Below are 787,940 nucleotides of genomic sequence, written 5' to 3'. Positions count from 1 at the left end.
CCGCTCTCGCAATGCCGTGGGAGGGGCACCCACACGGACGGGGCCTGGTTTGGACAGGCTCGACCAGCATCTGGCCTTTGCCCGGCCAGGGACGTGAGGAAGCGTCCGGATTGAGGCGACGGGATGTGAAGACGCGTCCGGGTTGGAGCGGCGGGACGTGAGGAGGCGTCCGGATTGAGGCGGCAGGAACTGAGGGAGGATCCGGGCCGGAGGCCGCTTTTGGCTGGAAATCCTTGAAATAGCGGTGATTTAGGTCAAAAAGTCGCGGAAACACGCGGAATTTATCCCCCTCTCGGGTGCAAGCTGGTAAGTTTTCGAACAGTGGCTTGCACGCACGCCGCATGCAGGATCCAGAATCAAGAGCGTCCAGGAGGACATACATGGCTAAGAACCGTAGTGAACTTGTTTCAGAGGTAGCAGGCAAGGCCGGCACCAGCCAGGCAGCCGTCAACTCCGTGCTCGATGCACTGTTCGAGGTTTTCGAATCTTCTGTCGCCGCCGGCGAGAAGATCACCATCCCGGGCTGGCTCGCAGTTGAGCGCACCGACCGTGCAGCCCGCACTGGCCGCAACCCGCAGACCGGCGAGACCATCCAGATTGCAGCCGGCCACAGCGTCAAGCTGACCGCCGGCTCCAAGCTGAAGGCCGCTGTCTCCAAGAAGTAGTCTTTCGCAGCTCAGAGGAGCGGCAACCTGCGGGTTGCCGCTCCTCTTGCTGTTAACCGTCGGGTGGCCGAACCTCCGATTCGCCGCGTTGGCGACGGTAGCGGACAATGGATAGGTGCCCTCAGCAGCAAAACCCCTTACTCCGCAACCCGCGCCCGATTCGGGCACGCGGGCCACTGACAGTGCCTTCGGTATTCAGCGGGCCTGGCAGCTGGCCGGACTCGGTGCCCTCTTCCTGGGGCTGGTGGCCGCCTTGCTGTTCTCCGGTGCCGCGGCCGCCCGTGAAGTTTCCGACCCCGGCGCGCTGGTACGTTGGGGCCTGCCGGTCAGCAAGGCCATCCACAATGTCTCCCTTGCCGCCGTAGTCGGCGGGCTCATCTTCGCTGCGGGTATCCTGCCGCACAAGCTCGGTGGTGCGCGGTCGAAGGACAATGACGCGCCCGAGCACCCCGTTTTCACCCGCGCCCTTGCCATCGCGGCAGCCGCAGGCGTGGCCTGGACGCTGTCCTCCATTGCCGTCCTGGTGCTGACGTACTCTGATGTGGCGGGGCAGGGCATCTCCGGGGATGCCGAATTCACCCGTGCCCTCGTCTACTTCATGACAGACATTGAAACCGGGCGCGCCTGGCTGGCCGTCACGATCATCGCCGCCGTCGTGACAACCGCCCTCTTCGGGGTGCGTTCCCTGACCGGCCTGGTGTTGACGCTGCTGCTGGCACTGATTGGCCTCGTCCCCACCGCGCTGATCGGCCACTCCGCCAGCTCCAACGACCACGAGGGCGCCATCAACTCGCTGGGCCTGCACCTGGTGGGGGTCAGCGTCTGGGTGGGCGGCATCATCTTGCTCGCCCTCCTCTCCGGTAGCCTCGCCCCGCGCAACCAGGCCCGCAGCGGCCAGCCGTCCCAGCCGGGTGACCACGACATCACCGAACCGGTCCTCCGCCGGTTCTCGTCACTCGCGGGGTTCGCATTTGCGCTGGTGTTCGCATCGGGCGTCATCAACGCCAGCATCCGCGTGACCAGCTGGGCTGACCTCTTCGGCTCGGCCTACGGGCAGCTGATCCTCGCGAAGTCCGCCGCCACACTGGTACTGGGCGGAATCGGCTTCATGCACCGGCAGTGGGTCATCCCGCAGCTGGCCCGTGCGGGGGCTGCCATGTCCGCGCGGCGCGTGCTCTGGCAGCTGATTCTCATCGAACTCCTCATTATGGGCGCCACGTCCGGCATCGCCGTCGCACTGGGCCGGTCAGCGCCGCCGGAACCAACAACCTATGCCGCGGACGCCTCGCCGGCGTTCATCCTCTCCGGCTACGAGCTGCCCCCGGAATTGACGCCCGAGCGCTGGCTCACCGAATGGCGCCTGGACTGGCTCTGGATCGCCGTCGTCATCTTCGGCCTGGTGTCCTACCTCCTGGGCGTGGCCAAGGTCCGCGTGCGCGGGGACAAGTGGGCCTGGTTCCGCACGACAAACTGGATCATCGGCCTGCTGGTGCTGACCTACATCACGTCGGGACCGCCGTCGGTATACGGCCGCGTACTGTTCTCGGCGCACATGGTGGACCATATGGCCCTCACCATGGTTGCCCCGATCTTCCTGGTGCTCGGCGCCCCCGTGACGCTTGCGCTCCGGGCCCTTCCGGCCCGGAAGGACGGGTCCCGCGGCCTCCGGGAATGGCTCCTGCTGTTCGTCCACTCGAAGTTCTCGCAGGTGGTCACCCACCCGCTGTTCGCCGCCGCCAACTTCGCCGGCTCCATCGTGCTGTTCTACTACTCGGACGCCTTCAGCCTCGCGATGCGGGAACACGTGGGCCACGAACTGATGAACCTGCACTTTGCGCTGACGGGCTACATCTTCGTGCTCAGCATGATCGGCACCGACCCGCTTCCCCGGCGCGCGCCGTACCCCCTGCGGCTCCTGCTCCTGCTGGCCACCATGGGCTTCCACGCCTTCTTCGGCGTGGCCATCATGGGCGGCACCAACCTGCTGGCCGCCGACTACTTCGGCAACCTCGGCCGCGGCTGGGGCCCCTCTGCGCTCCTGGACCAGCAAATGGGCGGAGCCGTGGCCTGGGGCATCGGCGAAGTTCCCACGCTGCTGGTGGCGATCGGCGTCGCCATCATGTGGTCCAGGTCCGATGAACGCGAGACCCGCCGCACCGACCGGGCAGCGGACAGGAATAACGACGCCGATCTCACCGCTTACAACGATATGTTTGCCAAATTGGCTGAACGTGACGCCAAGCTGGCTGAACGCGACTCAAAGCTGGAAGGACGCTGATGAGCGAAACCGTACGCACTCACCACCGGGTGCGCGCCTCCGAACTGGTGGGCCGCAACTGGCTGAACACCGGCGGCAAGACCTTGGACCTCCACGCCCTGCGCGGCAAGATCGTGCTCCTGGACTTCTGGACCTTCTGCTGCATCAACTGCCTCCACGTGCTGGACGAGCTCCGCCCGCTGGAGGAAAAGTACTCCGACGTCCTGGTCACAGTTGGCGTGCACTCGCCTAAGTTCGAGCACGAGGCCGATCCCGTCGCGCTGGCCGCCGCCGTGGAGCGCTACGAGATCCACCACCCGGTCCTGGACGATCCCGAACTGGAAACGTGGAAGGCCTACACGGCCCGCGCCTGGCCCACGCTGGTGGTCATTGACCCGGAGGGCTACATCGTGGCGCACCTTTCGGGCGAAGGCCATGCTGACGGCCTGGGCGTGCTCATTCCCGAGCTGATCGCCGAGCACGAGGCCCGCGGCACCCTGCACCGCGGCAACGGCCCCTACGTGGCCCCGGAGCCGACGTCGGGAACCCTGCGCTTCCCGGGCAAGGCGCTCTACCTTCCGTCCGGCCGTGGTTCAGCGTCCGACGCCGGTGCTGCCGCCGGCACCGCTAACGCCGGCACCTGGCTTGTCACCGATACCGGCCACCACCGCGTTCTGGAGCTCGGCACCGACTTCCACACCGTGCTGAGCACGTACGGTTCCGGGGAGAAAGGCCACTCCGACGGTGCCGCCGGCACCGCCCGGTTCAACGAACCGCAGGGTCTTGTCCTGCTGCCGGAAGAGGTGGCAGCGAAGACGGGCTACGACGTCGTAATTGCCGACTCCGTCAACCACCGCCTGCGGGGACTGTCGCTCGCGGACGGAACCGTCACCACCCTCGTCGGCAGCGGCGTGCAGCGGCTCCTCGAAACCGGGCCCGCCCGCGTGGACGAGGACGCGGCCGGCTTCACGGGACGCCTGGGGGACCACCCCCTGGACGTGGCGCTCAGCTCGCCGTGGGATGTCGTCTGGTCCAGCAAGCTGGACGCCGTGGTGATCGCCATGGCCGGTGTGCACCAGATCTTCAGCTACGAGCCGCTCACCGGGGATGTCTCGATCGTCGCCGGCAACGGACTCGAAGGCCTGCTGGACGGGCCCGCCCACGAGGCCTGGTTCGCCCAGCCGTCAGGTGTGGCCGAGGACGCCGACGGAAACATCTGGGTGGCGGACTCCGAGACCTCTGCCCTGCGCAAGCTGGTGATCGGCGACGACGGAACAGTCACCGTTGAATCAGCGGTGGGCAAGGGCCTCTTCGACTTCGGCTTCCGCGACGGCGAGGCGTCCGAGGCGCGCCTCCAGCATCCGCTCGGCGTCACCGTGCTGCCCGACGGGTCCGTAGCCATTGCCGACACCTACAACGGAGCTGTGCGCCGCTACGATCCGGCCGCCGGCACCGTGTCCACGCTGGCGCGGGGCCTGGCCGAGCCGTCCGATGTGATCGTCGACCACACCCAGGTGGCCGGCTCCGAGCCGCTGCTGGTGGTGGTCGAGGCGAACAAGCACCAGCTTGTGTACGTGCCCATCCCCAAGGAAGCGCAGCAGGTGGACGAGGGCGCCGCCCAGACGCACAGGCCCAAGAGCCCTGTGGCGCCCGGTCTGCTGGAGCTCACTGTCCGCTTCACGGCGCCCACCGGCCAGAAGCTCGATGACCGCTGGGGCGACCCCACGCAGCTGAAGATCTCCTCCACCCCGCCGGAGCTGCTCGTGGCCGGCGGCGGGACCTCCGTGGGCCTGCTCCGTACGCTCGAGCTGGCCTCCGACGTTCCGGAGGGCATCCTGCACATTACGGCCCGCGCAGCTGCCTGTGACGGCCCTGAAACCGAAGACGGCGAGATCCCCGACCACGCCGCCTGCCACCTGTACCAGCAGGACTGGGGCATCCCCGTGGTGCTGCAGGCCGACGGCGACACCGACCTGGTGCTGGACCTGCGCGGCATGGACTAAAGCTGGGCCGGTCCGGCCCAGCGAGTCGGCCCTAGAAGGTGAGCAGGGGCGTGACCTTGATGGTGTCGCCCTCGATGTCCAGCCGCGTGGTGAAGCTGAAATCGTGCTCCACGTCCAGGGGCGAGACGGCTCCGGTGAACAGGTCGATCTGCTGGGCCGTGATCTTTGCCTTGCCGTCCAGCGGCGCCACCACCCACTTGCCGTCGAAAGGCTCGATGGTGATTTTCGGGTACTCGGTGATGTTCCACTTGATGGTCCCGTCCACCACGCGGTTGTTGGTCACGTGGTAGAACGGGCAATCGGGTTGGAGCTTCTGCTGCTGGCCGGCTTCCGCCGCGCACTTGTCGAGGAACTCCTTGACCCGGGCGGACACCGCCTGCTTGAGTTCGTCTGTGGCATGTGTCAGCAGGTTCAGCGGTGCAGCGGGAGCTTCCCGTCCGGAGACTGTGGCCCGCGTGGGCGGAGCCGCGAAGTACTGGCCGTTGAGGGACGCCTCGTACTCACCCGGGTAGAACACCGCGAAGCTGTTGTGGCCGGCGGGCATGTTCACCGGCACGCCGTTCATCGTTGCCTCGCCGGAGTTCACCACCGTCACGTCCACGGTGGGCAGGGTGGTCGGCACGAAGGACCACTTGTGGAAGAACAGCCATTCGGTACCGGTGCTCTCCAGCAGGAACTCGGTGTGCAGCTGACTGCCGTCGATGGTGTAGTCCATCGGCACCATCACCCGGTTGCTGCCGCGCCCTACTGCGGCGCCAAGCTTGACGTTCGTGATCCGCGATGCCGACGTCTGCAGGGCAGTTCCGTCGAGCATGGCGGCGTCGGCGTCCGGCACCGACGCGCGGAGCAGGCCAAGCGCCCGCTCGCCTTCGCCGTGCTGCAGGGCCTCCAGATATTCGCGCACGGGCTGCTGCGGACTGGCCACGGAGGAGTTGACCAGATTGACCGAAACGATGGCGCCAACGATGGCAAGCATGAGGCCCAGCAGCCATCCGGCCGCCGTCTTCACCAACGCTTGACTCATTTGCACGCACCCCACGTTACCTGCAACGGCAGGCAACTCTGGAGTAGCGCCGGTCCCCATGACGCCGGCCCAATGCGCAGGAACGCCCGACGGCGGGGCCCCACCCGCCGGTTTCGGCGCTACCTTCCGCTAGCGGCGGCGCCGGGATGAGGTGCCGAAAACGCCCCGCAGGAGTTCCCGGCCGAGCTGCGTTCCCATGGACCGGGCCATGCTTTTCAGGCCGCTGCCAAGGACCCCGCCGAGAGCGCCGGTGATGTCGTCCATCATGCCGCCGGATTGGGGAGCCTGGCGCCTGGCCGGCGGCGGAGGTACGGACCCGCCGCCGGCCTGCCCGCTACTGGGCTGCCTGCTGCTGGGACGGCCGAGGATCTCCTCCTCGATGCGGCGGGCTTCGTCGTCGATGGCTGTTGTGCCAGGACTGCCCGGGACGAACACTTCGGGCGAAGGCACCGGCGGCTGACCGGGTGCCGCGGCGCCTGTGGACGCCCCGGCCTTGCCGGTCAGTTTCTCGTACGCTGAGACGTTGTCCACCGCAGTGCCATACTTCGCGAGCAGCGCAGACCCCGCCACGGTGCTCCTGACCAGTTCGACGGCGCTGGGACCCATGACGGACTCCGGCGCCCGGAGGCGGGTCAGGGCAACCGGCGTCGGTGCTCCTCTCTCGTTCATCACCGTGATGACGGCTTCGCCGATGCCCGCGGACGTCAGGGTTTCCTCGAGGTCGTAGTCACTGACCGGGAACGTGGAGACGGTGGCCTTGAGGGCCTTCGCATCCTCCGGCGTGAATGCCCGGAGGGCGTGCTGGACGCGGTTGGCAAGCTGCCCCAGGACGTCCGCAGGGACATCCTTCGGGGTCTGTGTAACGAAGAAGATGCCCACGCCCTTGGAACGGATCAGGCGGACCGTGGTGGTGATGGCTTCCAGGAAGGCCTTGGAAGCGTCGTTGAAAAGCAGGTGCGCCTCGTCAAGGAAAAACACGAGCTTGGGCTTGTCGAGGTCGCCGGCTTCGGGCAGGTCCTCGAACAGATCCGCGAGCAGCCACATGAGGAAGGTGGAGAAGACCAACGGCTTGGTCTGCAGGGTGGGCAGCTCCAGGCAGCTGATGACGCCACGCCCGTCAGGCGCCGTGCGGAGCAGCTCGGCGGTGTCGAACTCGGGCTCGCCGAAGAACCGCTCCATGCCCTGCGCCTCGAGGGTCACCAGTTCGCGGAGGATGACGCCGGCGGTGCCCTTGGACAAGCCGCCCAGGTCCTTGAGCGCTTCCTTGCCCTCGTCGGAGATGAGGAACTGAATGGCTGCACGCAGGTCCTTCAGATCCACCAGCTCAAGGTTGTTCTTGTCCGCAAAGTGGAACACAAGCTGGAGGCTGGATTCCTGCGTGTCGTTGAGCTCCAGGACCCGGGAGAGCAGGATGGGCCCGAACGACGTAATCGTGGCGCGGACGGGGATGCCGTCGCCGTCCCCACCGAGGGCCAGGAACTCCACCGGAAACGTCTTCCCTGACCATGCCTGCCCGATGCTCTCGGTCCGCTTGGCCAGCTTGTCGCTTCCGGCGGCCGCCGTGGCAAGCCCTGAAAGATCGCCCTTGATGTCTGCCAGGAATACGGGCACCCCGGCGGTCGAGAGCTGCTCTGCCATCATGTGCAGGGTGACAGTCTTGCCCGTGCCGGTGGCGCCGGCCACGAGGCCGTGCCGGTTCATCATGGACAGCGGCAGCCGGACCGGCGCGTCCTTGTGCAGTTCGCCGTCGACGATGGCGGCGCCCAGCTCGATGGTGGCACCCTCCAGGGCGTAGCCCTTTTGGATGGTGGCTACTTTATCTGCGGTGGACTTGTTGGCCATGCCGCCAGCATAGCGGGAGGCGCATGGACGGGATATGTGGACAGCGTCACCGGCGCGCAAAGAAATAACCCGGGCTCCGCCGTCGTTGTTCCCAACGTGCCGGGCCACCGCGAGGCCGGCAGCTGCACAACCCCCTACGAAAGGCCATCCCGCCGTGACTGTTCCCCTCTCCATCCTCGACCTGGCAACCATCGGCAAGGGCCAGACGGCGGCGGAGAGCCTTGCCGGGAGCGTCGCCATGGCCCAGCTGGCCGAAAAACTCGGCTACCGGCGGGTCTGGTACGCCGAGCACCACAACATGTCTTCAATTGCATCGTCTGCCACGTCTGTGCTGATCGCCCACGTAGCCGCCCACACCGAGAGCATCAGGCTGGGCGCCGGCGGAGTGATGCTGCCCAACCATTCCCCGCTTACCATCGCCGAGCAGTTCGGCACACTGGAGACCCTGCATCCCGGCCGGATTGACCTGGGCCTCGGCCGTGCGCCCGGCAGCGACCAGAACACCATGCGCGCCCTGCGCCGTGACCCGCATTCGGCCGACACCTTCCCGCAGGACGTCCTGGAGCTGCAGGGCTACCTCACCGGGCCCACCCGCATGCAGGGCGTGGAGGCGACGCCGGGCAGGGGAACCAACGTGCCCCTCTACATTCTGGGGTCCTCCCTCTTCGGAGCGAGGCTGGCGGCGCAGCTGGGGCTGCCGTACGCCTTCGCCTCCCACTTCGCCCCGAACGCGCTGCAGGACGCGGTCGCCGTGTACCGCCGCGAGTTTAAGCCGTCGAAGCAGCTGGCCGCGCCGCACGTTATTGCAGGCGTCAACGTGGTGGCCGCCGATGCTGCCTCGGACGCCCAGGAGATGCTGCGCGCCACTATGCGTGCCCGCGTCTCACTGTTCTTTGGCGGCGGGCGGCAATTCACCGACGACGAAGCGGACATGATCCTGGACTCGCCGCAGGGACAGCACATCTCGCAGATGATGAAGTACTCGGCCGTGGGCACCCCGGACGTCGTGCTGGAATATCTGGACGGCTTCGCCCGGCATGCCGGGGCCGACGAGCTCATCGTGGCGCACCAGAGCACCGGAACCGCAGAACGGCTGCGCTCGGTTGAGCTCCTTGCAGAGGTAGCCGGACTGGTGAGCGTGTGAACCTCTAACGCAAAGAAATATCAGAACGGGGACTGCGCCGGAACGGCCGCCGCCAATGCCGGAGCCTACGAAAACGATTCGCCCAACTGCTGAGTTTCAGCCAGCACGAACAGAGCCGATAAAGTTACACGAACGCAATAACCGGGATATTCAGGGGAAACGGCCGCCGCGGACACTTGAGGTGTCCAAGACCGATTGGGGATAATCCGAAGGATTGCCGCGCATGCCCACTCCGCTCAACCAGACGGTGGCCGATTCCGCACTGCTGACCAAATCCCTGCCGCTGGGCCTGCTGCGGGCCTTCGTCCAGTCGGAGGCGTCCGACGACGGGCTCACACCCCAGCTGCTCGGCGAACTGAAGATCCTGGCCCGGACCCCGGGGCTGCTCGTCGCCTGCAACTACGGCGGAACCCTGTGTGCCGCGGAAGGCATCTCCACGGAAACACTGCCGCTTGGCGGCGCTGCCATCGCCCTCCGGGCCCTGGCCGCCTTGCCCAACACGCACGCCGCCGTCATCTCCGGACGGTCCCTGCGTGACCTGGCCGCGGTCTCCAGGCTTCCCGCCGAGGTCCACCTGGTGGGCTCGCACGGGGCAGAGTTCGACATGGGATTCGCACACGGCCTGTCCCTGGCCACCGAGTCGGTGCTGCAGCAGGCCAACCAGGCGCTGCTGGAAGCGGTGGGCGCCTACAAAGGAATCACCATCGAACGGAAACCCGTCGCGGTCTCTGTCCACACCAGATCCGCCGCGCCGGATGCCGTGGCCAAGTGTGCCAGGAAGGCGGAGGAGGTTGCCCGGGCCCTTGGGCTGTTCTTCATTGTGGACGGCTCCGTCCTGGACCTGTCCGTGGTGCAGCCCTCCAAAGCCGATGCCCTGGACCACCTGCGGGCCCGGCTGGGTGTGAGCGCTGCGCTGTACGCGGGGGATGCCGTGAGCGATGAACTGGCCATGGCCACGCTGCGCGGCCCGGACATGGGGCTGTGGGTGGGGGACCTGCCGTCGCCGGCCAAACACCGGCTGAAGGATCCGGAATCGTTCGCGCGCGTGTTGGGGATCCTCTTCGAGCTGCGCCGCGCCTGGCTTTTCGGTGAGGACGCCGTGGGCCTGGAGCGGCACTCGATGATCGGGAACGGCTCCTCCACGGCGCTTGTGACGCCCGAGGCAAAGATCTGCTGGATGAGCCACCCCCTGCCGGACTCGGGCTCCCTCTTTGCCCACATCCTGGGCGGCGACGCTGCCGGGCACTTCTCCGTGGAGCCGGTCAAGGCGTCGCGGGTGCTGGGCCAGCGGTACGTGGACAGCACCATGATCGTGGAAACACGGTGGGCGGACGTCACCGTGACCGACTATCTTGAGCCTGCCCCGGAAGGCATTACAAGTCTGGTCCGGGTGCTGTCCGGCACCGGGGCGGCCCGGATCGTCTTCGCGCCCCGGCCGGATTACGCCAATGCGCCCTTCAGCATGGAGGCACGCGGCGGGGAGCTTCACGTCGTCGGCACGTCCGACCCCATCATCCTGCTGGCGCCGGACGTCAGCTTCGCCATCACCTCGGACGGGCGGCACGCAACGGCCACCGCCGAGGTTAACCTGCAGCACGGACCGGTCGTCCTCAACCTCCGGTGCGGCGATACGGAGCCCCAGCACGCGTCCTGGAAGGACAAAGCGGCGACGGATGAAGCGGACCGCAGGGCCGCCGTCGCCCATCATTCCCGCCGCTGGGTCCAGAACCTGACGCTGCCATCCGTCAAGCCGTCCCTGGTGCGGCGCTCGGCCCTGGTGCTGCGCGCGCTGGTCCACGAGCCCACCGGCGCGGTGCTCGCGGCCCCCACCACGTCCCTTCCGGAGGGCATCGGTGGCACCCGCAACTGGGATTACCGCTACTGCTGGCTGCGCGACGGCTCCATGACCGTCAGTGCCCTGGTGGATCTGGGGTCAACGGTGGAGGCCGACGGTTTCCTGAGGTGGCTGACCGGCATCCTGGCCAACGCCCCGGGGCCGGAGTGGCTGCATCCGCTGTATTCGGTCACCGGCGCGCCGCTGTCCACGGAGGCCATCATCGAGAGCCTGCCCGGATATGCGGGCTCGCGTCCTGTGCGGATCGGCAACGCCGCGGACCACCAGGTCCAGCTCGATGTCTTTGGCCCGATAGCCGAGCTGATCCACGGGCTGAGCGAGTCCCGGGGTTCGCTGGCTGACGCGCACTGGGAGCTGCTGGTCCAGATGGCCAGTGCCGTGCTGGCTCGGTGGCACGAGGCGGACCACGGCATCTGGGAGGCGCGCCGCGCACCGAGGCACCACGTCTACACCAAAGTGATGTGCTGGGTCACCCTGGACCGGGCCCTGCGCACCGCCGCACGCCACGGCCGCAGTCCCGAACCTGCCTGGGCGGACACGGCCTCGACCATCCGGGATGAGGTGCTCCGCGAGGGGTGGGACCACACCGCCGCGTCCTACACCGTCGCCTACGACAGCCCCGACCTTGACGCCGCGGTCCTGCACATCGGACTGTCCGGCCTGCTCGACGCCAAGGATCAGCGGTTCCTGGACACCGTCACGGCCGTGGAGCGGGAACTCCGCGTGGGACCCACTGTCTTCCGGTACAAGTACGACGACGGCCTGCCGGGCCTGGAGGGCGGGTTCCACATCTGCACCACCTGGCTGATCGAGGCGTATGTGGCGGTGGGCCGGATCGCCGACGCCTGGGACCTCTTCGACCAGCTGGTCAACCTGTTCGGACCCACGGGCCTGCTGCCGGAGGAGTACGACCCCGGCACGGAGACGCACCTGGGAAACCACCCGCAGGCGTACTCACACCTCGGATTCATCCGTTGCGCCCGGCTCCTGGACCGGCACCAGCGGAGCTGAACCTGGGGCGGTCATGGGGCGGGGTTTCAGCCTCGGGGTTTCTTAGGCCCGGGAAGCCGCGAATATGGCCGGCGCGGGGCCTTCCCCGGTGGCAAGGTCAGCGAGGATCCGGCCCACCACCGGCGTGAACTTGAAGCCGTGGCCGGCGAAGCCCGCCCCGATGATCACCGGGCCGATCCTGTCCAGCACGAAGTTGTGGTCCGGAGCGGTCGTGTAGGTGCAGCTGATGTCCGTCATGGCGTCGGCGTCCACCCCGGGCAGCCAGTCCCTCGCGTACTGCTGCAGGGCGGCGCGCTGGCGCGGTTCGGGCAGGTAGGACCTCCTGTCCGGGTCCACCACCGGCCCCACTCCGTGCCAGCCCGCCTTGACGCCCTCGCCGGGGGTCAGCATGCCGTACACGGGGGAGTAGAAGCCCGCGTAGTCCCCGCCCTCGCCGGGGAAATGGTTGAACCCGGGCCAGGTGGCGCCGTCGTCGGTGATGCCGAAGTGGGCAGGCTGCTCCTGCGTGACCGTCAGGCGCGGCGTGGCGATTGAGCCTGCGAGGAGCTTGGAGGTCCAGCCGCCCGCGGTGACCACCGCCTGCCGGGCGGTGAGCAGCTCCGTCCGGCCGCCGTCGTCCACAGTGAGCCGGACGCCGTCGTCGAGTATTTCCAGCCCCACAACCTTCACGCCATGCCGAATAGCCGCACCGTTCCGTGCCGCGAGCCGCTGGAACGCCGGGAGGGCGGCCTCGGGGTTGAGCTGGCCGCCGTCGGGCATGTGAAGAACCTGCTGGTCGAAGCGGATGCCGCGCCAGCGCTCGCCGGCTTCGGCGAGCGGCACGAAGTCGGCCCGCAGGCCGGCGCCGCTGAGCGCTGCGTGGATGTCGCCGAGGCGGGGGTCGGGGCCGTGGTTGACGACGCCGGTGCGCGCCAGCAGCCGTTCGCCGCTCTCGACTTCGAGCTCGGCCCAGAGCTTCAGCGTTTCGGCCAGCATGGCCACGTACTCGGGTTCGGCGTAGGCAAGGCTCAGGTTCCGGGTTGCGCCGTGCGAGGCACCCTTGTGGTGACCGAGCGTGAACTGCTCGAGCAGGGTCACGTCGCGCCCACGGGCAGCCAGCGCCCAGGCGGCAGCGGAACCCATGGCTCCGCCTCCGATAATCACTGTGTCCAGGGTGGTGTTCAAGATTTCCTCCAATTCGGGCGGCAGCCGGGGAGCGGTCGGGGACGGGGCGGCGGTTATGCCAGAAGCAGGGCCACACCGATCATCGCAGGCACGGCCACGATCGTGGTGATCAGGACGGTGTCCTTCGCGACCGTGAGCCCGGCCTTGTAGCGGCTGGCGGCGACGAACACGTTCTGCGCCGTGGGCAGGGCCGACGTGACCACCACGGCGAACAGCGCCGGGCCGTCCAGCCCGAGGGCGAAGCGTGCAAAGAGATAGGCGATGGCCGGGTGCACGAAGAGCTTGAAGCCGCTGGCCAGCAGGGCATCGGTTCTCCGGCCGGCGGCCGCCTGCAGCGGCTTTGACCCGTTCAGGCTCATGCCGAAGGCCATCAGCATGGCCGGAATCGCGGCGCCGCCGATCAGGTGGACGGGCTCCAGAAGCAGTGGCGGGACCTGCCAGCCTGTTCCCGCGACCAGCAGCCCCAGGGCCGAACCGACGATCATCGGATTCTTCAGGATCAGCATCACGAACCGGAGGGGCGTGGTCCGGTGCGAGCTGGTGGTGGCATCGAGGGCCATGAGGAACATCGGCGTGAAAAACGCCAGCTGGAAGATCAGCAGCGGAGCGACATGGCTGGCGTCGCCGAGGACGTACACGGCAATCGGGATGCCCAGGTTGGCGGAGTTGGCCAGCGAGGCGCTCATGGACGACATCAGCGATTCCGGAACGGTGCGCTTGAGCAGGAACCTGACGATGACAAAGAACAAGGCGGCGGTGGTGACGGCGCCGACTGCGGCCACGAGCAGCGGCGCCGCGAACACATCGCGCAGGCTCGCCCTGCTCAGCGTCTCGAAGAGCAGCGCGGGACTGGCCACGAAGAAGGTCAGCCCGCTCAGGACCTGCCGGGCATTCTCGCCCAGGATCTTGCGCCTGCCCACGAACATGCCCACCAGGATGATGGACCACACAACAAAAAAGCCTGCGAGGACGCCTAGCATCCGGGTGTCTCTGAAGGCTCGGGTCTACAGGCGGGGGCGTCCACCACCCCAGCCTAATCAGATTTATTCAGCGGCGGTTCACCTTGTGGCCGGGATCTCGCCATTGGGGCAGCCAGGTGCGATGGATCAGTTGAGGGGAGCCGTCAGCTGCACGTGGCGTTGTTCAACGCGAACGGCGGGCGCATGAGACCGGTGGTGTGGCCCTCCGCGGGGTCGTTGCCGATCTGGACAATCTTGTTGTCCTTGTCCACGTGGACCACCTTGGGGGTGTAGGCCTTGGCCTCGTCCGTGGTCATCTGGGCGTAGGTGATCAGAATGACGATGTCGTTTTCGTGCATCAGGTGCGCGGCCGCGCCGTTGATCCCGATGACGCCGGAACCGCGCTCGCCGGCGATGGTGTAGGTCTCAAGGCGGGCGCCGTTGGTGACATCCACAATGGCCACGAGCTCGCCAGGCATGATGTCGGCAGCATCCAGCAGGTCCAGGTCTACGGTGACCGACCCCACGTAGTGCAGGTCCGCGTGCGTGACAGTGGCGCGGTGGATCTTGGACTTGAACATTGTGCGATTCATAACGTCAACAGTCTAGCGCCGGGGTCAACGCTTGGCTGTGACCCAGGGAACACCCTGTTACACGCCTTCTCCGCGTCCTGCTGCTCCTTCAGCCGCTGGCGTTGCCGGTGTTACCGCGATTGCCGGCGTTGTCGCGGGGGCACCGGAGGCATCCGCGCCAGTGTCGATCTCCTGGGCGGCCGCGATGGAGGCGGCCGTGGAGGCAAGGATCTCGCGTGCCGCGAGGATGGCGGGGCGCTGCGCCCCGGAGCGCCGCACGGACGTGAAGACCGTCCGCCTCGGCTTGCCGGGGAGGTCCAGCAGCTGGGCCGTGGTGCCCCGTCCGGTCCACACCAGGTCCGGCATCAGGGCGACGGCGTTTCCGGACTCGATCAGGCGGATCTGGGCCTGGAGGTCTGCTGTTTCAAAGCGGACGTCGGGCTCGAAGCCTGCACTCCGGCAGGCCTGCTCTGCCCAGTGCCGCGACGCCGCGCCGCGCGGTTCCATCACCCAGGGCATCTCTGCCGTGTCTGCGAGTGAGTCGACTTTCTTCCTTCCCTCGGCAGCCGGCGGGACCGCAAGCCGGATGGCGTCACTCGTGAGGCGTACGCGGTCCAGCTCGGGGTAGCGGGGCGCCGCGTGGCCGGGATACTGCTCGGCGATGACCAGGTCGAAGTCCCGGGCCCACGTCTCATGCAGCGCCGTCTCCGGTTCGCGCTGTGTCATTTCGATCCGGACCTCGGGGTAGGTCGTGGCGAGGCGGGTCAGCGAATCCGGCATGAGCGCCAGCGCTGCGGACTGGAAGACGGCGATCCGTACGGTGCCCGAGACCGTGGTCAGCGATGCTGCCAGGTCTGCCTCCGCCTGTTCCAGCGTTTCCAGCAGGTGGGCCGTATGTGCCACCAGAACCTCGGCCTGCGGCGTTAGCTGCACACGGCGCCCAGTTTTCCTGAGCAGTTCCACCCCTACTTCCTTCTCAAGCAGGGCCAATTGTTGGGAGACTGAGGAAGGGCTGTACTGCAGGGCTGCGGCCACCTCGGCGAGCGTGCCCCGGATCTTCAGCTCGCGGAGCAGCCTCAACCGGCGGACATCAAGCATGGGCTGTTCCTTGGTTTGCACAAATGAATGGTTGGACTAACGAATACTGATTAGAAGTATGCACTTTATCTAATGCAACACTGCTTGCATACTAAACAGATTGAGTTACCCCCATCACAGGGCGAAATGATGGGGCCGCACCTACGCAGGAGTCCCGATGAGTACAACAGATCCCACGCAGTCAATATTGAGGCGCAAGCCCATTGACGACATCGAAGTAGAGAACAAGCACAGCGGCCTATTCAAGTCCCTCGGACTGTGGCAGCTGACCGCCATCGGCGTCGGCGGCATCATCGGCGTCGGCATCTTTTCGCTGGCTGGTCTTGTGGCGCACGGCAGTGCTGACACGCCCGGTGTCGGGCCTGCGGTGCTGATTTCCTTCCTGATCGCCGGCCTGGCCTCGGCTGCCGCGGCGCTGTCCTACGCGGAGTTCGCCGGCATGATTCCGCGCGCCGGCTCCGCGTACACCTACGGCTACGTGGCCCTGGGCGAAATCATCGGCTGGTTCATCGGCTGGGACCTGCTGCTGGAGTACATCGCAATCGTGGCTGTGGTGGCCATCGGCATCTCCGGCTACTTCGACGCGTTCCTGTCCGGCATCGGGATCCACATGCCCGCATGGATGACGTCCACCGTGGACGAAGGCAAGGGTGGCATCATCAACGTCCCTGCCATCCTTGTCTGCCTGCTGGTGACCTGGATCCTCTCCCGCGGCACCAAGACTTTCGGCCGGTTTGAACTGATTGCCGTTGCCATCAAGGTTGTCCTGATTCTCTTCATCATCGGGTTGGGCGTCTTCTACATCAACACCCAGAACTTCAACCCGTTCATGCCTAGCGGCTTCGGACCCGTCCTGGCTGGCTCGGCCACCGTGTTCTTCGCGGTGTTCGGGTACGACGCCATGAGTACTGCGGCCGAAGAGGCGACCGACGGCAAGAAGCACATGCCCAAGGCCATCGTCCTGTCCCTGATCATCGCCATGCTGCTGTACGTTGCCGCGACGCTCGTGCTCACCGGCATGCAGAACTATAAGGACATCGATCCCGCCGCCGGGTTCGCTTCGGCGTTCCAGGGCGTCGGCCTTCCCGTCATCGCCACCATCATCTCCGTCTTCGCCGTGCTGTCCATCCTTACCGTGATGCTCACGTTCCTCCTCGGCGTCACCCGTGTGTGGTTCTCCATGAGCCGTGACGGCCTTCTCCCCGGCTGGTTCTCGAAGACGGACCGGCACGGTACACCGCAGCGCGTGACCTGGATCGGCGGCATTGCGTCCGCGCTTCTGGCCGGCGTGTTCCCCATCAAGGCCGTCGCCGACCTCACCAACATCGGTATCCTCGCTGCGTTCGTTGTGGTGTGTGTTTCCGTGATCATGTTCCGCTACACCAAGCCGGAGGCGCCCCGGACCTTCCGCCTGCCGCTGATGCCGGTGGTCCCCGCATTTGGCGTGCTGGCGTCCGCCTTCCTGATGTTCCAGCTTCACTGGGAGACCTGGCTGCGCTTCGGCATCTGGCTCGTGATCGGCCTGGTGATTTACTTCGGCTACGGCAAGCGGCACTCCCTGATGAACCCGAACAGCCCGCGGCACGACGAGGCGGTGGAGATGCACACGCCCGTGTAGCTCTCTCCGTTCGGCGCATTACTGACGAACCCTCCGGCACCTCAGGTGCGGGAGGGTTCTTCTTTGGGCGACGAAAGCTGAGGAAGGGTTTGGTTTCGGCGACCCTTCCTCACTTCTCTGCGGCACAGGCGGGGGCGGCATTTTGGGGTGCCTGGCGGAAATACAGAACGATCGGTTTTTCTAACGTGTATTGCTCAGCAAAGATCGCTTTATCTTAAGCTACGTGAGGCTCATACTGATGAATAAGACGATCCCATCGCACTGAAAGAACGAGGAAAGCCATGACCAACACCGCAACGGATCACCGCGTGCAGGCAGGCAAGGACGCCGCTGTTACCGGCGCCGTCGCCACCCCCTCGGCAGGGTCCGACGTCGCCGAAGCGACGGCCCTGGCCACGGACGCAATCGCCCTCGTCCGCCGCTGGCTGACCGAAGCCAGCAAGGTTCCCGTGGACGCATCCGCCGAGCAGCTCGCCGGCGTCCTCAAGGACCCGAACGGCCTGGACTTCACCGTGGGCTTCGTCGACGGCGTGGTCCGTCCCGAGGACCTGCACGTGGCCGCCCGCAACCTCGCAGCCCTCGCTCCGAAGGTTCCCGCCTTCCTGCCCTGGTACATGCGCAGCGCTGTCCAGTTGGGCGGCCTCATGGCCCCGGTCCTGCCGCAGGTTGTCATTCCGGTGGCCCGCAAGGTCCTCCGCGAGATGGTGGGCCACCTCATCGTTGACGCCACCGACTCCAAGCTCGGCCCGGCCATCGCCAAGATCCGCAAGGACGGCATCAAGCTCAACGTGAACCTGCTCGGTGAGGCCGTGCTCGGCGAGCACGAGGCCTCCCGCCGGCTCGAGGGAACCCACACGCTGCTGGCCCGCCCGGATGTGGACTACGTCTCCATTAAGGTGTCCTCCACCGTTGCCCCGCACTCCGCCTGGGCCTTCGACGAGGCCGTGGAGCACGTCGTCGAGAAGCTCACGCCGCTGTTCGCCCGTGCCGCCTCCTTCCCCAAGCCGAAGTTCATCAACCTGGACATGGAGGAATACAAGGACCTGGACATGACCATCGCGGTCTTCACCAGGATTCTGGACAAGCCCGAGTTCAAGAACCTGGAAGCCGGCATCGTGCTCCAGGCCTACCTTCCGGACGCGCTCGCCGCCATGATCCGGCTGCAGGACTGGGCTGCCGCACGCCGCGCTGACGGCGGCGCGGCCATCAAGGTCCGCGTGGTCAAGGGCGCCAACCTTCCCATGGAGCAGGTGGAATCCTCGCTGCACGACTGGGCGCTGGCCACGTGGGGCACCAAGCTCGACTCGGACACGAACTACAAGCGCGTCATCAACTACGCGCTGCACCCGGACCGGATCGGCAACATCCGCATAGGCGTCGCCGGCCACAACCTGTTCGACATCGCCTTCGCCTGGCTGCTGGCCAAGCAGCGCGGCGTCGAGTCGGGCATCGAATTCGAGATGCTGCTCGGCATGGCACAGGGCCAGGCCGAGGCGGTCAAGAAGGACGTCGGCTCCCTGCTGCTCTACACACCGGTGGTGCACCCGGCCGAATTCGACGTTGCCATCGCCTACCTGATCCGCCGCCTCGAAGAGGGCGCCAGCCAGGAAAACTTCATGTCCGCCGTCTTCGAGCTCAGCGAAAACGAAGGACTGTTCGAGCGCGAAAAGCAGCGCTTCCTGTCCTCCCTGGAAGAGCTCGACGACGAGGTGCCGCCGCCCAACCGCCGGCAGAACCGCAGCCTCCCGGCAGAGCTGATGCCCCGCACAGGCTTCCGGAACACCCCGGACACGGACCCGTCCCTGCCCGCCAACCGCGACTGGGGCCGGGCCATCCTGGACCGGGTCCCGACGTCGACCCTGGGCAACGCCTCCGTCGAGGCTGCCACCATCGCGGACGCGGACACGCTGAACACCGTGATTGCCACGGCCGTAGAAAAGGGCAAGGCATGGGGTGCGCTGACCGGCGCCGAGCGTGCCGAGATCCTGCACCGCGCCGGCGACGTCCTCGAGGCCCGCCGCGCGGAGCTGCTGGAGGTCATGGCCAGCGAGACCGGCAAGACCATCGACCAGGGCGATCCCGAGGTCAGCGAGGCCGTTGACTTCGCCCACTACTACGCCGAGTCCGCCCGCAAGCTGGACCAGGTCGACGGCGCCACCTTCGTTCCGGCGAAGCTCACCGTGGTCACTCCGCCGTGGAACTTCCCGGTGGCCATCCCCGCCGGTTCCACGCTCGCGGCACTGGCCGCCGGCTCCGCCGTCGTGATCAAGCCGGCCAAGCAGGCCCGCCGCAGCGGCGCCGTGATGATCGAGGCACTGTGGGAGGCCGGCGTGCCGCGGGACGTGCTCACCATGGTGCAGCTGGGTGAACGCGAGCTCGGCCAGCAGCTGATCTCCCACCCCGCGGTGGACCGCGTCATCCTCACCGGCGGCTACGAGACCGCCGAACTGTTCCGTTCATTCCGCAAGGACCTGCCGCTGCTGGCCGAAACCAGCGGCAAGAACGCGATCATCGTCACCCCCAGCGCTGACCTGGACCTGGCCGCGAAGGACGTGGCCTACTCAGCCTTCGGCCACGCCGGACAGAAGTGCTCCGCCGCCTCGCTGGTGATCCTGGTGGGCTCCGTGGCCACCTCGAAGCGGTTCCACAACCAGCTGATCGACGCCGTGACCTCCCTCAAGGTGGGCTACCCGCAGGACCCCACCAGCCAGATGGGTCCGATCATCGAGCCGGCCAAGGGCAAACTGCTCAACGCGCTGACCACCCTCGGCGAGGGTGAGAACTGGGCCGTCGAGCCCCGCAAGCTCGACGACACCGGCCGGCTCTGGAGCCCGGGCGTGCGCTACGGCGTCAAGCGCGGCTCCTACTTCCACCTGACCGAATTCTTCGGCCCCGTCCTCGGCGTCATGACCGCGGACACCCTGGAAGAGGCCATCGCCATCCAGAACCAGATCGAGTACGGCCTCACCGCCGGCCTGCACTCCCTCAACACCGACGAGCTGGGACTCTGGCTGGACACCATTCAGGCAGGCAACCTCTACATCAACCGCGGCATCACCGGTGCCATCGTGCAGCGCCAGCCGTTCGGCGGCTGGAAGAAGTCGGCGGTTGGCGCCGGCACCAAGGCTGGCGGCCCCAACTACCTCGTCGGCCTCGGCGACTGGACCAGCACCGAGAGCGCCCAGGGCGCCGCGGCAGGCATCGCCAACCGCAGGGTGCAGCGGCTCGTGGAAGCCGTGAAGGGCGAACTCGCCGCTGCTGACATCGAGGCCCTGCAGCGGGCGCTGGGCTCCGACGCCCTGGCCTGGGCGGACGAATTCGGCACGGCAAAGGACGTCTCGGGCCTGAGCGCCGAGCGGAACATCTTCCGCTACCGTGCTCTGCCGGTCACCGTCCGGCTGTCCGACGGCGGATCCCTCCGCGCGCTCGTCCGGACAGTTGCCGCCGGCGTACTTGCCGGTGCCCCGGTCACCGTTTCGTCCGGCGTCGGACTTCCCGCCCAGCTGCGTTCCGTGCTCACCGGGCTGGACATCCCCGTGACGGTGGAGGACGACGCCGCGTGGCTGGCATCCGCGGGCCGTCTCGCCGCGGCGGGCAAGCTGTCCGGCGGGCGCATCCGCCTGATCGGCGGCTCTGCAGCCGATCTCGCCGAGGCTACCGGCGGCCGCCCGGACCTGGCCATCTACGCCCACGAGGTCACGGAGGCCGGCCGCGTTGAGATGCTGCCGTTCCTGCACGAGCAGGCCGTCAGCATCACGGCGCACCGGTTCGGCACGCCGAACCACCTCTCCGATTCACTGATCTAGGAAGCCCGCTGATTCAGCGGCTCTAACAGACAAATAGATCGGGCGGGCACCCTCCAGGTGCCCGCCCGATCTATTTGTCTGTTGCTGCTTAGCCCAGATACCAGCCGGGCGGGGCCCATGATGCGGGGACGCTGTGTGCGGAAAAGTCCTCGCAGCGCGTGCAGGTGTACGCGACTTCGCCCAGCTTCCGGACGGTGCCGTCCTGGCGTTGCTTGGGCGGCACAAAGGACTCGAGGTAGATGAACTCGTCTGTTCCGCACTTTTCGCAGTTGGGCTGGCCGACATATTCGGCGTCCACGGTCATGGAGCGGCGGGTATAGCGGGGGTTTGCGGCTGTGGTCACGGCGTACCTATCCCGAACACGCGGGCGGCGTTGCCAAGCGTGTTCGTTTTCGAAACCTGTGTGTTGACAGCCGCTGCATGACCGCAACATTCACAGCATAGGCCAGCTGCCAAACCGTTATCAATCATTTTTCCGGCCCCAGCCCGGCCGCACACCTGCCTCCGAACCCCGCTGTACCCCCGCCGTAATGCCGCCGTAGCGCTATCGGCGACGCCTAAACGGGCTTCTTCAGGGTCCTTCCCATGATGGCCTGGGTCAGCGCGTCGACGACCTCGGCGTTCGCCAGCGGGTTCCTGATCAGCGTGAAATCGACATCCCCCACAGGCGGCAGCTCGAAGCGCCGGGTGATGACTTTCAGGTCCTCCGGCACCAGCGAGGACGGCATCACGGCCACCCCGATGCCGGCGCGGACAGCCGCCAGCACGCCGCTGATCTGCTTGGTGGTGCACGTGATGCGCCACGTCCGGCCCACTGATTCGAGGGCGTCGATGGCAAGCTTGCGGCTCAGGCTGGGGGCTGGGTACGCGATCAGCGGCACGGGATGGCCCGGCTCCAGTGCGGTCTGTTCGAGGCCCACCCAGGAAAAGGTGTCGTGCTGGACTACGGTGCCGTCCTTGGCGCCGGCCACCCACTTTACGAAGACGAGGTCCAGCTGGCCGGAGTTCAGGCGCTTGTACAGCTGGTCGCTCTGGCCGACGGTGAGCTCGAGGTTGATCTGCGGGTAGATCTGCCGGAATTCGCGCAGGATCCGCGGCAGGCCGGTAATGGCGAGGTCGTCGGCGGTGCCGAAGCGCAGGCGCCCGCGCATGGCCGAGCCGGAAAAATAGCGGGCGGCGGCATCGTGGGCCGCGAGGATGCTCCGTGCGAAGCCTGCCATCGCATCGCCGTTGTCCGTCAGCCTGACGTCCCTCGTGTCCCGGCTGATCAGCGTCCGCTTGGCGGCAACTTCGAGCTTGCGAACGTGCTGGCTGACCGTCGGCTGGGCCAGGCCCAGCCGTTCGGCCGCCTTGGTGAAGCTCAGCGTTTCGGCGACGGCGAGGAACGATCGGAGCTGGGCCGGTTCGAACATTCGTCCTCCTCGACGGCGGGGCATCATTACGTTCAGCAATGATAGTTATAGGAGCAATAGTCTTCCACAATTGAAGGCGCGCGCCATAGCGTTGAGGACATCCCCGCCGGCCCGCTCACCTGAGGAAGCACTGTGACACCCCCACCGCCGCCACTGGCCACCGTCACCCAGCCCGTCGCCGTCGTCAGTGAACGCCTTCCGTGGCGTCACACCTTCATCTCACTCCGGGTTCCCAACTTCAGGCTCTTCGCCACGGGCCACTTTATTGCCGTCATCGCCATCTGGATGCAGCGGATCGCCCAGGACTGGCTGGTGCTCCAGCTCTCCGGATCGGTCACCGCCGTCGGCTTCACGGTGGCGCTGCAGTTCCTGCCGTCCCTCCTCCTGGGGCCGTGGGGCGGAATGGTCGCGGACCGGTTCTCCAAGCGCAGGATCCTCATCATGTGCCAGTCCGCCGCGGCCATCCTGGCAGCTGCGCTCGCCGCCCTCGCACTCACCGGGAGGATTGAGGTCTGGCACGTTTACGTCATCGCACTGGTGCTCGGCCTGGTCACGGTGCTGGACCAGCCCGCCCGGCAGGTGTTCGTTCATGAGCTGGTGGGGCCCCGGTACCTGCGCAACGCCATCAGCGTGAACTCGACGACGTTCCAGCTGGGCGGGCTCATCGGTCCGGCGATCGCCGGGGTGCTGCTGACCGCCGTCGGCGCCGGCTGGGCCTTCGCCGCCAACGCCGCGGCCTGCTGCTCCACGGTGGCGATGCTCCTGCTGCTGCGCCGGGACGAACTGTTCGTCAGCGCGCCGGCAGCCAAGTCCAAGGGCATGCTGCGGGAAGGGCTGCGGTACGCGCTGAGCAAGCCCACTATCTACTGGCCGTGGCTCATGGTGGGATTCATCTCCGTGTTCGCCATGAGCCTGCCGGTGCTGCTGGCCGCCTTCGCGGACCGCGTGTACGGAATCGGCGCGGGCGGGTACGGCATGCTGAATGCCCTGGTGGCACTCGGGGCGCTGACCGGGGCGGTCGCCTCCACCCGGCGCCGGCAGCTCCGTCTGCGGTCGGTGGTCCTGGCCGCCGGGATGTACGGGCTGATGCTGTGCCTTTCCGCCGCCGTCCCCACCCTGCCGTTCTTCGGCGCCGCGCTGGTGCTGTCCGGGTTCTGGTGCCTGATGTTCCTCACCGCGTCGAACCAGCTGGTGCAGACCAGCTCCAACATGAGCATCCGCGGCCGCGTGATGAGCCTGTACATCATGGTGCTGATCGGTGGCCAGGCCCTCGGCGGACCGATGATCGGGTTCATTGCCGAACACCTCGATCCGCACGCCGGGCTGCTGGTGGCCGGAGGGGTGCCGGCGTTCGCTGCGGCGACTGTCGCCGTCGTGCTTGCCCGCAAAGGTGAGCTGACGCTGAAGGTGGACCTGCGGAACCGGCGGGGACCGCTGAGGGTGGTGAGCCGGGCGGCATGACGCCGGAGGCGGTGCATTCAAGGGTGGCTTGGAGCGGCTGACGGGAATCGAACCCGCGTATCAAGCTTGGGAAGCTAGCGCTCTACCATTGAGCTACAGCCGCAGTCGCACCGGAAACTGCCCGGGGCAGAACCTAGCTTAGCGCAGTTGTACGGCGACGCCGGCCATCCGGATCCCGAGTCCGCGCGCGTCGGGAAACCCGGCCGAAAGACCTCCCGTAACTGTTCGGTAAAGGCCCGGGCGGTGCGCGGCCGCGGGCCGGCGCGGGTGACTATCCTGAATCTCGTTAGCTGCAGTAAGGGGAACGGGCTACGCAAGGCAGGCCCGACGTCGGAAAAGGATCCCCATGGCAGGTGCAGAACACGAGGTCCTCGTTGCGCGCGACGCCATGACGGTCTACTCATTCCTCCTGGACGGCGCGAATTTACCCAGATGGCAGGCCGACGTCCGGAGCGTAGGGCTCAGTTCGGGCAGCGCCGGCAGCATGGGAGCCAGGTATCAGGTCACCATGGACGGGACCCGGGGCCGGCCGGTGGCGCGCGATTACGAGATCACCCAGGCGCGGCCCGGCGCCGAAATCCAGTTTCAGGTGGTGGCCGGTCCGTCCCTTCTGCGTGGTGGTTTTTACCTCAGCACAGAGAGCGCCGGGACCCGGGTGCGGTTTGCACTGGAAGCCCCGACACTTGGCTTCTGGAGCTTCATCCGTCCAGCATGCCGGCGCCAGCTCCGGGCGGCCGTGGGACAGCTTGCGAAGCTGCCGCGCGTCATCGAAGAGCGGACGACGGCGGACTGAGACTTCCACTGCCCGGCGATGCCGGTGCGCTGCATGACCAGGCCGACGGAGTAGGCGCCAGTGACGCCGTGGAGAGCGCGGACGGCCGTTACGTCACCCCCACCCGCTGGCGACCAGTGTCCGGGCTTCGGCTTTGGGCGACGCCCTCCCGAACCCGGACCTCCCGAACCCCGGTACACCAGAACGTGCCCGCCCGCCAGCTGCCCTGGATACAGGGTGAGGCGGCCGTCGGACCATTGCGCAGGGGAGGGGGGCGGCGACGGGATTTTTGCAATGGTATTTTTGAGGGTGTGCTGATCTCTGACCGCGACATTCGTGCCGAAATTGATTCCGAACGGATCGTCCTCGATCCGTACGAAGCCGCGATGGTCCAGCCGTCCTCGGTGGATGTGCGGATTGACCGCTTTTTCCGGCTGTTCGACAACCACAAGTACGCCCACATCGACCCCGCCGAAGAGCAGCCCGAGCTGACCCGGCTGGTGGAGGTGGAGGAGGGCGAAGCCTTCATCCTGCACCCCGGTGAATTCGTGCTCGGCTCCACCTACGAAACCGTCACGCTGCCTGACGACATCGCCGCGCGCCTTGAGGGCAAGTCCTCGCTTGGCCGCCTCGGCCTGCTGACGCACTCAACTGCCGGCTTCATCGATCCCGGCTTCTCGGGGCACGTTACGCTGGAGCTGTCCAACATGGCCACGCTGCCCATCAAGCTCTGGCCGGGCATGAAGATCGGCCAGCTCTGCTTCTTCCGGCTGTCCTCCGCCGCGGAGTTTCCCTACGGATCCGGCGAGTACGGCAACCGCTACCAGGGCCAGCGCGGACCCACCGCAAGCCGCAGCCACCTGAACTTCCACCGGACCGACATTTAGCGCGGCCTTCCTCGGGCCGACCTTCCGGCGCCCGGGATTAAACTACGGCGGCCGGCACCACCTTGAGATCTCGCGTCTCGACTGGCGGAGCTAAAGGATTCGAGCCGGCGAACCAGCTCAGGCCGGGACAGGCTCCGGCCGCGCCGGCCGGGAGAACTTTTTGACGAGGGGTTCGACGTAGCGGGCAGCCAAGGGCCCGAGGATCGCCATAATCAGGACGTACGCCGTGGCCAGGGCAGCGAGTTCGTCCGTGCCCGCGCCGGACGTCACGGCGAGGCCGGCGATGACAATGGAGAACTCGCCCCGGGCTATGAGCGCGGCCCCTGCGCGGAAGCGTCCCGGACGCGCTATGCCTGCACGCTTGGCGGCCCAGGCTCCGGTGATGATCTTGGTGGCGGCGGTGAACACCGCGAGTACAAGCGCCCACGCCAGCACCGGGGGGATGGAGGCGGGGTCGGTGTTGAGCCCGAACGCCACGAAGAAGATGGCGGCAAACAGGTCCCGCAGCGGTTCAAGGATCCGCGTCGCACTGTCGGCCGTGGCGCCGGAGATCGCGATGCCGAGCATGAAGGCGCCCACCGCGGCGGACACCTGCAGCGCCGCCGCCACGCCCGATACCAGCAGGGCGGCCCCAAGCAGGTTCAGCAGGAAAACCTCTGAATTCTCGCTGTGCACGGCTTTGGAGACGTGGTGCCCGTGCCGCAGGGCCACCAGTAGCACCACGGTGACGACAGCCAGCGAGACGCCCACGGTCTGCAGGCCGCCCAGGAAGCTGACCCCGGCAAGCGTGGCGGTGAGGATCGGCAGATAAATCGCCATGGCCAGGTCCTCGAAGACCAGGATGGAGAGGACCACGGGCGTCTCGCGGTTACCGATACGGCCAAGGTCCGTGATGACCTTGGCCGCGATGCCCGACGACGATATATACGTGACGCCGCCCATAACCATGGCGCCCACGACTCCCCACCCGAGGAATGCAGCCAGGGCAGCGCCGGGAACGAAGTTCAGGACGAAGTCGAGGATGCCGGCCTTCCACGATCTGCGCAGGCCGGTCACTAGTTCCGTTGCCGTATATTCCAGACCGAGCATAAGCAGGAGCAGGATGACGCCGATCTCACCCGAGAGGTGGGAAAACTCCTTCATGCCGCTCAGTTCCACCACGCCGCCGGCCCCGAAGCACAGCCCGCCGACCAGATACAGCGGAATGGGGGACATCCCGATCCGCCCCGCAAGCCTCGCCAGCAGACCGAGGCAGAACACGACTGCCCCCAATTCGATGAGGAACAGGGCCACGCGGTCCATGAGGGTCAGCCGTTGCGCAGGATGTCGGCCGCAGCGTCCAATCCCTCTTGCGTGCCGACGGCGACCAGCAAGTCACCGGGGTGAAGGAGGACGTCGGGACCTGGCGAAGGAACCACCTCCCCTTCACGCATGATCGCCACAATCGAAACGCCGCACCGGGTGCGGATGCGGGCTTTGCCCATGGGCTGGTTCTGGAACGGGGAGTCGGCGGCAATGGAGAATTGCCGGGTGGCGATGCCGGGAACCTCCCGGTGGGCCTCGGTCAGCGTCATGGCAAGGTGCTGGCCTCCCAGCAGATTCCCCAGGCATGCCGCCTCCTCGCTGGTCAGCGGAATTGAGGCCTGGCACGTGTCCGGGTCATCCCAGGTGGAAACGAACAGCTCGGTCTGGCCCTCGCGCAGTTCCACCACCCCGATCCGCCGGCCGGATGCGGTCATGAAGTCCTTGCGCCTGCCCAGACCCGGAAGGTCTGTCTCTTCCATGTACATAACATCAGCCTAGTCCGCGAACCTGCGATTTCGGCTGAAACCGTGCGCCCTGCCGGGAGCTTAAATGTCCGTTCGCGCCAGGCCCGGGGCCGCAAGTGTCCGTTCGCGCTCAGAGCCGGGCTAGGACTGCGGGACGACCGCGATCTCGGCTTCGCTCGGGGCCTTGACCGGCAGGAGGACCAGCAGCCCCGCGAGCAGCACCACCATGATGCCGAGGATGCCCCAGCGCTGGGCTTCCCCCTGGGCCACCAGGGGAGTGGCAATGGTGATGCACAGCGTGAACAGGGCAGGTGCGAGGAAGCTGACGGCGCGGCCGGTGGTCGCGTACAGACCGAAGAGCTCACCGGATTCGCCCTGCGGGGCCAGCCGGGCGAGGTAGGCGCGCGAGGAGGACTGTGCGGGGCCGACGAACAGGCAAAGGAACAGGCCGAAAACCCAGAACGTCGTGGAACCTGACCAAGGCACGCCGAAGAACGTGTGGTTGTCGTTGCCGAGCACCAGGATCACCGTTCCGGCCACCAGCAGGCCGGTCAGGGAACCGATGATCACGGCCTTGGGCCCCACCCTGTCGTCCAGGAAACCGCCGACGATCGCGCCCACGGCCGCCACGATGTTGCCGAAGATGGCAAAGAAGATGACTTGCGGCAGTGCGAAGCCGAAGGTGCCGGCCGCGATGATCCCGCCGAAGGTGAAGACCGCCGCCAGCCCGTCCCGGAAGATGGCGCTGGCCAGCAGGAAGAAGATGGTGTGCGGGCTGGTCCGGTAGATCGCCTTGATCCTGCGCGCCAGCAGACCGTACGACGCCAGGAACCCGAGGCTCGCCGCCCGCTTCGGCTTGGGCAGCTCCGGGACCGCGAACATCACCGGCAGCGCGAAGATGAAGAACCACAGGGCGGAGAACACCGCCACCAGCCGGATGTTGAGGCTGTCCTGCGTGGAGGCGCCGAACCACTCGAAGCGCGGCTGCACGAAAAGCTGAAGCACGACGAGCAGGGCCACGATGCCGCCGAGGTAGCCCATGCCCCAGCCGAACCCGCTGACCTTGCCGATATTCCGCGGCGTGGATATCTGCGCCAGCATGGCGTTGTAGTTGACGCCCGCGAACTCGAAGAACACATTGGCCAGGGCGATCAGGGACACTCCCAGGAGGAGGAACTCGGGCCGCGGAAACACGAAGAAGCACAGTGCCGTCAGGACCGCGACGGCGGCCGTGTTCACTCCCAGCCATAGCTTGCGGCGGCCCCCATTATCCGACCGCTGGCCCGTGACGGGCGCCAGCAGCGCGATGGCCGCCCCCGCAATGGCCAGCGCTCCGCCGAGCACCGCCGAGGCCCGGTCTTCGCCGCCGAATGCCTGGGACGTCAGATAGACGGTGAAGACGAACGTCGTCATGACCGCGTTGAACGCCGCGGACCCCCAGTCCCAGGCTGCCCAGGCCAGAACGCGGCCCTTGCTGGACGCCCGGGGCCCTGCTTCAAGTTCCGACGACGGCTGCGTTGCCTCGGATGCGGCTGCGGAGTTCATAGGCCGATGCTATCCGCCCGCGGCGAACAGGGAACGGAAACTCTCCCGCAGGCTGGCGAAACTTGCCCTGCGGCCCGCCAACGCGGGGAAAACTGTCAGTGCCCCCTTGGTAAACTGTCGGGACCGAACCCAACGAATGACCGCCTGCTCCAACTTTTGATAACCGAATTCTGACTTTGCGGAGATACCAGTGATCACAGTCCTTGCCGTGCACTTCGCGGTGGCCGCTGTGGCGCCGTTCGTCTTCCGGAAGTTCGGCCGCAACTCGTTCTATGCGCTGGCCGCGGTGCCCGCCGGTTCATTCGTCTGGCTCCTGTTCCAGCACGCCGCCGTCTACGGCACCGGAGCGCTTGCGAATACAGGAGCCCCCTCACAGACCGGTACCCCCGCAGAAATCGTCCCGTGGATCCCAAGCCTCGGCATCGAATTCGCCTTCCGCATGGACGCCCTGGCGTGGGTCATGTCGTTGCTGGTCTTGGGCGTCGGCGCCCTGGTGCTGGTCTACTGCGCGCGGTACTTCAAGGACAAGGACAGCTACCTTGGCGGGTTCGGCGCGCAGCTGCTGGGATTCGCCGGCGCGATGTTCGGGCTGGTCACCGCGGATGACCTGCTGATGATGTTCATCTTCTGGGAACTCACCACGGTCCTGTCCTACCTCCTGATCGGCTACGCACGGACAAGGCTTGCTGCCCGCCGCTCCGCGCTGCAGGCCCTCATGGTCACCACCGCCGGCGGCCTGGCCATGCTCGTCGGCCTGATCATGGTCGGCGCCACAGCCGGCACCTACCGGATTTCCGGCATCCTCGAACAGGCGCCGCAGCTGGTCTCCGGGCCGGCAGCGGGAACCGTGGGCGCCGCCGTCGTCCTTATCCTGATCGGTGCGGTAACCAAATCCGCACTGGTCCCCTTCCACTTCTGGCTTCCGGGCGCCATGGCCGCACCAACTCCCGTGAGCGCATACCTGCACGCCGCCGCGATGGTGAAGGCCGGCGTGTACATCGTGGCGCGCCTCGCACCTGGCTTCACCGACACAGCCTACTGGCTGCCGGCGGTCCTCGGGCTCGGGCTGGCCACCATGCTGGTGGGCGGCTACCGGGCGCTGCGCCAGACGGACATCAAGCTCATCCTGGCCCATGGCACCGTGAGCCAGCTGGGGTTCATCACCATGGTGGTGGGGCTCGGAAAGCCCGATGCCGCGCTCGCCGGCCTGGCCATGCTGCTGGCGCACGGGCTCTTCAAGGCCACGCTCTTCCTTGTGGTGGGCATCATCGATCACCAGTCCGGCACGCGCGACATCCGCAAACTCTCGGGCGTTTTCCGCTCCTCCCGGGCCCTCGGCATCGTGGCCGGCGTCGGCGCCGCCTCCATGGCCGGTGTCCCGCTGCTCGGCGGCTTCGTGGCCAAGGAGTCGGTGCTCGAGGCGTTCGTGCACTTCGCCGCCGCGCCCGGCAACGGCCCTTGGGGCGCAGTGGTCCTCGCCGGCGTGGTGCTCGGCTCCGTGCTGACCTTCGCCTACAGCGCCCGCTTCATGTGGGGCGCCTTCGCCGTGAAGCCGGGCGTCGAGCGCACCCCGTTCAAGGCCATCCGGCCCTCCTTCCTGGCGGCCCCTGCCGTCCTGAGCGTTTTCACCATCGTTTACGGCCTGTGGCCGGTTCCGGTGGATGCCTGGATCCAGCCCTACGCGGCCCTGTTTACTGAGGGAACGCACGACGCCGCCGCTGCGGCGGGTGCCGCAGGGCACCTCGCACTGTGGCACGGGCTGACCCATGCCTTGGGTCTGACCGCCATCACCTTCGCCGCCGGCGCGGCAATGTTCTACGGACGAGCGGTGGTGGACCGGATTCAGAGCGCCGTTCCGCCCTGGCTCGACGCCGACCGCGGCTACCAGCTGACCATAGGCGCGCTGGACGACGTCGCCGTGTGGATCACCGGACGCACGCAGCGTGGTTCGCTGTATTTCTACCTTGCCGTGATCCTCAGCGTGGCCTTTGTCCTGCCCCTGTCCGCCCTGATCGCCGCGAACAAGCCTCTTCCCGAAGGGCTGTATTTCGTCGACCCCAACTCGCCGCTGCAGCTGGTGGCGGGAGCCGGGATCGTCATCGGGGCACTCGCCGCCGTCCGGGCCAACAAGCGCTTCCTTGCCGTGCTCATGGTTTCCGTCACCGGCTACGGTATCGCGCTGATGTTCGCGCTACAGGGCGCCCCTGACCTCGCCCTGACGCAGATGCTCGTGGAGACGATCATCCTGGTGGCGTTCGTGCTGGCCATGCGCAGCCTCCCGGCTGAGCTGCGGGACCGCACCCGGGGCAAGTACCGGGTGGTTCGCGTGATCATCGGCCTGTCCTTCGGCGCAACCATGGTCTTCGCCGCCATCCAAGCTATGGGCGCCCGGATCGCCACGCCCGTTTCCCTCGAGTTCCCCAAGCTGGCCTACGAGGGCGGCGGCGGGCTCAACATCGTCAACGTCACCCTCGTGGACATCCGCGCCTGGGACACCTTCGGTGAGATCTCCGTGCTGGCGCTGGCAGCAACGGGCGTGGCAAGCCTCATCTTCGTCCGGGGCCGCGGGGACCGGCTGCGCACGGCGTCCGCGGTGGCGGAAGGGACCGTAGGCCGCCGCCACGGCGTGGACAAATCCTCGCGGGACGGCGCCGCCCTGGCCCTGACGCGCAAGTTCGCCTCGGCCACGCGGGACCCGTGGCTCGTTGCCGGACGCACGTTGGCACCGGAGCGCCGCTCCATCATTTTCGAAGTCGTCACCCGGCTGCTCTTCCACTCGATGATCATCTTCTCGCTCTACCTGCTGCTGGCCGGACACAACCTCCCCGGCGGCGGCTTCGCCGGCGGCCTCATGGCCGGACTGGCCCTCACCCTGCGCTACCTTGCAGGCGGCCGTTTCGAACTGCGGGAGGCCACCCCCATCAGCGCCGGCACCCTGCTCGGGATCGGCCTTGCCACGGCCGCGTTGTCTGGCGCCGCGCCCGTTTTTCTGGGCGGCCAGGTGTTCCAGAGCGCCATGATCGAGTTCTGGCTGCCGGTCTTTGGCGACATCAAGTTCGTCACCTCCACCATCTTCGACACCGGCGTCTACATCGTCGTCGTCGGCCTGGTGCTGGATGTGCTCCGCAGCCTTGGCGCCGAAATTGACGAGCACTTTGAAGAGCGTCCCCTGCAGCAGGACGCGCAGGAAAGCGACGAGGGCAGCGAAGAGGTGCCCGGCGGCATCCCGGCCGGATCAACCCGAGGCGGCACCGCATGACAGTTAACCTGACCCTGCTGACCGTCATGGGCGCCCTCTACGCCTGCGGCATCTACCTCATCCTGGAACGCAGCCTCACGCGTGTGCTGCTGGGGCTGATGCTGCTGACCAACGCCACCAACCTGCTGATCCTTGCCACCGGCGGCTATGCCGGGCTGGCCCCCTTCTTCAGCAAGGACACGGACCCCGGGTCGTACAACGACCCCCTGCCGCAGGCACTGATCCTGACGTCCATCGTCATTTCCTTCGCGGTGACCGCGTTCATGCTGGGCATCATCTACCGGACCTGGGTGCTTGCCCGCCAGGACGACATCCAGGACGACATCGAGGACCGCCGCGTGGCCGAAACCCCCAGCTTCGACGCGGAGGACGACGCCGTCATCCCCGTGGAAACCTCAGAGTTCCCGTTGCCCGTGCGCGGACCGGACCGTTCCGCCGCGGCAGACCCGACGGCGGTTGTCGAGGCAGGCGGCCGGACCCTTCTGGCAGAGCACGCGGCGCTGGAAGAGAAACCGGGATCCGGCAACATCACCGGCGCGGACACAGACACTGACACGGATGGAGGGGCGAAGTGAACCTCGCAAGCCTTGCCCCGCTCGCCGTCGTACTTCCCATCCTGGGCGCGGCGCTGACGTTCGTGCTAATCCGGCATTCCCGCGCGCAGCGTGCGGTGAGCATTGCCCTGCTCTCGCTCACCCTGCTGCTGGAGTGCCTGCTCCTGGCGTCCGTCTGGAACGGCGGCACAGCGGCGGTGAATATCGGCGGCTGGGTGCCGCCGTGGGGAGTCGTCCTGGTGGTGGACCAGTTCTCATCGCTCATGCTCGTGGTGTCCTCCGCGGTGAGTCTCGCCGTCCTCGTGTATGCCACCGGCCAGGGCATGGCCGACGGCGACCAGGACGCCCCCGTGTCGATCTTCCACCCCACGTACCTGATCCTCGTGGCCGGGGTCTCCAACGCGTTCCTGTCCGGGGATCTGTTCAACCTCTACGTCGGCTTCGAGATCCTGCTGACGGCAAGCTATGTGCTGATGACCCTCGGCGGCACAGGCCCGCGCATCCGTGCGGGCGTCACTTACGTGGTGGTCTCGGTGGTGTCGTCGGTGCTGTTCCTGATTGCCATCGCCATGGTCTACGGCGCGACCGGCACCATCAACATGGCGGACCTGGCCATCAAGCTGTCGGAACTGGACCAGGGAACCAAGACGCTCCTGCACGTCATGCTGCTGGTGGCCTTCGGCATCAAGGCCGCCGTTTTCCCCCTGTCCTTCTGGCTTCCGGACTCATACCCCACCGCGCCGGCCCCGGTCACTGCCGTGTTCGCCGGCCTGCTGACCAAAGTGGGCGTCTACGCCATGGTCCGCACGGAAACCCTGCTGTTCCCCGGCGACAGCCTCAACACGCCGCTGATGGTGGTGGCGCTGCTGACCATGGTGGTCGGCATCCTGGGTGCCCTCGCCCAGAGCGACATCAAGCGTCTGTTGTCCTTTACCCTGGTCAGCCACATCGGCTACATGGTGTTTGGCCTGGCGATGTCCTCCGTGGCCGGCCTCGCTGCTGCCGTGTTCTACGTGGCGCACCACATCACCATCCAGACCAGCCTCTTCCTGGTCACCGGGCTGATTGAGCGCCGCGGCGGCAGCTCCTCGGTGGACCGGCTGGCCGGGCTGGCCAAACTGTCCCCGCTACTGGCCCTGCTGTTCTTCGTTCCCGCCATGAACCTGGCTGGCATCCCGCCGTTCTCGGGCTTCCTGGGCAAGCTCGGCCTGATCCAGGCCGGCATCGGACTGGGAACCCCGCTGGCCTACGCCCTGGTGATCGGCGGCGTGCTGACCAGCCTGCTGACCCTCCTGGCCGTCGCCCGGGTGTGGAACCGTGCCTTCTGGCGCAAGGCCGAGGACGCGGAGCACCCCGACCCGGTACTCCTGGCGGTCCCGGCCCCGGAAAGGGGCACGACGGCGGTGCGCCTCCTGCCCCGGACCATGGTCGGGTCCACACTGGGCCTGGTGGTGCTGGGTGTGGCGCTCACCGTCTTCGCCGGACCCCTCTTCCAGGTGGCGGACCAGTCCGCCGCGGCCATGCTGGACAGATCCGCCTACATCCAGGCGGTGCTCGGTGAGGGCGCGCCCGTCCCGGCCCTGGCGCTGGGCGGAGGCGGAAAGTGAGCCGGCAAAGGGTGTCCCTGCGGCAGGAACTGCCGCTGCTGGTCTGGCTGGTCATCGTCTGGGGAGCACTCTGGCAGGACTTCAGCCCCGGCAATCTGCTCTTCGGCGCCCTGCTGGCGGTTGCGGTGGCGCGCCTGTTCTACCTGCCGCCGGTTGAGCTGAGTGGCCGCTTCAACGTGCTGCGGGCCGTTCCGTTCGCGGTGGTGTTCCTCGGCAAGGTGGTGGCCGCCAGCTGCCAGGTGTTCTACCTGGCGGTGGCCCAGGGGCCCAAGGTGACCAACGCCGTCGTTGCCGTTCCGTTGCGCAGCCATTCGGACTTGATCATGACGGCGACCGGCCACGTGATTTCCCTGATTCCCGGGTCGCTGGTTGTGGAGGTGGACAGGTCCACCTCCACGCTCTACATCCACGGGCTCAACGTGCGGAACGGGGAAGACGTCCTCAAACTGCGCAAGGAAGTCCGGGACACCGAGGCGGGGCTCATCCGGATTATGGGAACGAAGGAAGAGCTTGCCGCCCTGACGCAGGAGGTTGGCGCATGATGGAGCTGGTCCTCACCATCACGGCTGTGGCGCTGGCCCTCGCCGCCGCGGGCGCGATCATCCGCATCGCCCGCGGCCCCTCGCTGCTGGACAGGGTCCTCGCGGCGGATGTGCTGCTTGCCATCCTCGGGGCGGCGCTGTGCATCGACATGGCCGTGAACCGGCACCTGAACAACCTGATGTTGGTGGTTGCCGTGTCCGTCATCGGATTCATCGGCTCGGTAACGGTGGCACGCTTCGTGGCCGACAGGCGGGAGCAGCCCAGTGAGTCCTGAACCGAACGCCGTGGATACCGTGGTCGATGCTGTGTCGGCCGTGTTCATGGTGGTGGGCGCCCTGATGTCCCTCGCCGCCGCCATCGGCCTGCTCCGCTTCCCGGACCTGATGAGCCGCATGCACGCCGCCACCAAGCCGCAGGTGCTCGGGCTGTTCCTGCTGCTGGCGGCGGTAGGGCTGCAGCTGCGCACCTGGTGGGTGTGGCCGGTGCTGCTGGTGGCCTGGATCTTCCAGCTGCTCACCGTGCCGGTCTCGGCCCACATGGTGGGGCGCGCCGGCTACCGCACCAAGCACCTCCACAAGGAACTGCTCAGCACCGATGAGCTGGAGGCCGTGGTGGTGAAGGCCGCCAAGGCGGCCCGTAAATCGGAAGAGGGCGACGGCAATCGTAGCGATTGAAAGTCGATAGGACTTCATCTACATCATGCTGAACGCGGATGATCCCGGGGTGCCGATGCTCCTGATCCTGATGCTGATGCTGATGCTGGTGCTGGTGCTGGTGCTGGTGCTGGTGCTGGTTGGCGGCGCTGTCCTCGGGCACGCTGGAGGCCATGTGCAAAGTGCTCGGCTGCCAGCTCGGTGACCTGCTCGAATGGGTCGAGGACTGACCAGCGCTCCTAAGTGGACTCACCAACCTCCTTAAGCTGTCAGGGCCCCGTCTGCTGTGCAGGCGGGGGCCTGACTGTTAGTGGCTGGTATCTACCGGGTTGCGAGCACCCCGGTTGCGGTCTCGCCACGGCTGGACTGGACCAGGACGCTGGTGATCTGGCGGTTCGGTCCCGGCTTGACCCGGTAGGACCATGCACCGAGGGTGTCCACCTGCGCGGTGCCGATCTTGGTGACGGCCCGTCCGGGCGTGGTGTCGTAGAGGGTTCGAGTTGGAAAAACCTTGGAGTCCAAGGCTCTTGACGGCGGCGTGGGGGGACCCGTGCCGGGTCCGGCTGTTGTGAGCCCGGCCGAGGTCATCAGCGCTGCCAGGTTCAGAACAGCAACAGTATGGCCTGCCGTGCTTGGGGAAACCCGGTCCCGGCCCGGAACGGGCTGGGCCCGACCCATCACGTGTGGGGGATGCGGGCCTCGTTAGGCTCTACAGGTTCGGCCGGCGTAGCGGCCTAGACGATGTCCTGGGTCTTGGCGAAGCGGGTGATGGCCCGCTGGGTGCCGCGGTTGGCCAGCACCTGGATGACCGCGCTCGCAGACGCGGAGATGAGGGCGAACGTCAGGGCGGTGCGCAGCGTGGTGGGGACGTCGTCCTTGTCGCCTTTGGGGGGCTTTTGCCCGGTTACCTTTTCCCAGATGGTATCGACGGCCTTGGTGCCGGCGAAGCCTGCCAGCAGGCTGATGCCGGTGCCAACCAGCTTGATGAAGAAACTCATTCCGGAACTCCTCGCGTGATGAACACTGGTCTTTCCCTAGCCTATCGGCATGAAACGCTAGCCTAGCCGCATGGACCGGTGGATTTCCCGCAACGCCTGCACCACGAGGTCGTGGTCCGCCATCTGCGGCAGCCCGGACACAGTGACCACGGCCACCGCTCCGACATCCCGAACATAGATGGGGAAGGCTCCGCCGTGGGCGGCGTAGGTGGACTCGTCGAACCAGGCGTTGTCCTCGATCCGTCCCCCGCCCACCCTGCCGCGCAGGCCAACCAGCAGCGAGGGCTCCTCGTAGCGCACGGCAGTACGCTGTTTGGCCCGCACCCAGCCCTCGTTGTCCGGGGTAGCGCCTTCGAGCGCAACGTGGAAGAGGACCTGTTCGCCCTTGGTGATGTCGATGGCGATGGGCAGGTTCTCCTCCTTGCCGCGTTCCACCAGTTCCAGGCCGAGCGCCAAGGCATCGTCCTTGCTGAATCTCGGGAACTGCAGTTCGGCGATTTCACCCTCGATCTGACCGATCAGGTTTTCCAGGGATCCCGCGGGCTGGCCTTCGGAGGAATCGGGGTCAAAGGCGCGCAGGGCAGCGCTGCCGGAGTCCTGTTGCGTCATGGCCCCAATGTACTCCGGACGGCCGTCCGGACAGCGCAGGAAGGCTTCCGGTTTGTGACGGCGCCCCGGGGTTTTCGGGGTCGCCGAGGTGTAAACTGGACCAGCCCACAAGGGCAGATTTATCACGACAGGGGAGCGCCGCCGTCGGGATGCAAAGGCAACTGCCAGCGCAACCGCGGATGGGCGCTGAGAGTGCGGACAGCCGCAGACCCTCGAACCTGATCCGGCTAGTACCGGCGCAAGGGAGTCGAGTTCTCAGAGTGCCCGGCAGCAGGTGGCCCAGCCGCCGGCAGTCGGGGGAACGCTTTCCCCTCCTGTTCCTCAGGAGGACCATCATGACAACTGCAGCAATCAAGAAGACGAGCTACAACTGGCGCGTGGCCGACATCGTGGTGGCGGCGCTCATTGCCGTCGCCGGCGGCGTGATCTTCTGGGCCTGGTCCCAGGGTGCCAACCTCATCTCCACCCCGGTCAACGCCGTCTACCCGCCGCTGACCGGCCTGTACGCCGGCGGCTGGATGATTCCGGCGGTCCTGGGCATGCTCATCATCCGCAAGCCCGGTGCGGCGCTGTTCTGCGAAACGGTGGCTGCCACGGGCGAGCTCCTCATGGGCTCGCAGTACGGCACCACGGTGCTGATCTCCGGTGTCCTTCAGGGCCTGGGCGCGGAGCTCGTGTTCGCCGCTCTGGTGTACCGGAAGTTCAACCTCCCGGCTTCGCTGCTTGCGGGTGCCGGCGCCGGGCTGTTCTGCGGCCTCAACGACTCGTTCGCACCGTGGGGCTGGAACATCGCCTACACCGCCGGCGACAAGCTCGCGTACATCATCTTCACGTCCATCTCCGGCGCGATCATCGCCGGGGCCCTGTCCTGGATCGCCACCCGCGGCCTGGCCAAGACGGGCGTGCTGAGTTCCTTCGCGTCCCGCAAGGCAGCTACGGAGCCCGTCTTCAACTGATGCCCGCATCCCACGACGGCGGCGTCCGCCCCGCCGCGGTACACGCCCGCGGGTGGGGCTGGCGCCACGCCGGCCGCACCAAACCCGCCGTTCACGCCCTGGACCTGGACATCCGCCCCGGCGAACGCGTCCTGCTGCTGGGCCCGTCCGGGGCCGGCAAGTCCACGCTGCTCCACGCCCTGGCCGGCGTGCTGGGGGACAGCGACGCGGGCAGCAGTTCCGCTGATGACGCCGGGACCCTTGACACCGGGGCGCCGGACCGCGACGACGCCGACGAGAGCGGCGAGCTCCTCATCGACGGCGCGCCTCCACGCGCCCAACGAGGCCGTGCCGGACTCATGCAGCAGGACCCGGAAACCCAGGTGGTCCTCTCCCGCCTCGGCGACGACGTCGCCTTCGGCGCCGAGAATCTCTCCGTTCCACGCGACGAGATCTGGCGCCGCGTGCACGAGGCACTGGACGACGTCGGACTGTCACACCTGCCGCTGAACCACCCGACGTCGGCCATGTCCGGCGGCCAGAAGCAGCGCCTGGCGCTCGCCGGCATCCTGGCGATGCGTCCGGGACTCATCCTGCTGGATGAGCCGACCGCGAACCTCGACCCTGCCGGCGTCCTGGAGGTCCGGGACGCCGTGGGCCGCTGCCTCGACAAGACGGGGGCCACCATGGTGGTGGTGGAGCACCGGGTCGCGGCCTGGAAAGATCTCGTGGACCGCATCGTGGTCCTGCAGCCAGGGTCCACCGCGAACGGCGCGGTGCTTATCGACGGGACGCCGGACGAGGTCCTCGAACAGGCCCGCGGGATGCTTACCGCCGCCGGTGTCTGGGTCCCGGGCTACGTCCCCGAAACCCGGCGCCGTTTGGCTGCCGGTATCCCCGGCATTGACAGCGGCCGGCTGCTGCTCGCCGCCGAAAAGCTCGCAGTGTCGCGGGAACGGCCCCGGCGCCGCGGATTCCGTTCCGTACCGCCCGAGCCCGTACTGCGGGACGTCACGGCACAGGTCCGGGCGGGGGAGGCGCTGACCGTCACGGGTCCCAACGGTGCCGGCAAGTCCACCTTTGCGCTGACCCTCGCCGGGCTGCTGCCGCCGGTGGACGGCAAGGTCTCCGCGACTGTTGAGCTGAGCGGCGGAGCCGGAATTGACCCGTACAAGTGGAGGGCCGAGCAGCTGATCGCCCGGATCGGCACGGTGTTCCAGGAACCCGAGCACCAGTTCGTCACCGGCCGCGTCCTGGACGAGCTGCAGTTCGGCCCGCGCCATCTGGGCCACGGCGAAGACCGCGTCGACGAGCTGCTGGAGCGCCTTCGCCTCACGCATCTCGTGGACGCCAACCCGTACACCTTGTCCGGCGGGGAGAAACGCCGGCTGTCCGTGGCCACTGTCCTGGCCGCTCACCCGCAGGTGCTGGTCCTGGACGAGCCCACCTTCGGCCAGGACGCCAACACTTGGGCGGAGCTTGCCTCATTCCTTTCCGAGCTGCTCGACGCCGGCACGGCCGTCGTGTCCGTGACGCATGACGAGGAGTTCACCCATGTGCTCGGCGGCACCGAGCTGCGGCTGGGCTCCGGCGGCCGGCCCGAGCCCAGACCCGCCGAACCAACTTCAGACGCCGAACCAACTTCAGAACAGGCGGCGACATGAGGGACGCACTGACACTCGCCGGAAACCGCGCAGTGCTGACACGCGCCAACCCGCTGGCCAAATTCGCTGCCGTCTTCCTGATCACCCTGGTCCTGGCGCTGTCCATCGACTGGATGTCCGCCTCGGTGGCGCTCGCGTGCGAGCTCCTGGTCTTTCCGCTGGCCGGGTTGACGTTTTCGCTGCTGTGGCAGCGCGGTTGGCCGCTGATCCTGGCTGCAGCTGTGGGCGGCTGGAGCACGTCCATCCTGGCGCCGGACAGCGGAAGGATACTGCTCGACGTCGGCCTCTGGTCCATGAGCGAAGGTTCCCTTCAGCTGGGGCTGGGTTTTCTGCTGCGGGGCCTGGCCATCGCCCTGCCTGCGGTGCTGCTGATGAGCTGCACTGATCCCACCGACCTGGCGGACGCTCTCGCCCAGAAGGCCCGGCTGCCGCATCGTTTTGTGCTGGGGACCCTGGCCGCGATGCGGCTGGTCGGGCTGATGGCCGAGGAATGGCAGACCATCGGCATGGCCCGGCGCGCCCGCGGCGTCGGATCCCGCGGCAACCCGTGGCAGCGGATGCGGGCCACCCTGGGACAGAGCTTCGGCCTCCTGGTCCAGGCTATCCGCCGGGCCACGCGGCTTGCCGTGACCATGGAGGCCCGGGGATTCGGCGGGGCCAGCCGGACCTGGGCGCGCGTGTCCACCTACAGTGTGCTGGACATCTGGGTGCTGCTCGGCGGCGTCCTCATTGCTGCCGGCGCCGTGGCCGCCGCACTGTGGGCGGGCACATGGAACATGGTGTGGCTGGAAGGCTCCTAACCCGCAGGCCGCACCATCCGGACCTCGGCCAGCCCTTCCCAGTCCTCGATCGTGTCCCGGGCGCCGGTGAAGACGAAGCCGTTGCGCTGGTAGAAGGCCTGGGCGCGCGGGTTCTCCTCGGCGACCCACAGCGCAGCCGGCTCATTCCCGATCGCGGCATCGAGCAGTGCCTGGCCGAGCCCGAGGCCATGGTGGGAGGCGAGGAGATAGATGCCCCAGAGCTCGGTCTGCTCCCGCACCCCGTCCTCGGGCGGAAGCGAGCCGGCAAACCCCACCAGGTTGGCGCCGTCGACCGCTACGTACTGGCGGGCCGCATGCGGGCCGGCCAGGAGGTGCCGCCACATGGCCAGCCGTCCTTCCACGCCCTGCGTGGCCATAAAGCCTGGTGAAAGCAGGTGTGCGTAGGTTTCGCGCCAGCATTCCAGGTGGAGCCGGGCCAGCGCCTCAGCGTCTTCGGATGCGGCCTGGCGGACGCTGCAGGTGTGATCCATGGGGCCGAGTCTAATGTTGCCAGCCGTGGACCTCAGATGCAGGAGTGGTCGTGGTCGAAGCCGTCGGCCACGAACTGGGTGAGGACCACGTTGCCCCCTGCGGTGAGGGGCGCCGCGGAACACAGGCTGTTGGCCTCGGCGGCGGTGTGCGCTCCGGCGAGCCAGCTTGGCAGGGAGTAGAGGCTACTGGCCGATCCCACTTCGCCCACGATCTGCCCCCACTGCCGGGCGGAGGAGTAGATTCCCACTCTGGCGCCTATGCTGTGGAAAAAGTCGGCCATGCCTTCGAGGGCCGCCCGGTTTGCGTTCCTGTCGCCTGACCAGCTGTTGCCCGTCTCCACGTCCAGCCACCAGAGGTACGTCTCAGGCTCGGGGATGGTGCGGAGGTAGGCGTCGTCGAAGGCCTTCGCGTACCCGTACACATAGGCGCACGCCGCGTCCTCCTGCCCCTGGCAAGTGCCGTAGGAGTTGGCCACGACCTCGCCGCCGTACTCGTTGTTCGTCGGCCACCAGGAGCCTCGCAGACCCGGGTTGGCCGTGTTCACGTAGAGCGCCAGGCGCGGCTGGCCGGTACCGCCGCCCGAGTCATCCGCCCAGTCAAGCTGCTGGTGGAGGCATGGGTTCGTGGTGTTCGCCAGCCCGTTGTTGACTCCGACAATCGCGAACGCGGGGTCGTCAGGCAGGTCGCTGGTGCACTGCGGCCAGGAGACGTCATTGCCCAGCAGGGCTTCGTTGCCAGGCAGGGTCGGGGCGGACCCTGACGGCTGCCGCGTGGGTTGCCGGTCCGCCGGCTGCGGGGCTTGCCGGGACGCGGGCGGCTGCGCCTGCGGGGCGTCGCCGGGAGTGGCGGAAGCCTTGGGTGATGCCCGGGTGACGGTTGTTTCGGGTGCCGGCGGCGCGCCGTCGTCGAGCCTCGGTCCCGGGATAAAACCCACGGCGGTCGCGACCATGAAGGACAGCAGCGCTGAAGCCCGGCGCCCGACGGGGCGCCTCCTGGTTAGCACAGCGGAGCTGAAAATGGACACGGCGGCCTCCCGTTCCCCTATGGCCGCAACAGGTACCGCTAGCTTGCTCCCGGGTACGCCCCGTGGTCAAGGCGGGCAGCGGGCGCTTGACTGGGCACTCAGGCGCCTCCACGGATTCTGTCACACGACTCCAGCCCGTTACTGAAAGTTTATGCGTGTAACGGGTACATCAAGGGCGTCCGGTGCGCAATATCCGCACAGGAGGCGACTAGATAACTCATACCTGATATATTTTATCCATGACTCAACAGACCGCTGAACACGTCGGCCTTCTGCTCCGCGACGCCCGCGGCCAGAAGGGGTGGACCCAAGGCCAGCTTGCCGCGGAACTTGGCACCAGCCAGAGTGCCGTGGCCCGCATGGAACAGGGCAAACAAAACCTGAGCCTGAAGATGATCCAGCGCCTGGAGGCGATCTTCGGCCGCAGCATCGTCCAACTCGGAAAACCCCAGATGACCCACCTCCGCGTGGAGGGCGGGCGGACGCTTTCGGGCTCCGTTGACGTCAACACCAGCAAGAACGCCGGCGTCGCTCTTCTTTGCGCCAGCCTCATCAACCGCGGCACCACGACGCTGCGCCGGCTGGCCCGCATCGAGGAAGTCAACCGCATCGTCGAGGTTCTGAGCAGCATCGGCGTCGAATGCACCTGGCTCAACGGCAACGACCTCCGCCTGCGCCGTCCCGCGGACCTTGACCTGGCCTCCATGGACGTCGAGGCCGCACGCCGGACCCGCAGCGTCATCATGCTGCTCGGTCCACTGCTTGATGAGACGGATGAATACCGGCTGCCCTACGCCGGCGGCTGCGATCTGGGCATCCGCACCGTGGAGCCGCACATGCAGGCACTGCGGCAGTTCGGCCTGTCCGTGGAGGCCAGCTCAGGCTTCTACTCCGTGCAGGCACCCCCAACCGACGACCTCGACCGCTCCTTCGTGCTGACCGAACGCGGCGACACCGTGACCGAAAACGCCATCATGGCGGCTGCCCACCGGCGCGGCACCACGGTCATCCGCAACGCCAGCCCCAACTACATGGTCCAGGATCTCTGCTTCTACCTGCAGCGGTTGGGCGTGGAGATCGACGGCGTCGGGACCACCACGCTGAAGATCACCGGCAAGCCGACCATCGACGTCGACATCGAGTACTTCCCCTCGGAAGACCCCATCGAGGCGATGAGCCTCATCACCGCCGGCGTCGTCACCAACTCCGAGGTGACCATCCGCCGCGTGCCCATTGAGTTCATGGAGATCGAGCTGGCCACGCTGGAGCAGATGGGCCAGCAGTTGGAGGTGTCCGGTGAGTACATGGCCCGCAACGGGCGCACACGGCTGGTGGACGTGACCACCAAGCCTTCCGAGCTGCGTGCGCCCGAGGACAAGATCCACCCGATGCCGTTCCCCGGGCTGAACATCGACAACCTGCCGTTCTTCGCGGTGATCGCCGGCAACGCCGAGGGCCAGACCATGATCCACGACTGGGTCTACGAGAACCGCGCCATCTACCTGACGGAGCTGAACAAGCTGGGCGCCCGGGTGCAGCTGCTGGACCCGCACCGGATCTATGTCAACGGCCCCACCCGGTGGCGCGCCGCGGAGGTGGGCTGCCCGCCCGCGCTGCGTCCGGCTGCCTGCCTGCTGCTGGCCATGCTGGCGGCCCGCGGAGTGTCCGAGCTGCGCAACATCTACGTCATTGAGCGCGGTTACGAGGACCTCGCCGAGCGGCTCAATACCATCGGCGCCAAAATCGAGTACTTCCAGGACTGACCCCACTTCGAGCGCGAACGGACACTTAAGCCCCCTTTGACCTGCCGGTTAAGGGCCACAAGTGTCCGTTCGCGCTTCGTCATGTCGGGGACGTTTTCGTTGGTCTGGCGCACAATGTAGGCATGCGGACTTTTGGCGTGGAGGAAGAGCTCCTGATCGTTGATCCGGACAGCGGGGAACCGCTGGCGCTCGCCGATGCCATGTTGGCGGGCCGCAAACTCGCCGCCGACGACGCCCCGGGCAAGCCCCGGCTGGTGAAGAAGGTGGCCGAAACCAAGTGCGACGACGACGAAATGGGCTTGAGCGCCGAACTCAAGCTTGAACAGATCGAGACCCAGACGCGTCCGTGCCTGGACCATAGGGAACTGCTGCGCCAGATCCGTGCCGGCAGGGCACTTGCGGACGAAGCCGCACAGGGCCACGGTGCGCGGATTGCCGCCTTGGCCACCTCACCGCTGGCCCTCTCCAGCCACACCACGCCGGATCCGCGCTACGCCAAAATGCTGGAACGGTTCGGCCTGACCGCCCAGGAACAGCTCACCTGCGGCTTCCACGTCCACACCTACATCGAATCCCCGGACGAAGGCGTGGCCGTGCTCGACAGGATCCGGGACAAGCTGGCCGTCCTGATCGCGCTCAGCGCCAACTCACCGTTCTGGAACGGCGTGGAAACCGGATTCGAGAGCTACCGGACGCAGGCGTGGAACCGCTGGCCGTCGTCGGGCCCGTCCGCCATTTACGGCAGCCTGTCCTCCTACCGCCGGGTGGTGACCCGGCTGCTGGACAGCGGCGTGGTGCTGGACGAGGGCATGATCTACTTCGACGCGCGCCTCTCCCGGAATCATCCCACCGTGGAGGTGCGGGTGGCGGACGTCTGCCTCCGTGCCGAGGATGCCGCGCTGATTGCCGTCCTGGTCCGTGCGCTCGTGGAGTCGGCGTGCCGGGAATGGCGCGAGGGTGTGGAGCCGGCGCCCGTGCCGACGGTGCTGCTCCGGATGGCCGCATGGCAGGCCAGCAACTTTGGCCTGCGCGGTGAACTGTTGGACTTCGGCAGCTTCCGGCCGGCGCCCGCCGGGGACGTGGTGCGCTCGCTGGTCGATTTCCTGGAGCCGGTCCTGGCCGAGAATGGCGAGCTGGACCTTGCCCGGCAGGGCATCGAGGACATCTTCGCGCGCGGCACCGGCGCGGCTGAGCAGCGCAACGTCCGGCAGGTGGTGATGGACAAAGCAGAGCCCGACGACGGCGGGCTGGGTGCCGTCGTCGCGCACGCCGTACGGGCCACGCTGAAGGGAACGGTGGGAGACGCGGACCCCGACGCTGACCGCGCTCCGGAACTGCTGCGCGTCCGGCAGCTCTGACCCGCGCACTCCCTCCAGCCGCGAACCGGGAGCGCGAACGGACACTTGGGGCCCTTTCCCGAGCTTTTTTAGGGCCTTATCTGTCCGTTCGCGCTGGTGGTGCGGGGATGTTTCCGATGGTCATTTTCCGGTAAACCGCCTGAAATGTCTGCTGGCTAGTGTGGAACCACAAGTACCGCCCGGGGGAAGGAACGGACCATGCGCGTAGGAATCATCAGGGCTATGACCACCACAGACCGGCGTCTGCTCAACTCTCACGGAAGGCTGCTGCGCGAGACCTTCGGGTTCGATGTCACAACGCGGTGCATTCCGGACCAGCCTTCGGGAGTTTATGACGCTGACTCGCTGCAGCGTGCCGTACCGAAGGTGGTGGAACTCGCGCTGGACATGGCGCCGGACGTCGACGCCCTGGTCATCAGCTGCGCCGCCGATCCCGGTTTGCCGGAGGCGCGCGCCCTGCTGGACATCCCCGTGATCGGCGCCGGCTCCGCAGCCGCAGCGGCAGCCCTCGCCTTCGGCGGCCGGGTGGGCGTGCTGGGCCTGAAGCACTCAGTGCCGGGTCCCATTTCCGATGCCTTGGGTGACCGCGTGCTCCTGATCGACGGCCCCGAGAGCGTGGAGACGCCCGACGCTTTCCTGCTTCCGACGGGCATCTTCGACGCGCTCGCAGCTGCCCACATGCTGGTGGACGCCGGAGCGGACGTCATCCTGGAGGCCAGCACAGGCCTGACGAGCATCGGCATGACGGACGTCCTCCGGCGCAGGCTCGGGATACCTGTCATTGACCCCGTCACGGCGGCCGGCTCCATGCTCATCTCCGCCGTGGCATCCCGCGAGCTTCAGGCGGTTTGAGCCTTCGGCCGCTTGAGCCTGTCCCGGAGTGGCTTCCAGCCACCCCGGCCAAAGGCGCCCATGACACGCGTGCACAGCGCCCAGTAGGCCACCCCGGCCGCCAGGGACGCTGCCACGGCAAGCGCCGGGCTGACCGCATCCAGCAGGGGGTAGACCAGCCAGTGCACGAGGTACGCGTAGAGGGAGGCGCTGGCCAGGAGGACCGCCAGCCGCTGCAGGCCCCTGGGCACGGGGACGGTGGGCAGCCAGGTGAGCAGCAGGATCCCCGCAACAAGTGTCAGCTCACGGTGTGTGTCCCCGAAGAAGTATCCGGGGACCGTGAGGATCGCGAGGACTGACACCGCACACCGCTGGATCCATGTCCGGGTCCGAGCAACGCACCACCCCAGGACAAACAGCCACAGGGTTGGCGACGGGTGGGGGATGCCGGGATCAACGATGTCATAACGCGAGAGCAGCGCGAGGCCAGTGAGGGCAAGCGGAAAGAGCAGCGGGAACCGCCGCTCCGCCCGGTCCGCCCAGGGGATGGCCAGCAGCGCCGTCATGCCCAGGAGGATGTAGACCAGCACCTCGATGAACCAGAAATGCCACTGCGTGGTCACGGCTTCGGGGCCGATCACGGAGTTGAGGAGCAGGACATTGGCGACGGTGTACCGGTCGGTGATCAGGTAGGCCACTCCGATGAAGGCCATGCTGGGCACCGCCACCCGTGCCAGGCTGGTGACTTGGCGCCTGAACCGCGGAAGGCGTTCCCCGCTGAGCTGGAACCGGGCGAAGTTGTAGCCGGCCACCGCCATGAGCACGTGGGCCATTCCCGGCCATTTCATCAGCCCCACGTGGGTGCCGACGATGAGCACGATGGCCACGGCCCTGAGCACGATGCTGGTTTCGAGCGGGGCAAAGAACCGACGCATCCTCCCGGCAGGCTTTTTCCCCGGGTGCTGCTCCAGGTCGCGGACCGGCGTCACGTGCCAATCCGGCGGGAGGTGCCCCAGCAGCTGCTCCAGGCGGACGGACGTGGCCACGTAGGACAGCGAGTCGCCGCCGAGCGAGACGAACGTGTCGCCGTCGCCGATGTCCGTGCGCTCCAGGGTCTCGCGGAAGATCCGGCGCACGTCGTCCGGTCCGGAGCCGGCCGGCTCCGGTTGTGGCATGGCAGTTTGTGACAGTGCAAGGACCGCCGGGTAGTCCACTTTGCCGGTGGCCAGGCGGGGGAGATGCTCGACGACGTGCAGCTCCAGGGCCGCACGGGGCAGCCCGATGCCCTGCGCGAGGACCTTGGCCAGCAGCTGCGTGTCGTGGCTGCCCTCGACCGCGACGACGAGGCCCTGGTCCGTGCCAGCGCTCGCCGCTTCAACGCCGAGGTCGGCCAGGATGCGCTCCACCTGGCCGAGGTCAACCCGGAGGCCAACGATCTTGACGAACCGGCTGCGCCGCCCCACCACTTCGTAGACGCCGGCCGGGTGCTTCCTGGCCAGATCCCCGGTGCGGAGTTCGTGGACCGTGCGGCCGGCGCCGAGATCCTCCGGTGTCTCCGCGTAGCCGAGCATGACATTGGGCCCGGTGTAGACGAGTTCGCCGTGCTCGAGGCCGGGCACGTGCTCGATGCGGAAGGCGCCGCCCGGCACCGGGATGCCAATGGCGCCGGGGTGTTCGGCGGCCAGCCCGGGCGGAAGGTAGGCCATCCGGGCGGTGGCCTCCGTCTGGCCGTACATGACGAACAGTTCCCAGCCCTTCCGGCGGCCGAGTTCGGCGTAGCCCTGTACGCGTTCGGGGGCGAGCCGGCCTCCGGCCTGGGTGACATACCGCAGGCCAGGGAGGTCCATCCCGGCAAAGCCCACGCGTTCGAGCAGTTCGAAGGTGTAGGGCACCGCGGCGAACGACGTTGCCCCGCTGGTGCGGAAAAGCTCCCAGAAGCACGGATCAACAACGGACAGGTCGGTGAGCACCAGGCCCGCACCCCGGAGCAGGTGGCTGTTGATCACGGACAGCCCGTAGCAGTAGGACATCGGCAGGGTGGTTGCGGCGCGGTCTGCCGGGCCGATCTTCAGGTACTCGGCAATCGACTCCGCATTGGCCTGCAGATTGGTGGCGGACAGGCGCACCAGCTTCGGCGAGCCCGTGGAACCGGAGGTGCTGAGCAGAAGCGCGAGGTCCGGATGGAGTTCGTGCCGGGTGCCCGCCCTGCGTTCCTCGAGCAGCGTCTGTCCGTTGGCGGAACGCAACACGACGTCGGGGTCGTACGCGGCCACCAGGGACTCGAGCGCCGCCGGCTTGTCCTCCGGAAGCAGGATCAGCGGGTGGCCGGCAACCAGGGCAGCGAGGTAGGCCACCAGGGAGTCGACGTCGTTCGCCGCAGCCAGTGCCACCAGGCGCCGCTGGGTGCCCAGCCGGAGTGCGAGGGCATCAACCCTGTCGGCCAGTTCCCGGTAGGTGAGAGTGAAATTGTCGGTGAGAATGGCGGGCCTGTCCCCGTGGCCCGCGAGATCGGCGGCGAAGGGCACCCGCGCGAAATCAAGCTGCGTGGTCACCGCAAGATGATATTAGTTAAGCCTTACCTAAGTAAAACCGTCGGGCCGCCTGTTACGCCGTGCAATGCCCAGTCCCTGTCGGCGGCTAGGCCGCCCCGGTCCACCGGGCCGGCGCTGCCGCCGGCCTGCGCAGCGGCGTTCCGGTGGCATCCGACGGTACGCGCTTGGTGCCGAATCCCTGCCTGCGGTGGTCGGCCCGTGCCGACAGGGGCGCCTGGGCAGGCACCTGCGGCACAGCACGTCCTTGCTTTGCGGCGTTGGCCGTGACCTGGGGTGCCGCCGGGGAGAGATCCGTGATGAGCCCCGTCCCGGCGCATTCGCGTACGTCGGCGATCCCGGCCGCGGCCGCGCGCTTGTCCTCGAACGGTGTGGAAATCGCCAGCACGGTGCCATCGGGGGCCTTCAGCCGGAACCGGAACTGGGACTCTGCATCAAGAAAAACTTCAAATACTCCGGCCATGGCGGTCCTTCCGGTCAGGGAGGCTGCGCGCAGCGTCTTCGCGGCAGCGGCCCCGAACGCATCGCTGCGTCTGTCCTCGGGTGGGTGGTGAACCGACAGTGGTTTGATCGGTTCATCGGTGTTATTAGAGTCTGCCCAGTGCACACGGAGCCTAACAACACTATCCGTGTAAACCCTGGGTAAACCCTGCCTGTCCACCCACTAAACCGTGCCGCAGTCCCGTTCTCAAGGACGCCCGAAACGAAGAGACGTGCAGCTCAACGCACGTTCACAGCCCGCCATTGGAAGTAAGAAACAGCCAGATCCAGCGACGTCAGATCCGTAAAAGGTCAGATCTGCTTGATCGCCTGCTCCAGGTCCGCGATGAGGTCATCCGCATCTTCCAGGCCCACGGACAGCCGCACCACTCCATCGCTCAGCCCGATCGCGGCGCGTCCTTCCGGCCCCATGGCCCGGTGCGTCGTGGTGGCGGGATGGGTGATCAGTGACTTCGCGTCGCCCAGGTTGTTGGAGATGTCGATGATCTTCAGGGCGTCCAGCAGCGCGAAGGCAGCTTCCTTGCCCGACTGTCCTGCCGTCGTCGCAAGCTCCAGCGTGAGGACGGTGCCGCCGGCCTTCATCTGCTTGGCCGCCAGTTCGAACTGCGGGTGCGACTTGAGCAGCGGGTACTTCACCCAGTTGACGGCGGGCTGGGTCTCCAGCCATTCGGCCAGGCGCAGGGCCGTGGCGGAGGAGTGGTTCACGCGGAGCGCCATGGTCTCCAGGCCTTTGGTGAGCACCCAGGCGTTGAACGCGGAGAGCGCCGGGCCGGTGTGGCGCATGAGCTGCTTGACCGGCCCGTCGATGAATTCCTTGGTGCCCAGGATGGCGCCGCCCATCACCCGGCCCTGGCCGTCGATGTGCTTGGTTCCGGAGTAGACGATCACGTCAGCGCCGAGGTCTCCGCAGCGCTGGAGCAGCGGGGTGGCGAAGACGTTGTCCGCCACCACCTTGGCGCCGGCGGCGTGGGCGAGGTCGCTGACCGCGGCGATGTCCACGATTTCCTGCATCGGGTTGGACGGGGATTCGAAGAAGACGGCCGTGGTGGGCACCGAGAGGGCCGCGCGCCACTGCTCGAGGTCCGGACCGTCCACGAATACGGTCTCCACGCCCCAGCGCGGCAGGATTTCGTTGAGGATCACGAAGCAGGAGCCGAACAGGGATCGGCTGGCGACCACCCGGTCCCCGGCCCCGAGCAGGGCGCCAAGGGCCGTGAACACAGCGGACATGCCGGACGCCGTCGCAAAGCACGCCTCCGTGCCTTCGAGCAGCCGGAGACGTTCCTGGAAGGTGGCCACGGACGGGTTGCCGTAGCGCGAGTAGACGAAGCGTTCGTCCTCGCCGGTGAAGGCGCGCTCGGCGGCAGCGGCGGACTCGTAAACAAACCCGGAGTTCAGGAAGACGGGCTCGGTGGTCTCTTGGAAATTGGTGCGGTCAAGCCCGCCGCGGACGGCCTGCGTATCGGGGCTCCAGCCGGCGGCGTCGTGGTTAAAGGTCAACTTAGTTCTTTCCCAGGTTCGTCGGCAGGCCGCGGTTCTTCCAGCCGTTCACGGTGCGCTCACCGTAGCGGTCGGGCTCGCCCTCGAAGCCTTCGAGGACGTTGTAGGCGGTGAATCCGGCCTGTGTGGCGGCGATGGCGGCGGCGATGGAGCGCTGGCCGGAGCGGCACAGGAACAGCAGCTCCACCCGGGTGTCTTCAGGCGCCTGCTGCTTCAGCTGCTCGACGAAGTCGGGGTTGGGAATGCCGCCGGGAAAGGTCCACTGGATAAACAGGGGATCATTCTCCGTGGCCTTGGTGTCCGGAATGCCGATGTGCGCCCATTCGCCCTCGGTGCGCACATCCACCAGGATGGCGCCCTCCTCGAGCTTGGCCCACGCGTCCTGCGGGGTGAGGTCTCCAGCGTAGCTCATGCGTGGCCCTCGTAGGCTTCTTCACTGAGGTCATCGTCCGAATCCAGCCGGTCCACGGCGGTGGCGACGGCGGCATCCGCGGTGGCGATGGCGGCAGGCAGGATGACGGCCTGGGCCACGATGACGCTGGTGCCGTTGAAGGTGGCGGCAGGGCTGCCGTGCAGCACGTATCCCTCGGCCAGGGCAGCCGAGATGCGCTCACAGAACGCACGGTCGTCCGGCCCCGTGATCAGGCGGTAGGACAGCTTTTCCTCAGGTTTATCCTGCTGGGACGGCAGCGTTGCAACGGCGGGTGCGTCTGACACGACGGATCTCCTTTTCTCACGCTTGCAGCTCGAAGTGGTCGATATGCCGAGTATTCACCTGAGGCACCCCGCCGTGGAAGGAGGGTTGCCGACCGGCCAGTCAGGGCTTAATGCCGGTACTCATTACTCCCCAGAAACGTAACACTGACGACGGCGGTGCGCACCGCCGTCGTCGTCATCTTCCGTAACGCATCCAGTCACCGCTGGGCACAGCAGTCGCCGCGCTGCGGTTACAAAGCCTGTGGCCGGGAGGATAATGACGGGAGATGACCCGCCGTAACGCCGGATGAAACCAGGCCGCAGTGAATGATTCGACCGCGAATACAGTGACTCCCATGCTGCACTTTGGATGGTTTGTGGGCCATGGCTTCGGGGTTCAGGGCTGGGGGACGCCCGGCTATGGAATCGGCTATGACTGGAAGAAGCCCGCCCCCTACCAGCATGCGGTCCGGGAGTTCGAGCGGGCCGGGCTGGACCTGTTCATCATCGAGGACTCGCTCACCGTCCCCGACACCTACGGCGGCAGCGCGGAGGTCTCGCTGGCGCAGGCGTCCTTTGCACCGAAGCACGATCCGCTGGCCCTGGTGCCGTACCTGCTCTCCGCCACGGAGCACCTCGGCATTGTTCCCACCATCAGCGCCTCTTTCTATCCGCCTTTCACCGCGGCCCGGCTGCTGGCCACGCTGCAGCACTTCTCCAACGGGCAGCTGGGCTGGAACGTGGTGACCTCGGGCAGCGACCTTGCCGCGCAGAACTACGGGCTGGACCAGCAGATCGAGCACGACCTCCGCTACGAGAAGGCCGAGGAGTTCGTGGACGTTGTGCGCAAGCTTTGGCGCAGCTGGGAACCGGACGCCATCCTTGAGGACACCCGGGCAGGCATCTTCGCGGACCACACCAAGGTCCGGCCGATCCACCACAACGGGGAGTTCTTCAAGGTCCGGGGACCGCTGAACACGGCACCGCTGCCGGAGGAACCCGTGCTGGTGCAGGCCGGGGCATCCCCGCGGGGCAAGGCCTTCGCCGGCGCGAACGCGGATGTTGCCATTGCCCTTGCCCGAGGTGTGGACGGCATGAAGGCGTACCGGGACTCCATCCGCGCGGAGGCCGCCGGGGCCGGCCGGAACCCCGACGACGTCAAGGTGCTGTTCGTCCTGAAACCCACGGTGACCGGTTCCCGGGCCGAAGCCGAGGAGCTGCGGGCTGCCCGCCGGGAGCTCACGCAGCGGGAGATCGACAGCCAGCTCAACTCCATCTCCTACCTGTCCGTCATCGACTTCAAGCAGTTCGACCTTGACGCGCCCCTCCCCGAGCTCAGCACCAACAGCAACCAGGGCACGCTGGAGCACTTCTCCAAGGCCGCGCCGCCAGGTTCCACCCTGCGGCAGATCCTGCAGGCCCGCAGCGGCGGCGCCGGCGACAGCATCATCGGCACCGCCGATGAAATCGCCGACTACCTCGAGGAAACCGGGGCGGCAGTGGGCGGCGACGGGTTCCTCTTCTCCGGCTTCGTGGATCCGGCCACGATCCACGGCGTGCTGGACAGACTGGCGCCGGCGCTTCGGAGGCGGGGACTGCTGCGGACGAGCTACGGCGACGGCGGCCTCCGCCGGAACCTGCTGGACTTTTAGCGTCATGGCAGGGGCCAGGGGGCACGACGGACTGATGCCGGGGGTCCGGCGCGGCACGTTCCTGATCGGCACCGCCCACATCCGTGCCGACGACGTGGCGGCGGTGGCCGCCGATCCCGCAGTGGAAGTGGTCCTCAGCGCCGAGGCCCTCGAGCTCGTGGGCCTCTCCCGCGAGGTGGTGCAGGCGGCCATCGATTCCGGGCACCGCGTCTACGGCCTGAACACCCTGCTCGGCTCCGGCCGCGACACTGCCGTGGAGCAGGAATCCATCCTCGACTTCCAGCTCCAGGTGGTGCGCTACCACCACAGCGGCGTCGGCGCGCTGCTGGACCGGAATGAAGTCCGCGCCCTCATCCTGGCAAGGCTCATCGGGTTCACCCGTGGAGGCTCGGGGGTGCGTCCGGAGACTGCCCGCTTCTATGCCGAGCTGCTCAACAGGGGTGTGGTGCCGGCCGTACCGCGCGACGGGTCTGTCGGTTCGTCGGACCTCACCCAGCTGGCGGCGGTTGCCGCCGTCGCCATCGGTGAGGGACAGGCGCTTGCCCCTGACGGCGGCCTGCAGGACGGCGCGGAAGCGCTCACCGCCGCGGGGCTGGAACCGGTGGTCCTTGCGCCGGGCGAGGCCCTGGCGCTGGTCAGCGCCAACTCCTATTCGATCGGCGCCGGTGTGCTGGAGCTCCGCCGCATCCGGTGGCTCGCCGATCTGGCGGACACTGCGCTGGCGCTGTCGCTTGAGGCCACTGCCAGGTACGACGGCGGCGGGAACCTCAGCCCGTTCTCGCCAGCCGTGCAGTCGGCCAAGGCAGTGGACGGCCAGCGCGTCTCGGCGGCCAACGTCCGGCGCCTGGTGCGCGGCGGCTGGCTGGAGGACCCGCGGCGGCAGGTGTCGGTCCAGGACGCCCTGTCCTTCCGCGCCGCGCCGCAGACGCACGGTGCGTTCCGGGCCCAGGTCACGGCCCTGGCGGGGGCGCTCGAAGTGGAGCTCAACGGCAGGGGAGACAACCCCCTCACGGACATAGCGTCGGGCCGGATGGTGTCCGGCGGAAACTTCCAGCCCATGCAGCTGGCCCTGGCGTTCGAGGCGCTGCGGCTTGGACTCGCCCATGTCGGAATCAGCAGCGAGCGGCGGATCGCCAAGCTTTATCCGCCGCAGCGCCTCATCCGGCAGCTCAACCTCGAGGCGGCCCGGGCCGGCACGCCGCTCGCGTCCGAAGACCTGCCGGGACTGCTCTGGTACTCCGCCGCGGGCCTGCTGGCCGAGCTGAAGTTCCTGGCGTCGCCTGCCACCCTCGGTGCCCCCACCCTGTCCGCGGACGTGGAGGACCACTCCACGCTGGCCCCGCTGGCCCTCCAGCAGCTGGAGCGCTCGGTGGAGGCCGCGGCCAAGCTCCTCACCATTGAGGCGTTGACGGCCTCCTACCTGTTGGCGGAGGCGCAGGGCACGGATCTGCGGGAGGCGGAGATCCGGCAGCTCGGAGCCGGCACCGGCGCCGTAGTGGCGCGGCTGTCGGAGCTGCTGGCCGGGCAGCTGCCGGCGGCCGTGCTGGTTGACAGTGCGCGTGCTGCCCTGGGGAACCTGCTGGCAGCACTGCCCGAATTACGAGTACCGGATGAGGGCGGGCCGAATGACCGCAGTCCGGGTGATGGGGGAGGAGACTCATGACCACCGTGACAGGAAGCGGCGGCCAGCCAAGGCATGTGGCGCCCATACTGGATCCGGCCGTGGACGCCGGTGCGGTGCTGGCGCGGGTGGGGAACACTCCGCTGGTGCCACTGGACGTGCTGAGCCGCGGGCTGGGGAGCACTGTCTTCGTCAAACTCGAATCGGAGAACCCCGGCGGTTCCATCAAGGACAGGACCGCGTTGAGCATGGTCCGGGCGGCAGAGCGCAGCGGCGAGCTGCAGCCCGGCGGGACCATCGTGGAAAGCACCTCCGGGAACACCGGAATCGGGCTCGCACTGATCGGGGCGCTGACCGGCCATCCGGTGGTGGTGGTCACGGGTGACTCCATTTCATCGGAGAAGCTGGAGGCCCTCAACCGCTACGGGGCGCGGGTGGTGTTCACGGACTGGAGCGCGCCGTCGGATTCACCGGAGAACGCGCGGGCGGTCGCGGCCCGGATCACGGCCGAAATTCCCGGCGCTTGGCGTCCGCTGCAGTTCGACAACCCGGCCAACCCCCAGGCGCACTATGACGGGACCGCGCCGGAGATCTGGGAGCAGACGGCGGGCCGGGTGACGCACTTCGTCGCGGGAGTGGGCACCGGCGGCACCATCAGCGGGAACGGGCGGTACCTCAAGGAGAAGTCCGGCGGGCATGTGGAGGTGATCGGCGCGGACCCGTACGGCTCCGTTTACAGCGGCGGGCATCCGGGCCAGATCCTGGTGGACGGCGTGGGTAACTCCTGGCCCAAACCCGACTGGCCGAAAGTCTTCGACCGCGGCCTGCTGGACCGGTTCCTGCGGATTCCGAACGACGAGGTGTACACCACGCTGCACCGGCTGGTCAACGACGAGGGCCTGTCCCTCGGGCCGTCCTCGGGCCTGACGGTGGCGGCAGCGCTCCGGGTGGCCAGGGCGGCGCCGCACGGGTCGGTGGTGGTGGCGATCGCCCCGGACACGGGCAGCAACTACCAGAGCAAGGCCTTCAATCCTGTGTGGCTGGCGGACAACCACATCCGCCTGGCCGCAGATCTCGCGGAGGACTAGCGCCGTCGGGAACCCGTCAGGAGGCCGGGCCGCTGGTGGCCGTCTCAGTTTCGGAACGGATCCAGCCATTCCAGTCCAGCGGGTGAACGGAGGGCCTGCCCAGCAGGTAGCCCTGCGCAGCGGCCATGCCAAGTTCGGTCACGGCCTCGAGTTCCTCCGGCGTCTCCACGCCCTGGGCACCGATCGCGGCATCAATGTACCGGGCGAGTTCGGCCATGGCCGCGGCCCTCAGGCGCTGGCCCGGGGAGTCCTCGATGCCTGCGATGAAACTCCGGTCCAGTTTGATGACGTCCGGGTGAAGTTCAAGGACCTGATCCATGGACGTGAAGCCGACCTCGGCGCCGTTCACGGCGATCCGCAGTCCGCGGCGCCGCAGCGGGGCGATAGCGGCCGTCAGCGTCGGGTACAGCTCGAGGGGGACCGCGCCATTGAGGTCGATGACAATCCGGTCCATGGCCAGCTGGGAATGTTCCAGCAGCCCCGGGATCCTTGGGTCCGCACACGTGGCCGGTGTCAGGTTCAGGGCGATGAACATGTGATCGGGCACGGCCTGCGCCGCAGAAAGGGCCCGGTGCAGTGCCGCGAGTTCAAGGTCGGTGCCCAGCCCGACGGACTCTGCCTCATTGAACCAGTGGTCCGCGCTGGCACCGTCGTCGCTGACGAAACGGGTCAGGGCCTCGACCCCGATCACATGGCCTTCCGGAAGCTGGCGGATCGGCTGGAACGCGGTCATCAGCATCTTGTCGGCAAGGATGGCTTCAATCCGGTTCCTGCTGCGCCGGGTGAAGGGCACAGGCTCAGGCGCAGCCACGCCCTGGGATTGCTCGCTCACCGGGACGGCGCCGTTTTCGGCGTTAGCCAGCTCGGTGGTGGCGGTGAGGTGCTCGAGCAGCACGTGTTCGGGATTATCCGGATGGGCCTCGACCAGGGCGCGCAGCTGGGCGCGGGTCCACGCACTGGCCGGATCTGATTCGGCGAGCAGTTCAGTGATGATCTGGTGGGCTTGCCAGCGCACAGTCATTTCCCTTATGTCCGCCGGCAGCACTGCCTTGGCCCCCAGGCCCGTGGGCAGTGAATCCGTCAATGCGGGAAGGGAGTTCTCGTCCCAAGACATCGGCTATTCCTTTATACGTACTCATTCCGGCTGAGCCCGGAACCAGACCGCGTGTCAGTACCCCTGCGGGTACGGGCAGTTGGCCGTGGAAGAAGACTACAACGCGGGGCACCGTCTTGTCCTGCATTTTTTCGAACGGTGCCTTTTCGTTACTACTCGATGCCGGCAAACAGTTCGTTCAGCTCGGCGGTCAGCTGCTTGCGGAGCGCCGGCGTGCCGATTTCGCGCCCGTCAATGTGATTGACCGGGGCCAGGAGGCGGATGCTGGAAATCAGCCAGACGGCATCGGCGTCCGCCAGGTCCTGGGGTTTCAGCGGGCCGTAGCCCAGTTCCCAGCCGGCGGCCTTCGCGGCGGCGAAGAGGGCGCCCTGTGAGGTTCCCGGGAGAATGCCGCTGTCCAGCTGTGGCGTGACGAGGCGCTTGACTGTTGTTCCGCCGTCATTCTTCTCCACGTTCGCCAGCAGCACGGTGGACGTGGGGCCCTCCAGCACGAGTCCGTCCGAGGACGTGAAGATGACATCATCCGCCCCCTGTTTGTGGGCATGGCGCAGCGCGGCCATGTTCACCGCATAGGAGAGGGTCTTGGCGCCGAGCAGCAGCCAGGGGGCCCGCTCGGCTGCATCGCTGTCGTAGCCGCGGTCAAGGAGGATGACGTCGATGCCGGTCTCGCGCTGGCGCCGGCCGGCGGCTGCCACCGGGGACACCTGCACCCAGCAGGTGGGGGCGGAGGCGCCCTCGACGCCGCGGGTGACGATGAGCTTGACCACGGCCTCGTCCAGCTCCGGGGAGGAGGCGGGGTTGTCGGAGCGGAACGCCGCGACGCCCGTCCCGACCGCACGGCGCCAGTCGTCCGGCCCCGGAATCTCAAGGTCGAGGGCTTGGGCCGAGCGGGCCAGCCGGTCCAGGTGCGCCTGGATCTTCCGCGTGTGGCCGGCGACGGCGAGCATGGACTCGAACACCCCGTCACCGCGGGTGGCGCCCAGGTCAGTGGCCATCAGCTGCGGCTTTTCGGGGTCGGCAAGCCGGCCGTATTCATAGTCCGGATCCAGGAACACCAGCACTGTGTGGGAGGTACGAGACGTCATGCCTCAAGCTTAGTGCGGCCGGTGCCCTATAGGCTGGCTTCACCGCTCCATACGGAATGGCTGCGAGGGTAAGAAATAACGGGGGTTTCAACTGTGTTGTGGCCATTTCCGCTAGCGGAAACACTGCCGGCCTGGGTGATCCTGCTGCTCAGCGGAGTGGATCTGGTCATCAGGGTGCTGGCCGTGGGCATCATCCCGGGCAACCGGCGGCCCACCACGGCCATGGCCTGGCTGCTGGGCATCTTCTTCGTGCCGGCCCTTGGACTGATCCTCTTCCTGCTCTTCGGCAACTTCAGGCTGTCGCGCCGCCGCACCGAGCAGCAGCAGCTGGTCAACGAGCGGGTCCGTGCCGGCAGTTCGGCGCTTTCCGACGTCGCCAGTGAGTATTCCGGCCCCGAATGGGTCCTGTCCGCGGCCGAACTCAACCGCCGGCTCGGGTCGATTCCACTCGTGGACGGCAACCATGTGGAGCTGATTCCCGGCTACCCGGACTCCATCCGCGCCATGGCCGAGGCCGTGCGGAAGGCCGAGCGCTTCGTCAACGCCGAGTTCTACATCATGAGCACGGACCACGTCACGGACGACCTCCTCACGGCCCTCGAGGAGGCGGCGGACCGCGGCGTCCAGGTCCGCGTGCTGTTTGACCACATCGGAACCCTGCGCGTGAAGGGGTACAACAAGCTCCTGAAACGGCTCAGGGCCAGCCGCATCCAGTGGCGGCGGATGCTGCCGCTGCTGCCCATCCACGGCCAGTGGCGCCGGCCGGATCTGCGCAACCACCGCAAGATCATGGTGATCGACGGCGAAGTCGCGTTCACGGGATCGCAGAACCTGATCGAGCCCTCCTACAACAACCCCAAGCACCGCAAGGCCGGCCGCGAATGGATCGAGCTGATGGCCTGCCTCCGGGGTCCGATCGTTCCCACCCTCAATGTCGTGTTTGCCACCGACTGGCTCAGCGAGACGGACGAGTCACTCGAGGACCAGCTGCAGCTGGCTGCCGAGCCGTCGCCGGGCGACGTCACGGCCCAGGTGGTGCCGAGCGGCCCCGGCTTCACCACGGAGAACAACCTCCGGCTCTTCAACACGCTGATCTACTCGGCGCAGCATCGGATTTCGGTGTGCAGCCCCTACTTCGTGCCGGACGATTCCCTGCTTTACGCCATCACCACTGCGGCGCAGCGCGGCGTGGACGTGGAACTGTTCGTCTCCGAGAAGGGCGACCAGTTCCTGGTCCACCATGCACAGCAGTCCTACTACGAGGCCCTGCTGCGGGCCGGTGTCCGGATCTACCTCTACAAGGCCCCGTTCGTGCTCCATGCCAAGCACTTCACCATCGACGACGAAGTGGCCGTCCTGGGCTCCAGCAACATGGACATGCGCTCCTTCTCCCTGAACCTGGAGGTTTCGGTGATGCTGCTGGGCGCGGACATCGTCAACAGCATGCGTGCGGTGGAGGACACCTACCGGGACATCTCCCATGAGCTGAAGCTCGAGGACTGGATGGGCCGGCCGCTCGCGGCAAGATATGTCGACAACGTAGCCCGCCTCACGGCCACGGTCCAATAGCCCCTCACTCAATCGGGGAAGCTGGACCCCAGGGTGGACAGCACGCCGTAGGCCTTGGTGCGGATCTCCTCGTACTCGTCCTGGGGCACGGAATCGGCCGTGATGGCGCCGCCGACGCCGAGGCTGAGCCTTACCTTTTCGCCCGCGGCGTCCTCCTGCACCACCAGAGTACGGATGGCCACCGCCAGGTCCGTGGCCCCGTTCAGCGAGAAGTACCCGATCGCCCCGGAATAGACACCGCGCGGACCCTCCTCCAGCCGGTCCAGAATGGCCATGGTGCTGATCTTCGGCGCCCCGGTCATTGAGCCGGCCGGGAAGCAGGCAGCCACGGCCTCGGCCCGCGGCGACCCGGGCAGGAGAACGGCGTCGATGGTGCTCACCAGCTGGTGCACCGTGGCATAGCTTTCGATCTCGCACAGCCGGCTGACGGTCACCGATCCCGGCTCGGCGAAGTGGCTGAGGTCGTTCCGGAGCAGGTCCACGATCATGATGTTTTCCGCCCGGTCCTTCAAGGACGTGGCCAGGTCGTGGCGGAGGGCGGCGTCGGTGTCCGGGTCAGCAGCCCGGCGGCGGGTTCCCTTGATCGGCTCGGCGCGCATGCCGCCGTCAGACGCTATCCGCAGAAATCGCTCCGGCGACGTGCTGGCCACCGATAGACCGCCAAACCGCAGGTAGCTCGCAAACGGCGCCGGGTTCCGCCGCCGCAGGGCAAGGTACGCCGCCCACGGGTCGAGCGCCGGCACCTCCGCCGCGAGGGTGGTGGTGAGGCAGACCTCGTAGGAATTCCCCTCGGCGATCTGGTGCTGCGCTTCGGCGATCTTGCGCTTGTAGCTCGCCTCGCTGTCCCGGCCGGCAAACGCCGGCGCCGCGGCATTTGCCGCCGGAAGTTCGACGCCGTCGCCGGCAACAGGCGCGGCGGTCACCGCATCGCGGGCGCGGGCGAGCCAGTCCGCGGCGTCCGGCGCGTCCAGGGCAAGCAACCACACCGTGTTGTCCGCGTGGTCCAGGACAGCGGCCCGGCCGGCAAAGATCAGGCCCGCATCAGGCGTGTCCGAGAGGATGTCCTGCCCGCCGGTTTCACGCTTCAGCTCATAGCCGAGGTAGCCCAGCCAGCCCAGCGCGAAGTCGCACGGGTAGTCCTCCGGTCCGCGCACCGCCTTCCGTCCCCACACCGTCTCCAGCCACCGGAAGAACGGGCCGGACACGTTGGCTGTGGCGCATCCGGCGGTGATCCGGGTGACCCCGGAACTGTGCACGACAGACTGGCCGAAGGTGCCGCCGTCGTCCGCCAAAATACTGAACCGGCTGCGCTCCGCCGCGGGGGTTCCCTTGCCAGGACCGGCCGTACCGGCCGAACGCAGGGAGGAGTCCAGCCAGACCGCGTTCTGGGACGTCCCGCACAGCGCCTGAAAAAGTGCGGCGGGATCAGGGCTGGCGTCGATTCGTTCCGACAGCAGGCGCAGGCCGCGCCGTGAGGAGAGCTCGGGAACCAGGGCGGTGGTGAGTGCGGGGAGGTAGGTGAGGGCCTGCAGGGCGTCTGCCGGGGCGGCGCCGTCCGCGCGGTTGAGGATCCGGACGTGGGCATGCTGCGGGATGTCGTCCACGGCCAGGAGTTCCGCCTCCTGCCCGGCCCACTGGTCCCAGAACGGCTCGTACGTCTCGCCGTCGCGGGCCAGCGCGCGGGTGCGGCGTTCGCCGTCGGGGGCGTCCGCCCAGATGACGGCGTCCAGAAGCGGCCTTGCCGCGGCTGCGGCTGCCCCAACGCCCTCCACGATCACGATCTCGGCGGGCAGCGTTACCCGCGGGTCGCCGTCGTTATGGGTTTTCCAGTCCCAGCTGACCCACGTGGCCGCTTCGCCGCGGCTCAGGGGCGCCAGCACCGTGGTGACGTAGCGTTCGATGCCGGCGGACAGTCCATCCCAGCCGGGATAGATGTCCTCCAGGTGGAACAGAGAGACCTTGTGGTGGTTCCGCAGCGTGGCCGCGAGCTCGATGGCCAATGTGGTTTTACCTGCGCCGGACCGCCCGTCAATGGCGATGATCACAGGTGCGGGGGTCATGAAATAGAGCGTACCTGCTGGCTGTCATTAAGCTGGAGCGGGGCGGCATCCGCCGAGGCCGCGGCGATGGCGGAACGGACATACTCTACGATTCCCGGCACCGACCCCTGGATCTGGTCCCACACCGCCGCAAAGTCGCTGTGGTCCCCGTACCAGGGGTCTTCGATGCCCTGATCCAGGGGATCCTTCGTTGCCACTAGGGGGTCGAAGCTGCGCAGCATGCGTATTCTCTCGAGGGATTCGTCGTCCGGGGCCGACGCCCGCAGCCAGCCGTAGTGGTCCACGTCGAGGGCCAGGATCAGGTGGCGTTCCGTGAACCACTCCTTCCGCCATTCCCGGGCAATGTGCCGGTCGGAGAGGAGGTTGTGGGCAGTTAGTTTCCGCGCGGCCCGGGGGTCGATGGGGCGTCCTGCCTCATAGGCGGTGGTTCCCGCGGAGTCCACGACGACGGCGCCGGCGAGCCCCGCCGCTGCAAAGGCCTCCGCTAGCATCAGCTCCGCCATCGGGGACCGGCAGATGTTGCCGGTGCAGACCGCGATGATCCGGTATGGTCTCGTCATTGAGGTCATACGGCTAAGCATGGAGCACGCTAACACCGCTTGGCTAGTAAGTATTCTTATTGTTCAAAACATTTCGCGGTGCCGAAGTTGGGTCTCGCGGCAGAGCGCGGAGTGACCCTGCAGCGGACGCCGGGGTCGGCTCCGAACTGGCACGGGCTGGCAGCGGGAGCCTGCTAATGAATGAACGCCAGCAGCACGCCCACCGCGACGAACAGGACACCGAAAATCCTGTTGAGCGCGGTTTGGCCGCGGGCATTGTGGGTGAAGCGCTGGAACGATTTTGCCGCCGCCGCGAAAAAGAGCCACATGACGAGGATGTCGATGAGAACCACGGTCGCCGCAAGGACGGCGTACTGGGGAAGGAGCGGGCTGGCGGGCCGGATGAACTGCGGCATGAAGGCCAGGAAGAACACGATGGCCTTGGGGTTGAGCAGGTTGACCCACAGGCCCCTGCGGAACATGGACCAGGCAGGCTCGTTCCGGAGCGCGGCGACCTTCTCCTGGTCCAGGTCCGGTTTGCGCAGGAACTGCCTGATGCCGAGGTACACCAAATAGGCGGCGCCGGCATAGCGGATGGCGTTGAAGGCGACCGGGGAGCCCGCAACCAGGACGCCGACGCCGAGGGCCACAACAATGACGTGCAGAATCAGGGCGGCCTGTTGCCCCAGGATGCCCCAGATGGAGCGCTTGAACCCGGCGGTCAGCGAGTTGCTCATGGTGTTGATGGCGCCTGCGCCCGGAGTGAAGCTGATGAGGACGCCGGCGCCCGCGAGGGCCAGCCAAAGAGAGAATTGCACCCAGCAAGTTTAGTGGTTTTGCGGGACGAGCTGTTCCGCGGGGCGTTTTAGCCGGCACTCAGGCCCGGGCGATGACCTCGCCGTTGGGAATGAGGAACCAGCCGTCGTCTGTGGAGCCCCAGCGGTGCCAGCCGGCCGAGATGCGCGTGAGGTCGGCCTCCTGTGCGAAGCCGTACTCAAGGGCCTGCTCCGCAAAGGCCGAATGCAGCACTCGCTCGCCCCACACCCTGGCCTGCCAGCGGCGCTGCTGCCCCGTGGCGTAGAGCCAGTTGCTGCTGGTCGGCGCCACATCCGTGAAGCCGGCGGCCTGGGCCCACGAGACGAGCCGGCGGCCGGCGTCGGGCTCGGCGCCGTTCCGGCGGGCGATCCGCTGGTAGAGCTCCATCCACTCATCGAGCTCGGGAATGGCGGGATACCAGCTCATGCCGTGGAAATCGGCGTCGCGGACGGCAACGATGCCGCCGGGCCTGGCGACCCGCCGCATTTCCCGCAGCGCCTCCACCGGATCGGTCAGGTGCTGCAGGACCTGGTGGGCGTGGACCACATCGAAGGTGTCGTCTTCGAAATCAAGGTCGTAGATGTTGCCCGCCACGAACTCCACGTTCTCCACACCGCGGTCGGCCGCCAGCTCGCGGGCGTGGGTGATCACGTCGGGGGAGCGGTCCAGCCCGGTCACGTTCCCGGGGGCCACCAGAAGCGCGAAGTCACAGGTGATGCTGCCCGGCCCGCACCCGACGTCGAGCACCGATACGCCGGGGGTGAGGTGCGGGATAACGAACGCGGCCGAATTCTCCGCCGTCCGCGAGGCATGGGCTCGGACCACGGACTCGTGGTGGCCGTGACTATAGACATCTTCCGGCTGCTGCGCGCTCATAGGGAAACGCTACTCCTTCTCCGCACTTCGGACAGGTAGCAGGAGGGGCCGTTATGGCGCGCCGGAGGCTTCCTGGCTGGCCCGGACCGTTGCCGCAATCATCGCGTCCAAGAACCGGGCGGCCGTCTCGAGTTCCTGCGCGGTGAACCCGGCCATGGCACTGTCCATGTGGCGGGCCGTCATTCTGCTCATCCTCATGGTGCTGCTGCGCTCCGTCCTCGCACCCGTCCTGCTTGTCGCCTCGGCGGTTCTTTCCTATGCGGCCGCCATTGGCGTTTCCGCCCTCGTATTCAACAACATCCTGGGTTTTCCCGGAGCCGACGCCACCGTGCCCCTGTTCGGCTTCGTGTTCCTGGTGGCATTGGGTGTGGATTACAACATCTTCCTGATGGGCAGGGTCCGCGAGGAGTCGCTGAAGCACGGGACCCGGCCGGGGATTCTGCGCGGACTGGGCGTGACCGGCGGGGTGATCACATCCGCCGGGGTGGTCCTGGCCACCACGTTTGCCGCCCTGGGCGTCATCCCCATCATGTTCCTGGTGCAGTTGGCGTTCATCGTGGCGTTCGGGGTGCTGCTGGACACCGTTCTGGTGCGCTTCCTCCTGGTTCCCGCCCTGGCCTACGACCTGGGCCGGCGCATCTGGTGGCCGGGTAAACTCAGCCGGCTCGAGGCGCAGGAAGCCAGCAAGCTGGAAGGCCCTGCGGAAGTCTTCATCCGCTAGGCTCCGGCGCTAAGTCCCGGCCGGCGTCCCCGCCGGGGCCCGTCCCGTGGCCGGACCCGCAGCAAGCTCTGAGCGCCACCACTCCACTGTCTCCTTGGCTGCCACATGCAGGGGAGTCGGATGAAGGCCCAGTTGCTCCTCACTGGCCCGCGAATCCATTACGAACGGCCGCTGGAACTGGTAGAGCATCTCGCTGAGTTCCCGCATGTCGGCCGAGAAGAGCCCCAAGGTGCGCAGGACCCAGCCCGGCACCGTCTGGACCGTCGCAGGCGGCACGCCGGCAGCAGTGGCGAAGGCTTGAGCGATCTGGCGCTGTGTGAGCGGCGGGTTGGTGGGCGCCTGCAGAACCCGGTTCCACAGCTCAGGCTTCCCCGCGGCCCCGATCATTGCCGCGGCCAGATCGGGAACGTAGGTAAAGGAATGCGGCTGGTCCGTGCTTCCCACCACCTGCAGCCGGCGCCGGGCGAGGATGGCTGGCACCATGCGCTCGCCTGCGTGGGCCATCCGGACGCGGGGGCCGAAGAAATCGCCCGCCACCACGGACACGGTGTCAGTGGCGCTCGCCTTCCGCGCCCGCAGCAGCGCCGCGCGGACGCCGCGCTTGCCGCCTCCCGCCGCCCGCGGGCTGTCTTCGGTCATCACCCGCTCCGGATTGCTGTAGGAGTAAAGGCTTTCGGGAAAAACGACGGCGGCGCCCGCCTCGCCTGCCGCTGCCATGACCGCCTGCTCGGCGGCCGGAAGCTCCCGTTCCCAGGCAGCGGTGCTGTAGGACGAACCGTGGATGCAGTGAAAGACCGCCGCTGCGCCCTTGAAGGCGTCAGCCAGCAGGCCGGGGTTGGAGACATCCGCCTTCAGCTTCTCGATGCGTGGGTGGTCGGGCCCGCCGCCGGAACGGGTGAGAACCCGGACCCGCTCGCCCCGCGCCGCCAGTTGCTGCGCCACCGTCCAGCCCACAGGGCCGGCGCCGGCGACGACATACAGACCGGACATTGAAGTTCTCCTTCGTTCGGATGGTCCCGGATGGCCCCGGCTTGATGAGAGCACTGCTCTCGAAACAAGGATCCTGCTGCCGTCCAGCAAAGTCAAGAGCACCGCTCTCAATTGTTGACACTGCTCTGATTCATGCCATGCTGGGCTGATGCCAGCCACCTCTCAGACTGCCAGCGGGGAAATCCGTACGCCGCGTGAACGGGCCCGGGCGCAGACCATCGCCGACATCATCCGGCTGGGCCGGCAGCATCTGGCGGAACATGGGGCCGCCGCCCTGTCGCTCCGCGCCGTCGCCCGTGACCTGGGTGTGGTCTCTTCCGCCGTCTACCGATACGTCGGGAGCCGCGACGAACTGCTGACCCTGCTGCTTGTAGATGCCTACAACGACCTGGGGGATGCGGTGGATGCCGCGGTCGAGTCCGTCCCCGCGGAAGAGTCCAGGGGCCGGTTCGCTGCGCTGGCCCGCGCTGTCCGGGGGTGGGCCCTCCGGGAGCCGGCGCGCTACGGCTTCCTGTTCGGCAGCCCGGTGCCGGGCTACCAGGCTCCGGCGGAGCGGACCACTGCGCCCGGCACGCGGGTGGTCAACAGTTTGGTGCAGATTCTGGACGGCGCTTACCGGGCCGGACGCCTGGCCGAGCGCGGGCCTTCCGGGGTGCCGGCACCCGTGGCTGCCGATCTCGAGGCAGTCCGGCGTGAGCTGGGCGTGGAGGTGCCGGGCGCCCTGCTGGCCCGCGGCACCCTCGTCTGGACCTCACTCTTTGGAGCCGTCAGTTTTGAAGTGTTCGGGCAGTATGGCGCCGGCACCTTTTCCGCGCCGGATGAACTGTTCGAGCACCACATTGCCGTACTGGCGGATCTCGCCGGGCTGTAGCCCAGCCGGAGTGGCCCCGGCCGGGTAGCTCGGGCTGGGCCCAGCCGGAGTGGCCCCGGCCGGTAGCCCATGCCGGACCCTGTTGCCGCCCCCGCCAGATGAGTAGACTGCCACTGCGCCCGAACCAGGCGCGCCCAGTCCTTTCGAAGGAGTGATCAACCGATGACCGAAAACAGTGGGTCCGGCGACGCCGGCAAGACGCACAACAGCTCCAGGAATCCGGCACTCGAGGGGGACAGCGGCCAGTACGTGGAGGGTGATTACGGCGACGCCGGCGTGGCAGGTCAGGAGCCGGGCGCAGAGCCCAAGGGCGAATACCCGGCAGGGGACTACGGCGACGCGGGAACTGTTGAGCCGTCCGCCGAGGTGGAAGAAGGCGAATATCCGGAAGGCGACTATGGCCGGGCCGGAACCGTCGGCCAGGAGCTGCCCGGGGATGAGGAAGGCGAATACCCCGAGGGTGACTACGGCGCCGCCGGCACGGCCCCCGAAGGCGGCGCCGCTGAAGATCTGAAGGACGAACTTATCGACGGCCAGGTCAATGCACCGCGGAATGACGACGGCGGCACCTCCTCGGGAGGCTAGGCGCCGGTTCACGCTGGGCGAAATCCGGAAGCCGTTTATCGAGGAACCCCCGGTTTTACGCGGATATTCCGTGCGGCAACCGGGGGTTCTTCTCTGCTGTGGACCCGCCCGGAGGCAAAGTTGAGCGTACTCGACTCAAGTTTGGATTGACTTAAATTCCGTGCTGAGTAAAGTTGAGTGCAGATCGCTCAAGGAAGTGGGCGAGCCCAAGTTTCCACGGAAAGAAGGAAGCAACACATGTCACGTGCAGTAGGTATCGACCTCGGAACCACCAACTCCGTCGTCTCCGTTCTCGAAGGTGGCGAGCCCACCGTTATTGCCAACGCCGAGGGTGGCCGCACCACGCCGTCGGTCGTTGCGTTCTCCAAGTCCGGCGAAGTCCTGGTCGGTGAAATCGCCAAGCGCCAGGCCGTCAACAACATCGACCGCACCATCGCCTCCGTCAAGCGCCACATGGGCACCGACTGGTCCGTGGCCATCGACGACAAGAAGTACACGGCCCAGGAAATCTCCGCCCGTGTCCTCATGAAGCTGAAGAACGACGCCGAGTCCTACCTTGGCGAAAAGGTCACCGACGCTGTGATCACCGTTCCCGCCTACTTCAACGACGCCGAGCGCCAGGCAACGAAGGAGGCCGGCGAGATCGCCGGCCTGAACGTCCTGCGCATCGTCAACGAGCCCACCGCGGCCGCCCTGGCCTACGGCCTGGACAAGGGCAAGGAAGACGAGCTCATCCTGGTCTTCGACCTCGGTGGCGGCACGTTCGACGTCTCCCTGCTGGAAGTCGGCAAGGACGAGGACGACTTCTCCACCATCCAGGTGCGCGCCACCGCCGGTGACAACCGCCTCGGCGGTGACGACTGGGACAACCGCGTCGTCGAGTACCTGCTGAACCAGCTCAAGGTCAAGGGCATCGACCTGTCCAAGGACAAGATCGCCCTCCAGCGCCTCCGCGAAGCTGCCGAGCAGGCCAAGAAGGAACTCTCCTCCTCCACCAGCACCAACGTCTCGCTCCAGTACCTCTCCGTCACCCCGGACGGCCCGGTCCACCTGGACGAGCAGCTGACCCGTGCCAAGTTCCAGGACCTGACCAAGGACCTGCTCGAGCGCACCAAGAAGCCGTTCCACGACGTCATCAAGGAAGCCGGCATCAAGCTTTCCGACATCGACCACATCGTGCTCGTCGGCGGCTCCACCCGTATGCCCGCCGTCTCCGACCTCGTGAAGGAACTGGCCGGCGGCAAGGAGCCCAACAAGGGCGTCAACCCTGACGAGGTTGTGGCCGTTGGCGCAGCCCTGCAGGCCGGCGTGCTGAAGGGTGAGCGCAAGGACGTTCTCCTGATCGACGTCACGCCGCTGTCCCTGGGCATCGAAACCAAGGGCGGTGTCATGACGCACCTGATCGAGCGCAACACGGCCATCCCCACCAAGCGGTCCGAAACCTTCACCACAGCTGACGACAACCAGCCGTCCGTGGCCATCCAGGTCTTCCAGGGCGAGCGTGAATTCACCCGCGACAACAAGCCGCTGGGCACGTTTGAGCTGACCGGCATCGCGCCGGCCCCGCGCGGCGTCCCGCAGGTCGAGGTCACCTTCGACATCGACGCCAACGGCATCGTGCACGTTTCGGCGAAGGACAAGGGCACCGGCAAGGAACAGTCCATGACCATCACCGGCGGCACCGCGCTCTCCAAGGAAGACATCGACCGCATGGTCAAGGACGCCGAGGAGCACGCAGCCGAGGACAAGGCACGCCGCGAGGCCACCGACACCCGCAACACCGCCGAGCAGCTCGCCTACTCCGTGGACAAGCTGATCGCCGACAACAGCGACAAGCTGCCTGAAGAGGTCAAGACCGAGGTCCAGGCCGACGTCGACGCCCTCAAGAAGGCCCTCGAAGGCACCGACGACGCCGCCGTCAAGACCGCGTTTGAGAAGCTGCAGGCTTCCCAGACCAAGCTCGGCGAGGCCATCTACGCCCAGGCCGGTTCTCCGGACGGCGCCACCGGCGCTGCGGGTGCTGAAGGTGCCCCCGCCGGCGGAAGCAAGTCTGACGAGGACATCGTCGACGCCGAGATCGTCGACGAAGAAGAGAAGAAGTAACCATGCCGCATCACGGTAACGAAGAAGAGCACAACTCTTCCCGAGACCAGAGCAGCAAGCGCGACGAGCCGGTCATCCGGGACCACCGCAAGGTGGACCCGCTGACCGGGGAGGCCCGGCATCCGGAGGGCGAACAGTCCTCTGCGCCGGAAGCGGATTCCGACGGCGACGCCCTCGCCCAGGCTGAGGAAATCCTCAACCAGGTTGAGGTGCCCGCCGAGGAGTCCGTGGCGCAGGGTACCGAGGCTGCCGCGGCGGCGGAGCTGAAGAACGACCTGCTCCGCCTGCAGGCCGAGTACGTCAACTACCGCAAGCGCGTTGAACGTGACCGCGCCGTGGCAGGGGAGATGGCCGTCATCGGCGTCCTGAACTCCCTGCTCCCGGTGCTGGATGACGTCGACGCCGCCCGCCAGCACGGTGACCTCGCGGACGGCCCGTTCGCCGCGATCGCCACCAAGCTGGAGAATGCGCTGAAGACGTACGGCCTGACCCGCATCGATGAGACCGGCGTCGAGTTCGACCCGACCATCCACGAGGCCCTCATCCAGCAGCCCGGCGACGACATCGAAGTTGACACCGTCAGCCAGGTGCTCCGCTCCGGCTACAAGTCAGGCGAGCGAGTCCTCCGGGCGGCCCAGGTCATCGTCGCTGTACCTGCGTAGGTTGCTCTCGTGACCGCGCCGAACGGATAAGGGGGCCCCGCCCCTACGCTGGGTGGCCAGGATCTGCGATCCTTGGCCACCCAGCTCCGGCAGGCCCGATGCCACTCCCGGGCCCCCTTATCCGTCCGTCGCTCGGCGGTTGTCTCGCCTAAGGTGAGATGAGCGCAGCGCAGCTGGAAAGGGGGCCGCGGCGTGGCGGGCACCGCGAAGCGGGCACGGCCCCCTATCCAGCGGAGCTCCAACGCAACACTGAAAGTAGAGAGGAAACGCCATTGGCTAGCCAGGACTGGGTGGACAAGGACTTTTATAAGATCCTTGGTGTTGCCAAGGACGCTTCCGACGCTGACATTAAGAAGGCTTACCGGAAGCTCGCCCGGCAGTACCACCCTGATACGAACTCCGGGGACAATGCTGCGGAGAAGAAGTTCAAGGACATTTCCGAGGCCTACTCCGTGCTGTCCGATCCCGATGAACGCCAGCAGTATGACGCCATCCGGGCCATGGGCGGCGGCGCCCGTTTTGCACCGCACGGCGCGGGAAGCACCGCGAACGGCGGCTTCGAGGACCTCTTCGGCGGCCTGTTCACCGGCGGCAGTGGCCGGCACTCCGGCGGGTTCAGCACCGCCGGCGGCGTTCCGCCCGAGTTTGCCGACCTGTTCGGTGGCGGCTTCGGCGGCGGCCCTGCCGGTTACCAGCGCGCACAGCAGAAGGGCGCCGACCGGACCGCGAGCACCAGCATCTCCTTCGCCGGATCCATCCGAGGCACCACCATTGGGCTGCGTGAACCGGACGGTGAGGTCATTGACGTCCGGGTTCCCGCGGGCATCAAGGATGGCCAGAAGGTGCGAGTCCGCGGCAAGGGCCAGTATGGCCCGGCAGGTAACGGCGACTTGCTGGTCACCGTCAACGTCAAGCCCCATGACTTTTACACGCGCGACGGCGACAACCTCCGGATCCACGTGCCCGTCAGCTTCCCGGAGGCCGCCTTGGGCGCGGACATCGAGGTGCCCACGATCGACGGCGAACACGTCCGGGTCCGCGTTCCTGCCGGCACCCCGTCGGGGCGCACTCTCCGCGTGAAGGGCCGTGGCGTGAAGACGTCGAAGGCCACCGGGGACCTGCTTGTGACCATCGACGTAGCCGTACCGCAGAACCTGAGCAAGGAAGCTGAGGAGGCCGTGAAAGCATTTGCAGCCGCCACCACCGGCGCGGACGTCCGCCAGGGCCTGGCAGCCAAGGCCCGGCTTTAGGGACCGGTGCCGGCCGTGGACATCAATTTCGATCAGCCGATCTTCGTCATCTCGGTGGCCGCCGAGCTCGCCGACATGCACCCGCAGACACTCCGCCAGTACGACCGGCTAGGCATCGTCTCGCCCAGCCGGGCGCCGGGCAAGTCCCGCCGCTACTCCCAGCGGGACGTGAACCGGCTCCGTGAGGTGCAGCGACTGTCCCATGAGGGCGTCTCGCTCGAGGGCATCAAGCGCATCCTGGAGCTCGAAAACCAGGTTGCTGCCCTGCAGCACCGGGTGAGCGAACTGACCGAGGAACTGGGCCGCCGTCGTGAGCTGTTGGAGTCCCGGATCTTTGCCGCCGGCACCGCCGGTGACGTGGTGAGCCTGGCGCGCGGCCAGCGCCCCCGGCCCCGTTCGCAGGCCGTGGTGGTGTGGCGGCCACGCGGCGACGCCTAGCCAACCCCGTATAGCCCGCCCCGTATGGCCTTCCCCATTGCCAGAATCAGGTGCAGTGCCAGAATAGGGTGCAGCGCCGGAACGGGGTCATCAGCCGCAAGGCCGCGGAACCGGCTCCCGGGCAGAAGGGACGCAGGGTCATGACCTACATCAAGGACTTTGACCAGCTGGGACGCAGCGACCTGGACGAGGCAGGCGGCAAGGGCGCCAACCTCGGCGAGCTGGCCCGGACCGGTTTTCCGGTGCCGCCGGGCTTCGTGCTCACCACGGCGGCCTACCAGGACTTCGTCAACGCCAACGGGATCGCCGGGCGCATCCTTGAGCTCGCCGCCCTCCCCGCCGGCGCTTCCAACGACGACTATGACGCCGCCGCCGGACAGATCCGCGCCCTGTTCGCCGAGAGCACGATGCCCGAGGAGATAGGCGGCGAACTCCGCGCGGCCTACGGGCGGCTGAGCCACCAGACGGCGGCCGGAGCAGGCGACGAGGCCCGCGTGGAGTCCAGCGGCGATCACGTCGCGCGAGTGGCGGTGCGCTCCTCAGCCACCGCCGAAGACCTCGCCTCGGCCAGCTTCGCCGGCCAGCAGGACACCTACCTGAACGTCTCCGGGCCCGACTCCGTCGTCGCCGCCGTCATCGACTGCTGGGCGTCACTGTGGAATGCCCGCGCCATGGCATACCGCTCACGGAACGGCTTCGACCCGGCCACCGTGCGCCTCGCCGTGGTGATCCAGGGGATGGTCGACGCCGGGGCCGCCGGCGTGCTGTTCACCGCCAACCCCGCCACCGGACGCCGCGACCAAGTGGTGATCAGCGCCGCCTGGGGGCTGGGCGAATCCGTGGTCAGCGGGGCCGTCACCACGGACGATGTCGTAGTGGATGCCGCGACCGGCCGCGTGGAGCAACGCCGGACGGCGGACAAGGAGGTCATGACTGTCTATGACGAAACAGGCACCAGGGAGCAGCCGGTCCCCGAAGAGAAGCGCCGGGAGCCCGTGCTCGACGACGACGCAGCGGCCGCGCTGGCCCGCCAGGGAACGGCCATAGCGAAGCACTTCGGCGTGCCCCAGGACATCGAGTGGGCGCAGGCGGCAGGGGACTTCTTCATTCTGCAGGCCCGTCCCATCACCGCCCTGGCCGAGCCCTCGGCCGACGCCCCCACGGAGTGGCCGCTGCCCTATCCGAACGGGATGTACTTCCGGGCCAGCATCGTTGAGCAGTTGCCGGACCCGTTGTCGCCCCTGTTCGCCGACCTCATCGACGGCGCTGTGGTGCGGTCGCTGAACGCCCTGCTGAACGAGGCATTCGGCAAGAGTGTGGTGCGGCCCGGGGACGTTTCGCTGCCCACCGTCAACGGCTACGCGTATTACTACTACAACAACGCCGGAATGCGGCGGGTCATGGGCAAGTCGCTGACGGCGATGCGCGCGCTCGCCCAAGGCAAGGCCCACATGGGAATCAAGGGCTGGCGCGACCACTCGCACCCGAAGTACCGCGGACTCGTGAAGTTCTGGGCGGCCAAGCCGCCGGTGGACCGTCCGGCTGCCGAACTGCTGGAGGGCATTTCGACGCTGCTGGACGCCGGCGCCGCGTACTACACGGCGGTGCAGTCCATCATCCCCATCGCCGCAACCAGCGAGATCATGTTTCGGAGCTACTACGACAAGCTCGTCCGGCGGCCCGGCGACCCGTCCGCGGAGGTCTTCCTCCTCGGTTACGACAGCGAACCCATCCGCGCGGAGAAATCCCTGTACGACCTTGCCGTGTGGACCCGCGAAAGGCCGCAGCTTGCCTCGGCCATCACGGAAGGATCAGCGGCCGGCATCGCAGAAGCTCTCCGCAGCGGCAAAGCCCCTGCGGGCGTCGCCGGGAACGTGGACCAGGAAGATTGGGACCAGTGGCGTTCCCGCCTCCAGCGGCATCTGGACCGCTACGGGCATGCCGTCTACAACCTGGACTTCATCAACCCCGTGCCTGCCGATGATCCCTCCGCGCTGCTGGAGACCCTGAGGTACTTCGTGCGGGGGCAGGGAAAGGATCCGCACGAGCGCCAGCAGCGGTCCGCCGACCGGCGGGAAGAGCAGAGCCGGCTGGTCAGCGCCAGACTCGGGCCGCGCCGTCGGGCCTTCTTCCGCAGGCTGCTGCACTGGGCCCAGAAGGCGGCGCCCGTTCGTGAGGACGCACTGGCCGACGTCGGACTGGCCTGGCCGCTGATGCGCCGGATGCTGCTGGAACTGGGGGAGCGGCTCACGGCCTCGGGCGTCATCGCCGCGCCGTCCGACATCTTCTGGCTCCGCCTCGACGAACTCCGCAACGCCATCGACTTCGGGCTGGCCACCCCCGGCGCGGCCATCACCGGCACCGACCGGCCGGTGATGGCAGACGCCGTTGAACAGCGCAAGATGCTGTGGCGGGGCCAGCGGAAAGCCGCGGCCCCGCAACTGCTGCCCGAGAGCCGCTGGATGGAGCGGGCATTTGGCAGCATGATGCCCGCCCGTTCGGTGCAGCAGGCCGGGGACGTCATCACCGGCGTTGGCGCAAGCTCCGGGCAGGTGAGCGCGCCGGCCCGGCTGCTGCACGGCCCCGACGACTTCGCCAGCATGCAGCCCGGCGAGGTGCTGGTGGCACGGATGACCACCCCCGCATGGACACCGCTGTTTGCCATGGCGTCCGGCGTCGTCACGGATGTTGGCGGACCGCTGAGCCACAGCTCGATCGTCGCCCGGGAGTACGGCATACCCGCCGTCCTTGGAACGGGCGTGGCCACCCAACGGGTTTCCAGCGGACAGCACGTGAGGGTCGACGGTGACGCCGGCACCGTGACGCTCGACGGTTCCGGAACCCTCGAAGGTACCGGGCAACGCTGACGGCACTCACCGGCAAAATGTCAGTCCCCCCTGTCATGCTGTGGGTATGGATGGCAGGGCAGTTGTGGAGACGTGGGAGGGCATTGAGTCCTGCGTTGCTGTGTTGGCTGGTTTTGTCCGCGGGGCCGCCGGGACTGACGGTGCTGTTCCTCTTGCGGATGTGGATCCTGCTGCGGCCGATCCGCTTCGGGATCGGGCGGATGCGTGTTTGGACGGTTTGTCTGAGTTGGGCAGGTTGGAGGCCCGGCTGGCGGCTCTGAAAGTCCGTTTGGCCGCGGGGTATTCCACCCTTGACGAGGCCTTGGCGATACCGGCCAGTTCGCCGCAGGAGGGCAGCGCGCGGGAAATGTCCGTGACCGCTGAGGTCGCGGGTGCCCTGACCGTGAGCGAACGCAGTGCCGGTGCCCTGCTGTGCGAGGCGCAAACCCTGACCACCGAGCGGCCGATGACGCTTACCGCGCCGGGGTCAGGGAGGATTTCGTTTCAGCACGCGCGGATCATGTGTGACGAAACAGCCAACCTGGAGCCCGCCGCGGCCGCGGTCCTGGAAGCCCATTTCCTCGACCGGAACGCTCCGGGGTACGCGCGCGGATGCTTTGCCGGGGAACTGGTGCCGGGCAGGTTCCGGGCCAAGGCGCGTGCCTGGCGGGAGCGGCACCACCCAGTAAGCATCGAGGCCCGCCACCGCCGCTGTGCCACCGATCGGCGGCTGGAGTACGCTCCGGACCGTGACGGCATGGCCTGGCTGTCGGCGTATCTGCCCGCGGACCAGGCTGCCGGGATCTGGGACCGGGCCACCGCCGCCGCCCGTGCCCTGCAGGGCCCGTCCGAGTCCCGGACCTTGACCCAGCTTCGGACTGATGTGGCCGCTGGATGGCTGCTCACGCCCGCCCAGGGGGTTGACGGAGCGGCTTCCGGCTCTGTGCAGGCCGGTGTTGTGCCGACACCGGTAGCCCAGGTCCTGGTCACTGTTCCGGTGTTCTCGCTGTTCGGCCTGACCGAGGAGCCGGCCATACTGGATGGGCATGGGCCGATCCCGCCGTCGATGGCCCGCCGGCTCGTGGCCGAAGGCGGCACGTCGTTCCTTCGGGTACTGACCGACCCGCGGGATGGTGCGCCGCTGGAGATCGGGCGCAGCAGCTACAGGATTCCGAAGGCTATGCGCCAATGGCTGTGGCTGAGGGACGGACGGTGCACGTTCCCCGGCTGCAACAACCACTCCCTGGACAACGACGCCGACCACCTTCTGGCCTGGGCCGACGGCGGCGGCACCGGCGTCGCCAACCTTGGCCAGCCCTGCCCGAAGCACCACCGCCTCAAACACACCACAGCGTGGAGACCGGTCGGCGCGACCCGTGACAGCCCGCCCGGCTGGATCTCACCCACCGGTCGGTCCTACCCCAGCGAACAACAGGACTGGGAACAACCCCACTGGCCCGGCAACCTCGACCCCGGCAACCTCGAACCCGACAGCCTCGAGGGACGTGACGCGTCATTGCCGGAGGACCTGGACGACCCGCTGCCTTTGGATCCCTGGCCCGACTGGTCCACACCCGCGGCCGCCTAAGGGCGCGTCTCCATATTCCGACGCGCCCAATCTGCGATTCGGAGCCGGGTCCCACCGTCCACGGAACGCTACGGCGTCAGCGTCCGGATCGGGGAGCCGTCCAGCCACGCAGTGACGTCCTCGAACGCGCCGCCGAAGAAGGCCCGGTAGCTTTCCTGTGTGACGTAGCCCAGATGGGGCGTCAGGAGTGTTCGGGGCGCGGCCAGCAGCTGATGCCCTGCCGGAAGGGGTTCCTGGTCGAATACGTCGATCGCGGCGCCACGGATCCAACCCTCTTGGAGGGCGGTAACCAGAGCCTGCTGGTCCACCAGCGGGCCGCGGGCGGTGTTGACCAGGACGCCGTCGGGGCCGAGGAGCTGCAGCTCCCGTTCTCCTACTGTCCCCTCCGAACGCGGCGACAGGCGCAGGTGCAGGGACACGACGTCGGACTCTGTGAAGAGTTCTTCCCTGCTGACTCTGCGGGCGTCGGCCGCCGCGGCGGTTTCCTCCGTTAGATTCTGGCTCCAGGCCAGCACGTCCATCCCGAAGGCGCGGCCGTAGGCGGCGATGCGCTTCCCGATCTTTCCCAGCCCGACGATTCCCAGGGTCTTCCCGGACAGCTCGAACCCGAGGCCTGTCTGCCAGTGGCCGGAGCGCAAAGAGGCCCCTTCCGCGGCTAGGTTCCGGGCGAAAGCCAGCAGCAGTGCCCACGTCAGTTCCGGCGCGGCCGTGGGTGAGCCGCCGGTTCCGCACACCACTACGTCGTGGTCGGCTGCCGCCTGCAGATCGATGGCCGCATTGGCGGCGCCGGTGGTCACGAGCAGTTTCAGCTGCGGCAGCTGCCCGATGACGCTGCGGGGAAACGGCGTCCGCTCCCGCATGGCGATGACGATGTCAAAGTCCGCGAGGGCCGCCGCGGTTTCGGTCTCCGAACCAAAATGCGCGCCGAACACCGTGACGGCGACGCCCCGCTGCGCCAGGGAGCTCCATGGTGCGAAGTCCTCCGCGACTCCTTGATAGTCGTCCAGAATGGCTAGCCGGTACTGGTTCATGGCTTTACGGTATCGGACGGTTGCGGCGGTCAGGGCCGGCGGGCCTGGCCGGCCCTGCCGGGAATCCGGGTGCGGCCCGTGCCGGCGATGTGCCTCCGGGCGCGCCGGAAGACCGTCACGCCGTCGCCTTGCAGAAACAGCACACGCCCGCGACCGCCGTCCTGGATGAGCCAGATGACGCTGCCGTCCGGGGCCCGCATGTCGACGCAGCCAGCGGCGACCGTGCGCCCGTTGCGGCGGATCTCTACCTCGTCAGCCGGGGAGAGCGTTGCCCAGTTGGCTACTTGTTCGCGGGCGGGCCACGGTGAACGGGCTTGGATATTGGGGGCGCAAACGGTCATGGGTGGTCCTTTCAAAGTGACACGGGCCGGTGTGCGGATCCCGATGGATCCGGACACCGGCCCGTGGCGTGGTTAGCGGCGAGAGCCGCTCAGTGGCGCAGGGTCAGGCGCTGGCCTTGACGGCGAGCACCGGGCAGGCTGCCTCCAGCAAGATCTGCTGTGCCGTGCTGCCCATGATCAGCTTCCCCACGGGCGTGCGGCGCCGGAGGCCGATCACGATCAGCTCGGCACGGTATTTCTCCGCGGCCTCCAGCACCTCATTGGCTGCATCATTGCCGCGGACCGGTTGCAGCACCAGGTGGTCGATCCCTTCCTGCTCCAGCCGTTCCGTCACCTCGTTGATGTCCGCAGCCTGGGCGTACCGCTTGTCCACGATGGCGTCTCCCCGGGACGAGTTGATGATGACTAGCCGGCTTTGGCTCTTGTGTGCCTCGGTGATGGCGCGGTCCAGGGCTGCGGTGCCCTCGGCCGTGGGGACGTAGCCGACGATGATGCTCACGGGTTCTCCTGTCCGTGGTTGGCGTGGGTGGCGTCCGCCCGGCGGCGGCCGGTGGCTTCGTCATCCGCGGGTTCCTGGGCCGGAACAGCAGGCCCCGAAACAGCGGGGCTGTCAGCGCGAACGCCCTCAACAAGAGGTCCCTCAACAGCAGGGCCGCCGGCGATGGCCAGCCCGGCGGGCCGCGGCCGCAGGCGGCGCCAGAGCTTGGCCGCCAGAGGCCAGACCAGGACCAGGGCCACGATGATGTAGACCACGACGGCGATCGGCTCGCTCCAGAGGCCGGACGGGTCGCCCGCGCTCAGCTGCAGTGCCTGGCGGAGTTGCTTTTCGAGGCGCGGTCCCAGGATCACGCCGAGGATGAGCGGCAGGACGGGCAGCCCGTAACGGCGCATCATGAAGCCGAGTGCGCCCAGGACCATCAGGATCACCAGGTCGAACGCCTGCAGGTTCACCGAGTAGGCACCCAGCGTGGCAAAGAACAGGATGCCGGCGTACAGGTAGGGGCGCGGGAGCCGGAGCAGCTTTGCCCAGACCGGGGCCAAGGGAAGGTTGACCAGCAGCAGCAGGAAGTTGCCGATGAACAGGCTGGCGATCAGCGCCCAGACCAGGGGGCCCTCATTCTTGAACAGCAGCGGTCCGGGCTGGATCCCGAACTGCGTGAAGGCGGCCAGCATGACGGCGGCGGTGGCGTTCGTCGGCAGGCCGAGGGCCAGCATGGGGGTCAGCGTGCCTGCCGCGGCGGCGTTGTTGGCAGCCTCCGGCCCGGCAACGCCTTCGATGGCGCCCTTGCCGAATTCCTCGGGGTGCTTGGACAGCCGCTTCTCTGTGACATACGAGAGGAAGGTGGGGATTTCGGCGCCGCCGGCGGGCAGCGCTCCGAACGGGAAGCCGAAGGCAGTGCCGCGCAGCCAGGGCTTCCAGGACCGCTTCCAGTCCTTCTTGCCCATCCACGGAGTGCCAACCGGGATGATCTGCAGCGGTGTGCGGCGCAGGTGCGCCGCCACCCAGAGGGCTTCGCCGACGGCGAAGATCGCGACGGCGACCACCACGACGTCGAGGCCGTCGGCCAGCAGCGGCAGGCCGAAGGTGAGGCGGGCCTGGCCTGAGACGAAGTCGAGCCCGACGAGGCCGATGGCCAGGCCGAGGCCCAAGGACGCGAAGCCGCGGAGCCGCGACGAACCCAGGACGGCGGTGACGGCCAGCAGGGCCAGGACCATGATGGCGAAGTAGCTCGGCGCGCCGAGGCTGACCGCAAACTGGACCACGATCGGTGCGAAAACCACCAGGAGGGTGGTGCCGATGGTACCGGCGATGAACGAGCCGATGGCCGCCGTCGCCAGGGCCTGGGCGGCCCTTCCGGCTTTGGCCATCTTGTTGCCCTCGATCGCGGTGATCACCGAGGACGATTCGCCGGGGGTGTTGAGCAGGATCGACGTCGTGGAACCGCCGTACATGCCGCCGTAGTAGATGCCGGCGAACATGATGAACGCGCTGGTCGGTTCCAGGACGGTGGCCACCGGGAGCAGCAGCGCCACGGTCATGGCCGGGCCGATGCCGGGCAGGACGCCGACGGCGGTGCCCAGGATGACGCCGATCAGGGCGTACAGGAGGTTCATGGGAGTCAGCGCCGTCGCGAACCCGGCCATGAGTGAGGACAGGATGTCCATCTAGAGAATCCCTTCAAGGAGCCCGGCCGGAAGGGCGATGCCCAGGCCGAGGTAGAAGCCGTAGAAGGTCAGGAGCGCCAGGGCCAGGGAGATGAGTCCGTCGCGGACGTAGTGGCGGCTTCCGAGCGCCCAGACGCTGCCCCAGAAGAGCACCGTTCCGGAGATGACCCAGCCGGCCCAGTCGATCAGCAGGATGTTGGCGATGAAGGCGCCGGCCAGCGGGAGGACGGTCTTCCAGTCGGCCGGGTGGGTCAGGTCGACGTCCTCGCCGGCCTCGGCCTCGCCGCGGCCGCCGCGTACAACGTTCACTGCCAGCATCACCGCGCAGATGAGCAGGAGCGCCCCCACGACGATGGGCAGCGTCTTGGGGCCTAGCGGATCCGACTGGGAGTAGGGCACAACCAGGCGCGCTGCGTCGAGGAGGACCAAGGCGCCGGCCGCCCCGAGCAGGGCAGCGACGCCCAGCTCGGAGCGGCCTTTAAGGCGGGAGGACAAGGAGGTCACGCCAGGCCGAGCTTCGTCAGAACGTCGGCAACGCGCTTGTCCTGGTCGGTGAGGAACGACTTGAATTCGTCACCGGTGATGAAGGCGTCGGTCCAGCCGCGCGTCTTCAGCGTCTCCTTCCAGGCTGCCGATTCGTGCATCTTCTCCAGGGTGGCGATCAGGGCGTCGCGGTCGGCGTCGCTGATGCCGGGAGGGGCCACGATGCCGCGCCAGTTGGTGAACACCAGGTCGATGTTGGATTCCTTGAGCGTGGGGGCGTCTACTCCTTCAAGCCGCTTTTCGCCGCTGGTCGCCAGGACGCGGATGTCGCCGGACTGGATCTGCTGGATGTATTCGCCGGCTCCGGAAGCCGCGAAACCGAGCTTGTTGCCGATGATGGCCGGGAGCAGGTCGCCGCCGCCGTCGTAGGAAACGAAGTTGACCTTCTTGGCGTCGATGCCCACAGCACCTGCGAGCTGCATGGGCAGAAGGTGGTCCGGGCCGCCGGCCGAGGAGCCGCCGCCGACGCTGACCTTGGACGGGTCCTTCTTCCACGCGGTGACAAGGTCGTCGATGGTCTTGTACGGGGAGTCCTTGGAGACCATGATGGCGCCGGGCTCTTCGATGAGGCGGGCCAACGGGGTGGTCTGGGTCAGCTTCGACTCGGACTTGTTGGTGTAGCTTGCGCCAACGACGCCAAGGCCCATGAGCATGGTCAGGTCGCCGTTGCCTTTTTCGTTGACGATACGGGCCAGCCCCACGGTGCCGCCGGCGCCGGCGAGGTTGAAGACCTCAGGGTTCGTGGCCAGCTTCTCATCTTCGAGAACCTTTGCCGCGGCGCGGGCCGTGGTGTCGTAGCCGCCACCGGGGGTGTTCGGCACCATGATGCGAAGTCCGGCAAGGGGGGCAGTGCTGGCTCCGCTCGTGGAGGGGCCGGCGGCAGTCTTGCCGGTTGCTCCGCAGCCTGACGCCATCAGGGCGATGCCTGCCGCCACTGCCGCCACGCGCAATGCGCTCAATCCGCGCATATTGTTCCTCTTCTCGTTTGATCCGTTGATCGGGGTGCTTCCGATGCTAGGGCCGAACGTGACGGGGCTCACTCTTGTGTAAGCAGAGAAAGTTAAGTTCATTTCGTTCACGTTTCCGCTCTCCAACAGGGCAACAAACGAATGGGTAGGCCCGGTACCGTGTCCGGTATAGTTCACCCCACCCACGGACCCACAGGAAGAACAGCAGCACATGACTCGACGGCGAGGAATGTCCCTTGCGGGGCAATATCTTCGGCTGCAGCTCCTGATTGTGCTGGCCGTGCTGGTGGCCGTGGTGGCGATCTCGCTGGCCCAGTCGGCGGCAGCCTTTGAAAGGGTCGAGGGCCGTCTTTCGCTCTCGGCAGCCGAGACGCTGGCGGCCAACCCTGCAGTCCGTACCCTGCTGCCGGATGCCCAGCCCCAGGGCAACTCCGTGCTCCCCTCGGTGTCAGAGGCGGTGCGGACGATTTCGGGATCCTCCCAGGTGGCCCTGGCCCGGGCCGACCGGACGGTGGTGACGTCATCGGACCCGTCCCAGGAGGGCCGCCAGCTGGAACTGGGCGACAGCGCGGTGATGTCCGGGCGGGCCTGGACCGGCGTGGTCGGAACCGGAACCGGGGAAGCGGTCGCCGCGCATGTGCCGGTGCTGGACGACGCCGGAAAAATGGTCGGAATTGCCGTGGTCGGCAGGAACTACCCGTCGGTGCTGGAGCGGCTGGGCGAGGCGGTCCCGAACCTGCTGACGTATCTGGGTGTGGCGAGTGTCCTGGGCGTGGCAGGCTCGCTCCTGCTGGCCCGCCGCGTTAAGCGCCAGACGCTGGGCATGGAGCCGGGCGAGATCACCGGCCTCGTGGAGAACCGGGAGGCGATGCTGCACGGGCTCAAGGAGGGCGTGGTGGCGCTGGATCCGCAGCAGCGCATTACGGTGGTCAACGACAGTGCGCGGAGCCTGCTGAACCTGCCGCACGACTGCGTGGGCAAGGACCTGGGCAGCCTTGCAGTGCCGGCGGCGCTGCGCGAGGTCCTCACCGAGGACCAGCCAGGCTCGGATCGGCTGGTCCTGGTGGGGGAGAAGCTGCTGGTCCTGAACCGGATGCCGATGCGCTCGCACGGACGGGTGATCGGCTCGGTCACCACCCTGCGCGACCGGACGGAACTGGCGTCCCTGGAGCGCGAGCTGGGCACGACGCGGACGGCCACCGACACCCTCCGGGCGCAGGCACACGAGTTCGCCAACCAGCTGCACACGATCTCGGGCCTGATCCAGATCGGCGAGTATGACGCGGTTGTCCAGTTCGTCAACGGCACGACATCGAACCGGACCCGCCTGAACGACGACGTGACCAGCAGGATCGAGGACCCCGCCCTCGCCGCGCTGCTCATTGCCAAGTCGAGCCTCGCCGCCGAGCGCGGGGTGTCCCTGCAGCTCGCGGAGGAATCCCGGCTGGGCAAGGTGGATGAGGAACTGTCCCGTGACCTGACCACGGTGGTGGGCAACCTGGTGGACAACGCGCTCGACGCCGTCACCAACACCTCCGAAGCGAAGGTCGTGGTCCTTATCGGAGAGGACGACGGCGGCGTGCGGGTTGACGTGCGGGACTCGGGACCGGGGGTCCCGGCGGAGGTCATGGACGACATTTTCCGGCAGGGGTTCAGTACCAAGAACTCGCCCGACGGCGGCCGCGGCTACGGCTTGGCGCTCGCCAGGGTGGTCTGCCAGCGGCGCGGCGGGCGGCTCACGGTGCGGAACGACCACGGTGCGGTGTTTACAGCACTGCTGATGCGTAAAACTGCTGACGCGTAAGGGAGAGCAGCTTTGATCAAGGTACTTATCGTCGACGACGACTTCATGGTGGCCAAAGTCCACGCCGGCTTTATCCAGCGCACGCCGGGGTTCGATGTCGTCGGGGTGGCGCATACGGGCGCACAGGCGGTGCTGGAGACCGAACGGCTGCAGCCGGACCTGGTTCTGCTGGACATCCACCTCCCCGACGTCAACGGCCTGGACCTGATGCACCAGCTGCGGGATGTGGCGCCCGAGTTGGACGTGCTGGTGATCAGTGCTGCGCGCGAGGTGGAGACCGTGCGGAAGGCGCTTCGTGGCGGAATCGTGCACTACCTGATCAAACCGTTTTCCCAGACCGACCTGCAGGAGCGGCTGGAGCACTACCGGAACACCTACCAAAGCCTCGACTCGTCCAAGGATGTGGCGGAGCAGTCGGACGTCAACCGCGTGTTTGGGCTCGAACGCGCGGACCGTCCCTTGCCGAAAGGCTGCAGCGCCGAGACGCTCCAGATGGTGGAGAAGGCGCTGCGCGCCGGTGGCGGCGACGTGTCGGCCGCGGAACTGGCTGTGCAGGTGGGGACGTCGCGCGTCAGCGCGCGGCGCTATCTGGAGTACCTCAACGACGAGGGTTTGGTGGACGTGACACTCAAGTACGGCGTCGGACGCCCCGAGCGGCGATATGCGTGGAAGGCCGGGTGAGCGGCGCGGCGATTTGGGATGCCCGTTATTTAGGGCCGCGCCCTGATGGCTTCAATGCCCTGTAGCGCGCTGACGGTTACGGCGTCAACGTCCATCGTGCCATCAACGCTTACCACCAGGGCGCGCCGGCCGTAGCGTTCGATGACGGGCTCCGTTTCCTGCCGGTACAGCTCCAGCCGGTGGCGGATAACGTCCTCAGTGTCATCGCTTCGCCCCTCGGCCTCGGAGCGGAGCAGCAGCCGCCGCACGATCTCGTCGTCGTGGGCGGTAATTTCCACCACGGCATCGAGTCTGGTCCCGGCCGCGTCCAGGATGTCGTCGAGGTCGTCCATCTGGCTCACGTTGCGCGGATAGCCGTCCAGTAGGAAGCCGTTCCTCGCGTCCCGTTCCTGCAGCCGCTCCCGCAGCATGGCGGTGGTGAGATTGTCCGGAACAAGGTTGCCGGCGTCGAGGACTTCCTTGATTTCCCGGCCCAGGGGCGAGCCGTTGGCCAGATGGCTGCGGAACATGTCCCCGGTCGAGATCTCGGGGATGTGCAGCTGTCCGCTGAGCCGGTGCGCCTGGGTGCCTTTGCCTGAGCCGGGCGGGCCGATGAGCAGGATGCGGGTCATGCTTTTGGTCCGATCTGCCGAGAAAGCACGCTAGGGCCCATTCTTCCGCCCGCCTCCTCCTGCCGCAATGGATCGGTACTCAGGTACTTCCGGGTGTTCACAACGGCGGTGGCGGCTCCTAGGCTGGGACCCACCAACCCACCGGCCAAGGAGCTCATATGACCACGTCGAGACCATCATGACCACCCTGCCGGACCGGCCCAACACCGCCCTGATGGTGCTTGATATGCAGAAGGGGGTCGTGGCCGAAGCACACCAGCGGGACGCAGTGGTGTCTAACATCGCCGCGCTCGTGGACAGGGCCCGCGAAGCCGGGGTCCCGGTCGTCTGGGTCCAGCACTCCGACGACCGGTTGGAGAAGGGGAGCGAGGCCTGGGAGTACGTGCCCGAGCTGAGGCGCCGCGAGCAGGAACCGGTGGTGCACAAGTCGTTCAGCGACGCCTTCGACAACACCGATCTGGAGCAGGTGCTGGCAGCCGCGGCGGTGGGCCGGCTGATGGTCGCCGGAGCGCAGACGGACGAATGCATCAGGTCCACAATCCATGGGGCGTTCGTCCGCGGTTACGACGTGACGCTGGTCGGCGACGCCCACACCACGGAGGATCTGACCGAATGGGGTGCCCCTCCGCCGGACCAGGTCATAGCCCACACGAACCTCTACTGGAAATACCATGGAGGGCCCGGCCGGACGGCTACGGTGGCAGAGACAAGGGACGTCACCTTCGGGAGCTGAACGGGATAGATGCCGAGCGCCGGGTGCCGGTCATATGCCGGCGGCGCGCTCCTCCAGGAGCTCCCGCGTGCGCTGGTTCCTGGCCAGTCCGGCCGCCGCCAGGAATTCCAAGCGCGCCTCCCCGGTCCGCCCAAGCCGGACCAGCAGTTCCCCGCGGACGCTGGGCAGCAGGTGCGTTCCGCGCAGGGCCCCTCCGGAGGCGAGGCCATCCACGATTGCCAGCGCGGCCGCCGGTCCGGTGGCCATGGATACCGCCACGGCCCTGTTCAGTTCCACCACGGGGCTGGGAGCGATCCTGCCCAGCGCCTCGTAGAGCAGCACGATGCGCTGCCAGTCAGTGTCGTCAACGCTTGGCGCCATTGAGTGGCATTCGGCGATCGCGGCCTGCAGCGCGTAGTTGCCGCGGCCCCGGCCCAGCCCGTCGCAGCGGCGCAGGGCGGCACGGCCCCGGCCGATCTGCGCCCGGTCCCACCGGGTCCGGTCCTGGTCCGCCAGCAGGACTGGAGACCCATCGGGAGTGGTGCGGGCGGGGAAGCGGGACGCCTGGAACTCCATCAGGGCCACCAGCCCGTGGGCCTCGGGTTCGCGGGGGACCAGCCCGGCCAGGATGCGCCCGATCCGCAGGGCCTCGTGGGCCAGGTCGGGCCGGATCCACGCATCTCCCGTGGTGGCGGCGTACCCTTCCGTGAACATCAGATAGACGACGCCGAGGACGGCTCCCAGCCGGGCGCCCCACTCGTTGGGCTCGGGAACCTCGAAAGGGACCCGGGCCGCCGCCAGCGTTTTCTTGGCCCGCACGATGCGCTGCTGCATGGTGGCGACGGGAACGAGGAACAGCCTTGCGATCTCCTCGGTGGTGAGGCCGCCCACCACCCGCAGCGTTAGCGCCATCTGGGCCTCCCGGGAGAGGACAGGGTGGCAGGCGGTGAACACGAGCCTGAGCACGCCGTCCTCCAGCGGAACCCAGGCCACGCCGTCGTCGTCTTCCAGGTCCCGGGCTATCGCCCGGTACCTCTCTTCGAGCCGCTCGGACCGGCGCCAGGCGTCGATGGCCTTGCGCTTGGCGACGGCGGTGAGCCAGGCGGCAGGATTGTCCGGTGTCCCGGATTCCGGCCACTGGACCAGGGCTTCCGCCAAGGCTTCCTGGGCCAGATCCTCGGCGAAGCCAACGTCCCGGGTGGCCCGGGCGAGGGCGGCGACGATGTGGGCACCCTCGATGCGCCACAGGGCATCAACGCGACGCCGGACCGCAGTCACATCCCCTTCGCTCACAGCCCGTTCGTTCACCGCCCCTTCGTTCACAACCTGCTCCGTTCCTGTCAGGTGTTTTCGGCTCCCTCAGTGGTCGGTCAGCCGGCTCAAGGCTGGTTCAGCTCCTGGCGCCACACCGCTTCCTTCTTGATGTATTCGTTGTCCGCAAAGTCGGCGAAGTCGTCGGCCTCAGCAATCCGGCGGACCTCAAGTTTCGATCCGGGACCAAGCGGACAGCGGCTGGCCCACTCCTTCGCCTCCTCTTTGGAGGCCACCTGGACAATCCAAAAGCCGTTGAACAGCTCATGCGTTTCGCCGTAGGGGCCGTCCGTCACCACGGGCGGTTCTTCGGAGAAATCGACCACGAAGGCCGAGCCCTCGGACAGGTCGGTCAGGCCCTCGCCGGCGAGCATGACGCCGGCCTTAATGAGCTGTTCGTTGTAGGCGCCCATCTGGTTGAGGATCTCCTCGAACGGAACCTGCTTCGACGCTTCGATGGCTTCGTCCGTGGCGCGCATGATGAACATGTACTTCATGGTTCTCTCCTTGCCTCGACGTGGACGCCGTGTGCGTCCGTCTACTATCCCGTCGAACGGGTCTTGCGGAAATCGACAGGCCGCCTGAAATTTTTTTGCGGGCGGGCTTTGGCGGCGCGGGCGGAGTCAGGCAGGCCACATTGATCCCTCGGTTCAGGCGGCGCTTCAGGCGGTGCCGAAGGGGTTGTCGATGGCGAACTTCCATCCCTCGCGTCCTTTGCGCAGGACGTCTGCTGTTGTGCCGTGGAGGTCCACGTTGCTGCCATCGGCCGCGGTGCCCCTAATGGCCCATTCGGCGATCGCGAGGGCAATGTCGCCGAGGACGTAGACATGGCGGGTAGTCATCCTGATGGGCAGCCCCGCCTGCAGGAACCCCATCATGGCGTTGACGCTGTCTTCGCCCGTTGTGGGCATACCCGGCTGGGGAACAAACACCGCATCCGGCTCGAAGAATTCCAGCATTCCGTCGACGTCCCTGGCATTAAAGCGCGCGGCCCACGCCATGTGCATGGCATGCGGATCCGTAATTCCCACGGTGCCCTCCCTCCCCAGGACTCCTGCCGGTCTGAGGTGGGCAATCTATCAGCAGCCGGGTGTGGAAGCTAGAGGCAAAGCTGCAGGCTGCCGGACGCGCCTTAGCCGCGTCGGCGGACCTCAATCTGGCCGTCGTTCACACGGGCTTCGTAGCTCGGCTGGGGAGTGGTTGCCGGCCCACGGACTATGTGGCCGTCCCCGAGCCGGAAGGTGCTGCCGTGCCAGGGGCATGTGACGCAGCCTTCGGCGAACGTTCCCTCCTCGAGCGGACCTCCCATGTGGCTGCACACGCTGTCCAGGGCCAGGACCTCGGACCCGGAGCGGTAGAGCAGGGCCGAGACTTTGCCCGCGTCCACTTTCCGGTGCTGCCCGTCCGCGAGCTCGGACTCGGCCATGACGGGCGTCCACTCCCTGGGGCCTGTCCTGCCTGCGGTCTTGTTGACGTTGACCGCGTTGCCGAAGCTGAGGTGGCCGCCGAGGAAGCCGCCAAACATCAGTACCCCGAAGCCAGCGAGCCCAAGAGCCTTTCCGGTGGTCCGGCTGCCGGAGGCCCGGGCCACGGCCGAGGACGAGAACAGGCAGAGCGCCGATCCGTTGGCAAGCGCGTGGACCAGCCCCACCCGGCGTGACTTTCCCTGTGTGTCGGACCAGTCGTTGAGGCCGGCGGCTGCGGTTGGAACGGCTGTTGCTATTCCGACGGCGACCAGGATGTCAGCGGCTTGCTCGGAGGCGGGCCCTCCCACGGTGTCCAGGACAGTTGCCATGGTCCAGGCCCCGATGGGGAAGTCCGTCAGGACCGGATGCAGCGGATGACCCAGTAACGTGCCGCTGAGGGTGTTGCGGACCGGCCGCGGCTGCACGGCCTTTCCAACGGCCTTGGAGATGGCGGAAGCCACCCCGTCCAGCCGGTCGAAGTGTTCAATGGCATCAACCAACGCATGCAATGGGTTCACGGCGGACTCCTTGGGCCTGGCAGTCAGGACAGGTGGTGCACCAAAGTGTGCATCCCCGTGGACCCGATGACAAGGTGGTGGCAGGTCAGTCTCCGGTAACGTACTTTCACATGCCGCTGTCATTACTCCGAATATCCCGCGACCCCGCTGCCCCGGTTTCCGAGGGGCTGGTAAGGCCGGTCATGTCGGGCATAGTGACGGCGCTTGTCGGCTTCACCTCGACCTTCGCCGTGGTTCTTTCCGGCCTCCGGGCCGTGGGGGCAAACCCGCAGCAGGCGTCGAGCGGCCTTCTGGCCCTCTGCCTGGTGGTGGGCGCGGGCGTCGTTCTCCTCGCCTGGCGGAGCCGGCTTCCGGTAACCCTCGCCTGGTCAACGCCGGGGGCCGCCCTGCTGGCCGTGGCCGGAGTTCCCGACGGCGGATGGGCCGCCGCCGTCGGCGCCTTTCTGGTGACCGGGGTTCTGATCGCTGTGACGGGGATGGTCCGCCCTTTGGGCAGGCTCATCAGCAGCATCCCCACGCCCTTGGCCCAAGCCATGCTGGCGGGGGTTCTGCTGCCTTTGTGCCTCGCCCCCGTGGAGGCGCTGCAGGCCGCTCCGCTGCTGGTGGTTCCGGTGCTGCTCTGCTGGCTGGTGCTGTCATGGTTCGCGCCGCGCTGGTCGGTGCCCGGCGCGCTGGCCGTGGCGCTCGCCGGCATCGTGGTCCAGCTGGTTGTTGAAGGACGGGTTCTGCCGGCGGACGGCCTGCTGCCGGCGGTGGCGTGGTCCACGCCTTCCTGGTCGCTGGGCGCAGTGGCGGGCATCGCCCTACCGCTGTACATCGTCACCATGGCATCCCAGAACGTTCCCGGAGTGGCGGTGCTGGGGTCCTTCGGTTACCAGGCGCCATGGCGTGCCTCCATGCTGGTCACCGGTGCCGGCACGTTGCTGGCCGCGCCGTTCGGCGGCCACGCCATCAACCTTGCCGCGCTCAGCGCCGCTTTGGCCGCCGGGGAGGAAGCAGGCGCAGACCGCGGCCGGCGCTGGGTGGCAGGCTTCGTGTCAGGCCTGGCCTACCTCCTCCTGGGCGCCTTCTCCGCCGGGCTCGCCGCGCTGGTGGCTGCGGCTCCGCCGGGGGTGCTGGAAGCCGTCGCCGGACTCGCCCTGCTGGGCACGCTCGCAGGCTCAGCCGCCTCGGCGCTGGCAGATCCGGGCGAGCGCACGGGCGCCGTCGTGACCTTCCTCGTGGCCGCATCAGGACTGAGCTTCATGGGCATCGGGGCAGCGTTCTGGGCACTGCTGGCAGGGCTCCTGGTCCGGGAGGTCCTCAAGGACCGGAACAAGCCGCACGGCAAAGCAGCGGGTTAGCTGCCAGCGGCCCGCTGTGTTCTGTGTTCCGCGGCCGGGTAGACGCCAAGAATCCATACCTCGGTGGTGAAGAAGTCCAGCTCCTCCAGAGCCAGCTTGAGCGGCAGGTCCTCGGGGTGCCCCTCGACATCTGCCATGAACATGGTTGCCGCAAACTCGTTGCCCACCATATAGCTTTCAAGCCGGGTCATGTTTACGCCGTTCGTGGCGAAGCCGCCCAGGGCCTTGTAGAGCGCGGAGGGGACGTTCCGCACACGGAACACGAAGCTGGTGACTGCCGGTCCGGGCAGGGCTTCCCGGGCAGGCAATTCCGTCTCCCTGCCCAGGACCACAAAGCGGGTGGTGTTGGAGGGGTCGTCCTCCACCGCGGAGGCCAGAACCTCAAGGCCGTAGAGCTCGGCGGCCAACGGCGGCGCGAGGGACAGCTTGGTGGGGTCGTTCCACTCGCGCACCTCGCGGGCCGACCCGGCGGTATCACCGGCGATCACGGGTTTGAGCCCGGCCTCACGAATCAGCTTCCGGCACTGGCCCAGGGCGTGAATGTGGCTGTGGACCTCGGTAGCCCCCTCGATGGTGCTGCCGGGGATGCCGAGCAGGTCGAAGTGGATGGGCAGGAAGAACTCTCCCACGATCTGCAGGCCCGAGTGAGGCAGCAGCAGATGGATGTCCGCCACCCGGCCGGCGATGGAGTTTTCGATCGGGATCATGGCCAGATCCGTCTCACCGCTGGACACCAGCTCGAAGGCGTCCTCGAAGCTGGCGCAGGGAATGCTCTCCAGACCGGGGTACATCTGCTTACACGCTATATCTGAGTTGGCGCCGGGCTCACCCTGGAACGCAATTCTCTGGGCCATGCTCCGTATGATGTCACGCCCGGCGCCGGCTAATCCAAACAGCGCCGCCTCACTCAAATAGTGGTGTCACCTCTTCGCGTAGTCAGCGAATCCTTGCCAGTCGACCACCACGCAGGCTTCATCGCCAACGGTCCAGGCATCATGTCCGGGCGGGATTATCCCGAAATCGCCGGGCCCGTACTCGATCTCCTGGCCGTCATCCATGACGACCTTCATGCGGCCGGAGATGAAGTATCCCATGTGGGCGGCCTGGCAACTGTCCGTCTTGGCGATTGGTTTGACATGCTCTGACCACCGCCACCCCGGCTCGAACGTGGCCCGGCCGACGCCGCCACCCTCCAGATTGACCAGCTGGAGTTGGCCCTTGCCGTCCTCGAACGGCCGGGTCTCCTCCGGGGAATCGAAACTCTTGCGTATTGGACCTGGCATCTTAACCTCCTGTTGTGGACATTCCTGCTTCGGGGATGAAGGCCTTGGAATGCAGATGCTGCTGCCTGATATGCCACGTTCTAGGCCCGGCCGGGCGGCATGTCAAGGTCCGGATATATCGGTCTAGGTACGGGCGAGCCGCTCGATGTCCTCCCTGAATTCACTGACCATGGCTTCGGTAACCGTGGCCTTGGTCTGGCTGACAGCCATGAGGTAGCTGTCCGTCGTCAGCGAGCCGTCAGCAGGCTGCCCGGCCCCGTCCGGTGAGTCCCGTACTGCGCATTCCAACGCGCGCTGCGACGCCTTCCGTGCCGCGAATTCGATGTCTGCGGGCGAGAAGCGCTCAGTTTGCCGGGCCAGGGCCGGAACATCCACGTGCCGGGCGGCAGCCTCCGGAATGTATTTGGTCCAGATGGCCTCCCGGGCGGCGGGATCGGGCAGCCCGATGGGAATCACGTAGTCGAACCGTCCGTGCCGCAGGAACGCCGTGTCCAAGGCCCGGATGAAGTTGGTGGCGCAGATGAGGATCCGGCCCTCCTGCTCACGGAAGGCGGGAATGATCTTCAGCAGTTCATTCGTGACCCCCTGCAGGGGCGAGGGCGGCTTCCCGCCGCGCTCCGCCGCGATCTCCTCTACCTCATCGATGAAGACAACTGCATGGTCGAGGTGCGAGATGTCCTGGAAGGTCTGCCGCAACGCTGCGGCCAGCCCCCTCGGGTCCGATGCCAGGCGGGATGGGGAGACCTCGACGAAAGGCCATTCAAGCCGGGAAGCCACAGCTTTGGCGAAGGTGGTCTTTCCGGTCCCCGGCGGACCGAACAGCATGACGGCGCGCGGCGGAACGACGCCTAGGGAGGCGGCAAGATCCGTCCGCGCGAGGGGGAGGATCAGCCGCTGCTCAATGAGTTCCTTCTCTTTGTGCATGCCCGCCATCGACTCCCACAGGCCACGGGCGAGCACCCGGCCGCCAAGCTGGCTCAGCGGTCCTATCTCCTGGCGCTGGACCGGGACAATGCGCTCGAAATACAGAAGGCCGTCCTCGACGCCGTATTTGCTGTTTGAAAAGGCCCGGACGGGTGACTCGCTTGAGCGCACCAGCGCGGATATCCGAAGGACTCCGCGGGCCATTAGCCGTGACTCCAGGCCGGCAAGAAGCGCGCTGCCCAGGCCCTGGTCCCGCCAGTCCGCGGCCTGGGCGAGCATGATCACCCAGGCGCGGTCTTCTTCGATGTTGGCAGCAGCGGCTCCTATCAGCCGTTCACCGGCGATTGCGACGACGGCTTGCTGATCCGTGCAGGCGGAAAGGACCTCCGACAGGCTGTAGACGGCAGACTTGCCCGGGTTCCGGGACTCCTGCCAAACCTCTACCAGCTGGTCAAGGTCCTCCGGGTGGAACTCGCGGAGGCGCCAGGGCTTCATACGTCCTGCCCGGCATCCGGGTTCGGGCTCGGGTTCTGCGGCCGTGCTGGGCCGGCCATCAGTCGGTCTCCGGCCCGTTGCAGTAAAAGCAGTAGGCGGCGTCGTCGCAGACGTCATTTATTCCGGCGTCTTTGCCTGCGTTCGCGCGGTAATCAGTAGCGGTGCTGTTCATGGCGTCTCGTTCTCTCTAGGGGCCGACTCCAAAAGTATGAGCCGGAAATCACATAAGATAAAGCGATCTTTTCCATGCAATATAGGTCAGAAAAACCATTTCTTCCGAGCCGCCAGCCGGCAGGCTGGAATCGTAGGCCTACGGGGCTTGGGCGCTCTGGTCAAGCAGCCGGCGGAGGGTCCTCAGGGCGGCGAGAGCCCGGTGGCTCACCAGGGCGGGGGAAATGCCGAACTGCGTTGCCACCTCGGCCACCGTGAGCCGACCATAGTGCAGGGCCAGCAGGACGTCCCGTTGCTCCAGGTCGAGCATCTTCAGGGCCTCGCTGACGCGGGAGCCCGCGGGCTCGCTTTGGGCATTGACCATGGAGACAGGCTGGCGCGGTGGCCTTTGAGATTCCTGACGGCGTCCACCCCCAAACTGGGCGGCCCGGCCGCTGCAGCCCCTCTACTGGGCGGCGCCTACTGGGCGGCGTCGAACCCTGCGAGCAGCCGCCGCGAGGCGGTCTGCATGTGTGAGCGCATCGTCGCGGTGACGCCAGCGGGATCATGGGCTTCCAGCGCGGTGAAGATTTCACGGTGTTCTTTGAGGGCTGCGGCGGCGTGGCCTTCGTCAGTCAGGGCGCGGTCAACCCAGATGCGAAGCAGTGACCGGATGCTTTGCAGCAGTTCGCGGAGGACCTGGTTGCCCGAGCTGACAGCGATCTCGCGGTGGAAGGCGGCGTCTGCCTCGACGAACGCGACCAGGTCTTCGAGGTTGTCTTCCATGCTCTGCAGGTTGGCGCGCATGCGGTCCAGTGCTGCATCGTCGATGCGTTCAGCGGCCAACTGCGCTGCCTGCACCTCGAGCCCGCTCCTGAGCTCCACCAGCTCGCGGGTTCGGGGAGCGCCCAGCATGAGGCCCCAGCTCAGGGTGCGGGGCAACAGTTCCGAGATGCCGTCCCGCAGGTACGTTCCCGATCCCGGCCTGACAATCACAATGCCCAGGATCTCCAGGGCCGCCAATGCTTCGCGGACGGCTGATCGGCCCACGCCGAGGGACGCGGCAAGCGTCCGCTCGGCCGGAAGCCTGGTTCCGACTGCTATGTCTCCGCTAGTGAAGTAGGCCAGCAGGCGTTCCGCAACCTCGGATACCACCGACCCCTGTTCCATGGGGCCAAGGGCGGCGCTGATCTTGGCCGTAGCGGCTGCGGAGTTTTCGGACATCTTCAAAGGGTAGCAACCGGCTGACCAATTTCCCGCCAAAGGTACAAAGCAGAAGAATCCGTCAACCGGTTGACCAATTTGCCCGTCCGGCCGTATGGTTGATCTCACAACGCGTAGCCAATGCCGGTCTCCTTCCGGCGGACGGCATTGAGACAAACCCCCAAGCATCCAGAGCAGGACGCGGCCGGGGCTACCAACATCTAGGAGTCAATGTGGACACCACACAATCGGTGGTCGAAAGATCTGCAATCAGGAAAGTGGCAATCCGGCTGGTGCCGTTCGTCGCTTTGATGTTCTTCATCAACTACCTGGACCGCACGGCCATCTCCTTTGCCGGCCCCAACGGCATGAACACGGACCTCGCCCTCGGCGCGGCGCAGTTCGGCTTCGCTTCCGGCGTCTTCTTCATCGGCTACATCCTGCTCGAAGTCCCCAGCAACCTGGCCCTGCACAAGTTCGGCGCCCGGCGCTGGCTGGCCCGCATCATGGTCAGCTGGGGCATCGTCTCGCTCCTGTTCACCTGGGTTGGCAACGTTGAGCAGCTCTACATCCTGCGCTTCATCCTCGGTGTGGCCGAGGCCGGCTTCTTCCCGGGCGCCATCCTCTTCCTGAGCCTCTGGGTTCCGGCCCGGCACCGCAGCAAGATCCTCGCCCTCTTCTACCTGGCCCAGCCGCTGACCACCGTCATCGGTGCCCCTCTGGCCGGCCTCCTCATCCAGCAGCACGGCCTCTTTGGCCTCGCCGGCTGGCGCGTCATGTTCTTCGGTGTGGCCGTCCCCGCCATCATCATCGGCATCGTTGCCTGGTTCTACCTGGCTGACTCCCCGGCCAAGGCCAAGTGGCTGACGGCCGAAGAGAAGACCTGGCTGACTGGCGCCCTGGAAAAGGAAAAGGAGGAAACCGCCGCCAGCAACAAGCACGTCAGCGTCCGCACCGTCTTCGGCAACGGCCGCGTCTGGATGCTGGCGGCCATCTACTTCGGCTTCATCTACGGCCTCTACGCCCTTGGCTTCTTCCTGCCCACCATCATCGCCGGCTTCGAAGGGCTCTACGGCACCAAGTTCGACGTGCTTCAGAAGGGCCTCATCACTGCGATCCCGTACCTGCCCGCCGCGGCCGCCCTGTACTTCTGGTCCAAGGACGCCACCAAGCGGGGCGTGAAGACCTGGCACATCGCGGTCCCTGCCCTCGTCGGCGGCGTCAGCATCCCGCTGGCCCTGTTCGCCGGTTCCCCGGCAGCCACCATCGCGGTCATCACCATCACGGCCATGTCCATCTTCGCCGCACTGCCCAACTTCTGGACCGTGCCCACCCAGTTCCTCACCGGTGCGGCTGCCGCTGCCGGCATCGCCCTGATCAACACCGTGGGCAACCTGGCAGGCTTCAGCGCCGGATACATCACGGGCTGGCTTAAGGACTGGACCGGCGGCTACACGGTTCCGATGTTCGTCGTCGGCGGCTTCATGCTCCTCTCCTCCATCCTCATGGTGGTGCTGAGCCGCTCTGGCAAGGTCAGCGAAGGCATTCCGGCCGAAGCCCTGGACCCCGCGGGAGCCGGACACCACTCCGAGCCCTAGGAAACCCGCGACACCCAAGGCCGGTTGCGCCCTCTCCCAAGGAGGGCGCAACCACGCCAAACCATTTCGTCCCCCGCCACCCCCTAACCTCGCAAGCTCGGTCAGGGAACCCGGCGGTTGGGGCCCCAAGCTCAACCGCCGGCCCACTGTCACTTCAGGAGAAAACCGCAAATGACCCGCCTGTTCAATGAACCTGCAGCGTTCGCTGATGAGATGATCGAGGGCTTTGTTGCCTCGCACGGCCGGTGGGTGCGGCGCGTTTCGGGCGGCGTGGCCCGCAGCACTAAGAGCACCCCGGATACCGTGGCACTGGTGATCGGCGGCGGCTCTGGCCACTATCCGGCGTTCGCCGGCCTGGTGGGCCAGGGCCTGGCCCACGGCGCCGCGATGGGCAACCTCTTCGCGTCCCCCTCGGCGCAGCAGGTCTACGGCGTGGCCAAGGCCGCCAACAACGGCGCCGGGGTCCTGCTGGGCTACGGCAACTACGCCGGCGACGTCCTGCACTTCACCCAGGCCCAGGAGCGCCTGCGCAGCGAGGGCATCGACTGCCGCAGCATCGCCGTCACCGACGACGTCTCTTCCGCTCCGCTGGAGGAGCGCGCCAAGCGGCGCGGCATCGCCGGCGACCTGACGGTCTTTAAGGTCGCGGCCGCCGCTGCCGAGGCCGGCTACAGCATGGACCGCACCGTCGAAATCGCCGAACGTGCCAACGATCGAACCCGCTCCTTCGGCGTCGCGTTCACCGGCTGCACCCTTCCCGGGGCCGAGAACCCTCTGTTCACCGTCCCCGAGGGACGGATGGCCGTGGGCATGGGCATCCATGGCGAGCCCGGCATCGATGAAACAGACATCCCGACGGCGGATGAGCTCGCCGAACTGCTCGTGGGCCGGCTGCTTACGGAGGTTCCGGAGGGCCTTCAGGTCCGGGGGTCATGCGTGGTCCCGATCCTCAACGGCCTGGGCAGCGTCAAGTACGAGGAACTGTTCGTGGTCTACCGCCGCGTCGCCCAGCTCCTCGCCGAGGCCGGCCTGGAAGCCGTTGACCCGCAGGTCGGCGAGCTGGTCACCAGCTTCGACATGGCCGGCACCTCGCTGACCCTGTTCTGGCTGGACGAGGAACTCGAAACCCTCTGGAACGCACCCGCGGACGCCCCGGCCTTCCGCCGCGGCGCGGTCACGGCCGCTGCCCTCGACACTGCTGCCCTGAACGCCGACGAGCTGTCCGCGGAAGCGGCAGAGGATGTGGCGATCCCGGAAGCCACGGACGAGTCGCGTGCAGCCGCAGTCCGCGTCCTGGCCGCCCTCGGCGCCGCCAAGGACGTCATCGACGCGAACGTCGAGGAACTGGGCCGCATCGATGCGATCGCCGGCGACGGCGACCACGGCATCGGCATGGAGCGAGGTGTCCGGGCAGCGGTCGAGGCCGCAACCGACGCCGTCGAACGCGGTGCCGGTGCGGCCAGCACCCTGCACCTGGCCGCCGACGCCTGGGCCCACCGGGCCGGCGGCACCTCCGGTGCGCTCTGGGGCATGGCCCTGCGGGCAGTCGGGGACGCGGTCGGGGACAGCAACGCGCCCGACGCCGGCGCTGTCGCTGCCGGAGTGGCGGAGGCCGCCGCCTCGATCATGGGCTTTGGCAAGGCCAAGGTGGGCGACAAGACCCTCGTGGACGTGCTGGTTCCGTTCCGCGACGCCCTGTCCGCCGCCGTCGGCTCCGGGCAGTCCCTCACCGACGCCTGGGGCGCGGCAGCCACCGTGGCCCAGCAGGCCGCCGAGGAAACCGCCAACCTGCTGCCCCTCATGGGCAGGGCACGCCCGCACGCCGAGAAGAGCATGGGCACCCCGGACGCCGGTGCCGTATCCATGGCGCTGATCGTCCGCGCAATCCACAACACCTTCGCCGAGGCGAAAGCTGCAGCAACCACCACTAAGGAGAATGCATGAGCGCCAAACTGCGCCTGGTCGTCGGTTCCGACGACGCCGGATTCGAGTACAAGGAAGCCCTGAAGGCGGACCTGGAAGCCAGTGAACTGGTCGAGTCCGTGCAGGACGTCGGAGTGGACGCCACCAGCCACACCCCGTACCCGTCCGTAGCCATCGCCGCCGCCGAACTCATCGCCGCCGGCAAGGCCGACCGCGCCCTGCTGGTCTGCGGCACGGGCCTGGGCGTTGCGATCGCCGCGAACAAGGTCCCCGGCGTCCGCGCCGTCACCGCCCACGACAGCTTCTCCGTTGAGCGCTCCATCTTGAGCAACAACGCCCAGGTCCTCACCTTCGGCCAGCGCGTCGTGGGCTTGGAACTCGCCCGCCGCCTCGCCAAGGAATGGCTGACCTACACCTTTGACGAGTCCTCGGCCTCCGCCGAGAAAGTCACCCTGATTAAGGACTACGAAGGTGTCACTTCCTGCTGATCCCGCCGCCGGCGGCTGTACACGCGCTGCTGGTTCATCCGGCTCCGCACGCCCAAGGGCGATCATCGGCGTCAGCCTGAAGATGTACTTCGGCTACGAACGCACGCTGGACTGGTGCCGGGACGTGGCCGAGATCGCCTCGGCCCACCCGGCCGTCCGCAGCGGCGACATTGAACTGTTCGCCCTGCCGGCCCACCCGGTGCTGCCCGAGTGCGCCCGGATCCTGTCCGCCGCCGGGGCGGCGACCGGTGCCCAGGACATTTTCTGGGAGGACGAAGGAGCCTTCACCGGCGAGGTCAGCGGCAAGATGGTGGCCGAAACCGGCGGCCGGTACGCCGAGGTGGGCCACGCCGAGCGGCGCCGCATCTTCGGTGAGGACGACGACGTAATCGGGCTGAAGACCGCGGCCGCCTACCGCAACGGCCTCACCCCGGTGCTGTGCGTGGGCGAACCCGACAGCGGCACCGCGGCGGATGCCATCAAGCACTGCATCCGTGAAATCGACGGCGTCCTGAACCGTGCCGGAAGCCTCGGCAGCACCGGGCGCACCATCGTGGCCTACGAGCCGCAGTGGGCCATTGGCGCAGCCGAACCGGCTTCGCCGGAGTTCATCAGCGAAGTCATCACCGGACTGGACGCCCACCTGCGCAGCCGCCCGGGCCAGGACGGCAGCCGGGTCATTTACGGCGGCAGCGCCGGCCCCGGCCTCATCAGCCAGCTCTGCCCCGCCGTCGCCGGACTGTTCCTGGGCCGCTTCGCCCACGACCCGTCGGCAGTGCGGGACATCCTGGACGAGGCCGCACAGCGGCTCGGCCTGGTGGAACCCGCTCTCCTGGAACCGGTCGGGGGCCGGGCATGAGCGCCACGGTTGGCCAGGGTTCAAGGCTTGGTGCGGCTTCCAGGATTGGTTTGAGCAGCTACGCGTTCTTCTGGCAGCTTTCGGACCGGGTTTCCCGTCCGCTGAGCATCCCCGAGGCGCTGGAGCGGACCGCGGCCCTGGGCGTGGACCTGTTCCAGATCTGCGACTATGCACCGCTGGAAACCATGAGCGACGGGGAACTGCGGGCCGTGCGGGCCACCGCCGATTCGCTCGGGATCAGCCTCGAGCTGGGCACCAAGGGGATCCGGCCGGAGCACCTGCGCCGGTTCCTGCACATCGCCAAGATCCTGGGGGCGCCGCTGCTGCGGACCATGTTCAATACCCCGGACCACACCCCGACGGCGGACGAGGCGGTGGAGATCTTCACCGAGGTCCTACCCGAGTTCAAGGCGGCCGGGGTGCGGATCGCGGTGGAGACCTACGAGCAGGTCCCCACCTCCCGGATCCTGGAGGTCGTAGAGCGCGTCGGAAGCCTGTACCTGGGCGTGTGCAGCGACCCCGCCAACACCGTGGCGGCCCTGGAGTCGCCGCACGAGGTGATTGACGCCGTCGCACCCTATGTCCTGAACATGCACATCAAAGACTTTGCGTTCAGCCGCAAGGAGGGGTGGGTCGGGTTCACATACTCCGGCGCGCCGCTCGGCGAAGGCCTTCTGGACTACGACTACATGGCCCGGAAGCTTCAGCCCAAAGAAAGAAACATCAACCAGATCGTCGAACACTGGCTGCCGTGGCAGGACTCCGAAGCGGAAACCATCCGCCTCGAAAACCAGTGGACCCAGCAAAGCATCGATTTCCTAAGGAGCAAGTGAAATGTCAGCAGAACAATTGACCGTCGCCGTCATCGGAGCCGGTGGCAAAATGGGGATGCGCGTTTCCCGGAACCTCCAGAAGAGCGCCCACACCGTCTTCTACAGCGAGAACTCCCTGGCGGGCCAGGACCGTGTCCGCGCCGAAGGCCGTGAAATCACCGCCACCGATGACGCCGTCAAGGGCGCCGACGTGGTAATCCTCGCTGTCCCGGACACCGTTCTGGGCGTCGTGTCCGAAGGCGTCGTGCCCCAGATGAAGGCTGGCGCGATCCTGCTCACCCTGGACCCGGCCGCCGCCTACGCCGGGCTGCTGGCAAAGCGCGACGACGTCGTCCAGGCCGTTGCGCACCCGTGTCACCCGTCGGTGTTCCTGGAGCGCACCACCAAGGAAGAATGGGCCGACACCTTCGGCGGCGAGGGCGCGCCGCAGAACGTTGTTGCAGCCATCGACGAGGACGCGCCGGCAGCGACCCGCGATTCGGCCGAGGCCGTTATCCGCACCATCTACGCCCCCGTGATCGACGTCCACTGGGTCACCGTGAAGCAGCTCGCCATCCTCGAGCCCACCCTCGTGGAGACCGTGGCCTGCATGATCGGCACCCTTCTCAACGAGGCACTGCACGAGACCGTCCACACCGCCGGCGTGCCCGAGGAGGCGGCTAAGGCCATGCTGTTCGGCCACGTGCAGATAGCCCTCACCAACGCCCTGCGCGGTTCCAACCCGTTCTCCGAGGCCTGCGAAATCGCCATCCAGTACGGCAAGGACACCATCATCAAGGACGACTGGAAGAAGATCTTCGACGACTCCGAGCTCGACGGCGTCATCGCCAAGATGCTGAAACTGAACGCCGTCAAGCGCTAACGCCGCCCGCCAGCACCGGCTCTGACAGCAGTGGATCCATCCCCCGGGATGGATCCACTGCTGTTTAACAGATCTTCAGCAGCCGAATTGGTGACCATCCGGGCGGCCGCGGGACCCGCCGTCGCAAATTCTTTTCTCCGGTGAACACCCGGTCACCCGCACAGGGGGCTATGTGACTTGAACGGCGGTCGTTTTTCCTGCCCGGCGGGGAGGCCTTGCGGCATGCGGAACACCGCATGCCAGGGTGGCGCGTGCTTTATGCAAACGAATGGATTAGTGCACTAGTTTTCGCTTTATGTCCCGTTTGACCTCGTGTTTTTTCTCACGGGCGGTACCCTTGCGGGCTGTGTCGGGGCGTCAATAGCGTGGATCAGGACCCTTCGAACGAGCTAAGGACTTATATGCCCTCGCCAGCCGCCATGGATCCAGACCCCATCCACCCCGGCAGGAGCCGGATACCGGCCCTGACACGCCTGACATCGGGCCTTCGCTGGGACCTGCCGGCGTCCCTGGTGGTGTTCCTCGTTGCTGTTCCGCTGTCGCTCGGCATCGCCGCTGCGTCGGGCGCTCCGGTCATGGCGGGACTGATCGCGGCTGCGGTCGGCGGCATCGTGGCCGGCAGCCTGGGTGGCGCACCGTTGCAGGTCAGTGGCCCCGCTGCGGGCCTGACGGTCATCGTCGCCGGCCTCATCGAACAGTTCGGCTGGCCCGTCACCTGTGCCATCACCGTGGCGGCCGGGGTCCTGCAGGTCCTGCTGGGGATGGCGCGGGTGGGACGCGTGGCGCTGGCCATCGCACCCGTGGTGGTGCATGCCATGCTTGCCGGCATCGGCATCATCATCGTCCTGCAGCAGCTGCATGTGATGCTCGGCGCCGAAGCGGGCGAGGCCGCACTGCATAACATCCTGGCCCTGCCGGACAGCCTGGCAACCGTCGACCCGCAGGCCGCCTTCCTGGGGGCTGTGGTAATCGCACTGCTCGCCGGATGGAAGTACATGCCGGCCGCAATCCGCCGGGTGCCCGGTCCGCTCGTCGCCGTCGTGGCAGCGACGCTGCTGTCGCTGCCGTTCAATTCCGACGTCGACCGGATCACCTTTGACGGGTCGCTGCTGGACGCCCTCTCGCTTCCGCACCTGCCGCAGGGGGAGTGGACCGCCATCGCGGTGGGCGTCGTCACCATCGCCCTGGTGGCCAGCGTCGAGTCGCTGCTGTCCGCTGTCGCCGTCGACAAGATGCACCACGGCGAGCGTACTGATTTCAACCGCGAGCTTCTCGGCCAGGGCGCCGCCAACGTGACGTCGGGCATGCTGGGCGGGCTTCCCGTCACCGGCGTGATCGTGCGCAGTGCCACCAACCTTGAGGCCGGCGCGCGGACCCGCAAGTCCGCCATCCTTCACGGCGTCTGGGTGCTCGTCTTCTCGCTGCTGCTGGCTGGAGTCATCCAGCTGGTCCCCGAGGCCGTGCTTGCCGGGCTGCTCATCATGATCGGTATCCGCCTCGTAAAGGTGGCCGATTTCCAGACGGCGCGTGTCACCGGTGACCTGACCGTCTACGCCGCCACGCTGCTCACGGTGGTGTTCGTCAATCTTCTCGCCGGGGTGCTGATCGGGCTCGCCCTGGCCGTGCTGCTGGTCGTATGGCGCGTGGTCCGGGCCAGCATCCACGCGGAGCCCCTCGGCGGAGCAGCTGAAGGCCGCTGGCGGGTGGTCATCGACGGCTCCTGCACGTTCCTGTCGCTTCCCCGCCTGAGCAAGGTGCTGGCCGCCGTTCCGCCGGCAGCCCACGTCACGGTGGAGCTCGACGTCGATTACCTGGACCATCCGGTCCACGACACCCTGGAGGCCTGGCGGGTGAGGCACGTCAACAACGGAGGCAGCGTCGAGATCGAGGAAACCGGCACCGCCACCCTGCACGCCGCCCAGGCAGGAACTCCCGCACGCGGGTCATCGCGCTCCGCGCTGCGCGGCGGCTTCGCACCGTGGCGGAGCTGGCAGCGTCACAGCGCACCGCTGGCCGCAGGGGCAGCCGGGAATGTCCCGGCTCCGGTGCGCTCGGTGCTCAACGGCGTGGACAGTTACCACCGCCGGCACGCCCACCTGCTGCGTCCGCACGTCCAGGAGCTGTCCACCTTCCAGGATCCCGACACGCTGTTCATCACCTGCGCCGACTCCCGGCTGGTGCCCAACCTGATCACCAGCAGCGGCCCGGGGGACCTGTTCACGGTCCGGAACGTGGGCAACGTAGTGGGGAGCGACCGCCTCGAACCGTCGGTCGAGGCATCCCTGAAGTTCGCCCTCGACGAGCTTTCTGTCACGTCGGTGGTGGTCTGCGGCCACTCCGGCTGCGGCGCCATGACCGCCCTGCTCGCCGGACCTGCTGGGGGCGAGGGCTCCGACGGCAAAGAGGAACGTTGCCCGGTCGAGTCCTGGCTGGACCACGGCCGGCCGAGCCTGGAGTCGTTCCATGCGGGCCACCCGGTCCAGGTTGCCGCGGAGCAGGCCGGGTACGGCGCGGTGGACCAGCTGGCCATGGTCAACGTTGCCGTCCAGCTTGAGCAGCTGCAATGGCACGCCACCCTGCAGGACGCCGTCCGGAGCGGTGACGTCCATGTGACGGGCCTGTTCTATGACATCGCCACGGCCCGGGTCCTGCAGATCACGCCCACCGGCATCAGCCACCTGGATCCGCTGCCGCGGGCCGAGGAGCTGTCCCCGGCCTGACGGGGGAGCCATATCTGAACGGAGTACGCAGTCCGGTGAACAGAGTACGCAGTCCGGCGGCCAATCAGCGACAGGCCGCCGGACTGCGTACCGCTGAGGAGGGGCGAGTGATGCGGGCGGAAAAGACGGGTAGCCGGCCCCCGTGACTTACCCGGCAGGGCGCCGTTGAATGGTCTGACACACCCGCGGTGCAGGCAGCAGTGCAGCGACGCAGGTAGCTGTGCCACTAACAGCGCAAGCGACGGAGGAGACGACATGGAAGGGTGCAGGCCGTGAGTTCCGGGCTGGCGTCAGCGGTACAGTTCGCCGGATCCCTGTCGGGGTCCATCCTGCTCACGCTGGGACAGGCCGTGGTGGTGGTGTGCGCCTGTTCCGACATGGTCCGCCTGCTCTCAGTGCCACGCTCCCACCGGCGGTACCTGGCCAACACTGTCTTCCGCACCCTGGCACCGCCGGCGATCCTGGCCACCGCGGTGAGGGCGCTGCTCGATGCTGCCACCGGCGTGTGGCCGAACGTCACAGCCGGGATGTTTGTGCTGATGGTGCTGATCTACCGGTGGCGCACCGACACGGATGAGGACAGCTGGTGGAAGGGCAAGGGCAAGGCCCTGGGGCGGTGGTTCAGTAAGCGGAGTGCTTTCGGTCTTCGGCCAGCCCCGGCTGCAGCGATGCAGGCCGGGCTGCCGCCTGGGAAACTGGCCCCGCAGTATCCGTCAGTCGTTGAAGAGTCCCGCCAGGTCCTCCGTCGTGAGCGCACCGCCCGAGAGTGCATCGCCCTCCATCACGTCGGCGAACAGCTGTGACTTCTTGGCCTTGAGCGCCATGACCTTCTCCTCGATGGTGTCCTTGGCCACGAGCCGGTACACCATGACGTTCCTGGCCTGGCCGATGCGGTGGGTGCGGTCCACGGCCTGCGCTTCCGACGCCGGGTTCCACCACGGGTCCAGCAGGAACACGTAGTCGGCTTCGGTCAGGTTCAGGCCGAAGCCGCCGGCCTTGAGGCTGATCAGGAACACCGGGGCCGCGCCGTTCTTGAACTCGTTGACCACGTCGGTGCGATTCCGGGTGCCGCCGTCGAGATAGCAAAACTCGATGTTCTCCTCGACCAGGCGCTCACGGACCTTGCCCAGGAAGCCCGTGAACTGGCTGAAGATCAGGGCGCGGTGGCCCTCGGCCACCAGGTCCTCGAGCTGCTCGAACAGGACGTCCAGCTTGCTCGACCGCACGCCGGACAGGGACTCATCCACCAGCGAGGCGTCCAGGCTGAGCTGGCGCAGCAGAGTCAGCGACTGGAAGATGGTGAATCGGTTCTTGTTCACGTCCTCGATGAGGCCCAGGATCTTTTGCCGCTCGCGCTGAAGGTGGGTCTGGTAGACCTTCTGGTGCCGCGGGTTGAGCACCACCTCGAGGACCTGTTCCTGCTTGGGCGGCAGGTCCTTGATGACCTGCTCCTTGGTGCGGCGCATCATGAGCGGACGGACCCGACGGCGGAGCTTATCCAGCTGCCCCTTGTCGCCGTTCTTCTCCACCGGCTTCTGGTAATACTCGGCGAACCGCGAGGGGCTGGCGAACAGCCCGGGCGCCACGATGGACGTCAGGGCCCAGAACTCCATGAGGTTGTTCTCCAGCGGCGTGCCGGTGATGGCCAGCTTGAACGCCGCCGGAAGCTTGCGGGCGCACTGGTAGGCCTTGGACTGGTGGTTCTTGACGAACTGGGCCTCGTCCAGCACCAGCCCGGCCCAGCGCCGTCCCGCGTAGGACTCGTAGTCGATCCGGAACAATGCGTAGGACGTGATGACGATGTCCGCCCCGGCCATGGCCTCGGCGGGATCGGCGCCGCTCTTGGCGAAGGTCTCGCCGACGGCGCGGACCGTAAGGCCGGGCGCGAAGCGGGCTGCCTCGGCCTCCCAGTTGCCCACGACGCTGGTGGGCGCCACCACCAAAAAGGGCGCGCCGCCGTCGTCCACTGTTGTGGGGTCCTTTGCGTCCGCTTCCTTAATGTCCGCGGAAGACGCGGCGTGTTCCTTGGCCGCGCACATCAGGGCCAGGGCCTGGACCGTCTTTCCCAGGCCCATGTCGTCGGCGAGCACGCCGCCGAGGCTGTGGCGGTACAGGAAGCTCAGCCAGTTGTAGCCTTCCAGCTGGTACGGGCGCAGCTCGGCGTTGAGCGTGGCCGGCAGCGGCAGGCCCTGGACGCCCTCCTTCAGCAGCCCACCCACCGCTGTGCGCCAGGCGGCCGCCTGCTCGTCCACGATCCCCAGCTGGGCAAGTTCATCCCAGAGTCCGGCCTGGAACCGGCTGATCTGCAGGGGAGCATCCTTGTTGTCCTGAAGGCTGCGGGCCTCGTCGATCAGTGCCCGCAACTGGTGCAGCTCGGGCAGGTCGAGGGAGAAGTACGCGCCGCTGGGCAGCAGCATGCGCGTCTGTCCTGCGGCGAGGGCGGAGAAGAGCGCCGCGAAGGACACCGGCTGGCCCTCGAGGGTGATCACGATGCCAAGGTCGAACCAGTCGCGCTGGTCCGTGGCTTTGGTGGAAATCGCCACCACCGGCGCCTCTTCGGCCTCCCGGTAGTCCGCGATGTCGCCGGAGGTGTCCACCTCGACGCCGGGGGTGGCCTTCAGGCGGGGGAGCACCTCCTCCGTGAAAGCCAGGGTGTCCAGCCCGCTCAGCTCCGCGGTGGCCGCGAGCCGCGGCGTGCCCCAGCCGCCGGTGGCTGACTCACCGAGCTTGGGCACCACGTCCCACGGCTGGCCTACAGCCTCCAGGATCCGGGCCTCGCCTGGATCGTCACGGTAGCCGTGGTCTCCGGGATGGCGCCAGAGCGGCTGTGCCGTGACGATGGTGCCGGACTTGTAGTGCCACTCCCAGTGCAGTCGCACGCGGTGGTCGGTGCCGTAGTTGGCCAGCAGCGAGAGCGTCGGGATGGCGAGCTCGGGCAGCTCGACGGACTCGTCCGCCGCCGTCACCCGCGCAGTCTGCTTCAGCTTGGGGTAGAAGCCGGTGAGGAAGCGGCCCTCATCCCGTGCCGGGATGTGCAGCGTGCTGCCCGCCGTGACGAAGGCCAGCAGTTCCTCGCTCAGTCCACTCTCCAGCGGGGCAAGGGTGATTGTCTCGTCCGCGGCGACCCCCGGCAGCGCGTCCCCGCTGGAGATGAGGAAAATGCCGTGCGCCGGGCGGCCGATGGTGCCTACCGACGCCGGATCAACCTCGGTACCGTCGACCGTGATGGTGGACGCGAGCTCCAGTCCCCCGTCCTGGGTGTCACTTCCGTAGCGGCCCAGGTTGAGGCCCACCGCCGCAGGTTCCGCCGCCACCTTCACGGGTTCCTGGCTGCGGCTGTGCACCAGCGCGACGCCGATCTGCCTGGCCTCCTCCAGCAGGCCCCACATGTTCTTGCCGGCAAAAGTATTCAGCCCCAGCCAGAGGGACGAGGACGAGTACGCCGCCCGGTTCGCGCCGGCTGTGTGTGCGGCGAGGAAGGCCTGCATCCACTCCACATGGGCCTGGTTGCACTCGCGCTTGAAGCTCAGGTAGCTCAGCGTGTTCCACGAGACGTCGCCGCGGATCCATTTGCCCTTGGCACCCATGATCACCGGGCGGGCCTTGAGCTGGCGGACGCTGCGGAGCGGATCCCGGCGGCCTGTGTAGGAGAAGTGCGGGGCCGGTTCCTCCACCTCGAACTGCAGGGCCAGGGGAGTGCCGCCGCGTTGCTGGGCAGGGCCGGCCTGCGAAATCAGGGGGCTGAGTGCCTGCTCCCAGTCCGAGAGCGCCGGCACAGACTTTTCCCGCGACACCCGCGAGACGTCAGCGGGGGACAGCAGCTGCACCCTCACGGCCGCGTTGTCTTCGGCCGCGAACAGGAGCGCGGCCACGTGCTTGCAGTCCTTGCGGACCGGGCAGCTGCAGACGCCCACCGTGCAGCTCCAGCCGCCGCCCTTGCGGACCAGCTTGGCCGTGGTGGAATACGGTACCTCGGAGCCGCCGCGGACCTTGCCGAGCATCAGGCCGGTGGCGGCGTCAAAGGAGATCCCGGAGACGCGGCCGCCCATGGCATAAGCGAGCCCGGCCGCGAGGGAGCGGTCGTTGATCGCGGGGGTCTGGATTGCCAGTGCCGCACTGTCGTCCGGTTGGGAAGGCATGGGTGCGCGCTACTTTCGGCAAGTCGAAAATCTGCAGGTTATCTGATCCATCTTAGTCGGGCGGGAGGGGCCCTCAAATTTGCCGCCGCCCGCCGTCGGGCTCTCCTGCTTTTGTCCCTTAGGGGGCTGCGGCGCAAACTTCGCCTGACGTTCACTTCGCCCTAAACCTGCGGGCTGCATGCGGCGCGTACGTTGAGAGAGTACTGAGCATCACCGGCTTTCTGCAGTAAGGATTTCCCATGACTTCCAGCGAATACCCCGTTGTCCTGACCGTCGAAGGCGCCGCAGTCGGCAACAGTGCCAGTGACGAAGAGATTGTTGATTCCAACGTTGCCGTGGTGAACAGCATGTACCAGGAGCTCCTCGGCTCGGGGGAGATCGCGCCCAACGCCCTGCGCAGCTACTTCGTGGACTTCTACCTGACGCAGTCCCTGGGCGGCGGCTTTGCGCAGTACGTCTTCACCGCCCCGGACCGTGGAGAGCTTGACGCCTACATCCGCGAGGGCCTGGAAGGCATGGGCGCCGCCGGGCACGTTGACCTCTTCGACCGCACCGTGGAGGCATTCGACTCCCTGTCCGAGGAGGAAGCGGACATCTACCTGGACGGCGAGGCCGACGCCGAGGAGGACGGCGAGCTCCCGGAACGCGTCCAGGCCATGGAGGACCTCGACGCCGAATTCGAATCGCTCCTCGAAACGGAGGACATCGTAGCCCTCAACGCGGCCTGGCTGCGCGGACAGGAAGACCTGCTGGTCCTGAACGACGACGAGCTCACCGCACACATCGCCAAGCGCGTGGCGGCGCTGCCGGACCTCGAAGAGCGCCGCGCCGAGGCCGAGGAAGAGGCCCTGGAGAACGCCCCGGAATTCGAGGTCATCATCCGCGAGCTGTGCGACATCGCGGGGTTCGAGCTGCAGAAAATCACCATGGGCGATCCGAACTACGACCACAACGGCGAGACGGTGCTCGCGTGGCGCTTCAGCACGGACCATGGCGACTTCCTCATGATCGAGGACGACGACGAGGCCTTCATGCTCAACCCGGACACCAAGGAAATCGTCGCCGCCGTCGAGTTCGAAGAACTGGACGAGGACCTGGACGAGGACCTGGTGGAGGCGTAGCACCGCGGTTCTGCGGGACCCCTCGATGAGGGGTCCCGCAGCTTTTGGTTAAAGGTTTCCCCAACGTGGCGTCCAGATACTGGCATCCTCTTCAGATCATGGACCTGAAGAGGATCACCTCGCTGGGTCTCAGCCGGGTGAAATCTGGGGCCTTTGAGGGGAGCTTTCCATGAAACCTGCAAGAAATCGTCCGCGTCTGGCAGCCGCCATCACGGCTGGCGCGCTGGTGGCGCTGGCCGTTCCGACCGCGGTTGTTCCGGCTTTCGCCGTCATCAGCGACCCGGGTACACACATCATCACCGTTTTCCCGGAACGGGACATGGTCTCAGCCGAAGGGTACGCAGCGGGCGATCATCCCACGATCCAGGTGCTTCGCGGCGGCGCAGTCATCGGCACGTCGTCGGTCCTGACTCCTGCGGCCGGCATCGTGGAAGTCAACCACCCCGGCGGAGGATGCTGGGAAGGCACCACCCCGGACATCCGCCCGGGTGATGTGGTCCGTGTTCTGACAGCCCCCGACGTCGGCGACCAGACGTCCGTGGGGAACGTCACCGTCACGCAGCCGGCCACCAAGATCAACGCCAGCACCGTGGTCATGAAGGGCACCGCTGTTGCACCCGGCGGCGGGCAGCTTCCGGCGGACCAGCTGGAAGCCAGGGTCGTGGCAGCCAACCAGTCGTTCGCACTGAACGGGCGGCGCACGCTGCGTGCCGGTGCCCCGGGATCAGGCGAGGACGGCGTCGTTAAATACGACGGACCGGGCCTCACCACCTGGACAGCCACCTGGACCGGCCTCACCGGAGTTGGCGCGGATGGCGTGTCCGACGCAGACCGCGCATCATCAACCACCACCTCTGAAAGCCGGGGACTGTGGCTGGGACGGGCCGCCGCGATCGGCAATGAAGTCACGATTTTCGAGTACGCGGGGATCGGCGGACCCGCCGCTCCGTGCACGGCGCCCCTGGCCAAGGGGCCGAGCACACCTGACCTGACGGCCGCCACCGACACTGGCCGCTTCAATACGGACAACATCACGCGCAGCACCACCCCAAGCTTCACGGGTGCCGTCGCGTTGCCGGACGCCGCGAGCGTCAACCTCTACATCGACGGCGCGGCCAGCGGCTCGGGAGCAGTGGCCGCGAACGGTAGCTACTCGATCACGTCCAACCGGGCGTTGGCCAACGGACGCCACACGGTGACGGCCGGGGAGGTCAGCCCTGCAGGCATCGAAACACGCTCCGCCGGGTCCCTGGCCGTCACCGTCGACACCGTGGCTCCCGTGGTGACCGCCAAGGCTCCGGCCGTCAACTCGCTGATGGTCAGCCAGACGGCCAACGTCACGGCAACCTTCAGTGAGCCGATCGCCGGCATAGGATTCGCGTCCTTCAACTTGAAGAACGCCGCAGGGGCGGTGATCGCGGCTCCCGTCACCTGGAACGCCACGACCCGTGTGGCCACTCTCAACCCTAACGTAACGCTCACTGCCGACCGGAAGCACACGGTAGCCCTGACTGCAGGCATCACAGACATCGCCGGCAATCCGATTGCCGCGAACTCCTGGGTGTTCACGACGGGCCCACGCCCGGTGGTGACCGCTAAGTCGCCGGCAGCGAACGCGACCGCGGTCAGTCGCACGGCCAACGTCACGGCGACGATTAGTGAAACGGTCACCGGCGTGGCCAACGGCACCTTCGCCCTCCGCAACGCCGCAACGGGGGCACTTGTGAGCTACGCCGTCAGTTACAACGCCACCACCCGGGTAGCAACGCTGAACCCGAACGTGACGCTGGCGGCCAACACGAGGTACACGGCCACTATTTCCGCGAGCATCAAGGATGCCGGCGGGAACCCGCTCAGCGGCCTTTCCTGGAGCTTCACCACAGGAAGGTAGCCGCGCAGCTTCACAGGACCTCCGGCCTGGCGCCGCCCGAATGGGCAGCGCCGGGCCGGACCCATGTCCAAGGGGGCGGGTGGGGAGAGTGACGCTTGACACATGCAAAACGTTTTGTGTACTCTCGTTCACACCGAACCAAAACGTTTTGCAAAGGAAGTCGATGACGACGCGAGTAGGGATACGCGAAGTGGCCAAGGCCGCCGGAGTCTCAGTGACCACTGTGTCCCACGCACTCAACGACGCCACCAGCTCACGGGTCAAAGCGGAAACCCAGCAGCACGTTCGGGACGTGGCCAGGAACCTTGGCTACGCTCCCAACCGGCTCGCCAGCGGGCTGCGCAACCAGCGCTCCCAGATCCTCGGCCTCGTCAGCGACGAGATCACCACCACGCCCTTCGCCGGGGCCATGATCCGCGGAGCGCAGGACGCGGCCTACGAACGGGGCTACGTGGTCATGGTCGTGAACTCGGGCCTGGACAGCGAGCTCGAACACCGCGAAATCACCATGCTTCAGCAGCACCAGGTGGATGGCGTGGTGTACGCCCGGCTGTACCACCAGGGAGTCGAACTGCCGCCGGCGCTCTCGGGGATCCCCACCGTGCTCTTGGACGCCGTCACAGCGGACCCTGCAGTCTCCTCCATCGTCCCGAACGAGGTCGACGCCGCTGAAACCGCCGTGGAAGCGCTCATCCGGGGCGGCCACACGCGGATCGGAATGATCAACAACGTGGACGACATTCCCGCAACGCACGGCCGGCTGGAAGGATTCCACAATGCCCTGCGCCGCCACGGCATCGAGCACGATCCGCGGCACCTCGTCATCGCCAAGCCGGATACCTCCGGTGGCCGCGAGGCAGCTCTGGCTCTCCTCGGCCAGCCGGACGGGCCAACGGCCCTGTTCTGCTTCAGCGACAGGATGGCCATGGGCGCGTACCAGGCGGCCGCAGCTCTGGGACTGACCGTCCCGGAGGATGTTTCGATCGTCGGCATCGACAATCTGGAGCTGATTGCGGACTCGCTATGGCCGGGCCTGACCACGGTGGCCCTGCCGCACTACGACATGGGGCGATGGGCGGTCAACCGCGTTCTTGACGACATTGACAACCCGCGCACGCCGCCGGAACAGGTGCGGCTCGCATGTCCCCTGATCGAACGGGGCTCCGTAGGGCCGCCCAGGAGCTGACCGCATTCCAAAACAACAACCACCAGCAATACAACCAGTTCGTCCCAAACCCCGGGTCCGCCTGAAAAAGGGACGCAGCCGTTGCAGCGGCCGCGCCCCTTCCGGACCCAGGGCCAATCATCCACGCGCAAAATCAGCAGAAAGACTGGACCTTCATGAACAAGCGATTCACACGGATCCTGGCCACCAGCATAGCCGCGGCGGCCCTCATGGGCAGCCTCGCTGCCTGCGGCAAGGGCAGCTCATCGGCCACAACCGAAGGCACCAAAGAGATCACCATGTGGACCCACGCCGCCGGAAACCCGGCGGAACTGGCGGCGACCCAGTCGATCGTGGACTCCTATAACAAGAGCAGCGGCGCGAAGGCGCAGATCAAGGTGCAGGCTTTCCCGCAGGAGTCCTACAACGATTCCGTCGTTGGGGCCGCGTCAGCCGGGAAACTTCCCTGCATCGTGGACATTGACGGGCCCAACGTTCCCAACTGGGCGTGGGCCAAGTACCTGACGCCACTGAAGCTATCCGCGGACCTTTCCAAGAACCTCCCCAGCACCGTTGCCAAGTGGCAGGGCGAGACCTATGCAGTTGGGCACGGCGACGTCGCTTTGTCCATGTTTGCCCGCAAATCTGATCTCGCTGCGGCGGGCGTCCGCGTCGCCACCATTGAGAAGCCATGGACCAAGGAAGAGTTCCAGGATGCGCTGACCAAGCTCAAGGCCCTGGGCAAGTGGCAATACCCCTTGGACATGGGCACGGCCGGCGTCGGCGAATGGCTGCCCTACGCCTACTCGCCTCTCCTGCAGTCCTTCGGCGGCGACCTCATCAACCGCGACGGATTCCAGTCCGCCGACGGGGCCCTCAACGGGGACAAGGCCGTTGAATGGGCCGCGTGGTTCCGCGGCCTCGCCGACCAGGGCTTCATGGCCAAGAAGAGCGGGAAAGATTCCACCCAGGACTTCCTGAACAACAAGAGCGGCATCCTCTACACCGGTTCCTGGGCAGGGGACAAGGCGCGCAAGGCACTCGGCAAGGACCTGGCCGTTATGCCTTCCGTGGACCTCGGCAACGGACCGAAGATCGGCGGCGCCTCGTGGCAGTGGGGCGTGACCAGCGGCTGCAACAATACGGATGCCGCGATGGACTACCTGTCCTATTCCCTGAAGCCGGAAAACGTGGCTGCCGTCATCAAGGCAACGGGAGGCATCCCCGCCACTGATGAAGCCGCGGCCCTGATTCCCGCGTTCGCCGAGGGTGGTGCCAACCGTATCTTCATGGAGTTCTCCCGCGAGTTCGCAGTCATGCGTCCGGAGACACCGGCCTACCCGTTCATCGCCACCGAGTACGGCAAGGCGGTCCAGGACATCCTGGCCGGCGCGGACGCCAAGACCGTCCTGGACAAGGCGGTCAAGGCGATCGACGCCAATATCAAGTCCAACGGCGGCTACAAGAACTAGCCGGCCGCCGGAGCGGGAGGACGACGGCGGGCGGCAACTGCCGCCGTCGTCCTCCGCCCGGCACTGACTGTCAACGGAGACTCCCATGACAACCACCCAGCTTCCCTCCCGCCGCCCGGCGGCTCCGGCGCCCGGCGAAACCACCCCGGCAGCAGCCCGCCGCAAGCGCCCGGGCCACCTGCGCGAACAGCTCAGCGGCTGGGGGATGATCGCGCCGGCAGCGGTTCTCCTGCTCGCCTTCGTGTTCCTGCCGGCGATCCTTGGCTTCGGCCTTGCCTTCACGAACGCCCGCCTCATCTCTCCGCGGCCGGTGGAGTTCGTCGGGATGGACAACTTTGCCCGGCTCTTCACCGACCCCACATTCTGGCGGGCGCTCCTGAACGTCAGCTATTTCGCTGTGGTGGTGGTGCCGGTGCAGTCCGGCCTCGCACTGGCCATGGCGCTGCTGATCAACAAGAAGTTCCGCGGCGTGAACTTCTTCCGCACCGTTTACTTCCTCCCCGTGGTCACGTCCATGGTGGTGGTGTCGCTACTCTGGCTCTTCATGTACCGCAAGGACGGGCTGATCAACGAGCTGCTGTCAACGTTCAGCTTCGGCCTCATCCAGGGGGCGGACTGGCTGAACGATCCCGCCACCGCCATGCCGGCCATCATCGCGCTGTCCATCTGGCAGGCCGCCGGCTTCCACATGATCATCTGGTTGGCCGGGCTGCAGAGCATTTCCGGGGAGCTGTACGAGGCGGCGCAGCTGGACGGAGCCAGCCGCTGGCACCAGTTCCGGTACGTCACCTGGCCGGGACTGAAGCACACCCGGACCCTGGTCCTGGTGACCATCACCATCCAGGCGCTCGGCCTCTTCGATCAGGTGAGCGTCATGACGCAGGGCGGCCCGCTCGACTCGACCACCACCATCATCTACGAGGCGGTCCGCTCCGGCTTCAAGCAGCAGGAAACCTCCTACGCTTCCGCCATCTCGCTCGTATTCTTCGTCCTGGTGCTGCTGGTCTCCGCTGTCCAGCGCTACCTGACCCGAGAGAAGGACTGACGTGAAAAACGTGCTCCGCCTCAATTCCATCGGCGCCATGGCCGTCCGCATCCTGTTCGCGGCCGTCGCCGCCTTCCCCATCGTGTTCATGCTCGTGTCCTCGCTCAAGCCGGACCAGCAGATCTTCGGCGACATGTCCTCCGTCGCGGCCTTCCTGCCCATTGGCAACATCTCGCTGGACAACTACACAGCCGTCTTCGACAGGGTCCCGGCCGCGCGCTTCCTCATCAACTCCGTCGGTGTCTCCGCCGTGACAGTGGTGTTGGGTATCTTCGTCAACAGCCTGTGCGCCTTCGCGCTGTCCCGCATGCAGGTCCGGGGCAAGCGCGTCGTGTTCACGGCGATCCTGGCAACCCTCATCGTGCCGTTCCAGACTCTCGCCCTGCCGCTGGTGTGGTGGGTGAACCAGTTGCCCTACTTCGAAGTCAACGGCTTCAGCCTGGAAATTTCGAAGGGCTGGCTGGACACCTACCAGGTGCAGATCATCCCGTTCATCGCCAACGCGTTCTCCATCTACCTGTACCACCAGTACTTCGAGTCCATTCCCAAGGAACTGGACGAGGCGGCCCGGATCGACGGCGCCGGCTGGTTCAAGATCTACCGCCAGGTGGTCATGCCGCTCGCCGGTCCTGCCACGGCCACCGTGGCCATCCTGACCTTCCTGCCCGCCTGGAACTCCTACCTGTGGCCGCTCATGGTGGTCCAGTCCGAGGAGCTTCGCCCGGTGATGATCGGCATCCAGTACTTCTTCCAGCTGAACGTCTCCTGGGGTGAAGTCATGGCCTACGCCTCGCTGATCACGGTTCCCGTAGTGATCCTCTTCATCGCGTTCCAGCGCTCCTTCATCAACAGCATCGCCTCCAGCGGTGTCAAAGGCTGACCCAGCCCCACTTTCTAGTTCGAAAGCGAACCATGACTTCCCTGAATGCAACGCCCGTGCTCGACTGCCGCTACCGGCCCAAATGGCACTTCGTCGCCGAGCACAACTGGCTCAATGACCCCAACGGGCTGGTGTACTCCAACGGCGTCTACCACCTTTTCTACCAGCACAACCCGTTCGGTGACGTGTGGGGCAACATGTCCTGGGGCCACGCCACCTCAGCGGACCTGCGGAGCTGGGACGAGCAACCCGTGGCAATCGCGTGCGATGAGCAGGAGGCCATCTTCTCCGGGTCGGCAGTGGTGGACACGCTGAACACGAGCGGTTTCGGCGCCGGGGGAGTGCCGCCGCTGGTGGCGGTCTACACCAGCGCCTACTCCCCGTCGTCGCCGCTGGCGGGCCGGCAGGCACAGTCCCTCGCGTACAGCACCGACGACGGCGCCACCTGGACCAAGTATGCGGGGAACCCCGTGCTGGACCGGGCGTCTGCGGACTTCCGCGACCCCAAGGTCTTCTGGTACGACGGCGACGCCGGCAGCTACTGGGTGATGGCCGCCGTCGAGGCCGTCCGGCATGAGGTGGTGCTCTACAAGTCCGCCGACCTCAAGTCCTGGGAGTATCTGAGCACCTTCGGTCCGGCCAACGCGACGGGCGGGGTCTGGGAATGCCCGGATCTGTTCGAACTGCCCGTGGACGGCGATGCCGGGAACACCCGGTGGGTCCTTGTGGTGAACCTGAACCCCGGCGGGATCGCCGGCGGCTCGGCGGGCCAGTACTTCCTGGGAACGTTCGACGGCGTGACGTTCCGTTCCGAAACCATTGTCACCGAGGGCAGGCAAACCGACGACAGCCGGATGCCGGACTACGGCTGGCTCGACTGGGGCCGGGACTACTACGCCGCCGTCTCGTTCAGCAACGCTCCCGACGGGCGCCGCCTCATGATCGGCTGGATGAACAACTGGCAATACGCGGCCAGCACCCCGTCGCAGGGCTGGCGCAGTGCCATGTCCCTGGTCCGCGAGGTCCGGCTGGAGACCCGCGCCGGGCGACCGGTGCTCGTCCAGGCGGCCGTGGACCCGTTCGAGTTTTCCGGTACGGAGCTGTTCACCGCGGGTCCGGAACAGCTGGCGGACGGCGTGCGGTGGCTGCCCGCGGAGGGTTCCGGGGATGTGCTGCGCATCGATGCCGAATTCCGGCCCGGTTCCGCGGGCAAAGTCGGGCTGGTGCTGCGTGCCGGCGAGGCAGACGGCGTGCAGGAGCGGACAGTGCTGGCCTACTCAGCCTTGTCCGGCGAGCTCAGCCTGGACCGCACCGGGTCCGGAAATGTCGGGTTCCATGCCGACTTCCCGTCCGTGGAGCGGGTGCCCGTTTCCCTGGACGGCAGCGGCCTGCTGCGGCTTAGGATCTTCCTGGACCGCTGCTCCGTGGAGGTCTTCGCCCAGGACGGGCTGGTGACCCTCACGGACCAGATCTTCCCCGCCGAGTCCAGCACCGCCGTCGGACTGCTGGCCGAAGGGGACGGTGCCGCCCTGGTAAGCCTCAGCGTCACCGGCTAGCTCCTGCCAACCCTGCGGCGCTGTCAGCTGTCAGCTGTTGTGCTCAAGCGCCGTCTCGAGGAAGTCCAGGAATTCCTGGTCCACCTGGTCCTCCGACGTGAGCCGCACCTTGCGGTCGAAGAAATCGCCCTCGCGGACCTTGACCGCCTTGAGGCGCTCCCCAATAGGCGCCTCAAGGCGGAGAGTCACATCCACTGCCGTGTTATTTGCCCGCGTCACCTGCGCGAACTTCCGGCGGCTGCTGTGCAGCGATACGTAGCCTTTGCGCATCTGGATAGCCACGCCCGGATGGGCTGCGGCCCATGCCAGGAGGGTGTTGGCGATGGGCCGCAGGTTCGGGTGGTCCCTGTACTGGCCATCAAGGAGTTCTTCGGCGTCCCGCAGCATGAACTCGGGATAGCCGAACATTTCCCAGGACACGGCGTATCGGGCGTAGCCCGTGATTCCGTGCTCGGCGTCCATCCATTCGCGCAGCTGGGCGTCGCTCGTCACTCCTGCGGCGCGTCCCTGCTCCGCCCACCAATGGACGTCATGCCCTGACTTCCGCAGCAGCAGTGCCTGGTTGCTGTCCACCATGGACTTCCAGGTTCCGGCCGCTGCTTTCAGATTGTGTGGATTCGCCATGCTCCGATGGTAGTGCCGGCACCTCCGGCAGAGGCGCCGGCCCCAAACCTGCAGGCTTTACTTGATCATGGTCCCGTCGGGTGCCACGAGGTACCAAACATTGCCGACGCCCTGGCCGGTGATGTCGCCGGGGGCCTTGTCCTTCTCCCACAGGTAGACGGGCATGCCGTTGACCGTCACCTGCTTCTTGCCGTCGGGCGTATCAATGGTGCCGACCGTCCCCGTTACACCCTCGACCTTGGGGGTGTCCGTGGCAGCAATCACCGGCGGCCACTTCACGAGGCAGTCGCCTGTGCAGTTGCTCTTGCCTGAGTCCTTGACGTCCTTCGTGAAGTAGTAGACGCTCATGCCTTTGCCGTCCACCACGATGTCACCCTTGCTGGACGACGCGGTCTTGAGGTCCACCGCCGCACTGTCGCTGGCACCCGTTGTCGCCGACTCACTGGCGGTGGCCGCCGGTGACTCGCTGGCAGGTGCCGCCGCCGTAGTAGTGGTCGTTGTGCCGGATCCGCCGCCACAGGCCGTCAGTGAGGCGGCAAGGGCCATAACTGCGAGGCCAACGCTCAGTTGCTTCTTCATGTGCTGCTCCTTGGCTCGGGCCGGCAGACTGAGAGACCGGCGCTATCTGGAATGACGCACAAAGGTGAAGAATGGTTCAAAGGATCTTCGGCTGACCGGAATTGAACTTATCGCCGGCTGCCGACGTCGTATTTGCCAGGAAGGCCGGCCCGCTCGGAACGGCTTCATTGGCTCATTACAGGGAGGCCGAAGATGCCGCTGGATGAGGACTTGGTTGCAGCGATCTACCGCGAGCACGGAACGGCGCTCCGCCGGTTTGTACTCAGCGCCTCCCGCGACCCGCACCTCGCCGACGACATCGTCCAGGAAACGGTGCTTCGCGTCTGGCAACAGGCGCCCAAGGTCACGGGCAGTATGCGCAGCTACCTTTTCCGGACTGCCCGGAACATCATGATCGACAACTATCGGAAGGCCCAGCGTCGGCCGCTGGAAGCCGAGGACCGTGACATCGCGGACCCGGAGGAGGCCACCGGACGAGTTGACGATCTTCTGAACAAGGTACTGATGGAGGAAGCGCTGCTGCGGCTGAGTTCGGAGCACCGTGATGTGCTGGTGGCACTGCACTACCGGCGGTTCACGGTAGGCGAGGCAGCGGTGCAGTTGAACATTCCGAGCGGAACGGTGAAATCCAGGGCGTTCTACGCGGTTAAGGCCCTGCGGACAATACTCGATGAAATGGGTGTGGAACGGTGAACGGCAAGGAAGTCCATGAGTTGCTGGGGGCATACCTGCTGGGAGGGCTTGATGAAGCGGACAAGCTGCGCTTCGAGGACCACCTCAAGCACTGCGGCTCGTGCCGCAGTGAACTGTCGGACCTGGAATCCCTGCCGGGACTGCTGGATGCCGTGCCTGTCCCGGACGCCGTGGCGCTCGCCGTCCCGCCGGCCCGCCGGCCCGGATCGGACGCCCCGTCGCCCGACATGGCCCCCGTCCCCCAGCCCGTTCTGGACGAACTGGCGGCCCGCCGTCGTAATTCCCGGCGGCGGGTGGCGGCTCTGGTGGGGGTGGTGGCGGCGGCCTGCCTGGGCCTGGGATTTGCGGCCGCGCCGCTCTTTGATCCCACCGACAAGCCCGACGCGAGCTACTCGGTCAAGGCCAACAGTGGCATGCAGGTCACCGTGGGAATGGTCAAGAAAACCTGGGGCACCGAACTTGCCGTGGACGGGCGGAGCCTGCCCCCGAACGGACGGCTTTCACTGTGGGTGAAGGACCGCGCCGGAGTTGAGGATCGGGCCTGTGCATGGATGGCGACGCCGAGCGGAAGGGTCCGGGTCACCAGCGCTACCCCGCTGCAGTACACGAGCATCGCCAGCGTCGAGGTGCGGAACGACCGGCAGCAGACCATTGCCGTCATTGCCGTACCGGGCACCTGAACCGTCCCGGCGGACTTACATCCTGGCGAGCCGGGCCCGCACCACCATGAAGACCCCGTAGCAGATGAGCCCGGCGCCCACCGCGGCCAGCACGTACACCCCGTAGGGCTGTTCGCGCAGGGCGCGGAGCCCGCCGTCGAGACCTGTCGACTGCTCGGGATGGACGGTGACGGTGGCGATGACCACCAGCAGGCCCGTCACAAACAGGGCAACGCCCTTGGCCACATAACCCGCCACGCCAAGGCCGGTAATGGCTTTGCGCCCGCGGGGGGAAGACGGCAGGTTGATGTGCTTCTCAAAAGACTTTTGGAAGCCGCGGACCGCATAGACGATCCCTACGACGGCCACGGCTGCCCCGATCAGCACCAAGAGCAAGACGCCGCCCGGCGCCTTCATGAGAGTGACCGTGAGATCGCTGGCTGATTCCCGGTTGTCCTTGCCGGCACCGCGCGCGAAGGCGGCCAGCGTGAACGCCAGCCCGGCATACACGGCGGCCTGTGCTGCGGCCTGCAGCTTCTTGCCGGCCTTGTGCTTTGCGGGCAACCGTTCGAAGTCGAAAATCGCATCACCGGCCTGCCACAGGGCGAGGGCCACGCAAGCGGCGAAACTGCACCACAGGAGCACCGGCCCGGCCGGCTGGCTGGCAAGTTCGGCAACGGCGCCGCTCACATCAGCGCGGCCGCCACGGCCCCGGGCGAGCCCGAAGGTAATAAGGCCGACCAGGATGTGGAGCACACCGCTAACGGCAAATCCACCGCGTGCCAGCATTTCGAGGGGCTTCGAGTTCGAGACGTCCTCGGCCTTGCCGGCTGCGCTTCTCAGTTCTCGTTTGATGATCGCCCCTTCGCGCCGGCAGCTGCTGTGGCACTCCGCCACACGCTTATCGTGCCACGGCGGGGGGCCGGGGAACAGAGGCCCGGACGGGCACGGATCGGGCGGCGCTGCAGCACCGGAACCCGGGCGGCGCTGCAGCGCCGGAACCTGGGGCTGGCGCGGCTGGACCCGGGGTCCGGCGCGGCTAAACCCGGCGGTAGCAGAGGTCGAAAATCATCCGGCCGGCTTCGTGGGCCTTGTTCTCGAAGCTGGTGCGGATGCGGCCCTCGAAGCGGGGGGCCCAGCCGCCTCTTTCGTCGATGCCCTCGTTGGGCCCGGTGTGTTCTGTGCTCACGGGCGCCCGACCCTCTTTCACCGGCGCGCCCCCCACCAGCGACTCGACGCCGGTCTGCCACACGTGGGTGAGCGGACTCTCGGGGCCGCTGCGCTCACCGTTGTGAAGGTTTTCGAACGCCTCCGATCCGGCGAGGACGTCGCGGACGTGCACGGCATAGTTGGACCAGTCCGTGGCGATTCGCCACAGGCCGCCCGGCTTCAGCGCCCTTGCGGCGAGCTCCGCGAATTCGGGCTGGATCAGGCGGCGCTTGTGGTGCCGGGACTTGTGCCAGGGGTCCGGGAAGAAGATCCACAGTTCGCTGACCGAGCCGGGCGGCAGCATGGTGGCGAGGACCTCGGGGGCGTTCGCCTCCACCACGCGCACATTGGTCAGGCCGCGGCTGTTGATCTTGATCATGGTGTTAGCCAGGCCGGGAGTGTAGACCTCCACGGCGAGGAAGTCCTTGTCCGGGTTTTCCTCCGCGGCGTGGCAAACGGCCTCTCCCAGGCCCGAGCCGATCTCAACAATCAGCGGTGCCTGGCGTCCGAATTCGGCTTCGGCGTCGAACGAGTAGTCGGGGTGGACCGACGTGTTGGCCACGTGGCGGGGCACGTCGATGGCCCAGCGGCCGGAGTGCTCCTCCCAGGCCGCCTGGCGACGCCCCTGCAGCCGGGTTCCGCGCCGAACGAAGCTGACAGGCCGTCCGCCGTAGGTTCCGTAGGAGGCCTGGCTTCCCGGCGTGACCGGCCGGGGCTGGTTCGGATTTGCCGGCGGCTGCGGGGTTTCGGAAGTTTCGCTCATCCATTCCAGAATAGTGGAGCCGGACGGCGTGGCTTTCAGGCCAAGCTTTACAGGGCCGGTGGTGGACCCCCGGAAATCACAGGTGGTGGCCACCGCTCAATAGAAGACATCAAATTGGCCGCGCTGAATCGCCGGTAAAAATATGATGACGGCCTCCACTGGCACCACTATGAGGCCGGCAACACCAGCGCTCCACCCGTTGGAACCGCGTGGTGACCGACTGACGGCGAAGAGCCCAAAAATCATGGAGAGCAGTCCGAGCAACACAGGCAGGCTAAGAAAGACAAAGTTTGCCATCCATTCCTTGCCGTTACTGCCGGTATCTGGGCGGGTGAACAGTGCGACGAACATCGTCGGCACGGCTGTGATGATCATGCTGGGCATCACCACCACGGCGCAGATGATGCTGGCCACGCCCGTGCCGGACGCACGCTGCCTTTGGCCGCCGGGGCCTTTGCCTGCCGGGCCGTACCGCGGCGGCGGCTCACTGGACTCCGGTGCCTGCGGAAAGCTCATGGTTCTCCTCGTGAAAATCGGCCGGGCCGGCTCGTTGGATCGCTAGGTGCCGACCACACTATTGGCGCCGCGGGCGCCCGGGATACCGTGCTGATCCCGTATGTGGATAACCCCGTCTGGGGAGACCCCGCCCGGGGTCGTGGCTCGGTGACGCCCCGGCCCGTACTGGGCTCCTGTAACAATGGGCGGGTGATCGACGCCCAGAACTCAGGCCAACGTGACGGCAATCCGCCGCAACGCAACGCAGCCAATCCGAATACCCTGGTGGACGCAGAGGCAGACGACGTTCCCGCAGCTGAACCCACTCGTGTGACCGGCCGCCGGGCCCTGGCCTACCTGGGACTGTGCCTGGTGCTGATCGGGCTGAACCTGCGGACTGTGTTCTCGAGTTTTTCGGCGGTACTCCCCGAAGTGACGTCCGACGCCGGCCTGCCTGGCTGGGCGGTGGTGGTGCTGACCACGGTGCCGGTCACCCTGCTCGGTGCGTTTGCGCCGCTGGCCCCGGTCCTAGCCCGCCGGTTCGGCGCGGAACGGGTCCTGCTCGGAGCGATGGCGGTCCTCACGGCCGGCCTACTCCTGCGGCCCGCCGGGGTCCCGGGCGCCGGGCATCTGCCGGCGCTGTTCGCCGGGACGGCTGCATGCGGGGCCGCCATTGCGCTGTGCAACGTGTTGTTGCCCGGGCTGGTGAAGCGGGATTTCCCGCACCGGCTCGGCCTGATGGGCGGCCTGTACACCACGGCCATCTGCGCGTCGGCCGCCCTGGGTGCCGGCTTCACCTACCCCGTTTTCAGCGCTACCGGACGGTGGACTTGGGCGCTGTGGTTCTGGGCGGCACCGGCCGCCGTCGTGCTTCTGCTCTTCCTGCCGGTGGCCTTACGGCAGCGGCACGGGCAGCAGACGGCGGTGCACGAGGGCGTGAATGTGTGGCGCTCGGCGGTGGCCTGGCAGGTCACGATCTTCATGGTGCTGCAAGCGATGATGTCCTTCAGCGTCTTCGCCTGGCTCGCACCGATCCTGCGCGAGCGCGGAGTGGACGGCGGAACGGCCGGGCTGATTGTGTCGGCGTCCATTGTGTTGCAGATGCTGGGCTCGCTGTTCGCTCCGGCACTCGCAGCCCGATTCCGCGACCAGCGGGCGATCAACACCGTGGTGGCGCTCATGACCGGCGGCGGCTTTGCACTGAGCATCTTCGGCCCGCTCGAGCTGGTCTGGGTGTGGACGGGCCTGCTGGGGCTGGGCCAGGGAAGCCTCACCGCCGTCGCCCTGACGATGATCATGCTCCGCACACGCGACGGGCACACCGCAGCCCACCTCTCCGGCATGATGCAGGGGGTGGGCTACGGGCTCGGCTCCACCGGCACGCTGCTGGTGGGTCAGCTGCACCAGGGCACCGGCTCGTTTGCTGCGGCGGGGCTCCTCTTCCTGGCGGTGGGAACGCTGGCCGCGGTGTTTGGCTACCGGGCAGGGCGGGACAGGTTCATCGGCGACTAGCAGCCCATATAACTAGCAGCAGAGGGCGTTCTCATCGTTCAGAACGCCCTCTGCTGCTATCTGGTTGGGATGGGCTAGTGCGCCAGGTCCTTGCCCTTGGTCTCAGGGATGGTGAAGATGAACGCCACGCTGACGGCCAGCAGAACCACCGCGTAGACGTTGAACAGGTTCGGCATGTGGACCGTGGTGCCTAGCCACTGCTGCAGGTAGGGGGCCGTGCCGCCGAACACTGCCACGCAGATGGAGTACGGCACGCCCACGCCCACCGTGCGGATGCTTGTGGGGAACAGCTCGGCGTACACGGCCGGAACGATGGCGGCGCTCGCGGCGATGAAGATGAGCATCACGGACATGCTCACGGCCAGCTGCCAGGCGGAATCCTTCAGCAGCCACGTCATCGGGAAGTGCATCACGGCGGAGCCGATCGCGCCGGCCCACAGCACCTTCTTGCGTCCGATCCGGTCGGACAGCTTGCCCCAGACCGGAAGCGCGGCAATGAAGACGACGTTGCCGATGACGCCGGCCCAGAGGGCCTCGCCGCGGTCGATCTTCAGGGCGGTGGTCGCGTAGCTGGGAGCCACGACGCCCCAGATGTAGTAGATGACGGTGAGGCCCACGGTCAGGCCGATCACCTGCAGGGCCTGCTTGCGGTATCGGACGATCTGCGGCCAGAGCGGGGCGCGCTTCTCCGTGGCAGTCTCGCCCTCGAAGACGTCCGTCTCGTGCAGCCGGGACCGCATGATCAGTGCGTACAGGCCCATCGCGGCTCCGATCAGGAACGGGATGCGCCAGCCCCAGGCGTTCATGACCTCAGTAGTCAGTGCCATGTTCAGCACCGCGCCCAGCAGGGTCCCAAACAGGATCCCGACTGTCCCGGAGGTGTAGATCAGCGTGGCCCAGAATCCGCGGTGTTCCCTGGGGGCCATTTCGGAGAGATAGGTCTGCGACGACGGCAGTTCGCCGCCGTGTGCCAGGCCCTGGACCAGCCGGGCCACCAGCAGCATCAGCGATGCGAAGGCCCCGACGCTGGCGAACGTGGGGGCGATGCCGATCATGAGGCTGCCCAGCGACGCCAGGCCGACGGCGAGCGTCATGGACGCCTTGCGGCCCACCCGGTCACCGATCCAGCCGAACAGGAAACCGCCGAAAGGACGGGCAACGAAGCCGACGGCGAAGATCGCCAGCGTGGACAGCACGGCTGAGGCGGGATCTGACTTGCTGAACAGCTGGCTGGCGATGAACGGGGTGAAGGTGGCGTAGATGGCCCAGTCGTACCATTCGACGGCGTTTCCGATGCCGGTGCCGATGATGGTCTTGCGGGTCGAGGTCCTGCCCTGGCGCTGGGCGTTGATGATGGCGGTCATGGTTGTCTCCCTGGAATGGGCGGGCTAGAGAGCCGGAACGGAAGCGGGGACCCGGGCGCCGGCGGCGGCCAGGGCATCCAGGCGGCTAATGGCGAGTTCCGCGTAGAGCGCGGCACCGTCAGCCAGCACGCCGTCGTCGAACGTTGCGTACGGCGAGTGGTTGAACGGGGAGGTGGCGTGGTCCGCGTCCCGGGGGACGGCGCTCAGCCCGACAAACGTGCCGGGCACCTCGGCCAGGACCCGGGAGAAGTCCTCGGAGCCGCTGAGCGGGGTGGCCCACCGCGAGAGCCGCGAGTCGCCGAACAGTTCAGTGATGACTTTTTCCGCCGTGTGCGTCTCGTCCAGGTCGGTGATGGTGAGGGGGTATTCCTGCTGGTAGTCCACATCGACGTCGAGGCCGTGCGCCGCCGCGATGCCCTTGAGCAGCCGCGGCACGGCGTCCATCATCCGCTGCCGGTTCTCGTCGGAGAACGTGCGGATGGTGGCCTCGATGCGGGCCGTTTCCGGGATGACATTGCGCTTGGTGCCTGCGTGGAGCACCCCGACGGAGAGGACTACGGGATCGAACATGTTGAACTGGCGCGTGACCATCACCTGCAGGGCCGTGACCATTTCGGCTGCGGCCGTCACGGGATCCTTGGCCGAATGCGGGGCGGAGCCGTGGCCGCCGGCGCCGAGCACGGTGACCACCAGGCCGTCGGAGGCGCTGAGCATCACGCCGGGCTTGGTGCAGAACGTTCCGTGCGGCTCGAGGGAGGAGAACACGTGCATGCCGTAGGCCGCGTCCACGCGCCTGCCGGGGGCGTCCAGGACGCCTTCGCGGATCATGTAGCTGGCGCCGTCGCAGCCTTCCTCGCCGGGCTGGAACATCAGGACGACGTCGCCCGCCAGCCGGTGCCGACGCTCGGCGAGGAGGGTGGCCGCGCCGGTGAGCATGGAGGTGTGGAGGTCATGGCCGCACGCGTGCATCGCGCCGTCGATGGTGGAGGTGTAGTCGACGCCGGTCTTCTCCTGGACGGGAAGCCCGTCCATATCCGCCCGCAGCAGGACGGCGGGTGCAGTGCCACTGGGATCGCCGCCGCGCAGGACCGCGGTGACCGACGTCGTCTCCTTGCCAAGGGTGATTTCGTACGGCAGGCCCTCCAGTGCCTTCAGTACCTTTTCCTGGGTCCGCGGCAGCTGCAGTCCGATTTCGGGTTCCCGGTGCAGGTCGTGGCGGAACCGGGCAAGGTCTTCCTGCATCTGGCGGGCGTCTGCGGCAATCGGCACGTGTTCTCCTCATTGGTGGTCCGGTGCCGTGGGTCTATTCTGGAGTGGTCTGCTTCACATTCGGCCGAAGTGCTGGAAAAATGCAAAAGCCCGCGCCAATATGCAGGATTCGTGCAGGATGGAAGGGAAAGGAAGGCCGCTGGACGTCACGGAGGAGGACCTCGCGCTGATCAACGCCCTGCAGATCGCCCCGCGGCTGAGCTGGGCCGACGCCGCGGAGGTCCTGGGCGTGCACGCCACCACCCTGGCCGCGCGGTGGGAGCGCCTCACTGCCGCCGGCGCCGCCTGGGTCACGGCACACCCGATGGGGGATCCGCAGAAGATGTGCCTCGCGTTCGTGGACGTCGAATGCGAGCTGCACCGCCGGGCGGAGGTCACCCAGGCACTGGCGGCGGTGCCCGAGATCGTCACCGTGGAGGAGGCGGCGAGCAACCGGGACCTGATGCTGACGGTCATCACCGGTTCCCTGCAGCACTTCACCGCTGTGGCGTCAAAGCTGCATGCCATTGAAGGACTGGTCAAATATCAGACCTCCCTTGCCACCCGGCTGCACACCGGCGCCTATGCCTGGCGCATCAACGTCCTCAACCGCAGCCAGATCCAGGCGCTCAGGGCCCTCGCCGGACCCGAGGCCGCAGGGTCAGCGCCCTCCGCGGCGGTGGGGGAGCCGCTGCCCGCCAGCCACCTCGCGATCCTGCCCTTCCTGTCGAAGGACGGCCGGGCGACCGCGGCGGAAATCGCCAGGGCGCTGGACCGGCATCCGGCAACCGTGCAGCGCCAGCTGAACAGGGTGCTCGCCAGCGGCGTCCTTTCCTTCCGCTGCGAGATTGCGCAGAGGTATTCGGGCTTCCCGGTGACCTGCCACTGGTTCGCCAACGTCCCGCCCGGCCAGCATGAAGCGGCGGCCGAGGAGCTCCGCAGCTTCCGGAATGTGCGGTTGAGCGCTTCCACCACCGGGCGCACCAACTTCGTCATCATCATGTGGCTGCAGTCGCTCGCCGACGTCATGACCGCTGAGCTGGCCCTTCAGCAGGGCATCCCGGGCATCGAACTGGTGGAGAGCGTGGTCATGCTGAGGACGGTCAAGCGCGTGGGCTGGATGCTCAACCCCGATTCGACGGCCAGCGGTGACGTTGTCGCCGTGACCACCGGCGCCCCCGAGTTGGTGGGCTGACCGTGCGCGAATCTGCCGTGTCCGCTCCTCCGGGCTCTGGGATTCTCCAGCGCCCCTACGTGCTGGTGACGGTGGGCGCCTGTGCCCTGGTGTTCCTGGCCGCGTTCGAGTCCCTCGCCGTCACCACCGTCATGCCCGTTGTGAGCCGGGAACTCGGCGGGGCCGGCCTGTACGCGCTCGCTTTCGCGGGCCCGCTGGCCACCGGCGTGATCGGCATGGTGGGCGCCGGAAACTGGTCCGACAGGCGCGGGCCCGTCGGCCCGCTGCTCGCCTCCGTGGCTGTCTTCGCACTGGGCCTGCTGGTGGCAGGCACAGCCGGCACCATGTGGGCGGTGGTGGCGGGCCGGCTGGTGCAGGGGCTGGGCGGCGGCGCCATGACGGTGGCCCTGTACGTGGTGGTGGCACGGGTCTATCCGGCCGTCCTGCACCCCAAGATCTTCGCCGCCTTCTCCGCCGCGTGGGTGATCCCGTCGCTCGTGGGGCCGTTCGCCGCCGGGCTCGTGGCCCAGCTGGCGAGCTGGCACTGGGTGTTCCTGGGCGTCGTCGTGCTGGTGCTCCCTGCCCTGGCGATGCTGTTTCCTGCCCTGCGCGGCGTCAGGTCCGGCAACGCTAACGGCAACGCTAACGGCAACGCCAACGGGAACGGTTCCGGCGGTGGAAGCGCGTCAGGTCCGGCGGGTGCCCCGGCGCCCTGGGCGCTGGGGCGGCTGGCCTGGGCGGCCTTGGCCGCGCTGGCGGTACTGGGCCTGAATCTGTCCTCCGGGCTTCCGGTGGCCGGACCGCTCCTGGCGGGGGCCGCCGTCGTCATTGCACTGCTGGCCGTCAGGCCGCTGGTGCCGCGGGGAACCCTCACAGCCCGGCGGGGCCTGCCCAGCGTGATCCTCATCCGCGGACTGGTCGCGGCCGGCTTCTTCGGTGCCGAGGTATACCTCCCGTACCTGCTCGTGGAGCGCTACGCCTTCTCACCCACCTTCGCCGGCCTCACGCTGACCGGCGGAGCCCTCGCCTGGGCGGCGGCGTCGGGCGTCCAGAGCCGTCTGGGCGGGAGGCTGGGCAGCCCGGTCGCCGTGCGGGTCGGCTCGGTGATGGTGCTGCTGGCGATCGCCCTGGCCCTGGTGACCACCGCGCTTGGCTGGCCGGCCGCCGTCGCAATTGCCGGCTGGTCCTTGCCGGCGGCGGCATGGGACTCATGTATCCGCGGCTGAGCGTGATGACGCTGGCACTTTCCACGCCGGACACGGAGGGCTTCAACAGTTCGGCGATGTCCATATCCGACTCGCTCGGCGGCGCCCTCGCGCTCGCCGCCACGGGGATCGTGTTCACGGCGTTTACGACGACGGCGGCCTCCTTCGCCGGCGTCTTCGCGCTGACCGCGGTGATCGCCGCAGCCGCGGTCGCCATAGCCCACCGCGTCGCCCGCTAGCGTCAGATGCGGGGGAGGACCTTGTAGTACAGGTGGGTCACGGCGTCGCCCTGGATCACCGCTGTCTGCTCCAATTTCACCGGGGCCGCGGCTAGGTTGTCGAAGAACCGGATGCCGTGGCCGAGGATCCACGGCGCCAGGTTCACCCGGATCTCCTCCACCAGTCCGGCGTCGATCGCCTGCCGGATGATGTCCGGCCCGGCCAGGGCCACGTCCTTGTCCCCGGCCAGCGCGGTGGCAGTTCTCACCGCATCCGAGAACCCGGTGGTGACGAACGTGTACGGGATGCCGTCGCGGGGCCAGCCATCCGGGACGGAATGGCTGAGGACAACGATGGGGCAGTCGATGGGGTGCTGGCCGCCCCAGCCGTCCGTCAGGTCGAAGATCCGGCGGCCCACCAGCATGGCGCCGGCCGTGGACATGGTGCGCCGCAGGTGCACGGCGCTGGCTTCGGTTACGTGCCAGGTCATGTCCGGTCTGGCCGTGGAAACCTCCACCGGGCCGTTGTTGTACCAGTCGAACAGGCCATTGACGGAGTCGTCGGGGAGGGCGATGAAGCCGTCCAGGGACATCGTCATCTCGGCGACCAACCTGGCCATCCGTGCGCTCCTCTCAGGCGGCGTCCGTGGTGATTCGGGTGGCTCGCAGGACGGCGTCGGCGAGCACGGCCGACTGCCCGTCCGGGCCAGTGGCCTCCCGTTCCCGGCTCGCTGCAACATCCACGCGCCACCCGGGCGGTGCGATGCCGAGTTCGGCCGCGGCCTGCTCCGCCGTGAAGAACATCTCCGAATTCGCGCGGCCGTCGCCCCCGTGCGAGTGGCTGTCTTCGTCCGCCTGGCTCCGCCAGGGCGGCAGGCCGTCGGGGTGGTGGCCGACAATCAGCAGCGTCCCGCCCGGGCGCACTGCACCTGCGGCCACCCGGTGCGGCCGCTGCCACGGAGCCGCGGTGGAGTGCAGGAACTGGGCGGACACGAGATCGAACTGCTCCTCCGGCGCCCACGCATCAAGGTCGCGCTGCAGCCACGTGATGCGGTTCCCGGCTGCTGAGGCCGCGGCGTGCTGTTCGGCCCGTTCCAGCGCGACGGCGGAGACGTCCACCGCTGTCACCGTCCAGCCCTGCTCGGCGAGCCACAGGGCATCGGCACCCTCTCCGCAGCCCAGGTCCAGGGCGGTCCCGGGCTCCAGCCCGGCTGCTTCGGCCACCAGCTGCGGGTTGGGCCGGCCGCTCCACACGCGTGGCCGGCTCCGGTACATCTCATCCCAATGGCGCGCGGCGCCGCCGTTCCCCTCGTGGTCCATGGGACATACCCTGCCACAGAATCCGGGGTCCAACCAGAACGCGTCAGGGAAGCAGGACAACCACGTTTTGCGATTCGTCCGCGAACACCGGATAGCTGCGCAGGGGCCCGGTTCCGGTGGTCGAGCAGCCGGTCTGCAGCTCAAACGCGTGCTGGTGCAGCGGGCACATCACCACGGAGCCGTCGATGGTGCCGTCGGCGATGGGGCCGCCCTTGTGCGGGCAGACGGCGGACACCGCGCGGAGGGAACCGTCCCGGAGGCGGAACACCGCGATCTGTTCACCGCCCACGCCGTACGCCCGCCCCTCGCCCACAGGGATCTGGTCCACGGGGCCGAGGACGTGCAGCCCACCGCCGGACAGCCCACTGCCGTCCAGTCCACCGCCGGGCAGACCGGCGCTCATCGGACCGGCACCTGGGGTAGCACCTCGAGCGGGAGCGAAGTGCGGAACTGGCCGGGGGTGAAGGGGTCGTTGCCTTCATTCCACGGATCCACGTAGGCGTCGACCGACTCCTGCATGGCGGCGTCCAGCTGCGCAGCCAGACCTTCGGCGTCGTCGACGATGACCGCACGGAGGTGTTCGATCCCCACGCGCGGCACGAAGGCATACGTGCGTTCAAGCCAGTTGGCGCGTTCCCGGTAGTACTGCATGAACCGCCCGGCCAGCAGCGTCACGGTCTCGGGATCGTCCACGGTGGCCAGCAGGTCCCCCTTGCGGATGTGGGCGCCCGCCGCACCGCCGACATAGATCTCCCAGCGTCCGCCGTCGACCGCCACTACCCCCACGTCCTTGACCAGCGATTCAGCGCAGTTCCGCGGACAGCCGGACACCGCGAGCTTCAGCTTCGCCGGCGATTCGATGCCCTGGAACCGCGACTCGATCTCGATTCCCAGCTTCGTCGAATCACCCGTGCCGAAGCGGCAGAACTCCTGCCCCACGCAGGTCTTGACGGTCCGGAAGCTCTTGCCGTACGCGTAGCCTGACGGCATCTCCAGGTCCGCCCAGACCTTCGGCAGGTCCTCCTTGGGAACCCCGAGCAGGTCAATCCGCTGCCCACCCGTCAGCTTCACCATGGGAATGTTGTATTTGTCCGCGACGTCGGCGATCCGGCGGAGCTGCTCCGGGGAGGTCACCCCGCCTTTCATCTGCGGTACCACCGAGAAGGTGCCGTCGCGCTGGATGTTGGCGTGGACCCGGTCGTTGACGAACCGCGCATCACGCTCGTCGATGTACTCACCGGCCCACATCATCTTCAGCAGGGACGCCAGCCCCATCTTCGACTTCGCGTCCTCCGCACCTCCAGGAGCCAGCGCCGCGAACACGGCAGACACGGACCGCAGGCCCTGCTCCCGGATCGCCGCCATCAGCGCGGCCTTCTCCAGAGGAACGCCGGGAACGTAGTAGGCGGCCGCCGGGTCCTCATCCACGGCACCGTCGGCGGCCCATTCCACCACCTGCCGGACCAGCAGCTTGCAGGATCCGCAGCCCTTGCCGGCCCGGGTGGCGTCCATGACGCCGGACAGCGTGGTGCAGCCGCCCTTGACTGTGTCAGTGATCGCCTGTTTGCTGACGCCGTTGCAGTTGCAGACCTGGGCATCGCCGTCGAGTTCGGCCACACCGTCTTCCTCGCCGGGTCCGCCGAGATCGAACAGCAGCGAGACCCGTTCCTCAGGCAGCGGCAGCCCGCGGTCGAACGCCTGCGTCAGGTAGGCCACCTTGCGGCTGTCCCCGAGCAGCGTTGCGCCCACGATCTTGCTGTCGCGGATCACGATGGACTTGAACACGCCCCTGCTGGGCTCGGAAAACACCACGTGCTCGTCGGTGTCCCGTTCCGGGGCCTGGAGCCCCATGGAAGCGACGTCGACGCCCGCCACCTTGAGTTTCGTGGCTGTGCGGGAGCCCAGGTAGGTGGCCTTCGGATTGGCTCCGGTGACGTGGTCGGCCAGCACTGCGGCCTGCTCCCAGAGCGGCGCCACCAGCCCGTAGACCTCGCCGCGGTGCTGGACGCACTCACCAACGGCGTAGATCTCGTCCTCGTCCGGGACACGCATGTGGTCGTCCACCACGATGGCCCGCTCCACCGGCAGGCCGCTGGTCACGGCCACCTCCACATTGGGGCGGATTCCGGCGGCCACCACCACCATGTCGCATGCGATGTCCGGCGCGTCCCGCAGCTGGACGCCGCGCACCTTGTCGCCGCCCAGGATGGCGGTGGTCCGGCTGCTCGTGTGGACCCTGATCCCGAGCGCCTCGACGCTCCGGCGCAGGACCGCGCCGCCGTCGGGCCCCATCTGGGCGTTCATCAGGTGCCCGCCGGAATGGACGACGTCGACGCCGATGCCGTGGCTTTGCAGGCCCCGTGCAGCTTCCAGCCCCAGCAGTCCGCCCCCGATCACGACGGCGCGCCGGTGGTGGTCCTCCTGGGCGTAGGACACCATGCCCCGGGTGTCGTCGATGGTGCGGAAAGCGAACACTCCGGGCAGCAGCCGCCCGCCTGGCGTGTACAGCCCTTCGACGGCGGGCATGAACGAGCGGCTGCCGGTGGCGATGATCAGGACGTCGTACGGGGTGGCGCGGCCGTCGTCGGAAAAGACCAGCTTGGCGAAACGGTCGATCTTTTCGACCCGGACGCCCGCGTGCAGCGTGATGTCATTCTCCCGGTACCAGTCCAGCGAATTCAGGAAAATGCCGCCGGCGTCCTCTTCCCCGGACAGGACATGGCTGAGCATGATCCGGTTGTAGTTGCCGTAGGGCTCGTCGCCGAACATGGTGATCCTGTGCTGGACAGCGCCGCCGCGGGCCAGGATTTCCTCGACGGCGCGGGCACCGGCCATCCCGTTACCGATCACCACCAGCCGGCGGCGGGTGTCAGCCGGCGTGCTCCGCCCGGAGCGGCTGGCGAGGGCCGTCATCAGTGCTCCACCATGCCCATGTCGACCACGACAGACCCACTGACCCCCGTGTCCGCCAGCAGCCTCAGCTCGATCAGCGAGCCGCCGTCGATGTCTTCCACAACGCGGAGCGGGACGTGGACGTCGCCCCTGGCCGCAATCGGGAAGTACCGCATGGGCACGCCGTCGCGCATCAGCACCACCGTGATCAGCTCCCCGGACGAGTTGCCGCCGCGGAAATACAGGGTCTGGTTGATAACGCCGTCCGGGACGAAATGGGAGAGCTGGCTGTGGATGGGCACGGCTTTTTCGAGCCCGGCACCGTCGAACGGGAAGATGCCCTGAAGGAAGATGTTCTTCAAGATCACGGTCAGATCCTTTCGGCGGAGGAACGCTGCGGCCACTGGCATCAGCCCGGCATGAGTCCATCCTTCGCCGCACGTGTTACAGCGCCCGGCGGCCTGTGTAATTTCCGCATAACACCTTCCTCACCGTCTTCCGGACGTGTACCTGCCGAAGAAAACTGGAGAAGGAAAACAAAACCGCGCTGCGGACCACCGGGGTGGCCGCAGCGCGGTTCTCTGGATGCTATCTGTCGGGGCGGAAGGATCTAGGCCTTGGTGGTGCCGGTGGCAGCGGAGACGCTGGTGCCCTCGGCCTTCCATTCCTCGATCCGGGCCTGCTGCAGCGGCGTCTGGCGGTTGAAGTACCAGGCGGCGCCCAGCAGCAGGAACCACACCGGTGCCACAACCAGCGCGAGGCGGGTGTCCTCGGCCTGGGCCAGCGCCACCAGCATGAACACGAAGAACGCCAGGACCACGTAGGGCATGAAGGCAGAGCCCGGCATCTTGAAGGCGGACGCCTCGTGGAGTTCCGGCCGGCGGCGGCGGAACACGATGTAGCTGATGAGGATCATCGACCAGACGAACATGGTCAGCACCGATGCCACGGAGGTGACGATGGTGAAGGCGCCGATCACGGAGTCGCCCGCGTACAGCAGGACCAGGCCGGCCAGCAGGAAGATGCAGGAGAACAGCAGCGCGTTCTGCGGAACCTTGCGGGAGCTCAGCTTGCCGAAGGCCTTCGGAGCGTTGCCGTCCTGCGCCAGGCCGTAGACCATGCGCGAGGTGGAGTAGATGCCCGAGTTGGCGCTGGAGGCGGCCGAGGTCAGGACCACCAGGTTGATCACGACGGCGGCGATCCCCAGGCCGGCGAGGGTGAACATGCCGATGAACGGGCTGCTGGCGGCGTCGATGCTCCGCCACGGGTTGACGGCCATGATAACCACCAGGGCGCCGACGTAGAAGAGCAGGACGCGGATGGGGATGGAGTTGATGGCCCGGGGCAGGTTCTTCTCCGGGTCCTTGGTTTCGGCGGCCGCCGTGCCCACGAGTTCGATGCCGGCAAAGGCGAAGATGGCGATCTGGAAACCGAGGATGAAGCCGAACATCCCGTGCGGGAACATGCCGCCGTCGTTCCACATGTTCGCCAGGTTGGCCACCGCTCCGCTCGGCGAGGTGAAGTTGGTGGCGATCATGACGACGCCCGTGGCGATCAGGGCAAGGATAGCCACCACCTTGATGATGGCGAACCAGAATTCCGCTTCGCCGAAGGCCTTGACCGTGGGGAGGTTCAGCAGGATGAGTACCACGGGCGTGATCAGTGCCGGGACCCAGAGGGGCGTGCCCGGAGCGAGTTTGTCCACGTAGCCGGCGATGGCCACGATATCGGCCACGCCCGTCACCACCCAGAAGAACCAGTAGGACCAGCCGGTGAAGAAGCCTGCCCAGGGGCCCAGGATGTCGCCGGCGAAGTCGCTGAAGGACTTGTAGTTCAGGTTGGAGAGCAGGATCTCACCCATGGCCCGCATGACGAAGAACAGCATGAAGCCGATGATCATGTACACGAAGATGACGGACGGGCCGGCAAGGGAGATGGTCTTGCCGGAGCCCATGAACAGGCCGGTGCCGATGGCGCCGCCGATGGCCAAAAGCTGGATGTGGCGGTTGCCGAGTCCGCGGGCGAGGTGCGGTTCCCTGCTCTGGTCGGGTTCAGCACGTTCTGTGGAGGGTTGAACGGAAATGCTGGTGGTGCGTTCAGACATCAAGTCTTCTTCTTCCTTGTCACAGGTGCCGGCACATGCAGGAGGTTGCCGTGCCGGCCGCGTCGGTCCGCCGGATATGTGACGGAACTAACAATTGGGATGGTGTTAAGACTATGAGCGGCGGAACGCGGCAAGTGTGAGCCTGCCGCCCGCGCCGCCTGACAGCGGGCAGGCGGGAGGCCTGCGCGCCGGGCGGATCGGTGCGGCCGGAAATGCGCATTCCCGCAGTCCAGCCGGGAATCAGGCCTGCCGGCAGGAAATTCGCAGTGAGTGCGCAACGCCGCAATAGTCTTCGACATATGTCCAGCATGCCAGCCTCAAATGTCGTCCATTGTTGTCCGTGAGCTGCGTCACGCGTTTTCGGGCGGCGCTGCGAAGGGGCGAGGGCCCCGGACGGGCGTCCCCGGCTGAGGCCGCGAAGGGACCGGGAAAGGACCAGGAAAGGGCGCAAAAAGGGCGCCGGAAAGGGCCCGGGGCGCGCTGATGCTAGACTGGTGGAACTTGATGTGCAGTGATGCCCGCTTCTGGTGGGCTTTTTTCATGTGAGAGGCACATCCTGCGTCGATGAACGCTATTGGTCCCGGCGGCCGCTGTTTGAACACTGGCAGCAGCCCGGTTGACCACCTGACTTTTCTTCGGCGACCCCCTGGGCCAACCGGCGTAGGGGGCCGATATCCGCTGGATACCGCCTGAAAGACCCTGATAAACGCATATGACTACTTTTGCTGCCCTCGGCACGCCCAAGGCACTCGCCGAAACGCTGACCGCCCAGGGAATCGTTGAACCGTTCCCCATCCAGGTCAAGACCCTCCCGGACACCCTGGCCGGACGCGACGTCCTGGGCCGCGGCCGCACCGGCTCCGGCAAGACCATTGCCTTCGCAATCCCGCTTGTAGCACGACTCGCTGAGCGGGAAGCCAAGCACTTCCGCAAGCCGGGCCGCCCGATGGGCCTGGTCCTTGCGCCGACCCGCGAGCTGGCAACCCAGATCAACGCCACCATCGAGCCGATGGCCAAGGCCATGGGCCTGAACACCACAGTGATCTACGGCGGCATCTCCCAGGCGCGCCAGGAGAAGGCGCTGCGAGCCGGCGTCGACATCGTCATCGCCTGCCCGGGCCGGCTGGAGGACCTGATCCGCCAGCGCATCCTGACCCTCGAAGCTGTCGAGGTCACAGTGCTCGACGAGGCCGACCACATGGCCGACCTCGGCTTCCTGCCCGTGGTCAAGAAGCTCATGGACATGACCCCCAGCCAAGGCCAGCGCCTGCTGTTCTCCGCCACCCTGGACAACGGCGTGGACAAGATCGTCCAGCGCTACCTGTCCAACCCGCTGACCCACTCCGTGGATGACCCGCAGGCCGCGGTGACCACCATGGAACACCACGTGCTGGTGGTCAACGACCAGACCGTCAAGAAGCAGCTGATTGTCGAGCTCGCTTCGGGTGCCGGCCGCCGCGTGCTCTTCATGCGGACCAAGCACCACGCCCGCAAGCTTGCCAAGACCCTGACCGACGCCGGCATCCCGGCCGTCGACCTGCACGGCAACCTGTCGCAGAACGCCCGTGACCGCAACCTCGCCGAGTTCTCCTCCGGTGACGTCCGCGTCCTGGTGGCCACCGACGTCGCCGCCCGCGGCGTCCACGTCGACGACGTCGAACTGGTCATCCACGTCGACCCGCCCACCGAACACAAGGCTTACCTGCACCGCTCCGGCCGTACCGCCCGTGCCGGCTCCGACGGCACCGTGGTCACGTTGACCCTGCCGGAGCAGCAGACGGACGTCAGGAAGCTCATGAAGGCTGCCGGCGTCGAGGTCACTTTCGAGCGGGTCACCGCCGGCTCGCCGATCGTTGCCGAACTGGTGGGCGAGATGGCTGACAAGATCGATCCCCGCACCCGCGCCGCACTGCTCGCCGCGAAGGCGGCGCAGCAGGGTGGCGGCAAGTCCACCGGTGCCAACGCCGAGCGCAAGCGCGCACGCCGCCAGGCATCACCCACGGCCGGTGGCCGGGGCGGTCGCGGAGGCCGCGGGCGGGTTTCCGCCGAGGCTCCCCGCACGGACCTGCCCCGCGCCGAACGCCGTGCCGTGGCCTACGAGGGCCGCGCCGCTGCCCGCGACGCTGTAGAGCGCGTGGCTGAGCAGAACGAGGACCGCGCCACTGCGGCAGCTGCAGCCCGCCGCAACGCCCGTGGCCGCGGCACTGCCGCCAGCACGCACCGCAACGACGTCCCTGCGGCTGGTGGCCGCTCGTCGGCTGGCCGCGGTTCGGATGGGCGTGCGGCGGAGGGCCGGGGCGATTCCCGCTTTACGCGCAGCGAAGCTCCCCGTGGCGGCACCGGCCGCCCGAGCACCGGCGGCCAGCGGAACGGGCGTCCAGCCACGGGTCAGCGGGCAGCTGCCGGCAGCAAGGCCGGCGGCAACGCTCCGGTCTGGTCTTCCACCAGCGGCGGCACGTCCGGCGGCTCGTACTCGGGCGGTTCCTCCTCGGGCGGCAGCGGCCGCTCCGGTGACGGCCGTCCGGCCCGGAAGGCCCCGCGCCGCGCGACGGCCCCGGCGTCGAACGAGCGCCGCGGCCGCTAACACCGCGCCTTCGCCACGTAAAGTAGCTGGCGATACACAAAATGCCGGCCGCTACGGATATATCCGTAGCGGCCGGCATTTTCGCGCGCGCAAATCAGTACGCGCAATGCCAGGCCGAACGCGCAGTGCAAGCTTTACCAGCCGCGGGCGCGCCACTCCTCAAGGTGCGGGCGCTCGGCGCCGAGCGTGGTGGGCTTGCCATGGCCCGGGTGCACCACGGTGTCGTCCGGGTAGACGTCGAAGATCCGCTCGGTGACGTCGGTGAGCAGCTGGTTGAACCGCTCCGGGTCCTTCTGGGTGTTGCCCACGCCGCCGGGGAACAGCGAGTCACCGGAGAAGATGTGGGCCGGTCCCTCCGGATCCTGATAGACCAGCGCCACCGAACCGGGGGTGTGGCCGCGCAGGTGGACGGCCGTGACGTCGAACCCGTCGAAGTTGCCGACGTCGCAGTGGTCCAGCAGCACGTCCACCGGCACGGGCAGTTCCGGAGCGTCGTCGGTGCCGGCAGCGGTCTTGGCTCCCGTGGCTGCGACGAGGCCCGGCAGTGCCCGCACGTGGTCCCAGTGCTGGTGCGTAGTGGCGATGAGTGCCAGCTTCGGCTCGCCGAAGGTGTCCGCGGTGGCGTCCGCGAGCAGGCCCTGGATGGCCGGCAGGTCATCCGCGGCGTCAATCAGCAGCTGCGCTCCGGACCCCTTGGCCGTCAGCAGATACACGTTGTTGTCCATCTCGCTGACCGAGATCCGGCGGATGGTGATGTCCCGAAGTGAGTGAATGAGCGTGTCCATGAGCCCAGTCTAGGGATGAGCCCAGTCTAGGGAGCGGGACCAGCCCCGCGCCGCCGGGCAGGGGCCGCCGGCAGCATCTTGAGCCCGGCCGCGCATCCCACAATGCCCGCGATGAACAGCACCTTGAGGAGGCTGAAGGGCTCGACGCCGGTGGCCATGGCCCAGCCGACCGTCAGGGCCGCGCCGATCCCCACCCAGACGGCGTAGGCGGTGCCGAGCGGCATGTGCTTCACCGCCATGCCCAGGCCCTGCATGCTGAGCGCGGCCGTCACCAGGAAAACAACTGTAGGCAGTGGCCGGGTCAGGCCGTCGGACAGGCCCAGTGCCGTGGCCCAGACAGCTTCCAGGACGGCGGAGGCGAGCAGGATAATCCAGGCCGTGGCAGGCTTCGCGAGCATCACGCCACCGCCTTCAGGCCAACCACGCATGCGGCGATGCCGGCGAGCAGCAGCAGCCGCGCGGCCGTCGGCCGTTCAACTTTGGCCACGATCGCGTAGGCGGACGTCAGCACCACGCCCACGCCGACCCACACCGCGTAGGCGGTTCCGGTGGGAATGGACTGCATCGCGATGCCGAGGCCTGCCGTGCTGGCCACGACCGCGACGAGGAAGAGAACCCCGGCGGCGGCCCGGCGCCGTCCCGAAGACCGGGACGCCCGGTGCAGCGCTGCCGCCCACACCGCCTCGAGGGCGCCGGAAAGAATGAGGATGAACCACGACATGACAGATCCTTTGGCCAGTCTTGTCGCGCACCGGGTACTGAACCGTCGTCCGGAGGTCCGGGGGAAGGGGACCTTGGCTTTTACCCTAGCAATCGCCCGACGGCGGTGGCCACCGTTGGTGCCAAATCTCACCACCAGCGGGCGCTCGGGCTAGAGGGTGCCGCCGTCACCGTGCGTCGCCGTCAGCGCGCGCTGCGGTCAAGGGTGCCGGTCAGAGCTTGCCGCCGGCCGCTTCCGGTGCCGCGGCGTCGCGGCCGCCGTCGCCGATGGTTTCACGGGCCACGAAGTTCTCGATGTCGAAGGAGTTGTCCGCCCGCTCGGCGATGTTCAGAAGCGTGGTCATCGAGGCGACCTCCTCCACCTGTTCCTTGAGGAACCAGAGCATGAACTGCTCGCCGAGCGCGTCATCCTCGGCCCGAGCCGCGCGGAACAGGCTTTCGATGCTGCGGGTGACTTCCTTCTCCTGCTGGAGCGCGAGTCTGAGCGGGTCCGTTACCGAAGCAAAGTCGTTGCGGACGGCGGGCACACCAGGGATAGGGACGGCGACGCCACGGTCCACCATGTACTGGACCATCATCATGGCGTGGTTGCGTTCCTCCACCGACTGCCGGTAGAAGTACCTGGCCAACTGGGGCAGGTCCTGGTTGGTGAACCAGACCGCCACGGCAATGTACTGCTGCGAGGCCGCGAATTCGTTGCCGATCTGGAGCAGCAGGAGATCACTGAATTTGGACTTGGTCATGGCACCGAGTCTAGGTTCCGGCACCGGCCGGGACCAGAGCTGCTTAGTCCGTCACCGGATCGATGGACACCACGGCCAGGAACCCACGACCCAGGATTTCCGGCGTTTGGCTGTCCGAACCCACCACTGCGTCGTAGCGGCCGAGTGCCACGGGCGGGCTGTCCTGCCCGCCGCTGCCGGACTCGGCGCTCCCCAGGCTGCTGGCGTTCCCCAGGCCGCCGGTATTTCCCGGGCTGACCGTGGCCTGGCCCTGCAGCAGGATGCCCAACTGGCCCTCGAACACGGGATGGGCCCGCTTCTTGGACAGCTCCACGATGGAGGTGTACGCCTTGAAGGCGCCCTCCCGGGCCATGACGTTGAGGTTGCGGATATCCCCGGTGGGCAGTGCCGAGGAGGAGGCCGCGCCGCCGGGAAAGCGGAAGGGCCGGTACTTTTCGAGCGGGTGCTCGGTCCCGTCCACGGCCAGCAACAGCAGTTCGCCCTCGACGACGGTCAGCACCCGCTCCGTCCCCGGAAAGGCGGAATACTCCCCGGCACTGGTGACGTCGGCGATGCTGACCCGCCAGTCCCACGCCCCGTCGCCAGAAGAAGCGGCCGCGGCAGAAGCGTCGCCACGATGGCTGGCCAGTTCGCGGGTGACCCCGCCGCCGTTGCGCCAGGGCTGGGGTTTGAGGTCGGCGAAGCGGATGATCTGCATCAGCCCAGCCTATCCGCGCGTTGCCCGCACACTCCCTCCCCGCGTAAAGTCGGCGACGGATCGCTGCGGTCGAGGGCGACGCTATCAACAACAAGGAGCCGATGAATGTTCGTCAAAGTCTGCGGCCTGAGCACGCCTGAATCAGTCCGGGAGGCCGTGGAAGCCGGAGCGGACGCCGTCGGCTTTGTCCTGACGGCCAGCCCCCGCGTGGTGTCGCCCGCGCAGGTCACCCAGCTCGTGAAGGCCGTGCCCGATGGTGTGGCCGCCGTCGGCGTATTCCGCGCCGAACCGGCCGCCGACGCGGTGGCCATCGCCCGCGCCGCCGGGCTGAGCTGGATCCAGCTCCACGGTGAGCGGACACCCGACGACGTAAAAACAGCGCACGACGCCGGTATGAAGGTCATCCGCGCCGTCACCATGGGTGACGCACCAGACGCGTTTGCCAACTGGGGAGAGGAACTGCTGCTCATCGACGCCGCGGTTCCCGGTTCCGGCGAGGCCTGGGACTACGGTTCCGTGCGCGCCAAAGGCCTGGAGGGACGGCAATGGCTCCTGGCCGGCGGCCTTGACCCCGCCAACGTGTCCCAGGCCGCCCGCGATGCCGGCGCATGGGGCGTGGACGTCTCCTCCGGCGTCGAACAAAGCAGGGGAGTGAAGGACCTGGCCAAGATCAGGGCGTTCGTGACGTCAGCTAAAGGCTGACCGTCGCGTGACCACTGCCTTCCCCGCCTCGTGACTCTGTCCACGCGCGCCCGGACACCCGCGGCACCCCTCTACGCTGCCGGATTCGTGACCGCGTTCGGCGCCCACAGCGTTGCCGCCGGCATGGGCGCGCAGAGCGGCAACATCGGCCTGAGCCTGCTGAACCTGGGAATCCTGCTGGCCGTCTACGACATCTCCGAGGTGTTCCTCAAGCCCGTCTTTGGCGCGTTGAGCGACCGGATCGGCGCCAAACCGGTCGTCGTCGGCGGACTCATCGGCTTCGCCGCTCTGTCCCTGATCGGCCTGTGGGCCGCCGATCCGCTGCTGCTGGGCCTTGCCCGCCTGGGCCAGGGGGCCGCCGCCTCGGCATTCTCCCCGGCGTCCTCGGCGATGGTGGCCCGGCTGTCGGCTGGGAAGAACGCCGGTACCTTCTTCGGCAGGTACGGGTCCTGGAAGAGCCTTGGATATGTGATCGGCCCGCTGCTCGGCGCCGGGCTGATTGCCGCCGGCGGCTTTGCGCTGCTGTTCGGGGCGCTGTCCGTGCTTGCCGCGGCCACCGCCGTGTGGGTCCTTCTCGCCGTGCCGCACTTGGCGCCGCTCCCGCGCCAGCGGTACACCGTGCTGGACCTGGCACGGCAGGTTGCTGAACGGAGGTTCCTGGTGCCCACCCTGGTGCTGGCAGCATCGATGGCGGCCATGGGGGCGGCTATCGGTTTCCTCCCGGCCCTTGCGGTGCAGCAGGGCATGGAGCCGGTGGCCGGCACCGCCGCCGTCAGCGTGCTGGCCGTGGCCTCGCTGCTGGTCCAGCCGCGGATCGGAGCGATGCGCGACATGCACCGGATCGGCGACGCCGGCGGAATGCGCACGGGCCTGCTGCTCACCGCCGCCGGTGTAGCCCTCGTGGCGGCAGCGCCGGGACCGGTCAGCATTTTTATCGCCGCGGCGGTCATTGGCGCCGGCGTCGGCGCGGCCACCCCGCTGGGCTTTGCGCATTTGGCGGACAGCACGCCGAAGGACAGGATGGGGCGGACCATGGGCTCGGCCGAACTGGGACGCGAACTCGGCGACGCCGGCGGCCCGCTCCTGGTGGGAGCCGTCGCCACCGCCGCCTCGCTCCCGCTCGGACTGGGGCTGCTCGCGCTGCTGGTCGCGGCTGCCGGGGTGCCGGGCCTCAGCCCAAGGGTGGATGCTGCCAAGGGTGAAGGTCCGCAGGCTGAAGGTTGAAGGGCCCGCAGGCTGAAGTTGGGCCCCCAGGCGGAAGTTAAGGGTTAAATCAGGGCAGATCCCGGGGCACACGAAGCTCCCCTACCGGCACAATGGACGGATGAAGACACTCCTGAACATTATCTGGCTGGTTTTCGGCGGTTTCTGGCTGGCGCTCGGTTACTTCGCCGCCGGAATCATCTGCTGCCTGCTCATCGTGACCATTCCCTGGGGCATCGCCTCCTTCCGGATCGCGTCCTACACCCTGTGGCCCTTCGGGCGGATGGTGGTGGATAAGCCGGGCGGAAACGGCGTGTTTTCGCTGCTCGGCAACGTGATCTGGCTGCTGGTGGCCGGCATCTGGATCGCCATAGGGCACGTGGTCACTGCTGTCGCCATGGCCCTGACCATCATCGGCATCCCTCTGGCCATCGCCAACCTGAAGCTGATTCCGGTGTCCCTGATGCCGCTGGGCAAGCAGATCGTGCCCACGGACAGGCCGTTCATCACCGCCTACCGCTGACCCGACGCCGGCCTGCCGGTCCAGGCGAAGCGCCGGTCAGGCCAGTTCGCCCTGCAGGTTCCGCCGGGCGGCGTCCAGCCACAGCTTTCGGGCCCGCTCGGTATGGAAGAGCGGGTCCAGTGCCAGCAGCTGGCGGACGACGGCGGCCCTTCCGGCGGCGAAATCGGCGTCGCCTATGTGTGCATAGTCTTCCCGGACGGCAGCCACGTACCGGGCGTAGGGTTCCGGTTCCCCGCCCAGAACCGACAGGTCGGCGTCGCAGAGGAGGGCGCCGTCGTCGTCCCCTTCTGCCGGCCGGTGATCCGACGTGAGCCGGACCAGCCGCGCCACTTCTTCCACATCGGCTTCCGGGAGGCCGGCCCGGCCGAGGCTGAGCTCGGCGAGCCGGGCGGATTCCTCCTCGTCCTGGCCGGCGACTCCCCGGTAGACGGCGTCGTGGAACCAGGCCGCCAGCACCACTGTGCGGGGAGGCCGGGCGGGCTCGGCCAGCAGGTCCAGGGCCTCCAGCACGGCCAGCAGGTGGGTGCAACCGTGGTACCTGCGGTGGCTCTCGCTCCAGCGGTCCAGCAGATCCAGGAACAGGGCGTCATGGCCTGGCATCACCATGTTCCAACGCGTAAGCAGGGGAGTCTTGAGGGACTTCGTTCGGCTGCGCGCCGGGATACGGAGCCCGCTGGCGATCAGTTTCCGGACCAGGACCCGCGCCTCCACTTCAATGGCGCCGGCGGCGACGAGATCGTCATAGCGGCGCTGCGGGACGTCATAGTGGTCGCCGTCGAAGGCCCGCTCCGGGATGCCCGCCGCGGCGGCGAAGGCGTGGAGCTCCGCCAGGGAGGTGTCCGAAATCAAGTGTGAAAACAGTGTTTCGTGGGCAGGCCAGAGCGGCGGATCGAGATAGACGGCCATGGGGGAGAGTCTAGTGCGCGCCCGCGCAGCACGGCATGGTTTGGGCGCGGTGCCATCCAAGGATTATTAACCCCTATAACTGGGAACCCCTACAACAGGGGCCGGTTCAGAAAATCCCAACCTTTTTACAAGTTGTTGAGTCGAACATGTTCCGAGGGGGAGTGCACGCAAGTTGCCAGGACCGCAGCAGCAGGCGCTTCGATTTCTCGTATCCAGCCGGAAGGTTGCTCGGGACTGGCATAGGCAAACAACTTCAATGAGTGGTGAGGCTAGTGACCAACCCTAAACAGGTCGACGTTCAACTCGGGGGAGCGACGTTGCTGAACGATGCATTTTTTCACATGGGCGGGCGTGGTAGAGGTCACAGGACTTCCCTGCTTGTACATGCCCTGCTGGCAGCGCTGCTGCTTGCGCTGAGTGCCCTGGTGGTGCCGGCTACGGCGGTGGCTGCTGCGGGTGATGTTGGGGTTGAGGATTTCTCGCATTCGGGGACGGGGACGCCCACGGGTACGAAGCGGCAGACGAATGCATTGTGGTTCAACGACGGGATCTGGTGGGGGAACCTGTGGGACACTGCCAGCTCGGATTTCCACATCTTCCGGTTCAACGCCGCGACGAGCTCGTGGGTCAATACGGGTGTGGCGACGGAGACGCAGGCGAACACTCATCATGACGTGTTGTGGGACGGGAAGACCTTGTTTGTGGCGAGCTATCGGTTCGTCAATGACGGCCTGCCGTTTGAGCCGAACTTCCCGTCAACAATGCGGCGTTACAGCTACAACTCAAGTACGAAGACGTACTCGCTGCTGGGCTCTGCAAGAATCCACAACAACAAGGTTGAGACCATGTCCATCGACAAGGACTCGACTGGTCGGGTATGGGCCACCTGGCAGCAGGGGAACCGGATCTTTCTGAACGTCACCGGCACCGATGGCACGACGTGGGGAACGCCGTTCGCGCATCCTGCGTCGTTGAGCAACGTGTCTGTGGACGACACGTCGGCTGTGATCGCCTTCGGCGGAGCCGGCAACGGCAAGATGGGTGTGATGTGGAGCCGGCAGCTCGGTGACGCCACCGACGGCATGTACTGGAGCTTCCACGTCGATGGGGCCTCGAACTCCACCTGGTCCACTCCTGTGGCGGCGGTGAAGGGGCTGCGCAGCGGTGATGACCACATGAACCTGAAATGGCTTGACTCCACGGGTGGCCGGGTCTTCGCCGCAACTAAAACTTCGAACACGTCGGCGTCCCTGCCGCTGATCCAGCTGTTGGTATTGAATAACACGACATCAACATGGTCGGCGCACACGATCGCGACCGTGTCGGAGTGCCCGAACCGGGTGATCGTCATGATCGACGAGTTTGCGCAGAAGCTGCGTACCTTCGCTACCTATCCGAAGCCGAGTGGCACGACGAACGCCGGTGTCTGCACCAGCTCGGGCGGTGCGGTTTACGAAAAGTCCACGTCGCTGGACACTATCAACTTCACCACCACGAAGACGGCCCGCATTGTGGACGCCGACCAGTATGTGCACAACGTAACGTCGACGAAGCAGAACCTCAACAGTACGGCGGGAGGCACGGCCAACAGCGGCCTCCTGGTGCTCGCCGATGTGAACGCCACAAGCCGGTACTGGCACTACTACGACTCCACCGGCGGCGGTGGGGGTACTGACACCACGGCTCCGACGGTGACGGCTACGTCCCCGGCTCCAGGTGCGACCGGTGTGGCGGTGGCGGCGGATGTAACGGGAACGTTCTCGGAGACGATGACTGCGTCGACAATTAATTCCACCACATTCACGCTGAAGAACCCAGCAGGGGCGACGGTGGGCGCCGCAGTGAGCTATGCGGGCGGGGTTGCGACACTGAACCCGACTGCGGATCTGACGCCGGGTACGACGTACACGGCGACGATCAGGGGCACCTCTATTGGGGTGAAGGATGCTGCCGGTAACGCGATGGCGGCGGACAAGACCTGGCAGTTCACCACGGCTGTCGCGGGCGGCGGTACGACGTCCCAGACCGTCACCCTCACGGCGACCGCTGACAGCTACGTGACGGGCGCGACGCCGGGCACGAACTTTGGCACCAGTACCCTGCTGGGTGTGGACAACAGCCCGGTGGAGGCCACGTACTTGAAGTTCGACCTGTCGCCCTATGCGGGCAGGACGCTGGAGAGCGCGACCTTGCAGCTGCGCAGCGCCGGGAGTGGGTCCACGGGCAAGCAGAACGTCAAACTGGTCACTAATGACGGCTGGACCGAAACCGGGATTACGTTCAACAACCGTCCGGCGATGGGCACCACCGCTATCGGCACGCTCGGCCCGACAGCGACGAACACCGGCTACAGCGTTCCGCTGACGGTTACCGGCCTCGCCGGTGAGCTTGGCCAACAGCTCTCTCTTGGCATGGACTCCAGCAGCAGCGACGGCCTGGACCTTAACTCCAAGGAGACCGGCAGCACGCTCGCACCCAAGCTGGTGCTCACCCTGAAGTAGTAGGTGGACGGTGTCCGCACTGCCGACACCGTCCACACCAGCAACACCATCCGACCGACACCACCCAGACAGGGACGACCATGCGCACCTTGCAGACCAAGGCACTGCACTTCGACATCCACGGCCGCGTCACGATCCGCGTCGACGCAACGGCGCCGGCAGCGCGCCAGCTCCAGAGCATGCTGGCGTGTTTCGCCACCGACACCGAACGCCCGGCCAACATCATCGTCGATGACCGGCTGGAGCCGATGCCGGATGCTGGTTTGGTCGAGCACGAGCTCGCGTACACGGGAAACAGCGTGCGGTTCCAAGCCGATCGGGTCCAGGTCGTGAGGGATGCAGAGCAGTGGCGCATTCACGGGCCGGGCGAGCTGTTGACCTCCGTGGTTCCTGTTCTCGATGCCGCCATGGTCGGTCGAGGTGCCGGTATGATCCACGCGGCAACGATGGCCTACCGCGGTCACGCGATCGCGCTTCCCGCCGCCGGAGGGACCGGCAAGACGAGCACCGTCGCGAAGCTGATGCGGCGCGAGGGGTGGTCGTTCATGGGCGACGACTGGGCTTTCCTCGCCGAAGACGCCACGCTGCTCGGCTACGCGAAGCCGATGTTCATCAAGCCGCACCACCGGGCCATCTACCCGCACCTGTTCGAAGGTGTCCGGAAGCCCCTCATCCCGCCACGGCTCTCAAAGAGCGTCGGCCGTCTCACCACACTGGTGCACCCTTACGTCATCCGTTATCCGCGCCTCGCTGACTTCTCCCGGCGATGGTCGCCGGAGCACCGCATGGTGGAGGCGGGGACCGCGTTCCCGGGGCGGGAAGTGACCACCTCGGCACCCCTCGCGGCCGCCATCTACGTCGAGCGGTTCGAGGGCTCACGGTCCCGGATCGTCGAGCGGACGAGCGATTGGATGGTCGACCGCATGCTCGGCAACTTCCACATCGAGATGGCGGGCTTCTCACAGCGGGTCGTGACCGGCCTGGCGGCCACGTCCGTCGTCCCATGGCGCGAGCACTTCGCGGCGAAGGGGCTCGTGCTGAGCAAGGCCCTCGATGGCCGGCCCTGCCACCTGCTGCAGGTGCCCTCCGCATACTCGGCGGACGAGGCGTCGGACGACATCGTCCGGTATCTCGAGGAGCTGCTGCCGTCGGTTCTCGACGAGCAGGCCTGAGGGGTGGGGCACAGTGAGTCATAGCCCAGCCGAAGTCACCGCGGTCGTTCCGGCCCGCAACGCGGAGCAAATGCTCCCGCGCTGCCTGGAGGCCTTGCGCCAGTCCGGTGTCGCCGAGATCATCGTGGTGGACGGATGCTCCACCGACCGTACCGTCAGCATCGCCCGTGAGGCCGGTGCCCGGATCCTGAGTGACGAGGGCCGCGGCCTTCCATGGGCTCGGACGCTCGGTGTGCAGAGCAGCAGCACCCGATGGGTCCTGCTGGTCGACTCCGACGTCGTGTTCGGGCCCCATGGAGTCGCCGACTTGCTAACGGAGCTGGTCGAGGACGGTTACGACGCACTTCAGGCTGGCCTGGAGAGTGTCGGGGGACCGGGCTACTGGGGACAGGCGCTGGCACATCACCATCGCACCGGCCGCAGCCGCAACTGGTTCGGGCTCGTGGCGACGCTCGTCGATCGGGACCTGATGCTGGGCTTGGGTTTCGACGACTCGTTCAAGTCGGGTGAGGACATCGAGTTGCGTTGGCGAATGCGGGAGTCAGGGATGCGAACGGCGGTGTCACGCCGGGTCGTTGTCGAACATCGTTTCGCCGCAGACGACTTCGACTTCGCGCTCGACCAGTTCCTCATGGACGGAACGGGACTGGGACGGATGATCCGCAAACACGGCTGGCGCGGTGCGAGGTTGGCGCTGCTGCCCGCCGCCGCGGCAGTCCGGGGCAGCGCCTTGAGCCTTGCCGCAGGCCAGCCCCGATGGCTGCGCTACTACGTCGCCTTCTGCTGGTACAACTACGCGGGCCTGGCGAGGGGTCTCGCGTCGTGAGGGCTGGTCGGGGGACCGCTGTCACGGACGCTTCGACCGTCCGGCACTCCGCCCTGCGCAGCTCCCTCGGCCTCATCGCGGGCAAGGCCGCCCAGACGGGCGCGGGTTTCGCCTTTTGGATCGTGGCCGCGCGCGCGACGTCCGACCGTGAGGTCGGGCTCACCACTGCAGCGGTCTCGGCGGTGATGATCTGCACGCAGCTCGCGGTGCTGGGCGCCGGGTCGGCCGTGATCGTCGCAGTGGGGCGAGGGGAACCGCCCGCACGGGTGCTCGACGCGGCGTTCGCCATCGTGGGGGTAGCCGGCACCGGGCTAGCCCTCGGTTACCTCGTGCTGCAGTCGTCCGTGACGCCCGACACGGCCTCGGTGTCGATTCTTTTCTGGCTCACGTTCATTCTGGCTGCGGTCACCGGCACCTTGGTCATCGTGCTGGACCAGGCGCTCGTGGCGTTGGGACGCGGTGCGAGCGCGACCTTGAGGTACACGTTGGGGGGCGTCGTTTCCCTAGGGGCTGTGGCGCTCGTGGCCTGGCAGGCGCACGGCGCCTCCGCCGACGTGCTGATGGCCTGCTGGGCCCTCGGGACAGCCGTGGCGTGCGTCGTCGGAGCGGTCCAGCTGCGAAGACTGGTCGGCTACCGGCCGCGACCGTCCTTGCGTTCGGTGCGCCGCGGGCGTCCACTGCTGGCGCTGGGCATTCCACACCAGCTCCTCACGCTCACTGAGCGAGCCCCCGGGCTGGTGCTGCCGCTCCTGCTTGCGCACATGGTGGCTCCGGAGGCCGCTGCTTACTGGTATCCCGCATGGATGATGGCCTGGGCCGCCTACACCGCTCCGATGCTGATGGGCATCGTCCAGTTCTCCGAGGGTGTCCGCGACCCGGACCGCCTGGTGTCGACCACCTGGGCGAGTCTCCGTTGGTCGCTCGCTGTAGGGGGTTTGGCTGCCGCCGTCCTCGCACTCTTCGCCCACCCGCTGCTCAGCCTGCTGGGGGAGCGGTACGCCGACTCGTCCGCCGACGCTCTGCGGTGGTTGGCGGCCGGACTGGTGGGGTACGCGGTGCTGCAGGCTTACAACGCCGTGTGCCGGGCCCGCGGTCGCTACGCGGAGGCGATCGTGGTCGGCCTGACGCTCGGAATCGCCCTGTGCGCCGCAGCGCTGTCGGCCGCCGACAGGGGCGCCAGCGCCATGGCCCTTGCATGGCTGGTGGTGCTCTCCACCGGAGCCGCGGCGGTCGGCCTCCGGCTGGTCGCCGTCCTACGGCGCGTCACGCGGGACGCGCGATGATTCTTCCACGCGTGCTGGGACTTCTCGCGTGAGCCGCGCGGCGCGGTGGTGGCTCCTCAGCGACCTCCACCTGGGCGCGTCGGACGACGACCCCCGGTGCCCCGGCAGAGTGCTGCCCGAATTCCTTCGCCGTGAGGTGCTCGCAACCTCCGGTCCGCAGCTGCACGTCGCCTTCGTCGGTGACACGTTCGAACTGGTCGGGTTCGCCGAGGACGAGAGCCTGGCCCGGCTCGAGTCCATCCTCGCCCACCACCCAGACACGTTCCGGGCGCTGGAGGCATGTGCGGCGCGCGGCGTGCAGCTGCACTTCGTGTCCGGCAACCACGACGTGGAGCTGGCCCGGCCCGCGGTTGCCGCCCGCCTGTCGGCACTGCTGTCACCCGTCGAGCCGACACTGGTCCGGGTGTACCCGTGGTTCCTGCACGTGCCCCACGTGCTCGTGGCCGAGCATGGGCACCAGCACCATGCGCTGCATCGGATGCCCGAGGTGCTCCGCACGGCGGTCAACGGCACCGACGAGCTGGACCTACCACCGCTCGCCGCCTGGAACGCCCACCCGTCGCGGTCGCGCCTGAGCCGTGCCGGGGCCGTTGCCCGGGCCTGCCTGGCGTCCGAGCGGGCGGAACGCCGCGTCCGGAAGCTCGCATACGACGAGCTGTTGCAGGCCGAGTCCCTGCGGCTCTCGCTCGACGGAGTGGCCGTTCGGGACCTGGCGCGCCTGTCCCGGTTCCGGACGGTGTCGGCGCTCCCGGTCGCGGCGACTCGCATGTTGCTAGCGGCCGCCGGGCGCAGAGTAACCGGCGAGGAGGCTCCTGCTGCAGCGGGCCGGTTCGCACGTACCCTGGAAGCGCACGGTTCCGGGGTGGCCTGGTACATCTCGGGCCACACCCACCGTGCCCTCGAGTCGACGCTGGAGGCATGCCCCACCCGGTACGTCAACACCGGCACGTGGTGTTCGGACGTCCGCGGTCGCGGACCGGACCAGTCGGACCGGCGGGCGTTCCCGTACGCCGTGGTCGACGTCGCCGGCGACGGCGCCACCAGCGGCGGGCTGCGGTACTGGCGCCCGGACTGTGACTGAGCCGTACCGGCGTCGGCAGCGGCGGACATCCCCTGCGCTTCTTTCCTTCCGCGGTGCGCCGCTCGATGCTCAAGGCTTGTGACACTGATTGTTACGGTGCTGCTGTACTCGAGGACGCCGTCGAACCACGCCCGGAGTCTACACTGCCCGCCCGCTAGCTCATTCGTTTGTCCTCACTACCGTGTTCGGCCCCGTGTTCGGCCCGTGACCGGCACAGGCGTGGCCGGTCACGGGCTGCCGGGTTACCGTTCCAGCAGCCTGTGCCGGCCACGCCAGGGGCGAAACGCCGTCAAAGCACTTGGATGAGCCTAGTGACAAGCGATACGCAGATTAGGGAAAGGAGAGCCGCCGCGGTGTAGACCGCAACTTTCGGCAACGGGGCGTCCGGCCGAACCAGGCGCAAGGCATCACACGCGACCACTGCCACGACGGTGGCAAAGCCAGCCAGAAAGACAATCATGACGCACCTGCCGTGGAGGCCGGGAACCTCTTGGCTCCGAGGACCAGCAGGAGCAGGGTGATCAGGGACAGCACGAACACCGCCACGGGCGGGGACCACATCCCGGCAAACACCATGGCCGTCGACACGATCGTGGAGAGGGCCAGGCTTGAGGCCACGGCGATGGATATCGCCAACGGAAGGGTGCTCTGGGCAGCCGAGCGGTGGGCTCCTGCGCCCTCCGCGACATCGGTTTCGTCGGTCCCTGGTGAGCCGAGCCGGAGCCAGAGAACCAGCGCTGTTCCGGGACCGGCGAGCATCAGGAGGCCGATGACCACCAGCCGCAGTCCTTCCGGGCCGAAAAACGATAGCGGCATCGCGGCCACGGCGACGGCCGCCGCAACTAATGCGATGTGTTTACGATCAATTGCCATTGCCTGCTCCTTGAATGTGGAAGACCACGCCACCGGCGTTCTCGAACAGCTTCGACCAGCCCGGCGAGCTGCCGCAGTTGGCGATGATGCGGTCAAGGTCCCCCGGGGGCGTCGTTTCGAGAAGGTCCGCGGCGCGCTTCTGGCTTGTGGTGATGATCAGATAGGCGCCATTGCCGGAACTGCGTGCGATGCTGTTGCCTGCATCACAGGTTAGGGGTTGCGGCCCGGACTCCTGCGGGTCCGCCGCCAGTACGCGGTAGTGGTATTCCACGTACTTTTCGAATTTCCAAGGCGTGTTGCTCACTCCCTCTATGAGGAGGCTTCCAGTCGGGGCAGTTTCGTAAAGCCGGTTAACCAGCGCTACCTCGTCGGATGTGAACCTCTCCATGCTGTCATTGCCGTATCTGGTCACCACGGTGGCGGATGCCAGCAAGGACCCCATTGCCAACAGACCCACTGCACGCCTCCAGCCGGGGGCGCCGCGGTGGTCCGGCATGAGCGTCAGCACGGCAAGGCAGGCCGCGAACGGCAGGCTGATGAGGTACAGCCGGAGCAACAACTCGCCGCCGTAGGCTTGGCCGGGAATCAAGGTAAGTGGTGCCAGTACCCCGAGCGCCGCCGTGAGCCACGCGGTGCGCCGCCGGTGTGCCAGGAAGGCGCCCAACGCGGCGAGCAGCCAAACCAGCGCCACTTCGGCCAGGCGCGTGTAAACCACCAGCACATGGTCGTCGCTCCCGGCAACGCGCTGCGACACCGCACCAAGGGTGTTTCCCTGGACGTCACCGAAAGATCCGAACAGCTGGGTCAGGTGGCCCTCGAAGAAGTCACGCGCCACGAACACCAGCCACCCTAACGACAGCACCGCTGCGAGGATCGGCAGGGATGGCACCCGGATCCGTCCGCTCATCAGGAACACGGTAAGGATCGGGATGGCCGCGAACGGCGTCAACTGGTGTGAGGCAATTATTGCGATCAGGAGGCCGACGCTGACCACCAGAAGGACTGCCGCATCCGCTGGCGGCGGGCTGGACATTCCCTGGTGCGGGACGGTTGGATCAAGCCGGGTTGCGCCACGGGCCAGGAACCTCGTGAACCGGTTGCTGCCGGTGGGCCAGGCCCAGCCGCTGAAAGCGCTCAGGAGGCAGGCAAGCAGGGTGACGAGGAGCAGGAAGCCGTAGGCCTGGGGTGCAAGGTAATCCTGACCCACCCAGCTGGTCAGGTAGAAGAACCATACGCCGGCCCACGCCTGCCGTGGCTGGGATGTCAGCCTCCTGGCCAAAGCCAGAAGGGGCGCCAGCAGCAGCAGATTCACGCCCAGAGGAGCCCACGTGGCGATGCTCATGAGGTCCCGGACGCCAGTCGCGCCGGACAGCAGCCCTAGGAGATCGAAGAAACCCGGCCAGTTGAAATAGGCGTCCTGGTTGGTGTCCAGCTGGCCTGAACTGGCGATGTGGTCGGCGACGCCGAGGTGCCGGTAGCTGGCTTGCAAGCGGGGCAGGCCATGGATGATGGGGTCGGCGGCATGCAGGATCACCACCAACACCAGTATCTGGGTGGACAGCAACACTGGAGCGTGCCGGGGCAGGTTTAGCGTTGCCACGAAACCGGCCAGACTGAGGAAGACCGCAACGAAGTAGGTTGGCGGTAGCGCCTCCACCAGTCCTGTCCCGCCAATCCGGTCGGGAGCTACGCTCATCAGGCTCCAGATCCCGAGGGTTAGGGCGACGGCAGCCATGGCCGCGAGAGTCACAAGCTGCCACGGCGGTGTGGGGCCGTGATGAACGACGTCGGGCGGGACCGGGCCGCCGTACTTGGCGCCGCTGTGCTTCGTTGCAGCGCGTCGCTGCGGGGCCGGCGACAACGGCACCGTGGGCACCGCGGAGGTAGGTTCGGATGTCATGGTTACTCGATTCCGGTCGGCTGGTTTGTTGCCGCTGACGCGAGCTGGACCCGTTCAGCGTTGGGGGTTGGTGGCATCAGCATCCTGAGACGCCAGATAGCAATCAGAGCAGCGGACGCCTGGGCGGCGCACCAGAGCGCTGAGACGCCGAGGAGGCCGAATTCGCGGGCGGCAAGGGAGGCTGGCCCCACGATAAGGACGGCCGCCAACACAGCTACGGCTGTGGCCTCGGCCAGGCGGCCCTGGGCCCGGCACACACCGAAGTAAACCTGGGTCACGCAGCCCAGCAGCAGCGCCGGCACCAGGACAGGAAGCAGGATGGCGGTCGCCCCGTACTCCCGGCCAAGGAAACCGAGAAGGTGGGGGCCAGCAATGAGCAACATTGCTCCGGCGACGAACGTGAGGGCGAGGCTGGCCTTGAGTGCGGAGGACACCAGCCCAGGCCTTGACCTGCCCCCGGCCAGCGCGGTCTGCAGGGAGAACCCGGACGACCGGGGAAAGAAGAAGACCGCCGAAGCCATCATCCACACCATGTACCAGGACGCGGTTGCGGCCGGGCCGAGGGCAGCGGCCACGATCAGCGGAAGAAGATAACCGGGGGCGCGGTCTGCGAGCATCAGCGCATGGTTCGGCAGCCCGGGCTTCAGCAGCCGCAGGGCCGGTCCGACCCGGAGCCCGTGCTTCCAGTCCGGTGACACCCCGGCACGGTTGAGCTGGCGCAGCCCGAGGACCACGCTGACCAGGGCGCCGGCGCCCACCGCCCCCACCACCACTGCCACTTCCCGGACGCCGGCGGCCAGGGCGAAGGCCAGCACAGCCAGCTGCACCACGCTCTGGGCCAGGCTCCTGACCAGCGCGCGGTCAGAGCGTTCCTGCGCTACGCCCACATGGTCCAGCTGGTACGCGGCCGCGGCGAACAGTGCCGTCGCGGCGAACATCACGGTTATGACCGGATCATTCCAGGCCAGGCCCACGCCGGACCCCAGCCCGTAGGTCACCGCTGCCACAGCACCGGATAAAATCATTGTGGAGACCACGACGGTGAGGAGGCTGCTGGCAACCAGCCGGCGGCCGCCGTCGGACTGTTCGGGGAGCAGGGTCAGAGTGGCCGGGCCGACTCCCAACATCCCAAGCTGCACGGTCAGGAGCGCCGCGGCCACCACGGCGGAACCCATGCCGAGCTGCGCTGGCGGCAGCATGATCGCCGCCAGCGCCCAGAACAGGAAACCGGTGGCCATCGGGGCCACCCGGGCGGCGGTCAGCCAGGCCGCGTTCCCGCCCACGGACAGCCCGGTGCCGGGCGGACGCATGAATTCGCCAAACATCGACCGGGGCACATGCAGCAGCGACACGCCGACGCCGCGGATGCTCGCCAGCAGCGGCAGCAGCACAAGCCGTCCCGAACGGCCGGGATGCTTGCGGGCATCGAACGAGTCCATGATCCGGTGCCCCAACCCCCTGGTGACCAGGCCGAACTGCAGGCCGTCGTAGCCGCACGGCCTAAACTCGTCCAGGAGCCCGCCCTGGGCTCCCGGCGGCTGGATGACGCCGGCAGGAACCACCACGGACACCTCGAGGTCACTCACGTGGACGCCCATGTCACTCCTCCAGCTTGGAGCTAATCAGGCCGGCAACGTAGTCGGACGTCCGGTCGGCGGACCAGGAGGCGGGAATCCTGAGCAGGGAGCACGGCACGTCCTCAAGGGCGCGGCGTACCACGGCCGCCTTCTGGCTGAAAAATTCCTCTAGCGGAACCAGGCCCGTCGCGCCAAGGGCCTCGATCAACCGCCGTGACACCACCGGGAGCTCGGAGTGAAAGTTCCCGACGATGCGGGAGGTCATCCATTCCCGGCTGCGCGTCTCCAGCCGGGCTTCAGAACCGTCGTAGCGTTCCAGGAAGATGGCCAGCCGGGTGAGCGCCGCCGAGGATATGCCGTCCTGCCCGAAGACCAGTTCCGGGTGGACCATCCGGTGCTCCGGGGACCAGCGGCGCGTGAACGCGGCGGTCTTCGGATAGCGGACGATCACCGGGTGGACGGCCGTGGCGAGGTGGGCCACCGTATTCGTGAGCCAACCCGGGGCGAGGGGCTTGCGGGCACCGCTGAACACCTCGGGGTAGATCCTGCGGTGGTGCGGCTTGAGGAACATGGGCTTCGCGTATCCCATGAGCATGCCGTCTGCGTCCAGGAACGCCCAGTCATCGGCCATGAAGCGCACGCCGGGCATGGCCACGAGCTTCGCGACCGTGCTGGTCTTGCCCACGCCGCCCCAGGCGGGAAGGAGGACTCCCGAGCCTCGGAAGTCGACCACCGCCGCGTGGATCATGGCGGCGTTTTGCCGGATGCACAGCCGGTCCAGCAAGGGGATGACGGCGGTCAGCAGCTCGCCGCGGCCCTGGACCGAGTAACCGTCGAGGGTTTCCTGCACCTGGACCCGGTCCGCGGGGATGTAGAGGGACCCGGCCGTGAACCGGAAGGCATCCTCGGCGTGCGACTGGTCCGCCACGTCCGCCGTTTCCGCGCTGACATGCAGCCGGAGCGGCGCCCGGGACGGTCCGAGGAATGGTGCGAGCATGTCGCGCAGCTGTGCCTCGCCGGGCGTGCCGGCGGCCACGTCGATGCCCACGAGCCCGTGGACGTCGAAGCTGGTGCCGGTGGACGGGATCGAATCCCTCACGATGTCTTTTTCGGACTGGCTCATGCCCCGGGCCCTCCAGCGGTCTCGGCAGTATCGGCGTGGTCAGGGGTGTACTGCGGGTACATCCGGATCATTTGACTTCCCTCCAGCTGGCGTGTGGCTCGTGCGGCGCGAGACCCGCGTCCGCCGGATCAAGGGGAAGGCGGCGTCCCCGGATGTACCCGCAGGTAGTGACGGCCAGCACGGCGACGATGGCCATTGCGCGGCGCAGGCCGGCGGGGTCCGTTCCCCGGATCCTGCCCGATATGCCTGAGGCCACGGCACGCGGCAGCACACTCCGGACGTACCGGCGCTCGGGCCCAAGGGCGCGCTTGTGGCCGACGATCTTGCTGACCAAAGCTTTTGATATCCCCTCAGACCAGGCACGTCGCAGCATGTAGCTCAGCGTGCCCCGTTGGGCGGGAACGTAATGGTTCACCAGTGCCGCCGGTTCGAACACCACGCGGCCTCCCGGCGAACCGATGACCGCCCTGATGCAGATCTCCGTCTCCTCGCAGCCCAGGGGCAGCGAGTTCTGGCGGCCCAGCGCAGTGTTGAAACCTCCCACCACCTGGAGGACCTGGGATCGGAAGGACATGTTGGCACCGATGACGTTGCGCACTTCGGCCGCCACCTTGGGCATGCCGCGGTGCGTGCAGCCGATGATCCAGTCCAACTCCTCGGCAAAATAGTCGGGCCGGCTTGTTTCCCATTCCGGCAGGACGCGTCCCCCCACCGCAAGCACATCGGGGTCGTCGTAGAGGGACCTGAGCCGCTCCAGCCAGTCCGGGGCTGCCACGGCATCGTCATCGAGGAAGGCAATGATGCCGGCCGTCGCCGCCGCGGCGCCCGTGTTCCGTGCTCCGGAGAGGCCCTTGGGGCCGGTGTTTTCCAGGATCACGACATCATCGACCGTGAAGATGAGCCTCTTGTACAGGTCCATGTTGTAGTCGACAACCACGATCGTCTGCTGCGGCGGCACTGTCTGGGCGCGGACGGATTCGACGGCGGCCATCAGCCTGTCCCACCGCTCTTCCGTGTACGAGCAGATCACCACGGAAACGGCGGGGAGTCCTTCAGAAGAGTGCATCTTAATCACCTGCCATCAGGCCAAGGACGGTCGCCGGGTCCGTCGGAACGTGGGGGAGGGAAATGCTGGGGTATCTGTACTTCACGCGCCTGAGCGACTCGGGCCGTGCGCCCGCCGTGGGCGCTTCCCAGCCCACGCATTCACGGGCCAGGGTCCGCAATACACGCCACCCGTCGCGGAAGGTGTTGAGGTTTGAGTTGCCAGATATCCGGGTCAGTTCATTGCTGGGCACCTCGGCGATCCGAAGACCCGCCCTGGAGGCGCGCACGATCAGCTCGGTTTCAATTTCGAACCCCTCCGACTCCAGCTCCAGGATCTGCAGGCACTCCCGCCGCATTGCGATGTAGCCATAGCAAAGATCCGAATAGTTGCTGTGCAGGACGACGTTGGCCAGGCGGGTCAGGGCGCGGTTGCCTGCGCTGCGGAGCAGTGTGATGTCCTCGGACCCCCCGCCTGTGACGTATCGGGAGCCCTTGACGAAGTCGAATTCGTGCTGAAGCGGCGAGACGAACCAGCCGATTTCCTGCGGATCCATGCTTCCATCGGCGTCCAGCATGACGATGATGTCTCCGGAGGCCGCGGCAAGCCCGGCCCGTACGGCGAAACCCTTGCCGGCATGGGTTTCCGAGACCACCACCACATCGAGGCGCAGGGCACGGGCGACGTCGACCGTGTTGTCCAGCGAGCGGCCGTCGACGATCACCACTTCGTCGACGTATGAGGGCATGCGGCGCAGAACCCACGGGAGGTTCAAGGCTTCGTTCAGTGTGGGGATCACCACGCTGATGGAGGCCAGAGGAACGGGCACCGGACTTGGTGCACGAACAGTCGAAACTTGTATGGGGATGGTCACTAGCCTCACCACTCATCGGGGTCGTATGCCTATGCCCTCCCGAGCAGCTTTCCCGGGTGGTTACGGGAAATCTAAGCGCCTGCTGCTGCGGTCCTGGCAACTTGCTTGCACTCCCCCTCGGAACATGTTCGGCCCGCCAACTTGTAAAAAGCTTGGGATTCCTTTAACAGACCTCAGTTTTGGGGGTCGGAGATTCCTTGGAATCCCCAAGGCCCAAATGCCATAGTTTCCACATGGCCACCACTCCAGCGCACGGTAACCACCAAAAACACCGCGTAAGGCGGTTTGCCGCGCTCGCCGCGGTGGCGATGCTCACCGCATGCGCTCCCGCGGCCAAGGAAGCGCAGCGGCTGCCGTTGGACCGGCTGCTGCCCGAAACGCAACCCTCAGCAACCACGCCGTCCACTAAGTCACAGTCCCCGGCTACGCCCTCTCAAGCCAGGCCGTCTGCAGCGGCACCGTCTGCAGTGGCACGGGCGGCAGCTGAACCAACGGCAACTGCACAGCCCAAGGCGGCGCCATCGGCGGGAGCACGGCCCGCCCCGGAACGGCCGGTGCCTGCCGTCGACCCGGCGGTGCACAAATTGCCTAAAGGCGACTTGCCCGGCTGGAAGCAGGTGTTCGTGGAGGACTTTGAAGGCGGCGACGTTCCCATTGGCGCATTTCCCGGCCCGGCCTACATCGATAAGTGGAGCGCCGGCTATAAGGACGGGTGGCCCGATTCCGCTGGCCAGACAGGCCAGAATTCACGCTACTATCCATCCAAGGTCCTCAGTGTTAAAAATGGCATGCTGGACTGGTATCTGCACACGGAAAACGGCATCTCAATGGGGGCAGCACCTACTCCCAAGATTCCGAACGCCAGCACCAACCCTCCCCGCGCCAACAGCCTCCTCTACGGCAGGTACTCCGTCCGGTTCAAGGCAGATCCCCTGAAAGGCTTCAAGACAGCTTGGCTCCTGTGGCCGGACAGCAAGATGTGGCCCCGGGACGGAGAAATCGACTTCCCGGAAAGCGACCTGGCTACATCCTCGTTTTACGGAGCAGTGCACAAGATGGGCAAGGACCCGCGCGACACAGATGTCTTCTATGCCAATGCTTCATTCACCTCTTGGCACGTCGCCACTATGGAGTGGACGCCGGGACGGGTCGAGTTCTTCCTTGATGGCCGCTCGCTCGGAGCAGGCACTTCCCGAGTGCCGAACACCCCCATGCACTACATACTCCAAACGGAATCCTGCATGTTTAATGTGTGTCCCAAGCCTGGGACGGCAGGGCACCTCTACCTGGACTGGATCGCTATCTGGAAACGCGGCTAGAGGGGTCGTGGCCGCCGCACGGCCCAAGGCTTCCCGCCGGCAGCAGCGGACTAGCGGGACATGGCCCGGCCGCGGCTCCTGCCGCTACTTCCGTTCGATCTCGAAGCCGTCCGTGAACGTGTAGCCGGCCGCCGGAACGAACCGGGCTGAGAGCCGGTCCGCGGTGGCTGTCACGTCCAGGGTGCCGAGCGCGGCGTCACGGTTCTTCCCGGACCAGGCAGCAAAGTAGGGGGATTCGGGGTCCTGGTCGTTGACCTCATAGAGCCCCACGCCGCCGGTTCCCACGGTGGCGAACACCGTTCCGGCGCCCTGGACCATGGCATTGTCCGAGTCGGCGAGGCAGCCTCCGGAGAAGGTGTCCGGCACCAGCGCCGGGCAGCCCTGGCCGCGGCCCAGCTGATGGCTCCGCTGGTAGTTGTGGTCGTGGCCCGTCACCACCAGGTCCGCCTTCTTGTCGATGAGCAGGTTCGTGAAGTCGCGCCCGGCCTGGCAGTCGTACTTGCCCACGCTGAGGCACGGGGTGTGCATGCCGACGACGGTCCAGGGGATCTTCTTGAACCTCGCGCCGTCAAGGGCGGCCGCTGTCCACCCCCAGCGCTCGCTGCCCCTGGAGTAGTCCAGGGTGTTTCCGTCGTGGAACTTGATGCCGGGGGACACCATGATGAAGCGCACCAGCGGGTTTCGTTCCGGGTAGTCGGCATACCACTGAATTCCGTACTCGCCTTGGAGCCCCGGCAGCTTGTTGGGGAGGCAGTTGACGATGTTGGCGATGTCGCCGTCGTGGCCGTCACTCTCGTGGTTTCCCGTGACCACCTGATAGGGAAAGTTCCCGCCCAGCTTGCCGGTGACCATATCGCAGAACTCCTGCTCGCGCCCGGCCTCGTACGAGAAGTCGCCAAGGGCCAAGTTCAGCTCGGGACGGAGGTCGTTGATGGCGTCAAGCACCACGCGGGCTCCCGTGCTCAGCCCGATGTCGCCCTGGGCCGTGAAATGGACGGCGGCTGGCGCTGTGGCGGAGGCGGGCCCAGCAGGGGAGGAGGACTCTGCCGGCCTGGGCGGCGCGGTTGCCGGCGGTCCGGACGGGCCGGGCGAAACCGGCCTTCCCGGCAGTGGCGGGGGCGGACCCTGTTGGCAAGCAGTGAGCAGCAGCCCCAGTGAGAGTACGGCCGGAGCCATGCCGGACCATCTCCGCTGCTTCGATGGTCCAGTCATGATCCCTCACATCAGGGAACTGGGCCTGATGCCGCTGCAGGCCGGGGGAACAGTTATTTCTGCTGGCCCCCAGACCATACCCCGGTCCCCGCGTCGGATGACAGTGACAGTATAAGTAACAAATATGACAAATCTTGTCACTGTGCGTACGCTCGCAGTCGGACCTCTCGCACCCAACGCTAAGGAGCCTCACGTTGAAGATTGCGAAAATCCTGGCCACGGCCGCGGCCGGCGCGGCGCTGCTGGCTCCCGTTCCCTGCGGCCCGCCGGCTCAGGCCGCGGTGGGCAAAGAAGTTCTGGCCAATGAGGTGCCGGCCAAGGAGGTGGAAGCCCCTGTCGGTGACGGCACGTTCAGCAGGGACATCGCCGGCGGCAGTACCACCACAGTTTCAGCCGCCCCCTTCGCGGCGCAAGTTTCCTTCGACTCCGCAGGCACCAACGTGGGGTGCACCGGCAGCCACATCGCGGCGAGCTGGGTCATCACGGCCAAACACTGCAACTCCACGAGCCTGAGGTCGGTCCGGCTGGGCAGCAGCTACCTCGGAACCGGAGGTGCGGTCCGTTCGGTGGCCGCGCGCTACGCGGCACCGGCAGGGGATGTCCTGCTGCTGAAGCTGTCCACGCCGTACTACGGCTCCTATGTGGGCCTGTCCAGTTCTTTTCCTGCCACCGGAACCCGCGCGACGGTCTATGGTTGGGGGGATCAGTCCGAGGGGTCCGGCGCCATGTCCTATTACCTCAAGGCGGCGGGCGTCTCGGTGGTCTGGCAGGGCGTGGACAACTATGGCGGCCCGTCTGTCCGGACGCGGTCGGAGAGCGGCCACACGCTCAGTGGCGACTCGGGCGGGCCGCTGATCGTGAACGGCAAACTTGCGGGGGTCCTGTCCACGTCGGACATGCTGCCGGCCCGGAACCCCTCGAATTACACCGGCTACTACAACGACCACGCCTCCGTGGTCCGCAACCTCGCCTGGATCACCAGTGTCTCGGGAGTTCGGGGCTCGTAGGAGTTACATCCCGGGGAGGTCCAGGGTCTCGTACACCTGGATGCTGGCGCCGGGCATCATGAGGTGCGGGTGCCCCTCGAGCAGGGCCAAAGCGCCGTCCATGTCCTCGGCCTGCAGGATGCCGTATCCACCCACGCTCGTGTTCGTGTCCGAGGTGCCCGACTGGCTGACCTCCTTGCCGGCACCCAGGGGCTGGCCCATGTCCACGATGCCGCTGCCGGCCCGGGACGCCCACTCCATCCACGCTTTCATGCCCTCCTGCGCGGCCTCTGGGGAACTCTCCGCCATCTGGGATTGTGCCGACTGTGGTGCGTTGTAAAGAACTACGAACTTCTTCATTGCCGGTCCTGTCTCTGGAGTAGTGGGGCCGTGACCCTCGCAGCCACAGATCGATCCTAGGGGGATTCGGCCTGCGGCGATACAGTTCAAGAGCCACCGTTCACGGAAAATTCGCCCGACCACCAGTCGGCATTTCGCTGTGGGAAAACTTGGCTGTGAAGACCTGAAAAGCAAAGTTGAGCGTAGTAGACTCAAGTTAGCTAAACCGTCTTCGAAAGGAGCTCTCTTTGGACGTCAAATTCACCACCAAGAGCCAGGAGGCTCTTTCGGCTGCCGCCATGAACGCCTCCACGGCCGGGAACCCGCAGGTGGAACCTGCCCATCTGCTCAAGGCACTGATGGATCAGCGGGAGGGTGTCGCCGTCGCACTCCTCCGCGCCACCGGAGCGGACCCGGACGCTGTCAGCGTCCAGGCCAGTACCGCCATCAAGGCACTGCCCGCCACGTCCGGAAGCTCGGTCCAGCAGGCCCAGCTGTCCCGGCCTTCCCTGCAGGCGATCCAGAACGCCCAGAACGAGGCAGACAAGCTGGGCGATTCCTTTGTCTCCACCGAGCACCTGCTGCTGGGGCTCTCGGCCGGAAGCGACGGCGTGGGCAGGCTGCTGCGCGACGCCGGCGCGTCACACGAGGCGCTGGCGGCGACCCTTCCGGGTGTCCGCGGCGACCGCAAGGTCAACTCGCCCGATCCCGAAAACACCTTCCAGGCCCTGGAGAAGTTCGGCACCGACCTCACCGCTGTGGCGCGTTCCGGGAAGCTCGATCCGGTCATCGGCCGTGACAGTGAAATCCGGCGCGTCGTGCAGGTGCTCAGCCGCCGGACTAAGAACAACCCCGTGCTGATCGGCGAACCGGGCGTCGGCAAGACCGCCGTCGTTGAAGGGCTGGCGCAGCGGATGGTCGCCGGCGACGTGCCCGAGAGCCTTCGCGGCAAGACCCTGATCGCCCTTGACCTGGCCTCCATGGTGGCCGGCGCCAAGTACCGCGGCGAGTTTGAGGAGCGGCTCAAGGCCGTCCTCGAGGAGATCAAGAACTCCGAAGGCCGGATCGTCACGTTCATCGATGAGCTGCACACCGTGGTTGGGGCCGGGGCCAGTGGCGAAAGCGCCATGGACGCCGGCAACATGCTCAAGCCGATGCTGGCCCGGGGTGAGCTGCGGCTGATCGGTGCCACCACCCTCGACGAGTACCGCGAGAACATCGAGAAGGACCCCGCCCTGGAGCGGCGCTTCCAGCAGGTGTACGTCGGTGAGCCCAGCGTGGACGACACCATCGGCATCCTCCGCGGCCTGAAGGAGCGGTACGAGGCCCACCACAAGGTCGCCATTGCCGACTCCGCGCTGGTGGCTGCCGCGACGCTGTCCAACCGCTACATTTCCGGCCGGCAACTCCCGGACAAGGCGATCGATCTCGTGGACGAGGCCGCCTCCCGGCTGCGGATGGAGATCGACTCCGCCCCGGAGGAGATCGACCAGCTACAGCGCTCCGTCGACCGGCTCACCATGGAGGAGCTCGCCCTGCAGGGCGAGACAGACGCCGCGTCCGTCGAGCGCCTTGCGGCCCTGCGGGCCGACATGGCAGACAAGAAGGAGCAGCTGGCTGGCCTGAACGCCCGCTGGGAGGCGGAGAAGGCCGGCCTGAACCGCGTGGGCGACCTGAAGGCAAAGCTGGATGAGCTGCGATCCACGGCGGACAAGGCGCAGCGCGAGGGTGACCTGGAGACAGCGTCCCGGATCCTTTATGGCGAAATTCCTGCACTGGAGCGCGAACTGAACGCCGCCGCTGAGGCCGAGGCCGCCGTCGCCGATAAGTCCGCCCTGATGGTGGCGGAGGACGTCACCGCCACTGACATCGCCGAGGTCATCGCGGCGTGGACCGGCATTCCGGCCGGCCGTATGCTGCAGGGCGAAAGCCAGAAGCTGCTGCACATGGAGGAGGAACTCGGCAAGCGGCTGATCGGCCAGTCCAAGGCCGTCACCGCCGTGTCCGACGCCGTGCGCCGTGCCCGGGCCGGCATCAGCGACCCCAACCGGCCCACCGGCTCCTTCCTGTTCCTCGGCCCCACCGGCGTCGGCAAGACCGAGCTCGCCAAGGCGCTTGCTGACTTCCTGTTCGACGACGAGCGCGCCATGGTGCGGATCGACATGTCCGAGTACAGCGAGAAGCACTCCGTGGCACGTCTCGTCGGCGCACCGCCCGGCTACGTCGGCTACGAGGAGGGCGGCCAGCTAACCGAGGCCGTCCGCCGCCGGCCATACTCCGTGGTGCTGCTGGACGAGGTGGAGAAGGCCCACCCCGAGGTGTTTGACATCCTGCTGCAGGTGCTCGACGACGGCCGCCTCACCGACGGCCAGGGCCGCACCGTGGACTTCCGCAACGTGATCCTGGTGCTCACCTCCAATCTGGGCAGTCAGTTCCTCGTTGACCCGACGCTGGATGCGAACGCCAAGCGCAATGCGGTCATGGCCACGGTGAACGCCTCTTTCAAGCCGGAATTCCTGAACCGGCTGGACGAGGTGGTGCTGTTCGATCCGCTGTCCGTCGAGGAGCTCGCCCGCATTGTCGAGCTGCAGGTGGCGGAGCTGGCCAAGCGCCTGCACGAGCGGCGCCTCTCGCTCGAGGTCACCGAAGGCGCCCGTTCCTGGCTGGCGATGTCCGGCTTCGACGCGGCATACGGCGCCCGGCCGCTGCGACGCCTCGTGCAGCGCGAAATCGGCGACCGGCTGGCCAAGGCCATCCTTGCCGGTGAAATCTCCGACGGCGACACGGTCCTGGTGGATACTGCCGCGGACCTTGGGGAACTCACCGTCGAGGGCATGGAAGCACTCTCCGGGCCCGACGGCGGCGCTCTGCTGGGCAGCGGCCTCACGGTCCGCCGCCGGGACTAGGGCCAGGGACCAGGGCTACGGGAGCAGGCTTGCCTTGATGATGTTGCCTGACGCGGTGACGTAGCAGTCCACGCGGCGGTCGCCCTTGGCCCAGCTGGCCGTGCTCGGGTAGGCGAGGCGGTAGTTCAGGTTGTAGGCATTGGACTTCTCCGTCAGGGTCGCCGTCTGGCACGTCTCCCTGGCCCTGGTCTTCAGGGCGTCCCGGCCCGGGTACGCGTCACCGTCGGCGTAATGCGTGACCGCGACCAGCTGGGCGGAGTGGTCTGAGGTGCACGCAACCACGGTGGATTTGGATGCCTCGGGGTCGAAGTCCTTGAAGCAGTCGCCTGCCCGGAAGTCCAGCGGGCTCACGTTGGCCAAGGGCAGGCTGGGCCGGGGCGACGCCGCCGGCGGGGCGGGGGAGGGCTTCGCCGCCGCTGCCTCGGGCCGGTTGGCTGCCTGCATGGTGGCACTGGCGAGGAGTGACGTCAGGAGCCACACGAGCAGGCCACCCACCACAAGCAGCGCAGCGACAAAACCGGCCTTGAGCAGGGTTTGCCGGACCTCGGTCTGCGCGAGCCGGGAACGGATCGACCCGGGCAAGCTTTTGATCTGGGCAGCCCAGGGTTGGGCTTGTTTCGGCTCGGCTGATTCTGGCCCTGCTGCTTTGGGCTCCGCCGGTTCGCGGCCGGCTGGTTTGGCGTCAGCCGGCTCGGGCTGCACGGCGACGGAGCGGACCGGCCCGCGTTCCCGGTCGTGGCTAGGATCGTTGTCATTCATATTGGGCGGCACCCCTTCCTGGCGTTCGCTCGGCGTGGGGATCCGGTATAAATGCGTTTCCGCGGTGTGGCCCTGGCGGCCCGTTACCGGATTCCCATGCCCGCTTAATTCAGTCGTTCAGGAGACTCTATCGAACAAAAAATTTCTGCGAGCCCCGGATTGCCGCGGAGAAGCGGGCTGCGGCGGCCTCCGGCGGCCTGCGTGGCAAGCAGATGCCGCCGAAAGCATGTAATCTAGGGGTACGACAAATTGACCAAACATTCCGGGGCCTCACCGATCGCCAAAGGTGACCACCTCCGGTCCAAGTACAAAAGGGGGTCACGCCATGGGGCGCGGCCGTCAAAAGGCAAAAGCTACCAAGCAGGCTCGGGACATCAAGTACTACTCCCCGAACACCGATTATTCGGCCCTACAGCGCGAGCTCACGGGTCCGGGAAGTCGTGCCACGAGCCATTTCGCGAATGACCCGGTCGAGCCGGACTATTCAGCCTACGTGGATAAGTACGCGGATGATTTGGATGAAGACGACGACGAGGTAGACAGCCGTCGTATCGGTTAGTCGTTCCTGCTGAACTGCCGCAAGGCAATTGGCTGAACGCCGCCGTCGTGCACCTCCTGGGTATTTCCCGCATTCGGGTTGCCCGTTTCCCTGCTTTACCCGGAAATCCGGTCATAGCCAGAGACTTGGCCGCAGGGGAAAGTCCGGTGCCGCTACAGCTATCAGGCCCGTTTGGGCACGCCAGTCTTTGGTGTGCCCAAACGGGCCTTTTTGTACCCCATGGGAACTAGGCTGGAGGGAACTCAGCCAACGAAAGGTACGGACGCATGGTTCAGCGCAGCGGGTACAGCCTCGGAGAGCTCTGCTGGGCGGACGTCCAAACGCCCGACGTGGCTGCCGCCAAGGCCTTCTACGCCGCCGTGTTCGGGTGGCGCTACGAGGACCTGCCGACTCCGGACGGCCGCAGCTACGCGAAGGCCTTCCTGGATGACGACCTCGTCGCGACGGTGGCACCGCAGCCGCAGCACGGTGGTTCAGAGCGGCCCGCGCAGTGGAACGTCTACTTCGCCACCGATGACGCCCGGTCCACCGCGGAGGAAGCTGACCACGCGGGCGGCACGGTGCAGTTTGGGCCGGAGGACATCGGGGACACCGGAACCATGGTGTTCGTGGAGCCGCCGGGCGGCGGCGCCACCGGCATCTGGCAGGCCGGTACCCATCTGGGCAGCGGGCGGCACAACGAGCCCGGCGCGTTCGCCTGGGCCGAACTGATCACGCCTGAGCCGCAGGCCGCCGTCGGATTCTTCCAGCAGCTGTTCGGGCACGAGGTGACCGAATACCCCCAGGACGACGGCGGAACCTACACCACGCTGATGGTGAACGGGGCGGAGGTGGCGGGCGTCGCACCTGCTCCGGAGGAGGACGGGGACGGCGAAGACGGCAGCCGCGGCTGGCAGGTCTACTTCGGTGTCTCCAGCGTTAAGGAAGCGGTGCTGTCCGCCGTCTCTGCCGGAGCCGAGGTGCTGGTGGAGCCGGAGTTCGACGACGACGGCGGCACCATCGCCACCCTGAAGGACCCCCAGGGCGGCGTGTTCAGCGTCCTGCAGGTCTAGCCGTCAGGGTTTTGGTTACGCGTAGGCGTTGACCAGCTGGACCGCGCCGCCGTCCACACCCTTGGCGCCCTGCACGTAGTCCGGCCCGGTCCTGACCACGGCGTCGGAATCGGTGCTGACGGCACCCATGATCCAGGACGGCAGGCCGCGCTCGTTCAGGCGGGCCACGGCGGCGTCCGCAGCTTCGGCGGAGACCACGGCCACCATGCCGACGCCGAGGTTCAGCGTGCGCTCCAGGTCGGGCAGCGGGACGCGGCCCAGCTCCGAGACGAGCTTGAAGATGGCGGGCAGCTCCCAGGTGGAGCGGTCAACGGTGGCCACGAGGCCCTGCGGCAGCACGCGGGCCAGGTTGGCGGCCAGGCCACCGCCGGTGACGTGGCTGAAGCCGTGCACAGCCTTGTCCGCGGTGACGGGGAAGGCCCGCGTGAGGTCCAGGCAGTCGGCGGCGTAGACGCGGGTGGGTTCGAGCAGTTCCTCGCCCAGCGTGCGGCCGAGTTCGGACACCTGGCGGTCCAGGGCCCAGCCGGCGTGGTTGATGACGCGCCGGACCAGCGAGTAGCCGTTGGAGTGCAGGCCGGAGGACGCCATGCCGATCACCACGTCGCCGGCCCGGACGCGGTCCGGTCCGAGCAGTGCGTCGGCTTCGACAACGCCGGTGGCGGCGCCGGCGACGTCGTACTCGTGTTCGCCCAGCAGGCCGGGGTGTTCGGCGGTTTCGCCGCCCACCAGCGCGGTGCCGGCCACGGAGCAGGCGGCAGCGATGCCGCGGACGATGTCCGCGATGCGCTCCGGAACCACCTTGCCGCAGGCGATGTAGTCGGTCATGTACAGCGGCTCGGCGCCTACCACCACGATGTCGTCAACCACCATGCCCACGAGGTCGTAGCCGATGGTGTCGTGGATGTCCATGGCCTGGGCGATGGCCACCTTGGTGCCTACACCGTCCGTGGACGTGGCGAGCAGGGGCCTCTTGTAGGTGAGGAGCTTGGAGACGTCGTACAGGCCTGCGAAACCGCCGACACCGCCAATCACCGATGCGTTGTGGGTCGCCTTGACGGCGTCCTTCATGAGCTCGACGGCGCGGTCGCCGGCCTCGACGTCCACACCGGCGGCCGCGTAGGTGATGCCGGTGTTGTTCTGGGCAGCATTCATGTCAGCAGTGGAGGAAGCGGAAGTCATAGGGACTCTTTCTTGTCAGCGCCGACGGTCGCAGCGTCGTGGTGGAGATCGGGCACGCGGTCGGCGTCGGTCAGCAGGTTCTCGAGTTCGGAATCCGGTCCCGGGTCACAGCCCGTGGCGCCCGGCTTTTCCGCGGGGTCCTCGGTCACCGGGATGTTGTCCGGGTTGCCGGGGGTGGCGGCAGCCGGTTCGATGGCGGCGTCGGCGGCAGCGTTCGCTGCCGAACCGGCGGGAGCGGCGCCGGACGAGGCAGGCAGGCCGCCAAGGTCCGTGCGCTCCAGGAGGTTCTTGCCGAGCTTGTCGGCGCCGGGCAGCTCGATGGGGTACTTGCCCGTGAAGCATGCCGTGCAGAGCCGTTCGCGGGGCTGCTGGGTGGCGCCGATCATGCCGTCTTCGGAAATGTACGCCAGCGAATCGGCGCCGATGGCCTGGGAGATCTCCTCGATGGTGGCGCCGTTGGCGATGAGCTCTGCCCGGGAGGCGAAATCGATGCCGTAGAAGCAGGGCCACTGGACCGGCGGGGAGGAAATCTTGACGTGGACGGCGGCGGCGCCGGCTTCGCGGAGCATCCGGACGATGGCGCGCTGGGTGTTGCCGCGGACGATCGAGTCATCCACCACCACCACACGCTTACCGCGGATCACGGACTCCAGGGCGTTGAGCTTCAGCCGGATGCCCAGCTGGCGCAGCGTCTGCGACGGCTGGATGAATGTGCGGCCCACGTAGGAGTTCTTGACGAAGCCGTGCGCGAACGGGATGCCGGATTCCTCGGCGTAGCCCACGGCCGCGGGGGTGCCGGACTCGGGGACCGGGATGACGATGTCAGCGGTCTGGGTGTTCTCGCGTGCCAGCTGGCGGCCCATCTCCACGCGGGATTCGTAGACGGAGCGTCCGGCGATGGCGGCGTCGGGACGCGCGAGGTAGACGTATTCGAAAACGCAGCCGGCCGGCGTCGGGTCCGCGAAGCGGCTGGACCGCACGCCCTGCTCGTCGATGGCGATGAACTCGCCGGGCTCGATCTCCCGGATGAAGCTGGCGCCAACAGTGGCGAGGGCGGACTGCTCGGAAGCGACCACCCAGCCGCGCTCCAGCCGGCCCAGGCAAAGCGGGCGGATGCCGAAGGTGTCGCGGGCTGCGTAAAGCGTGCCTTCGTCCATGAAGACGAAGCAGAAGCCGCCGCGGATCTTGGGAAGCAGTTCGAGGGCGGTCTGCTCGAGGGACTTGCCCTCTTCGCCTTCCAGCAGCGCCGTCACCAGGGCGGTGTCGGAGGTGTTGCCCTGCTTCATTTCGCCGCTGAGCTGGCCGCCGTTGCGCTCAAGGATCATGGCGTTGAGTTCGGCCGTGTTGGTGAGGTTGCCGTTGTGGGCCAGGGCCACCGTGCCGGTGGCGGTAGCGCCCAGCGTGGGCTGCGCGTTGGCCCAGTGGCTGGCTCCGGTGGTGGAGTAGCGGCAGTGGCCGACGGCCAGATGCCCGGTCAGGGTGTTAAGCGTGGTCTCGTCGAAGACCTGGGACACGAGGCCCATGTCCTTGTAGACGTTGATCCGCTTGCCGTCGCTGGTAGCTATACCAGCCGACTCCTGACCGCGGTGCTGCAGTGCGTACAGCCCGTAGTAGGTGAGTTTTGCTACTTCTTCACCTGGTGCCCAGACCCCAAAGACGCCGCAAGCGTCCATCGGGCCTTTTTCGCCAGGGAGAAGATCATGAGAAAGTTTTCCATCGCCGCGTGCCACTGGTCGATTATCTCACGTCATGGGGTAAGGAAATTCCGGCCGCCGGATTATGACCGCTGGCCGGGCTCGCCGTCGTCCGTGGTCCGCTCCGGGGCAGTGCCGGGTTCGGTGCCTGGCGCCGTGCCCGGTTCTGTGGCTGGCGCCGTGCCTTCGGCAGAAAGTTCCGCTTCGGGCACGGCTTCGACGACGCCGCGGCGGGCGCGGCGCACGCTGGCCCGGTCCAGCACCAGGGCGCCAACTGCGCCGAGAATCACACCGGCCGCGGCGCACGGCACCATGAAGAAGCCGTACACGGCGCCGCGGTCGTAGCTGGCATCGCCGGGCAGGGCGTACGCAATGACCGCCGCCGCGGCGAACCCCACCAGCCCGCCCAGGATCAGGAAGGGAACATACTTGGGGGCGCGCCGGACGGTGATCTCGCGCCGTTCGGGAATTTCGCGCCGTTCAGGGGTGGGCTGGTCGGAAGACATGCCATCTAGCCTACTGTCATCCAAGCTGCCGGCCTGCCCCAGCGGGTTCAGGCCTGCGGTCCCGCCGGCACCAGCCGCTGGTGCTGTTCGCCCAGGAGGTCCCCGCCGGACATCCGCATGACGTCCCCGGCTTTCAGGTACGGGAAGCGGCCGGACAGTGCCACGCCCTCCGGGGTGCCGGTGGTGATGAGGTCGCCGGGTTCGAGCACCATGTACTGCGAGAGCCGGCGGACCAGTTCGGCCGGTCCGAAGACCATGTCCGCCGTCGAGCTGTCCTGCCGGACCTCGTCGTTGACCCAGGAAGCGAGGCGGATACCGTCTGCCTGCACCGCGGCGGCGGGCACCAGCCATGGCCCCACCGGGTTGAAGGTGGGGCAGGACTTGCCGAGGGACCACTGCGGCCCCGAGTGCTCCAGCTGGTACTCGCGCTCGGAGACGTCGTTGGACAGGACGTAGCCGGCGATGCAGTCGGCCGCCTCGGCGTCGGATGCCAGGTAGCTGGCACGACGGCCGATGACCACGCCCAGCTCCACCTCCCAGTCCACCCGCTGCGCCCCTGGCGGGATGACGACGTCGTCGTCGGGGCCCACCACGGTGTTGGGGTGCTTGAAGAAGATGATGGGGCGCTCCGGTACGGGCAGGCCGGATTCTGCGGCGTGCGCGGCGTAATTCAGTCCCACACCGATCACGGCGCCGGGCCTGGCGATGGGTGCGCCGACCCGTTTGCCGTCGACGGTCACCCGGGGGAGGCCGGTCAGGTCCAGGTCCGGCACCTGTCCGGTCCAGGTCTGCAGGAAGTGCCCGTCAATGTCCCGGGTGACCGGCCGCAGGTCGTAGGCCTGGCCGTCGTCGTCGACGGCCACCGGAACCTCCTGGCCCGCCGGGCCAATGCGCATCAGCCGCATGCTGTCTCCTCTCAGCTGCCGCGGTAGGTGGAGTAGGCGAACGGGCTCAGCAGCAGCGGCACATGGTAGTGCTCGGTGCCGGTGACCTCGAAGACCAGGTCCACCTCCGGGAAGAACGTCGTGCCGCCCTGCTGGGCGTAGTAGTCGCCGGTGGCGAAGTTGAGCCGGTAGTTCCCGGGGGCAAGGACCTCCGGTCCCAGGTCCTTCGCGCGGCCGTCCGCATCGGTGGTGCCGCTGCCCAGCTCTGTCCAGCTTCCGCCGTCGTTCGCGTAAAGCACGACGGCGATACCCGCCGCCGGGCGTCCGGCGCCCGTGTCCAGAACGTGGGTTGTCACGTGGGAAACGCTCATTCGCTGATCACTCCTTCCAGGCGCAGCAGGGCAATTTCCCGCAGCTGCTGCGCAACAATGACGTCTTCCTGCGACGGGGTATTGGCCAGGCGCTCGTTCAGCGCTGCCAGGATTTCGGGGGCGGTGCGGCCGGCGGCGCGGATCAGGAAGACCCGGCCGAACTTTTCCTCGTACGCACGGTTGCCGCGCGCCAGGGCGTCGGCCACCTCCGTGTCCGCCGGATCCACGCCTGCCTGCTCGGACCGGGACATGGCGGCCTCGGTGGTCTGCGCGGCGGGGCGTTCGCCGATCCGCGGGTGGTGTGCCATGGCACCTTCCACCTCATCCGGGGTGAACGGTGCGGCGGCAGCCCGGGCTCCGTCAAGGAGATCGCGGAGAGAGGCGAACGGGCGCGCCTCGGCAATCTGGTCCACCCAGCGCGGGACGTCGATGCAGGGGCGCAGGACTGCGCTGGCAGTGTCCCTGTCCGCGGCATTGAATTCGGCAAGCTTCACGTTGTGATCCTCAAGCAGATGCTGGCATCCATGGTGACGGCTATGCGGAGGTCCGGGTCCTCTCCCGGCGATCGACATCCCTCGTCAGGGAGTGCCGAGTTCCGCATCATGGAACTGTTATTTCAGCATACGTAATAGTAGAGCCGAGCTTGTCCGTCGGTGTCAAGAGACACTACAACAGGGATTGAGCGTGAACGCTCCTTCAGTTTCCGTCCGGTTCCGGCCAACGCTCCCGCACTCGGTGCGGAAGGGGTCGGGTTTTCCTGCAGGATCTGCGGAAGGGTCGGTGTTTGGGGTGCAGGGTCTGAGGGAGGGTTTGGGGACGGAGGGGGTGGTTGGGGCCCTCGACGGCCCAAGAATTGTTAAAGCTCGGAGAAGTAGGCTGTTCAAGCCGTGGCTATCCGCCGCGGTACCGTTCCGGCCGGAAGATAATCGGACATGCAGATCCTGGTGGTTGAAGACGACGAATCGGTGGCCGCCGGTGTGCTGGAAGGCCTCACCAGGGCCGGTTTCCAGGCCCGGCATGTCGCCGACGGGGCAGGGGCGCTCGCCGAGGTCCGCTCCTCCAGCCCTGACTTCGTGCTCCTTGACTTGGGGCTGCCGGACATGGACGGCACGGACGTCTGCCGGTCCATCCGGTCCCTGACCATGACGCCGATCATCGTTGTCAGTGCCCGCGACGAAGAGATCGACCGCGTGCTGGCCCTGGAGTTGGGGGCAGACGACTACCTCGTGAAGCCGTTCGGAATGCGGGAACTCATCGCGCGGATTCGGGCCGTGGCCCGCCGCACGGCCGACCAGCAGTCAGAGACCGCTCCGCCGGCCGACGGCACCCGCGTGATCGGCACGCTCAGCATCGACCAGCGCTCGCGCAGGGTCGTGGTGGACGGAACCGAAATCCACCTCACCGCCAAGGAGTTCGAGCTCCTGTACTACCTGGCGGAGGACCCCGGCGCCGTGTGCCAGCGCAGCGACATTCTGCGCGCAGTGTGGGACGGCACCTGGTACGGAACCACCAAGACCCTGGACGCGCACGTGGCCGCGATCCGGAAGAAGCTTGGCAACCCCCGCTGGATCGAGGCGGTGCGCGGCGTCGGATTCAGGCTGGATGTGCCCGGATGAGGTGGCGGCTGATTGGCGCGTTCATGGCCATCACGCTCCTGGTGGTGCTGGTGCAGGACATTCCGCTGGGCAGCTACCTCGTGCGGGTGGAACGCGACCGGCTGGCCACCTCCCTTGAACGCGACGCCTTCCTGCTCAGCGGGCGGGCACGGCAGCTGCTCGAAACGGGCGGTCCGGAACCCGGGACGGTGGCCACGGCCGTCCGCGATTACGGCCGTGCCAGCGGCGCCCGCGTGGTGGTGGTGGACCGCGCCGGTACAGCGGTGGCAACGTCCGACGACGACCAGTCGTCCACCGGGTCCTCTTACCTTTCGCGCCCAGAAATTGCCGCCGCCCTCGCCGGCCAGATCACCTCGGGCAAGCGGCACTCCGACACCCTGGGAATCGATCTCGTGTACGTCACGGTTCCCGTCCTCAGCGGCGAGAACATCACCGGTGCGGTGCGCCTGACCTACCCGGCCTCCGTGGTGGACGACCGCGTGTCCGGCCAGCTGAGGGTGATGTGGGCGGTAGCGGGCACCACCGTGCTGCTTGCCGGGCTGCTGGCCTACCTGATGGCCGGCGCCGTGACCAGGCGGATCAAGCGGCTGCAGAAGGCCACCGAACTGCTGGCGGAAGGAAACCTCGCCACCCGCACCGAGGAGGAGCAGGGCCCGCCGGAGCTGCGCACCCTGGCTCGTTCCTTCAACCAGATGGCGGACCGGCTGGAGCACCTGCTGCAGCAGCAGCGGGGATTTGCCAGCGACGCATCCCACCAGCTGCGCACCCCGCTGACGGGACTGCGGCTGCGGCTGGAGAATGCGGTGGACGCCGTCGGAAACGATCCCGACGGCGCGCGCGTCATGGTGGCCGACTCACTGGAGGAGACGTACCGGCTGCAGCGCATCATCGACGGCCTGCTCCTCCTGAGCCGGGCCGACAGCCGCCACGTTGACCGGGAGGATGTGGACCTCAGCGAGATCGCCCGGAACCGCGTGGAGCAGTGGGAGGCGCTGGCCGAGGAAAACGGAGTTCGGACAGTGCTGGACGCGGTTCCGGAGGCGAGGGTGGTGGCCATGCCGGGCGCGGCGGAACAGATCATCGACAACCTCATCGACAACGCCCTGGCCGTGGCGCCGCCGGACTCGGAGATCCGCCTTGTGGTCCGCCCGGACGGTGCCTCCGCCGGCTATGAGCTCCACGTGCTCGACGACGGTCCCGGGCTTTCCGAGGAGGACCGGCACCGGGCCTTCAACCGCTTTTGGCGCGGCCAGTCGACGTCCGAGGGCAGTGGCCTTGGCCTGGCCATCGTCCAGCAGCTCGCCGAGGCCAGCGGCGCGGCGGCGTCCCTTGCGTCCAGGCCCGGCACACCGGGCCTGGACGCCCGTGTTACATTCAAGGCAGCCCCGCGCCCCTGACCGGAATTCGACCATCGCCCGGACAGCGGATGCACCATAACGGGTTTCGCCATATTCTGGCCAAGTGGATACAAGCACCGTGAACTCCGGCGAACAGGTTGACCGTCAGGAACGCATTCTCGAAGCGGCGCTGGGCCTGCTGTCACGCCACGGCATCTCAGGTGTGAATATGCGCGCTGTGGCCCGGGAAGCCGGCGTCGCGCTGGGGCTGGTGAATTACTACTACGAGGACAAGTCGAGCTTGATCCGTGCGGCCTTGCACCGGATTGACGAGCGCGACCTTAAGCTCGTTGCGCCCGACCCGGCATCGGCCCCGGACGAACAGCTCCAGAAAGCCCTCCGGCGTGTTGCGGACCCGGAATTGCTGACCACACAGCACCTCTCCCTGCGCCTCCATCTTTGGGCGCTCGCGCAGGCCCATGAAGACTTTGCCCTGATAAATGCGGCAGCTTTTGAGCGGTATCTCGATGGACTCGCGGCGCTGATAGGGAATGCCAAACCCGAGCTTTCCGGCGAGGAATGCAGGGAGCGGGCGGCTGACATCGTTGTCGTGCAAAACGGGATGTGGCTCACGGCGCTCCTGGGCGTGGATGAGGCATCCATCCGGAGGAGCATCGCCCGGACGGAGCAGATCGCCTTCGCCGCGTAGCGGATACAGGCCCTAGCCAAAACAAGTACGGCTGAAACAAGCACGGCTCTGCCTCCGGCGGACTGCGTTCAAAATTTCTTGAACATCAGTTCAGTTTTAACCTTGAACACTTGTTCAAGGTGGACTACTCTGCATGTGTATGACCTACACCACACAAACGGGGTCCCGCGGAAATAAAGGCGTTTCATCGGCGGCTTCCGGTTCAGGCCAGACTTTCGGTTTCCGGACCAGGGAAAACTCCCCTCACCGCGACTCCCTGACCATCTCGTCAACCCCCACGCCGGGTTAAGGACCACTCAATAACTGACCCATTCCCCGGTCCGCGCTGCACCAAGCACGTAGGGGATTCCACAACTTTCCGGGGCACCAGGTGTATCGCCAGCTTCCGGATGAAGGACAACCCGCCCCGGCGGTTGATCTGCACCAGGTAGAAGGAGATTTTGCATGACACAGACCAATTACGACTACGTCATCGTCGGCGGCGGAAGCGCGGGTTCCGTGCTCGCCAACCGCCTGAGCGACGGAGGCCAGAGCAGCGTCCTGGTTCTTGAGGCCGGACGGAGCGACTACCCCTGGGACCTTTTCATCCAGATGCCCGCCGCACTGACCTTCCCCAGCGGCAACCCGTTCTATGACTGGCGCTACGAGTCCGATCCCGAGCCCCACATGGGCGGCCGGCGCGTGGCGCACGCCCGCGGCAAGGTCCTGGGCGGCTCGAGCTCCATCAACGGCATGATCTTCCAGCGCGGAAACCCGCTCGACTACGAGCGCTGGGGCGCCGACGCCGGGATGGAAACATGGGACTTCGCACACTGCCTCCCGTACTTCAACCGGATGGAAAACGCGCTGGCCGCCGACCCCGACGATGAACTGCGCGGACACTCCGGCCCGCTGGTGCTGGAGCGCGGCCCCGCCACAAACCCGTTGTTCCAGGCCTTCTTCGCCGCCGCCCAGGAAGCCGGCTACCCCCTGACCGACGACGTCAACGGCTACCGCCAGGAGGGCTTCGCAGCGTTCGACCGCAACGTCCACAAGGGCCAGCGGCTCTCCGCTTCCCGCGCCTACCTGCGGCCTGAATTCGGCCGGAAGAACCTGACCGTCCTGACCCGTGCGCTCGTCACCAAGGTCAACTTCAAGGGCAACGTGGCCACCGGCGTCACTTACCGCCGCAACGGCAAGACCCACCAGGTGACTGCGGGTGAAGTGATCCTGGCCGGCGGCGCCATCAACACCCCGCAGCTGCTGCAGCTCTCCGGCGTGGGCAACGCAGCCCACCTGAACTCGCTGGGCATCAACTCCGTGGTGAACCTGCCCGGCGTCGGCGAAAACCTCCAGGACCACCTCGAGGTCTACATCCAGCACGCCTGCACCCAGCCGGTCTCCATGCAGCCCAACCTGGACCTGTGGCGCTACCCGCTGATCGGGCTGCAGTGGATGCTGGGCCGGAAGGGTCCGGCCGCCACCAACCACTTCGAGGGCGGCGGCTTCGTCCGCTCGAACGAGGACGTGGCCTACCCCAACCTCATGTTCCACTTCCTCCCGGTTGCCGTCCGGTACGACGGCCAGAAGGCCGACGCCAAGCACGGCTACCAGGTGCACATCGGCCCCATGTACTCTGACGCCCGCGGCAGCCTGAAAATCAAGTCGACCGATCCCACAGTGCACCCGTCTATGCTGTTCAACTATCTCTCCACTGAGCAGGACCGCCGCGAATGGGTCGAGGCGATCCATGTTGCCCGCGACATCCTCGGCCAGTCCGCCATGGGGCCCTTCAACGGCGGGGAGCTTTCCCCCGGCCGGAGCGTGCAGACGGATGCGGAGATCCTTGACTGGGTTGCCCGCGACGCCGAGACGGCGCTGCACCCGTCCTGCACCGCGAAGATGGGCCCGGACTCCGATCCCATGGCGGTGGTGAACCCGCTGGACATGACCGTGCACGGCACACGCGGCCTCCGGGTTGTGGACGCCTCGGCCATGCCGTACGTCACCAACGGCAACATCTACGCCCCGGTGATGATGCTCGCCGAAAAGGCTGCGGACCTGATCGCCGGCAAGGCGCCGCTCGCTCCCCAGCACGCCGAGTTTTACCGGCACGGCGTGAGCCCGCTGGAACGCGGCGGATCCGTGCCAGCAGCAGCCGCTGCCGTGACGGTGAAGGGCTAAAGGCATGAGCGTGACGATCGATACTCAACTGGATCTCGCCCGCGGCCTGTACATTGACGGCGCCTGGCAAGAGGCGTCCGACGGCGGGACCACCACTGTGCGCTGCCCGGCGGACGGGCGCGAGGTGGCGGTCGTCGCCTCGTCGACGGTGGAGGACGCGGAGCGGGCGATCGGCAGTGCCCGGGCCGCGTTCGACGACGGCCCGTGGCGCCGGCTCACGGACATGGAGCGCGGCGCTGTCATGCTGCGCGTTGCGGAGCTCCTTGAGCGGGACAAGGCCACCTATGCGCGGGCCGAGGCGCTCGACACGGGCAAGCGGCTCGTGGAGGCCGAGTACGACATGGACGACATCGCCGCGTGCTTCCGGTACTACGGCAAGGTCGCCGGGCTCGACGCCGGCCGTGTCATCGACACCGGCCGGGCGGACGCGATCAGCCGTGTGGTGTACGAACCGCTCGGCGTCTGCGCGCTCATTGCGCCGTGGAACTACCCGCTCCTCCAAGCGGCGTGGAAGGTGGCGCCGGCACTCGTGGCGGGGAACTCGTTCGTGCTCAAGCCAAGCGAGCTCACGCCGTCGACCTCGATCCTGCTCATGGAAACCCTCGCAGAGGCGGGCGTTCCGGCCGGCGTCGCGAATCTGGTCACCGGATCCGGATCGAGGGTGGGCGGCCCGCTCAGCTCCGATCCGCGCGTCGACCTCGTATCCCTGACTGGGAGCCTGTCCACGGGACAAACGATCATGGCTGCCGCCGCCGAAACAGTGAAGCGCGTCGCCTTCGAGCTCGGGGGCAAGAACCCGAACGTCGTCTTTGCGGACGCGGACTGGGACGCCGCCGTCGACAACGCCCTGACCGCGGTGTTCCTGCACTCCGGCCAGGTTTGCTCGGCGGGGGCGCGGCTCGTCATCGAGGAGACGATTGCCGAGCGTTTTGTGGCCGAGGTGGTCGAACAGGCGAAGAAGATCCGTATGGGGGGACCGTTTGACGCCGACGCCGAGACAGGGCCGCTCATCTCGGCCAGGCACCGCGATCAGGTCCACGCCTACGTCCAGGCCGGGATCGCGGAAGGCGCAGAGCTGTTGTGCGGCGGCTACATCCCCGACGACGGGCCGCTTGCGGACGGCTTCTTCTACCCGCCCACCGTGCTCGGCAACTGCCGCTCGGGGATGAGCGTGCTGCAGGAGGAATCGTTCGGCCCGGTGCTGACCGTGGAGACGTTCCGGACCGAGGCCGAGGCCGTCGCGATCGCAAACGACACTGAGTACGGACTGGCCGGCGCGGTGTGGACGTCGGACGCATCGAAGGCGCAGCGCGTCGCGGGCGCTCTCCGGCACGGAACGGTGTGGATCAACGACTACCACCCGTACGTTCCGCAGGCGGAATGGGGCGGTTTCGGGAAGTCCGGGATCGGCCGTGAGCTAGGCCATGCCGGCCTGGCCGAGTACCGCGAAGCCAAGCACATCTGGCAGAACATCGCCCCCGCCCCGAGCGGATGGTTCGGCTCAGCTCCCGGGGAAGCCCTCGGGGAAACGGGGGCGGGCACGGCCGGCTAGGCATCAGCTTTTTGGGGGAGACGGCCGGGCGCTGCAGCGCAGTGGCCGGCCGTCGATTTTCAGCTGCGTGCAGTATCCACTGCGTGTAGTGTTATCCGCGTCCAAAGGCGGCCGCGGGTCATCACCATCGTGCTTATCTGACTTAGGAGTTCAGATGTTGGAACCCAGCAAGAGTACTGATTCAAGCGGCATGGACGAGTTCGGCTATGCCCAGACCCTGGACCGGAGCATCGGCAAGTTTGCCAGCTTCGCCGCCGGCGTCAGCTACATCTCCATCCTCACCGGCGTTTTTCAACTGTTCTACTTTGGTTTCTCCATGGCCGGCCCTGCCTACGCGTGGTCCTGGCCCATCGTTTTCGTCGGCCAGCTGATGGTAGCGCTGTGCTTCGCCGAACTGGCAGGCCGCTATCCCGTGGCAGGCTCGGTCTACAACTGGGCGAAGCGCCTCGCCTCCGGGACCTCGGCCTGGCTTGCCGGCTGGCTGCTGCTGCTGTCCTCCATCATGGCGCTGGGGTCCGTGGCGCTTGCCCTGCAGATCACCCTGCCGCAGCTGTGGTCCGGATTCCAGATCGTCGGCGACGGCACCGGACCCTTTGACTTCGCCGTCAACGGCGTGGTCCTGGCCACCATCATGATCACCATCTCCACTCTGATCAACGCGTTCGGTGTGAAGCTCATGACCCGGATCAACAGCATCGGCGTGTTCGTTGAGCTGATCGCGGCCGTGCTGCTCATCCTTGCGCTGGGCTGGCACGTGGTGCGGGGACCCGAGGTCTTCTTCGACACCGCGGGGTTCGGCGAGGGCCACGACCTCGGCTTCTTCGGTGTGTTCCTCATCGGAGCGATGGCGTCAGGCTACGTCATGTACGGCTTCGACACCGCCAGCTCCCTCGGCGAGGAAACGAAGGACCCGAAGCGCACCGCCCCCAAGGCCATTCTGCGCGCCGTCACGGCTTCCTTCCTGCTGGGCGGGCTGATCCTGCTCTTCGGCATCCTGGCCGCGCCGGACCTCACCGACCCCAAGATAGGCGCGGCCGACGGCGGCCTGCAGCACATCGTGCTCTCCGTTCTCGGCGGACCCTTCGGCAAGGCCTTCCTGGTGTGCATTGTGGTTGCCGTGGTGGTCTGCACGCTGGCCGTGCACGCCGCCGCCATCCGCATGATGTTTGCCATGGCCCGGGACAACAACCTGCCGTTCAGCCGCCAGCTCAGCAAGGTGGACCCGGTCCGCAAGACCCCCACCGTTGCGGCCATCGTGATCGGCGTCCTGGCCGTCATCCCGCTGCTGGTCAATGTCATGCAGCCGGCGATATTCACGATCCTGTCCAGTATCAGCATTGTCCTGATCTACATGTCCTACCTGCTGGTCACGGTTCCCATGCTGCGCAAGCGCCTCCTGAAAAAGTGGCCGGGCGCCGGCGACCACTCCGAGGCCGGTTTCAGCATGGGTAGGTGGGGACTGCCCGTGAACATCCTTGCGGTCCTGTGGGGCGGTGCCATGACGCTGAACCTGATCTGGCCGCGCCCCGAAATCTACAACTCGGTGCCGCCCTTCGAGTGGTACCTGCAGTGGGGCGGGGTCCTCTTCGTCGCCGCCGCAACTGCCGGCGGGGCGCTGCTCTACCGATTGAAGATCAGGCACCAGACGGGCATTCTCGCAGAGCATGCCACAGTGCACGCCGCCTCGTTCCCGGTGCCCGCCCAGGATCCGACCGCCCGCGTCGACACCAGCAGCACGGCGAGCGAAACGTCCGGTCCTCGGGACGGGGATTTTGAACCGCAGCGAGTCGGTTAGATTGGCTGAGGTGCCGTAGCCAAAGGGCCCCCGGGCTCAGGAAAGGAACGCGATCTTATGGTTCATAAAGTGAAGGCTGTTGTTGTCAGGGCGAAGGATGCTCCGGTGTCGGTGGAGACGATCCTGGTGCCGGATCCGGGGCCGGGTGAGGCGTTGGTGGATGTTCTGACGTGCGGGGTGTGCCATACGGATCTGCATTACAAGCTGGGCGGGATCGGGGATGAGTTCCCGTATCTGCTGGGTCATGAGGCGACCGGTGTTGTCTCTGCCGTGGGTGAGGGTGTCACTGAGGTCGCGGTCGGTGACCGGGTGATCCTGAACTGGCGTGCGGTGTGCGGGCAGTGCCGGGCGTGTGCGAAGGGCCAGCCGCAGTACTGTTTCAACACGGCCAACGCGACGCAGAAGATGACCCTGGAGGACGGGACCGTGCTGTCCCCGGCGTTGGGGATCGGGGCGTTCGCGGAGAAGACCCTGGTCGCTGCCGGGCAGTGCACGAAGGTCGATGAGGACGCCGACCCGGCCGCGGTGGGTTTGCTGGGGTGCGGTGTGATGGCCGGCATCGGCGCGGCGATTAACACCGGTGAGGTCAAGCGCGGCGAGTCCGTGGCGGTGATCGGCTGCGGCGGGGTGGGGATCGCCGCGGTTGCCGGGGCGAAACTCGCCGGCGCGACGACGATCATCGCCGTGGACATCGATGAGAACAAGATCGAGATGGCGAAGTCCCTGGGCGCGACGCACGGGGTGAACTCCCGGACCGCGGACCCGGTCGAGGCGATCCGGGAGCTGACCGGCGGGAACGGGGCCGATGTGGTGATCGAGGCCGTCGGCCGCCCGGAGACGTACAAGCAGGCGTTCTACGCCCGCGACCTCGCCGGGCGTGTGGTCCTGGTCGGGGTGCCGACCCCGGAGATGGTCCTGGAGCTGCCGCTGCTGGATGTCTTTGGTAGGGGCGGGTCGCTGAAGTCCTCCTGGTACGGGGACTGCCTGCCCTCCCGTGACTTCCCGATGCTCGTCTCCCATTACAAGCAGGGCAACCTGGACCTGGACGCGTTCGTGTCCGAACGGATCACCATCGACCAGGTCGAGGAAGCCTTCGAGAAAATGCACGAAGGCAAGGTCCTGCGCTCCGTCGTCGAAATCCAGCCCGGCACCGGAGGAGCGGCCTCCACGGCAGCTGCTGCCCAGTCTGCAGGGGTATCCGCATGAGCGTCACAATCGAGAACCTCGTCACCTCGGGCACGTTCTCCCTGGACGGCGGGACCTGGGATGTGGACAACAACGTCTGGATCGTGGGCAACGAGGAGGAATGCGTCATCATTGACTCCCCGCACGACGCCGCCGCGATCATCAACCAGGTCCGGGGCCGGAAGGTCCTGGCGGTCCTGCTCACGCACGCGCACAACGACCACATCGGCGCCGCCCGCGAGGTCGCCGACGCCGTCGGCGCCCCTGTCTGGCTGAACCCGGAGGACCAGGTCCTCTGGGAACAGGTCTACCCCGGCACCACCGCCGACCGGGAGATCGCGGACGGGGACGAGTTCCAGGTCGCCGGGGCCACGCTGAAGGCGATCCACACCCCGGGCCACTCACCGGGCTCCACCTGCTTCCACCTCGAAACCGAGAACACCGTGTTCACCGGGGACACCCTGTTCAACGGCGGACCCGGCGCCACCGGCCGCTCCTACAGCGACTACCCCACCATCCTGACCTCCATCCGCGAACGACTCCTCACCCTCCCCCCGGACACAACCGTCAGGACCGGACACGGGGACAACACCACCATCGCCGCCGAACGCGAAACCCTCGCCAAGGCCGCGCAGTAAGCAGTAAAGACAAGATCGCCACACGCAAGGCGCGCCAGGAATACCTGGCGCGCCTTAGTGGCGATCAAAACAGGCACGAAAGCAGCCGGTTAGGAAGTTGGAACAATGAAGTTCGGGAAGCAGCCCGCCCCCGTCGCGGACATCAACGAGGACGAGCTCGAAGTCCACAAGCCGAAGACCGAAGCGGCCGGCGTCAAGGCCGTGATGGTGGCGCTGGAACGCGCGGTGGCGCAGGCCGGGGTGACCCGCACGGCGCAGTCGCTGCTGCGGCTGAACCAGCGCGGCGGTTTTGACTGCCCGGGCTGTGCGTGGCCGGAGTCGGACAAGAAGCGCAAGGCCGCCGAGTTCTGCGAGAACGGCGCCAAGGCCGTGGCCGAGGAGAATACCCTGCGGACCGTGGGTGCGGAGTTCTGGGCTAAGCACTCGATCGCGGAGCTGTCGGAGAAGACCGAGTACTGGCTGGGCAACCAGGGCAGGCTCAGCGAACCGGTGGTCATCAGGGAGGGGGAGACGCACTACTCTCCGATTTCCTGGGCGGATGCCTTCGAGCTGATCGGGGAGCACATCCGGGCCAGCACGCCGGACCGCTGCCTCTTTTACACCTCGGGCCGCACGGCGAACGAGACAGCGTTCATGTACCAGCTGTTCGCCCGGTCCCTGGGCACCAACAACCTGCCGGACTGTTCCAACATGTGCCACGAGTCCTCCGGCTCCGCGTTGAACCCGACCATCGGCATCGGCAAGGGCACGGTATCGCTGGATGACATTCACGACGCCGAGCTGATCTTCGTGGTGGGGCAGAACCCCGGCACCAACCATCCCCGCATGCTGTCCGCGCTGAAGGAATGCAAGGACAAGGGCGGCAAGGTGGTGGCGGTGAACCCGCTGCCCGAGGCCGGCCTGTTCAACTTCCGTGATCCGCAGACGCTCTCCGGCGTGGTGGGCGGCGGCACGCCGCTGGCCGACGAATACCTGCAGATCAAGGTGGGCGGCGACCTCGCCCTGTTCCAGGCCCTCGGCCACCTGCTGCTGCAGGCCGAAGAGCAAAACCCGGGGACCGTCGTCGACCGTTCCTTCATTGCGGCGCAGACCGACGGTTTTGAGGCGTACGTCGAAGCCCGCCGGGAACTGGACTGGGAGGAGACGGAGCGGGCCACGGGCCTGAGCCGGCAGCAGATCGAGGACGTGGCCGCGATGCTGGTGGCGTCCAAGGCCAGCATCTTCTGCTGGGCGCTGGGCGTTACCCAGCAGCCGCACTCGGTGGACACCATCAAGGAGATGGTCAACGTCCTCCTGCTGCAGGGCAACTTCGGAAAGCCCGGTGCCGGTGCGTGCCCGGTGCGGGGACATTCCAATGTCCAGGGCGACCGGACCATGGGTATCTGGGAGAAGCCGAAGGAGTGGCTGCTGGAGGCCCTCGACAAGGAGTTCGGCATCCAGTCGCCGCGGCACCACGGCCACGACGCAGTGGAGTCCATGGAGGCGTTCGAGCGCGACGAGGTGGACGTGTTCGTGTCCATGGGTGGGAACTTTTCGCTGGCGTGCTCGGACACGGAAACCCTGGAAGCCGGGATGCAGCGGATCGGCCTGACCGTCCACATCTCCACCAAGCCCAACCGGTCGCACGTGGTGCACGGCCGCACCTCGCTCATCCTCCCCACGCTGGGCCGCACGGACAAGGACGACAAGCACCCCAAGGGCGCCCAGTTCCTGTCCGTGGAGGACTCCATGTCCGTGGTCCACTCCACCCAGGGCAGGCTGCAGCCGGTCTCCGAGCACCTGCTCGCTGAGCCGGTCATTGTGGCGCGGATGGCCGAGGCCACGTTCGGCCCGGATCATTCCGTGGACTGGAAGGCCATGGCCGAGGACTACGACGTGGTCCGCGACCACATCTCCCGGGTCCTGCCCGGGTTCGAGGACTTCAACGCCCGGGTCCGGACCAAGAACGGCTTCGTGCTGCCGAACCCGCCGCGCGACACCCGCTCCTTCGCGACGGACATCGGCCGCGGTCGCTTCACGGTCAGCCCGCTGGAGTACCTCACGCCGCCGTCCGGCCACCTGGTGCTGCAGACCATCCGCAGCCACGACCAGTACAACACCACGTTCTACGGCCTGGACGACCGCTACCGGGGTATCTCCGACGGGCGCCGGGTGATCCTGGTGCACCCTGAGGACCTGGCCGAGCAGGGCTTCAAGGACCGCGACCTCGTGGATGTGGTGAGCACCTTCCAGGGGACGGACCGGCGCGCGGAGAAGTTCCGGCTGGTGGCCTACCCGACGGCCAAGGGCTGCGCCGCGGCGTACTTCCCCGAAGCCAACGCGCTGGTCCACAAGGAAAACGTGGCCCGGGTGTCGAACACCCCTGGCTTCAAGGCCATGTTCGTCCGCTTCGAGCCGCACGCAGGCGGGACTGCGGCTGCCGAGGCCGGTGCCCTGGAGCCGGCTTCAGCTAGCTGACCCATTCCGCACAAGAACGGCCCCGCTTCCTTTGAACTGCTCCCCGGAATCTTCAAGAAGAACCATGGCCGGTACGGGCACCGCCGCATCCACACGGAACTGCTCAACCAGGGCTGGGCGGTCGCGAAGAAGACCGTGCTGAAGCTGATCCGGGCACTCGAGCTGCTTTGCCAACCATCGGCACCTCCCCGAACCCGGCTCTGACCAACACTTCGTTGCGTGAAGCCCTAACCTGCCTGGAGCCTGGTCAGCAACCGCTCGTGCATTCCGATCAGGGCTTCCAATACCGCCACGCCTCGTGGTGGAGTCTCCTCGGGCGCAGGTGCGATCCTCGAGGGCCTGGGCCCGGTGCAATACCGGGCCCAGGCCCTCGCGGCTTAGGATCTTATTTGGCCAGTCCAACTTCTGGGGACCAGTTCAGTTGTGCTTTTCCCGCTCGGGGGCGGGACGGGCATTCGCCTGGCAGCCGCCGCAGGTCCGGTCAGACCAGCCAGCGCCACCAGCGTGACCGCTCCGGTTCCGGCGTCGGTTCCGGCTCCGGCTCCTCGCCCAAGGCCAGCGCGGCCTCGACGATGTCGTCCGCGGTGAGCGTCATGACGGCCTCACGATCGAGCGCGTCGAGACTTTGTTCCTCGTCGAGCGACAGCCGCAGCGCCTGGCGGTTGAGCGCCTGCTCGAACAGCGTGCGGGCGAACCGTGCGTTGCCGGAGTCCTCGCCCGCGTGGAGCCCGGTGAGGATGCGGCGCAGCGTCTGGTCCGCACCCGGCTCCAGTGTGTACTCGTGCTGGACCAGCATCTGGTGGAAGATCGTCTGGAGTGCGTCGACGGAGTAGTCGGGGAACGTGATCTCGCGGGCGAACCGGGAGCGCAGTCCGGGGTTCGAGAGCAAGAAGGACTCCATCAGCCGCGGGTACCCGGCCACGATCACGACCAGTCGGTGGCGGTGGTCCTCCATCCGCTTGAGCAGGACCTCGATCGCCTCGGGGCCGAAGTCCGTCCGGCCGTCTTCCGGGGCCAGCGCGTAGGCCTCGTCGATGAACAGGACGCCGTCCAGCGCACGCCGGATCACCCGGTCCGTCTTGATGGCGGTCGCGCCGACGTACTGCCCCACCAGGCCAGAACGGTCGACCTCGACCAAGTGGCCCTTCTGCAGCAGACCGACCGCGCGGTACATCTCGGCCAGGAGCCGCGCCACGGTGGTCTTGCCCGTGCCCGGGTTTCCGAGGAACACCAGATGCTGTGATGTGGCCACCTCCGGCAGGCCGTGCGTCTTACGGCGGGCCTGGACCTGGAGCAGTGCGACGAGGGCCCGCACCTGTTCCTTCACGGTCTCCAGTCCGACCAGCGCGTCGAGCTCGGCCTGCACCTCGGACAGTGGCCGGGCCGGCCCGGGCCTCGCACCGATGAGATCGCCGACCAGGTCGTCGACGCGCTCCGAACCGTGCAGCTTGAGCTGATCGGTCAGATGGCCGATGGTTTCGCGCAGGTCGTCGAGCGGATTGCGGCTGGCAGCCATGCATCCACTGTAGTACTCGATTCCCGACCGGGGTGGGGGTTGGCCCCACCAGTATCAATTCCCTTTTGGTCGTAGTACTCACGCGGTACAGGCAGTCTCCGTTGGATAATGCTGGCACGGCCGTGCTTTCGGTGCTGGCTGCGGCACTAAGGATGAAACGATAGCTGCCGGCCGGGACGCTGCCCAGGCCGACAAGGTGGAGCACGTCATCAAGAACCAGGACGGCAACATTGCCGAGAAGAATAGCCATGGCAACGACCCCAGGAACGTTCCGGGTTGAGTGGCACGTCGACCTGGGGTGGATGCATCAGATGTAAACATCAACCAGGCAATGAGCCGATGGCGGAGGTGGCCGGTCCCATCATGGAACGGTTCGCGACCGGGGAATACCCACACATGGTCGAGATCGCCACGCAGGTTGTCATGCAGCCCGGCTACGACTACGGCAACGAATTCGCCTACGGGCTGGAGTTGATCCTCGATGCGTTGGAACGGGCACCGTCTGGCTAGCTGCTGTTGCCGGGGTTAGCGCCCGGCTGAGAATTGGAGCGACGGGCCGAGCGTCCCAGACACTCTTGCAGCCCAGTCAACAGAACGGCCCGCTTCCTTTCGGAAGCGGGCCGTTCTTGGTGGCGGGCGAAATGAGCGTCAGCCGCGGAGGCGCTCCATGCCGGGGTCGAACAGCGGCTCGGCGCTGACCGTGGCCGGGACGCGCCGGCCGAAGTACTCGATCTCCACGGCGTCACCCTCGGAAACCGCGGCGGGCAGCCAGGCGTAGGCGATCGGCTTGCGGATGGAGTAGCCGTACGCGGCGCTGGTGACGTAGCCGGACGCTACCCCGCCCACGTACACCGGTTCCTTGCCCAGCACGATGGACGTGCCGTCGTCGACCGTCAGGCAGCGCAGCACCTTCTCAGCCGGCTGTTCCTTGCGTGCCGCCAGCGCCTCGAAGCCCACGTAGCCTTCCTTGTCCTTCGCCACCGAGAAGCCGAGGCCGGACTGGTAGGGGTGGTGCTCGGTGGTCATGTCCGTGCCCCAGAGGCGGTAGCCCTTCTCCAGGCGCAGGCTGTTGAAGGCGCCGCGGCCGGCGGCAATGATGCCGTGCTCCCGGCCCGCTTCGAAGAGCAGGTCCCAGAGCTTGAGGCCGTATTCGGCGGTGGTGTACAGCTCCCATCCGAGTTCGCCCACGTAGGACAGTCGCATAGCGGTGACGGGGATGCCGCCCACCGAGATTTCCTTGGTGCGGAAGTACTTCAGGCCGTCATTGGTGAGGTCGTCACTGCTGACCTTGCCGATGACTTCCCGGGCCAGCGGGCCCCACAGGCCGATGCAGCAGGTGCTGCCCGTGATGTCGGTGACGTGCACCCACTTGGCCGGATCGGCGGCGGACTGCTTGCGGGCCTCAACGCGCATGTAGTCGAAGTCCACGTTGCTGTTCACGCCGAGCTGGAAGTCCTCCTCCCCGAGCCTGGCGACGGTCACGTCGCTGCGGATGCCGCCGTCGTGCTCCAACAGCAGGCAGTAGGTAACCGCGCCGGGCTTCTTGGCGATGTTGCCGGTGCTCAGCCGGTGCAGCAGCTCCTGGGCGCCGGGGCCGCTGACGGCCAGCCGCTTCAGCGGCGTCATGTCGTAAAGCGCGACGGCGGTACGCGTCTTCCACGCTTCGGCCGCGGAAATGGGGGAGGAGAACATTGCCGCCCAGGGCTCGCGTTCCGGCGTCTGCCACTCCGCCGGCAGTTCCTCCAGCAGCGGGCGGTTGGCCTCGAACCAGTGTGGACGCTCCCAGGCGGCAGCCTCGAGGAAGAACGCGCCGAGTTCCTTCTGCCGGACATTGAACGGGCTGACGCGCAGGTCCCGCGGGGATTCCTTAGGCTGCAGCGGGTGCAGGACGTCGTAGATCTCCACGAAGTTCTGCTGCGAGGTCTCGCTGACGTAGTCGTCGGAGGTCTGCACCTTTTCGAAGCGGGTGAGTTCGGTGCCGTGCAGGTCGGTGCGGGAACGGCCCTCGGTGAGCAGCTCGGCCACGGCCTTGGCGACACCTGCGGAGTGCGTCACCCACACGGCCTCGGCAACGAAGAATCCGGAGAGTTCCGGGGCTTCGCCGATCAGCGGGCCGCCGTCGGGTGTGAACGAGAAGATACCGTTGAAGCCATCCTCGATCGCGGCGCTGCGCAGTGCCGGCAGCAGGTCCTGGCAGTCCTCCCATGCTGGCGCGAAGTCCTCCAGGGTGAAGTCCAGCCGGGACGGCATCCGGTGGTCGGACATGTCCTCGGCCGGCACCTTCGGCAGGGCGGACATGTCCACCGGCATGGGCCGGTGGGCGTAGCTGCCGATGCCGATCCGGTCGCCGTGCTCGCGGAAGTACAGGTCGCGGTCCTGGTAGCGGAGGATGGGCTTCTGGGCGCCGTTGGGCAGTTCGTTCACGCCCTTGAGTTCCGGCAGCGGCGTGGTCTTGACGTACTGGTGGGCCAGCGGCAGCAGCGGCACCTCCAAGCCTACCATCTTGCCGAGCTCCCGGCCCCAGAAACCTGCACAGGACACCACGATGTCGGCAGGAATCACGCCGGAGGACGTCTCGACGCCGGTGACCTTGCCGCCCCACTGCGAGATGCCGGTGACGGAGGTGGAACCGAGGAAGGTCACGCCGCGCTCGCGGGAGCGCTCGATCAGCAGCTGCACGGCACGGGCAGCCAGGGCCAATCCGTCGGTGGGGATGAGCAGGCCGCCCAGGACCTCGCGGCCGCCGGTGAGCTTGCCGGTGTTCAACAGCGGGTAGATCTTTTCGCATTCATCGGCGTCGACGATCCGGCTTTCGACGCCCCAGGAGGTCATCACACCCATCTTGCGCTTGAGGTCGGCCAGGCGCTCTGGAGTGGTTGCCAGTTCCAGTCCGCCCACCTGGTTGAAGCAGGACTGGCCGTCCTTGCTCAGGGAGAGCAGCTTGTTGACAGTGTACGTGGCGAATTCCGTCATCGTCTTGGACGCGTTGTTCTGGAACACCAGGCCGGGGGCGTGCGACGTGGAGCCGCCGGCCAGTTCCAGCGGACCCTGCTCGACGACAGTGATGTTGTTCCAGCCGCGGCTGGACAGCTCGTCCGCGAGGTTGGTGCCGACGATGCCGGCTCCGATGATGACGACGCGTGGTGATGCGCTCATGGTGTGTGGTTCTCCTGGTTCGCGTTAGCGGAAAATTAGCGGAATACGACGGTGCGGGTCTTGTTGAGCAGGACGCGGTGCTGGCAGTGCCATTTCACCGCGCGGGAGAGCGCCTGGGTCTCCGCGTCCCGGCCTACTGTCACCAGGGCGTCCGGGTCGAGGGCGTGGTCTACCCGGAAGACTTCCTGCTCGATGATGGGACCTTCGTCGAGGTCGGCGGTGACGTAGTGGGCCGTGGCGCCGACCATCTTGACTCCGCGGTCGTAGGCCTGGTGGTACGGCTTCGCGCCCTTGAACCCGGGCAGGAACGAGTGGTGGATGTTAATGGCCCGGCCGCGCAGCTGCCTGCACAGATCGTCGGACAGCACCTGCATGTAGCGGGCCAGCACCACGAGATCCGCGTCGTATTCGGCCACCAGCTCCAGCAGGCGGGCCTCGGCTTCCGCCTTGGTGGCTGCCGTTACCGGCACGTGGATGAAGGGCAGCCCAGCCGCTTCGGCCATCGGCCGCAAGTCCTCGTGGTTGGAAACCACGACGGCGATCTCCGCACCCAGGCTGCCGGCGCGCCACCGGAAGATGAGGTCGTTCAGGCAGTGGCCGAACTTCGACACCATGACCAGCAGTCGCTGCGGGCGTCCGTCGTGGATGCTGAAGTCCATGCCGAACTCGCCAGCGATGGCTGCGAACTCGGAGGTGAGGCTTTCGGCGGTCTGCTGGCTGGGCTGTTCCCGCTGGTCGAGCTTGGCGAAGGGACCCTGGTCGCCGGCATCGCTGCTCTCCGTGAAGGCGCTGCTCTGCGTGAAGGCGGTGCGCAGGTAGAGGTTGCCGCTGACATGGTCGTCGAACTGCTGGTGCTCCACAATGTCGAAGCCACGGTCGGCCAGGAACGTAGTGATGGCGCGGACGATGCCCGGCCGTTCCGGGCAGGCCAGGGTGAGAACGAATTCTGCGGCACGGGCTTTTGCCGGAGCGCCGGAGTTGGCGGCGGTGGTGGCGGCGACTGCGGGGGCGCCTTCAAGGAGTGTGGACAAGGGGTGTCTCCTGGGTTGGTGCAGACGTCGCTGCGATTGCGGAGGTGACCCAAGCCGCGCTGCTTTGGCCACCGGACGGGATGGCGTTAGATGTGGCCGTTGACTGTCAGCCCAGGGGGAAGGTTGGGCTCATCCTCGGACTCGATGACCATGATGTCACCGTCAACAACGGTGACTTCGTGGGTGCGGACGGGGAGCTTGGCCGGCGGTGCGTCAACCTGGCCGGTCCGGAGGTTGAACTTGGAGGCGTGCAGCGGGCACTCGACCTCGCAGCCTTCCACCCAGCCGTCGGTCAGCGAGGCGTCCTGGTGGGTGCAGGTGTCATCAATGGCGAAGAGCTCACCGTCCTCGGTGTGGAAGACAGCGATGGGTGGCGCAGTGTTCAGGCGCAGGGCTTCCCCTGGTGCCAGTTCGCTGAGCGGGCATGCCTTGTGCATGGGGGCCTCATTTCTTGGGTGGGAGGTAGATGGCTAGTGCTGGCGCTTGTTCCGCATAGCTCAACAGCAGTCGTAATATGCAACAAGAGTGCTTTCGCTCACACTGTTTTGTCAAGGGTTAATAACCCGATTACGCAGCTCGTCCTTAATGAGACACCAATCCCTTGACAGCTACCGTGGTATGGATCACTCTGTTGCATATAGCGATTCTTGTTGCGCTAAGAGCAATAGAAAGAGGGTGAAGAAATGCAGACGCTTGCGATCGTGGGAGCCTCGCTGGCCGGTCTTTCCGCCGCGCGGGCAGCCCGCGCCCAAGGCTTCACCGGACGGCTCGTCATCATCGGCGATGAAGAGCACCGTCCGTATGACAGGCCGCCGCTCTCCAAGGACTTCCTGCTGGGATCCATTACGGCCGAGGACCTGTCCCTGGAAACCGAAACTGACGACCTTGACGCCGAATGGCTGCTGGGTACACGTGCAGTGTCCCTGGACGCGTCGTCGAAGACCATCGGCCTGGCCGACGGCAAGGTTATCCAGGCTGACGGCATCGTCATCGCCACCGGCGCTCGTGCCCGGCAGCTGCCAGCCCTGGCCGGCCTGAGCAACGTCTTCTCGCTGCGCACCCTCGCAGATGCGCAAAGCCTGGCGCCGGAACTTGTGCCGGGGAGCAAGATGGCCGTCATTGGAGCAGGCTTCGTCGGCGCCGAGGTTGCCTCTTCCGCCGCCTCCCGCGGGATGGACGTCACCCTGGTGGACACCAAACCGGTGCCGTTCGCCGCGCAGCTGGGTACTGAGATGGGTTCGGTGGTGGGCGGCCTGCACACCGCCAAGGGTGTCCGGCTCATCTCGTCGGCAGTCATCGAGGACTTTTACGCAGGCGAGGGGAACGTGACCGGGCTCCGGCTGGCCGACGGGACCTTTGTCGCCGCCGACGTTGTGGTGGTGGGAATCGGCGCGGAGCCGAACGTTGAATGGCTCGCCGGTTCCGGCGTGGAGGTCGACGGCGGTGTGCTGTGCGACGCGATGGGGCGCACCAACGTTCCCGGCATTGTGGCAGTGGGTGACTGCGCCGCCTGGTTTGACGCCGCCGTTGACAGGCACCGCCGGGTGGAGCACTGGACGGGAGCCCAGGAGCGGGCGGCCCTGGCGGTTCAGGCGCTGTTCGATGACGACGCACCGGCGCAGCCGCTGAAGCCGCCGTACTTCTGGTCGGACCAGCACGGGGTGAAGATCCAGTTCGCCGGTCACTCGGCCGGTTACGACCGCCTGGACGTCGAGGCGGGGGATGCTGCCGAGCATAGCCTGCTGGCCGTCTACTACCGGGATGACGTTCCCGTTGCCGTACTGGGCATGAACCAGCCTCGGCTGTTCACCAAGTGGCGCCGGAGCCTCGCGCCGTCGGCGCCCAAGCCGGCAGCCGCCGTCGTGCCCTCAGTTTTGACGCCGGCGGGCGAACCCGTCCTTGCCGGTGCTGCCGCGGGGCTTTAGCCCCGACTCTTCTTGTAATTCGTGTTGTTTGTGTTGTTTTGTTAGGAGAACAAATTGTCTGTTGAGGTATCCACCCCGAGCCTGATCCCGACGCTGGGCGGCCACTTGTACACGGATCCGGCAATCTTCCGGGCTGAGCAGGAGCGTATTTTCGAGCAGATGTGGTTCTGTGCGATCCGGTCCTCGGACCTGGACAAGCCAGGGGCGTGGCAGACGGTGCAGGTGGGCCGGGAAAGCGTGCTGATCTCGCGGACCCGCAAGGGCGAGATCCGGGCCTTCTACAACGTCTGCCGGCACCGCGGCGTGAAGCTGTGCATGGAGGAAAAGGGCGAAGCTGCCCGCAACTTCCAGTGCCCGTACCACGCCTGGACCTATGACTTCGAGGGCAAGCTGATCGCAGCCCCGAACCTGACCAAGATGCCGGACATCGACCGCGACGAGTACGGCCTGTCCAAGGTTCACATCCGCGAGTACCTCGGCTACGTGTGGGTGTGCTTGGCCGAGGAGCCGCCGTCCTTCGAGGATGACGTGATGGGCGCGATCGAGGAGCGCCTGGGCAACGTGCACGCCATTGACGGGTACGACGTTGCGAACCTGTCCGTGGGCCGCCGGATCCGTTATGACGTGAAGGCCAACTGGAAGCTCATCATTGAGAACTTCATGGAGTGCTACCACTGCGCCACCATCCACCCGGAGCTGACCGAGGTCCTGCCGGAGTTCGCTGACGGCCTGGCCGCTCAGTACTTCGTGGGCCACGGCGCGGAGTTCGGTGAGGACATCAAGGGCTTCACTGTAGATGGCTCCGAGGGCCTGGACGTCATCCCGGGCGTGGCCGAGGACCAGGACCGGCGCTACTACGCGATCACGATCAAGCCGACCGTGTTCGTGAACCTGGTTCCGGACCACGTGATCATCCACCGCATGTTCCCGATGTCCGCAGACCACACGATCGTTGAATGCGACTGGCTGTACCTGCCCTCCGTGGTGGAGTCCGGCAAGGACGTCAGCGCCTCCGTTGAGCTGTTCCACCGCGTGAACATGCAGGACTTCGACGCGTGCGAGCGCTGCCAGCCGGGCATGGCATCTAAGTCCTACGCCAAGGGCGGCGTGCTCGTCCCCAGCGAACACCACATCGGCGCTTTCCACGACTGGGTCCAGGAAAAGGTCGGCGACGTCCAGCTGTCCGGAGAAGCCCTGCTGGGCCTCACCGCGGACACCCCGCCGCTGGAGGAACGCGCCGAAACCCTGCAGCGCAAAGAGACCGCTACCCCGGCCTCCTAAGGTTCCGCCACTAACGGCGCAACCAAACCCTTGCGGTGACCCCGGCCAGCGGCCGGGGTCATCGGTGGGTGTAGCCCATTTTTCCGCTGATGTTCAGGCCGGCCTCTTGGAGACCCTGGATCAGACCGGGCGTATTTTCCGGGTCGAAGCGGAAGGCGGGGCCGGAGATACTGACGGACCCGATGACCGTCCCGAAGTGGTTGTAGACGGGCACGGCAACCGCGGTCAGTCCGATCTCGAATTCCTCATGGACAACTGCATAGCCGTTGCGGGAGACATCGAGGAGTTGGTTTTCCAGGGTGTCCCGGTCCGTGATGGTCCGCGGGGTCCGGGCCGGAAGGCCCGCCTCCCGGAGGATCCGGGAGCGTTCTTCAACAGGCAGTGCTGCCAGCAGTACCTTGCCGCTGGACGTGGCATGGAGAGGCGTGAGGCTGCCAACCCAGTCAGACGTGGCCAGCGTTGACGGGCCCATGGCCTGGTCCACGTTCACCGCGTAGTTGGACTGCAGGACGGCGAGGTTGACGGTTTCCTTGTATTGGTCTGCGAGGCTCTCCAGGATGGGACGTGCCTCGTGGACCAGGCTCAGCCGGCCTGGAATGGAACTGGCCAGTCGCAGGATGCCAAAGCCCAACTGATACTTGCCGCGGTCGTTGTTCTGCCGCACGATCTCCCTGGACACCAGCGATCCCAGCAGCCGCGAGACGGTGGACTTGTGGACCCTCATTTCGTCGGCAATGTCGCTGACGCCTGCGTGTCCGTCTCGGGCGAGGATCTCCAGGATCTGGAGGGCGCGGTCGACGGACTGGACCCCTCCGCCTTGGGCGTCCGGATCCCTGCCAGTCCCTGGTTCGTCTCTTGCAGCCATCAGAGGTGCTCCCGTGTCGTCGCGGTGACCAGCGGTCAGGCTCCGCGCCGTCCAGCATGCTTCACACGTCTGATCCTAGACTGCGGCGGACGTACCGGCGTCATTTTCCTGAACACAACGTTTATTTTCCGGACGCAGGGAAGCCCGCAAACAGGGGACCCCGCCGCGGCTGTGCCGTGGCGGGGTCCCCTTGCTTTTGTCTGGAGTAGTCAGCCGACGGCGGGACTCGTCAGGGCAGCTGCCGCGAGTGCAGGTGCCAGGCGTTCCTGGCCGACATATGCGTTGAGGCTCTTGCCCCTGTTGAAGCCCACAAGCGTTATGCCGGTGTCGGCGGCGAGGTCCGCCGCAAGACTTGAGGGTGCGCTGACCGCCGCCAAAACTGGGATGCCGGCGAGGGCAGCCTTCTGGACGAGCTCGAACGACGCCCTGCCCGAGACCTGCAGGACGGTTCCGCACAGCGGCAGAAGCCCTTCGCGCAGCGCCCACCCGATGACCTTGTCCACTGCATTGTGGCGGCCCACGTCCTCGCGGAGGCAAAGCAGCTCCGCCTCACCCCCGTCGTCGATCTTGAACAGCCCTGCAGCGTGGACGCCGCCGGTCTTGTCGAACAGCGCCTGGGCTTCGCGCAGCTGTTCCGGCAGCCGCGCTATGACGTCCACCGGCACCCGCAGCTGGTCCTCGTGCACGTCATAAGTGAGGGTCTTGCGGACGGCCTCGATGGATGTGCTGCCACAGATGCCGCAGGAGCTGGACGTGTAAACGTGCCTGCCCGTGTCCGGCAGTGCCAGGCCGGGCCGGAACTGCGCTTCGACGACGTTGAAGGTCTGCCTGCCAGTTTCGTCCTCGCCGGCGCAGAAGCGGAGTGACACGAGATCCGCCTGGCTGGCGATGATGCCTTCCGAGACGAGAAAGCCCGCAACGAGGTCAAAGTCATCGCCCGGCGTCCGCATCGTCACGGCAAAGGACAAGTTTCCGAAGCGGATTTCCAGCGGTTCCTCCGCGGCCAGCACGTCTTCACGGAGCCGCACGGGGTATTCCATGGCGGCCTCGGAGCCGTCCAGCAGGTAGCGGTGGACTTTCCGGCGTTGGGTCATGCGTGCCACGCGCTAGTCCTCCCAGATCAATTTGCCGGGCAGCGGTGGCCGCAGCTCCGGGCGCCACGGGAGCGCAAATGCAGGGACTGGCTCGCCCAGCTGAACGCCGCGGGACGGAACCACCATGACGCCGTCGGCGCTGGCCAGCCCGCGCATCATTCCGGGGCCCGTGTAGTGGGCCGGAGTCGCCAGGCCGTTGGCCCAGCGGAACGGCAAGAGCCGGGTGGACGCACGGTGGGCGTCGATGGTGCTGCCGCACGGCACCCGGCTGATGCCGGGCAACGGCTGGTGGCCGAGGGCGGCCAGCAGCGGACCGCCCACGGTGAAGAGCGCCATGAGGGCGGCGAGCGGATTGCCGGGAAGTCCGACGACGAACCGGCCGTTGGGCAGTTTGCCCAAGGCGGCGGGATGGCCGGGCCGCATGGCGATGCCGTCGATGAGGAGCCGTCCGCCTAGCGCCACCACGGCATTTCGGAAATGGTCCGCGCCTGAACGTCCTGTGCCGCCGGTGGTCACGATGACGTCGGGCCACTGCCCCATCGGCGCTTCGGAGGCACCCAGCGCCGTGAGCCATTCCTCGTAGGAGTCCCCGATCCGGACCAGGGGCCCCGGGACACCGCCAAGCATCTGGATGACAGTGCTGAGCTGGGGACCGAAGGCATCCCTGACCTGTCCCGGTGCCGGGAGCCTGGCCGCGACGACCTCTGAGCCTGTAACCAGCATCTTGACCAGTGGCTTGCCCCGCACCGTGAGCTGGTCGAAGCCGGCGACGGCGGCCAGCGCGATATGCGCAGGGTTCAAGGTTGTTCCGGCGGGGATCAGCACCTCGCCGGCTGCCGCTTCCTCGCCCGACTCGCGGATGTGCTGGCCCGGACGGGGTTCGCCGGGGGATGCCGCCTCGCCCAGTCTAAGCATCGCCTGGCCGCTTGCATTGGTGGCAAGCCGTCCGCTCTCAACACGGAGCACCGCCAAGGTGCCCGGAGGGATTACGCCGCCGGTGACTACGGGGCTGGCCTCTCCGCTGTGCAGGGGGTGTCCCGGTTCCGTCAGTACCCACGGGCCGTCACCACTGACCGTCCAGCCGTCCATGGCGGATGAGGCGTAGTGGGGCATCTCCTGAAGCGCGACGACGTCGGCCGCCAGGGTTCTGCCGTTCGCCTCCCCAAGCGGCACACCCTCTGGTCCCAGCGGGCTGGCGGAGTCAAAAGCCAGGCGGCGTGCTTCCGCCCAGGTGTGCTCCCGGTTGGGAGGCCGCCCGCCATCCTTGCCCGGCCTGTCGACGCTTTGCAGGGCTGGAGCTACCACTGGTCGTCCCCTCGTTGGATTGTTCGTTTCCCGAAAGCGGTGTTTCGGCGCTTACCTCCCCAGGTATTTCAGGCCTCCGAAACACCGTTCACGGGAAACGAAACTGCTCTCTACCCTTGGCAGTGCGGGCTCAGGCCCCGCCCCGCGGGCCGCCGCTGTGATATTCCAATTATATCGTAAAGATATATCAGGCGGGAAGAGTTGCAGGAATCTGATTTTCCGGTGCTTTTGCCCCGGCCGGTTCCAGTCTCACGACGACGGACTTGGACGTCGGGGTGCCGCTGGTGTCGGCCACGGAGTCCAGCGGTACCAGCACGTTGGTTTCCGGGTAGTAGGCGGCTGCGCAGCCCTTCGGCGTCGAGTAGCTGACGACGCGGAAGCTCTCTGCCCTGCGTTCTGTACCCCGGAACTCCGAGACCAGGTCCACCATGTCGCCGTCGGCATAGCCCAGCTCGGCGATGTCCGCCTCGTTGACCAGGACCACGCGCCGGCCTCCGTGGATTCCGCGGTACCGGTCGTCCTTTCCATAAATGGTGGTGTTGTACTGGTCGTGCGAACGGAGGGTCTGCAGGATCAGCCGGCCGGGCGGGACCCGAAGGTACTCCAGGGTATTCGATGTGAAGTGCGCCTTGCCGGACGGGGTCTTGAATTCCCTGTTGTCCCGTGGCGGGTGGGGCAGAACGAAGCCGCCGGGGTGCTGGATTCTCTCTTCGAAATTCTCGAAGCCATCGATGACGGCCTCGATGTGCTTCCTGACCAGGGAGTAGTCGTCCCGGAGCGCGAGCCAGTCGGCCACCGGCGTGTTGGGGCGGGGCTGGCCGTCGGCGTCCGTGAACACCTTGTGCGCGAGGTTGCAGACGATGGCCACCTCGGACATCAGGTGCTCGCTGGCGGGCTTGAGCCGGCCGCGGGATGCGTGAACAGCGCTCATGGAATCCTCCACGGTGACCCTTTGGTCACCGGACCGCTGGGTATCCCGCTCGGTGCGGCCCAGCGTTGGGAGAATCAGGGCGCGCTTTCCTGTCGACAGGTGCGAATGGTTCAGTTTCGTCGAGATCTGCACGGTCAGCCGGGTATTGGCCAGGGCTTTCTCGGTGGCATCCGAGTCCGGAGCCGCCCGCACGAAGTTCCCGCCCATGCCCACGAACAGCCTCACCTTGCCGTCACGCATCGCCCGGATTGCGGCGACGGTGTCGTAGCCGTGCGCCCGGGGTGAATGGAACTGGAATTCCTGGTCCAGCCTGTCGTGGAAGCCTTCGGGCATCCGTTCGAAGATGCCCATGGTCCGGTCACCCTGGACATTGGAATGTCCGCGAACCGGGCAGACTCCCGCTCCGGGCTTGCCGATGTTGCCTTGCAGCAGCAGGACATTGACGACGTCGCGAAGGGTGGGCACCGAGTGCTTGTGCTGCGTCAGGCCCATCGCCCAGCAGACAATGGTGGAGCCCGAGGCCAGGAGCCGTTCACCGGTGGCGTTGATCTGCTCCATGGTCAGGCCGGTCGCCTCGACGATGTCGTCCCACTCCACCTGTTCCAGCTGCGAAAGGTAGGACTCGAGGCCGACCGTATGGTTCCTGATGAAACCGTGGTCAAAAACCGTGGTCAGGCCCGGGGTGTTCCTGCCGGCGCGTTCTGCGTCCAGCAGGTATTTTCCGAGGCCCTGGAAGAGTGCCTGGTCCCCGCCGGCCCTGATCTGCAGGAAGTCGTCAGTCAGCTGCGTGCCCACCAGCGTTCCGGCAATGGTCTGCGGGTTCTCGAAGTGAAGGAGTCCGGCCTCGGGGAGCGGGTTGATGGATACGATGGCGGCACCGTTTTTCTTGGCCTTCTCCAAGGCGCTGAGCATGCGCGGGTGGTTCGTGCCCGGGTTCTGGCCCGCCACGAAAATGAGGGACGCCGTCTCCAGATCCTTGAGGCTGACCGAACCCTTGCCAATGCCAATGGTCTCCACCAGCGCCGACCCGGAGGACTCGTGGCACATATTTGAACAGTCCGGAAGGTTGTTGGTGCCCACACCGCGGACGAGCAGCTGGTACACGAACGCCGCCTCGTTGGAGGTCCTGCCGGAGGTATAGAAGACGCTCTGGTCGGGGTGGTCCATGTCCCTGAGTTCCTGGGCGATCATTTCCAGGGCGTCGTCCCAGCCAATGGGCCTGTAGTGGGTTGCGCCCTCATCCAGGACCATCGGGTGGGTGAGCCTTCCCTGCTGCCCCAGCCAGTAGTCATCACGGGTTTTGAGGTCGGCGACGGAATGCCGGGCGAAAAACTCAGGGCTGACGCGGCGGCGGGTAGCCTCCTCCGCCACGGCCTTGGCGCCGTTCTCGCAGAATTCCGCGGCATTGCGCTTCTCATGTTCCGGCCAGGCGCAGCCCATGCAGTCGAAGCCGTCTATCTGGTTGACCGCCATCAGGGTCTGGACGCTGCGCAGCGGACCCATCTGCTCCAGGGAGATTTTCAGGGCGTTGGCCACCGCGGGGATGCCTACGGCCTTGGTTTTGGGTTTGCTGACGGTCAGCTTTGACTCATCGATGTTCTCGCGGGGGGCTTTAGAGGCCATTGGGTCTTCCTTTAGATCTGTGCCGGGCAGTGAGGGCGTTGTTGCCTAGGGAGCTTCGACCGTGATGATGTCGCCGTTCTCGCGGAAGAACATGCGACGGCCACCCCCGAAGGCGCGAACCAGCCAGATGATGCGGCCGTCCTCGGTCAGGTCGTCGATCCAGCCGCTGTGGGGAACCGTGTACGACTCCAGCACGGTGACGAAGTCGCCTGGCATGAGCGCTGTCCAGTCCGCCACGACCTTGGTGCTGGTGGGCTGCGGCGCGGTGCTGTGTGCCATCAGTGCCCCGGTCACTGCGTGAGGACGGGCGTGCGGGTTGCGCGGGACTGTTGGCGCGCCGCTTCGGCGGTGTGGAGAAGGAGCAGCGCGGTGGTGACTGAGCCCACGCCCCCGGGGACCGGCGTCAGCGCGGCAGCGACCGGACGGACGCTGGCTTCGTCGACGTCGCCGGCGAGTGAGCCATCGGAGAGCACGTTGGTTCCCACATCGATGACCACAGAATATTCCGAAACATCCGTCCCGGTGAGCAGTCCGGTGCGGCCCGCCGCAACAACCACGACGTCGGCCGTCTTGGTGTACTTCCCGAGGGGCCCGGACTTCGAGTGGCAGACGGTTGTGGTGGCGTCCTTCTGCAGCAGCAGCAGGGAGAGCGGCTTGCCAACCACGGTGGAACGGCCCACCACCACCACGTTGCGGCCGGCCACCGGAATCTCGAAGTGGTCCAGTATTTCCACAACGGCGCGTGCCGTCGCCGGGGCGAAGGCACGTTCCCCGACCGCGAGAAGTCCCAGGCTCAGCGGGTTCGCGCCGTCGATGTCCTTTTCCGGCGCGATGTACTTGACCAGTTCCTGGGTTCTGACGCCGGGAGGCAGGGGAGTCTGCAGGATGATGCCGTTGACGGAAGGCTCGGCGCTGAGGTCCTTCAGCACGGCGATGAGCACCTGTTCGGTCGCGTCGTGGCCGACGTCGATGATCCTGCAGCCGATGCCGGCATTTTCCGCCGCGCGCTCTATTGAGCGCACGTACCAGAGCGTTGAGCTGTCCTCCGTCGCAACCACAACCGCGAGGGTAGGGCTGGAGCCTTCTTCGGCCAGGGTCTTGGCTTCGGTCTGCGCCTGCTGCTGGATCAGTTTGGCGAGAGGCTTGCCGGAGAGCAGGGAAGCCGTCATCGGAGGATCCTTTCCCGTACCTGGCGCGAGAGCGAGTCCGCTGCCAGCACGACCTTTTCTTCGAGTCCGTCAGTCTGTTCAGCAAGTGCCGCGCGCGCCTTGGCGTCCTTGATGGCGACGACGTTGATGTCGATGTTGACGCGGGCTGTGGTGGCGGCCGCCCTGGCCGCGTCGGCGGCTGCGGCAATGTCGCTGATGACATTCGGGTTCGCAATATCCAGAAGCTCGGCCGCGAGTTCCACGACGGCACCTGACAGCTTAATCAGCCGGGCCGGCGGCTGGGCGGCCTGGGCAAGTGCGTTGTTGATGGCGGCTGCGCGCGCCGCACGTTCGGCGTCGCTTGCAGCGGGCAGCTTGTAGGAGGCGATTACAGCTTTGAAGGCGGCTTCGTCGGCGTCGGCCAGCCCCAGCGTCTCGCCGATGAGCTGGTCAGCGGCGGCAATGATTCTGGAGGTTGTCTCTGCGTGCTGCTCATATTTGCCGCCGGTGCTGAAGCGTGCCACCATCGCCACCAGGGCCGCACCCTGTGCCGCGTGGAGGGCCGCGGCCGCGCCGCCACCGGGGGTGGGCTTCCGCGAGGCAAGCCTACCTAGGTAGTCATTTATTGTTTCTGAACCGATCATTTGTCCATATCCTGGGCTGGTAGAGGCTGGAGCGGAAAGGGGCTGCACGCAGCCCGGCTCCCGTTGCGAGGATGAGCTGGGCTGCGTGGACCCAAGGGGCCCTGCGGGCTGCTTAGCCGCGGAGCCTGGTCATTTTCGGGTCGTACAGCGGTTCTTCTGAAACAGTGGCCGTGATACGCCGCCCGAAGTATTCAATCTCGACGGAATCGCCCACTGCAACGGTGGCCGGAAGGTAGGCGTAGGCAATCGGCTTGGCCACGGTGTATCCGTAGGCGGCGCTCGTCACGTAGCCCACGGCCTGTTCCTTGTAGAACACGGGTTCCTTGCCCAGGACGATGGACCGGCCGTCGTCGATCGTCAGGCACCGCAGCCGGCGGGCGGAGCCCTCTTCGGTCCGGCCTTCGAGCGCGCCCTTGCCGATGAAGCTCTCCTTGGCCATCTTGACGGCAAATCCGAGGCCTGCCTCGTAGGGGTCGTGTTCGGTGGTCATGTCCGTTCCCCAGGAGCGGTAGCCCTTTTCCAGGCGCAGGGAGCTGAACGCCGCGCGTCCGGCCGCGATGACTCCGAAGGGCTGTCCTGCCTGCCAGAGCGCATCCCAGAGCCGCTGTCCGTTGTCTGCGCTGGTGTAAAGCTCCCAGCCGAGTTCGCCGACATAGGACAGCCGCATGGCCGTCACGGGGACGCCGCCGATGACAACGCTCTTTGCCCGGAAGTACTTCAGGCCGTCGTTGGAGAAATCATCGTCGCTGACCCTGGCGACCAGGTCGCGGGCCAGGGGACCCCAGAGGCCGATGCAGCAGGTGCCGCCCGTGGTGTCGCGCACCTGGACCCAGTCAGAAGCGGATCCGCTTTGCGTCTGGTGCCGGGCCGCCCTCGTGAAGTAGGCGGTGTCGATGTTGCCGTTGGCTCCGAGCTGGAAGGTGTCCTCGCTCAGGCGGGCCACCGTGATGTCGCTTCGCACGCCGCCTGCGTGGTCGAGCAGGAGGGTGTAGGTCACCGCACCAGGCTTCTTGTCCAGGTCCGCCGTCGTCAGCTCCTGAAGCAGCTTCAGGGCTCCGGGACCGGATACTTCGAGGCGCTTCAGTGGCGTCATGTCGTACATGGCCACAGCGGTGCGGGTCTTCCACGCCTCGGCGGCGGCGATGGGGGAGCTGAACATGTTGGACCAGGCGTCCCGGGCCGGCGGCAGCCACTCCGCCGGCATCTCCTTGAGGAGGGCGGCGTTGGATTCGAACCAGTACGGCCGCTCCCACCCGCCGGACTCCAGGAAGAAGGCTCCGAGCTCCTTGTGCCGGGCGTGGAAGGGGCTGACGCGCAGGTTGCGCGGGGAGAGCTTGGGCTGGAGCGGGTGGAGGACGTCGTAGATCTCCACGAAGTTCTGCTGCGAGGTCTCGTTTACGTATTCAGGGGTGAGCTGCACGTCTTCGAAGCGGGTGATGTCACACTCGCCCAGGTCGGTTTCGGACTTGCCCGTGGTCAGCAGCTCTGCCATTGCCTTGGCAACACCTGCCGAGTGCGTTACCCAGACGGCCTCTGCGACATAGAAGCCGTCGAGTTCTTTGGACTCGCCAAGGAGCGGTCCGCCGTCGGGGGTGAAGGAGAAGATGCCGTTAAAGCCATCCTCGATTTCGCTCTCTGCCAGTCCGGGAAGAATCTGCTTCGAGGCCTCCCACGCGGGAAGGAAGTCCTCCAGGGTGAAGTCGAGGCGGGACGGCATATTGTGTTCGCTGACGGTCTCGGGGGCGTAGGTGCCCAGGGTGTCGACGTCGACGGGCATGGGGCGGTGGGCATAGGAGCCGATGCCGTAGCGTTCGCCGTGTTCGCGGTAGTAGAGGTCCTGGTCCTGGTGGCGCAGGATCGGCAGCGTGGCCCCGTTCGGCAGTTCATTGCGGCCACTCAACTGGGGTACCGCCGTCGTCTTCACGTACTGGTGGGCCAGCGGGAGAAGGGGAACCGCCATGCCGATCATGGCTCCGATCTTCGCCCCCCAGAACCCGGCACACGAGATGACGATGTCGGCCGGAATGACGCCCTCGGACGTCTCGACGCCGGTAACCCGCCGTCCGGACTGCTCAATTCCCGTCACGGTGGTGGAACCGCGGTACTTGACGCCCGCGGCCTCGGTGCGCTTGATCAGCAACTGAACGGCACGCGCGGCGCTTGCCAGGCCATCGCTTGGAACGTGGAGGCCGCCCAGGATGTTCTCGTCGTTCAGGAGCGGGTACAGCTCCTTGCATTCGGCGGAAGAGAGGATCCGTCCTTCGATACCCCAGGACGATGCGTAGCCGAGTTTCCGCTTGAGGTCAGCGAGACGGGTTTCGGTGGTGGCGACTTCCAGGCCGCCCACCTGGTTGAAGCAGCTCACGCCGTCCTCTGTCAGCGACAGCAGCTTTTCCACCGTGTACTTGGCGAATGACGCCATGGTCTTGGAGGGATTGGTCTGGAAGACCAGGCCCGGGGCGTGGGACGTGGAGCCACCGGGCATGTTCAGGGGTCCCTGGTCCAGGACAGTGATGTTGTTCCAGCCCCGGGCGACCAGTTCGTCGGCCAGGTTCGTGCCGACGATGCCGGCTCCGATGATGACAATACGTGGAGTCGATGCCATGTGGTTTCTCCTGCTGATTTAAGTAGTAGGCTTCTGCAACCTGTAGGTGGCTGCTTTAGCGGAAGACGATGGTGCTGGTCTGGTCGATCAGCACGCGGTGCTCGCAATGCCACCGCACTGCGCGGGACAACGCCAGGGCCTCCGCGTCCTGCCCGATAGTCGAGAGCGTGGTGGGTCCGTGGCTGTGGTCGACGCGAATGACTTCCTGCTCGATGATCGGACCCTCATCAAGGTCGGCGGTGACGTAGTGGGCGGTTGCGCCCACAAGCTTGACGCCGCGGTCGTAGGCCTGGTGGTAGGGGCGCGCGCCCTTGAACCCGGGCAGGAACGAGTGGTGGATGTTGATGGCCCTGCCCTCAAGGGACCGGCACAGGTCATCGGAAAGCACCTGCATGTACCGGGCCAGGACGACAAGGTCGATGTTGTACTCATCCACGAGCTCGAGCAGGCGCCGCTCGGCATCCTGCTTGGTTTCTGGAGTCACGGGAATGTGAACGAAAGGAAGTCCGGCAGCCTCGGCCATTGCCCGGTGCGTTTCGTGGTTGGAAACCACCAGGGCCAGGTCTCCGCCGAGGCTGCCGCCCCGCCAGCGAAAAATCAGGTCGTTGAGGCAGTGCCCGAACTTGGACACCATGACCAGAACGCGCGGCTTGGTCTCGTCGTGGACGTTGAACCTCATTTCAAAGCGTTCCGCGATGGGGCGGAACTCCTCCTCGAGCGCCTGCAGATCGTAATCCGTGGCTCCCGAGAAGGCCGTGCGCAGGTGCAGGGTGTGACGGAGGCCGTCGTCGAACTGCTGGTGCTCTTCGATGTTGAATCCCCGCTCAAACAGGAACGTGGTTACTGCCTGAACGATGCCGGCACGTTCGACACACGACAGTGTGAGCACGAACTTGCCGGTTTTGGTTTCTTCAGAGGCTGCTGTCTGCGCAGCCGGCGTGGTTTTTGTGGCTGTGTCCACAAGGGTCATGTCGCATCCTTTAGATATATGGTTGATAACCTTATTGATATATCAGGGCTGATGGCCAGCGTATACTGGTGTGCGGATGAGGTCAATAGGCGAATGTTGGCCCATAGGAGAGGCGGAGCGGTGGCGTTTGAAGCTTTGGCGGTGACGGAGGCCGGAGGTTCGAGGTCCCTGGCCGATGTGGCCTATGAACGGATACGTGACAGCCTGCTGACCCTGGAGATCCGGCCCGGTGATCCGCTCTACGACGAGGGGATTGCCAAGCAGCTCGGCTTGGGGCGCACTCCGGTCAGGGAAGCGCTGAAACGGCTCGAAGTGGACCGGCTTGTGGTGACCTATCCGCGGCGCGGCACTTTCGCAACGCGCGTTGAGGTTACGGACCTCGCGTTCATCTCGGAAATCCGTGCCCAGCTGGAGCCTCTCGCAGCCTCCCGTGCTGCACGGGTGGCCACGCCGGCCGCCCGGGATCGCCTCCGCCTCATTGTCGAGGAAGTGGAGGCCTTCGACGTGGACAGTGCATCTGTGGTGGAGACCCTGCGCCTGGACGCCCGGGTGCATCAGGGAATCTACGCCGCAGCGGCAAATCCGCATCTGGAAGACGCATTGATCCGCTACGACAATTTGGCAACACGCATTTGGTGCATGGTGCTGGACCGCCTGCCGAACCTTTCCCGGCATGTGCACGAGCATGTCGACCTGCTTGAGGCAGTGATCGAAGGGGACGAGGCCCGGGCGGCAGCGCTGGCCCGCGAACACGTGGACGGCTTTGAGAAGGCCGTGCGGACAGCCCTGTTCGCCGCCTAGCGCTGGTTCGAAACACAAGCAACAAAAGTCGTGTCCCCGTCGTTCATACGACGGGGACACTGCTGTGTGGAGGGGCGCGGCTAGCGCCACACGTCCTGCGTGGCGACGAGTTCCCGCGCCTCCGCCTCGGTGTCCACGCTCGGCATGGAGCCCGGGAGCGGGCGGCGGGCGGACTCCCGAAGGAAATAGATGGCGACCGCGCCGATGACCGACGTCGCCATCAGGTAGTACGCGGGGGCCATGTCGTCCCCGGTGGCCTCGATCAGGCCCTGGACCAGGAACGGCGTTGTCCCGCCGAAGATCGCCACGGAGAAGTTGTAGGCGATGCCCATGCTGCTGTAGCGGCATGACGTGGGGAACAGGGCCGGAAGTGCTGATGCGAGGTTGGCAACGTAGAACGTCACGGGGAAGGCAACCAGGGACAGGCCCGCCAGGGTGGACCAGACGCTGCCGATGCCGATCAGCATGAAGGCGGGGACGGCGAACAGAACGGTGCTTCCGGCACCGATCCACAGCACCGGGCGCCGTCCGATGCGGTCCGAAAGTTTGCCGGTGAGCGGGATGCACAAGGACATCACCACGAGCACCGGTATGGTCAGCAGCGTGCCGTGGACGGGGTCATAGCCCTTGGACTCGGTCAAATATGTGGGCATGTACGACGTCAGGGCGTAGCCGACGGTGTTGGCAGCCCCGGCCAGGATCATGGCCAGCACGATCTGGCGCCAGTGGCTTTTCATGATGCCCACCGGCCCCCTGGCATCAGCCTTGTCGCCGGCAGCGGCCGCGACGGAGGCTGCCTCCTGCGCTCCAAGGGTGGCCTGGAACTGGGGGGATTCCTCGATCTTGTTCCGGAAGTAGATGGCGATCAGGCCCAGAGGTCCGGCCACCAGGAATGGCAGCCTCCAGCCCCAGTCCTCCATGGCGGCCTCGCCGAGCGTCACCTGCAGGACCGAGACCGTGGCAGCGCCCAGGGCAAACCCGATATAGGAGCCCATGTCCAGAAAACTGGCGAAGAAGCCGCGCCGCTTGTCAGGGGCATATTCACACACGAACGTGGTGGCCCCTGCGTACTCGCCACCCGTGGAGAAGCCCTGCACGAGCTTCAGGAGAACCAGCAGCGCGGCCGCCCAGACGCCTATTTGCGCGTAGCCGGGCAGGAGGCCGACGGCGAAGGTGCTGGCCGCCATTAGCATGAGGGTCGCGGCGAGCACCTTTTGCCGGCCTACCTTGTCCCCGAGCCAACCGAAGACGACGCCGCCAATAGGCCGCGCAATGAAGGTCGCCGCGAAGGTGCCGAGCAGGAACAGGGTCTGGACCGTCCTGTCCGCTTCCGGCAGGAACACCGGACCCATGGTGGTAATGAGATAGCCGAAAACCCCGACGTCGTACCATTCCATGGTGTTGCCCACGATGGTGCCGCCGAGGGCCTTCTTCAGCATCCGCTGGTCCACGACATTGACGTCGGACACCGTGAGCCGGCGGGAGTACGGTCTGTCTCTACTGCTCTGATCGGTTGTGACATCACCTTGGACTGTCATAAAGGGGTTCCTTACTGAGTATTGGCGGGGCTCACGTGCAGCGAGCTGCGTTTCACCCCGCGGACAGGTTCGGCGGTCCTTGGACTCCAGGGCCAGGAGGCGTTGTCCAGGACTGTGACTTCTTACGGGGGACCGCACGTGGGATCCTCGCGTGTTCCGTGTTAATCAACAGGATTCGGCCTATGCAACAGCGTGCGTCAGCTCACAGTCAATGTCAAGAACATGACACGAGCTCCGCGGCCTCTGCGCTAACCCGCGGACGCTTCCTCAGATGCTGCAGCTTTGACCGGATCCTTCCTCACGTCTTGCAGCTTTTAACGCGATCCTTCCTCAGCTTTTGCAGGTTTTGACCGGACGCTTCCTCACCTTCGGGCGGGGAAATGTCTCTGCTTAGGTGGTACACGAATGGCCCCCATCGCAGGACGGGGGCCATTCGCTGTTTGCTGAGTGTTACTGCGCGACTTTGGCGAGGGTTTCGCGTTCGGCGGCGATGGTGGTGTTGTCCCCGTGTCCGGTCCTGACGGTTGTGTCCGCCGGGAGGGTGAGGAGTCGTTCGCGGATGGAGGTCAGGATGGTGGGGTAGTCGCTGTAGGAGCGGCCGGTGGCGCCGGGTCCGCCGTTGAACAAGGTGTCCCCGGTGAACACGGTGTTCTCGGTTTCGAGGTGGAAGCACGTGGAGCCCGGTGAGTGGCCCGGGGTGTGGATCGCCTTCAGCGTGGCACCGGCGACCTGGAACTCGTCCCCGTCCGCGATGTCCCGGTCGGCGGTGGTGCCGGGGTAGACCTGTTCCCAGAGGACCTGGTCCTCCGGGTTCAGCCAGACAGGGGCGCCGACGGCGTCGGCGACCTCGCGGGCGGCGCCGATGTGGTCGTTATGCGCGTGCGTGAGCAGGACCGCCAGGACCTTCCGGCCCCGGACCTGGTTGATGATCGCGGCGGCGTCGTGCGGGGAGTCAATGATCACGCATTCCTCCTCGTTGCCCACGATCCAGACGTTGTTGTCCACATCCCAGGTCCCGCCGTCCAGGGAAAACGTGCCCGAGGTGACGAGGTTCTCGATTGTGACGCTCATGCGGATACCCCTGCAGGCTGGGCAGCAGCTGCCGTGGAGGCCGCTCCTCCGGTGCCGGGCTGGATTTCGACGACGGAGCGCAGGACCTTGCCTTCGTGCATTTTCTCGAAGGCTTCCTCGACCTGGTCGATGGTGATCCGTTCGGACACGAACGCGTCCAGGTCCAGGTTGCCCTGCTTGTAATGGGAGACGAGCATCGGGAAGTCACGGGAGGGCAGGCAGTCCCCGTACCAGGAGGACTTCAGCGACCCGCCCCTACCAAAGACATCCAGCAGCGGCAGCTCCAGGACCATCTCCGGGGTCGGCACCCCGACCAGGACCACACGCCCGGCGAGGTCGCGGGCGTAGAACGCCTGCTTGTACGTCTCCGGGCGGCCGACCGCCTCGATCACCACATCGGCCCCGTTCCCGCCGGTCAGCTCCCGGATCGCCTCCACCGGGTCCGCGGTGCGGGAGTTCACCCCGTGCGTCGCGCCCAGGGACTTCGCCATCTCGATCTTGTTCTCATCGATGTCCACGGCGATGATCGTCGTCGCGCCGGCGAGTTTCGCCCCGGCAACCGCGGCGATCCCCACCCCGCCGCAGCCGATCACCGCCACGGACTCGCCGCGCTTGACCTCACCGGTGTTAATCGCCGCCCCGATCCCGGCCATCACACCGCACCCCAGCAAACCCACCGCGGCCGGGTCGGCGTCCTCATCGACCTTCGTGCACTGCCCGGCAGCGACCAGGGTCTTCTCCGCGAACGCCCCGATCCCCAACGCCGGGGACAGCACGGTCCCGTCCTCCAGGGTCATCTTCTGCGTCGCGTTGGCCGTGTTGAAACAGTACTGCGGCTGGCCCTTCGCACACGCCCGGCACTGCCCGCACACCGCACGCCAGTTCAGGATCACCCGGTCACCGACCGCGACCTCAGTGACGCCCTCACCCACGGCAGAGACAACACCGGTCGCCTCATGACCCAGCAGATACGGGAACTCATCCCCGATCCCGCCCAGCTTGTAATGCAGATCCGTATGGCACACCCCGCACGTCAGAACATCCACCAACGCCTCACCCGGCCCCGGATCCGGCACCAGGATCGTCTCCACCGACACCGGAGCATCCTTCGCCCTGACAACAACAGCCTTCACTTTATGAACCATGAGATCTCGTTTCCTTTCGGGTGTTCTGCGGCTGACACAGTCCACCCGGCTGGCGCTTGGCGCTGTTTTTGCGGGGAGCGGACGGCGGCCGAAGGTCTTCTGACGGCATCAGCACGGCTGATATGCCTTTGATATTTGTGAGCTAGGTAACTGATATATAAGTGATCGTATGCGGCGGAACTTGGCTGCGTCAACGTGGCCGAGCCAATCATTAGGCCGGCCGCACGGCAACGCCGGGGCAGGCCACCAAAAGGCCGGTGACTTACGTCGCCATGCCTTGTAGGGTCAGGGCACCAGCTTGAAGCGGAAGTGTTCTGTACAAGGAGAGATCATGGCCGTCGGTGATGAAATGCAGATCCTGGGTGAGTGGTGCGAGCAGTTGGCGAAGGCGCTGGAGATCCCGGATCTCGACGTCGATCAAGAACTGCTGCTGGATGTGGCGAGGAAAGCTGCGGATTCAGTAATTCATGCCGCCGCACCGGTGACGGCTTTCATGGTGGGCTACGTGGCTGGCCGTGAAGCCGGGAGGGATAACGCGGGCCCGGAGGAGGCCAGGAACGCAACTGCCCAGGCCGCAGACATCGCGTTCCGGCTGTGCGAGAACCGGGCTAACAGCAGCACGGAAGGCGGGGGCGGCAGCCCGGCCGGGGCTGCGTAGCCGCAGTCAGTCGGTCTCGGGGCCGGAGCAGAAGAAGCAGCCGTGATAGTCGCAGTCATCAACAGGGCGGTCTTTATCCGATTCCGTTGCAACCTGTGTCATTGTGGGCGCCGATGCCATATGAGATGCCTTTCCGAGTGTGAGCCGCAGTGCGTTTTTTAGGACCAACGTCAGAGCGGCCGGATCCCGGTGGTTTGTGCCACCCTGGATCCGGCCGCGCTGTTCTTTAGTGCCGCTTGTCCCCGTTCGGATCAAGCCCATTGTTGGCACACCGTTCGTCACATTCGTGCTTTGTCACCAGGTCGAACTGGCCGCCGCCGTGCTGTTCGACTCCACTGCGGATGGAGCGCTCGACGACGGACGTCACCAGCCGCCTACGCAGCGACAGCGGGTCCCTGCGCAGGTCCCTTGTCAGGGCAAGGCACATCAGGAACATCACGATGACGAACGGCAGGGCTGACACGATGGTGATCCGTTGCAGTCCGGCGAGTGCCTCGGCAGGCTTGTCGCCGCCGGCAAGGAGCATCACTGCGGCGACTGCGCCGGTGAGGGTACCCCAGAAGATAACCACTCCCCGGCGTGGTTCTTCAGCACCGTTGGAGCTGAGCGAGCCCATCACGATGGAGGCCGCGTCAGCACCCGTGACGAAGAAGATGGCCACCAGGACCATCGCCAGAATGGAAACGGCGCCGGCAATTGCGTTAGGCAGAGGCAAGTGGTGGAGCAAATCGAACAGAGCCCCGTCAAAGGAAATCGTCGGAGTCCCGTCGACGATCTTGGCCAGGCCATCGCTCTTGTCCGGTGTGGCATCTGCCGTGGACTGGATGTGGATGGCGGCGCCGCCGAAGATGCCGAACCAGATCACGCTCACGATGCTGGGGACCAGCAGGACGCCGGTGACGAACTGGCGGATGGTGCGGCCGCGGCTGATGCGGGCGATGAACAGACCCACGAAGGGAGTCCAGGAGACCCACCAGGCCCAGTAGAAGATGGTCCAGCCGGACATCCACGTGCGCAGGGCATCGTCGCCGACGGCCTCCGTCCGGGAAGCCATCTCGGCCAGGTCCCGTGCATAGTCGCCGACAGCCGCCGGGATCAGGTTCAGGATGAAGAGCGTCGGGCCGGCCACGAACACGATGATGGCCAGGACTGCAGCCAGGACCATGTTGATGTTGGACAGCCACTGGATGCCGCGGCTGATGCCGGAGACTGCCGACGCCACAAAGCAGGCTGTGAGTACGGCAACGATCACCACGAGCACGGGAGTGGCAAGCTGGCCACCGATCCAGCCGTTGGATGCCATGCCGCTGCCGATCTGCAGTGCCCCGAGTCCGAGGGATGCTGCCGTGCCGAAGAGTGTGGCGAAGATGGCCAGCATGTTGATGAGCTTGCCGATGGGACCTTCCACCCTGCGGATGCCGAACAGCGACGTGAAAACGGTGGAAATGAGTTGCTTGCGGCCGAGGCGGTAGGACCCGTAGGCCATGGCCACGCCCACCACCGCGTACATGGCCCACGGGTGCAGGGTCCAGTGGAAGATCGAAGTTGCCATTGCCGTTTGGACGGCTGCGGGAGTCTGGCCGGCCACGGTGCCCGGCGGTGGTGAGATGTAGTGGTAGAGCGGCTCCGCCACGCCGTAGAACATCAGGCCGATTCCCATGCCTGCCGCGAACATCATTGAGACCCACGAGACCATGGAGTATTCGGGCTTTTCCGCGTCTTTCCCCAGCGGAATGTTCCCGAAACGGCTGACCGCCAGCCACAGCACGTAGACCACGAACAGGGAGGAGAGGGCAACGAACAGCCAGCCGGTGTTTTCCATGACCCAGTCAAGGACAACCTGGGAAGTGGCGGCCAGGTTGTCCTTGCCGGCAAATCCCCAGATAACAAAGGCCAGTGTGAGCAGTCCGGCGATGCCGAAGACCACCTTGTCCAGGCCTCCATTGCGGAACAGCTGGCTGCTGCGCCGCGCTTCTTCATGTTCTGATTCTGTTTCCCGCAGGGCCTGAAGGATTTCCAGGTCTTCCTGGGGAGTTTCAGGTTCTCGTTCCGACACCGGTTCCACCCCCGAGGCCCGACCGTCTTCACTGCTTTCATCGATAGTGACGTCACTATTGATTGTCATGAGGGGTTTCCTTAATTGAATATGCGGGACGGCCCGGCCGTGCCGCCGGGGTTTGGGCCCGGCGGCAGGTTCGGCTCGTCCACGGAGGACAGCCCGGATGGTCGCCGTCGACGATCCTGACTTCGTGAATGCGGACCGGCGGTTTCGCCGGGAGCTTTTGTTTCGTCTCAGTTCCGCACTAATCAACACACTTCGCCTTCAGCAACAGAGTGCGCTAGCTCACACGCATTGTCAAGGACTTTTTGTTGCCGCCGTCACCTCTTGACAGTCGGTATGTGATGCAGCACGCTGTTGCTTATCGTGACTGTTGTTGCGCATAAAGCAATTAAGGAACAAGTTCATCATGAAGACTCTTGCGATCGTGGGAGCCTCGCTGGCTGGTCTTTCGGCAGCCAGGGCCGCCCGCGCTCAGGGCTTCTCGGGACGGCTGGTCATCATTGGCGATGAGCATCACCGTCCTTATGACAGGCCGCCCCTATCCAAGGATTTCCTACTCGGCACCATTACGGCAGAAGACCTCTTCCTCGAGACTGACGACGACGGATTGAACGCTGAGTGGCTTCTGGGAGGCGGCGCGATCCGTCTCGACTCAGCTACGCGGACCATCCACCTGGATGACGGCCGGACCGTCACGGCAGACGGCATCGTCATAGCGACCGGTGCACGGGCCCGCCAGATTCCCGCCCTCGCCGGTCTCGACAATGTGTTCTACCTGCGGACGATGGCAGATGCGCAGGGTTTGACGCCCATGTTGGTGGCCGGCGCCCGCATGATTGTGATCGGCGCCGGCTTCATCGGCGCCGAGGTTGCCTCCGCCGCCGCTTCACGGGGGATGGAAGTGACCATGATCAATAGCGGGCCGGTCCCGTTCAGTGCCCAGCTTGGACAGGACATGGGGTCCGTTGTGGCCAACCTCCACGAGGCCAACGGCGTGAACCTGATCTGTGGCACCGGCATCGACGAGTTCCACAGCACCGCGAACAGCGTGACCGGGCTTCGCTTGGCGGATGGCCGGGAGTTGGCGGCGGACGTTGTGGTGGTGGGCATCGGCGCGGAGCCGAACGTTGAGTGGCTCGCGGGTTCGGGCGTGGAGGTCGACGGCGGTGTGTTGTGTGATGCGATGGGGCGCACCAGTGTTCCGGGCATTGTGGCGGTGGGGGACTGTGCTGCCTGGTTCGACGCTGCGGTTGACAAGCACCGCCGGGTGGAGCACTGGACGGGTGCGCTGGAGCGGGCGGCGCTGGCAGTGCAGGCCCTGCTGGACAGCGATTCGCCGGCGCAGCCGCTGAAGCCGCCGTATTTCTGGTCGGACCAGCACGGCGTGAAGATCCAGTTTGCCGGCCACTCAGCCGGCTATGACCGCGTGGAGATAGCGACGGGCGATCCCCAGGAACACAATTTCCTCGCCGTTTACTACCGCGGCGAGGACGCGGTGGCGGTCCTGGGCATGAATCAGCCACGGCTCTTTACACGCTGGCGCCGGAGTCTAGCCGCTCCGGCGCTCCGATCGGAGGCCCCGGGCGGCCGGGCGACGGCAACCGCGCCCTAGGCCGGCATGCAGTAATCTCCAGAGGCTCATCAGTTTTTGAGCGCGTACGATGATCCTGTCGCTGTCCGGCGGAGGAGAACGTCATGCATTTCGCGTTTGTTTGTCTCCCAGCCACGGGGCACGTGAACCCCACGCTGCCGGTGGTCGCAGAGCTGGTCCGGAGGGGCCACCGCGTCACGTATGCCACCTCGGCCAAGTACGCGGCCGCCGTCGAATCTGCCGGGGCCATCTTTTTCGAGAACGGCGAGGACCTGTCCGCGCAGTTTCCCCGATTCGGCAATGCACCAGGCAGCCCCGCCCAGGACGACGCCGGCCGGTCGCCTCGGGCGGGCATGCTCGCGGGGCTGGGGTCAGGCATGATGTCCGGACTGCTGGAGCGTCTGCTGGAAAGGGCGCGGGAAGAGTTCCCCGCCTTGTTGGCACGCCTGGCCGCAGATCAGCCGGATGCGGTGTGCTACGACGCCATGACCCTCGCCGGGAAGATGGCCGCGATGAAGCTTGACCTGCCGGACATCGCATTGCTTCCGACCTATGCCACCAATGAACATTTCTCGATGCGGGAGCTGATGCCCTCCCGTGCACCTGCGGAAATGCTGGCGGCATGGAAGCAGGCCCGTCAGCTCATCGAGGATTTCGCCCGGGAGCAGGGACTGGCCGGGTTCAACTTCATGGAAGGACCTCCGGCTTCCTTGAACATCTGTTTCATCCCCCGGGAATTCCAGCCCGCAGGTGACACCTTCGATGACCGTTTCCGCTTCGTGGGGCCCAGCCTTGGCCGGAGGGGAAGCGAGAAGGAATGGCAGCCCCGCGTCAAGGACGCGCCGCTGCTGTTCATTTCGCTGGGAACCACGCCGTTGAACGACCGGCCGGATTTCTTCCGCATGTGCCTGCAAGCATTCGCGCACACTGAATGGCAGGTGGCCATGGCCGTCGGCGACCGCTTGGATGTGGCCGAGCTGGGAGAGGTTCCGCAGAACGTAGAGGTCCGGCCCTTCTTTCCACAGCTGGATGTTCTGCCTCATGCCGATGTGTTCCTCTCCCACACGGGGATGAACTCGACCATGGAGGCGCTGTATTTGGGCGTCCCCCTCGTGGCGTTTCCGCTGCAGCCAGAGCAGGAAGCCAACGCCCGCCGCGTTGAGGACCTGGGGCTGGGACGCCGCCTCCCCGCGGACGGCCTTACATCAAAGCTGATCCACGACGTCGTGACGGAGGTCAGCCAGGACCAGCAGATCCGCCGCAACATTGCGGCGATGAGCCCGCGCGTCCGCAACTCCGGCGGGGCAACGGCGGCCGCTGACGCCATGGAGGAGTACCTGGGCGGTCTGGCTTAACGGCGGGTGTAGCCCATGTTGGCGCTGATCCGCAGGCCGGCCTGGCCGAGGCCCTCCACGAGGCCCGGTATCTTCTCCGGGTCGAAGCGGAAGGCCGGGCCGGAGATGCTGACCGCGCCAATCACCGTTCCCAGGTGGTTGTAGACCGGCACCGCCATGGAATTCAGCCCGATTTCGAACTCCTCAAGGACCACTGCGTAGCCGTCGTGGGCGACGTCGATCAGCTGCTTTTCGAGTTTGTCGCGCCGGGTGATGGTCCGCGGTGTCCGGGCGGGCAGCCCTGTCTCCTTCAGGATGCGCTCACGCTCATCTGCGGACAGCGCTGCCAGCAGAACCTTGCCGCTGGACGTCGCGTGCAAGGGAGTCAGGCTTCCCACCCAGTCGTAGGTGGCCAGGGTTGATGGCCCCATGGCCTGGTCAACATTGACGGCGTAATTGGAGCGGAGAACGGCGAGGTTGACGGTTTCCTTGAATTCCTCGGCCAGGTTTTCGAGTACCGGGCGGGCCTCGCGGACCAGACTCAGCCGGCCGGGAATGGAGCTGGCCAGGCGCAGGATGCCAAAGCCGAGCTGGTACTTGCCCCGTTCGCTGTTCTGGTGGACCATCTCCCTGCCCACGAGGGAACCGAGCAGCCTGGACACGGTGGACTTGTGGATGCCCATTTCCTCGGCGATGTCGCTCACGCCTGCATGGCCGTCGCGGGCCAGGATCTCCAGGACAGCGAGCGCCCTGTCCACGGACTGGACGCCGCCCTGCTGGCCGCCCTCGCCCTCGGCGTCGGCATCGGATTCAAGGACATTGTTCGAAGCCATGATCCATACTCTCAAGTAGTTTCGGCGGCCTGCTTTCGCGGGAGACCGCGTGGGCGGGCCTGGCAGCCGATCCACAGTGTTGATCCTATGCCGGGAAGTGTGACGGAGCCGACATTGCGTTAAGCCCGGTAACGCCGTCAGGCGTCACGGCAGGCGGCGCGCGCAGATCCGGTGCAATCAGCGCAGGTCCGGTGCAATCAGCGCAGGTCAAGGCGCATGAGCACCCGCGGGAAGCCATTGAGGACGGAGTCGGTGTCGGCGGCCTTGGTGAAGCCTGCCTCCTCGAAGAGCTTGCGGGTGCCCACATAGGCCATTGTGAGGTCCACCTTCTTGCCCTGGTTGTCCACCGGATATCCCTCGATGGCAGGAGCGCCGTAGGAGCGCGCAAAGTCGGTGGCGCCGTGCAGCAGCCGATGGGAGATTCCCTTCCCCCGGTACCCCGGCCGGACCCGGATGCACCACACGGACCACACGTCCAGATCGTCCACATGGGGGATCCGGCGGTTGCGGGCGAAGCTGGTATCGGCGCGCGGATGGACACCTGCCCACCCAACTACTTCCCCGGCGTCGTACGCCAGCACCCCGGGCGGCGGATCCTGTGCTAGCAGTTCCTGGACCAGCTCCCCGCGGGCAGTGCCCCGCAGCTCCACGTTCTGCCTGGAGGGGAGGCGGTAGCTCAGGCACCAGCACACCGTTGCGTCCGGACGCTTGGGCCCCACCACCGCTTTCACGTCTTCAAACTGCGTCGCCGGACGGACTTCGATCGCCATGCGGCCACCCTGCCACCGGTCTTGGATGCAGGCAAGGCGCTCTTCGGATGAATCCTGCTATCGTGCTCGGTACGTTTGGCAGTCCCGCTCGGGACGAAACAGCGTTAGAGATGTTGGGAGTTAGAGAAAGTTGGGAACGGAGATGTTTGGACGCGCACACGGACGCATCAAGGGCCGGGAGCTGGACCGGCGGTCCGCTGGCATCGATCCGGTTAGTATTCGTCGCGGGCGCCAACCGGGTAAGGGCTCCCGGATCGCCTGGATCGTCGCCGGAGCCCTGGCCGCCGCCGTCACACTGGCGGTGGTGGTGTGGGAGGTTCTTGACCGGACTGACGATGCTGATGCCGAGCGCACCGGAGAAGAGGCTGCAGAGCCGGCTCTGCGCCGGAAATGGTGGTCCGCTAGCTGACCACCATTCCGGGCACGGCATGGGGGTAGCCCGGCTCGCGTCCCTGGAATTCCAGCACGTCCGGGTTGAGAACGACGCCCTCGCGGATCTCGATCGCCCTGCTGATGGTCTCGCTGTTATCCCAGGCCCCAGGTCCTGACATGACTGGCTCGAGAAAAGGCAGGAGGGCCTCGCTGATTTCCCAGCTGGAGGAGTTCCACAAGTAGGACGGGCTGTGATCCACTGCGTAATAGTTGATGTGCTCGCCCACGGTGAACATCGGCTCCGCGAAGGTCGTGGTCTTGGCCCAGCTGAAGCCCATGCCTTCGTCGCAGGACACATCCACGATCAGGCTTCCCGGCCGGAACGCGGCCAAATCCTCTGTCCGGAGGTAGGTCAGGGGATTGTTCGGGTCCTGAAGGGTGCAGTTGACTACGATGTCGCTCTCGGCCAGAAACGGGGCCAGGGGAACCCGGCCGCGTTCGGTGATGACCTGGCTAAGGAACGGTGCCTTGTCGTCGTGATCAAACTGGGTGATCCGTACTGAGTGGATCGGGGCGCCTACCGCGGCAACGCCCCTGTTCGTCAGTACCTGCACGTCATGGATGCCGTGTGCGTTCAATGCGGTGACAGCGCCGCGGGCGGTGGCACCGAAACCGATGACGACCGCGCGGAGGCGGCGGCCGTAGTCCCCGGTGGACCCGGTCAGCGCCAAAGCATGTATGACCGAGCAGTAGCCGGCCAGCTCGTTGTTCTTGTGGAAGACATGGAGCCCGAAGCCGCCGTCGGATGCCCAGTGGTTCATGGCCTCGAAGGCGATCAGCGTCAGCTTCTTATCGATGGCCAACTGCGTGATGGCCCTGTCCTGGACACAGTGCGGCCAGCCCCAGAGAACCTGTTCGTGCCGCAGCTCGGCAAGGTCCTGCGGCTGGGGTTTGGGCAACAGAACAACGTCCGCCTGCGCCACAATCTCTTGACGGTTGGCCAACCGTCCTACCAACTGGGCCAGCTGGGCGTCGGAAAGGCCGAAACGTTCCCCGTAGCCGCGCTCAAAGAGCATGTGCTGGCGCAGCTCCGGCGGGATGCGTTCAAGGTGGAGCGGGTGCACGGGAACGCGGCGTTCATCAGGTTTGCGTGATGAGGAGAGCACCCCAAGGGTGAGGTAGTTCGGTGAAACGGTCACTTCTTCTTTGCCGGCATGGGCTTGGCGCTGGTCTTGTCAAGTGAGCTGGCGGGTGCCGCGGCGGCCCGCTTGTCGGCACGCTTTTCCTTGATGGATTTGGTGGATTTCTTGGATGCTGCTTGACGGGGGGACTTGTCAGCCATGATCGCTCCTGTAGCGGAACCGAAGAGGTTCCTGACTCCTGACCTTACACCCGGGCCGGCTAAAGGCTGGCCGGCAATCAGCGCAGGCCGTTGCTGTGCGCCAGGGCGATCGCTTCGGTGCGCGACGTGGCGCCGAGTTTGCGATAGATGTTGCGGAGGTGGAACTTCACCGTGTTCTCGCTGACGTGCAGCATGGCTGCTATCGCCCGGTTCCGCTGCCCGGCGGCCAGCAGTTGCAGGACCTCCAGTTCGCGGTCGCCCAGGTTCCAGGCAGCGGCGTCGGGCAGTTTGCGCCCGGGCGGGTCCAGCGGAAGGGTGACGGCGACGTCGGCGCCCCAGCCCTTCATCAGGTCAATCGTCATCCGGCCGTCCAGGACTTCCACGCGTTGCACCAGGCGGACAATGCTGGGAGCCTCGGCGGAGAGGCTGCCCTGGCCATCATCGCGGACGTTGATGAGGAGGTTCTCGCCGTCGCAATCCCACTGGGTGCGGATGCGCCGTACGTCGGGCTGTTCAACCATGGCGAGCACCAGGCCCCGGACGATGGCCCGGGCAGCATGCGCCACTTCCCCGGGAAGGGCCCGGCCGTTGACCGGCGGTTCGATGAACTGGACGTCGATGCCGCTGAAATGCATGAGCGGGCGGAGATCGTCGCGGAGGCGCTGGAACGCCGTGGCAACAGGTTCTTCGACGAGTTCCGTGGTGCGGTCGTTGAGCGTCCGCAGTTCCACCAGGGCCCTGGCGGCGACGTCGATGGCAGATTTCCGCGCCGCCTCGTCGGCGAGGGAGGGGGCACGCAGCGCCGCAAGCAGGGTCTCCAGCGTGGTCGAGTGCCGGTCCACCAACTCCGCGGTCACCCTGACCCGTTCGGCGGATGCCGCCCGGGACTCGATGAGGTACGACGGCGGTGCATCCGCCACCTTTTCGCGGATACGCTCAGCCGCGAGGTTCCACAGATAGCGAACCAGCCACGGCACAGGGACCTCGTGCCCGGACAGGTCCGTACCGCCTTCTCGGGCGACCGGCTGCGGATCGACCAGAACCAGCAGCGCATTCGTGGGCGAGGGGAGCGCAAGGACCGTGTGCTCCCGCCCGCCTATCGGCGCCCGGCCCTGCCATGTTTCATCTCCGGACAATGCCGCCCTGATGGCGTCCAGTTCGGCGATGGAAACCTGGCTGATGATGGCCTCGTCGCCGGACTTCTTCTGCGGCCGGCCCGTGCAGTCTTCCGTGAAGATCACGAGGGCGCTGCTGCGCAGGTACGGGAGCGTGGCCTGATGCAGCCGCTGGGCAATCTCGGCCAGCGACGCTGAGGACAGGTCCGCGATCGCCTCGAGCAGGGGTTTCACGCCTTCGGCGGTGTCTGGCGTCGGGGGAGGAATGGCGGCTTCGGTGGTGACTGACACCTGTCCATTGTATAGAAAACTCAGGTGCCGCCTATCCCTTTGGGCGGGAAAGACTGTCCGATCATGCTGTGGTGCCCACCTGCTTGGCGTTCGAAGATGGAAGGGCAACAACACCGTCCCGAAGGAGGTAACCCCTTGAGCGTCATCACGGACCCCGACTCCGCCACGCTGGCAGGAACGTCCACGGCAGTGCCGGCAGCATCGGTCAGCAGGAACCAACTCCTGGTCCTTGACGAGATCCAGCGGACGGCCGCCCGGGTGGATCCGGAGCAGGTTGCCGCCCTGGCATCAGAAATCCGGCACGCAGACCGGATCTTCGTCACCGGCGCTGGCCGCAGCGGCCTGGTCCTGAAGATGGCCGCCATGAGGCTTATGCACCTCGGACTGACGGTGCACGTGGTGGGTGAGACCACGGCACCCGCCATCCGCTCTGGCGACGTGCTGCTCGCAGCCTCCGGTTCGGGCACGACGTCGAGCGTCGTGAAGGCCGCCCAGACGGCTGCCGCCCAGGGCGCGCGGGTGGCCGTTTACACCACGAACCCCGGTTCCCCGCTCGCGGAGACGGCGTCCGCCGTCGTCGTGATCCCGGGAGTCCAGAAGACGGATCACGGGTCGGCCGTCTCGCGCCAGTACTCAGGGAGCCTGTTCGAGCAGGTGCTGTTCACCACCACTGAAGCGGTGTTCCAGAGCCTCTGGGAAGAGGACGCCGCTGCTCCGGAAGACCTCTGGCTGCGCCACGCAAACCTCGAGTAGCCAGAAACCCCGAGCAACACACAAAGCCAACAAAGCATCCAAAACCCAACCCAAGTAAGGAAACAACACATGAAGCTCCAAGTTGCTATCGACCTCCTGACCACCGAAGCTGCCCTCGAACTGGCCGGCAAGGTTGCCGAATACGTGGACATCATCGAACTCGGCACGCCCCTGATCAAGGCCGAAGGGCTCTCCGTCATTACGGCCGTCAAGGAAGCCCACCCGGAGAAGATCGTTTTTGCTGACCTGAAGACGATGGACGCCGGCGAGCTCGAGGCCGACATCGCCTTCAAGGCCGGTGCCGACCTGGTCACCGTGCTCGGTGCCGCCGACGATTCCACCATTGCCGGTGCGGTCAAGGCAGCCAAGGCCCACAACAAGGGCGTCGTCGTGGACCTCATCGGCATCGAGGACAAGGTCACCCGTGCCAAGGAAGTCCGCGCGCTGGGTGCGAAGTTCGTTGAGATGCATGCCGGCCTGGACGAGCAGGCCAAGCCCGGTTTCGACCTGAACGGTCTGCTCCGCGCCGGCGCCGAAGCCCGCGTTCCGTTCTCCGTGGCCGGCGGAGTGAAGCTCGCCACCATCGCAGACGTCCAGAAGGCCGGCGCCGATGTCGCCGTCGCCGGCGGTGCCATCTACGGTGCAGCCGACCCCGCACTGGCCGCGAAGGAACTCCGCGCAGCAATCGTCTAGGTCTTTCCTGGTTCAAGGCCGGCGGCGGCATCCGCCGCCGGGGCGGTCCTCACCGACAGTTGGGGGCCGCCATTGGCGTTAAGAACGGTTGTTCCACGCCGGCCTCCGCTGTCCGGTGCTGCAGCGACGGCGGCCTCAACGCCGTAGGGCAGGTCCACCTCGAGTGTGAACTGGCCGCGCTTAAGTGTCCAGGCAACGCTGATGCGGCCCCGGGGAGTTACGACGGCGGCGCTCGCCGAAGTGATGCCGCCGCCGGGCTGCGGGGCGATGGCGAGGCGCCGGTAGGCGGTCTCCTCCTCGGCCGGATCCGCCGGCAGGCGAATGCCGGCTGGCTTCTCCTTGAAAAGTTACTCAAAGAGCAGTCGATAAAAACCGAGTACGCACTGTTTTTATCCGCGGTCCTCCACCGGGTCTGAGTCACTGGTCCAGGCTGCCCAGTCCCGCGGGTCCACTGAGGGCCTGCCCAGCAGGTAGCCCTGGCCCCTGTCGATTCCCAATTCCACGACGGCGGCGAGTTCCTCGCGGCTCTCGATTCCCTCCGCGGACAGCGTTGCGCCGGTCTGCTCGGCGAGTGCGAAAACGAAGGGGGCTGTGGCAGGCCGGTCTCCTGAAGCAACGGCACTGGCGAGGAAGTCGCGGTCGACTTTGATGATGTCGGGAAGCAGGTGGAGGATTTGCTTGGCCGAGGTGGCGGCCGGACCGGAACCGTCCACAGCCAGGCGTACACCGTGTTGGCGCAGGGGGCTCAGGACCGCGGCGAGGGCCGCCAGTTCCCGGTCCGCAATGTCGCCCATGATTTCGATGACCATCCTGTGCGGGTCGACGGTCCCTCCCAGCATCAGCGCCTGAACGCGGGGGTCGGCGCATGCGGTGGGGCTGAGGTTGACCGATGCGAAAAGGTGGGCTGGAATCTCTCCTGCTGCGGAAAGAGCGAGGTGCAGGGCTGCGATTTCCAGGTCCGGCCCCAGTCCCATGGCGGCTGCTCCCCGGAACCAGACGTCTGCGCTGGTCCCTTCATGGCTGACGAACCGTGCCAGCGCCTCAACGCCGATCACTTCGCCGCCAGGCAGCCGCCTGATGGGCTGGAAAGCCGTCAGCAGCATCCGCTTTCCCGTTGCGGCCGGGGTGGTGGGCCTGGAAGACTCCTCCGATGAATCCTCATGTGAGGAGTCGGGGACGTTCCTGGTGCTGATCAGATGGTGCAGTAGTGCCTGTTCCGGGTCGTCCATGTGAGTCGCCAGCAGGTCGAGCAGTTGCTCCCTCGCCCAGGCCTTCTGCGGGTCGGAGTCTGCCAGCACATCGCTGATGATCTCCAGCACCTGGCGCCGAAGCGTTTCTCCGTCCACGTTGCGGAACAGTTCCGGTGCGTGTTCACCGTCTGGAGACGACTCGTCCATGGCTTTCACACTACTCCTCGGTAGCTGATGCCGCGATCGAGGCGGCACCGGGACTGTGGCCGTCCGTTACCCGAAGCGGCGTGGGCCGCTACCCTGAAGCGGTGCGGACGAGGCGGAAAACAGGCAGCTACGAGGTAGGCCGGGCCAAGCGGGCCGAAATTCTGGACGCTGCCGCGCGGCTCTTTTCAGCGTCCGGCTATCACCGGGTGCCGCTGTCGCAGGTGGCCGCCGACGTCGGACTCAGCGAAAGCGGCCTGCTGCACCACTTCCGCTCTAAGAAGCACCTTCTGCTGGCGGTCGCCGAGCGCCGACTGGAGCAGACCGCCCTGTGGTGGAGTTCCGTCCTTCTTTATTCGGCATCGCCGTGGGGACGTCGTTTGGACAAGCTTGGCGGATTGCCCGGGTTGAAGTATGCGCGGTTTTCACTGGCTGAAAACTTCCGCAGAGCAGCCGGGTTCACAGCCTCCTGACAGTTTCCGAACAGCGGTGCCCTAAGCTGCTGCCGGATCTTTGAGTGAGGGGCTAGGACAGATGCCCTTCCCGTTCAAAGCCGTATCGCACGGCCGATCAAGGAGACACCATGTCACGAACCAAGAGAATCACCCTCGGCATCACCGCTGGCGCCCTGGCGCTCGGCGCCGGCCTGGGGGTTACCGGAATGGCCTCAGCCGCCACCACCCCGAGCCCCAGCGCAACGTCGGGCACTAGCAGCGCATCGACCGACGGCTTCCGGGGCCACAAGGGCGACCGCGGCCAGATCGCGGCAGACCTTGCCGCCAAGCTGGGTGTTGACGAAGCGAAGGTCACCGAGGCAATCCAGGCGTTCCGCGATGCCAACAAGCCGACGGCGTCGCCGGCCGAGGGCACCAAGCCAGACCGCACTGCCCAGGATGCGGCGCTGGCCAAATCCCTGGCGACGGCACTCGGCGTCGACGAATCCAAGGTCACCGCGGCCCTGACGGAAATCCGCACGGCTGAGCAGGCGGAACGAGCTGCCGCGCTGAAGACCAAGCTCGACACGGCCGTCAAGGACGGCACCCTGACCCAGGCCGAAGCCGACGCCGTCACGAAGGCCGTCGAGAAGGGCGTGATCGGAGGCGGCGGCCACTAGCAAGCAGTCCACCAGGCTGCCGACACCGTCAGCCTGAATTCACCCATGACCTGACCTCACCCATGAACTGAGGAATCCCCCGGAAAGTCCCGGGGGATTCCTCGTTCCCACTCAAACGCTCCCGCAGATCCCGTCGCCTGATGTGCGACGCGCCCTCACTTCCCGTCGCCCAAAGTTGAACGCTCCCGCACTGCGGCGCGAAAGTCCCGACTTACAGCACCTTGCGGATGGTCTCCTCGAAGCTCGTGACGTGGTGCAGCGCGAGCTCGCCGGCCTTGTCCGCGTCCCCCTCTGCTACGGCCTTGAGCAGGTCCACGTGCTCGCTGATGTGGCCGCTCACCGACGGGACCTTGTCCAGGACCAGGCACCAGATTCGCGTGGCGAGGTTGTCGTAGCGGATCAGGGTGTCCTCGAGGTGCGGATTGGCCGCGGCGCGGTAGATCAGCCGGTGCACGGTCAGGTCGTAGCGCATGAGCTCCCGCGACTGGGCGGGGGTGGGCGCCAGCTCAGAGATGGCCTTGGCGACGTCCAGCAGTTCCTCGCGCATGGCGGTGTTTGCCCGCTTGGCAGCCCGCCGTGCCGCGAGCGGTTCAAGCAGTTCCCGGATTTCCGAGACGTCGGCCAGTTCCGTGAAGTCAACGGTGGTGGCGAAGGTGCCCCGTCGGGGGTAGGACACCACCAGGTGGTCCACCTCCAGCCGCTTGATGGCCTCACGGACGGGCGTGCGCCCGAAGCCGAGTTCAGCCGCAAGCTGGCCGTCATTGATGGGCTCGCCCGGGCGGATGTCCAACATGATCAGCTTGTCGCGCAGCTGCCGGTACGCAGCCTCGGCCTGGGACAGCGCTTCGTCCTCGGCGGGTGACATGGCGTGAAGAGCATTCACAGCGAGACTCCGTTCATGGGCTCCAAGCGGAAGCGAAGTGCCATTTTGCTTCCAGCTATTGACTCTGTTGTGAGCCCAATCATACCATTGACCTCATACTGATATATCAGTCATAAGCAAAGTGGTATTTCATAAGGAGCATTCGTGGTTGAGCAGTTGAACGACCGACTTTCCGCAGTCGATCCCGAGATCCAGCAAGCAGTCGCCCGCGAGCTGGACCGCCAGCAGTCCACGCTGGAAATGATCGCCTCGGAGAACTTCGCTCCTGCGGCCGTCATGGAGGCGCAGGGTTCGGTCCTCACCAACAAGTACGCCGAGGGCTACCCCGGCAAGCGCTACTACGGCGGCTGCGAACACGTTGATGTGGTCGAGCAGCTCGCCATCGACCGCGTGAAGGCACTCTTCGGTGCCGAGTTCGCCAACGTCCAGCCGCACTCCGGCGCCCAGGCTAACGCGGCGGCAATGTTCGCACTGCTGAACCCGGGCGACACCATCATGGGCCTGGACCTGGCCCACGGCGGCCACCTCACCCACGGCATGCGCATCAACTTCTCCGGCAAGCTCTACAACGTGGTCCCGTACCACGTCCGCGAATCCGACTTCCGCGTGGACATGGCCGAGGTTGAGGCCCTGGCGCTGGAGCACAAGCCCAAGCTCATCGTGGCCGGCTGGTCCGCCTACTCCCGCCAGCTCGACTTCGCCGAGTTCCGCCGGATCGCCGACCTCGTCGGTGCCTACCTGATGGTGGACATGGCGCACTTCGCCGGCCTCGTCGCCGCGGGCCTCCACCCCAACCCGGTGCCCTACGCCGACGTCGTCACCACCACCACGCACAAGACCCTGGGCGGCCCCCGCGGCGGCGTCATCCTCGCCAAGGAGCAATACGCCAAGAAAATCAACAGCGCCGTCTTCCCTGGCCAGCAGGGCGGCCCGCTGGAGCATGTCATTGCTGCCAAGGCCGTGGCCTTCAAGCTGGCAGCAACCGAGGGCTTCAAGGAACGCCAGGAGCGCGTCCTGGAGGGCGCCAAGCTGCTGGCCGAGCGCTTCCTGCAGCCCGACCTCGAAGCCGCGGGCATCACCGTGGTCAACGGCGGCACGGACGTCCACCTGGTCCTCGTTGACCTGCGGAACTCGGAACTCGACGGCCAGCAGGCCGAGGACACGCTGCACCGGATCGGCATCACCGTCAACCGCAATGCCGTCCCCTTCGACCCCCGCCCGCCGATGGTTTCCTCCGGCCTCCGGATCGGTACCCCCGCCCTGGCCACCCGCGGCTTCGGTGCCGCCGCGTTCACCGAGGTAGCGGACATCATCGCCACGGCCCTGATCGCCTCTGCCAGTACTGGTACAGACGGTACCGGAACGCTCGACGACGACACCGCCGTCGAACTCCGCGCCCGCGTCACTGCACTCGCCGAGCAGTTCCCCCTGTACCCCCAGCTCAGCGGCGCAACCGAGATTGCCGCGTTTGAAACCGACATGATTGGAGCAGCCCAGTGAGCACCCACCAGCTCCCGGAGCATCCGGATTTCCTGTGGCACAACCCGGAGCCCAAGTCCTCCTATGACGCCGTGATCGTCGGCGGCGGCGGGCACGGCCTGGCCACCGCGTACTTCCTGGCCAAGAACCACGGCATGACCAACATCGCCGTCCTGGAAAAGGGCTGGCTGGCCGGCGGCAACATGGCCCGCAACACCACCATCATCCGTTCCAACTACCTCTGGGACGAGAGCGCCGCCATCTACGAGCACGCCCTGAAGCTGTGGGAGATCCTGCCCGAGGAGCTGGAGTACGACTTCCTCTTCAGCCAGCGCGGCGTGATGAACCTGGCCCACACCCTGGGCGACGTGCGCGAGAGCATCCGCCGCGTGGGCGCCAACAAGCTCAACGGCGTGGACGCGGAATGGCTGGACCCGCAACAGGTCAAGGAACTCTGCCCGATCCTGAACATCCGCGACGACATCCGCTACCCGGTCATGGGCGCCACCTACCAGCCTCGCGCCGGCATCGCCAAGCACGACCACGTCGCCTGGGCCTTCGCCCGCAAGTGTGACGAGATGGGCGTGGACATCATCCAGAACTGCGAAGTCACCGGCTTCGTCAAGGACGGCAACCGCGTGGTGGGCGTCAAGACCAACCGCGGCACCATCAACACCGAGAAGGTGGGTCTCTGCGCCGCCGGCCACAGCTCGGTCCTGGCGGAAATGGCCGGCTTCCGGCTCCCCATCCAGTCCCACCCGCTGCAGGCCTTGGTCTCCGAGCTGCACGAGCCCGTGCACCCCACCGTAGTCATGTCCAACCACGTTCACGTGTACGTCTCCCAGGCACACAAGGGCGAGCTGGTCATGGGTGCCGGCGTGGACTCCTACAACGGCTACGGCCAGCGCGGTTCCTTCCACGTGATCGAGCACCAGATGGCGGCCGCCGTCGAACTGTTCCCGATCTTTGCCCGGGCACACGTTCTCCGGACCTGGGGCGGCATCGTGGACACAACCCTGGATGCCTCACCGATCGTGGGCACCACCCCAGTGGACAACATGTTCGTCAACTGCGGCTGGGGAACCGGCGGCTTCAAGGGCACGCCGGCTGCCGGCCTGACCTTCGCGCACACCATCGCCACCGGAGCACCGCACAAGCTCAACAGGCCGTTTGCCCTGGAACGCTTCGAAACCGGTGCCCTGATTGACGAACACGGCGCTGCCGCCGTCGCCCACTAGCCACGGTCCATAAGAAAGAAGAAGACGCACATGCTGCTTATCTCCTGCCCCAACTGCGGCCCGCGGGACGAAACTGAGTTCCACTACGGCGGCCAGGCCCACGTGCCCTACCCCGAGAACCCCAACGACCTCACCGACCGGGAATGGGCCGAGTACCTGTTCTACCGCGAGAACACCAAGGGCACCTTCGCCGAGCGGTGGGTGCACAGCACCGGCTGCCGGCAGTGGTTCAACATGCTCCGCGACACGGTCACGTACGACATCCAGGCCGTCTACCAGATGGGGGTGCCGCGGCCCGCCGCGCCCGTTCCACCCGCAGCTGACACCGGCACCGCAAGTACCGGCGCCGCCAGCACCACCCCCCTCAGCCCCAGCACCGCCCCGGAAGGAGCGACCAAGTGACTTCCCAGAACGCGCGCCTCAGCACCGGCGGCCGCATCGACCGCAGCATCTCCTGGCGCTTCACCGTGGACGGCGAGGAATTCACCGGACACCCAGGCGACACCCTGGCCTCCGCGCTGCTGGCCAACGGCCGCATCGCCGCCGGCAACTCGCTGTACGAGGACCGCGCCCGCGGCATCCTGGCCGCCGGCGTGGAAGAGCCCAACGCCCTGGTCCGGATCGAAGCCCGGTTCCCCGGTGACGTTGCCGAGTCCATGCTCCCCGCCACCACCGTTTCGCTGGTGGACGGCCTGAAGGCCGGCTTCCTGAACGGCCTGGGCAAGCTCGACCCGGCGGATGACCGCGCCGAGTACGACAAGAAGTACGTCCACACCGACATCCTGGTGATCGGTGGTGGACCCGCAGGCCTGGCCGCCGCACGCGAGGCTGTCCGCAGTGGCGCCCGCGTCATCCTGATGGACGACCAGCCCGAACTCGGCGGGTCCCTGCTGTCCGGATCCACGGCGTCCGAACTGGCGGAAACCATCGAGGGCAAGCCCGCACTGGAATGGGTTGCCGACGTCGAAGCCGAGCTCGTCTCCGGCGCCGAAAGCACCGTGCTGAACCGCACCAGCGCGTTCGGCGCCTACGACGCCAACTACGTCATCGCCGTGCAGAACCGCACCGACCACCTCTCCAGCCCGGCCGCCGCCGGCGTTTCCCGCCAGCGTATTTGGCACATCCGTGCCAACCAGGTTGTCCTGGCCCCCGGCGCCCACGAGCGTCCGCTGGTGTTCGAGAACAACGACCGCCCGGGCATCATGCTCGCCTCGGCTGTCCGCAGCTACCTGAACCGCTACGCCGTGGCTGCCGGCCAGCGGGTGGTCATCAGCACCACCAACGACAGCGCCTACGCCCTGGCCGCGGACCTGCGCGCCGCCGGCATCAAGGTCGCGGCCGTCGTCGACGCCCGTCCCGCCCTCACGCCGGTGGCTGCCGCCGCCGTCGAAGCCGGCACCCGGGTGCTCATCGGCAGCGCGGTGGCCAACACCTCTTCCTCCGGAGAGGGCACAGCCGATGGCCGGCTGAACAGCGTCACCGTCCGCAGCATCAACGACGACGGCGAGCTCACCTCCGGTATCGAAGAGATCGCCGCCGACCTGCTGGCAGTGTCCGGCGGCTGGAGCCCGCTGGTGCACCTGCACTCGCAGCGACAGGGCAAGCTGCGCTGGGACGAGGACCTCGCGGCCTTCGTGCCGGCCACCGTGGTTCCGAACCAGCAGACCATCGGCTCCGGCCGCGGCAGCTTTGAACTCGCGGACTGCCTGGCCGAGGGCATCTCGGCCGGAGCAACGGCTGCGATCGCCGCCGGCTTCGAGTCCGCCGTCGAGCCCTCCGCCCTGGCGGAGCCGAAGGCGTCCGCCCCGACCCGCCAGCTGTGGCTGGTCCCCGGCCAGACCGGAACCCCCGACGACTGGCACCACCACTTCGTCGACTTCCAGCGTGACCAGTCCGTGGCCGACGTCCTGCGCTCCACCGGCGCCGGCATGCGGTCCGTCGAGCACATCAAGCGCTACACCTCCATCAGCACCGCCAACGACCAGGGCAAGACGTCCGGCGTGAACGCCATCGGCGTTATCGCTGCGGCTCTCCGCCAGGCCGGCGAGGCGTCCCGGGGCATCGGCGACATCGGCACCACCACCTACCGGGCACCGTTCACCCCGGTGGCCTTCGCGGCACTGGCCGGACGCCAGCGCGGCGAGCTGTTCGATCCCGCCCGCGTCACCTCGATCCACCCGTGGCACGTTGCCCAGGGCGCCCTGTTCGAGGACGTCGGGCAGTGGAAGCGGCCGTGGTACTACCCGCAGAACGGCGAGGACATGGACGAGGCTGTGCTCCGCGAGTGCGCCGCCGTCCGCGACTCCGTGGGCTTCATGGATGCCACCACCCTCGGCAAGATCGAAATCCGTGGCAAGGATGCCGGTGAGTTCCTGAACCGGATCTACACCAACGCGTTCAAGAAGCTGGCCCCGGGTTCCGCCCGCTACGGCGTCATGTGCCTCCCGGACGGCATGATCTTCGACGACGGCGTGACCCTGCGCCTGGACGAGGAAACGTACTTCATGACCACCACCACCGGCGGTGCCGCCAAGGTACTGGACTGGCTGGAGGAATGGCTGCAGACCGAATGGCCGGAACTCGACGTGCACTGCACCTCGGTGACCGAACAGTGGAGCACGATCGCCGTCGTCGGACCCAAGTCCCGCGACGTCATCGCCAAGGTTGCCCCGGAACTGGCCGCCAACGGCGGCCTCGACGCCGAGGCGTTCCCGTTCATGACCTTCCGCGAAACCACCCTCGCGTCCGGCGTGCAGGCCCGCATCTGCCGGATCTCGTTCTCCGGTGAACTGGCCTACGAAATCAACGTGCCGTCCTGGTACGGGCTGAACACCTGGGAATCCGTGGCCGCGGCCGGTGCCGAGTTCAACATCACCCCTTACGGCACCGAGACCATGCACGTGCTGCGTGCCGAGAAGGGCTACCCGATCGTCGGGCAGGACACCGACGGCACCGTCACCCCGCAGGATGCCGGCATGGAATGGATCGTCTCCAAGGCCAAGGACTTCATCGGCAAGCGCTCCTACTCCCGGGTGGACGCGCAGCGCGATGACCGCAAGCACCTGGTCAGCGTCCTGCCGGTGGACGGCTCGCTGAAGCTTCCGGAAGGAACCCAGCTGGTGGAGAAGGGCATCCCGGCGAGCCCCGCCTACGGCCCCGTCCCGATGCAGGGCTTCGTGACCTCCAGCTACCACAGTGCCGCACTGGGCCGCTCGTTCGGCTTGGCCCTGATCAAGAACGGCCGCAACCGGATCGGCGAGACCCTGGTGGCCGCCGCCGGCAACCAGCTCGTCGACGTAGTCGTGGCAGAAACCGTACTGTTTGACCCCGAAGGGACCCGCAAAGATGGCTAACACCGCAGCCTTCACAGGCATCAATGGACTCCGGGAAATCCGCCGCAGCCCAGCCTCACACCTGGCCGAAGCATTCGACTCCGGGTCCGTGCAGGGAACAGTCACCCTCAAAGAGGGCCCGTTCCAGACCATGGCCGGCGTCCGGGTGGACCGCAGCTCCGAGGCCGGCGCCCGGATTGCCTCCGTCACCGGCGGCCTGCCGGAGCGCTGCGGCGAGGTCCGCGGCACGGAACGGGTCAGCGTCCTGTGGCTCGGTCCGCAGGAGTTCCTGGTGGTGGCCCCGGAAGACGCCCACGACTCCCTGGGCGGAGACCTGATCGGCTCCCTCAAGTCCGCCCTGGGCGACGGCGCCGGACAGGTGGTGGACCTGTCCGCCAACCGCACCACGTTCGAGCTCTCCGGCCCGCGGGCCCGGGCGGTGCTGGAGAAGGGCTGCGCCCTGGACCTGCACCCGCGCACCCTCAAGCCGGGCACCGCCCTGAACACCGAGGTGGGCAACATCCCGGTGGTCCTGTTCAAGACCGGGGAGGAAAGCTTCCGGCTGTTTCCCCGCGCCTCGTTCGCGGACTACCTGGGCCGCTGGCTCCTGGACGCCATGAGGGAGTTCGCTTCCCCCGAGGTACCCTGATGGCGCTCAGCGCCCTGGACTTGTTTTCCGTTGGCATCGGGCCGTCGTCGTCACACACGGTCGGCCCGATGCGGGCGGCAAAGCAGTTCGCCGACGGGCTCAAGGGCGGCGGGCTGCTCAGTGCCACAACCCGGGTCCAGGCAGAGCTCTTCGGGTCCCTTGGTGCCACTGGCCGGGGCCACGGCTCCGACAAGGCAGTGGTGCTGGGCCTGCAGGGCTTGGAACCGGAAACCGTTGACACGTCCACCGCTGATGACCAGGTGGCAGCCGCCGCCCTGGACGCCGAACTGCGGATTGGCGGGGACCACCGGGTGGACTTCAACTGGGACGAGGACGTGGTGCTGCACCGGCGCAAGTCGCTGCCGGCCCACCCCAACGGCATGACCTTCCGCGCCCTCGATCACGCCGGTACGGTGCTGAGCGAGCGGAGCTTCTACTCCATCGGCGGCGGCTTCGTGGTTGACGGCGATGCCGACGCCGGCGCCAAGGTGGTGGCGGATGAAACCCCGCTGCCGTACCCATTCACCACTGCCAACGAACTCCTGGAGATCTGCAAGCGCGAAGGCATGTCGATCTCGGACGTCATGCTCGCCAACGAGCTGGTGTGGCGCAGCGAGACGGAGCTCCGCGAGGAACTGCTGAAGCTGTGGGCCGTCATGCGCGAATGCGTGGAGAACGGCTGCGCCGCGGAAGGCATCCTGCCCGGCGGGCTGAACGTAAGGCGGCGGGCGCCGTCGCTCTTCCAGACGCTGTCCAAAGACTCCGGCAGCACCGACCCGCTCCGCGCCATGGAGTGGGTGAACCTCTTCGCGCTGGCCGTCAACGAGGAGAACGCGGCCGGCGGCCGCATCGTCACCGCCCCCACCAACGGGGCGGCCGGCATCGTACCGGCGGTCCTGCACTACTACGTGAAGTTTGTTCCCGGAGCCGACGACGACGGTGTCGTCCGCTTCCTGCTGGCCGCAGCCGCCGTCGGGATTCTGTTCAAGATCAACGCCTCCATCTCCGGTGCGGAGGTGGGCTGCCAGGGCGAGGTCGGCTCGGCCTGCTCCATGGCCGCGGCCGGGCTCTGCGAGGTGCTGGGCGGCACCCCCGAACAGGTGGAGAACGCCGCCGAGGTGGGGATCGAACACAACCTGGGGCTGACCTGCGACCCCGTGGGCGGCCTGGTGCAGATCCCGTGCATCGAGCGGAACGCGATCGCCAGTGTCAAGGCCATCAACGCCGCGCGGCTGGCCCTGCACGGGGACGGCAGCCACAAGGTGTCGCTGGACAAGGCCATCAAGACCATGCGCGAGACAGGCGCAGACATGAAAACCAAGTACAAGGAAACCTCTCGAGGAGGCCTCGCTGTGAATGTAATTGAGTGCTGAACCATGACTGCTATTCAGACTGAGGACCGAGCCTCCGGGCAGGCAAGCAGCGGCGTCGAGCACGTCCTGACCCTGGACTGCCCCGAAGGCCCTGGCATCGTGCACGCCGTCTCCGGCTTCCTGCTGGAATACGGCTGCGACATCATCGACAACAAGCAGTTCGGCGACCGGTCCGAAGGCCACTTCTTCATGCGGGTGCACTTCGCGTCCGACGGCAACGAATCCACGCTGGAGCAGCTGCGTGCCGGGTTCACCCCGGTGGCCGAGAAGTACAACATGAAGTGGCGGCTGGAACGGAACGGGTCACGCCGCAAGGTCCTGATCATGGTCTCGAAGTTCGGCCACTGCCTCAACGACCTGCTCTTCAGGGCCCGGGTGGGGGAACTCCCCATCGAAGTTGTGGGCGTGGTTTCAAACCACACCGACCATCAGACACTCGTGGACTGGCACGGCATCCCGTTCTTCCACGTCCCCGTCACCGCGGCCACCAAGCCGCAGGCGGAGGCCCGGCTGCTGGAAATCGTGGACGAGCTCGACGTCGAGCTGGTGGTGCTGGCCCGCTACATGCAGGTCCTCAGCGACGACCTGGCGCGGAAGCTGGACGGCAAGGCGATCAACATCCACCACTCGTTCCTGCCGTCGTTCAAGGGTGCCAAGCCGTACCACCAGGCTTACGCCCGCGGAGTGAAGACGGTTGGCGCCACGGCGCACTACGTGAACGCGGAACTCGACGAGGGGCCGATCATCGCGCAGCAGGTGGTGGAGGTGGACCACACCTTCGGCCCCGAGGACCTGGTCGCCGCCGGTCGGGACACCGAGTGCAAGGCGCTCAGCAACGCCGTCCGCTGGCACTGCGAAGGCCGGATCATCCTGAACGGCAACCGGACTGTGGTCCTGAAGTAGGGGATCCTTCCTCAGGTCCTGCCGCTTAAGCCGAAACGCTCCTGCAGTTCTTGCAGGAGCGTTTCGCCTTAAGCGACCAAAGGTGGGGAGGCGTTTGGGGTGAGGCGACCAAAGGTGAGGAAGCGTTTGAATCTAGACGACCAAAGGTGAGGAAGCGTCCGGGTTAGACGCCGAGCTGCTCGCGGAGCGCCTGGACGTGGCCCTGCGCCTTGACCTGGTACTGGGCCAGCGTAACCTTGCCCTCGGGATCCAAAACGACGGTGGAACGGACGATGCCCTCGTGCACCTCGCCGTCGATGAGCTTCTCGCCCCAGGCGCCGTAGGCCAAGGCCACGGCGTGGTCCTCGTCAGCAAGCAACGGGAAGGTGAGCCCGAAGTCGCCGGTGAAGTTGGCCAGCTTCTCCGGCGCATCGGGGGAGATGCCCAGCACCGCGTAGCCCGAGCCCTGGAACGAGGCCAGGTTGTCGCGGAAGTCGCAGGCCTCGGTGGTGCAGCCGGGGGTGGCGGCCTCGGGGTAGAAGTACACGATGACGTTCTTGCCGCGGTAGTCGGTCAGCGCGGTCTGCTTGCCTTCTGCGTCCCGCAGGGTGAAGTCCGGCGCCTGGGTTCCGGGCTGGAGCTTGGTGGTCAGTTTGGGGCTCATGGCATTCCTTCTGATGGATCTGGGTCGAGCGAAAAATCTGGTCAAGCACAATGACCGATCGGACTGAAATGGATAACAGCAGCCCTAGATACTGTATTCCGCCGGACCGCGCACGGTTGCTGCGGGCCCGCTGATGAAGCGGTAGCCGCCGCCGCGGACCGTGGCGATCGCGTGCCGGCCGTCGCGCAGCTTACGCCGCACCCGCCCCACGTAGACGTCGATGGAACGGGTCGCGGCGCCGGGGCTGTCGAACGACTCCAGGAACAGCCGCAGCTCCTCCCGGTCAACGGTCCGTGAGCAGTGCTCCACGAGGTAGCGCAGCAGTTTAAATTCGACGCCGGTCAAAGGCACCCGCTCACCGTCCAGCAGCACTTCTGATTGGGCCAGGTCCACGGCCACCCGGCTGACGTGACCGGCCGACGGCGGGAGGTGGGGTGCGCCGCCGTCGTCCGTTTCCGGGAACTCCAGTTCCGCTGGTTCCTGTTGCGCCGGTACCTGTTGCGAGGGGTCCGGGTACGGGGAATCCTCCAGGGAGGACGACGGCGGCACGGGAGTTCCGCCGTCGGGCGCACCGTTGGGTTCCCCCTCCCCTGGGGGCGTGCCCGGGTGCGTCCCGGCGGCGGAAGTTGCAGCTCCGGCGGCGGGCCAGTGGACTTCCGCCTCCGGAGCAAATTGAAGGGCCCGCGCCAGCACCAGCTCGGCAGCCCGGGCCAGGACCTCCGGATCGATGTCCTGGCCTTCGGGGGGAGCTACCCAGACAGCCAGGCCGTGGGCCTTTGCAGTCCCTGGGGCCATGGCAGTTCTGGGGGCGTTGGCAGCACCGTGGGCCTTGGCGCCCCAGGGGGCAGAAGTGCCGCGCGGTGAATGGGCATGCACAGCCACCGCGCGGTCCTCAGATGCCGCCGCGGCGGATCAGCTTGCCGCCGGGGGTCTGGCCGTCCACCACGCTGCCGCGCAGGTACGTGCGGCGGACCACGCCGGAGAGTGCCTTGCCGTCGTACGGGGTGATGGGGTTCTTGTGCTTGAGCTTGGACACGTCCACCACGAAGGCCTCGTCCTGGGCGAAGACGGAGAAGTCGGCGTCGTAGCCCAGGGCAAGCTGGCCCTTGTTGGAGAGGCGGGCCAGTGCGGCCGGCTTCTCGGCCATCCACGACACCACCTGCTCCAGCGGGATGCCGCGGTGGCGGGCCTCGGTCCAGATGAGGGACAGGCCCAGCTGCAGCGAGGAGACTCCGCCCCAGGCAACGGCGAAGTCGCCGTTTTCGAGGTCCTTCAGGTCCAGCGTCGAGGGCGAGTGGTCGGAGACGATGCAGTCGATGGTGCCGTCCTGCAGGCCCTGCCAGAGGAGCTCGCGGTTGGAGGCCTCGCGGATGGGCGGGCAGCACTTGTAGGCGGTGGCGCCGTCGGGGATTTCCTCGGCCATGAGCGTGAGGTAGTGCGGGCAGGTTTCCACGGTGAGGTGGACGCCGTCGCGCTTTGCCGAAGCGATCATGGGCAGCGCGTCAGAGGAGGACAGGTGCAGGATGTGGGCGCGGGCGCCGGTCCAGCGGGCGCGCTCGATCACCTCGGCAATGGCCTTGTTCTCGGCGCCGCGGGGGCGGGAGGCCAGGAAAGTGGAGTAGTGGGCGCCGCCGGGGTGGGGTGCGTGGTCGATGGCGTGCGAGTCCTCGGCGTGGACGATCATGAGCGAGTCGAAGGACTTCAGCTCGCGCATGTCCTCCTCCATCTCGTCCGCCTCCAGGTGCGGGAACTCGTCCACGCCGGAGTGCAGCAGGAAGCACTTGAAGCCGAAGACGCCCTCGTCGTGCAGCGGGCGGAGGTCGGCCTTGTTGCCGGGGATGGCGCCGCCCCAGAATCCGACGTCCACGAAGGCCTGGTCCTCGGCCACCTCGCGCTTGAGCTTGAGGCCTTCCACGTTGGTGGTGGGAGGGATGGAGTTCAGCGGCATGTCGATGATGGTGGTCACGCCGCCGGCGGCTGCGGCCCGGGTGGCGGAGGCGAACCCCTCCCACTCGGTGCGGCCGGGCTCGTTGACGTGGACGTGGGTGTCCACCAGGCCGGGGATCAGGGTTTCATCGTCGGCGAGCTCGATTACCTCGGCGCCGGCGAGGCCGTTGCCGAGCGGCTCGAGGGCGACGATCTTTCCACCGCGCACGCCCACTTCACGGGCGGCGATCCCGGCGGTGGTGAGGATGCGCCGGCCCCGGATGACCAGGTCAAAGCGTTCTTCAGACATTCAGGGGCTCCTTCGTGTAAGCACTGTCGGTCAGGTGCACGCCGATGTGCTGACCCAATTCTTCAAGCAGTCGGCCTGCTTCAGCTATACATATCTCTACATTGCTTTCCAGCGCCGTCAGGGGGTAGACCTGCCGGAAACCTGAGCGGCTGATCTGCCCGTCGTCCAGGGTGGTGCGGCCGCACACGGCGAGCACCGGCACGCCGGCCCCGGCAGCCGCCCGGGCAACGCCCATGGGCGTCTTGCCCAGCAGGCTCTGTTCGTCCAGGCTGCCTTCGCCGGTGATCACCAGGTCCGCGCCGGCCAGCCGCTCGGCCAGCCGGGTGAATTCAAGCACGACGTCAATGCCCGGCCGGCGTGATGCCGCCAGTGCCGCGATGGCGGCGTAGCCGACGCCGCCTGCCGCTCCGGCGCCCGGCGCGTTGGCGGCCTTGACCGCGCGCGGCCCGATCTCCGCGGCGAGGACCTGGACGAAGTTGGCGAGGGCGGCGTCCAGTTCGCCGACGTCGGCGGCGGTGGCGCCCTTCTGCGGTCCGAAGATGGCCGCCGCGCCTTCCGGCCCGAGCAGCGGGTTGTCCACGTCGCTCGCCAGGACGAAGCGGGACTCCTCCAGCCGGGTGTCGAAGCCGGAGAAGTCGATGGCCGCCAGCTCCGCCAGGGCCGCGCCGCCCAGGGGGAGTTCGTTGCCGGCGGCGTCGAGCAGCCGGGCGCCGAGTCCCTGCAGCACGCCCGCGCCGCCGTCGGTGTTTGCGCTGCCGCCGACACCCAGGATGATCTGCCGGCAGCCGGCGTCGAGCGCCGCGCGGATCAGTTCCCCGGTGCCCAGGCTGCTGGCGGTCCGGGCAGAAGCGGAACCCGGCCGCCCGCCGTCGTACCCGGGAAGGGCAGCGAGGCCGGAAGCCGCGGCCATTTCGATCACGGCCTCCCGGCCGCGGACCGCGAACTCCGCCGTCAGCGGCTGCCCGGTGGGGCCGCTGACCACGGCGCGGCGGCGGGTGAAGCCGGAGCCGACGGCGGCGTCGAGGGTGCCCTCGCCGCCGTCGGCCACGGGAATCCGCAGTACCTCAAGGGTGCCCTGTCCCTCTAGGCTGCACGGCCCGGCCGCTGTGGCGGAGCCCTTCCGGAGCCCTTCTTCAAGGTGCCGGGCGACGTCCGGGGCGGAGAGTGAGCCCTTGAACTTGTCCGGCGCGATCACGATGCGCATTGCTTGCCTATCTTCGGTACTTTTGGGTGCGGCTGTTTTGTCCCGCTGGGTGCCAGTCCTGCTGGGTGTCAGTCCTGCAGGTTGTTAGTCCTGCAGGGCCAGGATGGCGGTGGGCGCGTCGGCGGCGGTGGCGGCCAGTTCCTCGAACTCGTTCACGGCGTTGATCTCGAGGCCCATGGAGATGTTGGTGACCTTTTCCAGGATCACTTCAACCACCACGGGAACCTGGAACTCGCCCATCAGTGCCTTGGCCTTGTCGAACGCGGCCGGCATGTCCGCCGGGTTCTCCACGCGGATGGCCTTGCAGCCCAGGCCCTCAACCACCTTGATGTGGTCCACGCCGTAGCCCAGGGTCTCGGGGGAGTTGATGTTGTCGAAGCCCAGGGACACGTGGTAGTCCATGTTGAACCCCCGCTGGGACTGGCGGATCAGGCCCAGGTAGGAGTTGTTCACCACCACGTGGATGTACGGCAGGTTGAACTGTGCGCCCACGGCGAGTTCCTCGATCATGAACTGGAAATCGTAGTCGCCGGACAGCGCCACCACGTTCTCGCCCGGCTTGCCGCGAACGACGCCGAGGGCGGCCGGGGCGGTCCAGCCCAGCGGTCCTGCCTGGCCGGCGTTGATCCACTTGCGGGGGCCGAACACGTGCAGCATCTGGGCGCCGGCGATCTGGGACAGGCCGATGGTGGACACGTAGGTGGTGTCCTTGCCGAAGGCCTTGTTCATCTCCTCGTACACGCGCTGCGGCTTGATCGGCACGTTGTCGAAGTGCGTCTTGCGGTGCAGGGTGGCCTTGCGCTCGGCGCACTCGGCAACCCATGACGTGTAGTCGGGCAGAGTCCCGGCGGTCTGGCGTTCGCGGGCGATTTCCAGCAGGCCGTCCAGGGCGGCGCCGGCGTCGGAGGCGATGCCGAAGTCCGGGGAGAACACGCGGCCGATCTGGGTGGGCTCGATGTCGATGTGCACGAACTTGCGGCCCGCCGTGTAGGTGTCCAGGCCGCCGGTGTGGCGGTTGGCCCAGCGGTTGCCGATGCCGATCACGAAGTCGCTGCGCAGGAAGTTCTCGTTGCCGTAGCGGTGGCTGGTCTGCAGGCCCACCATGCCGGCCATCAGCTCGTGGTCGTCCGGGATGGCGCCCCAGCCCATCAGGGTGGGGATGACGGGAACGTTCAGCAGCTCGGCCAGTTCCACCAGCTGTGCCGAGGCGCCGGCGTTGATGATGCCGCCGCCGGCCACGATCAGCGGGCGCTCGCCGGCCGTCAGCATGTCCAGGGCTTTTTCCAGCTGCTTGCGGGAGGCCTTGGGCTTTTCGACGGGCAGGGGCTCGTAGGTGTCGATGTCGAATTCGATCTCGGCCATCTGCACGTCGATCGGCAGGTCCAGCAGGACCGGGCCGGGGCGGCCGGAGCGCATCAGCTGGAAGGCCTTCTGGAAGGCGCCGGGGACCTGGCCGGGCTCCAGGATGGTCATGGCCATCTTGGTGACGGGCTTGGCGATGGACTCGATGTCCACGGCCTGGAAGTCTTCCTTGTGCAGCTTGGCAACCGGAGCCTGGCCGGTGATGCAGAGCATGGGGATGGAATCGGCCCACGCGGCGTACAGGCCGGTGATCATGTCGGTGCCGGCGGGGCCGGAGGTGCCGATGCAGATGCCGATGTTGCCGTCTGCTGCGCGGGAGTAGCCGTCGGCCATGTGGCTGGCGCCTTCAACGTGGCGGGCCAGGGTGTGGCGGATGCCGCCGTGGGCCCGCATGGCGGAGTAGAACGGGTTGATCGCCGCACCCGGCAGGCCGAACGCCTCGGTGGCGCCCTCCTTTTCCAGGATGGCGATGGCAGCGTCTACGGTGCGCATCTTGGTCATGGTGTGCTCCTTGAAAGCTTTGGGGTGCCCTTGCGGGCTGAATTGGGCTGATTTTGGGTGTACTCGGGGAGCCGCCGTCGTTGAAGTACGACGGCGGATCTCCGGTTTCGCTTGTTGTCCGGCTACTGCCGGAGGTGCTTCACTTCCGGCCTGGTTTACTTTCGACCAGAGAGCTGGAGGACCTGCTTGAAGAGTCCCGAGTGGTCCAGGCCGCCGTCGCCCTGGTTGACGGTGGCGGCGACGAGCTGGGCGACGACGGCGCCGAGCGGGATGGAGACGTTGGCTTCGCGGGCTGCGGAGGTGACGATGCCGAGGTCCTTGTGGTGCAGGGCCAGGCGGAAGCCGGGGTCGAAGTTGCGGTCCAGCATCTTCTGGCCCTTCTGGTCCAGGACCTTGGAACCGGCGAGGCCGCCGCCAAGGACCTTGAGGGCTGCGTCGGTGTCCACGCCGTAGGCCTCGAGGAAGGCGATGGCCTCGCCGAGGACCTCGATGTTGACGGCGACGATCAGCTGGTTGGCAGCCTTGACGGTCTGGCCGGAGCCGGAGGGGCCGACGTGGACGATGGTCTTGCCGACGGCGTTCAGGACGTCCTGGGCTGCCTCGAAGTCTGCCTTGTCGCCGCCGACCATGATGGACAGGACGGCGTCGATGGCGCCCTGTTCGCCGCCGGAGACCGGGGCGTCGAGGGGGCGGATGCCGGCTGCGGTTGCTTCTTCCGAGAGTCGCTTGGCGACGTCGGGGCGGATGCTGGACGCGTCGATCCAGAGGGTGCCCTGCTTGGCGTTGGCGAAGACGCCCTCGGGCCCGCTGACGACGCCCTCAACATCGGGGGAGTCCGGCACCATGGTGATGACGACGTCGGCGTCCTTGACGGCGTCCGCGATGCTGGAGGCGCCCTTGCCGCCTTCGGAGACGAGCTTGTCGATCTTGTCCTGGCTGCGGTTGAAGCCGGTGACGGTGTGGCCGGCCTTGACGAGGTTGATGGCCATGGGAAGGCCCATGATTCCGAGTCCGATGACTGCAACGTTGCTCATGATGGTTCTCTTTCTGAAGTCTGTGGTGGTGCGGGTGCTGGGCCCACGCCCGCCGGGTTCCCTGACCGAGCTTGCGAGGTTAGGGTGCGGGTGGGGACTAGTTGGAAGCGTGTTCGCGGATGGCCCAGTTGAAGGCGGTTTCCTGCGGTTCCTTGTATTCGAGCCCGATGTAGCCCTCGTAGCCGAGTTCGCGGCTGCGGGCGATCCACTCGCCGAGGGGAAGCTCACCGGTTCCGGGAGCCCCGCGGCCGGGGTTGTCGGCAATCTGGATGTGGCCGAAGTCCTTGGCGTGCTTTTCGATGACCGCGGCGACATCGTCTTCGTTGACAGCCAGGTGGTAGAAGTCGGCGAGTAGCTTGATGTTCTGCGCGCCGGATTCCGCCTTGACCCGGGCGATCACGTCGAGCGCATCCTGGGCCTTGAGGAGCGGGTACCGGGGGGCTCCGCTGACGGGTTCTAGGAGGACGGTTCCGCCGATCCGGGCCACGCCCTCGGCAGCCGCGGCCAGGTTCTTGGCCGCGAGTTCGTCCTGCTCCTCCGGGCTGAATTCCTCTTGGCGGTTGCCGTAGAGGGCGTTGAAGGCCTTGCAGCCGAGGCGCTCGCCGATGCCGGCGACGACGTCGATGTTGTCCTTGAACTCACCTTCACGGCCCACCCAGGAGACCAGGCCGCGGTCACCGCCGGGCATGTTGCCGGCGTTGAAGTTCAGGCCGGAGAGCTGGACGCCGGCGTCGGTGATGGCGCGCTCGAAAGCCGTGGTCTCGGCGTCGGAAGGGACTGAGCTCTCAAACGGCCACCAGAACTCGACGGCGTCAAAACCCGCCGACTTCGCGGCTGCGGGGCGCTCGAGCAGGGGCAGTTCCGTCAGCAGGATGGAGCAGTTCACTGTGTACGTCATCGTAGGTCCTTCCGGGGAGGGGCTTTGATCTATCTTCCCTGCTTCTCAGCTTCCATGCCGTTTCCGCTTTGTGGAATTTAGATTCTGCGTTATGAAAAGTGTAGGGAAGGGGCGGGGAGGTAGTCAAGGGGGTCCGTTAGGGTGCGGGGGCGCTGGCGCAGTTCTGAGGCTGCGTGGACACGCAGGAAGTACCGGCACCAAGGGGTGCCGGCACTTCCTGATTGGCTAGCTGCGTGACTTAACGGTGGTCGCAGTGCTGGCTGGGTGCGCGGAGCGACTGGAAACTATCGTCGTGTACTTTCACCCATGCCCGCCCGCCGCCAACCCGGCCCACACGGCCTTAACAAACGCGTCCGTTTCAGCTGACCTGCGGCTCTTCAGCCATAGTGCCGACGTCCGCCAGGCCAGCGGGTCACCTACAATCGGCCGCCAAACCACCCCGGAAGTCAGCGGCGTCCACGGCTCCTCGTTGAAGTGCACGCCACGACCGGCCAGGATCAGCCCATGCGTGAAGTGCTGGTTCCGGGCATGCACAATCGCGGCCGGCAGGTATCCGGCATCGCGGCATGTCTGGAGGAACGAGTCGTACAGCGGCGGGGCCATGTGCCGCGGAAAAATGATTAGCGGGTTGCCCTCCAGGTCCCGCAAGCGAACGGCATCCAAAGCAGCCAGCGGATGCGAAGCATTCAGAATCACCCCCAACGCCTTGGAAGCCACCGGCCCGGACTCAAAACCCACGCTGCTCAAAGGGTGACGGACCACCGCAACGTCCAGTTCGCCGTCGCGCAGCCGCTCCACCTGCTCAACAGTGGTGAGCTCGTGCAGGTTCAGCAGCACGTCGGGCGCCGCGTCACCAAACGCAGCAACCATCGCTGAAAGCGCTCGAGGGTTCGTGTCCGGCGGCACGGCGACCTGCAGGATGCCTGAAGTGCCCGGGCGGATCCGCCGCATCGACTCGTGGGCCATGGCCACGTTGTCCAGCACGTTGCGAGCGTGCTCCAGCAGCAACGCGCCCGCCTCAGACAGCTCCACGCCGCTCCGCCGTCGGTGAAACAGCAGCACTCCGAGCTCTTTCTCCAGGTCCTTGATCCGCTGTGACAGCGGCGGCTGGGCCATGTGCAGGCGCTGCGCTGCACGGCCGAAATGGAGCTCCTCGCTGAGCACCACGAAGTACTTGAGATGGTGGATGTCCATGCGGCACCATATCAGTTTGGTATCGCTACGAGTGGATTTTGATGTTAGACGGGTCACATTACGCGGTGGTCTGATGGAGGCAATCCGCAGCATCCACGGAAGGAAAAGGCCCAAATGTCCCAGGACGTCCTCTTCGAACGAATCGGCTCAACGGCCATCATCACGCTCAACCGCCCGGACAAGCTAAACGCGTGGACCGAGGCCATGCGCAGCGAACTCATCGAACACCTGGAGGGCCTGAAGGGCAATGAGGAAGTCCGCACAGTCATCCTCACCGGCAGCGGCCGAGCCTTTTGCGCGGGGCAGGACCTGGCCGAGACCGCATCGATGAACCCGGAGGACCACGCCGCCGCCGAGGCGTGGATCGACGGCTTCGACCGCCTCTACCGCGCCGTCCGCAACCTCGATCAGATCACCATCGCCGCCGTCAACGGCGTCGCCGCCGGCTCCGGCTTCCAGTACGCACTCCTCGCCGACCTCCGCGTCGGCGACTCCCAAGTCCGCATGGGCCAGCCTGAAGTCCTCTCTGGCATCCCCAGCATCACGGGAATCTGGGCCATGTGGAGCATCCTCGGCAAGTCCAAGACCTCCCAGTTCGTCCTCACCGGCGAACTGGTCGATGCAGCGGAAGCCCAGCGCCTCGGCCTGCTCAACTACCTGGCGGACGACGGCGGCGTGCTGGCTTATGCGAAGGACCTCGCCTCACGCTTGAGCCTCCTTCCTCCCGGCGCGGTCCGCCTGACCAAGAACCGGCTGCGCAGCCTCGAGGACGACGACCTCAGCGACGCCATGGCCGAAGCCAAGCGCGTCCACCGCGAGGCCTACGGCACCGGCGAACCGCAGCGCGAAATGGCCCGCTTCCTCGCTGGCCGCGGACGCTGAAGGGAGCCGCAGCCATGACACCGAACACCGCAACCCAAGACCGCTACGCCGAACTGCTGGACACGCACCGCTGGGAGGTGCCCGAGTTCTACAACATGGCCGTCGACGTCGCCGACCGGCACCCACGTGACAAGCGTGCGCTCATCCTGGAGTCCGCCGTCGAAGGCCAACGCGAGGTGGGTTGGGGTGAGATCCAGGACCGCTCCCGGCAGATCGCCGCTACCCTGCGGGCTGCCGGCATCCAAAAGGGCGACCGCGTCGCCGTGCTTCTGCCGCAGCGTGCCGACACCCCGGCCGCCTACCTCGGCGTGCTGCGGACCGGCGCCATCCTGGTCACGATGTCCCTGCTGTGGGCCGCGGAACCCATCCGCTTCCGGCTCGAAGACAGCGGCGCCTCGGTGATCATCGCCGAGGAATCGGCCAAGGCACTGTTTGACGGCTACGACGGGACGTTCCTCGATATCGACAGCCCCGCCATCGCCAACGCGCCCACGGAGTTCGAGGACGTCGAAACGAAAGCCGACGACCCCGCGCTGATCTTCTACACTTCGGGTACCACCGGCCGGGCCAAGGGAATCGTCCACGCCCACCGGACCCTGCTCGGGCACAACGAGTTCGAGTACTGTCACCAGATCGGCGACGGCGACGTCTTCTACGGCGCGGGGGACTGGGCCTGGTCGCTCGCAAAGCTCATGGGGCCGCTTCGGCTCGGCGTCACACACCTGGTTTTCCGGCCCGCCGGCGGCTTCGACCCCGCCGCCCTGCTGGACAGCATGAGCCGCAACCAAGTAACCAGCGCGCTAGTTAACCCGACGTTCCTGCGGAAGATGCGAGAGGACGTGCCCGACGCCGGAACTCGCTTCCCGCTGTCCCTGCGGACTGTCTGCTCGTCCAATGAGCCGCTGACGTCTGACCTGATCGCTTGGTTCCGGCAACAGTTCGGCGTCACTCTGCTGGACTACTACGGCTCCACGGAGTCGTATCCCCTGCTGGGGAATTACCCGGGGGTGCCGGTGAAGCCTGGTTCCATGGGCAGGCCGCTTCCGGGCTGGGAGGTTCGGCTGCTGGACGAGAATGAGCAGGAAGTGCCCGGCGGCGAGACGGGCGAAATCTGCCTCCGTTCGCGCTCCAACCCTCAGTTTCCCTTGGGATACTGGAATTTGCCGGAGGCGTCAGCCGCCGCATTCGGAGGCGCCTGGTACCACACGAAGGACCAGGCCTTCACCGACGATGACGGCTACTTCTGGTTCCTGGGGAGGACTGACGACGTCATCAAAACGTCCGGCTACCGCGTGGGGCCGTACGAGCTGGAGGCAGTCATCCGTGAACTCGATGCCGTGAGGGATGTGTCTGTGACCGGCGTGCCCGACGAGCTCCGTGGCCAGTCCATCAAGGCGTGGATCGAGCTGATGCCCGGCCACTTTGGGGGAGATGAACTGAGTGAAACGATCGTGGCCCACGTGAAGGAGAACTTCTCCCGCTTCGCCTACCCAAGATTCATCGAATACGTCGCAGAGTTGCCCAAATCGGCCACCGGAAAAGTCCAGCGGGCCCAGCTTCGCGAACTGCCGCACACACCCCCTTCTCCCCGTCTCGAAGGACAACCCTCATGAAGACCCTGACCGAGAACCTCGCTGGAACTGAGTCCTCCCCGCGCCGGAACCTCAAGCGCGTGGCCGCAGCGGCCGCCGTCGGAAATTTCGTCGAATGGTTCGATTCGGCGGCCTATGCGGTGATGTCGGTGACGATCGCAAAGCTCTTCTTCCCGGACTATTCGACGACGGCGTCCCTGCTGGCCGTGTGGGCGATCTTCGCCGGCGGCTTCATCGCCAGGCCGCTCGGGGCGGCATTCTTCGGACGCTACGGTGACAGGATCGGCCGCAACAAGATGCTCGGCCTGTGCGTGGTCATCATGAGTGCGGCGACGTTCTGCATTGGCATCCTGCCCACGTTCGCGGTGATCGGCATCTGGGCGCCCATCCTGCTGTTCGTCTTCCGGGCCGTCCAGGGCTTCACGACCGGTGGCGAGTACACCGGGTCCTCGGCCTTCATTGTTGAGTACGCCCCGGCCGGCAAGCGCGCGACGTATGCCAGCATCATCCCGGCCACGGTGGGTCTGGCGTCGGTTGCGGGTGCATTGCTCGGCGCCGCTATCACGGCCACCCTCAGCCCGGCAGATCTCCAGGCATGGGGTTGGAGAATTCCGTTCCTGCTGGCCGCGCCGCTCGGCCTGATCGGCTTGTACATCCGATCGCGCGTGGATGACACTCCGGTTTTCCGCGGCTTGGAGAAGAAGGGCGAAGTGGCCAAGAGGCCGCTCGGAGACGCTGTCCGTATGTGTGCCCGCCAGATCTTCACGCTCTTCGGCTACAGCATCACCAACGCGGTCGCCTACTACCTGATGAGCAGTTACATGATCGCGTACATGACATCCAGCCTCCACTACTCGAGCACGGAGTCGATGATCACCAGCGTGATTACCATGCTTGTCTACACTGCGACGTGCCCGCTAGCGGCCAGGGCCAGCGACAAGTACGGACGCCGAAGAATGCTGCTGGTGGCTTGCGTTGGCTTCGTGGTGATGACGATTCCTGCCTTCGCGATCATGCCGCTCGGTCTGGGCTTCGCGATCCTGGGAACCAGCGTCCTAGGCGCTCTGGTGGCCGTAATCGGAACCTCCAACGTGCCTGCTCTCGTGGAGATGTTCCCCAGCTCGGTCCGGGCCTCCGGTTCGGCGATCGGTTACACCCTGGCCTATGTCCTCTTCGGCGGCACCGCCCCCTTCGTGGCTACCGGCCTGGTTGCTGGCTTTGGCACGCCTTTGGCTCCCGCCTTCTATCTGGTGGGAGTGGCGGTAGTCTCCGCCGTCGTCGTTGTCCTTTTCTTCCGGGAGACGAAGGACCTGTCCTTGTCTCGAACGACAGTTCTGTAGCCTCTCGCACTGAAAGCCCCGGCTGCGTGGAAACGCAGGGAGGGTCGGCACCAGTGGTGCCGGCCCTCCCTGTTGCGGGCTGTATTTGCGCTGACGGACTAAGGGCGCGCAGCGTCGACGAGGACGTCGTCGATCCGGGACAGCACCCCTCGCCAGCCATTGCCCATGCCTTCGAATGCCTGCTGGCCCATCGGGGTATCCAGCTTGAAGCCCGCGTGCTCGAGATGCAGGACCGTTCCGTCTTCCACAGTTTCAAGCGTCCATGTGATGGTGGTGTCCAGGGCACCTTCGGCAAATAGGAAGCTGATGGCGGTGCCGGGATCGACGCTGAGGACTTCGCACTGCTGTGTGCCCCAGGCTCCCATGTCCAGGCTGAAGCGGTGTCCCACGGTGGGGGCGATGTCGCCCGGAGCCCACCAGCGCGCGAGCAGGTCGGGCGTCGTGAGTGCCTTCCAGACTGCCTCGGGCGGGTGCGGGAAGTGGCGCATGAGGCGGATCGTGTTGTCGGTCATGATGGGTTCTCCTGGTCCAGTAGGTTCCCCAGCGCGTCGAGGCGCTGGTTCCAGTAGTGCTCGTAGTTCTTCAGCCAGCCGCCCACCTCGGCCAGGCCGGCGGCCTGGAGGTGATACACCCGGTGCCTTCCGCGCCGCTCTTCCCGGATGAGCCCGGCCCCGCGGAGCACGGCGAGGTGTTCCGACGCGGCAGAACGGCTCTGCTCGAGCAGGCCCGTGAGGTCGCCTGCTGTCCGTGGTCCGTTCCGCAGCTCGTCGAGGATGGTGCGCCGAGCCGGGTTGGCCAGGGCGCCGAAGATGTCGGGAAGCACGCCTGCAGAATATGTCGGAAAATTCCGAAATGAAAGTCTTGCACCGGGTTGGGCTGTGCCGTACCTGGATCAGTAAGGCGCAGGTGGAGGTCCGCCGAAACCCTTGACCGCGCTCCGCCACCCCTGATAAACCTTAGGTGCGGAAAGCGCTTTCTTCGCATCCGGACCACTCTCTGCCAAAAATGTGGGGCGTGTCTTCGGCACTTGAATGAAACGATACAAAACCGATCAGCGGCGGCCCGATTCCTGCCGCCCGCATCAAAGGAGATGTTCTTTGGCATACCGCGACACTCGCTCCACCAGCAATGCAAAACGCAGAACCCGGAAGGCCCCATTGATAGCGACGGCAGCCTCACTGGCCGCCGCCGCTCTGGCGTTCACCGGCGTTCCGCTCAGCCAGGCGGCACCCGTAACCCAGGCGCCGGCAAGCCATGCCGAAGACGGAGCCGCAGCAGCGCAACAAGCCCAGGGCCTCAAGCGCCAGATGGAAAACCTGGACCGCGCCCCGGTGGCCGTCATCACCGACCAGGGCGTCACGTTGGGCTGGCGCATGCTTGGCCTGGACAGGGACAGCATCGGCTTCCACGTGATCCGAGACGGCGTGCAGATCACCGACGAGCCCATCCGCAACACCACCACCTACGTCGATCCGGAGGGAACGGCGTCGTCCAGGTATGTGATCAAAGCGGTGGGCAACGGCAACGGCCAGGACAAGCTCACGGCGGAGTTCACACCGCTATCCCAGAACTACCTCGCCATCAAGCTGGACAAACCGGCCGACGGCGCCACCAAGGACGGCAAGCCGTACACCTACTCCGCCAACGACGCGAGCGTCGCGGACCTGGACGGGGACGGCAAGTACGAGATCATCCAGTCATGGGCACCCTCGAACGCCAAGGACAACTCGCAGTCCGGCTACACCGGCAACGTCTACGTGGACGCGTACAGGACGGACGGCACCAAGCTGTGGCGCATCGACCTGGGACACAACATCCGCGCCGGCGCGCACTACACCCAGGTGCTGGCCTACGACTTCGACGGCGACGGCAAGGCCGAAGTGGCGATGAAGACGGCGGACGGCACCAAGGACGGCGCCGGTACCGTGATCGGCGACGCGGCCGCTGACTACCGGAACAGCTCCGGCTATGTGCTGTCCGGACCGGAGTTCCTCACCGTGTTCGACGGCGGGACGGGCGCCGCCGTGGACACGGTCGCCTATGAGCCTGGCCGGGGCAGCGTCGCCAGCTGGGGCGACTCCTACGGCAACCGCGTGGACCGCTTCCTTGCCGGCGTGGCCTACCTCGACGGCGAACACCCGTCCATGATGTTCAGTCGCGGCTACTACACCCGCACCGCCCTGGTCACCTATGACCTGGTGGGCCGCAAGCTCGTGAAGCGCTGGAAGTTCGACTCCAACGATGCCGGAGCTGAATACCGCGGCCAGGGCAACCACAACCTGTCCGTGGCGGACGTGGACCAGGACGGCAAGGACGAGTTCGTGTTCGGTTCCATGACCATCGACGACGACGGCAAGCCGCTCTACAACACCAAGCTCGGCCACGGCGACGCCATCCACACCTCCGACCTGGATCCGTCCCGACCAGGGCTGGAAACCTTCGCCGTGCACGAGAGCATGGGCCAAAGCGGGAACCGCGGCGCCACCTTCCGGGACGCCGCCACCGGAGAGATCCTCTGGAGCATTCCGGCAACAAAGGACACAGGCCGCGGCGCTGCGGGCGACATCGATCCGCGCTACGCAGGCGCCGAAGGCTGGGCCGTCGGCGGAACCGCCGCCTGGAATTCACCCGTGGGGGAGCTCAGGTCTGCCAAGGGCGAGCTGATCTCGGAAAACATCCCGGCCGCCAACTTCCTGGCCTGGTGGGACGGCGATCCGCTACGGGAGATCGTCGACCACGACTACGACTTCACGACCTCCACCGGCGTGCCCACTATCTCGAAGTGGAACTGGGAAACCGAGGCCAGCGATCGGCTCCTGACGGCCACGGGTGCGCGCAGCAACAACACCACCAAAGGCAATCCCTCGCTGCAGTCCGACCTGCTGGGTGACTGGCGCGAGGAGCTGGCCTGGCCGTCCGCCGACAGCACCGAGCTGCGGATCTACACCACCACTGCACGGACCGGGATGCGGCTCCGCACCCTGATGCACGATCCCGTGTACCGGACGTCCGTGGCCCGCGAAAACGTGGCCTACAACCAGCCTCCGCACCCGAGCTTCTTCAGCGGCGATGGCATGGAAAGTCCGGCCATGCCGTCCATCAGCTACGTGGCCGCGCAGCGCTAGTGCCGGGCCGGCGGTAGCGCCCAACCAGCGAACACGGAAGCGCAAAAAACCCTGTTTGATGGGGCTCCGGGCTCGTAAAATAAAGGTGGGGCCGACGGCAAGATCCCCGGAGAGCGATCCTTACGAGCCCGGGGTGCCTTCCCAAGCGCCGCCGGCCCTTATGAATGCCGCCAGGTTCCGATCCGGTCACGGCTCTTCCCGTAAGATCACGCCCATGTGACCATGAGGCATGAGCGAAGAACTTATGGCGGCGGCACCCTCCGGCGGTGGCGCTCCCCGCAATCGAATGGCCGGACTGATCCACTCCGAAGGCTCCGAGGCAACGCGGCAAATGCGCGAGCAGGCCAAACGGCGCCGGGAAGCAGAAGCGAAACTGCAGCATCACCTGATGGAAACCCGCAACAAGTCAGCAGGCGCACAGGACCCCGCACTCTGACAGGGCGGCCGAAACTACACAAAACAGCAATCACGGCGACACCATTCCGGTGCCGCCGTGATTGCTGTTCAGTTGGAAGACCGGCGTTAGTGCTGGCCGGAAGTGCCGCCAAGGGGCGGGATGGTGCCCGGATCGCGGTCTGCGCTTTCGGCCCGGTCGGCGGCGCTTCTGGTGTCACTCGCCGCCGTCTCGTCCGAGTCACCCTCATCGTCAATCAGGCCGTTGGTCTGGTCAAAGGGATGGGCGACGGACTCGTCCGTCAGCGCCGAACCGGTGCCTGCCGCAGTTTCACCTGCAGTAGTTCCACCGGTAACGGTTCCACCAGCAACGGTGCCCGCTGTAGTTCCGCCGGAGAAGCCCGGAGTGTCGGTCGTATCGGTAGCGACAGCGGTTTCGGTGTACTCCGGAACCACCGGGGTGACGGTTTCGTCGACGACATAGACGGTGTCGGAGTCCTTGTCCTTGCTGCCGGCGGCCATAGCTGCCGCGCCAGCTGCAGCCGCCACTCCGGCAGCCGCCGCCATCTTGCCCGAGACGCCGGCCTTGCCGCTGTCGCCGAGCGATCCGGCAGCGTGTTCAACGCCCGGCGTGCCCACCGAGCCGCCTTCGTTGACCGAGCCCCGCCAGGCGCCGCTGGCGTAGCTTTCGTCCTCGATGAATTCCTTGAACCTCTTGAGGTCGGCCTCGGCCTGGTGCTCCACGACGTGAAGCTTGTCGCCGATCTTCTCCACGAGCCCCTCGGGTTCGTAGTCGATGAACAGCTTGATGGAGGTCTGGCCGCCGCCCACGTCTTCAAACTCCACCGAGCCGGCGTTGGTGGCCCCCTCCGTGGCGGCCCAGGCAACCTTCTGGTCCGGCTTCTGCTCGAGGATCCGGGCCTCCCATTTGCGCTTCACGCCCGCGATCTCGGCCACCCACTCGAGACGGTCATCGCTGAGTTGGGTCACTTTCTTGACGCCGCCCATGAAGTGCGGAAAGTCCTCGAACTGGGTCCACTGGTTGTATGCCGTGCTGACCGGCACGTTCACCAGAATGCGCTTCTCAACCCTCGTGCTCATAGTGTCTCCTTCGTCGAAGTGAACAGATGATGGTCCGGCAATCCGAAGTCATCAGCATGCTTACTATATCTTCGACGGTGCTGCGTGGCCAGAGCGGGCAGTGCCGGGCCAATGTTTTGCGGGCGAAAAGGGGAGGCCTCCGCGCGAATCAAGGGACTCAAGCGCGGAGGCTTCCAGCACTCCGGTTTGGGGGGAAAGAGGAGAGCTTGCACCAATGTACAGCGGGCAGGACTTCAGGGAAGGCTTATTGGGCCGTTTCGGAAATTCTTGACTAAACCTTGAGTAGCCGGCGGAAATCGACGGCGTCGAGCAGCCTGGCCAGCACGTCGGCCGGCGGCCCTCCGGCGTCGATCTTTACCATGTCCGCGTACTCGGGCAGTGCGCGGTAGGCGTTCCGGAGGGCGGTGAGTTCGGTCACGGGTTCCTCGTCCGTGCCGCGCGCCAGGACCCGTTGGTGCGCGGTTTCGGGGCTCACGTCCAGGTGGAGGACCACGTCCGGGGTGGGCAGAGTGCGGAGCAGCCAGGGGAGAAGGCGTCCGCGGCGCAGGCCCCTTGCCTCGCGCAGCGCCAGCTGGCAATGAAGGTGCCGGTCCATGACAACAAGGCCATGGAATCGGGATGCCCGGGCATGCGACACCAGTACGTTGAACACCCGCATGGTGGTTTCGGCCGCCTCGGCCAGGCGGCCGGGCAGCTGGATGCCGAGTCTGGCGCTGAGCAGGGACATCCGCCGCCGGCCCGCATAGTTGCTCAGCAGAAGCGCGTCCTTGCCTTCTGCACGGGCCGCGGCAACCAGGGAATGGGCCGCCGTCGTTTTCCCCGAACCGTCGATTCCTGCCAGAACAATGATCATGTGGCCTCCTTCCGTCCCCTGTCCAACGGGCGGGGGCCGGACAACGTTGCTGCTTTGAGGTGCACGTCACGCTGTTGGCCCAGTTGGCGGCTGGCCCACCCCCAAAACGGGTGACGGCGGGCCCGCCGGATCTTGCAGCGATCCTTCCGCAAAGTTGCGCCATTCCTGAGCGGTGCGGGGGACAGTATTTCGCAGGGGCCGTGCAGAAGCGCCGCGGCCCCGCTAGAGACCCGGTACGCAGATCACCATCCAGATCACCCACGAAGACCACGGACTGGGACGGGCAGGCGCAATGGGGCACCGGCCCATCCCCGGCACGTTCGTCGAACTGGGCGCGCGGAATTAAAGGGGCGGGCGGAATTACAGGAAGACGCTGCCCCGGATGACCGTGCGGCTGGTGCCGCCCACCCAGATGCTGTCGCCTTCGCTGGTGATGGTGAGCCGTCCGCCGCGGCCCAGGACGGTACCCTGGCTGACGGTGTAGTTGCCGTCCGTGACGCCTGAGCCGCGCAACCACTGTGCAAGGCCGGCGTTGAGGCTGCCGGTCACCGGGTCTTCGGGGATGGCCAGGCCGGGAACGAAGCCGCGCACCTCGAAGTCCGCCGGGCCGCCGTCCCCGTAGGCCCCGATGACGCCCACGTTCAGCGTTCCCATCGCTACAAAATCCGGCGTCAGGTCGAGCACCTGCCGGGCCGATGCCAGCCGGATGCCGAGCCAGCCGGGTCCGTTGTCCACCCAGTTGCTGTCCAGAACCTGTTCGGGCCCGATACCCAGACTCGCGATGGCCCGCTCCAGCACGTCAGGTTCCACGGAACCGGAACGGCGCAGCGGCGGGGCTTCGAAGAACTGCTCGCCGGCGGTCTGACTGATTTTGACGAGCCCCACCTCGCATTCCTGCACGAGTTCGCCCGAACGATGCGGCTGGCCGCCGTTCTCCAGCCACGCGTGCGCGGAACCGAGCGTCGGGTGGCCGGCGAAGGGAAGCTCGGACGCCGGCGTGAAGATCCGCAGCCGGTAGTCCGCCTCCGGCTGTGTCGGCTGCAGCAGGAACGTGGTTTCGGAGAGGTTTGTCCAGTTGGCGAAGCTTTGCATCTGCTCGGCGGACAGGCCGTCGGCGTCATGGACGACGGCGACCGGGTTGCCGGGCTTTGGCCCGGGGGCAAAGACGTCGACTTGCGAAAAGGGATACTCGTTCACGGTGGCGGACATGCTGTTCTTTCTCTGGCTTCAATCTCTGAAATTCAGGCTCGGGGTTGCCCGGGCTCCGGCGAGCCCGGGAATCCGAGTCCCGCAACCACGGTAGGCAGCCGGACGGACAGCGCACCAGAGCCAATCCGCAAAAGTGGCCTGCCCGGTGCCGCCGCCAAGAACCCGATTCACTCGCCCGGCATCTCCGCCGGTTCGCGCGGCGTGCCAAGCCCGTCCACCACCTCGACGCCGGGCAGCTTGAGGAGCTCGGCCGGGGCCAGGACGATCTTGCTGGACCTGTTGCCGCCGCCCATGACCACCCGGGGCGCGTCCATCACTGCGCGGTCCACATACACAGGCAGCCCTTCGATGCCGGGCACGGTCACGCCGCCCACCAGCATGCCCGTCAGCGCGGTGGTGGTGTCGGCGTCGGCGAAGGAGGCCCGCTTGACGTCCAGCAGTGCGCGGACTGAACGGTTCACATCCAGCCGGGTGGTCCCCAGGACCACGCACACCGCATACCGCGGCGGCTCGACCTTCTTGGAGGCAACCAGGATGGTGTTGGCTGCCTGGTCCAGGGCGAAGCCGTAGTGGGCGCAGAACTCGGCGGTATCGGCGAGCTCCGGGGAGCATTCGAGCACTTCGTGCGACACCCCGTGGACGGCCAAGGCATCGGCCACCGCGGGCAGGAGAATCGAGTCAGTCACGGGAGGAACCCTTTCGGTTGAAGCGGCCACGGCGGCGGCGCGCGGAAGGCATACGTGTCCGGCGGCCATCAGGCGGCGGGCAGATACCCATGAGTGTTCCGTTGAAGCAGGAAAAACCGGTTGGCCGCGGGAAGCCACATGAGCACGGCACCGGCCAGTGTCAGGCAGAGCACGGCCAGGACCAGTCCGGACAGGTCCAGCGGTGTTCCGGCGACAGACAACGAGGCGATGACGGTCAGCACGACGCGCGTCCACCGTGCGCCCTGCAGCAGTTCGACCGCCGCCCACACCTGCAGCGCGGCCAGCGGCACTGCCGATACCACCAGGAAAGGCACCGCCCAGCCGGGCGTGGACTGGCCGTAGTCGACCCCCGCCACCTCCAGAATGACCGGCAGGATGCCGGCCCCAACGCTGACCAGCCAGAATGCCGCCGACGCCCGCAAAACCAGCGGTATGATTTCCGGCGCGCCGGAATCCACGCTCTGTTCCCCCAATGAAGTCCCCAATCTTCAACATGGCCGTTGCCGCACCTACCCGGCGGTAAGTCAACAGCCTACAGGCCAGGCATCCGGGACTGGCCCAGGGTCACGGCCCATCCCAAGGCTCCGGACGTACACTGGCCTTCAAAACTGTTTGCGCGGGATTCCCCGGAACCTCCGCGGCGTGAAGTGGAGTCCGGATGCTCTGGAAACTTCTGGTTGAATACCTGCGGCCGCAGCGGCGGCTGCTGGCCGCCGTCGTCGTTTTCCAGCTGGCGCAGTCCATCGCCTCCCTCTATCTCCCCACGCTCAACGCGGACATCATCGACGAGGGCGTGGCGAAGGGGGACACGGGCTACATTCTGCGGGTGGGCAGCCTGATGCTGTTCATCACCCTGCTGCAGATCGCGTGTGCGGTGGTGGCGGTGTACTTCGGGGCGAAGGCTGCGATGGGCATGGGCCGGGACTTGCGCGGGGCCATCTTCATGCGGGTGGGGGAGTTCTCCGAACAGGAGGTCACCCGGTTCGGGGCGCCGAGCCTCATCACCCGTTCCACCAATGACGTCCAGCAGGTCCAGCAGCTGGTGCTGATGTCCGCCACGCTGATGGTGGCCGCGCCCATGCTCAGTATTGGGGGGGTGATCATGGCCGTCCGGCAGGATGCGCAGCTGTCCTGGCTGATCGCCGTCAGCGTGCCTGTGCTGCTGGCCGGGGTCGGCCTGATCATCACCCGGATGGTGCCGCTGTTCCGCATGATGCAGGTGCGGATCGATACCGTGAACCGGGTACTTCGTGAGCAGCTCACCGGCATCCGGGTGGTGCGGGCGTTCGTGCGCGAGGACATCGAAACGGCCCGGTTCGCGCGCGCCAACGAGGATGTCACGGACACCGCGCTCCGGGCCGGCCGGCTGATGGCGCTCGCTTTTCCGGTGGTGATGCTGGTGCTGAACGTCTCCAGCGTGGCGGTGATCTGGTTCGGCTCGTTCCGGATCGAGGACGGCTCCATGCAGGTGGGCACGCTCATCGCCTTCCTCAGTTACCTGATGCAGATCCTGATGTCCGTCATGATGGCCACGTTCATGGCCGTGATGATCCCGCGGGCCGCGGTCTCGGCCGACCGGATCGGCCAGGTGCTGACCACAGAGTCGAGTGTCCGGCCGCCCCTGACGCCGGTGGCCGTGGCCGCCGGCCAGCTGGGGCGCGGTGAGCTGGAGATGCACGACGTCGGGTTCGCCTACCCGGGTGCCGAGCAGCCCGTTCTCAGAAACATCAGTTTCACCGCCCGGTCGGGGCAGACGACGGCGATCATCGGCAGCACCGGGTCCGGCAAGACCACCCTGGTGAACCTGCTGCCGCGGCTTTTCGACGCCACCAGCGGTGCGGTGAAGTTCGACGGCGTGGACGTCCGCGAGCTGCACCCGGACCAGCTGTGGGGACATGTCGGGCTGGTGCCGCAGCGGCCGTACCTGTTCTCCGGCACGGTGCGCAGCAACCTGCTCTACGGCAAGCCGGACGCCACCGAGGATGAGCTGTGGCGGGCCCTGGCCACGGCGCAGGCGCAGGACTTCGTCCGGGAGATGGAGGGCGGGCTGGACGCTCCCATTTCGCAGGGCGGCACCAACGTCTCCGGCGGGCAGCGGCAGCGGATCGCGATCGCCCGGGCGCTGGTGAAACAGCCGGAGCTCTACATCTTTGACGACTCGTTCTCCTCGCTGGACACCGCCACTGACGCCCGGCTGCGGCAGGCCCTCAAGCACGACACCTCCGGCGCCACCCTCGTGATCATCGCCCAGCGGGTGTCCAGCATCGCCGACGCGGACCAGATCCTGGTGCTGGACGACGGCAGGATCGTGGGGCGCGGCACGCACGACGAGCTGCTGGAGGCTTCGGAGACGTACCGCGAGATCGTGTCCTCGCAGCTGGCAGCGGAGGAGGCGGTATGAGCGGGCGCAGCACCCCCACCAGGCCGGGGCCGGCCCCGGAAGCCGGGACCACCGCCGTCGGACGCCCGCCGCGTCCGCCCATGGGACCCGGCCGCGGAGGCCCCTTTGCGGGGATGAACATCCCCGCGGAGAAGGCGCTGAACTTCTGGCCGTCCGCCAAGCGGCTGCTGGGGCAGCTGAGGCCGGAGCGGCTGTGGCTGGTGCTGGTGATCGCGCTGAGCGTTGCCGGGGTGACGCTGTCCGTGATCGGGCCGCGGCTGCTGGGCGAGGGCACCAACATCATCTTTGCCGGCGTCGTGTCCAAGCAGCTCCCGCCGGGGATGAGCAAGGCGCAGCTGATCGCGCAGCTTCGGGCGGCTGGGGAGAACCAGAAGGCGGACATGCTCAGTGCCATGGCGCTGACGCCCGGGACGGGGGACGACTTCACTGCGCTGGCCAATGTGCTGCTGTGGGCGCTGGCGCTGTACGTGCTGGCGTCCGCGTTCATGTGGGTCCAGGCGTATGTGCTCAACGGCGTGGTGCAGCGGACGGTGTACCGGCTGCGCGAGCGGATCGAGGCGAAGATCAACCGGCTGCCGCTGCGGTACTTCGATTCGATCCAGCGCGGCGAGCTGCTCAGCCGGGTGACCAATGACGTGGACAACATCTCGCAGAGCCTGCAGCAGTCGATCTCCCAGGCGGTGACCTCCCTGCTGACGGTGCTGGGCGTGCTGCTGATGATGTTCCTGCTCTCGCCCACGCTGGCGGTGATTGCGCTAGTGACCATTCCGCTGACGCTGGTGACGACGGCGATGATCGCCAAGCGCTCGCAGAAGCTGTTCGTGGCGCAATGGAAGCATACCGGGGAGCTGAACGGGCAGATCGAGGAGACGTACACCGGGCATGCTCTGGTGAAGGTGTTCGGCCGGCAGCAGGAGGTGGGGGAGCGGTTCCGGCAGAAGAATGCGGAGCTGTACCAGGCGAGCTTCGGCGCGCAGTTCATCTCCGGGCTGATCATGCCGGCCATGACGTTCATTGGGAACCTGGTGTACGTGGGCATCGCCGTGGTGGGCGGCCTGCAGGTGGCGTCCGGTGCGATGCAGCTGGGCGATGTGCAGGCGTTCATCCAGTACTCGCGGCAGTTCACCCAGCCGCTGGCCCAGCTGGGGTCCATGGCCAACCTGCTGCAGTCCGGGGTGGCGTCGGCCGAGCGGGTGTTCGAGCTGCTGGATGAGGACGAGCAGTCGGCTGATCCTTCTCCTTCGGCGGCGCCGGCCGGCGGGCGGGGGCGGCTGGTGTTCGAGAACGTCTCGTTCTCCTATTCACCGGACAAGCCGCTGATCTCGGACCTGAGCCTGGTGGCGGAACCGGGGCAGACGGTGGCGATCGTGGGCCCGACGGGCGCCGGTAAGACGACGCTGGTGAACCTGATGATGCGGTTCTACGAGATTGATGCGGGACGGATAACGCTCGACGGCGTGGACGTCACCACCGTTTCCCGGCGCGAGCTGCGCTCGCGGATGGGCATGGTGCTGCAGGATACGTGGCTGTTCGGCGGGTCCATCCGGGACAACATTGCGTACGGCCGGCCTTCTGCCACCGAGGAGGAGATCCTGGAGGCAGCGCGGGCGACGTACGTGGACCGGTTCGTGCACTCACTGCCGGAGGGCTACGACACCGTGCTGGAGGACGAGGGCTCCAATGTGTCTGCCGGCGAGAAGCAGCTGCTGACGATCGCGCGGGCGTTCCTGGCCCGGCCCTCGGTGCTGATCCTGGACGAGGCGACTTCTTCAGTGGATACGCGCACAGAGGTGCTCGTGCAGAAGGCGATGAGCGCGCTGCGGTCCGACCGGACGAGCTTCGTGATCGCGCACCGCCTGTCCACGATCCGCGACGCCGACCTCATTTTGGTGATGGAGGCCGGGCAGATCGTGGAGCAGGGGACGCACGCTGAGTTGTTGGCGGCGGGTGGGGCTTATTCGCGGCTGTACGAGGCGCAGTTCGCGGCTCCTGTGGCGGAGGTTTAAAGGGCGCGGTCTTGCAAGCGGCGCTGACGGCAAACAGGCCTCTCGGGTGTCCAGTGGTGAACTCCGCCCGCAGACGTTGGGGCGGAACCGTTGACGCCACGGTACATCCGCCGCGGGATGTCAGGTTGACTTCTAAGAGCGTCATGAGGCTCGTGCCCAGAAAAGGAATTTGGACTCTAATCTGACAGCTTTTGGACACGTTCCTGACGTCAGGTTGGGGTGTACGCCAACCGGACAACTGGAGGTTGCTGTTCAAAACCGTGATGGCACAGATTACGAGTTCGGAGTGCGTGGCTTGCTCCGGTTTTGCTCTGCCAGAGCTTCGACAGATTAGCTGCCCATCCCGTTGTGGGTAAGGGCCACGCCATCAAAGCTTCAACCTTGGCGTGTGTGCGAAGAGTTAGGTGACGGTCTGCCCAAGCGCACTCTGTAGGATGTCGATGTCCTCTTCTGTAGTTCCTCCCGAAATTCCGACACCGACTTTGCGACCGTCCGAAAGCGTCGTGGGCGCCCCGCCACCGAAGGTGATGAGTTTGCTGCCGGAGTTGACGGCGAGGCCGTACAGGGGCTGGCCGGGCAGTACTTGGTTTGCCAGTTCCTCCGTGGCCACATCGAAGGAGGCTGCTGTGTAGGCTTTGCGGAAGGCCATCTCGAGGGAGTGCAGTGGTGCGCCGTCCATCCTGTGCAGGAGAACCGGGTTGCCATGTGTGTCTACGATGCTGACAACCACGTTCACGCCTGCTTCTGCGGCTGCATTTTCGGCTGCGGCGGCGATTTTTTCCGCTTCTTGAAGCATTTGTTGGGGTCCTTAGTATCCGGAGGATTGTTTAGGCTCGACGGGGAAGGGGGTGTGGGCTGGCAGCAGGCCGTTGGTAGTCAGCTCGTTCCAAAGCCCGTCGGGTACTTCCTCTTCGAGCCATGAGTAGTTCTGTTTCTGTTGCTCGACGCTGCCGGCCCCCATGCAGACGTTGCTGATGGCTGGATGCGACGCGGCGAACTGGACCGCGACAGCGCCAAGGGATACGCCGTAGTCGCCGCAGAGATCCTCGATTGGCCGTACCTTCGCGATGAGTTCGGCGCTTGCGGGAGCGTAGTTGAACCGGGCGCCGCGGATTGTTCCTGTGGCCAGGATGCCGGATCCGAACACCCGTCCGTTGATGACTGCTATTCCTCGCGTCTGGCAAAGGGGAAGCAGCTCTTTGGCTGCCTCCTGGTCCAGGAGGTTGTAGGTTCCTGCGATCAGCGTGCAGTCGATGTCGACCATGTTCACCGCGTTGATGCATACGTCCACTTCGTTCACGCCTATCCCTATGGCGCTGACCACTTTTTGCTCACGGAGGGACAGAAGCGCTCTGAACGCACCCTCTATGGCTTCCTGAAATCGTTGACGGTGCCTGTCTCCGTGCGTCCACCGGTCGGTGTCATGGACGAGCAGTACATCGAAGCGGTCCGTCGCCATTCGCTGCATGCTGTCTTCGACTTGCCTCATGACGCCGTCATAGGAATAGTCGTATTCCATGCGCATCGGCGGCGTGTTTTTCCAAGGTCCGGCGTCGAAGGTGCCTGAGGGTGCGGGGTGGAGGGTACGGCCGACCTTTGTGACCAGTGCATACTCGTCGCGGTTCCGGTCCATCAGTTCATCCGCGAGCCGGTATTCGGCCAGTCCGTGCCCGTACATGGGAGCGGTATCAAACAGGCGGACGCCTGATTCCCAGGCATGGTTGACCAGATTGCGGGCTTCGGTGGTGGGCATGACTTTTCCCATGTTGCCCAGGGCTACGGAGCCAAAACCTGCCAACGTGGTTGACCAGCCGGCACGTCCGAAGGTCCGTTGGGCGGCGATGCTGAGTGGGGCCATTGGGTTCTTCTTTCACCTGGTGAACAGGCCGGTTTCCGTGCGCGGATGCACAGGATGAGGAGTGCTTTTGCGCTTGCCGCCCGCGTCCGGGTTGCAGACGCGGGCGGCAGGGGCGGTGCTGTGGCGTTTAGCGTGTTGCGCTTGTCAGCTGTTCGCCGGACTTTGTCTGGGCGGCGGATGAGCGCTCCACCAGGGCAGCGAACTCGTCGCTGGACATCACGTCGGCGTATTGTGCCTGGATGTTGCGCAGCGACTCCCAGTATTGGCCGTAGCCTTCGGGTGTTTCGTGATCGAATTCCGGGTTGCGGCCGTGGGTGTTGATCGGGATGGCAGTCCCCGCGTCGGCGACGACGATCACCTTGTAGCCGCGGTCGAACCCGTCGCGGGCCGTCGTGGGGACGCAATTGGCCGTCGATGACCCGATGATGACCAGATACTCCGCTCGGTCCTGCATCAGGTACTCGTTGAAAGCTGTCCCGTAGAAGCTGCTGTTGCGGTGCTTCTGGAAGACGGGTTCGCCTTTTTGCGGTTCGAATCCGTCGACGAGGGCGCCGTTCCAGGTGCCGTGGTTGAAGGGGGAATCCGGCTCGTTCCATGAAGGGTACTTCAGTCCCCAGATACCAAGGTCTGCGCCCTCGGGGTGCATGCCCCAGAGTGACCAAATGACCTTCATACCCTTTTCGCGGGCGAGTTCCAGGATCCTCTTTGCAGGGCCGAGGGATTCCTGGCCGGAGGGAGCGCCGCCGACGCTTTCGATGTAGTCGGCGCCCTTGGGATCGAGGCAGAGGTTCTGGATGTCCAGTGCGTGCACGACGGTCTTGCTGAGGTCGATGGTGTCGGGGATGAAGCGGTAGGAACGGTCGACGTACTTGTTGAGCTTGTCTTCGAAGGCGGTCATTGTCTTCTTTCCTCTCGATTTATTTCAGATGGTCCTGCGCCGGCTCTGAAGCGCCGGAGACGGGTTACCTTGGTCGTCCAGGACGGTCACTGACCGTTCTGCTGCTGGTTGGAGGTGGGATCCTGGCTGTGTTTGAAACCGGGGACCAGATCTTCCCAGTCGTACTCCTGGATAAAGAACTCGGCGGTGCTGTAAGTGCCGTCCATGGTGTCCTTCAGGCTCTTTGGTCCCACGAAACCGACCGTTTTCCAGCCCATCTGGTCCTTGTTTCCCCCGTAGACGGGATCGCCGTAGAAGCCTTGGCGGACGTGGAGGCAGAGCGTGTCGAAAAAACTCTTGCCTTCGTCGGTGTTGCCCTGGAGGCGTGAGTAGTACACCTCCCTGGATGTGAGGGACACAGGGACGGGTTTGGGCGCGCCGCTGATCTGTTCGAGCACTTCGTCCTGAATCTGGTCGGAGGCCTCTTTGAAGGATGGGGCGCGCAGTTCCCGGGCCTTCGTGTCCAGCTCGAGGATGCCTTCCCGGTACAGGCGTTGCATGTTGGCGTTCCGGGCCCGGGCCGCGTGGGCATCTTTATCTGCCAGTTGCAGGAATCCGCTTCCGTCGGCTGCGGCGTAGAGGTAGTCGATGCCGGACAGGTACCTGTCGATGAAGACGATGACGCGTGCCTCGCGGGCCCCCGGATCGTGATCCGTGGGCATGATCCTGGCCGCTGCTGCTTCGATCGTGTCCCACTCGTGGTCGGTGAAGAATAGCTTTTCGGTCGTATCAGGATCGATGTGAATGGGTGCTATTTCCCAGTCAGCTTTTGACACCATTTGTTCTCCTCCTTCTAGGATTTTTTGATTGGGGACAGGTTCAGGCGTTCGGAGCGGCCCTTCATGTAGGTGTTGGCGATGTAGTCCGCGCAGCGCCAGGAATGCGCCATGATCGTGAGCGTGGGGTTCACGCCGAGTGCGGTGGGGAAGCCTGCCCCGTCGAGGACGAAGAGGTTTTCGACGGAGTGCGCCTGGCCCCATTCGTTCAGCACGGACTTGGCAGGGTCGGTGCCCATCCGCACGGTGCCCTGCTGGTGGCAGGCGTTTCCGGTGAACTCGTCCCCGAGGTAGACGGGAATCGTCTTCTTCGCGCCGGCCGCTTGGAGGATCTCCTGGTTCTTGTCGATCTGCCACCTGCTCATGGCGATATCGTTCGCGTGAGGTTTGTTGGTGATGCGCGCGACAGGCATTCCCCAGGCATCTTTGACGGTGGGGTCCAAGTCGACCCTGTTTGTCTCCTGCGGCATGTCCTGGAGGATGAATCCGATCTTCATGGAGTAGTCGAAGTAGTCACGGTCGGCGTCCTTCATGGCCTGTCCCCAGGTGGGTCGTCCGGGCATGATGGCGTTGATGGCCTGTCCGATCTGGGTGGTGGCGATGATCCCTCCGCCGATGTGGCCGCGGCTTTCGTCTGTCTCGTAGAAGTGGGTGGATCCGCCGCTTTGGTAGTTCCCGGTCCACCCGTGCAGCGGGTCCTCCATGTCCCTGTCGAAGAGTCCGACGGCGAAGATGTACTCGTGGAAGGTGGCGTTCTTGCCGACCAGTCCTGAATCGTTGGCCAGGCCGTCGGGGAATTTGTTGGATGAGGACAGGAGCATGAGACGCGCGGATTCGATGGCGCCGAGTGCGAGAATGACCACCCTGGCGTCCTGTTCGATTTCCAGTCCGCTGGGGTCGATATAGATGACTCCCGTGGCTTTCCCGTCTTTTCCGACCTTGACTTCCCGGACGAAGCTGTCGGCCCGGACCTCGAAGTTTCCGGTGGCCAGGGCTTCCGGGATGTAGGTCGTGGCGACGCTGGACCGGGTCTGGGTGGGGTCGCCGTACTGGTTCCAGAAGCTGGTCCGGTTGACCGCCGGCCGACCAAGCGCGTTGCCTTCGGTCAGGTGCGACATCGGCAGGGGGAAGGAGTTGATGCCGAGCTTGTTGGAGCCTTCGTAGAATTTCTTGCCGAAGCTGGTAGGGGGAAGCGGGGCACTGGGGTAGGCCTTGCTGCGGAAGCCTTCACCCTTGTCGGCGCCGGCGAGGCCGGAAATGCCGTAGCTCCATTCAACCTTTGTCAGGTAGGGCTCGAGATGCTCGTAGCGGTAGGGCCAGTCCGCGAGGCTTGCTCCCTCAAGAGCGCCGTGGAGGGAGTGGAAGATGAAGTCCGAGACACGCGGCCGCGGCATCCACCCCGCCATGTGACTCGTTCCGCCGCCGACGTTGGACGGCACGGGGGAGAAGTTGAAGATCCGGGCTTCGGACTTGTCATCGCTGCGGACGGTGCGGGGCATGAGGTTCACGTCCGGCCACAGGTAGCTGCGGTTCTGGAACTTCAGCTCGTCTCCCGAATAGTGCTCTTCCGGGCGCAACCAGGGACCTTTATCAAATCCGACGACCTTGTATCCGGCCTCGCTGAGTACTTTTGCTGCCGGCCCGCCGCCGGCTCCCAGCCCTACGATCACGACATCGACCGGGTCCATTTTTCGCTTCATTGCGCGAACCTTTCGTGCTTTTCAGAGGAACTTGCTGGGTCCCGGTCCGGTGTCCATACCGGACCGGGACAGGTGGCCGGTCAGTACTTGCCGGGCCCGCTGAGGACGTTCTTGAGGACTCCTTCGTGCCAGTCAACGTTGGACTTGTCCACGACGCCGGTGGGGATGCGGATGAACTGGTTGACTTCCTGGCCGAGGAACTCATGGGCGAAGAGGGTTTCGATCATCCGGCTGCCCATCTCAGAGCTGTTCACGTCCACGGTGGCGGTCAGTTTTCCGGCTTTGATGGCGTCCATGCCCGAGACGAGGCCGTCGGCGCCGATGGTGATGATGCCGGAGGTTCCGTCCCAGTGCTTCAGGCCCCGTGCGTCGATAGCCTGGGCGGCTCCCAGGGCCATGTCCTCGTTCTCGCCGTAGATGGCTTTAACGTCCGGGAACTTCGTCAACAGGTCCTGCGCAGCGGTGAGTCCCTTGTCACGGACGTACCCGCCGTCTGCTTCGCCGACAATCTTCATGTCCGGGTATTCAGCGATGGCCTTCTTGAAGCCGAGCTGACGCAGCTTCGTCCAGTCGGACCCCGAGGGGCCCATGATCTGGATAATGGAGCCTTGGCCCTTTAGCTGCTTGGCAATGTACTGCCCGGCGAGGTACCCGGACTGCCACCGGTCGTCGTAGCCGATGTTGGACACGGTGGACAGGCCGCCGGTGGGGTTCTCGGCCTGGGAAGGGTTGGCGAGCTCTTCGGTGGAGTTGAACTGGTAGAAGTCAATGCCCTTGGCGGACCCTTGCTTGTACAGGGCCTGCATGGTCGAGGCGTTGGCGGCTGAGCAGACGAAGACGGCGTCGAACTTGCGGGCGATGTATCCCTGCACGATGCCCAGGGTCTCAGTGCCGGAGTGGGCGTCGTTCAGGGCTCCCTGGCGTTCCCACTTCCACTTCACCCCAAAGCGGTCCTCGTATTCCTTCATCTTGTTCTGGGCGGCTTTTTCAACCTGGGTGTAAAACTCGGAGAGGATTGGCGGGGCGAATCCGACCTTGATTTCACGGCCGTTGACGATCTTTTTGACTGTCTCGTCAGGGAGGTAGTCCGTGCCTCCGCCGCCGCTGGCTCCTGCGTTGGAGCCTCCGCCGGACGAGTTCACGGTGGTGCAGCCGGTGAGGAGCAGCGCTGCTGCTGTCGCCGTGCAGGCGAGGGCGAGACGGGCCCTGCTGCCGCGGCGGCCTGGCCGTGTATTCACTGTGGTTGAGCTCATCGTTGATGCTTCCTTCACTTGTGGATGGGGCTTTCTTGCCACAACTGCGTGGCTGGTTTGGAGTTGGGTTAGGCAGGGATTCCTTCAAGGACCAGAGCTCTGCGCTGGCGCACCTTGGCGCTGATGACTGCGCTGAGGCGGTTGGCCAGGACGGCGACGACCAGGATGGCGCCGATGACAATCTTTTGATAGCTGGACGGGACGCCGACGAGGTTGATCAGGTTGACTGTTGCGGCCAGGGTGATTGCCCCGAGGATGGCGCCGAGGATCCGGCCGCGGCCTCCAGTCAGGGCTGCGCCGCCGATGACCGCGGCGGCGATCGCTTGGATCTCGTAACCGTTGCCGAGGTCAGCAGGGACGTTGGTGTTGCGGCCTGCCATGATGATGCCGGCGACAGCTGCCGCCAGGCCGCTGACGATGTAGGCCTGGGCGCGGATGCGGTCTACGCGGACACCTGATTGCATGGCGCCGGTCTTGCTGCTTCCGACGGCGAAAAAGTGCGTTCCGAGGCGGGTGGAGCCGAGGATTCCTCCGAGGACCAGTGCGACGGCAAGGGCGATCAGCATCGGAAGGGTGAGGGGTCCCACCAGCGGGGTCAGGCCGCCGATCGTGTAGAACTCGGGGACCATGTAGCCGATGATCGGAACACCTTTGGTCCAGATGTAGAGGATGCCGCTGGCGAAACCGAGCATGGCGAGCGTGGCGATGAAGTCAGGCAGGCCGAGCCTGGTGATTAGCAGGCCGTTGCCGATTCCGACCAGGGCACCTGTGGCCAGGGCGGCGAGCAGGGCTGCGATGAGCGGCAGTCCGTAGTTCATGGTTGTGGCCGCAACGCCGGCGCAAAGGGCCATGGTGGTGCCGATTGAGAGGTCGATTCCTCCGGAGATCAGGACCACGGTCATTCCCATGGCCAGGATCATGACGATCAGGCTGGTGTTGAGGAGGTTGTAAAGGTTGGATGGGTTCAGGAAGACCGGCAGTGCGAACGCGGAGATCAGGCAGATCAGAAGCAGCAGGGCCAATACACCGAGTGTCGGGTCCACCAGGAGGCGGCCGGCTGCCCGGTCCGTCAGGCTCTTGTTGTCCTTCATTGGGGTGGTGGTTGTGGTGCTCATTGTCAGTCCTGCTTCCCGGTGCTGAGCAAGTGGTTTTCGCGGTCGCTCTTGGTTGTTGGGGGCGGCGTTGACGATGTTCTGCCACCGCGCCTTCTGATGCTGCTGAGCGCGAACTGCTGGATCCGGCGATCAAAGACGACGCCCGCGACGATGCACAGGCCGGTGACGATGCTGAAGTAGACCGGGTCCACGCCGTTGAGCCGCAGCCCTTGCTGCAGGCTGGCGAGCATGAGCCCGCCGGCGACTGCAGCCCAGACTGAGCCCCTGCCGCCGGCGAGGCTGACACCGCCGAGGACTGCGCCGGCGATCGCAACGAATTCGTAGCCATTGCCGAGGAATGCCTGGACGGCTCCGAGACGGGATGCGAGGAGAACCCCGGCGGCGCCTGCGAGCAGGCCCGAAAGGACGAAGGTTTCGAGCCTGACGCGGTTGACGTTCACTCCTGCGACGTTGGCCGCTGATGCGCCGATGCCGATGGCGAAGATGCGCCGGCCGAAGATTGTCTTGATGAGGAAGAACTGCATGAGCACGAAGAGGATCGCAGCGATCCAGAAGGCATTGGGAATGCCGAGCAGGTTCCCGTACACGATCTCGGAGAAGCCGGGAGTCGTGACTCCCTGCAGCGGAACCTGCTCCGTGAGCACGATGAGCAGTCCGCCGGCGATGTTCAGTGTGGCCAGGGTGACGATGAAGTCGTTGATGCCGAAACGGGTGATCATGAGCCCGTTGAAGAGGCCGAAGACCAGCCCCGTGCCGACGCCGACGAGAACTGCGATCCATGTGGGGGCGCCCGAGACCAGTGTCCACATGGTTGTGCCGGCGCTGAGCCCGGCCACAGTACCAACAGAGAGATCGATGCCGCCGCCGACGATGACGATGGAAACGCCCACGGTAAGGAGCAGGATGGGGATTGCGTTGTTAATGTAATCGCGCACGCTTCCGGGAGTCAGGAACACTGGCGACATGATCTGGAAGACGATGACAACGATCACAAGGGCGATAGCGATGGGGACGCCGGTAGTGGAAAGGACGCGGGAGGTGGTCCGCTGGAAGTTCATGATTCGGTCCTGCCTGCAGACATCGCGAGGATGCGGTTCTTAACGGCTTCAAACTGCCCCGAGACCAGCGCGTGCTGAACTTGGTCGACCGAGCCCACGAGGCGGCCCTTTTTCATGACCACGACGCGGTGGCTGAGTTCGACGAGTTCGGCGATTTCGGAGGCGATGACGATGGCGGCGCCGCCGTTGGCGACGAATTCACGGATGAGGTTGTGGACCTCGACCTTCGCGGACACGTCGATCCCTTGGGTCGGCTCATCGAAAATCAACAGGTCCGGGTTCGTGTTGAGGCAACGGGCGACAATGGCCTTTTGCTGGTTCCCGCCGCTGAGGTTGCGGATTTTCTCCCTGACGTCCGCCGTCTTGATACCAAGCCGCCGACGATAGTTTTCGGCCTGGGCGACTTCGTCCCTGTTTTTCAGAACGAACCCGAGCTGCGAGACACGGCCGAGGCTTGAGATGGAAATGTTCTCCGCAACCGACAGCTCGGGCAGGATGCCCAGCTGTTTCCGGTCTTCGGGGAGCATCGCCAGACCCTTCCGGTAGGCGGCGCTCGATTCGGAGAACCGGACTGCTTCGCCTCTCAGGTGCACTGTTCCGCTGCTGATCTTGTCGATGCCCATAATGGCCCGGGCAAGCTCGGTGCGGCCCGCGCCCGCCAGGCCGGAAATACCCAGGATTTCTCCCTTGTGGACAGTAAGTGAGATGTCGCGAAGGATGTAGCTGCGGTTGACGTCGGTGAGGCGGAGCACTTCTTCGCGGGACTCTTCTGCCTCCGTCACGGCCGGCGCAGTGGCCATGGAGCCGAACTCCCCTGCTGCGATACCGAACATCATGGCCAGCAGATCGTCAACGCTGGTGTCGGACACGTTCACGGTGCCCACACTCCGGCCGTCCCTGAACACGGTCGCTGTATCGGCGAGCCCGTACAGCTCCTCCAGATGGTGGGTGACCCAGACCAGGGAGACACCCTTGTCGCGCAGGCGGCGCATATGTTCGAACAGGTTGAGGCGCTCCTCTTCTTCCAACCCCGAGGTCGGCTCGTCCAGGATGAGAAGACGCGTGTCGAATGCCAGGGCCTTGACGATTTCCACGACGCGCTTCTTCAGGGCGCCGAACTCGCCGACCGGAAGCTTCAGATCTTCCCCGGATAGACCGAATTCCGCGGCAAGGTCACGGACGCGTTCCTCCATCCGGCGACGGTCCAGCCTCATGTTCAAGCCGATGAAGCGTGCGTTGACCTCTCTGCCGAGGAAGATGTTGTCCAGGGTAGTCAGCGCGGGGACCAGGGAGAGTTCCTGATGGATGGTGTTGATGCCGCTGCCCAAGGCATCGCTCGGACGGCGAAGCTCAAGCGGAGCGCCTGAGAGGGTGATCGTTCCGGCGTCTGGCGGGGTCAGTCCCGACAGGATATTGATGAGGGTCGATTTGCCGGCGCCGTTGCCGCCGAGCAGCGCATGGATTTCGGCCGGACGAACCTGCAGTCCGACGCTATCCAGGGCAGTAACGCCGGCATAGTGTTTGCTGATTCCATCGGCGTCCAGCAGGAATCCATCAGCAGCCGGGGCTGGGCGTTCAGTCACGCGATCGCTCCTTCTCATCGTTGAAAGTGGCGGTGGTAGAAGATCCCCAGAAGTGACCTGAATCACTAAGTGCCAATATAGTGGTTTCAAACAACAAAAAGCAATAGTCGCTTTCTGGATGCTTATTTTGGGGGACCCTTTTACCGCGCGGACAGGCGGCTCGCCTGCTCACTACCTTGGTTCACGGGAACTTTTGGAGCCTTCGGGGCCGGCCGGTGGCGCGTTCGGCGTCAAACATGCGCTGCTCTGACGCATCTCCTGCCGTGCGCTCAGCCGCAGAAGCAGTTGCTTCGTGCAATATGTTTTGACAAACGACGGTCAGCAACTTGCCTGTCAGCAGCTGTTCAAGGCCGGAAGGTCGGGGCGGGCACCGGCAGCCGAGAGTTAACGGGTGCGGAATTTGTAACAGATCACGTGCCGGTACTCCTGGGCTGCCGGCACGACGATGGAGGGAAGGCCGGGAAGCGCGGGAGAGTCGGGGACTTTTTGGGGTTCGAGGCACAATGCATGGCCCGCGGCGAAACTCACCCCGTTCCGCCCCTGGAGCGCCGGCAGCCGGTTGGCGCTGTAGACCTGAAGGGCTGGCTCCGTGGTGAACAGTTCAACGCTTCGACCGCTGTCTGGGTCATAGAGAATGGCGGCTCGCCTGAGACTGCCGTCGCTGTCGTCCAACAGGTAAGTGTGGTCCAGTCCCGGCCAAGGTTCACCGCCACCCTCCGGGAGGGCGTCGCCGATGCGTCGTTGCTGCCGGTAGTCCAGCGCCGTCCCCGGCACCGGCACCAGCGAGCCGGTGGGTATCAGATCCGCGCTGGTCGCCAACGTGTTGTGCGCCTGGATCATCAGCTGGTGTCCGGTGATGGGAACGTTGCCGCCCGCCAGATTCCAGTAGGTGTGGTTTGTCAGATTTACGGGAGTGGTCCGGTCGCAGGTCGCTGTCAGGACGACCCGCAGCTCATTGTCCTCCGACAGTGCGTATTCAGCGCGCGCATGCAGAGTACCGGGATAGCCTTCCTCCCCGTGCGGACTGACGTACTCGAAGATTACGCCAGCTCCAAGGCTGGGGTGACTTGCTGCCACAGACCATTCCACGCGGTCGAAGCTTCGGTGCCGGCCGCCGTGCAGGTGGTTGTCTCCCTCGTTGGGATCAAGCTGTAAATCCAGGCCGCCGGAAAGGAAGTGGCCGCCGGCGACGCGTCCGGCCACCCGGCCGATCGTGGAGCCAAGGTACAGGTTCGCATGCTGTTCGTATGGCGCCAGTCCGTCAAATCCGAGGACTACGTTCTCTACCAGCCCGTTCCTGTCCGGGAGGTTGAGTTCAACGAGACGCGCTCCGAAGCTGCTGAGTGTCATGGCGAGTCCATGGCCATTAGATACAGTGATTTCGTCAGGACCCATGGCACGCCTTTCTCAGGTGCTAAAGGGACTTCTCCAGCAGGGGCCGGGGTTCCGCGTTCAGGACTCCCGCCGGGTCGGCCAGGAGCGCCGCGAAGGCCAACTCCGCCGCACCCACCATGAGCAGGTCCGTTCCGAGCTTTGGCCGGCAAATGGTCACATCATTCCAGGCCGCTGGCAAGGCCTCGTGCGTGACGGCGTTGTGGAGGCGGTCCGGGTCGGTGGCGTAAAGGGACCCGAGAAAGCCGCCGAGGATGATCAGCCGGGGGTTGAGGATGTTAATCGCGCTTCCCAGGGCAATGCCGAGGAAATCGAGCTGGCGGTTCACTTCTGAGCGGACAGCCAGGGATTTGGCGGCAAACAGGGCCCGTTCAAGTTCTTCAGTGTCTGCGGACACCAGGCCAAGGACTTCCAACAGTGCTTCCCTGGTCACTTCGGACTCAAGGGTGCCGTGTGCGCCGGCGGTATCGGTCCGGCCATTGCTGCGTACCCGCATGTGTCCCAGTTCTCCCGCGTACCCGCTGGCACCGCCCAGGGCGACGCCGCCTGAGATAACTCCGCCGCCAACACCGCTGGCACCGCCGTTAAGGTAAATCATGTCGTCGATCCCGCGCCCTGCCCCGAAAGTCCTTTCCGCGAGGGCGCCAAGGCTCGCGTCATTCGCAGCTGATGTGGGGAAACCGGTGGCCTCGGTGAGCATCTCGGTCAGCGGTTCATCTTTCCACCCAAGATGCGGGGCCAGCCGGACGCGGCCGCTTTCCTGGGAGACGAGCCCTGGCACTGCGACTCCAACGCCTACAATCCGGTTCTCAGAGTTCATCCCCGCGCTGATCGCTTCAATGATGGCTGAGGTGATATTGACAGCTTCCCTTACCGTGGGCGGCTTCTCTGTTGCATACCGGATGCGGTTCAACACTGTGCCCCCCAGGCCGACCACGCCCACGGTAACGGCGTCAACTTCAGGGTTCACCGCAATCGCCACAGTGCTTGCGGCCGTGCGGACCACGGAGCTCGGGCGACCGACCTGGCTGGTGGCTTCCGGCAGGGCTTCGAAGACGAGCTGAAGATCAATAAGCTCCCCGACCAAGGCAGCAATGGTCGATCTGTTCAGGCCTGTGCGGCGGGTAAGTTCCGCGCGCGGAACACTTCCTGCATGGTGCACAAGGGTAAGAATCGTGGAGAGGTTGTGCTGGCGGACGCTGTCCAGATTGTTGCCCATCCTCGTTGCCCCGCGCGGCGGTTCCTGGCTGGGCGAAGTGCCCTTACTGACCGGCAATGCATTCTCCAACCTCATCGTGCGTCCAACCCCTCAAGAAGGACACCGTCCATCTAAGAGTGAGCGGTGCGGACCGCAAAGTCCACTCCGCATCTGGGATCGCTAATCCTAATATGTGGTTAGCTTGAACAAATTGCCTTTCCAACCTATCCTTCCAGTATGACCTACATCACAGCCGGCCCTTCGAATGGCGGTCCTATCCGCACAGGCGTCGTCGGATACGGCCTTGCAGGTAAAGTCTTTCATTGCCCGTTCATTGAAGCTAGCCCCGAATTCTCGCTGGATTTCATTGCAACAAATGACCCCGAACGCAGACGCCAGGCGAGCCGTGACTACCCTCGTGCCGCCATTGTTGCTGATGCCAACGAACTCCTGAAGCATGTGGCCGACCTTGATCTCGTGGTGCTGGCCAGTCCTCCCGGCGCACACCTCGAGCAAGGATCGGCTTTCCTCGACAAAGGTGTGGGAGTGGTCGTGGACAAGCCCTTCGCCGCTTCGGTGACTGAGGCGGAGGAACTGATCAGTAAAGCGGAAGAGGTGCAACGTCCCCTGGCCGTGTTTCAGAACCGCCGCTGGGACGGCGACTTCCTCACCGTGAAGAAGATCCTCGCCGCAGGGGAGCTGGGTGAGGTGTACCAGTTCGAATCCAGCTTTGAACACTGGGCGCCAAAGACCGAGTCCAGGTGGCAGGACGTCACGCCTGCAGCCCTGGGCGGCGGGGTGGCCTATGACCTGGGAAGCCACCTGATCGATCAGGCCCTGGTCCTTTTCGGGCCGGTGTCCGCCGTACGGGCAGACCTTCGAACCGTCCGGGAAGGCGGCGGAAATGACGATGCCAGCTACATCGAATTAACCCATGAATCCGGGGTGCGCTCCCGCTTGTGGATGAGCAGGGTCGGCGCCCAGCCCGGTCCCCGGTTCCGTGTTCTCGGCACAGCAGGAGCGTACGTTTCCTACGGCTTGGACGGCCAGGAACCCGCTTTGGCCGCCGGCATCCTGCCCACTGATGAACGTTACGGAACGGAGCCCGCAGAGACATGGGGAACGCTGGGTGTCTCCGCCCCCGGATATCCGGCACCCTCAAAGGTTCCCACCGAACGGGGAAATTACCCGGCCTTCTACCGGGGGGTCGCTGCTGCCGTGCAGGGGACAGGGCCCGTACCGGTCGAACCGCATGAGGCCCTCGAAGTCGTCAAGATCCTGGAACGCATCCACAGCGAGCCGCAGCAGCCCTGAAACGCAGCCGCCCACGGCCGCCCGCCTCTGGCGGAGGCGCCAAAGACCGTCACGGTGCCGGGGCCCAGGACCCGTCGCCGACTCTTCGCCCATGCGAAAAACACTCAACACCAACTAGCCCAAAGAGGTGCTAATCATGGCAGTACAACCAACCCCCGAAGACCGTTTCACCTTCGGCCTGTGGACCGTCGGCTGGACGGGGGGAGACCCGTTCGGCGTTCCCACCCGGGCAGCCCTTGACCCGCTGGAAGCAGTACGCAAACTCGCAGAGATCGGCGCCTACGGCATCACCTTCCATGACAACGACCTCATACCGTTCGAGACCACCGCCGCGGAACGCGAGCTCATCCTGAAGAACTTCAAAGCAGCCCTCACCGAAACGGGACTCAAGGTCCCCATGGTCACCACGAACCTGTTCAGCCACCCGGTCTTCAAGGACGGGGGATTCACATCCAACGATCGCTCGGTCCGCCGCTACGCGCTGGCGAAGGTCTTGACGAATATCGACCTGGCCGCCGAATTGGGCGCCGAAACGTTCGTCATGTGGGGCGGCCGCGAAGGCAGCGAATACGACGGATCCAAGGACCTCTCGGCTGCCCTTGACCGGATGAAGGAAGGCGTCGACACGGCAGCTGGTTACATCAAAGAAAAAGGATACGGTCTCAGGATCGCCCTCGAGCCCAAGCCGAACGAACCCCGCGGCGACATCTTCCTTCCCACCGTCGGCCATGGCCTGGCCTTCATCGCCCAGCTCGAACATGGCGACATCGTAGGGCTGAATCCGGAAACTGGGCACGAGCAGATGGCAGGTCTGAACTTCACCCACGGCATCGCCCAGGCGCTGTGGGCTGGAAAGCTCTTCCACATCGACCTCAACGGCCAGCGCGGCATCAAGTACGACCAGGACCTGGTGTTCGGCCACGGCGACCTCACCAGCGCATTCTTCACAGTCGACCTGCTCGAGAACGGCTTCCCCAACGAGGGACCGCGGTACGAAGGTCCGCGGCACTTCGACTACAAGCCCTCACGCACGGACGGATATGACGGAGTGTGGGATTCAGCCAAAGCCAACATGTCCATGTACCTGATGCTGAAGGAGCGCGCCCTGGCATTCAGGGCAGACCCCGAAGTGCAGGAAGCACTCCGAACGTCCGGCGTCTTCGAACTCGGTGAGCCAACGCTCTCAGCAGGGGAAACCCCCGCTGAGCTGCTCGCGGACCGCTCGGCGTTCACAGAGTTTGATGCCGGAAAGGCCGCGGAGCGCTCGTTCGCCTTCATCCGGCTCAACCAGCTGGCCATGGAGCATCTGATGGGTGCGCGATAGCCCACGGATCCCCTCGCCGCCGGGCACGGTATCCGTGCCCGGCGGCAAACCCCACAAGCAGAGGAGATCAGCCAATGTCCTTGGTAGCCGGTGTGGACAGCTCCACCCAGTCCTGCAAGGTGGTCATCCGCGATGCCCACAGCGGTGCCCTGGTTCGCCGAGGTTCAGCGCGGCACCCGGAGGGGACCGAGGTCGACCCTGAAGTCTGGTGGTCCGCCCTTCAGGAAGCCATCACTTCCAGTGGCGGCCTTGATGACGTCGCAGCCGTTTCGGTGGCCGGACAGCAACACGGCATGGTCTGCCTCGACGCCGATGGACACGTCATCCGGCCCGCGCTTCTATGGAACGACACCCGGTCGGCCAGCGCGGCTCAGGCACTCATAACGGAAGCAGAACCAGACGGGGCCAGCTACTGGGCGACGCACACCGGGACCGTTCCTGTTGCCTCTCTCACCGCGACAAAGCTGCGTTGGCTTGCTGAAAACGAACCGGACAACGCCAGTCGCACCGCAGCTGTCTGCCTGCCGCACGACTGGCTGAGCTGGAGGTTGGCCGGCTACGGGCCAGGCTCTGGCGCTGCCGGCCTCGATGCCCTCCGTACCGACCGTTCCGACGCATCAGGCACAGGCTACTGGTCCCCCTCAACCGGGAGTTACCTGCCCGAGGTACTGGAACGGACGCTCGGCCACGTGCCCGTCCTCCCCAGGGTGCTCGGTCACCTGCAGTCCGAGTATAAAACGCCTTCCGGCGCGCTCATCGGCCCCGGGGCCGGGGATAACGCAGGAGCAGCCCTCGGCGTGAATGCCGGAATTGGTGACGTCATTGTCTCAGTAGGCACGTCCGGCACCGTGTTCGCAGTGTCGGCCGCTCCGACAGCAGACCCCGCAGGCCTGGTAGCTGGCTTCGCCGACGCCACCGGGAACTTCCTTCCCCTGGTATGCACGCTGAACGCCTCAAGAATCCTCGATGCAACAGCACGCATCCTTTCCGTTACTTTGCCGGAACTATCTAAACTGGCGCTGGCTGCGCCCGTGGGCGCAGGAGGGCTTGTGCTCGTTCCCTATTTCGAGGGTGAACGGACGCCGAACCTCCCGGACGCCACCGGTTCCCTCCACGGAATCACCCTCGCCAATTTCAACCCACCCAGCCTCGCCCGTGCATCCTTCGAAGGGATCGCGTGCTCCCTGGCCGACGGGCTCGCCGCGCTCACCGGTATGGGGGTCACCGCGCAGCGCATCATCTTCATCGGTGGCGGTGCGCGCTCTGAAACGCTGCAACAAGTCACCGCGGGCGTCTTTGGGATGCCCGTCGCAATTCCCGAACCCGGCGAATACGTCGCCGACGGAGCAGCGCGACAAGCCGCCGGAGTACTCCTTGGCAAATTTCCCGACTGGTCACTCGGGGCGGCCAAGAAGATCACCACTGAAGCTACGCCGGAAGTACTCAAACGCTACCGGGCCGCTGCCAACCTTGCCGCCATTGCCTGAGCAACACGACTCACTCATTCTCCGTGGTCCACTGACCTTGAATCCGGCGCGCATTCTCCGTGAACAGCCGCTGCCGCAACTTTCTCTGCGAAACCCGCGAAACCGTCGTCGCAACCGTACGCTTTGTTAGAGCGTGGAGCCGGACTGCACGCCCCCGGCGAGCTCTAAGGCGCCATATGCACGCATCGCACCCAAGTTTTTCCAGGTCGTCGGACAGCCGGGCCGCGCTTTTGATCGCATTCCACTGACGGGGGGTCATGGCGGCGATCATGATTTGCCGGGAAGAGAGAACAACATGGCCATCAATGCAGGGCCCCGGCACAGCCACCCGTGGAGAATCCTGGCTAAACGCCGATAGTGGAGAGATTCCGTCAACCTAGCAGGGCTTCTGATGTCAGTTTGGGGTGTACTTGAAAACTGGCGGCACGGCACACTGCCAATGGGGCCTCTCCCTATGGCTTGATGATGAACGGTATCTCTGTGCACCAAAGCTTGATCAGGAAGAGGCCCTGTTACAGGGCAATCTAACTCTAAGCGGACTCGCGTACTACCAGCGTTGGCGCGATTCTCGAGTCCCGAGTCGGTTCGTTCGCATCCGCAATCCGTGTAGTCAGGAAGGCTGCGGCGTCTCGCGCAATCGCGGCGAGCGGCTGCGTCACGGTCGTTAGGGGTGGCTCGAAAACTCCAGAGAGGGAGGTCCCATCGAAGCCTGTCACCAACAGGTCATCCGGAATGCGGACGCCCGAGCGTATCAAGGTGGACATGATCCCAAACGCTATTAGATCAGATCCCGCCACAACGGCGTCTGGCAAAGTTTTGCGCCGTAGTAGCTCCTCGCCGGCCCGTCGCCCCGATTCGATGCTGAAATCGCCAATGATGTGCTCCTGAACGTCCAAGGGCAGTTCACGTGTAATTTGTTCGAAGGCTACTCGTCGGCTTCGGCCTGCAGAGTTTGCATTGTCCGATGAGGCCAGAACAACGCTTTTGGTACCTCGGTGCACCATGTGGTCAAGAATCAGTTGCATGCCGATGAAGTTGTCCACGCCGACGAAATCACCTGAAAGTCGACCAACCTTCCGGTCGACTTGCACCACCGGAACCGAGCGGGCGGCTTTTCGAATAGCTGGGATTGATCGATCGTGGTCCTGCGAGACGATGAGGATTCCATCAACACGGCGCCCGACGAGGGTTTCTAGGCGCCGCGCTTCTTGAGCGACGTCGCCGTGCGAATCCGCAATGATGAGTTCTCGGCCGGAGAGTTGCAGCTCGGCTTCGACCGCGTCCACAAGTTCGGCGAAGAAAGGGTTGCCGATCACTGGGACGATCATGCCGACCGTACGCGTTATCCCCTCTCGCATCGCGCGGGCGATGGGATCGACAGAATAGCCAAGCTTCTTCGCCGCCGTCATCACTATCTCAGTGGTCTCGCGTGACACGCGGTCTTTGCCCGCTAGGGCACGTGAAGCGGTTGCGATCGAGACGCCCGCTTCATTCGCGACATCCTGCAGCTTTACTATCTGGTCCATCGTTCCGCCAATCCTTCATCTGCGTAAACATTATCGCAGAATAGAGACTTGGGGAGCGCCAATGGCGTTCATTCCTTGACATCCCAAAAGCTTAATGGCGTAATCGATTACGCAACCCACGGAAACCAAGGAGAGAACATGCCCATCCCCGTCATTATCGATTGCGATCCTGGACACGACGATGTCTTTGCGATCTGGCTTGCTGCGGGCAACCCGAGGATTGATCTGAAGGCAATCACCACCGTTGGGGGGAATGGGTATCTGAAATACACAACACTGAACGCACGGATCGCGCTTACGGTGGGCGGAATTGAGGGAGTTCCGATTGCGGCTGGCGCGGACAAGCCGCTGGTGCGTGAACTCCAGCCCGCAGAGCATATCCACGGCGAAAACGCGCTCGGTGGTCCGGTTCTGCCAGAGCCCACGGTCCCGCTGGATCCGCGCACTGCGGTCGACCTAATCGTCGACGTTCTCAACGAATCGGACGAGCCCGTCGTGCTCGTTCCCACCGGCCCGCTCACCAACATCGCCTTGCTTGTCCGCACCCATCCCGAGGTGCTGCCAAAAATTAAGGAGATCGTCTGGATGGGCGGCTCTACAACACGCGGAAACCATACGCCCTATGCAGAGTTCAATGCATGGGTTGATCCCGAAGCAGTCGATGTCGTGCTCAAGACCGGTCTGAAGTTCACGATGGTCGGCCTTAACATCACTCACCAGGCCCTGATCACCCAGGAGGTCATCGACCGGATCGATGCGATTGGCAACGAAACCTCGAAGTTTGGCGTCGAACTCCTCAAGTTCTTCTGCTCGAACTACGATGCGTGGCAGGACATGCCAGAAGGTCCCCTTCACGATCCGGTTACCATTGCGCTTCTGGCGCTTCCGGAGGTCGTAGAGAGTGTGGAAAGCCACTTGGACGTCGAACTCAGCGGCGTATTTACGGCGGGAGCTACAAGCGTAGACCTTTTTGACATGCTCAAGCAGAAGCACAACGTCACCGTGCCGATCAAACTCCATGCAGACAAATTCTGGGACCTGATCGTTGATGCTGTAGGCGCACTGCGCTAACCGCATCGATCAGCTGTGGTGCAGCTGAGATGCCGGCGGCGTTGAGTCTTGCGGGTTAATAGCGAGCCTCCGTGGATGCCTTCTGCTCCGTCTGCCATGTTTGAACTGCCCCTCGGAAATTTTGTGTGGCGGTTTCCAAGGATTGGATCGGAAGGTGTTCGTTGAGGGCGTGCATCTGGGAAGGGACGCCTGGCCCCCAGACCACGATCGGAGTGTCGGGTAGGGATTGGGACAGGATGGAGCCGTCAGTGAAGTATGGGGCCGGTTTATCGGATACTTCTGCGGGGAGCGCCTGTAGCCAGGGGTTCGCTGGATCCGTGCGGAGAGCCGGAAGGCGAAGAACAATGTCTACTGATGCGAGTCCGGTCTGGTCCTGCCACCAGTCGAGCAGGTGGTCTCCGGTGTTGACCGTCCTCATGTCGATTGTGGCTGAGGCTTCGGCCGGGACGATGTTGGGTGCTGTTCCGGAGCTGATCATTCCAAGATTCCAGGTTTCGCTTCCCAGTCGTTCGTCCGCTAGAAGCGGCAGTTGTGTCCGCGCCCGTTCGAGGACTGAGGTGAGTTTCAGGGCAGCGTTTTCGCCGCGCTCTGGAGTGCTGCCGTGGGCGGCTCGTCCTGATGACTTGGCTTCTAACCACAGGGCACCCCGGTGGCCGGTGATGATCTTGTTTTCCGTGGCCTCGGGGATGATTACTGCTCCGATGTCCAGATCTGTGAGGGACGCTGATGCGTCGGGGGCGCCGAGGGACCCGATTTCCTCGTCGCTCGTCATCAGCAGGGCCACGGGTTTTCCGTGGCTGGCTGCCTGCAGGAGAGCGCTGGCGGCGGCCACGAGGCCGCCCTTCATATCGACAGTGCCGCGTCCGTAGATGACTCCGTCCCTGGTGATGGGGGAGAAGGGAGGGTGGTCCCAGACGTTCTCGTTTCCAACGGGGACGGTGTCAACGTGACAGGCGAAAAGGAGGTAGGGACCGGTCGCCTCGGTTCGCACGAGCGTCCATGGGAAGCTGGCGGCAGGAGAGGTGGAAACGGTGAAGCGGCTGTCCTGTTCGAGAAGCGTGGTCGCCACGTGTGCCTGCAGGTGCCGTTGCGCCTCCGTCCGGCCGGACGTCGTATCAATGGCGACGAGTTCATGGAGCAGATCGATGAGGGCTTTTTGGTTCATGCTGTGTCTCCTTCAATATCTGCTGCTTTGCTGCTCTCACGCACTACGAGGGTGGGGGACAAGGCCAGCTGCACGGAGGCGTGGTCCTGTTCGGTCTGTGATGCCCGGAGGATGTCTACCGCGTGCTTTGCGATTGCTTTGAGTGGTTGGCGGACGGTGGTGAGGCGGGGCGTGCAGAGGTTGGCGAATTCGATGTCATCAAAACCAGTGATGATCAGGTCCTTCGGGACCGAGATCTTCTCCGAGTGGCAGGCCTGGAGCGCACCGACGGCAATGACGTCAGCGGCGCAAACCAAGGCATCGGGAAGCGGGCCGGAGTCGATGAGCTGCTTCAATGATTCCCGTCCGCAGACGACGCTGTACCTACCCAGGAAGATGTGCTCCTTGGCGACCTCGATGCCGGCAGATGTGGCATACGCGAGGAAGGAGTCCAAGCGGATGCGTGAGGAGGAGTCGTTTTCCTTGGAACCGATGAAGGCTGCTGAGGACACGCCCAGGGAGGACAAATGGTCCACGATCAGCCGCATGGCTGTTTCATCGTTGATCCCGACCCAATCAGCGTCGAGCCCGTCGATGCGCTGGTCAACCTGTACGACAGGGACGGAACGGGAGGCTGCCTGCACAGCTGCAAAGCTGGAGGTCGCGTCCACGGGGCAGACGATCAGTCCGTCGACTCTCCTGGCGATCAGGGAGGTGAGCGCATCCCGCTCCCGCGACGGATCTTGGCGGGAGTTGCACAGCAGCAGCTGGATACCGTTCAAGTGGAGGACTTCTTCGACTTCCTGCACCAAATCAGTCATGAACGGGTTGGCGATTTCAGGAATCACCATTCCCACGGCGTTGGTACGCGAGCTGCGCAGCGCGCTGGCCACGGTGTTGCCTGAGTAGCCCAGCTTTTCCGCCGCAGTCGTCACCGCGCGGCGCAGCTCAGGCGAGACAATCCCCGTTCCGCTCAGGGCGCGGGAAACGGTCGCCGTGGAGACGCCGGCATGCTCGGCCACGGTCTTGATCGTCACCTTCGACAAGGGTTCCCCTCCATCAGCCTCAGCCTCAAACTCCGGACTTGATTGTAATCGTATTCATCATTTCACGCCGACAGGAGGATGGAAAGTTCGCCTTTCCTTTAAGGCTTGCGACATCGCAAAATCCCCGGGTTTCCGGCGTTCTCGACACCCTAGACAGGCGTTGTTGGTTAATATTTCCCGGAGCTATTGACAGTCCTCAGTGACGACCGTAACGTCTTTTCCACGACCATAAAGTAATCGATTACAAACCCGGTTCACTGGTCTGGAGGCCCGGACGCCGACTATCCGGCACATGTTTCAGGCACACCGACCCCGAGGGGGGACGGAGATGTGCGGCTTTACTCTTCCAGCCCTCGCATACGCCCAGGGCCCCCTATCCACATAGGAGAAGTTCATGTACAAGAAAATCGGTGCTGTGCTTGCCGCAGCCGTTGTTATGACCGGAGTTGCGGCCTGCGAGGCCCGGCCGACGTCCTCAGCCCCGGCCGGGAACAACCTTGCTGCCTCCGCGGAAATCCCCGGTCCCGAGAACGTGCCCTCGGCCTGCCCCGCCCCCGGTGGAGGAAAGCTGCAAATCGGACTGGTAACGCCGAACCTGCAGGCACTGTTCTTCAACCAGGTCAGCACCGGCGCCAAGACCGTCGCCGACCAGGCGGGTGTGGACCTTCAGGTCGTCAGCGCCAACGACGACGCTATCCAGCAGAGCAGTGCTGTAGACAACCTCGTAGCGAAAAAGGTCCAGGCCATCATCGTCGCTGCCATCGACACTGAGGGCATCAAGCCCGCCGTCCAGCGGGCAGCCAAGGCCGGTGTGAAGGTCGTTGCCGTGGATGCCATCGTTGCCGACCCGGCTGTATCCACCCAGGTCGGCACCTCCAACGCCGAATCCGGCCGGCAAATGGGTGACTTCCTGGCCAAGCTGGCCAACAACACCGGCAAGGTAGGCATCGTCGGCGCGCTGAACTCCACGATCCAACTGGAACGGCAGAAGGGGTTCGTTGATGCCATCAAGGCCAAGGGCATGACAGAAGGCACCGTTGTGGACGGCAAGAACGTCCAGGAGTCCGCGCAGTCAGCGGCCGAGAACCTGCTGACCTCAAGCCCTGACCTGAAATATGTCTATGCCACAGGCGAACCGGCTCTTATAGGCCTTGTCGCCGGCGTTAACAACCAGAAAGCGCAGTCGCGGATCAACGTAGTGGGCTGGGACCTGTCCGAGTCCGCGATGGACGGACTGAAGGCCGGCTTCGTGAAGGGTGTTGTGCAGCAGAACACCTTCAAGTTTGGCTACGAGTCCATGGGCGCGGCCATTAAGGCCAGCTGCGGCCAAACAGTGGAGAAGAACATCCCGGTTCCGACGCAGATCGTCACCCCGGAGAACGTCGACAGTTTCGCCTACTACCTGAAGAAGTAGCAATTATGAATACCAACGAAATGCTTGTGGAGCTCCGCGGGATCAAGAAATCCTACGGTCCCGTGCAGTCCCTCCGAGGAGTAGATTTCACGCTTCATCGCGGCGAAGTTGTAGGCCTTGTCGGTGACAACGGTGCCGGCAAGTCCACGCTGATGAAGGTCCTGGCAGGGGCGGAGCAGCACGACGAGGGCGAAATCCTGATCAGGGGCAAGTCCGTCCGGTTCTCCAACCCCAGCGACGCCCGCAACGAGAACATCGGCATCGTCTACCAGGACCTTGCCCTGTGCAACACCCTGGACGTCGCAAGCAACCTTTTTCTAGGAAGGGAACCGCGCAAGGCCAGGTTCCTGGACCGGAGCGCCATGCATGCCCGTGCCGCCGCAGTCCTGGATGACCTGCATGTGCGCGTGAAATCCACCTATCAGGAAATCGGCACCCTTTCGGGCGGCCAGCGCCAGTCTGTCGCCATCGCCCGCGCCGTGTCGTTCAAACCCGACGTGCTGATCCTGGACGAACCGACCGCAGCCTTGGCCGTCGCCGAAGTCGAATCAGTGCTCCGCTTGATCAAGAAGGTCGCTGCTGAAGGTGTAGGGGTCATCCTCATCACCCACCGGCTTCAGGACATCTTCCGTGTCTGTGACCGTGTGACCGCCATGTACGAAGGCGAGAGCGTGGACGACAAACCCATCTCAGAACTCAACATTGAACGGCTCGTGGCCATGATCACCCGTTCAGACCACCAGTATCCGGAGGCATCATGATGCTGCAAACTGCTCCTACCGGTGCTCCATCGGTGAAAATTCTGCCCCCTTCATTCTTCGAGCGGGCCAACAAGTCAACGCTGCTGATGGCAGGTGTCACCCTGGTCCTGATCGTGGCTTTTTCCATAGCCAGCCCGGCATTCCTGTCCTTCGTCAACGTCGCGAACATGGCCACACAAATCGCTCCCGTGCTGATCATTGGCGTCGCCATGACCTTCGTCATCACCGGAGGACAAATCGACCTGTCAGTCGGTGCAATTGCCGCGTTCGTAGCCGCGACCTGCGCCCAGCTGGTTCAAACAGGGCTCAATTCCGCTGCCGTGATGGTGATCGGCGCCCTCATGGGCCTCGGCTGGGGACTGGTCAACGGACTCCTGAGCTCCTACCAGAAAATTCCCTCCTTCATCGTCACGCTTGCGACCTTGTCCATGATCAGGGGCCTGGCCCTGTTGGGAACAGGCGGATTCTCCATACCGATTCCGGACTACACGATTTTCCGGACAGTAGGAAACGGTGAGTTCCTCGGGATTACGTTCATGGCCTGGATCGCGATCGTTGTGTTCCTCATCGGGCTGGTAATGATGCACTCCATGCGATTTGGTCAGTACACAACAGGGATCGGCTCCTCCGAGGAGTCGGTGCGGCGAGCCGGCGTCAACACCCGCGCCGTCAAGATGTGGGCCATGGCGTTCTCCGGCCTGGCTGCCGGCGTCGCTGGTGTCCTCATCGCAGCGCGCCTTGGTTCCGGTTCCGCGAACTCTGCAACGGGTCTTGAACTGACCGTCATCGCCGCTGTCGTCATCGGTGGTACCGACCTCTTCGGCGGCCGAGGAACGATCACCGGCACGCTGATCGGGGCCATCCTGACAGGCGTCATTGCGAACGGTCTGACTCTGGTCGGCATGAGTCCGTTCCTGACACCGATCATCACCGGCCTGGTGCTGCTGATCGCTATCTGGATCAATCTGCGCGGCAAGCAGCTCTCTGACCTGGTCGCGAAGCTCCTACAGAAATGACCACAGTCCAGACCGTTACGGGATCTGTCAGCATCAGCGACCTGGGGATAGTTCTCCCTCACGAGCACCTAGTCAACGACCTTAGTACCGCGTACAGCCCGGCCACCGACCAGCGCATCCGTGATCTTCTGGACGCCCCCGTCTCTGCCGATCTGGCCTGGTTGCTGAGGGAACACCCGTACAACAGCGCCGACAATTGCCGGCTCGATGACCTGCAGGCCATGGTCGAGGACCTGACGGCATTCCGCCATCTGGGAGGCGGGAGCGTCATTGACCTCACCCCTCCCGACCTCGGACGCAACCCTGAAGCCTTAGGACACCTTTCCAAGCAATCCGGCGTCAACATCATCATGGGCTCGGGCTGGTACCTGGAAAAATTCCAGGACGACTCCACCCGTGCGGCGGACGTCGAGACCCTCATCAACTCTTTGTTGGCTGACTTTTCCCGACCAGGGGCACGGCCAGGGGTTATCGGGGAAATAGGTGTATCGCCGGCTTTCTCGCCAGCGGAACTACAGGCGCTGCGGGCGGCCGCTCTGGGGCAGAAGGAACTACGTGTACCACTATTCATCCACACGCCGGCCTGGGAAAGGATGGGCTCCCGGATCCTGGACGTTGTCATCGACGAATGCGGGGTCAGCCCGCACGCGGTGGTCCTTTGCCACCTGGACCCGTCTCACAATGATGCGGCATATCAGCTGTCCATGGCAGACCGAGGTGTCATGCTCGGCTTCGACATGATCGGTATGCCTTTCAGTTTTCCATCTGAAGGGGAAAGTCCCGGACCGGGGGAAAGTGCTGACGCCATTGCCCTGCTCGTTCGGAAAGGTTTCGGACAACAGATCCTGCTCAGCCACGACCTCTTCCTCAAGTCCATGCTCACCAAACACGGCGGGAACGGCTTCAACTATGTCCCGTTTGCCTTCCCGGCGCGGCTGTACGAGCGCGGGGTCAGCCCAGAAGAAGTCGATGCAATGCTCACTTCGAACCCCGCCAGTCTCTTCATAAACTCAACCAACTAGTTAGAAACAGGTAACACCAATGGCAAGAGTACTTATCGCCGGCGAGAGCTGGATGACCATATCCACGCACGTCAAGGGAGTGGATGAATTCTCCGTACATTCATACGTCGAAGGCGTGGGCCCTCTCAAAAATGCCCTTGAGGCACAAGGGCACGAGGTCGTGCATATGCCTGCCCACGTCGTCCCCATGGCCTTTCCCGGCTCCGCCGAGGAACTGGCCACGTATGACGCTGTGGTGCTTTCCGACATCGGTGCCAACTCAATCCAGCTCGCCCCGGACGTCTTTGAAAAATTTATCCCCGGCCAGGACCGGCTCGCGGCTCTCGCCCAATGGACCAAGGACGGCGGCGCGTTAGTCATGATCGGCGGCTATCTCTCGTTCTCCGGGTTCCAGGCTCGCGCTGCGTTCCGGAATACCGCCATCGCAGAGGTCCTTCCGGTGGACATGCTTTCCGAGGACGACAGGTGGGAACTTCCCGCAGGACTCACAGCTCAGGTCGAGCAGCCCGAACACAAAGCCATTGGCAGCGCAGGAACGGATTGGCCCCTGCTTCTCGGATACAACCGAACCGTCCTCAAGCCCGGAGCTGAGCTCGTGGCATCCATCAATGGTGATCCCCTGATCGCCCTGTCTGAAACCGGCAACGGCCGCAGCGCAGTCTTCACTTCTGACTGCTCCCCGCACTGGGCACCCAAGCAGTTCTGCGAAGAATGGCCCGGCTACCAAGAGATTTTCGGCGGAATCATCGACTGGGTCACCAAGAAAGTCTGATCCGTTGGTGTGGTCCACGGGAAATCCCGCGGACCACACCAACCAGCAGTAAACAAGCAAGCCAGTCCCGGAAGGACGAGAATGAGCCCACATGTGGGAGTAATCGGATCTATCAACGCTGACCTCTCCGTCGGCGTTGAGCGCCACCCGCGGCCGGGGGAAACTATCCTCGGTACTGGCGGGCAACTGTCCCCCGGCGGCAAAGGCGGCAATCAAGCCCTCGCGGCAGCGCGACAGGGAGCAGAAACCATGATGATCGGGGCCATCGGTTCTGACTCCCACGCCGACGCCGCTACCCGGCTGCTCCGCGAGGCCGGAGTGAACCTCGACCATGTGGTCACAGTGCCAGGACCGACCGGGCTCGCCATAGTGGCAGTTGATGCCGATGGCGAGAACAACATCATCGTCGTTCCGGGAGCAAACGCCCGGCTGACTCCTGATCACATCAAGGCAGCCCATGAAGCGCTCGGTACCTGCACTGTGGCAGTTATCCAGGGAGAAATACCCACAGAGACCATCATCTTCGCCTCGGCCACGCTGGAGAGACTTGGCGTGCGGCAGATCCTCAACCTGGCCCCGGTCCTGAGCCTGCCGATGTCAGTTCTCAAACGATCGGACCCCCTGGTCGTCAACGAACACGAAGCCGCCCAAATCCTCGCAGCAGCACACACTGGTGTTCTCCCCTTCACGCCTGCTGAAGGAACTGGGCACGGCCCTAAACTCGCAGCCGCACTGGTGAAAACAGGGATCAAGTCAGCCATCGTAACGCTCGGAGCAGCAGGCGCGGCTCTGGCCACAAACCAAGGAGTTATCCAAATCGAAGCGCCCGAAGTAGAAGCCACCGACACAACTGGCGCAGGCGATGCGTTCGTTGGCGCACTGGCCGCTGCTGTGGCCCACGGAGCCGACCTCCCGACCGCCTGCAATCAGGCCGTGCGTGTTGCAGCTTTCTCCGTCCAAGGGCACGGAGCCCAGAACTCCTACCCAACAACGAATGACACCCTGCCGACCAACCTTGCTGCCGGTCCCCATGACCTGCGCCCTGCAGAGGCGCGGTGGAGCTGATCAAGCAACAGCCGACGCCGACTGCTCTAACTTGACCGTCCCAGTCCCTTGGAACTTGGCCGCAAGACTGCAGTGCCATTCACCAAGCTGGCATCAAACCAGTTATCGGCGCCCACCCCGGAGATCCTCACGACCCCAAACCAGACGCTGACCTAGTGGAGAGGCCGGCGGGAGCGCCGTCGTCCATGAACTGGAAGTGTCAGCCATGGTTGAAAAGTGAGCCATTTCGCGGGCTTGGCTTGGGGGCACTCTCCCGCCTATTTAAAAGGCCGATAACCGTGATTCCGTCAACCCAAGTGTCCTCGTACCCGACGGTTACGAGGTCGCATCGGCCGATGCTTGTTCGGCTTCTTCAATGGGTCGGCGCAGCCGCGAAGCCAAGTCTTGCAATTCAGACAGGGAAATGTCCCTCAAGTGCAGGGCGCCAAATAGGATTAGCCCTGGATTCTGAAGTTTGTATCGTTCGAGCAGACCCGTCGGCACCTGAATCCCACTTGAACGTGTCTCCATCCCGCCGTGGATCAGGTAGCGTCCGCCCAACCCCAAGTCGCTCAGTTCCCTGTGAAGTGCCACGCTGTCCCAGTTGCGGGCAGACTGTCCGATACGGATCCCGGCGAGATCAAGCTCATCTTCCCGCGCTACTAAGGCAAGCAACTGGAACTGGGTCCAAGTAAGAGATTCCGCTTGCCGGATGAGCCAATGGGATGCGGCGGCAGTCATGGCAGGGTCACAGGAAATGTAGGCGTAGGCGCTGCCCATGAACGGCAGCTTCCGCTCTTCCGGATCGCGCTGCGCCGCGACGAGCACTGCTTCAAATGTCTCTTGCGCATCGGGGGCAAACCCTCCGCGAGCTTGCCAGAATGAGTCTTGACGTATCGTCATTCCGGCTTCTAGGTTTCTATTTACAGCATCGGTCGCAAACGTGACCACGGATTCAACGCGGCGACGTTCTCTGGCTCCCAGAATTCGGGAGAGTACGGACCGCCCCGCTTCCTCAAGGATTGGGCCAACGATGGCCCCTGTAATCGCTCCGGTCGGGCCCGATACGGCGTGCCCTGTGATGGCACCAGCCAGGGATCCGAACAGGTTACTCACACCTGAAGCAAAGTCCTCGGCATCATTCCCAGGATCATGCGACCCATCACTCATCTGCGAAGTTCACCTATGCTCTGAACGATGCGGCCCAACATCTTGTGGAGACTCGCTTCTCCGTCGGACAATCGCGAGCTTGGGTCTGGGCCCTTTGAGGCTACGGGCGTGAGCCCAATATTCTCGTTACTTATGACGTAGGTGTCGTTATAAAGCGGCTTTGTCGGGTCTTGGCTCGTGTACGTCAGCTTCAAAGTAGCTGTTCTGGGCATCCCGTCAACATCGGGGCCGCCATCAGACCTTCTGCTGCCAGGAGTTGGGTCTATACGCCAGAACGATCGCAAACTTACTCCTGGCGGCAGCGTCTGTTTTGTAGAGAACATCCTCTTCAGGGCGGTGACGATCAGATCGTCATTCTCGGGCCAGTCGTCAGTATCGATAATGAGGTCTTCTGCGCTCGATTTTCCTGAGTTGCTAACCACTAGGTCCCAAGTGCTCACCCCGCCAATCCCTGGCACGATACGGGCAAAGACAAACGGGCGCGTCTGCTCGATGCTGTCCAGCTTGATCTGGAGCTGAGCGGCCCGCGCCTGTTTTAGGGACTCCTTGGCTGTGTGCCAAGCGGCGATGGCCCCGACGAGCAGGCCGAGAGTCAATGCCGCGGTCCCGATCGATCCCGCTGCGGACCACCATGCCGCATGGGCGGATGATTCGGCTATCTCGGCTGAGCGTCTGGCTAGTTCGTCTGGAGTCATGGACTCATCCTGCCCTACAAGCTGAAGTTCCCTTTGGGAAAAGCGTTGAGGTGCGCGGTAACGCGATCCCTGCTGGTGGCAGAAACCAGAGACTAAATGCGCGATTCTCGCAGTACTTCGAGCCTGACGCCGATAAGGGATATTTCGTCAAGCCATTGTCCGCCCGGGGGAGGTCACCCCGTCTTTCCCGTAAGGCGGCGAGGCCTGAAGGGGCGGGTTACGTGGAAGAATCCGAGGCTGGGATGGCGGCTGGACAGGACTGGATCCCAGAGAATCGCGTGGAGCGGTTGACTACGCCGTGGCCAGTGGGGCAGACCGCTTTACATCCAGTCCCTCTCTTTGACCAATCTGTTGCCCGCACCGGCACTGACACATAGGCTCAACATGTGAGTTGCGGGGACGGCAGTCCGACAAGCGGATCCGGCCCGCGACCCGTGAAGGAAAAAAGCATGGCAACAGGTACGGTCAAGTGGTTCAACGCCGAAAAGGGCTTCGGATTCATCGCCCCCGACGACGGAAGCGCTGACGTGTTCGCACACTTTTCAGCAATCGCATCCAGCGGTTACCGCTCCCTGGACGAGAACCAGAAGGTTCAGTTCGACGTCACCCAGGGCCCTAAGGGTCCGCAGGCGGAGAACATCCAGCCGCTCTAAGTGGTTGTCAGGAAGCTGGCCGGCTGCAAACCGGCCAGCTTCTCTGTTTTCACCAGCCCCGTTGCCGCACGCACAGCGGCACGACCACAAAGGAGGCCCGCCAGCCAAAAGGCAGCAGTTCTGAATGTCGAACAATTCCATAACTGCAGCAGGGCTGACGGGCTTCCTGAATTTCTGAGCCAGAAGTTGTTTTCCGTCGTCGATCCCATGGCGGAATCCCGACGCAACAGAATGTTCCTGCCGATCCTCCAGACGCCTAATGCGGGCCGCTTCCGGCTGATTCTTGAACGCGATAACCGCGATTCCGTCAACCTGCAGTGAGCCTGTGGTTGACCGAGCAATCCCGTCGGTGGCTTTGGATCCACCCGGCGTACATCGTGTCAGTTCGTTCACACCAAGCGTTTCAGGACCGAATGAACGCCAACTGTAGTCTGTCCCTAGTCACGAATATCTAATGGGGGAATGATGCGGTTCGAGCGTTCAGCAGGGATCTTTAAGGCAGGGGTTCTGATGGCCATTGGTGGCCCAGTCCTCGCTGCACTTGGAGCAGTCATCGCCGCCCCAAACATCGCTGTCCTCTATACCGGGAACGCAAATCGCGAGCGATTGGTAATCGGCCTGATCATCGCTGCCGTTGGTTTACTCCTCACCGCGGCCGGGTACATCATGATTCTCGTCGCGGTGCACCGCGCCTTGGTCAAAATCGATGCTCTTCCCGTGCGTCAGCAGCCGCGGGCAGGGCAGGGATCGCCCCATTCCGCATCTGACTTCACGTACTGACCAAGTGATCTCCAGCCCCTATGGGCCGCCACGGCAAGGCTCACGGCAGCAGTGTCAGGCTGGGGTGTGCCTAAAACTGACTTTGCACCGTCTCAAGTGTGGGAAGCAGTCAACGGGATCGCTACGGGCGAAAGCACTCCTTCGCGTTTCCTGTTGAGCTCCCGAGGAGGTCGGAGCTTTGCATCACGTCAATTATCGAACTTAATGTCGAAGGCTGGCCGGCTTCCATGACAGGCGGCTGGGATTACCGGCCAAGATATCGAGAGTGAAGCCTCGGCTCGTGGTATTTCCTCCGCCATGAGCAGGGTGACGGTGGCAATCCGCCTCATTACCATCTGCGGCTCGAAACTGCCCTCGCCGTCTCTGGGAACATCAGTCTGGCACGGGGCCGACCTCCGCGAACATGGGCTTGGACCGGGTCCCTTGCGCACGTTCCCGTTCTCGGCCAGCCAGTGCCTCTCGTGGCCGAGGTACTCAGTCATCTCCTCCTCCAGTGCGGTCGCGAGCACGTTCTTTGGCAGGCCGGCCAGCAGCGCGCCGGCCCCAGGAGGCTCAGCCTTGCTCGCGTGCCCGCTCCAGCAGCGCCTCAGCGAGCTCCTTCTGATCGATGATCTCTCCGGTCATGGCATCTCTGTCGTCTCAGTCAGAGCCTCGCCTTTCGGTCGGGCCACGCCGTTCCCCATCGCTTTGCTTACAGCCCCGGTGGAACTGGTGTACGCCGGTCCGGCGTGGGACGGCGCTGGGAGGGCTGAGCGGCAGAGTGACAGCATGCCACTTGAGTTTATCCATTGACTCCGCCGCTGCAGGTCTCGCCGGCTTCGGGTGTTTGCGGACCTTGCTGGAAGGCATCGATGAATGCCGACAGCCGAGGGTCTGCCGGGTCGGCGACACTTAATTGTTTGCCCCAGGCGGTGGCCTCGATGCGGGAGCCTTGGCCGGGGAAAGGGCTGACCAGGACGTGGCTGTGGTTGGTTGCAAGCCGGGCGAGTTGGGCGATGTCGTCGGCGGGAAGTTCTGGCTGATAGCTGATCCATACGGCACCGTGTTCGAGGGAGTGCACGGCCCGGGTTTCCTGCACGGGCCGGTCATAAACTCCGCAGTTCGTCCAGATCGGTGAGTGGTCTCCGCCGACGCCGGGACGCTGCGGATAGGTCACCACGGTCTGGACGTGGTTCCTGCTCAGACCGGCATAGCTGATAACTCCTTCGATCATGGTCGGGTCCTTCCCTGCCGCCGGGTTCGGTTGGCCAATGCCGTTAGCGGTGAATCCGTAGGTGAGTGCCCCGGTGGCGAGGATGAGAGGCACACCGATGGCCGTCAGCGGCCTCCGCCATCTGGCAGGCGATTTGGGACTTGGCCTGTTGGTGATGGCGTGTGCGGGTGGGTGGGAGCCGGGCGTTGTTCGGGGTTTCATGGGCCTCCTTCGGGCGCTGCGGACGGGTACTTGTTTGCGATGACTGCCGGTTGGCCGCCGGAGCGCCGCCGCGTCTTAATGTCGCCTGCTTTCTCCCGTTTATTCATAGACCGTGTCTGTTAAGGAAAGGTCTTCGACGTTCACGCGGGCAACAGAAAGGTCCCGATTCAACACATACGCTCGATTTTGGCCATGGCTGAAGACAATTGCCTGGCGGGGCTCCTTGAAGCCCTCGAGTGTCTTTACGAGGGCGTTTTCGTTGACGTCGATTACGTCAATGGTGTTGTCGGCCTTATTGCTGGCAAAAAGGAGTTTGCCGTCCGGTGACAGGGCGGCACCGTATGGCTCGCGACCAACATGGATTTCGTTCCTTATATTTCCCCTCCGTAAGTCGACCACGGAGATACTGTTGCGCCCGCTGTTTGCGGCATACAGCGTGTTTCCGTCAGCGGTTACGGAGATTCCCCGGATCTTGGAGAATCCGGTCAGTTCTCGGGTAATCTTCCTGCTGGCGGCGTCGACAACCGTGACCTTATCGCCCTCGAAGTTCGTCACAAAGACGTGCTTTCCGTCCGGAGATACCTTGATGCCTTGCCTTGGCTGGGAAAAACCGGTGATGACGCCGACCGGTTTCCGTGCCTCAAGATCGACGACCGTGACGGAGTTATGTGCCTGGTTGTTCACATATATGGTCTTTCCATCCGGACTTACCGCTGTTCCGAATGCTCCCGGTCCAACCACGACTTCATCCTGCAACGTATAGTTTTTCGTGCTGTAAAAACGGAGGGTGCCGAGGCTGCTGTCAGAGACGACAAATTGCGAGCCGTCATTAATAAAGACAATGTTCCGAGGTGTGCCAAAGCCGTCGATCTTCTTGCGCAGCCTACCTTCGGCCAGGTCATAGATCAGGAGTGACTTTTCACGGCTGTCCGAGACTACCGCGGTTTTCTCATCCGGGCTCACCGCAAGGGAGTTATTGGTAATCTCGGCGTCAAATCCGGTTCTACGGTTTTCGGGAGGCGCGGGGGCCGAACTGGCCGCGGCATCGGTGGACGAGGATTTTGCGCCGCTGGCGGTATCTGTTGAGGCGTCGCAGCCGGTAAATGCCAACGCGATCAGGGATATCGCCGCCATGGTTGTACTGATTCGCTTGTTCATAAAAATGCGGCTCCTCTGCAGGCTTTTTTTGAGATCAGGACCGACATTCCTGAGGGACACATAGGCTCAGCTCCCAGCTGAGAACCAAACCATCGCGCCAGTGACATGGCTTTTCACGGTTCGTCGTGAAAACCCCGCTGGGGATAATATTCATGCAACCGTCCGGGGGCGCTGGCTACGGAATACGTGTTTGATAGTTCTTCGCGTTCCGGAACCCCGGTCCAATGCGCTTGATGTATTTGACCATCGTGTACGCTGCCCCAACCTTGGCCGTCCTTACCCGTGTTTTCATCAATGTCTCGATCTCGGGCCACCATCGGTTGACGGTGGCCCACGGGGCCGGTCGTTTCAGCCATATCAGCAGCAGCGAGCTGGGCGGAAAAGAAGTCTCCGGCCGCCTGCAGATCACCGATTTCGACGGTTTTGATCAACAGCCGCAAAACCTTTAGGGCAGCCGACCCGGCCCCGGTGGGGTGCCTTCGACTCTTCTGCCGGGGGATCACGTCGCGGTTGGCGACCTGTGCAGCTGTTCGCGCTACCTGGGGTCGCCCGAAATGTGGAACGGGATCGTTGTGATCTTGGATGCGACTCCGATGGCTTCGAGATCTCGTGCATCAATCGTGCCATCGCCGTTGGCATCCGGCACGACGCTCGGGGCATCGTTATAGAGCCCATCGTGGTTGAGGTCGGCGATCACAGCGACGGTCAGGGTGCTGTCCACATCCTGACCGGCAATCGGGGCGCCTACGATCCAGGAATCCCAAACTTCAGCGCCCTTGTTCGAGCGGTCGGTCACGCCGGTGAGATTGAACAGGTTGGCGAGATTCGTGCCGGGCCCGGAGAAGCCCTTGATGGTGCTAGTGGTGGTGGAGGCGAGTACAACGAGGCCCGGCAGACGATCATCCCGACCGGTGGAGAAAGACCCGGGAAAGGGTGCCGTGTTCACATGCGCGGCGGGCCCGGTGAGCTGCAGGCCGCTGAAGCCTGCTGTGGCCAGGCCGCCGTCGTACCGCACGCGTAGATCTACGAACCATCCGGCACCAGAGATTCCGGCGTTGTCTCCCTTTCCAGGGGCTAGCACCTCGATCTCCACGGGATGCTTTTCTGATGCGGCAGGGACAGACGTCTCCAACGTCGGACTGGCACTTGCAGCACCGGCCACGATCGCGCCCAACACCCCCACAGAGCCAACAACAGCGGCAATTCGACGATTACTAATTTTCATCATGATTCTTCCTCGGCTCGGCTTACAAATGGAGAAGTGATTATTGCGGCGCCACAGACCGGCTCCCGGCCATAACGACGAAATTAACGCGCGTAGAAGGTGAAACCATTAACTGGACCGCGCACCGCGGCCTAACCCCGAGTCAGCTAAGCCAGGGCAGTCCCGCTTTGGATTCTGGGTGGGCTGGATGAACCAGGTTTGTCAGCAGGGGACCTCCTGGAGCGGATCAAGGTAGGAATCCCCGATCAGGCGGACAGTAAACGTATCAGGGCCGCTGCGGCCAACTACGACGCTGTCTTTAGTGGTCCCGGCCCGTGTCGCTAGCTCCTGCACGACACCCTCAAGGGTGCTGAAAATAGCTGACCGGTCCCATATCTTCAGCGTTATGGACTCTGTGGATTCGGGGGTCATGTCAATTCTTTCATTCTTGGATGGGACGTCAGGCCTGTTCAAAGTCCCGAAAGAACTCCCACAACTCCGCGTACCGTCCGTGTGAACGGTACGCGGAGTTAGGAGGATGCTTTCTCGCCAATTGGGGCAAAGTAGGCATCACCTAACGCAGTCAGCCCAGCTCCCGGCTTTCGGGTGTCCTGTTGCGATTGGATTGCTGGGGCTGACTGGCGTTCTTTTCTACTAGGCCGTGGCAAGTTCTTCGACGGTGGCCCTTGCGCGGTTTTCCGTCAGGTACCTGGCGTAGGCAGGGAGGGTGAGGAAGGACGGGAAGTCCTGGGCGAGGGTGACTTCTTTGAAGATGTCGCGGGCATCGTCGAAGCGATCGCCGTCGAAGCGTTCCAGCTTGGAGTATTCCTCGTCCAGGAGTTCCTCCACCCATTCCCGGCTGATGATTTCGCCGTGGTCGGTGATGGCGCGGGAGTAGATCCACTGCCACAGCTGCGAGCGGGAGATCTCGGCGGTGGCGGCGTCCTCCATCAGGTTGTGGATGGCAACCGCGCCGTTGCCGCGCAGCCAGGACTCGATGTAGCGGATGCCCACTTCGATGTTGTTCCGGATGCCCGGTTCGGTGATCGTGCCATGTGTCGCAGCCACGTTGATGAGCGCCCGGTCATCCGGGGTGACGTCTTCACGCAGGCGCTCCAGCTGGTTGGGCTTATCGCCAAGGACGCCGTCGAACACCTCACGGCAGACCGGCACCAGGTCCGGGTGCGCCACCCAGGAGCCGTCGAAGCCATCGGCTGCCTCGCGGGTCTTGTCCGCGCGGACCTTCTCGAAGGCGTTGGCGTTGGCGGCCTCATCCTTGCGGTTCGGAACGGCGGCTGCCATGCCCCCAATAGCCATGGCGCCGCGCTTGTGGCAGGCCCGGACCAGCTGTTCGGTGTAGGCCCGCATGAACGGGGCCGTCATGGTCACCTGGCCGCGGTCCGGCAGGACGAAGCGCGGGCCGCGGGTGCGGAAGTTCTTGATCAGGGAGAAGATGTAGTCCCAGCGGCCGGCGTTCAGGCCGGCGGCGTGGTCCCGCAGCTCGAACAGGATCTCCTCCATCTCGAACGCTGCCGTGATGGTTTCGATCAGCACCGTGGCGCGGATGGTGCCCTGCGGGATGCCGAGCAGGTCCTGGGCCAGGATGAAGATGTCGTTCCAGAGCCGGGCTTCGAGGTGGTTTTCGATCTTCGGCAGGTAGAAGTACGGGCCCTTGCCCTGGGCCAGGAGGCGGCGGGCGTTGTGGAAGAAGTACAGGCCGAAGTCCACGATGCCGCCGGCGATCGGTTCGCCGTTGATCAGCATGTGCTTCTCCGGCAGGTGCCAGCCGCGGGGCCGGACCACGATGGTCGGCAGCTCCTCGGCGGCCTTGAGCTTGTATTCCTTGCCCTCGGGTGAGGTGAAGTCGATCCGGCGCTCCAGCGCGTCCGTGAGGTTCAGCTGGCCCTGGATGACGTTCCGCCACGACGGCGTGGAGGAGTCTTCCATGTCCGCCAGCCACACCTTGGCGCCGGAGTTCAGGGCGTTGATGGTCATTTTGCGGTCCACCGGTCCGGTGATTTCCACCCGGCGGTCCTCCAGGCCCGGGGCCGGGGGAGCCACCCGCCAGTGCGGATCGTTCCGGACGGACTCGGTTTCCCGCAGGAAGCGGGGATCCTGGCCGCCGGCGATCTGCTCCCGACGCGACCGGCGGGCCCGAAGCAGCTCCTGCCGTGGGACGGCAGCGGCCCGGTGCAGGCGCTCCAGGAACTCGAGTGCATCCGGAGTCAGAACCTCGCCCTGCCGGCGAATGGGCTGGGCAGCCAACGTGATCCCGTTAATGGTGAAGTTGTCAGTGAAGGTCTTCATTTCAAATCTCTCCTTCGGAAAGCAATGTTCGATGGCGGTTGGCGGATTCGATGCCAACCGCCATCGGTCCCTCCCACGAGCAATCTGGGCCAGCCCGTCGAAAGTGGTGAACTAGTGGAACTGGCCTTCTTCGGTGGATCCCACCAGGGCCAGGGTGGATGCGTTCGGGTTGAGCGCAGTGGAGATGTCGTCGAAGTAGCCGGTGCCGACTTCGCGCTGGTGCTTGGTTGCGGTGTAGCCGCGGGACTCGGAGGCGAATTCCTTCTCCTGCAGTTCGACGTAGGCGCTCATGCCTTCGCGGGCGTAGCCGTGGGCGAGGTCGAACATCGAGTAGTTCAGGGCGTGGAATCCGGCCAGGGTGATGAACTGGAACGTGAAGCCCATGGCACCGAGTTCACGCTGGAACTTGGCGATGGTGGCGTCGTCCAGGTGCTTGCGCCAGTTGAACGACGGCGAGCAGTTGTAGGAGAGCATCTGGTCCGGGAACTCCGCCTTGACGGCCTCGGCGAACTTGCGGGCCAGCTCCAGGTCCGGGGTACCGGTTTCCATCCAGATCAGGTCCGAGTACGGGGCGTAGGCCTTGGCCCGGGCGATGCAGGGTTCGATGCCGTTGCGGACCTTGTAGAAGCCTTCCGGGGTGCGGACCGGCTGTCCCCCTTCGCGGAGGATGAATTCCTGGTCCCGTTCGTCGACGTCGGAGGTGATCAGGGTTGCTGCCTCGGCGTCGGTGCGGGCGATGACGACGGACGGGGTGCCGGCGACGTCGGCGGCCAGGCGGGCCGCGTTCAGGGTCCGGACGTGCTGCTGGGTGGGGATCAGGACCTTGCCGCCGAGGTGGCCGCACTTCTTCTCCGAGGCGAGCTGGTCCTCCCAGTGCACGCCCGAGGCGCCGGCCTGGATCATGGACTTCATCAGCTCATAGGCGTTCAGCGGCCCGCCGAAGCCGGCCTCGGCGTCGGCGACGATCGGCACCAGCCAGTCCCCGACGGTCTGGATGCCTTCGGAGAACTCGATCTGGTCGGCGCGGAGCAGTGCGTTGTTGATCCGGCGGACCACCGTGGGTACCGAGTTGGCCGGGTACAGCGACTGGTCCGGGTAGGTGTGGCCGGAGTTGTTGGCGTCCGCGGCAACCTGCCAGCCGGAAAGGTAGATGGCGCGCAGGCCGGCCTTGACCTGCTGGACGGCCTGGTTGCCGGTCAGGGCGCCGAGTGCGTTCGTGTACTTGCCTTCCTTGTGCTCCTCGGTGAGCTGCTTCCACAGCTTCTCGGAGCCGCGCCTGGCAAGGGTGTGCTCTTCAGAGACCCGACCGCGGAGACGGACGACGTCCGTTGCCTTGTAGTCCCGGGTGACGCCTTCCCAACGCGGGTTGGCGGACCACTCGAGCTCCAGGGCGGCGGCCTGCTGCTCGGGCGTCTGCTGGGTGGGCTCAAATGCTGCAGTCATCGTTGTCTCCTTGTTGATTCGTCGTGTGATCCTTGGCCCGCGTATCTGCTCCCTGGCAGTTACGGTTGGTGGATCGAGTGTGGTGCTTCTTCTGTAATCGTTACTTCTATGCACTTCATGGAGCTTTTTGGATTAGGGCTCGGAAAGTACATGAACACTTCCCATTTGGCAGGAAAAGCATCGAAAGCGTGCTGATCGAGGTCTCGTTGGAAACCATTGGAAGGAATGCCGGCGGGAATGCTTCAACTAGATGAGCTGGACGCCCACGTAAGCCGCGGTGGCTATAAGTCCCCATGACAACATTGCGGCGATCACTGCTCTCCCACCGGTCTTCAACATGGACCGGACTTGCACCGACGCTCCCAGCCCGTAAAGCGCGGCGGCTAGAAGAAGGTCCTGAATCAGTCCCGCGGTTTGGAGAGCTGCAGGAGGCAGGATCCCAAAGGTGCGTAGAACTATCGCAGCCACAAACCCGGCCACGAAGATCGGGATCAACGGCGGAAGTTTGACGTCACCTTCGTCAGCGCTGGTCCCCGTTCGTCGTCGGCGGTGACGTTCCACGAGCGCGGCTCCCGTCACCATGGGGGCAAGCAAGAGCACACGGGTTAGTTTTATAATCAAGGCCGCAGCCAGGGCGGCCGTTCCTGCCGTTTGGGCCGTTGCTACAACCTGGCCAACGTCATGGACGCTCGCTCCCACCCAATATCCGAATTCAACGTTGTCCAACCCCAGCGGCCCCTTAAGTGCCGGCAGGACACCGATTGCCAGAGTTCCGCAAAGGGTCACCAGGGCAATGGGGACAACGGTGTCCCGGTGATCCGTCTTGGTCGCTCCGCCCATTGCTCCAATGGCGGATGCACCACAAATTGAGAACCCGGTTGCAAGCAGCAGGGGCTGATTGCCCGGAAGCTTAAGTGCCTTGCCCAGCAGCAGTGTTCCTATAAAGGTTAGGAGGACGATGCCGACTACAATCCCTACCGTTGTCCAACCCAGCGCGACCACGTCAACGAGGCTGAGTTTGAGGCCAAGTAGGACGATGCCCATCCGCATGAGCCGTCTTGCGGAGAGTGCCAGCCCAGGCTGGAGAACTCCTTCAACAGCCGCGCTCATTCCTGGAAGATTAGCGGAAAGAATTCCTAGGATGACGGCCACGGTGAGGAATGGCAGCATCGGGACCGCGGAGTGAATCAGCCAGGCGATGGACACGGCCACGGCAGCCGCCGCCAGCCCGGGTAGCGACTTCTGCCGCAGGGCTCGTATGGGGAAGGAGTCCTGTCTTCCGCTTTTTGCCGATGTGGCCACGTCTTGGGTCATGGTTCTCTACAATTCGCCCCGGACCTGCAAATACAAGGTCGGACCGAATCTCCTTTCTTGAGGACAGAAAATGTGTGAGTGCCGGGGGCTTCTCTGGTTCCGGCGGCTTGAGGAGGATGACAGGTCAGGACGTGGAGCCGGATGACGCTCTGTTATGGGGGCTGGGAAGTGATTGGACGGCGCTCAACAGACCGAGGAACATGATGTCTTCCGCCCTGCAGCCCCGGGATAGGTCGTTCATGGGGGCTTTCAAGCCTTGCAATATGGGTCCGACGGCAACAGCTCCGCCGAGTCGCTCCGCGATCTTGTATCCGATATTTCCTGCATCTAGGGTGGGGAAAATCAGGACGTTTGCGTGGCCTGCGACTTCTGAGTCTGGCGCCTTCGATGCCCCAATGTGAGGAACCAGGGCAGCATCAAACTGTAGTTCCCCGTCGACTTGCAGCAGCGGGTGCCGGTCGCGCAGGATCCTCATTGCGTCCGTAACCTTGTGCACGTCTGGATGGGCAGCACTGCCTTGGGTGCTGAAGGACAACATGGCCACTTTCGGGTCCTGTCCCGTTAGAACGTGATGTGTGTTGGCTGCGGAAGCCGCTATGTCTGCTAATTGTTCGGCAGAAGGGTTGGGTACGACGGCGCAGTCTCCGAAAGTAAGTTCTCGTTCGTCCGGAAGCAGCATCAGGAAGGAGCCGCTCAAAGTTGTGCAGGCAGGAGCGAGCCCCACAACCCGGAGAGCTGCCCGCAGGACGTGTGCCGTAGGGCTTCCTGCACCAGCGACGGAGGCGTCCACGTACCCAGCGCGCAATGCGGCGGCGGCGAGATGGACTGTTTCATGTCGGGCCATGGCGAGCTGTTCGGGCCTGCTTGCGTAGGCCTCCTCCAAGGATGACCTGATGGTTGCGTCGTGGGCGAGAGCGCAGCAATCGAGAATTGTGCCTTCTGGCAGGACACAGCCGGCGTCCTGGGCCGTCTGCCGGATCCTGGCGCTTCTGCCAATCAGTCGGGGTTTGATGATTCCTTCGGCCGCCAGTGCGCTTGCGGCAAGGACGGCCCGTGGATCTTCTCCGTCGGCGAATCCAACGACCTTCTCTTGGCCGGAAAGTTTTTGGCGCCAGCGTTCGGAGGTCGCGCTGCCTGGAAGCGCCGCTGCCTGGGGCCAATGCCTATCAATTAGAGCGATTCCCATGGCTCCCCTTCTTAAATCGAGCCTTGGGGGTCCGTGATGCGGAGGACCCCCAAGGGTTACACCGGAAGGCGTGGGCTAAGGCTGAATGGCCTTTTCGATGTCGTTGAGCATTCCATCCACGCCATGGAGCAGCTCGGACAGCACATCGCTGTCGGCGACCAGCGGCGGGGAGATCATGATCATGGTTGCGCCGCGGTCATCGCCCCGCAGGATCACCTTCGTCCGCTTAAAGGATTCGGGCAGCACTTCACGTAGTACCGTCAGCGATTCCGCGTCAGTCAGTTCCCGGCCGCTGAAACTATCGGCCATGAGTTCGATCGCGTAGAAGAAGCCCGTGCCCCGGATGGCCTTGACACAGCGGTGTGAGTCCTTCAGGGACTCCAGCGCGGCCATTATTTTCGGCCCGTTTTCCTGGACGTTGCCCAGGACGCCTTCGTCACGCATGGCGGTGATGTTGGCGACTGCGACTGCCGTTGAGACCGGGTGCCCGCCCCACGTGGCTCCATGAGTGAAGACACCGCCCTTGGAGGAGTTGAACAGCTCCTGGACCAGCTTTTCCCGCACAATCATGCCGCCGAGGGGCGCGTAACCAGAGGTGGACCCCTTCGCAAACGTGACCATGTCCGGAACTACGCCTGTCACTCCGTAGCCGAAGAAATGACCAAGACGTCCGAAGGAGCAGATCACCTCGTCTGATACCAGCAGGATTCCGTACTTGTCACACAACGCACGCAGCGCCGGCCAGTAGCCAGTCGGCGCCACCAGGGCGCCGCGGCCGTTCTGCACTGGCTCGGCGAAGATAGCTGCGATCGTGTCGGGACCCTCGGCGAGAATGGTTCGTTCGATGGCCTGGAAGCATTCCAGTTCTGTGACGGGGCCACAGTCCCCGGTGAAGCCGAGCGTATTCGGAACGCTGCGGATGCCGGGAAGAAGTTCGCCGAAGGGGTCCTTGATCTTAGGTAATTGGGTGATGGAGAGCGCGCCCATGGTAGTGCCGTGGTAGGCCATGTTCCGGCTGATGATCTTGGTCCGCTGCGGCTGGCCCTGGCTGCGGAAGTACTGACGGGCGAATTTCAGGGCCGTCTCTACGGCCTCTGAGCCGGAGTTAACGAAGAAGGTCGTACCAAGATCACCGGGAGCCAGCTCAGCGATAAGAGCAGCAGCTTCGATGGCAGGCGGGTGCGCGGCCCCCCAGTTGGAGGCGTACGCCAGGGTGCTGATTTGTTCGCTGGCGGCCTGGGCTATGTCGGCTCGCCCGTGTCCCATGTTGACGCAGAAAAGCCCCGCCAAACCATCGAGATAACGGTCACCCTCAGTGTCGATGAGGTAGCTTCCTTCTCCACGGACAAAAATGGGGAATTCACTGTCCCAGGTGTCCTTGCGTGTGAAATGCGGTCCGAGGTGTCGTCGGGCCTGAGCCCGGAGGGTGGTGGCGTCCACGACCATCTCCTTCTTTCGGGGTGAATAGCAATGAGCGAAAGCCTAGGCCGGGATTCTTCTGCGCGTCAGGGCCAAGCACCTCATGATTGATAGGTCCAGTTTGGACTCATCAGGTAGCCGGTGTCTGGTTCTTCTGGACCCGGCCGGTCCAGGCACATACTTCGATGAGGCTGTGCGTCCGCACGGCGAATATTGAGAACACGCAACTACCGCACGGAGGTCCCAATGAAGATCGGCGTCCCGAAAGAAGTAAAGTCCCACGAATACCGCGTGGCCGTCACTCCCGCGGGAGTACATGAACTGCTGGCCCATGGGCACGAGGTCTTCATTGAAGCCGGCGCGGGCGCTGGGTCATCCATTTCCGACGATGCGTTTACGCTGGCCGGAGCCGTCATCATGGACACGGCCGATGAGGTGTGGGACATGGCCGATCTGCTGTTGAAGGTCAAGGAGCCGATCGCCGAGGAATACCACCGGATGCGGCCGGACCTGACGATTTTCACCTATCTGCACCTGGCCGCCGACGAGGCCTGCACCCGGGCACTGCTGGATGCCGGGAGTACTTCCATAGCGTATGAGACGGTGCAGCTTGAAGACGGCTCTTTGCCGTTGCTGTTTCCGATGAGTGAAGTAGCCGGCCGGCTTGCTCCGCTGGTCGGTGCTCAATGCCTGACCCGTCCTGAGGGCGGCCGTGGGATCCTGATCGGCGGGGTCTCCGGAGTGGCGCCCGCACGCGTGGTGATTATCGGCGCCGGGGTCTCGGGTATGAATGCTGTCTCGGTGGCAGCCGGACTGTGGGCAGACGTGGTCCTCTTCGATAAGAACGTGGACAAGCTGCGCGCCGCGGACCGCATGTACCAGGGCCGTGTCCGAACGCTCGCGGCAAACCAGTTGGCCATCGAACAGGAAGTGCTGCAAGCGGACCTGGTGATCGGTGCGGTACTGGTCCCCGGCGCCAAAGCCCCCAAGATCATCTCCAACGAGCTGGTCTCCCGGATGAAGCCTGGCAGCGTTCTTGTTGACATCGCCATCGACCAGGGCGGATGCTTCGAAGATTCTCGCCCGACGACGCATCAGGAACCCACCTTCCGGGTGCACGGTTCGGTTTTCTATTGCGTGGCGAACATGCCGGGCGCTGTTCCGCATACCTCCACCTACGCCCTGACAAACGTGACCCTGCCCTACGTGCTGCAGCTGGCCGACAAGGGCATCGAACGTGCTATCGCAGAAAACGCAGCACTCCAGGCGGGCCTGAGCACCCTCGGTGGAAGCCTCACCAACGCCGCAGTCGGTGCAGCCCACGGCATCGCCGTGGTTGATCCATCTAAAGCAATGGCAGGTAGCTAGAGTAATAGCGAGGTCATGGGCGGGGGAGCTCAGTGCGAGCTCCTCCGCGTCTTCCAGTTCCGATACCTCAGCTTCCAATCTGGGAGGCCATCGTGGCACGGACATTCATTGAAATTGATCGTAGCTCCGAGGCCCTACCGGCAGGTCCGGCGCGTGATTGAGCACAGTATTGCGGTCGGTGTTTTCGACTCACGCAGCATGCCAATTCCCGGGAGTTGCCGGCTGAACTCTCGGTTGCCCGCAACACTATAAACCTCGCCTACCAGGAACTGCTCAACGAGGGCCTGGTGCTCCAGCCATGAACGCCGGGTGTGCCGGAAGTGGAAAAGACGGCCGACTGGCATAAGTATCCCTACCCCTTTGTGGCCAGCCGGGTTGATGTCCAGAGCTTTCCGCCAAGGGCTTGGGTGCGCAGCCTTCTACAGGCTCTTACCAACCCCATCGCTTCGCCAGCATCCAGGACTGCGTGGGCGCGAACGACCCCATGCTGATTGGCATGGTGAGGCGCCGAATACTTCCAGCCCGCCGGGATCGGCAGGCGCAGACCAAATACTTATCACCATCGGGTCGCAGCAGGGCTTGGACCTATTGGCCCGGACCCTGCTCGCCCCGCACCAGCGTGTAGGCATCGAGATTCTCAGTTGCCTTGACGGTGGCCACATCTTCCTGCGCACCGGCGCCGAGGTTTACCGAATCAATGTAGATCAGGACCGGCTTTGCCTCCCGGAGACGCTCAGCGGCACCGCCCGCCCTGGTGCATGTAACGCCAAGCCACCAGCACCCACCAACGTCACACTGAGCATGGAGCGGTGCTGCTCAAGCTTGCGGCAGCCGATGAAACGGTGGTGATGGAGGATGACTACTACGGCGGGTTCCGCTATGAAGGCAGCATCCGCCCAGCCCTAAAGGCGTTGGACGGCGGGGAGTCCTCGTTGAACGGGGGGCTATCTACTTCATCCAGCCCGGATGCACCCCGGAACTGCTTCATGATTGGGCGGTACATACTGGATGACGGTGATGGCGGATCTGGACGCCGGGAGGGCTTGTGCGTGGGTCGATGATCGGGGACGCAACAGGGCGCCCAAGACTTGCTGTTCCGAGGGCCGCTCACATAACAGGGCGTGGGCAGCTGAATAGCGAACCGTCCTATAGGTTTGCGGAAGACTGGCGCGATGTCCTCAGCGACGGGGAATGGCCATGTACTTGGTCTCGAGGAATTCCTCGATACCAAGGCGTCCACCTTCGCGGCCGAGCCCCGAGGCCTTGATGCCGCCGAAGGGAGCCGCGGGGTTGGAAACAATGCCGGTGTTCAAGCCCACCATGCCGACCTCCAGCTCCTCTCCCACGCGGAAGGCGCGGTCCAGGTCCTGAGTGAACAGGTAGCTGGCCAGGCCCCAGGGGGTGTCATTGGCGAGCCGGACTACTTCCTCTTCGGCGTCGAAGGGGATCACCGGGGCCACCGGGCCGAAGATCTCCTCACTCATCAGTGCCGCGTCCGGGCTGACGTCCGAAAGAACCGTAGGGGAGTAGAAATACCCGTTGCCCTCGGGCCGGGAGCCGCCGCAGACCACGGTGGCACCCTTGGCAACGGCGTCGTCTACCAGTTCCTGGACCTTGTTCAGTGCCTTCTCTTCCACCAGGGGGCCGACATCGGTGCCTTCCTCCGCGCCGTCGCCCACCTTGAGAGCGCCGAGACGCTTGGCGAGCCGTGCCGAGAAGTCGGCGGCGACCGAGCGCTGGACGAAAATCCGGTTGGCGGCCGTGCAGGCCTCGCCCATGTTCCGCATCTTCGCCGCGAATGCGCCTTCCACGGCGCGGTCCAGGTCCGCGTCTTCAAACACGATCAGGGGAGCGTTGCCGCCGAGTTCCATCGAGGAGCGCATGACGTTCTTGGCCGCCTGTTCCAGGAGCCGGACGCCCACTGTGGTGGAGCCGGTGAAACTGACCTTACGGGCAATGCCGCTCTCCATCCAGGGCGTGACCACCTCGGATGCTTTGGTGGTGGTGACGACGTTCAGCACGCCCTTGGGCAGTCCGGCTTCGATCAGGATGTCCACCAGCGCCAGTGAGGACAACGGGGTGAGGCTGGCGGGCTTGAAGACCATGGTGCAGCCGGCCGCGATGGCAGGGCCGATCTTGCGGGTGCCCATGGCCAGGGGGAAGTTCCACGGCGTCACCACCACGCAGGGGCCCACCGGCTCCTTCGAGACGAGGATCCGGTTCTTGCCGTCACCGGTGGTGGTCAGGTCGCCGCCGATGCGGACGGCCTCCTCGGAGAACCAGCGGAAGAATTCGGCCGCGTAGGCCACCTCACCCTTGGCTTCGGCGAAGGGCTTGCCCATTTCCGTGGTCATGATGAGGGCCAGCTCGTCCTGCCGGGCCATGATCAGGTCGAAGGCGCGCCGCAGGATTTCGCTCCGCTCCCGCGGCGGGGTCTTGGCCCACTCCTTCTGTGCCCGGCCGGCTGTTTCGATCGCCCGGCGGGCGTCCTCAGGACTGCCGTCGGCCACTGTCGCTATGACCTCTTCAGTAGCGGGATTGACTACGTCGAAACGGACACCGGTCGAGGATTCCGCCCACTCACCATCGATGTACAAACCAGTGCTGACCCTGGCAATTGCATCAAGAGCATGCTGCGAGGCGCGGACGTTCCGGATGGTGTGGGATGTCATGTCGAGAAGTCCTTTTTCTATGGGGAGAACGGAAGATGGTCTGGCAGCTACAGGGTTTGGCACGACTGAGGAACTAAACCAGTAAGACAGGGCATGGTCTCCGCCGAGGTCCGGCGATTGGATCAGAGGGATCAGCGACTGCTCCAGGCACCGCGACACTTCGCGCCGCACGGGCCAGCTTGCCGGGTGATGGTCAGGAAGGGGTAGGCCATGCATGGGCAAGGCGTCTGAATTCGCCACGCCATCCTGTCTGAGCCTGGACTGCAACTACTTGCCCGGCAAGGCCTGTGGAGGCCTCCTCAGGGAAGACCTCCACAGGCACGACAGGACTGGCTTCTGGCTTAGACGTAGTCCTTGTACTTCTCGAGAAGACGGATCGGCTTGGCCAGCGCATCGCGACGGAAGGGGTCACCAAGCTCACGCGTGCACATGATTTCAATGACAGTGGTTTTTCCCTCGTCCATCTGTGCCGCGAGGGCACGCTTGAGGGCAGGGCCCACCTCGTCGAGCTGATCGACAACAACGCCTTCGGCTCCCATCGTCTGAGCCATGGCGGCGAAGCTCTCGTTCTCATTGTCGAGTTCACCGGCAACGAAGCGTCGGTTATAGAACTCGACCTGGTTCTTCTTCTCCGCGCCCCATTGCCGGTTACGGAACACGATCGCTGTGACAGGAATGTCGTGGCGAACAGCAGTGAGGACCTCTCCCATGCTCATCGCCCACGCCCCGTCTCCTGCGTAGGCAACCGCCGGCCTGTGCATAGCGGCTGCCTTGGCACCAATCATGGTGGGCAACGCGTAGCCGCAGTTGCCGAAGCTCATTGGCGCGAAGAAGCTGCGCGGCTTCTCGAAGCGGAGGTAGCTGTGAGCAACCGAGTTGATGTTTCCGATGTCGGTGGAGACCATGACGTCCTCCGGCATGGCCTTTTCCAGCTCGCGCAGCACCTGACGCGGGGACAGCCAGTTGCCCTCCTCGTTCTTATGTTCCTCAAGCATGTCGAGGCTGTACTCATCCGTTTCATGAGTCCACGCTGACAGTTCTTCTTCCCAGCTTTCCTTCTCCGCCTTGATGGTAGCGGCCCGCTCTGCCTTGGTGGCATCGCATGCAAGGGTTAGCTGGTCCAAGCGGTTGCTCAGTTCGAGTGCCACGGCCTTGGCGTCACCGCAAATGCCTACACTGATCTTTTTCACCAGGCCTAGCATGGTGTGGTCGGCGTCGATCTGGATGATTTTGGCATCGGTGGGCCAGTAAGCCTGGCCGTACTGGGGCAGGGTGCCGAACGGGCCCAGACGGGTGCCGAGGGCGACAACGACGTCGGCCTGTGAGATGAGCTTCATGCCCGCCTTGGATCCCTGATAGCCGAGCGGCCCGGCCCAGAGCGGGTGGCTGGCCGGGAAGGAGTCGTTGTGCTGATAACTGTTGACGACGGGAGCGCCCAGGCGCTCGGCGAGGGCCTTGCATTCCTCGACCCCGTCCGCCATGACCACGCCGCCGCCCGAAACGATTACTGGAAATTTCGCGGTGGCCAGCAGTGCAGCGGCCTCGTCCAGGCTCTTCGTGCCGCCGGCGCCGCGGTCCACCCGGCGCGGGTGCGGGATTTCGGCTGTGATCTCGCCGTAGAAGTAGTCGCGCGGAATGTTCAGCTGGGTGGGGCCGTTTTCGGACATAGCGCGATCGAAGCAGCGGCCGGTGAATTCGGCCATGCGGGCGGGGTGCGTCACGTGGCCCTGGTACTTGGTAAATTCCTGGAACATGGGCAACTGCTTGGCCTCTTGGAACCCTCCGAGACCGATCCCGGTGGTTCCGGCCTCAGGCGTCACAATGACAACTGGACTGTGCGCCCAGAAGGCGGCAGCAATGCCGGTAACGCAGTTGCTGATGCCAGGTCCATTTTGGCCGATGACCACGCCGTGGCGACCACTGGCGCGGGCATAGCCATCTGCCATATGCGCCGCACCTTGCTCATGGACGACGGGAACCAGACGAATACCTGCAGGCGCGAAGATGTCCATGGCGTCCATGAATGCAGAACCCATGATGCCGAAGATGTCAGTGACGTCGTTTGCGACGAGGGTCTCCACGAATGCCTCTGATGGTGTCATCTTTTGAGCACCTTGGACCACTGACCGGGGTGCCGTGGCGGGGGCTTCCCTGACTGACTGGCCGTTGATGAACGGATCCGTTCCGCCGCCGGTGACGTCAGAGATTTCGGCTGTGTCTTGGCTCATATTGCTGCTCCTCCTGTAGGACTGGCCTAGTCCTACAGGACTGGCCGCTGTCGCTAGAAACACAAAAAACGGAACGCCACGTTCCTTTTTTTGAAGGTCAAGTTTGAGATTATGGCAAAACGCACTAGCGGTCAACGGTTATTCGAAAATTCGGAACGTGGCGTACAATAAACCGTAGAAAGTGCAGTTGCTGCGATCATGTGGAGGAACGACAATGGCTGAGATCCGCAGGCTCAACAACCAGGAGGGTCAACCGCTCACTGAGCTGGTGGGGGAGACACCCACCATGCGGCTGTTCTCCCTGCTGGAACTAATTGCCACCAAGGACCAGCTCTTCACGCTTCAGGGGCTTGCAGACGAGACAGGCACACCTAAGCCGACCCTGCACCGCATGCTCCACCAGCTCGAAAGCTCCGGGCTGCTGATCCGAGAGAACAACGGCAGACACTATGGGACAGGAAACCGTCTCCGGCGAATGGCGGAGGACCTCCTGATCAATGACACTCACCACGGCGCCCGTCGCGCAGTGCTCCGTAATCTGGTGAGTGAGCTGGGGGAGAGCTGCAATGTCACCGCCGTATCAGGAAGCGAGGTGGTATATCTGGACCGGATCGAAACGTCTGAGCCGTTGCGGATCACGCTTCAGCCTGGTTCACGGGTGCCTGTTCACTGCTCGGCAAGTGGAAAAATGATCCTCTCGCAGCTCAGCCCGGCCCAGCGGAAGCGGCTAATTGCAGCCGCTCCGCTTGAGCGCTACACGAACAAGACCGTGACAGATCCGGAAATGATCGAGGCCGAACTACAGCACGTCCGCAGGGATGGTTATGCCATCGATGACGAGGAGTTCCTTCCGGGGTTGGTCTGCGTCGCAGTGTTGGTCCCCACTACGAACGCAGTGTCCAATCTGTGTGTTGCTGTGCAGGCCCCCGTCATGCGGCTGACGCCGGAAAAAGGTCTGAAACTGCTCCCCGCGCTCCAGCGGGCGGCGGCGGAGATAGGTCGCATTGAAACGGAGTCATATACGGGCAGGAGCGACAGTGGGGATGCCACTGAAGGATCGGCCAGCGATTTTGAGGGGGAGCTTTGGAGCAGCTGACGCGACTGATGCCGGACCATATGGTCTCTGTCCGGGAGGTGTTCAACCTTGACTCGGATCTCATGGTGGCCGCCTTCCGTGAGGCGGATGACCACGTTCCTGAGGCCGACGCGGCCTACCGTTTTAACCATGACGTCACGCTGGCCATCCTGGCGGCCTTTACCCGGAACCGGCGGATGCTGCTCCAGGGACTCCATGGAACGGGCAAGTCCACACACATTGAGCAGGTGGCGGCACGGCTGAACTGGCCGTGCGTGCGCGTCAACCTGGATGGGCATATCAGTCGGCTGGACCTGGTGGGGCGCGACACCGTTGTCCTTAAGGATGGCAAACAGATAACGGAGTTCCAGGAGGGCATCGTCCCCTGGGCCATCCAACGGCCAGTGGCCCTGATTCTCGACGAGTACGACGCCGGGAGGCCGGACGTGATGTTCGTAATTCAGCGGCTTCTGGAGCGTGACGGCAAACTGACACTGCTCGATCAGAACCGGGTGCTGGACGTACATCCCGGCTTCCGCCTCTTTGCCACGGCCAACACTGTAGGACTGGGCAATCTTAACGGGATGTACCACGGCGTCCAGCGACTTAACCACGCCCAGATCGACCGCTGGAATATCGTCGCCGCACTGAACCATCCCCCGGCCGAGGACGAGATTGAAATCGTGCTGGCGCGGGTTCCGGAGATGGACCATCCGGCCGGGCGAGATCTAGTGGCCTCCATGGTGGCCGTAGCAAAGCTCACCCGGGACGGCTTCAAGGTAGGTGATCTGTCCACCCTGATGTCCCCACGCACCGTGATCACCTGGGCCGAGAACATCGGAATCTTTGGCGACCCCGGCAAGGCATTCCAGCTGTCTTTCGTCAACAAGTGCGACCAAGCCGAGCACGGAATCATCGCTGAGTACTTCCAGCGCTGCTTCGACCGTGAGCTGGAAGGCCCGAGCTCTCCGGGGCATGTGCCGGACAATGCCTTCGCTGCCGCCGGGTAGTGCCGCCCATGGCCTCGCTGACAGAACAGACGGAGCAGGCGGACCGGGATCGGGCGGCAGCCGCCTCCCGGCGTTTCGCTGCTTTATCATTACGCCGCCGCAAGCAGACTATGGAATTGGGGGCCGCCGCCATGCGCGCGCTCAGTGGCCGGCGTGGCCTGCACTTTCGCGGCACGGTCCTCTATCACGAGGAGAAACCGGTGGTAATGCCGGCGCCACATCTTCACCCGCCCACCTGCGATTCTGCGCCGGCGTCGTTCCGCGGCGCAGCCGACGGCATGGCGCTGCGGCTGAAGAAGAGCGATGCCACCCTGCATAAACGACTCTGCCCGGATACTGCCACGCGCGTTCTGGTGTTCGAGATGCTCGAGCAGTTCCGCGCCGAATCACTGGTCGATCCTGCCATGCCGGGGGTAAGGGCGAATCTAAATGACCGTTTCCAGCAGTGGTCCCGGGAGTTCGAGGCTTCCCCTCTTATCGACACCGCGTTGGGAATCATCCTATTCACCGTGGCCCAGGTCTGCCGCGCGCGGATCACCGCCGAACCCATGCCACCGGACTTCGAGGACAGGATCGAATCAACGCGGATGGACCTTGCCCCGTATATCGGCATTCACCTTGCCGCCCTGCGCCGCGAACGTTTCTCGCAGACCGGTTTCGCCCCTCATGCCCTTGCCATCGCCGAAACTGTCGGGGCCATAAGCGAGCACTTGGAATCGCGGGAAGCGAAACCTGCCCGCCCCAAAAGTCGGGTGCCACAGTTCCAGCTACTATTCGACCAAGACGGCGATGACGACCACGTCCCCACCGCCGGATACGGGCAAAGCGACGCCCTCCAGGATGGCCAGGGCCTCTATCGGCAGTACACCACCTCATATGACAGGCAGTTCCAGGCCTCAGATCTGATCCGTGCCGAACTGCTGCGCGGCTATCGGCAACAGCTCGATGACGACATCGCCCGGAAGGGCATCAACGTACCCCGGCTGGGCCGGGCCTTGAGTGAGATACTGGCCGAGGACAGTCAGGATGGTTGGGACGGCGACGCCCTGGAGGGCCGACTCGACGGCAGCAGACTTGCCCGGTTGGTCACATCCTCAGGGGATCGCAGGGTCTTCAGGACTGAACGCATCGAACGTCGCACAGAGGCCAAGGTGACGTTCCTCGTGGACTGCTCCGGATCCATGAAAGAGTACAGCGCCGCCGTCGCCGCACTGGTGGACGTCTACGCCCGCGCATTAGAACTGGCCGGTGCGCGGTGTGAGGTCCTGGGCTTTACTACCGCCGCATGGAACGGCGGCCGAGCCGGGAAGGACTGGATCCGTGCGGGAAGACCAGCATATCCGGGACGGCTCAACGAAGTGCGGCATCTGGTTTTCAAGGATGGTGACACTCCTTGGCGTCGGGCACGCTCCGGGATTGCCGGGTTGATGAAAAAGGACCTGTTCCGCGAGGGGGTCGACGGCGAAGCCGTGGACTGGGCATGCGCACGCCTCGCCGAATGTGGTACCGGAAACGATGATTCCGGACGCCGGATCCTGCTGGTGATTTCCGATGGCAGCCCGATGGATGGTGCCACCGGACTGGCCAACGACAGCCATTACCTGGAACAACACCTGAAGGATGTGGTGACGGCCCACGAGGTCTCCGGCAGCGCCGAGATCTTTGGACTGGGGGTAGGGCTGGATTTGTCCCCCTACTACCGGAGAAACCTCGCGTTAGATCTGAGCCAGGGAACCACTCCTGCCGTCGTCAACCAAGTGCTCGGGCTGCTGCTCAGGTCCCGCTAACCGGTTGTGGCGGTGGATGGATCTCCGATTGGGCCTCATTAGGACGCCGTTCCTCACCCTCACTCTGTAGGAAGTCCTGCATCGGCGGCAGCTCCGCTGTGATCACCGACCCCTTGGTAGAACTATCCCTGCCTGGCGGCAGGAAGAGTGTACTGGCGGGGTTCAACCTGTTCACGTCAGAGGTTGTGCGTTTGCTGGCGCCACATCCCGGCGAACCCTACAAGCGTAAGGAGTCGAGTCACAGTCAGGGAGAAGATCAGCGCCCTGCGGTTTGTGGCTCCGGACGGTGGTCCGTGCGACGACGCGGGGCCCGGGCCGGCGCGGGCGCGGCCGGCGCGAATACGTCCCGTCAGGGATCTGCGCAGGGGCAGACGGCAACTTTGGGATGTTTTCCTTGATGTTGCTATCTCGGAGGTTTCGCCGGCCGGGTCGGAGGAGCGATGCCTGAACGCACCTGAGAGTCCAGCGGACGGAATCAATGACGAGCCCGGGACGTGTCCAACGGCTCGATTACCGTTGGCGGATGGACGGGCTGCGCTCTGGTCTCATGCAGTCTGCGTGTCGTGAGTCAGCGGGGCAGCTTTGCATTCTTGGAAGGAGCGGGGGAGCATCGTAGCCCTTGGTACATAGCCCCTGGCACGCGAAACCCGCCGTGGGGAGCAGCTCCATTGCCGATTCCCACAGCGGGTTTCCTTCGCGACGTCTGTCATAAGTTAGCGGCGGATTATTACAGCGTCCTTGTCAGGTTCCGCGTCAATGTTCTCAGGCTTTTCTGCATCTTTTGGGTTGGGCTGGGCTGCGCCAGGGGCCACCTCCGCCTGTGTCGGCTCGGTTGGCTCGCTTTCCGGGCGGCTTCCGTATCTTCTGCGCATCTCGTATCCGAGCAGGATCACAATCAGTGTCAGGCCGCTCATCAGGAACTGGGACTGGGTAGTGGGGAGGATAGCCATTGCGGCTATGACGGTGAGCATTAGCGCTATCGTCGCGTAGCTTAGCCACGGGAACAACCACATCTTTAGTTTAAGAGCTGCGGGATCGTCCCGGTCGAGCCTCTTACGCAGCACTACTTGCGAAATGGCAATCACCAAATAAACGAACAGAGCCACGGCGCCATAGGAGTTCACCAGGAAGGTGAAAACCACTTCTCCCCACAAGTAGACGCATACAACTGAGACATAGCCAACCGTTGTTCCAAGCAGAATCGCCCGGCGCGGAACCCCGCCTTTGGAGAGTTTCGTGAAGAATTTGGGGGCATCGCCGTTGCGGGTTAGAGCGAAAAGCATACGCGAAGTGGTGTACAGCGCAGAGTTCAGGCAGGAAAGGACCGCGGTCAGCACAATGCCGTTCATAATGACGGCTACGGCCGGGATACCCATCACATCAAGTACTGCAGCGTAAGGGCTGATCCCAACGCTCTCGGCATCCCACCTTTGGATGCAAACCACCACGAAGATCGAACCCACATAGAACGTCACGATTCTCGCGACGATTGAACGCATCGCCCGCCTCACGGACCGTTCCGGGTCTTCGGATTCGGCGGCTGCAATCGTGACAATTTCTGCCCCAGTGTAGAAGGCGACACAAGGCACGACCGCGGCCAGAACCGCTCCCCACCCCAGCGGCGTGAAGCCCCCGTGGTCGAAGAGGTTACCGATTCCTGGCGTGGAACCAGGCCAGATGCCGGTTATCCAGAGGGCCCCCAGGCTCAGGAAAACCACGATGGCCACCACTTTAATGGAGGAGAACCAGTATTCGAACTCTCCAAAGGACCGGGCTGAAACCATGTTAGTGGCGCTTAAGATAACCATAAGGCCCAGACTGAGTATCCACAGCGGAATATCGGGGAACCAGAGCTGGATTATCCGGCCGCCAGCGATCGCCTCAATAGCAACAACGATCACGAAGAAATACCAATACATCCACCCGGTGGCAAACCCAGCCCGTTGTCCTAGGGCCTGCCGCGCATAAACATAAAAAGATCCGACCACTGGGCGAGCCACTGCCATTTCGGCCAGCATGCGCATCAGAAGCAAGGTGATAAGGCCTGCGATGGCGAAGGAAATGATTGCGGCGGGGCCAGTGCTGCTGATAACCACTCCGCTGCCGACGAAAAGGCCGGCCCCAATGACACCTCCGATGGCGATCAGGTTCATGTGTCTGTTTTTCAGGCCCTTGCTAAGGCCTGGGCTCTCGGCTTGCCGAGTTTCGGCGCTGTCCACGTTTCCTCCAATAATTGACGGAACCAGTTGAAGTGCGCTTTTCGCCTGCGCTAAGAGGCGGAAGACCATGGGCAACGAAAGGATCTTGAAGGATCTGTCCATACAGTCTAACTGCGAGTGATCCAGCCCACTTCTTTTGGTGTAGCCCAAACCTACGTAGCCGACGTTGTGGTTCACAGAACCAGATGGAATGGAAAAGAGGGAGCCAGCCACCCGTGAATAACTCCAACAATCGAGGCCGACGCCAGGGAGCCCCCACTCGGTCGCCTACGCAAGGCGTGCCCGTGGTGAGGGTTCGGAAGGTGCCAGGCTACTGGCCACTTGTGATTCCGCTAGGTTCCGGTTTCTGGAACATTTTCTGCTATATAATGGAATTCTGCTCAGGAAGCGTTGCTGTCCTCAATAGCCCTGAGCAGCGTGCTCAGGGGAAGTGCCCCTAACTTCAAGCGAAAGGATGTGTCCGTGAAGCAGGTAAGTGGGCGCATCCAGGAGCAGCGGAGGCGTCCTCTAGAAACACGGGCAACGAAGGGAGCGGCAGGAAGGTGGGGCTGCAACGTGTCCGGTGATGCCGCAGCACATGCTGTTCCGCCCGCGGGGCTTAAAAGTCTTGCTGCCGGCCGTGATCAACGTATGCGGCACAGACTCACAGGGCAGCCGGGGCAGGCCTTCGTGCATGTTGCCTTGGTCGATCAGCGGTTTTGCGCGGGAGCCGATAGTGATTGACGGGGTAGCCCTGGACTGGATTCCGGTCGACGCCGAATACGTGTGGGCACTTGCAGCGCTGGGAGGAGCAACCTTTCTTGGAGCCTCCACACAGCGCATCACGGGTGTCGGATTCGCGCTCGTCGCCGCACCATTCCTGAGCATGCTCCTCGGACCATTTAACGGCGTGCTGCTGGTAAATGCGTTGGGCACTGTTACGTCATTGCTGGTCTTGGTCCAAGTTTTCAGGGAAGTGGAGTTTCGCCGGGTGCTCCTCATGATGGGACCCGCCATCGTGGCTATTCTTCCCGGCTCGTGGGTTGCCATCCACATGCCGTCTTCCCTGCTCTCAATCATTGTCGGCGCCATGATCATCGTTGCCCTGGCTGCAAGTCTTACGGTACGCACGCCGCCGGCAGTTCTTAGCGGCAGGCTCGGGGCCGGGATCGCTGGATTTATCTCTGGCTTCATGAATGTCACGGCAGGCGTGGGGGGACCGGCTGTGGCGGCATACGCGCAGGCCAGCCGCTGGCAGCACCGAGCATTTGCAGCCAGCGCACAGCTTTACTTCTTAGGGGTGGGGCTTGCCTCCCTCGCCGCCAAGCGCGAGATGCCGGCTCTTGACGGCCTCCAATGGTTATCCTGCGGCCTGGCCCTCACGGGGGGAATACTGCTGGGAAATGTACTGGGGCCACGAGTTCCGCCTAGGGCGAGCATGACCGCTGTCCTGGTTCTTGCGTTCACCGGCGCCGTTCTAATCCTTTTTAGGGGCATTGCCATGCTCGCCTGACCATCGCAGGAGAGGAAACGCTTCTGGAATGAACCTGAATGTCCTCTCCCTATTCTTAGGCAGCGCGGCAGCGGCGCCTACCAGGTTTTCCGCTCGAGCTGTAGGAGACCCGCCCAGAGCTAGCCGGTTCCATTACTAAAGCTGAAGTTCAGCTACTTCCGGGAGGAGTACTCATGCCAATACCAGGGAAATCCCTCAGTTCCGGAACCACCATCAAGAATGCAACGGGCAGCAGCGGGGTCAAGCGGGGCATGGCTGAGATGCTCAAGGGAGGGGTCATCATGGACGTCGTCAATGTCGGACAGGCCCGCATCGCCGAAGACGCCGGTGCCGTTGCCGTGATGGCGCTCGAACGCGTGCCGGCCGACATCCGCGCCCAGGGCGGCGTGTCCCGTATGTCCGATCCGGACATGATCGACAGGATCATTGAGGCCGTTTCCATCCCGGTGATGGCCAAGGCACGTATCGGCCACTTCGTCGAGGCGCAGGTTCTGCAGTCTCTGGGCGTGGACTACATTGACGAGTCCGAGGTCCTGACCCCGGCCGACTACGCCAACCACATGGGCAAGTGGGAATTCACTGTTCCCTTCGTCTGCGGTGCCACCAACCTCGGTGAGGCGCTGCCCCGCATCAGCGAGGGTGCGGCGATGATCCGCTCCAAGGGCGAGGCCGGCACCGGCGATGTCTCCAACGCAAACCACTCACATGCGCCAGATCCGCCCAGAACTCCGCCGCCTGACCTCCCTGCCGGAGGACGAGCTGTACGTCGCGGCCAAGGAACTGCAGGCACCGTACGAACTGGTCAAGGAAGTCGCCGCCACCGGCAAGCTCCCTGTCGTGCTGTTCACCGCCGGCGGCATCGCCACCCCGGCGGACGCCGCCATGATGATGCAGCTCGGTGCGGACGGCGTGTTCATCGTGTCCGGCATCTTCAAGTCCGGCAACCCCGCCCAGCGCCCAGCCGCCGTCGTGAAGGCCACCACCTTCTTCGATGACCCGGACGTTATCGCCAAGGCCTCCCGCGGCCTGGGCGAAGCGATGGTCGGTATCAACGTCGACGAGATCCTGCAGCCGCACCGCCTCGCCGAGCGCGGCTGGTAACACGAGTTTTACCCCACGACAGGTTGATCAGCAGCGTCAATACCTTGGGTTGGAACCAGCCTCAACCGGTATCACCCGAAAAACCGGGAAAGGTGAAGTCCCGCTCATGTCCAGAACAAAGCTCGGCGCCAAGGCCGCGGCTTTCGGCATTAATGAGGAGCACCAATGGCAATAAACACCGCTTCATTCGGGCTGGCCCCTGAATCACGGGTGAAGTCTCACTGGCGACCAGTCTCATGGGACGCGCTGGCGGAGGGCCAAGATGTGCGGATTACACGCGGCGGACGATATATAACGTATGGAACGATAGACTGCGCCACACCCGATGGATCGCTTGTCTGGATAGTGCTCAAGGATCTTGGTGAACGGCGGGTTTTCTATAGGATCGATGGTGTCTCCCTTGAAATCAACTAGTTTGATGCATTCGTGGATGCCTTAAGCACACTCGTATGGGAGCAGGCCATCGAAAAGTTGACCCCATGGTTACAAACCCGCCAACTTTGTCTTCTTTGAACGCCTCCTTGGTTTGGACTGCAAAGTAGCCGTGGTGCGGGGAGATTGAATGTCGAACTCGTTATCCAGAGCTTGAAGGATCGGTTCCAGGGGCTTCTCTTCTCCAAGTACGCCAGACGGGAGTGGCCATCAACGGCGGCGTAATGTATGTGCGTGGTTCCCGGTTTGCGGTTCCGTCTGCTCTTGAAACGATCCGACGGCACGGTGCCCTCCGCAAGCCGGGAGGCGTCCGAGCTTCTTGAAGTCCAGGAGGACCAAGTCCCCGGGGCTGTCGTGTTCGCAACGGTCCGGTGCGGGCCTGCGCACGGGCAGGCCGCGGCTGGGTCCAGGCAGGCCAGATGTCTAATTCTCTGCTTCGATCATCTGGGCGTTGGCCCAGCGTCAATTGTGGCAATTTCCGGCGAGGGACCACGCGCGGCAGCCCATCCGGCCACGAAGGGGCGGGCTGAAGGGACCAGTCTGGACCCACCAAGTGGCATGCGTCTGGTTCTTCTGGACCCGTCCGGTCCAGGCACATACTTCGATGAGGCTGTGCGTCCGCACGGCGAATATTGAGAACACGCAACTACCGCACGGAGGTCCCAATGAAGATCGGCGTCCCGAAAGAAGTAAAGTCCCACGAATACCGCGTGGCCGTCACTCCCGCGGGAGTACATGAACTGCTGGCCCATGGGCACGAGGTCTTCATTGAAGCCGGCGCGGGCGCTGGGTCATCCATTTCCGACGATGCGTTTACGCTGGCCGGAGCCGTCATCATGGACACGGCCGATGAGGTGTGGGACATGGCCGATCTGCTGTTGAAGGTCAAGGAGCCGATCGCCGAGGAATACCACCGGATGCGGCCGGACCTGACGATTTTCACCTATCTGCACCTGGCCGCCGACGAGGCCTGCACCCGGGCACTGCTGGATGCCGGGAGTACTTCCATAGCGTATGAGACGGTGCAGCTTGAAGACGGCTCTTTGCCGTTGCTGTTTCCGATGAGTGAAGTAGCCGGCCGGCTTGCTCCGCTGGTCGGTGCTCAATGCCTGACCCGTCCTGAGGGCGGCCGTGGGATCCTGATCGGCGGGGTCTCCGGAGTGGCGCCCGCACGCGTGGTGATTATCGGCGCCGGGGTCTCGGGTATGAATGCTGTCTCGGTGGCAGCCGGACTGTGGGCAGACGTGGTCCTCTTCGATAAGAACGTGGACAAGCTGCGCGCCGCGGACCGCATGTACCAGGGCCGTGTCCGAACGCTCGCGGCAAACCAGTTGGCCATCGAACAGGAAGTGCTGCAAGCGGACCTGGTGATCGGTGCGGTACTGGTCCCCGGCGCCAAAGCCCCCAAGATCATCTCCAACGAGCTGGTCTCCCGGATGAAGCCTGGCAGCGTTCTTGTTGACATCGCCATCGACCAGGGCGGATGCTTCGAAGATTCTCGCCCGACGACGCATCAGGAACCCACCTTCCGGGTGCACGGTTCGGTTTTCTATTGCGTGGCGAACATGCCGGGCGCTGTTCCGCATACCTCCACCTACGCCCTGACAAACGTGACCCTGCCCTACGTGCTGCAGCTGGCCGACAAGGGCATCGAACGTGCTATCGCAGAAAACGCAGCACTCCAGGCGGGCCTGAGCACCCTCGGTGGAAGCCTCACCAACGCCGCAGTCGGTGCAGCCCATGGCATCGCCGTGGTTGATCCATCGACAGCGGACGCGCATCGTTAGAGTGAAGAGAGGTTTCTGGCGGGCGTTGCGGGAGTCGCGGAACTCCTACCATCTGGGCTGCTATAGCCCACTGCACGATCGAGGAGGCAATGCGTGCCAAGGACAATGATCGAGGTAGATCGCGGTTCTAACGAACCGCTGTACCGGCAGGTGCGGCGGGTCATAGAGCACAGTATTGCAACGGGTATCTTCGATCCGCGCCGTCGGCTCCCAAGCTCCCGGGAGCTGGCGGCTGAACTCTCGGTTGCCCGCAACACTATAAACCTCGCCTACCAGGAACTGCTCAACGAGGGCCTGGTGCTCAGCCATGAACGCCGGGGGATTTTTGTGAACCCGGAAATGCTGGCAGCCGTCGCAGCCGAGGAGGCGGTGAGCGAGCCTGTCATCGACTGGCCCTCCAGGATGCGGCGCTACGCTGATGAGGGTGTCCCCGACGTTGAGAAGAGGGCAGACTGGTACACGTACCCGTACCCGTTCATCGCCGGCCAGATCGATGTCCACAGCTTTCCTGCCACCGCATGGATACGAAGCCTTCGTGAAGCCCTCTACCAGCCGCATGCCTTCGCCAGCCTTCAGGACAGCGTAGGCGCAGACGATCCCCTGCTGGTCGAGATGATCAGGCGCGAGATACTTACGGCGCGCGGTATCGAGGCCGGGCAGGATGAAATCCTAATCACCGTTGGCTCCCAGCAAGGACTCGACTTGCTCGGGCGGACCCTGCTCGGCCCGCACCACCGTGTCGGCATCGAGAACCCCGGCTACTTGGACGCCCGCCACATCTTCCTGCGCACCGGCGCGCAGGTGTACGGAATCAATGTAGATCAGGATGGACTTTGCCTCCCGGAGACGCTCAGCGGCACCGCCCTGGTGTATGTAACGCCCAGCCACCAGCACCCCACCAACGTCACACTGAGTATGGAACGCCGCCGTCGCCTGCTTAAAATCGCCGCTGCCTCCGGAACAATCGTCATTGAGGACGACTACGACAGCGAATTTCGCTATGAAGGCAGCCCCAGCCCGGCGCTGAAGGCTCTCGACTCGACCGGCGACGTGCTGTATTTGGGCACATTCTCCAAATTTCTTTCCCCCGGACTGAGGCTCGGTTTCCTGGTGGGACCTGCGGAACTAATCAAGGAACTGAGAAGAGTGCGGCGATACCAGGTACGTCACCCGCCGGGCCACACCCAGCGTGCGCTCGCCCTCATGATCGAAAGCGGCGACTACCACCGCGCCCTGCGCTATCACCGCCGCCAGATGAAGACCCGCTGGGAAATGCTCAGCCAACTTGCCGTTGAATGCCTTCCGTGGGACCAAGCCCCTTACCCGCCCGGCGGGGTCAGTCTCTGGATGAAAGGACCCCCGAATCTTGACGCCGTTGAATTGGTCTCCCATGCCGAAGAGCAGGGCGTGCTAATTGAGCGTGGTGATATCTACTATCTCCAGTCCAGCCCCCCGCGGAACTGCTTCCGGATCGGCTTCGGCGCTATTCCGACCCGCTCCATTGCCGAAGGCATGGTCCGGATGGGCGATGTGGCCAAAGAGCTGCTCGCCGAGCGATAGCCTCTCCTCCCTTGAAGATAGGGGGGCCAGCTGTCACTGTCATGTGCCGCAGCCACGGCCGCCGATTCACGAGGCAAGATCCGGTCGCGGGACACCCATGCGCCAGTGAGCCCCGGAAGCCCGCCAACACGGGGCGGGTCCGGCGGCTCGCTAGGCCTTTCGGCCGTGGCCGGCCTGCTCCACCAGCTCTGTCATCCACGGACGGTGCCCGCGGTGAAATACCATTCCTTCAGGCAATCCGTGAACGGACGGGACGGAATTGGCAATGTCGATGGTGATCCGGCCGCCGCCCACTGGCGCGTTGGTGATGTGCAGGTCGCCGTAGGACTCCGGGAGAACGGGATCCATCCACAGGCCATTGCGGGAGACATGGGTGTCATACCGCATCAGGCTCGTCACCAGCAAGATCGGTGTGGTGGCTGCCCAGGCCTGTGGTGAACAGGCCGTGGGGTAGGGCACCGGCTCGGCGATCTGCTCCCGGCTGAAGCCGCAAAACAACTCCGGCAGCCGGCCGCCGGAGTACTCGGCCGCCTCCAAAATGGCTGTCGCGATCCGCTGTGCTTCCGCCACGAATCCGTAGCGCAGCAAGCCGGCCACGATTATCGCGTTGTCGTGGGGCCAGACTGAGCCGTTGTGGTAGCTGGCGGGGTTGTAGGCGCCCATGTCGCTGGCCAGGGTGCGCACGCCCCAGCCGCTGAACATTTCCGGGGACATCAGCCGTTCGACCATCTGCGGGGCCTTGTCCTCGTCCACGAGGCCTTGCCATAGGCAGTGGCCCATGTTGGAAGCGCACGCGTCGACCTGCCGCTTCTGTCCGTCCAAGGCGATGGCATAGTACCCACGCTCGGGCATCCAGAACTGCTCGTTGAAACGCTTCTTCAACTGTGCCGCTTGATCAGCGAGCTCGTCCCCCAAGCGCGCGTCACCGGCATCGTACGCCATCCAGGCGCGAGCCATGTACGCTACGTAGACATAGGCCTGAACCTCGCAGAGTGCGATCGGCGGCTCGGCCAGGGTTCCGTCCGCGAAATTGATCCCGTCCCAGGAGTCCTTCCAGCCCTGATTAATCAGCCCTTGGGGATTGAGGCGCTCATACTCGACGAACCCGTCGCCGTCCTTGTCCCCGTAATCGCGAATCCACTCCAGCGCACGGTCGGCGTGGGGCAGCAGGGCGGCGATGGTGTCCTTGGCGAATCCCCAGCGACTGACCGATCCGAGCATCATTACGAACAGCGGCGTGGCGTCGATGCTGCCGTAGTAGGTTGACTTGCCGCCCAGGGAAAGCCCACTGGAGACATCGAGCCGGACCTCGTGCAGGATTTTCCCTGGTTCTTCCTCGCTCATGGGATCCACTACGGCACCCTGGCGATCAGCGAGCGTCTGCAGCGTGCCCAGAGCCAAGGACGGATCCACGGGCATGGCCATTTCCGAGGCCCACAGCGAGTCGCGGCCGAACAGGGTCATGAACCAGGGAGCGCCCGCGGCAACCACGACCCGGTCCGGATGGTTCGGGTCCTCGATGCGGAGGGCGCCCAGGTCGTCGTAGCTGCGACGCAGGGTCCGTTCGATGGACCGGTTTCCGATTTGCAGCACCGGAATCTTGGCCACCCACTCCCGTCGGCGCCGGTCCCGGGGGGACAAGCCGTCCCCGTCAGTATGGACGAAAGCATCCGCTGGACTGGCTCCCTCCGTGGCGGGCACCACGGTCAGGACCGTGCTCCAGTGACCGTGCGGCGGGACGGACACCCGGTAGGTGAGGCCCTCCGGCGTAATGTTCGCACCAGGGGCTTGGATAACAACACCCTTGCGGATGTGCTGCCAGACAGCCCGGATCGTCAGCGTCTCACCGTCCGCTAGGCGGGTTTCGTCCCAGCGCCGCTGGATCCGCGCCTCCTTCACCTCGAAAAGGTCCGCGAAATCCGCCTCAATCCTCAGGAAGACCACGCATTCGGCCGGCCCTGAGGAGTAGTTGCGAACGGTGACCTGCTCCTGGATGCCGGTCCCCACTTCGCGCAACCGCTCCACGATCAGCGGGCTGTCCGCATACCCGTCGCTGCGGGGAACGCGGCCGACAAACAGAGCCCGGTACGGTTCCTTCGTCTCCGCCACCAGAGGCTCAAGGGGCTGGTCATTAGCGGCGAGACTCCAGCCGGACAGAATGCGGGTGTCCTGGACGAAGAGACCATGCGGGTGTTCAGGATGGATGTCCCCGTTCGGTAAGGAAATGCAGAAAGACGACCCCTCGACCAAAGTGACGGTCCCCGCCCCTAGAGGACCTGCCGCCGTATCAGCGTTCCATCCAGCCATCCCGGGCTCCCTCAAGAAAACCAACACCGGCTACGAAACCAACACCAGCATCCACGGGCCCTATAGGTCAGGCTGCTGCCGTCGCCGCCAATTCTCCAATAGACGCTACGCTTGCTTGCCCGCTGATGCCATAGCCCCCACTCGTACAGAAGGTCATGCCTAGAACGCCTGCCCCGCTCCAGCAATCTGGATTCCACTGTATCCGGACTGATTCACTCCCGACATTGGTCAGCTGTCCCGCAAGAAAGGGACTGTCTGAATAACGGTGGATTCATGGCTGGCCTGACACGCCGGGCGTTGCCTGGCGGGGAGGACTGATCATGAGCGACACCATGGATCCCATGGCGACTGATGTGGATCAGCAAGAGTTAGCGCAGCAGCTTCTGGCCCAGGCCAGGGAGCAGGGCATCGACCTCGTCGGCCCGGACGGGCTGTTGAACCGGCTCACAAAAAACGTCCTGGAGACCGCTTTGGAAGCCGAAATGGACGAACACCTGGGATACGAAAAGCACGACGTGTCCGGGCGCGGGAGCGGGAACTCCCGCAACGGCACACGCACGAAGACCGTGCTGACGGAGATCGGGACTGTGGAGATCGACGTGCCGCGGGACACCGGTTCGACGTTCGATCCGCAGATCGTCAAGAAGCGGCAGCGCCGGCTGACCGCGTTGACGAGATCGTGTTGTCACTGAGCGCGAAAGGGCTCACGACCGGGGAGATCGCGGCCCACTTTGCGGAAGTGTTCGGCGCCAGGGTCTCCAAGGACACCATCTCGCGGATCACGGAGAAGGTCATTGGGGAGATGACCGAGTGGCAGAACCGGCCGCTGGACCGGGTCTACCCGGTGGTGTTCATCGACGCGATTCACGTCAAGGTCCGCGACGGGCAGGTCACGAACCGGCCCGTTTACGTGGCTATCGGTGTCAGCGTCAACGGGGAACGGGACATCCTGGGGCTATGGGCTGGGGATGGCGGCGAAGGGGCAAAGTACTGGCTCTCGGTGCTGACCGAGATCAAGAACCGCGGCGTCGAGGACGTCTGCATCACGGTCTGCGACGGGCTCAAAGGCCTTCCCGAGGCGATCACCACGGTCTGGGCCCTGGCGGTGGTCCAGACCTGCATCGTGCACCTGATCCGCAACACCTTCCGCTACGCGGCCCGGCAGTACTGGGACGAGATTTCCGCGGCGAAGGAGCGATTCGTGGAGTTCTCGACCAAATGGGGCCGGCAGTACCCGGCGATCACCCGGCTGTGGGAAAACGCCTGGAGCGAGTTCGTGCCGTTCCTGGACTACGACGTCGAAATCCGTCGGGTCATCTGCAGCACCAACGCCATCGAATCCGTCAACGCCCGCTACCGGCGCGCGGTCAGGGCCCGTGGCCATTTCCCCACCGAGCAGGCGGCCCTGAAATGTCTCTATCTCGCCACCCGTGCACTGGACCCGACCGGCAAAGGCAGGGCACGATGGGCCGCACGATGGAAGCCGGCCCTGAATGCCTTCGCCATCAGCTTCGACGGAAGAATCAACTAAATGCCAACTGTGGATCCACCGAAAATCGGACAGTCCCGCAAGAAACTAACTGGTTCTCGATTCGAAGCGTGCTTGGGACCCTTCATGCAAGTTGTGGAGCGGCATTTCTTCTGTGATCACCAGGATCTGTGCGTGTTCAAGCGTCCTGGAGGAACTCGGCCCGGCCTTCCATTGCAGAAGACGCCAGCGCGTGCTCGCGGCGCGGGATCCTCCGCTTAATGCAGTCCATGATCGGTCCTCAAAGGGCGCTGTCCGGAAGGCCGAGGAATGCCTCGACACCGCCGAACACGTCGAACTGATCTGACTCTGCTCAGAGATCTGGGACGTTCAGCTGGCTGCAACCAAATGCAGACCTGGCTGGAGCAGTGGTATGACCGCAATGGCGTTTCTCGTTCTGGTCCAAAGTGCTCTATGCCGGGCGTAACGGTATTCCTCGATGATGCCCTGGAAGCCGCCTTCGCGGCCCAGTCCGGACTGCTTGACGCAGCCGAACCGGGCGGCAGCGTTTGAGATGACCCAGCGTTCAGGCCGAGCATGCCGGTCTCGAGCCGTTCGCCGATGGGGATCCCCCGGTTCAGGTCCCAGGTGAAGACGTACGCACGAGACCGTATTTGGTGCTGTTTGCGGGCCGGAGGGCCTCATCCTTGGTATCGAAGGTGATGATCGGGGCGACGGTCCGAAGACTTCCTCGGACAGGATCCTGGTGGTGGCAGCCGGGATTGTCGGGTTAGCTGGCCAGTCGCGGATCGGCTTTCTCGATGGGGTTGTCTATCCGGGGGTTTTGTCGAGCCGTCGTTCCTCGCGTGTTTGTCCGTACGGCACGTCGGGGTGGAGGGTGACGGTGAAGTCGTTGTAGGTGTGCTGGGTGACCAGGATTCCGTGACCTCCCGCGGCCATGGCCTGCGTAATGGCTGTGTCGACGGCGGCGGTCAGGTTGGTTTGGATCGTGTCGGGGTCTTTGCCGCTGACTTCCAGGGTCAGGGTTGTCGGGCGCATGGTTCTTGCTTTCTTTCGGTGGCGGAAGCGGACGTGGATGCAGTGGGTTCGCCTCGCGCGGCCGGGAGCGGCATGACCTCGGAAGGACAGTCGCTCCCGTTCCGCTGGGTTGGTGGGTGGTGGTGTCAGGGGTGGAGGGCGGCTGCTTGTTCGAGGTTCTGGCCTTTGGTTTCGGGGGCCATGAAGAAGCTGACGGCTGCGCCGAGCAGTGCGATGGCTGCGGCGATCCACATGGTGCCGGAGAGTCCGAGGTGGGTTAGGGCCAGGGGGGTGGCGAAGGTGCCGATGGCGGCGCCGATGCGGCTGGTTCCGGTGCAGAGTCCGACGGCGGTGGCCCGCACTTTGGTGGGGAAGAGTTCGTTGGGGTAGATCCATTCCAGGATTGAGGGGCCGCCGTTGAAGATGGCGTAGAAGGCGAAGGCCAGGGCGATCAGGGCCAGGGGTGCGTTGGGGAAGACGGCGAGGAAAACGAGTCCGACGCCGGAGAGGGTGAAGCCCCAGATCAGGACGGGCCGGCGACCGAGTTTGTCCACGACGAGGAGGGCGACGATGTTGCCGACGAGGAAGAACAGGTTGATCAGGCCGTAGCCGATGTTGGCCTCGTCGCCGGACTGGAGGTTGAACAGGGCCAAAATTTGAGGTCCGAAGGCGTAGATGGAGAACAGAGTGACGATGGTGCAGGTCCAGAAGATGGAGATGAAGACGACCCGGTTGAGGTAGCCGCCGGTGAGGACCAGTTTGAAGGCCTTGGCGGTGCTGAGCTTGGCCGCGTCCGGGTCGTGGGCGGTGATGCCTTCCAGGGTGGCGCCTTCGCCGATGGTTTTCCTCAGGATCTCCAGTGCCTCTTGATGGCGGCCTTTGCCGACGAGCCAGTGGGGGATTCGGGGATGGTGGCTCGGGCGATGAGGATCAGGACTGCGGGCACGGCGGATGACAGCAGCATCCAGCGCCATCCGTCTTCGAGTGAGAGGAGCCAGTAGCCGACGAAGGCGGCGACGGTGGCGCCGACGAACCACATGGCGTTCAGGCCGCCCAGGAGCCGTGCGCGCCAGTTCTTAGGGACGAACTCAGCGACGAGGGAGGTCGCGATGGGGTAGTCGGCGCCGACTGCTATGCCGATGAGCAGCCGCAGGACGAAGAGGTGCCAGGGTTCCTGAACGAAGAACTGGGCGACAGAGAACACGATGATGGCCATGAGGTCGATCGTGTACATGAGCTTGCGGCCGATTTTGTCGGTGATGTTCCCGAAGATGATGCCGCCGAGGAAGACTCCGACCAGGGCGGAGGCGCCGATGAGGCCGTTCCACCAGTCGTTCATTTGCCACGCGGGGATGATTTGGACGAGGGCGATGCCGATGATGGCGAGGATGTAGCCGTCGAGGAATGGGCCGCCTGAGCTGAAGAGGGTGAGGCGTTTGTGGAAGGAGTTCAGCGGGGCTGAATCGATGGTCATTTGGGACGCTGGTGCTGGCGCTTGGGAAAGCATGGTGGTTCCGATCTGGGAGGAGGGAAAGCGACGTTGGTAACCCAATAGATCCGTGGCCGGGGTGCGGTCAGGCTGCCACGGCTGCGACCGCATCGATCTCGATGCGTTTTTCGCCTCTGAACCGGGCCACCTCGACGGTGGTCCTGGGAGGCAGTGGGTGGCCGCTGAGCCTGGTGAGGTAGGCGGCGTTGTAGTCATCAAATTCGTCAAGGTCGGACAGGAAGACGGTGACTTTGAGCAGGTGGGACAGACTAGACCCTGCATCCTTGAGTGCGGCTTCGAGGTTGTCGAAGGCCTGTGTTACCTGGCCGGCCATGTCGGCATCGACGGTGCCGTCTTTGCGCGCCGGTATCTGCCCGCACAGGTAGATGATGCCGCCGGTTGTGGCGGAAGCGGAGTAGGGCCGGGGCTTGCCGTCGGTGAACTGGGTCCGGGCGATGGTGCTCATGCGTCCGGCACCAGGTATTTCCGGGACATCTGGTACATGCTCTGCCATTCTTTCTCACGCATTTTTAGTGCTTTGGGCGGGATATTGGTTGTTTCGGGATGTGTGTGGACCGGTTCGGGCAACACCACGACGACGGTGCCGTGGCCCGTTGTTTGCGGGATGAGGGCGGTGACCGCCTCCGACGCCGGGCTTTGGGTGGCCGACAGCGCCCCGTTTCGGACGGTGAGGTAGTTGGTGGTGTCTTCGTAGTCGCGTGCCTCGCCGCCATGGGTGGTGGCGATGATGATTCGGCGGCCCAGGGAGGCGGTGCGTCTGAGCACCAGGTCGTTCCAGAGAAGTCCGGGGATGCGGGCCTGGGCTGTGCGGGTCACGGACATCTCACCGTCAGGGGCGTCTGCGGCGAGGTCCAGGAGTTGCAGCGCGGTCCGCAGGGCAGGTTGGCCGGTGCAGTCAAGCTCGCGCAGGGTGCCGCCCACCCACGACGAGTCCTTGGCCGCTGTCGGCCGGGTGGGTGTTGTCCAGTCTGCGTTCAGCAGTTCTTCGAGGAGCCGGAGACCGGCGTGCGCTTCGGCTTCGGCGCGGAGGACGGCAAGGCCACCTTCCTGGGCTTCGACGGGGTCAGCCCCGGCGGCGCAGAGGGACCGGAAGGCCGCTTCCTTGATTTCCCGGGGTTGGACGGCGATGATGCGTGCCGTCTGCTGCCCGCCGGAGCCCGAGGCGGTGATGCTGTCAGACATGCGCGTGTTCCTTTGTTGTGTCCATGACTTCTGTGAACAGCCGAGCCCAGTTGCCACCCATCACAGCGGTGATGGTGTGGTCGGTGAGGCCTGCCGCTGCGAGGCCGTCGGTGAGCCGGGGAAAGTCCAGCGGGCCTGTGAACCAGTCCGGCCACAGCGGCCAGGCCGGTGCGTGCTGTGGATCGGTTGGTTGCCAGCGGCCGTTGCGGAGCCAGCCGACGAATTCCTGGTCCCAGCCGCGGGTGCAGTCGCTGCCGATCCCGATGCTCGTGGGACCGTATTGGTCCACCATGCGGGCAACCATCGTGCAGAAACTCTCGATGGTGACGTGTTCACCGCCGCTGACGGTGGGGTAGAGGCAGCAGCCGATGACGCCTCCGCGGTCCACGAGGGGCTGGATGACGTCGTGGGGTTTGTTCCGCGGTGTGTCAAAGAACCAGAGCGGGTTGGAGTGGGTGACGGAGACCGGAACTGAGGAAGCCTCGATGGCGTCGCGGCTGGTCCGGTATCCGACATGGGAGAGATCGATGAGCATGCCGACCCGGTTCATCTCTTCCACGATCACCCGCCCGTAGCGGGTCAGGCCTGCGTCTTCGGCTTCGAAGCAGCCGCTGCCGATCAGGTTCTGGTTGTTGTAGGTCAGCTGGGCGATCCGTACGCCGAGCCGGTGGAAGAGTTCAACGTAGCGGTAGTCGTCTTCGAAGGGGCTGGTGTTCTGGAACCCGAGGAACACGGCGATCCTGTTTTGTTCTTTCGCGGTTTCGATGTCTGCACCGGTTGCGGCGAGGAACACCAGGTCCGGGTTGCGGTTGACGAGTTCCAGCCACTGGCCGACGGACCGGAGGGTGTCTGCGGCGTTTTCCCAGACGGCGCAGGTCGCATTGACCGCGCTGACGCCGCCGGTGCGCAGTTCTTCCAGGACCGGGCGGCTCCAGTTACTGATCTGCAGCCCGTCCACGACGGTCAGCTGCTCGTGCAGGCTCATTGTTCGGGTCCCTTCGGTGCCGTGGGGAACAGCCAGTCGTCTTCGTCCGTTCCGTGGTTGATGTCCACCGCACGTGGGGCGCCGCTGAACAGGGTCACCCGGAGCCAGTCCGTGGACTGCGGGCTGAAGTTGTTCATGCCGTATGTGGCCAGCTGAAAGCGCTGGGTGCTCAGGGGCAGGAATTCCCCGTCGATGAGGTTGTCCTGCAGCTCCCCGTACAGATAGTGCCGTGTCTGCTGGACCCGGGCCGCAGCGAAGCGGTGCCCGGGGTGTGCCAGGAGGAAGTCCGCGATGCTGCGGTGGGGCGGGAACTGCTCGAGGTCGGCGGCGAGGTCATTGATCCGGCGGGCGATATCTGTGCAGTGCTCGGCCGTGCCCGCGGGCCGGGTTGAGCGCAGTGCGCGGCGGGGTTCTTCGTTGGCTGCGGAAGAGAACCAGTAGTACCGGGTTCTCTCCGGATCGGTGAAGTCGTAGCCGCGGGCCCAGGCGTAGCTGGTTTCCAGCAGTTCCTTCAGTTCCCAGCAGGGCATGGCCGGTTCGAATGGTGCGGGGCCGCCGACTCTGAGCAGGGACTCGGCGGCCTCATCGAAGTCGGTGCCGAGTTCAATGACGATGGAGGCAAAGATCCCCCGGGCCTCGGGACTGAGGTTGGCGGCCTTCTCGTGCAGGCGTGCCAGCACGGGCGCGGGTCCGGTAGCAGAGGCCTGGTGGGAGCGCAGGTCTTCAAGGAGTTGCCGGAGCTGGGGCCGGAGTGCGTCGGTTGGCAGGAAGGGGGTGGTGTTGAGTGCGTGTTTTTCCTCGAGGTGGCGGTCCGCCTTGGCGAGCAGCTCCCCAACGCGGGCAACGTCCGGATGATCCGGTGCGTAGTTGCGGCCGAGTCCGGCGGCGAGTGGGATTTCCCGCAGCCGGCACCAGGCATCAAGGTAGTCCGGATGGTTGATCACGAACGGGACCATGCCCAGCCCGGTGGCGTTGCCCAGTCCGAGGTAACGGCCCCACGCCGCATCCAGCGGGACGGCTTTCGTCCCGGCGGCCGCGGCTTTGGCGCGGGCGACATGTTCAACCATGTCCATGCTCAGTTCACGCAGCAGCCAGGCGGTGAGCATCTGGGACCGGTACGGCACGGCCAGCGGGTGGTCGGCGGGGATGTCCGTGAATTCCTTGAGCCCGAATTTTCCGTTGCCGTAGAACGCGGTGCTGCGGATCAGGTATGGGCTGGGGCCGATGGCGTCGACGTCGGGCTGGGACCCGGAGGCCAGGCAGTCGCTGACGTAGTCGAAGAAGCGTGCGCTGCGGTTCGCCCGGGTCAGGATGATGGTGTCCGGATCGACGCGGCCGCGTTCCTGGACGGGGACGTTGAGCCGCAGTTCAGCTTCGCGCTCGGGCGTGAGGTCTCCTTCGATGAGGGCGGCGGTGACGTCCCAGGCATCGGCGATGACCCTGTCGGTGCGTTCGCTTTCTTTCAGAGTGCGGCAGAAAGCGATGAAGGTCAGTTGCCGGCCTTCGGCGTCGACGGTGTAGACGGCGGTGCCCCGGGCGTCAGGGTCAAGCTCAATGCGGGTCCTGGCCACGGACCATCCCCGGCCTGCGGCACGGCGGAGCATGCTGCGGGCGAAGCTGTGCCGGGTGGCCCAGGCGCCGTTCATATCGGCGCTGGAGAGTACTTCTTCGGGCGCACGGAGCTGGTGTGCGGTTCGTTCATCCTGAAGTGTCATGATCACGCCTTCTCGGGTGCCAGGCGGAGGTAGGCGGTCTTTTCGTGGGTGAAGAAGGCAGTTGCGGCGGCACTGTTCTGTTCCCGGGGGCCGGCGAAGGTTGAATCCTTCATTCCGCCGAAGGGGGCATGGAGTTCGGACCCGGTCGAGGGCGCATTGACCTTGACGAGGCCGGCGTCCAGATAAGTGACGCACTGCCGGGCAGCGCGCTCATCGCTGGTGAATACCGCGGCAGTGAGGCCGAAGTCCGTATTGTTCGCCAAGGTGATGGCTTCATCGAGGGTGGCTGCACGAAGAATGGTGACAACGGGACCGAAGACCTCTTCGCGGCAGATCGTCATCGATGCCGGGCCGGTCAGCACGGTGGGCCGGACGTAGTGCCCCTCCGATGCAGATGCGGGGGCAGGGGCCTGGGCGAGGACTTCCGCGCCTTCGGTGATGGCCAGGTCAATCGCTGCGTTGATGTCATCGCGGGCGGAGGCGGAAACCACAGGGCCGATCTGCACCGACGGGTCTGTGCCCGGGCCCACGACCAGAGCGGAGACTTTCTCCTTCACCGCTGCCAGGAATTCCTCATGCCCGTCGCCGACCAGGATGATCCGCCTGGTGGCCGTGCACTTCTGGCCCGTGGACCCCATCGCAGCGTTGACGGCGCTGGATGCGGCCAGTTCGACGTCGGTGTCGGGCAGGACAAGTGTGGCGTTGTGTCCGCCCAGTTCCATCTGCAGTTTCGCGCCGCGTCCGCAGACGATCCCGCGGATGTGGTGCCCAACAGGGACGGACCCGGTAAAGGTCACGCCCGCGACGGACGGATGGGACACGAGTTCGGAGCCCAGCGGGCCCGGCCCAAGGAGAAGATTCGCGACACCTGCCGGAACACCGGCCTCTGCCAGGATGTCTATCAGCAGGACCGATACTCCGGGGGTGTGGCTTGCGGACTTCCAGACCACCGTGTTGCCGTGCAGCAGTGCCGGTGCGATCTTCCAAGCGGGGATCTGCAGCGGGAAGTTCCACGGCGTGATCACAGCAACGATGCCCAGCGGGCGTCGCACGGTGAGGATCCGCTCATCGGGGTGGCTGGATGGGTATTCGGTGCCGACCGGGTTCCGGGCCGAACCCGCGTGGTAGTCGAACGTGTCGGCGGAGGCGTCGACTTCCATCCTGGACTCCGTCAGTGTTTTACCGTGTTCGGCCGTCATGACGCGGGCTATCTCGTCACGGCGTTCCCGGATCAGTGCAGCTGCAGCCGACAGGATGCGGCCCCGGGACAGAATTCCCAGCCGGTCCCAGGCCGCCGTCGCCGCAGTAGCCGCCTGGATCGCCTGGGTCAGCTCCACGGAACCGGCCTGATGATAGGTAGTGACCGCTTCCCCCGGTGCCGACGGGTTGAACCGGGACGTCGCGTCCCCGGTCCCTTCAACCCAGCTTCCGTTGATGAAGCTGCTGGCGGGCTTAGTCATGACGGGCATTCTCGAACCTCTTAGTGTTTGTTGATCTGTGACTGTCCTCACGATCAACGGTAGACCCGCAGAGTCATCCACTGAAGTATCTATATGACGCGCATCAATATGCGTTTAGTCTTGTTCGTATGAACCTTCGTCGCTTGGAGCTTTTCGTCGCAGTGGCCGAAGAACTGCACTTCAACCGTGCCGCCGAGAGGCTGCACATGGCCCAGCCGCCCCTGAGCCAGCAGATCCGCAAACTCGAAGAGGAATGCAAGACCCAACTGTTCGTCCGCAACTCCCGCAACGTGCAGCTCACCGCCGACGGTGAACTGCTCCTCAAACACGCCAGGAAACTCCTGACCCAATACGGGACCATGACCGCAGCCCTTCGGCAGGCCCGAGACGGCGAAATCGGCAAGCTGCGTCTCGGTTTCGTCTCCTCGGCAGCCATTTCAGCCCTTCCACCAGTGGTTCGGGAACTCCGGTCCCAATGGCCCGGCATCGACCTCGAACTCCGCGAGGAAACCACCGACGCCCAGATCGACCTCATTACCGCCGGTGCCCTCGACGTCGGTATCGCACGAGAAGTCCGGACCGTGGCGGACCTCAGTTCCACGCTTCTGCAAAACGAACGCCTCGTGCTAGCAGTCGCCGCAGGCCACCCCCTGGCGTCCCGCGCTTCAGTCGCGTTGGGAGAATTGAAGGGGGAGAGATTCATTGCCTTCCCGCGGGACAGGATTTCACGGCTCTTTGACCACATCGCCGCACTACTTCACGCCGCCGACGTCGAATTTGATCTCGCCCAGGAAGCCGTCCAGTTCCCAACCATCCTGGGGTTAGTGGCCGCCCAGCTGGGCATCGCGGTTGTCCCGGAATCCCTCCGTGCCTACACCATCCCGGGCCTCGCCTACCTGAACATCCAGGACGCCAGCGCTATCTCCCGCGTCAGCCTGGTCTGCAGCAATGACATGAACGACTCGCCTCTGGTCTCGAAAGTCAGAGAAGCGTGTCGACAGACGATCGGAGTCCTTGAAGCGGCATAGCAGGGGCTGGGCCCACTGTCCGCCCACCCCCAATTGGCCGAGCGCTCTGGGCGCTGCCTGGCCAGGGCGAGGCCTTGCCATCAACCTGTCAGCTTGAGTTCCAGGGCCTCCAAACGAACGTGACACCAGATGGAATGATGTCAGGTTGGGGTGTACTTCAACCTGCCAACCGTCGACATGCCGTCTCGCAAGCTGCGGGGTTGCGAGACATGTTTGCGTAAGACAAAGACCTGGCTCGCAAGTAAGAGGGGAGTGGCTCGCAACATTGTGTCTCAAGTTGGTGTGCCCCATAGATGACGAGTTCAGGTGGTGAGCGCAACACCTTGAGTTGTGGGGTGCCGTCTGTGTCGGCCAGGCGTCTGTCCAAGGCTTTTGTGTTCCGTTTGCGCGGACTGTCCAGCCGCCCAATGATTTAGAGCTAAGCATCGTGATGTTGTTCCCGCACAGCCTCGTGGCAGTGCGGGAACAACATTACTTGGTGTCCTTTTCCGATCTGGATCATGAACCCGAGGGGAGGCTGCTCTGGGCGTTGCGGTTGGGCCACCAGCCGATGTGTGCACGCATGGGATCCGGCCAGTTGCCGATTGCACGTCCCATGGGATCTGGCCAGTTGCCGATGTGGGAGCGGCGGGACTGGTCTGGGGCAACGGAAAGCGGGGTGCGGTTGGACATGGCATTTCTCCTGACTGAACGTTGGGTCCGTAGGCCGAGTGCGGCGTACGGCTGGTCTTATCTGCCTGTGTGAAGGCAGAGCTGACCTGTTCAGTCGGGGGAAGACCCCGGATCGGCGGCGGGACCGGAGGGCGGTATCACCGCTGCTCGGACGGCGAGGGCGCTGGCGGCGGGGGACAGCCCGTTCCAGGAGGCGGCGATATCGGCCGTGTTTGAGCCGGAGCTGTCCGAGCCGGAGGAGCCCGACTCGCCGTGCGTCGCGGCAATATTCAGCCGACCTGTGGCGGGGTGTTCGTGCAGCGGCCCTTGGGCCGGCGGCTGGATAGCGCTGGCCACAGGGCGGGTTGAGGCAGTGATCTTCAGCTGGGTGAGTGTCTTGAACGGCGAATTAATGTTTTGGACCGTGGCCAGGTTCGAGGGGGCGGGGGGGCCGGGGTTGCTGTGCCGGAGAGCGCCGAAGCCGAAGCAGGGCTAGAAGCTTCTGCGGTTGCGGAAACTGCTGCGGCCGGGGGCGGATGAACCTCCCCGGACCGATGACCAGGGACGGGCCGCCGGGCCGCCGCAACGGGTGATCGCGGCACAGTGGACACCACCGCCGGTGGCCTCTTGCGAACGGTAGCGACAGGAACGTCCGGGCTGGGCAGTTGTGGAGGTTTGACCGCCGGAAAGGGCAGCCGCGGTAGCCAGTGGGCCACGGAAGCAACGGGGCCGTCCATAGCTGCAACCGCATGGTGGACAGTGGAAACTGCCGGGGCCACAGTCCTGTTCACGGTGGCCGCCACCGATGCGGCTGCCGGAGAAACGGCGGAGACTGCCGGTCCGGCGGTCTTGGTGACAGTGGAGACTGCCGGCGCCGCGGCCCGGGGCACTGGGAGGGCCACCGGTTCGGTGGTCCGGGCCACTGTGGAAACAGCAGGCGCGGCCCTGCCCACGACCGCATCGGCGGCAGCTGCAACGTGGTGCGCGGCGGAACCGGCCGGATCCTGCCCGGCCCGCAGAACCTGAACAGCGGGGAGAGACGGAGCATTGGAGAGGCCGAGGTCCAGGGCGCTTTCAGAGACGACGGCCTTAGAAGGGTCCGTTGACGCCTGCGCGCTGCCCGCACCCCACACGAGCCACGCCAGTGCAAGCAGGGCGGGGACCAGAAGGGCGCGCACAGAAACCGCGCGGCAATAGCGAAGCATGCTGCCGATTCCATTCACCCCCCAAGAGCAATGCGAGATCAGAATATGCCCGGAGGAGGAACACGTCCAGAGAATATTTGTTCGCATGCTTACCATCGTCCGCCTCGTGCGTAATTCCAGTCCCCTTCCGCGGTTGCTGTCCTGCTGCCGTCAAACGCTCCGCCAAACTCGATACAGCCCAAAAATTGATTCAAGAGGTATACCGGAAAGTGGTTACGCATCGTTGCAGCAGCGCCGCGGTGCCCTGATACATTCCAGGACAACCGTTTGATGAACACGGCTGTTTTGGCCCGATTCCAAACGCCGATATCCGCGATTCCGTCAACCTGGCGAGGCTGGGAGAAGCCGCGCTGGGTGACTCTGTTCCGTCCACAGTTCGGGTCAATTCGGGTAATCACGGCTGGATATTGGGGGCCCCTGGACTAGCTCCCGGAGTAGCAGTAGCGGTGGATAACCCATGAGAGAGTTGTCTCTCGGTGTGGGCGGCGGCGTGGCCGGCCTCTCAATGGACTCGGATTGAAGTCCCTTAATTCCGGCAACAAGGCCCCCTGTGTCAGGTCGGGGTGTAGCTCACCATACAGAATCCCAACGTGGGCAGCTCTCCGTTGGCCAGCTGATTGCCGCGATGTCGCGTCCTAACGCCTCTGAGGGGGTGCTACGCGCCGGCTTGATACTGCCACCAGCTGATAACGAAGGCTCCTATTGTGGCGGCGCCGACGGCTATCGCCGAGATCCGTTTTCCCAGAGTCCAGAACCTGGGTTCCGGCCGTTCTTTAGTTGGTTGGCCCATCTCTATCTTGCTACCACCACTCGCCTGGGTGATGTTTACGCGTGAACCGATGCCCCTAACTATGAAATTAACTGCATGTGTCGCCTGCGAGGCTGTGGGCAAAGCTTGCAACGGCGAGGTGACTGATCGAAGCTCAGCAATAAGCTCGGCCAAACGCGTCTTAATCTGATCTAGCAGACCCTCCAGTGCCGTTACGCTCACTGCCCAGTAAACTGCCGTCGTGCGCTGACTGGGATTGCCGTGATCGATCATCTCAGCAAGAACCATAGCTCCGGGTACCTGAAGATGTACTGTGCGCTCTTCCTGGTTGGAGTCTATTAATGCTTGGATTTCGCCCACTCCGGCTCGAATGGGCACTCGTTCTTGCAGGTCTTCCCGAACGAAGTCCGGGAACCTACTTAAAGAGATTGTTTGATGCTTAACCATGCCATTGCTGACGACGCCGTCGATCTGTATAGGAGCTGGGAGTAGGCGATAAGACGGCAAATTCTCGTCGTTGTCATAGCCGCGAAGTTCACGGGAGGCCCAATCCTGAAGCTCGGATGAGCCCGACTTGCCCCCCAACAAGATCAGCTTTCGCAAGACTGTTGCAAGTGCACGGTCGGAGAGCAGATCACGTTCAATCTGACTCAAAATGTCGTCGGAGCGAGTATTCACGATTCCAGTATGCGGCTTGGCCCGGGCAGAACTTGCGGAAGCCAAGTCCGCCTGACCATGCGGCAGCTCACCGGCTGGCTCGCCGGTGGCTGCTGGCGCCGAGCGTTCGTCGGCATCCTAGAGCGGGGAGTCATAGAGGAACGACGCATCGGATCTGGCTAGCCCAGGGCCGTGGAGTTGCTTCTCTCGATCTCGGTTGGCGCCAGGACGGATTGCCAGTGAAACAAAGGTCCGACACCATCGACAAACCGAAATTTACGGCCCGCTCAACTTGAGGGCTGATCGCCCAGACCCGATGACCCAGAGTCATGGGAAACTCGGATGTTTTGCTATCGACGTTGGCAGATGAGTATGTCAACGTCATTCAGGACCACTAGGACGGCCTGATCCAAGACCACCGGGGAAAAGCGAGCCGGGGACGTTCGACGCGAACCGCAACCCCACCAAGCCCGGCACACTCATCAGTGCCAAGGCGGGGTCGCCTTGCGATGGCTTTTGGGAAGACCCGTTGTTGGCCAACTCTCCAATTCATTCCAGGCGTGCACGTGCGCCGGTCCCGCTGGCGAGGTTCCCCCGGTGGTGTCCTGGCCTCTTATGCGCAGCCGGGCGAGAGGATCACCTGCTTTTGGCCGCCGCAACACCCGGTTACCTTACGGCTGGAAGATGGACGGTTGGATCACCCAACAGAACGAGGGACTGACGATCCCATGCGGTTAGGCGAAGCCGGGTCATCGTCGGAGTACCGAGGTGTCGTGATCCCTGCTGAGCTGTCGGATAGCTCTACCCATCGGTTGGTAAGATCACCAACCGCCGCCCTGTAATCGAGAAGGATCAAGCCGAGTGGCTGTCCGTGGTGAAGATTGCTTGATAGAGCAAGGACAAGGTCGCCGGTGAATCGCTGCCTGGTCTCAGGGTCGCGGAGTGTCCAGTCAAAGGTGGGTTCTACGTGCCCGAAGACCGCCCGGACGGGTTCCTTCCGGGACAGTAGAGCCATAGGCGCGGGCGCTACTGTCGGGCCCCACAAATGGCGCCAAGGATCGGGGATAAGGCCTTGAGCCGCGCGCATCCAGCAGCAGGGCCAACCATCGTCGAAGGCTGGAAAGGCCACAACCCCGCCGCCCTGGCAGCGTCCGAGAAAACCGTTCAGGAAACCCTCGCCCCTCGTGGCCGAGGGCGGCTTCAAAGGCTCCGAGATCTCACCACTGGAGCAACGATACGAAGGAGCCGAAAAGGGCTCTTCGGCCGCATCGAAAGCCTCGGTCGTGACATCGAAAACCGGGTCACCGGCAGCGACAGCAGCCCGCTCAAAGACCAGGGCCTGGAAGCTGAGGAATTCGGCCTCAAGCTATGGCTCGGCAGAACAGAACCAAGAGTTTGCTGCGTCCCTCGCGAACACTGTAGCGAACGAAGCCCAGATCCGCGGTCGCGTCGCTGCAGGCCGAAGCGAAGGCGCACCCCAGCGCAGCCGTCACAATAGGCACGGCCGCGGCCAAAGCCAGAAAGACCTGCGCTGTCCAGCCCTAGGGTCGGAACGGAGCAAGAACGGTTTGAGCTGCTAGGGATGAAGGTGAGGGCCGGGCGTTTGTGCCACAGTCCGCGGCGCAAGCGCGGCCACGCGTGCGGGCGCTCCTGGGCCGGGCTCAGCTGCGCCTCTGTACTGCGTGTTTCGCGCAGGTTGTGATGGACCCCATCCGGCCCTTGGGAATCATAGGCCGAGGCCGCGGTGACCAAAAGCTTTATCTACGAGGTTGCCATCGCGCTAGGGGCGGAGAACAACATCCATTCTCTTTCACCTACGTGCGTGACAAACCAAAAATCGCGTTCGGCGGCTGCCCGCACTCTCATCCGACAAAGTGGAGGCCATCAGATGGGGGAACGCATCATAGAGTGCCTTAGCGGCAGGGTAGTGATTCTTGAGCCCCTCAAGCGACTTTTTGCGAGTACGCCTTCCTTCAAGTCCCCGGGCCGCCAGAGCAACCTCCATGTCAAGCTCATAGAGGTGACGGGCTATGGGACTGAGCCGATCAAAGAGTCCCTTGTCAAGCGCAGCAACGACCGCCAGGGCCCCCAGCAGTTTTGGATATGTCACATGAACCGCCTTGTTATAGCTGTCGACCATGCCCTGACCTACGAATTCCGGAGCCTTCGTCGCATGCCACGTGATCCACTCGATTTCGTGCTGAAGGGTGAACATTAAGCTGAAAGCTTCGGCCGTCCTGTTTCTAATTTCCTGAACGTGAAAAGCTCTTCTCGCTGCTCTGTGCCGAGATAGTTCAATAAGTATGGCCACGACTGCAGTCAAGACGGCAACAGCCAGTGCACCCGCGGCAGTAACGAAGGCGCCTGGCCACGAAGTCAGATCGAAACCGTTCAAGGTGTCTCCCGAGGACTGAACCATTACTTTGTGGATGTCGAACAGAATTAGTCTTGTGTCACCCATCGCCGCATACGGGCTGAACCTTCGGGCACGATCAACTACTTTCCTTCTAAGCTCGATCCGATGCGATAAGGATGGCGGATCCCTAGTCCGAAAACAACCGGCCGCAGTGACTCATCAAATATGCCCGTGTAGCGGTAATCCAAGAAGCATTTGAGACGGGTAATTGCGTCGTTAAAACTGAACAACTCGTGAGAGCCTTTAATTTGGGATCCATTTTGGCTCGCTGCCGCTGAGCTTTGCCCTAAGTAGGCGCTAGATAAGTAGTTACTCAATCTTGTCGCCCAATCCCATGGTGTTTCCCCCCAGGTTGGCAGCCGTTCACATTCGGCTACGAATATAATAAGTATGCTTAGGAACCTGTTTTCAAGTCCTAATCCGCCGTTCAGTACCCAGGTAGGCCTGACTGTCGTAGTGACATAACTACCGCGGAAACGTGCGAGAGATGCCTGAACCTATGGTCTTGGCCTGATCGCTGCACCTCAGGATGACCGTAGCGACATTCTCTTTCGGCGTCACGCACCCAGCTTCGACCTGGGGACACCGGGATCGACCATGGAACGGGAGTTCTCGCAGCTACTTCTACTCCCGTTGTCTAAACGCCTGTGAGGATTGGGGTGGCTGGTCTGGGATTGGCTGGCAGAGTAGGTGCAGGCCGTTCCACCCCGCGGTCGTGACTCATTAAACGCTTGACCCCGTGCACGGGTGTCCTGTTATCGACTTGTCCGTCCGTCCGTTGGGTGGGCGGCCGGCACCTGCCCGGCCCACATCGGTGACTTGATCAGAAGATTGTCGGCCCCCGCGGGGGCGTGGCTCGTCACAGTGCTGTTCCGAAGTGACCAGGACCCTGAACAAAGCCCTTCACATCGTTGCTCTTACAAGGATGGCATTCGATCCAGCGACCATCTGAATACGTAGCGAAACGGCAAGCAGAAGGGCGAGCCAAGAAAGAAATTCATCGATGCGTGAAGCGCTACCTCGCCCGTCGGATCTACCGCACACTCAATGCCAACAGTCCCCAGCCCTTGCTACGTTTTTCCGTTGCCGTCTGAACCGCCTCAAAAGTCTTGCCTCGATTGCCATACGCTTGTCCCAATCAGAGTGAGAACACACCCGGGTGTGGTGACGCAATTTTGGGCGTCCGGCAATAGCGAGTCAATACCTCGACGAGACGCACCAATAGTGCTCGCGAAACGGGTGTATGCCTCATTTGAGAACGCTCGCGAAAATCACGGGCCGCCACGGGCACGGCACGGCGAGCGATGGGGGATAGATATTGATGTGCCGCGGTTATATGCGGCGGGAAGGATGAGCGGATGAACTCAGATCTGCCATTGGATACGCCGGGGTCGGACGGCCAAGTCGCAACTAGTGGCGATCTCGCCGTCTATCAAGCGCAGCGGGCGCATGAGCTGGAGTTGAACAAGGCGACGGCAGCGTTCGAGCATGCCATCGTCTCGGCCCTGTTCCTGCTGAATGGTGGGGCGGTCGTCGCCTTCCTAACACTGCTCGGCGCTGCGTCTGCCAACGGGTCTAGCCTTAGCGTTGATCTTGGCTTCACCGTGGCCGCTATCGTCAGTTGGTCTGTTGCGCTCGTGGCGGCGGCTGCAGGCGTTTATCTGGGCTATCGCAGCCAGCAGGAGTTCACTCGATCTGTCTCATATCGTAGGCAGCTGATGGAGTATGCCCTGCTTAAGGAATCATCCAGACTCAGGCCCGCCCTCCGCAAGGCGCCCACTGAGTTGCCTGAGGACATTCATTATCGTGCCAAGAAGTTACAGAAGTACTGGCTGACCCTGTGTTCAGTTGCTTTGTCTTTGTTCGTCCTCGGGGTCGTTCTCGCTGCAGCGTCTATTTTTGCAGGCATTTAGTTCGCCATGACGTTGAACTGTGGTTTTCCCATCAGAGACGACTGGATGTTATCAGCGAATACGGCTGGACCGTGCTCCCCAGCTGGGGCTGTGACGGGTGGGACCTTGGCCCGTGGCCCTACGTCATGGTCGGCCGTCATGGTCGGCGGGAGACGCAACGCCGATGCTGTCGGCAGCAGCAGACATGGCCACATACTGCGAAGGTGATGCACGAACGACCTTTTATCGGACAAATGCAAGGTTCTGGACCGCGATAAGCGAGCAGGCGTTTTTCCACTGGAAGAACGGACGGGCCCAAGGTCCGGAGGACCTACCCGAAGCGGCGGCTGAACTGCCCAGCCGCTACCGGATGCCGTCTGGGGTCCACGAAGCAGCCTAACACCATCGCAAGCCGGTGCCCGCCCGGAGCGGCGGGGCACCGCACGCCCAAGTCACCATCATTCGAGAGGACGTACCCTGATGAGCACCTGCACCGCCCTGATCAACCCCGCCGACCTGAACAAACCGGCCCGTGTGGAAACATCGACGCCTGTTTGGAAACCTGCAAACCCTCGTGGTCGGGAACATCGAAGCCGCTAGCGGGGATGACTGGCTCTACCTGAACGGGGAAGGCAAAATCCTGAACCTCGCGCCAAACCCGCCGCGGGCGCTGCTGCTCCTAGAAGAAACCGGCGTGCCGGCCGACGTGTACTGCGGGAAAGTCGTGTTCCTGGGCGAGACCCACTACGGCTCCGAGGGCAACGTACCCTAGCACCTGATCGACCTCGCACAGCAACTCTTAGGGCTGCAAGCAGGCAACCGCCTAGCAAACAGAGCACCTACTTACTCAAATACTCAAATGAGTAAGTGGGTGCCCGGCTTTCGTCCATGGGTCCGGAAAGCGCGGGCGTTCCGCCGCGAGTGGTTGGGTTGTAGCCCAGACTGGCACGCAAGCGATACCGCGGCATTATAGCACCCTGATGACGAAAACTCGTGAGAAGCCAGTGAAAACGACTAGCAGTGGGGCGGTGTTTGATGAGGATCATGATCGTGTTGATTGTTTCCTTCTCTCGCCGCCATATGAAAAGTGATCGTTGACATCGCTGACGAAACTACGGATCCTCGTTCCTAGATCTATCTCGGATCTCCAACCCACTGGATTGGGGGTAACCATGGGCAAAGGTGACTATGGTGAATTTCGGCTCAGTTTGCTTCAGTCATGGCAGCTCATTTCGGGCGCTCATATCGTGCGTGTCTCAGCACGCCAGCAAAAGCTGATTACCGCGCTGGCGTTATACGGACCGCGTCCGCGGAGCTACCTGATTGGGCTGCTTTGGCCCGAGTGTTCCGAGCCTCGAGCCTTAGAAAGTCTGCGGGTGAGCCTGCATCTAGTCAGGAAGCAGGTGCCAGGGCTGTTGATCAACAGTGGAGCAGTGTTGTCCCTGAGCGACGAAGTAGATGTGGATCTCAACCTCGTCCGCGCGCAGATCCGGCAACTGAGCCAGCAGGGCCTGAAGGGCAACGCGGCTTCATGCCTTCAGCAGCTAAGTGATGCAGAGCTGCTGCCGGGTTGGTATGAAGACTGGATCGTTTTTGAGCAGACCAGGCTTAGGCAGGGGCGGCTGCGCGCCCTTCTCGTTATAGCCACCGAGTCACTCACCCGCTGCGACTATGAAACGGCAGTGGAGGCCTCCGAGGCAGCACTGGAACTTGAACCGCTCTATGAGAAAGCCGTAGGGATCCTAATTCAGGCTGAGCGACAGCAAGGCAACAACGCCGCAGCATATCAGGCTTTCGAGAGGTATGAGATGCAGCTGAAGGCGGATACTGGGCTTGTCCCGTCGGAGACAATTCGAGGGCTTATGGCGCTTGTCCGCTGGGGTGACACTCCAGGCTAACGAGTTTCAAATATTAAGGCCGTACCACCCCGGCCATGGAAATGGTTGGTGCCTCTCGGACGCCAAGGCTTGGATTTTTCTCCGAGTTCCCGGGCGATCCAGGAGTTAGGCTGTAGGCTCCCCTGCTTTTACCCTTCGCTGGGGATACCACCCGGTTGAGCAACGAGCCACCGGCGCACAATACGCAGAGCTTCGTCAGGGTCGGCTGTGACAACTTGGCGGGGTTCTTCGTCCGGACCCTGGCCATACGTTAGCCTGGCGCGAAAATGAGGCGACTGGTCCCGATCGTACCAAGTGCGAATGACCAAGGTACCCATGGGCGGGATCCCTCGATTGGACTCCTGTGATGGAGAGCTATCGTTTGTCATGGCGACTCACTTTACCCTTCTGTTTCATGCTGGAAGATTGGACGCTCCTCGCCCAAATCTCGGTTGCCCCGACCGCTCGTCCCATCAGGGAGTCAGTAGCTTGATGCTTTCGTGCGTGACTCAGGACTCCCCCAGTCTTGGCTAAAGATTTGCTCAAGGTTATGCCCGCCCGGGTTTATATATCGGCATTCGCAGCGGCCCCCCGCCCTACGATTATTCGTTGCCGCATACTGCTTCCAGCGATGGTTTACAGGAGGGGTGTCCCGTCGTTGCAGCTTGGCCCTCAGCAAGCCGCACTCGCTTGCTGTGGAATTGACGGCTACACGGGCTCGTGGCTGCGGCTCGGAAACCCCGTAGCGTTCCAATGGCCTTGGCAATCTGGCGCGCACCCCCTGTGACTTGTCTTCGAATCGATATGACTTATCTAGTCATATCCTTGGTGGTTGGGCAATGTTGAACAATCAACTCCCGTGCTCACACGCCGTAGGTTGCTTCGGCATGCCTTCCAGAGACCATCCACGCCCTGGGACCAGGACTGCAGAATAGTCACAGGGCTGATACTGCGGAAACCCTAGTCGCTGTACTGGTCAAGAAGGGCCCTATCGGCAACTAACCGGCGGCGTCATCGTGGCGGGTAACCAGCACTTCGCTGGCGCGGAAAATGCTATTTCCTCGGCCAGCGTTCGTGCGGCGGTCCGGCAGTTGCGCGACGTCGTCGTCGCCCAAGGTGACAGCGAAAGGACAGCATCCGCCATTGCGGAGCTGGACGAGAATCGAGAGGGAACTGAAGGAGCCGGTCCCTGATCGGTCAAGGGTTGCCCCAAAGGCACCGACTTGAACGACTACGGACCCGAGGATCGAGCACGTCGCCCAGGAACTCAACGCCGGACCACGCAAGATACTCGACTGGGACACCCGGCCGAGCGCCTCGGATCTACTTATGGTCCACTGATCTCCGGTGTTGCATCGTCCCCTTGAATTCGCCCCGGGCATTTTCGTCGCCGCCTATGGGCAGTTTTTCATGGCCGCTAACAAAAGCATTACGAAGCTTACCTTCAATTGAACCTTGGGGTGAGACCTCCCGATTCGATTCGGAGACCGTTGCCGATCTCCTGTAATCCACTAGCAACTGAGTCTTTCGAGTTTTTGGGTGTAAAGAAAGTGAGTGCACTAGGTGAACCGTTGGCTAGACCGCTTGCCGGACTCTAAGGCAAGGTGCCATCGCGTTAGACCAACGCACGGAAGCGGAATTGCTCCCATACGGACTGCAGCGGGGCGCGGCGGTGGCCATGGAATGGGCGGTCCCGCCGCCGGTCCGAACTCGGCAGCAGTAGCCCTGCTCCGTGACCACCGACGGTCACTCAGACAGTCGTTGTCGGCACCGCTGAAACATTCCAGCCAGCAGGCCCCGCATTTAGAGGAAGCGCCATAGGGTTCGGTCGTAACGCCTGAGTAACGCGGGTGATGCAACACTTGCAGCGCTCTGGATCGACAATCCCAGAGACAACTCGAATGCCTTAAGCTTTCGCGATCGCAGTCTAATGCGCCGGCCGCTGTCCCCAGACGGCTTGCTTCCAAAAAAGATACCGACTTTCGCATCAGGGAGATGCACACTATGACTACTACAACGACAAGCAGCTTTGCTCTGCCAGGCGCGACGCGGGAAGGACCCGTTACCGTCTCACCGGATAGCGCCGAACTCGAACGCGGCCTTTGGGACGCCCTCTGGCCGGCCGTCACCCAGACGCTGCCGGTGGTCTTCGACCTATTTCGCTCCCAGGCGACCTCTGCTGACTCGGACGGTTCACGGGATTCCCGCGTAGCGGCGGAGCGGGATATCGCACAATTCATGACGTGTCTTCAGCCTATAATGAACGCGCTCATTCCCAGTCTGGTCGACATTTTCCGGGACGAAGCGGGTCAGCGAGCTTCCCGAGGAGAACCTGCGGAACCCGACAGTGAGGCCATCGAACGCTTCTGGCCTGCCCTTCTGTCCGCCGCCATTCCGATCGTCGTTGATAATCTTCCCGCCGCCATCAAGACGGTATCCGGATTCTTCCGTGGCCCGGGGATGAACGGCGACGGAAAGGAAGCAACGGCAGACGTGTTCATCGCCGACCAAGAAGTCTCAGCCCGCTTTTTAGGCCCGTTGCTTCAAGTGTTGGTTCCTGCACTAAGTGGGACGTTGCCTGAGATTTTCAAACTGGTTTCCGGAGGCGGCAGGTCTCGGGACATGACTCTCTCGTGGAATGACTTCACGTCCACCCACCGCTTATTTGATAACGATGTCGTCGAGGTTAAGGACGCAAAGGACTTAGGGGACCCGAGGTCATTGAAAGTGACCCTCGAGCTGGCATCGCATAAGAGTTGGTGGAAAGGAATCCAAGCCCTCGACGACAACGGTGACGTGATAGCTGAAATCGGCGTTGATGGCAGAGCTCCTGTGAGTGAGATGACCGTGTCAGCGGACGCAATCCGCTATCTGGTATTCGGCAAGGCAAAGATGTTTGGAGTGCACACCTGGATGTACCGGCTCGCCACAGCCGGCCTTGGTTTGGAAGGCAAGCAGATCACGTTCGGTTGGTTGGCAGACTGATGCGGACGTTGCGTCGCGGCGATAGCGGTGACGATGTGCGGGAACTTCAGGGCGCGCTCAAACGCGCCGGCTGGTACTTCTACATAGTGGATGGCAACTTCGGATTCGTCACGGAGACGGCTGTCAAGGCGTTCCAGCGATCTTCTGGGCTGGTAGTCGATGGAGTTGCGGGACCCCAAACTTTGGGAGCCCTCGGCCTTGATGAGTCCGTTCCGTCCACCCCATCCGCAGCTGAGCCAACCGGGAACCGGAAGATCATCTCCCTTCACATTGGTTTGAATCAGGTTGACCCTAGCCAGTATGGCGGATGGGACGGAAAGCTGAACGGGTGTGAAAACGATGCCAGAACAATGGTGGGAATTGCTGAAGCTGAAGGTTTCGATGAGATCCATACGATGTTCACCCGTCAGGCCACGTCATCTGCAGTCCTCGGGTTTATCGGAGAGGCAGCACAACGGTTGAAGCCCGGAGATCTTTTTGTATGTACATACGCTGGCCATGGCGGCCAGCTGCCCAACCTAAATGCTCAGGACGATCCCGAGGAGAGCGGATCTGACTCAACTTGGGTGCTTTGGAATGAGCAATTGCGCGACGATCTTCTTTGGGAGTCATGGCTGAAGTTTGCGCCTGGAACGAACATCGTCATAATTTCCGACAGCTGTCACAGCGGATCTGTTGCGCGCCTGTACCTCAACGATACTTCAAGTCGAAGCTATCAAAGCCGAGCCAGTGAATACCAGAAGATTGCCGCCACGACCAAGAAGAGCTTCTACACGGATCTGACGTTTTCTCGTCCTGGACCGGCCAGTTACCCCTATTGAGCTCCTTCCAAGGCCGAGGCAAACGAGTTCCCAACGAGACTTGGAACAAGTAGCCGCTGGGGCCGCTAGCAGGTCCTCAGATCCTCACAGCGGGCGGGCAAGGACTAAGCCTTATACGCACATTGCGAGGGCATACAGGGAGTCAACGCTGGATGCGGCGACGCGTGCGTACGAGGACAACGGCACCGGCAGCATGGATGGCGGCTATGCAACTCGTGAGATGCCGTGGGACTTAAATGAGGCTGATTACAATGCCCGCAAGGAGCACTACGATTCACAGGAAAGGTCATCGAGTTCACGTGCCCCCTTGCAGGCCAATGTGCTCTCTATATCAGGTTGCGCGGACATGCAGCTATCCCAGGAACTGAATGGTGCGGGGGTCTTCACAACTACTCTCAATAGAGTGTGGGCCAAGAACACGTTCGCTGGTTCTTTCACAGGTTTCTATAGGGACATCTTGGGCCAGATGACTCCAAACCAAACCCCACAGAAGATGACGTATGGTCCTTCCGCGGCCGCATTGGAGGCATCAACGCCTTTCAACCGGTGAAATTTCGACTCCGCTTGGCTAAGCGGGCCCGGCTCTTGGGTATGGACCGAGGATCCATGTCCGGGATGAACACGGCCGCCATATTGGTCCACCTAACCGGGCCCGTTAGAAGGGCCATGTGCGACGGGGCGCCGTCCTGCGCACTAACCTGGCAGAGCAGGGGCCTTTAGGATACTGGCTATGTCCGGCACCCCTGGCTAAAGTGGTTTCTTTCACGATCGACCAAGTCGCCGCGGAACGCAACGTCAGTGACGCCGCTGCTCAAAGTCGGAGAGCTGCGAGCAATCTACGGCGGCCGCAGCCTGTGGCGCATAGGTACCAACGGCGTTGAAAACTACGTCTCCAGGTCAGACCGGCTGAGCACCCAACGCATGGCGCCAGCGCGCTCGATGTCAGCCCGGAGAAGTAGTCGTAACGGCCTAACCGTCATCAACCGATTCTACAAGCGGGAACTGAACTTTTAGCAGCGAGTCCTCTTCGCCGACGCCTCAGCAGAGTGCCGGATCTCAACCGGGCGTATTCTGCAGTAAGAGCAACCAAAGGGCGGACGAGTACGGCCAGGCAAAGCCTGCGTTCGGCCTGCTGTCTGCGCTGACATAGGGGGCGCCAGGAGGCTCAAAGCGGAGGCAGCCGGGTCGGATTTAGTCCGCGTATTCGAACTGCCGTGAACGTGCTCCTGCTGGCTGCATTGATCGTCGTTTCGGTCGGCGTTGCCAGCGGTATCCTGCCGTTATTTGTCGCTGGGTCCGCAATTACGGGACTACTTGTAGCACAGTTCTCCACCGCGGATCGTAAGCCCCCGACTGATATGCCTCGACGCGCAGGAGGCGACGGTCCGTCCGGGGGTGCGTTTGAGCCAGACGAGGAATTCGATTGTTTCGGTGATTTCCTGCTTCGTGCTGTGCACGGGACCGCGGGTGGGTTTCCCGTCTGTGGAGAGGCTTCGGATGCGTCGCAGGTGGTGCCACCGGGCGAAAAACTCGACAGGTCGACTAATGTCGGCGACCCGACCTGCGAAACGTCCGGTTCCTCGATGCACGGGAGTATTCGCAGCTACTTCTACTCCCGTGGTTTGAACGCCGATAACGGAGATTCCGTCAACCTGACCGGCACTGGTTGTGGCCGACCGGCAAAATGTGCCACAGCCTGTGGCACATTTTGCCGGTCGGTAGGGTTGAGGCATGGTGTCTTCAGAAATCGATCTGCCAGCGGACTACGCGGACCTGCTGGAGGAGTTGAAGACCCGGATCTCTGGTGCCAGGATCCACGCCCAGAGGACCGTCAACACGCTGGTCATCGAGTTGTATTGGTCGCTCGGCAGGGACATCATCGTCCGGCAGGAAAGCCAGGGCTGGGGGAGTGGCGTTATCCGGCGGTTGGCTGCGGATCTGGCGGCCGCCTTTCCGGATATGAAGGGCCTGTCGTACCGGAGTCTGCAGTACATGACCGCGATGGTGCGGGCGTGGGGAGAGGACGAAAATGTGCCACAGGCTGTGGCACATTTGCCGTGGGGTCACATTCGGATGATTCTAGACAAGGCAGCCAGCGCCGAGGAGCGGGACTGGTACGCTGCCGCGGCCGTCCAGTACGGCTGGTCCCGGAACGTGCTGCTGAACATGATGATGAACCGGTCCATGGAACGCACCGGGACAGCACCATCCAATTTCACTCGGCACTTGGCGGCCGCTGACTCTGAACTTGCCCAGCAGATGGCAAAGGACCCTTACAACTTCGAATTCCTCGGTCTCTCCGGTGAAGTCGCAGAGCGTGACCTGGAGAACGCGCTGACAAGCCGGATCAGCGAAACCTTGCAGGAGCTGGGACCGGGCTTTGCGTTCGTGGGCCGCCAAGTCCATTTCGACGTCGATGGCGATGACTACTACGTCGACCTGCTCTTCTTTCACATTGAGCAGCTCCGGTACGTGGTCATCGAGCTCAAAACCGGTAAGTTTCAGCCCGAATACGCCGGCAAATTGAACTTCTACGTCGCCCTGGTCGATGACATGCTCCGCCGCGACTACCACAACGAAACCGTGGGCATCTTGATCTGCGGAACGAAGAATGACCGCAGTGTCCGCTACAGCCTGGGCCGGTCAACCTCACCCATGGCCGTAGCGGCCTACACCTACGACAAACTCCCCGCAGCAGAGCAACAAGCCCTTCCCAACGAAGGGCACCTCGTCGCAGCCCTCGAATGGGCCGAACCGGACACCGAGTAGAGCGGCTCAAGAAGTGGGGGTAGGAAGCCGCGCCTGTCGCAGGTACTGGTACACCGTTTCCCGGCTGATGCCGTAATCCATGGCGAGGGCGGACTTGGGAATTCCGCTAGCCGCCCGCTGGACCAGCTCCGCCGCCCGTTCCTGAGTAAGCGTCTTTTTCCGCCCTTTATAAGCGCCGCGGTGCTTCGCCAGGGCGATACCTTCCCGCTGGCGTTCCCTGATCAGTGAGCGTTCAAATTCCGCGAACGCGCCCATGACGGAGAGCATGAGGTTGGCCATTGGGGAGTCCTCCCCGGTGAAGAGCAGGTGCTCCTTGACGAACTCCACCCGGACGCCCTTTGCGGGTCAGGCGTTGGACCAGGGCGCGCAGGTCATCCAGGTTGCGGGCCAGCCGGTCCATGCTGTGCACGACGACGGTGTCCCCGTCGCGGGCGAAGCCCAGCAATCCGGCCCGTTGTGGTCTGGCTGTGTCCCTGCCGGACGCCTTGTCCGTGAACACCCGGTCCAGGATCAAGCCGTCGAGCTGGCGTTTCTCGTTCTGATCCAGCGTGCTCACGCGGACGTACCCAATCCGTTGACCAGCCACCGCTGCCTCCAACCCTCTTACATGTGGGATTGAGTTCTAGGACCTTCCCAGACGAACGTCAAGAGGTGCAGGTCTTGGGCGTCAGGTTGGGGTGTGCCTCAACCTGATAGACGGCTGCTGTCGTCAGAGTTTGGCATAGTGCAGTCGCCGATTAGGGCGGGGCGGCGGAACTTCCCCAGACCCTCGGAGAATCAGCTCAGAGGGGATGGTGTAAGTTCGCGGTTCCTGTCGGTCTCCGTTGATGCGGGCCAAAATCCGCTCTGCGGCTACTCTACCCAGGTGCTCGGGGTGCTGGGCGACGACGGTTATACCGGGGTTCATCATGTCCGAGAGGGTGAAGTCGCCGAATCCGACCAAGGCCACAGCCCGGTTCAGCCCCAGTTCCTGTAAGGCCCGCATTACGCCGAAGGTCACCAAAATCTGTGCAGAGAAGATGGCCGTCGGCGGTTCAGCACCCGTGAGTAGCTCTCTTGCCGCCTTCCGTGCTGATTCCTCACTGCGGAGTCCTTCCAGGAAGGGAATTGTGTCGGTCGAAATACCTGCGCGGCCCAACTCATTAATGAAGCCGCGGCGCCGTTCCCGGGCGGTCTGGATGTCCGTGCGGCCACCTAGGTAGGCGAGTTTGGTGTGGCCTTGGGAAATCAGGTGCGCGGCGGCCTTGGCCGCGCCAGCGGCGTTGTCGCTTACGACTGCATCGGCATCGATGCCGACCGGTTCCCTGTCGATGAAGACCATCGGAAGGTCCTTGGAATGTTCGGGCAGGTACCCCTGGCTTTTGGCGACCGGGGTCAGAACCAGTCCATCCACGCGCCTTCGGAGAAACGCTTTGAGCAGTTCCTCTTCACGTGCAGCGTCATCATCCAGGCTTGCCGCGAGGACCGCTATGCCGTGGCTCGCCAGGACATCACTCAGGGCCCGATGGATTTGGCCATGAAATGGGTTGGCGACGCTGGGAAGCAGCAGCCCAACGGACAGTGTTTGTCGGCCGGCCCGGCGTAGGCTTTGGGCTGTCATGTCCAGCTGGTAGTTCAGCCCTTTCGCCGCCTTCAACACTCTCTGGCGGGTGACTTCAGAAACACCAGGTTCGTCATTGACGACCCGGGAAACCGTTTTGATGCCTACTCCGGCCAAAGCAGCCACATCACGCATCCTCGGCCTAGCTACTCGCACCGCAGCCGAAGACGCGCTGAAGCCGTCCTCTACGATTTCTGTTGTCTCGGCCATCGTTCTGCCCGTCTGGCTCACCTCAATTCATATGCTTGTCGGGGCCTGAATGCGTCCCTTGTTGAGCTCCCGAGTCCGTTGGCGGATGGGCCTGGCCATGACCAGGAGGTGGCCAGGCGCCTGATTGCATGGTCCTGGTTGCACAGCCAGGCAGGTTCCGGAGTTCCTGGTGACAGATCTCTCCACCGGGCGTCGGCGCCGGGAATCGCAGCACGAGGCTGCAGAGAGATGGCGGCGACATCTGTGGGGGATTGGGCTGGCAGCCGCTGCCATGTCCAGAGGCCCATCGGCCAGCCTTAGGCCTGGTGGACCGTGGGTGCAGTCTCCAGTTGGTCTGCTACGTGCTGCCAGCCGTCGCTGAACATGCCGTATGCGGTTTTGATCTCGACGCCGACGGGAAGTTCGGGGCATTCGTTTTCGCCGTTGGTTCCCCAGTTGACCCAGCCGGATTGGCGGCGCTGGACGATCTGGAAGGCGCCGGAGGGTTCGGAGGTCCACCAGACCATGGTTCTGTCGAGTTCTGAATGGAATTCGGCGGTTTTGGAGGCCGGCCCGGGGAAGATGGTTTCGTGCGGCACGGCCGAGACGTCGAGGGGGGCATCCACTATCGTCCAATGCCGCTCGGGCAGGTCAGCGAGCACGTGCGAGGTTGCCCTGACCCGGGCGAGGCGTGCGCGGATTTCCTCTTCGTCTAAGGCGCCTTCCCAGCTGCAGAACAGGCGCCAGTACAGATCCCAGTGGGCGGCTTCGATGTTGCCGGTGAGCTGACGGCGGAATTCCTGGAACTTGGCAGTGCTGGACGTTGAGTTCGCGATGGTTTCGTCGACCATGTGTGCGAGTTCAGCGGCGTAGGGGTCCCCGGCGCGGTATCGTGTGCCGCTGTATGCTTCGAAGCGGTCAAAGACCACGTCGCCCTGGCCGGCCTCAAATTCATCGCCGACGGTGATCTTGTTGGTTATGGAGCGGCCGTTGATGACTGTCTGGAAGTCGTCCACCCGGTAGCTGCGGGTGAAGTAGGGGGTGCCGTGGGTGAATTTCCAGTCGATGGAAAACGTCTTGCCCTTGAGCTCCTCGAGCAGGCCGTCGGGGACGGTGCCGTGCATCCGGTAGTGGTGCAGGACAGGACCGTGTTCAAGGGTTTCGATGTCGACGGTGGTGTGTTCGGGCGGGTTGATGAGGCCGTTTTCGGGGGTGAAGAAGGGGCCGTAGAAGCCGCCGATGGCGTTGTTGCCCGAGGGGAGCAGGTCGATGCCTTCTTTCAGTGTGGCGAAGTGACGAATTCCCCACTTTGAGGAGCCGGTGCCTTCAGCCGTGCCCGAGCACATTTCGAGGTCGAAGTACCCTGTGTCCAGGCGGACGAAGGCGTCGGACTCGACGGGTTCCCGTTCGTTTATGCCGTCAACGCGCCCGGTGACCGGTGCGGCGAGGGTGAGCTGCAGGTTTCCCTCGAAGGTCACGACGGTGATGAACGTGGTTTTACCCGGTTCGGGCTGGGCGTTCAGCCGCTGGCAGATAACGGTCTCTCCGGCACTGGTAGTTGCTGTCCAGAGGTTTTCGGTAAATTCTCCGTCGATGGTGAAGGTCACTGGTTCGTTGATTCGGCGGCCGGGAAGGCCGTCCTTGATGGCGATGGTGGGCATTGCCACGGGCTTTTTCCTCTCAAGTTATGGGCGTGGGGCTAGAACCGGCCACTTTTGGGAAGTGGCCGGGTTGTCCCGTCCGGCAGGCAGGATGTGGCTGCCGGTTTCGTCGGGCGTGCTCTTATGCAGGTGTCTGGGCGGCGATGGCCCTGGACCAGGGCAGGCGCAGTGTGCGTTGTTTCAGGCTGTCGATTGCCACCGCGAGGATGATGACGAGGCCCTTGATCAGCAGTTGGGTGAAGAACTGGACATTCATCAGGATCAGTCCGGTGCTGAGGACACCGAGAATGATGGAGCCGATCAGTGTGCCGTAGATCCGTCCGCGTCCGCCGACGAGGCTTGTGCCGCCCAGGACAACTGCGGCGATCGCGTCCAGCTCGTAGCCGGTGCCGGCTGTCGGCTGGGCGGAGACCACCCGGGCGGAGAAGATGACACCGGCGAGCCCGGCGCAGATGCCGGCGATGACATAGACGGAAGTGATGACGCGTTTGACGTTGATGCCTGCCAGCCGGGCGGCTTCGGCGTTGCCGCCCACGGCGTAGACGTGCCGGCCATAGCGGGTGCGCTCAAGGACGAACCACGCTGCGACGTAGACGATGATCATGATCACCACGGGCACCGGGATGCCCGCCATGTACCCGTTGCCGATGTCCCGGAAACTGAGTGTGTTGGAGACGATGGGTTGCCCGTCGGTCATGGTGTAGGCCAGGCCTCGAAGGAAGGTCATGGTGCCGAGGGTAACGATGAAGGCGGCCAGTGCCAGGTAGGCGCTGAGCAGGCCGTTGATCAAACCCGCGACGGCCCCTGTCACAACACCGACCAGGATCGCGACGGGTGCGGGCAGTCCTGCAATGCCTGTCATGACCGATGCGACACCGGAGACGGCCAGAATGGAACCGACAGAAAGGTCGATTCCGGCCGCGAGAATGACGAATGTCATTCCGGCCGCCAGGATCGCGTTGATCGAGATCGACCGGGCAATGTTCAGCAGGTTGTTGACGCTCGCGAAGTTAGGGGCGATGACGACCATTAAGGCAACGAGGGCGATCAGGACCACGAGGATGCCGACGCGGTCCCACCAGTAGGCAAAGTCAAAGCTGCGGGCGGTGGCAGGTGTGGCCTCTGGCCGGATGCCGGCGCCCTGTGGGTTGTTCAGAGCCTGGTTAGTCATGGAATTCTCCGTTTGTCTGTGCTGCTGTTCCGGTTGCGTGGGACATGACGTCCTCTTCGCTGGCGGTGCGTGAGTTGAGTTCCTGGACGATCCGTCCGGAGCGCATCACGAGGAGCCGGTCGCTGATGCCGATCGCTTCGGGAAGGTCCGAGGAAATGACCAGGATGGCCTTGCCGGCCTTGGCGAGGTCGTTGATGACTTCATAGATTTCGCTTTTCGCGCCGATGTCTACGCCCCTCGTGGGTTCGTCCAGGATCAGCACATCGGATTCGCGCATCAGCCACCGGGCCAGAACCGCTTTTTGCTGGTTGCCGCCCGAAAGCGCGCTGACCGGCAGGCGCAGGGCGTTCTGCCGCAGGTGCAGGCGTTCCATCTGCTTTTTCACCGCGTTCCGTATTCGGGTCCGTTGAAGCACGCCGGCGTTCACGTGGCCGCCAAGGGAACTGACAGCGATGTTGTCCTCGACGGTGTGGGAGACGAACAAGGCCTGGTCCTTGCGGTCCTCGGGGACCATTGCGATTCCCCGGGCGATCGCCTGGGCCGGGCTGGAGGCCAGTGCCGCTTTGCCTTTGACGGTGACGGTGCCGCCGCGGGGCCTGTCGGCGCCAAAGATCATCCGGGCCGTTTCGGTGCGGCCGGCCCCGATGAGCCCGGACAGGGCGACGACCTCGCCCGACCGTACTTGGAAGCTGACCGGCCCGATGCCGGCACCGTCGGTGAGTTCCTTGACCTCCAGCATGACGTCTCCCGGGCTGTGCCGGTCGTGGTGGTAGAGGTCCTCGAGGTTGCGTCCGACCATCATCCGGACGACGTCGGGCGGGCTGATCTCGGTCTTTCCCCGGGTGCCGACGTACGTTCCGTCGCGGAAGACGGTCACACGGTCCGCGAGCTCCCAGACCTCTTCCATCCGGTGGGAGATGTACACGAGCCCGACACCTGCATCTCGCAGCTCGTTGATGATCTGGAAAAGGTGGAGGGTTTCACTGCGTGAGAGGGCCGCTGTTGGTTCATCGAGTACCAGGATCCTGGCGTTCTCGCTGACGGCCCTGGCGATTTCAACCATCTGTTGCATGCCCACACTGAGCTGGCCGAGCTCAGTGCGCGGATCAATCCGTGCCCCGACCCGGGCGAGCTTCTCACGGGCCTGGACGATCATGGCGCGACGGTCCAAGGCCCCGAACTTGGTCGAAGGTTCCCGTCCGAGGGCCAAATTCTCGGCAACTGTCATCGCCGGGACCGTGTTCAGCTCCTGATGGATGATGGCTATGCCGTGGGCAACGGCCTCATGCGGGGAGCGGATGTCGATTTCGGTGCCATCCATCAGGATACGTCCGGAATCGCGGGCTACGTTCCCCGCCAAGATCTTCATCAGGGTGGATTTACCAGCTCCGTTCTCGCCCATCAAAGCATGCACTTCACCTGCACGCAGGTCGAAGTGGACGTTATTGAGAGCGAGCGTGGCGCCGAAGCGCTTTGTGATGCCTTCCAGCTGCAGCAGCGGCTGGCGGGAGGTTGTTGTAGTCATGACGGCCTATTCTTAGTCCGGTTGTGTGGGGCCGCTGCGGGAGCCGAGCGACCCCACACGGCAGCAGGGAGCCTTACCAGCCCTTGTACTGGCTGACGGTCTCACGGGTCACGAGCTCGCTGGGGATCAGGATCGTGCTCTCCGCCGGGGGCTTGTTGTCGATGATGTTCTGCGCGATTTCGACGGCCTTGCGGACCATTTCGGCAGGATTCTGGGTTGCGGTTCCGATGAACGGCGACCCGGACTGCTTCAGTTCCGCCACCGCCTCCGGGCTGCCGTCCACACCGGTGACCTTTACGGTCCCCGCCTTGTGGGCCTGCTGGACCGCCAGAACCGCACCGAGGGCGGACGGGTCGTTCATGCCGAAGATGCCCTGAACGTCAGGGGTAGCAGTGAGCATGTCCGTGGTCACGGCGAGGCCGGAGGCCCGGTCGTTCTTGGAGGCCTGCTGCCCGACAACTTTGATATCAGGGAACTTCTTCACGACGTTCTTGCAGCCGGTGATGCGGTCACGGATCGTCTGGAGCGGGGTTCCGTCCACCAAGAGAACATTGCCCTTTCCTCCCATCTGCTCGAACAGGTACTGGCAGGATTTTTCGCCGGCCTGGACTGCATTGGTCATCACCACGGCGTCCGCGCTCTTGGCCGGGGTGTCCACGGCGATGACAATGATGCCCGCCTGCTTCGCCCGCTCAATCGCGGGCTGGATGCCGTTTTCGTCCACGGCGCTGATGACAATCAGGTTCACGCCCTGCTGGATGAACGTGTCAATCTGGGTATTCTGATTCGCCAGATCAAGCTGCGCGTCCTGGGTGTTGGCGGTGGCGCCGATCTTCGCGGCGGCCTCCTTGGCTCCCTTGTCCATCGCGGAAAAGAACGGGTTGGACATGTCCTGGACCATGAGGCCGATCTTCTCGATCTTCGTCGGCTTGTTGGTACCGGCCTGGGTGTCGCCAGAACTGCAGGACGTCAGGCTGAGCGCGGCCAGTGTCGCGGCGGCGGTGAAAACTGCCGACTTCTTGACGAGCTGATTCATTTTCGGATCTCCTTTGAACCGGAACCGGCGAGGCCGTGACGGCCGGCCAGATCCGTGAAAAACGCGGTCGATGGAATTGGTAGTGGAGGTTGCGCCGGCTCGCTTCGATGCGAAGACCGGGGCTGTCGGGTCAGTTCCCGTGGGGGACGGAGCTCTGCGGGTCGGCTCCGCCGGAACCAAACCTTGCCGGTACGCTTTGGAGTACCAAAAGCAAGGGGCTTGTGTCGGGGCGGGCAGGGCCCCGTTGCGTTGTCAGACCCAGCGCGTGGAAACCAGGACAGGCTTTCCGTCGAGGCCACCAGCCGAGCCACGTGCCGGTGAGGTCAGTTGCTTTTGGTCATGGGGGAGCTGGGGCTCAGCATCCGCATGACTGTCGCACGATTAAGTCCGCGTTCACCTCCCGGCGGTCCTCGGGACGGTAGTCGGGCACCGGTGACTCGCCCCGCCGCTCGGCCTCCAGCTGCCCGTCCAGGATTCGGGTCAGCGTCTGTGCGGCCAGAACGCCGATTGATTCGCTGTCCTCATCCACCACTGTCAGCGGGGGATCCAGCAGGGGAGCCCAGGCAAACTCGTCAAACGCTATGAGAGCCACCTGGGTGGGGACAGCAATTCCGCGCTGTCGGAGCACGGTGAGGACGCCGTGGAGCAGGGGGTTGTTTCCGGCGATGATCGCCCTGGGCAGGGCCCGGCCGGGTGTATCCAAATAGGCGGACAGTGTCCGGTATGCCGAGTCGGCGTCGTTCTCCGTCTCCAGCACCTGCAGTACAGCCCCGTGCTTGGCCGCCGCCTCACGAAGCCCGCGCTCCCGCTCGGCACGCGTGGACCAGCGGCCCGGATAGGCCAGGAAGAGCCAATCCGCATACCCGTGCCGGGCCAAATGCGCCCCCGCTTTCATGCTCGCCGCAAAGTTGTCTGTGAGGATGCTCGGGACTTGTGTCGCGTCCTCCGGCGGTGCCGAGTCCACGAAAACCACGGGAATGTCCCAGCTTTCCAGGAGCTTAACGTTCTGCATGCTCAGGGTCAGGGTAGTGATAATGCCGGCCGTGCGTGACTGGATCAGATCTTGAACGATGGCATCTTCCACCTCGGGTGTGTAGACACCTTCTGCTGCAATGTCGGCCACAACGGCATTTCGGCTGGATCCCCGCAGAACCCGCTGAATGCCCTTCATCAGGTCCAGGTAGTAGTAGTTCGACGTGCTCGCGGTGATGACTGCGATCGAACTGCGCGATTTCTTGCGGAGCTCCTGCGCGGCACGGTTCGGGACGTAACCCAGCTCCCGGGCAGCCTTCAACACCAGCTTCCGGCTCGCATCGGAGACATCCGCGCCGTTACTCAGGGCGCGCGAAACCGTATAGGAAGAAAGGCCTGTGGCTTCGCTCAAGTCCCGCAGCGTGGGCTTCTTCGCCATTTCGCGACTGCTTTCTAATCGATTAGGGAAAGGTTTCGCGGAGTTCCTATCGCGTTACCTAAAGGATTAGGGTCAACGATAGATGTGACTACCCGCACACGTCAAGAGCCGCTCGCAGCGAAACCCTCCGCCCGCAAATGGACGCGCTGAAGGACCCCTACTCGGAAGCGCCGATAATGGAGATTCCTCAAGCTGGTGTGGTTGTTGTTGCGTCAGCGGCAGGTCAGTAGCGGAGGGCTTCACCCAAGCTTGGCTTGGCGCTGGTACTGGTACACCGATTCCCGGCTGATGCCGTAGTCGCTGGCGAGGGCGGATTTGGGGATTCCATGCGCTGCCCTCTGGACCAGTTCGGCCGCCCGTTCCGGTGTGAGGGTCTTCTTCCGTCCTTTGTAGGCGCCGCGCTGCCGGGCCAGGGCTATGCCTTCCCTCTGCCGCTCCCGAATCAGGGAGCGTTCGAATTCGGCGAAGGCCCCCATCACCGAGAGCATCAGGTTGGCCATGGGGGAGTCCTCGCCAGTGAAGACCAGGCTCTCTTTGACGAACTCCACCCGGACCCCTTTGCGTGTGAGGCCCTGGACGAGAGCACGCAGGTCATCGAGGTTGCGGGCGAGCGGGTCCATGCTGTGCACCGCCACGGTGTCCCCGTTACGGGCGAACCGCAGCAACTCAGTCAGCTCCGGTCTGAACGTGTCCCTGCCGAGGCTTTGTCCGTAAAGACCCGGTCCAGAACCTGGCCTTCGAGCTGCCGTTTCTCGTTCTGGTCCAGCGTGCTGACGCGCACGTACCCGATCCGCTGACCAGCCACCTGAGCCTCCAAACCCTCAACCTGTCGGATTGAGCTCTATGGCCTTTATTGGAGCAGGCCAAGATACTTGGATCGTTTGATGTCAGTGTGGGGTGTACCTCAACCCGATAGACGCTGTTGGGGGCTTGTCGTGTTTTTCCCTCGGCGTCGAGATACGCATGTGGACGAGCACGGTCGCCGTGGGCTGAAGCGGCGACCAGGGCGGTAGTTAGCGTTGTCCGGGGGACCTGCTGTCGTCAGAGTTTGGCATAGTGCAGTCGCCGATTAGGGCGGGGCGGCGGAACTTCCCCAGACCCTCGGAGAATCAGCTCAGAGGGGATGGTGTAAGTTCGCGGTTCCTGTCGGTCTCCGTTGATGCGGGCCAAAATCCGCTCTGCGGCTACTCTACCCAGGTGCTCGGGGTGCTGGGCGACGACGGTTATACCGGGGTTCATCATGTCAGAGAGGGTGAAGTCGCCGAATCCGACCAAGGCTACAGCCCGGTTCAGCCCCAGTTCCTGTAACGCCCGCATTACACCGAAGGTCACCAAAATCTGTGCAGAGAAGATGGCCGTCGGCGGTTCAGCACCCGTGAGTAGCTCTCTTGCCGCCTTCCGTGCTGATTCCTCACTGCGGAGTCCTTCCAGGAAGGGAATTGTGTCGGTCGAAATACCTGCGCGGCCCAACTCGTTAATAAAGCCGTGGCGCCGTTCCCGGGCGGTCTGGATGTCCGTGCGGCCACCTAGGTAGGCGAGTTTGGTGTGGCCTTGGGAAATCAGGTGCGCGGCGGCCTTGGCCGCGCCAGCGGCGTTGTCGCTTACGACTGCATCGGCATCGATGCCGACCGGTTCCCTGTCGATGAAGACCATCGGAAGGTCCTTGGAATGTTCCGGCAGGTACCCCTGGCTTTTGGCGACCGGGGTCAGAACCAGTCCATCCACGCGCCTTCGGAGAAACGCTTTGACTAGCTCCTCTTCACGTGCAGCGTCATCATCCAGGCTTGCCGCGAGGACCGCTATCACCGCATATGACCCGCGAACAAGCCGGCGGCCGCGGCCGGCAACCGGTGGATCACCGCGGGGGCCTCCCAATGAGTGAGGGCCTGGGGGAGTGGGACGACGAGCTGGAGGACACCGCAGCCCCCGCCGAGCCCGCCGAGGAGGACTCGGACGCCCCTGAGCTGTTCTACCCGAACGTGGCCGAATTCGTCAGCAAAAGCTTGCAAACACCTACCGCCGGCAACTCAACGTGCAGGGCGGTGTGACCTGGTGCCCGCAGTGGTGGAAGCACGCCGAAGCGATCAGCCGCCTCGAAGCGCTGTGGCGTGCCTGGGAGTTCCTGCGCTTGGACGGCACCACGGGGATGAGCGTGTGGTGGCGCGACCACGCAGACCACCACATGCCTGTTCTGCTCTCAACTGACGGGCCGTTCAAGGGCTGCACCCTGGACGACGGGCACCGCTCCAAACTCGCCCCTCTACCCCTGTGAGGAACCGCCCGCGGGCCTGTTCTAAATCGGGTGTTGTTAGCCAATGCTTAAGGTGACCACGCGGGCTGTCCATGGTTGGGGTCAATCCGGGTTATCCACGGCTGGAAATCGGGAGCCATCGGGAAAGCTCCCTCAGCAGCAGTAGCGGTGGATAGCCCATCAGGATTGTCCCTGGCTGTGGGGGCGGTACTCGGTCTTTGCGGTATTTGCCCTGGTGGAGCGAACACCGGTGGTAGCTCAGCTTAGGGAACTGGGTTAAGGCAGGGATTTAGAATTCGGTATCTGATGTGTGCATCGTTTGTGCAGCCGCAACGGTCGTCCTTGCTTCGCTCCTCTGTTGCACGCATGGTTTCGACTGGGATTCCATTTAGTGCGGCGAGCCAATAGAGGTTTTCCGCCGTTCCCCCAGAGTCGTGTCCGCAGTCAGAACACTCATTCTTGCCCAGCCCCTCCCCATCGGCCAGTTCAAGTCGCCAGGATGCGAGCCACCGGAAGAAGCGTTTCATTGCGGGCAAAGCCATCGGCCGCGGACCTCCTGGCCAGGTTATTTTCAGGTATAAGCACAGACGGTATGTTTAGCGTCATTTGGCCCAAAAGCAGATATTGCCGGGGCGCCTCCCTACCGGAAGCTGACTTGCTCTACCAAATCACAGCCTTTGGGGAACTTGCATCATCCTTTTGGTCGGAAAAAGACCATCCCATCGGAAACCCAACCGGCCGATGTGCGCCACATCACCTGACGAAAGAATTGATGTGGCTGGGCAACACGGTCCCTGCTTATCTTCAAGATTCCTGTCCACGTTGTTGGTAGCTCGCTTCAAGGAGGAAGCCGTCATGTCAATCACGTTCCAACTGCCCATGACGTTCCGTTCAAAGCGGAGGGCCATCCCCGCTTCAACAGCCGACCAGTCTTTCCAGACTGCAGAGACACGCCAAGCCCTTGTGGCACCCGGACAGATCAGCGCCTTTGCCTGGGAGGGCGTCTACATCGAGCCAAGCGATGAATCTGCGGAGTCAATGGCCCGGGGCACGCAACCCAACCCCGAATTTGAACGATTTCTCGCCGGCCTCATGTACGGCGAATAGAACGACTATCCACACCACACAAAGGAGTTGAGGAATATGACAATCACTCTGGACCAGAAGACGGCCCTTGAACCAGCGTTTGATCCGCGGGTTTTCCGTGACACACTCGGGCACTACGCTTCCGGCATCACCATCATCAGCGGCATCGACGAGGACGGCCCGATCGGCTTCACCTGTCAGTCCTTCTACTCCGTCTCGACCGAACCGCCCCTGGTCTCCTTCAGCGTCATGACCAACTCTACGACCTACCCGCGGATACGCGAGACCGGCAAGTTCGTCGTAAACGTCCTCGCCCACGACCAGGACACCGTCTCAAACCAGTTCGCCCGCAAAGGCACCGACAAATGGGCCGGAATCGACTGGTCCCAAACTAACGCAGGCAACCCCATCATCGCCGGCACCCTGATGTGGCTCGACTGCGACATCTGGGCAGAACACGAAGCCGGCGACCACTACATCATCATCGGACGCGTCAACGAAATGAGCCCAGCCACCTGGCACAAAGAAGAACCACTGCTCTACTTCAAAGGTCAGTACCGCCACCTCCGTGGTATCGACGACAAGTTGTAGACCCCATCCGCCGTTATCCCTAAGGCGTCGCACTGCCTCCCGACGGTCAAGTCAGGAGGGTAGGGCAGGCAGTCGCCCGAACTGACTGAACTGCCTGGTCTCGGGACGACGACTATGGCTAAGAAAGTTACGACCAACCAACTTTGCCAGAGGTATTTTATATGTCGCTTTGGCGCGAGAAACGAAAAACGAAACCGGCAAGAACCGTTGCCGACATTCTCCGGGAGCGCAACGAAAGAAGGACCGCTGCCCTCATTGCCTGCATCACGGAGATAAGTGGTGCAGGAGGCCCCGAAACCGTCACACATTCTCTTGTGGCTGAGCGGGCAGGTCTTCCGCTGCAGTGGGTCGAATGGCAATACCCGTCCCAGGAAAAGCTTCTTGCCGTGGCGGGTAGGTAACTACGGCCCGCCATGTTTTGTCGGCCTGGTCCTGAAAGGACCGGCCGACTTCCATTCCCGCAAATGAACTGGAGGTCCAGCGCTGAGTACAATGGAGGCGCTTACGCCTAATCCGCTGATCCATGAATTATTCAACGCAGCACCTGCCGACATGATCGAGCACCGTGAAAGACTATTGCCGTGAGCCCCGATGAGGCCCTTCGCCTGCTGAAACAGCGCGCTTTCGACGCCGCCCCCCTGGCTACTGCCATCTTTCGTAAAGAATCCCCTACAGAGCTGGTGTTCCTGGGAGGCAACGGCGAGCTCGATGCATTGCTGCACAACTCAACCGAGCCCGCGGTTAATCCGGATGAAGTCCCAACACCGGCCCTGATAAAACTCGTTGCGACATCGCTTTCTGAACCGGCTGACGATCAAACCATGACGTTTCGTCTGGGCGACCAGCTGGCTGCCTACCGCCCTCAGGTCAAGATGTTCAACGTACCCGGCGATCCTGCGGAGTATCTGGTCGTTCAGTTTGCTGCGCTGGCGGAGCCGGACTCCATCGAACACGACTTACACTCGACAATCAGGCAGTTGAAGGATCTATTAGATAATTCAGCGGCCCTCATGTACGTCAAAGACCTGGACGGCCGTTACCTAATTGCCAACCACTACTACGCCCGACGCCTGGGGGTCACAGCAGAATCAATCATCGGCCTGACTGATTATGACCTGTTTCCCAAGGCCGTGGCCGACAACTACTCCAACAACGATGACATGGTCATCAGGACCGCCAGCTCAATCGAAGTCGAGGAACTCTTGGCGACAGACCGGGACCAGTCCGAATTGGATGAAGACAGCCGTTGGCTGTCCATAAAATTCCCGCTTCTGGATGACGCCGGCAAGCCATACGCTCTAGGCGCGATCTCCACGGACATCACTGACCGGAAACGGGCAGAAAGGGCCGCGCGGGAAGCGATGCATGACGCGGAGCGTGCTAACCGATCGAAAAGCGAATTCCTATCCAGGATGAGCCACGAGCTGCGGACGCCGCTGAACGCCATATTAGGGTTCGCGCAACTGCTTCAGGATTTGCCCCTGAGCCCCCGCGCAGCCGAGAGTACAAGTCATATCCTCGATGCCGGCAAGCACCTCCTGGCACTCGTTAATGATGTTCTGGACATCACCTGGATCGAGGCCGGCGCCCCTGGCATTGCCTCCGCTCCTGTACCGGCAATCGACTCGATCCACCAGGCCCTCAAATTGGTCCGCCCCCTGGCCGCTGCACAGGACATCGAGATCGCTAGCGATTTGCATGGTGCCTTGCACCGTTACGTCCTAGCTGACACTCAGCGGCTAAGGCAAGTCTTCATCAACTTGCTGAGCAATGCTGTGAAGTTCAACAACCCACAGGGTGCTGTCAGGGTCTGGTGCGAGGTAGTGGACGGGGCGCTGCGCTTCTTGGTCATGGACACAGGCCCTGGGATGTCCGAGGACGACGTGGAGCGGCTGTTCAAACCATTTGTGCGCCTTGATCAATCGGCTTCCATTGAGGGGTCCGGCTTGGGCCTTGCCCTTTCCCGGCGACTTGTGGAGGAAATGGGCGGCTCCTTGGGCATTGAACACACCGCCCCGGGCGAGGGATCAACTTTTTACGTGGACATGCCGCTCGCGCCTGCGCCGGAGGAGGATCTCGACACGTCGGCCCCCAAAAAAGATGCTGTCGACACCAGCGACGCTGCTCATGCTACGATCCTGCAGATTGAAGACACTTACGCGAATATCCGCTTGGTGGAGAACATCATTTCCGGGATGGGCGGGCTGAACCTTATTTCCGCCACAAGTGGTGAGTCCGGGGTAGCTTTGGCCCAGGACAACGCGCCTCAGCTTATCCTGCTGGACGTGAATCTCTCCGACATGTCAGGGGTTGAAGTCGTAAAACTCTTGCAGCAGGACCAGCGTACGAAGGACATCCCGGTGATTATTCTTTCCGCAGATGCAACTCCGGCGCGCATAGCCGAACTCCGGAGTATGAAAATCCTTGACTACCTAACGAAACCGTTCGATATCGAGCATTTTGCGCGGACAGTTCGCCAGGCGCTAGCTCTGGCATGAAGATCTTCACCGTCTTCATCGCCGATGACCACCCGGTCTACAGGGAGGGCCTCGCCCAGAACTGGAAGAACGTGCCTCAAATCGAGGTTGTGGGCTCCGCCGGAGACGGCAAGAGTGCACTAGCAGCGATCCGGGAACTGAAGCCAGACGTGGCAGTCATGGATTTACAACTGCCTGAACTCGGCGGCATGGAAGTTCTTGAGACGCTGTTCGCTGAAGCGGCACCGACGAGCATTCTTGTCTTGACAGCATACATGGACAGCAAGACGGTCTTCAGAGCCTTCACGCATGGAGCCCGCGGGTTCCTGGAGAAGGCGGCGTCCTTTGACGAGATCACGGATGCAGTCCTGCGCATTGGTGCCGGTGGAACCATCATCGCCCCGTTCGCGCAGGACGTTCTCGCCCGTGAACTACGGACTCGCCGGGACACTCCTAAGAGGCCGACGCTCACCGCCCGCGAGGTCGATATTCTTCGTCTTGCAGCAGATGGCCATTCGGGTCAGAAGATTGCCAACGAGCTGCACATCTCTTTGACGACCGTTAAGACGCATCTGCAGCACATCTACGAAAAGCTCGAAGTCTCTGACCGGGCATCCGCGGTCGCCCAAGCCATCCGACGCGGAATCCTCCACTAACTCACACAGTGAGCCCCTACCCCGGAGTTAAACGGTCAGGGCCCCCCAAGTTGCGAGATGGGTGGCCCTGGTTGCTTGAGGGGCGTCGTCACCGTTAGACAATCTCGATAGCGTCGTCGGGGATAACAATCCACACTCTGTGAGTCGTGCAGACGGATCAATACCATCCTGCGGTCTTCAAAGTAATCTTCGATGGCCTCCGCTGCCCGGGCCACGCACCACTGTCAGAGTCACCACGTCGCCCCGCCGCACCTTGTCCCGGCTGCGCACGAAGATCAGGCAACAGCGTTGACCAAGGTCCCGATCCCATCAATCGTTATGGCCACCGTATCTCCGGGCTGGACTCCGACAATAGTGCCAGGGGCTCCAGTCATGACGACATCACCGGGTTCCAGTGCCATCCACTTCGTCACGTGGACCAAGCACTCCACCACGCCGAAGATAAGGTTGAAGGTGCCTGAGCGGGCTTCGGCGTGGCCGTTGACCGTGACGTCGATGCCAAGGTTCCCCGGATCTGCGATATCCGTTTCAATCCACGGCCCCAACGGCGTGTAATGGGTTCCTGATTTGGCTTGAAAGAGTCTTTCGTCAATCACCGCCTGGGTGGCGTTGGTGACATCGTTGGCGATGGTATAGCCCAAGACATGATCCAGAGCATTCTCCGCCGTAAGGTCAACAGCACTCTTACCAATGACGACGGCAAGTTCACCTTCCACATTCACAGCGCCCACCCGCCACGACGGCTCGATGACATCATTCGGGCTGGCAACAGTGTGGACTGACTTGAGCCAAGGCTGTATAGGCAGCGGGTGATTACCGTCATTGTGCCCGATTCCGACAATAACCGCCGGGCAGGTTGGGGCCAGCAGTGTGGCCTTTCCGGCCGAGGTTACTGGACCCAAGAACGTTGGAACCGGAGCAAACGGATCATCTATGTGATGCCATTCCTCATTCAGGTAGACGGCATGCCGAATGCCTTCGCTGGTCAATAGTCGTGCCATTCGCATTGCATTCTCATTCTCTCGCCCGTGCTCCGGAGCCCCCGCGCTAGTCACGGCAGGCCCAACCTAGTGGAAGCGGCACCGTAATGGTGGGGTCAATTGGCATGGGGGTCACTGATACCTATGTATCGTGTAGAGGCCTCGTCGGCGCCGTGGGGAGTTGGTCATGACCTGAAGGAGTCCGGGAGCGGTTCGGTCGAGACGGAGTAGAAGGACTGGCAGGTGAAGCCGATCGGGCCGTCCTCGTCGATGCCGCTGATGATGGTGATGCCGGAAGCGTAGTGCCCGAGCGTGTCACGGAAAACCCGGGGATCAAACGCCGGGGTCTGGACCATGGCAGGGTTTGGGCGAGAGACGTGGTGTTCCTTCCTTCAGGCAACCGGCGCGGACAATGACGCGGCGATGTTAGCGGCACGGCTGAGATTAGCCGCGTACTCCGCCGCCGCCTGGGCAGTAATTTCGTCCAGGTTCTCCATCTGGCTGGACACGAAGTAGAAGCCGCGGCCAGGAACAACCGCACCAAGTTCAGCCAGCAGCGGTGCGAGGTTCACCGTGGGGCCCATGGCGTGGGTGAGATCGCCTCCTGTGTGCACGGGAATGGCTGTGACACCGACTAGACCATTGGTTGGATACCGATCCAGGAATGCTTTAAGGAGGCCCGTGTAGGTCGCCTTGTAGGTCGGGGAGGCGAAAACCACAAGATCACTCTCCGCGACACGGGCATTCAATGCAGCCATCTCATCCGATGGCCAGGCGAAGATTTCCGCGACGTGATCGGCGAGATCGATGATTTCCAGCATGTAGGTGCCCGGGACGAGGAGCTTGTCGGTGAGACTCTTGGCCACCTCCAGTGTGCGAGACTGCGGCTTGGGGTTGCCTACGACGATCGTTGCTTTCAGTGTCATGGTGTGTCTCTCACTTCTTCGTGGTCAGTAGATATGGATGGTCCGTGCCTTGACCTTAGAACTGGTGGGCGTTGGCCAGAACCGGCAGTTTTTGGCGGGCCTCGGCAACCTGTGACGGTTCGATGTCAACGACCACAAGTTCGGGCTTGCCGCCAAGTTTGGCCAGCACGGATCCAAGCGGCGAGATAACAGCACTGCGACCGATTCCGGTGGGAGCTGCGCCAGCAGGCCCGGCACCGATGGTTTCCGGGTCGCCCTGACCGCAAGCGACGACGAACGTCGTGCTGTCCAATGCCCTTGCCCGGACCAGCAGGTCCCATTGCTCGGCTTTACCTTCTCCAAATCCCCACGAAGCACAGACGATGTTCACTTGGGCTCCGGCGTTGGCATTGGCAGAGAACAGTGCAGGGAAACGGACGTCATAGCAGGTGGCCAGCCCGAAAACCGTACCGTTCGCTTGGAAAATCACCGATTTCTCCCCAGCATCGACGCTTTCGGACTCGGCAAATCCGAATGCATCAAAGAGGTGCACCTTGTCGTATGAAGTTTCAATGCCGGGTCCCGTGACGAGCAGTGTGTTCCGGACACGGCCGTCGCGGCCGGGGGTAAACATTCCAGCAATGATGACAAGATCCAAGTTTTTTGCGATGCTGCGGACCTCGTTGGCCCAAGGACCATCGAGGGGCTCAGCGATGTCGTTGAGGGAGTGACCGAATGCGCGCATGACCGCCTCAGGGAATACGACCAGCTCGGCTCCAGTTTTCTTGGCCTCAACAGCGTATTGCCTGATGAGGCCAAGATTCGCAGTCGGGTCGGCACCGCTGATGATCTGGGCAACTGCGAGACGCATGGAAGAACTCCCATCGGTTAAGCGTGATTGAGGTGTGGGCCGGAATTTTCCGGTCAGTTGCGGAACAGGTTGTCCTTCGTTGAGGCCAGATGCTCATCGGCTGCCTTTTGGGCCTGGACAACGTCTCCCGCGACGAGGGCGTCGAGTATTCCCTGATGTTCGGAGCAGACGACATGGCGCCCCCATGAGGTCCTGCACGCAGCGGTAGCGCTTGCCAACGTTTGCCTGACATGGAGATTGCTGTAGGTGCGGGAGATCAGATCGCTTCCAGCGGCGTCAATGAGCTGTTGGTGAAACAGGGTTCCCAGGCGCATGAAATGGCGGGCGGACTCTGGATCATCGTCATCTGGGACGGCGGCCTGAAGGTCGAGTGTCGTTTGCATTCTTTCAGCCGGCACACGCTGTTTCGTGATGACCAGCCGGGATGCGTAGCGTTCAAGAACGCTGCGCAGTTCCATGAGTTCCGAGATTTCCCTGCCAGAGATGGCTGGGACGTATGCGCCGCGCTGCGGAATCAGCTCGACGAGACCTTCTGAGACGAGGAGCATCAACGCTTCCCGGACAGGGGTGCGGGAAATGCCGAGGTCGGCTGCAAGGTCTGTCTCGTTGATGAACTGGCCTTGCAGCTGCGGATCCGTGAGGACACTTTCACGCAGGTGCGCGTATGCCTTTTTACGGCCTGAAGTGGTCGTGCCCGAAAACTTTCCCATACCGAGCCTTTAAGTACGTGACGCGGATAAATACAAGCCCTACCGTAGGCCAGCCGGGGACTTCCAGGCTGGTCCTGTCCCGGCAACGTCGTCGCCGGGACAGGACCAGCCTGGCAGTGCACTTTGGCCTCTTAGGCAGGCTGGAGCGCGGCCAGCTTTTCGCGGACGAGCGGCAGGACCTTCTCGCCGAATATCTTGATATCCGGCACGTAGTCCACAAACGTCATGAGCACGCCGGCCGCACCCGTATCACGCTCCATCGTGGCGATCTGCTCAGCCACATTCTCGTAGGAGCCGTGAATGACCGGAAAGCTCATGAAGGTCAGGTTGCCCTCTTCAGCAGGCGCAGTGAGCCCCGCGACGAAGTGTGCACTGGTGCCTCCGGTCTGAGGGTCGAGAGACGCACTGCCAGCAACGTTTTTGAGCGCTTCCAGGTCACGACCGTCAATGATGTGCTGAGTCTTTGCCAATGCCTCTTCGTCGGTCTCCGCGGCGATAATCGTAAAGAGAGCATAGCTGCCGACTGTACGCCCAACCCGCTCTGCTTCCTCGTTCATCGGCTTCGTGATCTGTGGCAATAGCGCACGATCTGCAAAAACAAAGTTGTAGTCACCGTGGTGCGCGGTGTACTCTTGGCCCTTCTTTGACTGTCCGGCGGTGACAATGGGGAGTTCACGACCCGAGCTCGGCAAGCACGTCGCGTTCTGAATATCGAAGAACTCACCCTTAAACGTGGTGCGCCCGTCTCTCCAGAGCCCACGAAGGATCTGTACGTACTCCGCTGCGTAGTCGTAGCGCCTGTCGTAGTAGTCGTCGCCTGGCCACAGACCCATGGGTTCGTATTCAGGACGATTCCAGCCGGTTACAAGGTTTACGCCGCCCCGCCCCTTGGCAATCTCATCGAAGGTCGCAAGCTGGCGGGCCGCGATCACTGGAGGAATACCGAGGATCGGAACCGTTGCGAATACATCGATCTTGCTGGTGAGGGCGGCGATGCCAGTAGCCAGGATGACCGAGTCGAGGCAACCATCCCAGTAACCGGTTTTGCCGCCAAAGCCGTGATATTTGATCATCGAGAGGACAAAGTCGAGACCAATGTTTTCGACCTCCTGTGCGATCTCCAGGCAGTGTTCAAAGGAGGGCTCGTACTGCGGTGCGTTTTCCGAAATGATGTATCCGTTTTGACCATTCGGAAGGAAGACTCCGAGTTTCATTGCTACTTCTCCAATTTCATTGTTGTGAATTGCGTACGGTCGCTGCGATCCTGGTTGCTGTCTGCCCTTGGTCCGGTTGGGCGGGGTCCTGGCCGAGGTCAGGTGCGGTCGCTGCTGTTGTTCAGTCGCCGGTTACCCCGCCTCCGTTAAGGCCCGTGTTGTGCCGGCTTTGGTCTCCAGGTGCAGGGCACTGTGCTGCCTAAAAGCACCCCTCAGCCCGGTATATAGGCCGCTGGCTACAACGACTGTTGCGATTGGGCCCCACGTTGCACCCCAAGGGAAGGCGCTTGTGAGGAAGATGCCAACCACGGTCGCTGCGACCCAGGCGATCAGTCCCGGGTAGTGGACCTGCTTGTAGTGTTCGTCTCCGAGCAGACCGTGTTCTTCCTTCCGTGTCCGGTTTAGGAGGATGTGCGTGAGGGCGATTGAAACCCATCCGCTGACCAGTACTCCCTGCCATGCCAAGGCGAGCAGAAGGTATTGGATGACCGGCAGCAGCATCAGCAGGTAGATGATCACCGAGGAGACAATCACCCAGAACGCTGCTGGAAGCTTTACTCGGAACAGCCGCTCCCCGAATTCCTGCAGGTTGGCTGCGCCGATGAAATAGTTGGCGGTATTAATTCGAGTTTGGAAGACGAGGACGAGGACAAGGCCGATCGGCCCCATCAAAGCCACCAGCCCGCCGGATAGGCCTGATTCCGAAACTTGCAGGCCGGGAATCGTGAAGGTCAGGAAGATGCCTACCAGGGCGTTCACGCCGTAGGTGAGTGTCCAGAACGGCCAAGTGAATGTGTATTTAGTGTGGAACCGGGTGTCCTGCCGCTTGCCGAGCGCCGCGTAATCCATGGTGTACATCAGCAGCACCCACACGCCCAAGTATGCTGCGAAGGTGGCAAGCCATCCAGGGCCGCCGGCCGCGAGGGGAAGCTCTCCGGGAGTTTGGGTCAGCCAGGCATCGGTGAACCCGAACTTCACCCCGGCCCATACCACCATGACGACCAATCCCAGCAGGTACAGCGGCAGCAGCCAACCGTTGAGTTTGTCCAGGAAACGTCGGACTCCGCCCAGAATGAGGGGCGTGGAGTAAGCTACGACCACGAGGCTCCAGATCCAATGTTCGCCGCCAAAGGCCGCTTGGAAGGCGTACACCACGATTGCGCCCTCGAACACGGCGTAGTAGATGGCCGTCAATGCCAAGATCACACTGGCGATAATCGTGCCGGCCTTCCCCAGAATGGTCCGGGAGAACCGCGCGACAGTGGTGCGGTTGTTGATCGAATGCTTCGCCAACACACGATTGATCAGGCTGTAAGTGATAATGGTTAGCACGATGCCGATGATCGCGTTGACCGTGCCGTATGCGACCGCCATGGCTGCGCCGATGTAGAGCATGAACATGGCGCTGGCGATGCCGTAGAACGCCATCAGCAGTGACCATTTGCCCATCTGGTCCTCGTCGGAACCAGTACGGTACAAGGCGTCTGTAACCTCGACCGTGTTGTTTGTGCCCTTGAGATCCATGAGTTTCTCCTTTGAAACTTGGAACTGATAGCCCGTGGTCTCTTGAGCAAAACTGGACATTGGGTCCGGTCTGCTGTTCACCGTTGGGCTCCCTGGTTATTTCGATAGTCGTTCACGTCAAGCTAGACCTGAACGGGTGAACTGTTTTCCGCGTTCGCGGAATTAGATCAGCTTCAGAGCCATGGGGCGGATTGGCGCACCCGTTGCTCCCTTGAGGCGAATTGGCGCCGCAATGACGCAGAACTCGTTGACGTCGTCTGCCGAGAGCTCTTCGAGGTTCAGCAACTCAATCATCGGTACGCCGGCCTCTGCCAGGAAGTGGCAATGCCCGGGAAGCCAGTTGTCTTCGTGGTGGCTGGGACCAACCTCCACGCATTCCTGGTCCGCGCCGATGACGCTGATTCCCTGTGCAGTGAGCCAACGGGATGCATCCAGGCTGAGGCCGGGAGGGTTGCCGAGTGCTTTGCTGCCGTCGGGCCAGAAAGCCATCCGTCCTGTACGCACAAACACGACGTCGCCCTGCCCGATAGTCAAACCGGTGCGCTGCAGTTCGTCTTCGATGTCTTCAATCGTGATGGCGTAGGAGTCCTCAAGGCACTGCACGCCCTTGAGCTTGGCGATGTCCAGCAGCACGGTGCGGGCGATGATTGGCGGAATCGTGTCCACGCCACCCTTGGTCCAGTTACGGCTGCCAAGATGTTCCTTGGCTGTGAAGCCGTTGTAGATGGCACCGTCAACGCCGAAATGGTTTAGGGCATCGATGTGGGTGCCAGTGTGGGTATACAGGAAAACGACATCGCCCGAGTAGCAGACGTGCTGATTAACGTGGTCCCCTGCGCCGTTGAGGTTGTCCACGACGGTTCCATCCGGCGTGTGGCTCATGAAAATCTGGTACGACGGGTCACCTGCCGCTTGGAAACTTGGCATGCCCACAAAGTAGTCCACGCTTAGGTCATAGACCTTTGAGGTGTCTGCACGGCCCAGGGCGTTGGTCTGGGCGGCCAACGCAAGAGTGTTCAGCGCTCCGAGTTCGTCGTCAGCACCGTAGGGGCTCGTCGCGACCTTGATGCCCGCCCTGGTTTCTGCAATATTCGCAGTCACGATTACTCTGCCTCGCGGATGAAGTCGACGACGGCACGGCTGCGCACCATCGGCAGCAACTGCTGTACGATCTCTTCGTGGAACGGGTCGGACGAGTAAGACTCAAGGTCAGTCCAGGAATCGAAGTCCGTGATCAGGACACCGTCCCACGGATCACCGTTCTCGTTGGGTTCGCCGACGTGGCCGCCAAGTTCCCAGCTACGGATGACGGGCAGCTTGTCTGAAAGCTGGGTCAGAAGGTCAAGGATGGCCGAGTTTTCAGCCGTTTCTGCCGCCTGCCACATGAATACGTGCCTGATCAAAACTGATCTCCTTCTCGATCTAAGAGGACCACCGCTATTGCGTTCGCATCGCTTGGACGCCGTGTGCACTCTTGGTCTTTTTCGTGTGTAATGCCATCTTGCCGGTGCCCAGCTCTATGAGTCCAACACATACTTGTCATCACAACAATCGATATGGATCATAGATGGATGGAGTTACAACAGTTCCGCTACGTCGCGGCCGTGGCAGAAGAAGGCAACTTTACTCGAGCGGCCGCGCGCTGTTTCGTGGTGCAGTCAGCATTGAGTCACCAGATCAAGCGTTTGGAGGAGGAACTGGGCGTCACGCTGTTCAATCGGACAAGCAGACGCGTTGAACTGACAGCAGCAGGTACGGCCTTCCTCGCAGCAGCCCGTACCGCCCTCAATGCTGCAGAACGTGCCGCAGTTGACGCGGCAGCGGCGGCAGGGCACATCACCGGTCGCCTGCGCGTAGGCGTCATTCCAACAGTGACCGCAATCAACGTTTCAGCCTCCTTGCGAGAATTCAGAGAAGCTCATCCACAAATCCACATCATGTTGCAGGCCGGCGGCAGCGACGAACTGGAAACTTCTATCGCGCGGGGAGATCTTGACGTGGGCTTCCTCGGTTTGCCGGAAAACCGTAAACCAAAGGGAGTGTCGTGGCGGCATTTGGGTTCTGATCCGCTGGTCGCTGTGACCAGCCAAGAACATCGTCTGGCAAACTCTCGCGAAATAAAACTATGTGATCTGGCCCAGGAGACATTTGCGGATTTTCCGGGCGGAACTCCGGCACGCGACGAGAGTGATCAGGCCTTCGCTGCAGCGAATATCCACCGAGAAGTAGCCTTCGAATCAATGGCTACGGATCTCACCGTGGATCTCATACGCCACAACCTGGCCGTGGCGCTCCTACCTGCAGGATATGTGCCGCGCCATCCGGCCCTAGTCAGCATCCCGATCACCGACGGGCCGTCACGATCCGAATATGTAGCTTGGAGCAGATTCAATCCCAGCCCCGCGACGCATGCGTTTCTTGAGCTGATCAACCTATCCGAGCTGCCCGAGAACAACCATTGGCAGCCTTAGAATCCCGACGGCACGGTTGTGGTGCTCCCACAGATGCACCCGGTTAACCGAGGGGATGCCGTCGGTGGAGAATCGCAGTGCCCTTCGCGCCGCGGAACTGCCCGGAAGTCATGCAAGCCGGACCACACCCGTCTGGTAACTAACCACTAGTGTTAGTCGGTCAGGTTGAGGCCCTGATTTCCCGGTTCCACCCTGCAAACACCGAGGTCATGGTGAGGACCGCCATGAGGCCTGCGGTGACGAGGAGCGGAAGCGTCCAGTCTTCGGTCATGCCGCGAAGACCCATTCAAAAGCCGATAATGAAGATTCCGTAAAAAGCTACGCCGACGGGGGCACGGCACCTCGGGCTGCCAATTGTCAGGTTGGGGTGTGCCCAAACTGGTCGGCCTCGATGCCTGCGGGCGGGTTGCCCTGTTCGTTGGGGGATGTCCCGCGGAACGGCGCGACCGGGCCCTCTCTGTTGTGAATTCTGCCGGTAAGTGGCGGCGTTCTGCGATCGCGTCTCGGCCTCTCGCATCGATGCCGCGCCCTCGGGCCGGGGAGAGCCCCACTTTGTTTTGGAGGCCACTTCCGGATCCTCGAACGGCTTGTCCCGCAGATCGTCCGCGTCCTCAAAACCAACCAGCTCGGAACCATCACCGATGATGTCGTGAAAGCAGCAGCAAGCGTGTTGGTCATCGGGAACTAGCGACACGAAGCGATACAAAACGCCGCCACCTAACGCCGAAACTCCATAGCTCTCTGTTCACGGATTCTTGCCGCCCGGATCCAGGGCTTACTGGCAGCCACCGCGGCCCGAACGGTTTTGGAGCCGAACCTGCGGGGCTTTTCGATCACCGCGTCGCGGCTGGCGGCGTAAAGTCGCGTTGACTGAACTGGGTGATTGCCCCGGCATCATCATTAGCCGCGGTTTGCCGCGATACTCCAGCTGTCCCGCACTCAGGACCTGGCCTTGTGGGAGGAGGAGTTGATGGATCCCGGTCACGTAAGCCGGGATGGGCCTGTACGCGGACGACGCTGCAGGTTGGCCGACTTAGAGACCCAAATGGTCCCTCTGCTCAAGAAGCCTGGACACCCCGTAGCCAATCACCAGGCCCCAGAAGGCTGCATGGATGTTGAAGAGGTTCATGCCGGAGATGGTCACCACGAACGTCACCAGCGAGCCCAGGGTGAAGCTGGTTGCGAAGGCTGTGACGAAGGCCTGCTGGAGGGCCCGCAGCATCGCGATGCCACCCAGCGCCAGGACGAACTCCTTGGGCGCGGCCAGCATCAGCCGGGTCAGGGTGGGGGCAAACGCTGCGAACACCAGGGCCAGCAGGCCGTACGCCACGGCGGCCGTGTATTGGCGCTGGAGCTTCCCTGACGACGTCAACAGGGCGTTGGTGGGACCTGTGACGCAGGCCGAAACGGCCCCGAACCCTGCGTTCAGTACCGAGAAGGCGCCGGACGCAATGGCGAAGGCATTCACCGGCGGATGGTGGCCGGCGGCGCGGAGGACGGCGATGCCCTGGCCGTTTTGAACGAACAGCACGGTGAGGGCCAGGGGAACCACCAGCTCGAGCTGGGCAGCCGACGTGAATTCAGGCGCGGTGAAAACCGGGGTGGCCAGAAGCGGTCCGCCGTGTGAAAGGTTGAACTGGCCGCTGGCAGCCACGGCGATGCAGCCTGCCACCAGCGTGCCCAGGACCGGCGGCAGATACCTGCCGAGCATGGGAACGGCAGTAAGCACCAGGAACGCGGCCACCATCGGGGCAGCCACGGCCGGGTTGTCCTGGGTGGAGGCGACGATGTCCGTGCCGAACTTCAGGAACACCGCGGCCACCATGGCCATCACGATCGGCATGGGCGCCAGCGCCATGGCTTTGCGCACCACCCCGGTGGCGCCCAGGGCGAGGATCAGCACGCCGGAGGTGAAGAAGGCCCCGACGACTTCGGGGAAGGGCAGGTGCTGCAGGGAAGGTCCCAGGAGAACCGTGCCGGGGATGGACCAGGCGAAGCCCAGGGGCTGCCGGTAAATGAGTGACATCAGCAGCGTGGCCGCCCCGCCGGAAAAGAAAATGCCAAAAACCCAGGACGACAGCTGGCCCTGGGTCAGGCCGCCCGCCGTTCCGACGGCCAGGGTGACGGCGATGGGTCCGGACGCCGCGAAAATGAGCCCGATGGCCCCGTTGGAGACATAGGACAGGCCCAGGTCGCGAAGAATCCGGCGCGGGCCTGCGGGCCGGACCGTCGGGCGTTCCAGTAAGGGTTCCGGCTCAGGCGCCAGCGCGGCTGATCCGACGGACGTGGCGGGCAGGTCGGGGCGGGGATGGCTCATCGGAACTCCTGGCTGGCGCGGAAAAACCGGAGGCGCTCCGAAGCATCAGCTCCGGAGCGCCTCCGTTTGGGGGGGATCTCCCGGTTTGCGTGCTACTTCTTCTGGCCCTGTTTGGCCAGGACGTAGTCATAAACTACTTCCTCGCCCTTTCCGTCGGTGCGGGGACGGGGGTCCAGCATCAGTTCAGGCTTGACTGCCGAGGCGATGTCGTCAGCGTTGTGGGGGTCGCCGGGGAAGTACAGCTGCTGGGTTACCGGCTCGTAGCCCGGTGCGGACACCTTGATGTGGATGTGCGCCGGACGCCAGGCGTGCCAGCCCGCGGCACTGATCAGCTGCCCGCAGGCCCCGTCCGTGGGGATCTGGTAGGGCGCCGGACGCATCGTGTTGATTTCGAACCGGCCGTCGTCCGAGGCCTTGACGGTGGCCCGGAAGAGCCACTCGGGCAGGCCGGGGGCGTACTGGGAGTAGAAGCCGGCGGCGTCCGCGTGCCAGATCTCCACCTGGGCACCCTGGATGGGGTTGCCTTCGGTGTCGGTGAACTGGCCGCTGAAGCGAAGCGGGGTGCCCTCTTCGCCGTCGCGCATTTCAACGGTGGCGGGCGTCTGAAGTTCCGGAGAATTGGGAACGTAGTAGGGGCCCTCAATGGTGCCCACGGTGCCGGGACGGTCCTGGGAGTTGACGTCCTCAACGGTGTGCTCAAGCCAGACGTCGAGGAACAGCGGCCATTCACCGTCCGTCCCAACCTTGATCAGCCAGGCTTTGAGCGCGTTGTACTCCTCGTAGGTGACCTGGTGCTCGACGACGATGTCGTTGGCGGCCTTGATCAGCGCGCCGGCCAGCAGGCTCACCCGTTCCTTGGACACTTCCACCTTGGAGAGCTTGCCCGACGCCGCGAACCGCTCGGTTGCCTTGGTGCCTGCTTCGACGGCGGTGCCTTCGTTTTCCGTACGGCTGTCCGTTGGGGTTTGGGTCATGACGATGTCCACCTTCCTCATTGATTGGGGACAGGAAGGGCTCCTGCACCCGACGCGGGCTGCGGGGCCAGTCGTTTATCCTGCGCCGCACCGCGTGATCTCGGTCTCAATCGTAGGCCCGCAGATAAGGACGCTACAAATATCAACTAGGCGTCTTTTGAGTCATTATCGGTACATAAAGACACCCTTGGTGGAACCTAGGTATTTGCCTGATGTGAGGCTAGTCACGAGCAGCAAGAATTGCTGGACAACGTCCGCCGCCGAAGCCTCTTCCCGAGTGGACCTCCGCCCATCCGTCCAGCAATCTCCAATGAAGGAGCACGCCATGACCGAGAACCTGATCCATGCCCGCGAGGTCCTTGCCGACGCCGTGATCGACGACCGCGAGAACGGTGTCATCCGGGCCAAGCGCGAGATCTTCACTGACCAGGAGATCTTCGAACTCGAGATGAAGCACATCTTCGAAGGCAACTGGGTGTACCTCGCCCACGAGTCGCAGATACCCAACGTGGGCGACTACTTCACCACCTACATCGGCCGCACCCCCGTGGTGATCACCCGGGACAAGGACGGGAAGCTGAACTGCCTCGTCAATGCCTGTTCGCACCGGGGCGCCATGCTGTGCCGCCGCAAGACGGACAACCGCACCACCTTCACCTGCCCGTTCCACGGGTGGACCTTCAAGAACTCCGGTGAGCTGCTGAAGGTCAAGGATTCCCGGAACGCCGGGTACCCCGAGACCTTCAACAAGGAAGGCTCGCACGACCTCACCAAGGTGGCCCGCTTCGAGTCCTACCGCGGCTTCCTGTTCGGCTCGCTGAAGGTTGACGTGCTCCCGCTCGAGGTGCACCTGGGCGATGCCACCAAGGTCATCGACTCGATCGTCGACCAGTCGCCCGAGGGCCTGGAGGTGCTGCGCGGTTCCTCCACCTACACCTACGACGGCAACTGGAAGGTCCAGGCCGAGAACGGCGCCGACGGCTACCACGTCACGGCCGTGCACTGGAACTACGCGGCGACCACTGCCCGCCGCAGCGCCGGTGACTCCGCCAACAAGACCAAGGCCATGGACGCCGGCAAGTGGGGCAAGGTCAAAGGCGGCTTCTACTCCTACGACCACGGGCACCTGCTGCTGTGGCAGGAATGGACCAACCCCCAGGACCGCCCGTTGTGGGACCGCCGCGACGAGCTTGTGGCCAAGTACGGCGAGGAGATGGCCAACTTCATGATCAACATCTCCCGCAACCTCTGCCTGTATCCGAACGTCTACATCATGGACCAGTTCTCCTCGCAGATCCGCCACTTCCGGCCGATTTCCGCTGACCAGACAGAGGTGACCATCTACTGCATCGCCCCCAAGGGGGAGTCGCAGGAGAACCGTTCCAAGCGGATCCGCCAGTACGAGGACTTCTTCAACGCCACGGGCATGGCCACACCGGACGACCTGGAGGAATTCCGCTCCTGCAACAAGACCTACTGGGCCACCAGCGCCCCGTGGAACGACATGACCCGCGGCTCCACCCACGAGATCACCGGCCCGGACGAGCAGGCTCAGGCACTGGGCATGACCCGGGTGATCGCCTCCGGCGTGCGCACCGAAGACGAAGGGCTCTACCCCATCCAGCACGGGTACTGGAAGGAAGTCATGGACCGGGCCCTTGCGGAGGAAGAGGAGCGTTCGGCGCTGGAATCCGTCCCCGTCACCGCCTGACAGAGCCCGCCGGAACCACAGAGAGCGCAGAACCCATGACCAACCTGACCCACACCGCCCCGGTCCTAAAGACTGCGGAGGACATTGCGACCCTCGAAACCGTCCGGGCGTTCCTTTACCGGGAAGCCCGGCTGCTGGACGACCGCCAGTTCGATGAATGGCTGGAGTGCTACCACCCGGACTCCGAATTCTGGATGCCGGCGTGGGACGTGGACGACCAGCTGACGCAGGATCCCCAGAACGAGATCTCCCTGATCTACTACGACAACCGCGGCGGCATCGAGGACCGGGTGTTCCGGATCAAGACCGACAGGTCTTCGGCCACCTCCCTCCCGGAGCCGCGCACGGGCCACAACATCACGGACGTCGAGGTTTTGGCGAACGACGGCGGCAAGGTGGAGGTGCGCTTCAACTGGTTCACCCTCTACTTCCGCTACAACACGACGGACACCTACTTCGGCACCAGCTACTACACGGTGGACCTGTCCGGTCCGCAGCCGGTGATCCTGAAGAAGAAGGTGGTCCTGAAGAACGACTACATCCACCACGTGGTGGACGTCTACATGATCTGACCTGCCCGCAACCGGCGCCCGGGACATACGGGCGCCGCACGGCGGCTCCCACCCCGTGCCCGCCGGGCACGCCACAACTTTTTCCCGGGCCGCGACGACGCGCCCGGCCAGTCAGGAGGACCCCATGGGCCACAAAGTAGCCCTCAGCTTCGAAGACGGCGTCACCAAAGTCATCAAGGTCGGCGACTATGAGACCGTCATGGATGCCGCCTACAAGGCGCGCATCAACATCCCGTCGGACTGCCGCGACGGTGCCTGCGGCACCTGCAAGGCGTTCTGCGATTCCGGCTCCTTCGACCCGGGCGACTACATCGACGACGCCATGACCGAGGAGGAACTCGAAAAGGGCTATCTGCTGACATGCCAGGCCGTTCCGGAGTCCGACCTGGCCATCCAAATCCCGGCCACGTCGGAATCGGCGAAGACTGCAGCCGCGTCCTTCGCCTCCACCATCAAGGAGCTCAACCGGCATACGGACACCACGGTGTCCTTCACCCTGGAGGTGGACAACCGGGATGCGCTGGCCTTCCTCCCCGGCCAGTACGTCAACCTCAAGGTTCCCGGCACGGATGCCGAGCGCTCCTACTCCTTCAGCAGCGGTCCCGAGGTCCAGGACGCGTCCTTCATGGTCCGTGTGACTCCGCAGGGCGCCATGTCCGAGTACCTGCGCGACCGCGCCGCCGTAGGCGACGCCATCGAGTTCACGGGGCCGTACGGGTCGTTCTTCCTGCGTGAGCCCAAGCGGCCCCTGCTGCTCCTGGCCGGCGGCACCGGGCTGGCCCCGCTACTGTCCATCTTGGAAAAGCTCGCGGAAAACCCGCCGTCCGCCCCGGTCCACCTCATTTACGGGCTCACCCGCGAAGCGGACATCGTGGGCCTGGACTGGCTGCGCGCCTACGAGGCGAAGCTGCCCGGCTTCACCTGGGACTACATCGCCTCCGAGCCCGGCACCTCCGCACCGCACACCGGCTACGTCACGCAGATCATCGAACCGAAGCACCTCAACGACGGCGACGTGGACATCTACCTCTGTGGGCCGCCGCCCATGGTCAATGCCGTCTCCAAGTGGCTGGACACCGAAGGCATCAAGCCCGCCAACTTCTACTTCGAACGTTTCGCACCGAAGGAGACCACCGGGGGCGACGCGGAAACGGGCGCCCCGGCTCCGGCCGAGAAGATCCAGGCCGACGGCGACACCATGACCCGCGGCGAGGCCGTGTCCTCGCTGGAGACCGGCCGGCTGGATTTCCGCAAGGAGGACAGCTTCGCCCAGCTCGATGCCCGCATGGGCCTGGAGCTTGCGGTCAGCGAACTGCTGCTGGGAAGGCTCAGCGAAGAGCAACTGCACCAGTTCCGCCGTCTGGCCGAAGCCACCACCCGCTCGGTACAGGGCGGGAACATCACCGATCCCGAGGAGTTCGCACGCACCAACGAGGAATTCCACGAGTACCTCTTCATGATCTGCGATAACCCGATGCTCCTGGAGTCCTACCGCCGCCTCGACGTCCACGCCCAGATGGCCGCGGCCTTCGAAACCGGCACGCCGATCTTCGAACGCGTCACGCAGGACCACCTTGACGTCGTCGACGCCTTTGAACGCGGGGACAAAGCCAGGCTGCGCGAAGTCATCATGGCCCACGCCCAGGATGCCAAGGGGACAATGGTCGGGGCCATCGACGCCAAGGCCACACACTGATGGCTGCGCCGTACGCCGGGCAATACGTGACCCCGGGCAGGTTCGCCGGCAAGGTCGCCGTCGTCACCGGTGCCGCCCAGGGAATCGGCCAGAAGGTGGCCGAGCGTATCGGGGCCGAAGGCGGCGCCGTGGTCCTGGTGGACCGCGCGGACCTGGTCCACGATGTTGCCCGCGGCATCGACGAGGCCGCCAAGACGTCGGGTTCGGGCGGGTCGGCCACGTCCGTCACCGCAGACCTCGAGACCTTTGCCGGCGCCACCCAGGCCATCAAGGCCGCGCTAGCGGCCCACGGGCGCGTGGACGTCCTGGTCAACAACGTGGGCGGCACCATCTGGGCGCGCCCGTACCAGGAGTACGACGAGGACAAGATCGAGAAGGAAATCCGCCGCTCGCTCTTTCCCACGCTCTGGACCTGCCGGGCAGTCCTGCCGGCCATGATGGAGCAAGGCTCCGGCACGATCGTGAATGTCTCCTCGGTAGCCACCAGGGGAATGCACCGGGTGCCCTATGCCGCGGCGAAAGGTGGCGTGAACGCCCTGACCCAGTCGCTGGCCATGGAGGTGGCGGGGCACGGCATCCGCGTGGTGGCCACCGCCCCGGGTGGCACGGAAGCCCCGCCGCGCAAGGTCAAGCGCGGGCCCGACGCCGAATCCGCCACTGAGAAGGACTGGTACCAAACCATCATTGACCAGACGGTGGATTCCTCGTTCATGAAGCGCTACGGCACCCTGGACGAGCAGGCGGCGCCCATCGTGTTCCTTGCCTCGGACGAGGCGTCCTACCTGACCGGCAGCATCCTCCCGGTGGCCGGCGGCGACCTGGGGTAGGGCCGGTGTGGACGCGCGCCACCAGGGGCGCCCAGGCCGCTCCGGTAGGATTGCGGCCATGACAGCGGGCTCCACCCAGGGCGAAATGGCGGAGGATTTCCCGCTGGCGGGCCGGGCCGCGGCGTTTGAGCAGCTCCTGGAAATCCTCCGGACCGTCCGCAAGGGCAAGGTGGGAACCGTTGTCCTGTCCGGGCCCTCCGGGTCCGGCAAAACCGCGCTCCTGGAACTCTTCCTTGACCACTGCCGGACGGCGGCCCGTGGCGTCCGCGTCCTGTCGGCCATGGGGGACGACTGGGAGGCGCAGTTTGCCCTGGCAGGCTACTCCCAGCTCATGCGTACCCTGCCGCTCCGTACGGCAAAGGATTACGACGGCGGTCCGGCCCTGCCGCCGGGGCCCGTCGCCTCCCTGACCCCCGACCAGGTAGTCAACTACGCCGCCACCCTCAGCACCCATCTCGAAGGCCTGCAGACGCACGGCAGCGTGGTGGTCGCCGTCGACGACGTCCACAAACTCGACGAGGAGAGCCTGCGCATCCTCACTTTTGTCATGCGCAGGCTGCACGACAAGCGGGTCCTGTTCCTGCTGACGCTCAACCCCGTCGATGCGCCGCGTGTCCCCGCTGGGGTGCTCGACTTCCTCACCGGCCACCAGGTGGCCCGCATTCCGTTGGAGCCCCTTTCGCCGCAGCAGGTCCAGGACGTGGCACGGAGCCTGTTCGGCCTGGACCTCAGCGCGACGGCGGCCCATGGGCTGGTGACGCACACCGGCGGGATTGCCCAGCCGATCGTGGAGCTGCTCCGTGAGCTGCCCCCGGAGACCTGGCAGTCGTGGTTTCCTTCATTGCCGCCGACGTCCCGGGTGCGCGCCAGGGTCCGCAGCGTCCTGGCCGGCGCATCCCCGGCCCTGGTCGCCGCCGCTGAGGCCACATCGGTGCTCGGCCCCGGCGCGGGCCTGGCTGAGGTGGCCAGGGTGGGCGGCCTGGAATCCGTCATGCCGGCCCTCGATGAGGGGCACCGAGCCGGGCTGCTCGGACTGTCCGTGGACCAGTCCCGCTCCGCCGTCGTCTTCCTGGAACCCGGCACGGCGGAAGCCGTCTACGAACAGATCGTCCCCAGCCGGCGCATTGCCCTGCACCGGAAGGCCGCCGAGGCTGTCCAGTCCGAGGGCGAACAACTGGGCCACCGCGCTGCCGCCACCCCGGCCGCAGACGAAACCCTGGCCGCGGAACTGGAAGAGTTCGCCCGGCGGCAGGCCACGGTTGGAGCGTGGCAGGATGCCTCCACCGCGCTGTTCTCCGCCTCGCGGCTGTCCCCTGATATCCGCGCCCGCAACCTCCGGCTCCTGAAAGCCGTCGACGCCCTGGTCGGCTCCGGCAATGTGGCCCAGGCGCAGGCCTGGGCCGGGGCGGTGGATGCCCTGCCGCCGTCGCCCTTGCGCTCCTCGGTGCTGGGGTATCTGTCCACCGTGTCCGGCCAGAATGACAGCGCCGAAAGCCAGCTGGAGATGGCCTGGCGGACCAGCAATCCGCAGCATGAACCCGCCGCGGCAGCGCAGGTGGCCCAGCGGTTCGTCCTCCACGGGGTGGCCTCCTGGGACGGTCCGATGATTACCGGCTGGGCCGAACGCGCCATGGCGCTCACGGAGCCCGGAACTCCGGCGCACATCGAGTCGGAAGCCATCTACGGCCTGGGCCTCTATGCCCAGGGCCGGATATCGGAGGCCGAGGCCTCCTATCAGCGGGCCTCTGCCCAGTCAGCCGAGAACGCCCAGAAGCAGCGGGTGCAGATGGGCGCCGGCTGGCTGGCCCTTCGCCTGGACAACGCCGAATCCGCGCTGGTGAACTTTGAGTCGGCCGCACCTACCGAGTACCGCGGGGGATCGCTGCGGATCTCCCTGTGGGCCGAGGCCTGGCTGGCCCGCACCCACCTTGTGCTGGGCAACTGGGATGCGGCCGCCGCCACCATCTCCCGGGCAAGTGTCAGGCTGGAAACCTCGCGGATGCCGCTGATCCGGCCGCTGTTGTATTGGACGGCAGCCGAGCTGTGGTCCATGCGGGGCGACTGGGACCGGGCACGCTACTACGTTTCGCAGGCCGCGGTGCAGCCGGGAACCTACCGGGCCATGCAGGTCCCGGCCAGCCTGGCACGCGCCCGTTTCCACGAGGCGCGGGCGGACTACGAAAGTGCCTTGGCTGCCCTGCAACCGCTGACTGAGCTGGACCCCTGGACCGATCAACGGGTGTCCTTCTGGCCTTGGCAGGACACCTACGTCAACGCGCTGGTCATGACTGACAAGCTCGATGCCGCAGAGACGTTCCTTACCGCTTTTGAAGGAGTGCACCGCGAGCGTGAAGTCCCTTCGGACCTGGCCCGCATGGCATGGGCCCGGGGGCGGCTGCTGGCCGCGCAGGGGGACCCGGACACGGCAAGGGAACACTTCGAGGCGGCGTTGGGACACCTCCGCGGGCTCAACCGCCCTTACCTGCGGGCGCGGATAAGTTTCGCGTTCGGGCAAAGCATGCGCCGGGCCGGAAAGCGGCGCCTGGCCTCATCAGTGCTGCGCGCGGCCCGCGACCTGTATGACACCCTCGGCGCAGCCACATATGTGGAACGGTGCGACCGCGAGCTGAAGGCGACAGGCCTGGACGTCGGAAACCTGCCGGACCCGGCTGATCCGGTGCTCTCTTCGGTGGGCAGCCACCATCAACAGCTCACGGCCCAGGAACAGGCCGTGGCCGAACTGGTGGCTGCGGGGGCAACCAACAAGGAGGCAGCCCGGGCCCTGTTCCTGGCCGAAAAGACGGTGCAGTACCACCTCACGCGGCTGTACCGGAAAATGGGAATCCGGTCACGCAGCGAGCTCGCGGCGGCCTTCCGGGACAAGGACTGACCCTGGGACTGTGGCGGCTACTTCACGTCCGAGGGATGCTTGGCCAGCGGAACCACGGTGATGTCCATGTACGGGAACAACGGAAGGTCCTGCAGGATGCCGTGGAGCTCGTCGTTCGATTCGACGTCGAAGATGGAGTAGTTGGCGTATTCCCCCACCACGCGCCAGATCTCGGGCCATTTTCCGGAGCGCTGCAGTTCCTGGGAGTAGGCCTTCTCCTTTGCCTTGATTCCGGCGGCTTCTTCGGCAGGCATGCCGGCGGGCAGTTTGACGTCCATATGGACCAGGTACTTCATGGGTGACCTCTCGATGGAAGGGGCGGGTGTCAGTCGGTGCGGTAGTGGGCGAGCTTGTCATCGTCCACGTCCGTGCCCGCGCCGGGACCCTCGGGAACGTGGATCCGGCCACCCGTGATGGCCAGCGGCCGGGCCAGCAGGTCATCGGTCATATCGAGGTAGTTGGACAGCTCCGCCGCACGCTTGGCGGTATGGGCGAAGGCTGCGCCGAACACCACGGAGGCCACCGTTCCCACCTGGGTGTCGATCTGGTTGCCGATGTAGACGTCGATGCCCATGCCCTCGGCCATGCCAACGATCTTGGCAGCCTCGGTGAAGCCGGACCGGGCAGTCTTGACGGACAGGAGGTTGGCCCCGCCAGTGAGGATTTCGCGGGCAGCCTCGCCGAGGTTGGCGGCGGACTCATCCGCGGCAATGGGGATGGGGGAGTTGGTGACCAGACGGCGGCGGCCCAGGACCTCGCGGGCGTCGTCGGGCTCCTCAAGGAACTGCAGGCCAAGGTCGGAGGTGCGGCGAAGCACCTCGGCGGCCTCGTTGGCTGTCCAGCCGCGGTTGGCGTCCATGTACAGCTCGGCGTCCTCGCCCAGGCCCTCCCGCAGCACCCTGGCGGCTTCGATGTCCAGGTGCAGCGGACGGCGTCCGGTTTTCAGCTTGAAGGTGTTGATGCCGTAGGTTTCCCGGAACTCCAGGGCCAGCGCCAGGAGTTCCTGGGCGGGTTTGAACCCGAGCATGTGGGAGACCCGCAGCGAGTCGGTATAGCCGCCCAGCAGTTTGGTCACGGGCTGCCCCACGGTCTTGCCGATGACGTCCCACACGGCAATGTCCACCGCGCCCTTGGCCGTCTGGTTGTGGATGGTCCGCGCCATCACGGCCTGGATCTTTTCCCGGTCAAAGACGTCAATGCCCACCAGCTGCGGGGCAAAAACATCCTCCACCACCGCAACGATGGACTTCTGCGTCTCACCATAGGTGTAGGGGCGGGGCGGGGTGTCTGCGGTTCCCACCACGCCGTCATCGGTGTGGACGCGGACCAGGACGTGGTCGGCCTCGTGCACGGAGCCGGAGGCGAAATGCAGCGGGTGACGGTACGGGATCGAGTAGGGGATCGCCTCGATGGCTGCGATCTTCATGATGGGAGGAGCCTTTCGTCAGCAGGAGCGGGGGTGGCGGCAGGGGCGGACGCGTCAGCGGTTGCCGTGGCCACGACGTCCAGGAAGTTTTGCAGCAGGGCGGACCGGTGGCCGCGCAGCCAGGCGACGGCCAGTTCCACCGGCGGAACGTTGTCGATTTCCCGGTACGCGACGCCGTCGAGCTGGAAGGCACGCACGCTGGACGGCATGACGGCGATGCCGCCGCCCGCTGCCACGAACGCCAGCATTGTGGAGGTCTCACCAACCACTTGCGTGATCCGCGGCAGGAAGCCTGCCTGGCGGCAGAGGTCCGAGGTAATGCGGTTCAGCACGGACTCCGGTGTGTAGGCGATGAAGTCCTGGTCCTGCAGTTCGTGCATGGCCACGGGCCGGTCCACCGCCAGGGCGCTGAAGGAGGGAAGTGCGACGACGAGTGGCTCCTGGGAGACGACGCGGTAGTCGATCTCCTCGGAGGCAACGGGGGGACGCAGCAGTGCCGCGTCCAGGGTCCCGTTCCGCAGCCCTGCTTCCATGGACGGCGTCAGCATCTCTCCGTTCAGCGCCAGCGACAGGCCGGGAAGGACCTGCTTGGTGAGACGCGCTATCCGGGGCATAACGCCGTAGGTTGCCGATCCGGAGAACCCCACCCGGAGGACGCCGGTGGCGCCCTTTCCCACCTGGTAGACATCTGCCCGGAGCGTCTCGACGTCGTTGACGATCTGGCGGCCGCGGTCCAGCAGGAGCTGGCCCGCCGCCGTCAGGTCCACCCGGCGGGTGGTGCGGTTGAGGAGCTGGACGCCCAGCTGGTCTTCCAGCTGGCGGATCTGCTGGGACAGGGGCGGCTGCGCCATATGGAGCCGCTTGGCCGCCCTGCCGAAGTGCCGCTCCTCCGCCACCGCAATGAAGTAGTTCAGCTGCCGGATCTCCATTGCGGTGCCACCTCTCCAAGCGTTCGGGGTGAGGCGGGATGGAGCCTCATTGATTCATAGAATAACCATAAAAAGCCCTACTTAGATACTTTTTCGACGTAATCTTGCTGCTCTTCCGCCGCCGGCGCAGCTTCGTCCAGCCTGTGCTGGCGCGGTACCAGGATGGTGACTGCGCCGCCAAGCAGGGCCACCCCTCCGTAGATATAGAAGGCTGTTGCCCCGCCGATCCCCGCGGCTGCCAGCCAACCGCCGATGATAGGGCCCAGCACCCCGCCCAGCCGGCCCACACTGGCGCACCAGGCGACGCCGGCGGCACGGGCATTGGTGGTGAAGTAGTTGGACTGGAAACCGTAGACCAGTACCTGGGTGCCCAGGGTTCCCACCCCTGCGGTGGCGATGAAGGTGAAGAGCAGCGGCAACGGAAAACTGAACGTCATCAATCCCAGGGAAATGGTGGCGAGGGCAAACGTGGCAGCGATAACCCGCTGCGGTCCATTCCTGTCGGCCATCCGGGAAGCGACCAATCCGCCAACCACGGCACCGAGATTCAGGGCCAGCGGGAAGAACAGGGCATAGGTCCTACCGTAGCCATAGCCCTCCATGATTTTGGGCAGCCAGGTGTTGAGCCCGTAGGTCAGGAGGAGCCCGCAGAAGGACATCAGTCCCAGCAGGATGGATGCCACGGCGAACTGGGGGGAGAAGACGGCGGCGAACCCGGACTTCCGCGGAGCGGCGCCGACCTGCCGGATCACCTGCTCTTCGGCGAGCGGCACCCCGGTGCGCCAGGCAGCGGCCAGGGCTTCCTCTTCCCGGCCCCGGGCCAACAGCCACCGCGGGGATTCCGGAAGCTTCCGCCAGGCAATGGGCAGGATGATGAGGAGGGGCAGGGATCCAATGACGAAGAGGCCGCGCCAGCCGATACTGTCCAGGAACGCGATGCCCAGGAAGGACGCCAGCACGCCGCCCGCGGGGACCCCGGAGTACACGATCGCGTTGTAGAACTGGCGCCGTCCCGCGGGAGCGAACTCGGCCATCGTGGCGCCGGCGCTGGCGATGACGACGCCCAGGCCCAGTCCGGTGGCAAACCGGAGGGCACCGAAGGCGGTTACGTTCGCGGCCAGGGCGGTGGCGAACATGCCCAGGGAGAACCAGGCGATGCCGGCGAGCATCAGCCGGCGCCGGCCAAAGAAGTCACCGATGGCGCCGCATGCCAGCGACCCCAGTAGCACGCCAACGAGGGCCCAGGACCCCAGGAGTCCGGCGGTGGCCGCATCAAAATGACCGATTTGGCCCGCGTCTGCGAGCAGTCCCGGAAGGACTGTGCCGTAGACCACCAGGTCGTATCCATCAAACAGGAGGGCGGCGCAGATGACGAAAGCCACCCAGTTGGCTGTCCGGACCTCCTTGCCCGGGATTCCGGAGATCGTGGATTGGGGGTGCGGCAGCGTCATGGCACATGTCCTTTCAGGGGGCGGGTGTGGAGGCGTTGCGGTCATTTGGATGGATCCGGCGGGGCCTCGGCAACCCAGCCTGACAGGTAATGTGACGCACGGCATATGAGGGAAATACCCGGTTTCGCACCGGGGGTGCATTGTGCCGCTTCCGCGTATCAAAGGGGCTGTTTTTGCGATAGATGCAGCGGGAACAGGCCACATGCACCCGACAGCAGGTGCATCCCGGCGGCGGTGGGAGGGTAGCTCTTAGTCCATAGGCGACCGGTATGAACCAGGCGGGCCGTAACCATGGCCGGGAGCAGGGCGCCGCGGTTAGGCTGGCGGAATGATCAATCCAGCACGGCTGCACTCAGACCTGTCCCGCCTGGGCCGGGAGACGGATATGTTCCTGGCCACGGTCTCCTCCTTGTCCGATGAAGAGCTGGCTGCACCTTCGCTGTGTGAAGGGTGGACCCGCGCCCATGTCATCGCCCACGTCGCATCCAGCGGACGTGCCCTGATAGGGCTGATCGACTGGGCCACGTCCGGGGAAGAACGCCGGCTGTACGCATCCCCTGAAGCGCGCTCGGAGGCCATCGCCGCCCTTGCTGCCCTGCCGCGGGAGGAGCTCCTGGCTGAAGTGCGGGACTCAGCCGCCGCTTTCGCCGCTGAAGCCGAGCGGTTGACCGGGGAACTTGCGGCGCCGGAAGTAAGGGCAGGTGGCCGGGACCTGCCGGCCACATCCATTGTGGCGCTGAGAATTGCCGAGGTGGTGGTGCACCACCATGACCTTGAGACCGCCTGGACCATCGAGGAGGCCGACCCCGATTCGCTGTTGAACGCCATCGAGGCCGTGGTACGTGCACTGCGTGCCAAGGGAGCGCCGGGGATGAAGCTGGTGACCGAGGAACGCGACCAGTGGATTATCGGCAACGGCGCGCTGCACATCGAGTCCGACCGTGAGGGCCTGCTTCAGTGGCTGGCGCGCGGCGATGCAGCGCATATCCAGGCGGACGGCCCCGTGCCAGCACTGCCTAGCTGGTGAGCCCGCCGGCTCGAATTGCAGCGTCCCATCCTGAGCGGGTCGGACTGACTTTTCGCCGCCGGTGCGGGGATGTTTTCCAGTCCCACTTTGTCTCCAGCAGTGAGCCTAGGAAAGACAGGTGCACCAGGCCGGAATCGTCGCTCCCATAGAAATGTGCAGTGACCCTGTCAACCAGGGTGGGTGTAGCAGGTTTGGCTGGACGAAGACCCAACAGCACCCAAGCGAAGAGCGACCGCTGTCGTCAGGCGTAATTGCCGGGCCTTGCCCGAGCAGAGGGGACAACAGTCTTAGCTGTTTCCAGTGTGAACGAGGCCCTCGGGTGTCCTCCTGGAGGGCCGAGGCGTCGGCAAGGCCTTCAGGGGTGAGGTCGAGATGCTCGATGGCGGTGGAGAGGTCATCGTGAACCGGGGTGCGTTTGGTGTTCGTCATGATGCTGTTTGCCTTTGATTCAGGAACGGGTCCTCTACCCAACCCCCGGCTTCCCGAGCTACCCCGATCGAGTACCTCGGCGGCACGGCCGTGCCCTACCGCTACCTGCCCACGAGCCAAGGCTTCGCGATTGACCTTGACCAGGTGCGCGCGTCGATCACCCCTAATCCCGAGGCGATCCATCACCACGACCTGCAGAACCCCATTTCGGCCGAACCGACGGCGGAATCCCCCTAAAGGAACACGGACAGCCCTTGCATCCCTTCAAGCGGTGGTGCCAAAGCAGGCCAAAAAGGCCGGTCCCCCACCTACTTTTAAAGGCCGATAATAAAGATTCTGTAAGGCTAGATTCTGCAGGGCGGGGAGTCGGACACGAGCGCTAGCAGCCACTCCATAAGGCTGCCCCGCGACTGCCATGGGATGCTCGTCTGTCCTGACTTGGCTCACGGGTGGTGGTTTTGGGATGGTGCAGCGCTCTGACCTGCGGTGATGCTGGCAGAATCGTGCCTTTTCACGCACTAATGCGTTTTGTTCTAGTGTCTCCGTTGTGGCGTTCATCAGGAGGGTTCGGACGGCCTCGGGAGCGACGGCAGTGCAGATCGCCGAGTATGTTCGTGGCCGGCAGCAGATCGTGGAGCACGTCGGATCGGCGCATACGGAGGCCGAACTCGGCATGCTGCTCCAGCGCGCCCGTGAGCTGCTGGACAACCCTGCCCAGGGCGTCCTCGAGCTCGGTATTGAGCCCACGCCTCCGATGAAAGGCCTGATTGTGCCCGCCGAGGCGGGCCTCTTCGAGACAGCCGGCGCGGTGACGCCGGCCGGTCGCGACAGTCCGGGACGCGTGCTCGGCACGGACTCGGGGATCCTGTTCGATGCCTTGGCCAGCGTGTTCACGGCGCTGGGGTTCGATGGCCTCGGTGACGAAGTGTTCCGAGACCTTGTGATCGCCCGGGTCGTCGAACCGACATCACTGCTTGATACCGGCAGAGTGCTCCGCGATCTTGGCCAGTCCGCGGCCAGCTACTCGACGATGAAACGCACCCTGGGCCGGGCCGCTGCAGGCAAGTACCGCGACCGGATCGCGACCTGGTGCTTCCAGCATGCCAGCACCAGCGGGGACATCTCCCTCATGCTCTACGACGTCACCACGCTCTATTTCGAGGCGGAGAAGGAAGACGAACTGCGCAAGGTCGGCTACTCCAAAGAACGCCGCGTCGACCCGCAGATCGTCGTCGGTCTGCTGGTGGACCGCGGCGGGTTCCCGCTGGAGATCGGCTGCTTCGAAGGCAATAGGGCCGAGACGGCGACCATCGTCCCGATCATCAAGCAATTCCAGGCCCGGCACAACCTGGCCGATATGGTCGTCGTGGCCGACGCCGGCATGCTCTCAGCAGGCAACCTGCGTGGGCTGGATGATGCGAACCTGCGGTTCATCGTCGGCTCCCGAATGACCAAGGCTCCGGCCGATCTGGCCTCGCATTTCCGCTGGCACGGCGACGCGTTCACAGACGGGCAGCTGATCGACACCATCACACCCAGAACCGGGCATAAGAACGAGAACAACAGCGATGTGCGGGCTGAACCCGTCTGGGACCCCGCAACGAATCCCGGCTCGTGGCGGGCGGTGTGGGCCTACTCGCGGAAGAGAGCGGTCCGTGACGCCACCACCCTCACGGCCCAGGAGAACCGGGCGCGCGAGGTCATCGAGGGGCAGAAGGCGGCCCGGGTCCCGCGCTTCGTGAAGACCACCGGCGGGAAACGCAGCCTCGACGACGCCTCACTGACACGTGCCCGGCAACTGGCCGGCCTCAAGGGTTATGTCACGAATATCCCCGCGACGGTCATGGCCGCAACGGAAATCATCGGCTCCTACCACGACCTGTGGCACGTCGAGCAGTCCTTCCGGATGAGCAAGACAGACCTGCGGGCCAGGCCCATGTTCCACCGCACCCGCGACGCGATCGAGGCGCACCTGACGATCGTGTTCACCGCGCTGGCCCTCTCCCGCACGGTCCAAAACAGGACCGGACTGGCGGTCGCCAACGTCATCAAACAACTCCGGCCCCTGCGCTCAGCAACCATCGCCATCAACGGCACCACACAAAGATTCGCCCCCGACATCAACGCCGACCAGCAAGCCATCCTCGATGCACTCCACAATCCAAAACTCACGCACTAAGCAAATGAGCCAAGTCAGGACGAGCGCTAGCAGCCACTCCATAAGGCTGCCCCGCGACTGCCATGGGATGCTCGTCTGTTGGTGGTGGTCACATTCATTGATCATTGTCATTCTTTGCCTCTACAACCAGGTCATCTGGAGCGTCACGTTCGGCTCCAAATTCAGCCTTCGCTGCATCGCGTTGCATTTTCAACTGCTCTTCAGCACGGCGGTCGTTGCGTTTGGCATAGTAGTTGGCCCGAAGCCCTATGACAGTCGGGACTGCGAGGCCCAGAAGCGATTGGGCGATTGTTAGCTCCAGAGGAAGGTCCGGATTAGAGTTCGCTACTACTGATACAAAAACAACCGCAGATATAGCCATGAAGAAAGCAAATGGGGGAATGCTCTTCTGAGCCTGTCGGTAGTCCTGCTCGGTCAAACGTAAGCCAGGCCCGAGCGGCGGACGGGTAGTGGCGTACGCCCGAGTCTCGACGGCGCGCAACTGCTCATCAAGCTTGCGGCTCGATTCGGCTAACTGCTCCCTGGCGTTTCTCTCGCGCGCAAATACCTGATGCATCTCCTCTTCGAGACGGACCAATTTAGTGTGGAAGTCTACTTCCAGAGTGTTCTTCCGGGCCGCAGCTGCCTGCTCAGACTCGTTATATCTCGGCTTAAGAGATTTCTGCTCAGCGTCGTACTGCCGTACCAAGTCCTGCCGCTTCAGGCTGAGCCGCTTAAGCTCGTCTGCCGTACGCACGAGCTCTTCTCTGTATTTGATGGTCTCGTCCAAAACGTCTCCACATCATCGGCCGACGCCTAGGCCCAAATACTGCACCGAAACGGTGAAAACGGCAAGCGAAAAGTGGAAGTATTCGCCAGTGAGCAGCTACTTCCAATGCTGTTGCAAAGCACCGATAACGGATATTTCGTCAGGCCCCCGTACGAGTAGGGAAGGGGCGGAACTTAGGCTGGGCCGCAAGCTGTGCTTGCGGCCCAGCCTAAACGTGATCAGGAGGGCGACATCCCTGCCTTGTTGGGGAAGATGGTGGAGTCAGTCGAGGTCGAGGAGTCTGTCGGGGTTCGTCTTGGTTAGGGTGTGGATTTCTTCTGACGTGAATTCCAGGTCAAGGAGTGTGCTGATGAGGGTGCGCATTCCTTCGACGGGGGTGGGGCCGGAGCGGATTCCGTAGTCAGTGCCGAGGATGAAGTGTTTGATGCCGATCTCCCTGATCTGTTTGGCCCAGGGCACAACGCCGGCGCTGAGTTGCGGGGTGCTGGCAATGCCGGCGATTTCGTCGGCCAGTTCACGCTCGACGTAGTAGTTGGTCCGGCGTAGTCCTCGGTGGAACATCCAGTCGGATACAGCGCCTTCGAGCAGGACGCCTTTTTGGGCGAGTTCTTTCTGTTGGTCGGTGGTCATTCGTGCTCGGCAGGGGTGGGCTACGACGATTTTCTTGATGCCGAAGGTGATGGCGAGATCTGCGAGGCGGATTGCTTCGTCGACGGAGAGGTGGCCCGTGTTGAGGTGGACATCGGGGCGCTCTGCGATGAGGGTGAGGATTTCTTCGAGTTCTTCGGGAATGGGGTCGTCGAGGGGGATGCGGATTGAGCGTGGCAATTCGTCCTTCGCGAACTTGGGATAATGATCCACGAACCGGACGGGCTTGCCGTCAACATAGCTTCCCTCGTGGGTGACCATGTAGTGCGTGCAGTGCGCGCCGAAGTGGACGAATTTCGCCCCGGATCCGTAGTGCAGTGCGGTTTTCACGGCTCGGGGGTTTAGGCCGCCCAGGACGCTGGTGAGGATGATGCCTCCGAAGATTTTGATTCCTGGAACCTGTCGGCTCGTCAGCTGGGCGGTGCCGCTGCTGATACCGAGGGTGTGATCGTAGAAGACCAGTGATTTCATTCCCGCGGCTTTGGCTTGTTCGGCGATTTGGAAGGGGTCGAGCCGGCCGGGGCAGGACTGGAGCCATGGGCCGCTGTGCACGTGAACGTCGCTGGTCCCTCGGATCAGTTCGTCGGGCAATTCCATTGACCTGTTGTCAAAGGTTTCGTGCGGAAGCCGGGCCTGTTCGGCAGGGTCGGGGCTGCCTGTAGTTGGTTCGGTCATGCTCGAGACTAGTTCGCTGGTGATGGTCACGCTAGGTTCTCCTTTTGTTGGTGAAGAGTGTGCGTCAGGGGTGGATGCCATTTGGCCGCTTCGGGTCGTTCACCAAACCGATCTGAAGAGCTGGTGCTGGGTTGCTCTTGCCAAGGCGAGGTGTACCGCGGCTGGGACGGGTTCGATGATTGGGACGGAGAATTTTTGGCGCAGGGCGACTGCGCTCATCGCGAGTGGTCCTCCGCCGATGACGATGGCTTCGGCTGAATCCTCTGATATGGCCGTCTGACAAGCCTGTATGAGGCTGGCTTGGAGCAGGGCAGGGTTCCTCATTACGTCGGCGGGGTCTCCCGGTGTCAGGCGAAGGCCTGCGTAGAGATCCGTGAAGCCGTATTCGGCCACTTTCCGGTTGATGGTGGCGGCCAGTTTCGGAGTGGTTGTCACTATGGAGAATCGGCGGCCGTTCTGTGCGGCTTCGAGTATTCCTGCCTCTGCGATCCCTGTCACCGGGACGGGGGAGTGGCGTCGGAGCTCCTCCAGTCCGGGGTCGCCGAACGCCGACACGATGATGCCCGAATATCGTTCCAGTTCCGTGCTTTGGGCGTACTCGAGGACGGCCTGTGCGCTGGTTGCGAGTTTGGCGGCGTCGTCTATGAGCGCAGAGCCCCGATGTGCTGTTGCCCCCACTATGGTCTGGCATGTTGGGCTGCATGCGCGGGCGACGTTCACCATTTCCGCTGTTGTTGACTCGCTGGTGTTTGGGTTGATTAGAAGGATCGTTCCCACGGTTGGGTCTACCTCCTTCCCTGGATAGGGGTGCCGGACCTCGGGCGGGAATCCGGGATTGGTTGCGGCGCGCTCCGGCAACAGACGGAGAGACGGGCTTCGGTCACGCGCTGGTTGGGGCTGGTCGGAGTTCACGAGTGAATTTCTGAGGTGGCCGTGGTGGGAACTTCAGCCGGGGTGTTGGGTGTTTCCTTGCGGATAAAGAGCAGGACGAGGGCAACGGCGATGAACTCGACGGCGGCGATAATGAACAGGCCGGTTGAATAGGCCCCGGTGGCGGTCTTGATGACGCCGAGAAACTGGGGTGCGAAGTAGCCTGCCAGATTTGCGATGGAGTTGATCAGAGCCAGGCCCGCGGCAAGGGCCGTGCCGGACATGAAGCGAGGGGGCAGGCTCCAGAAGACCGGGATTGACCCCATTGTGCCTGCTGCTGAGAGCGCGAGGGCGAGGATCACTCCTACCGGGCTGCCGGCTTGTTGGGCGAGGGCGGCAAGGATCAAGCCGACGGCGCCCAGGCCGGCTGCGCAGGCAGTGTGCCAACGTGATTCCCGGCGCCTGTCGGACAGCCAGCCATTGACCATCATGCCCATCCAGCCGAACAGGAAGATGCCGGACATAATCCACCCCACTGAGGTGATGTCGGTGAAGCCAGCTGCTGTGATCAGGCTCGGCCCGTAGAAGGAAAGCGTGGCGTTTCCGGTGATGATGCAGAACAAGGTCAGGATGAGGACCCAAACGGACCTGTTGCGAAGGGCGGCGCTGAATTTTTGCTCGCGGTGGCCCTGTTCGGCCGTTTCCTTGTCCAGTTCGTAGCTGACATGGGCGCGTTCCTCCGGGCTGAGCCATTTGGCATCTTTTGGCTTGGCAGTCATCACAAAGACGGCCAGGACGCCAAGGACGATCGATGGGAAGCCTTCAATCATGAACAGCCATTGCCAGTCTGCTGCCCCGAGGAGCCCGTCGGTGGTCCTCATGATGTAGGCGGCGAATGGGCTGCCTATCGTCAGTGCGATGGGCGAGGCGGACATGAAAATAGCGATGGCCCTGGACCGGCGATGCGCGGGAAGCCAGAAGGTCAGGTACAGGATCAGGCCCGGATGGAGTCCGGCTTCGAAGGCGCCTTGGAGGAACCGCAAGAGGTAAAAGTGCCAGGCTTCGGTGCAGAACGCCATGAGCACGGACACCACGCCCCACCCGATGGCGATCCGCATGATCGTTTTGGGTGCACCAATTTTTTGCAGGAGCAGGTTGCTGGGTACCTCGAACAGGAAGTAGCCGAGGAAGAAGATTCCCGCACCGGCCCCGTAGATGGCGTCGCTCCAGCCGAGGTCATCGAGCATGGTGAGTTTGGCGAAACCGACATTGACGCGGTCGAGCCAGGCGAGGATGTACACGGCGGTCGCGAAGGGAAGAATCCGCAGGGCGATTCGTTTGAACGTCCGGTTCCGCTCCTCAAGTGTTGAACTCTCGGGTGTCGGCGAAGAGTTAGGTTGGGGCATCTTTGCTCCTAGATTTCCAAGAAATAGCAGGTAATGGGGCGGGCAGGCGTGAGGGTGGGCGAGCCGCAAGGCCATAGCCGGTAGGCATCGGAGCCTAGGCGGAGAATGAATGGCTTCATTCATTTATGAGCGCTATGATTGGTTTGTTTCATCAGTGTGGCAGGATGAAAGAAATCGCGCAACCCCTTCGTTCTGTCGAAGGCAGAAACCGCTGAGGGGTCCGGACTTTGAGCTATCGTTGTTCGGCATACGGGCAGGGAGAGGAATCAGGCGATGCAAGACGCAACGGCCCACGAGGATGAGGGCTCCATCTACGCCAGGATCGATTCCGTATACGCAACGCTTTCCCCCCGCGCGCAGCGGGTCGCCGATATCGTGCTGGACAACATCGGAGACATCGGAACGTACAGCGTTGCAGAACTCGCCCAAATGAGCGGGACTTCGCCAGCAACAGTCAGCAGACTCTTCGCTGGGTTGGGCTTTCAAGACTTCGCGGAGGTCAAAAACCACGTCCGTACGCTGCGAGGCAGAGGCATACCTCTGGGATTCACACCCTCGCCCGTGGACGGCAGTGAGAGATTCAAAATGGAGCTCGAGAACATTCGGCGCGTCAGCGAGCAACTCGAGGGCGGCCGGCTCGCGGAGTTGAGCGAGGCCATAGCCAAGGCGGGGAATGTCCTCATCGTTGGGTTCCGAACGGGCTATCCGGTTGCCATGCGGTTACGTGAGTCCCTCGCCCAAGTGCGCCCCCGGGTGCTCCTCGCGCCCCAGCCGGGTCAGTCTCTGGGTGAAGAACTCGTCCACGTCGGCACAGGCGACGTCGTTATCGTTATCGGGTTCCGCCGCCGCGTCTCAGGATTCGGCGACATCATGCGATTCCTGCCCCGCACCGGCGCCAAGACCGTGCTCATCGCTGACTCAACCGCGCGCAGGTACGCGCAGTTCGCGGACATCTGGGTCGATTGCCCCATCGACAGCGTGGGTGCATTCGACAGCTACGCAGCCGCGATGAGCGCTGCAACGCAGATCACCGACGCCGTCTTGGAGCATCTGCATTCCCAAGGTGAACGCAGCGTCATGAGGGTGGCCGAAGCGTACGAACAGTTACGCGAGATCGACAACGGTGACTTAAGCCGTTGACTCCAACGGCAGCGTGTCGGTGGTCTGCCGATGATCGGGCTGGTTGACCTTTCGTCAAGCCAGTGAAAAAGGCGTGGAGGGGACACCATTATCCGGCAACGGAAGCGAGCCCGAGAATAGCTGCATGAACAAACCCAAACCCCAGCAGCAATAAGAAACGTCCAGGGAAATCCTCCCACCTGCTGGGCTCAAGGTTTGCTCAAGAATTATCAAAATCGGATATGACCGCGGCTTCGCTGCCGTGGCTCCGGATAGGTTATCTGCAGGGCACCCCAGCTTTCCCCAAGAGCTGGAGCGGTCTAGGAGCCCCTGCGTCACGCCCTGTACGGCGCAGGGGCCCCGTTCAACCGCAGTAACTCACCTACACGGGCGGTCACGTCGTCCGACGGCTCACGATGTGCGACCCGTTGTTTGACCGCCGATAATCGAGATTCTGTAAGGCTGGGGAGTGGGTGACCTTTAGAGTGTGTTGTCAGAAACCGGTGCTTGGGGTATCAACCACCGGGGTCGGCCCAGTTCGCCGGCCAACACTATGAAAAATCGTCGGACACGCCCACGTGGCAACCCGTATAGAACCGTCCGTTCGCACGGGTTTTGGTGCGCTTGGTAATCTCAGGAGATATGAACAGGCCTCAGCCGGCCGCCGAAGCGCCGACGCAAAAATCTTGACACGGTCCAGTATGGTCAATGATCAGGAAGCTGAGCTCCTCCCAGCGCAGGATTTGAATCGCAGTAATCGAGGACCGAAGTTGCAGGCTGATCTATGGTGCTGAATTTGCTTCGCAATGGTCGCCTGCACCCTTGACTTGCAAGTGACACGGAAGTTGCGGGAATATCGGTCACAGCCCAACAAAGACCTCTGTTTGCCGCAGGCTCGTTTCTTTGTGGACGCGGGTAAAACACTGCTGGTGATCTGCTTGCCCAATTAATTTGGAGCGACTGCTAACGTGGGAAGTAGATACAGATGTTCGCTGTTGCGCGTAACCGAAGACCTTGACGCGACCCGCCATCATGATTCTTGTGGGCACTCTGAAAGCTAGGCACAGACCGCGTCATCGCGGCCGCTGAATTAGTAACGGGACACCGGCATACTGCCTGAACAACCATTGAACCTCTGCAACCGCAGGGGTTCTTCTCTTTTAAGTACCGAAAGGAGCCAGCCTCTTCACCCGCCCCAAGTCAGCCTCAAATAGTCATCCCTCGAAGGACCGTCTCCTGGACGGTCCTTTTTCTTTTGCACTTTTCCATCATTCCGGGCGTCGCAGACGCCTTCAGACACAGGAGGTAACCATGAAGTCACACCCATATGCATTCTTCATCAAGTGGACCGCGGCGACTTACATAGAGGAGCGTCGGCCGGGCGCCGGGCAGTCTCAGGCGGTACTCACTTGGCTGAGGGCTTATGGCATTACAGCCGCAAGGGTCGAGGCTTTCCTTCGGCTTAGCCGTGAGGACTCCGCCACGATGCCCAATGCGTTGGTTATGGACATTCTGGAGCTCGGCAACTCAAAGGTGCGCCAAACGCTGAAGGACGAATATCTTCTCGACGCGCTGCTTCACACGTGGGGTGCCCTGGCTGACGTCTACGGCAGGGCAGCTACCCCGGCCGGCCGAGAAGTGGCCAGACTACAGCTGCTGGTGGAAGCCGGCCACGCGCTAATCATGGCACAAGGCATGGGATACCCCGGAACAGAGACATTGCTCAGGAGGTATTGGCGGGAGACTGAGCTGCTAGACCTTTCCCGGATCCACAAAGGCACACCGGGTTTCAAAGATGTCGGCAGGGACCTTGAGTACATCAAGCGTCACAGAAAGGAGCTTCCGAAGAGGCCGGTGCCTGTGCAGGCCCTGCAGCAACAGCAAACCATAAAGCCAACTTCAGCGCAGGGGAAGATCCCGAACCCTTCGGCCAGCCAGCGCCCTGGCACCTTCACGTCCGTTCAGGACGAGGATCGGCTCCCTGACCTGCCGACGAGCCGTCGGCATTGGCGTAACCCCTCTGAAAACCTGAACGATGGATTGTTCGGAAACCGGCGCGACCATTGGGACAACACGTTGCCATAAACGGTAAGAGCATGTGACTCCAACACCCGTCGGTCACTTTGCGCCGGGAGAGACTGACAGATTGAGGACCGGACAGCTACGCAAGACCCACAAGTCTCGCCACAGCTGGCCAACAGGACCTTCACGGGCTGGTGAAGCGGCCCCTTTCCGGGCCTCTCACCGGCCATTTTGAAACGCCGATAACGGATATTCCGCCATCTAGCGCCCTTCCAGCTACGGCGTCCGATGCCCGCGGTTAATCGGCCGGCATCGGTCCACTGTGCCCCAGTGGCCCTTTCCTTGAAGGTGCCACAGCCTGTGGCACATTTGCCGGTCGGCAGGTTCTGTCAACCCGTGAGGTCGGCGGGGGTACCCCTGGATACGCCAAAATCCAACCGCGAGACACGCTAGTATGAGATGTATCACATTGTTCTAACCGTCAGAACTAAGTGGACTACAGTCGAATCACGACGAGTCGAAAGCGGCCGTTGTCCATGAAGGCCCCGAGCGGGGCCTTTGTGTTTTAAGCTCAGGGCCATCGTCGGCAGTGGCGCCAAGCCCCGTCAAGCGTGCCGTATAGCTGGCGAGCCAGCTTCCTCGCTCTAGCATTCGTAGTTGGGGGAGCCTCTAAATGACGCCGCACAATGTATGCAACGAGATCAGCCGCTTGCAACCCAAGCGTGTGCTTAGAATCCAAGAATTCGATGGGCTGCTCAATCCGCCGCAAAGTGCTCTGTCGCCAGCCAAACGTTCCGGAGTCATGGAATTCGTTGATCTTTTTCTGAAGCTGGTTGTGCTTGGTGATGTAATCGGCTACAACGCGAATGTGCTCCTGGTTGCCTAGTGCGTACCTATCCAAAGCCTCAAGCAGATAGGTGAGAGCGACCAGACGCGGATCATACGGCTTGGAATACCGCCTGTTGAGAAGATCCACATCGATGGCCACGTACATGAAATGGGCGCCGCTGTCTTTTATAGCTTCCAGGGCTGACTTGTAAACCCATTTCGCGGTTTCGACATCGCCCTTGATCAACGACCAATCGGCCTTGCCCGACATGAGTTCGTTCCCATGGAACTCGGCCAGCACCGAAATGTTCAGATCGTCTGCGATCTTCACCTTAAGTCGAGTGAGTTCCAACTCAAGTTTTTTTAGTGATGGAGCATCTACTATCACCGCCGCAATGTAGTAGGCCTGCTCTGTGTAAGACTCATCTAGGAAAGCTGTTAGCACCTTCTGATTAGACAGCACCAAAGTCGTGTTCCCGACCCACGGCGGCGTGTCGGGGCACCACTGGCTGAGGTCGGAAACGACGTTACCGACGCCGATAAGGGACCTTTCGTCAACCTAAGCCTGCCTACCTTGTTCTGCTGAGGGATCGGACCGGCCCAGCTCCACCAGAAGGTGTGGTCCCTGATCACTTAGGGTTAGCCGCGGTTCCGTCGATCCTTGGGGAATCACTAGTGACGGCTAGGCTAGCCCGCGGGGCGATTCACGGCCTCAGAAAGAGAGTGCCCAATGGCTGCAGCTATCACGGATATACCTAAACTGACGCTTGAAATCTCATGCACAGGCTTCCCGCATACGATGCACGAACCCCCTCGAGACGAAATCGTCTCGAGCATCACAAACTTTTTGGCCACCAATGGGGTTTCCGCCGGACCAGGCATTGCTCCTGGAATAGGAGCGGCCGCAGGAGGACCAGAAGTTGTCAAAGCGGCGGCAGGTCTATCCATATCGATGGCTAAAATGCTTGCAAAAATGCAAGCGGAAAGGGCCCGCAGGCGCGTACGGCACCATCTTCCCAAACTCACTGTCCGGCTCGAAAGCTCGATCGACGTGAGCAGAAGCGGGTGGAAGCTCCCGACAGCTATTCCCGCGGCGGACATCGTGGCTTTGCTCGCCGAAGTGTCGGTGATGCTCCGAGATGATTATCCACTCGTTGAGTTCGACTACTTCATAGGCGGCGTAGTTGGTGCCGGCTCCTGGGCGAACGTTTTCGTGCCCGATGACCGGCTCACATACTCGGTACTCCACAGGCTCATTAAGAAACTCGATGCCGAATCAAGGGGCCAGTGGTTCCGGATCTCCGTTCGCAGGGCTTGGTGGTTTCCGTGGGGTTGGATCACTTCGAACAAACAACCGTTGGACCATGGTCAATGGGACTGCCGTGACCCGCGAGCCGAGCCGTCCGCCGGATGACACCCAGCGGCATCATGACGAACTTCGCAAGACAGAGTTTTTCATGGGCAGGACTTCTTGCAGCTACTTCTACTCCCACGCTTTTAACGCCCGATAATGGAGATTCCGTCAAGCTACGGCTGGGGTTCGTAGCCTATTAGCCAGTGGAGGCCGTGCCGGTCTTTAACCTGGCCGCCGCTGGCTCCCCATGGTTTAGGGGCATGCCAGTCCACACCTCGCCCAAGAGCATGAAGCAGCTGCACCTCGGGCCACCAGCTACCGGGGTCGGCTCGGGATCCACGCCAGCAGCGTGCCTGACCGGTCCCGGCCCGACCTTCTCGTCATGGCCGTGAAAGGTGGCCCCCTGATTACAGGTGCCCTCCTTGGTCATCTTGATTTGGTGGCCATCCACCATTCGGACGGCTGCGGGGACGCCTGCTCCGAATGGGATGTATTCAGGAACTACCACTGGCAGGTCGCCAACCCCGTCCCCTTGCCGGAACCGATCCCCTGAAGAGGCAGTTGCGGCTGTGGGTACCGCCGGTTCTTCTTTCTGAGCGCTGGGAAACCAGGCATACACCGCCTCTTGAATATGGCCGGGCGTCCGATTTTAGAGCCCGGCCTTGGTGACACCGTATTCAGCCTCGGCCGCGGTGAATCCCTCGAACACCAACTGGTCGACCAAGCCCTGGTGCGAGAACGACGACGTATCCAGATAGCTCTTCGCCTTCTTCGCGGCCTGCTCCTTCCAGTTGACTTTGAGGTGATCGACCGCCCACGTCGCATCCTTAGTTGGATACTTCTCGAACTCCAGTTGCTTGATCAGGCCGGGGCGGGAGAACGCCGACACCGACAGGTAGCTCTCAGCCTTGCCCAGGGCGTTCTTCTGCCCCGCGGTCATGGCGGGGGCGGCGGGAGCCTTCGGGGCGGCGGGAGCCTTCGACGCGGCCTTGGCTGTTTCCCCTGACTGCGGGCCGGCCGACGGTTCCTCCGTGCCACCGCCTGAGCACGCGGACAGGACCAGTGCGGCCGATGCGCCGAGGATGAGTGGCCATTGCTTTGCATTCAATGTCTTGTTCATTTTTCCTCTCCTTTCCCGCCAAACGCTTTGAAGCGATGAAACAATTTTAGGAGGAATGGCCCTTTTTGTATCGGAAAATGTGGAATGGCGAAGAGGATAGATTCTGGCTGTTTGGGGACCTATAGCTTTGGCGCCGATCGCTGCACATCGGATGACCGCAGCGAAATTCTCTTGCGGCGTCGCGCACTTTGACCCGGGGAAACACCGGGATCGACCATGGAACGGGAGTTCCCGAAGCTACTTCTACTCCCGTTGTTTGAACGCCTGTGTTCGTCAACCTTGGGGGGAGTAGTCCGACGAGTCATTCTCCACCTCCGGGCGAGGCTGAGTACGGGAGCCCCGGCTAGTCTTCCTTCACTTCTTCCAGAACCGCACGCGCGGCTGCCGCGTCGTGAAGGTCAGGCAGGTACTTTTCCTGTTCTTCGATCTTGCGACGGTAGAAGTCATGGGCGGCCTGTTTCGTGATCCCCAATGCTTCGCCGATCTGGGCCCACATGGCGCCACCCTCACGCGCGGATTTGATGACGTACCAGCGCCTGGCCGTGAGCAGCTCGACGGCCTTCGCGTTCGCGCGTAGCGCCTCAAGCGCTGCGACTTCCCTTACCCCCGCAAGGAACTGTGCTGCGGCCTCCCGCGCCTGGTCGCTGCCGGTGGCAGACACTTCGCGCCAGGTCTCGCCGCTGTTGAAGTCTTCCCACACCTTGAGCAACTCGTGGACATCACCGCTGCTCAGTGCTTGCTCCACCGACGCCGCATCACCATCCATGAAGTCAAGCTAGCTTGACGTCACCAAAGGGTCAAGAGAAGCGCCAATACCCGCCCGTAAGGGGTTAGCGGTAGTTCCATCGCCCGACGGGCTGCCCGCCACTGATTGAGTTGACGATCAAGACACCCGTCTCGCACAGGCGGGCGCATCGGCCGTCGCAGCGCTCATACGACAGTGGCGGCGCCGGCTGGCCCGTTCAGAACGAACCTACGAGCAGGCGTGTTGGTCAGTGCAGGATGCTCCGTGAGAGCCTCGATGGTCGCCGACACTCACGGAGGCTCGGACACGCCGGCAATTTCCGGTGCATAACGCTGACGCAATTCTTCACAGGTCCCTGATCCAGTACGGGACAGGCGGTGGACATGCTGTGCATGGCGGTCCCGCGGGGTGTGTCCGGCTCCCCAAAAGTGTCAGCGCCCCGCGACTACGATGGTCACCCAATTCGAAGGAGCAGGTGGTCTCAGGTGAATGAAAAAGGCAGCGGCAAAGCGACACGGGTCCAGATCGCAGGGCTGTGGATAGCGGCATGCAGCCTCGCCCTCGCCCTGCTCCGCACCGTATTCGACGTGCTCGAAGTGATGGGACGCTAAGCCGGGGGTCATGGCATCCCTTGACGCTTCCGTCCGTGCCGTTGCCGCGCGGTCGACCCGGGCCCTCCCTGATCTCCAGACTTCGAGGTGAAAGCAGGTGAAACTGGTGAAAGAGGTGAAACTCGCGGGCCCGGTCGCAAACCGCGTCCGGAACAACGGGCCCCTACCTGGTCGAGCCGGCTGGATAAACGGGGGAACCACGGGAGTCAGCCTAGACCGAGGCCATGCCCTTGCGCTCCTCCTACCTTTCCTCGGCCAAAATATAAGCGCCGATAATGGACCTTTCGACGACCTGCGCAACGATCGAAGACTTCCGCTGTTTGGTGCTTAGGCTTTGGGCATGAGGGTTTCAAAAACCGATGCTATCGCTGGACTGCCGGCCGAGCTGGCTCGTGCGATTGTGCGTAAGTTCAGAGGCCGGGAGATGGTCGCAGAAGCCGTCGCAGACCTGCTCGAAGACGCCGGATATGAACTGGATGCGGTCTTTGCGGGGCTGGAAGCTGCCGGATATATGGAGAGGGTCCGCGTCGATGACGACGGAGACGTCTGGTGGGACACGACCATTCAAGGAAATGCCCTGGCGATGGCCAGCTTCGGAAAACCGATCAGCAGAAGGACTGCAGACCGGCTCGTTTCCGAGTTGCTGGAACGGGCACAGGCCTACAACGCGGACCCGGGCAAGCCCATGTTCATCGATACGCTCAGGGTCTTCGGGAGCTACCTCAGCCCGGAAATAGATCCAATAGGTGATGTCGACATCGAGCTTACATACGGCAGAAGGATCACGGGCCAACAGGCTCTGTCGGCCTACACGAGAGCCAGCGGGCGATCATTCGGGACATATGTTGACCAGATGACATGGCCGTCAACAGAGCTCTTCCTGCACCTGAAGAAGCGGTCAGCCTTCATTAGCATCACGCTTGAGGACATCACCAGGATCACCGACAGATTCGAAACTATCTACAGCATCGACGAAGATCCGCAGGCAGCCCCGCCGCCGTCTGACAGGTCGCTCATCGGGAGGTAAGGAAAAGGCCCTTTTGGGCCTCTCCCCCGGGCATTTTGGAACGCCGATAACCGACGTTTCGTCAACCTGCGGGAGTGGTCCGAGAAGTCCCCGCAATTAACGCCTGCGCATAGGGGCCCCGCGCCAGAACGGATACGCGAGACTACATCGCACTTGACTCTCCGCTTGAGCCCGACGGGGTGTACCACTCCCACACACCGTCCTCAGTGATGCTTCCTCTCATCGCACCGAACATCCAAGGAGTAATTCCCGTAGGATCACCGCCAGCCCTCACAAACTCGGCCCGCTTCTTACGGGCGACTTTGAAGTGCTCGGGGAGACAGAGACCCAGCCCGAGTCCGCATCCGAGCACGAAGAACAGGACCGACAGGATGCCAATGGGTCGCCCGATGATCACGTTGCTCAGGAAAACGTATCCAACCGCGGACCCCACCCCAAGTAAGAGAGTCCAAAACACGGCCCAGTATCCAGACCAGAAGCGGAGGCTTCTGTTACTGGGGCGCTGGTTGGGATCGTTGTTGGGCTGCACGCTGTTGGGGTGCACGCCAGGAGGCTTTCTCATGGAACCCGAGTGATAAGTCCGCTTCACAGGAGCATTCTAAGCGGGCGTGCACAGCTCATCGGCCACGGTGACGGGCCGGTCACAGCAGCCACCGCCTGTGACCGGCACGGTCACCCGGTCGCTCGTTACTGCAGAGCGACGGGGAGCCTAGAAAGTGTTGGTGCATGCCCGAACGCAGATACCATTCTGGTTATTGGTGTCAGACGTTCACTCAGCGTTTTAGCCCCTTTGGAGTACGCCCACGGTCAGCAGTGCGTTCGCGAAGCGCCGTGAGTCGCCCGTCACGATGCACAAGGCAAGATTCTGTGATCGGGCGAGACTATAGAATTCGAACCGGTCAACGAACTCTGTTTCGGTGCCTTCGGGCGTTAGGTCATCGATTTGTGCATGAACGAGGCATGGAGTTGCGTCTTCGGAGGGCGTGATCCGCGTTAGTTTTTCGATTCGGACGGTGCCCAGGACGACGGCCAGGACCTGGGGCACTGTTGGAAAGTCTGCCTGCAGGTTCAGGTAGACGGTTTGTGCGTTTGGTCCGACTGCCGTGGCTGCTGAATAGTGTCCGTCGGTGATGAGGACTGTGGCACCGTGGCCAGCTGCTGCCAGCGCTGAGATGATGCGTGGATGCGTCAGTTGGCCGGTGATCATGCGAAGTACTGTCCGCCGTTGATGTCGACAACTGTGCCTGTGACGAAGCGCGCGTGCTCGGAGGCAAGCCACAACGCTGCCCCGGCTACGTCTTCGGGAACTCCGGCCCTTCCGAGCGGGATCGTCTCGATCGTGGCGGCTTTGGACTCGGAAGTGGTGAAGGTGTCGTGGAAGGGTGTCGCTTCGATGAAGCCAGGGGCCAAGGCATTGACGGTGATACCGGATGATGCCAACTCTTTTGAAAGCCCACGGGTGAAGCCAAAGATGCCGGCTTTGGATGTGGCGTAGGCTGTCGCCCCGGCGTGTCCGCCATTACGGCCTGCCAGCGAGGCGACATTGATGATGCGGCCGCCGCCGTTGATCAGTGGCAGGGCGAAGTGGGTCATGAGGAAGGTGCTGTCCAGGTTGACGGCCAGGACCTGCTTCCAGAGTTTGAAATCCATATCGCCGATGGCAGAGCGCTGAATGAGCCCGCCGACATTGTTGACAAGAATGTCCAGCCGGCCAAAGTCGCGGCCGAGGGCCTCGACTGTCCTCTGGACTTCCGTTTCGATGGTCGCGTCCAGCTGCAGGGAGGTAAGGGGGTGTCCCGTGTGGCGTTCCACTTCATCGGCGAAATCCTGGTCGGGTTTGTGGTTGTTGTAGGTGATGGCGATTCTGGCTCCGGTCTTGGCGAGGGCGAGGGCGATGCCTTGGCCGATGCCGGTGCCTCCGCCTGTAATCAGAGCGGTCTTTCCGCGCAGTGACTGTTCAAACACGATGATTTGTTCCTTTCATGCCAGCCGGTTCTCCGGCTGCGACTAATTGGTCTTGGCTAGTTCGGCTGCTGCGACGGCGCTGGGAGCGGCTGTGCCTTCGGGCCGGTTCCGTGCGTAGAGGAACGTGGCGATGGCCGTAATCACCAGGCAGGCGGCCAGGAAGAGCAAGCCGGCAAGGTTGCTATGCGTGGCGTCGTTGAGCAGCCCGACCGCGTAGGGGGCTACGAATCCTCCGACGTTTCCGATGGAGTTGACCAGCGCCAGGCCCGCAGCCGCGGCCGCGCCGCCCAAGGCGGCCGATGGCATGGAAAGGAGGGGCGCTGTCGCGGAGAACACGCCCATGGCGGCAATCGTGAGGAATACCAGTGCTGCGACAGGGTTGACCGGGAGGAGGAACGCGGCTCCCGTCAGCCCGAATGCTGCGATGAGCATGCTGATGCTGGCGTGTACTGCGCGTTTGCCGGTCCGGTCGGACCGGCGGCTCCAGTAGAAGACGAAGAACGCTGCTGCCGCATACGGGATGACGACGATGAAGCCAACCTGGGCGGGATCGAGCTTGCCCAGTCCGGCGACCACGGTGGGCAGCCACAATCCAAAGCCGTAGATACCGCAGACCATGCCAAAGTTCAAGAACGCGTACACGAGGGCGCGCCGGTCTTTGAGCCCGTCCAGGAAGCTGTGTGAACCGCTGCGCTGCTTCTCCGCCAGCTCGTTCGCCATGGTCGTGCTCAACCAGCTGCGTTCGTCCGGACGGAGCCAGTGGGCCTCCTCGGGGCGGTCGGTCAACAAGCGAGGGGCCAGGAACCCCAGGATGACGGCGGGGATGCCTTCAATGATGTACAGCCACTGCCATCCATGGAGGCCCAGCAGCCCGTCCAGGTTCAGCAGAAGACCGGAGAGGGGTGCGCCGATGGCGTTGGAGATCGGCTGGGCCAGGATGAACAGCCCGAGGACGGTGACCCGCTGTGCGGCGGGGAACCACAGGGTGAGGTAGAAGACAACGGCGGGAAAGAAGCCGGCTTCGGCGGCTCCGAGCAGGAAACGGATCACGTAGAACGTCGTCTCACCGCTGACCAGCGCCATGGCGGTGGCACAGATGCCCCAGCTGACCAGGATCCGGGCGATCCACTTCCTCGCCCCGAACCTGTACATGCCTCCATTGCTCGGGACTTCGAACAGGGCATACCCAATAAAGAAAATACCGGCACCAAGACCATACGCCGAGGCAGTCAGGCCGATGTCTTGGCTCATGGTCAGCTTGGCAAAACCGACGTTGTTCCGGTCCAAAAACGCGACGAAATATAGAAGGCAGATCACGGGGATGATCCGGCGCCGTACCTTTGCCAGGGTCCGGTCCCCAAGCTCCCCGAAGGTGAGCTGGGCCGAGCGCTGCCTGGCGGAAATCAATGTCTTCATCAAGACTCCTTTGGCTTAATTCAAAGCCGCAAACGGATCATCTGGCGATCCAAACGACTGGCGTACTCGAGAAACAGTGTGCACCATATGCACACGTAGTGCAATAGATGCACAGATGCGGCCGTTTATTCTGGCTAAACCGGGACAATTCACCTTGACTGCCGCCCGGACGGAGTCGTAGATTTGTACACCCCATGTGCGCATGATGCACCTAGCTTGTGGGGGAGATCTTGTAGGGAGATAGGGCCCGATTCTTTGGGGCACAAACCTGTCATCGTCCTCTGCGCCGGGGGCACGCCGGGCGAAAAGGGGCAGACCGGGCTGGCGGCACGGTTCAGGCGTTGGCCCGCTGTCTAAACTGGGAAGCCTGATCAGCTGATGAGCCGTAAACCCGACCGACCACCAAAACACAGGATCGAGCAGAAACCATGTCGCAGACGGTAGCCCGGGCAATCCAAATTCTGGAGTATTGCAGTGAACACCCGCGGACGCTGAAAGACATTGCCGCAGACCTGGGGGTTCACAGGACAACGGCATCCAGGATCCTGCAGACCATGATCGAAGCGGGGTTTGTGCGGACTGACGAGCGCGGCTATTTCGGCGTCGGGTTCAGACTCGCCGGCCTGGCACAGTCAGCCTTGGAACAGTTCGATCTCAGGTCAGTCGTTCACCCCCACATCGTCCGGCTCAGTGAACACCTTGGCCACACCGTTCAGTTCGCCGTGCCGGAAGCCAGCCGCATTGTCTATGTCGATAAAGTCGAACCCGAACAATCCATCAGCCTGAACACAAGAATCGGCGGATTCGTAGTCATCCACACAGCCGGGGTCAGTAAGGCCATTCTCGCGTTCATTGATGGTGCCCGTCGTGAGTCCATCCTGGATAACGCCACCTTTGAACAACGGACGCCCAACTCCATCACTTCCAGATCCGAATTTGTGAAGCGTCTTGAAACGGTACGCGCTCGAGGATGGGCTGAGGACGACGGCGAGTTCGACATCGTCTCGAACTGCATAGCGGCACCCGTATGGGATCACGCAGATCGTGTAGCCGGCGCCATATCAATTACAACGTTCCGGGAGAAGACCGGCCTGGAAGAGCTCCGCCGCAGCGTTCCTGACCTTCTGGCGACAACCATGTCCATTTCGCTCGAGCTCGGCTGGAAGCCTAAAGGCGAGACCGCACCCTCATGGGCAAAGGCAACCGGATGACCGAGCAGCATCCACCGTCGACGGACAGACTCCGCATCATCACCATGGGAGTCTCCGGGAGCGGCAAAAGCCTGATCGGCCACACCCTCGCGGAAATGCTCGATGCACACTTCCTGGACGGCGATGACCTTCACCCGACATCTAACATCGAAAAAATGGCAAAGGGCCAAGCCCTCACCGACGCAGACCGCGGCCCATGGCTCCGGAAAGTCGGACTGCGATTGGCCTCTGCGGAAGGACCGATCGTCATCGCCTGCAGCGCGCTAAAACGCTCGTACCGCGACCTCATCCGGCAAGCAGCACCAGAGACTGTTTTCATACATCTAACGGGAAGCGCCGCCCTGCTACACGCCAGAATGTCCCGCAGGGAGGAACACTTCATGCCGGTCACACTGCTTCAGTCCCAGCTCGAGGCAATCGAACAGCTCGACGCTGATGAAAAAGGCGCAGTCTTTGACATCTCAGACACACCGCCCACCATCGCCGCGGCCGTGGCTCACTGGCTGACGGAAACAATAGGTTCTTCGCCATTCGAGATGCTTAAACGGCAACCCTGAGCATCGCGTCAGGTCACAATGGATGCTGACCCGGTTCGCCGACAATGCGATCGAAGTCCGAAACGCCCAAGCTTTCGAGGTAGACGTGCCAGCTGGAGGCCCAAATTCACCCCTCTTGACTGGCGTTGTTTAACGCCGATAACCGAGATTTCGTAAAGATATGGGTGCGGGAGTGCGGGAGGCAGGGGAGTGGCCTGTTCGCTCTGGCAGTTAGGCCGTCGGCGGGGTTACTTTCACCGTGTGACAGCTCCCGTCCCAAGAGCTGCAAACTCCCGGCACGGCGTTCGTGGTTTAGATCATGAGCGGGAACGGGTGGATTCTGAAACCCGAGCGATCTTCACGTCGAAGTCCAGGTCGGTGTCGTCTCCGGTGAGCCGGCGGAGCAGGTAGGCGCGGAGCGCGGCGTTGCTGGTCGTGTGTGGGGCGGGGAGTGCTTCGCCGTTAAACAGTGCGTACGAGTCGCTGACATGAAACACGGACAGGATGCAGTCCTGAAGGTCATCTGTCCGCAGGCTCAGAACGGTGTTGCGGAAGCTGCCCTGTGCGCCGTTCCTGGGCAGGGCCGTCACGGAAAACGTCACTGCTTTTGCCATAAATCCGGTCCTCCGTAAGCTCCTGACCCACATCGTTGCCCCGGGCCACAGTCGAAAAGGTTAGCGGGTGCAGTCGGCGAAAATAACCCTTACCGGGCAGTAACGTTGGGCTAAATGCCGGTCGATCTGACGACGGTCTGCGGAGCGATTCGCGTGCTATGAACTTGGAACATGGAGCATGGCACTTAAACACCGTTGAGGTAAGCTGGAAGAAGGCGTTAGTTGAATCTTCAACTGAATTACCGTACATAACGGCGGTTATCGCCTTCATTCCCTACTGAGTTCCCACTGATGCCAACCGAAGGCTCAAGTCCCCGGAAGTCCCGCCGTCGTCCGCTCTGCTTGTGCCCCGCCGAACATGCGCGCGGCATGAGGCCTGGCGCCTCGCGGACTACCGGTGAACTTAGCGGACGGGCTTACGCGCAGCCGTATCGTGCGCAGTTGGCGGCGCCTGCGGCGGAGGTCTACGAAAAAGGGCCATTGAAACTGACAGAACTTCAGCCACAAACTACGCGGGTGCGCCACAAGAATGCACCAGTAAGGCGACTACCCGCCGTCGTAGCACATGGAAAACACGGCGCAATGTTTCGGGTCCCGCCGTAGTCTGTTTAGATGCCTCGTTTTGCGCTTGATATTGAGTCCGTCGCCCGCCCCGCCCGTTCCCAGGAGCTGCTGGATGCAGTGAACCACCGGGTCGTCATTGCCGATGGGGCGATGGGCACCATGCTGCAGGGGCGGGAACTGTCCCTCGAGGACGACTTCCTGGGACTGGAAGGCTGCAACGAGATCCTCAACGTCACCCGCCCGGATGTCCTCGCGGACATTCATGACGCGTATTTCGCGGTGGGAATCGACGCGGTGGAAACCAACACCTTCGGCGCGAACTGGTCCAACCTCTCCGACTACGGCATCGACGACCGTATCGAAGAGCTCGCCCGGGCGGGTGCGGCGATCGCCCGCGAACGCGCTGAGGCGGCAGAAAAAACAGACGGACGGATGCGGTGGGTCCTCGGCTCGATGGGGCCGGGCACCAAGCTCCCCAGCCTCGGCCACACCAGCTACGACTACCTCAAGCAGACCTTCGCCCTGCAGGCCGAAGGCCTCATCGACGGGGGAGCGGACGCCTTCCTCATCGAGACCAGCCAGGACCTCCTGCAGACCAAAGCCGCGGTCAACGGCTGCAAGCAGGCCATCGTGGCCCGCGGCATCCGGCTCCCGATCTTCGTCGAGGTGACCGTCGAAACCACCGGAACCATGCTGATGGGATCCGAGATCGGCGCGGCGCTCACCGCACTCGAGCCACTCGGCGTCGACGCCATCGGCCTGAACTGTGCCACCGGGCCGGATGAGATGAGCGAGCACCTGCGCCACCTGTCCAAGCAGTCCACCGTGGCGATCGCCTGCATGCCCAACGCCGGCCTGCCGGTCCTCACCGCCGACGGCGCGCACTATCCGCTGTCGCCCTCCGAACTCGCCACCGCGCACGAGCAGTTCATCCGGGAATTCGGCCTGGGCCTGGTGGGCGGATGTTGCGGTACGACGCCGGAGCACATGGCCGCCGTCGTCGAGCGTCTTGCGCCCTTCCGCGCGAGTGCCGCCGTCACCAGCGGCGGGAGGGGCGCCGACGGCGAACGCCTCCCCACCGAGCGTGAAGCAGGCATCGCTTCCCTCTACCATCATGTGAATTTCGACCAGGAGTCTGCGTACCTCGCCATTGGCGAGCGCACCAACGCGAACGGTTCGAAGGCGTTCCGCCAGGCGATGCTCGACGAGCGCTGGGACGACTGTGTCGACATCGCCCGCGAGCAGGTCCGTGATGGCGCCCACCTGCTCGACGTCTGCATTGACTATGTGGGGCGCGACGGCGTGGCCGACATCAAGGAGGTCGTCTCACGTTTCGCTTCGGCCTCCACGCTCCCGCTCGTCATCGACTCCACCGAACCGCACGTGCTGCAGGCCGGGCTCGAACACATCGGCGGGCGCCCGGTGATCAACTCCGTCAACTACGAGGACGGCGACGGCCCTGACAGCCGCTTCGCGCGCATCATGCCGCTCGTGAAGGAACACGGCACCGCCGTGATCGCCCTGACCATCGACGAACACGGCCAGGCACGCACCACCGAGGGCAAGGTGGCGATCGCCTCGCGCCTCGTCGATGCCCTGGTGGGCGAATGGGGGATGCGCGTCGAAGACATCATCGTCGATTGCCTGACCTTCCCCATCGCCACCGGCCAGGAAGAGACCCGCCGGGATGCCATCGAAACGATCGAAGCCATCCGCCAGATCACCGCGAAGTACCCCGGCATCCACACCACGCTCGGCGTCTCGAACGTCTCCTTCGGCCTGAACCCGGCAGCGCGCATCGCCCTGAACTCGGTGTTCCTGCACGAGGCCGTGCAGGCGGGCCTGTCCAGCGGCATCATCGATGCGGCCAAGATCGTGCCGCTCGCTTCACTGCCGGAGGAGCAGCGCAAGGTGGCCTTGGACCTCGTCTGGGACCGCCGCGAATACGACGCCGACGGCAACATCACCTACGACCCGCTGGCCAGCATGCTTGACCTGTTCGCCGGCGTCGACACCGCAGCGCTGAAGGACCAGCGCGCCGCGGAACTGGCGGCTCTGCCCACCGGCGAGCGCCTGGAGCGGCGCATCATCGACGGCGAGGGCAAGGGCCTTGAAGAGGACCTCGACCTGGCTCGCGCCGAGGGCATGACCCCGCTCGGCATCATCAACGACTACCTGCTCGAGGGCATGAAGGTTGTGGGCGAGCGCTTCGGCGCCGGCGAGATGCAGTTGCCGTTCGTGCTGCAGTCCGCCGAGGTGATGAAGTCCGCGGTCGCTCTGCTCGAGCCGCACATGGAGAAGTCGGATGCGTCGGGCAAGGGCACGATGGTGATCGCCACCGTGCGCGGCGATGTGCATGACATCGGCAAGAACCTGGTGGACATCATCCTCACCAACAACGGCTACAAGGTGATCAACCTCGGCATTAAGCAGCCGATCGCCGACATCATCGCCGCGGCCGAGGAACACAACGCTGACGTGATCGGTATGTCCGGTCTGCTGGTGAAGTCCACGGTGGTGATGAAGGAGAACCTCGCGGAGCTGCAGTCCCGCGGGCTCGCGAAGCGGTGGCCGGTGATCCTCGGTGGCGCAGCCCTGACCCGCGCCTACGTGGAGCAGGACCTGGCGGGGCAGTTTGAGGGCGAGGTCCGCTACGCGAAGGACGCCTTCGAGGGTCTGGACCTCATGGAGCCCCTGGTGCAGGTCGCCCGTGGCGCTGACCCCGCGGAGGTCGGCCTTCCCGCGCTGAAGAAGCGGAAACACCAGAGGGGCGCCAAGCTCACCCTGACCGAGCCGGAGGCAATGCCCGGGCGTTCCGACGTCGCCGCCGACAATCTCGTGCCTTCGCCGCCGTTCTGGGGCACGCGCATCGTGCGCGGCGTCGCACTCCACGACTTCGCGGCCTTCCTCGACGAACGCGCCACCTTCATGGGGCAGTGGGGGCTCAAGCCCGGCCGCGGCGAGGACGGCGCCTCGTATGAGGAACTGGTGGAACGCGAGGGCCGGCCGCGCCTGCGGTACTGGATGGACCGCATCCTGGGCGAGGGAATGCTCGATGCGTCCGTCGCGTACGGCTATTTCCCGGTGGTCTCCGAGGGGGAACAGGTGGTGGTGCTGCACCACGGGGAGGATCGCGACGGCGTCCTCGGCACCCCGGGGCTTCTCGCCCCCGACGGCGGATCGGGCGGGCCGATCGGCACCGAGCGGCTGCGCTTCGACTTCCCGCGCCAGCGCCGCGACCGGCACCTGTGCCTCGCCGACTTCGTGCGCTCGCGCGAGTCGGGGCAGATCGACGTCCTGCCGGTGCAGCTGGTCACCGCCGGCGGCAATGTCGATGAGGTGACTGCCGAGCTGTTCGCCGGCAACCACTATCGCGACTACTACGAGCTCAACGGCCTGGTCATGCAGCTCACCGAGGCGCTCGCGGAGTTCTGGCATGCACGCATCCGCTCCGAACTGGGGTTCGCGGCCGAGGAGCCGAAGGAAAAAGCTGGTCTGTTCAAGCTCGACTACCGCGGTGCCCGGTTCTCGCTCGGATACCCCGCATGCCCGGACATGGAGGACCGCCGCAAGGTGGTGGAACTGCTGCATCCCGAGCGGATGGGCGTGGTCCTGAGCGATGAGCTCATGCTGCACCCCGAACAGTCCACCGATGCGTTCGTGTTCCACCACCCGGAGGCGAAGTACTTCAAGGTGTGAGTTGGTGCCAGTCCCCGGCCGGCGTGGAATGAGCCTGGGTGGAGTGTGCCTGCCCGGCGTGCCTGTCCAGGCTGGAGACCGGCTTCACGCGCCGGAGTGCGGCGAGAATGGCCCGCCCCACCACAGCGATTCCGACGACCGTCGTGATGCCACGCAGGGTGTCCCAGCCCGCCGTCGAAGTCACGAGCGAATAGAGCAGGAAGCTGCTGAGGTTGGTGCCCAGCGGGGCGCCGGCAACGTAGGAGATGCCGGTGCCGGCGCCCACCGCAAAGGGCCAGAACCAGAGGTTGGTCAGCAGGCCGAACACGTAGGACGCCAGGATGCCGTAGCCGCACAGCATCCACAGTTCGGCTCGTCCCCGCACCCGCCGGGGGAGCAGGCCTGCCCCCGCGCCCACCCACGCGCAGGCGAAGATCTGGAACGGTGTCCAGGGCCCGATGCCGCCCCATAAGGCGCTTGAGAGGGCGATGGTGGCGGCGCCGAGGAGCATGCCGAAACGGGCACCGAAGGCCCGGCCCGCCAGGATCAGCAGGATAAAGACCGCCTCCACGCCCCCGACGCCGGTGCTGGCCACCCGCACCGCCGAACCTACGGCGGCCAGGACTCCGAGCAACGCCACCGTGTGTGCGGAGCGGACCGAGCCGTCCAGGGACACGACGATGGCGACGACCGCAATCGGCGCAATGGCCAGCGCCGCGTAGGGGAGGGCCGCGGCGGCATCCTCCGGGAAGGCCGCGGCGAGCAGCGGCCAGCAGAAGGCGCCGAGGGCCAGAAGGTTTGCCGCTGCGAGAACTGTAAGCTCGACGCCGCGCGGCATCCGGATACGGCGCCGTCTTGCCGCGCCCTGGGTGTCTGCTTGTTCGTCGATGACCCTTGGTTTTACTCCGGCACCTGCCTGCCGGGAAAACAGAGGGGGCGGTTCCGGCGCGTTGGCCGGTGCGGAAGAGGGCGCGACGCCGTCACGCATCGGGAGGATCCGGGCGCCGAGGCCGTGGGCAAAGTCGAGGTCGTGCGTGGCGATCAGGACCGCCGCGCCGGCGTCCGCTGCGGCCCGCAGCGCCGCCGAGACTGCTGTGCGCGCCGCAGGATCGAGTCCGCGCGTCGGCTCGTCGATCAGGAGCACCTGGGGGTCGTCCATGGTCTGCAGCGCGATGGCAAGGATCCTGCGCTCTCCTGCAGAGAGATCCCGGGGATGCTCGTGTCCAATGGGAATCTGGACGTCTCCCCGCAGACGGGCCAGCCGTGACGCCGCAGGCACTGCCAAAAGCCGGTCACTGCCCGGGCGGCGCCGGTCTGACTGGCGCCCGCCGCGCGCCTGGCGCTCAGCGCGCGCCTGGCGCCGCTCGGCCGCGCGGAGCTCCCCTGCGACGGTATCCCTGGTGAAGAGGTCGTCCGAGGCGTCCGGCACAAGGGCTACGCGGCCGCCGTCGACAGTGCTTTCACCGGCCGTGGCTTCACCCAGGGCAAGCGCCACCAGGAGGGACGATTTCCCGGCCCCGTTCGGCCCCACCAGGGCGACCACTTCACCGCGGTGCAAGGTTAGGGATGCCTCGCGCACCAGCGGCTTGCCCTTGCGGTGCACCGCGAGCTTTGCCGCCGTCAGCACGGGCGCGTGCTCGGCTGGCTGTGCCGACGTCGCACGGGCACTGACAGTGCGCGAAGGCGCGGATGGCGCTGCACCCGGTACCAGGGCGCCGTCGTCGATGGTCCACCACGAGTCGGCAACGGGTACGAGCGCTCCCGCCCGGTGCTCCGCCACGATGACGCAGACACCGGCATCGCGGGCGAGGGCGTTGAGCACGGCGATGACGTGTTCGCGTGCTGCGGTGTCAAGGTCGGCCAGGGGCTCATCAACCAGGAGCAGGCCCGGATGCTCCACCACCGCGGCGGCGATGGCTACGAGCGTTGCCTCACCCGCCGAGAGGGTGCTGACATTCCGGTCCAGCAGCGCCGACACACCGATACGCTCCGCGACCTCCAGCACCCGGGCTTTGGCGGTGGCTGATGCCATGCCGCGCAGCTCAAGTGCGAGGGCGATTTCGTCCCGGACCCGGGTAGAGGCGAATGCGGCGCGGGGATTTTGCAGGACGACGCCGACGAGGCGGGCGGTATCGCGAGGCGGCGTGGTGGCACGGTCCGTACCGGCGATGCGCACGGTGCCGGAAATTTCTCCGCCGTCAACGTGTGAGAGGAGGCCAGCGATCCCTCGCAGGATCGTGGACTTGCCGGAGCCTGTTGGCCCGGTAATGACGGTTATGGACCCGCTCGACGGCGCGAACGCTGCGACGCGTACCTGGGCGTCACCAATGCGGAACTGCGCGTCCCGGACGAGGATCGGTGCTTCGCTGTGTTGGCCGGGTTGGTGTGCTGCCCGGCTCCCGAAGCCGCGCAGCTCCAGGGCCGCGGCAACCCGGCTCGCATGCTCAAGGGTGCGCTCGAGCACGGGCACCAGGGCGCGGGCTCCGAAGCGTTCGCCCCGCAACCGGAACGCCAGGCGTACGGAGGTCACGGCGTCGGCGAGGGCCGGGAGCGCTGCCCAGGCGACCACAAGCGTCCGGGCCAAGCCCTGCAGGGGGCCGCCGCGGGCCAGGTGAACGAAGCCGCGCGCCACGTCCACAAACGCGTTGAGCAGGCCGAAACCGAGGATCATACCGGCAATCGGCAGGGCGGACAGGACCGCCTCCAACATGCCAGGCGCCGTTATCGGGCCGAGGAGGACCACATGGGCGTACGGGGCAGGCAGCGGCACCGCCGGCAGGTTGAGCAGGACCGTGTCACCAATGCCCGCTCCGTTGAAAAGGATGCGGTAGATGACCCGCGCCGCGATGAATATGACGGCGAGGCCCGCCCCGGCGCGTAGCGGCGCGGGCCGAAAGGTCATGCCGCGGGTGCGGCCGGTGCGCCGTCGACCGTGTAGAGCAGTTCGAGGCTCTGTCCCGGGCTCACTTTCAGGGTGGAGAGGCCTTCCTGCGCGTAGGCCCAGTCACCGGAGGCCGGCTTAACCCAGAGCGCCCAGTAGGCAAAGGCAGCGGGCATCTTGCTGCATTTTTCCCGGTACGTGCCGCCCTTGTGCGCGATGTCGAGGTCAGCGGCGGGCACACCGTTCACACGGCACACCAGTTCCTTGGGATATTCGGCCGTGCCCTCGGTCTTCACCTTTGCCTCGTCGAGCACCTTGGACGCTGGAGTCGGCGCGTCCACGGGCACGCAAACGGACGTGTCAGCGGCAGCCTGCTTCAGGGCGCCTGAATCGACGATGACCTTCACACCGGCGCAGGGCTCGGAGGCGGCGCTGGATGAAGCCGTTGACGTAGGCGCCGCGGCAGAGGTAGTGGGCTGGGTGGCGGCCGGTGTGGAACAGGCGGCGAGGGCAAACAGGAGACCTGCGGCGGCGAGGGAACTCGCGGCGGCGGTGCGGATCTTAGTCAAAGTCACGCTTCAAGGGTAGGGCGTGGCTTGTCCGGATCCGGATGCCGTCGCGTTGTGTGACGTTAGTTCTCCAATAAATCGCGGCCTCGCGTCCGACGGCGGCCTGTCGGCGCTGTAAAGCAGGCCACCGCGACGGCAGAACCAAGTTTCGTACTACACCCGGGAGGACCTGCCGCGGACGAAGTGGAAGATCAGGACGACCACGGCGATAACCAGAAGCAGGTGAATTAACCCGCCGCCGATGTTGCCGAGCAGACCGAGAAGCCAGAGAACTGCGATGATGATGGCTATCCAAAGCAACATGAGAGTCTCCTTCGTTTATTCGCGGAGCTGTGGTGTTTATTAGCCTATTCCCGGATCAGGTTGCCGGAAATAGCCAGACCTCACCTAATTGTCCAGAGAGCTCTGGACAATTAGAGACGGGGACGGGGGCCGGTCAGGATGTCGAGCGCGTGTCGAATGCCGCAGCCGATTCCCGTAGAAGGCGCGCGACTGTGTCCACAGGCATGCTGGCTGACCGTCGCCGGTCGAACCGCCACAGAACGATGCGTCGCGTACCCAGCCCGGGGACGTCCAGGATGTCCACGCCGTCCTGGACGACTCCGGTCAGCGCCAAGGTGGGCACAATGGCGACACCCTCGCCCGCGGCGACCAGCGCCAGAGCGGTCAGCGTGTCCTGGTACTGGTGCACAGTCTCCATCTGGGCACCCGTTGACTCGCGGAGCCGACCGAGCACCGAAGCGTTGGCGGCTGAGGACTCGACGCCGAGCCACGGTAGTGGCAGCCGGCCAAGGTCGATGTTCTCGGTGGTGAGTAGGGCACCCGCGGGTACGACCAGTTTCCAGGGCTCGTCCAGTAGGGGCTCCTCGGTCATTCCGGCGGAGAGCGAACGCTGACCGGCCGTCGTCGAATCGAGCTCCACCACGACGGCGTCGAGCTGCCGCTGGCGGAGCAGCCGCATCAGTGCGGGGAAGTCGTCCTCAATCATCCGGATCTGTAATTGCGGGTACTGGGTGCGCCACTCGGGCAGGCGCGGGATCACCACCGTGCGAACAAAGCTGGTGAATCCGCCCACCCGCACGACTCCTGCGATCTTGGCGCCGCCTTCTATCCGGGCGCGGGCCACGCTGAGTGCGCGTTCTATCTCCTCGCCTGCTTCTGCTATGGCTAGGCCGGCAGGTGTCAAAACCGAGCCTTTGGGTGTGCGCACCACCAAAGCGTGCCCCGTCTCGTCCTCTAATTTGTTGAGCTGCTGGGACACGGCAGACGGCGTAATCCCCAGCTCGTCCGCCGCGGCGAGCACTCCGCCTGTGCGGGCAACCGCAAGAAGAACTCGCAGCCGGCGCGGATCGATATCCATGTTAAGTAGTTCTAAACCATGTCTTCAGCGGAATGCAATTGATCTAAAGCTGTTCCGTCCTCATAATTGCTGTTAAAAGTACAGACAAGGGATGAAGGCCGGGCCGTCCAGCCAATGAGGCCCCCGCCCGGACGGCTGGGAAAACACTGTTCCAGCGATGCCTGATCCCTCCGGCCACGGCGCCTCTACCGAAACAAAAACATATCGCCCGTCATCTTCCCTCCGCCCAGCGAATGGTAGCCGGGCGTCAACCCTGAAAGGACATCATGGAACTGCTGTGGGAAATCTCCGGCTGGGCAGGCGCGGTTGCGATACTCAGTGCGTACCTGGCTGTGTCCATGGGTTGGCTGAAGGCCGGCAAGGGCTTCCAGACCGCGAATCTCCTCGGTTCCTGTGCCTTCATTATCAATGGCGCATTCCACGAAGCATGGCCGTCCGTGGTCACGAATGTCGCCTGGTTCCTCATTTCCGCGGTGGCGCTTCTTCGGATGCGCTCCGCGCAGGAGCCGCCGGTGGCCGCTGTTGAGCCTCCGCAGGTGCAATTTCCCGGTGTCCCCGAAACCGGCCAACTGGCCATTGTTGACGCGCCCCGGGCACCTCGCTGCGCATAGCCCGAGCACACCGGCGAAGATTCTTTGGAGCCGTCGCACCTGCCACCCGCGAGGCCCTGTGACGTTACAAGCGGCCCGCCGGAACATTATTATCACCGGCACAGGACCCGAAAGCCGGGAGATAGGTCTACGGTGGGAACTGTCGGCATTCGCCGCGAATACCCTCAAGGAGGGTGCATGAACCCCATCCAGTCCAGCTCCGATCACTTCGGGCAGCATCTGAAAAGCGTCGGCGGCTCCGAATCTGACGTTAGCGGCTCAAACTACCTCGTCAAGCCAGAGGACACCGTTGAAAGCGCGGCATCGGGCCTCCGAATTCAACAGCAGCAGCAAGGCAACGCACCGAGCAACCAGTCCACTCTCCATGCGGCCGCCCAGGTGCTCATAAGCCGGCGGGACGAGCATGACCCCGGCAATTATCCCGGGACATCCCAGCCCGGGGAGTACCAACTGGACATCCATCACGAGACGGGCCGCACCACCCGGGAACCCATCCCTGAAACCGACCTGGAGGCAGCGCAGATCTGGGCTCAGGCACGGATCGAAGCGGACGGCGCTAACTTTGGCGCCATCTACTTCCCGGCCGGAGGAGGCGCTGACCCAGGTACGGGCGCGCTGGAGTGCAGCTACGACCGCTCCGTGGGCTGGTACCGGTAGCCCGACCGGGGCTCACCGACAAGCCCGAGGAGCCGCCACCAGTCGCCCGTTATGATTTTTGTACCGCCGTTTTTAGGGAGTGACGTGCGAGGTACAACGGTCCGGCGGAATTCCGCCGCGTGGCAGGCATGGCTCTGGCTCATTGGTGCCGGATTCGCTGTGTTGCTCGTCGGCATCGTGTTCGGCCTGCAGAAGACCGGTCCGTTGTGTGGCAGCCCGCTGATTCCGGACAGCCGCGCCGCTGAGGCATTCGACGCGCTCCACCGCGGCGCCGAAGCAGCCGCCGCCTGCTACCGCGCCATCGGGGCGGCCGCCGTTCCTACTTGGATCCTGATTGCGCTGGCCGTCGTTCTGGTCTTGGCGGGCGTGACTGTCCGAATCGTCCTCATCAGCCGGTCAGCCGCCCGCGGTCCAGAAGCGCGCGGTCCAGAAGCGCGCGGTCCAGAAGCGCGCGGTCCAGAAGCCCGCGGTCCAGAAGCGCGCGGGACCGGTGGCGGCAGCCTGCGGTAAGGGCGCCGCTACTCAACCAGAAGGCGTTGTCGCCGTCCCCGGGGCGTCTGCAGCCGCCCGCGCATACGATGCCGAGACCCTGCGGTAGACCGGCGTCAGAAAGGCCACTAAGGCGGCCGCGATCATGATGACTCCGGCAACCAGGAACACCAGGGCGATGCCGCGGGAGGTGCCCTCGCCCAGGAGCGGGGCCAGCTGGGCGGCGCCGTCGGCGGACCGCGCATACGGGATGATCCAGAACTGGGCGATGGGGGCAATGAGGAATGCGGTGACCGGCGCCGCGGCGGACTCGAATGCCATGGCGAATCCGAATACGCGGCCTTGGCGGGGCAGGGGCACCACCTGCTGGATGACAGTCTGCTCGGCGGCCTCCACGAAAGGTATCAGGACCAGATACAGCCAGATGCCCGCGACGTACAGCCAGGCCCACTCCCGCAGCGTGAACACCGCACCGAGGAGACCCATCACAGCCACGGCGATGAGCATGGTGCGCAGCGGGTTGGCGCCGAGCCCGAATTTGCCGATCAGTGCGCCGCCCACGATGAACCCGGTGGAACCGAGAGCAAAGACGGCCCCCCACATCTCCACAGAGAACATCTCCAGTCCATACGGATCCATCAGCGCCATGTAGACGCCGCCGATGAAGTTGTTGAACGTGGAAAACAGGATGAGCGCGAACAATCCGGCTATGGCAAGCACGGCAGCGAGTGAACCGCGCAGATCGAATCCACCTTGCGCATCTGTGGCGGCAGCGCGCACTTCCTCGGGCATGCGCAGGGTGAGCAGGTGCGCGAAGGCCAACGCGGTGAGCACCAGGGCGACGACGATCGTCCACCCCATGCCCAGCAGCCCGACGGACAGCCCGGAGAGCAGCGAGGTGACGATGAACATCAGTCCCTGCACCATGCCCACGAGCCCGTTGGCGTTGGCCCTCCGGTCCGGCTCGATAAGGATGGTGACCGTGGTGGACAGCGCGATGTTGCGCATGTTTTCCACCACCGCGCCGACCAGGATGATCAGCGTAAAGATCCAGAACCAGGGCTGGGCCAGGTCCAGGATCCGGGCGGCGGGCGTCAGGAGGAACATGACTCCGGACAGCACGAACATCACCAGGGTGAAGCCGGCAGCGAAGCGCATTACGGCCAGCTTGCGGTAGCGGTCCACGAAGGTGCCGAAGCTGATGCTGGAAAGGGCGATCAGCAGCATGTATACGCCGCCGACCACCCCGGTGGCGATCACGTTGCGCGTCTCCAGGTACACCCAGAACGTCAGGGCGAACCAGAGGTAGCTGGTGGTGACGTTGGCCAGCGCGGTGTTCACCAGGACTCCGGCGAAGGTGCGGGACCGCTCTGCCGGACTGCGCAGGGAAGTGTCGACGGCATCGGGATCGGTCAGACGGGGAGCCTCGGCGTCCTGGACCGGGGCCGGTTCCTGCTCGGTCATGCGTCCCAGTGTACTGACAGCTGACGGGCACGGATACGGCACTTAAGCGCAACGACGGCGGGACGTCCCGCCGTCGTCCGCTTCCCTTAAGCGCAACGGACGAACACTTGTGGCCGCCACTGCAGGGGCCACAAGTGTCCGTTCGCGCTAAGAAGTCAGCTACACCAGCGGCCACGGGTAACGCATGCCGGTGCGGTCCACCGGCAGCACCGGTTCGTGCAGCAGGCGCCGCACCCGCCGCTGTAGGGCGGTGACCTCCGAACCGTCGAGGAGTTCGGCCACGTCGGCGGGCACGGCGTCGGCGAGCGGAGCGATGTCGTCGAGCAGGGCCTCCGGGATGGGTTCACCCGCGAAGTCCCAGATCACGGTGCGCAGTTTGAAGATTGCCGAGAAGCACAGCCCGTGGTCGATGCCCCACACCCGCCCGTCGTCACCGTGCAGCACGTGCCCGCTCTTGCGGTCCGTGTTGTTGGCGACGTAATCGAACAGGGCGATCCGCGCCAGGTCGCGGTGCGTCTCCGGGACGTCAGCGTACAGGGTGAAGTAATGCTCGCTGAAGTCGCAGTCGATGAACCACTGCAGCGAACCGATCCCCAACGGCGCCTCCTCGCGGATCACCGTCGTCGGCACGATTCCCCAGCCCAAGGACTCGCTGAGCAGGTATGCCGCGCGCTCCCGCCGGTACAGCCCGGGCTCGAAGTCGGACAGCGGGCGCTCTCCGGCCTCCGGCTTATACACGGCATAAGAAGAGTCGTCCCCAGAGGAGACCTCCACCAGGAACGTCTCGTTGCTGCTGCGCGGGATGCGCCCGAGCAGCTCAACCTGGCCCTCGGCGAGGAGGGCCAGTTCCCGTCCGGACACCGGCTGTCTCATGTCACGGCACCTTGACCTTCACGCCCGCAGCCCGCTCAGCGGTTCCGACGTCGAATTCACCATGAGCACGGAGGGATCCTGACCGTCCGAATAGGAGATGGCCGAGACCGACCCCGGGCTGATGACGATCCTCTGGAAGAGGTCCAGGTGCGTGCCCAGGGCGTGGGCGACGGCCGCCTTGATCGGGTCGGCATGGGAAAAGCAGACGACGACGCCCCCGGCGTGCACCGTGCCTAGCACCTCGAGCGCTCCGACGATCCGCGCCTGCATCTGCGTGAAGCTCTCGCCGTTGGGAAAGCGGAAGGCCGCCGGGTTGCGCTGCACGGTCTGCCATTCCGGCAGGCCGGCCAGTTCGGAGAGTGCGACGCCGGTCCACTCACCGAAGTCGCATTCGATCAGGCCGGCCTCCTCCCGCACCTCAAGTCCTGTGCTCGTTGCCGTGGGCTCCGCCGTCTCGCACGTTCGCTCCAGCGGGGAAGAGTAGACAGCGTCGACCGGCAGGCCCGCCAGCCGTTCCGCCACCCGCTCGGCCTGGGCCCGGCCACGGTCGGACAGGTGCAGTCCCGGTGCCCGTCCCGGCAGCACCATGCCCGTGGTGGGCGTCTCCCCGTGGCGCACCAGAAGGAGGAGCGTGCTCTCCGGTTTCGACGGCGGTGCGGACGGCGCCGGCGGCGTTGCTGCAGTCACAGCAATAAGCGTAGCGGCAGGGGCCCCGCCCGAGCTTGCGAGGGAAGGGGGAGCCGCGGTGCGGGAATCGGAGGAAAGTGCTCGATTCAGCGCACCGTCGAGGACTACGGTAGAGGGGTGAGTGATCGTCCCGATATCTTCACCGTTGGCGAACTGCGTGCAGCCGGCCATGTCCACAAGGACCTGCGCCACGAGATCCGCGACAACCTGATCGCGGCGCTCGCCGCCCGGCGCGATCCGTGGCCCGGGTTGTTCGGATTCAGCCGGACCGTCCTGCCGCAGCTTGAGCGTGCCCTGATCGCCGGCCACGACGTCGTCCTGCTCGGCGAACGCGGGCAGGGCAAGACCCGGCTGCTCCGCACCTTGGCCGGGCTGCTGGACGAGTGGTCGCCGGTGATCGAGGAGTCGGAACTCAACGAGCACCCGTACGAACCGATCACCGAGCAGTCCCGTGCCCGTGCCCTCACCGAGGGGGACCGGATGCGGGTGGCATGGCGCCACCGCTCGGAACGGTACGTCGAAAAGCTTGCGACGCCGGACACCTCCGTCGCCGACCTCATCGGGGACGTCGACCCGATGCGCGTGGCCGAAGGCCGCCGGCTCGGGGACCCCGAAACCATCCATTACGGCCTCGTCCCGCGCTCAAACCGCGGCATCATCGCCATCAACGAGCTGCCGGACCTCGCCGAGCGGATCCAAGTGTCGATGCTCAACGTGATGGAGGAACGCGACATCCAGATCCGCGGCTACGTGCTGCGGCTGCCGCTCGACGTGCTCGTCGTCGCGTCCGCCAACCCGGAGGACTACACCAACCGCGGCCGGATCATCACGCCCCTGAAGGACCGCTTCGGCGCCGAGATCCGCACCCACTACCCGATCGAGCTGGATGACGAGGTCTCCGTCATCCGGCAGGAGGGGAAGCTGGTGGCCGACGTCCCGCCAGTCATCCTCGAGATCCTGGCCCGCTACACCCGGGCCCTGCGGCAGTCGCCGGCCATCAACCAGACCTCCGGGGTGTCCGCACGGTTCGCCATCGCCGGTGCCGAAACCGTCGCCGCGGCTGCCCTGCGCCGGGCCAGCGTGCGCGGGGAGGACCCGGCCGTGGCCCGCATCATCGACCTGGAGACCGCGGTGGAGGTCCTCACGGGAAAGATCGAGTTTGAGTCGGGTGAGGAAGGGCGCGAGCAGGGGGTCCTGGACCACCTGCTGCGCACGGCCACAGCAGAAGCCGTCCGGGCACACTTCCAGGGCCTCGACATGGGCCCGCTCGTGGCCGCCCTCGACGGCCACACCACCGTGACCACCGGGGACCAGGTCACGGCGCGGGAGTTCCTCGAGAACCTTCCGTCCCTCAACGGATCAAGCCTCTACGACAAAATCGGTGAGCGCCTGGGCGCGAAAAACGACGGTCAGCGCGCCGCCGCCGTCGAACTTGCGCTGGAGGGCCTCTACCTCGCCCGGCGGATCTCCAAGGAGTCCGACGACGAGGAAACGGTGTACGGCTAGGCACAGTTTCTGCTCGGTACAGGAGGCATGATGACCCTGCACAACCGGTCCAGGTACGGCCGGTACGCCGGTGGTCCGGACCCGCTTGCCCCGCCGCTGGACCTGGCAGAGGCGCTTGACGCGATCGCCGAAGACGTCATGGCAGGCTACTCACCCCGGCACGCCCTGCAGGAGTTCCTGCGGCGCGGCGGCCGGGACCGCGAAGGGCTCGACAACCTGGCCCGGCGCGTCCAGCAGCGACGGAGTGAACTGCTGGGCCGGCACCGGCTGGACGGCACCCTCAACGAGGTCAAGAAGCTGCTCGACGCCGCGGTGCTGGAAGAGCGCAAGCAGCTCGCCCGCGACGCCATGATGGACAACACCGAGCGCGCCTTCCGCGAGATGCAGCTGCAGAACCTGCCCCAATCCACGGCGGCGGCGGTCAACGAACTGGCCTCCTACGACTGGCAGTCGAGCAGCGCCCGGGAAGCCTATGACAGGATCAAGGACCTGCTGGGCCGTGAAGTCCTTGACCAGCGGTTTGCCGGTATGAAGCAGGCGCTCGAAAACGCAACCGACGAAGACCGCGAAGCCGTCAGCGAGATGCTGCGCGACCTCAACGAACTGCTCGGCAAGCACCGACGCGGCGAGGATACCGACGCGGATTTCCGCGAGTTCATGGCCAAGCACGGTGGCTTCTTCCCGGAGAATCCGCAGTCCGTCGAGGAACTGGTGGACGCCCTCGCCAAGCGCGCGGCCGCAGCCCAGCGGCTCCTGCAATCGATGTCCGCCGAACAGCGCGAGGAGCTGATGCGGCTATCCGCCCAGGCGTTCGGCTCGGCCGAACTCATGGCCCAGCTCAATCAGCTCGACGACAGCCTGCGCGCGCTGCGCCCCGGCGAGGACTGGAACGGCTCCGAGCGCTTCGGGGGCCAGGAAGGACTTGGCTTGGGCGATGGCACCGGCGTGCTGCAGGACATCGCGGAGCTCGACGAGCTGTCCGAACAGCTCTCCCAGCACTACAACGGGTCCACCCTCGACGACCTGGACCTGGATGCCCTGGCCCGCCAGCTCGGGCAGAACGCCGCCGTGACGGCCCGCACCCTCGCAGAGATCGAGCGGGCCATGCAGGACGGCGGCTACCTGCGGCGCGGGGCCGACGGTGACCTCAGGCTGTCACCCCAGGCCATGCGGCGGCTCGGGAAATCGCTGCTGCGGGACACCGCCAAGCAACTGTCCGGCCGGCAGGGCGGGCGGGACACACGCGTCGCCGGGGCGGCGGGCGAGCAGACCGGCTCCAGCCGGCAGTGGGAGTTCGGGGACGCCGAGCCGTGGGACGTCACCCGCACCATGACCAACGCCATCCGGCGCACCATGGCCGAGGGCGGTGATCCGGGCCGGGGACTGCACCTCGCCGTCGGCGATATCGAGGTGACGGAGACGGAGGCCCGGACCCAGGCCGCCGTCGTCCTCCTTGCCGACGTGTCATTCTCGATGGCGGCAGAGGGGCGGTGGGTGCCGATGAAACGCACGGCGCTCGCCCTGCACCACCTCGTCTCGACCCGGTTCCGCGGCGACCGGCTGCAGCTGGTCACGTTCGGGCGTTATGCGCAGTCCATGGACATCGGCGAGCTCACGGCCCTGCCGGCCCTGCGGGAACAGGGAACCAACCTGCACCACGGTCTGCTGCTGGCCGGACGATTCTTCCGCCAGCACCCGTCGATGCAGCCTGTCCTGCTCGTGGTGACCGACGGCGAGCCCACCGCCCACCTGCTGGCCGATGGCGAGTCGTGGTTCTGCTGGCCGCCGGACCCGGAGACCATCCGCGTCACGGTCGCTGAGCTGGACCGGCTGGCGCGTGCCGGCACGCAGGCCACGTTCTTCAGGCTCGGCGATGACCCGGGGCTTGAACGGTTCGTGAGGCGGCTGGCCCGCCGGATCGACGGCCGGGTGGTGGCACCCGACACCGGGGACCTCGGCGCCGCCGTTGTGGGGGAGTACCTTCGCGCCCACTTCCGCGGCCGCTATTACGATGACGACTGGGCCGCCGGGATTTGAGGTCAGGCGGCTGCCAGCACAGGTGCGGCGCGCGGGAGAGCTACAAGCGTCGGCGCCAGAATGCTGAACCGGTAGTCGCGCTGGAGCGGATCGACCTGCAGCGGAAGGTGGTGGGAGCGGGCGCAGCCGCGGAGCTCCTCCATCGCCTGGGGTTCCACACTGGCAAGGGTCATATCCAGTTCCAGTGCCAGCCCCGGGACCAGCGAGTCGGTGCGCTTCATGACGTCGTACAGGCCCTGAATGCTCTGGACAGTCACATGACCCTGCGTCTTGACCTGGGCTTTGGCGCCGTCGAGGTCAACGCTGACCAGCACCCGCAGCTTCTCATTCACTAAGTTGTCTCCCCAATTTAGAAAGGGCCACCACGCTGTGGCCCCCGACTACGATAGGGGAATGTGAGCTGCGTTACAAGTTCAGGCTGACCCGTCCCCGCCCGGCTGAGGCATTCGGCGCAGTAGTAAGGACTTGCCGGGCTGATCATTCGAAGGAGCTTCGATGTCTGCTGTTGCGATTGGACGTCTGCAGGGAGCGTTTCTGGTGGTGAACGGCCTTTGGCCGCTTGTTCATATGCCCAGCTTTGAGGCTGTCTTCGGGCCGAAGACCGACAAATGGCTGGTCCGGACGGTAGGGGGTCTTCTTCTGACCAACGGACTGGCCCAGCTTCGGGCCGGCAGCAGCCCCGGGGACGTACAACACGCCAGGCAGCTCGGCATTGGCACTGCTGCAACGCTCGCTGCCGCCGATTTCATCTACGTGGGGAACGGCACCCTCAGCAGGATGTACCTGCTGGATGCTGCGGCTGAACTCCTGTGGATCTCCCTTTGGCGCCGCCAGAGGCGCGCGGAGCTGCCCTAGGTCACTGCCGTCGCGTTGGCCGGGGAACCCGTGGCTCCCGTGATGTTCAGCGGCTTGATCGTGACGAAAGCGTCCCAGCTGCCTGTGGTTTTCATGTGCCGGCTGAGCGGGCCGAGGAGGGGCTGAAGGCGGGTGTCCCCGAACTGCGGCGCGCTGCCAACCGGCTCGCTGAACTGCTGGATGGCGCCGTCTACTGAGGAAAGCGGGTCTCTGAATGGCACAGATGCCGCCGGCCACCATTGAGGTGAGTGACGCCGTCGTCCATGCCCTCATCCGGGACCAGCGCCCGGACCTTGCCGCCCGCTCCCTGGTGCGGGTGGCCAATGGCTGGGACAACGCGACCTTCCGGCTCGGTAGCGATCTGGCGGTCCGACTGCCGCGCCGGGCCGAAGCCGTGCCGCTGATCCTGCATGAGCAGCAGCATCTTCCCGGTATCGCCAGCCGGTCCCCGGTTCCGGTGCCCGTCCCCGTCCATGCCGGGCAGCCGGCGTCGGACTTTCCCTGGCCCTGGAGCATCGTGCGGTGGATTCCCGGCGCACCGGCGGTCGACGCGCGGCCCGCGGACCGCGGGCCGGCCGCTGAAGGCCTCGCTGCCTTTCTAGCTTCCATCCATGTGCCCGCGGATGCAGGAGTCCCGGTGAATCCCGTCCGCGGGGTGCCGCTGGTTGACCGCGACGCGGCGGTTCGGGAAAGGCTCGGGGACCGGGAGCGCTACCCACAGACGGCGAAGTTGGGAGCGCTGTGGGTAGAGGCCTGTGCCGCTGACGTATGGGCTGGTCCGGCGATGATGCTCCACGGGGACCTGCATCCAGCCAACATTCTTTTGGGGGCCGACGGGTCCCTCGCCGGCGTGATCGACTTCGGCGATGTGGGGGCCGGGGATCCCGCCGTTGATCTTGCGGTGGGATGGTTAATGTTCGACGCCGGCGCCCGCCAGCGCTTCATCGGCGCCTTTGGCGCCTCAGTGGACGGGGACACCTGGACGCGAGCCCGTGGCTGGGCACTCGTCCTGTCCACCGCAATGCTGAGCAACTCCGACGACAATCCGCGGATGTTCTCCGTGGGGGAGTTCGGGATCAGGCAGGTCCTGGCGGGCTGAGCCGGCGTTTTGCGCGGGCCGGGGCGGTAGGGTGGGGCGCATGGAGATGCGCCTTGAAGTTGTGCAAGTGCCGGTGGCCGACGTGGACGCCGCCAAGTCGTTCTACGTGGAGAAGCTGGGCTTCGTCCTGGACCACGACGTGGAGCACATCCCCGGCATGAGGGTGGTGCAGCTGACGCCGCCCGGTTCTGCTGCTTCGATCGTCATCGGCACGGGCATGACCAGCATGCCACCGGGGAGCCTGGAGGGTCTGCAGCTCGTGGTGCCCGACATTGACGCCGTCCGCGCGGAGTTGCAGGAGCGTGGAGCCGGCATCAGCGAGATCCAGGACATGGGCGGCGTGCTGTTCGCCTTCCTCAGCGACCCGGACGGCAACCGCTGGGTCATCCAGGGCGCAACGCCCCGGGAGGTTAAGAACGCGCACCTGGACCCCGTCGTTTCATAACGACTTCATAAGGGTGCTTATCATTTCCCGCGGAGCTCAATAAACTTGGTCCATGGAACCGCTGGTGTCAATCGCGTTGGTGTTTGCGGTGGCGCTGCTTTGGCTCATTGTTCCGGTGCTGCTGCTTTCGAGAATCAATCGGGATGAGCGGCAGGCTATGAGGCAGCAGCGGAAGGCGCTGCGAATGAAGGAGCGCCAGAGCCACAAGAACCACGTCCCAAAGCGCGCTGTTCTGGCCCGCAAGCGTGGATTCAAGCTTGCCAGGCGGCACTCCGAGTCGAAGCCGCCGGCGCGTCCGTCCTCCAGCTAGGCCTGAGACCGAGGCTCTACCACTGAAAACCATCCGGCGTTAGGATGCCGTGTGACTTTCACCCATGGATACGCGGCTAACGGCGACCTGCGGATGTACTACGAGGTGCACGGCCAGTCGGCAACCGACAAACCGCCGCTGCTCCTCATTCCCGGCGGTGGCTCCACCATCCAGACGAACTTCGCCAGCATCATCCCGCTGCTGTCCGCCCAGCGGCAGGTGATCGCAGTTGACGAGGAGGGCCACGGACGAACCGCGGCGACCGGCCGGCCGCTCACCGCCGAAAACTCGGCCGGGGACGTCCTGGCGGTCCTCGACCAGCTGCAGCTGGACTCGGTGGACGTGCTCGGTTTCAGTGCCGGCGGCCACACTGCCCTTTCGCTTGCGATGCAGCACCCGGCCAGGGTGCGCCGCCTCATCGCCGCCTCCACATTCTTCAGCCGGGACGCATTGCCCGGCGAATTCTGGGAGGGCATGAAAACTGCCACGCTGGACAACATGCCGGCCGCCTACAAGGACGCCGACCGCAGCCTCAATCCAGACCCAGGGCACCTCGAGCGGCTTTTCGAGCTTGACCGGCAACGGATTGTCGGCTTCCCCGGCTGGTCCGAACAGGATCTCGGCAGGATCACCGCGCCAACCCTGGTACTTTGCGCCGACCAGGACGTCATGGGTCCCGAGCACGCCGTGCGGATGTCCCGCGCCATCCCCAGAGCCCGGCTCCTGATTGTGCCCGGCGGCCACGGCGACTACCTCGGCGAACTCGCCGCCAGCGACGGCGACCTGCAGGCCATGCGCGCGACCCTTCCGCACCTTCGGCGCTTCCTCGATTCGTAGGGAACCGAGTAGGCCGGTGCCGCCCACGAGTACAGGGCCTTCGTTGCTCATGGTGTTTTCCTCACTGTTTGATGGACTGGTGGAACGTCAGTCGCGTCCCTGCCAGGTGCAGATGTCAACCACATTGCCCTCAGGATCGATGAGGGAGACCCACGCAGGTGCATAGCGGTCACCAAGGACCCGTCCGCCGGCGGCCAGGACCGCGTCGATGCGCGCCTGCGCCTGGTCGTGCGGGACCGAGACGACCATGTGGATGCGGTTGCGCGGCGGAACGAACTCCTTGTCCTGGAACCACGCCGGTGGGCCGATAAGGTTCGGTTCGATCAGGTCCTCGTCCCCGACGGCGATGTAGCCCAGCGCCGCCCGCCAGAACTCCATCACGGCCGGCCGATCCGCGGCGTCGAACGCCAGCTGGACGTGCTGCACCGCCGAAGGATCCGGCTTCAGCCCCAGCCGGGCGGCAATGCGTGAGATGCTGCGGGCAAGCTCGAGGTCGCGGTCGCTCAGACCCACACCCGGAGTGATGACCTGGACGGTGACGGTGTCCGGCCTGAGATCCACCAGCGGGGCGTGGCCGAGCTCCTCTGCGGCCTCCGCGATCGCGGCAACAAGCCTGGCGCCGGTGCCGAAGCTCCCGGTCTCGTAGAGGGTTTTCGCGCCCCAGAAGAGCACGCGCCACTCCGCGACGCCCTCGGCGGATGAGAAGTCTGCATCGGAAATCGCTGTTGCCGGACTCCCGCGCCGGCGGTCAATGGGGCCGTCCTGGCAGCTAGTAGGCTTCTTTTCGGTTGGCTTCACGCCAAAGCACTATTGGCAATCTTTCGGGAGAAATTTCATGAAGTACAGCTGGGCCACGTTCACTGCCGTTCTCGGAACCATCCTGTGCCTGGGGGCGGCAGCGGCTGGCGCGGCACCTGACGAAGGAACAATCGACGTCTACGGCACACCCGTGCGGGTGGCCATTGCGGCAGACGGCACGGCCTACCTCGGCAATTACGGCCAGGGCGGCGGCATCTTTGTGGTTCCTTCCGGGGCCACCACACCGTCCCGAACCATCAGCACCGGAGGCCACGTCACCACCGGGCTCGCGCTCGGCCCGGACGGCACCCTCTACGTGGCGACGGCGGAGGGGGACCAGAGCGCCCTCGGCGTCATTCCGGCCGGGGCGGCGAACGTGGAACGGACCATTCCCATTTCCCCCGGGCTGCACGCGCTCGCCGCCGGACCGGACGGAACGGTGTACGTCGCCAACCCCGCGGGAAACACCGTCTCCGTCATTGCGCCGAACGGGACAGCGGTGGATCGGACCATCGCAGTCGGGGCGGGACCGGCGGAAATCGCGGTGACCACCAAGGACGGAACGGCGTTCGTGACCAACCAGACCGCCGGCTCGGTCTCCGTGATCCCGGCAGGGGCGGATGCCGTCTCGAAGACCATCGAGCTGGTCTCGGACACCGGAACATCGGAGCAGCCGCACGGGATCGCTGCCGGACCAGACGGAACCGTCTACGTAGCCAACATCGCGTCAAATGACATCGCCGTCATCAAACCCGGCGCCGACGCCGTGGCTGACCGGATCTACGTCGAGGGCGGGCCCCAGGATGTGGCCGTTGCACGGGACGGCTCAGTGTACGTGACGAGCCTGCTGACCCAGAAGCTGTCCGTGATCCGTCCGCACGCGAAGGAAGCGGGAGGCTCCATCCCCACCGACGCCGGCCCCGGTCACCTGGCGGTGGCCCCTGACGGTTCGGTCATCGTGATCAGCCCGGGTACGTCGCCGGGCGACGGCGCGGTGGTCCGGTACTCCGCGGCGGCCCTGGTAGCGGCGTCGCAAGGCTCGACGCCGGCTGCGTCCGGGGCGCCGACGGCGGCTGCACCGGCCGAAACCGCTCCGGAAGCGGCGGCACAACCATCCGGCGGTTCCTGGAACGCCCTGCCAGCCGTGGCTGGCGGGGTCGCGGCAGTCGTCGTCGGCGTCGCTGTTTGGATTCTGGTGAATGGCCGACGCCGGAAGGCGGGGCTGGCCGCCGGCACCAGCCGGGCGGACTAGCGGGCTGTAACATCGTCCACATCCGTATTTGAAAGGGGACCAGTGCGCGCAACAGTCAAAGACGTCGCGCGCCGTGCCGGGGTTTCACCCAAGACTGTCTCGAATGTGATGAACGGCGTGGTGCCGGTCAGCGGAGCCACCAGGCTTAAGGTGGAGCAGGCCATCCTCGAACTCGACTATGTGCCCAACCTCTCCGCCCGCGGCCTGCGCAACGGCAGGTCGGGCGTCATCGCCCTTGCCCTGCCGGACCTGGCCACGCCGTACTCCGCAGAGATCGCGCACCACGTGGTGGAGGTCGCCCACGAACAGGGGTGGAGCGTCCAGATCGAGGAAACAGGGTCCGATCCCCGCCGCGAATACGAACTGATGTCCCGGGCGCGGTCCAACCTCATTGACGGCCTGATCCTCAACCCCGTAGTGCTGGACGAGAGCGCCGTCAAGGTGGGCGTCTCCCTGCCCCCGGTGGTCCTGCTGGGCGAGGTGTCACAGCAGCTCGCCGACCGAGTTTGGGTGGACAGTGTTGCCGCCGCCCGGGACATGACCCTCGTGCTGGCCCGGGCGGGCCGGCGCCGCATCGCCGTGCTGGGGACTGCCGAAGGACGGCACTCGGCAGCGGCAGTTCTGCGCACCCGCGGCTACCAGGCCGCGCTTGGGGAACTCGGCATTGACCCGGACGGCTCGCTGTTGATCCCCTGCGAGAAGTGGACGCCCCAGACTGCTGCGGGTGCGCTCGCCTCCTATCTGGATTCGCACCCGCTCCCGGACGCTCTGTTCTGCTTCACCGACTCCATGGCCATTGGCGCGCTCAGCGTGCTGTGGAAGCGGGGAATCAAGGTCCCGGACGACGTGGCCGTGGCTGGCTTTGACGACATCGCCGATGGCCAATATGCCGTTCCGTCGCTCACCACCGTCTCCTTCGACAAGCGCCGCGTGGCCAGCGAGGCCCTCCGCCTCCTCACCGAGCGGATGGCCGACAGGTCCGGAGAGCAGCGGGTGGTCACCGTCGACTACAGCATCGTGGAGCGGGAGAGTACCCGCAGCTAAACAAGACCGTGCCCTCGCATTGTTGGCGCTAACAATTTTTCCTTGTGCTAGCTTTTACAACGATGTAATGTGAGGTCTGCGTCACACGCCAGTCCTCACCGGATCCGGGATGCAGCGGATCGGAGCGGCTGGCGTGGTGCCACAAGGATTACTTTCAGCGGACCCATCCAAAGGAGTGACGGGTGAAGCAGTTTGATTTTTTCGCCGGGAAACAGTTGCCCGGCAAACAGGTGTCCCGGCGGCAGTTGCTGGCGGGAACCGCGGCTCTGGGCAGTGTGTTGGCCGCGGCCGGACTCACGGGCTGCGGCGGAACCGCCTCGGCGGCGGCCGTCCGGGACATTGCGTTCTGGCATCTGCTGTCCGGCGGCGACGGCATCAAGATGCAGGCCATGATCAGCGCGGCGAACGGGGCCAATCCCGGCTTCAAGGTTCATCCGACGGTCCTCGCGTGGGGTCCGCCGTACTACACCAAGCTGGCTATGGCGTCAGCCGGCGGCCGCCCCCCGGAGCTTGCCATCATGCACGCCAGCCGTGTCCCCGGCTATGCGCCGGGCGGACTCATCGACCCATGGGACATGTCCTTGCTGGCTGAACACGGTGTGACGGCCGAGAGCTTCGCACCGAGGATCTGGGACAAGAGCCAACAGAACGGCCAGGTTTTTTCCATTGCCCTGGACTCCCATCCCTTCGTGATGTTCTACAACACCGACGTCGCTGGCAAGGCAGGGGTACTCGCCGCCAACGGGCAGTTGCAGGAGGTGACTTCTCCGCAGGACTTCCTTGCGGTGGCCCGCGAGATGCAGAAGGTGACGCAGGCGCACGGCCTGTCCTTCGGCTACCTCGGCAGCGGATCCCAGATGTGGCGCCTGTTCTACACGCTCTACAAGCAGCATGGGGCGGACATGGCACTCACTCCGGGCCAGCCGATGAAGGCCGACCGGGATGCCGCCGTCGAGTCCCTGGAGTTCATGGCCTCGCTGTTCGATGACACCGTCGCCGCCAAGAGCGGGGACATTGGGACGGGTATCGCCGAATTTGCCCGCGGCGGTTCGGGGATGCTGTTCAGCGGCGTCTGGGAACTTCCCACCTTCAAGAAGGCAGGCCTGCCCGTCGATGCCGCCACCATCCCCACGCTCTACGGGACGCCGGCGTCCTACGCGGACTCGCATTCCTTCGTCCTGCCCCGGCAGCTGAACGTCGACGAGGAGAAGCGGCGCGACGTGTACAAGTTCGTTAGCGACATCCTCAAGGGGTCGCTGTCCTGGGCCGAGGCCGGCCACATTCCGGCTTACCAGCCGATTGTGCAGTCGCAGGCTTACAAGGAACTCACGCCCCAGATCCACTACGCCAACGCCGCGGACATCATCGCCTACGATCCCGAGGCCTGGTTCAGCGGCTCGGGCTCGGACTGGCAGACCTACTTTGCGGAAAACGTGCAGAACGTACTCCTCGGCCGCGACAAGGCAGCCGATGGCTGGGACGCCTTTGTGCGGCGCACCAACACCCTTCTTTCCCGGCCCAACCCGGTCTGAGGCCACTGGGCGAGAAACACTGAGCGACAAAGGAGTCCCCGATGAGTTCCTTAGCAACATCCCAAGACGCCGAGCGTGAGGCGTCGTCCCTACCTAGCCAGCCACGCAGAAGCCCGTCCCGTAACAACGCGTCCGGTTCAGAAACCTCCAGTCCCCGCCGGACCCGGGACAACCTCAACGGCTGGGGCTTTGCCGCCCCGTTCCTGGCGTTCTTCCTGGTGTTCCTCGTCTGGCCGCTTCTGTACGGCCTGTACATGAGCCTCACCGGCAAGTCCCTCACCGGCGCCAACGACAGCCTGATCGGCCTGGCCAACTACGCCGAAGCCCTGGCCGACGCCGACATGTGGCATTCCCTCGGCAACACGCTTTACTTCACGGTGATCAGCACGGTCCCCCTGGTGCTCGTTGCCCTCGTCATGGCCGCACTGGTGAACGTCGGGCTGCCGGCGCAGTGGCTGTGGCGGCTCTCCTACTTTGCCCCTTACCTGCTTGCCTCCACTGTGGTCTCCCTCTTCTTCTCCTGGATGTACAACCCGCAACTGGGCCTCATCAACGACTCCCTGGCGAAAATCGGGCTGCCCAAGGTGGCCTGGCTGAACGACCCGAATGTGGCGATGTGGGCCATCGTCATCGCCACCCTCTGGTGGACGGTGGGCTTCAATTTCCTGCTCTACCTGGCGGCCATGCAGAACATTCCCGCGCAGCACTACGAGGCCGCGTCGCTGGACGGGGCCGGTGCCTGGCGGCAGTTCTTCGCCATCACCCTGCCGCAGCTCACCCCGACCACCGTGATGATCGTGCTCCTGCAGGTCCTGGCCTCGCTGAAAATCTTCGACCAGGTGTACCAGATGACGGCTGGCGGCCCGTCGGGTTCCACCCGGCCCGTGGTGGAGTACATCTTCGAAACCGGCTTCACCGGCTACCGGCTGGGCTACTCCGCAGCCATCTCCTACATCTTCTTCGGGCTGATCGTGGCCGTCTCGGTCATGCAGTTCTTCATCACTCGCCGCAGGAGTGCATAACCATGGCAACCCAGACCCTCACCCGACCCGCCGCCCGCAGCGTGTCCGCCACACAACTCCGCCAGCCCCGCAAGAAGATGACAGCGGGCAGGGCCGCCGTCCTGGCGGTCGCCGCAATCCTGGCCGTCCTCTGGCTTGTTCCCTTCGCCTGGGCAACCGTCACCGCCTTCAAGAGCGAAACGGACGCCGCGGCGCCGAAAGTAAGCTGGATCCCGCCGTCGGGCTTTACGGCCGACGCGTTCGTCAAGGTGTTCCAGGACGGGAACATCCCGCTGTGGACGTGGAACTCCCTCTACACCTCCGCCGCCATCACCGTGATCACGCTGGCCATCTCCGCACTGGTGGCCTATGCCCTGTCCCGCATCGACTTCCGCGGCAAGAAGGTGCTGATGACCGTGATCATCGCCTCCATCATCATCCCGCCGCCGGTGCTGATCATCCCGCTGTTCTACCAGATGGTGGCGCTGCACATGATCGACACGTCGTGGGCCATCATCCTGCCGCAGGTCATCCACCCCGCCATGGTGTTCGTGCTCAAGAAGTTCTTCGACCAGATCCCGCGTGAGCTCGAGGAGGCCGCAGTGATGGACGGCGCCAGCCGGATGCGGATCTTCACTCAGATCATCCTGCCGCTCTCACGCCCCATCCTGGCCGCCGTGGCGATCTTCGTCTTCATCAGCGCCTGGAACAACTTCCTCTGGCCCTTCATCTCCACCAACGACGGGTCAATCCTGACCCTGCCGGTGGGGCTGCAGACCATCAAGAGCGCCTACGGCATCCAGTACGCACAGAACATGGCATCCGCGCTGCTCGCGGCGCTGCCGCTCATCCTGGTCTTCCTGTTCTTCCAGCGCCAGATCATCAAGGGCGTTGCGACGACGGGACTCGCCGGCACCTGACCTAAGCCCCTTCGCTGTCCACTGACCATCAACGAACCTGTTCCACAACCAAGGAGATACCCCACATGTCCCGCGCAAGGATCACCCTCGACCGCGACTTCACCATCGGGGAAGTACCCCGCCGCCTTTTCGGCTCCTTCGTTGAGCACATGGGCCGCTGCGTCTACACCGGCATCTACGAGCCCGGCCACCCGGAGGCCGACGAAAACGGCTTCCGGCAGGACGTACTCAAGCTCGTCAAGGAGCTCGGCGCCACCGTCATCCGCTACCCCGGCGGCAACTTCGTCTCCGGCTACAACTGGGAAGACGGCATCGGCCCCCGGGAAAACCGCCCCCGCCGGCTCGACGGCGCCTGGCACACCCTCGAGACCAACGCCTTCGGCCTGCACGAGTTCGTGGACTGGTCCCGGCAGGCGGGCACCGAAATCATGGAAGCCATCAACCTGGGCACCAGGGGAGTGGACGCGGCCCGCGAAATCGTGGAGTACGCCAACCACCCGGGCGGCACCTACCTGTCCGACCTGCGCGCCAAGAACGGGCACAAGGACCCGTTCAACATCAAGCTGTGGTGCCTCGGCAACGAGATGGACGGGCCCTGGCAGATCGGCCACAAGACCGCCGAAGAATACGGCCGGCTGGCCCAGGAAGCCGCAAAGGCAATGCGGTTCGTGGACCCGGACATCGAACTGGTGGCCTGCGGCAGCTCCAACTCTGGCATGCCGACGTTCGGCGCCTGGGAGCAGACCGTGCTGGCCCACGCCTACGAGGAGGTGGACTACGTCTCGCTGCACGCCTACTACCAGGAGCACGACGGCGACGTCGGCAGCTTCCTCGCCAGCGCCGTCGACACCGACTACTTCATCGAATCGGTGATTGCCACCGCAGACGCCGTCCGCGCAAAAGGCAAGCACAAGAAGCACATCAACCTGTCCTTCGACGAGTGGAACGTCTGGTACCAGAGGGGCCTCGACACCGAGGACCAGCCGCACAACGTCTCCAAGGCGGGCTGGCGCGAGCACCCCCGGGTCATTGAGGACAAGTACAACGTGACGGACGCCGTCGTCGTCGGCACCCTGCTCAACTCGCTGCTCCGGCACGGCGACCGGGTCAAGATCGCCAACCAGGCGCAGCTGGTCAACGTGATTGCGCCGATCTTCAGCGAGGAGAACGGCCCGGCCTGGCGCCAGACCATCTTCCACCCCTTCGCCCGGATGGCCGAGCTCGCGACGGGCCAGATCCTGCGCCTGTCCGTCGACTCTGACAAGTACGGGAATGCCCGGTTCGGTGACACCGACCTCGTCGACGTCAGCGCGACCTGGAACGAGGAAACCGGCAGGGTGGCGCTGTTCTTCGCGAACCGCGGCCTGGAGGAAGCAGCCGAAGTCGAGGTGGCCCTGCGTGGCTTCGATGCCCGCCAGGTGCTCCGTGCCGAGGTCCTGGAAATCCCGGAGGGCGGGGACCGTTTCACGATCAACACCCAGGGCATCCCGGACCGCGTGGGCCTGAAGCCGCTCGACGGGGCGAAGGCAAGCGGCTCCGAGCTCCGGCTGACCCTCCCGGCGCTGTCCTGGGCCGTCGTCGAGCTGGACGTGGTCAAGAACTAAAGGCAAGACGACGACGGCGGGAAGGTCCCGCCGTCGTACGTCCCTTGCACTTGCGTGCTACGCGGGATAGACGGCGATGGCGGTGGCTTTGATGACGAAGTAGACGGTCATCCCGGGTGTGAGTCCGAGGTCTGCCGAGGCTGCCGGGGTGATGTCCGCGGACAGTCCGCCGGCGTGGACGCGGATCTGGTCGCCGTGGGGTTCCAGGTCTGTGATGGTGACGGCGAACGAGTTCCGCGGGCTGCCGTGTTCAGCGCCCAGGAAGACCGAGACCGCCGTCGGCGAAAAGACGGCGACGCCGTCCTGGCCGGGGACGGCACCGTCCTCGGGGTGCGCGGTGATGTCCAGTCCGCCGTCGGACGAGAGCCCGTGGCCTGTGATGGTTCCGGGGAGGAGGTTCATGCCCGCCAAACCGGCAGCGAACTTGCTGCGCGGTTTTTCCAGGACGCCGCGGGTGGGTCCTTCCTCGGTGATCCGCCCTCCTTCGACGACGATGGCCCGATCGGCAAGCATGAGGGCGTCCAGGACGTCGTGTGTGATGATGATGGCCCGGCGGTTGGCGAGGACGCGTTTGAGGAGCCTGCGCAGCATGGGGGCCGCATGGATGTCGAGGGCAGCCATGGGTTCGTCGAGGAGCAGCAGCTCGGGGTCCGTGGCCAGCGCGCGGGCGATGGCGACGCGCTGTGCCTGTCCGCCCGAGAGGTGGCCGGGGCGCCGGTCCGCGAACTCCGCGGCCTCCACTTCAGCCAGCCAGTGCCGCGCCGTCTGCATCGCACTGGCCCGGTTCGCGCCGGCCGCCCGCGGTCCGAAGGCGACGTTCTCCAGCACGCTCATGTGCGGAAACAGCAGCGGCTCCTGCGCGAGCAGTGCCGTTCCCCGGGCGTGCGGCGGCAGAAAGTGGCTGTTCCCGCCGTCGAGGTTGAACAGCGTCTGCTCTCCGAGCACTGCGTGCCCGCAGTCCGGGCGGAGGAGCCCGGCGATGATCCCCAGCAGCGTCGACTTGCCGGCTCCGTTGGGCCCCAGCACGGCGACGGTTTCAGCGCGCCCGAGCGTGAGCCCGACGTCGAAGTTGCGCGCGTGCAGCGCAGCGTTGAGTGTGAAGGTCATGCTGTTGGTCCTGCCTCTGCCGCCAGCGCCCGGGGACGCCGGTAGGAAAGTCCGACGACGGCAACGGCCACCGCGACCAGCACCAGTGAGAGCGCGACGGCGGCATCGGCGTCGGTTTCCCGCTGCAGGTAGATCTCCAGGGGCAGGGTGCGTGTGACCCCCTGCAGGCTGCCGGCGAAGGTCAGGGTGGCGCCGAACTCCCCAAGGCAGCGCGCGAAGGACAGCACGGCGCCGGAAGCCAGTCCCGGAAGCACCAGCGGGATACTGACGCGGCGCAGTACCGTGGTGGGGCGCGCGCCAAGGGTCGCCGCGACGGCTTCGTACTTGGTTCCGGCCGTCCTGAGTGCCCCCTCCAGGCTGACCACCAGGAACGGCAGCGCCACGAATGTCTGCGCGAGAACGACGGCGGTAGTGGAGAAGGCGATCTGGATCCCCGCCAGCTCCAGGCTCCGCCCGAGCAGGCCCTGCCGGCCGAACGTGTAGAGCAGGGCGATGCCGCCGACGACGGGCGGCAGGACCAGGGGGAGAAGCACGAAGGCCCGCAGCAGCCGCTGGCCCGGGAACCTGGCCCGGGCCAGGACGAGTGCCAGGGGCACGCCCAGCACGATGCACAGCAGGGTACTGGCGGCCGAGGTCCGCAGGCTCAGGCCTAGCGCGGTGAGGGAGGACTCCGAGGTGATGAGCGGGATGAACTGCCCCCAGTTCACCTTGGCCACCATGGCGGCCAGCGGCAGCAGGACAAACAGAGCCCCTGCCGCCGCGAGGGCGAACACCCACGGCGGGACACCGGTGTATCCGGTGTCCCGCCTGTTTGTTTTGCGGACCGTCCAAGCCTTGCTACGGGGTGCCGAAACCGGCGTCACTGAGGACCTTCCTGCCTTCGCTGCCCGTGACCATGGCGATGAAGGCCTCGGCCAGTTCCTTGTTCTTGCTGCTGCCCACAGTGGCGATCGGGCAGGTGTTCACGGCATGGTCCGACTCGCTGAACGTGATGCCCTTGACCTTGCCGCCTGCGTTCCTGACGTCGGTGACGTAGACCAGGCCGGCGTCGGCTTCCCCGGAGGTGACCTTGCCCAGGACATCGGTGACGGATGATTCCTCGCTGACGGGTTTCAGGGTGGTTCCGGTGGCCTTTTCCACCGTCTCCGTGGCGGAGCCGCAGGGCACCTGCGGCGCGCAGACCACCACCTTGACGCCCGGCTTCGCCAGGTCGGCGAAGGAACTGATCGACGCCGGGTTGGCCTGCGGAACCGCGATCTCCAGGACGTTGGTGGCGAAGTTGCTCGCCGTTCCGTCGATGAGCTTGGCATCGGAGAGCTTGGCCATGTTCTTGGTGTCGGCGGAAGCGAACACGTCCGCCGGAGCACCCTGGGTGATCTGGGTGACCAGGTCCGAGGACCCGGCAAAGTTGAGCGTGACCTTTGTGCCCGGGTTCGCGGCTTCGAATTCGGAGGCGATTTTGGTGAAGCTCGCCTTCAGCGACGCGGCGGCAAACACGGTTACGGTGCCGGACAGCTTCTGGGCGCCGCTGGTGCCGGCCGCCGTCGAGCTGCTGGCCGCGGTATTGGAAGCAGCGCAGCCGGACAGCCCGGCGGCAAGGACGCCGGCAGCCAGCAGGGCGCTGATGCGCACGCTGGTGATGCTCATATGATGCTCTTTCCCTGGGGTGTCTCGATGATGACCGTGGTGGCTTTGACGACGGCGGTGGCCACGGAGCCGAGTTCAAGGCCGAGCTCCCTGACGGCTTCGCTGCTCATCAGGGAGACGACGCGGAACGGGCCGCACTGCAGCTCCACCTGGGCCATGACCTTGTCCGCAGTGATGCCCGTGACCAGGCCAACGAACCGGTTGCGTGCAGAGCTGCCCACGCGGGTGGGGTCCTCGGGCAGCTGCGCCTGCTCGCGGGCGAGATGCGCGAGTTCAAGTCCCTCGACGGCCAGCCGGCCGGAGGCGTCCTTCACCGGGGTCAGGGTCCCGTTCTCGGTCCAGCGGCGGACGGTGTCGTCGCTGACGCCCAGGAAGCGCGCTGCTTCGGAGATGCGGATTTTCGGCATGTCACCATATTCCACTATTTGCGGTTGTTTCGGCAGTATTTTACCGCAAATCCGAATATGGCTGCTGATTCTGCTCGCTGGGAGGCCGAAACCTGACGTGATGGCGGGATTCGAACCCGCGTAAACGGTTTTGCAGACCGCTCCCTGACCTCTCGGGCACACCACGTACCCGTAGCCTAGGCAAGCTCTGGCCCGGAGTCTCCTGTGTGTAGAACTCCGTCGTCACGTTGCGTTCTTCGTCACCCACTGCACGCATTTTGGCTTGTTCTGTTACGCCCCGCTTCGGCCGGTGAAGCTGCGTTTCCATGCGCGTCAGTTCGTTGCAGCCGGGGTTGGGAAGCCGGCAGCGAGGTGCTTGATTGGGTGTACATGCTTCGAAAGGACTCGCCATGACGGAACTCTCAGACCTCAGCCCGCGCCGGATCCGCAACGTGCTGGGCCACTTCGCAACGGGCCTGACCGTGATCACCGCGGCCACCGAGAACGGCCCTGCCGGGTTCACGTGCCAGTCCTTTGCATCCCTCTCGCTGGAACCGGCGCTGGTGACCTTCAGCCCGGCGCGGACCTCCAGCACCTGGCCGCAGCTGCGCCAGGCGGGCCGCTTCACCGTCAACATCCTCCCCGCTGACCACCAGCACCTCGCGGCCCAGTTCGCCCGGTCCGGAGCGGACAAGTTCGCCGGCGTTGACCACTCGCCGTCGCCTCTCGGCAACCCTGTCCTCGACGGCGCCCTGGCCTGGGTGGACTGCGAGCTGCACCAGGAGTATGACGGCGGCGACCACACCATTGTGGTGGCCGCGGTCCACGCGCTGAGCGCCCGTTCCGACGTCGATCCCCTCCTCTTCTTCAAGGGCGACTACGTCTCCGTGCAGCCACGGGCCAAGATCCTGGAGGGCGTCGCATGACACGGGTCAAGGCCACGTCACGGCGGCGTGGCCGCCGGCACGCGCAGCCGGAAATAAGCGACGACGTGTGGCAGCCTGCGGAGGACTGGGAGGCCATCGAGGTGGGGGCCACAGTTGAAGTCACGCTTCCCGCCGGGCACTCGTACACTGGCCACATCGACTCCAAAACGCGGGACTCCGGCCTGGTGTGGATCATCAGTTCCGCCGGGCAGGGCCGCCAGATGTACGGCAACCGCGACGGAGTCCGCCTCCGGCCGGCATCAGGCAGGCGGGAATGAGCGCCCTCCTGCTGTCCGCGGCCTTCATTGCTTTCCTCGCGGCGGGCGGTGTGTGGGCAGCTCTGCCGCTGCTGACCGGCTCGTGGAGCTCGGGACCAGTGCGGAGATCCCGGGGAACACCGCGCACGAGTACACGCGGCAGCTGAGCAGCCCATTCCCGGCCGGCATGTGCTGGCGGTCCGAGGGGCTCGCCGCTACGAGCCCCGGCTTTCGAACCGCTCCCTTCGGCGGCGATGCGCCTGCTCGACCAGTTCGATCATCCACGGACGGTGCCCCTGGCGGAACGTCATCCCGTCAGGCAGCCCCTGGACTGAGGGGACGGAATTGGCAATGTCGATGGTGATGCGGCCACCGCCCAGTGGCGCGTTGGTGATGTGGAGGTCCCCAAAGGACTTCGGAAGAACGGGATCCATCCATACTCCTCCGGCGGAAACTACCGGGTCATACCGCATCAGGCTCGTCACCAGCTGGATCGGCGCGGTGGCTGCCCAGGCCTGCGGAGAGCACGCCGTCGGATATGGGACGGGGACGGCGAGCTGCTCCCGGCTGAAACCGCAGAACAGCTCCGGCAGCCGGCCGTCGGAGTGCTCGGCGGCGTCCATCATGCCGGTGGCGATCCGCTGCGCCTCGGCCACGAAGCCGTAGCGGAGCAGCCCGGCGGCGACGATCGCGTTGTCGTGAGGCCAGACCGATCCGTTGTGGTAGCTGGCCGGGTTGTAGGCGCCCATGTCGCTGGCCAGGGTGCGCACGCCCCAGCCGCTGAACATTTCCGCGGACATCAGCCGTTCGGCCACCTGGGGAGCCTTGTCCTCGTCAATGAGGCCCTGCAGCAGGCAGTGCCCCATGTTGGAGGCGCACGCGTCGACCTGCCGTTTCTTGCCGTCGAGGGCGATGGCGTAGTACCCGCGCTCAGGGATCCAGAACTGCTCGTTGAACTGTTTCTTCAACCGGGCCGCCCGATCGGAGAGTTCGTTGCCAAGGGCTGTGTCCCCGGCGTCGTATGCCAGCCACGCCCGCGACAGATAGGCGACGTAGACGTAGGCCTGGACCTCGCAGAGTGCGATCGGCGGTTCGGCCAGTTTGCCGTTGGCGAAGTTGATTCCATCCCAGGAGTCCTTCCAGCCCTGGTTGATCAGCCCCTGGTCATTGAGACGCTCGTACTCGACGAAGCCGTCGCCGTCCTTGTCCCCGGATTTCATGATCCACTCAAGGGCCCGGTCCGCATGAGGGAGCAACGCGGCGATAGTATCCGCGGCGAAGCCCCAGCGGCTGACCGCGCCGAGCACCATCAGGAACAGGGGCGTGGCATCGACGCTGCCGTAGTAGTTTGACTTGCCGCCCAGGGACAGCCCACTGGAAACGTCGAGCCGGACCTCATGGAGGATCTTGCCCGGTTCCTCCTCTGTCATGGGGTCCACCACGGATCCCTGGCGGTCCGCCAAGGTCTGCAGGGTGCCCAGCGCCAGGGACGGGTCCACCGGCATCGCCATGACTGAAGCCCACAGCGAGTCCCGGCCGAACAAGGTCATGAACCAGGGCGCCCCGGCGGCCACCACGACACGTTCAGGGTGGTCGGGGTCCTCAATCCGAAGGGCGCCCAGATCGTCGTAGCTGCGGCGCAGGGTCCGTTCAACAGAGCGGTTGCCCATCTGCAGGACCGGGATCTTCGCCACCCACTCCCGCCGGCGGCGGTCCCGAGGCGACAGACCGTCCCCCTCGGAATGGACAAAAGCCATTGCCGATCGGCCCCCTCGGTGCTGGGCAGCACGGTCAGGACTGTGGTCCAGTGACCATGCGCCGGAACCGTAGCCCGGTACGTCACCGCGTCCGCCGAAACGTCCGCACCCGGGGCCTGGACCACCACGCCCTTCCGGATGTCCTGCCACGCCGCCCGGATGGTGAGCGCGCCGCCGTCGGCCTGCCGTTTCTCGTCCCAGCGCCGCAGGATCCGCGCCTCTTTCACCTCGAAGAGGTCCGCGAAGTCCGCCCCGATTTTCAGTGCGATGACGCAGTCGACCGGCTCGAGGGAGAAGTTCCGGACGGTGACCTGTTCCTGGATGCCGGCCCCCACTTCCCGCAGCCGCTCCACGATCAGCGGGCTGTCTGCGTAGCCGTCGGAGCGGGGAACCCGGCCGACGAACAGTGCCCGGTACGGCTCCTTCGTCTCGGCCGCCAGCGGCTCGAGCGCCAGGCCATCAACCGTCAGGCTCCAGCCCGAGAGGATGCGGGCGTCCCGCACGAAAAGGCCATGCGGGTGGTCGGTACTGATGTCCCCGTTTGGCAAGGAAATACAGAAGGACGATCCCTCGACCAAGGTGACTGTCCCGGCACCCAACGGGCCCGCCGCCGTATCAGCATTCCATCCGGCCATCGCGGCCACCTCCGAGTAACCAGCAACAGCACGCAGTCACCCGTAGGCCTGCCGCTGCCGACACCGCCGTTCCTCCGAACGACGCTACGCTTGCTCGCTCTGCCTAGCTAGGTCTTGACGCTAGGGCCTTGACGCGTACGACGACGCCGTGCGGATTACGCCGGGATGGCGCCGGATTCCGGCTGGACGCCCCAGGTCATTTTCCGGATGGTTTCGCGCTGCAAGCCGCTGAGGGCGGCGAGATCATAGTCATCCAGAACCCCCCGCCGTCGTGCTGCTGCCAGGAGGCTCAGGCGGCGGTCTTCCAGAGCGGTCTTGGACTCCTCAAGTTCAGCCAGCTCCGACTTGAGCTGGCGGATCACCGCAAGATGCTGCTCAGCCGGCAGCCCCGACGGGAGCAGGTCGTCGGACGACAGGCCCACGGTGCGGACCGTCCAGCGGGAGAGCTTCGCGGCCTCGGCGAGGCGGGTGACTTTCATGCCGTCGCAAAGCGCCTGGGCGATCTGCTGGTTCAGCCGGACGGAGAGGGCGCGCATGCTGGTGGCATTGAAGGAAATCCGCTGCCTGCTGTCCCTGAGCAGCTTGCGTGTCTTTTCCGCCTGGACAGTGGCAGTGTCTGGTTTCGCCGTCCCCCGATAGCGGTAGTAGCCCACCACGCGGTCGTCGCGGTGCAGAACAGCCAAGAGCACTCCTCGGTTCGGATTTACATCGGACGGCGCCGGCTTGGGCCGGCCAAATGGCGCCCGCCAAGCCGGCCCGACTTATGTAGAAGGCTAGGCAGACCGGACGGTGCGGCGGAAATACCTATAGTGCGTGGAGCCATAACCAAAAAGTTTGGTCAGTGTTCTTCTGTGGGACGTTCGACGGCGGTCCATAACGGCGGTCCATAAGAGACGCTTATCCGCCCACGCAGATTAGGTCTTATCCATACCGGCCGGGATTCCCTAGTGTCGAAGGAACGAGTATCGCTCCCTCCTGACTCCCTAGGAAGAGACCATGTCTGAATTTGAACCTGCATCGCGAGTGTCCCGCATCAAGTCTTCTGCCAGCGTGGCCGCAGCGGCCCGCGTGCGTGAGCTGAAGGCAGAAGGGCGCCGGATCCTGGACCTGACAGTCGGTGAACCGGACTTCGATACCCCTGAGCACATCAAGGCGGCAGCGGTTGAGGCGATCAGCAAGGGCGAGACGAAGTACACCTCGGTCACCGGCACGCCGGCACTGCAGAAGGCGATCCTCCAGACCAAAGAGCTGCGCAGCGGCATCCACTACACCCCGGCTGAGATCACCATCGGCGGTGGCGCCAAGCAGGTGATCTTCACGGCGTTCATGGCTTCGCTGGACGCCGGCGACGAGGTTGTGGTGCCCGCCCCGTACTGGGTTTCCTACCCGGACATGGTGCTCGCGAACGAGGGCACCCCGGTGGTTGTCACCTGCGGCGAGGAGTCCGGCTTCAAGCTGACCCCCGAAGCCCTGGCCGGGGCGCTGAATGAGCGGACCAAATGGGTCATCCTGAACACCCCGTCAAACCCGACGGGCGCCGTGTACTCCCGGGCGGAACTACGGGCCCTGGCGGATGTCTTGGCGAACTTCCCGAACGTCTACGTCCTGACGGACGAGATCTACGACCAGATCTACTTCGGTTCCGGCCGGATTTCGAGCCTGGTGGAGGTTGCTCCGGAGCTGAAGGACCGCGTTCTCGCCGTCAACGGCGTTTCGAAGGCGTACGCCATGACCGGCTGGCGGCTGGGTTACGCCGCCGGTCCGGCGCCACTGATCGCAGCGATCAACAAGCTCCAGTCGCAGATCTCCTCCTGCCCGTCCTCCGTGAGCCAGGCCGCCAGCGCCGCCGCGCTCACAGGCGAGCAGACCTTCGTGCGGGAGAGTGTGGAGGTCTACCGCAGCCGCCGCAACGCAGCGGTAGCCGCGCTGAACGCCGTCGACGGTCTTTCATGCGCGACGCCGGAAGGCGCCTTTTACGCGTACGTCAACTGCGGCGGCGCCATCGGCAAGACCACCCCGGAGGGGAAGGTCATCGCCAATGACGAGGACTTCACGCTCTACCTTCTTGAGGCAGCCTCAGTCGCCGTCATCCAGGGATCGGCCTACGGACTGGGCCCGTACTTCCGCATCTCCTACGCCACCAGCCTCGACGTCATTGAAGAGTCCATAGCCGCCATCGACAAGGCCTTCCGGGCCCTCAGCTAACCCCATCAAGCGGGCCCTCAGCTAACCCCCATCAAATGAAGGAAAATTCCGTGATCCACGTAATGACCAACATCGAACGACCCGACGCCGACGCCGTCCGTCGCCTGGCGCAGTTCTCCTCGGCCACGATCCACGAGGCACAGGGCCGCAAGGGAGCGCTCAGCTCCAAGATCAAGCCGATCGACCGCAGCATGTCCTTTTGCGGCCCTGCCACCACTGTCCGCTGCGCGCCGCGGGACAACCTCATGCTGCAGGTGGCCATCCACTACGCCGAGGCTGGGGACGTTGTCCTGGCCGCGGCCGGGGAGTACGAGGAAGCCGGCACGTTCGGCGACGTCCTCGGCAATGCCATGAAGGCCAAAGGCCTCGCAGGCCTGGTAACGGACTCAGGCGTCCGCGACACCCAGGACCTCATCGAACTGGGCCTGCCCGTGTTCTCCGGCAGTGTCTCCATCAAAGGCACTGTTAAGGAAACCATCGGCCCCATCAACCACCCTGTGGTTTTCGGTGACGAGATCATCTACCCAGGCGACGTCCTGCGCGGCGACGCCGACGGTGTTGTTGTGGTCCGGAAGGACGAGATCGAGGAAGTCATCCGCCTCTCCCAGGAACGTGACGACGCTGAGCGCGAGCTCATCGGCCTCTACAAGGCAGGCGGAACCACCATCGAGCTGTGCAACCTGACCGAGGTCCTGAAGGCCAAGGGGCTGCTGGTCGAACACGCGTAGTTAGGTAGCGCTGGGTGGGTTGACTGCCTAGCCCGGCGCTGGCATCACCTCAGGCGGGGCAGAACTACTGTCCCGCCTGAGGTGTAGTAATGCTGCCGGAATTTAGCTCCCGGCGCTTACGGCTCCGCGCGCCTCGCTTCCCGCGGCCTCGCCTGTTACGGCGCAGGGCCGGGCTGTTCGGATTGGTGCATTTCGCGCAACCAGGTTCCGGTCAGTCCAGTTCCTGGTAACGGGGCTGCGCTTGAGCGGTAAGTGTGGCCGGTGGGCGTGATGATCTCTATGGTGTGCCGTGGGCCGGGTCTGGGTTGGGCTTTCCAGCCGGGGTTTTCTTTGGTGTCGTTGCAGGCTTCGCAGAGTCCGGCGCCGTTGGTGAGGGATGTTGGGCCGTCGTCGTGCCAGGGGATGATGTGGTCGTGGTGGCGGATGGGTGCGTCGCAGTAGGGTGTGCGGCAGGTGTCGTCGCGGATTTGGATAAAGCGGCGCAACGGTGCCGGGAAGAGGCGCCGTCGCGAGTCCATGGCCACCAGGTCGCCGGTCCCGGGGGCGGTGTAGAGCCGCCGGAGCCAGATCTTGAGCTCGTTCTGGCCGGTCGGTGAACCGCCGCTCGCCGCGGGCTGAAGGCGATCCGGCGAGCCGGATTCGTGGCGTTCAGCCGATCCCTGACCCTGCGTTAACAGCGTCCGTGCCCAGGCAGCGGGGACAACACCGTAGCCTGCGAGGCGGGCGGGTTCGCTGTCGGCTTGGAGGAGGGTGCGGTCGGTCATGACGAGGTTGATCTCGATGCCGGTGACGCCGCCGGGGGTGCCGGTGGTCCATTGGACCAGGGTGTCGGCTTTGATCTGCCCCAGGCTGCGCGGGTCGCCGGCGGCGTGGAGGGTGTCGGCGTGCCGGGTCAGTGCTGCCCAGACGGCGACTCCCTGATGGGCGGGCAGCAGCGCCGTCAGGTAGGTCATGCAGTCGGGGGCCGGGCGCAGGCTCACGGACCGCTCGGACGCGGCATGGCTGGGACGCTGGGTGACCGAGCGGGAGTCCCGCCGGATAGCGGCGGCCTTCACAGCGGCGATGACGGCCCGGGTTCCGGCGCCCGTGAAGGTTCCGGTGTCTGCGGCGAGCTCCTCGTCGACGGCCATCCGGTCATCCACCGACAGGCAGGCTGTCTCTTTCACGACGTGCATGACGCGCTCTTCGTTCAGTTGGCCGGTGTCCAGAGCGCCCAGGGTGTGGGGCATCTCGGTGACCAGTGCTTTCGATATGCCGAGCAGCCGGCCGCCGCGGTGCGGGGACTCGCCGCGGGCCAGGGCGATCTGCTCGGCTGCGCCCATGCTGTGGTCTTTGGGGCGTTTCTTGCCCAGGTCCTCGACCGACAGAGGGGTGAGGTTGGTCTGCGCCCCGTGTTCGGCGTGTTCCTGGCGGTGCCGGATCTCGAAGGCGACGGCAAGCCTCGCCTGTTGCCCGGCAATCAGGCACTTGATCTTCTCCCATGCCTGCATCTGGTCGATCAAACCCGCCCCGTCGGCGCTGAGGTCCGCCCGCAAAAGGACCCTTGCCGCAGCGACCCGGTCCGCCACGCCCAGCCACGGCGTACAGGCATTGGAGGCACCGCCGCCGGCGAACAGGACATTGGCAAACAGGGCCTCGGGAAACGGGTCCTCCGGAATAGATGCCGGGAACGCGGCGTCGAGGTCATCGTCGTATGGAGCTCCGTCCTCCAGGAACTCGTCATCTGCGAATTCGTCGAAGGGAATAGCCTCGTCCGTGAACCAACCGTGGGGAATCGCGTCAAGGGGAAAAACTGCGTCCGGAAAAAGGGCGTCGGGAACCGCGGCAGTGTGCAGGGTGTCACCGTACGGCGCTCCTGCAGTCAGTGCTGAATTCCCGCTGCCTTCCATGAACACAGTCTGCCAAGGGGGTACGACATTAAAGCGCTGATCCGGCTCCAGCTGAGGTCGTGATCCAAAAGTTTCTTGAATCCACCCGAGAACGAAAACTAAGTAGCAGCTCAGGGCCTTCCCAGCCTTGGGAACGCCCTGTGCCGCCACACAGTTGGGAAGCTGGCAGGGGAGGACCGGTTAGACGCGGTGGGGAACCTGGTAGGCGGGGGCGCCTACGACGGCATCCTCCAGGTACCAGACCGTCGAGCCGCCGCCGCTGACCGGCATGATGCTCCCCTCGAACACGAAGACTGGAGCTGCGGACCGGTCCTCCGGTCGCCAAAAACCATTGGTGGGGCAGTGGGACCCGGTTTTCGCCATAAGTCCCAGACTCGGGTCGGTAGTTCTCCTGATGGTGCTGAGCTTTTTCATGGCAGGCTCCCGTTGATTCTGATTGTGGAAAATGCTTTTCCACAAATTCTTGGCTTGCTGCCAATATTAGAATCCCGGGGTGCCAGTTACTAAGACAAATGATAAGTGCCCCGATAAGCGGAACCTATGAACCCCTAGCGGCCATACTTATTGCTGAGCATTTCCTGCAGCATTTCCTTCAGCACCAGGAGTACAGCCGATGCCGCCTCCGAGAGGGGATCGTGGTCGGGGGTGCACAGCGCGATTTTGCACTGCAGCGCGGGGTCCACGATCCGCAGGACGTGGAAGTCCTCCTCGTGGAACAGGGCATCCGCCGCAGACTTGGGCATGATGGTGGCCCCCAGATCCGCCCGCAGGAGACGGGCAATGGACGGCACCGACTCCACCTCGCCCACGAGTTGGAGCTTCAGCCCCTTGCTGTCGAATCCCTTCTCCACTGCTTGCCGGAGGGTGTGGATCTTCTCGGGGAGGAAGAGCCCCAGGCGAGCCACCTCCTCCAGCGTGATCTCGCCGTTCTCCGCGTTAACATCCGTTCTGGCGGCGTTGACCACCAGGTGCAGGTCCTCGACGATCATCGTGGTGAAGAGGACACCGCGGATGGGGCCCGGCTCGTAGATGAGGGCCATGTCCAGCCGGCCGTTCTTGATGGCTTCGCTCAGGACGCCGCCATAGATTTCCGTGACGTGCAGGACGATATCCGGGTACCGACGGGCCACTTCGCTGATGATCTGGGGTGTCAGGCTCGAGGCCATGCTGTAGGGCGCAATGGCGATGGACACCCTGCCTGACGGCGCGGCCCCGGACTTGGCAACGTCCTGCCGGGCCTGCGCGACGAGCCGAAGGATGGACTGGGCGTGGCGGTACAGCGTGTGCCCGGCGGCCGTTGGCTGCACGCCCTGCTTGCTGCGGATCAGCAGCCGCTGCTTCAGTTCAGTCTCCAGCGCCGAAACCTGCTGGCTCAGGGCCGGCTGTGCCACGTGAAGTGCGGCCGCCGCCTTGGTGATGCTCCCCGAGTCCACGATCTGCACGAAGTACGCAAGTTTCCTGGTATCCACGGCCGCCCTCTCTCTTCGCGGCGTCCTGAACCCCACAGAAGGTCATAACGGGTTGCTATGGAGGGATACGCAATAGGTCTTTGTGTGATCCACATCGCTGACACTAGGTTGAACCCAGAACGCTATTTCATTAAGCCTACATTCTATCCCCTCCGGTGACATGCAAATTCCTGATGGGGTCAGATGCATTTTGCATCCTAATCGCTTTTACCGAAATCGCCGGTTGCTTTTACATTCACGAAATAAACGCTCCATATCTTCAATTCAACGAGGGCGGGCCGCCAAGGCCGAACCCTCCTTAGTGGGAAGGAGACGATCATGGGCTCCACTGCGGAGGTGGTCATAACCACCACCTATCCCGTGACACCGATTACGTCTTTGTGTGAGCCAAATCCCGGTGTCAGACTTTTTTGCAGAAGCCGGTAGCCCGGCAGCGCCGAACCGGGAAACCTCCACAGGGCCAGTTCGGACACACTTCATCACCAGCGCAGCTGATCCCTTTGCCCCGGCGGGCAGGGCCGCTGCTAACCACCCAGGAAGGCAGATAATGGGACCCACAGTTGATCTCGTCGCAGATCTTGGAGAAGGCTTCGGCGCCTACTCGATGGGCGACGACGCGGCCTTGCTCGAGGTGGTTTCCAGTGCCAACATCGCCTGCGGCTTCCACGCCGGTGACCCCGACATCATGCACGCCACGGTCGCTGAATGTGTCCGCCGCGGGGTCAGCATCGGGGCACACCCGAGCTTCCCGGACCTGCGGGGCTTTGGCCGGCGCGCCATGGACCTGACGGCGGACGAGGTCCGCAACGACGTCCTGTACCAGTTCGGCGCGCTGAGCGCTTTCGCCGCTTACCACGGCACCAGCGTCGCACACATTGCGCCGCACGGCCGCCTGGGCAACCTCGTTGCCACCCGCCCCGACTACGCAGCGGCTGTGGCCGACGCCGCCGCCCGCCTGAATCCCGGCCTCATCGTCCTGGCACAGGACGGCGAACTGGCCTCCGCCGCTGCCGAACGGCAGCTCCCGGTGGGCATCGTCGGCATCGCCGACCGCGCCTACGAAGCCAACGGCACCCTGGTGCCCCGCGGCCGCCCCGGCGCCGTGATCCACGATCCTGCCGCCATCGTGGAGCGCACCGTGCGGATGGTGTGCGAAGGGCTCATCGAGACCGTCGCCGGCACGGACCTGCCGATTGTTGCCGACACCGTGCTCCTGCACGGTGACACGCCCGGCGCCGTGCAGCTGGCCCGCCAGGTCCGCGCCGAACTGGAGAACGCCGGCGTGACCATCGCCCCGCTCGCCCAGGTTCTGGCCGCCAAAGAGAAGGTCGCCTGACATGGCTGCCACCCCAAATCCAACTCCCGTGGAGATCTTCGAGTCCGGGGATTCGGCCCTGCGGGTCGTCGCCTCCTCCGCTGACGCGGAGGCCAACTGGAGCACCGTCCATTCCCTCGCGCAGTGGCTTGAAACTGCAGGGGCCGACGGCGTACACGGCGCAGTGCCGACGTACGACTCCCTGCTCGTGGAATTTGACCCCGGGGTCACTTCGGCGCGCCAGGTCCGGGCATTTGTCCTCCTTGGCCTGCGCCAGCTTGAGCATGTAGGAGCACCAGCCCGCACGCCCCGCGAGTTCAGCGTTCCGGTGGTTTACGGCGGCGAGTACGGCCCGGACCTGGCGCGCGTCGCCGAGCACGAGCAGCTCTCCGTGGAGGAGATCATCGCACTGCACACTGCGAAGTCCTACGTCATCCGTTGCCTCGGCGCCCCTGCGGGTTCTCCAATGATGGACGGCCCCGATTTTCCGCTCCCGGTTCCGCGGCTGAAGGACCCCCGGCTGTCCGTTCCGGCAGGGGCCGTGGCCGTCGCCGGCCGGCAGGCAGTCATCGCCCCAGCGGTGGCACCCGGCGGATGGTGCGTCATCGGCCAGACCCCGCTCACCGTCCTTGACGCCGCCAGCGAGCCGCTGGTTCCCTATCTGCCCGGCGACCTCCTGAAGTTCCGCCAGATCCAGCCGGAAGAGTTCGCAGACTACGCGGGCCGGAAATTGGAGGCAGCACGATGAGCGGATCACTGATCATCCAGCAGCCCGGCAACTCCGTGGTCACAGACCTGGGCCGCTTCCGCGGACCCCGGTTCGGGCTTCCCGTCAACGGGGCACTCGACCAGTTCTCGGCACGGGCGGCAAATATCCTCGCGGCCAATGCCGACAACGCCCCGCTTCTGGAAATAACGGCCTTGGACTTCCGGATGCAGGCCACCACGGATCTCCTCATCGCCGTCACCGGCGCACCGCTGACCCTCACGGTCGGCGGGCGCGAATGCCCGCAGTGGGAACCCGTATCCGTGCGTGCGGGGGAGACCGTGGCGGTGCGCCGCATCACCGGCGGCCTCCGCGCCTACCTTGCCGTCCACGGTTCCGTCGAGGCGCCGGCGCTGCTGGGAAGCTGTGCCCCCGACACGGTCATCGGCTTCGGCCTTAGGCTCTCCGAGGGTACCGAGCTGAAGACCTCCAGGAGCGTCGGACCAATCCGGCAGCCATACTTTGACCTTCCGCTGTTCCGGCTGGGGCTGACCCGGCCAGAGTTCGGCAGCCGGACGGTCATTGACGTCACGGACGGTCCGGACGTTGAAGAATTCGGCAACACAGCAGAGCTGCTGTTCAACACCGAATACACCGTCAGTGCCCGGAGCAACCACATCGGGCTGCGCCTCGGCGGGGCGCTTCCCGAACGCCAATCGACAGCCGAAGTGCTCTCGCGCGGCGTTCCGGTGGGAGCCATAGAGGTTCCCTCCAGGGAAGAGCTGCTGGTGCTGCACCGGGGACGCGGAGTCACCGCTGGCTATCCCGTCCTGGCAGTGGTCACCAGCCGCTCGCTCGACACCCTCGCCCAGGCCCGGCCCGGGCACACCATCACCTTCCGCAAGACCACCGTTCCCGAAGCCACAGCAAAGCATCGGGCGGCAATACGGGAACTGGAAAACCTCCGTTCCCGCGTCAGCACCGTCTTCGCCCTCCTTGGTATCGGCAAGGATCCCGGCTGGCCGGAACTCGTGCCGGCAGCCGGCAGCTAAGGATCCCCGATGACCTCCCCTCGAACTAAGTCCAAGTTAGGAATGAAAATGTCTGTATCAACGCATGCGGGTGCCCCGCAGCATGACCGCCTCGATGCGAGGCAGACCCGGAAAGTAGTAACTGCCGGGTGCGTCGGAATCTTTGTGGAGCTTTACGACAACGGCATTTTCGCCTTCATGGCCGGAACGCTTGCCCTCGTGTTCCTGGCACCAGGCAACCCGGATAACGCCCTGCTGTTCGTCTTCGCCGGCTACGCCGTGTCCTTCTTCGTCCGCCCCCTCGGAGCCGTGGTCTGCGGCATCCTGGGGGACAAGATCGGGCGACAAAAACTCCTGGTCTTCGTCATCCTGCTGATCAGCATCGCCACCGCCGGCATCGGGCTCCTGCCCGCCTACTCGGCCATCGGCATCGCAGCGCCTGTGCTACTCGTGCTGCTCCGGATGCTGCAGGGCTTCTCCGTCGGCGGCGAGGCTGCCGGCGCCATGACCTTCCTCGCCGAGCACGCCCCTGAAGGCAAGCGCGGCATCATCACCTCCTACGCCCAGATCGCCTCCTTCGCGGCTCTCCTCACGGGTACCCTGGTTGCCTTCTCGATGTCCCCGTGGCTTACCGCAGCAGCAATCAACGGCGGCGGCTTCGGCTCGTTCGCATGGCGCATCCCGTTCCTCGTCGCCATCCCCATGGGCGTCATCGGCTGGTACATCCGCAAGGCCATCGCGGACACCCCCAACTTCGTGAAGCTCAAGGAAGAGGGCGGCCTGTCCAAGAACCCCCTTAAGGAAGCCTTCGCCTCCGCCGAACACCGCCGCGCCATGCTCCTGGCCCTGTTCATCCCGCTCATGAACGGCTCCGGCTACTACGTCCTGTTCTCCTACATGCCCACATTCCTTAAGGGCAAGCAGCTCAACTTCACCATCGGTGAGGCCCTCCTCGTTACCGCCTGCAGCCTCGTGGTCATCTGCGTCGCCATCCCGTTCATGGGCGCCCTCTCGGACCGCATCGGACGCAAGAAGGTCATCGCCGGATCGGCCATCGCCATGGCTGTCCTCGGCATCCCCTCCTACGCACTCATCGCCACGGGCAACATGGCCCTGGCCATCCTGGGTGCCTGCCTCATGGCAGTTGTCTTCGCCGGGCACACCGCAGTGATCCACATCCTGATCGTGGAACTGTTCCCAACCCGCGTCCGGTACTCGGCCTACGGTCTGGGCTACAACATCTCCTCGGCACTCTTCGGCGGAACTGCCCCGCTGCTGATGACCTGGCTGATCTCGTCTACCGGCAACATCTACATGCCCGCCTTCTACGCCGTCATCACCGCGCTGGGCACGCTGGCGGCCGTCAGCACCGTCAAGGACCGCGCGCACCTTCCGCTGCGCGACGCCTAACACTTACTACTGCACAACCAGGAGATTTACATGCCGTTTTCAGACTACTCAATCGCCCTCGTCACCGGCGCCTCAACCGGGATGGGTGCCGCGATCGCCGAGCGCCTGGCCAAGCGCGGACTCACCGTCCACGCCGTGGCCCGCAACGAGGAACGCCTGAACGACCTGGCCGACAAGACCGGCGCTATTCCCCACGTCGTCGACCTGACCGACACCGCGGCCCTGGCGGCCGCCGTCGGAAATCTCGAAATCGATGTCCTGGTGAACTGCGCCGGCGTGTCCCGGCCCGGCAACATCCTGGACTCCTCGGAGGGCGACATCGATGAACTCATTGACGTCAACCTTCGCGGCCTGCTCCAGCTCACCCGGCTGGTCTTGCCGGGCATGGTGGAACGCGACCGCGGCCATGTCATCAACATCAGCTCCATCGCCGGCCTGTACAACTTCTACGGCCACACGGTCTACCACGCCACCAAGGCCGCCGTGCACCAGGTCTCGCGCCAGCTGCGCAACGACACCGTGGGCAAGCGCATCCGTGTCACCGAGATCTGCCCGGGACGCGTCGAGACGGAGATTTTCGGCCGCAACATGGGCGGCACGCCTGAGGCCATGGAAGAGGCCTGGAAGACGTACTACGAGGGCTACGAATCCCTGACCACCGACGACATCGTCAATGCCATGGATTACGCCATCGAAACACCGCGCCACGTGAACGTTGGCATGCTGGAACTCATGCCCACCTTCCAGGTCCCCGGCGGGCTCACGTTCGACCGGCGCTAGCCGCCCGCCCGTCTAATCCGCCCCAGATCCACAGAAACAGGTTTCCGATGCAACCAGTACGCACAGTCAGCTTCCCCGACCGGCAACTGCTCGCCGATCTCGCACCCCTTCCTGAGGGGCTGAGAGGTGTTGTCTGGGACATGAAGTCGGATCCCGAAGGCGCGACGCTGGGAGAGATCGACGGCGTCATCCTCCCCTACATCAACGCCGGCGCGGTTCTGGGATCGCTCGCCCAGGTGGACGAACTGAAGTTCGTCCAGACGCAGTCCACCGGGTACGACGGCGTCATTGAGGCCTCCGGTCCGGCGGCCGGCGTCGCCAACGCCTCCGGCGTTCATGCAGCGGCGACGGCGGAACTGGCGGTGGGTTTGATCCTCGCCAAACTGCGTGGCATCGACCAGGCCGTCCGCGACCAGCAGTACGGCCTCTGGCGGCCGGAGCGGCGCCAGTCCCTCGCGGACCGCCGCGTGCTGCTGGTGGGCGTCGGCGGGATCGGACACGAGATCGCCCGCCGGCTGGAGCCCTTCGAGGTCACGGTCACCCGGGTGGGAAGCGCTGCGCGTACCGACGAGCACGGCGAGGTCCACGCGTCCACGGACTTGGCCGCGCTGGCCGCCACGCACGACATCCTGGTCTCGGTGCTGCCGCTGAACGACCACACCCACCACCTGATCGGCGAGGAAGTCCTCGCCGCCCTGCCCGACGGCGCCCTCGTGGTGAACGTAGGCCGCGGCCCTGTGGTGGACACGGCAGCACTGACCAAGGAAGTCCTGTCCGGCCGCCTGCAGTGTGCACTCGACGTCGTCGATCCGGAACCGCTGCCGCAGGACCACCCGCTGTGGTCCACGCCCAACGCCCTGATCACACCCCACGTTGGCGGCAACGCGTCCGCCTTCCAGCCGCGGATCCTGAAGCTCCTGCGGAAGCAGCTCGAAGCACTGGCCGCGGGACAGGCTCCGGCCAACCTGGTGCAGAAGGGCCCCTTCGCATGACTTCACTGTTTGACTTGGCCGGGCGGGTTGCGTTGGTGACTGGTTCGAGCCGGGGGATTGGTAATGCGTTGGCGCGGGCGTTGGCTGATGCGGGTGCGACGGTGGTGCTGAACGGTGTGGATGCTGAGCGGTTGAAGGCTGCGGAGGCGGTGATGGCGGCTGGGTACGCGCCGGGACGGGTGCACGGTGTGGCGTTTGATGTCACGGATGACGCGGCGGCCGCGGCCGGTGTGGCCTGGGTTGAGGAGCATGTGGGCCCGTTGGAGGTCCTGGTGAATAATGCCGGGATCCAGCACCGGGTGCCGATGCTGGAGTTGGATGTGAAGGATTGGGAGCGGGTGATTTCCACGGATCTGACCAGCGCGTTCCTGGTGGGCCGGGAGGCGGCCCGGCACATGATTCCGCGCGGTCACGGGAAGATCATTAACATCTGTTCGGTGCAGACGGACCTGGCCCGGCCCACGATCGCGCCGTATGTCGCGGCGAAGGGCGGGTTGCGGAACCTGACCCGGGCGATGACGGCTGAGTGGGCGGGGTCGGGGTTGCAGATTAACGGGATCGCGCCGGGGTATATCCATACCGAGATGACGCAGAACCTGGTCGATGATGAGCAGTTTAATGCCTGGATCCTGGGCCGGACCCCGGCGGCGCGGTGGGGCACGGTGCAGGACCTGGCCGGTCCGGCGGTGTGGCTGGCCTCCGCCGGGTCTGATTTCGTGAACGGGCAGACGATCTTTATCGACGGCGGAATGACGGTGGTGGTCTGATGAGACACACAACGGAGGCTGGTTTGCCGGTGTCGGGGCCGGCGGTCGTGGCGCACGCGAAGGGTGACTTGCGGATCGAGGAGGTCCCGCTGAAGGCACCGGGGCCGGATGAGGCGGTGGTCGAGGTGCTGTATGGGGGGATTTGCGGGTCGGACCTGCATTACTGGCTGCACGGTGCGGCGGGCGAGTCGATCCTGAGGGCGCCGTTGGTGCTGGGGCACGAGATCTCCGGGCGCGTGGTCCGGGCGGCGGGGGACGGGACCGGCCCGGTGGCGGGGACGCCGGTGGCGGTGCATCCGGCCACCCCGGGACCGGGTGAGGGGCCTGATGCGCCGCGGTATCCGGCGGAGCGGCCGAACCTGTCCCCGGGCTGCACGTACCTGGGTTCCGCGGCGAGGTATCCGCACACGGACGGGGCGTTCAGCCGGTACGTGAACCTGCCGGTCCGGATGCTCCGGACCCTTCCGGACAGCATTGACCTGCGGACGGCGGCGCTGATCGAACCGGCGTCGGTGGCCTGGCATGCGGTGTCCCGGGCCGGGGACGTGGCCGGCAAAACCGCCCTGGTCATCGGGTCCGGGCCGATCGGGGCGTTGGCGGTCGCTGTCCTCAAACGCGCCGGCGCGGCCCGGATCGTCGCGGTGGACATGCACGCCAGGCCGTTGGAGATCGCCGCGGCGGTGGGCGCGGACGAGGTCCTGCACGCCACCGACGCGGAGGCGATCGCCGCGGTCCAGGCCGACGTCGTGATCGAGTCCTCCGGGAACCACCACGGCCTGGCCTCCGCGATCCAGGGCGCGGCCCGCGGCGGGACCGTGGTCATGGTCGGGCTGCTGCCCACCGGCCCGCAGCCGGTCCTAATCTCGCTGGCCATCACCCGGGAACTGGACCTCAAAGGCTCGTTCCGGTTCAACGACGAAATCGACGAGGTCATCACCGCCCTGGCCGACGGCACCCTCAGCATCGGCCCGGTCATCACCCACGACTACCCCGTCACCGACGCCCTCAACGCGTTCGACACCGCCCGCAACTCCGCCCAATCCGGCAAAGTCCTCCTCAACTTCGCCGGCTAGTAGCCCTACCTCTGGGGCTGGATCCCGTTGCCCGCGCCCTTGGCGAGTTTCAGTTCGGTGTTGACGATTTCGGCGGAGCACTGGAACTGCGCGTTGCAGCTTTGCAGAACGACGGTAGCTGCGGCCGTGCCCTCGTTGAACGCCATCACGTTGGGAACCACCCGAATGGTGACGGTTTGGGCCTGTCGGGTGCAACTGAGCTGTTCGTTTCCGAGGCCACCGGCGATCCGTCCGTCGCTGACCCTTTGGGTGAGCTGGATGACGGGCACAGCGATGAGCAGGGTGGGGTCGGTGTCGCAGACGAAGGTGATCGGAATATCGACGGCGGCGCCGTCGGCGACGAGGATTCCGGGCCCCGCGCTCACGAGCGTCGAGGGGGCTGCGTGGGCGGGTGCGGCGATGCCCATGAGGCCGGCGGCGAGTGCGACGGCGGCGAGGCGGCTTTTGGTGCCTAACATCAGGTTTTTCCTTGGATAAAGGTGGGCGTGAATGGAAGCGTGGCGTCCCGCGTCGCCTGTGGCCGTGCCAGCGCGGTGACCGGGCGCCTGGATTTACGGGGCCATGCTTGTAAGGGTCATGTGCCCCTGACGGCGGCGCCGTTGGGTGCCGCGCTGAACTGCCAAACATCCGGCGCAGCCGGAAGTCCGGATGGCCGAACCATACTCATGGACCGGTTGCGCTGACAAGAGCCAAATGAAAAGGGAAGCGGACGACGGCGGGAGGTCCCGCCGTCGTCCGCTTCGCTTTTAGTCGTCCTCTCCCCTTTTTAAACGTCAGGGCGTTAGTGCCAGAGGCTTAATGCCACAGCCCGAGGGCGAACTCCGCAATCACGGTGGACAGCAGGAACGATGCGGTGACGGCCAACAGGCCCACCGGGATGATCTTCCAGCCGATGTTTTTCAGCAGCGGAATGTCCTTGCCCAGGGACAGGCCGGCGAGCGTCAGCATGACTGTGGCGATCGACAGGAAGTCCACCGACTTGATGGGGCCGTTCATCGCCGCGGCGCCGAAGAACCAGGGGCTGGAGATGTAGGCGCCGATGGTGGTGATGTAGACGATGGCCGAGATCTTCTTGGTGAGCTTGGCCAGGGCAATGCTGACCAGAACGAGGGCCAGCATGATCGCGTACCCGGCGACGATGGTCAGGCTGAATCCCTTGGCCGCGATCGAGGCCGTGCCGATGCCGAGGACGGTGAGGACCGAGAGGGACAGCCACAGCGGCAGGTGCATGGCCGCCGACGATTCGGCAACCCGTTCGCGGAAGCGGCGGTTTTCCTCCGCCTGGGCTGCTTCCCTGGCGGAATCCGCGCCATCTGGCTCCGTGTCGGGGCCGCCGTTCGGGCCTACGGCGCGGCGCTGGGTGTCCGCATGCTGTGCCGGGGCGCCGGCCGTGACTGCAGCCTCTTCCCGGGTCTGCCTGCGGGTGAGGACCCGGTAGAAACGGTCCGCCAGCGGCAGGGCGAGGTAGATGCCGACGTAGACGCCCAGGATGGTGGTAATCAGGTTGGAGATGGCCGCCATGCCCAGGATTGCCTCCTGGTCGCCGGGGTAGGCGGCGATGATGCTGGCGGAGGACGCCGCCATCATGGACCCGGACCCGACGCCTGCTCCCATGGCCAGGGCCAGGGGGTCGAAGATCTTCCAGTTGGACACTAGCGAGGTCAGCAGCGTGATGTACACGGCGCCGAACAGGGTGCCGAAAACGTACATGGCCAGGACGCCGCGGTACTGGTCGGAGTCGGGGCCGTACTTTTCGGAGACCATGGCGAAGGATGGTTCGCGGTCAAGGGAGAACGTGGCTCCGACCGTCGCCTTGCCCATCCGGAGCAACACGGCCAGCGGGAGGGCCAGCGCAATGGTGCCCAGCAGGTGGCCCACCTCCTGCAGCAGCAGCGCCGGGCCTGCCTTGAGCAGGGTGGGAAGGCTGGGCCCGATGTTGAACGCCAGCCTGGCCACCAGAAGCAGCACGGCAACACCGACCAGGGCGGCGGCGACCCGCTGCAGGTCCAGTCCCAGCGGCTTGAACCTTTGGACCGAGACCAGCAGGCCGAGGATGAGGCCCCACACCATGGGGAAGATGACGATGGCGCCGATGCCGACGTCGATCTTGGCCTGGCCGATCAGCTGGACCGCCAGTGCAATGACAAAGGCCAGTGCGGCGATGGGAAGCGTCAGCCGGGCACCGGCCCTGTCTGTCCGCGCGGGTGTTGTGCTGGTGCTCATGATGTGCCTTCCTGTGTGACCGTCTGACGGCGGTAGGCCGCTTTGATCAGGCGTGCCCTTTCGGTGGGGGTGGTGGCCGCGGCGGCGACTGTCCAGGCCAGCGCGGTGGCTGCCTCGAACATCACGGCATATGCCGCGGGGGAGTCTGCAAGTGCTGCGAAGCTGTGGGAGTGGATCGGCACGTCAGCACCGGGAATGCTGAGCCAGGGATGCAGGCTCGGGATGACCTGGGAGATGTTTCCCATGTCAGTGGAGCCGCCGCTGATGCCGGCCGAAGGCGAGGTGTCCTTCCCAAAAATATCCATGGCCTCGGTCCAGTGAGCCGCCAGGGCGTCGTCCTGGACCAGGGGTTCGTAGACCGGTTCCGTGTCCTCGATGGCCAGCGTCGTCCCGGTGGCAATGGCGGCCCCTTCAAAGCAGCGGCGGACGCGCTCGAGCAGCGCTTCGTATTCGTTCAGGGTGAAGGCCCGGCATTCAAACTCCACCACCGCCCGTTCCGGAATGATGTTGGTGACGTGGCCGGCCTCTGCGACATACATCGCGATGCGGTGGTCGCCGGGGATCTGCTGGCGCAGCAGGCCGACGGCCACCTGGCTGAGCACGGCGGCGTCCGCGGCGTTCACACCCTGGTGCGGGGCGGCCGCCGCGTGGGCGGCCTGACCGGTGAACGTCGCCCGGTACCGGCCAACCGCCTGCGCGCTGGTGCCTGCCGGGTTGTAGGTCACGCCGTCCTGGACGGGATGGACCATCAGGGCGAGGCTGACGCCGTCGAACGCGCCGCGTTCCAGCAGGAGCGCCTTGCCGCCGCCATGTTCCTCGGCGGGCGTTCCGATGGCTTTCAGGGTGACGCCCAGCTCTCCGACGAAGGGCCGCAGCGCCAGGGCGGCGGCGACGGAGGCGCCCGCGATCAGGTTGTGCCCGCATGCGTGTCCGATGTCGGGCAGCGCGTCGTATTCCACGCAGAGGGCCACCGTCAGTTCGCCGCTGCCGGCGGTGGCGGTGAAGGCCGTGGGGAGGCCGCCGGTGCCGCGTTCCACCTCGAAGCCGCCCTCGGCCAGCAGGTCTGCTGCGGCCCCGGCCGAGAGCACCTCCTCGAAGGACACCTCCTTGTGGGCATGGATCTGGTGTGCCATATCCTGCACCCGCGGTTTCCACCTGCTGACGCCCTCGGCAAGGGCAGTGCGGAGGGCCGATGCTTCTGTCAGTTCCATAAGCGCGCCTGCCCTAGTAGGAGAGGGACGGGAAGGGGGCGCCTGCTGCACGGGTCGGCACCCAGATGGCTTTGGTCTGCGTGTACTCGTCCAGGACGCCGGGACCGGAGGAGCGGCCGTGGCCTGAATCCCCGAAGCCGCCGAACGGAACGGCCACGTGGATGGTTTTGTAGGAGTTGATCCAGAATGTGCCGGCCTTCACCTGGCGTGCCACGTGGTGGGCGCGGGAAACGTCCGAGGTCCACACCGCGCCCGCCAGGCCGAAGTTTGTGTTGTTTGCCCGGGCAATGGCCTCGGCCTCCGTGTCGAAGGCGTCGGCCCCGACGACGGGTCCGAAGACTTCCGTGGTTTCCAGGCGGTTCTGGGGCGTCACGCCGTCGAGCAGGGTGGGCATCACCCAGTGGCCTCCGGCCAGCGACGACCCTGCCAGAGCGTCGGGAAGCGTGCCGCTCGTGACCCGGCGTCCGCCGTCGTTCATTCCAGCCTCGATGAGCGAGGTGACGGTGGCGAACTGCTGCGCCGTGATGATGGGGCCCACCTCGGTGTCCGCACTCAGCGGGTCGCCGACGCGCAGCCGCGCGGCTTTTTGCGCGACCAGCTCCACGAACCCGGCGTGCACGCTGCGCTCCACCAGGAGCCGCGACCCGGCCACGCAGGACTGCCCGGCACCGGAGAAGATCGCCGCGATGGCGCCGTCGGCGGCCCGTTCCAGGTCCGCGTCCGCGAAGACGATGTTTGCGCTCTTGCCGCCGAGCTCCAGCAGCGCGGGAATGCCGGCCTGCGCGGCCGCGACGGCCACCCGGCGTCCGGTGGGGACGGAACCGATGAAGCTGACCTTGCCGACGCGCCGGTCGCCGGTGAGGGCCGCGCCCACGGTCTGGCCCAGCCCCGCAGCCACGTTGAACACGCCGTCCGGCAGGCCGGCCTCGTGCGCCAGCTGGGCGAGGCGGATGCTGGAGGCCGGCGTGAATTCGCTGGGCTTGATGATCACGGCGTTGCCCGCGGCCAGCGGAGCGGCCGAGTTCCAGCCGGCGGTGAACAGCGGCGCGTTCCACGGCGTGATGGCGACGACGACGCCCCAGGGGACGCGTTCGGTGTAGGTGTGCCAGGGGCCGGGAACGGGGATGGTCTGGCCGGTCAGCTTGTCCGCCCAGCCCGCGTAGTAGCCGAACATCTCGGCGACCTTGGCGGCTTCCACCCTGGCATCGCGGATGGGCTTTCCGGTGGTGGCTGACTCGAGGATGGCCAGTTCCTCCGCGTGCGCTTCCACGGTGCGGCTGACGTTGCGCAGGATAGCCGCCCTTTCGAACCCGTTCATTTCGCCCCAGGTTTTCGCCCCGGCGACTGAGCTTTCCAGGATGGCGTTGGCGCTCTCGGTGCCGGGGTCGGCGTAGGTGGCGAACGGTTCGCCCGTTGCCGCGACGATGAGGGTGATGCTCTCGCCGCTGCCGGGGACAGTCCTGCCGTCAAGGAATGCCCCGAGGCCGGCCGGGAACGCTGCGTCCAGGACGGCCCGGGCGGTGGCCGCTGACGAGGACGTGGGTGCTGTGGTGGTGCTCAATGTGGTGATCCTCTTTGTTTGGGGAAGACGTCGTCTTGTTCAGGGGGCCGTCAGACGACCGCGGTGGTGTCGTTTGTAGTGCCGGGGGCGCCGGCCGGGGTGATGGCCGGGGCGACGGTCCGCGCGATCTCGGTGAAATCCGCGCGCGGTCCGAGGGCGGCCAGCGCTTCCTGCCATTGGCCGGCGACGGCGGCCAGCAGCGCCGGGTTTTCGCCGATCCGGGCGGCGACGTCGACGGCGAGTGCGGCGTCGCGTGCCATGAGCCCCAGCGAAAAACCGGAATCGTGGGTTCCGGAGAGCACCCAGTTGGGATACATGTTCGCGGAGACTTTGCTGCCTCCGGAGGCTTCGCTGATGCTTGCCGCCGCCTTGGCCGGATCGATGCCGTAGGCCTTGGCGATACCCAGTGCCTCGCCGACCGAGACCAGGTTGGCCGCGGCCAGGACGTTGTTGAGGAGCTTGACGACGTTGCCGCTGCCGGGTCCGCCGACGTGGTTGTACTTGCCGCCGGTGAGTGCCAGCAGGACGGGTTCGGCGGCGGCAAGGGCCGCATCGGTTGCCCCGACGAAGGCGCTCAACGTTCCGGTGGATGCGCCGTCGCGGCCGCCGGAGACGGGGGCATCGACGAACGCTCCGCCTTGCGCTTCGGCGAGTTCGGCCATCCGCTTGCTCGTTGCCGGTTCGGAGGTGGTGGTGTCAATGATCGCGACGGTTCCCGGTGACGCCAGGAGCTGCGGCACCGTGGACTCGACGACGCTGGCCGCGGGCAGCGAGAGCACCGCATAGGGGGTGCCGGCGAGATCTTCGACGCTGGCGGTGGTGGCGATGCCGGCGTGGGACGCGGCGGTCCGTGCTGCCTCCGAGGGGTCGAAGCCGGTGACCGCCCAGCCGGCGTTGTGGAGCGTGGCTGCCATCGCTCCGCCCATGGAGCCGAGGCCGATGACGGCGATGCGGTGTTCGGTGCTGGTGTTCATGAATGTGCTCCTGGACGAAGGTATGTGGGGTGCAGTTGAGGGAGCTGCAGGTCAGTCGAGGTAGATGTCGAGGTCTTTCCACAGCTGTTGGGTGCGGCGGATGGCTGCACGGCTGCGCTCGGGGTGCGCGGCCTCCATGCCCGCGAGGAGGCCGTAGACCAGTGAGTTTGCGGCGGTGACGGACTGGAAGAAGGAGATGCCCTCCGATGCCACCACCAGGAGGTGGTCGGCGACGGCCGCCAGGCGGCCGCGGCGCATATCGCTGATGGCGATGACCTTGGCGCCCGCCTGTTTCGCGGCTTCGGCGGTGACGATGATCTGCCGCATCGAGCGCCACATGTTGATGACCACCAGGACATCCCCGGGCCCCAAGGCGTTGGCACTGGAGGCGAGGTGGACCGCGCCGCGGTTCTCGAGGGTGATGGGGTATCCCATGGTCGAGCCCAGATGGGCCATCACGGTGGCGGGGCCGGCGAACGAGCCCAGCCCCAGAACGATGATGGACTTGGCCGCCGCCATGGTGGCGATGGCCGCTTCGGCGTCGTCGGCCGTATTGGAGTCCAGGGTCAGGCGCAGGTTCTCGATGTCGTGGTTGAGCGCGTCATGCAGGGGACTGCGGTGCTCCCCGTGCTCGGTCAGGGTGTCCTCGGTGGAGATCGTCACCAGGTAGCGGGACCGCAGTTCCCGCTGGAGGTCCGGCCAGCCCCGGTAGCCCAGGTGCTGGGCCGCGCGGACCACTGTCGAATTGTTGACGTCGGCCCGCTGGGCGATCTCCGCGATGTCTGCATATGAGGAAAGCTGCGGGTTGCGCGCAATGACGTCGACCACGCGGCTTTGGGCCTTGGACAGCGGAACGTCCGGAAGCGCGTCGCCGAGCCATGCATGGGAGGCGGGGCCCGCGCCGGTTCCTGTGCTGGCTTCCAGGCCGGCGGTGTTGGCGTTCAAGTCAGGCCTCTTTCTCTGGACAGGAAATTGTGGCGTGCGCACGGGATCTGTAACTCAGATCACCTTGCAAGACTGATTGCAATAAATGTACTCTGCAATTTCGTTTGCGAAAAGTGCTTTTGGGGAACCGGCCTCTGATCCGCTCTGCTCGTCCATTGCAGCGGTGGCCGGTCCGCGCCACCATGGGGGTATGAGCACCGAAATACCCGGCGCAGCGGAGCTGAACCTGCCGCAGGCGTTCCTTCTTCTGGCGACGAATGACAAGGACGGCGAGCCGGAGGTGCCGCAGAGCGTGCTCAAGGCGGCCCTGTCCGGCGCAATCCTGGCCGAGCTGGACCTGCTGGGCGCAATCCAGCTGCAGGGGAAATACGTCAGGGCCACCGGAGCGCCTCCGCAATCTGACTTCCAGCACCAGTGGGAGCTGATCCACGACAAGTCCCGGCCGCACAGCCCGCGGCGGTGGGTTGCCATGCTGGAAAGCCGCGCCGAACTGCACCGCGTCTATGAGGGGATGGCGGCTCTCGGCGTCGTGACCCGTGTGGGCGAAAAGCATCTTGGCGTCTTCAGGACCACACGCTACCCGGAGAAGGACCACGCTCCGGAGGCGGCACTTCTGGCGAGGATCGAAAGCATACTCAGCGGATCGCCGTCGGACGCCAGAACCGCCGCGCTGATTGGCCTGCTGCACGCGGCGGGGCTGATGGACAAGCTTTTCCCGGGGGCCGGTCCCGCCCGGATCAGGGAATTGGCCGGTGACCATTGGCCTTCCCGTGCGGTGCGGGATGAGCTTCGCATGATCCGGCTCGCGGAAGCGGAAGCCGCCACGTAGCCGACACTCTTGCAGGAAACTCAGGCTGCTGATTTACTGCCAGCACGGCTCCTTAAGCAAACGGGTCCGAGTGCGTAGCGCGTTGCCATCGGGGGAGCACCTGTCGGAGGGGTTATGGCTGGGGAACATCGCGACGATTTGGTGATGCAGTCGCTGCTGCTGGACGAGATCGGCCAATCGGTGATCGGCATGGACGGCGACTGGCGCATCACGTACTGGAACCGCGCGTCGGAGCGTTTGTACGGGTTTGGCCCGGACAAGGCTCTGGGCCGCAAGATCACGGATTTGGGAATTGTAGGCGGCGCCGAGGCGCGGGGCGAGGGTGCCACCAACAGGGAAATAGCGCACAGACTCGCGGGCGGCGGGGACTGGGCCGGCGAACTATGGGTGCGCCACAGCACCGGCCGGGAATTTCCCGTCCACGCGACCGTCAGCCGGATCAGGGGCCGGCACACCGTACCCGTGGCGGTCGTGGCGATTTCGAAGGACATCACCGACCGAAAGCACACCGAGGCCATCCTGCGCAGGCTCTCGGCCATGGTCGAGTCCTCCGGCGATGCCATCATCGGTGCTGACCTCGCCGGGAAGATCACTAGTTGGAATGCCGGGGCGGCGAGGATGCTCGGCTGGAGCTCCTGGGAAGCTGTGGGGCAAAGTCACGGGCTGCTGACGGCCGACGACGGGGAGTACTTCGGCACGGAAGTCACCGCCGGCACGGGGAGTGGGGCGTTCGTTACCGGTGTGGAGGCCCGGTGGCGCTGCAAGGACGGGTCGGTGATCGACGTCGAACTGACCGTGTCTCCCGTCTACGACCAAGACGGTGTACGGGTGGGGGCGTCCGCCATTGCCAGGGACATCACGGAGATCCAGCGGCTCAAGGCCGCCGCTGAGGCGGAGCGCGAGCGGCTCCTGGCTGCCCAAGAGATGGCCCACGTGGGAAGCGTCGAACACACGGTTGCCACGGCGGAGACATGGCACTCGGAGGAATTCGACCGGATCCTGGGAATGTCCGCCGGGGACCGCAAAGACCGCGAAGCCATCCTCGCGCGCACGCACCCCGAGGACCGGGAGCGCGTCCGCCAAGTCTGGCAGAGCCTGGACAACGGCCTCGGATTCGCCGACTTTGAATACCGGATCATCCGGCCCACCGGCGAACAGCGGTGGCTGCACTCACGGATCCGGAGCATGAACAGCGCAGACGGCAAGCCTGTGCGGTTCCTGGACACCGTCCTGGACATCACCGATCGGAAGAACGCGGAACAGATCCTGGAGTGGCAGGCGCGCCACGACGCACTGACCGGCCTGCCGAACAGGTACATGGTCACCGAGGTCCTGCAGGGCTTCCTGGACCGGTCCGCGCGGCCCGTGGTGATGTTCGTCGACGTCGACCGCTTCAAACTGATCAATGATGGCATCGGCCATGGTGCCGGCGACACCATTCTGGTGCTGCTCGGCGAGCGGCTGAAGGCCGCTGTCAGGGACGGCGACACCGTGGGCCGGTTCGGCGGCGACGAATTCGTGGTGATCTGCGAGAACCTGCTGATGTGCGGAGCCCAGGACCTGGCTGAACGGATCAAGGAAGCGACCCGGCAGCCGTTTGACGTGGACGGCCGGCAGATCTACCTCAATGTCAGCGTGGGCATCGCCCTCGCGGACCGGGAGGACACGGCCGAGTCGATGCTGCAGGGCGCGGACGCCGCCATGTACCGGGCCAAGTCAGCGGGCGGGGATTCGTCAGCAATTTATGATGTGCGCATGACCGGGCGGGCCACGGGGCGCCTGGACCTCGAGTCCGATCTGCGGCTGGCGCTGGAACGCAACGAGCTTTCCCTCAACTACCAGCCGATCATTGACGTCACCACGGAGGACACTGTCGGCTTTGAGGCGCTGCTGCGATGGCACCACCATGAGCACGGCCCGATCATGCCGGACGCCTTCATCCCCATTGCCGAGGAGACGGGCCTGATCCTTCCGATCGGCACATGGGTGCTCCGCGAGGCACTGCGGCAGGTGCAGGAATGGCGCACGCAGGTCCCGGGGGCACAGAACTTCACTGCGGCGGTGAACATCTCCGGACGGCAGCTCGTGACAGGCGACTTTCCCGACGTGGTGGAGGCTGCCATCCGTGACACCGGCATCGACCCTGCCGTCGTCCACCTGGAAATCACCGAAACCGTGCTCATGGATCAGCCGGACCTGCCCAAGGAAACCCTGCAGCGGCTGGCCCGCCTGGGCGTGGGCCTGTCCATCGACGACTTCGGAACCGGATACTCCTCACTGAGCTACCTCAAGTGGCTCTCGGCCCGCACGCTTAAAATCGACCGCACCTTCGTCGAGGAGCTGGGAACCGATCCGCACGGTGCAACCATCATCGAACTCGTCCTGGGCATGGCGGAGAGTCTGCGGCTTGATGTCGTGGCCGAAGGCGTCGAGACCGCCGTCCAGCTCAGCGAACTCCGCCGGTTGGGCGTACGCCTGGCGCAGGGGTACCTGTGGAGCAAGCCCCTGCCGGCGGAACGGATCCCGGCCTGGCTAAAGTCCCACCCGGCCAGGCTCCCGGCCGCGATTTCCGCCGCGCAGGCTGCCGCGGGGATGTCCGCGGGGAAGTCGCTGCCCCGGGTCGGCTGATCCACCTCCGGCTGAGATGACGGGTGTAGATTTGCAGCATGCAGGCCCGCAAACGCAAGCGCCGCTGGGTGATCGCCGCCGCTGTGGGTGCCGCACTGCTGGCGCTGGGCCTAGTGCTGTTCAAGCCGTGGCTGTTGTTTGTCGATGTGCGGGTGGATGAGCAGTTGCGCACCATCGCAACCTCAGCGGGGCAGGCACCGCCATCCCCCTCCGCCAGCTCGAACCCGCCCTCCGGAACCATCACAAACGTGCCCGAGGTTCCGATTCAGCTAGCCGAGGGCTCCCTGATCAGCCACGAACACGCCACAACATGAATCGTCCGGATTATTCAGCAACCCGGCGGGAAACTCGTCCTGACACTGGAGAACCTGGACACCTCCAACGGCCCGGATGTACACGTCTGGCTCAGCGCCGCGGACGTAGTCGAGGGAACGGCCGGATGGTTCACGGCCGGTTCCGCCGCACACTTTGACCTGGGCATGATTAAGGGGAACCTGGGCAACCAGGTGTACGCGATCCCGGAGGACGTTGACCTGGCCAAGTACAGGTCCGTGGACCTGTGGTGCGTCCAGTTCAGTGTTTCTTTCGGAGCGGCCCAGCTTGCCAAATGAGCCATCCTTTAACGCAAGAAGGACGACGGCGGGAGGTTCCGCCGTCGTCCGACACATTCGTTACGGTCTGACGGACGGAGTGCCATCTATGTCCAGGGATTTTTGGATAGATAATCGGCGCTAAACGCCCTTAAAGCCGCGAAAAGTGTACAAAAACTCCAACGATCTCTTGGAGTAGCTCGCTGCTAGCGGGAGACCGGTTCCTTCGCTTCCAGGAGTACGAGTTCGTGGCGGCGAGGGAAGCCTTCCCAGTCGCCGGGGACCAGGCAGGCGAAAGCACCCGTGGCGACGGCCGTACGGAGGCGCTCCTCGGGGGCGCGGCCTTCCATGAGTTCGGCTAGGTAACCGGCCACGAAGGCGTCGCCGGCGCCGACAGTGTCCACCACCGAGACGGCAATTGCCGCCTGATGGTACATCTCACCGTCGGCGATGGCGAGGGCACCGTCGGCGCCGAGCTTGATGACGGCCTGGCTGGGCCCCAGGGTAGCGATTCTTCGGGCCAGCTCCTGTGGTTCACCGGCGCCGACGGCGATGGCTGCCTCGTCCTCGCCTGCGAACACGATGTCCATCAGCGGGATCAAGTCGCGGTAGACGTTGCCGGCGCCCTCCCTTGACCAGAGGTTGCCGCGGAAGTTCAGGTCAAAGGACACTAGAACGCCGGCGTCCCTGGCCACACCGATGGCGTGTCGGAACGTTTCCGCCGCCTGGGCTGACAGCGCCGGGGTGATACCGCTGACGTGCAGCAGCCTGGCCCCGGAAACGAGCCGGTCGTCGATATCCTCCGGTGCAATCCGGGACCCGGCGCTTCCCGCGCGGTAGTAGCTGACACGCTGCGCGTCAGGTGTCCGGCGTTCTTTGATCATCAGGCCGGTGGGGGCGGAAGGATCGACAGCGATGCGGACGTCCACCCCTTCGGCGCGGATTTCGCGCTCAACGAGCTGACCCAAGGAATCCGCACCGACCCGGCCGCACCAGACCGCCTGCACGCCGAGGCGGCGGAGGCCGATGGCGACGTTCGACTCGGAGCCACCGATGCCCAGGCTCATGGTGGAGGCGTGCGCGAGTGGCCCGACCTGGTCGGCGCGCATCAGCGCCATGGTCTCGCCGAACGTGAGGACGTACGGTGCCGGGCTCACTTGGTAGCCCCCAGTTGCTCGGCGGTCTGGTCGATCAGCTCGCGCACACGCCGTGCCCTGGCCGTTAGGTCCTGCAGGTCGCCGCCCTTGAACGCGTCACCCAGCAGCGGGCCGCCGAGGCTGACGGCTAGGGCGCCGGCCCTGATCCAGTCCGGTACGTCGTCAATGTTGACGCCGCCGGACGGGATCACCTCGATGTCCGGGAACGGGCCGCGCAGTTGTGAAACGTAGCCGGCGCCGACTGTGGAGGCTGGGAAGATCTTGACGGCGGTGGCGCCCAGTTTCCAGCCGGTGTGCAGTTCGGTGGGGGTCATGCCGCCGGGGTAGACCGGAACGCCGCGCCGGACGCACGCTTCTATGACGCTTGGATCCGTGACGGGAGTGACGATGTAGGCCGCGCCCAGGTCGAGGGCCGTCTCGGCGTCCGCTGCTTCGGTGATCGTCCCGACGCCGATCTCGAGGGAGTCACCGAACCGCTCCCGGAGTAGCGGAAGCTCCTCCCAGACGCCGGGCGTGCTGAGCGTGAGTTCGATGCTGAGCATGCCGCCCCGCTGCAGGGCATCGATGACCGGCGCGTAGTCCGAGGCGTGCCTGGCCCGGAGGACAGCTACAGCACGGGTCTCGCGGAGGAGCTCGGAGGGTGCCGGCCGGGACGCCGTGCCGGGTTTTTCGAGGCGGAGCATGGGATTCCTTTGCGGTGGAAGTGCTGTAAAGCGGGACTGACAGTGGACGACGGCGGCCGTGCCGCCGTCGTGCACTGGAACCTACGGACGGTGCCGGGATTACTTGACGGCGCGGGCGGCGGCCAGCTCAGCCGCCACGGTAGGGGTGGTGACCACGCCGCCGTTGGGGCGGGCGTCCTCGGGATCGGTCAGGTCGCGGTTGACGGTCTCCGGTGAGAGCCGTGTGGCGATGAAGCTGACGAGCATGGTCAGCGACATGTAGATGGCCACCGGGATCCAGGAGTTGCTGAAGAGGCCCAGCAGTCCGGCGCAGACCATCGGCGCGATGCCGCCGCCAATGATTGAGGAGAACTCGCGGCCCAGGGTAACGCCGGCGTACCGGTAGCGGCTGCCGAAGATCTCCGGGAAGTAGCTCATGTGCACACCCACCACGCCTTGGCAGGCCAGCATGAAGCCCACGATGATCACCAGCACGATGGCCACGGGGGAACCGGTGGTCAGGAGCATGAAGGCCGGTGCCGGGAAGAGAATCAGCGCCCCGGTGATGAGGGAGACAACGCGTCGGCGGCCGATCTTGTCCGACAGGATTCCGAAGGACACGGCGGCGACGCCGCCGCAGAGTGCGCCGATGAGGAGGACCGGTGGAATGAACTTGGGATCGGTTCCCACGACGGTGATCAGGTACGAGGCCATGAACACCTGGATGGTGTACGACTGCGTGCTGACGCCGAAGTTCATGAGGATGACGCGGAGGACGTTGGCCTTGCCATGCTTGGCGACTTCCTTGAGCGGCGCGGGCGGTTCGGTGCGGGCCTGCTTGATCTCCTCAAACACGGGGGATTCATCGAGCTTGCGCCGAATGATGAGGGCGGCGACGGTGACGAAGATGCTGGAGAGGAAGACGAGCCGCCAGCCCCAGGTCAGCATGTCGTTCGGAGCCAGCGACTGGGCGGCGATCCACACCAGTGCGCCCAGGGCGGTGCCGGCGGCGGCGCCGACCATGATCAACGAGGCCAGCTTGCCCCGGGTGCCGGGAGCCGCGGATTCGGTGAGCAGCGTTGCGCCGCCGGACTGTTCGGCTCCGGCGCCGAAGCCCTGGGCTGCGCGGCACACGCACAGCAGGACCGGGGCGAACAGGCCGATCTGGTCGAAGGTGGGAAGCAGGCCGATGGCCAGCGTGGCGCCGCCCATCAGGAGCAGCGTGACCACGAGGATCCACTTTCGGCCGAGGCGGTCGCCGAAGTGGGAGAAGAAGATCCCGCCCAGCGGACGGAACAGGAAGCCGACGGCGAAGGTGGTGAAGCTGGCGATCAGCGCAGCTGCGGGGGAGACGTTGGGGAAGAACAGTTTGCTGAAGACAAGCGCGGAGGCGGTGCCGTAGATGACGAAGTCATACAGTTCGAGGGTGGTGCCGATGAGGCCGGCGACGGCGGCCTTCCGGACTTTGCTCTGATCGACTTCCCCCGGGGGGAGGTGCGCTGCTGTGGTCATTTCCAAACTCCTTTGAATGGATGTCCTGTGGTTTCGACGAGCTCAACCAGCGGGTCTGGTGCGGCAGTCAGTAGGTGATGAGTACTTTGAGGTTGGTGGGGTCAGTCACCGGTGCCGTGAGGGCGGCCGCGGCGTCTTCGAGCGGGAACGTGCTGGTGATGATGGACTGCAGGTCCACCACATCGGAGGAGGCGAGGTCGATCGCCGTCGGGAACGCGTTTGCGTATCGGAACGCTGTGACGAGGTCGATTTCGTAGCGCTGGAGGTACCCGAGGGGGATGCCGTCCACCGTGGGCTTGGCCTGGCCGACAACTGTCGCGCGGGCTGCCGGGGCAAGGGTCTGGATCCCGTCGGCCAGGGCCCGGGTGTTGCCGGAGCATTCGATGAGCCGGTCCATGTTGTTCAGGTCCAGCGGCATGGTTGCGGTGTTGATGGTTCGGGTGGCGCCGAACTTCGCGGCGACGGCGAGGCGGTCGTCGTTCACGTCCGTCACCACGATCTCGGCGGCGCCCTGGGCTGCCGCGACCTGGGCAACCAGCAGGCCGATGGGCCCGGCGCCGGTGATCAGCACGCGGTGGCCTTTCTGGACCTGCGCCCGTTCCACGGCCCAGACGGCGACGGCGAGCGGTTCGATCGCTGCCCCGATTTCCGCGGGGATGGCGTCCGGCAGCCGGTGGACGGCGGCTTCGGGCACTACGACGTGGCGGGCGAACAGCCCATCCGTGGGCGGGGAGCCGAAACAGGTTCCGGCAGGGCACAGGTTGTAGCGCCCGGAGCGGCACGTGGGGCATTCCCGGCAGGGCAGGGCCGGTTCAATTACGACGGCGGTGCCCGCGGCGACGCTGGCCCGCGGTCCGGCAGCGATGACCACGCCGGCGCCCTCGTGGCCCAGGACGGTGGGCTGGCGCAGCACATTGGTGCCGTTGCGACCGTCGGCGAAGTAGTGCATGTCCGAGCCGCAGACCCCGCCGGACCGCATTTCGACCAGCAGATCGTGCGGGCCGAGGGCGGGCAGTGGCCTGTGCTCGATGCGCAGGTCGCGGGCGCCGTGCAGCACCGCGGCCTGGGTGCCGGAGGGAAGCCCGGCCGTATGTGTTTCGGGGATGGCTTGCGTGGTCATGGCGTGCTCCGAACGGTGGCGGGAGTTAGGGCGGAGGCGGTGCTGGCTTCTGCGATGGCGGCCAACGGGCCCGCTGAGTGGATGATGTCGATGAACTCGCCGGTGCGCCCGATGAACCCGTCGCGTTCGGCCAGCTCTTCGCCGAGGAGATGGTGGTCGCCGAGGACCTTCCGGGCGAGGTCCTGGCCAGACGGGGAGCCTGCGGACAGTCCGGCCAGCAGCCCGCGGGCCGGGTCCTCCATGGCGTGGGCCTGGGGTCCCGGATCGAACCCGGGCAGTGGGGCGATGCAGGCGAGATACGCGGCGGTGGTGAGGGCCAGCAGTTGCGGCATCCGGCCGTCGTCGAGCATCTGCAGTGCCGGGAGCGGGATTCGCTGGCGGAGTTTGACGGACCCGTCGGAGCCCACCTGGCTGGTGCGGTGGCCCAGGGCCGTGTTGCGCCAGCGGGAGAAGAGCTGTTCCTCGTAGGCGTCGACGTCCACGCCGCCTGGCACCGAGACGCTGGGCAGGTACTCGTTGCGCAGCACGGAGCGGGCGGCCAGTTCGATGGTCGGGTGCGACACGGATTCGGGGATGGTGACGGCGCCGGTGAGGGCTCCGAGGTAGGCGATGAGGGAGTGCGTGCCGTTGAGCAGGCGGACCTTCAGTTGCTCGTAGCCGGCCACCTCGTCGGAGAACACTGCACCGCCGTCTTCCCAGGTGGGGCGTCCGGCGATGAAGTTGTCCTCGACGATCCACATGGTGAATGGTTCGGCCGGGACGGGGATCCGGTCACTGTAGCCGCGCTGGGATGCGACCAGGCTGCGGTAGTGGTCCGTGGTGGCCGGCACGATCCGGTCCACCATGGAGGAGGGGAAGCTGGTGCGGGTGTCGATGAAGGCCAGGGCTGCGGCGGCTTCGGCGGGCGGGAGCAGGGAGGCGAATTCGCGGACCAGCCGCTGTGTGTGGTGGCCGTTGTCGGCGAGGTTGTCGCAGCTGAGGACGGTGACGGGTTCTGCGTGGGTCCGGGCCCGGTGCTGCAGGCCGCGGACGATCTGACCGATCGGGGTCTGGGGCGAGCCGGGGTGGGCGAGGTCGTGCCGGATGCCCGGGTCCTGCAGGTTCAGCGAGCCGGTGGCGGGGGTGTAGTTGTAGCCGTTCTCCGTGACCGTCAGGGACACAATGCGGGTGGCTGCGTCGCCGATCGCCTTGATCACCCGGCCCGGGTTGCCGGCGGCCGTGAACGCGTCCGTGTGGACCCGGGGAACGGAGAACTTTGAGCCTTCGGGCGATATTTGCACGACGGTGTAGAGCATGTCCTGGGCGTGCAGGGCGTCCGGGATGGCGGAGGAGCGGCTGGAGACGCCGATGATGCCCCAGTCGCCGCCGTGGGCGGTGACGGCGGCGTCGGTGTAGACGGCCTGGTGTGCGCGGTGGAAGTTGCCCAGTCCGAGGTGCACTATCCCTGCGGCCGGCGCTGCGGCCCGCCGCAGGATCCCGGGGATGGCCGCGGACAGCGGGGGAGCGGAGGGGGAGGTCATGGTCACCAGTCCTTCATGGAGCCGTCGAGCTCACGGGCGATGGGCAGGTAGGCCTGCTTGTAGGGGAACCGGGCGGCGGCGTCCTCGTCCACGTGCACGCCGAGGCCGGGCTCGTCGCCGGGGTGGAGGTAGCCGTCCTCGAAGCGGAAGCTCGACCGGAAGACCTCGGACACCAGGGGGTCGTAGCCCATGTATTCCTGGATGGCGAAGTTGCTCGTGGCTAGGCCCAGGTGCAGCGAGGCCGAGAGGTTGATCGGTGAGACGTCGGAGGGTCCGTGCGGCGCGCCCTTGATCTGGTAGACCTCGGCCAGGGCGAGGATCTTGCGGACGTGGGAGATGCCTCCGGCGTGGACGACGGCGGTACGGACGAAGTCGATAAGGCGTTCGGTGATGAGCTGCTCGCAGTCCCAGACGGTGTTGAAGACCTCTCCGATGGCCAGCGGGATGGTGGTCTGCTGGCGGAGGGTGCGCAGGAGCCGCTGGTTTTCCGCCGGGGTGACGTCCTCCAGCCAGAACAGATCCACGTCCTCCAGCGACTTGGCCAGGCGGGCGGCTTCGGTGGGGTTGAGCCGGTGGTGGACGTCGTGCAGGAGCTTGAGCTCCGGGCCCACGTGCTCGCGGACCGCGGCCAGGACCTTCGGGGCGTGGCGGAGGTAGGCGGAGGTGTCCCAATCCTCTTCGACGGGTCCGGCGCCGCGGCCCGCCGGTTCGTAGCTCGCGGCGCCCTTGGTGACGCCGTAGACCTTGTTTAGGCCCGGGACCCCGGACTGGGCGCGGACGGCGCGGAAGCCCTGTTCCCGGCGGCGGTCCACGGAGTCGAGGAGTTCGGGCAGGTCCCAGCCGGTGGCATGGGTGTAGGTGAGGATCTTGTCCCGGGCGGCGCCGCCGAGGAGCTGGTAGACGGGGACGTCCAGGGCCTTGCCCTTGATGTCCCACAGGGCCAGGTCGATGGCGCCGATGGCGGCCATGGTCACCGGCCCGCGCCGCCAGTAGGCGCCACGGTAGAAGTACTGCCAGCTGTCTTCGATCCGGTCCGCGTCCCGGCCGAGCAGGGCAGGGGCGAGGTGGTCGCGGAGGTAGCTGGCCACGGACAGTTCGCGTCCGTTCAGGGTGGCGTCACCCCAACCGACGATGCCGTCGTCGGTGGTGATCTTCAGGGTGACGAAGTTGCGGCTCGGGCTGGTAACCAGGACGTCGACGTCGACGATTTTTCGGGTCATCGGGAAATCACTACATTCTTCAGGGGCTGGTTCGCGGACAGACGGGTGATGTTTTCGGCGATCTCGCGGGCGCGGCCGCGGAAGGTTTCGGCGGTGACGCCGGAGGAGTGCGGGGTCATGATGACGTTGTCGAGCCGGCCGAACGGCAGGGCAGACGGTTCGCCGCGGCCGTCGGTGCCCGGGTACTGGTACCAGACGTCGATGGCAGCGCCGGCGATTCGCCGGTCCTTCAGGGCCTCGTAGAGTGCGGTTTCGTCGACGACCGGGCCGCGGGCAACGTTGACGACCTGTCCGTCGGGGCCGAGGTTGTCCAGTTCGGCTGCACCGATCAGGGAGGTGGTCCCTGCGTCGAGCGGGATGCTGACCACCAGCACGTCGGACTCGCTGAGGGCCTCGCCCAGACGGTCCGTGGTCCCGGTCCACCGCAGGGAGTGAACTTCGGCATTGACGGATCCGCTGCGGGTGATGGCAACGCCTTCCGCGCCGAAGGCCTGCAGCAGTTTCCAGGCGGCGCTGCCGATATGGCCGAAACCGAGGAAGGTCACCACGGCGCCGCGCAGTGTTTCCGGCTGGCGGATCTCGGGCGAGTAGACCGAGGAAGACCACACGCCGGTGCGCAGGGCGGCGTCCTGGCCCAGCAGGTTGCGGCGGAGGGCCACCAGCACGGCGGCGATGTGTTCGGCGATGGAACCTTCATGGTGGAAGGTGTTGGCGCAGACGGCTCCGGTGGGCAGGGCGTCCGCGTCGATGCCGTCGTAGCCGGCCCCGGCAACGTGCACCAGCCGGAGGTTCCGTGCCTCGGCGCCCATGGCCGCGGTGAACTTGGGTCCGACGTAGACGTCGGCGTCCTTGAGGTCGGTCAGGACGGAGTGTTCGTTCCAGCTGTCGTGCCAGGACGTGACGGTGCCTTCCGGCAGCGCCGCTTCGAAGGTGGCGCGCTGGGGCATCAGGTTGGAGTCTGCGATGACGATTCTCATGGTTACTTTCCCTGGAGGGCCTGGTCGGCGGTGCGGGCGGCGAAGGTGGAGCCACGCACGATGAGCTGGGAGTTGAGGTGGACGGCTTCGGTGGCGGTGGGTTTGCCGGCGATCTGTTCGAGGAGGAGTTCGAGGGCGAGGGAGCCGCTGCGGCTGATGGGAACGCGGACGGAAGTGAGTCCGGGTTCGGCGGCGGCGGCGATGTCGAGGTCGTCGATGCCTACCACGCTGATGTCTTCGGGGCAGTGGTAGCCGAGCGTCCGCGCACCGGCGAGCATGCCGATGGCGACGAGGTCGTTGTAGGCGATGACGGCGGTGGCGCCGCTGGCGACCACCGAAGCGGCGGCGGCCAGGCCGCCGTCGACCGTGGCGTTCTGGTTGCCCACGGTGACCAGCTCGATGCCCCACTCTCCGCAGAGGCGGGTGATGGCCGCGAGCCGCTGGCCGTTGGCCCATGAGGAGGCCGGTCCGGGAATGTAGGCGAGCTTGCGGTGGCCGAGGGCGTGGAGGTGTTCGACGGCCTGCCGGATCCCCTCGCCGGCCTCCATCAGCACACGGGCGGCCTGGTCTGCCTCGCCGTTGATCACGACGAGCGGCACGTTGCCGGCCAGGTTGTGGATCTGGTCCGACGGAAGCCGCGGGGAGCAGAGGATGATGCCGTCCACCCCGGTGGCGAAGGCAGCCAGGTGGTCACGCTCCCGGGTGGAGGATTCGGCGGTGTCGGCCAGGACCATGCGGTGCCGGCCGTGCCAGGCCTGGTCCTGGATGGCCTTGATGAGCGCGGCGAACACAGCGTTGGAGATGTCCGGGACCACGACGCCGAACGTGCGGCTGCCAGTGAGTCCGGGGACGTCGTAGCCAAGCTGCGCGGCGGCGTCCATGACCTTCTGCCGCGTTTCGGCGGCGAGCCGGCCGGGGTCACCGAACGCCCGTGATGCGGTGGCGAGCGAGACGCCCGCGAGCTTTGCGACGTCCGTGAGTTTTGCCGGCATCGGTCCTCCAGTTGCTTCCTTGAAACCCTTCGTTCCAAGTATGGAAATATTTGTACAACATTGTCAAGGGTTTTCATGATTTGCATCACGGGTTGAATGCAGGCGCCTACGGGTTGCCGGAGATGACATCCACCCAAGAAGGACGACGGCGGGAAGTTCCGCCGTCGTCCTTCGTTTGCTTGGAGTTTCCTGTACGGATAATGGGCGCTAAACACGCTTGAAGTCGCGAGAAATGGACAAAACTCGTCGCTGGCGGCGCGGTTAGAGGGTCGCGGCGAGGTGCTCGCCGACCGCGAAGGCCCGGGTGATGGCCGAGCCCAGGGTTGCGCCGCCGCCCGGGTAGTTGTTGCGGAAAACGCCCGCGGAGACGTTTCCTGCCGCGTAGAGTCCGGGGATCGGCTGCCGGTGCCGGTCCAGGACGCGGCCGTTGAAGTCGGTGTCCAAGCCGCCGGACGTTCCCAGCACCCCGGCGGCAATCCGGACGGCGTAAAACGGAGCCGAACGGAGCGGGGCCAAGCACGGGTTGGGGGTGTTGGCGGCATCGCCGAGGAAGCGGTCCTGGGGCGCGGCACCGCGGTGGAACTCCGTGTCCACTCCCTTTAAGGCGTCGTCGTTGAACCGTGCCACCGTGGTGGCCAGCCCGGCCGGATCGATCCCGATCTTGCCGGCCAGTTCCTCCAACGAATCCGCGGCCTTCATCCAATCAGCCGGAACGCCCGCGGCCGAACCGGCCACCGGGTACTTCGACAGGTACGCCGCATCGAACACGAGCCATGCCGGGTTGTTCTGCTGGCGGCCGGTCAGTGGGTCAACGGAGGCGAAGACGCGGCAGGCATCGTGGTAGTTCAGCGCCTCATTCACGAAGCGCTTCCCGGCCGCATTCACAGTGATCGAGCCGGGAAGGGTCATTTCCACGTTGCCCATCCGGCCGGACCGCACGCCGTCGTACTCGTGCGTGGCCTCGGAAATCACGGGCACTCCCCAGATGGCGGTCATGTCCGCCACTGCGGCGCCGGCCTTCAGCCCCAGCTCCAGGCCGTCGCCCTCGTTGGACGGCGCGCTGATCGGTGTCACCGGAAACGGCAGAAACGCCTGGCGGAGCCGCGGGTTCCACTCGAAACCGCCGGAAGCGAGCACGACGGCGGCCGCTGAGACGGTTCTGCCGGCTGCGCCGCCGCCGAGGGTCACCGTCCACTTGTCCCCATCGCGGGCCAGGTCCTCGACCGGCGCGGAGACCGCAATCTCCACGCCGCGGTCCAGCGCGCTCGCCAGCAGCGACCCTACCAGGGCGCCGCCCATGGTCCGCACGCCCGTGGCGGCACGCCGCGCCAGCAGCTCCGGATCCGCCGCCCGGCCGTTGAGCCGGTCGCGCTCCGTCATGGTCAGCAGCGGAAAGTACGACGACGGCCGGATCGCCTCCGCGAGGCCCGGGTACCCTGACGGGTCGAACGCGTCGTTGTCCAGGCCGCGTCCGCCGTCGGCCGCACCCTGCCATTCCATGTGGTAGTCCGGGCGGGCAATCGGCGTCAGGGAGAGCCGGGTTTCGGCGTCGAGATAGGCGACGGCCCGCGGAGCCGTGCTGATGTACCACTCCACCTCCGCCCGGGTCACTACGTGCCCGGCGGCCTCGGTGAGGTAGGCGACGCCGTCCTCGTGGCTGTCCCGGTAACCGGCCTGCCGGGCGAGGTGGTTGTTCGGTGCCCACATCACGCCGCCCCCGGCGGCCGTCGTGCCGCCGAGCAGCGGGGCCTTCTCGGCCACCAGCACCCTCAGCCCGGCGTCGGCCGCCCGGATCGCGGCGACCAGGCCGGCCGCGCCGCTGCCCGCGACCACCACGTCGTAGGTGCCCGAGATGTTCCCGGCGGGCGTGAGCAGCGGGCTTTCCGCCGTGCCGCCCAGGCCTGGGCCCCCGCTCACGCCGTCGCCCCCGCTCACGCCGTCGCCCCCGCTCACGCCCGCACTCCCGTGAGCGCGTCAGTTCCCGCCTCGTGGGCAGCGAGCGAGGCAGGCATGTCCACCACGATCTTGCCCACGGGTTCGGTGCGGCTGCGCATCAGTTCGAAGGCCTGCTGCAGGTCCCCGAAGCCAAAACGGTGCGTCATCAGCGCGCGGGCCTGGTCCCGATGCCGGGCCAGCAGTTCCAGCCCCGATGGGATGAGGTTGAGGCTGTTCCGGCTGCCGAGCAGGTCGATCTCCTTGAAGGGGACGGCGTTCATGGGGACGGACGCGGTCCGCGCCGAGATTCCCACCTGGACGATCCGTCCGGCGCTCGCCACCAGGCGGATGGCGGTCTCCAGCGAGGACGGAACACCCGTGGCCTCAATGACCAGCGCCGGCCCGCACGAGTCCGTCAGCGCATCGAGCCGGACGGACTGGTCAGCGCCGGGGAAGTCCGAACGGGGATGCACCAGCAGGGTGTCCGCGGCCCCGAACCTGGAAGCCAGCGCCAGCCGGTCCGGCTCGGTGTCGGCACAGACGACGCCCACACCCAGATCCGTCAGGTACAGCGTGGCGAGCAGCCCGATCGGACCGCTGCCCAGCACCAGGGCCGCTTCCCCCGGGGACGGCCGCCCCCGGTTCACCGCCTGCATGGCGATGGACGCGGGCTCGGCCATGGCTGCGAGATCCAGTTCCAGGCCGTCCGGCACGGGGCACAGTTTCTCCACCGGCATGCTGATCAGTTCCACGAGTGCACCGTCCGAATAGCAGCCGATGCAGCCGATGTTTTCGCAGACGTTGAACCGGCCCAGCCGGCACGGGCGGCACTGTCCGCAGTAGATCATCGGGCTGACGGCAACGCGGTCACCGGCGCGGATGCCGGCGGCGTTGGTTCCGATGGCCTCCACGATGCCGGCGAATTCATGGCCCTGGATGACGGGCAGCCCAGCCGGATAGTCGTCCTCCCAGATGTGCAGGTCGGTGCCGCACAGGGTGACGTTGTGGACGCGGACCAGGGCATGGCCGGGTTCGAGGGCAGGCTCCGGAACGTCCTCGTACCGGATGGTCTCCTTGGCGACAGTGCGTGCGATCAGCATGACGTGCCCCTAGTTCCGCGTGGCGTCGGCGGTTGCGTCGGCACCAAAGACGATGTTCCACTGCCGGATGCTGCGCTGCTCCACGAGGCCGTTGAGATAGAACGGGTCCTGGTCCATCAGTGCCTCGACGTCGGCCTTCGAGTCCGCCTTGATGATCAGCAGCGCGCCCGGATCTTCCTCCGGCCCGAACGGACCGCTCTTCACCAGCGTGCCGTCGTCGAACTGCTCCTGCAGGAATTCCACGTGGCGGGGGCGGTGTTCGTCCCGGCCGACGGACGAGTTGGCGGCGTAGGCGTAGGTGACGGCAAATGTTCCCATGGGTGTGTCCTCATCGTTGAGTTGGTGGTTGTTCCCTCCATGGTGGCCACCGGGATTGTGCCGCGTCCAACACTTATTCGGTCAATGAGTATGTGCAGAAAACACATAATGTACGACGGCGGGAGGCCGGGTTGGGTGTCTCAGCCGGACCGGGTGCCAGCCAGTGGAGACCGGATCACCCGGCCGGCGTCGGGAGGACTTCCTCGGCGACGGCCAGGGCGAGTGTCAAGGCGGGGGAGATGCCGGCCGGGTTCCATGCGAGGCCCGATTCCAGCAGCGGCGCGGTGCCGGTCAGCGGGATGAAGACTGTGCCGCCCGGCATGATGCTCGCGACGGAGGAGGGCATCAGGCTCACCCCGACCCCGCCGGCAACGAGCGACAGCGCGGTGTACGGATCCGTGACTTCCTGTGCCACCCTCGGCCGGAACCCGGCGGCCGCGCAGGCGGAGAAGATGGCCTCGCGGAGGGTGGATCCCTGCGCGGAGCGCATGGTGACAAAACCGTCGTCGGACAGTTCGGCGAGCCCGACCGCCGGCCGGTCGGCCAAGGGGTGGTCCACCGGCATGGTGGCGCCCAGCTGTTCGAGGGCGATGGTGCGGGTGGCCAGCGCGCCCGCGTCGAGCGGCAGCCCCACGAAAGCGAGGTCCAGCGAACCGTTGCGGAGCTGCTGCAGGGCGTCCTGGGTCAGCAGGCCTCCGGTGAGCGTCAGGTCCAGGGACGGATAGCGGTGGCGGAGCGCCCGGGTCAGCGGGGGAAGGGTCCGGTGGTTCAGCGCCCCGGAAAAGCCGATGCTGAGCCGGCCGTAGAACGTGCCCGGCTCGGTGACGGCGGAACGGCGGGCGAGATCAAGTTCGTCGATGATCCGGCGGGCGTGGGGGAGGAAGGCGACACCCGCTGTCGTCAGGGCGACCGAGCGGGTGTTGCGCTCAAACAGATCCGAGCCGAGCTCCTTCTCGAGCTTCCTGATGGTCTGGCTCAGTGGCGACTGCGCCATCCGGAGGCGGTGCGCTGCCCGGCCGAAGTGCAGCTCCTCGGCCACGGCAAGGAACGCCTCGATCTGCCGAAGCTCCATGCGTTCCTCCTGTGCCCTCGGACGGCAGAACTATTCCACGAATGGCAGAAAATGCCCTCAAATCGGCAATTTGAGGGCATTATCTGCCAGTTCGCGCGTCTGCTAGCGGACCGGGTTGCCCAGCTGCCGCAGCGGGGTCTTGTGGGTTTCCCGGGCCCAGTATGCGCCGGCCACGGCCAGCAGGGACGAGGCCGCGACGATCCAGGCGGCGGGGCCCCAGTTGGTCTTGTCGGCGCCGACCAGCGCGGTGCCCAGCAGCGGCGTGAAGCCGGCGCAGAGGATGCCGACCTGCAGGCCGATGGCCATGCCCGAGTAGCGGACCTTGACGTTGAACAGCTCGGAGAACCAGGCCGGGTAAATCGCATTGGACATCGAGTACGTGCCGGCGGTGATCACGGTGCTGGCGAGGAAGATCATCGGGATGTTGCCCGTGGAGATGACGGAGAAGTACACGAAGATCATCAGTCCGGACCCCAGGACGCCGGCGATGAACACCGGGCGCCGGCCGAACTTGTCCGAGAGCCGGGCCAGCAGCGGCTGGCTGAACATGGCGATGACGTTGCCCAGAATGCTCACCCACAGCATGGTCGACGCCGGCACGCCGACGGACACGGCATACGCGAGGCCGAAGGACTGCATGAACGTGTTGGTGACGGTTTCAAAGGACATCAGCGCGACCTGGAAGAACTGCGCCGGGTGCGTCTTGAACATCTTGGCGAACGGAAGCTTCACCAGTTCGCCGTGGTCGTGCTTTTCCTCGAAGACCTCGGGCTCCTCGAGGGATCGCCGGACCAGGTACGCGACCACCAGCACCACGAGGGACAGCCAGAACGGGATGCGCCAGCCCCAGGCGAGGCGGTCCGCCTCGCTCATGGCGGCCACGGGAAGGAACGCCAGGGAGGCCAGGACGATGCCGGCGGAGATGCCGCTCATGGCGAAGCTGGCGAAGAAGCCGCGGCGGCCTTCCGGAGCCTCCTCGGTGGACAGGGCGGAGGCACCAGCGGTTTCCGCGCCCGCGGAGAGACCTTGCATGAGGCGCAGGACCACCAGCAGGGCGGGCGCCCAGTAGCCGGCGGCGTTGAAGTCTGGAAGCGCGCCGATCAGGAACGTGGCCGATCCCATGAGCACCAGGGTCAGGACGAGGGTGTTCTTGCGGCCGATCTTGTCCCCAAGGTGGCCGAAGACGACGGCGCCGAAGGGGCGGGCCACGTAGGCGACGCCGAAGGTGGCAAACGAGGCGATGAGGGCGACAGTGGCATCGCCCGACGGGAAGAAGATTTTGGAGAAGACCAGTGACGCCGCGGTGGCGTAGATGAAGAAGTCGTAGTACTCCAGCGCGCCGCCGAGGAAGGCGGCGAGGGCGGCCTTCTTGGCGCGCTTGAGCTGGTACTGCTTCGCCTCAGCGGTCTGAGTAGGGGCGAGATCGGTCATTGCAGGGGGTCCTTCCGCACTGAAAGACGGGGTCCGAATTTTTGATTTGTGCGTATCGCGAACAGTCGTGCGATATGCGACTAAGAAAGGATAGCGCACAGTGAAGCGGCTCACAATCCGTATTTGTTTCCCCCGCTCCCGGCCGGACCGCGGCTCGTATCCTTGATAGGTCAGGAACAGCGCGCAGCTTCCACACGTCTTGGCGGTGTCCGCTGGAGGTTGCCGGGAGGTGCAGGGAGCCCATGGACGAACAGCCGGCCTACTTTGTGAAATCGGTCGAGAAGGCGTTCGACGTGCTCCGGGCCTTCACGCCGAGCGCTCCCCGGCTGACAGTGTCCCAGGTGGCTGCGGCTGCGGACACGACCCGGGCTTCCGCCCGGCGCTTCCTGCTCACCCTGGCCGACCTCGGCTACCTGCGGGCGGACGGGGCGCACTTCGAGCTGACCGCCCGCTCGCTGAACATCGGGCGGTCCTTCCTGGCCAACCTCGAGCTTCCGGCTATCGCGGACCGGCACCTGAAGACCCTCGCTGCGGAGCTGAACGAAACCACCTCCCTCTGTATTCTTGACGGCGCCGACGTCGTGTATGTCGCCTGTGTGCCCTCGCCCCGGTTGCTCAGCGTGACGATCACTGTGGGCACCAGGTTCCCGGCATGGGCCACTTCCATGGGGCGCGTGCTGCTGGGGGCCCTGACCGAGACGGATCTGCAGGCCTACTTCGAAACCGTCCGGCTGCAGAAGCTGACAGAGCACTCGATCGCAAGCCTGGACCAGCTGCGGACGGAAATTGACCGGGCCAGGTCCAGGGGGTGGGCCATGGTGTCGCAGGAACTGGAAGAAGGGCTGCGGGGTGTGGCTGTACCGGTGTGCCGCGGCGATGATGTGGTGGCGGCTGTCAATGTCTCCCTGCAGACCCACCGGTCGGCTGCCGAGGACATTGAAAAGTCCGTGGTGCCGCGCCTGCAGGAGGCTGCCCGGCAGATCGGCCTGGACTACGGCGGGGATGCGTCCGGGCTGCGGCGGGCCTGATGGCTAACTCGCCCTCAGGCGAATCCGTCATCCAGCGCGTGGTGAAGATCCTGGATGCCTTTTCGAAGGGCCGGCCGCGGATGTCGCTGAGCGAACTGGTCCGCGCCACGGGCATGTCCAGCAGCACCGCCCACCGGCTGGCCAACGACCTGGTGGACAGCGGGCTGTTGAACCGCAGTGAGGCAGGCGACTACGGCGTCGGCATGAAGATGTGGGAACTGGCATCCCGCAGCAATCCGCTTGAGGATTTCCGACGCCGGGGCCTTCCGTTCCTCGAGGGCGTCCACGCCGCCGTCCGGGAACAGGTTTCGCTCTCCATTCCCGACGTCGGTTCCGGCACCGTGCTGTACCTGGAGCAGCTGGACCGGCACGGCACTGCCACCAATCTTGCCGCGGTGGCCGGCCGGCTCCTGATCCACAACACTTCGTCCGGCATGGCCATGATGGCGCACATGCCGCGCGACGTGCAGGAACGGTTCCTGGCCGGGCCGCTGGAGAAAACCACGGCGGCCACGGAGACCGACCCGGCGCGCCTGCGCGCCCAACTCGCCCTGATCCGGGAACGCGGCTACGTCCGCATGGCGGGCGTCCTGGTGGAAGAAAACACCGCCTATGCCGTCCCCGTCTTTGGTGAGGGCAACAGTGTGATCGGAGCGATCGCCGTCGTAATTCCGACGGCGGACGAGGACCCCAAGGTGGTTCTTCCCGTCCTGGTGGCCGCGGGGCGCGGCCTGTCCCGGACCATGGGCGCAGAGCGCCGTCCGTACGGCAGGCGGCCCTGGCTCCAGGGAACCTGACCTCGGGCTCTATCCCTCCGCTGCTCACAGTTTCCGCGGCCATCGTCCCGTTGAATGGGAAGTTTCGCCGCGGGGCTTATCCCTGCTCCTAGTGTTTTCCTCCAGAGCGACAGCCACCGGACACGGTGCATGCTCACCACTCTGGCCCCACCAACTTCGGTGGCGGCCGCCCTGGAAACTCAATGAGGAGAACCTATGGGACACGTCCAGCCCCCAACCCCCGCCGCGGAGACCGTCGTCCTGGAACGCGCGGACAGCCTCCCGGCGAAGACCCCGCGGAAGGCCGCGCTGGCTTCCTTCCTTGGATCCACGCTGGAGTACTACGACTTCTTCATCTACGGCACGGCAGCAGCGCTCGTGTTTCCGAAGATCTTCTTCCCCGGCGGAGATCCGGTGGTTGCCCTGCTCGGGGCGATGGCCACGTTCGGCGTCGGCTACCTGGCACGGCCGCTGGGCGGCCTCATCATGAGCCACTTCGGCGACAAGATCGGCCGCAAGCAGGCGTTGATGATCACGCTGGTGATCATGGGCGTAGCCTCCATCGGCATCGGGTTCCTGCCTACCTATGACCAGATGGGCTACTGGGCCACGGCACTCCTGCTGGCGGGCCGGCTGGCACAGGGATTCTCCGCCGGTGCCGAGGCCGCCGGCGCCTCAACCCTGACCATGGAACACTCCCCGGAAGGACGCCGCGGCTTCTTCACCAGCTTCGTGATGACCGGCTACGCGTCCGGCATGGTGCTCTCCACGGTGGTGTTCATCCCGCTCGCAGCCCTCCCGGAGGAGCAGCTGCTGGGCTGGGGCTGGCGCGTCCCGTTCTGGCTGTCCGCCGTGGTGCTCCTGGTCGCCTACTGGATCCGCACCCGGCTCGAGGAGCCGCCCGTGTTCGAAGAGACCGTGGAAGCGAAGAAGCCCAAGGGCATGCCGGCGGCCGAGGTGCTGAAAACCCAGTGGCGCGACGTCCTGCGCGTGGGCCTGGTGATGCTGTTCTCCGTCATGCAGACCACCTTCACCGTGTACGCGCTGGCCTACGCCACCGGCAAGGGCATCGGCCTGGACCGGACCCTCATGCTCACCGTCAATGCACTCACCATCGGCCTGTCCATGTTCACCATCCCGCTGGCCGGCATCATCTCGGACCGGATCGGCCGCAAGAAGGTGCTCCTGGTGGGCTCCCTCGGCTGCGCCGTCACCTCGTTCGGCTACTTCTGGGCCATCAGCGAGCACAACATCGCCCTGATCTTCGTCTTCGGGTTCCTGAACATGTCCGTCTTCTACTCCTGCTGGAACGGCGTCTGGACGGTCTTCTTCCCTGAGATGTTCCCGGCGCCGGTCCGATACTCCGGGATGGCCATCGGCAGCCAGGTGGGCCTTATCCTCACCGGCTTCGCCCCTGCCATCGCCACCGTCCTGGCCCAGCCGGGCCCCGGCGGCTGGATCCCGGTGGCGGTCTTCACCGTGGCCTGCCTGGCAGTCTCCGCGATCGCCATCGCCACGGCCCGCGAAACGCACAAGACTCCCCTCGAGGAACTTGGCCTGCCGCGCCAGCGCCGGATTTCCGCCTGATATCCCCGGGGCCTACGCCCTCAGAATGAAAGTTGGAACCATGACCCCGTCAGCAACCGCCCCCCGAACCTACCGAGCCGGAATCGTGGGCTGCGGCGCCATCTCCCGCAACCACCTTGAGGCCTTCGCCGCCCTGGACAACGTCCAGGTGGTGGGGGTATGCGATATCGACCTGTCCCGGGCACGCGCCACCGCCCGGGCCTGGGATGTACCGAACGCGGTGGACACCGTGGACGAGATCCTGGCGCTGGGCGTAGACATCGTGTCGGTCTGCACGCCCCACCCCACCCATGAAGAGGTGGTGCTCAAGGCCGCGGCAGCCGGGGTGCACGTGCTCTGCGAAAAGCCGATCGCCACCCGGATCGACTCGGCCGAGCGGATGGTGGCGGCATGCGAGGAGGCCGGCGTTCAGTTCGGAGCACTGTTTCAGCGCCGCTTCTGGCCGGCCGCGCAGCGGATCCGCTCCGCCATCGACGACGGAACGCTGGGCCGCCCCGTCATGGCCCAGTGTTCGGTGATGCTGCACCGCGCGCCGGAATACTACAACCGGGACGCGTGGCGCGGCACCTGGCAGAGCGACGGCGGCGGCGTGCTCATGACGCAGGCCATCCACCAGATCGACCTGCTGCAGTGGTACCTCGGCGACGTGGCAGAGGTTTACGGCAAGGTCAACACCTACCGCCACGGCGACTACATCGACGTGGAGGACTCCGCCACCGCCGTCATCACCTTCACCTCCGGCGCCATGGCAACGCTCGAAGCTTCGACGGCGGTCTCCCCCAACCTGGGCATCCAGCTCCGGATCACCGGCGAAACGGGTGCTTCAGCTTCACTGACCGAGTTCCCCGAAGGCAGCGACGGCCGGCTGGACCTCTGGGCCGTGGGGGAGAAGATCACCGTGGAGCCCGTCCACCCCGAGGGCGTGGAGCCCAACACTGACCTGTCCACTATCAACGGCCAGCTGATTCCGCACCACACCAGCCAGGTCCGCGACTTCGTGCAGGCCCTGGACGCCGGCGCCGAGCCCGCCATCACCGGCAAGGACGCCCTCAAATCGCTGCGGATCCTGCTGGGGGTCTACGAATCCGCACGCACCGGCCGCCCCGTCCGCTTCGCTGACGCCGAGGTTCCCGCTGGCGTCGAAGTTCCGGCCGACGTCGTAGCCCGCGTTCCGGCGGAAGCGGCAGGCTGAGCCATGACCGAGCACAACACCCACCACGCTCCCCGCCCGCTCACCCTGGGCCGTAACGGCCGCACCCCGCGGACCCTCCGCAACCGCCTCGCCTCTGCCCCGATGGAACGCAACTACGGCACCGTGGACGGCCACATTACAGAGCAGTACATCGACTACCTGGTCACCCGGGCCAAGGCCGGGCTCGGACTGGTCACCACCGAAGCCACGTATGTGCGGGCCGACGGCAAGGGCCGCACGCACCAGCTGGGCCTGCACACCGACGCGATGGTTCCCGGGCTGCGCAGGCTCACCGACGCGCTGCACGCGGAAGGTGCCCTGGCCGCCGTCGAACTTAACCACGGCGGCCGGACCGCCCAGACGGCGGTGTCCGGGCATAAGAACGTGGCGCCCTCGCCGGTGCCCTGTGCCGTGGCCGGCGGGGAGGTTCCGCGGGAACTGACCGCCGCGGAATGCCATGACCTGGTGGCGTCGTACGCCGCGGCGGCCCGGCGGGCAGTGGCAGCGGGCTTTGACGTGATCAACATCCACGGCGCCCACGGCTACCTGATTCACCAGTTCATGTCCCCCGTCTCCAACCACCGCACCGACGAGTTCGCCGCGCCGGAGCACTTCCTGAACCTGGTCATCGACGCCGTCCGCGAGGCTGCGCCGGACGCCATTGTCGGGGTCCGGGTGTCCGTCGTCGAGGGCCCGGCGGAGGGCATCAGCGCCGCAGACCAGGTGGCGATCATGGCCAAGGCGCACCTGGACCAGCTGGACTTCCTCGACCTGTCCGCCGGCAGCTATGACGCCGGCGAATGGATCGTGCAGCCCGGCGAGTGGAAGCCGGGCCTGCTCCGCGATTATGCCGCGGCGTACCGCCGGTTCGGGCTCCCCTTAGGCATGGCCGGCAGGCTGAACTCGCCGGCCGTCATCGAGGAGGTCCTCGGCGCCGGCGTCTGCGATTTCGTCAGCCTGGCACGGGCCATCCACGCAGACCCGGCCTTTGTGGGCGGTGTGCTGCGGGGCGAGCCGTACCGGCCCTGCATCGCCTGCAACGTCTGCATCGATACGCTCGGCCAGGGGCAGGTCACATGCACCGTCAACCCCGCCGTCGGGCGCTCGCGGGTTCCCGTGCCGACGCCGGCCGTGCGCCCAGGTGCCCGGGTGGCCGTGGTGGGCGCCGGCCCCGCGGGCCTCACGGCAGCCCGGGAACTTGCCCTGGCAGGTGCGCAGGTCACCGTGCTCGACGACGGAGCCCGGCTTGGCGGGCAGTTCGCCCTTGCGGAACAGATGAAGTCCACCCCGGACTTCCATCGGTTCACCGACTGGTCCGCCGCCGAGAACGAACGGTTGGGTGTTGACATCCGGTTGGGCAACCAGGTGGATCCCCGCGACGTGGGGGCGCTGGTCCGGGAAACCGGGGCCGACGCCGTCGTGCTGGCCACCGGCGGGACACGCCCGCCGGCAGGTTTCCCGGGCTCCGACCTGCCCGGTGTGACGGACGTGCGGGACTGGCTCGCCGCCCATCCGGAGATGCTGCACGGCGACGGGCCAGCCGGCGGCGCCGTTCCCGAAGCCGTGACCATCTGGGGCGCCGACTCCGTGGCCATGAGCGTCGCCGACACCCTCGCGGACCGCGGCACCGCCGTGCTGCTGGTGGGGCCGCAGGACGTCCTGGCGCCGGAATCCGGGCGGCGGGCAAAGATCCTTGCCGTACCGCGGCTCGAACAGAATCCGCGGGTCCGGATCAGGCTGGGTGCCACCATCGAGGAATACGACGGCGGCCGGATCCGGATCGCCGGCACGTTCCGGGACGGGTCCGACTCGGAGTGGCTGGACGCGCCGGGGAGCCTGCTGGTGTCCCGTTCGGTGCTGCCGCTGGACGGTTCCGTCCCGGCGGAGGACCGCGAGGCGGGACTATCCGGCGAGGCCGGTGTGCCGGTGACGTTCGCCGGGACCATGGTGGAGCGGACCCCCGCCATCGCCTCCAACGCGGTGAAGAGCGGGTACGACGCCGCGCAGCGCATTGCCGCGGCGCTTGCCGCCGAGCCCGCAACGCCTGAGGCCGAAACCGCAGGACGCCCCTACGAACTCAGCATGAACGGAGCAGCATCATGAGCGCACCGCGCCGCCCGCTGGGCCTGGCCCAGCTGTCCCTCCTCAACACCGCCCCGCCCCAGTTGGTGGCCGTCGCCGCGGAAGCCGGCTTCGACTTCATCGGCGCCCGTGTCCGCGCCGTCACTCCCACCGAGCGCCCGTACGACCTGCAGCCCGGGTCGCCGATGTTGAAGGAGACCCTGGCCCGGATGGCCGACACCGGGGTCACGGTCCGCGACATCGAGTTCCTTCTGCTGGACGGCACCGACCAGCGCGATGCGTGGCTTGCCATGATGGAGGCGGGACAGGCCCTCGGCGCGGCATCCCTGACGGTGGCCGCGTCCGACCCCGACACCGCACGCCTTGCCGACACCCTGGCGCGCATGGCCGAGGACGGCCGCAGCTACGGCATCGTCCCCACCCTCGAGCCCATCTCCTACCAGGCGGTGAACTCCATCCCTGCCGCGGTGGCCCTGGCCCGCGCCTCGGGCTGCAGCATCGTGGTGGACGCGCTCCACCTGAACCGCTTCGGGGCGGTCCCGGGGTCCGCGCAGTGGCGGGACCTCGAGGCGAACCTCGGCCTGGTGCCGCTGCTGCAGCTCTGCGACGGCCCGGCCGCGCGTCCGGCCGACCGCGCGGCGCTGGTGACGGAGTCCCGCTCGGAACGCGGTGTTCCGGGCGAAGGAGACTTTGACCTGGTCGCCCTGGTCAGCGCTTTCCCCGCCGATGCTCCGGTAAGCGTCGAGGTGCCGTCGGACAGCACGGTCGCCCGGCTGGGCGAACTGGGCTGGGCGCGGAAACTCAAGGCCGCATCCGGCGCCGTGCTGCAGGCGGCAGGCAACCTCCAGAAAGCAGGAAGCAAATGAGCCGGGACGTTCAGGAAAGCCAGGCAGTACAGGAAAGCCAGGTAGTACGGGAACGCACGACGGCGGAACTGTCACCCGGCGTCGTAATTCCCCTGATCGGCCTGGGCACCTGGCCGATGACCGGCGGGGAGGCCGCCGACGCCGTGGCCCGCGCCATCGCCCACGGGTACCGGCACATCGATACGGCCGAAAACTACGGCAACGAGGAGGCCGTGGGCGAGGGGATCCGCCGCAGCGGCATCGCCCGCGCGGACCTGTTCGTCACCACGAAATTCAACAGGCAGTGGCACGGCAGAGCCGGCGTGCGCGAGGCCTTCGGTGCGGCAACCCGGCGGCTTGGCACCGAGTACCTGGACCTCTTCCTGATCCACTGGCCGAATCCTGCCCATGGCCGGTTTGTCGAGGCAGCGGAGGGGCTCACCAGGTTGGCGGAGGAGGGGCTGATCAGGTGCTGGGGCGTTTCCAATTTCAAGCCGGCACACCTGCGGGATCTGCAGGCAGCAGGCCTGGAAATACCGGTCAACCAGGTGCAGATCGACCCCGAACACCAGCAGTCGGACCAGCTGGCCTTCCATCGCGAGCACGGCATCGTCACCGCCGCGTACAGCCCCCTGGGCCGTAACGGCGGCTTCCTCTCGGCCCCTGCCGTCACCGGTCCGGCCGAGGAATACGGCAAGACACCGGCGCAAGTGGTACTCCGCTGGCAGGTCCAGTCCGGCCGCGTGGCCATCCCCAAGTCCGCCGACGACCGGCGGCAGCGCGAAAACCTCGACGTCTTCGGCTTTGCCCTCACGGAGGCGGAAATGGCCGGCATCGATGCCTTGGACACGGGCGCGCCGCCGCGGCTCGACTCGGACGAATTCGGACACTGACAGAACCACAGGAGCAAAAAATGACTTTCCCGACTGATGGAACAGCGCCTTCCGTGGCCGTAGCCAATGCGCCGGCTGCCGAAGATGTGCTTTGCACCCTGAACTGCGACGTCCTGGTGGTGGGCTCCGGCGCGGGCGGCCTGGCCGCCGCCGTGACGGCCGCCTACCACGGGCTGAAGGTTGTGGTGGTGGAAAAGGCGGACGTGTGCGGCGGTGCCACGGCGTGGTCGGGCGGCTGGGCCTGGGCGCCGGGCAATCCGCTGGCCAGGGCCGCCGGCGTCAGCGAGGACAAGGAGACCTTCCGTACCTACCTGCGCGGTGTCCTGGGGACCGACTACCAGGCCGACAGGGTGGACGCGTTCCTGGAGGCGGTCCCGCACATGGTGGGCTTCTTTCACGAGAAGACGTCGCTGCAGTTCGTCCCGGGCGCCAGGATCAACGACATCTACGGCGGCCTTCCCGGGGCCGGGACCGGGCAGCGCTCCGTGGGGCCCAAGCCCCTGAACGCCCGGCGGATCCGTCCTGAGGTGCGCGCCAGGCTCCGGCACCAGCTGTATGAAACCTCATTCCTGGGAATGGGCATCATGGCCGGACCGGACCTGGCCAAATTCCTGTCCGCGTCCCGGGGCAATCCGCGCGGGCTCTTCCATGCAGGCTGGCGCTTCGGCCTGCACATCCTGGACCTGCTGACGCACCGGCGCAACATGCAGCTGGTCAACGGCACGGCCCTGACCGGCCGGCTGCTGCAGTCCGCAGACCGCTTCGGCGTGGACGTCCGCGTCTCCACGCCGGCCCGGCGCCTGCTGACCGACGGGGCAGGCAAGGTGACGGGCGCCGTCGTCGGAACCCCGGAAGGGGAGCTGCGGATCAACGCTTCACGCGGGGTGGTCCTGGCCGCCGGAGGCTTCCCGCACGATGTGCAGCGCCGGAAAGTGCTGTTCCCGAACACACCCACCGGGCGGGAACACTGGACGCTGGCGCCCGGCGAGGCCAGCGGCGACGGCATCAGCCTGGGCCAGTCGGTCGGTGCCCGCTTCCGGACCGACGTGAAATCAGCGGCCGCATGGTGCCCGGTGTCGTTGGTGCCGTACCGCAGCGGCCGGACCGGCACGTTCCCGCACATCATGGACCGCGCCAAGCCCGGCAGCATCGGCGTCCTGCGCAGCGGGAAGCGGTTCGTCAACGAGGCCAACGGGTACTACGATTACGTGGCCGCCATGCTGGAGGCTACGCCGGCGGGGGAGCCGGTGGAGGCCTGGCAGATCGCCGACTCCCGCTTTGTGCGCCGCTTTCCGCTGGGCATGGCCAAACCGCTGCCCGTGCCGCTCTTCCCGTACCTGCGCTCCGGCTATCTGAAGAAAGGCCGCACCCTCGAGGAACTCGCGGAGCGGTGCGGCATCGACCCTGCCGGGCTGAAAGAGACCGTGGAGCGCTTCAACCGCCATGCGGCCGCCGGCGCGGACCCGGACTTCGGCCGCGGCTCCACGCCCTTCAACCGGTATGGCGGAGACCCGTCTGTAAAGCCGAATCCGTCGCTGGGCCCCATCGAGAAGGGCCCGTTCTACGCCGTGCGCGTGGTGCCGGGCAGCTTTGGCACGTTCGCGGGACTGAATGTGGACGGCCGCTCCCGGGCCCTGGACGACGGAGGCCGGCCCATCCCGGGTCTCTACGTCGCCGGCAATGACCAGGCCAGCGTGATGGGCGGGCACTATCCCGCCGGCGGCATCAACCTCGGCCCGGCGCTGGCGTTCGGATACGTTGCCGGCCGGGACCTGGCCGGCGCCGTGGAGTACGAGGATGACGGGACTGTGCCCGCGGACTCCGGGGTGGGGGCGCTGTGAGCGGCAGCCTGCACATCGGCGTCCTGAACGGGCCGAACCTGAACCGGCTGGGCGAGCGGAAGCCGTACGGGCGGCCGCTGCTCGACGCGCTGCTGGACGCGGACCTGCGGGATCCGTCACGCGGAGCGTGTAGACCATTATTGCCGCGCAAACAGCCGGACAAGGGACGGGCGCGGGGGGCATGGACTGTGTCCCCAGGCCCTTTCAGTACGGAACCTTCGGTGCCCTGACCAAGTCACTGCTTCTTAGTGGTTGGCGATATCGACAGCCGCCCTCACGATGGAGTCGACGTCGATCCCGTGTAGTTTGTAGGCGTCCTCGAGATCTGAGGATTGGCCGAATTCAGTCACGCCAAGGTTCCGGGTGCGGTCACCCCGTACGCCCGCCAAAAAGGCAAGCGTATGCGGATGTCCGTCCAGGACGGTGACCAATGGTGTGGCATGGTCAGCGGGGAACAGTTCGTCCACGATGGCGCTGCGGGGTGAACCGGCCACCTTGTGCCGGTCCTGCAGCGACCGGAACACCAGGTCCGGGCTGGTCAGGCAGACGACGCCGGCGGTCACTCCCAGAGCATTCAGCCGCGCCGCTGCGGCAAGTACTTCGGGCATGATGGCGCCCACGCCGACCAGTGTCACATTCTCGCGTGTCGGAGCATGATCGGTGATGCGGTAACCGCCGGCGACTGCGTGCTGCCGGCGGCGCTCCAGCAGGGCCACATCTGTAGGGATGCGGGCAAGTGTCTGGTCGACAGGCCGGGTCGACAGCCGGAAGTATGCGGAGCGACCATCGGGCCGGCCGATCTGATTCATCGCCTGTAGGATGCACCATTCGAGGTCCTGCGCGAAGGCAGGCTCCCAAGCCGTGCATCCGGGCTGTTCCAGGCCGATGGAGGGCGTGGTGATTGACTGATGCGCTCCGCCCTCGGGCGCCAGGGTCACCCCGGATGGTGTGCCGACCAGGATTGATTGCCCACCGGCGTAAATCCCGTAGGACCACGGTTCAAGGGCCCGTGAGACGAACGGATCATAGACGGTGGCGATCGGGATCAGTGGCTGGCCCCACCGGCTCCATGTTGCACCGAGTTCGCCGGCGAGGCATACGAGGTTGACCTCCGCGATGCCCAGTTCGATATGCTGTCCCTGGGCGCCTTCGGACCACTTGAGGAGCCGCTCGGAATCGTCCGAGAACCAATCGTGCCGTTCACCCACGGACCATATGCCCGTCTTGTTGATCCAGCCGCCAAGGTTCGTGGAGGACGCGACGTCGGGGCTCAGTGTGACGACGCGGGCGGCCGCTTCGGGTGCGCACCGTTTCAGGTCCGACAGGAACCGTCCCAGGGTCGCCTGGGTGGACACGACAGCCTTATAGCTCCAGGGCAGCGAGGCCGGGAGCGCTGCAATCTCGCGGACCTGGATTTCCGGGCGGCGGAGACGTTGGCTTGCCTCGTTGCAGGCCTTGTGTTCTTCGGTCCCTTGCCTGAATTTGCGCCACGGAGACGCTAAAGTCATCCCGGACAGGGCCGCCAATTCCTCCATCTGCGATTCATTCAGTTGTGCTGCATGGTTGTTGGGATGCCCTTCAGTTGCCAGCCCGCGGCCCTTGACCGTGTAGGCGAATATCACCGTGGGCCGGGAGGCATCGATCTCGCGGTACGTATCCAAGAGAAGCCGAATGTCATGCCCTCCCAGGTCACGGACCGCGGCGGACAACTCCAGCCCGCTGAGGCCCGCCACGAGATCCCGGAGGGCGGGTTTCGGATCCGGGCCGAGCATCCGGTCGTGCAGCTCGCCAGGGTGGCTGCGCAGCATCCGCTGATACTCCTCGTTGGGCATGGCCTCCAGCCGTTCCCGCAATTCCCGGCCGCCCGGCTGGAGGAACAGTTTCTGGATCCGGCGTCCCCATTTGCAGGTCAGGACCTGCCAGCCTGCCGCGGCGAACATTCCCTGCAGCCTTTTGATCTGCACGTCCGGAATCACTCGGTCCAGGGACTGGCGGTTGAGGTCAACAATCCACAGCAGTTCACCGAGCTGCCGGGCGCCGGTGTCTGTTATGGCCTCCCATACGGCGCCTTCGTCGAGTTCCGCGTCCCCAAGCAGGCTTATGAAACGCCCGGCCCTGGGTGTGTCGGGAAACTGATCGCGAAGATAGCGGTGGGACATGGCCGCCCACAACGGCGCAGTGGCCCCGATCCCGACGCTTCCCGTGGAGAAGTCCACGGTGTCCGGGTCCTTGAGCCGGCTGGGATAGCTTTGCAGCCCGCCCTTGGCCCTGAGCGCCGGCAGGTAGCGTTCATCCAGATCTCCGAGCAGATAGTTGATGGCGTGAAGCACCGGGGACGCGTGCGGTTTGACTGACACTCTGTCCTCGGCAGTCAGTTCCGCGAACCACAGGGAGGTCATGATGCCCACCATGGATGCGCTGGAAGCCTGATGTCCGCCGACCTTCACACCGGACGTGTTCGCCCGCCCCCGGTTGGCTGCGTCGATAATTGCGGTTGCCGTCCAAAGAACGCGCTGGGCAATCGAGTCAAGCACGTCCTCGTCAAGGGTGGCGCCGGCAGAGAGCGGCCTGTCGTTGACGGACGGCTCGCTGGCAACGGGTGACACTGTTCTGTCCGAGATGGTCATGTGGGTTCCTTTCCCAACTTCTCCAAAGCAGGCCCTGTTATCGCGGGGCTAAGAGCGGAAGAGCCCGCTGTAGGCGTTGAGGGCGAGCTGGCCGCCGAGGTGGGCGTAGAGGACATTGCTGCTGGCAGGAATGTCCCGGTTCGTCACCAGATCAATGAGCCCGGCAAGGGATTTTCCCTCGTAAACGGGGTCGGTGATCATGGCTTCAAGCGAGGCGCCCAGTCGTATAGCTTCCAGGGTCGAGTCGACGGGAATGCCGTACAGGTCACCGGCCCAGCCTTCCATGACGTTGATTTCGTCGTCGCGGAGGTCGCGCTCCAGCCCAATAAGCTCGGCGGTACTCCGGGCAATGCGTTCAACCTGGTCACGAGTCTTCTGCAAGGTTGCCGAGGCATCGATGCCGATGACGCGGCGGGGCTTGTCCTGGCCGGCGAATCCGGCAATCATGCCTGCGTGCGTGGATCCAGTGACCGTGCAGACGACGATGGTGTCAAAGAAGACGCCGAGCTCGCGTTCTTGTTGCTGGACCTCATCGGCCCAGTTCGCGAAGCCCAGACCACCAAGGCGGTGGTCGGAGCCACCTGCCGGAATGGCATAGGGTTTTCCGCCGGCAGCTTTGACTTCTTCTATGGCGTTTTCCCAGCTGCTGCGGATGCCGATATCGAAACCGGCTGCGTCGAGCCGCACGTCCGCGCCCATCAGCCGTGAAAGCAGGATGTTTCCAACCCGGTCGCTAAGCGGGTCCGGCCACTCCACCCAGTTTTCCTGCACCAGTCGTGCTTTCAAACCCAGCTTTGCCGCCACTGCCGCCACTTGTCTTGTGTGGTTTGACTGGTAGCCGCCGATCGATACAAGCGTGTCCGCTCCCTGGGCGATGGCGTCTGGCACGATGTACTCCAGCTTGCGCGTCTTGTTGCCGCCGAAGGCGAGGCCGCTGTTGACGTCTTCACGCTTTGCCCAGATCTTGGCGCCACCGAGGTGGGCGGTGAGGCGGGGCAGCGGATGGACGGGGCTCGGTCCGAACATGAGGGGGTAACGCTCAAAATCAGTGATGGCCATTGGAATCCTTCAGTAGCAGTTGGTAGTGGATGACAGGCGTCAGGCCGTTGGGGACACAGCGCCTGGCGTCACGGCCGGAGGTAGAGGGAGGCCGGTCGCGGACGGGAATGGTTATCGGATACCCTGCCACTTAAGCCCGGCCCCAAGGGCAGCCAGACTTAGGCAGGCCAACACGGCCAGATAGTAGCCGGGTGCGATGGCTTGCCCAGTGGTTTCGATGAGGTAGGTGGCGACCATGGGAGTGAAGCCGCCGAAAGCCGCCACCGAGGCGTTGTAGCTGAAGGACAGGCCGGTAGTCCGGGAGCGCGCGTCAAAGGCATCGGACATGAGCGACGGCAGGGCCCCGAAGTAGGCGGCCTTTAAGCATCCGAGGATGGTCATCGTAGCTGCCAGAACCAGCAACGACTTGCCGGCGATGAGCCACAGGAAAAGCGGGATCACCATAAGCCCCGTGATGATGACGGAGGGCACCATGATCTTCAGGCGCCCATACTTGTCCGCGAGGTGGCCCACCAAGGGAGTGCCGAAGGTCAGGATCACACCGGTGATCACCAGACAGCTGAAGGACGCAGAGGGGTGCAGGCCAAGTTGCTTGATGCCGTAGGTCGGCATGTACTGCAGGATGAAGTTGATTGCTGTGGAGATAGCCAGCGCACCCGCGGCAATCAGCATGCCGAGCTTCTGCGTCTTGAAGACGTCAACGATCGGAGAATCCTTGACCGTTTCGGCAGTGCGGACGATGGGGGCTTCATCGACCTGCTTGCGGATGAGGTATCCCGCGGGGCCCACGAGCAGACCGAAGACGAAGGGAATCCGCCAGCCCCAGGCAGTCATGTCGGCATCAGACAGCAAGGCCGTCAGTATAGCGACGAAGACTGCCGCCATGAGCGCCCCCAGGCCCTGGCTGGCGAACTGGAAGCTCCCCAGAAAGCTTTTGCGCTTGGAGTCCTGCGCGATCAGGAAGGATGTGGCGGCACCGAATTCCCCGCCGGCCGAGAAGCCCTGGATCAGACGAGCCAGGATGATGCCGAGAGGCGCCAGCAAACCGATCTGGTCATATCCGGGCATGAACGCGATCAGCGCAGTGCCCAGGACCATCAAACGGATGGTCAGCATCAGGCTTTTCTTCAGTCCTTTCCGGTCCGCGTAGGATCCGAGGATCAGCCCGCCGATGGGACGGATCAAATACGAGACTCCGAAAACCGCGAAGGCTTGGATGAGTTCCACGGCAGGGTTTGCAGCCGGGAAGAAGTTCTTCCCGATATAGATGGCCAACAGAGCGTAAATGCCCATGTCGAACCACTCGAGGGCGTTGCCGACCGTTGCTGCCACAATGCCGCGGATGGCGGCCTTCTTTGATTGGGAGGTTGCGGGGCTGGTGCCGGCGCTGCCGGCCGTGGGCGGCTGAGAAGCTGACCCGGTCAGGGATGTGCTGTTCATGGGGCTTCCTCGAAGAGAATGGATGGGCTCAGGCAGTGGCAGCGGCGGCTTGGCTGGGCGTGGTTCCGCCGTGGCTCCGGCCGAGATCGTAAAACAGGCCGCACGCGATCTGCAGCCCCTGGTGGGCAATGGATTCGATCATGTGTTCATTGGGGGCGTGCTGAAGGCAGCCCGGATATGAGTGCGGGATCCACAGCGTGGGTAGACCAAGGATGTCCTCGAAAACGTGGTTGGGCAGGGACCCGCCAAAATTCGGTAGAACGGCGGCCACCTGCCCTGTGGTCTCCCGGATGGAGCTGCTGGCCCATTCCACCCAGGGGTTGTCAGGGTCCAGCCTGCTGGCAGGGAATACGGTTGTGGCGCGCGCCCGAACCATGCCCAGTCCCCGGGCCTCCAAGTGCCGCTGGATTCTACCTTCATAGTTGGAGATATCCGTCCCTGCGACGAATCGCAGCTGCAGTACCGCGCGCGCCGAACCCGGTATGGCGTTGATCGGATTGTCCACATCCGCGGCGGCTATCGCGAGAACCTCCAGGGTGTTCCATCCGTAGAGTCGCTCCGCGGGGCTCAGGTTCGGTTCACCCCACCCGTCGTCCGGCTTCGGGTCGCCCGCGCCTGGAACGACGGCGATGTCCGCAAGGCGACCACGAACGGATGCGGGGAACTCCGGGGGCAGCAATCCGTCGATCTGAATCCGGCCGTGACCGTCAACGAGCGTGCCGATGGCTGCTGCCAGCGTAGTCGCAGGATTGCGCAGCAGCCCGCCCCAATTCCCCGAGTGGTATGAATCCGGCCTGAGGTCGGCAACCAGGTCGAAGCCTGCGCTGCCGCGGGAGCCCAGGAAAATTGTCGGCGTCTCTGCGTCCAGCCGGGGCCCGTCAGAGGCAATGAAGACGTCGGCGGACAGCTCGTCCCGGTGGGCGGAGGCAAACTCCGCCAGCGCAGGGGACCCGATTTCCTCACCGCATTCGAAAAGAAACTTCAGATTGAAGCCAAGACTTTCCTGTTCGGCCAGGACGAGGTGAAGCGCGGTGAGATTGACCAGATGCTGGCCCTTGTTGTCCGCAGTTCCGCGCCCGTACCAGCGGCCGCCTTCCAGGGTCAGCTTCCAGGGGCTCCGGCCCGCAGCCCAGTCGCCGTCCTGTCCCGCCACGACGTCCGCGTGCCCGTAGCAGAGGACAGTCGGCAGCTCCGGATTTTCCGTTCTGGTCCCGATGAGGAACGAATTGTCGCTGCCGTTCCAGCAATCGAACCGCTGCACGTCGCAGCCGAGATCCTCCAGCGAGGGTGTCAGAACCTGAGTGAGGTATGCATCCAAAGAAATCCGGCCCGCGGAGGTTCCGCTTACAGTTCGGTAGGACACCGCCTTCTCCAAGTCGCGGGGGAAGCTCCCCGAGGTGATGTATCGCTCAGCCTTGCGAAGGATTCCGGACCGTGAACTCATGCGGCATCTCCTCTGTTCATGATTGCTTGAGACGAGCCTAGGTGTGTCCTGATTCACAGGCTAGTATCGTTTGAGCAACCGGTTTTGAGTTAAATGCAAACCGATAGGAGGCGCGATGCGTTTGCTGCCGACGTCTTTGATCTATTTCAAGGAAGTGGCGGGGACTGGATCGATTACCGAAGCGGCCAGCAACTTGCACGTCTCGGCGTCCGCCATCAGCCGTCAGATCAGCAAGCTCGAATCGTCCGTGAGTGTGCCGCTGTTTGCCCGTCATCCCCGTGGCATGGTCCTGACCGAGGCCGGTCGGCTGCTTCTCGCCCATGCCCGCCGGAGCGAAGTTGAAGGCGATGCCCTGCTGGAGGAACTGCGGGATTCGGCGACGGGTAGAAAAAGGGTTATAAAGATTGCAAGTGCCGAGGGGTTGGCGAGCGGCAGGGTCGCAGGGGCCATGGCGCATATTAGTACCAACTACCGCGACGTTGTCATCAAGCTGGCTGTTGTCCCATCTGCCGAGGCAACCCGCCAGGTCATCGACGGGCGGGCTGATGTTGGCGCAGTCTTCAGCCTGGGGCCCGAGAGGGACGTCACCGTTGAATTCTCAGTTCCGGCCCCGCCCCACGCCGCCGTGACGGAAAGCCACCCGCTGGCCGGACGCAGCAGCATTTCGCTGGAAGAGCTCTGCCAGCACAAGCTGGCGCTGGCGGGGCGGGGGATTACCCAGCGGGAACTGTTCGACATTGCTTTGCAGCGTGAAGGGCTGACGGCGGAAATAGTCCTCGAAGCGGACCCGTTGGCGTCCGTCTTGGAGTTCGCCCGAATCGGTGCCGGCGTCACACTCGCCAGCCGGTTCGCCGTTCCCGCCGACGCCCGTTCGGGCCTGGTTTTCATCCCGGTTGACCATGCTGTCTTCGACCAGAGGGAAGGCCAGATCCAGACCATGCCGGGTCGCAGAAAATCCGCACTCGTCAGCGCGTTCATAACGGCACTGTCCGAGGCGCTCGCGGCTGACTGACCCTGCTGCGCTCGCAAGCCTGGGCTGGCCCAATTCTGGCCATTGACACCCTTCCCCTGCGGTCATATCCTACAACCAAATGGTTGTAGATCAGCTTAGCGATGCCGAACTTGACCGCCTCTTCCAGGCGTTCGCGGACACCACCCGGCGGGACATTATGCGCCGGGTGACGGTGGGCGAGTACTCGGTGACCGGCCTGGCTGCCCTCTACGCCATGAGTTTCGCCGCCGTTCAAAAGCATGTGGCGGTGTTGGAGCGTGCCTCCCTGGTCACCAAGGAGAAGCGCGGAAGGGAGCAGATCGTGCGGGGCAACCATGATGGCCTGGAGAAAGCCCGCCGGCTGCTTGACGAGTACGAGGCGATCTGGCGGCAACGCGTCGCCCGGATGGCAGACATCCTCGCTGAAGAATAGGAAGGGTCCGGCAATGACGGTTATCAGTTCCACCAAGAATCCCGAGGCGCTCAGCTTCATCCTCGTGGCAGAGTTCGACGCCGACGTGAAGCGCGTCTGGCAGATCTGGGAAGATCCGCGGCAGCTCGAGCGCTGGTGGGGGCCGCCCACCTGGCCGGCAACGTTCAGCCAGTACGAATTCACCCCCGGCGGAGAGGCCTCCTATTACATGACCGGCCCGGAGGGTGAGAAGGCCGGCGGCTGGTGGCGCATCACCGACATCCAGGCGCCCAACCGCCTTGAGTTTGACGACGGGTTCGCGGACGACGACGGCGCACCCGTGGAGGCCATGGGCACCACGCACGCCACCGTCACGCTTGAGGACATCGGCGGGCGCACCCGGATGACGGTCCAGTCCGTTTTCGAGTCCGAGGAGCAGATGAACAAGATGATTGAGATGGGCATGGAGGACGGCATGAAGGAGGCCGCCGGACAGATCGACGCCCTCCTGGCCGAGCACTCCCGCGCCTAGCGCGCTGCCCTGCTATTCAGATTAGAAACGCAAGGGGACGACGGCGGGAATGTCCCGCCGTCGTCCTCTTACGCTTGTGCTGACTACAGTGCTGCGCCCGCGGTGTTCAGGCTGAGCGTGAAGGTGTTCGGGCCGCTGAGGGTGACGGCGACGTCGCTCTTCTGTGCGTTGGCCCGGCGGGAAAAATCGTGCACCAGCGTCTCCAGTGTGTGGTTCACCGCAGAACGGTCCCAGATCTTGATCGTCATTGATTCGGCGGTTTCAAAGGTCATTTTCTCAGTGCTTTCGTGTCTGGGCATAGCGCCAATGCGATGCCGCGGAACAGGTCGCCCCAGAAAACGCTCGGAGGCCTAAGGCAGCTCGACGAGCTCACCGGTTTGGCCTCATTGCGTCCACCAGGATTTTGTTGTGTTTGAACTTCTAAGCCCGTGCTTGGAAAGCGTATTCCCACCGGGCTTCACTCTATGATGCACAGGCGCGGGAAGGCTTTTCAACCGATTTGGCCCAAATGGCGGGTGAGGTTTGACACACACCCTCCAGCGCGAACGGATCCTTCTATGGTTGTCCAGCGTGGGAGGGGCTTGGGTCTGCGGCGTTGAGTATTCGGTAGATCCGTCGGGCGAGATAGCGTTTCACGCACCGGCGGATCTCCTTTTTTGTTCGTCCTTCGGCTTGACGTTTCTGGACGTAGTCGATGGTGGTGGGGTCGAAGGTCATCCGGCTTAGGGCGATCAGGTGCAGGGCTTTGTTCAAGGTTCTGTCACCGCCGCGGTTGAGTCTGTGGGACGGTGTTCCCTGACGAGGCCTGGATAGGGCTGGCTCCGGCCAGGGACGCGAAGGCGGCCTCGGAATGGACGCGTCCCCGATGAGACCAGACGGTCAGGCAGATGGCGGCCGTGATGGGACCGATCCCGGTTTCCTTTAGTAGGGGCGCGGCTTCGCTGATTTCGACGAGTCCGGTGATTTGGTCGTTGTTGGTTTTGATGTCCGCGTCGAGTTCGGTGATGTGTTTGGCGAGCCGGACTGCTTCGGAGCGGGCAACGGACTTGGCCAGCGGTTCTTCCCGGGCCCGCCAGCGGGAGGCTTCGGCGATCTGGGTTCCGGTCAAGGGTTTACGCGCATCCAGGCCAAGGTCGTTGACCCGGAGCAGGGCGGTCAACGCGTTCACGCCCCGGGTACGCTCGGTGGTCATGGATTCCCGTGCGGTGACCAGAATCCGCAGGGGCCGCTCGGACTCCTTCGTCCAGCCGTGGCTGGCGGAGCTGCTGCTCTTCCAGGGGCAGGACGGCTGCGGCGATCCGGTGCGCGTCGAGCGGGTCGGATTTGCCCGCACGGTGACGGGCATCCATGTGAGCGGCTTCGGCGACCGGGTAGCCGACGGCGCCGACGGCACCGGCCAGCAGTGCGCCGTAGGAAGCAGCGCCCTCGATCACCCACAAGGTCGCCAGGTCAGCGCCGGTGTGGCGGGCGACCCAGGCGACTGCGCGGTTGATGCCGGCCCCGGTGGTGGGGAAGTCCCGGGTGGCGATCAGCTCACCAGTGATGCCGGTGATGACGGCGTAGACATGGTTCTTGGCGTGAGTGTCGACGCCGACGACAAACGGGCGGGAATGCGCAACGATAGTCATGGCGGTTCTGGCACCTTCCTCTATTCGCGGATGTGGTCAGGGGCCGTACACGGCCGGTACCAGTCCGGGTAGAGGTCACTTCGGAACAACACTGTGACGAGCCACGCCCCAAAAGGGGCGGGCAACCTTCTGATCAAGTTACCGAGGTGGGCCGGGTGGTACCGGCCGCCACCCCCGCCAATGGACAGATCCATTCAAAGACACCATTGGCAGGGCCAGTCACTTAATGAGTCACATCCACGGGGGCTGAACGGCCAACACCACTCTGCCAGCCAGTCCCAGACCAGCCGCCACAATCCTCACAGACACTTGAGGCCCTCAGGAAGCGCTTCCCAGGGGCCTCGAGTGTCCGTTCGCGCGGGGGGTGCCGATGTCACGGGCCCTGACGGCGTCACCTGCTACGTCGTCCTTCTCGCCTAGCCGATAAGCGCCAGGACTGAGCCCGCGGTGATCACGTCGCCGGGGGCGGCGGCGACGCCGGAGAGGACGCCGGCCCGGTGGGCGGGGACGCTGGTCTCCATCTTCATCGCCTCCAGGACCACCACGGGATCGCCGGCGGTCACGTCGGCACCCGGCTCCACGAGCCACTTCACCACTGTGCCGCTCATGGCGGCGCGGAGCTGCGCAGGATCGGAGCCGCCGGTTCCGCCGTCGGTTGAGCCGCCGTCTCCGGCCGCTGCGGCCCCCAGGCCGCCGGGAAGTGCCTGGCCTGAGCGGGCCCAGCCGTCCAGCAGGTCAGCCGGAAGCCCGACCGCGAGCCGGCGGCCGTCCAGGTCCACGGTGATGGTGCGCCGGCGGCCGTCGGGGCCGGTGGGGGAGAAGTCTGGATCCGCCGGGATGCTGTCCGCGAAGTCCGTCTCGATCCAGCGGGTGTGGACGTCCATGCCGGTCTCCGAAATGAAGTCAGCAGCTTCCACCACCGCGCGGTGGAACGGCAGGACGGTGGCCACACCGGTGATGCTGATCTCGGCGAGGGCGCGGCGGGCCCGGCGCAGCGCCTGCTGGCGGTCGGCGCCGGTGACGATCAGCTTCGCCAGGAGCGAGTCGAACTGCGGCGCCACGACGGAGCCGGACCGGACTCCGGTGTCCAGCCGGATGCCGGGGCCGGTGGGCGCGGTGAATTCGCCGATGGTGCCGGGGGAGGGCAGGAAGCCGCGACCCACGTCCTCGGCGTTGATCCTGAATTCGAAGGCATGGCCGCGCGGGGCTGGATCCTCGGTGAAGCGGAGCCGTTCCCCCGCGGCGATCCGGAACTGCTCCTGGACCAGGTCGATCCCCGTGGTTTCCTCGGTGATGGGGTGTTCCACCTGCAGCCGCGTGTTCACCTCGAGGAAGGCGACGGTGCCGTCGGCGGCGACCAAAAACTCCACTGTCCCGGCACCCGAGTAGCCGGCTTCCCGGCAGACTGCCTTGGCGGCGTCGTAGATCTGGGCCCGCTGCCCGTCGCTGAGGAACGGCGCGGGCGCCTCCTCCACCAGCTTCTGGTGCCGGCGCTGGAGGGAGCAGTCGCGGGTTCCGACGACAATGACGTTGCCGTGCGTGTCGGCCAGGACCTGGGCTTCGACATGCCTCGGCCGGTCCAGGTAGCGCTCCACGAAGCACTCGCCCCGGCCGAACGCCGCCACCGCCTCGCGCACCGCGGAGTCGAAGGCCTCCTCGACCTCCTCCATGTTCCGGACCACCTTTAGGCCGCGCCCGCCGCCGCCGAAGGCTGCCTTGATGGCAATCGGGAGGCCGTGCTCCTCAGCGAAGGCGCGGGCCTCGGCAGCGGATTCCACCGGCCCGTCGCTGCCTGCCACGAGCGGGGCGCCGGCGCTGACGGCAATGTCGCGGGCCGTGATCTTGTTGCCGAGCTGGCGGATGGCCTCCGGCGACGGTCCGATCCACGCGAGTCCGGCATCCAGCACCGCCTGCGCAAAATCCGCGTTCTCGGACAGGAAGCCGTACCCGGGGTGGACGGCGTCCGCTCCGGCCCTGGCAGCCACGTCGAGCAGCTTGTGGATGTTCAGATAGGTGTCCGTTGGGGAGTTCCCGTCCAGGCTGAAGGCTTCGTCCGCGGCGGAGACGTGCATGGCGTCCGCGTCGATTTCGGCATACACAGCCACGGATGCCAGTTGGGCGTCGTCGCAGGCCCGGGCGATGCGGACGGCGATTTCGCCGCGGTTGGCAATGAGGACCTTGTGCATCAGTTACTCGCTTTTCTTTCTGGAGTCTGTTCGGGGGAAGTCTGTTCGGGGGAACTGGCGGGGGCAGCAGATTCGGGGGCGATGCGGAAGCGGATGCTCCCGCCGATCGGGACCTGGGCGGCCAGGTCGAGCTGGTGGTCAACCACCACCCCGATCACGGGGTAGCCGCCCGTGATGGGATGGTCGGCGAGGAAGAGCACGGGCAGGCCCTCCGGCGGCATCTGGATGGCACCCGCCACCGTTCCTTCGCTGGGCAGCTCGCCGGTGCGGCTGCGCTGCAGCGGCGTTCCCTGCAGCCTCATTCCCACGCGGTTGGACTCCGGCTTGACCGTCCAGTCCTGGGAGCACAGGGAGTCAAGGGCGGCCTGGTCGAACCAGTCCGCGCGCGGGCCCGGGACGATGTCCAGCACGGTGACCCCGCCGCTGGGATAGTCAGGCTGGATTTCGGGGCTGCCCACGACGCCGGACTCGGCCGCGTCGCCGGTCGGCAGCAGTTGGCCGGCTGCCAGTGGCTTGGGCCCGATGCCGGACATCGTGTCCGTGGACCGGCTGCCCAGCACCGGCGGCGCGTCGACGCCGCCGCGGACAGCCACGTAGCTGCGGAAGCCGGCGTCGGGAACCCCGATCGTCAGGATTTCGCCGTCGAGGAGGGCGAACGGCGCTGCCACGGGAACGGTACGCTGCCGGTTCTGTGTCTCGCCGTTCTGTGTCTCGCCGGTTTCCGGCGCGTCGGGGGAGGCCGACGGCGTTGAAACGGTCAGTGCCGACGGCGCCCCCGCAACGGCCAGGACCTGATCGCCGACAGCCTGGACCCTGAGCCCGCCGGAGACGGTCTCGATGGCGGCGGCCGACGGCGCGTTCCCGACCAGGCGGTTTGCCCTGCGGAGCGAGGCCCGGTCCAGCGCGCCGGCGGCGGAGACGCCAAGGGCCGAATGCCCCTGCCGGCCAAGGTCCTGGATGAGGCTGTGGATCCCGGGTGACAGGACACGGAGGCCTGAGGTAGTTGCCGGGAGTGCCTGCTGGCTGTCGGTTTGCTGGCTGTCCTTGGTTGCTTCGTCGGAGGGTTCAGTGACCATCTGGACCACGTCGCGGACGGCGCGGAACTGGACCCGGTGCCCCGGGCTGGCAAGTGCGGGTTCGGGGCGGTCGAGGTCCCACATCTTCGCTCCGGTGCGGCCGATCAGCTGCCAGCCTCCCGGAGACTGTCGCGGGTAGACGGCCGAGTAGTTCCCGGCCAGCGCCACCGAGCCTGCCGGGACGGCGGTGCGCGGGGAACTCCGGCGCGGGACCTCCAGCGCCTGGTTCTCGCCCACCATGTACCCGAAGCCGGGCGCGAAGCCCGCGAAGGCAATGGTCCAGACCTGGCCGGTGTGGGCTGCGATCACTCCGTCGGCACCGAGGCCGGTCAGCTGCCCCACCTCGGCGAGATCCTCGCCGTCGTACACGGTGTCAATGACCACCAGGCCGCCGGCCTGCTCCGCCGGTGCCGTGAGGTCCAGCTCCAGGAGGGCCTGCCCGATCCGCCGGGCAGCGGCGGGGGATTCGGCCCTGACCATGACGGTCTCGGCGGCGGCCAGGACGTCTTGCTGGCCCGGCAGCGGAGCGTCCAGGAGCGCGGCCTGCAGGGCGAGCACGTCCTGCGTTCCGGAAACTTCGGCGAGGACCGTGCGCGTTCCCACCGGCCGCACCGCGCGCACCCTGCCGGGGCGGGCGGTGCTTGGGGGCGCCGTGTTTGGGCGCGCAGTGTTTGCACGCGCGGTGTTTGGGCTCGCGTCCGGCGCGGGCTGGCCGGTTGATCCGGCGGGCATGTCCACGTTTGCCATCGGGTCCTGAATCCGTCGCTTCATGCTAGACGAAGGCTTTGATGTTGATGCCGGCGGCGTCGAGCGCGCCCTTCACGGCCACAGCCATGGCCACCGCACCCGGGGAATCCCCGTGGACGCACACCGATTCCGCGCTGATCAGCAGGTCCGAACCGTCGATCGCGCTGATGGCCTCACCGGTGGTCATCTGCAGGACGCGGGCGGCAACCGCCTCCGGGTCCTCCAGTACGGATCCGGGCTGGGAGCGGGACGTCAGCGTGCCGTCCGGGTTGTAGGCCCGGTCCGCGAACGCCTCGGAGACGGCACGGAGCCCGGCCGCCTCCGCGAGACGCAGCACTTCGGACCCGGGCAGGCCGAGGATGGGCAGGCCAGGATCCACCGACTTCACCGCGTCCACGACGGCGCGTGCCTGGGCGGTGTTGTGGACGATGGCGTTGTAGAGGCCGCCATGCGGCTTCACGTAGCGGACCCGGGTGCCGGCCGTCGCGGCCAGCGCCTGCAGCGCTCCGATCTGGTAAACGACGTCGTCGGCCAGCTCCCGCGGGTCGACGTCCATATACCGGCGGCCGAATCCGGCCAGGTCGCGATAGCCCACGTGGGCCCCGACCACCACGCCGGCCCTGGCGGCCGCCTCGCAGGTGGACCGGATGACGCTGGGATCGCCGGCGTGAAATCCGCAGGCGACGTTGGCGCTCGACACGGACGCCATCATGGCTGCGTCGTCTCCCAGGCTCCATCGCCCGAAGGATTCACCGACGTCGCTGTTCAAATCTATTGCGTGCATTGTGACCCTCATCTCAACTCGTCCTTACACAAGGATGCACCCTTCAGCAGAAATGTTCAACAATTCAACAATCCGATTGTGGTTGGTTCGTGTAAATTCGGTGTATGGCCACAGTGAATCCGCAGGAATCAACGGTGCGAGCAGCATCCGGCGCCGCGCGGCTGCGCGTGGCCGTGCCCTCGGTGGCCACCCGAGTCGCGAGTGAGCTCCGGCTCCAGATTGCCGAAGGTGCCCTTCCGCCCGGGACGAAGCTGAAGGAAGAAGCACTCTCTGAGGAGCTCGGGGTCTCACGCAATACCGTGCGCGAGGCCTTCGCCGAGCTCGCCAGCGAGCGCTTGGTTGTGCGTCAGCCCAACCGCGGCGTCTTTGTTGCCAGCCTCGAGGCCAGCGATATCCATGACGTCTACGCCGTCCGGCGGGCCATCGAAGTCAGTGCCGTCCGGGGTGGCGGCAGCGCTGAGAGCATCGCGGCCGTGCGCGCCGCCGTAGAAGAGGGGAAGCGCGCTGCCGAAGCCGGCGACAGCGAAGGACTGGGCAGCGCCAACCAGCACTTTCACGGTGCCCTCGTGGCCATGGCTGGCAGTGAACGGCTCAACATCATCATGTCGCAGGTGCTGGCTGAGATGAGGCTGTTCTTCCACAAGGCCTCCATCGACGGAGGCTTCTACCAGGACTACCTGCCGGATAACGAGCAGATCTGCAAGGCGCTCGAAGCTGGGGAGTACGAGCGCGCCGCCGAACGCCTCCTGGCCTACCTCGACAGGTCTGAAGCGCACCAGACTGCTGTCCACTCGTCGTAGCTGACGCTTCTCGCCACCTGAACAGCGCGAACGGACACTTGAGGCCCCACTTCCGAGGGCCACAAGTGTCCGTTCGCGCTTAAGCAGGACAGCCCTTCCTGCCCTTTGGCGGTGTGAGCCCTTGACGCTGTGATCCACGTCGCGTACATTGTTCAACAAGTTCGGATTGTTCTACATTTCCACAATCCAACAGAATGCTCCGCTTTCGGTGGCTGTCCGGGGGAAGCCGCCACCCAGCCTCAGTGCCCGCGCCCTGTCGATGTCGCAGGCCGGACAGGCTGGCGCACCAGCCCATCCGCAGCAAGACGGATGGCATCCACACTTCTCATGGAGGAACAAATGGCCAATCAATCCGCAATGGCCTCCGCAGCCCCCAAGCCCGCTGTCGGGCGCAAGGACATGTACAAAGCATTCGCGGCCAGCCTCACGGGGACCGCGCTTGAGTTCTACGACTTCGCGGTCTACTCGGCAGCGGCCGCCATCGTTTTCCCGCTGATCTTCTTCCCGGCGTCGGACCCGGTAACGGGCACCCTGCTGGCGTTCTCCACATACGCGGTGGGCTACATTTCCCGTCCGGTCGGCGGCATCATCTTCGGCCGGCTGGGCGATGAGATCGGCCGCAAGAAGATCCTGGTCTTCACCCTGATGCTGATCGGCGTGGCCACCTTCCTCATCGGCCTGCTGCCCACCTACGGCAACATCGGGATCATCGCCCCGGCCATCCTCGTCTTCCTGCGTTTCGCGCAGGGCGTGGGTGTCGGCGGCGAATGGGGCGGCGCCGTCCTGCTGTCCAGCGAATTCGGGGAACCCAGCCGGCGCGGCTTCTGGGCGTCGGCGGCGCAGATCGGCCCGCCCGCGGGCAACCTCCTGGCCAATGGCGCGCTTGCCGTCCTCACCCTGAGCCTGTCCGAGCAGGCATTCCTGGACTACGGCTGGCGGATCGCCTTCCTGATCTCGGCGCTGCTGGTTGCATTCGGGCTGTGGATCCGCCTGAAACTCGAAGACACCCCCGTCTTCAAGGCAATGGAAGCCCGTGGCGAGCAGCCCAAGGCCCCCATCCGCGAACTCCTCGCCACCCAGCGGCGCCCCCTCCTGGCCGCAATGCTCAGCCGCATCGGCCCGGACGTCACCTACGCGCTCTGCACCGTCTTTACCCTGACCTATGGCATCCAGGAACTTGGCTTCGACCGGGGGCAGGTCCTCCTCGCTGTGCTCATCGGCTCGGGCCTGCAGCTCTTCACGATGCCGCTCGCGGGCGCCATCTCCGACCGGATCAACCGCCGCCTCGTCTACGGCATCGCGGCAGTGGCTGCGGCCGTCTGGGCCTACCTGTTCTTCATCGTGCTGGAAGGCCGCTCCCCGGTGATGCTCGTGGTGGGCACCGTGCTGGGCCTGCTCTGCCACTCCTTTATGTACGGCCCGCAGGCCGCATTCGTCGTCGAGCAGTTCTCCCCGCGGCTCCGCTCCACGGGCAGTTCCCTGGCCTACACCTTTGCCGGCATCATCGGCGGTGCCATCGCACCGTTCATGTTCACGCTGCTGCAGAGCACCTTCCACAGCTGGGTCCCGGTGGCCATCTACCTCAGCGTTGCCTGCCTGCTGACGGTGGTGGGCCTTGCCCTCGGCCGCGACTCGAATGTGGCCGAGGACGAGGAATACCTGAGGGCATCGGCCGAAGTCGCCGAAAGCGCAGCCCGATGACGCAGGCGAACGCCCTCCTGGCGCCGGCTGAGGCCCGCCGGCAGTTCCGCGACGGCCTGGTCACACCCACCTCCGGCTGGAGCGACGGATACACCCAGGCCAACCTGATCGCGGTGACGGCGGACTACGCAGACGAGTTCCTCGAATTCTGCGGGCTGAATCCCAAGCCCTGCCCGGTCATCGACGTCATTCCCGCGGGGCGATACGAAAGTTCCCTCGCCGCGGGCTCTGACATCCGCACCGACATCCCCGCCTACCGGGTGTGGAAGGACGGCGTCCTGGCCGCCGAGGTCCCGGATATCCGCTCGCTCTGGCGCGATGACATGGTGGGGGTGCTCATCGGCTGCAGCTTCACGTTTGAAGCCGCACTTGCCGCCGAGGGCATCCCGCTCCGCCACACCGAGACGGGGCGCAACGTCCCCATGTACCGCACGAATGTCGAGTGCATACCGGCAGGGCGGATCCACGGCCCGATGGTCGTCTCGATGCGGCCCATGCCGGCCGACCTGGTGGACACGGCTGTCAGGGTGACAGCGGAGGTGCCGAAGGTGCACGGCGCGCCGGTCCACGTCGGATCACCCCAGGAGCTCGGCATCGCCGACCTTGCGCGCCCCGACTTCGGTGACGCCGTGGACATCCGGCCCGGCGAGGTCCCGGTGTTCTGGGCCTGCGGGGTAACGCCGCAGAGCGCCGTGATGGCATCCCGGCCGGCCTTCGCCATCAGCCACGCTCCCGGGTACATGTTCATTACTGATGTCCCGGAGAGCGCGTACCGGGTGCCGGCAGGGCAGTAAAGGCGGGGCAGGGCCACTGACTGTGGCCCTGCCACGCCTTTGTCAAAGCCAGCCTAGAAGCTCCTGGCGTTCGCCAGCACCGGCAGCTTTCCACGGACGTTCGGGATGATGGAGGGGTCGACGTCGACCACCGCCAGTTCGGGTTCTCCGCCGAGCGCCACCAGCGGGGAGCCCAGCGGCGACACCACCGCGCTGTGGCCGATCCCCGTGGGCGCCGCGCTGGCGGACGGCAGCCCGAGGGTTGCCGGATCGCCCTGGCCGCAGGCCACCACAAAGGTGGTGCTGTCCACCGCCCGGGCACGGACCAGCAGGTCCCACTGCTCCGCCTTGCCTTCGCCCGCACCCCAGGATGCGCAGACGATGTTGATGGCGGCACCGGCCCTGGCGTTGGCCGTGAACAGTGCAGGGAACCGCACGTCGTAGCAGGTGGCAAGGCCGACGGTGGTGCCGTTGAGCTCGAACGTCACTGGGGCTGTTCCCGCATCCACCGAATCGGACTCGGTGAAGCCGAAGGCGTCAAAAAGGTGGATCTTGTCATAGGACGTGTCGAGCCCCGGGCCGGTCACCAGGAGCGTGTTCCGCACCCGCCCACCCTCCCCGGGCGTGAACATGCCGGCCACGACGGCGATGTCCAGGTCCCGGGCGATGGCCCGAACAGCGGTGGCCCACGGCCCGTCCAGCGGTTCGGCGATGTCCGTCAGCGAATTGCCGAAGGCGCGCATGGCCGCCTCGGGGAACACCACCAGCTCCGCGCCGGCCGCCTTTGCCCGGGTGGCGTATTCTCGGATCAGCTCGAGATTGGCCGCCAGGTCGGCGCCCGTGACGATTTGGGCAATGGCTAAACGCATGGATCTGCTCTTCTCTGTTGTATACCTTATGTATGCGAAAAAGTTCGGGGACAGCGGCCTCCGGCCGGGAGAAGGCGTACGCCTACCTGCGTGAAAACATCCTGACCGACCCGGAAATGCAGGGGCGCTTCCTTAACGAGCAGGAGCTGGCCGCCGAAATCGGGGTCTCCCGCACCCCTGTCCGCGAGGCCCTGCTGCTGCTGGTCTCCGACGGGCTGGTGGAACTGATCCCGCAGCGAGGGGCCTACGTTCCCCCGGTGACCGGCCGCGAAATCTCGGAACTGATGGAGCTGCGCGGCGTGCTGGAAAGCCATGCCGCCCGCCTTGTCATCGAGCACCGGAGCGTCCCGGCGGACAAGATGCAGGACACCCTCGACCAGCAGTCCAAGCTGCCCGAAAACGAAGGTGCGGATGCCGCCCAGGAGTTTATCCGGTTGGACACCCTCTTCCACCAGCAGCTCATCGACGCTGCCGGCAACGAGCTCATCTCCCGCACCTACAGCAAGCTGCATGTCCGGCAGATTGTCGTCGGGGTTTCCGCCCTGTTCCGGACGGGAGGCAGGCGCGAGCAGGTGTGCTCCGAACACCAGGACATCCTCGATGCCCTGGTGTCCGGGGACGCGGCGAAGGCGCAGAAGGCCATCGACCACCACCTGGCGGTCACGCGCGACATCCTGCTCCGCACCTGAACCGGAACCGCTAGAGGGATTCGCCGACGCCGTACTGCTGGCGGCCCGAGGCGGAACCTTCCAGGAGCAGCCGGTAGTCCAGGTCCTCCACGGTGTCGTTGTCCCGGCCGAGCGCCAGCCCCACCAACGTCACCGCTGCGGCCACGGCCACGTAGACCGCCACCGGAATCCAGGTTCCGAACTCGGCCAGAAGCACCGTGAACAGCAGCGGTGCGATGGCGCCGCCGATGACGCCGGCAAACGTGTACGCCAGCGAACTTCCGGTGGACCGGAGCCGCGGAGAGAACTGCTCCACGATGAAGGCCGCCTGCGGACCGTACATGAAGGAGTGCGCCATCAGGCCCAGCACGATGCCCACGATGAGCATCGGCTGGTTGTTGCCGCCCAGGACGCCGAAGAAGACGAACGTCCACACTGCGCCCGCCGCAGCGCCGACGCCGTAGACCAGGCGGCGGTTGAAGCGGTCGGAGACGGCCCCGGCCAGCGGGATCATGAACAGCTGGAAGGCGGAGCCGATCAGGACGGCGGTGAGCACCTGGTTGCGTTCGTAGCCGAGGACCTGGATGCCGTAGGTGAGCGTAAAGACGGTGAACAGGGCGTACAGCACGTCCGGTCCCACGCGGCACAGAATGGCGGCGATCAGTGGACGGAGTTCCTTGCTGAAGACCTCGCGGACGGGCGCGTGGGGCTGTTCGCCGTGGGCTTCGATGGCCTTGAAGATCGGAGTGTCCTCCAGCTTCAGCCGGATCCAGAGGCCGAAACCAACCAGCACGGCCGAGACCAGGAAGGCGATGCGCCAGCCGAAGCTCAGGAACTGCTCCTCGGTGAGCGTGACGGTCAGGACGGCAAGGGCGCCGTTGGCCAGAAGGTTGCCCGCGGGCGGTCCCACCTGGGCGGCGGAAGCCCAGAAGCCGCGGCGGTGCGGGTCGCCGTATTCGCTGGAGAGCAGGACGGCGCCGCCCCATTCGCCGCCAACACCCACGCCCTGGGCGAACCGCAGCGCGACCAGCAGGATTCCTGCCGTGGCGCCGATGTTTGCGTAGCCGGGCAGCACGCCGATGAGCACCGTGGCCACGCCGATGATCATCAGCGTGGTCACAAGGACCTTCTTGCGGCCAATGCGGTCCCCGAGCCGGCCGAAGATGATGCCGCCTACCGGGCGGGAAACGTAGCCAACGGCGTAGGTGGAGAAGGCGAGGATCGTCCCGGTCAGCGGATCGGTCGCGGGGAAGAACACGACGGGAAATACGACAGCGGCCGCCGCCGAGTAGACGGCAAAGTCGTACCACTCGAGGGCAGTGCCGGTGAGGCTGGCGGCAAAGGCCTTGTACAGGCCCTTGGGGTGAATCGTCTTGTGCGGATGCGGCGCTGAGCCGGGACCCGGAACTGGAGCGTTGGCCATGGTGTTGTCCTCCACGAGATTTTTCTAGTGACGCCTGTCACGCTGGCGCTAAATGTATACATTACGCATACTGGATGTACATTGGCGACCGTTTCCGGTTTCCGGTTTGTAAAAATTTCTGCAGCAGCAAATGCAAAGGATGGATCCACGATGACGACTCTGAGCTTTGAACTACCGGACGGCCGCACGCAGGATGTGGAGGTCAGGCACCTCCTGAACGCCGGCTACGCAGGGCGTGAGCAGGATGAAGTCCAGGCCCATATCGCTGAGCTCGCTGAACTTGGCGTCCCGGGCCCGGCTACCACTCCCGCCCTGTATCCAGTGTCCCCCTATCTGGCCCAGCAGGTAACGGAGGTGCAGGTGCAGCATGAGCGCACCTCCGGGGAGGCGGAGTGGGCTCTTGTCATCACTGAGGAAGGGGTGCTGCTCACCGTCGCCTGCGACCATACGGACCGCGCGCTGGAGGTGCACGGTGTGGCCTGGAGCAAGAACGCGAGCCCGGACGTGCTGGGCCGCAAGGCCTGGCGGCTCGATGACGTCAGGGACCACCTGGACCAGATCACTCTCAGGGCCTGGGTGGGGGAGGGCGACACCCCCGATACCCTCATCCAGGAGAGCTCACTGGCAGCCCTGCTGACGCCGGACTACTGGCTGGACGTCCTCACCGAGCGCGGCCTCAACGCCCCCGGAACGGTGCTCATCTCCGGCACGGTGGCCATGACCGGCGGCGTGAACCAGTTCGCCCGGAGCTGGAAGGTGGAGATGGCCGATCCGGTGACCGGAAACTCCGTGGACGTCCAGTACGTCGTGGAACAGATGGCCGAGCCGATCGGCTGACGTTTCCTGCCGCAAAGACCGGCGGACGACGACGGGAGCCTCCCGCCGTCGTCCGCCCCTGAGGCGCTTCCCGTCTTCAGTGCACCCGCCTTAGGCGCGTCCCGCCCCGGGTGCCGTTCCCGCCGGGACCTCCCCGCGGGCGTGCCGCTTCCGCACTGTTGTCAGGTAAAGCCGGTGGGCGGTGATCACGAGTGCCAGCCAGGCCGCGCCCAGCGCCCACGCGGCGAGAACGTCGGTGAGCCAGTGGTGGCCCAGGTATACCCTGCTCAGGCCCATGGCCGCGGCGAAAACCGCGGCGGCCGCGCCGGTGAGGACGCGGCTCCGGGCCGTCTTCAGCCGCAGGATGACCAGGTAGGCAATGATTCCCGCGATCACCACCGCATTCAGGGAATGGCCGCTGGGAAATGAGGCCGAGTGTTCGTAGGGCGGAACGGCGTCGCTCAGGTCGGGGCGGGTACGGCCGATCAGCCGCTTCCCCGCGATGGTCATCAGCAGGGAGCCCAGGCCTGCCGTGACAATCAAAATGACGGGCGTCCACGACCGCCGCCGGTAGGCCAAGGCGCCCATGACGGTCAGGGCCAGGATTGGCACGCCGATGGTGCCGCCCACGTCGGTGAAGGCCGTAATGGCCATATCAAGGGCGGGGGAGCGCAGGCTCTTGCCGGCCGCGAGTACCGGATGGTCCAGGCCGGCCACCCCGTCGGCGCGGACCACCGACTCGTACACTTCAGCAAAGGCGGCGGTCAAGACGGCGGCGATGACCGCCCCCAGCATCAGGGTCAGGATCAGGGCGCCGTGCGGACCCAGGACCTGGCTGATCCGCTGGACGGCTCCGACCAGAAGGCGGCCGAACCGGCTCTGCCAGCGGGTGAGGTCCTTGCCTCCGACGGACGTGTCCTGGCGGAGTTCGCCGCGCACGCCGGTTTGCGGTGTTCCCTGTTTGTCGGTCAGCGGCCCGTAGGGCAACGGTTTGTCGGTCAACGGTTCGTCAGGCAATTCGGGGTCCTGTCTCTCGTCGGTCGCAGCGAACTCGGCAGCAAGGCATTTAGTAAGCAACCTTACTTGTTAGCTGCCAGGCCGTCCACGGGAACGGGTGTTCACGAGAACAGGAAAGCGGACGACGGCGGTTACCTCCCGCCGTCGTCCGCTTTCCTTAGCCGCTGCAGGGGCAGTGCTCAGGCGCTCAGTTCGTCCGGGCCGTGGTGGGCGTTGCCGGACATGGCGCGGGCACGGCCGGCCTTGGCCCGGTACGAGGCCAGGAAGGTGGCGATGCGGCGCACGGCTTCACGGATGTCGTCCACGGCGGGCAGGATGACGAACCTGAAGTGGTCCGTGGCGTGCCAGTGAAACGCCGTCCCGTGCGAGACCAGGATTTTCTGGTCCTGCAGCAGATCAAGGACAAACTGCTCATCGTCCACGAACGGGTACATCTCCGGATCCAGCTTCGGGAACAGATACATCGCGCCGGCCGCCGGCACGCAGCTCACGCCGGGAATCTCGTTGAGCAGCCGGCAGGCAAGGTCGCGCTGCTCCCGCAGCCGGCCGCCGGGCCGGATCAGGTCCGTGATGCTCTGGTAGCCGCCAAGCGACGTCTGGATCGCGTGCTGCGCGGGAACATTGGGGCAGAGCCGGAGCGAGGCCAGCAGCTCCAGTGACTCCCGGTACGCGGCGGTGGCCCAGCGCGGACCGGAAACGGCCACCCAGCCGGCACGGTAGCCGGGCATCCGGTACGCCTTGGACAGGCCGGAGAAGGTCAGCACCGGAATGTCCCGGGCCACGGAGGCCGTGTGGATGTGCACGTTATCCTCGAATGTGATCTTCTCGTAGATTTCGTCGGAGAACAGCACCAGGTCATGGCGCCGGGCCAGTTCGGCGAACTGCTCCAGGGTGTGCCGGGGGTAGACGGCCCCGGTTGGGTTGTTGGGGTTGATGAGCACGATGGCCCGCGTGCGGTCCGTGATCTTCGCCTCGACGTCGGCCATGTCCGGCCACCAGTTGTTCTCCTCATCGCACATGTAGTGCACGGCGTTGCCACCGCAGAGAACGGTGGCCGCCGTCCACAGCGGATAGTCCGGTGAAGGAATGAGAACCTCGTCGCCGACTTCCAGAAAGGCCTGCAGTGTCATGGAAATGAGCTCGCTGACCCCGTTGCCGATGAAGATGTCCTCGACGCCGATCTCCATCAGGCCCTTGGTCTCGTAGTACTGCGAGATGGCGGTCCGGGCGGAAAAGATGCCCTTCGAGTCGCTGTAGCCCTGCGCCTCGCGCAGGTGATGGATCATGTCCACCACGATGGACTCCGGTGCATGCAGGCCGAACGGCGCCGGATCCCCCAGGTTCATGCGCAGAATGCTGTGGCCTTCCGACTCCATTTTCTTCGCCGCATGCTGCACCGGACCCCTGAGGTCGTACCGGACATCTTGCAATCGGCTGGAATTCTGCATGGCGCGCATGAGGCATGCTTTCACAGCTGCGCCGCTCCGGACAATGTGAAGAACCGGCCCGGTCGGACGACGGCGGGACGTCGCGCCGTCGTCGGCTAGCGGCCGGCAGTGTCAGAGTTCCGGAACGCATTCCCCGCCGCCCAGAATGGCCAGTCCGGCGAGGTCGCCTGCGGCGAACTCCGTGACGTCGGCGCCTTCCGGGTTCATCAGCTGAGTGGGGTCGTTCACGTGGTCCAGCCCCACGACATGGGCGAGCTCGTGCATGATGACGGCACGGGCGTACCGGCGTCCGTCCGGCCACTGCAGAATGTCGGCGAAATCGGGGGCGTCGAGTGCTACCTGGCCCGCCACCAGGACATACGGCTGGCCGTCCATGTACGCGTACCCGCTGCCGCCCAGGCCGTCGACGTCCCCTGCCAGGTCAGGACTCTCTGCGGGGCTGGACCATGCAATGAGCACGGGAGCCCACCTCTTGCCGTAAAGGTCCGGCTGGAACATCTCGCGGTCCTCGCTGGGCGCCTCAGACGTGGGGCCGTCATAGACAAACCGCAGGCCGGTGGCCGCCGAAACTTTAGCGACCGCCTCCTGGATCATTTGGTCAGCACCGGGCGGGGCGTTGTCGGGACGGACCACGTAATGCACGGGCCGGCAGGGATCGTAGGCGGCGAAGGGCTGGCCGGGATCGGGGGATTCCTGCAGCATGTACGCCTTTGACCCCGTGCTGGCAGGCGGCTGTCCGAGCGGGGATGCCGCAGCCTCGAATCCGGGCGGCGGCACCGGCGCTCCGGGGAGGTATGGCAGGACTGCGGGCAACACAAAGCGCTCGAACACCATCGGCACGGAGGAAAGGCCCACGAGCAGGGCGATGCCTGCGCCGATGGCCCACTGCGGAATTCGTCCGCTCGCGGACCTTCGGACGCCGGGCGGAAACGCCTCGTTGGGCACGCCAAAACCTGGTGGTGGCGGGCTCTCCCGCCAGTTGGAATCCGGACGCAACAGTGTCCCCCTGGTTGTTGCATGTCGCCATCACGAGAAAATGGATCACCCAAAGCATAAAGGCGCAGGGCAGCAATAGCGGCCCGCATTCTCCGACGGCGGCCGCTGCCGTTGCCGCGGAAAGGGGACCTGACGTAGCTTCGGGGAAGAGCATGCTTGGCAGACGGCCAGAAGGAGAGTTGAGGATGTCCCTGCTTAAAGGACTTGTGAACGGAGCGCTCGCCGGCGCCGCGGGAACCACGGCGCTGAATGCCGTCAGTTACCTGGACATGGTGTTGCGGGGCCGGGCGGCGAGCACCACGCCCACCGACTCAGTGGAGCGGCTGGCGGAACGGGCAGGCGTGACGATCCCGGGAACCGAAGCCCAGCGCGGGAACCGGATCGAGGCCCTTGGACCGCTGCTCGGGATCGCCACCGGCGCGGGCCTCGGCGCTGTGTTGGGGGCGGCCGGGTCACTGGGGGTTCGCACCGGGCCCGTCCGGTCAGTGGCGGTGGCCTCGCTGGCTGCCCTGCTCGTCTCCAACGTTCCCATGACCGCCCTGGGCGTGACTGATCCGCGGACCTGGAGTGCCGCAGACTGGGTCAGCGACATCGTGCCGCACGTCGCGTACGGCGCAGTCACCGGGCACCTGCTGGAGCACCTGCCCAAGTAGGTGGCTGTTTCCAACGACACCGAAAGGGATGCAGTGACCGACCCGGACGGCTCGCAGAAGCACGGGCGCGCGGAACCCGCGGTCCCGCGGCGTGCCGGAGGCCAGACGCCGCAGGAGCCCGAGCATTCCCGGCAGGACAGCCGGAAGGCGCGCTGGGGCACCCGCTGGGCCACCGTCGTCGCCGTCCTCCAGCGCCTGCTGTACGTGGCCATCACCGCCGCCGTGGGCTGGGCCGTCTATTTCTTCCTGCTCGCCCGGTTGGCCAGGGGACCGGAGCAGGTGTGGGTGTTCCTCCCCGTCTGGCTCATTGCTGCGTACGCCTTCCTGCCCCGCCTCCACAAGATCCTCAGCAGCCTGTACCTGCCGAATTACTTCATCGGGCGCGCCCGTACCGGCGACGGCGTGCTGGGCGATCCGGTCAATCTCGCCGTCATCGGCCCGGCGGACGAACTGCGCACCGCGATGCTCACTGCCGGGTGGATTGAGGCCGACCCCGTCACCCCGTCCACCGCCTGGCGTGCCCTCACCGCGACGCTTCTGGGCCGGAGCTATCCGCAGTCGCCGGTCAGTGCCCTGTACGTTTTCGGCAACAAGCAGGACATGGCGTTCCAGCGGGAAATCGACGGCAATCCGCGCAAGCGGCACCATGTGCGGTTCTGGAAATGCCCTGACGGCTGGATGCTTCCCGGCGGGTTCGCCGTCGACTGGGTGGGTGCCGGAACATACGACAAAAGCGTGGGACTCTCGCTCTTCACGTTCCAGATCACACACAAGATCGCCGACGGGACCGACGAGGAGCGCGACTTCATTATCGGCACGCTGCAAACTGCCAATGCCGTGGAATCCGTGCACGTCATCCGGCACTTCTCCTCCGGATACCACCACCGCAACGGCGGCGGAGACAGTATCCGTACGGACGGGCACCTTCCCATCATCGATCTCCGGCCACCCGGCCAAGCGGACCCGATCCGGCCATTTTGACCGGATCGGAAAACGTAAGGGACGACGGCGGGATGCACCCGCCGTCGTCCTCGTGCTGCCCCGAAGCGGTCCGGCTTTGTTCGGACTACACAGTCGAGCGGTCCCGGGTAGTCTGGCCGCCGGAGCTGGCGGACCCGGCCTAGGGTCCGCCAGCTCCGGCCGTTGGGGCCCGGTCTCAGATGGTCGGTTTCAGATGGTCCGCGGAGCCTTCGCCAGGTTCCCGACGAGCTCTGCCGTGTTCTGCCGGATGACATAGGCCGGACGGTCGCGCTCGACGCGCCAGCTGTCGGACAGAGGCCCGATGTTGACGGTGTCGAAGCCGAATTCGTCGTAGAGCTTCGTCACCAGCTCACTTGCCTCCGGGTAGTCGCTGGCGGTGGCCAGGGCTCGGCGGTTCTCCGTGCCCGGCGGGGTGCCGTCCGAAGCGATCTGCTTGGCCATGATGTGGTTGAATCCCTTGGCCACCTTGGACTCCGGAAGGTGTTCCTGCAGCAGGCCGGACGTGGTGGCTTCCCCGTTGTCCAGCGCCGGGAAGCGGCCGTCCCGCTCCCAGTAGTAGTTGTTGGTATCGATCACGATCTTGCCGGCCAGCGGCTCCACGGGGATGTCCTGGTAGCTCTTGAGCGGAACGGTGACGACGGCGAAATCGGCCGCCGCTGCAGCCTCCGCAGCCGTGGCCGCCTTCGCCCGCGGTCCCAGCTCCGCAACAAGAGCGGCCAGCGTTTCCGGCCCCCGCGAATTGCTGATGACCACGTCATAGCCGAGCTCCACAGCCTTCCGTGCGACCTGGCTTCCAATGTGTCCTGCACCGATGATTCCGATTGTTGTCATGTCCGGCGCAACAGCGGGCAGCCTGCAGGTATTTCGCACATTACGCCAGACGTCGGCGGACTGCCGGGGCCAGCGAGTGCCCAAGTAGCGGCCGCTGCGAAAATTCGAGTACCTGCTACGGGTGCCGCTGCCCGCTGTGGCACATAGGGTTGAGGTATTGGGTGGTGGAAAGTGTGCCGGCAGCACCAATTGCTGGCATGCACTGGGCTGGGACGGCCGCCACGGTTGTTGCCGAACCGGCCGGGTCCTCCTCGGCTGACTCGGCACGTCGGTGATTGCTGGATCAGTCAGCCTCAGGGCTCGGAAAGCCTCGTCTGACGGCCGGCAATCATGGTTGCGTACCCGGTCACGGCCTTAAGTTGCCGCCCCACCTGCGAGGGCCCCATGAAGATTCCGAGGTCTGAACTTCCCGTCATAACGGCGGCTGTGAACACTGCACCTGTGAGGGTGGTCCCCGACCAACCTGCCGGTCCGACCGCAGCAGCCGGTCCCCGCTCCACCGCGACGGTTCCCGCCGGGCCAATACAGGTCCCAGTTCCTGGGCCGGCCGCAGCCGCCCCGGGCGGCGCTGGCATTCGTCCGCAAGGCGACGAGATCGCAGCCGTTCCCGCCCGCGCGGGTATCGGCAACTGGCCCGACCCCATGTAAGCCCAATCCCCCCGTACGACGGCGGGAGGTCCCGCCGTCGTCGTTCTTGCCCTGCAACTGTCTGCCCAGAAACCCGCTCCCTGACGCAACGCTCCGTTGAAGAGTCCGGCACGCGCCGGAATACTGGAGACGGGACAAGGTCCGGCGGCAGGGGCGGTGACAAGGTGACGGGTGCAGCAGGCGGCTACTTCAGGCGGAAGATGGAGCGTGCGGCTGAACTCCGTGCCCTCCGGTCCTCCGGCGGGACAGCGGAGGACGACGCGGAGCTGTCCGCCGCGGAGTCCGAACTGCGGGAAAAGCGCCGGAAGGTCGGCGACGCAGCGCGGGCCGAGTACCTGATCCGGGACGCGATGGCGCAGGGGAAGTTCGACAACCTGAAATACTCCGGCAAACCTATTCCCGGACTCGGGGATGGATATGACCCCGACTGGTGGGTCAAGGGCCTCATCCAGCGCGAGCACCTGAGCGGCCTGGGACCAAAAGCGATCCTGCTGCGCACCGAGGACGCGGAGCTGGACGCCAAACTGGACGCCCAGTACACGGAAAAGCAGGTGCGCGACATCGTCGAGGATTTCAATGCCAGCGTCATCGACGCCCGCCGCCAGCTGCAGGGCGGGCCGCCGGTAGTCACGAAAACCCGTGACGCAAACGCCGAGGTGCAGCGGTGGCGCGAACGGCGTGCTGCGGCGGCCGCGGTTGCGCCGGAACCTGCCCCGGAAGCCAAAAGGCCCTGGTGGCGGCGTCTGCGCAACCGCTCCTCCTGAAGCGCTCGCAGGTGGCACGATAAAGGAATGATGGCTGTTCTGCTGGGCTGGAACCCGGGCGTAGGCGATACCTGGCCGGCCTATTCGCGGGTCGTTGATGAGCTGGGCGCTGCCGGCGTGCACCGGCGCGCGTGGCCCACCGGAACCGGCACCCAGCCAGCGCCGGGAGCGGATGCCTGGCTCTTGCTGCACGGAAAGACGGGAAGCGGGCTGATCGGCCACGGAGTGGTCGCCTCCGTGCCATATCTGGTTACCGGGCCGGAGCTGGAACACGGGACCCGGACCTGTATTGACGTGGACTTTGACGTGCTGCTGCCGCTGGGAGACCAGGTCCCGGTGGACATTCTCGCAGCCCGCGCGCCGCTGACGGACTGGGCTGCTGCCGCGGCCGCAGGCACGTTCCAGCCGGTCCCGGAGGAACAGGCGCGAGCCATCCGGGAGCTCTGGGCCGAGTGGCTGCCTGCCGACGAGTACGATCCGGTTCTTCCCGTGCCCGGCACCCTGCCGCAGGACGCCCTGATCCGGGTGGGCGTGAACCGGTACGAGCGCAACCCCCATGCCCGGCGGGTCTGCCTTGCGCACCACGGCACGTCGTGCGCCGCCTGCGGGTTTTCCTTTGAGGCCGCCTACGGCCCGGAAGGCGAGGGCTTCATTCATGTCCATCACCTGGTGCCGGCAGCCCAGCTGGGACCCGGCTACGAGCTGGATCCTTTGGGGGATCTTGTTCCGCTGTGCCCCAACTGCCACGCCATGGCACACCGGCGCCGGATCCCCTACACAGTGGCCGAACTGCGGGCCATGATGTCCCGCGCGGGGTACATCAGCGGATCCGTAGTGTCACAGCAGGAGGTGGACGCCCAGGCCGACGCTCGCCGCATCCTGGGCAACACGTGAACCGTTCCCCGGCTAGGGGACTACGGGGACCAGAGCCAGTCCCGGTTGAAGTCAGGATGGTCACTGTAGGGGACCGCCAGCGCATTGAGTGACAGGGTGGTCCATTCCAGCGCCTGCGGAATCCACTCGGTCTCGTCGCCGAAGGGATCGCTGACGAGCGTGGCCAGCGCCGTCTGCCTGGCCGCCTCGACGATGCCGATCAGGCGCCGCTTGGCTTCGCACTCCAGCAGCAGGCGGCGTTCGTACCACTTGCCCGATTCCGACGTCGTGCGGTCGTCGAGCAGCTTGCGGGCCACGGCCTCGTCTTCGGCGATGCGCGCGGACAGGAACTCCACAATGTCCACTGTCTGAGCGTACGCCCGCCGCAACTCGGGCACACGGTGCTACACGGCGGCGCGGAGGTCCACTGGGGTGCTGAGGTCCGCCGGGGAAAGCGGCAGATAGTAGGCGGAGTGGTAGCGCGTGCGGTCGCCGATCAGCACCCAGGCTGACCCCTTCCTGACGCGAAAGCGTTTGGTCAGGACCGTCCGGTCGTGGTGGATCAGGTGGGCGAGGATATCCGCCATGACATCCTCGTGCGTGCACAGGACCGTTCCCGTCCCGCGGGCCATGGCAATGAGGTCCAATGTGGCCGCCAGGCTGCCGCCGGTCAGGTGCTCTGAATGCTCCACCACGAGGGATTCCCGGCGTGCGAGTTCGGCGACCGTTTCGACGCAGCGGATCGAGGGTGCGGATACGATGCGTTCGATGTCAAACATCGCTCCGAGTGAGGCGAGCGAGTTGGCGGCCTGCTCGCCGATCCGTGCCAGCGGCCGGCTGCCGGCTGCCGGGTCCCACTCGTCCCGTTTCGTCATTTCGGCCCCGCGCACCAGCAGCAGCATTTTCTCCCGTTTCGGCGCCGGACGGATGCCCAGCTCCATCTGGAGTAGGGTGCCCAGGGCGATGATGGCGGGCCTGTCCCGCGGCTCGGTGACGGTGCGCAAGGCCGCCGGCAGTGAAAGCCACCTAACGGCGTCGACCTCTTCATTGGGAGTGAAGCGGCCCGGCCCCGCCGCGGCAGCCCAGTAACGGATGCTTTTGATTCTGCGCTTGCTGTCCTCATAGCGGATGCTGGGCAGTTCCGCGCCCAGGCGGCACTGCAGACCTGTTTCCTCCCGCACCTCGCGTTCTGCGCATTCCCGGCCCGTTTCCCCCGGGTCCGCCTTGCCCTTGGGAATGGACCAGTCGCCGTGGGCCGGACGGTGGATCAGGAGCACTTCAAGAGCCCCCTTCTTTCCGATCCGCCAAGGCAGCGCACCATACGTCGGGGGCTTCGTCCTGCTCATGCGCTCGTCTCCGCCTGAAGGCTGCCGTTTTCGGCAGGAACCAGGGTGAGAGCCTGGGCGTCGTTGGCATGCTGCAGGCTGTCCAGCCGGCTGTAGAGCCCGCCCGCCGCGGCGAGTTCGCCGTGCCTGCCGCTTTCGACGATCCGCCCCTTGTCCAGCACGTAGATCCGGTCGGCGCGTTTTAGCGTCGACAGCCGGTGCGCGATGACGATCACCGTGCGCCCCGCCATGAGCCGCTCCAGGCCGCGCATGACGTATTGCTCCGAGATCGAGTCCAGGCCGGACGTCGGTTCATCGAGGATAACGACGGGGGTGTCGCGGACCAGCGCCCGGGCGATGGCGATGCGCTGGCGCTGCCCGCCGGAGAGCGTGACACCCCGCTCGGCCACCGGGGTGTCGTATCCCAGGGGCAGGTTGCGGACGAACTCGTCCACGTGGGCGGCCTCGGCCGCGGCCAGGACCTGCTCCCTGCTGACGCCCTCCGAGCCGTAGGCGATGTTCTCGTAGATGGTCCCGCGGAACAGAATCGATTCCTGCAGCACCATGGATATCTGCCGGCGCACCGTGGCCACCTGCAGGTCCCGCACATCGATGCCGTCAAGGAGGACTTCCCCCTCGGCGGCGTCGTAGAGCCGCGGTATAAGGCTGACGATGGACGACTTGCCGGCGCCCGTCGGGCCCGTGATCGCCACGACGCTGCCAGGCTCCGCCTTGAAGTCGATCCCGTGCAGCACATGCCGGTCCCCCTGGTAGCCGAAGCTCACCGAGCGCAGTTCCACCGCACCGGCCAGCCGCGGGGCCGGCCGTGCGCCGGGCCGATCCGAGATGGCCGGCGCGGTGTCCAGAATTTCCTGGATGCGCTCTGCGCTGGCCTGGCCGCGGCTGATGACGGTGGTGAGCTTGGCCAGCGACTTCATGGGGGAGTACATGGCCTTGAGATAGGCGAGGAACACGAGCAGCAGGCCCAGCGTCAGGGTCCCGTCCAACACCCGCTGGGCGCCGATCCAGAGGACCAGCACTGTCCCCAGGGTTGCGATGATGTCCACCAACGGCGAGAACATGGACTGCAGACGGATGACCCTCAGGCCGGCGTCACGCCGTCCGTCATTGCGGGTGCGGAAGTCCTCCTCGTGGCGCGCTTCGCTCGTATAGGTCTGCATCACCCGGACCGAGGCGAACGTCTCCGACATCGCCGCCGCGATGTCGCTGTCCCTGCTCCGGGCCTCCTTCGACGCACGCTTGATGCGGCGCCGGTAGAACAGCACCGTAATGAACAGCAACGGCGACACCGCCAGGCCGATCAGCGCAAAGGTTGGGTCGATCAGCACACAAATCGTGATGACGAACCCCAGGATGAAGATATTGGGCAGCAGCACGGACAGGATCGACACCATGAGGGCGCGCACGTAGTCGACGTCCGTGGTGGTGCGGGTAACGAGGTCGCCCAGTCGCTGTTTATCGTGGAAGGCCAGTGACAGTCGTTGCAGATGGGTGAAGACCTCGGCCCGGATCGTGGCCATCGCCCTCTCACCCACCCCATTAAGCAGTCGGGTGCCGAGGTAGTCCGCCCCCGCATTGAGCACTGTCATTGCCAGAAGCGCCGAGGCGGCGAGCAGGAGCAACTGGAGCCGGCTCAGGCCAGCCAGGCCAAGGAAGGCCGGCATCTCGTGGGCCTGGGAGCTGCCCGTCGGCTGCAGCACGTCGTCGACGATGACTTTCATGGGCCACGGCAGGGCCACCTCCATGGCGGCGACGAAGACCACCAGCAGCGCGCCGCCCCCCAGTGCCCAGATATGCGGGGCTATCGCCCCGCGGAACCGCCAAAAGGTTTGAAACATCTCTGCCCCTAAGAACCGTCCAGGGATAATCCCTGGTCCGGCTCACTATTTCTTACGGAGCTTTGGGAAAACTCTCCCGGAGCTTGGGGAAAACTTGCTGGCGGTTTGGAGCACGACGGCGGCCGGACCGTTTTGGGGGGCTTACATCCGGGCTGTCACGGACTACCGTTTGCAAGTAGAGGCAATTCCAGCCCGCACGGCAGCAAAGGAGACCCCATGGGTGACGTGTGGATCCGCACGATCAGCCATAGCCTGGTGCGGGCCGACAGGGTCACGGAGATTGCCTCGTCCCGCGGATCGGTTCACGAGGAGCGCGGGTATTCGATCCGGGCGGTGGCTGAGGGCAGGGCCTATATTCTCATTGACAACAGCGACCTCGAGGGCACGGCGAACGCCAGGTTCGGGCATGCCCGGCGCATGCAGGCGGCACTGCTGCTCGCGATGGACGCAGCAAGCACTGCCGCCGCGTCCATGGTGATCAGCTACGAACAGGACGGGGAGCGGTGGATCCTGACCCCGGCGTCGGACATTGCCGGCGTAACTGTGCCGGCTGCACCCGGAGTGGAAAGCACATGAACGCCTAGCGTGCCACGTCGCTGCCATTCTTCGGGCCCACGAAGTCGCAGGAGCCCAAGGTCTCCAGTCTCCCGCCGCCGGATTAACGGCAGGTTAGGGGGCTGTTAGATCGGTTGGGCTAAATTGTCCCCGCCCCGGGCTATCCGGCCCCGTCATCCGAGGAGATCGTCCACGTAGCACCACCGCCAGTCCTCACCCGGTTCGATGCTGCGCATGACCGGGTGCCCGGTGGCCTTGAAATGCCGGGACGCGTGGGTGGCGGGCGAGGAATCACAGCAGGCCACGTTCCCGCACTCCAGGCACATCCGCAGGTGCACCGTGACGGTCCCTTCGCGGGCGCAGGCGTCACAGCGTGCGTCGCGGGGAACCTCGGGATCGCGTGCCGACTCCAGATGTGCGCAGTCGCCTCCCGGCCTGGCGACGGCGCGGGAGCCGGAAACGTCAGCCTCCTCGATGACGGCGTCCAGCATCGACTCCTCGACGTCGAGCCGCTCCAGGACGCTGCTCAGGACCTCGTGGGCGTAGTTCCCGCCGTTCCTAAGTTCGAGGACCTTCGCCCGTTCCGCCTCGAGCATGGCCAGCCGCAGCTGGGCATAACGCTGGCTGGGAGTGGCCGCCTCCGCCGTCGGCCTGCCCAGGCGTTCCCACGCTGCCAGCCCCCGCTCCAGCGTCCTTCGCTTGAGCATGGCCACCACCTCTGGCGGATCATCGTCAGTCCGCAGTTCGTGCAGCCGCTCCACTCCTGCTGCCGTGGCCTGCTGCGTCAGGGACGCCTGGGAGAGTGCGTCCTCGCCCGGATCGGGGCCCTCCACGCGCAGCAGCCGCACCAGGGCGGGCAGCGTGAACCCTTGCAGCGCCAGCGTGCCGGCCACCACCACCATCGCCGCCAGGATCAGGACGGTGCGGTGCTCCAGGTCCTCGGGCAGTGTGAGGGCTGCGGCGAGCGTCACCACGCCGCGCATGCCGGCCCACGAGATGATGGCTGGGTACTGCCAGGGCGGTGCTGGGTCCTTCCGGGAGACGGCCGGGATAAGCCTGGGCAGGTAGGTCGCCGGAAAGACCCAGACCGGCCGTAGCAGCAGCACGGCCAGCAGGATCACCGCGCAGCCCGCCCAGATTCTGGCAGCGCCGAGGGAATCGTCCTGGACGCCCTCTATGACGGTCCGCACCTGCAGGCCGATGAGGAGGAACACTGAATTTTCCAGCAGGAACTGCACCGTCTCCCAGTTGCTCCGCTGGCTCTGCCGGGCGGCCCCGTTGGGCATGGAGGGTGCCTTGGTGCCCATGATCAGGCCGGTCACCACCACGGCCAGGACGCCGGACGCATGGATTGCCTCCGCCGGCAGGTACGCCACGAAGGGTGCCATCAGCGACGTCGTGGTATTGATGGCAACGTTGCGGATCCGCAGGCGCAACTGGGTGAGGACGTAGGCGGCGGCGAGGCCCGCCACCAGCCCGCCGCCGGCGGCCAGCATGAAGTCGGCGCCGATCTCCAGCACGGAAACGGCTCCTGCGAGGGCGGCGACGGCTGCGCGAAGGCACACCAGGGCGGTCGCGTCGTTGACCAGCGATTCGCCCTCCAGGATGCTGACGATCCTGCGCGGCATCCCCACCTTGCGGGCAATGGCCGTGGCGGCCACCGCATCCGGCGGAGCCACCACGGCAGCGAGCGCGATGGCCGCCGCGAGCGGTATCTCCGGGAACAGCCACCAGACCACCAGGCCCACCCCGATGGTGCCGAAGATGACGTAGCCCACCGAGAGCAGCCCGATGGCCCGTCGGTTGGAGCGGAAATCGTACAGCGATGTCTGCAGGGCGGCGGCGTACAGCAGCGGCGGCAACAACCCCACCAGGACCAGTTCAGGGTTGAGGTCGACGCGGGGCACGAACGGGAGGAAGGAGCCGGCCACCCCGGCGAGCACCAGGAGCAGCGGGACCGACACATCGAGCTTGCGGCCCAGCGCGCTGACTGCGCACACCACGGCGGCGAGCGCCAGCAATCCCAGGGCGACGTCCATGCGGCTATTCTCTCAGCCGCGGACTGGCCGACGGCGGGCGGGGACGGGGACTTCCCTCAGGGTGTCTCCGCACGCTTGGGCGCGGGTTCGACGACGTCGTCAGCACCTTCGGCCGGATCCTGCGAATGCATGCGGATGTCGGTAGGGTCTGCCGTTTCATCCCCTTCGGCGGGGGCCTCGCTGTGGATGCGCTGCAGCGACTCCGGGTTCTCGCTCATGACTGCCGCTCCTCTGTTGCGGTTGTGTGCTGTGGGCCATCGCTTAACGTTCATCTAGCTACCGCACCACTCAGACTGTCAAGGACCGGCGCCTGTGCGCTGGCCGGGGGTGCTGTTCTGTGTTGAACTATTGGGGTTGCACCCGAAATGCCCCCGCGGCTGCCAGCCGCAGCACCGCCCTTAGCACCGTCTACCCGGCCGGTCCGCGCCGGCTGTTGGGAAGGAACAACACTATGGCAACGCACAAGATCGGCTATTTCGTAGGGAGCCTGGCCAGCGGCTCTATCAACCGGACCCTCTCCAAGGCCCTCATCAGGCTCGCCCCCGGGGACCTCGAATTCACCGAGATCCCCATCAAGGACCTGCCCCTGTACAGCTACGACTACGACACCGACTTCCCGCCCGAAGGCCGGGCGCTCAAGGAGGCCATCGAAGGCTCCGACGGCATCCTCTTTGTCTCGCCGGAATACAACCGGTCCATCCCCGGTGCGCTGAAGAACGCCATCGACTGGGGCTCCCGGCCCTGGGGCACCAACTCGTTCGCCCGCAAGCCCACCGGCATCATCGGCGCCTCGCCCGGGAGCATCGGCACTGCGGTGATGCAGTCCTCCATGCGCGCCGTTCTGAGCTTCCTCGATGCCCCGCAGCTGAACGCCCCCGAGGCCTACGTCAAGTTCAACCCGGACGTCTTCGGCAGCGACGGCGAGGTCAAGGACGAATCCACTGAGGCCTTCCTGCGCCACTACATGGAGGAGTACTGCGCTTTCGTCCAGCGGGTCCTGGCGGCCAACGCGCCGGGCCACATCGGCGACCCGGAACCCGACACCCAGAAGCTCTCCCGCTAGCCGTCGCCTTCCCCTAGAGGGGGAGGGGGACGAGCCCGCCGAGGTTGCGGTACTTTTCGAGCCGCTGCGGGAGGAGGTCCGCCACCCCGGCGGCCGAGAGCGCCGCCAGCTCGTACTCGATCGCCTGGCCCAGGCGCTGGCAGAACGCTCTGCCCTCGAGGGCCGCGTCGCCTCGTTCGTCCACGATGTGCTCCACCATGCCGTGGGCGTAGAGTGCGGCGACGTTGACGCCCTGCGCCTCGGACATGGCCGGGGCGAATTCGGTGCTGCGGTGAACGATGGCGCTTGCCCCTTCGGGCGGCAGCGGGGACAGCCAGGCGTGCTGGGCAGCGATGGTGCGGTCGGCCGGAAACAGTGCCAAGGCGCCGCCGCCGGTGCCTTGGCCCATCAGCACGGAAACCGTGGGGGAGTTGAGTCCGATGAGGTCATGGAGCGACCGTGCGATTTCGCCGGCCAGTCCGCCCTCTTCCGCTTCCTTGGACAGCGCCGCGCCGCCGGTGTCGATCACCGTCACCAGGGGAAGTCCGAGCTCCTCGGCCAGCCGCATGCCCCGCCGGGCTTCACGCAGGGACGCGGGTCCCATAGCGGTCTGCTGGGAGGGCCGGGGCCGGGTGTGCCCGATCACCACGCAGGACTTCTGCCCGAAGCGGGCCAGTGCCAGCAGCAGCCCCGGGTCTTTTTCGCCCTGGCCGGTGCCGTTGAGCGGAAGCACATCACGGGCCCCGTAGGCCAGCAGCTGCCGCAGGTCCGGGCGCCGCGGGTTCCGGGAGATTTCGATCGATTCCCAGGCTCCGGCGTCGGACGGTTTCACGGACAGCGTCCGCGGCGGGCGTACCCGCGCATGCGGGCCGGCGACCAAGATGCTCAGGGCACGGTCTACGACGTCGGACAGCTGCCACGGCGGGACCACCGCGTCCACGAGCCCCTTGTCGAAGAGGTTCTCTGCCACCTGGACGTTCTCCGGAAAAGGGGAACCGTACAGCGCCTCGTAGACGCGCGGCCCCAGGAATCCGAGGAGGGCGCCCGGCTCGGCCACGGTGATGTGCCCGAGGGAGCCCCAGGAGGCCATGACACCGCCGGTGGTGGGATGCCGGAGGTAGACGAGGTAAGGCAGGCCGGCCTGCCGGTGCGCCCGGACGGCCGCGCTGATCTTCACCATGGAGAGGAACGCTATGGTGCCCTCCTGCATGCGGGTGCCGCCCGACGCCGGTCCGGCCAGGAGCGGCAGCCCCTCCCGGGTGGCGCGCTCGACGGCGTTCACGATCCGTTCCGCTGCGGCGAGGCCGATGGAGCCGGCCAGGAAGCGGAACTCGCTGACAATGACGGCCACCCGCCGGCCGCGGATGAGGCCTTCACCCGTGAGGACGGACTCGTCCACGCCGGACTTCTCCCGGGCCGCAGCCAGTTCCTGCCTGTACCCGGGGCCGGGGTCGGGGTCCACCACAGGGGAGTCCCAGGAGCGGTACGAGCCGGGGTCGAGGACGGCAGTGATGAGTTCGGTGGCGTCCAGGTGCCGGACCTTCTGGCCTTCCGGCTGGTCATTGTCTGTGCCCATGCTCAGCGGCCCTCCCCGGCGGAGCCGGCGGCGCCGACCCCGGCAGCGGCGGCATCGGCCGGAACAAGTCCGAGCCATTGCCTGATCTGCTTGCCGTCCTGGTCCAGCAGCGGCGGAGCCGTGTGGGCCTTGAGCGTGGTTTCCGCGGTGTCCGCGGCACTGAAGAAGCGCAGTGGCGGCCCCGGCAGGGTGACGTTACCGAGAATCTTGTGGTCGACGTCGATCACCAGGCCTTGCGAATGGACCTGTTCCCATTTGTACACCTCGTCCAGGGTGCGGACCTTGCCCGCCGGGATCCCGGCCTCGTTCAGCATGGCGAGCAGCGGCTCCGCCTCGTACTCGGCGAACGCGCGTTCCACCTCCTCGATGACCTTTTCCCGGTTCCGGACGCGCTCGGCGTTGGATGCGAACTCCGGGCGGTCCGCGTCAATGCCGAACGTCGAGGCAAACGTGCGCCACAGCTTCTCGCTGCCCACGCTGATCTGCACGCGGCCCTGCCGGCAGTGGAACAGGCCGTAGGGCGCGATGGACGGGTGGTGGTTGCCTTGGGCCTTGGGCACCTCGCCGGCAACGGTGGCGCGCGTGCCTTGGAACGCGTGCACACCGATCAAGGCGGCAAGCAGCGAGGTCCGCACGATCTGCCCCTGGCCCGTCCGTTCGCGCTGCAGCAGTGCCGCGAGCGTGCCGAACGCCCCGTACATGCCGGAGAGGAGGTCTGCGATCGGCACACCCACCCGCTGGGGGTCGTCCGGGCCGGAGCCGGTCAGGGACATCAGCCCGGCCTCACCCTGCAGGATCTGGTCGTAGCCGCTGCGGCGCGACTCCGGGCCGTCATGCCCGAAACCGGTGATGGACAGGACCACCAGCGAAGGGTTCAGCGCGTGCATCTCCGCTGCGGAGAACCCGAGCCGGTCCAGCACGCCGGGGCGGAAGTTTTCAATGACGACGTCGGCGCGTTCCAGCAGTTCGCGCAGAACCGTCCGCCCGTCGTCGCTCTTCAGGTCCAGGGCGATGGATTCCTTGTTGCGGTTGCAGGAGAGGAAGTACGTGGCCTGGGGATCGTCCTCGGGGCCGACGAACGGTGGCCCCCAGCCGCGCGTATCGTCTCCGGTGCCGGGATTCTCAACCTTGATGACCCGGGCGCCCAGATCCGCGAGCATCATGCCGGCATGCGGTCCGGCCAGGGCCCGGCTCAGGTCCACCACAAGGTAACCGGCGAGGGGGCCTTCGGGCTGGGGCGTGGATTCATGGCTCATGCTGGGTGTTCCTTCTCTTGCTTGGAGGGGCTGTTGGTGCTGTTCCGGCCGGCTACATCCAGCCGGGGAGCACCATGACCAGCCAGGCGATGGCCGGGCCGGCGATGACGACGATGCCGCTGTAGGCCAGGATCTGCTTGTAGAACTTGTCCTTGTCCACGTCCTCCGGGGCGTTGGCCAGAACCAGCGCACCGTTGGTGGAGAACGGCGAGACGTCAACGATCGTGGCGGCGACGGCCAGGGCGGCGATCACGCCGACGGCACCGATTTCGCCGGTGGACAGGAACGGGACGGCCAACGGGATGAGGGCGGCCAGGATGGCGGTGGAGGAGGCGAAGGCCGAGACCACGGCACCGATGTAGCAGATCAGCAGGGCCGCCAGCAGCGGCATCCCGAGGTGGGCGACGCCGTCGGACACGAACTTGATGGTGCCGGCTTCCTCAAGGACGCCCACGAAGGTGAGCATGCCGCAGATGAGCAGGACGGTGGACCAGCTGATCTTGTTGACGGCGCCCTTCTGGGCGGCGGGTGAGACGAGGGCCAGGACCATGGCGATGGTGATGGAGACGAACCCGACGTCCACCTTGAAACCGAGCGAGATGACGGCCAGCGCGATCAGGCCGGCAATGGTGACCAGCTGCGGAACGGTGGCGCGGGCACCGGCGGCGTCGGCCGGGCCAGCTGCTGACCGGGAGGCTGAAGCGGAGCCGGAGGTTCCCTTGCGGGCGACGCCGGAGGGGGAGATGTCGGAACCGGAGCCCTGCAGGGTGACACCGGCGGCGCGGGCGCCGACGCTGACGGCCATCCTGGACTCGGCGGCCTGCTCCATGAGCCGGCCGGTCTTGGTGGAGAGCAGTTTGCTGCCGCCCAGGACGATGAAAAGCACTACGGCGATGGCGAGGTTGAAGACAAAGCTGGCGAGGAAGATCGCCATGGGGCTGGCTTCGAGGTCCGTCTTGGCGATGATGCCGTTGACTGTGACGCCGTAGACGGCGATCGGGGAGAAGCCGCCGGCCTGCGCCCCGTGGATCACCATCATGCCCATCATGAGGGGGTTGATCCTGTGCTTCGCGGCGAAGCTCAGGGCGATGGGGGCGATGATCGCGACGGCGGCGGGGGACAGGGCGCCGACGGCAGTAATGACCGCCGTGATGGCGAACATGACCCAGGGGATGAGGGCCACCTTGCTGCCCACCATCCTGACCGCGCCACGGACCAGCAGGTCGATGGTTCCGTTGTTTTGGGCGATCGCGAAGAGGTACGTGACACCGACGATCGTCAGGAACAGGCCGCCGGGAAAGTTGGCGAGAATATCGCTGGTGGACATTCCCAGGACCACAGAGCCGAGCAGGAAGGCGCCTACGAAAGCCAAGGCGCCCATGTTGAGAGGCAGCACCGTGGCCAGCAGGAACATCACCGCCAGGATGATGATGGACAGGACGGGAGCGGACATCGTTGTTCCTCCGGGATGAGAGATTGATGTGATGTGGCTTACAAGCCCACTGGCCTAGCCTCCTAGACACTAGGTGACTTTGTCAATACTCCTCCGCTAAGCTGGTGCGATAACGCCGGAAGGATGCGCATGCCCAGGAAGACCGCAACGCAACAGATTTCCCGCGTCGCGCGCCCGCGCCTCTACGAGCAGCTCGTAGAGCAGTTGATGGACTTCATCGAGTCCGCGCAGCTGGGGCCCGGCGACACCCTTCCCGCGGAGCGGGACCTGGCCGAACGGCTGGGCGTCTCGCGGGCGACGCTTGCCCAGGCGCTGGTGGCCCTGGAGGTCCTCGGCGTCATCGACGTCCAACACGGCACCGGAGCGGTTCTTGTCTACCGGCCCAACGTTCCCTCGGTGCTCAAGGGACTGCGTGAGCACCGGAGCCGTCTTCCCGAGATTGTCGAAGCCCGCAGCACGCTCGAGGTCAAGCTGGCCGAGCTTGCTGCCGCGCGGCGCACGGACGAGGACATGCAGGCGATCGACAAGGCGCTTGACGTCATGGCGGAAGAGGTGGCTTCGGGCGCGAAGGGGGCCCACGGCGACGAGCTGTTCCACCAGGCCATCACCGCCGCGGCGCACTCCGGCGTGCTGGCTCAGCTGATGACCTTCATTGCCGGGATGATCCTCGAAACGCGGCTCGAGTCGCTGGGGCAGCCCGGCCGGCCGGAGCAGTCACTGGCATCCCACCGCAAGATCGCGGACGCCATCCGGGTCCAGGATTCGGAGGCCGCCGCGGCGGCGATGCTGGACCACATCACCCTCGTGTCCGACGTCGCCCTGCTGAAGTAAGCACGTGAAGCCGTTTCTGCTGCTCGCCTCGCGGGCCGAGGACGTCGCCGCGGAGGACGAATACGAGGCATACCTGCGCTTTGGCGGGCTGGAGCCGGACCAGCTGAAGCGGATCCGGATGGAGCGCGCGCCGCTGCCGGAGCTGGACCTGGACGACTATTCCGGCCTCATCGTGGGCGGCAGCCCGTTCACCTCGAGTGACCCTCCCGACAAGAAGAGTGCAGCCCAGCACCGCGTCGAGCGCGAATTGTCGGGGCTGCTGGACCGGATCGTGGCAGAGGATTTCCCGTTCCTGGGCGCCTGCTACGGAGTCGGCACCCTCGGCCTGCACCAGGGCGCAGTGATCGACCGGACCTACGGCGAGCAGCTGGGCGGCGTGACCATCAGCCTGAGCCCGGAAGGCCTGCAGGATCCGCTGCTGGCAGGCCTTCCGGCGCAGTTCACCGCCTTCACCGGCCACAAGGAAGGGTGCACGGTGCTGCCCCCGCACGCGGTACTGCTGGCGAGCTCCGCCGCCTGCCCGGTGCATATGTTCCGGATCAAACAGAACCTGTACGCCACCCAGTTCCACCCCGAACTGGACGCCGAAGGGCTGGTGACCAGGATCGACATCTACCGCAACGCCGGGTACTTCCCGCCCGAATCCGCCGAGGAGCTGATGGCGGCAGCCCGGACCTTCACCGCCACCGAACCCATGAAGATCCTGCGGAACTTCGTGAAGCTCTACGGCAGGTAACCGCAGCTGACTGTGGTGGGCGGGCAACTCTGCCCATTGACTTCGATCTGCGGAGGTCTACGGTTGGACTACGTCAACATTGATCTGTTGCGTGCGTGTGTGGCGAGGGGTCGCCACACCAACAATATGCGGCTGTTGCACGGACACGCCTCGGCGGCAGCTGCACCTTGCCAGCGTGGCGCTTCTCCCGAAGCCGCCTTCATTTTTCAGGTCTCAACCGAATCCGCAGGTAGCGTCCCATGACCGCTAATTTCATTACCGCCCTTGCCGTCAAGTCCTTCGATGAACCCGATAAGAAGAGGTGCCCGGACAAGGCCGAGGTGGACCTGGTCAGCGTCAACGATTTCTCCGTTGCCCGGCTGATCCTCGCCCCCGGCTGGCGCTGGTCCGAATGCACCAAGCCCACCGAGCAGACACCCTTCTGCCAGCACAACCACCTCGGGTTCTGCCTGTCCGGTGTCATGGAGGTGCAGGCGCCCGAGGGCGCCCGCTCCTTCATCCGCGCCAACGACACCTATGCGATTCCTCCGGGGCACGATGAGTGGGTGGTGGGTTCCGAGCCGTTCGTGGCCGTCGAATTCCTTGGCGCAGCGTCGTTCGGACGGCCGGTCAGCCGCGGCCTCCACGCCAGAATCTAACTGGCTCGAATCTGAGCCGGCCGAGTCCAGGCAGCCAGGGCCGTCCCCCTGAGCTGCCTTTGGCGTGCGCACTCCGGTGTATTGGCACGGCGTCCCGGAACGGCTAACGTCACTGCCATGGGATGCCGGTCCAGCTGAGGAGTCGCCGCCATGGCCATTATCGATAACGCGGTGTACGTGGCCGGACGCCGGACGGCTGATCCGGAAGGGCTGGAGGAGACTTACTTCCTGCTGCGGCAGCGCGAGGGTATGGCTTGGATCGGGCTCTACCGGCCCGACCCCCACGAGCTGCGGTCGGTGGCTGACGAGTTCGACCTTAGTGCCCTCGCGGTCGAGGACGCGCTTACCGGGCACCAGCGCGCCAAGCTGGAGCATTACGGTGAAACGCTCTTCCTGGTCCTGCGCCCGGCACGGTATCTTGACGACGTTGAAAAGGTGGAGTTCGGCGAGATCCACGTCTTCGCCGGGCCGGATTTCGTGGTCACCGTGCGCCGCGCGGAATCACCGGACCTGGCGCGGGTGCGCCGCCGTATGGAATCGCAGCCGGAGTTCCTGGCCCTGGGTCCCGACGCCGTGCTGTACGCCATCCTGGACCAGGTGGTTGACGAATACGAGCCTGTTGCGGCCGGCCTGGAAAACGACATCGACGAGATCGAGGACGAACTGTTCGGTGCGGACCCGGAGGTTTCCCGCCGCATCTATGAGCTGTCCCGCCAGGTCATCACCGTCCAGCGCGCCACCGGGCCACTGGCCGGAATCCTGCAGGCCCTGATCAGCGGAACGCACGAGCATAAGCCAGGCCCGGAACTCCAGGACCACCTCCGCGATGTGCTGGACCACGTCCTTCGCCTCAACGACAGGATCGCATCCTTCCGGGCGCTGCTGCAGAACGCGCTAGCGGTCAACGCAGCCCTTGTAGCCCAGCGCCAGAACGACGAGATGCGGCGCCTCACCGAGTCCAGCTTCGCGCAGAGCGAGCAGGTCAAGAGAATTTCCTCCTGGGCGGCCATTCTCTTCGCGCCCACGCTCATCGGCACCATCTACGGGATGAACTTTCATACGATGCCTGAGCTCGACTGGATCTTCGGCTATCCCATGGCACTGGGGCTGATGATCGGCATGGGGCTAATCCTGTACGCCACCTTCAAGCACAACAACTGGATCTAGCCTTCCCTTCGCCCCGGACCCCCAGCCGGCGCCTAAGCGGGGAAAGCTCAGGATTAAGCCGGTTTTTCCACAGGAGCCGAAGCTTCATCAAAGCTTCCGTGCAGCTGCGGCACCCTGCCGGGCCGCGGAAAATACACTGGATACAGCCCCTCCACTGGCTCTCCCCGCCGGCCCTCAGCTTTCGAAGGAACCCCAAAATTCGCGCTTCGTCTGTTCTCCGTCCTGCCCTGGCCTCGCTGCTGCTGACGGGCTTTGCCGCAGCCTTCGCCGGAGTCTCGCCGGGCACCGCCGACGCCGGCGCTGCCGCCACGAGCACTGCCGCAGCTCCTGCCCGCTACATTGTGCGCTACTCCGCCGGGACCGATGTTTCCTCGGCCGTGCGGAACCTGCGCTCGCGGAACATCGCCGTCGGACGCACCTTCGCCAAAGCCATTCGGGGCGCCGTGGTGACGGCAACGCCTGGGCAGGCCGCGGAACTGAAGCGCTCGGCGGGCGTGGCCGCCGTCGAACCCGACGCCCCGGTGACGGCAGCCGATACCCAGCAGTCCGCAACGTGGGGGCTGGACCGCATTGACCAGCGCGCCCTGCCGCTGTCCGGGACCTACACCTCGGCGTCCTCCGGCGCCGGCGTGAGCGCCTACGTCATTGACTCCGGCGTGCTGTCTGCGCACGCGGAGTTTGGCGGCCGCGTCACCCAGGGGTGGACCGCGATTTCCGACGGGTTGGGCACCGGGGACTGCAACGGCCACGGCACGCACGTTGCAGGCACCATCGCGGGGAAGACCTACGGCGTGGCCAAGGCGGCCACCGTGGTCCCCGTCCGCGTGCTGGACTGCAGCGGTTCGGGGTTCAACTCGGACGTCATCGCGGGCCTGGAGTGGATCGCTTCCAACCACCAGGCCGGAACCCCGGCCGTGGCCAACCTGAGCCTCGGCAGCCCCGCCAGCGCCATGGTGGACGCCGCGGTGCAGGGCATCATCAACGACGGCGTCACCGCAGTGGTCGCCGCCGGAAACTCCGCCGCCGATGCCTGCAACAGCTCCCCGGCCCGCGTTGCCGGCGCGCTGACCGTCGCCGCGAGCGACTCCGCGGACAAGCAGGCGGCGTTCTCCAACTACGGCAGCTGCGTTGACCTGTACGCTCCGGGCGTGGGCATCAAGTCCGCCTCCCCCAGCTCCACCACGGCGACGGCCCTGATGAGCGGCACCTCGATGGCCTCACCGCACGTGGCCGGCGCCGCAGCCGTGATGCTGTCCCGGTCGCCTGGGCTGCTGCCCGCAGACGTTGCGACGAAGCTGCTCTCCGCCGCCACTTCCGGCGCGGTCTCCGCCGCCACGGCCGGAACACCCAACCGCCTGCTCTTCACCGACCCCGCCGCCGCGGTCCTCGCCGCACCGGCCGTGACAGCGCTCAGCCCGGCAGCCAACTCCTCGGCTGCTGCCGTGGCAGCCAACGTCACCGCCACCTTCGGCACCGCCGTCCAAGGCGCTGAGCGGTTCCACCTTCATCCTCCGGAACGCTGCAGGAGCAACAGTGCCGGCCGCCGTCACCTACGACGCCGCCACGCACACCGCAACGCTGAACCCGGAGGGCCTGCTGGGTGCCTCGCAGAAGTACACGGCGACGCTGACCGGCGGAGCCTCGGCCATCCGGGACGCCGCAGGCACCCCCTTCGTGACGGGCAGTTGGTCCTTCACCGCGGCCGCGGCCCCCACGGTCACGGCACGCACGCCCGGCGCGAACGGCACCGAAATTGACGGCGGAAGCAATGTCACAGCCACCTTTGGCACCGCGGTGCAGGGCATCAGCGGCAGCAGCTTCGTGCTGCGCGGCCCGGGCGGCACCGTTGTTCCGGCGGCCGTCACCTACAGCGGTACCACCGGGACCGCCACGCTGAACCCCGCGGCCAACCTCGCCAACGACGCCACGTACACGGCGACGCTGACCGGCGGAGCCGCCGCCGTCCGCGACGCTGCAGGCACCCCGCTGGCCACCACCAGCTGGTCGTTCACCACCGGCCCGGCCCCCGTCATCACGGCCATCACCCCGCGCCCGGGCGCCACGCTGGTGCGGCGCGCCAACAACGTCGCGGTGACATTCAGTGAGGCCATCCAGGGGGCCGGCGCCGGCTCCGTTACGCTGAAGAACGCCGCCACGGGTGCCCTGGTGACGGCAACTGTTTCCCGCAACGGCATCACGAACCAGTGGATCCTGAACCCTTCGGCGACCCTCGCGGCGAGGACCAATTACACGGTCAGCGTGACCGGCGGAACCTCCGCGGTCCGCGACCTGGCGGGCAACCCGCTGAAATCCGCCAGCTGGACATTCACCACCGGTTCTCTCTGAGCGAGAGTAAACAGAGCACGACGGCGGCACATAAGTGCCGCCGTCGTGCTTCTGTTCAGTTGCTAGGACTCAAATAATTGGACTCTACTGGCGACTGCGCTAGTAGCCTTTATGCCCCTTGTCGAGGTCAATCCGAGCGGAGGCGTGGCTGGAATCCGACTTCCAAGTCCAGTGGCCGTGCCTGTCCTTGTCCTTGAACTGGATCTTAACGGTGTGGGACACCTTGACGTCCTTGTCACCGCGGTCGGCGGATACTTTCTCCTTATTGCTGAAGTATTTGTCTCCATGGACCCAGACCCAGCCGTGGTCACGCCCGAGGTCCTTGTCATGCCGTCCGTGACCCTGGAACATCTTGTGGTCGAAGTAGACCCTGGTGCCCTTGTCGCAGTGGATCTTGAACTTGAATTCAACCTTGACGGACTTGCCGTAGTCCCGATCTCTGTGGCCGTAGTCGACTTTCTTTGGCGTGTAAGCCGTAACGGAACAGTTGTCCTTCTTGCCGTGGTCCTGCATGCCAGCGCTGGCCGGGCCAGCTAAAGCAACGGGACCGGCTAGCAGTCCCAAGGAAACAGTCGAAACCATTGCGAGCTTGGCTGCCAAAGGGCGCCGCTGCCGTGTTGGCGAGGTGATGGTCATAGTTTTTGCTCCTGCGTAGCGATGCACACTGATATGTTCTGGCAGCACTAGCCGATCACGGGGAACGTGGAGACCTACCAACCACTTCTGCCGCTTTATGATCATCCACCCGGAATCGCCGGGTGGGCTTGGAGCGGATCCACTTCAAACGAAGTACGTGGATCCGGTTTCAACAGTTTACCTCCGGAAGTGCGTGTCAACACTTATTTACGGAAACTGTCAACCGGAAGCAGCTGCTTCCGGTTTCGGTCCGGCGGCCGACCACGCCAAGCTACCGCCGCCGGCCGCCTTCCCTTGCCAGGCTACTTGCGCAGAAAGGCGAGCAGGGCCTCGTTGACCTCTGCTCCATGGGTCCAGAGCAGGCCGTGCGGGGCGCCGTCGATCTCCAGGTAGTCAGCCTCCGGCAGGGCTTTGTTGAACTCCCGGCCGGTGGCGTCAATCGGCAGGATGTTGTCCGCGGTGCCGTGCACGATCAGTGCAGGGACGTCGATCTTCGGGATATCGGAGCGGAAGTCAGTGAGCCACGTGGGCTGGGCGGCCACCGAGGCGAACGCGCCGGCGCTGGCGGCGAGGTTCCAGCTTGCCCTGAGGGACTCCTCGCTGAGGCGGGGGGTACCCAGGAAAGTGTCGGTGTTGTAGAAGTTCTTGAAGAACTCCGTGAAGAAGGCGTAGCGGTCCGCTTTGACTGCCTCGGTGAGGCCGTCAAAGACGGACTGCGGCACGCCGGTGGGGTTGTCGTCGGCCTGCAGGAGGAAGGGTTCCAGGGACCCGAGGAAAGCGGCCTTGGCAACGCGTGCCGAGCCGAAGGTGGAGAGATACCTTGCCACCTCGCCTGTTCCCATCGAGAAGCCAACAAGCACCGCCTCGTTGAGGTCCAGGGCGGTCAGGAGGGTGTTGAGGTCGCCCGCGAAGGTGTCGTAGTCGTAGCCGGTAGTGGGCTTGCTGGACTTGCCGAAGCCGCGGCGGTCGTAGGTGATGACGCGGTAGCCGGCATCGAGCAGGGCGGCCGTCTGCTTCTCCCAGGAGGATCCGTCCAGGGGATAGCCGTGGATGAGGACAACAGCCTGTCCGGTTCCGTGGTCTTCGTAGTAGAGCTCGATGTCGGTGCTGTTTTCCTGTCCAACGGTGATGAAAGCCATGTCAGCATTCCCTTCGGTCTCGTGAGAACGGACGTCCTCATGCGGTGGTACCAACCTATCGGGATCGCGGGCCGGCGCGCGCGGCCTGTCACGGGGCGTAGCCTGCAGGAATGGCAGCGGAGACGGTGGTGTTGTGCAGGGCATGAAACGAATTGGCTTCCTGTCCTTCGGCCACTGGGGCCCGGTGCAGGGTTCCCGCACCCGGACGGCGCGTGATGCGCTGCTGCAGGGGATAGAGCTGGCCGTGGCCGCGGAGAAGCTGGGCATCGACGGCGCGTTTTTCCGCGTTCACCACTTCGCGCGCCAGCAGGCGTCGCCGTTTCCGCTACTCGCGGCCGCGGCGGCCCGCACCAGCCGCATTGAGCTCGGCACCGGCGTCATCGACATGCGCTACGAGAATCCGCTGTACATGGCTGAGGAGGCGGCGGCCGCGGACCTCATCAGCGGCGGCCGGCTCCAGCTCGGCATCAGCCGCGGCTCACCCGAGCCGGCTCGGAACGGCGCGGGCGCATTCGGCTATGTGCCGCGGCATGGCGAGAATGATGCCGACATGGCGCGACGCCACGCCGAGGAGTTTCGGCGGGCCATCGCCGGCGCCGGCGTTGTGGAGGCCGACCCCCGGTATGCCGGTGGGGCCACCGGGCTGCTGCCCGTCCAACCCCGCTCCGAGGGTCTGCCCGAGCGGATCTGGTGGGGCGCCGGAACCCGGAAGACGGCGGTCTGGGCAGCCGAGCGCGGGATGAATCTCATGAGCTCCACCCTGCTGACCGAGGATACCGGCGTGCCATTCCACGAGCTCCAGGCCGAGCAGATCGCGATGTTCCGTGAGGCGTGGGCGGCGGCCGGGCATGGCCGTGAGCCGCGGGTTTCGGTCAGCCGCAGCGTCCTGCCGCTGGCCGATGACGAGGACCGGCAGTACTTCGGGCTGAGCGCCCTCCGCGAGGGCCGGGACCAGGTCGGGGCACTCGACGGCACGCTGGCCCGATTCGGCAAGAGCTACATCGGTGAGCCGGACATCATCGCCGGCGAGCTCGCCGCCGATGCCGCGGTGCAGGCAGCGGACACACTACTGCTGACCGTTCCCAACCAGCTCGGGGTGGAGTACAACACCAAGCTGCTGGCCACCATTGCCCGCCACGTGGCCCCATCCCTGGGATGGGCGCCGCAGGATGTGCCGGAGCGGGCGTAACCGGCTGGCAGCCCTCGTCGCCGGGCTGCTCGCAACCTCGCTGCGGCGGTCCCAGGTGTGCCTAGACTGGGACGCGACCGGCATTTCCCAGTGAGAGGCAGTGGCATGACCGACAGCAAGCGCAACGCGGAAGAGCCCAGCGACCTTCGGGGCCCCGGCGACCCGGACGCCGTCGAACAGGAGCAGCCCCATCCCGAGGCTGGCACGGCGCACAACATCCGTGAGGAACAGATGACACAGGCGGGCGGAACAGTGCCCGCCAGCTACGTGGGCAGTGGATCGCCGGAGGGCCAACGCAAGCCGGAAGAGGCCGCGGACGAATCCGGGCTGTGGGACGCAGAGGACAGCTAGCTAAGCCCAGGGAATAACCCTGTCGGCGCGGAAGCGGGTGGCTTCGATCAGGCGGGTATTGGCTGCGTCCGGACCGTTTGCCCAGGCCTCGGCCGCAGCACGGTCCATGCCGAAGAGCATGTGCCGTTCAACCAGGCGGGCAAGGCGCAGGTCGTGCGGTGTGTCGATGAACCACACCTCGTCCAGTTGTGCCCGCACCTGCTGCCAGCGCGGACCGTCGCTGAGCAGGTAATTGCCCTCGGTGATGATGATGGGGACGGTGGATGGAATGGCGAGCGATGCGGCCACGGGCTCATCGATCGTCCGCCGGAATTCCGGCGCGTATACGACCTCCTCGTCCCGGCGCACAAGCCGCCGCAGGAGCGAAAGGTAACCGCCGACGTCGAACGTGTCCGGGGCACCCTTGCGTTGCCGCAGGGGAGTGCCGTCAATGATGGCGTTGCCCAGGTGGAAACCGTCCATGGGCACCACGAGGGCCGAGTCGGAGCCCAGGGCGTTCGCCAGGCAGGCCGAAAAGGTGGACTTGCCGGACCCCGGGGAACCTGCCACGCCGAGCAGAATCCGCCTTCCGGAGGTCATCCGGCTGCGCAGTTCGGCGACGGCCTGCTGGATTTCTCCGGATTCGAAAGCGCGGACGGCCTGGGGCTCAACGTCTTGCGGCTCAACGTCTTGCGGCTCAACGTTTGAAAGGGTCATGCACAGCATCCTAGGCGAGGCCCGGGGGAGCGCAGCGCACGATGTGACGTGCGGAGTTCAGTCCAGCGGAATGGTGATGGTGATGGCCGTGCCGGTGCCGGGAGCAGAGGTGATGTTCACGGTCCCGCCCGCTTCCTCGACCGCCTGTGAAATGGTCTTGAGCCCCAGGCGATCGGCCTCGCCTTCCCCTGTTGCCCGGGGAACTGCTTCGAAGCCGGTACCGTTGTCGGCGACCATCAGGCGGATGCCGTGGAAAACGGCGGCAAGGCGGACAGTGACATCCGTGGCATGGGCATGTTTGAAGGTGTTGCTCAGCGCCACCTGCGCAGACTGATACAGCAGCGAGGCGCAGCCGGAGGAGATCTCCACGCCGTGATGGGGCGTCTCCCAATGGACGCAGGTGCCTTGGCGGCGCAGGGGGACCGTGAGCCGGTCAATGCAGCCGGCGAGCCCCAGCCGGTGAAAGTCCACGGGCTTCCGATCGGTGATGACGCCGCCGACTGCGACGACTTCCTCGAGAGCTGGTGAGTAGTTCATGGCGCCCCCCGCTTCCTTGCGGTCCTAGTTGCATGCTTTCCCTGGAAGGATCGCTCCTCCAGGGGCTGATGCTTAAGGGTGGCGCGGGCCGATCAGGCTTGCCGCAGCTTTAACTCGGGATCCAATCAAGTTTTCGCAAGATCTTGCGCGCAGCTACTGGGCCACCATCCAGGGCTGGAGTGCCTGTTGCGGATACGTGGCGGCATCAGCTGCATCGAGGACCTCCAACGCTGTCATGTGCGCGGCCGCCGCTACTTCACTGATCGGCTTGCCGTGGGTTACAGCCGCGGCAACTGCATGCTGCAGGGTTGCCGCTGCCGGGTCGTGCTCCGCCTGTGTGGATTCCAGGGTCGCCACGGCTTCTTCCACCGCGCGGATGTCGTCGTCCATTGTGCCCTCCGTCTCTGCTCCATTGCAGTGACTCCAGCGTCCGGGGGGACCCACATTTCCCGAAGACGAGGCGTCATGTTCCTAACACAATAAGACAGACAGGTCTGTCTCTGCCAGTCCCAAGGTACACTGATTCTCTGATGAGTGCTCCTGATGCAACCGGGGATGCCGTGATGCCTGAAGAGGTGCGGACCGGCCATAGTGAACCCGTGGACCGGATCCTCGCCACTGCCTACGAGCTGTTCTCCCACCGCGGTGTCCGCGACGTCGGAATCAATGAGCTGATCGAACGGTCCGGCGTAGCTAAATCCACTTTTTACCGCCACTTCCCGTCCAAGGATGCACTGGTTCTGGCTTTCCTGGCACTCCGCGACCAGGTTTGGACGGTGGACCTCATTGTCTCCGAGGCGAGGCGCAGGGGGACCACGCCCGAAGGCCGCCTGCTTGCCATCTTCGACGTCTTCGGCGACTGGTTCGAGCGGGACGATTTCGAAGCGTGCACCTTCATCAACGTCCTCCTCGAGATGGGACCGGGGCATCCGCTTGGCGAGGCCAGCATCGGTTACCTCGCCAGAATCCGGGGTCACATCCAGGCACTTGCCGAGGAGGCGGGGCTGGAGCGCCCTGACGAATTCGCACGCTCCTGGCACATCCTGATGAAGGGTTCCATAATTTCCGCCACAGAAGGCGACTTCCTCGCTTCCAAGCGGGCGCAGCAGATGGCCGGCTGGCTGATCGCGCACCACCGGAGCTGACACCGCGGGACGCTATCAGTCGAGCCGGAGCAGGTTCCGCAGTGGAGCCGGCAGCCACTTCGGCTTCGCTCCGTCAACTGTGTTCCCGCTACTTTCCATCGGCCCCTCAGCAACGCCTGCTGCGGAGTAGTCTCCGCCCGCCGGGAGGGAGCTGCCGCCCGCTGCCGGCGGGAGACACGCGTTTTCGGTCAGGTGGCACAGCAGCGCTTGTTCGGGGGATCCCGGATGTGAGGCCAGGTGCTGCAGCAGCCGGTGCCGGGCTTCCGACTGGACATCCGTGGTGGCGAGAATGTCAAGGATGAGTTCGATGACCTGGGCGCGCATCACGGTCCTGTCAATGGACCTCAGCGAGTCGCTGCAGAAAACCTCGAACGCATCCTCCGCATCCTGGGTGCATCGCCCCGGTTCAGCAGCCGTCTTCAGCCCTTCGGGCTCAGCCGGCGTGGGGACACTAGCGTCCATCGGGACCTCCGTGAAGGTTCGCGTTTTCTTCCGGCTTCCTCATCGCGGTTCCTCCGTTGGCGGCATGATCCTTTTGCATGGCGCCAGTGTGCGGTATTCCTCCTGTGAAAACCTCGCTGCCGGCACCCCTCCATGGAATGTTCTGGCCGGAAATTGGGGGGCCAACGCAGCGAAAAGTCCTTCTCCGCCCGGAGCACGGGCGCGTCTGCCGGAAAGTTCCCGGTTTTTCATAGGGAAACTTCCGGATTGGTGTGCGCTGAGCTGCGGAAGGCGGGGAGGGCAGCCACTCGATGGGCGCCCGGACCACCGCCTTAACAAGCGTTCCGCAAGGGCGTAGCTTTGTTGGTGTTGGGACCCATTCCGGTCCTCCGCATCCTGCAATGGGGGACGGAAGCTGACAGGAGGTAACAGCGATGACCAACATATTCAGGCGTGCCGGCGTCGACATCCCGGAACCCTTCCGCCGCTTCCTGGAGGGAGACTTGGACGCCTGGCTGCGGGTTGAGGAATACCGTGAGGGCGGCTCACTGGTGGTAAAGGCCGAAGCGCCGGGTATCGATCCTGACAATGACGTAGACATCACCCTGGCCGGCAGTCAACTGCAGATCACCGTCCGCCGTGAAGAAAAATCGGAGCACAAGGACAAGGAAGGGTACCGCTCGGAATTCCGCTTTGGCACATTTTCGCGGACCGTTAGTCTCCCCGCCCCGGTGAACCAGGAGGACATCCGTGCGTCGTACACTGACGGCGTTCTGGAAGTGCGCGTTCCGTTGAACGAGGAGCCCGCTGCGGGCGGCCAGAAGATCCGCGTCTCCCGCGGCGCTGGAGCTGCCGGTGCAGGAACCGACGGGGCTTCACGGACTACGGGGCAGGAACCCGAAGGCCAGAGTTTCGGTGGCCCCTAGCCCGGCTGCTCAGCCCTCGTAGTGGGTCTTTGCCGGGCCCTGTCCAAGCGAGTCAACGATCGACGTCGCAATGCTGTGTAGCTTGATGTTGCGCGTACTCGACGCTGCCTTGAGCAGCTCGAAGGCTTCCTCCTGGCTGCACCTGTTCTGCGCCATGATCACGCCGACGGCGACGTCGATCACCGTCCGGGTTTCGAGCGTGGCCTTGAGGTTCGCCGCCGCGTCGCTGTAGTGGGCGAATCGCACCGCCAGCCGCAGGGCCATCGACGTCTGGCTGACAAAGTCCTGCGCAAGTTCCAGGACCCGCCCCTCGAAACGTCCTGGCCGGTGTGAGTAAAGGTTCAGGGCGGCCCGGGTCTCGCCCTCAAGCACAAACGGAATGGCGAGGATTGACCGGACTCCTTGCCCCAGCACCTTCTGGGCGTAGCTGGCCCAACGGTCGTGCTTCCGGAGATCGGTGATATGGATGGTGACCTGCTCGCGCGAGGCCGTCATGCAGGGACCGTCGCCGAAGTCGTACTGGATCTCGTCCATGGCCTGCGCCTCAGGGCTGCTGCTCGCCACGGTGGCTGCCTTGCGGTGCCGCAGCAGGGTTACGCCGCAGAGGACTTCGTCCCCGGGTTCGGACAGGCTGCGTGCGGAGATCCGGGCGAGCTCGTGGAGGAATTCGCCCACGTCGGAGCTGGTGAGCACAAGCTCGTTGAGGTGCTCCGTGATTGAGGTTTCAGGTTTTGCGGTCGACTCGCTGGCCACGATCTTTCGGTACCGTTTCGCTCGGGTCAAGACGAACCGGCGGGCGCAGCGCAGGTACCCCGTGGCCGGGGCGGATAGCAGCGAGCAAGGTGCCGGATCGAACAACAATCCATCGGCCTTCTGCTAAACCGTACCGAGAAAATATACACCAGTTCGGCACGCGCCATGGCCGCGGTTACGGCGGCGGGCCCTAGGCTTGGGGAAGGTGCCGGGCGGCGGGAGCCGCTGCGGCCAACGGAGGACGGCCGCCCTGGCCAGGGCGGCCAAACCAACAGGAGGAGGCCGCGGTGAGAATTGCCGTAACGGGAGGCAGCGGAAAGCTCGGACGGAACGTGGTCCGCAGGCTTGTGGCGGACGGGCATTCGGTTCGCAACCTGGACCGGACGGGTGACCGGAGCCCGCATTTCACCGCCGTGGATCTGCGCAATTACGGGCAGGTCGTCGACGTCATCCTGGGTCTCGATGACCGGCACCAGGGCTTCGACGCGATAGTCCATCTGGGTGCCATCCCCGCTCCAGGGCTGGTGCCCGACGCCGCCACATTCGAGAACAACATGCTGTCCACCTACAACGTGTTCCAGGCGGCCCGCAGGGCCGGCATCAAAAAAATCGTGTATGCATCCAGTGAGACGGTGCTGGGACTGCCGTTCGACGTCGACCCTCCCTACATCCCGGTAGATGAGGAATATCCGGCGCGCCCGGAGAGCACCTACTCTCTGGTGAAGCACCTCGAGGAGCAGATGGCGATCCAGATGACGCGCTGGGACCCGGAGCTGAGCATCGTTGGACTCCGCTTCTCCAACGTCATGGATCCGGAGGACTACGAGGAGTTTCCGTCCTTTGACTCGGACGCGGCCCTGCGCAAATGGAACCTCTGGGGTTACATCGATGCCCGGGACGGTGCCCAGGCGGTGGCACGCGCACTGGAATACAGGGCGCCGGGGTTCGAGGCCTTCATCATTGCCAACGAGGACACCGTGATGAGCCGTTCCAGTGCCAGCTTGGCTCAGGAAGTGTTCCCGCGGGTGGAAGTCACGAAGCAGCTGGGCGAGCACGAGACCCTGCTCTCCATCGACAAGGCCAGGCGGCTCCTGGGCTACGCGCCCGAGCACAGTTGGCGGAACTACCACTCGAACCGCACGACGCCCACGGAGGACTGAGCGGGAACGGACACTTGTGGCCCTGGCTGCGGCCGTGGAAGGGGGCTTAAGTGTCCGCTCGCGCTTTGCTGGGCGGTGGTGGGGCTAGGCGCGGGCCTGGAGGCCGGGCACGCCGTCGTCGATCCGGAAGGACGCCTTGGTACTGACCGGAGAACCCGGAGTGTTGACGTAGTCCAGCACGCGGAAGTCAGCCGTCAGGGAGTCCTTCGTGATGGTGGTCCGAACATAGCCGCGCTGGTCGTTGTAGAACTTCAGGTGCTCGTTCCAGGCCATGGTTTCGGCGGCCTGATTGCGGTCCCGCTCGGCGAAGAACACTTGCTGGCCCAGGAGGTCCCAGCGCGCCTTGGACTTGCGGAAACCGTCGAGCAGCCACTGCTCCTGCTCGGCTCCGGTGATGGTCCGGTTCTCCGCCAGGCGCTCTTGGACGTTCTTCCGCCAGCCGTCCCCGGCCAGCTGGTCGTCCCGGTATTGCCGCGTGTCCATCATGTGGAAGTTGGCGAGCTGGCCCCACTGGACCGTGCGATAGATCTTCATGTCCGCCCCGGCGGGCATGGACGGCGCGCGAAGCGGCATGTTCTCGTAATACGCCTGGAACGCGGCGGCCCGGCGCTTCCTGAAGTTGGCCGCAGTGTCGTTCAGCTGGGCCGGGTCCGCGTTTTCCGGCACCTCGTCCGCCCAGTTGTTATCCACCTCGTGGTCATCCCAGACCACCAGCCACGGCGCGGCGGCATGCGCAGCCTGCAGGTCGGCGTCGGCCTTGTACTGGGCGTGGCGCTGACGGTAGTTCTCCAGCGTCACCGTCTCCGGCCCCTCGTGGTCGCGGACGTTCCCGCCGCCGGTCACGTAGGAGCCCTTCTTGTACTCGTACTGGTAATCGCCAAGGTGCAGCACCAGGTCCGGCTGGTCCTCGGCGAGGCGGCGGTAGGCCGTGAAGAAACCGTGCTCGTACTGGGCGCAGCTGGCGAAGGACATGGCCAGCGCGGCCGGCGTCTCGTACCAGGCCGGGCTGGTCAGCGTGCGGCCGACAGGGCTGATGTGGCGGCCGGCGCGGAACCGGTAGAAGTATTCGCGGCCCGGCTTCAGGCCGCGCAGGTCCGCATGGACGGAGTGGGCGCTTTCCGGCAGGGCCTGCTCCACGCCGCGCTGGACCACGTTCCGCATTGCAGGGTCCTCGGCAACCTCCCAGGCCACGGCGACAACTCGGGAGGGCATGCCGCCGAGCCCGTCTTCCGCGAGCGGGTTGAGCGCGAGCCGGGTCCAGAGCACGAAGCCGTCTGGCCAGGGGTCGCCGGACGCGACGCCGAGGGTGAACGGATCGGTGGGGAGGCTCGCTTCTGCATTCCGGGGATCGGCGACGGCGGTGCCGGGCAGGGCCATAACGAGGCCGGCCCCGAGGCTGCTGGTGATGAGTGTTCTGCGCGTGATGTCCATGGCCCCGAACCTAACGAGGCAGCTTGGACAGTCGAGGACGCGCGCGTGAATCGCGAGTGAACGGTAACACGCCGTCCGGCGAAGCGGCGGGCCGCTACTTGGAAGGCTGCGCTTACTTGGAAGGCTGAGGCACTTCGCAGGTCAGCTTGGGGTTGGCGCCCATGTAATTCAGCGGTCCGGCGGCGATGGTGATCGCCACCGTTCCGGCCTCCGTGCAAGAGTCCGGGGAGCCGCCGAAGTAGCCCCGCTGAAACGCGGCGAAAACGCCGACGATGAGCCAGATGACCACAAGCATTCCGATGATCCTCACGGCAGCCTCCGTAGCCCCGTTGCCACTTCAATGTGTGACTAATTATCCACCGCGCCTGTCATTCCGGACAGGGCTACCGGAACGGGTCTATCGGTTCTGCCGGGCGGTTCCCGATGTTCTGCCGGGCCGTTCCGGAGCGTTCAGCCGGCCCGCACCCAGGTCAGCTGGGTTCGGTGGTGTCCACCGGTGTTTCATCGACGTCCGGGGTGTCCTCCGCCGTGGCAATCTGGTCGTCGCTTGGCGCTCCGGTCCGCGTGCTGTCCGTGCCCTCTTCCGGTTCGAATGTGTTCGGCTCGCCTGCTCCCATCCCGACGCCGGCGCCGGAGTCCGGGACGCCGTCCCCTTGGGTCTGCGGTGAGGTTCCGCTTTTCTGGTCTTCCTGGCCGGTTCCTTCAGTGCTCATGTCGTCTCCTGAGACCTCGTGGGGCTGGAAGTCTTACCGTAACAGCGGGGGAGGACATCCGTAAGGGGGCTTAGGATTTCTGCCGCCCCGCGCGGAACAGGGATAATCTTCACTTCTAGGCAGTTTTCCTCGGCGCACAGGCGGTCTTTCACGTGGCAGAAGAAACAGCGGGCAAGCAGGGCCGGTGGCGGGTCTTCCATGACAAGTTTGTGGTCGAGGAACGCTACATGGAACCCGGTGCCAGGAAGGGCCTCTATGTGACGGCCCTCGTGCTGGCCCTCGTCGGTGCAGCCATCTTCCTTGCGACGCTCGCGGGAGTCCTGCAGCATGACGGGCTGGCCAGCGCTGACGGCGCAGCGCAGAAATGGCTCCTGACCACCAGATCGGACGCGCTGACCGTGGTGATGGTAGTCCTCGCCGTCATTTTCGGACCCGTGGGACTGCCGATCATCGTCCTAGTCGTCACGGTGGCGTGGGGCGTCCTGGCGAAGCATGCCTGGCGGCCGATTCTGCTGGCGGCGGCCATGCTCACCGGTGTGGGACTGGCGCAGCTCATCGGCAGATCCGTCGAGCGGCAGCGGCCTCCGGTCGACCTCATGCTGTTCGGCGCCGACCACACGTTTTCCTTCCCGTCCGGCCACGTCCTGGGCGCGTCTGACTTCCTGCTGGTGACCACGTTCCTGGTCTTTTCCCGGCACCGGAACCCGAAGGCCGCCGTCGTCAGTTTTGTTGTCGCCGTCATCGGCGTTTTCCTGGCCTCCATCAGCAGGCTCTATCTGGGCTACCACTGGGTGAGCGACGCCGTGGCGTCGGTGTCGCTGTCGCTGGTGGTGCTCGGCGCAGTGATTGCCGTGGACACCTGGCGCACCGCCCGGGTGCCGGGCGAACAGGTCACCGGCGAGCTCTCCAAAGCCGACGTTCCGGACTGAATGCATGGCCACCGAAGCGGATGTCCGCCGGATCTGCCTTGCACTGCCAGGCGTGACCGAACGCGCCAGTTGGAACCAGCCGGCGTGGTTCGCCAAAACCCTGATGGCCCGCATCTGGGAAACGGGCGTGCTCACGGTCAAGACCGCGGAGCGCGAGGCTCTCGCCGGAACGGATCCGGAGACGTACTTCTGGACGCCGCACCATGAACGATCGCCCCAGTTGGTCCTTGTCCGGCTTTCAAGGGTCGACGGCGACCAGCTCGCCGAACTGCTCGAGGACTCCTTCCTGCTCGCCGGGGGCCGGCTGTAGTGATTCCCCGTCCAGATTTTCGCGATCTTCCTCTTGCTCCAGTTTGTCAGTGGTGCTATAAAAAATCTGTATCCGCCACTATAGATAAATCGTGGTGGGTAGTGATGAAACCTAAATGCTGAAGGGAGTGGGAAATGATGCTAGTCCGTACTGACCCGTTCCGTGAGCTGGACCGGCTCACCCAGCAGGTCTTCGGAACAGCAGCCCGTCCGGCGGCCATGCCGATGGACGCATGGCAGGAAGACGGGGAGTTTGTCGTGGCGTTTGACCTGCCCGGGATCTCGCCCGACGCCGTGGATCTGAACGTTGAAAGGAACGTCCTCACTGTCCGGGCAGAGCGCCGGGACGCCACCCAGCCCAACGTGGAGCTGGTGGTCTCCGAGCGGCCGCGCGGCGTCTTCAGCCGCCAGCTCATTCTCGGCGACACGCTGGACGCGGACAACATCAAGGCCAGCTACGACCTTGGAGTGCTGACACTGCGGATCCCGGTTGCCGAGCAGGCAAAGCCACGGAAGATCGAGATCGAAAGCAAGGGCCAGCTGCACCAGATCGAGACGTAGCCCGGCAGCCGCGCTGGCAGGGGCGGCCTGCGGATTCCAGTCGGATCCAAAGGCCGCCCCTGCCAGCGGCCGCCAGCAACCACCAGTGCAGGTTCAACGTGCCGCGGCTGCCGGTGAATTGCCCAGGCAGCCACAGGGTATTCACGTCCACGTGGTCAGGCACCGGGAACCGCCGCTGCGCGGCACCCCCGTCCGGTGGGAGAGCGGACCGGGGACCGGAAACCGACCTGAACGTCAGAGGAGAACCATAGCCATGAGCGATTGGCGCCGCTACGACTCACACCTGATCCCGGCCTTCCACGAGCGCTTCGAGCAGCGCTGGGGCAAGGGCACGGCGCCGTTCCTGGACCCCGAGGCCCATGAAGAGCCCCTGCCGCGCGCACAGTGGATTAACCCCACAACCGGTGCGGCCCTGGCCGTGGTGCCCATCTGGTCCGACGACGACCACCAGCACCGTACCTTCGGGGTGTTCTACCTGCCGCCTGCGGGGGACATTTGGGTGCTTCGCCCGGGCCTGACCCAGTTCCTCGAGCCCGGCGAGGACAGCTCCGAGAACCTGGTGGCCCTGCGCAACGATGCCTTCCGCAAAGCCGTGTCCCACGCCAACGAATTCCTCTTCGGGCCGCCTCCGTTGGTTGACTAACCCTGCTGGTGGGACTAACCCGGCCCGGAGAAGCCGACGCTGCCAAAGTCCGGCCCGGGGAAGAAGCCCGGTCGGCCAAATCCATGCGCCGGGAAGCCGGGACCGCCGAAGCCGCCCGGACCGTCCCCGCCGCCGGCGGTGCCGCTGCCCAGTAGGCTTCTGGTGAGGGTCTCGCCGTCGGCCATCAGTTCTTCCACAGCCTCGAGCAGGTGGCTGTCCGAGACAGGGGAGCCGTCCAGTGCGGCCCGAACGACGGCCCGGCGGACCAGTTCGCGCGCGAACGAGGCCGTTGTTCCTTCGGTGCGTGCGGCGGCCTCGCGGACAGCATCCGGGCTGAAGGGAATTCCGCGCGCATACAGCGTCACGAGTCCGATGCGCTCGTCCAAAGCCGGCAGCGGAATGTCCACGGCCAGGTCCACCCGGCCGGGGCGCTGAGCAAGGGCCCGCTCGAGCATGTCCACGCGGTTGGTGGTGAGGACAAAGGCGACGTCGGCGTCGTGGTCCAGGCCGTCCATGGCATCCAGCACCTCGAACAGCAGCGGCTGCGGTCCGTGCCCGAAGCTCCGGTCCTCAGCGATCAGGTCGCAATCCTCCAGCACAACGATCGAGGGCTGAAGTGCCCTGGCCATGGCGGCCGCCTCGGAGATTCTGGCCAGCGACCCCCCGGACAGCAGGATCGCCGTGATGCCGGCACTCTGGCTTAGCAGGTACCGCACCGTGTGGGTCTTGCCGGTCCCCGGCCGGCCGTACAGCAGGATGCCCCGCTTCAGGTGCTGGCCGTATTCATTCAACGACTCCCGGTGCGCGGCGATGCCCAGTGCGTGATCGGCCACCTTCTGGAGCAGCCCCTGGGGAAGGATGACGTCGGAGGCGGTGAGTTCCGGCCGGGCGTGGAACGTCACGCCTCCGCTGCTGGGCCCGTACTCACCCATGACCAGGGAAATCACCTGGCCCTTCAGGATGCTGCCGCGCTGCATGCGCCTGCGGAATTCGGACAGGAAGTCTGCCGCGTTTTGCGCGTCGGCGGCCAGGACCTCGAGGCACGCACTCTGCCGCCCGTACCGCGGCGCCGCGTCCCGCTGCAGGACGGCAACAGGGCTGCCCGCATGCCGGAACAGCCACAGGCCCAGTGCCACGGCCTGCCGCTGGTCATCCGGTCCCACAGCAAGGTTGATGTAATCGGGCTGGGATAACGGAAACTGCGGAAAGAACTGCGACTGCTGCAGCATGTCGCTCAGGGACTGGTGGTGGCGCTGGTCTCCGCCGCCGATGCCCACCAGCCGGAACTGCTCGTCCTCGCCGGCAAGTTCTGCCATTAGGATGTCTGCGTCCACGAACCGGTGCGCCGGCACCTCCTCCACTACCACCGCGAGTGATTCGGCCGGCACCGCCAGATGGTCGGTGATTGTTGTCAGCAGCTGCGTTCCGGCCTTGACGCGGTGCTGGCCGGACTGTGCAATCTGCACAAGCTGCGCGAAATCGTCGATGAACTTCCCCAATTTTTCATCCATGTCGCAGACCCTACCAGCGGCGGTCAAGACCACTCCGCGGCCGGCGGCGGGCAGAGGGTGCGTCGCCAGGAACCCGTTCCGGGGCCCTCGTCAGCGGCCCCGGCCTGTGCCATTCTGGGAGGTACCGCAAGTCCTGAGGTACCGCGTTCAGAGGTACCGCAGTCCAGGGTAGGGAAGTCCTGAGCTGCCGAAGGAATGGAGCCGTCGAAGGAGAAGGCCATGTTTGCGCCCAAAGGTTCGTTTTCCAGCTTCAGCGTCGACGACGTGGCGCGCGCCAGGGAGTTTTACGGGCAGACTTTGGGCCTGGCCGTGTCCGACGGCGCGATGGGCACGCTGGAGCTGTCCATGCCCGAGGGCCACCGGATTTTTGTCTACCCCAAGGACAACCATGAGCCCGCCACCTTCACCGTCCTGAACCTGGTGGTCGACGACGTCGAGGCGGCCGTTGATGAGCTCAACGCGGCGGGCGTCCAGACCAAGATCTATGACGATCCCGACTTGCCCACCGACGGGAAGGGGATTGCCCGCGGTATGGGCCCGGACATCGCCTGGTTCAAGGACCCGGCCGGAAACGTGATTTCCGTGATCAATCCCGGCAGTGCGGCGACCTGAGCGGTAGAATCCGGCAATCCGAACTTTCGGCCCGCCAGCCGTCCATAACGTCACAGAGGTCCAGCGATGCATACTTCCGCCAAAGAACTGGCCGCCATGCTCCCGACGGGGTTCACCCTGGGAGTCGCCACGGCAGCTTTCCAGATTGAAGGGGCGCTCGACGAGGACGGCCGCGGACCGGCGGGCTGGGATGTCTTTGCCGCCAAACCTGGGACGATCGTGGACGGCCACAGTCCCGCCGTCGCCTGCGACCATTACCACCGCATGCCCCAGGACGTGGCCCTGATGAAAGAACTGGGCATAGATTCCTACCGGTTCTCCCTGGCATGGCCGCGGATTCAGCCGGACGGTCGCGGAGCGGTGAACCGGGCCGGCCTGGATTTCTACGACCGACTGCTGGATGAGCTGCTGGCCAACGGAATTTCCCCGATGGTCACGCTCTACCACTGGGACACTCCGCTGGCCCTGGATGAGGACGGCGGATGGCTCAACCGGGACACTGCCTACAGGCTGGGGGATTTCGCCGCCATTGCCGCGGCCGCGTACGGGGACCGGGTGGCGCGCTGGGTGACCATCAACGAACCCGCGACCGTCACCACCAACGGCTATGCCCTGGGCCTGCACTCACCGGGCAAGGCGGACTTCGCGAACGGCCTGCCCACCGTGCACCACCAGCTGCTGGGACACGGCCTGGCGCTGCAGGCCCTCCGGGCCGCCAAGGTGCCCGGCGAAATCGGCATGACCAACGTGTACTCGCCCATGGTGCCCAACTCCGGCAACCCCCTCGACCGGATCAGTGCGGGAGCTATGGATGTGGCACAGAACCGGCTTTACGCGGACCCGGTGCTCACCGGGAAGTATCCGGACCTCATCCGGGCGGCGAAGTTCTTCTCGTCCTTCGAGCACCCCGACGAGGACATGGCCATCATCTCCCAGCCGCTGGATTTCTACGGCATGAACTACTACATGCCCACCCGGGTGGCGGCCGGCGGCGGTGACAGCCCTGTGCCGGCGGCCATGGCGGAGGCGATGGGGGATGACCTCAAGGACGCCACACCCGGTGCCCCGCTTCACATTGAGCCGTGGCCGGACACCGAAACGACTGCCTACGGGTGGCCCGTTAAACCCGAATACATGGCCGTGGCGCTCAAGGAAATGGCTGAGCGGTACCCGAACCTTCCGCCGGTGATCATCACGGAGGGCGGGGCTAGCTTCGAGGACATCATGGTCCGCGACAAGTCCACCAACCGGACCTTCATCCCCGACGAGCGGCGGCTCCGCTACCTCTCCGACCACTTGGGCACCGCCCTCCGTGCCACGGCCCCCGGCGGCGAGGCAGAGGCAGTCGACCTGCGCGGCTACTACGTGTGGTCACTGATGGACAACTTCGAATGGTCCGGCGGCTACAAGCAGCCGTTCGGCCTGGTTCACGTGAATTACGAGACGCTGGAGCGCACGCCGAAGGCCTCGTTCTACTGGTTCCAGGAACTCCTGGAGGAACGGAGGCTGGCAGCTTCCACGGATGCCGCCGTCGCGGCTGCGGTAGCAGGAACGGACGGCGCGCTGACAGACGTAGGGATGTCAGACGGCGGAATGTCCGACGGCGGACCGGTCACCTAAAGCAGTTCGGTCACCTAAAGCAGTTCGAGCTCCCGGAGCTGGCGGGCTATGCCGGCTCCGTCAGGGGAGTAGATCCATGGAACCGTCGAGGCGCTGTGGTCCCCGTCTTCAGAGTGCCCGCCGGCGAAGACGGCTTCACTTACAGAGAGCTGCCGGATGGCGATGGCCGCCACCTTGTCCGCGTTGTGCTGCGTGAACTGCGAGTAGATCTGTTCATCGTGCTGGCCGTTGTCGCCAATCAGGAGCCAGCGCATGTACGGGAATTCAGCCGCGAGCCGCTCAAGGTTACGGCGCTTGTGCTCCTGGCCGCTCCGGAACCAGCGGTCCTGGGTCAGTCCCCAGTCCGTCAGCAGCAGCGGGCCGGCCGGATACATGTTCCGGGTCAGGAACCGCGCGAGGGTGGGCGCTGCGTTCCAGGGGCCGGTTGAGAGGTAGATGACCGGCGCGTCGGGGTGTTCAACGGTGAGCCGGTCGAGCAGCACCGCCATGCCCGGGGTGGCCATCCTGGCCCGCTCACTCAGCACAAAGGTGTTCCAAAGGGCCAGGAACGGCCGGGGCAGGGCCGTGACCATGACGGTGTCATCAATATCCGAAACGATGCCAAACTTTGTATCCGGAGCAATGACAAGAATGCTTGCTTCCGCCGGTTCGGCATCCGTGGAGCGGAGGATGGCGGTGTGCCACCCCGGGGCGAGGGTCACCGGTATGTCGATGTCCACCAGCCCGCCCCGGTCGGCCCTGACCTTCGTGACCTTTCCGCCGATCTCAATCTCCACCTCGGAACGGGGGATGGGAACGCTGGTGAAGGCGCGCCAGCCGCGCACATTCTCGGTGCCGTTCCGGGCGGCGTGGTCGGCGCGGCTGCCGGGCACGGGCTTGCTGGCCAGCACCACCCTGCCCAGGACACGGACCCACTCGGTGGATCCGTAGCCCTGGTAGGCAATCGTCTTGGGCTCAAACTTCCAGCGGCGTGCCAGTTTCAGGCGCGCCGTATTGATCGAGTCGGATAGCCAGTGGGCCAGGCGGAAGACGCGCGTCCCTGACAAGCTCGTCCCTGACAACGGTGATTCCTGTGACGCCATGTCCATGCCTTCACTCTGCCACAGGGCGGCGGCCCATGGGCTGCCCGCCTGCACTCTGTTACTCGCCGCCGTCTCCCAGCATGCCCCGCAGGGTGGCCGCATTACGCACGGCGTTGCCGGCGCCGTCGTTGTTGAAATACGCGAAGACTTCCCTTCCGGAACTTCGCCACTCCCGGATCCTGTCCGCCCACCAGCCCAGTTCCTCATCCGAGTAGGAGCCGCCGTACAGGTGCTGATGGTCGGGCCCGTGCAGCCTGACGTAGACGAACGGTGCGGTGGCCTGCAGGTTGCAGGGCAGATTGGCGCCGCTCATGACGGTGTACGCGGCCCGGTGCCGTTCCAGCAGCCTGTAAACCTCCGGCTGCTCCCAGGTCGGATGCCGGAACTCCACGGCTACCCGGATCCACCCGGGCATGGCGCCGAGGAAATAGTCCAGGCGGGCATCATCCCGTGCCATGCCGGGAGGCAGCTGGACCAGGAGCACAGCGCGCTTGTCGCCAAGCTCATGCCAGCAGCGCGCGATCCGTTCGATCCAGACTTCGGGACCATACAGCTTCTTGCCGTGGGTGAGGCCGCGCGGGGCTTTGACGGACAGGGCGAAACCGGCAGGCAGCCTGGTCCGCCAGCCGGCGAACGTGGTGTCCCGCGGCCAGCGGTAGAAGCTGGCGTTCAGCTCCACTGTGCTGAACCTTGCCACGTAGTGCTGCAGCCTGTCCCGGGTGGGAAGCCCGGGCGGGTACAGCACATTTTCCCAGTGGTCGTAGCTCCAGCCGGACGTGCCTATGTGGATCATCACCTGTCGTGCGTCACTCGAAGTGGGTTGTCACGGGGCCGCCGGCGGCAGACTCCACGATGGCCGCAGCGACGTCGCGCAATTTCAGGTTGCGCGTGCTGGACGCAGACTTGATGAGATTGATGGCGTCCTCCTGGCTGCAGCGGTTCTGAGCAATGATGATCCCGACTGCCGTGTCAATGATGGTCCGGGACTCCATTGCCCGCCTCAGGTTGGCGGCGTTATCGTTCCGTTGGGCGAGCAGGACCGCGAGCCGGAGACCCTTGGAGGCCTGGCGGACATAGCTGATTGCGCTCTCCACGGCGGCGGTGTCAAAGACATCCGGTTTCTCGGAGTACAGGTTGAGCCCTGCCCGCGCGTCAGCGCCGGGCAGATCGAACGGCACCGCCAGAACCGAACGGATCCCGCTTTTCAGCACTGTGTCGTTGTAATCCGGGAATTCGGTGTCGAGCGCGAAGTCCGGAACGTGGACCAGGACGCCTTCCCTGCAGGAGCGGAGGCAGGGGCCGTCGCCAAACTGGTACTGGAGTTCGTCCACTGCCTGGGCGCGCTCGCTGCTGCTGGCCACGGTGGCGGCCGAACGGTGCCGCAAAAGGGTGATGCCGCAATAAATCCGGCCGCGCGGACCGGACAATCTCTCGGCCGAGTATCGCACCAGCTCGTCAAGGAAATCCTGGACATCCTGGGTGTCCAGCAACAGATCCTGGACGCGGCCCACCACGTCAGCTTCGTTCAGGCGACTGTCCACTCAAAGCTCCACTTCCGCCCTTGCAAACCGGGCTGTGCCGGGTAACTGGGCAAGGCTCCGGCGGCCGCTCCGCCTGAGATCAGGCTACACCCGGCGGCCCCTCGTGCGGCGCGTCCGGCTGTGGCACTGTAAGGGCATGGTACGCATTGAGGATTATGCAGTGGTCGGGGACCTGCACACGGCGGCCCTGGTCAGTACTGAAGGGTCGATTGACTGGCTGTGCCTGCCGCGGTTCGATTCGCCGGCCTGCTTCAACGCGCTCCTGGACACCCCCGAAGCCGGCCGCTGGCTCCTTGCCCCGGCAGCTGGAGGCGGCTGCACGGGGCGCCGCTACCGCCGGCACACCCTCATCCTGGAAACCGAGTGGGAGACTGACGCTGGCGCGGTCCGGGTTATCGACTTCATGCCGCCCCGCGACGAGGTGGCGGACATCGTGCGGATTGTGGTGGGGCTGCACGGACACGTCCGGATGAGAAGCGAGCTGGCCATGCGCTTCGACTACGGCCACATCATGCCCTGGGTGCGCCGGGACAGCCACGGTCTCCACGCGATCGCGGGACCTGATTCTGCCTACCTGGTGACCACCGCCCCGCTGCGCGGCGAACGCATGCGCACCGTCAGCGACTTCACCGTTAAAGCCGGCGAACGGGTGCCGTTCGTGCTGACCTGGGCGCCCAGCCATGTCCGGCGGCCCCGGTCCGTGGACGCCGAGGAAGTCCTGGACTCCACCGAACGGTTCTGGCGGGAATGGACGGATAAGTGCAAGGTATCCGGTCCGTACAAGGACGCCGTGCAGCGCTCGCTGATCACGCTCAAAGCCCTAACCTACGCGCCCACCGGAGGGATCGTTGCGGCCGTGACCACGTCGCTGCCGGAGCAGTTGGGCGGGCCGCGGAACTGGGACTACCGCTTCTGCTGGCTCCGCGATGCCACCCTGACGCTCCAGGCGCTGCTGGCCGCCGGCTACACCTCCGAGGCAGCAGCCTGGCGCGACTGGTTGCTGCGGGCCGTGGCGGGGGATCCGGCCGACCTGCAGATCATGTACGGAATCCACGGCGAACGCAGGCTGCCGGAACTGGAACTGCCCTGGCTGGCCGGCTATGAGAATTCGAGGCCGGTCAGGGTGGGCAACGCGGCTGCCGGCCAGCTGCAGCTGGATGTGTGGGGTGAGGTGCTGGACTGCCTTGCCCTGACCCGCAACTCGCTGCTGAAGCACACCGATGAAGCCTGGGACGTCCAGGTGGCGCTGATGGAATACCTTGAAGGCGCCTGGGACCAGCCGGACAACGGGCTGTGGGAGATGCGCGGCCCGCGGCGCCATTTCACCCATTCCAAAGTGATGGCGTGGGTGGCAGCGGACCGGATGGTCAAAGGGGTCCGGGATTCAAGGCTTCCCGGTCCCGCGGACCGCTGGGAGGCGCTCCGTGACACCATCCACGCCGAGGTCATGGAGAACGGCTTCGACGCCAGCCGGAACACCTTCACGCAGAGCTACGGCCGGCCCGAACTCGATGCCAGCCTGCTTCTCATTCCCCGCGTGGGCTTCCTCCCGCCCGACGACCCCCGGGTGATCGGCACCATCGAGGCCATCCAGCGCGAACTGACTGAGGACGGCTTTGTGCTCCGTTACCGGCCCGAGGAAAGCGACGACGGACTGCCGGGGGGTGAGGGGGTTTTCCTCGCCTGCTCCTTCTGGCTCGTCGAGGCGCTGCTTGGGGCGGGCCGGCGCAGGGAGGCCACGGAACTGTTTGAGCGGTTGCTGTCGCTGCGTAACGACGTCGGCCTGCTGAGTGAGGAGTGGGGCGTCCAAAGTGGACGGCACCTGGGGAACACCCCGCAGGCGTTCAGCCATTTCGCATTGGTGACCAGCGCCCTGGAACTAAGTGAGCGCCGGCCCCATCGAAGCGACAAGCCGCTCGCGTCAAAGGCCGGTACCACCTGAGGTGCGTGCAGCGTCGGCCTTGTTCGAACCGGAATTTGGGTGACACCTCTCACCTTCGGTGCGTAAGTAAGTATACTTACTAAACACCTCACCTAAGGGTGAAGAAGGAGGAGGGCAAAATGGCTGGATATTTCGAGTTGGTGGACGCTCCCGATGGCGGTTACAGGATCCGGCTGCTGGACGGGACGGGGGCGCTGATGGCGTTGTCCGTCACCTTCCCGACGAAGCGTGCAGCGGTTGCCGGAGTCGCCCAGGCCCGGGAGATTGCCGGTACCGGCCTGATCCGTGACTGCAGCAAGGACGCAGTAAAGCGGCCCGCGCAAAAGCGCCATGCCAGGCCCGCGCGTCAGGCGGTGAAGTCCACTGTTGGCGCCGGCTACGGCTCACCGAAGAGTGCCCGGCAGCGGGTGCCTGCTCCGCAGCCGGCCGAGGTTGGCGCGGGTGTCGGTGGATAAGTCGGTGGATAAGTCGGTGGATGGGGAGTCGGAGGGTCAGTTGCCAGCGGGGCGGCGCAGGGAGAAGGGTGTCCTGTTCGATGTTGACGGGACGCTCATCGACTCCGCCTACATCCATACCCTCGCCTGGTGGCAGGCGTTCCGCCAGTCCGGTTTCGATGTGCCCATGGCCCGGATCCACCGTTGCGTGGGGATGGGCGGGGCGCGCCTGGTGGACAGCTTGCTGCCGGACCCCCGGGACAGGGAGGTGGACGAGGCGATCCTGTCCGCCCATTCCGGGGTTTTCGGCACGTACTGGCCGTCGCTCCGTGCCTTCGACGGGGCCCGGGACCTGCTGGCCAAGTGTAGCCAGAGCGGCCTGGCGGTGGCTCTTGCCTCGTCCGCGAGGCAGCAGGATCTCGAGGCGTTGCGGTCCGCCCTCTCGGCGGATGACTTCATTGATGCCGCCACGAGCTCCAATGATGCGGAGAACAGCAAGCCTGAGCCGGACATCCTGGTGGCGGCGCTGGAGGTTGTTGGGCTTGAGGCTTCGGGGGCTGTCTATGTGGGGGATGCGGTGTGGGATGTCATGGCGGCCAGCAAGCTCGGCATCCCTACGATCGCCCTGACCTGCGGCGGCACCAGCGAGGCGGAATTGCGCGACGTGGGGGCCGTCGAGGTCTACGAGGGTCCGCGGGAGCTGCTGGACGACCTGGGAAGCAGCGCGATCGGAAAGCTGCTCGCCGGCTAGGCTTCCCGGTGGCCCGGCGCGGATTCGCCCCGGATCCTGGCCCGGAGTCAGGCCCCGGCCGTGTCCGCCCTGGATTCGCTGTTCGTGAACCCGCCGCCCTCGGGCTCGTCGGCGTAGGCCCCCTTGTTCCACGACACCGCAACCGCCACAGAGCCGTCGTCGTTCCTGACCACCTCGGTGATCACCTCCGAAACCGCCGCCCCCATGGCGAGGATCTTTGCGCGGTAGGTGGTCACCAGTTCCTCGAGGCTGGCCTCCGTCCATTCGCCTGGGCGCAGGCGCGTGGAGATTTCCACCGGTTCGGGCTGGTAGAGCGACATGATGGCGCCTTTCCTAGGGGGCAAGAACAGTTCCTACGCTAAGAGCGTTCTTCGGCCGAAACAAGTGAAAAAGCAAGGATGCTTACTTTTCGGTTTTGAATCCCAAAAAATTGATAAGCATACTGACCTTCACATGCGGACCTGAGCACGTTACCGTCGAAGGAACGCGACGTGCAGCTACAGGAAGGCACTGCATTGAAGGCACTGACTTGGCAAGGCAAGCGCTCGGTGAGCGTAAAGGAAGTACCGGATCCCGTCATCCAGGAGCCCGCGGATGCGATCGTGAGGATCACGTCATCCGCGATCTGCGGCTCGGACCTCCACCTGTACGAGGTGCTTGGCCCCTACATGCACAAGGACGACGTGCTGGGCCACGAACCGATGGGCATTGTCGAGGAAGTGGGGAGCGCCGTCACCAACCTGGCCAAGGGGGACCGCGTGGTCATTCCCTTCAACATTTCCTGCGGCCACTGCTACATGTGCTCGCAGGGCCTGCAGTCGCAGTGCGAAACCAGCCAGGTCCGGGAAAAGAACTCCGGCGCCGCACTCTACGGCTACTCGGAGCTGTACGGCTCGATCCCCGGCGGCCAGGCGGAGTACCTGCGGGTGCCGTTCGCGGACTACGGCCCCATCAAGGTGGGGCAGGAGCTTCCGGACGAGCGCTACCTGTTCCTCTCGGACATCCTTCCCACCGCCTGGCAGGCCGTGAAATACGCCGACTCTCCGGCCGGCGGAACGCTGGCAGTCTTCGGGCTGGGGCCGGTGGGGCAGTTCGCCTCCCGGGTGGGCACCTACCTCGGCCAGCGGGTCATCGGTGTTGATCCGGTCCCGGAGCGCCGCGAGATGGCGGCGCGCCACGGCGTCGAGGTCCTGGATTATGCCAAGGGCATCGCGGACCAACTGCGGGAGATGACCGGCGGCCGGGGACCGGACGCCGTGGTTGACGCCGTCGGGATGGAAGCGCACGGATCACCGGTGGCGGGATTCGCCCACCAGGCGCTGCGCCTCCTTCCCGACAAGGTGGCGCAGAAGGCCATGGAAACCGCCGGCGTGGACCGGCTGGCTGTAGTTCACGCGGCCATCGACTCGGTCCGGCGCGGGGGCACGGTTTCCCTGAGCGGTGTCTACGGCGGCACGGCCAGCCCCATGCCGCTGCTCACCATGTTCGACAAGCAGATCCAGCTGCGGATGGGCCAGTGCAACGTCCGCCGGTGGACGGATGAACTGCTTCCGCTGGTGGAGGACGACGCCGATCCGCTGGGAGTGATGGATCTGGTCACCCATACTGCGGGGCTGGCCGAGGCGCCGAAACTCTATGAAAAGTTCCAGAAGAAAGAGGACGGCTGCATCAAAGTTGTCCTCAGACCCTGAGGGGTCATTGGACACCGGACTTTAGCAGCGGGGTCCGGGACGGCGGCTGGCGGGCAAAGCCCGCCAGCCGCTTTCCGTGCCGGGGCCCGTCTGGTGGCTCGCCGCCGGCAGGCCCGCTCAGCCCTCGCGCCACTCGTGGCCGGTGATGTGGGAGCCGGCCTGGGGCCCCATCTGCAGCATGCCGCCGTCGACCGCCCATGACGCTCCGGTGACATAGCTGGACGCCGGAGAGGCGAGGAACGCGATGACGGCTGCCACCTCCCGGGCATCGCCGGGCCGGCCGAGGGGAACGCCGGGCCGGTCCTTGGTCCGAGGGTCCTCGTCGGTCTGGCCCGTCATCGGCGTCGCGATTTCGCCCGGTGCCACGGAGTTGGCCGTGATGCCGTAGGTCGCCAGCTCCAGCGCGATGGTCTTGATGAGTCCGCCCAGCCCGTGCTTCGAGGCATCGTAGGCAGACGAACCGACCCGCGGCTGAGTTTCGTGGACGCTGGTGACGGCGATGATGCGTCCGCCGCGCCCGGCGTCGACCATGCGGCGGGCGGCCGATTGGATGCACAGGAAGGCTCCGTTGAGGTTGGTGTCCAGGGTTTTCGCCCAGGTTTCATAGTTCAGCTCGAGGAACTTGGTGCCGTCGCCGGTGCCGGAGTTGTTGACGAACACGTCCACGCCGCCCAACTCCTCCGCGAGGGCGTCGATGACTCCGGCGCAGGTCAGGAGGTCGGTGGTATCGAGCTGCCGGACCACCGAGTTCCGGCCCGCTGCCCGGACCTCCTCCGCCGTCCGTTCGGCGCCTTCCTTGTCCGAGTGCCAGGTGATGCCGACGTCCAGCCCGGCCTGGGCAAGGGCCACCGCAGTGGCGCGGCCGATCCCGGAATCGCTGCCGGTGACGATGGCGGTGCGGGGCGAGAAATCGGGCGAGAATTCCATGGTGCGTCCTTTCAGTGTCAGGCCGCCGCATCCACAACGCAGAAGCGGTTTCCGTCCGGGTCTTCGAGCACGATGAAGTCCGGGTCGTCCGGATACGAATCCCAGTCCACGCGGGCGGCACCGAGCTCGACGAGGCGCTCCACCTCGGCGGCCTGGTCATCGGCGTAGAGATCAAGGTGGAGGCGCGGATGGGATTGCACCGGGGTCTCACTGAGCATGAGGGCGAGGCGGGCGCCGTCGCCTTTTTGCGGGACGAGCACCACCCACGTTTCATCACCGTCGTCCCGCGGTATATAGCCGAGGGCGTCGCACCAGAAGGCGGTGGCGCGGGCGACGTCGTTGACGCCAAGGACAGTCGTTCCGATCGTCAGCATGCCTTCATGCTTCCGCGCGGCCAGTTGTGATGCAAGGGGTTGGGGTGGCTTAAGCGTCTGATGCGGTCCGCAGGGCTGTGCCACTTCGACGATCAGCCCTTCGGGCCCCAAAGGCGGGAATCGCCGGAAGCCTGGTGCAGGCTTCCGGCGATTCGGCGGCAGTGGGTCCGCGGTGATCCTCGCGGCGGGACTACGTCAGGCGGATCTGGCGGTTGACGTCCTTGTACAGCAGGTAGCGGAACTGTCCCGGGCCGCCGGCGTAGCAGGCCTGCGGGCAGAAGGCGCGCAGCCACATGAAGTCGCCTGCCTCCACCTCCACCCAGTCGTTGTTGAGCAGGTACATGGCCTTGCCCTCCAGGACGTACAGGCCGTGTTCCATGACATGGGTTTCCGGGAACGGGATCACACCGCCGGGCTGGAACGTCACGATGTTCACGTGCATGTCGTGCGCCAGGTCGTTGGGATCCGCGAAGCGCGTGGTCTTCCAGACGCCGTCGGTGTCGGGCATCGCGCCGGCTTCGACTTCCGCGTCACTGGTGACGAAGGACTTGGCCTCGTAACCCTCGAGCCGCTCGTAAGCCTTGCGGATCCAGTGGAAGGAAACGATGTCGTCCGAGACGTTTTCCAGTCCCCAGGTGGAACCGGCAGCCAGGTAGGCGTAGCCGCCCTCCTCAAGGTGGTGCAGTTCGCCGTCGAGGGTCAGGTTGACCTTGCCCTTGGTGACGAAGACGACGCCTTCAACGCCCGCCTCGAATTCGGCCTTGGGCGCCCCGCCTCCCGGGCCGATCTCAACGATCAGCTGCGAGAACGTGGTGGCGAAGCCGGAGATCGGACGGGCAATGATCCAGGAGCGCGTCTTGGCGAAACCAGGCAGGTTGCTGGTCACGATGTCGGTCATGACGCCCTTGGGGATCACGGTGTAGGCCTCCGTGACGATGGCCCGTTCCGTGGTGAGGTGGGTCTGCGGCGGCAGGCCGCCCTGGGGGTAGTAGTACTTGCCCATCTGTGGATCCTTTACTTCGAAGTGGTGTGGGCCAGCCTTGGGTGGGCCAGGCCGGTGAGTTGGGGGAGTCCGACGCCGGCAAGCGCCAGCACCTCGTCGGCACCCACCGCGCCGCACTGGACGCCGCGCAGCACGAACGCCGCAAGCGCGCGGGCCGTGGCCGGCTCATCCATGACGCCGCCTTCCGTTTGCTCCACGTAGTTCCGCAGCCGGGCCGCCGCGGCCGTCAGGCCCTGGCGGTAGAAGGCATACGTCGCCGCGAAGCGGCTGGGCAGCTGGGCCGGGTGCAGGTCCCAGCCCTGGTAGAAACCGCGCTCCAGGGAACGGCGCACCAGGCGGCCGTGCAGCTGCCAGGCGTTTTCCACGTTGTCGCCCACGGGAATGATGTTGGTGGACCCGTCGGACAGCCGGATGCCGGTACCTGCCACGGCCAGCTGCATGACCTCCTTGGCGAAGTCGGCCACTGGGTGTTCCATCGACTGGTATTCCGCCGAGATCTGCAGGGAAGCGGAATAGTCGTAGGTGCCGTAGTGCAGCCCGCTGATCCGTCCCGGAACGGCGTGCGGCAGCTGTGCCACCGGGGACGTTCCCTCCGGGCCGAGGATGAGCTGCGGCGTCTCCACCTGCACCTCGAACCGGAGCCGGCCGGCCGGGAGCGAGTGGATCTCCTCAAGGCGGGAGACCGCGTAGTCCATGGCCTGAACCTGCGCCACGGTGGTGACCTTGGGCAGGGTCAGGACCAGGCCCTCCGGCAGTTCGCCGGCCGCGGCCAAGCCGGAGACGAACAGGTCGAGGGTGCGCAGCCCGCGGGCCCGGGTGGAGGCCTCGAAGCACTTGAACCGGATCCCGATGAACGGCGGCGCGGAGCCGGCCGAAACTGCGGCGGCCACGGCGGACGCCGCGGCTACCGCGGCGTCGTCCTCGGCGTCGTCGCCCCTGTCCCCGAACCCGTCCTCGAAGTCGAGCCGGAGGTCCTCGATCGGCTCGCTGCCCAGTTTCGTCTCCACCCGGGAGGCGACTGCCTCGGCGAGGTCGGCGTCCTGGCCCAGCAGCGAACCGAGCCGGGCCAGCCCGCCGTGGGCGGCCGCCGTCGCCAGCGCCTGGGTTCCCCAGTCGGCGGCAAGCGATGGCGTGAAACGGTCAGCAGGAACGTACACGGTGTGGACGGGCTGGCGGGAACAGTCGTCGCCCGGGTAGTTCTGCTCGAGCAGCCGGTCGGTGTCCGCCAACTGCCCGTCGATCCGGGCCAGGTCCGCCGCGGTCAGCGATGTTTCGGGTACCGCCATGCCTCAGCCCACCAGTTCGTAGGCGGGGGTAGTGAGGAAGTCCGTGTAGTCCTCGGACAGGCAGATCTCGCCGATCAGGGTGCTGGCGGGCTGGTAGTAGCGGGCGAACGCTTCCTCGCCCACCTCGCCGCGCAGCTTTTCGGTTTCCTCGGCCAGGATCCGGGTGACCAGTTCGCGGGTGACCTTGTTGCCGGTGTCCGCGAGGACCACCTCGTTGCGGATCTGCTGCCAGACCTGCGAACGGGAGATTTCCGCCGTGGCGGCGTCCTCCATCAGGTTGTGGATGGCCACCGCGCCATTGCCGGAGATCCAGACGGCGGTGTAGGCCACCGCAACATAGAGGTTCAGGCGCAGGCCGGCTTCCGTGACCTGGCCTTCCGCGGAGGCGATGTCCAGCAGCTGGCCGGCCGTTACCGAGACCTCCGGGCGCTGCTTGTCCAGCTGGTTGGGCCGGTCGCCGAGCACGGAATCGAAGACCTCCTGGCACACGGGCACGAGGTCCGGGTGGGCCACCCACGAGCCATCGAAGCCGTCGTTCGCCTCGCGGGTCTTGTCCGCGCGGACCTTCTCGAAGGCCTGCGCGGTCACCTCGGGTTCACGCCGGTTGGGGATGACCGCAGCCATGCCGCCCATCGCGAAGGCGCCCCGGTGGTGGCAGGTCTTCACCAACAGTTCCGTGTAGGCCCGCATGAACGGCGCGGTCATGGCCACGGTGGCGCGGTCCGGCAGGACGAAGCTGGCACCGGCGTCACGGAAGTACTTGATGATGCTGAACAGGTAGTCCCAGCGGCCGGCGTTCAGGCCCGAGGCGTGGTCGCGCAGCTCGTAGAGGATCTCGTCCATCTCGAACGCGGCGGGGATGGTTTCGATCAGGACGGTGGCGCGGATGGTGCCCTGGCCGAGGCCGAGGAAGTCCTGGGCGAAGACAAACACGTCGTTCCACAGCCGTGCCTCGAGGTGGCTCTCCATCTTCGGCAGGTAGTAGTACGGGCCGTGGCCGTTGAGCACCAGCTGCTTGGCGATATGGAAGAAGTGCAGGCCGAAGTCCACCAGCGCGCCGACGGCGGGTTCGCCGTCGAGCAGCAGGTGCCGCTCCTCCATGTGCCAGCCGCGGGGGCGGGCCACGACGACGGCCAACGGGGCGTCGGTGCGGAGCCGGTATTCCTTGCCCTCGGGGGAGGTGTAGCTCAGCGTTCCCGTGGCGGCATCGCGGAGGTTGAGGATGGCGTCGATGACGTTGCCCCACGTTGGCGTGCTGGCGTCCTCAAGGTCTGCGAGCCACACCCTGGCGCCGGAGTTCAGGGCGTTGATGGCCATCTTGGCCGGCGAAGCCGGCCCGGTCATCTCAACCCGGCGGTCCTGCAGTGCCGCCGGTGCCGGCGCAACCTTCCAGTCGCCGTCGCGCACGCTCTTCGTCTCCGGCAGGAAATCCAGGCTGCCGGTCCGGGCCACCTGCTCACGCTTGGCCTTGCGGGCCGCGAGCAGCTCCCCGCGCCTGCCGGCGAAGCGCTTGTGGAGCTCCTCCACGAACGCGAGGGCCTTCGGGGTGAGAATCTCCTCCGCGCGCTCGATCGGCCGGGGGTCTGTGACTGTGATAGCCATTGTGGGTCCTTTCCAGGGCTGATTCAGGCGTTGGCGAGAGCCGCGTCCGCGGGCGCTGCTTCTTCTGTTGAGTCTTCCGCTGTTGCCTTCGCGATGCCAGTACCGGCTGCGGCGTGGGCTGCGGCGGCGACTGCTGCCGCGACGTCAGCGGCAACGTGGGGGTCGAAGACGCTGGGGATGATGTAGCTGGCGTTGAGCTCGTCGTCAGCAACCCGGTTGGCGATCGCCTCTGCGGCGGCCACCAGCATCTCCGGCGTGATGTCCGATGCCCCGGCGTCCAGCAGCCCGCGGAAGAAGCCCGGGAAGGCCAGGACGTTGTTGATCTGGTTGGGGAAGTCGCTGCGGCCGGTGGCGACGACGGCGGCATGCTTGGATGCCACTGTCGGGTCGATTTCCGGCGTCGGGTTGGCCATGGCGAAGACGATGGCTTTGTCCGCCATCGAGGCAACCTGCTCCTCGCCGATCACGTGCGGTGCGCTCACGCCGATGAAGACGTCGGCACCTTTGAGGGCCTCGTGCAGCGTGCCGGCAAAGCCTTCCGCGTTGGTGTTGGCCGCGATCCAGCTGCGGTGTTCGTCGTCGTACTTCTCACCCGAGTGGATGGCGCCGGAGCGGCCGGCGGCGACGATGTGCTGCGCGCCCTGGGCCTTGAGGAGTTGGATGATCGCGGAGCCGGCGGCGCCGACGCCGGAGACCACGATCTTGACCTCGGAAAGCTTCTTGCCCACGACGCGGAGGGCGTTGACCAGCGCGGCCAGCGTGACGATCGCGGTGCCGTGCTGGTCATCGTGGAAGACCGGGATGTCCAGTTCCTCGCGGAGCCGGTTCTCGATCTCGAAGCAGCGCGGTGCGGCGATGTCCTCGAGGTTGACGCCGCCATAGACCGGGGCGAGGGCCTTGACGATTTTGATGATTTCCTCGGTGTCCTGGGTGTCCAGGCAGACCGGCCAGGCATCAACGTTGGCGAACTGCTTGAACAGCGCGGCCTTGCCCTCCATGACTGGAAGCGCGGCTGCGGGGCCGATGTTGCCGAGGCCCAGGACGGCAGAACCGTCGGTGACCACGGCGATCGTGTTCCGCTTGACCGTCAGGTTCCGGGCGGCGTCGGGGTTTTCGGCGATGGCAAGGCAGACGCGGGCGACGCCAGGGGTGTAAGCGCGGGAGAGGTCGTCGCGGTTGCGCAGGGCTACCTTCGGGACCACCTCGAGCTTGCCGCCGAGGTGCATCAGGAACGTGCGGTCCGAGACGTTGCGGACGGTGACGCCGTCGAGCGCGTTGAGCGCATCCTTCACGCGGTCCGCGTGGTCCTGGTCGGTGGTGTTGCACGTGACGTCGACAACCAGGGTCTCGTGGTGGGACTCGGTGACGTCCAGCGCAGTGATGGCTGCTCCGGCCGCACCGACGGCTGCCGCGAGCTCGCTGGTGGCCGTGAAGCTCGAGGGGGCTTCCACGCGCAGGGTGATTGAGTTTCCGGGGCTCGGGTTCGCCATTGAATGTCCTCCTGTCGGGCCCATCACGGGGGTGGGCTCGTTGGCTGAATGTTTTCGTATTATGGATATTATTATCCTCTTTATGGAAATACAAGCCCTTAATGGTTCCATCGACGCGGCCCGGCGCCTTGCTGTATCTTTGGCTGTCTAAGCAACTTTTTTCACGATGCGGATAAGAGTTGTCGTATTCGAGGCAACAGGAGAGTGCTACATGGCTGAGAAAGCCACCGGAGGCGTGCAGTCCGTTGAGCGCGTCTTTGAACTTTTGGAACTGATCACCGACGCCGGCGGCGACGTGACACTCAGCGAGCTCTCCTCCTCCACGGACCTGCCCCTGCCGACCATCCACCGGCTGCTGCGCACGCTCGTGGCGCTGGGATACATCCGGCAGCTGCCCAACCGGCGCTACGCCCTCGGTCCGCGGCTGATCCGGCTCGGCGAAGGCGCCAACAAGCAGCTCGGTGCCCTGGCGCGGCCGCAGCTGAAGTCCCTCGTGGACCGGCTGGGGGAGACGTCCAACATGGCCGTGCTGGACTCGGACATGGTGATCTACGTGGCGCAGGTGCCGTCGCTGCACTCGATGCGCATGTTCACCGAGGTAGGCCGCCGCGCCCATACGCATGACACCGGCGTCGGCAAGGCAATCCTGGCGCAGCTGGACGACGAGGTGGTGCGCGGCATCGTGACCCGCACCGGCATGCCCACGCCCACGGCCAAGAGCATCGGCGACTTCGATTCCCTGATCGCTGACCTGAACCGGATCCGGGAACGGGGCTACTCGATTGACGAGGAGGAGCAGGAGCTCGGCGTGCGCTGCTTCGCCATGGCCGTGCCCAACGCGCCCACGCCCACCGCCATCTCCGTCTCGGGGCCCGTTTCCCGCGTGGACCAGGCCTTCGCCGACCGCGCCGTGCCGCTCCTGCGCGAAGCAGCCCAGGCCATCTCGGACGAGCTCAACCAAAACTAACCCCCGCCGTCGTTCCATTAACCGCGGATTCCGATGCCTTGGAGCGCGAACGGACACTTGTGGCCCCGTTTCTCTGCAGAAACAGGGCCACAAGTGTCCGTTCGCGCTTAAGTGGACGCTAATGCTCGGAGTTGGATGACGCCTGGATGGGCACTTCCTTGCCGTCGCAGTCGATCAGCTTTCCGCCTTCGAAGCGGTCGCCGTCGGCGAGGCACTTCAGTTCCTCCTCCTTGACGACGCGCCCGGTGCCCGCCACGAACACTGACTGGTTGTCCGAGTTGCCCGCCTTGAGATGATTGAACAGCAGGTTCAGCAGGATGGCCATGACCGCTGCCGAGCTGATGCCGGAGTGGAAGATGGTGCTGAACCAGGACGGGAACTGGTCGTAGAAGGCCGGCGCCGCGATCGGGATCATGCCGAACCCGACGGACGCGGCCACGATGATCAGGTTCATGTTGTTCCGGTACTCCACCTTGGAGAGCGTCCGGATGCCGCTGGCGGCAACCGTTCCAAAGAGTACGACGCCGGCACCGCCCAGAACGGGCGTCGGCACCGCCGCCACCACCCGGCCAAGGACCGGAAGCAGGCCGAGGATGACCAGGATGAGGCCGCCGGCGCTGACGACGAACCTGCTCTTGACGCCCGTGATGGCGACGAGGCCCACGTTCTGGGCAAAGGCGCTCTGGGTGAACGAGTTGAACAGCGGGGAAATGGCACTGGAGAGCATGTCAGCCCGGAGGCCGTCGCCGATCCGCTTCGAATCAACCTTGGTGCCCACGATCTCGCCGACGGCGATGATGTCCGCGGAGGTCTCGGTGAGCGTCACCAGGATGACGATCAGCATGGAGATGATCGCTGCGATCTCGAACGTCGGCGGACCGAAGGCGAACGGGGTGGGGAACGCGACGATCTCGCCCGTGCCCACCTTGGAGAAGTCAGCCATGCCGAAAGCGAGGGCGATCAGGGTCCCGAGGACCATCGCGAGGAGGATGGAAAGCCGGGAGATGGCGGCGTTGCCCACCTTGCTCAGCAGCAGGACGATCGCCATGGTGGCGGCGGCCAGGCCGATATTGGCCATGCTGCCGTAGTTGGGGGCCGCCTTGTTGCCGCCCATGGCCCAGTTGGCGGCCACCGGCATCAGCGTGAGGCCGATGGTGGTGATCACGGTGCCGGTGACGACCGGCGGGAAGAACTTGATGATCTTGGAGAACAGGGGAGTGATGAGCAGCCCGATCAGCGAGGCTGCGATCACGGAGCCGAAGACCGCCTGGATTCCGCCGCCGCCGTGGACAATCGCCACCATGGTGGAGACGCCGGCGAAGGAGACGCCCTGAACGAGCGGGAGCTGGGAGCCGAAGAAGCGGATGCCGACCGTTTGCAGGATGGTGGCCAGGCCGCCGACGAAGAGGCAGGCTGCGATGAGCAGGCCGATGTCCTGGGATGACATGCCGGCCGCGGCGCCGATGATCAGGGGCGGCGCGATGATGCCGCCGTACATGGTGAGGACGTGCTGGAACCCGTAGGCGAAAGTGCTGCCGATCGAGAGGCGCTGATCTTCCGGGCGGGTTGCCGCTGGGCGGCTTTTCTTGGTGATGTTCATGGCAGACTTTCTTGGTTCATGGCAGACGCCTTCGTCTGGCTAACAATGTCTGGCTAACAATTTGAGTCGTGTGGGGCCGGGGGCCGGGAATTCTTGCTGTGCCGGCCGGCCCGCGGACTTTGGTGTCCGCGGGCCGGCCGGCCGAGGCCTAGCAGAAGCCGGCGATGCCTGACCAGGCAGCGTCGGCTGCCTCGGCGTCGTCGCGCAGGACGGTGGCTTCGATGAGTCCGTACGGGCGGTCGGCCGCGTAGAAGACCTCGTTGGGGTTGTCGAGTCCGAACGGCGCGAGGTCCACCAGGAAGTGGTGCTTGTTGGGCATCGAGAACTTGATTTCCTCGATCTCGCTGTGGGCTTCCAGGACCTTCGCGCCCATGTCGAACAGGGTCTGCTGGAGGGCGTGGGAGTACTTCTCGGTGAAGCCTTCAAGCAGGAGGCTCTTGACGTCCTCGTAGCTCTTGTTGAAGTCCAGCGAGCTGAAATCCGTGCCGGCCCTGAAGCGCCAGCGGGCCGAGACATCGGTCGCCAGGATGCGGTCGGTGGTTTCCGGCAGGGTGGTGTACTTGTCCTTTGGGTACCCGACGAAGCCGGACTGCGTGGACTTCAGGACGGTCAGGTCCTTGAGCCCGGAGATCAGGTGGGTGGCTGCGCCGTCGCGGACCAGGACGGCGGTGCGGACTTCCTGGCCCTTGCGGACGAAGGAGTGGTCGTGCGCGCTGCCGTGTGCCTGAATGCGTTCCCAGGCGTAGGACTCGGCTTCCCAGCGGCCGCCGGTGACCCAGTCAAAGCTGGAGGTGAAGTGCTCGCCGAGGCGCAGCAGGAAAGCCTCGGGGGAGCCGACGCCTTCCCGGGCGAAGGCGTAGATGGTGTTCTTCTGGGTGTCGGTGGCCACCACGTGGGCGTTGTCGCCTTCGAGGTGGGCGGCTTCGAAGTCCCCGCGGAGCTGCGACGTGACGTTCAGGTCCTCGATCTCATGGCGGTCGGTGTCGCGGGTGATCTTGACGACGCGGACTTCGGCCTTGCCGTACTGGTTGTGGCCGAGGACGATCTTGTTGCTCATGGTCTGTTCCCAACTTCCGGTATGTGGAACGAAAGTCCCACATAGAAATTAAGTGCGTGTTGCCCACGCGTTTCCTGTGGCGTCGACCCAAAACAAAAAATGAGCCGACATCAGTTGTGATGCCAGCTCATTACGACCCTGCCTGCTGCTCCCAGGTTACGTGACCTGGGCCACGAATTGACTTAAAGCGTAGCGCAGCATGTCGGTGGTGTACATCACAAAGTCAAAAAACCGATTGTGACCGAGGGGCGCCGGATGGTTTGGGGAGGGGTCTTGACGCTCCGCCAACGCCGCTCGTAAGATTTCACATATCAGAAATTGATTTCCGTTATACGAAATATCGTTGAGTAGCGCGAGGCAAGAAACGAGGAGGAACAGATGGACCCGCAGGATCAGAACGACGTCGCGGAATTCCCGGCGCCAGGCCAGGAGCTGTACCTGCCGTTCGGCGCCACGGACCCCGACTTCTACATCCCGGCCGACTGCGACCGGCGCTCCGGCAGCCTGTCGCGGTGGCTCCGGGCGCTTCCGGTCTTCGGCAGGCGGCCATAGCCGCTGCCAAGGACGCAGTATTCGCCGCATGACGCGAAAATGGTCCGGCGACACCCGCATTCGGGTGTCGCCGGACCTTTTCTGTGTCGCCGGACCACTAGTGCGTCCTCAGGCCGTTGAAGACCCCGGGCGCCCCGGCCACTCCTTGCCGGCCCACGGGTCATAGTCGGCGATGAGCTCCTCCTGCGGGGGACGCTCCGCTTCGGGGACATGCTGCAGGTTCACCCGCACCCGGTACCAGAGTGAGCTTGACCCGCGCATTCCGTCGACAAGCACATCGGCCGGGTGCAGGGCGGGGACCACGTCCGCATGCCGGGACTTCCACTCGTCGAGCGCGGCGAGTGCCTCCGGTTTGGTTTTGGTGCGGGCCACCTCGATGAGCGGCATCACCGACTGCCGCCGGCCGGAGCCGTTGGCGCCGCGCGGCGCTTTCTCGGCGGGGCCGAGCTCGGCAGCCAGCGCGAGAAGCCCGTCAAGCATTCCCACGGCGTCGTCAATGCCGGTGTGTGGGTCCCCCATCTCGGCGAAACGCTCCAGCACTGTGGGCACCGTGAATTGTTCCGGCCGGGCGAAGCGGACTTCGTCCCAGGTGAGCGGCGTCGAAACCCGGGCGTCAGGCAGCGGCCGCACCGAGTACGCCGATGCCACCGTGCGGTCCTTCGCGTTCTGGTTGAAGTCCACGAACACACTCTCGCCGCGCTCCTCCTTCCACCACCGCGCGGTGGCGAGGCCGGGAGCGCGGTTTTCGACTTCCCGGGCGAGGGTTTCCGCAGCGAGCCGCACGTCCCTGTACGACCACTGCGGGGCGATGCGCACCAGAATGTGGAGTCCCCGGGACCCGCTCGTCTTCGGCCACCCCACGAGCCCGACATCGTCGAGCACCTCCCGCGCGACATACGCGACATCAACAATCTGCGACCAGTCGACCCCCGGCATTGGATCCAGGTCCACCCGCAGCTCGTCCGGGTGCTCGAGGTCCTCGGCGCGGACCGGATGCGGGTTGAGGTCGAGGCAGCCAAGATTCACCACCCACGCCAGGCCCGCGGCGTCGCGGATGACGGCTTCCTCCGCCGACGTCCCCGACGCGTAGTGCAGCGTCGTCGTGTCAATGAAATCGGGATGGTTGTCCGGCACGCGCTTTTGGAAGAACGCCTCCGCGTCGATCCCCTTCGGGAAGCGCTTGAGCACCATCGGCCGGCCGCCTGCGCCGCGCAGCGCGCCATCCGCGACCGCCACGTAATAGCGCACCAGGTCGAGCTTCGTCAGCCCGGGCTCAGGGAACACCACCTTGTCCGGGCTCGAGATGCGGACCTCGGTGCCGGCAACGTCCAGGATCTCGGCCGGCGTCTTCGACGGAGTCATGGCGCCACGCTAGCAGTTGGCCAACCTCATCGGAACGGCGGGGGCCTCAGCCGTTCACGAGCCGCCGCGCCGCCGCCGAATGCTCCGCAACCAGGCCGGCCACATCCAGTCCCGGAATCTGACCGTCCACCACGCGCCACTCGCCGCCCACCATCACGCGGTCCGCGCGGTCGGCGGCGCACAGCAGCAGGGCGGCGAGGGGATCGTGGCTGCCGGAGAACCGCAGGTCGTCCAGCCGGAAAAGGGCCAGGTCCGCCTGCATGTCGGGCGCCAACTGGCCCAGGTCCGGCCGTCCCAGCACCGCCGCCGACCCGCGGGTGGCCCAGCCCAGCGCGCGCTCGACGGGAACCTGCGCGCCGTAGCGGAGGCGCTGCAGGTACAGCGCCTGCCGCGCCTCGAGAATCATGTTGGAGGCATCGTTCGACGCCGATCCGTCCACTCCCAGCCCCACGGGCACGCCCGCTTCCTCCAGTTCGAGCACCCGGGCGGTGCCGGACGCGAGGCGCATGTTCGACGTCGGGCAATGGGCGACGGCGGTTCCCGCCGCTCCCAGCCGGGCGATTTCAGCGTCGCTGAAATGGATGCCGTGGCCCAGCCACGTCCTGTCCGTCAGCCAGCCCACGCTGTCCAGGTAGTCCACGGTCCGCAGCCCGAACGTCTCGAGGCAGAATTGCTCCTCGTCAAGGGTCTCCGCGAGGTGCGTGTGCAGCCGGACGTCATGCCGGTCCGCCAGTGCCGCGCTCTCGGCCATGATCTCCTTGGTGACGGAAAACGGCGAGCAGGGCGCCAGCGCAATCTGGATCGCGGCGCCGTCTCCGCGCTCGTGATACTCGCTGATCAGACGCTCACTGTCCGCCAGCACCGCCTCCGGTGTCTGCACCGTCGACTGCGGCGGCAGCCCGCCGTCGTCCTCTCCCAGTGTCATGGAGCCGCGGGTCAGGGTGGCCCGCATGCCGAGTCGCCGGACGGCGCCGATTTCGACGTCGATCGCGTCCTCCATCCCCGCGGGGAAGAGATAGTGGTGGTCGGCGGCGGTGGTGCAGCCGGAGAGCAGCAGTTCGGCAAGGGCCACGGTGGCTGCGAGTTCAAGATCCGGCGGGGTCAGCCTGGCCCAGACCGGGTAGAGGTTCTGCAGCCAGGGGAACAGGGGAGCGTTGGCCACCGGACCCCATGCGCGGGTGAGCGTTTGGTAGAAGTGGTGATGGGTGTTGATCAGGCCGGGGAGCACAACGTGGCTGCCGGCGTCGAAGGTCCGCTGGCAGGGTGCGGAGGGCGTCCGTCCGGCGCCAAGCACCTCCACAATCCTGCCGCCGCTTACCACCAGGCCGCCCGAGGCGTCGAGGCCGTTGGCGGTGAAGGCAGCCAGCGGGTTCCGGATCCAGAGCCGGGATTCAGGCTCCGGCTGCGGGACCGTCGAGGGAGAGTCAAAGAGCTGGGTCATGAGGGTCCTTGTCTGAGCGTGCTGATACTTTCCAGCTCAGTGGTCCTGTCTGCTGATCCAGGGGACATGCTGCCCGACGGCGGCGGGTCGGCACCAGCGTAGATCGGGTGCGGGAGGACGTCAACGGCCGCGCTTTGTGACGCGGCAGAAACTGCCCGCGTGAACCGCCGGTAACACGAATTTCACATTACGAAATTAAAGTTCCAGAAAACTATGGCGCGGACCACATTCCGGTGCTAATCTCGAGTTGCCAAAGGCGGGCACCCGGACTCCGGGAAGCTATCTACCAGGCGCAACTTAACCTTCAAAAGCACATGCTGAAGCCTGGTAACCGTCGCACTTGGTCCTTTCCGTTCCGTCGCGGGGTACCGGCTTCCACAGCAAAGGGAGTCGCATCATGAGTACCACCGTCACGGCCGAGGCATTCCTGGCCAGGTCCATCCGGTTGGCAACCGCCAACGTCCTGAACAGCGGCGGCCCGTTCGGCGCTGTGATCGTCACCGCCGACGGGCAGACGTTCGACGGCGTCAACCGGGTCACCGCCGACAACGATCCCACCGCCCACGCCGAGGTCACCGCCATCCGCCGCGCATGCAGCGGGCTGGGCACCTTTGACCTCCGCGGGGCCACCCTCTACAGCAGCTGCGAGCCGTGCCCCATGTGCCTCGCCTCGGCGCTCTGGGCCCGCATCGACAGCGTGGTTTTCGCCGCCGACCGGCACGACGCTGCCTCCGTGGGCTTCGACGACGCCGTCTTCTACGAGTACTTCGACAACGAGGACCGGCACGCCCTGATGCCGGTCTCCAAGCTGGAGCTGGGTCACCCCGAAGCCCCGGCCATCCTGGAGCCGTTCAACACCTGGAACACGCTCGACTCCAGGATTGACTACTAGGGCCCGGTGGCTGAAATGACAATCCTGGACAATACCGCTGAACAGCAGGCTGCGCTTCAGGGTGCAGGGCAGACAGCGGCACTCGAAATGTACCCGGCAACCGGAAAGGCACAGCGGGGCAACGGCCCCAAGCCCCCGGCGTCGACCTCGTTCCTTGACCGCTTCTTCCACATCACCCGGCGCGGTTCCACCGTGGCCCGGGAAGTGCGGGGCGGGCTGGTCACCTTCTTCACGATGGCCTACATCGTCATCCTGAATCCGCTGATCCTGGGCGGCTTCAGCGCGGACAACGCCCCGACTGACGTCGCCGGCGGCTGGCTTTCAGCCGCGCAGGTGGGCGCCGTCACCGGGCTGACAGCCGGTGTCATGACCATCGCGTTCGGCCTGATCGCCAACCTGCCATTCGGCCTGGCGGCCGGGCTGGGCATCAACTCCTTCCTTGCCGTGGCGGTGATCCAGGAAGTCACCTGGGCCGAGGCCATGGGCCTGGTGGTCATCAACGGCATCCTGATCGTCCTGTTTGGTGTCACCGGCGCGCGGACCGCGATTTTCCGGGCCGTGCCCAAGGAACTGAAGGCCGCCATCACGGTGGGCATCGGCCTGTTCATCGCCTTCATCGGCTTCGTGGACTCGGGCTTCGTCAAGGCCACGGCCGGCGGACCGCCGGTCCAGCTCGGCGACAACGGCTCCATCACCTCCATGCCCACCATGGTGTTCATCGTGGGCCTGCTGGCCATGGGTATCCTGGTGGCACGGAAGGTCCAGGGCGGCCTGCTCATCGGCATCGTTGCCACCACGGCTCTGGCCGCCGTCGTCGAGGCATTCCTGCACATCGGCCCCGCCAGCGAAACGAACCCGGGCGGCTGGCACCTGAACACGCCGGTGCTGTCGGGCCATCTAGTCTCTGCGCCGGATCTTGGCCTCGTGGGTCAGTTCGACCTGTTCGGCGCCTTCGGCCGGATCGGCGGCCTGGCCGCGACGATGCTGGTGTTCACGCTCGTCTTCACCAACTTCTTCGACGCGATGGGCACCATGACCGGGCTGGCGAAGAGCGCGGGCGTGGCCCACAAGGACGGCACGTTCCCCCGGCTCAAGTCCGCCTTCATCGTCGAAGGCGTGGGTGCGGTGATGGGCGGCGCGACGTCGGGTTCCTCCAACACCGTGTACATCGACTCCGCTGCGGGGATCGGCGAGGGGGCACGCACCGGGCTGGCCTCGGTGGTCACCGGAGCGCTATTCCTGGGGTCCATGTTCCTCACCCCGCTCACCAGCGTGGTGCCGCTTGAGGTGGCAGCCGCCGCCCTGGTGGTGGTGGGCGCGATGATGATGGCGCAGATCCGCGAGATCAAGTTCACCAAGTTCGCGGTGGCACTGCCGGCCTTCCTGACGATCGTCACCATGCCGCTGAGCTATTCGATCGCCAATGGCATCGGCGTGGGCTTCGTGAGCTGGGCCGTGATCGGCGCGGCCTCCGGCAAGGCGAAGAAGATTCACCCGCTGATGTGGGTGGTCACCGCGGGCTTCGTGGTCTACTTCGCGCGGGGTCCGGTCAGCGCACTGCTCGGGGCGTAAGACCCGAAACAGGCGCCGGGACGCGGAAAATGCACCGCGACGCGCAAACGGCCGGAGGACACGGGAATCCGCGCATCCCCGGACCGTTTGCGCGTCGCTGGGCCGGACCGGCGTCCAAACGCTTTCAACTACCAAGGATAGGAACGAGAATATGGGCACCATCGCACGGAAAGAGGGAGTGCTGCCATGCTGGATCTGATGCCTTCTCTGGCCGGCTGGCGCCCGGCGGCCTCCGGGGAACGGTGCGCCGTCGCCACCATCATCACCGCCAGCGGCTCCGTGCCGCGGCCGACAGGGACCTCCATGCTGGTGTCCGAATCCGGCGAGATACTCGGCAGCCTCTCCGGCGGCTGTGTTGAAGCGGCCGTGGTTGCCTCGGCGCTGGAAGTGATGGCCGACGGCGGCACCCGCCTTGAGGCGTTCGGCTTCAGTAGCGAGGACGCATTTGCCGTCGGGCTCACCTGCGGCGGTGAATTGGAGGTCCACATCCAGCCCTTGGATGGCAACGCCGCCGGGCTCGGGGACCTCCGCAAGTTTGCCGCCGGGGACCCCGGACGGCCGCTGGCCCTGATCCGGCGAATCGACGGTGCGTCTGGCAGGAGCATTTCCGGCGGGACCGTGTCCGGCAGCGCATTGGGGGCTGCCGGCGCTCAGGCTGCCGGCGCTCAGGCTGCCGGCGCTCAGGCTGCCGGCGCTCAGGCTACCGGAACTCCGGGAGCCGGAACAGAGGTGACGGCGCGGACACAGCCGCCTTCCGTCGTCGTAGTTCCGGATCCTGGCGCCTTCGAGGTTGCGGGATCGGCTGAGCTCGCGGCCCTGCTGGGGCTGGACGCTTTGAACCTGGACGCTGGGGCCAGATGGGAAGCACTCCTGGCGGCAGCGGCCCAGCTCGAACCGCTGCTGCGCGGCGGCCGGACGGGGCTGGTCCGGCTGGCTCCGCCGCAGGGCTGTGGTGTTTCTGGCCGTGGCGCCCGCGGTACTGATGGCGGGGTGGCGTCGCCCGAACCCGTGACGCTGCTGGTGGAGAGTCGCCTGCCGCAGGCCCGGCTGCTGGTGTTTGGCGCCAACGACTTCGGCGCGGCGCTGGTACCGGCCGCGAAGCTGCTCGGCTACCGCGTCACGCTGTGCGATGCCCGGCCGGCGTTCGCAGCGCAGGAGCGTTTCGCCGCCGCGGACGAGGTGGCCACCGACTGGCCACACCGGTATCTCGCCGCGGAAGCCGCAGCAGGCCGGATCGACTCCCGCTCGGTCATCTGCGTCCTCACCCACGATCCCAAGTTCGACATCCCGTTGCTGCAGGAAGCCCTGGAACTTGATGTTGCTTTCGTCGGCGCCCTGGGCTCGCGCCGCAGCCACCGGCAGCGCATCGACGGGTTGCTCGAGGCCGGCGTGGCACCGGAGAAGCTGGCACGGCTGCATTCGCCGATCGGCCTGGACCTCGGTGCCGTCACACCGGCGGAAGTGGCCGTCTCCATCACCGCGGAGCTGATCGCGGCGCGCAGCGGTGCCGTCGCCTGCACTCCACTGCGGGACGGCACCGGACCCATCCATTCCCTTCCCGAAGCCGGGAGCGCTCACGCAGAACCGGCATTCAGTACAGAGCAGGCATCCCAGGAGATCGCATGGACATGAACACCATCGAGGCGGTGGTCCGCACCACCGACCCCGCCGACTGGCGCGAAGGCGACGCCTGGCTCGCGGGCGGCACCGTCCTCTTTTCCTACGGCAGCACCGCCTTCGGCCCCGAGCCGCTGCGGCGCTTGCTGGACCTCGGCTCAGCCGGCTGGCAGGCTGTCACGGTGACGGCGGATGGTATAGAGCTCGCCGCCACCTGCACCATCGCCGAGCTGTACGCGCTCCCCGATGCGCTGGCCGAACATGGCGCCGGCGCGGGAGACTGGCCTGGCCTGGACCTGATCCGGCCCTGCTGCGACTCCTTCGTGGCGTCCTTCAAGGTCTGGAACATGTCCACCGTCGGCGGCAACCTGTGCACGTCCCTGCCAGCCGGCCCCATTATCTCGCTGTGCGCAGGACTGGACGGCACGGCCACAATCCTCGGCCCGGGAGGCTCCCGCCGGGAGCTCCCGGTGGCAGACTTCATCACCGGGGACGGGCAAAACGCACTGGCACCCGGTGAGCTGCTCCGCAGCGTCAGCCTGCCGGCGTCGGCCCTGTCCTCCCGGGTGGCGTTCCGCCGGCTCTCGCTGAGCAACCTCGGCAGGTCCGGGGTGCTGCTCATCGGAAGGCTCGACGGCGGCGGCCGGTTCACGCTCACCGTCACCGCCGCCACCAAACGGCCCCTGCAGCTGCGGTTCGCGTCCCTGCCGGACGCGCCGGAGCTGGCGGACGAACTTGAAGCCGCCGTCCCGGCGGACCTTTACCACGACGACATCCACGGGCTGCCTGCGTGGCGCCGCGATATGACGCACCGCCTGGCCGAAGAAATCCGGACAGAACTGGGCCTGCCCGCCGGAGCGCCGGCAACAGTGTCAGGCGACTTCTGGCCGCCGCAGCAGACGCAGATGCGGCAGCAGCCGGCCCGGCAGACGAAGAGAGGGGCCTGAGCATGGCCATGGAAATCAACGGCGCGCCGGTGCAGGCTCAGCCGCGGCCCGGCCAGTGCCTGCGCACGTTCCTCCGGGAGCAGGGCAACCTCGGCGTCAAGAAGGGCTGCGACGGCGGCGACTGCGGAGCCTGCACCGTGCACGTGGATGGCACCCCGGTGCACAGCTGCATCTACCCGGCCGTGCGCGCGGAGGGCCACGCCGTCACCACGATCGAAGGCCTCGCAGCCACGAACCCGGGAGCAGACCTGCACCCGGTCCAGCAGCAGTTCCTGGAGCGCCAGGGCTTCCAGTGCGGCTTCTGCACCGCGGGCATGGTGATGACGGCAGCCACGTTCGACGACGCACAGAAGGAAAACCTGCCGCGCAACCTGAAGGGCAACCTGTGCCGCTGCACCGGCTACCGGGCCATCGCGGACGCCGTCTGCGGCCACGAAGGCCACCCGGCCCCTGAAGGCCCCGGCTCGGGCATCGCCGCCGAGGGCCAGCCCGCCCCGGAGCCCGGCCGGCTGGGTGACAACGTTCCGGCCCCCGCCAGCCGCGCAGTGGTCACCGGGCAGGCCCGCTACACGCTGGACGTCCCGGCCGAGGCGCTGCCCGGCCTGCTGCACATGAAGCTCGTGCGTTCACCGCATGCGCACGCCAGGGTCCTGTCCATCGACACCGCGGCGGCCATGGAGGTGCCGGGAGTCGTGGCCGTGCTCACCGCCAAGGACGCCCCGGACCAGCTGTATTCCAGCGCTCAGCACGAGCTCTACACCGACGACCCCGACGACACCCGGCTGCTGGACACTGTGGTGAGGTTCCGCGGCCAGCGCGTGGCGGCCGTCGTCGCCGAATCGGTGGGGGCAGCGGAAGCCGGCGTCCGCGCGGTGCGCGTGGAGTACCAGGAACTGCCTGCGGTGTTCACCCCGCAGGACGCCATCCTGCCCGGCGCGCCAGCCCTGCACGGGGACAAGGATGCCAGTACGGCGCGGATCGCCCAGCCGGATCGGAACATCGTGGCCGAGCTGCACTCCGAGCTTGGCAGCGTCAGCGACGGCTTCGCGACGGCCGACTTCATCCATGAGCAGACCTACCGGACCCAGCGCGTCCAGCACGTGGCGCTGGAAACCCACGCCTCCATCGCCTCGGTGGACGACGACGGCCGGCTGCATATTCGCACGTCCAGCCAGGTTCCGTTCCTGGTGCGCCGCACGCTCTGCCGCCTGTTCGGGCTGCCGGAAGACCAGGTGCACGTGGTGGCGGGCCGGGTGGGCGGCGGCTTCGGCGGAAAGCAGGAGGTCCTGACGGAGGACATCGCCGCGCTCGCGGCCCTGAAACTGCGGCGGCCCGTGCAGCTGGAGTTCACCCGGACGGAGCAGTTCACGGCCAGCACCACGCGCCACCCGTTCACCATCAAGCTCAAGGCCGGAGCGAGCAATGACGGCAGGCTCACGGCGCTGCAGCTGGACGTCCTCACCAACACGGGGGCCTACGGCAACCACGCCCCCGGGGTCATGTTCCACGGCTGCGGTGAATCCCTGGCCGTCTACAAGTGCGCCAACAAGAAGGTCGACGCGGCCGCGGTCTACACGAACACCGTGCCGTCCGGCGCCTTCCGCGGCTACGGGCTCAGCCAGATGATCTTCGCCATCGAATCGGCTATCGACGAACTGGCCGAGGGCGTCGGCATGGACGCGCTGGAATTCCGCCGCCGCAACATGGTCCGCGAGGGCGACCACATGCTCTCCACCCATTCCGAGCCGGAGGAGGACGTCCATTACGGCAGCTACGGGCTGGACCAGTGCACCCGCCTGGTGCAGGATGCGCTGGAACGCGGCCGCGAACGCTACCGGTCCGCCGGCCTCGACGACCTGGGACCGGACTGGGTCACGGGGGAGGGCACGGCGCTGTCCATGATCGACACCGTGCCGCCGCGGGGCCACTTCGCCCATTCCAGGCTCCGGCTCCTGGCCGACGGAACGTACGCCGCCGACGTCGGAACCGCCGAATTCGGCAACGGCACCACCACGGTCCACGCGCAGCTGGCGGCGACGGCGCTGTCCACTGTGGCTGCACGGGTCGCCGTCCGGCAGTCCGACACGGACCTGATCGAGCATGACACCGGTGCCTTCGGCTCTGCCGGCACCGTGGTGGCCGGCAAGGCCACGCTGGCCGCCGCCGAGGAACTGGCCGTCCGGATCCGGGCGTTCGCCGCCGGCGTCCGGCAGATCCAGGCATCCGGGTGCGTGCTCGACGGCGACGCCGTCGTCTGCGAGGGAACCCGGGTGCCGCTGACCGAACTGTTCGACGCCGCCCGGCAGACCGGGATAGAACTCGAGGCCGAGGGGCGCTGGGGCGGAACGCCGCGCTCGGTGGCCTTCAACGTCCATGGTTTCCGCGTGGCTGTGAACACCGGGACAGGTGAGCTGCGGATCCTGCAGAGCGTGCAGGCGGCGGACGCCGGCGTCGTGGTGAACCCGCGGCAGTGCCGGGGCCAGATCGAGGGCGGGATTGCCCAGGCCCTGGGTGCGGCCCTCTACGAGGAAGTCCGGGTGGATGACGCCGGCCGGGTCACCACGGATATCCTCCGGCAGTACCACATCCCGTCCTTCGCCGACGTGCCGCGCAGCGAGGTGTACTTCGCCGACACGAACGACACCCTGGGACCGCTCGGGGCCAAGTCCATGAGCGAAAGCCCCTTCAACCCCGTGGCGCCGGCGCTGGCCAATGCCATCCGGAATGCCACCGGCGTGCGGTTCGCCGAGCTGCCGATCGCCCGGGACAAGATCTACCTGGGGCTGAAGGAGGCGGGACTCGTTCCTGCGGCGGGCAGCGTTCCCGAGGGCAGCGTTCCCGCTGGTCCAGGCAACGCGGAGTCACTTTTCGCCCCGTGAGCCGCAACGGAGCGCGTGAAGTGACTCCGCGCGGGGTTGGCAACATATAGTCGGGGGATGGAACAGCGCATCTTAGGCAAGACCGGACGGAACGTTTCAGTCGTGGGACTGGGAACCTGGCAGCTCGGCGCGGACTGGGGCAACGTTGACCCGGCCCAGGCGCAGGCCATCCTCGCCGCCTCGGCGGAGGCCGGCGTGACCTTCTTCGACACCGCTGACGTCTACGGGGACGGCCGCAGCGAGCAGGCCATCGGAGCGTTCCTCGCCGACAACCCGGGCACGGGCATCACGGTGGCCACGAAGATGGGCCGCAGGCTGGAGCAGCGCCCGGAAAACTACAACCTGGCAAACTTCCGCGAATGGGTGGACCGGTCGCGCCGCAACCTTCGCACCGACGCCCTGGACCTGGTCCAACTGCATTGCCCGCCCACCGCCGTGTACAGCCGGGCCGAGGTGTACGACGCCCTGGACACCCTCGTCGCCGAGGGGGCCATTCGGAACTACGGCGTCAGCGTGGAGCGGACCGACGAGGCCCTCGAAGCCCTGCGGCACGAGGGCACGGCGTCCGTGCAGATCATCCTGAACGCCTTCCGGCTCAAGCCGCTGGAGGAGGTTCTTCCCGCCGCAAAGGCCGCCGGGGTGGGCATCATCGCCCGGGTTCCGCTCGCCTCCGGCCTGCTGTCCGGGAAGTACACCAAGGACACCACGTTCGCCGAAAACGACCACCGCAACTACAACCGCGCCGGGAACGCCTTCGACGTCGGAGAGACCTTCTCCGGGGTGGACTACGAGCTGGGGCTCAAAGCCGTGGCCGAGTTCGAACAGCTGGTACCGGAGGGCTCCGGAACCGCGCAGGCGGCCATCGCGTGGGTCGCCGCGCAGGACGGCGTCACGTCGGTCATTCCCGGTGCCCGATCCGTGGAGCAGGCGAGGGCCAATGCAGCCGCGGGCGGCACAGTACTCAGCCCGGAGTTCGACGAAGGCGTGCGCTGGATCTACGACCACTACTTCCGCGAGGCTGTCCACCCCCGCTGGTAACAGCAACGCGGGCGAAGGGGAGGCGGGCGCATGACCTCATCGTCGATCGAAGACTTCACTGACCGGCTCGCCGCCGTCGAAACCGGGCCGGGGTGCACCAACTTCTTCGACCACTCGGTTCCCGCCAATGCCCTGCGCCGGCAAAACCTCTTGGTCTATCTCAGCGACATGCTGGACCGGGCCCCGAAGGTGCTGCTGGTGGGGGAGGCGCCGGGCTTCCGGGGCATGCGGATCACGGGTGTTCCCTTCACCAACCGCCCCATGTTCGAGGGGGCAGCCAATCCCTTCGGGCTTTTCGGGACAGGAAAAGGGTATGTGCTGCCGCCAGAGGCCGCCGGCGTCGCCGCCGAACCGACGGCCACGGTGATGTGGGAAGTCCTGGCCGAGCTCGGCTTCCTCCCTTTGCTGTGGAGTGCCTGCCCTTGGCATACGCATGTGCCGGGACAGCCGCTGTCCAACCGCACGCCCACACCCGCGGAAGCGGCGCTGGGCACCCCGTTCTGGCAGGCCCTGAGAGGGATCTTTCCCATCGAAACCGTGGTGGCCGTGGGGAACGTTGCATACACCAGCCTCCGCCGCGGCGGCGTGGATGTGCCGAAAATCAGGCATCCGGCCCATGGCGGGAGGGTCCGCTTCAAGCAGGGACTGCAGGAGCTTCTAGCGGCGGGGAACTTTCAGTGACTGCCCGCCGCGCCGCCCTCGCCCGTCGCTGAACTAGCCGAGCAGGTGCAGCTGGTCCGGGGTGTCGAGGTCTTCGCCGCGGGACTGGTCGGAGCAGTCCACCAGGTCGACCAGCTCCGGGTGGGCCTGCAGGAAAAACCGGGCACCGACGTCCCCGCCCGCCGACGCCGCAGCTTCCGCGCGCAGCGTTGCGTCGAGCAGCAGCGGATGGCCGCGCCGGAGCTGCCCGGAAGCATCGGCGTAGGCGGCGGTAGTCACCCTGCCCGGCCGGTGTTCCCGCAACAGCCGGGCGACAGTTTCCGCGGTCAGCCCGGGCTGGTCCACGAGCGCCACCAGCACATGGTCTTCCGGGGGTGCGCGGTCCAGCCCCGTCTGGAACGAACTGCCCATTCCGCCGGTCCACTCCCGGTTCTCCACCACAGTGTGACGGGCCAGGTCAGTCCGCCCCCGGACGTCCCCGGCGCCCGCGCCGAGCACCACCACAACCCCCCGGCAGCCGCCGTCGACCAGCATGTCCGCCAGGACCTCCACGAGGGTGCGTCCCCGGAACGGAAGCAGCGCCTTCGGGCCGCGGCCCAGGCGGGTGCCGGCACCCGCCGCCAGCAGCACGCCCGTGGCCTGGGGAAGGGGGGAGGCGGTCATGGAATCAGCCTAGGCCATGCCGCACCGGGCGCCCGGACCGGGGCGTTTGGTCTGGGTGCAGCCGGATACTACCCGGTAGTAGGGGTGGTTCGTCCAGTGAATGGCGGCTAACGTCGGATATGTCGTGTTGGCAATTGGGGGTCGTAATGGCGGCTGCAACGGTGCAGCTGTCGGAAGGAGCATCTATGGCAGGCACATTCGTAATCGAGACGGCGGGCGCAGGGCAATTCCGGTTCAGGCTGACAGCCGATGACGGAACCGTGGTTGCGGTTTCGCCCAGCTTTCCCAACATCAAGGCAGTCGCCGCGGGGATCACGGCAGTCCGGGAAAGCGCAGCCACCGGGTTCGTTGTTGACGGCAGGACGTCCCTGACCTAATCCAGAGAAGCGCGACGGCGGCCCCCACCACCAGGTGAGGGCCGCCGTCGGTTTTTTAATTCTTAGGAGTCGCCGCCGGCTCCTCCCGTTGTTCCCGCCGTGACGTCCAGGAGTTTGTAGCGGTCCATGGCGTACGACGGCGCGTCCTCCTGCACCTCGCCCCTCGCCGCGAGCAGCTGGAGGGTTTTGACGACGATGGAGTGGGTGTCGTTTTTGAAGTAGCGGCGGGCGGCGGCGCGGGTGTCGGAGAAGCCGAAGCCGTCGGCGCCGAGGGTGGCGAACTCGTTTGGGATGAACTGCCGGATCTGGTCCGGGACGGCTTTCATGTAGTCCGAGACCGCGATGACGGGTCCCTGTGCACCGGCGAGCTGCTTGGTGACGAAGGGTTCGCGGGCGGCCTGGCCGGGGTTGAGGAAGGCTTCTTCCTCGGCGGCGAGGCCGTCGCGGCGCAGTTCGTTCCAGGACGTGACGGACCAGACGTCGGCGGAGACGCCCCAGTCTTCGGCGAGGATCCGCTGGGCTTCGAGGGCCCAGGGGACGGAGACGCCGGAGGCGAGGATCTGGCTCTTGGGGCCTTCGGTGCTGGAGGCGGCGAGCTTGTAGATGCCCTTGAGGACGCCTTCGACGTCGAGGTTCTCCGGTTCGGCGGGCTGGGTGATGGGCTCGTTGTAGACCGTGAGGTAGTACATCACGTTTTTATCGGATGCAGTTCCGGTTCCGGTTCCGTTTTCGCCGCTTGCGGCGACCCCGTACATGCGTTCGAGGCCGTCGCGGACGATGTGGCCCATTTCGTAGCCGTAGGCGGGGTCGTAGGTGACCACGGCGGGGTTGGTGGAGGCCAGCAGCGGGGAGTGTCCGTCGGCGTGCTGGAGGCCTTCGCCGGTGAGGGTGGTCCGTCCTGCGGTGGCGCCGATGATGAAGCCGCGGGTCATCTGGTCGGCGGCGGCCCAGAAGGCGTCGCCGGTGCGCTGGAAGCCGAACATGGAGTAGAACACGTAGACCGGGACCAGGGGCACGCCGTGGGTGGCGTAGGCGGTGCCGGCGGCGGTGAAGGCTGCGACGGCGCCGGCTTCGTTGATGCCGGGGTGGATCAGCTGGCCCTGGGCGGATTCCTTGTAGGCCAGGACCAGGTCCCGGTCCACGGACAGGTAGTTCTGGCCGCCCGGGTTGTAGATCTTCGCGGTCGGGAAGAACGCGTCCATGCCGAAGGTCCGCGACTCGTCCGGCACGATCGGCACAATCCGGTGCCCGAACTTCTTGTCGCGGAGCAGGTCCTTGAGCAGACGGACGAACGACATGGTGGTGGCGGCCTGCTGCTTGCCTGATCCGCGCTTGGCGACGTCGAACGTTTTGGGGTCCGGCAGTTCAACGGCTGCATGGTTGGGACGGCGCTCGGGCGTGTAGCCACCGAGTGCCGCGCGGCGTTCAAGGAGGTAGGCAATCTCAGGAGCGTCCGGACCGGGGTGGAAATACGGAGGCCGGTACGGATCCTCTTCGAGCCGGGCGTCGGAAATAGGAATTCTCAGGTAATCCCTGAATTCCTTGAGGTCGTCGAGGGTGAGTTTTTTCATCTGGTGGGTGGCGTTGCGGCCTTCGAAGTGCGGGCCCAGGCCGTAGCCCTTGACCGTTTTGGCCAGGATCACGGTGGGTTTGCCCTTGAATTCGGTCGCTGCCTTGTACGCGGCGTAGACCTTGCGGTAGTCGTGCCCGCCGCGCTTGAGGTTCCAGATCTCGTCATCGGAGAGGTCAGCGACGAGGTCCTTGGTCTGCGGGGTTTTCCCGAAGAAGTGTTCGCGGACGAACCCGCCGGATTCGGCCTTGTAGGTCTGGTAGTCCCCGTCCGGGGTTTCGTTCATGATCTTCACCAGCGACCCGTCAGTATCGCGGGTGAGCAGGTCATCCCATTCCCGGCCCCAAACGACCTTGATCACGTTCCAGCCCGCGCCGCGGAAGAACGCCTCGAGTTCCTGCATGATCTTGCCGTTGCCGCGCACCGGCCCGTCCAGGCGCTGGAGGTTGCAGTTGATCACGAAGTTCAGGTTGTCCAGGTTCTCGTTCGCGGCGAGCTGGAGCAGGCCGCGGGACTCGGGCTCGTCCATTTCCCCGTCGCCCAGGAACGCCCAGACCTGCTGGTCGGCGGTGTCTTTCAGGCCCCGGTTGTGCAGGTACCGGTTGGACTGGGCCTGGTAGATCGCGTTCATCGGGCCGATGCCCATCGACACGGTCGGGAATTCCCAGAAGTGCGGCATCAGGCGCGGGTGCGGGTAGGAGGACAGCGCGTGGCCTTCCTTGGACTTTTCCTGCCGGAACCCGTCCAGGTCCTCCTCCGAGAGCCGGCCTTCCATGAACGCGCGGGCGTACATGCCCGGGGACGCGTGGCCCTGGAAGAACACCTGGTCCCCGCCGCCGGGGTGGTCCTTGCCGCGGAAGAAGTGGTTGAACCCGACCTCGTACAGGGTCGCCGCGCCGGCGTAGGTGGAGATGTGCCCGCCCACCCCGATCTCGGGCCGCTGCGCCCGGTGCACCATGACCGCGGCGTTCCAGCGCATGTACGCCCGGTACCGGCGCTCGAACTCCTCGTTACCCGGGAACTGCGCTTCCTGGTCCACCGGGATCGTGTTCACGTAATCCGTGGTGGTCACCATCGGAACCCCGACGCTCTGCGCGCCGGCACGCTGCAGGAGACTGCGCATGATGTATTGGGCACGCTCCGTGCCCTGTTCCCTGATCAGCGCATCCAGGGACTCAACCCACTCCGCGGTCTCTTCCGGATCACGATCAGGCAGCTGGTTAGTCAACCCGCTGAGGATATGGGAGGTATCTTCTCCTGCAGCCACGGCAGCCTCGTTTCATCTTTGAATGTTGGGCTCATGTTTTCGTATTGTGAGAAAACATTCTTGCTGTTCGAGATTATCCGCCGTGCAGGATGACCGTCAAACGGGACCATGCGGGATAGTGCACTCCAGCCCTGCGAGCGGCCCGCCCCGCGGATTGTGACCACGCTCAGAGGGTGCACATCTTGACTGGGGGTGATGTGGGTCATACGCTTATTTCACTATTCAACAAGTTTATTTCGCGATGTGGAATAACAGCAGTGATCGTCCGACGAGTGATCGTCCGATCGAGGGCTCACCACCGCGAAAATCCCAGAAACTGGAGATCCAGATGCACACGACTCCACCAGTCGGCGTCGAACCGGCTCCCGCTCCGACAGCGCCGCCGGGCCAGCCCGTTCACCAGACCGCGGCCACCGACGCCCTGTGCGACGCGGCCAGCGCCGCAGCCGGCCGCGACATCAGCCCCAGCCTCTACAACGCCGACCTCGCACCGACCAAGCGGCAAGGGCGCCGCTGGACGGGGTACAGCATCTTCACCCTCTGGGCGAACGACGTGCACAGCCTCGGGAATTACGCGTTCGCCGTCGGACTCTTTTCCCTTGGCCTCGGGGGCTGGCAGATCCTGACGGCGCTGGCCATCGGGGCGGCCCTCCTCTTCGTCCTGCTCAGCTTCTCCGGTTTCATGGGCCAGAAAACGGGCGTTCCGTTTCCCGTCATGAGCCGCATCAGTTTCGGCATCCGCGGTGCTCAGCTCGCCAGCCTGCTGCGCGGCGCGGTTGCGGTCGCGTGGTTCGGCATCCAGACGTTCCTCGCCTCGGTGGTGCTCCGCGTCATGCTGGTGGCCATGGTTCCGTCCCTTCATGACCTGGACGCCAACTCCATCCTCGGCCTCTCCACGCTGGGTTGGATCTCCTTCGTGGGGCTGTGGATTGTCCAGCTGGTGATCGTCAGCTTCGGCATGGAGATGATCCGCAAGTACGAGGCCTTCGCCGGTCCGGTCATCCTGCTGACGATGGTACTGCTTGCTGTCTGGGTCTTCACCGAGGCGCACGGCTCCATCCAGTGGACCGGCATCCGGGGCCTCGAGGGCGGCGAGATGTGGCGGACCATTTTCGCCGGGGGCGCCCTCTGGGTCTCCATCTACGGAACGTTCGTCCTGAACTTCTGCGACTTCACCCGCTCTGCCGTGTCCAAGAAGTCCATCGTGCGCGGCAACTTCTGGGGCATCCCGATCAACATGCTCCTCTTCGGCGCCATCGTGGTGGTCCTCGCCGGCGGACAGTACAAGATCAACGGCACCATCATCGAAACGCCGTCGGACATCGTCCAGAGCATCCCCAACACCCTGTTCCTGGTGCTGGCCTGCCTCGCGATCCTCATCCTGACCATCGCGGTCAACCTCATGGCCAACTTCGTTGCCCCCGTGTATGCCCTCACCAACCTCTTCCCCAAGCGGCTCAACTTCCGCCGGGCAGCCTGGGTGAGCGGCACCATCGGCCTGGTCATCCTGCCGTGGAACCTCTACAACAACCCCCTCGTGATCGTCTACTTCCTGGGCGGGCTGGGCGCACTGCTCGGACCCCTGTTCGGCGTGGTCATGGCCGACTACTGGCTGCTCCGCCGCGGAAAGGTCAACGTCCCCGAGCTCTACACCGAGAACCCGTCCGGAGCCTACTTCTACAAGCGGGGCGTCAACCCGCGGGCCATTATCGCGCTGGTGCCGGCAGCCGTCCTGGCCATTCTCGTCGCCTTCCTCCCTGCCCTCGAGGCCGCCGCACCGTTTGCCTGGTTCTTCGGCGCTGGCGTCGGTGCAGTCAGCTACTACGTGATCGCCGACCGCAGGCAGCGCTTTGAGGACGTCGACGGCGAGGCCATCGCCGTCGCCAGCACCCACTAAGAGCCACCCAACGCCACCCACCCAGGAGGAACCATGCGCATACTCGTTGCGAACGTCAACACCACACAGTCCATGACCGACTCCATCGCCGCCCAGGCACGCGGCATCGCGGCGCCCGGCACCGAGATTGTCGGGATCACGCCGCGCTTCGGGGCCGACTCCTGCGAAGGCAACTTTGAGAGCTACCTGGCCGCGATCGCCGTGATGGACCGGGTGGTCCACTACCCCGAACCCTTCGACGCCGTCATCCAGGCCGGCTACGGCGAGCACGGCCGGGAGGGGCTGCAGGAGTTGCTGGACGTGCCCGTCGTCGACATCACCGAGGCGGCGGCCAGCACGGCCATGTTCCTGGGCCACAAATACTCCGTGGTGACCACCCTGGACCGCGCTGTGCCGCTCATCGAGGACAGGCTGAAGCTGGCCGGCCTCGATGCGCGCTGTGCTTCGGTGCGGGCCAGCGGGATGGCCGTGCTGGAACTGGAGGCGGAACCGGAGCGGGCGGTCGAGGCCATCATCAGCGAGGCGTTGCTCGCGGTCCGGGAGGACCACGCCGAGGTGATCGTGCTGGGCTGCGGCGGCATGGCGGGCCTGGATGAACAGATCCGGCAGCGCGCCGGAGTTCCCGTCGTCGACGGCGTTGCGGCCGCCGTGACCATCGCGGAGTCCCTGGTCCGGATGCAGCTCTCCACGTCCAAGGTGCGGACGTACGCCACGCCGCGGCCCAAGACCGTCATAGGCTGGCCGCTGGCGGCGAATGACGTTCCCGCCACCGTCTAACGTTCCAGCAACCGCACAGGTTCCGCCAACTCCAGGAGAAGCAGCATGACCGTTCCACCGACTACGGGACGGGTCGCCGTCGTGACCGGTGCCGGTTCCGGCATTGGACGGGCAGTTGCCCGGCAAATGCTGGCGGACGGTTACCGGGTGGCCCTGGCGGGCCGGCGCGAGCAGCAGCTCCTGGAAACAGCGGACGGGCATCCGGACGCGCTTGCGGTGCCGTGCGATGTCACCGTGCCCGACGACGTCGAACGCCTTTTCGCCGCCGTCCTCAGGCGCTGGGGCCGGGTGGACGTCCTGTTCAACAACGCCGGCATCTTCGGCCCGGCGGCGTCGGTGGATGAGATCAGCCTGGCGGATTGGGAGGCCACCGTGGCCGTGAACCTGACCGGCTCGGTGCTGTGTGCCGGGGCGGCCGTCCGGGCGATGAAGGCGCAGTCGCCGCAGGGCGGGCGGATCATCAACAACGGCTCCATCTCGGCGCACTCACCCCGGCCGCGGACCGTTGCCTACGCCGTCACCAAGCACGCCATGACGGGGCTGACCAAAAGCATCGAGCTCGACGGCCGGGAGTTCGGGATCACCTGCGGGCAGATCGACATCGGCAACACCGCCACGGAAATCATGGACACCATCGGGGTTGGTTCGGGGGCGCTCCAGGCCGACGGAAGCCGCAGGGTGGAACCGATGTTCCCGGTGGAGGACGCTGCCCGGGCAGTGCTGATGATGGCTGGGATGCCGCCGTCGGCCAGCGTGGGCTCGGTAGTCATTACGGCCGCGGGGATGCCCTTCATAGGCCGCGGCTGACCCCTTCTCGCTTCCTTCCGAGATTTTGTCCACATTATCGCGACTTGCACGCCCCTCCGTGGCCAGGGCGTGGGTGGACCTTGGCTCCTTCCTGCCCATCGACGACCCTCCGTCCTGCCCATCCACGACCTGTGGTGGCGGACAAAAACTCGATTGTGACCGCCCAATTTAGTTCCGCATCGTGAAAACTGAATTTCCTCTTGCGGAATTGTGTGACCGGGGTTACGTTGGAAACAGACCCCGATCCGGGGCAGTTCCCAATTGATAGGTACAGATCAATGAAGATCCCAGATTCCTCGGCGCTGAAGGCGAGTTCGGCGCCGTCGAAGAAGAAGCCGCTCTATAGGTCGCTCTTCTTCCAAATTCTGATCGCCGTCGTGGCAGGTGTTCTCATAGGGCATTTCTGGCCGGACCTAGGCGCTCAACTGAGGCCGCTCGGTGACGGCTTCATCCAGCTCATCAAAATGATCATCGCGCCGCTGATCTTCCTCGTGATCGTCACGGGAATATCGGCCGTCGGCGACGTCAAGGCGGTCGGAAGGGTAGGAGTCAAGGCTCTTCTCTACTTCACAGCGGCCACACTTTTCGCCCTGGTCTTCGGCCTGATTGTCGGCAACGTCGTCCAGCCCGGAGCGGGCCTGAACATCGATCCGAGCACCCTCTCCCGGGAGGCCCTCGACGCCAAGACCGGCCACGCCGTGCCGAAGGACGCAGCGGCCTTCATCCTGGACGTCATCCCCACCAGCGTCATCGGGGCCTTCGCCAATAACAGCCTGCTGCAGGTCCTCTTCTTCTCCGTGTTCTTCGGCGCCGCCATCGTCGTCATCGGCCGCGAGCGTTGCCTGCCGGTCGTCAGCCTCATGGAGACCGTCCTCGAGCTCGTCTTCAAGATCATGTCCTGGATCATGAAGGTTGCGCCGATCGGTGCCTTCGGCGCGATGGCCTTCATCATCGGCCAATACGGGCTGGACACCCTCGGCACTTACGCGATGCTGATCGCCGCCTGCTACGGAGCCGCGGTGGTGTTCATCGGCCTCCTGTTCCTGGTGGCCTGGAGCTTCGCCCGGGTTCCGCTGTGGCAGTTCCTCAAGTACACCCGCGAGGAATTCCTGCTGGCCCTCGGCACCGCGTCCACGGAGGCCGTGATGCCGCGCATCATGACCAAGCTGACAAACGCCGGATGCTCCCGGGCAACCACCGGCCTGGTGGTCCCCACGGGCTACTCGTTCAACCTGGACGGGGCGGCGATTTACCTGTCCATCTCCCTGCTGTTCCTCGCCCAGGCCTTCGGCCACCACCTGGACCTCGGCCAGCAGCTCGCGGCCCTCGGCGTCCTGCTGCTGACTTCAAAGGGCATGGCCGGCGTTCCCGGCTCGTCCTTCCTGGCGCTGTCCGCCACCGCGGCCGCGCTAGGAATCTTCCCGGTGGCTGGCGTCGCCCTGCTCCTCGGGGCCGACCGGCTCATGGACTCCATGCGCGTGGTAGTCAACCTGCTGGGCAACTGCGTGGCGACCTTCGTGGTCTCCAAGTGGGAGGGCCAGTTCGACCGCAGCGTCATGGTCCGGGCGTTCCGCGGCGAGATCACCAACCACGATTCCGCCGTCATGCTGGGTGTGGAGGAGGACTTCCAGGAGCAGGAACTGGAGCGGATCAGCGGGGGCGGGCAGGCATCGCCCAAGTTCCGCGGCGGCCCGAACCCGGGTGAAATGCCCGAGTTCCAGATGAGCAGGCCGTCCGCCGCCATCAACCACGAATAGCGCCACAGAACAGAGGCAGGATCCCGCCCGGGCTCAGCAGTTCAGAGACCTGGGCGGGATCCTGCTGCGTTGGGGCGCCTACAGCGGGAGCAGGGCCGACAGGTCCGCCCGCAGGCCCGACGCGGCCACGCGTCCAGCTCCGACGGCGTCGGCCCAGCTCAGCCGGCCGGTCACCATCGCCAGCCAGGTGGCGGCGTCGCACTCAATGACGTTCGGGGGAGTGCCACGTGTGTGCCGCGGACCCTCCACACACTGGGTGACGCCGAACGGCGGCACCCGCACCTCCACCGAATTCCCCGGCGCCCGGGCGGTGACCTCCTCGAGGGAGTAACGGACCGCCGTCGCAATCACCGAACGGGGAACCGCCGGCGCGCCGGGTGCGGCCGGAGCAGCGTCCGACGGCGGGACGGCACCTGCCGCCCATTCGTTCAGTGCCGCTTGACCGTCGGCCGGGTCGATTCTGCGGCGCGCAACTGCCACCGGTGCCTCCTTGAAAAGCTAAAAGTACGTTAGTCCAGCAGTGCCGAGACGGCGTGGCCCAGGCGGATCTTGCCCACGGGACGGCCGCCGCCGAGGACCGGCTCCACCACCTTCTCGAGCACGCTGGACACACCCGGGATGTCGACGGCTCCGCAGGCTGCCAGCAGGGTCAGCCCCACCAGGGAGGTGGCCCGCAGGTTGCCGTCGAGCACCTTGAGGGCCACGGAAACTCCCTGGGACGTGGCCATGACCAGGAGGCCCTCAGCGCCGATCTTGGCGATGACGTCCAGCTCCTCCATGACGATCGTGTTCGCCTCGCCTCTGCCCTGGACCGCCCACGGGTAGTCCAGCATGGAAGTTGCGATGGTGGCGGCGCGGGCGTTGGCGGATTTGTCGGAGGGGGCCTTGGCGAGCAGGGAGTAGGCGCGGGCCAGGCCGGTCAGCGAGATGGCCGCAACGGGTGCGCCGCAGCCGTCGATGCCCAGGTGCGCGATCTGTTCGCCGGAATACTCCTCGATCACGGTGCGGATGCGCTGCTGCAGCGGGTGGTTGGGTTCCAGGTAGCTGTGCGTGTCCCAGCCGTTTTCGGTGCAGGCCCACAGGAAAGCCGCATGCTTCCCCGAACAGTTGAAGGCCAGCCGGGATTTTCCCCGCTCAGACTGCGTCAGCCAGGTCCGTGCCGTCTCGTCCTGCGGCCACGCGGCGGGGCACTGCAGCTGGTCCTCCTTGACGCCCGCAGCCTTGAGCATGCCCTCGACGACGTCCATGTGGTCGAGCGATCCCGTGTGGCTGGCGCAGGCGAGGGCCACCTGGGCGCCGCGCAGGGGAACGCCGGACTGCATCGCCGCCAGCGCCTGCAGGGGCTTGAGCGTGGACCGGGCCAGTATGGGGGTGGAGATGTCGCCAAGCTGGGTGACCACGTGGCCGTCAGCGGCGAGCACCACGGCCGCCCCGATATGGCGGGACTCCACGAATCCGCTTCGTTCAACCACGGCGAGTTCGACGGCGGAATCCACAGTGAACGTGGCGTGCGAATTTAGGGCCATGGCCCCAGTCTATGGTGCGGCAGGGGCATTCCCCGGGAGCCGTCCGGGGCGGCTGGCCGGATACAACGCGCAGCCATTGCGCCGCTGAACCGGCTACTCAACCGTGACCATGACGGACTGCCAGCCGGAAGCACCGTCAGGCACGGGATCGGCGCGCTTCTCCGTCTGCAGTTCGCCGGTCCCGTCCGTGGCGCGCACCTTGACGTAGTGCGCGCCCGGCTTGGCATCCCAGTCGAAGGACCATTGGCGCCACGTGTCCACGGAAGCCTCGTCGGAGAGCACGGCCCCAGCCCAGTCGCCACCGTCGATCTGCACCTCGACCTTGGTGATTCCCCGGGTCTGCGCCCACGCTGTACCGCCGATGGCCACCCGCCCGGCCGGGACCACCGCGAAGGATCTGGGCACCTCCACCCGGGCCATCGTCTTGATGGGACCGCGCTCTGACCAGCCGCGCTGGGTCCAGTAGGCCTTGCTGTCGGCGAAGCGGGTCACCTCCAGATCCACCACCCACTTCGTGGCGGACACAAACCCGTACAGTCCTGGAACCACCATGCGGACGGGGTAGCCGTGTTCCAGCGGCAGCGGTTCGCCGTTCATACCGATGGCGAGCATGGCGTCGCGCCCGTCCTGCAGGACCTCCAGCGGCGTGGAGGCGCTGAATCCGTCGATCGAGGTGGAGAGGACCATGTCCGCGCCGGCGGTGGGCCTGGCCCGCTTGAGCACCTCGCGGATGGGCAGTCCCAGCCACTTGGCGTTGCCGGCGAGGTTGCCGCCCACCGGATTCGAGACACAGGTAAGGGTCACATGGGACTCGATCAGGTCGGCGTCGAGCAGGTCCTGGAAGGTGACGCGGACCTCTTCCTCCACGAGCCCGTGCACGCGCAGTTCCCACTCCTCAGCCTTAATCTCCGGAACGCTGAGGGCAGTGTCAATCCGGTAGAAGTCATTGCTGGGCGTCAGCCACGGCGTCACGCCGGGCGTGGCCGACGCCACTCCGGCGGGCACGGCGGCTGCGGGCCGGGCGGGAGCTGGCAGCCGGAGGGACCCCCTGGCCTGCGCCACGTTGCTGCGCGCGGCGCTGAGCAGCCGGCCGCCGGTGGCGGCGATGCCCGCGGCGGCGGCCGTGATGCCGGTGGCCGCGAAGAAGGCCCGCCGGGACGTGGCCGGCCGCTCCGGGGGCTTGGCCGCGACATCCGCCGGAGAATCCGGAAAGGCCCGCAGCCGCCACAGCCGTGACACCAGCAGCCGCAGTACGGCCAGCCCGGCCGCGGCTCCCACCAGCGAGGGCAGGGCGTCCAGAGGCCTGACGCCCGCGCGGGTCACCACGCTGGCCACAATCACCGCGCCCATGAACAGCACTCCGGCAGCCCCCAGCGCCCATCTCCGGTACGCCACCACGCCGAGCACGCACGCCAGCACGAAAATCGTCAGGCCCATGCCGGCGAAGAGGGCTGCCTTGTCATTGGTGCCGAACGTCGCAATCGCGAAGTCCTTCAGCCACGGCGGCGTGAAGTCGATGAACGTCGAGCCCAGGGCAATGAGGGGAGTGGCGCGGGCCGTAAAGAACGCCCCCAACAGTTCGGCAACGGAAAGAACGACGGCGGCGGCGGCCACCCCGGCGAGGGCCGCCAGTGCGGCTGGTCCCCTGAACCATCCCATGAGCTTCTTCATGACCGTGGTTCGTAGCTGCCGGCTGCACGGATTGTCCGCCGGTCACAACTCGGGCCCTGTCACAACTGAGGCCCGGTCACAGCTTAGGATCCAGCACGGTGCACAAAGTACCCTTGGAGACTGTGAAGGTACTCGTCATCGGCCCCGGCGGCCGCGAACACGCCATTGTCCGCTCCCTCCTTGCCGACCCCAACGTTTCCGAAGTCCACGCAGCTCCGGGCAACGCCGGCATCAGCAAGCTCGTCCCCACGCACGCGATCAACGGGAACGATCCGGACGCAGTGGCGGCGCTCGCCACCCGGCTCGACGTCGACCTGGTGGTCGTTGGTCCCGAGGCGCCCCTCGCCGCCGGTGTTTCCGACGCCGTGCGCGCCGCCGGCATCCCGGTATTCGGCCCGAGCAAGGCGGCTGCCCAGCTCGAGGCCTCCAAAGCTTTCGCGAAGCAGGTCATGGCCGAGGCCGGCGTTCCCACCGCCATGGCGCTGGTGGCTGCCAACGCGGACGAGGCAGCCGCGGCGCTGGACACCTTCGGCGCACCCTACGTCGTCAAGGATGACGGCCTGGCCGCAGGCAAGGGCGTGGTGGTCACCAACGACCGGAACGATGCCCTGGCCCACGCCCAGAGCTGTTTCGATGCCGGAGGAACCGTCGTCATCGAGGAGTTCCTGGACGGCCCCGAGGTCTCCGTGTTCGTCCTGTGCGACGGCCGCAACACCGTGGCCCTGTCCCCGGCGCAGGACTTCAAGCGCATCTACGACAACGACGAGGGCCCCAACACCGGCGGCATGGGCGCCTACACCCCGCTCGACTGGGCTCCTGAGGGCCTCGTCCAGGAGGTCATCGACCGCATCGCCCAGCCCACCGTGAACGAGATGGCTCGCCGCGGCACCCCGTTCGTCGGCGTGCTGTTCGTGGGCCTGGCGCTGACCAAGCGCGGCACGCGCGTCATCGAATTCAACGTCCGCTTCGGCGACCCCGAAACCCAGGCTGTGCTCGCACGGCTCAAGACGCCCCTCGGTTCCCTGCTCCTGTCAGCCGCCAAAGGCGAACTGGACCAGGCAGAAGAGCTGCGCTGGTCCAAGGACGCGGCAGTCGCCGTCGTCGTCGCCTCGGAGAACTACCCGGACACCCCTCGCACCGGTGACCGCATCCGCGGCCTCAAGAAGGTGGACGAGCTGGACGGCGTCCACGTGATCCACGCCGGAACCAAGCTCGACGATGAGGGCAAAGTGGTCTCCGCCGGCGGGCGCGTGCTGGCCGTGGTGGCGCTCGGATCCGACCTCGTGGAGGCCCGGGAAAGGGCGTACGACGGCGTGGAGCTGGTTCAGCTGGAAGGCGCCCAGTTCCGTACGGACATCGCAGGCAAGGCCGCACGCGGTGAGATCAAGGTGCCGGCCGCCGTCGCGGCCCCGTCGGCTGCCCAGGCCGGCTCCGCTTCCGAAGAGAAGGCGTGACAGTGGTTGAACAGGAAGGTCCCCGCGGCCTGGACACCCCGCACACCGAGCTGCCCGGCTGGAAGCACGTCTACTCGGGCAAGGTCCGCGACCTCTACGTCCCGGCCAACGACTCCATCAACGAGCAGTTCGGGCAGGAATGCGTGCTGGTGGTGGCGAGCGACCGCATCAGCGCCTACGACCACGTGCTCAGCAGCGAGATCCCGGACAAAGGACGGATCCTGACCCAGCTGAGCCTCTGGTGGTTCGACCAGCTGGGCGTTGAGCACCACGTCTTGGCATCCACCGTGGAGGACGGCGTGCCCGCCGCGGTCGAGGGCCGTGCCATGATCTGCAAGAAGCTGGAAATGTTCCCGGTGGAGTGCATCGCCCGCGGCTACCTCACCGGCTCCGGTCTCGTGGAGTACCGCCAGTCCGGCACCGTTTGCGAGATTCCGCTGCCGGAAGGCCTGGTGGACGGCTCCCGCCTGGAGCACGCCATCTTCACCCCGTCGGCCAAAGCCGAGGTGGGCGAGCACGACGAAAACATCACCTACGACGCCGTCGTGTCCATCGTGGGCGACGACATTGCCGCGCGCCTGAGCGAGCTGACCCTGGGCATCTACACCAAGGCCGAGGAGATCGCCCGTGAACGCGGCATCATTCTGGCCGACACCAAGGTGGAGTTCGGCTACGACGTCGTGAACGGTGCCATCACGCTGGGCGACGAGGTCCTCACACCGGATTCGTCCCGGTTCTGGGACGCCGCCACCTACGAGCCCGGCAAGGCGCAGCCCTCCTACGACAAGCAGTTCGTCCGGGACTGGCTGACTTCCGACGAATCCGGCTGGGACAAGGCCTCCGACACGCCGCCGCCGGCCCTGCCCGCGGACATCGTGGAGCGCACCCGCGCCCGCTATGTGGAGGCCTACGAGAAGCTGACCGGCCGCACCTTCAGCTAGTTTTTCAGCACATGTCAGGCGCCCCCGGGAAAGAGTTCCCGGGGGCGCCTGACATGTAATTTGGCAGTTGCTAGCTGGCCTCGGCCGCGGCGGCGCGGCGCTGGGCGAGCCGGATCTCCAGCATGGCATCGAGGGCCTGCTGGACGCGGTCCTGCGCACCGGCGGCGCTGAATTCCTTCTGCGCCTCCTCCAAGTGCACCAGTGCTTCATCAGCTTCGCCCGCGGCCTTCAGTGACTTGCCGAGCAGTAGCGAGACTTCGCCGGCCGTGTGCCTGGCAAGGTCGGCGCGTTCGGAGTGGATATCGCGGAGCTTCTGCACGGCGGCCACGATATCGCCGGTGAGATAGAGCCAGCGGGCGCGAATGAACGCCACCTCCAGCTGGTCCGTCTTGTTGCCGCCGACAATGGACAGCGCGAGTTCAGCGCGTTCAATGGCGGACAGAGTCTCCGGCTCCACGATTCCGGAGGAGAGGCGGACGGCGGCCGACGCCTTGTTGAAGCGGGCCCAGAGCTCGATGTCGTTGGCGGGGGAGAGCAGCTTGGCGGCCCGCTCGTGGTGCTTGATGCCTTCCGGGTAGTCGTGCCGCATGAACGCGACGTTCCCGATAACCCAGGCCACCTCGCCCGCGAGCTGGGACATGGAATGCTCATCCATCTGCTCATTCATGTCCTGGCAGTACTTCCAGGCCTCGTCCAGCCGGCCGCTCTCGGCCAGGGCACCGATCAGCGCACGGAGCGCGCCGATGATCAGCGTTGAGCCCTTGGGCAGCTGTGCGCACAGCTCCACGGCCTTCTCGGCGTGTTCGACGGCGGTGCTCAGCTGTCCCTGTCCGTGGCACAGGGCGGCGAGCATCTGGCGCGCCCGGACCCCGAGGCCGGCCGATTCGGTGGCCATGGGGTGCTCGGACAGGTGCTCCATAATCTTCTGGCATTCCTTGAGCTGGCCCTGCTTCATGAGGCATTCGGCCTGCATGTAGGTCATGTTCCACCAGGCGCTGGTGTTCTTGCCGTCAAGGGCGATCCGGGCCGCGTTGGCCGCGTGCTCGGCCGCGAGGGCATAGTCGCGCAGGTCCCAGGCCTGACGGGCGTAGAGTCCGGCCAGCACGTATTCGGCGTCGCTGACCGAGATGGGCTGGCTCCACGCTTCCAGCGCCTTGGGCGCGAGCTCGAGCCTGCGGGCGAGCTCTTCGATGACGTCGGCTGTGGGTTCCCGCCGGCCCGTCTCCAGCAAGGAAATATAGCTGGGGGAGTACAAATCTTTGCCCAGTTCGGCCTGGGTCAGTCCGCGCTCCAGCCGCTCAGCGCGGAGCTTCTCCCCGAATCCGTTACCCACTGGGGTTCCTCCTATTCCGGACAGCCTTTGTACAGAATGCTTGACACCCTCTGTGGAAAACATTTTACAATGTATGTCAACAAGGACTGTGCTGACTTGGTAACGAATCCGACTCGTATTGAGGAACTCTCACATGTTGAAGAAGATAGCAGCCGCCGCCGTTTTGGCGGGGGCCCTCGCATTTTCTGCTGCGGCTCCCGCCGTCCTGTCTGCAGGCTCGATCGCAGACAACGCGGGCACCTCGGTTGCCATTGGCAACTGGCCGGATCCGATGCGCGTCAAGGACGTGAACAAGACCACTATCGGCAATTGGCCCGATCCCATGGTGTCAAAGACCACCATTGGCAACTGGCCTGATCCCATGTAAACAGCTTCCATGAGGAAAACGGCCCCGGAACATGCGCACATCATGTTCCGGGGCCGTTTTTCTTCCCAGAAACAGCAGCCGTAACCAAGGAGTGGGGACCATGACACGGAGAGTTTCCGACGGCCTGCAGCGGGCCTTTTTCCTCTGGACCATCGCCGGCACGTCACTGATCGTGGCAGCCGCTGCCGGTGCCGCAACAGTTGAGGTGTTCAGGGGGACGGCCGACGGCGGGACTTTCGTCTGGGGGATGATCGGCATTGCAGCGCTGCTGGAGTCAGTGGTGCTTTTCGCCGTCGGACTCCGTCTGCGTCACCGCTACCTGAACCAGGTCCAAAGCTATGGGAGCCGGGGCGACTACCTGCCGGACGACGGATCGCGCCGGCCCAGGGTCCCGCTGCTGGGCGACGGGCAAGCGACCCAGAACATTAACCACCAGAGCCTGGGCGGTACCTGAAGAAACAGAAAGAGGGCCTCCCTTGGGGGAGACCCTCTTCCTTTTGGTCGGGATGACAGGATTTGAACCTGCGACCTCTTCGTCCCGAACGAAGCGCGCTACCAAGCTGCGCTACATCCCGATCCGTTGCTGCGAAAGCAACTAAACAAGAATATCCGATACCCGGGCAACATGCGAAATCGAGGCCCGGAAGGCGCCCCGGCTCAGACCAGCGAGTCCTTCCAGGCGCTGTGCAGCCGGGCGAAACGGCCGTTGCCACTGATCAGCTCGCCGGGCGTGCCATCCTCCACCACCTGTCCGTCGTGGACCACGAGTACCCTGTCCGCAGTTTCCACCGTGGACAGCCGGTGCGCGATGATCAGCGCCGTGCGGGCGGTTCCGCGGGACGTCCCGTCGGCGGACGGGCTCTCACCTGCCGGTCCCGTGCCGTCCATTCCGCGCAGCAGCCCCGCGAGCCCGCTCTGCACGAGCCGCTCGGAGGGGATGTCGAGGGAGGACGTGGCCTCGTCCAGGATCAGCACCGCCGGCCGGGCAAGGAACGCCCGCGCGAAGCTGATCAGCTGGCGCTGCCCGGCGGAGACGCGGCCGCCGCGCTTGTTGACGTCGGTGTCGTACCCCTCGGGGAGCTCCATGATGAACTCGTGCGCGCCCACGGCCTTCGCAGCCGCCTCGATCTCTTCCCGCGGTGCGCCCGGCCGGCCCAGGGCGATGTTGTCCGCCACCGAGCCGCTGAACAGGAACGCCTCCTGGGTGACCATCACGATGTTCCGCCGCAGGTCCGCGGTGGCCAGCTGCCTGACGTCCACGCCGTCGAGCATCACCGAACCGGCGGACACGTCATAGAAGCGGGCAATCAGCTTGGCCAGCGTGGACTTGCCCGCTCCGGTCTGGCCCACCAGCGCCACGGTCTGGCCTGCGGGAATGCTGAGGTTCAGCGCGGGGATGATGAGCGGCCCGCTGCCGTAGCGGAACTCGACGTCCCGGAATTCGACGGCGCCGCGGGCGTCACGGAGTTCCACAGCGTTCCGCGGCGGGCGCACCGTGGGCACCTCCTCGAGCAGGCCGGAGACCTTCTCCAGCGCGGCCTGCGCGCTTTGGAACGAGTTGTAGAACATGGCCATCTGGTCCACGGGCTGGAAGAAGCGCTTCGTGGAGAGCATCAGTGCCAGCAGCACGCCCACGGCCAGGTCACCGGTCAGTACCCGGAAGCCGCCGAACAGCAGCACGGCGGCCACACAGACGTTGCCGATCAGCACCAGGCCGGGCTGGAAGATGCCGTTCAGGTTGATGGAGCGGACTGTCGCCTGGCGGTAGTCCTCCGCGAGTTCGCCGTAGCGTGCGGCGTTTTCGCGCTCCTTGCGGAAGGCCTTGACCGCTCGGATGCCGGTCATGGTCTCGATGAAATGCACGATGAGCCGGGCCGAGACCACCCGGGACTGGCGGAACGCGATCTGCGAATGCTTCTGGTACCAGCGGGCCAGGAAGAACATGGGGACGGCCGCCGCCAGCACCACCAGCCCGCTGCGCCAGTCGAGGGCGAAGACGGTGACGGCGGTGAACACCATGAACAGCGCACCCGAGGCGAGCGAGCTGACGCCCGAGTCCAACAGTTCGCGCAGTGCCTCGAGGTCCGAGGTCTGCCGGGCAATGATCCGTCCCGAGGTGTACTTCTCGTGGAACTCCAGGCTGAGCCGCTGGGTATGGCGGAACACCCGCAGCCGCAGGTCCAGCAGCATGGCCTGGCTGAGTTTTGCCGTCGAGGTCACGTACAGGGCCGTCAGCCCGGCCGCCGCCAGTGCTGTGACGAGATAGGCGACGCCGGCCAGCACCAGGGGGAGGCTGTTGCCTGCTCGGAGGGCGGGCAGCGCGTGGTCGATGCCGAACGCGATGAGCGCCGGGCCGGCCACCCGGGCCGCCTGCGACAGGACCACTGTTGCAATAGTGAGCCAGAACCGCAGCCGCACGGGACGGATCAGCGACCCCAGCAAGGCGAGGGACCGGCGTCGTACTGCCTTGCTGTCGCTCTTGCTTAGGTGGGCGTTGTCCTCGTTGGCAGTCCCGAAGGATGTGGCGCTCATCGGCTGACCTCCTCCGCGTCGTCGAGGGCCGACAGTTCGGAGTCCAGGTCACGGGGCTCCGTCTCCAGGCTCGCGATCACGTAACGGTAGTGGCTGTTCCCGGCCAGCAGTTCGGTATGGGTTCCGACGGCGGCGATGCGGCCGTCCTCCAGCAGCGCCACCCTGTCGGCCAGCGCCACCGTGGACGGCCGGTGGGCGACGATGAGCGTGGTGGTGCCGGCCAGCACCTCCCGCAGCCGGTTTTCTACGAGCTCCTCGGTGTTCACGTCCAGTGCGGAGAGGGGATCGTCAAGGACCAGCACAGAGGGCCGGGCTGCAATGGCCCGAGCCAGGGCGAGGCGCTGGCGCTGGCCGCCGGACAGGCTGAGGCCCTCCTCGCCGATGAGGGTGTCCAGCCCCTCGGGCAGCGAATAGGCGAAGTGCGCCTGCGCCGTGTCCAAGGCCTCCGTGAGGATTTCCTCCCGGGTGACGGTGTCCTCTGCCTGGACGCCCAGCAGCACATTGTCGCGCACCGAGCTGGAGAACAGGGTGGTGTCCTCGAAGGCCACAGCCACGAGGGTGCGGAGCTCCTCTACGCTGAACTCCCGCAGGTCCAAACCGTCGAGCGTGATGGAACCCGAAGTGACATCGAAGAGCCGGGGTACAAGCTGCAGCAGGGCACTCTTGCCGCTGCCGGTGATGCCCACCAGAGCCATGGTCTCGCCCGGACAGATGTCCAGCCGGACGTCCTTCAGGACCGGTTTGTCCGGGGCGTCGTCGAAGGCAAAGGTCACGTTGTTGAAGCTCAGCGCGCCCTTGACGTCGGCCGGGCGGCGGGGTTCGGCCGCGCTGGTGATGGTGTTTTGGGAATCCATGACCTCGAAATGCCGGTCCAGCGCCGTTTTCGCCGTCAGCGCCATGGCCAGCAGCATGCCCGAGAACTCCACGGGCGCCGCGATAACGGCGGCGGTGGCGAAAAAGGCCACGAGGGAGCCGATGCTGAGCTGGCCGCTGGCTGCGAGCAGAATGCCCGTTACCAGGCCAGCGCCCAACGCCAGCTCGGGCAGGAGCGTCACCACCATGCTGAAGACGGCCTGGTGCCGGGCCTTCGCGATCTCCGTTTGGCGCAGTTCCTCGGCCTGGCCGTTGAAGGTTTCCAGCGCTTCGCGGCTGCGGCCGAAGGCCTTGAGCACGCGGATGCCGTGGACGGATTCTTCGACCGTCGTGGCGAGGTCGCCGGCCTGGTCCTGGCTCCGCCGGGCGACCTTGCTGAAACGGGTACGGAAACGGAAGCCGTAGACCATCACGGGTCCTGCGGCGGCCAGGAAGATCAGGGCCAGCTGCCAGCTCATGGTGAACATGACGACGACGCCGATCACCACGGTCAGGGTGGTCACCACGAGCATGATGGCCCCGAATGCCATCCAGCGCCGGATGAAGTTGAGGTCCGTCATGGCGCGGGAGAGCAGCTGGCCCGAGCCCCAGCGGTCATGGAAGGCGACGGGGAGGTCCTGCAGGTGGCCGTAAAGCGAGACCCTCATCCGGGTCTCCACCGTGGTTGCCGGGTTGATCACGAAGGTGCGGCGCAGGGCAACCAGTACGGCTTCGGCGACGCCCAGGGCCAGGATAAGGCCGGCCGAGCCCCACACGGCTCCGGCTGTGGCCCCGGGCCGGAGGGAATCGTTGATGAGCACGCGCAGTACCTGCGGGATGGTCAGGGCAACCACACTGGCCAGGAGTGCGGACAGCAGGCCCATAATGAGCCGCGGCAGGACCGGCTTCACATGCGGATAGAGACGGCTGACGGATCGAAAAAATGAAATCTGCTTGGCCATGCCCGCTTCTTGAACTCAACTGTGTGAAATCAACTGTGTGAAATCAGGTGCGATGTAGTTTCCCGTAGCAACTACCCTATGCCATGGGTGGCACCCTTCACAGGTGACTTGTCACCGGAGGACCAACAGCTCTCCGGAAGGCAGCGGGCGGGCAGTCAGGCGCGCGGGGTGAGCGTCAGCAGGACGGCCTCGGGCCTGCAGGCGATGCGGACCGGCGCAAAGCGCGAGGTGCCGATCCCGCCCGAGACGTTGACCGGCGTCGTACTTCCGTTGCTGGTCCAGTCGTTGAGGCCCTTGGCCCGCCAGGTGGGGATGTCGCAATTGGCGACGACGGCGCCGTACCCCGGGATGCACAGCTGGCCGCCGTGCGTGTGGCCGGCCAGGAGCAGGTCCGCGCCGTCCTCGGTGAAATGGTCCAGGACCCGCTGGTAGGGGGCGTGGATGACGGCGACGCGCAGGTGATCCTTGGCGTTCTGGCCCCTGGTGCCGCGCGGCCAGCCGGCATACCGTTCGCGGTTGAGGTGCGGATCATCCACGCCCGAGAAATCGAACCGCATGCCATTCAGGACCACGGACTGGTTCCGGTTGGTCAGATCAATCCAGCCGCCCATGCCAAAGCCGGCGCGCAGTCGCGGCCAGTCAAGTTCCTCCCGGTCAGGGGTGGCCTTGGAAGGCCCCATCAGGTAGGCGGCGGGGTTCTTCAGTTTGGGCGCGTAGTAGTCATTGGAGCCCGGAACAAACACGCCCGGGAACTCCATGAGCGGTGCCAGCGCGTGGAGCAGCGGGTCCACGGCCTTGGGGTGGCTGAGGTTGTCACCCGTGTTCACCACCAGGTCCGGCCTGAGCGCCGCCAGCGAATGCAGCCACTCCGCCTTGGCCTTCTGGCCCGGAACGAAGTGGATGTCGCTCAGGTGCAGGATCCGGAACGGTGCCCTGCCCGCAGGAAGGATCGGAACGGTCTCCTCGCGGAGGACGAACTGGTTCTTTTCCCACAGTCCGTAGGCTGTGGCGGCCAAGGCGGCCGCGGTTCCGGCACCGGCGGTGACGGCAAAGCCGCGCCCGATGCTACGGACGCGGCTTGCCACGCGTGAAAGGTCAGTCACGGTCAGCCGTTCCCCTTGGTGCTGTTGCCGTTTCCGTTTCCGTTTCCGTTGTTGTTGTCCCCGGTGTTTCCACCGGTATTGCCGGTATTGCCACCCGTGTCACCGCCGGTGTTTCCGCCGGTGCCTCCGTCCTGCGAGGGGGGGTTGTTCGGGACGGGGGGCTGGTACTGCGGCGTGCCGTAGAGCAGATTGGACGGCGGTTCCGGGAAGGGTTCCGTGCCGTAGCCGGGCGCGATCTGGGACATGAAGTTGGAGAACATCGGACCGGCGATCATGTAGCCGTCAATGCCGGTGTAGAACTTGCCGTTGACTGTCACGTTCTGCCCGGCCCGTTGCTGGTTGCCGAGCGGGTCACCGAACCAGGCCGCAGTCGCCAGGCCCATGGTGTGGCCGACGACCCAGGTGGAGCCGTTGTTGTTGGAGGTACCAGTCTTGGCCGCGATCGGGAAGTTGGTCTCGGTGGAGATCCTGGGCTGGATGAGCGAACCGGATCCCTCGTTGAGCACCTTCTGCAGGGCGTAGTTCACGCCGCGTGCCACCTCGGGTTTGAGGGCGTCCCGGCAGGCAGGGGACTGCGCCGGCAGCTGGGCTCCGGTCTGGTCGGTCACCGAGGTGATGGCGATCGGGGCGCAGTACTTACCGTCATTCGCGAAGGTGGCGAATGCCGTGGCCATGGTCAGCGGCGCGGTCTGCCTGGAGCCGAGCAGGTTGCCGATGGTGGTCATGGTGATCTTCGGGTTCGGGTCCACCACCGCGTTGGTGTCCTTGTCGCGGGCCGGCAGTCCTTCATGCAGTCCGACCGCGTCCACGACCTTCTGGATGCCGCACAGGTCAAGCTGGGCAGCGGAGGCGAACGTGGCGGTGTTGATGGAGTTCTTCAGGCCGTCCAGCACGGTCATGGGCCGGTAGTAACCCGGTTCGGCGTTCTGGAGGTCCTCGGTGCCGTTCGTGCTGTCGTACCAGCCCACGGTGGGGGTGGGGCAGGTGTTCTGCCACGGGAAGTTCTGCGGATAGACGCGCTGGGCGGCGTTGACGATGGTGTTCATCGACTTGCCTTCATTGAGCCATTCGGCGAAGGTGAACGGCTTCATGGTGGATCCGGGCTGCGCACCGCCGAGGCCGTTCAGGTCATTGCCCTGGTCGTCGTACTGGTCAACGCTGAAGTTGATCTGGGAGTCGAATTTGCCCTTGCCCGCAAACCAAGAGGTGTTCTGGGCCATGTTGGTGATCTTGCCGGTGCCCGGTTCAACAGAAACCAGGGCGGCGCCCCACTTGTCCGGATTCGAGCCCGCAGCGGCGTTCACCTGGTCCTGCGCAACCTTCTGCGCCTTAGGGTCCAGGGTGGTCTTGATGGTCAGGCCGCCACGGAACACCTTCTTCTCGCGTTCAGTGGCATCTGCTCCGTATGCCGGGTTGTTCAGCAGGAGGTGCAGGACGTAGTCACAGAAGTACGGGGCGGTGGGCGAGTAGGCGCAGCCCTGCCGTGCCGGGGTCACCTTCGGCGTCACAGGGGTTGCCACTGCGGCGGTGTACTGGGCCTTGGTGATCTTGCCGTGGGTGAGCATCGCGCTCAGAACCAGGTCCCTGCGCTTCTTCGCGTTGTCCGGGTTGGTGATCGGGTCGAACGCTGACGGGCTGTTCACGAGGCCGGCAAGCAGCGCGGCCTGCGGGAGCGTCAGGTTCTTCGCGGTGGTGCTGAAGAAAAACTTGGAGGCGGCCTCAATACCGTACGCGTCACGGTTGAAGAAGACGATGTTCAGGTAGCCCTCAAGGATCTGTTCCTTGGTGAATTTCTTCTCCAAGGCGATCGCGAGCTTCATTTCGCGGAGCTTGTCGCCGACGCCCTTGTTCACACCGTTGAGCTTGATCTCATCGGTGTTGCCCTCTGCCTCAAGGTTGGCGTTGAGGACGTTGTTGACGTACTGCTGCGTGATGGTGGAGGCACCCTGCTTGTTGCCGCGCGCCGTGGCGACCAGGGCGCGGAGGATGCCGGTGGTGTCCACGCCGCCGTGCTCGTAGAACCGGCTGTCCTCAATGGAGATCACCGCGTCCTTCATGAACGGGGAGATCTGGTCTAGCGGAACGCGGGTGCGGTTTTCCGCGTACAGGTTGGCGATCACGCTCCCGTCCGCGGCCAGGACCTTGGTGGACTGGCTGGGCGGGTCCACTTGGAGTTCAGCGGGCAGGGTGTCAAAGAATTCGATCGAGCCGCTGGCTGTGCTCCCCGAAACGGCGGCTGCAGGAACCAGCAGGCCGGCCACGAGGACGCCACAAATAGCGCTCACGCCAAGGAAGCCAAAAATCTTTCCGAGGGTGGTGGCCGTGTCGAATATGGGGTTCTTACGAGTCGCCATGTTCTCCAGTTTACCGGCAACGATTAGGCTTTATTTCATGACCAAATGGGAGTACGCCACGATTCCGCTCATCATCCACGCCACGAAGCAGATTCTGGACCAGTGGGGAGACGACGGCTGGGAGCTTGTTCAGGTAGTCCCCGGACCCGACGGCAACGGCCTTGTCGCCTACCTTAAGAGGGAGAAGCAGTAGCATGACCACCCCCCAGGAAACCGCTTCCAGCGCTGATCTGACGCCATCGTCTGCAGTCGAACAGCGTCTTGCCGAGCTGGGACTGACTCTCCCGGAAGTTGCCGCACCCGTCGCCGCTTACGTTCCGGCGGTCGTCTCCGGCAACCACGTTTACACGTCCGGACAGCTACCGTTTATTAACGGCAAACTCGAAGCTACGGGCAAGGTGTCCGCCGGCACCGAGGGGACCTCGGACGAGCCGACTGTGTCTCCGGAAGACGCCAAGGCATACGCCGCGGTCTGTGCCGTGAACGCGCTGGCCGCCGTGAAGAGCGTCATCGGTGACCTCGACCGCGTCACCCGCATCGTCAAGGTTGTGGGCTTCGTCTCCTCCGACCCGTCCTTCACCGGCCAGCCGGGCGTCATCAACGGCGCCTCCGAGCTCCTGGGCCGGGTCTTCGGTGACGCGGGCCAACACGCCCGTTCCGCCGTCGGCGTTTCAGTCCTGCCGCTCGACTCTCCTGTGGAAGTCGAACTGATCGCCGAATTCAGCTAGGGAGCTGTAGGTTCCTTTGCCCCAGTTAGCACGCCGGCTCTTTGTTCTTCCTCCCGATCTTGAAGGGGCGGCACGAAGCTGGCTCGAACACGGCGAGCGGACTCCCCGGAAAGCCCGTTTCGCGTCCTCGGTGGTACTCCTTCGGGATTCGCCCACCGGTCTGGAAACCTGGCTCGGTTACCGACCAGGGGAGTCGCCGCTGGGCGTCGTCGCCTTCCCGGGCGGCTCTTTGGACGCGTCCGACGACGACGCCGTCGGCTGGCTGGGGCCCTCGCCCCAGCACTGGGCCGAGCAGATGGGAACGGACGACGTCGGCCTGGCCCGTCGCCACGTGGTGGGTGCAGTCCGCGAGCTGTTCGAGGAAACCGGCGTGCTGCTGGCCGGGCCGGACCTGTCCTCCACTGTGGAGGCGACGTCCACTGCTGAGTGGATGAAGGCCCGGGAAGCGGTGGCGTCGCAGGAAAAGTCGTTCACCGAGGAACTGGCCAAGCGCGGCCTGTCCCTGCGCACGGACCTGCTCAAGCCGCTCGTGAACTGGCTCAGCCCGGACTTCGCGCACCGGCGCTTCAACACGAGGTACTTCGCCGCCACCGTCCCCATGAACCAGCAGCCCTCCATCCTGGAGAGCAAGGGCGTCTGGGGCCGGTGGGTGTGCGCCACCAAGGCGATCGCCGAACGCGATACTACTGTCCTGGGTGACGAGGTGGGCCAGGAGAACACCGTCGGCCTCACCCTCGGACAGCTCATGGTCCCCGGTTCCGAGATCATGCTGGAGAAGATGGCGAAAGCCAACGGCTGCATCGCCTACCTCAGCTACAAGCGCACCCCGCACGTCTACCAGCCCAAGCTGGTCGACGAAAACGGGACGCTCATGCTCGAAGTCGAGGCAGCCAAGACGGTAGCCGGAGAGCCCCAGCGCGAGCGCTAAGCTCCCACCCTTGCTCACTTTAGCTGCCGCCGTCTTGGTCACCTGCGCCGGGCAGCGTTCCGCCGGTGGCGGGTTAAACGAGCAAAGGCCGCCCCGATCGGGGCGGCCTTTGCTCGTTTTGCTAGCGGGAGCGCTGGCGGAGGCGCTGCATGTCCAAGATCACGACGGCGCGTGCCTCGAGGCGCAGCCAGCCGCGCTGGACGAACTCGGCCAGTGCCTTGTTGACGGTTTCGCGGGAGGCGCCGACCAGCTGGGCCAGCTCTTCCTGGGTGAGCTCGTGTGCCACGAGAACGCCGTCGGTGGCAGGGCGGCCGAAGCGGTCTGCGAGGTCCAGGAGGGCCTTGGCCACGCGGCCGGGCACGTCGGAGAAGACCAGGTCGGAGAGGGAATCATTGGTGCGGCGGAGGCGGCGGGCCAGTGCCTGCAGCAGCTGGGCCGAGACCTCGGGGCGGGTCCGCAGCAGGGAGTTCAGGCTCTCGTTCTTGAGGCCGGCCAGGCGCGTCTCCGAGACGGCGGTGGCCGTGGCGGTGCGCGGACTCGGGTCGAACAGGGCCATCTCGCCGAAGAGCTCACCCGGGCCGAGGATGGCCAGCAGGGATTCGCGCCCGTCGGGGGAGGTACGGCCGAGCTTCACCTTGCCGGAGACAATGAAGTAGAGCTGGTCACCCTGGTCGCCCTCGCGGAAAACGGATGCACCGCGGGACAGGTCGACTTCGGTCAGTTCGTCCGTCAGCAGGCGGAACGCGTCGTCGTCCAGCGTGGCGAAAAGGGGTGCGCGGCGCAATACCTCGATGTCCATGAATTCTCCTGAGTAAAAGTGTCGTCTGGGGCGCTTGTGCCATTGTTTCAGAATTTTCAACGTTCTGTGACGTACTTGGCAGCTGAAACGCCCTAAGAGACGCCGCGAGACCAGCGCAGGCTCCGCGCATCCACGGCAAACTGTCAGACTTCGCCAGTAGAATCGGGGCCTAGCTGCTTGTGAGGAGACCCGGTGTTTGGCCTGACCGTTCTGGACCTTGCGTTGATTTTCACGCTTTTGTCCTATCTGATCTACGGCCTGCGCAACGGCTTCCTGGTGACCGTCGGCGGCCTCGCCGGATTCGCGGCCGGCGCTGTGGCCGCTTTCCTCTCCGTTCCGCTGGTCAGCGACTTCGTGGAGGACAGCGGGTGGCGCCTGACCGCCATCATCGGTACTGCCGTCCTGCTGGTGGTCCTGGGCAATGCGCTCGGCACCATGATCGGGCGCAGCATCCGCAGCGCCGTCCGCATGCAGCCGCTCCGGGCTGTGGACAGACTCATCGGCGGGGCAGTGAATCTGACCGTGTCCGCGCTGGTCATGTCCATGCTGGCCTTCAGCATCAGCGCACTTGGCGTGCCCTTCGTGTCGCAGCAGTTGGCCGAGTCCAAGGTGATCCGTTTCATAGACGGACTGACGCCCAACCCGGTCAAATCCGCCATGGCGCAGCTGCGCTCGGCGGTCATCGGCGACGGCATCCCCACGCTCATCGAGGGCATCGGCCAGGACCGGCAGGTCCCGGTTCCGAACGCCAGCACGGATACTCCGGCGCTGAACAGGGCAGCCGGTTCTGTCCTGAAGATCGCAGGGACGGCATTCCAGTGCGGGCAGAACCAGACCGGAACAGGCTTTGTGGTGTCGCCCGGACGCGTGGTGACCAACGCACACGTCGTAGCGGGTGTGTCGCAACCCGTGGTGGAAGTCCCCGGCGGAGGAGCCATGCCCGGCAGGGTGGTGTATTTCGACGGCAAGCGCGACCTCGCAGTCCTGGCCGTGGACGGCCTGCCCACCGCGGCACTGCCGCTGAGCTCCGACCTGCCCGCGGGCACCGCCGCTGCTTTTGCCGGCTACCCGCACGGCGGCCCCTACCAGTCCAAGCCGGCCACTGTGCAAGGCATTTCCACGGTGCTGGTGCCGGACATCTACGGAAACAACCCCGTTCCCGACGAGGTGTATAAGCTTGCTGGCGACGTCCAGCCCGGCAACTCTGGCGGGCCGCTGCTCACCACCAGCGGGGAGGTGGCAGGCGTCATCTTCGCGAAGACAACATCCAACGCGGCCTTGGGCTTCGCGATTCCGATGATCGACCTCCGGCCGGTGGCAGCAGAGGCGCCGGGCCTGTCCAGCCCCGTGTCGTCGGGACAGTGCATCCAGCAGTAGAGGCATCCAGCAGTAGGGGGCATCCAGCAATAGGACCAGCCGGTTAAAGCCAGTCCAGGCTTTGGCCGTGGGGGCCGGTGATCGCCACCGGCTGGCCGTTGTGCAGCAGCAAAAAGTTGCCGCGGAGCCGGCCGGGGTCCATTTCCGGGACCACCGCCGAGCCGTCCTCCTGTATGATCACCGTCTCGCCCTCGTTGGACAGCCAATGGCAACCCCGGTCGTGCGTCAGGCCCTGGATGGCGGCCCGGAACCTGGCGCGCCCGTCAGTGCTGACGTAACCCATGACCGCACTGTGGAATACCACCAGCGCGGCGTCGGCAGGCGCCTGGCCTGCCAATGGCAGCAGCTGCTCGTTCAGGTCGCCGGCCACCAGCAAAGGGGGATGTTCGCGCGCAACGGCTATGGCCCGGCGCAGCCGCTCGCGGCGGAACTCCTGCTCCGGCCAGATCAGCGCCTCAAGCCAGGCAACGTCGTCGGGATTCCGCACATCCAGCGGGTTCAGGTCGATCCCGGCCCGCCACACCACCTCAGGCAAGCTGACGGGCAGGGGAACCGGGCCCGCGGTCCGGCAGCGCAGGACGGGAGGCTCCGGCAGTCCGTCTGACCCGACCGGCGGTCCGCCGGACACGTCCGGACCGCGCCGTTCGCGGCACCCACCGGGACCCAGCCGCGTAACGGTCACGCCGTCGTCGAACTCGTAGCTGTAGCGGTCCGGGAACAGGGCGAGCCCGGCGGAGGCGCCCACCTCGATCAGGGCGAGGGGCCTGCCCTCGGCGGCGGCGATGGCCGCGAGCGAGGGAAGCAGGGTGGCGCAGCGGCCCACCTCGTTGGTTTGGGTGGCGCGGGACATGACGGTGCGCGAGACCTCGGCCCAGTGCTCGTCCAGGAATGCCCGGAACTCGGGGTATGGCGAGACCTTGGCGCCGAGGAAGCGGGCGGCGGCGAGCATCAGCAGGGGCTGGCGCTTGTTGTATGGCCACTGGTCGATCCGGGCAATGAGCTCGGGATCGTCGGCGATGTGCAGCGACCAGTCGGCGTAGCAGGGCGAGGAACCGGGGGCATCAACGGTGCCGAAGTGCCGGTACCACTCTGCCGTGCCGAGGGCCGCCGCCGGCATGGTCAGGCCTTGCCGGCATTCAGGTCGGCGAGGTACTCCACGGCGAACCGGTAGCCCAGAATCCCGGCTCCGGCGATCACGGCGTTGCTGATGTCGGAGAGGTAGGAGTGGTGGCGGAATTCCTCGCGGGCGTGCACGTTGGTGATGTGGACTTCCACGGCGGGGAGCTGCACCGCGGAGATTGCGTCGCGGATGGCCACGGAGGTGTGGGTGTACGCCCCGGCGTTCAGCACGATGCCGATGGCCTTGCCCCTGGCGGCGTGGATGGCGTCCACCAGGGCGCCCTCATGGTTGGACTGGAAGCACTCGACGTCGAGCCCGCGGGCGGCGGCGGCGTCCTTGGCGAGCTGCTCGACGTCGGCCAGTGTGGCCGTTCCGTACTTTTCCGGCTCGCGGGTGCCGAGGAGGTTCAGGTTGGGGCCGTTCAGGACAAGGATGGTGCCGCGGCCGGCTTCGGTGGCGGAGGGGGCTTCAGTCATGACTGCAAATCTATCGCGTCGGCTTGCCGGTCTCCGAGGGCAGGGCTTTCGTTACGGAAACGCCGGCGCGTTGAAATTAGTTGTTGGAGCCTCGCATGGCCATTGTGCCCAGGTAATCAACGGCCAGCTTTCCGGTGGGAACTGGCGGGCGGGCGCTTCCAACGCTCCGGCCGTGCAATCGCCCAGGTTGGCCATGAGTGTACCGGTGGTCCTACCCGGTGTAGCCCTGCGGATTGTTTTTCTGCCAGCGCCAGTGGTCCTCGCACATCTGGTCCAGCGATCTTGTGGTGGACCAGGAGAGGTCGGTCATGGCCGAGGTAGCATCCGCCCAGAAGGCGGGAAGGTCTCCCGGACGCCGGCCTGTGATTTTGTACGGGACCGGGGAGCCCACCGCCTTTTCAAAGGAGCGCAGGACTTCCAGCACCGAGGAGCCGGTACCTGAGCCGAGGTTCCAGCGGAATACGCCTGCCTGTTGGGCGATGTGATTCAGGGCTGCCATGTGGCCTTCGGCGAGGTCGACGACGTGGATATAGTCGCGCAGGCACGTTCCGTCCGGGGTGTCGTAGTCACCGCCGAACACCATGAGCTCTTCACGACGGCCGACGGCGACCTGCGCGATGAAGGGTACGAGGTTGTTGGGGATGCCCTGCGGGTCTTCGCCGATCCGTCCCGAGGGGTGGGCGCCCACCGGGTTGAAGTAACGCAGGAGGGCGATGCGCCAGCGGCTGTCCGCGGCGCCAAGGTCCGAGAGAATGTCCTCGATGTGTTCCTTCGTGCGGCCGTAGGGGTTGTTCGCGCCGATTTCCATCTTCTCCACGTAGGGAACGGCGTTGTGTTCGCCATAGACCGTGGCCGAGGAGCTGAAGACGATCGAGCGGACGTCGTGCCGATCCATTGACCGGATCAGGTTCAGGGTGCCGACGAGGTTGTTGTAGTAGTACTTCACGGGTTCAAGGACGGATTCGCCCACGGCCTTGAACCCGGCGAAGTGAATGACGGCGTCGACGGCGTGCCGGCCGAAGACGGCGTCGACGGCGGTCTCGTCCAGGAGGTCCGTGTGGTGGAAGTCAGCCTGCTTGCCGGTGAGTTCGGCCACCCGCCGCAGCGATTCCTGACTGGAGTTGGTGAGGTTATCGATGACCACCACGTCATGGCCGGCTTCCTGCAGGGAAAGAACGGTGTGGGAACCGATGTACCCGGTGCCGCCAGTAACCAGAATTTTCATGTGTGTTCCTTAATCTGAGTGGAGCCTGCCCCGGTGTTCCATCCATTCCGGGGTGGGACACCGGGGCAGGCTCCGCTCTTGCTTTTGGCCGCTAGAGGGCCGTGATCTTCAGAACCAGCGCGTGCTCCGGGTTGAGGCTGGGCATCGGCAGCCCCACCTGAGCCAGGAATTGGCCGCTGGCCTCCGCCCCGGAAGCCAGCCAGGCCGGCGGCTGGATCTGGGTGAAGGTGTGGCCGTAGTCGGCGTCCCCGGGGGAAGGGAAGATGGCCTCTACCCGGTAGCGGCGTGCCGCCTCCAGCCCGGGTAGGGCGACCCGTCCCAGCAGTTCGGCGAACGAGGTGCGGGTGCTCACGAGGGCGAACAGCGCCGCCGTCGTGCCCGCTGCAACGGAACCGGTAGCAACGGAACCGGCAGCGCCGGAACCGGCAGCCACCACACCGTGGAGCATCAGTGATTCGTCGGGGACGTCGGCCCGGACCATCCGGCCGCTGTGGATCAGCCCGCGGTGCTCCTTGTACAGCGCGATGAAGCGCTTGAGTTCCTCGCGCTGCTCGCCCTGCACTTCCCGGACGTCCCATTCCATCCCGAAGTGGCCGAACAGCGCGGTGATGGCACGGAAGGACAGGTCGTGGGTGCGGGCGGTGGTGTGCGACGTGGTGGGGCCGATGTGGCCGCCCACCATCTCGGGGGGAACCACGACGCCGGTCCACCGCTGGATGGTCTGCCGCTCCAGGGCGTCGTTGCAGTCCGAACCCCAGATGCGGTCCGTGCGCTCAAGGATGCCCAGATCCACGCGTGCCCCGCCGGAAGAGCAGCTTTCAATCTCGACTCCGGGATGGGCCTTGCGCAGTTCGTCGAACAGGCGGTAGGCGGCGAGGGTCTGCCCGTGGACCGAGGAACGTCCGGCGTGCCCGTGCTCGGTGAGGTCGCGGTTCTGGTCCCACTTCAGATAGCTGATGTTGTTCTCGCGCAGGAGGGCATCGATCCGGTCGAAGATGTACTGCCACGCCTCCGGGTTCACGAGGTCGATGATGTGCTGGTTCCGCCAGGCCAGCGGCAGGCGTCCGCCATCCTTGTGGGAGGCGGCGGCCGGCCCCACAATCCAGTCCGGATGCGCGCGTGCCACGTCCGAGTTGAGGTTGATCATCTCGGGTTCCACCCACAGGCCGAACTCCATGCCCCGGGACGTGACGGCCTCGATGAGCGGCGTCAGCCCATCCGGCCAGAGCGTCTCGTCCACGAACCAGTCGCCCAGGCCGGCGGTGTCGTCGCGGCGGCCCCGGAACCAGCCGTCGTCGAGGACGAAGCGCTCCACGGCGAGGTCTGCGGCCGAGTCCGCGAGTTCGATCAGGGTGTCCAGGTTGTGGTCGAAGTAGACGGCCTCCCAGGTGTTGAGCACCACGGGGCGCGGCTTTCCGCCGCCGGCCGCCGGGAGAACGTGGTGCGGGCGGGAGCGGAACCAGCCGTAGAACGCCTCGCTGATGCCGTCCAGGCCGCGGTCGGAGTAGGCGGCGAACAGCTTGGGTGTGGCGTAGCTTGCGCCGGGCTCGAGGACCACTTCGGCCGGGCCCAGCAGCTCGGAGCCGCCGATCATGGTGCGCCCGTCGGCGAGGGTGTCGGCGAACTGTTCGTGGTTGCCGCTCCAGGCGAGGTGGGTGGCCCAGACGCGGCCGTGGCGGTTGCCGAAGCCGGCGGTGCCGGCCGCGAACAGCAGCGAGGAGTCGTGCCCGGTGCGGCCGTGCCGGCCGGTGCGCACCCAGGTGCCCTGCTGGATGGGCCGGCGCTGGGGGTGCCGTTCCCGGCACCAGCGCCCGGTTAGGTCGAGAAGTTCGACGGCGTCCGGGGACACCGGGAGGACAGCGGCCAGTTCGTCGACCTGGAACGGCGTGGTTCCGGTGTTCGTGACGGTGTGCTGCAGTTCCAGCAGGCCGCCGTCGTGGAGGGTGAGTGTGGATTCGACGGTGAGGCCGGCGTCGGCATCCTGCTGCACGACGGCGGCGGAGTTGCCGTTGGCTGTGGCACGCAGGGCGCGCAGTCGGACGGAGAAGTCGAGACCGGCGACGCCGTCGGCAATGCGGTGGCCGCGCAGGCCCGGCCGCCCGCGCCAGCTGGAGGACGCCTGCGGGAGCAGTCCCGCCGGGACAGTGACGTCGACGGCGGAGTTGGGGATGGCCGCGGTGAGGATGGACAGGTCAGGGAGGTCGCTGCCAAGGTCGGCACCCCAGTGGATGACCTCGGCCTCCCCGCTGTTGAAGCTGATCACCAGGCTGGTGCCGGCGGAACGGAGGTGCAGGGGATCCATAGGTAAGTCTCTTTCATGATGAGCAGATAGGTATGAGGGGTGTTGCGGGGCCGGGCGCGGTTTGCGCGGTTCCGGCCCCGCAGGTTTGGATACCTGGACTTTGATTTTCGCCCAGTTGACTCCCTACTTGAAGAGGGAATTGACCTGGTTGTTGGCGTCGGTCAAGGAACTGGCGGGCTGCTTGCCGGATACCACGGCGTCCATGGCGGGCTCCATGATGCCCTTGACTTTGGCAGTGTTGTCAGTGATGGGGTACAGGAAGGTGGTCTTATTTTTGACGTGCTCGGTGAAGGCCGTTACGTCGACGCCCTTGGCTTTGAACGCTGCCGCCGCCTTGTCAGAAGACGCCTTGAGGGCCGGGAAGACTACAGCCTTGGACGCAACGACGTCCTGGCAATCGGCAGAGGCGAGGTATTCCACCCACTTGATGGCTGCATCCTTCTTCTTGGTTCCAGCCCAGATCGAGTCGGCCAGGCCGTTGAACATTGAGGCGCGCTTGCCTTCGGGGCCCACCGGGGTGGGTGCGATGCCCACTTCGATGCCCTTGTAGCCGGTGTACTGGCCGATCATCCATGAGCCGTGGGCGTTGATGGCTGACTTGCCGGCAGCGAAGGTGTCGGCCATGGCTGCGCCGACGGTGGACTCGAGCTTGGGCATGTAGCCCTTTTTGGCCAGTCCGGCGAACCAGTCGATGGAGGACTGGAACTTGGGGTCGTCGTAGTTGTAGTGCGTGCCCCACGGATTCTTGTCCGTGTGGGACCAGCCGGTGGTGTTGGTGAAGTAGCTCCACTCCGTTTGGCCTGAGGAGTCGCCGCCGCCGTTGAGGCCGAGGCCGTAGACGGCCACGTTGTTCTTGTCGAAGCCGGCTTCGTCCCCGCGCTTGCCGTTCTTGTCGACGGTCAGGTGGGCGATGACTTTTTCGTAGGTTCCGCCGTCCTGCGGGTTCCAGGTGAGGTTCTTCATCTGGTCCTCGGAGATGCCGGCCTTTGTGAGCATGGCCTTGTTGTAGAAGAGACCGATGGTGTCCCAGTCCTTCGGCAGGCCGTAGCGCTTGCCGTCCTGGCCTACCCAGAGGTCCGCGAGGCCCTCGTTGTAGGCGGACAGGTTCAGCTTGTCCTTGGCCACGGCGTCGTCAAGGGGCAGCAGTTGCTTGTTCTTGGCGAGTTCGCCGTAGCGTCCGAGGTGGTCGGTGAAGACGTCGGGGGCCGTGCCGCCGACAAACCCGTTGGTGAGGGTGCTCCAGTAGTCGTCCCACCCGCGCTGGGTGATCTTGACGGAGATGTCCGGGTTGGCCTTGTGGAAGTCGTCAGCGCACTGCTGGTACGCGGGAAGCTGGTTGGCGTCCCAGAGCCAGTAGCTGATCTCGCCCTTGGCCTCGGCGGATGAATTTCCGCCGCCGCAGGCGGAGAGGGACAGTGCGATCGTGGCGGCGGCGGCGATGGCGCCGAGGGTTCGTTTCATGATGGACCTTTCGGATGCAGGTGGGGTTGGGGGTGTAGGAATGGGGTTCTTATTTGATTCCGGAGAATCCGATGGAGTTGACGATCTTCTTGCCGAAGGCGGCGAAGAGGACCAGGACGGGCAGCGCCGAGACAAGGGTGGCGGCCATGAGGCCGGACCAGTCCGGTGCGCCCTGCGGGGACTGCGACTTGAAGACCCCGAGTCCCACTTGGAGGACGCGTACATCGTCCTGGGACCCGACCAGCAGGGGCCAGAAGTATTCGTTCCACTGGCCGATGAAGGTCAGCAGCGCAAGGGTGGCGATGGGTGCTGCGGCGTTGGGGAGAACGATCTGAAAGAAGATGCGCAGGTGCTTGGCGCCGTCGAGCATGGCTGCCTCCTCAACTTCACGGGACATGTTCAGAAAGAACTGCCGGAGGAAGAAGATTGCGAACGGAGTCATGAAGACGTACGGCAGGACCATCCCGAGCATCGTGTTGAGCAGGTCCAGGTTCTTGATGAGGAGGAAGTTGGGCAGGGCCGTGAAGATCGGCGGGACCAGCATGGTGCCCAGGAACAGGCTGAATACCGCGTTCCGGCCCTTCCAGCGCAGCCGGGCAAAGGCGTAGGCGGCCATCGCGCTGAAGAACACAGCCCCGGCGGTGGTGACGGAGGAGAAAACGATTGAGTTGCGCAGGTACAGCCAGAAGTCGATGGCGGCACCGGAGCCGCCCTCCGCGACGGCGTCGGCCGGGCTCTGCAGCCCGAAGACGCGCATGAAGGCGCCTACGGTGAAGTCTGCCGGAAGGAGGCTGGCCGACTGGGTGGCCAGCGCTCCGTTGGTGGAGAGCGCGGTGCGGAACACCCAGAGGAACGGGAGCACGGAGACGGCGATGGCAAGCGCCAGCAGGGCCCAGGCGCCCGCGCGGCGGGCGTTGAAAGTACGACGGCGGGCGGTTGCCGGCGTCGATGCGCTGGAGGTGGTGGTCATGCGGGACTCCTTAGTCCAGGTCCGACTCGTTGCCCCGGAGGAACTTCATTTGGATGAAGGCAACGAGGGCGAGGATGAGGAAGAGGATGACGGCGATGGCGGATCCGTAGCCGAAGTCCGACTCGGTGAAGGCGCGCTGGTAGATGTAGTACTGGATGACGCGGGTGGCATTGACCGGTCCGCCCTGGGTGGTCACTGCCACGGTGTCGAAGACCTGGAAGGAACCGATCACGGTGACGACCAGCACCAGCACCAGGACCGGGCGAAGCAGCGGCATGGTGATCTTGCGGAAGGTCTGGAACGGTGATGCGCCATCCAGTTTGGCCACTTCGTAGAGGTGCTGCGGGATGGCCTGGAGGCCGGCGAAGATCAGCAGGGCGGTGTAGCCCATGTGCCGCCACGTGTTGATCACGGCCTGGGTGGGAATTGCCCACTCCTCGCTGCCGAAGAAGGCGACGCGGGGGAGGCCTGCCCATTCGATGAACTGGTTCACGATGCCGATCTGGTAGTCAAGCATCCAGAACCAGAGCAGTGCCGCGATGACGTTCGACATCAGGTAGGGCAGGAGCAGGGCACCCCGGACCAAAGTGGACTTGGCCACGCGGTCCATCAGAAGGGCCAGACCGAGGGCCAAAGCCGTCTGGAGCGCGATATTCATGAGGACGTACTGCCCTGTGACGGCGAGGGAATTCCAGAACAGCGGATCCTTGGCAATCGCCGCGTAGTTGTCCAGGCCCACCCACTCCGGGTCGCCAAGGATGTTGTACTCCGTAAAGCTCAGGTAGATCCCCCGGATGGTGGGCACCACGTAGAAGAGGATGAAGCCGATCATTGCCGGGGCGATAAAGAAGAGTGCGATCTTGAGGTCGCCGTACCGGCGTAGGCCGCCTCTGCGGATCCTGCCCGGCCGCGCCAGCCGTTGGTCGCTCCTGGCTGGGTGGTTCTTGGTAAGGGTGGTCATCGTCGACCCTTCCTAGGTGTGTGATGGAACTAACAACCGCTGAAGAATCTACACGAGTAGATTGGCGGTTGCAAGGAAAATTATTAGATTATTGTTGGTCAAATTCTCTCCAACGTCGGAAGTGTTGACTCGAGTAGATCCGACTGAAAGACTTTGGCCCAACATGAATCTTGCACCGTACGGCGGTGCAGCTGTGGCCTGAAAGGCAGGAACAATGGCGTTTTCAATCGGAGTAGTCGGCGTGGGGCAGTTCGGTGGCCAGTTCGCGCACCTCTTCAACCTCCACCCCGGGGTCAGCAAGGTCTTCGTCGTGGACGAGCGGGCGGACCGTGCGGCCGAGGCGGTTGCGCAATATGGCCTGGCCGGTTCCCTCGGCACGTTCGATGAGCTGCTGGCGTCCGACGTCGACGCCGTCGCCATCTTCACTCAGCGGTGGACCCACGGACCGCTGGTGGAGCGGGCGCTCCGGGCCGGAAAGCATGTCTACTCGGCCGTGCCCATGGCCGTCACCGAGGACGAGATCGCGAAAATCATCGACGCCGTCCGGGAGACCCGCAACGTCTACATGATGGGTGAAACCAGCTACTACAACCCGGCCACGGTCTATGCACGCGAGCAGCACGCGGCCGGCCGGTTCGGTAGGGTGTTCTACGCGGAAGGCGATTACGTCCATGACATGGACCTGGGCTTCTACGACGCCTACCAGTACAGCGGCGGGGAGCGCTGGAAGGAAACAGCCAGCTACCCGCCCATGCTGTACCCGACCCACGCGATTGGCGGCGTCCTCGGTGCCCTGCCGGCGCACGCCGTGAGCGTCAGCTGCGTCGGTGTGAAGGACGACCGCGGGGACGGGGTGTTCGATAAGGGCATCAGCATGTTCGGGAATGACTTCTCCAACGCCACGGCCCTCTTCGAACTGAACGATGGCGGCGCCATGCGGACCAACGAGATGCGCCGGGTGGGCTACCCCTCGCATATCCGTGAGTCCCGGTTCCGGTTTTTCGGCACCGAGGCCAGCTTTGAGCAGTTGGCAAAGGTGACGGTGTGGCAGGACAAGACCAACGTCCACGACATCTCAGAACAGATGGAGTCACGGCCCAGCGTGGCCCTGGACGATCCGTCGCTCGCCAATGTGGCTCCAGAACTCAGGGACGCCTTCGTGTCCGGGCTGGCGCCGGTGCATGACAGGGACAGGCTGCCGGAGGAGTTCCGTGGCGCGCCCAACGGCCACGAAGGCAGCCACCAGTTCCTGGTGGACGACTTTGTCACGGCCGTGAACACAGGCTCACTGCCGCCGGTCAACGCATGGACGGCCGCGCGGTTCACCCTGCCCGGCATCGTGGCCCATGAATCTGCCCGGCGGAACGGCGAACGCCTCCCCATCCGCGACTTCGGCGATGCTCCGGCAACCCTCTAGGACGTGCTCTAGCTAGCATGGACACTATGACCATTCCGGCAGTGCCCGCCCCGCGGACCCAGGTGACACGCAAGGATGTTGCCCGGTACGCCGGGGTGAGCACCGCCGTCGTCAGTTACGTGGTGAACGGTGGGCCGAAGAAGGTGGCGCCCGCCACCCAAGCGAAGGTCCAGGAAGCCATCCGGCAGCTGGGCTACCGCCCCAACGCGGCTGCGCGGGCCCTGAAGCTGGGGTCCAGCGAAACGATCGGCTTGGTCATTCCGGACAACAGCAACCCGTTCTTCTCGATGCTGGCCCATGCCGTGGAGGACGCGGCCGGGGCACTGGGGTACGCCCTGGTGCTGACGAACTCGGACGGCGACTTGGCCAAGGAGCGCCGGAACATCCGGAACCTGGCCGCCCGGCAGGTGGACGGCGTGGTGCTCGCCAGCGTCCTGTTCGAGCCGGACCTTGCCGACCTGGAGACCGCGGAGATCCCGTCGGTGCTCCTGAGCCACAGCGGGAGTTCGGCCGGGGTCACCACCGTGGGAGTGGACCTGGCCAAGGGGGCGCGCACCGCCGTCGAGCATTTAATCGGTCATGGCCACACCAACATCGGCCTGGCCATGGGCACCACCACCGGCAATGAAGCGGATGCCCGCGAAGAGGGCTGGGTGCAGGCACTCAGGGACGCCGGGTTACCGGAAGGCCCCATTGCCCGCAGCGCCTTCACTCGGGTTGGCGGCTACGCCGCAGGGAAGCGGTTCCTGGCGTCCGGGCATCGGCCCACCGCCGTCTTCGCCAGCTCCGACATGCAGGCCATCGGCATCCTCCGTGCGTTCCATGAGGCTGGCCTGTCCGTCCCGGAGGACATAGCGCTGGTCTCGTTCGACGGTTCGGAGGACGCGGAGTACTCCTGGCCAATGCTGACCACCGTGGAGCAGCCCGTGCGGGACATGGCGGAGGCAGCCGTCCGGGCGCTCGTCGGAGCGGACCGCGCCGAGCCGGCACAGCACCGCGTATTTCCGACGAAGCTCCTCGTCAGGCAGTCCTGCGGCTGCCCGTGAGGCTGGCCGGAAGCGCTACGGACTAAACCAGCCGGAGCCTAAACGAGCCTCAGCCGGCCCACCCGGTCGCGGAGGATCCGCTGGGCGTCGGGGGACAGGCCGGAATCGCAGATCACCTCGTCGGCTTCCTCAAGCTTGGCGATGGTGCTGATTCCCTGGGTGCCCCACTTGGTATGGTCCGCCAGGACCACCACCTTGCGCGAGGCGGCGATGAACGCCCGGTTGGTTTCAGCCTCCAGGAGGTTGGGTGTGGTGTAGCCCGCGTCCGCGTCCATGCCGTGCACGCCGAGGAACAGCAGGTCCAGGTGCAGTTGGCGCAGCGCCGCGGTCGCGATGGGGCCCACCAGGGCGTCCGACGGCGTGCGCTCGCCGCCGATGAGGATCACCGTTGAGGCGTGGCGCCCGGACCCCGATGCCGAGGCATGGTGAAAGAGGTCGGCGATCTTCACTGAGTTGGTCACCGCGGTGATCCGGGGGCCGTTGGCGAGTTCCTTGGCCAGCGCCCAGGTGGTGGTGCCCGCGCTCAGGGCAACCGCCATGCCCTCGTGGACCAGGGCGGCGGCTTCCAGGGCGATGGCGCGTTTCTGCGCGGTCAGCTGGGTGGACTTCAGTTCGAACCCGGGCTCGTGTGTGCTGGCATCCCCGGGCAGTTTGGCACCGCCGTGGATCCGCTCCACCTGGCCGCTTTCCTCCAGCATCTCGATGTCGCGGCGCACCGTCATTAGGGACACTCCCAGCTGCTGCGCGAGATCCGACACGCGGACCACCCGCTCGCGCCTGACGGCGTCCACTATGGACTGGTGACGGGCCGCGGGAAGCATAGGGATCCTTTCAGTGGATGAAACCTCGTACTGCCCATCATCGCCTAGCCCTTGCTCGAACCAAGAGTCAGGCCCGCAACAAACTGCCGCTGCAGGAGCAGATAAACAATCAGGGTGGGGATTACCGTGATGACGGCGCCGGCCGCCAGCAGGTTGTAGTTGTTCAGGAACTCGCCCTGGAGGTTGTTGATGGCCGTGGTGACGGGCAGCCGGTCGCCGCTCTGGATGAACAGCAGGGGCCAGAAGAAATCGTTGTAGATGAAGATGACTTCCAGCGTGGCAAGGGCCGCGAAGGCGGGACGGCACAGCGGCATGATGATTTCCCGGTACTGGCGCCAGATGCCGGCACCGTCCACGAGTGCGGCCTCTGTCAGGTCGGCGGAGAGCGCCTTCATGTAGTTGGACAGCACGAAGGTGCAGAACCCCATCTGAAACGCCATGTTGACGGCGATGACGATGATATACGTGTTCAGCATGTTGCCCGAATCGCTGAAGGAGTAGGGCACCTGGAAGTGCTTGGCCATCTCGAACAGCGGGGCGGCCAGCACCTGGGGCGGCAGCAGGTTTCCCGCCGTGAACATGATGAGCAGTGTGACGTTGAACTTCCAGTTCACCCGGCTGACGGCAAACGCCATCATGGACGCGAAAAAGAGCACCAGCAGTACCGCCGGAACGCAGATGATCACCGAGTTCCAGAGGTATTTGGCGAAGCCGCCCTGGGACCAGGCCTGGATGAAGTTGTCGAAGTTGAAGTCGCCGGCCACGCTGAAGTAGCCATGCTCGTTGGTCGATGCGATCGGCCGCAGGGCGGTGAACACGGCCCAGAGCAGGGGGATCAGCCACATGACCGCCATGGCCGTCAGGAAGACATGGGTGCCGTAGTGCCGCTTCGGCTTGCTGCCGGAGCGTCCGGTTTCCGTGCCGGGGGAGACTGCGGCGCTCATGCCCTGTTCTCCTTGCCGAAGGTGCGGCTGAGGTAGAACACGATAGGGACGAGGGAGATGACCAGCAGGACCACCGCAAGGGCGGACCCGACGCCGATCACCTGGCCTTCGCCCACGAGGTTCTGGATCACCAGGGCGCTGAGGAGCTCGAGGCCGTTGGTGCCGCGGTTGATGACGTAGACGACGTCGAACGCCCGCAGCGATTCGATGATGGTGATGACGACGATGACGATGTTGATGGGCCGCATGGCCGGGAACACCACGCGGAAGAAGGTCTGCACCGCGCTGGCCCCGTCGATCGCTGCCGCTTCCTTCAGGCTGGGGTCCACGCCCTTGAGGCCCGCCAGGTACAGCAGCATGACATAGCCGGCGTGCCGCCATGTGGCGGCGATCATGGCTGCCCAGATGTTCACCGAGGAATCCCCGAACCAGTCAACGGCCTGCGGCGTTCCCGAGGTTCCGAGCAGGAAGTTCAGCAGGCCGTTGTCCCGCTGGTAGAACAGCTGCCAGATGATGCCGATCAGCGCCAGCGACAGCATCACGGGCGTGAAGAAAATACTCTGGTAGATCCTGCTGCCGCGGATCTGCTGGTCCAGGAGTACCGCCAGCAGCAAGCCCAGCGGGGTGGCCACCAGGGCCAGGAAGGCCAGCCACAGCAGGTTGTGCTGGATGGCAGGCCAGAACGGCGGGTAATCCTGGGAGATGTACTGGTAGTTGTCGGCGCCTGCCGGCCTGATGTCGGTCAGGGCGAGTCCGTTCCATCGCGTGAAGCTCAGCCACACGGACATCACCGTGGGCAGCCAAACAAACACCAGCTGGATGAGGGTGGGTATGCCCACCATGAGGGACAGGACAGCCTTGTCCCGTTTGGAGAGCCGGCGGACCTTCCCGCTGCGGACCCGCCTCGCCGACGCCCCGGAGGGTGCCCTGGACTCCGGCGGGACCAGGTCTCTTGCTGTTGCGCTCATGGGAGTCCCCCGGACCACTACTGGGCCGCGTACAGTGACTTGGCCTGTGCCTCAAGGTTCTTGACGTCCATCTTGCCGTCCTTGAGGAAGGTCTGCAGGGCCGGGATCATGACGTTGTTGGCCATGGCGGGCAGGGCGTCACGGTCAAAGAACTGGCTGATGGACTTGGCCTGCGCGATGGTGTCCGCACATTTCTTGTTCAGCGGCGTGAACTTGGAGGTGTCCGCGCCCTTGGCCGTGGCGATGTTGGAGGCGTCCACCGAGGCGTAGATGTCCTGGCCCTCGGGGGTGCCGATGAATTCCATGAACTGGTGCGCGGCCGCGTTCCCGCCGCCCTTGGTGGACAGCAGCAGCCCGTCGATGGGAGCCTCCACCGCATCCCGCCCTTCGGCGGCGATCTCCGGGAACGCGAAGAAATCGATGTCCTTCAGCACTGCAGGATCCGTGAACTGCTGCGTGACGAAGGAGCCGAGCAGGTACATGCCCGTCTTCTTGGCAGCCAGCGCCCTCGCGGCGTCCTGCCAGGTCTGGCCGAGCGCTGCAGGATCCTGGAAGGGCAGCAGCGCGGACCAGGTATCGAAAACGTCCGTCACCTTCTTTTGGTCCCAGGACTCCTTGTGGGCGCACAGATCCACGTGGAACTGGTATCCGTTGGCGCGCATGTTGATGTAGTCGAACGTGCCCATGGCGGGCCAGCCGTCCTTGTCCGCAAAACCGATCGGAATGATGCCGTCGGCCTTCATCTTGGCCGCCAGGGTCTTGAGGGCATCGAAGGTTTCCGGCACCTCGTAACCCTTGTCGGCCCACAGGCTCTTCCGGTAGAAGAAGCCCCACGGATAGTTGTAGTTGGGGACGAAGTACATCTTCCCGTCCGGGCCGGTGGAGGCCTTCTTCAGCGCGTCGGAGAAGTTGCCGCCGATCTTGCTCCAGACGTCATCAACTGGCGCCAGGAGCCCCTTGCCAGCATAGAACTGCATCCTGTAGCCGGCGAACCAGGTAAAGGCGTCATCCGGCGAGCCCTGCAGGTAGGAGTTGATCTTGTTCTGGAAGTCGTTGTGCGGTACCACGTTGGTGCGGACTGTCTTGCCCGTCTTCTGGGTGAAAGCGTCGGTCACCGCCTGGTACGCCTTCTTGGGAACTTCGTCGGAGGAGCCGGAGCCGAACGACAGGCCGGAGGATTCCGAGCCTCCGGCGGACGGCCCGCTGCCTCCGGTGCACGCCGCCAACAGTGGTACGCCGGCCAGGCCGGCAGCACTCACGCCAATAGTCTTGAGGAATGTCCGCCGGGCTGGCCCGGCGCTGGTGGACGCTTCCGGATGTGGTGCCATGATCTCTCCCGGGGAATGGAGTCATGTGACATGTGTCACATATTCTGACTATAACCTCGCAAAAGGGAACAGGAAAGATCGCTAAATAACACCTGAGGATGCCGACGGCTGGCCCCCGGTAGGACCTAAAACGCAGGGCCCGCCCGGTGTTCCGGAGGGGCCCTGCGTTAGTTGCTACGCCCTACTTCTTCAGTGACGCGGCGATCTGCTGCATGACGGTGTTGTCGGCGAGTGTGGTGGCGTCTCCGACGTCGCGGCCTTCGGCGACGTCCTTGAGGAGGCGGCGCATGATCTTGCCGGAGCGGGTCTTGGGCAGTTCGGGGACCACGAGGATGGTCTTGGGTTTGGCGATGGGGCCGATTTCCTTGCCGACGTGGTTGCGGAGTTCCTGGATGATCTCGTCCCCGGAGTCCACGGCGTCGCCGCGGAGGATGACGAACGCGACGACGGCCTGGCCGGTGGTTTCGTCGGTGGCGCCGACGACGGCGGCCTCGGCCACCGCGGGGTGGCTGACCAGTGCGGATTCGATTTCGGTGGTGGAAAGGCGGTGTCCGGAGACGTTCATGACGTCATCCACCCGGCCCAGGAGCCAGATGTCGCCGTCCTCGTCCTTCTTCGCGCCGTCGCCCGCGAAGTACATGTTCTCGAAGCGGGACCAGTAGGTGTCCTTGAAGCGCTCCGGGTCGCCCCAGATCCCGCGGAGCATGGCCGGCCAGGGTTCGCGGATCACCAGGAAGCCGCCATGCCCGTCCGGGACCGAGGCGCCGTTCTCGTCCACGACGTCCACGGCGATGCCGGGCAGCGGCACCTGGGCGGAGCCGGGCTTGGTGGCGGTCACACCGGGCAGCGGGGCGATCATCTGGGCGCCGGTTTCGGTCTGCCACCAGGTGTCCACGATGGGAGCCTTGTTCCCGCCGATGACGTCGCGGTACCACATCCAGGCTTCGGGGTTGATGGGTTCGCCCACGGAGCCCAGGACCCGGATGGAGGAGAGGTCGTACTTGTCCGGGATGTCCCGGCCCCATTTCATGAAGGTGCGGATCGCGGTGGGGGCGGTGTAGAGGATGGAGACCTTGTACTTTTCCACGATCTCCCACCAGCGGCCCTGGTGCGGGGAGTCCGGGGTGCCCTCGTACATGACCTGGGTGGCACCGTTGATGAGCGGCGCATAGGCGACGTACGAGTGGCCGGTGACCCATCCGACGTCGGCCGTGCACCAGTACACGTCCGTCTCGGGGTGCAGGTCAAATACCGCCTTGTGGGTGTAGGCGGTCTGGGTGAGGTACCCGCCTGTGGTGTGCAGGATGCCCTTCGGCTTGCCGGTGGTGCCGGAGGTGTAAAGGATGAACAACGGGTGCTCGGAGTCATGCCCGACGGCGGTGTGCTCGGCCGACGCTGCCCCGACGATGTCCGCCCACCAGTGGTCCCGCCCCTCGTGCCAGTCCACGTCCTGGCCGTTGCGCTTGACCACCACGACGTTCTGCACGGTGTGGCCGTTGCCGTCTCCCTCAAGGGACAGGGCGGCGTCGACAGCGGTTTTCAGGGCGCTGGGCTTGCCGCGCCGGTAGGTGCCGTCCGCGGTGACCACTAGCTTGGCTTCGGCGTCCTCGATCCGGGACCGCAGCGCGTCGGCGGAGAACCCTCCGAACACCACCGAGTGCACGGCGCCGATCCGGGCGCAGGCCAGCAGGGTGATCACGGCCTCGGGGATCATCGGCAGGTACACGGCCACCCGGTCGCCCTTGGCCACGCCGAGGGACTCGAACGCGTTCGCGGCCCTCTTCACCTCTTCGGTGAGCTCCGCGTAGGTGTAGGTGCGGGTATCGCCCGGCTCACCCTCGAAGTAGATCGCCACCCGGTCGCCCAGGCCGTTCTCCACGTGCCGGTCCAGCGCGTTGTACGCGGCGTTGACCTCCCCGCCCACGAACCACTTCGCGAACGGCGGGTTTGACCAGTCCAATGCCTGGTCAAAGTCCTTGCTCCAGGTCAGCAGCTCGCGGGCCTGCTTGGCCCAGAACGCGGGGCGGTCTGCCTCGGCCTCGGCATAGACCTCGGCGCCCACCACGGCGTTGGCAGCGAAATCCTCGGAAGGGGCAAACTTGCGGCTCTCATGCAGCAGGTTTTCAAGAGCATCGCCCTGCTGGCTGGGGGTGGCAGCGGTGGCCGTCGAGCCGGGGGTGTCCTCGGACATGGTGAACCTCATCATTCATCGATCTTTGCTGCGCGGTGCGCCGGTCCCGGCCACTGCCCGGCCGGCGCACGGCGACGGGCAACGGCCCGTTGCGGACGCACCGCAAAGAGCTGTTCCGAAACCAGACTAGCGCCTCAGGCTTCGGCGCGTGGGCCGCGTCACACGAACGGCCGTGAGCGGTGCCCATTTAGCGGTGAACGGTTCTTTGGGACAGCTGTGCGGCTTCCATGAGCACGCCGCACCGCGGCCAGTCAGCTAGTGAAGCATCCTCCACTTGGCTAGGCTGAGATGGACTCGTGACAGTGGCCGGAGGCAGCCAGACCGCTTGTGGTCAGGCTCCGGCCGTAGGGCGGAATCACGCAGCGGACGCCAGTCCGGGCGCCGCCACGCTAAGGAGAACAGAATGAATCAGCAAAGCCAGGGCCAGCCGGGCCAGCAGGGCGTCGGCCAGGCGGGTCCTGCCCAGCAGGGCGCAGGCCAGGCACCGCACGGGGCAGGATCGTCCGGGCGGCCGGAAGCGCACAGCGCTGCGCCGACTTTCATGAAGCAGCAAGGCGTGCGGAATGAGGCCGTTGCCGGACCTTTCACCGTCCGTGACCTGACCGTCTTCGCAGCCACCCTGGTTCTCTTCGTTGCATCGCTGATTCCGATGTTCGCCGTGCGCTACAACCTGTGGAACCTCGGAAGCCTGTTCTTCCTGGGGCTCGGCGTGGTGCTGCCGCTCATTGTTGCGGCATTGTTTGCCGCCCGCCGGCTCGCCCCTGACACGAAGGTCCGGATCGGATCCCTTTCCGTGGACCAGTTCGGTTCGGTGGTTGCCTCGTTTGCGGTCGGCTTCTTCTTCCTGTCCGTTGCCGGAGCGTACACGCCCAGCCTGCTGGTGGCGCTGATCGGCTCCCTTGTGCTGCTGGCCGCCACAGTGCTGGCCCGTTACATCCCGTTCTTCGCCGGCGACTTCCTGGACCGCGCCGAGGTGCCGGCCCACATCATGGCGCGAGACTCGGCCGTTCCGGTGCGCAAGCCCAAATCATCCAAGGAGCCGAAGCCTGCCGCTGCTGCGCCGGGTGCTTCTTCCACCGGTGCTTCCGCGGGCGCTGCTTCGCCCGGTGTTTTGTCCGGCAGCGCTGCGGGCGCAGGTGCGGCTTCTACGGGTCCTGAATCCCGCGGTCCTGTTTCCCACGGTTCCGCTTCCCATGGATCCGCTTCCCACGGTGCGACGGCGGTCGGCCAGCCGGGGGGCGGTGCAGCCCAGGCCGGGGCCTCCGGCACCGCGACCGGAATATGGCCCGCCGCTAACGCGGCCAGCAGCGCCGCCGCCGCACCGGAAACGGGACCGGCCGCCGTCGTGCCGTCTGTGCAGACGGGTGGCGCCGCACAGACGAGCACAGTGCCGTCCGCCGAGGCCGAGGCCGCCGGCGCCCAGCCAGCCACCCCCGAGGCCGAGCAGACCCAGCTGGAGGCAGCCACGACCGCCCCTGCGGCCGGCGCAAATTCAGTCGGCAGGGAGGCGGCAGCCACGGAGGCGCCCGCTGCGGAAGCCCCCGTGGCCGAAAGCAAGTCCGACGCTGCTGCAGGTGAAGCCGCGGAGGAGGCGGCACGGGCGGCCTCGGCCACGCCTGCCACCGCCGTTCACCCGAGGGTGGACATTCCGCAGCAGGCGAGGTCGCAGGAACCGATCGGTGCCACCGTTGACCCGGCGAGCCGGCCGGAGGAGTCCGAACAGGAACAGGTCCACGAGGCCTTCTGGTTCGCTGTGGCACAGCACCGCACTGCCGTTGACGAGCGCACGGGCGCACCGCTGTTCGGGATCGAGCCCGGTGGCTGGGTCCTGGCCCTCGAAGACCGCGGGGACGAGTTCCTGGTCCAGCACACGGACGGCCGGGTGGGCGTCCTGCGCGACCTCAGCAACATCGAGCGCGGCTAGCCGGCCGCCGTGGCCGACTCAGCTTCGCGCCGGCGCGGCACGCCGGACGGCGTCCCTGTGGCTCCTGCTCCCGCGGAGATTCCGGCCGCCGTTGTTCCGGCCGATGCTCCAACGGAGATCGGCGGGCACGCCATCGCCGCCGAAGTTCCAGCCGGTGCCCTCCCCGCCGAAAACGGGGCGGCGGCTAGCCCGCCGGCCCGTTCCGGCGAGTCGCCCCTGGCCCTGAAGCGCCGGGCGCGCAGGATCAACCGGGCCCTCGCCGAGCAGTACCCGTATGCCCACGCCGAGCTCGACTTCCGGAACCCCTTCGAGCTCCTCGTGGCCACGGTGCTCTCCGCGCAGACCACTGACGTGACGGTCAACCTGATCACGCCGCTGCTCTTCTCCCGCTACCCGGACGCCCGCGCCATGGCGGAAGCGGACACCGCGGAGCTGGAAGCCATCATCAAGCCGACGGGGTTTTTCCGCGCCAAGACACGGAACCTGCTCGCGCTGGCGAACCGGGTGGTGGACGAGTACGACGGCGTGGTGCCCGGCCGTCTGGAAGACCTGGTGACGCTTCCCGGCGTCGGACGGAAAACCGCGAACGTGGTGCTGGGCAATGCGTTCGGCATTCCGGGCATTACGGTGGACACCCACTTCGGGCGGCTGGCGCGGCGCTTCGGCTGGACGGAGTCGGACGACCCCGTCAGGATCGAGTCCGACGTGGCGGAGCTGTTTGAGCCCAGGGACTGGACCATGCTGTCCCACCGGGTGGTCTTTCACGGCAGGCGGGTGTGCCATTCCCGCAAGCCGGCCTGTGGGGCCTGCGCCGTGGCCAACTGGTGCCCCAGCTTTGGCTCGGGCGAGACGAACCCAGCCAAGGCCGCGAAACTGCTGAAGTACGAACTGGCGCCGGGAAACGAGGAGCTCCTGGAGAAGCTGCTGGCCGAGACGCACCGCGCCGCCGAAATCCGGATGGAATCGCAGCGGAGGACTCAATGACAGCGCGCCAGGATTTGGTGGACCTCGTCGATTCAATCCGGGCGGGAACCGGTCCTGCCCGGAATCCTTACTGGCAAAAGCTCACCGTTGACGAGTCCGTTGTCCGCAAAGCGGCCGTTCTGATCCTCTTCGGAGCCCTGGACGATGTGCCCGCAGCCTCCGGTAAGCCGCTCGTGGCCGCCGACCTCGACGTCCTGCTCCTGGAACGTGCCCACACCCTTGATGACCATCCCGGGCAGGTGGCATTTCCCGGCGGCGGTATCCATGTCGGTGAGACGCCGGTGGAGGCCGCGCTTCGGGAAGCGGAGGAGGAGACCGGCGTGGACCCTTCCGGCGTCGAAGTGCTGGGTGCCCTGCCGGAACTGGCCCTTCCGCGCGGAAACTTCCTGGTGACCCCTGTCTTGGCCTGGTGGGCTTCGCCGTCGCCGGTCCGGGTGGTGGACTACGGCGAGTCCGCCCAGGTCTTCCGGGTGCCGGTCCGCGATCTGCTGGACCCCGAGAACCGCACCATGGCGGCCGTGACCCGCATGAACCAGACGTTCCAGAGCCCGGCGTTCACCGTGAACAGCCTTGTAGTCTGGGGCTTTACAGGCATGATTCTGAACGAACTGTTCGACCAGTTGGCCTGGGCCGTTCCATGGGACAGGACCAGGCTTCACCCGCTGGACCTCTGACGGTACTGCTGGCTGGCCCGTCCGCGGCTGGTGTTCCGGCTGGCTATCCCGCCAGGGTCAGTGCTGCGATTTCCGCAGATCCACCACCAGGCCGGTGGCGGCGTTTTCGCGCAATGCGTTGATGCCGGCCACTACTCCCGAAACACTCTTGAACCGCGGCGACTCTGCCACGATGTTTCCGTCCCCATCCATGAGTCGGAACTTGTAGGACTGATCGCTATCCTGGTGAACTTCAAACTTGCCCGCCATTGGCGTGGAAACCCCCTGCTGATGCTTCGTCGCACGTGCCGAGCCAACTTATTGCCACTGCCCGGCCACCATCGAGCTTAGTGGCCCACGCCACATGATGCGAACTACCCGCCGGTACATTACTCAGTACAACCGCTTATTCCGTATGGGGCGGATGTGACTTTTGTTTCCCGTGTGCACCGGCTATTGTCCTGCCCCTGCGGGCGGCAGGTGTGCCGTCGCGGGCACTTTGGAGACGCCGCCGTCGTGAATTACGACGGCGGCCGGCTCGTTGCGCGTCAAAGTACGCCGTTTCGGTTGGGCCGGCTCTGGCGGCCGGATTACTTTGCGTTGTCGTAGGAGTCGACGACGGCGACGCTCACCGGGAACTCGACCGGAATGGGGCCAAACAGCAGCTCCTTGGCTGCGTTGGCTGCTTCCTCGATGGCGCTGATGCAGTCGTCCACGGCGGAGTCGGGGGCGTGGACCATGACCTCGTCGTGCAGGAAAAACACGAGTTCCCCGGTTGCTGAACCGGTGGCACGCATGGTGCGCAGCCGGCGTCGCAATTCCGCCAGCCAGCAGGCGGCCCAGTCCGCCGCCGAACCCTGGACGACGAAGTTGCGCGTGAAACGTCCCCGGGAACGGGCGATCGCGTCGGCGCGGCGCTGCTCCTCCGCAGAGGTGGACCGCTGGCTGAGGAACCACCGTTCCGACGGTGGCGGGCTGCTGCGTCCCAGGCGCGAGCTGACGGTCCTGCCGGCTTCGCCGTCGCGGGCGGCGCGCTCGACGAAACCCACGGCGCGCGGGTAGGTCCGGGCCAGCTGCGGCATTAGGCGGCCTGCCTCGCCGGAGGTGGCGCCATACATGGCCCCCAGCAGGGCCATTTTTGCCTTGCTGCGGTCGCCGCCGAACCCCTTGGCGGCGATTCCCGCGTAGAGATCCTGGTCCCGGGCGGCCTCGGCCATGGTCGAGTCCTGGGCGAGGGCGGCAAGGACACGGGGTTCCAGCTGGGACGCGTCCGCCACGATGAGCTTGTACCCCGGGTCTGCATGCACGGCGCCGCGGACCTGGCGGGGAATCTGCAGAGCCCCGCCGCCGCGTGACGCCCAGCGGCCCGATACCACTCCGCCCACCACGTATTCGGGCCGGAACCTCCCGTTCCGCACCCAGGCGTCCAGCCACGCCCAACCGTTGGCGGTGTGCAGCCGCGACAGCTTCTTGTAGGCCAGCAGGGGCGCGATGGCCGGGTGGCTGGACCCCTTCAGTTCCCATTGCCGCGTGGACTTCACCTCGATGCCGTTGCGATGCAGGGCGCGCATCAGCTCCTGTGGCGAGTCCGGGTTCAGTGCCGGGGCGTTCAGCAGGCCTCGGAGTTCGGTGTTGAGGGCCTCAAGCTTGGCCGGGCGGTGCCCAAGCGGAGGCCGCGGGCCCAGGTGCTCCGCCAGGATGTGCTCGTGCAGCTCCTCGCGCCAGGGCACGCCGGCATGCTGCATTTCCGCTGCCACCAGGGCGCTGGCCGACTCGGCGGCGAGGAGGAGCTGGAGCCGCTGCCGCCGGTTACCGTCTCCTGCGGCGGCTGCTCCCGCTGCGACTCCGGTGGCGGCTGCGAGGGCATCCTGCTGCGCGGCGTATTCGGCACGCAGTTCAGCGAGGGTTTGCCGCGGTTTGGTGGCCGCGCCGGGGTCGTCGAAGAGCGCTCCCTGGTCCGCGGGCGGAGGGGGCGGCTGGAGGAGCCGCGGCGGCTGCAGGTCGTCGTCCTGCGTGAGCTTCTCGGCGTTTCGGGCGTACGGGGTGTGGGCAGTGAATTCGGAATGGGCCAGGATGGCGCCGCACAAGGAGAGGTCGTAGCAACGCTCCACGTCGACGCCCGCCGCCAGCAGTGACGGGTACCAGTCCTGGGTGCGGTGCCAGATCCAGCGAGGACGCCGCCTCTCGAGCTCGCGGACGACGGCGGCGAGCCCGGTTCCGTCGTCGGGTGCGGTCTGGGGTGCGGTCTGCGCCCCGGGGTGAATGGATGGCGGGGCCGAGCTGACGATCCGGGGTTCCGGATTGTCGGGATGGGGGAGGCCTGCCGCCGTGAGTTCCTGTATGGCTGCGCCGTCGGGGTGGGCGGCGAGCAACAGATACATGTTTCCAATTCTGCCCTGCCGCCGTGCTGTTCGGCGTCGCAGTCGACTTCTTGGGCGCTACCTTGTTTGTCTGCGAAGCCTTGTGTCTGCGAAGCCTTGCCGCTCCTGTCCTCAACAAGGAGCCGGGCGGCCGGTTTTCCACATACAGCCATGCGACTCTGACAGGCGGTGGTTCCGTTGGGCACAGTTGCTGCATGAGCAGGCACCACGCCCGGAACCGGCGACTCCCATCAGACCCTGATAGCGCGCTGCCGGATGCTGCCGTGCCTGATGTTGCCGTGCCTGATGCACAGCGCAGGCCGGCTCCGGTGGGCCTGTCGCCAGGTTCTGAACCCGGAACCTGGCTCCCTGCTGACAGCGGCGACGTCCTGCTCGTCACGGGCTTTGAATTCCTGCGGGGCGAAGTGGAACGGATTGTCGCGGCCGCCGGCGGACGGCTCCGGGTGGTGGACGATGTGGCGGAGGCCGCGCCGTTCTGGGATTCCGCCTCCGACGTCCTGGTCGGCAGCGATGTCCGTGAACTTCCGCCCCGGCGCCGCGCGCCAGCTGTACTGGTCGGCCTGAGCGGGGAAGGGGATACGCTCTGGCACCTGGGCGCTGCCCTAGGTGCACAACGCGTCGCCGTCCTTCCCGACGCCGCCGCCTGGCTGGCCGAGTACCTCAGCCGGTCCCGTTCACCCGAGGCCGGAGGCTTGGTGCTCGGTGTTACCGGCGGCTGCGGAGGGGCGGGTGCCACCACCGCCGCTGCATGGCTTGCGCAGTCAGCAGCCGAACTCGGTGCACGGGTCCTGCTCGTGGACGCCGATCCCTGGGGCGGCGGACTCGAACTCGCCCTGGCCGCGGAGGAATCGCCGGGTCTCCGCTGGCCGGATTTGGCCGATGCCAGTGGCAGCATTGACCCGCAGCAGCTCGCGGACGCCTTGCCCATCGCCGGCGGGTTCTCGTTTCTGTCGTGGCCCGGAAGCAGGGAACGGCCGCCCCTCGTGGACCCGGTCACCGTGGGAGGCGTGCTCGACGCCGCGCGGCGGGGCTACGAGGTGGTGATTGTCGATATCGGCCGCAACGCCGAGCCGCTGCGCACGTTCGCCTGGGATTGCGACCGCCTGCTGGTAGTCGTCCCCGCCCACCTGAAGGCTGCAGTCGCCGCCGCACGGCTGTTGCAGGAGCTTCCGCCCGTCGAATCCGCCCTGGTCATCAGGGGAAAGGCGGGGGTTGCGCTGGACGCCGCACTGGTCGCCGAATCCGTGGGGCTCCCCCTGCACGGCGTGATGCCCGAGGTGCGGGGCACGGCCTCGGCCACCGAGCTTGGCCGTCTGCTCGACCAGGGCAGGCGGAAGAGCGTGCGGCGTTTCGCTTCCTCAGTGCTTGGCTTCCTCGCCGGCGATCTGCAGGGCGGGGACTTCCGGTGAGTGCTCACTCTGGAGGGGCCACAGCCGGTGCAGATGCCGGTGTCCGTTCCGCGCCTGGGTTTCCCGGTGCACCTGTTTCCCGCGCCGCGCTCGCCGAGACTGCCGGGCGCAGGCGTACGGCCCGGGTCCTGGACGCGGGGCTTCTTGAGACCGTCCGCGAGTCGGTCATGGCCGAAGCCGGGCCGGTTACCCCGTCCCGGGTGGCGGCTGCGGTGCAGGCCACCGGGAAGCTGCTGGGCACGGCAGGTTCCCTTGCCGCCGCTGAGCGCATTAGCGCTGAGCTCAACGGCCTCGGGCCGCTGCAGCACCTGGTCCGGGATCCGTTGGTCACGGACGTCTTCGTGAACGCCCCGGACTCCGTTTGGCAGGACAGGGGCCACGGCATCGAACGGACATCCGTAACCTTCGCGGGGGAGGCGCAGCTCAGGGCACTTGCCGCCAGGCTGGTGGCATCAGGCGGCAGGCGGCTTGATGACGGATCGCCGTGCGTGGATGTGCGGCTCGAGGGCGGTTACCGGGTCCATGCCGTCCTGCCGCCCATCTCGGCGGCGGGCACGCTGCTCAGCATCAGGATCCGGCGGGAACAGGTCTTCACCATGGACGAGCTCCGGGCCGGTGGCATGTTTGGGCCACTGGTTCAATGCGTTCTGGAGCGCATGGTGGAGCAGCGGTTGAGTTTCCTGATCAGCGGAGCCACCGGCTCCGGAAAGACCACCTTACTGTCCACCCTGCTGGGGCTTTGCCCTCCGGGGGAGCGGCTGGTCCTGATCGAGGATGCCTCGGAGCTGAACCCCGTACACCCGCATGTGGTCTCGCTGGAATCACGGCACGGAAACCTCGAGGGAGGCGGCGAAGTGGACCTCGGGGAACTCGTCCGCCAGGCCCTGAGGATGCGGCCGGACCGGCTGATTGTGGGTGAGTGCCGGGGCTCCGAGGTGCGCGAACTCCTGACAGCCATGAACACCGGCCACACGGGAGGCGGCGGGACAATCCACGCCAACGCCGCCAGCGCGGTTCCGGCCCGGCTCACCGCTCTCGGAGCGCTCGCCGGGCTTGGGCAGGAAGCGGTCCGCCTGCAGGTTGCCAGCGCCCTTGATGTGGTAGTGCATGTGGCCCGGTCGAGACACGGACGCTACGTCGCGTGCATCGGCATCCTTACCGAGCGGGCCGGTGGCCTGGACGTCGCCGTGGCCCTGGACGTTTCAGCCGGCAGTCCAGTTCCCGGGCCCGCATGGGCGGCCCTCGCCGAGCGCCTGGTCCTCGATCCTGGCCTGGCGCTGGAGGCAGGCACCGTCCCCAATGAAGGCCTGGCCGGGCCAGCAGCGGGCAGGCCGGAGCGGGCGCAGTCCGGCGGGACAGCCGTGTCAACGGGACAGGACGGTTAGGGGAGCATGAGCGAAAAACGCGGGGCCCGCAGGGCAGCAGCATGACCGCGGCCCTTGTTGGTGCACTGCTGCTTGCCGGGTGGCTGATACTGAGACCGGCGCGGGGGCCGGTTCGGCGCGCACGCATTGCCCTCGGCCTCAGCGGTTTGGCCGGTGGACGTGTTCGCCGTAACGGCCGGCCCGCCACGACGGACCAAGGCGGGTTTGGCCTCGCCCGTGGCCGACGCCGGGAGAACTTCGTGTCCCTGACGGTTGTGGTTCAGCAACTGGCTGCCCTGTTGAAGGGCGGCCGGTCCCCGTCGCGGCTGTGGGACGAACTGTGGCAGCTCTACGTGGAGCAGGGCTCCGCAGATGACGACCCCCGCCGGCAACGGCTCAGCCCCGGATCGGCGGCTGTCCTGTCCGCCGCCAGGGGAGCGGCACTGCGGGGAGCCCCGGTAGCCGAGGCAATACGGTCGGCCTGTTCGTCCCCGCGTCATGGAGCGGGCGGCCGTGAGCCGCGGGTCTGGGCTGAGCTGGCAGCCTGCTTCGAGATAGCGGCCGCCAGCGGCTGTCCGCTGGCCGACGTCCTGACGCGCTTTGCGGCCCAGCTCGAGGTGGAAGACGACGCCGAAGCAGCCCGGCAGACGGCGCTCGCCGGACCGAAGGCAACGGTCGCGCTGTTGACCTGGCTCCCCCTGCTGGGACTGGGACTGGGTGTCTGCCTCGGCGTGGACCCGCTGGCGATGTTGCTGGGCACACCGTTCGGGGTGGCGGCGCTGGTCGCCGGCACCGGACTGACCGTCGCCGGCCGCATATGGTCCGCAAGGCTCGTGCGGGCAGCGGCCGGCGCAGCTGCGCCATGAAGACGCGCCAGCCGGGTTACCCCGGCATGAAGAAACGCCGGACGGGCTGCCTCTGCGTGACCGGATCAGGCCAATGAGCGGATCAGTTCTGGCTGCTGCCCTCATCTCCCTGGCCCTTGCGGCCGCCGCAGGCCTCGCCTTTAGCGGAACCGCTCACGTGAGATCAGGGCTCCTCCGCCGGAGCGGACTGGCGGCGGGTAGCGGCGTCGCGGCTGGGGACGACCGCTCTCAGGGCCGCTCGGAGCAGTCACCGGGATTGCGGGATACTGCCATGATGCTCGAGCTGATTGCCGCGATGCTCCACGCAGGTGCGGGTATCGGACGAGCCTTGGAGCTGGTGGCTTCTGTGGCCTCACCTGAGTACGGTCGCGCCCTGCGGCCCGTTGTGGGAGCCATGGCCATTGGAGCCGACTGGGAGACCGCCTGGCGGAGTTCGGACGTGCGCTCGCCGGAACTATTGGCCCTCCGGGACGCCTTGGGCTTCGCCGCTCTGACCGGTGCGCCGTCGTCGTCAATTCTTTATGCCCAGGCCGCCAGAATGAGGCGGGAACGCTTCCGGGCCGCGGAGAAGCGCGCGGCTTCCCTCGGGGTGAAGCTGGTGGTTCCGCTGGGGCTTTGTTCACTGCCCGCCTTCATATGCCTGGGGGTCGTTCCTGTGCTGCTTGCCCTGGTTCCCTCGGGCAGCTGAGTTCCCTCTAACGACTGGGCCGGGTTGGTGCGGGAGACGCGCCGCAATGTCCCGTGCCGCATGCCCGGGGGCTGACCCTTTGTTCCTGACGCATGTCCGTTTCCGGTCGCAGGTTCGGCCACGCTGGCGCTTTTTGCCCGGCGCTAAGACTGGTCCCCGCAGCAAGCTTTTTCGCGCTGCCATGCATTTGCTGCTGTCACATTTTTCACGCTTCCGTGCGGCCACACTGCCGCGCGGCCGCCGCGGATGCACCGGCACTTTCCCTCCACATGCGGCCAGTCTGTCTGCTTTTCCACTTAGGGAAGTTCAGGCCTTACCGGTCCGGACGGCGGACGGGAGAGTCGAATGCACCGGTAATTCGCCGGAACTCCAGAAAGGAAAATTCATGTCCCTCAACCACCACATCCCGGGTGAAGCCGCCCGGCCCCTGCGCCAGGATTCCGAAGAAGCCGATGTGCGGGAGATCTACCCGGGCGCCAGCATGGCGCCGCGGGTGAAGCCCCGGTCACGCAGGCGTCTGATGGGCTCGGAAGCCGGCATGGCGACCGCCGAATATGCCATCGCCACGCTGGCAGCGGTGGGTTTCGCCGGGCTCCTGGTGTTCATCCTGCGAAGCGACGAAGTCCGTGGCTTCCTGCTCAACCTGATCCGTACGGCGCTGGCCCTGCCGTGAAACCTCCGCGGACCCTTACAGCGGCCGGACCTGAGTCCCGCCGGCAGCACTGGAAGCCATCCGGAGACAAGGCCGGCAGCCGCGGTCAGGGGAAGGCCCGCGGCGCCGAGAGCCAGCACCGGAACAGCCGCGGCGCGGTGACCGCGGAATTTGCGGTGGCTCTTCCGGCGGTCCTGCTGCTTCTGGCGATGCTGCTGGCGGGGTCTGCGGCGGGAATCACCCAGCTGCGGCTGGAGGATGCGGCCCGGGCTGGCGCCAGGGCACTCGCGCGGGGTGAAGACCCTGCCGCCGTCGACGGTATCGTCCGGAAGCTGGCAGGCCCTTCGGCCTCGTCGGCGCTGGTGCCCGGCGGCGAATGGATGAGCGTCACAGTGTCGGACCGGGCGGCGGGACCCCTGGGACGCATGGTGCCGTGGACGCTGACAGCCAGGGCAGAGGCACGCAGCGAAACGGCATCATCGGCGCCGTCTCCTGGAACGGAACTCCCGGCGCAGGCGGCACGGGCAGGGCATGGATACGGCATTACTGCCGGGCGGCCACTGTGAGCCGGGAGCGTCAACAGCCCCACGGCCAGCGCAGGAATCCGGTGTCCGGAGTTGAATCCGAACGCGGATCGGGCACTGTGCTGGCCGCGGGGCTCGGCATGGTGGTTGTCATGGTCATGTCCCTGCTCCTTTTGCTGGCGCAGGCGTCGGCGGCGGCGTCCAGGGCTGCTGCATCGGCCGACCTCGCTGCGCTGGCCGCGGCGGACGCGCTCCGCGGTGTTTCAGCGGGGGAGCCTTGCGCCGTGGCTGCCGCGGTGGCTGCCCGCCATAAAGCAACGCTCGTCAGCTGCATCGCGGGAGGCGACCAGTCCGTCGAAGTCAGCACCGAGCTGCCTGCTGGGCCCCTCCTAGGCGTCGCCACCGGCCGCGCCAGGGCAGGACCGCCGCCCTAAGCTTGGCTGGCTCCTAAGGGCACGGAGCTCCAAAAGAGCACCGGGTTAGACGGGATTTGAGCATCACTGTTCGGGGACGGTTCCTGGCCTGACCCGGCGTCATTTGGACGGCGGTCGTAACCTAGACCGCGTTCGGCGCCGGTGCGGCCGCCTTGGAATCCTGTGGCGCTGCCCCGTCCCGCGCATCCTTCAGCAGGACATCGATAAGGGTGACTGCCGCGTCCTTGTCCAACGGGTTGTTCTTGTTGCCGCATTTCGGCGACTGGACGCAGGACGGGCATCCGGATTCGCACTCGCAGGCCTCGATCGCGTCTCTCGTGGCCGAGAGCCACACCTTGGCTTTCTCGAAGCCTCGCTCGGCAAAACCGGCACCGCCCGGGTGCCCGTCGTACACGAAAATCGTCGGCACGCCGGTGTCGGCATGGATTGCGGTTGAAACCCCACCAATGTCCCAGCGGTCGCTCGAGGCAACAAGCGGCAGCAGTCCGATGGCGGCGTGCTCGGCCGCGTGCAGGGCGCCAGGGAACTGGGCTTCAATGAGTCCGGCGCCTGTGAGTGACCGGTTCTCCACCACAAACCACACGGCCTTCGTAAACAGGTCCCGGGCTCCCAGGTCGAGCGGTTCCTCGCCCAGGACTTCATTGGAAATCAGGGCCTTCCGCTGAAAGGAGACCACTTGAGTAGTGACCTTGACGTCACCGAAGTGGACGGCAACATCGCCCCACTGCGCAGTCCGCTGCGTCTCGAGGACCTCGATCTGCGTGACGTCCCGGGCTGTCGTGTAGTAGTCGGGGTTGGCCCGGCGTACCACCACGCAGTGATCGTCCTCGTTCAGGTCCTCCACCACGTAGCTGTCACCCTGGTGGACGTACACGGCCCCGGTATGGGCCTGATAGTGCGTCTGCGGCGAATCCATGGTTCCCAGCAGCGAACCGGTGTCGGCATCCACAATGCTGACTGGCCCGCCGCCGTCGGCCCGCAGGCTCACCATGGCGGCCGCGCTCTGCGGGTGGGTCCAGAACCAGCCGGCCGGGCGCCTCCGCAGGTACCCCTGTGCCACAAGCTGCCCCAGGAGTTTCTCCGCAGTGGCTCCGAACAGCGGCAGCTCGGCCACGCCAAGGGGGAGCTCGGCGGCAGCGGCACAGAGGTGCGGGCCTAGCACGTAGGGGTTGGACGGATCAAAGACTGTGGCCTCGACGGACACATCGAAGATGGCTTCCGGATGATTGACCAGATAGGTGTCCAGGGGATCGTCGCTGGCCACAAAGGCGGCGATGGCGTCCTGTCCGGCGCGGCCGGCGCGGCCGATCTGCTGAAAGAGGGACGCCCGGGTGCCAGGCCAGCCGGCCACCAGCACCGCGTCGAGCCCCGAGATGTCGATCCCCAGTTCAAGGGCCGAGGTGCTGGAAATGCCGAGCAATTGCCCGGTCCGCAGTGCCCTTTCCAGGGCGCGGCGTTCCTCCGGGAGGTATCCCGAGCGGTAGGCCGCCACGCGTTGCGGCAGGCTGGGGTCGACTTCGTCAAGGAGCCGTTTGGTGATGGAAGAGATGGTTTCGGCGCCACGCCTGGACTTGATGAACGCGATGGTCCGGACCCGTGCCGAGACAAGGTTCGCGAGAAGGTCAGCTGTCTCGGCCACCGCCGTCCTGCGTTCCTTGGCACCGTTCTCGCCGCGCACCTCGCTGAACGCCGGTTCCCAGAATGCCACTGTGGTGGATCCGTGCGGCGAAGAGTCTTCCGAGACTCCCTGGACCGTGGCGCCAATGAGCCGGCCGAAGGACTTCTCTGGCTCGGAGGCAGTGGCGGACGCCGCAATGAAGACCGGTCCGGCAGAGTTGCCATCGGCCGCGTAGTAGGCGCAGATGCGCCGCAGCCGGCGCATCAGGTTGGCCACGTGGGAACCGAATACGCCGCGGTAGCTGTGCGCCTCGTCCACAATCACGTAGCGGAGCCGCCGGAAGAACCCCGCCCACCAGGCGTGGTTGGGCAGGATGCCGAAGTGCAGCATGTCGGGGTTGGCCAGGATGAAGTTCGCGTGGTCGCGGATCCAGCGGCGGGAGGCCTGATCGGTGTCGCCGTCGTAGGTTTCAGCCCGGACGGTTGGGAGGTTCAGGGACCTAATGGCTGCGAGCTGGTCTGCCGCCAGCGCCTTGGTGGGCGAAAGGTACAGCGTCACAGCGCCGTCGTCATGGATTTTTCCCGGGTCCGACAGGACGCGGAGCTCGGACCGGTGAATCGCGTCGAGGGCCGGCAGCTGGTAGGCCAGGGATTTCCCGGATGCCGTGCCGGTGGCGATCACCACGTGCCTGCCGCCGTGGGCAATGTCTGCTGCCCGGATCTGATGCCGGTAGGGCTGGTGGATGCCGAGTTTGCCGTAGGCCGCGACCAAGTCCGGGTGGGCCCAGTCCGGCCATGGTTCGTGCACGGCGGCGCGCGCTGGAATGGTCCGCACATGCCGGAGCTGCTCCGGGTCTGGGCCACGGCCCAGCAACGGAATCAGCGAGTCATGGGGGTTCACCCCAACATTCTTTCATCCGGGCAAAAATCGCCCGCATGGACCAGCGAAACCGGCACAGAACAGCTGACCCGCTACGGAACCCGGAAGGCCGGAACGGCAGGAAGGGTCAGACCACGGAGAGGTCGGATCCCTCATCGCAGGCGGAGAGCATCAGCACGTGGCACACCGAGGACCAGCCCAGATGTGAATACAGTTTCTGTCCATCCAGGGACGCCAGGAGAAGTCCGTCCTCCACGTCGTGGGAGAACGCCTGCGCCGCCAGCGCCTTCATGATGAAGCTACCCAGACCCCGGCGCTGGAAGGAGGGTTCGGTGACGATCTTGTCGAACACCGCGGTGCCGTTGATGACCACCACGCGGCCGCTCACCGCCAAAGTGTCGCCCGAGCGCACTTCGGCGAAGTGGACCCCGTCGGACTCCCACGTTTTCAGGGACAGGTCGTCGTCCGAGAGCCACGGGTCCTCGGAGTCCTGGGTTTCCATGTCCACGACCATCATGGTCTGGGATGCTGACGTGGCGTTGAGGTTGTGTTGCTCAGCCAGGAGCTTGTAGCGTCCCACATCATTGGTCAGGACGGTCAGGACCCGTTTGGGGGCCTCGGCAGTCTTTGCCGCCAGGTCCGCGAATTCCGCGTCCGTAGGATCGGAGGCGAAATATTCCCAGTCCCCGGTCGTGTCCGCACGCAAGGCGGCGGGGAACCGTCCCTCGGTGCGCGTCTCATAGCCCCGGCAAGCAGCCCAACCGGCTACCCAGACTTCAAGCAGATGAGTGATGTCTCCAACCATGGCTTCTGGCGTCATGTGATGAGAGTATTCCAGCGCTGTCATAAGCAACAGGGCTTTGGCGCTTGCTTATGCAATTGTGATAGGCGGCTTTTCCTCGGTCCGAATCCGTCCCCGGCGGCCACCAAGTACCCTTAAATACGTGGCTTTGAACCGAATCGTACTCTTTTATGGCTTTACTCCCATCGCAGACCCGGACGCTGTCCGGCTCTGGCAGCGTGCCCTGTGCGAAAAGCTCGGCCTGACCGGGCGGATCCTCATCTCCAAGGACGGCATCAACGCCACCGTCGGCGGGGAGATCGGGGCCGTAAAGCAGTACGTGAAAACCACCCGTGAATACAAGGGCTTCCATGGCATCGACGTCAAATGGTCCGACGGGGGTGCGGAGGACTTCCCCCGCCTGAGCGTCAAGGTTCGCGACGAGATCGTTTCGTTCGGTGCTCCCGGTGAGCTGAAGGTGGACGAAAAAGGCGTCGTGGGAGGCGGGACGCGTCTGTTGCCCGAGGAACTCCACGAACTCGTCGACGCTAAGATGGCCAGCGGCCAGGACGTCGTGTTCTTCGACGGCCGCAACGCGTTCGAAGCACAGATCGGCAAGTTCAAGGACGCCGTTGTCCCTGACGTCGCTACCACCCACGACTTCATCACCGAGCTCGACTCCGGCAAGTACGACCACCTGAAGGACCAGCCGGTCGTCACCTACTGCACCGGAGGCATCCGCTGCGAGGTGCTGTCCAGCCTCATGGTGAACCGCGGCTTCAAAGAGGTGTACCAGTTGGACGGTGGCATCGTGCGCTACGGGGAAAAGTTCAAGGACCAAGGCCTGTGGGAAGGTTCCCTCTACGTTTTCGACAAGCGCATGCACCTCGAATTCAGTGAGGACGCCAAAACCATCGGCGAGTGCGTCCGGTGCCAGGCGCCCACGAGCAAGTTCGAGAACTGTTCGAACCCCAGCTGCCGGACGCTCACGCTGTACTGCGCAGTGTGCGCGGCCAGCCCCGAGACCCTGCGCTGTCCGGACGGCTGCGCCGCCGCCTGAGCAGGAGGTACGGCTGCGGCCCCAGCAGTCCGGGCCCGGCCGCGTCTTAGATGCAGCGTCAGATCCGGCTGATCCGGTAGGCGAAATTGGCGTCCGACCGGGCCTCTACCGTCACCCGAAGCACGGAGTCCTCGGACAGGTGCACCACGTTGACGCGCGACGTGCCGCACCGGAGGCTCAGGTCCACCAGGGCGAACTCAGCGTCGCGGACTGTGAATGAGACCCGCCGCTCGCTCCGGCACGCGAGCGTGAGGGAGTACGTGCCGCCCGGCAGCTGCTTGGTGGATTCTGTCTTGCTTTGGCCCCTGGCAACGCTGCCGTAGCTTGTGTGGAAGACCTGTCCCTCGGCGTCGGGGAGGACTTCCTCCGCCCACTCGGTGAGCTGCTGACCCGCCACCGGCACGTTCTCCAGCGGATCGCGCGGCAGCACGGGATCCGTTACCACAGGGGCGGCGGCCGGAAGTTCGCCCCGGCCGTCGTCGTAGCTGTATTCACAGCCGCCCAGAACGGCCGCCACCAGCACAAAGAAAAGCACGACGGCGGGTGCCGGCGCCCGCAGCCAAAACGTGCGTTGCGCCCGCCCCAGGAAACGATGCGCGGAGGCTATCCGCACCGTGGGCATACCCCGACTTTAAGCCTGCCGGCGGCGCCGGTATAGATGGCAATCCGCCGGGAGAAAAAATTCTCCCGGGCCGGCCCGAAGCTGTGAGATCCATGAGGCTTCGCCGCTGACTGTGGCCTGCTTTAACGCGCCGGAACCAGATGGTAGGCGTACAGGAGCGGCGCGTCCACGCTGGAGGCGCTGATCTCCATCTGCCCGGCCTTCGGTACGGTGATCGTCGTGGTTTCGCGGCTGCCATTGCAGGCCGCTCCGGCTTCCGTCAGTTCCTTGCCGGCGAGCGTCACGGCGAAGAACGCCTTGCCGCCGCCGTCGCAGGTAATGGTCAGCGTGTAGTCACCCGGCGGAACGCTGGCCGCCGCCTGGATAATCCTGTCCCGGTTGAGGATCTTGCCGGAGTCCTCCAGCACTGCCTGGCCGTCGGAGGGCAGGGCGGTGGCCCGCCACTGCGGAACATCGGCATTTTCGATCGACACCACGGGGGAGCAGGCAGTAGCTGCCAGCAGTATGACGGCGGACGCCGCCGCCCCGCTCAAGGCACGGGAAATCAGAGGACAACGTTCAGCCATGACTTCAAACTTACCCGTTTGAGGTGCCGCCGGATTCCGTCCCCCTCCTCCCGCTCCGCAGTGAGGCCACAAAAGAGACAAGCCTGTCCGCCTCAGTCAGCACTTTGGCCATGCCTGCGGAGGTCGCCAGCACCCGCTCGCCCCGGGACTCCAAGGTCACAGGAATGACTGTGGTCCGTGCCGCGGCGTCCGGCGGCACCGCAGTTCCCTGCTGCGGGGCCCGCGGTGCCGCAGCTTCGTGATGTGGGGGCTGCGATTCCGTGGGCTGCGGTTTCGAGGCCTGGCGCCTGGCGCTCTCCTCGGACAGGGTCAGGGCATCGATCTTGGTGCCTCCGATCTTGTCCAGCATCTCGTAGTCCTCGTCGATGCACAGATCGCTGGCCGCAAGGTGCTTCAGCGCCACCAGGCCCACGATTGCCCTGCTGAAGTCGCGGTCCATGGCAAGGTCGATGGCCCACTGCGTCCGCCTCCACCATTCGTCCCGCCGGTCCGCCTCGCGCCGGTGGGCGAGCGTGCGCCACGCGATCCAGGCAGCAATGACGGCGGCGAGCAGCGGTGCGAATGCCGCCGCGTACCGCAGCCAATCGGGGTCGGCCGCCACTGCCTGGGTTCCGAGCATGGCCCCACTGTAGCTTCAGGCGCGGACAACAATCAGGCGCCGACGATAATGAGGCTCCACATGCCATACCCGAGTCCGCTGCCGGAGGAGACCGAAAAGGATCGGGACCGGCACGCAGGCATGGCCGGGAAATAGACTTGGCCGGTGACCGAACCAACGCACTTCACCGCCGGCAACACTCCCGACGCGCCCCGCAGCGACCTGCCCGACCTCCTGCAGGCCCTGGCCTCGGACCTCCGCGAGGTGGGCTACACCCTGGCGGGCGTCGGGGAACTGCTGGGGGAATCCGCGTACGCGGCCCTGAACCGGGACCAGCTCATCCCGGCACTGATCGCGACTGAAGCAGCAGCCGCCGGCGAGGCGCACACCGCAGCGTTGGCCGCCGTCGTGCGTTTCTGGCTTTTGGCCGTTCCGCAGGAAGCTGAGGTGCTGGACGGTGCGCTGCCGCGGACCCGCGCCGAAGGCCTGGCGGCGCTTGGGCTGGCGAAAATCACGGGGACCGAGGTTGCCGCCGAAGCGGACCTGCGTCCCTACGGCTGGGACGCGGGCGGGAACGGCGGCGCCGAGATCTGGGTGGCCAGCGACCTCGCTGCGCACCAGCGGCCCGGCGTCCTCAGGCACGACCATGTCCTGGGCATCGGGCAGGCATCCACCACCCTCGTCCAGACCACCATCCGCCGCCACGCCGACAGAGCACTGGACCTGGGCACTGGCTGCGGCATTCAGACCTTTCATCTTCTGCAGCACAGCGGCCACGTCACGGCCACGGACATCTCGGAGCGCGCCCTCGCATTCACGCGCTTCAATCTCTTGCTCAATGCCGAGGCCCTGGCCATTGATCCGGCGCGGCCGGCAGAGCGGGTGAGCCTGCGGCTCGGATCGCTCCTCGAGCCTGTTGCCGGCGAGGCTTTTGACCTCGTCGTGTCCAATCCGCCGTTCGTCATCACGCCGCGCACTGCGGGTGAGGCCGCGGCCGACCAGTTCACGTACCGCGACGGCGGCCTGCCGGGGGACGACATCGTGGCGTCGCTCATCCGCTCCCTGCCTGATGTGCTCGCCCCCGGCGGAACGGCCCAGCTTTTGGGCAACTGGGAGATCCCGGAGGGGTCGGCGTGGGATGAGCGGCCGCAAAGCTGGGCCGGTCCGGACACGGACGCGTGGTTCATCCAGCGCGAACAGGTGGGGCCGGAGCAGTACGCCGAGACGTGGCTGCAGGACGCCTCGGAAACCCGGGACCGCCGGCACTACCAGGAGGCCTATGCCGCGTACCTGGCGGACTTCGCGTCGCGGAATGTCGGCGGGATCGGCTTTGGCATGGTCTTCCTGCGCCGGCCGGCCGGTGAGCGGCGAATCCGCCGGTTCGAGGAGATCACCTATCCGATTGAACAGCCGGTCGGGCCGCATCTGGGGGCGGCGGTGGAACGCGCTGATTGGCTGGCGGCCCACGACGTCTCCGCCGCCCACCTTCTCGTGGCCGAAGACGTCACCGAGGAGCGTCACCAGCGCCCCGGCGCCGAACACCCCGGCGTCATCCTGCTGCGCCAGGGAGCCGGCCTCCGCCGCACCAACCTGCTGAGCACCGAGCTGGCGGGCTTCGTCTCCGCGTGCGACGGCGACCTGACCGCCGGACAGATTATCGGCGCCCTTGAGGCGCTGCTGGGCGGGACGGAGGGGTTCGACGGCGATGCCTTCCGCAGCGGCCTGCTCACCGAAGTGGCCAATCTGGTCCGGGACGGATTCCTGCTGCCTGTTGTGCCGGACTGACCCGCAAGCCCGGAGAGCGCGAACGGACACTTGCGGCCCGGCATGAAGCGCGAACGGACACTTGCGGCCCCTTCAGGGGTGCTCAAGTGTACGTTCGCGCTGGGAAGGCGGAGGCGCTGTCAGTTGGCTGCGGCCCGGCCCATCCCGGGGGCGGGGACGTCCATGGTGAAGCCGCACATGCAGCGGTAGGTCACAGCGTCGGCTGCACCAACGGCCTTTACGGAGCGGATCAGGCGCTGGCCGTCCACCCTGATGGCCATTTCCAGGGAGAACTCCTGATCCAGACGCTTCATGGGCCGCCGGCAGTGCCGCGGGGTACCGGTTGCAGCCAGCAGGGAGCCTCGGGTGGCGGCTCTGGCATCCAGGCTTGCGCCCGTCAAGTGGCCGGCGGGCGGGGCTGCCGGGGTCAGAGTGTCTTCGTCGAGGGTAATCACGGTCATCCTTTGGGCTTCTCACGGGACCGCCAACGCTGGCGGCCCCGCCGCGAACTGCTTGCGGGAGGTCTGTTTACGGAAGTAAGCAAAGCATGCTTACTATTTCCGAAGCAAGCCGACTGCCCGAAAACCGGGGATATCAAGCATTTCCTTCAGAGCTCCTTTGTGCTGCGTAGACTGATGAAGTGAGTACTGATACGCCGTCGTCGGAACCAGCGGAAACCCCGCCGGCTGCAGCTGCAGCGACGACGCCGGAAGTCGGGGTGCGGCGCAGGAGCCGGCCGGAAAAGAAGGTGGAAATCACCGACCCCAAGGCGATCCGGGCCCTGGCCCATGCAGCCCGCCTGGAGGTCATTTCCGAGCTGTACTCCACGCAGTCCAGCCGCACGGCCACGGAACTTGCCCAGCAGACAGGGCTCACCCCCAGTGCGATGAGCTACCACCTGCGGGCGCTGCAGAAGTGGGGCATCGTGGTTCCGGCCGAGGCGTCGACCGACGCCCGCGAACGCCGGTGGAAGGCCGCGGGCACGGACTTTGCGATCAACTCGGGCGGGGCAGTGGCCGGCCCGGACTTTGCGGTGATCGACCTCGAACTGGATGCGTTCCGCCGCCGCGCCAGCGCCTACGCCCGTGCCCGGGACGAACAGCGGCAAAGCGGTGAGTCTGGGGAGCCGGCGCCGGCGGTGCTGCTCGCCAGCAACCTTCTTTACCTCACGGCCGGGCAGCGCAGAGAACTGACGGAAAGGGTGTTTGAGCTGCTCCGGAACTATGAGCTGGACGATCCCAACCGCATTCCACCGGGCGCCGAGCGGATCGCCACCATGTGGTCCATGATTCCGGACGACCGCACTCTGCCGGGGGCACCAGGCGGCCGCGGCGGCACCTGACGGGCGTGGGGGACGGGCCTGTGCCGGCCCGCTGGGACCTGGCCGTGCGGCCGGCAGTCCCGGCCGTGACGGGGGCCACCGTTTTCCACATGACAGCGCAGAATTCTGCAAAATATGGTGAACTAGGCCAATATGGGCTGATCTGCCCGAGCAACCTTTTTCTGTAGGAGCACTGTGCCAAGCAAGGCCAAAACCGGCAAGAAACTCGTGATTGTGGAGTCTCCGGCCAAGAGCAAGACCATCGCCAAGTACCTGGGCGAGGGCTTCATCGTTGAGGCCTCCATCGGTCACATCCGCGACCTGCCGCAGCCGTCCGAGCTCCCCGCGGACCTGAAGAAGACCTCCCTCGGCAAGTTCGCCGTCGACGTCGAAAACGACTTCAAGCCCTACTACGTGGTCTCCCCGGACAAGAAGAAAAAGGTGGCCGAGCTCAAGGCCCAGCTCAAAGACGCCGACGCGCTCTACCTCGCAACCGATGGGGACCGCGAGGGCGAAGCTATCGCGTGGCACCTCCTGGAGGTCCTGAAGCCCAAGGTCCCCGTATACCGGATGACCTTCGGCGAAATCACCAAGGAAGCCATCCACCGCGCCATGGACAACCTGCGCGACGTCGACGCCGCCCTGGTTGACGCGCAGGAAACCCGCCGCATCCTGGACCGCCTCTACGGTTACGAGATCTCCCCGGTGCTGTGGCGCAAGGTGGCGCGCGGGCTGTCCGCCGGCCGCGTGCAGTCCGTGGTCACACGCATGGTGGTGGACCGCGAACGGGAGCGCATGGCGTTCAAGTCCGCGTCCTACTGGGACCTGACCGGGCAGTTCGGTGCCGATGCCGGCTCCTTCAAGGCCAAGCTCGCCGCCGTTGACGGTGCCAAGGTGGCCACCGGCCGGGACTTTAATGACGACGGCGAACTCACCTTGCGCAACGTTGCGCACCTCAACGAGGAACTCGCCACCTCCTTGGCCGCTGCCCTGCAGGACGCCGATTTCCGCGTCCGCTCGGTGGACACCAAGCCGTACACGCGCCGCCCCGCAGCGCCCTTCACCACCTCCACGCTGCAGCAGGAGGCCGGCCGCAAGCTGCGGTTCTCGTCCAAGAGCACAATGCAGATCGCCCAGCGGCTGTATGAGAACGGCTACATCACCTATATGCGTACGGATTCCTCGGCGCTGAGCGACGAGGCCGTCACGGCCGCGCGCCGCCAGGCTGCCGAGCTGTACGGCCCCGAATACGTTCCGCAGTCGCCGCGCGTCTACACCAGCAAGGCCGCCAACGCGCAGGAGGCCCACGAGGCCATCCGTCCCGCCGGTGACTCCTTTCGCACCCCGGCGCAGGTTGCCAAGCAGCTCAGCGGCGACGAGTTCCGGCTGTATGAGCTGATCTGGAAGCGCACCGTCGCCTCGCAGATGGGTGATGCCAAGGGCTCCACGGCCACCATCCGCCTGGGCGCGGTGGCCTCCGACGGCCGCGACGCCGAATTCTCCGCCTCCGGCACGGTCATCACGTTCCCCGGCTTCCTGGCCGCATATGAAGAGGGCAAGGACGAAAGCCGCGGCGACGACGATTCCGACGAGGCCCGCCGCCTGCCGAACGTCGCAAAGGGTGACGGACTGACCGCCTCGGAGATCATCGCCGTCGGCCACGAAACCTCGCCGCCGCCGCGCTACACGGAAGCTTCCCTGACCGCCGAGCTGGAAAAGAAGGGCATCGGACGCCCGTCCACGTACGCCTCCACGATCTCCACCATCCAGGACCGCGGCTACGTGCGTAAGCAGGGCTCAGCACTGGTGCCGAGCTGGATCGCGTTCTCCGTGGTGCGGCTCCTCGAACAGCACTTCACGGACTATGTGGACTACGAGTTCACGGCCGACATGGAAGGCGACCTGGACAAGATCGCCAACGGCCAGGCTGTGGGCGCGGCCTGGCTCAAGCACTTCTACTACGGTGAAGATGCCGATCCCGGTCTGCTCAGCATCGTGAACAACCTGGGCGAGATCGACGCCCGCGAGATCAACTCCGTGCCCATCGCGGACGGCATCACGCTGCGCGTGGGCAAGTTCGGACCCTACCTGGAGAGTTCGCTGCCCACGGTGGACCCCAAGACCGGCGAAGTGGTGGAGTCCGCCCGCGCCAACGTTCCGGAGGACCTTGCCCCGGACGAGCTCACCGCCGCGAAGGCAGTGGAGCTCATGGAAACCGCGGCTCCCGAGGAGCGGGTCCTGGGTGCCGATCCGCACACAGGCCACACGGTCGTCGCCAAGAACGGCCGGTACGGCGCCTACGTCACCGAGATCATCCCGGAGATGACCGAGGAGCAGCTGGCCAACCTGCCAGTCGAGTATTACAAGAACGGCAAACCCAAGCCGCCGAAGAAGCCTGTCAAGGCCAAGCCGCGCACCGGTTCGCTGTTCAAGTCGATGACCGTGGAATCAGTCACGCTGGACGAGGCGCTGCAGCTCATGAGCCTTCCGCGGGTCCTCGGTCAGGACGCCGAAGGCAACCCGATCACCGTGCAGAACGGCCGCTTCGGCCCGTACCTGAAGAAGGGTACGGACTCACGGTCCATCGGGTCGGAAGAGGAAATCTTCACCATCACCCTGGAGCAGGCGCTCGAAATCTACTCCCAGCCCAAGCAGCGCGGTGCCCGAGCCGCGGTGCCGCCGCTGGCCGAGTTCGGTCCGGACCCCGTGTCGGAGAAGAACATCGTGGTGAAGGAGGGCCGCTTCGGTCCGTACATCACCGACGGCATCACCAACATCACCGTGCCCCGCAGCACCTCGCTGGAGGAACTGACCCGGGAACGCGCCGTCGAACTTCTTGCCGAGAAACGGGCCAAGGGCCCGGTCAAGCGCACCACCACGCGCAAGGCCCCGGCAAAGAAGGCTGCAGCGAAGAAGTAGAGCCCGCTGGAATAGCGGGGCGAATTGCGTCGTGCCCTGTGACGTGGTCGAGTAGATGCATGACTGAACAGCCGGAACCCGCAGATACCACGCCGCTGAACGACCTTGAAGAGAAGCTGGCCCGGGGCGGCCAGCCCGACGCAGATCCGGTGGACGTGATCCTGTCGTTCCTCAACAACGAGGTCTACATCATCAGCTCCGACGCGCTCGAGGGCGAGGACTCGCAGGTTGAGCCGCTGGTGCTGGGCAACGCGGACGGCCAGCCGGTCCTTGCCGTGTTCTCGCACCCCAGTCGGGTGGACGCGCAGTACCTGGAGGCCGCCCCGAACGTGCTGGGCACGCAGGGCGCGGCGATCATCGCCAACATTGGCGATGAGCTGGGCATGGTCATCAACCCGGGTGCGGCCTACGGCTTTGAGATCAACCCCGAGGGCATCGCCAACATCAGGCGCGACTTCAAGCGCGCCGATGAGGTGGACCCCAACCCCGCGGGTCTCGAAGGCGAGTAACTCATCGCGGCCGCAATGTAAGCGACGGGTTGCGTCCGCTGCGCCGGCGGGGGGAATAATGGCAGGATGCGGCTAGGCGTCCTCGACATCGGTTCAAACACTGTCCACCTCCTGCTGGTGGATGCCCACCCCGGCGCACGGCCTGTGCCTTTCGCCTCGCATAAGCGCCCTCTTTCGCTGGTGCAGTACCTCGATGAGGACGGCAACATCACCGACGCAGGCCAGCACGAGCTCACGGAGTTCGTGCTCGAGGCCTGGGAGTTCGCGGCGCGGCACAAGGCCGACGACCTGCTGGCCTTTTGTACGTCGGCCATTCGCGAGGCCACCAACGGACCTGCGGTACTGGCCCGGGTGAAGCACGAAACCACCGTGACGCTGGAGGAGCTCACGGGCAGTGAGGAAGCGTCCATGACGTTCTTCGCCGTCCGCCGCTGGTATGGCTGGGGCGCCGGCACTGTCCTGAACTTCGACATTGGCGGCGGTTCCTTCGAGATGGCGCTGGGGCAGGATGAGCTGCCGGAGCTTGCAACCTCCGTGCCCCTGGGTGCGAGCCGGCTGACCCGCGACTGGCTGCACGAGGATCCGCCCTCCGCGAAGAGCGTCAAGGAACTGCGCCGCTACATCCGGACCACCCTCAAGCCGGTGGTCCGCAGCTTCAACGAGGTGGGCAGGGCGAATGTCCTGGCAGGGACCTCCAAGACCTTCCGTTCCCTGGCACGGATAGCCGGTGCAGCCCCCAGCGCCGCGGGCCCGTACGTGAAGCGCGACCTGAACCGCGCGGACCTCGGCATCTGGGCACAGCGGATCTCTGCGATGAAGTCCGAGGACAGGCTGCACCTGCCGGGCGTCTCCGAAGCGCGTGCCAACCAGCTCCTCGCCGGCGCGCTAGTGGCTGAAGCGGCACTGGAGCTTTTCGAGTACAAGAAAATCAAGATCTGCCCGTGGGCGCTGCGCGAGGGCCTCATCCTCCGGCGGCTCGACCAGCTGGTGTTCGACGGCCCGCTGGAGCCGGCACCGCACGTAGGCGTCCCGCAGGTCTCACCCCTGCCGGCCATCTAGGGTCTTGTCTGCCGGCCAGGGATGGCACAGAGCTGCCCTCTGGGCTCGGCTTTGAAACGAGTAAGCGCCGGCCGGTTACGCAGAAGAAGCTGGGGGGAACACTTCTGCAACCGACCGGCGCCACGCCAGTCCCGAAGGACCGGCTCCATCACTCGCACCTGTGAGGCGTTTTCAACTTTAGCGAGGGAGTATGGGTGTTCTGGGGGATTTACCTGGAAATCGGCTGGGAATCCGTCAGCAGCCGGACGGGAGCTTAAAAAGCAAAGACACCGACGGCCTGCTGCAGGAAAATGGGCAAAACCACTACAGACCGCCGGTGCCTGACAAGCATCCCCATGCTTGCTTCATCACTCGCACCCTCAATGAGGTAATACCTAAGTTAGGGGCCGAAGGTGTGTGAATGCTTCGACCGCCATGTGAGCTTCCTGTGAATGGCCCCGGCCTGCATCCGGCGCGACGAACTGCAATGATGGAGCAATGAGCAACCGAATCGCATTCCTTGGCTGTGGATCAATGAACGAGGCCATCCTGGGCGGCCTGCTGGAAGGCGGCACCGATCCCATGGAGATCGTGGCCACCGTCCGCCGCGCGGAGCGGGCCGCGGAGCTGGCCGAACGGCACGCCGGCATCACGGCCATCGCCGGCAGCGAAGAACCCGACAACAACAAGCAGGCGGCGAAGGGTGCCGGCATCGTGATTCTCGGCGTTAAGCCCGTGGGCATCGCCGAGCTGGCCCGGGAAATCAGCGGCTCCCTCTCTCCGGATGCGATTGTCATCAGCGTTGCTGCGGCCGTTTCCATCGCCCAGCTCGAAGCTGCCCTGCCTGCGGGTCAGCCGGTGATCCGGACCATGCCCAACACCCCGGCGAAGCTGGGCCGCGGCGTGGTCTCCGTGTCCGCAGGCACCAGCTGCTCACCCGAGCAGCTCCAGCGGGCGAAAGACATTCTCGGCGCGGTAGGAACCGTCGTCGAAATTCCCGAAGAGCAGGTTGATGCGCTCGGCGCCATCAGCGGTTCCGGTCCGGCCTATGCGTTCTACCTGGCCGAGGCCATGGCCGCCGCCGGGGTCGAACTCGGCCTTGATGAAGAGCTGGCCATCCTGCTGGCACGCGAAACTGTTGCCGGAGCCGGCCTCATGCTGGCGGAACCCGGCGCCGAACCCGCCGCCCTGCGCAAAGCGGTCACAAGCCCCAACGGCACTACCGAACGCGCCATCGCCACCTTCGATGACCGCGGCATGCCGGCCATCATTGCCGCGGGCGCACGGGCCGCAGCCGACCGCGCCGCCGAGATCACCAAGCAGCTCGGCTAACCCACCCGTCCCGTTCAGGATTGGAGTATGTTGGGCCCGACGGCGGGCAGTTCGGCAGCGCCGTCGTCGGGCTTCTTACTAACGGCGCCGTTACGGCCTGGCCGCGAACCGCTCCAGCAGGTCCACGTGTCCGGAGACGATCAGCATGTCGCGGGCGGACACCTTGGTTTCCGGCCGGGCGTAGGTGAAGTCCTCGCCTGGGGATTTCACGCCGACGATCGTCACGCCGTACTTGGACCGCACCTTGGACTCGTCCAGCGTGAAACCGACCGTTTCACGCGGCGGATACATCTTCACGATCGCGAAGTCGTCGTCGAACTCGATGAAGTCCAGCATGCGCCCCGAGACCAGGTGCGCGGCGCGGACGCCGGCGTCGGCCTCCGGGTAGATGACGTGGTTGGCGCCGATGCGGGTGAGGATCTTGCCGTGGGATGGTGTGATGGCCTTGACCCACAGGTGCTCGATGCCGAGGTCCACCAGGTTCACGGTGATGAGCACGGAGGACTCAATGGACGTGCCCACCCCCACCACGGCTGAACTGAACTCCTGCGCGCCCAGCTGGCGCAGTGCGTCGATGTTGGTGGCGTCGGCTTCCACCACGTGGGTCAGGACAGGTGACCACTTCTGGACCAGGGACCTGTCACGCTCGATGGCCAACACCTCGCGGCCCTGCTTCACCAGCTGCTCCGCCGTGGAGGAGCCGAAGCGGCCCAGCCCGATCACCAGGACCGGCGCGTTGTGGGCGGGGCGGTTGGGGGCGCCTGACGAATTAGCCAATGATGGGCCTCTCTTCCGGGTAGTGGTACAGCTGGCTGCGCTGGCGCAGGGCCAGGGCAGCGGCAAGCGTGACGGTGCCGACGCGGCCGGCGAACATCAGGACGGACAGCACATACACGCCCTCCGGCGGCAGTTCGGCGCTGAGGTTTGTGCTCAGGCCGACCGTGGCGAAGGCTGAAATGGTCTCGAACAGCACCCGGTCCAGGGAGGCGCCGCTGATGTGCAGGAGCAGGAAGGCGGACGCGGATACCAGCGTGGCGCCAGCGACGATCACCGAGATGGCCACGCGCATGGTGCCTTCCGGGATGGTGCGGCCGTATACCTTGACGTCTGCGTCGCCGCGGGCTTCGGCGATGATGGCCAGGAACATGACGGCGATCGTGGTGACCTTGATGCCGCCCGCCGTTGAGGCGGAGCCGCCGCCGGCGAACATGAGGGCGTCCGTGAGCAGCTTGGTGGTGGATTCCATCTGGTTCTGGTCCACGAGGTTGAAGCCGCCGGAGCGCGTCATGACTGAGGCGAACAGCGAGTGCGTGATCTTGTCGCCGAGGTCCATGCCGCCGATGGTCCGGGCGTTGTCCCACTCCATGAGTGCCCACAGCACCGTTCCGGCGGCGAGCAGGATGAACGAGACCTGGATGGTGAGCTTCGTGTGCAGGTTCCACTTTTTCCAGTTGAGCCCGTTTTGCTGCAGGACCATGACGACGGGGAAGCCGAGGCTGCCCAGGAACACGCCGAGCATGAGCGGAATGAGGATCCAGAGGTCTGTTTCGTAGGGGACGATGCCGTCCGAGTGCGGGGTGAAGCCGGCGTTGTTGAAGGACGAGATCGAGTAGAAGACGCCGTGCCAGACAGACTGCCAGAAGGGCTCGCCGAGGACCATGAAGCGCGGGATCAGGGCGAGCGCGAGGGCGCCCTCGATGACCACGGAGGTGGTGATGACGATCCGCAGCAGCGTACCCACTTCACCAAGGCGGCCGGCGTTGTTCATGGCTTCCTGGGCAATGAGCTTGCCCCTGACGCCCAGCTTCTTGCTCACCATGAGGGCCAGCAGTGAGGCCAGCGTCAGCGTGCCGAGGCCGCCGACGAAAATGCCGATCAGGATGATCAGCTGCCCGAAGAAGGACCAGTGCACAGCGGTGGACACCACGGTGAGGCCCGTAACGCAGACAGCCGAGACCGCGGTGAAGAGGGCCTGGTGGAGCGGTGTGAAGTCGCCGGTTGCCGAGGACGCCGGCAGCGACAGCAGGGCAGTGAAGAGGACGATGACCACCACGAAGGCGCTCAGGGCAAGGCGGGCCGGAGATGTGTTGGCAATGTCATCGATGAAGTCACGGATGCCCGTGAATATCCACAGGCCCTCACGCTCCGGCGCTGCGGGTTGCCAGCTGGCCGGGCTCTTGGACCTCGACTGGCTTTGGGTCATGTGCGGCTGTTCCTCGATTGACTCTGCTTCCTCCAGTAGTAAACCACTAAACCCCGCGCCGTGGCCGGGCCCGGGGGCAGACGGGCCTCCGGTAGCCTGTCAGTAATGACATTCCAGCCCGGACTCAGCCTCCCCGCACTGCCAACGACGGTGGTGTGGGACACCGCCATGACGGCGTACAACTTCGGCCCGGGCCACCCCATGGCGCCCGAACGCCTCGAGCTGACTGCACGGCTGGCCTCGAGCCTGGGCCTGCTGGACCTTGCCCACGTCAGGTTGTCCGCCCCGGACGTGGCCGACGACGGCGAGCTCACCACCGTGCACAGCCCCGACTTCGTGGCCGCGGTGCGCCGGGCCAGCGACAACCCCGCCGCAGCCGACGAGTCCTACGGGCTGGGGACCGAGGATGATCCCGCCTTTGCCGGGATGCACGAGGCCGCGGCGCGTTTGGCCGGCGGCTCCCTCCTCGCGGCCAGCTCGATCCTGGACGGTTCGGCGGTCCGGGCCGTGAACTTCGGCGGCGGGCTGCACCACGCGTCCCGGGACCGCGCCAGCGGCTTTTGCGTCTACAACGATGCCGCCCTGGCGGTCCGGAAACTGCTCGACGGCGGCGTGCGGCGCGTGGCATATATCGACGTCGATGCCCACCACGGGGACGGGACGCAAAGCATCTTCTGGGACGACCCCCGCGTCCTCACCATTTCGCTGCACGAAACCGGCATGTCCCTGTTCCCCGGCACCGGCTTCGCCAATGAGATCGGCGGCCCCGAGGCCCGGGGCAGCGCCGTTAACGTGGCTCTGCCTGCGGGAACGGGGGACGCCGGCTGGCTCCGGGCGTTCCACGCCGTGGTCCCGCAGCTGGTGGGCGCCTTCGCGCCCGAGGTCATCGTCAGCCAGCACGGCTGCGACTCGCACCGGCTCGATCCCCTGACCCATCTCAACGTCAGCGTGGACGGACAGCGCGAGGCCGCCACCGCCGTCGCGAGCCTCGCCGCCCGGTACTGCGGAAACCGCTGGATTGCCACCGGCGGCGGCGGATACCACATCACGGGCGTCGTGCCGCGGACCTGGAGCCACCTGATTGGCATCGCAGCGAACCGCCCGGTGCCGCTGCGCACCCCCGTGCCGGAGGCGTGGCGGACGTACGTGCAGGAGCGCTACGGCGTGGACACGCCCGAGAGCATGGGCGACGACGCCGACGTCTGGTGGCGCTCCTGGGAGGTGGGCTTCGATCCCAACGACGACATCGACCGAACCGTGATGGCCACGCGCAAGGAAGTCTTCCCGCTGTACGGCCTGGACCCCTGGTTCGACTAGCTCCCTGGTTCGACCAGTTCCCTGGTTCGACTAGCCCTACTTTCGTCAGTCCCTTCACTGTTCCGGGCACGCGCGAAATAGTAGATGCCATTCGGCGTATATGTCGCTAGGGTGGGTCTCATGGTGACAGACGACGTATTTGCCGTCATTGCTGAGGCAACGCGGCGGGACATTCTGGTGTCCCTCCAGGCCGGGGACAAAGCTGTGGGGGAGCTGGTCGAGGAGCTCGCGGCCAGCCAGCCCACCATCTCCAAACACCTTAAAGTGCTGCGTGAGGCAGACCTTGTCAGCATGCGCGCGCAGGGCCAGAAGCGCTACTACGCGCTCAACACCAAGCCGCTCGAGGGGGTTGCCAGCTGGCTGGAGACGTTCGACGTCGGACGCACGGCTTCCGCTGCAGCGTCACCGGACGTTGCAGCCGAGCAGGCCGGGGACGCCCCGACCGGTACCCCGCGTGCCGCCGCTGCAACGGCCGGAACCCCGGCCGCAGCCAGCCTGGCCGCAGCCGGCCAGACCGCCGAGGTCCCGGACGCGTTCGCGGCAGCCACCGCGGCGCATGCCGGCAGCGCGGCGGACGACGCTACCCACGCACCCGGGCGTCCGGCGAGCGGCCAGCTGAGTCCCGCCGTCGTGGTTCCCGGCGGCCAGGTGCCCGGCAGCGCCGGCCAGGACGACACCGTCCCGCAGCAGATTGGCCGCACCGTGGGCCGCGCCGCGACGAAGGCCGCAGACCTGCTGGCGAACCTGCCCAAGTTCGGCCGCAAAAAGTAACCCAACTGACTCGCGGTTAATGTCGTTTTGAGCCCTCAAAACGACCACAACTGCGAGTCAGTTTGGGTTGGCGGAGTGGCAGCTACCTGCCGAGGATCCGCACGTGGTCCGCGGTCAGCTCGGAGAGCCTGCTGACGCCCAGGAGCGCCATGGTGCGGGCCATGTCCTTTTCGAGGATCTGCAGGACGCGGTCGACGCCGGCCCGGCCGCCGGCCATGAGCCCGTACAGGTAGGCGCGGCCGATGAGCGTGAAGTCGGCACCCAGCGCCAGGGCGGCGATGATGTCCGCGCCGCTCATGATGCCCGTGTCCAGCATGATCGCGGCAGTGCTGTTGTCCGCCTTGAGCGCCTTGGACACTTCCGGGAGCAGGTGGAAGGGGATGGGTGCGCGGTCAAGCTGGCGGCCGCCGTGGTTGGAGAGCACGATGCCGTCGGCGCCGTGGTCCACCACCTTGCGGGCGTCGTCCACGGTCTGGATTCCCTTGACCACCAGCTTGCCCTTCCAGGTTTCGCGCAGCCAGTCGAGGTCCTCGAAGGTGAGGGTGGGGTCGAACATCGAGTTGATGAGGTCGGCCACCGTGCCCGTGTACCGCGAGAGCGAGGCGAAGGTGAGCGGCTCGTGGGTGAGGAAGTTAAACCACCAGGCCGGGCGGTAGGACGCGTCCAGGACGGTCTTCAGCGTCAGTGCCGGCGGGATGGTCATGCCGTTGCGGACATCGCGCAGCCGGGCCCCGGCGACGGCGGTGTCCACCGTGACCATAAGGGTGTCGTTCCCGGCCTTCGCCGCGCGCTCGATCAGTTCGAGGGAACGGTCCCGGTCCGTCCAGAGGTACAGCTGGAACCAGTTCCGGCCGTTGGGCGCCGCCGCGGCCACGTCCTCGATGGAGGCGGTGCCCATGGTGGAGAGCGTGTAGGGGATGCCGGCGGCTTCGGCGGCCTGCGAGCCGGCATATTCGCCTTCGGAGTGCATCATCCGGGTGAAGCCGGTGGGCGCGATGCCCACGGGAAGCCGGGAGGACTTGCCCAGAATGTCGGTGCTCAGGTCGATACTGGACACGTTCCGCAGGATGCCCGGGCGGAACTCGATGTCCAGGAACGCCTCGCGGGCACGCCGCAGGGTGATCTCGGCCTCCGCCGCGCCGTCGGTGTAGTCAAACGGGGCCTGGGGTGTGCGGCGCTTGGCGATGTCGCGCAGTTCCCAGACGGTGCTGGCGCGCTTGAGCCGGGCTTCCCTGCTGAATTCGGGCTTCTTGAACTGCATGAGCGGGGCGAGGTCCGAGTACTTCGGGACGCGGCGCTTCAGGGCGGCCGGAACTGCTGCGGCTGCCGCGGCGACGCCGGTGGCGGGCCGCGTGGCCGGAATATCCGACGCGTCCGGGGCCGGGGTGGTCTCGGGGTTGCTCGGCTCGAGGGTGTGGGTCATGGCGTTCCTCCGTGGACATGCCGGGAGATGAGATCTGGAGTCTCCCCGCTGTGGTCTAACCACACTCTAAAGCATGTGGTCCAACCACATCAAGTACCATGGGCTCATGCGTACGCACCAACTTGTCCTGCGATGGATCGAGGACCAGCTCTCCGGCGGCCAGCTCGCCGTCGGCGGCCGCCTCCCTGCCGAGCGGAGCCTGGCCGAGCAGCTTGGCGTCTCCCGCACCTCCGTCCGCGAGGCCATCCGGGTCCTCGAGGCCATGGGCGTGGTCCGGGCAGGCGTGGGGTCCGGACCGGAGGCGGGAACGGTAGTGATCTCGGATCCGACGGCGGCGCTGGGCTCCGCGCTGCGGCTGCACGTGGCCACGCAGCACCTGCCGGTGGAGGACGTGGTGGAAACGCGTGTGCTGCTGGAGTCCTGGGCCGCCGCCCGGGCCAGGCCCGATGCCCCCGAACTCGACCTCGCCGGGGCACTGCTCGAGGACATGGACGGCGGCCACGCCATCGACGACTTCCTGGCCCTGGACGTCCGCTTCCATCTGGCACTGGCCGACGCCGCCGGCAATGCCGTGGTCAGCGCCATGATGGGATCCCTGCGGGAGGCCATCCAGGGATACGCGGGGCAGCTGACCGCGAACCTGCCCAACTGGGACGCCACCGCGTCGCGGCTCCGGACCGAGCACCGGGAGATTTTGGCGGCCATCCGGAAGGACGACGGCGGCCGGGCGGCTGAGCTCGTTGCCGCCCACATCAGGGGGTACTACAAAGAAGCCGGGCTGGGCCCGAAGGATTCGGACCCAGCCCGGCCGTAGCTTGCTGGGGGTGAGTTAGCGGACCTCGACCTCCAGCGCCTGGAAGTCGTCCGCCGCGTGCCGGCCCACCAGCAGTCGGAAGAAGCCACGCTCAACCTGCCAGCCGCCGTCGTAATGGCCAAAGGCGCGGGCCGGGATCCTCACCTCAACCGTGTCCGTGCCGCCCGCCGCCAGGTGCGTCCCCGCGTAACCGGCCAGCCAGCGGACCGGCCGCTCCGTTGCCGAATCCTCGCGGGACAGGTAGATCTGGACCACTTCGCGGCCGGTGCGCGTGCCGGTGTTCCGGACGGGGACGTGCACCACGATGTCCTGGCCTGCCGGAACGGACTGCGGCGCGTGGGCGGTGCCGAGCTCGAACGTCGTGTAGCCAAGGCCGAAACCGAACGGCAGCAGCGGAGCGGCGCCGCCCGCGGCCTGCTGCTTGAGCCAGGCGCGGTAGCCCACGTGGATGCCCTCGCCGTAGACCACCTTGCCGTCAACAGGTGTGGTGTTCAGCACGGGAACGTCCCCGAGCGCGGCCGGCCAGGTGGTGGGAAGCCGGCCGCCGGGCTCCTCCTTGCCGAGCAGGATGTCCGCCACCGCGGTGCCGAACTCCTGCCCGCCGAACCAGCCCAGCAGGACCGAGCCGACCCTGTCCAGCCACGGCATCAGCACCGGCGAACCGGAGTTGACCACCACGACCGTGCGCGGATTGACCGCGGCCACAGCCTCCACAAGCTCGTTCTGGTGGCCGGGGAGGTCCAGGTCCTTGCGGTCGAAGCCCTCGGATTCGATGGCGGCGTTGGTGCCCACCACGACGACGGCGACGTCGGCCGTCCGTGCCGCCTCGACAGCGGCCCGGATCTCGGCCTGGGGATCGGTGACGATGGCCTCCTCGCCGAGCAGGATGGCCGTCAGCGGGATCTCCTGCTGCTGCGGCAGCTGGTACAGGGCGTCGATGGCGAACCGCTGGCCTGCGGTGGCCTCGAAGGCATGGATGGTCTGGGGCGGGTCGAACAGTGCCGCGCCCAGGACATCGGTGTCGTCCTCCAGCTCACCGTTGAAGATCTCGGTGCCCTCGACGGAGACTGCGATGTGGCCCACAGTTCCCACGCCGAGGTGGCGGACGCCGGCGGCTTCCGCCGTCCACACGGTCTGCATGCGGATGGCCGCCGTGCCCTCGGGAATGCCGACGCCGAACCAGATCAGGTGCGAAGCCAGCCGGTCCTCGCCCGAGATCTCCCTTCCGTCGGCGGCCAGGAAGGTCACCCGCATGCCGGGCACATCACTGACCGGGTTGTGCAGCGCCGTGCGGGCGAACGGCTGCAGCCCTTCGGCCACCTTGGCGCCGCGGGCGTAGGTGACGGTGACGTCGTCGGGCAGTGCCTTGCGGAGGCCCTCCAGCGGCGAGATGTTGTACTTGGGCATGACGGTGGCGCTGCCGCCGCCCTGCGTGCGGGCTTCCTCGGCGTTGTGCCCGATGACGGCAACGCTGCCCAGTGCCTTGGCGTCGAGCGGGAGCAGGCCGCCCTCGTTGCGGACCAGCACGGCTCCCCGGACTGCCACCTCGCGGGCCACCTGTGCGCCGTCGAGCTCTGCAGGGAAATCGGTGACTGCGGCGTCGAAGCCCTGGAGCGAGCCGACCCTGGCGGCGAGGCGCAGGATGCGGGTGACCTTTTCCAGGATCGCCTCCCGGCTGACGCGGCCGTCCCCGACGGCGGCGAGCAGCTTGACGCCCCAGTGGCCCACCGGTCCAGGCATCTCCAGGTCCTGGTGGGCGTTGGCGGCATCCACTGAACGGACGCCGGTCCAGTCCGACACCACGACGCCGTCGAAACCCCATTCGGTGGACAGCGGGGTTTCCAGGAGCTTGTTCTCGCTGGCCGTGGTGCCGTTGATGGAGTTGTAGGAGCTCATGACAAGCCAGGCGCGTGCCTCGGTGATGGCGTCCTCGAACGCGGCCAGGTAGAGCTCGCGCAGGGTCCGTTCATCAACGACGGAATCGGAGGTGAAACGGTCGGTCTCCGCCTCGTTGGCGAGGTAGTGCTTGGGCGTGGCGCCCACGCCCATGGACTGCACGCCGGAGACGTAGCCGGCGGCCAGCGTGGCGGTCAGGCGCGGATCCTCGCTCATGCATTCGAAGTGGCGGCCGCCCAGCGGGGAGCGGTGCAGGTTGATGGTGGGGCCGAGGACGGCGTGGACGCCCTTGCGGCGTGCCTCCTGGCCGAGCACCTGGCCGTAGCGGCGCGCGATGTCCACGCTCCAGGTGGCGGACAGGGCGGACGACGACGGCAGCGAGACGGAGTCGTGGCGCTCGTCGAAGTCTTCGCCGCGGACACCGGCCGGGCCGTCGGACAGCACGATCCTGCCCAGTCCGATTTCCGGCATGGCGTGGGTGGACCAGACGTCGGCGCCGGTGAGCAGCGTGACCTGCTGTTCCAGGCTCAGGCTTGCGGCCAGTTCGCGCAGGCGCGCCTCGGTGTCCTCCGGCAGCAGCTCGGTGCCCACCTGGGCGGTCTTGCGTGCGGACAGGGTGGGGTTCATTTATTTGACTCCTTTGATGCGGGTGACGAGGACGGCGCCAATGATGCCGACGGCGGCCCCGCCGAGGAATAGGGCGGGGTAGCCACCGAGGGCGATGACGGGGAAGGCAACAGCGGGCACGATGGACTGGGGGAGTGCCTGGGCAATGTTGAAGACACCGAAGGTCTTGGCATTCTCGGCCTGGTCGCCGGGCAGCAGGTCGGCGATGAGGGCCACGTCGACGGCGCCGAAGCAGCCCAGGCCCAGGCCCACGATCGCCTGGCCCACCAGGACCTGGTCCGTGCTGGCGCTCATGGCGATGACGATCAGGCCCGCCATGATGATGAGGCTGGAGGCGATGACCAAGGTCTTGCGCTTGCCGATCCGGTCGCTGATCCAGCCGCCCGCGATGCTGGTGACCACGGTTCCGGCGGAGCTGACCAGGGTGGCCTGGAAGACCAGGGAGGCGATGCTTTCCTCGGCCACATGGAGCTGGTCCGCGAAGAAGTACGGCAGGTAGAGCAGGCCGGCGCAGTAGCCAACGTAGACCATGAACTTGGTCAGCCATGCCCAGCCGAGGCCGGGGTGGAGGCGGGGATCGAAGTAGAAGGAGCCCAGAATTTCCTTGAGGTTCAGGGGCGCTGGCCGCTCGGTGAGGACCCTGTCCTTGAACGTGAAGGCGAAGGCGATGGCAAGGGCGGTGCCCACGATGCCGGGAACCACCGCCATCTGGAAGGCACTGTCGAAGAGCTGCGCGAAGTAGGCCGCAGCCACGAGGCCGATCGGCAACGTCATGCCGATGAGGCCGGAGAGGCGGCCGCGCTCGGCAGGGGCTGCCTGGTCCGGGAGGGTCGCAACCAAGGCGGCCAGCGCGGCGTTGAATCCCAGCTGCGCCACCACCCAGGCGCCCAGGACGCCGGCCACATCCCCGGCGAGGCCCAGAAGAAGCAGTGCGCCGAGCCCGAGCAGGGAGCCGCCGACGATCCACGGCTTCCGCATGCCGAAACGGGAGGTGGTGCGGTCGCTCAGGCGTCCGAAGAACGGGTTGGCCAGCAGCGCGATGACGGCCCCGACGCCCGCCACGAGGCTAAGCGCTCCGGCCCTGGTTTCTGGGGTGGTGATTTCGGAGACCTTGATGGCGAGGACGACGAGGGCCGGGGCAAGCAGGGCCATCCAGAGGCCGGCACTGGCGATGGGCATGCCGATGACGTAGGCCCGGGATGCTCTGACGGATGGTCGTGCGGTTGTGGAAAGTGCGGGCGGAGCCGCGGTCTCCTGGGATAGGGATTCGATGGCCACATTGCCTCCTGACGAAAAAGTGACCCACCGTTGGGCCTCGAAGAAGAGCGTAGCGATAAAAATCTAGTCTGACTAGGTTTTCTTCGATATTGACTTGTCGCCCAGTGGGCAAACGCCGTGAAATAGACTGGCGAAATGCCACCATCAAACCCCCGCGGTCAGTACGCCAAAGGCGCCGAACGCCGCGAGCAGATCATCCAGACCGCGACGGATGTCTTTGCCAGCGAAGGCTTCGAGGGCGCGGCCCTCAAGCGCGTGGCCGAGCTTGTTGGGGTCAAGGAAGCCACGCTCTTCCACTACTTCAGTGGGAAGCAGGAACTGCTGACGGCGGTGCTTGCTGAGCGCGACCGGCGTAGCAGGGACATCGGGGGATTGGCCGAATTTGGCCTGTCCGTATTGGCGTCCGTGGCTGAACGTAACAAGAAGGAGCCAGGGCTGACCACGCTCTACGCCGTCGCGTCGGCTACGGCCAATGACCCCGGGCACGCTTCGCACGGCTACTTCCAGGACAGGTATTCCCAGCTGGTCGGGGAGCTGGCGCTCGATATCGGCCGCCGCCAGGATGCGGGGGAGATCCGGTCCGACGTCGCGGCGGAGTCACTCGCCAGACTGGTCATTGCTGCGTTCGACGGCCTTCAGCTGCAGTGGCTGTACGACAAGGAGGTGGACATGGCCGCCGGACTGACGGAGCTCGTCGACGTGCTCCTGGTCCCGGCCAAGCCCTAACCGGGGCGTCCGCCCGGGGCCGGGGCACCCTGGTGGCCGGCGGGGCCCGTGCTTCCCCGGATCTCCAGGCGCGGCTGGAATGTGGTCTCCTCATCCGGTGCCTCGGCGTTGCGGATCAGGGCCCGCATGCTGTGCCACGCGCGTTCGCCGAGTTCCGTGATCGGGACCGCGGCGGTGGTGAGCGGTGGGGTGGTGTACCGGGCGAAGGGGATGTCGTCGAAGCCGGTGATGGAGATGTCCTCGGGAACACGGATGCCGCGTTCGTGCAGTCCGCTGAGCAGCCCCATGGCAACGAGGTCGTTGAACGCGAGGACTCCGGTGGCCCCGCTGGCCAGCACCTCGTCCACCGCTTCATGGCCGGTTTCGAAACTGGAGCCGCCCTCGAGCATCCGCAGCTCGATGCCGGGGTGTGCGGCCCGGAACTTGTCCAGACCTGCCATGCGCGCCCGGTTGGAGGCACTTCGGGCAGGGCCGGCCAGGAAGGCGATGCTGGTATGCCCCAGGCCCACCAGATGTTCCGCGAGCTCCTGCACGCCCTGGCTGTAGTCCACCTCAAGGCTTGGCACGCGGGTTTCGGTGGTGCTGCGGTTGATGAGGACCATGGGGTGCAGTGACGGCGCCAGCTCCTCGAGTTCGGCGTCGCCCATACGCGGCGCACACAGCACCAGCCCGTCGCAGCGCCGCCGCGCTTCCCCGGCCAGAATCGCCTCCTCGCTGGAGACTTCCGAAGAATCGGCGATGAGCACCCGGTAGCCGTCCTGGGCTGCGGCCATGCTCAGTCCTCGCAGGATGGCCTGGAAAGTGGGGTTGGCGAGGTCCGGCACCACGATGCCGATGGTGTCGGTCTTGCCAAGGGCAAGGCTGCGTCCCACAGGATTCGGCTGGTAGTTCAGTTCCGCCGCAGCATCGCGCACGCGCTGGGCAATGGCGGGATCCACGGTGAAGTTGCCGTTCATGACCCGGGAAACCGTGGCATGCGAGACGCCGGCCTTGATGGCGACGTCCGCGATGCCGATGCGCCGGGTGCCGGTTCTCCTGCCCATGTGCTTCCTTCCCTGTCCGCTGCCGCGGAACGCTACCACTGTCCGCTGCCGCGGCCCGTCCGGCTTTTGCGAAAGATGGTTGACGCACTCGCCGGTGTCTTGATACAAAGCTTATAACGTTTCGAGAAAACGCTTTCTCAGGATTCTTCCTTCATGTGGGCAGGGCGTCAAGCGGCCCGCCTACCGCCTTTGGAAAGGGGCTCACCCATGGTCAATGTCGACACCGCCCAGCACCCGCAACCCGATACCGCGGCACCCGGCACGCGGTCCCGCATCGCCCTGATCGGCACCGGCGGCCGCTCGGAAATGTACATCCGCGCCATCCTCGGCCAGCATGCGGATGTGGCCGAGCTGGTTGCGCTCTCGGACGCAAATCCCGGCCGCGTGGAGTACTACCAGCGGCTCATCCAGGAACTGGGCGCGGAAGGCCCAGCCGATTCGTTCGAACCCGGCAACATGACCGAATACATCAGGGCCAACGCGATCGACCGCGTCATCGTCACCACCCCGGATTACACCCACGCCGACTACATCGTCGAGGCGCTGGAGGCGGGGGCCGACGTCGTCGTCGAAAAGCCGCTGACCATCGACGCCGAGGGCTGCCGCCGCATCACGTCAGCCGTTGCGGCCACCGGCCGCAACGTGGTGGTGACCTTCAACTACCGCTACTCGCCACGGAACAGCGCGCTGAAGCAGGTCATCCAGGACGGCGTGATCGGCAAGGTCACGTCCATCGACTTCAGCTGGGTCCTGGACACGGTCCACGGCGCCGATTACTTCCGCCGCTGGCACCGCGACAAGCAGAACTCCGGCGGGCTGCTCATCCACAAGGCCTCCCACCACTTCGACCTGGTGAACTGGTGGATCGACGACGTTCCCGAGCGGGTCTACGCCTCCGGCGGGCTGCGGTTCTACGGCGCCAAAAATGCCGCGGAGCGCGGCCTCGGCGCCCGTCCCGAGCGCGGCACCACAGACGAAGGAACCCGGGACCCCTTCGCACTGGACCTCCGCGAGGACGAGCGGCTGCGCGAGCTGTACTACGACAACGAGAGGTTCGACGGCTACCGCCGGGACCAGGACGTCTTCACCGAGGGCATCACCATCGAGGACAACCTGGCGCTGACGGTGGACTACGACGGCGGGCCAACGCTCAGCTACTCCCTGAACGCCCACAGCCCGTGGGAGGGGTACCGGGTGGCCGTCAACGGCACCGAAGGACGGGCGGAGCTCGAGGTGGTGGAGCGTGCCGCCGTCGTCCACAGCACCGACAAGAAAACCGTGGTGGACCCCTCCGCCACGCCCGTGGACGAGGACGACGCCGTGCGCCGCAACGGTGAACGCCTGGTGGTCCAGCGCCACTGGGAAGCCGCCTACGAGGTGCCCATCGTCAACGGCGAGGGCGGCCACGGCGGCGGGGACAACCTCCTGCTTTCAGACCTCTTCAACGGCCCGGGCGAGGACCCGCTGGGCCGCCCCTCCGGCTACCTCGACGGGCTGCGCTCCGTGTCCGTGGGCATCGCAGGCAACGCATCGCTGGCGACCGAGCTCCCCGTCCGCATCAGCGAGCTCGGACTGGGCGTGGAACTGCGCCGCGGCCGCGCCTGAACGCAGCAGGAACAGGAAACAACACCATGAGCAGAATTCTTGTCACCGGCGGCGCCGGGCGTTTGGGGCGCAGCGTGGTCGCCGGCCTCGCGGAGGCGGGCCACAAGGTGATCTCGGCGGACCGGGACGCCGTCCGCGGCACGTTCCCGGCCGGCGTCGAACAGGAAACGGCGGACCTGCTGGTCCCCGGCGAGGCGTTCCGCCTCCTGGAACGCACAGCGCCCGACGCCGTCATCCACCTCGCTGCCATCGCCGTGCCTTTCAGTGCACCCGAGGATGTCATCTTCAGCACCAACACGGGCCTCGCCTTCGCGGTGGTCAGCGCGGCCACCGAACTCGGGATCGGGAAGATCATCACGGCCAGCAGCCCAACGGTCCTGGGCTACGGCTCGCCGGCCGGCTGGCTGCCGGAGTCCTTCCCGGTGGACGAAGCCACCACGCCCCGCCCCTGGAACGCCTACGCGCTGTCCAAGCTGATTGCCGAACAGACGGTGCAGATGTTCGCCGCGGCCCAGGGGGACCGGATCCGCTACGCGGCGTTCCGGCCCTGTTACGTCATCTCGCCGGAGGAGTGGGCGGGCGCCCCCACCCAGCAGGGGCACACCGTCCGCGAGCGGCTCGCCGACGCGGCGCTGTCCGCGCCGGCGCTCTTCAACTATGTGGATGCCCGGGACGTGGCCGACTTCCTGGATGTGCTGCTGCGGAACATGGACTCCATCCCCAACGGCCAGACGTTCTTCGTGGGCGCCGCCGATGCGCTGGCGACCGAACCGCTGGCCACGCTTCTGCCCCGGTTCGTTCCCGGCAGCGCCGCGCACGCCGCCGGACTCACCGGCACCAGCCCCGCCTTTTCCGTCGACAAAGCCAAGCGGCTGCTCGGCTGGGAACCCAAACGCACGTGGCGCACAGAACTCGCCCAGGCCGACGAAATCCGCGCCGGGGAAACCCTGGTCGGCGCCACAACAGGATCAGCCAGCACAGGATCAGCCGCACCCGGATCACAGGAGACCAAATGAAACTCGACGGCGTGCTCTTCTTTCCCGTCACCCCCTTCGGCGCCGACGGCGCAGTGGACGTTGAGGTCCTGAAGGAACACATCGCCTCACGCCTTGCGCACCGCCCCGGCGGGGTGTTCCCGGCATGCGGCACCGGCGAATTCCATGCGTTGAGCATCGACGAGGTGCGCACCGTGGTTACGGCCGCCGTCGAAACCGTCAACGGCCAGGTGCCCGTCATCGCCGGCGCCGGCGGCCCCCTTGGCCACGCCCTCGCCGCGGCCCGCGCGGCCGAGGAAGCGGGCGCCGACGCCCTGCTGGTCCTGCCACCGTACCTGGTCTCCGGGCCCACCGAGGGCGTGGTGGCCTACATGGAGGCCGTGGCCGGCGCGAGCAGCCTGCCGGTGATCGTGTACCACCGCGGCACGGCCAAGTTCACGGCCAGGGCCATTGCGCAGCTGGCCGGCAACCCCAAGGTCATCGGCTTCAAGGACGGCATCGGCGACGTCGGCCTGGCCCAGGAGATCGTCTCCGCCGTCAGGGCCAGCGGCCGGGAGGACTTCCTGCTCTTCAACGGCCTCCTGACCGCCGAACTGACCCAGGGCGCGTACCGGGGACTCGGCATCCCGCTGTACTCCTCGGCGGCCTTCGCCGTGGCACCGGAAATCGCCACCGCCTACTACGACGCCTACGCCAGCGGCGATGAGGACCGCCGGCAGGCACTGCTCGACGGCTTCTACGCGCCCCTCGTGCGCCTGCGGGACCAGACACCGGGCTTCGGCGTCTCCCTGATCAAGGCCGGGCTGCGCCTCAACGGACTGGCCGTCGGTCCGGTCCGGCCCCCGCTGGTTGACCCCACCGAGGACCAGCTCGTGGAGCTCAAAGCGATCCTGGCCAAAGGCCACGAGCTGGCGGGCCGCTGATGCCGGCCAAGATCACGGGGCTCCACACGCGCCTGATTACGGTGCCGCTGCGGCGCAGCTGGGGTGCTGATGCGCCGGAGAACCACATCATTGCCACCAGCCTTTTTACGGACGACGGCGGTGCGGGGCGCGGCTTCTCCTGGACGCCCACTATTGGGCCGCAGGCGGTCAAGGCCCTCCTTGACCACGACATCGCGCCATTTATCACTGGGCTGGACGCGAACCCGGAGATGGTCTGGGACCAGCTCTGGAAGCGGCTGCACGAGGCCGGCGGCGGCGGGCTGACCACCATCGCGATGGCCGGCGTCGACCTCGCCCTCTGGGATCTGGCGGCACGCACCGCGGGGGTGCCCGTGGCCGGGCTGCTGGGCCAGCGGCAGGAATCGGTGGACGTCTACGGCTCGGGTGTGAACCTGCACTACTCCCTCGACGAACTTGTCGCGCAGACCGAACGGTGGGTGGCCGCGGGCCACCAGGCCGTCAAGATCAAGGTGGGCAAGCCGGACCTGGCTGAGGACGCCGAACGCGTGGCGGCGGTCCGCTCGGTGCTTGGCCCGGAGCGCCGGCTCATGATCGACGCGAACCAGCGCTGGGACCTGCCGGCGGCCCTCCGTGCTCTGGACGTGCTGGGCCCGTTTGGCCTGGACTGGCTGGAGGAACCACTGCGCGCCGACGACCTTTCGGCCTACCGCCGCCTGCGGAAACAGTCGCCGGTACCCATCGCGCTGGGCGAGAATGTGCACACCATCTACCGCTTCCGGGACTTCATCGAGGCCGAGGCGGTGGACATCATCCAGCCCAACATCGTCCGGGTGGGCGGCATTACGCCGTTCCGCCGCATCGTGGAGCTGGCCCGGGCCAACAGCGTCCGCGTGGCGCCGCACCTGCTGCCCGAGCTGTCCGGCCAGCTGGCCCTGACCCTCGCCGAGGCCGTCAGCGTGGAGGACGTCGAGGACGCTTCCTTCGAACAGCTGGGCATCCTGGCAGGCCAGTCGCCGGTCCGGATCCGCAACAGCCGCCTCTACGGCACGGGCCTGCCGGGCCTGGGGTTCAGCTTCACCGCCGCAATCGCCCCCCAGCCGCGGGACCGAAGCCTCGACCTGCCGGTGGATCCTGCATTCCGGCTCTCGTAGGTCCCCGGCAAGCTACAGCTGCAGGGTCAGCGGCCGGGGGAGCCCGTTGACGTCCGCAACCGGCCACCTCGGGTCGGACGTCAGGACGCCGGCGCCCGCCTCCGTCAGCTGCACCGTGTCCTCGATCTTGACGCCGGGGCCGGAAGGATTCCACGTGAACGTCTGGTTGGGCACCACGACGTCGTCCGTGGCCGCGGTGGCCCGGGGATCCCGGCCCGCATAGCCGGCGGGCCCGCCCTGGTGGTGCATCGTCCACTGGTCGGCACCGAAGCCGTGCCGGACGTACGCGGCCTGGATTTCGCCGAAGATGCCGCCGAGGCTGGCGCCCGGAACCGTGGCGTCGAAGATGTCCGCCTCAACTGCTGCGATGCGCTCCTCGGCGTCCAGTTCTTCGGGGGTTCCGGCGTCGAACCGTACCCACCTGGTCAGGTTGGCCACCATGCCGTGCCGCCGGGCGCAGACCACGGCCATGGCCCGCCGGCCCAAGGGTGAGTGGGTGGCGAGCGGGTGCCGGAACGCGCTGCGCGAGCTGCCGCTGCAGAGCAGGACCAGTGGTTCGGCTCCGGCCGCGACGATCCGTGCGGCCAGGGCGGAGGCGACCTCGAACTCGGTGGTGACCGGCGTTGCCCGCGAAAGGACATCGGTCATGGCGCGGGCGGCGTCGGCGCACAGCCGCGCGTAGCGGGCGCTCTCACCGGGCAGCATCGGCTGCCGTGCCGCCCGCAATTCTGCTGCCACGGCTTTCTCTGCCAGCGGCTCGCCCGGGCCGGCAAGAGCCCCGACGGCGTCTGTGAGCTGTCCGTGCCAGGGAACAGTGTGAAGTTCGACGCCGGGTGGCAGCTCCTCGGCGGCGAGCCGTTCCGCTTCGTTGTTGAAGGTGATGAGGCGGTCGCCGCCACGGTCCACGAGGAGCACCGCGACCGGGTCGCCCGCCAGGCTGATGTGCATCCGGCTGCCGTCCAGGTACCACGTGAGGGCGGTGTTGCTGGTCAGGAGCAGGGCGTCATGTCCCCTGGCGTCCAGAATATCCAGGACCCGTTGCCGCTTGGCGGCCCGGTCGTTCGGGTTGCCGGGCAGGGCCGTTGGGGCCTGTGCGGCTCCAGCCAGTGTGGTTGCGGGTGCAGGAACGTTCATGTGGTTTCCCCCAAAGATTCGGTGAGTTGTGCAATATCTGCGGTGCCCAGGATTCCGTCGGCGATCAGAACCGTGACGGTGCGCCGGACGGGTTCCTGCCGGCTTGCCAGAACGGGGCGGTCCCAGGCGAGTGAGAGCCCGGCCCCCGGGTAGCCGGAAAGCCGGACGAACCACGGATCCGGTGCCTGCGGCGACGCGAGGAATACCAGGGTTGCCTCTTCGCCACTCCCGGACTTTCCAGCTGGCCCGAACTTGCCGCTCCAGGCCAGCCACGGGGCAACCGTGCCGTGCACGGCGTCCTCGCCGTCGGCCTTGGCCGTCCGGATCCGGGCATCACTTGTGGGTGGCAGCCGCCAGAAGAAGCCGCCGTAGCCGCCGTTTTCCCGGCCGTTGGAGCCCGGGCTTCCGAGCGCTACGGGTTCCGTGCCGGCGGGGGAAAGTTCAAACTCCAGGCGCAGCCTCCACACGGACGGGCCGACGGCGTCATACCGCCAATGCCGCCGCTCTGACAGAACCGCCCTGCCGTCAGGGCCAACCCAGCGCAGCGTTTGAGACAGGGCTCCGGGGGACTCAGCCGTGTCCGTGATTTGGATGCGGCCATGGTCTTCCCGCCACGCGTAGCCGCTGGCCCGGCGTGTATAGGTACGCCCGCCCCAGAAGTTCACGCCGGCAACGTCCTGGAGTGCGACGCCCGCCCCCAAATGCCAGACGTGGTCGGCAGGCAGGTGGTCGGTGACAACCGTGCCCGCGAGCGTCGTCACCGGATGCAGGTAGGGGCGGGGCGATGACGTCGGCGCGATGCGGCTTCCGTCCTGCGGCCAGGCAACGCGGCGCCCCTCCACCGCAAAGGACGGGGTCGCCGGCTCTCGCCTGGCCCAGGGCAGCCCGAGCTCGGCGAACGTGGACTGTGAGAGAACTGCCCGCTGCAGCGCTGCCTCGATGCCGCCAACCACGGGGTGGGCATCGTCGCCCTCGCCTTCCCAGGCAACGCATGCCGCCGGAATCTCCCGCGGCGGGTCAGCGGTGCGGACCGCCTCGAGGACGGTCATATAGGCTCCGGCAGCTGAGAGCGGGCTGAGCAGCCCCGCCCCGCCGTCGTCCGCCCCGTTACCGTCAGCGCGGGCGGCCAGGAGATTCTCCAGCAGGTCCGTCCGTCCGAACGTCCGCGTGCTGGTGCCCTGGGCGGTTTCCAGGACCAGCCTGTCCTCCGTGTAGAAGAACTCCGCCTTGCCGAGCGTGCCGAAGACCGTGACGGACGGCGGGGACTGTTCGGCCGCGCACAGGGTCAGGGCACACATGAGGACCCGCCCGGCCGACGTGCGGACCCGGATCACCGACGTGTCGTCGCTCTCCGTGTTGTGGGCCCGGTACAGGTCGGCTTCCACCGACTCGACGTCGTCCACGCCGGCCGCGCCGGCGATCCGCAGCCCGGTCGCAACCGCATGGGCCAGGGCATTCGTGGCCACCCCGTCCACGACGTCGGTGCCGTCCAGGCTCCGCCGGCCGGCCCAGCGTGAGCGCTTGAAGTAGCCAACGCTCCGTACCCAGGCCCCCGTGGCACCGATTCCGCGGACGCGGCCGAGTGCCCCCGATTCCAGCAGTGCGGCGATCTCCGGCAGCGCCATCGAGCCGAGGCTCTGGAACCCGACCTGGACCAGCCGGCCCGCCGCGTTGGCCGCGGCCAGCACCTCATCGAATTGGGCCAGGGAGGCCATCGGCGGCTTCTCCACGTAGACGTCGGCACCGGCGGCGATGGCGGCCAGGGCCAGCGGGGCGTGGGTCTGGATGGGGGTCGCGAGGATGACGACATCCGGTGCGGTGCCCGCTGCCAGCAGTTCCTCCAGGGTGCCGAAGACCTGCACCGAGGAATCCAGCGTCCCGTCTGCCGGGGGACGCGGATCGGCGACGGCGATTAGCCGGGCCAGTTGCCGCTCCTCCAGCCGGCGGAGACTCTCCAGGTGCCGGGCACCGTAGCCGTGCACGCCCACCAGCGCGACGCGGGGGACGGCAGCCGGAACGGCCGGGGCAGCCTCGGCCGGCCGGGCCTGAAGACCAGCCTCCGCCTGAAGACCCGCCTCCGCGCGGAGACCAGCCGCGAGGAAGTCGGCCGCCTCCTCCTGCATCCCGCGGGTGAAGACATGGCCGCCGGGCCAAAAGCTCCCGGTGTACCGCCCGGCCGGATGGAGGGCGCCCAGGCGGGCGTCGGCGTCGTGCATTCCCTGTTCCGGGAACAGCTCATCGGCCGACGCGTACTGCACCAGCAGGCTGTCCGACGATGAGCGCCCGGTGAGCTCGGGCCAGTCCCCGAGACGGGTGAGGCCGGGCGTCTGGAGCAGCCACGAATGTGCGTCCAAATATGCGGGAAACAGGGACCCGAAGGTGGTCATCATGCAGGTCACAACGTGGCTGCGGATCAGCGGGCTGAGCGCCGCGAGGATCAGGGACCTGCCGCCCCCGCCGGAGAAGCCGGCACAGCCGAGCCTTCCGGTGTCCACCCCCGGGAGGCCGGCGAGCACGTTCAGCGCCGCGAGGTCGTCGTGCGCCACCATCCCGGCGAAGCTGGTGCCGAGCAGGCCGGCGGCCTTGGCCACGGTGTCCTCGTGGGCGGCGGCCGCGGCGTCGTACAGTTCTGCCGAGGACGGTTCGACGCCGGCCTCCCGCCACAGTGCCTTCCGGCCGTCGAGGGCGGCAGCCGTTCGAACGGGAGGCGTGCCGAGGTCGAAGCCCCGACTGCCCCACGAGAACGTGTCATGGGCGAGCACGGCGAAACCCCGCGACGCCAGCCAGGAGGCGAAGGGCCGGCCCTCATACAGCCGGTTCCGGAGCGGGTCCGGGCCGCTTCCCGCCGTCGGGCTGTCCACCAGCCGCGCGGCACCGGAGGACTTGATGCCGGCGTGGCAGTGCAGCGCCAGGACGCCCGGCAGGGGACCGGCGGCGTGCGCCGGGCGGATGAACCAGGCAGTGGTGCGCGGGCCAAAGCCCAGCTGCCAGCTCAAGCGGGAGGTAGTCACGCCGTCGTTGGTTTCCTCCGAGTCCACACGGACGGCGGGCCTGGCCGGGATGTCAGGAACGCCGAGGAAGTCAGCCAGCTCCTGGCTCCGGCTGGCTGCCGCGCGGTAATGCGGGGCGGCCGCCATGAAGCCGGGCCAGTCCTCATAGCCGCCGATGGCGCTGGGCCGGGCATCGCTGGGCCGGCCCGCGCAGGGCGGGACGGGAGCGGCCGGAAAAGAGTCTTCGACGGCGGCACTTCCGGGGGCGCCATCCCGGGCTGAAATCATGCCGGGGTTCTCCTGGGTGCAAACATCCTTGTCCTGCCTTTCGCAGTTCACGCGCAGCGGCGCTCCCAGCGCTCCCTAGTCGGAAAACGCTTTCTCAAAAATTAGCAAAGGGGTGTACACCGGTCAAGAAACCGTTTACTTTGGTACGGAGCCGCCGTTGCCTGAGTCACCTTCGGGCCACATTGGGAGCATGATTTGGCGGCATCCGTTGCCTGCATCAACCCTTAGGCATGTACCAATCCGTGGAAGGCCACGATGACCAAAGGAGACCACATGGCCGCACAGCAGCACGAGGGGACGCCCGGCGCCCCCGGTGACGTCGGGAGGCGCCAGTGAGCGCCATCAGCGAACTGTCGTCGATGTCCCGCCGCAAGGGACCGGTGTCCCAGGAAGAAAAGCGGGCCAGCCGGCGCGACAACAAGGCCGCCTACATCTTCCTCCTGCCGTGGCTCGTGGGGCTCGTGGTCATCACGGTCGGCCCCATGCTGATGTCGCTTTACTTGGCATTCACCGACTACAACCTCCTGCAGCCGCCGGAATGGACGGGACTGGACAACTTCACCCGGATGCTCGGCGACGCCCGGCTTCACAACTCGCTGCGGGTGACTTTCACGTATGTGCTTGTGGGTGTTCCGCTGCAGCTGGCGGTCGCACTGCTGATCGCGCTGGTGCTCGACAAGGGGCTCCGCGGTCTGCCCTTCTACCGCTCGGTGTTCTACCTCCCCTCCCTCCTGGGCGGGTCGGTCGCCGTCGCCATCTTGTGGAAGCAGATCTTTGGCACCACCGGGCTGGTCAACCAGGTGCTGGCCATGTTCGGCATCGCGGGACCCGGCTGGATCTCGGATCCAAGCACGTCGCTCGGGTCCATCATCCTGCTGCACGTCTGGACCTTCGGCAGCCCCATGATCATCTTCCTCGCCGGGCTGCGCCAGATCCCCAACATGTACTACGAGGCGGCGGAGGTAGACGGGGCGACTACGCTGCAGAAGTTCTGGCGGATCACGCTTCCCATGCTCAGCCCCATCATCTTCTTCAACCTGGTGCTGCAGATCATTGGCTCCTTCCAGTCCTTCACCCAGGCCTTCATCGTCTCGGGCGGCAATGGCGGGCCGTCGGACTCCACCATGTTCTTCACGCTGTACCTCTATCAAAAAGGCTTCGGCCAGTTCGACATGGGCTACGCCTCGGCCATGGCCTGGTTCCTCCTCCTGATCATCGGCGCCTTCACGGCCGTCAACTTCATCGCTTCAAAGTATTGGGTGTTCTACGATGACTAAACTTCAGACACTGCCCGCCCCCGAGCAGGAGCAGGGCCCAGGCGGAAAAACTCCCGGAAGCAGGACCAGGGGCAACAGGACCCGGGGCAACGCCGGCCGGCCGCGGGAATCGCGCGGTACCCTGGCCTTTAGCCGCAGTGCGCGCGTCAAGGCGCTGGCCAAGCACGCACTGCTGATCATCACCGGCGGGATCATGATCTACCCGCTGCTGTGGATGGTGGTGTCCTCGCTGCGGCCCAACGACCTCATCTTCCGCGACCCGGGCCTGTGGCTGAACAGCCTGGAGATGGGCAACTACACGGACGGTTGGTCCGCGCTGAGCCATCCGTTCGGCCACTACATGCTCAACTCGGCCATCGTGGTGATCGGCTCCATCCTGGGCAACCTGATCTCGTGCTCCATGGCCGCTTACGCCTTCGCCCGGCTCCAGTTCAGCGGAAAGAAGCTGTTCTTCGGCATCATGCTCCTGACCATCATGCTGCCGTTCCACGTGGTGATCGTTCCGCAGTACATCCTGTTCTCCCAGATCGGCTGGGTGAACACCTTCTGGCCGCTCATTGTGCCCAAGCTGCTGGCTACGGACGCGTTCTTCGTGTTCCTCATGGTCCAGTTCATCCGCGGCATCCCCAAGGAGCTTGACGAGGCGGCCAGGATCGACGGGGCCGGCCACCCCCGCATCTTCCTGCGGGTCATCCTGCCCCTGATGGTGCCGGCGCTCGCCACCACCACGATCTTCACCTTCATCTGGACCTGGAACGACTTCTTCGGGGCCCTGATCTACCTGACCGACCCGGAAATGTTCACGGTTCCCGTCGCGCTGCGCGCCTTCGTCGACTCGCAGTCCGCCACCAGCTGGGGTTCGCTGTTCGCGATGTCCATCGTGTCCCTGCTGCCCGTGTTCCTGGTGTTCCTGTTCGGCCAGCGTTTCCTCATCAAGGGCATCGCCACCACCGGCATCAAATAGCCCGGCCGGCTGGCTGCCACCCCCTGTCATAAAAGAGAACACTTGTAATACAAGTCACCTACTTATAATCTAAATGGACGAGAAAGCGCTTTCCCAGCGAGATCTGTTTCTTAGTCGCTTCCAGGATCAAAGAAGATCGGAGTTTCCAGTGCCACTCTTTCCCCGGCCCGCATCGGCAGCCGCACCCGGCGCCGACCCAGCAAAACTAGCAAAACAAGCAAAACCAAAACGCCGCCTCCGCGCCACCGCGGCCGTGGCCGCCGCAGCCGCCGCCGTCCTTGCCCTGAGTGCCTGCGGCGGACCCGCCCAGTCCAGTGCAGACGGCAAGGTGGAACCGCGGTTCTCCTGGTGGGGCGGCGACAAGCGCGCCCAAGTAACCCAGGCCGCCATCGCGGCGTTTGAGGCGGAGAATCCCAACATCAAGATCAAGGCCGAATACGGCGACTGGAGCGGCTACTGGGACAAGCTCGCCACCCAGGTTGCCGCCAACGATGCACCGGACATTATCCAGATGGACGAGAAGTACATCACCGAATACTCCTCCCGCGGTGCACTGCTGGACCTTTCCAAGTACGGCATCGACACCTCGAAGCTGGACGAGGCGGCCCTGAACGCCGGCAAGAGCGAAGACGGCCTCACCGGCATCGCCGCAGGCATCAACGCGGCGACCATCCTTGCCAACCCGGCGGTGTTCAAGGCGGCCGGTGTGGCGCTCCCGGATGACAAGACCTGGACCTGGGAGGACTTCGAGCGCATCTCGGCCGAGGTGACCGCCAAGTCTCCCAAGGGAACCTACGGAGCCGCCGCCTACGGCACCGACGAGGCCTCCCTCGGCGTCTGGCTGCGGCAGAACGGCAAGTCCCTCTACACCCCGGACGGCAAGCTCGGGTTCGAACCGTCGGACATCGCCGGCTGGTGGGACTTCCTCAAGCAGCTGAGCGAGAAGAAGGCCGTTCCCTCGGCCTCGGAGGTAGTCGAGGCCGAGGCGGCCCCGCTGGACCAGAGCGGCCTGGCCACCGGCAAGAACGGGCTGGCCTTCTGGTGGTCCAACCAGCTGCCGGCACTGGAGAAGGCTGCCGGCGGTGAGCTGCAGGTGCTCAGGTTCCCCTCCAAGACGGGCAAGGCGGCGGACACCCAGCTCTGGTACAAGGCCTCCCAGTTCTGGTCCGCATCCTCTCGGACCAAGCACCCCGAGGAGGTGGCCAAGTTCATCAACTTCCTGGCCAACGACACGAAGGCCGGCGAAATCCTGCTGGCAGACCGCGGCGTCTACCCCAACTCCCAGGTCCGTGCCGCAATCCAGTCCAAGCTGACTCCCGCCGACGTCAAGGTGGTCAAGTTCATTGACCAGATCAAGGGCGAACTCGGCGAGGCCCCGGCGCCGCCGCCGAAGGGCGCGGGCGCCATCCAGGAGATCATCAAGCGCTACAGCTCCGAGGTGCTGTTCAACAGGCTCTCCACCCAGGACGCCGGCACGAAAGCCGTGGACGAGATGAAGTCCGCGATCAGCAGTTAGCTCCGCTCAGGAAAACCCCGGGCGTCTCCGCTGGGAGACTGCCAGGGGTTTTCCGCGTTCCGGCGGCTGTACACCTACCGCGACTTCGGGGGCCATGAGCTGTACAGGAACTCCATGGGACGCTCAGTCCTCGGCGATCACGGCCACCCCTCCGCCGGGAACACTCCCGCCGAAACGCCCGCCGCCCAACAGTTCCTCGCCGTCGGCCTTCACCGCCGCATCCTCCCGGCCGTGGTTGATGGCGAAGAGGAAGCGGCGCCCGTCCGCCGTGACCCGCCGGGTAAGTTCGACGCCGGCAGCGGCCTCCGCAGAGGCCGCCACTCCCGCTTCGGCCAGGAGCCTGTCCAGCAGGCGTTCGATGCCGTCACGGTCGGGGAGCGTGGCCAGGTACCAGGCCGCGCCGCCGCCCGCGGTCCTCCGGGTCAGCGCCGGGATTCCGTCGAGCGGGTAACTGGTGAAGGTGGCCAGGGGTTCCGCGCTTTCCGCGTGGACGTGCTCGCTCCAGATCCGGCCAACGGTGCCGTCGCTCAGAGTCACCCGCCCGCCTTCGAGCAGCGGATGGAACTCCTCGGTCCGGATTCCCAGCAGTTCCCGGAAGGCGCCCGGGTAGCCGCCCAGCCGGATGTGGTCCCGTTCGTCCACGATGCCGCTGAAGTAGCTGACCAGCACCGTGGCGCCTGCCTCGGCGGCGCGGGCGATGTTGGCCGCGGCGGCGTCGGTGACGCAGTAGAGGGTGCACACCAGGACCAGGTCATAGCCCCCTAGGTCTGCGGCGGGATGGACGAAATCCACGCCCACGCCGCGCCGGAACAGCGAGCGGTGGAACGCGCGGAGCAGGTCGAGGTACTTCACATCCTCGCTCGGGTGCGAGTCCAGTTCGCTGGCCCACCATGCCTCGTAGTCGAACACGATGGCCACCCGGGATTCCACCGTGGAGCCCTTGACCGGGCCGAGCCGCTTCAGGGCTTCGCCGAGGGCCACCACCTCGCGCCACACCCGGGTGCCGCGGCCGCCGTGCGGCACCATCGCCGAATGGAATTTCTCGGCCCCGGCAACGCTCTGCCGCCACTGGAAAAACATGACGGCATCGGCGCCGCGGGCCACGTGCGCCAGGGAGTTCCGCAGCAGTTCCCCGGGCATCTTCGGCTGGTTGCGTGGCTGCCAGTTCACGGCCGACGTCGAGTGTTCCATCAGGATCCAAGGCCTGTTGCCCGCGACACCGCGCGTGAGGTCCGCGCTGAACGCCAGTTCGATCTCCCGCTCCGGGTCCGCGGCCACCAGGTAGTGGTCGTTGGCCACCACGTCCAGGTCCTTCGCCCAGTCGAAGTAGTCCATGGACTTGGTGGCGCTGGAAACCATGAGGTTGGTGGTGGCCGGAACGTCGGGAGTCACCTCCCGGATCACCGCCAGCAGGCTCCGGTAGTAGTCCATCAGCACCCAGGAACTGAACCGCTGGAAGTCCAGCCGCTGCGTCGGATTGAGGGTGGTGGGGGCCGCCCGCGGCGGGATGATCTCCTCGAACGAGGCATAGTGCTGCGACCAGAAGGCCGTTCCCCAGGCCTCGTTCAGCGCCTCGATGCTGCCGTAGCGCCGCTCCAGCCAGCGCCGGAACGCCGCGGCGTCCTCCTCGCCGTAAAACTCTGACACGTGGCAGCCGAGCTCGTTGTCCACGTGCCACAGCGCCAGCGCCGGATGGTCCCTGTACCGTTCAGCCAATTTTCGGGTAATGCCGGTGGCATACCGGCGGTAAACAGCGGACGACGGCGAGTAGTGCCGCCGGGAGCCGCGTTCCAGGACGGTGCCCTCCGCCGTTACCGGCAGCACTTCCGGATGCTTCCGCACCAGCCAGGCCGGGGGAGCGGCCGTGGCCGTGGCGAGGGCAACCTTGATGCCTGCGCCATCCAGGTTGTCCAGCACCTCATCCAGCCAGGAAAAGTCGTACTCCCCTTCACGTGGCTCCAGGAGCGCCCACGAAAAAATGGCCACGCTGAGGAGGGTCACGCCGGCCTCCTTCATGAGCCCGATGTCCTCCAGCCGGACGTCGGCCGGCCACTGCTCGGGATTGTAGTCACCGCCGAATGCCAGGCCGGAACCGCTGTTCCAGGCCGGGGTTGGGGGAGGGGACGCTGGGGTGGGCATGAGGCTCCTTCGTCGTGGCCGGATGCGGGCGGTTGAAACGGGAAGAGTTGAAACAGGAAGTCTGGAAAACGCTTGCCGAGGGTGGCCGATGTAGCTATTGTATCGATTCAGAGATGGTGTAATCCAGATCACGACTCCAAGTTGTCGAAGTTTTCGAAAAAAGTTTGCGCTCGTTGAGCAGCAACATGAGCAAGGAGGCTCCCAATGATCAGCAGAAGGAAATTTCTTACCGCGGTGGCGGCAGGAACGGTGTCCGCAGCTACGCTGGCCGCGTGCGGTGCACCGGCAGGCCAGACAGGCTCCGCCGACAACCCCGTAACCATCACCTACACGTGGTGGGGCAACGACGACCGGGCGGAGCGCACCCGCAAGGCCATCGCCGTGTTCGAGAAGAAGAACCCGGACGTCAAGGTCAACGGCAACTTCACCGACTTCGCCGGCTACTGGCAGAAGCGCGCCACCGAGGCCGCCGGCGGCGGACTCCCGGACGTCATGCAGTGGGACCTTTCCTACCTGCGCGACTACGCCCAGCGGAACCAGCTCCTGGATCTCGGCACCGTCAAGATCAACACCGACGCCTTCGACAAGACCCTGCTGCCGTCCGGCCAGATCCGGGGCAAGACCTACGGCATCCCCACCAGCACCAACGCCTTCGCCGTCTACTACGATCCGGCCAAACTCAAGGAAATCGGCGTGGCCGAGCCGGCCGGCACGTGGACCTATGCAGAGTACAAGGCCTGGCTCACCAAGATCGGGCAGGCCGGCGGCGGAAAGTACTTCGGTGGGTCCGATTTCACCGGCATCTGGTGGCAGTTCAACATCTGGCTGCGGCAGAAGGGCATCGACGCCTTCACCGGTGACGGCAAGCTCGGCTTCAGCAAGGACGACCTGCGCACCTGGCTGAACATGAACTCAGACCTCCGCGGCACCAACGCCGTGGTCCCGGCGGACCGCAGCGCCCAGGTCAAGCCGAAGAGCCCGTTCGGCTCCAACCTCACCGTCTCGGAGAACACCTGGGACAACTTCATGGCCGGCTACCTCAAGGACAGCGGAGCCAAGGAGCTCAAGCTGGTGCCCATCCCGTCCGATGATCCGGAAAACCTCGGCCTGTTCCTCAAGCCGTCCATGCTCATGGTGGCCAGCGCCAAGACCAAGTACAAAGACGCGGCCGCCCGCTTCATCGACTTCATGGTCAACGACCCCGAGGTGGGCGACATCTTCAAGACCTCCCGCGGTGTGCCCGCCTCCAAGACGCAGCGGGACGGCACCACCTTCGAAGGCACCGACAAAGCCGTGGTCGACTACGAAACCTCCATCGGCAAGTACCTCAAGGACGCCCCAGAACCCCCGATCGTCGGCTTCGGCACCCTCGAGGCCGCCTTCCTGCGGGTCAACGAGGACCTGAACTACGGCAAGTTCACTGTGGACGGAGCCGTGGACCAGTGGTTCAAGGAAGCCGAAGACGTCATCAAACAGAACGCGTAGCGTACGCGCTGCAGAACCTGACAAGGACTCTTTCGTGACTCAGACCCTGACCCGCCACAGCGGCGCCCCAGCCGCCGCCCCGCCCGCGCGTGCACCGCGCCGGCGGGGTGCGGACACCCGTGCCGGCTACACCTTCCTGCTGCCCTGGCTGCTGGGCTTCATTCTCCTGACCGTGGGCCCGATGCTGTCCTCGCTCTACCTCTCCTTCACCAACTACAACCTCTTCGAGGCGCCCAAGTGGATCGGCCTCGAGAACTACACCAGCCTGTTCCAGGACGAGCGCTTCCTGCAGTCGGTGGGCGTCACGCTGGGCTACGTGGTGTTCGGAACCCCGCTGAAGCTTGCCGCGGCGCTCGCGGTGGCCCTGCTGCTCAACGCTGCCACCCGCGGCCAGGGTTTCTACCGCTCGGCTTTCTATGCGCCCTCGCTGATCGGGGCCAGCGTCTCGATCGCGATCGTGTGGAAGGCCATGTTCGGCGACTCCGGCCCGGTGGATCAGGGCCTGTCCTTCTTCGGCATCAACCTCGGCGGCTGGGTGGGCAACCCGTCCATGACCATGCCCATGATGATCCTGCTGACGGTCTGGCAGTTCGGCGCCCCCATGGTGATCTTCCTGGCCGGCCTGAAGCAGATCCCGCAGGAGCTGTACGAGGCTGCCTCCGTGGACGGCGCCGGCCGGTTCCGGAAGTTCGTGAACATCACGTTCCCGATGCTCTCCCCGGTGGTCTTCTTCAACCTCCTCCTGGAGACAATCCACGCGTTCCAGATCTTCGCCTCGGCCTACATCATCTCCAACGGTGAAGGCGGCCCGGCCGGCTCCACCCTCTTCTACACCCTCTACCTCTACCTCCGGGGCTTCAGCGACTTCCGGATGGGCTATGCCTCCGCCATGGCCTGGCTGCTGGTGATCGCCGTCGGCGTCATCACGCTGATCTTCTTCCGTACCTCCAAGTCCTGGGTCCACTACAGCGGTGATGCAAAATGACCATACTCAGCCCACCCACCCAAGCCCGGACCGCTGATGCGTCCGAGTACAACCCCAAGGCCGACTCCCGCGCGGCCAAGCGCGCCCGCGGCATCGTGTTTCACGCCGTCTCGCTGGCCCTCATCGCCGTCGTGCTCTACCCGGCGCTGTGGATGGTCAGCTCGGCCTTCAAACCCAGCAGTGAGATCATCGGCAACTCGTCGATCTGGAGCTCAAACTTCAGCTTCGACAACTTCGTGACCGCGATGGGCGGCATTGGCGGTGTCTCCACGGCTCAGTTCTTCGCGAACTCGGTGGTGCTGGCCCTCGCCTCGGTGATCGGGACGGTGCTCTCGGCGACCGTTTCCGCCTACGCCTTCGCCCGGATCAAGTTCCCCGGCCGCAGTATCTTCTTCGGCATGATGATCGCCACCCTGCTGCTGCCGTTCCACGTGGTGATCATCCCGCAGTACATCGTCTTCCAGCAGCTGGGGCTCGTGGACACCTACATTCCCCTGCTGATCGGGAAGTTCCTGGCCGCGGATGCCTTCTTCGTTTTCCTCATGGTGCAGTTCATGCGCAACCTGCCCCGGGAGTTGGACGAGGCAGCGATCATCGACGGCGCGGGCCACGTGCGGATCTTCTGCAGCATCATGCTGCCGCTGATGAAGCCGGCCCTCATCAGCTCGTCCATTTTCGCCTTCATCTGGAGTTGGAACGACTTCCTGGGCCCGCTGCTCTACCTGAACTCACCGGAAAAGTACCCGCTGCCCCTGGCCCTCCGGCTCTTCGTCGACCAGACCCAGAGCTCCGACTACGGCGCGATGATCGCCATGTCGGTCCTGGCCCTGCTCCCTGTGCTGGTGTTCTTCCTGATCTTCCAGCGCTACATCGTGGAGGGCGTCTCCACCCAGGGCCTCAAGGGCTGACGCCATGGCCGCCGAAACCGAAAGTGTCCCCGTCATCCGGTTCGCGCTCTTCTCCGAGACGATGCTGGCCGGCGTCATCGTGCTTGCATTCTCCGTTCCCCTGGTCACCGTGCCGGCCGCGTATGCGGCCGGCACCGCCCACCTGGGGCGGCACCTCGCCGGGCGGGACGACTCCGTCCCGGGCCTCTGGAGCACGTTCCGGGCCGCCTTGCCCGGGAGCCTAAAACTCGGGCTTACGACGGCGGCCGTTGCCGCCGTCGTCATCATCAACCTGCTGCTCACGGCAGCAGGGCAGCTGCCGGGGCGGGCCGTTGTCCTGCCGGCGACGCTGCTCCTGGCCGCGGCGGCCACGGTGCTGCTGCTGAGGACGGCGTCCCGGTGGCAACCCGGTCATTGGGCGGAAGCACTGGCAGCAGCCCGGAAGGAGTCCGTGGCGGACTGGTCCGGTTCGTTGCTCCTGGTGGCGGCATTGGGCCTGACGGCCGTCTTCGTATGGATGCTGCCGGCGCTTGTAGTCGTGGTGCCGGGCTGCCTCGTGCTCGCCGCAGCAGCGGTCAGGCTACGCGCAGAGGCCAGTCAGCTGACGTGACGTCCCGTCGGAGATCCTCCCCAGGCAAGATTTATCAGGAAAAGGCCTCCGGACAACCGAAGTCCACGGACGGCAGGTGGTACCGGCCCCTCGCGCAGCGCAACTACCGCATCTTCGCGGGCATTCAGCTCGCGGGAGGCACGGGCGTCTGGATGCAGCGGCTTGCCCAGGACTGGCTGGTGCTGCAGCTGACCGGAAGCCCGGCCGCGGTGGGCGTTGCCGTGGCGCTGCAGTTCCTGCCCCTGCTGGTGGTGGGGCCGCTCGGCGGCGTGGTTGTGGATCTCTTTCCCAAGCGCCGCATCCTTCTTCTTTGCCAGTCCGCCACCGCCGTCCTGGCCGGCGGCCTCGCCGTCTGGGACGCTGGCGGCAGCATCGCCGTCGAGGTTGTCTACGCCAGCTGCATCCTGCTGGGCATCACCAGCGCCCTGGACGGCCCAGCCCGCCAGGTGTTCGTGAACGAAGTGGTGGGCGACGCCGGCCTTCCGGTGGCAATCGGACTCAACAACGCCATCGGGCAGCTCGGGGCCATGGCCGGGCCGGCCCTGGGCGGGCTCGTGGTCGCCGGGGCCGGATCCGCGGCCGCCTTCGCGGCCAACGCCGTGCTGTGCCTGGCGGTGCTGGCCATGATTGCCGCCATCCGGCCGGGCGAACTCCACCCGGGCACGCCTGCGGTCCGCGGCCGGGGCCGGGTGCTTGCGGGCTTCCGTTACGTGCGCGACCGCCCGCGGCTGCTCCTGGTAATGATGCTCGCCGGGTTGCTCGGCGCATTCGGGATGAACGGGCCGGTGGTGCTGGCCGCCTTTGCCAGCTCGGTTTGGCACAGCGGCGCAGCCGGCTTTGGCTTGTTCAACACCCTGAGCGCTGTGGGGGCCCTTGCCGGCGCCGTCGTGGCGTCCAGGCTGCAGCGGTTCGGCCGGAAGGGCATCGTGGCCAGCGCCGGGCTCTTTGGACTCGCACAGCTCATCGCCGCCGTCATGCCCAGCCCGGAGCTGTTCATGGCGATGCTGGTGGCGGTCGGTTTCATGACCCTGCTGTTCCTCACCAGCGCCGCCACGGCCGTGCAGCTGGAGGCCGGGGCGGGTGTCCGGGGCCGCGTCATGGCCCTATACCTGCCGCTCCTGCTGGGCGGCCATGCGCTCGGCGGGCTGCTGGCCGGCTGGCTGACGGAGTGGCTCGGCGTCCGGGCGGGGCTGGTGGTGACCGGCGCGCTGGGGATGGTTTCCGCCGCCGTGATTGCGTGCCTGCTGTGGCTCCACGGCCGCCGGACGGCTGCTTAATCTAACGCCGACTCACCAGGGATTCGACGGCGGCGGGCGACAGTTCGCCGTCGCACATCCACACGCTCAGGCTCCGCCGAAGTGATTGCCCCGCGGCCAGCGCCACCGGTCTGTCCCAGGCCAGGGCCGACCCGACGGCGGGGTAGCCGGAGCAGCGGACAAACCACGGATCGGCGGCCTCGTCCGGCGCCCTGAACACGAGCGTCGCGGGCTGCCCCGACCGGATGCCGGGGACTTCGCCGAAGGAGGCGGTCCACGCCAGCCACGGCGCAACGGCACCGTGGACGGCCGGTTCCCCCTCGGCGTCGGACGTGAAGATGCGGGCGCCGCTGCAGGCCGGAAGGCGCCAGAAGAAGCCACCATAGCCGCTGCCCGCGGCGCCGTTGGAGCCGGGGCTGCCCAGTGAAACGTCGACGACGGCGGTCACCTCGCTGCTCACGTCCATGCGCCACACGCGCTCGCCCAGGATCTCGCAGCTGAGGGTCCGCTGTTCGGTCAGCAGGGGCTGGCCGTCCCTGCCGAGCCAGCGGAGCTGCCGGGTGTCCGGCTCGTCGTCGTTGGCGCCGAGCAGTTCGATCCGGCCGTGGTCCTGCCGGGACACGTACGCTCCGGCGTCGCGCGTGTACGTCTTTCCGCCCCAGAAGTTGGTGCCGTTGACGTCCTGGAGCGCGAAGCCGGCGCCCAGATGCCACGGGTGGTCGGCGGGCAGATGCTCCGTCACCACGGTTCCGCCGAGGGTGGCGACGGGGTGCAGGTAGGGGCGTGGTGACAACGCCTCGTTGAGTCCGGCACCGGTACGCAGGACCGCCACCGGCCTGCCACCGGCGTTGAATAGGGTGCCGGCCTTGGCGGGATCCGCGGGGCGCGCCCACGGCAGGGCCAGTTCGCTGAAGGTGGCGTGCGCGCTGATGGCCCGCTCCAGGGCGTCCTCAATGCCGGCTATCACGGCATGGGCCGCGTCGCCCTCGCCCTTCCAGAGCACGTGGGCGGGGCTGACCGGCACCGGCGGCTCGGCCGTGCGGACAGCCTCGAGCACCAGCATGAACGCGCCGGAGTCGTTGAGGGCGCTGGTGAGTTCCTTGCCCGTGGCGAGGTGCTCCAGCAGGTTTTCCGTCAGGTCGTCGCGGCCGAACTCCTGCGAGCGCTCTCCGCCCGCGTTGCTGATGTCCAGCCGGTCCTCCGTGTAGTGGAAAACGGCCGTTCCCTCGGAGCCCTGCAGGGTGATGTAGGGCTCCACGGCCTCCGACGCGCAGAGTGTCAGGGCGCAGGTAATGGGCAGTCCGGCGGCGGTCCGGATCCTGATGACGGACGTGTCATCGGACTCGATGTCGTTCGCACGGTAGAGGTCCGTCTCCACGGAGGCGACGTCCTCCACGGTGCGGGCGCCCGCGATGCGCAGGGCAGTGGCGATGGCGTGTGCCAGGGGATTGGTGGCGACGCCGTCCACCACGTCCACACCGTCCAGGCTCCGCTTGCCGGCCCATCGGGAGCGCTTGTAATAGGCCCGGTCCCGCACCCAGCGTCCGGTCGCACCGATTCCCTGCAGGGTGCCGATTGTGCCGTCCTGGAGGAGCTTGTCGATGGCGGCCAGCGCCTGCGATCCGAGGCTCTGGAACCCGATCTGCACGCTGCGGCCGGATGCTTCGGCGGCCTCCTGCAGCTGCCGGAAGTCGGCCAGCGATGCCACCGGGGGTTTCTCCAGGTAGAGGTCCGCGCCGGAGGCCAGGGTGGCCAGGGCCAGCGGCGCGTGGGTCTGGATGGGGGTGGCGACAATGATCACGTCGGGGCTGTGCTTGCCGGCCAGGAGGGACCGCAGATCGGGGTGGACAGCCGTCGAGTCCGGCAACGCGCCCGGGGACGGAGGATTCGGGTCCGCCACGGCCACGAGTTCCACCGCGCCGGCCTGGGTCAGCCGGTCCAGGTTCTTCAGGTGGTGGGCGCCGAAGCCGTGGACACCGATCAGGGCGATCCGGGCAGGACCAGTGCGGTGCGGGGTCGCAGGGTCCGCGGCTCGCCCAACAGGCGCAACGCTTTCATTGGACAGTAACTGTGTGCCGGGCGCGGTGCCCGCAGCCTCTCTCGCAGGCTGGGTTGGTTGGTTGGGCCGGGTTGGTTGGTTGGGCCGGGTTGGTTGGTTGGGCCGGGTCAGCGGGGTATCCATGGTGCTCCTGTCCGGCGTTGCGGTACTGCGCGACGCCATCGTCAACCGTTGCCGGGGGAGCCTGCATTCAGAGCAGCAAGCGCTTTCCCGTTTCCGTCTGCTGCTTAGTCTACTCCCTTGGTGCCTAGTATGTAACGTTTCAAAAATTGCTTGACCTTCAGGCTGTCGGCGGCTGATTATCATCAGGAACCGATGCGGAAGGAAAGCGATGAAGATTTTGCTGGCCGGAGATTCGACCGTGGCCAACTGCCCCACTTACGAGTACCCGATGAGCGGCTGGGGCGCGCATCTTGCCCCCGAGGTCTACTCGTGGGGTGCCGTCCACAACTTCGCCAAGGGCGGGGCGACCACCGAGTCCTTCCGGGAGGAGGGGTTGTGGCATGAACTTCTGCACCAGGCGGTCAGTGGCGACGTGGTGCTCATCCAGTTCGGCCACAACGACCAGAAGCGCGCGCACCTGGCCGCCCGGGGCGGCTATGCGGACAACCTGCGCCGGATGGTGGCGGAGGTGCGGGCCAAGGGGGCCACGCCCGTCCTCTGCACCTCGGTGGAGCGGCGGCATTTCAGCAATGGCGTCCTAGAGGAGACGCTGGGGGAGTATCCTGCGGTGGTCCGTGAACTGGGCGCCGAGCTCGGCCTCGATGTGGTGGACCTCAACTCCTGGACCCGCGCCCTGTATGCCGAGCTTGGCGAGGCGGGGTCCAGGGAGCTGTTCTTCCACTTTGGTCCCGGCGAGCACGCGCATTGGGCCGGCGGGCTGCTGGACGACACCCACTTCCATGAGCGGGGAGCCCGCCGGATCGCCGCGTTCGTGGCCGCCCGGCTCGAAGTGCTGGGCTTCAGGCCGGAACCGGACCTGCTGGGGGTCTTCTAGGCGGGCGCCATTGTCATCCGGGGAACGTCAGCGGCGGGGCCGTCAGTGAGGCGCCTCAGCACCTGCGGTGCTTTGCCTGACCACCAGCTCCGGCGTGAACACGACGGCGCGGTGCCGCGGGTGCTGTGCGTCCAGTTCCTCTGTCAGGAGTTCAATGGCGGTCCTGCCGATTGCGTCGGTGGGCTGGCGGATGGAGGAGAGCGGCACGACGGCGGACACGGCAAAGTCGATGTCGTCGTAGCCAATCAGGGCCACGTCATCCGGAATGCGCACGCCGTTCATCATGGTCAGCGACTGCATGACTCCGAGCGCCAGCAGGTCGTTGGCGCAGAAGATGCCGTCCGGCATGTCCCCGGAGCCCCGCTCCACGAGGCTGTTGCCCACGCCGCGCCCGGCGAGCACGGACTGGCCGTCGGAATCGAGCACCTCCAGCGCTGCTCCGTCCACCTCGGCTACGGCGCGGCGGGCGCCGATAAGGCGGTCGGAAACTTGGCGGATGGACAGCGGACCGCCCACGAAAGCCAACCTCCGGCGCCCGAGATCGAGGAGGTGCCGGGCGGCAAGGTAGCCACCGGCGTCGTCATCCACCGAGACGGAGCTGAATCGGTCCTCGTCGGCCAGCCGGTCCACCAGGACCGTGGGAACGCCGCGCTGCCGCAGGGCATCCAGCCTGTCGGCCACGTCCCCCACCGGAGAGATCAGCAGGCCCTGGACCCGTTGCTCCTGGAAGAGGTCGATGTAGTGCGATTCCCGGTTCGCGTCGTGGCCGCTGTCGCCCAGCAGTACGGCGCTGCCGTTCACGGCCGCAGCGTCCTCGGCGGCCCGGACCAGCGAGGTGAAGAATGGATTGCCGACGTCCAGGACCACGACGCCGATGGTCCGGCTGTGCCCTGCCCGCAGCTGCCGGGCGGCGTCGTTGCGGACGAAGCCGAGCTCGTCGATCGCCTGCAGCACCCTGTCCTTGGTGCGCTTGGAGACGCGGTCGGGATTGTTGAGGACATTGGAGACCGTTCCCACCGCAACCTGCGCGTGGTTGGCGACGTCCTTGATGCTGGCTGCCCGCGACATTCTGGTGATCCTCCGAAAGATCGATTTGCCCGTCCGGGTGAGAACGCTTGACACCCTTCTTCAACCCAGCGTACTTTGAATCGTACCAATGAAACGATTCAACGACTGGGAATATTCAAAGCCGCGCGAATTGGGTTCCGCTTTCTTCCGCCGCAACCGAAACGTCGACAGGAGTACAACATGAGGGTTTGCTTCCGATCCTCCGTCCAGCCGGAGCTGTTGGGGGAGTACCGCCGTCGCCACGCTGGCGTCTGGCCGGAGATGCTGGTCGCGCTCAAGGACGCGGGCTGGAACAACTACTCGCTGTTCCTGGACGACGACGGGCTGCTGATCGGTTACCTCGAATGCGACGACTTTGACGCCGTGCGGGCCCGGATGGCCCTCACGGATGTCAACGCCCGCTGGCAGGCGGAAATGGCCACGCTCTTCCGGGACAGCGATGTTCCGCCCGACGAGGGCTTCCGGGTCCTCGATGAGGTGTTCAACCTCGACGGGCAGTTGGCCGCGGCCGCCGGCAGCAACGCTGACGCCACCGCCAAGCACTGAGTCTTCCAAGCACTGTCACTGCCAAACACTGACGAAAGAAAGATCATGAACAACACAGCATCGGCACTGGGCCGGCTTTCGGAGCTTGCGATTGAGGTTCCGTCATGGGCCTACGGCAACTCGGGCACAAGGTTCAAGGTGTTCGGCACGCCCGGTACCCCGCGCACCGTCCAGGAGAAACTGGCGGATGCGGCCAAGGTCCACGAGCTCACCGGCCTGGCGCCCACCGTGGCGCTGCACATTCCGTGGGACAAGGTGGATGACTACGCGGCCCTGAAGGAGTATGCGGCCGGCCTCGGTGTGGGGCTGGGCACGATCAACTCGAACACCTTCCAGGATGACGAGTACAAGTTCGGCTCGCTGACGTCATCGGACGACGCCGTCCGGCGCCGCGCGATCGACCACCACTTTGAGTGCATCGACATCATGCACGCCACCGGGTCGAAGGACCTGAAGATCTGGCTTGCGGACGGCACGAACTATCCGGGCCAGGATGACATGCGCGGCCGCCAGGACCGGCTGGCCGAGTCCCTGCAGGAGATCTACGTCCGCCTGGGCGAGGACCAGCGCCTGGTGCTGGAGTACAAGTTCTTCGAGCCGGCTTTCTACCACACGGACGTTCCGGACTGGGGCACCTCGTACGCGCAGACCCTGGCGCTGGGCGAGAAAGCCTTTGTCTGCCTGGACACCGGCCACCACGCGCCCGGCACCAACATCGAGTTCATCGTCATGCAGCTGCTGCGCCTGGGCAAGCTGGGCTCGTTCGACTTCAACTCGCGCTTCTACGCCGACGATGACCTGATCGTGGGCGCCGCGGACCCGTTCCAGCTGTTCCGCATCATGCACGAGGTGATCCGCGGCGGCGGCTTCGGCAAGGATTCCGGTGTGGCGCTCATGCTGGACCAGTGCCACAACCTGGAGGAGAAGATCCCCGGCCAGATCCGCTCGGTGCTGAACGTCCAGGAGATGACTGCCCGGGCCCTTCTCATCGATACGGCCGCTTTGGCGGAGGCCCAGCGCGCCGGGGACGTGCTGGCTGCGAATGCCGTGTTCAACGACGCCTTCTACACCGACGTCCGGCCGGTCCTGGCCGAGTGGCGTGAATCCCGCGGGCTGCCCGCGGACCCGCTGGCCGCCTACAAGGCCAGCGGCTACCAGAAGAAAATCAACGAGGACCGCGTGGGCGGCCAGCAATCCGGATGGGGCGCGTAAGGAAAATGGCACAGAACAAGACTGTTGAAGAACTGATTGCCCGCTCCAACCGCCTGGGCGCGGACAAGCGGAACACGAACTTCGCCGGCGGCAACACGTCCGCCAAGGGTACCGAGACGGACCCGGTCACCGGCGAGGACGTCCAGCTCCTCTGGGTGAAGGGCTCCGGCGGGGACCTGGGTACGCTGCAGGCGCAGAACCTCGCGGTCCTCCGACTGGACCGGCTGCAGGCGCTGAAGAACGTCTACCCCGGGCTGGAGCGCGAGGACGAGATGGTCGCGGCCTTCGATTACTGCCTGCACGGCAAGGGCGGCGCCGCCCCGTCCATCGATACCGCCATGCACGGGCTCGTGGACGCCGCGCATGTAGACCACCTGCACCCCGATTCGGGCATTGCCCTCGCCACGGCCGCCGAGGGCGAGGCGCTGACCGCGAAGATCTTCGGGGACAAGGTGGTCTGGGTGCCGTGGCGCCGGCCGGGTTTCCAGCTGGGCCTGGACATCGCCGCGATCAAGGACGCCAACCCGCAGGCCGTCGGCACCATTCTGGGCGGGCACGGCATCACCGCATGGGGCGCCACCAGTGAGGAAGCGGAGGCCAACTCGCTGTGGATCATCGCCGAGGCGGAGAAGTACATTGCGCAGAACGGCAAGGCCGAACCCTTCGGTGCGAAGCTGCCCGGCTACGCCCCGCTGGCGGAAACCGAACGCAAAGCGAAGGCCGCCGCGCTGGCACCGGTGATCCGCGGCCTGGCGTCCGCGGACAAGCCGCAGGTGGGCCACTTCAGCGACGACCCCGCCGTGCTGGAATTCCTGGAGAGTGCCGAGCACCACCGCCTGGGCGCGCTGGGCACGTCCTGCCCGGACCACTTCCTGCGCACCAAGGTCAAGCCGCTCATCCTGGACCTGCCCGCGGACGCCTCGATCGAGGACTCCGTGGCCCGGCTGAAGGAACTGCACGCCGCGTACCGGGAGGACTACCAGGCCTACTACGACCGCCACGCGGATGAAGACAGCCCGGCCCTGCGCGGTGCGGACCCGGTGATCGTCCTGGTTCCCGGTGTGGGCATGTTCTCCTACGGTGCCAACAAGCAGACGGCCCGCGTGGCCGGGGAGTTCTACCTGAACGCGATCAACGTGATGCGCGGCGCCGAGGCGATCTCCACCTACGCGCCGATCGATGAGGCCGAGAAGTTCCGGATCGAGTACTGGGCGCTGGAGGAAGCCAAGCTGGCCCGGATGCCCAAGCCCAAGTCCCACGCCACCCGCATCGCGCTGGTGACCGGCGCGGCCTCCGGTATCGGCAAGGCCATCGCCACCCGCCTCGCCGCGGAGGGCGCCTGCGTGGTCATCGCGGACCTGAACCTCGAAAACGCCCAGGCCGTCGCCGCCGAACTCGGCGGACCGGATGTCGCCGTCGGCGTCCAGGCGGACGTCACCAACGAGGCCCAGGTCGCCGCGGCCATCGATGCGGCCGTGCTGGCGTTCGGCGGCGTGGACCTGGTGGTCAACAACGCCGGCCTGTCCATCTCCAAGCCGCTGCTGGAAACCACCGAGAAGGACTGGGACCTGCAGCACAACGTCATGGCCAAGGGCTCCTTCCTGGTGGCCAAGGCCGCCGCGAAGGTCATGATCGAGCAGGGCCTGGGCGGGGACATCATCTACATCTCCTCCAAGAACTCCGTGTTCGCCGGCCCGAACAACATCGCCTACTCCGCCACCAAGGCCGACCAGGCCCACCAGGTCCGCCTGCTCGCCGCGGAACTGGGCGAGTACGGCATCCGCGTCAACGGCATCAACCCCGACGGCGTGGTCCGCGGCTCCGGGATCTTCGCCGGCGGCTGGGGCGCCAAGCGCGCCGCCGTCTACGGCGTGGACGAGGAGAAACTGGGCGAGTACTATGCCCAGCGCACCCTGCTCAAGCGCGAGGTCCTGCCCGAGCACGTCGCCAACGCCGCGGCCGTGCTCACCAGCAACGAACTCTCGCACACCACCGGCCTGCACATCCCCGTGGACGCCGGCGTCGCGGCAGCATTCCTCCGGTGAGGACCGCACCGGCACCCAGTGCAAAAGGAAGTGTCGACGGCGGCCTGTTCGCCGCCGTCGACATCGGCGCCTCCTCCGGTCGCGTCATCCTGGGACGGATCAGCACTGGATCAGGCACGCCTGGAGCTAACACCGCCGACGGCGGTCCGGCGCGGGCCACGCTCGACGTCGTGCACCGTTTCCCCAACGCCGTGGTGCAGTGCGACGGCGGCCTCCGCTGGGACTTCGACGCCCTCTTCGCCGAGGTGCTCACCGGCCTCGCTGCCGCCGGCACGGTGGCAGTTGAGCGGGGGGAAACCATCACCAGCATCGGCATCGACACCTGGGCGGTGGACTACGGACTGGTCAACAAGGACGGCGAACTCACCGCGCAGCCGTACAGCTACCGGGACGAACGCAGCCGCGCCGCCGTCGCCCGGGTGCACGGGAAACTGGACCCGGCACGGCTCTACGCCACCACGGGACTCCAGTTCCTGCAGTTCAACACGCTCTACCAGCTCGCCACCGAACCGGCTTTGGGCGGGCTGCAGGCCATGCTGATCCCCGACTTGATCGCGTTCCTGCTCACCGGGCAGCGCCGCACCGAGGCCACCAACGCCTCCACCACGGGGCTGTTCGACGCCGTCGCGGGGGATTGGGCCACCGAGCTGTTCGGGCCACTAGGCCTGCCCAAGGACCTGTTCCCGCCGCTGATCCAGCCCGGCGAAACCCTGGCGACCCTGCTCCCCTCCATCGTCGAGCGGACCGGGCTGCCCGCGGCAACGACGGTGGTGGCCGTAGGCTCCCACGACACCGCCTCGGCTGTCGCCGCCGTTCCCGCGGAGCAGGAGGACTTCGCCTACATTTCCTCCGGCACCTGGTCCCTCGTGGGCTTGGAACTGCACCACCCGGTGCTCACCGAGGCCAGCCGCGCGGCGAACTTCACCAATGAGCGCGGCGTGGACGGCACCACCCGATACCTGCGCAACGTCGGCGGCCTCTGGCTGCTCAGCGAATGCCAGCGCACCTGGGCCGAAGGCGGCTACCGGCCCGCGATCGGAGAGCTCCTCGACGCGGCCGCGGCGCTCCCGCCCGGCGGGCCGCGGATCAACCCCGACGACCCCGCCTTCATCGCCCCGGACAACATGCCGGACCGCATCCGCGCGGCAGCCCGCAACACCGGCGCCGTCCTTCCCGACGAGCCCGCAGCAATCGTCCGCTGCATCCTGGACAGCCTCGCCGCCGGGTACGCGCGCACCATCGCCGACGCCGAACGCCTCGCCGGTGCTGCCGTGGCCGTGGTGCACATCGTCGGCGGCGGCTCGCAGAACGGGCTGCTGTGCCAGCTCACGGCACAGGCCACCGGCAAACCCGTCATCGCCGGCCCGGTTGAGGCCACGGCCCTCGGCAACGTGCTGGTCCAGGCCCGCGCGGCAGGTGTGGCCACCGGCGGTTTGCCGCAACTTCGCTCGATCGTCGGTGCAGGAACGAGCCTGCGCCGCTACGAACCCCTCGACCTGATTTCAAACACCGCCAAGAATTAAACACCTTGGGAGTACTTGAAACGTATCAAAACTGCCAGTGCGAACGCGGCTGCCCGGCGCCAACGGCGTCGCGGCGCGATGATCGGCGGACCACTGGGCGACCGCTACGGCCGCAAGTTCATCTACACCTACGACCTCATCCTGTACATGATCGGCACAGCCCTGGTGATTTTTGCCGTGGCCCCCTGGATGCTCATCGTTGGCGTGATCCTCACAGGGATCGCAGTGGGAGCCGGCGTGCCCGTCGCCTGGACCTACATCGCGGAAGAGGCGCCCTCTGAACAGCGGGCACGGCACGTGGGCACCGCCCAGTTTGCGTGGTCGCTCGCACCGGCACTGGTCTTCCTCCTTGCCACCGTCGTCGTTCCGCTGGGGTTGCTGGGGAGCCGCCTGGTCTTCGCGCACCTGTTCGTCATTGCTTTCATCACCTGGTGGATCCGCCGCCGGCTTTCGGAGTCCCACACCTGGAAGAAGTCGAACGAAGCGCGTCTGCTGGAGGAGGCATCAGGCGTCAAGCGCCGCAACTACCGTGAGTTGCTGACCAACGCCACCAACCTGAAGGCCCTTCTTTTCCTCGTGGGTGTTTACGCCCTCTGGAACCTGGTTGCCGGGCAGATGGGCATATTCATGCCGCGGGTCTACGAGTCGTCCGGGGTTGAATCGTCCGCTGAGCAGAATCTGCTGCAGGTGCTGCTGTGGACGCTTACCGTCCTGGCGACGTACTTCGGCTTCATGAAGTACGGCGACCGCATTGACCGCCGCCTGCTGTACGGGATCGGCGCCGTGCTGGGCCTTGCCGCCTGGGTCCTGCTGGTCTTTGTTCACGTCACGATGCCGGTACTGATTCTCTTCGCGGCACTCTGGGGCATCTCGGCCGGCATCGGCGCCCAGGCCTTCTACGCCCTGTGGGCAGCCGAAATGTTCGCGACCCGCTACCGGGCCAGCGCGCAGGGTGTGCTCTTTTTCGTTGCCCGCATTGTTGTCGGGCTGCTGAGCTACTGGTTCCCGACGCTGCTGGCCGAGCGCGGCGTCCCCTTTGTCGGCCTCATCATGATCGGGGCTTTGGTGGCAGCCATGGTCGTCGGGATTATCTGGGCGCCGGACACCCGGGGCAAGAGCCTGGAACAGATCGAGCAGGAACGCTACGGCGAGCCTGCGAAGCAGCCGGTGGAGCAAACCACAGCCTAATCAATCGCCAGACCAGCGCGAACGGACACTTGTGGCCCTTGTGAAACGCTTCCCAAGGGCCACAAGTGTCCGTTCGCGTTGCCGCCGATTTGCGGTGGCGCGTGGTCCGAATGTGACGCAGTCGATTTGGCGATCCATCAGTGCGGGCTTATTGTCGTTCCCATGACTAACCGTTGGTATGCGTATTTTTCGTTGGCTCTGGAGGGGCCCGCGTCTAACTGACACGCATCCAACTTTCCTTCAGAGCCAACAGGGCAGAGATCATTCTCTGCCCTTCGCCATATCTACGGCGGGTTCTGATCAGGGGCCCGCTCCCACCCGGAACAGGACCCCCGAAAATGAGCGCAACAGCCACCGAAACCCACCAGCAGACGCCGAAACGCCCGTCGACGTCGAACCTGAGGGTCAGTGAGATCACCGCCCTGCCCACGCCCCAGGAGATGATTGCGGAACTGCCGCTGGACGCGAAGGCGGCCGACGTCGTCGAACGCGGCCGCGACGAAGTCCGCGCCATCATGGACGGCGTGGACGACCGCCTGCTGGTGATCGTCGGTCCGTGCTCGATCCACGACCCCAAGGCCGGCCTGGAATACGCCCGCCGGCTGGTCAGCCAGGCCGAGAAGCACAAGGAAGACCTGCTCATCGTCCTGCGGGCCTACTTCGAAAAGCCCCGCACCACGGTCGGCTGGAAGGGCCTCATCAACGATCCGCACCTGGACGGCAGCCACGACATCGCCGGCGGCCTGCGTGCGGCCCGCAGCTTCCTGCAGCAGGTCACCGCCCTGGGGCTCCCCACCGCCACCGAGTTCCTCGAGCCCATCAGCCCGCAGTACATGGCCGACCTCATTTCCTGGGGCGCCATCGGCGCGCGGACCACGGAAAGCCAGATCCATCGCCAGCTCGCCTCCGGCCTCTCCATGCCCATCGGCTTCAAGAACGGGACCGACGGCGACCTCCAGGTGGCGGTGGACGCGTGCGGCGCTGCCGCCGCAGCCCAGGCCTTCCTCGGGATCGACGGCGACGGCCGCGCCGCGCTGGTGTCCACTGCGGGCAACCCGGACACCCACTTGATCCTCCGCGGCGGCCGCAAGGGCCCCAACTACTCGGCCGCCGACGTCGAGGCAGCCTCCGCCAAGCTCGCCGCCAAGAACCTCAACCCGCGGCTGATCGTGGACGCCAGCCACGCCAACAGCGGCAAGAGCCACCACCGCCAGGCCGAGGTGGCACTCGAGATCGGCGCCCAGCTCGAGGACGCGGGAACGGCCGCAGGAGCGATCGCCGGCGTCATGCTGGAGAGCTTCCTGGTGGGCGGCGCGCAGAACCTCGACGTGGCCGAACACGCCGCCGGACGCTCGGACCTGGTCTACGGCCAGAGCGTGACGGATGCCTGCATGGAGTGGGATGTGACGGCTTCCGTCCTCGAACAGCTGGCGGCGTCGTCCCGGAAGCGGCGGGCTTTCACTATGGCCACGTGAGCATCTAGAGTAACTAGAACACGGTTGTTCGATGGCTCAGCATCGGCGCACACCGCAGATTGACCGGCGTCGTTGCTGAGAGCAAAGGAATATGGGTAATGTCCGCAGAGTCGAACTTCTCGAACGCCAAGTTCTTGACCGTGGCCGAGGTGGCTGAGGTAATGCGTGTCTCCAAAATGACCGTATACCGCCTTGTCCACTCGGGGGAGATGCCCGCCGTCAGGTTCGGCCGCTCCTACCGCGTACCGGAGACCGCCGTCGAACAGTACCTCAAGGGTGCTGTCGTGGACGGTCATACGGGTACCGCCTAACGGGACCCGACTGACCGCACCGATCCCGTGGTTGCTGCAGCCGCCTTGGGGGCCGCTGCACGCCACGGGGCCGTGCTGGTCAGGGGATGCTCCGGATAAGCGGTACCCTGTTAAGGAACGTTTTACGTCATTGTAAGAATCTGTCAGTTGTTCAGTCTGTTGCTCAGTCCACGGACCTTCTCCACCAGACAGGTACTGCATCTAGTTTGTAAGGAACTTACGTGGGTTCAGTTATTAAGAAGCGTCGCAAGCGTATGGCCAAGAAGAAGCACCGCAAGTTGCTTCGTAAGACCCGCCACCAGCGCCGTAACAAGAAGTAGAGCTCGCTCTACGCTTCAATGCCCGTCCCCTTTCGAGGGTGCGGGCATTTTTGCGTTGTTGCGACACTCTGGACACGGAATGTGCATCAGGACGCGCAAACGGTATGGGGACACGCGCATTCGGGTGTCCGGGGGGATTTTTTGTGTCACCGGGCGGGAAGTGTGTCCTCGGGGGAGGGAGGGGTCAGGCGCGGGGGCCTCGGAAGCGGGTGTAACCTCGCCACAGGCCGTAAACTGCTCCTCCTGCTGTGGCTGCCTTGAGGCCCAGGGTGGCGGCCCGGCGGCCTGAGCGGAAGTCATAGACCGGCCAGTTGTGTTCGCGGGCGTGCTTGCGCAGGCGGGCGTCCGGGTTGATCGCCACGGGGTGGCCCACCATCGTCAGCAGCGGGATGTCGTTGTAGGAGTCGCTGTACGCCCAGCAGCGCTTCAGGTCCAGTCCGTGGTGGTCCGCGATGCCCTGGACCGCCACCGCCTTGGCGGCGCCATGCAGGATATCGCCGACGAGCCTGCCCGTGTAGAAGCCGTCCTTGGTCTCGCCCACGGTCCCCAAGGCGCCGGTGAGCCCCAACCGCGTGGAAATCACCGTAGCGACCTCGATCGGCGTCGCCGTGACGAGCCAGACCTTCCGGCCCACACGCAGGTGCTGCTCGGCCAGGGCCTTGGCGCCGGGCCAGATCCGCGAGGCGATCATCTCGTCGTAGACTTCTTCGCCCAGTGCCTTGATGTCCTCCTCCGTGATGCCGGCGGCGAGCCGCAGCGCGGAATCCCGGACGGCGTGGACGTCATTGAGGTTCTCGCCCCGGAGCACGAACTTGAGCTGCTTCCACGCCATGCCCGCCGCCTGCGCAATTGTGAAGGCTCCGCGCTGGTGCATTTTCCTGGCCACGTGGAACAGGCTGGCGCCGCGCATGAGGGTATTGTCGACGTCGAAGAAGGCTGCCTCGCCGTGTTGCTGCTTCGCAACCGGACGGTGGGTCACAGCGACGTACTTCTCCTCGGGCATGCCACTGAGTCTAGTCAATGCAGTACGCCACACCTGACGGCCGCCGCGTCGCCCGGCGCCGGGAACGGCGATACGGTGGAAGCATGGCAAACCCCGACGTCGTTCTCCTTACCAAAGCTGACTGTCACCTTTGCGCCGCGGCGCGCGACGCCGTCGGGCGGGTGACTGCCGGGCTGGGACTTTCGTGGTCGGAGCGGCAGTTGGAGGCCGACGACGAGCTGCGCGACCGCTACGCCGAGGAGATCCCGGTGGTGCTGGTGGACGGCATCCAGCGCGACTTCTGGAAGATCGACGAGGCACGCCTGGAGCGTGTCCTGCGCCGAGCCATCGCGGGGGATTAGCTAATTTCGAACAATGGCATTGGCTTTGTTGACATAACTGATGGGGATCTAGAGTGGACTCACAACGCGACGCAACGGAGCAGATAGTGACTTCGCTCGATTCACCACCCCAGGCCCTGCCCGGGACCGCCGGGGCTGCCGGAAAGCAGATCCCGCCGGCGGCCGTGGCCCGGCTGACGATCTACCTGCGCGCCCTGAACTCCCTGCTGGCCGAAGGCACCGAGCGGGTCTCCTCCGAATCGCTGGCTGAACTTTCGGGGGTCAGCTCCTCAACCCTCCGCAAGGACCTGTCCCACGTGGGCTCTTACGGCACCCGCGGCGTGGGGTACGAGGTGCAGTACCTGAGCCGCCACATAGCCGCCGCGCTTGGGCTGACGCATGACTGGAAAGTCGCGATTGTCGGCGCCGGCAACCTGGGCAAGGCGCTGGCCCGCTACGGCGGCTTCGAATCCAGGGGTTTTGACGTGGTTGCCATCTTCGACGCCGACCAGATGGTGGTGGGCAACGAGGTGGGCTGGCTGCGGGTCAGCGACGTTGCGGACCTGGAGACGGTCCTGGAACGGACCGGCACCAACATGGTGGTGCTGGCGCTGCCGGCCGCCGTGGCCCAAAGCGTGTGCGATCGCGTGGTGAACGCCGGAGTGCGCAGCATCCTCAGCTTTGCGCCGGTGATGCTCCAGGTGCCCGACGGCGTGACGCTGAGGAAGGTGGACATGGCCACCGAGCTGCAGATCCTGGCCTACCACGCGCAACGGGCGCAGACCCCCGGCCAGCCGGAGTAACTCCGGCGTTCCAGGAATCCGCGCCCGTTGGCGGGAAAGTTTGTTTGCTCCCGATGCCTGGCGCTTGCGCTTTACAGGCAGCGCCCCTTGGCTAGCGGCCGTAGGGGCCGCCCGGCTGCGAGTACGGGTTGGCAAACGGCTGCGGCTTCTGGAAGTACGGTGCCGCCCCCGGGAGGTACAGCATCACGATAGCGGCGATTCCGAGGAAGCCCACCAGGGTGTTCAGGCCCAGCGGGAAGAGGGTGAACACGGAGAGCGCTGCAAAGACCGTGCCCAGGATGCGGGCCCAGTTCTTGCCCTTGCGGACGTTGAAGGCCACCAGTGCGTAGAGTCCGGCGCCGATTAGGGCAAAGACCACCATGGTTCCGATGATGAAGCCCTTGACGTCCTCGAACGCGATGTTCTGGCCGCTGCCGCGCAGCTGCTCCTCGAAAGTGCTCCGCATGGCCGGGTCATCCAAGGTGGGGATGGCGATCAGAACGGACAGGATGGACAGGACGCCTGCGGCGATGATCATCCAGAAGGAATAGTTCACGAGCTTCGGAACGCCGGCGCCGGTTGCTGCCTGGGCCTGTTCGGACGGGTACTGCCCGTAGGGGCTCTGGCCGTACGGGGACTGTCCGTACTGCGGTTGTTCGGCCTGTCCGCCTTGGCCGTACTGGGGTGTGTTCTGGCCGTACTGCGGCGCGCCTTGTCCGGCCTGTGCGCCTTGGCCGTACTGGGGTGTGTTCTGGCCGTACTGCGGCGCGCCTTGTCCGGCCTGTCCGCCTTGGCCGTACTGGGGCGCGTTCTGGCCGTACTGCGGCGCGCCTTGCCCGGTCTGTCCGCCTTGGCCGTACTGGGGCGCGTTCTGGCCGTACTGGGGTGCGTTCTGCCCGTACTGGGGCGCGTCCTGGCCGTAGCGGGGCTGCCCGTTGCCTGGCTGGGTACCGTTGTCGGGCTCGTTGGAGCCGGGGTCGTTGGAGTGCGGGACTGGAGGATTGCTCATGAGCGGTCCTTTGCGTAGTGACGTCTGAATCGGCTACCGGTTCAGACGCCTGCCCTCCCCAGCATGGTTCATTCCCACCGTACCCCTCAGCGGGTGTGCGGTGGATCATTCCGGAGAGGTATTCCAAAGCCTTGCCAACCTGCGGAAACGCTGCCAGGCAGGGAAATTGTCCGGCCATGAAATCAGTGTCCCTGCCGGGCGCCGGTCAGAGGCGGCCCCGTCCGGCAGCGAACCAGTTCTGCGAGTTGGGCACCCACATCAGCGCCGTGGCCACCAGGCTGACCAGGAAGCCCAGCCAGTTCCCGTCCTGGCCCGCGGGGAAACTGGAGCTGATGATGGCCAGCAGCAGTGACACCCCGGCCACGATGGTCAGAGCCAGCCGCGCCCACTCCTTGCCTTCCTTCAGCTTCAGGGCCAGGACAATCTCCGCGGCAGCCACAGCCAGGGCCACGAGGACGAGCAGGAACACGAGAATGGCCACGCCCGGGATGATCGCGAAGAGCACCAGCACGCCGAAAATGCCGATCACACCGCCCAGCAGCCCTAGCAGGCCGCCGATCACCCAGATCCAGTAGGACACCCTGAGCTCCGTGGGCAGACCCGTCACGTCGAAGAGGCCGGAGAAGCCGCCGCGTGGCAGAACCTCGCTAAAGTTCCGCGGCCGGTCTGCCGGCATTTCGAAGGCGAACCGGCCACCACCGGCGGGCGGCTGCTGACCCGGAAACTGCTGTCCCGGCGCCGGCTGGCCCGGCTGGTCCGGCTGCTGACCGAGGAACTGCTGTTCCGGCGTCGGCTGTCCCGGCGGGGTCGGGTACGGCTGGTCGGGTTGCTGACCGAGGAACTGCTGTTCCGGCGTCGGCTGTCCCGGCGGGGTCGGGTACGGCTGGTCGGGTTGCTGACCTGAGAACTGCTGGCCCGGCGTCGGGCGTCCCGGTTCTTGGCCGGGGAACTGCTGTTCCGGCGTCGGACGTTCGCTGCCGGACGGCGGCACGGCCCCGGAATCACGGGGCTCCGGTTCATCGCTGGGGGTGCTCATGGGACTCACTTTAAACCCGGGATTTTGCCAATTCCAGAAGGACTGAACGCCAAACGCCCCGCCTGCGGAAAGTCCGCGGACGGGGCGTTTGGGTTCCAGCAATCGTGGCTGCCGGACCTGCGTGAAACCTAGGCTGCAGGTGCGATGAAGGCCAGTTCAAGGTTGATGGCAACCTTGTCGCTGACCAGGACACCGCCGGCTTCCAGCACGGCGTTCCAGGTCAGGCCGAAGTCCTTGCGGCTGATGGTGGTCTCGGCGGAAACACCGGCGCGGGTGTTGCCGAAGGGGTCCACTGCAACGCCGTTGAATTCGGTCTCGAGGGAGACGGGGCGGGTGACGCCCTTGATGGTCAGGTCGCCCTGGAGCTCGTAGCTGTCACCGTTGGCAACGAGGCCGTTGGAGACGAAGGAGATCTCAGGGAACTTCTCGACGTCGAAGAAGTCCTCGCCGCGGACGTGGCCGTCGCGGTTGGCGTCGCCGCTGTCGAAACTGGCGGTCTGGATGGTGGCCTCGACCTTGCTGGCCGTGACGTCGTCGGCGAGGTTCAGGGTAGCGGCGGCGTCCTTGAACTGGCCGCGGACCTTGCTGATGCCGGCGTGGCGGACGGTGAAGGCGATCTCGCTGTGGGAGTTGTCGAGGGTCCAGGTGCCGCGGGTGAGCTCGGTGGAAAGTGCCATGGTGGTTCTCCTTGTATCAAGTGGTCGGACTGGTGATCGTTGAAGCTTTTGTTGAAGTCTCAACTAACTGCTGCATCCAGTATAAACATGCATTTGCATCTTTTATTCCACCGGCCGGGAACTTTCTGAAAAATCTTTGAGTTCTACTTGGTGTAGAAGATTTCGTCATTACCCCTGCCCTTTGAGAAACTGGTAGACATGCCCCAAGCCACTGTCCATTTGCTCCGCCACGGCGAGGTCCACAACCCTGAAGGTGTCCTGTACGGCAGGCTGCCTGAATTCCACCTCTCCGAACTTGGCCGGCAGATGGCGCAGACGCTCGCCGAGCACTTCCGCGAACGCGTCTCCCGGGGCGCCAACATCGTGTACCTGGTGGCGTCGCCGCTCACCCGTGCCCAGGAAACCGCCCAGCCCACTGCGGAAGCGCTGGGACTGGACATCCACACCGACAGCCGCATCATCGAGGCGGAAAACCACTTCGAAGGGCTGAAGGTCACCAAGGCCGAGCTGCGCAAACCCAAGCACTGGCCGCACCTGATCAACCCCTTCCGGCCGTCCTGGGGCGAGCCCTATAAGCGGCAGGCGGCCCGTGTGACCGAAGCCGTGCAGGAAGCCCGCGCCAGGGCCATCGAGCTGGGCGGAGACGGTGCCGAAGCCATTCTGGTCTGCCACCAGCTTCCGATTTGGGCCACCCGGCTCAGCGCGGAGGGCAAGCCCCTCTGGCACGATCCGCGGAAACGCGAATGCACCCTGACCTCCCTCACCTCCCTGGTTTTCGGCGACGACGGCACCCTGCTGCGCGTGGAGTACAGCGAACCCGCCGCCGCCCTTCTTCCCGGTGCCTCGAGCACCCCCGGAGCCTAGTTATGACTGAAACACCCAAGAGTTCCCGCCGCAGCGTCCTCGCCGCCGGCGGCCTGGCCCTGACAGCGATCACGCTGGGCCTGTCCGCCTGCGCCCAGGAGGACGCCCTGGCCAAGCAGGCCAAGGCCGGGGACAACAAGAACTACGTGGCCGGTGACGGCTCGGTGACCGAGTTCGCCGCAGCGGAACGCAAGTCCGGCATCCAGATCCAGGGCACCCTGTTTGACGGCACCTCCGTGACGCCCAAGGACTTCCTGGGCAAGGTCACCGTCCTGAACTTCTGGTTCGCAGCCTGCGCGCCCTGCCGGGTGGAGGCGCCGTCCCTGGAAGCCCTGCACCAGGAGTTCAAGAGCAAGGGCGTGCAGTTCTTCGGTGTGAACCTGCGTGATGAGAAGGCCACGGCTGACGCCTTCGACAAGACTTTCGGCCTCACTTACCCGAGCTTCGACGACAAGGACGGCAGCGTGCTGCTGACGGTGTCCGGTCTGGTGCCCCCGGGCGCCGTTCCCACGACGCTCGTGGTGGACAAGCAGGGCCGGGTGGCGTCGCGTGTGCTGGGGGAGATCGAGAAGGGCACGCTCAAAGCTCTCATCCAGTCTGCCGTGGCAGAGTAACCTCCCGTGAACAGTCCCTTCGCCGAAGCCATCCTGAACGGTTCGCTCCTGCTTGCCATCCCCGTGGCGCTGCTGGCCGGACTCGTGTCCTTCCTTTCGCCGTGCGTGCTCCCGCTGGTGCCCGGCTACCTGGGCTACGTCACGGGGCTCACGGGCGTTGACCTGCAGAAGCAGAAGCGCGGCCGCATGCTGGCGGGCATCGGGCTGTTCGTGCTCGGCTTCTCGGTGATTTTCGTGTTGCTCGGCGGTGCGTTCGGGCAGCTGGGTTCCCTGATCTCCGGCGGGCAGAACGCGTGGGTCACACAGATCCTGGGGGTCCTCGTGATCCTGATGGGCGTGGTGTTCATGGGCGGCTTCTCCTGGTTCCAGCGCGATGCCAAGATCCACGCGAAACCGCCGGCAGGCCTCTGGGGCGCGCCGCTGCTGGGAATCACGTTCGGCCTCGGCTGGGCACCATGCATCGGCCCCACCTACTCCGCCGTCCAGCTGCTGAGCCTCTCCGGCGGTTCCTCCGCCGCGAAGGGCGCATTCCTGGCCTTCGTCTATAGCCTGGGGCTGGGCATCCCGTTCCTGCTGATCGCCCTGGCGGTCCGACGCGGCGCGGGCGTGATGTCCTTCTTCCGCAAGCACCGGCTGGCCATCCAGCGCACGGGCGGCGGCGTCCTGATTGTCCTGGGCATCCTGATGGCCACGGGTCTGTGGGGAACCTGGGTCACCGAGTTGCAGTACTGGTTCCAAACCGATGTGAAGTTGCCGATCTGATGAGCGAGCGTGTGAAGTCAACCGAGAAATCCCCGGCCGAGGACGTCCCGCAGCCCGGGCCTGCCAAAAAGGACGCCGTGAAGGCTGCCAAGGCCGGGGCCGCCGTTCCGTCCCTGGGCTTCGTGGGCATGCTCCGCTGGGCCTGGACCCAGTTGACCAGCATGCGCACCGCGCTGTTCCTGCTGCTGCTCCTGGCGGTGGCCGCGGTCCCCGGATCCCTGTTCCCGCAGCGGCCGGCCAACCCGTCCGTGGTCACGCAGTACATCAAGGACCACCCGGACTACGGCCAGCTGCTGGACTCCCTGCAGCTGTACGACGTCTACTCCTCGGCCTGGTTCTCGGCCATCTACATCCTGCTGTTCATCTCGCTGATCGGCTGCGTGGTGCCCCGCGCCATCGCCCACTACAGGGCCATGCGCTCGCAGCCGCCGCGCACCCCGAAGCGCCTGTCCCGCCTGCCCGAGTACGGCACCCTGGTGGTGCCCGCGGACGCCGGCATCCCGGCGTCGGACGCCATTGAAGACGCAGCGGCGCTGCTGAAGAAACGCGGATACCGCGTTGAGGTAAGGCACGACGACGGCGCGCGGCCGTCTTTGGGGGCCGAGCGCGGCTTCCTGAGGGAAGTGGGAAACCTCGTCTTCCACACGTCGCTGATCGGCGTGCTGGTGTCCGTGGCGGTCGGCGGGCTCTTCGGCTACAGCGGCCAGCGGATCCTGGTTGAGGGTGACACCTTCGTGAACACCCTCGTGGGCTACGACCAGTTCACGCCCGGCACCAACTTCCAGAGCAGCCAGCTCCAGCCGTACTCGATCCAGTTGGACAAGTTCCAGGCCACGTTCGACCGCGAATCCCAGGGCAAGTTCGGCCAGCCCATTGACTTCACGGCGGATGTGACCACCAAGGAAAACCCAGGGGCGCCGGCCAAGAAGGAAGTCCTCAAGGTCAACGACCCCGTCACGCTCGGCGGCACCAGCATCTACCTGACGGGCAACGGCTACGCCCCGGTGATCACGGTCCGCGACGGCAACGGCAACGTGGCCATGCAGGGCCCCGTGGTGGCCAAGCTGCAGGGCGAGAACTACTACTCCTCCGTGGTGATCAAGGTCCCCGATGCCAAGCCCGACCAACTGGGCTTCGCCGGATTCTTCCTCCCCACGGCCTTCGTGACCGAGAAGGGCATCTCCTTCAGCGGCGACCCGGACCTCATCAACCCGCAGCTGAACCTGAACTCGTACTACGGCGACCTTGGCCTGGACAAGGGGGCCCCGCAGAACGTCTTTGAGCTCGACGTCAAGAACCTCAAGGAACTCAACGGCCGGAACCTCAAAGCGGGCGGCATCACGCTCGCACCTGGCAACACATACACGCTGCCCGACGGCAAGGGCTCCATCACGTTCGACGGCGTGAAGAAGTACGTCGGCGTGGACATCCACCACAATCCCGGGCAGCTGTCGGCCCTCATCTTCGCGCTGCTTGCCGTGGCCGGACTCATCGTCTCCCTCTACGTGAACCGCCGCCGCGTCTGGGTCCGAACCGGCACCCACGAGGACGGCAGGACCATGGTGGAGTACGGCCTGCTGGCCCGCGGCGAGGACCACAGGCTGGCCGGCGAGGCCGCAACGCTGCGCGGCCTCCTGGCGGGCAAGTGGAACCTGGACGCCGACAACACCGAAACAGCACCTTCCAACTCCTCACCAGCAGGCTCGCCTGAGCCGAAGAAGGACCAGTAATGTTTCCCATCAACGAGACCATGGGCCAGTACAGCGAGCTCTTCATGCTGCTGGCGGCCGGCACCTACACCGTCGCCTTCATCGCGTTCGCGTGGGACCTGGCCAGGAGCAGCAAGGCCCTGAAGTCGGTTGACCTCAAGGCTGCTGCTGCCGGCACGTCGGCGGACACGTCCGCCAAGGTTCCGGTGGCGGCGGGCGCGTCCGCAGGGTCAACCACGTCGCGGACCGCGGGCAGCGGTGAGGACCGCCTGTCCGGACCGGCAGACCGCGCCGAGCGGCCGTCGTCATACGCCTCCGGGACCGCGAACGGTGCCGCCGGCCAGACCGCCGACGACAGCATGCGCTACGGCGAACGCCGCGCACCTGCGCGCGTGGCCGTGGCACTGACCGTCCTGGGTGCCGCGATCCACGCCGCCGCCGTGCTCACCCGCGCGGTGGGCGCCGGCCGTGTGCCGTGGGGCAACATGTACGAGTTCCTCACCACCGGCGCCTTCGTGGCCGCGGCCGTGTTCCTCGCGGTGCTGGTCCGCCGCGACCTGCGCTTCCTCGGCACATTCGTGGTGGGCCTGGTGATCATCATGCTGGTGGCCGCGTCCGTGGCGTTCTGGACTCCCGTCGGCCACCTGGTGCCCGCGCTGCAGAGCTACTGGCTGATCATCCACGTGTCCATCGCTGTGCTGTCCTCCGCGCTGTTCACCCTGACCTTCGCGATGTCCGCGCTCCAGCTGGTCCAGTCGCACCGGCAGAAGACCATCGCGGCCGGGGGCGCCGACAAGCTGGGCTTCATGCGCCTGGTGCCCTCCGCGCTGAGCCTCGAGAACCTGTCTTACCGCATCAACGCGATCGCCTTCATCGGCTGGACCTTCACCCTCATGTTCGGCGCGATCTGGGCCGAGAAGGCATGGGGCCGGTTCTGGGGCTGGGACACCAAGGAAGTTTGGACGTTCGTGATCTGGGTGGTCTACGCCGGCTACCTGCACGCCCGCGCCACCCGCGGCTGGACCGGCACCCGCGCCGCCTGGCTGTCGATCGTGGGCTACCTGTGCGTGGTCTTCAACTTCACCATCGTGAACCAGTTCTTCAACGGCCTGCACTCGTACTCGGGGCTGTAGGCGTTCCGGGGCTTCTGCGATTTACCAAAAAGGGCCGCGAGGGCTCGTCGATTTACCGAAAAGGGCCGCTTAGCTTGCTGCTGGGCGGCCTTTTTGGCGAAACGGCGCGGGGTGGCTGCTACTTCGCCTCGGGGTTGCCTTCGGCGTTGGCCTCGCCCGCAGCGCCCGGCTTGCGTGGACCCGGTTCATCTGCAGCCGGGCCGCTGGCGCCTGAACTGCCGCCGGCGGTGCCCGGAGCTGCGCCCGTGCTGCCTGTGCCCGTAGCGCCCGTGTGGTGGGGGCCGCCGTCGGCCTGGTTCTTACGCGCAGCGTCGTCCCTCAGCTTGCGGAGCCGCTCCGCCTCGGCCTGGCGGCGGCGCTGCTCGAGGTTCCGCAGGAAGTCGGGGTCGTCGTCGGGGGCCGTGGGGTGGTGCTGGTAGACGGGCTGGGCCACAGCCGATGCGCGGGGCCGGCCGATCAGGAACCACAGCGCGGCGCCGATGAGCGGCAGGAGGGCAACCATGATGATCCAGGTTGTCTTGGAAAAGCCGCGGGTGAGATGCCTGTCAGTCCGGATAACGTCCACCAGTCCGTAGACGTAGATGGCGAGAACGGCGACTGCGAGTGCAACACGAGGCATGCAATCAGTCTAGCCGCCGTGCGCCCCGGCGGAGATTACAGTATGCCCACAGTCATGTGCCAGCAAACCGCCGAACCGGAGCCGCAGATGACGCAGGATACGTACAGGCAGGACGGCTAAACTTGGATAGTGGCTTTTCTGAAATACTCCCTGATCCGGTTCGCGATCTTCCTGCCCCTGTTTGTGCTGTTCGTCTTGCTGCAGCTGGGATGGTTTCTGGCCGTCATCTGTGCCGGGCTGATTTCCTTCGCCATCAGCTACCTCTTCTTCCAGAAGCAGCGCGATGCCGCGACGGCGTCACTGCATGCCCGCTTCTCCGGTCGCGCCAAGCCGATCCGCACCGCCGGGGAGATCGATGACGCCCTGGCCGAGGACCACCTGGTGGACACGCACCCGGACGTCACCATCCGCAACGACGTCAAGAAGCGCCAACCCCGCGGCGAGGAAGCCTAGGCCTACAGCCCGCTGCTCAGCACGAGTCCCAGCGAGAACAGCACGGCATAACCGAGGTTGATGAGGCCCGTCTGCTTCAGGACCGGGATGAGGCTCTTGCGCTTCCTTCCGTTGATCATGAGCCAGGCCGGCATCAGGCAGGCCGGGATCAGGAGCAGCACGATCAGCATCCACGGCCGCGTTGGCGCCAGGATCACCACAAGCAGGATGGCCACGGCCAGCATCAGCACGTAGCTTTCGCGGGCGTGCTTGTCACCCAGTCGCACCGCCAGGGTCTTCTTCCCGGCCTGGATGTCCGACGGGATGTCCCGGACGTTGTTGGCCATGAGCAGGGCACACGCAATGAGACCCGTGCCGATCGCGCCAATCACGGCAGGCAGGCCGATCTGCCCCGCCTGCGTGTAGGTGGTGCCGAGCGTGGCCACGAGCCCGAAGAACACGAACACGAAGACGTCGCCGAGGCCCATGTAGCCGTATGGGTTCTTTCCACCGGTGTAGCCCCAGGCCGCCATCACGCAGCCCACGCCCACCAGGAGCAGCCACCACGTCTGGGTGATGAGGACCAGGACCAGCCCCACGAGCATCGCCAGGCCGAACGCACCGAATGCGGCATACTTCACGTGTTCGGGGCGGGCGGCACCGGAACCGACCAGCCGCAGGGGACCGACGCGGTTCTCGTCTGTCCCGCGGATCCCGTCCGAGTAATCGTTGGCGTAATTGACGCCGACCTGCAGCAGAAGCGCCACGAGGGCCGCCAGGACTGCATTGAGCGGGCGGAAGGAGCCCATCTCATAGGCCGCCGCCGAGCCGATCAGGACAGGGGCGATCGCGGCCGGCAGGGTGCGGAGTCGGGCGCCTTGGATCCATTGTGCGGCTGTTGCCACGGTAAGTACCTCGTGTTGGGTCGGTGATACGTTCAAAAGCATGGGCGTGCGCTGGGCACGCGGAAGCCGCGGCGGCGCGGCGGAACTACTCTATTTTCCCTGATGGAGCGCGTTGAGGCGTTCAATCATGGCCAGCCGGTCGGGTTTGCCGTTGGGCAGCATGATCAGCTCACCGGCCGGCAGGACGGTCTTGGGGGCAAGCAGCCCGAGCGTACGGTGCCATTCCTCGACCCACGCCGCGCCGTCGCGTGCAGCGCTGTCGGTCCCGGACGCGGTTCGGGCCACGGCCACATAGGCCGCCACGGCCTGGCCCCATTTCGCGGACTCGACACCGGCCACAAAAGCCGCCCTCACGCCGTCGGCCTTTTCCAGCTCAGCCTGCACATGCGTGGCGGAGACCTTGACGCCGCCGGTGATAATGACGTCGTCCGCGCGGCCCAGCACGGTGAGCCGGCCGTCGGCGTCCAGGGTGCCGAGGTCGTTGGTCCGGTACCAGCGTTCGCCGTCCTCTTCGACGAAAGCCTGGGCCGTCGGCCCTGGGGCGTCCAGGTAGCCAGCCGCGAGGGTGGCTCCGCCCAGGTGGATCCGGCCGTCTTCGGCGAGCCGCAGGGCCACGCCCTCGAGCGGATAGCCGTCGTACACGCAGCCGCCGCAGGTTTCCGCCGCACCGTAGGTGGTGACCACCCGGAGACCGGCCTCGCGCGCCGTTTCGAGGAGCTCGGCAGAGGCCGGGGCGCCGCCGAGCAGGATGCCGTTGAAGCGTCGCAGCACGGCGAGCGTGTCCGCCGACGGATCCGCGAGCAGGCGCTGCAGCTGCGTGGGCACCAGCGACGTGAAGCGGATCTTATCCGTCAGCTCCAGCGCGGCTGCTGTGAAGGCATCGGCGGTGAAGCCCCCGGACAGGTCCATGGCCCACGGCCGGGTGCCCGCGAACAGCGACCGCACCAGCACCTGCACGCCCGCCACGTACTGCAGCGGCAGGGCAAGCAGCCACTGCCCCTCGCCCTTGAGCGCGAAGGCGGTGGCCATCGACGACGCCGCCAGCGCGTCCACCGTTAGGACCGTCGCCTTTGGCGCCCCGGTGGACCCGGACGTGCGGACCACCACGACAGCGTCCTCGAACCCAGGGGTCCGGACGGGCGTCACCACCGGATCGCCGTCGGGGCCGGCGGAGAGTTCGACGGCGGGACCCTCACCGTGGAGGGCAGCCGCCAGCGCCTTGAGGGCCGGCTCGATATTCACTGCGTGCGCCTTGGATGCGCGGGCCTGGGGAGCATGGGGTGCCTTCCGACGGGTGCGGGCTTAGAAATAGTACGGGAACCTGGACCAGTCAGGGTCCCGCTTTTGCAGGAAGGCTTCCTTGCCCTCCACGGCCTCGTCCGTCATGTATGCCAGCCGGGTGGCTTCGCCGGCGAACACCTGTTGGCCGGCCAGGCCGTCGTCGGCAAGGTTGAAGGCGAACTTGAGCATCCGGATGGCCTGGGGCGATTGCCGGGCGATGTCCGCGGCGTACTCAAGCGCCACCTCCTCGAGGCGCTCGTGGTCCACGGCCTCGTTCACGGCCCCCACCCGAACCATGTCCTCGGCGGAATATTCACGGGCCAGGAAGAAGATCTCCCGGGCGGCCTTCTGGCCGATTTGCCGGGCCAGCAGCGCCGAGCCGTAACCGGCGTCGAAACTGCCCACGGTGGCGTCCGTCTGCTTGAACTTCCCGAACTGGCGCGAGGCGATGGTCAGGTCGGAGACAACGTGCAGGGAGTGCCCGCCGCCGGCCGCCCAGCCGTTGACGACGGCGATGACCACCTTGGGCATGGTCCGCATGAGCCGCTGGACTTCCAAAATGTGGAGGCGCCCCGCACGGGCCGGGTCGATGGTTTCCTGCGTCTCGCCGTCGGCATAGCGGTACCCGTCCCGTCCGCGGATCCGCTGGTCCCCGCCGGAGCAGAACGAGTGACCGCCGTCCTTGGGGGAGGGGCCGTTGCCGGTGAGCAACACGGTGGCCACGTCCGGGGTCATGCGGGCGTGGTCCATGGCGCGGTACAGCTCGTCCACAGTCCCCGGGCGGAAGGCGTTGCGGACCTCCGGCCGGTTGAACGCGATGCGGACGGTGGGCAGGTCCCGAGTCACGGTGCCGTCGTCGGACCGCTCCACCTGCCGGTGGTAGGTCAGGTCCTGGAAGTCCTCGAAGCCGGACACAGTGCGCCAGCGGGACGGGTCAAAGACGTCGGATACCTTGGCGGGGAATTCGTTGCTCACCGTCCAAGTCTAGTAATCGGCTCAGCTGATGCAGAACTCGTTGCCCTCCGGGTCCGCCATGGTGTGCCATTCGTGCGGCCCCTGGCTCGCCGTCCAGAGGAAGGTGGCGCCGCGGGCTTCCAGCTCGGCGCGGACGTCATCCTTGTCCCGGCCGTCGAGGCGCACGTCCCAGTGCACCCGGTTCTTGATGGTCTTCTGCTCCGGCACGGTCTGGAACAGCAGGCGCCGGGCGGGTGCCTTGGCGTCGATTTCCTCGGTGGGCCGGATCGCCGCGCCGTCCTTCCATACCAGCTTGCCGTTGTGCGTCATGGTCTGGTCTTCCGTCGCGAAGCCCTGGCTGATCATGGACCGGATGAAGTCCTCATCCTGCGGCTCCACGGACCAGTCCAGCGTTTCGGCCCACCAGTCGGCGAGGTCGTGCGGGTGATGGCAGTCGATGGCGATCTGAATGTTGAGTCCCATGGCACCAAGCTACGACGGCAGCCCCGCCTCCGGGTAGGGGGGCTAGCGCGGGCGGCAGGGCCCGGGCGACTTTTCTAGTTTTGGACCCGCTGCAGCTGGTCAAGGAGTTCCGGCGGGATGGTGTACAGGAAGATCGCGGCCAGCAGGTTCTTGGTGGCATGGACGAAGTAGGAAAACATCAGGTTCCGCCCTGTCCACACGTAGACAAACACTAGGGTGCCGCCCATGGCCAGGTAAGGCATGAGCGCAGGTATGGTGAGGGCTTCCTGACCCACGATGTGCAGGGCGGCGAAGAGAATCACAGAAAGTCCGCAGCAGATCCAGATGTTGACCCGCCGGCTCAGCTTCCCGATCAGCAGGTGCCGGAACACGTACTCCTCGACGAACGGACCCACCACCACAATCAGGGGCACCATCAGCCAGGCCGGCACCTGCCGCATGAGCGCCTGCAGCCCGGCCTGGTTGGCGGACGTCTCGGTGGTCCCGCCCACGGCCACCAGGATGGCGGTGACAATCATCATGGCGACGACGGCCAGAGGCACCATCGCGAGCGTGAACCATGGCCGCGTGGCAAGCACTTTGAGGTCCCGGGACACCACCCCGCGTGCGGCAAACAGCGCCAGCGCACCGACGATGCCGTAGAACAGAAGATTCACGCCGTAGGAGGCGACGGCCGGCGTCGGGGCCAATGCCCGGAGCAGCGGCAGGATCAGTTCCCCGGCCAGCGCGAAGAAGGCGGCGACGGCCACATAAAGTCCGACGGCGGTGAGGTCCAGCGGCGAAAACCGATAGAGATCCGGCCGCGGAGCAGGGAGCGTGCGTCTGGTGTTCACCATGCCTCCAGCGTAGTGCGCCAAGCCCCACGCGAACGGACAGTTGTGGCCCCGCAGGAAGGGACAGTTGGGGCCACAACTGTCCGTTCGCGCTTGCCCGCCGGCGCGAACCTTGACGGGGCCGCCCGCCGGCGGGCAGGCTTGACCCATGAAGTCCTAACCACGACGCCGGCATCGTCCGGCGTCGACCATGTTCCGGCCTGTATCCGTTACCCGGATCTGTCGACCAGCCTCCTGCCGAACCGCAATCTGGCGGCCAGGTATGCGGCGTCGGTAAGGCCACAGACAAGGCCCTGTAGAGCATTGCACCGAGACACATGCACTGAGCTCCCTGGCCGCCCCTTGGACTGCGAGGACTTCCATGACTGAACCAAATTTCCGCACCGAGCAGCTGCACCTGTCCGGCGTCTCCCACGGCTACGGGGACCGCGAACTCTTCAGCGGCGTCGAACTGGCGATCGCCGCGGGGGAACACGCCGCCGTCGTGGGTGAGAACGGTGCCGGGAAGTCCACCCTGCTGTGGATCCTGGCAGGTATCGAGACGCCTGCGGAAGGCACGGCCCAGCGGCACGGCCGGGTGGGCTATCTGGCGCAGACATCCGGGCTCTCCGCCAGGCTGACCGTGGCCGACGCCATTGACGATGCGCTCCGCGCACTGCGGGAGATGGAAGCCGAGCTGGAACGGCTGGAGGACGGCCTGGCATCGGCCGGGCCGGCCGAGCTGGAGGCCTACGGGAACCTGCAGACCCAGTACCAGCTGCGCGAGGGCTACGCCGCGGAATCCCGGGTGGAGGCGGCGCTGGACAGGCTGGGCCTGGGCGGCGTGGACCGCGGCCGGACGCTGGGGTCGCTGTCCGGCGGGGAGCAGGAGCGCGTGGCGCTGGCCTGCCTGCTGGCCGACCCCGCGGACATCCTGCTCCTGGATGAGCCCACGAACCATCTGGACGCCAGCGGCACTGCCTGGCTCGAAGGCCGCCTCGCAGCGCACCGGGGAGCCGTGGTGGTGGTCTCGCACGACCGCGTGCTGCTGCGGAAGGTCGCCGCCGCCGTCATCGAGGTCGACGCCGAGCGCCGCACGGTGAACCGCTACGGCAACGGCTACGACGGTTACCTGAAGGAGAAACGGGCCGAGCGGCAGCGCTGGGTGCAGCAGTACCACGGCTGGCTCGACGCCATGGATGCCGAACGGCGTCAGGCGGACACGGTGGCGGGCCGGATGGGCTATGCGCGCCGCCGGGACAACGACAAGGCGGCCTTCGACTTCAAGGCAGGAACCTGGGAGCGCGCCGCCGCCAGCAAGATCCGCAACGCACAGGAGCGGCTGCGCCGCCTGGAGGACAACCCCGTGGAGCGCCCGCCCGAACGCCTGAAGCTCGACGCCGGGCTCGACGGCGAACTGGAGGCCGCCGCCGGTTCCGGCGGGATCACCGGCGAAACTTCCGGCGGTGAACCCTGGGAAGCCGTCGATGGAGTCCTGCATGCCCGCAACACCCAGGTGCCTGGCCGGCTGGACGTCCCCGAGTTCCGGGTGGACCGCGGGCAGAAGGTCCTCATCACCGGTCCCAACGGTGCCGGGAAGTCCACACTGCTCTCGGTCCTGGCCGGAACGCTCGAGCCGGCCGCGGGCCGAGTAGTGCGCCACGGCCGGATCGGCTATCTGCAGCAGGAGCTGGAGTTGCCCGAGCATCCGTCCCTGCGGCTGCTGCCTGCCTTCGCCGCCGGGCTCGGCGGGAACATCGACGACCATGCGGAGGCGCTGCTGCGGCTGGGCCTCTTCCGAACCAGCGAATTCCACGTTCCGGTGGGCGCCCTGTCGGCGGGCCAGCAGCGCAGGCTGGCGCTCGCGCGGCTGCTGCTCGGCCACAAGGACGTCATGCTCCTTGACGAACCCAGCAACCATCTTGCCCCCGCGCTCGTGGAGGAGCTGGAGTCCGCGCTCGCCGAGTTCGACGGAACGGTGGTGATGGTCAGCCACGACCGGGCGCTGGGTGAGTGGTTCGACGGCTGCGCGGACCGGTCCCGCGGCCGTGCGGGCGAAGGCGTTTCCGGGAGATGGCTTAGGTACACGATGGCGGACGGCATGCTGGAAAAGGTGGCGCTGCCAGCCTGAGCCACACGAAGCAGGTGCGGTCCAAACTGCCCCCAAGTCCAAACTGCCCCCAAGTCTGTGCAAGCAAAGAGAAAACCCAGGCCCGGCGGGTTGCCGGGCCTGGGTTTTCACACCGCCTGGGTGTGGCGCCGCAAACGGTAGCGGGGACTGGAAAGCTACCGGAACAGGGCGCTGTAGGTTCCCATGATGATCCGGTCGCCGGGCCGGGACTTCCTGATGTAGTCCACCACTGCCCAGTCGTCCAGCGAGATGCAGCCCGCCGTCGGGACCTTGTTCATGTGCAGGAAGATGGCGAATCCGGCGTCCTGCACGATGTTGGGACGGTTGTAGTTGACCACCACGCCCTGGCGGTAGTCATGCGTGGCGCGGGTGGCGAAGTACCACATGTTCTCGTCCCAGCCCACCCACGATGAGGACTCGAAGTACTTGTTGTACGTCGCGGTCCACGGGTTGCCGCCCCAGCGGGAGCGGGGATTCAGCGTGCGGTAGGGGAGCGCCGTTCCCGGGTTGCCCAGGCCGAAGGCTTCCGTCACCGAGTATGAGCCCGTGGGCGAGTACAGGTAGCGGGTGGGGCCCGAGGGGACGCCCGGAGCCTTGAAGCCTGAGGCGCCCACATAGCCGTCCGTCCGCCAGTCTGCAACGTACAACCCTGCCACCCGGACGCAGTAGACATTTGTCGCGTGCGACTGCCTGTAGCCCTGGGTGAACGTGAGCAGGACCCGGTTGGCGCCGTACGTGGGGTACCTGGACCGTCCGTTGTTGAGCTTGGCACACTCGGTCATGGAATAGATGCGGGTGCCGCCTGTCTTCGACCAGCCGATATAGCCCGACTGGAATGACTGGATGCATTGTCCGGTGACGCATTTTTCGTTGGCCGTGGGATAACCCAGCCCGCTGTGGGTTGAACCGGCGGCGGCGTACCGCGCGCCGATGCCGCCCTTTGTGGCCCAGGTGCCGCTTCTTGCCGACCAATAGATGGTTCCGCCCTGGAACCGCTGTATACAGCCCCAGGCCGGCTGGTTACAGGTTTCGCTGCTCGTGGGGTACCCCAACGCACCGGCCAGTCCCCCCACGCTTACCCATTTGGCGTAGTTCCCCGGACGCACCGCCCGCGCTCCGCTGGCGGGGCTCCAGTAAACGTAGCCTTTGGCAAACTTTTGGTAGCAGCCGCCGTTCCGCTGGCCGCAGGTTTCCCTGGACTGGGGCAGGCCCAGAGCACTCACTGCTCCGAGCGCATCCCAGTGTCTCCCGATGGCTCCGCGTAACCAAACTTGGTACGTGCCCGCGGCCGACCACGTGATGAGCCTGCCGGTGGACAGTTTCTGAACTGTTCCTCCCGGAACCGCCACTTCATCTGTGATTGGGTAGCCTAGGACCTTACCGCGGCCATTGGCGTGCCAGTACGGGCCTGTATGTCCTGCTGTCAGGAGCACAGGGTGGGCCCCAGAGGCAGCGGTCCAATACATCGTTCCGCCCTTGAACGTCTGGGCGCAAAGGCCCGCACCGCACGTTTCGTTCGCCACTGGCGTGCCGAGGACACCGGCAGCCCCCTTCATGGCCCGCCATTTCACGCCGATGGCACCTTTGGCGACGATAGGGGCAGGCGCGGGCGGTTCCTTGACTTCCGCTGCAGGCGGCGGCGCGGGAATGGCTGGCGGTGAGGGCGTCACGGACGACGAAGATGCCACTGACGGCGACGCGGGCTCTGAGGGCGGGGGCGCAACGGACGTTGTGGGCTGAGGCGCTTCAGCGGTGGTCGCGCTGGGGCTTGGCATCGCCGTGGCCGTGCCCGGGGTTTCCGCTTCTGCCATGGAGGCGTCTGCAGAGTCGGTCGCCTGGACGGGCGGCGGAGTCTCGGAACCGACGGCGAGGGCAGGAGAGGACGCGAGTGGTCCGGCCGCCAGGCTCAGGAGCAGGGCAGCCGCAAGTATTGGTTTTTTCACGAAGCGTCCTCCACCGACACAACCGGTTCGCACGTGCCGGTCTGGCCCGTGGTTTTGGCGAAGTTCTCTGCAGACACTTCAGCCGATTTCCCTGCCTGGACCGTTTCCGTGATCAGGGTGTGGCCCTGGACAGCCGCGCCGACGGTGACCGCAATGGCCACGGTGTACTTCTTGGCTTTGTCCGATGAGTTGACCAGGGTTCCCTTGAACGTCCACTGGCCGTCCGGACCGGCCGCGCAGGTGTGCTCCTGCAGGGCGTCGATCGCGTTCAGCGATGTGGACACATCGGTGGGGAGGGAAGGGGCCGTAGTGGGTGGTGAGGATTCCGACGGCGGCTGGGACACCGCCGTCGTACTGGTTGCCGATGGTGAAGCGCTGGGGCTGGATCCGGAAGGGTCTGATCCCCCGCCGGAACACCCCGAGGCTGCCAACAGCAAGGCCGCAGGCAGCAGTAGTGCTCTCTTTCTCATAGTCCCCCCTGAAAAATGGCGCAAGTGCCGGCGTCCGCATGAGACGGTGCGGACGCCACGGCCGGGAACGGATCCCCGGCCATGGTGCTCAGAGTAGCCCCAAACCGGGCACCAGAGGGAGCCTTTTGTCCATTCGAGTTACTGTTTCGCACCGCGGCGTGGGGACGCCGTCAAACCGGTGCAAAACCGGGCCGGACCTGCGGAATGTTGCCCGCGTCACGGAGCAGTCCGGAAATCTTGTACGATGGATGGGCCGTGCGAACCTTCGATGCTCCACGAGTTTTTGTACGCATACGGTCCTCAAGAGGGGCCTGAAGTCGAATTATCTGTACAAAAACTCCAGGTTCCGGAACCGGCAGTGCCCATCCAAGGCAACCCCCGACCTACAAGGAACAGTTGTGCCTCAAAGTACCCCCACAGAACTTATGAGCCCGACGGCTCCATCCACCGCCGTCGACTCCACCCTCAGCGCCGAGGGCTACAAGAAGACCCTGGGCCGGCGCCACGTCACGATGATCGCGATGGGCGGCGCGATCGGCGTCGGCCTCTTCATGGGAGCAGGCGGCCGGCTGGCCTCCACCGGCCCCGCGCTGATCTTCTCCTACGCCATCGCCGGCGTCATCGCCTACCTGCTGATGCGCGCCCTCGGCGAGCTCATCATGTACCGCCAGACGTCAGGCTCGTTCGTGAGCTACGCCGGCGAGCTGTTCGGCAAGAAGGGCGCCTACCTGTCAGGGTGGATGTACTTCATCAACTGGGCCATGACCGGCATCGCGGAACTGATCGCAATCGGCCTGTACTTCCAGTTCTTCTTCCCCAACGTCCCCGTGGAGCTCTCCGCCATCGCAGCGCTGGTGCTGCTGGTGGCCGTGAACCTGCTCAGCGTCAAGGCATTCGGCGAATTCGAGTTCTGGGCGTCCTGCCTCAAGGTCAGCGCCATCGTGATCTTCCTGGCCGTGGGCACGTTCATGGTGGTCACCAACGCCAAGGTAGGCGCCGGCCACGCGTCGCCGGCCAACCTCTTCGCTGGCGACGGCGGCATGTTCCCCAAGGGCGCCCTGGTGATGATCCTGGTGCTCAACGCCGTCATCTTCGCCTACAACGCCATCGAACTCGTGGGCATCACCGCCGGCGAGATGGAAAACCCGGAACGTGAAGTGCCCAAGGCGATCCGCGCCGTCGTGATCCGCATCGTGGTGTTCTACGTCGGTTCCGTGACCCTGCTGGCCATGCTGCTGCCCTCCGACCAGTACAAGGCCGGCACCTCGCCGTTCGTCACCGTCTTCGGGCAGATGGGCCTGCCGTGGATGGGCGACGTCATGAACATGATCGTCATCACTGCCGCGCTGTCCTCCTGCAACTCGGGCCTTTATTCGATCGGCCGGATCTTCCGCACCATGGCCAACAACGGCCACGCCCCGCAGTGGCTGACCAAGATGTCCAGCCGCCACGTGCCGTACGCCGCCATCCTGGCCATCGCCACCGTGTACCTCGTGGGCATCCTGCTGAACATCTGGCTCGGCGGCTCGCACGCGTTCGACCTTGCGCTGAACACCGCCTCGATCGGCGTCATCTTCACCTGGGGCTCCATCTTTGCCAGCCAGATCGCGCTGCGAAAGAAGAAAGGCAACGTCTCCAGCCTGCCGATGCCGGGTTCGCCGTGGACCAGCTGGGCCGGACTGATTGCGCTGCTGGCCATCACCGTGCTGATTGGCTTCGACACCATGACTGACAAGGCCACGGGCGAGGTCTTCCTGCTGGGCCTCTGGACGCTGGCCAGCATCCCGTTCTTCGCCTTGGTGCTGTGGCTGGGCTGGCAGAAGGTCAAGAACAACGAGCCGAAGAGCGAGCTCTTCAGCTAGCGTCCTGTTTTGATCACACTGTTTTGATCACGACGGCGGGCCCTCCTTTCCGGAGGCGCCCGCCGTCGTCGTTCCCCGGAAAGCGCGAACGTACACTTGTGGCCCCTGGGTTAAGCGCGAACATACACTTGTGGCCCTTGGGGGCGCCCATTGAAGGGCCACGAGTGTCCGTTCGCGCAGAGGGGCTAGTCCCTGAGGTGCTTCGCGAAGTGGTCCTCGATCCGGCGCCACGCTTCCGGAGCGGCGGCCGGATCCGGGCCGATGCCCATCACGCGCATCAGCGGGCGCAGCGCCCGCGGGCCCTCCTCCTGGTCGTTCACGAAGGAGTGGCCCGCCGTCGGGAACTCCTTGACGTCGTGTTCGACGCCCACGGCGTCCAGCGCGGATTCCAGCCTCACGGCGGCGCCCCGCAGGGTGCGGTCCCGGGCGCCGTAGTTCGCAACCAGCGGGCAGGCGCCGCGGAGCGATGTCTCGGGGTCGCGGGGGAGCCTGCCGTAGTTCACGGACGCCGCGTCAAAGCCGTCGTTGGCCGCCAGCAGCGCGAACCCTCCGCCCATGCAGAAGCCGATGACGCCCGTCCTGCCGGTGCAGAGGGGCGACGCCTTCAGCCAGCTGCGCGCCGCGGCGATGTCGGCGAAGACGCGCCCTTCGCCGGTGATCATGGACTTCATGGCGCCGACCAGGCAGCGGCGCGGGCCGCCGTCGCTGTAGAGATCGACGGCGAGGGTGAGGTAGCCCGCCGCGGCCAGCCTGTCGGCGTGGCGGCGGATCTGGTCGTTGAGGCCGAATGCCTCGTGGATCATCACGACGCCGGGAAAGGGGCCCGCTCCGGCCGGTGTGGCGAGGTATCCCCGAAGGTTCCTGGATCCGCCGGCAGCAGCGCCTGTCCCGCCCAGGTCTACGTGCGTCATGGGCCCAGTCTCGCACGGGCCTGCTTGCGGTCTTGTCTGTGCCATCTTCTTTGCGGGGCGGCCGTCCCGGCCCACAAAAACGGCGACGCCGGGCTCCCCCCAAGGGAGTCCGGCGTCGCCGTTTGGCGGTGGTGTACTAATCCCGCTTGAATTCGTCCTTGACGTCTTCGCCGACCTTCTTGGCGTCGGCAACCACCTGGTCCTTCTGGCCTTCTGCCTTCAGGCGGTCATTGTCCGTTGCGTTGCCTGCGGCTTCCTTGGCCTTGCCGCCGAAGTCCTCTGCAGCGTTCTGGATCTTGTCTCCGATACCCATCAGGGGGCACCACCTTCCGTTGCCGGTTGATCTGACAAAGCCATTCCAGCCTAACACGAAGCATGCTTACTATTTCAAGCGGTGCGGCAAAAATGTCCGTGGCGCGGCTAGGCTCGAAGGATGGATCACAGCCTCACCCTGAGTCAGCATGTCAACGCCAGCCCGGAGAAAGTCTGGCAGGTGATCTCGGATGTTCCGGGGTCCGCCGCCACGCTGTCCGGGGTCGAGTCCATCCAGATGGTCAGCGAGGGCCCGTACGGCGAGGGCACCCGCTGGAAGGAGACGCGGTCCATGATGGGCCGGCGCGAAACCGTGGAAATGTGGGTGTCCCAGGCGGATCCCCCGCACAGCACCACGGTCAAGGCGCTGCAGGGCGGCGCGGACTACACGTCCCGGTTCACGCTGGAGGAGCGGGGCGGCGGGACCGACCTGACCATGACCTTCGGCGCCGAGGTCCTCAGGCCCACCGTATTCAGCCGGCTGATGCTCGCCGTGTTCGGGCGGTTGGGGATGAGCGTGACGCGGAAGGCCCTGGCGAAGGACCTCGCCGAAATAGCCGCGAAAGCGGAGCAGCTCTAGTGGCGGGGCGGTCTGCGGGCAAACCCCGGCAGGGTGCGGCGTCGAAGGTCACGCCGCCGAGGCTGGCGCCGGTCACCCTGGAAGGCCTCCGGGATGACGGTGCGCCGGACTTCAGGCGTGCCGACCGGTATGAAGGCATGCGGTACAGCCGCGCGGAAGCCGACGGGCTGGAGCTCAGCGGCATCACCTTCGCCGAGTGCGAATTCGCCGGCGTCTCCTTCAACGACGCCCAGCTGCGCGGCGCCACGTTCCGGGACTGCGTTGTGGCTGAGGCCTTTGCCCCCGTCCTGAACGCGGCCCGGTCCACCATGCACGACGTCGTCTTCAGCAACCCCAGGTGGGGGTCGGCGGAGCTGTACGAGGGCGGCTGGCAGTCGGTGCGGATCGACGGCGGCAAAATCGACTACCTGAACCTGCGGGGATCGCGGCTGGCAGACGTGCAGATCAGCGACTGCATCATCAGCGAACTGGACCTCGGTTCCGCTACCGCCGTCCGGGTTGCGCTGAAAAACTGCACCATCGGGAGCCTGGACCTTGCCGGCGCCAGGCTGAAGGACTTCGATCTGCGCGGCACGGACTTCCGGAGCCTCAGCGGCCTGGGCAGCCTGGCCGGCGTCGTGATCGACGAGTACCAACTGGGACTCCTGGCCCCACTCCTTGCGGCCCACCTGGGCGTAGTCATCGCCTGAGGCTTGGAGGCTCGGAGTTTTTGTCCACTTGTCACGACTTCGAGGCTCGCTAACTCGCGACAAATGGACAAAAACTCCCGTCCCGTTGACCGCTTGCCCGCACCGTGTAATCTTTATAGAACGAACGGTCGGTAATTTATTCGCTTCCGACCGCCCAGCTTCTGCGAAAAAGGATGTTCTCATGGTCGAGGCTTTTCTGGTCGGCGGTGCCCGCACCCCGGTAGGACGATACGGCGGGGCGCTTTCGGCGGTCCGGCCCGATGATCTGGGTGCCCTGGTGGTCCGCGAGGCCGTGGCCCGGGCCGGCGTGGATCCGGACGCGATCGACGAGGTCATCCTGGGCAACGCCAACGGCGCGGGTGAGGAGAACCGGAACGTGGCGCGCATGGCCACCATCCTGGCCGGCCTTCCGCTGCACATTCCGGGCATCACCGTGAACCGGCTCTGCTCCTCCGGCCTGAGCGCCATCATCATGGCCAGCCAGATGATTAAGTCCGGTGCGGCGGACATCGTGGTGGCCGGCGGCGTGGAGTCGATGAGCCGTGCCCCGTGGGTCCAGGAGAAGCCGCAGACGGCCTTCGCCAAGCCCGGCGACATCTTCGACACCTCCATCGGCTGGCGCTTCGTGAACCCGCTGTTCACGAAGGGCGAGCTGTCCCGCGACGGCAAAATGACGTTCTCCATGCCGGAAACGGCCGAGGAGGTGGGCCGCGTGGACAACATCTCCCGCGAGGACGCCGACGCCTTCGCCGTCCGCTCCCACGAACGGGCGCTCGCGGCCATCGAGGCGGGCCGCTTCAAGGACGAGATAGTCCCGGTGACGGTCAGGACCCGGAAATCCGAGACGGTGGTGGACACCGATGAGGGCCCGCGCGCGGGAACCTCCATGGACGTTCTGGCCGGCCTCCGCCCGGTCGTGCCCGGCGGCTCGGTGGTCACAGCCGGCAACTCGTCCTCCCTCAACGACGGCGCCTCCGCCATCATCGTGGCCTCCGAGGCCGCAATCCAGCGGCTGGGCCTCACGCCCCGTGCCCGCATCATCGACGGCGCCTCCGCCGGCTGCGAGCCGGAAATCATGGGCATCGGCCCGGTTCCGGCAACCCAGAAGGTGCTCAAACGGAGCGGGCTCAGCGTCGGTGACCTGGGCGCGGTCGAACTCAACGAAGCGTTTGCCACCCAGTCCCTCGCGAGTGTTCGGCGCCTTGGGCTGGACCCGGACATCGTCAACAACGACGGCGGTGCCATCGCTTTGGGGCATCCGCTGGGTTCCAGCGGCTCCCGGATTGCCATCACCCTGCTGGGCCGGATGGAGCGCGAAGACGCGCGGATCGGCCTGGCCACCATGTGCATCGGCGTGGGCCAGGGCACGGCCATGCTGCTGGAGCGCGTCTAGTGCCGGGGCAGGAGAACGCGAACCAGGACGGCACGAACCAGGACAAAACGGGCCAGGCCAGCGCGAACGGACACTTGGGCACCCAGGAGTTCAGCACCCTCCTGGTCGAGGAGCGCGGGGACCGGGTGGTGGTGCTCCTCAACCGCCCCGAAGTCCGGAACGCGATCGACCAGCAGATGGTGGATGAGCTCCATGCCGTGTGCGCCGAGCTGGAGAAGAACCCGAAGGTCCTCATTATTGCCGGCACGGAGGGCGTTTTCGCCTCCGGCGCGGACATCGCCCAGCTGCGGGAACGGCGCCGCGACGACGCACTGCACGGCATCAACTCCACCATCTTTGTGCGGATCGCCAAACTGCCCATGCCGGTGATCGCCGCGCTGGACGGTTACTGCCTGGGCGGCGGCGCCGAGCTGGCGTACGCTGCCGACTTCCGGATCGGCACCCCGGCCATTCGGATCGGCAACCCGGAAACGGGACTCGGCATCCTGGCCGCAGCCGGTGCCAGCTGGCGGCTGAAGGAACTCGTGGGGGAGCCCGTGGCCAAGGAAATCCTGCTGGCCGGCCGGGTGCTGAAGGCCGAGGAGGCCCTCGCCGTCAACCTGGTCACCGAACTCCACGAGCCTACCGACCTTATGGACGCCGCCCACCGGCTGGCCGACCGCATCGCCCGGCAGGACCCGCTGGCAGTCCGGATCACCAAGTCGGTGTTCCACGCCCCGGCGGAGGCGCACCCGCTGATCGACCAGCTGGCGCAGGGAATCCTGTTCGAGTCGCAGGCCAAGTTCGACCGGATGCAGGCCTTCCTGGACAAGAAGAACTCAGACAAGAAGAACTCAGGCAAGAAGAACACCACCACAGACGGGACCAAGCCATGACCGCCATTCCCCAGCACGTCGGAGTTCTCGGCGGCGGCCGGATGGGCGCAGGAATCGCCCACGCCTTCCTCATCAAGGGCGCCAACGTGGCGGTGGTGGAGCGCGACGACGATGCTGCCGCCGGGGCCCGCACCCGGGTCGCCGACGCCGTGGCCAAGTCCGCTTCCCGCGGCGCCCTGGACGGAACCCCGGAGGAAGTCCTGGCCCGGTTCAGCACGTCCACCGATTACTCGGCCTTCGCCGGCTGCGGCCTCGTGGTGGAGGCGGTTCCGGAGGACTTCGAGCTGAAGGTCAGTGCCCTGAAAGCGGTGGAGGAACAGCTGGCACCGGACGCGTTCCTGGCTTCGAACACGTCCTCGCTCTCGGTCACCGACCTCGCCGCCCAGTTGCAGCGGCCGGCCAGCTTCGTGGGGCTGCACTTCTTCAATCCCGTGCCCGCATCCACCCTGATCGAGGTGGTGGTGGCCAAGGAGACGTCGCCCGAGCTGGCGGCCCAGGCGAAAGGCTGGACGGCTGCGCTCGGCAAGACCGCCGTCGTCGTCAATGATGCCCCGGGGTTCGCGTCCTCGCGGCTGGGTGTGGCGATTGCGCTGGAGGCGATGCGCATGGTGGAGGAGGGCGTGGCCTCCGCGGAGGACATCGACGCCGCCATGGTGCTGGGTTACAAGCATCCCACCGGTCCGCTGAAGACCACCGACATTGTGGGCCTCGACGTCCGCCTCGGCATCGCCGAATACCTGCACTCCACGCTGGGGGAGCGCTTCGCGCCGCCGCAGATCCTGCGGGACAAGGTGGCCCGCGGCGAACTGGGACGCAAGACCGGCAAGGGTTTCTTCGACTGGGCTGACTGACCGCGGGGGCGCGCCTGACTGCCCGCAGGTGCGCCTTCGGCGGACCGACGCGATTACAAGCGATTACAGCAGAGCGGCGCCTACAGCAGGCCGACGATGTAGCCGACGAAGAACAGCAGGCACAGCAGCACCACCAGTCCGATGAGGACCAGCACCGCCACCTGGGTTCCCCGCGGTGGTCCTCCCTCGTCGTGCCCCTGCGGTCCTCCGGTGGAGCTTTCAGCGGGCGGTGTTTCCCCGGGCGGCACTCCGCCGCCCGGTTCCAGCCCGGTGAGGTGGTCTTCAAGGGGGTCGGGGTTCTGGCTGCTCACGGGGTCCTCCTTTGCTGGATTGGCGACTGGCCGGCTACAGCGATTCGAGTTTCTGGCGCAGCCCGTTCAGGGCGGGGTCGCGCAGCTTCATGAACTGCGGCGTGAGGAACGGCTGCAGCAGCTTGTACGGCCAGTTGATGCTGAACTGGGCCGTGTAGAGGACTTCGGAGCCGGAGCTGAGCGAGCGCACGTCGATCGAGTCGAAGGCTACGAGGTTCCGGTGTTCGCCCCGGAGCTTGATGTGGTTGTCGAACAGTTCGATGACCTCGTACTCGATGGGCTGGCGCTTGCCACGGAACACGGCCTCGGCATGGTAGCGGTGGCCGACGGCGACAGGCCCCTCGGTCAGCTTGTCCATGACCGCTGTGCCGGGGTCCCACTCGCTGGTGTGCTCGAAGGCGGACAGGTAGGCGAACGCAGTCCGCGCCGGCAGGGATGAAGCGACAGTGCCCGAGACTGTGATCATGACACCAGCCTAGCCACGCGCGGCGCCGGGCACACGGTGTTGGGCAGGCGCCTAGTAGACCGCCGCCCGGATGGAGGCGGCGTACCCCTTGGCATAGCCGTCAGCCGTCGGATGGAAGATATCGGCGGTCTGGCTGCCGCAGGTGGCGGAAGCAGTGCAGAGCGGCGGCAGCCCCACGATCCACGGCTCCGCGGACCCAATTCCGTGGCCGGAGAACGCGCGCGCCACATCCACGTATTCAATCTTCGCGCGGCCGCCGTCCGCCTGGCGGGCCGCCTTGGCAATGACCGCGTTCAGCTGCTGCGTCAGCCCGTTGATCGGATCAGCAGCGGGCCCGGCGCCCGGCTCGAACAGCAGCGGATACCCGGTCACGTAGATGTCAGCACGCGGTGCCTTTGCCTTGACGTCGTTCAGCATGGCCAGCAGATCCTGGAAGAACGGGCTCGCCGCCGGGTTGGTCAGGGCGGTCTGCAGGACGGCGGCCCGCTGTGCCAGGGCGGCGGTGCACGCCGCACCGGAGTCCTGCGAACAGATCACCAGCGCGCCGATGGAGTCCAGGTCGTTGCCGCCGGCGGTGACGGTCACCAGGTCCACTTTCTTGCTCAGCGAGGGGATCTGGGTTGCCCGGACGGTGCTGGTGGTGGCTCCGCTGCACGCCGCATTCCCGGTCAGGCCGATCTTGCGCGTCGCATCCAGCAGCACGGGATAGCTATGGCCGCTCCGCAGGCAGGCGTCCGCGTACGGTCCGGCGCCCTGGCCGGCGGCGTAGGAATCGCCCAGCGCCACATAGGAATCGAACCGGTCCGCGGACGCCGGCGCGGCGGTTACGCCGGCGATGGCCAGCGCCGCGAGGACACCGGTGAGACGTGCAATCCGCCGTCGCAAAGGCTGTCTGGCTGTCATCTGCATCCCCATATTCGCTCAGGCCGGAAACGGCGCTCATCGCCCTAGGGTACGCCCGCCGACTGCCTAAAACCCACACGGGGTACGCGTTTTTCTGCCCTGTTGTCCGGCACTACCTGCTTTCAGCCCTGCACCGAAGCGGAAGGTGTGGTTAGCTGGCTCCGTGAACGCGAGGGGACAAATCGGCTGGGACGGGGCGGTGAACGCCTGGCTTGTGGCTGGCTCTGTCTACCGGATGGGGCGGCGGGAATGGCTCACAGAGGCCGGCTGGAAGGAAGCCTATCGCGACGGGATCCGCACGATCATTGACCTTCGGAATCCCGGGGAACGGCAGCGCCGACCCGGCGATCCGGAGGTGGGCGAGGCGCTCGCCGCGTTCGACGTCGTCCTGGCACCCACCGAGGATCCGGAAAATCCCGAGTTCAAGGCCCTGTGCGATCCTTACCTGAACGATCCCGCACACTATGCCGCCAACGCCCGGCTCTTTCCTGACCGGCTCGCCGCCGTGTTCAAGGCCGTGGCTGCCGCGCCAGGGGGCGTCGTGATCCACTGTTCGGCTGGCAGGGACCGCAGCGGCATGGTCGCGGCCATGCTCCAGGACCTTGCAGGGGCCAGTGATTCCGAGATCGTGGCCAGCTATCAGGCCGCCATGCGCAGCATCAACGAACGCCACCGGACCATGTGGCCGCCGCATCCGCATGAACGCTACCTCGACGAGGAAACCCTGTCCCGCCTCCTGGAGACCCGCGGTGCCCGGGTTCTGGGCTTCGTGCGGCAGCTCAAGACCAGGGAATTCCTGCTGCGGAACGGCGTCACCGAGCCGGAGCTGGAAGCAGTACTGGCCGCCCTCGGCGCTAGGGTTGCCCTGTGACTTCTCCCGCATCCGGCCGGGCGCTCCGGCGCGCACTCGCCCTGGCGGCTGCGGTGGCGCTGGGCGCCCCGCTCGCGTCAGTACCCGCTTACGCTGCCTTGGAAAGCACGACGGCGGAGTCCGGCGCCGCGCTCGCCTCGCCGGCGGTGCCGCCCCAGGCTGCAGATCCGGCGGCAGGAGGTTCCGGAGCGCCGGTCACGGGCGGCGCATCCCCGGCAAGCTCGGCACCGCCGGCAGCGGCCGGCACATCGGCGGAGGGCCTAGCTGAAGCCGTTCTGCGCGACCTGGGCATGACGCTGGAGGAATTCGACGCCGCAGGGGAGCAGGGAAAACGCGCGGCCGCCGCCCTGGACACACTCCGCGTGGTCCCCGGCTTTGAAGCCGTCAGGCTGCACGGCGGCAAGATCGCGGTAACAGGTACCGGCTCCGCACTCGCCAAGGCGGTAGATGCGCTCAACGCGGCCGACTCCGGGGCCCGGGAGGAATTTGTGCTCGCGCCGCCTTCGGGAGCTGCTGCCCCTGAAACCGCCCCTGCGACCGCTGCCCCTGGGACCCCTGCCCCTGAACCAAGTGCCCGGAACTCGGCGGCCGGGCAAACCGAGAAGGACCTTCGTGCCGCCAGCGTCGAGCAGCTTTATCAGGCGTACCTCCGCGAGGTGGGCCCCGCGGGACTCCAGGCCGTGGCCGAGGCGGACGGCAAGTTCATCATCCGCACGGGCGGGGTAAACGAGGCCCAATCGGAGCCTCAGCCCGCAACAGAAACGGACGGCACCCAATCGGACGGAGCCCAAGCGGACGGAGCCCGGCCGACGACCAACCCGGCTCCGGCGTCGGCGGACCCGGCAAGCGGCGCGCGACTGTCGCCGTCGGAATTCGTAGGGCAGTACGCCAACGTGGTCCTTGAGACCGGCGAACCCCTGGCCCCGGAGGAGGACTTCTTCGGCGGACAGGGGTACCGGATCGACGGCGCGGTGGTCTGTTCCGCCGGCTTCGGCGCGTTCAGCCGCGACGGCAAGCCGTTGGTCCTCACTGCCGGCCACTGTGCCGACGACGGCGCCGCGCGGCTCGCCGAGGTGACCCTGCCGGCCGGGGATCCCGCCGGAGGATTCGCGGCCGAAACTGCGGTCACCGGGGAACTCGGGACATTCGGCTTCAGCCAGTTCGGCGGGCCCGGCAACTCGAGGGTCACTGATCCGGATAATCCCGGCACGCCGGGGAACGACATCGCGGTCATCGGCTCCATCCGCGCAGACGTTGACCCGCTCCCGGCCACCACCACGTGGGAGGACGCCACGAGCCTCGGGACCGGCTCCGTGAAGATCGTGGGCATGGCGTCGCCGTTTGTGGGGCAGGCCGTTTGCCGCTCCGGACGGACCGCCGGATGGTCATGCGGCACCGTGGACGAAGTGGGGATCTACATCGTGGGCGGAGGCTCGGGGGACCCTGCCGACCTGCGATCCTTCAGCGGATTCCTCTCCACATCGGTGCAATCCAGCGGCGGTGATTCTGGCGGACCATGGATCAGCGGGAACTACGCCGTGGGCACGCACTCCGCGGGAAACTCCAGCGACACCACAGAGAACTTCGCCGTTGCCGCGACGCTTGAGGATTCGATGTCAGTCCTCCAAGGCGTGCAGCTGAGGCTGTTCCTGAACAGGCCGGTCCTGGCCGGGTCACTTCCGGCCGGGCCGATCGCTCCGGGTCAGCGAATCACCGGCCGGCTGGCCTCGGCCCCGGCCACCGACGTTCCGGCGGGAACCCAGGTCCGGGTCACTTTTCCGGGCAGCGAACCGTTCGACGTGGACGTGGACGCCACGGGCAGCTGGGCCTTCAGTGCGCCCGGCTCCGCCACGGAGTTCACGGCCCAGGCGATGAACGGCTTCAGCCGCTCCGAGCTGAGTAACTTCAGCACAGTGCCGGCGCCCGGGGTGCCCGCGCCGGGCGGTTCCGGCGCCGGTACGCCAGGCCCCGGCGGGTCCCCGGCTGCGTCGCCGCCGGCCGCGGCGAAGGGCGGCGAGCCTGCGGTGCTTACGCCCGCGCCTCAGCCGTCGGTGGTCGCCGTGCTTCCCGCCGCGGCTGCAGGACCTGACGGTGCTGCAGTTCCGGACGGTGCTGGAGTTCCGGGCCGGGATGCGGCGCCGATGGGGCTCGCCGACACCGGGGTATCGGGCCTGACTATTGCTGTAGCTGGGGCGGGAGTGGCTCTGCTGCTCGGTGTCTTGTCGCTGGTAATCGTGCGACGCCGCAGCAGGCGCTAGCCCACGTTGCGATGGCGGCGCAACGACAGATGGCGTCGCCGCGATGCGGTGCGCTGGTTCGGTGTAACGGAACCGGACCGGCTCAGCCGATGGTGGCGGCTTCGTCCAGAGTGTGCGGCTCGAAGTGCTCGATGATGTCGCGGATCGACGCGAGGCCCTCGGTGAACGTCGCCGAGGCCCGCCATTGTTCGACCTGCTCGAGTGACGCCCAAGGCCCGGTACTGATGAAACGGTTAGGGACGTCGCGGTCACGCATCAGCAGGCCTCGCCCGCCCGGATAATCTTTGTGCGTTTGGTCGGCCATGTCCTTCCATGCCTTCACGAAATCGTCCTCGTGGCCGGGCTTCACGAGCCAGATTCCCAATGTGTAGACAGACACATCCACCACCTCCATTGGTGTGCAGAGCGGATACCTGATTATCTTCCCGCGCCGCGGCGGGCGGAAGACGCTAACCCGGGCTAACAGTTGGACGGCTTGTATTCGTACGCGCCGGCGTCGGCCTGTCCGGATCCTGAGCATTGACCGTTTTGCGGCACGGAAGCCTGGTCCAGGTCCACCTTGGACGGGCTGCTGCCCGCGCGGTCTATCGCCGGGCTGCCGCCGGTGAGGTGGAGATCGTCCGGAGGATTGACGAACTCCGCGGGAGCCGTCGTCGAACTGTTGTCGAGCGGGACGTTGCTGGGGCCGTTGACGACGTTGGACTGCTCCGTCCAGCCGGATCCGTCCATCCACAGGGCATCCCGCACGGCCACAAGGATGTTGGCGCGGATGACGGTCGAGGAGGGGCAGGATGCGTGGCAAACGACGCCGCGCGAATGGCTGCCGTTGAGCCATACCGTGTTGAATTCGAAAGTGGTCCTTTTTACGGGGCCGTACCGGGTACCCGGGCCGCGGATGATCAGGCCGCCGGCCTCGGTGCATTCAGCGCCGCACGCGGAACGGATGAGGTTGTAGCGGAAAACGTTTCCGTTTGCTGCTCCGTCGGAGCGCCCGATCTCTGAAAACACGTTGTTATTGATGGCCTTGTTGTGGTGGATGTTGTTGCGGCTGCCGTTGTAGATCTCGAAGGCGCTTCCATCCCGCCTAAAGTCGTAGGAGGAAGCTGTGGAACCGGTGACCGTGTTGCCGGAGAACTCGTTGTCGTTGCCGTTGATCAGCACGCCGAACGCACCCGAATCGTCGGTGCAGTTGGCCGCCTCCCGAGTGCCGCACTGATCTCCCGGCGTATTGACGTTCATGACGTTGTTGTCCGTCAGGACATTGTTGGAGTAGTTTCCGAAGTCGGAGCCCGTACCCACTCTGATGCCAGCCGTGTTGTCGGCGGCCTCCGAGTTCTTAACCACCACGTGGTCGCCGTAGACATTGAAGCCCGCGTAACCACAGCCGATGGCCCGCAGCCCGTCCACCTCGATGTGGCTGCCGTTCAGCCGGAAGCAGTCTCCGCCCTCTCCACCGGATATTGTTGGCAGGTTCCCGTTTCCGTAGCTGTCCAGTCTGATGGCCGACGCCGTCGTTCCGCTTTCATCCAAAACGACGTTGCCGATCCATTCGTCACCCTTGCGGAAACTGATGGAGTCGCCAGGGTTGAAGGCCACTTCGTTGACCTTCATCAGTGACTGCCAGGGCGAATCCGGAGTGGTCCCGGAGTTGGTGTCACTTCCCACTGCACTCACGAAGTAGTGGGTGGACGGCGTCGAAGGGGCCGGCTTGGAGACCGAAGGGGCCGGCTCGGAGACACAGCCCACGAGCAGGACCACCAGGACGACAACCGCCAGCGCGACGGCGGCCCTTCTGGAACGTGTGCTCATGATTGCACCTGCCGGGAGGCGGACAATGAGGGCCCGGCCCAGCAGCGCCGCTGCCTCTGGTCCGGAGCGGCCAGATTATAGAGCGCCCGGTGCAATGTCAACGGCCCGGTGCGCGGCTCGAAAGGCGAGTGGTGGGACTGGGTTGTGGCGCCGTCGGAAGCCAGACTGGCGGTGCCGACACACGCCGGCCAACCGCCGGACTGCAGCCGCCTAGGCGAGCGGTGCGGGCCGCACGCGGACCGGGGCCAGCAGGCTGATGAGCAGGATGGCGGTGACGGACCCGGCGGCCATTATCGAGGCCAGCACCACGATCTGGAACCGGCCGGCCTCCAGCGGTGAAAGCCCGCCGAAGATCGCCCCGACAAAGGCCCCCGGAAGGGTGACCAGGCCCGTCGTCTTGGTCTGGTCCACCGTCGGAATGAGCGCGGAGTACACGGCGCCGCGTGCCATCTCGCGGGTGGCCTGCCGGGGAGAGGCACCCAGGGCGAGCCAGCCCTCCACCTGGTCCCAGCGGTCGATCATGGCCTCGTTGAACCTGCGGCCCGCGAGCCCCGCAATCGCCATGGAATTGCCGACGACGATCCCGCCGATCGCCAGAGCGTAGCGGGAGGTGAACTCGATGGCGCCGGTGCCGAACACGATGACCAGCGACGCGAGGATGCCGGCGGCCATTGAGCCGGCTACAACAGCAAGGCGGTGCCAGGACCAGGCGAGGCGGCGTGCGGCGGTAACGGCGGCGACGGTGAACATGACGCCCAGCGCCACGGCCACCCATTCGGCACTCGCGATTACGGCGCCGAGGATCAGGCTGACCGCGGCGAGCTGCGCCGCGCCGCGGAGGATGGCAAGGGCGGGCGCGAAGGCGTGCGGAACCCGGAAACCTTTGAGGACTGCAGCCGTCAGCGCCATCAGGAGGCCCACCGCGATCACGGTGGGGGCCAGGCTGCCAAGCTCGATCACGAGATCAGCCTAGCCGGGGAGGGCCCGCGGCAGGCTGTAGGAACGGCTGCAGGCAGCGGCGTCAGTCAGGGCGGCCGCCGTCAGGGACCGCGTCAGGGCCGCGGGGCAAGCAGCAGGTTGGTGATCCGGAGCGTGCACAGCCGCTGCCCGGCCTCATTGGTGATCAGCACTTCGTGCGTGGTCAGGGTGCCGCCGAGGTGGATGGGGGTGGCCGTGATGGTGATGAGGCCGCTCCGGGCGGACCGGTGATGAGTGGCGGAGACGTCCACACCGACGGCGGTCTTGCCGAGCGTGCTGGCATGGATCACCGCTGCCCATGATCCCACGGCCTCGCCCACGGCCAGGGAAGCGCCGCCGTGCAAGAGGCCGAACGACTGGCGGTTCCCCTCCACCGGCATGGTCGCCACGACGCGCTCGACCGACTCCTCGACGATTTTCACGCCCATCTTCTCGTCGAGCTCGCCGAGGGTGATCTTCCACAGTTCCCCGGGTGCCGGTCCCTCGGGAACGGGCTTCCGGATTTCCCCGGGTGCCGGTGGTGCCGCTGCCTGGGATTCCCCGGGTGCGTGGGTGGCGGTCCGTTCTGCGTCGCGGGCTTCGGGCGTCACGTGCTCTCCTCGGTTTGGTGTTCATTCGCGGCGGTGTCCGCCGTGGCCGGTGGGAAATCGCCACTAGTGTGCAGCGGGGCACATTCATGTACTGTAGACATATTACCGAACGGACGGTCAGTAATGTTCTGGCCGGATCAGATTTGTCCCCCGTTGGAAGGACCCGTCAACGATGACCACCACCGCCACTGCCCCCGAAGCCACCCTGGACACCGTGGAAACCGTCCCCAGTTTCGTGCAGGATTCCTGGTGGACTCCCGACGCCGGCTCGGCGGCTTCCGCCGTCCCCGTCCGGGACGCCAGCACGGGGGAGATCCTGGCCAAGGTGAGCACCGACGGCCTCGACCTGGCCGCTGTCGTGGACTACGGCCGCACCACCGGCCAAACGGAACTCGGCAAGCTGACCTTCCACCAGCGTGCCCTCAAGCTCAAGGAGTTGGCGCAGTATCTGAACGCCCGCCGCGAGCACTTCTACGCGTTCTCCGCCCAGACCGGCGCCACCAGGATCGACTCGATGATCGACATCGACGGCGGCATCGGCGTGCTGTTCACGTTTGGGTCCAAGGGCCGGCGTGAACTGCCCAACTCCCAGGTGGTGGTGGATGGGCCCATGGAGGTGCTGTCCAAGGACGGTTCCTTTGCCGGCGAGCACATCTACACCCGGATCCCCGGCGTCGCCGTGCAGATCAACGCCTTCAACTTCCCGGTCTGGGGCATGCTGGAGAAGCTCGCTCCCGCTTTCATCGCCGGCGTCCCCACCATCGTCAAGCCGGCCACCCCCACGGGCTACGTTGCTGCGGCCGTGGTCAAGGCCATCATCGAATCCAACATCCTGCCCAAGGGCTCACTGCAGCTGATTTCGGGCTCTGTCCGCGGACTGCTGGACGTGCTGGACTACCGCGACCTCGTGGCCTTCACCGGTTCGGCGTCCACCGCGCAGTCCCTGAAGTCGCACCCCAATGTGGTGCTGGGCGGCGTGCGGTTCACGTCGGAGACCGACTCGCTCAACGCCGCGATCCTGGGCCCGGACGCCGTCGAGGGCACGCCCGAATTCGACGCGTTCATCAAGTCCGTGGTCACCGAAATTACGGTCAAGGCCGGGCAGAAGTGCACCGCGATCCGCCGTGCCATCGTGCCGCAGGACCTGGTATCTGCCGTCGTTTCCGCCATCGGCGCCCGGGTGGAGCAGCGCGTGGTGCTCGGCGATCCCCGCGCGGAGGGTGTGACCATGGGTGCGCTCGCCTCCCTGGAACAGCTCGCCGATGTCCGGGCTGCCGTGCAGTCAATGCTCGACGCCGGCGGCGAGCTTGCGTACGGAACCCTCGATTCGCCGTCGGTCACCAGCGCGGACGGCGCTAAGGGCCTCGTCGAAGGCGGAGCCTTCATGTCTCCCGTGGTGCTCAGCTGGGCCGACGCTGAGGCCGAGCCGGTCCACTCGCTGGAGGCGTTCGGACCGGTGTCGTCCGTGATCGGGTACAAGGACATTCCCGACGCCGTCCGGCTCGCCGCCCGCGGGGGCGGCTCGCTGGTGGCCTCGGTCTGCACGAACGACCCGTCCGTGGCGCAGGAACTGGTCACGGGGATCGCAGCCCACCACGGACGCGTACTCATGCTGAACCGCGAGGACGCGCGGTCGTCCACAGGTCATGGTTCGCCTGTCCCGCACCTGGTCCACGGCGGACCGGGACGTGCCGGTGGCGGCGAAGAGCTGGGCGGCATCCGCTCGGTGATGCACCACATGCAGCGCACCGCCATCCAGGGCTCGCCCAACATGCTGACCGCCGTGACCGGGATCTGGCACACCGGCGCCGACCGCAACTTCACGGTGGAAACCGAGGGTACCCACCCGTTCCGCAAGTCGCTGGAAACGCTGCGCATTGGTGACGCCGTCCGCTCGGACCTGCGGCAGGTGTCGCTCGAGGACATCTCCGCGTTCGCCAACTCGACCGGCGACACCTTCTACGCCCACACCAACCAGGAGGCAGCCGAGGCCAACCCGTTCTTCCCGGGCATCGTGGCGCACGGCTACCTGCTGCTGAGCTGGGCCGCGGGACTGTTCGTGGAGCCTGCCCCGGGCCCGGTCCTGGCCAACTACGGACTGGAAAATCTGCGCTTCATCACCCCTGTGGCTGCGGGCGACTCCATCCGGGTGACGCTGACCGCCAAGAAGATCACCCCGCGCGAGACTGACGAGTACGGCGAAGTGGCCTGGGACGCGGTCCTCACCAACCAGAACGACGAAATCGTGGCCACCTACGACGTCCTCACCCTCGTGGAGAAGTAACCCCGCCCGTCGGGTTTATTGGGACCCGTCCTCAGGTCTTGTCGGGTTTGTCGGGACGCGTCCTCAGGTCTTGTCGGGTTTGTCGGGACGCGTCCTCAATCGTGCCGGACAGGGCGAAATTTCCCATGATCTTTCGGGGTTTTGCGGGCGTAAAATGACCCCCGTAGGAGGTGGCGAAATGACCCTAGCACTAAGAACAGCCACAACCATCCTGCCTGTCGATGATCCGGACCGCGCCCGCGGATTCTACGCGGATACGTTGGGCCTCCCACACCGTGGCAAGGCTGATGATGGAAGCGATTTATTCGGCAACCCTGACGGCCCCATGCTGCAGCTGATGCCCGTCAAAGACGGAAAGCATTCCGATCACACCACTTTGAGTTTCGAGGTCACGGACATTGAACGGACCGTCCAGGACATGGAGTCCAAGGGCGTTCGGTTCCAGGACTATGACCTCCCCGATTTGAAGACCGAACACCACATCTGTTCGACCGACGCCGAGAAATGCGCCTGGTTCATGGACACCGAAAACAACATCCTCTGCATTCACGAGAGGCTCGGAACACAGGCTGAGTATCAGCTCTGATCGTCCCGCCATCGCAGGTTCCCAAACCCTTCCTCACCTAGGTGAGGAAGGGTTTGGTTTTGGGCGGCGAGAGGTGAGGGAGGGTTTAGGACCAGGGGGTGACCGGATGCTCCTGCGGCTCGCCGTCCACGTACACATCGGCCCGCTCGTTGAAGAAGCAGACCAGGCCGTGGATCTGCCGCGCGTCGATGAACCGCGAATCGTAGGCCCAGGCGATATTCTTGCCCCGAGCCGACTCCGGATAGCTCCAATACCTGGCCTCGCCCTTGTAAGGGCAGATGGTCCTGTGCGGGCTGGCCTCAAGCAGGTCCAGTCGGACATCCTCGGGCGGTATGTAGTACCGCACGGGAAGCAGCGTCTCGTACAGCAGGTGGGCTCCGACGGTATCGGCCAGCACCGCGCCATCGAGCTTCACTTCGATGTGGCGCAGCGTGGCGCGGATGTCCACGCGGTGGAACGGGTCCCGCGGGTGGCCGATGATCTCCTCGTGGTCCTCGAGCCAGTGGAACGCGCCGAAATCCAGCACGACGTACCCCGCAAGATCCGGATCCGAGGGCCGGAAGGCTGCCCGGGGCACGCTGAACGCGGAGGCCACGACGTCGAGCTCCTCGCCCGCCGCCGTGTGCCGCCGGAACCCGGTCCTCGGGTCCAGCGCCGGCGGGGCGTCTGCCATCAGCCGGACGGGATACTCGTCCGGGCGGCCGTCCCGCTCGGCAGCGGGCGGCTCAAGCCGTGCCAGCAGATCCTTCTCGGGAACGGCGTACACCGGGGTGACACGTTTCGGTTCCCAGATCAGGAGCGCTTCCTGGGTGTCGACGACGGGACTTCCGTCGATCCCCGCCCGGATCCTTTTGGAGGTGGGCTGGTACCGGAGATCAGAAAATGCGCCGAACAGAAGATCCGACAGTTTCGTGGCCATGCATTCAGGGTGGGCATCCGGGGGCCCGGCGTCAACGCCTAATTTTTAGCCTGTCAGGGTTTCGCGTGCAGGCCGTCGAACGCCATGGTGATGACGTCGTCGGCCAGCTTTTCCGGCGAGAGTGAACCGCCCGGTTTGTACCACTCGACGATCGAGTTGATGGTTCCGAAGAGGAGCCGGGTCACGGTGCGGGGGTCGATGTCCTGGCGCAGCGATCCCTCGTCGCGGGCCGCGGAGATCAGCCCCGCGACCTTGTGGTCGAAGGCGCGGCGGCGTTCCATGGCGTTCCGCTCGATGTCCGTATTGCCGCGCAGCCGCAGCAGCAGCGTGACGAACGGCAGCCGCTCCACCAGCACGGCTATGGTCTGGCGCAGCACGAACTCCAGCCGCGCATCAGCCGCCCCCGAGGTGGCCCCGGGCTGGTCCAGGATGGCCTCCAGCCCGCCGAGCGCGTGGTCCAGTGCGAGCTTCAGCAGGTCACCCTTGGACGGCACATGATGGTAGATCGCGGACTTGGAGATGCCCAGATTTTCGGCGAGGATGCCCATGGATGTGGCATCGTAGCCGTGGCGGTTGAAGACGTCGACGGCGATCAGCAGCACCGACTGCTGGTCGTAGCCGGGACGGCCGCGTTTGGTGGTGGCTGCTGTGCTGGCTGCTGTGCTGGGCATACCGGCTATTTTCTCATGAACGTTCGGTAATCCGGGCACGCGCCGAAAAACAAGACGACACAGGCAGGCCCGCCCGTGCGGGCCGGGCATCCGCGACGGTCGGCAGACCGCCCATTCGGAGGGTCTGCGCGGCTGGCCGTCAGCCTTCCCCAAGGTCCGAGCCCCACAGTTTCGCCAGGGGAATCGGTGCGGCAACTGGCCCGCCGGCGGCGACGACCGGGAGAAGCAGAGCTTCTTCTGGTTCCACGATCACACGATGGACCACACCGGCTCGAATGTGTACAAGGGGATGGTGGGCCTGTACCCGATCTATGACCCGAAAGGCGGCATGGACATGGGCGACGAGCGCCGTGCAGGGTGAGTTCCCGGCCGCCAAGGACCCTGCCAAGGACGTGACCCGTGCAGGAGATCCCGGGCACCCCGACGACGTCTCGAAGGAAGACCTGGCGGCGCTCGATCCCGGCGAGTCGGTGGTCCTCTACCGGGGCTTCCGGGACTTCGTGGGCCCGTACGTGGCGCACTGCCACAACCTGGCCCACGAGGACCACGCCATGATGTTCGGCTGGTCGATCACGCCCTAACCCGGGAGGCCTATTCCTTCGGCCGCAGGTCGTAGATCCGGCGCAGCTTGCCGCTGGAACGCTCGAGCGAGCCGGGCTCCACCACATCCACCGTGCACGAAGAACCTACGTGGATCTTGATCTGCTCGCGCAGGGCGCGGGCCGCCGTCCTAACTGCCTCTGCCGGGACGGATTCACGGCGCTCGATCTTCACCGTCAACTGGTCCATGCGCTGGCCCTCGGGCCGGGTGAGCACCAGCTGGAAGTGCGGGCTGAGCTCGGGGATGCGGAGGGCGATTTCCTCAATCTGGGAGGGGAAGAGGTTCACGCCGCGGAGGATGATCATGTCGTCGCTGCGGCCGGTGATGCGCCCCATCCGTCGGTGTGCCGGGCGGGCGGTGCCGGGGAGCAGACGCGTCAGGTCCTTGGTGCGGTACCGGATGATCGGCAGGGCTTCCTTGGTGAGGGAGGTGAAGACCAGCTCGCCGTGTTCTCCGTCGCCCAGCACGTTTTCCTTGCCCGGGGCCGGGTTGAAGGGGTCGATGATCTCCGGGCGGAAGTGGTCCTCCCAGATGTGGCTGCCGTCCTGGGTCTCCACACATTCGCCCGCGACGCCGGGACCCATGACCTCGGAGAGGCCGTAGATGTCGCAGGCCTTGATGTTCATGGTGACTTCGAGCTCGTGGCGCATCTCCTGCGTCCAGGGTTCGGCGCCGAGCACCGCGTACTTCAGCGAGGTGGACGTGGGGTCGATGCCCATGTGCGCCATGGCATCGGAGATGGTGAGCAGGTACGTGGGCGTGGCCAGGATGGCGTCCGGCTCGAAGTCCTGGATGAGCTGGATCTGGCGCTCGGTCTGCCCGCCGGACATCGGAATCACGGTGCAGCCCAGGGCCTCGGCGCCGGCGTGGGCGCCCAGCCCGCCGGTGAACAGGCCGTACCCGTAGGCGTTGTGGACCTTCATTCCGGGGCGGACGCCGGACGCCCGGAGGCAGCGGGCCACCAGTTTGGCCCAGTCGGCAAGGTCCTGCTTGGTGTAGCCGACGACGGTGGGCCGGCCCGTGGTGCCGGAGCTGGCGTGCACACGGGCCACCTCGCTCTGCGGGACGGCGAACATACCGAACGGGTACTCCTGGCGAAGGTCTTCCTTGGTGGTGAAGGGAAAGTTGCCGAGGTCGGCGAGTTCGCGCAGGTCCGAAGGGTGGATGCCGGCGTCGTTGAACTTGCGCTTGTAGAGCGGAACCCGGTCGTAGGCATAAGCGACGGTGTGCTGGAGCCGGCTGAGCTGGAGCGCCTCCAGCTCGTCCCGGGACATGGTCTCCTCGGGGTCGAGCACGGCGCCGGCAGGCGCGGCGGCGACGGTGGGTTCAGGGGCGTGGAGGGTCATGGTCTGTTTCCTACTTCTTGGGGATGGTGCGGCTGCGCCCGCGGAACTCGGCAATGAGCTCACCCGGCAGTTGGGCGCCGGGATCGGCAGCGAAGATCTGGATGTCGTAGAGGCCGCTGCGGCCCGCGCTGGAGCGGCGGTCGGCGACGGCGGTGATCACCTGGCCCTGGTAGGCGGGCTTGAGGAAGTTGATGTCGACGCCGGCGGCAACGGTGATGCTGTCGAGGTCGGCAGGGGACGCTGGGTTGCAGGCAAGAGCGAACGCAGAGTCTGCGAAGGCGAAGATCATTCCGCCGTGGGCCATGCCGAAGCCGTTGAGCATTTCCTGCCGGAGGGTCATCCGGACGGTTGCGTGGCCGTCGCTCAGGGCAAGGACTTCTATGCCCATCCATTCCGAGGCGTAGTCGTTCTCGAGGATGGGGTGGGACACCCCGGGGATTGTTGTTTCAGCCATGCGTCATTGCCTCCAGCTTTATTTACCGATCGTTCATTAGGTAATCCCATTGGAGGGGTTCGTGTCAAGGGTGCGGGCCAGCCTTAGGGGTCCGGCGACAGCGACGACCACCAGCGCGGCCAGGACATGCAGAAGCGCCACGGTCCACCAGAGCGTGAGGTAGTCAGGCCCAAGCAGGGCGGGAAAGACCAGGGCACCGGAGGTGTTGAACGCGGCGTGGAAAACCATGCAGATGGGAACGCTGCCGCTGCTGTTGTAGAGCCAGGCCAGCAGCACGGACTGCGCCAGGACCATCAGCAGGAACGGCAGCGGCGGCCGCTGCCCGGTGGGATCCGACAGCAGCTCCGGCAGGTGCCACGCCGCCCACACCAGCCCGAGGAGCAGCGCCGCAGACAGGGCCGGGCGGTCCCGCTGCAGGAGCGGAAGGGCGTAGCCGCGCCAGCCCAGCTCCTCGAAGAGGCCAACGGTCACCATTGTGAACGCGAAGGTGCCCAGCAGCATGAACCAGCCCGGATTGGGTCCGAGCTCCGGGGCGGGTGCGCCGCCGGAGACTGTGAGGGCAGTGGCTACTGTTACCAGCAGGCACGGCAGGCCCGCGGCGGCCAAATACCAGCGGCCGGCCACGCGCCACCGGGCCAGCTGCCCGAGCAGTTGCAGCAGCTCGGCCTTGCCGCCTGCGAGAAAGGCGGTGATGGCCGCGGCCAGGGCAGGCCCGAACGGTATCAGGGGCGAGCTGTTCGGGTTGAGGAGGGTCAGCGGCCACACCAGCCATGAAATAGCGAAGGCCAGGGCGAAGAACAACGTGAGCCGGTGGCCCGCCTCCCAGGCCTTGGCCCGGCGCCGCGCTTTGGTTCCGCGCCGCGAGGATGGATCGGAAGCGCGGCCAGCGGGATTCATCGGGACCACCATCGTTCAGGACGTTGCAGCCCAGGGTGCTGCTGCGGATGGGCCGGTCCCGGGGCGCTGGCCCACTCCGGGTCCGGGGCGGCGAATGTGCGCCGACGTGGCAATCAACACCATTGTGTGCTCCCGGAAGCGCGGCAACAAGTGAAAGTATGGGGGTGGGCGGGCCTCGGCGCGCCCAGTCAGTAATCCGGCACGTCCAATGCAGTACGTTCCACGCAGGAGCTTCCAACCAGAGGACAGACCATGGCCAAAGGGATATATGTCAGCGCGACCACTCCGGGATCGGGGAAGTCGCTCATAGCGCTGGGCCTGGCGGACACGCTCCACCGGCACGCGGACCGGATCGGATTCTTCAAACCCGTGGTGCACGGCGACGACGCCGGCGCGGATCCGATGGTGGCGCTCATGAAGTCCCGCTTCGACCTGGACGACCAGCGCTGCCGCGGCGGGCTGACGTTCACCGAGGTCCGCGGCCTGCTCGCAGAGGGCAGGCGCGAGGACATCGACTCCCGCTGCGTGGAGATCTTCGCCGAGATGGGCCGGCACTGCGACGTGATCATCGTGGAGGGGACGGACCTCACCGGCCACGACGCCGCCGTCGAATTCGACCTCAACGCACGCCTGGCCAACAACCTGGCCGCGCCCGTCGTCGCGGTGGTGGGCGCCAAGGGGCGCAGCGTGGCGGAGGCCGCGGCCGCCGTCGACGTCGCCCGTAAGGAACTCGCCGCCGAAAAGTGCTCGCTGCTGGCCATGATGGTGAACCGGGCGGACCCGGAGGACGTGGACGCCATCATTGCCGCCGTAAAGCCGGGCGCGTCCGGCCGGCCGGTGTACGTTTTCCCGGAGCTGGAGGACATCGCCCGGCCCACCACCGGCGAGGTGGGCACGGCGCTGGCGCTGCGGCAGATCGCCGGCCGCGCTGACATGGAGCGGGACGTCCGGGACGTCAAGGTCGCCGCCATGAATGTGGGCAACTTCCTGAACGTGCTCGACGACGGCGCGCTGGTGATCGTGCCCGGTGACCGGGCGGACGTGATGGTGGCCTGCCTGGCGTCGTCCTTCTCGCCCGAGTTCCCGGTGCCGTCCGGGCTGATCCTCACCGGCGGCCTGGCTCCGGACGCCAACATCTATCCGCTGCTGGCCTCCGCCCCGTTCCCGGTGTTCGCCACGGAGGATGACACCTACACCACGGCCCGGCGCGTGTCCGAGGTCCGCAGCGAGATCTGGAGCGGCCACCGGCGGAAGGTGGCGTCCGCGCTGGGCCTGTGGTCCCGGCAGGTGGACGAGGCCGAGATGCTCGAGCGCCTGCACCTGCCCCGCGCCGAACGGATGACCCCGCTGCGGTTCCTGCACGACCTCATCGAGCGGGCCCGCTCCCAGCGCCGGCACATCGTCCTGCCGGAGGGCAAGGACATCCGGATCCTGAAGGCCGCCGAGATCCTGCACCGCCGGGACGTCTGCGACCTCACGCTGCTGGGCCGGGAAGCCGACGTCCGGGAGCTCGCCGCCAGCCGGGGCATCGACCTCGCCGGCATCAACATCGTGGACCCCGCCACCTCCGAGCTGCGCCAGGACTTCGCCGCCAGGTACGCCGAGCTCCGGGCGCACAAGGGCGTTGACCTGGCCCGGGCGCTGGAGGTCATGCAGGACGAAAGCTACTTCGGCACCATGATGGTCCAGCTGGGCGTGGTGGACGGTATGGTCTCCGGCGCCGCGCACACCACGGCCCACACCATCCGGCCTGCCCTGGAGTTCGTGAAGACCCGGCAGGGCGTGAAGATCGTCTCCTCGGTGTTCCTCATGCTCATGCCGGACCGCGTGCTGGTCTACGGCGACTGCGCGGTGAACCCGGACCCCAACGTGGAGCAGCTCGCGGACATAGCCCTGGCCTCCGCCGAGACCGCGGCCCAGTTCGGGGTGGAGCCGCGCGTGGCCATGCTGTCCTACTCCACCGGCGGCTCCGGCTCGGGCGAGGCTGTGGAGGAAGTCCGGCAGGCCACCGACCTGGTCAGGGAACGCCGCCCGGATCTCGCCGTCGAGGGCCCCATCCAGTACGACGCCGCCGTGGACGCCTCCATCGCCGAGTCCAAGATGCCCGGCTCGTCCGTCGCCGGGCAGGCGACGGTGTTCATCTTCCCGGACCTGAACACCGGCAACAACACGTACAAGGCGGTGCAGCAGAGCTCCGGAGCGGTCGCCGTCGGGCCCGTCCTGCAGGGGCTGCGCAAGCCCGTCAACGACCTCTCCCGCGGCTGCACCGTGGAAGACATCGTGAACACGGTGGCCATCACCGCGATCCAGGCGCAGACAGCGGCACCCGCCACCGGCACCACAGAACCGTCCGCCGTCTCAGCAGTCAAGGCTTAGGAGGCCCCATGCTCGTGCTCGTCATCAACTCCGGCTCGTCCTCGCTCAAGTACCAGGTGCGCGACGTCGCCGAAGGCAGCGTGCTCACCGAAGGGCTGATCGAGCGGATCGGCGTGTCCAACGGCGGCCAGGGCGACGGCGAGGTGGTGGGCCCGGCAGACCACGCCGAAGCCCTCGAGCAGGTGGACGCGGCCATCCACGACGTGCTGGGCGAAAGGCAGCTGGACGCGGTGGGGCACCGCGTGGTGCACGGCGGCGAGCGGTTCGGCGAACCCGTGCTGATCGACAACGAGATCACCCGCGCCATCGAACGGCTCAACCCGCTCGCGCCGCTGCACAACCCCGCCAACGTGCTGGGCATCCGCGCCATCACCAAGAAGTGGCCGGACATGCCGCAGGTGGCCGTGTTCGATACCGCCTTCCACCGCAGCCTGCCCGAGCACGCCTGGCGCTACGCCGTTCCGGATGAGCTCTACACCAACCACGGGATCCGCCGGTACGGCTTCCACGGGACCTCACACGAATACGTCACCGCCCGTGCCGCCGCGCTGCTGGATATCCCGGTGGAGGAGTTCGACGGCGTCATCGCCCACCTCGGCAACGGGGCCTCCGTCACGGCAATCCGGGGCGGCAAGTCCGTGGACACGTCGATGGGCTTCACGCCGCTGGAGGGCCTGGTCATGGGCACCCGCTCCGGCGACCTGGACCCGTCCATCCTGGTGTTCCTGGCCCGCACCGGCTGGAACGCCGAGGACCTCGATTCGATGCTCAACCGCGAGTCCGGGCTCAAGGGGCTCGCCGGCAACAACGACATGCGCTCGGTGGTGGAGGCGGCCGAATCCGGTGATTCCCGCGCGGCCACCGCGCTGGCGGTCACCTCCTACCGGCTCGCCAAGTACATCGGCGGCTACCACGTGGCGGTCGGCGGGGCCAAGGCGCTGGTGTTCACCGCCGGGATCGGCGAGAACTCGCACCAGTTCCGCTCTCTGGTGGGGGAGCGTCTGGGGGCGCTGGGCATCGAGCTCGACGCCGGGCTGAACAGCGAGCGGTCCAAGGAACCCCGCGTGATTTCCACCGAAGCGTCCGCCATCCCCGTGCTGGTGGTGCCCACGGACGAAGAGCGCGCCATCGCCGAGGCAACAGCCGCCGTCGTCGGGGGCTAGGCTCGGGGCTAAGCGCTCGGGGCGCAACAACTCGGGCCGCAGCAAACGGCCTCAGCCGGGCCAGATGTCCTGCCACGCGAGGCGTTCGGTGAACTCGGCCGCGGGGAGGGGGCGGCTGAAGTAGTACCCCTGCCCGCTGACGCAGCCGGTGTTCCGCAGATGCTCGGCCTGCTCCGCGTTTTCCACGCCCTCCCACACGGCCTCGAGCCCGCAGGCCCGGATGAGCTGCAGGATGGCCGCGATCAGTGCAGGCTGCGCGGGGTCGCTGCCGAGTGCCGTGAGCAGTGTCCGGTCCACCTTGACGCGGTCCACGGGCAGGCGCCGCAGGTAGCTGATGGAGGAATACCCGGTGCCGAAGTCGTCGATCTCCAGGCCCACACCGAGCTGCCGCAGGCTGGCGAGCGTGTACCGGTCGAGCTCGTTGCCCTTGATGATGTCGCTCTCCGTCAGCTCCAGGACCAGCAGCGCAGGCTCGAGGTTCGCGGCGGTGAGCGCGTCCCGCACGTCCTCGATGAACTCCAGCCGCTGCAGGTCCGCGGCCGAGACGTTGATGCGCATGTCGAAGTTGTGGCGGCCGGTTTCCGGGGAACTGCGCCAGCGCCGGAGCTGCTCCACGGAGTTCCTGAGCACCCAGTTGCCGAGCTCCGAAATGAGTCCCGTCTCCTCGGCGACCGGGATGAATTCGTCCGGCATGATCAGGCCGCGCTTGGGGTGTCCCCAGCGGACCAGGGCCTCCACACCCTCGATTTTCCCTGAGGCAAGCTCGATGACCGGCTGGTAGTACAGCACCAGCTGGTCGGTGGCGATGGCCTCGCGCAGTTCCCCGACCAGCTGGTTGCGGAGCTGCCGGGCGTGGAGCATGGCCGGTTCGAACACCCGCAGCTTGTTGCGGGCGTCGGCCTTGGAGGCGTACATCGCGATGTCTGCCTCCATCAGCAGTTCCTCGGACGTCTCGCCGGGATCGGCAATCCTCAGGCCCAGGCTCGCGCCGCAGCGGATGGTCTTGCCGTCCACTTCCAGGGTCCCGTTAAGGGAATCCAGGATCCGGTTTCCGACGGCGGACGCCTTGGCCGGGGTGGTGGCAGGGAGCAGGACGGCGAACTCGTCGCCGCCCAGCCGGGCCACCATGTCGCCGTCGCGCACGCACGCACGGATCCGTTCCCCCACAGTGGCCAGCACCTGGTCACCCACAGAGTGGCCCAGTGAATCGTTGATGCTCTTGAAGGCGTCCAGGTCCAGCAACAGCAGCGCCGGCGGCAGCCCGCCGTCGGCCGCTTCCGCCTGGGCACCGTTGACGGCGCTGACCAGCGCCGACCGGTTGTAGAGTCCCGTCAGGGAATCGGTGAGCGCCATCTGCTGGAGCTCTTTGTGCGCCGCGTTGAGCATCCGCGTGCGCGATTCCACGCGCTCCTCGAGCTCCTGGTAGATGATCTGCAGGTCCTCGGCGAGCAGGTTGGTGCCCATGATCACCGCATCCAGCTCGTCCCGAGCCTCGGAAATCTCAATGCGCGAGTGCAGTTCCCCGGCCGCCAGTCGGACGATGCCGTCGAGCAGCTTCCCGAGCCGCGGGTCGTCGTTAGAGAACATCGTCAAGGCAGCTCAACCAGTCCAGGGCGTCGTTTTCGGCGGTGAAATAGCGGGCCGGCACGGAGCTGAATTCGCCGCCCAGCAGAAAGTGCCCCAGCAGCCTGTCCACGGGGGATTCGCCCAGGATCGCCCAGGCGGACACCGAGGGGATCGCCGCGTAGGCGGCCCGCGCCGCGCGGTTTACCGACCTCACCCCGGTCAGTTCAAGCACGACGGCGACCCTCCGGTCCCCGGCCAGCTCACCAAGGCGGCTGTACAGCTGGGCGGCCGCGGTCTCGTTCAGATCGGCGCCGCGCGGGAGCACCGCCTTCACGGCGGGGCCGGGCAGCACAGTGAAGGCAACGACGGGGGCGGGAGCCGGGCGAGTCAAGGCCTCCGGCCGCAGCGGTGCGGCACCGGGAAACACTGTCGCTTCTGGCATTTACCCCCCCTGGAGAAATTGCTGTTGGCGCCGGTCCGAAGGCTCCGTTGAGGCGATGAAACCACGGACGGTGGCGCTACGCTCCGGTGCAGCAGCTGTATCGAACAGCGTAGCGGCCTCGTCAAGTATCTGCAGTGATTCCGGTTCGTGTCCCTGCGCCATCAGCGCCCTGCCCAGGACGAACGTCGCCTCTGCCGCGGTCTGGGTGGCGAGGATGGGAAACTTGCTCCGAAGCGGAGTCAGGAGGCTGATCGCCGCTTCCATGTCCCCGGTGAGGTAGTACCAGTGGGCGCGGACCAGGGACATTTCCAGGATGTCCCGTTCGCTGCCGCCCACCACCTCGGTAGCGAGCTCGGCGCGCTCGATGCAGCGTAGCGTTGCGGCGTCACCCAGCTTGGCCTGGAGGCGCATTTCCGCGGAAGCGCGGTTGAAGCGCGCCCACAGGTCGACGTCCTGCGAGGGGGAGAGTTTGCCGGCGGCGAGGTCGTGGTAGTGGCCGCCTTCGTTGACCCGGTTACTGAGGAACGCGACGTTGCCGATCACCCAATAGGCCTTGCCGGCCGTGTCCTCATCCACGTGGTCGGTGAGCAGCGACTCCAGGTCCAGGCACTCCTGCCAGGCTTCCTCGTGGCGGCCGCTTTCCGCGAGGGCCGCAATGAGGGCCTGCTGGGCCTGGATGTGCAGGTAGACGTTCTCAGAGTCTCCGGCCACGAGCCGGGCGGCCGTGGAAGCGGCATCCACCGCTTCGGGGAGCCGGCCGAGGCCCTGCAGTGAATGTGCCAGCAGAATTGCTGCCCGGGCGCCCAGATCGGGTGCGGAATTGGCAACGGGATGGGCAGCCAGTTCACCGGCGAGTTGCTGGCACTCCTGGATGGATCCCTGGTCCCGCAGGCATTCGGCCTGCAGCAGGACCATCTTCCACCAGCGCAGCTCGTCCCCGGCCTCCTGGGCAAGCTCGGCGGCGTGCCTGGCCTCGGCATATCCTGCGGCGTAGTCCCGCCGCTTCCAGCTTTCGCGCGCAGCCAACTCCGCGATCACGAATGGTGACAAGTCGCGCTGCATAGGCATGCTCCCAATTATCCATACTCCGGGCCGTGTTAGACCGCGGAATGGGGCCGAACTCCGCTTGTTACGGCAATTGCAATACGCCAACGGAAAAACATGGCAAATCCCATGGAATTGACAGGAAATGACTTGACCAAACCTTGATCCAGTGACCGTATACTGTGGCCCGTAATGTGTAATTCGGTTCAGGCTACAAACTACGAAAGGGAGCGCGGATGAAGAAACTTGCCGCAACACTTGTTATGACCGGCATCCTTGCAGTGGCAGGTTTCGCTGCTCCTGCAAACGCCGCCCCGAAGGACAAGGACACCACCACATCCTCCACTTCCAAGAGCGACGTCAACTACGCAACCATCGGCTGGTGGCCCAACTAAGGTTGGCAGCAGCTAGCCAGATTCTGGAAACCGCCCCGGACCTCCAGGTCCGGGGCGGTTTCCGTTTGGGGTGAGATGGGCGAGGGCGGTCAGTCGGTTTGGGGCGCTCCGGCCGCTTCGTCGCCGTCGGCCTCGTCGTCGTCCGTTTCTTCGGCCTGGGGGCCGTCGACCGGAAGGCGCACGGAGACGATCGTTCCCTCGCCCAGCTCGGAGGACAGGTCCAGAGAACCGCCGTGGCGCCGGACGATGTCATGCGCGATGGCGAGGCCCAGTCCGCTGCCCGGAATGGCCGCGGACGAGGCGTTGGACGCCCGGTAGAAACGGGTAAAGACCCGGGCGATTTCCTGCTCCGGAATTCCGACGCCGGTGTCCGTGACGTTGACGACGGCGTACGGACTGCCGGCCTCGGAAGCGGCGGTCATGAAGCTGATGCTGATTCGGCCGCCGTTCGGGGTGAACTTGATGGCGTTGGCAACGATGTTGGTAAAGACCTGCTCCAGCTGGGCCTCGTCGGCCTGGACCTTCACGTCCTCGTGCGAGTCGGCGCCGGTGATGGTGACGTTCCGCGAATCGGCGAGCGGGCGCAGTGCGGCCACGACGATCCGCAGGACCTGGCCGAGCTCCACCTGCTTCAGGCTTAGGTTGCCGGACCCGTCCTGCTGCGAGACTGTGAGCATGTCCTCGATCAGCCGCCGGAGCCGGTCTGAATTCCGCGAGATGACGTCCATCATGGACTCGATGCCCGGGGGAACGGGGCCGCCTGCGCCGTCGCGGATCATGTCGAGGTAGGCCGTGATGGAAGTGAGCGGCGTGCGGAGCTCGTGGTTGACCGTGGCCAGGAAGTCCGTTTTTGCCTTGTCCAGCTCCCGGAGCTGCTGCAGCACCTGCAGCTGCGCGCTGATCAGATGACCCTGGATGAGGCTGTGGGCGAGGTTGCCGGCCACGTGCTGGATGAGGGCAATCTCGGCCCTGGTCCAGTCACGCGGCTCGTTCAGCTGCGCGATCCAGATGACCCCCAGCGCCGACTCGCCCTCACCCACGGGCAAGCAAACCGAAGCGCGGACAGAGGCCAGGCCGGACCATTTCCGCAGTCCCTCGGCCAGGGCGGCAGACTGGTCCGTCCGGTGATCCGGAACGGCCAGGGCCTCGGCGGCCGACCACAGCGACGTGGTCTGCTCCCGGGCCGCGTCCTCGAATGTTCGGAGCGTGTCCGGCAGCTTGGCATGGCCTGGCCGCGACCACTGGGCGCTGATCCGTGGCACGCGCGAATCCTGGAAGGTGGTGAACCAGACGTGGTCCACCGCGAGGGACTCCCCAAAGCCGCGGACCAGGTGGCCGGCCATCTGCTGGGGGCTGTTGGTTCCGCGGATGGCGGCGGAGACGTTGCGGAGGCTTTCGCGCAGGAACTCGGCTGCGGCCCGGATGCGGCGGCGTTCCCTTGCCCGGCGTATCAGGGTCTCAACCCGGTGGGTCAGCTCCGGGGGAGCCGCGTCGCGGGAGATGTAATCGGCGATGCCCCAGGGCTCAAGCTGGGCAAGGTCGAAGTCACCGGCGAGGTCCACCAGGAGCAGCACCGGTGTGCCTTCCCACCGGTAACCGTCCGTCAGCGCCGTATCAAGAAGTACGACGGCGGGCCGGTTGCCTTCCAGCTCTTGGGCGAGGGATCCGGAGTCGGGCGCCTTGCGGACGGTGAACCCGGCATGGGTGAGGACAGACGCCACGGAAGCCAGGCGGGCGGCATCCGTGAGTGCGACCACCGCTTCGCGAGGTGCGGAGGGGTACTCCGCCGGTGCCTGGACCATGTGCCCCCTGTGTTGCGAGTGCCTTTTGAGGCTACCGTGAATTTGGACTCACATTATCAGTCGGCGGGCCGCTGGCCGCGTCCTGGAGGGATGTACCTTGATACTTGTCCACATTAGCCACCGCGGAGGTTTGATTTGAATTCCAACAGCACCGGACGGAACACGCTGTTCAACCTGGAATTGGATGCCGAAGGCCTGCTGCGCCTGACTTGGGCCAGGGGCGCCAGCATCACCGAGGCGGACGCCCAGGCAGCCATGGCGCAGGTCAATGCGCTCTGCGGCGACAGCCGTTACCCCATGCTCGTGGATATGGCCACCACCGCCGATGTGAGCCGCGGGGCCCGTGCGGTGTTCGGCCGTCCCTGCCAGGCCTCACGGATTGCGCTGCTCGGTGCGTCGCCGGTGGACCGGGTGATTGCTAACTTCATCCTTGGCATCAACAAGCTCCCCTGCCCCACGAGGTTCTTCACTGACAAGGCCGAGGCCCACGCCTGGCTGAAGGTTCGGTAGTCCTTTGCTGGCTCCCTAAATGCGTCAGCGGGCCTGAGGGGTCAGCGGGCCTGGAGCACCGCGAAATAGCCCGGGATCTTTTCCGGGCGGTCAACGGATGTGAGGGGGCGGGTTTCGATGGTCACCGGACCGTCTTCCACCACATCCCAGCGGGCCTCGGGAAACGCCCGCCTGCGCTGCTCGGTGCCGAAACGCCCGGGCATGGGCAGTCCGCGGATGGCCTTCTCGAGAGGCCCGGGGATGGAGTGCAGCGTGGCTCCGAGATGGCTGACGTACTGGATCGGATTCCCGCGGAAGTCGGTCTCGGCCAGGAACACGCGGCCCCGCTTGCCCACCAGGGGGTGCAGCTGCGCGGCCAGGGCCGCCTGCGCAGGTCTCTTGAGTACGTGCAGGACGCCCCGGATGAAGATGTTGGCTTCACCGGAGAACCCGGCAGCGGCCAGGGCGTCGGTCACAGCGCGGGTGCCCGCGGGTCCTGTCATGTCGGCCGACACGTAGGAGACCCGCTCGAGCCCTTCGGACTCGGCGGCTGCGCGGGCTATGGCGTTGGCCGACACGTCCACCCCCAGAACATGCGGAAAGTAGGCGGCAAGCGCGCGGCTGAAGGCGCCGCTGCCGCACCCGACATCGACGATGGGAAGGCTGGCGTCCAGCTGCCGCGTCAAGTGCGCCAGATACGCCTGCAGCTCGTGGTCGCTGCCAGAATCCCACAGCACGTCGCCGCGCGCTCCGGTTGCCCCGACCCTGCCCCAGTACTGGTCCCAGGCGAGGCTGGCGTCCTTGGGCGCGTTGGAGGAAAGCTTCACCAGTTTGGGAAGCAGCAGGTATTTCTTGAGCGCCGAGAGCATCTTTCAAATATATGTTGCCTGGGACACGTTACCGTTCAGTTTGAACTTACTGGCCTACGGGTTGCCGCCTACGGTGCTGCCGGCTCCTGGGCCGGTGACGCAGCCGCTGCGGTGCCGGGAGCCCCAGTAGTGGGGGCAGGTGCGGCGCCAGTGCTGGCCGGCGCAGGAGTGGCGCGGACCGGCGTCGTTCCCGTTCCTTGCGTGGGAACCGCGGGGTCCGCCGTCGTTCCTGGAGATGGCACACCCGGTGGCGGCCCACCCGGCGACCTCCCACCCGGCGTCGGTTCACCTGACTCGGATCCCGGGTCCGTGTCAGCCCCGTCACCAGCCCCGGGCGATGGCGTGGAGCCCGGCGACTGAGTGCTGGTGCCGGCCTGGGGATTGGCGCTGGGGTCGGTCCGGATGATGTCCATCAGCTGTGCCTTGTAGGCGCTCAACCGTCCCTCGATCTCGGACAGGGGAACACCCTGCAGGGTGCGTCCGAACTCAGCGATCTCCTGCCACAGCGCATTGAGCCGGGCCATGCCATCCCCGCTGAGCGGCCCTTCCAGCGTGAGCACCAGCTGGCTGGCCAGGGCGTATGTCAGGCACCGGACGCAGTTGTAGTTCGCGGCGGCGGAAAGGTTCTCGGGCACCACCACATCCGCCTGACCAACGATGAGTACCACTTGGAATCCGATGGCCACCGCTGCGCAGTCCGCGCAGTTAGCGAATGCGTACGCCTCGTTGCGAGTGTCCACCGGTCCCTCCTCTGCCCACACCAGCGCGAACGCGACATCGTAGGTGATGGATCCGTCGGTCGTGTTCACCGCGAGTGCCTGGTTGCCGTACTCCTCCGGGGCCGGGGGCTTGTCGAATGGAAAGACCCACGACGGAGGCGCGGCGCCGCCGGCTGCTTTATCCGCGCCCTCGTCCGGCTCCGGCTCGCCGGGCGCGGAAGCCGGTTCCGCTGCCTGCCTCGGCACGAGGACCATGCTGAGCTGCGGCTGCTCCCGGGTGGGCAGCGCCGTGCCGTCCGGCCACAGCGCCACCGTCTGCCCACTCCGGCCTTCCTGAAGGGCTCCGTCTGGGGCAGCCAGGGCGGGATAGACGGTGGCCGTGGCGTCGAGGAGTGTCCCGCGTTCGTACGGCTGCACCGGGCGGTAGTTGTCAGGCAGCGGCCACCAGGCCCACGCCAGCCCGGCAACGACGGCGCCGGCCGCTGCCATCGCGGTGGCGCGCTGCAGCGGCTTGCCCCGGGTCTTGGTCCAGAGCCCGGTGATGAGCTGCCGCGCCAGCCGGAGCAGCATGTACACCATGCCAGCCACAGGAAGGACGACGGCGGCAATCGCCAGGAACCGCACAGCAGCGTCGGCAAAGTTCCCATCCGCCAGGCTGCCGGACAGCAGGGCCTGCTGGTGCTGCAGGCTCGCCCACGCGGTGCCCAGGAGCCGCGGAAAGGAGACGGCCGTCAGCACCAGGCTGACCAGCAGCATCGGGACAGTGACCAGGACCCAGACCGTGATGACGGCGCGCGCCCACGGCTTGAGGGCCCGCGCCTCGGGTTCGGGCTTGCCCCACCGCCATGGCAGGAGCCCGAGCAAAGTGGGACGGATCCGCTGGAACAGGTCCGGCACGCCCGTGGCATCGGCAAGGATGTGGTAGCCGTCGAAGCGGACCAGGGGCAGCAACTGGCGCACCATCTGCAGGATCTGCGTGAGCACCACCAGGAGCAGCGCATCGAGACCCGTGGCCCACCAGGCACCCATGGTGGCAACGGCAACCATGGCGTTGAAGTACAGCCCGCCGATATCCGTGCGAAGCCTGCCGCCGCGCCCCAGCCGGTAGGAATCGGTGACGTCCGTGTAGAAGGCGGGCCAGACGAGGTAGAGCCCGGCACCCATCGCGCCCGGAGTGGCGCCGCCCCGGCGTGCGGCCGCCGCGTGGCCGAATTCGTGGAAGCCGGCCGACAGGACCGTCACGGCGAAAATCAACAGGAGCAGCCACGGGTTCGCGAAGGCGTCGTGCGTGGCGGACGCCAGGCCCTTGACCATCAAAACCCACCAGCACGAGGCCAGAAATCCCGCGGCGACAACTGCCACGATCAGTGGATTGAACAGCACAGCGAACGGCGCTGTCAGCTTCCGGGTGAGCGCGGGGTCCGTGACCGTGTACCGGAACCGCATGCCCAGCAGCGGATTCGCCCTGCGGACCTCGGGCTGCGACCCGTCCGCCAGCCGCAGCAGGCCGAGGGGGAGCAGTTGGCCCTCGATCAGTGTCCTGACGTTGTCCTCGCTGATGAGCCGGCCGGACCGCGTGCTCGCCACCTCGGCGATCTCATCGAGATCCCGCACACCGTCGATGGCGTCAAGGACCTGAAAAAGCAGCCGCGTGAGCTGGATGGTCTGGCCGTCCGCACGGCGGACCAGCGAGGGGGCCTCACGGTAGCCCGATCCCTTGGCCTCGCCAATGAGCTGGATTCCCTCCGCCCGCACGGGCGCTTCGCCGTGATTGGTGCCAGGACTCATTACGACGGCGGTCCGCTCGCCTTGGGCGGGGGAGGAACCCGCCGCCGTCGGACCGGGTGATGGAATCGGGCCGGTTGCGGGATTCGCATCGGGTGTTGGTGAAGGGGAGGCCGGCGGGCCGCCCCTGCCGGGCGGCCCGCTGTGTTTGGCGCTCATTCAGGAACTACTGCTGCAGATCGGACTGCTGATCTGCCGATGCGGTGGCCTCGCCGTCGATATCCTGGGTGATGATGGCGTCCTGCTGGGCCACGGCGAAGGCGTCGCTGTCGATCGAGCCGATGTTGGCTGCCACTGCGGCGTCAATGGGCGCTGCGACGTTGGCGTTCGCGGCCACGGCGCCGTTGATCGGGGCGGCGATGTCGGCGTCGGCCGCGAGGTCCACGTTGACGTTGAGGAGGTCTCCGTCGAGGGCAGTGGACGGATCCACGGGAAGGGCGCCGACACCTGTCCCGTCCGGAATGGTCCCGTCGGGAAGCGTCCCGTCGGGCAGGGGCGCAGCATCGGCGGTGCCTGCACCGGCTGCCTCGGCGCCAGTTGCGGCGGTACCCGTGCCCGCGGCATCCGAAGTCCCGCCGGCATCTGCAGTCCCGCCCTCTGCGCCTGACCCTTGGGTGATGGTGCTGTCCTGGACGGAGTCTGCCGTGGCGTCGGCGGTGATTCCCTGGTCGATGATGACTCCCTGGTCAGCGAGGGCCTGCGACTCTGAACCGAAGGACAGAACGTTCGCCGAGGCCGCGGCGTCGATGGGGGCTGCGACGTTCGCGTTGGCCGCCACGGCGAGGTCGATCGGCGCAGCTGCGCTGATGCCCAGGTCGAGGTCGGCGTTGAGGTCGAGTACGGACGCGACTTCCTTGTCCGGCAGGGCAGTGCCCCCCTGCGCATTCAGTTCGTCGTCGGAAAGCGGGGTCAGTCCCTGTTCATTGCTCACGCTATGCTCCAGTTCCGGCGCCGGATTCGCCGCCCCCAGCGGACAGCTGCACCGAGCCCGTATGCCCGTCAATAGTAAGCAGGATTACTAATTTCTGGAAACACCGGGCTCCGGATAGAGCGGAATCCAGGCAAACCCTTCCGCCGCACGGGGAGTCTGGTTCGCAGCGCCGTCACCCCTCACGGAGTCGGCTGAGCTTGAGCCCGGAGACTTACTTGAGCCCGGCGTCTGGCAGCAATTCCTTGGCACCCAGCGAATCCGCGATGAAAGCGTAGTCCCAGGCCCGCTCGCGCCACTGCACATAGCGGCCGGAGGCCCCGCCGTGGCCGCCGTCCATCTCGATTTTCATGAGGATCGGCTCGCTGCCCGTGGTCTTGTTGCGGAGTTCCTGCACCCACTTGGCCGGCTCCACGTAGAGCACCCGGGTGTCGTTGAAGGATGTGACCGCAGCAATCTTGGGATAGGCCACCTCGCGGACGTTCTCGTACGGGGTGTACGACTTCATGTACTCATACACCCCGGGATCGGTGATGGGGTTGCCCCATTCCTCCCACTCAAGGGCAGACAGCGGCAGCTCCGGGTCCAGGATGGAGTTCAGCGCGTCCACGAACGGAACCTGCGCCACAATGGCGGCGTACTTCTCCGGGGCGAGGTTGGCCACGGCGCCCATGAGGAGCCCGCCGGCGGACCCGCCCAGCGCGGCGATCCGGTCCGGAGCCACCCAGCCGGACTGCGCCAGCCAGTCTGTGGCCGCGATGAAGTCCGTGAACGTGTTTTTCTTGCTGAGCTTCTTGCCGTCCTCGTACCAGTGCCGGCCGAGTTCACCGCCTCCGCGGATGTGGGCAATCACGAACACAACTCCGCGGTCCAGCAGCGAAAGCCGGGCTATGCCGAAACCCGGATCCATGCTGAGCTCGTACGAGCCGTAGCCATAAACCAGTCCGGCCGCCGTCGAGTCCTGCTTGACGGCTTTGTGCCGCAGCACCGACAGGGGGACGCGGGTGCCGTCGGCGGCCTCGGCCCATTCGCGCGTGGCCACGTAATCCGAGCCATCGTAGCCGCCCAGCACCGGACTTTCCTTGCGCAGCAGGAGTTCGCCGGCTGGCTGCTCCGGGGTGGGCAGCACGAAGTCATACACGCGCGACGGCGTGAAGTAGGACGTGTAGCCCAGTCGGATCACGGGAGCCTCGTAGTCGGAGCCACCGACCCCCGCGGTGTACAGTTCCTCGTCGAACGCGGGTTCCACCGGCGCCTGCTGGGCTGGGGTCCCCAGCCCGGACAGCGACATCACCTGGACGCGCTCGATGGTGTCCTTCCGGATCGAGACCACGAGGTGGGTGGAAGTGACCCCCGCACCGTTGACCCGGACGTCGTCGGAATGCTCGACGACGGTGGTCCAGTGCTGCTCGGCCAGCGGCTTGGACAGCTCGGCCGGATCCACAAGCGAGACCATCGAGTTCACGGCGCCGCGGTTGTGGGTGATCAGGATGCGTTCCTGGCCATCGAGCAGGAACGGCTCGGCCTCATACAGCACGCGTTCGTTGCGGGAAATGACGGTGGACAGGCCGGCGTCGGGGTCGTCAAAGCGCAGCAGGCGCGTCTCGCTGTACTCGGAGCAGCCAATGCCGAGGACGAGGTGGCGCCGGTCTGAGGAGAGCTCAAAGCCCAGCCACATGGCGGCGTCGTCCTCCTGGTAAATCACCTCATCGTCGGTGACCGGAGTTCCCAGGACGTGGGATTTGACCTGGTATGGCCGCCACGAGTCATCCACCACGGTGTAAAAGATGCGGGTGCCGTCCGGGGAGAAGGACACGCCGTAGAAGACGTTCTCAATGACATCCGGCAGCAGTTCCCCGGTCCGCAGGTCCTTGATCCGCAGGGTGAACCGCTCGTCGCCAGCGTTGTCCACGGCGTAGGCGTAAAGGTGTCCGTCGATGGTCACAGCTGTGCCGCCCACCGAGAAGAACGGCTTGCCTTCGGCTTCGACGTTGCCGTCCAGCAGGACTTCTTCGCCAGGGATTTCGACGCCGGCCTCTACCGCCGGCGGAGTCCAGTCCGCCACCGGGTTGCCAGCGTTTTGGGCCCGGACGCGGCACTGGATGCCGTATTCCTTGCCCTCGACGGAGCGGCTGAAGTACCACCAGTCGTCCTTACGGTTCGGAACGGACAGGTCTGTCTCTTTGGTCCGGCCCTTGATCTCCTGGAAGATGGCCTCGCGCAGCGGTTCCTGGTGTGCCGTGAGGGCCTCCTGGTATGCGTTCTCGGCCTTCAGGTGCGCCACGACCTCCTCGGACTCCTTGTCCCGCAGCCACTCGTACTGGTCCACGAAAGTATCCCCGTGGTGCGTGCGCTCTGTGGGCACCCTCTTGGCGACGGGCGGCCGGGGCGTGGCAACGGCGGAGGAGCTTGCGGGTTGCTGCAGCGGAGTGTGGGTCATTCCCTCAATATATAGAGCCGCTCTGACATTTGGGCGGCCGTTCGCTACCGGGGGAGAGGCTGGCTTTTGACGCTCCCGCAAGCCGGCCGGGGCCCTGTCCCCGCTCCGGCGCCGGGCGTATCCTGAACGCGTTAGCAATAGGAACCCACACGAGCCTTTGAGGGGGAAGCATGACCATCCCGCCAGTGCACGAACCAGAGCCGTTCCCGCCGGAGCCAGGGCCCGATCCCATGCGGCCGGACCCGTCCCGTCCCGCACCGCCCAACCCCATCCCCGCGCCGGAGCCGCCCGGCCCGCTTCCGGTGCCCGACCCCGGCCCTGAGCCGCTGCGTCCGGACCCGACCCGCAGCTGAGCAGCCCACGAGGGCGACCGTCGTCGTCGAACACGTAAGGACGCACAAATGGTCCGGGGACGCTGGAATCCACGCGTCCCCGGACCATTTGCGTGTCCGGGGACCATTCGCGAAAGTCCCATTTCTGCAACATTCAGAATTTTCCTGTTACCTGAGTCACATGCACGCTAGGGTTATATCCGGTCGCAGCGTCGCGGCCGCGCATGAGGGGAGAAGTTTTGAACCAGAAGCTCAAGGTACTGGTCCGCGTGGACCTCGACTGCGGCGAGGCTCAGGTCGCCGCCCAGGGACATGTAACCGCCCAAAGCATCCAAGCTCTTTACGTCGTTATGAAACGCGCCAACCACCTCCGTCAGGGCCTGCAGCTCGTCGTCGATGTCAGCCACGCCCGTGTCGAACCCGTCGCACTTGAACAGCTGCGGGAATGCTCCAAAACGCACCACCTTCCACGTTCCATCGATCCGCAGCAGTCCGAATGCAACGTCCGCGTCCTGGCCCCGGCCGACGGCGCCGCAGCCAGCCGCTACGCGGTCGCCGCGGCTGCTTGAGGCGGGCCGCTGGTTAAGTTGAAATAGAACTGAATACACGCTGAGGCCCCGGACTCTCGATGGAGTCCGGGGCCTCAGCGTGTGCCGGAGGAGCCTCGGGGGCCTCGGCGAAAAGCGCCTGCTAGCGGTCGGGGTTGGGGTCCCGCACGTCGCGCTCGCCGATGTCCGCCGCGCCCAGAACGTCGGCGGCCGGCGAGTGCACGGGGTCATGTTCGCGGACGCGCAACTCGGGATGGTGAAGGTCCAGGGCCGGACGCTCGGAGCGGATGCGCGGCAGAGAGGTGAAATTGTGCCGGGGCGGCGGGCAGGACGTGGCCCATTCCAGGGAAGCCCCGAAACCCCACGGATCGTCGACTTCCACCTTTTCCTTGCTGCGGGCCGTAATAAAGACATTCCAGAAAAACGGAATCAGCGAGGCGCCCAGCAGGAAGGAACCAAAGGTCGAGAACTGGTTCATGGCCGTGAAGTTGTCCTGCGGCATGTAGTCGGCGTAGCGGCGGGGCATGCCTTCAACGCCGAGCCAGTGCTGGATCAGGAACGTGGCGTGGAAGCCCACGAGCAGCATCCAGAAGTGGATTTTGCCGAGGCGCTCGTTGAGCATCTTTCCCGTCCACTTCGGCCACCAGAAGTAGAAGCCGGCGAACATAGCGAACACCACGGTGCCGAACACCACGTAGTGGAAATGGGCCACCACGAAGTAGGAGTCGGAGACATGGAAGTCCAGCGGCGGCGAGGCCAGGATAATGCCAGTCAGACCGCCGAAGAGGAACGTGATGAGGAAGCCGATGGCCCACAGCATCGGGGTCTCAAAGGTCAGTGAGCCGCCCCACATGGTGCCGATCCAGTTGAAGAACTTCACGCCGGTGGGAACGGCGATGAACATGGTCATGAGCGCGAAGAACGGCAGCAGCACGGAGCCGGTGACGTACATGTGGTGGGCCCAGACCGTGGCCGACAGGGCGGCGATGGCGATGGTCGCGTAGACCAGGCCCTTGTAGCCGAAGATCGGCTTGCGGCTGAAGACCGGGAAGATCTCGGACACGATGCCGAAGAACGGCAGCGCGATGATGTACACCTCGGGGTGCCCGAAGAACCAGAACAGGTGCTGGAACAACAACGCCCCGCCGTTCTCCGGGTCATAGATGTGGGCGCCGAAACGGCGGTCCGCGCCGATGGCGAAGAGTGCTGCGGCCAGCGGCGGGAAGGCCATCAGTACTAGGACGGATGTGATGAAGACGTTCCAGGTGAAGATCGGCATGCGCCACATGGTCATGCCGGGGGCCCGCATGCAGACCACCGTGGTGATGAAGTTGACCGCACCCAGGATGGTGCCGAAGCCGGACAGTGCCAGGCCGAAGACCCACAGGTCACCGCCGATGCCGGGTGTGAACGTGGTGTTGTTAAGTGGCGCGTACACCGTCCAGCCGAAGGATGCGGATCCCTGCGGGGTGATGAAGCCGGACACCGCAATCGTTGAGCCGAACAGGAAAAACCAGAAGGCCAGCGCGTTAAGGCGGGGGAACGCGACGTCGGGCGCGCCGATCTGCAGGGGCATGATCACATTGGTGAACCCGGCGAACAGCGGGGTGGCGAACATCAGCAGCATGACCGTGCCATGCATGGTGAACAGCTGGTTGTACTGCTCCTTCGTCACCAGAACTTGCATGCCGGGTTCGAAGAGTTCGGCGCGGATGAGCAAAGCCATCACACCGCCCAGGCAGAAGAACACGAAGGATGCGATCAGGTACATGTAACCGATCGTCTTGTGGTCGGTGGACGTGATCCACTTGACCACCATGTTGCCCTTGCGGCGGGGCACTACTCTGGGGGCCTCAGTGGTGGTGCCTGCTGGTTGCTGATATGCGGTCATCGTCTGCCACTCCCCGGCATCGCGCTTCGACGCCCCGTTTGGGGCGAGGGTGCCGGCCGGACCGTGAGCGGTTCACAGAACCGACGGCATCAGGATAGCGCCTGCGGCACCCCCGCAAAAGGTTTACTGGTTAATGGCCCGTGGCGGGACCGTGGACCCTCCTGGTGTCGCGGGACAGCAGCAGGGCGAGTCCGATCATCCCAACGCCCAGCAGGAAGTGCAGCCAGTTGTCAGCGGTGTTGACGGGAACGAAGTTCGCCGCGGTCTCGTGGCCGATCAGCAGGCCGTACAGCCAGAGGACCAGGTAGATGACGCCGCCATACAACAGGTAGCTCCTTGCCTGTCCCGGCGTCCGTCCCATGAGCAGGCCGGCCACGCCGAAGAGGAGGTGGACGATGTTGTGCAGGATCGATACCTGGAAGACGCCCAGAAGCAGGGCGTCGGAGGCGGGACCGGCCATTCCCAGTGACGCGTAGTTCGAGGTGATGCCGGGAATGAACCCCAGGATGCCGACGAGCACGAAAACTGCTCCGACGACCTGTGCCGCCCGTTGCAGCCGGGACCTTGCACCGGCCGCGCTGCCCATGGTGGTCATGGCGCCTACTCCTTCAATTGGAATTGGTTGAAACGGGAATTGACTTTGATGTGCCTTATTAAGGACGCCCGTTTTCTGCGGCGCTTAGACCACGGTTTTGTTCCCGCGGCGGCGGCGCCAGATAAAAACGACGAGGAGAGTGATGATCAATACCGCCGCGATAACGTACGGGGCGTATTCGAGGCGGTTGGTTTCCGACTCTGCCGGTTCTCCTGTGCCTGGGTTGGCAGGAGGCTCGGACGGCGTAGCAGACGGTGAAGACGTTCCGGTGGGCGAGGGTGTTCCGGCCGCATCGGACGTGCCCGCATGAACCTGCACAGAGCTGCCCGCCGGGACGGCGGACAGTGCCGAGGAACCCGGGACGGGCGCTGCGTTGGACGGCGCAGCGAGCGAAAGCCCGGCACCGGCGAGGGCGAGTATGGCGGTGAAAGTAGCGAGCAGTCTGCGCATAGGCTCTCCTGCGTTGTCCGATGCTGGCATGAATATAGTAAGCATGATTAGTATCTCAGGATAAGCAACATTTGTAACCTGTGTGCCGCCGCTTATAACTTGCTCGCTTCGGAGTTTCGGCGGAAGGTTCATGAATACGCGTCCGACGCCGGCGCTTAGAAGGAAATGAACTCCACCAGTTCGCCCACCCGGTCCTCCGGGTAGTTCCGGGCGATGTCGGCCTGGCTGAGCATCCCGACCAGGTCGTGGCCGTCGATGACCGGCAGCCTCCTCACCTGGTGCTGCTGCATGGTCCTGATGGCTTCCTCAATGGTGTCGTCGGCGCCGATGGTCACCGGTTTTCCCTCGGCGAGGTCGCCGGCCTTGGTGCTCTTGGGGTCGCCGCCGTCGGCCAGGCAGCGGACCACGATATCCCGGTCGGTGAGCATGCCCTTGAGCCGGTTGTCCTCGCCGCAGATCGGGAGGGATCCGACGTCGAGATCCTTCATCTTCCTGGCCGCCTGCTCAAGGGTTTCATTGACGCCAATGCATTCTGCGCCGCCGGTCATGATGTCGCGTGCCAGGATCGACATTGCCGTTCTCCTCACGTTTGGTGCTCGTACGACGGCGGGCTGCCGCGCTTCGTTCAGTTCGGCACCCGTTCAGTCCGGCACTTCCATTTGGAACCCGCAGCCGCAGCGCAGCAGCCGGGTGGGCAGGTGCACGTCGTGGATGGTGCGGCGCCGGCCGAGCTCCGTGCCGTAGATGCTGCTGGTTCCCGAGCTGACCGAGGCCATCGGCGTTCCACAATGGAAGTATTCGCCGCCGAACTGCAGCACGCCCATCACCTGACCGTGGCGGTTCAGGACGCCTGCCACGTCGTGGACTCCGGCCGGGTGGGCGTAGAACTGGTCGCATTCCACGCAGGTGTAGGACACGTCCACCATGCCTTCTTGTGCCGGATGAAGGGCCTCAATCGATTCGACGATAAGGTGTTCATCCGTCTGGCACTGGGAGCACCACAAGGGGTCGCCGGAGGGGCGCTGCGCTTCGCCGGGCAGGTGGGCATTGGAGATAGTCGTCATTAACGTGCTCCTGGTTAGGGGGCATCGGTGCCCTGCTGCTTGAGCTCAATCCCACGCTTAAAATACTCCCGGGCCGCCGGGCCGAGCAATAGCACCCAAAGCCTGCGGCCAGCACCCCGAGCTTGCGGCGACGCTGCCGGAACAGCTGTCCGTTCGCCGTCGCAAGCCCTGAATTCCCTGCCCTGACGGTGCGAAATCCGGAAGGAAGAAACCGCGGCGGAACCCTTGTGGCGGGGCGGGGCCGGTGCTATAAAACATTTACAGCCAGCCGTCGCGGCTGGCGGTGAACGGGAGGACCCGGGGCTTCAATTTGGCTGCCAGAAGGGGCGGTTAGCCCGGGAGCGCGCCACCGCGCCAAACAGCGCACGGCAGCAGCGTCCGGATCCTCTCGCGGACGGTCTCCGGCTCAACGAGCGGAGGCCGTCCCTTCGTATGCGCCTTGTTGTCCGCGGCGATTATCCGCGGCGCAGCCGGGCCCTGCTGACAACACGGCCTGCTGACAGCCGGGCGCCAATTAGTTACGCTTGTCACACAGGTCTCCTAGTTGTACGCGGGGTTTGACGCCCCGCGTGCGTCCGTACTGCGGACACGGTGTGGCAGGAGCGCCAGGTGAATAGGACCAGAGGCCAAGTCAGGGCGGGCCTTCTAGCGGCGGTGTCCTTGGCGGCCGCCCTTCTGGTGTCCTGCACTCCCGGCAATGGTCAACCACCCCCACCCGCCCCTGACACCGACCACCACAACATCACTGTCTGGACTACCGAGACGCTTCCGGACCGCATGGCCAAGCTTCGCGTCTTGATCGAGGATTTCACCGCTGCCACTGGAGTGAAGGCTGACCTCGTGGGTGTTCCTCCGCACCGCTTCAACCAGGTCCTGACGTCATCGGCCGCCTCCGGCGACCTTCCGGACGTGATGGCTTCCCTGTCGCTGGGGCAGGTCCGGACCCTGGCGGCCTCCGGCCACATCGACTACAAGACCAACGCGGCCATCGTGCAAAGCCTCGGGGAGCAGACGTGGGCCGCCCGGGCGCTCGAACTGACGAGCGACAACGGCCAGCAGCTGGCCGTTCCGGGCTCCGCCAGGCATCACCTGATCTATTACCGCAAGGACCTCTTCGCCATGGCAGGGTTGAGTGCGCCGCGGACGTACGCGGACATCGTTGCCGCGGCCAGGAAACTGGATTCCCCGGAGCTGGCGGGCATTGTCGCGGCCAACAAGGCTGGCCAGGCGTTCACACAGCAGTCCTTTGAGCACATTGGGCTGGGAAACGGCTGCGAGATGATGGATGCCCAGGGAGGCATTACGTTCGACAGCTTCCAGTGTGTGACGGCGCTCGGGTTCTACCGCGACCTGCTCAAAAACTATTCCGTGCCCGGCATACAAGACATTGATACAGTGCGGTCGGCCTACTTCGCCGGCAAGGCCGCCATGGCCGTCTGGCCGACGGACATGCTGGATGAACTGGCCGGCACGCGGACCGATGCGCGGCCCAGCTGCCCCGAATGCACCAAGGATCCGCTGTTCCTGGCGCGGAACACCGGAGTGGTGGCTGGCCTCCAGGGGCCGGACGGTCACCGGCCGGCGCACTTCGGTGAAGTGAACTCGTGGACCGTAACGGCTGATTCAGACGCCGAACCTGCCCGCCGCTTCGTGGAGTACTTCCTGACTGACGGCTATGCCGACTGGCTCGCGATTGCCCCGGAGGAGCGCGTTCCTGTGCGTTCGGGCAGCACCGCCAACCCGGCCGAGTATGCGGATGCCTGGATGTCCACCCCCGTGGCAGCGGGCAGGACCGAGCGGCTCGGCAGCGTTTATGCCGAGGATGTTCTCTCCACCCTGCTGCAGGGGTCGAACGACCTGAAGCACTGGGGGATTATCCAGGGCCACGACGACCTGGCCGGCGCTGCGATGGCCGAGTTGCCCATCGGCAAGGCCGTCAGCGACGTTGCAGCGGGCCGGGCCCAGCCGCAAGCCGCAGCCACCAAGGCTGCCGCGTCGCTCCGGTCCATCTTGAAGTCGCCGAAGTGAGCCGCTGGTTGAGCCGGAGCCCCGACCGCCGGGTTCCCTCGCCGAGCTGGCGAGGTTAGGGGCCGGGTGGGGAGCGCGAAACCCCAGGCGGCCCAGCCAGCCCCACCTACGTGGCCAGTTCCATCATGAGGGGCGGCAGTTCGTCGGCCAGTTCCCGCGCCAGGTAGCCGAGGCTACCCACCCGGCTGGCGAGCCGGTCGCCGGCAGCGGCGTGCAGGTGAGTGCCCCAGCAGGCGGCCTGGGCGTCGCTCGTGCCTCGAGCCCGAAGCCCTGCGATGGCGCCGGCAAGAATGTCACCGCTGCCGGAAGTTCCCAGCCCGCCGTAGCCAGTGGTGATTTCCCAATGGTCTCCGGTAGCCGGGAAATCAGCGGCGGACGCGCCGCCGTCGGGAGAACCGCCGTCGGGGTTGCTGACGGCGGGTGGCCCGGCAATCATGCCCTGGCAGCTCACCACCGCGCGGTACTTTCCGGCGAGTTCGACGACGTCGGCCGCCAAGTCCCCGGTGTCCCGGCCCAGCAGGATCGCGGCCTCAGCGGGGTTCGGCGTGAGAATCAGCCGGCGCGCCCAAGGTTCCAGCTCATCAGCCAGTTGGGGGAGGGCACCCAAGGCGTAGGCATCGAGCACCACCGCCGGACCAGCGTTCTGACCCGGACCCTTGGAGGAATCATGCCGCAGCAGCCCGCGGAGCAGCGCCTCGGTCTGCCCGATGTCGTCCAGCCCCGGGCCGATCAGCACGGCATCAGCAGCATCAAAGTCCCCGAGAAGGTTTTCGAGCCCCGCGCCACCCACGGAACCGCCTGCGGACTGAGGCAGACCGATCACTCCCGCTTCCGGCAGCGTCACGGCCAGCTGGACGGCCACTGACTCCGCCACAGCCAAGGTCACCCGGCCAGCTCCGGCGCGAAGTGCGGCCGTACCGGCGAGCAAGGCAGCACCCGGAGTGCGCCGGCCGCCGCCGATGACCAGCACCGCGCCGCGGGAGTACTTGTCGGACCCCGCGGAGGGCAGCGGCCAGCTGCGCAGGAGCGTCGGCGTGATCAGGGTGGCGGGAGTGTTGGCGGAGTCCGTGGCGGCAGTGTCAGCGGGCTCAGCGCGGGTGGACATTGGCGTCCCCGGCGTGTTCGGTCACTTCGACGCCCTGCTCCATAAGGTGGTCGGCCACGTTGAAGCTCTCCAGCGTCCACGGGCCCGCTCCCTCCGGCCGGACATAGCGGGTCAGCGAGGCGTTCAGGATCGGAGTGCTGGCCGCCACGTCCAGGAGCTCCCGTTCGGACATGCCCTCAAGGATGTAGCGGAACAGCATGACGACGGCGTCGTGGCACACCAGCATCACCCGGTGGCCGCTGCCCAGCACGTTCAGTTCCCCGATCACGGAACGGAGCCGCAGCGCCACGTCCGCCCACGATTCCCCGCCCGGCGGACGGTAATAGAACTTGCCCAGCCACCGCCGTCGTTCTGCCTCCTGGGGAAGCCGGGTTTCCACACCAAAGGCGGTCAGCATGTCCAGGATGCCCAGCTCACGGTCGCGGAGACGCTCGTCCGAGCGGACGGGGACGGGCCAGCCCGCCGTCTCTACGGCGATCTCTGCCGTCTGGTAGGCGCGCATGTATGGGGAGGAGATAACGACGTCGGGCCGCCGGTCCTCGGGAACCGCCGCCAGTGCGCGGCCCAGGGCAGTCACCTGCTCCCGCCCCGTGGAGGAAAGCTCGACGTCGGCATCACGGGCCGGGACCGCGATCACCTCGGCGCCGGAAATCGTGGCATCGGTGGCGGCCACGTTGCCCTGGCTCTCGCCGTGCCGGATCAGGATGAGTTCCACGGCGCCGGCTGTCCACGCAGCGGGCACTGGGGCATCCTTGTGCGTTCCGTCAGCGGAGGTTCCGTTCTGTCCCACGATTGCGCTCCCGTTCAGCCTAGGCGTGCGAATTTTCACGTTACTAGTGCCGTACCCGGAATGGCAGCAGAGTAATCACCCGCGGCACCACCCCGCACGCTTCCTCAGCTTTCGTCGCCTTTTTTGGGATGCTTCCTCAGCTTTCGCGGCCTTCTTTGCTACGCTTCCTCAATTCCTGCAGCCAAAAGGGAACCTGCTCTGTTATCTGTGCGGAAGCGTTGACCCAAAACCTGCAAAATCTGAAGGAGGGTCGGCGTTTTTCCCGCAGGATGTGAGGAAGCGTTTGGGGGAGGGCGACGGGATGTGAGGAAGCGTCAGGGGATGCGTTTGCCGCCCGAGCGGTTGAGGAAGAACGCCAGCAGGGCCGCCAGCAGGAGGAAAGGCGCCACCCACAGCAGGAAGGCCACCGCCTTGATGGTTACGCCCGCGATGAAAAACAGCACCGCAACAACGGCGATGATCCAGATCAGTTTTTTCACTGGCTATCCCTCACGATCGTCACTTCTAGAACATCACTTCTAGAACATCACTTCCCCAGCGTCGCGGCGTACTGCCCCAGCCGGTCCTGCCCCAGGGCGGCGCCGACAGCGGCGGCGGCGCCGTAGTCCGGGAGGATAATTGACTGTCCGTCGGTGCTGGTCCCAAATCCTGCCGTCGGAAGCGTGAAGAACACCGCGTCCTGCATCCGGACATTCCGCAGGCTGTACACGAGGCTGGCCAGCGCGGTCGCGTTCAGCCCCTTATCCACGGTGATGTACTTCGACGCCGTGTTGACCAGCTTGTACAGCGTCACCGGGTTGGTCAGCGTGCGGGCGGAGAGCAGCTTGGCCAGGGTGGAACGCAGGAACAGCTGCTGGTTCGCGACCCGGCGGTAGTCGCCGTCAACAAACGTGTAGCGCTCGCGGACGAACTCGAGGGCACGCTGGCCCTTGAGCCGGTTCACTCCGGCGGGGAAATGCTGGTGCGTGTCGTGCGTGGAGGTGAAGGCCTCCGGATTGTTGACGTCCACGCCGCCGAGTGCCTCGGTGATGCCCCTGAAACCTTCGAAGTCGATCATGACGGCGTGCTGGATCTTCTGCCCGAACAGGGACTCCACGGTCTTCACGGCAAGCGGCATGCCGCCCTGCTCGAGCGAGGCGTTGATCTTGGCTTCGCCGTACCCGGGGATCGGAACCCAGAGGTCGCGCATGAGCGAGATGCCGTAGGCGTGCTTCCCGTCGGCCGAAAGATGCACCAGCATGAGGACGTCCGCGCGCTGGTTCGGCAGGCCGTTCGGCGCCGGGGCATCTCCCTTGCGGTGGTCGCTGCCGATCAGCAGGATGTTCATGGGCAGCGTGGGCGCCGGTGGCGGCTTCACCGGTTTGGGCGCCGGCTTCTTGGTGGGCGAGGGCTTGGTGGTTGCGGTCTGTGTGGGGCTCTCTGCGGCCGCGGTGATCTCCGTCTTGGCGGTCTGGGTATTCCAGATCTGCGCCAGGCTGAACAGGAAGCCGCCGGCCGCCAGGGCAACCCCGAGCAGCCCTGCCAAAACTACGTTGCGTATGGTCCGCTTGGGTTTGGCGCCGCCATTGGCGCCTGGAGCGGGGTCGCCGTTGCCCCCGGCTCCCGGGCTGTTCCGGGATTTCATGATCGGACCGTACCACCAAAAGCCGCTCGTGAGAACGACGGCGGCCGCCCGGTTTAAGAGGGGGCGTTCAGCCGGGCGAAACGCAGGATAGAGATGATCGCCGGGGCCAGTTCGTCCTCCATCTGCCGGTAGTAATCGGCGCTGCGGCGGTAGGGGTCCACGACGTCGTTGTCCGCGGCATCGGGGGCCAGCGCGAGGTGCCGGACCGACGCGGCCCGGGCGGGAAGCCTGCGCCAGAGCTTGGTGTTGGCCGCGAGCCGTTCACCGTTGAGGCCCGCGCCCTGAGGGGCATGCCCTTCACGCTCCTCCAGAACATTGAGCATCCTGGCAAACTCGCGGATGGTGAAGGTGCGCTTCAGCAGGGAGGCATCCAGCTGGAGCACCTCGCCCCGGTGTCCGGAGGTCATGGTGAGGACCAAGTCCACGTTCCGAAGGATCTTGCCCGACAGTTGGCGTGCCGCGAAGCCCTCCGCCGTGCCGCCGAAGGTGCGGATGATGTCCGCGGAGAGCGGCTGGACGGGGTCGCCCACCAGGGCGCGGGTTCCGGCGCTGCGCACCTCGAAGCCGCCCGGAAGCACTTGGTCCAGACCTGCCTGGAGCAGGCGTTCAGCCACGGGGGAACGGCAAATGTTGCCCGTGCAGACGGTCAGGATTCGGACTGGCGAAGGCGATTCCACGTATTGGCTCTCTCAGGCTGGTGTGCAGGACAGGTCTGTCCCACCGATTCAACTTAACATGTGAGCCGCCCGGCGTTCCGTCAGGAGCACGGTGTGCCCTGCCAACCAACTCCCAGCTTTCCTTCATGCTTCTGCCGGGATAGGGATGCCAGCATGGAGCCGGGACCGCGAACCGACATTGCTGCAGAAGGCAGGATCCAATGAGAGCTGCTCCGATTCACGGCTGGCACTCCAGGGACCTCCACGGGTGGCACCGGCGCCGGCCGGCTGGCCGGAAGCTTCTCGCGGCTGCGCTGGTGGCGGTGGCCCTCACGGGTCTCGCTGCCTGCGGAACTGGACCGTCGCCCTCGCCCACAGCGGCGGCAAAGCCGGGACACGTGTTCGTGATCAACCTGGAGAACAAGTCCTTCCGGGATGTCTGGAACGACCAGTCCGACGCAGAGTACCTGTCCCAGACCCTGCGTCCGCAGGGCGTGCTGCTGAGCCGGTACTACGCAATCGGGCATGCCTCGCTTCCCAACTACATCGCCCAGATATCGGGGCAGGGCCCGAACCCCGTCACCAAAGGCGACTGCCCGGACTATGAGGCGTTTGACTCGAGCGGCACAGCATCGTTGGGCCAGGCGCAGGGCAGGGGCTGTGTGTACCCCGAGTCGGTGCAGACGCTTGCCGGCCAGCTGAGCGCGGCCGGCAAGACCTGGAAAGGGTACATGGAGGACATGGGCATCCCGTGCCGCCATCCGGAGGCGGGCGCTAGGGATTCTGACCATGCAGCGCAGGAGGGCGACCAGTACGCCACCCGGCACAACCCGTTCGTGTACTTCGCCGGGATCACATCGTCGCCCGAGTGCCAGGCCAACGACGTCGACTTCTCCAACCTCCACGCCGACCTCAAAACCGTGGCAACCACACCGAACCTGTCATACATCAGCCCGAACCTGTGCAACGACGGGCACGACAGCCCGTGCGTTGACGGGCGGGAGGGCGGCCTGGTCTCGGCCGATGTATGGCTCCGCAAGCATGTCCCGGAAATTATGGCCTCCCCGGCGTACAAGCAGGACGGGATGCTGGTCATCACCTTCGACGAGGCGGAGGGGAAGGAAAGCGCGGGTGCCGCACTGCCTGGGGGAGCGGCCGGCGGACTGACTGGGACGCTGGTGCTGTCACCGCTGGCCAGAGCAGGCACAACCTCGGACCGCTTGTACAACCACTACAGCCTGCTGGCCAGCATCGAGGACGTCTTTGGCCTGCCCTACCTCGGGTACGCGGCCGCGCCCGGGCTGAACCGCTTCGGGTCAGATGTTTTCAGCCGCTGAACCAGCAGAGATGTCAGCAGCGCCGCCGCTACGTGCGCGTACAGCAGCACGTGCAGCGGCTGGGTTGGCACGCCGGCCAGCAGCAGACCGGGGCCGTTGAACTGCGCGGCGGCGGCATGTCCGTGACCGTCCAGGGTGGTGGCCAGCGGATCTGAGAAGAATGCGAAAGCCCAGTGAATGGCCTGCTGTCCCACACCGGCCAGTACCAGCAGGGCCCAGTTCGGAACACCGATCCGGGTGACGACTGCGCCGGCCAGGCTGAGCAGTGCGGCGGTGGCGACGACGATCGGCGCCGCAGGCACGGGATGCCCAGACACGCCGTGGATGACCAGGCCCAGGACAACACTGACGGAGCCGAAGAGCCAGCCGGCAACAGCAAACTGATTGCGACGTCTACGTTCCGCCATGCGCCCATCCTCCACCAGGTTGCCCGCCGGTGCCAGCGGGTCCTAGTAGGCTGACAGTGAGAGTCACCCCGATCTGCCGTAAGGACAGCGTGGAATGGCAGCACTCATGAATGAGCCGGCGAAGAAGGCCGGGCTCCCGAACCGGGAGGGCGAATTCGTTCCCCAGCGGATAGCCGGTCCGGTGGTGGTTGGCGTCGTGCCAGGGCAGCCCCCGGCCGTCGTGCAAAATGCCGCCCGGTTGGCTTACTCCCTGAACGTCAAGCTCATCTGCGCCTATGTGGACATCACCTCATACCTGAGCAATGAGCGGGACGACCAGGACCTTCTGCAGTCGGCAGGCCAGGACGGAACCGTCGACGACGTCGAGCAGACCAGCGCCCATCTCAGGGAACACCTGCAGGCTCTCCTCGGCAAGGCCGGGATTCGCTGGTCGCTCCTGACCCTTGTCGGGGAACCCGCGCGCGCCTTGGGCCGGCTGGCCGATTCGGCGGATGCCTCGGTCATCGTGGTGGGCACCCGCGAAGGAAGGGTGGGCGCGCGGTTGGAGCAGCTGTTGCTTGGCTCGGTGGCCGTCCACCTCACGCACCGGCAGACCCGGCCGGTGGTCGTTGTTCCGCTCGCCCCGGAGAGACGGCACCGCCCGAAGGAGGAAACCTGACGCTATTCCGGCGCCACAGACGGTCCAGACCACGGACACCATCCACCCATACAAGATGAATGCGAGGGACTTTATATGGCCGACCTGATCGATTTTCTGGAAGCGCGAATCGCCGAGGACGAGGCGGATGCCCGGCAGGGACTGGAGACGGAAGGAACGGCGGGACCCGCCGTCGGCTGGTTCAATCCCGGGCGCGTACTTTCAGAATGCGCGGCCAAACGGAAGATCCTGGGAAACGTTCCGTTAGTCACGGATGTTGCCACCGCGATCGGCGCCACGAGCGAATACGTCCTGATGTCCCTTGCCGCCGTCTACAAGGACCACCCCGACTACCAGGAAGGCTGGGAGGTCGACGGGCTGTAGGGCTTGGCCGTCGACGGCGGGTGCCGGCGCCCGTGGCGCCGCCCGAGCCTGGCGCTCGAACCGGCGCTAGCCGGTAGTGCCCGTGTCGTCGTGCGCCGAGCCCACGGGCTTGGATTCGGGTGAGCCGCGCTGGCGCAGGTAGATCGACAGGACAACCATGGAACCGACGGCGAGGAACTCGGACTGCCAGTTCTGCAGGGTGCGGTTCCAGAACTCCGGCGAGACGATGTACTCCGCCCAGCTGACGGGCTGCTGGAAGTTCTTGATCTGCTCCTGGTTGTAGTTGCTGTTTCCGGCAATGGACTGGGCCAGCCAGGACAGGAGGAAGATCAGCCCCATCGTCAGCCCCAGCGAGTTGGAGTAGAGGGTCCGCCGCCAGCCTGAAACGCGGGCCCACTTCGGCGACTTGGCGTTGCTGAACTCGCCCACGAGCTGTTCCCTGTCCGACTCCGGGCCGGGCTCGTTGAGTTCCTTGGACTCGGGGGACCCCTTCTGGACCAGCCAGATCGTGGCGAAGATATACAGCAGGAACTGCAGGTACTCGGACTGCCAGTTTTCCGAGACGTCCACGGCGAAGTTCGACGACGTCAGGTACTGTCCGAGGCTGATTTCCTCCAGCCCGGAGGCTACCTGCTCCTCATTGAAGAGGGCATGGCCGGTGAGCGCCTGGCCCAGGAGGGCCAGGAGGAAGATGAGGCCAAAGAAGAGGCTGAGGCCGTTGTTTCTGAGTGCTTTTTTCACGGCCCGCCTATCCCCTGACGAGCCCGACGGCGACCATGTAGGCCAGTCCGCCGAAGATCAGTATGAGATACAGGGCGAAGGTCCAGCGCATGCTATTTGCCTCCTACTTCGCAGGTGTACGGCGCTTCTTCCCCTTTGGGGGTGCAGCCTGCGCCTGTGATTCTCCAGCCCGCGTTGGAGGCGGCCAGGAAGACGGTGTCGTGCTCGAACTCGACGAAGGCGTCACGGCCGAACTGCTCGGTGCTCAACAGCTTCCCCGCGTCCGGGATTTTCGCCTTTTCCAACTGACTTTCGCAAGTGCCGGCGTCACTGGACCGGGCCGTCTCCTCCCGTGTCTCGGACTGCAGCAGCGAGCAGGCCGCCGTCATGTCGGAGCTGGCCACGTCCCGGTGGAACGCTGCCGCTGCCTGTGCGGCCTCCGTTCCGTCAGCAGCACACCCCGAAAGGACGCCACCAGTAAGCGCGAGCAGGGCGGGGATCCCCAGCCTCAGGCCCCTGAGGGCCCTAGGCGTCTTCACGTTCCGGGTTTTCTAGCAGGAAGAAGTTGGACGTTCCGTTAGGACGCTGTTCCTTGTAGATGAGATTGAGGCGGCGCTCGTCAAGCGTTTTGAACGCGGGGGTGTTCGGTGTCGCGTTACCAGGCTTGTCACTCAAGGCAGTTCCTCCTCGTGCAGGACGACAGCAATTACTAAGGCTACTTATTGTTTAGTCTGTGTGACTGGCGCCGTCAAGATGGACCACCAGCATGCTTCACGATGCTGTTCGTGGAAGCTGTGGTCGTGGGCCTGCCGTGGGTATCGATCAGCGTGCAGCCGGCGCCGACGCTGCCAGCCAGGCTTTCGTGGGCCGCCCGTGCGATATTGGCTACCGCCCGGTCAACCACTGGTTCCGTGAGCAGGAGGCCCATGACCGGCGCGAAGATCTCGGGCAGTTCCCCTGCCATTCGGTGCTTCCGCGTCACAGGCAGGCCTCACATGTCATCAGGGTCGTTGTCATCCTCGTGCAGGGATGCCTTCGGCAGGTGCTTCCCATCATAACCACGAGCCGGAACTACACCCGCCGGCCGCGTCCGGGGCACCGGTGCGGAAGTTGATCAGCTTGTGGGTGCCGTCGCAGTAGGGTTTGATCGCCGAGGCGCCGCACCGGCAGAGGGCAACCGTGGTTCTTTGGCGGGGGACCGGATCCCCTGACGGAGTGCCGATTTCAAAGTCTCCGCGGATGAGGATCGGGCCGTCGGGGCAGAGCACCACCGAGCTGGGGCCTGCCGGATGCTGAGGGGCACGATTCACGAAAATTGCTCCGTTCTGGCTGGGTGGAATGGGGCTGACGGATTTTGCCTTGGTGCTTGAGCCGGAGCGTGGCCATGGAAGTGGCCGCGATCTTCAGCCTGGTGCCTGAATCGGGAGCCCCGCCGCGGGCGCGCAGAGCCAGGGCCACCCAGATGCATACTGCCCGTTCCAGGACCCACAGCGGCGCGAACAGAGCGGTGTCCGCCGGAAAGGCGGCCGTCCCGCCGTCGCGCCTCCTCCCGCTTCCGCTATGGCGACGGCGGTGCCGGCCAGCGCGAGGAGCGCCGGCATGCGCGCTACTCGCCGGTGCGCGGGCACCGCCGCGAGGACGGGCAATAGGGCGAGTTCTGCGCACAACCGGATGGGCTGGGCGAAGTCGTCGGAGGGCCCTGTTGATCAGTGACCGGGCGGTGTCCCAGCGCGCGTGTCAGGGCAGCGGCGTGAAGAAATTCTGCGGGCGGACCACCTCGGCGTCGTCGAGTCCGGCGAAGGCAACGGCCAGCTGGCCGCGTGTGTAGCGGACGTCGTCGTCGGCGATGACAAGCCTCTCCGCGTCACCTACGCGAGCCGCTGTCAGCACACCTGCCACCTTGCCGTTTCCGCCGCTCCCCGTCGCCGGGGGAATATGCCGGACCGGCGGCGGAAACAGGGCCCGGTGCCGGGTGAACAGTTCTGTCGGGGAGCCGTCCACAACGGTGACTCTTGTCCAAGCGCATAGCTCCCGGAGGTAGTCGACGAGTTCCTCCAGCCCGGCATCGTCCGTCCAGCGCACAGGCAGAATGTATTCGGTGTCCGGCCCGGGTCCCGGATCCTCGCTCACGCGGCTTCAGGGAGGGTCGTCCGCAATGAGGACCTTCCGTCCTCCCAGGCTTCCACGATGTGCTCGGTGAGGCGGGCATCGATGGCAAGGGCGGCCCTCTACCCGCGAGGGTCCTGCAGCCACAGGAGCGGCAGAGCGCAGGGCCCGTTCGAAGGGGACCCGAGCAGCCGGCGGAGCGCGATCAGTCCGGGCTCCCATTCCCAGGCGTCGTCCACGCCCTCAATGCCTCCATAGTGCAGCTCGTAAAGGCAAAACAGTGCGAGCTGGATGTCGTCATCGTTGAGGATGTCATCGGTGAGTTTCACTGTATCGGGAACGCTACATCCGGAGGTCCCGGATGTAGCGTTCCAGATCGTGGTGCAGCGCAGGTTCGATATCCGATTTGTTCTGCGTCAGTCGCTGGACGAGTGCCTCGGCTGTGGCCAGCACCTTACGGCCTTGGTGCGTAACCCGTATGTCCGAATAGCGCCGGTCGCCGCTGCGTTCCCTGCTCAGCAACCCAAGTCCCTGAAGGCGGCGGACCACCCTGCCCAGGCTTTGTTTGCTGACGCAGAGCAGGGTGGCCAGGTCCGAGACCGTTACCGGTTCGAGCTCCGCGACCGACTCCAGGACGTCCAGGGACCCCTTGGTCAGGCCCAGATGCATGAGGTTGCGGTTGATCCGCAGCTCATTCAGACGGGCAGCGATGCTGAGGAGCCGGTGCGTTGGCCAGCTTTCAGGTCCTGTCGAATGAGCCAGGCTCATGCCGGCTCACGTGTTTTGGACGTGGTCCTTGGCGTCCGTGGCGGTTGCTTTGACGTCGGAGGCGGCGGTTTGGCCTTCGTCCTTGACGTGCTGGGCGGCGTCGGTGGCGGTGGCCTTGACGTTTTCCATGGCGTCCTGGGCGGGTTCCTTCCAGCCCTGGGCCATGTCCTTGGCTGCTTCGGTGAGCTGGCTGGTCATGGGTTCGGCGGCGGTTTTCAGGGCGTCGGCGGCTTCGCGTTCCTTCTGGCTTGGCGGGATCAGGGAGGAGGCGAGCAGCCCGGCGCCGAACGCGATCAGCCCGGCGGCGAGGGGGTTGCCCTGGGTTTTGGCGGCGACCTGGTGGGGTGCGTCGGCGATCGCGTCGCCGGCGGTGCTGATGGCGTTGCCGGCGGCGTCGGTGGCCTGGTGGAGGCCGCCGGTGGTGCTGTGGGTGGCGTGGTGGAGGCTGCCGGAGGTGCTGTGGGTGGCGTGGTCTGCGGTGCCCATGACTTTGTCCTTTACTCCGAAGACGGCGTCTTTGACCTTGCTGGTCTGGCGGTGGACGATGTTGGACGGGGTGACTTTGTCGGCCACGGCGTCCACGTTGGTGCCCAGGCGTTCGCGGGTGGCTTCGATGTCGGCGCGGATGGCGTCCGGGTTCTCACTCATCGGTGGTCTCCGTTCGGTTTGAGGGTGGGCGGGATTTCCTGGACGGTTTCGACGGTCTGGGGCATGCCCTTGATGGTTTTGAGTTCCTTGCGTCCCACACTGGCCAGGATCGCGGCGATGATGGCCCAGATCACGGCGACGATGACGGCGGACCAGCCCAGTCCCGTCAGCTCGCCCAGGGCGTACCAGAGGGCGATGGAGAGGAACAGGAGCACGAAGTGCCCGGCGATGCCGGCGCCGGCGAGCATGCCGCCGCCTTTGCCGGCGCGGGTGCCGGACTGTTTCAGTTCGGCTTTGGCGAGTTCGATTTCCTGCCGGATCAGGGTGGACAGGTCCCGGGTGACCTCGCCCAGGAGGTCACCGAGGGAGGTGGTGTCGGCCTTGGCGTGCGCGGCCGTCGGCGGGGTATCGGGGATCTGGCTGCTCACAGGGGACGACCTCCACCTTCGGTATACGGGTCCTCGGGATCGCGCAGCGGGACGCCTGCCGAACCCGGCGCCTCAAAGCCCGGGCGGGCGGGCTCGCCGTACACGGTTTCTGCGTATGTCGTCGGAGTTGCCTGCGGTGCGTCATACAGGGGAGCGGCCGGTGCAGCCGTCAGGCTGCTTTCGGTGACCGGCGGCTGGACGGGGTACTGGGGAACAGTGCCGCTCGTGGGTCCATAGCCGGCTGTGGTTCCGGTTTCGGGGGCGCCGGCCTGCAGGCTGCGGCCGAGGCGTCCGGCGAGGAGTCCTGCGCCTGCCGCGAGGAGCAGGAAGGTCCCGGGGCGTTGGCGGGCGAAGGACTTGACTTCGTTCAGCAGTGAGCCCGGGTCCCGGTTGTCCAGCCAGGACGCGACGGATTCGGAGCGGTCGGCGGCCTGCCGGATCAGGTCCGAGGCCACGCCCTGCTGGTCCGGTGCGTCGGCCATGGTGCGTAGCTGCGAGGAAATGGTGCGGATGCCTTCGGCGGCCTTGGTCTGCTGGGTGCCGGCCTGGCTGGTCAGGTCCGACTTCGCCTGATGCAGCAGATCCCGGGCGCTGTTCTTTGCTTCGTAGGCGACGTTCTTCGCCTCGGTTTTCGCTGTCTCCGCCACGTTCTGGGCGGCGCCGGCAGCCTGGCCAGCCACATTCGCGGCCTCATCCTTCGCCACGTCCTTCTTCGAGGAAGCGTCGTCCTGGTAGCCGACGGTTCCTGTGTACCCGGCCGTGCCTGCGCCGGCGATGTCGGCGTCGGTGGTGCCCAGCCCTGTTGTGCCCGGTCCGGTGCCGTATGGGTTCTCGGTCATCATTGCTCTCTTTCCTTTGAGGGTTAGCTGCTGCTGATGAACCAGCACTCCGTAATAGTAAGCATGGTTACCATCTAATAGTAAGTAGACTTCCTACATCAGCTGAAAAATTGCTGGAGACCAGACGGCGGCGCCGATCCTGCCTCACCTCCTGCAGGAAAAACCCAGACGCTTCCTCACCGCGCGGCTGCGGGAGCATCACCGTTCCGGCGGCGAAAGGTGAGGAAGCGCTGGGTTTGAGGCGGCGAAAGGTGAGGAAGCGCTGGGGGACAGGGGTCGAACGTATGCTTGAAAGATGAGCGCTGCAGCCGCATCAACCGTCACCTTTGAAAGCCGCTTCGCCACGGAGCTTGCCGAGATGGCCATTCCCTGGAAGGCGGAGGAGGTTCCTGACCCGCAGTTGCTGGTCCTGAACGAGCCGCTGGCCGCCGAGCTGGGCTTTGACCCGGACTTCCTCGGGAGCCCGGAAGGGCTTCCGCTGCTGATCGGCAACGCGGTGCCCGACGGCGCCACTCCCGTTGCGCAGGCATACTCCGGCCACCAGTTCGGCTGGTTTGCGCCGAGGCTGGGTGACGGTCGTGCGCTCCTGCTGGGCGAGATTACCGACGTCGCCGGCCGCCTCCGCGACGTCCACCTGAAGGGCTCCGGCCGCACGCCCTTCGCGCGCGGCGGCGACGGCTTCGCCGTCGTGGGGCCGATGCTGCGCGAGTATGTCGTCAGCGAAGCGATGCACGCCCTGGGAATCCCCACGACGCGGTCCCTCGCAGTGGTGGCCACCGCCCGTTCCATCCAGCGGGAAACCCTGCTGCCGGGGGCCGTACTCACCCGCGTCGCAAGCAGCCACCTGCGCGTAGGCAGCTTCCAGTACGCCCGCGTCGCCGGCGACACCGGGTTGCTGCGCCGCCTCGCGGACCACGCCATCGCGCGCCACTATCCCGGTGCGGCGGAGGCGGACAATCCGTATCTCGGACTCTTCGAGGCCGCCATAACCGCCCAGGCTTCCCTGGTGGCACAGTGGATGCTGGTGGGTTTCATCCACGGCGTCATGAACACGGACAACATGGCCATCTCGGGCGAGACCATCGACTATGGTCCGTGCGCCTTCATGGACGCGTTCGATCCCGCCACCGTCTACAGCTCCATCGACGAGAGTGGCCGCTACGCCTACGCCAACCAGCCGGTGGTAGCAGAGTGGAACCTGACCCGCCTGGCGGAGGCGCTCCTTCCGCTGTTCGA

Annotated in this window: 705 protein-coding genes, 3 tRNA genes, 19 pseudogenes and 3 riboswitches (1 of these 730 running past the window's edge); of the genes and pseudogenes, 340 read left to right on the top strand and 387 right to left on the bottom strand. The window is 65.8% G+C overall.

Translation table 11 applies throughout. The features are described 5' to 3' along the window. Positions 1-380: 380 nt before the first annotated feature. The 3 genes from QFZ23_RS23050 (at position 381) to QFZ23_RS23040 (ending at position 4,925) form a co-directional block, all read left to right on the top strand. Positions 381-665 (top strand): HU family DNA-binding protein, encoded by a 285-nt coding sequence (locus QFZ23_RS23050; RefSeq protein ID WP_003803320.1) that lies wholly within the window; start codon positions 381-383, stop codon positions 663-665. Between the two features lie 115 nt (positions 666-780). Next, a complete protein-coding gene (locus QFZ23_RS23045; protein WP_306926570.1) occupies positions 781-2,943 on the top strand; it encodes a cytochrome c oxidase assembly protein in 2,163 nt (720 codons plus the stop codon). Further along, complete coding sequence (locus QFZ23_RS23040) at positions 2,943-4,925, top strand: NHL domain-containing thioredoxin family protein (protein ID WP_306926568.1); 1,983 nt, start codon at positions 2,943-2,945, stop codon at positions 4,923-4,925. Before QFZ23_RS23045 ends, QFZ23_RS23040 begins: the two co-directional genes overlap by 1 nt. 31 nt (positions 4,926-4,956) lie before the next feature. Here the strand turns inward: QFZ23_RS23040 and QFZ23_RS23035 are convergent, their stop codons facing one another. Together QFZ23_RS23035 and QFZ23_RS23030 are read right to left on the bottom strand one after the other, a co-directional pair. Next, positions 4,957-5,949, bottom strand: a complete 993-nt coding sequence (locus QFZ23_RS23035) for a hypothetical protein (protein WP_306926565.1) — start codon at positions 5,947-5,949, stop codon at positions 4,957-4,959. A 129-nt stretch (positions 5,950-6,078) separates the two neighbouring features. Continuing rightward, positions 6,079-7,791: a helicase HerA-like domain-containing protein gene (locus tag QFZ23_RS23030; RefSeq protein ID WP_306926563.1), complete on the bottom strand. Its 1,713-nt coding sequence runs from the start codon at positions 7,789-7,791 to the stop codon at positions 6,079-6,081. A 154-nt stretch (positions 7,792-7,945) separates the two neighbouring features. Between QFZ23_RS23030 and QFZ23_RS23025 the strand changes: the two genes are divergently transcribed. Both QFZ23_RS23025 and QFZ23_RS23020 read left to right on the top strand, forming a co-directional pair. Further along, positions 7,946-8,935 carry an LLM class flavin-dependent oxidoreductase gene (locus tag QFZ23_RS23025; RefSeq protein ID WP_306926561.1) on the top strand — a complete coding sequence of 330 codons (990 nt, stop codon included), beginning with the start codon at positions 7,946-7,948 and terminating at the stop codon, positions 8,933-8,935. Between the two features lie 223 nt (positions 8,936-9,158). Beyond that, the gene (locus QFZ23_RS23020) at positions 9,159-11,801 is read left to right on the top strand and encodes a trehalase-like domain-containing protein (protein WP_306926559.1); all 2,643 of its coding nucleotides are present in this window, start codon (positions 9,159-9,161) and stop codon (positions 11,799-11,801) included. Between the two features lie 42 nt (positions 11,802-11,843). Here QFZ23_RS23020 and QFZ23_RS23015 read toward each other — a convergent pair whose 3' ends face one another. From QFZ23_RS23015 to QFZ23_RS23000, 4 genes are all read right to left on the bottom strand, one after another. Further along, on the bottom strand, positions 11,844-12,965 hold the full coding sequence (locus tag QFZ23_RS23015) for an FAD-dependent oxidoreductase (RefSeq protein WP_306926558.1): 1,122 nt from the start codon (positions 12,963-12,965) through the stop codon (positions 11,844-11,846). A gap of 53 nt (positions 12,966-13,018) precedes the next feature. After that, a complete protein-coding gene (locus QFZ23_RS23010; protein ID WP_306926556.1) occupies positions 13,019-13,945 on the bottom strand; it encodes an AEC family transporter in 927 nt (308 codons plus the stop codon). 143 nt (positions 13,946-14,088) lie between these two features. Beyond that, positions 14,089-14,517 (bottom strand): aspartate 1-decarboxylase, encoded by a 429-nt coding sequence (panD, locus tag QFZ23_RS23005; protein ID WP_306926554.1) that lies wholly within the window; start codon positions 14,515-14,517, stop codon positions 14,089-14,091. Positions 14,518-14,574: 57 nt separating this feature from the next. Continuing rightward, the gene (locus tag QFZ23_RS23000; protein WP_306926552.1) at positions 14,575-15,594 is read right to left on the bottom strand and encodes a LysR substrate-binding domain-containing protein; all 1,020 of its coding nucleotides are present in this window, start codon (positions 15,592-15,594) and stop codon (positions 14,575-14,577) included. A gap of 157 nt (positions 15,595-15,751) precedes the next feature. Between QFZ23_RS23000 and QFZ23_RS22995 the strand changes: the two genes are divergently transcribed. Then, entirely contained in the window at positions 15,752-17,212 is a 1,461-nt protein-coding gene (locus QFZ23_RS22995) for an amino acid permease (protein ID WP_306926550.1), read from the top strand. A 281-nt stretch (positions 17,213-17,493) separates the two neighbouring features. Continuing rightward, positions 17,494-21,018 carry a bifunctional proline dehydrogenase/L-glutamate gamma-semialdehyde dehydrogenase gene (locus tag QFZ23_RS22990; protein ID WP_306926548.1) on the top strand — a complete coding sequence of 1,175 codons (3,525 nt, stop codon included), beginning with the start codon at positions 17,494-17,496 and terminating at the stop codon, positions 21,016-21,018. A gap of 88 nt (positions 21,019-21,106) precedes the next feature. On the opposite strand, the gene QFZ23_RS22985 is transcribed toward QFZ23_RS22990, so the two are convergent. Both QFZ23_RS22985 and QFZ23_RS22980 read right to left on the bottom strand, forming a co-directional pair. Further along, the gene (locus QFZ23_RS22985) at positions 21,107-21,361 is read right to left on the bottom strand and encodes a hypothetical protein (RefSeq protein ID WP_306926547.1); all 255 of its coding nucleotides are present in this window, start codon (positions 21,359-21,361) and stop codon (positions 21,107-21,109) included. A 214-nt stretch (positions 21,362-21,575) separates the two neighbouring features. Beyond that, the gene (locus QFZ23_RS22980) at positions 21,576-22,430 is read right to left on the bottom strand and encodes a LysR substrate-binding domain-containing protein (protein ID WP_306926545.1); all 855 of its coding nucleotides are present in this window, start codon (positions 22,428-22,430) and stop codon (positions 21,576-21,578) included. A 132-nt stretch (positions 22,431-22,562) separates the two neighbouring features. On the opposite strand from QFZ23_RS22980, the gene QFZ23_RS22975 reads away from it, so the two are divergent. After that, complete coding sequence (locus QFZ23_RS22975; RefSeq protein ID WP_306926543.1) at positions 22,563-23,891, top strand: MFS transporter; 1,329 nt, start codon at positions 22,563-22,565, stop codon at positions 23,889-23,891. Between the two features lie 29 nt (positions 23,892-23,920). On the opposite strand, the gene QFZ23_RS22970 is transcribed toward QFZ23_RS22975, so the two are convergent. After that, positions 23,921-23,994, bottom strand: a tRNA-Gly gene (locus tag QFZ23_RS22970). Between the two features lie 243 nt (positions 23,995-24,237). Between QFZ23_RS22970 and QFZ23_RS22965 the strand changes: the two genes are divergently transcribed. Both QFZ23_RS22965 and dcd read left to right on the top strand, forming a co-directional pair. Continuing rightward, positions 24,238-24,684: an SRPBCC family protein gene (locus QFZ23_RS22965; protein WP_306926541.1), complete on the top strand. Its 447-nt coding sequence runs from the start codon at positions 24,238-24,240 to the stop codon at positions 24,682-24,684. A gap of 290 nt (positions 24,685-24,974) precedes the next feature. Continuing rightward, positions 24,975-25,550, top strand: coding sequence for a dCTP deaminase (gene dcd, locus QFZ23_RS22960; protein ID WP_306926540.1), 576 nt, complete (start codon positions 24,975-24,977; stop codon positions 25,548-25,550). A gap of 117 nt (positions 25,551-25,667) precedes the next feature. Here the strand turns inward: dcd and QFZ23_RS22955 are convergent, their stop codons facing one another. The 3 genes from QFZ23_RS22955 to QFZ23_RS22945 form a co-directional block, all read right to left on the bottom strand. Continuing rightward, entirely contained in the window at positions 25,668-26,852 is a 1,185-nt protein-coding gene (locus QFZ23_RS22955; protein WP_306926538.1) for a cation:proton antiporter, read from the bottom strand. A 5-nt stretch (positions 26,853-26,857) separates the two neighbouring features. Next, the gene (locus QFZ23_RS22950) at positions 26,858-27,340 is read right to left on the bottom strand and encodes a cation:proton antiporter regulatory subunit (RefSeq protein ID WP_306926537.1); all 483 of its coding nucleotides are present in this window, start codon (positions 27,338-27,340) and stop codon (positions 26,858-26,860) included. A gap of 120 nt (positions 27,341-27,460) precedes the next feature. Beyond that, positions 27,461-28,864 (bottom strand): MFS transporter, encoded by a 1,404-nt coding sequence (locus QFZ23_RS22945; RefSeq protein WP_306926535.1) that lies wholly within the window; start codon positions 28,862-28,864, stop codon positions 27,461-27,463. A gap of 190 nt (positions 28,865-29,054) precedes the next feature. Here QFZ23_RS22945 and QFZ23_RS22940 point away from each other — a divergent pair, with 190 nt between their 5' ends. The 7 genes from QFZ23_RS22940 (at position 29,055) to QFZ23_RS23840 (ending at position 35,710) form a co-directional block, all read left to right on the top strand. Continuing rightward, the gene (locus QFZ23_RS22940) at positions 29,055-32,123 is read left to right on the top strand and encodes a Na+/H+ antiporter subunit A (protein WP_306926534.1); all 3,069 of its coding nucleotides are present in this window, start codon (positions 29,055-29,057) and stop codon (positions 32,121-32,123) included. Then, a complete protein-coding gene (locus tag QFZ23_RS22935; protein ID WP_306926532.1) occupies positions 32,120-32,698 on the top strand; it encodes a Na(+)/H(+) antiporter subunit C in 579 nt (192 codons plus the stop codon). Before QFZ23_RS22940 ends, QFZ23_RS22935 begins: the two co-directional genes overlap by 4 nt. Then, the gene (locus QFZ23_RS22930; RefSeq protein ID WP_306926530.1) at positions 32,695-34,284 is read left to right on the top strand and encodes a Na+/H+ antiporter subunit D; all 1,590 of its coding nucleotides are present in this window, start codon (positions 32,695-32,697) and stop codon (positions 34,282-34,284) included. Before QFZ23_RS22935 ends, QFZ23_RS22930 begins: the two co-directional genes overlap by 4 nt. Further along, entirely contained in the window at positions 34,281-34,826 is a 546-nt protein-coding gene (locus QFZ23_RS22925; RefSeq protein WP_306926529.1) for a Na+/H+ antiporter subunit E, read from the top strand. Before QFZ23_RS22930 ends, QFZ23_RS22925 begins: the two co-directional genes overlap by 4 nt. Next, positions 34,823-35,101 carry a monovalent cation/H+ antiporter complex subunit F gene (locus tag QFZ23_RS22920; protein WP_306926528.1) on the top strand — a complete coding sequence of 93 codons (279 nt, stop codon included), beginning with the start codon at positions 34,823-34,825 and terminating at the stop codon, positions 35,099-35,101. Before QFZ23_RS22925 ends, QFZ23_RS22920 begins: the two co-directional genes overlap by 4 nt. Next, positions 35,091-35,501, top strand: a complete 411-nt coding sequence (gene mnhG / locus QFZ23_RS22915) for a monovalent cation/H(+) antiporter subunit G (RefSeq protein ID WP_306926527.1) — start codon at positions 35,091-35,093, stop codon at positions 35,499-35,501. The genes QFZ23_RS22920 and mnhG overlap by 11 nt, the downstream gene beginning before the upstream one ends. 152 nt (positions 35,502-35,653) lie before the next feature. Beyond that, positions 35,654-35,710, top strand: a complete 57-nt coding sequence (locus QFZ23_RS23840; RefSeq protein WP_373427955.1) for a helix-turn-helix domain-containing protein — start codon at positions 35,654-35,656, stop codon at positions 35,708-35,710. Between the two features lie 91 nt (positions 35,711-35,801). Here the strand turns inward: QFZ23_RS23840 and QFZ23_RS22905 are convergent, their stop codons facing one another. From QFZ23_RS22905 to QFZ23_RS22895, 3 genes are all read right to left on the bottom strand, one after another. Next, positions 35,802-36,068 (bottom strand): hypothetical protein, encoded by a 267-nt coding sequence (locus QFZ23_RS22905; protein WP_306926523.1) that lies wholly within the window; start codon positions 36,066-36,068, stop codon positions 35,802-35,804. 146 nt (positions 36,069-36,214) lie between these two features. Further along, the gene (locus tag QFZ23_RS22900) at positions 36,215-36,478 is read right to left on the bottom strand and encodes a DUF4235 domain-containing protein (protein WP_306926521.1); all 264 of its coding nucleotides are present in this window, start codon (positions 36,476-36,478) and stop codon (positions 36,215-36,217) included. A gap of 57 nt (positions 36,479-36,535) precedes the next feature. Then, the gene (locus QFZ23_RS22895; protein WP_306926519.1) at positions 36,536-37,087 is read right to left on the bottom strand and encodes a heme-degrading domain-containing protein; all 552 of its coding nucleotides are present in this window, start codon (positions 37,085-37,087) and stop codon (positions 36,536-36,538) included. Between the two features lie 119 nt (positions 37,088-37,206). Then, a riboswitch (TPP riboswitch) is annotated at positions 37,207-37,350 on the top strand. A gap of 72 nt (positions 37,351-37,422) precedes the next feature. Here QFZ23_RS22895 and QFZ23_RS22890 point away from each other — a divergent pair. From QFZ23_RS22890 to QFZ23_RS22880, 3 genes are read left to right on the top strand one after another with little or no spacing between them, the layout of a single operon-like run. Next, on the top strand, positions 37,423-38,043 hold the full coding sequence (locus QFZ23_RS22890) for an ECF transporter S component (protein WP_306926517.1): 621 nt from the start codon (positions 37,423-37,425) through the stop codon (positions 38,041-38,043). Next, positions 38,043-39,686 (top strand): ABC transporter ATP-binding protein, encoded by a 1,644-nt coding sequence (locus tag QFZ23_RS22885; protein WP_306926515.1) that lies wholly within the window; start codon positions 38,043-38,045, stop codon positions 39,684-39,686. Before QFZ23_RS22890 ends, QFZ23_RS22885 begins: the two co-directional genes overlap by 1 nt. Beyond that, positions 39,683-40,486, top strand: coding sequence for an energy-coupling factor transporter transmembrane component T family protein (locus QFZ23_RS22880; protein WP_306926514.1), 804 nt, complete (start codon positions 39,683-39,685; stop codon positions 40,484-40,486). The genes QFZ23_RS22885 and QFZ23_RS22880 overlap by 4 nt, the downstream gene beginning before the upstream one ends. Here QFZ23_RS22880 and QFZ23_RS22875 read toward each other — a convergent pair. Continuing rightward, positions 40,483-40,977, bottom strand: coding sequence for a GNAT family N-acetyltransferase (locus tag QFZ23_RS22875; protein ID WP_306926513.1), 495 nt, complete (start codon positions 40,975-40,977; stop codon positions 40,483-40,485). The two genes, QFZ23_RS22880 and QFZ23_RS22875, sit on opposite strands and share 4 nt — an antisense overlap. Positions 40,978-41,009: 32 nt before the next feature. After that, positions 41,010-42,002, bottom strand: a complete 993-nt coding sequence (locus QFZ23_RS22870) for a hypothetical protein (RefSeq protein WP_306926511.1) — start codon at positions 42,000-42,002, stop codon at positions 41,010-41,012. A 239-nt stretch (positions 42,003-42,241) separates the two neighbouring features. Between QFZ23_RS22870 and QFZ23_RS22865 the strand changes: the two genes are divergently transcribed. The 3 genes from QFZ23_RS22865 (at position 42,242) to QFZ23_RS22855 (ending at position 45,975) form a co-directional block, all read left to right on the top strand. Then, the gene (locus QFZ23_RS22865) at positions 42,242-43,765 is read left to right on the top strand and encodes a UDP-N-acetylglucosamine 1-carboxyvinyltransferase (RefSeq protein WP_306926509.1); all 1,524 of its coding nucleotides are present in this window, start codon (positions 42,242-42,244) and stop codon (positions 43,763-43,765) included. A 122-nt stretch (positions 43,766-43,887) separates the two neighbouring features. Then, complete coding sequence (locus QFZ23_RS22860) at positions 43,888-45,123, top strand: glutamate--cysteine ligase 2 (RefSeq protein ID WP_306926506.1); 1,236 nt, start codon at positions 43,888-43,890, stop codon at positions 45,121-45,123. Between the two features lie 198 nt (positions 45,124-45,321). After that, on the top strand, positions 45,322-45,975 hold the full coding sequence (locus QFZ23_RS22855) for an aspartate/glutamate racemase family protein (RefSeq protein ID WP_306926505.1): 654 nt from the start codon (positions 45,322-45,324) through the stop codon (positions 45,973-45,975). Here QFZ23_RS22855 and QFZ23_RS22850 read toward each other — a convergent pair. The 5 genes from QFZ23_RS22850 to QFZ23_RS22830 all read right to left on the bottom strand — a co-directional run bounded on the left by QFZ23_RS22850 (position 45,963) and on the right by QFZ23_RS22830 (position 51,221). Next, positions 45,963-48,506 carry an AMP-binding protein gene (locus tag QFZ23_RS22850; RefSeq protein ID WP_306926503.1) on the bottom strand — a complete coding sequence of 848 codons (2,544 nt, stop codon included), beginning with the start codon at positions 48,504-48,506 and terminating at the stop codon, positions 45,963-45,965. The genes QFZ23_RS22855 and QFZ23_RS22850 overlap by 13 nt on opposite strands. Before the next feature lie 85 nt (positions 48,507-48,591). Continuing rightward, positions 48,592-48,966 (bottom strand): YegP family protein, encoded by a 375-nt coding sequence (locus tag QFZ23_RS22845; protein ID WP_306926501.1) that lies wholly within the window; start codon positions 48,964-48,966, stop codon positions 48,592-48,594. A 329-nt stretch (positions 48,967-49,295) separates the two neighbouring features. Beyond that, positions 49,296-50,504 (bottom strand): O-succinylhomoserine sulfhydrylase, encoded by a 1,209-nt coding sequence (locus QFZ23_RS22840; protein WP_306926500.1) that lies wholly within the window; start codon positions 50,502-50,504, stop codon positions 49,296-49,298. A gap of 1 nt (position 50,505) precedes the next feature. Further along, the gene (locus tag QFZ23_RS22835; RefSeq protein ID WP_306926498.1) at positions 50,506-50,916 is read right to left on the bottom strand and encodes a rhodanese-like domain-containing protein; all 411 of its coding nucleotides are present in this window, start codon (positions 50,914-50,916) and stop codon (positions 50,506-50,508) included. Next, positions 50,913-51,221: a DUF1737 domain-containing protein gene (locus tag QFZ23_RS22830; RefSeq protein ID WP_306926496.1), complete on the bottom strand. Its 309-nt coding sequence runs from the start codon at positions 51,219-51,221 to the stop codon at positions 50,913-50,915. Before QFZ23_RS22830 ends, QFZ23_RS22835 begins: the two co-directional genes overlap by 4 nt. Positions 51,222-51,234: 13 nt before the next feature. Beyond that, positions 51,235-51,349, bottom strand: a riboswitch (SAM riboswitch). Between the two features lie 207 nt (positions 51,350-51,556). Here QFZ23_RS22830 and QFZ23_RS22825 point away from each other — a divergent pair. From QFZ23_RS22825 to QFZ23_RS22815, 3 genes are read left to right on the top strand one after another with little or no spacing between them, the layout of a single operon-like run. Beyond that, complete coding sequence (locus QFZ23_RS22825; protein ID WP_373427915.1) at positions 51,557-52,852, top strand: NtaA/DmoA family FMN-dependent monooxygenase; 1,296 nt, start codon at positions 51,557-51,559, stop codon at positions 52,850-52,852. Between the two features lie 34 nt (positions 52,853-52,886). Then, positions 52,887-54,515: an aromatic amino acid ammonia-lyase gene (locus tag QFZ23_RS22820; protein ID WP_373427954.1), complete on the top strand. Its 1,629-nt coding sequence runs from the start codon at positions 52,887-52,889 to the stop codon at positions 54,513-54,515. Further along, entirely contained in the window at positions 54,512-55,561 is a 1,050-nt protein-coding gene (locus QFZ23_RS22815) for a PLP-dependent cysteine synthase family protein (RefSeq protein ID WP_306926491.1), read from the top strand. The genes QFZ23_RS22820 and QFZ23_RS22815 overlap by 4 nt, the downstream gene beginning before the upstream one ends. A gap of 16 nt (positions 55,562-55,577) precedes the next feature. Here the strand turns inward: QFZ23_RS22815 and QFZ23_RS22810 are convergent, their stop codons facing one another. Both QFZ23_RS22810 and QFZ23_RS22805 read right to left on the bottom strand, forming a co-directional pair. Beyond that, positions 55,578-56,675, bottom strand: a complete 1,098-nt coding sequence (locus tag QFZ23_RS22810; protein WP_306926489.1) for an EAL domain-containing protein — start codon at positions 56,673-56,675, stop codon at positions 55,578-55,580. A gap of 152 nt (positions 56,676-56,827) precedes the next feature. Continuing rightward, the gene (locus tag QFZ23_RS22805; protein ID WP_306926487.1) at positions 56,828-57,760 is read right to left on the bottom strand and encodes an aminodeoxychorismate lyase; all 933 of its coding nucleotides are present in this window, start codon (positions 57,758-57,760) and stop codon (positions 56,828-56,830) included. A 96-nt stretch (positions 57,761-57,856) separates the two neighbouring features. Here QFZ23_RS22805 and cls point away from each other — a divergent pair, with 96 nt between their 5' ends. Beyond that, complete coding sequence (cls, locus tag QFZ23_RS22800) at positions 57,857-59,329, top strand: cardiolipin synthase (protein WP_306926978.1); 1,473 nt, start codon at positions 57,857-57,859, stop codon at positions 59,327-59,329. 8 nt (positions 59,330-59,337) lie between these two features. Here the strand turns inward: cls and pabB are convergent, their stop codons facing one another. The 4 genes from pabB to QFZ23_RS22780 form a co-directional block, all read right to left on the bottom strand. Continuing rightward, positions 59,338-61,389 (bottom strand): aminodeoxychorismate synthase component I, encoded by a 2,052-nt coding sequence (pabB, locus tag QFZ23_RS22795; RefSeq protein WP_306926486.1) that lies wholly within the window; start codon positions 61,387-61,389, stop codon positions 59,338-59,340. Continuing rightward, positions 61,386-61,958, bottom strand: a complete 573-nt coding sequence (locus QFZ23_RS22790; protein ID WP_306926485.1) for a low molecular weight protein-tyrosine-phosphatase — start codon at positions 61,956-61,958, stop codon at positions 61,386-61,388. Before QFZ23_RS22790 ends, pabB begins: the two co-directional genes overlap by 4 nt. Positions 61,959-62,122: 164 nt before the next feature. Then, positions 62,123-62,746 (bottom strand): LysE family transporter, encoded by a 624-nt coding sequence (locus QFZ23_RS22785; protein ID WP_306926483.1) that lies wholly within the window; start codon positions 62,744-62,746, stop codon positions 62,123-62,125. Positions 62,747-62,804: 58 nt separating this feature from the next. Then, complete coding sequence (locus tag QFZ23_RS22780; protein ID WP_306926480.1) at positions 62,805-63,620, bottom strand: class I SAM-dependent methyltransferase; 816 nt, start codon at positions 63,618-63,620, stop codon at positions 62,805-62,807. A 178-nt stretch (positions 63,621-63,798) separates the two neighbouring features. Between QFZ23_RS22780 and QFZ23_RS22775 the strand changes: the two are divergent. Further along, a pseudogene (locus QFZ23_RS22775) lies at positions 63,799-64,341 on the top strand (MMPL family transporter); the annotation flags it as partial. 9 nt (positions 64,342-64,350) lie between these two features. Here the strand turns inward: QFZ23_RS22775 and QFZ23_RS22770 are convergent. Then, positions 64,351-65,331, bottom strand: a complete 981-nt coding sequence (locus tag QFZ23_RS22770) for an NAD-dependent epimerase/dehydratase family protein (RefSeq protein ID WP_306926479.1) — start codon at positions 65,329-65,331, stop codon at positions 64,351-64,353. Positions 65,332-65,479: 148 nt separating this feature from the next. Here QFZ23_RS22770 and QFZ23_RS22765 point away from each other — a divergent pair, with 148 nt between their 5' ends. The 8 genes from QFZ23_RS22765 to QFZ23_RS22730 all read left to right on the top strand — a co-directional run bounded on the left by QFZ23_RS22765 (position 65,480) and on the right by QFZ23_RS22730 (position 75,674). After that, positions 65,480-66,202 carry a TetR/AcrR family transcriptional regulator gene (locus QFZ23_RS22765; RefSeq protein ID WP_306926477.1) on the top strand — a complete coding sequence of 241 codons (723 nt, stop codon included), beginning with the start codon at positions 65,480-65,482 and terminating at the stop codon, positions 66,200-66,202. 162 nt (positions 66,203-66,364) lie between these two features. Further along, a complete protein-coding gene (locus QFZ23_RS22760) occupies positions 66,365-66,787 on the top strand; it encodes a hypothetical protein (RefSeq protein WP_306926475.1) in 423 nt (140 codons plus the stop codon). A 237-nt stretch (positions 66,788-67,024) separates the two neighbouring features. Continuing rightward, positions 67,025-68,890: a molecular chaperone DnaK gene (gene dnaK / locus QFZ23_RS22755; protein WP_306926473.1), complete on the top strand. Its 1,866-nt coding sequence runs from the start codon at positions 67,025-67,027 to the stop codon at positions 68,888-68,890. A gap of 2 nt (positions 68,891-68,892) precedes the next feature. Further along, a complete protein-coding gene (locus tag QFZ23_RS22750) occupies positions 68,893-69,552 on the top strand; it encodes a nucleotide exchange factor GrpE (protein ID WP_306926471.1) in 660 nt (219 codons plus the stop codon). A 272-nt stretch (positions 69,553-69,824) separates the two neighbouring features. Next, positions 69,825-70,802, top strand: coding sequence for a DnaJ C-terminal domain-containing protein (locus tag QFZ23_RS22745; RefSeq protein WP_306926469.1), 978 nt, complete (start codon positions 69,825-69,827; stop codon positions 70,800-70,802). 15 nt (positions 70,803-70,817) lie between these two features. Continuing rightward, positions 70,818-71,240 (top strand): heat shock protein transcriptional repressor HspR, encoded by a 423-nt coding sequence (locus QFZ23_RS22740; protein ID WP_306926468.1) that lies wholly within the window; start codon positions 70,818-70,820, stop codon positions 71,238-71,240. Positions 71,241-71,380: 140 nt separating this feature from the next. Then, positions 71,381-74,107 (top strand): PEP/pyruvate-binding domain-containing protein, encoded by a 2,727-nt coding sequence (locus tag QFZ23_RS22735; RefSeq protein WP_306926466.1) that lies wholly within the window; start codon positions 71,381-71,383, stop codon positions 74,105-74,107. A 46-nt stretch (positions 74,108-74,153) separates the two neighbouring features. Continuing rightward, a complete protein-coding gene (locus QFZ23_RS22730) occupies positions 74,154-75,674 on the top strand; it encodes an HNH endonuclease signature motif containing protein (RefSeq protein ID WP_306926464.1) in 1,521 nt (506 codons plus the stop codon). Between the two features lie 68 nt (positions 75,675-75,742). Here the strand turns inward: QFZ23_RS22730 and QFZ23_RS22725 are convergent, their stop codons facing one another. From QFZ23_RS22725 to QFZ23_RS22700, 6 genes are all read right to left on the bottom strand, one after another. Further along, positions 75,743-76,705 (bottom strand): D-2-hydroxyacid dehydrogenase family protein, encoded by a 963-nt coding sequence (locus QFZ23_RS22725; protein WP_306926462.1) that lies wholly within the window; start codon positions 76,703-76,705, stop codon positions 75,743-75,745. Positions 76,706-76,734: 29 nt separating this feature from the next. Continuing rightward, positions 76,735-77,046 carry a hypothetical protein gene (locus tag QFZ23_RS22720; RefSeq protein WP_306926460.1) on the bottom strand — a complete coding sequence of 104 codons (312 nt, stop codon included), beginning with the start codon at positions 77,044-77,046 and terminating at the stop codon, positions 76,735-76,737. Positions 77,047-77,149: 103 nt separating this feature from the next. Next, a complete protein-coding gene (locus tag QFZ23_RS22715; protein ID WP_306926459.1) occupies positions 77,150-77,545 on the bottom strand; it encodes a universal stress protein in 396 nt (131 codons plus the stop codon). Further along, on the bottom strand, positions 77,542-79,212 hold the full coding sequence (locus QFZ23_RS22710; RefSeq protein WP_306926456.1) for a tripartite tricarboxylate transporter permease: 1,671 nt from the start codon (positions 79,210-79,212) through the stop codon (positions 77,542-77,544). Before QFZ23_RS22710 ends, QFZ23_RS22715 begins: the two co-directional genes overlap by 4 nt. After that, positions 79,213-79,716: a tripartite tricarboxylate transporter TctB family protein gene (locus tag QFZ23_RS22705; protein WP_306926454.1), complete on the bottom strand. Its 504-nt coding sequence runs from the start codon at positions 79,714-79,716 to the stop codon at positions 79,213-79,215. It abuts the gene before it with no gap. Beyond that, positions 79,713-80,723, bottom strand: coding sequence for a Bug family tripartite tricarboxylate transporter substrate binding protein (locus tag QFZ23_RS22700; protein WP_306926452.1), 1,011 nt, complete (start codon positions 80,721-80,723; stop codon positions 79,713-79,715). Before QFZ23_RS22700 ends, QFZ23_RS22705 begins: the two co-directional genes overlap by 4 nt. Before the next feature lie 229 nt (positions 80,724-80,952). Here QFZ23_RS22700 and QFZ23_RS22695 point away from each other — a divergent pair, with 229 nt between their 5' ends. Together QFZ23_RS22695 and QFZ23_RS22690 are read left to right on the top strand one after the other, a co-directional pair. Continuing rightward, entirely contained in the window at positions 80,953-82,527 is a 1,575-nt protein-coding gene (locus QFZ23_RS22695; protein ID WP_306926977.1) for a sensor histidine kinase, read from the top strand. 12 nt (positions 82,528-82,539) lie between these two features. Beyond that, positions 82,540-83,208: a response regulator gene (locus QFZ23_RS22690; RefSeq protein ID WP_306926450.1), complete on the top strand. Its 669-nt coding sequence runs from the start codon at positions 82,540-82,542 to the stop codon at positions 83,206-83,208. 29 nt (positions 83,209-83,237) lie between these two features. On the opposite strand, the gene QFZ23_RS22685 is transcribed toward QFZ23_RS22690, so the two are convergent. Then, complete coding sequence (locus QFZ23_RS22685; RefSeq protein WP_306926448.1) at positions 83,238-83,819, bottom strand: adenylate kinase; 582 nt, start codon at positions 83,817-83,819, stop codon at positions 83,238-83,240. 178 nt (positions 83,820-83,997) lie between these two features. Here QFZ23_RS22685 and QFZ23_RS22680 point away from each other — a divergent pair, with 178 nt between their 5' ends. Beyond that, on the top strand, positions 83,998-84,552 hold the full coding sequence (locus tag QFZ23_RS22680) for a cysteine hydrolase family protein (protein WP_306926447.1): 555 nt from the start codon (positions 83,998-84,000) through the stop codon (positions 84,550-84,552). 30 nt (positions 84,553-84,582) lie between these two features. On the opposite strand, the gene QFZ23_RS22675 is transcribed toward QFZ23_RS22680, so the two are convergent. The 4 genes from QFZ23_RS22675 to QFZ23_RS22660 form a co-directional block, all read right to left on the bottom strand. Beyond that, positions 84,583-85,854, bottom strand: a complete 1,272-nt coding sequence (locus QFZ23_RS22675) for an RNA polymerase sigma factor (protein WP_373427914.1) — start codon at positions 85,852-85,854, stop codon at positions 84,583-84,585. Positions 85,855-85,910: 56 nt separating this feature from the next. Further along, positions 85,911-86,339, bottom strand: a complete 429-nt coding sequence (locus tag QFZ23_RS22670; protein WP_076799765.1) for a YciI family protein — start codon at positions 86,337-86,339, stop codon at positions 85,911-85,913. Positions 86,340-86,504: 165 nt separating this feature from the next. Beyond that, complete coding sequence (locus tag QFZ23_RS22665) at positions 86,505-86,873, bottom strand: YybH family protein (protein ID WP_306926442.1); 369 nt, start codon at positions 86,871-86,873, stop codon at positions 86,505-86,507. A 101-nt stretch (positions 86,874-86,974) separates the two neighbouring features. Further along, a complete protein-coding gene (locus QFZ23_RS22660; RefSeq protein WP_306926440.1) occupies positions 86,975-87,826 on the bottom strand; it encodes a Rieske (2Fe-2S) protein in 852 nt (283 codons plus the stop codon). Between the two features lie 182 nt (positions 87,827-88,008). Between QFZ23_RS22660 and QFZ23_RS22655 the strand changes: the two genes are divergently transcribed. Next, a complete protein-coding gene (locus QFZ23_RS22655) occupies positions 88,009-89,169 on the top strand; it encodes a benzoate/H(+) symporter BenE family transporter (RefSeq protein WP_306926439.1) in 1,161 nt (386 codons plus the stop codon). On the opposite strand, the gene QFZ23_RS22650 is transcribed toward QFZ23_RS22655, so the two are convergent. The 5 genes from QFZ23_RS22650 to QFZ23_RS22630 all read right to left on the bottom strand — a co-directional run bounded on the left by QFZ23_RS22650 (position 89,166) and on the right by QFZ23_RS22630 (position 93,245). Then, positions 89,166-90,023 carry a prephenate dehydratase gene (locus QFZ23_RS22650; RefSeq protein WP_306926436.1) on the bottom strand — a complete coding sequence of 286 codons (858 nt, stop codon included), beginning with the start codon at positions 90,021-90,023 and terminating at the stop codon, positions 89,166-89,168. The genes QFZ23_RS22655 and QFZ23_RS22650 overlap by 4 nt on opposite strands. 66 nt (positions 90,024-90,089) lie before the next feature. Next, a complete protein-coding gene (locus QFZ23_RS22645) occupies positions 90,090-90,452 on the bottom strand; it encodes a cupin domain-containing protein (protein ID WP_306926434.1) in 363 nt (120 codons plus the stop codon). Between the two features lie 123 nt (positions 90,453-90,575). Next, positions 90,576-91,871: an ATP-binding protein gene (locus QFZ23_RS22640; RefSeq protein WP_306926432.1), complete on the bottom strand. Its 1,296-nt coding sequence runs from the start codon at positions 91,869-91,871 to the stop codon at positions 90,576-90,578. A gap of 310 nt (positions 91,872-92,181) precedes the next feature. Then, a complete protein-coding gene (locus QFZ23_RS22635) occupies positions 92,182-92,406 on the bottom strand; it encodes a sigma factor-like helix-turn-helix DNA-binding protein (protein WP_306926430.1) in 225 nt (74 codons plus the stop codon). A gap of 95 nt (positions 92,407-92,501) precedes the next feature. Continuing rightward, positions 92,502-93,245 carry a FadR/GntR family transcriptional regulator gene (locus tag QFZ23_RS22630; RefSeq protein WP_306926429.1) on the bottom strand — a complete coding sequence of 248 codons (744 nt, stop codon included), beginning with the start codon at positions 93,243-93,245 and terminating at the stop codon, positions 92,502-92,504. A 212-nt stretch (positions 93,246-93,457) separates the two neighbouring features. On the opposite strand from QFZ23_RS22630, the gene QFZ23_RS22625 reads away from it, so the two are divergent. The 8 genes from QFZ23_RS22625 to QFZ23_RS22590 all read left to right on the top strand — a co-directional run bounded on the left by QFZ23_RS22625 (position 93,458) and on the right by QFZ23_RS22590 (position 103,310). Further along, entirely contained in the window at positions 93,458-94,822 is a 1,365-nt protein-coding gene (locus QFZ23_RS22625; protein WP_306926426.1) for an MFS transporter, read from the top strand. 171 nt (positions 94,823-94,993) lie between these two features. Continuing rightward, complete coding sequence (locus QFZ23_RS22620; RefSeq protein WP_306926425.1) at positions 94,994-96,766, top strand: dihydroxyacetone kinase family protein; 1,773 nt, start codon at positions 94,994-94,996, stop codon at positions 96,764-96,766. Beyond that, positions 96,763-97,233, top strand: a complete 471-nt coding sequence (locus QFZ23_RS22615) for a ribose-5-phosphate isomerase (RefSeq protein ID WP_306926423.1) — start codon at positions 96,763-96,765, stop codon at positions 97,231-97,233. The genes QFZ23_RS22620 and QFZ23_RS22615 overlap by 4 nt, the downstream gene beginning before the upstream one ends. Beyond that, on the top strand, positions 97,217-98,092 hold the full coding sequence (locus QFZ23_RS22610; protein WP_306926421.1) for a triose-phosphate isomerase family protein: 876 nt from the start codon (positions 97,217-97,219) through the stop codon (positions 98,090-98,092). The genes QFZ23_RS22615 and QFZ23_RS22610 overlap by 17 nt, the downstream gene beginning before the upstream one ends. After that, positions 98,089-98,925, top strand: a complete 837-nt coding sequence (locus tag QFZ23_RS22605; protein WP_306926419.1) for a sugar phosphate isomerase/epimerase family protein — start codon at positions 98,089-98,091, stop codon at positions 98,923-98,925. Before QFZ23_RS22610 ends, QFZ23_RS22605 begins: the two co-directional genes overlap by 4 nt. 1 nt (position 98,926) lies before the next feature. Beyond that, on the top strand, positions 98,927-99,787 hold the full coding sequence (locus QFZ23_RS22600; protein ID WP_306926417.1) for a phosphogluconate dehydrogenase C-terminal domain-containing protein: 861 nt from the start codon (positions 98,927-98,929) through the stop codon (positions 99,785-99,787). Positions 99,788-100,188: 401 nt separating this feature from the next. Next, positions 100,189-102,507, top strand: a complete 2,319-nt coding sequence (locus QFZ23_RS22595) for a bifunctional SulP family inorganic anion transporter/carbonic anhydrase (RefSeq protein WP_306926415.1) — start codon at positions 100,189-100,191, stop codon at positions 102,505-102,507. A gap of 272 nt (positions 102,508-102,779) precedes the next feature. Continuing rightward, the gene (locus QFZ23_RS22590) at positions 102,780-103,310 is read left to right on the top strand and encodes a hypothetical protein (protein WP_306926413.1); all 531 of its coding nucleotides are present in this window, start codon (positions 102,780-102,782) and stop codon (positions 103,308-103,310) included. Here the strand turns inward: QFZ23_RS22590 and QFZ23_RS22585 are convergent. Continuing rightward, positions 103,221-106,646 carry a DEAD/DEAH box helicase gene (locus QFZ23_RS22585; RefSeq protein WP_306926411.1) on the bottom strand — a complete coding sequence of 1,142 codons (3,426 nt, stop codon included), beginning with the start codon at positions 106,644-106,646 and terminating at the stop codon, positions 103,221-103,223. The two genes, QFZ23_RS22590 and QFZ23_RS22585, sit on opposite strands and share 90 nt — an antisense overlap. 239 nt (positions 106,647-106,885) lie before the next feature. Between QFZ23_RS22585 and QFZ23_RS22580 the strand changes: the two genes are divergently transcribed. The 7 genes from QFZ23_RS22580 to QFZ23_RS22550 all read left to right on the top strand — a co-directional run bounded on the left by QFZ23_RS22580 (position 106,886) and on the right by QFZ23_RS22550 (position 115,776). Further along, the gene (locus QFZ23_RS22580; RefSeq protein ID WP_306926410.1) at positions 106,886-107,767 is read left to right on the top strand and encodes a DMP19 family protein; all 882 of its coding nucleotides are present in this window, start codon (positions 106,886-106,888) and stop codon (positions 107,765-107,767) included. Between the two features lie 169 nt (positions 107,768-107,936). Next, positions 107,937-109,658 carry an Ig-like domain-containing protein gene (locus QFZ23_RS22575; protein ID WP_306926408.1) on the top strand — a complete coding sequence of 574 codons (1,722 nt, stop codon included), beginning with the start codon at positions 107,937-107,939 and terminating at the stop codon, positions 109,656-109,658. A 163-nt stretch (positions 109,659-109,821) separates the two neighbouring features. Then, positions 109,822-110,844: a LacI family DNA-binding transcriptional regulator gene (locus QFZ23_RS22570; protein WP_306926406.1), complete on the top strand. Its 1,023-nt coding sequence runs from the start codon at positions 109,822-109,824 to the stop codon at positions 110,842-110,844. A gap of 155 nt (positions 110,845-110,999) precedes the next feature. Beyond that, on the top strand, positions 111,000-112,295 hold the full coding sequence (locus QFZ23_RS22565) for a sugar ABC transporter substrate-binding protein (protein WP_306926405.1): 1,296 nt from the start codon (positions 111,000-111,002) through the stop codon (positions 112,293-112,295). 85 nt (positions 112,296-112,380) lie between these two features. After that, positions 112,381-113,340, top strand: coding sequence for a carbohydrate ABC transporter permease (locus QFZ23_RS22560; protein WP_306926403.1), 960 nt, complete (start codon positions 112,381-112,383; stop codon positions 113,338-113,340). A gap of 1 nt (position 113,341) precedes the next feature. After that, a complete protein-coding gene (locus QFZ23_RS22555; protein ID WP_306926401.1) occupies positions 113,342-114,220 on the top strand; it encodes a carbohydrate ABC transporter permease in 879 nt (292 codons plus the stop codon). Between the two features lie 32 nt (positions 114,221-114,252). Next, positions 114,253-115,776 carry a glycoside hydrolase family 32 protein gene (locus tag QFZ23_RS22550; protein ID WP_306926399.1) on the top strand — a complete coding sequence of 508 codons (1,524 nt, stop codon included), beginning with the start codon at positions 114,253-114,255 and terminating at the stop codon, positions 115,774-115,776. A 30-nt stretch (positions 115,777-115,806) separates the two neighbouring features. Here QFZ23_RS22550 and QFZ23_RS22545 read toward each other — a convergent pair whose 3' ends face one another. After that, entirely contained in the window at positions 115,807-116,400 is a 594-nt protein-coding gene (locus QFZ23_RS22545; protein WP_306926398.1) for a DUF5655 domain-containing protein, read from the bottom strand. Between the two features lie 57 nt (positions 116,401-116,457). Continuing rightward, the gene (locus QFZ23_RS22540) at positions 116,458-116,979 is read right to left on the bottom strand and encodes a COG4315 family predicted lipoprotein (protein ID WP_306926397.1); all 522 of its coding nucleotides are present in this window, start codon (positions 116,977-116,979) and stop codon (positions 116,458-116,460) included. 192 nt (positions 116,980-117,171) lie between these two features. On the opposite strand from QFZ23_RS22540, the gene QFZ23_RS22535 reads away from it, so the two are divergent. Both QFZ23_RS22535 and QFZ23_RS22530 read left to right on the top strand, forming a co-directional pair. Further along, positions 117,172-117,672, top strand: coding sequence for a sigma-70 family RNA polymerase sigma factor (locus QFZ23_RS22535; protein WP_306926396.1), 501 nt, complete (start codon positions 117,172-117,174; stop codon positions 117,670-117,672). Next, positions 117,669-118,352, top strand: coding sequence for a zf-HC2 domain-containing protein (locus QFZ23_RS22530; RefSeq protein ID WP_306926395.1), 684 nt, complete (start codon positions 117,669-117,671; stop codon positions 118,350-118,352). The genes QFZ23_RS22535 and QFZ23_RS22530 overlap by 4 nt, the downstream gene beginning before the upstream one ends. Positions 118,353-118,367: 15 nt before the next feature. Here QFZ23_RS22530 and QFZ23_RS22525 read toward each other — a convergent pair whose 3' ends face one another. From QFZ23_RS22525 to QFZ23_RS22515, 3 genes are all read right to left on the bottom strand, one after another. Further along, on the bottom strand, positions 118,368-119,174 hold the full coding sequence (locus QFZ23_RS22525) for a DUF1206 domain-containing protein (protein WP_306926975.1): 807 nt from the start codon (positions 119,172-119,174) through the stop codon (positions 118,368-118,370). Positions 119,175-119,370: 196 nt separating this feature from the next. Further along, entirely contained in the window at positions 119,371-120,303 is a 933-nt protein-coding gene (trmB, locus tag QFZ23_RS22520) for a tRNA (guanosine(46)-N7)-methyltransferase TrmB (RefSeq protein WP_306926394.1), read from the bottom strand. Between the two features lie 96 nt (positions 120,304-120,399). Beyond that, positions 120,400-120,819 (bottom strand): hypothetical protein, encoded by a 420-nt coding sequence (locus tag QFZ23_RS22515; protein ID WP_306926393.1) that lies wholly within the window; start codon positions 120,817-120,819, stop codon positions 120,400-120,402. Between the two features lie 192 nt (positions 120,820-121,011). On the opposite strand from QFZ23_RS22515, the gene QFZ23_RS22510 reads away from it, so the two are divergent. Next, complete coding sequence (locus tag QFZ23_RS22510) at positions 121,012-122,310, top strand: MFS transporter (RefSeq protein WP_373427953.1); 1,299 nt, start codon at positions 121,012-121,014, stop codon at positions 122,308-122,310. Between the two features lie 74 nt (positions 122,311-122,384). Here the strand turns inward: QFZ23_RS22510 and QFZ23_RS22505 are convergent, their stop codons facing one another. Further along, positions 122,385-123,674, bottom strand: a complete 1,290-nt coding sequence (locus QFZ23_RS22505; protein ID WP_306926391.1) for an MFS transporter — start codon at positions 123,672-123,674, stop codon at positions 122,385-122,387. 24 nt (positions 123,675-123,698) lie between these two features. Next, positions 123,699-124,943, bottom strand: coding sequence for a M20 metallopeptidase family protein (locus tag QFZ23_RS22500; protein ID WP_306926390.1), 1,245 nt, complete (start codon positions 124,941-124,943; stop codon positions 123,699-123,701). Positions 124,944-125,061: 118 nt separating this feature from the next. Here QFZ23_RS22500 and QFZ23_RS22495 point away from each other — a divergent pair, with 118 nt between their 5' ends. Both QFZ23_RS22495 and QFZ23_RS22490 read left to right on the top strand, forming a co-directional pair. After that, complete coding sequence (locus QFZ23_RS22495; protein WP_306926388.1) at positions 125,062-126,117, top strand: Lrp/AsnC family transcriptional regulator; 1,056 nt, start codon at positions 125,062-125,064, stop codon at positions 126,115-126,117. 2 nt (positions 126,118-126,119) lie between these two features. Continuing rightward, positions 126,120-127,540 (top strand): annotated as a pseudogene (locus tag QFZ23_RS22490) (MFS transporter). A gap of 2 nt (positions 127,541-127,542) precedes the next feature. On the opposite strand, the gene QFZ23_RS22485 reads toward QFZ23_RS22490, so the two are convergent. The 6 genes from QFZ23_RS22485 to cycA all read right to left on the bottom strand — a co-directional run bounded on the left by QFZ23_RS22485 (position 127,543) and on the right by cycA (position 133,835). Further along, on the bottom strand, positions 127,543-128,139 hold the full coding sequence (locus QFZ23_RS22485) for a dihydrofolate reductase family protein (RefSeq protein ID WP_306926386.1): 597 nt from the start codon (positions 128,137-128,139) through the stop codon (positions 127,543-127,545). Positions 128,140-128,152: 13 nt separating this feature from the next. Continuing rightward, positions 128,153-128,839 carry an SAM-dependent methyltransferase gene (locus QFZ23_RS22480; protein ID WP_306926384.1) on the bottom strand — a complete coding sequence of 229 codons (687 nt, stop codon included), beginning with the start codon at positions 128,837-128,839 and terminating at the stop codon, positions 128,153-128,155. A 43-nt stretch (positions 128,840-128,882) separates the two neighbouring features. After that, entirely contained in the window at positions 128,883-129,242 is a 360-nt protein-coding gene (locus QFZ23_RS22475) for a Rieske (2Fe-2S) protein (RefSeq protein ID WP_306926382.1), read from the bottom strand. Then, on the bottom strand, positions 129,239-131,752 hold the full coding sequence (gene nirB / locus QFZ23_RS22470) for a nitrite reductase large subunit NirB (protein ID WP_306926380.1): 2,514 nt from the start codon (positions 131,750-131,752) through the stop codon (positions 129,239-129,241). Before nirB ends, QFZ23_RS22475 begins: the two co-directional genes overlap by 4 nt. Beyond that, complete coding sequence (locus tag QFZ23_RS22465; protein ID WP_190604760.1) at positions 131,752-132,099, bottom strand: molybdopterin oxidoreductase; 348 nt, start codon at positions 132,097-132,099, stop codon at positions 131,752-131,754. The genes nirB and QFZ23_RS22465 overlap by 1 nt, the downstream gene beginning before the upstream one ends. 242 nt (positions 132,100-132,341) lie before the next feature. Further along, positions 132,342-133,835 carry a D-serine/D-alanine/glycine transporter gene (gene cycA / locus QFZ23_RS22460; RefSeq protein WP_306926378.1) on the bottom strand — a complete coding sequence of 498 codons (1,494 nt, stop codon included), beginning with the start codon at positions 133,833-133,835 and terminating at the stop codon, positions 132,342-132,344. A 712-nt stretch (positions 133,836-134,547) separates the two neighbouring features. Between cycA and QFZ23_RS22455 the strand changes: the two genes are divergently transcribed. Next, positions 134,548-136,419: a DEAD/DEAH box helicase gene (locus QFZ23_RS22455; protein ID WP_306926377.1), complete on the top strand. Its 1,872-nt coding sequence runs from the start codon at positions 134,548-134,550 to the stop codon at positions 136,417-136,419. A gap of 134 nt (positions 136,420-136,553) precedes the next feature. Here the strand turns inward: QFZ23_RS22455 and QFZ23_RS22450 are convergent, their stop codons facing one another. The 5 genes from QFZ23_RS22450 to QFZ23_RS22430 all read right to left on the bottom strand — a co-directional run bounded on the left by QFZ23_RS22450 (position 136,554) and on the right by QFZ23_RS22430 (position 139,364). Further along, positions 136,554-137,204 carry an MBL fold metallo-hydrolase gene (locus QFZ23_RS22450; protein ID WP_306926374.1) on the bottom strand — a complete coding sequence of 217 codons (651 nt, stop codon included), beginning with the start codon at positions 137,202-137,204 and terminating at the stop codon, positions 136,554-136,556. Positions 137,205-137,230: 26 nt separating this feature from the next. Beyond that, on the bottom strand, positions 137,231-137,602 hold the full coding sequence (locus tag QFZ23_RS22445) for a DMT family transporter (protein ID WP_306926973.1): 372 nt from the start codon (positions 137,600-137,602) through the stop codon (positions 137,231-137,233). Continuing rightward, positions 137,602-137,925: a DMT family transporter gene (locus QFZ23_RS22440; RefSeq protein ID WP_306926371.1), complete on the bottom strand. Its 324-nt coding sequence runs from the start codon at positions 137,923-137,925 to the stop codon at positions 137,602-137,604. Before QFZ23_RS22440 ends, QFZ23_RS22445 begins: the two co-directional genes overlap by 1 nt. A 9-nt stretch (positions 137,926-137,934) precedes the next feature. Then, positions 137,935-138,003, bottom strand: a riboswitch (guanidine-III (ykkC-III) riboswitch). Positions 138,004-138,136: 133 nt separating this feature from the next. Continuing rightward, positions 138,137-138,667, bottom strand: a complete 531-nt coding sequence (locus tag QFZ23_RS22435) for a ferritin (protein WP_306926369.1) — start codon at positions 138,665-138,667, stop codon at positions 138,137-138,139. Between the two features lie 43 nt (positions 138,668-138,710). Then, positions 138,711-139,364, bottom strand: coding sequence for a HutD/Ves family protein (locus tag QFZ23_RS22430; protein ID WP_306926367.1), 654 nt, complete (start codon positions 139,362-139,364; stop codon positions 138,711-138,713). Positions 139,365-139,469: 105 nt separating this feature from the next. Between QFZ23_RS22430 and QFZ23_RS22425 the strand changes: the two genes are divergently transcribed. From QFZ23_RS22425 to QFZ23_RS22415, 3 genes are all read left to right on the top strand, one after another. Continuing rightward, positions 139,470-140,066: a phosphoribosylanthranilate isomerase gene (locus tag QFZ23_RS22425; protein WP_306926366.1), complete on the top strand. Its 597-nt coding sequence runs from the start codon at positions 139,470-139,472 to the stop codon at positions 140,064-140,066. Between the two features lie 30 nt (positions 140,067-140,096). Further along, positions 140,097-141,290: an MFS transporter gene (locus QFZ23_RS22420; protein WP_306926364.1), complete on the top strand. Its 1,194-nt coding sequence runs from the start codon at positions 140,097-140,099 to the stop codon at positions 141,288-141,290. A gap of 100 nt (positions 141,291-141,390) precedes the next feature. Then, positions 141,391-141,792, top strand: coding sequence for a YccF domain-containing protein (locus QFZ23_RS22415; protein ID WP_306926363.1), 402 nt, complete (start codon positions 141,391-141,393; stop codon positions 141,790-141,792). Between the two features lie 36 nt (positions 141,793-141,828). Here the strand turns inward: QFZ23_RS22415 and QFZ23_RS22410 are convergent, their stop codons facing one another. Further along, the gene (locus tag QFZ23_RS22410; protein ID WP_306926361.1) at positions 141,829-142,698 is read right to left on the bottom strand and encodes a DUF4031 domain-containing protein; all 870 of its coding nucleotides are present in this window, start codon (positions 142,696-142,698) and stop codon (positions 141,829-141,831) included. A 272-nt stretch (positions 142,699-142,970) separates the two neighbouring features. Here QFZ23_RS22410 and QFZ23_RS22405 point away from each other — a divergent pair, with 272 nt between their 5' ends. The 5 genes from QFZ23_RS22405 (at position 142,971) to QFZ23_RS22385 (ending at position 149,561) form a co-directional block, all read left to right on the top strand. After that, positions 142,971-145,199: a CBM96 family carbohydrate-binding protein gene (locus QFZ23_RS22405; RefSeq protein WP_306926360.1), complete on the top strand. Its 2,229-nt coding sequence runs from the start codon at positions 142,971-142,973 to the stop codon at positions 145,197-145,199. Positions 145,200-145,279: 80 nt separating this feature from the next. Next, positions 145,280-146,371, top strand: a complete 1,092-nt coding sequence (locus tag QFZ23_RS22400) for a hypothetical protein (protein ID WP_306926359.1) — start codon at positions 145,280-145,282, stop codon at positions 146,369-146,371. A gap of 13 nt (positions 146,372-146,384) precedes the next feature. Then, a complete protein-coding gene (locus QFZ23_RS22395) occupies positions 146,385-147,197 on the top strand; it encodes a glycosyltransferase (protein WP_306926357.1) in 813 nt (270 codons plus the stop codon). Continuing rightward, positions 147,194-148,480, top strand: a complete 1,287-nt coding sequence (locus QFZ23_RS22390) for a lipopolysaccharide biosynthesis protein (protein ID WP_306926355.1) — start codon at positions 147,194-147,196, stop codon at positions 148,478-148,480. Before QFZ23_RS22395 ends, QFZ23_RS22390 begins: the two co-directional genes overlap by 4 nt. Positions 148,481-148,508: 28 nt before the next feature. Then, positions 148,509-149,561: a hypothetical protein gene (locus QFZ23_RS22385; protein ID WP_306926354.1), complete on the top strand. Its 1,053-nt coding sequence runs from the start codon at positions 148,509-148,511 to the stop codon at positions 149,559-149,561. Positions 149,562-150,017: 456 nt separating this feature from the next. Here QFZ23_RS22385 and QFZ23_RS22380 read toward each other — a convergent pair whose 3' ends face one another. From QFZ23_RS22380 to QFZ23_RS22355, 6 genes are all read right to left on the bottom strand, one after another. Continuing rightward, entirely contained in the window at positions 150,018-150,434 is a 417-nt protein-coding gene (locus tag QFZ23_RS22380) for a hypothetical protein (RefSeq protein WP_306926352.1), read from the bottom strand. Further along, positions 150,424-152,334: a hypothetical protein gene (locus QFZ23_RS22375; RefSeq protein WP_306926350.1), complete on the bottom strand. Its 1,911-nt coding sequence runs from the start codon at positions 152,332-152,334 to the stop codon at positions 150,424-150,426. Before QFZ23_RS22375 ends, QFZ23_RS22380 begins: the two co-directional genes overlap by 11 nt. A gap of 2 nt (positions 152,335-152,336) precedes the next feature. Continuing rightward, positions 152,337-153,932: a hypothetical protein gene (locus QFZ23_RS22370; protein WP_306926348.1), complete on the bottom strand. Its 1,596-nt coding sequence runs from the start codon at positions 153,930-153,932 to the stop codon at positions 152,337-152,339. Position 153,933: 1 nt separating this feature from the next. Next, positions 153,934-155,034, bottom strand: coding sequence for a hypothetical protein (locus QFZ23_RS22365; RefSeq protein ID WP_306926347.1), 1,101 nt, complete (start codon positions 155,032-155,034; stop codon positions 153,934-153,936). Positions 155,035-155,101: 67 nt separating this feature from the next. Then, complete coding sequence (locus tag QFZ23_RS22360; protein WP_306926345.1) at positions 155,102-156,100, bottom strand: glycosyltransferase; 999 nt, start codon at positions 156,098-156,100, stop codon at positions 155,102-155,104. 1 nt (position 156,101) lies between these two features. Beyond that, positions 156,102-156,908: a glycosyltransferase family 2 protein gene (locus QFZ23_RS22355; RefSeq protein WP_306926343.1), complete on the bottom strand. Its 807-nt coding sequence runs from the start codon at positions 156,906-156,908 to the stop codon at positions 156,102-156,104. Positions 156,909-157,507: 599 nt separating this feature from the next. On the opposite strand from QFZ23_RS22355, the gene QFZ23_RS22350 reads away from it, so the two are divergent. Then, positions 157,508-158,272 carry a glycoside hydrolase family 16 protein gene (locus QFZ23_RS22350; protein WP_306926342.1) on the top strand — a complete coding sequence of 255 codons (765 nt, stop codon included), beginning with the start codon at positions 157,508-157,510 and terminating at the stop codon, positions 158,270-158,272. A gap of 84 nt (positions 158,273-158,356) precedes the next feature. On the opposite strand, the gene QFZ23_RS22345 is transcribed toward QFZ23_RS22350, so the two are convergent. Beyond that, positions 158,357-159,238, bottom strand: coding sequence for a metallophosphoesterase (locus QFZ23_RS22345; RefSeq protein ID WP_373427952.1), 882 nt, complete (start codon positions 159,236-159,238; stop codon positions 158,357-158,359). Between the two features lie 440 nt (positions 159,239-159,678). On the opposite strand from QFZ23_RS22345, the gene QFZ23_RS22340 reads away from it, so the two are divergent. Then, a complete protein-coding gene (locus tag QFZ23_RS22340) occupies positions 159,679-160,491 on the top strand; it encodes a S1 family peptidase (RefSeq protein ID WP_306926339.1) in 813 nt (270 codons plus the stop codon). Between the two features lie 3 nt (positions 160,492-160,494). On the opposite strand, the gene QFZ23_RS22335 is transcribed toward QFZ23_RS22340, so the two are convergent. Beyond that, complete coding sequence (locus tag QFZ23_RS22335) at positions 160,495-160,830, bottom strand: hypothetical protein (protein WP_306926337.1); 336 nt, start codon at positions 160,828-160,830, stop codon at positions 160,495-160,497. Between the two features lie 227 nt (positions 160,831-161,057). Here QFZ23_RS22335 and clpB point away from each other — a divergent pair, with 227 nt between their 5' ends. Continuing rightward, positions 161,058-163,715, top strand: a complete 2,658-nt coding sequence (clpB, locus tag QFZ23_RS22330; protein WP_306926335.1) for an ATP-dependent chaperone ClpB — start codon at positions 161,058-161,060, stop codon at positions 163,713-163,715. 15 nt (positions 163,716-163,730) lie between these two features. Here the strand turns inward: clpB and QFZ23_RS22325 are convergent, their stop codons facing one another. Continuing rightward, positions 163,731-164,474, bottom strand: a complete 744-nt coding sequence (locus tag QFZ23_RS22325) for a septum formation family protein (protein ID WP_306926333.1) — start codon at positions 164,472-164,474, stop codon at positions 163,731-163,733. Positions 164,475-164,799: 325 nt separating this feature from the next. Here QFZ23_RS22325 and QFZ23_RS22320 point away from each other — a divergent pair, with 325 nt between their 5' ends. Beyond that, positions 164,800-165,033 (top strand): DUF3073 domain-containing protein, encoded by a 234-nt coding sequence (locus QFZ23_RS22320; RefSeq protein WP_306926331.1) that lies wholly within the window; start codon positions 164,800-164,802, stop codon positions 165,031-165,033. A 266-nt stretch (positions 165,034-165,299) separates the two neighbouring features. Next, the gene (locus QFZ23_RS22315; RefSeq protein WP_306926330.1) at positions 165,300-166,085 is read left to right on the top strand and encodes a VOC family protein; all 786 of its coding nucleotides are present in this window, start codon (positions 165,300-165,302) and stop codon (positions 166,083-166,085) included. Positions 166,086-166,100: 15 nt separating this feature from the next. Here the strand turns inward: QFZ23_RS22315 and purM are convergent, their stop codons facing one another. From purM to uraD, 6 genes are read right to left on the bottom strand one after another with little or no spacing between them, the layout of a single operon-like run. After that, the gene (gene purM, locus QFZ23_RS22310; RefSeq protein WP_306926328.1) at positions 166,101-167,264 is read right to left on the bottom strand and encodes a phosphoribosylformylglycinamidine cyclo-ligase; all 1,164 of its coding nucleotides are present in this window, start codon (positions 167,262-167,264) and stop codon (positions 166,101-166,103) included. Beyond that, on the bottom strand, positions 167,261-168,994 hold the full coding sequence (gene purF / locus QFZ23_RS22305) for an amidophosphoribosyltransferase (protein WP_306926326.1): 1,734 nt from the start codon (positions 168,992-168,994) through the stop codon (positions 167,261-167,263). Before purF ends, purM begins: the two co-directional genes overlap by 4 nt. A 47-nt stretch (positions 168,995-169,041) precedes the next feature. Continuing rightward, entirely contained in the window at positions 169,042-169,464 is a 423-nt protein-coding gene (locus QFZ23_RS22300; RefSeq protein WP_306926324.1) for a hypothetical protein, read from the bottom strand. Positions 169,465-169,511: 47 nt separating this feature from the next. Then, complete coding sequence (locus QFZ23_RS22295) at positions 169,512-170,369, bottom strand: fumarylacetoacetate hydrolase family protein (RefSeq protein ID WP_306926322.1); 858 nt, start codon at positions 170,367-170,369, stop codon at positions 169,512-169,514. An 11-nt stretch (positions 170,370-170,380) separates the two neighbouring features. Beyond that, positions 170,381-170,719, bottom strand: a complete 339-nt coding sequence (uraH, locus tag QFZ23_RS22290; protein WP_003803028.1) for a hydroxyisourate hydrolase — start codon at positions 170,717-170,719, stop codon at positions 170,381-170,383. Beyond that, a complete protein-coding gene (gene uraD / locus QFZ23_RS22285; protein WP_306926320.1) occupies positions 170,716-171,213 on the bottom strand; it encodes a 2-oxo-4-hydroxy-4-carboxy-5-ureidoimidazoline decarboxylase in 498 nt (165 codons plus the stop codon). The genes uraH and uraD overlap by 4 nt, the downstream gene beginning before the upstream one ends. 438 nt (positions 171,214-171,651) lie before the next feature. Between uraD and QFZ23_RS22280 the strand changes: the two genes are divergently transcribed. From QFZ23_RS22280 to QFZ23_RS22235, 10 genes are all read left to right on the top strand, one after another. Further along, complete coding sequence (locus tag QFZ23_RS22280) at positions 171,652-172,335, top strand: response regulator transcription factor (RefSeq protein WP_306926319.1); 684 nt, start codon at positions 171,652-171,654, stop codon at positions 172,333-172,335. Beyond that, the gene (locus QFZ23_RS22275; protein WP_306926317.1) at positions 172,332-173,732 is read left to right on the top strand and encodes a sensor histidine kinase; all 1,401 of its coding nucleotides are present in this window, start codon (positions 172,332-172,334) and stop codon (positions 173,730-173,732) included. Before QFZ23_RS22280 ends, QFZ23_RS22275 begins: the two co-directional genes overlap by 4 nt. 64 nt (positions 173,733-173,796) lie before the next feature. Further along, entirely contained in the window at positions 173,797-174,381 is a 585-nt protein-coding gene (locus QFZ23_RS22270) for a TetR/AcrR family transcriptional regulator (protein ID WP_306926315.1), read from the top strand. Between the two features lie 444 nt (positions 174,382-174,825). Further along, positions 174,826-176,544 (top strand): choline dehydrogenase, encoded by a 1,719-nt coding sequence (betA, locus tag QFZ23_RS22265; protein WP_306926313.1) that lies wholly within the window; start codon positions 174,826-174,828, stop codon positions 176,542-176,544. 4 nt (positions 176,545-176,548) lie between these two features. After that, entirely contained in the window at positions 176,549-178,096 is a 1,548-nt protein-coding gene (locus QFZ23_RS22260) for an aldehyde dehydrogenase family protein (protein ID WP_306926312.1), read from the top strand. Between the two features lie 154 nt (positions 178,097-178,250). Then, entirely contained in the window at positions 178,251-179,891 is a 1,641-nt protein-coding gene (locus QFZ23_RS22255) for an APC family permease (RefSeq protein WP_306926310.1), read from the top strand. A gap of 57 nt (positions 179,892-179,948) precedes the next feature. Beyond that, positions 179,949-181,097: an S-(hydroxymethyl)mycothiol dehydrogenase gene (locus QFZ23_RS22250; RefSeq protein WP_306926308.1), complete on the top strand. Its 1,149-nt coding sequence runs from the start codon at positions 179,949-179,951 to the stop codon at positions 181,095-181,097. Next, positions 181,094-181,714, top strand: a complete 621-nt coding sequence (locus QFZ23_RS22245; RefSeq protein ID WP_306926306.1) for an MBL fold metallo-hydrolase — start codon at positions 181,094-181,096, stop codon at positions 181,712-181,714. The genes QFZ23_RS22250 and QFZ23_RS22245 overlap by 4 nt, the downstream gene beginning before the upstream one ends. 105 nt (positions 181,715-181,819) lie before the next feature. Further along, positions 181,820-184,171 (top strand): FdhF/YdeP family oxidoreductase, encoded by a 2,352-nt coding sequence (locus QFZ23_RS22240; RefSeq protein ID WP_306926305.1) that lies wholly within the window; start codon positions 181,820-181,822, stop codon positions 184,169-184,171. Between the two features lie 3 nt (positions 184,172-184,174). Beyond that, entirely contained in the window at positions 184,175-184,375 is a 201-nt protein-coding gene (locus QFZ23_RS22235) for an IS3 family transposase (protein ID WP_306926972.1), read from the top strand. Positions 184,376-184,652: 277 nt separating this feature from the next. On the opposite strand, the gene QFZ23_RS22230 is transcribed toward QFZ23_RS22235, so the two are convergent. Further along, the gene (locus QFZ23_RS22230) at positions 184,653-185,687 is read right to left on the bottom strand and encodes an AAA family ATPase (protein WP_306926303.1); all 1,035 of its coding nucleotides are present in this window, start codon (positions 185,685-185,687) and stop codon (positions 184,653-184,655) included. 154 nt (positions 185,688-185,841) lie between these two features. On the opposite strand from QFZ23_RS22230, the pseudogene QFZ23_RS22225 reads away from it, so the two are divergent. Together QFZ23_RS22225 and QFZ23_RS22220 are read left to right on the top strand one after the other, a co-directional pair. Further along, a pseudogene (locus QFZ23_RS22225) lies at positions 185,842-185,967 on the top strand (DUF2188 domain-containing protein); the annotation flags it as partial. Between the two features lie 83 nt (positions 185,968-186,050). Further along, positions 186,051-186,197 (top strand): hypothetical protein, encoded by a 147-nt coding sequence (locus QFZ23_RS22220; RefSeq protein ID WP_306926301.1) that lies wholly within the window; start codon positions 186,051-186,053, stop codon positions 186,195-186,197. Between the two features lie 138 nt (positions 186,198-186,335). Here QFZ23_RS22220 and QFZ23_RS22215 read toward each other — a convergent pair whose 3' ends face one another. From QFZ23_RS22215 to QFZ23_RS22205, 3 genes are all read right to left on the bottom strand, one after another. Next, complete coding sequence (locus tag QFZ23_RS22215) at positions 186,336-188,843, bottom strand: GcvT family protein (RefSeq protein WP_306926299.1); 2,508 nt, start codon at positions 188,841-188,843, stop codon at positions 186,336-186,338. Positions 188,844-188,878: 35 nt separating this feature from the next. Beyond that, positions 188,879-189,874, bottom strand: a complete 996-nt coding sequence (gene purU, locus QFZ23_RS22210) for a formyltetrahydrofolate deformylase (protein WP_306926297.1) — start codon at positions 189,872-189,874, stop codon at positions 188,879-188,881. Positions 189,875-189,960: 86 nt separating this feature from the next. Further along, a complete protein-coding gene (locus QFZ23_RS22205; protein ID WP_306926295.1) occupies positions 189,961-190,311 on the bottom strand; it encodes a bifunctional 3-phenylpropionate/cinnamic acid dioxygenase ferredoxin subunit in 351 nt (116 codons plus the stop codon). Between the two features lie 246 nt (positions 190,312-190,557). Here QFZ23_RS22205 and QFZ23_RS22200 point away from each other — a divergent pair, with 246 nt between their 5' ends. Together QFZ23_RS22200 and QFZ23_RS22195 are read left to right on the top strand one after the other, a co-directional pair. Continuing rightward, positions 190,558-191,799 (top strand): NAD(P)/FAD-dependent oxidoreductase, encoded by a 1,242-nt coding sequence (locus QFZ23_RS22200; RefSeq protein ID WP_306926294.1) that lies wholly within the window; start codon positions 190,558-190,560, stop codon positions 191,797-191,799. 54 nt (positions 191,800-191,853) lie between these two features. Beyond that, positions 191,854-193,080, top strand: a complete 1,227-nt coding sequence (locus QFZ23_RS22195) for an aromatic ring-hydroxylating oxygenase subunit alpha (protein ID WP_306926292.1) — start codon at positions 191,854-191,856, stop codon at positions 193,078-193,080. Between the two features lie 58 nt (positions 193,081-193,138). Here the strand turns inward: QFZ23_RS22195 and QFZ23_RS22190 are convergent, their stop codons facing one another. The 9 genes from QFZ23_RS22190 to purU (QFZ23_RS22150) form a co-directional block, all read right to left on the bottom strand. After that, positions 193,139-193,945, bottom strand: coding sequence for an IclR family transcriptional regulator (locus QFZ23_RS22190; RefSeq protein ID WP_306926290.1), 807 nt, complete (start codon positions 193,943-193,945; stop codon positions 193,139-193,141). Between the two features lie 209 nt (positions 193,946-194,154). Continuing rightward, entirely contained in the window at positions 194,155-195,048 is an 894-nt protein-coding gene (fdhD, locus tag QFZ23_RS22185; RefSeq protein ID WP_306926288.1) for a formate dehydrogenase accessory sulfurtransferase FdhD, read from the bottom strand. A 3-nt stretch (positions 195,049-195,051) separates the two neighbouring features. After that, positions 195,052-196,344, bottom strand: a complete 1,293-nt coding sequence (locus QFZ23_RS22180; RefSeq protein ID WP_306926287.1) for a molybdopterin molybdotransferase MoeA — start codon at positions 196,342-196,344, stop codon at positions 195,052-195,054. 187 nt (positions 196,345-196,531) lie between these two features. Beyond that, positions 196,532-198,898 carry an FdhF/YdeP family oxidoreductase gene (locus QFZ23_RS22175; protein ID WP_306926286.1) on the bottom strand — a complete coding sequence of 789 codons (2,367 nt, stop codon included), beginning with the start codon at positions 198,896-198,898 and terminating at the stop codon, positions 196,532-196,534. A gap of 45 nt (positions 198,899-198,943) precedes the next feature. Further along, complete coding sequence (locus QFZ23_RS22170; RefSeq protein WP_306926285.1) at positions 198,944-199,177, bottom strand: hypothetical protein; 234 nt, start codon at positions 199,175-199,177, stop codon at positions 198,944-198,946. 11 nt (positions 199,178-199,188) lie between these two features. Then, positions 199,189-200,067 carry a bifunctional 5,10-methylenetetrahydrofolate dehydrogenase/5,10-methenyltetrahydrofolate cyclohydrolase gene (locus tag QFZ23_RS22165; protein WP_306926284.1) on the bottom strand — a complete coding sequence of 293 codons (879 nt, stop codon included), beginning with the start codon at positions 200,065-200,067 and terminating at the stop codon, positions 199,189-199,191. Next, positions 200,064-200,690 carry a cyclodeaminase/cyclohydrolase family protein gene (locus tag QFZ23_RS22160; RefSeq protein ID WP_306926283.1) on the bottom strand — a complete coding sequence of 209 codons (627 nt, stop codon included), beginning with the start codon at positions 200,688-200,690 and terminating at the stop codon, positions 200,064-200,066. Before QFZ23_RS22160 ends, QFZ23_RS22165 begins: the two co-directional genes overlap by 4 nt. A gap of 112 nt (positions 200,691-200,802) precedes the next feature. Next, a complete protein-coding gene (locus QFZ23_RS22155) occupies positions 200,803-203,295 on the bottom strand; it encodes a GcvT family protein (RefSeq protein WP_306926282.1) in 2,493 nt (830 codons plus the stop codon). A 55-nt stretch (positions 203,296-203,350) separates the two neighbouring features. Then, positions 203,351-204,265: a formyltetrahydrofolate deformylase gene (gene purU, locus QFZ23_RS22150; RefSeq protein ID WP_306926281.1), complete on the bottom strand. Its 915-nt coding sequence runs from the start codon at positions 204,263-204,265 to the stop codon at positions 203,351-203,353. 120 nt (positions 204,266-204,385) lie between these two features. Between purU (QFZ23_RS22150) and QFZ23_RS22145 the strand changes: the two genes are divergently transcribed. Next, positions 204,386-205,066: a GntR family transcriptional regulator gene (locus QFZ23_RS22145; RefSeq protein WP_306926279.1), complete on the top strand. Its 681-nt coding sequence runs from the start codon at positions 204,386-204,388 to the stop codon at positions 205,064-205,066. A gap of 80 nt (positions 205,067-205,146) precedes the next feature. On the opposite strand, the gene QFZ23_RS22140 is transcribed toward QFZ23_RS22145, so the two are convergent. The 3 genes from QFZ23_RS22140 to QFZ23_RS22130 all read right to left on the bottom strand — a co-directional run bounded on the left by QFZ23_RS22140 (position 205,147) and on the right by QFZ23_RS22130 (position 208,820). After that, positions 205,147-206,604 carry an MFS transporter gene (locus QFZ23_RS22140; RefSeq protein WP_306926277.1) on the bottom strand — a complete coding sequence of 486 codons (1,458 nt, stop codon included), beginning with the start codon at positions 206,602-206,604 and terminating at the stop codon, positions 205,147-205,149. Positions 206,605-207,054: 450 nt separating this feature from the next. After that, positions 207,055-207,675 carry an MBL fold metallo-hydrolase gene (locus tag QFZ23_RS22135; RefSeq protein ID WP_306926274.1) on the bottom strand — a complete coding sequence of 207 codons (621 nt, stop codon included), beginning with the start codon at positions 207,673-207,675 and terminating at the stop codon, positions 207,055-207,057. Further along, positions 207,672-208,820, bottom strand: a complete 1,149-nt coding sequence (locus tag QFZ23_RS22130; RefSeq protein WP_306926273.1) for an S-(hydroxymethyl)mycothiol dehydrogenase — start codon at positions 208,818-208,820, stop codon at positions 207,672-207,674. Before QFZ23_RS22130 ends, QFZ23_RS22135 begins: the two co-directional genes overlap by 4 nt. A 331-nt stretch (positions 208,821-209,151) precedes the next feature. On the opposite strand from QFZ23_RS22130, the gene QFZ23_RS22125 reads away from it, so the two are divergent. Then, positions 209,152-209,478: a DUF6457 domain-containing protein gene (locus QFZ23_RS22125; RefSeq protein ID WP_306926270.1), complete on the top strand. Its 327-nt coding sequence runs from the start codon at positions 209,152-209,154 to the stop codon at positions 209,476-209,478. Positions 209,479-209,704: 226 nt separating this feature from the next. Here the strand turns inward: QFZ23_RS22125 and QFZ23_RS22120 are convergent, their stop codons facing one another. Continuing rightward, positions 209,705-211,603 carry a BCCT family transporter gene (locus tag QFZ23_RS22120; RefSeq protein WP_306926268.1) on the bottom strand — a complete coding sequence of 633 codons (1,899 nt, stop codon included), beginning with the start codon at positions 211,601-211,603 and terminating at the stop codon, positions 209,705-209,707. A 343-nt stretch (positions 211,604-211,946) separates the two neighbouring features. On the opposite strand from QFZ23_RS22120, the gene QFZ23_RS22115 reads away from it, so the two are divergent. After that, positions 211,947-213,152, top strand: a complete 1,206-nt coding sequence (locus QFZ23_RS22115; RefSeq protein ID WP_306926267.1) for an NAD(P)/FAD-dependent oxidoreductase — start codon at positions 211,947-211,949, stop codon at positions 213,150-213,152. Between the two features lie 83 nt (positions 213,153-213,235). Continuing rightward, positions 213,236-214,486: a macrolide family glycosyltransferase gene (locus tag QFZ23_RS22110; protein WP_306926265.1), complete on the top strand. Its 1,251-nt coding sequence runs from the start codon at positions 213,236-213,238 to the stop codon at positions 214,484-214,486. Here the strand turns inward: QFZ23_RS22110 and QFZ23_RS22105 are convergent. Beyond that, on the bottom strand, positions 214,483-215,298 hold the full coding sequence (locus QFZ23_RS22105; RefSeq protein ID WP_306926263.1) for an IclR family transcriptional regulator: 816 nt from the start codon (positions 215,296-215,298) through the stop codon (positions 214,483-214,485). The two genes, QFZ23_RS22110 and QFZ23_RS22105, sit on opposite strands and share 4 nt — an antisense overlap. A gap of 197 nt (positions 215,299-215,495) precedes the next feature. Continuing rightward, positions 215,496-216,068, bottom strand: a complete 573-nt coding sequence (locus tag QFZ23_RS22100) for a GNAT family N-acetyltransferase (RefSeq protein WP_306926261.1) — start codon at positions 216,066-216,068, stop codon at positions 215,496-215,498. A gap of 142 nt (positions 216,069-216,210) precedes the next feature. Between QFZ23_RS22100 and QFZ23_RS22095 the strand changes: the two genes are divergently transcribed. Continuing rightward, complete coding sequence (locus tag QFZ23_RS22095; RefSeq protein ID WP_306926259.1) at positions 216,211-216,477, top strand: hypothetical protein; 267 nt, start codon at positions 216,211-216,213, stop codon at positions 216,475-216,477. Here QFZ23_RS22095 and QFZ23_RS22090 read toward each other — a convergent pair. The 3 genes from QFZ23_RS22090 to QFZ23_RS22080 form a co-directional block, all read right to left on the bottom strand. Beyond that, on the bottom strand, positions 216,470-217,639 hold the full coding sequence (locus QFZ23_RS22090) for a N(5)-(carboxyethyl)ornithine synthase (RefSeq protein WP_306926257.1): 1,170 nt from the start codon (positions 217,637-217,639) through the stop codon (positions 216,470-216,472). The genes QFZ23_RS22095 and QFZ23_RS22090 overlap by 8 nt on opposite strands. Further along, positions 217,636-217,782 (bottom strand): hypothetical protein, encoded by a 147-nt coding sequence (locus QFZ23_RS22085; RefSeq protein WP_306926255.1) that lies wholly within the window; start codon positions 217,780-217,782, stop codon positions 217,636-217,638. The genes QFZ23_RS22090 and QFZ23_RS22085 overlap by 4 nt, the downstream gene beginning before the upstream one ends. A 77-nt stretch (positions 217,783-217,859) precedes the next feature. Continuing rightward, positions 217,860-219,164 (bottom strand): helix-turn-helix transcriptional regulator, encoded by a 1,305-nt coding sequence (locus tag QFZ23_RS22080; protein WP_306926971.1) that lies wholly within the window; start codon positions 219,162-219,164, stop codon positions 217,860-217,862. 159 nt (positions 219,165-219,323) lie between these two features. On the opposite strand from QFZ23_RS22080, the gene hxlB reads away from it, so the two are divergent. Then, positions 219,324-219,941 (top strand): 6-phospho-3-hexuloisomerase, encoded by a 618-nt coding sequence (hxlB, locus tag QFZ23_RS22075; protein ID WP_373427913.1) that lies wholly within the window; start codon positions 219,324-219,326, stop codon positions 219,939-219,941. 69 nt (positions 219,942-220,010) lie between these two features. Beyond that, positions 220,011-220,634, top strand: coding sequence for a 3-hexulose-6-phosphate synthase (hxlA, locus tag QFZ23_RS22070; RefSeq protein ID WP_306920216.1), 624 nt, complete (start codon positions 220,011-220,013; stop codon positions 220,632-220,634). Here hxlA and QFZ23_RS22065 read toward each other — a convergent pair. Continuing rightward, positions 220,631-220,951, bottom strand: a complete 321-nt coding sequence (locus QFZ23_RS22065; protein ID WP_306926969.1) for an alpha-L-rhamnosidase C-terminal domain-containing protein — start codon at positions 220,949-220,951, stop codon at positions 220,631-220,633. The two genes, hxlA and QFZ23_RS22065, sit on opposite strands and share 4 nt — an antisense overlap. 72 nt (positions 220,952-221,023) lie before the next feature. Then, the gene (locus QFZ23_RS22060; RefSeq protein ID WP_306926968.1) at positions 221,024-222,031 is read right to left on the bottom strand and encodes an EAL domain-containing protein; all 1,008 of its coding nucleotides are present in this window, start codon (positions 222,029-222,031) and stop codon (positions 221,024-221,026) included. A 101-nt stretch (positions 222,032-222,132) separates the two neighbouring features. On the opposite strand from QFZ23_RS22060, the gene QFZ23_RS22055 reads away from it, so the two are divergent. Beyond that, on the top strand, positions 222,133-222,501 hold the full coding sequence (locus QFZ23_RS22055; protein WP_306926253.1) for a TetR/AcrR family transcriptional regulator: 369 nt from the start codon (positions 222,133-222,135) through the stop codon (positions 222,499-222,501). Between the two features lie 110 nt (positions 222,502-222,611). Further along, positions 222,612-223,142, top strand: coding sequence for a hypothetical protein (locus QFZ23_RS22050; RefSeq protein ID WP_306926251.1), 531 nt, complete (start codon positions 222,612-222,614; stop codon positions 223,140-223,142). 211 nt (positions 223,143-223,353) lie between these two features. Here the strand turns inward: QFZ23_RS22050 and QFZ23_RS22045 are convergent, their stop codons facing one another. Next, a complete protein-coding gene (locus QFZ23_RS22045; RefSeq protein ID WP_306926249.1) occupies positions 223,354-224,025 on the bottom strand; it encodes a GntR family transcriptional regulator in 672 nt (223 codons plus the stop codon). Positions 224,026-224,169: 144 nt separating this feature from the next. On the opposite strand from QFZ23_RS22045, the gene glyA reads away from it, so the two are divergent. From glyA to purU (QFZ23_RS22010), 7 genes are read left to right on the top strand one after another with little or no spacing between them, the layout of a single operon-like run. After that, complete coding sequence (gene glyA, locus QFZ23_RS22040; RefSeq protein ID WP_306926247.1) at positions 224,170-225,525, top strand: serine hydroxymethyltransferase; 1,356 nt, start codon at positions 224,170-224,172, stop codon at positions 225,523-225,525. Then, entirely contained in the window at positions 225,522-226,742 is a 1,221-nt protein-coding gene (locus QFZ23_RS22035; RefSeq protein ID WP_003806275.1) for a sarcosine oxidase subunit beta family protein, read from the top strand. The genes glyA and QFZ23_RS22035 overlap by 4 nt, the downstream gene beginning before the upstream one ends. A gap of 30 nt (positions 226,743-226,772) precedes the next feature. Next, the gene (locus tag QFZ23_RS22030) at positions 226,773-227,144 is read left to right on the top strand and encodes a sarcosine oxidase subunit delta (protein ID WP_306926244.1); all 372 of its coding nucleotides are present in this window, start codon (positions 226,773-226,775) and stop codon (positions 227,142-227,144) included. Further along, on the top strand, positions 227,141-230,095 hold the full coding sequence (locus QFZ23_RS22025; RefSeq protein WP_306926242.1) for a sarcosine oxidase subunit alpha family protein: 2,955 nt from the start codon (positions 227,141-227,143) through the stop codon (positions 230,093-230,095). The genes QFZ23_RS22030 and QFZ23_RS22025 overlap by 4 nt, the downstream gene beginning before the upstream one ends. After that, on the top strand, positions 230,088-230,723 hold the full coding sequence (locus QFZ23_RS22020; protein ID WP_306926240.1) for a sarcosine oxidase subunit gamma: 636 nt from the start codon (positions 230,088-230,090) through the stop codon (positions 230,721-230,723). The genes QFZ23_RS22025 and QFZ23_RS22020 overlap by 8 nt, the downstream gene beginning before the upstream one ends. Beyond that, the gene (locus QFZ23_RS22015) at positions 230,723-232,096 is read left to right on the top strand and encodes an L-serine ammonia-lyase (RefSeq protein WP_306926237.1); all 1,374 of its coding nucleotides are present in this window, start codon (positions 230,723-230,725) and stop codon (positions 232,094-232,096) included. The genes QFZ23_RS22020 and QFZ23_RS22015 overlap by 1 nt, the downstream gene beginning before the upstream one ends. A gap of 3 nt (positions 232,097-232,099) precedes the next feature. Next, complete coding sequence (purU, locus tag QFZ23_RS22010) at positions 232,100-232,999, top strand: formyltetrahydrofolate deformylase (RefSeq protein ID WP_306926235.1); 900 nt, start codon at positions 232,100-232,102, stop codon at positions 232,997-232,999. Between the two features lie 163 nt (positions 233,000-233,162). Here the strand turns inward: purU (QFZ23_RS22010) and bcp are convergent, their stop codons facing one another. From bcp to QFZ23_RS21970, 8 genes are all read right to left on the bottom strand, one after another. Continuing rightward, a complete protein-coding gene (gene bcp / locus QFZ23_RS22005) occupies positions 233,163-233,642 on the bottom strand; it encodes a thioredoxin-dependent thiol peroxidase (RefSeq protein WP_306926233.1) in 480 nt (159 codons plus the stop codon). Between the two features lie 84 nt (positions 233,643-233,726). Further along, positions 233,727-234,524: a winged helix-turn-helix domain-containing protein gene (locus QFZ23_RS22000; RefSeq protein ID WP_306926229.1), complete on the bottom strand. Its 798-nt coding sequence runs from the start codon at positions 234,522-234,524 to the stop codon at positions 233,727-233,729. A 10-nt stretch (positions 234,525-234,534) separates the two neighbouring features. Further along, positions 234,535-235,878, bottom strand: coding sequence for an allantoinase AllB (gene allB / locus QFZ23_RS21995; RefSeq protein WP_306926227.1), 1,344 nt, complete (start codon positions 235,876-235,878; stop codon positions 234,535-234,537). After that, on the bottom strand, positions 235,871-237,082 hold the full coding sequence (locus QFZ23_RS21990) for a glycerate kinase (protein WP_306926225.1): 1,212 nt from the start codon (positions 237,080-237,082) through the stop codon (positions 235,871-235,873). Before QFZ23_RS21990 ends, allB begins: the two co-directional genes overlap by 8 nt. Positions 237,083-237,166: 84 nt before the next feature. Next, positions 237,167-238,945: a glyoxylate carboligase gene (gene gcl, locus QFZ23_RS21985; RefSeq protein WP_306926222.1), complete on the bottom strand. Its 1,779-nt coding sequence runs from the start codon at positions 238,943-238,945 to the stop codon at positions 237,167-237,169. A gap of 155 nt (positions 238,946-239,100) precedes the next feature. Then, positions 239,101-239,979 (bottom strand): 2-hydroxy-3-oxopropionate reductase, encoded by an 879-nt coding sequence (locus tag QFZ23_RS21980; RefSeq protein ID WP_306926221.1) that lies wholly within the window; start codon positions 239,977-239,979, stop codon positions 239,101-239,103. Positions 239,980-240,076: 97 nt separating this feature from the next. After that, positions 240,077-240,877, bottom strand: a complete 801-nt coding sequence (locus QFZ23_RS21975; protein WP_306926219.1) for a hydroxypyruvate isomerase family protein — start codon at positions 240,875-240,877, stop codon at positions 240,077-240,079. Positions 240,878-241,177: 300 nt separating this feature from the next. Next, positions 241,178-242,164 (bottom strand): LysR substrate-binding domain-containing protein, encoded by a 987-nt coding sequence (locus QFZ23_RS21970; protein ID WP_306926218.1) that lies wholly within the window; start codon positions 242,162-242,164, stop codon positions 241,178-241,180. Positions 242,165-242,185: 21 nt separating this feature from the next. Here QFZ23_RS21970 and QFZ23_RS21965 point away from each other — a divergent pair, with 21 nt between their 5' ends. Genes QFZ23_RS21965 through QFZ23_RS21955 form a run of 3 tightly spaced genes read left to right on the top strand, consistent with a single transcriptional unit; the run spans position 242,186 to position 245,885 of the window. Beyond that, the gene (locus QFZ23_RS21965; protein WP_306926215.1) at positions 242,186-242,953 is read left to right on the top strand and encodes an enoyl-CoA hydratase/isomerase family protein; all 768 of its coding nucleotides are present in this window, start codon (positions 242,186-242,188) and stop codon (positions 242,951-242,953) included. A gap of 14 nt (positions 242,954-242,967) precedes the next feature. Beyond that, positions 242,968-244,566, top strand: coding sequence for an acyl-CoA synthetase (locus QFZ23_RS21960; protein WP_306926213.1), 1,599 nt, complete (start codon positions 242,968-242,970; stop codon positions 244,564-244,566). Next, a complete protein-coding gene (locus tag QFZ23_RS21955) occupies positions 244,563-245,885 on the top strand; it encodes an MFS transporter (protein ID WP_306926211.1) in 1,323 nt (440 codons plus the stop codon). The genes QFZ23_RS21960 and QFZ23_RS21955 overlap by 4 nt, the downstream gene beginning before the upstream one ends. A 98-nt stretch (positions 245,886-245,983) precedes the next feature. On the opposite strand, the gene QFZ23_RS21950 is transcribed toward QFZ23_RS21955, so the two are convergent. Beyond that, entirely contained in the window at positions 245,984-246,397 is a 414-nt protein-coding gene (locus QFZ23_RS21950; RefSeq protein ID WP_306926209.1) for an SRPBCC family protein, read from the bottom strand. After that, a complete protein-coding gene (locus QFZ23_RS21945) occupies positions 246,394-246,708 on the bottom strand; it encodes an ArsR/SmtB family transcription factor (protein ID WP_306926208.1) in 315 nt (104 codons plus the stop codon). The genes QFZ23_RS21950 and QFZ23_RS21945 overlap by 4 nt, the downstream gene beginning before the upstream one ends. 208 nt (positions 246,709-246,916) lie before the next feature. On the opposite strand from QFZ23_RS21945, the gene QFZ23_RS21940 reads away from it, so the two are divergent. Beyond that, complete coding sequence (locus QFZ23_RS21940; RefSeq protein WP_306926206.1) at positions 246,917-249,010, top strand: rhamnogalacturonan lyase; 2,094 nt, start codon at positions 246,917-246,919, stop codon at positions 249,008-249,010. A 229-nt stretch (positions 249,011-249,239) separates the two neighbouring features. Further along, the gene (locus tag QFZ23_RS21935; RefSeq protein WP_306926204.1) at positions 249,240-249,446 is read left to right on the top strand and encodes a hypothetical protein; all 207 of its coding nucleotides are present in this window, start codon (positions 249,240-249,242) and stop codon (positions 249,444-249,446) included. Between the two features lie 86 nt (positions 249,447-249,532). On the opposite strand, the gene QFZ23_RS21930 is transcribed toward QFZ23_RS21935, so the two are convergent. From QFZ23_RS21930 to QFZ23_RS21910, 5 genes are all read right to left on the bottom strand, one after another. Beyond that, complete coding sequence (locus QFZ23_RS21930; RefSeq protein WP_306926202.1) at positions 249,533-250,504, bottom strand: SRPBCC family protein; 972 nt, start codon at positions 250,502-250,504, stop codon at positions 249,533-249,535. 271 nt (positions 250,505-250,775) lie between these two features. After that, on the bottom strand, positions 250,776-251,357 hold the full coding sequence (locus QFZ23_RS21925) for an AAA family ATPase (protein WP_306926201.1): 582 nt from the start codon (positions 251,355-251,357) through the stop codon (positions 250,776-250,778). A gap of 360 nt (positions 251,358-251,717) precedes the next feature. Next, positions 251,718-252,566, bottom strand: a complete 849-nt coding sequence (locus tag QFZ23_RS21920; protein WP_306926200.1) for a PhzF family phenazine biosynthesis protein — start codon at positions 252,564-252,566, stop codon at positions 251,718-251,720. 167 nt (positions 252,567-252,733) lie between these two features. Continuing rightward, positions 252,734-253,252, bottom strand: a complete 519-nt coding sequence (locus QFZ23_RS21915) for a YbaK/EbsC family protein (RefSeq protein ID WP_306926198.1) — start codon at positions 253,250-253,252, stop codon at positions 252,734-252,736. 68 nt (positions 253,253-253,320) lie between these two features. After that, on the bottom strand, positions 253,321-253,731 hold the full coding sequence (locus QFZ23_RS21910) for a hypothetical protein (RefSeq protein WP_306926197.1): 411 nt from the start codon (positions 253,729-253,731) through the stop codon (positions 253,321-253,323). A 200-nt stretch (positions 253,732-253,931) separates the two neighbouring features. Between QFZ23_RS21910 and QFZ23_RS21905 the strand changes: the two genes are divergently transcribed. Beyond that, a complete protein-coding gene (locus tag QFZ23_RS21905) occupies positions 253,932-255,674 on the top strand; it encodes an ABC transporter ATP-binding protein (RefSeq protein ID WP_306926195.1) in 1,743 nt (580 codons plus the stop codon). Beyond that, on the top strand, positions 255,671-257,680 hold the full coding sequence (locus QFZ23_RS21900) for an ABC transporter ATP-binding protein (protein WP_306926193.1): 2,010 nt from the start codon (positions 255,671-255,673) through the stop codon (positions 257,678-257,680). The genes QFZ23_RS21905 and QFZ23_RS21900 overlap by 4 nt, the downstream gene beginning before the upstream one ends. Positions 257,681-258,080: 400 nt before the next feature. Here the strand turns inward: QFZ23_RS21900 and QFZ23_RS21895 are convergent, their stop codons facing one another. The 11 genes from QFZ23_RS21895 to QFZ23_RS21845 form a co-directional block, all read right to left on the bottom strand. After that, entirely contained in the window at positions 258,081-258,476 is a 396-nt protein-coding gene (locus QFZ23_RS21895) for a GlcG/HbpS family heme-binding protein (protein WP_306926192.1), read from the bottom strand. 12 nt (positions 258,477-258,488) lie between these two features. Continuing rightward, entirely contained in the window at positions 258,489-259,538 is a 1,050-nt protein-coding gene (locus QFZ23_RS21890) for an aldo/keto reductase (protein WP_306926190.1), read from the bottom strand. A gap of 127 nt (positions 259,539-259,665) precedes the next feature. Next, positions 259,666-260,436: a cysteine hydrolase family protein gene (locus tag QFZ23_RS21885; RefSeq protein WP_306926188.1), complete on the bottom strand. Its 771-nt coding sequence runs from the start codon at positions 260,434-260,436 to the stop codon at positions 259,666-259,668. 86 nt (positions 260,437-260,522) lie between these two features. Then, positions 260,523-261,254, bottom strand: a complete 732-nt coding sequence (locus QFZ23_RS21880) for a gluconate 2-dehydrogenase subunit 3 family protein (RefSeq protein ID WP_306926186.1) — start codon at positions 261,252-261,254, stop codon at positions 260,523-260,525. A gap of 14 nt (positions 261,255-261,268) precedes the next feature. After that, positions 261,269-262,951 (bottom strand): GMC oxidoreductase, encoded by a 1,683-nt coding sequence (locus tag QFZ23_RS21875; RefSeq protein ID WP_306926183.1) that lies wholly within the window; start codon positions 262,949-262,951, stop codon positions 261,269-261,271. An 80-nt stretch (positions 262,952-263,031) separates the two neighbouring features. Next, a complete protein-coding gene (locus QFZ23_RS21870; protein ID WP_306926181.1) occupies positions 263,032-264,204 on the bottom strand; it encodes a sugar ABC transporter substrate-binding protein in 1,173 nt (390 codons plus the stop codon). Positions 264,205-264,272: 68 nt separating this feature from the next. Continuing rightward, entirely contained in the window at positions 264,273-265,319 is a 1,047-nt protein-coding gene (locus QFZ23_RS21865) for an ABC transporter permease (protein WP_306926180.1), read from the bottom strand. A 2-nt stretch (positions 265,320-265,321) separates the two neighbouring features. Then, positions 265,322-266,377: an ABC transporter permease gene (locus QFZ23_RS21860; protein ID WP_306926179.1), complete on the bottom strand. Its 1,056-nt coding sequence runs from the start codon at positions 266,375-266,377 to the stop codon at positions 265,322-265,324. Then, the gene (locus QFZ23_RS21855) at positions 266,374-267,960 is read right to left on the bottom strand and encodes a sugar ABC transporter ATP-binding protein (protein WP_306926177.1); all 1,587 of its coding nucleotides are present in this window, start codon (positions 267,958-267,960) and stop codon (positions 266,374-266,376) included. Before QFZ23_RS21855 ends, QFZ23_RS21860 begins: the two co-directional genes overlap by 4 nt. Before the next feature lie 384 nt (positions 267,961-268,344). After that, positions 268,345-269,355 (bottom strand): aldose epimerase family protein, encoded by a 1,011-nt coding sequence (locus tag QFZ23_RS21850; RefSeq protein WP_306926175.1) that lies wholly within the window; start codon positions 269,353-269,355, stop codon positions 268,345-268,347. 19 nt (positions 269,356-269,374) lie between these two features. Next, on the bottom strand, positions 269,375-270,571 hold the full coding sequence (locus QFZ23_RS21845) for an ROK family protein (protein WP_306926173.1): 1,197 nt from the start codon (positions 270,569-270,571) through the stop codon (positions 269,375-269,377). Between the two features lie 216 nt (positions 270,572-270,787). Between QFZ23_RS21845 and QFZ23_RS21840 the strand changes: the two genes are divergently transcribed. The 3 genes from QFZ23_RS21840 to QFZ23_RS21830 all read left to right on the top strand — a co-directional run bounded on the left by QFZ23_RS21840 (position 270,788) and on the right by QFZ23_RS21830 (position 274,675). Beyond that, complete coding sequence (locus QFZ23_RS21840) at positions 270,788-271,864, top strand: Gfo/Idh/MocA family protein (protein ID WP_306926171.1); 1,077 nt, start codon at positions 270,788-270,790, stop codon at positions 271,862-271,864. 136 nt (positions 271,865-272,000) lie between these two features. Continuing rightward, positions 272,001-273,188, top strand: coding sequence for a xylose isomerase (gene xylA, locus QFZ23_RS21835; RefSeq protein WP_306926169.1), 1,188 nt, complete (start codon positions 272,001-272,003; stop codon positions 273,186-273,188). Between the two features lie 74 nt (positions 273,189-273,262). Then, a complete protein-coding gene (locus QFZ23_RS21830; protein WP_306926168.1) occupies positions 273,263-274,675 on the top strand; it encodes a xylulokinase in 1,413 nt (470 codons plus the stop codon). 530 nt (positions 274,676-275,205) lie between these two features. Here the strand turns inward: QFZ23_RS21830 and QFZ23_RS21825 are convergent. Beyond that, the gene (locus QFZ23_RS21825; RefSeq protein WP_306926166.1) at positions 275,206-276,201 is read right to left on the bottom strand and encodes a LacI family DNA-binding transcriptional regulator; all 996 of its coding nucleotides are present in this window, start codon (positions 276,199-276,201) and stop codon (positions 275,206-275,208) included. Positions 276,202-276,339: 138 nt separating this feature from the next. Here QFZ23_RS21825 and QFZ23_RS21820 point away from each other — a divergent pair, with 138 nt between their 5' ends. Then, positions 276,340-277,272, top strand: a complete 933-nt coding sequence (locus tag QFZ23_RS21820; protein WP_306926163.1) for a nucleoside hydrolase — start codon at positions 276,340-276,342, stop codon at positions 277,270-277,272. A gap of 55 nt (positions 277,273-277,327) precedes the next feature. Here the strand turns inward: QFZ23_RS21820 and QFZ23_RS21815 are convergent, their stop codons facing one another. Together QFZ23_RS21815 and QFZ23_RS21810 are read right to left on the bottom strand one after the other, a co-directional pair. Next, a complete protein-coding gene (locus tag QFZ23_RS21815) occupies positions 277,328-278,437 on the bottom strand; it encodes a M20 family metallopeptidase (RefSeq protein WP_306926162.1) in 1,110 nt (369 codons plus the stop codon). Then, positions 278,434-279,453, bottom strand: coding sequence for a LacI family DNA-binding transcriptional regulator (locus QFZ23_RS21810; RefSeq protein ID WP_306926161.1), 1,020 nt, complete (start codon positions 279,451-279,453; stop codon positions 278,434-278,436). The genes QFZ23_RS21815 and QFZ23_RS21810 overlap by 4 nt, the downstream gene beginning before the upstream one ends. Positions 279,454-279,856: 403 nt before the next feature. On the opposite strand from QFZ23_RS21810, the gene QFZ23_RS21805 reads away from it, so the two are divergent. The 6 genes from QFZ23_RS21805 (at position 279,857) to QFZ23_RS21780 (ending at position 285,512) form a co-directional block, all read left to right on the top strand. Next, a complete protein-coding gene (locus tag QFZ23_RS21805; RefSeq protein WP_306926159.1) occupies positions 279,857-280,876 on the top strand; it encodes a substrate-binding domain-containing protein in 1,020 nt (339 codons plus the stop codon). Positions 280,877-280,881: 5 nt separating this feature from the next. Beyond that, entirely contained in the window at positions 280,882-281,637 is a 756-nt protein-coding gene (locus tag QFZ23_RS21800) for an ATP-binding cassette domain-containing protein (protein WP_306926157.1), read from the top strand. After that, positions 281,634-282,653 carry an ABC transporter permease gene (locus tag QFZ23_RS21795; protein WP_306926156.1) on the top strand — a complete coding sequence of 340 codons (1,020 nt, stop codon included), beginning with the start codon at positions 281,634-281,636 and terminating at the stop codon, positions 282,651-282,653. The genes QFZ23_RS21800 and QFZ23_RS21795 overlap by 4 nt, the downstream gene beginning before the upstream one ends. Continuing rightward, complete coding sequence (locus tag QFZ23_RS21790) at positions 282,650-283,675, top strand: phosphotriesterase family protein (protein WP_306926154.1); 1,026 nt, start codon at positions 282,650-282,652, stop codon at positions 283,673-283,675. The genes QFZ23_RS21795 and QFZ23_RS21790 overlap by 4 nt, the downstream gene beginning before the upstream one ends. A 19-nt stretch (positions 283,676-283,694) precedes the next feature. Continuing rightward, a complete protein-coding gene (locus QFZ23_RS21785) occupies positions 283,695-284,447 on the top strand; it encodes a glutamine amidotransferase (protein ID WP_306926152.1) in 753 nt (250 codons plus the stop codon). An 81-nt stretch (positions 284,448-284,528) separates the two neighbouring features. After that, entirely contained in the window at positions 284,529-285,512 is a 984-nt protein-coding gene (locus QFZ23_RS21780; protein WP_306926151.1) for a ribokinase, read from the top strand. Positions 285,513-285,827: 315 nt separating this feature from the next. Here QFZ23_RS21780 and QFZ23_RS21775 read toward each other — a convergent pair whose 3' ends face one another. Continuing rightward, positions 285,828-286,661 (bottom strand): hypothetical protein, encoded by an 834-nt coding sequence (locus QFZ23_RS21775; protein ID WP_306926149.1) that lies wholly within the window; start codon positions 286,659-286,661, stop codon positions 285,828-285,830. After that, positions 286,658-287,356: a hypothetical protein gene (locus QFZ23_RS21770; RefSeq protein ID WP_306926147.1), complete on the bottom strand. Its 699-nt coding sequence runs from the start codon at positions 287,354-287,356 to the stop codon at positions 286,658-286,660. The genes QFZ23_RS21775 and QFZ23_RS21770 overlap by 4 nt, the downstream gene beginning before the upstream one ends. Positions 287,357-287,805: 449 nt before the next feature. Here QFZ23_RS21770 and cspE point away from each other — a divergent pair, with 449 nt between their 5' ends. The 3 genes from cspE to QFZ23_RS21755 all read left to right on the top strand — a co-directional run bounded on the left by cspE (position 287,806) and on the right by QFZ23_RS21755 (position 288,789). Continuing rightward, positions 287,806-288,009 carry a transcription antiterminator/RNA stability regulator CspE gene (gene cspE, locus QFZ23_RS21765; RefSeq protein ID WP_104046164.1) on the top strand — a complete coding sequence of 68 codons (204 nt, stop codon included), beginning with the start codon at positions 287,806-287,808 and terminating at the stop codon, positions 288,007-288,009. Continuing rightward, a complete protein-coding gene (locus tag QFZ23_RS21760) occupies positions 288,010-288,330 on the top strand; it encodes a hypothetical protein (RefSeq protein ID WP_306926146.1) in 321 nt (106 codons plus the stop codon). It begins immediately after the preceding gene. A 141-nt stretch (positions 288,331-288,471) separates the two neighbouring features. Then, positions 288,472-288,789 (top strand): hypothetical protein, encoded by a 318-nt coding sequence (locus tag QFZ23_RS21755; protein WP_306926145.1) that lies wholly within the window; start codon positions 288,472-288,474, stop codon positions 288,787-288,789. A 188-nt stretch (positions 288,790-288,977) separates the two neighbouring features. On the opposite strand, the gene QFZ23_RS23835 is transcribed toward QFZ23_RS21755, so the two are convergent. The 10 genes from QFZ23_RS23835 to QFZ23_RS21715 form a co-directional block, all read right to left on the bottom strand. Beyond that, complete coding sequence (locus tag QFZ23_RS23835; protein WP_373427951.1) at positions 288,978-289,319, bottom strand: transposase; 342 nt, start codon at positions 289,317-289,319, stop codon at positions 288,978-288,980. 251 nt (positions 289,320-289,570) lie between these two features. Next, positions 289,571-290,203 carry a DUF3105 domain-containing protein gene (locus tag QFZ23_RS21750; protein WP_306926143.1) on the bottom strand — a complete coding sequence of 211 codons (633 nt, stop codon included), beginning with the start codon at positions 290,201-290,203 and terminating at the stop codon, positions 289,571-289,573. 99 nt (positions 290,204-290,302) lie between these two features. Further along, entirely contained in the window at positions 290,303-291,361 is a 1,059-nt protein-coding gene (locus QFZ23_RS21745; protein ID WP_306926142.1) for a YncE family protein, read from the bottom strand. A gap of 175 nt (positions 291,362-291,536) precedes the next feature. Next, a complete protein-coding gene (locus tag QFZ23_RS21740; RefSeq protein WP_306926141.1) occupies positions 291,537-291,653 on the bottom strand; it encodes a hypothetical protein in 117 nt (38 codons plus the stop codon). Between the two features lie 243 nt (positions 291,654-291,896). Further along, complete coding sequence (locus QFZ23_RS21735; protein ID WP_306926140.1) at positions 291,897-292,589, bottom strand: hypothetical protein; 693 nt, start codon at positions 292,587-292,589, stop codon at positions 291,897-291,899. Between the two features lie 630 nt (positions 292,590-293,219). After that, complete coding sequence (gene aceB / locus QFZ23_RS21730) at positions 293,220-294,872, bottom strand: malate synthase A (RefSeq protein WP_306926139.1); 1,653 nt, start codon at positions 294,870-294,872, stop codon at positions 293,220-293,222. A gap of 111 nt (positions 294,873-294,983) precedes the next feature. Further along, positions 294,984-296,315: an isocitrate lyase gene (gene aceA / locus QFZ23_RS21725; protein ID WP_306926137.1), complete on the bottom strand. Its 1,332-nt coding sequence runs from the start codon at positions 296,313-296,315 to the stop codon at positions 294,984-294,986. 246 nt (positions 296,316-296,561) lie between these two features. Continuing rightward, positions 296,562-297,629, bottom strand: coding sequence for a YeiH family protein (locus QFZ23_RS21720; RefSeq protein ID WP_306926136.1), 1,068 nt, complete (start codon positions 297,627-297,629; stop codon positions 296,562-296,564). 124 nt (positions 297,630-297,753) lie between these two features. Continuing rightward, entirely contained in the window at positions 297,754-298,815 is a 1,062-nt protein-coding gene (locus tag QFZ23_RS23830; protein WP_373427911.1) for a phosphotransacetylase, read from the bottom strand. A gap of 75 nt (positions 298,816-298,890) precedes the next feature. After that, positions 298,891-300,255 carry an aspartate aminotransferase family protein gene (locus tag QFZ23_RS21715; RefSeq protein WP_444861248.1) on the bottom strand — a complete coding sequence of 455 codons (1,365 nt, stop codon included), beginning with the start codon at positions 300,253-300,255 and terminating at the stop codon, positions 298,891-298,893. Between the two features lie 225 nt (positions 300,256-300,480). On the opposite strand from QFZ23_RS21715, the gene ald (QFZ23_RS21710) reads away from it, so the two are divergent. After that, positions 300,481-301,602, top strand: a complete 1,122-nt coding sequence (ald, locus tag QFZ23_RS21710) for an alanine dehydrogenase (protein WP_306926133.1) — start codon at positions 300,481-300,483, stop codon at positions 301,600-301,602. A 1,178-nt stretch (positions 301,603-302,780) separates the two neighbouring features. Here the strand turns inward: ald (QFZ23_RS21710) and QFZ23_RS21705 are convergent. Both QFZ23_RS21705 and xsc read right to left on the bottom strand, forming a co-directional pair. Beyond that, positions 302,781-304,274: an NAD-dependent succinate-semialdehyde dehydrogenase gene (locus QFZ23_RS21705; RefSeq protein ID WP_306926131.1), complete on the bottom strand. Its 1,494-nt coding sequence runs from the start codon at positions 304,272-304,274 to the stop codon at positions 302,781-302,783. Between the two features lie 341 nt (positions 304,275-304,615). Continuing rightward, on the bottom strand, positions 304,616-306,502 hold the full coding sequence (gene xsc, locus QFZ23_RS21700; protein WP_306926129.1) for a sulfoacetaldehyde acetyltransferase: 1,887 nt from the start codon (positions 306,500-306,502) through the stop codon (positions 304,616-304,618). 214 nt (positions 306,503-306,716) lie between these two features. Between xsc and QFZ23_RS21695 the strand changes: the two genes are divergently transcribed. The 3 genes from QFZ23_RS21695 to QFZ23_RS21685 are packed head-to-tail and all read left to right on the top strand — an operon-like array spanning position 306,717 to position 310,374. After that, positions 306,717-307,598 carry an IclR family transcriptional regulator gene (locus QFZ23_RS21695; RefSeq protein WP_306926127.1) on the top strand — a complete coding sequence of 294 codons (882 nt, stop codon included), beginning with the start codon at positions 306,717-306,719 and terminating at the stop codon, positions 307,596-307,598. Positions 307,599-307,606: 8 nt separating this feature from the next. Next, positions 307,607-308,587 (top strand): AAA family ATPase, encoded by a 981-nt coding sequence (locus QFZ23_RS21690; RefSeq protein ID WP_306926126.1) that lies wholly within the window; start codon positions 307,607-307,609, stop codon positions 308,585-308,587. A gap of 8 nt (positions 308,588-308,595) precedes the next feature. Continuing rightward, positions 308,596-310,374, top strand: a complete 1,779-nt coding sequence (locus QFZ23_RS21685; RefSeq protein ID WP_306926125.1) for a cobaltochelatase CobT-related protein — start codon at positions 308,596-308,598, stop codon at positions 310,372-310,374. Positions 310,375-311,087: 713 nt separating this feature from the next. Here the strand turns inward: QFZ23_RS21685 and QFZ23_RS21680 are convergent. Further along, entirely contained in the window at positions 311,088-312,770 is a 1,683-nt protein-coding gene (locus QFZ23_RS21680) for an amino acid permease (protein ID WP_306926124.1), read from the bottom strand. Positions 312,771-313,158: 388 nt separating this feature from the next. On the opposite strand from QFZ23_RS21680, the gene QFZ23_RS21675 reads away from it, so the two are divergent. After that, a complete protein-coding gene (locus QFZ23_RS21675; RefSeq protein WP_306926122.1) occupies positions 313,159-314,085 on the top strand; it encodes a sulfite exporter TauE/SafE family protein in 927 nt (308 codons plus the stop codon). 173 nt (positions 314,086-314,258) lie between these two features. Further along, positions 314,259-315,186: pseudogene (gene pdxS / locus QFZ23_RS21670) on the top strand (pyridoxal 5'-phosphate synthase lyase subunit PdxS). Positions 315,187-315,800: 614 nt separating this feature from the next. On the opposite strand, the pseudogene QFZ23_RS21665 reads toward pdxS, so the two are convergent. Continuing rightward, positions 315,801-316,043, bottom strand: a pseudogene (locus QFZ23_RS21665) (IS481 family transposase); the annotation flags it as partial. A gap of 240 nt (positions 316,044-316,283) precedes the next feature. On the opposite strand from QFZ23_RS21665, the gene ald (QFZ23_RS21660) reads away from it, so the two are divergent. Together ald (QFZ23_RS21660) and pdxR are read left to right on the top strand one after the other, a co-directional pair. Further along, entirely contained in the window at positions 316,284-317,405 is a 1,122-nt protein-coding gene (gene ald / locus QFZ23_RS21660) for an alanine dehydrogenase (RefSeq protein WP_306926120.1), read from the top strand. A gap of 93 nt (positions 317,406-317,498) precedes the next feature. Beyond that, on the top strand, positions 317,499-318,965 hold the full coding sequence (pdxR, locus tag QFZ23_RS21655; protein WP_306926119.1) for a MocR-like pyridoxine biosynthesis transcription factor PdxR: 1,467 nt from the start codon (positions 317,499-317,501) through the stop codon (positions 318,963-318,965). A 150-nt stretch (positions 318,966-319,115) separates the two neighbouring features. Here the strand turns inward: pdxR and QFZ23_RS21650 are convergent, their stop codons facing one another. After that, positions 319,116-321,272 carry an amylo-alpha-1,6-glucosidase gene (locus QFZ23_RS21650; RefSeq protein WP_306926117.1) on the bottom strand — a complete coding sequence of 719 codons (2,157 nt, stop codon included), beginning with the start codon at positions 321,270-321,272 and terminating at the stop codon, positions 319,116-319,118. A gap of 332 nt (positions 321,273-321,604) precedes the next feature. Between QFZ23_RS21650 and QFZ23_RS21645 the strand changes: the two are divergent. Then, positions 321,605-322,803, top strand: a pseudogene (locus tag QFZ23_RS21645) (IS256 family transposase). Positions 322,804-323,130: 327 nt separating this feature from the next. Here QFZ23_RS21645 and QFZ23_RS21640 read toward each other — a convergent pair. The 9 genes and pseudogenes from QFZ23_RS21640 to QFZ23_RS21600 all read right to left on the bottom strand — a co-directional run. Next, positions 323,131-323,508 (bottom strand): annotated as a pseudogene (locus QFZ23_RS21640) (aldehyde dehydrogenase family protein); the annotation flags it as partial. A 63-nt stretch (positions 323,509-323,571) separates the two neighbouring features. After that, the gene (locus tag QFZ23_RS21635) at positions 323,572-323,799 is read right to left on the bottom strand and encodes a hypothetical protein (RefSeq protein ID WP_306926116.1); all 228 of its coding nucleotides are present in this window, start codon (positions 323,797-323,799) and stop codon (positions 323,572-323,574) included. Positions 323,800-323,924: 125 nt separating this feature from the next. Beyond that, positions 323,925-324,617: an MFS transporter gene (locus QFZ23_RS21630; RefSeq protein WP_306926967.1), complete on the bottom strand. Its 693-nt coding sequence runs from the start codon at positions 324,615-324,617 to the stop codon at positions 323,925-323,927. Between the two features lie 8 nt (positions 324,618-324,625). Further along, entirely contained in the window at positions 324,626-325,252 is a 627-nt protein-coding gene (locus QFZ23_RS21625; RefSeq protein WP_306926114.1) for an MFS transporter, read from the bottom strand. 100 nt (positions 325,253-325,352) lie between these two features. After that, the gene (locus QFZ23_RS21620; protein ID WP_306926112.1) at positions 325,353-325,733 is read right to left on the bottom strand and encodes a RidA family protein; all 381 of its coding nucleotides are present in this window, start codon (positions 325,731-325,733) and stop codon (positions 325,353-325,355) included. Beyond that, positions 325,730-326,470, bottom strand: coding sequence for a hypothetical protein (locus QFZ23_RS21615; RefSeq protein ID WP_306926110.1), 741 nt, complete (start codon positions 326,468-326,470; stop codon positions 325,730-325,732). The genes QFZ23_RS21620 and QFZ23_RS21615 overlap by 4 nt, the downstream gene beginning before the upstream one ends. Beyond that, a complete protein-coding gene (locus tag QFZ23_RS21610) occupies positions 326,463-327,455 on the bottom strand; it encodes a membrane dipeptidase (RefSeq protein WP_306926109.1) in 993 nt (330 codons plus the stop codon). Before QFZ23_RS21610 ends, QFZ23_RS21615 begins: the two co-directional genes overlap by 8 nt. Further along, the gene (locus QFZ23_RS21605) at positions 327,452-329,170 is read right to left on the bottom strand and encodes a hypothetical protein (RefSeq protein ID WP_306926107.1); all 1,719 of its coding nucleotides are present in this window, start codon (positions 329,168-329,170) and stop codon (positions 327,452-327,454) included. The genes QFZ23_RS21610 and QFZ23_RS21605 overlap by 4 nt, the downstream gene beginning before the upstream one ends. 2 nt (positions 329,171-329,172) lie before the next feature. Beyond that, positions 329,173-330,630 carry an aldehyde dehydrogenase family protein gene (locus tag QFZ23_RS21600; protein WP_306926104.1) on the bottom strand — a complete coding sequence of 486 codons (1,458 nt, stop codon included), beginning with the start codon at positions 330,628-330,630 and terminating at the stop codon, positions 329,173-329,175. A gap of 128 nt (positions 330,631-330,758) precedes the next feature. Between QFZ23_RS21600 and QFZ23_RS21595 the strand changes: the two genes are divergently transcribed. After that, positions 330,759-331,658 (top strand): LysR family transcriptional regulator, encoded by a 900-nt coding sequence (locus QFZ23_RS21595; protein ID WP_306926102.1) that lies wholly within the window; start codon positions 330,759-330,761, stop codon positions 331,656-331,658. A gap of 498 nt (positions 331,659-332,156) precedes the next feature. On the opposite strand, the gene QFZ23_RS21590 is transcribed toward QFZ23_RS21595, so the two are convergent. After that, the gene (locus tag QFZ23_RS21590) at positions 332,157-332,330 is read right to left on the bottom strand and encodes a hypothetical protein (protein ID WP_306926100.1); all 174 of its coding nucleotides are present in this window, start codon (positions 332,328-332,330) and stop codon (positions 332,157-332,159) included. Between the two features lie 90 nt (positions 332,331-332,420). Continuing rightward, complete coding sequence (locus tag QFZ23_RS21585) at positions 332,421-332,666, bottom strand: hypothetical protein (protein WP_306926098.1); 246 nt, start codon at positions 332,664-332,666, stop codon at positions 332,421-332,423. Positions 332,667-333,068: 402 nt separating this feature from the next. Here QFZ23_RS21585 and QFZ23_RS21580 point away from each other — a divergent pair, with 402 nt between their 5' ends. Beyond that, positions 333,069-333,335 (top strand): hypothetical protein, encoded by a 267-nt coding sequence (locus QFZ23_RS21580; RefSeq protein WP_306926097.1) that lies wholly within the window; start codon positions 333,069-333,071, stop codon positions 333,333-333,335. 834 nt (positions 333,336-334,169) lie between these two features. On the opposite strand, the gene QFZ23_RS21575 is transcribed toward QFZ23_RS21580, so the two are convergent. Beyond that, positions 334,170-334,961, bottom strand: a complete 792-nt coding sequence (locus tag QFZ23_RS21575; RefSeq protein ID WP_306926096.1) for an AbiTii domain-containing protein — start codon at positions 334,959-334,961, stop codon at positions 334,170-334,172. A 1,789-nt stretch (positions 334,962-336,750) separates the two neighbouring features. Continuing rightward, positions 336,751-337,401 carry a hypothetical protein gene (locus QFZ23_RS21570; RefSeq protein WP_306926095.1) on the bottom strand — a complete coding sequence of 217 codons (651 nt, stop codon included), beginning with the start codon at positions 337,399-337,401 and terminating at the stop codon, positions 336,751-336,753. 838 nt (positions 337,402-338,239) lie between these two features. On the opposite strand from QFZ23_RS21570, the pseudogene QFZ23_RS21565 reads away from it, so the two are divergent. The 7 genes and pseudogenes from QFZ23_RS21565 to QFZ23_RS21535 form a co-directional block, all read left to right on the top strand. Further along, positions 338,240-338,450 (top strand): annotated as a pseudogene (locus QFZ23_RS21565) (IS110 family transposase); the annotation flags it as partial. A gap of 264 nt (positions 338,451-338,714) precedes the next feature. Beyond that, on the top strand, positions 338,715-339,269 hold the full coding sequence (locus tag QFZ23_RS21560; RefSeq protein WP_306926094.1) for a hypothetical protein: 555 nt from the start codon (positions 338,715-338,717) through the stop codon (positions 339,267-339,269). Positions 339,270-339,780: 511 nt separating this feature from the next. Further along, positions 339,781-340,020 carry a DUF3846 domain-containing protein gene (locus QFZ23_RS21555; RefSeq protein WP_306926093.1) on the top strand — a complete coding sequence of 80 codons (240 nt, stop codon included), beginning with the start codon at positions 339,781-339,783 and terminating at the stop codon, positions 340,018-340,020. A gap of 400 nt (positions 340,021-340,420) precedes the next feature. Next, complete coding sequence (locus tag QFZ23_RS21550; RefSeq protein WP_306926092.1) at positions 340,421-341,146, top strand: AfsR/SARP family transcriptional regulator; 726 nt, start codon at positions 340,421-340,423, stop codon at positions 341,144-341,146. A 1,983-nt stretch (positions 341,147-343,129) separates the two neighbouring features. Beyond that, positions 343,130-344,110, top strand: a complete 981-nt coding sequence (locus tag QFZ23_RS21545) for a hypothetical protein (protein ID WP_306926091.1) — start codon at positions 343,130-343,132, stop codon at positions 344,108-344,110. Then, complete coding sequence (locus tag QFZ23_RS21540; protein ID WP_306926090.1) at positions 344,110-344,931, top strand: peptidoglycan-binding protein; 822 nt, start codon at positions 344,110-344,112, stop codon at positions 344,929-344,931. The genes QFZ23_RS21545 and QFZ23_RS21540 overlap by 1 nt, the downstream gene beginning before the upstream one ends. 1,731 nt (positions 344,932-346,662) lie before the next feature. Further along, on the top strand, positions 346,663-347,700 hold the full coding sequence (locus QFZ23_RS21535) for a PDDEXK nuclease domain-containing protein (protein WP_306926089.1): 1,038 nt from the start codon (positions 346,663-346,665) through the stop codon (positions 347,698-347,700). 6 nt (positions 347,701-347,706) lie between these two features. Here the strand turns inward: QFZ23_RS21535 and QFZ23_RS21530 are convergent. From QFZ23_RS21530 to QFZ23_RS21490, 9 genes and pseudogenes are all read right to left on the bottom strand, one after another. Next, a pseudogene (locus QFZ23_RS21530) lies at positions 347,707-348,286 on the bottom strand (recombinase family protein). A 123-nt stretch (positions 348,287-348,409) separates the two neighbouring features. Further along, positions 348,410-349,435, bottom strand: a complete 1,026-nt coding sequence (locus tag QFZ23_RS21525; RefSeq protein WP_306926088.1) for a LacI family DNA-binding transcriptional regulator — start codon at positions 349,433-349,435, stop codon at positions 348,410-348,412. A gap of 371 nt (positions 349,436-349,806) precedes the next feature. Continuing rightward, positions 349,807-351,150 carry a hypothetical protein gene (locus QFZ23_RS21520; protein WP_306926966.1) on the bottom strand — a complete coding sequence of 448 codons (1,344 nt, stop codon included), beginning with the start codon at positions 351,148-351,150 and terminating at the stop codon, positions 349,807-349,809. 121 nt (positions 351,151-351,271) lie between these two features. Beyond that, positions 351,272-352,321, bottom strand: coding sequence for an ABC transporter permease subunit (locus QFZ23_RS21515; RefSeq protein WP_306926087.1), 1,050 nt, complete (start codon positions 352,319-352,321; stop codon positions 351,272-351,274). Then, positions 352,314-353,846, bottom strand: a complete 1,533-nt coding sequence (locus tag QFZ23_RS21510; RefSeq protein WP_306926086.1) for a sugar ABC transporter ATP-binding protein — start codon at positions 353,844-353,846, stop codon at positions 352,314-352,316. The genes QFZ23_RS21515 and QFZ23_RS21510 overlap by 8 nt, the downstream gene beginning before the upstream one ends. A gap of 73 nt (positions 353,847-353,919) precedes the next feature. After that, positions 353,920-354,882 carry an ABC transporter substrate-binding protein gene (locus tag QFZ23_RS21505; protein ID WP_306926085.1) on the bottom strand — a complete coding sequence of 321 codons (963 nt, stop codon included), beginning with the start codon at positions 354,880-354,882 and terminating at the stop codon, positions 353,920-353,922. A gap of 355 nt (positions 354,883-355,237) precedes the next feature. After that, positions 355,238-356,293: a LacI family DNA-binding transcriptional regulator gene (locus QFZ23_RS21500; RefSeq protein WP_306926084.1), complete on the bottom strand. Its 1,056-nt coding sequence runs from the start codon at positions 356,291-356,293 to the stop codon at positions 355,238-355,240. 239 nt (positions 356,294-356,532) lie between these two features. Beyond that, positions 356,533-357,098 (bottom strand): annotated as a pseudogene (locus QFZ23_RS21495) (recombinase family protein). 236 nt (positions 357,099-357,334) lie between these two features. Continuing rightward, entirely contained in the window at positions 357,335-358,099 is a 765-nt protein-coding gene (locus QFZ23_RS21490; RefSeq protein WP_306926083.1) for a substrate-binding domain-containing protein, read from the bottom strand. A gap of 68 nt (positions 358,100-358,167) precedes the next feature. On the opposite strand from QFZ23_RS21490, the gene QFZ23_RS21485 reads away from it, so the two are divergent. The 6 genes from QFZ23_RS21485 to QFZ23_RS21460 all read left to right on the top strand — a co-directional run bounded on the left by QFZ23_RS21485 (position 358,168) and on the right by QFZ23_RS21460 (position 363,354). Further along, positions 358,168-358,341: a hypothetical protein gene (locus tag QFZ23_RS21485; protein ID WP_306926081.1), complete on the top strand. Its 174-nt coding sequence runs from the start codon at positions 358,168-358,170 to the stop codon at positions 358,339-358,341. Continuing rightward, positions 358,338-358,565 (top strand): DUF4913 domain-containing protein, encoded by a 228-nt coding sequence (locus tag QFZ23_RS21480; RefSeq protein WP_306926079.1) that lies wholly within the window; start codon positions 358,338-358,340, stop codon positions 358,563-358,565. Before QFZ23_RS21485 ends, QFZ23_RS21480 begins: the two co-directional genes overlap by 4 nt. An 834-nt stretch (positions 358,566-359,399) precedes the next feature. Then, positions 359,400-359,651, top strand: coding sequence for a hypothetical protein (locus QFZ23_RS21475; RefSeq protein WP_306926078.1), 252 nt, complete (start codon positions 359,400-359,402; stop codon positions 359,649-359,651). Between the two features lie 36 nt (positions 359,652-359,687). Next, positions 359,688-360,221, top strand: a complete 534-nt coding sequence (locus tag QFZ23_RS21470; RefSeq protein ID WP_306926076.1) for a flavin reductase family protein — start codon at positions 359,688-359,690, stop codon at positions 360,219-360,221. 581 nt (positions 360,222-360,802) lie between these two features. Continuing rightward, positions 360,803-362,719, top strand: a complete 1,917-nt coding sequence (locus QFZ23_RS21465) for a PAS domain-containing sensor histidine kinase (protein WP_306926074.1) — start codon at positions 360,803-360,805, stop codon at positions 362,717-362,719. Beyond that, complete coding sequence (locus QFZ23_RS21460) at positions 362,716-363,354, top strand: response regulator (RefSeq protein WP_230117765.1); 639 nt, start codon at positions 362,716-362,718, stop codon at positions 363,352-363,354. The genes QFZ23_RS21465 and QFZ23_RS21460 overlap by 4 nt, the downstream gene beginning before the upstream one ends. Positions 363,355-363,629: 275 nt before the next feature. Here QFZ23_RS21460 and QFZ23_RS21455 read toward each other — a convergent pair whose 3' ends face one another. From QFZ23_RS21455 to QFZ23_RS21415, 9 genes are all read right to left on the bottom strand, one after another. Continuing rightward, entirely contained in the window at positions 363,630-364,355 is a 726-nt protein-coding gene (locus tag QFZ23_RS21455) for a fumarylacetoacetate hydrolase family protein (protein WP_306926071.1), read from the bottom strand. A 164-nt stretch (positions 364,356-364,519) separates the two neighbouring features. Continuing rightward, complete coding sequence (locus QFZ23_RS21450) at positions 364,520-364,690, bottom strand: hypothetical protein (protein WP_306926070.1); 171 nt, start codon at positions 364,688-364,690, stop codon at positions 364,520-364,522. Positions 364,691-364,726: 36 nt separating this feature from the next. After that, the gene (locus QFZ23_RS21445) at positions 364,727-365,260 is read right to left on the bottom strand and encodes an NADPH-dependent FMN reductase (protein ID WP_230117761.1); all 534 of its coding nucleotides are present in this window, start codon (positions 365,258-365,260) and stop codon (positions 364,727-364,729) included. 55 nt (positions 365,261-365,315) lie between these two features. Beyond that, on the bottom strand, positions 365,316-366,110 hold the full coding sequence (locus QFZ23_RS21440) for a carbon-nitrogen hydrolase family protein (RefSeq protein ID WP_306926067.1): 795 nt from the start codon (positions 366,108-366,110) through the stop codon (positions 365,316-365,318). A 53-nt stretch (positions 366,111-366,163) separates the two neighbouring features. Further along, positions 366,164-366,820: a GntR family transcriptional regulator gene (locus QFZ23_RS21435; protein ID WP_306926066.1), complete on the bottom strand. Its 657-nt coding sequence runs from the start codon at positions 366,818-366,820 to the stop codon at positions 366,164-366,166. A gap of 131 nt (positions 366,821-366,951) precedes the next feature. Beyond that, entirely contained in the window at positions 366,952-368,034 is a 1,083-nt protein-coding gene (locus QFZ23_RS21430; protein WP_306926063.1) for an LLM class flavin-dependent oxidoreductase, read from the bottom strand. 132 nt (positions 368,035-368,166) lie between these two features. Then, positions 368,167-369,618: a purine-cytosine permease family protein gene (locus QFZ23_RS21425; RefSeq protein WP_306926062.1), complete on the bottom strand. Its 1,452-nt coding sequence runs from the start codon at positions 369,616-369,618 to the stop codon at positions 368,167-368,169. 102 nt (positions 369,619-369,720) lie between these two features. Then, the gene (locus QFZ23_RS21420) at positions 369,721-370,659 is read right to left on the bottom strand and encodes a cyclase family protein (RefSeq protein WP_306926059.1); all 939 of its coding nucleotides are present in this window, start codon (positions 370,657-370,659) and stop codon (positions 369,721-369,723) included. Between the two features lie 2 nt (positions 370,660-370,661). Beyond that, on the bottom strand, positions 370,662-370,961 hold the full coding sequence (locus tag QFZ23_RS21415; protein WP_306926057.1) for a Dabb family protein: 300 nt from the start codon (positions 370,959-370,961) through the stop codon (positions 370,662-370,664). 168 nt (positions 370,962-371,129) lie between these two features. Between QFZ23_RS21415 and QFZ23_RS21410 the strand changes: the two genes are divergently transcribed. Then, positions 371,130-372,029, top strand: a complete 900-nt coding sequence (locus QFZ23_RS21410; RefSeq protein WP_306926055.1) for a LysR family transcriptional regulator — start codon at positions 371,130-371,132, stop codon at positions 372,027-372,029. A 1,033-nt stretch (positions 372,030-373,062) separates the two neighbouring features. On the opposite strand, the gene QFZ23_RS21400 is transcribed toward QFZ23_RS21410, so the two are convergent. Beyond that, positions 373,063-374,346, bottom strand: a complete 1,284-nt coding sequence (locus QFZ23_RS21400; RefSeq protein ID WP_306926053.1) for a benzoate/H(+) symporter BenE family transporter — start codon at positions 374,344-374,346, stop codon at positions 373,063-373,065. Between the two features lie 92 nt (positions 374,347-374,438). Further along, positions 374,439-375,320, bottom strand: coding sequence for a catechol 1,2-dioxygenase (catA, locus tag QFZ23_RS21395; protein WP_306926051.1), 882 nt, complete (start codon positions 375,318-375,320; stop codon positions 374,439-374,441). 325 nt (positions 375,321-375,645) lie between these two features. Between catA and benA the strand changes: the two genes are divergently transcribed. From benA to QFZ23_RS21370, 5 genes are all read left to right on the top strand, one after another. Continuing rightward, complete coding sequence (gene benA, locus QFZ23_RS21390) at positions 375,646-377,031, top strand: benzoate 1,2-dioxygenase large subunit (protein WP_306926050.1); 1,386 nt, start codon at positions 375,646-375,648, stop codon at positions 377,029-377,031. Between the two features lie 35 nt (positions 377,032-377,066). Next, entirely contained in the window at positions 377,067-377,603 is a 537-nt protein-coding gene (gene benB / locus QFZ23_RS21385) for a benzoate 1,2-dioxygenase small subunit (RefSeq protein ID WP_102974025.1), read from the top strand. Between the two features lie 124 nt (positions 377,604-377,727). Continuing rightward, positions 377,728-379,299, top strand: a complete 1,572-nt coding sequence (benC, locus tag QFZ23_RS21380) for a benzoate 1,2-dioxygenase electron transfer component BenC (RefSeq protein ID WP_306926048.1) — start codon at positions 377,728-377,730, stop codon at positions 379,297-379,299. Further along, positions 379,299-380,126 carry a 1,6-dihydroxycyclohexa-2,4-diene-1-carboxylate dehydrogenase gene (locus tag QFZ23_RS21375; RefSeq protein ID WP_306926046.1) on the top strand — a complete coding sequence of 276 codons (828 nt, stop codon included), beginning with the start codon at positions 379,299-379,301 and terminating at the stop codon, positions 380,124-380,126. Before benC ends, QFZ23_RS21375 begins: the two co-directional genes overlap by 1 nt. Before the next feature lie 58 nt (positions 380,127-380,184). Further along, positions 380,185-383,016 carry an AAA family ATPase gene (locus tag QFZ23_RS21370; RefSeq protein ID WP_306926044.1) on the top strand — a complete coding sequence of 944 codons (2,832 nt, stop codon included), beginning with the start codon at positions 380,185-380,187 and terminating at the stop codon, positions 383,014-383,016. Between the two features lie 17 nt (positions 383,017-383,033). On the opposite strand, the gene catC is transcribed toward QFZ23_RS21370, so the two are convergent. The 4 genes from catC to QFZ23_RS21350 all read right to left on the bottom strand — a co-directional run bounded on the left by catC (position 383,034) and on the right by QFZ23_RS21350 (position 386,822). Beyond that, the gene (gene catC / locus QFZ23_RS21365; protein ID WP_236820697.1) at positions 383,034-383,312 is read right to left on the bottom strand and encodes a muconolactone Delta-isomerase; all 279 of its coding nucleotides are present in this window, start codon (positions 383,310-383,312) and stop codon (positions 383,034-383,036) included. A gap of 29 nt (positions 383,313-383,341) precedes the next feature. After that, entirely contained in the window at positions 383,342-384,442 is a 1,101-nt protein-coding gene (locus QFZ23_RS21360) for a mandelate racemase/muconate lactonizing enzyme family protein (protein ID WP_306926043.1), read from the bottom strand. Continuing rightward, the gene (locus tag QFZ23_RS21355) at positions 384,439-385,371 is read right to left on the bottom strand and encodes a LysR substrate-binding domain-containing protein (RefSeq protein WP_306926042.1); all 933 of its coding nucleotides are present in this window, start codon (positions 385,369-385,371) and stop codon (positions 384,439-384,441) included. The genes QFZ23_RS21360 and QFZ23_RS21355 overlap by 4 nt, the downstream gene beginning before the upstream one ends. Before the next feature lie 77 nt (positions 385,372-385,448). Further along, positions 385,449-386,822 (bottom strand): MFS transporter, encoded by a 1,374-nt coding sequence (locus QFZ23_RS21350; protein ID WP_306926041.1) that lies wholly within the window; start codon positions 386,820-386,822, stop codon positions 385,449-385,451. A 328-nt stretch (positions 386,823-387,150) separates the two neighbouring features. On the opposite strand from QFZ23_RS21350, the gene QFZ23_RS21345 reads away from it, so the two are divergent. The 3 genes and pseudogenes from QFZ23_RS21345 to QFZ23_RS21335 all read left to right on the top strand — a co-directional run bounded on the left by QFZ23_RS21345 (position 387,151) and on the right by QFZ23_RS21335 (position 390,457). After that, complete coding sequence (locus tag QFZ23_RS21345; RefSeq protein ID WP_306926040.1) at positions 387,151-387,849, top strand: maleylpyruvate isomerase family mycothiol-dependent enzyme; 699 nt, start codon at positions 387,151-387,153, stop codon at positions 387,847-387,849. Between the two features lie 452 nt (positions 387,850-388,301). Continuing rightward, a pseudogene (locus QFZ23_RS21340) lies at positions 388,302-388,503 on the top strand (pyridoxal phosphate-dependent aminotransferase); the annotation flags it as partial. Positions 388,504-388,825: 322 nt separating this feature from the next. After that, entirely contained in the window at positions 388,826-390,457 is a 1,632-nt protein-coding gene (locus QFZ23_RS21335; RefSeq protein ID WP_306926038.1) for an IS1634 family transposase, read from the top strand. 94 nt (positions 390,458-390,551) lie between these two features. On the opposite strand, the gene QFZ23_RS21330 is transcribed toward QFZ23_RS21335, so the two are convergent. From QFZ23_RS21330 to QFZ23_RS21315, 4 genes are all read right to left on the bottom strand, one after another. Continuing rightward, positions 390,552-391,226, bottom strand: a complete 675-nt coding sequence (locus QFZ23_RS21330; RefSeq protein WP_306926036.1) for a hypothetical protein — start codon at positions 391,224-391,226, stop codon at positions 390,552-390,554. A gap of 261 nt (positions 391,227-391,487) precedes the next feature. Then, on the bottom strand, positions 391,488-392,579 hold the full coding sequence (locus tag QFZ23_RS21325; RefSeq protein ID WP_306926034.1) for a DUF6282 family protein: 1,092 nt from the start codon (positions 392,577-392,579) through the stop codon (positions 391,488-391,490). A gap of 69 nt (positions 392,580-392,648) precedes the next feature. Continuing rightward, positions 392,649-393,326: an aspartate/glutamate racemase family protein gene (locus QFZ23_RS21320; RefSeq protein ID WP_306926032.1), complete on the bottom strand. Its 678-nt coding sequence runs from the start codon at positions 393,324-393,326 to the stop codon at positions 392,649-392,651. Between the two features lie 131 nt (positions 393,327-393,457). Then, positions 393,458-394,825 carry an MFS transporter gene (locus QFZ23_RS21315; RefSeq protein ID WP_306926030.1) on the bottom strand — a complete coding sequence of 456 codons (1,368 nt, stop codon included), beginning with the start codon at positions 394,823-394,825 and terminating at the stop codon, positions 393,458-393,460. A gap of 273 nt (positions 394,826-395,098) precedes the next feature. On the opposite strand from QFZ23_RS21315, the pseudogene QFZ23_RS21310 reads away from it, so the two are divergent. The 3 genes and pseudogenes from QFZ23_RS21310 to QFZ23_RS21300 all read left to right on the top strand — a co-directional run. After that, positions 395,099-395,326, top strand: a pseudogene (locus QFZ23_RS21310) (MurR/RpiR family transcriptional regulator); the annotation flags it as partial. An 84-nt stretch (positions 395,327-395,410) separates the two neighbouring features. Further along, a complete protein-coding gene (locus QFZ23_RS21305) occupies positions 395,411-395,965 on the top strand; it encodes a MurR/RpiR family transcriptional regulator (RefSeq protein ID WP_306926965.1) in 555 nt (184 codons plus the stop codon). Positions 395,966-397,255: 1,290 nt separating this feature from the next. After that, entirely contained in the window at positions 397,256-398,029 is a 774-nt protein-coding gene (locus QFZ23_RS21300; protein WP_306926028.1) for a hypothetical protein, read from the top strand. A 508-nt stretch (positions 398,030-398,537) separates the two neighbouring features. Here QFZ23_RS21300 and QFZ23_RS21295 read toward each other — a convergent pair. Beyond that, positions 398,538-399,257: a DUF3800 domain-containing protein gene (locus QFZ23_RS21295; protein WP_306926964.1), complete on the bottom strand. Its 720-nt coding sequence runs from the start codon at positions 399,255-399,257 to the stop codon at positions 398,538-398,540. Positions 399,258-399,524: 267 nt separating this feature from the next. On the opposite strand from QFZ23_RS21295, the gene QFZ23_RS21290 reads away from it, so the two are divergent. Further along, positions 399,525-400,208, top strand: coding sequence for a hypothetical protein (locus QFZ23_RS21290; RefSeq protein WP_306926026.1), 684 nt, complete (start codon positions 399,525-399,527; stop codon positions 400,206-400,208). Positions 400,209-400,321: 113 nt separating this feature from the next. On the opposite strand, the pseudogene QFZ23_RS21285 reads toward QFZ23_RS21290, so the two are convergent. The 3 genes and pseudogenes from QFZ23_RS21285 to QFZ23_RS21275 all read right to left on the bottom strand — a co-directional run. After that, a pseudogene (locus tag QFZ23_RS21285) lies at positions 400,322-400,420 on the bottom strand (VOC family protein); the annotation flags it as partial. Positions 400,421-400,797: 377 nt separating this feature from the next. Beyond that, complete coding sequence (locus QFZ23_RS21280; protein ID WP_306926024.1) at positions 400,798-401,268, bottom strand: Ltp family lipoprotein; 471 nt, start codon at positions 401,266-401,268, stop codon at positions 400,798-400,800. Between the two features lie 343 nt (positions 401,269-401,611). Then, positions 401,612-402,034: a hypothetical protein gene (locus QFZ23_RS21275; RefSeq protein ID WP_306926022.1), complete on the bottom strand. Its 423-nt coding sequence runs from the start codon at positions 402,032-402,034 to the stop codon at positions 401,612-401,614. A 464-nt stretch (positions 402,035-402,498) separates the two neighbouring features. Between QFZ23_RS21275 and QFZ23_RS21270 the strand changes: the two genes are divergently transcribed. Both QFZ23_RS21270 and QFZ23_RS21265 read left to right on the top strand, forming a co-directional pair. Continuing rightward, entirely contained in the window at positions 402,499-402,624 is a 126-nt protein-coding gene (locus QFZ23_RS21270) for a hypothetical protein (RefSeq protein ID WP_306926020.1), read from the top strand. Positions 402,625-402,964: 340 nt separating this feature from the next. After that, entirely contained in the window at positions 402,965-403,651 is a 687-nt protein-coding gene (locus tag QFZ23_RS21265) for a hypothetical protein (protein WP_306926018.1), read from the top strand. Positions 403,652-404,432: 781 nt separating this feature from the next. On the opposite strand, the gene QFZ23_RS21260 is transcribed toward QFZ23_RS21265, so the two are convergent. The 3 genes from QFZ23_RS21260 to QFZ23_RS21250 are packed head-to-tail and all read right to left on the bottom strand — an operon-like array spanning position 404,433 to position 407,032. Further along, positions 404,433-404,858, bottom strand: a complete 426-nt coding sequence (locus QFZ23_RS21260) for an RbsD/FucU domain-containing protein (protein WP_306926016.1) — start codon at positions 404,856-404,858, stop codon at positions 404,433-404,435. Further along, positions 404,855-405,616: an SDR family NAD(P)-dependent oxidoreductase gene (locus tag QFZ23_RS21255; RefSeq protein WP_306926014.1), complete on the bottom strand. Its 762-nt coding sequence runs from the start codon at positions 405,614-405,616 to the stop codon at positions 404,855-404,857. Before QFZ23_RS21255 ends, QFZ23_RS21260 begins: the two co-directional genes overlap by 4 nt. A 42-nt stretch (positions 405,617-405,658) precedes the next feature. Beyond that, complete coding sequence (locus QFZ23_RS21250; protein ID WP_306926013.1) at positions 405,659-407,032, bottom strand: MFS transporter; 1,374 nt, start codon at positions 407,030-407,032, stop codon at positions 405,659-405,661. A gap of 428 nt (positions 407,033-407,460) precedes the next feature. On the opposite strand from QFZ23_RS21250, the gene QFZ23_RS21245 reads away from it, so the two are divergent. Then, complete coding sequence (locus tag QFZ23_RS21245; RefSeq protein ID WP_306926011.1) at positions 407,461-408,243, top strand: IclR family transcriptional regulator; 783 nt, start codon at positions 407,461-407,463, stop codon at positions 408,241-408,243. Beyond that, on the top strand, positions 408,240-408,800 hold the full coding sequence (locus QFZ23_RS21240) for a gluconokinase (RefSeq protein WP_306926009.1): 561 nt from the start codon (positions 408,240-408,242) through the stop codon (positions 408,798-408,800). Before QFZ23_RS21245 ends, QFZ23_RS21240 begins: the two co-directional genes overlap by 4 nt. A 296-nt stretch (positions 408,801-409,096) precedes the next feature. Here the strand turns inward: QFZ23_RS21240 and QFZ23_RS21235 are convergent, their stop codons facing one another. Continuing rightward, on the bottom strand, positions 409,097-409,393 hold the full coding sequence (locus QFZ23_RS21235; protein WP_306926007.1) for a hypothetical protein: 297 nt from the start codon (positions 409,391-409,393) through the stop codon (positions 409,097-409,099). A gap of 612 nt (positions 409,394-410,005) precedes the next feature. Between QFZ23_RS21235 and metH the strand changes: the two genes are divergently transcribed. Further along, positions 410,006-413,656, top strand: coding sequence for a methionine synthase (gene metH / locus QFZ23_RS21230; RefSeq protein ID WP_306926004.1), 3,651 nt, complete (start codon positions 410,006-410,008; stop codon positions 413,654-413,656). On the opposite strand, the gene QFZ23_RS21225 is transcribed toward metH, so the two are convergent. The 4 genes from QFZ23_RS21225 to QFZ23_RS21210 all read right to left on the bottom strand — a co-directional run bounded on the left by QFZ23_RS21225 (position 413,646) and on the right by QFZ23_RS21210 (position 418,445). Continuing rightward, the gene (locus QFZ23_RS21225; protein ID WP_306926002.1) at positions 413,646-416,537 is read right to left on the bottom strand and encodes an ATP-binding cassette domain-containing protein; all 2,892 of its coding nucleotides are present in this window, start codon (positions 416,535-416,537) and stop codon (positions 413,646-413,648) included. The two genes, metH and QFZ23_RS21225, sit on opposite strands and share 11 nt — an antisense overlap. Then, positions 416,534-417,091: a hypothetical protein gene (locus QFZ23_RS21220; protein ID WP_306926000.1), complete on the bottom strand. Its 558-nt coding sequence runs from the start codon at positions 417,089-417,091 to the stop codon at positions 416,534-416,536. Before QFZ23_RS21220 ends, QFZ23_RS21225 begins: the two co-directional genes overlap by 4 nt. A 147-nt stretch (positions 417,092-417,238) precedes the next feature. Beyond that, positions 417,239-417,388 carry a lmo0937 family membrane protein gene (locus tag QFZ23_RS21215; protein ID WP_104137503.1) on the bottom strand — a complete coding sequence of 50 codons (150 nt, stop codon included), beginning with the start codon at positions 417,386-417,388 and terminating at the stop codon, positions 417,239-417,241. 133 nt (positions 417,389-417,521) lie between these two features. After that, entirely contained in the window at positions 417,522-418,445 is a 924-nt protein-coding gene (locus QFZ23_RS21210) for a LysR family transcriptional regulator (protein WP_306925996.1), read from the bottom strand. 266 nt (positions 418,446-418,711) lie between these two features. On the opposite strand from QFZ23_RS21210, the gene QFZ23_RS21205 reads away from it, so the two are divergent. The 3 genes from QFZ23_RS21205 (at position 418,712) to QFZ23_RS21195 (ending at position 420,223) form a co-directional block, all read left to right on the top strand. After that, positions 418,712-419,056 (top strand): CBU_0592 family membrane protein, encoded by a 345-nt coding sequence (locus QFZ23_RS21205; RefSeq protein WP_306925995.1) that lies wholly within the window; start codon positions 418,712-418,714, stop codon positions 419,054-419,056. Between the two features lie 177 nt (positions 419,057-419,233). Further along, positions 419,234-419,713: a hypothetical protein gene (locus tag QFZ23_RS21200; protein WP_306925994.1), complete on the top strand. Its 480-nt coding sequence runs from the start codon at positions 419,234-419,236 to the stop codon at positions 419,711-419,713. A gap of 84 nt (positions 419,714-419,797) precedes the next feature. Then, positions 419,798-420,223, top strand: coding sequence for a hypothetical protein (locus QFZ23_RS21195; RefSeq protein WP_306925992.1), 426 nt, complete (start codon positions 419,798-419,800; stop codon positions 420,221-420,223). A gap of 12 nt (positions 420,224-420,235) precedes the next feature. Here the strand turns inward: QFZ23_RS21195 and QFZ23_RS21190 are convergent, their stop codons facing one another. The 3 genes from QFZ23_RS21190 to QFZ23_RS21180 all read right to left on the bottom strand — a co-directional run bounded on the left by QFZ23_RS21190 (position 420,236) and on the right by QFZ23_RS21180 (position 423,232). Then, a complete protein-coding gene (locus tag QFZ23_RS21190) occupies positions 420,236-421,666 on the bottom strand; it encodes an MFS transporter (RefSeq protein WP_306925991.1) in 1,431 nt (476 codons plus the stop codon). Between the two features lie 159 nt (positions 421,667-421,825). Continuing rightward, entirely contained in the window at positions 421,826-422,539 is a 714-nt protein-coding gene (locus tag QFZ23_RS21185; RefSeq protein WP_306925989.1) for an SCO1664 family protein, read from the bottom strand. Between the two features lie 18 nt (positions 422,540-422,557). Further along, a complete protein-coding gene (locus tag QFZ23_RS21180) occupies positions 422,558-423,232 on the bottom strand; it encodes an MSMEG_4193 family putative phosphomutase (RefSeq protein WP_306926963.1) in 675 nt (224 codons plus the stop codon). Between the two features lie 111 nt (positions 423,233-423,343). Between QFZ23_RS21180 and QFZ23_RS21175 the strand changes: the two genes are divergently transcribed. Both QFZ23_RS21175 and QFZ23_RS21170 read left to right on the top strand, forming a co-directional pair. Further along, positions 423,344-424,732 carry a sigma 54-interacting transcriptional regulator gene (locus tag QFZ23_RS21175; RefSeq protein WP_306925987.1) on the top strand — a complete coding sequence of 463 codons (1,389 nt, stop codon included), beginning with the start codon at positions 423,344-423,346 and terminating at the stop codon, positions 424,730-424,732. A 30-nt stretch (positions 424,733-424,762) separates the two neighbouring features. Beyond that, positions 424,763-426,769, top strand: a complete 2,007-nt coding sequence (locus QFZ23_RS21170; protein ID WP_306925986.1) for a vWA domain-containing protein — start codon at positions 424,763-424,765, stop codon at positions 426,767-426,769. Between the two features lie 2 nt (positions 426,770-426,771). On the opposite strand, the gene QFZ23_RS21165 is transcribed toward QFZ23_RS21170, so the two are convergent. Continuing rightward, the gene (locus QFZ23_RS21165) at positions 426,772-427,101 is read right to left on the bottom strand and encodes a hypothetical protein (protein ID WP_306925985.1); all 330 of its coding nucleotides are present in this window, start codon (positions 427,099-427,101) and stop codon (positions 426,772-426,774) included. Between the two features lie 163 nt (positions 427,102-427,264). Here QFZ23_RS21165 and QFZ23_RS21160 point away from each other — a divergent pair, with 163 nt between their 5' ends. Beyond that, a complete protein-coding gene (locus QFZ23_RS21160; RefSeq protein WP_306925984.1) occupies positions 427,265-427,624 on the top strand; it encodes a hypothetical protein in 360 nt (119 codons plus the stop codon). Here the strand turns inward: QFZ23_RS21160 and QFZ23_RS21155 are convergent. Beyond that, positions 427,621-427,740, bottom strand: a pseudogene (locus tag QFZ23_RS21155) (cyclase family protein); the annotation flags it as partial. The gene QFZ23_RS21160 and the pseudogene QFZ23_RS21155 sit on opposite strands and share 4 nt — an antisense overlap. 98 nt (positions 427,741-427,838) lie before the next feature. Here QFZ23_RS21155 and QFZ23_RS21150 point away from each other — a divergent pair. The 4 genes from QFZ23_RS21150 to QFZ23_RS21135 are packed head-to-tail and all read left to right on the top strand — an operon-like array spanning position 427,839 to position 430,315. Beyond that, positions 427,839-428,723 (top strand): aminoglycoside phosphotransferase family protein, encoded by an 885-nt coding sequence (locus QFZ23_RS21150; RefSeq protein ID WP_306925983.1) that lies wholly within the window; start codon positions 427,839-427,841, stop codon positions 428,721-428,723. 40 nt (positions 428,724-428,763) lie between these two features. Then, positions 428,764-429,168 carry a VOC family protein gene (locus QFZ23_RS21145; RefSeq protein WP_306925982.1) on the top strand — a complete coding sequence of 135 codons (405 nt, stop codon included), beginning with the start codon at positions 428,764-428,766 and terminating at the stop codon, positions 429,166-429,168. A 52-nt stretch (positions 429,169-429,220) separates the two neighbouring features. Continuing rightward, positions 429,221-429,478 (top strand): hypothetical protein, encoded by a 258-nt coding sequence (locus tag QFZ23_RS21140; RefSeq protein ID WP_306925981.1) that lies wholly within the window; start codon positions 429,221-429,223, stop codon positions 429,476-429,478. A 51-nt stretch (positions 429,479-429,529) separates the two neighbouring features. Then, the gene (locus QFZ23_RS21135) at positions 429,530-430,315 is read left to right on the top strand and encodes an alpha/beta fold hydrolase (protein WP_306925979.1); all 786 of its coding nucleotides are present in this window, start codon (positions 429,530-429,532) and stop codon (positions 430,313-430,315) included. Positions 430,316-430,402: 87 nt separating this feature from the next. Here the strand turns inward: QFZ23_RS21135 and QFZ23_RS21130 are convergent, their stop codons facing one another. Continuing rightward, positions 430,403-431,113: a VOC family protein gene (locus QFZ23_RS21130; RefSeq protein WP_306925978.1), complete on the bottom strand. Its 711-nt coding sequence runs from the start codon at positions 431,111-431,113 to the stop codon at positions 430,403-430,405. Positions 431,114-431,150: 37 nt separating this feature from the next. Here QFZ23_RS21130 and QFZ23_RS21125 point away from each other — a divergent pair, with 37 nt between their 5' ends. From QFZ23_RS21125 to arfA, 6 genes are all read left to right on the top strand, one after another. After that, positions 431,151-432,365, top strand: a complete 1,215-nt coding sequence (locus QFZ23_RS21125; RefSeq protein WP_306925976.1) for a YncE family protein — start codon at positions 431,151-431,153, stop codon at positions 432,363-432,365. A 42-nt stretch (positions 432,366-432,407) separates the two neighbouring features. Then, positions 432,408-433,409: a LacI family DNA-binding transcriptional regulator gene (locus tag QFZ23_RS21120; protein ID WP_306925975.1), complete on the top strand. Its 1,002-nt coding sequence runs from the start codon at positions 432,408-432,410 to the stop codon at positions 433,407-433,409. Between the two features lie 182 nt (positions 433,410-433,591). Beyond that, positions 433,592-434,941: an ABC transporter substrate-binding protein gene (locus tag QFZ23_RS21115; RefSeq protein WP_306925974.1), complete on the top strand. Its 1,350-nt coding sequence runs from the start codon at positions 433,592-433,594 to the stop codon at positions 434,939-434,941. A 41-nt stretch (positions 434,942-434,982) separates the two neighbouring features. Further along, entirely contained in the window at positions 434,983-435,963 is a 981-nt protein-coding gene (locus QFZ23_RS21110) for a carbohydrate ABC transporter permease (RefSeq protein ID WP_306925972.1), read from the top strand. A gap of 2 nt (positions 435,964-435,965) precedes the next feature. Further along, the gene (locus QFZ23_RS21105) at positions 435,966-436,862 is read left to right on the top strand and encodes a carbohydrate ABC transporter permease (RefSeq protein ID WP_306925970.1); all 897 of its coding nucleotides are present in this window, start codon (positions 435,966-435,968) and stop codon (positions 436,860-436,862) included. A 65-nt stretch (positions 436,863-436,927) separates the two neighbouring features. Then, positions 436,928-438,466, top strand: a complete 1,539-nt coding sequence (arfA, locus tag QFZ23_RS21100; RefSeq protein ID WP_306925969.1) for an arabinosylfuranosidase ArfA — start codon at positions 436,928-436,930, stop codon at positions 438,464-438,466. Between the two features lie 57 nt (positions 438,467-438,523). Here arfA and QFZ23_RS21095 read toward each other — a convergent pair whose 3' ends face one another. The 5 genes from QFZ23_RS21095 to QFZ23_RS21075 all read right to left on the bottom strand — a co-directional run bounded on the left by QFZ23_RS21095 (position 438,524) and on the right by QFZ23_RS21075 (position 441,793). Next, positions 438,524-439,573, bottom strand: coding sequence for a sulfate/molybdate ABC transporter ATP-binding protein (locus QFZ23_RS21095; RefSeq protein ID WP_306925967.1), 1,050 nt, complete (start codon positions 439,571-439,573; stop codon positions 438,524-438,526). After that, complete coding sequence (locus QFZ23_RS21090; RefSeq protein ID WP_306925965.1) at positions 439,570-440,436, bottom strand: ABC transporter permease; 867 nt, start codon at positions 440,434-440,436, stop codon at positions 439,570-439,572. Before QFZ23_RS21090 ends, QFZ23_RS21095 begins: the two co-directional genes overlap by 4 nt. Next, on the bottom strand, positions 440,411-441,220 hold the full coding sequence (gene modA, locus QFZ23_RS21085; RefSeq protein WP_306925964.1) for a molybdate ABC transporter substrate-binding protein: 810 nt from the start codon (positions 441,218-441,220) through the stop codon (positions 440,411-440,413). Before modA ends, QFZ23_RS21090 begins: the two co-directional genes overlap by 26 nt. After that, a complete protein-coding gene (locus QFZ23_RS21080) occupies positions 441,217-441,627 on the bottom strand; it encodes a TOBE domain-containing protein (RefSeq protein WP_306925962.1) in 411 nt (136 codons plus the stop codon). The genes modA and QFZ23_RS21080 overlap by 4 nt, the downstream gene beginning before the upstream one ends. Before the next feature lie 95 nt (positions 441,628-441,722). Then, positions 441,723-441,793 (bottom strand) — tRNA-Cys (locus QFZ23_RS21075). Between the two features lie 223 nt (positions 441,794-442,016). On the opposite strand from QFZ23_RS21075, the gene QFZ23_RS21070 reads away from it, so the two are divergent. Both QFZ23_RS21070 and QFZ23_RS21065 read left to right on the top strand, forming a co-directional pair. Beyond that, a complete protein-coding gene (locus QFZ23_RS21070; RefSeq protein WP_306925961.1) occupies positions 442,017-442,532 on the top strand; it encodes a flavin reductase family protein in 516 nt (171 codons plus the stop codon). After that, positions 442,529-442,810: a hypothetical protein gene (locus QFZ23_RS21065; protein WP_306925959.1), complete on the top strand. Its 282-nt coding sequence runs from the start codon at positions 442,529-442,531 to the stop codon at positions 442,808-442,810. Before QFZ23_RS21070 ends, QFZ23_RS21065 begins: the two co-directional genes overlap by 4 nt. Positions 442,811-443,004: 194 nt before the next feature. Here the strand turns inward: QFZ23_RS21065 and QFZ23_RS21060 are convergent. Next, a pseudogene (locus QFZ23_RS21060) lies at positions 443,005-445,181 on the bottom strand (amylo-alpha-1,6-glucosidase). Positions 445,182-445,336: 155 nt separating this feature from the next. Continuing rightward, positions 445,337-445,870 (bottom strand): hypothetical protein, encoded by a 534-nt coding sequence (locus QFZ23_RS21055; RefSeq protein ID WP_306925957.1) that lies wholly within the window; start codon positions 445,868-445,870, stop codon positions 445,337-445,339. A 307-nt stretch (positions 445,871-446,177) separates the two neighbouring features. On the opposite strand from QFZ23_RS21055, the gene QFZ23_RS21050 reads away from it, so the two are divergent. Both QFZ23_RS21050 and QFZ23_RS21045 read left to right on the top strand, forming a co-directional pair. Beyond that, the gene (locus tag QFZ23_RS21050; protein WP_306925954.1) at positions 446,178-447,386 is read left to right on the top strand and encodes an aspartate transaminase; all 1,209 of its coding nucleotides are present in this window, start codon (positions 446,178-446,180) and stop codon (positions 447,384-447,386) included. A 50-nt stretch (positions 447,387-447,436) separates the two neighbouring features. Then, positions 447,437-448,114 carry a 4-carboxy-4-hydroxy-2-oxoadipate aldolase/oxaloacetate decarboxylase gene (locus QFZ23_RS21045; protein WP_306925952.1) on the top strand — a complete coding sequence of 226 codons (678 nt, stop codon included), beginning with the start codon at positions 447,437-447,439 and terminating at the stop codon, positions 448,112-448,114. 155 nt (positions 448,115-448,269) lie between these two features. On the opposite strand, the gene QFZ23_RS21040 is transcribed toward QFZ23_RS21045, so the two are convergent. The 3 genes from QFZ23_RS21040 to QFZ23_RS21030 all read right to left on the bottom strand — a co-directional run bounded on the left by QFZ23_RS21040 (position 448,270) and on the right by QFZ23_RS21030 (position 451,472). Continuing rightward, positions 448,270-450,003 carry an HNH endonuclease gene (locus tag QFZ23_RS21040; protein WP_306925951.1) on the bottom strand — a complete coding sequence of 578 codons (1,734 nt, stop codon included), beginning with the start codon at positions 450,001-450,003 and terminating at the stop codon, positions 448,270-448,272. A gap of 180 nt (positions 450,004-450,183) precedes the next feature. After that, positions 450,184-450,417: a hypothetical protein gene (locus tag QFZ23_RS21035; RefSeq protein ID WP_306925950.1), complete on the bottom strand. Its 234-nt coding sequence runs from the start codon at positions 450,415-450,417 to the stop codon at positions 450,184-450,186. Positions 450,418-450,551: 134 nt separating this feature from the next. Then, the gene (locus QFZ23_RS21030; protein ID WP_306925949.1) at positions 450,552-451,472 is read right to left on the bottom strand and encodes a LysR substrate-binding domain-containing protein; all 921 of its coding nucleotides are present in this window, start codon (positions 451,470-451,472) and stop codon (positions 450,552-450,554) included. Positions 451,473-452,019: 547 nt separating this feature from the next. Here QFZ23_RS21030 and QFZ23_RS21025 point away from each other — a divergent pair. The 8 genes from QFZ23_RS21025 to QFZ23_RS20990 are packed head-to-tail and all read left to right on the top strand — an operon-like array spanning position 452,020 to position 459,546. Further along, on the top strand, positions 452,020-452,808 hold the full coding sequence (locus tag QFZ23_RS21025) for a LamB/YcsF family protein (RefSeq protein ID WP_306925948.1): 789 nt from the start codon (positions 452,020-452,022) through the stop codon (positions 452,806-452,808). A gap of 1 nt (position 452,809) precedes the next feature. Beyond that, complete coding sequence (locus QFZ23_RS21020) at positions 452,810-453,535, top strand: 5-oxoprolinase subunit B family protein (RefSeq protein WP_306925947.1); 726 nt, start codon at positions 452,810-452,812, stop codon at positions 453,533-453,535. Further along, on the top strand, positions 453,532-454,545 hold the full coding sequence (locus tag QFZ23_RS21015; protein WP_306925946.1) for a biotin-dependent carboxyltransferase family protein: 1,014 nt from the start codon (positions 453,532-453,534) through the stop codon (positions 454,543-454,545). The genes QFZ23_RS21020 and QFZ23_RS21015 overlap by 4 nt, the downstream gene beginning before the upstream one ends. 48 nt (positions 454,546-454,593) lie before the next feature. Then, positions 454,594-455,934, top strand: coding sequence for an MFS transporter (locus QFZ23_RS21010; protein ID WP_306925945.1), 1,341 nt, complete (start codon positions 454,594-454,596; stop codon positions 455,932-455,934). A gap of 30 nt (positions 455,935-455,964) precedes the next feature. Continuing rightward, complete coding sequence (locus QFZ23_RS21005; protein WP_306925944.1) at positions 455,965-456,714, top strand: SDR family oxidoreductase; 750 nt, start codon at positions 455,965-455,967, stop codon at positions 456,712-456,714. Between the two features lie 47 nt (positions 456,715-456,761). Further along, positions 456,762-457,706 (top strand): 2-hydroxyacid dehydrogenase, encoded by a 945-nt coding sequence (locus tag QFZ23_RS21000; protein ID WP_306925943.1) that lies wholly within the window; start codon positions 456,762-456,764, stop codon positions 457,704-457,706. Further along, positions 457,703-458,473: an SDR family oxidoreductase gene (locus QFZ23_RS20995; RefSeq protein ID WP_306925942.1), complete on the top strand. Its 771-nt coding sequence runs from the start codon at positions 457,703-457,705 to the stop codon at positions 458,471-458,473. Before QFZ23_RS21000 ends, QFZ23_RS20995 begins: the two co-directional genes overlap by 4 nt. Continuing rightward, positions 458,473-459,546 carry an L-idonate 5-dehydrogenase gene (locus QFZ23_RS20990; RefSeq protein WP_306925941.1) on the top strand — a complete coding sequence of 358 codons (1,074 nt, stop codon included), beginning with the start codon at positions 458,473-458,475 and terminating at the stop codon, positions 459,544-459,546. The genes QFZ23_RS20995 and QFZ23_RS20990 overlap by 1 nt, the downstream gene beginning before the upstream one ends. Before the next feature lie 5 nt (positions 459,547-459,551). On the opposite strand, the gene QFZ23_RS20985 is transcribed toward QFZ23_RS20990, so the two are convergent. The 6 genes from QFZ23_RS20985 to QFZ23_RS20960 form a co-directional block, all read right to left on the bottom strand. Next, positions 459,552-460,004 carry a hypothetical protein gene (locus tag QFZ23_RS20985; RefSeq protein WP_306925940.1) on the bottom strand — a complete coding sequence of 151 codons (453 nt, stop codon included), beginning with the start codon at positions 460,002-460,004 and terminating at the stop codon, positions 459,552-459,554. 337 nt (positions 460,005-460,341) lie between these two features. Then, the gene (locus tag QFZ23_RS20980; protein WP_306925939.1) at positions 460,342-461,769 is read right to left on the bottom strand and encodes a DUF3100 domain-containing protein; all 1,428 of its coding nucleotides are present in this window, start codon (positions 461,767-461,769) and stop codon (positions 460,342-460,344) included. Then, positions 461,766-462,980: an amidohydrolase gene (locus QFZ23_RS20975; protein ID WP_306925938.1), complete on the bottom strand. Its 1,215-nt coding sequence runs from the start codon at positions 462,978-462,980 to the stop codon at positions 461,766-461,768. Before QFZ23_RS20975 ends, QFZ23_RS20980 begins: the two co-directional genes overlap by 4 nt. 13 nt (positions 462,981-462,993) lie before the next feature. Then, positions 462,994-464,541 carry an aldehyde dehydrogenase family protein gene (locus tag QFZ23_RS20970; RefSeq protein ID WP_306925937.1) on the bottom strand — a complete coding sequence of 516 codons (1,548 nt, stop codon included), beginning with the start codon at positions 464,539-464,541 and terminating at the stop codon, positions 462,994-462,996. Between the two features lie 50 nt (positions 464,542-464,591). Next, complete coding sequence (locus QFZ23_RS20965; RefSeq protein WP_306925936.1) at positions 464,592-465,515, bottom strand: NAD(P)-dependent oxidoreductase; 924 nt, start codon at positions 465,513-465,515, stop codon at positions 464,592-464,594. Between the two features lie 51 nt (positions 465,516-465,566). Next, positions 465,567-466,460 (bottom strand): MurR/RpiR family transcriptional regulator, encoded by an 894-nt coding sequence (locus tag QFZ23_RS20960; protein ID WP_306925935.1) that lies wholly within the window; start codon positions 466,458-466,460, stop codon positions 465,567-465,569. 190 nt (positions 466,461-466,650) lie between these two features. Here QFZ23_RS20960 and QFZ23_RS20955 point away from each other — a divergent pair, with 190 nt between their 5' ends. The 4 genes from QFZ23_RS20955 (at position 466,651) to QFZ23_RS20940 (ending at position 470,528) form a co-directional block, all read left to right on the top strand. Beyond that, complete coding sequence (locus tag QFZ23_RS20955; protein ID WP_306925934.1) at positions 466,651-467,289, top strand: GOLPH3/VPS74 family protein; 639 nt, start codon at positions 466,651-466,653, stop codon at positions 467,287-467,289. A gap of 114 nt (positions 467,290-467,403) precedes the next feature. Then, positions 467,404-469,917 (top strand): sensor domain-containing protein, encoded by a 2,514-nt coding sequence (locus tag QFZ23_RS20950; protein WP_306925933.1) that lies wholly within the window; start codon positions 467,404-467,406, stop codon positions 469,915-469,917. 38 nt (positions 469,918-469,955) lie between these two features. After that, positions 469,956-470,231, top strand: coding sequence for a hypothetical protein (locus QFZ23_RS20945; RefSeq protein WP_306925932.1), 276 nt, complete (start codon positions 469,956-469,958; stop codon positions 470,229-470,231). Then, positions 470,232-470,528, top strand: a complete 297-nt coding sequence (locus tag QFZ23_RS20940; RefSeq protein WP_306926962.1) for a DM13 domain-containing protein — start codon at positions 470,232-470,234, stop codon at positions 470,526-470,528. Between the two features lie 185 nt (positions 470,529-470,713). On the opposite strand, the gene QFZ23_RS20935 is transcribed toward QFZ23_RS20940, so the two are convergent. The 13 genes from QFZ23_RS20935 to QFZ23_RS20875 all read right to left on the bottom strand — a co-directional run bounded on the left by QFZ23_RS20935 (position 470,714) and on the right by QFZ23_RS20875 (position 485,523). Next, entirely contained in the window at positions 470,714-471,664 is a 951-nt protein-coding gene (locus QFZ23_RS20935; protein WP_306925931.1) for a sugar kinase, read from the bottom strand. Next, on the bottom strand, positions 471,661-472,347 hold the full coding sequence (locus QFZ23_RS20930; RefSeq protein ID WP_306925930.1) for a bifunctional 4-hydroxy-2-oxoglutarate aldolase/2-dehydro-3-deoxy-phosphogluconate aldolase: 687 nt from the start codon (positions 472,345-472,347) through the stop codon (positions 471,661-471,663). Before QFZ23_RS20930 ends, QFZ23_RS20935 begins: the two co-directional genes overlap by 4 nt. Positions 472,348-472,446: 99 nt before the next feature. After that, the gene (locus tag QFZ23_RS20925; RefSeq protein ID WP_306925929.1) at positions 472,447-473,838 is read right to left on the bottom strand and encodes an MFS transporter; all 1,392 of its coding nucleotides are present in this window, start codon (positions 473,836-473,838) and stop codon (positions 472,447-472,449) included. 67 nt (positions 473,839-473,905) lie between these two features. Beyond that, on the bottom strand, positions 473,906-474,958 hold the full coding sequence (locus QFZ23_RS20920; protein WP_306925928.1) for an NAD(P)-dependent alcohol dehydrogenase: 1,053 nt from the start codon (positions 474,956-474,958) through the stop codon (positions 473,906-473,908). Next, positions 474,955-476,478: a mannitol dehydrogenase family protein gene (locus QFZ23_RS20915; RefSeq protein ID WP_306925927.1), complete on the bottom strand. Its 1,524-nt coding sequence runs from the start codon at positions 476,476-476,478 to the stop codon at positions 474,955-474,957. Before QFZ23_RS20915 ends, QFZ23_RS20920 begins: the two co-directional genes overlap by 4 nt. A 2-nt stretch (positions 476,479-476,480) precedes the next feature. Continuing rightward, on the bottom strand, positions 476,481-477,698 hold the full coding sequence (gene manD, locus QFZ23_RS20910) for a D-mannonate dehydratase ManD (protein ID WP_306925926.1): 1,218 nt from the start codon (positions 477,696-477,698) through the stop codon (positions 476,481-476,483). Then, complete coding sequence (locus tag QFZ23_RS20905; protein WP_306925925.1) at positions 477,695-478,675, bottom strand: 2-hydroxyacid dehydrogenase; 981 nt, start codon at positions 478,673-478,675, stop codon at positions 477,695-477,697. Before QFZ23_RS20905 ends, manD begins: the two co-directional genes overlap by 4 nt. Before the next feature lie 2 nt (positions 478,676-478,677). Then, complete coding sequence (locus QFZ23_RS20900) at positions 478,678-479,667, bottom strand: LacI family DNA-binding transcriptional regulator (protein WP_306925924.1); 990 nt, start codon at positions 479,665-479,667, stop codon at positions 478,678-478,680. A gap of 261 nt (positions 479,668-479,928) precedes the next feature. Next, complete coding sequence (locus tag QFZ23_RS20895) at positions 479,929-481,620, bottom strand: FAD-dependent oxidoreductase (protein WP_306925923.1); 1,692 nt, start codon at positions 481,618-481,620, stop codon at positions 479,929-479,931. After that, complete coding sequence (locus QFZ23_RS20890; protein ID WP_306925922.1) at positions 481,617-482,702, bottom strand: zinc-dependent alcohol dehydrogenase; 1,086 nt, start codon at positions 482,700-482,702, stop codon at positions 481,617-481,619. The genes QFZ23_RS20895 and QFZ23_RS20890 overlap by 4 nt, the downstream gene beginning before the upstream one ends. A gap of 9 nt (positions 482,703-482,711) precedes the next feature. Continuing rightward, positions 482,712-483,020, bottom strand: a complete 309-nt coding sequence (locus QFZ23_RS20885) for a YciI family protein (protein WP_306925921.1) — start codon at positions 483,018-483,020, stop codon at positions 482,712-482,714. A gap of 175 nt (positions 483,021-483,195) precedes the next feature. Next, positions 483,196-484,092 (bottom strand): LysR family transcriptional regulator, encoded by an 897-nt coding sequence (locus tag QFZ23_RS20880; protein WP_306925920.1) that lies wholly within the window; start codon positions 484,090-484,092, stop codon positions 483,196-483,198. A 102-nt stretch (positions 484,093-484,194) separates the two neighbouring features. Beyond that, entirely contained in the window at positions 484,195-485,523 is a 1,329-nt protein-coding gene (locus QFZ23_RS20875) for an MFS transporter (protein ID WP_306925919.1), read from the bottom strand. Positions 485,524-485,765: 242 nt separating this feature from the next. On the opposite strand from QFZ23_RS20875, the gene QFZ23_RS20870 reads away from it, so the two are divergent. The 8 genes from QFZ23_RS20870 to QFZ23_RS20835 all read left to right on the top strand — a co-directional run bounded on the left by QFZ23_RS20870 (position 485,766) and on the right by QFZ23_RS20835 (position 495,767). Beyond that, the gene (locus QFZ23_RS20870; protein WP_306925917.1) at positions 485,766-486,551 is read left to right on the top strand and encodes an IclR family transcriptional regulator domain-containing protein; all 786 of its coding nucleotides are present in this window, start codon (positions 485,766-485,768) and stop codon (positions 486,549-486,551) included. After that, positions 486,551-487,348, top strand: coding sequence for an IclR family transcriptional regulator (locus tag QFZ23_RS20865; RefSeq protein WP_306925915.1), 798 nt, complete (start codon positions 486,551-486,553; stop codon positions 487,346-487,348). The genes QFZ23_RS20870 and QFZ23_RS20865 overlap by 1 nt, the downstream gene beginning before the upstream one ends. Positions 487,349-487,543: 195 nt before the next feature. Continuing rightward, the gene (locus tag QFZ23_RS20860) at positions 487,544-488,914 is read left to right on the top strand and encodes an MFS transporter (protein WP_306925913.1); all 1,371 of its coding nucleotides are present in this window, start codon (positions 487,544-487,546) and stop codon (positions 488,912-488,914) included. 40 nt (positions 488,915-488,954) lie between these two features. After that, on the top strand, positions 488,955-490,106 hold the full coding sequence (locus QFZ23_RS20855) for a Gfo/Idh/MocA family protein (RefSeq protein ID WP_306925912.1): 1,152 nt from the start codon (positions 488,955-488,957) through the stop codon (positions 490,104-490,106). A gap of 3 nt (positions 490,107-490,109) precedes the next feature. Beyond that, positions 490,110-492,209, top strand: a complete 2,100-nt coding sequence (locus QFZ23_RS20850; protein WP_306925910.1) for an oxidoreductase — start codon at positions 490,110-490,112, stop codon at positions 492,207-492,209. Further along, a complete protein-coding gene (locus QFZ23_RS20845; protein WP_306925908.1) occupies positions 492,206-493,054 on the top strand; it encodes a sugar phosphate isomerase/epimerase family protein in 849 nt (282 codons plus the stop codon). The genes QFZ23_RS20850 and QFZ23_RS20845 overlap by 4 nt, the downstream gene beginning before the upstream one ends. Next, entirely contained in the window at positions 493,051-493,926 is an 876-nt protein-coding gene (locus QFZ23_RS20840) for an aldo/keto reductase (protein ID WP_306925906.1), read from the top strand. The genes QFZ23_RS20845 and QFZ23_RS20840 overlap by 4 nt, the downstream gene beginning before the upstream one ends. A gap of 20 nt (positions 493,927-493,946) precedes the next feature. Beyond that, positions 493,947-495,767: an FAD-dependent oxidoreductase gene (locus tag QFZ23_RS20835; protein ID WP_306925904.1), complete on the top strand. Its 1,821-nt coding sequence runs from the start codon at positions 493,947-493,949 to the stop codon at positions 495,765-495,767. Positions 495,768-496,012: 245 nt separating this feature from the next. On the opposite strand, the gene QFZ23_RS20830 is transcribed toward QFZ23_RS20835, so the two are convergent. From QFZ23_RS20830 to QFZ23_RS20815, 4 genes are all read right to left on the bottom strand, one after another. After that, positions 496,013-498,394 carry a transketolase-like TK C-terminal-containing protein gene (locus QFZ23_RS20830; protein ID WP_306925902.1) on the bottom strand — a complete coding sequence of 794 codons (2,382 nt, stop codon included), beginning with the start codon at positions 498,392-498,394 and terminating at the stop codon, positions 496,013-496,015. 48 nt (positions 498,395-498,442) lie between these two features. After that, positions 498,443-499,453, bottom strand: a complete 1,011-nt coding sequence (locus QFZ23_RS20825; RefSeq protein ID WP_306925900.1) for a 1-aminocyclopropane-1-carboxylate deaminase — start codon at positions 499,451-499,453, stop codon at positions 498,443-498,445. 111 nt (positions 499,454-499,564) lie between these two features. Beyond that, a complete protein-coding gene (locus QFZ23_RS20820; RefSeq protein WP_306925898.1) occupies positions 499,565-500,893 on the bottom strand; it encodes an MFS transporter in 1,329 nt (442 codons plus the stop codon). A 28-nt stretch (positions 500,894-500,921) separates the two neighbouring features. Further along, on the bottom strand, positions 500,922-502,337 hold the full coding sequence (locus QFZ23_RS20815; RefSeq protein WP_306925896.1) for a M20 family metallopeptidase: 1,416 nt from the start codon (positions 502,335-502,337) through the stop codon (positions 500,922-500,924). A gap of 115 nt (positions 502,338-502,452) precedes the next feature. On the opposite strand from QFZ23_RS20815, the gene QFZ23_RS20810 reads away from it, so the two are divergent. From QFZ23_RS20810 to QFZ23_RS20800, 3 genes are all read left to right on the top strand, one after another. Further along, the gene (locus tag QFZ23_RS20810) at positions 502,453-503,349 is read left to right on the top strand and encodes a LysR family transcriptional regulator (protein ID WP_306925894.1); all 897 of its coding nucleotides are present in this window, start codon (positions 502,453-502,455) and stop codon (positions 503,347-503,349) included. 79 nt (positions 503,350-503,428) lie between these two features. Beyond that, positions 503,429-503,761, top strand: a complete 333-nt coding sequence (locus QFZ23_RS20805) for an ArsR/SmtB family transcription factor (protein WP_306925893.1) — start codon at positions 503,429-503,431, stop codon at positions 503,759-503,761. 13 nt (positions 503,762-503,774) lie between these two features. After that, on the top strand, positions 503,775-504,272 hold the full coding sequence (locus QFZ23_RS20800; RefSeq protein ID WP_306925891.1) for an SRPBCC family protein: 498 nt from the start codon (positions 503,775-503,777) through the stop codon (positions 504,270-504,272). A gap of 83 nt (positions 504,273-504,355) precedes the next feature. On the opposite strand, the gene QFZ23_RS20795 is transcribed toward QFZ23_RS20800, so the two are convergent. The 5 genes and pseudogenes from QFZ23_RS20795 to QFZ23_RS20775 form a co-directional block, all read right to left on the bottom strand. Continuing rightward, positions 504,356-504,544: a hypothetical protein gene (locus QFZ23_RS20795; RefSeq protein WP_306925890.1), complete on the bottom strand. Its 189-nt coding sequence runs from the start codon at positions 504,542-504,544 to the stop codon at positions 504,356-504,358. Between the two features lie 283 nt (positions 504,545-504,827). Then, positions 504,828-505,900: pseudogene (locus tag QFZ23_RS20790) on the bottom strand (IS110 family transposase). 416 nt (positions 505,901-506,316) lie between these two features. Next, complete coding sequence (locus tag QFZ23_RS20785) at positions 506,317-508,086, bottom strand: acetyl/propionyl/methylcrotonyl-CoA carboxylase subunit alpha (RefSeq protein ID WP_306925888.1); 1,770 nt, start codon at positions 508,084-508,086, stop codon at positions 506,317-506,319. Next, a complete protein-coding gene (locus QFZ23_RS20780; RefSeq protein ID WP_306925886.1) occupies positions 508,086-509,933 on the bottom strand; it encodes a 5-oxoprolinase/urea amidolyase family protein in 1,848 nt (615 codons plus the stop codon). Before QFZ23_RS20780 ends, QFZ23_RS20785 begins: the two co-directional genes overlap by 1 nt. Before the next feature lies 1 nt (position 509,934). Further along, positions 509,935-510,693: a LamB/YcsF family protein gene (locus QFZ23_RS20775; RefSeq protein WP_306926961.1), complete on the bottom strand. Its 759-nt coding sequence runs from the start codon at positions 510,691-510,693 to the stop codon at positions 509,935-509,937. A 104-nt stretch (positions 510,694-510,797) separates the two neighbouring features. Between QFZ23_RS20775 and QFZ23_RS20770 the strand changes: the two genes are divergently transcribed. The 3 genes from QFZ23_RS20770 to QFZ23_RS20760 all read left to right on the top strand — a co-directional run bounded on the left by QFZ23_RS20770 (position 510,798) and on the right by QFZ23_RS20760 (position 513,988). Then, positions 510,798-511,493 carry a GntR family transcriptional regulator gene (locus QFZ23_RS20770; RefSeq protein WP_306925883.1) on the top strand — a complete coding sequence of 232 codons (696 nt, stop codon included), beginning with the start codon at positions 510,798-510,800 and terminating at the stop codon, positions 511,491-511,493. A 339-nt stretch (positions 511,494-511,832) separates the two neighbouring features. Then, on the top strand, positions 511,833-513,194 hold the full coding sequence (locus QFZ23_RS20765) for an MFS transporter (protein ID WP_306925881.1): 1,362 nt from the start codon (positions 511,833-511,835) through the stop codon (positions 513,192-513,194). Then, complete coding sequence (locus QFZ23_RS20760) at positions 513,191-513,988, top strand: putative hydro-lyase (protein WP_306925879.1); 798 nt, start codon at positions 513,191-513,193, stop codon at positions 513,986-513,988. The genes QFZ23_RS20765 and QFZ23_RS20760 overlap by 4 nt, the downstream gene beginning before the upstream one ends. A 53-nt stretch (positions 513,989-514,041) precedes the next feature. Here QFZ23_RS20760 and QFZ23_RS20755 read toward each other — a convergent pair whose 3' ends face one another. After that, positions 514,042-514,836: a carbon-nitrogen hydrolase family protein gene (locus QFZ23_RS20755; protein WP_306925877.1), complete on the bottom strand. Its 795-nt coding sequence runs from the start codon at positions 514,834-514,836 to the stop codon at positions 514,042-514,044. A 32-nt stretch (positions 514,837-514,868) separates the two neighbouring features. Between QFZ23_RS20755 and QFZ23_RS20750 the strand changes: the two genes are divergently transcribed. Continuing rightward, a complete protein-coding gene (locus QFZ23_RS20750) occupies positions 514,869-515,525 on the top strand; it encodes a GntR family transcriptional regulator (protein WP_306925876.1) in 657 nt (218 codons plus the stop codon). A gap of 10 nt (positions 515,526-515,535) precedes the next feature. Here QFZ23_RS20750 and QFZ23_RS20745 read toward each other — a convergent pair whose 3' ends face one another. Next, a complete protein-coding gene (locus QFZ23_RS20745) occupies positions 515,536-516,927 on the bottom strand; it encodes an MFS transporter (protein WP_306925874.1) in 1,392 nt (463 codons plus the stop codon). Between the two features lie 150 nt (positions 516,928-517,077). On the opposite strand from QFZ23_RS20745, the gene QFZ23_RS20740 reads away from it, so the two are divergent. After that, positions 517,078-517,764: a DUF2848 domain-containing protein gene (locus QFZ23_RS20740; RefSeq protein WP_306925873.1), complete on the top strand. Its 687-nt coding sequence runs from the start codon at positions 517,078-517,080 to the stop codon at positions 517,762-517,764. A gap of 90 nt (positions 517,765-517,854) precedes the next feature. Here QFZ23_RS20740 and QFZ23_RS20735 read toward each other — a convergent pair whose 3' ends face one another. From QFZ23_RS20735 to QFZ23_RS20725, 3 genes are all read right to left on the bottom strand, one after another. Continuing rightward, positions 517,855-518,760 (bottom strand): phosphatase PAP2 family protein, encoded by a 906-nt coding sequence (locus tag QFZ23_RS20735; protein ID WP_306925870.1) that lies wholly within the window; start codon positions 518,758-518,760, stop codon positions 517,855-517,857. 179 nt (positions 518,761-518,939) lie between these two features. Further along, positions 518,940-520,217: a pyridoxal phosphate-dependent aminotransferase gene (locus QFZ23_RS20730; protein ID WP_306925868.1), complete on the bottom strand. Its 1,278-nt coding sequence runs from the start codon at positions 520,215-520,217 to the stop codon at positions 518,940-518,942. A 102-nt stretch (positions 520,218-520,319) separates the two neighbouring features. Beyond that, the gene (locus QFZ23_RS20725) at positions 520,320-521,153 is read right to left on the bottom strand and encodes a peptidase (protein ID WP_306925866.1); all 834 of its coding nucleotides are present in this window, start codon (positions 521,151-521,153) and stop codon (positions 520,320-520,322) included. A 236-nt stretch (positions 521,154-521,389) separates the two neighbouring features. Here QFZ23_RS20725 and QFZ23_RS20720 point away from each other — a divergent pair, with 236 nt between their 5' ends. Together QFZ23_RS20720 and QFZ23_RS20715 are read left to right on the top strand one after the other, a co-directional pair. Beyond that, entirely contained in the window at positions 521,390-521,857 is a 468-nt protein-coding gene (locus QFZ23_RS20720) for a hypothetical protein (RefSeq protein ID WP_306925864.1), read from the top strand. Between the two features lie 33 nt (positions 521,858-521,890). After that, a complete protein-coding gene (locus QFZ23_RS20715) occupies positions 521,891-522,838 on the top strand; it encodes an LssY C-terminal domain-containing protein (protein WP_306925862.1) in 948 nt (315 codons plus the stop codon). A 189-nt stretch (positions 522,839-523,027) separates the two neighbouring features. Here the strand turns inward: QFZ23_RS20715 and QFZ23_RS20710 are convergent, their stop codons facing one another. Next, positions 523,028-523,708, bottom strand: coding sequence for an NADPH-dependent F420 reductase (locus tag QFZ23_RS20710; protein WP_373427909.1), 681 nt, complete (start codon positions 523,706-523,708; stop codon positions 523,028-523,030). 809 nt (positions 523,709-524,517) lie between these two features. Here QFZ23_RS20710 and QFZ23_RS20705 point away from each other — a divergent pair. Both QFZ23_RS20705 and QFZ23_RS20700 read left to right on the top strand, forming a co-directional pair. Next, positions 524,518-525,081: a DnaJ family domain-containing protein gene (locus tag QFZ23_RS20705; RefSeq protein ID WP_306926959.1), complete on the top strand. Its 564-nt coding sequence runs from the start codon at positions 524,518-524,520 to the stop codon at positions 525,079-525,081. A gap of 27 nt (positions 525,082-525,108) precedes the next feature. After that, entirely contained in the window at positions 525,109-525,975 is an 867-nt protein-coding gene (locus QFZ23_RS20700) for an HNH endonuclease (protein WP_306925861.1), read from the top strand. A 20-nt stretch (positions 525,976-525,995) separates the two neighbouring features. Here the strand turns inward: QFZ23_RS20700 and QFZ23_RS20695 are convergent, their stop codons facing one another. From QFZ23_RS20695 to QFZ23_RS20685, 3 genes are read right to left on the bottom strand one after another with little or no spacing between them, the layout of a single operon-like run. Beyond that, positions 525,996-526,319, bottom strand: coding sequence for a DUF6221 family protein (locus tag QFZ23_RS20695; protein WP_306925860.1), 324 nt, complete (start codon positions 526,317-526,319; stop codon positions 525,996-525,998). Positions 526,320-526,358: 39 nt separating this feature from the next. Next, positions 526,359-527,300, bottom strand: coding sequence for an NUDIX hydrolase (locus tag QFZ23_RS20690; RefSeq protein WP_306925858.1), 942 nt, complete (start codon positions 527,298-527,300; stop codon positions 526,359-526,361). After that, the gene (locus QFZ23_RS20685) at positions 527,297-529,138 is read right to left on the bottom strand and encodes an ABC transporter ATP-binding protein (protein WP_306925857.1); all 1,842 of its coding nucleotides are present in this window, start codon (positions 529,136-529,138) and stop codon (positions 527,297-527,299) included. Before QFZ23_RS20685 ends, QFZ23_RS20690 begins: the two co-directional genes overlap by 4 nt. A gap of 216 nt (positions 529,139-529,354) precedes the next feature. Between QFZ23_RS20685 and QFZ23_RS20680 the strand changes: the two genes are divergently transcribed. After that, a complete protein-coding gene (locus QFZ23_RS20680) occupies positions 529,355-529,714 on the top strand; it encodes a hypothetical protein (RefSeq protein WP_306925855.1) in 360 nt (119 codons plus the stop codon). Between the two features lie 152 nt (positions 529,715-529,866). Here the strand turns inward: QFZ23_RS20680 and QFZ23_RS20675 are convergent, their stop codons facing one another. Together QFZ23_RS20675 and QFZ23_RS20670 are read right to left on the bottom strand one after the other, a co-directional pair. Continuing rightward, positions 529,867-531,732 (bottom strand): Na+/H+ antiporter, encoded by a 1,866-nt coding sequence (locus tag QFZ23_RS20675; RefSeq protein ID WP_306925853.1) that lies wholly within the window; start codon positions 531,730-531,732, stop codon positions 529,867-529,869. Positions 531,733-531,788: 56 nt separating this feature from the next. Further along, positions 531,789-531,950: a hypothetical protein gene (locus tag QFZ23_RS20670; protein WP_306925852.1), complete on the bottom strand. Its 162-nt coding sequence runs from the start codon at positions 531,948-531,950 to the stop codon at positions 531,789-531,791. Positions 531,951-532,183: 233 nt separating this feature from the next. On the opposite strand from QFZ23_RS20670, the gene QFZ23_RS20665 reads away from it, so the two are divergent. After that, positions 532,184-532,795, top strand: a complete 612-nt coding sequence (locus tag QFZ23_RS20665; RefSeq protein WP_306925851.1) for an NADPH-dependent FMN reductase — start codon at positions 532,184-532,186, stop codon at positions 532,793-532,795. 13 nt (positions 532,796-532,808) lie between these two features. Here the strand turns inward: QFZ23_RS20665 and QFZ23_RS20660 are convergent, their stop codons facing one another. Genes QFZ23_RS20660 through QFZ23_RS20650 form a run of 3 tightly spaced genes read right to left on the bottom strand, consistent with a single transcriptional unit; the run spans position 532,809 to position 537,059 of the window. Beyond that, entirely contained in the window at positions 532,809-534,350 is a 1,542-nt protein-coding gene (locus QFZ23_RS20660) for a carboxyl transferase domain-containing protein (RefSeq protein ID WP_306925850.1), read from the bottom strand. Between the two features lie 2 nt (positions 534,351-534,352). Continuing rightward, complete coding sequence (locus QFZ23_RS20655; protein WP_306925847.1) at positions 534,353-535,606, bottom strand: CaiB/BaiF CoA transferase family protein; 1,254 nt, start codon at positions 535,604-535,606, stop codon at positions 534,353-534,355. A 52-nt stretch (positions 535,607-535,658) separates the two neighbouring features. After that, positions 535,659-537,059 carry an SLC13 family permease gene (locus tag QFZ23_RS20650; RefSeq protein WP_306925845.1) on the bottom strand — a complete coding sequence of 467 codons (1,401 nt, stop codon included), beginning with the start codon at positions 537,057-537,059 and terminating at the stop codon, positions 535,659-535,661. A gap of 129 nt (positions 537,060-537,188) precedes the next feature. Between QFZ23_RS20650 and QFZ23_RS20645 the strand changes: the two genes are divergently transcribed. The 7 genes and pseudogenes from QFZ23_RS20645 to QFZ23_RS20615 all read left to right on the top strand — a co-directional run bounded on the left by QFZ23_RS20645 (position 537,189) and on the right by QFZ23_RS20615 (position 542,777). Next, positions 537,189-537,890, top strand: a complete 702-nt coding sequence (locus QFZ23_RS20645; RefSeq protein ID WP_306925843.1) for a FadR/GntR family transcriptional regulator — start codon at positions 537,189-537,191, stop codon at positions 537,888-537,890. A 4-nt stretch (positions 537,891-537,894) separates the two neighbouring features. After that, the gene (locus QFZ23_RS20640; protein WP_306925842.1) at positions 537,895-538,626 is read left to right on the top strand and encodes a glutamine amidotransferase; all 732 of its coding nucleotides are present in this window, start codon (positions 537,895-537,897) and stop codon (positions 538,624-538,626) included. A 239-nt stretch (positions 538,627-538,865) separates the two neighbouring features. Then, positions 538,866-539,264 (top strand): cupin domain-containing protein, encoded by a 399-nt coding sequence (locus QFZ23_RS20635; RefSeq protein WP_306925840.1) that lies wholly within the window; start codon positions 538,866-538,868, stop codon positions 539,262-539,264. Between the two features lie 150 nt (positions 539,265-539,414). Continuing rightward, positions 539,415-540,431: a magnesium and cobalt transport protein CorA gene (locus tag QFZ23_RS20630; RefSeq protein WP_306925838.1), complete on the top strand. Its 1,017-nt coding sequence runs from the start codon at positions 539,415-539,417 to the stop codon at positions 540,429-540,431. A 98-nt stretch (positions 540,432-540,529) separates the two neighbouring features. Next, positions 540,530-541,693, top strand: a pseudogene (locus QFZ23_RS20625) (S8 family serine peptidase); the annotation flags it as partial. Between the two features lie 271 nt (positions 541,694-541,964). After that, positions 541,965-542,069, top strand: a pseudogene (locus QFZ23_RS20620) (hypothetical protein); the annotation flags it as partial. Between the two features lie 36 nt (positions 542,070-542,105). Beyond that, positions 542,106-542,777, top strand: coding sequence for an Ig-like domain-containing protein (locus QFZ23_RS20615; RefSeq protein WP_306926958.1), 672 nt, complete (start codon positions 542,106-542,108; stop codon positions 542,775-542,777). 99 nt (positions 542,778-542,876) lie between these two features. Here the strand turns inward: QFZ23_RS20615 and QFZ23_RS20610 are convergent, their stop codons facing one another. Then, a complete protein-coding gene (locus tag QFZ23_RS20610; RefSeq protein ID WP_306925836.1) occupies positions 542,877-543,413 on the bottom strand; it encodes a hypothetical protein in 537 nt (178 codons plus the stop codon). Positions 543,414-543,715: 302 nt separating this feature from the next. Continuing rightward, entirely contained in the window at positions 543,716-544,552 is an 837-nt protein-coding gene (locus tag QFZ23_RS20605) for an alpha/beta fold hydrolase (protein ID WP_306925835.1), read from the bottom strand. A gap of 142 nt (positions 544,553-544,694) precedes the next feature. Here QFZ23_RS20605 and QFZ23_RS20600 point away from each other — a divergent pair, with 142 nt between their 5' ends. After that, a complete protein-coding gene (locus QFZ23_RS20600; protein ID WP_306925834.1) occupies positions 544,695-545,741 on the top strand; it encodes an LLM class flavin-dependent oxidoreductase in 1,047 nt (348 codons plus the stop codon). A gap of 105 nt (positions 545,742-545,846) precedes the next feature. Continuing rightward, complete coding sequence (locus QFZ23_RS20595; RefSeq protein WP_306925832.1) at positions 545,847-546,092, top strand: hypothetical protein; 246 nt, start codon at positions 545,847-545,849, stop codon at positions 546,090-546,092. On the opposite strand, the gene QFZ23_RS20590 is transcribed toward QFZ23_RS20595, so the two are convergent. The 3 genes from QFZ23_RS20590 to QFZ23_RS20580 form a co-directional block, all read right to left on the bottom strand. Continuing rightward, the gene (locus QFZ23_RS20590; protein ID WP_306925831.1) at positions 546,093-546,788 is read right to left on the bottom strand and encodes a nucleoside/nucleotide kinase family protein; all 696 of its coding nucleotides are present in this window, start codon (positions 546,786-546,788) and stop codon (positions 546,093-546,095) included. 57 nt (positions 546,789-546,845) lie between these two features. Then, complete coding sequence (locus tag QFZ23_RS20585) at positions 546,846-547,325, bottom strand: sensor histidine kinase (RefSeq protein WP_306925830.1); 480 nt, start codon at positions 547,323-547,325, stop codon at positions 546,846-546,848. A gap of 153 nt (positions 547,326-547,478) precedes the next feature. Beyond that, complete coding sequence (locus tag QFZ23_RS20580; RefSeq protein ID WP_306925829.1) at positions 547,479-547,715, bottom strand: hypothetical protein; 237 nt, start codon at positions 547,713-547,715, stop codon at positions 547,479-547,481. Positions 547,716-547,855: 140 nt separating this feature from the next. On the opposite strand from QFZ23_RS20580, the gene QFZ23_RS20575 reads away from it, so the two are divergent. After that, positions 547,856-548,470 carry a TetR/AcrR family transcriptional regulator gene (locus QFZ23_RS20575; RefSeq protein ID WP_306925827.1) on the top strand — a complete coding sequence of 205 codons (615 nt, stop codon included), beginning with the start codon at positions 547,856-547,858 and terminating at the stop codon, positions 548,468-548,470. A 15-nt stretch (positions 548,471-548,485) separates the two neighbouring features. On the opposite strand, the gene QFZ23_RS20570 is transcribed toward QFZ23_RS20575, so the two are convergent. Continuing rightward, positions 548,486-548,932 (bottom strand): hypothetical protein, encoded by a 447-nt coding sequence (locus tag QFZ23_RS20570; protein ID WP_306925825.1) that lies wholly within the window; start codon positions 548,930-548,932, stop codon positions 548,486-548,488. A gap of 413 nt (positions 548,933-549,345) precedes the next feature. Here QFZ23_RS20570 and QFZ23_RS20565 point away from each other — a divergent pair, with 413 nt between their 5' ends. Continuing rightward, positions 549,346-549,837, top strand: coding sequence for an Hsp20/alpha crystallin family protein (locus tag QFZ23_RS20565; RefSeq protein ID WP_306925823.1), 492 nt, complete (start codon positions 549,346-549,348; stop codon positions 549,835-549,837). A 9-nt stretch (positions 549,838-549,846) separates the two neighbouring features. Here the strand turns inward: QFZ23_RS20565 and QFZ23_RS20560 are convergent, their stop codons facing one another. Next, complete coding sequence (locus QFZ23_RS20560) at positions 549,847-550,590, bottom strand: GAF and ANTAR domain-containing protein (RefSeq protein ID WP_306925822.1); 744 nt, start codon at positions 550,588-550,590, stop codon at positions 549,847-549,849. A gap of 287 nt (positions 550,591-550,877) precedes the next feature. On the opposite strand from QFZ23_RS20560, the gene QFZ23_RS20555 reads away from it, so the two are divergent. Beyond that, positions 550,878-551,750, top strand: a complete 873-nt coding sequence (locus QFZ23_RS20555; RefSeq protein WP_306925820.1) for an NAD-dependent epimerase/dehydratase family protein — start codon at positions 550,878-550,880, stop codon at positions 551,748-551,750. An 84-nt stretch (positions 551,751-551,834) separates the two neighbouring features. Here the strand turns inward: QFZ23_RS20555 and QFZ23_RS20550 are convergent, their stop codons facing one another. From QFZ23_RS20550 to QFZ23_RS20540, 3 genes are all read right to left on the bottom strand, one after another. Beyond that, on the bottom strand, positions 551,835-553,181 hold the full coding sequence (locus QFZ23_RS20550) for an alkaline phosphatase D family protein (protein ID WP_306925818.1): 1,347 nt from the start codon (positions 553,179-553,181) through the stop codon (positions 551,835-551,837). A 112-nt stretch (positions 553,182-553,293) separates the two neighbouring features. Next, on the bottom strand, positions 553,294-553,491 hold the full coding sequence (locus tag QFZ23_RS20545) for a hypothetical protein (protein WP_306925816.1): 198 nt from the start codon (positions 553,489-553,491) through the stop codon (positions 553,294-553,296). Positions 553,492-553,651: 160 nt separating this feature from the next. Continuing rightward, positions 553,652-553,894, bottom strand: a complete 243-nt coding sequence (locus QFZ23_RS20540; RefSeq protein WP_306925814.1) for a hypothetical protein — start codon at positions 553,892-553,894, stop codon at positions 553,652-553,654. A gap of 152 nt (positions 553,895-554,046) precedes the next feature. Here QFZ23_RS20540 and QFZ23_RS20535 point away from each other — a divergent pair, with 152 nt between their 5' ends. The 4 genes from QFZ23_RS20535 (at position 554,047) to QFZ23_RS20520 (ending at position 556,336) form a co-directional block, all read left to right on the top strand. After that, on the top strand, positions 554,047-554,823 hold the full coding sequence (locus QFZ23_RS20535; protein WP_306925812.1) for a phosphatase PAP2 family protein: 777 nt from the start codon (positions 554,047-554,049) through the stop codon (positions 554,821-554,823). A 4-nt stretch (positions 554,824-554,827) separates the two neighbouring features. Next, positions 554,828-555,133: an MmcQ/YjbR family DNA-binding protein gene (locus tag QFZ23_RS20530; protein WP_306925809.1), complete on the top strand. Its 306-nt coding sequence runs from the start codon at positions 554,828-554,830 to the stop codon at positions 555,131-555,133. A gap of 137 nt (positions 555,134-555,270) precedes the next feature. Next, positions 555,271-555,693, top strand: coding sequence for an Hsp20/alpha crystallin family protein (locus tag QFZ23_RS20525; protein WP_306926957.1), 423 nt, complete (start codon positions 555,271-555,273; stop codon positions 555,691-555,693). Positions 555,694-555,946: 253 nt separating this feature from the next. Then, complete coding sequence (locus tag QFZ23_RS20520; RefSeq protein WP_306925807.1) at positions 555,947-556,336, top strand: hypothetical protein; 390 nt, start codon at positions 555,947-555,949, stop codon at positions 556,334-556,336. A gap of 14 nt (positions 556,337-556,350) precedes the next feature. Here QFZ23_RS20520 and QFZ23_RS20515 read toward each other — a convergent pair whose 3' ends face one another. Then, positions 556,351-557,847, bottom strand: coding sequence for an AAA family ATPase (locus QFZ23_RS20515; protein WP_306925805.1), 1,497 nt, complete (start codon positions 557,845-557,847; stop codon positions 556,351-556,353). A gap of 219 nt (positions 557,848-558,066) precedes the next feature. Here QFZ23_RS20515 and QFZ23_RS20510 point away from each other — a divergent pair, with 219 nt between their 5' ends. Continuing rightward, positions 558,067-558,459 carry a VOC family protein gene (locus tag QFZ23_RS20510; RefSeq protein ID WP_306925803.1) on the top strand — a complete coding sequence of 131 codons (393 nt, stop codon included), beginning with the start codon at positions 558,067-558,069 and terminating at the stop codon, positions 558,457-558,459. Between the two features lie 66 nt (positions 558,460-558,525). Then, positions 558,526-560,079 (top strand): glycoside hydrolase family 1 protein, encoded by a 1,554-nt coding sequence (locus QFZ23_RS20505; protein WP_306925801.1) that lies wholly within the window; start codon positions 558,526-558,528, stop codon positions 560,077-560,079. A gap of 14 nt (positions 560,080-560,093) precedes the next feature. Here the strand turns inward: QFZ23_RS20505 and QFZ23_RS20500 are convergent, their stop codons facing one another. The 3 genes from QFZ23_RS20500 to QFZ23_RS20490 are packed head-to-tail and all read right to left on the bottom strand — an operon-like array spanning position 560,094 to position 562,702. Beyond that, positions 560,094-561,167 carry an App1 family protein gene (locus QFZ23_RS20500; RefSeq protein WP_306925799.1) on the bottom strand — a complete coding sequence of 358 codons (1,074 nt, stop codon included), beginning with the start codon at positions 561,165-561,167 and terminating at the stop codon, positions 560,094-560,096. Between the two features lie 52 nt (positions 561,168-561,219). Next, a complete protein-coding gene (locus tag QFZ23_RS20495) occupies positions 561,220-561,957 on the bottom strand; it encodes a DUF72 domain-containing protein (protein ID WP_306925797.1) in 738 nt (245 codons plus the stop codon). Between the two features lie 10 nt (positions 561,958-561,967). Beyond that, on the bottom strand, positions 561,968-562,702 hold the full coding sequence (locus QFZ23_RS20490) for a GAF and ANTAR domain-containing protein (RefSeq protein ID WP_306925795.1): 735 nt from the start codon (positions 562,700-562,702) through the stop codon (positions 561,968-561,970). A 136-nt stretch (positions 562,703-562,838) separates the two neighbouring features. On the opposite strand from QFZ23_RS20490, the gene QFZ23_RS20485 reads away from it, so the two are divergent. The 3 genes from QFZ23_RS20485 to QFZ23_RS20475 all read left to right on the top strand — a co-directional run bounded on the left by QFZ23_RS20485 (position 562,839) and on the right by QFZ23_RS20475 (position 565,829). Beyond that, on the top strand, positions 562,839-564,644 hold the full coding sequence (locus tag QFZ23_RS20485; protein ID WP_306925793.1) for a glycoside hydrolase family 15 protein: 1,806 nt from the start codon (positions 562,839-562,841) through the stop codon (positions 564,642-564,644). A 119-nt stretch (positions 564,645-564,763) separates the two neighbouring features. Next, positions 564,764-565,099, top strand: coding sequence for a YegP family protein (locus tag QFZ23_RS20480; protein ID WP_306925790.1), 336 nt, complete (start codon positions 564,764-564,766; stop codon positions 565,097-565,099). A gap of 16 nt (positions 565,100-565,115) precedes the next feature. Beyond that, positions 565,116-565,829 carry an HAD family hydrolase gene (locus QFZ23_RS20475; RefSeq protein WP_306926956.1) on the top strand — a complete coding sequence of 238 codons (714 nt, stop codon included), beginning with the start codon at positions 565,116-565,118 and terminating at the stop codon, positions 565,827-565,829. Between the two features lie 47 nt (positions 565,830-565,876). Here the strand turns inward: QFZ23_RS20475 and QFZ23_RS20470 are convergent, their stop codons facing one another. Then, the gene (locus tag QFZ23_RS20470; RefSeq protein WP_306925788.1) at positions 565,877-566,149 is read right to left on the bottom strand and encodes a hypothetical protein; all 273 of its coding nucleotides are present in this window, start codon (positions 566,147-566,149) and stop codon (positions 565,877-565,879) included. Between the two features lie 195 nt (positions 566,150-566,344). Here QFZ23_RS20470 and QFZ23_RS20465 point away from each other — a divergent pair, with 195 nt between their 5' ends. Further along, on the top strand, positions 566,345-567,520 hold the full coding sequence (locus QFZ23_RS20465; protein ID WP_306926955.1) for a zinc-dependent alcohol dehydrogenase: 1,176 nt from the start codon (positions 566,345-566,347) through the stop codon (positions 567,518-567,520). 117 nt (positions 567,521-567,637) lie between these two features. Here QFZ23_RS20465 and QFZ23_RS20460 read toward each other — a convergent pair whose 3' ends face one another. From QFZ23_RS20460 to QFZ23_RS20435, 6 genes are all read right to left on the bottom strand, one after another. After that, on the bottom strand, positions 567,638-568,447 hold the full coding sequence (locus tag QFZ23_RS20460) for an SDR family oxidoreductase (RefSeq protein WP_306925786.1): 810 nt from the start codon (positions 568,445-568,447) through the stop codon (positions 567,638-567,640). A 17-nt stretch (positions 568,448-568,464) separates the two neighbouring features. After that, complete coding sequence (locus QFZ23_RS20455) at positions 568,465-568,821, bottom strand: VOC family protein (protein WP_306925784.1); 357 nt, start codon at positions 568,819-568,821, stop codon at positions 568,465-568,467. A 190-nt stretch (positions 568,822-569,011) separates the two neighbouring features. Next, positions 569,012-569,824, bottom strand: a complete 813-nt coding sequence (locus tag QFZ23_RS20450) for a bifunctional allantoicase/(S)-ureidoglycine aminohydrolase (protein ID WP_306925783.1) — start codon at positions 569,822-569,824, stop codon at positions 569,012-569,014. Between the two features lie 11 nt (positions 569,825-569,835). Continuing rightward, positions 569,836-571,110: a DUF6986 family protein gene (locus tag QFZ23_RS20445; protein ID WP_306925782.1), complete on the bottom strand. Its 1,275-nt coding sequence runs from the start codon at positions 571,108-571,110 to the stop codon at positions 569,836-569,838. A 3-nt stretch (positions 571,111-571,113) separates the two neighbouring features. Further along, positions 571,114-572,712, bottom strand: a complete 1,599-nt coding sequence (gene aceB, locus QFZ23_RS20440; RefSeq protein WP_306925780.1) for a malate synthase A — start codon at positions 572,710-572,712, stop codon at positions 571,114-571,116. A 23-nt stretch (positions 572,713-572,735) separates the two neighbouring features. Further along, positions 572,736-574,202: an NAD-dependent malic enzyme gene (locus tag QFZ23_RS20435; RefSeq protein WP_306925778.1), complete on the bottom strand. Its 1,467-nt coding sequence runs from the start codon at positions 574,200-574,202 to the stop codon at positions 572,736-572,738. 211 nt (positions 574,203-574,413) lie between these two features. On the opposite strand from QFZ23_RS20435, the gene QFZ23_RS20430 reads away from it, so the two are divergent. After that, positions 574,414-575,169 (top strand): IclR family transcriptional regulator, encoded by a 756-nt coding sequence (locus tag QFZ23_RS20430; protein ID WP_306925776.1) that lies wholly within the window; start codon positions 574,414-574,416, stop codon positions 575,167-575,169. Between the two features lie 118 nt (positions 575,170-575,287). Here the strand turns inward: QFZ23_RS20430 and QFZ23_RS20425 are convergent, their stop codons facing one another. Continuing rightward, positions 575,288-576,769, bottom strand: coding sequence for a nucleobase:cation symporter-2 family protein (locus QFZ23_RS20425; RefSeq protein ID WP_306925773.1), 1,482 nt, complete (start codon positions 576,767-576,769; stop codon positions 575,288-575,290). Positions 576,770-576,917: 148 nt separating this feature from the next. Then, entirely contained in the window at positions 576,918-577,826 is a 909-nt protein-coding gene (pucL, locus tag QFZ23_RS20420; protein ID WP_306925771.1) for a factor-independent urate hydroxylase, read from the bottom strand. A 378-nt stretch (positions 577,827-578,204) separates the two neighbouring features. Here pucL and QFZ23_RS20415 point away from each other — a divergent pair, with 378 nt between their 5' ends. Beyond that, entirely contained in the window at positions 578,205-578,378 is a 174-nt protein-coding gene (locus QFZ23_RS20415; RefSeq protein ID WP_306925769.1) for a hypothetical protein, read from the top strand. Between the two features lie 108 nt (positions 578,379-578,486). Here the strand turns inward: QFZ23_RS20415 and ligD are convergent, their stop codons facing one another. Together ligD and QFZ23_RS20405 are read right to left on the bottom strand one after the other, a co-directional pair. Beyond that, entirely contained in the window at positions 578,487-579,740 is a 1,254-nt protein-coding gene (gene ligD, locus QFZ23_RS20410) for a non-homologous end-joining DNA ligase (protein ID WP_306925768.1), read from the bottom strand. 46 nt (positions 579,741-579,786) lie between these two features. Beyond that, positions 579,787-581,181, bottom strand: coding sequence for an 8-oxoguanine deaminase (locus QFZ23_RS20405; protein ID WP_306925766.1), 1,395 nt, complete (start codon positions 581,179-581,181; stop codon positions 579,787-579,789). A gap of 397 nt (positions 581,182-581,578) precedes the next feature. Here QFZ23_RS20405 and QFZ23_RS20400 point away from each other — a divergent pair, with 397 nt between their 5' ends. The 7 genes from QFZ23_RS20400 (at position 581,579) to QFZ23_RS20370 (ending at position 590,807) form a co-directional block, all read left to right on the top strand. Next, positions 581,579-582,073: a nucleoside deaminase gene (locus QFZ23_RS20400; protein WP_306925764.1), complete on the top strand. Its 495-nt coding sequence runs from the start codon at positions 581,579-581,581 to the stop codon at positions 582,071-582,073. Between the two features lie 6 nt (positions 582,074-582,079). After that, positions 582,080-583,645, top strand: coding sequence for an NCS2 family permease (locus QFZ23_RS20395; RefSeq protein ID WP_373427908.1), 1,566 nt, complete (start codon positions 582,080-582,082; stop codon positions 583,643-583,645). A gap of 186 nt (positions 583,646-583,831) precedes the next feature. Beyond that, positions 583,832-585,277 carry an XdhC family protein gene (locus tag QFZ23_RS20390; RefSeq protein ID WP_306925763.1) on the top strand — a complete coding sequence of 482 codons (1,446 nt, stop codon included), beginning with the start codon at positions 583,832-583,834 and terminating at the stop codon, positions 585,275-585,277. After that, positions 585,268-586,209, top strand: coding sequence for an FAD binding domain-containing protein (locus QFZ23_RS20385; RefSeq protein WP_306925760.1), 942 nt, complete (start codon positions 585,268-585,270; stop codon positions 586,207-586,209). Before QFZ23_RS20390 ends, QFZ23_RS20385 begins: the two co-directional genes overlap by 10 nt. A 2-nt stretch (positions 586,210-586,211) precedes the next feature. Further along, entirely contained in the window at positions 586,212-589,088 is a 2,877-nt protein-coding gene (locus QFZ23_RS20380; RefSeq protein WP_306925759.1) for a molybdopterin-dependent oxidoreductase, read from the top strand. A gap of 57 nt (positions 589,089-589,145) precedes the next feature. Continuing rightward, positions 589,146-590,126 carry an aldo/keto reductase gene (locus tag QFZ23_RS20375; RefSeq protein ID WP_306925757.1) on the top strand — a complete coding sequence of 327 codons (981 nt, stop codon included), beginning with the start codon at positions 589,146-589,148 and terminating at the stop codon, positions 590,124-590,126. Between the two features lie 30 nt (positions 590,127-590,156). Beyond that, positions 590,157-590,807: a uracil-DNA glycosylase gene (locus QFZ23_RS20370; protein ID WP_306925755.1), complete on the top strand. Its 651-nt coding sequence runs from the start codon at positions 590,157-590,159 to the stop codon at positions 590,805-590,807. A gap of 33 nt (positions 590,808-590,840) precedes the next feature. On the opposite strand, the gene nboR is transcribed toward QFZ23_RS20370, so the two are convergent. Further along, the gene (gene nboR, locus QFZ23_RS20365; protein WP_306925753.1) at positions 590,841-591,449 is read right to left on the bottom strand and encodes a nicotine blue oxidoreductase; all 609 of its coding nucleotides are present in this window, start codon (positions 591,447-591,449) and stop codon (positions 590,841-590,843) included. A 185-nt stretch (positions 591,450-591,634) separates the two neighbouring features. On the opposite strand from nboR, the gene QFZ23_RS20360 reads away from it, so the two are divergent. Beyond that, entirely contained in the window at positions 591,635-591,826 is a 192-nt protein-coding gene (locus QFZ23_RS20360) for a YegP family protein (RefSeq protein ID WP_306925751.1), read from the top strand. 62 nt (positions 591,827-591,888) lie between these two features. Here the strand turns inward: QFZ23_RS20360 and aceE are convergent, their stop codons facing one another. After that, entirely contained in the window at positions 591,889-594,663 is a 2,775-nt protein-coding gene (gene aceE, locus QFZ23_RS20355) for a pyruvate dehydrogenase (acetyl-transferring), homodimeric type (protein ID WP_306925749.1), read from the bottom strand. Positions 594,664-594,991: 328 nt separating this feature from the next. Here aceE and QFZ23_RS20350 point away from each other — a divergent pair, with 328 nt between their 5' ends. From QFZ23_RS20350 to QFZ23_RS20335, 4 genes are all read left to right on the top strand, one after another. Beyond that, on the top strand, positions 594,992-596,560 hold the full coding sequence (locus QFZ23_RS20350) for an NCS1 family nucleobase:cation symporter-1 (RefSeq protein WP_306925747.1): 1,569 nt from the start codon (positions 594,992-594,994) through the stop codon (positions 596,558-596,560). A 33-nt stretch (positions 596,561-596,593) separates the two neighbouring features. After that, on the top strand, positions 596,594-597,337 hold the full coding sequence (locus QFZ23_RS20345; protein WP_306925745.1) for an aspartate/glutamate racemase family protein: 744 nt from the start codon (positions 596,594-596,596) through the stop codon (positions 597,335-597,337). Positions 597,338-597,382: 45 nt separating this feature from the next. Further along, positions 597,383-598,144: an SDR family oxidoreductase gene (locus QFZ23_RS20340; protein ID WP_306925743.1), complete on the top strand. Its 762-nt coding sequence runs from the start codon at positions 597,383-597,385 to the stop codon at positions 598,142-598,144. A gap of 278 nt (positions 598,145-598,422) precedes the next feature. Beyond that, positions 598,423-599,901, top strand: coding sequence for a cation:dicarboxylate symporter family transporter (locus tag QFZ23_RS20335; RefSeq protein ID WP_306925742.1), 1,479 nt, complete (start codon positions 598,423-598,425; stop codon positions 599,899-599,901). A gap of 78 nt (positions 599,902-599,979) precedes the next feature. Here the strand turns inward: QFZ23_RS20335 and QFZ23_RS20330 are convergent, their stop codons facing one another. From QFZ23_RS20330 to QFZ23_RS20320, 3 genes are all read right to left on the bottom strand, one after another. Then, positions 599,980-600,381, bottom strand: a complete 402-nt coding sequence (locus QFZ23_RS20330; RefSeq protein ID WP_306925741.1) for a sterol carrier family protein — start codon at positions 600,379-600,381, stop codon at positions 599,980-599,982. Positions 600,382-600,410: 29 nt separating this feature from the next. Then, the gene (locus QFZ23_RS20325) at positions 600,411-601,427 is read right to left on the bottom strand and encodes an asparaginase (RefSeq protein WP_306925739.1); all 1,017 of its coding nucleotides are present in this window, start codon (positions 601,425-601,427) and stop codon (positions 600,411-600,413) included. Between the two features lie 93 nt (positions 601,428-601,520). Next, on the bottom strand, positions 601,521-603,098 hold the full coding sequence (locus tag QFZ23_RS20320; protein ID WP_306925737.1) for a molybdopterin-dependent oxidoreductase: 1,578 nt from the start codon (positions 603,096-603,098) through the stop codon (positions 601,521-601,523). 122 nt (positions 603,099-603,220) lie between these two features. Here QFZ23_RS20320 and purD point away from each other — a divergent pair, with 122 nt between their 5' ends. Both purD and QFZ23_RS20310 read left to right on the top strand, forming a co-directional pair. Beyond that, complete coding sequence (gene purD, locus QFZ23_RS20315) at positions 603,221-604,552, top strand: phosphoribosylamine--glycine ligase (RefSeq protein ID WP_306926953.1); 1,332 nt, start codon at positions 603,221-603,223, stop codon at positions 604,550-604,552. A gap of 2 nt (positions 604,553-604,554) precedes the next feature. After that, positions 604,555-605,493, top strand: coding sequence for a phosphoribosylaminoimidazolesuccinocarboxamide synthase (locus QFZ23_RS20310; protein ID WP_306925735.1), 939 nt, complete (start codon positions 604,555-604,557; stop codon positions 605,491-605,493). 70 nt (positions 605,494-605,563) lie between these two features. Here QFZ23_RS20310 and QFZ23_RS20305 read toward each other — a convergent pair whose 3' ends face one another. Further along, complete coding sequence (locus tag QFZ23_RS20305; protein ID WP_306925734.1) at positions 605,564-606,826, bottom strand: helix-turn-helix domain-containing protein; 1,263 nt, start codon at positions 606,824-606,826, stop codon at positions 605,564-605,566. Positions 606,827-606,959: 133 nt separating this feature from the next. On the opposite strand from QFZ23_RS20305, the gene QFZ23_RS20300 reads away from it, so the two are divergent. Then, on the top strand, positions 606,960-607,193 hold the full coding sequence (locus QFZ23_RS20300; RefSeq protein WP_306925732.1) for a hypothetical protein: 234 nt from the start codon (positions 606,960-606,962) through the stop codon (positions 607,191-607,193). Positions 607,194-607,293: 100 nt separating this feature from the next. After that, positions 607,294-607,647, top strand: a complete 354-nt coding sequence (locus QFZ23_RS20295; RefSeq protein ID WP_306925729.1) for a hypothetical protein — start codon at positions 607,294-607,296, stop codon at positions 607,645-607,647. 44 nt (positions 607,648-607,691) lie between these two features. On the opposite strand, the gene QFZ23_RS20290 is transcribed toward QFZ23_RS20295, so the two are convergent. The 5 genes from QFZ23_RS20290 to QFZ23_RS20270 form a co-directional block, all read right to left on the bottom strand. After that, positions 607,692-607,768: transfer RNA gene (locus tag QFZ23_RS20290), tRNA-Pro, on the bottom strand. An 82-nt stretch (positions 607,769-607,850) separates the two neighbouring features. Then, positions 607,851-609,725: an ABC transporter ATP-binding protein gene (locus QFZ23_RS20285; protein WP_306925728.1), complete on the bottom strand. Its 1,875-nt coding sequence runs from the start codon at positions 609,723-609,725 to the stop codon at positions 607,851-607,853. Further along, on the bottom strand, positions 609,722-611,539 hold the full coding sequence (locus QFZ23_RS20280) for an ABC transporter ATP-binding protein (protein ID WP_306925726.1): 1,818 nt from the start codon (positions 611,537-611,539) through the stop codon (positions 609,722-609,724). Before QFZ23_RS20280 ends, QFZ23_RS20285 begins: the two co-directional genes overlap by 4 nt. A 155-nt stretch (positions 611,540-611,694) precedes the next feature. Next, on the bottom strand, positions 611,695-612,642 hold the full coding sequence (locus tag QFZ23_RS20275) for a metallophosphoesterase (protein ID WP_306925725.1): 948 nt from the start codon (positions 612,640-612,642) through the stop codon (positions 611,695-611,697). 2 nt (positions 612,643-612,644) lie between these two features. Continuing rightward, positions 612,645-614,996 carry a transglycosylase domain-containing protein gene (locus QFZ23_RS20270; RefSeq protein ID WP_306925723.1) on the bottom strand — a complete coding sequence of 784 codons (2,352 nt, stop codon included), beginning with the start codon at positions 614,994-614,996 and terminating at the stop codon, positions 612,645-612,647. 37 nt (positions 614,997-615,033) lie between these two features. On the opposite strand from QFZ23_RS20270, the gene QFZ23_RS20265 reads away from it, so the two are divergent. Genes QFZ23_RS20265 through QFZ23_RS20255 form a run of 3 tightly spaced genes read left to right on the top strand, consistent with a single transcriptional unit; the run spans position 615,034 to position 616,652 of the window. Continuing rightward, a complete protein-coding gene (locus QFZ23_RS20265; protein ID WP_003797879.1) occupies positions 615,034-615,189 on the top strand; it encodes a DUF4177 domain-containing protein in 156 nt (51 codons plus the stop codon). Position 615,190: 1 nt separating this feature from the next. Next, complete coding sequence (locus QFZ23_RS20260; RefSeq protein WP_306925721.1) at positions 615,191-615,724, top strand: RidA family protein; 534 nt, start codon at positions 615,191-615,193, stop codon at positions 615,722-615,724. A gap of 16 nt (positions 615,725-615,740) precedes the next feature. After that, the gene (locus QFZ23_RS20255) at positions 615,741-616,652 is read left to right on the top strand and encodes an NUDIX hydrolase (protein WP_306925719.1); all 912 of its coding nucleotides are present in this window, start codon (positions 615,741-615,743) and stop codon (positions 616,650-616,652) included. A 121-nt stretch (positions 616,653-616,773) separates the two neighbouring features. Here the strand turns inward: QFZ23_RS20255 and QFZ23_RS20250 are convergent, their stop codons facing one another. After that, complete coding sequence (locus QFZ23_RS20250) at positions 616,774-617,451, bottom strand: Crp/Fnr family transcriptional regulator (RefSeq protein ID WP_003797871.1); 678 nt, start codon at positions 617,449-617,451, stop codon at positions 616,774-616,776. Positions 617,452-617,643: 192 nt separating this feature from the next. Here QFZ23_RS20250 and QFZ23_RS20245 point away from each other — a divergent pair, with 192 nt between their 5' ends. Further along, positions 617,644-618,828: a MarP family serine protease gene (locus tag QFZ23_RS20245; protein WP_306925715.1), complete on the top strand. Its 1,185-nt coding sequence runs from the start codon at positions 617,644-617,646 to the stop codon at positions 618,826-618,828. Positions 618,829-618,871: 43 nt separating this feature from the next. On the opposite strand, the gene QFZ23_RS20240 is transcribed toward QFZ23_RS20245, so the two are convergent. From QFZ23_RS20240 to QFZ23_RS20210, 7 genes are all read right to left on the bottom strand, one after another. Further along, positions 618,872-619,945, bottom strand: a complete 1,074-nt coding sequence (locus QFZ23_RS20240) for a DUF2332 domain-containing protein (protein WP_306925714.1) — start codon at positions 619,943-619,945, stop codon at positions 618,872-618,874. A gap of 2 nt (positions 619,946-619,947) precedes the next feature. Continuing rightward, on the bottom strand, positions 619,948-620,424 hold the full coding sequence (gene aroQ / locus QFZ23_RS20235) for a type II 3-dehydroquinate dehydratase (RefSeq protein WP_306925712.1): 477 nt from the start codon (positions 620,422-620,424) through the stop codon (positions 619,948-619,950). A 211-nt stretch (positions 620,425-620,635) separates the two neighbouring features. Next, a complete protein-coding gene (galE, locus tag QFZ23_RS20230; protein ID WP_306925710.1) occupies positions 620,636-621,649 on the bottom strand; it encodes a UDP-glucose 4-epimerase GalE in 1,014 nt (337 codons plus the stop codon). 91 nt (positions 621,650-621,740) lie between these two features. After that, positions 621,741-623,951, bottom strand: coding sequence for an alpha-galactosidase (locus QFZ23_RS20225; RefSeq protein WP_306925708.1), 2,211 nt, complete (start codon positions 623,949-623,951; stop codon positions 621,741-621,743). A gap of 123 nt (positions 623,952-624,074) precedes the next feature. Further along, positions 624,075-625,412, bottom strand: a complete 1,338-nt coding sequence (locus QFZ23_RS20220) for an ABC transporter substrate-binding protein (protein ID WP_306925706.1) — start codon at positions 625,410-625,412, stop codon at positions 624,075-624,077. A gap of 49 nt (positions 625,413-625,461) precedes the next feature. Further along, positions 625,462-626,382, bottom strand: a complete 921-nt coding sequence (locus tag QFZ23_RS20215; RefSeq protein ID WP_306925704.1) for a carbohydrate ABC transporter permease — start codon at positions 626,380-626,382, stop codon at positions 625,462-625,464. Positions 626,383-626,392: 10 nt separating this feature from the next. After that, complete coding sequence (locus QFZ23_RS20210) at positions 626,393-627,343, bottom strand: carbohydrate ABC transporter permease (RefSeq protein WP_306925702.1); 951 nt, start codon at positions 627,341-627,343, stop codon at positions 626,393-626,395. A 214-nt stretch (positions 627,344-627,557) separates the two neighbouring features. On the opposite strand from QFZ23_RS20210, the gene QFZ23_RS20205 reads away from it, so the two are divergent. Beyond that, complete coding sequence (locus QFZ23_RS20205) at positions 627,558-628,760, top strand: Gfo/Idh/MocA family protein (protein WP_306925700.1); 1,203 nt, start codon at positions 627,558-627,560, stop codon at positions 628,758-628,760. A 26-nt stretch (positions 628,761-628,786) separates the two neighbouring features. Beyond that, on the top strand, positions 628,787-629,806 hold the full coding sequence (locus QFZ23_RS20200; protein ID WP_373427907.1) for a LacI family DNA-binding transcriptional regulator: 1,020 nt from the start codon (positions 628,787-628,789) through the stop codon (positions 629,804-629,806). Between the two features lie 38 nt (positions 629,807-629,844). Here the strand turns inward: QFZ23_RS20200 and QFZ23_RS20195 are convergent, their stop codons facing one another. The 5 genes from QFZ23_RS20195 to acs all read right to left on the bottom strand — a co-directional run bounded on the left by QFZ23_RS20195 (position 629,845) and on the right by acs (position 636,058). After that, positions 629,845-630,627, bottom strand: a complete 783-nt coding sequence (locus tag QFZ23_RS20195) for a DeoR/GlpR family DNA-binding transcription regulator (RefSeq protein ID WP_306925696.1) — start codon at positions 630,625-630,627, stop codon at positions 629,845-629,847. 44 nt (positions 630,628-630,671) lie between these two features. Continuing rightward, positions 630,672-631,571 carry a carbohydrate ABC transporter permease gene (locus QFZ23_RS20190; RefSeq protein WP_306925694.1) on the bottom strand — a complete coding sequence of 300 codons (900 nt, stop codon included), beginning with the start codon at positions 631,569-631,571 and terminating at the stop codon, positions 630,672-630,674. Next, positions 631,568-632,539: a carbohydrate ABC transporter permease gene (locus QFZ23_RS20185; RefSeq protein WP_306925692.1), complete on the bottom strand. Its 972-nt coding sequence runs from the start codon at positions 632,537-632,539 to the stop codon at positions 631,568-631,570. The genes QFZ23_RS20190 and QFZ23_RS20185 overlap by 4 nt, the downstream gene beginning before the upstream one ends. 17 nt (positions 632,540-632,556) lie before the next feature. Further along, on the bottom strand, positions 632,557-633,867 hold the full coding sequence (locus QFZ23_RS20180) for an ABC transporter substrate-binding protein (RefSeq protein WP_306925690.1): 1,311 nt from the start codon (positions 633,865-633,867) through the stop codon (positions 632,557-632,559). A gap of 181 nt (positions 633,868-634,048) precedes the next feature. Then, positions 634,049-636,058: an acetate--CoA ligase gene (gene acs, locus QFZ23_RS20175; RefSeq protein ID WP_306926952.1), complete on the bottom strand. Its 2,010-nt coding sequence runs from the start codon at positions 636,056-636,058 to the stop codon at positions 634,049-634,051. A gap of 403 nt (positions 636,059-636,461) precedes the next feature. Between acs and QFZ23_RS20170 the strand changes: the two genes are divergently transcribed. The 3 genes from QFZ23_RS20170 (at position 636,462) to QFZ23_RS20160 (ending at position 639,640) form a co-directional block, all read left to right on the top strand. Further along, on the top strand, positions 636,462-637,982 hold the full coding sequence (locus QFZ23_RS20170) for a hypothetical protein (RefSeq protein ID WP_306925688.1): 1,521 nt from the start codon (positions 636,462-636,464) through the stop codon (positions 637,980-637,982). Between the two features lie 216 nt (positions 637,983-638,198). Next, complete coding sequence (gene nth, locus QFZ23_RS20165) at positions 638,199-638,966, top strand: endonuclease III (RefSeq protein ID WP_306926951.1); 768 nt, start codon at positions 638,199-638,201, stop codon at positions 638,964-638,966. After that, positions 638,963-639,640 (top strand): NUDIX hydrolase, encoded by a 678-nt coding sequence (locus QFZ23_RS20160; protein ID WP_306925686.1) that lies wholly within the window; start codon positions 638,963-638,965, stop codon positions 639,638-639,640. The genes nth and QFZ23_RS20160 overlap by 4 nt, the downstream gene beginning before the upstream one ends. A gap of 57 nt (positions 639,641-639,697) precedes the next feature. Here QFZ23_RS20160 and QFZ23_RS20155 read toward each other — a convergent pair whose 3' ends face one another. Beyond that, on the bottom strand, positions 639,698-639,889 hold the full coding sequence (locus QFZ23_RS20155; protein WP_043417572.1) for a YegP family protein: 192 nt from the start codon (positions 639,887-639,889) through the stop codon (positions 639,698-639,700). A 320-nt stretch (positions 639,890-640,209) separates the two neighbouring features. Continuing rightward, complete coding sequence (locus QFZ23_RS20150; RefSeq protein ID WP_306925682.1) at positions 640,210-642,000, bottom strand: bifunctional 3'-5' exonuclease/DNA polymerase; 1,791 nt, start codon at positions 641,998-642,000, stop codon at positions 640,210-640,212. Between the two features lie 308 nt (positions 642,001-642,308). Between QFZ23_RS20150 and ssd the strand changes: the two genes are divergently transcribed. The 7 genes from ssd to QFZ23_RS20115 all read left to right on the top strand — a co-directional run bounded on the left by ssd (position 642,309) and on the right by QFZ23_RS20115 (position 647,937). Further along, a complete protein-coding gene (gene ssd / locus QFZ23_RS20145) occupies positions 642,309-643,409 on the top strand; it encodes a septum site-determining protein Ssd (protein ID WP_306926950.1) in 1,101 nt (366 codons plus the stop codon). Then, positions 643,406-644,794 carry a TadA family conjugal transfer-associated ATPase gene (locus tag QFZ23_RS20140; RefSeq protein ID WP_373427906.1) on the top strand — a complete coding sequence of 463 codons (1,389 nt, stop codon included), beginning with the start codon at positions 643,406-643,408 and terminating at the stop codon, positions 644,792-644,794. The genes ssd and QFZ23_RS20140 overlap by 4 nt, the downstream gene beginning before the upstream one ends. A 41-nt stretch (positions 644,795-644,835) precedes the next feature. After that, on the top strand, positions 644,836-645,639 hold the full coding sequence (locus tag QFZ23_RS20135) for a hypothetical protein (protein WP_306925681.1): 804 nt from the start codon (positions 644,836-644,838) through the stop codon (positions 645,637-645,639). Between the two features lie 73 nt (positions 645,640-645,712). After that, positions 645,713-646,327 (top strand): type II secretion system F family protein, encoded by a 615-nt coding sequence (locus QFZ23_RS20130; RefSeq protein WP_306925679.1) that lies wholly within the window; start codon positions 645,713-645,715, stop codon positions 646,325-646,327. A 385-nt stretch (positions 646,328-646,712) separates the two neighbouring features. Beyond that, a complete protein-coding gene (locus QFZ23_RS20125) occupies positions 646,713-647,000 on the top strand; it encodes a DUF4244 domain-containing protein (protein ID WP_306925676.1) in 288 nt (95 codons plus the stop codon). Then, positions 646,997-647,545 carry a TadE family type IV pilus minor pilin gene (locus QFZ23_RS20120; protein ID WP_306925674.1) on the top strand — a complete coding sequence of 183 codons (549 nt, stop codon included), beginning with the start codon at positions 646,997-646,999 and terminating at the stop codon, positions 647,543-647,545. Before QFZ23_RS20125 ends, QFZ23_RS20120 begins: the two co-directional genes overlap by 4 nt. 41 nt (positions 647,546-647,586) lie before the next feature. After that, positions 647,587-647,937 carry an Rv3654c family TadE-like protein gene (locus tag QFZ23_RS20115; RefSeq protein ID WP_306925672.1) on the top strand — a complete coding sequence of 117 codons (351 nt, stop codon included), beginning with the start codon at positions 647,587-647,589 and terminating at the stop codon, positions 647,935-647,937. 121 nt (positions 647,938-648,058) lie between these two features. Here QFZ23_RS20115 and QFZ23_RS20110 read toward each other — a convergent pair whose 3' ends face one another. Together QFZ23_RS20110 and QFZ23_RS20105 are read right to left on the bottom strand one after the other, a co-directional pair. Then, on the bottom strand, positions 648,059-650,455 hold the full coding sequence (locus tag QFZ23_RS20110; protein ID WP_306925670.1) for a DEAD/DEAH box helicase: 2,397 nt from the start codon (positions 650,453-650,455) through the stop codon (positions 648,059-648,061). A 106-nt stretch (positions 650,456-650,561) separates the two neighbouring features. Continuing rightward, a complete protein-coding gene (locus QFZ23_RS20105; protein ID WP_306925668.1) occupies positions 650,562-651,254 on the bottom strand; it encodes a GNAT family N-acetyltransferase in 693 nt (230 codons plus the stop codon). Between the two features lie 124 nt (positions 651,255-651,378). On the opposite strand from QFZ23_RS20105, the gene trhO reads away from it, so the two are divergent. Continuing rightward, the gene (gene trhO, locus QFZ23_RS20100; protein ID WP_306925667.1) at positions 651,379-652,275 is read left to right on the top strand and encodes an oxygen-dependent tRNA uridine(34) hydroxylase TrhO; all 897 of its coding nucleotides are present in this window, start codon (positions 651,379-651,381) and stop codon (positions 652,273-652,275) included. 58 nt (positions 652,276-652,333) lie between these two features. On the opposite strand, the gene QFZ23_RS20095 is transcribed toward trhO, so the two are convergent. The 3 genes from QFZ23_RS20095 to QFZ23_RS20085 all read right to left on the bottom strand — a co-directional run bounded on the left by QFZ23_RS20095 (position 652,334) and on the right by QFZ23_RS20085 (position 654,082). After that, the gene (locus tag QFZ23_RS20095) at positions 652,334-652,897 is read right to left on the bottom strand and encodes a hypothetical protein (protein ID WP_306925665.1); all 564 of its coding nucleotides are present in this window, start codon (positions 652,895-652,897) and stop codon (positions 652,334-652,336) included. 122 nt (positions 652,898-653,019) lie between these two features. Further along, complete coding sequence (locus tag QFZ23_RS20090; protein WP_306925664.1) at positions 653,020-653,463, bottom strand: hypothetical protein; 444 nt, start codon at positions 653,461-653,463, stop codon at positions 653,020-653,022. A gap of 10 nt (positions 653,464-653,473) precedes the next feature. Continuing rightward, positions 653,474-654,082 (bottom strand): hypothetical protein, encoded by a 609-nt coding sequence (locus QFZ23_RS20085; protein WP_306925663.1) that lies wholly within the window; start codon positions 654,080-654,082, stop codon positions 653,474-653,476. A gap of 144 nt (positions 654,083-654,226) precedes the next feature. Between QFZ23_RS20085 and QFZ23_RS20080 the strand changes: the two genes are divergently transcribed. After that, positions 654,227-655,846: a DUF7059 domain-containing protein gene (locus tag QFZ23_RS20080; protein ID WP_306925662.1), complete on the top strand. Its 1,620-nt coding sequence runs from the start codon at positions 654,227-654,229 to the stop codon at positions 655,844-655,846. A gap of 119 nt (positions 655,847-655,965) precedes the next feature. On the opposite strand, the gene QFZ23_RS20075 is transcribed toward QFZ23_RS20080, so the two are convergent. After that, the gene (locus tag QFZ23_RS20075) at positions 655,966-656,280 is read right to left on the bottom strand and encodes a hypothetical protein (protein WP_306925661.1); all 315 of its coding nucleotides are present in this window, start codon (positions 656,278-656,280) and stop codon (positions 655,966-655,968) included. Positions 656,281-656,465: 185 nt separating this feature from the next. On the opposite strand from QFZ23_RS20075, the gene QFZ23_RS20070 reads away from it, so the two are divergent. The 5 genes from QFZ23_RS20070 to proC all read left to right on the top strand — a co-directional run bounded on the left by QFZ23_RS20070 (position 656,466) and on the right by proC (position 662,944). Next, on the top strand, positions 656,466-657,167 hold the full coding sequence (locus tag QFZ23_RS20070; RefSeq protein WP_306925658.1) for an ArsR/SmtB family transcription factor: 702 nt from the start codon (positions 656,466-656,468) through the stop codon (positions 657,165-657,167). A gap of 174 nt (positions 657,168-657,341) precedes the next feature. After that, positions 657,342-660,065, top strand: coding sequence for a type I DNA topoisomerase (gene topA, locus QFZ23_RS20065; protein WP_306925656.1), 2,724 nt, complete (start codon positions 657,342-657,344; stop codon positions 660,063-660,065). 59 nt (positions 660,066-660,124) lie between these two features. After that, positions 660,125-660,574, top strand: coding sequence for an SseB family protein (locus QFZ23_RS20060; RefSeq protein WP_306925655.1), 450 nt, complete (start codon positions 660,125-660,127; stop codon positions 660,572-660,574). 66 nt (positions 660,575-660,640) lie between these two features. Beyond that, positions 660,641-661,633, top strand: a complete 993-nt coding sequence (locus tag QFZ23_RS20055) for a Ppx/GppA phosphatase family protein (RefSeq protein WP_306925653.1) — start codon at positions 660,641-660,643, stop codon at positions 661,631-661,633. Between the two features lie 477 nt (positions 661,634-662,110). Further along, entirely contained in the window at positions 662,111-662,944 is an 834-nt protein-coding gene (gene proC, locus QFZ23_RS20050; protein WP_306925651.1) for a pyrroline-5-carboxylate reductase, read from the top strand. 90 nt (positions 662,945-663,034) lie between these two features. On the opposite strand, the gene QFZ23_RS20045 is transcribed toward proC, so the two are convergent. Further along, positions 663,035-663,721, bottom strand: coding sequence for a potassium channel family protein (locus QFZ23_RS20045; protein WP_003797805.1), 687 nt, complete (start codon positions 663,719-663,721; stop codon positions 663,035-663,037). Then, a complete protein-coding gene (locus tag QFZ23_RS20040) occupies positions 663,714-665,147 on the bottom strand; it encodes a TrkH family potassium uptake protein (RefSeq protein ID WP_306925649.1) in 1,434 nt (477 codons plus the stop codon). Before QFZ23_RS20040 ends, QFZ23_RS20045 begins: the two co-directional genes overlap by 8 nt. Positions 665,148-665,252: 105 nt before the next feature. On the opposite strand from QFZ23_RS20040, the gene QFZ23_RS20035 reads away from it, so the two are divergent. Both QFZ23_RS20035 and QFZ23_RS20030 read left to right on the top strand, forming a co-directional pair. Further along, a complete protein-coding gene (locus tag QFZ23_RS20035) occupies positions 665,253-666,464 on the top strand; it encodes an acetoin utilization protein AcuC (protein ID WP_306925646.1) in 1,212 nt (403 codons plus the stop codon). Between the two features lie 120 nt (positions 666,465-666,584). Beyond that, a complete protein-coding gene (locus QFZ23_RS20030) occupies positions 666,585-667,235 on the top strand; it encodes an ArsR/SmtB family transcription factor (RefSeq protein ID WP_306925644.1) in 651 nt (216 codons plus the stop codon). 82 nt (positions 667,236-667,317) lie between these two features. Here QFZ23_RS20030 and QFZ23_RS20025 read toward each other — a convergent pair whose 3' ends face one another. Beyond that, on the bottom strand, positions 667,318-668,658 hold the full coding sequence (locus tag QFZ23_RS20025) for an alpha-hydroxy acid oxidase (RefSeq protein ID WP_306925643.1): 1,341 nt from the start codon (positions 668,656-668,658) through the stop codon (positions 667,318-667,320). A gap of 106 nt (positions 668,659-668,764) precedes the next feature. Here QFZ23_RS20025 and QFZ23_RS20020 point away from each other — a divergent pair, with 106 nt between their 5' ends. After that, positions 668,765-669,472, top strand: coding sequence for a FadR/GntR family transcriptional regulator (locus tag QFZ23_RS20020; protein ID WP_306925641.1), 708 nt, complete (start codon positions 668,765-668,767; stop codon positions 669,470-669,472). A 15-nt stretch (positions 669,473-669,487) separates the two neighbouring features. Here the strand turns inward: QFZ23_RS20020 and QFZ23_RS20015 are convergent, their stop codons facing one another. Then, positions 669,488-671,995, bottom strand: a complete 2,508-nt coding sequence (locus tag QFZ23_RS20015) for a beta-glucosidase family protein (RefSeq protein WP_306925639.1) — start codon at positions 671,993-671,995, stop codon at positions 669,488-669,490. After that, the gene (locus QFZ23_RS20010) at positions 671,996-673,273 is read right to left on the bottom strand and encodes an MFS transporter (protein ID WP_306925638.1); all 1,278 of its coding nucleotides are present in this window, start codon (positions 673,271-673,273) and stop codon (positions 671,996-671,998) included. A gap of 135 nt (positions 673,274-673,408) precedes the next feature. Between QFZ23_RS20010 and QFZ23_RS20005 the strand changes: the two genes are divergently transcribed. Continuing rightward, positions 673,409-673,999: a TetR/AcrR family transcriptional regulator gene (locus QFZ23_RS20005; protein ID WP_306925637.1), complete on the top strand. Its 591-nt coding sequence runs from the start codon at positions 673,409-673,411 to the stop codon at positions 673,997-673,999. Here the strand turns inward: QFZ23_RS20005 and QFZ23_RS20000 are convergent. Next, a complete protein-coding gene (locus QFZ23_RS20000; protein ID WP_306925635.1) occupies positions 673,996-675,042 on the bottom strand; it encodes a LacI family DNA-binding transcriptional regulator in 1,047 nt (348 codons plus the stop codon). The genes QFZ23_RS20005 and QFZ23_RS20000 overlap by 4 nt on opposite strands. A gap of 207 nt (positions 675,043-675,249) precedes the next feature. Between QFZ23_RS20000 and QFZ23_RS19995 the strand changes: the two genes are divergently transcribed. The 4 genes from QFZ23_RS19995 to QFZ23_RS19980 are packed head-to-tail and all read left to right on the top strand — an operon-like array spanning position 675,250 to position 679,698. Next, a complete protein-coding gene (locus QFZ23_RS19995) occupies positions 675,250-676,647 on the top strand; it encodes a Gfo/Idh/MocA family protein (protein WP_306925633.1) in 1,398 nt (465 codons plus the stop codon). 26 nt (positions 676,648-676,673) lie between these two features. Then, positions 676,674-677,663 carry an NAD-dependent epimerase/dehydratase family protein gene (locus QFZ23_RS19990; RefSeq protein WP_306925631.1) on the top strand — a complete coding sequence of 330 codons (990 nt, stop codon included), beginning with the start codon at positions 676,674-676,676 and terminating at the stop codon, positions 677,661-677,663. Next, positions 677,660-678,565 carry a 5-dehydro-4-deoxyglucarate dehydratase gene (locus QFZ23_RS19985; RefSeq protein WP_306925629.1) on the top strand — a complete coding sequence of 302 codons (906 nt, stop codon included), beginning with the start codon at positions 677,660-677,662 and terminating at the stop codon, positions 678,563-678,565. Before QFZ23_RS19990 ends, QFZ23_RS19985 begins: the two co-directional genes overlap by 4 nt. Continuing rightward, positions 678,565-679,698: a mandelate racemase/muconate lactonizing enzyme family protein gene (locus QFZ23_RS19980; protein ID WP_306925627.1), complete on the top strand. Its 1,134-nt coding sequence runs from the start codon at positions 678,565-678,567 to the stop codon at positions 679,696-679,698. The genes QFZ23_RS19985 and QFZ23_RS19980 overlap by 1 nt, the downstream gene beginning before the upstream one ends. 12 nt (positions 679,699-679,710) lie before the next feature. On the opposite strand, the gene QFZ23_RS19975 is transcribed toward QFZ23_RS19980, so the two are convergent. Both QFZ23_RS19975 and QFZ23_RS19970 read right to left on the bottom strand, forming a co-directional pair. Further along, positions 679,711-680,832, bottom strand: coding sequence for a M24 family metallopeptidase (locus tag QFZ23_RS19975; RefSeq protein ID WP_306925625.1), 1,122 nt, complete (start codon positions 680,830-680,832; stop codon positions 679,711-679,713). Next, the gene (locus QFZ23_RS19970; protein WP_306926948.1) at positions 680,829-682,955 is read right to left on the bottom strand and encodes a DUF6807 family protein; all 2,127 of its coding nucleotides are present in this window, start codon (positions 682,953-682,955) and stop codon (positions 680,829-680,831) included. The genes QFZ23_RS19975 and QFZ23_RS19970 overlap by 4 nt, the downstream gene beginning before the upstream one ends. 1,487 nt (positions 682,956-684,442) lie before the next feature. Between QFZ23_RS19970 and QFZ23_RS19965 the strand changes: the two genes are divergently transcribed. From QFZ23_RS19965 to QFZ23_RS19955, 3 genes are all read left to right on the top strand, one after another. Further along, on the top strand, positions 684,443-685,387 hold the full coding sequence (locus QFZ23_RS19965; protein WP_306925624.1) for a carbohydrate ABC transporter permease: 945 nt from the start codon (positions 684,443-684,445) through the stop codon (positions 685,385-685,387). After that, on the top strand, positions 685,380-686,351 hold the full coding sequence (locus QFZ23_RS19960) for a carbohydrate ABC transporter permease (protein ID WP_306925623.1): 972 nt from the start codon (positions 685,380-685,382) through the stop codon (positions 686,349-686,351). Before QFZ23_RS19965 ends, QFZ23_RS19960 begins: the two co-directional genes overlap by 8 nt. A gap of 148 nt (positions 686,352-686,499) precedes the next feature. Beyond that, a complete protein-coding gene (locus tag QFZ23_RS19955) occupies positions 686,500-687,867 on the top strand; it encodes an ABC transporter substrate-binding protein (protein ID WP_306925621.1) in 1,368 nt (455 codons plus the stop codon). 123 nt (positions 687,868-687,990) lie between these two features. Here QFZ23_RS19955 and QFZ23_RS19950 read toward each other — a convergent pair whose 3' ends face one another. Further along, positions 687,991-690,006, bottom strand: coding sequence for a beta-galactosidase (locus QFZ23_RS19950; protein WP_306925618.1), 2,016 nt, complete (start codon positions 690,004-690,006; stop codon positions 687,991-687,993). A gap of 204 nt (positions 690,007-690,210) precedes the next feature. Between QFZ23_RS19950 and QFZ23_RS19945 the strand changes: the two genes are divergently transcribed. Genes QFZ23_RS19945 through QFZ23_RS19925 form a run of 5 tightly spaced genes read left to right on the top strand, consistent with a single transcriptional unit; the run spans position 690,211 to position 695,250 of the window. Further along, a complete protein-coding gene (locus tag QFZ23_RS19945; RefSeq protein ID WP_306925616.1) occupies positions 690,211-691,491 on the top strand; it encodes an ABC transporter substrate-binding protein in 1,281 nt (426 codons plus the stop codon). 34 nt (positions 691,492-691,525) lie between these two features. Further along, positions 691,526-692,476, top strand: a complete 951-nt coding sequence (locus QFZ23_RS19940) for a carbohydrate ABC transporter permease (RefSeq protein WP_373427904.1) — start codon at positions 691,526-691,528, stop codon at positions 692,474-692,476. Beyond that, positions 692,473-693,384, top strand: coding sequence for a carbohydrate ABC transporter permease (locus QFZ23_RS19935; RefSeq protein ID WP_306925615.1), 912 nt, complete (start codon positions 692,473-692,475; stop codon positions 693,382-693,384). The genes QFZ23_RS19940 and QFZ23_RS19935 overlap by 4 nt, the downstream gene beginning before the upstream one ends. A 4-nt stretch (positions 693,385-693,388) precedes the next feature. Next, on the top strand, positions 693,389-693,973 hold the full coding sequence (locus QFZ23_RS19930; protein ID WP_306925614.1) for a Poxvirus protein I5: 585 nt from the start codon (positions 693,389-693,391) through the stop codon (positions 693,971-693,973). 29 nt (positions 693,974-694,002) lie between these two features. After that, a complete protein-coding gene (locus tag QFZ23_RS19925) occupies positions 694,003-695,250 on the top strand; it encodes an MFS transporter (RefSeq protein WP_306926946.1) in 1,248 nt (415 codons plus the stop codon). Between the two features lies 1 nt (position 695,251). On the opposite strand, the gene QFZ23_RS19920 is transcribed toward QFZ23_RS19925, so the two are convergent. Continuing rightward, on the bottom strand, positions 695,252-697,411 hold the full coding sequence (locus QFZ23_RS19920) for a DUF6807 family protein (RefSeq protein WP_306925612.1): 2,160 nt from the start codon (positions 697,409-697,411) through the stop codon (positions 695,252-695,254). Between the two features lie 208 nt (positions 697,412-697,619). On the opposite strand from QFZ23_RS19920, the gene QFZ23_RS19915 reads away from it, so the two are divergent. Further along, positions 697,620-698,285, top strand: coding sequence for a rhamnogalacturonan acetylesterase (locus tag QFZ23_RS19915; RefSeq protein ID WP_306925610.1), 666 nt, complete (start codon positions 697,620-697,622; stop codon positions 698,283-698,285). A gap of 42 nt (positions 698,286-698,327) precedes the next feature. On the opposite strand, the gene QFZ23_RS19910 is transcribed toward QFZ23_RS19915, so the two are convergent. After that, positions 698,328-699,353, bottom strand: a complete 1,026-nt coding sequence (locus QFZ23_RS19910) for a LacI family DNA-binding transcriptional regulator (protein ID WP_306925608.1) — start codon at positions 699,351-699,353, stop codon at positions 698,328-698,330. A 180-nt stretch (positions 699,354-699,533) separates the two neighbouring features. On the opposite strand from QFZ23_RS19910, the gene QFZ23_RS19905 reads away from it, so the two are divergent. The 8 genes from QFZ23_RS19905 (at position 699,534) to QFZ23_RS19870 (ending at position 707,973) form a co-directional block, all read left to right on the top strand. Continuing rightward, positions 699,534-699,899, top strand: coding sequence for an L-rhamnose mutarotase (locus QFZ23_RS19905; protein WP_306925607.1), 366 nt, complete (start codon positions 699,534-699,536; stop codon positions 699,897-699,899). Positions 699,900-699,944: 45 nt separating this feature from the next. Further along, entirely contained in the window at positions 699,945-701,111 is a 1,167-nt protein-coding gene (gene rhaI, locus QFZ23_RS19900; RefSeq protein ID WP_306925605.1) for an L-rhamnose isomerase, read from the top strand. A gap of 5 nt (positions 701,112-701,116) precedes the next feature. Further along, positions 701,117-703,156, top strand: a complete 2,040-nt coding sequence (locus tag QFZ23_RS19895; protein ID WP_306925603.1) for a bifunctional aldolase/short-chain dehydrogenase — start codon at positions 701,117-701,119, stop codon at positions 703,154-703,156. Beyond that, positions 703,153-704,679 carry a rhamnulokinase gene (locus QFZ23_RS19890; protein ID WP_306925601.1) on the top strand — a complete coding sequence of 509 codons (1,527 nt, stop codon included), beginning with the start codon at positions 703,153-703,155 and terminating at the stop codon, positions 704,677-704,679. The genes QFZ23_RS19895 and QFZ23_RS19890 overlap by 4 nt, the downstream gene beginning before the upstream one ends. Positions 704,680-704,694: 15 nt before the next feature. Next, positions 704,695-705,867 (top strand): MFS transporter, encoded by a 1,173-nt coding sequence (locus QFZ23_RS19885; protein WP_306925599.1) that lies wholly within the window; start codon positions 704,695-704,697, stop codon positions 705,865-705,867. A 338-nt stretch (positions 705,868-706,205) separates the two neighbouring features. Then, positions 706,206-707,342, top strand: a complete 1,137-nt coding sequence (locus QFZ23_RS19880) for a 3-deoxy-7-phosphoheptulonate synthase (protein WP_306925597.1) — start codon at positions 706,206-706,208, stop codon at positions 707,340-707,342. A gap of 98 nt (positions 707,343-707,440) precedes the next feature. Then, positions 707,441-707,653 carry a helix-turn-helix domain-containing protein gene (locus tag QFZ23_RS19875; RefSeq protein WP_003797758.1) on the top strand — a complete coding sequence of 71 codons (213 nt, stop codon included), beginning with the start codon at positions 707,441-707,443 and terminating at the stop codon, positions 707,651-707,653. A gap of 221 nt (positions 707,654-707,874) precedes the next feature. Beyond that, positions 707,875-707,973 carry a 30S ribosomal protein bS22 gene (locus tag QFZ23_RS19870; protein WP_003792170.1) on the top strand — a complete coding sequence of 33 codons (99 nt, stop codon included), beginning with the start codon at positions 707,875-707,877 and terminating at the stop codon, positions 707,971-707,973. A gap of 184 nt (positions 707,974-708,157) precedes the next feature. On the opposite strand, the gene QFZ23_RS19865 is transcribed toward QFZ23_RS19870, so the two are convergent. Beyond that, entirely contained in the window at positions 708,158-708,976 is an 819-nt protein-coding gene (locus QFZ23_RS19865) for an HAD family hydrolase (RefSeq protein WP_306925594.1), read from the bottom strand. 83 nt (positions 708,977-709,059) lie between these two features. Between QFZ23_RS19865 and QFZ23_RS19860 the strand changes: the two genes are divergently transcribed. After that, positions 709,060-709,317 carry a glutaredoxin family protein gene (locus QFZ23_RS19860; protein WP_306925592.1) on the top strand — a complete coding sequence of 86 codons (258 nt, stop codon included), beginning with the start codon at positions 709,060-709,062 and terminating at the stop codon, positions 709,315-709,317. A gap of 86 nt (positions 709,318-709,403) precedes the next feature. Then, positions 709,404-710,099, top strand: coding sequence for a redox-sensing transcriptional repressor Rex (locus QFZ23_RS19855; protein WP_306925590.1), 696 nt, complete (start codon positions 709,404-709,406; stop codon positions 710,097-710,099). A gap of 91 nt (positions 710,100-710,190) precedes the next feature. Here QFZ23_RS19855 and QFZ23_RS19850 read toward each other — a convergent pair whose 3' ends face one another. The 3 genes from QFZ23_RS19850 to QFZ23_RS19840 form a co-directional block, all read right to left on the bottom strand. Continuing rightward, the gene (locus QFZ23_RS19850; RefSeq protein WP_306925588.1) at positions 710,191-711,087 is read right to left on the bottom strand and encodes a hypothetical protein; all 897 of its coding nucleotides are present in this window, start codon (positions 711,085-711,087) and stop codon (positions 710,191-710,193) included. A gap of 205 nt (positions 711,088-711,292) precedes the next feature. Further along, positions 711,293-712,123, bottom strand: coding sequence for a hypothetical protein (locus tag QFZ23_RS19845; RefSeq protein ID WP_306925587.1), 831 nt, complete (start codon positions 712,121-712,123; stop codon positions 711,293-711,295). Positions 712,124-712,251: 128 nt separating this feature from the next. Next, entirely contained in the window at positions 712,252-712,800 is a 549-nt protein-coding gene (locus QFZ23_RS19840) for a YceI family protein (protein ID WP_306925585.1), read from the bottom strand. Between the two features lie 198 nt (positions 712,801-712,998). Between QFZ23_RS19840 and QFZ23_RS19835 the strand changes: the two genes are divergently transcribed. From QFZ23_RS19835 to ccsB, 5 genes are read left to right on the top strand one after another with little or no spacing between them, the layout of a single operon-like run. Continuing rightward, positions 712,999-713,664 carry a histidine phosphatase family protein gene (locus tag QFZ23_RS19835; protein ID WP_306925583.1) on the top strand — a complete coding sequence of 222 codons (666 nt, stop codon included), beginning with the start codon at positions 712,999-713,001 and terminating at the stop codon, positions 713,662-713,664. 2 nt (positions 713,665-713,666) lie between these two features. Next, positions 713,667-714,278, top strand: coding sequence for a TlpA family protein disulfide reductase (locus QFZ23_RS19830; protein WP_306925581.1), 612 nt, complete (start codon positions 713,667-713,669; stop codon positions 714,276-714,278). A 6-nt stretch (positions 714,279-714,284) separates the two neighbouring features. Then, on the top strand, positions 714,285-715,040 hold the full coding sequence (locus tag QFZ23_RS19825) for a cytochrome c biogenesis CcdA family protein (RefSeq protein WP_306925579.1): 756 nt from the start codon (positions 714,285-714,287) through the stop codon (positions 715,038-715,040). Further along, positions 715,040-716,770, top strand: a complete 1,731-nt coding sequence (resB, locus tag QFZ23_RS19820; RefSeq protein WP_306925577.1) for a cytochrome c biogenesis protein ResB — start codon at positions 715,040-715,042, stop codon at positions 716,768-716,770. Before QFZ23_RS19825 ends, resB begins: the two co-directional genes overlap by 1 nt. Beyond that, positions 716,770-717,882, top strand: coding sequence for a c-type cytochrome biogenesis protein CcsB (gene ccsB, locus QFZ23_RS19815; protein ID WP_306925575.1), 1,113 nt, complete (start codon positions 716,770-716,772; stop codon positions 717,880-717,882). The genes resB and ccsB overlap by 1 nt, the downstream gene beginning before the upstream one ends. Before the next feature lie 118 nt (positions 717,883-718,000). On the opposite strand, the gene QFZ23_RS19810 is transcribed toward ccsB, so the two are convergent. Continuing rightward, positions 718,001-718,501, bottom strand: coding sequence for a PLD nuclease N-terminal domain-containing protein (locus QFZ23_RS19810; protein ID WP_306925574.1), 501 nt, complete (start codon positions 718,499-718,501; stop codon positions 718,001-718,003). A gap of 129 nt (positions 718,502-718,630) precedes the next feature. On the opposite strand from QFZ23_RS19810, the gene QFZ23_RS19805 reads away from it, so the two are divergent. Further along, positions 718,631-718,954: a DUF4229 domain-containing protein gene (locus QFZ23_RS19805; protein WP_306925572.1), complete on the top strand. Its 324-nt coding sequence runs from the start codon at positions 718,631-718,633 to the stop codon at positions 718,952-718,954. A gap of 2 nt (positions 718,955-718,956) precedes the next feature. Here the strand turns inward: QFZ23_RS19805 and QFZ23_RS19800 are convergent, their stop codons facing one another. From QFZ23_RS19800 to QFZ23_RS19780, 5 genes are all read right to left on the bottom strand, one after another. Continuing rightward, complete coding sequence (locus QFZ23_RS19800; protein WP_306925570.1) at positions 718,957-719,838, bottom strand: 1,4-dihydroxy-2-naphthoate polyprenyltransferase; 882 nt, start codon at positions 719,836-719,838, stop codon at positions 718,957-718,959. A 90-nt stretch (positions 719,839-719,928) separates the two neighbouring features. After that, positions 719,929-721,080 carry an AMP-binding protein gene (locus tag QFZ23_RS19795; RefSeq protein ID WP_306925568.1) on the bottom strand — a complete coding sequence of 384 codons (1,152 nt, stop codon included), beginning with the start codon at positions 721,078-721,080 and terminating at the stop codon, positions 719,929-719,931. A 60-nt stretch (positions 721,081-721,140) separates the two neighbouring features. Continuing rightward, positions 721,141-722,094: a 1,4-dihydroxy-2-naphthoyl-CoA synthase gene (locus QFZ23_RS19790; RefSeq protein ID WP_306925566.1), complete on the bottom strand. Its 954-nt coding sequence runs from the start codon at positions 722,092-722,094 to the stop codon at positions 721,141-721,143. Between the two features lie 21 nt (positions 722,095-722,115). Next, positions 722,116-722,556 carry a VOC family protein gene (locus QFZ23_RS19785; RefSeq protein WP_306925565.1) on the bottom strand — a complete coding sequence of 147 codons (441 nt, stop codon included), beginning with the start codon at positions 722,554-722,556 and terminating at the stop codon, positions 722,116-722,118. Between the two features lie 74 nt (positions 722,557-722,630). Beyond that, positions 722,631-723,392 carry a CPBP family intramembrane glutamic endopeptidase gene (locus tag QFZ23_RS19780; RefSeq protein WP_306925564.1) on the bottom strand — a complete coding sequence of 254 codons (762 nt, stop codon included), beginning with the start codon at positions 723,390-723,392 and terminating at the stop codon, positions 722,631-722,633. A gap of 358 nt (positions 723,393-723,750) precedes the next feature. On the opposite strand from QFZ23_RS19780, the gene QFZ23_RS19775 reads away from it, so the two are divergent. Next, positions 723,751-725,499: an ABC-F family ATP-binding cassette domain-containing protein gene (locus QFZ23_RS19775; protein ID WP_306925563.1), complete on the top strand. Its 1,749-nt coding sequence runs from the start codon at positions 723,751-723,753 to the stop codon at positions 725,497-725,499. Between the two features lie 155 nt (positions 725,500-725,654). Here the strand turns inward: QFZ23_RS19775 and QFZ23_RS19770 are convergent, their stop codons facing one another. Both QFZ23_RS19770 and QFZ23_RS23825 read right to left on the bottom strand, forming a co-directional pair. Beyond that, a complete protein-coding gene (locus tag QFZ23_RS19770) occupies positions 725,655-726,722 on the bottom strand; it encodes a hypothetical protein (protein WP_306925561.1) in 1,068 nt (355 codons plus the stop codon). Between the two features lie 12 nt (positions 726,723-726,734). Then, positions 726,735-727,055: pseudogene (locus QFZ23_RS23825) on the bottom strand (LGFP repeat-containing protein); the annotation flags it as partial. A gap of 61 nt (positions 727,056-727,116) precedes the next feature. On the opposite strand from QFZ23_RS23825, the gene QFZ23_RS19765 reads away from it, so the two are divergent. Next, positions 727,117-727,239 carry a hypothetical protein gene (locus tag QFZ23_RS19765; protein ID WP_306925560.1) on the top strand — a complete coding sequence of 41 codons (123 nt, stop codon included), beginning with the start codon at positions 727,117-727,119 and terminating at the stop codon, positions 727,237-727,239. Positions 727,240-727,438: 199 nt separating this feature from the next. Here QFZ23_RS19765 and QFZ23_RS19760 read toward each other — a convergent pair whose 3' ends face one another. After that, a complete protein-coding gene (locus QFZ23_RS19760; RefSeq protein ID WP_306925558.1) occupies positions 727,439-727,726 on the bottom strand; it encodes a hypothetical protein in 288 nt (95 codons plus the stop codon). Between the two features lie 584 nt (positions 727,727-728,310). Between QFZ23_RS19760 and QFZ23_RS19755 the strand changes: the two genes are divergently transcribed. Continuing rightward, the gene (locus QFZ23_RS19755) at positions 728,311-729,774 is read left to right on the top strand and encodes an amino acid permease (RefSeq protein ID WP_306925557.1); all 1,464 of its coding nucleotides are present in this window, start codon (positions 728,311-728,313) and stop codon (positions 729,772-729,774) included. A gap of 185 nt (positions 729,775-729,959) precedes the next feature. Here the strand turns inward: QFZ23_RS19755 and QFZ23_RS19750 are convergent, their stop codons facing one another. Further along, positions 729,960-730,685, bottom strand: a complete 726-nt coding sequence (locus QFZ23_RS19750) for a dienelactone hydrolase family protein (protein WP_306925555.1) — start codon at positions 730,683-730,685, stop codon at positions 729,960-729,962. Between the two features lie 136 nt (positions 730,686-730,821). Next, positions 730,822-730,998: a CsbD family protein gene (locus QFZ23_RS19745; RefSeq protein WP_003797692.1), complete on the bottom strand. Its 177-nt coding sequence runs from the start codon at positions 730,996-730,998 to the stop codon at positions 730,822-730,824. Between the two features lie 120 nt (positions 730,999-731,118). Between QFZ23_RS19745 and QFZ23_RS19740 the strand changes: the two genes are divergently transcribed. The 5 genes from QFZ23_RS19740 (at position 731,119) to QFZ23_RS19720 (ending at position 735,385) form a co-directional block, all read left to right on the top strand. Next, complete coding sequence (locus tag QFZ23_RS19740) at positions 731,119-731,577, top strand: SRPBCC family protein (protein WP_306925553.1); 459 nt, start codon at positions 731,119-731,121, stop codon at positions 731,575-731,577. Further along, a complete protein-coding gene (locus tag QFZ23_RS19735) occupies positions 731,577-732,266 on the top strand; it encodes a pentapeptide repeat-containing protein (RefSeq protein ID WP_306925552.1) in 690 nt (229 codons plus the stop codon). Before QFZ23_RS19740 ends, QFZ23_RS19735 begins: the two co-directional genes overlap by 1 nt. A gap of 181 nt (positions 732,267-732,447) precedes the next feature. Further along, on the top strand, positions 732,448-733,659 hold the full coding sequence (locus QFZ23_RS19730) for a thiolase family protein (RefSeq protein WP_306925550.1): 1,212 nt from the start codon (positions 732,448-732,450) through the stop codon (positions 733,657-733,659). A gap of 74 nt (positions 733,660-733,733) precedes the next feature. Further along, on the top strand, positions 733,734-734,534 hold the full coding sequence (locus tag QFZ23_RS19725) for an enoyl-CoA hydratase/isomerase family protein (RefSeq protein ID WP_306926945.1): 801 nt from the start codon (positions 733,734-733,736) through the stop codon (positions 734,532-734,534). Further along, the gene (locus tag QFZ23_RS19720) at positions 734,531-735,385 is read left to right on the top strand and encodes a 3-hydroxyacyl-CoA dehydrogenase family protein (RefSeq protein ID WP_306925548.1); all 855 of its coding nucleotides are present in this window, start codon (positions 734,531-734,533) and stop codon (positions 735,383-735,385) included. The genes QFZ23_RS19725 and QFZ23_RS19720 overlap by 4 nt, the downstream gene beginning before the upstream one ends. 80 nt (positions 735,386-735,465) lie before the next feature. Here the strand turns inward: QFZ23_RS19720 and QFZ23_RS19715 are convergent, their stop codons facing one another. From QFZ23_RS19715 to QFZ23_RS19705, 3 genes are read right to left on the bottom strand one after another with little or no spacing between them, the layout of a single operon-like run. Then, positions 735,466-735,696 (bottom strand): DUF6480 family protein, encoded by a 231-nt coding sequence (locus QFZ23_RS19715; RefSeq protein WP_306925546.1) that lies wholly within the window; start codon positions 735,694-735,696, stop codon positions 735,466-735,468. A gap of 34 nt (positions 735,697-735,730) precedes the next feature. Then, the gene (locus tag QFZ23_RS19710; protein WP_306925544.1) at positions 735,731-736,162 is read right to left on the bottom strand and encodes an SRPBCC family protein; all 432 of its coding nucleotides are present in this window, start codon (positions 736,160-736,162) and stop codon (positions 735,731-735,733) included. Between the two features lie 51 nt (positions 736,163-736,213). Further along, positions 736,214-737,065: an SGNH/GDSL hydrolase family protein gene (locus QFZ23_RS19705; protein WP_306925542.1), complete on the bottom strand. Its 852-nt coding sequence runs from the start codon at positions 737,063-737,065 to the stop codon at positions 736,214-736,216. 163 nt (positions 737,066-737,228) lie between these two features. Here QFZ23_RS19705 and QFZ23_RS19700 point away from each other — a divergent pair, with 163 nt between their 5' ends. Continuing rightward, positions 737,229-737,936 carry a tyrosine-protein phosphatase gene (locus tag QFZ23_RS19700; RefSeq protein WP_306925540.1) on the top strand — a complete coding sequence of 236 codons (708 nt, stop codon included), beginning with the start codon at positions 737,229-737,231 and terminating at the stop codon, positions 737,934-737,936. Then, complete coding sequence (locus tag QFZ23_RS19695; protein WP_306925538.1) at positions 737,933-740,194, top strand: S1 family peptidase; 2,262 nt, start codon at positions 737,933-737,935, stop codon at positions 740,192-740,194. Before QFZ23_RS19700 ends, QFZ23_RS19695 begins: the two co-directional genes overlap by 4 nt. A gap of 82 nt (positions 740,195-740,276) precedes the next feature. Here the strand turns inward: QFZ23_RS19695 and QFZ23_RS19690 are convergent, their stop codons facing one another. From QFZ23_RS19690 to QFZ23_RS19675, 4 genes are all read right to left on the bottom strand, one after another. After that, positions 740,277-740,573: an antibiotic biosynthesis monooxygenase family protein gene (locus QFZ23_RS19690; protein WP_306925537.1), complete on the bottom strand. Its 297-nt coding sequence runs from the start codon at positions 740,571-740,573 to the stop codon at positions 740,277-740,279. Positions 740,574-740,653: 80 nt separating this feature from the next. Further along, positions 740,654-742,003 carry a hypothetical protein gene (locus QFZ23_RS19685; protein ID WP_306925535.1) on the bottom strand — a complete coding sequence of 450 codons (1,350 nt, stop codon included), beginning with the start codon at positions 742,001-742,003 and terminating at the stop codon, positions 740,654-740,656. A gap of 210 nt (positions 742,004-742,213) precedes the next feature. Further along, positions 742,214-742,963 carry an ABC transporter permease gene (locus QFZ23_RS19680; protein ID WP_306925533.1) on the bottom strand — a complete coding sequence of 250 codons (750 nt, stop codon included), beginning with the start codon at positions 742,961-742,963 and terminating at the stop codon, positions 742,214-742,216. 92 nt (positions 742,964-743,055) lie between these two features. Next, a complete protein-coding gene (locus tag QFZ23_RS19675; protein ID WP_306926944.1) occupies positions 743,056-743,409 on the bottom strand; it encodes a PaaI family thioesterase in 354 nt (117 codons plus the stop codon). Positions 743,410-743,743: 334 nt separating this feature from the next. Between QFZ23_RS19675 and paaZ the strand changes: the two genes are divergently transcribed. Beyond that, on the top strand, positions 743,744-745,855 hold the full coding sequence (gene paaZ / locus QFZ23_RS19670) for a phenylacetic acid degradation bifunctional protein PaaZ (RefSeq protein ID WP_306925530.1): 2,112 nt from the start codon (positions 743,744-743,746) through the stop codon (positions 745,853-745,855). A gap of 178 nt (positions 745,856-746,033) precedes the next feature. Beyond that, positions 746,034-746,441, top strand: coding sequence for a VOC family protein (locus tag QFZ23_RS19665; protein ID WP_306925528.1), 408 nt, complete (start codon positions 746,034-746,036; stop codon positions 746,439-746,441). An 85-nt stretch (positions 746,442-746,526) separates the two neighbouring features. Here QFZ23_RS19665 and QFZ23_RS19660 read toward each other — a convergent pair whose 3' ends face one another. Continuing rightward, entirely contained in the window at positions 746,527-747,360 is an 834-nt protein-coding gene (locus QFZ23_RS19660; protein WP_306925526.1) for a DUF427 domain-containing protein, read from the bottom strand. Between the two features lie 53 nt (positions 747,361-747,413). Further along, the gene (locus tag QFZ23_RS19655; RefSeq protein ID WP_306925524.1) at positions 747,414-748,031 is read right to left on the bottom strand and encodes a TetR/AcrR family transcriptional regulator; all 618 of its coding nucleotides are present in this window, start codon (positions 748,029-748,031) and stop codon (positions 747,414-747,416) included. Between the two features lie 311 nt (positions 748,032-748,342). Here QFZ23_RS19655 and QFZ23_RS19650 point away from each other — a divergent pair, with 311 nt between their 5' ends. Beyond that, on the top strand, positions 748,343-748,612 hold the full coding sequence (locus tag QFZ23_RS19650) for a multicopper oxidase domain-containing protein (protein ID WP_306925522.1): 270 nt from the start codon (positions 748,343-748,345) through the stop codon (positions 748,610-748,612). 10 nt (positions 748,613-748,622) lie between these two features. On the opposite strand, the gene paaK is transcribed toward QFZ23_RS19650, so the two are convergent. From paaK to QFZ23_RS19635, 3 genes are read right to left on the bottom strand one after another with little or no spacing between them, the layout of a single operon-like run. Further along, positions 748,623-749,978: a phenylacetate--CoA ligase PaaK gene (gene paaK, locus QFZ23_RS19645; protein ID WP_306925520.1), complete on the bottom strand. Its 1,356-nt coding sequence runs from the start codon at positions 749,976-749,978 to the stop codon at positions 748,623-748,625. 10 nt (positions 749,979-749,988) lie between these two features. Next, positions 749,989-750,432, bottom strand: coding sequence for a hydroxyphenylacetyl-CoA thioesterase PaaI (gene paaI / locus QFZ23_RS19640; RefSeq protein ID WP_306925517.1), 444 nt, complete (start codon positions 750,430-750,432; stop codon positions 749,989-749,991). 36 nt (positions 750,433-750,468) lie between these two features. Beyond that, positions 750,469-751,329, bottom strand: a complete 861-nt coding sequence (locus QFZ23_RS19635; protein WP_306925515.1) for a CPBP family intramembrane glutamic endopeptidase — start codon at positions 751,327-751,329, stop codon at positions 750,469-750,471. A 252-nt stretch (positions 751,330-751,581) separates the two neighbouring features. Here QFZ23_RS19635 and pta point away from each other — a divergent pair, with 252 nt between their 5' ends. Further along, the gene (gene pta, locus QFZ23_RS19630; RefSeq protein ID WP_306925513.1) at positions 751,582-753,705 is read left to right on the top strand and encodes a phosphate acetyltransferase; all 2,124 of its coding nucleotides are present in this window, start codon (positions 751,582-751,584) and stop codon (positions 753,703-753,705) included. A gap of 8 nt (positions 753,706-753,713) precedes the next feature. After that, positions 753,714-754,868, top strand: coding sequence for an acetate kinase (locus QFZ23_RS19625; protein WP_306925511.1), 1,155 nt, complete (start codon positions 753,714-753,716; stop codon positions 754,866-754,868). 51 nt (positions 754,869-754,919) lie between these two features. On the opposite strand, the gene QFZ23_RS19620 is transcribed toward QFZ23_RS19625, so the two are convergent. Genes QFZ23_RS19620 through QFZ23_RS19610 form a run of 3 tightly spaced genes read right to left on the bottom strand, consistent with a single transcriptional unit; the run spans position 754,920 to position 757,944 of the window. Then, positions 754,920-756,455: a putative bifunctional diguanylate cyclase/phosphodiesterase gene (locus QFZ23_RS19620; protein WP_306926943.1), complete on the bottom strand. Its 1,536-nt coding sequence runs from the start codon at positions 756,453-756,455 to the stop codon at positions 754,920-754,922. Then, complete coding sequence (locus QFZ23_RS19615; RefSeq protein WP_306925509.1) at positions 756,445-756,876, bottom strand: DUF7793 family protein; 432 nt, start codon at positions 756,874-756,876, stop codon at positions 756,445-756,447. The genes QFZ23_RS19620 and QFZ23_RS19615 overlap by 11 nt, the downstream gene beginning before the upstream one ends. Beyond that, a complete protein-coding gene (locus QFZ23_RS19610; protein WP_306925507.1) occupies positions 756,877-757,944 on the bottom strand; it encodes a tetratricopeptide repeat protein in 1,068 nt (355 codons plus the stop codon). 212 nt (positions 757,945-758,156) lie between these two features. Between QFZ23_RS19610 and QFZ23_RS19605 the strand changes: the two genes are divergently transcribed. Then, a complete protein-coding gene (locus tag QFZ23_RS19605; RefSeq protein ID WP_306925506.1) occupies positions 758,157-758,315 on the top strand; it encodes a hypothetical protein in 159 nt (52 codons plus the stop codon). An 89-nt stretch (positions 758,316-758,404) separates the two neighbouring features. Here QFZ23_RS19605 and QFZ23_RS19600 read toward each other — a convergent pair whose 3' ends face one another. Then, positions 758,405-760,117, bottom strand: coding sequence for a sensor histidine kinase (locus QFZ23_RS19600; RefSeq protein ID WP_306925504.1), 1,713 nt, complete (start codon positions 760,115-760,117; stop codon positions 758,405-758,407). 135 nt (positions 760,118-760,252) lie between these two features. On the opposite strand from QFZ23_RS19600, the gene QFZ23_RS19595 reads away from it, so the two are divergent. Beyond that, positions 760,253-760,627: an STAS/SEC14 domain-containing protein gene (locus QFZ23_RS19595; RefSeq protein WP_306925502.1), complete on the top strand. Its 375-nt coding sequence runs from the start codon at positions 760,253-760,255 to the stop codon at positions 760,625-760,627. Between the two features lie 41 nt (positions 760,628-760,668). On the opposite strand, the gene QFZ23_RS19590 is transcribed toward QFZ23_RS19595, so the two are convergent. The 4 genes from QFZ23_RS19590 to QFZ23_RS19575 form a co-directional block, all read right to left on the bottom strand. Further along, the gene (locus tag QFZ23_RS19590; RefSeq protein ID WP_306925500.1) at positions 760,669-761,475 is read right to left on the bottom strand and encodes a class I SAM-dependent methyltransferase; all 807 of its coding nucleotides are present in this window, start codon (positions 761,473-761,475) and stop codon (positions 760,669-760,671) included. A gap of 68 nt (positions 761,476-761,543) precedes the next feature. Then, on the bottom strand, positions 761,544-763,982 hold the full coding sequence (locus tag QFZ23_RS19585; RefSeq protein WP_306925498.1) for a hypothetical protein: 2,439 nt from the start codon (positions 763,980-763,982) through the stop codon (positions 761,544-761,546). Positions 763,983-764,145: 163 nt separating this feature from the next. Beyond that, positions 764,146-764,910 carry a peptidoglycan-binding protein gene (locus QFZ23_RS19580; RefSeq protein WP_306925496.1) on the bottom strand — a complete coding sequence of 255 codons (765 nt, stop codon included), beginning with the start codon at positions 764,908-764,910 and terminating at the stop codon, positions 764,146-764,148. Positions 764,911-765,121: 211 nt separating this feature from the next. Continuing rightward, on the bottom strand, positions 765,122-767,347 hold the full coding sequence (locus tag QFZ23_RS19575) for a S9 family peptidase (RefSeq protein WP_306925494.1): 2,226 nt from the start codon (positions 767,345-767,347) through the stop codon (positions 765,122-765,124). Positions 767,348-767,517: 170 nt separating this feature from the next. Between QFZ23_RS19575 and QFZ23_RS19570 the strand changes: the two genes are divergently transcribed. Both QFZ23_RS19570 and QFZ23_RS19565 read left to right on the top strand, forming a co-directional pair. After that, on the top strand, positions 767,518-767,700 hold the full coding sequence (locus QFZ23_RS19570; RefSeq protein WP_306925492.1) for a hypothetical protein: 183 nt from the start codon (positions 767,518-767,520) through the stop codon (positions 767,698-767,700). A 218-nt stretch (positions 767,701-767,918) separates the two neighbouring features. Continuing rightward, positions 767,919-768,248, top strand: a complete 330-nt coding sequence (locus tag QFZ23_RS19565) for a hypothetical protein (protein ID WP_306925490.1) — start codon at positions 767,919-767,921, stop codon at positions 768,246-768,248. A gap of 121 nt (positions 768,249-768,369) precedes the next feature. On the opposite strand, the gene ctaD is transcribed toward QFZ23_RS19565, so the two are convergent. The 5 genes from ctaD to QFZ23_RS19540 all read right to left on the bottom strand — a co-directional run bounded on the left by ctaD (position 768,370) and on the right by QFZ23_RS19540 (position 772,227). After that, positions 768,370-770,118, bottom strand: coding sequence for an aa3-type cytochrome oxidase subunit I (gene ctaD / locus QFZ23_RS19560; protein ID WP_306925488.1), 1,749 nt, complete (start codon positions 770,116-770,118; stop codon positions 768,370-768,372). Between the two features lie 130 nt (positions 770,119-770,248). Then, on the bottom strand, positions 770,249-770,713 hold the full coding sequence (locus QFZ23_RS19555; protein WP_306925486.1) for a DUF4383 domain-containing protein: 465 nt from the start codon (positions 770,711-770,713) through the stop codon (positions 770,249-770,251). Positions 770,714-770,797: 84 nt separating this feature from the next. Beyond that, positions 770,798-771,163, bottom strand: coding sequence for a LuxR family transcriptional regulator (locus QFZ23_RS19550; protein WP_306925484.1), 366 nt, complete (start codon positions 771,161-771,163; stop codon positions 770,798-770,800). A 155-nt stretch (positions 771,164-771,318) separates the two neighbouring features. Then, positions 771,319-771,735, bottom strand: coding sequence for a CBS domain-containing protein (locus QFZ23_RS19545; RefSeq protein ID WP_306925482.1), 417 nt, complete (start codon positions 771,733-771,735; stop codon positions 771,319-771,321). Between the two features lie 69 nt (positions 771,736-771,804). Continuing rightward, on the bottom strand, positions 771,805-772,227 hold the full coding sequence (locus tag QFZ23_RS19540; protein WP_306925481.1) for a hypothetical protein: 423 nt from the start codon (positions 772,225-772,227) through the stop codon (positions 771,805-771,807). Positions 772,228-772,836: 609 nt separating this feature from the next. Between QFZ23_RS19540 and QFZ23_RS19535 the strand changes: the two genes are divergently transcribed. Continuing rightward, on the top strand, positions 772,837-774,255 hold the full coding sequence (locus QFZ23_RS19535; protein ID WP_306925479.1) for an ABC transporter substrate-binding protein: 1,419 nt from the start codon (positions 772,837-772,839) through the stop codon (positions 774,253-774,255). Positions 774,256-774,361: 106 nt separating this feature from the next. Here the strand turns inward: QFZ23_RS19535 and QFZ23_RS19530 are convergent, their stop codons facing one another. The 5 genes from QFZ23_RS19530 to QFZ23_RS19510 all read right to left on the bottom strand — a co-directional run bounded on the left by QFZ23_RS19530 (position 774,362) and on the right by QFZ23_RS19510 (position 778,451). Then, the gene (locus QFZ23_RS19530) at positions 774,362-775,360 is read right to left on the bottom strand and encodes an ADP-dependent NAD(P)H-hydrate dehydratase (RefSeq protein ID WP_306925476.1); all 999 of its coding nucleotides are present in this window, start codon (positions 775,358-775,360) and stop codon (positions 774,362-774,364) included. Further along, positions 775,344-776,102, bottom strand: a complete 759-nt coding sequence (locus tag QFZ23_RS19525; RefSeq protein WP_306925474.1) for a histidine phosphatase family protein — start codon at positions 776,100-776,102, stop codon at positions 775,344-775,346. The genes QFZ23_RS19530 and QFZ23_RS19525 overlap by 17 nt, the downstream gene beginning before the upstream one ends. Before the next feature lie 362 nt (positions 776,103-776,464). Further along, positions 776,465-776,629, bottom strand: a complete 165-nt coding sequence (locus QFZ23_RS19520; protein WP_306925472.1) for a hypothetical protein — start codon at positions 776,627-776,629, stop codon at positions 776,465-776,467. A gap of 47 nt (positions 776,630-776,676) precedes the next feature. Continuing rightward, positions 776,677-777,774 carry an LCP family protein gene (locus tag QFZ23_RS19515; RefSeq protein ID WP_306925471.1) on the bottom strand — a complete coding sequence of 366 codons (1,098 nt, stop codon included), beginning with the start codon at positions 777,772-777,774 and terminating at the stop codon, positions 776,677-776,679. Positions 777,775-777,827: 53 nt separating this feature from the next. Then, the gene (locus QFZ23_RS19510) at positions 777,828-778,451 is read right to left on the bottom strand and encodes an arsenate reductase/protein-tyrosine-phosphatase family protein (protein WP_306925470.1); all 624 of its coding nucleotides are present in this window, start codon (positions 778,449-778,451) and stop codon (positions 777,828-777,830) included. Positions 778,452-778,651: 200 nt separating this feature from the next. On the opposite strand from QFZ23_RS19510, the gene QFZ23_RS19505 reads away from it, so the two are divergent. Continuing rightward, positions 778,652-779,767 (top strand): alkaline phosphatase family protein, encoded by a 1,116-nt coding sequence (locus tag QFZ23_RS19505; protein ID WP_306925469.1) that lies wholly within the window; start codon positions 778,652-778,654, stop codon positions 779,765-779,767. Here the strand turns inward: QFZ23_RS19505 and QFZ23_RS19500 are convergent. After that, on the bottom strand, positions 779,704-780,174 hold the full coding sequence (locus tag QFZ23_RS19500; RefSeq protein WP_306925468.1) for a hypothetical protein: 471 nt from the start codon (positions 780,172-780,174) through the stop codon (positions 779,704-779,706). The two genes, QFZ23_RS19505 and QFZ23_RS19500, sit on opposite strands and share 64 nt — an antisense overlap. A 94-nt stretch (positions 780,175-780,268) precedes the next feature. Here QFZ23_RS19500 and QFZ23_RS19495 point away from each other — a divergent pair, with 94 nt between their 5' ends. Both QFZ23_RS19495 and QFZ23_RS19490 read left to right on the top strand, forming a co-directional pair. Then, positions 780,269-780,832 (top strand): universal stress protein, encoded by a 564-nt coding sequence (locus tag QFZ23_RS19495; protein ID WP_306925466.1) that lies wholly within the window; start codon positions 780,269-780,271, stop codon positions 780,830-780,832. 75 nt (positions 780,833-780,907) lie between these two features. Continuing rightward, on the top strand, positions 780,908-781,195 hold the full coding sequence (locus tag QFZ23_RS19490) for a DUF6221 family protein (RefSeq protein WP_306925464.1): 288 nt from the start codon (positions 780,908-780,910) through the stop codon (positions 781,193-781,195). A 66-nt stretch (positions 781,196-781,261) separates the two neighbouring features. Here QFZ23_RS19490 and QFZ23_RS19485 read toward each other — a convergent pair whose 3' ends face one another. From QFZ23_RS19485 to QFZ23_RS19435, 11 genes are all read right to left on the bottom strand, one after another. Then, the gene (locus QFZ23_RS19485; RefSeq protein WP_306925463.1) at positions 781,262-781,936 is read right to left on the bottom strand and encodes a DUF6766 family protein; all 675 of its coding nucleotides are present in this window, start codon (positions 781,934-781,936) and stop codon (positions 781,262-781,264) included. 92 nt (positions 781,937-782,028) lie between these two features. Further along, positions 782,029-782,454 carry a hypothetical protein gene (locus QFZ23_RS19480; RefSeq protein WP_306925461.1) on the bottom strand — a complete coding sequence of 142 codons (426 nt, stop codon included), beginning with the start codon at positions 782,452-782,454 and terminating at the stop codon, positions 782,029-782,031. Continuing rightward, entirely contained in the window at positions 782,441-782,590 is a 150-nt protein-coding gene (locus QFZ23_RS19475; protein ID WP_306925459.1) for a hypothetical protein, read from the bottom strand. The genes QFZ23_RS19480 and QFZ23_RS19475 overlap by 14 nt, the downstream gene beginning before the upstream one ends. 73 nt (positions 782,591-782,663) lie before the next feature. Then, a complete protein-coding gene (locus QFZ23_RS19470; RefSeq protein WP_306925457.1) occupies positions 782,664-782,879 on the bottom strand; it encodes a hypothetical protein in 216 nt (71 codons plus the stop codon). Positions 782,880-782,967: 88 nt separating this feature from the next. Then, entirely contained in the window at positions 782,968-783,225 is a 258-nt protein-coding gene (locus tag QFZ23_RS19465) for a CDGSH iron-sulfur domain-containing protein (protein ID WP_306925455.1), read from the bottom strand. A gap of 427 nt (positions 783,226-783,652) precedes the next feature. Next, a complete protein-coding gene (locus tag QFZ23_RS19460) occupies positions 783,653-784,045 on the bottom strand; it encodes a hypothetical protein (protein WP_306925453.1) in 393 nt (130 codons plus the stop codon). Between the two features lie 98 nt (positions 784,046-784,143). Beyond that, the gene (locus QFZ23_RS19455; RefSeq protein ID WP_373427903.1) at positions 784,144-784,350 is read right to left on the bottom strand and encodes a hypothetical protein; all 207 of its coding nucleotides are present in this window, start codon (positions 784,348-784,350) and stop codon (positions 784,144-784,146) included. Between the two features lie 13 nt (positions 784,351-784,363). Beyond that, positions 784,364-784,789: a MarR family winged helix-turn-helix transcriptional regulator gene (locus tag QFZ23_RS19450; protein WP_306925451.1), complete on the bottom strand. Its 426-nt coding sequence runs from the start codon at positions 784,787-784,789 to the stop codon at positions 784,364-784,366. Between the two features lie 6 nt (positions 784,790-784,795). Next, entirely contained in the window at positions 784,796-785,437 is a 642-nt protein-coding gene (locus tag QFZ23_RS19445) for a DUF3618 domain-containing protein (RefSeq protein WP_306925449.1), read from the bottom strand. Next, positions 785,434-785,865 (bottom strand): phage holin family protein, encoded by a 432-nt coding sequence (locus QFZ23_RS19440; protein WP_306921545.1) that lies wholly within the window; start codon positions 785,863-785,865, stop codon positions 785,434-785,436. Before QFZ23_RS19440 ends, QFZ23_RS19445 begins: the two co-directional genes overlap by 4 nt. Beyond that, the gene (locus tag QFZ23_RS19435) at positions 785,862-786,704 is read right to left on the bottom strand and encodes a hypothetical protein (protein ID WP_306925447.1); all 843 of its coding nucleotides are present in this window, start codon (positions 786,702-786,704) and stop codon (positions 785,862-785,864) included. The genes QFZ23_RS19440 and QFZ23_RS19435 overlap by 4 nt, the downstream gene beginning before the upstream one ends. 295 nt (positions 786,705-786,999) lie before the next feature. Between QFZ23_RS19435 and QFZ23_RS19430 the strand changes: the two genes are divergently transcribed. Further along, positions 787,000-787,940, top strand: partial view of a protein adenylyltransferase SelO gene (locus QFZ23_RS19430; RefSeq protein ID WP_306925445.1) — the 5' portion only. 523 nt of this gene lie beyond the right edge of the window; 941 of the gene's 1,464 nt are visible here — the first part of the coding sequence; its start codon is at positions 787,000-787,002; the stop codon falls past the right edge of the window.

This window comes from Arthrobacter globiformis, from assembly GCF_030818015.1.
Classification (GTDB): domain Bacteria; phylum Actinomycetota; class Actinomycetes; order Actinomycetales; family Micrococcaceae; genus Arthrobacter; species Arthrobacter globiformis_C.
This window is presented reverse-complemented; position numbering and strand designations above follow the sequence as displayed.

Bases quoted from the DNA above. Each gene is read 5' to 3' on its own strand.
- QFZ23_RS21605 (WP_306926107.1), bottom strand. From the start codon at position 329,170: ATGACACTTCAGGATGAACGAACCGCACACCAGCTCCGTGCGCCCGAA.
- QFZ23_RS19505 (WP_306925469.1), top strand. From the start codon at position 778,652: ATGAGAGCTGCTCCGATTCACGGCTGGCACTCCAGGGACCTCCACGGG.
- QFZ23_RS20580 (WP_306925829.1), bottom strand. From the start codon at position 547,715: ATGGACGACGACATCCGCGCGGTGGAAGAAGCCGTGGCGACCCTGGAA.
- QFZ23_RS19675 (WP_306926944.1), bottom strand. From the start codon at position 743,409: ATGGGCGTGAAAATCGTCGAGGAGTCGGTCGAGCGCGTCGTGGCGACC.
- QFZ23_RS19830 (WP_306925581.1), top strand. From the start codon at position 713,667: ATGACTGAAACACCCAAGAGTTCCCGCCGCAGCGTCCTCGCCGCCGGC.
- QFZ23_RS20185 (WP_306925692.1), bottom strand. From the start codon at position 632,539: ATGAGCGCAACAGCAAGAGACCTGGTCCCGCCGGAGTCCAGGGCACCC.
- QFZ23_RS21545 (WP_306926091.1), top strand. From the start codon at position 343,130: ATGACTACTACAACGACAAGCAGCTTTGCTCTGCCAGGCGCGACGCGG.
- QFZ23_RS21890 (WP_306926190.1), bottom strand. From the start codon at position 259,538: ATGGCCCCACTCAGCATCGCCGCCCAACGGACCTTCGGACGTGCCGGC.
- QFZ23_RS21815 (WP_306926162.1), bottom strand. From the start codon at position 278,437: ATGAACCAAAAAGCCCTCATCGATCTGCTCCATGAACTCGTCGCCATT.
- QFZ23_RS21445 (WP_230117761.1), bottom strand. From the start codon at position 365,260: ATGACACTGAAAGCAACGATCGTCGTAGGCAACCCCAAGCCGCAGTCT.
- QFZ23_RS21215 (WP_104137503.1), bottom strand. From the start codon at position 417,388: ATGTTGCTTTGGATAGCCATCATCATCGCAGTTCTCTGGCTTCTCGGT.
- QFZ23_RS20385 (WP_306925760.1), top strand. From the start codon at position 585,268: ATGGACATGAACACCATCGAGGCGGTGGTCCGCACCACCGACCCCGCC.
- QFZ23_RS23000 (WP_306926552.1), bottom strand. From the start codon at position 15,594: ATGCTTGATGTCCGCCGGTTGAGGCTGCTCCGCGAGCTGAAGATCCGG.
- QFZ23_RS21515 (WP_306926087.1), bottom strand. From the start codon at position 352,321: ATGACTAACCAGGCTCTGAACAACCCACAGGGCGCCGGCATCCGGCCA.
- aceB (WP_306925780.1), bottom strand. From the start codon at position 572,712: ATGGCTATCACAGTCACAGACCCCCGGCCGATCGAGCGCGCGGAGGAG.
- QFZ23_RS20270 (WP_306925723.1), bottom strand. From the start codon at position 614,996: ATGGCGACTCGTAAGAACCCCATATTCGACACGGCCACCACCCTCGGA.
- QFZ23_RS22245 (WP_306926306.1), top strand. From the start codon at position 181,094: ATGAGCGTCACAATCGAGAACCTCGTCACCTCGGGCACGTTCTCCCTG.
- QFZ23_RS21600 (WP_306926104.1), bottom strand. From the start codon at position 330,630: ATGACTAAGCCCGCCAGCAGCTTCATCAACGGAAGCTGGGTTGAAGGG.
- QFZ23_RS21900 (WP_306926193.1), top strand. From the start codon at position 255,671: ATGAGCGGGCGCAGCACCCCCACCAGGCCGGGGCCGGCCCCGGAAGCC.
- QFZ23_RS20060 (WP_306925655.1), top strand. From the start codon at position 660,125: ATGACTGAACAGCCGGAACCCGCAGATACCACGCCGCTGAACGACCTT.
- QFZ23_RS21820 (WP_306926163.1), top strand. From the start codon at position 276,340: ATGCCCATCCCCGTCATTATCGATTGCGATCCTGGACACGACGATGTC.
- QFZ23_RS21275 (WP_306926022.1), bottom strand. From the start codon at position 402,034: ATGGATGGTGATGCGGCGTCGGTGGAGCAAGCACTGAGCAGCGGTGAT.
- QFZ23_RS22100 (WP_306926261.1), bottom strand. From the start codon at position 216,068: ATGGCGATCGAAGTCCGTCCGGCGACGCAGTTTGAAGACGTGAAAGCG.
- QFZ23_RS20860 (WP_306925913.1), top strand. From the start codon at position 487,544: ATGGGACACGTCCAGCCCCCAACCCCCGCCGCGGAGACCGTCGTCCTG.
- QFZ23_RS23830 (WP_373427911.1), bottom strand. From the start codon at position 298,815: ATGGGAATCGCTCTAATTGATAGGCATTGGCCCCAGGCAGCGGCGCTT.
- QFZ23_RS22655 (WP_306926439.1), top strand. From the start codon at position 88,009: ATGTCGGGCATAGTGACGGCGCTTGTCGGCTTCACCTCGACCTTCGCC.
- QFZ23_RS21290 (WP_306926026.1), top strand. From the start codon at position 399,525: ATGGCTGCAGCTATCACGGATATACCTAAACTGACGCTTGAAATCTCA.
- QFZ23_RS21905 (WP_306926195.1), top strand. From the start codon at position 253,932: ATGCTCTGGAAACTTCTGGTTGAATACCTGCGGCCGCAGCGGCGGCTG.
- modA (WP_306925964.1), bottom strand. From the start codon at position 441,220: ATGAGCATCACCAGCGTGCGCATCAGCGCCCTGCTGGCTGCCGGCGTC.
- QFZ23_RS20350 (WP_306925747.1), top strand. From the start codon at position 594,992: ATGCACACGACTCCACCAGTCGGCGTCGAACCGGCTCCCGCTCCGACA.
- QFZ23_RS20285 (WP_306925728.1), bottom strand. From the start codon at position 609,725: ATGAGCGCCACATCCTTCGGGACTGCCAACGAGGACAACGCCCACCTA.
- QFZ23_RS20570 (WP_306925825.1), bottom strand. From the start codon at position 548,932: ATGGACGCTAGTGTCCCCACGCCGGCTGAGCCCGAAGGGCTGAAGACG.
- QFZ23_RS21590 (WP_306926100.1), bottom strand. From the start codon at position 332,330: ATGTCCAACCGCACCCCGCTTTCCGTTGCCCCAGACCAGTCCCGCCGC.
- QFZ23_RS19530 (WP_306925476.1), bottom strand. From the start codon at position 775,360: ATGTCCACCCGCGCTGAGCCCGCTGACACTGCCGCCACGGACTCCGCC.
- QFZ23_RS21930 (WP_306926202.1), bottom strand. From the start codon at position 250,504: ATGAGCACGAGGGTTGAGAAGCGCATTCTGGTGAACGTGCCGGTCAGC.
- QFZ23_RS22335 (WP_306926337.1), bottom strand. From the start codon at position 160,830: ATGAAGAAGTTCGTAGTTCTTTACAACGCACCACAGTCGGCACAATCC.
- QFZ23_RS21920 (WP_306926200.1), bottom strand. From the start codon at position 252,566: ATGTCCGCCACCGTGAACGAGTATCCCTTTTCGCAAGTCGACGTCTTT.
- QFZ23_RS21125 (WP_306925976.1), top strand. From the start codon at position 431,151: ATGAAGTACAGCTGGGCCACGTTCACTGCCGTTCTCGGAACCATCCTG.
- QFZ23_RS21460 (WP_230117765.1), top strand. From the start codon at position 362,716: ATGAAGATCTTCACCGTCTTCATCGCCGATGACCACCCGGTCTACAGG.
- QFZ23_RS20610 (WP_306925836.1), bottom strand. From the start codon at position 543,413: ATGACCATCACCTCGCCAACACGGCAGCGGCGCCCTTTGGCAGCCAAG.
- QFZ23_RS22280 (WP_306926319.1), top strand. From the start codon at position 171,652: ATGCAGATCCTGGTGGTTGAAGACGACGAATCGGTGGCCGCCGGTGTG.
- catC (WP_236820697.1), bottom strand. From the start codon at position 383,312: ATGAAGTACCTGGTCCATATGGACGTCAAACTGCCCGCCGGCATGCCT.
- QFZ23_RS19655 (WP_306925524.1), bottom strand. From the start codon at position 748,031: ATGCCCAGCACAGCAGCCAGCACAGCAGCCACCACCAAACGCGGCCGT.
- QFZ23_RS20320 (WP_306925737.1), bottom strand. From the start codon at position 603,098: ATGAAGAAGCTCATGGGATGGTTCAGGGGACCAGCCGCACTGGCGGCC.
- QFZ23_RS20590 (WP_306925831.1), bottom strand. From the start codon at position 546,788: ATGACCCTTTCAAACGTTGAGCCGCAAGACGTTGAGCCGCAAGACGTT.
- QFZ23_RS19775 (WP_306925563.1), top strand. From the start codon at position 723,751: ATGACTGAACCAAATTTCCGCACCGAGCAGCTGCACCTGTCCGGCGTC.
- QFZ23_RS20670 (WP_306925852.1), bottom strand. From the start codon at position 531,950: ATGAGCGAGAACCCGGAGTCGCTGCAGCGCATCCACAGCGAGGCCCCC.
- QFZ23_RS21170 (WP_306925986.1), top strand. From the start codon at position 424,763: ATGACCCTGCACAACCGGTCCAGGTACGGCCGGTACGCCGGTGGTCCG.
- QFZ23_RS20595 (WP_306925832.1), top strand. From the start codon at position 545,847: ATGACCGACAGCAAGCGCAACGCGGAAGAGCCCAGCGACCTTCGGGGC.
- QFZ23_RS23020 (WP_306926559.1), top strand. From the start codon at position 9,159: ATGCCCACTCCGCTCAACCAGACGGTGGCCGATTCCGCACTGCTGACC.
- QFZ23_RS19555 (WP_306925486.1), bottom strand. From the start codon at position 770,713: ATGACCACCATGGGCAGCGCGGCCGGTGCAAGGTCCCGGCTGCAACGG.
- QFZ23_RS22815 (WP_306926491.1), top strand. From the start codon at position 54,512: ATGACCACCGTGACAGGAAGCGGCGGCCAGCCAAGGCATGTGGCGCCC.
- catA (WP_306926051.1), bottom strand. From the start codon at position 375,320: ATGACCCAAACCCCAACGGACAGCCGTACGGAAAACGAAGGCACCGCC.
- QFZ23_RS20375 (WP_306925757.1), top strand. From the start codon at position 589,146: ATGGAACAGCGCATCTTAGGCAAGACCGGACGGAACGTTTCAGTCGTG.
- QFZ23_RS21160 (WP_306925984.1), top strand. From the start codon at position 427,265: ATGTCTGCTGTTGCGATTGGACGTCTGCAGGGAGCGTTTCTGGTGGTG.
- QFZ23_RS22600 (WP_306926417.1), top strand. From the start codon at position 98,927: ATGTCAGCAGAACAATTGACCGTCGCCGTCATCGGAGCCGGTGGCAAA.
- QFZ23_RS19490 (WP_306925464.1), top strand. From the start codon at position 780,908: ATGGCCGACCTGATCGATTTTCTGGAAGCGCGAATCGCCGAGGACGAG.
- QFZ23_RS21200 (WP_306925994.1), top strand. From the start codon at position 419,234: ATGAACCCCATCCAGTCCAGCTCCGATCACTTCGGGCAGCATCTGAAA.
- QFZ23_RS19875 (WP_003797758.1), top strand. From the start codon at position 707,441: ATGTCCGCAGAGTCGAACTTCTCGAACGCCAAGTTCTTGACCGTGGCC.
- QFZ23_RS21795 (WP_306926156.1), top strand. From the start codon at position 281,634: ATGATGCTGCAAACTGCTCCTACCGGTGCTCCATCGGTGAAAATTCTG.
- QFZ23_RS22585 (WP_306926411.1), bottom strand. From the start codon at position 106,646: ATGCCTTCCCAACCGGACGACAGTGCGGCACTGGCAATCCAGACCCCC.
- QFZ23_RS22415 (WP_306926363.1), top strand. From the start codon at position 141,391: ATGAAGACACTCCTGAACATTATCTGGCTGGTTTTCGGCGGTTTCTGG.
- QFZ23_RS21375 (WP_306926046.1), top strand. From the start codon at position 379,299: ATGGCTGCGCCGTACGCCGGGCAATACGTGACCCCGGGCAGGTTCGCC.
- QFZ23_RS21000 (WP_306925943.1), top strand. From the start codon at position 456,762: ATGCAACCAGTACGCACAGTCAGCTTCCCCGACCGGCAACTGCTCGCC.
- QFZ23_RS20730 (WP_306925868.1), bottom strand. From the start codon at position 520,217: ATGCGCGCCATGCAGAATTCCAGCCGATTGCAAGATGTCCGGTACGAC.
- QFZ23_RS22920 (WP_306926528.1), top strand. From the start codon at position 34,823: ATGATGGAGCTGGTCCTCACCATCACGGCTGTGGCGCTGGCCCTCGCC.
- QFZ23_RS21595 (WP_306926102.1), top strand. From the start codon at position 330,759: ATGAACCTTCGTCGCTTGGAGCTTTTCGTCGCAGTGGCCGAAGAACTG.
- QFZ23_RS20565 (WP_306925823.1), top strand. From the start codon at position 549,346: ATGACCAACATATTCAGGCGTGCCGGCGTCGACATCCCGGAACCCTTC.
- QFZ23_RS19550 (WP_306925484.1), bottom strand. From the start codon at position 771,163: ATGCGCAGACTGCTCGCTACTTTCACCGCCATACTCGCCCTCGCCGGT.
- QFZ23_RS19810 (WP_306925574.1), bottom strand. From the start codon at position 718,501: ATGCCTCGTGTTGCACTCGCAGTCGCCGTTCTCGCCATCTACGTCTAC.
- QFZ23_RS22255 (WP_306926310.1), top strand. From the start codon at position 178,251: ATGTTGGAACCCAGCAAGAGTACTGATTCAAGCGGCATGGACGAGTTC.
- QFZ23_RS22750 (WP_306926471.1), top strand. From the start codon at position 68,893: ATGCCGCATCACGGTAACGAAGAAGAGCACAACTCTTCCCGAGACCAG.
- QFZ23_RS21790 (WP_306926154.1), top strand. From the start codon at position 282,650: ATGACCACAGTCCAGACCGTTACGGGATCTGTCAGCATCAGCGACCTG.
- QFZ23_RS20760 (WP_306925879.1), top strand. From the start codon at position 513,191: ATGACGCAGGCGAACGCCCTCCTGGCGCCGGCTGAGGCCCGCCGGCAG.
- nirB (WP_306926380.1), bottom strand. From the start codon at position 131,752: ATGACGGCCCTCGCCAGCCGCTCCGGGCGGAGCACGCCGGCTGACACC.
- QFZ23_RS20740 (WP_306925873.1), top strand. From the start codon at position 517,078: ATGACGACTCTGAGCTTTGAACTACCGGACGGCCGCACGCAGGATGTG.
- QFZ23_RS21870 (WP_306926181.1), bottom strand. From the start codon at position 264,204: ATGAGCTCAACCACAGTGAATACACGGCCAGGCCGCCGCGGCAGCAGG.
- QFZ23_RS22250 (WP_306926308.1), top strand. From the start codon at position 179,949: ATGGTTCATAAAGTGAAGGCTGTTGTTGTCAGGGCGAAGGATGCTCCG.
- benA (WP_306926050.1), top strand. From the start codon at position 375,646: ATGACCGAGAACCTGATCCATGCCCGCGAGGTCCTTGCCGACGCCGTG.
- QFZ23_RS22570 (WP_306926406.1), top strand. From the start codon at position 109,822: ATGACGACGCGAGTAGGGATACGCGAAGTGGCCAAGGCCGCCGGAGTC.
- QFZ23_RS20205 (WP_306925700.1), top strand. From the start codon at position 627,558: ATGGCGTTTTCAATCGGAGTAGTCGGCGTGGGGCAGTTCGGTGGCCAG.
- galE (WP_306925710.1), bottom strand. From the start codon at position 621,649: ATGAAAATTCTGGTTACTGGCGGCACCGGGTACATCGGTTCCCACACC.
- benC (WP_306926048.1), top strand. From the start codon at position 377,728: ATGGGCCACAAAGTAGCCCTCAGCTTCGAAGACGGCGTCACCAAAGTC.
- QFZ23_RS22855 (WP_306926505.1), top strand. From the start codon at position 45,322: ATGCGCGTAGGAATCATCAGGGCTATGACCACCACAGACCGGCGTCTG.
- QFZ23_RS21350 (WP_306926041.1), bottom strand. From the start codon at position 386,822: ATGACGCTGCCGCACCCCCAATCCACGATCTCCGGAATCCCGGGCAAG.
- QFZ23_RS20660 (WP_306925850.1), bottom strand. From the start codon at position 534,350: ATGGGCACAGACAATGACCAGCCGGAAGGCCAGAAGGTCCGGCACCTG.
- nboR (WP_306925753.1), bottom strand. From the start codon at position 591,449: ATGACCGCCTCCCCCCTTCCCCAGGCCACGGGCGTGCTGCTGGCGGCG.
- QFZ23_RS19985 (WP_306925629.1), top strand. From the start codon at position 677,660: ATGAAACTCGACGGCGTGCTCTTCTTTCCCGTCACCCCCTTCGGCGCC.
- QFZ23_RS20155 (WP_043417572.1), bottom strand. From the start codon at position 639,889: ATGGCGGGCAAGTTTGAAGTTCACCAGGATAGCGATCAGTCCTACAAG.
- QFZ23_RS20250 (WP_003797871.1), bottom strand. From the start codon at position 617,451: ATGGACATCGAGGTATTGCGCCGCGCACCCCTTTTCGCCACGCTGGAC.
- QFZ23_RS21780 (WP_306926151.1), top strand. From the start codon at position 284,529: ATGAGCCCACATGTGGGAGTAATCGGATCTATCAACGCTGACCTCTCC.
- QFZ23_RS21145 (WP_306925982.1), top strand. From the start codon at position 428,764: ATGGAGATGCGCCTTGAAGTTGTGCAAGTGCCGGTGGCCGACGTGGAC.
- aceB (WP_306926139.1), bottom strand. From the start codon at position 294,872: ATGAAGACCTTCACTGACAACTTCACCATTAACGGGATCACGTTGGCT.
- QFZ23_RS21685 (WP_306926125.1), top strand. From the start codon at position 308,596: ATGGCCTCGCTGACAGAACAGACGGAGCAGGCGGACCGGGATCGGGCG.
- ccsB (WP_306925575.1), top strand. From the start codon at position 716,770: ATGTTTCCCATCAACGAGACCATGGGCCAGTACAGCGAGCTCTTCATG.
- QFZ23_RS21265 (WP_306926018.1), top strand. From the start codon at position 402,965: ATGAGGGTTTCAAAAACCGATGCTATCGCTGGACTGCCGGCCGAGCTG.
- QFZ23_RS20335 (WP_306925742.1), top strand. From the start codon at position 598,423: ATGAAGATCCCAGATTCCTCGGCGCTGAAGGCGAGTTCGGCGCCGTCG.
- QFZ23_RS20700 (WP_306925861.1), top strand. From the start codon at position 525,109: ATGATGGCTGTTCTGCTGGGCTGGAACCCGGGCGTAGGCGATACCTGG.
- QFZ23_RS20900 (WP_306925924.1), bottom strand. From the start codon at position 479,667: ATGCCGGCAAAACTCACGGACGTCGCAAAGCTCGCGGGCGTCTCGCTC.
- QFZ23_RS22615 (WP_306926423.1), top strand. From the start codon at position 96,763: ATGAGCGCCAAACTGCGCCTGGTCGTCGGTTCCGACGACGCCGGATTC.
- QFZ23_RS22995 (WP_306926550.1), top strand. From the start codon at position 15,752: ATGAGTACAACAGATCCCACGCAGTCAATATTGAGGCGCAAGCCCATT.
- QFZ23_RS20755 (WP_306925877.1), bottom strand. From the start codon at position 514,836: ATGCGTTTAGCCATTGCCCAAATCGTCACGGGCGCCGACCTGGCGGCC.
- QFZ23_RS21440 (WP_306926067.1), bottom strand. From the start codon at position 366,110: ATGCGTCTCGCAGTTGCCCAGATCATCAGCGGTGCCGACCCGACTGCG.
- QFZ23_RS22725 (WP_306926462.1), bottom strand. From the start codon at position 76,705: ATGAACCAGTACCGGCTAGCCATTCTGGACGACTATCAAGGAGTCGCG.
- QFZ23_RS19710 (WP_306925544.1), bottom strand. From the start codon at position 736,162: ATGATCACAGTCTCGGGCACTGTCGCTTCATCCCTGCCGGCGCGGACT.
- QFZ23_RS20030 (WP_306925644.1), top strand. From the start codon at position 666,585: ATGGTGACAGACGACGTATTTGCCGTCATTGCTGAGGCAACGCGGCGG.
- allB (WP_306926227.1), bottom strand. From the start codon at position 235,878: ATGTCTGAAGAACGCTTTGACCTGGTCATCCGGGGCCGGCGCATCCTC.
- QFZ23_RS19980 (WP_306925627.1), top strand. From the start codon at position 678,565: ATGCCGGCCAAGATCACGGGGCTCCACACGCGCCTGATTACGGTGCCG.
- QFZ23_RS22605 (WP_306926419.1), top strand. From the start codon at position 98,089: ATGAGCGCCACGGTTGGCCAGGGTTCAAGGCTTGGTGCGGCTTCCAGG.
- QFZ23_RS23040 (WP_306926568.1), top strand. From the start codon at position 2,943: ATGAGCGAAACCGTACGCACTCACCACCGGGTGCGCGCCTCCGAACTG.
- QFZ23_RS20550 (WP_306925818.1), bottom strand. From the start codon at position 553,181: ATGGACATCACGCGCAGAACACTCATCACCAGCAGCCTCGGGGCCGGC.
- QFZ23_RS21770 (WP_306926147.1), bottom strand. From the start codon at position 287,356: ATGACTCCAGACGAACTAGCCAGACGCTCAGCCGAGATAGCCGAATCA.
- QFZ23_RS20865 (WP_306925915.1), top strand. From the start codon at position 486,551: ATGGCTAACTCGCCCTCAGGCGAATCCGTCATCCAGCGCGTGGTGAAG.
- QFZ23_RS22885 (WP_306926515.1), top strand. From the start codon at position 38,043: ATGCCCGCATCCCACGACGGCGGCGTCCGCCCCGCCGCGGTACACGCC.
- QFZ23_RS21635 (WP_306926116.1), bottom strand. From the start codon at position 323,799: ATGCGCCCGACAACCCTGACCCTGGAAGTCAGCGGCAAAGACCCCGAC.
- QFZ23_RS22360 (WP_306926345.1), bottom strand. From the start codon at position 156,100: ATGCACTCTTCTGAAGGACTCCCCGCCGTTTCCGTGGTGATCTGCTCG.
- metH (WP_306926004.1), top strand. From the start codon at position 410,006: ATGCCTCGTTTTGCGCTTGATATTGAGTCCGTCGCCCGCCCCGCCCGT.
- QFZ23_RS20850 (WP_306925910.1), top strand. From the start codon at position 490,110: ATGACCGAGCACAACACCCACCACGCTCCCCGCCCGCTCACCCTGGGC.
- QFZ23_RS19860 (WP_306925592.1), top strand. From the start codon at position 709,060: ATGGCAAACCCCGACGTCGTTCTCCTTACCAAAGCTGACTGTCACCTT.
- QFZ23_RS21740 (WP_306926141.1), bottom strand. From the start codon at position 291,653: ATGAAAACACGGGTAAGGACGGCCAAGGTTGGGGCAGCGTACACGATG.
- QFZ23_RS21970 (WP_306926218.1), bottom strand. From the start codon at position 242,164: ATGCTGCGGATTGCCTCCATCAGACCACCGCGTAATGTGACCCGTCTA.
- QFZ23_RS19845 (WP_306925587.1), bottom strand. From the start codon at position 712,123: ATGAGCACCCCCAGCGATGAACCGGAGCCCCGTGATTCCGGGGCCGTG.
- QFZ23_RS20765 (WP_306925881.1), top strand. From the start codon at position 511,833: ATGGCCAATCAATCCGCAATGGCCTCCGCAGCCCCCAAGCCCGCTGTC.
- QFZ23_RS21370 (WP_306926044.1), top strand. From the start codon at position 380,185: ATGACAGCGGGCTCCACCCAGGGCGAAATGGCGGAGGATTTCCCGCTG.
- QFZ23_RS20990 (WP_306925941.1), top strand. From the start codon at position 458,473: ATGAGACACACAACGGAGGCTGGTTTGCCGGTGTCGGGGCCGGCGGTC.
- QFZ23_RS20135 (WP_306925681.1), top strand. From the start codon at position 644,836: ATGACCGCGGCCCTTGTTGGTGCACTGCTGCTTGCCGGGTGGCTGATA.
- QFZ23_RS19590 (WP_306925500.1), bottom strand. From the start codon at position 761,475: ATGCTCTCGGCGCTCAAGAAATACCTGCTGCTTCCCAAACTGGTGAAG.
- QFZ23_RS22900 (WP_306926521.1), bottom strand. From the start codon at position 36,478: ATGAGTTTCTTCATCAAGCTGGTTGGCACCGGCATCAGCCTGCTGGCA.
- QFZ23_RS21775 (WP_306926149.1), bottom strand. From the start codon at position 286,661: ATGAGTGATGGGTCGCATGATCCTGGGAATGATGCCGAGGACTTTGCT.
- QFZ23_RS22050 (WP_306926251.1), top strand. From the start codon at position 222,612: ATGTCACGAACCAAGAGAATCACCCTCGGCATCACCGCTGGCGCCCTG.
- QFZ23_RS22030 (WP_306926244.1), top strand. From the start codon at position 226,773: ATGCTGCTTATCTCCTGCCCCAACTGCGGCCCGCGGGACGAAACTGAG.
- acs (WP_306926952.1), bottom strand. From the start codon at position 636,058: ATGTCCGAGGACACCCCCGGCTCGACGGCCACCGCTGCCACCCCCAGC.
- QFZ23_RS21025 (WP_306925948.1), top strand. From the start codon at position 452,020: ATGGGACCCACAGTTGATCTCGTCGCAGATCTTGGAGAAGGCTTCGGC.
- QFZ23_RS22200 (WP_306926294.1), top strand. From the start codon at position 190,558: ATGCAGACGCTTGCGATCGTGGGAGCCTCGCTGGCCGGTCTTTCCGCC.
- benB (WP_102974025.1), top strand. From the start codon at position 377,067: ATGACCAACCTGACCCACACCGCCCCGGTCCTAAAGACTGCGGAGGAC.
- QFZ23_RS21240 (WP_306926009.1), top strand. From the start codon at position 408,240: ATGACCGAGCAGCATCCACCGTCGACGGACAGACTCCGCATCATCACC.
- QFZ23_RS22955 (WP_306926538.1), bottom strand. From the start codon at position 26,852: ATGGACCGCGTGGCCCTGTTCCTCATCGAATTGGGGGCAGTCGTGTTC.
- QFZ23_RS21960 (WP_306926213.1), top strand. From the start codon at position 242,968: ATGACACCGAACACCGCAACCCAAGACCGCTACGCCGAACTGCTGGAC.
- aceA (WP_306926137.1), bottom strand. From the start codon at position 296,315: ATGACTGCAGCATTTGAGCCCACCCAGCAGACGCCCGAGCAGCAGGCC.
- QFZ23_RS22620 (WP_306926425.1), top strand. From the start codon at position 94,994: ATGACCCGCCTGTTCAATGAACCTGCAGCGTTCGCTGATGAGATGATC.
- QFZ23_RS21205 (WP_306925995.1), top strand. From the start codon at position 418,712: ATGGAACTGCTGTGGGAAATCTCCGGCTGGGCAGGCGCGGTTGCGATA.
- QFZ23_RS22130 (WP_306926273.1), bottom strand. From the start codon at position 208,820: ATGGTTCATAAAGTGAAGGCTGTTGTTGTCAGGGCGAAGGATGCTCCG.
- QFZ23_RS19730 (WP_306925550.1), top strand. From the start codon at position 732,448: ATGGTCGAGGCTTTTCTGGTCGGCGGTGCCCGCACCCCGGTAGGACGA.
- QFZ23_RS20130 (WP_306925679.1), top strand. From the start codon at position 645,713: ATGAGCGGATCAGTTCTGGCTGCTGCCCTCATCTCCCTGGCCCTTGCG.
- QFZ23_RS19780 (WP_306925564.1), bottom strand. From the start codon at position 723,392: ATGGTGAACACCAGACGCACGCTCCCTGCTCCGCGGCCGGATCTCTAT.
- QFZ23_RS22890 (WP_306926517.1), top strand. From the start codon at position 37,423: ATGACAACTGCAGCAATCAAGAAGACGAGCTACAACTGGCGCGTGGCC.
- QFZ23_RS20915 (WP_306925927.1), bottom strand. From the start codon at position 476,478: ATGACCTCCCCCTCCGCTCCCCCGCTGTCCGCGGCCATCCCCGGGATC.
- QFZ23_RS20445 (WP_306925782.1), bottom strand. From the start codon at position 571,110: ATGGCGGTACCCGAAACATCGCTGACCGCGGCGGACCTGGCCCGGATC.
- QFZ23_RS20280 (WP_306925726.1), bottom strand. From the start codon at position 611,539: ATGGCCAAGCAGATTTCATTTTTTCGATCCGTCAGCCGTCTCTATCCG.
- QFZ23_RS21805 (WP_306926159.1), top strand. From the start codon at position 279,857: ATGTACAAGAAAATCGGTGCTGTGCTTGCCGCAGCCGTTGTTATGACC.
- QFZ23_RS21400 (WP_306926053.1), bottom strand. From the start codon at position 374,346: ATGAGCCATCCCCGCCCCGACCTGCCCGCCACGTCCGTCGGATCAGCC.
- QFZ23_RS20585 (WP_306925830.1), bottom strand. From the start codon at position 547,325: ATGAACTACTCACCAGCTCTCGAGGAAGTCGTCGCAGTCGGCGGCGTC.
- QFZ23_RS22020 (WP_306926240.1), top strand. From the start codon at position 230,088: ATGGCTAACACCGCAGCCTTCACAGGCATCAATGGACTCCGGGAAATC.
- QFZ23_RS20965 (WP_306925936.1), bottom strand. From the start codon at position 465,515: ATGAACACCAGCACCGAACACCGCATCGCCGTCATCGGCCTCGGCTCC.
- QFZ23_RS20195 (WP_306925696.1), bottom strand. From the start codon at position 630,627: ATGCTTCCCGCGGCCCGTCACCAGTCCATAGTGGACGCCGTCAGGCGC.
- pucL (WP_306925771.1), bottom strand. From the start codon at position 577,826: ATGAGCAACAAGATCGTCCTCGGCCACAACCAGTACGGCAAGGCCGAA.
- QFZ23_RS22155 (WP_306926282.1), bottom strand. From the start codon at position 203,295: ATGGCATCGACTCCACGTATTGTCATCATCGGAGCCGGCATCGTCGGC.
- QFZ23_RS19500 (WP_306925468.1), bottom strand. From the start codon at position 780,174: ATGGCGGAACGTAGACGTCGCAATCAGTTTGCTGTTGCCGGCTGGCTC.
- QFZ23_RS21950 (WP_306926209.1), bottom strand. From the start codon at position 246,397: ATGACCGACAACACGATCCGCCTCATGCGCCACTTCCCGCACCCGCCC.
- QFZ23_RS20430 (WP_306925776.1), top strand. From the start codon at position 574,414: ATGGCTGAGAAAGCCACCGGAGGCGTGCAGTCCGTTGAGCGCGTCTTT.
- QFZ23_RS20215 (WP_306925704.1), bottom strand. From the start codon at position 626,382: ATGACCACCACCTCCAGCGCATCGACGCCGGCAACCGCCCGCCGTCGT.
- QFZ23_RS22990 (WP_306926548.1), top strand. From the start codon at position 17,494: ATGACCAACACCGCAACGGATCACCGCGTGCAGGCAGGCAAGGACGCC.
- QFZ23_RS22275 (WP_306926317.1), top strand. From the start codon at position 172,332: ATGAGGTGGCGGCTGATTGGCGCGTTCATGGCCATCACGCTCCTGGTG.
- QFZ23_RS21720 (WP_306926136.1), bottom strand. From the start codon at position 297,629: ATGACCCAAGACGTGGCCACATCGGCAAAAAGCGGAAGACAGGACTCC.
- QFZ23_RS23035 (WP_306926565.1), bottom strand. From the start codon at position 5,949: ATGAGTCAAGCGTTGGTGAAGACGGCGGCCGGATGGCTGCTGGGCCTC.
- pta (WP_306925513.1), top strand. From the start codon at position 751,582: ATGGCCAAAGGGATATATGTCAGCGCGACCACTCCGGGATCGGGGAAG.
- purM (WP_306926328.1), bottom strand. From the start codon at position 167,264: ATGACTTCCGCTTCCTCCACTGCTGACATGAATGCTGCCCAGAACAAC.
- QFZ23_RS20845 (WP_306925908.1), top strand. From the start codon at position 492,206: ATGAGCGCACCGCGCCGCCCGCTGGGCCTGGCCCAGCTGTCCCTCCTC.
- QFZ23_RS21245 (WP_306926011.1), top strand. From the start codon at position 407,461: ATGTCGCAGACGGTAGCCCGGGCAATCCAAATTCTGGAGTATTGCAGT.
- QFZ23_RS21925 (WP_306926201.1), bottom strand. From the start codon at position 251,357: ATGATCATTGTTCTGGCAGGAATCGACGGTTCGGGGAAAACGACGGCG.
- betA (WP_306926313.1), top strand. From the start codon at position 174,826: ATGACACAGACCAATTACGACTACGTCATCGTCGGCGGCGGAAGCGCG.
- QFZ23_RS22640 (WP_306926432.1), bottom strand. From the start codon at position 91,871: ATGAAGCCCTGGCGCCTCCGCGAGTTCCACCCGGAGGACCTTGACCAG.
- QFZ23_RS22950 (WP_306926537.1), bottom strand. From the start codon at position 27,340: ATGTACATGGAAGAGACAGACCTTCCGGGTCTGGGCAGGCGCAAGGAC.
- QFZ23_RS22565 (WP_306926405.1), top strand. From the start codon at position 111,000: ATGAACAAGCGATTCACACGGATCCTGGCCACCAGCATAGCCGCGGCG.
- QFZ23_RS19910 (WP_306925608.1), bottom strand. From the start codon at position 699,353: ATGTCGCGGGCAGCCAGCATCAAGGACGTCGCCAACCACGCGCAGGTT.
- QFZ23_RS20210 (WP_306925702.1), bottom strand. From the start codon at position 627,343: ATGACCACCCTTACCAAGAACCACCCAGCCAGGAGCGACCAACGGCTG.
- QFZ23_RS22560 (WP_306926403.1), top strand. From the start codon at position 112,381: ATGACAACCACCCAGCTTCCCTCCCGCCGCCCGGCGGCTCCGGCGCCC.
- QFZ23_RS19960 (WP_306925623.1), top strand. From the start codon at position 685,380: ATGACTAAACTTCAGACACTGCCCGCCCCCGAGCAGGAGCAGGGCCCA.
- QFZ23_RS20035 (WP_306925646.1), top strand. From the start codon at position 665,253: ATGACATTCCAGCCCGGACTCAGCCTCCCCGCACTGCCAACGACGGTG.
- QFZ23_RS20575 (WP_306925827.1), top strand. From the start codon at position 547,856: ATGAGTGCTCCTGATGCAACCGGGGATGCCGTGATGCCTGAAGAGGTG.
- gcl (WP_306926222.1), bottom strand. From the start codon at position 238,945: ATGACCAAGATGCGCACCGTAGACGCTGCCATCGCCATCCTGGAAAAG.
- QFZ23_RS21225 (WP_306926002.1), bottom strand. From the start codon at position 416,537: ATGACCTTTCGGCCCGCGCCGCTACGCGCCGGGGCGGGCCTCGCCGTC.
- QFZ23_RS21505 (WP_306926085.1), bottom strand. From the start codon at position 354,882: ATGAATCAGCTCGTCAAGAAGTCGGCAGTTTTCACCGCCGCCGCGACA.
- QFZ23_RS22875 (WP_306926513.1), bottom strand. From the start codon at position 40,977: ATGGATCACACCTGCAGCGTCCGCCAGGCCGCATCCGAAGACGCTGAG.
- QFZ23_RS22710 (WP_306926456.1), bottom strand. From the start codon at position 79,212: ATGGACATCCTGTCCTCACTCATGGCCGGGTTCGCGACGGCGCTGACT.
- paaI (WP_306925517.1), bottom strand. From the start codon at position 750,432: ATGGCTGAAACAACAATCCCCGGGGTGTCCCACCCCATCCTCGAGAAC.
- QFZ23_RS19635 (WP_306925515.1), bottom strand. From the start codon at position 751,329: ATGAATCCCGCTGGCCGCGCTTCCGATCCATCCTCGCGGCGCGGAACC.
- QFZ23_RS20785 (WP_306925888.1), bottom strand. From the start codon at position 508,086: ATGCACAAGGTCCTCATTGCCAACCGCGGCGAAATCGCCGTCCGCATC.
- arfA (WP_306925969.1), top strand. From the start codon at position 436,928: ATGTCCCGCGCAAGGATCACCCTCGACCGCGACTTCACCATCGGGGAA.
- QFZ23_RS20325 (WP_306925739.1), bottom strand. From the start codon at position 601,427: ATGGCCCTAAATTCGCACGCCACGTTCACTGTGGATTCCGCCGTCGAA.
- QFZ23_RS22370 (WP_306926348.1), bottom strand. From the start codon at position 153,932: ATGGGCGTCCACGTGAGTGACCTCGAGGTGTCCGTGGTGGTTCCTGCC.
- QFZ23_RS22790 (WP_306926485.1), bottom strand. From the start codon at position 61,958: ATGACCTCAATGACGAGACCATACCGGATCATCGCGGTCTGCACCGGC.
- manD (WP_306925926.1), bottom strand. From the start codon at position 477,698: ATGACCCGAAAAATCGTCGACGTCGACGTCCTGGTTACCAGCCCGAGC.
- QFZ23_RS21040 (WP_306925951.1), bottom strand. From the start codon at position 450,003: ATGGAAGGCAGCGGGAATTCAGCACTGACTGCAGGAGCGCCGTACGGT.
- QFZ23_RS19660 (WP_306925526.1), bottom strand. From the start codon at position 747,360: ATGGCCACGAAACTGTCGGATCTTCTGTTCGGCGCATTTTCTGATCTC.
- QFZ23_RS21455 (WP_306926071.1), bottom strand. From the start codon at position 364,355: ATGGCACGACTATTGACCAGCGAAGGCATTCGGCATGCCGTCTACCTG.
- QFZ23_RS21065 (WP_306925959.1), top strand. From the start codon at position 442,529: ATGACACGGGTCAAGGCCACGTCACGGCGGCGTGGCCGCCGGCACGCG.
- QFZ23_RS22670 (WP_076799765.1), bottom strand. From the start codon at position 86,339: ATGAAGTACATGTTCATCATGCGCGCCACGGACGAAGCCATCGAAGCG.
- QFZ23_RS21825 (WP_306926166.1), bottom strand. From the start codon at position 276,201: ATGGACCAGATAGTAAAGCTGCAGGATGTCGCGAATGAAGCGGGCGTC.
- QFZ23_RS21690 (WP_306926126.1), top strand. From the start codon at position 307,607: ATGCCGGACCATATGGTCTCTGTCCGGGAGGTGTTCAACCTTGACTCG.
- QFZ23_RS22375 (WP_306926350.1), bottom strand. From the start codon at position 152,334: ATGACATCCGAACCTACCTCCGCGGTGCCCACGGTGCCGTTGTCGCCG.
- QFZ23_RS19610 (WP_306925507.1), bottom strand. From the start codon at position 757,944: ATGCCTATGCAGCGCGACTTGTCACCATTCGTGATCGCGGAGTTGGCT.
- QFZ23_RS22575 (WP_306926408.1), top strand. From the start codon at position 107,937: ATGAAACCTGCAAGAAATCGTCCGCGTCTGGCAGCCGCCATCACGGCT.
- uraH (WP_003803028.1), bottom strand. From the start codon at position 170,719: ATGAGCGTTTCCCACGTGACAACCCACGTTCTGGACACGGGCGCCGGA.
- QFZ23_RS21875 (WP_306926183.1), bottom strand. From the start codon at position 262,951: ATGAAGCGAAAAATGGACCCGGTCGATGTCGTGATCGTAGGGCTGGGA.
- QFZ23_RS20630 (WP_306925838.1), top strand. From the start codon at position 539,415: ATGGCCATTATCGATAACGCGGTGTACGTGGCCGGACGCCGGACGGCT.
- QFZ23_RS22540 (WP_306926397.1), bottom strand. From the start codon at position 116,979: ATGAAGAAGCAACTGAGCGTTGGCCTCGCAGTTATGGCCCTTGCCGCC.
- QFZ23_RS20200 (WP_373427907.1), top strand. From the start codon at position 628,787: ATGACCATTCCGGCAGTGCCCGCCCCGCGGACCCAGGTGACACGCAAG.
- QFZ23_RS22535 (WP_306926396.1), top strand. From the start codon at position 117,172: ATGCCGCTGGATGAGGACTTGGTTGCAGCGATCTACCGCGAGCACGGA.
- QFZ23_RS22835 (WP_306926498.1), bottom strand. From the start codon at position 50,916: ATGAGCTACGCTGGAGACCTCACCCCGCAGGACGCGTGGGCCAAGCTC.
- QFZ23_RS21095 (WP_306925967.1), bottom strand. From the start codon at position 439,573: ATGACCTTCACACTCAACGCTGCGCTGCACGCGCGCAACTTCGACGTC.
- QFZ23_RS19995 (WP_306925633.1), top strand. From the start codon at position 675,250: ATGGTCAATGTCGACACCGCCCAGCACCCGCAACCCGATACCGCGGCA.
- QFZ23_RS19905 (WP_306925607.1), top strand. From the start codon at position 699,534: ATGAGGGTTTGCTTCCGATCCTCCGTCCAGCCGGAGCTGTTGGGGGAG.
- QFZ23_RS21410 (WP_306926055.1), top strand. From the start codon at position 371,130: ATGGAGTTACAACAGTTCCGCTACGTCGCGGCCGTGGCAGAAGAAGGC.
- QFZ23_RS20505 (WP_306925801.1), top strand. From the start codon at position 558,526: ATGCATACTTCCGCCAAAGAACTGGCCGCCATGCTCCCGACGGGGTTC.
- QFZ23_RS20830 (WP_306925902.1), bottom strand. From the start codon at position 498,394: ATGACCATCTCGGACAGAACAGTGTCACCCGTTGCCAGCGAGCCGTCC.
- QFZ23_RS19935 (WP_306925615.1), top strand. From the start codon at position 692,473: ATGACCATACTCAGCCCACCCACCCAAGCCCGGACCGCTGATGCGTCC.
- QFZ23_RS20855 (WP_306925912.1), top strand. From the start codon at position 488,955: ATGACCCCGTCAGCAACCGCCCCCCGAACCTACCGAGCCGGAATCGTG.
- QFZ23_RS22440 (WP_306926371.1), bottom strand. From the start codon at position 137,925: ATGTCGTGGTTCATCCTCATTCTTTCCGGCGCCCTCGAGGCGGTGTGG.
- QFZ23_RS20265 (WP_003797879.1), top strand. From the start codon at position 615,034: ATGACCAAATGGGAGTACGCCACGATTCCGCTCATCATCCACGCCACG.
- QFZ23_RS22435 (WP_306926369.1), bottom strand. From the start codon at position 138,667: ATGACCAAGTCCAAATTCAGTGATCTCCTGCTGCTCCAGATCGGCAAC.
- QFZ23_RS22480 (WP_306926384.1), bottom strand. From the start codon at position 128,839: ATGGACCACGAGGGGAACGGCGGCGCCGCGCGCCATTGGGATGAGATG.
- QFZ23_RS21280 (WP_306926024.1), bottom strand. From the start codon at position 401,268: ATGAACAAGACATTGAATGCAAAGCAATGGCCACTCATCCTCGGCGCA.
- QFZ23_RS20800 (WP_306925891.1), top strand. From the start codon at position 503,775: ATGACGGTTATCAGTTCCACCAAGAATCCCGAGGCGCTCAGCTTCATC.
- QFZ23_RS19785 (WP_306925565.1), bottom strand. From the start codon at position 722,556: ATGGGACTCAACATTCAGATCGCCATCGACTGCCATCACCCGCACGAC.
- QFZ23_RS21755 (WP_306926145.1), top strand. From the start codon at position 288,472: ATGATGCGGTTCGAGCGTTCAGCAGGGATCTTTAAGGCAGGGGTTCTG.
- QFZ23_RS20500 (WP_306925799.1), bottom strand. From the start codon at position 561,167: ATGGACATGGCGTCACAGGAATCACCGTTGTCAGGGACGAGCTTGTCA.
- QFZ23_RS21315 (WP_306926030.1), bottom strand. From the start codon at position 394,825: ATGCCCCAACCTAACTCTTCGCCGACACCCGAGAGTTCAACACTTGAG.
- QFZ23_RS22645 (WP_306926434.1), bottom strand. From the start codon at position 90,452: ATGCCAGGTCCAATACGCAAGAGTTTCGATTCCCCGGAGGAGACCCGG.
- QFZ23_RS20435 (WP_306925778.1), bottom strand. From the start codon at position 574,202: ATGGCGAACCCGAGCCCCGGAAACTCAATCACCCTGCGCGTGGAAGCC.
- QFZ23_RS19840 (WP_306925585.1), bottom strand. From the start codon at position 712,800: ATGGCACTTTCCACCGAGCTCACCCGCGGCACCTGGACCCTCGACAAC.
- QFZ23_RS22410 (WP_306926361.1), bottom strand. From the start codon at position 142,698: ATGGCCGTCTATCTCGATCCGCCGCTCTGGCCTGCCCACGAAACACTG.
- cycA (WP_306926378.1), bottom strand. From the start codon at position 133,835: ATGTCTGAACGCACCACCAGCATTTCCGTTCAACCCTCCACAGAACGT.
- QFZ23_RS22720 (WP_306926460.1), bottom strand. From the start codon at position 77,046: ATGACCGTTTGCGCCCCCAATATCCAAGCCCGTTCACCGTGGCCCGCC.
- QFZ23_RS20360 (WP_306925751.1), top strand. From the start codon at position 591,635: ATGGCAGGCACATTCGTAATCGAGACGGCGGGCGCAGGGCAATTCCGG.
- QFZ23_RS20540 (WP_306925814.1), bottom strand. From the start codon at position 553,894: ATGAGCACTGAAGGAACCGGCCAGGAAGACCAGAAAAGCGGAACCTCA.
- QFZ23_RS20645 (WP_306925843.1), top strand. From the start codon at position 537,189: ATGCCCAGGAAGACCGCAACGCAACAGATTTCCCGCGTCGCGCGCCCG.
- QFZ23_RS23050 (WP_003803320.1), top strand. From the start codon at position 381: ATGGCTAAGAACCGTAGTGAACTTGTTTCAGAGGTAGCAGGCAAGGCC.
- QFZ23_RS19685 (WP_306925535.1), bottom strand. From the start codon at position 742,003: ATGAGCACACGTTCCAGAAGGGCCGCCGTCGCGCTGGCGGTTGTCGTC.
- QFZ23_RS20985 (WP_306925940.1), bottom strand. From the start codon at position 460,004: ATGTTAGGCACCAAAAGCCGCCTCGCCGCCGTCGCACTCGCCGCCGGC.
- QFZ23_RS20995 (WP_306925942.1), top strand. From the start codon at position 457,703: ATGACTTCACTGTTTGACTTGGCCGGGCGGGTTGCGTTGGTGACTGGT.
- QFZ23_RS20795 (WP_306925890.1), bottom strand. From the start codon at position 504,544: ATGACCTTTGAAACCGCCGAATCAATGACGATCAAGATCTGGGACCGT.
- QFZ23_RS22450 (WP_306926374.1), bottom strand. From the start codon at position 137,204: ATGGACACGCTCATTCACTCACTTCGGGACATCACCATCCGCCGGATC.
- QFZ23_RS20775 (WP_306926961.1), bottom strand. From the start codon at position 510,693: ATGCACGCAATAGATTTGAACAGCGACGTCGGTGAATCCTTCGGGCGA.
- QFZ23_RS20885 (WP_306925921.1), bottom strand. From the start codon at position 483,020: ATGGGAACATTTGCCGTCACCTACGCCTACGCCGCCAACTCGTCCGTC.
- QFZ23_RS20975 (WP_306925938.1), bottom strand. From the start codon at position 462,980: ATGGAACTGACAGAAGCATCGGCCCTCCGCACTGCCCTTGCCGAGGGC.
- QFZ23_RS20685 (WP_306925857.1), bottom strand. From the start codon at position 529,138: ATGTTTCAAACCTTTTGGCGGTTCCGCGGGGCGATAGCCCCGCATATC.
- QFZ23_RS20825 (WP_306925900.1), bottom strand. From the start codon at position 499,453: ATGGCCATCACTGATTTTGAGCGTTACCCCCTCATGTTCGGACCGAGC.
- QFZ23_RS20220 (WP_306925706.1), bottom strand. From the start codon at position 625,412: ATGAAACGAACCCTCGGCGCCATCGCCGCCGCCGCCACGATCGCACTG.
- cspE (WP_104046164.1), top strand. From the start codon at position 287,806: ATGGCAACAGGTACGGTCAAGTGGTTCAACGCCGAAAAGGGCTTCGGA.
- dnaK (WP_306926473.1), top strand. From the start codon at position 67,025: ATGTCACGTGCAGTAGGTATCGACCTCGGAACCACCAACTCCGTCGTC.
- QFZ23_RS22085 (WP_306926255.1), bottom strand. From the start codon at position 217,782: ATGGCTGACAAGTCCCCCCGTCAAGCAGCATCCAAGAAATCCACCAAA.
- QFZ23_RS22770 (WP_306926479.1), bottom strand. From the start codon at position 65,331: ATGTCCGGTCTGTATGTCGTCGCCGGCGCCGGCCCTGTGGGCTGGACG.
- QFZ23_RS22230 (WP_306926303.1), bottom strand. From the start codon at position 185,687: ATGGCTGCCAGCCGCAATCCGCTCGACGACCTGCGCGAAACCATCGGC.
- QFZ23_RS20750 (WP_306925876.1), top strand. From the start codon at position 514,869: ATGCGAAAAAGTTCGGGGACAGCGGCCTCCGGCCGGGAGAAGGCGTAC.
- QFZ23_RS19740 (WP_306925553.1), top strand. From the start codon at position 731,119: ATGGATCACAGCCTCACCCTGAGTCAGCATGTCAACGCCAGCCCGGAG.
- QFZ23_RS20000 (WP_306925635.1), bottom strand. From the start codon at position 675,042: ATGGGCAGGAGAACCGGCACCCGGCGCATCGGCATCGCGGACGTCGCC.
- QFZ23_RS21080 (WP_306925962.1), bottom strand. From the start codon at position 441,627: ATGCCGAAAATCCGCATCTCCGAAGCAGCGCGCTTCCTGGGCGTCAGC.
- QFZ23_RS19665 (WP_306925528.1), top strand. From the start codon at position 746,034: ATGACCCTAGCACTAAGAACAGCCACAACCATCCTGCCTGTCGATGAT.
- QFZ23_RS22400 (WP_306926359.1), top strand. From the start codon at position 145,280: ATGCGCACCTTGCAGACCAAGGCACTGCACTTCGACATCCACGGCCGC.
- QFZ23_RS21360 (WP_306926043.1), bottom strand. From the start codon at position 384,442: ATGAAGATCGCAGCCATCGAGGCGATCCCCTACTCGATCCCGTACCGT.
- QFZ23_RS20295 (WP_306925729.1), top strand. From the start codon at position 607,294: ATGACACGGAGAGTTTCCGACGGCCTGCAGCGGGCCTTTTTCCTCTGG.
- QFZ23_RS20055 (WP_306925653.1), top strand. From the start codon at position 660,641: ATGCGGCTAGGCGTCCTCGACATCGGTTCAAACACTGTCCACCTCCTG.
- QFZ23_RS21300 (WP_306926028.1), top strand. From the start codon at position 397,256: ATGAAGTCACACCCATATGCATTCTTCATCAAGTGGACCGCGGCGACT.
- aroQ (WP_306925712.1), bottom strand. From the start codon at position 620,424: ATGACTGAAGCCCCCTCCGCCACCGAAGCCGGCCGCGGCACCATCCTT.
- QFZ23_RS20745 (WP_306925874.1), bottom strand. From the start codon at position 516,927: ATGGCCAACGCTCCAGTTCCGGGTCCCGGCTCAGCGCCGCATCCGCAC.
- QFZ23_RS20680 (WP_306925855.1), top strand. From the start codon at position 529,355: ATGGGTGACGTGTGGATCCGCACGATCAGCCATAGCCTGGTGCGGGCC.
- QFZ23_RS21355 (WP_306926042.1), bottom strand. From the start codon at position 385,371: ATGGAGATCCGGCAGCTGAACTACTTCATTGCGGTGGCGGAGGAGCGG.
- QFZ23_RS20705 (WP_306926959.1), top strand. From the start codon at position 524,518: ATGGAGCGTGCGGCTGAACTCCGTGCCCTCCGGTCCTCCGGCGGGACA.
- QFZ23_RS20225 (WP_306925708.1), bottom strand. From the start codon at position 623,951: ATGGATCCCCTGCACCTCCGTTCCGCCGGCACCAGCCTGGTGATCAGC.
- QFZ23_RS21650 (WP_306926117.1), bottom strand. From the start codon at position 321,272: ATGGCTGGATGGAACGCTGATACGGCGGCAGGTCCTCTAGGGGCGGGG.
- QFZ23_RS20770 (WP_306925883.1), top strand. From the start codon at position 510,798: ATGGCCACAGTGAATCCGCAGGAATCAACGGTGCGAGCAGCATCCGGC.
- QFZ23_RS20480 (WP_306925790.1), top strand. From the start codon at position 564,764: ATGGCTGGATATTTCGAGTTGGTGGACGCTCCCGATGGCGGTTACAGG.
- QFZ23_RS22445 (WP_306926973.1), bottom strand. From the start codon at position 137,602: ATGCTCGCGAAGCCTGCCACGGCCTGGATTATCCTGCTCGCCTCCGCC.
- QFZ23_RS20780 (WP_306925886.1), bottom strand. From the start codon at position 509,933: ATGAAGCGACGGATTCAGGACCCGATGGCAAACGTGGACATGCCCGCC.
- QFZ23_RS20720 (WP_306925864.1), top strand. From the start codon at position 521,390: ATGTCCCTGCTTAAAGGACTTGTGAACGGAGCGCTCGCCGGCGCCGCG.
- QFZ23_RS19930 (WP_306925614.1), top strand. From the start codon at position 693,389: ATGGCCGCCGAAACCGAAAGTGTCCCCGTCATCCGGTTCGCGCTCTTC.
- QFZ23_RS19495 (WP_306925466.1), top strand. From the start codon at position 780,269: ATGGCAGCACTCATGAATGAGCCGGCGAAGAAGGCCGGGCTCCCGAAC.
- QFZ23_RS21990 (WP_306926225.1), bottom strand. From the start codon at position 237,082: ATGCGCATCGTGATCGCGCCGGACAAGTTCAAGGGCTCACTCTCCGCC.
- QFZ23_RS21035 (WP_306925950.1), bottom strand. From the start codon at position 450,417: ATGAAAAAGCTCAGCACCATCAGGAGAACTACCGACCCGAGTCTGGGA.
- QFZ23_RS19620 (WP_306926943.1), bottom strand. From the start codon at position 756,455: ATGTTCTCTAACGACGACCCGCGGCTCGGGAAGCTGCTCGACGGCATC.
- QFZ23_RS21705 (WP_306926131.1), bottom strand. From the start codon at position 304,274: ATGACATCCCACACCATCCGGAACGTCCGCGCCTCGCAGCATGCTCTT.
- QFZ23_RS22170 (WP_306926285.1), bottom strand. From the start codon at position 199,177: ATGGCACACAGCACCGCGCCGCAGCCCACCAGCACCAAGGTCGTGGCG.
- hxlA (WP_306920216.1), top strand. From the start codon at position 220,011: ATGAAGCTCCAAGTTGCTATCGACCTCCTGACCACCGAAGCTGCCCTC.
- QFZ23_RS22215 (WP_306926299.1), bottom strand. From the start codon at position 188,843: ATGAGCGCATCACCACGCGTCGTCATCATCGGAGCCGGCATCGTCGGC.
- QFZ23_RS22190 (WP_306926290.1), bottom strand. From the start codon at position 193,945: ATGGCTGCAAGAGACGAACCAGGGACTGGCAGGGATCCGGACGCCCAA.
- QFZ23_RS21305 (WP_306926965.1), top strand. From the start codon at position 395,411: ATGGAGCTCGAGAACATTCGGCGCGTCAGCGAGCAACTCGAGGGCGGC.
- QFZ23_RS21975 (WP_306926219.1), bottom strand. From the start codon at position 240,877: ATGACGTACACAGTGAACTGCTCCATCCTGCTGACGGAACTGCCCCTG.
- QFZ23_RS20530 (WP_306925809.1), top strand. From the start codon at position 554,828: ATGGCCACCGAAGCGGATGTCCGCCGGATCTGCCTTGCACTGCCAGGC.
- QFZ23_RS19945 (WP_306925616.1), top strand. From the start codon at position 690,211: ATGATCAGCAGAAGGAAATTTCTTACCGCGGTGGCGGCAGGAACGGTG.
- QFZ23_RS22485 (WP_306926386.1), bottom strand. From the start codon at position 128,139: ATGGCCAGGTTGGTCGCCGAGATGACGATGTCCCTGGACGGCTTCATC.
- QFZ23_RS22765 (WP_306926477.1), top strand. From the start codon at position 65,480: ATGCCAGCCACCTCTCAGACTGCCAGCGGGGAAATCCGTACGCCGCGT.
- QFZ23_RS22240 (WP_306926305.1), top strand. From the start codon at position 181,820: ATGAAGTTCGGGAAGCAGCCCGCCCCCGTCGCGGACATCAACGAGGAC.
- QFZ23_RS21695 (WP_306926127.1), top strand. From the start codon at position 306,717: ATGGCTGAGATCCGCAGGCTCAACAACCAGGAGGGTCAACCGCTCACT.
- QFZ23_RS21560 (WP_306926094.1), top strand. From the start codon at position 338,715: ATGAACTCAGATCTGCCATTGGATACGCCGGGGTCGGACGGCCAAGTC.
- QFZ23_RS20390 (WP_306925763.1), top strand. From the start codon at position 583,832: ATGCTGGATCTGATGCCTTCTCTGGCCGGCTGGCGCCCGGCGGCCTCC.
- QFZ23_RS20525 (WP_306926957.1), top strand. From the start codon at position 555,271: ATGCTAGTCCGTACTGACCCGTTCCGTGAGCTGGACCGGCTCACCCAG.
- QFZ23_RS22680 (WP_306926447.1), top strand. From the start codon at position 83,998: ATGACCACCCTGCCGGACCGGCCCAACACCGCCCTGATGGTGCTTGAT.
- QFZ23_RS20945 (WP_306925932.1), top strand. From the start codon at position 469,956: ATGCAGGCCCGCAAACGCAAGCGCCGCTGGGTGATCGCCGCCGCTGTG.
- QFZ23_RS19895 (WP_306925603.1), top strand. From the start codon at position 701,117: ATGGCACAGAACAAGACTGTTGAAGAACTGATTGCCCGCTCCAACCGC.
- QFZ23_RS20485 (WP_306925793.1), top strand. From the start codon at position 562,839: ATGGTACGCATTGAGGATTATGCAGTGGTCGGGGACCTGCACACGGCG.
- QFZ23_RS21470 (WP_306926076.1), top strand. From the start codon at position 359,688: ATGACAATCACTCTGGACCAGAAGACGGCCCTTGAACCAGCGTTTGAT.
- QFZ23_RS20875 (WP_306925919.1), bottom strand. From the start codon at position 485,523: ATGACCGATCTCGCCCCTACTCAGACCGCTGAGGCGAAGCAGTACCAG.
- QFZ23_RS19705 (WP_306925542.1), bottom strand. From the start codon at position 737,065: ATGACAGCCAGACAGCCTTTGCGACGGCGGATTGCACGTCTCACCGGT.
- QFZ23_RS22140 (WP_306926277.1), bottom strand. From the start codon at position 206,604: ATGACAGTCCAAGGTGATGTCACAACCGATCAGAGCAGTAGAGACAGA.
- QFZ23_RS22905 (WP_306926523.1), bottom strand. From the start codon at position 36,068: ATGACCTCGGCCGGGCTCACAACAGCCGGACCCGGCACGGGTCCCCCC.
- QFZ23_RS19850 (WP_306925588.1), bottom strand. From the start codon at position 711,087: ATGAGCAATCCTCCAGTCCCGCACTCCAACGACCCCGGCTCCAACGAG.
- QFZ23_RS22110 (WP_306926265.1), top strand. From the start codon at position 213,236: ATGCATTTCGCGTTTGTTTGTCTCCCAGCCACGGGGCACGTGAACCCC.
- QFZ23_RS21500 (WP_306926084.1), bottom strand. From the start codon at position 356,293: ATGGCGAAGAAGCCCACGCTGCGGGACTTGAGCGAAGCCACAGGCCTT.
- QFZ23_RS23010 (WP_306926556.1), bottom strand. From the start codon at position 13,945: ATGCTAGGCGTCCTCGCAGGCTTTTTTGTTGTGTGGTCCATCATCCTG.
- QFZ23_RS21865 (WP_306926180.1), bottom strand. From the start codon at position 265,319: ATGAGCACCACAACCACCACCCCAATGAAGGACAACAAGAGCCTGACG.
- xylA (WP_306926169.1), top strand. From the start codon at position 272,001: ATGGCAGTACAACCAACCCCCGAAGACCGTTTCACCTTCGGCCTGTGG.
- QFZ23_RS19865 (WP_306925594.1), bottom strand. From the start codon at position 708,976: ATGCCCGAGGAGAAGTACGTCGCTGTGACCCACCGTCCGGTTGCGAAG.
- QFZ23_RS21885 (WP_306926188.1), bottom strand. From the start codon at position 260,436: ATGACCGCCTTCGAAGACAAGCTCAACAAGTACGTCGACCGTTCCTAC.
- QFZ23_RS22550 (WP_306926399.1), top strand. From the start codon at position 114,253: ATGACTTCCCTGAATGCAACGCCCGTGCTCGACTGCCGCTACCGGCCC.
- QFZ23_RS20095 (WP_306925665.1), bottom strand. From the start codon at position 652,897: ATGCCCACGGTGCGGATAGCCTCCGCGCATCGTTTCCTGGGGCGGGCG.
- QFZ23_RS22260 (WP_306926312.1), top strand. From the start codon at position 176,549: ATGAGCGTGACGATCGATACTCAACTGGATCTCGCCCGCGGCCTGTAC.
- QFZ23_RS22780 (WP_306926480.1), bottom strand. From the start codon at position 63,620: ATGAGCGCGCAGCAGCCGGAAGATGTCTATAGTCACGGCCACCACGAG.
- QFZ23_RS21105 (WP_306925970.1), top strand. From the start codon at position 435,966: ATGGCAACCCAGACCCTCACCCGACCCGCCGCCCGCAGCGTGTCCGCC.
- QFZ23_RS20300 (WP_306925732.1), top strand. From the start codon at position 606,960: ATGTTGAAGAAGATAGCAGCCGCCGCCGTTTTGGCGGGGGCCCTCGCA.
- QFZ23_RS22495 (WP_306926388.1), top strand. From the start codon at position 125,062: ATGGAAGGGAAAGGAAGGCCGCTGGACGTCACGGAGGAGGACCTCGCG.
- QFZ23_RS22115 (WP_306926267.1), top strand. From the start codon at position 211,947: ATGAAGACTCTTGCGATCGTGGGAGCCTCGCTGGCTGGTCTTTCGGCA.
- QFZ23_RS19570 (WP_306925492.1), top strand. From the start codon at position 767,518: ATGACCATCCCGCCAGTGCACGAACCAGAGCCGTTCCCGCCGGAGCCA.
- QFZ23_RS21615 (WP_306926110.1), bottom strand. From the start codon at position 326,470: ATGTCTGACAGCATCACCGCCTCGGGCTCCGGCGGGCAGCAGACGGCA.
- QFZ23_RS21525 (WP_306926088.1), bottom strand. From the start codon at position 349,435: ATGCGTGATGTGGCTGCTTTGGCCGGAGTAGGCATCAAAACGGTTTCC.
- paaZ (WP_306925530.1), top strand. From the start codon at position 743,744: ATGACCACCACCGCCACTGCCCCCGAAGCCACCCTGGACACCGTGGAA.
- QFZ23_RS20605 (WP_306925835.1), bottom strand. From the start codon at position 544,552: ATGGCTTTCATCACCGTTGGACAGGAAAACAGCACCGACATCGAGCTC.
- QFZ23_RS21210 (WP_306925996.1), bottom strand. From the start codon at position 418,445: ATGGATATCGATCCGCGCCGGCTGCGAGTTCTTCTTGCGGTTGCCCGC.
- QFZ23_RS20905 (WP_306925925.1), bottom strand. From the start codon at position 478,675: ATGAGAATCGTCATCGCAGACTCCAACCTGATGCCCCAGCGCGCCACC.
- QFZ23_RS21510 (WP_306926086.1), bottom strand. From the start codon at position 353,846: ATGACTACAACAACCTCCCGCCAGCCGCTGCTGCAGCTGGAAGGCATC.
- QFZ23_RS21750 (WP_306926143.1), bottom strand. From the start codon at position 290,203: ATGAAACCCCGAACAACGCCCGGCTCCCACCCACCCGCACACGCCATC.
- QFZ23_RS19585 (WP_306925498.1), bottom strand. From the start codon at position 763,982: ATGAGTCCTGGCACCAATCACGGCGAAGCGCCCGTGCGGGCGGAGGGA.
- QFZ23_RS22175 (WP_306926286.1), bottom strand. From the start codon at position 198,898: ATGGCCTCTAAAGCCCCCCGCGAGAACATCGATGAGTCAAAGCTGACC.
- QFZ23_RS19920 (WP_306925612.1), bottom strand. From the start codon at position 697,411: ATGGATACCCCGCTGACCCGGCCCAACCAACCAACCCGGCCCAACCAA.
- QFZ23_RS21785 (WP_306926152.1), top strand. From the start codon at position 283,695: ATGGCAAGAGTACTTATCGCCGGCGAGAGCTGGATGACCATATCCACG.
- QFZ23_RS22595 (WP_306926415.1), top strand. From the start codon at position 100,189: ATGCCCTCGCCAGCCGCCATGGATCCAGACCCCATCCACCCCGGCAGG.
- QFZ23_RS20005 (WP_306925637.1), top strand. From the start codon at position 673,409: ATGCCACCATCAAACCCCCGCGGTCAGTACGCCAAAGGCGCCGAACGC.
- QFZ23_RS21800 (WP_306926157.1), top strand. From the start codon at position 280,882: ATGAATACCAACGAAATGCTTGTGGAGCTCCGCGGGATCAAGAAATCC.
- QFZ23_RS21735 (WP_306926140.1), bottom strand. From the start codon at position 292,589: ATGATGAAAATTAGTAATCGTCGAATTGCCGCTGTTGTTGGCTCTGTG.
- QFZ23_RS22220 (WP_306926301.1), top strand. From the start codon at position 186,051: ATGGAACGGTTCGCGACCGGGGAATACCCACACATGGTCGAGATCGCC.
- QFZ23_RS21830 (WP_306926168.1), top strand. From the start codon at position 273,263: ATGTCCTTGGTAGCCGGTGTGGACAGCTCCACCCAGTCCTGCAAGGTG.
- QFZ23_RS20635 (WP_306925840.1), top strand. From the start codon at position 538,866: ATGACCGCTAATTTCATTACCGCCCTTGCCGTCAAGTCCTTCGATGAA.
- QFZ23_RS20810 (WP_306925894.1), top strand. From the start codon at position 502,453: ATGCGTTTGCTGCCGACGTCTTTGATCTATTTCAAGGAAGTGGCGGGG.
- proC (WP_306925651.1), top strand. From the start codon at position 662,111: ATGAGCAACCGAATCGCATTCCTTGGCTGTGGATCAATGAACGAGGCC.
- QFZ23_RS21475 (WP_306926078.1), top strand. From the start codon at position 359,400: ATGTCAATCACGTTCCAACTGCCCATGACGTTCCGTTCAAAGCGGAGG.
- QFZ23_RS20380 (WP_306925759.1), top strand. From the start codon at position 586,212: ATGGCCATGGAAATCAACGGCGCGCCGGTGCAGGCTCAGCCGCGGCCC.
- QFZ23_RS21190 (WP_306925991.1), bottom strand. From the start codon at position 421,666: ATGACCGAGCAGGAACCGGCCCCGGTCCAGGACGCCGAGGCTCCCCGT.
- ald (WP_306926133.1), top strand. From the start codon at position 300,481: ATGAAGATCGGCGTCCCGAAAGAAGTAAAGTCCCACGAATACCGCGTG.
- QFZ23_RS22685 (WP_306926448.1), bottom strand. From the start codon at position 83,819: ATGACCCGCATCCTGCTCATCGGCCCGCCCGGCTCAGGCAAAGGCACC.
- QFZ23_RS20950 (WP_306925933.1), top strand. From the start codon at position 467,404: ATGGCTGGGGAACATCGCGACGATTTGGTGATGCAGTCGCTGCTGCTG.
- QFZ23_RS19970 (WP_306926948.1), bottom strand. From the start codon at position 682,955: ATGCAGGAGGAGGCGGCCGACTTCCTCGCGGCTGGTCTCCGCGCGGAG.
- QFZ23_RS20655 (WP_306925847.1), bottom strand. From the start codon at position 535,606: ATGAGCCATGAATCCACGCCCCAGCCCGAAGGCCCCCTCGCCGGTTAC.
- QFZ23_RS22425 (WP_306926366.1), top strand. From the start codon at position 139,470: ATGTTCGTCAAAGTCTGCGGCCTGAGCACGCCTGAATCAGTCCGGGAG.
- QFZ23_RS21955 (WP_306926211.1), top strand. From the start codon at position 244,563: ATGAAGACCCTGACCGAGAACCTCGCTGGAACTGAGTCCTCCCCGCGC.
- QFZ23_RS22160 (WP_306926283.1), bottom strand. From the start codon at position 200,690: ATGATCGGTTCAGAAACAATAAATGACTACCTAGGTAGGCTTGCCTCG.
- QFZ23_RS20450 (WP_306925783.1), bottom strand. From the start codon at position 569,824: ATGGGCAAGTACTACTACCCCCAGGGCGGCCTGCCGCCGCAGACCCAC.
- QFZ23_RS19975 (WP_306925625.1), bottom strand. From the start codon at position 680,832: ATGAACGTTCCTGCACCCGCAACCACACTGGCTGGAGCCGCACAGGCC.
- QFZ23_RS20510 (WP_306925803.1), top strand. From the start codon at position 558,067: ATGTTTGCGCCCAAAGGTTCGTTTTCCAGCTTCAGCGTCGACGACGTG.
- QFZ23_RS20425 (WP_306925773.1), bottom strand. From the start codon at position 576,769: ATGAACATCACCAAGAAAAGCCGCCCAGCGGCAACCCGCCCGGAAGAT.
- QFZ23_RS21150 (WP_306925983.1), top strand. From the start codon at position 427,839: ATGGCACAGATGCCGCCGGCCACCATTGAGGTGAGTGACGCCGTCGTC.
- QFZ23_RS19915 (WP_306925610.1), top strand. From the start codon at position 697,620: ATGAAGATTTTGCTGGCCGGAGATTCGACCGTGGCCAACTGCCCCACT.
- QFZ23_RS22700 (WP_306926452.1), bottom strand. From the start codon at position 80,723: ATGCGCGGATTGAGCGCATTGCGCGTGGCGGCAGTGGCGGCAGGCATC.
- QFZ23_RS19445 (WP_306925449.1), bottom strand. From the start codon at position 785,437: ATGAGTGAGAACCCGGACGCCATCCGCGCCGACATCGAAGCCACCCGC.
- QFZ23_RS20920 (WP_306925928.1), bottom strand. From the start codon at position 474,958: ATGACCACGCAAGCCATCCCCGAAACACATACGGCCGGGCTTCCCTCC.
- ctaD (WP_306925488.1), bottom strand. From the start codon at position 770,118: ATGACCGCATATCAGCAACCAGCAGGCACCACCACTGAGGCCCCCAGA.
- QFZ23_RS19990 (WP_306925631.1), top strand. From the start codon at position 676,674: ATGAGCAGAATTCTTGTCACCGGCGGCGCCGGGCGTTTGGGGCGCAGC.
- QFZ23_RS22845 (WP_306926501.1), bottom strand. From the start codon at position 48,966: ATGGCCGGAGTATTTGAAGTTTTTCTTGATGCAGAGTCCCAGTTCCGG.
- QFZ23_RS21880 (WP_306926186.1), bottom strand. From the start codon at position 261,254: ATGGTGTCAAAAGCTGACTGGGAAATAGCACCCATTCACATCGATCCT.
- rhaI (WP_306925605.1), top strand. From the start codon at position 699,945: ATGAACAACACAGCATCGGCACTGGGCCGGCTTTCGGAGCTTGCGATT.
- QFZ23_RS20015 (WP_306925639.1), bottom strand. From the start codon at position 671,995: ATGAACCCCACCCTGTCCGCACGCAAGACCGCCCAGGTGGGCACCGAG.
- QFZ23_RS20025 (WP_306925643.1), bottom strand. From the start codon at position 668,658: ATGACCCACACCCTCGAGCCGAGCAACCCCGAGACCACCCCGGCCCCG.
- QFZ23_RS22980 (WP_306926545.1), bottom strand. From the start codon at position 22,430: ATGTTCGAACCGGCCCAGCTCCGATCGTTCCTCGCCGTCGCCGAAACG.
- pabB (WP_306926486.1), bottom strand. From the start codon at position 61,389: ATGACCCCCGCACCTGTGATCATCGCCATTGACGGGCGGTCCGGCGCA.
- QFZ23_RS22315 (WP_306926330.1), top strand. From the start codon at position 165,300: ATGGTTCAGCGCAGCGGGTACAGCCTCGGAGAGCTCTGCTGGGCGGAC.
- QFZ23_RS22805 (WP_306926487.1), bottom strand. From the start codon at position 57,760: ATGACGTCTCGTACCTCCCACACAGTGCTGGTGTTCCTGGATCCGGAC.
- QFZ23_RS19435 (WP_306925447.1), bottom strand. From the start codon at position 786,704: ATGACCGAGAACCCATACGGCACCGGACCGGGCACAACAGGGCTGGGC.
- QFZ23_RS20470 (WP_306925788.1), bottom strand. From the start codon at position 566,149: ATGTCGCTCTACCAGCCCGAACCGGTGGAAATCTCCACGCGCCTGCGC.
- QFZ23_RS21070 (WP_306925961.1), top strand. From the start codon at position 442,017: ATGACGGAACTCTCAGACCTCAGCCCGCGCCGGATCCGCAACGTGCTG.
- QFZ23_RS21860 (WP_306926179.1), bottom strand. From the start codon at position 266,377: ATGAACTTCCAGCGGACCACCTCCCGCGTCCTTTCCACTACCGGCGTC.
- QFZ23_RS20190 (WP_306925694.1), bottom strand. From the start codon at position 631,571: ATGAGCGCCGCAGTCTCCCCCGGCACGGAAACCGGACGCTCCGGCAGC.
- QFZ23_RS21485 (WP_306926081.1), top strand. From the start codon at position 358,168: ATGAGTGAGGGCCTGGGGGAGTGGGACGACGAGCTGGAGGACACCGCA.
- QFZ23_RS20930 (WP_306925930.1), bottom strand. From the start codon at position 472,347: ATGCTCCGCCTCGAAAAACCCGGCACGGCGTCCCGGCCGGCACCCTCC.
- QFZ23_RS19745 (WP_003797692.1), bottom strand. From the start codon at position 730,998: ATGGGTATCGGAGACAAGATCCAGAACGCTGCAGAGGACTTCGGCGGC.
- QFZ23_RS22935 (WP_306926532.1), top strand. From the start codon at position 32,120: ATGACAGTTAACCTGACCCTGCTGACCGTCATGGGCGCCCTCTACGCC.
- QFZ23_RS20160 (WP_306925686.1), top strand. From the start codon at position 638,963: ATGACAGCGCGCCAGGATTTGGTGGACCTCGTCGATTCAATCCGGGCG.
- QFZ23_RS21250 (WP_306926013.1), bottom strand. From the start codon at position 407,032: ATGAAGACATTGATTTCCGCCAGGCAGCGCTCGGCCCAGCTCACCTTC.
- QFZ23_RS20815 (WP_306925896.1), bottom strand. From the start codon at position 502,337: ATGAGTTCACGGTCCGGAATCCTTCGCAAGGCTGAGCGATACATCACC.
- QFZ23_RS21940 (WP_306926206.1), top strand. From the start codon at position 246,917: ATGAAACGATACAAAACCGATCAGCGGCGGCCCGATTCCTGCCGCCCG.
- QFZ23_RS20105 (WP_306925668.1), bottom strand. From the start codon at position 651,254: ATGACGCCAGAAGCCATGGTTGGAGACATCACTCATCTGCTTGAAGTC.
- QFZ23_RS21435 (WP_306926066.1), bottom strand. From the start codon at position 366,820: ATGGGAAAGTTTTCGGGCACGACCACTTCAGGCCGTAAAAAGGCATAC.
- QFZ23_RS20415 (WP_306925769.1), top strand. From the start codon at position 578,205: ATGGACCCGCAGGATCAGAACGACGTCGCGGAATTCCCGGCGCCAGGC.
- QFZ23_RS21425 (WP_306926062.1), bottom strand. From the start codon at position 369,618: ATGTCCAGTTTTGCTCAAGAGACCACGGGCTATCAGTTCCAAGTTTCA.
- QFZ23_RS21345 (WP_306926040.1), top strand. From the start codon at position 387,151: ATGATCAATCCAGCACGGCTGCACTCAGACCTGTCCCGCCTGGGCCGG.
- QFZ23_RS21015 (WP_306925946.1), top strand. From the start codon at position 453,532: ATGAGCGGATCACTGATCATCCAGCAGCCCGGCAACTCCGTGGTCACA.
- QFZ23_RS22630 (WP_306926429.1), bottom strand. From the start codon at position 93,245: ATGTCCGAAAACTCCGCAGCCGCTACGGCCAAGATCAGCGCCGCCCTT.
- QFZ23_RS19615 (WP_306925509.1), bottom strand. From the start codon at position 756,876: ATGCCAGAAGCGACAGTGTTTCCCGGTGCCGCACCGCTGCGGCCGGAG.
- QFZ23_RS19625 (WP_306925511.1), top strand. From the start codon at position 753,714: ATGCTCGTGCTCGTCATCAACTCCGGCTCGTCCTCGCTCAAGTACCAG.
- QFZ23_RS20170 (WP_306925688.1), top strand. From the start codon at position 636,462: ATGAATCAGCAAAGCCAGGGCCAGCCGGGCCAGCAGGGCGTCGGCCAG.
- QFZ23_RS20040 (WP_306925649.1), bottom strand. From the start codon at position 665,147: ATGACCCAAAGCCAGTCGAGGTCCAAGAGCCCGGCCAGCTGGCAACCC.
- QFZ23_RS22120 (WP_306926268.1), bottom strand. From the start codon at position 211,603: ATGACAATCAATAGTGACGTCACTATCGATGAAAGCAGTGAAGACGGT.
- QFZ23_RS22820 (WP_373427954.1), top strand. From the start codon at position 52,887: ATGCCGGGGGTCCGGCGCGGCACGTTCCTGATCGGCACCGCCCACATC.
- QFZ23_RS20600 (WP_306925834.1), top strand. From the start codon at position 544,695: ATGAAACGAATTGGCTTCCTGTCCTTCGGCCACTGGGGCCCGGTGCAG.
- QFZ23_RS22135 (WP_306926274.1), bottom strand. From the start codon at position 207,675: ATGAGCGTCACAATCGAGAACCTCGTCACCTCGGGCACGTTTTCCCTG.
- paaK (WP_306925520.1), bottom strand. From the start codon at position 749,978: ATGACCCTCCACGCCCCTGAACCCACCGTCGCCGCCGCGCCTGCCGGC.
- QFZ23_RS21845 (WP_306926173.1), bottom strand. From the start codon at position 270,571: ATGGGCAACAATCTGGACAGCGTCCGCCAGCACAACCTCTCCACGATT.
- QFZ23_RS22945 (WP_306926535.1), bottom strand. From the start codon at position 28,864: ATGAACTCCGCAGCCGCATCCGAGGCAACGCAGCCGTCGTCGGAACTT.
- QFZ23_RS22165 (WP_306926284.1), bottom strand. From the start codon at position 200,067: ATGACGGCTTCCCTGCTCTCCGGCAAGCCTCTCGCCAAACTGATCCAG.
- QFZ23_RS22760 (WP_306926475.1), top strand. From the start codon at position 66,365: ATGACCGAAAACAGTGGGTCCGGCGACGCCGGCAAGACGCACAACAGC.
- QFZ23_RS22825 (WP_373427915.1), top strand. From the start codon at position 51,557: ATGCTGCACTTTGGATGGTTTGTGGGCCATGGCTTCGGGGTTCAGGGC.
- QFZ23_RS20180 (WP_306925690.1), bottom strand. From the start codon at position 633,867: ATGGCACCACATCCGGAAGCGTCCACCAGCGCCGGGCCAGCCCGGCGG.
- QFZ23_RS21185 (WP_306925989.1), bottom strand. From the start codon at position 422,539: ATGAGACAGCCGGTGTCCGGACGGGAACTGGCCCTCCTCGCCGAGGGC.
- QFZ23_RS19450 (WP_306925451.1), bottom strand. From the start codon at position 784,789: ATGAGCCTGGCTCATTCGACAGGACCTGAAAGCTGGCCAACGCACCGG.
- QFZ23_RS19750 (WP_306925555.1), bottom strand. From the start codon at position 730,685: ATGACGCACGTAGACCTGGGCGGGACAGGCGCTGCTGCCGGCGGATCC.
- QFZ23_RS19575 (WP_306925494.1), bottom strand. From the start codon at position 767,347: ATGACCCACACTCCGCTGCAGCAACCCGCAAGCTCCTCCGCCGTTGCC.
- QFZ23_RS22060 (WP_306926968.1), bottom strand. From the start codon at position 222,031: ATGGACGAGTCGTCTCCAGACGGTGAACACGCACCGGAACTGTTCCGC.
- QFZ23_RS22505 (WP_306926391.1), bottom strand. From the start codon at position 123,674: ATGACCGCCATCATCAACGCCCAGCGCCAGGGCAGGACCTCGACCCGC.
- QFZ23_RS21520 (WP_306926966.1), bottom strand. From the start codon at position 351,150: ATGCCCACCATCGCCATCAAGGACGGCCTTCCCGGCCGCCGAATCAAC.
- QFZ23_RS22295 (WP_306926322.1), bottom strand. From the start codon at position 170,369: ATGCGGCTGATGCGCATTGGCCCGGCGGGCCAGGAGGTTCCGGTGGCC.
- QFZ23_RS21050 (WP_306925954.1), top strand. From the start codon at position 446,178: ATGTCTGAATTTGAACCTGCATCGCGAGTGTCCCGCATCAAGTCTTCT.
- QFZ23_RS20400 (WP_306925764.1), top strand. From the start codon at position 581,579: ATGAGTACCACCGTCACGGCCGAGGCATTCCTGGCCAGGTCCATCCGG.
- QFZ23_RS19540 (WP_306925481.1), bottom strand. From the start codon at position 772,227: ATGACGACTATCTCCAATGCCCACCTGCCCGGCGAAGCGCAGCGCCCC.
- QFZ23_RS19880 (WP_306925597.1), top strand. From the start codon at position 706,206: ATGAGCGCAACAGCCACCGAAACCCACCAGCAGACGCCGAAACGCCCG.
- QFZ23_RS21235 (WP_306926007.1), bottom strand. From the start codon at position 409,393: ATGGCAAAAGCAGTGACGTTTTCCGTGACGGCCCTGCCCAGGAACGGC.
- QFZ23_RS22365 (WP_306926347.1), bottom strand. From the start codon at position 155,034: ATGAGCCAGTCCGAAAAAGACATCGTGAGGGATTCGATCCCGTCCACC.
- QFZ23_RS20240 (WP_306925714.1), bottom strand. From the start codon at position 619,945: ATGCCGGCGGCGGCCCTCGGCACGGCAGAGTGGTACCGGCACTTCGGC.
- QFZ23_RS20260 (WP_306925721.1), top strand. From the start codon at position 615,191: ATGACCACCCCCCAGGAAACCGCTTCCAGCGCTGATCTGACGCCATCG.
- QFZ23_RS19835 (WP_306925583.1), top strand. From the start codon at position 712,999: ATGCCCCAAGCCACTGTCCATTTGCTCCGCCACGGCGAGGTCCACAAC.
- ligD (WP_306925768.1), bottom strand. From the start codon at position 579,740: ATGACTCCGTCGAAGACGCCGGCCGAGATCCTGGACGTTGCCGGCACC.
- QFZ23_RS20125 (WP_306925676.1), top strand. From the start codon at position 646,713: ATGTCCCTCAACCACCACATCCCGGGTGAAGCCGCCCGGCCCCTGCGC.
- QFZ23_RS19605 (WP_306925506.1), top strand. From the start codon at position 758,157: ATGAAGAAACTTGCCGCAACACTTGTTATGACCGGCATCCTTGCAGTG.
- QFZ23_RS19720 (WP_306925548.1), top strand. From the start codon at position 734,531: ATGACCGCCATTCCCCAGCACGTCGGAGTTCTCGGCGGCGGCCGGATG.
- resB (WP_306925577.1), top strand. From the start codon at position 715,040: ATGAGCGAGCGTGTGAAGTCAACCGAGAAATCCCCGGCCGAGGACGTC.
- QFZ23_RS22455 (WP_306926377.1), top strand. From the start codon at position 134,548: ATGACTACTTTTGCTGCCCTCGGCACGCCCAAGGCACTCGCCGAAACG.
- QFZ23_RS19515 (WP_306925471.1), bottom strand. From the start codon at position 777,774: ATGAAATCCCGGAACAGCCCGGGAGCCGGGGGCAACGGCGACCCCGCT.
- QFZ23_RS22325 (WP_306926333.1), bottom strand. From the start codon at position 164,474: ATGAATGACAACGATCCTAGCCACGACCGGGAACGCGGGCCGGTCCGC.
- QFZ23_RS21840 (WP_306926171.1), top strand. From the start codon at position 270,788: ATGACCTACATCACAGCCGGCCCTTCGAATGGCGGTCCTATCCGCACA.
- QFZ23_RS20460 (WP_306925786.1), bottom strand. From the start codon at position 568,447: ATGGAATTCTCGCCCGATTTCTCGCCCCGCACCGCCATCGTCACCGGC.
- QFZ23_RS20520 (WP_306925807.1), top strand. From the start codon at position 555,947: ATGAGCGATTGGCGCCGCTACGACTCACACCTGATCCCGGCCTTCCAC.
- QFZ23_RS22895 (WP_306926519.1), bottom strand. From the start codon at position 37,087: ATGACGCAACAGGACTCCGGCAGCGCTGCCCTGCGCGCCTTTGACCCC.
- QFZ23_RS23030 (WP_306926563.1), bottom strand. From the start codon at position 7,791: ATGGCCAACAAGTCCACCGCAGATAAAGTAGCCACCATCCAAAAGGGC.
- QFZ23_RS20370 (WP_306925755.1), top strand. From the start codon at position 590,157: ATGACCTCATCGTCGATCGAAGACTTCACTGACCGGCTCGCCGCCGTC.
- QFZ23_RS22730 (WP_306926464.1), top strand. From the start codon at position 74,154: ATGGATGGCAGGGCAGTTGTGGAGACGTGGGAGGGCATTGAGTCCTGC.
- QFZ23_RS20675 (WP_306925853.1), bottom strand. From the start codon at position 531,732: ATGGACGTCGCCCTGGGATTGCTGGCGCTCGCCGCCGTGGTGTGCGCA.
- QFZ23_RS21675 (WP_306926122.1), top strand. From the start codon at position 313,159: ATGCCGCAGCACATGCTGTTCCGCCCGCGGGGCTTAAAAGTCTTGCTG.
- QFZ23_RS20820 (WP_306925898.1), bottom strand. From the start codon at position 500,893: ATGAACAGCACATCCCTGACCGGGTCAGCTTCTCAGCCGCCCACGGCC.
- QFZ23_RS21610 (WP_306926109.1), bottom strand. From the start codon at position 327,455: ATGAGCCTGCACGAGCAGCTGACCGTCGTGGACGGGCTGCAGATCAGT.
- ald (WP_306926120.1), top strand. From the start codon at position 316,284: ATGAAGATCGGCGTCCCGAAAGAAGTAAAGTCCCACGAATACCGCGTG.
- QFZ23_RS21895 (WP_306926192.1), bottom strand. From the start codon at position 258,476: ATGCTTCAAGAAGCGGAAAAAATCGCCGCCGCAGCCGAAAATGCAGCC.
- QFZ23_RS20650 (WP_306925845.1), bottom strand. From the start codon at position 537,059: ATGTCCGCTCCCGTCCTGTCCATCATCATCCTGGCGGTGATGTTCCTG.
- QFZ23_RS22015 (WP_306926237.1), top strand. From the start codon at position 230,723: ATGGCGCTCAGCGCCCTGGACTTGTTTTCCGTTGGCATCGGGCCGTCG.
- QFZ23_RS21935 (WP_306926204.1), top strand. From the start codon at position 249,240: ATGAGCGAAGAACTTATGGCGGCGGCACCCTCCGGCGGTGGCGCTCCC.
- QFZ23_RS21620 (WP_306926112.1), bottom strand. From the start codon at position 325,733: ATGAGCACCATCGCCCGGACCCAGTTCACCGACGGCAAGCCCCGGCCC.
- QFZ23_RS21430 (WP_306926063.1), bottom strand. From the start codon at position 368,034: ATGAAACTCGGAGTCTTCCTTCCGAATGGTCAAAACGGATACATCATT.
- QFZ23_RS21850 (WP_306926175.1), bottom strand. From the start codon at position 269,355: ATGGGTCCTGACGAAATCACTGTATCTAATGGCCATGGACTCGCCATG.
- QFZ23_RS20340 (WP_306925743.1), top strand. From the start codon at position 597,383: ATGACCGTTCCACCGACTACGGGACGGGTCGCCGTCGTGACCGGTGCC.
- QFZ23_RS21980 (WP_306926221.1), bottom strand. From the start codon at position 239,979: ATGAGCAACGTTGCAGTCATCGGACTCGGAATCATGGGCCTTCCCATG.
- QFZ23_RS20870 (WP_306925917.1), top strand. From the start codon at position 485,766: ATGGACGAACAGCCGGCCTACTTTGTGAAATCGGTCGAGAAGGCGTTC.
- QFZ23_RS19950 (WP_306925618.1), bottom strand. From the start codon at position 690,006: ATGCCCACCCCAGCGTCCCCTCCCCCAACCCCGGCCTGGAACAGCGGT.
- purU (WP_306926281.1), bottom strand. From the start codon at position 204,265: ATGACCCTTGTGGACACAGCCACAAAAACCACGCCGGCTGCGCAGACA.
- QFZ23_RS20805 (WP_306925893.1), top strand. From the start codon at position 503,429: ATGGTTGTAGATCAGCTTAGCGATGCCGAACTTGACCGCCTCTTCCAG.
- xsc (WP_306926129.1), bottom strand. From the start codon at position 306,502: ATGAGCCAAGACACAGCCGAAATCTCTGACGTCACCGGCGGCGGAACG.
- QFZ23_RS20455 (WP_306925784.1), bottom strand. From the start codon at position 568,821: ATGCTGACGATCGGAACGACTGTCCTTGGCGTCAACGACGTCGCCCGC.
- QFZ23_RS22545 (WP_306926398.1), bottom strand. From the start codon at position 116,400: ATGGCGAATCCACACAATCTGAAAGCAGCGGCCGGAACCTGGAAGTCC.
- QFZ23_RS22095 (WP_306926259.1), top strand. From the start codon at position 216,211: ATGTTTGGACGCGCACACGGACGCATCAAGGGCCGGGAGCTGGACCGG.
- QFZ23_RS22320 (WP_306926331.1), top strand. From the start codon at position 164,800: ATGGGGCGCGGCCGTCAAAAGGCAAAAGCTACCAAGCAGGCTCGGGAC.
- QFZ23_RS19470 (WP_306925457.1), bottom strand. From the start codon at position 782,879: ATGGCAGGGGAACTGCCCGAGATCTTCGCGCCGGTCATGGGCCTCCTG.
- QFZ23_RS20925 (WP_306925929.1), bottom strand. From the start codon at position 473,838: ATGACCACAGCAGCGCACCTCCCCCCGGGGGAAGTCGATCAGAGCAAA.
- QFZ23_RS22475 (WP_306926382.1), bottom strand. From the start codon at position 129,242: ATGAGCGCCGGTCTGCCCGGCGGTGGACTGGACGGCAGTGGGCTGTCC.
- QFZ23_RS20880 (WP_306925920.1), bottom strand. From the start codon at position 484,092: ATGGAGCTTCGGCAGATCGAGGCGTTCCTTGCCGTGGCCGAGGAGCTG.
- panD (WP_306926554.1), bottom strand. From the start codon at position 14,517: ATGAATCGCACAATGTTCAAGTCCAAGATCCACCGCGCCACTGTCACG.
- QFZ23_RS22965 (WP_306926541.1), top strand. From the start codon at position 24,238: ATGGCAGGTGCAGAACACGAGGTCCTCGTTGCGCGCGACGCCATGACG.
- QFZ23_RS21625 (WP_306926114.1), bottom strand. From the start codon at position 325,252: ATGACCATCGATTCAGCCCCGCTGAACTCCTTCCACAAACGCCTCACC.
- QFZ23_RS20515 (WP_306925805.1), bottom strand. From the start codon at position 557,847: ATGGATGAAAAATTGGGGAAGTTCATCGACGATTTCGCGCAGCTTGTG.
- QFZ23_RS21745 (WP_306926142.1), bottom strand. From the start codon at position 291,361: ATGAACAAGCGAATCAGTACAACCATGGCGGCGATATCCCTGATCGCG.
- QFZ23_RS22695 (WP_306926977.1), top strand. From the start codon at position 80,953: ATGTCCCTTGCGGGGCAATATCTTCGGCTGCAGCTCCTGATTGTGCTG.
- trmB (WP_306926394.1), bottom strand. From the start codon at position 120,303: ATGAGCGAAACTTCCGAAACCCCGCAGCCGCCGGCAAATCCGAACCAG.
- QFZ23_RS20020 (WP_306925641.1), top strand. From the start codon at position 668,765: ATGCGTACGCACCAACTTGTCCTGCGATGGATCGAGGACCAGCTCTCC.
- QFZ23_RS20405 (WP_306925766.1), bottom strand. From the start codon at position 581,181: ATGACCCAGCTCTTTGACTCTCCCTCGACGGTCCCGCAGCCGGAGCCT.
- QFZ23_RS20150 (WP_306925682.1), bottom strand. From the start codon at position 642,000: ATGTATCTGTTGCTCGCCGCCCACCCCGACGGCGCAGCCATACAGGAA.
- QFZ23_RS22430 (WP_306926367.1), bottom strand. From the start codon at position 139,364: ATGCAGATCATCCGCTTCGCCGACCTCAAACCCCAGCCCTGGCGCAAC.
- QFZ23_RS22880 (WP_306926514.1), top strand. From the start codon at position 39,683: ATGAGGGACGCACTGACACTCGCCGGAAACCGCGCAGTGCTGACACGC.
- QFZ23_RS21550 (WP_306926092.1), top strand. From the start codon at position 340,421: ATGGGCAAAGGTGACTATGGTGAATTTCGGCTCAGTTTGCTTCAGTCA.
- QFZ23_RS22380 (WP_306926352.1), bottom strand. From the start codon at position 150,434: ATGGCAATTGATCGTAAACACATCGCATTAGTTGCGGCGGCCGTCGCC.
- purU (WP_306926235.1), top strand. From the start codon at position 232,100: ATGACTGCTATTCAGACTGAGGACCGAGCCTCCGGGCAGGCAAGCAGC.
- QFZ23_RS19650 (WP_306925522.1), top strand. From the start codon at position 748,343: ATGACCCGAAAGGCGGCATGGACATGGGCGACGAGCGCCGTGCAGGGT.
- QFZ23_RS22580 (WP_306926410.1), top strand. From the start codon at position 106,886: ATGACTTCCAGCGAATACCCCGTTGTCCTGACCGTCGAAGGCGCCGCA.
- QFZ23_RS21570 (WP_306926095.1), bottom strand. From the start codon at position 337,401: ATGGGTGACACAAGACTAATTCTGTTCGACATCCACAAAGTAATGGTT.
- QFZ23_RS19600 (WP_306925504.1), bottom strand. From the start codon at position 760,117: ATGGTCCAGGCACCGGCGGAGTACCCCTCCGCACCTCGCGAAGCGGTG.
- QFZ23_RS21535 (WP_306926089.1), top strand. From the start codon at position 346,663: ATGGTGTCTTCAGAAATCGATCTGCCAGCGGACTACGCGGACCTGCTG.
- QFZ23_RS20345 (WP_306925745.1), top strand. From the start codon at position 596,594: ATGCGCATACTCGTTGCGAACGTCAACACCACACAGTCCATGACCGAC.
- QFZ23_RS19545 (WP_306925482.1), bottom strand. From the start codon at position 771,735: ATGTCGATCCTGGCACGCGACATCATGACCGGCGGCGCAGAATGCATT.
- QFZ23_RS20085 (WP_306925663.1), bottom strand. From the start codon at position 654,082: ATGCTCGGAACCCAGGCAGTGGCGGCCGACCCCGATTGGCTGCGGTAC.
- QFZ23_RS22650 (WP_306926436.1), bottom strand. From the start codon at position 90,023: ATGGCCCAGAGAATTGCGTTCCAGGGTGAGCCCGGCGCCAACTCAGAT.
- QFZ23_RS21010 (WP_306925945.1), top strand. From the start codon at position 454,594: ATGTCTGTATCAACGCATGCGGGTGCCCCGCAGCATGACCGCCTCGAT.
- QFZ23_RS20690 (WP_306925858.1), bottom strand. From the start codon at position 527,300: ATGAGCAGGACGAAGCCCCCGACGTATGGTGCGCTGCCTTGGCGGATC.
- QFZ23_RS20090 (WP_306925664.1), bottom strand. From the start codon at position 653,463: ATGGCTGAACGTTGTCCTCTGATTTCCCGTGCCTTGAGCGGGGCGGCG.
- QFZ23_RS20840 (WP_306925906.1), top strand. From the start codon at position 493,051: ATGAGCCGGGACGTTCAGGAAAGCCAGGCAGTACAGGAAAGCCAGGTA.
- QFZ23_RS22810 (WP_306926489.1), bottom strand. From the start codon at position 56,675: ATGTCTTGGGACGAGAACTCCCTTCCCGCATTGACGGATTCACTGCCC.
- QFZ23_RS21540 (WP_306926090.1), top strand. From the start codon at position 344,110: ATGCGGACGTTGCGTCGCGGCGATAGCGGTGACGATGTGCGGGAACTT.
- QFZ23_RS22735 (WP_306926466.1), top strand. From the start codon at position 71,381: ATGACCTACATCAAGGACTTTGACCAGCTGGGACGCAGCGACCTGGAC.
- QFZ23_RS22515 (WP_306926393.1), bottom strand. From the start codon at position 120,819: ATGAGCTTTCCGCAGGCACCGGAGTCCAGTGAGCCGCCGCCGCGGTAC.
- QFZ23_RS22205 (WP_306926295.1), bottom strand. From the start codon at position 190,311: ATGCACAAGGCATGCCCGCTCAGCGAACTGGCACCAGGGGAAGCCCTG.
- QFZ23_RS22300 (WP_306926324.1), bottom strand. From the start codon at position 169,464: ATGTCTTCCGACCAGCCCACCCCTGAACGGCGCGAAATTCCCGAACGG.
- QFZ23_RS21005 (WP_306925944.1), top strand. From the start codon at position 455,965: ATGCCGTTTTCAGACTACTCAATCGCCCTCGTCACCGGCGCCTCAACC.
- QFZ23_RS21260 (WP_306926016.1), bottom strand. From the start codon at position 404,858: ATGATCACCGGCCAACTGACGCATCCACGCATCATCTCAGCGCTGGCA.
- bcp (WP_306926233.1), bottom strand. From the start codon at position 233,642: ATGAGCCCCAAACTGACCACCAAGCTCCAGCCCGGAACCCAGGCGCCG.
- QFZ23_RS20980 (WP_306925939.1), bottom strand. From the start codon at position 461,769: ATGAGCACCAGCACAACACCCGCGCGGACAGACAGGGCCGGTGCCCGG.
- QFZ23_RS22635 (WP_306926430.1), bottom strand. From the start codon at position 92,406: ATGGTCAATGCCCAAAGCGAGCCCGCGGGCTCCCGCGTCAGCGAGGCC.
- QFZ23_RS22860 (WP_306926506.1), top strand. From the start codon at position 43,888: ATGCGGACTTTTGGCGTGGAGGAAGAGCTCCTGATCGTTGATCCGGAC.
- QFZ23_RS21020 (WP_306925947.1), top strand. From the start codon at position 452,810: ATGGCTGCCACCCCAAATCCAACTCCCGTGGAGATCTTCGAGTCCGGG.
- QFZ23_RS20665 (WP_306925851.1), top strand. From the start codon at position 532,184: ATGGCAACGCACAAGATCGGCTATTTCGTAGGGAGCCTGGCCAGCGGC.
- QFZ23_RS21140 (WP_306925981.1), top strand. From the start codon at position 429,221: ATGGAACCGCTGGTGTCAATCGCGTTGGTGTTTGCGGTGGCGCTGCTT.
- QFZ23_RS21450 (WP_306926070.1), bottom strand. From the start codon at position 364,690: ATGGTCCAGACCCCGGCGTTTGATCCCCGGGTTTTCCGTGACACGCTC.
- QFZ23_RS21965 (WP_306926215.1), top strand. From the start codon at position 242,186: ATGTCCCAGGACGTCCTCTTCGAACGAATCGGCTCAACGGCCATCATC.
- QFZ23_RS22105 (WP_306926263.1), bottom strand. From the start codon at position 215,298: ATGGCTTCGAACAATGTCCTTGAATCCGATGCCGACGCCGAGGGCGAG.
- QFZ23_RS20835 (WP_306925904.1), top strand. From the start codon at position 493,947: ATGACTTTCCCGACTGATGGAACAGCGCCTTCCGTGGCCGTAGCCAAT.
- QFZ23_RS22865 (WP_306926509.1), top strand. From the start codon at position 42,242: ATGACTCAACAGACCGCTGAACACGTCGGCCTTCTGCTCCGCGACGCC.
- QFZ23_RS20955 (WP_306925934.1), top strand. From the start codon at position 466,651: ATGAGCACCGAAATACCCGGCGCAGCGGAGCTGAACCTGCCGCAGGCG.
- QFZ23_RS22125 (WP_306926270.1), top strand. From the start codon at position 209,152: ATGGCCGTCGGTGATGAAATGCAGATCCTGGGTGAGTGGTGCGAGCAG.
- QFZ23_RS20890 (WP_306925922.1), bottom strand. From the start codon at position 482,702: ATGCTGATCGCACGCACTGTCGCCAAGGAGACCATCCGGTACGAGGAC.
- QFZ23_RS21110 (WP_306925972.1), top strand. From the start codon at position 434,983: ATGAGTTCCTTAGCAACATCCCAAGACGCCGAGCGTGAGGCGTCGTCC.